The following is a 798,486-nucleotide window of genomic DNA, read 5'->3' as shown; positions in this document are numbered from 1 at the left end:
CCTTCGCTGCTTGCTGGGGCGCCAGACCCGGCAGGGTTGGAGCCTGAGCCGGATGCGTGAACAGGTGCTCAAGGTGGCGGCGACGCTCTCGCTGCACGCTCGGCGCATCACCGTTCACCTCGGCGATGCGGCTGATAAATGGTGGCCTGCCTTGCTGAAGGGGCTGCCGAAGCTGACCGCGCTCAGCTGACGTTCGGCGCAACCACCATAGCTTCAAGAATCGAGCGACCGCAGCGACGGTCGACAATGACGGCTGCTTTAACGGCGTGATTAATTCCTGAACGTTATATAGATACGACAGAAGAGCAGCATTTGGGCATGATTCAGCGGGCCGTTACGGCGTAGATAGCGCCCCTGGTGCGAGAACCCAACGGCCAGCCACTTCAAGCCGCCCGATCAGGGCACTCGTGAATAAGGCGGGTTAACGGGAAGGCCATCTCTGCAAGGAACGTAGAAACAGAACACCCCACTGATCGCGGATCAGTGGGGTGTCTTGGCGAGTGTCAGCAGATCAGAAACTCAGATGCCGCCGCTCATTCCCAGGCGGGGAACGGGTCTGGCAGATCACGCCAGGCTTCCTTCCCCGCCAACAGCGTAGCGTCATCGAGCAGACACTCGTCCAGCGCCTGGCGGATACGGGCTTCATCCAGGTTCTGACCGATGAATACCAGCTCCTGGCGCATGTCACCGAACGGCTCCTGCCACTTTTCCCGGATCGACGCCAGATACTCGGGGTCTTCTGGCCATTCGACCTCAGGTACTGCCTTCCAGAACATGCCGCCGAACCCGTAGTGCGCGATGCCACCGGCCTGGTTCCACTGCCCGGCAAACTGCGGCCGCGTGGCCAGCCAGAAGAAGCCCTTGGAGCGCAGCAGCTTGCCACCGAACCAGTCACCGTGGAGCAACTGGTGGAATTTCTCGGGATGGAACGGCACGCGCGCATGGTAGGAGAAGCTCGAGATGCCATATTCCTCGGTCTCCGGCATGTGCTCGCCGCGCATCTCCTTCAGCCAGCCCGATGCCTGTTGCGCGCGATCGAAGCTGAAGCGGCCAGTGTCCAGCACCTTGGAAAGCGGCACGGCGCCCTTCGTCATAGGCAGAATCTCGGCCTCCGGGTTGAGCGAGCGCAGCACCGCGCTCAGCTCGGCAAGCTGTGAGGCATCGAGCAGGTCCGTCTTGCTGATCAACAGCACATCACAGAATTCGATCTGATCGACCAGCAGATCCGCGACATTGCGCTCATCGTCTTCGCCGAGGCTTTCCCCCGCTTCGGCCAGTGACTGCGCCTTGCGATACTGGGTGAGGAAGTTGGCGCCATCCACGACAGTGACCATGGTGTCGAGACGCGCGACACTGGAGAGGCACTGGCCGTCTTCGTCCTCGAAGGTGAAGGTTTCCGCCACCGGCAGCGGCTCGGAAATGCCGGTGGATTCGATCACCAGGCAATCGAAGCGCCCTTCCTCGGCCAGTCGCCGCACCTCGATGAGCAGGTCTTCACGCAGCGTGCAGCAGATGCAGCCATTGCTCATCTCGACCAGCTGCTCCTCGGCACGATTGAGCGTCACCTCGTTGTCCGCACCGGGTGCGCCACGCACCATGGCGGCATCGATGTTGACCTCGCTCATGTCATTGACGATCACCGCCACTCGACGCCCTTCGCGGTTGGCAAGGATGTGATTGAGCAGCGTCGTCTTGCCGGCGCCCAGAAAGCCGGACAGCACAGTGACTGGCAGAGCCGGAGGCAGTGAATCGGGCCTGTCAGGAGAGGAAGTCGATTGCAGAGTTGTCATCAGTCATTGCCTTGGATTCATGAGGGGGCATCACGCCGAATCACGTGCTGCATGACGCCCATGAGGGCTTGTCTCACAGAGCCCTTGTCAGAGCCCTTGTCGGAGTCCTTGACTGAGGGATTGCATCAGCAAGCACGATTGCGCGGCAGGTCGAGGAATGTGCCATCATCCACTCGACCCCCAAAATGATACGTTATAACATTTCTGAAAAGCAATCCCTTACCCCCTTCCTCCAGAAGACAAAAACGCCCCGCTGGCTTGCCAGCGGGGCGTGAAGTGGTGCAATCAGCGGTGCGTTTTTGGCCGCGTGCAACTCTCAGATGACGATCAGACCGCCATCATGACGGCAGAGGCCATCACCGCCCCACCCACCAGACGGGAGGCGATGGCAGGCACCCCCATCAGGCGCTGGCCGATAGCACGGCCCAGCAACGCCAGAGCCAGCGTCGCGACCACGAAGCCCGCCATGTAGCCCGCGGCGCTGCCAGCCGCCGGCATTTCCAGCGCATGGGCGAAGCCGTGGCAGGCCATGAAGCCGGCGACCATCACGGCGCCAGCCAGGGTCGGCAGACGCAGCAGCAGCGCCACCAGCGCACCGGAGGCCAGCACCGAGAGCAGAATGCCCTGCTCGGCGATCAGCGCATGCAGCGCCTGCCCACCGCTGAGCAGCGCGATGCCCGCCCCCGCCAGCATGCCGACGACCATCAACAGCGGCGTGGCAAGCGTCAAGGCTCGCGACTGACGCGCACTCCAGATGCCGATGGCCAGCATGGCCAGCAGGTGATCCAGCCCGGTGAAGGGATGCGTCAGGCCGGCCATCAGTCCCTGGGCATCATGACCGGGGTGTGCAGAAGCCGAGGTCGCCACCAGCAACAGAGAGGTGGCCAGCAGTGCGGAGTGAGAACGCTTCATGTGTCATTCCTGAACAAGATGATGATGAATCCCCCCCGCCCCCCGTGGTGAGACGAATGCCGGGAGACAATGAATCCTAAGCCAGCGGCAGAAAACGCGGCGCCATCAGGCCTGTGCCGCCAGCTTTTGCGGGCGACGCTCCGGCAGCATGCCGCGATCCAGAATGAAGGCGATGATCTCCTCCAGCCCGACACCGTCATACAGATTGGCGAACACGAAGGGACGCTCGCCGCGCATCTTGCGCGAATCGCGATCCATCACCTCGAGCGAGGCATGCACCTGCTCGGCGATGTCGATCTTGTTGATGATCAGAAGATCCGACTTGGTGATGCCCGGCCCACCCTTGCGCGGAATCTTGTCGCCTGCAGAGACATCGATCACATAGAGGGTGAGATCGGAAAGCTCGGGGCTGAAGGTCGCGGACAGGTTGTCGCCGCCGGATTCCACCAGCACCAGCTCCATGTCCGGGTGTCGCGCCTGCAGATCATCGATGGCGGCCAGATTCATCGAGGCATCCTCGCGAATCGCGGTATGCGGACAGCCACCGGTCTCGACCCCGAGGATGCGGTCCGCGTCCAGCGCTTCATGGCGCAGCAGGAAATCGGCATCTTCGCGGGTGTAGATGTCATTGGTGACCACCCCGATGTCGTAATGATCCCGCAGGGCCAGACACAGCTGGCGCAGCAGCGCCGTCTTGCCGGAGCCCACCGGCCCACCCACTCCTACGCGTAGACAATGCTTCATGGCAGCTTCCTTTCTCGTGAGATATCAGACATTCATGTCGGTCGGTTCAGGCGCCGCCGCCTCAAGACAGGCGGCCTTGGCTCAACTCCTGAACAGACGGGAATATTGTGTTTCGTGCTGTGCGGAGGCGAGTGCCAGTCCCGGCAATATCGGGCCAAGCTCATCATCCAGACGCGCAAGCGCCTGTGAGACGACCTCCACCACGCGGGGGCGTAGCTGCTCGGTCAGACGTTGGGCAGCGGTATGTCCCAGCGGCATGGCCTTGCAGGCCACCGCCAGCTGATTCTCGAGCCAGGCCCAGGCAAAGCCGATCAAGGTCTGACGCGGTGGCACTCCACGCTGATGCGCCACCCAGGCGAACACCGTGACGTAGCCGGGCGCCTGGGGCATCAGCGCGACTGGCGGTTCGAGCTCGAGACTTCTGAGCAGGCGCAGCAGCGCCGCCCCGAGACGCGCGTCCTCATCGCTGAGTTCGGCGGTTTCACGCGTCGCCTTGAGCCAGCCATCCCACTCGTCGAGCGCCGCTGCATCCCCCTCGGCCCACGCCTGCTGCAGACGCACCAACAGTGGCAGCTCGCAACGGCCAAGCCCGTCTTCCAGCACGCCGTCGATCCACTCGCCAAGCTCCTGCTCCTGAGTGACCCAGCCAAGCTCGAAGGCACTCTCCAGCCCCTGAGACCAGGCAAAGGCGCCGATGGGCAAGGCCGGACTCACCAGCTGCAACAGCCCCAGCAGCGCCAGATCCTCCTGCGCCGGCAGGCCCGCCATAGCATCAGTGCTCATGCGTGTGCTCATGGGCGTGGCTGTGAGAATGGCCGTGGCTGTGCTCATGGGCATGCGCATGGTCGTGAGCATGTGAGTGGCCGTGGCCATGACCGTGTGAGTGAGCATGCCCCTGCCCCGCCTGGGCATAGGCCCCCGGCTCAGGGTCAAAGGGCGCCTCGTGATGGATGAGGGTCGCACCCAGACGCTCGGCCAGCTCTTCCAGCACGTGATCCGGCGGGAAGCGCACCCAGCCGGTTGCGCTCGCTGCTTCGCCCTTTCCTTCAGCATCAGCGTCAGGCGTCTGCATGCCGATGGCGAGCTGCACATGGCGATTGCCCAGGTGATAGCAGAGCGCGGCCATCGGGCGCCCGGCGGCGATGTGGGCAGTCACTACCGGCTCATCCGCGGCGCGGATGCGGATCACCTCACCCTCGCGCGAGGCCAGCCGATCGCCGTCACGCAGTACCGGGCCGCGATCCAGAAACAGGCCGACCTCGCGCCCGCCGTCGGTGGTGGCTCGCAGGCGCCCGCGGATGCGCAGTTCCAGCGGCAGGGTCAGGGTGTCGAGAAGCTCGGCATCGGTGTGAGCGCTCGCTGGGTCGCCTGAACCACTGGCGTCTGGCAGGCGATGTATCAGTTCCATCATGGCGTCAATCTCGAATAGGGAATCAGAACAGGCACTTGAAACAGGCCTTCAGAACAGGTGATAGCGCTGGGCCAGCGGCAGCTCGCTGGCAGGCTCACAGGTCAGCAGCTCACCGTCGGCGAAGACTTCGTAGGTCTCGGGGTCGACCTTGAGCTCCGGGCAGGCGTCATTGAGTTTCATGTCGCACTTGCGCACCTGACGCACGTCGCGGCAGGCGGACAGCGGGCTGTCGAGCCCGAGCGCCTCCCCGACACCAGCCTTGAGCGCCGCCTGGGAGACGAATGTCAGGCGCGTGGCGCTGGCTGCCTTGCCGAAGGCACCGAACATCGGGCGGTAATGCACCGGCTGCGGCGTGGGAATCGAGGCATTCGGGTCGCCCATGGGTGCGGCGGCGATCATGCCGCCCTTGAGGATGCACGCCGGTTTGACGCCGAAGAACGCCGGTGACCACAGCACCAGGTCCGCCAGCTTGCCGACTTCAATTGAGCCGACCTCGTGGGCGATGCCGTGGGTGATGGCCGAGTTGATGGTGTACTTGGCGATATAGCGGCGCGCACGGAAGTTGTCGGTGCCGCGCTCGCTGTCCTCTGCCAGCAGGCCGCGCTGTTCGCGCATCTTGTGCGCTGTCTGCCAGGTACGACAGATCACCTCGCCCACACGGCCCATCGCCTGGGAATCCGAAGACATCATCGAGATGACACCCAGATCGTGCAGGATGTCCTCGGCGGCGATGGTCTCGCGGCGAATGCGCGAATCGGCGAAGGCGACGTCCTCGGGAATGCTCGGGTCCAGGTGGTGGCAGACCATCAGCATGTCGAGGTGCTCGTCCACCGTGTTGATGGTGTAGGGGCGCGTCGGGTTGGTGGAGGACGGCAACACGTTGGGCCGCGAGCAGGCGGTGATGATGTCCGGGGCATGGCCGCCACCGGCACCTTCGGTGTGGAAGGTGTGGATGCAGCGGTCCTTGAAGGCCGCCAAGGTGTCCTCGACGAAGCCCGACTCGTTCAGGGTGTCGGTATGGATCGCCACCTGCACGTCATAGGCATCGGCGACGGTCAGACAGTTGTCGATGGAGGCCGGCGACGTGCCCCAGTCCTCATGAAGCTTGAGGCCGATCACGCCGGCCTCGATCTGCTGCTCCAGCCCCTGTGGCAGCGAGGCATTGCCCTTGCCGAGAAAGCCGATGTTCATCGGCAGGCTGTCCACCGCCTGCAGCATCTTGCCGATATGCCACGGCCCCGGCGTACAGGTAGTGGCATTGGTGCCGGTGGCAGGCCCGGTGCCGCCGCCGAGCATGGTGGTGATGCCGCTCATCAGCGCCTCTTCCACCTGCTGAGGGCAGATGAAGTGGATGTGCGGATCGACTCCACCAGCGGTGAGAATCTTGCCCTCACCGGCGATGATCTCGGTGCCCGGGCCGATCACGATATCCACATCGGGCTGGGTGTCGGGGTTGCCCGCCTTACCGATGGCCGCGATGCGCCCGGCCTTGAGGCCGACATCCGCCTTGACGATGCCCCACCAGTCCAGAATCAGCGCATTGGTGATCACGGTATCCATCACGCTCTCATCGGCGCGCTGGCTCTGACCCATGCCATCGCGGATCACCTTGCCACCGCCGAACTTCACTTCTTCCCCGTAGTGGGTGAAATCCTTCTCCACCTCGATCCACAGCGCCGTATCGCCCAGACGCACGCGGTCCCCGGTGGTCGGGCCGTACATGTCGGCATAGGCCTGTCGCGTTATCTTCATGGGTTGCCTCTTGATCCCTGAGCCACAGCTTCTAAGCCAACGCTTCTGAGCTGCAGTTGCTAAGCCGCAATTTCTGAACTGCAGTCGCCAAGTGAGCGCCGAACTGAATGCCTGTCAGCGCCATTGCCTGACGTCTGCCGGAAGGAGCGTCGCTCGCTCAGCGCTGGACACTGCCGTCATCCTTGAGTTGCCCCATCACCTCGCCACGGAAGCCATAGATATGACGGCTGCCGGCGAAGGGGATCAGCGTGACGTCACGCGTCTGCCCCGGCTCGAAGCGAATCGCCGTGCCGGCGGCGATGTCCAGGCGCTGCCCGAGGGCTGCCTCACGATCAAACACCAGCGCCGGATTGGCCTCGGCAAAGTGATAGTGCGAGCCGATCTGGATCGGTCGGTCGCCGGTATTGCCGACCGAGAGCGTGGTGCGCAGGCGGTCCTCGCAGAGAGAGATCTCGCCGTCCGCCACCAGATATTCACCGGGAATCATGATTGCTCGCCTCACACGATGGGGTTGTGAACGGTCACCAGCTTGGTGCCGTCCGGGAAGGTCGCCTCGACCTGCACTTCGGGAATCATCTCGGCGATGCCTTCCATCACGTCGTCACGGGTCAGCACCTCCGCGCCGCGCCCCATCAGCTCGGCCACGCTCAAGCCTTCGCGGGCGCCTTCCAGAATCTCGGCGCTGATCAAGGCGATGGATTCCGGGTAGTTGAGCTTGAGGCCCTTGGCCTTGCGGCGTTCCGCCAGCAGCGCTGCGGTGAACAGCAACAGCTTGTCCTTGTCTCTTGGCGTCAGTTCCATGTCGTGGCTCTTGTGGTTGTCATTCAGTGGGCTTTCGAGATCAGGTCAGCCAGATACGTGGCACCTGTGCCTCAAGCCCCGTCATCAGGGGGCGCAGTAGCTGCCATGCCTGCTGGCACAGCGCCCAGGCCTCGTTGCGTTCATGGCCCAGATAGCGCAGCAGCAACACGCCTTCGCGGCGGGTCACCGCCCAGCGCGGGGAGGCAGGCAATGCCTCACGCAGGGTCTCGATGGCCGCCGCTTCATCCTCGAGCCCGACCGCCCACAGCGTGGCCTGCACACTGCAACCGCCCTGCCCCCAGCGCCCGGTGAAGCGCGGATGCAGCGGGTCCAGCGACTGGCGCTCGATCCACACTGGCTTGCCGTCGCGGGTCAGGCGAAAGCGTTGTTCGAGATGGCCGCTGACGAAGGGCAGCTCACCGACCGGGCGCCCCAGTGCCAGCACTTCCCAGCCCAGACAGCGCGCAGAGCCGGCAAGCTCGAGGGTAGTGGTCTGCTCACCGCGCGAGCCATTGAAGGCCAGCGTCTCCTGAGGCAGCCATTCCAGGGTGGCCCCGTCGGCGACCTTGAGATGCGTATGCTGGCCCCAGGCCACGCCATTGCGATCCGCCTTGTAGAGCTTGGCCGCCGCCGGCGTGGTCAACAGCACATGCGCGCCCTCCTCCACCTCGGCCTCGATCTGCAGCGCATCGCCGCTGACCAGCCCACCGGGGGGATGCAGCAGATAGACGTGGCAGCAGCCGTGGCGGCCTTCGGGGTAGAACGGCCGCTGCACGCGCAGCGGGCCATGATGGCGTCTGCGCGTCAGGCGGGTGATGGCGCGCCCGCTATCACTGGTGTCTCGGGAGTCAGCCTCGAACCGCAGCGCCAGCGCGGCCTGCCACTGGCGCTGGTCATCGAAGCGGTGGCCGGAGGCATTGGCCTCACTGCGCACGGCATCCGTCGCGCCGTCAGCGGGAATCACGCATCGGATCGTCATACGGTCAGGTGCTGCTTGATCAGTTCATCGGACAGCGCCGCGATCTCGCCTTCGGCCACCCGGCGGCCGCGATCCATGATCACGAAGCGATCAGCGTACTTGCGCGCGAAGGGCAGCTTCTGCTCGACCAGCAGCACCGTCAGGCCGTCTTCATTGATCAGGCGACGGATGACCTCGCCGATCTGGGCGACGATATTGGGCTGGATGCCCTCACCGGGCTCATCGAGAATCAACAGGCGCGGTTCGATCACCAGCGCGCGGCCGATGGCGAGCTGTTGCTGCTGGCCGCCTGAGAGGTCGCCCCCGCGGCGATGACGCATCTCCTTGAGCACGGGAAACAGCTCATAGATGCGATCGGGAATCTTGCGCATGCCATCGCGGCGCACGGCAAGCCCGGTGCGCAGATTCTCTTCCACCGTCATCATCGGGAAGATCTGCCGCCCCTGGGGGACGTAGCCGACACCCAGCCGCGCGCGCTCCTCGAGCTTGCGCCGCGTCAGATCAAGCGGCTCATTGCTGCTGGCATCGCGACCGGAGTCGCTGCCACTGGCATCGCCATCGGCGCGGTACAGAAGCTTGCCGTCACGGACGCTCTCCTCGCCCATGATGCATTTCATCAGCGTGGTCTTGCCGACGCCGTTGCGGCCCATCACGCAGGTGCATTGTCCAATGGGAATCTCCAGCGTCAGGTCCCACAGCGTGTGGCTTTCCCCATAGAACTGGTTGAGCGTGTCGATGGTCAGCAGCGGCGACTCGCCGCTCGGCATCGGTGCCTTGGTGTTCAGCGCTTGCGTCATCCGTCACTCTCTCCCAGGTAGACCTCGACGACTTTCGGGTCGCTCGATACCGCATCCATGCTGCCTTCCGCCAACACCGCGCCCTGATGCAATACCGTGACCTTGCGCGCGATGGAGCGCACGAAGCCCATGTCGTGCTCGACCACCACCACCGACTGGCGTCCCGCCAGGCTGGTCAGCAGCTCCGCGGTGCGCTCCATCTCCTGCTCGGTCATGCCGGCCACCGGCTCGTCGACCAGCAGCAGCCGCGGCTTCTGCATCAGCAGCATGCCGATCTCCAGCCACTGCTTCTGGCCGTGGGACAGGATGCCCGCCTCGCGCGCATGCCACTCCTTGAGGTGAATCGTCTCGAGCACCTCCTCGATCCTGGCGCGGGTCTCACCGCTCATGCGCGCGGCCAGCGTCGGAAAGATGCGCTTGTCGGTGGCCATGGCCAGTTCGAGATTCTCGAACACGCTGAGCGCCTCGAAGACGGTGGGCTTCTGGAACTTGCGCCCGATGCCGAGGGTGGCGATCTCGGGCTCGCTCATGCGCAGAAGATCGTGACGGCTGCCGAACCACACCGAGCCACTGTCGGGGCGCGTCTTGCCGGTGATGATGTCCATCATCGTGGTCTTGCCCGCGCCGTTGGGGCCGATGATGCAGCGCAGCTCGCCATCGTCGATGGTCAGGTTGAGGTCATTGATCGCCTTGAAGCCATCGAAGCTGACACTGACATCCTCCAGATAGAGGATCGGCCCGTGGGTCACGTCCACCGGCGAGATGCGCGGGGTCAGGAAGTCGAACACGCGGTCACGCGTGGCCATCTCTTTCAACAGGCTCATGCGGTGGCCTCCTCGATGGGACGGGAACCGGATGCCGATTCGGACGGCGGTTCGGTCTTGGCCGCGGACGACTGCGAGCGGCTGCCCCAGCCACGCTGGGCGGAGAGGCCAGCGATGCCCTTGGGCAGCAGCACGGTGACCAGCACGAACAGGCCGCCGAGGGCGAACAGCCAAGCGTCCGGCATGATGCCGGTGAACACCGTCTTGGCGTAGTTGACGATCAGCGCGCCCAGCACGGCGCCGTAGAGCGTCGCGCGGCCACCCAGCGCCACCCACACCACCACCTCGATGGAGAACAGCGGCGAGAACTCGCCGGGATTGATGATGCCGACCTGCGGCACGTACAGCGCTCCCGCGACCCCGGCCAGCATCGCCGAGACCACGAAGATGAACAGCTGGACACGTTCGACGCGGTAGCCCAGGAAGCGCGTGCGCGCCTCGGCGTCGCGGCAGGCGATGCTCAGCCGCCCCAGCTTGGAGCCGACGATGCCACGACACAGCAGATAGCCGATCCCCAGCGCCACACCACTGGCGATGAACAGCGCGATGCGCACCGCATCCGTGCGCAGATCGAAGCCGAGAATGTCCTTGAAGTCGGTCAGGCCGTTGTTACCTCCGAAGCCCATCTCGTTGCGGAAGAACGCCAGCATCAAGGCGAAGGTCAGCGCCTGGGTGATGATCGAGAGATAGACGCCGGTGACGCGGGAGCGGAAGGCCAGGAAGCCGAACACCAGCGCCAGCAGCCCCGGCGCCAGCAGCACCATCAGGAAGGCGAAGCCGGGCATGTCGAAGCCCTGCCAGAACCACGGCAGCTCCTGCCAGTTGAGGAAGACCATGAAGTCCGGCAGCTCCGGATTGCCATAGACGCCGCGGTCACCGATCTCGCGCATCAGATACATGCCCATGGCGTAACCGCCCAGCGCGAAGAAGGCGCCGTGACCCAGGCTGAGAATGCCCAGGTAGCCCCAGACGAGATCCACCGCCACCGCCAGCAGCGCGTAGCACAGGTATTTGCCCAGCAGGGTGACGGTGAAGGTGCTGACATGCAGCGGATGCCCCTCGGGCAGCAGCACATGCAGCAGCGTGATGGCGAGCACCGACAGCGTCAGCACCGCGAGGAATATCTGGGTGGAGCGCTCCGTAAAGGGGCGAGCCAGCCAGGAACGTGAATCAGGCATGGATCAACCCTCCGCGGCGCGGCCCTTTTGCGGGAAGAGTCCCCGCGGGCGCTTTTGAATGAACAGGATGATGAAGACCAGCACCACGATCTTGGCGAGAACCGCTCCCGCCCAGGGCTCGAGAAACTGATTGAGCAGCCCCAGCGACATGCCGGCCACCAGCGTGCCCCACAGATTGCCGACCCCGCCGAACACCACGACCATGAAAGAATCGATGATGTAGTTCTGGCCCAGGTTCGGCCCGACGTTGGTGATCTGGGAGAGCGCGACACCGGCAAGGCCAGCCACGCCGGAGCCGAGCGCGAAGGTCATGATGTCGACGCGGGTCGCCTTGATGCCCATCGAGCGCGCCATGGCACGGTTCTGGGTCACCGCACGTACTTCAAGACCGAGCCGGGTGCGGCGCATGATCAGCATCAGACCAGCGAACACGAACAGCGCGAAGCCGATGATGTAGAGGCGATTGAGCGTCAGTGACAGCGCCTCATTGATCATCAGTGAGCCACTCATCCACTCCGGCGTGACCACGATGCGATTCAGGGGCGAGATGGTGGTACGCACCAGCTGCTGCAGGATCAGGCTGATGCCGAAGGTGGCCAGCAAGGTCTCAAGCGGACGCCCCTTGAGGTGCTGGATGACGCTGCGCTCGATGATCACCCCCACCGCCGCCGCGACCAGAAAGCCCGCCGGAATCGACAGCAGCAGCGCCAGCCCCGGCTGCCCCGGCAATAGCTGCTGCATGCCCCAGGTGGTGTAGGCACCCAGCATGATCAGTTCACCATGCGCCATGTTGATCACGCCCATGACACCGAAGGTAATGGCAAGGCCGATGGCGGCCAGTACCAGTACCGAACCCAGCGAGAGGCCGAAGTAGAGCGTCTCGAGCCCGCTATTGAGCTGAAGCTTCTGCTCGATACCGGCCAGCGCCACCTTGGCGGCCTGAGCCAGCTGCGGATCATCACTCACCGCGGCGCCATTGATGGCGGCGATCGCGGCGGCGTTCAGGCTGCCGGACAGAGTCTCCAGCGCCGCGGGGTCGCCAGTGGCTTCCAGCTGCTGGATGGCGAGGGCTTCCTTGAGCGTGGCGCGGATAGCGTCATCACCCTCCTGCTCGATCAGGCTCGGCAACCGCTCGGCCATGGCCTCATCGACACTGCCGCGCAAACCGCGCGCAGCCGCGAGTCTGATCTCGGCATCCGGGGAAGACAGGTCGATCATCGAGAGCACGCCATCGATATGCCCACGCAGCGAGTTGTTGCTGCGCAGGGTCTTGAGTTCGCGGCGCGAGACCTTGCCCGCCGATTCTCCCGACAGGGCGTCGGAAACGGCCCACTCACGGCCGCGATTGTTGTCGATGATCAAGAAGCGCTCGGCGTCCTTGAGGCGAGCCAGCTTGCTGGCGGAAAAGGCTTCCAGCCAGCCACGTGCACGCGCATCGCCGCTCATGGCGATCTCATCGATCACGGCCGGCTTGGCCGGGTTGCGTGCCTCGGCAAGCTGGGTCAACAGGGATTGGGCAGCGCCGTCAGACAGGCGCGCAGACTGCCCAGTCGCGGACTCGGGCTGGGCAGCGACAAACAGGGGGAATGAAAGAAGACAGACCAGCAGCATCCACTGCCAGTACCAGCGGAACATCGTTGCAACGGAGATAGACATCAAGAAGGCCATCCATGGTGAACGCACAAAGGCGTCATCAGTCTCCAAAGGCATCGTGGCTTTGGAGACTGACACTCAACGAGGCGGCAAGCAGGTGAGCCAGCACGCCGCCTCGCTCTCAGAACGTGCTACGCATCATTGCGCCGCAACGCTCTGTTGAGCCCCACAGGAATGGGTCACGACATTGTAGTTGCCGCATTCCATCGGCTTGCGCCAGTCACTGATCAGGTCCCTGGAACCTTCCAGATAGTCCGACCAGGCATCGCCTGCCACGGTGGACGGGGTCTGCCAGACGACGGAGAACTGGCCGTTGTCCTGGATCTCCCCGATCAGCACCGGCTTGGTGATGTGATGGTTGGGCATCATGGTGGCGTAGCCGCCGGTCAGGTTGGGAACGGATACGCCGATGATGGCGTCCTTGACCGCGTCGACCTCGACACTGCCCGCCTTGCGAGCGGCTTCCATCCACATGTTGAAGCCGATGTAGTGGGCTTCCATCGGGTCGTTGGTGACCGCATCTTCCTTGCCGGTGTAATCGATCCACTCATCGATGAAGTCGTAGTTGGTGTCGCTGTCCACGCTCATGAAGTAGTTCCAGGCGGCCAGGTGGCCGACCAGCGGCGCAGTATCGATGCCCGAGAGTTCCTGCTCGCCCACCGAGAAGGCCACCACCGGGATGTCCTCGGCATTGATGCCCTGGTTGGCCAGCTCACGATAGAACGGCACGTTGGCATCGCCATTGATGGTGGACACCACGGCCGTCTTCTTGCCGGCACTGCCGAAGGACTTGATGTCCGAGACGATGGACTGCCAGTTGGAATGGCCGAAGGGGGTGTAATTGACCATCACATCCGCGTCCGCCACGCCCTTCGACTTGAGGTAGGCCGCCAGGATCTTGTTGGTGGTTCGCGGATAGACATAATCCGTGCCCGCCAGCACCCAGCGCTCCACGCCCACGTCGTTCATCAGATAATCCACTGCCGGAATCGCCTGCTGATTGGGCGCCGCTCCTGTGTAGAAGACGTTCTCCGAGGACTCCTCGCCCTCATACTGCACCGGATAGAACAGCAGGCCGTTGAGCTCCTCGACCACCGGCAGCACCGACTTGCGCGAGACGGATGTCCAGTTGCCGAAGATCACGTCGACCTTGTCCTGCGCCAACAGCTCACGCGCCTTCTCGGCGAACAGCGGCCAGTTGGAAGCCGGATCGACCACGACAGGCTCCAGCTTGCGTCCCAGCAGCCCACCGTTCTCGTTCTGCTTCTCGATCAGCATCAACATGGTGTCTTTCAGTGTCGATTCACTGATCGCCATGGTGCCGGACAGTGAATGCAGGATGCCGACCTTGATCGGCCCTTCTTCTGCCTGGGCGACATTGGCCAGCGAGAAACCGACACAGGCGGATAGCATTGCGGCAGCGATTTTCTTGTTCACGACATTCCCTCGTGTCTTGTTGTACTTGTTGTCCCGATTGAAGTAGTGCAATCGATGTGCCAGCCCGTGATCAAGCGCACCCGTATAGGGGAATCACCCTCGTAACGCGTTGTCTGGAGAGATGCACACATACCTTAAGTGCACCGAAACAGAGCAACAAAATCTCCTTCATGTAGAAAGCGCACCAACATGGTGAGCTTTCTACAAACACCTCATATAAGCCTCTGTTTCACAGTGCTTCTTAGACTGGTTTTATATTGTTGCGTACTGGTGCATATCGCATTCGACAGACTTTCCGTCCACATGATGTCTCTGCGAAATCAACCCCTTTTTAACAGCCCTTCCCCTCTCTATGAGGACAGCGACTTCTGACATACAGACTGCAGGAGTGCGGCCGTCAGGCCGTTGCAGATCGCCTTCCCTGAAGCACGAAGCCCGATAGCGTAGGTGGGACTTGCGAACAACAGCGCAAGTCACAGGCGTCACAGCGTCGACGCCCCACACTACTGATCAACCGAGGTGCTTCATGACCATCCCATTGCCATACCGGTATTCATCCAGGCGTGAAAACGCCCCGTGCTGGATAACACCCTCTGACTTCGATGGATTGACACCATCAGGAGGTGAGCATGTCGCTTGAAAAGGAACCGGGACGCTTACCGAGCGAAGTCACGCCATGGCTCGGGAAAGAGCAGAGCCATGAGCTGACAGGCAACATGCAATTGTCACGCGCCGCGAGACGGCTACTGGCTGACAGCATGGCAAAGAACACCATCCTGGCATTTCGATCAGATATCCGGGGCTTCTTGAAAGCCGGCTACTCACTCCCCGCCACTTCCCATCAGGTCGCCAACTATCTGGCGGAGATGCATGCCAAAGGACGCAAGCCTGCCACGATTTCTCGTCACGCCAGCTCGCTGGGTACCTGGCATGTCTATATGCAGTTGCCCTCGCCCACGCTGAGCCTGGAAGTGAAAGGGGTATTGAAGGGGATTCATCGCAAGAGTGATGGACGACAGCGCCAGGCCCCCGCTTTGCGGCTCCATCATTTGCAACAGCTGTTGCAAGCTCTGGACCTAGATGCTCCCCGAGATCTACGTGATGCCAGCATGTTCTGCCTGTGCTTCTACGGGGCGTTTCGCGCAAGTGAGGTCGTCGCGCTCTACCGAGAGGATATCGAATGGCGTGATGCCGGTATCGTGATCACGTTGCGCCACAGCAAAACCAATCAAAGCGGACGGATCGAACAGAAGACGCTCCCCCGCAATCCAGCCGGCGGGCGTTGCTGCCCAGTGACGTTACTGGAGGCTTGGCTTGCCTGGAGTGGCATTCGTCGAGGTGCACTATATCGCTCCATCGATCAGGCAGATCGAGTGGGGGCCGGCAGAATGCACCCCGTCACGTTCGGCAATCTACTCAAGAAGGCGTTACAGCGCGCCAACCTCAGTGCAGAAAAGTTCACCACCCACAGCTTTCGTGCCGGCTTCATTACCGAAGCGCATCTTCGTGGGAAAAGCGATCAACAGATAAAGCGCATCAGCGGGCATCGTGATCAGAAGACTTTCGAACGCTACATTCGACTGGCGGATGACATGCATGACCCGGGCAATGACATCTTTTGATAGCTCGCACCCTGAAAGGCGCTGCCAAGGACGGCAGCACTTCCAGCGGGGTCGATGAGATGATATTTATCCTACTATAAGGATGAGATAATTAATAAGACGCAAGGGAGAGCTCATGACCGATACCTACACGCCCCTGCCTGAGGCTGAGTTTTCCATCTCAGGCAAGATACGGAATCTTTCACGACGCTCTCTTGGCGATCTCATCTCCCTTCCGCCTCCACGCAAAGGCAAGGCCCCTTCATACAAGGGCCTGCTGCTCAGCCACCTCCCCATCGTGCTTGTCGGTGCCCAGGGCCACACCGAGCTGCTCACCCATGGCATGCTCCTGCGACAACTCAGAGAGTCACCTCTCGAGAACTTCCGTTCCCTCAAGGTGTTTGAGGTGGACCGTGAAGGTCTCACCTACGAGGAGCTGGAGGTGTTGCGCTATCTGTCAGAGGTGCTACCTCAGGAGCTTTTCAACACCTCACACGTGATGGAAGCCCGTGCATTCATCAAGCAGCTCAATGAGAAGCCTGGGCTGGAAGAGAAGTTGGCCCGTATCGTGTTCGGGTTATCGAAACCCACCCTGGATATCAAGAGTCTCATGATCCTGACCCAGGGCCGCTGGGCGAAGAGCACACTGCAACGTGCCCACAGCCCCAAAGGCCAGCGGAGTCTCGACGATGATCGCGGAGCCTCAGAGCCACTCTCCCCCGAGACAAGCAAGGACAACGAGGCACAAAAAGCGGCGCCAACATCAGTGCCCCTCACTCCCCCAGCGCCCAAGCCGATTCCATCCGCTCGGTACCAATCAGCATCGGGCTCCGCCCCAGACACCACGAGGCCAGCCACCTCACCCACTCGCAGGTCCCATGTAGCACAAAGGGTTGACGACCTGTTTGGCGATCTATTGGACGAGGAAGGGAGTCCTCCTCATGATGGATGATACTCCCGAAAGCAAGACATGGCTCCCCGAAACCATCCTTCATCAGTGGGAAGAACAACTAGATGACGTGGTATTGTCGGCTTCGGAGGAAACGCGCTTATGGCCGTTTCTTCACTGTAATCTTCCCCCATGTAGTCAGGCGGATCTCTGGATATCCGCTCATATTCAGGCAGCGGATGACAATGATCCTGAGTTGCTCGACCTCATCAACAAACTCCTGAGGATACTCCCTCTTGCGCCGGGACCATTACAGGCGATTCGTCAGAGCCACCCACTGCATAGCCAGCTGACCTTTCCCGATAAATTCGCTCCCTCCATGGTGCGAGCCAATATCGCAAACCAGGCAATACAGCTCGCGCGCCATGGCACGACCTCAACACACGCTTTCGAACTCTTGCCAAGCAATGGCGAGCCATCCCCCATCGAGCACAATCGCCGATTGATTCGTCTTGCCTTGCGCGACATGGCCGGCTATCACTCGGGGCCTTCTGTCGATTGCAATCTCTATTACCAGCATTTATCGACCCTACATGTCGCATTGAAGTACATGCTGCCACTTTGGCAGCACCCGATCGCGTGGCATCGTTCTGCCAATCTCTCGTTACTCAGCGCCTGTAAACATATCCCGTGGCTGAAAAACGGCAACCCAAGACTGTATGACCAATTGCAGCAGGCCCAGGAATTGCTCTCCGGTTACCTGCCCATCGGAACTCGTCGCGCGCCCTACGCGAAGCGGCTCCCACAACGCTCCGTCTTTTTTCATGACTCATTCAAGCGCGACTTTTCATCGGTTGCCTCCAGTCCTGAACTATCTGAGACACTCGTTACCGCACGACTCTCGGACGACAACGAGGACGTTGACACCAGTCTCGAACCAGACAAGATCTCTCAGCCACAAGAAGAAGTGGAAGCGCCCTTTCATCACAAGGGAGATACCCTGTTGACACCGCAAGATTGCAGGGTGATCGCGCGCAAACGCCAGCAAACCTCTATCGCACAGAGCCTGGGAAGTCTGTCGAATTTCGCCACCACTCAAGGGCAGATCCGAAGAATACTGACATTACCTTTCCCGCCTGATGCCAGACTGCTGGTGCAGCTTGTGCTCGCAACAGGTATTGCCCCCGAACGTCTCAGTCAGCTCCGTGTGACGGGTGTCGAGCAGGAGGCACTGCTCTGCACTGCGACGGTGTCGCGGAATCAATCACTGCAGTGGGTCCCCGATAGCAACACACTCTACGTTCCTGTCATTCATGCACCGTCACAAAGCCCACCCCTGCCTCTTCGCCTACCGGACGCCCTCGCGATACCCCTCAATCAATTGAGCGAAGCGACAACTCAGCCTCTGACCAAGAGTCTGGCGGTGCTCAACCGCCAGCTGAGGCAACATATGGCAACGCACACAGGCACGACTCCCACGGCCCAGCGCGTGGCCAGAGCCGCACGGCTTCATCTTCTCGGCATGGCGAAGACCGATATCGAAGCGGAGTGGCTTCACGGGGAGCTCAGCCTGAAAACAGCAGCGCCTGCCGCTTACCGCAAGACGTCCCTACGTGAACTGCAGCGTCTCATGAACACGTCGCTGGGGTGGTGGGAGATCACGACACCGATTAACGCGACCCTGCCTCCCAGGAATGCACACGCCATCACGACCTTGGGCTCGAGCATGACACTTTCGCTCCACACTGCCAGGGTGGCACTGAAGGGCTTGCATGATCTGGCCCAAAAGGGTCTTTCCGACTTTCCCATTGCTGCCCGTGGCCGAACCCCTTCACCTGAGGACTGCTCGGCCTTGATCGAGCTCAACAGTGCGCTTTGCTGCTACGTACTCATGGGAGTCCAGCTGACGGTAGGACTTCGTCCACCAGGTGCCACTACGCAAATGTCTCGGCGTGGACGCCTGCTGTGGATCGCTGACAAGGATTCAGGCCTCTACAGAGAAAGCCGGGTCATCCCGTTGCCTCTCCCGGTTTGCCAGAATCTCGATACCCTGCAGGCATGGCAGGCCTCCTGGCGGCAGCACTGGCCACGAAATGGCGGGACCTGGCTGTCATGGCCTGAAGACGAGCAGGCACTGGCCATGTGGTGGTCAAGACGCCAGGCCAGCCTCAATCTGACTGCAAAGCCTTGCCAGCAGACCCACATCCGAGGCTGGATCAGCACACATCATCAAGCGCCGTCACTGACAGCCGCGTCACGCAGTGCACTCGCTACCCTGCTGGCACTTCCCGATAACGCGCCACGTCATTTCGTCGCCCAGACACTCGATGGGCGAATGCAAGCGAACACGCTGGATATGCTGCTGGGCCATGTCAAACGCGGCCAGCAGCGCCATGCCCCCTATGCCAGCAACATCTGCCTACCGCCGGAGATGCAACGCCTCTTGGGGGAGTTGTCCGATGAGTTGCGAATCAAGGTGATACCTCTCAAGGATTTGCCATGAGTAGAGATGGGAAGTTTTACCTTGCACCTACAAGGGAGACGTCAGGAATCCGATCACTGGCCAAGCTCGACCCTGACTTGCACCTAAAGCTCATGAGCACCCACCACATGCAAGAGCTATGGTCGCGCTGGGAGGAACGCCGACTTGATCGAGTCAAAGGCACGCAACGCCAGCAAAGCCTGCACCTGCTGTACTGGATCGAGCGTCACGCCAAGCGCCAACCGGCCAACGATATGCCGGCAGAGGCCGGAAGCATGATGCTGTACCTCAACCATACGCAAGCCAAGGCAATGGTCACGGAACTGATTCGATGGAGAAAGGTGCATCATCGCCGGCCGATAAGGCCCCGTGAAGCTTATCGCGTCATCGGCCGCTTTCTGGAGGAAGTCAACCAAAGCCCGGGAGTCGTGGCAATGCTGCCACAGTGGCCCACACAGGCCCGGCGCAAAAGCGTGCTACCAATGGAGGCCAAAGCTCTGGACCGCGCGACCAGGGTCTTGCCGATCATCCGAGCGCTACGTCAACCCGGGACTGGCTTTCCGCTGTTGCGCGCTGCCGTAGAGCTCGGTGTGCGTGCAGGGTTAGGCCAACAGGTGATTCTGGTCACATTGGCCTGCCTGACGCGTCGTCACTTCGAGAGCGATCGCAACGCCCCCAATGAGTGGGTCTGGATCCCCGCTCACGCGGCACCGTCGACGGTCATGTCGCCTCACATGACGGCCTACCGTCTGCCATTGGAGTCGACACTGACGACTGCGCTCAAGACATTGAGAGCCAGAAAACCCACCACAGCCAAGGACGAGTGGTTATTGGCCGAGAGGCCAGAAGACCAGTCCCTCTCGATTCCCGAACGGATTCGCATCGTCAAGGGTCGCATGAGACAGGAGCTGGCCTCCCTGATCACCACACTGCCCATGACAACCGAGGAACGCCGAAGGCTTAAGCTGACCACCTTGCTGAGCGCATTGCCTCATGCGGCAGTCCTGGGGGGATTGCCCGGCTACTGGGTCAGCCAGTTCAGTCGCTATCCGATTCCCTACAGCAGCGCGCATGGGCTTTATGAGCCCCACTCCTACTTCGCTCGGCTCGAGGCTCCACCGGTCAGCACGGTCATGGCTATTGATTCCGGCTACCATCAGCAGGAACCCATGGCGGATGACGACTCGGCGAGCGCCATGGATCTTTTCGCGACCAAGGCATCAGAAACGAACGCTTCCCCCCACTCAACCGTACTGACACAACCTCCGGGGCAGCGCTTGATGAACCAGGATTCCTGGCCAATCGACTGGCTTCCGTCGGCAAGGCGCATCCTCAAGCAATGGATCGGGGTCATTTCCTCTGATCATCTTCGCAAGACAAGTGACGAAAGGGTCAAGAAGCGTCTGGAGGCGCTGCTGCTCGAGACAAGCAGACGCCTCACAAGACTACTCATGGGCATCCGCCATAGCTACCCGGTCATGGTGCTCTATTGGCTGCATGATCTGCGCGTGACTCGCATGCTGCGCGTCAGTTCACTGCACACCTATCTTTCTCGCAGCTTGCCGATGGCGATGGCGGATTACACCTTGTCGATCGACATTCAGGAGTGGGACAACGACAGTGCCCAGGAAATGTGCTGGTGCGTGCCACGCGATATGGGGTGGTCTGCCAGCACGACACACAGCTTTCTTGGCAATATGGGGCAGCTCATCCGCTTCATGCACAGCATGGGAGTATTGCTGGACGTGGAGCCGCCGATATCAGGCAATCACAAGACCCCCAGCGCCAAACGAATTCATTTCGCCACCCTGAGACAGATGGAAAAGGTACGTACCCATCTTCTCGCAGTACCCGATGCAACACCTGATGCCACCATGCAGTGGCTCAGCATCGCGCTGGGCTTCCACGGGGGGATGCGCGCCAGCGAGGTCTGCGCCCTGACGCTACGGGACATTCGCATCGAATGTCCTCAGGGCACCTTTTCGCTCGAGCAGTGGTTGGAGGACCACTGCCCGGCCGAGCCCACAAAGGCGCTACCTGATACGGGATTCTCACCTCCCTCACCACATGAGAGAGATACCCTGCACGTGAAGTTGCGTGAACTTCTGAAGTCATTGCCGGAGATTGAGTGTCGCGTTTATATTCACGCCGGAAAGACGCCTTCAGCGCGGCGCGTACTTCCCCTGCACCTTCTGACATTCTTCGGCGATATTGAAATGTTGGCAGCATGGTGGGTATATCGACGGCGATGCTTCCCCTCGACAGCCCTCTCTGATATCGCGCTGTTCGGCCCGAGCGAGAGTTGTCAGGCATTCAATCATGCCGGCCTGATCGCTCCGGCAATCGACACTATGCGAAGTGTGCTGGGGAGTGCCATCGATTTTCACTCGTTGCGCCATGCAGCGGTCAGTTGGTGGCTGATTCGTCTTGAGGCGGCGCAGAACCGTGACATACTCGACGACTTGCAGGAGCACGGCTCCTGGGGACTGCAAAAAGTGCCCCTGAAACGCTTTCTGAAGGGGGTTCGAGGCTATGCCGGACAGGACAGTCAGGATCGCGGCATGTTGTTGTATCAACTTGCCGTCTGGATCGGCCACCGCACCCCGGAACAGACATTGACGCACTATGCCCATAGTCTGGAATACCTGCACCGGCAGGCCATGCGGCGCGCCAGTGAGTACACCCGGGCGATCACACCCTGGGTAGCCCCAGTAACATGAGGTGCCATGGCCTGACTCAACGCCTCTCCCCCCCAATAGGCAACCGCCTTGCCATGCCCCAACGGGGGGGGCCATATCGGGATCACACCGGAGCAAACAACAAGGCCAGATCCTCCTCATCAAACAGGGGCCCCTCCTCCTGACGCCCGCTTCCCCCTTCCAGTACTGATGCGGCAAGATCCGCCTTGCGAGACTGCAGCTCCAGGATGCGTTCCTCAACAGTTCCTGCACAAACCAGCTTGTAGACAAACACCGGATTCGTCTGGCCCATTCGATGAGCACGCCCGGTGGCTTGGGCCTCTACGGCAGGATTCCACCAGGGGTCGTAGTGGATGACCGTATCTGCCGTCGTGAGATTGAGCCCAGTCCCCCCTGCCTTGAGGCTGATCAGGAATACGGGTACCTCGCCACGCTGAAATTGCGCCACACGCTCGGTTCGCACTGCCCCGGGCGTCTGCCCTGTGAGAGTCAAGTGAGAAATCCCCTCCCGCTCCAGTGCTCCCCCGATCAATTCAAGCATTTCCGTAAATTGCGAGAAGATGAGGATACGCCGACCGTCCTCGACCAACGATGGCAACAGTTCACGTAGCGCCTCCAGTTTGGCTGAGCGCTGAACCGTCGCCGCACTTTGATGTTTGACAAGCCGTGGGTCACAGCACACCTGGCGTAATTTCAACAGCGCATCTAGCATCACGATGCCGGAGGCTGCCAGCCCGCGTGTCTCGATCGCCTCCTTGACCCGTTGATGCTGTGTCAGTCGAAGACTCTCATAAAGCTCTCGCTGTGCACCGGTCAGCGTGACGTCTCGCTGAGTCTCCGTCTTGTCCGGCAATTCATTGAGGACTTGCTGTTTGGTACGCCGGAGGATGAGTGGCGAGATACGACGAGAAAGTCGCTGACTCACAGCGTCGTCAGCATGTTTCTCGATAGGGGTACGAAAATGCCGACCAAACCACTGCTGGCTTCCCAAGGCGCCTGGTGCAGCAACATCCAATTGCGCCCATAACTCACCCAGGTGGTTTTCCAATGGCGTTCCGGTCATCGCGATCATGCGATCTGCATTGAGCCTGCGTACGGTACGCGCGGTCTGACTGGCAGCATTCTTGATGGCTTGGGCCTCATCCAGTACCACGATACCGAAGTGCTGCTCGCACAGATGCTCGATATCTCGCACCAGAAGGGGGTAAGTCGTGATGACAAGATCTACATTGGCGACAGCAGTATCGATCTGCTCACGACGGCTGGCCTTGGCTCCCTGAAGCGCCAGCACGCTCAGTGTCGGCGCAAATCGAGCCGCTTCGGCGCACCAGTTACCGACGAGACTCGTCGGGGCCACCACCATGACAGGCCCACGCAGTCCCCCTCGCGAACGCTCATCGAGCACGTGTGCAAGGATCTGAATGGTTTTTCCAAGCCCCATGTCATCGGCCAGAATACCGCCAGTACTCAACTCCGAGAGGAATCGCAACCAGGCTAGTCCTCGCGCCTGATAATCGCGCAATTCACCCTGGAAACCGTCAGGGGCTGGCAATTTATCAGGAAGCTCACGCAATCGTTGGGCAAGGGCCACGGCATCCTCTCGCCCCACCCAGCGCTCATGATCTGCCAAGGGGGCCAGCTGATCGATGGAGGTCAATGGCACACGAAGTGCGCTTGTGGGTGCCTCGCTATCGTGAAGCCAGTCCATCAAGGGAGCCAACCAGGCACGTAGCTTGGCAAGTGGAAGCACCAGCCGACGGTTATCCGGCAGGTGTACTACCCAGCTTGCCCCCGCTTCCTCATCCTCCTCCGGCGTCAACGGAAAGTCTTCGCGCTGAATGAGTTGACGCAGAATGGGGAGCAGATTGAAGGATTCATTCTCCACCTCAACGCCCAACGCAAGATCGAACCAGCCGTTCTCGGCGGACTCGAGCGCTCCATACCAGTTGTCTGGCGATAGATATTCGGGCTCTTGCGGGAAGTCGTCACTGAACTCGACCACACATCCCGCCTGACGTAATTGCAGGATCATGTCCCACCATTCCTCAGGAGCAGAAAGACAGGTCCTCCATTCCGCCGCATTTTCTGGCACCTGCCTATCTATCGGCAGCAGCAAGCTCCACGAGGGCAACTCCAACCCATCCGGTACATCGTGGTGCGCGGCGAGTTCTTCCAACGTGACCATGCCTGGCGGAATGGCGCGAATCAGCGCGATTTCCGCCTGTTGATCACGTGGTATCGTCAAACGCTGCCCATCGCGCAGCCCCTGGGCCACCTCTCCCTCCTCTGGGGGTATCTCGATACCGGCATAGCTCAGGCTCACGACACCAGCGCCCAACCGAATAGGAGTTTCGTTCCAGACGTGGCGGCGCGTTGGCAGACGTGCCTGTGCGACACACATGGTGATCTTCAGCTTGGGTTTCACATCCTCGAGCGTTGTTTCCACGAGGGTTCTCGGAGAGGGGACTTGGGCTGCCAGCCCCGAGACATTCTGGAGGCGAGAGGTCAACCACTCGCTCATTTCCGGCGGTAACGCGGGAACGTGCTGGAGTTGGCGCCAAAGCTCAACATCCCCCTCCAGAGGGCCAAACTGCTTATTCTGAGGGTCAAGATAACAAAGCGACTTGCCGACACTGGCTACGATAGCCGCGGGAGACAAGATATCTTCAGGTATCGTGGACATCTGCAGCCGCTGCACACCCTGCTCATCTATCTGCCAGGTCGGGGCGATACGGCAGGTCGGCCCAATACCAAGCTGTGGGCCCGTCTGCTTCTGATGGAAAAGCAAGGGGGAGGCATCGCTTGCCAGCAGGGACCAGAGCGCTTTCGCCTGGAATGCCTTGTTCAACGTCAAACCTTTGGATTGCCCAGGAAAGTACCATTGCGAATCTTTGCTGCCATGCAATAACTGCTCGATGGCCTCCTCCTGCGCCGGCTGCCATCCCATTGCAGGAACAGGTGACAACTCCCCCACGTGAGAGACTTCAACTTTCACTGGCGAGACCCATCGATCAAGCTGCGTCTTGCTCTTGGAGGGCCTCAACCACACCGGCTGCACCGTCAGCGCGGGAAGCCCCCTGTGGCCGGACTGCACATCAAGGAACAACCCGAGACGGTGGTTGGCACCTACTTGGACGGCTGACGGCACCGCCGGGGCTTGACTGTGATGTTGCAGCCAGATTGTCCACTCACGTTTCGCCGCCTGAAGTGACGGCGCTTGCTCCACTTCGTCGGGCTCAAGCGTGCCAGGAACCTCCAGGGCTTTCCCCAAAGGGCCGCTACTCAGGAAGGTATCGATCAATGCGACTGCGTGCTTGCAGGTACTGCCCACCGGACAACTACAAGCTGTTCGCATCTGGTGCCGAGTACCCACAGGAGCCAACATGATCATCGTGCGATAAGGGGTGCCCAGACTGCCCGCGACATCGCCAGAAAGCGTCAAACCACCCTTCTCATCCAACTCTACCTGCCACTGCTCATCCACTCGCTGCTGGCGCGCGTAACGCAGACCACGCTCCAAGGTGCCTGCATCAAACTCATCACGCCATCCATGCTGAAGGAGTGCGATATTCAAGGCGAACGATGCATTACTCAAACCAGTGGCTGCCACAGCGGCACTCTCCATAGAAATATGACGATATTGGAGCAAATTACGGGACTGCTAGTAAACCAGACGGATTCGCCGCCATAGGGCAGGCCTAACAAGCCTCATGGACCGAAGCAAACCTCTATGCAAAGGGGCTTGCTCCGATAGCCAGAGAAGTGAGCGAACACCATGAGAATTAAGGTATCAGTCGCGATGCCACCTGAGACTCTCTGGTATAGCGCCGTCCCCCACTTCGGTATCCTTGCCCTTCCACAGCCCACCAGGATAGCTCCCATGAAGCGTTATGAACGCTTTGCTGCCGAGATCTCAAACCTGATTCGTACCGGCATTCTCGCCCCAGGTGAGCGCGTGCCGTCAGTGCGTCAGGCCAGCAAGGCGCATGGCATCAGTCCCTCTACCGTCTTCCAAGCGTATTACCTGCTGGAGAATCAGGGATTGATCAGTGCGCGGCCGCGCTCGGGATATTTCGTGCGTGACAATGCCTCGCGGATACTCGATGAGCCGCATGTCGCCCTGCAGCAGCAAGCTCCTTCCGATGTCGCCGTCAGTGAACTGGTGTTCTCGGTGCTGGGCTCACTGCGCGACAACGATACCGTCCCCTTCGGCTCTGCCTTCCCGAGCCCGGAGCTCTTTCCCCTCGCGCGGCTTGCGACCAGCATGACGCGCGGGCTGCGCCAGCTGTCATCGCATGCCGTGATCTCCGACATGACCACAGGCCATCCTGACCTGTGCCGACAGATCGCTCAGCGCTACATGGTCAATGGCATGCAGCTGCCGACAGAGGAGTTGGTGATCACCAATGGTGCCATGGAGGCGCTCAATCTTGGCCTGCAATGTGTCACCCAGCCCGGGGACCTTGTCGCCATCGAGGCGCCGGCCTTCTATGCCACGCTTCAGGTGCTTGAGCGGCTCAAGCTGCGCGCGGTGGAAATTCCGGTACACCCGCGCGAAGGGATTGATCTCGAGGTACTCGAGAATCGTCTGGAGACGCTGCCCATCAAGGCCTGCTGGTTCATGAGTCATCTGCATAATCCGCTGGGGGCCAGCCTGAGCGATGCACGCAAGGCCGAACTGTATGCGCTGCTCTGCCGTCATCAGCTACCGATGCTGGAGGATGATGTCTACGCGGAACTGTATTTCGATCAACGTGCCGAGGTGTCGCCCCCGCAACCCGTCAAGGCGCTGGATGTCGAAGGTCTGGTGATGCATTGCGGGTCGTTCTCCAAGTGCCTGGCACCGGGCTATCGGGTGGGCTGGATATCCGCGGGGCGGCATACCCGGGAGATTTCGCGCCTCAAGCTGATGACGACCATCTCGCCATCGCTGCCCGCCCAAGTGGCCCTGGCCGACTACCTTCAGCATGGCGGCTACGACCGCCACCTGCGCAAGCTACGTCTGGCGCTCGAGACCCAGCAGACAGCCATGCTGGCAGCCATTGATCGCTACTTCCCCGAAGACACTCGCGTGACCCACCCCCACGGGGGTTATTTCCTGTGGTGCGAGCTTCCCGAGCACATCGACTCGCTGGCCCTGTTCCAGCAGGCGTTGGCCCACGGCATCAGCCTAGCGCCGGGGCCTATCTTCTCGGCCACCCAGGGCTTCAAGCATTGCATTCGCTTGAGCTACGGCCACCCATGGGATGCGGCGTCAGAGCGCGCCATGCAGACATTGGGTGAATTGCTCAAGGCAGCCTGAAACGCGGACCGCTCAGGCTGCATGCGAGGTGCGAGGAGTGCCTCGAGTATATCCGCGCATGAGTGCGCGCAAATGCCGCAGCCCTTGTGGCCGCCTTGCCACACAGTCTTCACTCGTCATCCGCGGGGGCGAAAACAGCCTTTTGCGGCACATGTCACTCGCGCGCCAGCCGCTTGCCACACCTGGATATCGCACCTTGTTGCGCACCCTGGCTGCATGCCTTGATGCCGCACGCGTGCCCTAGCAGGGTGCGCAAGAGCCCGCCATGGCGGGGCCTGCCGCCAAGGGCGATGTGGCACGCGCCTGACCCCGTCATAGTGCTGACGTGAATCAGAGTGCGCCCTCCTGCCCGACTCGCCTTGCTGGATTCTCGCCAGACCACCTGGCTGGCTCACGGGCATTTAACGACTGACCAAGATTCAGCTCGCAACTGATATGGTTTTTTCTCGCACAACTGAGCCTGTTATGGCTTCCGGTGGCTCCCTAGAGTAGCGGCGAAGATTCAGGCAGGGCCGTCCCCCTTGCCGCCTACTCAGGAGACATTGCCATGTTCGGCACCGAGGCCATCGACCTGGCCAGGATACAGTTCGCCTTCACCATCTCGTTTCACATCATCTTCCCGGCCATCACCATTGGCCTCGCCAGCTATCTGGCGGTGCTGGAAGGCATGTGGTTGAAGACGGGCACACAGGTCTACCGCAACCTCTATCATTTCTGGTCGAAGATTTTCGCGGTCAACTTCGCGATGGGTGTGGTGTCAGGACTGGTCATGGCCTACCAGTTCGGCACGCATTGGAGCGGCTTCTCGGCCTTTGCCGGCAGCGTGACCGGGCCACTGCTGACCTATGAAGTGCTGACCGCCTTCTTTCTCGAAGCCGGCTTCCTTGGCGTGATGCTGTTTGGCTGGAATCGCGTCGGCCGCGGCCTGCACTTCTTCTCGACCTGCATGGTGGCGCTCGGCACCCTGGTCTCGATGTTCTGGATCCTGTCGTCCAACAGCTGGATGCAGACCCCTCAGGGGCATGAGGTCATCGATGGCATCGTCGTGCCGGTCGACTGGCTCGCGATCGTCTTCAATCCCTCCTTCCCCTATCGCCTGGCCCACATGGCACTGGCCTCCTTCCTGAGCACCTCGCTGTTCGTCGCTGCCTCCGCCGCCTGGTTGCTGCTCAAGAAACGCGACACCCCGGAAGTGCGCAAGATGCTCGTCATGGCGGTGCTGATGTTGATGGTGACCGCCCCGCTCCAGGCCTTCGTCGGCGACATGCATGGCCTGAATACGCTCAAGCATCAACCGGCCAAGATCGCGGCCATCGAAGGCCATTGGGACAACAGCCATGGGGAACCGACGCCGTTGATCCTGTTCGGTGTGCCCGACATGCAGCGCGAAGAGACGCGCTTCGCACTCGAGATTCCGGCTCTCGGAAGCCTGCTGTTGATGCATGACATCGACAAGCAGGTACCGGCGCTCAAGGACTTCCCCGCTGCGGACCGCCCCAATTCGACCGTCGTGTTCTGGAGCTTCCGCCTGATGGTCGGCCTGGGCCTTGCGATGATTCTGCTCGGCCTCTCGGGTGTCTATCTGGCCCGCAAGGGCAGGCTCTTCACCTCGCGGCGCTGGCTGAGGCTGGCCGTCGCCATGGGGCCGGCCGGTCTGATCGCGATACTCGCGGGCTGGTTCACCACCGAAGTCGGCCGCCAGCCGTGGGTGATCTACGGCTTGATGAGAACGGAAGATGCCGTCTCTGCCCACAGCGCCATTCACCTCAGCATCAGCATGACGGCCTTTGTCACGGTCTACTTCATCGTCTTCGGCACGGGGATCAACTACATCTTCAAGCTGATCAAGAAAGGGCCTGCGGGTGATGACAGCCACGCCCCCAGCGGCGGCCCCGGCAAGCCACGCACACCTTCCCGCCCACTGTCGGCCATCGAGGAATCTCTCGACGGCACCACTCACTGACCGGAGCGATGAACGCTATGGGTATCGACCTTTCTGTCATCTGGGCGGGCATCATCCTGTTCGGCCTGATGATGTACGTGATCATGGACGGCTTTGATCTGGGCATCGGCATTCTCTTCCCGTGGGTGGAGGAAAAGGTGGACCGCGATGTGATGATGAATACCGTGGCCCCCGTGTGGGATGGCAACGAGACGTGGCTGGTGCTGGGCGGCGCGGGGCTGTTCGCGGCCTTTCCGCTGGCCTACGCCGTCTTGCTGGAAGCCCTGAGCATTCCTCTTGTCGCCATGTTGATCGGCCTCATCTTCCGCGGTGTCGCCTTCGAATTTCGCTTCAAGGCCTCGGACGCAAGCCGCCACTGGTGGGACAAGGCCTTCGTGGGCGGCTCGGTGCTGGCTACCTTCAGTCAAGGCGTCGCGCTGGGAGGCTACATCCAAGGCATCGCCTTCGATGGGGTTCACTTCAGCGGCGGTTCGTTGGACTGGCTTGCGCCCTTCCCGCTGTTCTGCGGTGTGGCGCTGCTGTTCACCTATGCATTGCTCGGTAGCACCTGGCTGATCATGAAGACCGAAGGCATTCTTCAGGAGCGGATGTATGCCTTGACGCGTCCGTTGACGCTGTGGGTATTGATCATGATCGCGGCCGTCAGCCTGTGGACTCCGCTGGCGCACCCGGCTATCGCCGAGCGCTGGTTCACGCTGCCACAGCTATTCTGGTTCCTTCCGGTACCGCTGCTGGTATTGCTGTCGGGGTATGCGCTGATCCGCGCCATTTCCTTCCAATATCACGCCCAGCCCTTCCTGCTGGTCTTGGCCTTGATCTTCTTGGGCTACAGCGGTTTCGGCATCAGCATGTGGCCTGACATCATTCCAGGTCATGTGACGATCTGGGAAGCGGCCTCTCCACCACAAAGCCAGGGTTTTGCCCTCGTCGGTACGCTCTTCATCCTGCCGATCATCCTGGTGTACACGGCGTGGAGCTACTTCGTGTTCAAGGGCAAGGTCCGTCACACCGATGGCTACCATTGAGAGGTGCTGACATGACATCCCCGACACGTGAGACTCACTCAGCGCCATTGAATGCTCCCTCAGCCAGACTCGGCGGCGAGCCATCCGGCACGCCCACGCGCCCGGCAAGCTGGCTCAGCAAGATCGGCTGGCTGGTGGTGATCTGGGGAAGCAGCGTCAGCGCGCTGGGCCTCGTCTCTCTGGCACTGCGTCGCTTCATGCAGGCCGCGGGCCTTACGCCCTGAAAGCACAGCGAAAGAAGACATCACGTAGAGACCAAAAGACGCCGGAGCAGAGAATGCTCCGGCGTCTTTCATGTTGGCCTGAGGGCTTGATATACCGATGGGCCTCAATGACCAGTCAATGCAGGGCGCAGATGTGACGGGGCACTCCCTCGCCCGCATCCCGGTGGTTTTAGACATCCACCTCCAGTGCGGCGTAGGCGACCATCTCCACCAGCATCTCTTCGCGTGCAAACCCGGAGACGATGATGGCAGCCCGGTTGGGATAGGGCTCACGCACATATTCTGCATAGAGGCTATTCACTGTCGCCAGATGCTCGCGGTCAGTCACATAGATCAGCACCTGAGTCAGCGAGGAGGCGTCACCACCGGCGCATTCCAGGGTATGAATCAGATTGTCCAGCGTCTGGCGGGTTTGGGCCGCAATCCCGCCCTCCACGACATTGCCGGCAGCATCGATCGGGATCTGGGCAGTGAACAGGATGCCATTGCCGACACTCGCCCATGACAGGGGCGCACGAGAGGCAAACAGATCAGTCTTGACGGGATGAACCATGGGTTATTCCTCGAATATCTTTCGATAGGTGCACTCCATGACTCGCCGGCGCAAGAGCGGCGAATCATGGAGTGTTGGGGCGTATTGAGAAGCGAGAGGTCAGTCGTTGTCGGTGATACCGGCGCCGGCACCACTGCGAGAATCTTCCGTTGCCTCGACCAGCAGGCGTGTCGAGAGCGCTTTCAGGCGTGACCAGAGTTCGTCATCCACATCGATCCCTTCCTGCATGGCTCGTTGGCGACAGGCAAGCAGCTTCGACTCTTCATGACAGGCCAGCAGGTCAACGTCATAGTCGGAGCGAAGGGATGGCAGCAGATCGACATGGTTGGCCATCACCAGGGTGATGCCGTCATTGGGCTCATTCTCTTCTGGCACTTCACGCACGGCATAGACCCGTATCTCGGGGACCGAGCTGTTGGCCCTGAAACCCACGACCTGCTCGATCATGGGGCAGCCGATCGCCTCATCCACATCCTGGGCGTTGCGCCAGAAGGCGGTAACATTCATGCCACGCCCCGCAAGACGCGCCAGATAGCCCATGATCAGCTGCCGATTGTGGCAATGCTGGATCTTGATGACAGCGAGGCCACGCGCACGGGCCTTGGCGAAACCGAGTTCCAACGCCAGCGATGAGCTCTTCAATACGCTGTGGCCGTGACTATCGATTACTGCGAGGTCTCCATCGGCATAGACAATTTCCGGCGGACGCTCCTCGGTATCCTCCAGCAAGAAACGCAGTCCGCGATTGAGCGCCGCCAGCCCTTCCAGCTCATAGAGCTGCATCCAGGCAACCATGTCGGCGGCATCACCGGCGTCACCGTCTTCGAACCCCATCGCCTGAAAGGCCTTGCGACACAGTCCGTGAAGCTCGTTGTAGGAGACCTTCATGACATTCCTCCCACTGTCGTGGTGTTGCCCTGCCGAGGATCGGCAGTCATCTCTGGCCGCGTCGTGCTTGCAAGCTGCGGTGCCAGCGGGAAGCTCCAATCATCAAACGCGACAGGATCCTCTGGCTCGGCGTTGAGTTCCTCCACCAACGGAGCCCCCTGGAAGAGCGTGATACGCACCCAACGATCAGACTTCGGGTCGAAACGGCTGGCACCGAAGAATGAGAGCTTGGTCCGCAACAGGTGCATGGGCTTCATGTCCCGCGCCCACAGGTTGGCGCGTATCTCGCCAAAGCTGGTGTTGGCCATGCTCTGGATGCGGCGCACGATATCCTTGTGACGTGGGCAATGGATGAGGAATTCCACCACCAAGGCACGAGGGTGGTCTTCCAGGTACTGACTGATCGCCGCATGGGTATCCGCGACGCGCGGGGCAATCGCCAGTTTCATTTCCTTGTCGGCGCCCGCCTCCCTGTCGCGGACTCCCAGACGAGGCTCCTCCTTCTCGACCGAGCGATACCAGAACCAGTGGCGATTCTCGGGAAGTGAAAAATCGAAGCGCAACGTCCAGTCGTAGTGCGTTTCGATCACCTGCTTGAGGTGAACCAGTGGCATGTCCGGGGTCAGCTCCAGACTTTCCTCCACCGCCATCAGGTCCTCATAGCGGTCGACGATGCTCGGGTACAGTTCCAGCAAGAGGGTATTCACCAGCTCCTGGGCTTCGAGCCCATGCTGCTGGTGGCTCCAGTCGATCAACTCCTGCCAGAGCTCCGGCGACAGCGGCACAAGCTCGAGCCAGGTCATCAGCTCAGGCAAGGACGCCACCGTGGCCTGGTTGCGCAAGGTCTGCTCGTGATCATCCGTGACCGTCTGGCGAAGATGGGTCTCGGCGCGCTTGAGGAGAGCCAGCAGACGTGAACGTTCCTGCTCTCCCGGCACCTGTGCCGTCACTTCGGCAAGCGCCAGTTCTCGGCTTTCCACCCAGCGCTGTACCAGCTGGGGATGATTGATCAGGAACGGCGCCATTCCGAGGCCAGTGGAGTTGCCAATGCCCAGATAACGCTTCAATGGGGTTGCCAGAGGTGCGGCGGTCTCGGGAGCCAGGGCACGGGCCATGTGCTCTATCTGCTGGATCGAGAAGTGACGCAGCAGATAGACGCCCAGCATCTGGGCAGAAAATGGCCGATGGAAATCCGCGTTGTCCTTGAGACGGTCATAATCCGCGATGCCGAACTTGCCATTGCCATAGACGGCCGTAGTCCGATACAGATAGCCGACCCGGGTCAGCCATTCAGGATCAGGTTGCTGGCCTGCACTCAGTGCCTCCAGGAAGCTTGCGAAGTTACGCAAGCTGCGATTGGCACGCGAAAGGACCAGCAGTCTGGGATGCTGGCGCCCGGCTTCCTGCAACGGCACATTGGCCGCCATCTGCTCGAGAAGCGCATCATCCACATCACCTTCCACGACGCCGAAGGTGACATCCCAGGCTTCGGCGATGACGCGGTCAGAGCGTGCGGAATCCTCAAGCGCCTGAGAAAATATGACGCCGTGATAGCGCTTGCTGGGCGTCTGCAGGCAGTAGATCGCCACACCGTGACCGAGGGCATCCAGTTCGAAGCGGGTCGTGGTGATATTCCATTTTTCATGTGCCATCTGGCGCACCAGACTTCTCACGAAACTCAGGCGGCTGGCATGCAGACTGCCGAGGCGCTCCAGCTGCATCACATCGTCCGGTGCCCGCAGCCGTAGCCGCTGCTCGGTGGATGAGAGGCGTGCACCCTGGTGATTGCGCGACATATCAACGCTCTCCTTCGTGTTCCGGGGCCGGCATGGCTGACCGCTGGCTGGTGATTCCCTGCGCACGTGCCATCGCGAAGGCTGATTGGGGTCCTGTCCACAATGAGGGCAGCAGTACCAGCGAGACAGGGATGGCCGTGATGACGATGAACTGCTGAAGTGCACTGATCTGGCCGGCGCCCATATAGAGGAGTATCGCAGCCATCAACGCCATGCTGATGCCCCAGAAGGCACGCACCAGCGGGCTTGGATCATCGTGTCCAGCACTGACGACGGCAATCGCGTAGCTCATCGAGTCACCAGTGGTGGCGACGAAGATGGTGGTCAGCGTCAGGATGGCAGCTGCCATTGCGGTTCCGCCCGGCAATGCCTGCGCCACGGTCAGGGTCGCGACATCGAACTGGAAGTTGTTGAGCGCTTCGGTGAGGTCGATCACGCCGGTGAACTGATAGAAGATGCCCGCCCCGCCCAGTAGCGTGAACCAGACAGCGGTCGCCAGGGGCGCCAGTACGGCAACGGTCAGGATCATCTGGCGGATGGTTCTGCCCTTGGAAATGCGCGCCACGAAGATCGCCATCAGCGGGCCATAGCCGAGGAACCAGGCAAAGAAGAACACGGTCCACCACTGCATCCACCAGTCTGGAGCGCTCTGTGCCGTCATGGTCGACATGGTGAAGAACGAGCTCAGATACTCGCCAAAGCCCTGAGTGAAGGCATTGACCATGAACAGGGTCGGCCCGAAGACGAAGATCACCGCCGCCACGCCCAGCGCCAGGAAGACGTTGAAGCGCGACATGATCTGGATGCCCTTGTCGATGCCAGTCACGGCCGAGGTGACATAGATCACCCCAAGCACTACCAGCACGCTCAGCTGCGTCGAATAGTCATTGGTCACGCCAAAAAGTTCATGCAGGCCGAAGCTGACCTGGGTGGCCAGAAAACCGATGGGGCCCACCGTTCCCGCCACCACGGCGATGACGCACATGGCATCCACCACGCCCCCCAGCTTGCCCTTCATGATCTTCTCGCCGAAGACGGGATACAGCAGCGTTCTCGGCTGCAGGGGCTGGCCCTTGTCGTAATGAGCATGCGCCAGCACGATGGCAGTCAGGCTGCCCAGGATGGCCCAGGCAAGAAAGCCCCAGTGCATGAAGGATTGCGCCAGTGCAGGCGCAATGGCGCTCGCAGTGCCCGGCTCGGTATCAAAGGCAGGCGGCGTCACCAGGAAGTGGTACACCGGTTCGCCGGCAGCGAAGAAGACTCCGCCTCCCGCCAGCAAGGTGCACATGATGATCGACACCCACTTGAAGGTGGATAGCTCAGGCGTTCGCGTGCCACCGATACGGGCACTGGCCGCGGGCGTCGCGGTCAGCCCCAAGGCAATGAAGAAGGTGAGCAGCAACAGAATCTGGAAGTAGCTGCCCAGTGTTCTGGCAGTCCAGGCAAAGCCGGCACTGATGGCTTGCGCGACCCCCTCAAGATCAAACAGGGACAGGCCGACGAACAGCAGAATGAAGCCGATGCTGCAGGTCAGTACGACAGGGTCGCCAAAGCGGTACTGACCTTCCGGTAACGCATCCGACGTGGCAGCTGTCGTGGTCTTGCGAGATGAAGTCATGTGGCATTCCTCTGACGAGCTCTCGTCATTGGCAGGCATTTATTATGGTTGTTGGTTGCCGAGCGATACCCTGAGGATTCCTGGCTCGGCACAGGTGCCATGGCATAGTGTTACGGCGATCAGGCAGGCGCGGCCTCCTGACGGGTCGCGGCGCGCTCGAGGAGCGCGACCCAGTTCTTGCCCATGATGCCGGCCACTTCGTCCTCGGACATGCCGACCTTGCGCAAACCGGCAATCAGGTTGGGGAAGTCACGACTGTCTCGCAGCCAAGACAATGGACGCGGCCAGTCAGCGTTGCTGGCACTGCCTTCGCCGTAGTCCATGTCCTTGGACCAGCGACCATTGCGCATCCACTCAAGAATGGACACCGGCTGGTTCTGACACAGGTCGGTGCCGATTCCCAGGTGCTCGATGCCCATCAGGTCTGCGGTTCTGGCGATCATTTCGCAGTACTCTGTCAGAGTACAGTCGGAGCCATTGCGCAGATGGAAGGGATACGCCGAGAACCCCAGCAGCCCATCACTCTCCGCGATGGCCTTGAGCACCTTATCGGACTTGTTACGCTTTGCCGGATGGAAGCTTTCCGGGTTGGCGTGGGAAATGATCACGGGGCGCTCGGATATCTCGATCGCCTCGAGCGTGGAGCGCTCTGCGCTGTGCGACATGTCGATGACCATGCCGACGCGATTCATCTCACGAATCACCTGACGTCCGAAGCGAGTGATCCCGCTGTCTTGTGCCTCATAACACCCGCAGGCCAGCAGACTCTGGTTGTTGTAGGTCAACTGCATGATCATCAACCCGAGGTCACGCATCACCTCGACCATGTCGATATCGTCCTCGATGGGCGAGCAGTTCTGCGCCCCCAGAATGATGCCGACACGCCCGCTGGCTTGCGCAACCGCGATGTCCTGCGGCACATGCACGGGCATGATCAGATCAGGCCAGGCCTCGAAACGTCGATTCCACTCGCCAAGACGCGACAAGGTCTCTCGCGTCGTCTCGTGGTACACGAGAGTGGCGTGTACGGCGTCCAGCCCCCCTTCTCGCATCTGCTCGAATATCTCGCGTGACCAGTTGGAATACTGCAGGCCGTCGATCGTCAGCATTGTCTTTGACATGGGGCCTCCTCACGCCTTGATGTAGCAGGTCTTCACGACGGTGTAGAACTCGCGCGCGTATCGCCCCTGCTCACGAGGCCCGAAGCTTGAAGCCTTGCGACCACCGAAGGGCACGTGGTAATCCGTCCCCGCTGTCGGCAGATTGACCATCACGCAGCCGGTCTCGGCACGTGCCTTGAAGCTGCTGGCCAGTTTCAGGGAATTGGTGATGATGCCCGCCGTGAGCCCGAAGTACGTGTCATTGAGCACATCGATGGCCTCTTCTGCGTCGCTCACCTTGATGACGCAGGCGATCGGACCGAAGATCTCCTCGCGATTGATGGCCATGTCGTTGGTGGTATTTACCAGCAGCGCCGGGCTCATGAAGTAGCCGTCGGTGGCGCACTCCACACGCTCGCCGCCGCAGACCAGCGTTGCCCCCTCTTGCTGGGCGCGCTGCACCCAGGACAGGTTGGACTCAAGCTGCTTGGCATCGACGGCCGGCCCCATGTGCACGCCCTCTTCCAACGCGTGACCGACGCGGACCTGAGACAGGCGCTGAGTCAGCTTTTCCACGAACTCGTCATGGACCGATTCCATCACGATCAGCCGCGAAGATGCCGTGCATTTCTGGCCGGTGCCTGAGTAGGCACCATTGAAAGCGGCCTCGACGGCCAGCTCCATGTCGGCATCATCGGCGATGATCAGGGCGTTCTTGGAGCCCATTTCCAACTGGCACTTGACCAGATTGGCGGCAGTGGCCGCCGCCACTCGGCGACCCACTTCCAGAGAGCCGGTGAAGGACAGGGCATGGATGTCAGGACTGGAGATCAGTTCATCCCCGATGCTGCTGCCCGGGCCCATCACCAGATTGAAAGTGCCTGCCGGGAGTGACTGACGATGGATGATGTCGGTCAGCGCCCATGCGCTCGCAGGGACCAGATTGGCCGGCTTGAAGACGACCGCGTTGCCGAAGGCCAGCGCAGGCGCAATCTTCCAGACCGCTGTCGCCATCGGGAAATTCCAGGGGCTGATCACACCGACGACACCGACGGGCTCCCGACGGACCTCGACCTCAACACCAGGACGCACCGAGTCGGCACGCTCATCAATCTGGCGTAGCACTTCAGCGCCGTAGTAATGGAAGAACTGTCCGGAGCGGTGAACCTCACCCACTCCCTCCGCCAGGGTCTTGCCCTCTTCACGCGCCAGCAACTCACCCAGCTCCGCCTTGCGGGCGATCAGCTCATCGCCGATGGCCATCAACACGGAATAACGTTGCTCGAGACCTGACTGGGCCCATTGCGCCTGGCCACGCTTGGCCGCCTGGATGGCATCGGCGACCTGATCGACACTGGCCTGCGCATAATGACCGATGACATCACGGGTATCGGACGGGTTGAGATTGGCGATGCTGCCCTGCCCTGCGACCCACTGGCCATCGATATAAAGATCGTGAACAGCAGCGCGAGTGGCGGTAGTGGTGTGGTGTGACATGTGAACCTCCTTGAACGCGGTGACAACAGACTAGGAGGACCAGAGGGATAAAGATAATCAATAATAAATACTCTATGATAAATTCCCCTTACCACTCTGAAGAGGATCGATGCGATGGTCGCAGAGCTGAAGATCACGCCGCTGCGCTATGTCCTGGCAGTGGTGGATCACGGCGGTTTTCACGCTGCCTCTCGTTATCTGCATCGCACACAGCCGGCCCTGTCGATGGCCATCCGCGAGCTGGAAAACCGCCTGGGAGAGGCGTTGTTCGAGAAGGGTGCCAAGGCGACTCTGACGCCCTATGGTAGCTACTGCGTGCCGCGCTTTCGGGAGCTGATCAACCAGCATGATCGTCTCAGCCGGGAGCTACAGGCGCGCGCCGCCAGGGAGGCAGGCCAACTGGACATGGCAGTGGTGCCGTCAGTGGCCAGCCGACTGATGCCGAAACTGCTCTCTGAGTTCGTCAGCCGCTATCCGGGAATCAAGGTCGGCCTCCACGATGGCAACGCCGATTTTGTCCGCGAGCAGGTCATTAGCGGCCAGGTCGACATCGGCATCACCAGCCTGTGGGGGTTGGAGGAAGAACTGCTCTTTCATCCGTTGTTTCATGACGAAGTCGGCGTGGTCTGCCGTGACGATCACCCCTTTGCCGAGCGCCAGACCCTGACATGGCAAGCACTGGAGACAGAGTCCCTGATCGGCAATGGCACCTCGCGGCTGTTGCAGGGCACGGCGGCTGAGTCACTGCTCGAAATGCATGCCTTGTATATTTCCAACATGATTTCGCTGACAGCCACGCTGGTCGCCGGGATGGGGATCACGACGCTGCCCCGCCTGGCGTTTCCGCAGGAATATGAGCGCCTGCGATTCATAGAACTCGCCGAACCGCGGGTCAGTCGCGAAGTGGGCCTGATTCGCCGCAAGGGCGCCAGCTTGTCGCCGGCGGCGCAGGCCATGGAGAGCTTCATCATTGAAAGCCTCGGCGCCAAACAATGAGTCATTCATGGCCCGTCGCCTGCGCCTTGGCCTGCGCCATTCGATGGTGACCCTGTCGCCCACGGGATGTCGGCCCGGGTGGCGGTCGTGCGAAGATAGCGCTTTGAAACGCCCAAGGCGCGTTACCCCCGCCAGGTTTTGACAGGAGGCATGCGTGTATTCGATTCGTCTGTGGGCCGCACGTCACGCGCGACTGCTGGAGCTCACCTATCAGGCCGTCGAGCCGGTGATCATCAAGCTGCAGCCGCTGTGGAAGTCCGTCGGTTACGCACGCGCCGAGAAGCCCGTCGCCAGGCTGGAGCAAGCCTGCAAGGGCTTGCTGTTTGATTGCCAGATGTGTGGCCAGTGCATCCTGAGTTCGACCGGCATGTCCTGCTCCATTAACTGCCCCAAGCACCTGCGCAACGGCCCCTGCGGCGGTGTCATGCAGAATGGCAACTGTGAAGTCGAACCGGACATGCGCTGCGTCTGGGTGGAAGCCTGGGAAGGCAGCCAGCGGATGAAGGACAGCGACGCGATCCAGATCGTGCAGTTGCCGGTGGACCACCGCCTGCAGGGCACCTCATCCTGGCTGCGCGTGGCTCGGCAAGCCGCTGAGCGTCGAGAGAGCCTGAAATGACTTCCAGACTCACTATCCCGAACAGTTCCCAGCTGCCGCCTGCCGAGGACGCTGGCAACGTCGGTCACCTGGAGCGAGTGCTCAGAAGCGGCCAGTTTGCCGTCACCGCCGAGCTGGCGCCGCCCGACTCGGCCGATCCACAGGAGGTGCATGCGCGCGCGCAACTGTTTGCCGGCCATGTGGATGCCATGAACGCCACCGATGGCTCGGGAGCCAACTGTCATATGTCGAGCGTAGCGATGTGTGCCCTGCTGGCCCGTGAAGGCCATGAGACGGTGATGCAGATCTCGTGTCGCGACAGAAACCGCATCGCCATCCAGGGCGATGTACTGGGGGCCGCGGCGCTGGGCATCCGCAACCTGCTGTGTCTGACCGGAGATGGTGTACAGGTCGGGGATCACCCCGAGGCCAAGCCGGTGTTCGATCTCGACTCCCTGTCGCTGCTCGAGATCGTCGCCGGATTGCGTGACAAGCACGCCTTTGCCAGCGGCCGGACACTGACCTCAGCGCCCCAGGTATTTCTGGGCGCCGCCGCCAACCCCTTCGTCCCGCCCTTCGCGTTTCGCCCCCACCGTCTGGCCAAGAAGATTGCTGCCGGCGCCCAGTTCATTCAGACACAGTACTGCTTCGATCTGCCGCGCTTTCAGGATTTTATGCATCGTGCCCGTGATCTAGGCCTGGTGGAGAAATGCTTCATCCTGCCCGGCGTCGGCCCGTTGGCCTCGGCACGCACCGCCGAGTGGATGCGTCGCCATGTTCCCGGCGTGCATATCCCGGATGACGTACTCAAGCGCTTGAAGGGAGCTAGGGATCAGAAAGCGGAGGGCCGGGATATCTGCATCGAATTGATCCAGCAATTACGTGAGATCGAAGGCGTGAGCGGCGTGCATATCATGGCGCATCGTCAGGAGGCCTTTGTGCCCGAGATCGTGAAGCGCGCGGGCATTCTAGGAGCGAGTAAATCATAAACACCCAACCTCGCCCAACCCCTTCTCCATAAACCCGCTAGCCTGTGATTGATAGCGTCAAACTTCAGGAAGCAACGACAGGGTGATGACCAACAACAAGATTGATATCCGCTCGGGCACCCTTGTCGATATCGCGTCGGCGAGGCTGGTGGCGGCGTTCGTGTTCTTCTGTCTGATGCCTGTTCAGGTTTTGGCCTATGGCCAGTACTACCTCAGAAAGCCGACAAACGATACGAGATGCTGTCAAATGAATCATCTGATACCCTGAAGAGGTATCAGATGAAGTCACGGGAGAGAGCTATGCAGGCCGCTATCAAAGAGTATCGCCCAAAACCAGCCGCTCGGAAGGACGACTTCTGGAGGGCTCTGGGTCTCCCCTCGCGTGGAGCCAAACTGCATGAAGCACTAAGTGCCGGCATCTCGTACAAAGTCTATACCAAGCTCACCGAGGCCTCCGGGCTTGAGAGCAAGGAGCTGGCACGGTATGTGGTCATTCCTCCGGCAACCCTGAAGCGTCGTGCCGATACTGGCTACTTCAAACCTGCCGAGGGCGATCGGCTTTACCGTTTCGCTGAGGTGTACAAGAGCGCGGTGGACCTGTTCGAAGGCGACAAGGCGAAGGCGAAGGAATGGTTGCTCAGCCCCGTGCGTGGGCTGGGGGGCCGTCGACCGGTCGAGATGGTGGCTACCACTGCTGGCGCCGAAGCCGTTCTAGATCTGATCGGCCGGCTTGAGCATGGCGTCTTTGCATGACTGTGGTGCGCGGTTATCGGCTCGTTAAGCGGAAGTGGCTAAAGACAGCCTTTGATGGGGAAGGGGCTCGGCTGTACGGCGGGCGCTGGAACAGCAAAGGTAAGGCCTGTGTGTACCTCGCGAGCACAGAGTCATTGGCCATGCTCGAGGTGATGGTTCACCTGGAAGACAATCAACTGCTGAAGGAGTATTCGCTCCTGGAGGTGGCATTCAGGGAGGAGGTACTAATGCAGCTCCCGGAGGACGTTCTGCCAGCAGATTGGCGAGCTGAGCCGGCGCCACCCTCCACAGCCGAGATCGGTGACGACTGGCTTGAGGGACAATCGAGCCTAGTTCTGGCGGTTCCGAGTGTGGTCGCGCCCCGAGAAACGAACTACCTCGTTAATCCAGAGCACCCCGCTTTTCTGGCGCTGGCCCAGAGTGCCGAAGAGGTAGATTTCACTCCAGATCGTCGACTGTAGCGCCCGCCCCTCAGTGTCAGTGTTCTGGTCAAGTGAGAGCGGACACATTTTTAAGCCGCAGCAGCCAGTTCAATATCCCTCGGCGTTCGGTAGCCTAAGGTCGAGTGGAGTCGGCAGCTGTTGTACTCCATCTCGATATATTCGATCACATCTCGCCGTGCTGCTTGGCGGGTTCCATATCGCTGGTCAGCCAGCCACTCGCTTTTCAGTGAGCCGAAGAACCGCTCCATAACAGCATTGTCCCAGCAGTTTCCCTTGCGGCTCATGGAGGTCTGGAACCCGTGCCGATCCAGCGTGGATCGGTAGTCATGTGACGCGTATTGGCTGCCGCGGTCGCTGTGGTGGATCAATCTGCTCTTGGGTTGCCGGCGCCCTACGGCCATCTCCAAGGCGTCCAGAACCAACTGTGTGCGCATGTGGTCTGCCATCGCCCAACCAACAAGTTGCCCGTCGTGGAGATCGAGCACTGCCGCCAAGTAGAGCCACCCTTCCAACGTCCAGATCGCCGTGATATCGGCCACCCAGGCCCGGTTCGGTGCCGACACCAAAAACTGACGGTTGAGCAGGTTGGGCGCCACCGGAAGGCTGTGCTCACTGTCGGTCGTATGACGCCAGCGGCGCCGCTGCTTTGCTTCTACGCCGGCTTCCCGCATCAGGCTCCGGGCCTGGTAACGGCCAACCTCGTAGCCACCGCGTTGCAGCTCTTTGGCGATGCGGCGGCTGCCGTAGCTGCCTCGCTTCCGGCGGTGGATCTCTCTGACCTCACGGTGAAGGACCTGACGATGATCATCTGGGCCACGCCGTCGCCAGTCATAGAAACCACTCCGGCTGACCTGCATGACCCGACACAGCAAGGCCACTGGATAGGCGGCCTTCTCCGATTCGATGAACTGATATCTCAGCTCGATTCTTTGGCGAAGAAGGCCGCCGCCTTTTTTAAAATATCCTTTTCAATCTGAAGCTTACGAACCTCTTCGCGGAGCATCTTGATCTCGTCGTCGCGATTATCCGCGTGTTGGCTCGAGGCGCCTGAAGTCTGTTGACGTTGCTTGCGGCACCAACGGTCCAACAGGCTACGGTCAACTCCCAGGCGCCGGGCTGCCTCGGATACGGTATATCCCTGATCGCTCACCAGGCTCACCGCATCTGCCTCGAATTCATCGGAATACCGACGTCGAATCTTCTTGGTCATGAACACCTCCATCGCCTCCATTATGAGGCTTATCGAGGTGTCAGCTCCAATTGGACCACTTCACGGTGCCTCTGGATCTACTCGTCCAGGGCGAACGCCAAACTCGCCATACCGTCTTCGATGCCAAACACCTGAGATTTAAGCTCAATCCCCTCTCCGCACTGCTGACAGACTCCATGCCTGTCACGCCTCATCCAAAAATTTAAGAGTGCTCGAGTTTGGATCGGTAAAGGCGGGCCTCGCAATGACCTAGACCATGTCCACCGCCTGATACGAAAAAATGCAAACCTTCTCAGGAAACAATTCTTTACAAATCGGACTTCGTCGCTGAACGCTTCTTTCTGATGCCCTGTATAGTGATGCTTGAGGGATCATATACCAAAGTATTAAAAATACTACAATATCATTTAAATATCATATAACAAAATAGCTTAAACATTTTGGTCTAAAGCGAGAAATATAAAATCATATGGCCCAAAAAAAACAGCATACAAAAGAAAAAGAAAAGATTAAATTAGAAGATACTAAAAACAGATCCAAATAATTACACTACGTGAAAAATAAAAAACCCATTAAATTCAGATATATAGAAACATTTGGCGAAAAAGGTCTTACTTTCTTAAACAAGAACAAGGCAAAAAATACAACTGTTTCCCCATAGTCCTAAAGAAAACTCAAGGCAATACAGAAGTAAAAACTACTATCAACGGAATTTATCTCATAACAACAAACATACTTAAAGAAAATAGAAAATCAACTATTTCTCAAAAATGCATTGATTTTGTGCACTTTTTTGAAGATTCAACTAACGTTACAAAACTCTCTAAACTCTATTTTTTTTCTGATCACACCTCTTAAAGCCATTTGTTTACTCAAAAAAGCTGTGCTAAAAGTTCTCTATCTGCAGAGGCAGGATGATCGGGTTTCGCAACAAGGTTATCCTTTTCTGGCCTTACGAGAGCTCATCAGGTAATTTATTCAGGAAAGGCTTTATGGATATCAAGCTGCATAAACAAGCGACGACGACACCAGAAATTCTTGCCGATACCCAAGTAGCTCCTGCCGGCATGTCCAGTAAATATCATGCTCGTCAGTTTGGGGTCAGCGTCTCATCTATCCAGCGCTGGCGTCAGCGTGATGATGTCCTTAATCCTCCCCACACACGTCATAACCTACTGCCGACTCTGACCTCAGAACAGGAAGAGATAGTCATCGCCGCTCGAGAACTACTACGGCTGGGACTCGATGATCTACTTGTCGTTTCTCGTGAATTCCTGAATCCCAATCTGTCACGTTCCGCGCTCCAGCATATGCTCAAACGACGTGATGTACCGACTCTTGCCCAGCTGACGCGTCAAGACGCGGAAGAGAACGAAAAGCCCAAGCACCGGCCTTAGCCCCGTGGGCATCACCTATTCGGTCAGGAATGTCAGAGCCATGGAATAGAATATCGATTGGCCAAGCCGGGCAAGGCCCAAACGAATTAAATGGTGAAGCGCTTCAACCACATTCACCAGAAATCACTACACCACAGGACACCTGTTGCAGTAGTGAAGGAGTGGCAGGTCGAACTACCGTAGCTGTTTTCGCAAGCTGTAGTCAATCAGACGAAACCCGACAACTAGGGAGTTAAAATGACACATATAATCGCGATAGCAAATGGAAAAGGTGGAGTAGGGAAAACACCGATTTGTTGGCTGATGGCTCAAAGGCTTTCAGAACTTCCATATGTTGATGGTAACGGGCGTGATCCTCAACGTGTATTGTGCGTTGATCTTGATGAGCTTTGCTGTTTGAGTTTTCTATTCTTAGAAAAATACGATAGCTTTGAAGAAATGTGGACTGATTTAGCGAAAGATAATGCCACAGAAACACTTTTAGAAAAAAATGATAGGCTACCGACAATAAAAACATACGACTCGAGCATTGACTTAATATCAGGATCACCGAATGCAAGTATTATTACTAACAATAATCAGCCTCATGACGTTACTTTAGGCTACAAAAGAATACGTGAGCTAGCAGAAAAAGGCGACTATAAATATATTCTAATCGACACTAAGGCCGGACCAAAGAACAAATATAAAGCAGCAATTATAATGGCAGACTATGTTCTGATTCCTGCCACTCAGGATATATTTTCTATACAGGGTGCAATTGACACTGAAGAGCTTATAAAAGACATAAATTCTCAATACGAAAAGTCTGCAACATCCCTTGGTACAGTTTTCGTAGGTTATCAGAAATCTCAAGGTGATGATATACAAACATTAGCACAATCATTGACAGAGCGCGGTTACTACTCATTCAAAAACAACATTAAATTTAGTAAATCAATAAAAAAATCATTACATACCAGACAGCCTCTTAACAAAATCACTAACAGCTACATTGCCAAAAAAAACATAGATAGTTTTGTCAAAGAAATAACTGTTAGAATCAAGACAATGGAATCCTACAAAAATAGGCATTAAATTAAACAGATGCAAAAGATCATGAGAAACGAATATGAAAAATATAGCGCCGCATTTAAAGCAGACATTGCTTTATTAGCGTTAGAAAAATATTCTATAGAAGAAATATCTTCTATGTATAACGTTAGTTATGAGTTCGTCTACAAATGCAAATCAGAATTGCTTAATAAAGCCTGTACTATTTTTGAAGGCAATAGTGAAAAGAACAAATACACTACGAAAGATGTTCGAGAACTCTATGACAATATTAAAAAATTCAATGATGATGTAGATAACCTTAATTATGAAATAAAGCAACTAAGGAAAGGCTCTTCGACACCAAGTGCAGAATCAGTGACCAGAAATAATCCAGGGTATGGGCCCTCAAACAAACTGAAGAAGACATGCCGACCAGGATCTAACCAACGCATGTCTGGCAAATATGAATGATCTCTTTCAAGCTGTTATATCTTGGGCTTGCGGCTACCGAAACGAAAGCAATTTCATTGCGATGATTTACCAGATCGGTAGCCCCATAGGAGACATGTTGGATGAAGTCCACTCCACATGAAACGTTGAGGAGTTCCAGATTCACTATGCCACTAGAAGTGGTGATTCCCGAACGCTTACTCTTGACAGCCTCAACGGTAGGTCACACCTTCTTGAGGCAGTCTCTGGTGGGCTGCCATTAGCGTCTTCATTTCTCGTACGACAAAGCGTGGCATCCAGTCGCACAGAGACTCAAAATCAAACCGCTCGTTGTTGGCGCTTCCTTCAGGTGTCACCAGGCGATTTAGGATCAGCTCCTCATAGAGCCACTCATCCAGTTTCAGACTAATACCGTAGTCATCGAGCAGCTTACAGCGCAGTTGATGGGCAATTTTTAAGCCCGCCACATCCAGGTCACCAAAATAAAGCAGTTGCTTTACCTGTTCGGCCTCAAGAAGTTGTGACACGCACTCTGCTTGACCTGACACCTTGTTACCCGCGCCATAAATCACCAGTGACCAATGTCTTTGTTCACGATTAATTTGGCATAGGCGGTAATACACATCGGAATTTTCAACGATGATGGCCGGAAGATCTCTGCGACTGGATGGTTCATACGGTAGCGGCGGTGCTCGCCGAATGGCACCTAGGTCGGCCAAGGTCAGCGCTACATGCTTCCAGCCACCGAGCGGCATGGAGTCTAGTGCTTTTTCATCACCAAAGATCAACAGCGCCCGCTCACGGCGCCCGAGCGTGCCCGGAAAAAGCGGCTTGCCGCACTCGGCTTGACGAAACAGGTAAGCATTGAGCTGCTGTAAACGCTCCTTGACCTGCGGCGAGAGCAGCCCTGTAACACGCTCCGCCAACCAAGGATGCCAGGCGATTTCTGGCACCGTCGTCTCGGAGGCTACTGCACCTTCGTAAATAAAAACGTTGGGAAGGCGCAGTCCTCGCCAGTACGGCTGCCAGCTTGCTTCGCGCTTGGGTTGGGCTCGCCAGTCTCCCTCGAGCATTTGCACGATCGCTTGAGCCAGCAGGTCGGGAGCGTCATGATTCAAGGCCTCCTGCCGATGCGTGCTCAACACCTCATCAAGTACCGCCTTGGCCTTCGCCGTGCGCGCTGCCTTGCCTGCTGCAAGACGGTGTTTGTTGGCGGTCGACTCCATTCGGGATAGCCACAGCGTCACACCGTTCATAACGCTCCTCCTTCTATGACGTGGCTATGGGTTGCGGCTTGGCTGCCAGGGAGGCGGCCCACAACGCGTGGCGGTCGTTATCAACGGTCACCAGATCACGCCGCTTCAGCTTCTGCACCTTGTTCAGGAAGAGGTGGTTATCAAACATCGACTGGGCATTCTCATCAGAAATGCCGGTCAAGTAGATGAGCTGGATGTTGTAGGCCTTGGCCATCTGTGTCTGAATCCGCATCAGATCATCGGCATTCGATTTGCCCAGCGGATTGTCGGCCAGCAAGAAGCCCGCGCTCGAAATCCCCGTATCGTACTCTCGTACCTTGCCGACCGTCACAAACAGCAGGAAGGCTGATGTGAGTCGCTGGCCTCCTGATCCCTCCAGCCGGGTGATATGGGTCCACTGTGGACGACTGGCGTTCGTCTTGAGCAGCCGCACCTCGAGCGAACCTTCGCCGAACACCGACTGAACCAGATCGGCCGTCAGGGCATCACGGTTTGGTGCGCGGGGCACCTGGCCCTTGGCGATCCAGTGTTGCAAGCGGGCGCTGGCAAAGCCCCTGAGGTCGGCGGTGATATCGTTCAATCGGTCCGTCAGCTTCAAAATAGGCCGACCGGGCAGTACGGGGCAGTCGTCCGGGATTCTGACCGACTTGGCACGTTTGAGCAGCTTAATCGCCCCTTCCAGATGAGCGGTCAGGTGGGTAACGGTCAGATCAATCGAACGCTGGAACTGCTCCAGGCTGTCCTGAACAGCCTCAAACACCTGCGTGATCCCCGTACCGACCCGGTCCAGATCGCCCAGCACCTCGTGGTAGGTTGCGATTGAATCCAGCTGTCGCAAGTATTCTTGGCTGGCACGACCGTCCGGGTCCTTGGTCGACTCTGCTTCGATCCGTTTGCGGAAGTGACTCCAGACCGTGGCTACACGCACATCTTGCTGCTGCAGCGTTTCTTTCAGCTGTGCGTACGTTCGGCATTGGATATGCAGTGAATTGGCATACTCAGCGATGTTCAGGATCTTGGCGGGCAAACCCGCCGCCGAGGTCGGCGTGATGGGCTGGATCATCGCCTGCGCTGTTTTGGCGCTCTGTAGCCGCTCCTTCACATCCTCGATCTTTTTCGCCTGGAGCGTCCGTTGCTCCTGCAGGCGTCTAAGCTGGTGCTTGGTTTCATGGAGATTATCGACGATTTCGACCAGAGACGCCCGAATAGCTTCGATCTCGGTGGGCTTCTCCTCCCACACAAAATCTTTGCCCAACGCCTCGCGCGCCTCCTCGCATTTCTCGGTCAGATTTTGCAGAGTGGCCTGCGCCGTAATCTGACGCTGCGCGCATTGCCGGTGCTGCGTCTCGAGCTGCGCGATGCGGTCGTTAATCAGCGCCAGATCACTGATGGCTGCTGTTTTGACCGCATCCGGATGCGTCTCGTAGACGGTATGTGTCGATAGCTGATCAAAGGCGTCGCGTTGCGCCTGCTCAGCCTCTTTCCGCTGTTGCTTGAGTTCCGTGACCTGATCACCCTGGGCAGCCTCAAGCAATTTCTTGTGCGCCTGAGAGGCCGCCTCATGGGCATCTTGCGGGCTCCGATCGTCGGCACCCTCGGTCGCCGTAATCCCCATATAGAACGGCTCGTTGCGCATGCTTATCCACTGGCTGATCTGTATATTGATGCCGGTTCGCTCGGCGCGCTTGGTCTCCGCTGTCTGGCTTTGCTGTGTCAGCTCCTCGGTCTGGCGCGCGAGAGTTTCCTCGCTCCGCCGAATCTGCCCTGTCAGCTGATCCAGCTTAAGGATCGCTGCTTCGCGCGCCGCCCATTCCGTGTCAACAAAATGAGTCAGCGTTTCATGCTTCTTTTCCGCTTGATTGCGCTGCTGTTGGGCGCTTTCGAGTCGCGCTTGAGCCTGTGCTTTTTCGCCACGTAGGTCCTGTTCGCGTTGGCGTGCCTGCTCGAGCGCGGCATTGGCTTTTGCCAGTGCTGAGCGTGCGTGATCACGCTGTTCGATCAGGCTCAACCAGTGTCTGCCGTGCTGGTTGTGGTGTAGGCACCATTCGCTCTTGAAGGACTCCAATGTCTTCAGGGCGCGTTCCGCAGTTTCTACGCAGGCTTTTTGTGACGCCACGTCGCTTTCCAGCTCCAGTAGCCGCGCTTCGTAGGCGGCCTGGCTGTAGCCGTGCTTGTCTGGGTTTGAGAGAACGACCTGTGCTGACTCGGGTGCCATACCCCTGAGATCTCGCGCTTCATCCAGGCGATGAACGGCGACGGGCCCCCCTTTCCAGGTCAGCGTCTCACTGACCGCGCAGACTTGAGAGAGTGTCGCCTCATCCAGTGCGACTAGACTCAGATAGCGGCCCGGGTTTTGATCGATCACCGCAGCGATACGCGGCGCATCATCGTTGAAGGCAGAGGCCAGGTAGTGAGGGAAGGCCCAGAGCTTATCCCGAGGAATGCCCGCCGCATAGAGCGCCTCAAGCGCCTGGTTGATCTGCTTGGTGACCAGCTCGTGGCCCGTGAGCTTTAACTCATTCAACTCGTGCTGGGCTTGCAACAATCGCTGTTTCATCCCATTGAGCGTTTGGGTGTTGGTCTCCAGCACCTCACCGATCTGCGATCCGCACTGCGCGCTGTGCCAGTTGGTATCCTCAAGACCAAGGACGTGCTGAGTCGGCGCAGGTTGCGCCTGATAGCCCTCGGCCAAAGCCCGTGCGCTGTCTACCGCAGCCTGGTGCTTTTGCTCTGCGTGAGTGAACGCCTGCTGTGCTTGGCTTTGTGCAACCGAGGCTTTTCCCACCACCTGCTGATGCACTTCCAGTGCCTGCTCTGCCTTACCACAAGAGATCTTGGCCTGAGCCTCGGCCTGCTCTGATTCACGCAAAACCGACCCCAGTCGATGCTGGGCGGCCGCAGGGGGTTCCCCTGTCTGGATCAGCCCCTCGTCGCACAGCGCATCCCTTCGTGATTCGCCCTTGTGCTTGTCCAGCCGGCACTGTTTGCTCTCCGACTCCAGGCTGCCCAGATTTTTCTGCAGCTTGCCACAGGACTGCCTGAGGGCTTCGCTTTCCTTGTTGAGCTGTGTCAACGCTTCCGTGATCTCGGCCTCCTGCTGGCGATGACCGCTAATCACCCACTCCAGCACACCCAGCGCTTCGCCAGCGGTGCGCTCGAAGATTACCTGCAGCGGCTTTTCTGTTTCGCTTTGGAAAACCTTCAGGTCGTCGTCCGCTTGGTGGTACGCATCTTGAGCCTTCGCATAGGCTTTGTAGTCAATGGCAGTGCGTGTGATCTGCAGCTGACGCTGACAGGTGTCGTCCTCGTCTTGAAGTGCGGCGACTTTGGCCTGCTGTTCGTTGAGTTGATGCAGAGCGAGATCGTGCTCAAGCAGGGCCTGGCGCCTGCCCTGCATGTCGCGGTGAGACGTTGTTTGGACAATCTCTTTCCGAAGGCTTTCCGCTTGGTCATCGAGCCGTGCTTGCTCTGTCTGAGTATCCTCAATAAAGGCCGTGAGATCACGCATTGCCTCGCGGAAGCCATCATCCATCTGCCGTTGCTGCGTCTGGGCGCTTTCCAGCAGCCGGGCCGGCTCAAGAAACGCCTTCCAGTTAGCGAGCACATCCCCCAGGAAGGACTCGTTACGGCGAATCGCTTCCAGCTCACCCTGGCGCTCGACCTCGTGGGCCACCAGATCACGCAACTGCTCCGTGGTGTCCTTGGACATGGTGCATGCGAAGAACGCGCCGAGAAAATCCTGCTCGGTTTTATAGTCAATGAACTTGGTCAGCCCACCCTCTTCTGAGTTGAAGGTGACCATTGTTTTGATGAGATCAATATTGATCCGCTGCTCCAGCAAAAACGCGCGCCATTCTTTGATCACTCGGGTTTTTCGCCAGTGTACACCGCCGCTGCCACCCGTCTTGAGATTGAGCCAGCCTTCAAAGCTGTTCAGGGTGTTGGCGTAGGGACGCAGCTCGGGATTGCGCTCGGCACGTGAGTAGGAGGGCACTTCTTCAAACGGAGCGTCCAGCAGGGTGTCGGGCGCATCGCAGATAAACAGAACGCGTTCTACATCATCTCCACGGCGCTGGTGGGCGTGTCCCAGCAGCAGGGTTTGGCCGGTTTCATTGACCATCTCCACCAGGATGACAGACAGTTCCTGATGGAAGTAATTGCGATAGTGGTATTCACTCTGGCGACGATTGGCCAGGTACTGGGTGAAGTCATTGACGGACGGCTCAAAGATGGACAACAGCAGTGCGATGTAAGTGGACTTGCCGCCCCCGTTCACCAGTTGCTGATAGGTGCTGTTCACGACCTTCGTGTTCTTGGCGGTGGCGCGGTGTCCCTCGACAACAGGCTGATCCGCCGCTTGAGCCAGACCAATGTAGTCCAGCGTGAGGTGTTTGTAGAAGGCCTCTTCGTGGCCCGCACCATCCATATAGACCCGTTTAATCAGCCACATGACTAGACCCCCAGCGAGTGTTGAGTTTCAGCGGTTTCGACGGGGGCGGGCTGCCCCCTGTTCACTGCAGGTTCCGGGTTGTCAACTGACGCCGTCGCATCGCTGTCGGCAAGGTCGGACGGCTGCTCCCCTGTTGCGGGATCGATATCCATCACAAGGCGCACCGTCTCTTCGATGCCTGTATGGCGGAGGTAGTGCTTAAGCTTCTCAGTCGGGTACCAGTCGGATTCACCCGACAGGCTGCTGTCCTCGGCCAAGAAGCCTTCCTCCTGCAGCAGCTGTATCCATCGCATGGCCATTTCCGTTTGCGAGCGAATGCTGGAGACACGCCCCACCTTCTCGTCGTGGATGCGGGGGATACGTTCTTCCTGCACAAACTGGGCAGCCAGGAGCATGCCGTCCACCACATCGTCCCCCTCAGCTTTGCGTTGCGCGATCACTTGGTCGGCAACGTAGTTGAGCTTGGTTACTACTGAGGTAGCATTGGTACCGCTGGTTTGACCGGACTCGACCCGAACCGCATCGGGGTTGGGAAACATATCGGCCAGCAACGCGATCAGTGTTAATCCCGCGAAGAGACGCTGCTCTTTGCGCTCTTTGCTCATTTGCTCTGCTGTGGTTTCAGGTAGCAGGCGTTTATTCAGCCAGCCCAGGGTGGGGGCAAAAGGGCCACGACCATCTGCAGTCAGCAATACTCCGTATGTCTCGTGGATGCCGAGGTAACGCAATTTCATACCGGCCGCGACGCCACGGATAATTTCAGCGAACAGAACGTCTCCCTGAAGCTCCAGTGCTCGCTGAATTGGCTCCTCCCCCATCTTGTACCCCAATGAACCCATGATCGCCTGTGTGGCGATCTCGGCATAGAGTTTGGCCTGTTGATCCATCTCGTACATGACTACTCCTCAAAGGGCAGTGCGGGGGCGACTGTCAGTAGGCTGATATTGTCAGCCCGCCAGAGCGCTGTTTCGATAGGGGCGTCGTCCACATCCACCTCGATGGTAGGATCGCTGTTGGCCGCTAAACTGCCGATGTGGAGCAAGCAGACCTGTTGCTCCAGCTCGGACAACTCGCCGTTCGCGTAGGCGTCAAACACATCAGCAAAACTGACGCGCCCCCGATCCTTCAAACGGGCGCTAACCCAGTCGCTGCAGTGCTTAACTACCGAGTCGGGAATACCGCGCAGTGTGGCTTCAATGGCAACGGGCTGCTCGGTGGGGTCGTGAATCTCGCGTGGAAGCTCTTGCTCGAACTGATCGAGATACAGGTTAAGCACTGCCTCGAGGTCGAGCAGGGTGTGCAGGCCGTCATCTTGGTTTCGGGGAGCCAACAGGTGCGTGACCAGCTCATCCATTCTCTGTTCGGCGGTCGCTGGGGCATGGGCTAGCAAGGGCTTGAGTGCACCTTGTTCCAGCGTCTCCCGAAACAGGGTGTTGTCTCTGGGAATGATTAGCTTCAGGCGAGCCCGCTCAAAATCCTTGTTCACATCGTGCAAGCAATCTTGATAGCTCAGTGTGAAGGTGCTGACCTCGGCAAAAATCTCTTGCGCCTTGCGTAGCTTGTGTAGCTTGTCGGGGTGCAATTCCGAGTGTCCATCAGCCAGCATTTCGGTAATGGTCGACAGGGTGTTCTGAATATGCCCCAGCACTTCCTGAGTCTTATCAAAGGAGTCGCTGAGTACGGGACGGATATCGTGCGCATAGGATGTGCTCAAATCACCCGACTGGGCGGCGCGTACTTTCATTCGCATCCCAATCAGGTATTGCTCCAACTGCCGCTGGGTTGACTGGATCTGCTGTACCGCTTTATCAATCTCGCCTCGACGGATGGTTTTGAGCGTTCGCCAAGCGAGAATCGCAGCTCGCTCTATCGGCGTTTCGTCCAGACGGAGGGTGTAAAACAGCATCCCCTCATCGGTCAGAGACCAGAGAATATCATCGGAGCCAAGCACTTGGTCGTGGCGGATCAGGCGAACGACCTGCTCATCGGAATGCGCTCGTTCGGTGAAATCGTAGTACCGGAGGCGGAAAGGGTCCTTGATCGCCGCGAAAACCTTGCCGGCTACCTGCGTGTAGCTCGAGGTTTCTTGTCCCGGGTACGCCTCCTGCAGGTGCTCCGCCAAGCACCACTCCGCTTCTTTGCGAGTCATGCCCGGTTGGTGCTCACGGTCGGCGTAGTAAAGCATGGCGTCGAAGAGGTGCATGATGGCCGCGAGGGCGTCAAAGTCGACTCCGTCAAACAACTTGCGCTGTAGGGCGCTATAGATCGAATCCAGCGTCCGCACGACCAGCAGCGCGTGAGACTGAACGGTCAGCTCACGACGTGCCATGGATTCATTGCGAGCCTGCTCCAGAAACTCTAGTAACATGACGCCCACCAGCTTAGAGAGGATCACCGTAGCAAATCATGCCGGATCATGGAAAACAATAAAAATGATGATTGTTTTATACATGTCACACACAATAAACCAAATATGACGCAACAATAAACAATGCAATCATGGCGATTTTATTTCCCCTGTCGTGCCTTGATGCATTACACTGCTTACCAAATCTCTCTACTCCAACCTCTTTCGCCAGCCCCCCGAACGCGGAAATTTCCGGCCAGCCCAATGGGCTTGGCCTCCCGGTCATACTGTCTTCATAACCTGTTGTTCGCTATTAGAAAATCGGCATATTTTGCTGAATGACAAGGAACGCCGAACCCTAGAATGGCTTACCATATGACAACAAAGTGCGATTTCGCACCTATTGCCCTATAGCAAGTGATTGATTTAATTAAGCACATAAAATAAGGGGGACTATTTGCATGACCCGAAATCAGTGCCAGTAATCTCGGAAACTACGCACCGAAACGAACAACTTTCGGGGTTCACCTCCACTCCAGCGCACTGCAGGAAACAGGCAAGTCAGTTGACTGTCCCCTACAACGGCTCGAAGTGAGCATCACTGAATCCTTGTATCAATTCACCAGGACGCATCACGAGCCAGGTTCTCTGACTCCACCCCCATAAGAAAAATGCATACCCTTCGATAACACTCACCCCCTACTTAGGTCCCATGCCTCGCTCCCATAATGGCCATGATATACAACCGTGCTAATGGAGAGATGCCTGCATGCCCCTGATTAATGCCCTGTCCGACGCGCTGCCGCTGACCCTGAGCGAGTCGCCGCTGTCACTGAACCTGATCACCGCCGAAGGCCTGGAGCCGGTCAGCCCGCTATGGCTGCGCGAGCGCACCCAGGACCCGGAGCAGCTCGATGAGGTGACCACCCAGCGCCTGTTCGATTCGCATGCCATCGACGTCAACCTCGAGCTGACCGCGGCGCGTCCGGTCAATGAGACGCACGTGGAATTCACCTTCAGTGACGGGCATTGCGAGGTGTATGACCTCACCATGCTGGCGCATGAACTGCAGGGCATCACGCCGTTCCCCAAGCCCGAGAGCTGGGATGCGAGCCTCGATCAGCAGGCGCAGCGCGTCGACTGGGAGAAGATGGGCAACAATGAGGACTTCCAGAAGGCATTGAAGGCCTATCTGCGCTTTGGTTACCTCATCGTGCAGAACGTGCCGACCGACCCGGAGCGCATTCTGGAAGTGGCCGGTCACTTCGGCTACGTCAAGGACACCAACTTCGGCAGCTACTTCGAGGTGTACTCGCGTCCGACGGGCAATGACCTGGCCTACCGTAGCGTGGCGCTCGGGCCGCACACCGACAACCCGTACCGTGATCCGGTGCCGGGCATCCAGATGCTGCACTGCCTGGTCAACGAGACCACCGGCGGCCTGTCCACGCTGGTCGACAGCCTCAATGCACTCAAGCAGCTCAAGGCCGAGATGCCGGAAGGTTATGAACTGCTGCGCACCACGCCGGTCGGCTTCCGCTTCCTGGATGCCGGCACCGAGCTGACCACGCGTCGCTGCGTGATTCGCGAGAACTCCGATGGTGAGCCCATCGGCGTCAACTACAGCCCGCGCCTCGATCATCTGCCGCACATGTCGCTGGAAGACACTCGCCGCTACCATCAGGCCCGCCAGCGTCTGGGGCAGCTGTTCCAGGACCCGGCCAACGAGATTCGCTTCCAACTCGAATCTGGAGAGCTGATGATGTTCGACAATACCCGCGTGCTGCATGGCCGTACGGCGTTCGACACCAATGAGGGGCACCGCCACCTGCAGGGCTGCTACATGGATAGCGATGGCCCGCGTGAGCGCTTCGCCACGACCCTGATGCGTCAGCGTCAGCAGCAGGCACAACAAGAAAACCGTGAGGAAATGGCGTAATGGATCAGGTTTCATTCACCCAGATGAAGGACGGCACCGCAGAAGATTATGCATTGCTCGAGCGTCTTGAAGATCAGTTCAATGAAGGGCTGGTGGAGCGCCTCAAGCTTGCCCTGCGCAAGCTCGATGATGGCCTGAGCGGCTACAAGGTCAGCCGTCTGGAGCATTCCCTGCAGTCGGCGGCGCGCGCCGAAGCCGATGGTGCCGATGACGACCTGGTCGTCGCCGCCCTGCTGCATGATCTCGGCGATGAGCTGGCGCCCTACAATCACTCGCAGCTGGCCGCCGCCATCATCCGCCCGTACGTGCGTGCCGAAGTGGCCTGGATCATCCATCACCACGGCCTGTTCCAGAAGTTCTACTACGGCCACTTCTACGGCGAGGACCGCAACGAGCGCGAGATCTACAAGGACCACCCCTGGTATCAGAAGTGCGTGGATTTCTGCGAGCGTTATGATCAGGCAGCCTTCGATCCCGACTACCCGACCCCGCCACTGGAGCACTTCGAGCCGGCACTGCGTCGCGTCTTCGCGCGCAAGCCCTTCGACCCGGACGTGATCGGCGAAGAGCCGGCCGGCGGTTTCGACAGCCGCGTCTGAGCATGTGAAGGCAGGTGCGTGAGACGCGTCTGACTCTCTCTGCTCCTGCGCTACCTCGCTTGACCATTGCCCTCACTGGCTCGCCCAGTGGGGGCAATCTGGTTTGTGGGCGTTGCGTTGAGTGCGCCACGTCAACAAGGGGTTGAACCTCGCCACTCAGCCTTCATCATCACTGACTAACGTCAGCGTCAATGAAGGCGGCGCCGATACGGCCGTCTTTCCCTCGCGGATCTTCCCCCTCCCCAACCCGACAGGCAGACGCATGGAACATCTCTTCATCTACGGTCCACTGGGCCCCGGCGGCCTCAATGAGCATGTCATCGCCAACATCGATGGCGAATGGCGCTCGGCCTACCTACGCGGCCGACTGGAAAACACCGATCACGGCGATGAGCACAACTTCCCGGGGCTGGTCGTCGACAACACGGGCCAGGTGATACGTGGCCACGTATTCTCCTCGGCGCAATTGCCCGAGCATTGGGATGCCCTCGATGACTTCGAAGGCCCCATCTATCAGCGCACCGTTACTACCGTCATTCTCGATGACAATCGTGAACTCGAGGCCCATGTCTACGCACTGCCCCAGTGAGACTCACGGCGCGACACGGAAAGCGATTGCTGATTGCTGATGGCTGATGGCTGTAGCATGTGCTGGATGGCGGCGCATGACTGCCCGCCGCCTTGCGCCCGGATGGCGTAACATTGCCCTTCGGCGATGCATGGCCAGTCAACGCCAGCGTCCTCATTCATGCATCACAAGGGAGATTCCTCATGCAGCTTGAAGGTTCCTGCCACTGCAAGGCCGTCACATTCCAGCTCGAATCGCCGCACCCCTATCCGTATCAGCGCTGCTATTGCTCGATCTGTCGCAAGACGGCGGGCAGCGGTGGCTACGCGATCAATCTGGCGGGCGATGCCAACACCCTGAAGGTAGAAGGCCGGGACAATCTCTCCATCTATCACGCGGTGACCGACGGGGTCGAAAGTCCGGCGGAACGACACTTCTGCAAGCGCTGCGGGAGCGCGCTGTGGCTTTACGATGCCCGCTGGCCGGAGCTGATTCATCCTCAGGCCGGGGCGATCGACACCCCGCTGCCCGTACCGCCGGAGCATGTCCACATCATGCTCGACAGCAAGGCCAACTGGGTGGAAGTCGCGCACGAAGCACGTGATGCTCATCATGCCGAGTATCCCGAAGAGAGCATTGCCGCCTGGCATGTGCGGATTGCCGAGCGCGACACCGACTGATATCGACGGCACGTCAACAGGGCCAGCCATATCATCGTTCAGGATCGGGCGCGACCTTGATCAGAGTCAGGTGCGACCTCACGGCTTGATCCACTGGGGTGAGCGTTGATGTCATTCGCTACGTCGCGTATAAGTGCCGCCTATACAGGGCGGCGCTCCTGTTCGTATCCGGTAGTTGCTGGCTGATGCCTTCTCATGCCTCATCCAGGCAATCGCCCGAGCCATCAGCCAGGCAGGACAGTACGGAAGGAGCGCCGCGACAGCGCATCACAGTGAGGACTCTCGTGCCGGCCCGAAAGACAAGCACCCCAGCGCCGCTGGAAAGCGCAAGCCCTCTGGATGACCTGCCCTCCCTGCGCGGGCTGGTCGCCTTTGACGTGACGGTCCGCCTGGGGTCGATGACGGCCGCCGCCAGTGAGCTCGATACCACCCAGCCCACCATCTCCCAGCGCATCCGCGCGCTGGAGGAGCACCTGGGCCATCCGCTGTTCGATCGCCAGGGCGGCCGACTGATCCTCAACCACTACGGCGAGACCTTCCACGCCGAACTGGCAGGCGGGCTTGGTAAGGTATGCAGCGCCGTCACGGAAGCACGTCGCAAGGTGCACAAGCCGACCCCGCGTATCACCATCGCCGCGGGCGCCGGTTTCGCGCATGTCTGGCTGCGCCCGCGTCTGGAGCGGCTGGAGCAGGACTTTCCCGACTGCCACTTCACGCTGCTGCCGATCGATCGCGATGAAGACCCGCAGATGCAGCAGGCCGACATCGCGATCCGCTTCGGCCCGCCGTTGACGGGCGATCATCGCGATACGCTGGTGGTCGCGGAACGCGCCTTCCCGGTCTGCTCCCCGGACTACGCCCGACGTCATGGGCTCGAGAAGGGGCTGGACGCCGAGGCGCTGGCGCGCATCACCCTGCTGCATCTGGACATGCGCGATACCCGCTGGCTGGACTGGGCTACCTGGTGCCGCCACGCGGGGCTGCCGGTGCCGCGCCTCGACAAGGCCTTCCCCTACAACAACTTCCCGCTGACGCTCAATGCTGCCGTCAATCATCAGGGCGTCGCGCTGGGCTGGAGCCACGTCATCCAGGATCTGCTCGACAACGGCTCGCTGATCGCCCTGACGCCGCATATCTCGCGGGACCGCCACGGCTATCGCATGAGTGTCCGCCATCCCAACAGTGCCGTGATCCAACCCATCACCCGCTGGCTGACACGCGAATTCTCCGGCCTCGAGATTCCGGGACCTACCACAAGGCAGCCGTGAGCGGCCGCAAGCCCTCGATACGTCCGACGCGCGCCGCCGAGACAGACTTCTCCCCCGACGAACGACAGAGACTCCCATGCAGCATCTTTTCATCTACGGCACCCTCGGGCCGGGCGGCCCCAACGAACATGTCATGCTCGACATTGGCGGCAGCTGGACACCCGGCACCCTCAAGGGCCGGCTGGAGGCAGCTGGCTGGGGGGCTGAGATGGGCTTTCCGGGGCTGAGACTGGATGAGGCGGGCGACACCATCCGCGGTCACGTCTTCTCCTCCGACAACCTGGCCGATCACTGGCAGGCGCTGGATGATTTCGAAGGCAGCGAATACCTCCGCCAGCCGGCCACGATCACGCTGGAAGATGGCAGCACCCTGACGGCACAGGTCTATGCGCTGAGCCAGCCGTGAGCTGCTCCATGAACTGTTTCATGAACTGCTCCACAAGCTGATCAGTGCGCCGATACCTGAGCGTAGCTGTCTTAGCGCCGATGCCTGAGCATCGAGGCCTGAGCACTGATGCCTCGGCGCGCTAAAGCGACGCCTTCAGATACTCCAATACCCGTCTGGCGCGCGCCGAGAGCGGCCATTCCGCTCGCGTAAGCAGCCACAGGGTATCGACCACCTCCGTGCTGCCCTCAGGCGGTGGCACCACCCGGATGGCCTGATGATCAGTAAAGGCCTCACGGGCATGGCGCGGTACGACGCTGAAGCCCAGCCCGCGGGCGACCGGCTCCAGAATCAGGCTGATCTGGTTGGTGGAACCACTGCGCGGCAATGAGCTGATGCCCGGATTGCCCGGGAAACGCCGACTCAACAGGCGCGAGGCCATGTCCTGACCATCCGGGTGATCGATGAAGCCCAGTGTCTCGAGATCCCCCCAGTCATGGATCTCGACTCCCGCCGGCACCACCAGCTCGAGGGGCTCACGCGCCCACTCCGTCACGCTCAGGCGCGGGTCATCGGGCTTGAGCGTGACGATCCCCAACTCGAAGCGATTCTCCAGTACGGCCTCCACCACCTCGCGCGTCGGCGCGAAGCGATGGTGGACATTGAGGCCCGGCGACTCCTGCTGAAGCGCCAGCAAGCGCGGATAGATCGCCAGGCCAATGCTGCCCGGCGTGATCAGCCGAATATCGCCATGACTGTCTTCATTGCCCGCCAGCCGCTGGGTCAGGCGCTGCTCGGCGGTTTCCATCTCACGCGCGAAATCCAGCAGAGCATGGCCGGCCGGCGTCAGTTCGATCTTGCGCGGATGACGGATCAACAGCGTGCCAAGCCGGGTTTCCAGCTGGCGCACATGCTGACTGACGGCGGCCTGGGTCAGATCGAGCCGCTCCGCAGTGCGCGTGAAGTTGCCGACACTCACCAGGGTACGAAAGGTGCGTAGCCATTGGGGTTGCAGCATTCAAGCTCCTGGGGGGTTGGAAGAATCAGGGGGGCAGCATCAGCAAGACTGCGACGGAGAGCCTCTACAGCCATAAGCAAGTCTTATCATTATCATAACAACTACGTGGTTTTCATTATTGCTCATGACGCTCAAGATGGCATCCAACGTCACGCAGGCAGTGACCGAGCCATTTCCTTCACGACTCACATATCGAGGTGACTCATGAGCAACGAAAAGAACACACCGTATCCGCGCACCTTCTCCCACATCGGCCTGTCCGTCGGTGATGTGGAAGCCGCGGTCAAGTTCTACACCGAAGTGCTGGGCTGGTACGTGGTGATGGAGCCGACCACCATCACCGAAGATGACTCCGCCATCGGCGTGATGTGCAGCGATGTCTTTGGCCCGGGCTGGGGCAGCTTCCGCATCGCCCACCTGTCCACCGGCGACCGTATCGGCGTCGAGATCTTCGAATTCCCGAACCACGAGACGCCGGAAAACAACTTCGAGTACTGGAAGACCGGCATCTTCCACTTCTGCGTCCAGGACCCGGACGTCGAAGGACTGGCCGAGCGCATCGTCGCCGCCGGCGGCAAGCAGCGCATGCCGGTACGCGAGTACTTCCCGGGTGAGAAGCCGTTCCGCATGGTCTACATGGAAGACCCGTTCGGCAACATCCTCGAGGTCTATAGCCACAGCTATGAGATGACCTACGCCGCCGGTGCCTACCAGAACTGAGCACGGCGCAGACGTCAGATACAGCAAGGCCCCGCCATGGCGGGGCCTTGCTGTATCTGACATACATGCTCGAGACATCTCGAAAGCAACCTCGAGAGCGACACACGATGATCTTTGTCGGGGCAGCTCAGCGAAAGCTGACCCATCTGAACCTCAGTGGATGACGGGCATGCTGCGCACACGACGGTAAAGACTCTGGCTGGCGAGTTCCGGACTGAGCAAGGCAATCCGTGCCTTCTGCACCGCGAGCTCACGTTGCAGCAATGACCAGGTGCCGATGAACTCGGCACACTCACCACAGTGCACCAGGTAATCATCAGAGTGCTCATGATATTGGTAATCCATGCTCAGGCAGTTACATACCGGGCAGGACAGAACGGCGTTGGCTTTCTCATCCATGATTCGATTCCTTGGAGCCACACTGATTGAATTCATGGCAATGATCACACGCATTCAGGTAATCATTACGGGTGTGAACATCCCTCATACTCTGCAAAACCCGCTGAACTCACACTATCCATGATGTGATATCTGTACAACTCACTCTTGTGGGCGGGAATTCTCGAAACGTTAACCAGTGGTAACGTGCTGGCGTGTTCAGCACGTTGATCTCATCGCGAATCGCGAAACACCATGACTGCGACAAACACCCCGATAGCAAATCACTTCTCCATGATTACACAGCGATACGCAAGACTACATTCGCTGACCGATGGCGAGCCGCCTTCAGACTCTCGAACCGTCAAGCGCGCTTGGTTTGCAGATTGTATCGCCAAACGGGCATGAAAAAACCCACCCTCGGGGGGGGGGGGTCTTGCGTGAATCCCTTCGGCTGTCACCGCCAGCAGATCATTTCATCTTGCGCGCCGAATCATCCTGCTCGATGCGGGTCAGTAACCTGTCAAAGACGCCAGTCGCCAACAGCACAAAGGTGACGGCCAAGCCAAGCCCCATCCAGATAGCGATATTGCTCATTGTCCCTTACCCCTGCTGTTTTCTTGGTTTTTTCAGCCCTTCTGCGACGCAATATGGCGTAAATTCAATGTTTGTACAACATTTGATCATGAAAATGTCGACCTCCGTCTGGCGCTGAAATTACCGGTGCCATTCCAGACCTCTGACCGGCGTCATCACACTGCCAGCGGCCATGATTTGAGCAATCGCTCAACAACGGGTAGTCTTGCGCCATGAAGCATGAAGAAAACGGCGTGGGCTTGCCTGCACTGATTCCTTGGCGCTGAACCGTTGGTGTTGCCCCTCCCATGGCGCCACCCGTGCCTGCTACCTCGCTTCGCGCCCACTGCATGTCTGAATTATCACCCCAGGAGCCACCATGTCTGACACGACCTTTCCCGATGTACTGGTGTTCGACGTCAACGAGACACTACTCGACATCACCACTCTCTCGCCGTTGTTCGCACGCGTGTTCGGTGATGAAAGCGTGTTGCGCGAATGGTTCGCACAGCTGGTGCTGTACTCGCAGACCATAACGCTCTCACAACGCTACACCCCCTTCGGTGAGCTCGGCGTGGGCGCCCTGAGGATGGTCGCCGACATCCATCAGGTCAGACTCGCGGATGACGATATCGATGAGCTCAAGTCGCGCATGGCCGAGATGCCGGCCCATCCCGATGTCGCCCCGGCGCTTAAGCGCCTCAAGCAGGCCGGTTTCCGCCTGGTGACGCTGACCAATTCCCCCGCAAGCGCCTCCCCGACGCCGCTTGAAAAGGCCGGTATCAGCGAGGCCTTCGAGCAGCATTTCAGCGTCGACAGCGTCAAGCAGTTCAAGCCGGCGCCGGCCACCTATCAGCATGTCGCCGAGCAGCTCGAGGTCGAGCTGGGCGACATGTGCATGATCGCCTGCCATGTGTGGGACACCATCGGTGCCCAGGCCGCCGGCATGCAGGGCGCCCTGCTGACGCGCCCGCACAATGCCGTGCTGCCCGCCGATAATGTGCCGACCCCGGAATTCATCGCCGCGGAGCTGATGACCCTGGCGGACCAGCTGATCGCGGCCAGAGAGGGCTGAGCGAGCCCTGGCCTCTGAGCTCTCTTGCTAGACTCTTTTTAAGACTCTCTTTCCAAATTCAGTTTCTCAGCTCTGTCTCTGAGTGCTGCCTCGTAACAACACGCCGCCCGCCCATTCGGTCGGGCGGCGTGACTGTGCCTGCCTTCCTGTTCGCCCTCTCCACCACCTCGTCGTTCGATCAGCCGCCGCACATGGCCGCCTTGGCGGAGCGCCCTCACTTGAGTGAACGAAAGGTCTTGAGCATCTCGTTACGGGTCGCCTGCAGCGCGGCCTGAATCTCCGCCCTGTGCTCGCTGATGCGCCATGAGGGGCCGACCACGGACACGGAGTAATGGCCCTGACTGGTCTCCAGGCCAATTGCGATCGCACCGACTCCCTGCATATGCTCATCCTCATCATGGCCGATGCCGGTGCGACGCACCTCGGCCAGTTGCGTCAGCAGTGCCGGCATCGCGAGGGTGTTATGCGTGTAGGCCATGAGATCCGTCCCCAGCAGGCGCTCCACCTGCTCATCCTCGAGATGCGAGAGCAACACCTTGCCGCTGGCTGTCGCATGCAATGACAGGAAGTTGCCGGCCATCGGCGATACCCGCAGCGGCAGCGGCGACAACACCGAGTGCAGTATCAGCAGCTCGTTGCCGCTCAGACTGCAGAGCACCACCGTTTCCTCGGTGGTGCCGCTCAACGCCTCCAGAAATGACTTGGCATGCGTGATGATATCGAGCTGGCTATGGCGCGCCAGCCGCATCAGCGCAGAGCCGAGCCGTATCCCGCCATGGCCGTGGATTTCCAGCAGGTCTTCCTGGGCCAGCGCATCGACCAGCCGCTTGACGGTCGAGCGCGGCAGATCGTTCATGGCGGCGATCTCCCCCAGGCTCATGCCCTGCTCACTGCCTTCCAGACTCTTGAGGATCGCCGCCACCCTGGCCACGACCTGCACGCCACTACCTTCTCTTGTGGACACAGACACAACTCCTTAACAAGCTAACTACTTGCCTAACAAAACCGCTGAGTGGTACAGTGTACCGCATTACGAGACACCCAAAGTGTCTAGCGCTTCACCTCAAAACGGGAACTCTACAGTGGCCGCTCCTCACCCCTTCAATCCACGACTCGCACTCGGTCTTGTGGGCATTCTGCTCGCATCGCTGATGTCCGGTGTGGGAGAGCGTGTCACGCAGACCGTCCTGACGGATGTGGTCGGACACTTCGGCTTCTCCCACGATGAGGGCAGCTGGCTGACCACGATCTACAGCGCGGCGGAAGTCTCGATGATGCTGCTTGCCGGCTGGCTGGCCGTCACCTTCAGCCTGCGCCGCTTCGCGATCGGTGCCTGCCTGGCACTGGCCCTGTTCTCGCTGCTGGTGCCTCTGGCCGACAGCTTCCCGCTGATGGCGGGGCTGCGCTTGGCCCAGGGCCTGGCCTCCGGCAGCATCCTGCCGCTGTTGATGATGTCAGCACTGCGCTTCCTGCCGTGGCATAGCAAGCTCTATGGCCTGTCGGCCTATGCGATGACGGCCACCTTCGGCCCTTATCTGTCGGCACCGCTGGCCGCTCTCTATGGCGACCTGGGCGACTGGAATCTGGTGTTCTGGGAAACCGCTCCGGTATGTATTCTCGCCGCCGCGCTGGTCTCCTGGGGCCTGCCGCAGGACCCGCTCAAGCTGGAACGCTGCAAGCAGTTCGACTGGCTCGGTGCCTTGCTGGGCGTCACCGCCCTGTGCGCGCTGGTCGCCGGCATGACCCAGGGTGAGCGACTCGACTGGGGCAACTCACCGTTGGTCGTCGCCCTGCTGACCACGGGCGGGCTGGTCTTCGTGACCTTCCTGATCCATGAGTGGTTCCACCCGATGCCGCTCTACAAGCTGCAGCTACTGGCACGCCGCAACTTTGCCTTCGGCATCATCACCCTATGTACCTTCATGTTCCTGACCCTGTCCGCTGGCACCATTCCCGCCGCCTTCCTGGGGGAAGTGCAAGGTTATCGCCCCATGCAGCTGTTTCCGGTCATGTTGACCATGGCCCTGCCACAGCTGCTGCTGGCACCGCTGGTGGCGACACTGATCAACCGCAAGAGCGTCGACAGCCGCTACGTGATGGCCACGGGCCTGGTGTTGATCCTGATCAGCTGCCTGCTGGGCTCGCAGCTCACCAGCGACTGGAATCGCGACAACTTCTATCTCATCGAGGTGCTCAACACCCTGGGTCAGCCGATGGTGGTGGTACCGCTGCTGATGAATGCCACCGGGGCGCTCAGCCCGCTGGAAGGGCCGTTCGCCACCGCGATGGTCAACTCGCTGCGCGCCCTGTTCACGGTGGTAGCCTCCACGGTCTACGGGAGCTTCCTCGTCACGCGTGAAGCCCTGCACACCACCCGCCTGGGCGAAGCACTCGGCCTGCAGGGCAATCAGCCCGCCGGACTCATCCAGGTCGACGCGGCAAGCGATATCACCACGCGCATCTCCGAGCAGGCCTCCGTGATGAGCTATGCGGATGCCTACCTCGCCATCATCCCCTTCGTGGTGGCGCTGCTGATACTGGTCATGGTGCTGCCGATCCGCGCCTATCCGCCCCAACCGGCACCGGCACCTCAACCAGAGCCAGCACAGCGCTCTCAGTCTCAGCCCTCTCAGTCTCAGCCCTCTCAAGCACAACCCTCCGGGGCATAAACACAGACACAGGCAACGGCAACCAGCTAGCCAGGATTCAGCCACTTCCCCCTTCTTCGACATAGACGACGAGATACGACACCGACATGAACAAGACACGTACCACCCTACTGTTGAGCGTTCTGGCGCTCCTGCTGGTCGCGACCTACGCGGGCCTCTACTGGAAGGGCCACGATGGCCGCGAAGCCACCAACAATGCCTATGTACGCGCCGATAGCGTGATGGTGACCACACGCGTCGCGGGCCAGATCGACAAGGTGCTGGTGGAAGACAATGAAGTGGTCAAGGAAGGCCAGATCCTGGCCACGCTGGATGACCGCGATTACCAGGCCTCCCTGCACTCCGCCCAGGCCGATCTCGCCGCCCAGCAGGCAGCGGTCGGTGACCTGGATGCCAACATCGAGCGTCAGCACGCCGTCGTGCAGCAGTCCATCGCGGAAGTGAAGTCCACCCAGGCCTCACTGCGTTATGCGCGCAATGATGCCAAGCGTTACCGCAGCCTGCGCATGACCAACGCCGCCTCCCAGCAGGACAAGGAAAAGGCCGATGAACAGCAAGGCATCTGGGAAGCCAATCTCGTGCAGGCCCAGGCGGCTCAGCGCTCGGCGGAAAAGCAGATCGGCGTCCTTGAAGCCCAGCGCGTGGAAGCCCTGGCCGAGGTCGAACGCTCACGTGCAGCACTCGAGCAGGCGGAACTGAACACTGGCTATACCGTCATTCGTGCGCCGAAGGACGGCATCATCACCCAGCGCTCACTGCGTGTCGGTGCCTACGTGCAACCGGGTGATTCGCTGCTGGCCATCGTGCCGCACAAGGAAGCCTATGTCGTCGCCAACTATCTCGAGACCCAGATGGCCGAGATGGAGCCGGGCCAACCGGTCGAGATGACGCTGGATAGCCTGCCGGGCACGACCTTCACTGGCCATGTCGACAGCATCGCACCGGCCTCCAGCAGCGCCTTCTCGGCCGTGGCCAGCGAGAACGCCACCGGCAACTTCACCAAGATCACCCAGCGCATGCCGGTCAAGATCGTGTTCAACCCGAATCAACCCGACTTCGACAAGGTACGCATCGGCATGTCCGTGATCGCCCATGTCACGACTCAGCAACAATCCTGATTCGACACGCGGCTCGGCAGGTGATTTCGCCGGCAACTCCAGGCCATGTCACTCTGCCACGTGCCATGGCCACCAGAGCTGCCATACGAATGTCGCCGCACGAGTCCGGTGTCATCACCTGTGCCATCGGGTCTGAACCGAAAAGCCCCCGCGCGTCACTGACGCACGGGGGCTTTGTTCGTTATTGGCCAACACGCCCTCAGTCGGCGCTTGCGCATTGCCTACGACTGGCACAGCTGCCATGCGTCGTGGTCGATATCGAGCATGGCGGCGACAGCGGCCGAGGCCACGACATGCGTCTGGCCACTGGCCTCGTCATGCACATTGAGCCCGCCCTGCACCACCGTCACCTCGGCGCGCCCACGGGGAAGCTCGCGCGCTACCGCGTCCACATCCACGGCGTCCGGTTCCTGGACCGCGATGGTGACCTCGACGCGCATCTGGTGGTGATCGATGCCGAGTGACTGGAACATCACGATTGAGGAATGATGCAGGGCGTCATGCACCGCACGGCAGGCAGCCTTGGTGTAGTCCATGCCGTAGAGGTCATTGCCGGTGCCCATCTCGAGAATGATGCGTTGCTCGCTCATGACTGACCTCCTGCCGACTGCCCGGCCGTGGAAGAGGTGGATGCCGCGCCGGCGGCCGCCGCGCTGGTGGCCGCCATGTCGAATGACACGATGATGGCGACATTGGCGACCACGCTGACCCCGCTGCCATCCGGCTTGGCCACGTCCAGCCCGCCCTTGACCACGCGCACACTGGGCTGACCGTAGGGAAAGATGCCCAGCAGGGCATCACTGTCGACCTTGTCGGGCTGCTGCACGCCGATCTCGACCTCGATCAGCATCGCCTCCTTGGGGAAGCCGAAGGCGTCCGCCACGTTGAGCGAGTTGTGCCACAGGGCATCGCGGATGCCACGTGCCGCCGCCTCGGTGTAGTTCTGGCTGCGAATGGAGGTGCCCATGCCGAACTGGGTCACCATGCGTGTCTTGGCCACATTACCCCCCTGATTTCCTGTCACGGAAAAGACGTACCACTCGCGCCGCCTATCAGCGCGGATGCTTGAAAAGCCCGATCACCCACCCTAGCCCGCCCAGCAGCAGGGCGCCCTGCCAATCTCCCCGGAACAGCTCGATCAGCGCCAGGACGATTGCCACCAACTGTGCGCTGCGCACCGGACTGACCGTCGCTATGGGCTGCGGTCACCCTGCTCTGACATGCGCCCTCCCGTCGCTGGCCCGATGACTTCATCTGGCGCTGACAACGCCGAGCGATGACAACGTCGCTCCATCGTTTCAGGAAAGCCTCAAGTAGAAAATACGACTTCCGTCCCCGAGCACCTGCCCCGATCAGCTCATCGGGGCGTGTCAGGCGCCTCAAGCGCCAGCTGCCCCCAGAAGTGGCCGCTGCTGCGCGACAGCGTCGGGTCGTTCATCAACCAGGCAAAGGTGGCCATGGGGTCGAGGTCGGCAAAGGTCTCGGGGTGCAGCCAGCGCGCGATGGCCTCCAGCGCGACGATGGCATAGGGCCCCTGGTGGAAGCCATGCCACAACGCCATCACCCGGCCCTGCTTGACGGCATCCAGTGACTGCCAGCCGGGCAATGTCTGCACCATGCGCGCCAGATCATGCTGGATATCCTCACCCGAGATGCCGATGCCGGCACGCAGGCCATCGCCCTTGGCCCACTGGCCACCGGTATTGAGAATCGCCTCGGGCGGGTGGGCCAGCACCCACTCCTTGCTGAGGGTGGCACCGCTGACCGGCGCCAGTTCAGCGGCCAGATTGCGCCCGCCGGCCCGCGTGACCAGGTCCGCCACGCCGTTATGCAGATTGGTACGACAGCAATCCACCTTCACGCCCGGTGCGATGTTGATCAGCACACGCGGCCGATCGGCTATCGTCGCCAGACGTTCGTCAATCAGCGCCAGATGCGCCGCCATGGTGTCCTCCACCTCGCGGGCACGCGCCTCGACGCCGAGCACCTCGCCCAGCAGGCGCACGCTGACCGGAGCATCCTGCAGCGGATGATGATTGAACTCGACATACAGCCAGGGAGTGCCAACCTCATCCAGCAGCGCCGCCAGCGGCGAGCCTTCGATACGCGAACGCTGGGAGAGATCGAACAGTACCAGGTCCGGCGTCAACGCCAGCAGGGCCTCGCCTCCGAGGCTCGGCGTCGAGGCGCGACTCAGTGCTGGCAGCGTGGCAAGTTGCGGCCAGCGCGTCTCGAGACGCTCGGTCATCGCCGGGTCAAACACCGTCAGGGGGTAGGCCCAGCCGACGATACGCTCAAGCGGAGCCTCCAGCAGCGTCAGCAGTGCATATAGCTGACGCGGCTGGGCGAGGAAGATGCGCTGCGGCGAGGACTCAAGCGTCACCTCGCGCCCGGCGAGATCCGTCACCTGACGCGGAAAGCTGGCCTGGGCCTGTTCAGTAGCGAAGGGCACCTTGGCGACCGGCTCGGCGGCATGGGCAAGGTTGCCCGGCGCGCTCGAGAAGGCCCCTGCGAAGACAGTGGCGAGTGCCAGCAGGCGGACACCTGCCAGTCTTGTGCGCCTCGCCATCATCGTCTGGCTCCGGCATCGCGCGTGATATGACCGATATCGGCCTGGGCCGAGTCGGCGACGCGATCGGTGAGCACCACCGGATGGCCCAGCGAGCAGCTCTCGATCCGTGCCTCGATCCCGTAGGCCTCACGCAGATGCTCGGCGGTGATCACCTCCCGCGGGGCCCCGGTGGCCAGCAGGCCGGAGGGTGCGAACAGGATGATCTGATCACAGAAACGCAGCGCCAGATTGATGTCGTGCAAGGCGATCAGGCAGATGGCCTGCTGCTCCTGAACCACGCCGCGCACGCCTTCGATCAAGGCCAGCTGCCAGCGCAGATCCAGCGCGCTGGTCGGCTCATCGAGCAGCAGCAGTTGCGGCTGGCGCACCAGCGCCTGGGCGAGACCGACCATCTGACGCTGGCCACCGGAGAGCGTGTCCATGCGCCGGAAGGCCAGAGAATGCAGCGACAGGCGTGCGAAGACCTGCTCGACCAGCGAATCCGTGGCCTCGCGGCTCAACTCGGCACGCGCCGCGCGGCAGGCGCTGGCCACGGCTTCATAGGCCACCAGACTGGTCGGCTGCGGCAGCGTCTGCGGCAGGTAGCCGACATGACGCATGCGGTTCGCCCCGTGCAGCGACGACAGCGCAAGCTCCCCGAGGTGGATGTCGCCCTTGGCCGGGCGCATGCCGGCAATCGCCTTGAGGAAGGTCGACTTGCCGACCGCATTCGGCCCGAGCACCCCGACCAGTGAGCCCGCCGGCAGCGGTGGCAGATCGAGTTGATCGAAGATCATGCGCCGCTGATAGCCGGTGGTCAGCTGCGAGATCTTCAAGGAGGCTTGCGAATCAAAGACGTGATGGCTCATCCCTGCCCCCTGCGCTGACCGAGCAGCAAGGCGAGGAAACAGGGAATGCCGATCAATGAGGTCACGATTCCTACCGGCAGCACCAGGCCAGGTACCAGTGACTCACTGGCCGTGGCGGCCAGGGACAGCACCAGCGCCCCCGCCAGCGCACTGCCGGGCAGGTAGAAGCGATGGTCTTCCCCCAGCGCCAGACGCGCCATGTGCGGCCCGACCAGACCGATAAAGCCGATGGTGCCGACAAAGGCCACCGCCACTGCCGCCAGCAGGCTGACACGCAACAGTGCCGTGCGGCGCAGGCGAGTGACCGGCACGCCAAAGCTGCGCGCATGGTCTTCCCCGGCACGCAGCGCTGTCAGCGCCCAGGCACGCCGCATGGCGAAGGGCAGGCAGACGACCAAGACGCTTGCGATGATCGCGACTCGCTCCCACGAGGCTTCCGACAGGCTGCCCATGGTCCAGAACACCAGCTGCTGCAGCGCATCGGGACTGGCCACGAACTGCACCAGCGCATTGACGGCGTTGAGCACGAAGACCAGCGCGATGCCGAACAGCACGATCACTTCGCGACTGGCGCCATACAGCGAGGCCACGGCATCGATGGCCAGAATCGACAGCGCCGCGAACACGAAGGCCATCAGCGCGATGGTGTAGCTGGGCGGCAGCCCCGGCAAGGCGACATCCAGGATGATGACCAGCGAGGCGCCAAGCGTCGCCGCGGCGCCCACACCCAACGTGAAGGGGCTGGCCAGGGCGTTGTTGAGCACGGTCTGCATCTCGGCGCCCGCAAGACCGAGGGCTGCACCGACCAGCGCCGCCATCACCGCCGTCGGCAGACGAATCTGCCAGACGATGGCTTCATTGATCGGCCCGTGCGAACCGGGATTGATGAGTTCGCCCAGCAGATCAGACAGCGCGAGATCGGCAGGGCCGGTCATGATGTCGCCAAGGATGGCCAACAGCAGTGCCAGGCACAGCGCGGAGAGAATCACCACACGCTTCCAGGCGAAGCGCCGGTATTGCTGGGCGAGCGTAGGCGACGACTCAGGCGCTGAGGCCTGAGCGTGCGCGGGGGGAGACATCGGACGTTTTTCAATCACCAGCAAGGTCTGCCACTAGGAGGAGGAAGTGAACTTCCATGCATCAGGGCCCACCGAAGCCGCCAGGCGGCTCGGTTATCAGCATGAATCATGCGCAGATGATAATGATTGACGCCTGCAGTCACAATGCGCACGGCCGCGACGGGTGACATGCGCGACCCGGCTCACGTCCATTCAACCCAGCCTGGCGCCGCCAGGCCTTCCCACACCCGCCCTGCTCACGTCCGCTTCGACAAGTACCTGGCTTAGCAAATGTCAGGCTCAGAAAATGTCAGGCTCGGAAAATGTCAGGCTCGATGAACAGGGCGGCAAAAACTTGGTAGCGTCCTGACGGGTTGCTATGTTCAAGATTCGCTCGCCCCTTCTCTTGCCCAGGAGTCTGACATGGCCCGCCTCACTGCAAAGGATTTTGCTCCCGAGTTGCTGGAGCTGTACGACGGATATGTGCATGGCAACATCACTCGCCGCCAGTTTCTGGATCGCGCGGCGGCCTTTGCCGTCGCGGGCATGACAGCCACCTCGATTCTGGCAAGCCTCAGCCCCGACTACGCGCTGGCTTCTCAGGTCGAGTTCACCGACCCCGACATCGTCGCCGAATACATCACCTATCCCTCCCCCGAGGGCCACGGCGAGGTGCGCGCCTATCTGGTGAAGCCCGCCAAGGCCAGCGGCCCGCTGCCGGGCGTGGTGGTGGTGCATGAGAACCGTGGCCTCAACCCCTATATCGAGGACGTGGCGCGCCGCGTGGCCAAGGCCGGCTATATCGCGCTGGCCCCGGATGGATTGAGCTCGGTGGGCGGCTATCCGGGCAACGACCCCAGGGGCAAGGAGCTGCAGGCACAGGTAGACCCTGAAAAGCTGATGAACGACTTCTTCGCCGCCATCGATTACCTGATGAGCGAGGACCGCACCACCGGCAAGGTCGGCATTACCGGCTTCTGCTACGGCGGGGGCGTCTCCAATGCCGCCGCCGTGGCCTATCCTGAACTAGCCTGTGCCGTGCCCTTCTATGGCCGCCAGCCGCGCGCCGAGGAAGTCGCCGCCATCAAGGCCCCGCTGTTGCTGCACTATGCGGAGCACGATGAGCGCGTCAATGCCGGCTGGCCCGCCTATGAAGCCGCGCTTGAGGAACACGACAAGGTCTATGAGGCCTACATCTACCCGGGCACCCACCACGGCTTCCACAACGATTCGACGCCACGCTATGACGAACAGGCCGCCAGGCTCGCCTGGGACAGAACGCTTGAGTGGTTTGCCAAGTATCTGACCTGATCCGCTCGACGCAATGTGGCTCCTCTCTGAACGACAAGGCCCGCACCCCATGCTTCATCCTTGGGGTGCGGGCCTTGTCATGAGCATGTCAGGACACCATCGGGCCGTCTTTCAGCTGCACAGCATGCCGCTGGCGACGATCTCGCTGAGCGTGCCCTTGCCGATGCCGCTGATGCGAGTCAGCTGACCGCTGGAACTCCACGGGCGCTGCCGGATGATATCGGCGGCGCGTGCCGGCCCGATGTTGGGCAGGCGATCCAGCTGATCGGCGTTGGCGGTGTTGAGGTCGATACAGGTCTGACCCGCCGAACTGGAGGCGTTGGATGCACGACTGGCCACCTCTGTGCCCGCCGCCTGCGGCTGGCCGCCGTCCAGCGGCAGCAACGCCAGTGTATCGCCGGTCACCGATAGATAGATCGGGGCGTGATCGGAGACATCGGCACGCGCCGCCTCATGACTGATACCCAGATAGTCCGGGAAGCGGAACACCTCGCCGCTGGCGCTGGGCCATTCGCTCGGCACATACCAGATGTTGTCGTAGAGTGAGGCATAGCGGCCATCGGTCTTGGAGAGCGTCGTCGCGCCCTCGGTGATCAACGGGCGCAGGCCGAGGGTGCGCAGGTCTCCCCAAGCAGGCTCGTCCGGCGCCATGTTGAAGTCACCCATGATGATCGCCGGGGTACCGGGCGAGATTTCCTTCATCAGGTCGTAGATATCCGCCAGCGCACGGATTTCCGGCGCGCGATCCGCCTTGCTGTCGCCATAGACGATATGCACGTTGGCGGCGCTGAAGGCCCGCCCGCTGTCCTTCTCGACGAAGGTGGCCAGCAGCGGCTCGCGCGAGAACACATCCTCGGGATCGAGATAGACGGTAGCCCCGCCCTGATAGGCGATCGTCTTGTCGCGATACAGATAGGCGTAACGCTCGGTATAGGTGCTGCGCCCGACCGCATGGCTGACCAGGCTGTCCCACTCATCGCCGGTCAGGGCTTCAAGCTGCTGCTCGAGCTCGCTGACGACCTCCTCCTTCATCACCTCCTGCAGGCCGATCAGGTCCATATGGCTTGCCACCGCCGCGACCTGTTCGAGATGCTTGCCGTTGTTCCAGCCGGCATGCTTCAGATTCCAGCTGGCGATCACCGCATCCGCCTGACTGCTGGCCGCAGCGCCCAGCAGTACGGGCACTGCCAGCGCCATCACCACCCTTCTGGCGATGCGCTCAAGTCGAGAACCGCCAGACGGCTGCCGGCCGCGCGAGGGCTTGCTGCTGATGCTAGTACTATTGCTGCCGTTGCTGGTGCTGCCAGCGATATTGAAGTGATTGTTGCTCGAATTGCTGACGCTACCGCGCTGACCTGTGCGTATCACTGCATGACCCTTGACTGATGACTCGTACAAAAAAGACCGTAAGAGACTGTATCTTATGGGCTTGCCGTCAAGGTTTATAGAACCACGATATTATTTATTATCCTTTGCGCGACTCTTGATAGATAACAGAGAGCTCCCGCGCCACGTCAGCGCCGGCCCTTGCCACTTGACCTTTCAGCGCCAGCTTCTACTCTCGAGCGCTGATGCCTCCTTTCTCCAGTCACGAGATCCCATGACCCCATCGTCATCCCTTTCCCCCGGCAGCCTGCTGAATCAGCTGCGCCAGACCACCCCGCTGGTGCACAACATCACCAATCATGTCGCGATGACGCCGACCGCCAACACCCTGCTGGCCATCGGTGCCTCGCCGCTGATGGCGCATGCACAGCAGGAAATCCAGGAGATCTCCGCCATCAGTGCAGCGCTGTCGATCAATATCGGTACCCTCTCACCCAGCTGGATCGAGGCCATGCAGCTGGCCGCGATGTGCGCCCACCGCGATGGCAAACCCTGGGTGCTGGACCCCGTCGGCATCGGCGCCTCCAGCCTGCGCCAGTATGCCTGCCGCTCGCTGCTGGAATATCGCCCCAGCGTGATTCGCGCCAATGCCTCCGAAGTGCTGGCGCTGGTCGGTGAGATGAATCAGGGCCGCGGCGTGGACAGTGGCGATGATGGTGAGGATGCGCAGGAGCGCGCCTATCGGGCAGCCGTCGCCCTGGCGCGCGCGCAGAATTGCGTGGTGGCAATGACTGGCCGTGTCGATATCGTCACCGATGGCAAGCGCCAAATCACGGTTCAAGGTGGCCATGCGCTGATGGGCCGCGTCACTGCCATGGGCTGCGCCCTGAGCAGCGTGGTCGCCGCCTTTCTCGCCGGACATGACGAGACCCTGCAGGCCAGCGCCGCCGCGCTGGCCTGTTACGCCGAGGCCGGTGAGACGGCGGGCCAGTCAGCGCAGGGCCCGGGCAGCTTCGTGCCACGTTTCATGGATGCCCTGTATACTCTCGACGCCGATTCCACCCTGCTAGCCTCTCGTCTGGAGCTGACCGATGTCACTTGATCTATCCCTTTACCTGGTCACCGACCCCTCGCTGTGCGCCGAGCGCGGCCTGGAAGCCACCGTGATGGCCGCCGTACGCGGTGGCGTCAGTGTCGTGCAGCTGCGCGACAAGCACGCCAGCGACGAGGAGATGATCGCCCAGGCCATCCGCCTCAAGGCGCTGCTGGACGAGTACGAGGTGCCGCTGATCATCAATGACCGCATCGAGGTCGCGCTGGCCAGTGGCGCCGATGGCCTGCACATCGGTCAGAGCGATGGCGATCCGGTCGAGGCGCGTCGCCGTCTCGGCGAGGACGCCTTGATCGGCCTGTCGGTCCAGACGCTTGAGCAGCTCAAGGCCCTCGATGTCGAACGCATCGACTACCTCGGCCTCGGCCCGGTCCATGCCACCCCGACCAAGCCGGATCATGCCGCGCCGCTGGGCATCGAGGGGCTCACGCAGCTCGTGCGCTCAAGCCCGCTGCCGACGGTCGCCATCGGCGGTATCTCGCTGGCCAATGCCGGCGAAGTCATGACCAGCGGCACCGACGGCCTCGCCGTCGTATCGGCGCTGTGCAGTGCCGAAGACCCCGCCGCGGCCGCCCAGCAATTCCTGGCGCAGTATCCTTTCTGATCTGATCCCACCCATCAGATAGAGACGCCAACGCCCGCCATGGTCAGTCATGGCGGGCGTTGGCGTCTTTGCTACCTGAGGGCTTGAGCTGATTGAACTGCTTGAGCGGATCAGCTGGCCGCCAGGTCACTCTCGGCATTCGCCACCAGCGCGAACTCCTCCTCGGCGGTCTTCGCCACCAGTCGATGACGGCTGAAGATGGTGTAGTAGGCGATGCCCACCACGAACAGCACCAGGGTGTAATTGAAGGCACGCGGGTCGAAGGCATAGACCCCGGTCAGCGCGATCAGCGAGAGCACCAGTGCGATGGCGGACGTCACGATGCCGCCCGGCGTGCGATAGGGACGCTCCAGCGCCGGCTGACGCAGCCGCAGCAGGATATGGCTGGCCGCCATCAGCGCGTAGGAGACTGTCGCCCCCACCACCGCCATACCCAGGATCAGATCGCCCTCGCCAGTCAGCGAGACCAGGAACCCGAAGATGCCCGGCACTACCAGCGCCCAGGTCGGCGCCTTGCGCTTGCTGGTCAGCGACAGCGTCTTGGGCAGGTAGCCGGCTCGTGACAGCGCGAACACCAGACGGCTGTAGCCGTAGATGATCGAGAAGAACGACGCCACCAGTCCGGCCAGGGCCAGCACGTTGACCAGCGTCGCCAGCCCTTCACTGCCGGTCGCGTTCAGCGCATCCACCAGCGGCACGGCACTGCTGCCGATCGCCTCGGCACCGGCGGCACCGGCCAGCAGGAAGACGACGAGCACGGCGGTGAACATCAGAAACAGCATGGCGCCGATGATGCCACGCGGAACATCACGAGCCGGATTGCGCGATTCCTCTGCCGCCAGCGGCACTCCTTCCACGGCCAGGAACAGCCACATGCCGAAGGGCAGCGCCGCCCAGATGCCATACCAGCCATTGGGCATGAAGTCGCTGGCCCCCCAGGCGTCGGTAGGTGCGATGTCGAACAGGCGACTGCTGTCGAAGTCACCGATCAGCGCGACGGCGGTGGCAATGATCGCGAACACCGCCAGGCCGCTGATCACCATCATCACCTTGAGCGCCTCGCCGACCCCCGCCAGGTGGATGCCGATGAACACCAGATAGAAGATGGCGTAGATGATCGGGCCATTGATCCCCAGCAGCGACTCCACCGCGCTGCCGATGAAGATGACGATGGCCGCGGGTGCCAGCGCATATTCGATCAATACCGCGAGGCCGGTGAGATAGCCGCCAGCCGGGCCCATGGCCTGACGCGCGAAGCTGTAACCGCCGCCGGCGGCCGGAATGGCCGCTGACATTTCCGCCAGCGACAGCACCAGCGCCAGATACATGATGCCCATCAGCAGCGCCGCGATCGCGAAGCCGCCCCAGCCCGCCTCGCCGATACCGAAATTCCAGCCGGCGAAATCGCCGGAGATCACATAGGAGACCCCGAGTCCCGCCAGCAGGACCCAACCTGCCGTGCCCTTCTTCAACTGGCGTCTGGCCAGATAGTCCTGCTCATTCGTGTCGTGATGCGTGTCGCGAGTCATGGTGCCGCCTTGTTGCCGTCAAGCATTGTCATTGTTGGATCGGGAGTTTCCCGCTGCTGCGCTGCCGTCCCGTCAGGACAGCAGGAAGTTCTGGATACCGCCCCCGCTCTCCAGCGAGTTGTCGCCACTTCTGTCCTTGAGCCCCACCCCGGTGAGACCGAGCTTGCGTGCCTCGCGCAATAGGTAGTGCAGACGCTGGGCGGCCATGGCGAAGTCGAGCCCTGCCGGGCGCACGTTGGAGATGCAGTTGCGGCTGGCATCGCTCAGGCCGACGCGCGGCTGCCAGGTCAGATAGAGGCCGAGGCTGTCCGGAGAGCTGAGGCCGGGGCGCTCGCCGACCATCACCAGCACCGCCCGCGCCTTGAGCAGCTCACCGACTTCATCGCCGATCGCGACCCGCCCCTGCTCCACCACGCTGATCGGTGTGAGCGTCCAGGCATCCGGGCCATCCTCGGCAAGCGTTTCCAGCAATGCCGCGATGAAGGGCGCGGCGTTGTTCTGTACCGCCAGAGACGAGAGCCCATCGACGACCACGATGGCCAGATCCGCAGGCTCCGCTGCGAGGCTGGACAGCTGCTCACACGAGGTCTCATCAAGACGCCGGCCGTAGTCGGGGCGTTGCAGATAGGTGGTGCGGTCTACGGCGCGGCTATGCAGATGCTGGATGTCCGGGGCGTTCTCGAGTGCAGGCAGTTGCTGGAGATCCTCGATCAGTCGAGGAATCTCCAGCGGCAGGTGGACGGCGTCCTGGGCGCGGGCGTGCGCCAGCTGGAATTCCAGCGAACGATTGGTCGGCAGGCTGATGCCGGCACGGCCCAGGCCGATGCGCGCATCCGTGAACTGGCCAAGCCGTTGCCAGGCATTGGGCGTGACGATGGCATCAGGTTCGAGGCTGCGCGAGAGTGCGTCAGCAGAGGGCTGGTCATGGCTCATGCGTCACCTCCGGATACCTGACGCAGGGAATCGGCAAAGCAGGACGGCATGTCAGTGGGCAGCTTCTGCTGGGCGACATCGGTGAAGATCTGCATCTCCTCGAGCCAGGCGGCGAATTCCGGCGCCGGGCCCAGGCCCAGTACCCGCCGGGCATAGAGGGCATCGTGGAAGGAGGTGGTCTGATAGTTGAGCATGATGTCATCCGAGCCGGGGATGCCCATGATGAAGTTGCAGCCCGCCACCCCGAGCAGCGTCAGCAAGGTATCCATGTCGTTCTGATCGGCATCGGCATGATTGGTGTAGCAGATGTCGCAGCCCATCGGCAGGCCCAGCAACTTGCCGCAGAAGTGGTCCTCAAGCCCCGCGCGGATGATCTCCTTGCCATTGAACAGATACTCGGGACCGATGAAGCCGACCACGGTGTTCACCAGCAACGGCGAGTACTTGCGGGCCACTGCATAGGCGCGCGCCTCGCAGGTCTGCTGGTCCAGGCCGTGATGGGCATCGGCGGACAGCGCACTGCCCTGACCGGTCTCGAAATACATCACGTTGTCGCCCACCGTGCCGCGCTTGAGCGACAGCGCGGCCTGCTGCGCCTCCGCCAGCACGCAAAGCTCGACACCGAAGCTCTCGTTGGTGGCCTGGGTGCCGCCGATGGACTGGAAGACGAGATCCACCGGGGCGCCCTGCTCGATGCATTCAATGGTATTGGTGACATGGGTCAGCACGCAGGACTGGGTAGGAATCGAATACTTCTGGATTACCTCATCCATCAGGCGCATCAGCTTGATGCTCTGGGCCACGTTGTCGGTGGCCGGATTGATGCCGATCACGGCGTCGCCGTTGCCGTAGAGCAGACCATCGAGAATGCTGGCGGCGATGCCGGTGACGTCATCGGTAGGATGATTGGGCTGCAGGCGGGTCGAGAGATGGCCGCTCTTGCCGATGGTATTGCGAAAGGCCGTGACCACCTCGCACTTCCTTGCGACCAGAATCAGATCCTGATTGCGCATCAGCTTGCTGACCGCGGCGGCCATTTCGGGGGTGATGCCGGCACGCACCTGCGCCAGCATCGCCGGCGTCGCGAGGTCACTCAGCAGCCAGTTGCGGAAGTCGCCGACGGTGAGATGCGCGATCGGCAGGAACGCCACCGGATCATGCTCATCAATGATCAGGCGGGTGATGTCGTCCTGTTCGTAGGGAATCAGCACGTCTTCGAGGAAGGTCTTGAGGGGCAGCTCCGCCAGACACAGCTGCGCGACGACTCGCTCCTCGGCGGTTTCCGCGATCACACCAGCAAGACGATCTCCGGAGCGGGCGGGCGTCGCCTTGGCCATCAACTCCGCCAGATTGGCGAAACGATGGACCTGACTGCCCAGGGTATAACGGTACTCGCGGCTCATGGAAAATTCCTTGCACTGACAGATGTCATTTCATCTCAGTCGGTTTGCAGGAATCACGCCAATATCTCTCCATGCCTCTTTGGTCCCGCATGCGCCTTGAAGCCGCATTGCATAGGGCTGCGCTAGCACCACTATGGTGCATGCCCGCGTTCACGCTCGGTGCAGTGAGTCGCGGGGGTCAGCCGCGTGCGCCCCCCAGCTTCGTGATGATCGCCTCGCGATGCTTGAGCGAGGCCACCCCGGCCTCACCCAGCTTGCTGGCCACCTCGCTGAGCAGACCTTCGGCGAGGAACATGAAGGCGCTCATGCTGTTGCTATAAAAAAGGCTGTGATTGGGCACATGGAAGCTGTAGCGCGCCAGCGGCTCCAGCGGAGAACTGGCCGAATCGGTCAGCGCAATCACCTCGACACCACGCTCCACCGCCACCTCGGCGCAGGCCACCACGCTTGGGGTATAGGGGAAGCAACTGGCCACCACCAGCACATCACCCGCCGTCAGCTGAGCCAGCGCATCCGCCACGCCCTGACGACTGGCGTCCAGCGGTGCCACGTCCGGGCGCAGCATGCCCAGCCCATAGGCCATGAACAGTGCCAGGGAATTGAACTGGCGCATGCCGTGCAGGCGCACGCGCGGTGCCTCGGCCAGCAAGGTGGTCGCGGCCTCGAAGGCCGCGGCGTCCACCTTCTCGAGCATGCCGAGAATGTTGGCGCTTTCCTGACGCCCCAGCCGCGCAAGCTGCGCCATGGCACCACTGTCGGCATCACGTGACGACAGTCGCGCCGCCTGCTGACTGTAGAAATGCTCGCCATCCGTCACCGCCTGACGGAAGACAGCCTGAAATCGGCTGAAGCCCTCGTAACCCAGCCGCTGGGCCAGACGCGAGAAGGTCGAGGCGTTCACGCCGGTCAGCTCCGCCAGCTGGCTGATGGAAGACACCGCCGTGCGTTGCGGGGACTCGATCAGCACCGCCAGCACACGCCGGGAACTCGCGCCGAGGCGGATATCCACCTCACGGCGATCAATCGCCACCAGCAGCTGCTTCAACCCCTCCAGGGTCTCCGGCGGCGAGTCAGGGGATACGGGCCCGGGGGCTTGTGAGGATGGGGGCATGGGACGCCTCCTTGGCAAGGGACAGGACAGATGGCGGCAACGGTAGCATCTCTGGCCGGTCGAGACCGAAGATTCAGGCGACTTCATGCAATTATTTATTGCATAAAACATAAATGCACTACATATTTGCATTACACCTTCGCACCCCTGCCCCCCGGAGCCCACATGAGTCACGTACTGCATCGCAACCTCAATCAGGACTATCCCATCGCTGCAAAGGGCGATGGCCCTTACATCGTTGATCGCGAGGGTCGCCGTTATCTGGATGCCAGCGGTGGTGCGGCCGTGTCATGCCTGGGGCACAGTGACGAGGCCGTGGCGCAGGCCATCAAGGATCAGGTCAGCCAACTGGCCTACGCGCATACCTCGTTTTTTACCAGTGACCCGATGGAGCAGCTGGCCGACTTTCTCATCGAACGCGCCCCTGCAGGACTCGACTCCGTCTACTTCGTCTCCGGCGGCTCGGAAGCGGTCGAGGCGGCTCTCAAGCTGGCCCGTCAGTATTTCGTCGAGATCGGCCAGCCCCAGCGCAAGCATCTGATCGCGCGGCGCCAGAGCTATCACGGCAATACGCTGGGTGCGCTGGCCACCGGCGGCAACGCCTGGCGCCGTCAGCAATTCGAGCCGCTGCTGATCAACGTCAGCCACGTCAGCCCCTGCTACGCCTATCGGGACCAGCAGCTCGCCGAGACGCCCGAGGCGATGGGCATTCGTCTCGCCGCGGAACTTGAGGAGGAAATCCTGCGCCTGGGCGCCGAGAATGTGATGGCCTTCGTGGCCGAGCCGGTGGTCGGTGCCACCCTGGGCGCCGTCACGGCGGTACCCGGCTACTTCAGACGCATCCGCGAGGTCTGTGATCGCTACGGCGTGCTGCTGATTCTCGACGAGGTGATGTGCGGCATGGGACGTACCGGCAGCCTGTTCGCCGCCGCGCAGGAAGGCATCACGGCGGACCTGATCACCATCGCCAAGGGCCTGGGCGCCGGCTACCAGCCGATCGGCGCGACCCTGGTCAGCCAGCGCATCCGTGATGCCATCGCCAATGGCTCCGGCTTCTTCCAGCACGGTCATACCTACATCGGCCATGCCACCGCCTGTGCCGCGGCGCTGGCAGTCCAGCAGACCATCGAAGCCCGCGACCTGCTCACTCGCGTCAACGTCCTCGGCGAGGGGCTCAAGGCGCGCCTGAACGAGCGCTTCGCGGATCACGCCCATGTCGGTGACATCCGTGGTCGCGGCCTCTTCCAGGGACTGGAGCTGGTGGCGGATCGCGACAGCAAGCGCCCCTTCGACCCGACCCTAAAGCTTCACGCACGGCTCAAGAAGGCTGCGATGGCTGAAGGCCTGATGTGCTACCCGATGGGCGGCACCCTGGATGGCCGCCAGGGCGATCACATCCTGCTGGCACCGCCGTTCATTCTTCAGGAGTCGCACCTGGACGAGCTCACCGCCAGGCTGGGGCGTGCCATCGATACCACCCTTGCCAGCCTGTGACGGCTCAGCTGCAGGCGCATTGCCTGCCCCACGATCTTTGAATGGTTTTGAAAGGAGTGACTTTCATGGCGATCACATCGCGTCTGACCGAACTGGATGACGCCAGCATGAGCACGGCTCAGCGCGAGGTACTGGCCGAGATTCTCAGCGGCCCGCGCGGCAATCTGGACGGCCCCTTCCTGGCCTGGATCCACAGCCCCGAGCTTGCCGATCATGCCCAGCGCCTCGGCGCATTCTGCCGTTACGCCACCGGCCTCGAGCTGCGCCTCAGCGAGCTGGCGATTCTCACCACGGCGGTGTGGTGGAAATCCCAGGCCGAATGGCAGATTCACGCGCCGATCGCCGAGCAGGCCGGCCTCGCGCCCGAGGTCATCACGGCGCTGCGCGAGGAGCGTGAACCCGAATTTACACGGGACGATGAGCGGCTGGTCTATCGCATCACCCGCGCGCTCTACGCCAAGCGGCGCATCGATGATGCCCTGTACGGCGAGGCCGTCGCGATGTTCGGCGAAACCGTGGTAGTGGAGCTGGTCGGAGTGCTGGGGTATTACGCCCTGGTGGCCATGACGCTGAATGTCTTCGCCGTCCGGCGCGGTGATGACATCCCGCTACCCTTCGAGGAGCCGAGCCGAACTTGAAGCGCGTGTCTTGAAGGGCCTGGATTTCGCCACGCCCGCAACGCTTGAGTACGACACGCACGGCCACAGCGCGCTTGCCCAGCTGTCGCACGCGAGGCATTCTCGAAGGTCTCCTGCTGCGCCCCGGCCACCCTCGGGGCGTGCGTCATTGCGGCGCGAATACCTCGATGACGGCGCTTCGATATCGACGCCAGGATGACAACACCTCGATAACAACAAGATGACCACAAGGTGAGCACTCGATGAGTGATGGCGAACACACGGAAGTGGCGGTGATCGGCGCAGGCGCCGTGGGTGTCGCCTGTGCCCTGTGGCTGCGGCGCAACGGCCACGAGGTGATGATGATCGAACGCGAAGGCATCGCCAGCGGCACCTCCTTCGGCAATGCCAGCACTCTGGCGGATTACGGCTGCCTGCCCATCGCTCGCCCGGAAATCTGGCGCAGCATTCCTTCGCTGTTGCTGTCGCCTGACTCGCCCTTCGTCATCGACTGGAAGTGCCTGCCCAGGCTCTCGCCGTGGCTGATGCGCTTCATGGGCCAGTGCAACGCCACTCGCTTTCGTGCCAACAGCGAGATGCTGGCCCGGCTGCTCAGCCATACCTACACGGACTACCAGCCGCTGCTCGACGATGCCCCCGCCGCTGCCGCGATGATTCAGCGCAAGGGCTGCCTGTATGCCTACGGCAAGGCCGAGAACCTGCAGGCCGCACAGGACGATATCCAACTACGCGATCAGCTCGGCATCCACCAGCAGGTGCTGACGGCGGACGAGCTGATCGCGCTGGAACCGGCCATGGAAGGCCACACCGCGGGCGGCGTGCTGTTCCCCTCCTCCTGTCACCTCGACGACCCGCAGGTGTTCATCGACGCCCTGGCCACCCCGCTGCGCGAAGAGAGCCGAATCGTCAGCGCTGAGGTCATCCGCCTGAGCCGACAGGCCTCCGGCATGCTGCTGGAGTACGCCGATGGCCGGCGACTCAGGGCGGATAGAGTGGTGCTGGCAGCCGGGGCCTGGTCGGCAAACCTGGCCCGCCAGCTCGGCGACAGGATTCCGCTGGATACCGAGCGTGGCTATCACATCGAATTCGATCTCGAGCACTCGCCGCTCAACCGCCCGACCTGCCCGGTGGAAAGCGCCTTCTACATGACGCCACTGCACAGCGACGAGGGTGCGCGTCTGCGAGTGGCCGGCACCGTGGAGCTGAGTTCGCTTGCGGGGCCGGCCAATCCGGCCCGTTTCGACTATCTGGAAAGCCGGGTGCGCAAGGTGCTGGGAATCAACGCCCCGGTCGCCCGGCGCTGGCTGGGCTTTCGTCCCACCCTACCCGACTGCGTACCGGTGATCGGCCCATCACCCAATGAGCCTCGCGTGATTCATGCCTTTGGCCATCAGCATATCGGGGTGACACTTGCAGGCGTGACGGGGCGCCTGGTCAGCGAATGTCTAGCCAAAGGCTCACCAGAGTGGATCACGCCCTGCTCCCCTGCTCGGTTTTGAAACCATGCTCCATCTCTGATGTCAGGGCGTTATTTTACGAGGCATCCGCGATGCGGGCTTGACCGGTGGTCAGGCGCTCCAGCAACTGCTGCCACTCGCCGCACAGGGTGTCGGCATCGAAGCGCGCGGCATTGTCGCGCGCCAGCAGGGACATCTCGCTGCGACGAGCCTCATCCGTGATCAGGTCACGGATCTCGCGCGCCAGAGCCTCATCGTCCTCGACATCCACCAGCACGCCACTGCCGCCGGCCAGGATTTCGGCAGGCCCGGTCTCACAATCTGTCGAGACCACCGGCAAGCCAAAGGATTGCGCTTCCAGCAGGGTCATCGGCAGCCCCTCCCAGCGTGAGCTCATCACGTACAGCGCCGCCCGCTGATACTCCTTTTCCACCTGTGAGGTGCGGCCCACGAAGACGACGCTGTCACTCAGGCCCAATGTCCAGGCCTGGGCCTTGAGGTCATTTTCATCCTCGCCCCAACCGACGATGCGCAGCCGCCAGTCAGGGTGGGCCGACACGACCTTGTGCCAGGCATTCAGCAGCACATCGAAGCCCTTCTGCTCCGTCAGTCGCCCGACAGCCAGCACGGTACGCGACGCTGTGCTCTCTTCGCTGGGCCTGGGGAAGTGCGGTACCGGATTCCAGATCACGCCGACCTTGTCGCGGATGCGGTAGCGCGCTCGCCAGGCCTCGGCGTCCCGCTCGGTGAGCACCACGATGGCGTCGGCCAGGCGCACGGCGGTCGAGCGCCCCACCGAACGCAGGCGTGAACCATGATCGGTGGCGAGGTTGAAATGCTCCCAGCAGATGATCCGGGCGCGCTGGAACGGAGCCCACGGCGCACAGAAGGCGAACAGGATCGAATCCACCAGCACCACGACATCAGCCTGTTGGTGACGGACCTTGGCCAGCAGCGCCGAACTGATGCCCAGCGAACGCCGGGCCCCGCCTCTGGCTTCCTTCAGATTCAGGTAACAGGTCGTGATGCTGGTCTCCAGGGCAAACGAGCTGGTCGCTGGCCCGAACAGACTCGCGATCATCACCTCATGACCCGAGCGCGCCAGTCCGCTGGCGATTTCGCATGTGACACGCTCCGTGCCTCCGTCACTGGAAAGATTACCGACGACAAACAGAATCTTCATTGGCTCATGCGCTCCACAGGGAAATGCTCGCCGCGAGGCACCCGACAGCAGACGAGATATCGCCTTGCTTGATCGAAATGCCCGACTGCGGCGCAGAAAAAACCCGCCACCGACGAGGGTCGATGGCGGGAGATAGGGGGAAAGACATGAAGCGGTGCGACCTGGCCCAGCACGCTAATGCAGAAGCCAGTGCAGGCATGGTCGCGCAAAACTACTGAAAGCAAGACGACCGGCGGGCCACACGACATGACAGCTTCATGGAGAAAGATGCCTCAGGCACCTTTTCGGAAAGCCAGTACGTCGGAAAGACAGCACGTCCAGAAAGACAACGCGTCAGCAGGAAACACGGCAATAGGAGCGTGCGTGGTAAGCCGACACGGGGAGCTAGCACGGAAAGCAAGCTCGAGAAGCGAGTTCGAAATCGAGAGTGGCAAGCGGTCTGAGCGCTGAACGAGCACTGCCAGGCAGCATGCGAGAGGCCAGCTCAACGCGCCCTGCTCACCCCCGCCTTCTGAGAAGCACGCTTGTCCTGAATCGGGGTGGGCGTACAACGCGCGCCGTGGCATGGGTGATGACGAGCCAGATCCACTGCCGGCGCGCCAGGTTCATCTCAATCGCTCAATGCTGGCACCTGGAGACAGGATCAGCGGTCAGCAATCGGGTGAGACGATTCAGCGTCCTGCTTGCTCGTCCGGCTGGCAGTGATGGCTTCAGTCGAGACGCGATGGATGATGCCGCAATCTTCACAGTGATAGAGCGGCGCCTTGCCGGCCAGTCGCTGCCACCAATGGCGTTTTACGCGATGTACGCTGGCGCCCCCGCATTGGGCGCAGAAACGATATCCACTCATGACGACATTCTGCTCTCTGTTGATGGTATTCACGGGCATCCTTCCCTTTGATAACGATCGATCGCGTTCCAGCGAGACGGCCTGTTCAGCGACACGCGATGTGTCATTGCAAGAAGAAGCACTGTCCCGACCGATTGAGCTCTCCAGGCAGGCGCCTGTCACTCTCACTCGCGGGGCCATTATGCGCGTTAAATCCAGCAGCAGTTCCTGATATTTGCCCAACCGTCGAGAACGATTTTCTTCATCTTCCTGACGAAAATCCAACGGTGTCAATATGTTAGCGTCCTACCTCACGCAGTAGCGAGTACTGACTTACGCAACTCGATATCCAGTGTGTGCTGCAGACAGCCCAGGTAGGCACGCACCACGATCTGCTGATCGAATTCACGCTCGATACGCACGCGTGCCGCCTGCCCCGCCTCCATCAACGCCGCATACGGCATGTCCAGACAGCCCTGCATCTGCTGCTCCAGGGACTCGGCATCGGCCGCTTCGCACAGCCATCCGGTAACGCCTGGTTTGACCGAGCTGCGACAGCCCGGCACATCACTGACGATCGCCGGACGTCCCATCGAGGCCGCCTCCAACACCGTGCGTGGCATGCCTTCCCGGTACGACGGCAGCACCAGCACATTGGCCTCGGCCAGGAAGGGGCGCACATCCCGCTGTTCGCCCAGGTAGTGCAATATGCCGCGCTCGCGCCAGGCCGCGATTTCCTCATCGCTGATCGCGGTGCGATTGCTGATTCCCGACGGGCCGATCAACCAGAAGCGTGCCTGCGGATAACGCTCATGCAGACGCTCGGCCGCCGTCACGTATTCCCGTACTCCCTTGTCGCCGATCAGGCGTGCGACCATCACGAAGGTCAGCGGTGGCGTCTGCGGCTGCGGGGCAAAGGCGAAGCGTTGTGGGTCGATACCGGCGCCGGGCAGCACGACAGACGGTGTGGACTTCTGCAGCCCGAGGCGCATGAACAGACGCTGATCATCGCGGTTCTCGAAGAACACGCAACGCGCGCCACGGTTGGCGAAGCCATACAGCGCCCGTACCCGACGAAACAGCCAGCTGTCATGTATGAAGGCGGTGCCCAGCCCCGAGACGTTGTTGGTGTAAGGAATCTTGAGCAGCCGACAGGCCAGCCCCGAATAGACATTGGCCTTGATGGTGAAGTTGAGAACATAGCGTGGCTTGAGTTTCAGCAATGTCCCCAACAATGCCAGCAGACTCTTGCCCTCGCCGATCAGCGAGGTGCCCTTGCCTTCCATGCCCAGCGCACGATGCTCGACCTTGAGCTCGTTCACCAGGTACACGCTATGCGCATCGGTGGGTGCAAGGCATACCACGCGATACCCCGAGTCACGCAGCCCTTCGATGACGCCGCGATGGAAGTTGTAGAGAAAGAACGACGAGTTGGAGACCAGCACCACCGTGGAGGGCTGTGCGTCACGTGTTGGCATGGGGCATTCCTTGCGTGTCATGCGAAGAAGAACATGCGCGAGCTTGAGCCCGCGCGACCGGCAGCATCCCGAAGAGAGGCCATCGACAAGCGAAACGATCGAGAAGCGACACCAGCGAGAAAGGAAGGGCGTCGAGTCCAGTCCAGCAGCTCGGTCCAGCAGGTCAGTCCAGCAACGCAGGCCGGCGTTGCTGCTGCCACAGCCGCACCAGTCCTGTGTCATGCGCCATGCACACCACATAGATGACCAGGAACGGGAAGCGATAGCGCACCGCGGTGCCGTAGTTGAAGACGACGAGCCCATAGATGGTGAAGGCACCGATCAGATACAGCAGCCAGAAGAGCGTCTTCTCACGCTGGATCTGCCAGCACTTGAGGGTCAGCCAGACAAGGAAGGCGACCACCAGCAGGTTCTCTCCCGACTGGATCAACTGCAGCACATTGGCGGCTTCCCAGGGCAATGGCTTGATCAGGAAATAGAGCGCGCCCTGGATTCCCGTCACCACGAAGTCCCCGAAGCCTTGAATGACTTCCACATCCTCGATCTTGCCGCCATCTTCCAGATACATGGCCGCGCGGAAGAAGTTGATCTGGTCGACCGCCAGCGGATAGATGACCAGCACACTGGCGGCCAGCCCGACCAGCAACCAGCAGAATCGCCTGGTCGACAGGCCCTGACGGCTGACGTCGTAGAGGAGATAGATGCCGAGGAAGATCAGCATGATCAGAGCGTTCTGGAACTTGATGATCCATAACGGCAACAGGAAGATCAGCGCCCACACCGGCCGACGTTCGATGGCCAGCAGGAAGCTGCCGAGCATGAAGCCGGTGACCAGGGTGTCGCGCAGGCTCAGTGAGCTGTAGAGCACCAGGCTCGGGTAGCACAGCACGAAGAGCAATACTGCGTGGGAGATGATGCCGCGGCGAATCAGCACCATCAGTGCGCCGATATAGAGGAACTTGTTGAAGAAGCCCAGGCTGGTGATGGTCTCCGCCAGCGGCAACGGCAACAGCGCCAGAAATCCCGACGAGACCGAGACGGTCAGGGAATGATCCATCGCTCCCCAGTCCATGCTGCGCATGGCCAATACCTGCTCCCAGTAGCGGAACTGGTCCGGCATGTACTCGGCATCGAACAGCACATCGTTCAACAGGTACGGCACCGCACTACTCAGACTCAGGATGATCGCGACATTGCGCGTTACCCAACCACGCAGAAAGCCCACCATCACCAGTACCAGACAGACAAGCAGGTTGGGCAGGTCGAGCAGAATGTGTTCCATGGAAAGACTTATTCTCGTGCGCCGCTGTTGGCCAGTTCGGCCTGCAGACTGGCGGATGTCATGAGGGGCGCGGACGCGCCGGTATCAGCGCTGGTGGCCTGGCGACTCACCACGCCAGAGGTGTCGAGCGTTGACGAGGACTGCGCGAGGCCAGCCGCAGCTCCCCCACTGCTGACCTGCCAGCCCCGGGTCGAGAAAGGAGATGCGCCCTCGACCTGGGCTGCCGACAGCATCAACGACAGGCACTGCATCAATTGATGCTCGCTCAGCGCTCCTGTCTCCTCATCAGGGGTCAACGGCAACGTCACGACGCGCGCGGCCTCGATTCCGCCCTCGTGGCGTACCTGGCAGCCGGCTTCATCGCTTTCGACCAGCACCAGTGCCGCATGCGGATACTTGAGCGCCATCCTGCGCCTCAGGCCCCGCGCCTTGCTGCCAGCCGCCACCAGTTCAGTGGCCGGTGACACGACATGATGTGCAATCACCGGCACGCGCCAACGGTCCAGACGGCGCGCCTTGAGCGCATTGAGGTTGGCTTCCAGGCCGCTGGACAACAGGACACACGGGCGATGACGCGCCAGATAGCGCGTCAGGGCCAGCACGCCCGTCAACTCAGTGTGCACGCCCAGCTCTACCAGCCGCACCCCATGGGCCAGACCTTCGATCAACTCCTCATGGGCCTGGGGCACGATGAGGTCCACCTCGTGCCCCAGGCGCGTCAGCCCCGCCGCCAACGCCAGCATCTGGCGAGTCTCGAGGGTCATCTGCCGTGCCACGACCAAAAGCGCCATCCGATGCGTCTTCATTGCCACTCCTTCGCCAGTGTTTGCCTTGAGCCAGGCTCGATCGAATCAATTCACGATGAGCGCCATGTCATCTGCGCATGGCGCTCATCGTCAGCCCCACTTCCTTCTCTGCGTTCAGGCCAGTCGCTGATAGACACTGCGCGCCTGGCGGGCCAGCGGCGCCGGCAACCAGGCCACGACCCGGCGCGCCATGCGCTTGAACATGCACATCAGCACCTGGCCCTTCTTCTGCGCTGACATCGAGGCCCACTCGGGGGTCATCATCTGGTGGGCATCCACGCAGTAGACAGGCCTGCCGGTCATGCGCGTGATGTTGGTGGCCTGCCCCACCTCGCTCTCGATGAACAGGCGACAGCCGGAGTCACGGTAGTAATCCGCCTTGTGGCTCGAATGGCGGTTCTGGCGCAGGCGCTCTTCCTTGCTGGGCAGGTCAAGCATGATCAGGTGGTCATACTCGACACCGTGACGGGCCAGCCAGGCGGTCGTCTCGGGGCGATATTTTTCCAGCCGATTGGTAACCAGCGAGTGCACACGGTAGGTCGGGATATGCAGAGGCGCCGCGTTGGTCAGGAAGTCGCGATAGCGCGGGCCGTCATCGTTCTGCTCAGATGTCGGGTCGAGGCACAGCACGCCATCGATATCCAGGCAGCTATCGGCCAGCGCCGGGTGATGGAACAGATTCCACTGGAAGGCACGCGGGTGCTCCAGCTCGACCAGATACATGTCCACCCCCACCACCGGTGCCGGGTTGGCATAGATGACGCAGGTGGTGATGTCACAGGGACATTCTTGCGGAATGCGCGCCAGGGAGGCCTTGAGCGAGGCCCCACTGTTGAAACTGTCATCGACCAACAGCACACGCTGACTTTCCCAGGCGCTCTGCGCCGTACCACGTAGCTTGCGCGTCATTCCCTTGCCGGGCGAGCCGTTGGCGATGAAGGTATCGAGGTCCGTGCAGGCTCGATTGAGCATGGCGCTGATCATGTAGGCCGGCACCATGCCACTGCGCGGGATCCCGACGATCAGATCGAAATTCCCGGCTTGCAGGCGCGGCAACTGCCTGGCGATATCCGAACTCAGATCGGCATAACTGCGATAATTCATGTTGCGGTCCCCTTGCGACTCACGACGGCCCGAGGCCGATATTCTTCGCGCTTTTGTGTGTTGCAGCGCTTTTTGATGTCATTGAGGACGTCCTGTCATCAAACGCTTCTCTCGCCCTCATCTCCCCGATAATCGGGGCATTCAGGCGCTTTTCCGCTTCTGTACTGCGCTGTCGGCTGTCACACGACGGCGACGAGTGCCTGTCAACCTGGTCATCACATCCTGGCGCACGAGGCGCAGCAGCCGACTGCGGTCCATGTGCGAAAGCAGCGCGACCCCCTGGCGGAAGTTGGCCAGGCGCTGCATGGGGCTCGCGGGCGCCATCACGTACTGCTTGAAGTAGTGATAGAGCGGGATATACAGGCTGTCGGAATGCGGCATGTGCCGGGTATTGGCATGAAAGACGTCGATGGCCGAGATCATGTCGCGCTGATAGCGCTGTTCGGCCTCGCTTTCCTGCTGCTGCGATGTCCAGGAGCCCTTGGCATTGCGGCGATAGACACAGGCAGCATCTTCGTAATAGAGAGTCTCGCCTTGCAGTGCCATGTAGGACTGCAGGAAGAAGTCCATGATCGGGGCACCGCGATAGGACGCCATCATCGCGTCGACGGTGGCGTCGACGCGTCGGAAGCTGAAGGCCGGTGACGGAATGGAGGCGCCGCGCAGCCCGATCACCGCCTCGGCAGAGATCTTCTTCACGCTATCGGCATAGCGGCAGATGAGCGAGTGCTCGCCGGTGGCTTCATTGAACTCCAGCGCCGGATGGAAACAGACCGTCGCCTCGGGATAGGCGTCGAACAAGGCGACCTGACGGGCCAGCTTGTCGGGCTTGATCCAGTAATCATCGCCTTCGCAGTAGGCGATGATGTCGCCACGCATCACCGGCATGCAGAAGGTGATCGGCCAGATATGCTGTGAATACTGGTTCACGTCCTGCAGGATCGGCCGCACGATGTTCGGGTAACGGGCCGCATATTCCTCGATGATTTCCCGCGTGCCATCGGTCGAGGCATCGTCATGCACGACGATCTCGAACGCAAAACGCGTACGCTGCATCAAAAAGCCATCCAGCGCCGTGCGAATATAATCGCCATGATTGAAGGCGAAACACATCACCGAGACGCGCGGGGCGCTGAGATCGCCCTCCCACTCCGCCATGATGGCGGCTTCCTCGGCAGGCACCGGCGGCACAGGCAAGGGGCCCGACTGCGATGTGCCATCCATGAGAGGCGTCGCGAGTGCCCGGGCATAGCTCAGTTCTAACATGCAGTATTCCCCACTTTCCGTTGTGAAAGACGCTCCTGGATCCATCCGGCGCCGTATTGCCAGGCCGCGAAGCGCAACCAGCAGGACAGCAACAGATAGGCCGCCCCTGCCAGCAGGCCTGATACCACCAGCACCACCGGCGCCGGCCAGATGGCCAACAGCGCAGGCACGGCCCACCAGGTGGCGCCCGCCACCGCAGCGGAAAGCCACAGAGCCGGCAGGAAGTCGGCCAGCTGCTCGCGGATGCTGTAGTTGATCAACGCCCGCGAGAACCAGGCATTGGGGATGTAGGACACCACCGCCACCACGATCTGGCCGATCAGGATCGCCATCACGCCATGGCGCCAGGTCACCGCCAGCACCGCACAGATCAACACCTTCTTGATGATCTCGAGCCCGAGGAACAGGTCCGAGCGGCCCTTGACCTTGAGCACATTGAGATTGAGCGTGCTCAGGGGATACATGACGGCCGCGATGCACATCAGCTGCAGATAAGGCACCGCCGCAAGCCACCGGCTGGGCAATAGCGTCAGGAACAGCGGCTCGGCCAGCGCCGCCAGCAACAGCATCGCCGGGAACAGCAGATAGACCATGACCTGCAGGATCTGACGATAGGCATTCTTGAGGCGTACCGGGTCCTCCTGGATGCTCGCCAGCGCCGGGAAGGTCACGTTCTGCACCGCCGTCACCAGCTGATTGATCACCAGCTCCTTGAGACGCTCGGCGAAGAAGAACAGTCCCGCCACCGAAGCGGAGAACAGCTTGGCGACCAGCAGTACGTAAAGATTGACGAACACCACATCCAGCATGCGCGACAGGAACATCTTGTAGCCGAAGCGGAACATCGCCTTGAAGGACACCACATCGAATTCCAGTCGTGGCCGCCAGCTCCCCCACCACCACATCAGGGCGGTAGTGACCAGCGCCGCCGTCAACATCTGCCCCACCAGCGCCCAGACCCCGAAGCCCAGCCAGCCCAGCAGCACAGCCACCCCGCCCGACACCACGCTGCCGGGAATGCCAGCCTTCATGCGCGTGCGAAAATCCAGAGCGCGGTTGAGCATCGCGCCCTGAATGACCTCGAAGGAATTGATCAGCACCACGATACCGCCGATACGCACCAGCACGATCAGGCGTGGCTCGGCATAGAAGTCGGCGATCAGGGGGGCGCTGGCATACAGCAGGCCGTAGGCCAGCATCCCGAAGGCGATATTGCTGAAGAAGGCGGTGCTGGCATCACGCGGCCCGAGGGTCGGCATGCGCAGAATGGCCTGTTGAAGACCGGAATCCATCATGGCCGAGGCGATGGTCAGAAAGACCAGCACCATCGCCAGCAACCCGAAATCTTCCGGTACCAGCAGCCGCGCCAGCAGCAGCGTGACCAGACTGGCCATGCCACGCCGCAATAGCTGATCGGAGAAATTCCACAGAATGCCGATGGCGGTCTTGTTGCTCAGTGACACGAGGCGAGGCCTCCCTGAACCGAGTGGGTGGAGACATCGCGCACCAGCGGCCCCGGCACAGAGGCCGTGTCTCCAGCAACATTGCCCGCGGCGCGCAGCAGCTCCGGGCCTTCCGGCAGCAGCTGGTACTCGGCGAGTCTGTCGCGCACCTCGCTCGGTGAACACCACATCAGCATATCGATGATCGACAAGCCGGCGACGAACTCCTCGTGACGCTCTGGGCGGCATATATCTGCCCCCGCCTCGCCACACGAATCACGCGGTGTCTGGCAATAGTCACTCGGCTGGCTTGCGAGGAATGACAGCGTGATGCCATGGGCCGCAAAGGGAGCCGCCTGGTAGAGCTTGCGACCGCCGATGCTGTTGATGTAACCCTTGGCCCCGCGCATCAGTGACATCCCGATCAGGCGGTCCTGGGCCTTGAGGCTGCGGTCGTGCTCAAGCTCGCTGGTGAGCAGAAAGCGACACTCCAGCCCCAGGTAGTCACACACCCGTTCGAAGCTGTACTTGCACAGCGCCCCGATGCGGCGGTCTTCATGCTGGAACACCGACTGCAGCAGCGGCATGACCTGTGCGTAATACGGTGCCCTGGCATAGGCGTGATGCAGCGTGGTCAGCAGGCTGTCAGGTGTCGGGCCGAAGACGAGCTCGCAGATCAGGCGGTTGGGCGATGCCTTGGGCACCGACAGCGTGAAGCGATGCGCCCTGCCGCCCAGCAGCACATTGTTGCGATTGATATAGCCACGCGGAATGAAGGCGACATCGTCATAGACGAGAAACTCGTCACAGGCATGCATCAGCTGGAAATAGCCGATATGCGGGAATAGATAGGGCTGCATGATCGCGATGTTCATGATCAGGCGGCCTTGACGTGGCGATTGACGATGATGCGCACCGCCCCGAGGATCTCGCTGACCTCAAGGCCCGAGTAGAGCGGCAGACACAGGATACGACTGGCGATATCGGTGGAATGCACGATCTGCGGGGTGATGACATCCTCGTCCTGCAATTCGGCGGCGGGCCGCCCGAGGAAGGACAGCGATTCCAGTGACGGGCAGAAGTAACGTCGAGCCAGATAGCCTTCCTGCTGCAGGCGCTGCATGACCTCGAGGAGCATGCTTTCGCTTTCGAGGATGATCGGGAAGTAGGCGTAATTCAGGCTGGCGCCGGTCTGGCGGGTCTGCAGCTGGACATTGCCGCGCAGCGCCTGGGCATAGGCATGCCAGACAAGCGCCCGGCTCTCCAGATTGCCTTCGATCTCATCCAGCACGCACAGCCCCATCGCCGCCTGGAACTCGTTCATCTTGGCGTTGATGCCCAGCTCCTCGATACACTCCGGGCCGGTGATGCCGAAGTTGATCAATTTGCGGGCACGCTCCAGATCTTCCTTGCGCTTGAAGATGATCGCGCCGCCTTCGATGCTGTGGAACAGCTTGGTGGCGTGGAAGCTCAGGGTGCTGGCATCGCCATGTGACAGCAGGCTGTTGCCGCGATAGGTCACGCCGAAGGCGTGAGCACCGTCATAGATGACCTTCAGATCATGCGCCGCGCCCAGCGCATCGATGGCCTCGACATCACAGGCATTGCCGAACACGTGCACCGGCACGATGGCACGGGTGCGTGGCGTGATGGCCGACTCGATGCGCGCCGGGTCCAGACACAGGGTGTCGGGGTCGATATCCGTGAACACCGGCTGCATGCCCTCCCACTTCAGGCTGCTGGCGGTGGCGATGAAGGTGAAGGGCGTGGTGATGACCTCCGCCGGTTCGTACTGGCCCGGCATCTGGGCGATGCCCAGCGCGCGATAGGCGATCTGCAGCGCCAGGGTGCCATTGCTGACCAGCAGCAGGTTCTCGACACCCAGATAGGTTTCCAGACGGCGAGTGAGCTCCTGCTCGAGCGGGCCGTGGTTGGTCAACCAGCGCCCCTCGAAGATGGAATCCACATAGCGGTCGAAATTCTCCCGCTCCGGGAAGTAGGGACGCGTCACCGTGATCATGATATCGACTCCTTTCGTACATCAGATGAAGGTTGGCTCTGACAGCAGACGAGTGCCCGGTGCAGCGAGTCGCTGCCGAGTCCCTCTGGCAGCGACTCGCTACACGTTTCAAAGCAAAACCGCGCACTCGCCTGCGCATACGCTCGTCTACAGACATCTACAGATAGTGAAGACCCGCTCAGCGCGAGCCGTTGCCGCTGATCACGATCTTGATGGTGCGGATCACCACCAGCAGATCGAGCCAGAAGGAAAAATGCTTGATGTAGAAGAAGTCGTATTCCAGCTTGCGGATCATGCCTTCCACTTCAGCGGCGTAACCCTGCTCGACCTGCGCCCAGCCGGTGATGCCCGGGCGCACGACATGGCGGTAGTGGAAGAACGGCACGTCCTTGCGATACCAGTCGGCCAGATTCATCGACTCGGGGCGCGGGCCGATCAGGCTCATGTCGCCCTTGAGCACATTGAACAGCTGGGGCAGCTCATCGAGACGACACTTGCGGATGAAGCGCCCGACTCGCGTGATGCGTGGGTCACTGCCTTCCTGGGTGAAGCCCGCGCCCTTCATGCCGTCGTACATGCTGCGGAACTTGTAGACGGTGAAGGGGCGGCAGTGAAAGCCCATGCGCGGCTGGCGGAAGATCACCGGCCCGGGGCTGTCGAGGCGGATCGCCAGCGCCGTCAGCAACATGACGGGCGCCAGCAGCGGCAGCATGAGGGCGGCGACGGTGAAGTCCATCCAGCGCTTGATGACCTCATAGTCTTCCCGCGGCGTCAGCGAGCCGAACTCGTTGGCGTAGAGGTGATCCAGCAGCACGCGACCGGTGATCATCTCGTGGGCATGGGTCGCGTGATAGACCGGGATACGGTGGATGGTGCAGTCGGCCAGGAAGCTCTCCCACTCGCTGGGCAGCTCACCGCGCAGGTCCGCCACCACGCCGTCGATACGCGGCAGACCGACCAGGTCCGGCCCGCGCAACGACAGCCACTCGACGCCCGGGCGAGTGCACAGACCCGGTGCCTTGCCGTAGGGCACCACCGCGAAGCGCATCCGGCGCAGTCGGGTGTCGATGTAGTAGTAGGCCGTGCACAGGCTCACCGCGAGCAGGAAGGACAGGCCGACCTGGTGACGCGAATACTCAAGTCCCAGCACGCCCAGCACCATCATCAAGGTCAGATAGGAGATGACGATCGCCGGCACGACATAGAGGTAGGAGCGCGTGCCCGGCAGGCGGGACAGGCAGTTGACAGCCGTCACCGACAGGGTGTACGCCACGCCGGTGCCCAGCAGGGCATGCCACTGATCATCGCTGGTCAGCCACCAGTGGGTGTCGCCCTGCACCAGCTGGTTCAACCCTGCCTGGTACAGTGCCGGCGCGATGACCACCACCAGCATCCCGAAGATCAGCTGCAATCGCTTGCTGGCCAGCAAGCGCTCGTAGTGATGCGAGTAACGCCGCTGGTGCTCCATCGACAAGGGTATACCGCTCATCGTGCTTACCTCCTCCGTGATTCAAGCGTCATGAGAGCTGCCAAGCGAGACGATGTCAGGCGTAGCTGTAGTTGTAATAGCCGTAGCCATGCTTGTCGCCAGCTTGCGGTTCGATGGCATTCAGGATGGCGCCCTTGACGTGAATGCCGTTGTTCTCGAGCTTCTTGCGCGCATGCTCGAGTTCGCGTACCTGGTTCATGCCAAAGCGCGCCACCATCAGACTGGCGCCGACGTGACGACCGATGATCAGCGCTTCGGTCACGGCCAGTACCGGCGGCGTGTCGATGATGATCAGGTCGTAACGCTCACCGAGTTGTTCCAGCAGCTCGGCGAAATTGGGCTGCATCAGCAGCTCCGACGGGTTGGGCGGCGCGACGCCACGGCCCAGGAAATCAAGATTGTCGATGCGCGAGTGATACAGCACGCTGTCCAGCGGACTGGCACCGCTGAGCACATCCGACAGACCGCCCTGCTCGGAGGTACGCTGGAAGGCGTGATGCAGGTGACCACGACGCATGTCGGCATCGATCAGCAGCACGCGCTGGCCGGCCTCGGCGCTCACCGCCGCCAGATTGAGACTGACGAAGCTCTTGCCGATGCCCGGGCTCGGCCCGGTGAACATCACCGACTTGCGGCGATTGTCGAGCAGCGCGAAGTGCAGGCTGGTGCGCAGGCTGCGCAGGGCCTCGATACTGATGTCCGACGGCTGGGAGGTGGCCAGCACCCCCTGATAGATCTCGCGACCGCCCTTCTCGCCCTTGAGACGCACGCGGCGCATCATGTTGTGCTGCTGCGGGGAGAGCGGCACCGTGGCATAGACGGGCAGGTCCAGCGCCTCGATCTGCTCGGCAGTGTCGATGCCCTTGCGCATCGCATGCCGCAGCAGCGCGGCCAGCGTGCCCAGCATCAGGCCGATCATGCAGAACACGGCCAGCATCAGGGACGTCTTCGGCGAGATGGGCACTGGCTGCAGCACCGCCGGGTCCAGGATGCGCACGTTGCCGACGGTGCCGGCCTTCTTGAGACGCACTTCCTCACGCTTGTTGAGCAGCGCGACATAGATTTCCTGGCTGACTGTGACGTTGCGATTCAGATTGAGTGCCTCGCGCTGGGCGGCCGGCAGCTGCTCGGCCTGCTTCTGCACGCGCGCCTTCTCCTGATTGAGCGAATCACGACGTGCCACCAGCGCCCGATAGGCCGGGTGCTCGCTGGTGTAGGCACGGGACAGCTCGGCCAGGCGCAGCTTGATCTCGGTCAGCTGATTGTCCAGTCCGACGAGATTCTCCATCACCTGCTGACTCTCGGCGGTCAGATCGACCGAGTCGCGACGGCGGCGATAGTCGTTGAGTGCCGATTCGGCCTCATCGAGCTGGCCACGCAGCGTCGGGATCTGGTCGCCCAGAAAGCCGAGCTGATTGTCCGCCTCGGCGGATTCCCGCTCGATGTTCTGCTGCAGGAAGACATTGGTGATGGTGTCCAGGGTGTTGACGATGGCGGTCTGGTCACTGCCGGACAGGCTCAGCGTGACCACCCCGGTGTCGGTGCCATTGCGCACGGCGGTGAAGCGCGACTTGAGCGAGTTGATGGCGCTCAGGTCCGAGATGCTGGTCAGCGTGAAGCGTGCCCCCGGCTCGGCTGACAACTCACGCACGAAGACCTTGATGCCCTCCGCCAGCGCGTTCTCGCCCACCTTGCCATCGACGATCGCCTGCCCCTCGGCATCCCGCAGGCGGTAGCGCTCATCGCCCAGGGCCTCGAGCGTCAGCGTCTGCTGTTGCCACGGGCCACTCAGCTCGAGCGTGGTGACCTTGAGGGTGTCATCGCCCCAGGCGTAATCCTGCCCGCCGAGGCTTGCCGGCAGGCGCAGGTGGCGATTGGAGAGCCAGTCGCCGATGACCGGGTAGCGCACCGGAGAGACCACGATATTGAGGCGCTCACGCTCCACGGCCTGCCCCAGCACCAGTCGTGAGGCGAGAATTTCCAGCTCATCGCTGGTGCTGCTCTCATCGCTGCCGGTCGCCTGACCGGCCAGCGGCCCCAGCAGGCTGGCGCTGCCGCCCTTGTCCTCGATCTGGATCAGGGAATCGGCCAGGTAGATGCGTTGCTGACTGCCGACGAGATAGATGCCCAGGAGAGTGAACAGCAGCGTGCTGCCGATCAGCCACCAGCGTCGATGCCAGAGCAAGGCGAGGATGGTGCTGAAATCGAGTCGGCGCGTGGTGTCCTTGCCAGGCTGTGCAGAAGAGGATGGCATGGGAGAGGTGTACTGATTCATGACGCCGCCTTGAGTAAGCGATTCAGGCCCGGCAGGCAGGTGATACGGCAGGTCGCGACGCGACCTGCCATGCGGGAGTGGGACATGACCTCAATCCTCGATGTCATCGATGACCGAGACGAAGGCCCCGGTGCTGGTCACGGATGGCAGCAGCTGGCTCAGCACACGGTTCCAGCGGCTGACCGGCGCGGCGGTCACGTAGACCACATCACGCGGTTGCAGCGGGAAGCGCGCTCCCAGCATCAGCGAGGTCGCATCCGAGATATCGAGAATGAAGACCGTGGCCAGCTTGTCGGACTCCGGCGAATTTTCACGCACCACGAAGATGCCTGACGGATTGGCGCGATCCTCATCGACCCCACCGGCTCGCGACAGCGCATCGGTGAGGCTCAGACGTTCATTGCCCACCGGCATGTTGCCGGGCTTGAGCACCTGACCGAGCACGAAGACATTCTGGTCTTCCGCCACCGGCACATTGATCACGTCACCGTCCTTGAGCAGACGGTTCTGACGCATGTCGCCCTGCTGCAGCAGCTGATAGAGACTCAGGTGCTCCTGCTGGCCGTCGCGCGTCAGCGTGATGTCGTGGGTGTTGGCCAGTGCGGTGACTCCGCCGCTGGCACTGATGGCATCGATCAGGGTCAGCGGAACATCCGTGACCGGCACGAAGCCGGGTTCGGTCACGGCGCCACTCAGATAGACGCGCTTGGAGCGGAATTGCGCCACCGAGACATTGACCTGCGGCTCGGTAATGTAACGGGACAGCCCCGCGACCAGCGCGGCGCGCACCTCATCCACCGTCATGTCGCGAATGTTGATACGCCCGACATAGGGGTAGAACAGCGTGCCATCCGGCTGGACGATGTAGGTCAGTGCCTCGACCGTCTGACGCTGCACACCGCTTTCCTGCGCCAGGTCCAGCGGCGTGCTCAAGTTGATGGCCAGAATGTCGCCGCCGCCCACGCGGTAGACGTACTGCTTGATGTCATCGACCAGCTCTGGCGGCGCGGGAGCGGTCTGGGCGGGGCGTGCGCGATAGTTGGAGATCAGCCCGGGGGTGATCGGCGTGACTTCCATCTGGTCGGTCAGCGGCGCGACCTCGGCTTCATAATCCATATGCCCACCGGGTGCGAAGGCACACCCGCTCATCGCCAATACCACGGCGGCAAATGAGAACGCCCGGAGCGTCGTTCTGACCGGTATATCCATATCCTGTCTCTTCCCCTGTGATCCTGACCGCTACCGCCAGGCGCTGTTTCGGCACGCTACCGCCCCGAGGAACTGGCGTTCTCCCCTGCTGCCGATAGCGGCGCCCTGTTGGCGTACATGTCATCTGTCATGGAGTGGTCACGCCTGCCCTTCGATACCCCTGCGATATCCGCGGACACACGTCAGGCATGTGTCCATGACACATGCCCATGACCGAACTCCGAAATGGAACGTTTATTAGTATTTTAGTAATTCACTACCAGTCATCTAACACACGAGACATATTGCATTGATCGACTTTCTCATCAATCAAGACAACATGACTCATTTGATTAACCGATACTTATAAGATTGATCGCACCAACATCACTGATTACTTCTTTCTTGCACTTTTATTGACATTTCTTCTCAAGCGACTCGTTGCTTGAACCTGTCAGGAGCGACTGTCGACGGAAGGTTCGTGCAGCCCCTTCACGCAGGCGAGATCTGTCGATCTCGTTGGCGAGTCAGCTGGCACGGCAGCGTCAGAACGGGATGAGAATTCATGCCCGCATGCATTCCATGGAGAGGTGCGATGATTGAAGTGCAACGCTCGATCGCCCGGATGCGCCTGCGCCATCTGCCCGACCTGGCAGGTAACGCGCGACCTCGAATGAGACGATCGCTCAATGCCCTTGAGGCAAGGGACACGCCGCTGGCGCGCATGGCACCTGCGGCTTCGCCAATCACGCCCAGCACATCAAATCCATTCAATACAATAAGTTACTGACATTCTCTGCCTGAGCTGACGCACTATCCTGTACGTCTTGTGGCAAGCTCGGGTCTGACTGACCACTCGGCGGCAATGACCCCGACTCCAGACTCACTCCCGGGTCTCGATGCCTTCTCATGAGGCATTTCGCCGTACCCGAAGTCGCACACTGGAGCGATGCCTCTACCCGCCTGACCGCCCATCTGCGAAGCCCGGCCTGCTCTTGTATCGTGCTTGTATCGCTCGACTCTTGCGCATGGGCGCATGCTGTCTGCCTCCCTTGGCCATGTCCGAAGACCTCGACAGATCTGCACATGACGCACGTCGCAACGAAGAGCACCTGGCGCTTTACCGACGACATTTGATTCGCCAATAAGCGACATTACTGTCCCCTCTTCAACAGGGCTGATAATAAATCAATTGACTTCAACAGCAAGGATTTGTCAGGTCGTCGAGACGATTGTACTGGCGGTGGTAACTTTAAGCTGCTTCTCCTAATCCTCATCATTGGCAGTCAGGTACCTGACAGACGACAGATTACCCTTAGCTCATCTAATGCATATTGCGAAATCAAACTACGTTAATTCAGCAACAACCCATCATCTGACTCATCTTTGCAGAATGAGAAATCCCAACCGCACTTTGCACAAGCCCCACATACGCTGCGCAGATTCCTGGATATGCCCCGCAAACGTTTAGCAGATACTGCGCAGATGCCTCGACCACGCCTGGACACGCCCCAAGGACAAAAAGGCCAGGGAGTGTCAGCGACACCCCCTGGCCTTTCCAACAGCGATCATGAGCGACGCAACGTGGTCGGCTTTCCTGAACATGCCTTTCCGTCACTTCGGTGTCCGCTGTGGACACTCAGGGCGTCATCTCCAGCCCCGAGGTGTCCTGCGCCGGTTGGTGACTGCCATACAGCGCCAGATGCCCACTCAGCGCGGTATCGATGTGATAACTGGCCCCGTAACGGCGCGCGTTGCGGGCGAAGGCACGCCGCAATTCAGCGTCCCCCACCAGTCGTCCCAACGCCTCGGCGTAGCGCTCAGGCGTGTGCTGGTCGACCACCAGGCCGTTGCCGACCCGATGCACCACCTCGGCACAGCCGCCGACATCGGTGACCAGTACCGGCAGGCCACTGAGCGTCGCCTCCAGCAGCGAGATCGGCAGGCCTTCCCAGGCAGATGACATGACGAAGGCATCGGCGCTGGCCAGGAGTCCCGCCACATCCGGGATATTGCCCAGCAAGCTGACCTCATAAGTGAGCCCGAGCGCCTCGATCTGCGCCATCAGCTGTGCCTTGTGCGGCCCCTCACCGGCAATCCTGAGCGTGAACGCCAGGCCCTGCGCCTTGAGTCTGGCGCAGCTTTCCAGCATCAGGGGGTATTGCTTGGCATCGGTCAGACGTCCAATCGCTACCAGCTGCACCGGGGCCTGCTGATTCGCCTCGCGCCAGCCACTGGCCTTGAGACGCGCCCCGGAGACGGCGTTGTCGATCTGCACCACCGGACGCGCCGCAATCGGCGCCAGCTTGTCGGTGCAGGCGCGACAGATACCGACGTAGGCCGTCACGCGACGATCAAACAGCCGGAACATCCAGGCCGGCGCGCCCAGCTCGATGCTGTGCACCGTCATCATCACCGGCAACTGACGCGGCAATCCAAAGGCGAACATCAGCGCGTAATACAGGTGGCAGTGCACCACGTCCGGCGCGAAGCGCGTCACTTCCCTGCGCAGCCTCGTCGCGCCTCGCCACGGGCGGCGGCGTGTCTCGATACCCAGAAACGAGTAGCTGACATTGCCAGCACTCAGCTGGCTCAGAAAGCGATGCTCGTATTCGAGGTCACGGCCACATTCCGCGGCGGTTTCAAGAAAGGTGATATGCACACTGTGGCCAGCGGCCACCATCGCCAGACTCAGGTCCTTGACGTAGACCTCGGCGCCGCCAGAGGCGGGAGTCGAGATGACATGCATGATTCTCACGGCGATAGCCTCCTGCTGTCGTTCATGAAAAAAGTGAGGGCGGCTGCCCTCACTTGTCTGTCCACTAGCTGTCTTGCCTACCACCGTCATCCAGGCGGTCGCCATGCTGATCAGATCACCTTCAACAGCGCCGGGGCTTCCAGTCCCTCAAGCATCGTGCGCCAGCTGGCCTCGACGGTATTGCGCGAGAAGCGCTCCAGGCCGTAATCCACATTGGCGCGCAACCTGTCGAGCACCGCCTCATCCCCCAGCACTTCGTCAAGCTGTCGGGTCATGGCCTCCACGTCGCCCTGCGCGACCAGATAGCCATTGACGCCATGCTTGATGATCTCGCCCGGCCCGGCCGGACACGCGAAGCTGACACAGGGCACACCACAGCTCAGCGCCTCGACCAGCACCAGACCAAAGCCCTCGAAGCGCGACGAGAGCACGAACAGGTCCGCCGCGGCGTATTCGCGCCGGATGTCCCGGCATTGGCCCGGCATCTGCAGCTGATGGGTGATCTTCAGGCGCTCGGCCTGCGCCGCCAAAGCGTCACGCTGTGCGCCCTCGCCGACGATGCGCAAGACCCAGCCATCGCGGGTCGCCTCCGGCAACGCCGCCCAGGCCTCAAGCAGCAGATCGAAGCCCTTCTGCGGCTCGAGGCGGCCGACGGCCACCGCCACCTTGGGCGACTTGCCACCGCGTGACTCCGCCACTTGCTCAGCACAGCCGCCACGATTCTGAAGCGCTTGACGCTCGACGACGACATGCTCAAGCGGGTTGAGATTGGGCACCACACTGAGGCGCTCGCGCGCGGCCGGATGCAGACGCTCCCAGTACTGGCGATCTTCATGCGACAGCACCACGATGCGATCGGCACGATGCGCCGCCAGCCGCCGCGCCGTATCACGGCGGGCAACGCCGAGATCCGAGGTGGCGTTGAAGTGTTCCCAGCACAGGTAGCGCGTGCGGCGACAGAGCAGCGTCGGCAGCAGGAAGGGCAAAAAGCCGATGCTTTCGACCACCACCACTACATCCGGGCGCTTGCGCAGCACCACCCACAAAAGACGCAGGAACAGCCACAGGCCGCGCACGGCCCCAAGGTGTGAGCGCTCGGGATAGAGTGATTCGTGCACGATGTCGTCATGCAGCGGATAGGGGCTCTCCGCCGGGCCATATTCGCTGAGAATCTCGACCTGATAATCGCCACTGGCGGCCAGCATGTTGGCGGTATCGGCACAGGCACGCTCGGTGCCACCGGTACGTGATTGAGCACCGGTATAGAACAGGACATGCTTGCGAGTACTCATGAGGCGTATTGACTCCGACGAACAAGTTGCCGGGACAATGCCGGGCTCACTGCATAGCTCATCAACAGCGCCTGCTCCTTCAGCGAGAGCTGGCGCAGAGATGACCAGGACGCTTGTCGCACCTGGTCGAGCACAACCTTGCGCACCCGCGAATCATCCGCCGTCTTGTTGATCGCCTGGCGCATGATGAAGCTGACGCCGACGAACCGCAGGCCGCGGATTTCCAGCAGGGCCATGCCGTGCTTCGCGGCGAAATGCTCACGATAATGCTCCGCGAAGACCCGCCAGCTGCGGTGGAACTTGTCCAGCTCCTGGTTGCTGAACGGCTTGCGCGTCAGAGAGCCGTCATTGCGCTTGTCGAAGTAATACAGCACCTCGGGCAGATACAGTACGCGCTCTGCGCGTCCGAACAGATCCAGGTTGTAGAGACCATCCTGCGACACGGGCAGATCAGGAAAGCTCAGCGAACAGGCCAGATCGGCGCGGATCGCCTTGCCCCAAGGGGATGAAACGATGGTGTCATGCATGAAGTCACGGAAGGCCCGGTCCAGCGGGCGCTCCTCGGCCTGCTGGCAGAATGCCAGGCTGTCGTGATCGCCCTTGGGGCCCTGCAGGCAGTAGCGGAAGACCACCGCCTCGGGCGAGTCGAACGCCTCGATGCGCGCCTGCAGAATATCCAGCGCGCCGGGCGCGAAATGATCATCGGCGTCACAGAACAGCACATAGCGGCCGCTGACCAGGCTCAGACCATGATTGCGCGTGCCACCCGGCCCCATGTTGCGGGAGTTGCGGCGCAGGACCAGCCGCCCGTGGATGTCAGGTGCCTCTCCGGTTGGCGTGGGTACTGAGGATTGCTGCTCGATTTGCTGCTGCGCCTGCCGCTCAGCCCACAGGAATCCATCATCCGTCGAGCAATCATCAATGATGATGTGTTCATAGGATGCCTGGTTGTCACGCAAGCTGTTGATACAGCGCGCAAGACCATCCCCTGAATCATGATTTGGCGTCACGATGGAAAAGTAAGGCGACTTCCCTGTATAGCGTTCCATGCCCTGCCTTCTTTATTGTTCACTGTCATTGACCAGCACAGCCGACCAGCGCCCCTAAGCAGGGCACACACTGCACTGAAGAGTGGGTCAGTTCTCGCGACTGACTTGTATTCGCAATTTCCTGGATTCCAGTGCTCGAGTCCCGATCATCCGACAGGAGTTGATCCTGCACTGAAGATGAACAGGTAAGCGACGTGACCGTGAGGGGTGATCTCTCAAGGGATGACCACTCTGAAGAAAGGAAGTGGCAGGAAGTGGCAGCAAATGGCGACACTTCCTGCCCCACCGTTGACCACAGACTAATAATCCCCCCCAGCCCAAACAAGCTGCGCTGTCGTCAAAAGCCGAAATCATGAGCGTTTATGCGTCAATCCTCCGGTAACTCATGCCAGATACTGAGAATCAGTGACTACTGAAATACGCCCCGCCAACTGAGCCAATTGAGCCAGCACGACCAAGACCGTCATGCCCGCGGCCTTATGTGACGCACATCAACGTGAGCGCTTTGCGCGAGTGTCATACTGCCAGAGCGCGATGCAGGCTATGATGGCAGGCATTGGTCGGCCTCCCCGCACGCGTACGGCGCCCCGCTCTCAAGCTCTCTTGCCTGCCAGCGCCAGGCGTCATGCATGACGGAGCCAGCGCCGTCCTGCCCTTTCTGTTCTATCCCCTTGCCCACGGAGACCTCATGGAGCCTTGGCAACTTGTCGCCATCATGATGAGCCTGGCACTCGCCAGCTATATCCAGACCCTGACCGGTTTCGCCTTCGGATTGATCGTGATGGGCCTGCTGGCGACCCTCGATGTGCTGCCCATCGAGAGCGCCGCGTTGCTGTGTACCCTGCTGGGCCTGTTCAACAACGGGATGGCAATGCGCGGGCACTGGCGAGAGATCAATCCACGTCTGGCACGCCGCCTGCTAGTCACCAGCCTGCCAATGTTGCCGGTGGGCTATTTCCTGGCAGTCTGGCTGGGCAGCGAAAGAGCCCCTCTGTTGGGCATGTTGCTGGGCATCGTCATCCTGATCGCCTGTCTCGCCCTGCTGGCTCAACCGGGCCCACGTGCCACGACATCGCCACGCTGGCACTTTCATACCGCGGGTGTGCTGTCAGGCCTGATGGGGGGATTGTTCGCGGCCAATGGCCCGCCTCTGGTGGTCGTGCTCTATCGTCAGCCGATGACCCTGATCGCCATACGCTGCACGCTGTTCGGTGTCTTCATCGTCACCGGCATCGTGCGCATGGGCCTCAGCATCGCGGCCCCGGGGCGTATCGGCGACACCCTGCCCCAACTGCTGCTCGTGGGTCTGTCGGGCGCCCTCGTCGTGATGCTCTTCACCGAGCTGGCGCGCCGCTTCCCGCCGCCCTTGAGTGACAATCGTCTGCGCCAGGTCGCCTATGCCATTCTGCTGGTCTCGGGCATCAATCTGATCATCAAGGGCGTGATCTGATGCATCGCAACCCGTCAGCACACGACACGCCAGATTCAGCGGGCGATGAAGGCTTCATCGAGCTGGCCCTCGGCACACTGGAAGAGCTGAGCGAAGCAGGTAGAAAGCGGCGTCTGGCAATCGAGGCCGGGGATGTCAACGCAGGAGGCTCGCACTGGGTCACACTCTCAAGCGGTGATCGCTTCTGCTTGGCAAGCCCTCGTCCGGCTCCTGACGCAGAGACGCCGTGCAGGAAAACACCGGCGCCATGGTGGCGGCGACTACTGACACGCTGGCTGCCGTAACAAGCAACCGACACAAAAAAGGGACCGCCAACAGGCGGTCCCTTTTCTTTACATGCCACGTCATCTCATGGAGTGATTCCCCAGACGATCATTCCACCGTGACACTCTTGGCGAGGTTGCGAGGCTGGTCGACGTCAGTGCCCTTGAGCACGGCCACGTGGTAAGAGAGCAGCTGCAGCGGCACCGCGTAGACGATCGGTGCGAGGAAGCGGCAGACGCCCGGCACGGTGACGACGTGAACGCCTTCACCGGCCTTTAGGCTGACTTCCGGATCAGCGAACACGAACAGCTGGCCGCCACGCGCACGAACTTCCTGCAGGTTGGACTTAAGCTTCTCCATCAGGTCATCCATCGGTGCCACTGCCACCACCGGCATATCTTCGTCGATCAATGCCAGCGGGCCGTGCTTGAGCTCACCTGCCGCGTAGGCTTCGGCATGAATGTAGGAGATTTCCTTGAGCTTGAGCGCCCCTTCCATGGCGATGGGATACTGGCTGCCACGCCCGAGGAACAGGGTGTGGTGACGATGCATGAACTTCTCGGCCAGCTGCGCGATCTCCCCATCCAGCGCCAGGGATTGCTCGATCACGTGCGGCAGGTCCTTGAGGCGCATCAGCAGCTGACGGCTCAGCAGATCATCCGTCTGACCATCGCCCTTGGCCTGACGCAGCGCCAGGGTGGTCAACATCAAGGCCACCAGCTGGGTGGTGAAGGCCTTGGTGGAGGCGACCCCGATTTCCGGCCCGGCGTGAGTCAGCAATGACAGGTCGGATTCACGCACCAGCGAGCTGCCCGCCACGTTGCAGATGGCAAGGCTTGCCAGATAGTGACCGGCCTGCAGGCCTCCACGGTTGAGCTTCTGGATGTCGCGCAGCGCCGCCAGCGTATCGGCAGTCTCGCCGGACTGGGACAGAGTCAGGAACAGCGTCCCCGGTGCCGCGACGCGCTCGCGATAACGGAATTCCGAGGCCACCTCGACTTGCGCCGGAATGCCCGCAACCTCCTCCAGCCAGTAACGCGCCACCATGCCGGCGTGATAGCTGGTGCCACAGGCGATGATCTGTACCTGGCGCACATCGGCGAACAGCTGTGTCAGGCGCGCCACATCCACGCCCTGCTTGCCGCCCTCGTTGCCAGCGCTGGCGGCGAGGAAGGAATGACGCGAGACATCGAAGGCCTCCAGACGCACGCCCTGCGGGTCCAGTCGCTCCGCCAGCGTGCGCGACAGTACACGCGGCTGCTCCATGATCTCCTTCATCATGAAGTGGCGATATTCACCTTTGCCGGCAGCTTCGACGCTGTGTTCGTAACGCACCACTTCACGCGTGACCGGAGTCAGCTCATCGCGGTCGCCGGTACGTTCCAGCACCTGGATACCCGCCGGCGTGATGGCGACCATGTCGCCTTCATCGAGATAGATGAAGCGATCGGTCACCGGCAGCAGCGCCAGCGGATCGGAGGCGATGAAGTGCTCATCGATCCCCACGCCGACCACCAGCGGGCTGCCCTGACGGGCGCCGACCAACAGTTCGGGGTTGCGCTGCTCCATCACCGCCAGCGCGAAGGCGCCATCGAGACGCGCGGTAACCGCATTGACGGCTTCCGGCAGTGCCAGACCGCTGCACAGTTCGCGATCGACCAGGTGCGCGACCACCTCGGTGTCGGTCTCGGAAGTGAAGACATAACCGGCGCCTTCCAGCTCGCCGCGCAGCGCTTCGTGGTTCTCGATGATGCCGTTGTGCACGACAGCGACCCGCTCACTGGAGAGATGCGGGTGCGCATTGTGCTGGGCAGGACGCCCGTGGGTCGCCCAGCGGGTGTGCGCCACGCCGATGGCGCCGGACAACGGCGCCTCACGCAGCTCGTCTTCCAGCGCACGCACCTTGCCCACGGCACGCGCACGACGCAGTTCACCGGCAGGGTCGATGACCGCCACGCCGGCGGAGTCATACCCGCGGTATTCGAGGCGATGCAGCCCCTCGATCAGAATCTTGCTGATATCACGCTGAGCCAGACCGGCAACGATGCCACACATGAGAAATTCCTCTACTGCGTGCCACCCTCATGAAGGAGGATGGCACGACTGAATGGATGTCTTTCAGGGAGTGCGTACGCAGATCAGGTACGCGTGCTGAATCTTTCAGCGACGTTCAATGCCTGCTTGAGCCTTGATGGCTGAGCATTGATGCTTGAGCACTGACGTTTGAGTAGTGTCGCCTGGGCGGTGATGCCAAGCGGCAAGCTCAAGCCTGATTCAGCAGCAGGGTGTCACCGCGACCGACCGCGTAGTACATCAGGCCAGCGGCCTTCATGGCGGCGGGCTCGAACAGGTTGCGGCCATCGACCACCACCGGGAAGCCGAGCTGGGACTTCAGCCACTCGCCGTCCAGGGTGCGGAATTCCTTCCACTCGGTGCACACCACCAGCGCATCGGCACCCTTGACCGCCTGCTGACGGTCCGCGACCAGCACCAGGTCGTCGCGCTCGCCGTAGATGCGGCGGCATTCCTTCATGGCTTCCGGGTCATAGGCCTGCACGGTCGCGCCAGCCGCCCACAGCGCTTCCATCAGCGTGCGGCTCGGCGCGTCGCGCATGTCATCGGTGTTGGGCTTGAAGGCCAGACCCCAGACAGCGATGGTCTTGCCCTTGAGGTCGCCATCGAAGGCCCGCGACAGCTTGTCGAACAGCGTGACCTTCTGGCGCTTGTTGACGGACTCCACGGCGGTCAGCAGCTCGGCGTCATAGCCGATCTGGCTGGCAGTACGTGCCAGCGCCTGGACATCCTTCGGGAAGCAGGAGCCACCATAGCCACAACCGGGATAAATGAAGTGGTAGCCGATACGCGGGTCACTGCCGATGCCGCGACGCACTTCCTCGATGTCCGCGCCCAGGCGCTCGGCCAGGTTGGAGATCTCGTTCATGAAGCTGATCTTGGTCGCCAGCATGGCGTTGGCGGCGTACTTGGTCAGCTCGGCGGCGCGCACATCCATGAACATCAGCTTTTCATGGTTGCGGTTGTAGGGGGCGTAGCATTCGCGCATGCGCTCACGCACCGCTTCGGAATCGGTGCCGACCACGATGCGCGCGCCACGCGTGAAGTCGTCCAGCGCCGCGCCTTCCTTGAGGAATTCCGGGTTGGAGCAGACATCGAAATCGACGCTTGCACCACGGTCCTTGAGCACGTCCTTGACCCGCGCCTTGACGCGGTCTGCCGTGCCCACCGGCACGGTGGACTTGTCGATGATGACCTTGTAGTCATTCATGTGCTCGCCGATGGTGGTGGCGACGGACAGCACGTACTTGAGGTCGGCGCTGCCGTCTTCATCCGGCGGCGTGCCCACGGCGATGAACTGGAGCACGCCATGCTCGACGGCTTCACGCGCATCGGTGGTGAAGTTCAGGCGACCGGCTTCCACGTTGCGCAGCAACATGCCTTCCAGGCCCGGCTCATAGATGGGAATCTCGCCCTGCTTGAGACCCTCGATCTTGGCGGCGTCCACATCCATGCACACTACGTCGTGGCCGACGTCGGCCAGGCAGGTACCCGTGACCAGGCCGACATAACCGCTTCCAAAAATCGTGATCTTCATTGATGTCATCCTTGCTGGCCTTGTCGCCAGATCGTGTCGTGATACTCAAAGTGAAACGAGGCAATGGCGGCTGAATCCTGTGCACATCTGACGGCCTTCCAGCGGCAATCGAGGCGGATTCCAGGGCATTACGCCGTAAAGTCCTTGTCCCTCTAGACTCCCTTGAGACTGCCTAGGATCTCTCTCAAGAGATATCTTCTAAGGCGGAATTTCCCGCCTTCATTGGCCGAAAAAGAAACGCCGACAATGTCCTGTGCATGAGGATTCATCCCCATTGAACCGCGATGTTTCGTGACAGCGGCGCGAGGTTACCCAACCCACGGGCCAGGAAGCTCGCAGGTGATTCCAGGTAGACTGCTGCAGGTAGCTCGCAGGGAAAAGACGCGCCGCTTGAGTCAGTGACGGGCAATCATCGCTGCCCGAAGTGTGGCTCTGTTATAAAGCAACTTCGTGAAAAGTCATCCTGTCTGGCGCAATATGATCCAAAACATGACCCTATATAACTTGTGACTTATCTTTCTGATTCTGCCTGTCGCAACTTCCCTGATATGCCGCTTGATCAATTGACTACCCGGGCGGCAATGGCCACCTCATGGGGGCCATTCCTTCGCGCTAGAGCCGTCATCAAATCAGAGCCATCAGCCAATGAGAGCCGTCAGCGGTGCAGCAGTCATCAGCGGCACGGCAGTCATCAGCGAAAGTAATGCTTCGCGAAGGTCGCCAGGTGACCATGCTTCATGGCGACCGGCGCCTTGCGCAGGAAAAAGGCCAATGACAAGGGCGAGAAACGACTGCCGGTGGCGCGGGCAAACATGCGCCCCTTGGTGCGCGCCTTGGCTGGCGTGCTGTAGAAGTCGCTGCCGGAGGTGACCCCCGCATGGGCGACGATGCCCAGATTGGCACGCATCAGACGCGCGCCCTGACGACGCGCATCGCTCAGTACGATGAACTCCTCGCCGGAGGGCTGATCGGTGCCCAGGCCGAACTGCTCATCGAAGCGTGCATGGAACTGGCAGAGGTCCAGCGCCATGTCGACCGAGCGCACGCGCGCCAGTGACATCAGGCTGTGGGTCTTGAAGGACACCGGCGGCGCGGGCCGATCCGGGTCCCGCTCATGCAGCGGGAAGGCCTTGACGTGGGGGAAGCTGATCGCGGCCGCTTCGGTGCAGGTGAAGGCTTCCATCACCAGCGCGACGGCCTGGGGATGCAGCTCGATGTCGTCATCCAGCACATAGGCGTAGCGCGTGGCACAGGCGGCCAGCGCCGTGTTGCGGCTCCTGGACAGTCCCCGCCCATCGATCGCCAGGTACTCGAAACGGCTATCGAAATTGGCCAGCGCGTACTCGCGGTATTGCTCGCGGCTCGCGGAGTCAGACAGCTGATGCACGATCAAAAAACGCGCCCCGGGCAGCGCATCATGACGCGGCACGCGATAGAGGCCGTCATCCAGCGTCGAGATCAGGAAGGTCAGCTCCGGCACCTGGCGACGCGTACTGCCATCTACCTGGCGTGCTCCGACCAGCACGCGCGGGCGCGAGTCGTGAGTAGGCTGCGCACCAGTATCGGCGTGGCGGGAAGCCGCCGTGGACTCGGTGGAAGATGTCGCGGACGCCGCGACATCCTGTTCAACGATGTTTTGCATAACCGTTCACCGCGTAATGGACAAAATTGCGACTGGCGCTGATCACATCCATCCCCAGCACCTCACGATACAGACGCCACTGATAGGCGGCGGCCTTGAACTTGTTGGACGACACGCTGCTCTCGCGACGCGTGTAGCGCGCCAGCGGTTCCGGCATGCCCTGCGCCGGGCCCAGCTGACCGATGATGATCAGCCACAGCGCCAGGTCCTGACGCTTGCGGATCGTCGGCATGTAGAAACGCCCATAACGACCGGCATCATAGATGGCAGTCAGGCAGCCGATGGAGTTGGAGCGCAGCATGTCATCGCGCGTCAGGCGCTCGGGCGGCGCGAAGTACGAGACATGCTCGCCCTGCTCATCGACCATCTCGTAGCCGGTGTAGGAAAGCCCGGCGCCGGTGTCCTGCATGAAAGCGATCTGACGTTCGATCTTCTCGGGCAGCCAGGCATCGTCGGCGTCCAGAAAGGCGATGTAGCGACCCTTGGCCTCGGCGATGGCACGGTTGCGTGCCCGGCCCGGGCCGCCGTTGGTGTCGGTTTCCAGCACGCGGATCTCGACGCCAGCGGTCTCCAGCGCCGCGAAGTCGTCACGCAGACGACTGGCGGCACCATCCGGCGAGGCATCGTCGCTGATCAGGATCTCGCGTACCGGCTCGCTCTGGGCCAATACCGAGTCGACGGCAGCGTGCAGGCGGCGGTCATAGCCGTAGTTGGGCATGATGACGGAGACATCAGCCATGGGCCTTCTCCTCAAGCGGCTGTCGCTGAACGCGACGCGAATGTGTGTCTGGGCGCGACTGCGCGGATGAGCCCTGGCGCGTCTGCTCGGTCGTCGCCGCATCGCCGGGCGTCGGCGGCGCGAGACGCGAGATCAGACGCTGATATTGCGGCAACACCGCGTGCGCGCTGTAGCGGTCAAAGCTCTGCCAGGCACCATTCGAGAGGCGCAGCAGAAGCTCATCATCGAACTCGAGACGCGCAAGCTCGTGGGCCAGCTCAGTGATGATGGCGGCGTCCTCGCTGCCATCCGATTCCGCGCTGAGCACCCCGTCGCGGCCATGTTCGATCAGCGCCAGCGGGCCGGAACGCACCGGACGCGACAGGCACGGCAGCCCCTCACGCTTGGCCTCGATCACGTTCATCGGCAGGCATTCGCGCTCCGAGGTCAGCAGCAGCAGGCGTGCACGCCGCAGCTCATGCGAGACATCCCTGAGCGCGCCGGTGAACAGCACCTGCGTGCCGGCAGGCACCGTGCTGTCGTTGGCACCCTGGAAGACGCGCAGGCCAAGCTCGTTGCACAGCGCCAGCAGACGTTCACGCTCAGGGCCGTCACCGACCACCACCAGGCGACCGCGACGGTACCCGGAATTCGCGAAGGCACGAATCGCCAGATCGAGGCGCTTGATCGGCGCCAGACGCCCGACCATCACCACATCGACCTGATGCTCGCAGCCGCTGCGTGCTTCGTCTGCCCGCTGGTCATCCAGATAATTGGGAATCACCGTCGGCGTGAGGCCACGGCGACGCCAGCATTCGGCATCGACCTCATTGAGCACCTGCAGTACGTCGAGATGGCGATAGGCCAGTTGCTTGACGATGCGCTTGGCACGGCGGTCGTGGTGATAGGCGCTGTGCTCCTGGGCGATGATGCGCGTGCGTGGACGCGGACGCCCCTCGCCATCGACACCACCGGTACCGCGTGCCGCCAGCTGCGCCGCCAGATGGAAGGCGAAATAGCCGCTGATCATCACCTCGATCCGCTCCTCCAGCATCAGGCGACGCAGGTGCGTCACCCAATGGCGGAAGTTCTGGCGCGTGCCGGTGGCCGGCAGTCCCAGGGTGCGATATTCGACACCCTCCATACGTCCCCAGTAGGGCTCGCCTTCGCGCACCGAGACCAGCGTGACCCGGTGGCTGGCGCTCAGGTCCCGCGCCAGACCATGCATCACCTTCTCGACGCCACCACAGGCGCTGATGTCCTGAATCAACAGAGCGACATGTGCCATATCAGGCTCCTCGCACGACAGGCTCGCTGTCGTGAGCGGCAGTCGCGCTGTTGTTGTCGGCAGTTGCGCTGTCGTCACCGGCAGGCGCATCCGCCGCCATGGCAGTGGCCGCCTCGGCAGTGGCTGGTTCGGGTGCCACCGGGGCCGGGAAGGCAGCGTCATTGAGCTTCAATTCACGCTGTCCCCAGACGCCGGCACGCCCCGGGGCACGACGCAGGAAGTCACGCGTGATGTCGGCGGTGATCGCCAGCTTCTCGGCGATGACACGCTCGGCCAGCGCCGGGAAGGCCGTGTCGGCGACCAGCTGTTCGATATCGGCCACGATGCGTGCCGGATCGAAGTTCTCGATGTCCTGCACGCTGTCGCCGAGCCCGAAGTCACGCATGATCCCCGGCGCCTTGGGTCCGCAGTAGGACAGCGCGTAGACCGGCGTGCCGGACATCAGCGCGAAGATGACCGAGTGGAAGCGGGTACCGACCAGGAACCGGGCATCGCGGTAGAGATCGACCAGCGCGTCAGGGCTCGGGTCGCCCTGCACCAGCTCGATGCGCTTGGCGAGGTCTTCACCGCCCGCCGTGGCCAGTGCCTTCTGCAGATGATCGAACACCAGCCGGGAGATGCGCTGGTCATTCTCGATATCGGTCGGGCCCAGCACGTGCGGGACCACCAGCAGGCGCTCGATGCCCAGACGCTCGCGGGATTCCAGCAGTGAGCGCGACAGCACCTCGACACGCTCGGCGAAGGCTTGCTGATCCAGGCCCCACCAGTCGCGCAGGGTGATCACGGCGTACGGCGAGGCCACGCCATTCGGCGCCTTCACCGCGGCATGCTCGTCGCTGGCACGCGGGGCCATGGCGAAGGCCATGTCGGTGCCCAGCAGCGCATGCGGCAGTTTCGGGTCGGCCTTCTGGGTCATGGCGTGGGTGATTTCCTCACGCGAGACCACCAGGCAATCGCTCAGGGTGCGCAGGAAGAAGCGTTCCTGGGCCGGGGTCTTGAATGGGCCGAAGGAATGCCCCAGCAGAAGGACGCGCTTGCCGGCCTTGCGGGCCAGCATCACCGGCGCCAGATAGCCGATCAGCGCCAGCCACGAGGACAGCGTCTTCTTGAAGCTGCCGTTGTGGAAGATATGACCGCCCTTCACCACCACCAGGTCTGCGGCGTCGATGATGTCGTTGCCGCTCTTGCCCTGCTTGCCGAACATCATCTTGGTGCCCAGGCCGAGCAGCGAGGTCACGAAGCGCAGCTTGTCACGCATCGGCGGCATCAGCGGCTGGCCTACGGTGACGCGTTCACGGTAGCGGCGACGGATATGGCGGAAGGGTCCGCGCTCGGTGGCGAACACCTGATCATCAATGGGCAGGATGTCGATGCGGTGGCCTTCGGCCTTGGCCACACCGGCGCCGGACACATCGCTGCGACCCTGTTCGGCATCGATCAGCTGATCGAGAAAATCGATGGTGCCCATCAGGATGGCGGAGTCGCCCTTGTTGTCGTCATGCCATCCGTGCGTCATGCATATCTTGGCCATGCTGTTCGTCCTTCTGTCCGTAATGTCGCGATTCTGAACGCGCGATGCCTGAGGTCTGTGTCTGAATCCCCGGCATCGCCGTCATGTCATCAACCGGAAGTCACAGATGCTGACCTTCCGATTCCTGCTGCGCGCGTGAAGCCCGGTCAGGCACTCGCCGCAGCGTTGTCTTCGTGTGCCTTGCCACCACGGGACAGTGATGGCTGGAAGAGGATCGCCATCGCCAGCATCACCACTTCGGCGGCGACCGGCACACACAGGAAAAGGCGGTAGAGATCGATGCCCAACAGGCTGCCGGTGTCGCCGGACGCGTTGCCCAGCGAGTGATTGAGCGCCGCGATCGCAAGCCCCCCGCCGACCACCAGCGTGGCGCCGGTGCTCTGGCACAGCAGGCGCTTGCCGTTGAGGCGCAGCGCGGCCAGACGCGTGAAGGCGCAGGTGACGAAGGCGTGCACCAGATAGACCAGCGCGAAGGCGCGCAGCGTCAGGGTCAGGCGCGGGTAGGCGCCGCTCAGGAAGTGTTCCGCCAGCCACGGCGCGACCAGCGCCAGCCCCCCCGCCACCGGCAGCGCGAAGCCACTGGCGATGACCAGGTACTCCTTGAGGCGCGCATCGCCATGGGTCAGCTTGGGCAGGTAGTAGCGATACAGGCTGGTGGGGAAGACATAGAGTGCGAACACGATGGAGGTCACCACCGAGACACTGGCCACCTGAGCGGGCGCAAAGGCAAGCCCTGCCAGAATCACCCAGGCCTGCAGGTAGGCGAACGACATCAGGTTGTTGTAGAGAAAGCCGCGACCGCGTGCGAAATCCGCCTTGGATGGCAGGCGGCGCTGGCTCGCGGCGTCGCTATCGACCGCCTTAGCATCTGCCGCTGCATCACGTGACAGCCACATGCCCAGCGCCATCACGATGACCAGCGCGATGGCGCTGACCATCACGAAGGTCGGCACCGGCGCCAGACCGAACATGCCGGCGGGGGTGGTCAGGTCAGCGCCGAACTCGGCGCCGGTCACTAGTGCGACGCCCTGATGGTAGAGCGCCGGGCCCGCGGCGCAGGCGACCGCGATCGCCACCGCCAGCGAGATCAGCACCGTCATCAGGTTGACGCGCCCCAGGCGCTCCTGACGCTGCAGGCGCGAGTTGATCATCTGCAGGCCGACCTGCTCCGCCGCGGCGCGCAGCGCACAGAAGGCGAAGATGAAGGCCGACAGGCCCAGCAGCGGCGCGATGCCGACGGCGAAGCCGATCGCCAGCAAGGCGTAGAGCGAGATGCCGACGCCCATCCAGCGACGCAGTGCCGCGCCGCTGGCACCATCGCGGGTGACCAGCAACACCTCGTTGCCGCCCATGCGCGCCAGTACGCCCAGCAGTACCGCGTAGTTGAGGGCCAGCGCATATTCACCGAAGGCCTCCGGCGCCACGGCACGCGCCAGCAGCAGGCCTGCGGCTGAGGACAGGCCGCGCGCCATCAGATTGAACAGCGAGAAGATCAGCGCTTCGCTCATGACTGGCCTCCGTTGCCGACGACCAGGGCTTCATCGCTGAGGAAATAGAACTCGTAGTTGTTCAAGAAATCGTGGTCCTGATTGCCGGCCGCCACCTTCAGCGACATGAAGAACAGCGCCATCATCAGCGCACCGCTGATCAGGCTGGGCAACAGCTTGTCGCGGAAATGCTCGATCACGTCACAGATGACGAAGATGGCGAATGGCAGAAAATAATAGCTGGCACGTGCCACATGCTCACCGTAGGTGATGAACAAGGTATAAAGCGCCACGCCGATGAACATCAGGTTGAAGGCCCAGGGGTCCAGTGACAGGCGGAAATGCTTCCACAGCACCAGAGTCCCCAGGCAGATCAACAGGTAGATGATGTAGAGCTTCTCGCCACCGCCGGAAAAATCCTCGAAATAATGCGCATAGAGGCCCAACGCACTGAGAATGCTCTTGGCCAGCGGCCCGGCCACGAAGCACAGTGGCAGCAGCCCCAGGTAGAGCCAGAACGGGTAGGCACGGCGCAACAGCGGATAGATCACCAGCAGGGGCAGATACAGTGCCAGGGTGTAGTGGAAGCTGGTGCCGACGAGCATCAGCACCAGCGCGGGCAGCCGCATGCCGCGCTCCAGGCACGCCATCGCCAGCATGAACAGCGCAATCGCCACGTGCTGCTTCACGAATCCGAAGGCCGACAGATAGATCAGCGGCAGGCAGACGAAGAACAGCAGGCACCAGGCCAGATTGCGACGGCTCATCACCAGTGCCGAGACGAAGCACGACACGTAGAGAATGGCGGTGATGATGAAGAACAGCTGCGGCTCGCCCCAGGCCCGCGCCATGCGTGCCAGGGCAGCAGGTGCGGGCTCGAGAAAGCTCAGGTCGACCTGCCAGGTGGCCATCTGGCGGTACGAGAAATAGTCGTACCCTGCGTCGTAACGCAATGCCATGAACGCCAGACACAGCCCACCGGCCAACCAGGCACCCACCATGCGGGTGCGCTCGTTGGCAGCCAGCGGCAGGATTGCCACCAGCAGGGCCATGAAGCCGACGTAATAGCCACTGACGGTCAGCATGCTCAGCGTGCCCCGAAGCCGGTCAGCATGGTCTTGATGGTACGGCCGACGATCAGCAGGTCGAGCCACACGGAGAAGCGCTTGATGTAGTAGAAGTCGTGCTCGAGCTTCTCGCGGGTCTCGTCGGCGTCAGAGGCATAGCCCTGGGTGACCTGCGCCCAGCCGGTGATGCCCGGACGCACCACGTGACGGTAGTTGTAGAACGGAATCTGTTCGGCGAATTCATTCACGAACTTGACCTGCTCCGGGCGCGGGCCGATCAGGCTCATCTCGCCCTTGAGCACGTTGATGAACTGCGGCAGCTCATCGATGCGGGTCTTGCGGATCACGCGACCGATGCGGGTCACGCGCATGTCATTGGCCTGGGCGAACTGGGCACCGGTCTTCTCGCTGTCGTGGCACATGCTGCGGAACTTGAACATGCGATACGGACGACCGCCCTGGCCGACACGCTCCTGGACGAAGAACACGCCGCCCGGCGAATCGAGGCGGATCAACACGGCGGTCACCAGGCAGATCGGCAGCACGAAGGGCGCCACGGCGAGCACGGCCAGCATGTCGAACAGACGCTTGAACAGCTCATATTCGCTGTTGGGAGCCAGCTGGCCGAAGCTGTTCTCACGCACCTGATCAAGCTCGACACGACCAGTCAGCGACTCGCGGACTTCGCTGGCGTCATAGACCGGGATGCGATGCAGCACGCAGTTGGCCAGGAAACGCTGCCATTCTGCCGGCATGTCGGCTTCCAGGTCGGCGACCACACCGTTGTAGCGCTCTTCGCCCAGGTCCGGCGCGCGCATCAGGTTCCAGCGTGCCCCACGGGTAGTGAACAGGCTGCGATAGTCACCGAAGGGCACCACGGCCAGCTTGCGGATGCGGGTGCGCTGCTCGGCCCAGAAGCCGATGGAGCAGATCAGCATCGCCGCCAGCCATGAGCTGCCGAGCACGATGCGGCTGAAGCGCAGATCCAGCGCGATCAACACGCTCATCGCCAGCAGATAGCTGATGGTGATGGCCGGCAGCACGTAGGCGAAGGCCTTGGCGCCGGGGTAGCGCGACATGTGACGAATCGCCTGCAATGCGAGCAGGAAGCCGCCGCTGGCGGCGATGACACTGTGCATGCGCATCTCGCTGACCCACGGGCGCAGGCCATTGATCAGCAGCAGCGGGACACCCACTGCCAGAATCAGACCGACGATGGCCTGACACAGCGAGTTGAACATCAGTCGCTCGTACATGCGGGAGTGGCGCTGACGCCCTTCCAGCCCGGAGCTTGCATGGTTCGTCGTGGTATTCATATGCCGTTACCCCCTTGGCTTGCGTTCGTGTTGTGGTTCCGTTCATCACGCTCGGAGCCGCTGGTGCCGTCGCTCGACGGCGTGCTACCCGATGCTTCACCCGTACCGCCTCGGCTCTCGCCTCGACTGCCGATCCCCACTGCCAACGAGGCACGCAGTCTCAGACATCGGGTTCGCGGGCTCTAATGCAAGTGGCCGCTAACCCTTGGCGCCACCCTGGTACTGATAATCGTGATAGCTGTAGCCGTAGCTGTAGGTCGTGGTGGCCTTGCGCTCGACGGCATTGAGAATCGCGCCATCGACATGCACGCCACTGGAGGCGAAGCGCTCCAGCGCCGCTTCGATTTCCTTGGGCGAGTTATGCATGAAGCGCGTCACCATCACGCTGACACCGCACTGCTTGCCGACGATGGCGGCATCGGTAACCGCCAGGATCGGCGGCGTATCGATGATGACCATGTCGAAGTTCACGCTGGCCCAGTCGAGGAAATCGCTGAAGCGTGACTGCAGCAGCAGCTCCGACGGGTTGGAGGGAGTGGTACCGCGCGCCACGTAGCACAGGTTGCTCGGCACACCGTTGGTGGCCGCCCCTTCGCCAAGCGCCACGGCAGCGGCCTCGGACATCGCCAGACTCGGATCAGTGATGCCACGCACGATGCTGTCGCGGTCGGCCTTGCCGAGCAGGAAGTCGCTCAGGCCCGGCGCGGCGTCGCTGGGCGAGACGCCCGCCATGCTCTGGTGGACATGGCCACGGCGCATGTCGGCATCGATGACCAGCACCCGGTTGCCGGCCTGGGCACAGACGGCGGCCAGGTTGGCGGACACGAAGCTCTTGCCGATGCCCGGGCTCGGGCCACAGATCATCAGGCGATTGTCGGGGGCCTCCATCATCGCGAAGTGCAGGCTGGTGCGCAGACCGCGCAGACCCTCGATGGAGAGATCCGCCGGGTTGCGGATCGCCAGCAGCCCCGGCGCGACGTTGTCATTGGCCGCTGCGGCGACACCACGACCGGTGAAGCGCTTGAAGCCACGCGCCAGACGACGGTTGAGGCGTGCCTGCTCCTCGGAGAGCGGCAGGGTCGCGTGGACATTGAGCCCCAGGTCGGAAAGCTCCGACGGCGTCTCGATACCGCGATGCAGCATGGAGCGCAGCAGCACGAAGACCACCCCGAGCATGCCGCCCAACAGGGTCGCGATCACCACGATCATCGCCTTGCGCGGGCTGATCGGATGCGGCTGCGCAACGGCCTCGTCCAGAATGCGGATATTGCCGATGGTGCTGGCCTGGGCGATGTTCATTTCCTGGGTCTTGTTGAGCAGCTGCACGTAGATCTGCTGATTGACCTCGACCTCACGCTCCAGACGCAGGATTTCCTGCTGGGTGTCCGGCAGATCACCGACCTGCTTCTCCAGCTCCTTGCGGGTCTGCTGCAGGTCCGCACGCTTCTTGCGCAGTGCCACGTAGTTGGGGTGACTGGGGTTGAACTTGCCGGACAGCTCCGCTTCTTCCAGCTGGGTCTCGTTGATCTGGTTGTCGATATTGACCAGTTGCTCGAGCACCGACTTGGTCTCGAGATCCAGATTCACGCTATCGCTCTTGCCGCGATAGGCATTCAGACGGTTCTCGGCCACTTCGAGACGCTCACGCACCGTCGGCACCTGCTTCTTGAGAAACTCGAGCGACTTCTCGGCTTCGGCGGACTGACGTTCGATGTTCTGCTGCTGGTAGGTATCGGTGATGCGCTGCAGGGTCTGCTGGGTGCGCAGCGGGTCTTCGCCGACCAGCGCCAGACCCAGCACCCCGGTTTCCTTGCCCATCTCGGCCACCGCGAAGCGCGAACGCAGCGCATTGGTCGCTTCCAGGGTCGACTGATGCATCAGCGTGAATTCAGCGCCCCTGGCCGCGTCCAGTGCGCTGACCTTGAGCGCCACCTCGCCCAGCGGGCCATCGAAACGTGAGGTGTCGCCGACCACACCGGTGCCCAGCGCATCGCCGTCGTACTGCAATTCGTACTCACCGCCCTCTCCCAGCGACACCAGTGTCAGCGGCACGTCGTCCCAGGCCGCCGGCACTTCGAGGCTTGCCACGTCGATCGACTCGCCGGCCCAGACCATGCTGGACCCGGCAAGCCAGCTCGGACGCGTGAATTCGTGGGTACGCAGGAAGGTGCCGATCAGCGGGTACTGATACGGCTTGACCACCAGATCCAGCTGTTCCTTCTTGACCGTCTCGCCCAGCACCAGGCGTGAGGTGATGATCTGGATCTCGGATTCGGACGGCGGCGCCTCGCCACGCAGCAGGCTGGAGACATCACGCAGCGGGTTCATGTTGCCGCCGCCCTCCTCGACCTGCACCAGCGCATCGGCCTTGTAGATCGGCGTGGCCAGCAGCGCGTAGAGCACCGCCAGCACGGTGAAGGTGCCGGTGATCAGCGCCAGCGTCAGACGGCTGTCATACAGCTGGCCCAGCATGCGGCCGAGATCGAGACTGGTGCGCGCGGGCACGCTTGACGACTCGCTGGCCGAGGCCTGACGCGTGGTGTGGGAATTGCGGTTCGACATCGTTGGGTCACTCTCCTGGTGTCCTGCTCGGCCACGGCGGTGCCGGGCAGGGACGCCTTGACGACCCCTCGCCTTACTGGCCGAGGGTATCGAGGTTGTCCTGGATTTCGGTGCTGTAGTAGATGGAGCTCACCGTCGGCAGCAGCTGGGTAATCACACGGTTCCAGCGCGAGACCGGTGCAGCGGTGACATAGACGACGTCCTGCGGCTTGAGGCCGAAGTCCGCCCCCAGAATCAGCGCCGTGGAATTGCGTGCATCCAGCTGATAGACGGTGGCCAGCTTCTCGGGGTCTTCACGATCACGACGGATGACGAAGATGCCCGATGCATCGGCGGAGTTTTCCTTGATGCCGCCGGCACGCGCGATGGCATCGGTCAGCGAGATAGGGCTTCTGCCCAGCGGCAGGCTGATGGACTTGTCCACCTCGCCCATCACGAACACCTTCTGGGTACCGACGTCCGGCACGTAGAGGGTGTCGCCATCCTTGAGCAGGCGATCATCGCCCGCCTCGTCATTGGCATTGCGCTCGGCCAGCAGCTCATAAAGGGAGATGGTGGTCTCTTCGCCATTGCGCTTGAGCACCACGTTGTGCCAATCGGCGTCTTCGGACAGACCGCCCGCCGCCGCGATGGCGTCCAGCAGGCTCAACGGCACATCGCTGATCGGTTGCACGCCGGGCGACTGGACCTCGCCAGTGACCCGCACCTTCTGACTGCGGAAGGCGGCGACCTTGACGTCGATCTGCGGCGCATTGAGGTAGGGCTGCAGCTTCTCGCCGAGATCTCGGCGAATCTGGTCCAGCGTCATGCCACTGACCTTGACGCGGCCGACATAGGGATAGAACAGCGTGCCATCGGCATGCACGACGTTGCCGGCTTCCTGCGCACTGCGCTCGGAACCCGTCGGCAAGGTCAGCTCGGGATGGTCATAGACGATGATGGTCAGGATGTCGCCGGGGCCGACACGGTACTGATAGTCCGGTGCCAGACTGGCGCGCGTGCTGCTGTTGAGCTCCTGGGTCAGCGCCTTTTCAAGCTCACGACGCTGCCTGTCATCGCCACTGGACTGGCGCGATTCGGCGTCTGCGCGCGCCTGGGCCTTGATCAGGCCAAAGGTGATCGGTTCCACATCGACGATGTCGTCCACCGGCGCAGCGCTGGTGTCGTAGTCGATGTTGCCACCGGGGGCGAAGACGCACCCGGCGAGCCCGGTGAGGGCGCCGATGCTCAAGCTGGCGCCCAGAAGTCGTGCTATCAGTGCATTTTTCATCTGAAGTCCGTTGAGTCGACAGGCCCGATGACCCGGCACCCCAGTGCCATGATCATCGCGCCTTCCCCCGCCGCACATGGCCGCCGGGATGGATTCGATAACGTCTTCAGTTCCTGCTGCGTCATGCGTGTCGCCGGCCTTGCCTGGCTGTCACGCGGCTGCCGAGGGTTGGCCCTCGTGCATTGGGTACCGGACCCTGGCGGTCTCGGCGTCTTGCGACTGGCGACTGGCTGCTGCGACCTCATTCACGCTGCGCCAGTGTGATCCGCAACGCTTACAGCGATATTTCCGCCATATGAATCATGCACATGGCTTGTCATGTCCCGCCGTCACCCCCAGTCAGAATGTAGGCACATGGTTCAAGATTTACGAAGCAAGACCCTGAACCGCAACCAACGATACTCAGCAAGCGTGTGCATTCAATGCACTTTCCACTTGCAACTCTGACACCATTCTCTGCATGGCGGCCTTCATGCCCCTCTTGCTGGCATTTGGGCAATATCTTCAGCGCCATTGCAGAGCAAACTTTCTGTAGTTTTTTTACCGAAATACGGTACACCTCTTTCGACTACAGCCCACGACCCATGGAGCTGCCAGAGGATCTGCCGATGAATCAGTAACACCAATACAGCGGCATCGCCCTGCATTGGATCACGCCATTCGTGGCGTTCTTGGCAAGGTGACCAAACCCTGTCTGCCGTGCATTTTACCTGATACACGCCTCCCGCCAATCAGCACCCTGTTACAAAAATCCAATAAAAACATTGGTTTGTAGCGCCACAAGTACGCTCGATGTCGCCACTTCCACGAAAGACGCGTTGCCGATGACAGACACCTCAAACTCCGTTTCGTCGGCAATGCGACACACTCAAGCACAGGATTCCAGTCGCCACGCGGACCCCGTCTGGCGCAGCGCTCGATGGATCATCGACAGCCACGTCGCCAATCATCCACACCCCAATTACTCTTTTTTACATAAATAATCCTCAAGCCATCAACGCGAATAATACGCAAGGCTTCGCGCTAGACAGTTCACATATTCTCGTTAACATGAGCCTCGCTTTGCCGTGACTCATTGGCCTTGTCTCTGTGCGGAGAAGGACTTCTTGCATCAACCGCTCTGCGGCTGACACCTGACAGGACTGTCAGGCGCAGACAACAAGGCGCAACGATGAATTTCGGCAAGCGCATGACCAGGGAATACGGTCATGACAGGAACACCTCAGGACGAGGTCGCGCCACGGAGGATGCCAGGGATGGTGTCAGGGACGGCGCTCTTCTCCTCTATCGATATCTTCAGCAGCAGGTTGGATGATCGCCAGCATCTGCTGGCAGCCTCGACGCCGATGTCTCAGTCCTTGAGTCATTACATCGTGGTCTGATATCCCTTCCTGGTCGGCTGACCGCCGGCAATGCTCATCAAGGAGAGTTATCCATGCGCAAGACACATCTCGGAGCCATCATCGGCCTGACAGGTGCCCTGCTTCTCGCTGGCAATGCCATCGCGGAAGAAGAAGCGCCTCAGGGTGCGACCGGTACGACTGGGACTACCGGCACCACCGGCACGACTGGCACCACCGGAACGACTGGTACGACTGGTACGACTGGTACGACCGGGACTACCGGCACGACCGGGACGACAGGCTCTGTACCGACAGGTAGCGCAGCTGGCACCGGCACTGCCAGCCAGAATGCCACCGGCAGCGTGACGCCGAGCGCCAGCAGCGGCAGCGTCGCTGCAGGTGCCGCCACCGGCACCGTCGGCGGCGGCACCGGCACGAGCGGTACCACCGGGACAACCGGCACCACTGGTTCAACCGGGACTCGCTGATGAAGACGGCACGTGCGACGCAACGCTTCACGTTCTCAAGCCCTGCGCAGGGCACGGCGGCTACCTCGGTGGTCTCCCGTGCTCTGCGCAACAGGTCGTTGGCGGCCTTCGGCACCCTCGCGTGTCTGGTGTCGCTTTCCGGGTGTGCCCAGATCGTCGCGAGTTCGCTCGGTGACGTGATGGGCAAGGACGAGTTTGACGCCACACGTGCCAGCGAGCTGCCCTATGCCTCTCTCAAGCTTGAGCATGCCAACAGCACCGCGCTGGTGGTTCTCGCGACGCTTGAAGGCAATGGGCGCATCGCGCGTTTCGAGAGCCGCGACCGCGGCATCGTCGAATTGCGCGATGGCGTCCTGTCCGCCACTTCAGGCTTTGCGCGTGATGTGGCGGACAGGCGTGAGCAAAGTACTACCGGGCACGCTCTGGCGCGTCCGGCCTGGTTGATGGCCAGTGGCACGACCTATCAGGTCAGTGTCAGTGCGCTGTCCCCCTACCCGCGTCGCCTGGTGCGTCAGGATGCCGCCTCCACCGGCAGCCAGCGCCAGGATGACGTCGCCGTGATGCAGGTACACGAGGCCACGGCGCGACTCGAATGCGAGGCCGCCGCCCCCTATTCGCTGCCGCTGGCAGAACTGCCGCTGCAGCACTGCCGCGAGATTCTGAGCTGGGACGATGGCAGCACCACGCGCAATGACCTGTGGCGTGACGAGAATCGCGTCTGGGCGGCCGACATGACGGCCTGGCCCGATGGCCCGCGGTTCGGTTGGGAGGTCGCCAAGGCATGGTGACCCCCGTCTTCTCATCGCTGGCCCGTCTGCCATCACTGGCCCGTCTGAACAGTGCCGCCCGCCTGCTGCCCCTCGGGCTGAGCGCACTGCTGGCCGCGCCCCTGTCGAGCGCTGCTGACACCCCGCTGCCGTTCAGTGCCGCGAGCACGCCGCTGGCCAGTCAGGTGCTGCAGGCGCAATGGAATAGCCTCGCGCCATCCAAAGCGCTGGATTGGCGCTATAGCTTCGTCAGCACGCCGCTGATTCGCCAGCAGATGGCCGCACGGGCCAACCGCGTCAGCGCCGAGCTCGAACTGATCGCGGCGCGCTACGCCGTCGGCGCGAAGGAAGACAGCCTTCAGGCGCGTTACGCCGAGGCATTGCAGGCCTGGCAGGCCTATGTCGAGCAGGGCCGCGCGTCAGGCACCCACTCGCCAGATACTGACGCCGTGGTGGCACGCCTGCCCGGTCAGCTCGACCCGCGCCGCGACATGCACGACGGCCCGCAGGCGATCCGCATCGCCCCGGGCATGGTGGTCGGTGCCTGTCAGGCGCCGCGCAGCGTGGTAATTCTGGACGCCACCGGCGTTCATGAGCGCAAGTGGACGCCGAATCTCAGTCTGGATGCGCTGATCGACGAGCGCGCCGCTGCCGGCGGCATCGGGCCAGCCGTCGAGGTCAGCCTGGTGACGCCGCAGGGCCAGGTGCTGACCCGCCCGGTGGCGAGCTGGAATCGTCTGACCAGCGGCGACGCCGACCTGCCCGTCGCCCCCGGCGCCAGCGTGGTGATCAGTACGCCGGGCATCGATACCGCGCAGCAGTGGGTGAACGAGGCGCTACCGGCCTGGCTTGCCAGCCGTCTCCCCGGCGATGCCTGCCAGAGCTGGCAGCTGGACGCCGCGAAGCTTTCGACGCCCCCGCGCTAGCCGGCGGGGCTGCCCCGGCGCAGCACACTGCACCTGACCGCGAACCCAATCCCTTATTCACGTACGTGAGCCCCTGGCTTGCGTGCATGCGAGACGCCCATGTCGAGTCCTTTTCGCCCTGCCAATCACGTTACGCACTCAAGCCCCGAGCAGCGCCCTGCCCTGGCACGCAATGGCTGGCTGGCACTCGGCATGGCGGGCGGATTGCTGGGTGCGCAGATCGCCCATGCAGCGACCGGCGAATCCCAGAGCGACTTCGGTGGCGTGGGCCTGATGCAGACGCCCACGGCGCGTTTTGCGCCCCAGGGCGAATTGAGCTTCACCTACAGCCGCACCCAGCCCTACAAGCGTTTCAGCGTCAACGCCGCGCCCTTCGACTGGATGGAGCTGGGCTTTCGCTATGTCTCGGTGGAAACCGTCAGCTACGGCGCGGCCGCCCCGGACCGCGACTACCTGGATAAATCCTTCGACACCAAGTTCCGTCTGATGGAAGAAGGCCGCTATCAGCCCGAAGTCGCGGTGGGCCTGCGAGATCTCGGCGGTACGGGCCTGTTCAGCTCCGAGTATCTGGTCGCCAGCAAGCGCTACGGCGACCTCGACTTCAGTCTGGGCCTCGGCTGGGGCTATCTGGGCACGCGCGGCGACTTCAGCAATCCACTGGCAATAGTGAGAAGCAGTCTCGAGACGCGCAGCGACTCGACCAGCGATGACGGCGGCGACTTCCAGCTCGGCAGCATGTTCAGTGGCAGCCCGGCCGTCTTCGGCGGCATCGAATATCAGACGCCCTGGGACCCGCTGACCCTGATGCTGGAATATGAAGGCAACGACTATTCCGACGAGCCACTGACGGTGGAGATCGAACAGGATTCGCCGGTCAATCTGGGGGCGACCGTCAAGGTCAATGACAACCTGTCGCTGCATGGCGGCTGGGAGCGAGGCAACACCGCCATGCTGGGGCTGTCGCTGTCGACCAATCTGGCCGGGCTCGCCCAGGCCAAGGACGATGGCACGCCGGAGGCGGTCGCCCCCAGCACCCATAGCCGTTATCGCAACGACCAGACACCGGAAGCCTTCCGCGTGCGCTCGCTCAACGCGAACGCTTCACCAAACACCGCACCCTCCGCCCCCACCGCCAGCGCTGCCCGACCGGCAGACGTGGCGGCTGAGCCGTCAGCCCATGAAGAGCCTTCAGCGAACAGAGAGCCGTCAGCGAACAAGGATCAACAAGGCCGCCTGCTGACCCTCGACTCGTTCGGCGGCGCGCCCGCGGACACCCCACTCGAGCCCGGCACGACTGATGGCCCGCAGGCAGAAGATCTCCCGCGCCTTGCCGACGTGGACTGGGACGCGCTGGCCGATACCCTGCGTGCCCAGAGCGGCCTTGAGGTGTCACAGCTGCGGGTCGATGGCGATACCCTGATCGTCGAGGCCGAGGCGACGCGCTTCCGTGATGACCTGCAGGCCGAAGGCCGCGCCAACCGCGTGCTGCACAACCGCCTGCCCGTCGAGATCACCACCTTCCGCTATCGCCTGAGCAGCAATGGTCTGGCGCTGCGCGAAGATGAGCATCCGCGCCAGCCCTTCGTGGCCGCCGCCAATGACCGTCGCTTCGGCGCTGAATACGAGCACTCCATCACCGCCCATGCTGCCTCGCCTCAGACCATCTCGTCCGATAGCGACGATGATGCGGCACGCCAGGCGACAGGGGATGGCGTCAAGCTGGCACGCGAGCCGTTCGGCTTCAGCTGGGGCTTCTCGCCGAGCCTCAAGCAGAACTTCGGCGGCCCCGATGGCTACCTCTATCAGCTCAACCTGCAGCTGGACGCCCTGTGGCGCACCGACCGCAATGGCTGGTTCACCGGCGTGGCGACCTATCAGCTTGCCGACAACTTCGACAACTACGAGTACATCGCCGATTCCGAGTTGCCGCGCGTGCGCACCTATGTCGGGGAATACATCAAGGAAACCGACCTGGGCATTACCAGCCTGCAGTACAACCGCACCCACCAGTTCGGGCGCGACTGGTACGCCCAGGCCTACGTCGGCATTCTCGAGATGATGTATGCCGGGGTCGGTGCCGAGCTGCTCTATCGTCCGATGAACAGCTCGCTGGCGCTGGGGCTGGACATCAACCGCGTCCGCCAGCGCGAGTTCGACCAGCAATTCGGCCTGCGTGACTACTCGGTCACCACCGGTCACGCCACCGCCTACTGGCAGTCCGGCTGGCACGATGTACTGGTCAAGGGCTCGGTGGGGCGTTATCTGGCCGGCGATATCGGTGCGACGCTGGACCTGTCGCGCAGCTTCTCCAACGGGGTCAGCGTCGGCGCCTGGGCGACCCTGACCGATGCCGGCGATGACTACGGCGAGGGTAGCTTCGACAAGGGCCTCTACGTCAGCATCCCGCTGGATGCCTTCTTCACCACCTCCAGCAAGGGCAGCACCGGCTTTGCCTGGGCACCGCTGACCCGTGATGGTGGCGCACGCCTCAACCGCCGCTATCAGCTGTATGACATGACACGCGATCGTGATCCCGAGACTTACTGGGAAGGCATCGACAAGGTCTACAAGTAATCCGTGCGTGAGTGTGTTTCACTGCCGGCTGAAGCGTGCCGATGTTGGCGCCTGACTCACTGTGGCTGACCCTGACCCGATGAATATTCCGATTACCGACGTCTCGCTGGCCACCGCCGGCGCTGCGACACCTGCCAATCACGAGATCGCCTGCAGCAATTGCCAGGCCTGTTGCTGCCGTCTTGAGGTCATTCTGCTCACTGATACCGGCGTGCCGGACTACCTGATCGACGAGGATGAATGGGGCGGCGAAGTCATGCGCCGTCTCGACGATGGCTGGTGTGCCGCCGTCGACCGCGAAACGCTGATGTGCACCATCTACGACCGGCGCCCGCAGCTGTGCCGCGATTACGAGATGGGTAGCCCCGAATGCGAAGACGAGCGCCTGGAAAACGGCCTCGATCAGTAGGCCGCCTGCCAGCGCTCGTCTTCATTGTCTGCCAGTCGTGCCCGGCCTGATGTGCTGTCTCAGGCAGTGGCGTCCGGCACCGATGGGGCCGCTCCTTCAAGGCTCGGGCTTGTCTCGGGTAGCGTGCGCATGGCGCGCATATGCCCTTTCACCTCTACCTCGCGATGCCAGCTCAGCGCCTGCTCCAGACAATGCGGCGTGTGGCCGCCCCGCTGGCACGCCTCCTCGAAGTAAGCGCGCAGCGCAGGACGATAGCTCGGGTCCGAGCAGTTCTCGATCACCTGCACCGCCCGCTCGCGTGGCGCCAGACCGCGCAGGTCCGCCAGCCCATGCTCGGTGACGAGGATATCGACATCGTGCTCGGTGTGGTCCACGTGGCTGGCGAACGGCACCACGCTCGAGATATCACCGCCCTTGGCCAGTGACTTGGTGATGAACACCGACAGCTGGGCATTGCGCGCAAAATCGCCGGAACCGCCGATACCATTCATCATCCGCGTGCCGCAGACGTGGGTGGAATTGACGTTGCCGTAGATATCGAATTCCAGCGCCGTATTGACCGCGATCACGCCGAGGCGCCGCACGATGCCCGGATGATTGGAGAGCTCCTGCGGGCGCAGGATAAGGCGATCACGATAGCGCTCGAGGTCCTTCCACAGCGTGCGGCCACGCTCCTCGGTGACGGTGATGGAGGAGCCGGAGGCGAAATCGAGCTTGCCGGCATCCAGCAGGTCAAAGGTGGAATCCTGAAGCACCTCCGAGTACATGGTCAGGTGCTCGAAGGGCCCTTTCTTCAAGCCACTCATTACCGCGTTGGCCATGCTGCCGATGCCGGCCTGCAGCGGCAGCAATGCCGGTGTCAGACGCCCCAGCGCGACCTCCTGCTTGAGCAGTTCGACCAGATGACCCGCCATGCGCTCGGTGCCGTCATCCGGCGGCGTGCAGGTCGAGGGGCTGTCACTGCCGCGGGTCAGCACGATGGCCGCGATCCTGGCGGGGTCGATGGGGATATATGGCGTGCCGATGCGCGAATCCGGCGCGACCACCGGAATCGGCTGCCGGCTGGGGCGCATCTGCGGAATGTAGATGTCGTGCAACCCTTCAAGCGCCGCCGGCGACTCGAGATTGAGCTCGATGATCACCTTGTCGGCGAGAATCGCATAGCTGGCCGAGTTGCCCACCGAGGTGGTCGGCACGATGCCGCCATCGGCGGTGATGGCACTGGCCTCGATCACCGCGATATCTATGTCGCTCAGCTGGTGGTTGCGCAGAAGCTCCACCGTCTCGGACAGGTGCTGATCCATGAACATGACTTCGCCGGCGTTGATCGCGCGGCGCAGCACCGGGTCGACCTGAAACGGCATGCGCCGCGCCAGCATGTGGGCATCCGCCATCTGGCCGTCGAGGTCATTGCCCAGCGAGGCGCCGGTCATCAGCGTGATGGAGAACGGCTCGCGACGTGCCTTCTCGACCAGCGCCAGCGGCAGGGCCTTGGCCTCTCCCGCCCGCGTGAAGCCGCTCATGCCAACCGTCATGCCATCGTGAATCAATTCGGCGGCCTGGCTGGCGCTCATCTGGCGCGACTGCCAGTCAGGCCAGCGACAGCGGCGCGCGATCTCGGCGTACTGCTCCGGGGTCAGCTCGCCGACCTCCATGCGCGCCAGCAGCGAGAAGACCTCGCTTGATGCAGCTGCTGCGACAGGCGCGGCTGATGCCTCGGAAGCAGTGGAGGCTGCGGAGGCTGCGGAGGCTGCGGAGGCTGACGGAGCATGAGGCGTGACACTGGAGCGAGAACCGGATGAAGACACGACGGCAGAACCTCCTGAGGGGCAAGACACTACGAAATGAGCAAACAAGGCGCTGGCAGACGCCGACCAGACCAGACCAGACCAGACCAGACCAGACCAAGCATAGCCAAGCCTGAAATAGCCAGGGCTGTAATAAACAGGTCTGCAATAACCAGGCACTGGCTTTCAGCATCCCACGCAGTACGCCGCCCCCGCATCAGGCCTTGGTCGCAAGGCGGTGGCAGGGGCTGGAACCCGGTGGTGCACAAAGGGCGACGCAGCATGCGGCGCAGATGGCGACGGCGAGACACGAAAAAGCCCGCTCATGAAGAGCGGGCTTTCGGGAGGCGCAGATGACGACGCGAGGAATTACACCATGCTGTCGAAGTCCATGTTGTCGAAGCTTTCCGGCGCATCGGCGTAGCCGTAGAGCGTGTTGCGACGCTGCAGGCGGAATTCACCCAGCAGCTGCTCGTAGCGGCGCGGCACCTCGGCATTGTCACGCGTGACGATGTAGAGATTCTCATAGACGGCTTCGGTCAGCGGCATCTCGCGCACCTGACGCTGCCACGGCGAGGTCTCCAGCACCGTGCGCGAGACGACGGTGAAGCCCAGACCACGCGCCACGGCGTCCAGCACCATGCCAATATCGTTGGTGAAGCCCTGCTGCGGGAAGTGGCTCATGGAGCGAAATTCACCGGCGAAGTTCTCACGCAACAAGGCACTGGCATTGTTGACGCCATCGGCGTAATTCATGAAGCCCAGCGCCATCAGCTCGTTGAGACTGTTGCCGGCGAAGTCGGCGGGCACCACCAGACACAGCGGCTCCTGATGCCACAGCTCGAAGTTCAGGTCCGGATGCTTGACCGGCTCGGTGACGATGCCCAGGTCGAAACGACCCGCCAGCACGTCCTGCACGATCTCGGAATTGAAGGCGAAGCTGTAGCTGACCGTCAGCCCCGGATGCTGCTGCTGATAGCCCAGCGTGAACGGATAGAACATCAGCCCGACGCTTGAGGGACTGGCCACGCGGCATTCGCCGCTGTCCGGGGAATCATCATCCAGCGAGTGCATGAACTGGGTGTGCTCGGCGAACAGCTTGATGGAGTAGTCATAGCAGCGACGCCCCGCTGCGGTCAGCGAGAACTTGCGTCCCTGGCGATTGAGCAGCGAGCGGCCCAGATACTGCTCCAGCTTGCGAATATGCTGGCTGACGCCGGGCTGGGTCATCTCCAGCTTGCGCGCGGTATGGGTAAAACTGCCGGTCTCCACCAGTGTGATGAAGGTACGAAAATACTGGGCGTTGAACATGAAGGCACTGACCACTCACGAACGGGGGACGCGACTCGGCGCATCGTGTTGCCGGCGACGACCTGCATGACGCAACTGCCATGTCAGCACAGGGGCCACCGACCCGCAAAGCACATGATTCTACCAGAGCTGGCCGCCATGCGCAGCGCTGCGCCCCGCCACTCTCGCGTGTTAGCATCATGGACAATGCCAGCTGCCACCCTGGCTGCGTCTGCCGTGTTCAACGTCACGATGACGCGCCAGGGCCCGGCGCTTTACCCCTGTCCTGGCCAATCTTCGGACTGGCCCGAAACACGAGATGCTTTAGATGTCTGATGCTCTGGCTGCACGCGGCGAAGCCATTCACAAGGCGCTGCTCGCCATGGAAAGCGAGTGTGCCGAAAATGACCTGTTCCCGCTGGGGTACATGATTCCCCAGGTGGAACTGGTGCTGGAAAACGCCGATTACGATCCCGAGGATGTGGTTGCGGAAGACTTTGACGCCACCTTTGAAGAGTGGATGCAGCACGCCTTTGCCCAGGACAGCATGAGCGTGGACGACCGCGAGCGCATTGCTGAACTCTGGACAGAAGCCCGGAAACGCGCCCAGACCACCGTGGGCGCCTGACACAAGGAAGACAGTCATGAATTCTGTCACCAGCGAAGCGACGACCTATTCACGTGATGCCAGCTCCATGCTGGTCTCGACCATCATCTCGCCGGAAGGCAGCCTGGAAGTGCTCTCCCAGGATGAGGTCAATCGCCTGCGCGACACCTCCTCCAACGGGTTGCACGACATCCTGCGCCGCTGTGCGCTGGCCGTGCTCAATTGCGGCAGCCAGACCGATGACAGCGTTGCGGTGCTCAACGCACACAAGAATTTCGAGATCGAGGTACTGCAGCAGGACCGCGGCATTCGCCTCAAGCTCGACAATGCGCCCGGCGATGCCTTCGTCGACGGCAAGATGATCCGCGGCATTCGCGAGCATCTCTCCAGCGTGTTGCGTGACATCGTCTATGTGGCCAACGAGATCCAGAACACCCCGCGTTTCGATCTCACGACCACCGAAGGCACCACCAATGCGGTATTCCATATCCTGCGCAACGCCGGGGCGCTGAAGTCCTCGCGTGAGCCGAGTCTGGTCACCTGCTGGGGCGGGCACTCCATCAACCGCGAGGAATACGAGTACACCAAGGACGTGGGTTACCACCTCGGCCTGCGTGATCTCGACATCTGCACCGGGTGTGGCCCGGGCGCCATGAAGGGCCCGATGAAGGGGGCCAACGTCGCGCACGCCAAGCAGCGTCGCACCGAAGGGCGCTATCTGGGCATCTCGGAGCCGGGCATCATCGCCGCCGAGTCGCCCAACCCGATCGTCAATGAACTGATCATCATGCCGGATATCGAGAAGCGCCTTGAAGCCTTCGTGCGTACCGCACATGGCATCATCGTCTTCCCGGGCGGCGTGGGCACAGCCGAGGAGATTCTCTATCTGCTCGGCATTCTGCTGCACCCGGAAAACAGCGAGCTGCCGTTCCCGGTCATTTTCACCGGCCCGGCGTCCAGCGCCGAGTACTTCAAGCAGATCGACGAGTTCATCGCCTACACCCTGGGCGAGGAAGCGCGCTCGCGCTACCGCATCATCATCGACAATCCGGTCGAGGTGGCACGCACCATGCGCGGTGGCATCGACAAGGTGGCGGAATTCCGTCGCCAGCATCAGGATGCCTTCTACTACAACTGGCGCCTGCACATCGCGCCGCACTTCCAGCAGCCCTTCGCGCCGACCCACGCCAACATGTCGGGCCTGGCGCTGCACCGCAACCAGCCGGTGCACGAACTGGCGGCCAACCTGCGTCGTGCCTTCTCGGGCATCGTCGCCGGCAACGTCAAGAAGGAAGGCATCGAGGAGATCGAGCGCGACGGCCCCTTCCGCCTGACCGCCGAGGCCGAGCTGATGGAGCGTCTCGACGCCCTGCTCACCTCCTTCGTCGCCCAGGGCCGCATGAAGCTGCCGGGCAGCGATTACGTGCCCTGCTACACCCTGTGCAAGTAAGTGGCCCGGTGTTGACACGCTGAGGCGTGTCGTCACCTCACAAGTCATCACAAGAACGCCCCGATCATTGCTGATCGGGGCGTTCTTGTTGCCAGGGATGATCTTGCTGACGGTAGGGATGATCTTGCTGACAGCACCGCAAGAATCGAGGCTCAGCCTTCCTCGCCACGACGGCGCTGCATCCACATGCTGATCACGTGCGCCAGCAGGCCCAGCGTCAGACCATCGACCAGCACCTCAAGCGCGCCCTCCTGGGGGCGGTTGAGCATCGGCGCGGCAAAGTTGAAGGCCGCCATCGCCGCCAGCCCCACCACCAGCCAGACCAGCAGACGACGCATCATGGTCGGTACCTTGGCCTTGGCGGTGTCTGACAGCTGGCGATAGATGTAGATCCCCAGTGCGCTGACGGCGACGGCAAAGCCGACGATCAGCATCAGACGCGTATTCTCGCCGCTGATCAGGAAACGCGGAATATTGGCGACCATTACCACCGCCAGACCCGCCAGCACGGAGACGCGCTGCGGCGTCAGGTTGCGGGCACGCGGATGATCAGGATTCAGTTTCGGCATGTGAAGCAGTCTCGATGAAAGAACGGACAACAGAAGAAGCAGGCGGCGGGCCAGCCCACCGCCGCAGGATCAGGCCGTGGCCGGCAGGGTCGGAATCCAGCTCTCGACCCACGGCAGCGCCGCGTCGTCGGCCATGAAGGTTTCCATGGCGTCGATCTCGAGGCGCTCGCCGTGGCGCGTGGCGCCCAGGTCGGCCAGACGCTCATCCAGATGACGCCCCGCGCCACAGTAGGTCTCGCCGTAGGAGCTGTCGCCTAGGGCGATCAGCCCATAACGCAGCCAATCCAGCGCCGGAGACTCGGCAGACAGCGCATTGAGGAAGCCGGTCAGATTGCCCGGCACATCGCCACTGCCGGTGGTGGAGGTGACGAACAGCGCCAGATCAGGACGCGCGTCAGTCAGGTCGGCCAGTGTCGGCTGGTCGAGCACCTCGACCGTGTAGCCGGCCTGCTCGAACAACGGCTGGACCTGCTCGGCCACATCCAGTGAACCGCCATACATCGTGCCGACAAAAATCTTCAGAAGCGCCATGCATCCTTCCTTATTCGAACGATCACCCGCCAGTGGCGGGAACGTGAGTGCAGTGCGAAGAGTCGCGCAGACGCTCTCCGACATTTGGTCGCGATGGTAGCACAGCGCGCCTGCGGGACGCAGGCGGCAGGAGCTGGCATCCCCCTTCTGAGCATCCCGCAAACGAAACAGCGCCACCGTGAAGAACACGATGGCGCTGCGGGGGCCTTGCCAGTGAAGCATCCTGCGTTGCGAGCCTGGATCACGACCGCTGGCGAGAAAACCCTGTCAGGTGCGAACTTGCTGGCGCGAAGCCCTTCTGATCAGAAGCGGTAAGCCACTGACAGACGCACGTCACGCCCCGGGCTGGTGATGGCGCCCGGCATGATGCCGCGTGCGCTGTTGGTTTCCAGATAATAGGTGTTCTGGTCGCTATATTCCTTGTCGAACAGGTTGTAGATACCGGCAGTCAGGGTCAGGTCCTGCATGTCACGCGGCACCCAGCTGGCGTAGACATCGTGCGTGGCGTAACCGGCGCGCTCGCTCTGATCATCCGGCAGGTCAGTGAGGCGCTCGTAGGCGGTCACGGCCCAGCCGATCGTCATCTGCGGGTCAGCGAAGGTGTAGCGGTTGTCCAGGCTCCAGCGATCACCGGTCTGGTTGCCCAGGCCCATGTCGTCGACCACGGTCTCGCCCTGGTTGTCTTCCAGGTCCATGGTCAGGTAGCCCAGCGTCATGTCCCAGCCGCCGATGCCGTAGGTAGCACGCGCCTCGACACCCTTGCTGGTGACGATACCTTCCATGTTGGTGATAGTGGTCACACCGCCCGAACTCTCTTCGGTGATGTAGTTGTCGAAGTGGGTATCGAAGTAGGTGACTTCCAGGCCAGCGCGGTCACGCTGGGTGAGGAGGCCATTGCCCTTCCAGCGCGCGCCGACTTCCGTGCTGCGCGAGGTCTCGGCCTCAAGCCCCGGCTCAACCACCAGGCTCTCGCCGGGACCGACACCACCATCGACCAGGATGGCTTCACGACCCTTGTTGCCGCGTACCGCAGTGGAGTAGCCGGTGAACAGCTCGACACCGCCGCCGACACGCCAGTTGAGGCTCGCGTTCGGGCTGACATCGGTGTCATCCAGCGTCTCGCCATTGGCGTATTCGGTCTTGTAGTCATCGACACGCGCGCCGAAGGACAGGTCCACCGCACCAAGTGTCATGCGGTGCTGGGCGTAGAGCGCGAGGTTGCGCGCCTTCTCGTCGAAGCCGCCGGTGCTGGATTCGTCGTAGACATAATCACTACCCAGCGTCAGACGGTTGTCCATGTCCTCGGGGCCGAAACGGAAGGTGTTGTTCAGATCGCCGCCGTAGCTCTCGACATCGGCGTTCAGCTCGGCGCCGGTGGAAACCGTGGTGCGCTCCAGCTCGGTCTTGGTATGGAAGACGTTGGTGTGCACGTCCACCAGACGCGAGTCCGGATCAAAGTCATAGTTGGCGGTATAGGTGTCACGGCTCAGGTCGGTATCGACCTTGGCATTGTTGAACTCCTGACATTCCATGTTGGGACGCACGCAGTAGATGCCGGTGTCCTCGTTGTGCTCGGCGCTGATGCGCAGGCTGTGCGCGCCCTGATCCAGCAGGCTGAACTTGCCGAAGTAGCTGCGCTGATGGCCGCCGGTGCCCTCTTCTTCATCACCGCCGCCAGTGCGGTAGTCATCGCTGTTGCGTGCGCTGGTCGAGAACAGCAGGCCCGCGTTCGGCGCGACTTCACCGTAGACGGACAGCGTGCCCTTGACGGCGTCGGCCGCGGACTCGGTGCTGCCCTTGACCACGCCACCGAAGGTCTGGCCCGGCTTGAGCAGGTCCTGGGCATCCTTGGTGACGAACTTGATGCTGCCGCCCAGGGCGTTGGGGCCATTGTCGGCGGCGCCCGGTCCGGCCTGAACTTCGGCGCGCTTGAGCAGCTCCGGCTCGATGTTGAAGCTGGAGCTGTGGTGGAACAGATAGCCGTTCTGGCTGGCACCATCGACGCTGATGTTGAGGTTGGTGTCTTCCAGACCGCGCACGTAGATCTTCTCGGACGAGGCGGTGGTGCCGCCGACGGTGACTGACGGCGTATCACGGAACACATCCTTGAGGTCATGCGCCTGATGCAGGGCGATCTCTTCGCTATCGATGACCGCCGTGGCGTTGATGCGATCGTCCTCGATCTGCAGCGTGTCCATCTGCAGCGTCTCTGCATGGGTAGTACTGGCGCACAGCAGCGCAATGGCTGCCACCAGCGGACGCGGAGTGAAAGCAGTGGCGCGGGAAGCGCTGGCTGCCACGCACGGAGTGAGGCGGTCGGTCATGAGCGGAAGGTTCCCAAGAGCAATAATAATAATGATTCTTTTTGCGAACGAGATGATGCACGCGTTTGCACATTTGCGTCATCAACACTCCCTGCAACGCCGCACTGCAATTTCTGCAATCAGGGCGAGTCACTTCTCGCCTCTTGCAGCGCCAGATCGTGCCTCTAACGCCAGAAACGCCCTGATTTGCACACTTTTTCACCCGTGCAGTCACCGGATTCACTTTTTTATCACCTGTCTGTCATCAGATACGGAACCATCGCCAGCCACTGACGTCTTAGCCGACATGGCTCGACAAGTGCCTGTCCCACGCAAATTTCTCGCTTCACGACAGGGTTTCGTCTTGCGGAGATCGGATTTGCGCAATGTGTGCGTCTTTGGATGCAACACTACGGGCAGAGTGATATAGTTAGCGTGCTCAGATTAAGGGCGCTTGCTGTCACGCCGGACAGTGCCCTGTCATGGCCTCGGCCCTGAAGATATCTGCAGCAGATGCAAGACCTGCCGCCGCGCGCTGAGGTGCTCGGCTGGCAGTGGCGGTTGTTGATCGATGAGCGCGTCTTTGCCCGGGGGGAGCCCCCTGCGGCCTTAGGGGCACGGTCATCGACAGGCAATCCGTTGTGCAGCGACTGGCGCTGCAACGGGCCCGTTTGGCCCGTACAAGGTGGGTGTTTCCCTGACGGCACACCCCGACCCTCTGAACAACCGGACCTATTCGATGAGCGATATCGACGCCTATAACACCTTCCTGATGGTCGCGGACCTCGGCAGCCTGTCGCGCGCAGCAGAACGCCTGCGCCTGCCCAAGTCCACCGTCAGCCGTCGCCTCGACGCCCTTGAGGGCCGTTTCGGCACTCGCCTGGTCGAGCGTGGTCATCGTGGCATTCGCCTGTCAGAAGCCGGCGAGACCCTTTACCGTTACGCACGCTCGATGGCCAATCTCGATGATGAAGCGCACCGCGCCATCGAAGACCGCCAGTCAGACCTCACCGGTACCATCCGTATCCACGCCACGCCGTCGCTGGGTCGTCACTTCCTGGGTCACGCGCTGACCAGCTTCCTGTCGGAACATGAAGGCGTCGATATCAAGCTGAAGCTGTGGCACAACGGCCGCGAGATTCTCGAGAATCAGCCGCACCTGGTGATCGGCTTCCCGCATCTGGCGGGCAGCACCCACGTCTTCCGCCCGCTGACCCACTGGCATCAGGCGGCCTACGCGGCCTCTCACGTCGAGAACCCGGAAGAACTGCCGTGGGGCGAGCTGGAACCGCTGGTGTCCGGCACCTCCCTCTCGCGTCACCCGGAAGACCCGCGCCCGAATCACATCCAGTCTGATGACCTCGAAGTCCTCACCGACTACGTGGCCGATGGCCTGATTCGCGCCGTGCTGCCGACCGACTGGGTCAACACCCTCAGCGAGCGCAACGGCCAGTCCTTCAAGCGTCTGGAATGCGACGAGATCCCGCCGGTCGAGATCGGCATGCTGCTGCCGCGTGGCCCGATCCCGACCCGCGTGCGCATGCTCGCCGACTGGCTCGCCCGCGAGATCGGCAAGTCAGAGCCGGAACGCGTCACCGCCAAGGCCGCCCGCCGCACCGTCAGCGAAGCCGCCACCACTGCCGGTTGATTCAAGCATTGCAACGCTGGCTCTCACCCTCGTGGTGACATGAATCAGCGCGGCGCGCAGAAAAAAGGCCAGCCCTCAGGGGCTGGCCTTTTGCGTTCTGGCTTATCATGTTTAGCATGTACTGAATCAATGACAGGCAGGGCTCCTAATGTGGCAACGCGACACCCTCACCCTCTCCGCCCGCAAGCGCGGTTTTCACCTCATCAGTGACGAGGTGGAGCAGGCGTTGGCCGAAATGCCGCCGGTCAGTGTCGGCCTGCTGCATGTGCAGCTGCTGCACACCTCCGCCTCGCTGACCCTCAACGAGAACGCCGACCCCGACGTGCGCCACGACATGGACGCCTTCCTGCGCCGCCTGGTACCCGGCAACCTGCCCTACTTCCGCCACACACTGGAAGGCGATGACGACATGCCTGCCCACGTGCTCGCCAGCCTGCTCGGCACTCAGCTCACGCTACCCGTCGAAGCCCGCCGCGGCGTCAACCGCCTCGCCCTCGGCACCTGGCAAGGCATCTGGCTTGGCGAACACCGCGACCACGGCGGTAGCCGCAGGCTCTGCCTGACGCTGAGTGGAGAATGAAAAAAGGCCGCGAATGATCGCGGCCTTTTTGGTCTTCCGGTGCTACTGAACACGAGTTTATCGCGTCGAGTCCTCGTCCCCTACCGTGCCGCCCATCGGGTCGATGGCTTTGCTAGAGGGGTATTTGTAGGAGGCGAAGCGCACGGCGAGTACCGAGAGGGCGAGGAAGAATATGCCGCCGCAGAGATAGAGCAGGCCGATATCGGGGGCCTTGTGGTGGGAGACATCGCCGATGAGGTAGCGCGTCAGCGCGGTGATGGCGATGTAGAGCAGAAAGCGGATCGGCAGGTGGTTGGTCTTGAAGTAGATACCGACCATCGCGCCGAGTTCGAGATAGATGAACAGCAGCAAGATGTCATCGACGCTGGCCGAGCCCTTGGCGAACATCTCGAAGAAGGCCGATACCGAGGCGATGGCAATCGCGCCGCCGATGGCGAACAGGCCGAGATAGTGAAAGCCTTCGACCAGCAAGTTGCCGATCGAGTTGGCTTGCTTGTGCATGCGCTCCCGATGCTTGTCTAGCCTGTTCATGCCGCGTGTCCTCAGACAGAGATGATGAGAAAGAGACTGCAATATCGGTGCCGCGGTCGTGATGAAGGCAAGATTGGGCCACCGGGCCCGCGCAGGCGCTGCCCTACCAGCCGAGCGTCTGCTTGACGAAGGGAATGGTCAGCTTGCGCTGGGCGGAGAGCGAGGCGTTGTCGAGTTCGCTCATCGCCGCGAACAGGCCCGGCAGGCTACGCGGCCCGCGATGCAGGATGTAGCGGGCGACTTCGTCGGGCAGTGCAAGGCCGTGATCACGGGCACGCAATTTGAGCGCTTCGAGGCGCTGGGCGTCATCCAGCCCCGAGAGATGGAAGGTGACGCCCCAGGAGAGGCGCGAGGCGAGATCCGGCAGGATGACAGGCAGCAGACGCGGCGCGCAGCTGGCACTGACCAGCAGATGCCGCCCGCCGTCACGCAGGCGGTTGTAGAGGTGGAACAGCGCCTCTTCCCAGCGCTGGCGACCGATCACCACATCCAGGTCATCGATGGCGACCAGGTCCATCTCATCCAGCCCTTCGAGCATGTGCGGCGGGAAGTGGCCCAGCTCATTGAGCGGCAGATAGAAGGCACGCTTGCCCTGCTCGCCCGCCAGATGACAGGCCGCCTGCAACAGGTGGCTACGCCCACTCTGCTCGCCGCCCCACAGGTAGACGAAGGGCTCCCCGCCGTCGGCAAGCTGCCCCTTGAGGGCCTCCGCCAGCGAGGTCGAGGTGAAGTGGTAGTTGTCGAAGGTCGCGGCGTCACGTACCCCGACGCCGAGTGCCATCTGTCCCTGAGTCATTGCCATCCGTCATGCTGATTGTTGTTGCCGTGATCTCGTCTCTCGATCACTGGGTATCCTCTGCCGCCGGCGGCGCTGGCTGATCGGCTGCCACCGCGGGGCGAGAATCACGCTGTTGGTCATATAAAGTACTGTTTTTATAGCGATCATGCAGATAACGCAAGAGCACCATGATCACGGCCGCCACCGGCAGGGCCAATAGAATGCCGGTAAAGCCGAACAGCTGGCCGCCCGCCATCACCGCGAAGATGACCGCGACCGGATGCAGGCCGATCTTGTCGCCCAGCAGCAGCGGCTGCAACACCACGCCTTCCAGCAGCTGGCCGAGTGCGAAGACTCCGCCGACCGCCAGCAACGCCCACCACTCGCCGAACTGGAAGAAGGCCACCGTGGCCGCGATCAGGATACCGACGATGACGCCCAGATACGGCACGATGCTGGCAAGCCCCGCCACCAGGCCGATCAACAGCGCGAACTTGAGCCCGATGATCGCCAGGCCGATGGCGTAGACGATGCCCAGACTCAGCATCACCAGCAGCTGCCCGCGCAGGAAGGCGCCCAGCACCTCATCACAGTCATGCGCCAGACGCGTGGCGGTGGGCTCCATATGGCGCGGCAGCAGGCCCTGCAGCTTCTCCTTCATGCGGTCCCAGTCGAGCAGCAGATAGAAGGTGACGACGGGAATCAGCGCCAGATTGCCCAGCCAGATGGCCATCGCCAGCCCGGACTTGGAGACGGTACCCAGCAGCGCGGCGGCGAAGGTGCCGGTCTCTTTCCAGTTGCCCAGCAGCAGCGAGCGGACCTGATCGAAATCGGCACTGAAATCCAGCCCGGTGAACGCCTGGATTTCCGGCAGCACCGTCTCGCGTATCCAGTTGAAGACCACCGGCATGAAGCTGATCAACTGTGCCAGCTGGCGCCCGAGCAGCGGCACCAGAATCAGCATGGCGATCAACAGCACCAGCGAGAGCACGCTGAACACCAGCGTGACCGCGAGATGGCGCGACAGGCCCTTGTCTTCCAGCCAGTCGGCCAGCGGGTCACCCAGATAGGCGAGAATCATGCCGATGAAGAACGGCATCAGAATCGGTTCGAGCATCACCAACAGGCCCAGGAAGGCCACGCCTGCGGCCAGCAACCACCATTTACGCTGCATCTTCACTCCTTGAGACAAGCCGTGGGGCACTCGTGACGGCTGACTGCCGACGGCGCACGCATCACCCATTGTTGCCTGTCGCCGAGTCACCCACAAGACACGCGCCGCTCACGCGTCTGACATTGCCTCTCCCGGCGCCATCCAAGCTGCGACAAGGCCTGCCATGACTGGCGTGGCGGCCTTTTCACATTTTGATGCGGTTTTGTGAATCGGCACAGTGTCAGCCGCGAAGCGCAATGCTACAATGGCCGCCTTTCTTTTCCCGCGATCGATCGTGTCTCACCGCCCAGGCCGCACCGACAGGAACCTCACATGACGCAACGCCCCCAGGACTCCTCGCCCAGCAAGACTTCCTTGAGCTACAAGGATGCAGGTGTCGATATCGATGCAGGCAACGCCCTCGTCGAACGCATCAAGGGTGTCGCCAAGCGCACTCACCGCCCGGAAGTGATAGGTGGTCTGGGTGGCTTCGGCGCCCTGTGCGAACTGCCGGCAGGCTACCGCCAGCCCGTGCTGGTCACCGGCACCGATGGCGTGGGCACCAAGCTGCGCCTGGCCATGGACCTCAACCGTCACGACACCATCGGCATCGATCTGGTCGCCATGTGCGTCAATGACCTGGTGGTCGCCGGTGCCGAGCCGCTGCAGTTCCTCGATTACTACGCCACCGGCAAGCTCGATGTCGACATTGCCGCTGACGTCGTCACCGGTATCGGCGAAGGCTGCCTGCAGTCCGGCTGCGCGCTGGTCGGCGGCGAAACCGCTGAAATGCCGGGCATGTACGAAGGCAGCGACTACGACCTGGCCGGCTTCTGCGTCGGCGTAGTCGAGAAGTCCGAGATCCTCGACGGCAAGAAGGTCGGCGCAGGCGACGTGATTCTGGGTCTGGCCTCCTCCGGCCCGCACTCCAACGGCTACTCGCTGATCCGCAAGATTCTCGAAGTCGCCGATGCCTCCCTGCTGGAGCAGGAAATCGACGGCCAGCCGCTGGCTGACGCCCTGATGGCGCCGACGCGCATCTACGTCAAGCCGCTGCTGTCGCTGCTCAAGGAAAGCGGCCTGTCCGTGCACGCCATGTCTCACATCACCGGTGGCGGCCTGCTCGAGAACATCCCGCGCGTGCTGCCGGAAGACTGCACCGCCGAGATCGACGTCGCCAGCTGGAAGCGCCCAGCCATCTTCGACTGGCTGCAGCAGCAGGGCAACGTCGAAGAACACGAGATGCACCGCGTGCTGAACTGTGGTGTCGGCATGGTCGTGGTCGTCGCTGAATCCGATGCCACCGCCGCACGTGCTCACCTGGAAGCCCAGGGCGAGACCGTCTTCACCCTCGGCACCATCCGTGCCCGCAAGGGGCTGGAAGAGCAGGTCCAGCTGGAGAATCTGTCCGCATGATCGAACCGAATACCAACGCCTCCAACGGTGACACTCTCGGCGGCTTCGGCAACGGTTTCGAGGCAGACGATGCGCCGGTTCGCCCACGCGTCGTGGTACTGATTTCCGGCAGCGGCAGCAATCTGCAGGCGCTGCTGGAAGCGCAGGAACACGACGAGCTGGGCGGCGACGTGGTCGCGGTCATCTCCAACAAGGCCGATGCCTACGGTTTGGTGCGTGCACGTGACGCCGGCGTCGATGCCGTGGTGCTGCCGCATGATGAGTACGAGAACCGCGAGCACTACGATGGCGCCCTGATCAAGGTGATCGAGCGTCATGAACCGGACCTCATCGTGCTGGCCGGCTTCATGCGTATCCTGTCGCCAATCTTCGTGCAGCGCTTCTTCGGCCGACTGATGAACATTCATCCGTCACTACTGCCGGCCTGGCCGGGGCTTGATACCCATCGCAAGGTACTGGAAGCCGGCGAGAAGGAACACGGCGCCAGCGTGCACTTCGTCACCGAGGAGCTCGACGGTGGCCCGGTCGCGATCCAGGCCGTCGCCAACGTGCTGGAAGGCGATGACGAAGCCAGCCTCAAGGAGCGCGTGCACACGCGTGAGCACCTGATCTACCCGATCGCGGTGCGCTGGTTCCTCGAAGGCCGCCTGAAGCTCGACGGAGAAGTGGCCAAGCTCGACGGCCACACCCTGCCGGTGGGCGGTCTGCGCCTTTCCCACGCCGATGTGGAAGAAGAGCTCAGCGATGAACTGCCGGAAGGCGAAGCAGACTGATCAGTGACGCTGCCTTGCTGGCAAGGCTGACTGAGCTGATAGCAAGTTGATAGCGCGCTGACAGCGAGCTGAAAACAGAAGACCCCGCGCCATCTACATGTCGCGGGGTCTTCTTGTTTCTGGGCTTTGCCCCAAGCTGGCGCCTTGTGTCTAGAAGGTGTAGCTGACCCCAACCTCCCCGCGCGCCGTCACCTCATCCCAGGTCTCGATGCCGGCGCCCAGATGCAGCATGGCATTGCGGCCCAGCTGCATGCGCCAGCCGCCGTCGACACGCAGGTAGTTGTCGCTGCCGCGATCGAGGTCCTCGCCGCGGTAGGCATTGGTCGGCAGGCTCGCCAGTCGCACCTCGGCGCTGTCGGCGTCATCATCCAGACGCTTGCCGTAGGCCAGCTCACCGTAGAGGCCGAAACCCTCCGCGATGGCGCGATCGACCATGAAGCCGGCCTCGACACGACGATCGCGCAGCGTCTGATCCGAGACGATCAAGGCGTTGGCGGCAGACCCGGATTCGGTATAGCCATCGATGTCGGACTCGGTGTGGCGGTAGGCCACGAAGGGCGCGTTGTACCACAGCGAATCGGCAGCGGTGAGGCGATAATCGAGACGCGCCTCGGCGCTGAAGCCATCGCCATCGGTCTCACCGGACAGGGTGCGCGATGACTGACCCAGCGCGACATGGCGGTCGAGGTCGTAATCGAAATCGCCGTAGCTGGCGACCGCCTGGGCGCCAAACCTGCCCAACTGCTGACGCGCGAACAGGCTGAACACCTGGCCTTCCAGCTCAAGCTCACTGCCATCATCGACATCGAAGTCCGCAGTGCGCTGACTGACGGCAATGCCGCCCCAGGCCTGTCCGAGCGCGTTGTCCAGCGGCAGCATCACGCCGACACCCGCACCGCGTTGCTCACTGTCAAAGCCCTGCTGGCCGGTGGAAGTCTCGCCATCGCCGGTGCCGCCACTGGCCGAGCCGATGGCGAACACGCGCACGCCCTTGCCCTCGCCATCACCGGAGCGCTGCTTCTGCGCGCCGGGGCGCAATTCATCGGCGAGGCTGCGCTGATTGGCATTGAGCGCCCCCGTGCCCAGCTGCGGTGCCAGCCCCAGTACCGAGGGCGCGGCGAGCATCGCATAGGCGTAGTCGGCCAGAATCTCCTGGCCGGCGGTGGTCGGGTGAACGCCATCATTGAACAGCAGCTTGTCGGGGTCTTCCGCGGCGCCGCCCAGCCCGTAGGGCGTGACGTTGCAGCTGTCCGAGAAGCACACCTGGGTCAGCGGCACGTCGCTGGCGAAGCCGAACTCGGCCGGCGAGGCCAGCACCTCTTCGAGAATGCCGACGGTATCCAGGCGGATGATGTTGACCTCGCCATCCAGCGCCGCCAGTCGCGCGCCCAGCGCATCATTGAAGACGCCTACCAGCGCGGAGGTCCCCGCTGCCTGCGCCGCGCCCGCCGACTGGCCGGCCGGGGTGCTGCCGACATCCGGCAGGTTGGAAACCATGATGGTGGTGGCGCCCGCCGCTGCCAGCGCCTCCACCGCCGCGGCCAGATTGCCGGCAGAGGCGACCGCCGTGGCCGGTGAGGTGATCACGCCCTGCAGGAAGTCATTGCCACCGCCGTTGACGTAATAGAGGGCGTCCGGGTCGGCACTGCCGCCGGTGCTGACCAGATAGCCATCCTCGACCCTGAGCACCGTACCGGCGCCCGGGCTGCCCGCGGGGATGACCACCTCGGAGCCATCCTCGTCGGTCACCGAGGCCAGAATCTGCGCCGTGGTGTAACCGCCCACCGCGTAGTTGGTGCCGTCACTGAAGCCGGCCAGCTGATAGATCACCGAGGTGGAAGGGTCTGCCGCCAGCCCCAGTTCCGTGGCCAGCAACTGGGTCGAGACGCTGCCGTAGGCTGAGTTCTCGTAATCCGGGCCGCTGCGGTTGGTGAAGCGCAGACTGTTGAGGCCACCCAGGGTGGTATCGGGGAACTGGCCGGAGTCGCTCAGGCTGTCGCCGAAGAGATAGAGGTTCGAATAGGCCTGTGCGGGAGTCGCCAGCAAGGTGGTGCTGATGGCGAGAGCGAGACTCGTGAGAGTGAAACGTCGGGCCAGACCGCTGGCCGGAGGGAATACAGCGCGATGTGAACGCGATGGCATGGCGTGCCCCTTGCTTGTGGGAGGAAACCGTCCTGCAGCCACTCTGGGGGTGGCCTGCAGACAAGCATAGGCAATAAAACGAGTGATTGAATCACATGTTTCGTTCAACTTCCGGCTAAGACTCAGCACCTTGCGAGCATGTCACGTTCTCGCTACTGCCATCGGCATATCCCATTCCGCCGTCGTCTCTTTCTTGTCATCGTCCCTTTCTTGCCACCGTCGCCACACGCCACAGGCAAGCACAAAAAAAGCGCCTCCCGCAGGAGGCGCTCTTGACTTGCCACACTCTTGTATTGCCGCACTCTTGGCCTGGGGCGTGCGGGTCACTTGCGTGAACGCAATACCCAGGAATGCAGCAAGGGCATCAGGTACGCGGCAGTGTCACGCCACGCTGGCCCTGATACTTGCCGCCGCGATCCTTGTAGCTGGTCTCGCAGACTTCATCGGACTCGAGGAACAGCATCTGTGCCACGCCTTCGTTGGCGTAGATACGCGCCGGCAGGTTGGTGGTATTGGAGAACTCGAGGGTAACGTGGCCTTCCCACTCCGGCTCCAGCGGCGTCACGTTGACGATGATGCCGCAACGCGCGTAGGTGGACTTGCCCAGGCAGATGGTCAGCACGTTACGCGGAATGCGGAAGTACTCGATGGTACGGGCCAGCGCGAAGGAGTTGGGCGGAATCACGCAGGAGTCGCCCTTCACGTCCACGAAGCTCTTCTCGTCGAAATGCTTGGGATCCACCGTCGCCGAATGGATGTTGGTGAAGACCTTGAACTCATCCGAGCAGCGCACATCGTAGCCGTAGCTGGAGGTGCCGTAGGAAATCACACGGCGCTCATCGTGAAAGCGCACCTGATCGGGCTCAAAGGGTTCGATCATGTCGTGGCTTTCGGCCATGCGACGGATCCACTTGTCGGATTTGATGCTCATCGAGCGTACCTGACTGACTGATGGGGAGAGACGCGTGAGCGCCATGAAACGCGGGCCAGCATGATACCGGCCCGCTGCGTCGCTGGAAACCTCGGCACGCGCGGCTTGCGCGTGCCGCGCCGGGTTCAGCTGAAGCTGATGCTCGGACCTTCGTCCGCGCCGGCGCTTTCCAGTGACTCGGCGACCTGACGCGCGACGGCGCGGAAGCTCGCGGCCACTTCGCCGTCCGGCTCCGCGATCACGCTGGGACGACCGCCATCGGCATTCTCGCGAATGCTCAGGGTCAGCGGCAGCTGGCCCAGCAGACGAGTCTGGTACTCATCGGCAATACGCTCACCGCCGCCCGCGCCGAAGACCGCCTCACTATGGCCACACTGGCTGCAGGTGTGAGTGCTCATGTTCTCGACCACACCCAGCACCGGCACCTTGACCTTGCGGAACATCTCGATGCCCTTCTGGGCGTCCAGCAGTGCGATATCCTGCGGCGTGGTGACGATGACGGCGCCGGAGACCGGCACCTTCTGTGACAGGGTCAGCTGGATGTCACCGGTGCCCGGCGGCATGTCGATCAGCAGCACGTCAAGCTCGCCCCAGGCGGTCTGGTTGAGCAGTTGCTGGAAGGCGCCGGCGACCATCGGGCCACGCCAGACCATCGGGTCCTTCACGTCGACCAGATAGGCCATCGACATGGTCTTGATGCCATGCGCCTCGATGGGGCTGAAGACCTGCTCACCGGCCATTTCCGGGCGCTGACCGGTCGGCACGCCGAACATCTGCGCCTGACTCGGGCCATAGATGTCGGCGTCCAGCAGGCCGACCTTGAGACCTTCCGCCGCCAATGCCAGCGCCAGATTGGCGGTGACGGTGGACTTGCCGACGCCACCCTTGCCGGAAGCGACCGCGACAATGTGCTTGATACCTTCCATACCTTGAAACTCCTGTGACGGCCTGCGCGGCGCGATGAATGTGGCGCGCAGGCGTCTGAACTGTCAGCGAAAAAGCCGTGGAACACGATGGGCACAGTATGCCTGCCACCGCGATACGGGCCAAGCCGATGAACCATGTCCAGATGGACAGTGCCCAGATAGACAATGCCCGGATGAATCAGTGCCGATCAGCCATGACCCGGTCGGTGGACGCCATGCCCTTGAGATCAGGAATCAGAAGCGCACATCGACCGGCAGGAAGCGCCACTCGCCCGGCGCCATGCGGCCGAGCAGAATCGCGCCCAGACGCAGACGACGCACCTCGATGACCTTGAGGCCCTGCCCTTCGACCGCGCCACGGATACCGCCCACCGGCACCCGCTTCATGGCGATGCGCAGGCGGGTGTCGCTCTGCCAGCTGATGCTGACCTTGGGCTTGCGGCCGCGGATGTCAGCGCACAGCGCGAAGCCGATACGCTTGAGGCCTTCGTCATCCAGCGTTCCCTCCACCTCGACGACGTACTCCTGCTCCAGCTGGTCCAGGTCATCGCCCAGCTTGCGGATCACGCCACGGTTCTGTGACCACACGGCGAGACCGGATTCATCCTCGCCGAGCTCGGCCAGCGGCTGCTGGGACAGGAAATGCACCTTGAGCCAATCGGCACCGCTGTTGTCGAGTGCACTGCGCGGCGCGCCGTCACGCAGGGTCAGAGGGTCCGGCAGCGGCGTGCCCGGCGGCTGATACCAGACCAGGGTCATCGGCTCGATGGGTGCCATGCTGGCACCTTCATCGACGGTGACTTCCTCATCGGTGACCTTGAAGAAAGGCGCTTCCACGATCTCGCCCGCGACACGTACCACCCCCTTGGCGATGAGATGCTCGGCCTCACGGCGCGAGATGCCCTGCTGATGGGCCAGAAACTTGGAAAGACGGACGGGTTCGGTCATGGGGACTCTCGAGGCGGCAACGCAGGCAACAGCAAAGCAGCAGCACGCAGAAGCGCAGATAGATAAAAAGAAGTGGAACGCCTGACAGGGTCATCAAGGTCAGCCCGTCATGATAACGGCATGCGCCGAGGATGGCACGGACGAGACGCGCGGAAGATGCTAGGCTGCGTGGCCAGAAATCGGCGCGATACGCTTCGGCAGATCATCTGACGTGCCTCACCAAGTCCCGGGCTGCTCTCCGCCAGTTCATCTGTTCCACTGCGCCTGGTCATGCGCTATCGCCACGCAACCGCGTGATGACGCTTGCGGAACCCTTTGCGCGGCAAAACGTCAGAGTTGCGTTGAAGCTCATCCTGAACCATACAAGGTCAGGGTCAGGCAAACTGATGCGCTTGCGCGTCAACTGTCGCTACCGAGGAAGCCGGTGGCCAACGCTTGAGCCTCCGTCAGTGACACGCAAGCCGAAGGTGTGCGATCACCCCGGATTGACCCTGCGCGCCATCCCGCCTTGCTGCGCTTCCCAGGCCACGTTCACAGGTATCTTGCATGCGTTTATCTCCCACATCGCGCCGCCCGCTGACTCACACTCGGCGCTACGCCATCAGCAGCGCTCGCACGCTTCGTCATCTGGTATTGATCTTCGGTCTGACACTGGCTGCGGGTTGCTCCGCACCACACGCCTCGGACGCGCCTGCCGCACCGACTACCGCGGCCAAGGCAGCCGTCAAGGCCGAACAGCTGGAACGCCTGCTGGTGCAGGGCGAGAGTGATGTGCCCGAGAGCCTGCTGCTCAGCAAGGCCGGCGCCAAGGCGATCGACCCCAACGGCCAGCGACCGGTGGATGACCCGCTGACCTGCCTGGCGCGCGCCGCCTATTGGGAAGCCAAGGGCGAAGGCAGAAGCGGCATGCAGGGTATCGTCAATGTGGTGATCAACCGCGCCGCCGACCCGCGTTTCCCCGATAGCCTGTGCGGCGTGGTCAAGCAGGGTGGCGAAAGCGGCAGCTGCCAGTTCTCCTGGTGGTGTGACGGGCGCTCCGACCGCATTCGCGAACCCGCCGCCTATGCCGAGGCCCGCGACGTGGCCCGCCAGGCACTCAATCATCAGCTGGAAGACGTCACCGACGGCGCCCTCTACTTCCATGCCCGCTACGCCACGCCCTACTGGGCCAAGCGCTTCGTGCGCACCGCGCGCATCGGTCAACACCTGTTCTATCGCAACTGAGCGCGAGCCACTGCTGCTGGATGACCGCTGCAGAGTGCCAGCCGACTCCGCGACCAGATGTCGAAAACACGACGCCCCCGCTGCCATCGGCAACGGGGGCGTCTGCATGAAAGCGGGTGTCGCTTACTTGTCCGGCTGAGCCGCCAGCTTGGTGCGGATGAACTCGCTGTGACTGACATGCAGCAGTCCGGCAAGACGACGGATGCGATGCTCTTCCTGCGGGTCCAGTTCACCATCGGCGTAGGCCAGCTCCCAGAGCATGCCGATCAGCTCGCTGCGCTCCTCAAGGCTCATGTGCTCGTTGAGCTGCTTTACGAAACGGTAGTGGTCCGTGGCCTGCTCGGCGTCCTGCTCGGCCTGGGTCAGCAGGCTGGCAAGTTCCTCATCCCCCAGCGAGAAGCGCTCGGCCAGCTGGCGCGCCAAGGCTTCCCGCTCGCGTACATCGAGATGATCATCGGCGCGCACCACCTCGAACATCAGGATGGCCATGGCGAGTTCCGGGCCGGGCTCCTCGTTGGGGCGGGCGTTGCTGCCGGGCATCATCACCTGGCGGATGAGACGATTGATCTGACCGGCGACGGATAGCTGAGCTGGCATGCTGACCTCCAGGAACGGAAAATGTAATGTCCTTGATTTCTTCATGAGGGCAGCGGCACGCGTTGCAACCTCACAGTTGCGCACGGCTGCGTTGCCGGTGACGCGACGCGCCCTTCGCGCCGCCCGCGCCTTCGCGATATAGTAGCGCCCATTCCGACGGGGCGATGCGTTCGCCCCTTATCACGAGTCATCCCGGCGAGCCGCTGCGCACTGCGCAGCAGGCGCCCTTTACCGTCAAGACGAGGCCTCATGTCAGCGCGCAAGATTCTGGTTACCAGTGCCCTGCCCTATGCCAATGGGTCGATCCACCTGGGTCACCTGCTTGAGTACATCCAGACCGACATCTGGGTACGCTTCCAGAAAAGCCGTGGCCACGAATGCCATTACGTGTGCGCCGATGACGCCCACGGCACTGCCATCATGCTGCGTGCCGAGCAGGAAGGGGTCACCGCCGAGCAGCTGATCCAGCGTGTGAGTGACGAGCATCAGGCCGACTTCGCCAAGTTCGGCATCGGCTTCGACAACTATCACTCCACCCATTCGCCGGAGAACCGCGCCCACAGCGAGCGCATCTACCTGGCGCTGCGCGATGCCGGTCATATCGCCACGCGCGATATCGAGCAGATGTTCGATCCGGTCAAGGGCCTGTTCCTCGCCGACCGCTTCATCAAGGGCACCTGCCCGAAGTGCAAGACCGAAGACCAGTACGGTGACAACTGTGAAGCCTGTGGCGCGGCCTACACCCCGGCCGAGCTGATCGATCCGGTCTCTGCCATCTCCGGCGCCACGCCGGAAATGCGCACCTCCACACACTACTTCTTCAAGCTGCCGAACTTCGCCGAGTTCCTCAAGGAGTGGACCAGGAGCGGCCGCGTGCAGAGCCAGATTTCCAACAAGCTGCAGGAATGGTTCGAGGCGGGTCTGGCCGAGTGGGACATCTCCCGCGATGCGCCCTACTTCGGCTTCGAGATTCCCGACGCGCCGGGCAAGTACTTCTACGTGTGGCTGGACGCGCCGATCGGCTATCTCGCCAGCTTCCAGAACCTGTGCGATAAGCAGGGCATCGACTTCGACAGCTACTGGAAGGCCGATTCCGACGCCGAGGTCTATCACTTCATCGGCAAGGACATCGTCTACTTCCACGCCCTGTTCTGGCCGGCGATGCTGGAAGGTGCCGGCATGCGCACCCCGACCGGCGTCAACTGCCACGGTTTCGTGACCGTCAACGGCGCCAAGATGTCCAAGTCACGCGGCACCTTCATCAAGGCCGACACCTACGCGCAGTACCTCAACCCGGAATACCTGCGCTACTACTTCGCCGCCAAACTGACTTCCGGCGTCGATGATCTCGACCTCAACCTCGAGGACTTCACCGCCCGCGTGAATTCCGACCTGGTCGGCAAGGTGGTCAACATCGCCAGCCGCTGCGCCGGTTTCGTCAAGAAGTTCGGCGGCGGCAAGCTGTCCGCGACCTGCGCCGAGCCGGAGCTGGTCGAACGCTTCATCGCCGCCGGCGAAGGCATCGCGGCGGACTTCGAAGCCCGTGAGTTCGCGCGCGCCATGCGCAAGGTGATGGAGCTGGCCGATGAAGCCAACACCTACATCGCCGACAAGGCACCGTGGGCGATGGCCAAGGAAGACGGCCGCGAGCAGGAAGTGCTCGACGTCTGCTCCGTGGGCATCAACCTGTTCCGCCAGCTGATGGTCTATCTGGCGCCGGTGATTCCGGAGCTGACCGACAAGGCACGCGACTTCCTGAACCTCGAGAGCCTCGACTGGGCCAGCCGTGAAAGCGTGCTGACCGATCATGCGATCAACAAGTTCAAGCCGCTGCTGACCCGCGTCGAGCCGGAGCGCATCGACAAGATGCTCGAAGCCTCGCGCGAAGTGCTGGTCGAGGAACAGAAGATCAAGGACGGCACCGCCAAGGCGGAAGCCGAAGCCGCTGCCGCACCGAGTCCGCTCGACGCCGACCCGATCGCCGAGGAGATCGACTTCGATACCTTCATGAAGACCGACCTGCGCGTGGCGAAGATCGTCAAGGCGGAGCACGTCGAGAAGGCGGCCAAGCTGCTCAAGCTTACGCTGGATATCGGCGGCGAGACGCGCACCGTATTCTCCGGCATCAAGTCCGCCTACGCGCCGGAAGCCCTGGAAGGTCGCCTGACCGTGATGGTTGCCAATCTGGCGCCACGCAAGATGCGTTTCGGCGTGTCCGAGGGCATGGTGCTGGCCGCCGGGGACGACGAAGGCATCTACCTGCTGGAGCCGCACACCGGTGCCAAGCCGGGGCAGCGCGTCACTTGATGCAGTGATGATGCACTGATTCAGCCTCGCTGAAGCCTCTTCCGCACAACGCCCCGCCAGAGACTCTCTGGCGGGGCGTTGTCGTACAAGCATCTGGCTCAGGACTTGGCAGTATCACGATCACTCGTAACGGCGACCCGCGTGCTCCAGCCAGCCATCCACATGGCGGCCACCGGGATCATGGTGCGTCCAGTGGATCACGCCGCCCTTGTCGGTCCACTCGTATTCCCCGTAGAAGCCGATGCGATCACCGACCTGAAGACTGTCGATGCGCGGCGCCAGATCGATGTTGTGCGCCACCAGAATGGTGGTGCCACCCGCGACCCGGATCAGGAACTTCTGGTGACGGCTGCCCTTGAGATCATCCCGGAGCAGACGTATCACCTCCCCCGTGCCACGTACCTGAACATCACTCTGCTGCGCACTGATGGCGCGCGTGAGTCGGCTTTCGTCCGCCGAGGAGGCGCCTTCCCCCTGCGTCGCCTCGGCCTGCGGCGATTGGAAGTCATTCCACAGCTGGGAAAGCGAGAAGTTGCCATTGCCCGTCAGCTGCGAGATGCCCGCCATCGCCACCACCAGGATGATGACCCATAACGGCCGACGGCCGCGTGTTCCTGTCCTGCGCATATCCCGCTCCTTGTGCCACCCCTGGATGACGTGAAAGTCTCTGATCACGTCACAATCAATAAAAGTAATAAAGGAATTCTTCTTTATTACTTCAAGAACCAAGCAAAACGCGAAACAATGGTCGTCTCATGCTGGCAACACTACGCCTTGCTTGCCACGCTACAGACTGTCGGCCAGCAGCATCTTGCGTATAATACCGCCGCGCTCGACGATCCCCTGCCCTGCAGCTTCCTGACAGCTTGCGGCAGCACCAGCCCCGATCGCCTGCGAGCGCCGGTTCACGCATGCCGCGAGCACGGAAGCGCCTTCGAAACACCCTGACCGAGCGACGCCCCTGATGAGTGAATACCTTCTTATCCTGATCAGCACCATCCTGGTCAACAATTTCGTACTGGTGCAGTTCCTCGGCCTGTGCCCCTTCATGGGTGTCTCCAACAAGCTGGAGTCCGCGATGGGCATGTCGCTGGCCACCACCTTCGTGCTCACGCTGTCGTCGATGTGCGCCTACCTGACCTATCACTTCATTCTCGCGCCGCTGGGGCTCGAGTACCTGCGCACCATCGCCTTCATCATGGTGATCGCCGTGGTGGTGCAGTTCACCGAGATGGTAGTCAAGAAGACCAGCCCGCTGCTCTATCAGGTGCTGGGCATCTTTCTGCCGCTGATCACTACCAACTGTGCGGTACTCGGCGTGGCGCTGCTGACCCTGAACCGCAATTCCAGCTTCATGGAAGCCACGCTCTACGGCTTCGGCGCGGCCGTCGGTTTCTCGCTGGTACTGGTATTGTTCGCCGCCATGCGCGAGCGCCTGGCCGTCGCCGATGTGCCGCGCCCCTTCCAGGGCCCGGCCATCGCGATGATCACCGCCAGCCTGATGTCGCTGGCCTTCCTCGGCTTCTCCGGACTGGTGCAGATCTGACATGCTCGAATTCTTCAACGACCATACGCTGATCTCCGCCATCATCGCACTGGTGGCCATGGCCGTCGTCTTCGGCGGCCTGCTCGGCTTTGCCGCCGTGGCCTTCAAGGTCGAGGGCGACCCCATCGTCGAGCAGATCGACCAGCTGCTGCCGCAGACCCAGTGCGGCCAGTGTGGCTATCCGGGCTGCAAGCCCTACGCCCAGGCCATCGCCGAAGGCGACGAGATCAACAAGTGCCCGCCGGGCGGCGAAAGCACCATCGCCTCGCTGGCCGACCTGCTGGGCCGCGAGGCCACGCCGCTGGATGGCGATGCCGACAACACCCCCAAGGTGGCAGTGATTCGCGAGGACGAGTGCATCGGTTGCACCAAATGCATCCAGGCCTGCCCTGTCGATGCCATTCTCGGTGCCGCCAAGCACATGCACACCGTGATCGCCGACGAATGCACCGGCTGCGACCTGTGTGTCGAACCCTGCCCGGTCGATTGCATCGACATGGTACCGGTCGCCACCGACGTGCGCAGCTGGCACTGGCCGCAACCGGCGGGCCCGACCCGCGACAACGCCCGCTTCAGCGGCAACCTGATCGTGACCGATGCCGCCGATTCTACTGAAACATCTGCAAGGAATGTCGCCTGATGGTTCTGTCGTTACTCAAATCCATGGTGACTTCCTCAGGTTCCGCTGCCACGGCGGAGGCTGGACACACACAGAAGGGTCAGGGCGCGCCGCGCGTGTTCGACTTCCACGGCGGTATCCATCCGCCGGAGCACAAGGCGCTCTCCAACCGCGCCCCGCTGGTGGCCGCCCCGCTGCCCCGTGAGGTGGTGCTGCCGCTCAGCCAGCATATCGGCGCGCCCGCCCAGCCGCTGGTGGAGATCGGCCAGCGCGTCAAGACGGGCGAGCTGATCGCCCGCGCCCAGGGCATGATCTCCGCCCCGGTGCATGCCAGCATCACCGGCGTGGTCACCGCCATCGAGCCACGCCAGATCCCCCACGTCTCGGGCCTGGAAGACCTGTGCATCGTGATCAAGCGCGAGGGTGAAATCGATGAATGGGCGCGCCTGGAAGCCTGGCGCGACTGGCGTCAGCAGGAAGCCCAGGACCTGATCCAGCGCCTGCAGGACGCCGGCGTGGTCGGTCAGGGCGGCGCCGGCTTCCCCTCCGCGGTGAAGGCGCGCGTGCGTGAGCGCCACGCCATCGACACCCTGATTCTGAACGCGGCGGAGTGTGAGCCTTACATCACCGCCGATGACCTGACCATGCGCACGCATCCGGAAGCGCTGATCGAAGGGCTCGAGATTCTCGCCAGCCTGATCGGCCCCGAGTGCATCCTGATCGGTATCGAGGACAACAAGCCCGAGGCCGTCATCGCGCTGGAACAGGCGATTCGCGCCCGCCGCGCCGACAAGCGCCTGCCGCCGCTGGATTCACGCCTCGAAGTCGTGGTGGTACCGACCAAGTATCCCTCCGGCGGCGAGAAGCAGCTGATCAAGCTGCTGACGGACCGCGAAGTGCCCAGCCGTGGCCTGCCCGCCGATGTCGGCGTGGTGGTGCACAACCCGGGTACCGTGCGCGCCGTGCAGCGCGCGGTGTGTTTCGGCGAGCCGATGATCTCGCGCGTCGTCACCCTGACCGGTGAGGCGCTGCAGCACCCGCACAATGTCGAGGCGCGCTTGGGCACCTCCATCGCAGACCTGCTGCGTCTGGCGGCGCCGGCGCCGACGGGCATCGCACGTCTGGTGATGGGCGGGCCGATGATGGGCTTCACGCTCGAGAGCGACGCCCTGCCGATCATCAAGACCACCAACTGCCTGCTGGCCTCCTCTCCCGAGTCACTGCCGGCACCGGCGGTTGAGCAACCGTGCATCCGTTGCGGCATGTGCGAACAGGCCTGCCCGGCCGAGCTGTTGCCGCAGCAGCTCTACTGGTTCTCCAAGGCACGCGAGTTCGACAAGGCCGAGCTCTACAATCTGGCGGACTGCATCGAATGCGGTGCCTGCTCCTATGTCTGCCCCAGCCAGATTCCGCTGGTGCAGTATTACCGCTTCGCCAAGGGCGAGATTCGCAGCGCCCAGCACGAGGCGCGCAAGTCCGAACGCGCTCGTCACCGCTTTGAATTCAAGCAGGCGCGCATGGCGCGCGAGGAAGCCGAGAAGGAAGCCAAGCGCCAGCAACGCGCTCAAGCGGCCCAGAAGTCCGCCGCCGCTCGCGCCGATGCCAGCACCGCCGCAGACACGGCCTCGGCCTCCACAGCGACCGCTGCTGCCCAGCCGGCACCGGCCGCCGACATCAAGGCCTTCAAGACGGCGCGCGCTGCGGCCAATATCGCCCTCAAGAAAGCCGAAAAAGCCCTCAAGGCAGCCCAGGATGGCGGTGAGAGCTCCGAGAGCGATATCGCCAAGCTCGAGGCCAACGTGACCGCGGCCAAAACCAAGCTTGCCAGCGCCGAGAGCGCTCTCAAGGCCGCCAGTGAGGCAAGCGAGTCAGCTGCCCCTGCGACCGCCGGCGCTTCGACAGGCGCTGCTGCTCCGGCAGGCGATCTCAAGGCACTCAAGACAGCACGCGCTGCGGCCAATATCGCCGTCAAGAAGGCCGAGAAGGCCCTCAAGACCGCCCGGGACAGCGGTGAAGGCGATATCCCGGCCCTGGAGACCAGCGTGGCAGAGGCCAAGACGAAACTGGCCAAGGCCGAAGCCGACCTCAAGGCTGCCAGCGAGTCAGCTGCCCCTGCACCGGCCAGCACTTCCTCGACAGGCGCGGCAGCCCCGGCAGCCGACCTCAAGGCGCTCAAGACGGCGCGTGCCGCCGCCAACATCGCGGTCAAGAAGGCCGAGAAGGCCCTCAAGATCGCTCAGGACAGCGGTGAGGGTGACATCACGGCGCTGGAGGCCAGCGTCACCGAGGCCAAGTCCCGTTTGGACAAGGCTGAAGGTGATCTCAAGGCGGCGACCGACGCCGCTGGCGCAGATAAAGGCCCTGTGGCTAGCGCTGCAACTGGCTCTGCTCAAACCACTGATACAGGTGCGGCTGGCTCTTCTGCCAACGCTGCTGCACCGGCAGCTACGGCACCCAGCGCCGACATCAAGGCACTCAAGACAGCGCGCGCTGCGGCCAATATCGCGGTCAAGAAGGCCGAAAAGGCCCTGGCCCGCGCCAGCGAAAGTGGCGAAGGCGATATCGAGGACCTCCAGACCCTGCTGGCCACGGCCCAGGAAAACCTGCGCGCCGCCGAAGTGCGCCTCAACAGCGCGCAAGCTGGCAGCACTGACGCGACGCCTGCCGCCAAGGGCGCGGGAGAATTGATTCCCGAGGCGCCAAAGCCTGCCGCGGGTTCTGTGGGACGCGGCAGCATGGCCAGCAACGTGACGCTCTCTCAGGCCGAGATCGAGGCATCACGCGCCGAGAACCTCGCCAAGCGTCACAAGCAGGTCAGCATCGCGGTCAAGGCGGCCGAGGCGGCCCACCGCAAGGCCCAAGCGGCATTGAGCGAGGCGGATGACGAAAACCGTCAGCGCCTGGCGACCAAGGTCGACCGCACACGCCGCAATCTGGAACACGCCCGCGAGTCATTGGCCGAGGTGCAGGCACTGGTGGACGCCCAATGAGTGTCCCGAGCCCAATTACCGAGCCAATGGCGACTCATCCTGAAGCACGCCTCGTGTCATTGCCCATTTACCGCAAGGATCTGACCGTCTCATGAGCCTGATGCATGCAAGCTCCCCCCATGCCCACGGGCCAACCGCCACCTCGCGCGTGATGGCCTGGGTGCTGGCCGCGACGCTGCCGGGTATCGCCGTGCTGTGCTGGCACTATGGCTGGGGTGTGCTGTTCAACCTCGTCTTCGCCTGTCTGGCGGGTGTCGCCCTCGAGGCGCTGCTGCTCAAGCTGCGTGGCCGTCCGGTCAGCTTCTTTCTCAAGGACAATTCCGCGCTGGTGACCTGCGTGCTGCTGGCGGTGTCGTTGCCGCCGCTGGCACCCTGGTGGCTGGTGCTGACCGGCGTGATCGCGGCCATCGTGGTCGCCAAGCAGCTCTACGGTGGCCTGGGCCAGAATCCGTTCAACCCGGCGATGGTCGCCTATGCGCTGCTGCTGATCTCCTTCCCGGTCGAGATGTCGCGCTGGTCGTCTCCCAATGGCTTCGCGCTTGGCTTCACTGACAGCCTGCGGCAGTTCTTCGGCGTGATCGCCACGCCAGATGCCCTGACCGGCGCCACGCCACTGGACGCCTTCCGCAACAAGGGTGAGCTTTCCAGCAGCGAATTCTGGGCAGACCCGAGCCTGCTGCCCGCCGCCAACCTGCTGGCCTGGCAGCAGACGGCCATCGCCTGGGGACTCGGCGGCCTGGTGCTGCTGGCGCGTCGCCTGATCACCTGGCATATCCCGGTGGCAATGCTGGGCAGCCTGGCGGTGATCTCCGCCATCTTCGCCTTCGTGGATGGTGAGCAGCACGCCAGCCCCCTGTTCCACCTGCTGTGCGGTGCGGCGATCTTCGGCGCCTTCTTCATCGCCACGGACCCGGTCACGGCGGCGACCTCCAACAAGGGCAAGCTCTATTACGGCGCCGGCATCGGCGTGCTGATCTACCTGATTCGCACCTTCGGCGCCTATCCAGACGCCATCGCCTTCGCGGTGCTGCTGATGAACTTCAGCGTGCCGTTCATCGATTACTACACCCAGCCACGCAGCTATGGTCACAAGAAGGCCCGTCGCGGCATCAAGCTGGAGGACAAGGCATGAGCCTGACGCCTGATCAGCCCGAACAGCAAGCCCAGGCCGCGCAGGGCCTGAAGCACACCATCGCGCGGGCCGCGCTGGGTCTGGCGGTCTTCGCTGTCGTCACCGCAGGTGTGGTCGCCGTCACCCAGATGACCACCGCCGAGACCATCGCCGACAACGAGCGTGCCGCCCAGAGCGCGGCGTTGGCCGAGATCATCCCGCCGTCGCTGCACGACAATGACCTGCTCGACGCGGCCTTCGCCTTGCCACCCTCCCAGGTGTTGGGTCTGGAGAGTGCCGATACCGGCTGGCGAGCCACCAGGAATGGCGAGACCGTCGCGGTGCTGCTGCCGGTGGTGACCGGCAAGGGTTACAGTGGCGATATCCGCCTGCTGGTCGGTATCCGTGCCGATGGCAGTGTGGCTGGTGTACGCGCCGTCAAGCACGCCGAGACCCCGGGGCTGGGCGACAAGATCGAAGCGCGCAAGTCCGACTGGATCCACGAATTCGATGACCAGACGCTCAGCTCGGTGGAGTGGAAGGTGCAGAAGGATGGCGGAGACTTCGACCAGTTCACCGGCGCGACCATCACCCCGCGTGCCGTAGTGGGTGCCGTTCGTCAGGCATTGATCTACTTCATGGCGCACCGCACGGCGCTGCTGGCAGGCGACAGCGAGACTCTGACCGCGACCCGCCGCGCCGCCAGGGCCCAGCAAGGCACGCAAGCACCCACCGCTGATGGCACACTCACGCCATCAGCGCCTTCTGAACACGGCGGAGACGACCCTCATGAGTGATATCTCGCTTGGCAAGATCAGCCGCGACGGGCTGTGGGACAACAATCCGGCGCTGGTGCAGCTGCTGGGCCTGTGCCCGCTGCTGGCCGTCACCGCCAGCGTCGTCAATGCCATCGGGCTGGGGCTTGCCACGCTGCTGGTGTTGATCGGCTCCAACGTGGCGGTATCACTGATCCGCAATCTGGTGCCTTCTGCAGTGCGCCTGCCGGCCTTCGTGATGATCATCGCCTCCTTCGTGACATGTGCCGAGCTGCTGATGAAGGCCTACACCTATGAGCTCTATCAGATTCTCGGCATCTTCATTCCGCTGATCGTCACCAACTGCGCGATTCTCGGGCGTGCCGATGCCTTCGCCGCCAAGCACCCCGTGCTGCCGGCCGCCACCGATGGCTTGATGATGGGACTGGGATTCATGGCCGTGCTGGTACTGCTGGGCGCCATGCGTGAGCTGTTCGGCCAGGGCACGCTGTTTGCCGGCATGGAACTGCTCGTCGGGCCGATGGCCGCCGACTGGCAGCTGACGATCTTCCCGGACTACTCCTTCCTGTTCCTGGTGCTGCCACCGGGCGCCTTCTTCTGCATGGGGCTGATCATCGCGGGCAAGAAGACCATCGATGAGCGACTCGAGCAGCGCCGCAAGGCAGCCAACGCCGATGCGCCCAAGGTGTCGCGTCGTGTGCGCGTGACCGGCACCATCTCCTGAGCCACGCTCACGCAGACTGTCAGCCCGATGGCTGACAGCCTGCGTCGACGACGCCCGCTCCCAAGCCCTTACCGCCGTACCCGAGATAACATGAACGCCCAGAAACGCCTCGAGATCTTCACCCGCCTGCGCAACGAGAACCCTGAGCCACGCACCGAGCTTGCCTGGTCAACGCCCTTCGAGCTTCTGATCGCGGTACTGCTGTCGGCGCAGGCAACGGATGTAGGCGTCAACAAGGCCACGGCGAAGCTGTATCCGGTCGCCAATACGCCGGAGAGCATTCTCGCGCTGGGCGTCGAGGGTCTGAAGGAGTACATCAAGACGATCGGCCTGTTCAATACCAAGGCCGAGAACGTCATCAAGACCTGCCGCATGCTGATCGAACGGCATGGTGGCGAGGTACCGCAGACCCGCGAGGCGCTGGAAGCGCTGCCCGGCGTGGGCCGCAAGACCGCCAACGTGGTGCTCAACACCGCCTTCGGCCAGCCGACCATGGCGGTGGACACGCACATCTTCCGCGTCTCCAACCGCACGCGCATCGCCCCGGGCAAGAACGTGCTGGAGGTCGAGCACAAGCTGATGCGCCATGTGCCCAAGGAGTTTCTGGTCGACGCCCACCACTGGCTGATCCTGCATGGCCGCTACACCTGCGTGGCACGCAAGCCGCGCTGCGGCAGCTGCATCATCGAGGACCTCTGCGAGTACAAGGACAAGGTCGACCTGTAACGCCACAAGACATGAGGATTTGATGTCTTCTTCATGACCAGGGACTTGATGACTGGAACTTGATCACCGGGCACCTGGCGAGAGGCCGTTCTCGGGTGGACTGCCTGCGTGGACTGCATGCGTGATCGTTGATTGAACATGGGCCCCGCCTCCTCGCCTATTCAACCGAGCGGCAACGTAGACTGGGAGCACAGACCGTCGCCTCAGGAACCTGCCATGACCGCACCTTCCGATGCCGGGGATCGCCGCCCTCCGCGCCCAGAAGGCTCAGACGAATCCCGCCAGCCTGATGACAGCAGCCTGCACTCGCGCCTGCAGGAGATGGCGTCACGTCTCGAGGCACTGGAAGCCGAGAACCACCTGCTGCGCACCCTGGTCGACACCCACCCCGACATCCTGTTCATCAAGGATGCCAAGGGTCTGTTCCGCTTCGCCAATCGCACCTTGACCGACTTCTACGGCACTACGCTAGATGACATCATCGGGCGCGACGACAGCCATTACACCGGCAACACCGAGCAGAGTCACTTCTTTCGGCGCAGCGTGGAGCAGGTGCTCAGCAGGTTCGAGCGCGAGACGGTCTTCGAGGATGCCACCGACGGCACCACCGGCGAGGTCAACCATTTCCGCTCCATCAAGCTGCCCTTCCATGACATTCACGGCCAGCCGCTCGTCGCCGTTCTGGCACACAACATCACGGCAGAAGTCCGTGAGCATGAGCGCAAGACCCGCCAGATCGATCACATCTATGACACCTCGCTGGAAGGCTTCTGGGACTGGAATATCCTGACCAGTTCCGTGACGCACAATCGCCGCTGGTCACAGATTCTGGGCATCCCGGAGAGCGAGCTCAGCAACAGCCTGGAAGAATTCGCAAGCCTGCTTCACCCCGAGGACAAGCCCGAGGCGATGATCGCCATCCAGGACTGCATGGCGGGCAAGACGGCCTATTATCACCGCCACCGCATGCTGACCCGCGGTGGCGACGTCGTCTGGGTGATCGACAAGGGCGATGTCACCGAACGGGACAGCGAAGGCAATCCGCTGCGCATGATCGGCTCGATCACCGATATCACGCGTATCGTCGAATCAGAGGCCCTGCTGCACCAGCACAGCCGCTTCGACTCGCTGACCAAGCTGGCCAACCGTGCCACGCTGATCGACAGCCTGCAGCAGGCCATCATCATCACCGATGCCCGTGACACCCACGGCGCACTCATCTTCATCGATCTGGACCACTTCAAGAAGATCAACGACCTGCTGGGACATACCACCGGCGACCATCTGTTGATCGAGGTGGCCCATCGCCTGAGCTCAACGGTGCGTGACAGCGATCTGGTGGCGCGCTTCGGCGGGGACGAATTCGTCATCCTGGTACAGCCCCTGAGCCACGATCCGCAGATTGCCTGTCGCGAACTGGATGAGCTGCTGGAGCGCCTGCAGCAGGTACTCAACCAACCCTATTCGCTCACAGGCCCACAGTCGCAGCCGCTGCAGCATCACAGCTCGGCAAGCCTGGGCAGCATCATGTTCCATGATCGCCACCTGAGTGCGGAGGAGCTCATCCGGCGTGCGGATATCGCGATGTATCGCGCCAAGGAGGGCGGGCGCAACCAGACCGTCCGCTTTGACCCCAGCATGCGCGTGGAGCTTGAGCGCGCCGTACAGCTGGAGAATGACCTGCGCAGCGCCATCGAGAACGAAGAGCTGTACCTGGAACTGCAGCCGCAGTTCGATCGAGGACTCAAGCTGGTCGGTGCCGAGTGCCTGTTGCGCTGGCGACACGCCAAGCTCGGCAATATCTCGCCCTATGAATTCATTCCGCTGGCCGAAAAGAGCCAGCTGATCGACAGCCTCGGCGATTGGGTGCTGGAGCAGGCCTGCAAGCTGCTGGAGGACTGGCAGAGAGGCACCGCCTTCGCCAGGCTCTATCTGTCGGTCAATGTCAGCGTCAAGCAGCTGGACTCCCCTCACTACGCCGGCAACGTCGCCAAGGCACTCAACCAACATACGCTTGACCCGCAATATCTGCAGCTGGAGCTGACCGAAAACGTCTTCGCCACCGACATGCCTGCCACGGTGGCACGCATGCACGAACTGCGCTCGCTGGGCCTGCGCCTGTCGCTGGATGATTTCGGCACCGGCTTCTCCTCCCTGACCTACATCAAACACCTGCCCTTCGATGAGCTCAAGGTCGACCGCAGCTTCGTCAATGATCTCGAGAACGACGAGATGAATCGCCGCATGGTGAACTTCATGGTGCAGCTGGGGCGTGAGCTGGGCATGTGCGTGGTGGCGGAAGGCGTCGAGCCCCCCGGGCAGCGCGAGCTGTTGCTGGAGATGGGCTGTGATGCCCTGCAGGGTTACCTGATGGACAAGCCGATGGCGATCGAGGCATTCACCGCCAGGTATCAACTCGGATGACAGCGCATCCGCGTCTTTCATGGCACACTGGGGCCTCTTTTCTGTCTGGACATCATGCGTTATGGAAGACTTCTTCAACTGGATCGGCACCCAGCTCGGTGCCGCCATTCGCTTCATCGTCGAAGGCCTGAGCGGTTTCTTCGCCAACTTCGATGATGCCCTATCGGGATTCTTCAATGGCCTGACCGGCGAGCTGGGACTTGGCACATCGCTGTTCAGCCTGCTGGGATTGGCGCTGGGGCTCTATCTGCTCTTCAAGGGCATCACGTCGCTGTTGAGAGGCTCCATCATCGGCGGACTATTGATGACCTTCATCGGCCTGACCTTCCTGGGCTGGATGATTGCCTGACGCGCGCAATGCCCCTGAAAGCGATACCCTGACGGGACTCGCGCCAGGCTCGTGACATGAAAAAGCCCCTGCCGATCGGCAGGGGCTTTTTCATGTCAGCGGCAGTCATCACCATGGCGCGACGACTGCCGCCTGTCTTCAAGGGTCAGTTCAGAGGATCAGGCCAGCGCCTTCTCCACGACTTCATACAGGTTGTTCGAGAGCTTCTCGCCACGGATACGCTCAAGCTCTGCCTTCATCAAGTCCTGACGCTTGGCATCGAAGCGCTTGTAACGCGTCAGCGGCGTGATGATGCGCGCCGCGATCTCCGGGTTCAGGCGATTGAGCTCGATGACCACATCCGCCAGCAGACGATAGCCTTCGCCATCGAGACGGTGGAAGTTGACGCGGTTCTGGCCGGCGAAGGCGCCAATCAAGGCACGCACCTTGTTGGGGTTGGTCAACGAGAAGGCCGGGTGCTCCATCAGGAAGCGCACGCGGTCCAGCACATCGGCCTGCGGACGCGTGACCTGGATCGAGAACCACTGGTCCATCACCAGCGGATCATGCGACCAGCGCTCGGCGAAGGACTTGAGCGCCGGGTCACCCAGATCAGTGCGTGAGGAGTGCACCAGCATCGTCAGCGCGGCACGCACGTCGGTCATGTTGTGGGCCGCCGCCAGCTGGGCCTGGGCCAGACGCACGCCCTCCTCATCCTCGATGCTCATCAGATAGCTGAGCGCGGCATTCTTGAGGCTGCGACGCGCCATCTGCTCGAAGGTCGGCGCGTAGTCGCCCTGCTGTGCATTGGCGTGATAGAGCGCCACGAAGTCGTCACGCAGCGCGCTGGCCAGCTGCGCCTTGGCGGTCTTGCGCGCCCAGTGTATGGCATCGACATCGACGACACTCTGCTGCTCGGCGATATAGGCCTCCGAGGGCAGCGTCAGCATCTCGGCCAGCACCGCACGATCGGAAGCCTCGCTCTGGAGCAGGAAGCGATAGGCGGCCAGCAGGCGCTCATCCAGCTGGGCCTCGTGCTCGCCACACTGCCAGGCCGCTATCAGGTCTTCAATCGCTGCCATGGCCAGACGCTGACCGGCATCCCAGCGGTTGAAGCCATCGCTGTCGTACTGCATCAGGAAGGCCAGCTGCTCACGGCTATAGTCAAAGGCCAGCTTGACCGGCGCCGAGAAGCCACGCAGCAGCGACGGCACCGGCTCGGCATCGCCCGCAAGACCGGTGAAGACGAAGGTCTGCTCGGCCTCGGTCAGCTCCAGTACGGTTTCCGTGCCCAGCGCTTCGCCGTCGAGGGTCAGCGTGAGATCGCAGCCATCGGCGCCGACCAGCCCCATGCGCACCGGAATCACCAGCGGCAGCTTCTCCGCCTGCCCCGGCGTGGGCGGCGTGGACTGACGCAACGTGAGGGAATAGGTGCCAGCCTGGGCATCGAAGGCGCCACTGGCGGCGATGTTCGGGGTACCGGCCTGGGAGTACCAGCGCATGAACTGGCTGAAGTCGCGACCGGAGGCTTCGCTCATCGCGCTGATGAAGTCCTCGATGGTGGCGGCGCTGCCATCGTTGCGCGCGAAGTAGAGATCACTGCCACGACGGAAGGCTTCTTCCCCGAGCAGATTGGCGACCATGCGCACCACTTCGGAACCCTTCTCGTAGATGGTCAGGGTGTAGAAGTTGGAAATCTCGATATAGGAGGCCGGGCGCACCGGGTGTGCGGTGGGGCCGGCATCTTCGGCGAACTGCGCGGTACGCAGCATGGCGACGTCTTCGATACGCTTGACCGGCGCCGAGTTCATGTCGGCGGAGAAGGTCTGGTCACGATAGACGGTGAAGCCTTCCTTCAGGGACAGCTGGAACCAGTCACGGCAGGTGACACGGTTGCCCGACCAGTTGTGGAAGTACTCATGCGCGACCACCCCTTCGACGCGCTGGAAGGCGGCGTCAGTGGTGGTATCGGGGTTGGCCAGTACGCAGGCGCTGTTGAAGATGTTGAGGCCCTTGTTCTCCATCGCGCCCATGTTGAAGTCGTTGACCGCGACGATCATGAAGATGTCGAGGTCATATTCACGACCGTAGACCTCCTCGTCCCACTTCATGGAGGCCTTGAGGGAGTTCATGGCGTGCTGGGTCTTGTCGAGATTTTCCGGCTCGACCCAGATTTCCAGAGCGACTTCACGGCCACTCATGGTGGTGAAGCTGTCGTCATGCTTGACCAGGTCACCCGCCACCAGCGCGAACAGATAGCACGGCTTGGGGTGCGGGTCCTGCCAGGTGACGAAGTGACGACCGCCCTCGCGCTCGCCACGCTCGACGGGATTGCCGTTGGAGAGCAGGATCGGGTAGCTGTCCTTGTCGGCGATGATGGTGGTGGTGAACACCGACATCACGTCCGGGCGGTCCGGGTAGTAGGTGATGCGACGGAAGCCTTCGGCCTCGCACTGGGTGCAGAACATGCCCGAGGACACGTAGAGGCCTTCCAGCGCGGTATTCGCGGCCGGATCGATCACCACCACCGTCTCGAGCTCACAGCGGGCCGGCAGGCCGGCCAGCGTCAGGTGAGTCTCGTCGAGCTTGTATTCATCACTGGCGAGCGCTCGCCCATCGACACGCACGGACTCCAGCGTCAGATGCTCGCCATTGAGCACCAGCGGCGGCGTGGCATCACTGCCCACGGCGGCATCGGGATTGGCCTCGAGGGTCAGCACGGTCGTCACACGGGTCGCGGACGGTGCCAGATCAAACGTCAGGCGGGTGTCCAGCACACGCCAGGCGGGTGCCTGATAATCGGCCAGATGAATCGCTGCAGGTTGTGACATCAAAGACTCCGCAATCAGCGCCGAGGGAGGAGACTCCTCACGGCAGGAAGACAGCGGACAGCGAGGGAGCAGACACCTCACCTGCCCGCGATGAAGCGCTCATTCGCGCGGAAGGGATTCGCCACCGACGGCAAGGTTCGCCCCCTCGCCCTTGGGCTCCGGACGCGTTGCCAACCAGAGTGCCAGCAGCGACAGGAAGACCAGCAGCGAGACCTTGACGGCCAGCACTGACACGGTGAACAGGATGATCAACATCGAGACGGCCAGCATGCTGACCGCCATGATGCGCGCGCGCAGCGGAATGGCGCGTTCGCGCTCCCAGGCCACCAGTGTCGGCCCGATCTGGGGATGTTCCCGGATATAGCGCGCAAAACGCGGTGAACCTCGGCTGGCACAGGCCAGCGCCAGCAGCATGAAGACGGTGGTGGGCAGCAGCGGCAGAAACATGCCAGCGAAGCCGATGCCGAAGAACAACCAGGCCAGGCCAAGCCAGCAGATACGCTTCATGCGCCGAAAGATCATCATGTCGGTTCCTCACCACCTGCGGTCACACACCGTGTGCTTCCTGCTATCAGTCAAACGCCAAGTCGTTCATGGGGAAAGTACTTTCTGACTATCCGCCTGATAGCAACTGCGTGCATGGTAACGGGCTTGCCGATATCGCGAAAGGCCACGCCCCCCGCCACGGGGGCCGTGGGCCGGTGTCTGCTGCCGGATTCGACGCCGCAGTCGGGCTGCGTTCAGTCGGGCTGCGTTCAGTCGGGCTGCGCTCAGTCGGGCTGCGCCAACTGCCAGAGACGCATGATGGCCTCGCAGCGGTCAGCCAGCAGCTCCGAGGTGCGCGCCAGCGCCTGCTCAAGCGGCATGGCACTGTCACACAGCGTGAAGACGGCACTGACCCCCTCATCATGGGCGGCTTGCCAGCCCTCGGCCAGTCGCCCCGCCAGCACGATGGCGGGCACCCCGGCGGCTCGCGCGGCTCGCGCCGCACCGATGGGGGTCTTGCCGCCCAGGCTCTGGCCATCCAGGCCGCCTTCCCCGGTGATCAGCAGATCACAGCCCGCCAGACGTTCGCTCACGTTGAGGCGCTCCATCACCAGCTCGATGCCCGGACGCAACTCGCCGTTCAGCCAGGCCGCCACCGCGTAGCCCATGCCGCCTGCGGCTCCTGCTCCGGCCAACTGCTGCTGGTCTGCGCCCAGCACTTCAGCGCTCAGGCGCGCGAAGTGGGCCAGAGCCGCATCCAGCTCCTCGACCACCGCGGCATCGGCGCCCTTCTGCGGGCCGAACACGGCGCTCGCGCCGCGCGGGCCACACAGAGGGTTGTCGACGTCGACCGCGGCAGACACCTTGAGGTTGGCCAGGCGTGGGTCCAGCGCACTGACGTCCAGACTCGCCAGACGCGCGAGGGCCGCGCCTCCCGCGGGCAGCTCTTCCCCCTCAGCGTCGAGCAGACGCAGCCCGAGCGCACGCAGCATGCCGCTGCCGCCATCGTTGGTAGCACTGCCGCCCAGCGTGACGATCAGCCGCTCGGCACCGGCGTCCAGCGCCGCCAGGATCAGCTCGCCTACGCCATGCGTATCGGCGACACGCGCGTCGCGCTCTTCAAGGCTGACCAGATGCAGACCACTGGCTTCGGCCAGCTCGACGATGGCCGTGCGGCTACCCGGCTGCCAGCCCCACTGGGCGGTGACGTCGCGCCCGAGCGGATCACGCACCTGAGCGCTGCGCGCCTCGATGGGGTCTGCTTCACTGGCCGCCGCCAACAATGCCGCCAACGTGCCCTCACCGCCATCCCCCAGCGGGCAGAGGTCGATCTGTGCCTCGGGCAGCACCCGGCGAACACCACGCGCCATGGCCTCGGCGGCATCACTGGCTGCCAGCGCTTCCTTGAAGCTGTCAGGGGCAATCAACAGGCGCGGCGAACCAGCAGAAGCGGAGGCAGCAGAAGCAGAGACAGTCATGCAGACATTCCTTGTCGAAGGTGAAGGAGCGAATGGGGTGACTCAGCACAAGATTCCCTCATGATACGCCGTCATTGGTGCCATGCAGCAGCCTGAAACGCAAACTGCCACCCGTCGGTCTCCCGAGGGTGGCAGCGGCAGCACTGGCTGACAGGAGTGCTTACTTGACCAGACGCGTCTCGGTGGGCGCCAGCGTGACCTTGCCTTCACGCTTCAGATGGCCGATGGCGCGCTTGAAGTTGGCCTTGCTGGCACCGAAGGCTTCGCTGATGGCTTCCGGTTCGCTCTTGTCGCCTAGCGGCAGTACGCCCTGGCTGGCTTCCAGCGCAGCCAGAATGCGGTCCGCCAGCTGCTGATGGCCAGCCGGGCCCGGCGCCTGCGGCGTGAGATCGACATTGCCGTTGCCGTCATTCTTCAACACCCACAGACGCAGACGGTTGCCGATGCGCAGACGCGTGAAGATCCGGTCGTGGTGCACCAGGCCCCAATGGGCGTTGTCGATGATGATCTTCATGCCCAGGTCGGTGCGGGCAGCGACCAGACCGGAGACTTCCTGGCCCACCGCGTAGGTGGCCGGCGTCTTGTCGAGCCAGCGATCCAGGCGCATCGAGGCCACCATGCGGTCACTGTGCTTGTCGAGACCGACGTGCACCATGGCGAACTGACCGGCCTTGAGCTCACGCTTGCGCTCGCCGTAGGGCAGCAGCAGATCCTTGCCCAGGCCATTGTCGAGGAAGGTGCCGATGTCATTGACCTCGACCACCTTGAGCGCGGCGAATTCGCCGACCATGGCACGCGGATAGCGCGTGGTGGCCAGCAGGCGGTCTTCATCATCCAGGCTGACGAAGACTTCGACTTCGTCACCGATGTCGGCCCCCGCCGGAATGAAAGGTGTCGGCAGCAGGATTTCCCCGCGATCCCCACCATCGAGGAAGACGCCGAAGCCGACCCGCTTGGTGATCGTCAGGGTGTTGCGCTGGCCGATAGCGAGCGGAGCAGACATATAACCTCTCTTTGCGCGTTGGCGGGTGCCGTAGCGGCCCGCATGGCGCAGATATCACGTACGAATAGGGTGAAACGCTTTGAAAGCGACGCGTCCGGTCGTCTCGAGTGATGCACCGGGCTGGACAAGCGTAGCCCCAGCAACGAGACATGACGCTTTCAAAGCGAATCCGTTGAGCCAGAAAACATGCGAGTCAGTGACTCTCACGAAACCGCAAATCAGCGAGTCAAACGAATACAGCACCGCACGCCGATAGCGAACGGTGCTGATAATGGCGACCGCCAGTCACTTGAGCGCTGGATCAGTCGCGGAAGTTGTTGAACTGCAGCGGCAGATCGATACTCTCATCGCCCTTGAGCAGTGCCATGGCGCCCTGCAGGTCGTCACGCTTCTTGCCGGTGACGCGTACCTTCTCGCCCTGGATCTGCGCCTGGACCTTGAGCTTGGCATCCTTGAGCGCCTTGACGATCTTCTTGGCGGTCGGCTGGTCCAGCCCCTGACGCAGCACCAGTTGCTGACGGGCACGCACACCAGCGGTGTCGGCATCCTTCTCTTCCAGACAGCGCACGTCGATGCCACGCGCGATCAGACGGCCCTTGAGCAGTTCGACCATCTGACGCAACTGGAAGTCGGCATCGGCTTCCAGATTGACGTTCTCTTCCTTCTCGAGTTCGAAGCTGGCAGTCACGCCCTTGAAATCAAAGCGCGTCGCGAGTTCGCGATTGGCCTGATCGACGGCATTCTGAACTTCGTGCTTGTCGAGTTCGGAGACAATATCGAATGACGGCATGGGAGCGATTCCTTTGAAGCCATGAAGAATAAACAGCGCATCCTAGCCCATGGGGGCCACGCGCGCCATGCCCCCGGCTCAGGCGGCGCCGGCATTCACCGTCGAGGGCGGCCCCCAGTGCGCTTCACCGGCCTCATCGGCCGCGAGTTTCTCAGCCACTGGCGCCGGCGAATCTACCGTCAGTGCCTTGCGCATCTTCCAGGCGGCGGCCCCATCGGCATAGTAATCGCGCAGGCGACCACACTTCTCGAAGCCGTGTCGCTCGTAGAGCGCGATCGCCGCGCCATTGCCGGTATGCACCTCAAGATCGAACTGCGTACAGCCCTGGGCGATGGCCAGCTGCTCAAGCGTTGTCAGCATGCGCTGGGCAAGGCCTCGGCCACGCGATTCCGGGTGCAGGCAGAAGGAGTAGAGTCGCGCCCGGCGTGAATTGCGCCGAAACAGTACGGTGCCGTAGCCAAGCACACTGCGCAGCGGCGTAGCGTCATCACGCTCGACGCTACCGTCTGGCCATAGCGCGGCCATGACATCGTCCACCGCCGCTGTGGATGGGATGACATCGTCATCGGGCTGGATGATCACCAGGGTACGGGCATGGGCACGCAGTATCAGGTGGGACAGCTGACGACGACTGAACCAGTCGCTGTCGAAACTGACTTCCTCGAGCTCTACCAGAGCGTCGAGATCGGCCCGGATGGCCGGGCGCAGAATGGGGGTCATGGTGCAGGCTCTCCCGCCTGTCAGCGCCCTGACGCTGCTTGATGTTCAGCGTGTCGCGGGGCGGTAGCAATGCGCTGCATTCTGGGCATGCAGAAGCGTCTTGTCTTGGTCTCTTTGCATGAAATTATTTCACTTTCCAGCCTATTGCGATGACGGGGATTGTTTCTCATGATGCGCGCACTCGGCACCGCTTCGGTGCCCGCCTTGCGAGGCTTCGCAATGTCCCGCCTGCGTATCGTGGTTGACCGTGTTTCTGACTGGCGCGCCTTCTATCCCAGTGATGATGTCATCAGCGCCCATGACTTTCTTTCCGAACTCTCAAGCGATGCGCCAGCCCAGCGCGCCGACGATGCACCGCAGCCCGCCACCCACGTCATCAATCTGTGTGGCGGGCTGGATTACCTGGGCATCGGCTATTACGTCTCGCTGCTGGCCCAGGCGCGCGGTCAGAAGGCGTTGCCGTCAGTGGAAACCCTCAATCAGCTGTCACGCAAGTCGCTGATCGACATGGAGCTGGGCGGCATCCGCGTACTGCTCGAGGAGCTGACCCGCAAGGGCGCACTGCCCGCCCCGCAAGGCGTGCTGCATGGAGCTGGCAAGCCGCCGCGACTCGACCTGCTGCTGACCTTCGGCGAGAGCGCAGACCCCGCGCTTGCGCGTCTCGCACGCAAGCTGTTCGAGCGTCTGCCCTGCCCGCTGCTGGAGGTGCGTCTTGAAGGCCGTGGCGATCATTGGGTGCTCAAGCGAGTGCGCCCGCAATCCCTGAGCCACCTGGCAACGGCGAATGAAGACCGCTTCGCCCAGGCGCTCAATCGCCATTCGCGCAAGGTGTGGCGCACGCCCAAGGCACGCCGCCATTACCGCTTCGATCTCGCCATGCTGATCGATCCCGACGAGGCGCTGCCACCGTCCAACCGGACCGCACTCAAGCACTTCATCCGCGAGGGGCGCCGACTGGGCATCGATGTCAGCCTGATCACCAGACGCGACGAGGGCCGCCTGGCCGAGTTCGATGGCCTGTTCATCCGCGAGACGACCAGTCTGGATCACCACACCTATCGCATGGCCAAGCGTGCCGAGCATGAAGGGCTAGTGGTGATCGATGACAGTCAGTCGATCCTGCGCTGCACCAACAAGGTCTTCCTGCATGAACTTCTCAAGGCACGCGGCCTGAGTGCACCGCAGGGTCGCCTGATCCATCGGGGCGAACTGCGCCAGCTGGCCGAGCGCGGTCAGCACATGCGCTACCCGCTGGTGATGAAGGTGCCGGATGGCGCCTTCTCCCGTGGCATCGTCAAGATCGATGGCCCGGAGACGCTGGTGCGCGAAGCCGAACGGCTGTTCCAGGATTCCGCCCTGCTGCTGTTGCAGGAGTGGCTGCCGACCGAGTTCGACTGGCGCATCGGCGTGCTCGACGGCAAGCTGCTGTTCGCCAGCCGCTACTACATGGCACGCGGCCATTGGCAGATCTACGACCACAGCGGCGCGCGCACCCGCTCCGGCGGCTTCGCGACAGTCGACCCGAGCGAGGTGCCAGCGGCCGTGATCAAGGCGGCCCTGAAGGCGACCCGCCTGATCGGCGATGGCCTCTATGGCGTCGACTTGAAGCAGCTGGAGGACCGCGTGGTGGTCATCGAGGTCAACGACAATCCGAATCTGGATGCCGGCGTCGAGGATGTGGTGCTGGGACGCGAGCTCTACCGGCGCGTGATGCAGGTATTTCTGGCCCGCATGCAGGCGCGCCGCCAGCCCGTGCTGGGCTGACACGCCCCGAGTCTGCAAGCCTGTAGCAAGCAACGAGAAACCAGAAACCAGAGGCACAGAAACGACAGCGCCCACCCTCCGTGACGGAGGGTGGGCGCTGTCGTGTGTGCGGTGCTGTGCTCTTGGCTATGGCTCAGCCGCGGCTCATTGCTCGCCGAGCTGGGCCTCGATCTCATAGCCGGTGAACTTGCGCAGGTTGATCACGCCGCTGTCGAGAATCAGATACTGACCCTTGAGCCCTTCGAGTACGCCTTCCACCACTGGCGTCTTGTCGAAGTTGAACGAGATGACCTTGCTCGGCGCGGTGCGCACCGGAAACTCGAAGGCCAGCGCCGTGGTGTCCAGCACCCGGATGGCGCCTTCGCCGCAATGCGCCTGCAGCGCTGCCAGGCCTTCTGACATCTGGGCCAGCAAGGCGTCCCGCTCGGCTTCCAGATCCAGCTCGGCCACATCGCCCTTGAGCATCGCCCGCCAGTTGGTGCGGTCGTTCAGCGCCTGCTTGAACAGCACCTCGACCAGCCCCGACTGCAGGCGATTGGACACCTCGACGATGGGCAGCGCCTGGATGGCGCCCTGATCGAACCAGCGCGTCGGCATCTGGGTCTTGCGCGTGATGCCGACCTTGAGGCCGGAGGAGTTGGCCAGATAGACGATATGCGGCTGGAAGCAGTGTTCCTCGCCCCACTGCGGATCACGGCAGGTACCTTCGGCGTAGTGACAGGTCTCCGGCTTCATGATGCAGCCATCGCACTGCGGCAGCTTGCGAAAGCACGGATAGCAATGCCCCTGGGCGAAGCTCTTCTTGGTCTTGCGACCACAATGGCTGCAGTGGATCTGACCAGTGAAACTCAGGCGCACCTTGTGGCCGATATAGGCATTCAGCGGCTGGGTGATCTCGCCCAGGCGCAGGCCATAGCTGGCCGCCAGCGGCTCCCGCGTGACCGACGGCGCCTCGAACGAGGTATCGATCGCAAGCGCTTCACCGACAGGCACGATGGACATCTTGCGGATGTTGCCACTCAGCGTGATAGGCGCCACAGCTTGGGCACTGACGTCCTGAGCCGTGCCAGAGGCCTCATCCGCGCTCAGGGCATCATCCAGCGTCAGTTGACCCACTTGATCTGCTCCGGCTCATCGCTTGCGGCGCTGTCATCATCACGCGGCCCACAGGTGCCGTTGTCGATGAAGCCGACACGCGACTCGACAGGCACGTTGTTGTGCGCTTCGTACTTGATGACGGCTTCCATGCACAGCTCGACCTGCTCCTGGGTCAGCACACGGCCATCCGGCCATTTGCGCAGCTGCATGGACTGCTTGAGGCTCTCGTAGATGGTCGGCGTCATCTGCTCGATCATGCCGTCAAAGGACATGTTGCTCATCACATACTCTCCTGATGCGGGTCCACGACTGCCGAAGGCGGGCCATCGGAGTCACAGGGGATGGCCGCCATTCTAGCATTGTCATTTAGCGCAGTGTCATTTCCAGAGGTGTCATCCCTAGGGCCGAATCGCCAACGCTCAGCCTGCGCTGCGTCTGGGGAGCAGCCAGCCCAGCAGCAGGCCGGTCAGCAGGCCGCCAAGATGGGCCTCGTTGGCAATGGCGCCAAGGCCGATGGCACTCGAGAGCGGCGTCATGCACAGCACCAGATAGATCAGCATGAAGATCATCAGCGAGCGCTGCATCTCATAGCCCAGCGCCGGGCGGCGGCGCGCAGCGATGAAGACATAGCCGATCACGGCGAAGTCGATCCCCGACAACCCGCCGAACAGTACGCTGCCGGTGGCATATTGCGCCAGATTGGCCGCCACGCCGCTCAGCACCACGACCAGCGCGAAGCGCCAACCACCATCGATGGCCTCGATCTGACGCCCGAACACCCACAGCCACAACAGGTTGAACACCAGGTGCAGTACCCCGAAGTGCATCAACGACGGCGACCAGAGCCGCCACCACTCCCCCGCCAGCGTCACGGACAGCGGCTCGGGTGCGATGTGCTGACTGCCGACAAGCTCGAAGGGCACGATGGCCAGCCATTCGAAGACCGCCGCCTGGCCCAGCGCATACTGGAACATCACTGTGATACAGCAGGCCAGACCGACCAGCCAGGTCAGCGGCGTCTGGCGCATCAGGGCGATGAGGGACTGAGAACTGGCGGTACCACGCGTCGCGGCGCCTGCGGAGGCATCCCGCAACGGCTCACCGCGTGACTGGCGCTCGAGCATCGCGATGACGCGCGGCAGTTGCTCGGGGTCAGCCAGCCACAGCTCCTGGCCGCCCTCGTGGCTCTCGGCATCCTCGTCAGACGCAGCCTCTGTCGGGCGAGCCTGGCTCAGGGTGATCTGGTGACCGATCTTCTCGGCCCACAGGGCTTCACGCAGGGGGCGGCTGTCGAAGGATTCGGGCAGCGTCAGAACCTTGAACATATATGCCTCTGAAGATGACACGCGACTGAACAGACTCAGTACACGTTGATAAACAAGGAGAAGTCAGACCAGCCTGCGAAAAGCTACCACAGCGCCGCAGTCGTCTGGGCTTTGTGACAGACATAAAAAAAGCCCGGTGGGGGGCACCGGACTGAGCAAGGATCATTCAAGGGAACACTTACTCAGAGTGCGCAATCGGGCTTTGGTTCACTGACATGTGATTGTAAAAAACAATCATCATCCATCGCCAGCATCACTGACGCTATTGGGACGTGCCAACGACCAAGCCAATGACCAGTGCTATTGACTGGCGCCATTGGCCAATGACGGGTTCGACAGGGTGTCGCGGGACAGCTCTTCCGGCACGGGGCGTCGGGAAGGCTCACGCGGTACCGGCACCCACACGAAGTTGGCGGCATCCAGCGTGGCTTCGCCACTGAAGCGATACGCCACCAGGCGCCCGAATTTGACCGCGCTGTAATCCAGGCAGGCGATGTTGGGGGCCGGCAGCGCCGGCAAGCCCTCGCACCAGTAGTGTCCGAGGAACAGCGGCGGCTGCTCCGGCCCGTAGTAAGGCAGATTGGCCAGCTCCTGCTCACTCAACCAGCGTGATTCCAGTTCGCCGGGCAGGTTGTCGGGCTGGAAGACGACATCGCCGTAGGTGCGGGGCTCACGTGCCCAGAAATGCGTGCGGAAGCTTCGGCGCGTGAAGCCATCGCCGGAGTGGATCTCGACTCCTTCCGGCAAGCGCAGATTCGCGCCGCGCGTCATGCGGTCCAGCACACGATAGGCGAAGCTGTCGTGCTCGATGGACTCGTGCAGGAAGTCTTCATCGATGCAGCCATCGGGGTAGCGCTCCAGGAAGGTACGCACCAGCGGCTCGTCCCAGCAGGCGTGCACCACGCGCAGCCCACTCTGGCCATGGGCCAGCGGCGGCAGCTCCAGACACAGCGGCATGCGCATGAACCAGCGCAGCGCCTCGTCCCACTCATCGGGATGATGCTGATATTGGTCAAGCGTCTCGCGGATGATGCGATTGTGACGTGAGGTATGCGAGCGCAGGAAATCACGATGCTCCCCGCCTGCACGCGGGCGTGCGCGCCGACAATACGCCAGGGCGTTGTATTCGTGATTGCCCATCACGATCAGCGCTTCGCCGGCATTGACCATGCTGCTGGCCAGCTGCACCGCCAGGCGGATGCGCGGACCACGATCGATGATATCACCGAGAAAGATGACCTTGCGGGTCGGGTGGCGATAGACGCCATCGACGATGTGATAGCCGAGCGTCTCCAGCAACGTCGCCAGAGTGGCGCCGCAGCCGTGTATATCGCCGATGAGATCATAGCCATCCTGTGGCGGCACGAATGCTTGCATGGTGTCAGCCTTGAGGTCATTCGCCGAGGCGATTGCTCCAACCGAGCTTGGTGCGACAGATCTCGAAATAGTTGTGCTCCAGCGGATGAATCAGCGTCAGACGCTCATTCTTGCGCCGAATCTTGAGCACATCCCCGGGCTTGGCCACCACCTGGGTCTGGCCATCGCAGCTGATATGCGGATAGGTCGAGTTGCTGGCACTGATATGCAGGATGATCTCGCTGGCCGCATCGATCACGATCGGACGACTGGAAAGGGTATGCGGGAACATCGGCACCAAGGTGATCGCCTCGAGGCGCGGGTGCACGATGGGGCCGCCGCCGGACAGCGCATAGGCGGTCGAGCCGGTCGGCGTGGCGACGATCAAGCCATCCGAGCGCTGGGAATAGACGAACTGGCCATCGATGAACAGCTCGAATTCGATCATGCGCGCCGCCTTGCCGGGGTGCAGCACCACGTCATTGAGGCCATCGGCCGCCCCGATGCGCTCGCCGTCACGATAGACCTCGGCCTCGAGCAGGAAGCGTTGCTCGCTGAGATAGTCGCCGCCCAGCACCTCGGCCACCTTCTCCTCGAGCTCATCGGGGCGAATGTCGGTCAGAAAGCCGAGTCGCCCACGATTGACCCCGAGCACTGGGGTACCGCTGCGGCACAGCGCACGTGCCGCCCCCAGCAGGCTGCCGTCACCGCCGACCACGATCACCAGATCACACTGCTCGCCCATCTGACGGCGGCTGGCCACCTGCAGACCGTGGTCCAGCAGCAGCGTGGCAGTGCGTTCCTCGATCACCATGGCCAGGCCACGGGAATCCAGAAAGCGAATCAAGCGCTTGAGCGTATCCACCACCTGGGCACTGCCCAGTCGGCCAATCACGCCGATCGTATTGAATTGCTGCTTCATCACGCCTCCCAGGCTGTCATGCCGGCCATTATGCGGACTCACCGCGCGAGCAGCAATGCAGCCGCGCCGCGCTTTTCCCATCAGATGTGAGGTGACCGGCTGACGCCACGCCCAGACACATTTGAAAACCGGCCGCGAACATCCAAGGTGGGAAGCGGGACGTTACCTGACTATCCCCCCGCAATTGACGCACCGCCATCCCGAGTGTCACGGGCATTGATTCTTTCCCGAACAAAGGCCTCTATCATGCAACTTGCCATTCCCCGGCGGTGCACATACCGTCAGCTGAACAATGGACCCCCTGCCAAAGGAGCCGGCCACCCCATGCCAGCACAGAAGCCGTCAGTCAGTCCGCCAGACGCGGAAAGCTTTGACCACGCCAGTGCGATAGAAGCCTGTGCACGCGGAGACGAGGCCGCGTTCCGCAGCCTCTATGATCTCGAATCGGGCCGCATGCTGGCGCTCGCCATGCGCCTGCTGAACAGCCGCGACCAGGCCGAAGATGCCGTCCATGACGCCTTCATCAAGCTGTGGTCCAACGCGGGCCAGTATCGCCGTGAACTCGGCAATGGTCGCGCCTGGCTGTTTACCATCCTGCGCTATCGCGCTCTGGACCAACTGCGTGCCCAGGGGCGGACGCCACGCGGCGACAGCGATGCGCTCGACACCCTGGCCGATCTGCTCGCCAACCCGGAAACCGCGGCCGATGACAGCCAGACGGCCCATCAGTTGAGCGACTGCCTGGGTGAGCTGGAAGTGCCACGACGCGAGCCCATTCTGCTGGCCTTCTTCAAGGGACTGACACACGAACAGATCGCCGAGAAGCTGAGCGCACCGCTTGGCACCATCAAGGGACGCATCCGCGCCGGTCTCAAGCTACTGCAGGAGTGCCTGTCACGATGAATAGCCCCCTGATTCCCGAATCCCCCGAAGAACAGAACCTGCTGCTGGGTGAGCATGCCCTCGGGCTGCTGGACCCTGAACGCGAGGCCGAAGTGCGCGCCTGGATCGAGCGCGATGACATTGCCGCACGCATGGCCCTGCGCTGGCAGCAACATTGGCTGAGCGTGAGTGACCGCCTGCCGCCGGAGCCCCCTTCGGACTCATTATGGAAGCGCATCGACGCCAGCCTGGTGCGCTTCAAGCAGTCCTCCGCCGCCCATGATACCGCCGCTCGACATGACGCAGAGCATACAAGCGCCTCGACCAAGGCGCCCTGGCTGCTGCGCTGGCTCGGCGGTGGCCTCGGGCTGGGTCTGGGGGCAGGCCTCGCCCTGGCGCTGGTCATGCAGATGGGGCCCTTCTCGCCCAGCGCGTCGCTGGAAGGCACCTCGCCGGAAGTGGCTACCCAGACACCTGACGGCGATGCACAACGCATGGTCGCTATTCTGCAGACACTGGAAGATCCGGGTACGCCGACCTGGGTCGCCAATGTCACGCCCAGCGGTGGCCTGCAGCTGACACCGAAGGTCTCCATCGAGCGTCCGACGGATCGCGCCATCGAACTCTGGACCCTGACCGACCCGCAAGAAGGGCCGCGCTCACTGGGGCTGGTCGACCCGATTGCCGGTATAGAACTCAGCGCCGAGCAGATCGGCAGCATGAGTCCGGGCCAGCTGCTTGAGATGACACTGGAGCCAGAAGGCGGTTCGCCGACCGGCAAACCGACAGGCAAGATTCTCGCCATCGGTCGCCTGGTGGACCTCAATCAGCGTGATAGCTGATAGTCCTCATGACAGCCCTCGGGCATGACGACTGCCGTTAGTGGCGCTTTCTGACGCTGTAATTTCACAGCGAGTCTCACGGGAAAGCGCCCTATCGCTTTGTTCAAGACCTGCTCAAGGCCTGCTCAAAAGAGGGAGCCCGCCCTCTAGCGTCAATCAAACGCCACACATGAAAAAGCCCCGCGATTGCGGGGCCTTTTCATGTGTGGCAGCGTCAGCTAGCTAGCTGGCAACAAAGCCAGTGCTCAGCTTTCAGTGCGCTCGAGCCAGGATTCGACGGTTTCCGCACCGTGCTCTTCCTTCCACTCTTTCAGCTGCTTGTGGTTACCACCACGCGTCTCGATGACTTCACCGGTGTGCGGGTTCTTGTAGACCTTCAGCTTGCGCTTGCGACGCACACCACCGGTCTTGCTTTCCGGTGCGGCAGCAGCCGGCGCCTGGGACGCTTTCGGGTCCAGCAGGGTGATGACGTCACGGGTGGACTTGCCGTACTCGCCCATCAGCGCGTCCAGCTTGTCCTTGAATTCGAGTTCGTTCTTCAGACGGTCATCATTGCGCAGGCTTTCCAGCTGCTCTTGAAGTTTCTTGAGCTCTTGCTCTTTCTGCATGAAATCAGTCAACAGGGACATGAGTATCTCCAGGATGTCGGGACAGACAGTTGAGTCACGAAAACACGATGTTGAAAGAGGTTCGGTGGATATTCATCTGCCGTACATGTTTAACAGCGCGTTTTCGTAAAGACTTGTGCAGGACACTCGGGACAGTTAAGCGCCCACACCGGATCAAGGGCGATTATAGACCGAGTCAACTGCAAGGTGAAGTCTTAAATAACATGTTCCCAAAGTATGCAATCTTTCCGATCAATGCAATAGCCAACAAAAAAACAGTACTCACCGCCCAAGCACTTCATTATCTCCTGTCACAACTGAAGACAGGTCTGCCAAAAGGGTCACTGCAACAACACGAAGAACTCTTTGCCACGACCTGATATCGGGCTTGAGGGCCCGCCATGACTAGGCCTCCAATATTCACGGGATATGCACAATTCATGACGACAACCCACAAGGAAGTATTATGCAACCACTTTTCCCTTCGGCGTGACAGCGTCACAGTACAGACTTTTGATGAAGGGCAATCATTGCCTGCGCACCTCGAAAAGCATGCACCTGAACGAACAACAGCAGTCCATACTAAAGCAGGTGACGAACTAATAGTGGTGCGAAATGCAACACTTTCTCCAGAAAGCGTCACTTCAAAAAAACCGTCAACCTGATAGAATGGTCAAAGTTGACAAAGATTGAGCCATCATCACACCACACCACTATCCCGCCACTCGCAGAGATACTCCATGCCATTCTCCCAGATGCCGACCCGCGATACGGACTCACTTTCTCTCTGGCACCCGTATACCCAGATGCAGGACATGCCAGCGCCACTGGAGGTGGCCGGCGGCACGGGAGCCCGCATGACACTGGCGGGAGGTGAGACACTGCTGGATGCGACATGTTCCTGGTGGTGCATGATCCATGGCTACGGACACCCGCGTCTCGTCGCGGCCATCCAGCAGCAAGCGGCAGAACTCTGCCATGTGATGCTGGGGGGCATTCGCCATCGACCGGCCAAGGAGCTTGCCGATGCGCTGGTGCGTGTCACCCCTGAGGGCCTGAATCATGTCTTCTTCTCCGATAGCGGCTCGGTGGGCATGGAAGTCGCCATGAAGATGGCAGTGCAATATCAGCAACAGCGCAAAGACCGCAATGACACGCGGGGGCGGACGCGCATGCTGTCATTGATGAAGGCCTATCACGGCGATACGGCGGGCTGCATGGCAGTGTGTGACCCCGAGGAAGGCATGCATTCCTTGTTCGCCGATTTCCTGCCCAGACATCATTTCGCACCGGCGCCGACTGCCGGTTTCAGTGCCAGTCGTGAAGAGGTAGCAGACGATATCAGCGCATTGCGCGCCTGCCTGGAAACACACCAGCATGAGATAGCGGCATTGTTGATGGAGCCACTGTTACAGGCGGCAGGTGGCCTCAACATGTACTCGCCCTACTATCTCGAGGCGGCACGCGAGTTATGTGATGAGTTCGGAATCGTATTGATCTTCGATGAAGTCGCGACCGGCTTCGGTCGGACCGGCAAGATGTTTGCCTGTGAACACGCCAATGTCTCTCCTGACATCATGGTGCTCTCCAAGGGACTGACGGGGGGATATCTGGGACATGCCGCCACCCTGGCCCAGAGTCATATCTTCCATGCATTTGATGGTGAGGATGCCAATAGCGCCTTCATGCACGGCCCGACCTTCATGGGCAATCCGCTGGCCTGTCGGGTAGCACTGGAAAGTCTCGCGGTATTCGAGGAAGAGAATTATCTGGGCAAGATTGACGAGCTCAATCAAGTGTTGCGCGACACCCTGCTGAATTTCTCCCATCCCGCCATTCGCGATATACGCGTATTGGGTGCCACGGCGGTGATAGAAGTGCACGATGCCAGCAGTCTGGCAGGCGCTCAGGCCCATGCCCGTGAACTGGGCGTCTGGTTACGTCCCTTCGGGCGCTGGCTCTATACCATGCCGGCCTATATCACCTCGCCGCAGGACTTGCGCCAGATCACCCATGCGATGACCAGCTACTTCGAGGCCCTGGAGCACTGATACACTGATACACAACATGACTGCTCCTGGCGATGTTCATCAAAGACGATGTTCATCAAAGGCCATTGCTATCAGCGACAAGCGCCATCAGGGGCAGTCACCCTCGAGACCCACCAGTCTCGAGAGCCATCACCATCAGAGGCATTCACCCCCACAGACGGGCTTCGAGTGCCTGATAATCCTCTGGCGAGAGCTGCCCCCCCTTGACCAGTTTCCTGAGGAAGTGACGATAGCGACGCGCGACCTTGCGCCGTGCCAGCCAGGCGACGCTGGTCGCCAGCGGAATGAAGTCAGGATTCGAGACACCGTCGATCAGCCACAACCTGGGCGGCTGGTCGTCGCTGAACTGGACCACGATATTGCGATCATTGAGATCAGACGGAATCAACCAGCGTTTCTCGAGATAACGATAGAGATTGGCCAGCTCGCTCACCAGCACCTCGGCGCTCAGGCGCTCGGGGGTCTCGAGATGCACCTCGCGCAGTCGGCGTGACGTGGAGCCGTCACTGTCGAGAATCAGATCGAAGACCAGCCCGAGTCCCTCGGCGGTGGCGATACTGCCGTGGTAGGCAGGCACATAGGACCAGTCGCGCATGCCACGTCTGACCAGGCCCTCGAAATAGCGTTGCTCGCGTTCATTCTGGCGGCTGCCCTTGTCAGGGTAACGCGGGACCTTGATGCAGCGATGGGGGTCGTTCGGGTCCTGATAGACACGCCGATCATTTCCCATGCCGATGACGCGGGCATTTTCCAGCTCCAGCATGCGCACTCCTGTTGAATAACGCCTGCGACTGCAGCCGCCGGGCAGCGTGGCATTCTACAAAAAGCCGTCATGGCACGCCAACTTGTGCCATTTGGCAGCGCCCACGTTCATCGGCCATTCAGCTTGCGTTGCCCTTCTGGTAAGATTATGCGCCGTTTTTGACGGCATTCAGGAGGAAGCCGCAGGAACACTGCGACAGCAAGGCATTCGTCACGAATGTACACGTCATGCGAGGCATTGCCCCGGGATCGGGTGGCCACGCACCCACAGTTCGCCCGCTCTGTCCGCAACACTCCCAAAGCTGGCACAACCCCACATAGAGGTACTCGCATGAATGCGGTAATTCTGGCCGTCCTGGTCATGGTCGGCCTGTCGTTGGCTCGCGTCTCGGTCGTCTTCGCGCTGGTCGCCGGCGCCCTGGTCGGCGGTCTGTTCAGCGGGCTGTCCCTGACCGACACGCTCGGCGCCTTCAATGACGGTGTCGGCGGCGGCGCCAAGGTCGCGCTGGCCTACGCCACTCTCGGTGCCTTCGCCGTCGCCCTGTCTCGCTCCGGCCTGCCGGACCTGCTCGCCGCACGCCTGATCGGCCTGCTCAATGGCGAAAGCACGCCGCGCCGCCAGACGGCCATCAAGTACGGCCTGCTGGGCAGCGTGACTCTGGTCGCGATTTCCTCCCAGAACCTGATTCCGGTTCACATCGCCTTCATCCCGATCCTGATTCCGCCGCTGCTGGTCGCCATGAACCGCCTGCGTCTGGATCGTCGTGCCGTGGCCTGTGCACTGACCTTCGGCCTGACCGCGCCCTACATGCTGCTGCCGGTCGGTTTCGGCTCCATCTTCCTCAACGACATCCTGCTGGCCAACATCAATGATGCCGGCCAGTCGCTCGGTCTCGACGTGACCCGTGGCATGGTGCCGATGGCGATGGCGATTCCCGTCGGCGGCATGTTCCTTGGCCTGCTGACGGCGCTGTTCGTCTCCTACCGCAAGCCGCGTGACTACGCGACCCGCGAGATCAAGTCCAGCAACGTACCGCACCACACGCCCATGCACACGCCATCCAAGAGCGGTCTGGTCATGGCAGGCATCGCCATCATCGCCGCCCTCGGCATTCAGTTGTATTCCGGCTCGATGATTCTCGGCGGCCTGGTCGGCTTCGCCATCCTCTCGCTGGGTGGCCTGTTCAAGTGGAACGAAGCGGATGACCTCTTCACCTCCGGCATGCGCATGATGGCGCTGATCGGCTTCATCATGATCTCGGCGGCAGGTTTCGCTTCCGTGATGAAGGCCACCGGCGACATCCAGACCCTGGTCGACGCCTCCTTCCACATCATCGGTGACAACAAGCCGCTGGCCGCGCTGGTCATGCTGATGGTCGGTCTGTTCATCACTCTCGGCATCGGCTCCAGTTTCTCGACCATTCCGATCATTGCCGCCATCTACGTGCCGCTGGCGCTGCAATTCGGCTTCTCGCCGCTGGCCACCGTCGCGCTGATCGGCACCGCCGCCGCGCTGGGAGATGCCGGCTCACCGGCTTCTGACTCGACCCTCGGCCCGACGGCCGGCCTGAATGTCGATCAGCAGCACGACCACATCTGGGACAGCGTGGTGCCGACCTTCCTCCACTACAACATCCCGCTGATCGTGTTCGGCTGGGTGGCCGCGATGACGCTGTAATCCGCTGAGCGCCAGTCTCGCGCCCAAGCAAGATGCCAGCCATGCCAACGCCCGACAGTGGGGACTCTCCTCACTGTCGGGCGTTATCGTTGGTGAGCCTGCTCAAGCGCAATGAGTGAGCACAAGCACTGGACAGCCATCCAGTCTTTTAGCATGATGCGCGCATGCGCAAGATCCTCCACGCCGACTGTGATTGCTTCTATGCCGCCGTCGAGATGCTCCGCCATCCCGAGTGGCGCGAGGTGCCCATCGCCATCGGTGGCCGCACCGAGCAACGCGGCGTCATCGCCACCTGCAACTATCCCGCGCGCGCCTTCGGCGTACGCTCGGCGATGTCGACCGCCCGAGCGCTGCGCCTTTGCCCACAGCTGATTCTGGTACCCCCGGATTTCGAGCGCTACCGCGCCGTTTCCGCCGAGATCCAGGCACTCTTCCATGAACTGACGCCCCTGGTGGAGCCCCTCTCGCTGGATGAGGCCTATCTGGATGTCAGCGCCGTGACTGACTTTCAGGGCAGCGCCACCTGGATGGCGCGCTGGCTGAAGGAAGAGGCGCTCAGGCGCACCGGCATCACCCTCTCCCTTGGCGTGGCCGCCAACAAGTTTCTGGCCAAGATCGCCAGTGACTGGGAAAAGCCCGACGGCCTGACGGTGATCACGCCCGAGACCAGCGACGCCTTCATCCGCCAGCTGCCCGTCGGCAAGCTGCACGGGGTCGGCCCGGCGACGCTGGCGCGTCTGACACGCCTGGGCATCACCACCTGCGAAGACATGCGCGGCACACCGTTGACAACACTGGCCGAGCACTTCGGCAAGTTCGGCACACGCCTGCACGAACTGGCGCACGGCATCGATGAGCGACCGGTGCGTGTCGAACGCGAACGCAAGTCGATCAGTGTCGAGCACACCTTCGATCACGACCTGCCTGACCTGCCAGCCTGCCTGGAGCGCCTGCCCGCCCTGCTCGAACGCCTGACCAGCCGTCACGCCCGTCATGACCAGCCGGTGCTGGCCAAGCAGTTCGTCAAGATCCGCTTCAGCAACTTCGAGAGCACCACGCTGGAAAGCCTGCTCCCCGCCTCGACCACCACGCTGCCGAGCGCCAACAGCTTCGCCCTGCTGATGGAGCAAGCCTGGCAACGCGGCCACCGCCCTGTCCGCCTGCTGGGCGTCGGCGTACGCCTCAAGGCCCGCGAGGACGCCCAGCAGCTGGGGTTGTTCTAGCTCGACGCCAACCTGATCCCGCAACCAAAAAAGCCGGCACCTGAGACAGGTACCGGCTTCATCGTCACGACCTCAGGTCGATGACAGACTCATGCGTTGAGCAAGCGAGGCTCAGGCGAAGACGATGGTCTTGTTGCCGTGGATCAGCACACGATCCTGCAGGTGCCAGCGCAGGCCGCGGGCCAGCACCTTCTGCTCGACATCACGGCCGATGCGCACCAGTTCCTCGGCGGTATGGCAGTGTGTGACGCGATGGATGTCCTGCTCGATGATCGGGCCGGCATCCAGCTCTTCGGTCACGTAATGACAGGTCGCCCCGATCAGCTTGACCCCGCGCCCGAAGGCCTGGTGATACGGCTTGGCACCCACGAAGGAAGGCAGGAAGCTGTGGTGGATGTTGATCAGGCGACCGGCATAGCGTTCACACAGGCTCGGCGGAATGATCTGCATGTAGCGCGCCAGCACGATGCAATCGGCCCCGGATTCTTCCACCAGACGCTCGACTTCGGCAAAGGCCGGAGCCTTGTCATTCTTGTCGACCGGCACGTGATGGAACGGAATGCCGTGCCATTCCACCAGCGAGCGCATGTCATCGTGATTGGAAATGACGCAGGGAATCTCGCAATCCAGATCACCGGACTGCCAGCGATGCAGCAGGTCCACCAGACAATGGGAGTCCTTGGAAACCATCAGCACGACACGCTTCTTGGCAGCGGTGTCATGCACGCGCCACTGCATGCCGAACTCTTCACCGATCGGTGCGAAGCGCTTGCCGAGCTCATCGGCGCTCAGGCCGATGGTTTCGGGGTTGATCTCATAGCGCATGAAGAAACGGCCGGCGCCAAGATCAGAATGCTGATTGGCTTCGGTGATCCACCCGCCCTGCTCGGCGATGAAAGTGGAAACTCGGGCAACAATTCCGACCTGATCAGGGCAGGACACCACCAGGCGATAGGCGTGAGACATCGTAAGTTCAACCATTGTGATAGCGGGAATGATGTTCAGCCGGCGAAACGCCGGCCTGCGCGAGGAATCATGACACCGCCCGTAAGCAGCCCCTCGGCAAAGGTGGGCTATTGTAGCTGATCACGCGGCCTGAAACAGTGCTGCGCCCCGATTCTGTCCATATGGTCAATACGACATTGCGATCAGCGACATCACGCCGGCCCACCTCAAGGCGTCACGTTGACGGCCGAGGCGCTATCGAATCGAATCGATCGGACAACAGCGCCATTTGTGGCGCTTCGCGGGATTCCCGTATAGTTGAGCCACATTTTATAGATGGCATGACATCCATGTTGAAACCCCGCGTTCAAGTCCGTCAGAGACAACGTCCGCCGCTGCACCTGCTACCACTGGGTGGCTGCGGCGAGATCGGCATGAATCTGACGCTGTATGGTTATCAGGATCACTGGATCGCCGTGGATTGCGGCATGATGATTCGTCAGGATCTGCCGGAAGGTCCGTTGCAGGTACCGGATATCGAGTCCCTGGCAAGCCTGGGCATCAGCCCGCAGATGCTGGTGATCACCCATGGCCACGAAGACCACATCGGCGCAGTCGCCTGGCTGTGGCCGAAGTGGCGCTGCCCGATCATCGCCACGCCCTTGGCGGCTGGCCTGCTGCGCGCCAAGTTTGCCGAGCGCGAGCTGGAAACCTCCAGCCTGCAGATCATCGAGGTGGATGAAGGCTTCGAATCCGGCCCCTTCGCGCTGCGACTGTTGCCGCTGACCCACTCGATTCCGGAAAGCTGCTCATTGCTGATCGTCACGCCGGAATATCGCGTGATGCACACCGGCGACTGGAAGCTGGACCCGGAGCCCTTGATCGGCAAGCCTACCGATCCGGCGCGTTATCAGGCACTGGCGCCGGTCGATCTGGTCGTCGGCGACTCCACCAATGCGCCGCTGGCAGGCCATTCGCGTAGTGAAGGCGAGGTTGCGCGCGCACTGGAGAAGACGCTGGCCGGCTGTCGCGGTCGCGTCGTCGTGACCTGCTTTGCCAGCAATCTGGCCCGCATACTGGCACTGGGGCGCGCCGCCGCACGCAATGGCCGCCGCATCACGCTGCTGGGTCGCTCGATGGAGCGCATGGTGCGCGTCGCCCGCGGTCTCGGCTATCTGGAGGACTTCCCGCCACTGGTACCGGTGAAGGACCTGGGCTATCTGCCCCCGGAAGAGGTCATGGTGATCGCCACCGGCAGTCAGGGCGAGCCGCGCGCCGCACTGTCACGCCTGGCCAATTCCCGGCATCCGGACTTCGAGCTGGCTGCCGGCGACACCGTGATCTTCTCTTCCAAGGCGATTCCCGGCAATGAGCTGGCCATCGGCAAGCTGCACAATGCCCTGACACGACTCGGCGTCAGCATCATGGAAGAGAAGCAGTTCCCGGAGCTGCACGCCTCCGGCCACCCGGCACAGGAAGAATTGCGCACCTTCTATGGTTGGCTCAAGCCGGTACGTCTGCTGCCGGTGCATGGCGAATATCGCCACCAGCTCGCTCACACCCAGGTGGCACAGTCCCTGGGCATCGAGGCACCGCTGATTCCCGTCAATGGTGACGTGATTCGCCTCGATGCTCAGGGGCTGTCGGTGGAGAAACGACTGACACTGCACGAACGCATCATCGAGCATGACAAGGTGCGTCCGCTGGACTCCATGGACCGCCGTGCCCGCGCGCGTCTCGGCCGGCATGGCAGCGTCTCGCTCGCGTTGCCCGTCACGCTGCAGGAAGCCGGCTGGGTTCGCATCGGCCGCTTGATGCTGGATATCAGCGGCACCTCAAGCCTGGATGAAGACAGCTTCGCCGAGTGGCTGGATGACACCCTGGCAGGCCTGGATGCCAGCAATGAACGTGAACTCAAGCAGCAACTCGATGGACGCATCAATCGCTGGCTGCGCAACCACCTGCGCCATGAGCCGGTGCTCTTCCTGCATATCATGGCCATGAATCAGCAGTGAGTATCGCGCCATCATTGAAGTGATGGCCGCTTCGAGCTCACTGCCCTGCGCAAAGCGAGACATGAAAAAGCCCGCCCGGGAAATACCGGGCGGGCTTTTCTGCTGCTGGGAGGCGCTCAGGGGCTGGTGATGGAGAGATTGCCGACTGGCAATCTCGTTCTCAAGCGCTTCAGCCACCTCCATGACGTCAGACCGAAGGGCTCAAACGGACTTGTTCTTCGGCGGACGGCCACGACGCTTGGGCTGATCACTGACCAGGTCATCCACGGAAAGGCCAGCTTCGATCATCGCATCACGAATCTCGGCAAGCTTGCGCTCCTTGGCGATTTCTTCCTCGCGGCGCTGCTCGTCTTCTTCGGCTTTCTGCTCGATCACCTCATTGATGACCTCGGAGAGCTTGTGCAGTTGTTCCATGGACAGCTGACGCGCTGCTGCACGAGCAACATTCTTGTTGCGGGCGATCTTTTCGAGAGAATCGGCTGTCATTTCGCTACCTCCACCATATGCACTGAGCTGGAATCCCTGCGAGTCATCGCATTGGATGTGATAATGCAGCAAAGTATAAGCGCTAAATATGAACTAACAAGCCTTGTCAAAAGCAAGGCAGTGTTTCCATAGGATAGACCAACAAAAACCCCGCTTGATAGCGGGTTTTTTGTGAGCGCCTGTGAGTTATCCGGGAAGGCTCGATCAACATGAGCGCCACGACTGATGACGAAAAAGGGACTCAGCCTCCCGTCATGTTCATGAAGCGAACGATCTGGACATCACCGTCCGTCGTGAAGTGATGACGCTCGGGCTTGAGATGCATGGCATCGATGATCGCGGCCTTGAGCGGCTCGATATCCCCCGGGTGGCGACGCATGATGTCCCGCAGGTCAAGCGAGTGCTCATTGCCAAGACACAGCAACAGACGCCCCTCTACCGTGACGCGAACGCGGTTGCAGGTCGAGCAGAAGTTATGACTGTGTGGTGAGATGAATCCCACCCGTGATTCGCTGTCCGCCATGCGGAAATAGCGTGCCGGCCCCAGGCTGTCTTCAAGTGTGGGAATCAGCGGATAACGCGTCTCGATGCGCGCCTGGACATCATCACTGGAGCAGAAGGTCTCGTCACGACCGTGATCCGAGACCTGGCCCAGCGGCATCTCCTCGATGAAGCTGATGTCCAACCCTTCCTGACGCGCGAATTCGACCAGCGATACCACTTCGTGATCATTGCGACCTTTCAGCACCACCGCATTGAGCTTGATGCGGAAACCTTCCTCGCGCGCAGCACGGATTCCGGCGATCACCTTGTTCAGGTCGCCGGTACGCGTCAGCGCCTTGAAGCGCTCCGGGTCCAGAGAATCAAGGCTGATATTCAGCCGTGACATGCCGGCGGCCTTCAACTGCGCGGCGTGCCTGGCAAGGCCCGCGCCGTTGGTGGTCATCGAGAAGTCCTTGAGGCCCTCGAGCGCGCCGATTTCATCGACCAGCTTGCCGATATCACGCCGCACCAGCGGCTCCCCTCCGGTCAGGCGAATCTTCTCGACCCCCAATTCCACGAAGGCGCGCGCCAGCAACGCGATCTCTTCGAGGCTCAACACCTCATCGCGCGGCAGAAAGGTCATCTCTTCGCTCATGCAATAGACGCAGCGAAAGTCACAGCGGTCCGTCACTGACAGGCGAACATAGCGGATGCGACGACCGAAGTCATCGACCAGGGTTTCCATCATGACTCTCCCGAAAACTTGGATGTTGCCAGCGCTGATTGTCGCTCTTCGCGGCTGGCCTCGGCCAATGAGTCATCAGCCTTGTGTTGCTCGGCAAAGGGGGTTGCCGCTCCACCCTCTGCCGTCACCGCGGACTCGGGATGCCAGCGCTCGAGTGCCTCGCGATCACTCGAGCGTTCTCGCACCCAATAATCTCCTGTGGCGGTGTGCTCCTTTTTCCAGAAAGGCGCTCGCGACTTGAGGTGGTCCATCAGGAAGTCACAGCCCGCAAAGGCAGCCTGACGATGTGCACTGGCGACCAGCACCAGCACGATATTGTCGCCGGGCTCGAGCCGTCCGACACGATGAATGATACGCACCCCGGTGAGCGGGAAGCGCTCACGCGCCTCTGTGATCAAGCGCTCGAGGCTGCGCTCCGTCATACCGGGATAGTGTTCCAGCGTCAGCGCGACGACATCCGGACGCTGATTGAAATCACGCACCAGCCCCGTGAAGGACACCACGGCACCGATGTTGCCGCGCCCACGCGTCAGGGCATCCTGCTCGACACGCAGATCAAAATCGCAGGCCTGAATACTGACCGAAAAGGCCTGCGTGGCTTCGTTTGCGACCTGGGTCATGTCACCCCCCCGTCACCGGTGGGAAGAAGGCGACTTCATCACCGGCATTCAGTGCATGGTCATCGCGCACCATGTCCTGATTGACGGCGCATAGCACGCGGGTGTCATTGAGCGCTTCAAGCTGCGGGTCACGCAGCGCCAGGGTGCGCTTGAGGCCCCCGACCGTCGCCTCCGACAGGGTCGTCAGGTTCAGCGCCAGGCTATCGAGATCCAGCCGCTCCCGCAGTTCCGCCAGGAAGAGAACCCGCACGGTGGCATCATCGCGTGACGCCGAAGCGGCCTGTCCCGCTGTCACTCTCACTTCGTTGGGCTCAGCTGCCGCAGCACGGCTTGGCTCGTCCCGGCTTGATTCAGCACGGCTTGGCTCAGCGGGCGTCTGCTCGAAAGCGGCAGCCTCCTCCGGACGCTGCCAGTCTCCACTCTTGCCGCCGGTCTTGGTCTCGAGCTGGATATCGCCGATCACGATACCCTTGTCGACCGCCTTGCACATGTCATAGAGCGTCAAGGCCGCCACCGAGGCCGCCGTCAGCGCCTCCATCTCGACACCGGTACGTCCATTGAGGCGGCACAGCACCTGAATTTCCACGCAGCTGTTGGTGCTGTCCAGTGTGAAGTCGACCGTCACCTTGGAGAGCATCAGGGTATGGCAGAGCGGAATCAGCTCATGAGTGCGCTTGGCCGCCTGGATACCGGCAATACGCGCCGTCGCCAGCACATCGCCTTTGGGCAAGCCACCTTCGGCGAGCAGGGCAAGCGTGGCAGGCAGCATGCTGACGCGTGCGCTGGCTCGCGCCTCGCGGCGGGTTTCCTGCTTGTCCGCAACATCCACCATATGGGCTTCGCCGCGTGCGTTGAGATGAGTAAGGCTCATGAGCTGTCTCGTATCCGTATCGGGTGCGCCTGACTGGCGGCAATCTCAGAAATACCAAAGCCTGAAGAAGCAGGCAGGCAAGCCCTGATGAGCAGGACCGACCAAAAAATTAGCAGACTATCTTTTCATGAATCAGCTGGCATGACCACTGCATGGGCATCGTCTAGACGATGCCGCGACTGCCCAGCCACTGCACCATGACCGGCTCGCCGGCGTGGAGCGTGGCGCAGCCGGCGGGGATCTCGATCAGGCATTCGGCCAGCAACATCGAGGTCAGAATACCCGAGCCCTGCCGACCTGTGGTCATCACCACCTGACGCCCCTGGTCATCCAGCACGATCTGGCCGCGATGATAGTCGACACGCTCGGCACGTGAGCGCAGCGTCTCGCCGGCGATCAGCTGCAGGCGCGGGGCTTGCCACTGCGCCAGTGTCGTCGCCGAGGCATTCGCCTCACCCTTCGCCAACCGTTGCTGGCCCGACAACAGGCGTAGCGCGGGCAGCACGAACTGCAGGAAGGTGACCATGGTCGCCACCGGATTGCCCGGCAAGCCGAAGAACGGCACCTGGCCAGATGACGACTCGGCGCCGGCGGGAGTGGCACGCAACATGCCGAACGCCAGCGGACGCCCGGGTCGCATGGCGATGCGCCACAACGCGAGCTCACCACAGGCAGCGAGAGCACTGCGCACATGATCGGCCTCGCCCACCGACACGCCGCCGGAGGTGATGACCATGTCGGCACGCTTCGCGGCATCACGCAGGGCAGCACTCACGCTCGCCTCGTCATCGCCCAGAATGCCGAGATCCAGCACTTCGATGCCCTGGTCATGTAGCAGCGCCACGAGGCTGAAGCGATTGGCGTCATAGATGCCGCCTGCCGGCAGCGTCTCGCCGGGAGCCGTGACCTCGTCACCGGTGGAGAAGATCGCCACCGTCAGCGGCCGATAGACGGAGACCTCGGCGAGCCCGAGCGACGCCAGCACGCCCACGGCGGCAGGCGTCAGCCACTGGCCCGGCGTCATCACCCGGTCGCCGCGCGCGATGTCCTCACCGGCCTGACGTACATTCTGGCCACGGCGAATGCTGGCCACGCCTTCGATCACCACCTGCTCGCCGGCTTCGCCCTGTGTGGAGCGATACTCGAGCTGCTCCTGCATGACGACGGTGTCGGCGCCTGCAGGCAAGGCCGCGCCGGTCGTGATGCGCATGGCCTCCCCCGCGGCGAGCGCTCGACCCGTCCAGGGATGGCCCGCCAGCGAGCTGCCGATCACGCTCAGCTCGCAGTGATCGCTCAATTCGCCGCGATCGCTCAGTGGCTCGCCGCTCTCCGCGTCTGGCAATGAAGCCCGTGCCAGCGCGATGCCGTCCATCGCTGCGTTGGTCTGCGCCGGAACATCCAGCGGCGAGATGACCGTCTCGGCGAGCACACGTCCGGGTGCCTGCGCCAGAGCGACACGCTCGCTGCGCGGCGTGCGCCTCACGCCCGCCAGGCTCTCCCCCAGCACGCTCAAGGCTTCATCGACACTCAGCATGCGCTCACCGAAACGCGGATCGAAACACGACAGGCTCATGCGCCCACCTCGCCACGCGGCTTGCCGCCTTCCAGACGCCAGTGCACCGGCCAGGCAGCGATCCAGGCAGCCAGCGCCTGAGGATCGTCAAGGTCCAGCCGCTTGAGGTCCTGCGGCACATCATCACGAGGCGGCAGCTGCGCCGCCGGTGTCGCCAGCGCATGGATCCAGGGGTCCTCCGGGGCTCGCAGCGGCTTGCCCACGGCCTCGCGGTACAGCTCAAGCTTGGGCAGCGGCCACTGCTTGAAGCCCTCGACCAGAATCAGGTCCACCTCCAGCCCCTCGAGCTGCGCCACCAGCTGCTCCAGATCGGCCTCTGCCTGGTCCGGCGTTTCCATCATCAGCGCATAACGCCTAGAAGATGCCACAAGCATCGGTACGGCTCCCGCCGTTCGCAGACGATGACTGTCCTTGCCCGGCGTATCGACATCAAAGGCATGATGCGCATGCTTGATGACAGCGACGCGGAGGCCGCGCGCTCTCAATTCGGGCAGCAGCTGTTCGAGCAGCGTGGTCTTGCCGGTGCCGCTCCAGGCCGCGATGCCCAACAGTGGACACGCTGACGCCGCCAGACGTGCCTGCCAGGCGGGCGACATCCCGACTTCATGACAAATACCACCACGCGGGGCGGTTGCATCACTACGGCGGGAAGGATGTTCAGCACTGACAGCGGTATCAGCACGCTGGTCAGTCATGGAGAAGGACTCAGGCATGAAGGTTCTCTTGATGATTCCGGCGTATGGCGGCCTGTCGACGGGCTCACCGCAGCGCTCTCGCGCCCGCAAGGGAAAAGATGACGATGCAATGCGGGCTGAGCGGATGCCATGAAGGTGAACACGCACGGCGCTCATTTCAATGGGGCAACGACTCGATATGAGCAAGGGTTCAATGGGGGCAACGACGCAGAGTGGCAAGACACCCGCCAGAACCGCCAGACACGACACGTGAAAGGTGCAACGCCAAGGCCATCAATACCGGGCAGGCAAAGACAATAACCCGCCAGACTCCTGAAGAGACGCCCCCAGCGATAACCACCTGCATCACAATGACACACCTTGGGCGTACAAGCGGGAACGGATGACACGCAGAGGACGTCAGGAAAGAAGCACGCTCAGCGCGAGCCGGCTTCCATCTCACGGCATTCTTCAAGGGTGTTGAGATTGGCGAAGTCCTGCTCGCTGCCTGCCTGCACCTTGAGCCAGACATGCTGATCGAACCAACGGTCGATCTTGCGCTCGCCAGCGACCAGCGCCGCCTGCAGCGAAGGCAGCAGGCCACGGTGCATGAGACAGATCACCGGATGGTAACGGAACTCGTCTGCCGCCACGGCCAAGAGCGCAGGCCCGGCATCGACTGCGTGACCGCCCTCGACAGTGAAGCCTTCGAGCTGATCGCCGTTGGCATGATCGATCAGCGCCACGCTCAGCGTCTCGACCAGTTCATTGGGCAGGTGCGGCACATCGCAGGCCACCATCATCACCCAGGGCGTCCGCGCTGCCGCCAGCGCACTGGCCATGCCCATCAGGGGGCCGTGGTAACCCTGCTCGCTGTCTTCGACGAGCGGATGCCCATAGGCGGCATATTCGGCGTGCGAGCGGTTGGCATTGATCAGAAGCTCACCCACCTGAGGAGTCAGGCGCGCCAGCACATGCGCCATCAGCGGCACCTCATTGAGCGTGACCAGTCCCTTGTCGACGCCACCCATGCGCCGCGCCTGGCCACCGGCCAGCACCACCCCGGTGATATTGGCGGGCGTGAGCGAGGCCTTGAGCTGCTCGGCATCGCTCGGCAGTGGTGTAGCGTCAGAGGTGTGATTGGAGCTCGGCATGAAAGCGTATCCCGGTCGAGTGCGCCAAGGCGCAGGTCATGTCCTGCAGCAGGGCTGCTGGCAGGCCATCCAGTGCAAGCGACTGATGAACAGGGCTTTCTCAGCCCCTCAAGGCAACTCAGCCCCTCAAGGCAACTCAGCCCCTCAAGGCAACTCAGCCCGCTGTGGGCTCAGTGTGCAGGCTGGCAGCGCTCAGCGTCCAGCGCGCACTCGAGCCCTGACTCAAGGCATTGTCCTGATGCGAGGAAAGGATCACCGCACACCCCTGCTGGCACATCTGCTCCAGTCGCAACGCCAACTGCTCGACGGCGGCCTGGTCCAGATTGGCGGCAGGCTCATCCAGCAACAGCACCGGCGGACGCGACAACCAGGCGCGCGCCAATGCCAGGCGCGCTCGCTCGCCTCCCGACAATGAGCGGGCGGGCTGTCGGGCCTGATCACTCAGCCCACTCCAGCGCAGCATCTCCTCGACCTGATCGCGCTGCTGGCCGGCAGAGCCACTGTCGGGCTGCCAGCGAGCCGCCAGCACCAGATTGCCGGCCACGCTGGTGTCGAACAGATACGGCTGCTGGTGCAGGTAGCGCACCGGATGAGCGTCACGGGTCTGCCATTCAAGCTTGCCGCCTGTCGCTGGCTGCATGCCGGCCAGCACGCGCAGCAGCGTGGTCTTGCCGCTGCCGTTGTCGCCCTTGAGGTGCACCCAGCCGGACGCCGGGGACGGTGCCCAATCCAGCGCCGCGACATGCCACAACAGGCGCCCTTGCGCCTCGGCGCCCTCGCCGGATGCCTGCGCCGCAGGCGGCAAGCGATATTCGAGGTCGCGCACACGCAACAGAGGGGCAACGCTTGCGTCAGCATCGAGTACCTGGGCAGAAGACGACGAGGCTTGCGCGAAGCCAGTCCCCGCCACCGGGCAGGAGGAGTCGCCCGGGGGAACAGACGAGGACGAAGAACTAGGGGGGAACATCATGACTCCATACGACGATTCAGCCTGACGCGATCAGTGCTGGTGTGCTTGTCTCAACTGGCAGGCAGGCGGCTTGCAGGCTGCGGGAGCAGAATGTGACTGGCGGCGAGGCCGCGGGTCACGCCTGTACTATCAGCTGACCGCGACCGCGCAACAGCCCCAGCATCAGATTGAGCGCCAGCGCCAACACCAGCAATACCATGCCCAGGGCGACCCCCTGGGCGTACTCGCCCTTGAGGGTTTCCAGCGCGATGGCCGTGGTGATATTGCGCGTGAAACCGGCAATGTTACCACCCACCATCATGGCGCAACCCACTTCAGCGATGATTCTACCAAACGCGGCCACCAACGCCGCCATCACGCCGAAACGGGCCTCCATCACCAGCCGCCACAACGCCGCCCGGCGCGACGCCCCAAGCTGCAAGGCCGTCTCCCAGGCACGCTTGTCGACGCCCGCCAGCGCGGCATGCAGCATCACCACCAGAATCGGCAGGGCGAGCAGAATCTGCCCGATCACCATCGCCGGCTGGGTGAACAGCAGATGCCAGTCGCCCAGCGGACCAGCGCGCGACAACAGGATGAACAGCAGCAGCCCCACCACCACGGTGGGGACGGCCATCAGGGTATTGATCAGCGAGATCAACAGCCATCGCCCCGGGAAGGCACAGCGAACCAGCACGAAGGCGATCAACAGTGCCGGTGGCACCGCGATCAACATCGCCATCAGCGAGACACGAAACGACACGCCGATGATCTCCCACAGCGCGCCATCCATGCTCAGCAGGAGGCTCATGGCCTCCTGCGTGGTTTGCCACAAGCTCACGAACGCGGCTCAGCCTGTGCGTCCTGCGCCTTCACCGGCGTGCGCTCAGAGGCACGATCCGCTGTCTGGCGAGCATCGAAGCCGGTCTCGCCATGGCTGGCATGGAACAGCGCCTTGCCCTTGAGACGATAATCATCGATCGCCTGCTGCCCTTCGCTGGAAATCAACCATTCGGCCAGCTCACGCGCACCACGGGTGTTGAGCCCATCATGATTGGCCGGATTGACCAGAATCACCTGATAGGGATTGAAGAGACGCGCATCGCCCTCGACCAGAATCTCGAGCTCGAGCTTGTCTTCCATCGCAAGCCAGGTGCCCCGATCGCTCAAGGTGTAGTCCTGCAGCTCACTGGCCATGCTCAGCACCTTGCCCATGCCCTGGCCGACGGCCTTGTAGCCGGAGAAGTCAGGGGTGACATCGGCACTCTGCCACAGGGCCAATTCCTTCTTGTGGGTGCCGGAGTCATCGCCACGCGAGATGAAGCCGGCATTGGCGCTGGCGATCTTGCCCAGTGCGGCGTCCACATCCTGCATGCCGTCAATGGCCGCCGGGTCCGATTCAGGGCCGAGCAGCACGAAGTCGTTGTACATCACGCCATGCGGCTCGACACCGTAACCGGCATCGACGAACTTGCGCTCGGCGCCCGGGGCGTGGGTCATTACCAGGTCCACATCGCCATCCTGTCCCATGCGCAACGCCTTGCCGGTACCGACCGCGATGACCTGGATGGTGACATCGTGGGCTTCTTCATACTCCGGCAGCAGGTGATCGAGCAGACCTGAGTTGTAGGTGCTGGTCGTGGTGGCCAGACGGATGATGTCGTCGGCCGCATGGGCCGGCAGAATGCTCAGCGCACCGAATGACAGGCCTGCGAGGGTGGCCAGCAGGCGACGAGAAGACAAGGTATGGCGTTGCGACATGGATGATGCTCCCTGAATATTTCTTCTGGCGTGACGGACTTGATGACATCAACGTGAATGCTGACTCTGCAAACGACATGCCGAAAGCGCTCTGGTGCCGAAAGGGACTATCCAATAAAGGCTTTCAAGGCTTTGGCATCGAGGCTGATACAGGGGGTGGCTCACAAGACAGCCGGCGATGATACCGGCATCTTCACCAGCAGGCAGATTTGCCGGCACCCGCCTCCTGCCCCCTCTCGCCCCTCTCGCCCCTCTCGCCCCTCTCCCCCCTCTTTCCCCTCTTGCCCCTCTCGCCCCTCTCGCCCCTCTCGCCCCTTTCGCCCTTCTCGCGCCCTGATGACGTCGCTATATCGACTGGAGCGAATGGCGTTGGTGAAATGGCACAGCCGGGATGGCCGGAAAAATACTGACAATAAGCCCAGGCGTGCCCCTACTGACCCATGACGACCCAATTGACGCGTCATCACCGGGCCTAGCGTGGCGTAACGGGACAGCCTACCAACCCTGCCTGCGGCAAGCGTATGCAGAAAGAGGCAGCAATGTGGTATCCAGCGCTAGATTACCAGTGAGCGGCACGCCACAATGCCCGCATGATAGAGATGATTCCCCCTGCGACCATTACTGCCCTGTTGACCCGAGGAACGCCATGACTGCCCACGCCCCCTCCACACCCCGTGAGACCCGGCGTAGCGGCAGCGACCCCCTCCCCACCGCCTCGGTACTGATCGTCGACGACGAGCCCGGCATGCGCCGCTATCTGGAGAAGGCGCTGTCTTCGCGCTTTGCGCTGATCGAATGCGCCGATAGTATCGAGCAGGCCGAAGCCCTGCGCTCGCGTCTGCATTTCGACCTCATCCTGCTCGACATTCGCCTGCCGGGGCGCGATGGCCTGGACTGGGATGAGGCGCTTGCGCCCTCTTCGGTCAGCGATGTCATCTTCATGACCGCCTACGCCGATCTCGAGACCGCTGTGCGCGCGCTGCGGGCCGGGGCCTGTGATTTCATCATCAAGCCGTTTCGTCTCGAACAGTTGCAGGCTGCGCTGGACCGCTGCCTTGAGCGCCGCCAGCTGACGCGGGAAAACTTCCTACTCCGTCGCGACAATGCCCGCCATCAACAGGAAGAGGCCAGCCTCAAGGGCGAGAGCCCTGCCATGCAGGAGCTGGCGCATATCATCGCGCGCGTTGCTCCCGCGCCCTCGCCGGTGCTGATCCTGGGAGAGTCCGGCACCGGCAAGGAGCTGGCGGCGCGTGACCTGCATCGCCTGTCCGGTCGGCGCGGGGCCTTCGTGCCGGTCAATTGCGGCGCGATCAGCCCGGAGCTGTTGGAGAGTGAGCTGTTCGGCCATCTCAAGGGGGCCTTCACCGGCGCCCACCGTGGCCGTGATGGCCTGTTCAGCTTCGCCGATGGCGGCACGCTGTTTCTGGATGAAATCGGCGAGATGCCCCTGGCGATGCAGGCCAAGCTGTTGCGAGTGCTGGAAACGCGCCGCGTGCGCCCCGTCGGTGGCGAGCAGGAACAGGCGGTGGACGTGCGTATCGTGGCCGCCACCCATCGTACACTGGAGACGGAGGTGGCCGCGGGCCGCTTCCGCGAAGACCTCTACTATCGCCTCAACGTGCTGAGCCTGACACTGCCGGCCCTGCGCGAGCGCCCGGAGGATATCCCGGCATTGGCCCAGCACTTCTCGCGCCAGCTGTCGCGTGAGCTCAACCTCCCCGCCGTTCCCTGGCAGCACTCAGACCTCACTCGCCTGTGCCACTATTCCTGGCCCGGCAATGTGCGGGAACTCAAGAACGTCATCGAGCGCGCCTTGCTGCTCGGTCGCCTACCCGGCGATACCCTGCCGGCCGAGAGTCAGACTGAACAGGCATCAGGCCACCCGACATGGAACGACAGCGGAGACGCGACCACCACCGTGGAAGAGGCCGCCAGCAGCGGCTATCCGCTCGAGTGGTCATTGGATGCGGTGGAAAAGGCCCATCTGTGCGCGGTACTGGAGCGGCATGCCAACAACAAGTCAGCCGCCGCCCGCCAGCTGGGCATCTCGCGCAAGACGCTGGATCGCAAACTGTCCACCTGGCGCGCCGAGCAGCAAAGCGGCGGGGACAGCGGCGCTGAGAATGGTGCTGAGAGCAGCATCGAGAGCGATCAACCAGCCCCCGCCACTGCATCTACCGCTCCCTACGGAGCCGACGGCAGCGCATGATCAAGCGCCTGCGCCATTACTTCGCCGGTTCGCTGCGGCGCAGGCTGCTGCTGCTGACACTGGCGCCGCTACTGGCGCTGATGCTGGCGCTGGTCGGCCTGACCGCTTACTGGACCACGGCCTATACCGACCGCCAGCTATACATGAACGTGCGCAGCGATCTCGATGTCGCCAGCCGCACGCTGCAAAGCCAACATCAGCGCCTGCGGGATGGCCTGGAGGCGATGCGCCGCAACCTGCGCCAGCTGGTGGCACCCGATGAGCAATCCGCACAGCTGTTGCCACGTCTGACACCGCGCCTGGATACGATGCGGGACACCCTCAATGCCGACTGGCTGCGCTGGTTGCCCACAGAACAGTTGCGTCAGACGCCCGGTGTCGCCGCGCTGATTCCGCAACTTGCGCGCGGCGAAAGCCTGGATGGCCTCGACATGCTGTCCAGTGACTCACTGGCGACGCTGGATCCAGCGCTTGCCGAACGCGCGCGTCTTGCGCTGCGCCAGACGCCCTACGCACAACCCAGTGCCCGCCGCGAGGAGAACCGCGGCATGCTGTTGCGGGCGCTGGTACCCATACTTGATGGCGAGGGCAAGCTGCTGGGCGTGCTGGATGCGGGCCGCCTGCTCAATCGCGACCCGCGTCTGGTCGATGAAATCCGCGATCTGCTCTATGGCCCCGGTACTCTGCCGGAAGATGGCACCGGCACCATCACCCTGTTTCTCGATGATGTCCGCATCGCCACCAATGTCACCGACGCCAGCGGCGAGCGTGCACTGGGCACCCGCGCCTCGCTGGAGGTGAAGCGTCAGGTGATCGGCAATGGCGAGCGCTATATCAATCGTGCCTTCGTGGTGCGTGACTGGTTCGTGGCCGCCTATGCCCCGCTGGATTCTCTGGATGGCCAGCGGATCGGCATGATCTACGCAGGCTACCCACAGGCGCCCTACGCGCGTCTCTATCGCGAGACGCTGACACATATCAGCCTGGTGCTGATCGCGGTCAGCCTGTTGGGCGTGCTGCTGGTGTGGAGCAGCATCGAGCGTCTGATGCAGCCGATCCGACAGATCCGCCGTGTGGTGCATGCGGTGCGTGATACACCATCACAGGAGGGCTTGCGCATAGGCCCACTGTCCTCTCTGGGGCCGGCGCAGCGACACGGTGATGAGCTGGATGAACTGGCCGAGGAATTCGACGCCATGCTGGCGCGACTGGAAGCGCACCGCCATGAGATACAGCTCGCAGCCCAGACGCTGGAAGCCCAGGTCGAGGACCGCACCCGCGATCTTAGCGCCCAGACCGCCACGCTGCGCGAACGCAGTCAGGCACTGGAGGAGCACGTCCGCCTGCTGCGTGAAGCGCGCGCACGCCTGCTGACCCGCGAGAAACTGGCGGCACTGGGCGAACTGACGGCGGGTATCGGCCACGAGATCAACAACCCCGCCGCAGTGATTCTGGGCCATGTCGAGTTGATCGAGGTGATTCTCGGCGAACAGGCCGAGCCGGTACGCGAGGAAATCGCCACCATCATCCATCAGGTCGAACGCATTCGCGCGCTGGTCGACAACCTGCGTCAGTACGCGCGCGATCCGCTCGCCTCCAATGACATTGGCGATGGCAACTCACTGACGCCATCGCTCGGTGCGCCTCACCTCAGCCAGATTCATCCCGATGAGGCGATCCACAGTGTCGAGGTGCTGGTCAGGCATGCGCTGGATCATCATGGCCATCGATTGCAGCATGAGCTGGCGGCGACCCGCTTGATCGAGGCCGATCGCGCGCAACTGACCCAGGTGCTGGTCAACCTGCTGATCAACGCCATCGAGATGGCGCCTGCGCCGGATACGCTGTGCATCACCAGCCGTGATCGTGATGCAGCGCTGGCCGTGATGAACGGCGAGCCAAACAGCCGTCCGGATACATCACCCTCAGTGCCAGCGTCAGCCTCAGTACCAGCAGCAGTGCCAACGCCAACAGAGGAGCTCGCCCCCGTGGCGGGTGTCGAGATACGCGTCATCGATCACGGGGCTGGCGTGCCCGAGCACCTGAAGTCGCGCATCTTCACGCCCTTCTTCACCACGCGCGCCAATGGCTCGGGCATCGGTCTGTCGGTCTCATCGGGCTTGATCACCCAGCTGGGAGGCAGGCTATGGCTGGAAGATACGCCCGGTGGCGGCGCCACCTTCTGCCTGTGGCTGCCGTGCATCGCACGCCGGCATCACGAGGATGATCAAGGGCGCCATCTGCTCGAGACGCTCAGCGCCGGGGGCAGCAGTCGCTCGCCTTGAGCTACACGCGCCTGATGAACACACTGGCCGTGGCGAGGGGCACTGCCACGGACTCCCGCCCGCGTGCTAGCCTGCGCGCATGCTCACTCAATCAGGCACCACTGATGTCGCACGATACCTCCCGCACTGCCCCCGAACCTTTCACTGCCGGCAAGGCAGTTCAGCTCACTGACGACGAGAAAATGGCAGACGAGGAAATGGCAACGTCTCCCACGCTGGGCAAGCGGCTGCGCGAACTGCGGATGCGTCATGGCCTCTCTCAGCGCGAACTGGCCAAGCGCGCCCAGGTGACCAATTCGACCATCTCGCAGGTCGAGCAGGACGCGGTCAGCCCTTCCGTCAGCTCACTGAGCAAGATTCTCGAGGTATTTCCGATCTCGCTGAGCGACTTCTTCAGCGATGAGGTGCCCGTCGATCCACCACGTATCCTGCGTGACAGCGAGCATGAGCCGATTGCGGGCTGTGGGCCGGGTCTCACGCTGCGGTGCATCGATCAATCCCGGCAGACATCGCCACTGCCCCAGATCGAACTGGGCAGCCTCGCACCGGAGTGCAGCGCCTATCTGCAGGCCACGCATGACAGCCTGGTGCTGGTCACGCACGGCGCACTGTGTATCGAGCTCCCCGCGACGGCGGCCTGCCAGGAGGCACTTCTCGAATGTGGTGATGCTGCGCGACTGCATGCCGGGGAGCGCTATCAACTGCACTGGCGCAAGCCTGAAGCATCGCAAGCCGCCAGCGGTGAGCTCGACATCCCTGAAGCCGCAAGCCGTGAAGTTACTCACCACGGGACCTCCGACGCTGCCGAGGCCCCGGATTGCCAGTGGCTATGCATCGCACAGAGTCGTTAGGCCAGGCTTCGCTCGAGAACTGATCGGCCCTGCCAGCTCAACCCTGGCCAGCATGGCCTTGACAGGCAAGACCCAAGCCAGCGCGGCCGAGTTGGCATAAAGCGCGTCGCTAGCCTCTTGCAGCTCGGGAGTGAGGCTGGCCCGCAGCATCAGGCGACTGCTCGCGCGCCTCGCCCCAGGGCTCATTAATGGCCGGCTCGGCCAGGAAACGCTCCACCATGGTGTGCGGGCAGAAATCAGCCAGCCATTCCTCGCGAACCGGATAACCCTCGTCTGCCAGCAACTCGTTCATGCGTCGCGCGAGGCCTTCGGCGGAATGCGGTGCGATGGCGTGTTCCAGTTCACCCTTCAGGATCTCGCGTATTCCGCCACGGCAATCCACCGATACGACCGGTGTGCCGCAGGCCAATGCTTCCATCAGCACGATCCCCATGCCTTCGACACGCGAGCTGAGCACGAACAGCTTGGCGGCCCGCATCCAGGCATAGGGATTGTCACGATGACCGGCGAAGATCACCCGCTCTGAGATGCCAAGCCTTTCAGCCTGGGCTTCCAGGGCTTCACGGCAATTGCCCGCCCCCACGATCACCAGCGGCTCCTTCGGATTGGCCAGGGCATAAGCCTCGAGCAAGAGAGCATGATCTTTCTGCGGCACCAGACGCGCCACATTGAGAATGAAGGGCTCAGCGGGGATATCCGGCTCATCCATGGCGGCCTGCTCGCGAATCCGGGAGATAGGGCAGGCATTGACGATCGTCTCGATATGCGCCGGTGTCACCCCATGCTGGCGAGCAATGTCTCGTGCCCCTTGCGCCACATCCTCGGACACCGCCACCAGATGCTTGTCCTCCAGCAGGCAGCGGGCAAACATGCGCTGCTTCCACTGCGGGCCGCTGAAGTTGACGCGATTTTCCAGCACGTAACGTGCACGAGGATCCTTGAACCCCCACACCTGCTCGAAGGTTCCCAGGCCACGGAAGATGATGCGGTCAACCTTGCCGTGTTCCTGCTCGAATTCCTCGAGCCAAGCGGCGAATTCCTCGCCACCGGCCTTGCCGACCCACACGAAATTGGAACGGCGGATCACGGGATTGAGCACCAGGCGTGACGCCAGTGTCGTCAGGGCGCCGCCGACGGAACGCTGAACGCGTTGCTGAATCGGCACGATGTGCTGCTGGACGCTGGCATCCTGTGGCTCAAGCACCTGATCACGACCGCGCCAGATGACCATATGCGTCTCGTGGTCATTCGCGGCCAGACTGTCGGCAAGATTGACCGCTACTCGCTCCATGCCGCCCATTTTCAGGCTTCTCACTACGACCAGGGTACGCAAGCATCACTCCTTCGAATGTCCACCAGTACCGCTTTGTGTCGCGTGCAAGACATGCGAAAACGATAGCTGGCGTCGGGTGGGAAAACGAAAAATGCAACTCGCATGTGCCAGTCGCTCAGCACACGGGAGTTGCATTTATCTGAACCGTCATTCGCGGAAATGTTCCCTGCGACCACTCATCAGATGGTAATCATTCTCCCTCTTTCGCCGGCGGCAGAATCAGGTTGAGCACGATGCCCAGAATGGCGGCCAGGCTCACGCCCTGCAGCGTGAACTGGCCACCACCGACCTGCATGCCACCGATCCCGAACACCAGGATCAAGGAGGCGATCACCAGATTGCGCGGTGCGGTCAGCGAATCTCCCGCGCGCACCAGCGTGTTCATGCCGACCACCGCGATCGAGCCGAACAGCAGGCACATGATGCCGCCCATCACCGGCGTGGGAATCGTCTGCAGCACGGCGCCGACCTTGCCGATGAAGGCCAGCGAGATCGCGACACAGGCCGCGACCGTCATCACACGTGGGTTGAAGTTGCGAGTCAGCATCACCGCGCCGGTCACTTCGGAATAGGTGGTATTTGGCGGACCGCCGAACAATGACGCCGCCGACGTCGCCAGACCGTCACCGAGCAGCGTGCGATGCAGCCCCGGCTTCTTCAGGTAGTCACGCCGTGTCACCGAGCCGATCGCCACCATGTCGCCGATGTGCTCGACGGCAGGCGCGATGGCGACGGGAATCATGAACAGGATGGCGGAGAATTCGAAGGTCGGCGCAGTGAAGCTTGGCAGTGCCAGCCACGCAGCCGCATGCACCGGCGAGAGATCGATCACTCCCATCAGCAGCCCCAGCACATATCCCGTCAGGATACCGCCGAGGATCGGCACCAGACGCAACATGCCACGTCCGAAGATCGACAGCACCAGCGTCACGCCAAGACTGGCCAATGACAATGTCAGCGCCTGGGCATGCGAGATGTTGTCGCTGAACTCGCCGGTGGCCATCTGCACCGCCGTCGGTGCCAGCGCCAGACCGATGACCATGATCACCGGCCCGACCACGACAGCCGGCAGCAGGCGATGCACGATGCCGACACCCTTGAGACGAATGCATTGCGCCAGCAGCACATAGACCAGCCCCGCGACGAACAAACCGCCCATGGTGGCAGGAATGCCGAAGTTGGCGACCGAGCTCTGGATGGGCGCAATGAAGGCAAACGATGAGGCGAGGAAGACCGGCACGCTGGCCTTGGTCACGCACTGGAAGACCAGGGTGCCGACACCGGCCGTGAACAGGGCGACGTTGGGATCAAGCCCGGTCAGCAGCGGGACCAGCACCAGCGCACCAAAGGCGACGAACAGCATCTGCGCGCCGGTGACGAGAGTCGTCAGCGAGAACCCTTCCTGTTCCGGCAAGGGCACATGGGCAGACGACGCATGGGGAGAGGAGGTATCAGAGGACGGTGATGAAGACGACATGGCAGCACTTCTTTTCACGGGCGGAGGAGTCAACCGCCTGATCCTGACTGCTCAGACAGGTCAGACAGATACAAAAACGCCCCACGCAGATGCGCAGGGCGTTGTCATCTCTGGCGGGCGCTCAGCGCGTGCCGAAGATCTTGTCGCCGGCATCGCCGAGACCCGGCACGATGTAACCGTTCTCGTCGAGACGGTCATCGACGGAGGCGGTGTAGATCTCGATATCCGGGTAGGACTCCTGCACCTTGGCGATCCCCTCAGGTGCCGCGACCAGGACGATGACCTTGATCTGCTGGCAGCCCTTGGCCTTGAGCATGTCCAGCGTGGCGATCATGGAGCCGCCGGTTGCCAGCATCGGGTCGATCACGATGGCCAGACGCTCGTCGAGATCTGACACGAACTTCTCGAAATACGGCACCGGCTCCAGCGTCTCTTCATCACGGTACAGACCCACGACGCTGATGCGTGCCGGGGGAATCAGGTCCGTCACGCCATCCAGCATGCCCAGGCCGGCGCGCAGGATCGGGACGATGGTCACTTTCTTGCCCTTGATGGTCTGGACATCCAGCTCGTTGCCGCTCCAGGCATCAATGGTGGTAGTTTCCAGCTCCAGGTCCTGGGTTGCCTCATAGGTCAACAGCTTGGCGACCTCACTGGCCAGCTCACGGAAGCTCTTGGTGCTGATGCCTGCTGCACGCATCAGGCCGAGCTTGTGCTGGACCAGTGGATGATTGATGGCATGGACGCTCATGGAAATACCTCTTGGGACAGAAGATGGTGCAAACGATACGCAGCACTACCCCCGCCGGCTCGGACGATAGCAGCGGGAAGGCTGGTAAATTGAGCGCATTCTAGCGGAAGCAGGCTTACAAGTTAAGGCTCTCGCCTTCAGGTGACAGTGGAGGAAGCGCCGCAAATGGACTGGCGCCCTCCCGCCTGCCACTCATTCAAGGTGTGTAACCGAAGTTGACGAAATCCTGTGCATAGAGAATGGCCAGCTTCTCGCGGGTTGCCGCAGTCATGCCGCCCCCCGCCTCGACACTCCCCTTGTTGCGATGCGCAATCTCACCACTGATGCCCAGCTTGTTGGCAACCTGCTGGAAGTCCTTGTCCAGGGTTTCGAAATGCCCCAGAAAATCCACCATCAAGGTCTCGTTTCCATCCATGACAAAAGAGGACTGCGAGAGAAACAGGAGATGACTACGAAAAGCGCCTTGCCACAAGCCACGTGCGACAAAATCATCAAAATCTGAATACTCTGCCATCTCCTTAGCAATGGCGAGATCCTGCTTGCCTTGATTGCCGCCACTCAATATATAGCGATACGCTGACAGGGCACGATCGTAGGGATTTCTGACAAAGGTGAATTTGTAATAACGGGCGAATTTTCTGGAACTGGCCTTCTTGTAAACCTGCCAGGAGACATGATCACGCCCTTTTTCCTTCGTCTTCCCCAGGGCGGCCAGGACTGATGTGCCGGCAGCCTTGGGAATATGAATGAAGATGCACTTGTTACGCGTAAAGTGTTTGCGATAAGGAAAGTCATTGCTTCGCCACATCATATCAACCCTGTTCTTGTGGATCGTCACCAGCCACTGATGACCGCCCCCCAATGTACGAAAAATCCATTGTGGCTTCAGCTTACCGGAATAAAGTGCAAGGAAACTTCAGTACACTCGTCAAAGGGCAATGAAGAGGCAAGACAGGCCGGCCATGAAGGTGGCTGACCTGTGACCAATATCGGCAGCAATGGTTACCCAGCCACCACTTCAGCAATGAAGTCGCCGATACCCTGACAGTATTTCTGCTGACAGAAATCTTGCGCAATGATCACGCGCGCAGCCGCGCCCATCTCTCTACGCTGATGCGGACTTGTTGCCCATTGCTTCAGCACCTGAGCGATTTCGCTCGGCTCGAGCACCTTTGCGACCACGATGGCGTCTTGCTCCGGACTATAGACTCTGTCCGGTCCGACAATGAATTCCTCGCCATAGATAGCCAGCGATTCGCGGGGCCTGCTTGGCGACAGAATTTCGCCATTGCCCCCTGGGGAGATCTGCTCCGGCAAGCCATCCACATTGCCGACGATGGCGGGCACACCATGCGCCAGCGCTTCCTGCACCACATTACCGAAGGGTTCACGCCAGGAAGGACATACGAAGGCATCGAGAGAGGAATAGAAGTCACTCATGTCATTCAACAGACCACAGAAGCGGACACTCTCCTCCAGCCCCCATTTCACCACCAGTGACTTCAAGGCGTCTTCCAGTATCCCCTCGCCAGCGATCCAAAGCTCTGCATGGGGGACACTCGCCTTGAGCTCTCGCAATGCCTCGATGGCGATCACCGGTGCCTTGAGCCCGGTCAAACGACCTGCAAACCCGAACCTGAACCGCTCGTCCGGATGGTCGGAGGTCACCTGCGGCAGTACGATGGAATTGCGCACCACCCGACACGGCAAGGACTCACTGATGCCAAGCGACAACTGCAACATGCGACTGGCCGCAAAGGAGTTGCAGATGATCCCATCGAGGCGTGAGAGATAGTCCGTGATATCAGAGGCGGGCTCCACGAACCAGGCAGAGCCATGCTCATAATGGATGAGGCTGATGTGATCGGGGAAATGCAGCGGATGGTTACGCAGCTTGTTCCACACCACGATTGCCTGCACCTCTTCGTCATCAAGCATGCGAGCCTGGCAGGTATCGCGGAGCCAAGGCAGCTGCCGAGGAAGCTTGATGCCGCAATAACGCTTTATATCATGCACCCGACCTGCAAAGTCCGCATATTCGGGCTTCAGCATCGGATGAATTTCAGGCGTCTGCAGCAGCACATGATGATCTCGCTCGCGTGCGGCCATGCGAAAGAAGTTGGTGAAGGTCCGCTCAGCTCCACCCAGATTCTTGAGGCTGATGAGATGCCCCGCACGAGGCCCTTGCAATACCATGGACACAGGTACTTTACTCATATTAAGATCAAAATATATTATCCTGCAATGAATAGCATCGGCAGATCCATCATCGACGGTGTTGGTTCTGGCTACTCGTAATTGAAATTATCAAAGTCTCTTGAATAATAATTACGAATTACATTGACAGTACCCTCATCACACTTTATTGAACGGCTTGTCAGCCATCGCTTGTTGTGCGCTCGACCTTGTTTAATGCCGAGATGAATGAGAACATGACTTAAATTTTCCTCAAAATTCTCAAATCTACCCACATAGTCCATTATCACTCTGTCATTATCATCAACAATGAAATGTGACTGAGGAATAAAAAGCGGATGAGATTTGAATTTTTCTTCAGTTAAGCCATTCAAGACGAACGCATCGAAAGTTGGATATTGTCGCAGCTCTTCAGATAGCGCTTTGTGACTCTGACTATGGTCACCAGAATGCCTTAAATACTGATAAGCCGAAAATAATCTATCCAGTGGGTGACGAACGAAAGCAAACTTGAAATATTGATTAAAACGAGAGGGATCTATTTTCTGATAAAACCGGTAATCGTGATAATCCCTCTTCTTAACGTACTCATCCCCCAGAGCTAAAAAGATAGATTCACTCCCTACCCTTGGCACTCCGACAAAGATACACTTATTCTTATTGAAACACCTTCGAAATTCACCATCTGCTTTATTGCGCATTCCCCCTCCTGATATCCGAGAAGATCATTCTCGCCTACGAAAAAGGAGGAATATTGCATAGAGCATGCAAGTACATACACATTACATTTCTAGCCAGAACAGTAAAATATGATTGATCAATGCAAGTTTATATTTGTTGCAAGGCTTCCTCAAACCTCTTGACTATATCCGACTGCAAGCTGTAGATGACATTAGGATCGATTTTATCCGCGCACCTGTTGATATCGGCACTATTTATCTCATTGAAAGAACAAAAACTCAGGTCAAAGCTACGGCCAACAGAGGAGAAATAATCATAAAATTTGAACTTACCTCCAGAATGGAGAGGACCATCATAAAACCAGCAATTCGGGACTCCATAGGCATCCGCTATGATCAAGCCATGTAGACTCTGACTTACAATGATTTCGCAGGATTTTATCTGAGTAATAATAGATTCCAGATCATCCGTGCGGAAATCTATTATTATACTATTACCTACACGAGCACACACTTTTCCCCACTCTGGACTACCGATAGTGGAGATATGAGGAATAAATCCCACTTTATAAGTCTTGTCTGGATCTGTGTCATAAATTAAAGGGAGCATGAGCCCTGGATCACCGACAGGGTATTCTTTTTCTCCCAATGAAGTGAGCACCTGCTGAGTCATATACCCACGTACAGAATGAATAACAACAGATTTGCCAAATGTCCTGCCCATTGGTTTCAATCGCTTGAATAAAGAGGCATGTTTGACATATGGAGAAATAAGCCCAGACCCTACAACATGAATCTTCCTATTTCGTGAAGAAATCGCTTTATTGTTGACGAGCTTATTTAAAATACTGCCAACAGAGATCAAATCTGCCTCATCGACATTCGAGATGGAATGAGCGACATGAAACTTTCTATCCAAAATGATAGATGTGATTTCATCACCAAAATTACATCCGCCATTCGCCGATCGCCACCAGTATGCTTTCAATTGACCATCTCCTGAAACATTAAAGCCATCGTCCACATAAGGTTCTCCACATATCCCTACGCAGCGCTACTTCCTGCTTTCTTGAATTGAGATTCCAATACTCATCATCTTTGTAGCTGCCCCCCCCTTTCGTTTCAATTCGATAATCAGCGATATCACTTTTGACATCCGATTCTGGAAGCTGATCGCAAAAAAGAGGGTAAACAGCATAAGCCTTATATTCAGTCGCGTAGAAACTATCTACCGCTTTTTTTGAATAAGGCTTATCAACTATCTTCTTCATACCTTTACGAGACAGCATATAGGCATGCCCTCCCGTCAGCTTGGCTCTAACCACGCCCGCAAAAGGAATCAACCACATCCTTCCCAGCATGCCACCAAGGTAAAAAATTTCCGGGTTACGTATTTTCAAGAAACAATTGATACGTGCTATTACACTTTCAGCCGGCAAGGCAAGAGTAGCATCATCTTCAAGGATCAAGACTCGTTGATAACCTCTTTCCATGGCAATTGCTGCGCAGGCACGATGTGACTCGTAACATCCACGCTCAGGATTATCCACATCACGCTCGGCAAGATAAAACTCAATATCCAAGCCTAGCGGTAAAAACTCTTTCTGTAGATGTTCCCGGCGGTCTTCCCGCTCTTTGAGGCTGATACAAAATACCCCATCCACCTCGAGTGTTTGTTGACTCTTGTTCATCCTTGGCGGCATTCCCTAGAAGCTTGTCACAATCAGATATTATAACTGCCAGTCGATCGGCTTTTCCCCACGCGCTTCCAGCCAGGCGTTGGCTTGAGAGAAGTGGCGAGAGCCGAAGAAACCTCGGTGCGCTGCGAGGGGGGATGGGTGTGGCGCGTGGAGCACCAGGTGCTTCTGGGTGTCCACAGCGCGGGCCTTCTTCTGGGCATGACTGCCCCAGAGCAGGAAGACGACACCCTGGCAGTGCTGGTTGATCACGTCGATGGCGCGGTCGGTGAATTGCTCCCACCCCTGCTTCTGATGCGAGGCGGCCTTGCCCTGCTCGACGGTCAGCACGCTGTTGAGCAGCAAGACGCCCTGCTTCGCCCAGCTTTCCAGGAAGCCGTGATCGACGGGTTCGACGCCGATATCGGTGGCCAGTTCCTTGTAGATGTTCTTCAGCGAAGGCGGCGGGCGCACACCGGGGCGCACCGAGAAGCACAGTCCGTGCGCCTGGCCCGGGCCGTGGTACGGGTCCTGCCCGAGGATCACGACCTTGACGTTGGAGAGCGGCGTCAGCCAGAAGGCACGGAACCAGTCATCGGAGTGCGGATAGATGACCTTGCCGGCATCTTTCTCGGCGCGAAGAAAGCTGCGCAGACGCTGCATGTAGTCGGCCTGAAACTCAGGGCCAAGATGCGCCTGCCAATCGGCAGGCAGCACCTCGGAGCGGCCACTTGCGGCAGTCTCCAACGGCATGTCAGCTATCGCTCTCTTGCTTCTTGAGCTGCTCGGCGATCGGCTCGACGTAGGCGATACCCATGTCCCACGGGAACTGGATCCAGCAGTTCTGCGGCACTTCGGTGATGAAGCCATCGACCAGCGGACGCCCTTCCGGCTTGGCATAGACGGTCACGAAGTGCGCCTTGGGCAGCATGTCACGCACCGCACGTGCGGTATTGCCGGTGTCGACCAGGTCATCGACCAGCAGCCAGCCGTCACCATCGTGATCAACGCCCTTGACCACTTCCAGGCCACCCTGCTCCATGTGGTCGTGATAGCTCTTGATGCACACGGTATCGATGTGGCGGATACCCAGCTCGCGGGCGATCAGGCCGGCCGGAATCAGACCACCGCGGGTGATGGCGATGATGCCCTTGTAATCGCGGCCGCTGAGGTCGTGACATAGCGCGCGCACATCACGGTGCAGCAGATCCCAGGAGACGATGAAGTGGTCGTGGTAGCGTTCGGAAGACATGTGGGTCACTCGCAATGACGAAACAGAAGGAAAGCATGGTGGCTGGCGCGCCACCGCACAAGGGGAAGATCCACTCAGCCACACCGCAGCGCGGACAAGGGCCTCGGATTCGCTGCCCGCAGCAACGACGATGGCCCTGCCAGAAGACAGGGCCATCGCGTCAAGCCGGCATTACTCGGATTCGGTGAAGCTGCACGCCGCGAAGACGCTGTGGCCTTCTTCACGAATGCGCGCGGAGCCGCCGATTTCCGGCAGGTCGATGATGGCTGCGGTCTCGACGACCACACCACCGGTGCGCTCGATCAGCTTGCAGGCCGCCAGCATGGTGCCGCCGGTGGCGATCAGGTCATCCATCACCAGGATGCGATCGCCTTCACGGAAGGCATCGGAGTGCAGCTCGACGGTGGACTCACCGTATTCCAGCGTGTAGGTCTCGCTGATGGTCTTGAACGGCAGCTTGCCCTTCTTGCGCACCGGCACGAAGCTGCAGCCCAGCTCATAGGCCAACGGTGCGCCGATGATGAAGCCACGTGCATCGATGGCGGCGATGGCGTCGATTTCCATCTCCTGATAGCGGTGCACGAAGGAGTCGATCAGCTTGCGGAATGCGGCGGAATTCTGCAGCACCGGCGTGATGTCACGGAAGTTGACGCCTTCCTGCGGCCAGTCCGGCACGGTGCGGATGACAGACTTGATGTAGTCGCTGTAGATGCTCATTAGAGGGCTCCGTCGAGGAACAGGTATTTGCAGGCGAACAGGATGGCGAGAATCACCAGCCCCGGGCTCAGATCACGATAACGGCCGGAGAACAGCTTGATCACGGCGTAGCTGATGAAGCCCAGCGCGATCCCGTTGGCAATCGAGTAGGTCAGCGGCATCACCAGGGTGGCAATCACCACCGGTGCCGCTTCAGTAATGTCGTTCCAGTCGATGCGTGCCAGGCCACCCGTCATCAGGCAGGCGACATACAGCAGCGCACCGGCAGTGGCGAAGGCCGGAATCGAGGTCGCCAGCGGCGACAGGAACAGGCTGACGAGGAACAGGCCAGCCACGACCACGGCCGTCAGGCCGGTACGTCCGCCGGCGGCCACGCCGGTGGCGGATTCGATGTAGCTGGTCACGTTCGAGGTGCCCATGACGGAGCCGACCATGGTGGCACTGGAGTCTGCCATCAAGGCCCGTCCCAGTCGCGGCAGGTGGCCACGCTCATTGGTCAGGCCAGCCTGCTGGGAGACGGCGATCAGCGTGCCCGAGGTATCGAACAGATCGACGAACAGGAAGGCGAAGATGATCGACACCATGCCCAGATTGAAGGCGCCGGCGATATCGAGCTCCGCCAGCGTCGGCAGCATGCTCGGCGGCATCGAGGCGAGGCCGTGGAAGTCATTGTTGCCGGTCAGGGTCGCCAGCAGCGTGACGAGCAGTATGCCGATCATCACCGCACCGATCACCTTGCGGTAGGACAGCGCGACGATCAGGAAGAACGAGAGCAATGCATACATGGCCGCCGGCGAGGACAGATCGCCCAGCGTGACCAGCGTGCCGGGGGCGTCGACGACGATGCCGCTGCCCTGCAGGGCGATGATCGCCATGAACAGGCCGATGCCCGCGGCGATGCCGGTCTTCAGCGAGGCGGGAATGGCATTGATGATCCACTCGCGAATCTTGAAGGCGGAGAGCAGGAAGAAGCTCACACCGGACAGGAAGACCGCGCCCAGCGCGACCTGCCAGGGCACGCCCATCTGACCGGCGACCGTATAGGTGAAGAAGGCCGTCAGCCCCATGCCCGGTGCCAGCGCAATCGGGTAATTGGCATAGAGGCCCATGACCAGACAACCGATGGCTGCCGCCAAGCAGGTCGCGACGAACACGGCGCCGTGATCCATGCCGGTGGAGGCCAGCATCGAGGGGGCCACGAAGATGATATAGGCCATCGCGAGGAAGGAGGTAAATCCTGCGATGACTTCGGTACGCACATTGGTACCGTGCTCGGAGAGCTTGAAAAGACGTTCCAGCATTGAGGTAGCCCCTATCCTTGAGCAGTGCCTGTCCGGCAAGGCGCAGTGGTCGATGATTGTCAGAATCAGCAGATCAAGACGAACTCGCTCGGACAGGTATGCCGCACAGGGCGTTGGATGACGCTTTCCCCCTGTTCAGCCTGCCTGAACCACGATGCCCCGCCGGCGGCAGGGCATCGAAAGGCGCAACATGGTACCCAAAGGTCTGCAGCGAATCGAGCATTCCCGGCATATTTCCTGACCAGTCAGACGAGTACTGGCGTCCTGCCAGTGAGGTGATCCGCTGCAGACCAGCAAGCCTCATGCCAGACGGGAGGCCATGACCCGCTCGACGGTCTCGACAATGGCCTGCGTCTGCGGGTCGACTTCAAGGTTGACCTGATCCCCGACGGCACGGACTCCCATCAGGGTGCGCTCGAGCGTCTCGGGAATCAGATTGACGCAGAAGCGCGTACCCTGCACCTCGCCGATCGTCAGGCTGACACCGTCAAGTCCCACATAGCCCTTGTCGAACAGAAAACGCATCAGCTCGGCCGGCGCCTGGAACCAGATGCGACGATTGTCGGCAGTGGCTTCGATGGCATCGATGGTCACCATCGCCATCACGTGCCCGGACATCGAGTGCCCACCGATCTCGTCGCCGAAGCGTGCCGCTCGCTCCACGTTCACGACGCTGCCCACCTCGAGCTCGCCCAGATTGGTCAGACGCAGCGTCTCGCGCATCAGGTCAAAGCTGGCCAGTTGGCCCTCAAGCGCCGTCACGGTCAGACAGCAACCGTTATGGGCCACCGAGGCCCCCAGCTCCAGCCCCGCCTCCAGCCCCGCCGGCAACCGGACCTGATGCGTGCGAAAGTCAGTGCGCTCTTCAATGGCCACCACTTCCGCCATGCCTTGTACGATACCCGTGAACATGCGTGATCTTTCCTTGCACTGCTGCTTCTTGCTGTCGAGAAGCCGTGAATAAGGGACGGCATGCAGCAGCGAGATGACCGGCATGCCCAGCCGAAATCCTAGCATGGTGGACTTGCCGTCGACATGCTGGCGTTGTCGACCGTTGGGCTGCGCGGCGTTGCCGCCCTCGCCACCCGCCGCGGGCACGTGCAGCTGCCACCGCGAACGCAGAGCAGCGATAGCAGGCCGAAACTCATACCCGACTGACCGTCAAGACAGGAAAGCCATTGATAGCAGTTGAAACCCTCGCCACGACCAGATGCTTGTAAGAAATGGCTTACAGAGCGTATCGCCAAATTACCATATCGAACGCCAGTTCGAATAAACGCCCGGCGCAAGACCAAAGTCGTTGACACCCCCAAGGTGACTGATAGAATGCGCCTCAAATCTGTTTGGCGCCGATTTGTACCCGGATTGCGGGCGCCCACCACGAGAGCTGGTCTCACGGGGTGCAAGTTCTGCTAAAAGGGTGTGTCCAGCGTTGATGGCCACCCGTCTTGGGTGGTCTTTTTTCTCCCCACTGGATCACTCCCCTCTATCGCTGTCTGCCATGTGCGCAGACGCCGGCAGGACGCTCTGTCTTCTACAGACCTTCGCCCGCAATCCGGATGGTGCCTTAACCACTCGGACTCCCATGATCACACTCAAGAACGTCTCCAAGACTTACGGCAGTGGTGACAAGGCCGTGGTCGCGCTCAAGGATGCCAGCCTCACGGTTCCTCAGGGCGCCATTACCGGTGTCATCGGCCTGTCCGGTGCCGGCAAGTCGACCCTCATTCGCTGCGTCAACCTGCTCGAACGGCCCACCGCCGGTAGCGTCGTCGTCGATGGCCAGGAGCTGACCGAGCTCGACGAGTCCACCCTGCGCAGCGCTCGCCACCAGATCGGCATGATCTTCCAGCACTTCAATCTGCTCTCCTCACGCACGGTCTTCGCCAATGTGGCATTGCCGCTGGAGCTGGCTGGCATCTCGAAAGACGAGATCAGCAAGCGCGTCGAGCCATTGCTGGAGCTGACCGGTCTGAGCGACAAGGCCGGCCAGTACCCTGCCCAGCTGTCCGGCGGTCAGAAACAGCGCGTGGCCATCGCCCGTGCGCTGGCCAGCCGCCCCAAGGTACTGCTGTGCGACGAGGCCACCTCGGCCCTCGACCCGCAGACCACCGCCTCCATCCTTGAGCTGCTCAAGGACATCAACACCAAGCTGGGCCTGACGATTCTGCTGATCACCCACGAGATGGAAGTGGTCAAGAGCATCTGTGATCAGGTCGCCCTGATCAGCGGCGGCGAACTGGTGGAAGTGGCCTCGGTGGGTGATTTCTTCACCGCGCCGCAGACCCGCCTGGGCCGCGAGTTCCTCAATGACTTCCTGGAACTTGAGCCGCCGCGTGCGCTGGTCGATCGCCTCGAAGCCAGCGCAGGGCCTCACACCCATCCCGTGGTCCGTCTGGCCTTCAGTGGCGATGCCGTCTCCACGCCGCTGATCTCCCGCCTGGCGCGTGAATGCCAGGTGGATGTCAGCATCCTGCAGGCCAAGGTGGAATCCATTCAGGACCGCACCCTGGGCCTGATGATCGCCGAACTGATGGGCGACAGCCGCCAGACCCGGCAAGCCCTCGATTACCTCGAATCCCACGACCTGAAAGTGGAGGTGCTCGGTCATGTCACCCGCACTGCTTGAACTCGTTCTGTCCTCCACCCTCGAGACGCTTTACATGGTCGCGGTGGCAGGTCTGATCTCCGCAGCACTCGGCATTCCGCTGGGCGTGGCACTCTACACCTCACGCCCCGGCCAGATTCTCGCGCGCCCGGCCCTCAACAACGTGCTGAGCATCATCACCAACATCGGCCGCTCGGTGCCGTTCATCATCTTGATGGTGGCGATCATCCCGCTGACGCGCCTGATCGCGGGCAGCTCGATCGGCACCAACGCCGCCATCGTGCCGCTGACCATCGCCTCGATTCCCTTCGTCGCCCGCCTGATCGAAGGCGCGCTGAATGAAGTCGGCCCGGGGCTGGTCGAGGCCGCACAGGCCATGGGCGCCACGCCGATGCAGATCATTACCAAGGTGCTGTTGCCGGAAGCACGCGGCGGCATCATCAATGGCCTGACCATCACCGTGGTGACACTGATCAGCTATTCCGCCATGGCCGGCACCGTCGGTGGCGGCGGCCTGGGGGATCTTGGCATCCGCTACGGCTACAACCGTTTCGACCCGATGGTGATGCTGGTGACCGTGGTCATCCTCGTCGTCATGGTGCAGGGCTTCCAGAGCCTGGGCGATCATCTGGTGCGCAAGTCGAACCACAAGTAAGCATCGTTCCATGAGCGGTGACGAATCCACCAGTGACGTTCGATCTACAAATCACATGGCTTTCGGTATCGTGACGACTCATCACAAGGAGCCGTCACTCATAACATCCCGCGGACCCCACCGGTCACGTCGGATCACAAGGAGAACATCGATGCGCAACATGCTGAACACGCTTTCTTCCCCACTGCGCCTTGCCGGTGCTGCCACTCTGCTCGGCGCCACTCTGCTGGCAGGCTGCGGCAACGACGCGTCCGACGAGAACACCCTCAAGATGGGTACCGTCGCAGGCCCGGAAACCGAGGTGATGAAGGTCGCGGCCGAGATCGCCAAGGAAAAGTACGACCTGAACGTCGAGATCACCGAGTTCACTGACTACGTGTCTCCGAACGCCGCGCTGGCCGATGGCTCTCTGGACGCCAACGCCTACCAGCACCAGCCGTACATGGAATCCATGGTGCGTGAGCGTGGCTACGAATTCGCCAGCGCCGGCAAGACCTTCGTGTACCCGATCGGTGCCTACTCCGAGAAGTACGCAGACATCAGCGAACTGCCGGACGGCGCGACCATCGCCCTGCCGAACGATCCGTCCAACGAAGGCCGCTCCCTGATCCTGATGCACGACCTGGGCATGATCGAGCTGACCGACAAGGACAACCTCGAAGCGACCCCGATCGACGTCGCCAAGAACCCGCATGACTATCAGTTCAAGGAAATCGAGGCTGCCCAGCTGCCGCGCATCCTGCCGGACGTCGACCTGGCCTTCATCAACAACACCTTCGCTCAGCCGGCTGGCCTCGCGCCGGAAGACGCGCTGATCCGTGAAGGCGCCGAGTCCCCGTACGTCAACCTGATCGTCGTGCGTCAGGGCGATGAAGACAGCGAGAAGGTGCAGAAGCTGGTCAAGGCGTACCAGACGCCGGAAGTCGAAGCCAAGGCGGAAGAGCTGTTCAAGGGCGCGGCGGTGCCGGGCTGGAAGTGAGCCTCACCCCATGTCACTGACAGACACCTGAACGCGAAGCGCCGACCACTGGTCGGCGCTTTTGCATCTGATTGATGAACCACCCATCACGTTCAGATACCGATGCGGTGCAAGGGCGCGCGCAGGACGTGCTTGAAACAGCCGACCCGCGACCGCATTCCTGCGCCATATCGCAATCTTACCTACCCCACAGGAGCCCCAATGGCCACTCGCCCTGACTACTCACTGCTGGCCCGCCAGCTGGACGCCATCCTCGACACTCGCGACTGGCTGACCAACGCCTCCCAGACGGCCGCCTTCGTCAACATGACGGTGGAAGATCTCAACTGGGCAGGTTTCTATGTGCAACGTCAGCCGCAGGTCCTGCACCTGGGGCCGTTCCAGGGGCAGCCGGCCTGCCACCCGATTCCCTTCACCAAGGGCGTGTGTGGCGCCGCCGCCACCCAACGCACCACCCAGCGTGTCGCGGACGTACACGCCTTCCCGGGACATATTGCCTGTGACGCCGCTTCGCGTAGCGAGCTGGTGATGCCGGTGCTCATCGAGCAGAACGGCCAGCAAGTGCTGTGGGGTGTGCTGGATCTGGACAGCCCGAGCCCCGAGCGCTTCGACGAAGAGGATCAGGCCGGCATCGAGCGCCTGGTCGAGATCTTCATCGCCTCCAGCGACTTCGACAGCGTTCCTGCCTGACAAACTGAGCGCCCGCCTGACGGACAGCTTGAACGTCAGCATCACGCCCTGCCGCCCGCCACGCCACTCGCACGGCGGGCGGTTGCGTTGTGACCCGCCAGGCCTTGCACAGCCCTGCGCGAGGTGACAGGTTAAGAGCTCTTGCCCCTGACAGGAGCCAAACATGTCATCCCGGTCGCCATTTCATCCCTCATCGCTCTCTACTTCGCCCTCTACCTCGCCCTCCTCTCCGGATTCACCACCCCCGCACGCGGAGGCCTCGCTGCAGAATCACGACGATGCGCATGCCGGGCTTGAGCGGGTCATCAAGCATCTTGAGCGCATCAAGGCTTTCACGGCACGCACCGGCAACGACCTCGGCGCCAAGCGCACCCTGCTTGAAGCTTACTTTGCCGCCGATGCCAGCATTCTCGACACCGGCGTGACACCGCGTCTCGTGATGGTGCCGGGTGGCGAGGGAGAGCGTGTCTGTGAGGTATTGCCGGCACCCGATGACGCACCAGCCCGCCCGCGTCGCCTGCTGTATGTGCATGGTGGCAGCTGGATCGCAGGCTCACCTGCTGGTCATCGCCCTCTGGCCAGCCGTCTGGGGCGAACGGCACGCGCCGAGACCTACACGCTGGATTATCGCCTCGCGCCAGAGGCCGCCTTCCCGGCCGGCCTGCAGGACGTATTGGCCGCGTGGCGCTGGCTATGTGACGAATACCCGCAGGACCACCTGGTGCTGGCCGGTGACAGCGCGGGCGGCAACCTCACGCTGGCGGCCGTGAATGCACTCAAGAACGCAGGTGAGCGACTGCCGGATGCAGTGATCGCCTTCTCACCCGCCACGGACCTCAGCTGGGGCAGCGCCTCGCTGTCGCGCAAGGCCGAGGTGGACCCGATTCTCGACCCCAACCTGCTGCCCTTCGTGAGCATGGCCTATGTGCAGGATGGCACCGACATGAGCGACCCACGCATCTCGCCACTGGAAGGACATCTGTTCGAGCTGCCTCCGACGCTGATCCAGTGCGGCGAGGCGGAGATCCTGCTCGATGACAGCCGCCGCTACGCCGCTCAGGCCCAGGACTGCGATTCGCCCGTCACACTGAGTCTGTGGCCGGATATGCCACATGTGTTCGTCGGCTTCGCCCCGCTGCTGGGCGCTGCCAATGCCGCCCTCAAGGAAGCACGCGAATTCCTCGACGCCACGCTTGCCTGAGCGACCCGCGCCTGGCCCGCGTCAGAATTTCATGACACGCACACGAAAACGCCCGACTCGATGAGCCGGGCGTTTTCTGGAATCTGGTAGGACCAGGCGGATTTGAACCGCCGACCTCCACGATGTCAACGTGGCGCTCTAACCAACTGAGCTATGGTCCTGAAGTGTGGCAGATGACACAGGAGCACTTGAAACTTGCCGTGAAACGGCTTGGTAGGACCAGGCGGATTTGAACCGCCGACCTCCACGATGTCAACGTGGCGCTCTAACCAACTGAGCTATGGTCCTGAATCAAGTGGCGTGATGTTGCCATCAGTGCCGATGCTGGTAGGACCAGGCGGATTTGAACCGCCGACCTCCACGATGTCAACGTGGCGCTCTAACCAACTGAGCTATGGTCCTATGTCAGCATGCTGAAATGCGAAGCAGTGTGGTGCGAAGTGCTTTGCCCTGTCAGCGAGGACGTATTCTACGCAACTCCCGTTTTGATGCAACCCCCTGATGATAAAAAATTTTCTCGCCATTCCGCCTTGCCATGCCCGGGTAAAGAACGGACACGGACCAACCGCACGAGCGAGGCACGTGAACGAGACACGTCATCATGGCCAAGCCCTCAAACTGACAGACCTGATCTGTCCTGTCCGGCACTGCCAGCCACTCTCGCCGAATGGCACAAGGCTGGCTGGCAGCGCACGGACACGACAATGCCTGGCCGCAGCGCCTCGAATGCTAGAAGAAGACTCGACGCAGCGCAGCTGCCAACACGGCCCCCAGCAAGGGGCCGGCAATCGGCACCCAGGCATACTGCCAGCCCGAACTACCCTTGCCGGCAATCGGCAACACCCAATGCGCGATGCGCGGCGCCAGATCACGCGCCGGATTCATGGCGTTGCCGGTCGGCCCACCCAGTGACAGGCCGATCGCCCATACCAGCACACCGATCAGGTACGGCAGCGCCTGATCGGTGATCAGCGCGCTGTTGACCATGCTGCCGATGGCGAAGATGAGCACCACCGTCGCGATCGCTTCACTGATGACATTGGCCGTCTTGTGGGACACTGCCGGTTCAGTACAGAAGACCGCGCGCTTGCGCAGCGGGTCCCGAGTCACCTCCCAATGCGGATAATAGGCCGCCCATACCAGTACCGCCCCCATGAAGCAGCCGAGAAGCTCCGCCAGCATCATCCTGGCGACCTTGAGCTCATTGGTATGCACGCCCAGCAGGTATTTCGCGATCGTCACCGCCGGATTGAGATCGCCGCAGGGCGACCCTGTCGAGGTCGAGACCAGCACCCCGACCATCACGGCAAATCCCCAGCCGGCATTGATCATCAACCAGCTGGAACCCGCTCCCTTGGTGCCCCTGAGCATCGCATTGGCGACCACCCCACCTCCTAGCAGAATCATGAAGGTGGTGCCCAGAAACTCGCCCGTCATGACGTCAGTCCACATCTTGATGACCTCCGCCACTTGCCCCCGTCACTCGTCTACCGCCACCTCTCGCCCACACGATCGCGCCCCATGACGATGGAATGGTGCCATCGCCGGGGGATGGCAAGAAAAGGCGGAGACCCGAAATGACTTCGCCCCGTCGAGGGACGGGGCGAAGTCAGGCTACAGTGCCACAGGTGCAGGGAGCTGCTCCAGCAGATTGCGGCAAGGATTTGTTACAGCAGCAGATGCCACATGGAGGCGGCGATCAAGGCCCCCGCCAGGGGGCCGGCGATCGGCACCCAGGCGTAACCCCAGCCGGAGGCGCCCTTGCCGTGGATCGGCAACAAGGAGTGCGCGATACGTGGGCCCAGATCACGAGCCGGGTTGATGGCATAACCGGTCGCGCCACCCAGCGAGAGGCCGATGGCCCACACCAGCATGCCGACCAGATACGGCAGCAGACCAGCACTGATGGTGCCGGAGCCGACGATGGCGCCGATACCGAATATCAGCACCACGGTACCGATCACCTCGCTGAGCATGTTGCCCAGACGACACTCGACTGCCGGGTCCGTGCAGAACACCGCCCGCTTGAGGTCAGCATCACTGGTGCGTTTCCAGTGCGGCAGATAGGCCAGCCATACCATCACGGCACCGGCGAAACACCCGAGCATCTGCGCGATGATATGCCGCGCCACATCCATGAGGGTGGCATGCACCCCTAGCAGATACTTGGCAAGGGTCACCGCCGGATTGAGGTCTGCCTGGGGCGAGCCGGTCGAGACGGCCACGAACACGCCAATCATCACGGCGAAGCCCCAGCCGGTGGTGATCACGATCCAACCGGAGCCATTGCCCTTGGTGTCAGACAGCACCACATTGGCGACCACGCCACCGCCAAACAGGATAAGGAATAGACAGCCGAGAAACTCGCCTGTCATGACATCGGTCCACATGCTCAGTGGCCTCCGTCGCTTTTCACTCTTTCCACCGCTTCCAGCCAGCCGGCGTAGAGGCGTTCGCGCTGCTCTTCCGCCATTTCCGGCGCAAAGGTACGCTCGCAGTGCCACAGCTCGCTGATCTCATCCAGGCTGTCATACCAGCCGATATGCAGGCCCGCCAGATACGCGACGCCCAGCGCCGTGGTCTCCAGCACGCGCGGACGATCCACCTTCACGCCCAGCATGTCAGACAGGAACTGCATCACCCAGTTGTTGCTGACCATGCCGCCATCCACGCGCAGATTCGCACAGCTGATGGCCACGTCATCCAGCATGCACTCCTGCAGGTCACGCGTCTGATAGCACACTGACTGCAGGCCGGCCGCCACGATGTCGGTGATGCCGGTGCCACGGGTCAGCCCCAGGATCGCGCCACGCGCCTGCGGGTCCCAGTGCGGTGCCCCCAGGCCAGTGAAGGCCGGCACCATGTAGACGCCGTGGTCGGCCTTGGCCGCACGCGCCAGCGGTTCGGTCTCGGAGGCATCGGAAAACAGCTTCAAGCCATCACGCAGCCACTGCACGGTCGCGCCCGCCACGAAGATGCTGCCTTCCATGGCATAGGTCGGCTTGCCATTGAGGCGATAGCCCACCGTGGTCAGCAGACGATTGCGGGACAGCTCCATCTTCTCGCCGGTGTTCATGATCATGAAGCAGCCGGTGCCGTAGGTGCTCTTGCTCATGCCGGGCGTGAAGCAGGCCTGGCCGACCAGCGCCGCCTGTTGATCGCCGGCAACGCCGCGAATCGGCATCGCCGCACCGAACAGCTGCGGATCGGTAGTGCCGAAATCATCACTGGAGTCCAGCACTTCCGGCAGCAAGGATTGTGGGATACCGAACAGTTCCAGCAGCTCACTGTCCCAGCACTGATCGACGATGTTGAACAGGCAGGTACGCGAGGCGTTGGTGGCATCGGTGACGTGGCGCTTGCCAGCGGTCAGCTTCCAGATCAAGTAGCTGTCGACGGTGCCGAAGGCCAGCTCGCTTTTCTCGGCACGTGCGCGAACGCCTTCGACATTCTCGAGAATCCAGCGCAGCTTGGTCGCGGAGAAATACGGGTCGATCAGCAGGCCGGTCTTCTGCTGGATCATGTCTCCATGACCGGCATCGGAAAGCTCACGACAGTACTCGTGGGTGCGGCGGTCCTGCCAGACGATGGCATTGTAGACCGGCACACCGGTCTCGCGATCCCAGACGATCGTGGTCTCACGCTGGTTGGTGATCCCGATGGCCGCGACCTGCTCGGCGCCGATATTGGTATTGATCAGCGCCTGATGCACGGTGCGCTTCACCGATCCCCAGATATCATCGACGTGATGCTCGACCCAGCCGCTGTTCGGAAAGTGTTGAGCAAATTCTTCTTGTGCCAGTCCGGTCACCGCGCCTTCACGATCGAAGAGGATGGCGCGCGAGCTGGTGGTTCCCTGGTCAATGGACAGAATGTGGTTGGTCATCGTCAATATCTCCCGGTAGTCCGTTACAAGATGGCCCGCCCATGCAACGTGCGGCGGGCCATTTGAATGATGATGTTTCCGCTGGGAATCAGCTGGCGGTGCGTACCGACAAGCGAGCACTCTCGAATATCGTCAACGACAGCAGGACGACCGCCATCACGCACGAGCCAATCAACAACATGAAACCACCATCCCATCCATAGGCATCTACCGTATAGCCTACCAAGGCACTGGCAGCGACAGAGCCGCCCAGATAACCGAACAGGCCAGTGAAACCAGCCGCGGTCCCTGCCGCCTTCTTGGGCACCAGCTCAAGCGCCTGCAGACCGATCAGCATGACCGGGCCATAGATCAGGAAGCCGATGGCGACCAGACACATCATGTCGATTCCCGGATTACCGGCAGGATTCAACCAATAGACGGTGGTGAAGACGGCGACCAGCGCCATGAAACATACCCCTGTCGCGCCGCGGTTGCCCCGGAACAGCTTGTCGGATAACCAACCACACAACAACGTGCCGGGGATACCGGCCCACTCATACAGGAAATATGCCCAGGAGGACTTGTCGACGCTGAAGCTCTTGGCTTCCTGCAGGTAGGTCGGCGCCCAGTCGAGAACCCCGTAACGCAGCAGATATACGAAGACATTCGCCAGCGCGATGTACCAGAGCATGCGATTCTTGAGCACGTACTTGACCAGGATCTCCCGCGTGGAGAATTCCTGTTCGTGGCTTTCATCGTATCCCGCCGGGTAGTCATTCTTGTGCTTCTCGATAGGAGGCAAGCCACAGCTCTGCGGCGTGTCCCGCATGGTCAGCAGGGCGAAGATCGCCACGAAGACGGCCAGCGCGGCCGGCACATAGAACGCGGAATGCCAGTCGTTGAACCATGCCATGCCAAGAATGAACAACGGACCGACAAGACCACCGCCGACGTTATGGGCCACGTTCCACACCGAGACGATCTGGCCACGCTCACTCTGTGACCACCAGTGCACCATGGTGCGACCGCAGGGCGGCCATCCCATCCCCTGCACCCACCCATTGAGGAACAGCAGCACGAACATGATGCCGATACTGGAGGTTGCCCAGTCAGTGAAACCGAACAGGAACATGATGCCGGCGGACATCAGAAGACCAGCAGGAAGGAAGTAACGCGGGTTGGAGCGGTCAGAGACAGCCCCCATCACGAACTTGGAGATACCATAGGCGATCGACACGCCGGCAAAGGCCAGACCAAGATCACCACGGGAATAGCCCTGCTCCACCAGGGAAGGCATGGCCAGAGAGAAGTTCTTGCGTACCAGATAGTAGCCGGCATAGCCTAGAAAGATACCGAGAAATATCTGCCATCTCAGTCGCTTATAGGTGTCGTCTACCTTGGCGTCATGAAGCGGTGTGGCGTGCACCGCGGATTTGAATAAACCGTACATTCTGCTGCTCGCTCCTGATTTTACGACACCGACCTCTACACGGGCATAGCCACGCCTTGACAGACGCGCTTGGTGTTCGAATGCGAAAGTACAGGCTTCACATCAGTGTCACAATGCGAAAAGCACCGATATTCGCTAGACCTTTGTCTACATGATCTTGACAACCCTTTCTATTCAGTAAGTTATACATGATTTCACATGCCTTCAACGGCTTGCACTTACCGGGTCAGTCAGTGTGAAGACTGGCGTTACCGTAGGCATGTATCAAAAAGAACATCAAACGAACATTCTGGATGGCGCGCCGCCCCGCACAGCCATCACCGGGCACCTGGTCGAGCAGCAAACGCACACAGACTCGCGTTGCCTCCGCGACGGTTCAGAGCAGGCGTCCTTACACCGGACATGAGCAAGAGGACAGGATGATGCAGCCAAAGCGCCATCGCGCCATTGTCGAACTGATCACGCGTCAGGGATATGCCTCCATCGAGCAGCTGGCCAGTCACTTCGATGTCACGCCACAGACCATTCGTCGCGACCTCAATCAGCTGTCCGAGGCCGGTGCGCTCAAGCGCGTGCACGGGGGCGCGGGGCTTGAGTCCAGCACCGTCAGCACCGCTTACAGCACCCGCAAGACATTGAACCTGGGCGCCAAGCGGCGCATGGCGGCGGCCCTGGCCAGGCAGATCCCCGACCACGCCTCGCTGTTCATCAACATCGGCACCAGCAACGAGATGGTGGCCGAGGCGCTGTGTGATCACCGCGGGCTTGAGGTCATCACCAACAACCTGAACGTGGCGGCCATCCTCCAGCACAAGGAGGATTTCAACGTCATCGTGGCCGGCGGCATGGTGCGCTCCCGCGATGGCGGCATCATTGGCGAGGCCACCATCGACTTCATCAACCAGTTCAAGGTCGACTTCGGCATCATCGGTATCAGTGGCATCGATGAAGATGGCTCGCTGCTGGAATTCGACTATCAGGAAGTGCGTGTCGCCCAGGCGATCATCCACAACTCACGCCAGGTCTTCCTGATCGCGGATCACTCCAAGTTCCAGCGCAATGCGGTCGTGCGCCAGGGCAACCTGAGCCAGCTCGATGCGCTCTTCACCGACATCCAGCCCCCGGAAAGCATTCTGACCCTGATGCGTCAGCACGAGGTCGCGCTGCACGTCGCCGACGACGAGTCGACGGGCGAGACCGGCGACGCTTGAGCACCGGGACGCGCCATCCAATCGACCAGTCACCTCACCAACGCGCCATGTCACCAACGAGCCAACACGACCAACTCGTCTCGCGATCACGGGGCCAGGCAACACGCCGACGAGCAGCCTGGCCCGGCTCTCACCCTTTTCTGCCTCGCCCCTTCCCCTCCATTCTCGTCGCCCCCTCTTGCACCAATGAGCCCTCGCAGATGACGACAGCCACACTTCTGCTGTCTTATCGCTGCCCAGTGACACCGCTTCGTCTACGCATGCCATGTCATGACGCTTGATCAGCCACTGCGCGCCCCGCCTGCGCCGCACGCGCGGCAACATGACAGCCAGCGCTTCATGAAAATGTCACGCCATGATCAGAGACTGAGAAAAAACACCGGCAAGACAACAGGTTGAATATCAGGCAATCCTCGGTTGCCAGACACTCGCCCAAATGATCACTTTCGAAAGCCATCGGCGCACAAGAATCCCCTTGATGTTCGACTTTTGCTAAGCTATGTTCACTTTCGAAAACCCATTATCGCGCACCTTGCCGGTGCAGACTCATTCGCCCCACCCGGTAGCGCCGGGCACGAGCAGGAGCAGCCCATGTCCCGCGACAACGATGCACTTCTTGACCTCTTCATCATCGGCGGCGGCATCAATGGCGCCGGTATCGCCAACGATGCCAGCGGCCGCGGCCTGAGCGTGGCCCTGTGCGAGCAGAACGACCTCGCCAGTGCGACCTCCTCCGCCAGCAGCAAGCTGATCCACGGCGGCCTGCGCTATCTGGAGCACTACGAATTCCGTCTGGTGCGCGAGGCTCTGCAGGAGCGCGAGGTGCTGCTCAAGAAGGCGCCGCATATCATCTGGCCACTGCGCTTCATCCTGCCGCACCAGCCGCATCTGCGTCCGGCGTGGATGATTCGCGCGGGCCTGTTCCTGTATGACCACATTGGCAAGCGCGAGACACTGCCAGCCTCCAAGGGTCTCAAGTTCGGCGAGCAGAGCCCGCTGGTCAGCGAGATCAATCAGGGCTTCGAATACTCGGATTGCTGGGTCGATGATGCGCGTCTGGTCATCACCAATGCGCTGCAGGCGCGCGAGCAAGGCGCCGAGATCATGACAGGCACCCGCTGTGTCGGCGCCCGTGATGTCGAAGGCCACTGGGAGCTGACACTTGAAGATGTCAGCAGCGGCGAGACCTTCATCCGCCGCGCACGCACCCTGGTGAATGCGGCAGGCCCGTGGGTGGAGTCCTTCATCAAGGGCGCCACCGAACGCACGCCGCGCTATGGCATCCGCATGATCCAGGGCAGCCACCTGATCGTGCCGCGCATCAATACCGATGACCGCGCCTTCATCCTGCAGAACAAGGACAAGCGCATCGTCTTCGTGCTGCCCTATCAGGAAGACTTCAGCCTGATCGGCACCACCGACGTGCGCTACAAGGGTGACCCCTCCGAGGTGGCCTGCTCCAGCGATGAGACCGACTACATGCTCGAGGTGGTCAACCATCACTTCAAGCGCAAGCTCGGCCGCGATGACGTGGTCTCGACCTTCTCCGGCGTACGCCCGCTGTGTGACGACGAGTCGGCAGACCCGTCCGCGATGACGCGTGATTACACCCTCCACCTGGATGACAGCGGCGCACCGATGCTGTCCATCTTCGGCGGCAAGATCACCACCTATCGCAAGCTGGCCGAATCGGCACTTGAAGACCTCAAGCCGCTGCTGCCGAGCATGGGCGAGCCGTGGACCCACGAGAAGGCCCTGCCCGGGGGTGATATCGAGAGCCGCGCAGCCTTCACTCGCCAGCTGCAGCGCGACTACCCGTTCCTCGGCGAAGCACGCGCCAGACGCTTCGCCTCAAGCTACGGCAGCCTGTGCCTGCATTTCCTCGACGGCAAGCAGAGCGAGGCGGACCTGGGCGAGGACTTCGGCGCAGGCCTGAGCGCTGCCGAGATCGACTACCTGGTCGAGCACGAATGGGCGCGTGAGGTGCAGGATGTCGTCTGGCGCCGCACCAAGCTGACGCTGCGCCTGAGCGATGAGCAGAAGACGCGCATCGGCGACTACCTCAAGGAACGCCTGCTGGCACGCGCCGCCTGATGAAAACCGGCTGAGCAAGCAGCGAAAAAAAGCCCGCCCCTCCGACAAGGAGGGGCGGGCTTTTCGTTCAGGGACAGGCGGAATTTTTGGTCATGTATTGACGACTTACTGGATACCGCCCGCCGTCAGCTTGGCCGGGTCGAGCAGACGCTCCAGCTCCTCGCGTGACAGCTCAGTCTCTTCCTCGGCCACATCCAGAATCGGACGCCCGGCCTGATAGGCCACCTTGGCCACTCGCGCCGCCTCGTTGTAACCGATCACCGGATTGAGCGCCGTGACCAGAATCGGGTTCTTGGCCAGCGGGGCCTCGATGTTGTCCTGGCGCACGTTGAAGGTGGCAATGGCCTTGTCCGCCAGCAGGCGGCTGACATTGGCACTCAGCGTGATCGAGGACAGCAGATTGTTGGCGATCAGCGGCAGCATGACATTGAGCTGGAAGTTGCCGCTCTGCCCGGCGATGCCGATGGTGGCGTCATTGCCCATCACCTGCGCCGCCACCTGAGCGGCCGCCTCGGGGATCACCGGATTGACCTTGCCCGGCATGATGGAGCTGCCCGGCTGCAGAGCCTCAAGCTCGATCTCGCCCAGCCCTGCCAGCGGGCCGGAATTCATCCAGCGCAAGTCGTTGCTGATCTTCATCATCGCCACGGCGTAGGTACGCAGATGGCCGGAGAGCTCGACTGCCGTGTCCTGGGAGGACAGCGCCGCGAAGAAGCTCTCGGCGGGGCGGAAGGCATGCCCGGTCTGGTGTGAAAGGCGGTCAGCGATGCGCTCGGCGAATTCCGGATGCGCGTTGATGCCACTGCCGACGGCGGTGCCGCCCTGGGCGAGGCGCTCGAGGCGCGGCAGCACCTGCTCGATACGCTCGATGGCCTGTCCGACCTGCGCCTGCCAAGCACCCAGCTCCTGACTCATGCGGATCGGCATCGCATCCATCAGGTGAGTGCGACCGGTCTTGACGACGTCGTCCACCTCAGAGGCCTTACGGGAGATCACCTCATGCAGATGGCGCAGCGCCGGCAACAGGGTGTCCGAGACAGCGATGACGGCGGACAGATGAATGGCTGTCGGGATGACATCATTGCTCGACTGCCCCATGTTGACGTGGTCGTTGGCACCGACGCTCACATCCTTGTCGCCCAGATGCTGATTGGCAAGCTGCGTCAGTACCTCGTTGACGTTCATGTTGGTCGAGGTGCCGGAACCGGTCTGGAAGACATCGACCGGGAATTGATCGGCATGCTCGCCGTCGATGACCTGGCGCGCCGCCTTGATGATCGCCTCGGCACGCACGTCATCCAGCAGCTCCAGGTCACGGTTGACCTCGGCCGCGGCCAGCTTGATGCGCGCCACGGCGCGAATGAAGGCAGCAGGCAACGGCTGGCCACTGACGGGGAAGTTATCGACCGCTCGCTGAGTCTGGGCGCCATAGAGTGCGCTTGCCGGCACTTCGAGTTCACCCATGCTGTCGCGTTCACGGCGGGTCTGGCTGCTCATGCTTGTCTCCCTGTGCTGTTGCATATGACGTCGCACCTGGCTGGCGTCACTTATGGGCGGCTGGCAATGACGTGATCGATGACCTGATCGCCAGCTTCAATCCCCTGATGATCAGTTGGGGACGTACAGGATACCAATCAAGCCGCTTGATGGTAGTGATTATCAATAACAATCACATATTCATTGCCGGGCTCCGTCATCACACGGCCTGCAATCTTTCGGATCCACCCTTGCAAGATGGCTCCTCACCAATCCTCTGTTACGCAAGACGAGGCCTCGGTTACACTGTGCAGCGCTTCAACCATGGCCATGGCCCCTTGGCCACGCCTCATGAATCCTGTCGACGGAATGACCGCGAACCTGATGTCCACCTCTTCGCTGCTGAAACCCGCCGTGTGTGCGGTGTGCACCATCCCTCACTTCCTCGTGCCTGTCGGAGGGGAAATCGCGTCATGAAATGGTTATCGCACAACCCTTACTTCACCTACCTGCACCGCCAGCGCCTGCATATCCTGCGTGTGACCGTCGCTCTGACGCTGTGCTTTTCGATCATCGAGCTGTTCAGTCTGCCGCACAGTTCCTGGGCATTGGTCAGCACCGTGATGGTCATGGGCAATCTGCCCCACGTCGGCGGTGTCATCGACAAGGGCTGGCAACGTCTGGTCGGCACTCTGCTTGGTGGCCTGTGGGGCCTGATATTGATTCTGGTCGCCGAGCCACTGCCGGGCGTGGTGCCATTCTGGAGCATCGTCGGCATCGCCCTGGCGCTGAATGCCACCTTCAGCAACCGCTATGGCTACAGCTCGCTGCTGTTCTGCGTCACGCTGCTGATGGTGATCGGTGATGGCAATCATGATCTCGGCATCGGGCTGTGGCGTGTCTTCAATGTGGTGCTGGGCACCCTGATCAGCATCGTGGTCAGCATGGTGCTGCTGCCACAGAAGGCGACGGATGTCTTCCGCTTTCTGCTGGCCGACAACCTCGACAAGCTGGCACGCCTCTACCACGGCCATACCAAGGCCGAGCGTGAGGGCGTCAATGAGGGGCTCGCGCTGGTGCGTGCCACCTCGGCACAGCTGGTCAAGCAGCGCGGGCTGGTCGATGCCGTCGCTCAGGAAGGCCGCATCAATCGTGCCGACATCGAGGAAATCCTGTCCTTCGAGCGCCGCATGATCTCGACCATCGAACTGCTGCAGGAAACCCACTGGAACACCCGCGAAGGGCATGAATTCATCGAGGGGTTGGATGGCCTGCGTGATGCCCAGCATCGCCTGGCCCGTGCCCTGGGGACCCTGGCCTTCCAGGTACGCACCGGCCAGAGCATCGAGCTGACGGTGACGCCCTTTGACCTGCAACGCTATGCCGATGTTCGCAATGTCGAGAGCCGCAACGGCCGTGCGCTGTTCAGCCCGGCAGGCTACCTGTGGCTCAATCGCGAGCTGGCACGCCTGACCGAAGCCCTGGGCGAGCGGCTGGCCTTGCTGGAGCGTCTGCCGAGCCAGCGCCTGCAACGCCGACTGCCGGGCCATGGCCTGATCAGTGATGCGCGCCGTCTGTTCCTGCCGGAAGACCCGACGCCGGGCGATACGGCAGCCCCCACCAGGCGCGATAACAGCGCTGGCAGGCAACACTCTCCGGCCAGCAAGGCGCCGGCCAGCAAAGCGACGGCGAGTGATGACAGCAGCAGTGATGACACCTTCAGCGATGAGCCAGACCGCCGCGACAGGCGCCAGCCAGACTCGGGCGGCAATGAGACTGCCAGGAAAGATACATGAACTCAGTATCCGGAGTGACTCCCGCAAGCCAGCATGATGTGCTGATCGTCGGTGGCGGCGCGGCAGGTTTGACCCTGGCACTCAGCCTCGCCAATCGCCTGCTGCCCGGCCCGCGCACCCGCCGCGTCACGCTGTTGCGTCCAGCGCGTGAGGCACAGGGTGCCAGCCGCTGGGCACAGGGCGGTATCGCGGCGGTGCTGGCGCCAGAGGACGATGTGGAGTCCCATGTCGCCGACACCCTGATTGCCGGCGATGGCCTGTGCAACGAGCGCGCGGTGCGCTTCACCGTCGGTCACTCGCGGGAGGCGATCGAATGGTTGATCGCGCTCGGCGTGCCCTTCACCCCGGCCGATGCCGACGCCAGCTACCCCTTCCACCTTACCCGCGAAGGGGGGCATGGTCGCCGTCGCATCATCCACGCCGCCGACGCCACCGGGCGGGCGCTGCTCGACACGCTCAGCGCCCACGTCGAAGCTCACCCGAACATCGAGATTCTCGAAGACCTGCTGGCCGTCGACATCGCGATCAACGCTGGCCGCGCCAGTGGTCTGTGGGTGATGGACAGCACGGGCCAGCGCCAATGGCTGGCAGCCAATGACCTGGTACTGGCCACCGGCGGCGCCAGCGGGCTGTTCGCCCACGCCACCAGCCCGAGCGCCAGCGTCGGTGACGGCATGGCGATGGCGACCCGCGCCGGCGCCAGCCTGATGAACCTGGAGTTCCAGCAGTTTCATCCCACCTGCCTGTATGATCCCGATGGCACGCCCTTTTTGATCTCCGAGGCGGTGCGGGGCGAAGGGGGGCTGCTGCTGCGCCCGGATGGGCATCGCTTCATGGCCGATCATGATCCTCGTCTGGAGCTGGCGCCGCGTGATGTCGTGGCACGCGCCATCCTCACCGAGATGCGCACGCACGGTCTCGAGCATGTCTGTCTGGATATCAGCGCGCTGGGCGCCGAGGCGATCGAGCACCACTTCCCGACCATCGCCGAGCACTGTCTGACGCGCGGGATCGATATTCGTCATGCACCGATACCCGTCGTCCCTGCCGCCCACTACAGCTGCGGCGGCATCGCCACCGGGCTGGATGGCGAAAGCGACCTGCCGGGGCTCTGGGCCATCGGCGAAGTCGCCTGCACGGGCCTGCACGGCGCCAATCGCATGGCCAGCAACTCGCTGCTCGAATGCCTGGTGCAGGCGCGCGCCTGTGGTGAAGCACTTGGGCAACTCCACCGCGCCGACGAGCCACGCCTGACGAGCACGCTCGACTCGCTGATGCCGCAACACGCCACCCTGCTCACACAGCTTGCCGACAATGGTCAGGTCTGGCGCTGCGTGATGCGTTTGAGCGCGGACGAGGCACGCACGCGCCTGCACAGCTTGCGCCAGCTGATGAGTCTGCAAGCGGGAATCGAGCGCAGCCAGCACGGCCTGAGGGAGGCGTTGAAGCAGATAGCACAGTGGGTATCGCTTGAGGCGGGACAGGCGGCAGAGAGCGAGCAGCACAGGCAAGCTTCAGTGCCGCGGGCAGGGCTCGATCATCTTGCGCTCTATCAGGCCTTGACGCTGGCACCGCTGCTGCTGCTCTGCGCCCATCAGCGTCACGAGTCACGCGGCCTGCACTTCATCCGCGACTTCCCGATGCCGGCGCCGCGCGCTCGCGATAGCATCATTCGGCTCTCGGCCTTCGCTGCCGCGACCTGAGCGGTTTATGCGAAGCGCCATGAGAAGGACCATGAAAAGGCTCATAAGCAGGCTCAGCGTGCATGGCCCCCCTGGGCAGCGACGCGCCGCAGGGTATCCAATGGCGGTGGCTGACGCGGCAATCCATGCGGCAAGGGCGGCCACAGCAACCACAGGCGCAGCTGGTGAAGGTCTTCGCTGGAGGCGCTATCCGGCCACAGCCATACCCGCTGGGTTTTCAGGTGCTGCTGGTCCGCGCCCTGCGCTCTCAAGCCCTGTAGCCCCATCCCCTGTGGCCCGAAGCCCTGCGTCGAGATCTCGAGCCCGATCAGCCGCGGCGAGCACCACAGGCAGCGCACGGCGACGGGCTGCCAGCTGCGTGAGGCACCATCGGCCCACCACCAACAGAGCTGCATCTCCGGGTGACGATGGCGCGCATCTGAGGCAGGCGGAGTGTCACTGGCTTCGGTCTCGGCTTCGCTTTCTGCTTCGGTCTTGGCTTCAGCCTCATGCTCCGGCACTGGCGCCTGGCCACCGCTGGCAAGCGCCGCATCAGCGCAGAGGCTGCCCCCCAGGGCCAGCCAGACTCGCGCCTCGGGGTCCTTGAGACGCCGCCGAGCCTGGCGCCACCAAGATACCAGCTCTCCGGCCTGCAGCAGCCAGCCCAGCCCCACCACGCTCAAAAGCGCCATGACACCATCCGGCAGCTGAGCGAGCCCCTCAAACGCACAATGCCCCGCCTCGAAAGGCAGGGCATTGCGCAGGAATTGCCACTGACAGGTCCACCACGTACTGACAACGAACTGGCCAGTCGCCAGCTCGGCAAGCCAGACCCACAAGGCGAGACTCGCCGCCAACAGCCCGACGCGCAGGCTGGCGTGGGTCGCGAACGCCTGCCTAGAGGCCCTTGAACTGATCGCGCTCGCCATTCTCGGCATTGGCGATCACCATGTTGATCAGGCGCTGGTACTCGGCATTGCCGCACGGGTCGCGCTTCATCAGCCACACGAAGAGATCCTGATCCTCTTCGGCCAGCAGCTGCACATAGAGCGCCTTGTCGTCTTCGCTCAAGGCGTCGAAACGCTGCTCCAGAAACGGCAGCAGCAGCAGGTCGAGCTCCCACATGCCGCGACGCGAATGCCAATGCAGCCGCTTGCGAATCACATCTTCCATTGCCTGAACCTCAGTCGTCATATCAATGCGCGCAGTATACCCGAGGGGGGCGTCAGCGGCATCCGTTGACCCGTTGCTCGGGCAGGAATTGGCAATCCGTGCCGTGATCGGCAATGATGTCCCTAGTGCGTTGTTTTCTCAGGATTTGCCCATTATGCTGAGGAGATAACAATCACAAGGATGCGTGTGCCTGTCCGGTGACAAGAGGTCGCCCGGCTGACGCATCACGAACGCCTTTCGCGAGAAAGGTGCAGGCATGGAGAGATCCGATGACCAAGTCCGAGCTGATCGAACAGATAGCCATGCGACAGCCTGAGTTGTCGCTCAAGGATGTAGAGGCCGCGGTTCGCATCATCCTCGATGATGTGACAGATGCCCTGGCCCACGGCGGTCGCGTCGAGATTCGCGGTTTCGGCAGCTTCTCGCTGCACTACCGTGAGCCACGACTGGGGCGCAATCCCAAGACCGGCGAGCCTGTGGATCTGGATGGCAAGTTCGTCCCCCACTTCAAGCCCGGCAAGGAGCTGCGCGAGCAGGTCGATGCCAGTCGCGCCCTGGGGTATTGACCACAGTGATGATGACGATGCGACTGACTGACAGCGCTGACCGTAGATGAACACCCGGCGTGACGGGGCTGGCGGGTTCAGTGCCGGCAGACACCCGCTCAAGTCCTGATACCAGAGACGACAGCCACCCACCTCACGGCGTCGCCGCCAAGACTCGCGCGATGGGCAGTGATACACTCGCTCCCAGATGATTCACGACTGCATTTCATGACAAGGAAACCGTTATGCGTTGGCTAAAAGGTCTCGTTCTGGCCGTGATCCTGCTGATCGTCCTGCTGGTCGGTATTCTCTTTGCCGTTCACAACCAGCAAGCCGTGCCCCTCGACCTCATCTGGGTAGAGCTGCCTGCTGCGTCCCTTTCCATGTGGCTGCTGTTCTCGCTGGCCGTCGGCGTCGTGCTTGGCATGGTCGCGATGACCGGCATGTATCTGCGCCTGCGCACGCTGTTGACCCGTGCCCAGCGTCGCAACCAGCAGCAACGCAAGGAACTGGACCAACTGCGCATCCAGGAGATCAAGGAAGTGGCATAAATGCCTGATCTGATATTGCTGGGATTGCTGATGGCGGCCATCGCCATCGGATTCTGGCTGGGGCGGCGTGATCGTCGCCCCGATGAACAAGCACCGGCTCCTGCCACCCTGTCCCGCGACTACTTCGTCGGCCTCAATCATCTGCTCAACGAGCAGCCTGATCGTGCCATCGAAACCTTCGTTCAGGCCCTGGAAGTCAACAGCGACACCGTCGATACCCACATAGCGCTGGGCAATCTCTATCGCAGTCGCGGCGAAGTCGATCGTGCCGTCAAGATTCACCAGAACCTGCTGGCCCGCCCTGCCCTGGATAGCGAACAGAGCGAGCGTGTCCAGCTGGAACTTGCCCGCGACTTCATGCGCAGCGGTGTCTATGACCGCGCCGAGAAGCTGCTGGAAACTCTCCTCAAGCAAGCACAGCACGACAGTCATCGGCGTGCCGGCCGCCGCCTGTTGATCGACCTCCTCGAGCGGGAGCGCGAGTGGGAGGCCGCACTCGAAGTCGCTCATGCCATTCTGCGTCAGGAAGGCGGCATCCGCCGCGCGGCGGCCCATTGGCACTGCGAACTGGCCGCGCTGGATATCGCCGAAGGCAGCCAGGCGATGGCCCGCAAGCGCTTGAAGCAGGCGCTTTCCACCGACGAGAAATGCGTACGCGCCAACTGGATGCTGGCCGAGATCGAATTCGATCATGCCAACTACAAGCAGTGCATCCGCCTGCTGCAGCGCATCCCACGTCAGGACACCGGCTTCACCCCCATCATTCTCGAGCCACTGGGCAACGCCTTTCGCATGCTGGATGACGAGAGTGGCCTGGTGCGCCTGCTGCATCAGGAAGTCGAACGCGCGCCCTACACCACGACCGTCATCAGCCTTGCACAGTTGATCGAGCGTCGCGAGGGTGTCGAGGCCGCCGCCAGCTTCGCCAGCGAGCAGCTGCATCGTCACCCCAGCCTGCGTGGCGTCGACTACCTGCTCGATCTCTACCTGCTGGATGCCGACGAGCGCGAGACCGAGCGTTTCAATCTGCTCAAGCGCCATACCCAGCAGCTGATCCAGGCGCGCCCTCGCCATCGCTGTCATCGTTGCGGCTTCGAAGCCTCGATGCTGCTCTGGCAATGTCCGAAGTGCCGCCACTGGGGCACGGTCAAGCCGATCACCGGCCTGGAAGGTGAGTAATGGCGCCAACTGGTGCACAGCTACCCGCTGACAGGCAGACCACAGATACCAGAACGAAAAGCCCCCTGCAGCTACGCTGCAGGGGGCTTTTTCATGCCGCCTTGATGACTACCGGACTGACGCTATCGAACTGACGCCACCGATCACATCAGCCCTGCCCGATGGCACGCTCGCGCAGGCGCGGCGAGAGCAGCTCGCCCACGAGACAGGCTGCCAGGATGACGGCCACGAAATACGGCCAGTCGCCGAATGACAGCTCTGCGACACCCAGGGCATCGACGAAGATCGCCAGGATGCAGACCGGGCTGACATAGCGAATCATGAACAGCCACAGACGATAGCCGGCGTCGCTCAGATTCAACTCATCGCGCAGCATGCTGCTCTTGAAGACGAACCCGGCCAGCAGCGCCATGGCGATGCCACCGATCGGCATCATCCAGCGCGAGGTCAGGTAATCGAGCCAGTCGAAGAAGTGCTTGCCGGCCAGCGTCCAGTCCGCGCCGAGATTGAACGACAGCATCGCGAACATCGCCACCAGCCACAGCACACTGCCGGCCAGCCACGAAGCCTTGGCGCGGCTCATGTTGCGGTTCTCGCTCAGCCAGGCGACGGTCGCCTCGATCATCGAGATGGCGGAGGTCAGGGCGGCGATCGAGAGCATGGCGAAGAACAGCACCCCGAACAGCTGCCCGAAGGGCATCTGGTTGAAGGCCACCGGCAGGCTCATGAAGATCAGCCCCGGCCCGGAGGATGGGTCCATGCCATTGGCGAAGATGATAGGGAAGATCGCCAGACCCGCCATCAACGCCACCAGAGTATCGGCGATCGCCACCGTGAAGGTGGTACGGGCGATGGAGGTGCCCGACGGCAGGTAGGAGCCGTAGGTGAGGATGGCGCCGGAGGCCAGTGACAGGGTAAAGAAGGCATGTCCCAGCGCGGCCAGCACCCCTTCTCTGCTCAAGCGCGTGACATCGAAATCGAACAGGAAGTGGAAGCCTGCCGAGAAGTTGCCCGAGGTCAGGGCGTAGCCGATCATGATCAGCAGCATGATCACCATGCCCGGCATCATCCAGCGCACACTCTTCTCGACACCTTCCTGCACCCCGCGCCCGACGATCAGCATCGTCACCACTGTCACCAGCGTGGCCCAGCCGCCCAATGCCCAGGGATTGGCGTTGCCGGCCTCGAAGATGGCGCCCAGCTCCGCGACGCTGTGTCCGGACAGCGCACCACTGGCCATCTTCCACAGGTAACTGAACGACCACCCCGCGACCACGACATAGAACGACAGGATCATGAAGCCGGCCAGCATCGCGATCCAACCGAAGACCTTCCACAACGGACTGGCCCCCGCTTCACGTGCCAGATTGGCAATCGCCTCGATGGGGCTGCCGCGCCCCCGCCGCCCGAAGGAAATCTCCGCCATCATCACGGGCACGCCCACGGCGAGAATGCAGGCCAGATACACCAGCACGAAGGCACCCCCGCCATACTCACCGGTGATATAGGGAAACTTCCAGATATTGCCCAGCCCTACTGCGGAACCGGTAGCTGCAAGGATGAAGCCCCAGCGACTGATCCAGAGATTCTTGGGTTGCTGTCTTGCCGTCATGGAATACCTTACAAGTTATTGTTGTGAGCCAGTGGTGATCGACGCAACGCCTGGCCGTCTTGGGTGCTCACACAGACCATTTTACTGATATGAAGCATGTTCGTCCGCGATTCCCATCGAAAATCACCACGATTCCCTCAGAATTCCTCTGCGAAAACGCCATCACCACACGACGGCAATCACTCTACATTAGATACTCCAACTTGGTAACATTTGAAACGATAATGACCACCCAGGGCTGGCAAGCAACCTACCCTGAGAGGAACGACGCCGCAAAAGGACCCGACATCACCGCATCACTGGAGTAGGCTCATTCAAGAGACGCAGACCAGAACGCTCTGGCTAGAGAGGTCTGGGCCTGAGAGTGCTGGGACCTGAGAGTGCCTGGCCAGAAAGCGTCTGGACAAAGAGCAGCTGGCCTCATCTGGCAGCGCAGACAAGGAGGCGTCATGCATCGTCAATTCGCGGTTATCGGACTGGGCTATTTCGGCAGCACCGTCGCGCGGGAACTCAGGCGCCATGACCATGAAGTGCTCGGCGTCGACGCCGATGAGAAGCGTCTCAATGCCGTGGCAGACCTGCTCAACCAGGCCGTGATCGCGGACCCCACCGATGAACATGCCCTGCAGGAGTTGGGGCTTGAACAGTACGATGCCGTCCTGATCGATCTGGCCAACTCGATGGAACAAAGCCTGATCTGCACGCTGCTGGCCAAGGAGCTTGGCGCCAGAGAGCTGTGGGTCAAGGCCACCTCGGATGCACACCACAAGCTGCTCAGCCGCCTGGGGGTCGATCACATCGTGCATCCCGAGTACGACCTGGGCGTGCGCGTGGCGGAAAGCCTCGCCTACCATGCCATGGTCGACTTCATCCATCTCGGCGATCACCAGTTCGTGGTCGAGCTGGAGGTCAGTGCCCGGCTGGGCGATGACTGCCAGCAGCTCGATCAGCTGCCCATCGATGACGACATCAGCGTGATCGCGCTGCGCAAGGGCAAGACCCTCGATCGCCAACCCTCCGGCAGCACGCGACTGTCCACCGGCGACCATCTGGTTCTGATCGGCGAATTGAGCGCGCTGCGCAAACTGGGGGCTCATCTATGAGGCAGCGCTACCGGCGCTATCTCCGCCCCCTGACCCGCACCCCACGCGGGCCCATCATCCATCTGTCGCCGCCGGAGATTCTGCTGAGCGGCTTTCTGGGCCTCGGCATGCTGGGCGCCTGCCTGCTGAAACTGCCCGGCATGCATCAGGAAGGCTTGAGCTGGCTGTCGGCGCTGTTCACCGCCACCTCGGCCGTCACGGTCACCGGCCTCTCCGTCACTCCGCTCAGCGACTTCACCCTCGCGGGCCAGACCATCGTACTGATACTGATCCAGCTCGGAGGCCTAGGCTTCATGACCATTGCCGCCCTGTCGCTGGTGATGCTGGGCCAGCGCCTGCCGATGCATCAGACCAGCCTGCTGCGCGAGGCGCTCAATCGCAGCAGTTCACGCGAGATAGGCTGCCTGCTCAAGATCATCACCGCCTTTGCACTGACGCTCGAGCTGGCAGGCGCTTCCTTGCTGGCGATGGACTGGGTGCCCGAGTACGGCTGGCAGGAGGGGCTCTGGCTGAGCCTCTTCCACTCGGTCTCGGCCTTCAACAATGCCGGCTTCACCCTGTGGCCGGACAGCCTGATGCGCGAGGCGGCCAATCCCCTGACCAGCGGCGTGATCGGAGTCCTGTTCATGACCGGCGGCATCGGTTTCGCCGTCATCGGCGAGCTGCGTGAGCGGCGACGCGAACATGGCTGGCGCGTGCTGCTGCAACCCTCGCGCTTTTCGGTGCAGACACGCCTGGTGATCGAAGCCACCGTGGCACTCAACCTGCTGAGCCTGGTGATGATACTGGCGCTCGAGTGGCGCAACCCCGGCACGCTGGGCGCCATGGCCAGTCATGGCGAACGCCTGCTCGCCGCCGCCTTCATGGCCATCACACCGCGCACCGCCGGTTTCAGCGTCATCGATACCGCCGAGATGACGCAAGCCTCGACCCTGTGGACCATGGCGCTGATGTTCATCGGCGGTGGCAGCGGCTCGACGGCCAGCGGAATCAAGCTGACCACCTTCGTGGCGCTGTTGCTGACCACCCGCGCCTTCCTGCGCCGCGAACCCTCTCCCACCCTGCATGGCCGCCGCATCGGCGATGACACCGTCTTCAAATCGATCGCCGTGGCACTGGCGGCGATGCTGCTGATCTTCAGCATGCTGTTCGGTCTGACCATCACCGACCCGGACCACGCCTTTCTGTCACTGGCCTTCGAGACCGTCTCGGCCTTCGGCACCGTCGGCCTGAGCCACGGCCTGACGCCCGAGCTCTCGCCCGGCGGGCAATTGCTGATCATCACGACCATGCTGCTGGGTCGCACCGGACCACTCGCCCTCGGCTACCTGCTGGCGACCCGCAGCCGCCCCGGCATCAGCTATGCACGTACCGAGCTCTCGATCGGCTGATGTGCATGTGCACGGGCGATGGCGCGCGGCTGATGGCACACCACAGACGACACCTCAGAACGACGAAAGCCCCGACGCTGGGCATCGGGGCTTTCGTGAGCATAGTCACCCGCTCAGGGAGCGGCGGGTGAGGTCAGGCAATGACCTCAGTGATCATCATCATGATCATCGTGGTCATCATGCTCTTCAAGACGCTGATGTGCGTGCGTCTCGCCATCGTACTCATCCACTCGGGCCTTGAGCTTCTGACCTGGGCGGAATGTCACCACGCGACGCGCGGAGATCGGAATCTCCTCGCCTGTCTTGGGATTGCGCCCCGGACGTTCGCGCTTGTCACGTAGATCGAAGTTGCCGAAACCGGACAGCTTCACCTGTTCATTTTCCCGCAGGCAACCGCGAATCTCGTCGAAGAACACCTCTACCATCGACTTGGCTTCGCGCTTGGACATGCCGAGTTCTGCGTGCAGATGCTCGGCAAGTTCCGCCTTGGTCAACGCTCCCATGTCCGCTCCCTCGTTCAAGTGGCGACTCATGCTCTCAGCGCCGCCCCGAAACGTGTGTGGCCATCGGTGACGATCGCATCGACTAACTGATTGATTTCCTCATCATTCAGCGTGCGCGAAGGATGCTGCCAGGTCAAGCCCAGGGCGAGCGACTTGTGACCATCGGCTACCCCCTGGCCCTGATAGACGTCAAACAGGCGCAGGTCCGTCAGCCATTCACCGGCTTGCGAGCGGATGGCGTCGAGCAGCGACTGCACGTGAATGCCCTCTTCGACCACGAAGGCCAGGTCACGACGCACTTCCGGATACCTGGAGAGCGGCGCGAAGCGCGGCAGACGGCCTGCGCAGGCAGAGGCCAGCGTGATCTCGAACACGAACACCTCGACCTTCAGGCCAAGCTCGGCGCGCGCCGCCGGGTGCAGGGCACCCATCCAGCCCGCCGGCTCGCCATTGAAGAACAGCTGAGCGCACTGGCCCGGGTGCAGTGCCGGATGCTCGGCAGCTTCGAAGCGCCAGGCATCCAGATTGCCGCCCAGTGCCAGCAGTGCCTCGACATCGCCCTTGAGATCGAAGAAATCGACCTTGTCACGACCGCCATTCCAGCCTTCCGGCAGACGGGCACCGGTGATCAGGCCGCCGATCATCGGCGTCTGCTCGAGGGAGTCCAGCTCGCCGCGGAACACAAGCCCGGTCTCGAACAGGCGCACGCGCGACTGCTGACGATTGAGGTTGTGGCTCAGCGCCTTGACCAGCCCCGGCAGCAGCGAGCTGCGCATCACCGCCATGTCGCTGGAAATCGGGTTGGCCAGTGCCGGCGCCACCCCTTGCGGATCCAGCGTCTTCTGCAGCTCAGGGGCGACGAAGCTGTAGCTGATCGCTTCCTGATAGCCCCGCGCCACCAGCTGACGACGCAGGCTGGTCAGCGGCTGAGTGGTCTCATTGGCCACGGCCGGCGCCAGACGCGCGTTCGGGCGGCTGACAGGCAGATTGTTGTAGCCGTGGATGCGCGCCAGCTCCTCGATCAGGTCAGCCTCGATGCTGACATCGAAACGCCAGCTCGGCACCGTCACCTGCCATTGGCTATTGCCATTCGCGGCGACCTGCATGCCCAGACGCTCAAGAATCTCGACGATCTCGTCATCCGGCAGCGCCATGCCCAGCGTGCGCTCGACACTGGTGCCGCTCAGGCTGACGACAGCGGCCTTGGGCAGCGCTGCGTCGCTGGCAACCTCGATGATCGGGCCCGGCTTGCCGCCGGTGATCTCGAGCAGCAGAGCCGTCGCGCGCTCGATGGCATCACGCTGCAGCTGCGCGTCCACACCACGTTCGAAACGATGCGAGCTGTCAGTGTGCAGGCCGTAGCTACGCGCCTTGCCAGCCACGCTCAACGGCGCGAAGAAGGCCGACTCGAAGAAGATGTCGCGCGTCTCGGCGTTCACACCACTGCCTTCACCACCCATCACACCGGCGATGGCCAGCGGGCCCTTCTCGTCGGCGATGACCAGGGTGTCGTCCCGCAGCGCGACTTCCTGACCGTCGAGCAGCGTCAGCGGCTCTTCAGCGGCTGCCATGCGCACCTCGATGCCACCGTTCAGGCGTGCCAGATCAAAGGCGTGCATCGGCTGGCCGAGTTCGAGCAGCACGTAGTTGGTGACGTCGACGACGGGGTCGATGCTGCGGATGCCACTGCGACGCAGACGCTCCTCGAGCCACAGCGGCGAGGTCGCGGCGACATTGACGTCACGCACGACACGTCCCAGATAGCGCGGGCATGCCTCTGGCGCGCTGACGGTGACCGGGAAGGTATCGTCGATCTGGGCGGCAACCGGCTCGATGCTCGGCGCCGTGACGGCGAGACGATTGAGCACGCCGACTTCGCGCGCCAGCCCCTTGACGCTCAGGCAGTCGCCGCGGTTCGGGGTCAGATCGACCTCGATGGCGTTGTCGTCAAGATTCAGGAAGTCACGTGCATCACGGCCCACCGGCGCGTCCGCGGCCAGCACCATGATGCCGTCGGAGGCCTCGGCTTCCAGACCCAGCTCGGAGGCGCCACAGATCATGCCGCGGGATTCGACACCGCGCAGCTTGGCCTTGCGAATCTTGAAGTCGCCCGGAAGCTTCGCGCCGACCTGAGCGAAGAGCACCTTCTGGCCAGCGGCGACATTCGGGGCGCCACATACGACCTGCACCAGTGCACCACTGCCATCATCTACCTGGCAGACATTGAGGCGATCGGCCTCCGGGTGCGGTTGCTTGTCCTTGACCTCGGCCACGACCACGCCGGTGAACTCACCGGCGACCGGTTCGATACCATCGACTTCCAGACCGGCCATGGTGACCTGATCGGCCAGCTGCTGGGTGTTCAGTTCCGGCGACACCCACTCACGCAGCCACTGTTCGGAAAATTTCATCTTGCTGTCCTGTTCCGTAAGTTCACGCCCTCAAGGCGCGATACGTGAATGAGTGCCTAGCTGAACTGGCGAAGGAAACGCAGGTCGTTCTCGAAGAACAACCGCAGGTCGTTGACGCCGTAACGCAGCATCGCCAGACGCTCTACGCCCATGCCGAAGGCGAAGCCGCGGAAGCGCTCGCTATCGATACCGGAGTGACGGAAGACTTCCGGATGCACCATGCCGCACCCCATCACCTCGAGCCAGCCGGTATGGGAGCAGACACGACAGCCGTCACCTGCACACATCACGCACTGGATATCGACTTCAGCGGACGGTTCGGTGAACGGGAAGTAGGACGGACGGAAGCGGACTTCCAGGTCATCACGCTCGAAGAAGGCATGCAGGAACTCTTCGACGGTGCCCTTGAGGTCGGCGAAGCTGACATTCTCGTCGACTAGCAGACCCTCGACCTGATGGAACATCGGAGTGTGGGTCAGATCGGAGTCGCAGCGATAGACGCGACCCGGGCAGACAATGCGCAGCGGCGGCTCACTGGCCTTCATGCTGCGCACCTGCACCGGAGAGGTGTGGGTGCGCAGAAGACGCGTGGCGTCAAAATAGAAGGTGTCATGCATCGCGCGCGCCGGGTGATGCGACGGGATGTTCAGCGCTTCGAAGTTGTGATGGTCATCTTCGATTTCCGGCCCTTCAGCGACACCGTAACCGATGTGCGAGAAGAAGCTTTCGATACGCTCAAGCGTGCGGGTGACCGGGTGCAGGCCGCCTACCGGCTCACCACGGCCCGGCAGGGTCACATCGACGCGCTCGGCGGCAAGACGCGCATTGAGCGCCGCCGTTTCCAGCGTATTGCGACGTGCATCCAACTCGCCACTCAACAGCTGCTTGGCTTCGTTGATGGTCTCACCGGCCTTGGGGCGCTCTTCGGGGGACAACTTGCCGAGGCCCTTGAGCAGTGCGGTGATCTCGCCCTTCTTGCCGAGAAAACGTACCCGTACCTCATCGAGGGTCTGGACGTCTTCGGCCGCCTGGATCGCGGTGCGTGCTTCGTCCACCAGGGTGGAAAGATGTTCCATCCGTTCAGCTCCGATCGCTTGAGTCACTGGCGCGGCAATGTCCGCCACCAATGGAAGTCGCGCCGACCTGAAGGTCGGCAGGGAGAGCGCCCCGCCTGCGGTGAATCACACAGACGATCGCGCCCTTGCCAGAGACCGGCCCGCAACGCGGCCAATCCCGTTCATGTCGCTGCTGCCCCACCGCCGGCTCTCTGACGGCGGGCCAAACAAAAACAGGGGAAGAGCGGCTGCTCTTCCCCTGTGACGTAACACGTCATCTCGATACCGCCTGAGTTGTCCAATGCAAGCATTCGACAGTCACGGCCCGGTTCGCCACCTCAGCGGCTCGCCGGGCCTGGGCGATATCTGATCCGGCCACTTACTGAGCAGCCTTGGCCTTCTCGACGATGGCAGCAAAGGCAGCTTTTTCGTGAACCGCGATATCGGCGAGGACCTTGCGGTCGATCTCGATATTGGCCTTCTTCAGGCCAGCGATGAAGCGGCTGTAGGACATGCCATTGATGCGGGCCGCAGCGTTGATACGCGCGATCCACAGGGCACGGAACTGACGCTTGCGGACACGACGGTCACGGTAAGCGTACTGGCCGGCCTTGATGACAGCCTGCTTGGCTACGCGGAAGACGCGTGAACGCGCTCCGTAGTAACCCTTGGCCTGCTTCATGATCTTCTTGTGACGGCGACGTGCGACGACGCCACGCTTGACGCGGGACATAGCGTACTCCTGATATTAAGAAAGTTGGACCGAGGTAAGGACGGCTTACAGGTTCGGCAGCATGCGCTGGATCAGCGCCTTGTCTGCAGCGTGAACCTGCTTCATGCCACGCAGCTGACGCTTACGCTTGGTCGACTTCTTGGTCAGGATGTGGCTACGGAAGGACTGCTTGTGCTTGAAGCCGTTGGCAGTCTTCTTGAAGCGCTTGGCAGCGCCGCGGTTAGTCTTGATCTTCGGCATGAGTATTAACTCCGCTCGGTTTCTTGAGAAAATCCAGGGCCGACAAAAAGAGCCACGCCCGCAGGCGTGACCCTGATATGTCCGTTCTACTGCCTATGGATCACTTCTTTTTCGGCGCGAGAATCATAATCATCTGACGACCTTCCATTTTCGGGAAGGACTCGACGGTCACGAGCTCCGAGAGGTCGCCGGCGATCCGTTCCATCAGCTTGCGGCCGATGTCCTGGTGCGCCATTTCGCGACCACGGAAGCGCAAGGTTACCTTACCCTTGTCTCCGCCTTCGATGAAGCGAGTCAGGTTGCGTAGCTTGACCTGATAATCGCCTTCATCGGTACCAGGACGGAATTTGACTTCCTTGACCTGGATCTGTTTCTGCTTCTTCTTCTGCAGATTCTTCTGTTTCTTTTCGTCGAAAAGAAACTTGCCGTAATCCATGATCTTGCAGACGATGGGATCGGCATTGGAAATCTGGACGAGGTCGAGCCCTGCCTCTTCGGCCTTGACAAGCGCATCCTTGGTTGACACTACGCCAACCTGCTCGCCATCTGCGTCGATGAGGCGGACTTCGTCCGCACGAATACGGTCATTGATGGGAGCCCGCTTTTCCTGGGGGCGTCCGCGCTGATTATTCCGCTTGATCGTTGCGTCTCCGTTTGGCTGAAATTCGTTACTGTCAGACCTGTTCTTCCTTCAGGCGTTCCATGAATTCTGAAACTTTCATGGTGCCGAGGTCTTCACCGGAACGGGTTCTGACAGCTACTGCATCAGCTTCCACTTCCTTGTCGCCAACGACGATGAGGTAAGGAACCTTCTGCAGAGTATGCTCACGGATTTTAAAGCCGATCTTCTCGTTCCTCAAGTCTGCTTTGACACGGATGTCATGTTTCTCGAGGCGGGAGACCAGATCCTTGGCATATTCTGCCTGGGAATCCGTGATATTCATCACGACAACCTGCTCAGGGGCGAGCCAGAATGGCATCGCGCCTGCGTGGTGCTCGATCAGGATGCCGAGGAAGCGCTCGAAGGAGCCGAGAATCGCGCGGTGCAACATGACCGGCATGCGACGCTCTCCACTTTCATCGACAAACTGGGCACTGAGACGCTCAGGCAGATTGAAGTCGAGCTGTAGAGTACCACACTGCCAGACACGATTCAGACAATCTCGCAGAGAGAATTCAATCTTTGGTCCATAGAAGGCGCCCTCACCCGGCTGCAGCTCCCACGGCAGGCCAGTCGCATCCAATGCTGCCTGCAGGCCAGCTTCGGCCTTGTCCCACGCTTCCGGCTCACCGATGAAGGATTCCGGCCGAGTGGAGAGCTTCAGCTCGACGTCTTCGAAGCCGAACTGACGGTAGACTTCCAGCGTCAGACGGATGAAGTCCTCGGCCTCGGACTCGACCTGATCCTCGGTACAGAAGATGTGGGCGTCGTCCTGGGTGAAGCCACGCACGCGCATCAGCCCATGCAGAGAGCCGGACGGTTCGTTGCGGTGGCAGGAGCCGAACTCGGCCAGACGCAGCGGCAGGTCACGGTAGCTCTTCAGACCCTGATTGAAGACCTGGACGTGGCACGGGCAGTTCATCGGCTTGACCGCGTACTCACGCTTCTCGGACTCGGTGGTGAACATCAGCTCGTTGTAATGCCCCCAGTGCCCGGATTTCTTCCAAAGCGAAAGATCGACCACCTGCGGTGTCTTGATCTCCTGGTAGCCATTGGCACGCTGGATACGGCGCATGTACTGCTCGAGCACCTGGTACATGGTCCAGCCATTGGGATGCCAGAACACCATGCCCGGCGCCTCTTCCTGCATATGGAAGAGGTCCAGCTTCTTGGCCAGCTTGCGGTGATCGCGCTTCTCGGCTTCCTCGAGACGCTTGAGGTAGGCCTTGAGCTGCTTCTTGTCCGGCCAGGCGGTGCCATAGATGCGAGTCAGCATCGGCTTGGTGGAATCACCACGCCAGTAGGCACCGGCCAGCTTGAGCAGCTGGAAGTGCTTGAGGTGGCGGGTATTCGGCACGTGCGGGCCGCGACACATGTCGGTGTATTCTTCGTGGTGGTAAAGACGGATGGTGTCGCCTTCGCCGATGCCCTCGATGATCTCCTGCTTGTACGGCTCATCGCGCTTCTCGAAAGCGGCCATGGCCTGGTCACGCGAGACATACTCACGCACCACATCGTACTCGCTGTCGATCAGCTGCTTCATGCGCTTCTCGATGGTCTCGAGATCTTCCGGGGTGACCGAACGGCCAAAGTCGATGTCGTAATAGAAACCGTCATCGATGACCGGGCCGATGGCCATCTTGGCCTCCGGGTAGAGCTGCTTGACGGCATGACCGATCAGGTGCGCGCAGGAGTGACGAATCACGTCTAGGCCTTCCGCATCACGCGCCGTGAGAATGGCGACGTTGGCGTCTTCGGTGATCATGTCAGCGGCATCGACCTCGACGCCATTGATCTTGCCGGCCACGCAGGCCTTGGCAAGACCGGGGCCGATGGACTCGGCCAGCTGCATCACGGAAATCGGGGTATCGAAGGTACGCTGGCTGCCGTCAGGCAGAGTAACGATAGGCATGAAGAATTCCTTGCGTTCAGTGGTGGCCCTTACCAAGGGTCACGTGAAGCGAATTTGGCCGAACGCGGGGCGCCGGCTCGAAATAGGGCAATGACGATCACACCCCTCACGCTACTGACCCCGGCCTACAATGCCTGGGGCGCCGCCCACCACCCCATGATGATCGAGTGACCAGTCAGGGTGTGGACACATAACGCGGGAACATGAGCGAGGCAAAACCTTAGCAGCCCGTTCAAAAGTCGTAAAGATACGCTTGAGCCACTGAAGACCATGCACGACACAGACGCAGACGGGGCGCCCTGAGGCGCCCCGTCTGATTCAGCTTACCGCGTTCGGCTTACTTGACTTCAGCAAGCTCGACACGACGGTTTTCGGCACGGCCTTCAGCGGTATCGTTGCTGGCGACCGGCTGCTCTTCACCGTAACCCACAGTCTGGATACGGTTGGTGTCAACACCTTCGGAAGCCAGGTAGGACTTCACGGAGTCAGCACGCTTCTGAGACAGCTGCTTGTTGTAGGAGTCAGAACCCACGGAGTCAGTGTGACCTTCGACGCGAACGCGGACGTTCTCGTTGGAGACCAGCTTGGCCGCCACACCGTTCAGCACTTTCTCGGCGTTGGCAGTCAGCTTGGCGGAGTCGAACTCGAAGTTCACGTCACGCAGGACGAGGTCAGCGACACAGCCCAGGGCATTGACCTTGGCGCCGGCCGGGGTATTCGGGCACTGGTCCTGGTAGTCCGGCACGCCGTCACCGTCGGAATCGAGCGGGCAGCCTTTCGCGTCAACAGTGACGCCGGCCGGAGTACCCGGGCACTGGTCCTTGTAGTCAGCAACGCCGTCACCGTCGGTGTCCAGCGGGCAGCCTTTCGCATCAACAGCGACGCCTGCCGGAGTCCCCGGGCATTCGTCACGGTCGTTCGGCACGCCGTCACCATCGTCATCCATGGACTTCGGAGCATCGTCAGCACACAGCAGTGCGCCAGCGGTCGCGCCGCCGACAGCACCCAGAGAAGCGCCGGTGTCTTCGTCGCTGTCACCAGAGACGCCGTAACCAATCCCGCCACCGATCAGGCCACCGGCCAGACCGCAGACGAACGGCTGGCTGTACCAGGGCTTCTCAGCAGATGAAGACTGGGAAGCAGAGCTTGCGCAGCCAGACAGGCCAACAACCAATGCAGAACCCAGAACCAGGCCAGTCGTAGATCTTTTCATGTAAGACTCCTTCTTAACACAGCGCAATATGTAACGAGGGTGTTACGTATCGACTCAGTATAAGAGCCGAACTCGTTACGATGAAAGGAATTTTATTCAAATCTTCCTTTAAGAAGAAAGCACATGCAGGTGCGTCCTTCCAGCTCTGATCGGGTCTGTTTCCCTTGAAAACGGTACCGATCCTCAGGCATACGTTGAAGGAAAACAGTGTTTTTTGCAACGTCGAAAAACTTTGACACTAACTGTATCAGATTGGCGACGCTGTAAAACCCCTGTTTTACTCTCTTCCAAGGTGCTGGCGTACCAGCCCCTCGAAAATCTCGACGCCGGGCGCCAACAGCGTATCAGGAAAATCGTAATCGGGGTGGTGAAGCCCCGGCATTTCCTCACCTGCGCCAAATGTGAACATGGCGGCATGGCAGTCTCGTGCCAGCACGCCAAAGTCCTCGGACCAACGATGCGCCTGGGGAAGTTCCACGCAATCAAGCCCTTGCTGCCGCGCCACACGGCGAATCATGTCATTCGCCTCAGGCGAATTCCAGGTCGCATCAAAGGTGTCACACCAGTCAACGTCGATACCCAGACGGTCTTCTTCCGCCTCGCTGCGCGCCAGTGACACGGCCGCTTCCGCCAGCGCCTTCATCATGTCATCGCTCTCGGTGCGCAGGGTGACCATCACCTCGGCATCGCCTGGCGAGGTACCGAACGCGACCTCGCCCAGGCGCGCATGGATCAGGGTCACCATCGCAAGCCCGGTTTCATCGGCAAATTGCAACGGCAGACGCGACAGGCCTTGCATGATGCGACACATGGCCATCGCCGGACTGCGACCGTTTTCCGGGTGGGCCGCATGCGCACAGAGCCCGGAAAGCCGCACGATCATGCCGCGCGAGGCACAGGTGAAGGCATGGTCGCGCACGCTGACTTCCCCGAGGGGACGCCCCGGCAAGTTATGGCACGAGTAGAGATAATCCGGCTTGAGTGCGGCAAAGGCCTTGCTGCGCACGACGGCACGCGCCCCTTCGCCGGTTTCCTCGGCGGGCTGGAACAGCAACACCACCTCGCCCCTGGCGACCGGAGACGCCGTCAGGCGCTGCGCCACGCCCAGCATCCAGCTCATGTGGCCGTCATGGCCGCACAGGTGCCCGACATGCGGATGACAGGAGGACCAGTCGCCACGCGGCGCCTCATCGATGGGCAGAGCATCCAGCTCACAGCGCAGCATGACGCGCGGGCCTGGCTCGGCACCGCGGAAGATGGCGGCCAGACCATGCCCGCCCAGACCGCTGACCACCTCGGCGCCGGCCTCCTGCATCCAGCCGGCGATGCAGGCCGCCGTGGCGGCTTCCTGTCCGGAGAGTTCCGGTGAGCGGTGCAGTGCGTGACGCAGCTCGGCCAGCGGCGTACCCAGCAAGGAAAGTGTCGTGTTCATGCCTGCCTCTTGAAGACTCATCAGACGGCCTGCCCCAGATCTGCTGGCGAAGCGGGACGCTTGCGCCCCAGGTAATGCTGATGCCAGAACTCCATGTTGCTCAACACGCGACTCGCCGCCAGCTGCAGCGACTCCGCCAGCGCTTCCTCGACGGCGATGCGCTCCTTGTCTTCGGCCAGGCGCTCACGCGGCGACAGCTCCTTGCGCGCCGAGTGTGTGTGCAGGTGTGAGACCCGCCCATGCAGGACACCGAAGACCGAGAGCACGTCATCTTCGGCCAGTGAGGTATCGAGAATCTCGATCAGTACCTTGCAGCGCAGACCGCCTTCCACCATGTCGACCTGCCCGGCTTGCATGGCGCGTGCGATGGCTTCGAGGCTTTCCAGACAGTTGGCGCGTGCCTGGATGAGCTCTTGCTCGCGGCGCGCTTCACGCACCTTGACCTCGCGACGCAGCTTGAGGGCATAGAACGCCAATCCCGCGATGATGATGATCGCGATGACGGCCAGAATGATGCTGATAGTCAGGGACATGCCTTTCTCCTGCGGTAAACAAGCCATGAGTATAGGGACTGCACACGCGACACCCAAGGCGGGGCACTGCGACCGATGACCACGCACTCCGCCCCAGCCCGAACCTTTCGTCAACAAAAGACCCCGCATCAGGGATACGGGGCCAGTCGTGTCATTCACTCATGCGCGCTTTTCTCTGTCGCACTCATGCTTCGCTCGGCACGCGAGCGGCCAGTCTGGCAGCGCAGACTTCACCGCCCCGTCATCAAGGCCTCGAAGCTGGCCTTGAGCTTGAGATTCTGCGCCTGATGCGAGTAATTGCGTGCCAGGCTGGCCAGCGCAGTGCTCAGCGCCTGCGTGTCGCTCTCGAGCAGATGGGTGCAGCGCTCGGCCCACTGCTGTGGCGTGGACCCTGCGGCCATGACCAGCTCAGGATAGTCATCGAGCAGCTCGGCCGAGCCGACCCGCGCATTGAGCAGCACAGGCGCGCCACAGGCCATCGCCTCCAGCGCGACACGTCCGAATTCCTCGATATGGGCCGGCATCACGAACAGGTCCAGCGCGCCGTAGAGCGTCTCGACCTCCGGGATGGTCGAGCGCCAGAGCATGCGCTCGGCGATGCCCGCCTCTCTGGCCTGCTGCTGGTAAGGCGCGGCATCATCCTTGCCTACCACCAGGAAACGATAGCGGCCCGGTGAGGCCTGCTCCATCAGCGCCGCCATCGCCACGAACCCTGCCACATTGCGCTTGGTGAAGTTGCCGGATGACACCAGACCGACCAGCAGCTCATCTTCGGCCACGCCCAACGCCTCACGCTGGGCGGTGCGCCCTGCGCGCGCACGCTCGACCGTGAATTGCACCGGGTCATAGCCCGGGTAGCTGATCTCGATCCTCTCAGGCGCGATACCGTAGCGCGCCATCAGATCCTCGCCCATCATGCGCGAATTGACCGCGACCTGACGGAACTTGCCACCCTTGAGCACGTGATCATGAATCGCCGCCACTTCGTGGTCGCGAGGCAGCTCACGGCCATGGATGCACTGCGAGGCAAGGTGCACGCAATTGTGCAGATAGACGGTATCCGGGCTTTCGCAGTCACCATGACTGATCAGCAGGTCGGGCGCATGACGGCTGGCCCAGGCCTGGACACGGCGATTGAACCAGAAACGACGATATGCCCCCTTGAAGGGCCACCGCCACAGGCGCACCAGCTCCGCGCCGTGGGAGCGAGCCAGTTCAGGCTTGCCGCGCTCGGCGAGTATCACCACGCGATAGCCCAGCGCGCGCAACGCATCCGCCTGTTCGAAGGCATTGCGGCTGGCACCGGTGTTCTTCTCGACCTGACGAATGGCGATCGCGGCCAGCTTGCCTGCATCAGTGCTCACGACGCCTCCTGCACACGACGCATGGAGTCACCGCGACCGACCGCGTAGTACATCAGGCCAGCGGCCTTCATGGCGGCGGGCTCGAACAGGTTGCGGCCATCGACCACCACCGGGAAGCCGAGCTGGGACTTCAGCCACTCGCCGTCCAGGGTGCGGAATTCCTTCCACTCGGTGCACACCACCAGCGCATCGGCACCCTTGACTGCCTGCTGACGGTCGGCGACCAGCACCAGATCGTCGCGCTCGCCGTAGATGCGGCGGCATTCCTTCATGGCTTCCGGGTCATAGGCCTGCACGGTCGCGCCAGCCGCCCACAGCGCTTCCATCAGCGTGCGGCTCGGCGCGTCGCGCATGTCATCGGTGTTGGGCTTGAAGGCCAGACCCCAGACGGCGATGGTCTTGCCCCTGAGGTCGCCATCGAAGGCTCGCGACAGCTTGTCGAACAGCGTGACCTTCTGGCGCTTGTTGACGGATTCCACGGCGGTGAGCAGCTCGGCGTCATAGCCGACCTGACTGGCGGTACGCGCCAGTGCCTGGACATCCTTCGGGAAGCAGGAGCCACCATAGCCACAACCGGGATAGATGAAGTGGTAGCCGATACGCGGGTCACTGCCGATGCCGCGGCGCACTTCCTCGATGTCCGCACCCAAGCGCTCGGCCAGGTTGGAGATCTCGTTCATGAAGCTGATCTTGGTCGCCAGCATGGCGTTGGCGGCGTACTTGGTCAGCTCGGCGGCGCGCACATCCATGAACATCAGCTTTTCATGGTTGCGGTTGTAGGGCGCGTAGCATTCGCGCATGCGCTCACGCACCGCTTCGGAATCGGTGCCGACCACGATGCGCGCGCCACGCGTGAAGTCCTCCAGCGCGGCGCCTTCCTTGAGGAATTCCGGGTTGGAGCAGACATCGAAGTCGACACTTTCGCCGCGCTCGGCAAGCACTTCAGTGACTCGCGCCGTGACACGGTCCGCCGTGCCCACCGGCACGGTGGACTTGTCGATGATGACCTTGTAGTCATTCATGTGCTCGCCGATGGTCTCGGCCACCGCAAGCACGTACTTGAGGTCGGCGCTGCCGTCTTCGTCCGGCGGTGTGCCCACGGCGATGAACTGCAGCACGCCGTGCTCGACGGCCTGACGGGCATCAGTGGTGAAGTTGAGACGGCCGGCCTCGACATTGCGCAGCACCATGCTCTCCAGCCCCGGCTCGAAGATGGGGATCTCGCCCTGCTTGAGGCCATCGATCTTGGCCGCGTCAACGTCCATGCAGATCACGTCATGGCCGACATCGGCCAGACAGGTGCCAGTCACCAGGCCTACGTAGCCTGTTCCGAAGACAGTGATTTTCATGTCAGTCCTTGAGAGTTTCTGAAGGTAATGAAGCAGGTGACAAGGTGAACGCCGACGAATCCTCTGGCGGCGTCACGCGGGAATCCGATTCTGGTGCTTGCCCATCGCGCGTCGCGCCCTGTCCGGACATGAACTCCGGACGCTCCAGCAGCTCGGTGGTCGCCTCGACCGCTTCCTCGAGCTCTTCGGCACCCGGCGCGAGAGGTCGGGAAAGAAAGTCCGACGGCAGGGCTTCATAGAAGTTCAATCGTCCCAGCTGGTCCAGCACCGGATGACGCTCACGCGGCTGATAGCAGACCGCCCAGGGCGACAGGCACGGCTTGTCACCGGAGAAGCGGATACCCATCCAGTCGCTGGCCAGATAGGGCAGATCAAAACTGGCGAAGGGCTCATCGGCGTTCGAGCGCAGGCGAGTCAGCTCACGCGCGGGATTGGGCGCCTGCCCCGTCTGCCACAGCCATAGCGGAATGCGGTACGGTGCCTGGCTGGGGCGATCACCACCATGCACATAGGCGTCACTGAGCGGGTCATGCTCGAGGCCGTGGTCCGACAGATAGAGCACGCCAGCAGGCTGCCCTTCGAGGCGCTGGAAGACGCCCTCGATTATCTGATCCGTGAAGCGGATGCTGTCATCGTAGGCATCGGTCAGCGGCGAGCGGCTGTCCGGAGTCAGGAAATAGCGCAGTGAGTCCGGGTACTGCAGGCTGGCCGGCGGATGGCTGCCGTAGAGATGCAGCACGATCAGCCGCGGCCCCTCGACCTCGCGCGCCAGTGCCTCATCAAGTGCATCCAGCAAGCCGTCGTCATAGTCGGTCATGATGGTGCGAGCGATATCGGCACGCTGGGCGATGGCGGTGATCCAGGTGCGCTCGGAGGTGATATCGAGCCCCTGGCGGGACAGCCACTCGGTATGATAGCCGGCCTGATTGGCCAGCGAGATCAGGTTGGCGTCCAGATAGCGTGGCGAGAAGGTCCGCGGGTCAGTCAGGCTGGCCAGCATCGGTACCGCCAGCACGGTCTGCGGCGCCGGCGCGATGGCCTGATCGAAGACCACCAGCTCATCGCGGCGTGCATCGAGATTCGGCGTCGTGGCGCGGGAATAGCCATACAGCGACAGCTGATCGCGGCGCTGGGATTCGCCGATGATCAGGACGAAGACAGCATCCTCCGACACTTCGGGGCTGCGCGAGACGCCGCCGAAATCATAGTCATCCGCCATCAGCGCCTTGTAGCGTTCCTTCTCCCACCAGGCATGCGAGGTGGTGGCCAGATTCCACCCCGGCGAGACCGACAGCGTCGTGATGACCAACGGCACGCTGGCCCGCCCCCACTGCCAGCTACCGGCCAGCAGCATCAGCATCCAGAGTACGAAGGCGATTCCGCTGCGCCCACCCAGCCGGGCACGCGCCAACCCCGACCCGAAGCGATTGCCCAGTGACAGCGCCAGCAGGAAGAATCCCAGCGGAACGATCAGGGCCAGCGGGAATTTGAACAGCATCGCCATCGATTCGCTGCGACTGGTATCCAGCGAGCTGAGCGCAAAGGCCAGGCCGTAGCGGGAATCGTAATAGACGGCGCTGACCACACTTGCGGAGAGATTGACACCCAGCGCCGCCAACAGCCCCAGCGCCGGCCAACGCCAGCGCGGGCGATGGAGCGCTGCCAACAGACACGGCCACAGCAACAGGTTGCCGAACAGGATCAGGCCGCCCTCGAGCAGGCCGTGATAGATCAACGGCACCAGACTCGCCAGTAGGGACAGCATGATGGCGGAGATCACCCCAGCCCGCTTGCTCGCCTGATCACTGCGCGCAAACAGGCGACGGATGAAGCGCTGCAGCAGGCCCTTCATGTGCGCCCTCGCCATGACATGAGTGCTTCAACCCTTGCGCGGGCCGATGGATGCACGAGCCGTCGAGCCCCGGCCACCCTCAGACGTCCAGCGCCTGGCGCCAGCGACCATCCGCTTGGCCACAGGCGATGAAGAAGGGATTCACCAGCGTATCGCGGGCGTTGTAGTCCAGACGACGCGGCTGTGCGGGCAATGACTCGGCATCGAAGACCTGGCCGCCGGCCGCTTCCAGCACGGCCTGTGCCGCCGCGGTGTCCCACTCGCTGGTCGGCGCGTAGCGCGGATAGAGATCCGCCTTGCCTTCCGCGATGCGACAGAACTTGAGCGAGCTGCCACAGCTGACATTCTCCACCGGTGCCAGGCGCTCGATCAGCGCCGCCGTGCGCGCATCGAGATGCGACTTGCTAGCCACGACTCTCAATACCTCCGGCTCCGGGCTGACCGCGATCTCGACACGCCCGGCGGCGTCTTCCCGGAAGGCCCCCACGCCGGCAAGCCCGCTCCAGGTCGTCTCCAGTACCGGCGCATCCACTACGCCCAGCACACTTCGCGACCCCTGGATCAGGGCCACGTTGACGGTGTATTCACCGCTGCCGGTGACGAATTCGCGCGTGCCATCCAGCGGATCGACCAGCCAGAAGGTCTGCCAGTCACGCCGCGCCACGATATCGGCCTTGTCGCTCTCTTCCGAGAGCACCGGAATCTGCGGTGCCAGACGGGCCAGCCCCTCGACCAGCACATGATGCGCCGCCATATCCGCCGCCGTGACGGGACTGTCATCCGCCTTGGCGCGCGTGCCGAGCTCTCCCCCACGGGCGACGGCGAGTATCGCCTGCCCCGCTTCACGGCAAAGCTGTTCAATGGCCGTCAGCAGTTCAAGATCGGGGGTGACATCAGACTGGATCATGGGGGGCTCGCAGAGAATTCGAAGGAGTCGGCATGGGCCCTTGGGCCCGCCGTCATCATACGCAAAAGCGGCCGCGGATGCTGCCCGCGACCGCTTCGAGAGGTCTTCACACAAGCGCCGTCAACTCAAGCTCGGTCAATTCAAGCTTGGTCAAGTCAAGCTCGGTCAATTTCGGCGCACTGACCATGCAGTATCAGTTGTCAGGCACTGCGATAGCCGTTGGGGTTGCGTGACTGCCAACGCCAGCTGTCGGCCATCATGCGGTCGAGACCCAGCTCTGCCTTCCACTTGAGCTCGCTGAAGGCCTTGTCCGGCTCCGCCCAGCACTCGGCGATATCCCCGGCACGACGCGGTGCGATGCGATACGGCACCGGACGACCGCTGGCCTTCTCGAATGCCTTGACCATGTCCAGCACGCTATAGCCGGTTCCCGTCCCCAGGTTGTAGGTGTGAACGCCATCGCGCGCATCACCGGCCAGGTAGTCCAGCGCCTTGAGATGGCCATCGGCCAGATCGACGACGTGGATGTAATCGCGCACCCCTGTACCATCCGGCGTCGGGTAGTCATCACCGAACACGGCCAGTTCCTTGAGACGACCCACGGCGACCTGGCTGATATACGGCACCAGGTTGTTGGGGATGCCGTTGGGGTCTTCACCGATGGTGCCGGACTCATGGGCGCCCACTGGATTGAAGTAGCGCAGCAGCGCGATACGCCAGCTGTCATCCGCGACAGCCAGGTCGCGCAGCACTTCCTCGACCATCAGCTTGGAGCGGCCATAGGGATTGGTTGCGGAGGTCGGGAAGTCTTCACGGATCGGCGTGGAAGCCGGATCGCCATACACGGTGGCGGAAGACGAGAACACGATACGCTTGACCCCGGCACGCGCCATGGCGGCACACAGCACCAGGGTGCCATTGACGTTGTTGTCGTAGTAGGCCAGCGGCTTGGCGACGCTCTCGCCGACCGCCTTGAGCCCGGCGAAATGGACCACGGCCTCGATATCGTGACGCTCGAACAGGCTGTCGAGCAGCGCGCCGTTGCGGATATCCCCTTCGACGAACGGCACTTCACGCCCGGCAAGCGTCGCCACACGCGCAAGAGAGGCTTCGCTGGCATTGGACAGGTTGTCCAGCACCAGCACCTGATGGCCGGCCTCCATGAGCGCCAATACCGTATGAGACCCGATGTAGCCTGCACCACCCGTGACCAGAATCATCAATCATCTTCCTTGTGAAGTAACGCGACAGCGGGCCACGCAGTTGCCCTGCGCTGGCCCTGTTCATGGCTGCTAACCCTACCTTCCAGCCCTTGCGCTCACAAGTCCACAGCCAACGACAGCGTCTGTCGCCAGACAGCAACCTGACCCGTGCAAGATGGCGTCACACAGGGGCCTGGCCGGAGGTTGGAGCGCCTCGGATCACGCGTCGCGCTTGCGCGGCGTCAAGGTTTCACTAACCGGCGTTTCAAAACAGGCAATGAAGGCTATTGAGCCGCGCCGCAATACTGAGACAATGGCCGCGCCTTGTCGCCTGAGCGCCCGGCTGATCGACTCGCGAGCGACTTTCTGACAAGGCAGGCAACATGACACGCCGTGCACGTCACCCCGACCGGGGATATATGCGCGGCATGTAATGAATAACACCAACACGACAACTCGCCATCACCTACCATGACCCATACCAACAACACGATGACCACCATGATGAGGAAGCCAGTCGCCGACCGGCTTCTCTGGAGTCGACATGCCTGAGCAATCTCCCGATCACATCGCTGATCAGTCCACTACGCCGCCACAAGCGCCACTCGCGGCGCGCATCGGCCTGATACTCGGACCGCTCCTGTTGCTGATGACCTGGCTTACACCGGCGCCGGGTGACATGCCGGACAGCGCCTGGCTCTGCGTCGGCCTGGCCCTGCTGATGGCCACCTGGTGGGCTACCGAGGCCCTGCCGATCCCGGTGACCTCACTGCTGCCCATCGTACTGGTGCCGGCACTTGGCATTGACGACATCAAGAGCACCACAGCCGCCTATGCCAACCCGACCATCTACCTGTTCCTCGGTGGTTTCCTGCTCGGGATCGCCATGCAGCGCTGGGACCTGCATCGCCGCGTGGCCTTGCATACGCTGAAGCTTGCTGGTCATTCCCCGCGCAGCCAGATCGCCGGCTTCATGATCGCCACCGGCTTCATCAGCATGTGGGTATCCAACACCGCCACCAGCATCATGATGCTGCCCATCGGCATGTCAGTGGTCAGCCTGATGTCGAGTGGTCAGGATGAGCGCGACAGCAATGACCCGGAACTGAAGCGCTACGCCGCCGCCTTGCTGCTGGGCATCGCCTACTCCGCCAGCCTCGGCGGTATCGCGACCCTGATCGGCACGCCGCCCAATGCCCTGCTGGCAGGTTACCTGTCCAGTGATCAAGGCATCGAGATCGGCTTCGCCCAGTGGATGCTCGTCGGCCTGCCGGTCGCCATCGCCATGTGTGCCATCACCTGGTGGTGGCTGACGCGCACGCCCTTCTCCTTCAAGTCCGAGACGGCAGACAGCGGCGAGATGATCAGCCGCGAGCTCAAGGCACTGGGTGCCATGAGCAGCGCCGAGAAGCGTGTCGGCGTTGCCTTCCTGGTGGCTGCCCTGCTGTGGATGTTCCGCCCGCTGATCAACCAGATGGGCCTTGCCTGGCTGTCGGACACCGGCATCGCCATGGCCATCGGCGTGGGCCTGTTCGCCATTCCCTCCGGCACCTCACGCGGTCGTCGACTGCTGGTGTGGGAAGACGCGCGTGACCTGCCCTGGGGCGTGTTGCTGCTGTTCGGGGGTGGCCTGGCACTGGCGGGCGTGATCAAGAGCTCGGGCCTCGCCGAGTGGATCGCCGGCCAGCTGTCGATGTTCAGCGTGCTGCCGCTTATCGGCCTGGTCGCCATCGTTGTCGTGGTGATCATCTTCCTGACCGAAGTCACCTCCAATACCGCGACGGCAGCCGCCTTCCTGCCGCTTTTGGGAGCACTGGCGCTGTCACTGGACATCGATCCGCTGCTGATCACCGTACCGGCGGCCATCGCGGCCAGCTGCGCCTTCATGATGCCGGTGGCGACCCCACCCAACGCCATCGTGTTCGCCACCGGCCACCTCAAGATCCAGACCATGATGCGCGCCGGCTTCTTCCTGAACCTGGCCGGTACCGTGGTCGTCACCCTGCTGGCCTATGGCCTGATCGTGGCACTGTGGGTGTAGAAGCAAGTGCTGACGCGGAGCCTGGAAGGCCACGAGGAAGAGTACGAGGAGAAGAGTGAAGGTGAGAACGAGGGGGAAAACACAAGCGCCTGACAAGTTTTTCACTGCCCTTGAAGCCTGAGCCCTCGAAACCTGTAAGCCTCAGCCCCGAAACGACAACGCCGGACTCCAATGGAGTCCGGCGTTGTCGTTCATGCCAGGCAGATTCTGCGACTTCTCATCATGACACCTGCGGTCATGTTCAGAAGAAGCCGAGGAAGCCCTTGATGATCAGCGAGTTGGCGATATCGATCAGGAAGCCGCCCACCACCGGCACGATGATGAAGGCCAGACGCGACGGCCCATGATGCTGCGTGACCGCTTGCATGTTGGCGATCGCCGTCGGCGTGGCGCCCATGCCGAAACCACAGTTACCCGCGACCAGTACCGCTGCGTCGTAGTTCTTGCCCATCAGGCGGAAGGTGATCTGGGTGGTGTAGAGGAACACCAGCGCAACCTGTGCCAGCAGGATGGCCAGAATCGGCAGTGCCAGATTGGCCAGATCCCAGAGCTTGAGTGTCATCAGCGCCAGCGCCAGGAAGATGGACAGGCTGATATTGCCCAGCACATCCACGGCGTGGGTATTGAGGTGCTTGTCGCCGAAGGCGCGCACCACATTGCCGATGACGATACAGCTGAACAGCACCCACACGAAGGTCGGCAGCGAGAAGGCGGTGCCCGACGTGAGCGACTGCAGCTGCTGGCCACAGACGACTCCGAGCAGCAGCATGAAGAGTGTCTTCAGGGCATTGGCCGTATTCAGCGGATGCTGGACTTCCGTCTCGTCATATTCGGAATCGCTGACCTGGGCGTTGATGTCCTGCCCTTCGCGCTTCATGCGATTGATCAGGAAGCGTGCCGTCGGCCCGCCGATCAGGGAACCGAACACCAGCCCGAAGGTGGCACAGGCCATCGCGACTTCCATCGCGCCATTGATGCCATATTCATCGGCGAAGACGTTGGCCCATGCTGCGCCGGTGCCGTGACCACCGGACATGGTGATGGAGCCACCGAGCAGACCCAGCACCGGATCAAGACCGAACAGGCTGGCGACACCGACACCCAGCAGGTTCTGCAGGATGAGCAGACCGATGACCAGCGCGAGGAACAGCACCAGCTTGCTGCCGCCGGCACGAATCATGCGAACGTCTGCCGACAGGCCAACGGAGCCGAAGAACAGCAACATGAAGGGAGTCTGGAGGCCGCCGAAGAACTGGAACTCGTAACCCAGGCCGCGCAGGCCGGTGACGATGATGGTAGCGATGAGGCCGCCGACCACAGGCTCGGGGATATTGAATTCGCGCAGCACGCGCACGCGCTCGACGATCAGATGGCCAACGACGAGGACAAGCGCCGCCAGCAACAGGGTGGTGATAGCATCAAGTTGAATCATGCGATACCGATGAGTAGTTGTGGGTTGTTCTAGCGGACCTCCTGAACGAGAGGTGCACTGGCGATTCCCGACCAGAGCATGGATGGGGACGCATCCATTATCTCTTCCATCAGGGGGGTTGCCTTTGCACCGCTTGGAATTGTTGTGTTCTCGAATCCGGTCTGCCACCAGATCGTTATCATTATGCGGGTGCAGCGATGATACGCAGGGTGGGCACCGGTGCAAGCCCGGATGTTGACTGAGCCGTCAACATCAGACAAAAGTCTATAGGGGCCTGGCGAGCATGACACGTATTTTCCACGCAAGCCTGCCCGCGTCAGCCCAGCAACGGCGGGCGTGAGCGCCAGCCGGGCAACTTCTGCCCTGCCGCGAAACGCAAAGACCCTCGCTCTGATGAGCGAGGGTCTCGAGAGAGGCAAAAAAGCCTCTGATCAGTCACGCATGAGGCGTGATGTCATCAGACAGCGACCGGGCCGGCTTCCTCGGCACGTTCCGCTTCGCTGCGTGCACTGCTTTCCAGACCGCGATTGACCGCCGACAGCACGGCCTTGAGCGACGCGCTTACGGTATCGCCATCCTCGGCCATGCCGCAGACACGCTTGCCATCCAGGTTGAGCATCACGAAGGCCACCGCGACGGCATCGCTGCCTTCGCCGAGGGCGTGCTCACCGTAGTCCACCACGCTGACGGTGGAACCGGTGTGGCGCTGCCAGGCATCCATGAAGGCGGAGATGGCACCATTGCCTTCACCGGCCAGCGCGATCTGCTCGCCCTTGTCATCGACCAGTGTCGCGGTGAGCTGCTCAGCCCCTTCGCGATCCAGACGATAGCCCTTGAGACTCAGCGGCGCTTCGCGCTTGAAGCTGGCATCGAGAATCGCGCGAATCTGGTCGCTGGACAGCTCACCACTGACCTGCTCGCTGGCCTTCTGCACGTGCGGCGCAAGCTCGAGGCTCATCCAGCGCGGCAGGCTGATGCCGTGATCCCGCTCGAGCAGGAAGGCCATGCCGCCCTTGCCGGACTGACTGTTGACGCGGATCACCGCCTGGAAGTCGCGACCGAGATCCTGCGGGTCGATGGGCAGATAGGCGACCTGCCACGGCTCGTCAGGCTGCTGCTTCTTGAGGCACTTGCGGATGGCATCCTGATGGCTGCCGGAGAAGGCGGTGTAGACCAGCTCGCCGACCCACGGGTGACGCGGGTGAACCGGCAGGTTGGTGCACTCGGTGTAGACCTGGATGATCTCGTCCGGGTTGGAGAGATCCAGCTCCGGATCGATGCCCTGGCTGTAGAGGTTCATCGCCAGGGTGATCAGGTCCATGTTGCCGGTGCGCTCACCGTTGCCCAGCAGGGTACCTTCGATACGGTCAGCCCCGGCCAGCAGGCCAAGTTCGGCGGCGGCGGCGGCGCCACCGCGGTCGTTGTGGGTGTGCAGCGAGATGATCGCACAGTCACGACGGCTCAGGTGCTTGATGAAGTACTCGACCTGGTCGGCGAAGTGATTGGGCGGGCCCACTTCCACCGTGGCCGGCAGATTGAGGATGCAGCGTTTTTCCGGCGTCGGCTGCCAGACATCCATCACCGCCTCACAGACCTCGACGGCGTAATCCATCTCGGTGGAGGTGAAACTCTCCGGCGAGTACTGGAACACCCAGTTGGTGTCCGGGTAGCGCTCGGCGTAGTCCTTGACCAGCTGAGCACCCTCGACGGCGATGGCCTTGATGCCGTCACGGACCATCTCGAACACCCGCTCACGCTGCACGGTGGAGGTGGAGTTGTAGACGTGAACGACGGCATCACGCGCACCGACCAGCGATTCGAAGGTGCGCGCGATCAGATGCTCACGCGCCTGCACCAGCACCTGGATGCTGACGCCTTCCGGGACCTGATCTTCCTCGATCAACCAGCGCACGAAGTCGAAATCGAGCTGACTGGCGGAGGGGAAACCGACTTCGATCTCCTTGAGGCCGATCTTGACCAGCAGCTTCCACATCAGCTTCTTCTGCTCGACCGTCATCGGCTCGAGCAGCGCCTGATTGCCATCACGCAGGTCGACACTCGCCCATAGCGGCGCCTGTGTCACGGTACGCGACGGCCACTGGCGGTCGGTCAGTGCAACAGGGGGCACGGGGCGATATTTGGTGTGGTCGAAGGCAGCACTTGGCGTGGATGCAGCAGTCATGGTCGGTTCCTTGGCGGTCTGGGTACGAAAAACCGGCAATCGAGGCCCGATACGGGAGATCGATGGCACCTTTCGCACTCAACAGTGTCCCAATCGGGGCGCCTGAGTAAATGTGAGATGACGAAGGCGTGAAGGCCTTGCATCCGAAAGCTTGCCGTCAGCAGGGCAAGCAAGCAAGTCGGGGACAGAGTAACGTCACTGCCCGTCGCAAGCCCTGGGACCGGATCACGGTCTCCAGCGCGGAAAGAAGGACGGTGGGATCACCACCAGAGCCCTTTCGGCAGCCTCGCTTCGATCAGAAGCCGACTGCGTACCGCGTTCACCGGTTGCAAGAGGCATGTCGCCAGCGCCGGTGGCTCATCCTGCTCAGGTCTGTCGTTCGCGTCGTGCGTCGTGTCATGCGACAGCCACGACCCGAGCGGACGTCTTCATCGCTGAGCAGTGATTACAGTATATGCCACATTTCAGGGCGGACGATTGCGAAAATCACATGACATCGCCATCTTAAAAGCAGATTATTTCACCATTCATATCTTCATCGCCAATGGATTGCGAAAATGAGCCAGAATATTTCTCTTCCGACACTGGACCGCTTCGACCGTCGCATTCTTGACGAGCTTCAGCACTCGGGTCGCATCAGCAATCAGGAACTCGCGGAGCGCATCGGCCTGTCCCCGTCGCCTTGCCTGCGCCGTGTTCGTGCGCTGGAAGAAAGCGGCATGATCACCGGCTACCGCGCCCAGATAGATGCCCGCAAGCTGGGACTCAGTCTGATGGCGCTGCTGCATATCTCGATGGACCGTCACACCCCGGAGCGCTTCACCAACTTCGAGGACACCATCGCCTCGCTGCCCCAGGTGATGGAATGCCTGCTGATCACCGGCCAGGAAGCCGACTACCAGCTCAAGGTGGTGGTCAAGGACATGGATGACTATCACGACCTGCTGCTCAAGCAGATCACGCGGATCGAGGGTGTGACCGGCGTGCATTCAAGTTTCGTGCTGCGCCAGGTGATCGATCACCAGCGCGTCCCGACGACCTCCTGAGCCTGACTGTCTGAATCAGGCCCTCATCAACATGAAAGCCCCGTCGGCTATCACCGGCGGGGCTTTCATGTTGATGAAGACACCAGCGTGATCACGCGGTGTTCAGGGCGTGCCGATCGGGAAAGTCACTCGCCACCGATGATGCCGCGGCGAATCTGGTCTTCCTCGATGGATTCGAACAGCGCCTTGAAGTTGCCCTCGCCGAAACCATCGTTGCCCTTGCGCTGGATGATCTCGAAGAAGATCGGTCCAATCACCGTCTCGGTGAAGATCTGCAACAGAATCCCCTCCCCCGGCGCGCCATCGACCAGCAGATTCAATGCCTTGAGGTCCTCGACATTCTCCTCGTGGTTGGGCACCCGCGCATCGACCTTCTCATAATAGGTGGCCGGCGTGGTCAGGAAGGTGACGCCATTGGCCTTGAGCGCCTTGACGGTGGCATGGATATCATCCGTCGCCATCGCCAGGTGCTGAATGCCCTCCCCATTGTAGTCGCGGATGAATTCCGCGATCTGGGAGTCATCATCCGCTGACTCGTTGATGGGGATGTGCATCTTGCCGCAGGGTGCCGTCATCGCGCGCGAGAAGAGCCCGGTCATCTTGCCTTCGATATCGAAATATCGGATCTCGCGGAAGTTGGCGATACGCGAATAGAAGTCTGCCCATACATCCATCTGACCGCGCCCGACATTGTGGGTCAGGTGATCCAGCGTATGCAGGCCGACACTGTTGGCATTCTCGATTGCGCCATCAATGGCGACGAAGTCGGTATCGTAGATCGAGCGCTCGCGGTGATGGTCCACGAAGTACAACACCGAACCGCCGATGCCTTGCACCGCGGGGATGCCCACCTCGCCCGGCCCGACCGGATGCTCGACGCTGCGCGCACCGTGCGCCAGTGCGTAACGATGCGCCTGCTCGGCATCCGCCACACGCCAGGCCATCGCACAGGCACTTGGGCCGTGGATCGCCGCGAATTCCGCCGCCGGGCTATTCGGCTCGGCGTTGAGCACCACATTGATACCGTGCTGCTGGAACAGGAACACCTGCTTGGATCGATGGCGGCGGGTCTCGGTAAACCCGAGCTGGTTGAACAACTTGCGCAGGGCATCAATGCCGGCCGCATCCGGGGCCGTGAATTCGACGAACTCGAAACCGTCCGTGCCAATGGGATTGTGCTGTTCGATACGCGCCGGTGCGTTCATGAGAGGCTCCTGAGTCAGGCTGCCGACAGGGCAGGCAAGGTAGAGAAAAGGCGGGCAACATCCTTCACGACAGGTGAATGCGTCACACTGACCACCTGACGTATCCCGATTCCGTTATCGGAAATCTATGCCTTGCCTGCCGCCCTGCCCATGCGCCTTGCGCCTGCATTGGTGCCGTGCCCTGCCTCCCCTCACGCCAGACATGTAACGAATCTCTGCCATAGCGCAGACGGCCATCTCGACACTGCCCTCTCGGGGCGCTCCCGCTGCGGCGAGCGCCTGACACTGCGTCATGCTTTCTTTACACCCATCGGCGCATCACGCTTGCTGCTGCCTCTTGCCCGTCTTGCGTTGGCTGCTAGAGCCAGGCGCCGCTGCCCAATTGCCAGGCCACCCATAGCAGAATCGTGGCGATGAAGGCCTCGATGACCTGCCAGGCGCGCGGGCTGGTCAGGCGTGGCGCCAGCCAACCGGCACATGCCACCAGACCGAAGAACCAACCGAAGGAGGCCAGACTCGCCCCGACGATGAAGCTCTCCGGGGACGGCTGTTGCGCGCCGATCGCGCCCAGCATCACCAGCGTATCCAGATAGACCTGAGGGTTGAGCAGCGTGACGGCCAGCGTCGCCGCCAGCACCTTGCCAAGATTGGCCTTGAGGGCGTTACTGGCCGTCAGCTGGCCGCCAGTGCGCATGCGCCCCAACGCCTTGAGTGCCTGCCAGAGCAGAAATGCCACGCCGCCCCAGCGGGCAATGCTCATCAACAGCGGTGATTGCTGCATCAGCGCGCCAAGCCCGAGCACGCCGGCGATGATCAGCACGCCATCGCAGAGTGCGCAGAGCCCCGCCACCCACCATTGATGCTCGCGCTTGAGCCCCTGCCCCAGGACGAAGGCGTTCTGCGCCCCGATGGCGATGATCAAGCCTGCGCCTACCCCGGCCCCATTGAAGAATGACCACCACATATCGCCTGTCCTTTCATCGTGTCGTTGCCGTGACTGACAACGCATGCCACGGCTGTCAGTGTTGAGGCAGGCAGAGTACGCTAGGATGAATACATCAAGGAAATTGATTCAGGGAATGGATCATAAGGAATATTGATGCTGGACTATAAATTGCTGGAGGCGCTGGCGGCCGTCATCGATCAGGCGGGCTTTGAACGCGGGGCGAGAGCATTGGGGCTGACGCAGTCAGCGGTCTCGCAGCGCATCAAGTTGCTGGAAGCACGGCTGGGGCAGCCGGTACTGGTACGTACACCGCGACTGGGGCCGACACCGCTCGGGCGGCGCCTGCTCAATCATGTCCAGCAGGTACGCCTGCTGGAGCATGACCTGCTCGACCAGATTCCCGCCCTCGGCGAGAGCGAGCAGCGACTGCGCATCGCCATCAATGCCGATTCGCTGGCCACCTGGTGGCCGACCGTCACCGGCAGTTTCTGTCGCGAGCGTGACCTGTTGCTGGACATGCTGGTGGAGGATCAGGAAGTGGCGCTCAGGCGCATGCGCGACGGTGAAGTCGCGGGCTGCATCTGTGCCACGCCACGCCCGGTGCAGGGTGCGCGCTCCCATCCGCTGGGCAGCATGCGTTATCGGGCGCTGGCCAGCCCGGACTTCGTGCAGCGCCATATCGCGAAGAAAGGCCACGCCATCCCGCCCATTCTGCCGGCCGAGACCCTGCGCAACATGCCCGCCATCGTCTATGGCCGTGATGACCGCCTGCAACACCGGCTGTTGTCGACCATGGGCTTCGATGAGCCCTTCCCACACCATCTCTGCCCGTCATCGGAAGGTTTCGTGCGTCTGGCCCTGAGCGGCATGGGCTACGGCATGATTCCCGAGCAGCAGGCGGCACATCTGCTGGCCAGTGATGCGCTGGTGGATATCGCGCCAAACCATGCCCTCGATGTACCGCTTTACTGGCATCACTGGCGCCACGGAGGCAGCACGCTGGACAAGCTCACCGACCACCTGTTGCGGGAATGTGCCACGGCATTGCGCCCGATGCCGGAGCAGGAGACACCCCGCCCCGGCACGCTGTGAGAGCACGCTTCAGTCGTGCATCAGGCCCATCAGAAGGGACTCAACACAAGAGCCTCAGCCACCCTGTTGCTCACGCACCAGCTGGGACAGGAAGCGATCACAGGCCGTCAGCTGGCTGAGTTCGATGTACTCATTGGCCTGATGCGCGACCCCGATGGAGCCTGGCCCGCAGACCACCGTCGGCCAGCCTTCACTCTGGAACTGGCCCGCCTCCGTGGTGTACGCCACGGCCTCGCTGGCCCGCTCGTCGCCCAGCAGGCGCTGGCAGAGACGAATGGCCGGGTCTCGATCGCCATGCCCCAGTGAAGGCACCGTTTCCACCGTGCGTTCGCTACGAATCGCCACTTCCGGCGCCCGCTCACGATAGGGAGCGACCAGACGCTCGGCGTGGGCATCGATCTCCGCCAGCATCGCCTCGACATCCTCGCCCGGCAGGTGGCGCAGCTCCCAGTCGAAGATGCACTCCCCGGCGGTGATGTTGACCGCCGTGCCGCCCTCGATGCGCCCGACGTGCAGACTGGCGTGGGGCACATCGAAGCGCTCGTCCAGATGGCCGCAGTCGATGCGCGCCTGCATGCGGTCTTCGATGAAGGTCACCATGCGCGCCGCCAGATGGATGGCACTCACCCCCTGATAGACCAGGCTGGAATGCGACGGCTTGCCGGTCACCGTGGTGCGCAGATCGGTAATGCCCTTGTGGGCATCGACGATCGCCATCATGGTCGGCTCGCCCACCAGCACCGCGGCCGGACGCGGCAGGCGGTCACGCAGGCGCGCGATCATGCGCGGCGCGCCCAGACAGCCGATCTCCTCGTCATAGGAGAAGGCAAGGATCACCGGCTTCTTGAGCGTGCCCGCACGCTGGGCATTCACCAGTGCCGGCACCGCCGCCATGCAACAGGCGATGAAGCCCTTCATGTCGGAGGAACCACGCCCATAAAGGCGACCCTCGGCCTCACGCAGCGTGAAGGGGTCACTGTCCCAGGCCTGGCCCTCCACCGGCACCACATCGGTGTGCCCGGAGAGCACCACACCGCCCTCGACCTGTGGCCCGATCACCGCCAGCAGATTGGCCTTGTCGCCGCCATCGTTGTGGATGACCTCGGCACTGACACCAGCCACTTCCAGGGCGTCGCGCAGGCAATGGATCAACGCCAGATTCGACTCGCGCGACACGGTATTGAAGCTGACCAGGTGCGCCAGCCAGTCGCGGCTGTCGGGCCAGTCGGAGAAATCGGCGCGCTGTGGCATCAGGCTGGCGGTATTGGCGATGGGGGACGCTGAAGCGGACATGGGCATTCCTGTGCAGATACATCAGAACGGAGAGCACCACGCGCAGCGCGCTGGCCTCATATGCTCACCGGTATAGCGCAGCGCCTCTTCGACAACAAGGGCCTGACTGCCACAAGCGCCTGGCTACGACAAGCGTCCGGGGCCCGGGGCTGCGTTCAGCCACAGGTGGCCGGCGCCTTGCGACGCACGGGATACAGTACCAGCGCAATTCCCAGCAGGAAGATGCTGCACGAGACCCACTGCGCCAGCGACAACTGCTCATCGAAGATGACGTAACCACTGAGCAGCGCGAAGACCGAGACCAGCAGCGTCAGCGGCGCCAACTGACTCATCGGATACTTGAGCAGCATCCGGTTCCAGACCCAATAACCGAACAGCGTCGTCGGATAGGCCTGAAACAATACCGAGATCCAAGCATCTTCACCCCACTGCTGATAGGTGGTGCTCAGCACGCCCCAGCCGTTCATCGCGACGCTCAATGCGATCAAGGGCAGTGGCGCGAACAACATGCCCCAGATGTTGAAGGCGAAAGGCATGCGCGTGCCGGAGCTGCGCAGTATCACGCCCGCCAATGGCCAGCAGGTCGCCGCCAGCAGGATGAAGGCCACGCCAGCCAGTGTCACGTTGCCGTTGGTGGTGAAGATCGCAACCACCAGACCGATGAGCGAGACCAGAATGCCCGCGGCCATGCGTGGCGAGATGATCTCCCTATAGAGCAGCACACCGACCAGCACCGTCGTCAGCACATCGACCTGCAGCAACACTGCCGCCATGCCTGACGACAGCCCGAAGGTGATCGAGCACGACGCCATGCCCCAGATCCCGGTACCGAATACCAGTCCGTAGGCCATCAGATGGCGCCATGGCACTTCCGGCTTGCGAATGAAGAGGATGATCGGGAAGATCGCGCACACGAAGCGCGCTGCAGCGATCAGCAAGGGGTCCATGTCACTGACGCCAAGTTTGATCATCGAGAAGTTGAAGCCCCAGATTGCCATCACGCTGATGATGAGCAGTAGATCCCGTCCCTGCATGGCCGTCCTCCTTATCCCTTGCGATGAACGTGCGCCAAGCGTGCGATCAGGCTTGATCGACGCCGAGAAAGGCTCAGTCTCACTTGTCACATCAGAAGCGTACAGATACAGTTTTCTGATATTCCACCAGTACAATTTCCCATGGCGCTCTATCGACAGCTGGCAGAGAAGTGCATTGAGGATATCCAGAGCGGTAGGCTCAGCACTGGTGATCGCATGCTGTCGCTGCGCCAGTTTTCCCGCCAGCACGGCATCAGCGTGTCGACAGCGGTCAGCTGCTACGCGGAGCTGGAATCACAGGGTTGGCTGGTGGCTCGTCCACAGGCCGGCTTCTTCATTGCTGACCAATCCCATGTCGTGCCCACTCCCCGCTGGCAAGCCTTCCAGAGCCGAGTCGCCACTCCGCAACGCAGGTGCATGAGCGGGCACGGCATGGAGGGACACCGCCCGACTGCACACCACACAGACAAGTGTCGTCAGGACAGACGGTGGGGGCCGCTGGGCACGGCGCATCTGGCGCTGGACAAGGTGACTCGGCAGGCACTGGAGCGCAGCCTGCGCCGTGCCATGAAGCGTGCCTCGCATAACCTCACCCGCTATCCGGCTGCCCAGGGAGACCCTGCACTGTTGAGTGCACTGGCGACTCACTTCACCCGGACAGGCTTTGCCCTGAAGGATGAAGAACTGGTGATCACCCACGGCTGCATGGACGCCGTGAAGATCGCGCTCGAGGTCTGCACGCGCCCCGGCGACACCGTGGCGGTCAGCTCGCCGTGCTACAACGGCCTGCTGGATCTGCTCTCGCAGCTATCACTCAACGTCATCGAGATTCCCTCCTGCACTGAGGGCATCGATCTCGATCAGTTCGAGCAGCACCTCGACAACGGCCAGCTGCAGGCCGGTCTGTTCTGCACTACGCACATGAACCCGCAGGGCATCACCCTGACCCCCGCGCAGAAACAGCGCCTGGCATACCTGGCCAATCACTATCGCGTGCCGGTGATCGAGGATGATGTCTATCTCGAACTGACCCATCGCGTAGCGCCGCCACTGCCGGCGGCCTATCACGATACAGAGGGCTTCATTCTGTGGTGTGGCTCGGTTTCCAAGACCCTGTCACCGAGCTACCGCCTGGGCTGGTGCCGCCCGGGCCGCTTCCTGGCGGCATATCTCGAGCGCGCACTTGGCGTGCCGACACTGATACAGTGCGCCATCGCGGACTTCATCGATTCCGGTGCCTATGCCAGTCACCTCAAACGCGTTCGTCACCAGCTCACCCAGCTCAGGGCCTTCTATCTCAATTACCTGAGCAAGCACCTCCCCGCTGGCAGCTGCGTGACTCAACCACAGGGCGGCCTGGTACTGTGGGTCGAAGTGCCGGGGCTTGATGCCAGGGCCCTTGGCAAGGCTGCCGTGCAGCAACAGCTCGATATCCGCATCGGCCCCTGGTTCACGGAATCCCCGCGCTACCGCGACTGTCTGAGGCTCAATATCGGGCTTGTCCCGGATGAGGTGATCGAGAAGGAACTCGCCCGCCTGATGAAGCTGATCGAATTGCACTGTTCAGTCTGAGGGTGGCTTCCAACAACCAGAAACGACGATGCCACGCCCCATTCACAGGGCGTGGCATCGTCATCTGTGGTGAAAGACTTCTGCGACAGGAGCGCCTGGCAGAAATCAGCCCTGCTCAGCATCCATCCGGTCTGGAATCAGGCGGCACGGCCGTTGCGCACCATGGCGTGGGGGTCGATGACGAATTTCTTGGCAGCGCCGCCATCGAAGTCCGCATAGCCCTGCGGCGCTTCTTCCAGACTGATGACCTGCACATTGACCGCATCGGCGATATTGACGCGCCCGAACAGGATCGCCTGCATCAGCGGGCGGTGATACTTCATCACCGGGCACTGTCCCGTGTGCAGCGAGTGGGACTTGGCCCAGCCCAGCCCGAAGCGCATCGACAGCGCCCCGACCTTGGCGGCTTCGTCCTCGGCGCCCGGGTCTTCGGTGACATAGAGACCGGGAATGCCGATCTGGCCGCCGGCACGCGTCAGCGCCATTGCCGAGTTGAGCACCGTGGCCGGCTGCTCACGGCCGTGGTCACACCCGCAGCCATGCGCCTCGAAGCCGACGCAATCGACGAAGCAATCCACTTCGCGCTCGCCAAGAATCAGCTCGACCTTGTCTTCCATCGAGCCTTCCTGACGCAGATCGATGGTCTCGCAGCCGAAGCTCTCGGCCTGCTGCAAGCGCTCGGGGATCATGTCACCGACGATGACACAGGCCGCCCCCAGCAGCTGGGCGGAGACGGCCGCCGCCAGCCCTACCGGCCCGGCGCCCGCGATATACACCGTGGAGCCCGGCCCGACCCCCGCGGTCACACAGCCGTGGAAGCCGGTGGGGAAGATATCGGACAACAGCGTCAGATCACGGATCTTCTCCATCGCCTGGTCGGCATCCGGGAACTTGAGCAGGTTGAAGTCGGCATAGGGCACCATGACGTAATCTGTCTGACCGCCAGTCCAGCCGCCCATGTCGACATAGCCGTAGGCCGCACCGGGACGCGCCGGATTGACGTTCAGACAGATCCCCGTCTTGCCTTCCTTGCAGTTGCGGCAGCGGCCGCAGGCAATGTTGAAGGGTACCGAGACGATGTCACCGACCTTGATGAATTCCACATCGCGCCCGGCCTCGACGACCAGACCGGTGATCTCGTGGCCAAGTACCAGGCCCTGCGGGGCCGTGGTGCGACCACGCACCATGTGCTGATCACTGCCGCAGATATTGGTCGAGACGACCTTGAGAATGACCCCGTGTTCACACTTGCGATTTCCCAGCGCCAGGGTCGGATAGTCCAGTGATTCGACACTCACCTTCCCCGCTCCCTGGTATACGACTCCACGATTGGCATTGGCTGACATGACGTGCTCCTGGCTGGCATGGGATTTGGCACGTGGCCGGCCACAGGCAAACAAGCAGGCTTGCGCCACCCGTCACTTTTCCTGCACCGGCCACCGGCCCCCGGTCGGTGGCGTCCAACCGGTAGGGCTCATGCAGACTAGGTCAGTTGCCACAGGCTGGCTGTCCAGATGAGGCATCGACATGCCTAAATGAGACAGCTCACGACCAAAGTGTCACTTTGGTTACCCGCAGCCCGTTTGCCAGTGCCCCGCGCCTCTGTCGTTGGCGGCAGGCGACAGCCAGCGTCGATGCTTCTCGACACTTGAAGCACGCGCTCATACCCCCCAGTACTGATGTCAGCGTCATCTTGACGACAGGTATCGCGACCCGAGCCCGTTTTGCGGCGGCTCTGAAAGACAGCTCTGAAAGACACTTCAAGGAGAGATCATGACCCTGACATCCAACGCCCTGCGCAATTCCTGCATGACCCTGGCCATCGTCGGTTCCGCCTTCATCGCCGGTTGCGGCAACACCAGCGTGATCGAGAAGCAGGACACGCGCTACGAAGTCAGCGCCGTCGATGAAGACCGCGATGATGCCATCGCACAGGTCAAGGAACGCGCACTCGAGGTGTGTGAAGAGCAGGACCGCGACAAGTACGATGTGCTCGACTCGCGCGTCTTCGGCCCGCACGACGCCACCGCCAAGGCCGCCGACGGCAATGACCAGCTGGAAGGCGGCACCGTCAATGAAGACACCGAAATGGCTGCCGCCACCCATGAGGGCGAAGGCTACAAGGTCGTCTGGACAGTGCGCTGCCGCTGAAGCGCTCCCCCGTCAGGTAGCGTGACCTGACAGCGCGATCGAAAGCGCAGCATCCATCGGAAAGCCGCCCTCAGGGGCGGCTTTCTTGTGTTCCGACATCCGAAGCCCCCCCGGAAAGCCGACACTGCCAAGCCTGTGTTCCAAGTCCGCAACCATAGGTTGCCCCGGAAATCAGCCTATTGCGTCACCGCATTAGACGACTCTTGACTATGCTGAGACGACAGCTGCCCCAACGCCGCTTCTGATCGCCGCGTATACCTGGTGAAGAACGTTGTTACCAGACACCCGGCTGGCATACCTGCGGCGACTCGGATGCTGAACATGCATGAACCTTGTTGCATGAAGCGTGTGCACTGCCGTGCGAGACATTCGGCAACCCTATCGCCCGGGGACTGTCGATCACTGCCATACACCATGACGAACCCATCAGGACTCTCTGCGCCCGCGCGCCGTCAAGGAGGCTTTTCCATGAGTATCGAACAACGTCTGGCCCCCGTTGCACTCCCCGACACCCGTCATCGACGCACCGTCGAACACCTGCTGGCAGGTTCCGGCGTCAGGCTCAATGGGCCTGATCCCTGGGACATTCGCGTGCGCCATCCGGACCTCTTCCGGCGGGTGCTGCAACAAGGCAGCTTGGGACTGGGCGAGGCTTACATGGAAGGCTGGTGGGACTGTGAGCAGATCGACGAGATGATCTGTCGCCTGTTGCGACATGGCCTGGGCAGCCGCGCCCACACCACCAGCGAGCGAATCGCCTATCGACTGCAGGCCGGAGTGATCAACCTGCAGAGCCGCCGCCGCGCCGGCGTGGTCGGCAAGGTACATTATGACTTCGGCAATGACCTCTTCACGCGCATGCTGGATGACACCCTGTGCTACAGCTGCGGCTACTGGAAAGATCTGGCGGTGAGCGCGGAGAACCTGGGCAAGGCGCAACAGGCCAAGCTGGATCTGGTGTGTCGCAAGCTGGGGCTCACGCCCGGCATGCGCCTGCTGGATATCGGCTGTGGCTGGGGGAGTCTTGCCGCCTACGCCGCGCGCCATTACGGCGTGGAGGTCGTCGGTATCACCATCTCCGCCGAGCAGGCCGCGCTGGCGCGCGAGCATTGCGCAGGGCTACCGGTGGAAATCCTGCTCAAGGACTATCGCGACCCTGACTTCCAGCGCACGGTCGGAAGCTTTGATGCCATCGCCTCGATTGGCATGTTCGAACACGTCGGCCACAAGAACTACGCCACCTACTTTGCGCATGCCGCGCATCTGCTGCGCCCCGGCGGACGCTTCGTGCTGCATACCATCGGCTCCAACCAGAGTGATATCTCGGCCGACCCCTGGGTCAATCGCTATATCTTCCCCAATGGCGTGCTGCCCAGCGCCAGTCAGCTGGTACGCGCCAGCGAAGCGCATCTGGTGATGGAGGACTGGCACAACTTCGGCGCCGACTATGACCCGACATTGATGGCGTGGCGTGCCAATCTCGACCAGCACTGGCATGAGCTGGCCGATACCTACTCACCGCGCGACAAGCGCATGTTCGAGTACTATCTCGGCGCCTGCGCAGGTGCCTTCCGCGCCCGCCAGCTCCAGCTGTGGCAGGTGGTGTTCACCCATGGCACCGCAGGGCGCTACGACGCGCCACGCTGATCGGATGCTACCCTTGGCGACTGCGCTGATATTCAGCCTGGGAGCGCGCGATGCTGGCACTGGCATTGTCTTCGAACTGGAGAAGAGCTCGGGCGAAGGCATTGAGCTCTTCGTCATCGAAGCCGACGTACAGCTCGGCACGCACTCGCTCGATGCGCTCCGTCAACTGGGCCAGGCACTGGCGGCCTTGCTCGGTGAACCACAGACAACGCGCCCGCTTGTCGGTCTCATGCGCCACGCGCGCGATCAGCTGCCGAGCCTCGAGCTGGTTGAGGGTGCGCGTCAGAGACGGCATCTCGATGCCCAGCTCACTGGCCAGCATCTGTTGGGTACACCCCTCGCCGAGCTTTTCCAGATGGACCATGACCGTCCAGCGCGACTCCGTCATGTCCAGGCTACGCACCGCGCTGGTGATGGCGGTGCGCCACAGACGATGGACCCGGCCGACTTGGCCACCCAGCGAGGGCTTGATCTGCTCGTGAAGCGGGATTTCCTGTGTCGAATCCGACCCCGGAGAAGGTGCGCTCATGTTTCATCTCTCGACATGAAGGCTCCCATGACACTTCCCCTCATCGGTACTGAGCGGAAGCCCCACGAGAGCCTGGATTGGTGAGGCGTCAGGGTAACTGTTGCCGCCGACACCAGACGCCACCTACATTAGCTTGCTAACAATATGAGAATCATACCCTTTATTAGCGAGCAAAACAATTCGCCAATCCCGATATCCAGACACGCACTCAAGCCCCTCTCCGCTCCTGCCTTCTTGCCTGCCTTCTCCCCCTTCTTCTCCTTCTCCTTCTCCTTTTCCTGCTCGTCCGCTTTTCTCGCGCCCTGTTGTGCTGACTCTCCCGCCATCAACTGCACCGTGGGTCACTCCTGTGCGATGCCGTGACGCTTGAGCTTGTTGGCGATGGTGGTATGCGAGACCCCCAGACGCTTGGCCAGCAATCGGCTGGACGGATACTCGGGATAGAGATGCGCCAGGATGCGCCGTTCGACTTCGTCATGGATATCGCCCAGGCTGCCGGTCAGGTCGATATTGTCCAGCCCCTCATCACGCGCCTCCCCGGTCAGGCGCAGATGCTGCGCCTCGATCACCTCGCCATCGCACAGCGACACGGCCTGAAACAGCACATTCTCCAGCTGACGCACGTTGCCCGGCCAGTGATAGCCCTGCAGGCGCGCCATGGCCTCGGGCGAGATATCTCGCACACGAGCGCCGATCTGGCGCACTGCCCGCTCGAGAAAATGCCTCGCCAGCTCCTCGAGCCCATCCAGACATTCCCTGAGCGGCGGGATCTGCACACACAGCACATTGAGGCGATGGAAGAGATCGTGACGGAAGCGCCCTTCACTGCACAATGCCGGCAGGTCCTGTTGGGTGGCGCAGATCACGCGCACATCGAGGAAGGTTTCCTCATCGCTGCCGACACGCCGGAAACCGCCGTCCTGCAAAAATCGCAGCAGCTTGACCTGCATGCGCGGGCTCATCTCGCCGACCTCATCCAGGAAGATGGTGCCGCCACTGGTCAGCTCCAGCAGGCCCAGCTTGCCCTCCGGGCGCGCGCCCTCGAAGGCGCCCGGGGCGTAACCGAAAAGCTCCGTTTCAGCCATCGACTCCGGCAGCCCCGCGCAATTGAGCGCCATGAAGGGCGCCTGGCCGCGGGGGCTGGCCAGGTGGCAGGCCCGCGCCAGCAGCTCCTTGCCGGTGCCGGTTTCGCCCTCGATCAAGAGCGGCGCATCCAGCGGAGCCATGCGGCGAGCTTCCTTGACCACCGCCGACAGCTGACGGCTCGCCTGGAATATCGCTTCGAAGCCGCGCACCTCGGTGCGCTGGATCTGATAGATACGCGAGCCCAGGCGGTCTGCACGGTGCAGGGTGACCACGGCACCCGCCAGCGAGGCAACATCCTCGTTCTCGGTGTGCAATGGCGCGATATCGGCGAGAAAGGTCTCCTCCCCCACCCGCAGGCGCAGGCCATTGACGCGGGCATTGTTGCGTCGGATCAGCTCCGGCAGATCGACATCCTGGACATGACGCGTCAGCGCCAACCCCGGCACCTCATCGATGCGTACCCCGAGCAACTTGCCCGCCGCGCGATTGGCCGCCACCACGCGCCCATCCATGTCGATGGACATCACCGGGTCTGACAGCGATGACAGCAGCGCATTGAGCTCCAGATGGCGTCGCTCGGTGGGCATCAGGCTGACACGACTGACCTTGAAGACCCCGGGAATCTCCTCGAGAGTCGGCTTCAGGGTGGAGAGCTGCATACGCAGCATGTTGGGCACATGCAGATAGATGGAGTTGTTGGCCTCTCCGCCCACCTCACCGCGCAGCACATTGAGGCCGTAATCGGCAAAGGGAGCCAGGATGTCGCGCAGGATCCCGATTCGATTCTGACAGGTCAGTTTGAGGCGCATGGCGTTCTCGGCATTGTTGTTGGAATTCTTGTCGAAATGATGTCACCGGCTTGACGTCGCCGACCGAGTGACGGCTGAGTGACGTTAACGTAAGCGTTATCAAAAACCTCGTAAAGCATTCCTTACAAAAGACGGCGACACAGAAGTGCATGAGCGCCCGAATGGCACAGGATACGCCCAGTCACCGCTCCAGTGTCAGAATTATGTGACAAGACACGTGCCAACGCGGACTCATCTGCCGCGCAAAGCCACGCCTGACCACTGGTCAACGCCACCCGACAAGGCCTAGCGTTGTCATCGACATGCAAGGATTGGCATGTACGCCATAATGACAACACGGCAGCCTGCTTGGCAGCGCCGCCAACTCGTTGGGGAGGTTGCATGAACGCACCGCAGGGTCGTCATTGGCCACAGACATCCCAGGAAGCTCAGCACGGCTCGCAAACCAGGGCCAAGGGCACCCGCTACATGGCCCATGAGCCTGATGCCCGGGGCCATATCCAATACAGCGATCAGGAAAACGCCACCTGGCAGGCACTGATGACGCGCCAGATGGCACTGGTCGAGGGGCGTGTCTGTCGCGAGTATCTGCAAGGGCTCGAGCGCCTTGCCCTGCCAGTGGACCGCATCCCCCAACTTGGCGAGATCGATCGTGTCCTCGAGGCCGCCACCGGCTGGCGAACCGCTCGCGTGCCGGCCTTGATCCCCTTCACGCGCTTCTTCGAGCTGCTCGCCGAGCGGCGCTTCCCGGTAGCCACCTTCATCCGCTCCCCGGAAGAACTCGACTACCTGCAGGAGCCGGACATCTTCCACGAGATTTTCGGCCACTGCCCGATGCTCACGCATCCCGCCTTTGCCGAATTCACCGCCACCTACGGACGACTCGGTCTTGCCGCCAGCAAGGAAGAACGCGTCTATCTGGCCCGCCTCTACTGGATGACGGTGGAATTCGGCATGCTGCGCGAGACTCAACCCGATGGCAGTCGTGCGCTGCGCCTCTACGGCGGCGGCATCATCTCCTCGCCACGCGAGACCCGCTATGCCCTGGGCGAGCTTGCGGACAACCTCGAGCGGCCCGAGCATCTGCCCTTCGATGCCATCGAGGCACTGCGCACTCCGTATCGCATCGACATCCTGCAGCCGCTCTACTATGTCCTTGAGTCACTGGAGGACCTGCATGAACTCGCCAGCCGCGACATCATGGCGCTGGTGCACGAGGCCATGGCACTCGGTCTCAAGACACCGCGCTTCGCACCACGTTGATCGCACCATGCTGATCGCACCAGCACCCTTGCCCCATGGGGTACGCCTTTCCATCAACCCCACCCTTTCCTCAAGCCGGAGATAGCGCCATGACCGAACTCGCCAGACAGTCCTGTGAAGCCTGCAGCTTCGATGCCCCCAAGGTCAGCGATAGCGACATCGAGACGCTCAAGACCGCCATTCCCGAGTGGCAGTTGCTCAATCGCGATGGCATCATGCAACTGGAACGGTGCTTTAGGTTCCGCAACTTCAAGCAGGCACTGGCATTCACCAATCGCGTAGGCGAGATTGCCGAGGAAGTCGGGCACCACCCGGCACTTCTCACCGAGTGGGGCAAGGTCACCGTGACCTGGTGGTCCCACGAGATGAAGGGTCTGCACAAGAACGATTTCATCATGGCCGCCAGAACCGACGAGGTAGCGAAATAAGATGTTCGAGCAGATTGCGCGTGTACCCGGGGATGCCATCCTCGGCCTGATCGAAGCCTTCAACAAGGACACCAACCCGCAGAAGGTCGACCTCGGCGTGGGCGTCTATCGCGATGCCAACGGCAATACGCCGGTCATGCGTGCGGTCAAGCAGGCCGAGAGCCGCCTGGTCGAGAATGAAGTCACCAAGACCTACATCGGCTCTCACGGTGACCCGCGCTTCGGCAAGGTCGTGCTGCCGATGGTGCTGGGCGCCGAGTCGCCGGTGCTGGCCGCCAATCGCGCCAGCGCCACCCAGGCGCCCGGTGGTACCGGTGCCCTGCGTCTGGCCGCGGACTTCATCGCCAGCAACCTCAAGGGCCGTGATATCTGGCTGTCGACCCCGACCTGGCCGAACCACCTGGGCATCTTCGACGCCGCTGGCGTCACGCGCCACAACTACCCCTACGTCGACGAGAACAACCGCCTCGACTTCGATGGCATGCTGGCGACGCTCAAGACCATCCCGGAAGGTGACGTGGTGCTGCTGCACGCCTGCTGCCACAACCCGACCGGTTTCGACCTGAGCCACGAGCAGTGGGACCAGGTGCTGGAAGTCGTCCAGGCACGCAAGCTGCTGCCGCTGATCGACTTCGCCTACCAGGGCTTCGGTGACGGCCTGGAAGAAGACGCCTACGGCGTGCGCCTGCTGGCCGAGAATGTCGATGAAGCCATCATCACCAGCTCATGCTCCAAGAACTTCGGCATCTATTGCGAGCGCACCGGCTGCCTGATCCTGATCGCCAAGGACGAGGAGAGCATGCTCGACGTGCGCTCCCAGGCTGCGATCACCGCGCGCGAGAACTACTCCAATCCGCCGGCCCATGGCGGCGCGGTGGTCATCGACATCCTCGAGGACGACACCCTGCGCGGCGAGTGGCAAAGCGAGCTGACCGAAATGCGTGAGCGCATCAACGGCCTGCGTCGTGACTTCGTCGAGGCGCTCAAGCCGTATGGTCTGGATGAGCAGTTCGCCTTCATAGCCGAGCAGCGTGGCATGTTCTCCTACACCGGCCTTTCGCCGGAACAGGTCGATCGCCTGCGTGACGAGTTCGGCATCTACATGGTGCGCTCCGGGCGTGCCAACGTGGCCGGTTTCTCCACCGAGAACCTGCCCTATGTGGCCAAGGCCATCGCGACCGTCGTCAAGAGCTGAGCCCAGGCCAACGCTTCGTGAAAGATATGAAAAAACCCGCCGATTGGCGGGTTTTTTCATTGCCTGTACAAGGCATCGTCAGGCGTTATCGGCCGCCAGCATTCTGATCATCACTCCTCGCCCTCCTGCGCAAACCCGGCCAGGCTCGCCGCCACCTCCTCTTCGAGCAGACTGATCAACAGGGTCTGCACCGCGTTCAGTGCCTCTCCTTTCCCGGCCGTCGGGCACTGCCATGTGAGCTCCAGATAGCGCTCGCTGCGCATCGAGAGCGGCACACCGATCAGGTCTCCACCGGCATCTTCAAGAACTTGATGCGCCGACAGCGCATCAATGATGGTGGCGGCACTGCCCGCGCGCGCCAGGCGCCCAGCGCTTGCCGGCGTGGCGACTTCCAGCAGATTCGCCGGGGTCACACGCTCACGCTTGAGCAGCCCACGAATCAAGCGCCCCTGACTGCTGGTTTCCGGCAGATCGACAAACGGGCGTTCATTGAGGCGAGCAAGGGTCAGCGGCTTGCCCAGCAGCGGCCAGCGCGAGGGCCACAACAGTATCAAGGGCAGCCTCAGCGCGGGCGGTGCCTCGGCTTGCGCTTCGTCACTGGCCTCTTCGCTTGCCACGCTCCGGGGAGCGGCCCCCTCGGCATTGTGCGCATCATCCTCGACGTCAAACGGCAGCTCCGGTGTATCCCCCAGTTCTGGCATGGCCGCCTTGGCGGTAGGCTCTGCCTCGTCATCATTGCCCTCGATGAGGGTCGTCTCCTCGCGCGCTCGCTGACGCAGGCTGGCCTTCAGCTCGCGGGCGCGTGCCGCTGCGGTCTTGGCACGCTTGCCACCCTGGGGCTCCGGCGGTGCTTCCAGGCTCACCGCCATCGCGACCCGGCCCTCGCGGATGGCGAGGTCATGCTGTGATACCTCCAGCACTTCCAGGCTTGGCAGCCACTCACTCAAGGCTTCACTGGCCGCGATACGCGTCAACCAACCGGCACTGAATGCCTCCAGACCGGGCGTCACCGCCAGCACGAGACACGGACGCTTGCCGCTGCCCGGCCCGAAGGCCAGTCGCCTGAGCTCGGATTGAGCGCTGAACATCCGGGCGAGTGATGGCGTCAGGCGCTCGGCTTCCGGGGTCGGCACCAGCTTGCCGCCCTCACGCAGAAACAACGAATAGCCCAGCGTCTGCTCGAGCTGCGCCAAGCCCCGCGAGACCACCGGCACACTGATCCCCAGTTGAGCGGCACCGCCTTTCATCGAGCCACACTCGATCACCGCCCACAGCATTTCCAGCTGACGCAGCCGTATGCCGGGTTCACGGGTGCCTGTGTCTGACTGCGCCATGGTGTTGCTCCTTGAAGGGTTCGTCCGCGATGCTCCGAGAGTCAGCAAAGGGCGCTGGCTCATTTAGCCTTACGCTAATCATGCAGGCGCCAAATGTCACGCTTCACTTGCCTACATGGCGTCACGACCCCTGAAACGACACTCCCCCCGCTGAGAAATCAGCGGGGGGAGTGAGAGACAAGGCATCGATTCGCGCCAGACGTTCGTTGAGACCGGCCGCTGGTTCAGAGCGGCCGCTCGTTCAGACCGACAATCGACGAGCGATCAGGAGAGTGCCAGTACACCTTCTGCTTCAAACAGCACGCCCTTGGGCAGCTCCTTGACGCCGACGGCCGCACGCGCCGGATACGGCTGGCTGAAGTACCGCTCCATCAGCGTATTGACCACGGCGAAGTTGCTGAGATCGGTCAGGAACAGATTGACCTTGACCAGTTGATCCAGGCTGCCACCGGAAGCTTCACACACCGCCTTGAGATTGCGGAAGACCTGGTCTGCCTGGGCTTCAAAACCGCCTTCCACCACTTCCATGGTCGCCGGGTCCAACGGGATCTGGCCGGACAGGAACACCAGATTACCCGTGCGCACCGCCTGGGAATACGGGCCGATGGCAGCCGGTGCGGACTCGGTAGAGATAATCTGCTTGGTCATGCGCAATTCCTTGTTCAATCAGTTGACGGAAAGACACTCAAAAAAGACGACGACACGGTAGTACGCACGGCCTGGCAGACCCTGGCGCAGCCACTGACACTGTCACAGATACAGACACTGTCACAGATACAGACACTGCGCCGAGCATCAGGCAGCGTAACGACCAAGACTGAGACCGTTGGGATCGATGGTGGGCTTGCGACCATCCACCAGGTCCGCCAACAGACTCGCACTGCCGCAGCTCATGGTCCAGCCCAGGGTGCCGTGGCCAGTGTTCAACCACAGATTGTCGTACTTGGTGCCACCGATGATCGGCGTGGAATCCGGCGTCATCGGACGCAGGCCGGCCCAGAATTCCGCCCGCGCATAGTCACCGGCTTCCGGGAACACGTCACGCACCACCATGTTGATGGTCGCACGGCGCTTCTCGAGCAGCGACAGATCGAACGAAGCCAGCTCGGCGGTGCCACCCACGCGAATACGGTCATCGAAGCGTGTCAGCGCGACCTTGAAGGTCTCGTCCATCACGGTGGACTGCGGCGCAGCATCGGCATTGATGATCGGCACGGTCAGGCTGTAGCCTTTGACCGGATAGATCGGCAGATCCAGATCCAGATCACGCGCCAGGAACGGCGAGTAGCTGCCCAGACACATCACGTAGCTATCTGCGGTCATCTCGCCACGGTCGGTGGTGACCTTCTCGATGCGGCTGCCGCTGCGCTGGATGCGCTGAATGGTGGTATTGAAGACGAAATTGACGCCCAGGGTGTCGCGGCAGTAATCCGCCAGCCGGTTGGTGAACAGGTGACAATCGCCGGTCTGGTCATCCGGCAGGTGCAGGCCGGCGATGAACTTGCCCGGCACGCGAGTCAGTGCAGGCTCCACCGTGGCACAGGCGTCGGCGTCCAGCAGCTGATGGCGCACGCCACAGCCCGCCAGCACCTTCATGTCGCTCTGCACGGCATCGACCTGGGCCTGGGTACGAAACAGCTGCAACAGCCCCTTCTGGCGGTCTTCGTAGCGCAGCCCGGTCTCTTCGCGCAGGGCATTGATGCAGGCGCGGCTGTACTCGGAGACACGCACCATGCGCTCCTTGTTGACGGCATAACGGTCGGCGTTGCAGTTGGCGAACATCTTGACCATGAACTTGGCCATCTGCGGGTCCATGCGCGGCTGGATCTTGAGCGGCGCATGCTCCTGGAACATCCACTTGACGGCTTTCTGCGGAATGCCCGGCGCTGCCCACGGCGAGGAGAAGCCGAAGGAGACCTGACCGGCGTTGCCGTAGCTGGTTTCCATCGCCGGACTGGCCTGACGGTCGACGACCGTGACCTCATGCCCCTGACGCGCCAGATAATAGGCACTGGTGACACCGACGACGCCGCTACCGAGTACAAGAATCTTCATGTTGGCCTACCCCATGACTGCAAGCCGCGCCCCACGGCAAATGACAGGCGTATCCGCGCACTCGGCAGCGAATAAAGACGATGAAGGCCAACACCGGTCGACTGGGCGACGCATAGTGGCTTGGCCTGAATGCATCCAGTATAGAGGCGCAAACCACGGTTAATATTCTGTTATGAGCCTCTAAATCAGAAAATAAGCAGGTAAATTTTGTGCCATGGCAGTGATAAAAAACAAAAAAAGCGGCCATTTTTGGAATGGCCGCTTTCGGTCTGCTCAACGGGACTGCTGACGGGGCTTCTGACAAGGTCTACTGGCAGGGTCTCCAGCAGGACCTTCTGGCGAGAATCTCATGAAAAACGCCTGACATCTTGAAGGGGCGCTCGGGCAGGACGTCACGAGGGCCCGGGCGATCAGGTCGTCGCGACATAGGCATGGCGACGCACTGACTTGCCGCGGTCGCCCAGTGCCTGACGATAGACACGCCATGCCACCACACCCGCCAGCAGGTTGCCGATCGCCGAGCCGATGGCGACCCCGCGCAGACCATCCAGATGTGCCCCCAACCATACCGCCGGCAAGAAGCAGACGAAGAGACGTACGAAGGACAGCGCCGTGGCACGCAGCGGCCACCCCAGCGCGTTGGCAGCCGACACGACCAGCATGCAGATGCCGAGGAAGGAGTAGCTGGGCAACATCCACGGCAGCAGGACCGCCAGCGCCGCCGAGACCTCATCACTGCCCACCAGCACATAGGCCAGCGGAGTCGCCATCACTGCCGCGATGATGCCCAGCACCAGCTGCCAGAGCATCACCACGCGAGCGGCCAGGTTCATCAGGCGGCGAATTTCCTGCCAACGGCCGGCACCATAACAGCGTCCCAGCCACGGCGGCAGCGACATGGTCAGGGCCAGCACCACGATCAGCGAGAAGGTTTCCAGGCGTGAGGCGATCCCCCAGGCGGCCACCTCCGTCTGGCCAAGCCCCGCGACGATGGCGGTGACCAGCATCGCGGAGAGCGCCGGCATCATCTGGCACAGAATCGCGGGTATCGCGATTCCCGCCAGCTGACGGCGCGAGGCCTGCCATTCGGCCCACAGGCCGCGATATTCCATCCAGTCGCGGCGCGAGAGCTTGAACGCCGTGATGGCAAGCCCGGCCCCGAAGGAGAGTACGGTCGCCCAGGCAGCCCCCGCCAGACCGAAGCCGGGCAGCGGCCCCGCGCCGAAGATCAGCAGCGGGTCCAGCACCAGATTGAAGACACTGGTCAGCAGCATCATCTCACCCGGCAGACGCGTATCGCCGTGGGCGCGGAACAAACTGTAGAGCACATAGGCCATGGCCCCCAGCCAGCTGGCGATCAGTGATGGGCCCCAGTAGACCTCGATCAGCTTCATCTCGGCGGCATTGGCACCCAGCAACTCGAAGGCCGGCCCCCTGATGACCCACAAGAGCAGCATCAGCAGTGCCATCAACACACCGGACCCCAGCAGCACCACACCGCCCAGGCGCCGTGCACGCGCCTCATCCTCGGCACCCAGGGTTCGCGAGACGATCGCGGCGATCGCGATGCCCATGCCGACCTGCACCCCGATGATCAGAAAGGTCAGCGGGAAGGTGAAGGATTGCGCGGCCAGTGGTGCGGTGCCCAGATGCGAGACGAAGGCGGCATCGACCAGGTTGAAGCCCAGCAGTCCCATGATACCGAGTGTCATCGGCAAGGTGCTGCGCCACAGGCGTGACATCAGCTCACGCGTCGTCGGAGTTCCCGACGTTGGCGGGGTCGGTGCAGAGGCGTCGTTGGACATAGAAGAAGACATGAACTCACTCCCAGCATGTCGAGCATGACTGGTTGGATGAAAGTAAAGGCGTCGGAACACTTGCGTGACGCTGGAAGGATGATTCTAGGGATTTCACCGGACCCCAGATAGGCTCAGTGGGACATGTCTTTGATGCATTGTCGGCAACAGGAAGAGCGAGAAACGCGTTGATGCGTGGTATTAGAGGAAACAGTGACCGTGATAAACTCGTCCTGTCAGAGATTTCCGTCACCTGGATTCGTGAAGATGATCCATGCAATGTCACCGGTTATCGACTGCTACCGAAGATGGACCGTCGCTTTATATGCACTGACTGCCTCATGGATGGCTGGCAGAGTGTTCCCCTCCCCATGGCATCACGAGAGGTCAGACCGTGGATAAAGCATCCCGTTTGTTGCTGTTTCTCGATGTGGTAGAAGCACAGAGTTTTTCCAAGGCGGCTGACCATCGTCAGGTCAACCGCTCGGTGGTCTCCAAGCAGATCAGCCGTCTGGAAGAAGAACTGCAGATTCGCCTGTTCAATCGCTCGACTCGCTCGCTGGCCCTGACGGATGCGGGGCGCGAGATCCATCAGCACGCACTGCGTCTGCGTGAAGTGCTGGAAGATACCGACGATGTGGCCGGCGCCTATCAGGATGGCCCGCGCGGTATCCTGAAGATCACCAGCCCGAGCCACTTCGGCCGCACCTACGTCGCCCAGGCCGTGCGTCTGTACATGGAGCGCTACCCGGATACCCAGGTGGAAGTGCGCCTGGAAGATCACCTCACCGACCTGATCGGCGGCGGTTATGACCTGGCCATTCGCATGTCGGAGCTGGAAGACTCCAACCTGATCGCGCGTCCGCTGGCGGCACACCGTCACCTGATCTGTGCCTCGCCAGCCTTCATCGAGCGTCATGGCATGCCCCAGACCCCCGCCGACCTGTCTGGCCTCCCGGCAGCGGTGTATTCCCGCGATGGCTTCATTCTCGATCGCCTGCGCGTCTGCACCGAGAGCGGTGTCGAGGAAAAGGTGGCGCTCGATTCGCGCCTCAAGGTCAATGATGCCGACGTGCTGATCGGTGCCATCAAGTCGGGTGCCTGCTATGGCATGGTGTCCGCGATCAACATCAAGGACGAGATCCTGGATGGAGAACTGGTGCCGCTGTTGACCAACGTGCCGATGAAGCCCTTGCCTTCGATCCACCTGGTCTACCCGCACCGCCAGTACCTGCCGCAGAAGACACGTCGCTTCAGCGATTGCCTGCAGGAGGTCGTCGGCACCCCCCCCGTCTGGGAGCAGCGCATTCCGGGCTTCGAGAACATGTACGGCTACGGTAGCGGTTGCAGCGAATGAGACATCGCCACGACTCCCGAGTCTGAATGCAAGCCGTCCCCTCCCACGGCCACTGCCAGCCCCGAACGTCCAGCATGAAAACGCCCGCCATGCAGAATCACTGCGTGGCGGGCGTTTTCATTCAAGGCTCCCTTCTCTTACCCCTCAGGACAAGGCACTCAGGGGCAGGGATGGATTGACGGCTTGCGCTTGAGCCACTCGACCAGCTCCGGCAGGCGCTTGGGCCGTGCATAACGGAATCCCTGTACCAGATGACAGCCCATCTCGACCAGCAGGCGCTCCTGCTCTGCGGTCTCGACGCCTTCCGCCAATACTTCCATGCCCAGGCTGTCGGCCAGCGAGATCGCATGAGAGACGATGGCGCGGTCGCGGGCATCATGATCAAGACTACCGACGAAGCGCTGATCGACCTTGAGGCGGCAAGCACGCAGGTCGCGCACGTAGAGCAGTGACGCGAAGCCGGTGCCGAAGTCATCGATCGCCAGGCGCACACCGCGTTCGATCAGGCCGGTGAGACGCTCCACGACGCGATCGAGATCCGGTACGCGTGAAGATTCGGTGATTTCAAGCTCCAGGCGTTCCGGCGCGAAGTCATGACGTGCCAGGGCCTCCGAGACGCGCTCGGGGAAGCCGGGGTCACGAAACTCCTGAGCCGAGACATTGATCGCCACCGACAGCGGCTTGCCGTTCGGCGTCACCAGGTCACGCGTCGCCGAGAGGGCCGTGTCCATCACCCGCGCGCCGACGGTGCCGATCAAGCCGTACTGCTCCGCCAGCGGGATGAAGCGCCCCGGGCCGATGGTGCCAAGCTCGGGATGGTCCCAGCGCACCAGTACCTCGACACCGACGGCCTCGCCACTGGCGAGGTCGAACTGGGGCTGGAAGGCGAGATCCAGCTCTTCGAGATGCTCGCGCAGGTCACTGGTCAGGCGATAGTCGTTGAGGTGCTGCATGTGCGCGCCGGGCGAGAATACATGCAGGGGGCCGCAGACATCGATGTCATCGTATTCCCCATGCAACATGGCGAGTTCGGCCAGATGCATGAGGCGATGGGCACGCCGCGCGTGCTGCGGTGCCAGACTGATGCCGACCCGCGCCGTGACCGGCAGGGCCTTGCCATCCAGTCGCATCAGCATCACCAGCCGTTCGCACAGCTCGTTGGCACGCGCGATCAGGCTGGCCTCATCCCCGATGAAGAACAGCGCGAAGGCGTTGCCCAGGGGGCGGCAGACCAGAGCGTCGCGATACTGCAGGGACATGGCTTCTGCCACCCGCTCCAGCAACGGATCGATGCGTTCGGCTCCGTGCGCCGAGTTGATGATTTCCAGGTGGGTCAGCGACAGGTAGATGATGCCGCCATCGATGCTACCGTCGACGCTTTCTTCCAGCAGCAGTTCATCGATCTGGGCATTGAAACGATCGCGCGACAGCAGGTTGATGGGCTGCAGCCGGCGCAGGGCGATCAAGACCTTGTCATCCACCCCGGCCGCCCGAGCCTCCGCCAGCCCCGAGAACGGCGCCTTGAGGCGGACTCGCCGCTCGCTGACCGGTTCGAGACGCGGCCGCTCTGTACCGAACAGCTCCTTCCAGCCACAGGTGTTGGCCACCAGACACTCGGCATCGAAGATCGCCATGCGCCACGGCAGATTGGCCTTCTGCACCAGCAGCCATTCTCCCAGCTCTCCGGTAATGCCCATCAACCAGAAGCCGGGCTGGCCGCTGATGCCACAAGGCTCCGGCTGCTTGGGCAGCGGAGATGGCAGCTCCGGCACCCTGTCTTCCTGGCGAGCGCGCGGCGACGTCCAGGCGAGTTGGCCGAAGCGGTCATGAATCCACAACGGCTCTTCGATGGACGACAGCAATTTGATCAAGATATCGAGAGGCACGCTCACTCCACCTGCAGTCATAAGGAAAATGGCTTGATGCCCCGCAATGGCCGCCTGTCGCCAGTGGTGCTGGCCGTAGGCTGCGCAACGTGGGCAACACCACCGGGACATGACACGTCATTCACGCTACCGGCTGTTCTCGCGCTTATCTGCTTACACCTGCTTTCTTTGTCGCCGATGGCTGCAGCAAGGCCCGGCCCGCATGGCTAGTGCGGCAATGTCCGAGCGTCCATGCGACTCTTCCCATGGCCATGGACAGACGCCAGAGTGCTGCACCTTGTCTTTTCTGATCGCCCTTTTTAACGCACCATCGAACGCCAGACGCCTCCCCGCTACGCATGTCACTTAGAAGCTGCTCCAGGCGGCATTCGATAGCCATTCGACCGGCTCCTCGATCAGTCATCCCGAAGTCCGTGCCGTCAGGGAAGGCACTACATGTACCAGCATGCAGCACGCAGTCGACACTCTCTACGCTTCGCTAATACTCCGAGTCTATGCCAGCCTGTGGTGCGGGTACCAAGGCTATTTTCTCGCCGACTCAACGCTTGGTTGCCATGGCCGCTGCAAAACCTGACGACAGGCGACGTATCCGCGGCCCGCGCCAGTGCGCGAGTGGCATCAAGGCGTGTGGAAGAGTAGGATAGGCGCCCGTTTCGCCCGGACCGGATCCCGGGCGCCGAATCCATCGGTCAAAGAAATTCTCCGTCATGACTCTCAACGCCCAGAATTCCGCTGTACCCGCTTCTGCCTCCTCTGCAGAGCGCCCCCGCGCCGTCGTCATCTATTCCGGTGGCATGGACTCCTTCACTGTCCTGCACCAGGCACTGCAGGAGGGCTTCGAGGTACACGCTCTCTCCTTCCATTATGGCCAACGTCACTCGCGTGAGCTCGACGTCGCGCGCCAGGTCTGCGAGTCGTTGGGCGTCGCCCACGAAGTCGTCGACATTCGCGCCATCCATGGCCTGATCGACAACTCCGCACTGACCAACAGTGACCAGGCGATGCCCAGGGCCGACTACGACGAGGCCTCCATGACCTCGACCGTGGTGCCCAACCGCAACATGATCCTGCTGTCCCTGGCCATCGCCAAGGCCGTCAACATCGAGGCCGAGGTCTGCTTCTATGGCGCCCACGGTGGCGATCATGTGCTCTACCCGGATTGCCGTCCGGAGTTCGTCGACAAGATGAACGCCGTCGCCGCGATCGCCAACTTCTCGCCGGTGGAGATTCGCGCACCCTTCCTGCACGCGAGCAAGGACGAGATTCTGGCCGCGGGCATCGACATGCAGCTCGATTACGCCCAGACCTGGACCTGCTACGAAGGCCGTGAACTGGCCTGCGGGGAATGCGGCAGCTGCCGTGAACGTCTCGAGGCCTTCGCCGCCCATGGACTGAGCGATCCGCTCGGTTATGAAACGACCGACTCCGTCAAGGACGCAGGCACTCGCTGATGTATACGGTAAAGGAAGCGTTCTACACCCTGCAGGGCGAAGGTGCTCGCGCAGGGCGCGCCAGCGTGTTCTGCCGCTTCGCCGGCTGCAATCTGTGGAGTGGCCGCGAGCAGGACCGCGACACCTCGGTCTGCCGCTTCTGCGACACCGACTTCGTCGGCACCAATGGTCAGAACGGCGGCAAGTTCCGCACCGCAAACGCGCTGGCGGACTTCCTGGCCAGTCTGTGGCCGGAGCACACCGGCATCGCCACGCCCTATGTGGTCTTCACCGGCGGAGAGCCGCTGTTGCAGCTCGACAGCGAGCTGGTGGACGCGATGCACGCCCGCGGCTTCGAGATCGCGGTGGAGACCAACGGTACCGTCGAGCCGCCTGCCGGCATCGACTGGCTATGTGTCAGTCCCAAGGGCGCCAGCGAGCTGGTCCTCACCGGCGGCGATGAGCTCAAGCTCGTCTACCCGCAACCCGAGGCCCTGCCGGAGCGCTTCGTCAGCCTGGACTTCGCGCACTTCTATCTGCAGCCACTGGATACCGCCGCCCTCGACGCCCTGCCCGCGCCTGCCGCGGCCCGCGAGCATTACCGCGAGGTGCTGGCGTGTGACACGCCGATGAGCCAGTGCGTCAGCTACTGCATGCGCAATCCCCAGTGGCAGCTCTCGCTGCAGACCCACAAGATCAGTGGTATCGATTGATGACCGCAATGACTCCCAAGACCCTGTTCGTCAGGGCCCTCACCGCGGTGGATGCCTCGGTGTGGAGCAATACCCGCGGCCTGTACGGCATCAGCCAGCATCTGGATCTGGAGCTGGACGGTGCCGTCGGCCATGACGGCATGCTGTTCGACTTCGGCGACGTCAAGCCGTGGGCCAAGCGCATGATCGACCAGGATGCCGACCACACCCTGATCGTGCCCAGCCAGGCCGAAGGCGTGAGCGTCACGGACTGTCCAGAGGGACTGTGCCTGCGCTTCACCCAGCCCTATGCCATGGAAGTGCGCGGCCCGCGTCAGGCCTTCTGCCTGCTGCCGGTAGCCGAAGTCACCACCGAGGTGCTGGCCAGCCACTTCGAGAAGCTGCTGACTCACCGCCTGCCGCCGCGCGTCGAGGCGCTGCGCGTACGTCTGCGCGACGAGACCATCGAGGGTGCCGCCTACACCTACAGTCATGGCCTGCGCCATCACAGCGGCAACTGCCAGCGTATCGCGCATGGGCATCGCTCTCCGCTGATCATCGAACGCAATGGCGTGCGGGACACGGCACTGGAAGCCGAGTGGGCCGAGAAGCTCAACGACCGCTATCTGGCCGAGGAAGGCGATCTGATCGATCGCCCGGGACGTGAGCTGGTATTCAGCTATGAGGCGCCGCAGGGCAGGTTCCGCATCCGCCTGCCGCGCAAGCAGGTCTGGCTGTTGCCGACACCGACCACCATCGAGTGGATCGCCGACTGGCTGGCGCGTCAGATCGCCCTCGACAGCGGTGACAGCATTCGCGTCGAGGCCTACGAGGGCATCAACAAGGGCGCCATCGCGCGGCATACCCCGCAGACGGCGCGCGAGCCTCTCGTCCTCCCCGAGCACGAAGACGCGTCCGCTACCTCATGACGCAGACCCTCTCCCCTTCTGCGGATGCTGCCGCTCCCGGCTGTCGTGCCGGTTGTGGCGGCTGCTGCATCGCCCCTTCGATCTCGAGCCCGATTCCCGGCATGCCCGATGGCAAGCCGGCGGGGGTGCGTTGCGTGCAGCTGGATGACGACAACCTGTGCAAGCTGTTCGGCACGCCGCAGCGCCCGGCGGTGTGCGGTGACTTCGATTTCGATCACGAGCTGTGTGGCGATTCCCGCGAAGAAGCTCTGCACCTGATCGGCGAATGGGAGCGCCTGACGTGAAAGGCGCGCCCTGAGGGGCCCGCCTCAGCTCACTCGCCGAAGAAGTTGAAGGGCCTGGCGGCACCGTCGCTGCGACAGGCCAGCAAGGCTGCATTCAACTGACGGGAATCCTCAAGCGGCAACGCAGCCACCATCCCCTCCTGCTCCTCTCCGGCCAGCGGTGCAATCAGCTCAAGCCGCGAATCCTCGCGCCAGCAGGACGGAGCAAGCTCGGCACGTCCATTGGCGCGGTTATAGCTGCGCCAACCATCCTGGGTGTGAAAGACGCCCTTGATGCGCCACTCACGCGGCAGGGCATCGAGCCACTGGGTCAGCTGATCGAGATCGAACACCTCGCTGGCGGCGATTCGCCAGCCCAGACTGGCATGCTCAAGCCCCTCGGCCTGTTCGATCACCGGTGCCCCGGGCAGCGGCATCACGTCTGAGGCGGGCGATTCATCACCTGCGGACGCCTCAAGAGCCTGGCCCGCATTGGTGTATGCGGCACGATGCGCGGCCGGCATCGTCACATTCACCTGTTCTGCCAACGGCTCATCGACACTTCCGCTCGCGCCCTGTCCTGCCATCAACCAGTCAATGATCCGGGCTTCCTGACCGTTCATGAGTGCCTTGAGTACATGGGTCTCGCCGTCGGCTCTGCCCAGCTCACCGACCCAGCGCTTGCGCGGCCACATCCCCGCCAGAAACTCATGCGCGGCCGCCAGCTGCTGCTCGGTCGCCAGATCTCGCTTGCTGAGCACCACGCCTCCTGCCAGCGTCAGCTGGTCCCGGAAAGTACCGTGTTCGCGCGTGCGGGTATCGTCCAGTGCGCGCGGGTCCAACAGGGTGATGACTTCCTCAAGCGCAAGTGCCGAGGCCAGCCCTTCGCTGCGCAGCACATCGATCAGCCCCGCCGGATGGCCCAGCCCTGAGGGCTCGATGATCAGACGATCAGGCCGGGTCTGATGGATCAGGCTGACCAGCCCCGCCTGCAGTACGAAGGCCAGCTGACAGCACAGACACCCGCCAGGCAGCCCCTTGACGCTGACATCCTCGCGCCCGGCAAACAGCGCCTGATCGATCCCCACCTGTCCGAACTCATTGACCAGGATTGCCCAGTGCTCATCCGCTGGCTTGGCCGCGACCAATGCCTGGATGAAACTGCTCTTGCCTGTTCCCAGGAAGCCGGTGATCAGATGCACTGGTATCCGCGTTTGGCGTGCAAAATCCGTCGGGGCGTCGCCGGTATCGGCGCCGCGTGAATCCAGAGACATGCTGAAATCTCCGCAAGATGAAGGGCGTGCAAAAGGTTATAGAGTAACAAAAACCGGCCGACGACGAAGTCTCGTCAAGCGAATCCGGCCTTCTGGCATGACGCGATCTGGCGGACGGCAAGCTGCGGCAAGGGGGAGATATGCAAAACCCCTCGCCACCAGAGGTGACGAGGGGTTTGAAGCTGACAATCGGGCCAGACTGACGTGCGGTGATCAGGCAGCGCGGGTCAGGATACGACGCGCCACGTCCGGCGTGATATCGCCGTGCTCACCGATGGCGGTGAAGCCGTGACGGGTCAGGTTGTCGACCAGCTGATCGATGCTGTCGGCACTGATACCGGCTTCGCTCAACGACACCGGCGCGCCCAGACGAGTGAAGAAGTCACGGGTCCTGTCGATGGCGGCGCGCGCGACGCTCTCTTCATCGCCCTCCAGCGCCCAGACGCGGCGACCGTATTGCGCCAGCTTGGCACGCTTGGCCTCGAACAATTCTTCCCACAGCGCCGGCATCACGATGGTCAGGGTGCGACCATGATCGACACCGTGCAGTGCGGTGATCTCGTGACCGATCATGTGGGTGGCCCAGTCCTGCGGCACGCCACGCCCGATCAGGCCGTTGAGGCCCAGGTTGGCGGCCCACATGATGTTGGCGCGCACGGCCAGATCATCCGGCTGGCTCAGCACCTTGGGGCCTTCCTCGATCAGCGTCATCAGCAGCCCTTCGGAGAAGCGGTCCTGCACCGGCGCATTGACCGGATAGGTCAGGTACTGCTCGCTGACGTGGATGAAGGCATCGACGACGCCATTCACGCTCTGACGCTCCGGCAGGGTCAGGGTGGTGGCCGGGTCCAGCACCGCGAAGCGCGGGTAGGCCAGCTCACTGAACATCGGCAGCTTGTCGTGGGTCTCGTAGTTGGTGACCACGGCGTTGCCATTGGACTCGGAGCCCGTGGCCGGCAGTGTCAGCACCACGCCCAGCGGCAGCGCCGTCTCGGGGTGCTTGCCCTCGGCGAGAATCTCCCACGGATCACCGGCGTGACAGGCGGCGAGCGCGAGGAACTTGCTGCCATCGGCGACGCTGCCACCTCCTACCGCCAGCAGATAATCGATCTTCTCGCGCTTGATGACTTCCAGGGCTTCGAGCAGGGTGTGATAGCTCGGGTTAGGCTCGATGCCGCCGAAGCTCCACCACTGACGGCCTTCCAGCGCGGCTTCGATCTGATCCATCACGCCGTTGCGCTTGATCGACCCGCCACCGTAGGTGACCAGCACGCGGGCATCCGCCGGAATCTCGTCACGCACCTTGGCGATCTGGCCGGCACCGAAGTGCACGCGGGTCGGGTTCTGATAGGTAAAGTCCTGCATGATGCTCTCCTCGCGGAGTCAGGGGCGACACGGCAACATGAGATGACAGAGCCGTGGTCAGGCGCCACCTGACACAGAGTGACATGTGGGCAAATGACAGATAAACGCGACGATGACGCCACCTGCCCACGAACGATGGCCTGCATTCTAGAGCAGTGACCAAGACCAAAGTAGAGCGCAGGCCGCACGTCTTTAGTTCGTGAGAGTCACCAATCCTCCCGACCGGTGATATTTGAGGACCAGTAATGCCTGGTGACCAGTAACGTGTGATGAACAGGAATGCGTGATGACCAACGCCGGGCCACCCACGCAAAAGGCCCGCCGCAGCGAGCCTTTCGTAAGTGCCTGAGCAGCGCGCATACGCGCGACGTCAGGTATTCGGGTCTTCAGTAATGCTGTGTCAGTTCTCAGATCAAAGACGCACCAGCATCTTGCCCTTGTTGCCACCCGAGAACAGCTGGAGGAAGGCGTCCGGCGTCTGCTCGAGCCCTTCTTCCACCGTCTCTTCATAGTCGATATCGCCCTTGGCGACCTGCGGCCCTACCTCTTCGAGGAAGCGGCTGTAGTTCTGCCAGTGATCAAAGACGATGAAGCCTTGCATGCGCGCACGACGGATCAGGATCATCGAGATGTTCGAGGGGCCAGGCGCCGCCTCGGTATCGTTGTAGCTGGAGATCATGCCGCAGACGGCGATGCGTGCGCCGACATTCAGGTTGTTCAGCGCCGCCACCAGGCAATCACCGCCGACATTCTCGTAGTAGACATCGAAGCCGTCCGGGCAGGCTTCCTTGAGCGCCTTCGTCAGCTGCTCGGCATCCTTGCCCTTGTAGCTGACCGCCTTGACGCCCCGCGCTTCCAGCCAATCGAGCTTTTCCTGGCTGCCGGCGATGCCGACGACAGTGCCGCCCTTGGCCTTGGCCAGCTGGACGGCGAGCGAGCCGACCGCACCGGAGGCCGCGCTGACCAGCACGTTATCGCCCTCTTTCATCTCGGCGATGATGTTGAGGCCGGTCCAGGCGGTCATGCCCGGCATGCCCAGTACGCCCAGGTAGGCCTGCTCCGGCACCTCGATGCTCGGCAGCGCCTCGACCTGGTCACCCGACAGCTGTGCGATGTCGCGCCAGCCGCCCATGTGACGTACCTTGTCGCCGCGCTTGAAGCGAGAGTCACGTGACTCGATCACTTCACCGACGGCTGCGCCCTGCAGCGGCTCATTGAGCTCGAAGGGGTCGATATAGGTCTTCACGCCGCTCATGCGGCCACGCATGTAGGGATCGACGGACAGCCAGCTGTTGCGAATGCGCACCTCGCCTTCGCCGAGCTCGCTCAGCTCTTCCTCACGCAACTGGAACAGGTCGCGTTCCGGGGTGCCTTTCGGATAGTCGGTGATCGTGTAATAGCGTGTCTGCATGCGATGCTCCTTGCGAATGATCTGGTCAAACGACTTGTGATCAGAATCGTCATCAGGCCGCTGGCCCGAGGCCTCAACCCTGTGACGACTGGCCGCCGCAAGCGTTGCTCGGCGACGAAGTGCCCCCAGATTACGCGCGCTCCCGATATCACACCAATGACAGAAACTGAATCCCGGTATGCATGAGGCTGATATCATGTGCGGTTGAAACTGCACACTTTCATCCCAGTGACTGGGTCGCCTCGCTACCGGGAACCGCTTGCCATGCACCTGGCTGAACTTGCCCGCCATGATCTCAATACGCTGGTTGCGCTGCATGCGCTGCTGGAAACCCGCAGCGTGTCGCGGGCCGCTGAGCGCCTCAACCTGAGCCAGCCTGCGGTGTCTCGCACCCTGGGCCGTCTACGCGAGGCCTTCGATGACCCCCTGTTCGTGCGGGCGCAACGCGGTCTGCGTCCCACCGCACGCGCAGAGGCCCTCAGGCAGCCCCTCGCCCGTCTGCTGCAGGAGCTGGGTGCCCTGCTGGCGCCACCCGAGTTCTCGCCTGGAGATAGCCAACGGCGCTTTCAGCTGGCCACCACCGATTACGGCATGCACGCCTTCGTGGCACCCCAGATCGCCCCGCTGCACGAGCAGGCACCCGGCATCCGTCTGGATATCCAGGCCTATGGCAGCAATGTCGAACAGCAGCTGGAAGAAGGCGGGCCGGAGCTTGCAATGTGCGTGCCCACCGCCAGGGTGCCGGCTGGCGTGCATGGTCGCGAAATCGGGGATGACCAGTTCGTCTGCGTGATGCGCCAGGACCATCCGCTGGCAGCGAAGGAGACCTTGAGCCTGGAGGGCTTCCTCGCCGCCAGTCACCAACTGATCAGCATGGGCGGTGATGAGCGAGGCGCGGTGGACCTCAAGCTGGCGGAACTGGGGCTGAGTCGTCAGGTCGTCATGCGCCAGCCCCATTTTCTGGCCGCCTTCAGTGTCAGCTGCCACAGCGATCTGTTGCTGTGCGTGCCGGGCTGTCTGGCCATCAGCATGCTCGATCAGCTGCCGCTAGCCCTGCGTCCGTTGCCCATCCCTCTCAACCGCTTCTCCTACTGGCTGGTGTGGCATGAACGCCTGCACCATGACGCTGGCCACCGCTGGCTACGCCAAACGCTCTCCACGGGCATTCAGGCCCGTCACCGCGAACTCTCCCGGCAGCTGCGTCAGCGGCTGGGCTCGTGACTTGATACATGACTCGTGATCTGACACCAAGCTCGTGACCTGACGCCACCCCCGCACGTAGCCTCGCGGCCTGAGCTTCGATACTTGAGTCTGCGAGGCTTGAACCCAATGGCTTGAACCAAAAAAGACCGCCCCCCCCCAAGGGGTGACGGTCTCATTGGCAGGCAACGCTGCCCACGCCAGTTGCCTGGCTCATTTGCGCTCGATCAGTTGCGCTCGATCTCGGCACGCTCGCGCAGAGATTCCTGCAGGCCCGTGACAGCGGCCTGAGCACGCAGACGCGTCGCCAGACGCGAGAGGAACCGATCCATCTCGCCCGGCTCAGCCTCGCCGATCTCGGTCAGAGCGATCAGCGCGATGCCACCACTCAGCGACGCCTTGCCGTAGACCGGCTGGCCATCCTGCGGGTGCGCCAGCGTGAAGGCCTGCTTGACCAGACTCTGCGGCAGCTGGGTGCTGGCCTGACGGCTGACGTCATCAGCCTGCTGCCAGTCGATCCCCTCGAGTGATCCACCCTGGCGCAGCGTCTCCAGACGCTTCTCGGCCAGTGCCTCCAGTGCCTTGGCAGTCTTGTCGGCCTTGGCTTCGCGCTGAACCTGCTGCTTGACCTCATCCAATGCCAGCGTTGTGGCCTCACGCTGCTCGAGAACGCGCAGCACCAGACGACGGCTGTCATCCAGTTCGATGACATCACTGTTGTAGCCCTCTTTCAGCACTTCGTCACCGAAGGCTGCCGCCATCACACCCGGCTCGGACAGCAGTTCATCATCGTTTTCCTGCGCGACCCAGTCGGTCTTCTCAAGCGGCAGGTCCAGATCCTCGGCGACGCTGGCCAGATCATCCGCCGCGAAACTCTCATCCTTCAGCTGCTGCGCCTTCTCGTTGAAGGTATCACGGGAAGCGGCCCGACGGGCTTGCGTCAGCAGCTCGTCGCGCATGTCCTCGAAGGGCGCGATGTCCAGACCGGTCACCTTGATCAGGTGCAGGGTGTCGCCGGTATCGACGATATCCGACACCTGGCCTTCATCCAGCGCGAAGGCCGCATCATCGAAGTCTTCGCCGAAGATACCGCGGGTGATCACGCCAAGCTCACCGCCGTCCTCGGCCGTGGAGCTGTCTTCGGAGACCTCGGCCGCCACCTTGGCGAAGTCTTCGCCGTTGGCGAGTGCGTCACGTGCGCCCTCGAGCTTGGCACGTGCCGCCGCATCATCGTCACCCTTCTCGACCATGATGTGCGCGATCTCCCGCGGCGCGTCGGCACGCTTGGCCTCATATTCAGCCTTCAGCGTGTCTTCGCTGATATCGCCACCGCTGGCCAGCTCGTTCTGGTCCAGCAACACGTAGGCCAACTTGACCTGTGCCGGACGACGGTAGTTGTCCTGGTGGCTGTCATACCAGGCCTTGAGCTCGTCTTCGCTGACCGTCACCGGCGCATCGAGGTCCGCGCTGCTCAGCGTGGCATAGCGGAAGGTGCGCGTCTGGCGCTGCAGCTGGCTGAGCTTCTCTTCTTCGCCCGGCAGCACGAAGGCACTGGCGGCAAAGCCGTCGGTCAACTGCTGGCGCAGGGTGTCGCTGCTCAGCTGCTGGCGGAAGGAGGTGGGAGAGTAGCCGGCGCTGGCCAGACGATTGCGGAACAGGTCGGCGTCGAAGCGCCCCTTGTCATCCTGGAAGTCCGGAATGCTCACGATCAGTTGATCGAGCTGCGCATCGGACATGTGCAGGCCGCCTTCCTCGGCGTATTGATCCAGCAGGCGGGAATCGATCATCTGGTTGATGATCTGATTGCGCGCTTCGCGCTCCTGTTCCGGCGCTACCTGGCCAGAACGGATGGCACGCTGGACTTCGGTTTCCACCGCCTGACGGCTGATGGTGTCGCCATTGACCGTGGCCACGTCGTCACTGCTGGCAGTGAAGGCGCCAATGATCGACTCAACACCAAAGAAGGCAAAGGTGACGACAATGAAACCAACGATCGTCTTGGCCACCCAGCCATGCGACCGGTCTCGAATTCGTTGCAGCATGCAGGCCTCGAACTACAGGGATTGGAATGGCCACAAGGGCCGCGACTCAGTGACTGATGATTATACGCATGCCGCAGACAGATGCAGGTGACTTTGCACGACTGACTGACTCGCCAGGGTCATCAAACGCTTGCGCCCTGCCGACATGGCCGGTTTCAGCCACAAAAAAAGCGCATCGCCAGGCGATGCGCTTCGATGTTCTGGTGCCGGTTCGGCAGTCATCAGACCACTCCCGAACCGGTACCGCGCCACCGGGTGCCTGCGAAGCAGGCAGACCTCAGTTGACGGCGTCTTTCAGTGCCTTGCCAGCCTTGAAGCTCGGCACCTTGGCAGCACTGATCTCGATCGGAGCGCCAGTCTGCGGGTTACGGCCAGTACGTGCAGCACGCTCCTTGACAATAAAGGTGCCGAACCCGACCAATGCCACGGTCTCACCCTTCTTCAGGCTATCAGTGACGGTGTCGACCATCGCATCGAGTGCACGGCTAGCTGCTGCTTTCGGAATATCGGCAGATGCAGCAATGGCTTCGATCAGCTCGGATTTATTCACTCTTCACCCCTTGAATTTGCAAAAATTACCAGAAATCAGCGCGAAAATTACGGGTGCTAAACGCGATCGCGACGAAGCGGAGTTTATAGCAACGCCCTCAAACGACTGTCAAGCAACCTCACGCGCAAAACCGCACCACGCCGCCGTTTCGACAGCGGCATGGCCAAAAAAATCCCGTCAATGTGTACTGATCATTGTCTGACGACCACCGGCATCGTCTGAACGAGAATCGTCCTTCTCAGCAGTAGACTTTTCTGCTAGAGCCACCTCAAGCACTTCGTCGATCCAGCGCACCGGCCGAATATCGAGTGCATCCTTGATGGTGTCCGGAACCTCCTTGAGGTCACGGCGATTTTCCTCGGGAATCAGCACAAGCTTTATACCACCGCGTCGCGCCGCCAGCAATTTCTCCTTGAGGCCACCGATCGGCATGACTTCGCCACGCAGGTTGACCTCACCGGTCATTGCCACGTCACAGCGCACGGGGCGTCCACAGTAAGCGGATACCATCGCGGTGACCATGGCAGCGCCCGCACTGGGGCCGTCCTTGGGCGTGGCGCCTTCCGGCACGTGGATGTGCAGGTCTTCCTTCTCGAAGCGCTCAGCCTCGATACCGAAGGCCTCGGCACGCGCACGCACCACGGTGTGGGCCGCACTCACCGACTCCTTCATGACGTCGCCCAGTGACCCGGTCTTGCTGACACGCCCCTTGCCCGGCGTGACGACAGACTCGATGGTGAGCAGCTCACCGCCGACGGAGGTCCAGGCCAGGCCAGTGACACGGCCGATCTGGTCCTCGGCATCGGCGAGGCCGAAGCTGTACTTGCGGACACCAGCGTAGTGCTCGACCTGCTCGGCCTCAAGGTGCATGGAAGACAGTGCGCCCTCCTTTGCCTCGGCGACCACACGCTCGCGCACGATCTTGCGGCAGACCTTGGCGAGCTGGCGCTCAAGCTCACGCACACCGGCTTCACGCGTGTAGTAACGGATCAGCTCGAGCACGGAGGCTTCGCTGAAGGTCAGCTCGCCCGGCTTCAGGCCATTGGCCTTAAGCTGCTTGGGCGCCAGGTAGCGCATCGCGATGGCCAGCTTCTCGTCTTCGGTGTAACCCGGCAGACGGATGATTTCCATGCGATCGCGCAGCGGGCCGGGAATGTTCATCGAGTTGGACGTACAGATGAACAGGGTCTCGGACAGATCGTAATCAAGCTCGAGATAGTGATCGGCGAACTTGTCATTCTGCTCCGGATCCAGCACCTCAAGCAACGCCGAGGCAGGATCACCGCGGTGGTCCATGCCCAGCTTGTCGATCTCGTCGAGCAGCACCAGCGGATTCTTCACGCCCGTCTTGGCCATGCGCTGGATGATCTTGCCCGGCAGTGCCCCGATATAGGTGCGGCGGTGACCGCGGATCTCGGACTCATCGCGCACGCCGCCCAGCGCCATACGCGTATAGTGGCGGTTGGTGGCACGTGCGATGGACTTGCCCAGCGAAGTCTTGCCGACACCCGGCGGGCCGACCAGACACAGCACCGGCCCCTTGAGCTTCTTGACGCGCTTCTGCACGGCGAGATACTCGAGGATGCGTTCCTTGACCTCATCCAGACCGTAGTGGTCCTCGTCCAGCACCTTGGCGGCGTGGTCGATGTCATGACGCACACGCGTGCGCTTCTTCCACGGCACGTCGCACAGCCAGTCCAGGTAGGTGCGCACCACGGTCGCCTCGGCGGAAGTCGGCCCCATCATCTTTAGCTTGTTGAGCTCTTGGGTCGCCTTCTCCTCTGCCTCCTTCGGCATGCCGGCGTCCTTGATGCGACGCTCGTACTGCTCGACCTCGTTGGGCACGTCATCCAGCTCACCCATTTCCTTCTGGATGGCCTTCATCTGCTCGTTGAGGTAGTACTCGCGCTGCGACTTCTCCATCTGCTCCTTGACGCGGGTACGAATGCGCTTCTCGACCTGCAACAGGTCGATCTCCGCTTCGATCAGCGTCATCAGGTGCTCGATGCGGTCACGCACCTTGTCCATCTCGAGCAGCGCCTGCTTGTCATTGATGCCCAGCGACAGATGCGCGCTGATGGTATCCACCAGACGGCTCGGGTCTTCAATGCCCTGCAGGCTGCCCAGCACTTCGTTGGGCACCTTCTTGGAAAGCTTCACATACTGCTCGAACTGGTTGAGCAGCACGCGCACCAGGGTTTCCTGCTCTCGCTCGGACAGCGGCTGGCTGTCACGCAGCGCGACGTCGGCGATGCTGTGGCCGTCGTCGTGCAGGCGAATCGCCTGGATATCGGCGCGCGAGCTGCCCTCGATCAGCACCTTGACAGTGCCATCGGGGAGTTTGAGCAGCTGCATGATGTCGGCAACGGTGCCGATGGCGAACAGGTCTTCCGCCGTCGGGTCGTCCTGGCTGGCTTCACGCTGCGCCGCAAGCAGGATCTTCTTGTCGCCTTCCATGGCCACTTCGAGGGCCTGGATCGACTTTTCCCGGCCGACGAACAGCGGAATCACCATCTGGGGATAGACCACCACATCCCGCAGCGGCAGCAGCGGAAGTGTCAGGGTCTGATCTTCGTTCTGCTCCATGGCAGACGTTCCTCGGTATTCTGTGGGTGGGCCGCCTCACACGGCACTTTGATACTGAGACCATGGGGGCAAGGCCATGATTTTGCAATGATCCCGACACGCCTGGCGGTAACTCAACGCTGAATGAAGCCGTGCGTGACCCGCGAATGCATCACAGTAAGAATGGCTTGCGAGCGCAAACGCAACGGGGGGCCTTGCGGCCCCCCGTTGGTGCGACTCAGGCCCGGACGTTTCAGCCGTCCTTGCCGGCCACCTTGCCCTGACTCTCTTCGTTCTTGGAGTAGATCAGCAGCGGCTTGCTGTCGCCGGCAATCACCGACTCATCCACCACCACCTTGCTGACACTCTCCTCGGACGGGATGTCATACATGGTGTCGAGCAGCACGGACTCGAGGATCGAGCGCAGACCACGTGCGCCGGTACGACGCTCGATGGCCTTGCGAGCCACGGCACGCAGCGCATCCTCACGCAGGTCCAGCTCGACATCTTCCATCTCGAACAGGCGCGAGTACTGCTTGACCAGCGAGTTCTTCGGCTCGGTCAGAATCTGCACCAGGGCATCTTCGTCCAGCTCGGTCAGTGTCGCGATGACCGGCAGGCGGCCAACGAACTCGGGGATGAGACCGAACTTGACCAGATCACCCGGCTCGACGTCTGCCAGCACGCGGCCCACGGTCTTCTCGTCCTGCTTGCTCTTGACCTCGGCATTGAAGCCGATGCCACCCTTCTCGGCGCGTTCGCGGATCACCTTGTCCAGGCCAGCGAAAGCACCGCCGACGATGAACAGGATGTTGCCGGTATTCACCTGCAGGAATTCCTGCTGAGGGTGCTTGCGACCCCCCTGCGGCGGCACCGAGGCAGTGGTGCCCTCGATCAGCTTGAGCAGCGCCTGCTGCACGCCTTCACCCGAGACATCACGCGTGATGGAGGGGTTGTCGGACTTGCGCGAGATCTTGTCGATCTCATCGATGTAGACAATGCCGCGCTCGGCCTTCTCGACATCGTAATCGCATTTCTGCAGCAGCTTCTGGATGATGTTCTCTACGTCCTCACCGACATAACCCGCTTCGGTCAAGGTGGTCGCATCCGCGATGGTGAACGGGACGTTCAACAGGCGCGCCAGCGTCTCGGCCAGCAACGTCTTGCCGCTACCGGTCGGGCCGATGAGCAGAATGTTGGACTTGCCCAGCTCCACTTCATCCGCGGCCTTCTGACCGGCGCGCAGACGCTTGTAGTGGTTGTACACCGCCACGGACAGCACACGCTTGGCGCGGTCCTGGCCGATCACGTAATCGTCGAGAGTGGAACGAATCTCACGCGGCGCCGGCAGGCGATCATCATCACCTTCGGCGTCGGCTTCGAGGACCTCTTCGCGAATGATGTCATTGCACAGATCGACACATTCGTCGCAGATGTAGACGGAAGGTCCCGCGATCAGCTTGCGCACTTCATTCTGGTTCTTGCCACAGAAGGAGCAGTACAGCAGTTTGCCGTTCTCGTCCTTGCCTTTGCCGTCAGCCATTCGCGTACCTCTCAATGGCGGCGACTCCCCGGGGAGCCGCCGGAAATGCATGTTTGCCGACGTCAGGTCAGCCGTTTACGCGGGATCATTCCACGTCGGGACGGCGTTCCAGCACGGCATCGATCAGGCCGTACTCCACTGCCTGATTGGCCGCCATGAAGTTATCACGGTCGGTATCATTGGCAATGGTGTCGAAGTCCTGGCCAGTGTGATGCGCGAGAATGCGATTGAGCTTCTCACGGATGGTCAGGATTTCCTTGGTGTGAATCTCGATATCCGTGGCCTGACCCTGATAGCCGCCCAGCGGCTGGTGGATCATGACGCGGGAGTTCGGCAGCGCGTAGCGCTTGCCGGCGGCACCGCCTGCCAGCAGCAAGGCACCCATGCTGGCTGCCTGGCCGATGCACACGGTGGACACGTCGGGCTTGATGAACTGCATGGTGTCGTAGATCGCCATCCCTGCAGTCACGGAGCCACCCGGCGAGTTGATGTACAGATGGATGTCCTTGTCCGGGTTTTCAGACTCGAGGAACAACAGCTGAGCCACGACCAGATTGGCCATGTAATCCTCAACCGGACCCACAAGGAAGATCACCCGTTCCTTCAGCAGGCGGGAATAGATGTCATAGGCCCGTTCGCCGCGAGCATTCTGCTCGACAACCATCGGAACCAGACCGCCAGCATTCTTGATGTCGAAGTCGTTCATGGGGGCTTCCTTCATCCGATGACATTGATATCCATTGAGCATGCCACTTTACCCCGCCCACTGACCAGAGACCCGGCCGTAGCCGGGTCCTGGTCTAGCAAGCACTAGGGGTCAACCAAGCTTCAGGCTTGCTCGCCTTCGGCTTCAGTAGCCTCTTCTTCTGCTTCTTCCTGCTGCTGTGCAGCCTGCAGGGCTTCCTGGTAGGACATGGCAACGTCCTTAACCTGAGCCTGTGCCAGCAGCTTGTCAACGGCCTTCTCTTCAAGCAGCACGGACTTGAGCTGGTTGCGAGCCTGTTCGTTGGAACCATAGTACTCGGTGACCTGAGCCGGGTCCTGGTACTGCTGAGCCATTTCTTCAACGCGAGCATTCAGCTCTTCGTCGCTGACGTCCATCTCGTTGCTGCTGACGACTTCGCTGAGCAGCAGGCCAGTCTTGACGCGCTGTACCGCCTGGTCCTGGAACAACTCGCCCGGCAGCTGGGAGACGTCGAAGTCTTCGCCCAGACCGAACTGCTGTGCAGCCTGACGCTTCAGACCGTCGATTTCCTGGTCGGCCAGGGCCTGCGGCACGAGGATGTCGTTGGCCTTGGTCAGTTCGGCCAGCACCTGCTGCTTGACGCGATTCTCGATCGCGTTCTTCAGCTCACGCTGCATGTTCTTCTTCACTTCCACCTTGAAGCTTTCGACATCGGCAGCTTCGAGGCCAAACTGGGCGATGAACTCTTCGTTCACTTCCGGCAGTTCCTGAGCCTTGACGGCGTGGACCTTGACCTTGAAGGTCGCTTCCTGACCGGCGAGGTGCTCGGCCTGGTAGTCAGCCGGGAAGGAAACCTTGATTTCCTTGTCGTCGCCGGCAGCAGCGCCGACCAGCTGCTCTTCAAAGCCCGGGATGAAGCTGTTGGAGCCCAGCACCAGCTCGTGACCTTCTGCCTTGCCGCCTTCGAAGGCCTCTTCACCGAGGAAGCCTTCAAAATCGATCTTGACCTGGTCGCCGTCAGCGGCAGCGCGCTCGACGTCGGTCCAGGAAGCGTTCTGCTTGCGCAGGGTCTCGATCATCTCTTCGACGTCGGCGTCGGTCACTTCGGCCTGCGGACGCTCGATTTCAGCGCCTTCGATCGGCTTCAGTTCGATTTCCGGGTAGATTTCCAGAGTCGCGACGAACTCCAGATCCTTGCCGGCTTCATCGACGGTCGCGTCGATCTTCGGCCAGCCAGCCGGGTTCAGTTCGTTTTCGGTGACGGCAGTCACGTAATGCTGGCGCATGATCTCGCCAACGATCTCGTTGCGCACGTCCTTGCCGTAACGCTGTTTCACCACTGCCATCGGCACGTGGCCCTTGCGGAAGCCGTTCAGACGAACGGTCTTGGCGGTTTCCAGAAGACGGGCGTTGACGGCCTGGTCGACTTCAGAAGCCGGCACCGTGATGGTGACCGTGCGCTCGATCGGAGAAGTCGTTGCGACAGAAGCTTGCATGAAAGTTCCTCTACCCACTGGTGGCGTTCGAATCATAAAGGCGAAGATTGTAGAAACCCCGCCACGCGCTGGCAAGCGCGGATATGACCCCTTCATATGGTGCCTTGGTCCAAGTTATTCAAGGACCCCGGCCATTTTCTGCTCCACCTACCCGCCAGACAGGCGCCTGGAGCGCCCGGCGACTCGGAATCGTCATGCATGGAGCAGTGCGAAAAAACCAAAAAAAAGGAGGAGAAAGCCATTGGCCTTCTCCCCCTTTTGCGGCATGCCGCCCGCCCAAGTGGGCCAGGCAGCATCCTGATATTCATCGAGACGTGGGGTGGATGATGGGGTTCGAACCCACGACCACCGGAGTCACAATCCGGGGCTCTACCACTGAGCTACACCCACCACTTCTGGAGGTTGGACAGAAAGCCTGCCGTCTCCATCTCGTTGATACTGCTCAAGCTGACATGCAATGGGGTGGATGATGGGGTTCGAACCCACGACCACCGGAGTCACAATCCGGGGCTCTACCACTGAGCTACACCCACCACTGCATGAACATCTTCACATCGTCTGGTCGCAGTCATCAGGCTCAATGAAGAGCATTCCGACATCCACTTCGATGACAAACGTCATCTCGATGGCACGCCCAGCAGGACTCGAACCTGCAACCTACGGCTTAGAAGGCCGTTGCTCTATCCGGTTGAGCTATAGGCGCAGAAACTAATGCTGCGAGTCAACCTCCGGACAAAGCCCTGAATACTGTTTCAAAAGGCCGAAGCCTTGCGATACATTGCATTCAAGTGGTCGGGATAGAGGGATTCGAACCCCCGACATCCTGCTCCCAAAGCAGGCGCGCTACCAGACTGCGCTATATCCCGAAACCGTCTTCAACCGACCGTCGAACCCCGTCGATGCGAGGCGTATTCTACCGAACTTTCGTCTGCGGTCAAGCCCTTACGTGAATTCTTTCCAAAAGAATCGTTTGCCCCTCGCGCTGTCATGCCAATGTCATGTCGCGAGCTTTCATCCATGAAACTCCCCCAACTTCTCTGCTTGCTGATACAGGACGCCTTACCTGTCATCGCTTCTGCCACTGACGCAGTGATGACTTGCGACGGCTGAGTGCCGCCGGTGGACTGACTATCGTCCTCACGCCTTCTACTTCTCCGCCCTACAACCTCCCCTTCCACCCCACCCTTCTCCTTTCCTTGCTTCTACCTATGCCTCTACCTTTATCTTGGCCTTTTCTTGCACCCCTGAAGATGGAGCGTCAAGGCGACAATCGCATGGCATACCCCCACTCTCGCCTGCCTCCTGACGCCGTCACCTGGCCTGTGGGCGACTGCGGAAGACCTGACGCCCATGACAGCTTTCGACCAAGGTCGTCATTCGGCGTTGACTGGAGGGCGAGGCATGCGAAAATTGGCCATCGTTGTCCCTCCTGCATTTATCGCCCACGAGAAGGAATGATCGCTGATGTCAGCACAACTGATAGATGGCAAGGCCATTGCCGAACGCGTACGCCAACAGGTAGGCCGTCAGGTCGATGCGCGTCGTGATGCCGGTGAACGTATTCCGGGGCTTGCCGTCGTGCTGGTCGGCGAAGACGCGGCGTCCGAGGTCTATGTCCGCAACAAGCACCGCGCCTGCGAGAAGGCTGGCATCCTCTCCACCCAGCACCGGCTGTCCGCTGACACCACTCAGCAGGAGCTGGAAGCCCTGGTAGACCAGCTGAATGACGACACCAGCATCGACGGCATCCTGGTACAGCTGCCGCTGCCGGCGCATCTCGATTCACGCCCGATTCTCGAGCGCATCCGCACCGACAAGGACGTGGACGGCTTCCACCCCTACAACCTCGGCCGTCTGGCGCAGCGCCTGCCGGTGATGCGCCCCTGCACGCCCAAGGGCATCATGACGCTGCTGTCCGAGAGCGGTCTGCAGGTGCGCGGCATGGACGCCACCATCGTGGGAGCTTCCAACATCGTCGGTCGCCCGATGTCACTGGAGCTGATGCTGGCCGGCTGCACCACCACCGTCTGTCACCGCTTCACCAAGGACCTGGAAAGCAAGGTCCGCCAGGCCGACCTCGTCGTGGTCGGCGTCGGCAAGCCGGGCCTGGTCAAGGGTGAATGGATCAAGGAAGGCGCCATCGTCATCGATGTGGGTATCAACCGCCTCGACAACGGCTCACTGGTCGGTGACGTGGAGTTCGCCCCGGCAGCGGAACGTGCAGGCTGGATCACGCCAGTACCGGGCGGCGTCGGCCCGATGACCGTTGCCTCTCTGCTGGAGAACACCCTGTTCGCCGCCGAGCTGCACGATGCCCAGCTGGCCGGCAAGTAAGTACAAGCCCTCTCGCTGACACCTCCCCTGGCCACGGGGCATCGCGTGACAGGATGCCCCGCAGGCCCTGCTTCAGGATTTCACCATGTCCCTCAAGACACTTGGCATCATCGGCGCCATGGCCGAGGAAGTCGCCATCCTCGCCGAACTGCTGGAAGACAGCACCACGACTCGTCATGCCGGCTCCACCTTCCACGTCGGTCAGCTGCATGGCCTCAAGGTCGTGCTGCTGCAGTCCGGGATCGGCAAGGTCAATGCCGCCGTGGGCGCCTGCCAGTTGATCGAGCGCTACCAGCCGGACGCCATCATCAACACCGGTTCCGCCGGGGGCTTCGCCTCTGATCTGGAGATCGGCGATGTGGTCATCTCCAGCGAAGTGCGTCACCACGACGTCGATGCCGTGGTGTTCGGCTACGAATACGGCCAGGTGCCGCAGATGCCGGCCGCCTACCCGTCAGACCCGGCACTGGTGAAGATCGCGCGCGAGTGCGTCGAAGCCCAGGGCGAGATCAAGGCACGTGAAGGCCTGATCTGCACCGGAGACATCTTCATGGCAGACCCGGAACTGGTCGCGCTGACTCGCTCACGCTTCCCGGACATGCTGGCCGCCGAGATGGAAGCCGCCGCCATCGCCCAGACCTGCTTCGTCTATGAGATGCCGTTCGTGGTCATCCGCGCGCTGTCTGACATCGCCGGCAAGGACAACAACAGCCAGTCCTTCGAGGAATTCCTGCACGTCGCCTCACGTCAGTCCTCGCGCATGGTCGAGGCCATGGTCAAGCGCCTCGCCAGCTGATCAGCCGCTGCCTGAGAGCGACCCCGCCCGACCGGCCATGAAAAAACCGCCGCCCCTCTCGGGACGGCGGTTTTTTTCGCGGTGACAATGTGTCATGCCAACCGTGTCAGCCTTCCAGCACCCAGGTCGTCCCCTCGCGGGAATCCTTGAGGATGATGCCCTGAGCGGCCAGCTCGTCACGAATACGGTCAGCACCCGCGAAGTCCTTGGCCTTCTTGGCAGCAGCACGCGCCTCGATCTGCGCCTGGATCTCGTCTTCTGACAACGTCAATGCGGCTGTGTCACCCTTGAGGAAGACCGCCGGGTCCTGCCCGAACAATCCCAGCAGGCCGCCCAGCGACGTCAGCTCGAAGGCCAGCGCCGGCGCCTGATGCGGCGCCTCCTTCTTGGCACGGTTGAGCTCGCGGGCCAGCTCGAACAGCACCGACAGCGCACCGGCCGTATTGAAGTCGTCATCCATGGCAGCCACGAAGCGTGCCCGCCAGTCACCTGACACCTCACCCTGTTCGGGCGTGACTTTCTCCAGCGCATTGTAGAAACGCTCCAGCGAACGACGCGCCTCATCCAGCGAGTTGGCCTCGTAGCTGATCGCGCTGCGGTAATGGCTGGCCACCAGCAGGTAACGCACCACTTCCGGGTTGTGCTGCTCCAGCACATCACGAATCGTGAAGAAATTGCCCAGCGACTTGGACATCTTGTCCTGCCCGACACGCACTGCACCGGCGTGCATCCACACGTTGGCATACTGCTGACCAGTGGCGGCTTCGGACTGGGCGATCTCGTTCTCGTGATGCGGGAAGGTCAGGTCCGGACCGCCGCCGTGGATATCGAAGGTGTTGCCCAGGCAGCAGGTCGACATCGCGGAGCACTCGATATGCCAGCCCGGACGGCCCGCGCCCCAGGGGGATGGCCAGCTGGCCTCGCCCGGCTTGGCGGCCTTCCACAGCACGAAGTCAAGCGGGTCTTCCTTGGCCTCTTCCACTTCCACGCGCGCGCCGGACTGCATATCATCGAGCTGACGGTTGTTGAGCTTGCCATAGCCCTCGAAACGACGCACACGATAGTAGACGTCCCCGTTGCTGGCCGCGTAGGCAAAGCCCTTGTCGATCAGCGTCTCGGTCATCGCGATGATATCGCCGATGTGCGCGGTCGCCCGTGGCTCGCGATCAGGCCGCAGGATACCCAGACGCCCCTCGTCTTCGTGCATCGCCTGGATCATGCGCTCGGTCAGCACCTCGAAGGCTTCGCCATTCTCATCGGCTCGCTTGAGGATCTTGTCGTCGATATCGGTAATGTTGCGCACATAGGTGACGTCATAGCCACGCGCACGCAGGTAACGCGTGATGATGTCGAAGGCCACCATCACACGCGCATGGCCGATGTGACAGAGGTCATAGACCGTCACGCCACAGACGTACATGCGCACCTTGTTGCCTTCCAATGGCACGAAGGGTGCCTTGGTCCGGCTCAGGGTACTGTAGATGGACAGTGTGCTCGCGGCATCTTCGAGTGAAATCATTCAGTCATCGCCCTTGGCTACTTTGCTGACAGCGCTCTGTCAGCCTTGCGAAATGGAGCGACCCGCAGGCCGATCATGCAACTTCGTCATCGAAGGTACAGGATCCGCCTGCGGGCCGTGAAGCGGGTCAAAAGTCATGCCAGCAGACCTCCCGCAGGAGGCCTGGCTGCCATCAACCCTTCTTCTGGGCCTTGGCCCAACCGTCCTTCAGGCTGACGGTACGGTTGAAGACCAGCGCGCCATCGACGCAGTCATGGCGGTCGGCGACGAAGTAGCCGATACGCTCGAACTGGTAACGCGTTTCCGGCGCGGCATTGCGCAGGCTCGGCTCACCGAAGCCCTTGACGATGCTCAGCGAGTTCGGATTGAGATGCTCAAGGAAGTCGACATCCTTGTCACGGTCCGGCTCGGCTTCCAGGAACAGGCTCTCGTACTGACGCACCTCGACCGGTACCGCGTGCTCGGCGCTGACCCAGTGGATGACACCCTTGACCTTGCGGCCTTCCGGGTTCTTGCCGAGGGTATCGAGGTCGACACTGCAACGCAGCTCGACGATCTCGCCGGCTTCATCCTTGATCACTTCATCACAGCGGATGACGTAACCGTTGCGCAGACGCACCTCCTTCTCGGGCGCGAGACGGAAGAACTTCTTCGGCGCATCTTCCATGAAGTCATCGGCGTCGATCCACAGCTCACGGGTCAGCGGAATCTGGCGCGTGCCCATGTCGTCACGTGCTGGATGGCCGGGCACCTCGAAGACTTCCTCATGGCCTTTCGGCAGGTTGGTCAGCACCACCTTGAGCGGATTGAGCACGCACATGGCACGCAGCGCGTTGTCTTCCAGGTCCGAGCGAATGGCGTGGTGCAGCATGCCGATCTCGACCATGCCACCATCCGCACGGCTCACGCCGATCATGTCGCAGAACTTGCGGATGGAAGCGGCCGTGTAGCCACGACGACGCATGCCCGAGATGGTCGGCATGCGCGGATCATCCCAGCCATCGACGACGCCTTCGTCCACCAGCAACTTCAGCTTGCGCTTGGAAGTGACGGTGTAATCCAGATTCAGACGCGCGAACTCGATCTGACGCGGCGTGCTCGGCACCGGCAGGTTAGCCAGGAACCACTCATACAGCGGACGATGGTCCTCGAATTCCAGCGTACAGATGGAATGCGTCACGCCTTCCAGTGCATCGGACTGACCGTGGGTGAAATCATAGGACGGATAGATCTTCCACTTGTCGCCGGTCTGGTGATGGCTGGCATGACGGATGCGGTAGAGGATCGGGTCGCGCAGATTGATGTTGGGCGCCGCCATGTCGATACGGGCACGCAGCACCTTCTCGCTCTCGCCGAATTCCCCCTTCTTCATGCGCTCGAGCAGGTCGAGGTTTTCCTCGGGGCTACGCTCACGGTAAGGGCTCGGGCGACCCGGCTCCTTCAGCGTGCCACGATACTCACGAATCTCGTCCGGCGACAGGTCATCGACATAGGCCTTGCCTTCACGCACCAGGTGCTGGGCCCAGGCATAGAGCTGGTCGAAGTAATCGGAAGCGAAGCGCACCTTGCCGGCCCACTCGAAGCCCAACCATTCGACGTCTTCCTTGATGGCGTCGATATAGGCCTGCTCTTCCTTGGCCGGGTTGGTGTCATCGAAGCGCAGGTGACAATCGCCACCGAGCTGCTGCGCCAGACCGAAGTTCAGACAGATCGACTTGGCGTGCCCGATATGCAGGAAGCCGTTGGGCTCCGGCGGGAAACGCGTGACAACCTTATCGGCACGGCCGGCCTCGAGTTCTTCGCGGATCTGGTTAAGCACGAAGTTCGGGGCGCTCTGGGTCTCGGTACTCATGAAGTTTCGCTGCACCTCTGTGTGGTTCCTGGGCGTCGTATTGCGGCTCGTCATGTGGTTGAACGAACGTGCGCAAGGACAACAAGACGGATGATCGGGGCTGCATCCACGCGCCTGCCGCCCGCTCAGGCTTTCGTGTCTGGATGCAAAGCCGCTATTATAGCGCGACGCCCGCAGGCGATGCCATGAAGCCGCGCCTGCCTGACACTTGAGCAAGACAGATGACCGGGAAGCCCGAATGATCGTTCTTCACACCAACTACGGCGATATCACCCTCGAACTCAACCACGAGAAGGCCCCGAAGACCGCGGCCAACTTCGAGCAGTACGTGCGTGAAGGCCACTACACCAATGTCCTTTTCCACCGCGTCATTCCGGGTTTCATGGTTCAGGGCGGTGGCTTTGACACCGACTTCAACCAGAAGCCGACCAATGGCGTGATCGAGAACGAAGCCGACAACGGCCTCAAGAACGACCGCGGCACCGTGGCCATGGCTCGCACCATGGACCCGCACTCAGCCAGCGCCCAGTTCTTCATCAACGTCAATGACAACGACTTCCTGAACTTCACCAGCAAGACCAGCCAGGGCTGGGGTTACTGCGTGTTCGGCAAGGTCGTCGAAGGCATGGACGTGGTCGAGAAGATCGAAGCGGTCAAGACTACCCGTCGCGACGGCCACGCCGACGTGCCAGCAGAAGACGTGATCATCACCAGCGCCGAAATCACCGAATAAGCGATTTCGCCTGATCACGCCGCAAGGCGTGCCTGCCGCCCGGCCTTGCCTCGTGATCGCGAGTGTCAGGCTGGGCGGTTTGCGTTATGAACCCCAACGGCAGTGCGCCCTTGCGATGCCCTGCTGACCGCCCACCTTCGCGGACCCCGACCATGAACACGACTGCCACCACCCTCTTCATCTCCGACCTGCACCTGCAACCCGACACACCCGAGATCGCCCAGGGCTTTCTCGACTATCTGGCACGCCTGGCATCCTGCCAGCCTGCCGTCGAGCGTCTGTTCCTGCTGGGTGACATCTTCGAGGTCTGGGTCGGCGATGACTATCGCAACGACTTCACCGACAGCATGAGCGCTGCGCTCAAGCGCATCGCCGAGCGCGGCACCGCGATCTTCTTCATGCACGGCAATCGCGACTTCCTGGTCGGCGAGACCTTCGCGGCCGAGGCCGGCGTGACACTGCTGCCCGACCCGAGCGTGATCGAGCTGGACGGCGAGCGTGTGCTGCTGATGCATGGCGACAGCATGTGCACCCGCGACGAAGCCTACATGAAGTTCCGCGCCATGACCCGCGACCCTCAGTGGCAGGCACAGATTCTGGCCATGCCGCTTGAGCAGCGCCTGGCGCTGGCCCAGTCACTGCGCATGCAGTCCGGCGAGACCAACAGCGAGAAGGACGAGGCGATCATGGACGTCACGCCCGAGGAAGTGGTGCGCGAGATGCGTGAGCACGACGTGCGCACGCTGATCCATGGCCATACGCATCGTCCGGCGGTGCATGAACTCGAGATCGATGGCGAGCCGGCGCGCCGGATCGTGCTCGGCGACTGGCGTCCGACCCAGGCCTTCGACATCATCGCTCGTGGCCAGGGGCCGGAGCTGCGCGAATTTGCGCTGCCGCTGGTCGATGCGATCACTCACGACTGATCGCCGCTGAGCACCCAACGCATGTGACAACACCACTGAGCGCTCCGCACACACCAAAAAGCCCCGCTGCCGATCACGGCAACGGGGCTTTTTCTCACGCTCTCACGGCGCCAGACGCTTCGCTCAGGCCGGCGACGACGCCTTGCGGCGCGCACGTCCCTCGGCAACCTCCACCAGCTGATGCCACCCCAGCACCGCAGGGGCATCGGCGCTCGGCAGCTCTTCCAGCAACACCTTCAGACGCTGACACCGCTCGGCATCATGGGCATCGACCAGACGCAGCCAGGTGGCAAGCCCCATGGCTTCATGGTGGGTGTTTTCCTGCTCGATGGAGTAGGACAGCCCCTGCTCGATCAGGGAGCGCACCTTCTCCAACGGCAGTCCCTGAGCACTGCGCAGGCTCGCGACCAGATAGCTGACTTCTGACAGGTAGAAGGAATTGCGCTCCTGGGCAACCAGCAGCACCTTCTCCATGTATTCCTCAGCGGCAGCGTACTCGCCCAGCGCCATCACGGCGTCCATGTACCACAGATTGGGACGCTGATGACGCTCGCGCCCGGTCAGCTCGGCGAACTCGTTCATGCTCGACTGCAGCATGGACAGGCCATCGCGGTCACCATTCATCGCCCGCGCCCAGCCCAGCACACCATGCGCGGCCATGTGCCAAAGGTGAAGGTCCGCTGAACGCGTCACTTCCAGGGCCCGCTCGGCACGCTGGGTCGCCAGATGGGTGTGGCCCAGCTGACGATACAGGGAGGTGGAGAACATCAGCGCCATCGCCAGCGAACCGGGCTGACCGATCTGCTCGGCCATGCGAATCGCCGCTTCGGCCTGCTGCTCGGCCTTCACATAGTCGCAGCGCAGGCACGATGTCCAGCTCTGCAGACAGGACGCCGCCACCTGCGGGTGATCGCTGAACGGCAGCCATTCGAGGACCATCGGATGGTTGACCGGATCGATCTCATCCAGGTGCTCGCCCGCCACACGCACGCGACCGGCCCAGAACTCGCAGTGGGCACGTGCATAATCGGCCAGACGGCGATAGCGATCATCGGAAAGCTCTTCCGCCAGCTCGCTGAGGCCTGAGGCCAGCGCGAAGGCATCGGCGTGGGCATGACGCTCGCTGCAGCCGACCCACAGGCCCCACTTGACGATGAAGGCCTGTTCGAGGTCCGGCTCGTCGTCCTCTACCAGCGCAGGACTGCTGAGCAGGTTGCGCGCCTGCACGAAGCTCTCGTGGGCGATGCGTGAGCCATGGCCTTCCAGCGCGAAGCCGGATTGGCCACGTACCGTCAGCAGGCTGACCTCGCGTTCTTCCTGACCATCGACATGCTTGAGGCAGGCCAGGCCGTTGTCCGCCATCTTGAGCGCGGTGCGGTTGGCACTGATCTTGAGCGCCTCACGCGCCGAGAGCTCAAAGTAACGCGCGGCACGGCTGAAGTTCTGCGACTTGCGCAGGTGAACAGCGAAGTAGCCGGGGTGACGACTGATCCAGGCGGGATACTTGTCCTCGATCAGCGCGACCACCTGATGGTGAATCCGGCGCCGCACGTCCCGCGGGCAGGACAGATAGGCCGCTTCCTGGATCAGCTGATGGGTAAACTGGTAGTCGAATTCACTGTCGCTACTGCAGGCTTCGATGATCTCCAGACGCTGCATGTTCTCGATGGCACGCTTGAGGCGGCCCTCCTCGAACTCACAGCTCTGGCGCACGAAGCTCAGCTTGAAGACACGCCCCAATACCGCGGCGGCGTGGGCGACATCACGCCCTTCTTCCAGTTGATCGATACGGCTGGAGAGCAGGCCGATCAGGCCCTTGGGCAACTCGTCGAGCTGCACCGGACGCCCTTCGCGGCGGTCCATGTCGAGACGACGGCAGATTTCCTGCAGATAGAGCGGCACGCCATCGCAGCGCTCGATGAGCTGGCTGCGCATGCGCGGACTCAGGTGCAGGCGATAACGACGTGACAGGTGCGACAGCAGGCGCGAGACCTGCATCGGGTCGAGACGACCCAGTGCGATATGCTGATCCCAGTTGAGCTTGACTGCCAAGCTGTCGCGACCGTTGTGGCTCGCGGCCAGCATGAAGCCGATATTGATCGGCAGACGTGCCTGCAGGCCAGCCAGCACCTTGAGCGACGGCTCGTCGAGCCACTGCAGGTCATCGATCATCATCACCAGCGGGCGCAGGCTGGCTGACTTCTCGATCACCAGATGCAGCACGCGCACGACGCGCTCGACCGTCTCGCTGGACTGGATCAGCACTTCGTCTTCCGCAGTATCTTCCGCCGTGCCGAGCACCGCATGGAAGGAGCGACGCACTTCCTCGCTGATGCCCTGCAGCGCCTCGGAGGACTCGAACAGCTGCTCGACGCTTTCGCGATCGATATTGCCGTCCAGACGCCAGCGAATCAGCGCCGATACGACACTGTAGGGTTCCAGCTGCGAGAGGCGCGTGGTCGGCATCCAGCACAGCCCGACATCCTGGCTCTGCTCCAGCTGACGGAAATTGACCATCAGGGCCGACTTGCCCATGCCGGTGTTGCCACTGACCAGCACGCTCTGACGCAGGCCGATGCTGGCGCGGGCCAGCGCATCGCGCAGACGACGCAGCTCGCCCTCACGCCCGATCAAGGTCGGCAGCGAGGATTCGCGGGTGGCGACGCTGCTGCCCAGCACCAGCGCACGCAGACGCACGCGACCGTCAGCGGCCAACAGGCGCGAGGTCAAGCGGGGCTGCAGGTCCAGTGCCGGCGGCATGTGCTGACTGGCTTCCTGGGAAATCACCAGCTCGCTGCCTTCGGCGGCGGTCATCAACTCGAGGGAATATTGCGTGACCTGACCCAGCGGATCGGCCAGCTGACGCTCCGGCAGGTAGATCACCTGGCCGGAGTGCAGGCCCGCCGACAGCGAGAAGACCGGCGGCTTGCCTTCGCCGTCCCATAGCTTGGCGATCTCATCGGGGATCGCCTTGCTGCAGTGCTCATAGAGCGCGACCAGCTCGGCGAGCTGATGCGCCGGGCCGTGGGTACCGAAACATGCCAGACCCACGCCCCCCGTGGCACCCGGCAGCCAGAAGCCGCCCAGGTGGTGGCACTGCTGCTCCAGCCAGCGCAACAGCTCGATCTGCAGCGTCAGGCAGGCACGCGCCCAAACGCGGTCACGATGGCTGTCCTTGACGCTCAGGCGAATGGCCATGACCGACAGCTGACGGTGATCGATTTCCTCTTCACGCAGCGGCGCACTGTCCAGCGACAAGGTCCGTGAGATGGCGCCCTGCGGCGTCATGGCGCTCATGGTCTCGCTCTTGCCATCGGACCAGTAGCGCGCCAGCTGCAGGAAGCCGGGGTCCGGCTGCTGACCGGAGAGCGCCAGCTGCTGCAGGAAGGCATTGAACTGCTCATGGGCCGCGGCCGACTGGCCGCCTTCGGCCAGCTGACGCACGAGACGCTCATGGAAGGGGCCATAACCGGAGAAACGGCTGACCAGCGTGCGCAGTACGTCATCGGGCAGCGGCTCGTCCGTGGCCAGCACCCGCTCGGCGAACTGGATGACGCGCTGACGCCACTCGCCACGCACCTTGATCATCCAACGCTGGAAGTCAGGGCACTGGGTCAAGGAAAGCTCCTCGACCAGGTCGCCACGATACAGGGTGAGAATCTCCCCCAGGGTTGCGACGGAGGGCGGCGCCAGCAGCAGGCCGTTGAGCTCGTCGAGATCAAGCTCCCAGTGCTCCGGCAGCGAGAGCGCGATGGTCTGGCGCGACACCGTCAACAGGTTGTCGGCCTCCTCGCCAAGACTCTGACGCAGACAGTGCAAGGCGTGGCGAAGGTTGGTCCGTCCGGAGGACAGCCCCTGATCCGGCCAGAGCAACTCCGCCAACCCGGCACGGGAGACGGCCTGATCATGCAGCAGCAGATGCAGAAGTAGCGCCTTGACCTTGTCGTAGCTGAACTGAGTCAGCGTGTCATCACCCAACGTCAGCTGGAAATGTCCCAGCAGTGCCAGTTGAGCTTGACCAGATGTTTCCTGCGTCATGTGTCATCCATTTCAAAGTCGCGAACGAAACGCCAGCCCTGCCACGGCGCCGGTGATCCCCTGTCCTTTATCCTTGCCTTGGTCTCTCGTGCCTTGCCCCATCGCGTCCCGCCCCATCCTGGCCGAGGCGCGCGCTGCCCGTCATGCGCTCGGCTGACCACTGTGGAAGCGGAAGACAGCGTCGGGGGTTTCGATCAGCTCTCGTTCCACTTCACGCAGCACCGCGAGACGGGGCCCCAGTGGTTCATTGGTATATTGCTCTGCCAACATGAGGTAATCCTCATAGTGACGTCCTTCTGACTTAACCAAAGTGCGATAGAACTTTGCAAGCTCTGGTTCCAGATACGGGATCAGGCGCGCGAAGCGCTCACACGACCTTGCCTCTATCAGGGCGCCGATCAGCAGGATGTCCACCAAGCGTTGCGGGTCTTCGTCCCTGACCTGCTGACGCAGGCCTTCGGCATAGCGCGAGGCCTTGATATGCCGATAGACGATGCCCCGCTTCTCCATCAGCCCGACCACCTGCTCGAAGTGCAGCAGCTCCTCGCGCGCCAGCTGTGACATCTTGGTCAACAGCAGTGGCCGGTTCACGTAACGGTACATCAGGCTCATGGCGGTAGAGGCGGCTTTCTTCTCGCACTGCGCATGGTCGATCAGCAACAGCTCCGGGTTCTCAAGCGCCGCCTCAACCCAGCTCAGGGGCGTCCTGCAGGGCAGAAAGGCCAGCAGCGACGCCGGCAGCAAGGCATCGGTATCTTCATCGCTTGGCCCATGCGACGCTGCGATCACGCGCGCCCCAGCCTCACTCTCGCCATGCTGCCCAGCATGAACATCATCATGCTGCTTGCTCTGCTCAGGCGCAATAACATTGCGCTCGGTCACGTCGGTCATTGAATTCATCATCACGTCAGTCTTTTGCCTCGTTCGCTTGCGTCTGCTGCTGACTGACAGGAGACACCTCAACGACGGAGTTCATATCATTATCGGCACGCTTTGCCGCTTCCACCATGATTTCATCGTTTATTCGGGCAAAAAGCTGTTCGGGCTCAAGTTCTCGCACATGGGCCAGTGGCGCGATGCCATACGCCGACAGGTCCTTGATGCGGGTGCGCCCGACGCGCAGCAGCTCAACGGCGCGTGACAGCGCCGATTGATCGGCACGAAAACGGATACGATGGCGTGTCAGCTGCTCGGCCAGTCTGGTGTCATCGGCGACACGCAGCCAACGGGCAGCGACCTGGCTGCGCAGCTCGTCCAGTTCCAGCATGCGTTGGGCACGCTGGTCACTGTCATAACCGAACCAGGCAAGGATCTCATGATCATGACGCTGGCAGCCGCGGCAGACGCTATCGCCGACCGTAGTGGAGCAGACACCTACGCAAGGAGAAAGAATACGGCTCATGTTGCCCTCGGGGGAGGCGGAAAGTGTGATTCGGGGTAGCCCCATCATACCGTGCGTACCCGAGAGCCGACAGCATCGCGCCATCGGTGCCAAAAGGGCATCTCGTCAGCGCCGCGCTGCGCCACTCCTCACGTCATTCATCGCGCCCTGCCATTGCCCCGGCGCTCCCTCTGAAGCCTCTTCCCTGACTCTCTCCCTCTTATTGCCTCGCTTCCTGCATCATGTCGGCTGCCCTTTACCGGCCGGCTGACTCTCCATGTCCTGCGCGGGTGACTCTTTATCTCGAATGGTGAGCACTCGCTGGGGGTCATCAGGGTAGCCTTATCGTGTTTACTCAACGTGATTTCCTGACAATCAGAAGCAATATCAGAATGTTACGTCGTAATGGGCGACCAAAGTCTCAGCCCCCGTCACTGAGCGCTCCTTAACATTGTCGACAAAGTTGAGTAGACTCGCATTCGCCCCGTAGCGCCTGATTCGCTCGCAATAAGACGCTTGAATTACCCGCAAGAAGCCTCGAGGTGCCCCGCCCTGCGTCTTCAAGACGACTGGCCCGCGCATTTCGACACGATTACAGATGAGGGTCTCCCACGTGCTTGAAGCCTACCGTCAACAGGTTGAAGAACGCGCCCAGCAGGGCATCCCGGCAAAGCCGCTGACTGCCGAGCAGACCGCAGAACTGGTCGAACTGCTCAAGAATCCGCAGGCCGGTGAAGAAGAGTTCATCCTCGATCTGTTCACCAATCGCATTCCCCCGGGCGTTGATGAAGCCGCTTACGTCAAGGCTGGCTTCCTGACCGCCATCGTACGTGGCGAAGCCGCTTCTCCGCTGATCGACAAGACACATGCCGTCAAACTGCTCGGCACCATGCAGGGCGGCTACAACATCGCCACGCTGGTCGAGCTGCTGGACGACGAAAGCCTGGCCAAGGAAGCCGGCGAACAGCTCAAGCACACCCTGCTGATGTTCGACGCCTTCCACGACGTCGCTGACCGCGCCAAGGCCGGCAACGCCGTCGCCCAAGCCGTGCTGCAGTCCTGGGCCGACGCCGAATGGTTCCTGTCCAAGCCGGCGCTGGCCGAGAAGATCTCGCTGGCCGTCTTCAAGGTGCCGGGCGAGACCAACACCGATGACCTGTCTCCGGCGCCTGACGCCTGGTCACGCCCGGACATCCCGCTGCACGCCAACGCGATGCTCAAGAACCCGCGTGAAGGCATCAACCCGCAGGAAGATGGCGTTGTCGGCCCGCTGGCCCAGATCGAGGAAGTGAAGGCCAAGGGCTTCCCGGTCGCCTACGTCGGTGACGTGGTCGGCACCGGTTCCTCACGCAAGTCCGCCACCAACTCCGTGCTGTGGTTCTTCGGCGACGACATCCCGTTCGTGCCCAACAAGCGCGCCGGCGGTTTCTGCATCGGCAGCAAGATTGCCCCGATCTTCTTCAACACCATGGAAGATGCAGGCGCCCTGCCCATCGAGATGGACGTCGAGAAGATGGCCATGGGCGATGTCATCGACATCTACCCGTACGAAGGCAAGGTCTGCCGTCACGACACCGATGAAGTCATCTCCACCTTCTCCCTCAAGACTCAGGTCCTGCTGGATGAAGTGCGTGCTGGCGGCCGTATCCCGCTGATCATCGGTCGCGGTCTGACCGACAAGGCGCGTACCGAGCTGGGCCTGGAGCCGTCTGACGTCTTCCGCCTGCCTGAGCAGCCGAAGGACACCGGCAAGGGCTTCACCCTCGCACAGAAGATGGTCGGCAAGGCCTGCAACCTGGAAGGCGTGCGTCCGGGCATGTACTGCGAGCCGAAGATGACCACCGTCGGCTCCCAGGACACCACTGGCCCGATGACCCGCGACGAGCTGAAGGATCTGGCATGTCTCGGTTTCCAGGCCGACCTGGTGATGCAGTCCTTCTGCCACACCGCTGCCTACCCGAAGCCGGTCGACGTCGAGACTCACCACACACTGCCCGACTTCATCATGAACCGCGGCGGCGTCTCCCTGCGTCCGGGCGACGGCATCATCCACTCGTGGCTGAACCGCATGCTGCTGCCGGACACCGTCGGCACCGGTGGTGATTCCCACACCCGCTTCCCGATGGGTATCTCCTTCCCGGCGGGTTCTGGCCTGGTGGCCTTCGCCGCCGCCACTGGCGTGATGCCGCTGGACATGCCGGAATCCATCCTGGTGCGCTTCAAGGGCGAACGTCGTCCCGGCATCACCCTGCGTGACCTGGTCCACGCCATCCCGCTGTACGCCATCAAGCAGGGCCTGCTGACCGTCGACAAGGCCAACAAGAAGAACGCCTTCTCTGGCCGCATTCTGGAAATCGAAGGTCTGGAAGATCTGACGGCCGAACAGGCCTTCGAGCTGTCCGACGCCTCTGCCGAGCGTTCCGCCGCCGGTTGTACCATCACGCTGTCCGACGAGAGCGTGACCGAGTACCTGAAGTCCAACATCACCCTGCTCAAGTGGATGATCGCCAACGGTTACGGCGATGCCCGTACCATCGAGCGTCGTATCGCGGGCATGGAAGAGTGGCTGGCCAATCCGAGCCAGATGCGTGCCGACAAGGACGCGGAATACGCCGAGATCATCGAGATCGACCTCTCCGAGATCGATCAGCCGGTGCTGTGTGCGCCGAACGATCCCGACGATGCCCGCCTGCTGTCCGACGTCGCCGGTCAGAAGATCGACGAAGTCTTCATCGGCTCGTGCATGACCAACATCGGTCACTTCCGTGCCGCAGGCAAGCTGCTCGAGAAGCAGCCGGCCGATAGCCTGAAGACCAAGCTGTGGCTGGCTCCGCCGACCAAGATGGACCAGCACCAGCTGACCGAAGAAGGTTACTACGGCATCTACGGCCGTGCCGGCGCGCGCATGGAAATGCCGGGCTGCTCACTGTGCATGGGTAACCAGGCACGTGTGGCCGCCAAGTCCACCGTGGTGTCCACCTCCACGCGTAACTTCCCGAACCGTCTGGGCGACGGCGCCAACGTCTTCCTGGCCTCTGCCGAGCTTGCGGCCATCGCGGCCGTGGTCGGTCGTCTGCCGACTGTCGAGGAATATCAGGGCTACATGGGCGAATTCGATGCCATGGCGGGCGAGATCTATCGCTACCTGAACTTCCATGAGATCGAAGAGTTCCAGAACGCCGCTTCCAACGTGATTCCGGTCACCCAGGAAGCCTGATCAGGCGGGGAGTCATGCTGCCCCCCCTGCATGGCTCCCCTCTGACAGCAGCATTGGCATCATGCAACTGGCGTCATGCCAGACAACGAAACGGGCCGCCCCTCAAGGGACGGCCCGTTTTTTTCATGCCTGCGACAAGCTTAGCGGATGCAAGGGCCCTACCTCAGAACTTGTAGCCGACCGAGGCGGTGAAGGCATCCACCTGATAATCACTGTCGAAGTCATAGCGCTCGTACTCGGCACGGATCAGGAACGGGTCCAGATTGACCTGTGCGCCGGCGCCATAGACCGGATCAAAGCCGTCGTTGTCCTTCAGGTCGACGCTGGAATTGCCCAGATTGCCATCGACATCGGTTTTCCACTTGGCCATCCCCGCCTTGGCGAACAGCGAGAAGTACTGACCGATGGGCAGGATACCCACCACGTTCACACCGTAGGCCTTGGACTCGAGCTCGGTATTGCTGAAGTCATTGCCCTTGAGCTGGACGGTGCCCAGGTCGGTATAGAAGGCCTCAGTGGCGAAGTACGGATTGTACTGATATCCCACGAAGGCCTTGTAGACGTTGTCGTCATCATCCACATCGAAGTCATCGCTGCCGGACTCGATGAAGTCACCGGCTTCATCGGAATCATCGTTCTCAAGGCTGGAGAAGCCGGTACCGGCACCGATGTAGAGCCCTTCGCTGGCATTGCCAGCCGCCTGAGCATGACCACTGAGCGCCAGAGCGAGAGCGGCGAAGGAAACGGTAGCCAACGGGGCGGCCAGAAGACGTGACTTGCTCATGTATTGCTCCTTGATCCAATGGGCGGCACAGGCAGCTGCCTGCCAGACACTGATGGCGAGACCGCGCCTGTCATGGGTTGAAGAGGCATCGTGGTAGATATAGAACAGTGTTTCAAGAGTGGCGTTTTGACTACTTGTGACGTCGCAAGCCGGCAACATCCGCCTGCCGCTGCCCTTTTGCGACCAGTTCGGCTGATCACCAGCTCAGTTGATTACCATTTCATCCAGCCGCCAGGCCGCTTGCCTACCAGCTAGCCTGTCGAGGCGCTGGTGTCACTTTGCCGCCAGGCCTTGGTAGAGATGCAAAGCCCTGGCGTATCGGGCATTCTCGGGGTTGTGGCATTGCAGCAATCATAGCGCTCCGTCCCTCAAGCGGCCCGCCTCGGCCGCCCAGCACAAGGAATCTGACATGACGCATCCCATCTCCACCCCCGACCTCTGCGATGAGTTCCCCGACGTGCAGGTGCTCGAGCCACTGTTCATCAATTACGGCGGCGTCGAGTCCTTCGGCGGCGAAGTCGTGACCATCAAGTGCTTCGAGGACAACTCGCTGGTCAAGGAAGCCGTCGCGGAGCCCGGCGCAGGCCGCGTCCTGGTCGTCGATGCCGGCGGCTCGATGCGCTGTGCGATGTTGGGCGACATGCTCGCCGAACAGGCTGCCAAGAGTGGCTGGGCCGGCGTGATCATGTATGGCTGCATCCGCGATGTGGATGAGATCCACGCCACCAACCTCGGCGTGCAGGCCCTGGGCTGCTACCCGCGCCCCAGCATCAAGCGCGGCGAAGGCCAGCGCGATATCCCGGTCACCTTCGCCGGCGTCACCATCGTGCCGGGCGACTACCTCTACGCCGACAACAACGGTGTCATCACCGCCAAGGAAGCGCTGATCCGTACCCAGCCGACTCCCTGAGTCGCCGTCTCGCGCCGCTGTGCGCGCCGCAATGAAAACGCCCCCGCAACCAGGCTGGTTGCGGGGGCGTTTCGCGTCCAGAGTCGCGGACTCAGCGAGTGCTGGCGGGCTCAGCGGCCTGTGAACCAGCTTGAGCACTGGCCTGAGAGGCCTCAGCCGCATCATCGGCACGCGCGAAGCGGTCCACCACGGCGGCGCAGGCAGCGTCACCAGTGATGTTGAGCGCGGTACGCGTCATGTCGAAGATACGATCCAGCGCGAACAGCAGCGGCAGGCCTTCGATGGGGATACCGGCAGCCAGCAGCACGGCGACCACCAGGAACGACGGCCCCGGTACACCGGCCTGGCCGATGGCACCCAGAGTCGCGGTGAACACGATGGCGGCGTAGGCGGAGAAGCCGAGATCGACATTGAAGACCTGGGCGAAGAACATCGCCACCAGCCCGTAATAGATGGCATTGCCGCTCATGTTGATGGTCGCGCCCAGCGGCAGCACGAAGGCAGAGGTGGCATTCTTGAGGCCCAGCTCCTTCTCGCAGACTTCCATGGTGACCGGCAGGGTCGCCATGGAGGACGCCGTGGACAGCGCGACGGCCTGCGGCTTCTTCATCGCGGACATGAAGCGACCCAGCGGCACGTCAGAGCCGAACTTGACCACCAGCGGGTAGAACACGAAGCCGTAGATGAGGATGGCGCCCATATAGACGAGGAACAGCTTCATCACCAGCGTCAGTACATCGAAGCCGAAGGTGCCGACGGCGTCCGCCATCAGGCCGAAGACGCCGATCGGCGCGATCAGCATCACCACGTTGATCATCCACACGAAGGCTTCGATGACGGTGTTCAGGCCTTCGATCAGCGGCTTGCCACGCTCACCGGTCTTGGACAGGCCAATGCCGAGGAACAGGCAGAACACCAGAATCTGCAGGATATTGGCATCGGTGAGTGCACCGAAGATATTGGTCGGCACCATGCCAAGAATGGTGTCCATCACGCCCGGCACGCTGCCCTTGTCAGCGTAGGCATTGGAGAACATGCCCTTGGCGCTTTCCAGGTCCACTCCGCTGCCCGGCTGGAAGACATGCCCCATCACCAGCGCCAGCATCACGGCCACGGCAGAGGTCAGCATGAAGAAGGCGAAGGTGGAGATACCGATCTTGCCGGCGGAAGGGCTGTCACCCAGATTGGCGGCTCCCGACACGATGGAGACCGCGATCAGCGGCACGACCAGCATCTTGATCAGGTGAATGAACAGCTCGCCCAGTGGCGCGAACATCGAGGCGTCTTCGCCCATGTACGCCCCGACACCGGCACCCAGGATCATGGCGATGACGACCTGGACGCCGATGTTTTTCCATAAAGACTGTTTCACGTTACGACTACCTTGGATTGTGTCTGAAAGGTCGGTTGTTGCGTGCCACCGCGTTGCTGGCTACCGGTGAGGCCTGCCGTCATGGTCACCTTGGATTCATGGTCGCCTTGGACTCATGGTCGCCTTGGACTCAGGGTTACCTTGAATTCATAGGCACCATGAATATTGTGGTCAGCAGGGTGGATGGGATTATAAATGACTGCCTTTTTTACATAAGGCAGAAGGATAATCCTTTAGTCGCGCAATCGAGATCGTTTTGTTGCTATTTGTTACTAACTGACGTCTTTGGGCCGCATTCTCCCCCATTGGTCTAATGTTTGAGCTGACCAATCTTTCAGGTTTCAGGCACGAAACGAAAAGCGCCCACCGCACGTCGAGTGCGATGGGCGCCCTGGGTGACAACGACCGTCTTCGCCTCAGCGCGTCAGATCACCGTCGTGGGGAGTCTGGGTCATACCAGCTCCTTGTCCGCCAGCATGAACCAGGTTTCCAGCACGGAATCCGGGTTGAGAGAGACGCTGTCGATACCCTCTTCCATCAGCCATTTGGCCAGCTCCGGATGATCCGACGGCCCCTGACCACAGATGCCGACATACTTGCCCTGCGCCTTGCAGGCACGGATCGCCATCGACATCAGCTGCTTGACCGCCGGGTTACGCTCATCGAAGAGGTGAGCGACGATGCCGGAGTCGCGATCCAGCCCCAGGGTCAGCTGGGTCAGGTCGTTGGAACCGATGGAGAAGCCATCGAAGTGCTCGAGGAACTGATCCGCCAGCAGCGCGTTGGTCGGCAGCTCGCACATCATGATGACTCGCAGGCCGTTCTCGCCGCGTACCAGACCATTCTCGCCCAGCAGCTTGATGACCTGCCCCGCCTCGCCGGTGGTGCGCACGAAGGGCACCATGATCTCGACGTTGGTCAGCCCCATCTCGTCACGCACGCGCTTGAGAGCACGGCATTCCAGATCGAAGCAGTCACGGAAGGTGTCGGACACGTAGCGCGAGGCGCCACGGAAGCCCAGCATCGGGTTCTCTTCGCCCGGCTCGTACATCTTGCCGCCGATCAGATTCTCGTACTCGTTGGACTTGAAGTCCGACATGCGCACGATGACCTTCTGGGGGTGGAAGGCGGCCGCCAGGGTGGAGATGCCCTCGACCAGCTTGTCGACGTAGAAGTCGACCGGGCTTGCGTAGCCTGCAGTGCGCGCATCGATGGTCTGCTGCAGATCGATGGGCAGGGTAGCGTAGTCGAGCAGCGCCTTGGGGTGCACGCCGATCATGCGGTTGATGATGAACTCGAGACGCGCCAGCCCCACACCGGCATTCGGCAGACGCGAGAAGCTGAAGGCGCGGTCCGGGTTGCCGACGTTCATCATGATCTTGAACGGAATCTCCGGCATCTCGTTGACGCTGGTGACGGTGCGATCGAAGTTGAGGATACCGTCATAGACGTGGCCGGTATCGCCTTCGGCGCAGGAGACCGTCACTTCGCGGCCTTCGGCGAGCACCGAGGTCGCGTCGCCACAGCCGACCACGGCCGGGATACCCAGCTCACGCGCGATGATCGCCGCGTGGCAGGTACGTCCACCACGGTTGGTGACGATGGCGGAGGCGCGCTTCATGACCGGCTCCCAGTCCGGATCGGTCATGTCGGTGACCAGCACGTCGCCGACCTGCACCTTGTCCATCTGCTCCGGGTTGTCGATCACGCGCACCGCACCCTGGCCGATACGCTGGCCGATGGCACGTCCGGTGACCAGAGTGCGGCCCTTCTCGCGCAGCTGGAAGCGCTCGAGGTTGCCGCCCTCTTCCTGGCTGACGACCGTTTCCGGGCGCGCCTGAACGATGTAGAGCTTGCCGTCGTCACCATCACGCGCCCATTCGATGTCCATCGGACGCTGGTAGTGCTTCTCGATGATCATGGCCTGGCGCGCCAGTGCCTCGACATCGGCATCGCTGATGCAGAAACGGTGGCGGTCCGGCACCGGCACGTCGACGGTCTCGACGGAACGGCCCGCACTGGTGTCGTCGGTGTAGACCATCTTGATCAGCTTGGAGCCCAGGTTGCGGCGCAGTACCGCCGGGCGGCCGGCGGCCAACGTGCTCTTGTGGACGTAGAACTCGTCAGGATTGACCGCGCCCTGCACCACGGTCTCGCCCAGGCCCCAGGAGCCGGTGACGAAGACGGCGTCGCGGTAGCCGGATTCGGTGTCCAGGGTGAACATCACGCCGGAAGCGGCCGTCTCGGAGCGCACCATCTTCTGTACGCCGGCAGACAGCGCGACCAGTGAGTGATCGAAACCCTTGTGCACGCGGTAGGAGATGGCGCGGTCGTTGAACAGTGACGCGAACACCTCGTGAACTGCACGCTTGATGTTGTCGAAGCCTTCGATGTTGAGGAAGGTTTCCTGCTGACCGGCGAAGGAGGCGTCGGGCAGATCTTCCGCAGTGGCGGAAGAACGCACGGCGACCTTCAGGTTCGGGTGCCTGGCCTGAAGCTCGGCATAGGCACGCTCCATCTCGGTCTCGAAGGCCGGCGGCAGCGGCGTATCGATGATCCACTGACGAATCTCGGCACCGACGCGCGCCAGCTCGACCACGTCATCGACATCGAGGGCATCGAGGGCGGCATTGATACGCTTGTCGAGGCCTTCGTGAGCCAGAAACTCGCGATAGGCATAGGAGGTGGTCGCAAAGCCGCCGGGCACGGTGACACCGGCATCGGCCAGATTGGAGATCATCTCACCGAGCGAGGCGTTCTTGCCGCCAACGCGATCAACATCGTTCATGCCGAGCTGATCGAAATCGACGACGTATTCGGATGTGGCTTGCTGTGACAAGGGAACCCCCTGGTACCAATGGATGGAAACGAGTGACCGATGGAGGACGATGAACCGCCTTCCGTTCAGCAATGACGCCACCCTAACAAGCTCTCTCTAGCATTAGCCATTGGTCTAACCGGCTAGTCAGTGGAGGAGGACTACAACCCTGAGCCTGTTCCAGACGTTCTGCCCCCATCGTCGGCGAACATGTCGACAAGCCAGAGATGGCCGCTACAGGAATGTAGTCATGAGGCGCTTTGGTGGAGAACGGGAACACGGGATTTCTCATATCGCGCCACTGGCCCTGTGCCGGATATTGCAAGCGCGACAGTGAACACCGACACTTGGGATCTTCACGGGGCAACAGCCTGAGCGGGCTGGTGTCTTCGATTCGTTCTTCACGAGTGCCCGTCATGACCCGAACCGCCTTCTTCATTTCCGATGGCACCGGCATCACCGCCGAGACACTGGGACGCAGTCTGCTCGCCCAGTTCGAGAATACCGACATCCGCATGGTGACCAAGCCCTACATCGATTCGGCCGAAAAGGCGACGGCACTGGTCAAGGCCATCGAGAGCGCACATGCCAACGACGGCGAGCGCCCGATCATCATCGACACCATCGTCGACCAGAACATCCGCGACATCATCTCCGAGTCCTCCGGTTTCAAGGTCGACATCTTCTCGACCTTCCTCAAGCCGCTGGAAGAGGAACTGGACACCCACTCGTCCTACAGCGTCGGCAAGACCCACTCCATCGGGCAGGACGATGTCTACATGAATCGCATCGATTCGGTGCATTTCGCCCTCGACAACGATGATGGCGCGCGCACGCATCAATACGACAAGGCCGACGTCATCCTCATCGGCGTCTCACGCTGCGGCAAGACGCCGACCTCGCTGTATCTGGCGCTGCAGTTCGGTATCCGCGCGGCCAACTATCCACTGACCGAGGATGACCTGGACGAGTCCGGCACCCTCAAGATGCCCGCCTCACTGGCGCAATATCGTCACAAGCTGTTCGGGCTGACCATCGACCCGCGCCGTCTGGCCGCCATCCGTACCGAGCGTCGCCCCAACAGCCGCTACTGCTCGATCGACCAGTGTCTGCAGGAAGTCGAGCAGACCGAGGCACTCTTCCGCCGCTCCAAGGTGCCCTACATCGATACCACGCGCTTCTCGATCGAAGAGATCTCCACGCGCATGATCGCCGAGACCGGCCTGGCGCGCCGCTTCTCACCGCGCTGACCTCGACGCCAGGTCATCACTAATCGAACAACACGACACACGTCGGCCACGACGACAGACATCGACCACAACAACAGCGCTACTCACCCAGGAAGTCCTCCCATGTTCAACACCAACCACTACTTCGACGGCCAGGTGGCCTCCATCGCCTTCCAGAGCGCAGACCTTCCTGCCACGGTCGGCGTGATGGCCATCGGCGAATTCGTGTTTTCCACCAGTCAACGCGAATACATGACCCTGATCAGCGGCGACATGCAGGTACTGCTGCCGGGCGCGGAAGAGTGGTATCAGCTCGCCGCCGGCGAAAGCTTCATCGTCGAAGCCAACCAGAGCTTCGAGGTGCGCACCACGGTCGAGTCCGCCTATCTGTGCAAGTATGAAGACGCTTAAGGCACTGGAAAACAACCGCCTGAGGCACTGGAAAACAGCCGCCTGAGGCGCTGAAAGCCAGGCATGAAAAAGCCGCCGTGACCCGAGAGGGTACGGCGGCTTTTTCGTCACGACAGCGGCTTCTCGATACCAGGCTCAGGCCCGCTGCCTGAGGACCGAACGCAGCGCCAGATAACTGATGCCACCCATCAACAGGTAACTTGTCGCTACCCCGGCAAAGATGCCGATCACGCCATACAGAGCGCCGCCCAGCCAGGCCAGCGGCACCAGCAAGGCGAACAGACGCACCAGCGAGAGCATCATCGCGCGGCGTGGCTTGTGCAGCGCATTGAGGCTGGAATTGGCGAGAATGATCACACCCTGGGCCCCGAGTGCGGCGGGAATCAGCCACAGATAGGTACTGACCAGCCCCGCGACCTCCTGACTCTCGGCGAAACGCGCCGCGATCCACTCGCCGCCCAGCCCGAGTCCCAACCAGACGACCAGCTGCCAGACGAGAATGAAGGCCAGCACGCCATGGATGGCGCGCCACACGCGCTTCTGCTGCCCGGCACCATCGTTCTGGCTGATGAAGGGCGACAGCGTCATGGACAGCGCCAGCACCAGAATCAGGGCCAGCGACTCGATGCGTGAGCCGATACCGTAAGCCGCCACCGCTGCGTGGCCATGCTGACTGACGATACGTGTGACCAACGCGGTGGCAATCGGCGTCATCACGCTGGTCAACGCGGCAGGCAGACCGATCGCCCCGATCTCGCGCCATGACGTCACCAGCCGCATCACGCTCAGGTGACGAAAATCGAGCCGCGCGCGCAGTAGTGGCAATGCCAGCAAGCCCAGCGTCATCGCAAGCCACGACAGCACCGTGGCCAGCGCCGCACCCGCCACGCCCATGCCCTGCCAGCCACTGATACCGAAGATCAGCAGCGGGTCGAGCAGCGCATTGAGTACACCCGCCGCCGCCATCACCAGCGAAGGCACCAGCGTATTGCCCTCGGCGCGCAGCACGCTGCCCAGCACACGCGGCAGCAACACGAAGGGCGCGCCGAAATACCACACCTGCATGTAGTCGCGGATATGCGGCATCAGGGTGTCATCGGCTCCCAGCAGCCCGAACAGCGGCTCGATGCTGGCAAGCCCCGACACCAGCATCACCAGCCCCAGCAGCAGCCCCAGCAGACTGGAATCCGTGGTGCGCGCCTTGACGGTCTCGAGCTCGCCTCGTCCCAACCGACGCCCCACCACTGCGGTGGTGCCGATGGACAGCCCGATGGCGATGCTGATCACGCCGAAGGTGACCGGGAAGGTCATGGTCACCGCCGCCAGCTCCGCGGTGCCCAGCTGGGCGATGAACCAGGCGTCCACCAGGTTGAACAGCATCATGGTGACGATGCCGCCGATCACCGGCCCCGTCATGCGGGCCAGCGTCGAGGCAATCGGGTCACGCAGCAGATCACGCGTACCACGCCGAGACGAGGCATGTTTGGGGGTGACAGGGGTAGCAGGGTCAGGCATACAGGCTCCGGACAGAAAACGACCCCGACCGGCGAGGCGCCAGCGGGGTCGAACAGTGTAAAGCATCAGCGTGTCAGGTGAGGGGCAACGCTGGATCGCGCCGAGCCTCCCCGCGCGGCATCAGTTGCCCTGCATGAAGGGCGAGACGACCTCTCCCCCCGCCTCACGCCAGGCCGCGAAGCCGCCACCCAGATGGGCCACCGGCCCGAAGCCCATGTCCTTGAGCGACTTGGTGGCCAGTGCCGAGCGTAGCCCGCCGGCACAGAACAGCACATAGCGCCCTTCGCGCGCGAAGTCGGCACGGTGATAGGGCGAGGCCGGGTCGACCCAGAATTCCAGCATGCCGCGCGGCGCGTGGATGGCGCCGGGGATGCGCCCTTCCCGCTCCAGCTCACGCACATCGCGGATGTCCACCAGCGTCAGAGGCGTGCCGCCAGCGCGGGCCTCTTCCAGCGCCTCACGCAGCTCACGGGGCGACAGGGTCTCGATCTCCGTCTCGGCGGCTGCCACCAGCTCACTGACCGGTCGAATCATGGGGTGCTCCTTGCAGATGATGTTGTCCTGGGATGCCTGTCAGCGACTGGCGACGTGACAGTTCACGCCTCCGCCTCGCCGCAGCGATAGAAGCGCTGGATGCTCGAGAAATCGAGGCGCCCTGCGCCCTGGGCGGCATGCTGGGCGAACAGATTACGCGCCTGGGAGCCCATTGGCACCGCCGATTTCGAGCCCAGCGCCATCTCCCAGGCAAGGCCGAGATCCTTGGCCATCAGGTCGACCAGGAAACCACCCTGATAGTCATTGGAGGCCGGCGCCGCCTCCATCACCCCAGGCCAGGGGTTGTAGACGTTGAGCGCCCAGTTGCCGCCGGATGACTGCTTCATCACCTCCGAGAGCACGGCCGGGTCCAGCCCGTTCTTGACCCCCAGCGCCAGCGCCTCGGCGGTTCCGCTCATCAGGATACCCAGCAGCATGTTGTTGCAGATCTTGGCGACCTGACCGCTGCCGGCCGGGCCTGCATGGAACAGATTCTTGCCCATCACTTCCAGCAGCGGCATGGCACGCGCATAGCCGTCGGCCTCGCCGCCGACGATGAAGCTCAGCGTGCCGGCACGCGCACCACCGACCCCGCCGGACACCGGGGCATCCATGAAGGTGATGCCACGCTCGGCGGCGTGGCGCGCGACCAGACGGGCATCATCCGGCGCGATGGTCGAGGCGTCGATCACCAGTACCGAGGCGTCGAGCGTGGCCAGAAGCCCCCCCGCCCCGTCTTCCTTGTCACCCAGATAGAGCTTTCGCACGTGCTGGCCGGCCGGCAGCATGCTGATCAATACCTCGGCCCCCTCAGCGACCTCGCCGGGAGATGCCGCGCGGGTGGCGCCCGCCTCGACCAGTTCGCTCATGGCCGACTCGACCAGATCGAAGACCCTTACCGCATGGCCAGCCTTGACCAGATTGAGCGCCATGGGCCCGCCCATGTTGCCGAGTCCGATGAAACCGATGGATGTCATGGCAATGCTTCCTTGTGAACAGATTCTTGTTGTCATTGGCGTACAGCAGCAAGTCTGCGCCTGCCGCCTTTGCTGAAAAGCGCGCTCAGAGGTCCATCAGCGGATGCTCATCCTCTTCCCATAGCGGTGCGAAGAAGCCATCGATGTATTCCTCGGAGACCTGGGCGATCGAGGCATAGGCCCACTGCGGCTGCTTGTCCTTGTCGATCAGCAGGGCGCGCACCCCTTCGGCAAGCTCGGTACCCATGCAGCAGCGCACCGACAGGGTCAGCTCGTCGCGGAAGGCTTCCGCCAGCGAGGAGTGGCGATGGCGCCCCAGCATGCGAAATACCAGATGCGGTGAGCTGGGGCAGCCGGCCAGCAGACGCTCGCGGTTGGCGTTCAGCCACGCGTTGCAGTCACTGCGCGCCTGGGGGTCATCGAGGATCCGCTGGCAGGCCTGCAGCACTTCGCGCCCGGCGACCAGCTGCTGAATGTGATCGAAGAGCGGCAGCACCTGCCCCGGCGGTGCCAGTTCGCGGCGCTCGAACTCGCTCAGCACCTGGCTCAGATGACGCGACGGGTGACGACCGAATTCCCCCTCGCACAGCGCCTGCTTGAGCGCCTCGCGTTGCTCATCGGGAATCAGGCGTGTCGCAAGCCCCAGATCCAGCGCATCGCGGGCATTCAGCTGTGCGCCGGTCACGCCGAGATATTCTCCGATGCCACGCGGCAGGCGGTTGAGCAGCCAGCTGGCACCGACATCCGGGTACAGGCCGATGCTGACTTCCGGCATCGCCAGTCGCGAACTCTCGGTGACCACGCGCTCACAGCCGCCGGCGAACAGCCCCATGCCGCCACCCATCACGATGCCACCCCCCCACACCAGCAGCGGCTTGGGGAAGGTATGCAGCCGGTGATCGAGCCGATATTCGGCAGTGAAATACCGGGTGGCGAAGAAATCATCCAGCGCCTCGAGGGGGTCTTCGCCTTCACTGGCAGGCGCCGTGGTCATCGCCTGATAGAGCGCCACGATATCGCCACCGGCACACAGCGCACGCTCGCCGGCACCTTCCAGCCACACCATGGCGATGCTGCTGTCCAGCTCCCAGACATCCAGCTGCGCCTCGATGCGCTCGATCATGGCCAGCGACAGCGCATTCAGCGAGCGCGGCGCGTTCAGACGCACGATGCCCAGCTGCTTGCCGTCGCGGGCGCGACGCGTCTCGAACACCACAGGCGCCTCGACCTCGGTCGCGGCCCTGGCGGTGACACCTTCTATCTGGCTCATGAGCGCCCTCCTTCCTTCGCCTCTTCCTGACGCGAGACCCATTGCGGGGCGCGCTTCTCGAGGAAGGCACTCACGCCTTCCTTCTGGTTGGGGTCATCGAACAGCTCGACGAACAGCTCGCGCTCCATGCGCAGGCCATCGCTCATGCCGCGATGGCGCGACGACATGATCAACGCCTTGCAACGTGCCACTGCGCTCGGACTCTGGTTGGCGACGCTCTCGGCGATCGCCAGTGCGCGCTCGAGGCTCTGGCCGGTCTCGACCACCTCTTCGGCCAGCCCGATGCGACCGGCGGTCCCGGCGTCCACCTGTTCACCACACAGAATCATGCGCTTGGCCCAGCCTTCGCCGACCAGCCACGGCAGGTGCTGGGTGCCGCCCGCGCACGGCAACAGCCCCACCTTGGCCTCCGGCAGCGCCAACCTGGCCTGACGCTCGACGATACGCATGTCACAGGCCAGCGCGCACTCGAGCCCGCCGCCCATCGCGTAGCCATTGACGGCGGCGATCGTCACGCCCGGGAAGTTGGCGAGCCGCTCGAAGGCCAGCCCGAAGCGGCGTGCCATGGTGGCGGCGACGCCCTTGTCACCATCGGCGAAGGTCTTGAGATCGGCACCGGCAGAGAAGAACTTGTCGCCCTCACCGGTGATCACCACGGCACTTATGCTGCCATCGCCCTCCAGCTCGTCGAGCAGCTGCTCCAGCTCGATCAAGGACGCTTCCGTCCAGGTGTTGGCCGGCGGGTTGTTGATGGTGACCCGGGCGATATGACGATCCTTCTCGAGAACGAGGCATGGCCCTTGACTGGATGACATCATGTAACTCCCTGAAAGATGGTAACCAATGACAAATGAAGTAGAGGTGGCGTTACGCCAGCGACTCGATCATGCCCGGGGTCAGAAGACGGCGCGCGATGATCAGACGCATGATCTCGTTGGTGCCTTCCAGAATCTGGTGCACACGGGTGTCACGCACCAGCCGCTCCAACGGATACTCGCGGATATAACCGTAGCCGCCATGCAGCTGGAGTGCCTGATTGCAGACCTCGAAACCCATGTCGGTGGCGAAGCGTTTGGCCATCGCACAGTGAGCGCTGGCCTCGGCGTCGCCCTCATCGAGCTTGAAGGCCGCCAGCCGCACCAGGGTGCGCGCCGCGGTCAGTTCGGTGACCATGTCGGCCAGCTTGAACTGCAGAGCCTGGAACTGGGCCAGCTCGCGCCCGAACTGCTTGCGCTCGCCGAGATAATCCCGCGACAGCTCCAGCGCCTTCTGGGCCGCCCCCAGTGAGCAGGTGGCGATGTTGATGCGACCACCATCCAGCGCCTTCATCGCGAAGCGGAAGCCCTCGCCCTCCTCGCCCAGACGATTGGCCGCCGGGACCCGCACACGATCGAAGCTCACCAGCCGGGTCGGCTGGCTGTTCCAGCCCATTTTGTCTTCTTTCTTGCCGTAGCTGATGCCTTCGGCGTCAGCCGGCACCACGAAGGCCGAGATACCCGCCGCGCCGCTGTCCGGCTCGCCGGTGCGCGCCATCACCACCAGCACGTCCGTGGCGCCGGCACCGGAGATGAACATCTTGGAGCCACTCAGATAGTAGTCATCGCCCTCACGCTCGGCGCAGGTACGCAGGCTGGCGGCATCACTGCCGCTGCCCGGCTCGGTCAGGCAGTAGGAGCCGAGCTTGTCGCCCGCCACCATCGCCGGCACCCACTGCTCGCGGCAGCTCTGTGTGGCGAAACTGGCGATCATCCATCCCACCATGTTGTGGATGGTGATGTAGGCGGTGGTCGAGATGCAGCCAGTCGCCAGCTGCTCGAGAATGATGGAGCTGTCGAGGCGCGGCAGGCCCAGGCCGCCGTGCTCCTCGGGGACGTAAAGCCCCATGAAGCCGGCCTCGCCCGCCTTGCGAAGTGTCTCGATGGGGAAGTGGGCCGTGGCGTCCCACTCGGCGGCATGCGGGGCAAGCTCGGCATCCGCGAAGGCACGCGCCCCCTCCTGGAGGGCACGCTGGTCATCGGTCAGCGAAAAGTTCATGCAGCTGCCTCCTGTTGTCCTTGTTCTGTCGGCCCGGGTCTACCGCCCGGGCCTGTCAAAGCGGCTCAGCGCATTTGAATAGAGAAGTTGGGCTGATTGCCCTCCGCCGGCGCGTCATCGAACCAGCGCGCCGTCACCGTCTTGGTCTCGGTATAGAAGCGCACCGCCTGCTTGCCATAGGCATGCAGGTCGCCGAAGAAGCTGCCGCGCCAGCCGGTGAAGGAGAAGAACGGCAGCGGCACTGGAATCGGCACGTTGATGCCGACCTGACCGACCGCGATCTCGTTCTGGAAGCGCCGCGCCGCGCCGCCGGAGCGCGTGAAGATGGAGGTGCCGTTGCCGTAGGGGTTGTTGTTGATCAGCTCGATGGCCTCGGACAGGTCCGCCGCCTCCATGCAACACAGCACCGGTCCGAAGATTTCCTCGCGATAGAGCACCATCTCCGGCGTCACCCTGGAGAACAGACACGGCCCCAGCCAGTTGCCGTCGGGGTAGCCCGCCACCGAGACACCGCGGCCATCCAGCAGCAGCTCGGCACCTTCCTGCTCGCCCTGCTGGATCCAGCCGGTCACGCGCTCCAGCGCCTGCGGCGAGATCAGCGGCCCGTAGCTGGCGCCCTTGTCATCCCAGGCGCCCGGGCGCACCTCGGCCAGCGCATCGCGCACCCGCTCGATCAAGGCCTTCGAATCACCGACGAAGACCGCCACCGAAATCGCCATGCAGCGCTGACCCGCCGCGCCGACACTGGCACCGACCAGCGCATTCACTACCTGGTCCGCCGGAGCGTCCGGCATGATCACCATGTGATTCTTGGCTCCGGCGAAGCACTGGGCGCGCTTGAGGTTGTCGGTAGCGGTGCGATAGATGTGCTGCCCCACAGGCACCGAGCCGACGAAGCTGACGGTGCGCGGAATCTCGTGGGCGAGCAGATGATTGACCTGATCGCGCCCGCCCTGCACCACGGTCAATATGCCCTCGGGAGCCCCCGCCTCCATGAACAGCTCCGCCAGCCGTAGCGTGGTCAGCGGCACCTGCTCGGAGGGCTTGAGCACGAAGGCATTGCCACAGGCGATGGACAGCGGGAACATCCACAGCGGTATCATGGCGGGGAAGTTGAACGGCGTGATCCCCAGGCAAACCCCAAGCGATTGGGTCACGGAATAGCTGTCGATGCCGGTGGCGACATTCTCCACCGTCTCGCCCATCAGCAGGCTGGGGATGTTGGCGGCATGCTCGACCACCTCGATGCCGCGCCACACATCACCCTTGGCGTCCTCGAAGGTCTTGCCTAGCTCGTGGGAAATGATCTCGGCCAGCTCGTCATGATGCTGCTTGAGCAGATGCTGATAGCTGAGCATCAGACGGGCGCGGGTCGGCACCGGCGTGTTGCGCCAGCGCTGGAAGGCCTGTTCGGCGTGCTCCAGCGCCTCATCCAGCTCACTCAGCGGTGACAGGGGCACGCGGGCGATCTCGCCGTTGGTGGCCGGGTTGGTGACGCTCAGGTGCTGATCGGCGCGACTTTCGACAAACTGACCATTGATCAGCTGTGGCAGCACCAGCGGCGCGCCGTCACCGGCGACGACGGCGCGCAGGCGTGACAGCAGATCCAGTGAACCGGTAGAGGGCGTGAGAGATGTCGATGACATGGCGTGGCATTCCTGTGGCTGTTGTTATTGGGAGGAAGACAGTGTGTCAACAGAGTCGAAGTCATCAGGCAGACCCGTTTCGCAGAACCGGGCCGTCCTGCAGAACCCGGCAAGCCGAGACTGTGATCTGACTCAACCTAGCATCTGCTTGGTTGGCTGCAAATACTATTCCCCTTTACGTTAACGTAAACAATGCTAGTCTGTAGAAAATTCACGGCCAGACGCCGCTGGCACCCACTGCGCCAGGGAGCACTCCCCTCTCCCTGGCGTGCACAGCATCCGGAGCGGCAGCGCCCATGACAGATACGATGATGACCCCGAGTCCTGACCCCAGATCCCGAGCAACGCCTGATGGCACGAGGCACGACGCCGGTACGGAGTCCCTGCTGAGCACCACCAGCACCAGCGATGCCATCCGTCCGACCCAGCGCACCTGGAGCATCGGCGAGCTGGCACGGCATTTCGACGTGACCACGCGCACCATCCGCTTCTACGAGCAGGAAGGACTGCTGCACCCGGAGCGACGCGGTCAGACACGCGTCTATCGCGACAAGGACCGCGTGCGTCTCAAGCTGACCTTGCGCGGCAAGCGACTGGGCTTCTCGCTGGCCGAGATTCGTGAAGTGGTCGACCTCTACGACGCCGCCGACGGCGGTGGCGAGAAACAGCTCACGCGCCTGCTTGGCATTCTGAGCGAAAAGCGCGAGGGCCTTGAGCGTCAGCTGCGCGATCTCACCGCCATGCAACGTGAGCTGGATGACGTCGAGACACGTGCCCGCGAAGCCCTCGCCCGCCTGGCTGGCGACAGCGAGAGCTGATTGGAGTCCATAACGGCAGAACCCACTCGCGCCAGCAACAGCTATATAACTGACAGTTATATAAATAACAGCCATACAAGTGACAGCGACTAGACTGTCCATGGAAAACTGCCCATCAGGAGAACATTCACCCCGGGAGTGACCAGCGCCTCGCGAGTGCGGGCGACAGCAGGCTGCCGGAGAGCAGCGCGTCGCCCGCTGACCAAGCGACTCACGACACGACAGCACGACCAGACGACAAAAACGAAAAGAACGACAACACAGCGTCACCGCCTCCCTGAGGCGGCTCCCCCTGACAAGCCTTGCCTCACCAATAACAATCAAGGACACAGGAAAGCATCATGTCACAGGACGCCATCGCCACACGCCAGCCTGCCAGCGAAATGACACGCGCAAGCCGGTCAGTCAGCTATCTCAGCACCACCTCCGACACGCCACTGATGGGAGAAACCATCGGTGATTGCCTTGATCGCATCTGCGCGCGCTGGCCCGAGCGCGATGCCCTGATCAGTCGCCATCAGGGACTGCGCTACACCTGGGCCGAACTGCACGCAGAGGTCGAGCGCGTGGCGCGCGGCCTGCTGGCGATGGGCATCGAGCGCGGCGACCGCGTCGGCATCTGGGCGCCCAATCGCGCCGAATGGACGCTGATCCAGTACGCCACCGCCAAGATCGGCGTGGTGCTGGTCAATCTCAATCCGAGCTATCGTGGCCATGAACTGGCCTACGCCCTCAAGCAATCCGGCGCGGCGACGCTGATCTTCCAGTCTCGCTTCAAGGCGTCCGACTATGTGACGATCCTCGAGGAGCTGTTCCCTGAGGCCAAAGAGGCCCGCGGTCGTGATGGCATCCACAATGGCGCGCTGCCGGACCTCAGGCGCCTGATCTGCTTCGAGGCCGAGGATGCCCTGCCCGGCATGCTCAACTGGCAGGATGTGCTCAGCGGAGCCGATAGCGTCTGCGTCGAGACACTCAAGGAGCTGCAGGCCAGCCTGACCTTCGATGACCCGATCAACATCCAGTACACCTCCGGCACCACCGGCGCCCCCAAGGGCGCGACCCTCTCGCATCACAACATCCTCAACAACGGCTTCTTCGTCGCCGAGCGCATGAATCTCAGCGAGCACGACACGCTGGTGATGCCGGTGCCGCTCTATCATTGCTTCGGCATGGTGATGGGCAATCTGGGCTGTCTGACCCACGGCGCCGCCATCGTCTATCCGGAAGCGGGCTTCGATCCGCTGGCCACCCTGCAGGCAGTCAGCGAGGAAGGCGCCACCGCGATGTTCGGCGTGCCGACGATGTTCATCGCCGAACTCGAACACCCGCGCTTCGCCGAATTCGACCTCACCAGCCTGCGCACCGGCACCATGGCCGGCTCCATCTGCCCCATCGAGGTGATGCGACAGGTCATCGAGCGCATGCACATGCGCGAGGTCACCATCGCCTACGGCATGACCGAGACCAGCCCGGTCAGCTTGCAGACCACGCGTGAGGCGCCACTGGACAAGCGCGTCTCCACCGTCGGCACCCTGCATCCGCATCTGGAGATCAAGATCATCGACCCTGACAGCGGGCGCGTGGTGCCAGTCGGCGAGAAGGGCGAGCTGTGCACGCGAGGTTACAGCGTGATGCTGGGCTACTGGAACAACCCGGAGGCCACCGCCAAGGCCATCGATGCCGGCCGCTGGATGCATACCGGCGACCTCGCGACGCTGGATGAAGACGGCTACGTGACGATCGTGGGACGTATCAAGGACATGATCATCCGCGGGGGCGAGAACATCTATCCGCGCGAGATCGAGGACTTCCTCTACACCCACCCTGCGGTGTCGGATGTGCAGGTGATCGGCGTGCCCGATGAGCGGTATGGCGAGGAAGTGATGGCATGGGTCAAGCTCAAGGACGGCGAGCAACTCGATGAACCGACGCTCAAGGCGTTCTGCCAGGGACGTATCGCTCACTTCAAGGTGCCGCGCTACATCAAGTTCGTGGAGGAATTCCCGATGACCGTGACCGGCAAGATCCAGAAGTTCAAGATGCGCGAGGCCGCGACACAAGAGCTGGGGCTGGCCAGGTGAGTACGTCACGTGAGGGGGAGGATGACACTCCCGCCACACGCCACCTGAGCAGCGCTCGTCAGCAGGTCGCCCACTATGCGGCGAGTCATCATCATGCGGCCCTCGACGAGGCGCTCGAGACGCTGATCGATGCCCACCCGAGCGGCGAACTACCGGTCATGGCACTGGCCGGGCTGGACCAACTGCACCTGGGTGGCGTGACGGGCACCCGCGAGCTGCTGGCCCTCGCCCGGCTGGAACCCCAGTCGCGGGGGCTTTCGATGCTCGAACTCGGCGCAGGCCTCGGCGGGCTGGCGCGACATGTTGCCAGCCAGTCGCGTGACACCGGCGCTGACCATCACATCACCACGCTGGATCTCTCGAGCAGCCTCTGCGAGCTGGCAATCGCCCTCAACCGGGCCACCGGACTGCGCGAGTCGATTCGCGTGCTGGAGGGCGACGCCTGCTACCCCGAGTTGCATCCGGCACTGTCGGGTCGCCGCTTTGATCGCCTCTTCAGCCAGCACCTGCTGGTGCATCTGAGCGACAAGGCCAGCACGCTCACGCAGTGGCATGACTGTCTCGAGCAGGATGGCTACCTCCTGCTGCACGAGCCGGTGCTCAGCGTGCAGGCGCAGGCGTTTGGCGAGCGTCCTGCCCTGCCACTGCCGTGGGCACTGTCACCGCGCGGCGACCAACTGGCCAGTTGCGAGGAGCTGCATGAGGCAATGGCCAGCAGCGGCTTCGAGGTCGATGCCCATGTCGAGCTGACCGATCAGGTGCTGAGCTGGCAGGCGCGCCGCATGCGCGAGAGTACCGGCGAGCAGCCCATCGCCTACCGCGAGGACGCGCCTGCGCCCTCGCCGGCCATGCTGGCCGCCCGCGGCCTGACGCCGGAACTGGTCTTCGGCCCGGCCTTTTCCCTGATGCAACGCAACCTGATGCTGGCCCTGGAAGCCGGCTGGCTGGAGGTTCACCTGTGGCGCCTGCGCAAGCGTTCTGCCAGGCAGTGAAGGGCGCGATGAATCAGCAGAACTCACCGCAGGGATGTGACGAGAAAAAATTAGGAAACAGCGCTCGCAAATGACTGGCATCCGCCTGCCTCAACCGTTATTCTTGCCAGTACAGTCCCGTTCGGGGGATAAGCCGTTCGTTACCCGTCAGCATGTGAGGGTAATGTGCCCGACATGATGACCGCATTGCTTCGTGTTTCATCGATACCCACGAGTCAGTGCAACGTTTCCCGATGCTCGCGCAACGTTTCTCCGGGAATCTGTTCATCAAGGGCGTGATCTGATCAATCACTCCCAACAGCATCAAAGATTCCCTCACGGGAAAACCGAAAGGGCCTCCACTTGGAGGCCCTTTTTTTGTCTGCGCGCTTAGATCCAGTGGCTCAGGTCTGTACGTTTTGGCCTGCAGGCGTCGAGCTGAAAGATACGCTGAGGCGCATCAAGACTGCCAGCCGGCCAGCACCTCGAGGTGATCACGACGCGCCTGACCCGGCGTCGCGGCCGCCAGTCGCACCCGGGTACCCGGCACACATTGCCCGAGCCGTGCGCAGGCCAGTGGCGTCAGCGCGCCAAGGCGCGGGTAGCCGCCGATGGTCTGGCGATCATTGAGCAATATGATGGGCTGGCCATCGGCCGGCACCTGCACGGCGCCCAGCGGGATACCCTCGGACACCATGCCCGCTCCTTCACGCTCGAGACGCGGGCCGGTCAGGCGCACGCCCATGCGATCGGCTCGCCCATCCACTGCCCATTCGCTGTTGAAGGCGCGATAGAGGCTGTCGCCACTGAACTCGGCGATCTGCGCCCCCACGACCAGCGGCAATTCGAGCGCCTCGCCTTCCTCGGGGGGCAGCGACTGCTGCCATGCCTGTGCCGACGCCGGCAGCTCGCGCAGCGACAGCTCATTGCTGGCAGCCGTCAGCACATCACCGCTGGCCAGGGCTCGCCCTTCGCCATCCAGCCCGCCGAGGCCGTCGCGCACCGTGCTGGCGGCGCTGCCCAGCACCGGGGCGACATCCAGGCCACCGGGGAAGGCCAGATAGGCGCGCAGCCCGGCGACGGGACGCTCGAACTTTAGCTGCTGTCCGCAGGCTACCTCGAAGGCCTGACCCGGCGCGAGCACCTCGCCGTCGAGGGTCGCGGCCAGGCCCGCGCCGCACAGCGCCAGGGTGCCGGCCTGTTCGACCTTGAGCAGCAAGCCGCCGCCCATGGTGATCTCGAGTCCCGGCGCATCATGGGCGTTGCCCAGCAGCCAGTTGGCCCAGCCCAGCGACACCCAGTCCGCCGCGCCACCCTGGGTCACACCCAGATGACGCACGCCCAGACGGCCAGCGTCCTGCACCAGTGCCAGGGCACCGCTGCGCTCGACGCGCAGCGTCGTCTTCGTCTTCACGTCGCTCATGCGCGTTCCTCCAGCGGGGTGACATCGCCGCCCAGGCGAACGAATTCCTCTCGGCTCACGGAGACAAAGCGCACGCGATCACCGGGCATGAAGCGACTGGACGGTTCACCGGCTTCATTGCGCCCGAACAGGGTGATGGGCGTACGGCCCAGGATGTTCCAGCCACCGGGAGAGCGAGACGGGTAGATCGCGGCCTGACGGTCGGCGATGCCGACGCTGCCGGGGGCGATCTTCTGGCGCGGCGTCTTGAGACGCGGCGTGGTCAGCGCCTCTTCCAGCACGCCCATGAAGGCGAAACCGGGCGCGAAACCGAGGGCGAACACGCAGTAGTCATGCGCCCCGTGGCGCTCGATCAGCGCCTCGACACTGATGCCCAGCCGCGCGGCGATCGGCGCCAGCTCCGGCCCGACACTGTCGTCATACCAGACGGGCACTTCATGCAGCTGTCCCTGCTGGCCACTGCCCGGCGCGAGATCCGCCAGCGCGGCCTGGATGCGGGCACGCGCCTCGCCTTCTTCCAGCGCGGCCACATCGTAGTGCAGCAGCAGCGTGGTGTAGGACGGCACCAGATCGACCAGCGCCGCGCCGAAGGCCTCACGCAGCGCACTGTCGGCGGCCAGCACCCAGGTCATGTTGGATTCCTCGATGCGATCGAACAGCCGGATGATCAGCGAGTCCATGCCGACGGTCTCGAGGCGCAGTTGCGGTGACGTGCCACGGCCGTGGCTATCAGCCCCCGCCATCAGGCACCCGCCAACGTATCGAAGGCTTCACGGATGGCGCGCACCGCGGCCACGGACTCGGCGTTGTCACCGTGCACGCACAGCGTATCGGCGGACAGCACCAGGTCACCGCCGCTGCTGTCGGTCAGCGCTTCACCACGTGCCAGCGTCACGGACTGGGCGATGATCACCTCGCTGTCATGATGCACGGCGCCCGGCTCACGGCGCGATACCAGGTGGCCGCGTGAATCGTAGGCGCGGTCGGCGAAAGCCTCGAACCACAGCGTGATGCCCATCTCGTCGGCCAGTGCCTGCATCGGCGCGGGGTTGGCGGTCGCCATCACCATCAGCGGCAGGCTGGCGTCATAGCGCACCACGGCCTGCATGACGGCGCGCAGCAGCGTCGGGTCGGCGGCCATGTCGTTGTAGAGCGCACCATGCGGCTTCACGTACTGGACACGAGTGCCCTCGGCGCGACAGATGCCATCCAGCGCGCCGATCTGATAGAGCAGCATGTCCTCGACTTCGGCAGGCGAACACGCCATCGAGCGACGACCGAAGCCTTGCAGGTCCGGGTAGGCCGGGTGCGCGCCGATGCGCACGTCATGCTTGACCGCCAGACGCACGGTGCGGCGCATGATGGTGGGGTCGGAAGCGTGGAAACCACAGGCGATGTTGGCGCAGTCGACGAAGGGCATGACCTCTTCATCCAGACCGATCTTCCAGTTGCCGAAGCTTTCGCCCATATCGCAGTTGAGCAGGGGGAGGGAGGGGGCAGAGCGGGACATAGCAAAACCTCACAGGTCAGATCTTGTGTGTTGTTATGCCTCCACTCTATGTAAGGGGCCGCCTTGGTATCCAATCGTATTTTATGATTCGTCATATCGGTGAAATCTTTCATCATCTTGCGCCATGAAAGCACCGGCCGTGTATCGCTTGCCCGACAGAGCGCGTCATGCTTCTGTCTTGGGCGAGCCGAGCAGTGGCGGCAGGGCCTGTCTCCCCGCCCACCGCCTGTCTGAAGTCACGCTTTGCTCAGCCGAATCCCCCTACAACAACAGGAGTTTCACCATGGCCGTCAGCGATCCGTTCCACCTCGCCATCCAGGTCCGCGATATCGCCGAGGCACGCCGCTTCTATGGCGAGTTTCTGGGCTGCCCCGAGGGCCGCTCGTCCGACAGCTGGGTCGATTTCGACCTCTATGGCCATCAGTTCGTCTGTCACCTGAATCCGGCGCTGGCCGACCCGGCAAGCGCCGTCGCTCAGCACCGCAATCCGGTCGATGGCCATGGTGTGCCGGTGCCACACTTCGGTGTGGTGCTGGAGATGGACGCCTGGCAGGCACTGGCGGACCGCCTCATCGCCGAGGGCGTCACCTTCGAGATCGAGCCCCATATCCGCTTCAAGGGCGAACCCGGCGAACAGGCGACGATGTTCTTCCTCGACCCCACCGGCAATGCGCTGGAATTCAAGGCCTTCAAGGACCGCGAGAGCCAGCTGTTTCGCAAATGACCTGAGCGACCCGCGCAGGCGCCCGAGCCCACGCCCGGTCTGACGCGGGCCGGGCCCCGTGATGAAAGCTGACGCCTCGCGCTGCATGCGGCAAGATGGGCGGTCACAACGATTCATCACGGGGCATCTGCCATGTTCGACTTCAAGGAACTCGAGGCCTTCGTCTGGGTGGTCCGGCTTGGCTCGTTCCGCAAGGGCGCGACCAAGCTTCACTTGACCCAGCCCTCCATCTCGGACCGCATCAACCGCCTGGAAGCCACCGTCGGCGAATCCCTGCTGGAACGCGCCACCCGCCCCATCCAACCCACCCTGCGCGGGCGTGAGTTCTTCGCCCACGCCGAGCGCCTGCTCAGTGGCCGCGACGAGGCCATGCGCCTGTTTCAGGAAGAAGGCGCCTTCTCGGGCACGCTGCGTCTGGGCGTGATCGAGACCATCGCCAACAGCTGGTTTCCCGCCTTCATGCGCCAGCTGGCCGAACGCTATCCCAAGCTGACGCTGGAAATGACCGTCGATATCTCGCCCTCTCTGCATCAGCGTCTGGCCGACAATGATCTCGACATGCTGTTCGCGATGGACAGCGCCGCCATGGGGCCCTACGCCACCCAGACCCCGCTGTGCACCTTCGAGATGGGCATGTTCGCCTCACCGGCCCTCGCCGAGCAGCTGGCCGAGGATGACGAGCGCTTCGCTTCCACGCCATTCATCTCCTTCAGCAAGCAGGCGCGCCCCTATACCGAGCTGGTCAGCTATCTGTCGGACCAGGGCATCACCCAGCCCAAGGTGCACTGCACCAGCACCCTGATGACCATCCTGCGCATGAGCAGCGAAGGGCTTGGCATCGGCGTACTGCCGGTCGCTACGGTGGAGGATGTCATCAGCCACGGCGAACTGGTGCGCCTGCCACTGAAGACTCCATTGCCGCCAATGGTCTATGAAGCCATCTGGCGCAATGCCAACTATCCCGATTTCTGTGCCAGCGTGGCACGCCTCGGCTGCCAATGTGCCGAGACCTACTCGCAGCAACACGCGCATTCCACTCCCTGATCAGACCGCCTGTCATGCGCTGAGTCAGGGTTGATCGCGCCCCGCTCCGCATCAGACCAAGGTCTAACAATATCGCCAAAGGCTTTCATGCGACGACACTATGAAAGATTTCATCGATACTGCGAATCAGAATTAACGATTGGACGGGATGGCCCGTCGCTTGAAGAATGAAATTGTCTGCCGACAACATTCAATAATAATGAGGAACAAGACATGCGTAAGCCCAACGATTCCCTCACTCGCAAGACCCCGACAGTCAAGTCCTTCGCCTGGCTGGCGACAGTGGGTGCCCTGGCCTTCAGTGGCTCGGCACTCGCGGCACAGTGGAACCTCGCCACTCCGTATGGCGATGCCAGCTTCCACACCAAGAACACCAAGCAGTTCGCCGAGGAGGTCACCGAGGCCACCGATGGCGAGCTGACCGTGACCGTGCACAGCGGCGGTTCCCTGATCTCCCACGGCGAGATCAAGCCTTCCGTGCGTCGTGGCACCGTCCAGGCCGGTGAAATCTTCCTGTCGATACTCTCCAACGAATCGCCGGTCTACGAGCTGGACACCCTGCCGGGCGTCGCCTCCAGCTACGAAGAAGCCTTCGCCCTCTGGCAGGCCTCCAAGCCGGACATCACCGAGCTGTTCGCCAAGGAAGGCCTGATGCCGCTGTACGCGGTCGCCTGGCCGGCCCAGGGTATCTACACCGACTTCGACCTGTCCGACGTCTCCCAGCTCAAGGGCCTGCGTATCCGCGCGCCCAACATCAACACCCAGCGCTTCGTCGAGAACGTCGGCGGCAAGCCCACCGAGACCGAAGAAGCCGACATCCCCACCGCCTTCAGCACCGGTCGTGTCGACGCGATGATCACCTCCAGCTCCACCGGCAAGTCCATGTCGGCCTGGGATTACGTCAAGCACTACAACGACGCCAAGCTGTGGCTGCCGAAGAACATCGTCTTCGTCAACAAGCGTGCCTTCGATCGCCTCGACGAGAGCACTCAGCAAGCCGTGCTTGATGCCGCCAAGGCCGCCGAGACCCGCGGCTGGGAAGCCAGCAAGGCTGATGCTGCCGAGAGCGCCAAGGTGCTGACCGAGAATGGCTTCACCATCACGGAGCCCGACGCCAAGCTGGCGGAAGACTTGAAGGCCGCCGGTGACAAGCTGTTCCAGGACTGGAAGTCGCGTGCCGGTGAAGAAGGCCAGCAGCTGCTCGAGCGCTACCGCGCAGATCTGGATGCCTGAGATCCGCTCGCAAGCCCGACTGCCCGGCGCTGAATGCTGGACATGTGGCCAAGCGCATCGACCGTGCACTGCCTGAGCAACGTCTGAGCATTGCCTTGCCTGAGCGCTGCGGATGTCCTGACTGACCCCAGCTGCAGCGTTGCTATCCCGCCACGCGGTACGCCACTCGAGACTCCGACACCTGCCGCCCGCCGGCAGGTGATCCACGGACAAGCCTGTGCGCAGCATCGCGTGGCCACCCTCACCTTCCCTGTGAGCGCCCGTCATGACCTATTTCTTCGACAGACTCTATCGCCTCGGCGCGTGGGGTGCGGCGGCCTGCATGCTGCTGATCTGCACCCTCGTCAGCCTGCAAGTCTTCCTGCGCCTGATCGACGCCATCATGGTGATGTTCGGCGCCGAGCGTCTCGGCTTCGAGATCTCCGGCGTGTCGGAAATGGCTGCCTTCCTGCTGGTCGGCGCCACCTTCCTGAGCCTCGCCTACACCTTCACGCATCACGCCCATATCCGCGTGACGCTGGTCATCAACCGCCTGCCGGCCGCCGTGCGCGTGTGGATCGAAAGCCTCGCACTGCTGATCGCACTCGGCCTGAGCGTCTTGATCACCCATGAACTGGTACTGCTGGCCGGCGAGAGCCTCGAGTACCACGACATCTCCTCCGGCCTGCTGGCGCTGCCGCTGTGGATTCCGCAGAGCGTGCTGGTCGCCGGTACCGGCCTGCTGTGCCTGGCGATTCTCGAGACCCTGATCGCCACGCTGCGCACCGCCTTCACCGCGCCCTCAAGCTACGTGGCGCCCGAGCCCGAAGACGGAGCCGAATGACATGCTGACACTCATCCTCGTCACTCTGCTGGCCCTCGCCTTGCTGCTCGGCAGCGGCGTGTGGGTCGCCTTCTCGCTGATCGGCACCGGCTGGATCGTGCTGACCTTCTTCTCCACCTTCGAGACCGGCCCGATCCTGGCCTCCGATTTCTGGGGTGCCAGCTACGGCTGGGACCTGACCGCCCTGCCGATGTTCGTGTGGATGGGCGAGATCCTGTTCCGCTCGGGACTGGCCGACAACATGTTCCGCGCCCTGGCGCCGTGGCTCAATCGCCTGCCCGGCCGTCTGCTGCACTCCAACATCATCGGCAGCGGTCTGTTCGCCGCCGTGTGCGGCTCCTCCGCCGCTACCTGCGCCACCGTCGGCAAGATGACGCTGCCGGAACTTGAGCGCCGCGGCTACGACAGCAACCTGGCCATCGGTACCCTCGCCAGCGCCTCGACCCTCGGTCTGCTGATTCCGCCGTCGATCATGATGATCGTCTATGGCGTGGTCACCGAGCAGTCCATCTCGCGTCTGTTCATCGCCGGTGTCCTGCCGGGCATGCTGCTGCTGGCCCTGTTCATGGGCTACCTGGCGATCTGGTCAAAGGTCGTCGGTGAGCCGCAGGGCCGTGCCGGCCATGACGAGCCGCACATGGGCTTCATGGCCAAGCTGCGCAACAGCGCCCAGCTGATTCCGCTGCTGGCCCTGATCGGCGGCATTCTCGGCAGCATCTACGGTGGTCTGGCGTCACCCACCGAAGCGGCCGCGGTCGGCGTGGTACTGTCGCTGATCATCGCTCGCCTCAACGGCCACATGACGGCCGCCACCTTCAAGGCATCGCTGTTCGCGGCGCTGCGCACCTCGTGCATGATCGCCTTCATCATCGCCGGTGCCTCCTTCCTGTCCTCCGCGATGAGCTTCACCCAGATTCCGATGCAGCTGGCCGAAGGCATCGCCACCCTGGGGCTGTCCCCGACCATGCTTCTGGTGGTGCTGACACTGTTCCTGCTGGTTCTGGGCTGCTTCCTCGACGGCATCTCGCTGATCCTGCTGGTGACCTCCATCATCATGCCGGTCATCGAAGCCGCCGGTTTCGACCTGATCTGGTTCGGTATCTACCTGATCATCGTGGTCGAGATGTCGCAGATCACCCCGCCGGTAGGCTTCAACCTGTTCGTGATCCAGAGCCTGACCGGCAAGGACATCATCACCATCACCAAGGCGACGCTGCCGTTCTTCCTGCTGATGATCTTCTCCATCGTGCTGATGCACGTCTTCCCGGAGATCGTGCTCTATCTCCCCCAGGCCATGAACGGCTGATCAGGTGACACAATGCCATGGATGGCAGCTGGTAGCGCTTCCGGACCCGGGAACCGCAGCTGTCGGCACCTCTATCGGTCGTCCCTTGCCCAAGGGCACCGAGCGTCACGGCAGACATACGGTGACGTGCTTGCAGGCCTCCCATAGGGAGGCCTTTTTTATGCCGCCTGCCTGGCGCCTGCCACTCGCCGCACGCCGCTCACAGAGCACCGCTACTCAAAGCATCGCGACGGAAACATCGCGACGGAAAGCACCGTCCTCACACACAGCCCAGCCCCACACAGCTCAGCTCAGATAGGCACATGGACACGAACACGAACACGAAACAAGAAAGCCGCCCCTTCCTTGCCATGAGGCAGAAAGGGGCGGCTTTTTCGTCAACCGACAGGCGAGGCTAGATCAGGACAGATGATCCGCCGGTGCGCTGGCCGGGGTGTCGATCATCGCGTGACCTTTGCCACCACCGCCGTGTCCACCATGGCCGTGGCCATGATCGAACAGACCACAACCACTCAGGGCCAGAGTCGCCGCGACCAGTGCAATCGGAAACAGATTTTTGATACGCATGAATCTCTCCTTCAAAGGGGGGTAGAGGCTGCTGCACGTTCGAGCCGTCCAGGACTGCCCGGCGCTGTCTGCAAGCTCTGTTTGCAAACCCTGTCAGCAAGTCCTGTCTGCAAGCCCTGTCTGCAAGCCCATACTTTCCCCTCCACATTACGCTGATCGACGACCAACGTTAAACCTTCACAGCAGCCTTCCTTTTTTTCTGCACGCCTTGTACAAGAGTTGCGACATGATTGTCGTGTAATGTACCGCGCCGCTTTTTCCCGGCTCAGCGAGCCTTCAGCCCGCGCATGTGGGCAGGTATCACCAGACGCTCGAACAGCTCGAACAGCAGCTCGGCACAGATGGCCAGCAATGCCGCAGGAATCGCCCCGTAGAGCACCAGATCATAGTCATTGAGCGAGAGCCCGGTGACGATCGGTTCGCCCAGACCACCGGCACCAATGAAGGCTGCCAGCGTCGCGGTACCGATGTTGATGATGGCGGCTGTCTTGATGCCGGTGAGCAGGTTGGGCGTCGCCAACGGCAGGATGACATGACGCAGTTGCTCACGACGCGTCAGTCCCATGCCACGTGCCACCTTGACCAGCAGCGGGTCCACCGTCAGCAGCGCGGTGATCGCCGCGCGGATGATCGGCAGCAATGAGTAGACGAACAGCGCGATCACCGCCGGCACCACGCCGATGCCGAACAGCGGAATCATCAGTGCCAGCAGCGCGATGGAGGGGATGGTCTGCAGCAGGCCGGTGACATAGAGCACCACCCGCGAGACCTTCGGATTGCGATAGACAAGCAAGGACAACGGCAGGCCGACCAGACACGCCAGCAGCAGCGCGGACAGCGTCAACTGCAGGTGCTCGATCAGATTGGTGCCCAGCTTGTCCCACTTGGCGCCGCTGACTTCCCGCTGCTCGGTGGTGATGCCCTGCTCCTGAATGAAGCGACTGGCGACCTGGGCGAAGCTCTGCTCATCGGTGGAGACGCGGGCATTGAGCGCCTGCATGCTGTCTTCATCGAGGCTTCCCGCCAGCTGGTTGAGCGCCGCGACGGCATCTTCCGGCAAGGCGGCATTCACGAAGGGCACCGCCAGATACTCAGGGAAGTACCCCTTGTCGTCCTCGAGCAGCACGAAGTCGAAGCGCTTGATGTCGCCCTCGGTGGAATAGGCATCGGTGGCATCGATCTTGCTCTCGCGCAGCGCCTGATAGGCGATGCCGTGCTCGATGCCACGCGGCACCTGGGAAAGCCCGTATTCCGCCGCCAGTCCCGGCCAGCCATCCGGCCGCTTGATGAACTCATGCGACATCGCGACGGACAGATCCGGGTGATCGGCCATATCGCCGATGGTACTGATGCCCAACGACTCGGCCTGATCGCGGCGCATGCTGACGGCGTAGGTATTGTTGAAGCCCAGCGGCTCGAGCACGCGCAGGCCCCGCTCGCGACTCAGCTCATCGAGCGTCTCGAGCGGAGGCACATCATCCAGATTGAGAATGGCGTGGGCCAGGGTGCCGGTGTACTCGGGATAGACATCCAGCTCGCCTTCCGCCAGCCCCTGATAGGTGATGATGGTCTGCCCCAGCCCCAGACGGCGCTCGACCGTGAAGCCGGCGTCCTCCAGCACCTGTGCGAAGATCTCGCCCAGCAGATGGCCTTCACGGTCAGCCTTGGAGCCGACCACGATCGGCTTGTCCTCGGGCCATGCCGCGGCTTCCTCTTCTGCGCTCACAACCGGACTGCTTGCCAGAGCGGCCAGACTCGCAAGCGCCAGACCGGCGACCATCAGCGCGCCGGATAGCCCGCGGCGCGGGCGTTGCAGGGCGGAAGTCGTCATCAGCGTCTTCATGCGCGTGCCTCCAGCAGTCGGGCCACGCGCTCATCCGCTGGCGCCGTGGTGATGGTGTCGGGGCTGGCGGCCTGCAGCACCACGCCGGGTGCCATCACCACCATGTGATCAGCCAGGCTCAGCGCCTCGTTCATGTCGTGGGTGACCATCACCACGCTGCGCGGCTCCTCCTGCTGCATGCGTTGGAACTGGGCATGCACCTCGATGCGCGTGATCGGATCGACGGCCGAGAAGGCCTCATCGAGCAGCAGCAACGGTGGCTCCAGCATCATGGCGCGACACAGCCCGACGCGCTGGGCCTGACCGCCGGAAATCTCGTGGGGATAGCGTGCCAGCAGCGCCATGTCGAGGTCCATCATCTGGAACAGGCGCGCGATGCGTGCCTTGACGCGTTCGGCGCTCCAACCTTCGCGGTCAGCGAGAATGGCAACGTTGTCGCGCACGCTGAGATGGGGAAAGAGGCCGATCTGCTGAACGGCATAGCCGATGCGGCGACGCATGGCTGGCAGGTTGGCGTAATCGACGGCGGCGCCGAATACCTTCACCTCGCCTTCATCCGGGCGGATCAGGCCGTTGATCAGCTGCAGCAGGGTCGATTTGCCACAGCCGCTGGCACCGACCAGGGCGGTGATGCGATCACGCGGCAGTTCAAGATCAATGCCTTCAAACAGGCGCTGACCGGCAAAGCCCTTGTGCAGGCCGCTGAAGCGGACTGCCGGGGCGGTGTCATCACTCATCGAGTAGGTCCTTCTAGGCAGGTGAGCATGAGTCTGAAATGGCGGAAAGCGCTGGCGAGTCGGCGCACTTGCACACCAAAGAGTGCCGGTGACACCAGGCAGGTGACGGTAATGCTCCCCACTGACGCCCTCACGACTTCCTCAATCAACAGTGACTACAGCGTCTCAGCTTATCAAGTCACCCCGGCGATGCCGGAGCAATTTCGTTTCCTGAACTGACTTTCTCTCCCCTGACGTCATTCAACTGAGCTACTCGACCTGGCGCTCCCCCTCGAGCCCCCTCCAGGCCTTCTGTCACAGGTCCTGCGACCTTGGTCAAAGCGCTGCATAATGACCTTTACGTTAACGTCAACTTTGACCTAGAGTAATCCCATCACACGCCAAGGCGGCCCGTGGCGGGCCTTGCTCATCGCGCCTCACCGATCTACAGGATGCCAGATCATGCACAGCCTCTATTCACCGCTGGATTTCGGACTCGACGAGACACACACCCTGCTGCGTGAGCAGGTCAACGCCTTTGCCCGCGACGAGATCGCCCCGCGCGCCGCCGAGATCGATGCCAGCAATGCCTTCCCCGATGACCTGTGGCAGAAGTTCGGCGAAATGGGCCTGCTCGGCATTACCGTGCCCGACGAGGACGGCGGCAGCGGCATGGGCTACCTGGCGCACTGCATCGCGATGGAGGAGATCTCGCGTGCCAGCGCCTCGGTGGCACTCTCCTACGGCGCGCATTCCAACCTGTGCGTGAATCAGATCAAGCTCAACGGCACCGCCGAGCAGAAGGCACGCTACCTGCCGAAGCTGATGAGCGGCGAGCATGTCGGCGCGCTGGCGATGTCAGAACCCGGCGCCGGCTCTGACGTGGTCTCGATGCAGCTCAAGGCCGAGCTGCGAGGCGATCACTACGTGCTCAACGGCAACAAGATGTGGATCACCAACGGCCCGGATGCCCACACCCTGGTGGTCTACGCGAAGACCGACCCGGACGCCGGTTCCAAGGGCATCACCGCTTTCATCATCGAGCGTGACTTCCCCGGTTTCTCCACCGCCCAGAAGCTCGACAAGCTCGGCATGCGCGGCTCCAACACCTGCGAACTGGTCTTCCAGGATTGTCAGGTGCCGGTCGAGAACGTGCTGGGTGAGGTCAATAGCGGCGTCAAGGTGCTGATGCGCGGGCTCGATTTCGAGCGCACCGTACTGGCCGCCGGCCCCATCGGCATCATGCAGGCCTGCATGGACATCGTGGTGCCCTACCTGCATGAGCGTCGTCAGTTCGGCCAGGCCATCGGTGAATTCCAGCTGGTGCAAGGCAAGGTCGCCGACATGTACACCACCCTCAATGCCTGTCGCGCCTATCTGTATGCGGTCGCCAACGCCTGTGATCGTGGCCAGACCTCACGCAAGGACGCCGCGGGCGTGATTCTCTACTGCGCCGAGAAGGCCACCCAGATGGCGTTGGATGCCATCCAGCTGCTCGGCGGCAATGGCTACATCAACGAGTACGCCACCGGACGCCTGCTGCGCGACGCCAAGCTTTACGAGATCGGCGCCGGCACCAGCGAGATTCGCCGTATGCTGATCGGGCGTGAGCTGTTCAACGAGAGCGCCTGATACCTCTCGTCATCCCCTACTCTTTTCGTATTCCTACGCCACTGGAGCTTGCTCGATGGCCATACTGACCTCCCTGATCAATCCGCGCAGTGACCAGTTCCGCGCCAATGAAGCGGCGATGCAGGCCGAGGTCGATCGCCTGCACCAGCTGCTGGAGACCGTCGCGGCCGGTGGCGGTGACAAGGCGCGCGAGCGTCACGAGTCGCGCGGCAAGCTGTTCGTGCGCGAACGCATCGACCACCTGATCGATGAAGGCTCGCCCTTCCTCGAACTCTCTGCGCTGGCGGCCCACGACGTCTACGACAGTCCCGTCCCCGGTGCGGGCCTGGTTACCGGCATCGGCCGCGTCAGCGGTGTGGAGTGCGTCATCGTCGCCAACGACGCCACCGTCAAGGGCGGCACCTACTTCCCGATGACGGCCAAGAAGCATCTGCGCGCCCAGGAAATCGCCCGCAAGCATCGCCTGCCCTGTCTCTACCTGGTCGATTCCGGCGGCGCGCATCTTCCCCACCAGGACGAGGTCTTCCCGGACCGCGATCACTTCGGCCGCATCTTCTACAACCAGGCCACGCTGTCCGCCGAGGGCATCCCGCAGATCGCCGTGGTGATGGGCTCGTGTACCGCAGGCGGTGCCTACGTGCCGGCGATGGCGGACGAATCCATCATCGTGCGCGAGCAAGGCACCATCTTCCTGGCGGGGCCACCGCTGGTGAAGGCCGCCACCGGTGAGGACATCAGCGCCGAGGCGCTGGGCGGGGCCGAGGTGCACTGCAAGATCAGCGGCGTGGCCGACCACCTGGCCGACAATGACGCCCATGCCCTGCAGCTGGCTCGCCGCGCCGTGTCGCGCCTCAACTGGCAACGCAAGGGCCAGCTCGCGCTGCGTGAATCGCGTCCGCCACGCCTGGACCCGCAGGAGCTCTACGGCATCGTCGGCACCGATCTCAAGAAACCCTACGACGTGCGCGAAGTGATCGGCCGCCTGGTGGATGACTCGGACTTCGACGAATTCAAGCGCGAGTACGGCGAGACGCTGGTCACCGGCTTCGCGCATCTGCATGGCCATCCGGTCGGCATTCTCGCCAACAATGGCGTGCTGTTCTCGGAAAGCGCCCTCAAGGGCGCGCACTTCATCGAGTTGTGCATCCAGCGCCGGATTCCGCTGATCTTTCTGCAGAACATCACCGGCTTCATGGTCGGCTCGCGCTACGAGCACGAAGGCATCGCCAAGCACGGCGCCAAGCTGGTGGCGGCGGTAGCCTGCGCCAGGGTGCCCAAGTTCACGGTACTGATCGGCGGCAGTTTCGGCGCGGGCAACTACGGCATGTGCGGGCGCGCCTATGACCCCAATCTGCTGTTCATGTGGCCCAACTCACGCATCTCGGTGATGGGCGGCGAACAGGCTGCCAACGTGCTGGCACAGGTCAAGCGCGACCAGCATGCCCGCGAGGGGCGCGAGTGGCCCGCCGAGGAAGAGGAGGCCTTCAAGGCGCCGGTACGCGAGCAGTATGAGCGTCAGGGCCATCCGACCTACGCCAGTGCGCGCCTGTGGGATGACGGCGTGATCGACCCGCTGCAGACCCGCGACATCCTGGGGCTGTCACTGGCCGCGGCCATGAATGCCGAGATCGAGGACAGTCGCTTCGGTGTGCTTCGCATGTAACCAGGCAAACACCGTGGCAATCCTTGTAGCCCTCACTGAATGCCATTAGTCATCTTGAAGCTAACAGAATGGAAGAAAGCACGATGACAGAGCCTCGCCAATCGAGTCGACTCGAGATAGATCAACACGGCGTCGCCCGCCTCACTCTGCTGCGCCCCGAGGTGCACAACGCCTTCGATGATCTGCTGATCGCAGAGCTGAATCAGCACCTGGAGAGCCTGCACGCCAGGGCGAGCCGCGACGAGGTGCGTGTGGTGGTACTGGCCTCCGAGGGCAAGAGCTTCTCGGCTGGCGCCGACCTCAAGTGGATGCAGCGCATGGTCGAGTATTCGCTGGAAGATAACCTCGCCGACTCACGCGAGCTTGCGCGACTGATGCAGCTGCTCGATGAGCTGCCCTGCCCCAGCGTATGTCGTGTCCAGGGCGCCACCTTCGGCGGAGCCGTCGGTCTGGCTGCCTGCTGCGACATCGTGATTGCTGCAGAGCGTGCGCGCTTCTGTCTTTCCGAAGTGCGCATCGGGCTGGCGCCGGCGGCCATCAGCCCGTACGTGCAGCGCGCCATCGGCTCACGCCAGATGCGCCGTTATGCCCTCAGCGCCGAGGTGATCGACAGTGCCACCGCGCAGCGTATCGGCCTGGTCCACGAGGTCTGCCCCGATGAGCTGCTGGAGGCGCGTGTCGCGGAGATGGTGCAGACCCTGCTGGCCACCTCACCTGCCGCCAGTCGCGCCACCAAGGCGCTGCTCAGCGAGGTGGCTCAGGCACCTGACAGTGCCGCGACCCGTGAACGCTGCTGCGAGGTGATCAGCCAGCTGCGCGTCAGCGAACAGGGCCAGGCCGGTCTGGCCGCCTTCTTCGCCGGCACGCCGGCGCCCTGGGTGCCGACCGAGACTCAGACACCCCAGACGTCGAAATCCTCATGAGCACCAGAGGCCTGAAGCCGCTGACGGCGTGTCGATTCTCTCGGCGCTGGTCATCACTCTCGGCCATCCACCTCGGCCATGCCTGCCGGATTTTTTCATAAGAGCTTTTCTCTTCCTGAATTCCCCTTGCCACCTTCGCCACAGGACGCTTGCCATGAACGCCAACCGCGAGACAGACCAGACCCTCCCCGCCGGTTGCGGCGAGATCCGCAAGCTGCTGGTCGCCAACCGGGGTGAGATCGCCGTGCGCGTGATGCGCACCGCTCGCGCGATGGGTATCCAGACAGTGGCGGTCTACTCCGATGCCGACGCCGACGCCCTGCATGTGCGCGAGGCCGACGAGGCAGTGCGTCTCGGGCCCGCCAGCGCCCGCGAAAGCTATCTGGACATCGACAAGGTGATCGCTGCCGCGCGTAAAAGCGGCGCCGATGCCGTGCACCCCGGCTATGGCTTCCTGTCCGAGAACGCCGCCTTCGTCAGCGCGCTGGCCGAAGCCGGCATCATCTTCGTCGGCCCGCCCCAGAGCGCGATCGCCGACATGGGCGACAAGTCAGCCGCCAAGATGCGCATGCAGGCGGCCAATGTGCCGCTGGTGCCCGGCTACCACGGTGAGGACCAGCAGGATGAGCTGCTGCAGGCCGAAGCGGACCGCATGGGCTATCCGGTACTGATCAAGGCCTGCGCCGGCGGTGGCGGCAAGGGCATGCGCGTGGTCGAGAGTGCGCAGGAATTCGCGGCGGCGCTGGCCAGCTGTCGTCGTGAATCCCGCGCCGCCTTCGGCGATGAGCGCATGCTGATCGAGAAATACCTGACCCAGCCGCGCCATGTCGAAGTCCAGGTGTTCTGCGACAGCTACGGCAGCGGTGTCTATCTGTTCGAGCGCGATTGCAGTGTCCAGCGTCGCCACCAGAAGGTGCTGGAAGAGGCCCCCGCGCCGGGCCTGACGCCCTCGCTGCGCCGTGAGATGGGCGAGGCCGCCGTGCGGGCAGCGCGCGAGATCGGCTATGTCGGCGCCGGCACCATCGAGTTTCTGCTCGATGCCCCGCAACCGGGCAGCGAAAGCCACGGTGCCTTCTACTTCATGGAAATGAACACGCGCCTGCAGGTCGAGCACCCGGTGACCGAGATGATCACCGGCGAAGACCTCGTCGAATGGCAACTGCGCATCGCGCGGGGTGAACGCCTGCCGCGTCAGCAGGATGAGCTGACGTTGACCGGTCACAGTTTCGAGGCGCGGCTCTACGCCGAAGACCCGGACAACGACTTCCTGCCCGCCACCGGTGTGCTGGAACGCTTCCGGCTGGATCTGGCAGGGGGCGGACTGACCGCCCGGCAGGTACGTCTGGACAGCGGCGTCGCCGAGGGCGATGAAATCTCGATGCATTACGACCCGATGCTGGCCAAGCTGATCAGCTACGGACCGACTCGCGAACAGGCGCTCGAGATACTGCTGCGCGCGCTGGCAGCGCTGGAGGTGCGTGGCGTCACCACCAACCGCGCCTTCCTGTCCCGCCTGGCGGGGCATCCTGACTTCCGCGCCGCCGAGCTGGATACCCGCTTCATCGAGCGCCATCACGACAGCCTGTTCCCCAGCGCGACGCTGGACCACACAAGCCTGGCGGCCAGCGCCTTGCTGGCGCTCTCACGCCTGGATGAGCAAGCCAATCACGCATCACATTCGATCCGCACATCACATTCACGCCAGCCCTGCGCCAGCCCGTGGGAGCGCCGTGATGGCTGGCGCAATGGCCTGCCACACCAGGTGCGCCTGGCGCTGTGTCTACCCGCTGACGCCGATGCCGATGAGCGCAGCGACAAGGTGGCGCATATCCTCGCACGCCGCCCCGTAACGCATGCCTCCATGGCGAACACGCACACCTCAAATACGTCATCGGTGAGCGATTCGCGCGGCGACTGGCAACTGGAAGTGACCACTCACTACGGAGATGAAAGACTGACCACACGCCATATCGGTCGGCTCACTCGCCTTGAAGGCAATGCCATCGCCGTGACGCTGGATGGCCATCGCCGTCGCTTCCAGGCAAGCCACGCGCCGACCTGCGGCGGTGAAGTGCTGATGTTGTCGTCTGCGCAGCAAAGCCAGTCCGGCAGCGCTCCACAGGGGGAATCACGCCTGCTGTGGCGGCGCGCCGACGCCGTGGACCACGCGCGCCACGAGACCCAGGCGACCCTGAATGCGCCGATGAATGGCACCGTGGTCACGCAGCTGGTCGCACCGGGCAGCCATGTCCCGCAGGGCACGCCCTTGATGGTGATGGAGGCGATGAAGATGGAGCACACCCTCAATGCCCCCGCTGATGGCGAGGTTGCCCAGTTCCACTTCTCGGCCGGTGACAGCGTGGTCCAGGGCGATGTGCTGCTCGAGTTCACGGCCGAACAAGCCGCGACGGACAAGGAGTAAGTCAGCATGCACTCTCCCCGCAAGGTACGCATCGTCGAAGTCGGCGCGCGCGACGGGCTGCAGAACGAGTCCGTGCCCGTCTCGACTGCCACCAAGCTTGAGTTGATCCGGCGTCTGAGCGACAGCGGCCTTGCGCATGTCGAGGCCGCCAGCTTCGTCTCGCCCAGGTGGGTGCCGCAGATGGCTGATCACCGCGAGATCATGCTGGCGCTGCGCGACGGCCACGCCAAGTCAACAACTGCCAAGTCAGCGACCACTTACTCCGTTCTCACGCCCAACATGAAGGGGCTTGAGGCGGCGCTTGAGTGTGGTGTGCGCGAGGTGGCCGTGTTCGGCTCGGCCAGCGAGTCCTTCTCGCAGCGCAACATCAACTGCTCGATCGCCGAGTCGCTTGAACGCTTTTCGCCGGTGATGGAACACGCCCTCAAGGCCGGTGTGCGTGTGCGCGGCTATGTCTCCTGCGTGCTCGGCTGCCCCTATGAAGGTGAGATACCCCCCGCCGAAGTGGCCGCCGTCGCTCGCGAGCTCAAGGCCATGGGCTGCTACGAGGTGTCGCTGGGTGACACCATCGGCGTCGGCACGCCGCTCAAGGCCAAGCACATGCTGGAGCAGGTCAGTCGCGAGGTGCCGATCTCACAGCTCGCCGCGCACTTCCATGACACCTACGGCCAGGCGCTCGCCAATCTCTACGCCGTGCTGGAGGAAGGCATCGCGGTGATCGACAGTTCGGTGGCGGGCCTGGGCGGCTGCCCCTACGCCAAGGGCGCCTCGGGCAATGTCGCCAGTGAAGATGTGCTCTATCTGCTTGAGGGCATGGGCATCGAGACGGGGGTGGACCTGGCAGCACTGGCCCGCACCGGCGACTGGATCAGCCGCACGCTTGGGCGGCCGAATGGCTCACGCGTCGGCCAGGCGCTGATGGCCAGTGACTGATGACCAGTGGCTGAGGGCGAATGGATTGAGGCGCTGCCAAGCGAGGCCACAATGGCGCGCACCGATTGCGACCAAGAGCCGCACTGGATGGTCGCTGTCATGGAATCGGTGTAGGCTTGCCGCCGTTCGCGCACCGCTTGAGCCCGATGCGCGCCTTCCAACACCATGTCTCTGCCTGAATCTTCGCCCGCCTTCTGATCGGGTGAAGCACGAGACAGCTTTCAGGACACCGTGATGAGCGCCCTCCCGAACTGCCCGGCCTGCAATTCCGAATACACCTACGACGACGGCATGCAGTACGTCTGCCCTGAATGTGCCCATGAGTGGTCCAAGGAAGCCGCCGTCGAGGAAGCCGGCCCGGTATTCCGCGATGCCAACGGCAACGAGCTGGTCGATGGCGATACCGTCACCGTCATCAAGGACCTGAAGATCAAGGGCACTTCCTCCGTCGTCAAGGTCGGCACCAAGGTCAAGAACATCCGCCTGGTGGATGGCGATCACGATATCGACTGCAAGATCGATGGCGTCGGCCCGATGAAGCTCAAGTCGATCTTCGTCAAGAAAGCCTGATCGGACTGCTTGCCTGACACGACGATGCCCCGCCTGCGCCATGTGCGCGACGGGGCATCGTCGTTTGCAGACTGCCGTTTTCGGACTATCGTTTCCAGTCCGTCATTTCCGGCTTGCCGAGGCACCTTGTTCAGCCCGGGCTGGCCCGCTCCAGTCCGCTTCAGTCCGCTCTAGCCCACCACCCCAGCAAGTGCTCACTCACTCCTCAGGCGACGACTTGTCGAGCGGCGTGACCTTGGACAGGCGTATGCGGCGCTGGCCGCCGACCTCGAATTCAAAGCGGCCACTCACCTGGACCTCGCGCCCGATATAGGCGCCGATGCGCTCCGGTGGCAGCAGTTCCAGGCGCTGCTGACCTTCGCCTTCCAGCCAGTAGCGGTTGGGCACGTCTTCGCTGCGCACCCTGCCCTGCACGGCTACCTGCTCGCCCTGCCAGGCCTCGGAGTGTTCCAGCAGCGTCGCCACGCTGGTAGGGCGTGGGCCATTGACGCCATCGCACCCCGCCCCGGCCATCAGCATCACCGCCACGGCCACCATCGCCAGCCAGTGTTGCATCCCCTTGTTCATCTTCATTCCTCGCGCGACTGATACTTCATCGGGGGCTACCCGCTCGCTCATTCACTCGCTTGCGGTTTGAGGGGACTCGGGCACGGCCCGGCAGTCGAGTTCCTCGCCCCTCACGTCGAATGGCGATCTCTCGTGGTCACCCAGACGCACCTGACGCCTGACGTGGACTCATGCACAGTCTGACAGCTGCCACGCGAGGCGATAACTCCCTGACCAATAGAATCAGCCATCAGGATCAGTCTTCAACGCAGGCCGTGAGGCGCCGCGCCACCCGTCAGTCCCATCACGACTCTGAGGCCTGTCATGCTGAGGCATGGTCGCCGCGTGCGGTGTCTGCGGGCACCGCCCTTGTCTCGCGCGCCAGCCGCACCTATATCATTGCCCGCAGGGACACACCGCGCCATCGACGAGACGTGAATGGAGCGCTTCGTCACATCGCCCTGCCGGCACCTCATCAGGAGAATGACATGAAGACAGCCAAGGTGGCCTATATCACCGGCGGTGCTCAAGGCATCGGCCGCGGCATCAGCGACTACCTGCTCGCCCACGGCTGGCGCGTGGCCGTGGCGGATATCGATGCCGAGGCAGGCCAGCAATATCGGGAGATGAAGAAACGACAGGCGAGCGGGCTCGCAGAAGAGCCCGCAGCGCCGTCGGAGGATCTTGCAGAACGCACGGGAGCGCCGTCTGGTGAGCAGCCCACAGAGGACATCGGCGAGCGCCTGCGCGTCTTCACGCTGGATGTACGTGACGAGAAATCCGTGGCCGCCAGCCTCGCGGCTACCTGCGAGGCCTTCGGGCGGCTGGACGCGGTGATCAACAATGCCGCGATCGCCGACCCCTTCCAGGGCAAGCTTGAGGAGCTGTCACTCGAGCGCTGGCATCAGGTACTCGATACCAGTTTGACCAGCAGCTTCCTGACCGCCAAGCATGCGGCGCGTCATCTGCGCGAGACTGGCGGCAGCATCGTCAATCTGGCCTCCAGCCGCGCCCTGCAGTCCGAACCGCACAGCGAAGCCTACGCCGCCAGCAAGGGCGGTATCGTCGCCCTCACCCATGCCATGGCGATGAGCCTGGGGCCGGAGATTCGCGTCAATGCCATCAGCCCGGGCTGGATAGACGTCAGCGCCCTGCAGAAAAGCGGCGAAGCCGAGTCGCTGAGTGACCAAGACCATGCCCAGCACCCCGTCGGGCGCGTCGGCCATGTCGATGACATCGCCGCGTTGGTGGCCTTTTTGATCTCGGAAAAGGCTGGCTTCATCACCGGCCAGAATCATGTCGTCGATGGCGGCATGACACGCAAGATGGTCTATTCCGACTGAGACCAAAAGGCCGACTGATACGACAACGCCGACTGATATGACAACGCCTGACGCAAAGTCGCGTCAGGCGTTGTCAGTTCACAGACGGCAATCGGGTTTCCCTGAACGCTCAACTGCGGACTTCTCTCGCGCGGGCCGGGGTCACACTGCGTGCGGGGCCAGCCACTGCTTGAGCTGACCGGCCTGCATCACGCCGGATTCGCGCGCCAGCTCCTTGCCCTGCTTCATCACCAGCAGCGTTGGAATGCTGCGGATGCCGAAACGACCGGCCAGCGCCTGCTGGGCTTCGGTGTCGATCTTGGCAAAGCGCACACGTGTACCCATCTGCGCCGCGACTTCATTGAAGATCGGCCCCATCATCTTGCACGGGCCACACCAGCTGGCCCAGAAGTCGATGACCACCGGCATTTCACTGCGCACCACCAGGGCCTCGAAGTTGTCGCTGGTCAGTTCCAGCGGCTCCTTGGGCAGTACGGCGGCGCTGCACTTGCCGCAGCTGGGGTTGTCATCCAGACGCGCGGTGGCCACACGATTGAGAGCGAGACATTGCGGACAGGCCAGCACGAGGGATTCAGACATGATCGGACTCCAGAGAAATGGGGATGCGGCGCGCCACGTGACGGTCAACCGTCAGACGCGTACCGGTAAGCGCAGATCATACGACTCGTGAGCCAGGAAGCAATTGAGCGATCTTATCGCCGTGATTGGCTGACTGCATGAGCCCGCCTGACCTGAATGTCCGCCGGAACCTGAACCTGTCTGCCCTCAACCGAAAAGCCCCGCCAGTCACGGCGGGGCTCTTCGCGCTTGAGCACACCCGGGAGTCGGTCAGATGCTGGCCAGCCCGAACTTGATGCACAGTGTCACCAGCACCAGCAGGAAAAGCGTTTCCACCACCATCAGGATCACCGGCTTCCAACCGACCACCGCCAGCTTCTGGAACGACGTCTTGACGCCCAGCGCGGCAATCGCCGCCACCAGACACCAGCGCGACAGGTCGGTGAAGCCTTCCACGGCAACGCTCGGCACCCAGCCGAGGCTGTTGATCAGCACCAGTGCCACGAAGGCGATCAGGAAGGTGGGGAACATCGGCACCTTGCCGCCTTCATCGCCATTGGCCTGGCGCGCACTGCGGAACAGCAGCATGAAGACCATCACCGCCGGCACCAGCATCGCCACCCGCAGCAGCTTGACGAAGGTCGAGACATCCCCGGTGTGCTCGGAGATGATGTAGCCCGCCCCCACCACCTGCGCCACATCGTGGATGGTACCACCGAGGAAGATGCCGGCCTCGGCATCATCCAGCCCCAGCAGTCTGACGATCAGCGGATAGGTGATCATCGCCACGGTCGAGAGTGTGGTCACCCCGACCACGGTCATGATGGTGTGCCGCTCACTGGTGGCGTTGCGCGGCATCACCGCCGACAGTGCCAGTGCCGCCGAGGCGCCACAGATCGCTACCGAGCCACCGGTCAGCAGCCCCATGTCGCGGTCCAGCCCCATCACGCGGGCCAGCAGCGCGCCGAACAGGATGGTCGCCACCACCCCGAGCACCACCGTGATCACCGGGCCGAGGCCGAGACTCGCGACCTGCTCCAGCGTGATGCGCACCCCCAGCAGGGCTACGCCGAGGCGCAGTACCGTCTTGGAGGCGAACTCGATGCCCGCCTTGCACGGGCCCTCCTCGGAAAGAAAGTGCAGTGACATGCCGAACAGCAGCGCATAGAGCAGCGTCGGGCCACCGTAGTGATCGGCGATGAAGGTGGTCGCCAGCGCGATGATGATGCAGATCAGAAGGCCCGGCATGATGGTGCGCACGCGCCCTTCCAGGGACCGCCACAGGCTGGTGGGCGGAGTGGGTGTGTCGTGCAGTGATGAACTGTTGTCAGTGGCCACGCGAATTCCTCAATCAAACCAGCAAGCGGTGACGGGCAAGCTGCCCCGCCGCGATGTGTCGTTCAGGCACATAGGCCTGCTAGCTGACCTGGGCCATGTTCACCTGGGCGGCCTTGATCATTTCGGCGGCCTTCTCGGCGATCATGATGGTCGGCGCATTGGTATTGCCGGACACGATCACCGGCATGATCGAGGCATCCACCACACGCAAGCCGTGCAGGCCATGGACACGCAGCTCGTCATCCACCACCGCCAGCGCATCGTGGCCCATCTTGCAGGTGCCCGCCGGGTGGTAGATGGTCTGGCTGAACTGACGCGCGGCCTCCAGCAGCTCCTCATCACTCTGATATTGCACGCCCGGCACATACTCTTCGCTGATCACCGAGGACAGCGGCTCCGCCTGGGCGATGCGGCGCGCCACCTTGATGGCGTCGACCACCACGCGGCGGTCTTCCTCGGCGCTGAGGTAGTTGGGCTGGATGGAGGGATAGACGCTGGCATCGGCGCTGGTGATGCGCACCTGGCCGCGGCTATGCGGGCGCAGCTGACACACCGAGGACGTGAAGGCCGAGAACGGGTGCACGCCGTCGGCGGGCTTGTCAGCGCTCAGCGGCTGCATGTGGAACTGGATATCCGGACGCGTCAGACCCTCGCGTGACTGGGTGAAGGCACACACCTGACTGGCCGCCAGCGTCAGCGGGCCGGTGCGCGTGAAGAGGTACTGGGTACCGACCGCCAGCTTCTTGAGCGGATGACGCACCTCGTCATTGAGGGTGCGGCACTGGGTCTTGAACACCAGTCGTACCTGCAGGTGGTCCTGGAGGTTTTCCCCGACGCCCGGCAAGGCGTGCAGACATTCCACCCCGACACTGGCCAGGTGCTCAGGGTCGCCGATACCGGAGCACTGCAGAATCTGCGGACTGCCGATGGCACCGCTGGACAGCAGCACCTCGCGCTCGGCGCGCGCCGTATGGGTCGTGCCCTTCACCTCGTATTCCACTCCCACAGCGCACTTGCCTTCCAGCAACACACGGCGACAGTGCGCATGCTTGACCAGCGTCAAGTTGCTGCGCGTGAGTGCCGGGCGCAGAAAAGCCTTGGCCGTGCTGCAGCGCAGGCCCTTGTAGGTGGTCTGCTGAAAATAGCCGACCCCTTCCTGGCGCTCGCCGTTGACGTCCTTGTTGAGCGGAATTCCCACCTCGACTGCCGCCTTGATGAAGCGCTCGGCGATCTCGCGCTTGAGGCGCAGGTCAGAGACATGCAGCGGCCCATCGGTACCGTGCCACTGATTGGCACCACGCGACTGACATTCCGACTTGCGGAAATACGGCAGCACTGAGTGGAAGTCCCAGCCCTTGTTGCCTGCCGCCGCCCAGTCATCGTAGTCCTCATGCTGCCCGCGGATATACAACAGGCCGTTGAGTGAGCTGGACCCGCCCAGCACCTTGCCGCGCGGCCACTGAAGGCGACGGCCGTTGATGCCCTTGTCAGGGTCGGTGAGATAGCACCAGTCGGTGGCCGGGTTGTGCATCGTCTTGAAATAGCCCACCGGCACATGGATCCACGGGTTCCAGTCCGAGCCACCGGCTTCCAGCAACAGCACCTTGATGGAAGGGTCTTCGGTTAGACGATTGGCTAGCACGCAACCGGCTGAACCCGCTCCGATCACGATGTAGTCATAGGCGGCTGATGCGTCGGCATTGGCGTAACGTGTTGTTTTCATTATTTTATATACCATATCGAGACATATTGTCTCATAATCATGGTATCAAAATTGGAATTCGTCAAATACGAAACGTATTGTCTCAATATCTTTGCCAAAGCTGAAAAAGTGCCCTACATTGAGATTTGAAACGCCGGTAACGGTACTTTTCGTCTCGTTATACGACCAACTATGTAAGACGAACTAGCGAGAACGACACAGACCGCCATCAATGGCAGTCACCAGAGAGGCCAGAAGCAGGGCTCATGGGCTCTGCAGACGTGCTTGAGGAGAGCCAGAAAAGGGCTTGAGGAGACTTTGAAGAGAAATTGAAGAGACTTTGGATTGGCTTTGAAGAAATAGCGGTTTGTCTGACAAGCGCTCCAGCACTCTCTGAAGAGACACGCTCTGAACAGGCACTGCGAAAACGCCTGACAAATAAAGACGGGCATATAAGGACAGAAAATAAGAATGGATAAACAAGCACTTGGCTAAAGAAGTGAGCAACGGACGGCTTGCCAGACAAGCAGCGGAAGCAAGCCCCGCACCGCAAGATCCATAACAACGCCAACACAGGGCCAGTGATACGACATCACTTCCCGGCCGCCAGGCCTGCATCCCACCACAAAAGCAAACACAATACCGGGAGCACTACCATGCCATCGCCACTCAGCAAGCTGTCACGCCGTGACTTCCTCGACATCTCGGGTCGCTTCGGTCTGACCTCGACCCTGCTGGCCGCCACCGGCCTCGGCGCAGGTCTCACCGCGTCCTCGCTGGCGCGCGCCGCCGACCAAGAGCAGCAGCGACGCTACAAGACAGCGCCCAAGTTCCAGCTGCGCTTCGGTGCCTCGGGCTTCAACGAGCGCAATCTCGACATCCAGAAATCCGGTCAGCTGTTCTTCGCGCGCGATCTCGAGGAGCGCACCAACGGCGCGATTCGCGTCGAATTCATGGGCAGCAACGAGGTCTGCAACCAGCTGGACTGCGTCGGCAAGACCCAGCAGGGCATCGTCGACATCTACTCGGCCTCCACCCAGAACTCCTCGGGCAGCGCGCCGTATCTGAACGTACTCGATTTCGCCTATCTGTTCCCCACCGTCGCCTCGATGTTCCACTTCTTCTATCACAAGAAGAGTGAGCAGCTGCTGCGTGAACCTCTGCGCCAACGCCACAACCTCCAGTTCCTGTTCACCCACTGTGACCTGCGCGGCATCATGCTCGGCCTCAAGTGGCAGGACAAACCGCTGGTCACCAGCATCGATGACCTCAAGGGCACCAAGAACCGTGTCACCGGCACCCAGATGGGCCGTATCGCGATGGAGCAGCTGGGCCTCAACCCGGTGCCGGTCGCCTGGGAAGAAACCCTCGATGGCCTGCGCCAGGGTCTGCTGGATGGCGCCGAGACCTGGATGAGCGCCGTAGCCTACGCCGGCATGGCACCGGTGGTATCCCAGGCCGTCGACCTGCGTTTCTTCGCCGGCACCGAGCACACCGGCATGAGCCTGCCCAAGTTCGACAGCCTCGGCTCCGAACTGCAGGACCAGGTGATGGAGTCCGCCTACTGCGCGCAGATCTTCACCCAGGGCATGAACGAGGCTGGCCGCTTCGAGATCGTCGGTGCCACCGAGCACCCTGCCGCCGGCACCGTCTTCGCCGAGAACAATGTACGCGTGGCACCGCTGTCTGACGCCGAACGCTCACGCGCCGAACAGATGTGCTCGCCGGAATTCAATCCCGAGCCGTGGGAACAGTGGCGCGAACGCCTCAACAAGTGGTCCGGCGGTCTCGACATCTATCAGGAAATCCACACCATCGCGCGCGAGATTCCACGTGATGTCGCCGCCGTCAACGTCAAGCCGCAGCGCTGGTGGAGGGGGTAATGGGCGATACCACCATCTTCAGCCAATCGACGAAGCAACCTGCCATCAAGAAGGCCGCGCCCTGGGCGCGTCCCTTCCTGTGGCTGGACGCCCATCTGGAACAGGTCGTGATCCTGATCGCCTATTCCGGCATGGCCGGCATCATCTTCGTCGAAGTCATCCGCCGCTTCTTCTTCGGCCTGCAGGCGCCCTGGAGTACCAGCATTCCGGTGCTGCTGTTCCTGTGGCTGACCTGGTTCGGCGCCTCGCTCAACGTCAAGAAGCGTACTCACCTGAGTCTCAACGAGATCCGCATGAAGCTGCCGCGCGGTGGCCAGTTTGCCTGCCTGATCCTCGATGCCGTGCTGTGGATCGGCTTCGGCATGATGGTGATCTACTTCACCACCACCCAGGTCACGCTGGCCTACGACAACTACGCCATCGTGCCGGGCACCGACAATGTCATGCAGTGGTGGTTCTACCTCGCCACACCGCTGGCATGGGTAATGATCATCTATCGCGTACTGCAGAACCTCTACTCCGACTGGGCGCGCTATCGCCGCGGCGATTCCTTCAACCTGCAACCGTCCATCATGGACTGAGGAGGTCAGCATGACAGACGGTATCTGGATCTCCCTGATCACGGCGGGCGTGACCGCCTTCTTCCTTCTCGGCGTGCCCATCTTCCTCGTCATCGGCCTGTGGGTAGTCGGCACCAGTCTGGTGATCGACTTCACGCTGGCCAACGTCGGTGTCACCCTCTTCCAGGGGCTGAGCTTCTTCGGCCTGCTCGCGTTGCCGCTGTTCATCCTCACGGGGGACCTGATCAACGCGGCGGGCATCGCCAAGCGACTCTCCGACTTCGCCTACTCGACGCTGAGCTGGATGCGCGGCGGGATGGGCATGTCGACCCTCGGCGCCTGCGGGTTGTTCGCGGCGATTTCCGGCTCCAACGCCGGTACCACCGCCACCATCGGTTCGATCATGCAGCCCGAGATGGTCAAGAACGGTTACGACGAGCGCTTCGCCGCTGCCACGGCGGCTTCCGGCGGCACCGTGGGCATCATCATTCCGCCCAGCATCATCTTCATCGTCTACGGCTTCATGATGAACCTGTCGATCAGTGACCTGTTCATTGCCGGCATGGTGCCGGGCGCCCTGATGGTGGTCGCGATGATGGTGGCCTGCTATCTGGTGGCACGCAGGAATGGCTGGGGCCAGCTGCAGCCCTTCAAGGCCGGGGTCAGTGCCAGGCTGGCGCGCAAGGCCTATCTGGGCTTCGCGACCATCGGCGTGGTGGTCTACGGCATCTACTCGGGCAAGTTCTCGCCGACCGAAGCCGCCGCCATCACCGTAGGCTTCACCATGATCGCGGGGCTGTTGATCACCCGCGAGATCAGCCTCAGGAAGCTGCCGACCATCATGCTGCGCTCTGGTCAGATCGCCGGCATGCTGGCACCGCTGATCGCCATCTCGGTGGTCATGCAGCAGCTGCTGTCGGTGCTGGGTGCCGGTCAGGCACTGAGCGAGATGCTCAGCGGCATCGACAACTACTACCTGACGCTGGGCACCTGCATGCTGATCATCCTGCTGGCGGGCATGATCCTGGAGAGTCTGCCGGTGACGATCATCCTGGCGCCGATTCTCGCGCCCATCGCCCAGCAGGCCGGGGTCGACCCGATCCACTTCTCGGTCATCTTCCTGGTCGGTGCCGCCATCGGCTTCGTCACGCCACCCTTCGGGCTCAACCTGTACGTGGCCAGCAGCATCACCGGCATCTCCTACGTCAGACTGGTGAAATACGTGATTCCCTATTTCATCGCGTTGATCGCCTGCTGGCTGGCCATCTGCCTGGTGCCTTCCCTTTCCCTGTTCCTGGTAAACCTGTAACACTAGCCTCATCGACAGCCCCGCGAGGGGCTGTCTTCGTCTCATCACGCAAGCCATCAGCGGATGTCGGCCTGCGTGATGAATCGATGCACTGACGCCTTGCCACCCTGCCCCCTGTCGGCCGCGCTGATCGCCCACGACATGCCCCCGACAGTCAGGATGAGGACACTAGATGAGCAAAGACATCACGACGAATTCGACCCTCTTTCGGGCCCTGAGCCTGCTGGAAGACATCGTCACCACCCAGCATGCCGTCAGCGCCGCCGATCTCGAGAAACGCTTCGATATTCCCAAGCCGACCATCCACCGCCTGCTCAAGCAGCTGGAAGAACAGCAGCTGATCAGTCGTGATCTGGATGGCCGTCACCTGCTGCCCGGCCCGCGCTTTCGGCGCATGTCGCTGGGGGCACTGGCCAATGAAGGCCTCAAGGTGCCGCGCCGCGTCCTGCTGGAACGGCTGGCCAGGGAAGTCGGTGAGACCTGCAACCTGACGCTGCTCGATGGCCACGAGGTGATGTACTACGACCGCGTGGAAACCAACTGGCCGGTGCGCATCCAGCTGGCGCCCGGCTCACGCCTGCCGCTGCACTGCACCGCGAGTGGCAAGCTGTTTCTGGCACTGATGCCGCTGCATCGTCGCCGTGCCCTGCTGGCCCATCTGGCGCTGGAGGCACACACGCCCTGCACCCTGACCTCGCGGGCCACGCTGGAAGAAGCGCTCGATATCGTGGCGCGCAATCAACTGAGCACCGATGATGAGGAATTCATCCAGGGCATGGTCGCCATCGCGGTGCCAGTCTTCGATGAGGTTGGCCAGATCCAGGCGACATTGGCGATCCACGCACCGCGCCTGCGCCACTCCATCGACTCCCTGCTGGAGTGGGCGCCGCTGATGCGCCAGATCGCCACTGAGCTGGAAGGCACGCTGTGAGGCGTGCACCTTGGGCGCACATGACCCATGAGACGGTCCAGCCAAGTCCCGGGTGACACCTGAGCCACGCTGAAGATGGGCCATGACCCAGAAAGCTCGCCCCCGCAGACAGTCACTGTCTGCGGGGGCGAGCTTTATTCTGCGTGCTTGTTTCATCTGCAGTCTTGCTGCGTCCGTCTAGCCTTGAGGCGTTTCTTTCCTGCGACTCAAGGCGTCGGTACCACCACCACCGGAATGCTGGCGCGCTTGATCACCCCCTTGGTGACCTTGCCTGCATAGGAGGCCACGAAGCCGCGCTTGTTGGTGGCCATGATGATCATGTCGCAGTCATGGCGTGTGGCGTAGCGGATGATCTCCGAGGCCGGATAGCCCTCCACCACATTCAGCCCGGCGATCACCGGGCGCGGATCGCCATCGTCATGGGTACTCCAGAAGTCCTCCAGCATCTTTTCCAGGCTCTCCCTGGCCTGATCGAGCCGCTGCTGCATCAGACCCTCCAGCGTCGGCTTGTGTCGGATATTGACCTTGAGGGTATTCATCACATCATCCGACAAGGCCTTCACCGCATGCAGCACATGCAGCTCGGCGCCCGTCGCCCCCGCCAACCACACCGAGCGCGCCAGTACCCGCTCACAGTCTCCGCGCAGACCTACACAACACAGAATTCGTTTGACTGCCGGCATCGTCCTTCTCCTCGTTCATTGCAGGGCTAGCGTACGGATGGCACTTCAGTACCCCATCACCCTGGGTAGCCACAGCGAGATTTCAGGCACATAGGCGATCAGGAAGATGGCCGCCACCGAGCCCGCCGCGAACGGCAATGCCTTCAGGGAAATCTCCTCGATCGAGGCGCCGCCTATCCCCGAGGCCACGAAGAGGTTCTCCCCCAATGGCGGCGTCTGGAATCCGATGGCCAGCGCGCAGACCACCACGATACCGACGTGCACCGGGTCCATCCCCAGCATGTACATGATCGGCAGCAGCACCGGGGTGAGAATCATGATCGCGGCCAGCGTCTCCATGAACATGCCGACGAACAGCAGGAAGAAGATGATCATCGCCCAGATGAGGTAGAGGTTGTCGGTCATCGCCAGCATGCCCTCGGCGATATGGGCCGGCACGCGTTGCTCGACCAGCAGCCGCCCGAAGACCGTCGCCGTGAAGAGGATCAGCAGCACGCGACCGGTGATCCAGGTGGTGGTTTCCAGGGTGCGCAGCGTCGGCTTCCACTTGAGCTCCTTGTGCAGGAAGATGCCGACGATCAGGGTATAGACGATGGCAACGATGGCGGACTCGGTCGGCGTGAACAGACCGCTGTAGATCCCGCCAAGGATGATGAAGGGTGCCAGCATCGACCAGATACCCTTCCTCAAGGTGGCGCGAATATGTGTCCATGACCAGCTGTTGGTCAGCCCGCGATAGCCGCGTTTCTTCGAGATCACGTAGTTGATCAACAGCAGGAACCCGGCGATCACCACGCCTGGCATGACCCCGGCGATGAACAGTTTCGGGATGGACAGTGTCTGGAAATCCCCGTGCATGGCCACCGCTTCAGGTGGCGGTTGCAGGCCCATGCCGGAAATCCCGAAGATCACCATCGGAATCGATGGCGGAATCACCACCCCCAACCCACCGGAAGAGGCCGTGATCGCCGAGGCATAGCCACGGTCGTAGCCGCGCTTGGCCATCGCCGGAATCATCAGCATGCCAACCGCTGCCGTGGTGGCAGGCCCTGAGCCGGAAATCGCGCCGAAGAACATGCAGGCAAATACCGTAGCGGCGGCCAGTCCGCCCGTCACCGGTCCGGCGAAGGCCTCGGCGATATCGACAAGACGCCGCGAGATGCCGGCGGCCTCCATCAACGCCCCGGCCAGTATGAAGGCCGGCAAGGCCATCAGCGGGAAGGAGCCCACTGAGGTAAAGGCGATCTGCACGAACGCCATCGGGTTTTCATCGATGCTCAGATAGGTTGCAAGCGCCGCGACACCCAGCGAGACGGTGATCGGTGCGCCCAGCACCAGCAGCAGGAAGAAGACGCCAAACAGGATGTAGATGATGGTGGAATCGATCATGACTTGCCGCCCTCCTGTCTTTCACTGGCCTGTCCATCACCACCCTGCTTCAATTCCTCCATTGCCTGGGAATCCGGGTCCACGATGTCTTCCTTGCGCACGAACTTGAGATAATTGGTCTGGATGATGCGCACCGTCATGGCAGTAAAGGCCAGCGGCAGAATCAGATAGAAGTACTTCATCGGCACACCCAATGTCTGTGACTTCCAGAACAGATTCATCTTGTTGAACACGAAGTCGTAGCTGTAATAGATGAACACCGCATTGAAGGCGATCCAGATGATATCGGTCAGCACGCCGCAGACGGTTTCCACCCATCGCGGCAGGAATCGAAACTGGAAGGTCACACGGTTATGCGCCGACATGCGTGTGGCGTAGACGGCGCCTAGATAGGCAAACCACACGAAGGCATAGGTCGCCAACTCGTCTCCCCAGGGGATCGAGTAGCTGAAAAGGTTACGCAGCATGATCTGCGTGAAGAGAATGATGACGAACACCACCAGCAGAAACTGGCAGAGATAGTTCTCGAGATTATCCAGAAACTTCAACAATACCCGCATGGAAATACATCCCCCGACATCGCCAGCGATGACCACTCGACGCCACGCATCCCCTGCCAGGGGACATATCGATGACATGCTTCTGTCATGCGACTTGCAGGTGCAGGCAGGGGAATACGGGCGGGCCTGGAGCCTCAGCAGTTCAGCGAATCATCAGGGCGCGGTGGACGGATCGCGTCCGAGGGTCTCGAGCACTTCGACCAGCTTGTCGCGGCCGCCGATGCTGTCGTAGAAATCCGGCCAGATGCTGGAGGCCTTGGCGATCCATTCCTTCTCATCATTGGCGGGCTGGGTGATGGTCATGCCGTGCTCTTCCACCAGTGATTTCTTGATGGAATCCTCGGTGGCCAGCAGGTAGTCGTAGCTATGGGCCGTCGCCTCTTCACCAGCGGCCAGCACCAGCTTCTGCTGCTCTTCGCTGAGACTCTGAAAGGTGCCTTCGCCCATGATCAAGGGTTCCATCGAGAACACGTAACAGCTGTCGGTCACGTATTTCTGCACTTCATAGAACTTCATCGCATCGATGGTGATGTAGGGGTTGTCCTGACCATCGACGACTCCCTGTTGCAGGGCGGTGAAGGTCTCGGACCACGCCAGCGGGTTGGGATTGACGCCCCAGGACTGATACGAGGAGATCATGATCTCGTTCTTGGGCACGCGGATGACCATGCCTTGCAGGTCTTCCGGGGAGGCGACCTCCTGCTTGGAGTTGGTCAGACGGCGGCAGCCGGAATAGGCCCAGCCCAGAATGCGGATACCGGAATCACGTAGCGTATTGTCGCGCAGCTCATCGCCGATCTTGCCGTGGGTCAGCGCCTTGGCATCCTCGGGGCCGTGAATCACATACGGCAGGGTCAGCACGCCGACGGTCGGTGAGAAGGGCGTCAGGTTGTTGATCGCCACCACGGACAGGTCAACCAGGCCCATGCTGGCATTGTTGACGGTGTCCTGCTCACTGCCCAGCTGGCCGTTGGGGAACAGATCCACCTTGATGTCGCCGCCGGATTTCTCTTCCACCAGGCTTGCGAAGGTCTTGCCCAGTTCATACTGGGTGCCGCCGGCGGCATCGCCGAGGGCCATCTTCCAGGTCGCGGCATTTGCGCCGGTGGCCATGGCCAGACTCGCGGCAGTCACCGCGATGGCCAGCGTGGACTTGAAGCCGCCGGTGCGAGACACGCCAGTGCGACCGTGGGAGCGGAGGTTTGAAAGGGTCTGTGTCGAGTCGATCATCTTGTCTGTCCCGTCGTTATTGTTGTTGCGGGCTCCTGACGGCTGCGCGTGATAGCGAGCGGGGTACTGCACTTCATATCGTCAATGACCTGGCGTCTGCACCGTTGTCTTGCAGCGCGTCATGTCATCCACGATTGCCATCACCTGCTCATCTACAGCCCCAGGAAAGGGAGTGTGAAATCGCGTCGTGCTAGAACTGTGCTTTCGTTGTACCTGCCAGATCACTTTCCCCCCGTGCGCCATTCCTCGATAGAACCAGTCCGTCGGCATCGATGGGGCCAGTCCCGGCTGACTATTGCTCTCCCGACGGGGGTCTGCCTCAATGATGTCAGGCTGGGCCCGGCGGTCGGGTCGCCCGCGCCGACCTGTGCCTCTCCTCCAGGCGCTTTATGCCAACAAGAAAGCCATGAAAAATGCATATAAAACGAGAACTTGTGATATGAAGTCCTCGTGACGACACTCTCGCGACAACAATAGAGAACATGCATGAGTCATCCGCTGTTTCACCTCGATTCCTCACGCAAGGAAAGTCTGCAATTCCAGATTCGTGAGCAGATCTCCCAGGCGATTCTCGAGGGCCACCTGCCGCCCGATGTGGCGCTGCCTTCCAGTCGCAAGCTGGCCCGTGAGCTGAATGTCGCGCGCAATACCGTGATGCTGGCCTATGAGCAGCTGCTGGAAGATGGCTTTCTGATCGCGCGCGAGCGTAGCGGTTATTTCATCAATCCCGAGATTCTCAAGGGCCGCGCCGACACGCCGGTGCGCCTCAATGACATCGATGCCGACAGTCTCGACTGGGATGAACGGCTGACCTTCAAGCCGTCTGGGCAGCGCGCCATCGAGAAACCCGGTGACTGGCACCAGTACGACTACCCCTTCCTCTATGGTCAGCTGGACCCGGAATTCTTCCCCACCCAGCACTGGCGCGAATGCAGCCGTGATTCGATGAGCGTGCCGTCGATCCGCAGCTGGTCGGTGGACCACCTCAACAACGACGACCCGCTGCTGATCGAGCAGATCCATCAGCGGTTGCTGCCGCGCCGCGGAGTCTGGGCAAGCCCGGAGGAAATCCTGATCACGGTGGGCACCCAGCAGGCGCTGTGGATCAGCTGCATGCTGCTGCTCAAGCAGGGTCAGCGCTTCGCGATGGAGAACCCCGGCTACGTCGACATGTACAACATCGCCAGCACTTTCACGGACGATATCCAGCTGCTGCCCATCGACGACAAGGGCATGCAGCCGCTGGAATCGCTCAAGGACTGCCGCCTGGTATATGTCACGCCCAGCCACCAGTCGCCGACCACCGTCACCCTGCCGCTGGAGCGCCGCCGCCAGCTGCTGGACCTGGCCGAGACCGGCAACTTCCTGATCATCGAGGACGACTACGAGAGCGAGAGCAACTATGCCGACAACCCGACACCGGCGCTCAAGAGCCTCGATCGCCACAAGCGCGTCATCTATGTCGGCAGTCTGTCCAAGACCCTGGCCCCCGGCCTGCGCCTGGGCTACATGGTGGCGCACCCGACCCTGATCCGAGAGGCCCGCGCCCTGCGCCGTCTGATGCTGCGCCATCCGCCGACCAACAATCAGCGTGCGGTGGGGCTGTTCATCGCGCGCGGCTATCACGACAGCCTGATCAATCAGATGCATCAGGTGATGCAGCGGCGCTTCCTGCTGATGCGTGACGCCATCCAGCGCCATCTGCCGATGATGAGCACGCCCGCGATCTACGGCGGCTCGTGCTTCTGGATGCAAGGCCCGAAAGCTCTGGATGCCCACCGCCTGGCCGTCCTCGCCCGTGATCGCAGCATCCTGATCGAGGTCGGTGACCTGCACTTCTTCCACGATCGCGACAACCATCGCCACTTCTTCCGGCTTGGCTTCTCGGCGATTCCGGAAGCGCGCATCGAGACCGGCATTCTCAAGCTGGCCGAGCTGGTACCACTGGCGATGCAGGAGACGATGGAAGACTCACCGCCCGAGGCAGAGACAGCCGCGTTGTCCGTCCTGCCCACGGCACATGGCAAGTCAGCCCATCAGCGCGCCAGCTAGCTCCTGGATATGCCCTGACGTACGCCCTGACGTCCCCCCCCCCCCTGACATAGGCCCTGACACTCCCGCCTGTAGCCGCCAGTGATGACAGACGGATGCATCTCCGCTTGGTTATCTTTTCGATAACAAAAATACTCCCGCATTGATCGAATCATCGATCAGTACGGGAGCATCGTGTTCATCGTGATATCAGTGCCGAGTCGCGCCCTGCTTCGCATCGCACCCTGTATTTAATCGCCCCCTACCTGGCCTCATCCTTGAAGGCGTACCAGCGATACAGACAGCGCTGGCCGGTGCGGCGGAACGGCGCGAACAGCGGCGACTCGACCTTGTTGAGCACATTGGGGTACGGCAGACGCGACTGGAAGATCGGCAGCACCAGGTCCGCCGCGTCCTTGGCGATCCACTGGGCGAGGCGCTTGCCCGCCTGGGCGGAATACATCACGCCATTGCCGCCATAACCCATGGCGTAATAGACGCTCTGCTTCGGGTCCGGCTGATGGATGCGCGGCATCATGTCGTGGCTGACATCCACCCAGCCCCACCAGGAGTAATCAACCTCGATGCCGCTCAGCGCGGGGAACTTGCGGTGCATGTCGGCGATCAGCAGCTGCTCGTATTGCGCCTTGGGCGCGTCACGCCCCGAGACGGCACTGCGACTGCCGATCTGCAGGCGATTGTCCGGCAGCAAGCGATAGTAGTGACGCAGCACCCGGGTGTCGGTAAGCACCTGATGGGTATGGAAGCGGGTCGCCTCGATCTCCTGCGCCGTCAGCGGGCGCGTCACCAGCGAGTTGGAGAGCACCGGCATCAGCCGCTTGTCGAGCTCCCGATGCAGCTTGCCGGAGGTGTAGCCGCCAGTCGCCATGCCCACCGAGCGCGCCTTGACCACGCCGCCCGGCGTCGTCAGATAGTGCACGCCATCGCGGGTCTCCCAGCTCTCCACCGGACTTGCCGGGTGCACCTTGACGCCCAGGCGGCGCGCCTTGCGCAGATAGCCGAAGGCCAACTTGCCCGGGTGCACGCCGATACCTTCCGGCTCGTGCATCGCACCGCAGGCCTCTTCATCCCCGACCCACTCGTTGCGCACCGTGGCGCCATCGATGATGCGGGCATCGTAATTGAAGGTCTCGCGCAACAGGCGCGCTTCCTTCTCCAGCCCCGGCATCATGCGATCGCGGTGGGCGATGTACAGGTGGCCGCCCGGCTGCGGATCACAGTCGATGTCCTTGATCAGCTCCTTGAAATTCTCCATGCCCTCGACGCACTCGCGGTGCAGGCCGTGGGCGGCCTCGAGACCGTAACGCTCGATCCACTGCGAGCGCTTGAGGCGACCGGTGGCACACTGCGCCTGACCGCCATTGCGGGTCGAACAGCCCCAGCTGACCCGATTGGCCTCCAGCACGGTGGCCTTGATGCCGTACTTCTCGGCCAGCACGATGGCGGCGGTCAGCCCCGTGAAGCCGGAACCGACGATCACCACGTCGGCGTCGATATCACCCATCACCGGGCCGTCGTCTGCCGGCGGCTCGCCGGCGGTGGCGACCCAGTAGGTCGGCGCGTAGTCACACCCTTCGCCGGGGGTGGCGCTCACCAGCGGGTCATAGGCCGGGTCATACGGCCGGGAGGCCTGAGTGGCCGGGCGCTGTGGTGACTCGCTGCCCACCTCATCTGGCCGGGCGCCGTGCTGCACGATAGTTTCCATCTCGAACACCTCCTCTCACCCACGGGGCGCACGCCACGACCTGACGCCGTGACGCGCTGCCCCCTGGGCAAAGACAGCTTCAGAAACCTCATCCCTGATCGATACGCCGCTGGCGCTCAGACGTTGACGGGCGGACGGTTCTTGCGGAAGGCGTTCTTGATCGCGATCTTGCCGTCACGCAGCGTGAAGGCGTCGATCATGCGCGCTTCGCTGCGCGCGCCATCGGCGGTGGTGCCGGTGTAGGTGCTGATGACGAAGCCACGGTCGCCATCGGCGAAGATTTCCGCGTCGATCCACTGGGCATCCGGCGCGTTCTGCCAGGCAGCGGAGAGACCCGCACGCACGGCGTCCTGACCGGCGAAGGTCTTGCCTTCAAGTTCCGGCCCGGCGATGGCGAGGAATTCACAGTCATCGGTCATCATCGACAGGCAGTCGTCGATGTCGTGACGGTTGAGGGCATCGCAGAAGGCAGTCAGCAGTTCGATGGTGGCTTGGTGAGTCATGGTTCGGGCTCCGCAGTCTTGTTGTTGGGTATGTTGTCGAGCTTGTGGTTTGAGCAAGTGACAAGGGCGGCAGCAAGCGCTGCGCCATGACCCGAGACTACGCCGACACCTGCACTGCCCTTTAGCACCAGTTGACCACCAGCGATTGGGCCAGTTGGTACCAGCGCTGCTGCCCTGGTGCCAACTGGTGCCATCACGCCGTTCTAGCCCCCGTCTGTGGCGGCCATGATCAGCCATAGAGAGCATCAGCCAGCCAGAGCAACAGCCATAGAGAGCATCAGCCAGCCAGAGCATCAGCCATCGAAAGCATCAGCCAGCCAGAGCATCAGCCAGCCAGAGCATCAGCCATCGAAAGCATCAGCCAGCCAGAGCATCAGCCATCGAAAGCATCAGCCAGCCAGAGCGGTGGGCGCCATCACGCCCGGGGGCGTGAAGGCCTCCGCTGACATGAAGCTCTCGCGGCCGAGCAGCATGTCACTGAGCAGGCGCGTGGCGGCGGGTGCCAGCACCAGGCCATTGCGGTAGTGACCGGCATTCACGTAAAGGCCATCAAGCCCTGGTACCGCGCCGATGAAGGGCGTGCCATCCGGCGTGCCCGGACGCAGACCGGCCCAGTGATGCTCCGGCGCCAGCTCACCCAGCGCCGGCAGAATGCTCGCGGCGCTGGCATGCAGCGACTCACGCGCCTGCGCGGTGGTGGACTTGTCGAAGTCCTGATGTTCCAGCGTCGAGCCGATCAGAATCCGTCCATCGGCGCGCGGAATCACGTAGCGGCCATCGCACAGCACCACCCGCGACAGCAGCGGCTCATCCACACTGCAAAGCCCCGCCGCCACCGGATTGAACACCATCATCTGCCCCTTCACCGGGCGTACCGGCAGCAGTACACCGGCCGCGGCCAGCAGCCTGCCGCTCCAGGCGCCGCCACATACCACGACGTTGTCTGCGCTGACGGTCTCATCAACAAGCTGCACGCCCGTGACACGCGACGGCGTGGCAAGCACCAGCTGCGTGACCTCGCACTCTTCACGCACCCGGATACGCGGATGCGCCAGCAGGCGCGCACGCAGCGCCTGACCGAGTCGCGGATTGCGGATGCTGCCGAGCGTCGGCATCCACAGCGCCTGCTGGTGGCCACTGACCAGATGCGGCTCGCGCGCGTAGAGCGCCTCACGCTCGATCACCTCCAGCGGCTTGTGTTGAGTGCGTGCCCAGTCCAGCGCCAGCGCCTCATCCTCGACCCGCAGATAGATCAGGCCCTTCTGGCGGTATTCCGGGTCGACCCCTGTGGCCTCCTTGAGCGCCTCGGCAAGCCTCGGGTATTCGCCTTCCGACCAGCGTGATAACGACGAGATGGCACTCGAGTAACGCCACGGATACAGCGGCGAGACGATACCGCCGCCGGCCCACGACGCCTCGCGTCCGCACTGGCCGCGCTCCAGCAGCGTGACCGTCTGACCGGCCTCGGCCAGCTGCCACGCCATCATCATGCCGATCACGCCGCCACCAATGATCAGGGTATCGCTCATCTGCCTTGCTCCTGCGGGGAATGAATAATCACAAATCTCATATTTCGATACGATTTGCATTATTTTTAGAAACAAAGCTATATTCAAGCCATTGCCGCCGCCCGGCAGACCTGTCTCCCCGTGACAGGTCTGCCTACACGCCCGATACAGGTCTGCCGGGCAGCCACCGACAAGAATGACGAGGGAGACACCCGTGAGCGACGCCACCTTGACGCCTTCCAGCAGTGATGAAAGCTCTGCCAATGATGCAAGCCCTGCCAGCGATGCAGGCCCCGCCTCCCCGGCCGAGCAGCCGCTGCCCGCCGGCCAGTTGCAGCCCACTGAGCTTCGTGGCGTGCGCGAGCTGTTCGGCATCGACAGCGACCTCAAGGTGCCGGTATTTCTGGAGCGCGACGCCCACGTGCCGGAAATCGACACGGCCTATCGCTTCAATCCCGATGTCACCCTCGCCATTCTCGCCGGCTTCACCAACAACCGCCGCGTGATGGTTCAGGGCCTGCACGGCACCGGCAAATCGACCCATATCGAGCAGATCGCCGCGCGCCTCAACTGGCCGTGCCTGCGCGTCAATCTCGATGGCCATGTCAGCCGGCTGGATCTGGTCGGCAAGGACGCCATCGTGATTCGCGATGGCGTACAGGTCACCGAATTCCAGGAAGGCATCGTGCCCTGGTCGCTGACCCGCCCCATCGCGCTGATCTTCGATGAGTACGATGCCGGCCGTCCGGACGTGATGTTCGTCATCCAGCGCATTCTGGAGCGCGACGGCCACTTCACGCTGCTCGACCAGAACCGCGTGATTCGCCCGCATCCGCAGTTCCGGCTGTTCGCCACCGCCAATACCGTCGGGCTTGGCAATCAGGATGGGCTCTATCACGGCACCCAGCTTCTCAACCATGCGCAGATCGACCGCTGGAACATCGTTGCCAAGCTGGATTACCTGCCGCGTGAGGAAGAGGTGAAGATCGTGCTGGCGCGGGTACCCGCCAAGGACAACGAGCGTGGCCGCGCCCTGATTCGCGCGATGGTCGCGGTGGCCGACCTCACCCGCAAGGGCTTCGCCAATGGCGACCTGTCGAGCCTGATGTCGCCGCGTACCGTGATCACCTGGGCGGAGAACTGCGAGATCTTCCGCAACCCGGCGCTGGCCTTCCGCCTCTCCTATCTCAACAAGTGCGATGAGCATGAGCGCCCGCTGGTCGCCGAGTTCTATCAGCGTTGTTTCGCCAAGGAGCTGGAGGAATCCGCGGCGCTGATGGAGAGCGATCTGATGGATGAACAGGACAGCGACAAGGGAGCCCGGGCATGAGTGCGGCCCAGCAGGTACGCCGTCGTCAGCAGTATCTCGAGGAGCTTTCGGCTGCGAGTCTCGGGGCACTCAGCGGTCAGGCCGGCTGGGCCTATCGGGGGCGGCGCCTGAGTCGGCATGCTCAGGCGCTGCCATTGCGCACGCCACATCTGCGCCTTGAGGAAGATGACTGTACGCTCGACAACTATCGCGCGGTCAGCGATGCCATCGCGCTGCGCCTGATCCACACCGACGAGGCGCTGCATCTGGCAGCGCGGCCGGCGCTGCCGGAAACCCGACTGATCTATGACCTGCTGGAGCAGCTGCGTGTCGAGGCGCTGGTCGACCCTGACATGCCCGGCGTGAAGGAGAATCTGGCGCGGCGCTTCACTGACTGGTGCCTGGCCTTCTATCACGCGGGCCTGACCGAGACGAGCAGCGGCATCCTCATCTACAGCGTCATCCAGTCGTGCTGGTCGCGCCTGATGGCCTGTGCGGTGATCCACGAGACGGAGGATTACATCGAGACGACGCGCGCCTCCTTCTATCAGGCGCTGGGCGCTGACATGGCGGGGCTGAGACGCACGCGTTTCGATCAGGCGGCCTATCAGCAACATGCGCTGAACATCAGCCTGTGGCTGGAGCAGGAGCTGGCCGAGTCGCTGGAGGAGCAGGACGGCGAGGAGGATGACGAGGCAGACGCCAGACAGCGCTTCGCGCTGTTTCTGGAAAACGAGGATGAGGAAGCGAGTCTGCTCGAGGAGCAGGCGGCATCACAGCTGCCGAGTCATCGGCGTGGCGCGCCGGAGGAATTGCTGCCCTATCAGGTGTTCACCACGGCCTATGACCGCGAGCTGGAGCCGGCCAGACGCATGCGCGCGGCCCTGCTCGACGAGTATCGTCAGGCGCTGGATACGCGTCTGGCGGAGCAGAAGATCAACGTGCGCCGCCTGGCACGTCAGCTGGCGCGCCATTTCAGCTCACCGCAGCGTGAAGGCTGGCACTTCGGGGAAGAGGAAGGAATCATCGATGGCCGGCGGCTGAGTCAGGTGATTTCCTCGCCGGCCGAGCGGCGGGTCTTCCAGCGCGAGCGCTGGGTGCCCGAGGCCAGTGCCCAGGTCAGTTTCCTGATTGACTGCTCCGGTTCGATGAAGGTGCATGGCGAGGCGGTGGCGATGCTGATCGAGATTCTCACCCGCGCGCTGGACATGGCCGGTGTGCCCACCGAGGTGCTCGGCTTCACCACGGGTGCCTGGAATGGCGGCCGCGCCCTGAAGGACTGGCGACGCGCCGGCAAGCCCGCGCGTCCGGGTCGCCTGAATGAAGTGCAGTATCTGGTCTTCAAGCCCGCGTCACTGGCGTGGCGCCGTGCACGCCGCAACTTCGGCGCCCTGCTCAAGGCCGATCTCTACCGCGAAGGCATGGATGGCGAAGCCGTGCAATGGGCCTGCTCACGTCTCGCCGACAACGCCCCTGCCGACGAAGGCGCACGCCGTCTGCTGGTCGTCATCTCCGATGGCAGCCCCTGTGACAGCGCCACCAACATGGCCAATGACGAACAGTACCTCGACAGCCACCTCAAGCAGGTTGTCGCGCAACAGACCCGCTCCGGCCGCCAGGCCATCCTCGGCCTCGGCGTCGGGCTGGACCTCAGCGCCTACTACCCCAACCAGCTGATCATCGACCTCGAACGCACCCTCGACAACGCCCTTGCCGATGAAATCGTTCATCACATGGCGCTGGCGTGTCGGCATCAGGGGATGTGAAACCTATAGAAAAACCTTAACTAAGTGTAAACCTAAAGCCTGTTTCCTTGATCACATAGACCGGAGAAAAATCAGCTTTACATTCCAGCACACCTATTGTTATCGAACTCAAATGTTTAGCAGAATCACAAGCTGATACCAACTGATCTATATTATTTTTGATGTTCAAAAAATCCACATCCAACCTATTAACTAAAACATCTCTCGTAATTGAGGCCTTAATGGACACACCATTGGTTGTGACACCCATACCTGGAGACAAATATGTGGTTCCATCATCAACAACCACTGTGGAATTCATATTTTTAGATCTAAGAGTTTTGCAGTTTTCTTGAGTCAATGGCTTATCTTGACCACATATTCTAAACTCAGTCAATCTGTCCGGCCAGTTGTCATGAATGACTTGTATTAGATCTACATCACACCATGAGGTATGGTCATAAATCCCCAACACTAACGCATCTTGATCAGAGAAAAATATAAAAGCCAGCTTACCTGTTCGTTTTACAAAGCCATCACGCTCTATTTTACTTCCCAAATGAAAATGATGTATTCCCCAATGCGAGAGCATATCGTCATCATAAGATAAAACCTTAATCAATCGACTTCGAAAACGTCTTAAATCTTCACCTTCAGCTATACATCTCAGCAGCTCAGTGTATACTATCTGAAAATCTGAATCACATACGAATCCTTTTGCCTCTTTAACAACTCTAGGCTTAACATCAATCATTCTATTCTGCAGTCTAAAATATTCGTATATTGGATCTTCAAAATTCTCATTTCGAGGCCCAAACACATCATTAAGCGTGTTAATACATAACTTTTGATAATCTGAAATAACTTCATTAAAAACTTCCATGACTATTCACCTCTAAATCAGGAATCATCTTTATTGGCGACCCCAAAAGGAACATGTACGGATGGAAGCACTGAAGCCGAAGGCTCCAAGTGATTCAATTGATCATCAAAAAAGATATGCGGCTTGAGTATATTTAGCACTTTATGTTTTTCTACCCCACCCATAAAGAAAGCCTCATTTACTAATATCCCCCACTCCCTCATAGTGTTTATAACTCGCTTATGAGACGGAGCATTCCTAGCTGTAACGATTGAGACTTTTAGAACCGGAGTATACGTAGGATCACACTCCAACTTATCAAGCTCCAACTTCTGAATAATTGATATACGTTGGAGAAAATCCTTCAATGGCCCGGCATTGTGGGCAACATTCACTTTCTTCGATTCATGATCATGAAACTCTTCTATGGAGCCATGCTTATAAACTTCTTCAGCTTCATCATCTGCCAATATTCCATCAAAATCGAATGCTATCCTCAACTCTTTATCAAAAATATCGTCCTTAATATCACCTTCTAGAATTTTACCAGCTGGATAACCTGCTAACACTGCCTGCTTAACATCTTGCTCATTGGCTGATAAGAAGAGTTCAATATCGAAAGCAGGTATATATTTATAAGGTGATTTTCCTTGTAGAAATGCAGCTCTAGTTATTCCCAATTCATGATGTTCTATAGAATTCAAGACCCTCAAGCCAGTATCTGGATCATTACGGGAAAGCAGTATAACCTCAACCAAAGGGTCTGAGGGTCTAAGCTCATTTAACTTAAGCAAACGACGTACAAATGGGAAAGCAACACCAGGGAGCAATGTTTTATCTTGGTTATCTCTTTGGTACTCGCGGTATTCTTGCTCACCTTTTTCTCTAAATATCTTATCTGCCTCTTGCAAATTGAACAAGGCACTAGAAGATAATCCTACCACCAATCTTTTCTCTAATTCATACGGCATAAACACCTCAGAACATCATCTCAAGCGACTAATCAATTCACTCCATGATCATAAGCCAAGACTAAATTAAAAAACAAAATAAAGGCAGGCTTTCGCCTGCCTGACCTGCTGTATACGGCTTTTTAATAAAGAACAGAGAGTAAGATTCAGTCTTGCGGGGAGCGCTGCTGTGCCTGAACGACAGTGACCGCAATGACATTGAGGATGTCAGCGGTGGAGCAGCCGCGCGAGAGGTCGTTGGCGGGTTTGGCGAGGCCCTGGAGCAGCGGGCCGATGGCTTCGGCACCGCCGATGCGTTCGGCGAGCTTGTAGCCGATGTTGCCGGCTTCCAGATTGGGGAACACCAGCACGTTGGAGGTGCCTTTGACGCGCGAGGTGGGCAGCTTGCGCTCGGCGATTTCCGCCACGATGGCGGCGTCGAGCTGCACGTCTTCATCGATGGCGATATCCGGGCGTTGCTCGCGTACCCGATGCGCGGCCTGCACCACCTTGTCCACCGCGGCGTGATGCGCGCTGCCATTGGTGGAGAACGACAGCATCGCCACCCGCGGGTCTTCCCCGAGCAGTGCCTGGGCGCTGTCGGCGGCGGCCAGCGCGATCTGCGATAGCTCCTCGGCGTCGGGGTCGATCACCAGCCCGCAGTCCGAGAAGATCATCCCGCCCTTCAGGTTGTGGAACGGCTTGCACAGCATCATCAGAAAGAAGCTGGAGACCAGCTTGCTGCCCGGCGCCAACCCCAGCAGTTGAATGGCGGTGCGCACCACATCGGCAGTGGTGAGCACGGCGCCAGCCACCGAGCCATCCGCCAGCCCTTCGCGCACCAGCATGTTGGCAAATGTCAGTGGATCACGAATCTTCTCGGCAGCCTGCTCCGCCGTCATGCCCTTGGCCGCGCGATGCGCGTGCAGCGCCTCGGCAAGCCTGGCGGTGTGCTCGGAGGTGGCGGGGTCGATCAGCTCGAGCCGTGCCAGTGCCTGATCCCCAAGCCCGGCTTCTCTGGCGGTGGCGGCGATGACGGTCGGGTCGCCCACCAGCATCACCTGCGCCAGTCCCTGCTCCGCCGCGTTCACCGCCGCCTGCACCACCCGCATGTCCTGCCCTTCGCAGAGCACGATACGGCGCGGGTCTGCCTTGGCCCGCGCCAGAATGTTGTTGAGTGCCTTCATGTCTGTCTCCTCGCTGCCCTTGCAGGCAGCCGACACATCCAAAAAGCCCCGGACATCAGAAATGGCCGGGGCAAGGGAGAGTTCCAGTCCTGCTTGCGCGTCGCGCTACACCCGCTTCATCACGCTGCCATCCATGACCTGCACAGCGCGATCAGCGACGGGCGTTACACGTAATCCTGATACTTCTCGAGCAGACGCACCGGCTTCTTGAGGGCGTCGCGGCGGAACGGGTCGCCCAGTTCGCGAGTACACATCACTTCGATGACGCAGGTCTTGCCTTCGTTCATCTGCATGTCGACGGCCTTCTTGAGGGCCGGGCCCACGTCTTCCAGACGGTCGACGGTGATACCTTCGGCACCCATGGAGCGGGCGATCTCGGCGAAGCTCTGGTTGTCCAGCTCACCGGCGACGAAGCGACGGTTGTAGAACTCGACCTGGTTCTTCTTCTCGGCGCCCCACTGACGGTTGTGGAAGACGACAGCCGTGACCGGAATGTCGTGACGCACGGCGGTCATGATTTCCATCAGGCTCATGCCCCAGGCGCCGTCACCGGCGTAGGCGATGGCAGGACGTTCCGGCGCGGCAGTCTTGGCACCCATGATGGTCGGCAGCGCGTAGCCGCAGTTGCCGAAGCTCATCGGGGCGAAGAAGCTGCGCGGCTTGTCGAAGCGCAGGTAGCTGTGGGCCACGGAGTTGATGTTGCCGATGTCGGTGGACACCATGACATCTTCCGGCATCGCCTTTTCCAGCTCGCGCAGTACCTGACGCGGGTGCAGGTATTCGCCGCCGGAGAACGGCTTCTCGTCCTTGGCTTCGTCGATGGCGTCGAGACTGAAGGCGTCCTTCTCGTGGGTCCACTCGTCAAGCTCGGCTTCCCAGGCGGCCTTCTCTTCGCGGATGGTGCTGAGGCGCGAATCCTTGGTGGCATCGCACTCGAGATTGCGACCGGACAGGCGCTCGGTCAGGGCGATGGCCGCTTCACGCGCATCGCCGCAGATGCCGACGGAGATCTTCTTCACCAGGCCCAGCATCTTGTGGTCGGCGTCGATCTGGATGATCTTCGCGTCCTTCGGCCAGTAGTCCATGCCGTGCTGCGGCAGGGTACCGAACGGCCCGAGGCGCGTGCCCAGCGCGATGACGACATCGGCCTGGGAGATCAGCTTCATGCCCGCCTTGGAGCCCTGATACCCGAGCGGACCACACCATAGCGGGTGGCTGGCCGGGAAGGAATCGTTGTGCTGGTAGCTGTTGACCACCGGCGCGCCGAGACGCTCTGCCAGCGCCTTGCACTCCTCGACGCCATCGGCCATCACCACACCGCCACCGGAAACGATGACCGGGAACTTGGCGCTGGCCAGCAGCTCGGCTGCCTCATCCAGACTCTTGCTGCCACCCGGGCCGCGGTCGACACGTGCCGGCTTGGGAATCTCGCATTCGATCTCGCCATAGAAGTAGTCACGCGGAATGTTGAGCTGGGTCGGGCCCATCTCGGACATGGCGCGATCGAAGCAGCGACCGGTGTATTCCGCCATGCGCGACGGGTGCGTCACGTGGCCCTGGTACTTGGTGAATTCCTGGAACATCGGCAGCTGCTTGCATTCCTGGAAGCCGCCCAGGCCGATGCCGGTGGTGCCGGCTTCCGGCGTGACGATGACCACCGGGCTGTGCGCCCAGTAAGCGGCCGCGATACCGGTGACGCAGTTGGAGATGCCCGGGCCATTCTGGCCGATGACCATGCCGTGACGACCGGAGACGCGAGCATAGCCATCGGCCATGTGGGCAGCGCCCTGCTCATGCACCACCGGAATGAGGCGAATGCCGGCCGGCGCGAAGATGTCCATCGCATCCATGAAGGCGGAGCCCATGATACCGAACATGTCGGTGACGCCATTGGCGACCATGGTTTCCACGAAGGCCTCGGAAGGGGTCATCTTCTGCTTGCCCTGCACGACCTTGCGATTGTCTGCGCTGTCTTGAGTGCTCATGGCGTCTCCAACTCTAGATTTTATGTTTATTGATACATTTAGTTCCGATTACCGAAACATGTGACCAAAATTAGCCCTCACCGAGCGGTCCGTCAAGCCCGATTTCAGAAAATGATCAAAAACACTCCTTTTTTAGAAACTTCTTCCGATGAATGGAGTACTGTTAAAGTAGGCACAGCAACGCAAGGCACTGACGGGCCGAGCGTTTCGGCGCCACACTGCCCCGCGCACGGATTGAAGGAGGGAATAGCCCATGAACAGTGCCACCCAGCCCCAGGCAAGCCTGCCGCGTGACCGCAAGGACGCTGACAGGGAGGCCAGCAAGGAAGGCAGCAAGATAGAAGGCGATACGCCCGCCCAGCGCCTGCTGGCGTTGCTGGAAGTGATCGCCGCCAAGGACCAGTTCTTCACCCTGCAGGGACTGGTGGAAGAGACCGGCCTGCCCAAGCCGACGCTGCACCGCATGCTGCAGCAGCTGGAAGGCAGCGGCATGCTGCAGCGCGAGGCGGACAACCGTCATTACAGCAAGGGCAGCCGTCTGCGCCGACTGGCGGAGAACCTGCTGCTCAACGACACCGTGCAGGGCGCACGCCACGGCGTGCTCAACCGGCTGATGGAAGAGGTTGGCGAGAGCTGCAACATCACGGCGCTGTCCGGCAGCGAAGTGCTGTATCTGGACCGCGTCGAGACCCAGGCCCCGCTGCGCTTCTATCTGCACCCCGGTTCACGGGTGCCGGTGCATTGCTCCGCCAGCGGCAAGCTGTTTCTGGCCCAGATGCCACCCGCCCAGCGCCGTCGCCTGCTGACCGGCACGCCGCTGAACGCGATGACGCGCAACACCCTGACTGACATCGAGTCCGTCGAGGCCGAGATCGAGCAGGTCCGCCAGCAAGGCTTCGCGCTGGATGACGAGGAATTCCTGCCCGGACTGGTGTGCATCGCGGTGCTGGCACCCAATCCCGATGGCCCCTCCAACATCGGCGTGGCGATCCAGGCGCCGGTGATGCGCCAGTCGCGCGAGGACATGCTCAAGCACCTGCCGGCTTTGGAGCGCGCCGCCCGCGATATCGCCGCCATCCAGCGCGGTGCGATACCGTCCGCCTGAGGCCAGCGGGCTTAGGCCAGTAGACTGGGGCCAGGGTTGGAGCTGAGCAGAAACCGAGCAGTGACGAATACAAGGTCGTGCTTCCCGTGACGCGCATGAGAGGCTAGCCTGTCGGACTGCCTTTCACACGCCAAGTCGAGAACACCATGTCCGCCAGCGATGCCTTGCGTCTTGTCCTGCTATCCACCCTGTGGGGCATGTCTTTCATCTTCATGCGTGTGGCTGCGCCGGAATTCGGCCCGACCACGCTGATACTGCTGCGCATGGGCATCGGCGCGCTGGTACTCGCCCCGCTGCTGCTGGGCGCGGGCCGGTTGAAGATGCTGTGGGAACACAAGGGCCCGCTTGCGGTGCTGGGGCTGACCAGCCAGGCGCTGCCCTTCTGCCTGCTGGCGCTGGCTACCACCCAACTGGAGGCCGGTTTCACCTCGCTGATCAATGCCACCACGCCGCTGTTCACTGCCTTGCTGGGCATGGCGCTTTTCGCCACACCGATCCAGAAGCAGCAGTATCTCGGTCTGGCCGTGGCCTTCAGCGGCGTCTATGTGCTGTCGAGCGATCGTCTCGATTTCCAGCTCGGCGGCGATGGCTGGTTCATCCTCGCCGCCCTCGGCGCGACCTTCTGCTACGGCTTCGCCTCCAACTTCTCGCGCCAGCGCCTGAATCACCTGCCCTCACCGGTGCTGGCCGCGGGCAGCTCGCTGATGTCGTCCCTGCTGCTGCTGGTTCCGGGCCTGTGGATGTGGCCACAGGCCAGCGTCAGCCTGGAAGCCTAGGGCAGCGCGATCGCGCTGGCGGTACTCAGCACCAGCCTCGCCTTCCTGATCTTCTTCCGCCTGCTGGCCAGCGCCGGCGCCACCGCGACCACTTCCGTCACCTTCCTGGTACCGGTCAGCGCGCTGCTGTGGGGCAACCTGCTGCTCGATGAGGTGATCGATGCGCGCATCCTCACCGGCATGGGCATCACTCTGCTGGGCACCGCCATCGCCACCCGCCTGATCCGGCTGCCGACACGTCAGAAAGTTGCCTGACCGCTTGCCGCATGACGCTTGCCCCATGAACCCAAAGGCCCGCCCCTGAACACGAGGTTCATGGGCGGGCCTTTTTGCGTCATGCGGCTTTGGCTCTAGAGCTTTATGGGGCTGGAGAGCTCAGACACTCGTCATTCGGGTCAACCAGCTCAGCGGGTCAATGGAAGCTTCAATCAACCTGCGGCTTCCTCGGCGGCATCGGCCAGCGCTTCGAAGACGCGCGCCACGGCTTCCGCGCCCGGGTCGCTGTTGCCGACCAGATGGGCGGAAGGCACGTAGGCGGAGCGCCCGGCCCGCGCCTTGGCCATCTCGGCGGTGGCATCCGCGCCCTGACGGGCGGCGCGCGCCATCGCGGCCCAGTCGACACGTGCGCTCGGGGTCGTCTGCAGCGAAGACTGCAGTGCTTCCAGCGCCGGCAACAGCGCATCCAGCAGGCTGCGGTCGCCGCGTGAGGCACCGCCGTAATGCTGCATGCGGGCGACGCCGTGACTCAGGGCATCGTGCCAGCGCTGGCTCATTGGCGCCTGGCCATTCGTGTTCGACTGCTCCTTCCAGCGGGTGGCCGCTGCGGTGAACAGCGTCGAGAGCAGCACACCACTGGAGCCGCCCATGCCGTGGGCCAGCTGCTTGCCGATGGTGGCCATCAGCTCGCCGGAATCACCACATGCCAGCTCGCAGTCTTCCAGCGCCTCGATCACCGCACGCGCACCGCTGGCGAAGGTACTGCCGGTATCACCGTCACCGCTGATGGCATCGAGTCGGTCGAGATCCGCCTCGCTGGCAAGCAGGACTTCCAATGCCGCGCGCAGGCGTTGCTCGACCTGCGGATCGCCCGGCAGGCCGGCACGCGATTTCACGCCACGGGCGGCACGCTCCCGGCAGTCGGCCCTGGCCTGGGCACGTCTGGCATCCGAGGCTTCGTCTCTGGCCGTTCTGACGGCGTCCTGACTCGGGGTGAAGTGCGCCAGTGGCGTCACCGGCTGCACACCCGGCCAGGCGACCGGCGCGCAGCTGGCGCTGAGCGCCTCTTCCAGCAGGCTATCCAGCGGCAGCAGCGTCAGCGAGAAGCCGTGCATGTCCAGCGAGGTCATCAGCGGTTGCGGGCCGACCACGGCATGGATGCCCAGCGCCTGCAGCGACGGATGCGTCAGCGCTTCTTCCAGCAGCAGACTGCGCTCCAGCGCCGAGCAACCGCCCAGATCATTGATCAGCAGCAGATGGCCGCTGGCCGGCAGGTCGCCGCCGACATCCTTGCGCGAATGGCCCTGCACCAGCGCCGTGACCACGGTGTCCATGACGGCATGCACGCCGTGGGTGCCCGAGTCGCTGCCAAGCTCCAGCGCCATGGCGCCCGGCTCGCCGTGAATGCCCAGCCCCAGTTCCGGTGCGCGCTGCTCTCGCGGCTTGCCGGGATGGCGGCCGACATTGAAGGCAACGCCCAAGGTTGAACAGCTGTCGGCGACGCGACGCGCGACGGCGGTGATTTCCTTGAGGCCCGCCCCGCGTGCCGCCAGCGCACCGGTGACCTTGTGCACCAGCAGCGTCCCGGCCAGCCCGCGTGGCTGCGGGTTATCGGGCAGCGCCACATCGTCGGCGACGATGACCATCTCGACCTTGAAGCCTTCCTGGCGCGCCCGCTCGGCCGCCAGTCCGAAGTTGAGGCGATCCCCGGTGTAGTTCTTGACGATCAGCAAGGCCCCGGCCTCACCGGTCACTTCGCGGATCGCCGCCAGCACGGCGTCCACCGTCGGCGAGGCGAACAGCTCACCACACACGGCGGCTGTCAGCATGCCCGCGCCGACGAAGCCTGCGTGCGCGGGTTCATGCCCCGAGCCGCCACCGGATATCAGCGCGACCTGATCGCGCGCCCAGTCATCACGCACTACCAGGCGCATGCCACTGGCGGGGTCTGACAGCCGCACGCCACTGCCATCCGGGTGGCGCAGTCGTGCGCAGCCTTCCAGCGCCTCGCCGACGACCAGGCGTGGCTGATTGATGAACTGTCGGCCAGACTCGCTGCTACTCATCCTTCTCTCCTTGAGGACACTCGCCCTGCTGATAAAGGCGGCACTTGAGGCCGCCGTTCATGCCTGTCTTGCGTCACGACGCTTCCATGACGCCGGGGGGCCTCGACTCATCCTGCCTTGCCGTCCCCCCAGCGTCGTTCGCGACTTTGCCGGATGCAATAGTCATATCAGAAAATGATGGCATTCGCGCTGCCGCGTTGCGCCACGCCCGTCAATCGAGTGGCCTGAAAGACAAAAGCCCCCGACGCTTGCGCGTGCAGGGGGCTTGGGATGTCGGGAGCCAGCGGGAAGCAGGCAGGCTTGTCATGGCGTTCACCTGGCCTCCTTGGCCCTGGCATCGGCAGACTCAGAATCAGCCGATACGCTATCGCCACGCTCGGTATCGGCAGGAGCGGGCTGCTGCCTTGGCGGCGACTGGGGGGCTGGCCGGGGGGCCGGCGCCTGCTGCGTTAGCGGTGCATGCTGTGGGTGCAGCCAGGAAGGCAGCCGACTCGCGGGGGCCTGCAGATTCGAGGCCTGGTATTCGCTGGCAGAGCATTCCACCGGCGCGTGCACCCTGTAGCCGTGCTTGCCATGGTGCTTGACCCGATACATCGCCTGATCGGCCTGTTCCAGCGCCAGCCCGAAGCGATTGTCGGCATCGCGCCCGAAACAGATGCCGATGCTCAGGCCGACGCAGCCGAGACCACCGCTGATCTCGAGGGGATGCGCGAAGCGCTCCAGCCAGCGACGGGCGATATGTTCAACACGCGGCAGTGTCATGCGGGGCAGCTGAAAGAGGAATTCATCGCCGCCGAAACGCGCCGAGAGATGCTGGTGGATGCCCAGCCGGTGCAGCTCATCGTTCAGGCCATGCGCGACCAGCACCAGCACTTCGTCACCGGCACGATGACCGAACTGATCATTGACCTGCTTGAAGCCGTCGAGGTCGATGAAGATCAAGGCACTGTCATCGGCCAGCGGTCGCTGATGCCAGCTGTTGATGGCCTGGCGATTGGCAAGCCCCGTCAGGGCATCGGTACTGGCCAGTGCATTGAGGCGCGATTCGTAGTCCTTCTCATGACTGATGTCGGTATGCGTGCCCAGCAGCCGCAGGGCATTGCCGTGCTCATCGCGCTCGACCACCCGTCCGCGATCGGCGACCCAGGTGATGCTGCCATCGCGGGCCAGCATGCGATGCACGACCTGATAGACCTCGGTGCGCCCCTCGAGGTGATCATTGAGGTTGGCGAGCACTTCATCGCGGTCTTCCGGGTGCAGGTGCTCACGCCAGACATCGAAATGAGCGTTCAGCTCGCCGGGCTGATAGCCCAGCATACGTCCCCAACGATAGTTGAAGATGGTGAGCTTGCCGCTGGGCACTTCGAGCTGCCAGAGGCGCAGGCCGGTACCGTCGAGCGTCGTCGACAGTTTCTCTTCCAGCCCCGCTAGTCGGCGTTCAAGGCGAGCCTTGTCGCGTTCCATCTGCTGGAGTGCTTGTTCCAGTGATTGTTCACGCAGACTCTTGCGTGCCATGCCAGGCCCCCGGTCGACTCCTTGTCCTGCATCCTGTTCATCCATCGGCACACGGCGGACTCCCCCACTCGCTTGCCGATGCATCGCTCACGGTCTAGTGCTATGTCTTGTTGTCCAGACATGTTGTTATGCCATGTCGTTCTGTCTTGCGATGCTTCTCCGCCTGTTGTGCCTGGCATCCTTGGCGCTTCGCCGCCCAGCCTGGTGGCTGGGCGGCTGTCGCCCGCTCGAGATCAATAAGCATTAACTGTAGCTTAAATATCTAAAACAGAACCTATCGATATAACGTCCAGATGTGACAGCCCGAATGCCGAAAGAATCCCGATGAAAGTCTCAATCACATCAATAGCGCAAAAATGCGCAAGCCATATGATGTTTGCGACTCGCACCCGAGCATCAGCACCTCAGCACCTCAGAGCAAAAAAGCATCAGCACCTCAGAGCAAAAAAGCATCAGCACCTCAGAGCGCAAAAGCATCAGCTCATCAGAGCGCCAGCTCGCCACCCTTGGCCACGGCACGCTGAAAGGCCTCGCGCTGACGGATGCGGGCCAGCCATTCCTGGATATTCGGGTGATTCTTGAGCCCCTGGCGCGCATCAAGCGCCTGGATCGGGAAGCTCATCTGGATATCGGCACCGGTCAGCGAGTCACCGGCAAGCCACTGGCGATGCTCGAGACAGGTATCCATGTAGGCGAGATGCGCCTTGATCTCCGGGCTGATGAAGCTGTCATTCACACCCTTGGCCAGCTTGCGCGCGATCGGACGCACCAGCCACGGCACCGGCGGCTTGTCGAGGCGCGAGAACACAAGTCTGAGCATCAGCGGCAGCATCGCCGAGCCCTCGGCGAAGTGCAGCCAGAAGCGATAGTCACGCTCGGCCTGGCTGCCGGCGGGTGGGCGCAGATGGACAGTGCTGCCGCTGCCCTGGCCGGCGTACAGATCGATCAGGTATTCGATGATCGCACCGGACTCGGCGACCACCACCGGCTCGGCATTCTCTCCCGTCAGGGTGGTGTCGGTGATGATCGGCGCCTTGCCCAGCGGGTGAATCTCCTTCAGCGCCCTGGGCGCACGCATGCTGTTGCTGTCGCGGGCATAGGTCTGCAGACGGTATTCAAGATTCAACTCTTCCAGCAGCCACAGGATGCGCTGCGAGCGCGAGTTTTCCAGATGGTGAACCGTGATCATGGGCGTGCTCCTGAAGGTAGGGTCAAGTGCGCAGCGGTCAGCTCCGGGGGCGATCAGCGCTCGAAGATGCTGTCACCCAGGTCATCGATGGTGCGCTTCGCCTTGAGCAGGGTCAGCTCCACGGCGCCCTCTTCGCCCGGCACGGTGTCGGAGCGCTCGAAACGGTGCTCCAGCATCTCGCCGCCTTCCACCGGCTTGCGGATCACGCCCGACACCCGGTATTGACCGTCGTGCTTCTGCGGCATCGCCACGATCAGATAGCCCTTGTATTCAGTGGCTTCCGGTTCCTTGACCGGCGCAGGCTCGCCTGCGGCAAACAGTTTCTTCAGCATACCCAGCATGAGACATCTTCCTTGGCCGGCCGCCATGACGGTCGCCGGCACTCTACGTGCAGAAATGACAATGAAAAGGGGCTTTGGCCAGCATCGCATGCACCCACGAGGGAGAAAAGCGCCCAGCAACGCCGCTGAGCGCCATGCGTGCCCTGGATGATCAGCACCTCATCAGACGAAAGCGCGCCCGGCTCCGGCCGCCGGCAGCGTGACATCCACAGCCGGTTGACGCGGCACGGACAGCCGGATAGCACGACGCCGACCCCTATGGCAGCGAATGGCTGCAGCAGGGGCCGGCGTCATGGTGTTCCGAGATCAGGCTATCGGATCAGAGATTACTCGATGCCACGTCCCTTGCTGGCCGCGATACGCAGGCGCAGGGAGTTCAGCTTGATGAAGCCGGCAGCATCTTTCTGATCGTAGGCGCCCGCGTCGTCTTCGAAGGTCGCGATGGACTCATCGAACAGCGAATCTTCGGACTGACGGCCGACGACGATCACGTTGCCCTTGTAGAGCTTGAGACGCACGACGCCGTTGACGACCTTCTGGGACTCATCGATGGCCGCCTGCAGCATGCGACGCTCCGGGCTCCACCAGTAGCCGTTGTACACCAGCTCAGCGTACTTGGGCATCATCTCGTCCTTCAGGTGGGCCGCTTCGCGGTCCAGAGTGATGGATTCGATGGCACGGTGAGCACGCATCATGATGGTGCCGCCCGGTGTTTCATAGCAGCCACGCGACTTCATGCCGACGTAACGGTTCTCGACGATGTCGAGACGGCCGATGCCGTTGGCGCCGCCGACCTTGTTCAGGTACTCGAGCACTTCGTGAGCGGCCATTTCCTTGCCGTCGATGGCAGTGATATCGCCCTTGGTGTAGGTCAGATCGATATAGGTCGCGTCATTCGGCGCCTGCTCCGGGCTGACGCTCCAGCGCCACATCTCTTCTTCGCACTCGGTCCACGGGTCCTCCAGCACGCCACCTTCATAGGAGATGTGCAGAAGGTTCGCATCCATGGAGTACGGAGACTTCTTCTTGTTCTTGGCGTAGTCGACTTCGATACCGTGCTGCTCGCAGTATTCCATCAACTTCTCGCGGGAGTTCAGGTCCCACTCACGCCACGGCGCGATGACCTGGATGCCCGGCTTCAGCGCGTAGGCGCCCAGCTCGAAACGCACCTGGTCGTTGCCCTTGCCGGTCGCGCCGTGAGAGATGGCGTCGGCGCCGGTCTCGTTGGCGATCTCGACCAGACGACGCGCGATCAGCGGACGTGCGATGGAGGTGCCCAGCAGGTACTCGCCTTCATAGATGGCGTTGGCACGGAACATCGGGAAGACGTAATCGCGGACGAAGGTCTCGCGCAGGTCTTCGATGTAGATCTCCTTCACGCCGAGGGCTTCTGCCTTGGCACGCGCCGGCTCGACTTCCTCGCCCTGACCGAGGTCAGCTGTGAAGGTCACGACTTCACAGTTGTAGGTTTCCTGCAGCCACTTGACGATGACTGAAGTGTCCAGGCCGCCGGAGTAGGCGAGAACGACCTTTTGCACGTCGGACATGCTTGACTCCTGAGTTGATGCTTGTAGTTCCCGCGTACCACTGATGAACGCCGTGGCCGCAGGTGGGGTTGGATCGCCCGGTCCAGACGAGCGAAGGCCGCGCAAGCGCAGCCGCTCATCTACCCGAATCACGATGTGACGCCGATTATAGCGAGGCTGGCACCTCACCGATACTGCCAGGAGGGCCAGAGACACCCCGGCACGCGGCCAGCGCCGCGACGCGCCCTTTTCGCCCTGCTACAATTGGCCACCTTGAGCGTCGGCAATACGCACGACGCAGCACGAGATGCTATGACGGGATTGGAGATCTTGATGACCCAGGCGAGCGAGCGCACGCAGATGGCACAGCGCTTCCGTGGCTTTCTGCCAGTGGTGGTCGACCTCGAGACGGGTGGTTTCAATGCCGCCGGTGATGCACTGCTCGAGATCGCTGCCGTCACGCTGACCATGGACGACGATGGCAACATGGTGCCGGATGCGACCTATGCCTTCCACGTGGCCCCCTTCGAGGGCGCCAACATCGAACAGTCGGCACTGGATTTCACCGGTATCGATCTCGACAACCCGGTGCGCAAGCAGGTCGCGGTGGCCGAGAATCAGGCGCTGGGCGAGATCTTCAGCCCGGTGCGCAAGGCCATCAAGGCACACGGCTGCACGCGTGCGGTGCTGGTCGGCCACAATGCGGCCTTCGATCAGGGCTTCCTGAACGCGGCAGTCGAGCGTTGCGGCATCAAGCGCAATCCGTTCCACCCGTTCTCGTGCTTCGATACCGCCTCGCTTGCGGGTCTGGTCTATGGCCAGACAGTGCTGGCGCGGGCCTGCCGCGCCGCCGGCATCGAGTTCGACAACGCCTCCGCCCACTCGGCGCGTTATGACACCGAACGCACCGCGGAGCTGTTCTGCGCGATGGTCAACCGCTTCAAGGACCTGGGCGGCTGGGACCTGGCGATGAAAGAACAGGGCATGAATGACGAGGTGCCGGTCTCGCTCGACGCGCCCGCGCCCTGACTGGCAGAGCTTTTGACAAGCCCTCCAAGCATCAGACATGAAAACGCCCCCGCAGCCTGGCTGCGGGGGCGTTTTTTCTGCTCGGCACTGATCTACCAAGAGCGAGCATGATCAGAGCGGCTCCTATCAGAAGATGCGGATCAGGGGTGCCGATCAGAAGATGCCGATCACTCGGCAGACGCTTCCTGAGCGGCCTGCTTGATCAACGGCTCCAGCTCGCCGTTCTGGTACATCTCGACCACGATGTCGCAACCGCCGACCAGCTCGCCGTTGACCCACAGCTGCGGGAAGGTCGGCCAGTTGGCGTATTTCGGCAGCTCGGCGCGGATGTCCGGGTTGTCGAGAATGTTGACGAAGGCGAAACGCTCGCCGCAGGACATGACGGCCTGCACGGTCTGCGCAGAGAAACCACACTGCGGCAGCTGCGGGGTGCCCTTCATGTACAGGAGGATCGGGTTCTCGCCAATCTGCTTTTCGATCGATTCGATGGTAGTGCTCATGTGAAATCCTCGGACGGTGGGCGCAAGGCCCGTGAGTGTCATTCCCTCATTCTACTGGGGGTAAGCCATGAATTCAGCCCCCGATAGTGCCCGAGTTGTGGGTTGCTGTCTGCAGCAGCGCGCATCGGCCCTGCAGCACGCGCCATGGCTGCCCTGATAACGGCGTGAGCGTTGCACGCTCGAGCCGAGCTGGCTAGGATGGCTCTTTTGACAGGCAGCGCCATCCGGGCGCCGTGATCGTCGGCGACTTCCTTCCCTCCGACGCATGGCGCCCTTTTCGATGGTGCTGCCCGAGACCCTGACAGGAGCCCGCTCGATGGCCACCCGGCACTTTCTGACCCTGCTTGACCTTTCTCCGGAAGAACTCGACTACCTCATCCAGCGCGCCATCACCATCAAGGATGGGCTGAAGAAGGAAGGTCCGGTCTATACGCCGTTCGCCAACCGCACCCTGGCGATGATCTTCGAGAAGTCCTCTACGCGCACCCGCGTGTCCTTCGAGACGGCCATGGCGCAATTCGGTGGCCATGCGCTGTTCCTGTCACCGCGCGACACCCAGCTGGGCCGTGGCGAGCCGATCGGCGACACCGCCCGCGTGCTGTCCGAGATGGTCGATGGCGTGATGATCCGCACCTTCGCCCATTCCGACATCGAAGCCTTCGCCGACGCCTCCAGCGTGCCGGTCATCAATGCGCTGACCGATGACTATCATCCGTGCCAGCTGCTGGCGGACGTGATGACCTGGACCGAATGCCGTGGCTCCGTGAAGGGCAAGACAGCGGTCTGGATCGGCGATGGCAACAACATGTGCCACTCCTGGATCAACGCCGCGCGTCAGTTCGATTTCAACCTGCGCATCTGCTGCCCGGAAGGCTACGAGCCGGACAGCGAGATCGTCGCGGCGGCTGGCCAGCGCGTCAGCATCCATCGTGACCCGCAGCAAGCCGTGCAGGGCGCGGACCTGGTGACCACCGATGTCTGGGCCTCCATGGGCCAGGAAGAAGAGCAGCTCAAGCGTGAGGCCGACTTCGCCGGTTTCCAGGTCGATGAAGCCATGCTCGACAAGGCCGCCGACGATGTCATCTTCCTGCACTGCCTGCCGGCACACCGCGGCGAAGAGATCAGCATGGGTCTGCTGGATGACCCGCGCGCCATCGTCTGGCAGGAAGCAGGCAATCGCCTGCATGCCCAGAAGGCACTGCTCGAGTTCCTGATGCTGGGTCGCCAGGACTGAGCCATCAGCACTGAAGCTCAGGACTGAGCCGCCGCCTGCATCCACGCAGGCGGCGCTCGCGTATGCTCAAGCGAGACGGACACTCCCCTGCCCCGCTGCCTTCATCGCCATCCGGACTGACCTGCCATCATGCAACCGCTCCTTCAGATCGATTCGCTGGAATGTCGCTACGACACCACCGTCGTGACCCGCGACATCAATTTCTCCCTCAACAAGGGTGACATTGCCTGCCTGCTCGGCCCCTCCGGCTGCGGCAAGACCACGCTGCTGCGCGCGATTGCCGGCTTCGAACCGGTGGCAGTGGGCGAGATTCGTCTCGAAGGCGAGGTGCTGTCCAGCGCGACTCATCTGACCGCGCCGGAGCAGCGCCATGTCGGCATGGTCTTTCAGGATTACGCGCTGTTCCCCCATCTGAGCGTGGCGGACAACGTGGCCTTCGGCGTGCGCCGCATGACCCGAGAAACGCGCAATGACAAGGTGACGGAGCTGCTGACCCTGGTCGGCCTCGCCCACCTCGGCGAGCGCTTCCCGCATGAACTGTCCGGTGGCCAGCAGCAGCGCGTGGCCCTGGCCCGCGCGCTGGCACCGGAGCCGCGCATTCTGCTGCTCGATGAGCCGTTCTCGAATCTGGACGTGGAGCTGCGCCGTCAGCTGAGCCAGGAGGTGCGGCGGATTCTCAAGCACCTCGGCATCAGCGCGGTGCTGGTCACGCATGACCAGAATGAGGCCTTCGCGATGGCCGACCAGATCGGCGTGATCCACGGCGGTCATCTGCAGCAGTGGGACACGCCGTTCAACCTGTATCACGAACCCGCCACGCGCTTCGTCGCCAACTTCATCGGCCAGGGCTATTTCATCCCCGGCACGCTGAAGGACAACGAATGCGTGAGCACGGAGCTGGGCGTGATTCGCGGCAACCGTGCCTATCCGTATGCACCCGGCACGCCGGTGGATGTGCTGCTGCGCCCGGATGATCTGGTGTTGGCCGAAGGAGATTCGGAAGCGACCGACCTCAAGGCACGCGTGCTCAGCGCGACCTTCGCCGGTACCAGCACCCTCTACCGGCTGGCGCTGCCTTCCGGGCGGGCAGTCGAGGCGGCCTTCAACAGCCATCACGACTATCAGCCCGGAGAGCAGGTCATGCTGCGCATCCAGGCCGATCATCTGATCCTCTTCGAGCGTGTCGAGGAGAGTGAAGCGGTGCTCTAGCGCGCCACGCACAGGATGATCGCCAGCCATGAAAAAACGGCCTCCTTTCGGATGGCCGTTTTTTCATGGCTCGCTCATGGAGGGCCGCTATTTGAACTGACTCCATTGCTTGGGCGACTGCCCGTACAGGCGCTTGAATTCACGACTGAATTGCGAGGAGCTGACATAGCCCACGGCCATGGCCGCCTCGCTGACGGTCTTGCCATTGGCGATCTGCATGGCGGCGGTATTGAGACGCATGGACTTCACGAACTGGATCGGCGACATCGTGGTCGCCTGCTTGAACTTGCGGTGGAAGACGGCGCGGCTCATGCCGACCCGCCCGGCCATGTCTTCAATGCTGACCGGCTCACCCAGACGGCTGGAGAGGTAATCGATCGCCCGCGCGATCTCATTGCCCACACCGAAGGCGCGTCGCGCCGACTCCCCCGCCTCGCCCTTCAGGACGGCGTAGTAAAGCTCCCGCAGCCGCCCTTCTCCCAGTATCGCCGCATCGGTGGGGCTCTGTGCCACCTGCAGCAGTCGCAACAAGGCATCGCTGAAGGCGGCGTCCCAATGCGCCAGGGCAAGCCCCGGCGGCAGTGGGCCGCTGCCCGGCTTGCGCACAAGCCCCGCAGCGCTTTCCATCTCGATGGCAAGCTCCGTCATCACCCGCGTGTCCAGCGAGACGTACACGCCCAACAATGGCGTCTCTGGCGAGGCCGTGGGGGCGCCCGCCTCGACCGGCATCGAGATGGGACAACATAGATACTGACGGCTGTCATAGACATGTCGCTCGCCGTCCAGTATCGCCTCCTTGGCACCGCTGACGATCACCACCACGGCGGGCTCATAGATGGCCGGCGCGCAACGCACGGGCTCCGTCATGCGAAAGAGCTGCACGCCCTTCACTGCGGTCTCTCGAATGCCTTCTTCGTGGGCGAGGCTCGCCACGAGTCGTGTGATCTCTTGTCTGCTCATGTCGCCAATCTAGCGCCATGCCTGCCTCTCATCAACAACTTGAGACGATCAGGCAATGATTGGCGGCAATTTCAGCCGATCACGAGACTGGATGAGATTTCTCGCCTATCTTCCTCAGCGTTGGCAGACCCGGGAAATGGCGGCTATATATGTGAAGCAGACAGGGGCGAGCTGCAGACAGGGGCAAGCTGACAGGGCCGAGCTGAAAGCCGGGCACAAAAAAGCGGCCACCCCGAAGGATGACCGCTTTTTCAACAATTCTGGTGGAGCCTAGCGGGATCGAACCGCTGACCTCAACACTGCCAGTGTTGCGCTCTCCCAGCTGAGCTAAGGCCCCTCATCAGACTGTCATGTCATGTGTCACCTGCAGGCAAGTGGGCACGTGAAACCTGGACAGACTTGTCGTGAATCATGGTGGAGCCTAGCGGGATCGAACCGCTGACCTCAACACTGCCAGTGTTGCGCTCTCCCAGCTGAGCTAAGGCCCCGTCTTCACGATGGAGCGCATATTACAGAGCGACGAATACGTCGTCAACCTCTTATTTTTGCTGCGCTTTGTGGAGTGCGTGAAGTCTGGGCATCGCATCGCGGAGCACGATTTACCGCAGCGGCTCGCTCACTGCCTCACGGCCGACGACAAGGAGCAGGAATCACGCTAGCACTATATCAGTAGTGGTTATCCTGAACGCGACGCACTGGATAACAGGGGCATCGACAAGCCCTTGTCCAATGGGTACATTGGATCCCGCATTCACTTCATTGCTTATTGACATCTTTACTGGAGCCGCCTTGATCAAGGTTCTTGTCGCTGACGACCACCACCTGGTGCGTACCAGCATCGTCCGTACCATTGAGCTAGAGGATGGGCTCAAGGTGATTGCAGAAGCCTCGGATGGCGAAACCGCGATCAAACTCTGCCGTGAGCACAGCCCGGATATCGTGCTCATGGACATACGCATGCCCGGCGTCGATGGCCTGGAAGCCACACAGAAGATCGTGCGCAGCCTGCCCGACGTCAGAGTCATCGTGCTGACCGCCTATCTGGAAGAGTCCTTCGCCAAACGCCTGCTGGAAGCGGGAGCCTTCGGTTTCATCTCCAAGGGCACGCCCTTTGACGAGATGATCCGCGCCATCCATCAGGTGGCCGCAGGCGAACGCTATCTGTCCCCGGAAATCGCCCAGCGCCTGGTGTTCTCGGGCATGGACACCCAGCGCAGCAATCCCTTCGATCAGCTATCGAGCCGAGAACTTCAGGTGGCGACGATGATCGTCAATTGCCATCGCGTCAGCGAGATCTCGGACCGCCTGCACCTGAGCCCGAAGACGGTCAACACCTACCGCTACCGCATCTTCGACAAGCTTGGTGTGACCAGCGACGTGGAGATGACGCACCTGGCCATGCGTCACCAATTGCTGGATGACTACGTGCTGGACCGTCCTGACGAGGCCTGAGCAAGCACACCTTGCGGGCCTGTCACACGCTGCAGGCCCGCGCTGCTCGTGACACTCCCGAGCAGCGCCGATAACGCCTCATGCAAGAACGCCACCTTCCCCGGGTGGCGTTCTTGCATGAGGTGTTTCTGTCTGAGACCTTCATGCATAGCACGTCCCGACAGGCGCCTTTCCTGCCAGCAGGCATTGCAGCATGGCTCTGCTGCCCCCATGCCTGCGAGCAATCGCCCTTGTTTGATAGACTCGAGGCATCTCTGGACGAGGAACCTCATGGCCAAGCAGCACATTGATCCCACGATGACGGACACCACTTCCCGGTCGTCCGAGAATGAGGACCCGGCAGGCACCGCCAGCCAGCCTGATGCCCAGCCGGCCTCATCAGCGAGTGCGCACGCTGACAGCCGCGCGCGCAGAGACGCCGCGCGTGTCTCCAGCCGCCTGATCACCAGCGACGCGAGCAGTGACCTGCTGCAGGGCAGCGAGGCAACCGGCTTCGACGCCCGCCATTTCCTCAAGCATGTCAGCGACGCGCCCGGCATCTATCGCATGCTGGATAGCGCCGGTGACGTGCTGTACGTGGGCAAGGCCAAGCGTCTCAAGGCGCGCCTCTCCAGCTATTTCCGCAATACCGGCCTGAATGCCAAGACCCAGGCGCTGGTCGGACGCATTGCCGATGTACAGGTCACCATCACGCGCAGCGAGACCGAGGCCCTGCTGCTGGAGCAGACCCTGATCAAAGAGCTGCGCCCGCCCTACAACATCCTGCTGCGTGACGACAAATCCTACCCTTACGTCTTCATCAGCCAGCATCACGACTATCCGGCGCTGGAGTTCAAGCGCGTGCGCCACAAGCGCAATGACGGACGCTACTTCGGCCCCTACCCGAGCAGCGTCGCGGTGCGCGAGTCCCTGACGCTGATGCAGAAGATCTTCCGCCTGCGCAATTGCGAGGATTCGGTGTTCGCCCACCGCGAGCGCCCGTGCCTGCAATATCAGATCAACCGCTGCACCGCGCCGTGTGTCGACTACATCAGCAAGCAGGATTATCGCCGCGACATGGAACATGCGGTGATGTGCCTGAACGGCCAGAGCGACAAGGTCACCGACGAGCTCAGCCAGGCGATGGAAGACGCGGCCATGCGGCTGGAATTCGAGGAAGCGGCTCGCCTGCGTGATCAGGTCGCCCAGCTGCGCCGCATGCAGGAGAAGCAATACGTCGACACCGGCACCGGCAACGCCGACATCCTGGCGCTGGCCGAGCGCCCCGGCGGACTCTGCATCAGTGTGGTCTCGGTCCGCCAGGGTCGCATGCTCGGCGCGCGCCACTTCTCGCCGGGCAATGGCCTGGACCTGACCAGCAGCGAGCTGCTGACCAGCTTCGTCAGTCAGTACTATCTCGGCCAGGACAGGGAGATGCCCGATGAGGTGCTGACCTCGCTGGCCCTCGAGGACGCCAACCTGCTGGAAGGCGCCTTGAGCGAGAAGGCCGAACGCCGGGTACGGGTCGCGCATCAGGTGCGTGGCCATCGCGCCCAGTGGCTGACACTGGCGCAGACCAACGCCGAGCAACATCTGGCCACCCAGCTGGCCAGCCGCCAGCAGCTGTCCAACCGCTTCCTGTCGCTGCGCGATGCGCTGGGACTCGATGAAGTGCCCAAGCGACTGGAATGTTTCGACATCTCCCACAGTCATGGCGAGGCGACCGTGGCCAGCTGCGTGGTCTTCGATCATGACGGCCCGATCAAGTCGGATTACCGGCGCTTCAATATCGAAGGCGTGACGGCCGGCGATGACTACGCCGCCATGCAGCAGGCGCTGACGCGGCGCTTCAAGCGCCTGCAGGAAGGCGAAGGCAAGCGCCCGGACATCCTGCTGGTCGATGGCGGCAAGGGGCAGCTCAACATGGCGCGCGGGGTGTTCGAGTCACTCGGCGTGACCGACATCATCCTGCTCGGGGTGGCCAAGGGCACCACACGCAAGGCAGGGCTCGAGACGCTGTTCATCGAGACGGTGCACGACACCCTCGACCTCGACAGCCACTCACCGGCGCTGCACTTGATCCAGCATGTGCGCGATGAATCGCACCGCTTCGCCATCGCCGGTCACCGCGCCAAACGCGACAAGGCGCGGCGTACCTCAAGTCTGGAGGGAATCGCGGGAGTCGGCCCCAAGCGGCGCCGCGAGCTGCTCAAGTTCTTCGGCGGTCTGCAGGGGGTGAAACAGGCCTCCAAACCGGAACTGGCCCGCGTGCCCGGCATCAGCGAATCGCTCGCCGAGCTGATCCACCAGGCGCTGCATGGCTGATGAATCAGACGCTGCATGGCTGCCTCCCGTGCACGACATGGTGGCCTCTGGCACCATCGACTCAACGCTCAAGGAAGAGTGACAGAGCGTTGGCTTGAATAACCTGCCGTTTGGCATGGCTGAATGCGCCGCCGGCAGGCTAGAATAGACGACTTGTGCGGCGTCAATCGAACGGCTTTCTTCAGGGGCTCGACTCGCCCTCGATTGCGCCCAGCCACCTACGCTTCATGCAAGGACTCGTGCCGTCACGATGAGCATCCCCAATATCCTGACTCTGATCCGCATCCTGTTCATTCCGCTGCTGGTGGTATGTTTCTATCTGCCTTATGCATGGAGCCTGCCGCTGACGGCGCTGCTCTTCGCACTGGCCGCCATCACCGACTGGTTCGATGGCTATCTGGCCCGCCTGTGGAATCAGACCACGCCTTTCGGCGCCTTCCTGGACCCCGTCGCCGACAAGCTGATGGTCGCGGTGGCACTGGGCCTGCTGATAGAACGCTACGACAGCCTGTGGATGACCATCCCGAGCCTGGTCATCATCGGTCGCGAGATCGTCATCTCGGCACTGCGTGAGTGGATGGCCGAGATCGGCAAGCGCGGCAGTGTCGCGGTGTCCTGGGTCGGCAAACTAAAGACGGCTGCCCAGATGCTCGCCCTGTTCATGCTGCTGTTCTTCGCCCCGGGCAGTGTCGGAGGGGACGCCGGCCTCGCCCTGCTGTATATCTCGGCTGCGCTGACGCTGTGGTCGATGATCAGCTACCTGCGCGCCGCCTGGCCGGAACTGGTACGCTCGGTCTGACACCCCGTTCAGCCACGAGATGCTGCGAATGCCTCAGCGCCCACCGCCCCTATGGCCGGTGGGCGTTTTCGTTTCCAGCGACCTGACTCGCGAGACAATTTTTCATTAACTGTTTGACAGCATGGGAATTATCCGTATAATTCGACCTCGAGTTCAGCGGGAATAGCTCAGTGGTAGAGCACAACCTTGCCAAGGTTGGGGTCGCGAGTTCGAATCTCGTTTCCCGCTCCAGTAACACAGGTAGCGCAACATCCACCTGATTTACTGACTCATGTATCTGCAGCAGCATCAGTGGATACTCCTCGGATCAGGCATCAGTTTCGACTGATATCTCGATCATTGAGGCTGGATGGCAGAGTGGTCATGCAGCGGACTGCAACTCCGTGTACGCCGGTTCGATTCCGACTCCAGCCTCCATTTCAGATACCGAAACATCCCCTGTTTCTCTCTGGAATGGCTATGACACCCACCCCCTTCGGGTCGTCACACTTCCCTTGCTTGTTTCGATTTGCATTGCTGCAACCCTGGCGCTTTTTTCGCCTGACTATCACCTGGTCTACGTCTTGCCAAGTCGTTGCCTTGCCACGTGATATCTCTGTTTTCATCCGTCCAGTGATTCTGACAGCCGCCCTGATCCCATGAATGATTCCCCCTGTGCGCCTTCGCGCTCGGTGCTGACCCTCTGTTTTCCTGCCCTTCTCCACCGCGCACCTTTTCGCGTCGCTTGCCGTGATCATGCCGGGTAAAAATCGCTCTGCTCTCCTGTTTCAATGTCACCGCTCACGATGACCATTCAGCGTCGCAATTTCATTGCATAACAGTCAGTTAAATCACGTATTAAGCAAGGTGTCATTACCATTAAAGTTGACCTTGATCTGAAATATGATAAGTTATGCGCCAGTCTGCGCGGCCATGGTGGAATCGGTAGACACCGGAGACTTAAAATCTCCTGCCTTCGGGCGTGCCGGTTCGAGTCCGGCTGGCCGTACCAGATCAAGCAAGAGTCATACTGAATTCAAGAGCGCCGCTCCTCTCACGAGGGGCGGCGCTTTTTCATGCCTGATACTTTTCGAGTCTGATGCTTTTGGTGCCTGAGCACTGCTCCGCTCGTCATGCCTCGCGGCCAGATGCCGAAGGAGATAGCCGTTGCTGGCAGCTCCTCGACACGAACAGTGCCGACAATCGCTCGGCCAGACGCCAGCAAGCGGCTTACATGCGACTACACTGAAGAGGTAGCGACGCCAGCGCTGGTTTCCAGCACGGCTCGCCCAGCCAACATGCATCAGTGCAGGAGCCAAACATGCTGACACTGCTCAAGAGTCCCGCCGATCACGTTGTCGCCCTGCATCTCGCGGGGCATATCGATCAGGCTTCGCTCGCCCCCATCATCAAGGAATGCGACGAACGCCTGGCGCGCCATGAGCGAATCTCGCTGCTGGTGGAAATCGAACGCTTTGGCCTGATCACGCCCGCCGCCCTGCTCAATGATATCGGCTATGCCCTGCGCCACTTGGGAGACTTCGAGCGCGAAGCCATCATCAGCAAGGCCGACTGGTTGCGCCATGTCACTGAGTTCAGCAAGCATCTGGTGCGCTCCATCGAGGTGCGCCACTTCTCGCCCGACGAGCGCGAGGCTGCCTATGCCTGGGTCGCCGAGCCACCGCGTGGTGGCTCTGGCATCGGTGCTGGTGCCAATAAAACCCCTACCGGTCATGATGCCCAGACCCCGGCGGCGAAACGCCATCAGGCCTGAAGCCCCCGCCATCGAGTGAGCCTCCAAAACACCCTGCCACCGCCTCATGGCAGGGTGCGCGTCAGCACCAATCCCGCCATCAGCAGCGCTCCCATCGAAACTGCCCAGAGCGTCATCGCGCGCTCCACTTCCGCTCGCTCTGCACAGCGCAGCAGCTGGAAGATCGTGACCAGGGGCAGCATGTAGCGCGTCTCGATCAGCTCACGCGTGCAGACCATCAAGGCAAGCATCACCAACAGCAGGCCACCATGCCCCAGCCGTAGCGGCGCCCTCAGCCACCAGAGTGCCATGCTGGTGGTCAGCAACATGGTGACCCACAGCCCCACCGGGTGGTCATTGAGCCATAACAGCCAGGTATTGCGGATCGTCCAGCGCTGGAAATTGTAGTCATGCGTCACCTCAAAGCTCATCACCAGCATGACCCACACGCCCGCCAGCGCCATCAGCAGCAGAATGCCCCGCCATGGCCAGGCACCCTGGGTGCACAGACGCCACAGCAGATGCCACTGCCTCGGCAAGTCGGCCAGCCACAACGGCAGAAACACCACGCCGATCACGCCCAGGTAATAGCCGAGATTGCCGGTGTGCCAACCGGCCTGATGACGGCCGGTATCGCCCATGGCAATGCCGTCGTTCCAGAGAACAAACCCGATGAAGGCGGCCACCGGAATCACGGCCACCCACCACCAGCGCACGATCAGGCCCCACCAGACAGAAAGCTGACGCAACGGCGAGCGCAGCGGTGGCGCCATGCCGACAGCCTGAGAGTGAGCCCCAGACTGCGCATGCGCCATGAACAGCAATAGACCGCCCCACAGCCCGAGCAGCACGATGCTGTCCTGCCGCAAGCCGAGCCCGACCAGGATCAAGGCCAGCAACGCCAGGCGCCGCTCATGCACCAGCGCGACGAGCTGCAGCGCGACCAGGGCGATGATCCACGGGTCGGTATACACCAGCGCCAGATAGGGAAAGATGATCGGCAGCCATAGCCACTGCCAGCTCTGACGATTCGCTTGTTGCCGGGCGCCGCTCTCATCGAGCATGGGGTCCAGGCGCCGATAGACGCTCGGCAGCGCCCGCCAGACCATGCATGCCATGGCACTGAAGCCCAGCAACGACAGACCTCGCACCCAGTCAACCGAGGGCATCTCAGGCCAGCGTCCGGCCATGGCGTCGGCTGCGAGAGGAAGATTGAGCCACTCCCCCAACGTCTGGAGCGTCATCAACGTCACCGCCATGGTGGCGTGATATAGCGTCAGGGTGGTCAGCTTGGGATGCTGACCCCAGTCGCCGGCGAGAAACTGGCGAACCTGCGCGAAATGCACTCCCTCATCGACGAAAGGGATCGGCAGGAAAAGACTCACCAGCCACAGGGAGGCGCTCAGGCACGCTCCCAGTACGAGCAACACAAGCCCCACCTTCAAGGGCCAGCGATGTCTGGCGCGCACGCATCCCAAGCGCTGATCGAGCGACGACATATCCTTGTCTCCTTGTCAGACCTCCCCGAGAAACCCGTTCACGGCTCTCTCCAAAGGGAAATCCCGTGTCACCAGTATCGGCAGGCCGGCGCGGATTTTTCCAGTCAGGCCATGCACTTTGCCCCTCCAAGGCTCGCGGCAGTACAATGCGCTCAGTCTGCTTCGCTGATACGCCTGTAAAAGGCGTGCCGAAGACCTGCCTGTTCATGCTTCGCGACTGCGAAGCGTACCGATCAAAGCGACAAGTCGAGGGATCGCTGAGCCCATGCGTGCCAGTCAACTGCTGATTTCCACTCTCAAGGAAACCCCGTCCGACGCCGAAGTCGTCAGCCACCAGCTGATGCTGCGGGCCGGTTTCATCCGTCGCCTGACCTCCGGCCTCTACACCTGGATGCCACTGGGCCTGCGCACACTGCGCAAGGTCGAGCGCATCGTGCGTGAAGAGATGGACCGCTCCGGTGCCCAGGAACTGCTGATGCCAGCCGTGCAGCCAGCCGAGCTGTGGCAGGAGTCCGGTCGCTGGGAGCAGTACGGCCCCGAGCTGCTGCGCGTGGTTGACCGTCACCAGCGCGACTACTGTGTCGGCCCGACCCACGAGGAAGTCATCACCGACCTCGCGCGTCGTGAGCTGAACAGCTACAAGCAGCTGCCGGCCAACTTCTACCAGGTCCAGACCAAATTCCGCGACGAGATTCGTCCGCGCTTCGGTGTGATGCGCTCACGCGAGTTCGTGATGAAGGATGGTTACTCCTTCCACCTGGGCGAAGAATCCCTGAAAGAGACCTATCAGGTGATGTATGACACCTACGTGCGCATCTTCACGCGCCTGGGTCTCGACTTCCGTCCCGTCATCGCCGACAACGGCTCCATCGGTGGGACCGGCTCCCACGAATTCCACGTGCTGGCCGCCTCCGGTGAAGACGCCATCGCCTTCTCCACCGGCTCCGATTTCGCCGCCAACATCGAGAAGTGTGAAGCGCTGCCGGCTCCGCTGGGCGAGACGCCTGAGCGCGCGGCACCGACCCAGGAGATGCAGCTGGTCGACACGCCGAACGCCAGGACCATCGCCGCGCTGGTCGAGCAGCATGGCCTGGACATCAAGAAGACCGTCAAGACGCTGATCGTCAAGGCGGCCGAAGGCGTCGAAGGTGGTCTGATCGCGCTGATGGTACGTGGCGACCACGAGCTGAACGAGATCAAGGCCGAGCACCTGCCACAGGTCGCCGAGCCGCTGACCATGGCCAGCGATGAGGAAGTGCGCGCCGCCGTCGGTGCCGGTTTCGGTTCCCTCGGCCCGGTCGGCCTCGAGATGCCGATCATCATCGATCGCAGCGTCGCGCTGATGAGCGATTTCGGTGCCGGTGCCAATATCGAAGGCAAGCACCACTTCGGCCTCAACTGGGAGCGTGATCTGCCGCTGCCGGAAATCGCCGATATCCGCAACGTCGTCGCCGGTGATCCGTCACCGGACGGCCAGGGCGTGATCGATATCGCACGCGGTATCGAGGTGGGTCACATCTTCCAGCTCGGCACCAAGTACTCAGAGGCCATGAACGCCACCGTGCTCGACGAGAACGGCAAGGCACAGCCGCTGTCCATGGGCTGCTACGGCATCGGCGTGACCCGCGTGGTCGCCGCTGCCATCGAGCAGGGCAACGACAAGGGCGGCATCGTGCTGCCGGAAGCCATCGCGCCCTTCCAGGTCGCCATCGTGCCGATGAACGCCCACAAGTCCGTGCGTGTCAGCGAGACTGCCGAGCGCGTCTATCAGGAGCTGACGGCTGCCGGTTACGACGTGCTGCTGGATGATCGTGATCTGCGCCCGGGCAACAAGTTCGCCGACGGCGAGCTGCTGGGCATTCCGCATCGTCTGGTGATCGGTGATCGCGGTCTCGACAATGGCGAGTACGAGTACAAGGGTCGCACCGATGACGAAGCGACCATGATCGCCGTCGACAGCCTGCTGGACTTCCTGGCCGAGCGCAGCGCGAGCTGAACTCGAGCCGCCTGAGCCACTCGCTCGCGGCTGACGCTAGCGCAGTACCCGGGACAGCCCGCTCCTCTTCTCGAGGGGCGGGCTGTCTCGTTATGTGCCTTCCTTGAACATCCCATTACCGTCAACGCCGCGGTAACGGCATAATGGCGCCATGATTGATACGCAGGGACTGCGCATGACCATCTCATCGATTTCCCCTTCAGCGCCGCCCGTGACAGGCGCTGCAGGCGACACCTTACATCGCCGCCTGCGCCCATGGCTGGCCGCTGTCCTGCTGACGCTGAGCGCCGCGTCTACCGGCCTGACAAGCCCCCCTGTGCAGGCCGCCGCTGCGATCCCCGAGCATGGGTTGTCGCCGGGGCTGCGTGACAGCCTGCGCGAGGCCTTGGCCGAGCCCGAGGCCTTCGAGGACCCCATCGATGCTCTGCACTGGGTATTGAGCATGCAGCAGCGGCTGGAGCGCTACATGCCCGACCGCGCCGCGCGCATCGACCTGTTGCGCAAGGTGCGCCGCGAAGCGACGCGCACAGGCCTGGCACCGGAGCTGATCCTGTCCGTCATCCAGGTCGAGAGCGCCTTCAAACCCACCGCGGTCTCCCACGCCGGGGCGCGCGGCCTGATGCAGGTCATGCCCTTCTGGAAGCGTGAGATCGGCGAGCCCGGCGACAATCTGCTCGATCAGGACACCAGCCTGCGTTACGGCGCGACCATTCTTGCCCACTACCTCAAGCGCGAGAAAGGTGACATCACCGATGCGCTGGCGCGCTACAACGGCAGCCTCGGCAAGACCTGGTACCCGGAGCGAGTGATGCGAGCCTGGACAACCCGCTGGTGGTATCAGCCGCCGGCGCCCTTCGTTGCCGAGCACTCGCCCGAAGGCCTGGTCGACACCGCTGACGAAGATACGTCACGACGCGCCGAGTCCAGCAGCACTGAGCCGAGCCAGGCCGGATCACGCCACGGTCTCGAGCAAGATGGTGGTGCTGAGCAAGGTGGTGGTGCTGAGCAAGGTGAGGGTATCGAGCAACATACCGGCGCTGCCCAAGGCCAGGACCCGCTCGCCGCCGAGAGCACCTTCGACGGCCCTGCCAACCGCTCGCTGGCCGCCGGCGGCAGTCCATGACAGGCTCTGACACGCCCGACAGCGCCTGACATGACCTACTGGCATGACAGCAGCTGTTGACGAGAAAGGCAGCAGACACGAAAAAGCCTCGCCCGGAATACCGGACGAGGCTTCTTGCTTACCGCTTGCGATCAATCCCGTTGATCGTCAGACCAGGGTCGGGCCTGCCGCGATGATCGCCTCATCCACGCCGGCGAACTTCTTGAAGTTCTCGACGAACTTGGCTGACAGGTCACGTGCCTTGCTATCGTAGGCGGCGCGGTCTTCCCAGGTCTCACGCGGGTCGAGCAGGCTGGAGTCGACGCCCGGCACGCGCACCGGCACATCCAGGTTGAGCACGTCGATGTGACGCGTCTCGATGTCCGCCAGAGCACCGTTCTGGATCGCGCTGATGATGCCGCGCGTGGTCGGGATGGAGAAGCGTGAGCCGCCCTCACCGTAGGAGCCACCGGTCCAGCCGGTATTGACCAGGTAGACGCGTGAACCGAAGGCCTCGATGCGCTTGATCAACAGGTCAGCGTATTCACGTGCCGGGCGCGGGAAGAACGGCGCGCCGAAGCAGGTGGAAAAGGTCGCTTCCAGACCAGCGGTGGAGCCCATCTCGGTGGAGCCGACCTTGGCGGTGTAGCCGGACAGGAAGTGGTAGGCAGCGGCCTGCTTGCTGAGCACGGACACCGGCGGCAGCACGCCGGACATGTCGCAGGTCAGGAAGACGATGGCATTCGGCTCGCCGGCACGGTTTTCCGGCACACGCTTCTCGATGTGCTCCAGCGGGTAGGCGGCACGCGAGTTCTGGCTCAGACGGTCATCACCGTAATCCGCGCCACGACGGTCATCCAGCACCACGTTTTCCAGCACGGCACCGAACTTGATCGCGCTCCAGATCACCGGCTCGTTCTTCTCGGAGAGGTCGATGCACTTGGCGTAGCAGCCGCCTTCGATGTTGAAGACGGTGCCTTCGCCCCAGCCATGCTCGTCATCACCGATCAGATGACGCGCCGGGTCGGCGGACAGGGTGGTCTTGCCGGTGCCGGACAGGCCGAAGAACAGCGTGGTCTCGCCGTCGTCACCGACGTTGGCGGAGCAGTGCATCGGCAGCACGTCCTTTTCCGGCAGCAGGAAGTTCTGCACCGAGAACATGGCCTTCTTCATCTCACCGGCGTAACGCATGCCGGCCAGCAGGACGCGGCGACGCGCGAAGTTGATCAGCACGACGCCGTCGGAGTTGGTGCCATCACGCTCAGGCTCGCAGGTGAAGTGCGGCGCGTTGAGGATGGTCCATTCACTCTTGTCCTTGGCATTGAAGCTGTCCGGACGCACGAACATGGTACGCGCGAACAGGTTGTGCCAGGCCGTCTCGGTGGTCACGCGGATCGGCAGGTAGTGCTCGAGGTCAGCCCCGACATGCAGCTCGGAGACGAAGCTGTCGCGCTCGCCGAGGTAGTCCTCGACGCGCTCCCACAGGGCGTCGAAACGCTCCGGGCTGAACGGGCGATTGACGCTGCCCCAGTCGATGGCGTCCGAAGTGGACGGCTCGTCGACGATGAAGCGGTCGTTCGGGGAGCGTCCGCTACGGGCTCCCGTCTCCACGACCAGCGCGCCGTTGTCGGCCAGACGTCCTTCGCCGCGAGCCACTGCCAGCTCGATCAGCTCTGCGCTGCTGAGATTGGTGTGAGTGGTCACCGCACTGTCTTGATGCTTGCTCATTCGCGTCTCCGCGGCTCAGGGCCGCCCTCTCTCTTGATGGCTGAAGCCAGATGCCCGAGGTACATGCCACAGGCTTATTTTGTGATCGATCGTTGCTGCCCGATCGCGCATGACGGCATGCCATGACACCGTCGATACCACCAGCACAGGGCATCCGGCCCTGTGCTGGCAAGGCATTATGGCAAAAAGGGTGTCGGGCGGAAACGCCCATTGTTGCAACACCTTGGCGCAGGCGCCGCCGCCTGACGGACGACGATATGTCAGACAATCATCGTACCTGGGGCCAGTCGCCGGCGCGTTGGGAAAAGCTCAATGCACGACGGGACTTTCGGCGTCAGGATCTTCGATGATCGCTTCCACTTCCGCGGCACTGAAGGAATAGCGGGTATGACAGAAGTGACACTGGGTGGCCAGTTCGCCCTGCTCGGCGACGATCTGACGCAGCTCGTCGGCGGCGATACTGTGCAGGGCAGCGCCCAGACGCTCGCGCGAACAGGTGCAGCCGAAACGCAGCGCCTTGGGCTCATAGATGCGCACGGTTTCTTCGTGATAGAGACGATGCAGCACTTCCTGCTGGTCCAGCGCCAGCAGCTCCTCGGCCTTGAGGGTCTCGGCCAGGTGCACGACGCGCTCCCAGGCATCCGGGTCCTTGTTGGCCTCATCGTTGGGCAGCTGCTGCAGCATCACGCCGCCAGTGCGCTTGCCATCGGCCATCAGCCACAGGCGGGTCGGCAGCTGCTCTGACTGGCTGAAGTAACTCTCCAGACAGCCGGCGAGGCTGTCCTGATCGATGGCCACGATGCCCTGATAGCGCTTGCCTTCACGTGGGTCGAGGGTGATCACGATCTGCCCCTGGCCGACCAGCTCCTGCAGACTGGACTCTTCCGTCGGCAACACCGCTTCATCGCCGAGACGAGCGATGGCGCGCAGCTCACCGCCGGGGTTCGACTCGGCCATCAGCTGGCGCACGATACCGGTGCCGCGCACTTCCAGCGTCATGGTGCCATCGAGCTTGATGGTCTCGGTCAGCAGAGCCACGGCCGCCAGCATCTCGCCCAGCTGGCGCGAGATGGCCTGTGGGTAGGAGTGACGATCGAGCACCTCGGCGTAGGCCTTGTCGAGTGTGACGATCTCGCCACGCACGTTGGTGGCATCGAACAGGAAGCGCTGGATCTGATCGAAGCTCGGCGCGGCCGCATCGTCAGTGGAATGGGAATCTTGCATGTCGTGTTCGCTCATTGAGGGACCTCAAGGCAGGCGTGAAGGGAGAGCGCACAAGCGCCCCCATGTCAGGCCGCCAACAACGATGTGCTGACACACATCGGTATGGAAATTCTGCCGGTCGGTGCCAAGGCACCCGGCGGTGACTCGCGCTGGCTCAGCTATCGGCATCCTGACGCTGGAAGCGATGGATGTTGCGGCGCTGTTTCTTGTCAGGACGGCCGGGAGGCGGCGTCATGCCCTGATTGCCGAGGCGACGCGTCTCGGCCTCACGCTCACGGCGCTCGCGGGACTCCTGCGTCTCCTGATAGAGCTTCTGGGCCTCGGGCGCGCCACGGCGCTGGTCGCTGAGGGCCAGCACCTCGACGACAAGGCGATCCCAGCCCTGCGGCACCTCGATCACGGCGCCGATCTCGACGGTCTTGGAGGTTTTCACCTTGCCGCCGTTGTACTGGATCTTGCCGCCCTCGATGGCCTTCTTGGCCATGCCACGCGTCTTGAAGAAGCGCGCTGCCCACAACCACTTGTCGATACGTACCTGATCGCTCATGACGCCCCCTTGCCCTCCCCGTCGCTCGAGACTCCGGCATTGTCCACCTCGGGCCCCGCGCCTTGTGTCAGCACTGCAAAGCCGTCCAGGCCGTGCACACGTTCGAAATCACGCGCAGGGCGCTTCGAATCCGGCTGACGCACGCCCAGCAGATGGGCAATGCCATAGGTGTGGGCACTTTCCAGCACCTGCGGATTGTCATCGATGAACAGGGTACGCGCCGGATCGAAGGGCTCGATCTCGTTGAGCTTGTGCCAGAAGGCCTGCTCTTCCTTGGCGTGGCCCAGATCCGCGGACGACACCACGGCGTCGAAGTAGTCGCCCATGCCGGTCAGCGCGAACTTGAGATCGATGCCATGACGGTCGGCGTTGGTCGCCAGCACCACGCGTTGCGGCTGATCGCGCAGCCAGGCGAGGAAGTCCTCGGCCTCATGGCGATAGCCGATCAGGTGCTGCACTTCACGCTTCAGGGCGACGACGTCGAGCTCGAGCTCACGGCTCCAGTAATCGAGGCTGTACCAGTTGAGCGTGCCGGACTCGCTGATGATGCGCGCCTTGAGATCGGCCTGCAGCGCCTCATCGAGTCGGTGCAGCTCGCAATAGCGCCTGGGCAGATGTTCGAGCCAGAAGTGGCTGTCGAAGTGAAGGTCAAGCAGAGTGCCGTCCATGTCCAACAGCACGGTGTCGATAGTGTTCCAGTCAAGCATCGGGTTCTGTCAGCCAGAGGGAAATTTGGCCACATAGTGTAAAGCATGGCCCACGGGCGCGCATGTGCAACAAGGGGGGATGGCGGCTTGTGATTGCCCCGCTCGCGGCGGCCTGCCACGATGAGCGACAGTATTCTCTCTTCTCATACTGCCTCGCGAGGACTTGCGATGGATGATGCGCCAGATACCGTTCACCCGACCATGAATCAATCAGACACCAGCCACACGCTGACGCCGCCGCGGATCGACTCACGCCGCGAGGTCGCTCGCTCGCGCCTGTTCGCCGTCGAGGCGCTGGAGTTGACCTTCTCCAATGGCGCCACCCGTAGCTTCGAGCGCCTCAAGAGCGGCGGTCACGGCGCGGTGATGATCGTCGCCATGCCCGACCCCGACCACGTGCTGATGATCCGCGAATATGCCGCTGGCCCTGAGCAATATGTGCTGACCCTGCCCAAGGGACTGATCGACCCGGGCGAGGACCCGGTGACCGCCGCCAATCGCGAATTGATGGAAGAATGCGGTTATGGCGCACACAACATCGAACCACTGGCCGAACTGAGCCTGGCGCCCAACTACATGGATCACCGCATGAACGTGATGCTGGCGCGCGATCTGTTCGAAAAGCGCCTGCCGGGCGATGAACCGGAACCGCTGGTCGTCGAGCGCCACCGCCTCGATGAGCTGCCGGCGCTGCTGGCACGTGAGGACTTCCACGAGGCGCGTGCGGTCGCGGCGCTGTTCATGGCCCGCGAACGCCTGCTGGCCGGGGAAGATACCTACAGCCCTCGCTGGTGGTAGGGACTTGCTGGCAAGCGCTGTTGGCAGGCATTGATGGCAAGCACTGGCAACAAGGCACTGGCCACAAGCGCCCAGCCCCCCTTCTTTCCTGCCCCCCCACACCCTGCCTTGCATGCCCCCATACGACGACAAGCCCCCGCCAATGGCGGGGGCTTGTCGTTTCACTCGCGATGCGCTCAAGCGGGTCGTGCTGGCGACTCGTTCAGGCACCGCAAGATCCATTGCGGGTCTGACCTGGGACCAGACCGTCAAGACACGTTTATTCGGTCTTCATGCTGCCATCGGCGGTGTTGGACGAGCCGGATTCCGGGCTGACGCCCATGTGGTCTTCGCCCTTGTCCATGACCTTGCCGTGCTTGGCGGACTCGGACTGGGCCGTGCCACCTTCCACCATCATGGAATCCTTCTTGGTGTTGGCAGAACCACTCTCGGTGTTGCGTTCGGTATCATTATACACCTTGCCATCTTCATGACCCGCAGCGGTACCGCCCTCTACCTTGGTGGAGTGGGCGCCAGTGTTGGCGGAACCGGTGTTGCTGGACTCGTGGTGCTCGGCAAAGGCAGCAGTGGTCGGCAGTGCCAGGGCAGTCGCGAAAAGTGCAGCAGTCAGCTTCTTCATGATCCATCCTCCAGTAGCGGTCTGTTGCAAGAGACGAGCAGATGATTCGCTCGGCCGTTGCCGGTAAGCCTTCAAGAATCCCGAGACTGGGTGTCTCGAGTTCCAGGCTCCACAAGACGCTTCTACCAATCTCAACGACGTCTTGTGGTACTGCGTCAAATCTTTGCGGCGCATGTCTCAAACATCCTCTAGCGCGTCGGCTGCTTGTCGGAGCATTCTTGAAAAACGTCACCAGAGTTGTACTCGAGCCTGCTGGTGTCATTCTTGACGAAAGCGTCAATCTGCCGAGGCGTGTTGCATCACATGCGCCCTGATGCCTAAAGATATGGAACTACAGGGCCTGACTTTCAAGCAGAGAAGGGAAAGAAAAATATCTTTTCTCCAGATTTCCTATACAAGAGTGAGATATCGACTCGCGTTTAATTAGCGCCCATATGGGCTTCTGGCCGCTCATCAGGCGGCTTTCCGCATGTCGATTTCCTGACGCCATGCGTCAAGTGGCGCAAGATGGCTTGCAGTATTTTACTCAACGAAACATTTTGTAACCCTACAGCTCCATGACATCGCCCATCTCTGCGGTCATCGCCAGTGGTCGCCACACCTCCCTCTGCAAGCACCGCTACCACCTGAATGACAGGAGACTCACATGCCAGACGTGCTGATCGGGGGACTCGCCGGACAGGGACCCAAGGGCCACATCACGCTAGCCGGGGCACTGGCCAATCGACACGGCCTGGTCGCCGGTGCGACAGGTACCGGCAAGACCGTCACGTTACAGGTGCTGGCAGAAGAGTTTTCGCGCATGGGAGTGCCGGTGTTCACCGCCGACGTCAAGGGTGACCTCTCCGGCATCGCCGCGGCGGGTAACCCGCATCCGCGCGTCGATGAACGCCTCGCCAGCCTCGGCATCAATGACTGGCAGCCTCAGGCCGCTCCCGTCAGGCTGTGGGATCTGTTCGGCAAGAGTGGGCATGCGGTGCGTGCCAGCGTGGCTTCCATGGGGCCTGAGCTGATGTCGACCCTGCTGGAATTGAACGACACCCAGAGTGGCCTGATGCACCTGGCCTTCGATCATGCCGAGCGTGAAGGGCTGGAGCTGATCGACCTCAAGGACCTGATCAGCCTGCTGAAGCATATCGAGCGTGAGCGCGAAAACTTCGAGGAGCGCTATGGCAGTGTCAGCCCCCAGAGCCTCGGTGCCATGCTGCGCCGGGTGCATGTGCTGGCCACCCAGGGCGGCGAGCGCTTCTTCTCCGAACCGGCGCTCGACATCAATGACATGCTGGCAACCACGGGCGAGGGAGAGCAGACACGCGGCTTCATCAATCTGCTCGATGGGCGTGAGCTGATGCAGAGCCCACGCCTCTATACCACCTTCCTGCTGTGGTTCCTGTCGACGCTCTTTCGCACCCTCCCTGAGCACGGCGATGCCGATCGCCCGGTGCTGGTGTTCTTCTTCGACGAGGCCCACCTGCTGTTCGATGCCGCTCCCAAGGCATTGCTTGAGCGCCTCGAGCAGACGGTGCGCCTGATTCGCTCCAAGGGGGTCGGCGTCTACTTCGTGACCCAATCCCCCGCCGACATCCCCGATGACGTGCTCGGCCAGCTGGGCAATCGGATCCAACATGCCCTGCGCGCCTTCACTCCGCGCGACCAGAAGGCCGTCAAGACCGCTGCCGAGACTTTCCGCCCCAACCCTACCCTCGATACGGCTCAGGTGATCACGGAGCTGGGCGTGGGCGAGGCACTGGTCTCGGTGCTCGACAGCAAGGGCACGCCCACCCAGGTGGAGCGCACCTTGATCGCCCCACCGCGTGGACGGATCGGCCCGTTGAGTGACGGCGAGCGCGCAGCGCTGCTGGCAAGCTCATCATTGGCCGGTCGCTACGATGAGGTGATAGACCGTGAATCGGCTCACGAGCGTCTCGAGGCGCAACTGACGAGCTCGGCGATGGCCCAGGCTCGGCCGGAGGAGACGCCAGCGACAACGCCTGACACCACGCCGCCTGCTACAGAACGTGATGGAAGCGCTCAAGCCGCTGCCAGCGCTACCCGCCGCGACACCGAGCACACAAGTCCGGTGGCCGAAAGCGCCCCACACTCAGGCGGCAGACAGCGTCAGGGCGTCATGGAGACCCTGCTCAAGTCCGTGATGCGCGCCCTGGGGTCGCAGCTGGGTCGGTCACTGATTCGCAGTCTGCTGCGCTCCTTCACTCGCCGCTGAGGATCGCTCCTTTCAGTCTGAGACCACGCCTACAGCGTGACGCCACGCCAGCAGCCTGAAGCGCTCCTTGGCAAATAGAAGCTTTCCTTGGCAAGCAGCATCTCTCGAGACTGAGAGACTCACCCTTCACGAAAAAGCAGGAAATCACCCATGGGAATTTGACCATGGGTGATGTCCTGCTTTCGCTATCCAAGACTGCTGACATCATATCGTCGCGCAAACTTCATTCGCTCTCGGCAAGGAGACGCCATACTGATGATTGCTGCTTACCGGCAGCACACCATGACACACACGCGCTTGCCACTACTCTCGGGGAGACTTGACGATGTGCATGAGCAATGAAGCATTGGAATTGTGGCTGAACGACAACTGGTTCTCGATCGAACTGGCGTTGGAAGCCATCGATATGGAAGCGACAGCGGAACCTCAGCTGGCAGAAGCCGCCTGAGCCAGGAGCGTTACGCATGACACCAGCGGGATCCTGCCTGCCCCCACCGGTGATACAAGGTGTGAAACGGCACAGGACACGGATGACAGGACAAGCGGCACACAGACTCTGCCACGCATGACGACGCATCATGGTGGGCAGAGAAAGAACTTGTCGGGGAGGCCGTCGATCAGCCATCGACCGGTCTCCCCGTTTCTTTTGTACCACCACCAGAGTCACGTCCCGGCGCGCCTCTGATCCAGTCGCACCTCAAAAGGCCCCGCCAGTCTTACGTGTATGAACAGTTGATTTCCTGCCCCGGCAAAACGCCCGTTCATCGCTCCCAACCGCCATACTCTTTCTTTGGTCATTCCCTCTCCCCGCAACATGCAAGATAAGGATGTCACATGCTGCCTACTCCGCCCGCGCGACCCCCCTTCTCGGGGCACTCGAGTCCAGTTGATACCTCAGATCTCTCGCCACAGGCCGCCGCCGCGACTGTCTTCCTCAATGAGAATCTCGTTCCCGCCCAGCTGCAAGCGTTGTTTGCCCTGACACTCGCCCCTGCGGGAACCTTCAACGAACAGCTCAGAGAGTACCTGGTGACCGCTTGCCGCCTGCTGGGGATGACCACCGGCATCCTGGGTCACGCAGAGGCCAATCGCTATGAAATCATGGCGGCGGTCAATCCGCCGCCCGGCAAGGTCGAGGGCGCGATAGCACCGCTGAACGAGACCTACTGCAATGAAGTCGTTGAGCAGGCTGGCTGCATCGCCTACGCCAATATCGCGACCACGTCAGCACTCGAGGCGCATCCGGCCCTCAAATCGATGCCTTTCCAGAGCTATATCGCCGCCCCGGTATGGACCGAAGGCCGTCTGACCGGCACCGTCTGCTTCGGCGACAGCTCACCGCGCGCGGCAGATTTCAGCGCCAGCGATCGTGCACTGGTCGAGACACTGGCCAGCCTTCTGGGAGGCTTGATCGATCGCGAGAATGAGCGCAAGCGGCTTGCCAGTGAACTGAGCAACCTGCGCCTCGCCTACCAGGAGATGGAGCTGCTGTTCTCGCGCTGCCAGCTTCCGATGGCGATCATGGACTTCCATGGTCATTGGACACGTCTCAACCCGGCGCTGGCGCAGCTGCTGGGGACGGAGAGGAGTGAACTGCAGCGTGGCGCGCTGGAGGATGTCTCTCACCCTGCTGACATGCAGGCCTGTCAGGAGGCGCTTCTGGCCATGCAAGCCGGCGAGATCACCCACTTCGAGCAGCCGCATCGCTATCTGGGCAGACAGGGGCAGATCATCGAAGTCATGCTGCATCTGGATATCATCGACGGCCACTCCGGCGTCATTCTCAGCCAGCACCAGGACCTCAGCGAGCGACGCTCCCACGAGGAAAGCCTGGCCCGCATGCGGCACAAGCTGGCCAGCATGGCACCCTCGGGCCCGGCCGCGCCGTCGGTGCTGGACAAGCTGTTGCCCGCCGAGATCTTCGAGCAGCAGCTGGATGGCGAGATCGCGCGCAGTGCACGTCATGGGCAGCCACTGTCGATCCTGCTGCTCAACGTGGATGCCTTCACCGACTTCAATCGCCAGTACGGCCGCACCGCAGGAGACCGCGCACTGCAACAGGTCTCCACCATCCTGCGCAACGCGACACGCAAGAGCGACCTGCTCAACCAGCGTGATGATGGCTCGCTGATTGCGGTGCTGGGCCAGACCGATTCCAGCGGCGCCATCATACTCGCCGAGCGCGTCCGCCATGCCACGGCAGAACTGCATGGTCTCGATGGGCCGGTCACCTGCAGCATCGGGCTGACCTGCTATCACCCGGCGCCCGATACGCTCACGCTGGCCAATCGACTCGAGCTCTGTGAGCGCGCCCAGCACGCACTCAAGAAAGCCAAACGCCAGGGACGCAATCGCGTGCGTTTCCTGGAGCTTGAGCCGGTCATCCCGACCGACACCTTCGCAAGCCCCCAGTCACCGTCCGGCTTCCCCTCGCCCGATCTGCCCTGAGTGGCGCCTTTCGTGTGTGCGGCCTGCCACGGATGCCCTTCAGACACATTCCCATCAACGACAACGGCCACCCCGAAGGGTGGCCGTTGTCGTTTGACTCACTCAGTACTCACAAAGAAGACATACAGGAGTCACACAGGCTTGCGCGGTGTTTCAGTGCAGAGGCCTGCTCAGAGACCGAGTCAGATATCCGAGACCGACACTCAGTCCAGCTTGCTCAGGTCACGCACGGCGCCCTTGTCAGCGGAAGTCGCCAGCAAGGCATAGGCCTTGAGCGCGGCGGAGACGCGACGGTTGCGCTGGATGCTCGGCTTCCAGGCATCCTTGCCGCGGGCATCCATCGCTTCACGGCGCTCATGCAGCTCGCTGTCGCTCAGCTTGACGTTGATGGTGCGGTTCGGGATGTCGATCAGGATGGTGTCGCCATGCTCGACCAGACCGATGGCGCCGCCCGCCGCCGCTTCCGGAGACGCGTGGCCGATGGACAGGCCTGAGGTACCGCCGGAGAAACGACCGTCGGTGAGCAGCGCACACGCCTTGCCCAGCCCCTTGGACTTGAGATAGGAAGTCGGGTAGAGCATTTCCTGCATGCCCGGACCGCCCTTCGGCCCTTCGTAGCGGATGATCACGACGTCGCCTTCCTTGACCTTGTCGGCCAGGATGTCTTCCACCGCCTGATCCTGTGACTCACAGACGTAGGCACGGCCTTCGAAGACCAGGATGGAGTCATCGACGCCAGCGGTCTTCACCACGCAACCATCGAGTGCGATGTTGCCGTACAGCACGGCCAGGCCGCCCTGGGTGGAGAAGCAATGGTCGTAGTCGCGGATACAGCCCTGGGCGCGATCACCATCCAGGCTCGGCCAGCGCGCGCTCTGCGAGAAGGCGGTCTGGGTCGGGATACCACCCGGGCCGGCGCGATAGAACTCGATGACTTCATCAGTGGGCGAACGCATGATGTCCCACTCTTCCAGCGCCGCAGACAGCGAGTCGCCATAGACGGTCGGCACTGAGGTATCCAGCACGCCGGCACGGTCCAGCTCGCCCAGAATCCCCATGATGCCGCCGGCACGATGGACATCCTCGATGTGATATTTCTGGGTGTTCGGCGCCACCTTGCACATCTGCGGCACGCTGCGGGACAGCTTGTCGATGTCGGACATGGTGAAGTCGACACCGGCTTCCTGAGCGGCAGCCAGCAGGTGCAGGATGGTGTTGGTCGAGCCACCCATGGCGATATCCAGCGTCATCGCGTTGGCGAAGGCGGCGCGGGAGCCGATGGCACGCGGCAACAGATGCTCTTCGTTGCCTTCGTAGTAACGGCGCGCCAGCTCGACGATGCGATGCCCGGCGTTCTCGAACAGGCGACGACGATCGGAGTGCGTGGCCAGCACGGTGCCGTTGCCCGGCAACGCCAGACCCAGTGCTTCCATCAGGCAATTCATGGAGTTGGCCGTGAACATGCCCGAGCAGCTGCCGCAGGTCGGGCAGGCGCTGCGCTCGATCTCGGCGACCGTCTCGTCGTCAACGCTGTCATCGGCGGCGATGACCATGGCATCGACCAGATCGAGGCCGTGATCCAGCAGCTTGGTCTTGCCGGCTTCCATCGGGCCGCCGGAGACGAAGATGACCGGGATGTTGAGGCGCATTGCAGCCATCAGCATCCCCGGGGTGATCTTGTCACAGTTGGAGATGCACACCAGCGCATCCGCACAGTGGGCATTCACCATGTATTCGACGCTGTCGGCGATCAGGTCACGCGACGGCAGGGAATACAACATGCCGTCATGGCCCATGGCGATGCCATCATCGACCGCGATGGTGTTGAATTCCTTGGCGACGCCGCCGGCCTTCTCGATCTCGCGCGCGACCAGCTGCCCCATGTCCTTGAGGTGGACGTGGCCCGGCACGAACTGGGTGAAGGAGTTGGCAACGGCGATGATCGGCTTCTGGAAGTCGCCATCTTTCATGCCGGTGGCGCGCCACAGGGCGCGAGCGCCGGCCATGTTACGACCTGCAGTGGTCGTACGGGAGCGATACTCTGGCATGGTGTCCTCGTCAAGATGCTTGGCCGCTCTCCTGCGCGAAGAGGGACTGATTCATGGAATTGCGCCTGACAGGGTCAGATAATTGACACAGCTCTTTCTGCGCAATCCTCTGCAGAATCACTCCGCACGGGAGCGGCTTCTGTTTTGGTCAGGCGGCGCCCCGCTCGGGGTACGCACACCTGGTGTCCAGAGGAGACGCGTGCCTCTTGGGTCAACGCTGTCTACCTGGGGTCAATTCTGTCATGTCCCGGCCCTGCTTGCCTACCAGATAGCACCGCCCACGCCATCAGCAGCCCAGAAAGATGCCGACAAGCGCCAAAAGCGTTGAATGAAGCGGCCTCTAGCGTGGGCCTGCGGCGGGAGGCGCTGATTACACTGAAGGACGACACATCAGGCAATGCCAGACACTCACAAGGAACAGGAGTCACCCATGGCCGGAAAATTCGTCATCACACGGGGCAAGGACAGCAAGTTCTACTTTGCGCTGAAGGCAGGCAACGGCGAGAAGATCCTGCAAAGTCAGGGCTATGCCGACAAGCGCGGCTGCCTGAACGGCGTGGAGTCCGTGCGCAAGAATGCCGTCGAGGAAAAACGCTTCACCCGTGAAGTCGCCAAGGACGGACGTTTCTATTTCACGCTGCTGGCCGCCAACAGCCAGCAGATCGGTCGCAGTCAGATGTACAAGTCGGAATCCGGCCGCGACAACGGCATCGCCAGCGTCGGGCGCAATGCCGCCGAGGCGGCCGTCCTCGAGCAACTCGACACCGCCTGAGCACGAGCCAGGCTGACCAGCCCCTTTCACGATCGCCCTCCCGATCACCCTTCCAATCGCTCTCTCGGAATCGACAGCCAATCGACAGACCCAAGCAGAGGAAGAGGAAAGTACTGCAGGAAAAAAGCACGCCAAGAAGAAAGTACAGGCAGCAGAAAGCACAGTAACGACAGAAGCCCCGCCGATTGGCGGGGCTTCTGTCGTCCTGCGGCTGACTTAGGCGCTGGTCGAGCTCAGCATCTGGCGCTCAGGGCCTGGCGATCAGCGCCTGTCACTCACGCCTCGCCGCTGATCACACACCACTCAATGACGCTGGGCGCTGTCACTGTCGAAGACCACACGCGAGACATCCGCGTAGCGCGCCGCGAAGTGCACGATCATGCCTTCCTTCAGGTATTCCGGCAGCTCATCATAATCGCGCTGGTTGGCCTGCGGCAGAATCAGCTCGTAGATATCACTGCGCCGCGCGGCAATCACCTTCTCGCGGATACCGCCCACTGGCAGCACCTGGCCGGTCAAGGTCAGCTCACCGGTCATCGCCAGCCCCTTGCGCGGGGCCTGACGCTTGGCCAACGACATCAATGCCGTAGTCATGGTCACCCCGGCGCTGGGGCCATCCTTGGGCGTCGCGCCCTCAGGCACGTGCAGGTGAATGAAAGACTCGTTGAAGAAGTCGGCCTCGGCATCGTAGGCTTCGAGGTTGGCCAGGGTGTAGGAGTAGGCGATGTTGGCCGACTCCTGCATCACGTCGCCCAGCTTGCCGGTCAGCTTCAGGCCACGTGTCAGGCCATGCACCCGGGTGGCTTCGATGGGCAGAGTCGCACCGCCCATGCTGGTCCAGGCAAGCCCGGTCACCACGCCTTCGCCGGCCAGGACCTTCTCACGACGGAAGATCGGCGCACCGAGGAATTCCTCGAGATTCTTGACCGAGACCTTCACGGTCGGCAGCTCCTCTTCCAGCAACTTCACCGCCGCCTTGCGCACGATGCGGTGCAGCTGTTTCTCCAGCTGGCGCACGCCGGCCTCACGCGCATAGCCCTCGATGACCTGACGCAGCGCGGCATCACTCAGATTGATGCGCTTCCTGGGGATGTTGTCGCGGGTCAGCAGTTTCGGCCACAGGTGGTGCTTGGCGATCGCCATCTTCTCCTCGGCGATGTAGCCGGAGAGGCGTATCTGCTCCATGCGGTCCAGCAGCGGGCCGGGGATGCTGTCCAGCGTGTTGGCGGTGCATACGAACAGCACCTTGGAGAGATCGAGGCGCACATCGAGATAGTGATCGAGGAAGTCGACGTTCTGCTCCGGGTCCAGCACCTCGAGCAGCGCCGAGGCCGGATCGCCCTGGAAGGACTGCCCCAGCTTGTCGATCTCATCGAGCATGATCACCGGGTTCTCGACCTTGACCTCCTTGAGCGCCTGCACCAGCTTGCCGGGCATGGCGCCCACGTAGGTGCGGCGATGCCCCTTGATCTCGGACTCGTCTCGCATCCCGCCGATCGAGAAGCGATAGAACTCGCGCCCCAGCGCCTGGGCGATGGAGCGACCGATGGAGGTCTTGCCGACACCGGGCGGGCCGACCAGCAGCAGAATCGAGCCGCCGACATCGCCCTTGAAGGTGCCCTCGGCCAGAAACTCGACGATACGTGACTTCACATCATCGAGCCCATCGTGATCACGATTGAGCACGGTGCGCGCGTGGGCCAGGTTGAGCTGATCGGTGGAGGTGATGCCCCATGGCAGCGAGGTCAGCCAGTCAAGATAGTTGCGTGTGGTGCCGTATTCCGGCGAGCCGGTCTCCAGCACTGACAGCTTGTCGAGTTCGTCATCGATGCGCGACTGGACACGCTCCGGCACCTTGAGCTCGTCGAGACGGCCACGGAAGGTATCGACGTCGTTCTCGCGATCATCCTTGGAGATGCCCAGTTCACGCTGGATGACCTTGAGCTGTTCACGCAGGAAGAATTCGCGCTGATGCTTCTCCATCTGCGCGTTGACCTGCTGGGAGATCTCGGTCTGCAGCTGTGCGACCTCGATTTCCTTGCGCAGCAGGGGCAGCACCTTCTGCATGCGCTCCATCACCGGCAGCGACTCCAGCACTTCCTGCAGCTCAGCGCCCTTGGCCGAGGTGATGGCGGCGGCGAAGTCGGTCAGCGGGCCCGGTTCATGCGGGCTGAAGCGATTGAGGTACTGCTTGAGCTCCTCACCGTACAGCGGGTTGATCGGCAGCAGCTCCTTGATGCCGTTGATCATCGCCATCGCATAGGCGCGGGCCTCGTCGCTCTCGGCATCGACCGGTTCGCGCGGATAGGTGACCTCGACCAGATAGGGAGGCTTGCGCGACAGCCAGCGCGTGATGCGGAAGCGACGCAGCCCCTGGGCGATGAACTGCACCTGATCAGCGCCGTCTTCGGGCTTGTGGACGCGCACGGCGGAACCGATCTCGGGGAAATGCTCGACCCCCAGCTCATCCACCTCGACATCGCCGACGAAGGCCAGACCGACAGCATGATGCGGCGTGTTGCCGACCAGCTGCATGGTCTCGGCCCAACGCTGCTTGTTGATCACCAGCGGCTGGACCTGGGCCGGGAAGAACGGGCGATTGTGGATCGGCAGCAGGTAGATACGCTCCGGCAGCTGGTCGCCACTCGGCACCAACCCACCCGAGGAGGAGGAAGGCTCTTGTGACTGGCTGTCATCCTCGAAGCCGGCAAGAATATCGTCGTTATCGGAAATCTCTTCGTGACGTGGCATGCAACCCTCATGAAACCAGGCCTCGGTTGAGGCGATCATCTCCACCAATGCGGCCAGTGAGCCATTTTATCAAGGCAGGCTGGCTGCGCCGCAGGCGCAACACTGCGTGATCAGGGTGGCACCTGATGCGCCCCCGGAAACGACAATGCCCACCATGAGGCGGGCATTGTCGTTTCCAGCATACTGCGCGGCGCTGACGTCACTGAGCGCTCGTGACACCGCGCCTCGCCTCTCCCCTCAGTAGATCGGGGTGCCGTTGATCCTCACGCTGTCACCATCGATCTCGACCACGAGGTTGCGGTCGGCGGCCTGCGGCGAGACCCCTGCCATCATGGCCATCATCGGCGGCACGTTGCGGAACTCGAAGCGCCCGCTCAGACGATTCAGGAAGGCCCGCTGACCCGGGACGGTCTGCAGCTCCTGGATGGTCAGGTCAGTGATGTCGGCACCATCGAGAATCATCTGGCCATCACCCTGCATGTCGACACCGAACGCATCGCTCTTGGCATTCAGCGATTCCAGCGTCAGGCGTGGAGAGGTGCTCAGCATGGTGAACAGCGGCGCTTCGACCTTCTCGAGCATGGCGACCTGCTGCGCTTCGCTCAGCTCCTCGAACGGCTTGCCCGCTTCTTCCAGCAAGCCCTGAAGCTGGGTGATGAAGTCATAGACGGCCGCGCCCTGCAGACGATCGATCGAGATGGACACATCACCGCTGGCCATCTGCTGATCACCCGCGCTGACATCCTCTACCGACAGCTTCATCAGATAGCGCAGCTCGGTCGGGTCCAGACGCGTTTCACCGCTGTAACGGATATCGCTGGCGACCACTGGCGGCTGACCGGTGCCGTTGTCGATGGTGAGGGTGTCCAGCACGATCTTGTCGTCCTGGCGGAAGTCATTGTCCGCCCCGCGATAGATGCCATTGAGGCTCAGGGTACCGATGCTGACCTTCTCGGCACCATTGGTGATATCGAACGGCGTGATCTCGCCATCCACGGTGATTTCCGGGGTATCACCGCCATCGTGGGAAGCCAGCAGCTCGCCGCCCTGGAAGTCGATGCGCGTGCCGCTCTCAGGGTCCTGCCAGTCGAAGGCCGGCAAGGTCAGGGTGGTGTCGCTGGCGCCACTGAAGTTGTCGACGCTGCCATCGAAGGCGATCGCCTTGCCATCGCCGAGCACTTCGGCGAAGACATCGCGTGACGGCGTACCGTACAGCACCTTGACGTTGCCCTGCATGCTGGTCGACAGCAGGCCGTGGCCAGCTTCATAGGGCAATACGATGCGCATGGGGCCTTCACCGTCGCCGGTGGCGAGCTCCATCTCTACCCGACCCGTGGAGCCGAACCAGCCGCTATCGACCTCTTCACGGGTCGCCTTGATGTCGGAGCTCCTGTCGAGCTCTGCCACCATGCGGGCCATTTCATCTTCAAAACGCTGGCTTGAGTAAGCCACGCCGCCGACATAGCCGGCTGCCCCGATGACGACCACTGCCGTCGCGGTTACCAGTCCCTTGCCCATCGCATTGACCCTTGTCCGTTATTGAAGCATCACACCGTCTGCGCGGTGCCTCTTGTCACATCTGCTTCCATCAGTGAAACACGTGCGTGAGCCTCGCTGCCAAGACAGCGAGACGTCAGTGCAACCACAGCCACAGATGCATCGTCGACCAGGCATAGATACCGGCGAAGACATCATCCAGCATGATGCCGAAGCCGCCGGCAACCCGGCGGTCGGCCCAGCGAATCGGCCATGGCTTGAGAATATCGAAGACCCGGAAGACCACGAAGCCCCATAGCGCTGCCTGCCAAGAGAATGGCACGGCGGCCATTGTGATCCAATAGCCGACGAATTCGTCCCAGACGATCCCGGAGTGATCATGCACGCCGAGATCGCGCGAAGTGCGATCACAGATCCAGATCCCGACCAGCGACGCGACCAGCACGATGGCCAGATACGGCCAAAGCGTGAGGTTGGTCATCAGCCAGTAGAACGGGATTGCCGCCAGAGTACCGAAGGTGCCCGGAGCAAAGGGCGCGGTACCACTGCCCAGCCCGAAGGCCAGGAAGTGCACGGGGCGCCGCCAGACACTGGCGGGTGCCCGATTCATGGTGCCACCCCGTTCGCGTTGTGTGGTGACGCATCATCGCAGGAGCCGTCTGCCCCAGAGACCTGTGTGGCAGAGGACTGAGTGACGGAGGTTTGCGAGGCAGAGGCTTGCGAGGCAGAGAAATGCTGCCAGCTCTGGCCCGTCGCTGCCTGCTCAATGCCCTTTTCCATCAGCAGCACACGCGGCGCATCGCTGCCCGGCGCCTGCATGCGCCCGATGACATTCAAGGGCAGGTTGAGCGAGCGCAGGGCGAGCCTGGCCGTCTCGAGGTTCTCTTCAGGCAGCGTGAGCAACAGCTCGTAATCGTCGCCGCCATTGAGGACCGCCTCGCGAGCCCCCTGCTCGCCCAGCGCAGTGATCAGCTCCGGCGCCAGTGGCAGTTCGCCAAGCTCCAGCGCCGCCGACAGCTGACTGGCGCGACAGATGTGTGCCAGGTCACCCATCACGCCATCGGAGACATCCAGGCCCGCACTGGCCAGCTCACGTAGTGCCAGCCCCGCATCGACCCGCGGTTCTGGTCGCAGGTAGGCCGCCAGGCAAGGATTCAGCACATCGCGGACGCCCTCCTGCCAGGCCTTGAGACCGGCATGCGCCAACCCCGGCAGGCCGGTGACCGCGATGAGATCGCCCTCACGGGCGCCGTCACGCCGCAGGATCGGGCGGGCCACGCTGTCGGCCTGCTGGGCAGGCTCGAGCACGCACGGCAGCTCGCCATGCACGGTGATCGTGATGGAGAGCGGGCCGCGCGTGACGTCGCCGCCGACCAGCGCGATGCCGTAGCGATCCGCCAGCGCGTGGAAACCGGCCGCAAAACCATGCAGCCAGTCTTCATCCACGTCCGGCAACGTCAGCGCCAGCAACGCCCAGCGCGGGGTCGCACCCATCGCCGCCAGATCGGACAGATTGACGGCCAGGGCACGATGGCCAATGGACGCCGCAGGCGCATCCGGCGGGAAGTGCACCCCCGCCACCGAGGTATCGACACTGACCGCCATCTGCATGCCATCACTGGCGGCAAGAAGTGCACAGTCGTCACCCGGCCCCAGCAACACGCCCGGTGCCCCGGACAGATCGCGCTGGAAGTAGCGGGCAATCAGCTCGAATTCACCTGGCATGTCAGCGCAGGCGGGCCTGGGTCACCTCGGCGCTGCGCAGCTTGACTGCCAGCTTGTCGAGGATCCCGTTGACGTACTTGTGCCCGTCGGTGGCTCCGAAGGTCTTGGCCAGCTCGACCCCTTCGTTGATCGCCACGCGATACGGCACTTCCATGCGCTTGGACAGCTCGTAGGCGCCCAGACGCAGGATGGCCAGCTCGATCTCGTCGAGATCCTGCAGGCGACGGTCGAGCAGCGGGCTGATGCTGGCATCCAGTTCTTTCTGGAAGCGCGGCACGTTGTGCAGCAGCTCGTGGAACAGGGCCTGGTCGGCGATACGCATCACCTCGACCCAGTTCTCATGCAGCTCGACATCATCGTCGATCTTTTGACCACGGAACTCGGCTTCGATGGTGGTCATGTTCTTGCCGGTCATCTGCCACTGGTAGATGCCCTGCACGGCCAGCTCGCGAGCGGCGCGACGCGCCTGCTGCTGCTTGGACGGCTCGCGCTCGGTACGTTCATTGCGTTCGCTCACGCGTCACCTCCCATGGCCTTGAGCAGGGAGACCATTTCCATCGCCGCCATGGCCGCTTCGGTACCCTTGTTGCCGGCCTTGGTGCCGGCACGCTCGATGGCCTGCTCGATGGAATTCACCGTCAGCACGCCATTGGCGACCGGGGTGTCGAATTCGAGCTGCAGACGCGACAGCGCGGAGTTGCACTCACCGGCGACGTATTCGAAGTGCGGCGTACCACCGCGGATCACCGCACCCAGCGTGATGACGGCGTGCGGCTTGACCTTGGCCAGCACGGCCTTGACGGCCAGCGGAATTTCCCAGGCACCCGGCACGTGGATCAGGTCGATGTTTTCCTCATCGACGCCGTGGCGTACGAGAGAATCGACCGCGCCTTCCACCAGGCTGTCGACGACATGGTGGTTGAAACGCCCGACGACGATGACGTAACGGCCATCGACATTGGTGAAAGTGCCTTCGAGTTGAGCAATCGGTTGCATGGTCAGTCCACAATGCTAGCGCCCCGGAGAACCGGGGCGGGGATATCAATCATACCGGGGCAGGTCGCCAGAAGTGCGCGACCTCCCCCGCCATTTGGAGTGCCGAAGCGCTTATGCGTCGGCGGCGTCTGCCCCTGTCTCGCCGGTCGTGTCATCACTGCCGACCAGTTCGACCACTTCGAGGCCAAACCCGGACAAGGCAGAGAACTTCCACGGCGAGCTGAGCAGACGCATCCGGCCGACACCGAGATCCCGAAGGATCTGGGCACCGGTACCGGTGGTCAGATAGTTGCCCGCACCATCGGATTCGTTGGTGCGCGGCGTACGACGTCGTCCGAGGAAGACATCGAGACGATCCTTGTAATCCATCGTGTCGCTGCCGGTGTCCAGCAGTACCAGCACACCGGCATCGGCGGCGGCGACTTCAGCGAGCGCATCATTGAGCGCCCAGCTGCTGCTGCCCGGCTGACGCAGGGTCAGCAGGTCGCGCATCGGGTCCTGCACGTGCACGCGCACGGTGGTCAGAGACTCGGCATTCGGCGTGCCCTTGACCAGCGCCAGGTGGTGACGGCCCTGGATTCGATCGCTGAAGCAATGCAACGTCAGCTCGCCGAAGGCGGTCTCGACCTGCTCGCTGTCCAGCACTTCCACGGTCTGCTCATTGTGGATGCGATACTCGATCAGATCCGCAATGGTGCCGACCTTGAGGTCGTGCTCGGCGGCAAAGCGCTCGAGCTCTTCACGACGCGCCATGCTGCCGTCATCGTTCATGATTTCACAGATCACGCCGGTCGCGCCAAAGCCCGCCATGGATGCCAGGTCACAGGCCGCCTCGGTATGGCCGGCACGACGCAGCACGCCACCCGGCTCCGCCATCAGCGGGAAGATGTGCCCCGGCTGGACGATGTCCTGCGGGCGCGCATTGCGCGCGGCGGCAGCCTGCACGGTGCGGGCGCGGTCAGCCGCCGAGATACCGGTGGTGACACCTTCGGTGGCTTCGATGGAGAGCGTGAACTTGGTGCCGAAGCCGGAACCGTTGGCCTGAACCATCAGTGGCAGCTGGAGCTGTTCGCAATGCTCACGCGACATCGGCATGCAGATCAAGCCACGCGCGTGGCGTGCCATGAAGTTGATGTGCTCGGCTGTCACGGCTTCCGCGGCGATGATGATGTCGCCTTCATTCTCACGATCCTCGTCATCCATGAGGATGACCATCTTGCCTTGCCGGATATCCTCGACGAGTGCTGCGATGCCTGATAGCGCCATGCTTGCTCCACTTTACGGGCTGCGCCGGCCCATGCCGGACCCACGCGTATTATCAAAAAGTCGGGCGTCAGGGTACCCCGCCACCCCGTTTTGCGCCAGCACCCAGCGACGCCGCTGTCGCCAGACGGCGGCAAGTGCTTGCGTGACAAGAAGAAATCAGTCGCCGCTCTCCTGCGGGTCTGGCGATGCCAATGGCACTGCGGTGATGCGCCAATCACGCCCCACCGCCCGGATGTCACGAATCTCGACCCGGCGCTGCTGCGCCATGCGATCCAGCCCCGGCAGCGCCAGCAGCGGGCGAGCCTCGCCGCCCAGCAGCGTCGGTGCCATGAAGATCTGCATCTCATCGACCAGCCCCGCCTGGATCATGGCCCCGGCCAGCACCGCACCGGTTTCCAGCAGCACCTCGTTGGCCTGCTCGTGCTCGGCCAGATAGCGCAGCAGAGCCTCGAGGTCCACGCGTCCATCCGCGCCGGCCGGTAGCGCCACCACTTCGGCACCGGCCGCCTCCAACAAGGTACGTCGCTCAGCCAGCGCCGCTGTCTCGTCCGCGACACACACCAGCAGCGTACGACCGGATTGCGCCAGAATGCGCGCCGCCAGCGGCAGACGCAGGTGGCTATCCACCACCACGCGCAACGGCTGACGCGCCACCAGCGCCTCGAGTCCCAGCGGGTGGTCGTCGAGGCCGAGCTGGTCGGCGCGTACATTGAGGCGCGAATCATCGAAGATGACCGACTCGATGCCGCTCATCACCACGCTGGAGCGCGCGCGCAGACGCTGCACGGCGCTGCGCGCTTCAGGGCCGGTGATCCATTGGGATTCGCCGGAGGCCATCGCCGTGCGACCGTCCAGACTCATGGCCTGCTTGAGGCGCACGAAGGGCCGACCGCGCTCCATGCGTGACAGGAAGCCGGGATTGAGCGCTCGCGCCTCCTGCTCCAACACCCCGACCGTCACCGCGATGCCCGCGCCCTGCAGCAGCGCGATGCCGCGTCCGGCGACCTGCGGATTCGGATCACGCATCGCAATCACCACCCGAGAGACGCCCGCCGCGATCAGCGCCAGCGAGCAAGGACCGGTACGCCCGGTGTGGGAGCAAGGCTCCAGCGTCACATAGGCCACGCAGCCCAGCGCGCGCTCGCCCGCCTCTGCCAGCGCATTGACCTCGGCATGCCCTTCCCCGGCACGCACATGAAAGCCGCTCGCGATCACCTCGTCAGTCTCGGCCTCTACCAGGACACAGCCGACACGCGGATTGGGCTGCGTCGTGTAGCTGCCCAGCCGCGCCAGGCGCAGGGCGTGGGCCATGTGGCGCGCATCACGCGCCGAGGGAGCACTGCGTTCTCGAGAGTGACTGTCGCGAGAGTGGCTGTCACGGGGAGCATGAGAAGCATGAGGAGAAAGAGACATGCGATACCTTGGCGTGAAACGAGAGAAGGTCAGGCGGTGGCCATGCGGTGGCCACCCCTCCGAGGCCTGAAACCTGAGGCCCAGGACCCAGGGCCGAAGCCACGCGGCGTGCCGCGACAGAGCCAGCAGACACAGGCCTCAAGGGCATCGACAAGGATGACCGTGTCGAGACATCAGGGGCGCGCGTCTTCCTCGCCCGGCAGGAAGCTGGGCTCCTGGGCGAGACGATCGATCTCGGCGCGGAATTCATCAAGATCCTGGAAGCGACGATAGACCGAAGCGAAGCGGATATAGGCGACCTGATCCAGCCGCTTGAGCTGTTGCATGACCTCATCACCGATGCGCCGCGCCTCGATCTCACGCTCGCCGGTGGCACGCAGACGCTGACGAATGCGCTCCACCGCGGCCTCGATCAGCTCGGAGGAAACCGGGCGCTTTTCCAGCGCACGCAGCATGCCGGCACGCAGCTTGTGCTCATCGAAGCTCTCGCGCGAGCCGTCGCCCTTGACCACGCGCGGCATGACCAGCTCCGCCGTTTCGTAGGTCGTGAAACGCTCACCGCAGGCCGCGCACTGGCGACGCCGCCGCACCTGGTCACCCTCGACCACCAGTCGGGAATCCGTGACCTTGGTTTCATGAGTTCCACAGAAGGGACAGTGCATGTTGGAGAGCCTGCTTGGGTGCGAGGTGGCTGCGGCCCCGCGCGAAGCACAGCGAGGAAGTGGCGCAGCGCAGCCGAATGACAGCGAATGGCGGGTATTGTAACCGTTAAGGCCCCGCCACGGGAGCCTATGTCAGCCCCGACCTATCTGAACTGGCCTTGGGGAGCGGCCAAAGGGTGGCAGGAGTTTCCTGCATTGTCGCCCCGGGTGACGAGCCCCGCGGCGAAAGCATCCATCATCCTGCCCGGCAGGCTTGAAATCCCCGCGCGATAACCGAAAGATGACGTCAGGGTAAGCGCCTCACAAGGACGCTTGCCCGAGCCGTGGAATCCTTTCACGACTGGCGGCGGATGATCTCTGCCGCGAGACTGATCACGATGACGCAAGGAGCTGCGACATGGGAATCATTGCATGGATCATATTCGGTCTTGTTGCCGGCATCATCGCCAAGGTGATCGTGCCCGGCAAGGACCCGGGTGGCATCATCGTCACCAGCATCATCGGCATCCTGGGGGCCGTGGTCGGTGGCTGGGTCGGCACCCTGATGGGCTTCGGGGAAGTGACGGGATTCAATCTGGCCAGCTTTGTCATCGCCGTGCTCGGCGCCGTCATCCTGCTGATTCTGTATCGCGTGCTGCGCAAGTAAAGCGTGTCATGAAGCGCAGTGGCGTCAGCCGGCCTCAGGCCACATGACGCCAGACAGGACGGCCAGCCGGCACATGCAGGCTGGCCGTCCTGCCTTGCAGGCTTGACGAATCTGGCCCGAGGCGTGCATGACTCAGGGGTAAAGGCGCCAGGCCGTCACCCACGGGCGCCGCTGAGCGATGCGCCATTCATTGATTTCACCAGGCGACGACCAGTCGACTTCATCTGATGCGCGCCCGCCTGTCTCGCCATCGGCCCCGCAGGATGGCGCTGGCGCGCTTCACGAAGATCACCCGCGACACGCTCTGCCCATTGCGACTCACGCGGCAGAGCCAGACCGCTTTTGCTGCCACGAGGATTGCCCATGTCCGATACGTCATCTTCCGATCACTCGACTTCCACTGCAGCCGATCCCGCGCCGAGCGAGGGCAACGCCAGGCCACACGCCAGAGTCTCTCTCGCCAAACGTCTCTCGCAAGCTGATTTCCAGGCGCACGCCACACGTCTGCTCGCAGAGATCTATCCACAGCGTCATGAAGAAGTCCTCAGACGCCTGGAGACGGTACTGGACTTCCATCGCACGCGCCTCACCCCCCGCGTGCCGGAAGGCGAGCCGCTCTGGAGCGAGCGCGATCAGTGGCTGATCACCTACGGCGACAGCCTGCAGCAGGAAGGCGAGGCGCCACTGGCGACCCTGCACGACTTCCTCGCCAGCCGACTGGACGACAGCCTGTCCGGTGTCCACGTGCTGCCTTTCTTTCCGTGGAGCAGCGATGACGGCTTCAGCGTCATCCACTATCGCGAGGTCAATCCGGCCCTCGGCGATTGGCAGGACATCCGGCGCCTGAGCAAGCACCGCGACCTGATGGCAGACCTGGTCATCAATCACTGCTCGCGCGAGTCACTGTGGTTCGCCGACTATCTGGCCGGCGTGCAGCCCGGTCGCGACTACTTCATCGAGATGGACCCCGACACCGATGTCTCCGAGGTGGTGCGCCCGCGCCCGTCTGCCCTGCTCACGCCGGTGCATACCCGTCGTGGCCTGCGCCATCTTTGGGCAACCTTCTCGGATGACCAGATCGACCTGAACTTCGCCAATCCCGATGTGCTGCTCGAATTCATCGGCATCCTGCTTTATTACCTCGAGCAGGGCGCGGGCATCATCCGCCTCGATGCGGTGGCCTTCCTGTGGAAGCGCCAGGGTACCCCCTGCATCCACCTGCCGGAGACACACGCCGTGGTACGCCTGCTGCGCGCCATCGTCGACCATCTGGCGCCGGGGAGCCTGTTGATCACCGAGACCAACGTGCCCCATGCCGAGAACATGTCCTACTTCGGGCTCGATCGCCTGTCACAGCACGACCTCACCGCCATCGAGGACAGCGCCCAGGCCGATGAAGCGCACCTGATCTATCAGTTCACGTTGCCGCCACTGACGCTGCACACTCTGACCTCCGGCGATGCCAGCGCCCTGACCCAGTGGGCCGCCAGCCTGCCGTCGTTGCCCTCCGGCTGCAGCTACTTCAACTTCACCGCCAGTCACGACGGCATCGGCGTTCGCGCCCTTGAGGGCCTGCTGCCCGACCACGAGCGCGACACCCTGGTGCGACTGGTGCATGACTTCGGTGGCTACGTCAGCATGCGCGCCAACCCGGGCCGCGCCGACACCCCCTATGAGCTCAATATCAGCTACTTCGATGCGCTCAAGGGCACGCGGCGCGGCCAGGACCCATGGCAGATAGAGCGTTTCATCGCCAGTCAGACCCTGATGCTGAGCCTGCAGGGCATCCCGGGGCTGTATATCCACTCGCTGACCGCGACCCCCAATCACCAGGAAGGCGTCGAACGCGATGGCCATCTGCGCGCCATCAACCGCCGCAAGTGGCAGCGTGATGAACTGGAAGCGCTGTTGGCCAGCCCCAACACCGCAACCCATGAGGTCTTCCACGCCCTCAAGCGCCGGATGGCACTGCGCCGCAACGAACCCTGCTTCCACCCGGATGCCGACCAGAATGTCTTCGATGTCGGCCCGGACTTCTTCGTCTTCGAGCGTGTCACCCATGAAGGGCGTCGCTTGCTGTTCGCTCTCAATGTCACCGATCAGCCGCGCGTGCTGCCGCTGCCGGAAAGCTGGCAAGGCGTCGCGCTGACCGACCATCTGTGCCACGACAAGGCCTACGATCCCACCATGGCCCGCCGCCCCTATCAGGCGGCCTGGCTGATGGAGCAAACCGTGCGCCCGCCGGCCATCGAGGTCGTCTGACGCCCGCGCTTCTTCCCTCTGCCCACGACAACGGGGCTGCCACTGGCAGCCCCGTTGTCGTGGGTCTCGCTGTTTCCCGCCGCGAGCGTTACTGGTTGTCCAGCTCCACCGCTTCGTGCATGCGCTCGAGCAGGTCCGGTACGGCTGACTGCACCCGGTTCCAGCTGGGGATGAAGGGCTTGTCGCGCGGATTGTCGAGGAAGGCGCTGCCGGCATCCATGATGTTGGAGGCGAACAGCTCCACCGCCGCTTCCTCGCTGTGGCGGTCCACCGTCAGACCATTCATGACGGCATCGTTGTAGTAGGTCTCGATCAGGTCCAGCGCGATACGGTAGTAGGTCGCCTTGATGGTGCGGAAGGTCTCGCCGTGCATCTCGACGCCCAGCGTGGCCAGCTTGCGATACATCGCCTTGGCGATATCCAGACTCATGCGATTCAAGCCGCCCAACGCATCTTCCGCGGACAGCGGCTGGTGCTTGTGATCATAGGCATCGGCGATGTCCACCTGACACAGGCGCTTGGTGGAATAGTTGCGGTGGACCTCGGACAGCACGCCGATCTCCAGCCCCCAGTCACTGGGAATGCGGATGTCCGCCAGCACATCGGTGCGCATCGAGAACTCGCCGGACAGCGGATAACGATAGCTGTCGAGATAATCCAGGTACGGCAGCGGGCCATAGACCTTCTTGAGCGCCCGGATCAACGGCGTGACCATCAGGCGTGCCACGCGGCCATTGAGCTTGCCCTGGGCGATGCGCGAGTAGTAGCCCTTGCAGAACTCGTAGTTGAACTGCGGATGGGCCACCGGGTAGATCAGCCGTGCCAGCAGGCCGCGGTCATAGGTGACGATATCGCAGTCATGCAGTGCCACTGCCTCGGCTATGCCCGAGGCCTGCACGTAGCCTGAGCAGTACCAGACATTGCGCCCCTTGCCGGCCTCCATCGGCGCCAGGCCATGCTCGGTCAGCTCCTCATCCAGTGCCCGCAGGCGCGGCCCGTCGTTCCAGAGGATGCGGTGATGCTGCGGCAGGTGTGAGAAGAACTCCTTGGCATGCTCGAACTGGTCACGGTCGGCGCGGTCCAGCCCGATCACGATCTCGCTGAGGTAGGGCACCTGGGCCAGCTCCTCGACGATATGCTTGAGGGCGGGACCTTCCAGCTCGGAATACAGCGACGGCAGAATCAGGCTCATCGGTCGCTTGCGGGAGAAGCGCATCAGGTCCGCTTCGAGATCTTCCACCGGACGATCGGTCAGGTTATGGAAGTTGGTGATGATGCCATTCTGGTAAAAATCGCTCATGTCAGCTCCTTGTCATGCCGAAGACACGCATCAGGCAGGCGTCAGGCGCCCAGACCTCTGGATGTCCATTCTTCCGGCTGGCCATTGGCCAGCCAGTGACGCAATCCCTCGACCCATCCCTGCGGTCCGGGGAGATTGGCGCGAAAACAGCGGCGTTCATCCGCCAGTTGCGGATGATCGGCAAGCTCCAGATCACGCTGTGAGGTATCACCGACGCCGGGAATCAGCACAGCGTTGTCGACGGCGGCCAGCAGCGGCAGGTCATTGGCGCCATCACCGAAGCCCAGCGTCCAGGGGCGCACCCGCTCGCAGAGCCGGTAGCGGGCAATCAGATAGCGCGCTGCCACGCCCTTGTCGCTGTCCCCGGTCACATGGTGGAAGCGCCCTCCACGTGTCAGCTTGAGGCCATGGCTGGCCAGACGCGCACGAAAGTCCTCGAGACGCTCCGGCGCGTCACGCCACACCAGCGGCTCACTGGCATCACGCAGTCCCGCCAGGGCCGCATCCTCCTCCCCCAGCCCCGTCAGCTCGCTGACTCTCGCCACCGACATCGAGGCGAAGCCCTCGAAGGCGAATTCCCCGCTCAGCTGATCCAGTACCGCGAGAATCCTGTCGCGGGACATCGCCACCGCGATACGACACAGGCCGTGTGCATCCGGGGCGCTGGCCGCTTCCAGCGGGTAGGCGCTCAGCCAATCGGCAGGCAGTGCCACTACGCCGCCGTTCTCGGCGATCCATGGCTGGCCCGCCAGGCCCAGAGAGTCCATCAGCGGCGCCAGTTCCGCCGCCGTCTTGGAGGTATTGGGGACGACCCAGACACCGCGCGCGCGCAGGCGGGTCAGCCAGCTGCGCGCCGGGCCCGGCGAGTAATCGTGGTGATCCAGCAGCGAGCCATCCAGATCGGTCAGCAACAACAGCGGTGCTTGAGTCTCTGACATGTGAACTCTCCTCGTGAAGTGCTGCAGCGTGTCGGGGGTCACCTCGACAGGATCTCGTGGCACCGGACAGGCATTGCAAGAGCATTGCAGGGAATGTGCCAAGATGGTGCATCTGCCATGACAGCCTGCCCACTCTCATCGTGGCTGTGTTTGTGTGTCCGCTCATTTGCACCATAAAAGAGCACAAAGCCTGCCTTGCATGATGTCACGCCTCATGGCGGCGCAAATCCAACGTCACCAACGACGACGCCCTCGCATCTGCGAGGGCGTCGAGTCTACGGCTAAGTCTATTGAGCCTAGACCAGCCACAGCGACAGTTGCGGCCACAGCAGCAACATCGCCAGCACGCACAGCTGGATGGCGATGAATGGCAGCAGCGAGACGAAGATATCCTTGAGACTGATGCCTTCCGGTGCCACGCCTTTCAGATAGAAGGCGGCAGGCCCGAAGGGGGGCGACAGGAAGGACACCTGCATGTTGACCGCGAACAGCACGCCGAACCATACCGGGTCGTAGCCGAGCTGCACGATGATCGGCACGAAGATCGGCAGTGTCAGCATTGCGATGCCGATCCAGTCGAGGAACAGCCCCAACAGCAGCAGGATCGCCATCATCACCATGATGATCGCCAGCGGCGGGATATCCAGGCCGAGGATCATGCTCGACACGAAGCGGTTGCCGCCCATCAGGTTGTAGACCCCGACCAGCGCCGCCGCGCCGATACCGATCCAGATGATCATGCCGCAGGTGTTCATGGTCTGGGACAGCGCGCGCTGCATCAGGGTGATGGAGAACTCACCGCGCAGCATCACCGCCACCAGCACGCCGAAGCTGCCCATCGCCGCGGCTTCGGTCACCGAGGCCACGCCACCGTAGATGGAGCCCAGCACCAGCCCCGCGATGACCGCCGGCACACCGATGGCCTTGAGCAGCTCACGCTTGCTCTGGAAGCTGGCGCGGCGCTCTTCCTCCGGCATTACCGGCCCCAGTGAAGGGTTGCGCAGACAGCGGATCAGCACGTAGATGATGTAGCTTGCCATCAGCACGATGGCCGGGGTGATCGCCGCGGTGAACAGGTCCGCGATCGACTGGTTGGCGATCAGGCCATAGATGATCAGCACGATGGAGGGTGGCATCATGGTGCCCAGCGAGCCGCCGGCACACACCACGCCGATGGCGATGTGCTTGTCATAGCCGAGCCTGAGCATCTGCGGCAGCGCCAGAATCCCCAGCAGCACGATCTCTCCGCCGATGATGCCGGACATCGCGGCGAGGAAGAACGCCACCACGATGGTCTGGATCGCCACGCCACCGGGCAGGCGCCCTGCCATCACGCGCATGGCATTGAACAGGTCCCTGGCGATCCCCGAGCGGTCCAGCAGCGAGGCCATCAGCACGAACATCGGCACCGCCACCAGCGAATACTCGGTGACGAAGCCATAGACACGACTGGTGACCAGCGGCAGCGCCATCGGACCGAACCAGCCGAAGGTGTAGGCCAGCGCGACCAGGCCGGTGACGAAGGCCAGCGGCAGGCCGGTGACCAGCAGCGCGAAGATGCCGCCGACCAGCAGCATCGTAGCCGTTGCGATATCCATCAGCGCAGCTCCTTGTGGTCAGCTGCGGCGCCGGGAGTGGCGTCGGAGGCGTCATGAGACTCACTGCCGCCCTCGGGCGGACGGGGCGAGAAGAAGGTCTGATAGAGATGCCACAGCGCCTGCAGGGTCATCACCGCCAGCGCGAACAGGATCACGCCCTTGGTCAGCGCCGGAAACGGCGGATTCCATGAGGTCCCGGAACGCTCCAGCTGCCACTCGCCCAGCGGACTGTGCGAGGCACGCCAGAACATCACCCAGCCCGCATAGCTCATCGCCAGACAGAAGACGAACGTCATCACGTCATTGAAGCAGTCCAGCACGTAGCGAAAGCGCGTGCCGACCAGGTCGTAGAGCACGCGCACGCGAATGTGGCGATTGTTGGCCAGTGCCGCCGGGCCGCCCAGCGCGAAGCTGGTCGCGACCAGGAAGATCACCGTCTCATGCACCCAGGAGGTCGGCGAATCGAGGCCATAGCGCATCACTACCTCGAACACGCTGATCGCCATCGCCAACAATACCAACCACGCCGCGGCGCGCGTGCCCTTGCCGACCAGACGGTCCAGCGGCGTGCGCGTGCCCAGATTCGGGTCGTGGTCATCCGACGCCTCGGGTAGCCCCGGCGACGCCACATCATGTTCTGCCATATCGAATTCCTTGCTGACTCGCTGCCTCAAGGAGAATCGGCGCGCCCAGTGAGCACGCCGACCTTGATCTCCCGCGTCTTTATCGTTCTGCCACCTCGTGGCTGACAGAGTGGCTATCCGCGTGGCTAGCTGACTGGCGCCACACGGCAGCTGGCGCCCATCCCGCGCGCCAGCGGGCTCACATCAGGTTGCGGTCGGTCAGGAAGCTGACCACGGACTCGTAGACCTTGCCGGTCAGCTCATTCTTCTCGGCCCACACCTTCCACTCCTGCTGAGCGATGCGACGGAACTTGGCGCGCTCCTCCGGCGCCATGTCGATCACCTCGATATCCGGATTGGCACGCGCCGCGCTCACCGCCTTGATGTCACGCGCCTTGAGGGTGAAGACCATGTCGTAGGCCATCGCGTCGGTGGCGGTCTCCATGATCGCCTTGAGATCCGCCGGCAGGCCGTCCCAGATGCCCTTGTTCATCGACACCGCCACCATCGGCAACGAGTGGAAGCCCGGATAGGACGGGTACTTGGCGAAGCTGTGCAGGCCCTGGTCATCATTGGTGGCGAAGACGGTGTAATCCGCCGCGTCGATCACGCCCTTCTCCAGGCCGGTGTAGACCTCGGAGCCCGGCAGGTTGACGGGTGCCGCGCCGGCCTTCTGGAAGATGTTGTAGACCATGCCTTCCGGCGCACGCACCTTGAGGCCCTTGAGGTCATCGACGGTGCGTACCGGCTTCTTGGAGACGAAGGACTCAAGCCCGGTGGCGCCCGCGCCGATCAGGTGCACGCCGTAGGGCTCGACCAGCTCGTTGTAGAGCTCCTCACCGCCGCCGTGCTGCATGTACTCGAGATATTCCAGCGGGTCACCCCAGGCACCCACCAGGTTGCCCAGCATGCCGAAGGCCGGATTCTGGCCCGAGAAGTAGGACGGATCGGTCAGGTGGCCCTGCAGGATGCCGGCGCTGACGGCGTCCAGCGTCTGGTTGGCCTGCACCACGGCATTGACCGGCAGGATCTCGATGGCGATGCGGCCATCCGACATGGTCTTGATGCTGTCAGCCCAGGCCTTCTTGACCTCGAACTGCGGCTCCCCCGCCGTCTCGGAGGTCTGGAAGGTCCATTCGTATTCGGCCGCCCAGCTCGGTGTGGCGATCAGCGTGGCGGCCACGGCGGTGGACAGGGCCAGCGCCTTGAGCGTGACACGGGCGGGAGCGGCAGTGGTGAGCGGTGAGGTAGTGGAACGCGGCATGGTGAAACTCCTGGCTTGTTGTTATGACGTGTTATGACGTTCTGTGGTCAATGGAAGACGTGCAGACACTTTCCGGCGTGGCGAAACGCCGCGAGGTGCCGTTCACTCGCTTGACAGCGGTGCAGACAGGCTGGGCAGCTGGCCGAAGCGGCGCAGCAGCTCCAGCGGTTCCTGGGCGCGCCCGGCAGGATGGCTGCCTTCAGGGCCTGCAGGCATGGCCAGTCCGAGGTCCTGGCCGGTGCGGTCCAGCACATGCAGGGTCGCGGCGTGGGCGGCATCGGGCTGGCGCAGACGAATCGCTTCCATCACCGCGCGATGGCGGCCGAGGCTGTCACCCAGCTCCGAGGCATTGTGATTGGAGGTCGCCACCAGCAGGCTGGTCGACGGCTTGAGCACATGGCCAAGCTGCGCCCAGATGACGTTGTGGGTCGCGGCGAAGATGGCGTCGTGGAAGGCGATATCGGCGCGGTCGAACTCCTCCATGGCGCTGCCACCATGCACCGCTGCGGCCATGCCGTCATAGGCCTGCTCGATGGCGGACAGGTCCTGGGCGGTGGCCTCGGTGGCCGCCAGGGCGGCGACGAAGGGTTCGATGGAGATGCGGAAGGCGTAGATGTCCCGCGCCAGCTGCGGATGCGGCATCGCGTAGCGTGTCATCCAGCCGGTCACGCGCGGATCGAGCAGATGCCACTCGCTGAGCGGATTGACGCGGGTGCCCTGGCCGGTGGTGCGGGTGAGAATCCCGGCATTGACCAGGCTCTGGATCGCGGTGCGCACGGTGGCGCGGCTCTGGGCGTGCTGATCGCACAGGTCCAGCTCACGAGGAATCAGGCTGCCCGGCGGGTAGCGATTCTCGAAGATGGCCTGCGCCAGCCATTCGGCGACATCGACACGCGCGGTCGAGGTGTCGCCGGGTGAGGCAGACGTTCCAGAAGAGGCATTGGCGCGCGGGCTGCCGCCAGCGGCACTCGTGGGGGGCGTGGTCATGATCGAACGTTCCTTGATGGCGTGGCGCGTCATTTGTAGCTCGCGTACATCCTTCACGGGATGCATCGCGGCGCGCTCTTGTCCGTCAAGGAATAGCCCATGTCAGACATGCCAACAAGACACCCTAGACCAAGGGTGAGACCCGACTTTGGTCACACCTTTACGCAACTCCCTGTTGCAAAAGGGCTATTCAGGTACTGGCAATTTCCCCGTGTGCTGGCGTCAGGCCGTGAATCGCACGCGACCGATCGACACCGTACGCTCGGCACCGCTGTCCGCGACCACCGTTCTCAGCGCTTCCTCGCCTGCCGCGCCGAAGCTTGCCGACAGCTCGATCTGGCTGACGCCCTGGGCGACCAGCTCACTGACCAGCCGCTCGGCGGCTCTCAGCGTCCCCAGCGTGGCGACGGAAATGCGGACCTCGCCGCTGCCCTGGCTGCTCAGTGAGGTATTGCCGCTGTTCTCGACCAGAATCAGAAAGGCATGGTGCTGCATGACGGCCATGGAAGCCTCCTTGCACGAAGATGAACAGAGTATGTCCGGCATCGAGAATAGCGTAGCGCGTCCGCTCCCGGGCACAGGCTGATCTTTCTGAGCGCTGGTTGACCACTCTCCCACCCGGCTGTGCACCACGCCACTCGGCCTCGGCTGGCCGTGGTGCGGGCACAAAAAAACGCCTGCCGCTTGCGCGACAGGCGTTTCTCGTCTGGTGCATGACAGCGCAACGCCACTGTCAGCACTGCTGCGGTGAGGGCCAGCCGGGCTGGCACCTCATCACGCCTCAGGCGTAGACGGGCAGGCGTGCACAGACGGCGGAGACCTTGGCCTGCACCTCGGCTTCGGCAGCGGCGGAATCGCCGGCGACCATCGCATCGAGGATGTCGCAGATCCAGCCGGCCAGTTCCAGACACTCCTGCTCCTGGAAGCCACGCGTGGTGACGGCCGGGGTACCGATACGCAGACCGGAAGTGACGAACGGCGACTGCGGGTCACCCGGTACGGCGTTCTTGTTGACGGTGATGTGGGCACGGCCCAGCGCAGCGTCAGCGTCCTTGCCGGTCAGGCCCTGCTTGACCAGAGACAGCAGGAACAGGTGGTCTTCAGTGCCGCCGGAGACGACTTCGAAGCCGCGCTCCAGGAACACGGACGCCATCGCCTTGGCGTTCTTGACCACTTGCTTCTGGTAAGCGGTGAAGGCCGGGTCCATCGCTTCCTTGAAGCAGACTGCCTTGGCCGCGATGACGTGCATCAGCGGGCCGCCCTGGCCACCCGGGAAGACAGCGGAGTTCAGCTTCTTCTCGATGTCGGCATCGCCTTCGGCGGACAGGATCAGGCCGCCACGCGGACCGCGCAGGGTCTTGTGCGTGGTGGTGGTGACGACGTGGGCGTGGGGCAGCGGGCTCGGGTAGACGCCAGCGGCGACCAGACCGGCCACGTGGGCCATGTCGACCAGCAGGTAGGCACCCACTTCGTCGGCGATCTTGCGGAACTCGGCCCAGTCGATGATCTGGGAGTAGGCGGAGAAGCCGGCGATGATCATCTTCGGCTTGTGCTCACGCGCCAGACGCGCGACTTCGGCATAGTCGATCAGGCCGTTCTCGCCCAGACCGTACTGCACGGCGTTGTAGTGCTTGCCGGAGAAGTTCGGACGTGCACCGTGAGTCAGGTGACCCCCCGCGTCCAGGCTCATGCCCAGAATGGTGTCGCCCGGCGAGACCAGCGCCTGGAAGACGGCACTGTTGGCCTGGGAACCGGCGTGCGGCTGAACGTTGGCGTAGGTAGCACCGAACAGTTCGCAGGCACGATCGATGGCCAGCTGCTCGACCTTGTCGACGAACTCGCAACCACCGTAGTAACGCTTGCCCGGGTAGCCTTCCGCGTACTTGTTGGTCAGTTGGGAGCCTTGCGCCTGGATGACGCGGGGGCTGGCGTAGTTCTCGGAGGCGATCAGCTCGATGTGAGCTTCCTGGCGAACGACTTCGTCGTCCATGGCGCTCAGGAGCGCATCATCAAAACCGGCAATCTGCATGTCACGGGTGAACATCGGGTGTCCTCGCCTGAAGGGTGATGACGACAGCGAATTCCGGCGCGGCCGGCTCGCCATCTGGGGGTAAGATCAGGACCAGCATGATACCTCAGCCAGCGGTCCGATTCACATGAATCAGCATCATTGTTAACGCAAGACGGCCCCATGACCGAGACAACGATCATGAGGCCGCAGGTTGACGTCGTCAGGCGTCATCATCCGGCGCTGCGATGACGAGGCCTGATGGCGCTCACTGCAGGGCGCGCAGCCCCGCCATCGGCGGCTGGCGCCTAACTTCTCTCGACAGCCAGAAGCCCAGCCCGCCGATGAGCACGCCACCCGCCAGCGGCAGCAGCACCCACAGCCACGGATGCAGCACCACCGGCAGCCCCAGCCAGCCGGAATAGAGACCGACCGCCGCCCCTTCGGCGAGCATCGCCGCCAGCAGACCACTGAGCAGACCGAGCAGCACGAATTCCGCGGCCTGCAAGCGTGCCAGCAGTCCCTGGCCGGCGCCGAACACCTTGTACAGCGCGCCTTCGTGCTCACGTGCCGGACGACTGGCCACCAGCGCCGCGTAGAGCACGCTGGCTCCCGCCAGCAGCACCAGCCCCAGAATCAGCTCCACCGCACGCGACACCTGGGCGATCAGCTCCTGCACGCGGGTCAGGATGGCGTCGATATTGATCAATGACACGCTGGGATAGTCACGCACCAGCGGCGCCAGCTTGCGCTCATCCTCGAGATGAAACGCCGTCATGTAGCTGTGGGCGAAGCTCTCGAGCGCGCCGGGCGGGAAGATGACGTAGAAGTTGGGCAGGAAGCTGTCCCAGTCGACATGGCGCAGATTGACCACCTGCGCCTTGACGGTCTCGCTGCCGATGGTGAACGACAGGCTGTCACCGATGACCAGCCCCATGCGCTCGGCAAGCTCCTCCTCCATCGAGATCGGCACGCCCTGCGTGGCGGCGAGGCGGCGGCGCGTCTCGCTGTCTGCCTCGGCGAAGTCTCTGATCGGCGCCCACTCGCCCGCCGACAGGCGGTTGTGGTCCGGCAGATCACGATGCCAGGTCAGGTTCAGCTCACGCTGCGGGACGCCCTGCTGCTCGCCGTCCCCCTCATCACTGCGTCCTTCCTGCATGCCGCCTGCCGCCGGCTGATCCGACTGGGCCGACGTATTGCTGCCAGCAGCCTGGAGTCGCTGCTGGGTGCGTCCCAGCAGCGACTCGCCCTTGAGCGCCGTGATGCGTCCACGCACCATCGGATAGAGCTCGCTCTGGCTGTCGCCGGCCTGCTCATCCACCATCGCGGTCAGTTGCTCGCCGAAGGCCTGCTGCTCTCCGGGCTGGATATTGATCGCGAAGTGATTGGGCGCATCGGTCGGGATCTGCGCCTGCCAGCGGGTAATCAGGTCACCGCGCACCAGCGCGATCAACGCCATCGCCGCGAAGGTCACGGCAAAGGCGACCAGCTGACCGAGACTGGCACCGCGCCGCCTGGCCAGCATGCCGCCGGCGAGGCGAATCGGGCGACTCCAGCCACCTTGACCGCGCATGCGCGCCACCACCTTGAGCATCAGCGACAGCAGCAGCTGTCCCACCACCATCAAGAGCCCCAGCGCGATGATGCCACCGACCAGCAGACCGGCCGCCAGGGTGAGGTCACCCGAGTAGAGCCACATCAGGGCACCGAAAACCAGACTGGCGATCGCCACCACCACCCACGCCGAGGCAGGCAGCGGGGCCAGTTCGCGCCGCAACACCTTGAGCGCGCTGACCTGACGCAGGCGCAGCAGCATCGGTCCGGCGAAGCCGACCAGTACCGCCAGCGCCGTCAGAATTCCCAACGCCAGCGGCAGCAGCCCCGGTGCGGGCAGCTCCAGCGGCAGGAAGCGCTCCAGCAACGCCACCAGTCCCATCTGGCCCAACAGGCCCAGCACCGCTCCCCCGGTACTCGCCAGCAGGGCCAACCAGCCGAGCTGGGCCGCGAACAGCCGTGACAGTTGACGCTGAGAGGCACCGAAGCAGCGCCACAGCGCGGCGCTATCCAGGTGGCGCTCCACATAGCGGCGCGTCGACATCGCCACCGCGACCCCGGCCAGCAGCACCGCCACCAGCCCGGCCAGGCTCAGGTACTTGTCGGCACGCTCCAGTGAGCGCCCCAGACGCGGGCGGTCTTCGCGCACATCCTTGAGACGTACCTCGGCGTTGTCGGCACTCGCCAGCAGCGGCGCGATGGCATCACGTGCCTGCTGCACCGACGCCGGATCGCCCGCCGCCAGCAGGCGATATTCCATCCGCGAGCCGGGCTGGATCAGACCGGTGGCGTCGAGATCTTCCATGTTGAACATCAAGCGCGGACTGAACTCGGAAAAGCCGCCCTGCTGATCGGGCTCACGCGTGATCAGGCCACTGATGGTGAGCTGCTTGCGCCCGACCGTCAGGGTATCGCCGACCTCGGCCGACAGCGCCATGGCCAGACGCGGCACGATCCACGCCTCGCCCGGCGGCGGGATCTCCGCGCGCGAGCTGGTACCTGGCGCCTGAGCCTCCTCGTCCGTGGCGTCCGACTCCAGTTCCACCCGGCCGGCGAGCGGATAGCCCGGCGACACCGCCTTGAGACTCGACAGCACGAAGCTGTCGTCGTGGGAGGCCATCGAGACCATGCCCAGCTGCGGCGACATCTCAAGCCCCGCCGCGCGGAAGGCCTCGGCGAAGCGCGGATCGAGCGGGTTGCTGGACTCCAGCACCAGGTCCCCGCCGAGCAGCTGGCTCGCCTGACGATTGAGGCCGCGGTCGAGACGGTCAAGGAAGAAGCCGATCATGGTGGTCGCGGCGACCGCCAGCATCAGCGCCAGAAAGAGCGCGCGCACATCACTGGCACGCAGATCACGCAGCAGGCCACGCAGTGCCAGCGGCAGACGCGCCCCACGCGTGCGCTGGGCATTGGCGGAAGATGTCGCCGCGCGGTCAGACACCCGGGACTCAGACATCGTCGCCTCCTTGTGGCGTCGCCACGGCCGGTGCGCTCGCGTCATCCTTCCACTCCACCAGCTTGCCGGCCTCGAGATTCAGGCAGCGATCACAGCGCCTGGCCAGCGTCAGATCATGGGTGACCAGAATCAGCGTGGTGCCCCGCTCACGGTTGAGGGTGAACAGCAGCTCCGCGATGCGCTCGCCGGTGGCGGTATCCAGGTTGCCGGTCGGCTCATCGGCGAACACCAGCCCCGGCCCCGCGACGAAGGCACGCGCGATGGCCACGCGCTGCTGCTCGCCACCGGACAGATGACGCGGCAGGTGGTCGAGTCGCTCTCCCAGCCCGACCCGCGCCAGCCAGTCACGTGCCTGCGCCTCGATATCGCCCTGCGGGGCCAGTTCCAGCGGCATCAGCACGTTCTCCAGCGCCGTCAGCGTCGGCAGCAGCTGGAAGTTCTGGAACACGAAGCCGACCTGTCCCGCACGCAGCGCCGCACGGCCATCCTCGTCAAGCCCTGCAAGCGAGCTTCCGAACAGGCGGATATCGCCCTCGCTCGGGCTGTCCAGACCCGCCAGCAGGCCCAGCAGCGTCGACTTGCCGGAACCGCTGGCCCCGATGATGGCGACGCTTTCACCGGCCTGCACGGCAAGCTCCAGGTCCTCGAGGATGGTCAGGCGCCCTTCGCCACTGGTCACCCGCTGCGCCAGCCCGCTCACTTCCAGCACCGGTGCAGGCGTTGCGCTGGCCTGCGCGTCTGACGAGGTTTGATCCGACGCAGGGGTCACGTCGTTAATGGAGGCGTTATGTGACATCGTGTCTGCTCGCTTATGGTAGAGAACGGGGTGGGCACGAACTCCAGACCCCGAATCGGGTATGAATAGTGTGCAGATGATGGAGATGATGAATGCAGAAATGGCTAGTGAATCGCCGTGACACCCAGTGCCTGGCGAGCGGTGGCAGAGCCTCCGGCACGCCGGGGCTCAAGCGGCTGCGCAATGCCCTCGCCAGTACGGCACTGAGCCTCGTGGCCGTGCTGACACCTGAGATGGCGCTGGCCGATGCGCCGGCCCCGTGGCTGGTGGTCGGTGACTCCATCTCGGCCGGCTACGGCATCGACAGCAGCGAGGGCTGGGTCGCACTGCTCGACGAGCGCCTCGAGGACCGCCTGGGCAACGATGCGCCTGAGGTCATCAATGCCAGCATCAGCGGCGACACGACCGAAGGCGGCCTCAATCGTCTGCCGGCCCTGCTCGAGCGACACGACCCTTCACTGGTGATGATCGAACTGGGCGGCAACGACGGTCTGCGTGGCCTGCCACCCGCCCGCATGCAGGCCAATCTGGCCAGCATGATCGAGGCCGTGGAAGACGCCGATGCCCAGCCCGTGCTGCTCGGCATCGAGATTCCGCCCAATTACGGCCCGGCCTACACCGATGCCTTCCGTCAGGTTTACCGGGATCTGGCCGACGAATATTCCGTGCCGCTGGTGCCCTTCATCCTCGAAGGCATCGCCACGGCCCCGGCCAGCGAGAAGCTGATGCAGCAGGACCGCATCCACCCCACCGCCAAGGCACAACCGCTGCTGCTCGACACCATCTGGCCGACACTCGCGCCACTGGCGCAACACGCGACGTCAGCGGAGTAATCAATATCAGGCGCGGCGCATGTCTCGCCAGCTTGCATGCGCCTACCTTGCCGCGAGATGACAATCCGCACCTGGCTGATCAATGCCTGTCAGGCAGGCCACCGGGGCCATGAGGCCTTGCATCGCTGACTCCAACAGCCCTGCCACCGAGTCGCCGCTGAGCGCCGATCGCCAGTCCCCGGGGCCAGGCCCCATCCTCACAGGGAGTACTGCCATGAGTAAATCCAACAACAGGAAGGCGGATGTCGGCAAGGCGCATTCGAAGGCCAAGGATGCCAAGAGCAAGGACACCATGGGCAAGGCCGGCAAGAAGCACGCCACTGGCGATGCCCCGCGCATGACGCTGGGGCCGGTCTCCAGTGACGCCTACCCCTACGACGAGCGCCTCAAGCGCAAGGTCTATGAAGCCGAGAAGCGCGTGCTGCAGATTGAGCTGCTCAAGGTGCAGCATTGGCTGCGTGACAGTGGCGGACGCCTGGCCATCGTCTTCGAGGGGCGTGACGCCGCCGGCAAGGGCGGCACCATCAAGCGCTTCATGGAGTATCTCAATCCGCGTTTCGCGCGCATCGTCGCCCTCGACAAGCCCAACGAGACGGAAAAGGGCCAGTGGTATTTCCAGCGCTATGTCTCGCGCTTTCCCGCCAGTGGGGAAATCGTGCTGTTCGATCGCAGCTGGTACAACCGCGCGGGGGTCGAGGCGGTGATGGGGTTCGCCACGCCGGAAGAAGTCGAACGCTTCCTGGTTCAGGTGCCCCAGCAGGAGCGTCTGTGGGTCGAGGATGGCCTGCACCTGGTCAAGCTGTACTTCTCGGTGTCCCGCGAGGAGCAATCGATCCGCTTCGCCAAGCGCGCCGCCGACCCGTTGACCCACTGGAAGCTGTCACCGATGGACGCCGTGGCGCAGGAGAAATGGGATGAGTACACCGATGCCGCCGAGGCGATGTTCGCGCGCACGCACAGCGATCATGCCCCCTGGACGCTGATCCGCTCCGACGACAAGCGCCGGGCCCGTATCGGCGCGCTGCGCCATGTGCTCAGTCAGCTCGACTACCCCGGCAAGGACAAGAAGATGATCGGCACCCCGGACCCGTTGATCGTGGTGGATGCCGATCGCCTCATCCTGCCCGACGACTGACGATCGAGTGGCGGGCTGTGCACTGACGGCGCAGCTCGCTCAGGTCGACCGTGACAGCTCCGCCGGCGCCTTCTGCAGCTGCTGCAGACCGAGTCCGGCCAGAATCAGCACCAGCCCTGCCAGCGTCGAGGTCAGAATCGGCTCGCCGACGATGAAGTGCAGAAGCGTCAATGAGATGGGGGGCGACAGGAAGATCAGATTGGAGACCTTGGCGGTGCGCGATACCTTGTGCACCGCCAGCTGCCAGAGCACGAAGGCAATGCCCATCTCGCACAGGCCGACATAGATACCCGCCGTCAGCGCCTGGGGGTTGGCGCCTGCGCCGATGAAGTTGCCAAAGCCCGGCCCGAAGGCCACCAGCAGCGTCAGCACCGGCAAGGCGATGCTGAAGTTCTGCCACTGGGCGACCAGCGGCGCGCGCGGATCACGCGCATTGAGCAACCAGTAGAGCGCCCATAGCAGGGTCGAGCCCAGCGCCAGCCCGACGCCCAGCGGGTCGGCGAAGGCGACATCGAATATCTCGCCTCGCGTGGCGATGGTCCAGACACCAGCGTAGGCAATCAGCCCCGCCGCGACGTCGATGCGCGTCAGGCGCTGCGCGAGAATCGGCACGGCGAGAAAGGCCATCGCCAGCGCCCAGGTGTAATTGAGCGCCATCGCCTCCTGGCCCGGCAGCCGCGCGTAGGCGCCGAACAGCACCAGATAGTAGCCGACCGGATTCATCAGGCCAGCCCAGAGTGCCGTGCGCCAACCGCCCCGCCAGCCGGTGGTGAGCGCTTCGCGCAGCTTGCCCTGACGCCACATCAGCACGCCGATCAACAGCCACGACACCAGTGCCGCCAGCCATACCAGCTCCAGCGGCGACATCTGCGCAAGTGCCAGCTTGAAGGCGGTCGCCACCGTCGACCACAGGGCCACGGCACCCAGACCGTAGAGCATGGCTTCCCTATCCTGACTCATGGCATCCTTCCTCGCATTTCGGGTATCGCCTTCCTGGCGATGAGTGGCATGGCGATGGCAGCGACACTGCCCACGGCCTGACATTCGAGCATCGCGTGCCCTGCCCGCTGCTGCAAGCCGCGCCACCAAAAAGGAATTTCGTGAATGACTGATGCCACCGATCCGCAAGCCGCGCCGACACCTGTGCTCCCCGCGGGAGATGCCCCGACCACGGCACTGGTCAGCGCCTATCGCCTGGATGGCAAGGGCGGCGCCAGCCTGCTCGATGACGACAGCCTGCGCGAGCAATGGCAGGACCCCGACGCGCTGATCTGGATGCACCTCGATTACACTCGCGGTGACGTCAATGACTATCTGGACGACCTTGCCCAGCTGGATGAGCCGAGCATCGAGGCCCTGACCGAGCTGGACACCCGCCCGCGCGTGGCGCGCTTCGGCGGCGGTATGGTCACCACGCTGCGCGGCATCAACCTCAATCCCGGCGCCGCGCCGGAAGACCTGCTGTCACTGCGCCTGTGGATGAGCCCGACCCGTCTGATCACCCTGCGCCGCCGGCCGTTCCAGTCGATCACTCAGGTGCGTGAGCAACTGGAAGCCGGCCAGGGCGCGGAAAGCATCTCCTGGCTGCTGGCGATGCTCAGCGATGCGCTGGTCGATCGCGTGGCGGAGCTCAGCCATCGCCTCGATGAGCAGCTCGCCATCCTCGAGGAAGACCAGCTCAATGATGTCGAGATCGACCCCGATGACATTACGCGCCTGCGGCGTCCCCTGATCACCCTGCGACGCTTCATGGGGCCGCAGCGCGACTGTCTGGCACAACTCTCCCAGGGGCCATTGTGGATCGATGAACAGGCGCGTCTGGACCTGCGCGAGATCGCCAACCAGCTGTCGCGCTACGTGGAGGATTTTCAGGCCATGCAGGAACGCGCGCTGATCATCCATGAACAGCGCATGAGCGAGCACAACGAACAGCTCAACCAGCGCATGTATCTGCTGTCGGTCATCACCGCCGTCTTCCTGCCGCTGGGCTTTCTCACCGGCCTGCTGGGGGTCAACGTCGGCGGCATACCGGGCAGCGACAGCCAGTGGGGCTTCGCTGCCTTCGTCGGCATCACGCTGGGCGTGGTGGCGATGCAGCTGTGGCTGCTCAAGCGCAAGAAGTGGTGGTGAGCGCGCCCAAGGCGGAGCAAGCGCTGCTTACGCGCCCTGCTCACGACTGGCGCGGTCGATATGACCCAGATCGCGCTCAGGATCGAGCACATCACGCACGCGTTGCTTGAGGTCACGACTGTCAGGGAAGCCGCCGTCGCGCTTGCGCTCCCACAACACCAGCCACTCCGAATCTGGAGTGGCCTGGCACAGCACCTCGAAATGGCCGCCGTGACTCGGCGCCAAGGCCACCTCACCGAGGTCTTCCCCGAAGGTGGACAGCAGTTCCTGTGCATACCAGGCCGCTCGCAACAGCCAGTTGCAGCCGGTGCAGTAGTGAATCCGGACTTTCAGCGTGGATGCCTGATCCATGGTGGTGCCTGCTCCAATCAATGATGTAATGATCACTTCACTGCACTGTCGCGCAATGGTCAAGACCATAAAGCTACACACAAACTGTACATAAACTATACTCGGCGCAGTCATTCATTCAGTTGAGGTCGCACTGCGATCGATCCTTCTTCAACCGGCAGTACGGACGTGATCTGCATCACGACTTCCCGTAAACGACGCCGATAGCGGAGCCCTGGCCACATGTCACCCCTGCCTTCCTCAACCGAGGCCTCCTCACCGACAGACGCTAAAGACCGCGAGACTGAGCGGGAGTCTGCAGACAAAGCCCACGAGAGGCCGTCGGGCAGCGGACAGAGTCGCTTCTTCGAGCGCATGACCGGCGATGAAGATTCGCGCATGTGCAAGGACATCTCCGAGGATGCCTGTCACCAGCAGCCCGGCAACTTCTGGCGTCACCTGCTGGCCTCGCTGGGCACCAAGCTTGCCGACGAGATGGCCAGTGCACGACTGGTATTGCCGTGGCTATTGGGGTTGATCGGGGCGCCGGTGTGGATGGTGGGACTGCTGGTGCCGATTCGCGAGGCCGGCGCCCTGCTGCCTCAACTGCTGGTGGCAGGCTTCATTCGCCCGCTGCCGCAACGCAAGTGGGTGTGGGTCGCCGGGGCCTCCACCCAGGCCTTGATGGCGCTGGGGCTGGTGATGATCACCCTGCTTGCCGAGGGCAACTTCGCCGCGCGTCACGGACTCGATGGCACCCTCGCGGGCAGCCTGGTACTGGTCCTGTTGATCCTGCTGTCGCTCGGGCGCGGGGTGGCCTCCATCGCCACCAAGGACGTGCTGGGCAAGACCATCGCCAAGCAGCGCCGTGGGCGCCTGATGGGCTGGAGTGGCAGTGTGGCGGGGGCGATGACCCTGCTGGCCGGCGTCGCCTTGATGCTGCTGGGCGAGCAGCCCGGGCAGCAGGTGCTGGCGATACTGATGGCCATCGCGGCGCTGGGCTGGACACTCAATGCCTTGTGCGCCGCCATGATCCGCGAGGACAGCGGTGCCACCAGCGGCGGCGCCAATGCCTGGGAGACGGTGCGCGACGGGGTCATCCAGCTCAAGCATGACGCCGCCTTTCGCAACTTCAATCTGGCACGCGCCCTGCTGCTCTCAAGCGCCCTGGCACTGCCCTATATCGCCTTGCTCGGCCAGCAGCAGAGCGGTGATAGTCTGGGTGGTCTGGGCGTGCTGGTGGTGGTATCAGGACTGGCCGGGATGCTGGCCAGTCCCATCTGGGGCAGGCTGGCCGACACCTCCAGCCGCCGCGTGATGCGCAACGCAGGGGCCGGCGCTGCCGTCTGCTGCGCCCTGGCCGGCAGCATGGCCTGGTGGCCACAGGCGCTGGCCGACAGCATCTGGAGCTATGCACTGGTCTACGGTCTGCTGGTGATCGCCCATGCCGGTATCCGCCTGGGGCGCAAGACCTACGTGGTCGATCTCGCCACCTCTGACAATCGCGCCCTCTATGTCGCGCTCTCCAACACCCTGACCGGCGTGCTGATGCTGGTACTGGGGCTGTTGATCGGCGGGCTCGCCCAGTGGCTGGGCAGTGAATGGTTGCTGATGATTCTGGCGGTCGTCGCGGCCTGCGCCGCACTCTGCGCGCGGCGCTTGCCGGAGGTGGAGGACGACTGAGCATCCGGGGCGGGCGTGACGGCTCCCCTGCTACCCCTGCTACCCCTGCTACCCCTGCTACCCCTGCTACCCCTCTCTCCCCTTCTTCATCTGATCGACTCCAACGCTGACAGGGCCTGACAACCATGTCGGGCCTTGTCACATTAGCGGCTGCGATTGCATAAGCCGCGTCTCCCCGCCATAGTGAAACCGATCATGGTGCTGGAATGTCCGGGCACACGGACAGGCACCCTATACCCGTACTCTCGGGCTCGGTCTTCAGGGCCGGGTTCTTAAGCCGCAAGGATCAGAGTCAGATGAAAAGACCCCACATGATCAGCCCCGAGCTGCTCGAGAGAGTCGTGAATGCCTCGGACGATGGCATCGTGGTGGCGGAACAGGAAGGCGACGAGAACATCCTGATCTACGTGAATCAGGGCTTCGAGCGCCTCACCGGTTACAGCGCCGACGAGATTCTCTACCGCGATTGCCGCTTCCTGCAGAATGATGACCGCGATCAGCCGCAGCTGGACAACATCCGCGCTGCGCTGCGCGACAAGCGCCCGTGCCGCGAGATACTGCGCAACTATCGCAAGGATGGCAGCCTGTTCTGGAATGAACTTTCCATGACACCTGTCTTCGATGAGCATGACAATCTGCAGTATTTCGTCGGTGTCCAGAAGGATGTCACCGGCCTGATGACCGCCAAGGAAGAGCTGGAACGCCTGCGCGCGGAGCACCCCAGCGAGTCCAACTGACCGCCGGACGCTGAAGGCCGCATACTGAAGAACGGTCACTGCAGAGCAGTCACTGAAGATCAGGTGCCGCCTGGCACCATCAACGCCCACCCCACCGGTGGGCGTTGTCGTTATGGGGCCTCTCGCCATTGGCCGTTGGCGAAAGCCCTGACAGGCCGAGCGAAAGGCTTGTCATCCTCGCCGACGGGCGGTATATAGCCAGAGAGCCTTCGGCGCATCGCCGCTGGCGGTGCCCGGTGTCACAGGCCAGTCCAGGCGCTGGATATCGGGCAGGTCGTTCCAAGATCGTGAGGTCCGCCCATGGCCCGTGAACAATTCCTCGATGATATCGATGCCACGGCACTCGCCGAAGACAGCCCCACCGAAGTGGATTTCGAGCTGTCTTCCTCCAGCGCACCTGCCAAGCCACAACGCAATGACTCTCGCCAACGTCTTGAAGCCCTGCTCGAGGAGCGCGCCCTGGCTCGCTCCATCCGCGAAGGCTGGGACGATGAAGCCGACGACGATGACCTGATCGACGCCAGCGACTGGGGCGAAGAGGAGTAAGCTCGCCACCAGCGGCGTGCAGGGGAAGGGATGCCGGGGAGCGGTCAGGCCATGGAAGGGATCGACGTCAGGACAGGGAATGTCATGCAGTGAGTCGCCGCGCTCGCCTGGCACAGGCTGCCCGGCTGGCCAAGCGTGACGCCGGGCACTATCATCTGCGCGTCATTCCATTCTCCAACCAAATTGGGATTCCATGGCGCAATACGTCTATACCATGAACCGGGTGGGCAAGGTCGTTCCCCCGAAGCGCGAGATTCTCAAGGACATCTCGCTGTCCTTCTTCCCGGGTGCCAAGATCGGTGTGCTCGGTCTCAACGGCTCGGGCAAGTCCTCGCTGCTGCGCATCATGGCCGGCGTCGATCAGGACTACAACGGCGAAGCACGTCCCATGCCGGGTCTGAATGTCGGCTACCTCCCCCAGGAGCCGGAACTGGATGATTCCAAGAACGTGCGCGAGTGCGTGGAAGAATCCCTGGCCCACATCAAGAACGCCCAGGCCGAACTTGATGAAGTCTATGCCGCCTATGCCGAGCCGGACGCCGATTTCGACGCCCTCGCCGCGCGTCAGGCCAAGCTGGAAGACCTGATCCAGGCCTCCGACGCCCACAACCTCGAGCGCAAGCTGGAAGTGGCTGCCGAAGCGCTGCGTCTGCCGCCGTGGGATGCCAATGTCGGCGTGCTGTCCGGTGGTGAGCGCCGCCGAGTCGCACTGTGCCGTCTGCTGCTCTCGAGCCCGGACATGTTGCTGCTGGACGAGCCGACCAACCACCTGGACGCCGAATCCGTCGCCTGGCTGGAACGCTTCCTGCACGACTACTCCGGCACCGTGGTCGCCATCACCCACGACCGCTACTTCCTCGACAACGTCGCCGGCTGGATTCTCGAGCTGGACCGTGGCCAGGGCATTCCCTTCGAAGGCAACTATTCCTCGTGGCTCGAGCAGAAGGACGCTCGCCTGCAACAGGAAGCCAAGCAGGAAGCCTCACGCAACAAGGCCATCCAGCAGGAGCTCGAATGGGTTCGTCAGAACCCCAAGGGCCGTCAGGCCAAGAGCAAGGCGCGTCTCAACCGCTTCGAGGAAATGCAGTCCGGTGATTTCCAGAAGCGCAACGAGACCAACGAGATCTACATTCCGCCGGGACCGCGTCTGGGCGACAAGGTCATCGAGCTGCACAACGTCACCAAGCGTTTCGGCGACAAGCTGCTGTTCGATGATCTGTCCTTCACCATCCCCCCGGGTGCCATCGTCGGTATCGTCGGCGGCAACGGTGCAGGTAAATCCACGCTGTTCAAGCTGGTGACCGGCAAGGACACCCCGGACAGCGGTGAAGTCGTGCTGGGCGAGACCGTCAAGGTCGCCTACGTCGAACAGCTGCGTGATGGCCTGGAAGACAATCAGACCGTCTGGGAAGCCGTCTCCGGCGGTCAGGACATGCTCAACATCAATGGCCATGAAGTCTCGTCGCGCGCCTATGTCGGCCGCTTCAACTTCAAGGGCACCGACCAGCAGAAGCGTCTGTCTGATCTGTCCGGTGGTGAGCGTGGCCGTCTGCAGCTGGCCCAGACCCTGAAGCAGGCTGCCAACGTGCTGCTGCTGGATGAGCCGTCCAACGACCTGGACATCGAGACCCTGCGCGCGCTGGAAGAGGCTTTGCTGGCCTTCCCGGGCTGTGCGATGGTCATCTCGCACGACCGCTGGTTCCTGGATCGCATCGCGACCCACATCCTCGCCTACGAGGGTGACTCCAACGTGGTGTTCTTCGAAGGCAGCTATACCGAGTACGAAGCGGACTATCACGCGCGCGTCGGCAACGATGCTCCCAAGCGCATGAAGTACAAGCGTATCGACGCCTGATGAGCCGGCGGGGTCAGCCACGCTGATCGACGCAAGCCGCTAGACGCCCTCACCGCTCACCCGGTGGGGGCGTCTTGCCATCGGGCCCTGCTGTCCGTTCCAGTCTGTCCGTTCCATTTCGTCCGCTCTGTCTGCGCTGTTCTGCTTCTTCCCCCCCCCTCCTCAGCTCCAGACCCCTTCTGCCAGCACGTCATGCTGACTTGCAGTGATCGGCGCGAGCCGTCATAACAGGAGCTTGCCAATTCATCCGCTCGGGAATCGTCTATGAATCGCTGGCTACAGCACCCCCTCATGTGGCTGCGAACCTGGACCACCAGCATCGCCTATCTCCCCAGCATGCTGGCCATGGTCTATACCCTGCTGGGATTGATCTCGGTGATGCCTTCCGGGCTGCCGGATCCTTCCTCGTTGCCGAACAGCGACTTTTTCGAAGCACTGACCTTCAAGGAACATGACACCCCGCGCACCTTGCTGGCGGCGCTGGTCGGCGGCCTGATCTCGCTGATGGTCTTCAGTTTCACCATGGTGATGAGCGTGCTAACCCAGGCAGGCGCGCAGTTCTCCCACAAGCTGCTGCTGGGCCTGGTGACCGAGCGCCACCACCAGCTGGTGCTCGGCCACTACCTGGGCAGTCTGCTGTTCCTGCTGGTCAACCTGATGGTGCCCAATACGGGAGACTCCCCGACCCTGTGGCGCTCGCTGGCCGTCTATCTGGGCGTGCTGATGATGGTCAATTGCCTGGGGATGTTCGTCTACTTCATCCATCAGGTCTCGCAGTCGGTGCAGATCAACGCCGTTGCTCGGCGCCTGTCCGGTCGTACTCGCCTCTCCCTGGAGCGCCTGCGTGAGCGCAATCGTGACGATGGCTTCTGCGAGCGCGAGGTCAGCCGTGACGACGACCAATGCCAGCTGCTGCGGGCACGCCGGCGTGGCTACATCCAGCAGGTCGACTTCTCGGCGCTGCGCCAGCTGGCCATCAAGCATGACATGGTGGTGCATCTGGATTTCGCGCTGGGCGCCTTCATCGTCAGCGGCATGCCCTTGATGCGCATCGAGTGGCCCAACGGCCTGCCAGAGGGCGCGACGGCAGGGGAAGAGCTCGATGAAGAGCAACAGGCCGTGTTGATCAAGAACCTGCGTGCCGCGCTTGGCTATCTGGATGGGGAGTCCGTCGAGGACCTGCACGAGCACGGCCTGACCCAGCTGATGGAAGTCGCCATCAAGGCGCTGTCGCCCGGCATCAATGACCCCGGCACGGCACGGCTGTGCATGCACCAGCTGACGGAGCTGCTCAGCGAGCGCATGTCGGTACCGCTGTGCAACTGTTGCGTGGATGATCACAAGGCCGTTCGCGTCAGCTGGCAGATGGAGTCCTTCGCAAGCCTCCTCTACCGCTCCATCACGCCGATTCTGCATTATGGCCGTGACGACCTCTCGATCTGCCTGGCCCTGCTGGAGCTGCTGAAGACCCTGTCGCTGATGGGTGCGCAATACGGCCATCTGGTGCTGCTGCAACAGCATGCCGACAAGGTGGTGGAGGCGATTCTCGTCCAGGCCGAATTCGAGGTGGATCGCCGCTTCATCGAGCATGGCCTGCAGGCCGGCCACCATCGCCTGAATCTGCCCAGCCCTCAGTGGTGAAAAGGCCAGCGCCTGAACGAGCAACGCCCGCGACGGTCGATCACCATCGCGGGCGTTGTTGTCTGTGAGTCATGCTGTCCGTGAGCCGTACTGTCTCAAAGTCGTCCATCCGATCACATGGCGGGCTTGCGGCCGGTTGCCGTCAATCTGACCCGTGGCAGGGAATCAGAGCCTCACGGCTTGCGGCGGCTCTTGAAGAAGGACACCAGGAACAGCACCAGGAAGATCACGAACAGGACCTTGGCGATGGTCGCTGCGGTGCCGGCGATGCCGCCGAAACCCAGCACTGCGGCAATGACAGCGACGATCAGAAAGATGATGGCGTAGTTGAGCATGTCAGTTCCTTATGTCATGTGAGAATTGTCGCGGCGGAGTCAGACCCTGACGGATGACACCTCAGGCGCACTCCAGAGTGCTGAAAACGGCGATCAGGAGGCGTGTCAGCCCCTGACTCGTTATTGCCAAGATGGTAATAAACTAAAGCTTTGTCAACATGATGTCGCAGTTCGGTAAAAGAATTTTCCCCAGCCCTTCTGATGGGTTGAAAGCCTGTCCCGTCATCCGCACGTCTTGTAATAGGTACACGACAGGCGGCACTCGGTTGACCGCACGCATGCAGCTCGGGCAGGTGATGTTGCTTGTCGGGTGCCGCTTTACACAGCAAAGACCCCCGCTCGGCATCTCGCCGAACGGGGGTCTTTGCTGTGCATCACTCGCGTCATCCCTGACAGTAGAGGGAGATCGATGCCAGGGGTGTCGGTCTACAGTGCGGCGATCAAGGCCTCGGCGTAGGCGACGAGATCAGGCTCGCTCATCACCTCGACGCGGTTCAATCCACTGTCGAGGCTCGCCGGCTGGCCATGGCGAACCAGCAAGGTGCGCGGATAGCCCGCGCCGCCGATGCGCTCACTCAGCTGAGCATGTGCATCGCTGAGATAGACCCCACGGGTCTGCTGCACGCATAAGGTCACCAGTGGCAGACCGCCACGGGCAAGCGCCGCCTCGAAGGCGGGCAGCGCCGGACGCTGACGCTCGGTGCAATCCGGGCACCATTCCGCGACCTGATTGAGCACGAAGGTATCGCCAGCGGCCAGCCGCGCTTCCACCTCGGCCAGGGTGACGTGATAAGAGATGTCTTTGCTCATGATTCACCTCAGTACAGGGACGGATCGGTTTTCTCGGGACGTGTCTTGAAGCGACGGTGCAGCCACAGATACTGCTCGGGATGCTTGCGGATCGCCCCTTCGATGAAGGCGTTGATGCGCGTGGCATCGGCGACGTCATCGCCACTCGGGAAGTCGTCCAGCGCCGGCAGATACTCCAGCGTATAGGTACGATTGTCCGGATTGCGGTGGAACATCAAGGGCATCACCGGCGCGCCCGTCATGCGGGCGATCTTGGCCGTCAGCTTGATGGAGGCGGCATCGATGCCGAAGAACGGCGCGAAGACGCTGACCTCGCGACCGAAGTCCTGATCCGGTGAATACCACACGCCATGCCCACTCTTGATGCGACGTACCACACCCCGCAGGTCGTGACGATCGATGGCGGTGCCGAAGATGCCATTGCGCGCACGGGTCATGAAGCGCTCGAACAGCGGGTTGTCGTGGGGGCGATAGACGACATCGGCCGGGAAGAACAGCGAGTGCAGTGCGCCGCCCAGATCCAGGGTCGAGAAGTGGATGCCCACGATGAGCGCCCCCTTGCCCCGGGCCATGGCGCGCTCCATGTGCTCCTGCCCCTTGAAGGTCACGCGATCACGCATGTGCTCAGGATCACGACACCAGCCGGTGGCCGTCTCGAAGATACCGATGCCGTTGGCGTGGAAGGTCTTGCGTACCTGACGCGCGCGCTCCGCCTCGCTCCACTCGGGAAAGCACAGCTTGAGGTTGGTGTCGGTGATATGACGACGACGCTTGCCGAAGCGCCATGCCAGCTCACCCAGGCCACGCCCCAGCCACAACTTGGCGCACCAGGGCAGATAGGCCGAAGCCTTCATGGCACCGATGCCCAGCCAGGTCAGCCAGTAGCGGGGGTGTGCAAAACTCTCGGGATAGCTCTTCTTGGCCATGACTCTCTCGTTCGACGGGCAACGGCGGCCATTGTAGACCGCGCGAGCCTTGCCGTCAGGTCAGGCGTGCGTATCCAGCGGCTGAGCGCTGGCCAATTGCGCGACATCCTGGTCGTCCGCCACACTGCCAACACCGCCATGGTAGTGTCTGGGCACGCGCGGCAGCAGCCCCGTGAGCAGTGTATAGCTGATGGTATCGCAGCTGGCGGCGACGCGATTGACCTCAAGCCCCTCGCCCCACAGCACCACCCGTGAACCGACTCCCGCCTCGGGCAGGTCGGTGATATCCACCGTCAGCATGTCCATCGACACCTTGCCGGCCAGCACCGTTTCCTGACCATCCACCAGTACTGGCGTGCCATCCACGGCGTGGCGGTCATAGCCATCACCATAGCCGCAGGCGACGACACCGATACGCGTCGGACGCGTCGCCACGAAGCGGCCCGAGTACCCTACCGGCTCGCCGATGGCGATCTCACGCACGGCAATGATGGCCGAAGACAGCGTCATCACCGGCTTCAGACGCCGGCTGGCGTCATTGGCGCCTTCCAGCGGATCTGCCCCGTAGAGCATGATCCCCGGACGGTTCCAGGCCGCATGCGTCTCTGGCCAGGCAAGCGTCGCCGGTGAATTGGCCAGACACAGCGGTAGCCCCGCATCGGCCGCCAAAGCCGTCACCGCCGCCATCTGCTGCTGGAAGTAGTCCGGTGTCAGGCTATCAGCGCTGGCGAAGTGCGTCATCAGGTGCAGGTCACGCGCCTTGCCACACGCCTCGAGGCGCGCCTTGGCGTCCAGCACCTGCTCCGCCGTGAAACCGAGACGATGCATCCCCGAGTCGAACTTGATCCAGCAGGACAGCGGCTGCGCAAGCTCACTCTGTTCGAGGGCCGCCAACTGCCATTCGCTGTGGATGGCGCACCAGAAGTCATGCTCGGCCGCCAAGGCGTACTCCGCGGCCTCGAACACCCCCTCAAGCAGCACGACCGGATGAGAGATGCCGCCAGCCCGCAGCGCCAGCGCCTCCTCTATCGTGGCCACCGCAAAGGCGGGGGCGAGATCCGCCAGTGCCTGCGCGCACGCCACCGCACCATGCCCGTAGGCGTCCGCCTTGATGACGGCCAGGGCGCGCGAATGCGGCGCCAGCTCGCAGGCCAGCTGATAATTGTGACGCAATGCATCGAGATCAATATCAGCGCGCAGTGGGCGGGACATGAGGGGACTCCAGAGTGATAGGGGAAGATGACAGACAGCAGAGCAAGCCCCTCAATTATTTTCCATCATCGCCGTCAGGTCACGCTACAAACCACCAAACTTTCCCCAGATCACCGATAGAAACCACCGCCTGTCAAAATAAATACAGGATTTTAGACCAACACCGCCACGAAGCCACCTGCTTCCAGGCCGCGCTGCCCTTGCACGCTGATTTTCGGCGCCTTTCTGGCTAGTCATCACTTGCCTGATGAACACATGCCTGGCGATCAGTGGCCTGACCAATTGATGCCCTCAAACGCATGCTCCCAAAATGCATGCACCCCCGCAGGCAGGGCCTGTGGAGGTGCATGCAGTACGTGGCGACAGCCAGCGCGGAACGATCAGGGCGTCGCGTTTTCCAGCTCGTCGGAGCTCTCATCATTCAGCACCAGTGATACCTGACGATCTGCCTTGAGGCTCTCGTTGAGGTCACGCACGCTGTTGATATCGATGATACCTGCCGCCTGACGCAGGTTGAGCAGATCAAGCACATAGGTGTAACGTGAAGAGGCGTAGTCCGCCAGCGCCTGATACAGGGTCTGCTCGGCGTCCAGCACGTCGACGATGTTGCGCGTGCCGACTTCATAACCGGAGCGAGTCGCTTCCAGTGCAGTGCGGCTGGAGACGATCGCCTGCTTTCGCGCCTTGACGGTCAGGACGTCGCTGCGCACCTGACTGTAGAGCGAGCGCACACTCTGGGTGGTGGAGCGCTGCTGGTCGAGCAGGTCGTACTGGCTCTGCTCGAGCAGATGAGTGCTCTGACGTACCTGGGCGGAGGTGCGGCCACCGGTATAGATCGGCAGGGAGGCCTGGATACCGATCTGGTTGTATTCCTGATACCCCCCGGCAGTATCGATGTCGGTTTCATCGTAGGAGTAGGTCGCGAAGGCGCCGACTTCCGGCAGGTGGCCTGCGCGGGAGGTCTTCACATCGCCTCTGGCGACATCGACACCCTTCTTGGCAGCACCGATCAGCGGATTGTTGGACAATGCCATCTCGACCCACTTGCTGCGGCTGGCCGGCACCGGCGCTTCGATCGCCAGATCTTCTTCCAGGCCATCGATGGAATCGTACTGCTGGCCCGTCAACTGCTGCAGGGCCTCGAAGCTGACCTGGAGATCGGCTTCGGCCGCGATGCGCTGGGCGCGCGCATCATCGAAGGATGCCCTGGCTTCCTGCACATCCGTGATCGCGATCAAACCGACCTCGAACTGCTGATTGGCCTGGTCCAGCTGGCGGGAAAAGGCCTTTTCCTGAGCAATACGCGCATCGAGCACATCACGATTGTTCAGAATGGTGAAATAGGCAGACGCCACGTCATAGAGCAGCTGCTGCTGATCGGAATCCAGCAGCAATTTCTGCTGACGGGTGGTGTCCTTGCTGGTCGCGAGCTCATACCAGTCGGCGGCATCGAACAGCTGCTGGTTCACGTTGACCACGATGTTGCTGTCGGTGTAATCGCCCTCGGTGCCGCTCTGGGAATTGCCGGTGACATCGGTACGCGACACGGTCCCCGTGGCAGTGATCTGGGGCAACAGGTCAGCAAGCTCGATACGCTCATTGTCCTCGACGCTCTGATAGAGCGAGCGAGAGGAGGACAGGCTGGCATTGTGGGTCAATGCATCACGGGTGATGTCGAGCAGATTGGCAGCCTGAGCCTGGGTCGCAAAACCCATCGCCAGCACCAGTGGCAGTATGCGAATGTTGGCCATGTATGCGTTGTTCCTGATCAGTGACAGTCGTGACCTGCATGGCGCCTCGAAAGCACCAGGACAAGGTAAAAGGTAGCTCACACATCGGCTGGACTACTGCCTCAGCCCTGCTCAAGCGAGTCGTGAAAAAGTGGCCTTAGTCTAATCGCCACCCATTTGGGCGTCCAGTTAGTTGGCTAACTTTATTGCACGATACAGCGTTTCCAAATTGACAACAATGTCAGGGAGCACCCTGCGCTCGAACGTCAGAACACCCCACTCTGCCAGTATAATGATGACACAATATGAAAACGGCCCACTCAAATCACGAGCGGGCCGTTTTCACTGGCAACCTGCATCAAGGCACCGACAGCCATGACGAGGGTGCCCGCGCATCATTCGAAGATGGATTCGAGCGTCAACCCCTGCTTCTCGAGCATGCGTCGCAGCTTCTTGAGCGCCTCGACCTGAATCTGACGGACCCGCTCCCGCGTCAGACCGATTTCCTCGCCCACTTCCTCCAGCGTCGCGGCTTCGTGACCACGCAGCCCGAAGCGACGCACCACCACTTCCATCTGCTTCTCGGTCAACTCCGCCAACCACTCATCGACATGCGCCTTGACGTCGACATCCACCAGACTGGACTCCGGGCTGGTGTCATTCTCGTCGGCGATCGTCTCGATCAGCGGCTTGTCGCTCTCGCCGCCCATCGGAAAGTCGACGGATGACACGCGTTCATTGAGCCCCAGCATCTTCTTGACGGTATCGACCGGCTTGTCCAGGAAGTCGGCGATCTCCTCCGCGGTGGCCTCGTGATCCAGTTTCTGGGTCAGCTGGCGCGCGGCACGCAGATAGATGTTGAGTTCCTTGACGACATGAATCGGCAGACGAATGGTGCGCGTCTGATTCATCAGCGCCCGCTCGATGGTCTGACGAATCCACCAGGTGGCGTAGGTCGAGAAACGGAAGCCGCGCTCAGGGTCGAACTTCTCCACCGCGCGGATCAGCCCCAGATTGCCCTCCTCGATCAGGTCGAGCAGCGACAGACCACGGTTCAGATAGCGCCGCGCGATCTTGACCACCAGACGCAGGTTGGACTCGATCATGCGCTGGCGGCCGGCGGGGTCGCCCGCCTGTGCCAGGCGCCCGAAGTAGACCTCCTCCTCGGGCTTGAGCAACGGGGAAAAACCGATCTCGTTGAGGTAGATCTGGGTCGCATCCAGGCTTTGGTAGTGCTTGCGCTCTTCACGATTCAAGGCGCGTTCGAATGCCGCCTCTTCCGCTTCTGCCTCAAGCGTATCGTCGTCCTCCTCGACATCCTCAAGGGACAACTCAACCTCAGCCTGATCGATATCCTTTTCCAGCATGCTCATGTCGATACCCCGTTGTCTCTGGTCTGGTGCCAGGAACTTGTTGTTGTGGCAGCGGTGGGAATCAGCGTTTAGGCAGGAATTTCAATGGGTCCTTGGGCTGCCCATCCTCGCGAATCTCGAAGTGCAGCTGCGCACGTTCAGCGTCAGTGGCTCCCAGAGTGGCGATGACCTGTCCGGCGTCGATCACATCGTTCTCTGATACACGCAAAGTGTCGTTGTGGGCGTAGGCGCTCAAATAGCGGTCGTTGTGCTTGAGAATGATGAGGTTACCGTAACCACGTACTCCGCTTCCGGCGTAGACCACGATTCCCGGCCCTGCTGCCTTGACAGGTTGCCCCTTTTGACCAGCGATATCAATGCCGCCGGTGACACTCTCGGACTCACCGAACTTGCCGATGATCTCGCCTTGCGTAGGCCACTGCCAGTCAACGTTTTTTACCGGAACATAGGTCTTCTTGGCCGGTGCAGCCTTGGCGGTTTCGCCAGCGACGTTGGTGCCCTTTTCAACCTTGGCAGCCTCATTTTTCACGCTAGCGGCCGCTTTCTCGCGCTCTGCCGCGGCGGCAGCGGCGGCTTGCTCGGCCTTTTCCTTGGCGGCCTTGCGCGCCTCGGCCTGGGCGGCGGCCGCACTGGCAGCTGCCTCGCTGGCCGTCTGGCTGGCTGTCTGACTAGCCGAGCTACTGGCCTGCGCAGCACCGCTGCTGACCTGCTCTGCGCTGTCATTGGCGGCGTTGCGCGCCGTCTCGGCGAGCGCTTCTTCACTGCCTTCCTGGTAGACAGGCCCCAGCCCGGCCGCCGCCGCGGCCCCGGTGGCGGCCGATGACACGCCACTCGAGCCGGTCGTCAGCGACTGGGCCTGGCTGGTGCGCTGTTGCTGCTGAGCCATGGCGGACTCATCCGGCGCCAGCCAGTCCGGCAGTTCGCTGCCGCCGGCGATCGAACCATCGCTGCCCCCGCCCATCGGCGTGGCAACGACGCCACCGCTCGAGGCGACGCTCGTACCGGAAGCGCCCGCCCCACTCGCCGGCAGCTGGGTATTGGGGTCCAGACGCAGCGTCTGCCCCGGCTGCAGGGTGTAGGGCGGATTCAAGCCGTTCATGCGCGCCACATCCCGGAAATCCTGGCCACTCTGCCAGGAGATGCCATACAGGGTGTCACCGCGCTGAACGGTATAGGTGTCGGAGGTGATACGCGCATTGCCGGCGTTGAGGTCCTGAACCTGCGGGCGAGTGGTCGCCGTGCTGCAGGCTGTCAGCGCACCCAGCGCCAGACCTGCCAACGTCAGTTTGATTCCCTTGTCCATCCTGTCACGCATGTTCCTGCTCCTTGCGGGAATTGCTGGAGTCGTCATCCGGGCCGGAGCGTTCTCCGGCAAACCAGACAAGCAATACGCCGGCCAGCATCAGGGCGAGTGCCGCCCACAGCTGGGCAGGCTCACCGGTCACACTGGTGTAGGTATCCGGCATCATGAAGTGGTAATCCAGCGGAACCTGTTCACCCTTGGGCCCCAGACGATAATCGGTGATGGTGCGCCACGGCCACAATACCGGCAGCGAGCCGAGAATGAAGCCCGTCAGCAGCATCAGTGTCGCGGTGTGATGATGACGAAACAACCACGACAACAAACGCGAGAAGGTGAACAGCCCGATGGCGCAGCCGCTGCCAAACAGCACGATCAGCTGCAGATCGAAGCTCTTGATGCCAGTCATCACCGTGCCGTAGAGGCCCATGGTCAGCAACAGGAAGCTGCCGGAAACGCCCGGCAGCAGCATGGCACTGATGGCGATGGCACCGCCGACCACCAGCACCCAGGAGGCATCGGTGGCGGCAGGCAACAGGCTGGGCAGCTTGCTGGCCAGCACCAGACCCAGCGCCAACCACACAAGATACCCGATCCGGAAGGTGGTGATACGCCGCGCGACCACCACCCCGGAGCACACTACCAGCCCGAAGAAGAAGGCGTTGAGCAGCAGCGGCTGCGCCTCCATCAACCAGGTCACCAGATGCGCCACGCTGATCAGACTGGCGAAGATGCCAGCAACCAACGGCAGCAGAAAGGCCAGATTCAAATGCTGCCACAGCGCCTTGAAGCCCTGCTCACGCCATACGCCGATGGCAGAGGGGCCGAAGCGCTTGATGGACTCGATCAATTCTTCATAGATGCCGGTCACGAAGGCAATCGTGCCGCCTGATACCCCGGGCACGGCATCCGCCGCCCCCATGCCAGCGCCCTTGAAGAACACGCTCAAAGCTCGTTTCACCTGATCACTCCCTCGAGCAACGGCACGAAGCGCACGGCCTCGAACCGCTGAATATCCTGAGTGTCGCCGACGCGGCGCACTCGTGTCAGCCACTGACGGTCACTGTCGTCCTCGGCCAATGGCACGATCATCACCCCCTGCGGGGCCAACTGCTTCAACAACGCCTGCGGCAGATGCGGTGCGCAGGCGGTCACCACGATCAGATCAAATGCCGAGTCATCGTCCTGCCAACCATGGCCACCATCGGCATGGCGCAACTCGACATTGTCGAGCCCGAACCAGCCAAGGCGTTGAACGGCCCTGGCATGCAGCACGGCGATGCGCTCGAGCGAAGACACCCGAGCGAACAGACGCGCCAGCAGCAATGTCTGATAGCCCGAACCGGTGCCGACCTCCAGCACCCGACACTCTTCGCGCGGGCGCGGTGCTTGCGCCAGGGCAAGCTCCGTCATGCGGGCGTGCATGTAAGGCTGGGACAGGGTCTGCCCCTGCCCCAGCGGCAGGGCGGTATCTTCATAGGCACGGTGCGCCAGCGCCTCATCGAGAAACAGGTGACGCGGCTCACTGGCCATCAGCTCCAGCACCCGCTCATCACGAATGCCGGCATCCTCCAGGCGCGCCACCATGCGGTCTCGCGTGCGTTGGGACGTCATGCCGATACCGCTCAGCTGCGCCGTGTCCGGTCGCCTGAGATGCAAGGGCCCGGCGATTCCCGCTGCGCTGTCTGACTGCGCAAGCGGGAAAGCGTTCTGATACGCGTCCTTCATGGTCTTGATTCATATCCTGTCGAGCGAGGACTTCACAGCGAAATCTTGAGCCTTGCCTGGCGCTGCATCGCTCAGGTCAACGCCTCGAGCCACTGCGCTACATCATGGCGCGCCCCATGGGAGGTGAGGTCCGTCATCAACGGCGTGATGGACACATAGCCCGCCGCGATGGCGGCGAAGTCGGTGTCGTCACCATCATCGATGCCATCGCCGGCCAGCGCGATCCAGTAGCGGGTGCGGCCACGCGGGTCCTTGACCTCGATCGGGGCGCCCGCTGGGCCACGATGGCCCTGACGCGTGACGCGAAAGCCGCGAATCTCGCTCCACGGCACATCTGGCACATTGACGTTGAGCAACGAGCGCGGCGGCAATGCCAGAGTCTCGGCCGCGCCGACGAGGCTCGCCGCCACGCGTCCGGCGGTCTCGAAGTGGGTCTTGCCGCACAGTGACATCGCGATTGCCGACATGCCCAGCGAGCGCCCTTCCATCGCCGCCGCCACTGTGCCGGAATACAGCACGTCATCGCCCAGGTTGGCACCATGGTTGATGCCGGAAATCACGATGTCAGGCTTCTCGTCCCAGACGCCATTGACGCCCAGATAGACACAATCCGCGGGTGTGCCGTCGACGCTGTAGAAGCCGTTCTCCATCGCGGACAGCAACAACGGCCGACTCAGCGTCAGCGAGTTGCTGGCTCCTGAGCGGTCACGGTCCGGCGCGACCACACGAATGCGTGCCTGCCCGGCCAGCGCGTCATGCAGCGCCTTGAGCCCCGGAGCGTGCACGCCATCATCATTGGAAAGCAGAATCCTGCGCATCATCTCACTCCTTTGCGAATCATCGGATAGTCGTCATGTCACCTGACGGCACTACAGCAGCGGGTGGGCGATCAGTTCACGCAACAGGCCCGTCGCGAAGCTGCCGCGCGGCAGATCGAAATGCAGCCAGACGCTGGCCTCACTGCCTTCGGCGTGCGCCTGCTCTGGCGTGATATCCCACTCCAGACGCGGCTTGCCGGGCATCAGGCGCAGCGGACGACGCTCCGTCTTGACGCCGGCCTTCTCGAGCCCCTCGCACAACTGTGGCCAACGCGTGGCCAGGACCTGCTCGAGCTGGGCGACCTGCGCATGAGCCTCCGCACGCCCGGTGCCCCACAGCGGGCCAGTGGGATGAATATCGCCACTCGCCAGACGCTGCGCCAGCGTCTCGGCCGACTCGCTGCCGTCGGTGATGAAGCGTGAGCCCGTCCCGTTGAGCGCAAATACCTCTCCGCTCAACGCCGTCGCCCAGCAATTCGCCTTGAGGCGCGCAGCCAGCACCTCATTGAACAGGAAGCTGCGCGCGGTCGACAGCAGCATGCCGCTGCGGTCATCGCGCTTGCGCCAGCCACGCACCAGCACGGCACGTGCCCGACCGAGATTATGTCCCTGATGACCGAAGCGCTGCGGCCCGAAATAGTTGGGCACACCATCGCGTATCAGCGTCTGCCAGCGCGCCTCGAACTCGGGATGCGCGACGGCCTCACCGCTGACACGCAGCGCGAATCGGTTGCCGCGATGCACGCCCCGCTTGAGCTTGCGCGGATGACGCACGCTGGCCAGCACGCGGACGCCCTTCTCGGCCAACGCATCGCTGAGATCCTGCGGCGCTTCACGCCCCGGCAACCACACGGAGACCCACTGCCGGGTGATCGCCTGCTTGTCCTTGAGACCGGCCACGCCGATATCACGCGGCGCGACCTCGCACAGGCTGGCCAGTTCACGGCACAGCTCATCGGTGGTCAGGCCGCGTTTCTCGACCCACAGCCACTGATGCTCACCGTGGCCTTCGGGCACGAAGTCCATCAGCTCGGTGACCCGGAAGTCCTCGGGCGTGTGGCGGAAGTCGCCTGCTCCCAGCGGGCCGCCATGCGCATGCGGCCAGCGCTGCATCAACTCGGCTTCCTTGACCCACGCCTCGCTGCCCGCAGCGTCCAGTGCCGCCAGCGCCTCGGCAAACAGCGCATTCGCCTCGGGCGACTCAGACATGTCATTCACTTCAGACATGCTCGGCTCCGCCCGCGGCTGGCAGCGCGCCCAGCAGCACCACGGCCTCGGCGGCGATGCCTTCCTTGCGACCGGTGAAGCCGAGCCGCTCGGTGGTGGTGGCCTTGACGTTGACAACCGCCAGCGGCACGCGCAGGTCTTCGGCGATCACTTCCCGCATCGCCTGGATGTGCGGCGCCATCTTCGGCGCCTGCGCCAGCACGGTGAGATCGACATTGCCGACCCCGAAACCGGCGGCATTGACCAGCCCGATCACATGGCGCAGCAGGTCACGGCTATCAGCGCCGGACCACTCGCTGTCGGTGTCCGGAAAATGCTTGCCGATATCGCCCATGGCACAGGCGCCGAGCAGCGCATCGCACAGCGCATGCAGCAGCACGTCACCGTCGGAATGCGCCACGAAGCCATGCTCGTAGGCGATCTTCACGCCCCCGATCATCAGGTGATCGCCATCGCCGAAGCGATGCACATCGAAGCCGTGGCCGATGCGCAGTGCCATCGGCACATGGCCAGCCTGTTGGGGAGAGGTCGCAGATTGCGCGGAGGAAGTGGCAGCAGCGGGTGTTGCAGATTGCTCAGTCATGTCAGGCAGACGTCCGGGGGCTATCGGGAAGCGCCTCGCGCGCGGCCAGCAGCAGGCGCGCCATGGCGAGGTCTTCCGGATGGGTGATCTTGAGATTGTCGCGGGCGGCGGCGACCAGCACGGGGGCACGGCCACAGGCCTCCAGTGCCGAGGCCTCATCCGTGATGAGCGCGGGGTTCTCCCCAAGCGCTTCACGCAGCGCCCGTCGCAACAGGCCCAACGGGAAGGCCTGCGGCGTGAAGGCATGCCACAGGCCGACGCGGGATTCGGTGTGCGCGATGCTCGGCGCACGCTCTTCATCGCCACCGCCATCGCCATGCGGACGCGAGTCGACGGCCGGCGCGGCGCGTTTCATGGTGTCGCTGGCGGGGGCCGCGAGGATGGCGCCATCGGCACTGCGGCGAGCGGTCGCGACCAGCGCATGGATATCGGCTTCGCGAACGCAGGGACGCGCGACATCGTGCACCAGCACGAGGTCATCGTCATGGGCGTGGCGGCTCAGGCAATCCAGGCCCGCCAGCACGCTGTCGGCACGTTCGCTGCCGCCATCGGCGCGCAGCCAGTCCTGCCACGGCACCATCGACGGCGTGAAATAGCTATCGTCGGCGCCCAGCACCAGACAGAGCCCTGCCTCGGGCAGCGCGCGCTTGAGCGTCGCCAGCGTCGCCTCCAGCACGCAGCCGCCGGGCGACAGCTCCAGATACTGCTTGGGCCGGTCGGCCTGCATGCGGCTGCCCACGCCGGCGGCCGGCACCAGATACCACAGACGGGGCTCGCGCGAGGCGTCTGTCGGCATCATGGCGTGATCACCTTGGGCAGCCCGCCTTCCAGGCCCTTGCCCTCCAGCGCACCGTCCGCCACTTCATCGGGTGATGGCGCCTTGCGTTCCGGCACCGCGACATTGGGCACCCACAGGAACTGCTCGTCCTTGCGCACCATGCCGAGGTCATTGCGTGCACGCTCCTCGATGGCCGCCAGACCATTCTTGAGGTCGACCACTTCCGCACCGAGTCGCTGATTGCGGTTGTCCAGCACCGCATCTTCCTTGGACAGCTGCTGCACGCGTGCGCGAATATCGAATAATTCGGTGATGCCATTTTCGCCCCACCACAGCCGATACTGGAGCAGTGCCAGCAGCAGCAGCAGTGAGATATTGATCCATTTGAGCATGGCGATGTCCTTGGCCGTTGCAGCGCGCATTATGCCATCATCCGGGAGCGCGACGCAGGCACTGCCAGCATCCGTTGCCACGCTTGACGCCCCCCTGTCGATCAGGGCCACCTGATGACAGCGCCCTCTCACCCTTCTGCCAGGAGTCATCCGATGTACAAGCTTGCGTTCTTCGTCCCGGAGAATGACGCCGAACACGTCAAGGAAGCCGTCTTTGCCACCGGTGCAGGGCGCATCGGCGACTACGAGGCCTGCTGCTTCGAGACACGCGGCACCGGCCAGTTTCGGCCACTGGCCAGCGCCAATCCGCATATCGGGACCTGCGGCACGCTGGAGCGCGTCGCCGAACTGAAGATAGAGCTGGTATGTGACGATTCGCTCATCGCCGCTGCCGTGGCGGCGCTGCGCGACGCCCATCCCTATGAAGAAGTCGCCTTCGATTGCTGGCGACTGGAAACGTTCTGACCCCGCGTCCCCCGAAGAACGAGGCACGCGAGGTCAGCAATGGCCAGACGATCTAGCTCGCGGGCAGGAAGGTGGTGTTGAAGAAGTGCTCGCGGGCTTCCAGGTCGATCTGCTCGAGATGCAGCGGGAAATGCTCGTCACCCTCGCCGTGGCGGCGATCCTCGAAGTAGCGGCGCAGCGTGACTTCCATAGTCGGGAAGGCCAGCGACTGCCAGGGAACCTCCTCCTCGCTGAACAGCGCCACCTCGAGACTCTCGACGCCCGCCGAGTAGTCGCTGATCAGCTCGGCCCGAAACAGCATGTAGACCTGATTGATATGCGGCAGGTCGATCAACGTATAGAGCCCCTGCAGCTTGACCTCGGCGCCGGCTTCCTCCCGTGTCTCGCGAGCAGCGGCGTCGCTGGTGGTCTCGGCGTTCTCCATGAAGCCGGCCGGCAAGGTCCAATACCCCAGCCGCGGCTCGATGGCACGCCGACAGAGCAACACCCTGCCGTCCTGTACCGGCAAGGTGCCCGCGATGATGCGCGGATTCTGATAATGGATGGTGCCGCAGCTGTCACACAGGTAGCGCAGACGATCATCGCCCTGCGGCACTGCCAGACGCACCGTTTCACCACAGTGACTGCAATAATTCATTCGCTCTCCCATGAAATCTCAAGGCGCCCTTCAGTGACATCCCGTCTCCGCTTCCTCGCTGCGCGGTGGGCCCGGCGGCATGGCAGTCGCCTTGACCGGCAGGACCCTCGCGCCACATGATGGATGACTACGAGGAAACGACATGCTAGAAGCCCTGCGCCAACGCCTGCAAGCACATCACCCCCTCGCGACTGACCACCAGCTGCCACGCGCCGCCGTCCTGATCGCGCTGATCGATCGTCCCGAACCGACGTTGCTGCTGACGCGGCGTGCCAGCCATCTCACCGAGCATCCCGGCCAGGTGGCCTTCCCCGGCGGCAAGGCCGAACCCGATGATAGCAACCTGTTGGCCACCGCGCTGCGCGAAGCCGAGGAAGAAGTCGCGTTGCCGCCCAGCGCCGTGGAGGTCTTCGGCCAGCTGAGCGACGTGATTTCCCTGCACGGCATGCGTGTCACGCCCTTTGTCGGACGCATTCCCGCCGACCTGCCGCTGCGCGCGGACCCCAGCGAGATCGAGCAGATCTTCGAGATGCCGCTGAGCATGTTGCTGAGAGACGAGCGCGAGCATACCGACGTGATCACCGTCGGTGACGAGACCTGGTACGTGCCCAGCTATCGTGTGGCCGACCAGGTACTGTGGGGACTGTCTTCGATGATGCTGGTCGAACTGATGGCCATCGGCTTCGGCCATGCCGTGAGCCTCAAGGCAGCGCCACCGCCCGGTGCCCCGCTGCGCCATCTGCCGCCGCGCCCCGTGCCGCCTCGGCCCTGAAGCTCAAGATCCTGAACTCCTGAGCTACTGAGCTCCTGAGCAGCTGAACCAGACAAGGTGTGTTCCCGCCGAGCGGCTCGCCATTGCCCTGATGGCTTTGCAGCACTGCCATTGCCCCGACGATATTGCACCGACAATGGCACTGGACTATAACTCCTCGCCCACGATGCCACGCCACTTCCCGTTCGGAGCGCCTGATGCCCGCTGCACCTGCACCCGCCCCACTGCTGGACCCTGTCGCACTCAACCTGCTGATCGATGAACTGGTCGAGCATGGCTACAGCGTGCGCCCCGACTTCCTGCCGCGGCAGGTCATCGCTCAGCTCAATGATGAACTGACGGCGCTGGAGACGCGGCAGCAATTGACAGCGGCGGGTATCGGTCGCGGGCGCGAGAATGATCTGCGCCCGGACATCCGTGGCGACGCGATTCGCTGGCTGGACCGCAACTCACGCGCCCAGCGCGCCTACCTGGAAGCGATGAACGTGCTCAAGGATGAGCTCAACCGCGCCCTCTATCTGGGGCTGTTCGAGTATGAGGCCCACTTCGCCCACTATCCGGTCGGCAGCTTCTACAAGAAGCATCTCGACAGCTTTCGCGGCCGCGGCAACCGCCTGATCTCCAGCGTGCTCTATCTCAATGAGGACTGGCCGCGCGATGGCGGCGGCGAGATCGTGCTCTACGACCCCGAGGATGACAGCAGCGAAATGGCACGCGTCACCCCCGAGGCCGGCACCTTCGTGTGCTTCCTCTCCGAGCAGATCCCCCATGAGGTGCTGCCGACGCATCAGGCGCGCGCCAGTGTCACCGGCTGGTTCCGGCGCAACAGCTCACAGGGCAACCTGGTCGATCCCGCACGCTGATTCCCGGGCGGGAAGTCCCGGCCAGACAGGTCTGGACAGCACCGCGCCAGTGGCCCTCAGCCGCGCGCCAGCGGCGCGTCATCGCGTGGCGGCCCCTGCCGCTGCGCGTCCTGCGAGGCCTGCACAACCTGCAATGTTTGCTCATCATTCAAGGCCTGCTCGTCGTGCAGCGCCTGCTCCTCCTTGACCTCGATCTCCTCGAGACTGTCCAGTGAGGCCTCCGTGATCAGCTCCGGCATATCAGCGACCAGCTCACGCGTGACCTCGACCAGCGGGTCATCGGCTTCGGCGTCACGCAGGTGCTCCTCGGCGGCCTCGACCAGTTCAGGCCCGACCACAAGCTCGGTGCCCAGCGGTGTCTGCGGAGCATGGGTCTCGAAGGGCGCCAACGGCTGCGGCGCCGGACGCATCACACGCCGCCAGACAAAGAAGAGCAGCATGCCGCCCCCCATCACCGCCAGACTCAGCGCCATGCCGGGCATCGCGCCCATCTCGGCCATCGGCAGCGATACCGCCGGCGGTGACAGGGTCGACCCCACCGCATTGATCAACAGCAGGCCCTGACTCATCCGCACCAGGGCACCGGCGGGCGCACGGTCGGCGGCATGGCTGACCGCCACCGGATAGAGCGTGAAGGCGGCACCGCCGAGCAGGAACAGCACCGTCAGCTGGGCGATGCCCTCGCGCGCCGGCCCCATCAGCAAGGCGGCGAAGCCGACGATGGCGATCGACAGGATGATCAGCACCTGCTGGCGATCGTGGCTGTCAGACCAGCGGCCGATGGGGTATTGCAGCAGCATGCCGCCGAGAATCACCAGCGCCATGCGCTGACCGATCTCCGCGGTGCTCAGGATACCGCCATCGCCCAACGCCAGAGGCAGCAGGCTATAGATGACCGCCACCACCAGCCCCGAGGCCAGGCAGCCGAACACGCCTGTCGGCGTGATGCGAATCAGGCGCCACGGGCTCAGGGGCTCGGACTGTTCGATCAGCGGCGAGACACGCGGCAGCAGCACCAGCGGCAATACCGAGGCCGCCGCCAGCATCGCCACCAGCATGAAGGCCGCCTCGAGGCTCAGCATGGCAGTCACGCCCAGCAGCAGCTGACCGAGCACCCCCGCGCCATAGAGCACGATCATGTAGAGCGCCAGCAGACGCCCGCGCACAGCGGGATCGGCAGCGCTCAGCAGCCAGCTCTCGATGACCAGATACACCCCGACCAGCGACCAGCCGATCATCATGCGCAGCAGGAACCACACCACCGGGTGATCGCCCAACCCCATGGCCAGAGCCGCGACCGCCACCAGCGAGCCGAAGCCGGCATAGGCGCGGATATGGCCGATGCGCAGCAGCAGGCGGTCGTTGACCAGCGCGCCGAGCCCGAGGCCCAGATAGTAGGCCGAGCTGATCAGGCCGATCGCCTCGCTCGAGACACCGGCGGCAGACAGCCGCAACGGGACCAACGAGGTCAGCATGGCGTTACCGATCCCCAGCAAGGCAAGGCCGAGCAGGGGCGCAAGGGACATCAACAGCAGATGACGGGGCATGACCAGATCCTCGGCCGGCCGCCAGTCAGCGATCAGCCAATGCCGCAAGGTGCGGATATCGTCGGGAGGGGAAGTTTTCCCTGCGTGAATACGTCAAGGCGCGGGCAATATAGTGACAGTCCGCGCCAAATCCAAGCATTTTTGCGTCATTTGGCGACCATGTCTTCTTGCGTGTCGCTGCGCGCTGCCCTGCGCCCTATTCATGCGCTGTCCTGCGCTCTATCCATGCCCTGTTCCACGCCTTGTCCCGCGCCTTGTCCCGCGCCTTGTCAGGCGGATCGGGGCACGCGGAAGATGACACTGTCGTTGGCGACCTGCTCAAGCTCGAGTCCGTGCGTGCGCGCCAGCCAGGCAAAGGTCGCCGGGCTGAACAGGCACACATGCGTCGGATCACGCAGGTAGTGCCAGCGCCTGAGCGCTTCCGGGTCATCCGAGGCGGGCTGCGTCATCACCCCCAGCAGGCCGCCGGGCTTGAGGCAGCGCAACCACTGGCGGAAGACTTCCCCCGGCGCGTAGAGATGCTCGATCACCTCGGTGCTGACGATGAAGTCATGCTGGCGGGTGAGCGCTGCCGGGTTCGGATGATAATAGAGATCGTGCAACGCCATCGGATGGCCCGCCTCCTCGAACATCTGCGCCAGGGCAGGCCCCGGTCCACAGCCGAAATCGAGCCCGCTGGCACCGGCCGCGAGCCGCTCGCACATCGGCGTGAAGAGCTTGGCCAGGAAGCTTCGATAACGCGGGTCTGCCGGGTCATTCTCGTGCTGGTCGTAGATATCCTGCTCTGCCCTGGCATCCAGGCGCTGGGACGGCGCCAGATACAGCAGATGACACTCCGGGCAGCGCAGGTAATCGCGCTCATCGGCGGGTGGGCGCTGACCGGTCTCGGGGCATGGCCTGCGCCGCTGCACCAGGTGCAGTACATGCTGGCTCCGGGGCGCCTCACACAGCGGGCAGACAGTATCTGAAGGCGGATAGGGAACGAGGGAATCAGGGGCTGACATCAGGGCTCCGTGGCTGGGGACACTGCCGGTGGGTGGATGTCACCACACGGCTGGCGGTGACAACTCGGCGCCACGCACGCTACCGCGGCGACACGGGCAATTCAGCAGCAGGTGAACGTATCGCAGGTGGCGACTGTCTGAGTGCTGAATGATACCCCGCGCCAGTGTCTTGCGCCTGCCACGATGGAGCCTGCAGGCACCGCCCCCCTCTGGCACAATGAGCATCATTCGAGTGCGGCACCGCGACACCTGACGATGTCACGGCGCCTGCCTTCGCGTCAGACAGGCGCGATCTTTCACGCCAGACCACCGGAACTTCACGTGTGACGATGGACAAGACTCTCAAGCGGTTCGAACAGGCCATGGAACAGCGCCTGACTCCTCTCAAGGCCAATTCCGTGGCCTGTCTGTGGCAACGACTGTCCGGGATCAGCACCCGCCAGCTCTGGTGGCTGGCGCGCCCGTTGGCGCGTGTGGTGCAGCTGTGCAATCCCCGCGAGCGCCGGGTCACGCGCCAGAATCTGGGCCAGGCCTTCCCGCAGCTCGACAAGCAGGCGCGCGCGCGTCTGGCGAGCGACAGCCTCGCACATTCCACCGCCACCATGCTGGAACTGGGCAAGGTGTGGCTGGGTGATGAAGACGCCGTGCGCGATTCGATTCTCGAGGTCCACGGTCGCAACCTGCTCGACGAGGCGCGTGCCGAGGGGCGCGGCGTCATCGTGCTGGCGCCGCACTTCGGCAACTGGGAAGTGCTCAATTTCTGGCTCTCCAGCCACTTCCCGTTCACCGCCATGTATGAGCCGCCCAAGTTCGAGCGTCTCGACCCGATCATCCGCAACGGCCGTGAACGCATGGGCGCGAGCCTGGTGCCCACCAACTCGCGCGGCGTGGCCGCCTTGCTCAAGGCACTCAAGCGCGCCGAAGCGATCGGCATACTGCCGGATCAGGAGCCGGGTCGTGGCAGCGGCGTCTTCGCCGACTTCTATGGCCGCCCCGCCTATACCGCCACCCTGCTGCCCAAGCTGGTGGCGAGAACCGATGCACGCGTCGTCACCGGTGTCGCCCAGCGTCTGGAAGATGGCCATGGCTTCGCCATCCACTTCCTCGCCGCGGATGAAGGTGTCTATTGCGAAGAGGAAGTCGCCTCGGCACGCGGGGTGAATGCCTCGGTGGAAGCGGCGATCGCCTTGGCGCCGGCCCAGTATCAGTGGGAATACAAGCGCTGGCGCAAGAGCCCGCAGGAAATGGAGCAACAACCGGGCTGGCAGGAATCCCGCTTCTATGCGCGCACCTATTCCTTCTTCTCGCTCAAGGGCTGGCGCCGCTACTTCAAGCATCGCCGCAAGGCCAGCAAGCACGGCTGAGGGCAGCACTGGCGCAACAGGCCATCAGCTCCCAGACTGAATGCGCATGGCTCAATGACAGGAGGCAAGGATGCCGATCGAGACTCACGCCGCTCACCTCACAAGCGCATCGTCCCGTCGCCCCTCACTGTCCCGAGCGGTGTCGACATGCCTGCCGGCAAGCCTGGTGACAGGCTTGCCGACAAGATTGGTCACAGGTGCCGCGGCGGCCTGTCTCGCCTTGTCTCTGCCAGCCCAGGCAGAGACAGGAACTTCCTCCTCACTGTCGCTGATGAGCGCTCAGCAAGTGCCCAGCGATGCCCCAGCGCTCAAGCTGCCTGAGGGCACCACGCTCGAGCGGCTGGCCTCGCTCGACAGTCCACGTATGCTGCATCTCACTGACGCTGGCGAGCTGCTGATCGGCTCGCGGGCCGAGCGTGTCTATCGCGCTCAACTGAGGCCGGACGGCAACCTCTCTGCCGTGAAGACGCTGGTCGAACTGTCGGGCTACCCTCACTCGCTGGTGGTACGCGGCGACAAGCTCTATGTCGCGACCACTGCAGCCTTGCTGGTCGCCGACTATTCACACGGCGAATCTCTCACCCGCGATGACTTTCGTGAGCTGATCGCCCTGCCCGGCGGCGGTGGCCACAACTCGCGCACCCTGAGTCTCGGGCCTGATGGCGGCCTCTATCTGGCGCTGGGCATCCAGGGCAATTGCTCGAATCAATATCTCGCAGGCAGCGAGCAGGGCTACTCCTTCAGTGAACGCCGCGGTGGCGTGCTGCGCCTTGAGGAATCCGGCGATGCCCCGCACTGGCAGCCCTGGGCCAGCGGGCTGCGCAACCCGGTAGGCCTCGCCTGGCAGCCAGGTAGGGAAGATGAGCCACGTCTGCTGGCCACCAACAACGGCCCCGACCACTGGGGCTACGAGCAACCTCGCGAGTTGGTGGTCGCAGCCCGCGAAGGCAGCTTCCATGGCATGCCCTGGTATCAGTGGGTCGATGGCCGCTGGCAGACGGATGACTGCATCACGAGCGATTCACCGCGCGAGCGTGACGAGATTGCGCCGCCACTGGCCGAGGTTCCCGCTCGCAGTGCGCCGATGGGAATCGCGGTGGTACCGCCAGAACATCCATTGGCCGCAGACATGGATGTCGTGGTGGCCGTCCACGGCAGCTGGGGCACGGCTCCCTCCGGCAACGCCGCAGGTGATCCGGCCAGCCGTCGTGAGCCTCGCCTGCTGGGCCTCAAGCTGGCGACGCCAGACACTGAAGCACGCCTGGTGCCAGTGCTGACCGGTCTGCAGGACAGCAGCAGCGGCCAGCGCTGGATTCGCCCGCTCGATGTCCTGTTCGGCCCTGATGGCAGCCTGTACTTCACCTCGGATAGCGGCGCGGCTGGCCTCTATCGCCTCACCTTCGATTGATGGACTGACCTCCAACAGAACGCTCCCTTGAGAAGCGAGGTCTTGGCCCTCTTTCCGGGCCTTCTCTCCAAGCCCTTTGTCCAAGCCTTCTCTCCAAGCCCTTTGTCCAAGCCCCCTCTCCGGGCGCTCTCTCCAGGAGCTGCTTGGCAGAGAGCCCATGAATAGGGCCTATGGCTGCAGTGGTTGCCTGCTGCAGATTCTGAAAACCTGCCGTTCATGCCCCGCCTTCGAATTACAGAAATGTAGTCCTGTATCCTCGCATGCACCCAATGGCCAGCTAGGCATTGTGAGGTCATGGAGCGACACTGGGTCGACGCCAAGCGTTTAATGAACGATGACGCGTTGAGAGAGCGTCTCTCGCTCGTGCATCCAGCCTAAGAACTCCTGCGTATGATCCAACGGATACGCCATCGTCGGAGCCTGCCGCCATGAACCAGCAGCCACCCCCAGCAGCACGGACGCCCGCCAGCCAGGACTCCTTGCCAAGCACATGCACGCACCTGACGCGCGCTCCCTGGCTGAGCATCGTGATGCCGGTGCATGACGAGGCAGCCGGCATCGTGCAAACCCTGATCGCCCTGAATCGCCTGCGCGCGGGAGGGGACTGTGAAGTGATCGTGGTGGATGGCGGTTCGACGGATGGCACCCCCTCACTGGCCCATCCGCTGTGTGATGCCGTGCTGGGCAGTGAGCCGGGCCGGGCACGCCAGATGAATGCCGGAGCCGCGCATGCACGCGGAGAATGGCTGCTGTTTCTGCATGCCGATACCGACTTGCCCGACAATGCGCTGGCATTGCTCAAGGAGGCCGTCACGACGCATCGCCGCAGCGACTGGGGCCGCTTCGATGTCAGCATCAAGGGCGAGTCGCCGTGGTTACCGATGATCGCCGCCATGATGAATCTGCGCTCGCGGCTGACCAGCATCAGCACGGGCGACCAGACCCAGTTCGTGCAGCGCTCGACCTTCGAGGCCATCGGTGGCTTTGCCGACATGCCACTGATGGAAGATATCTGGCTGAGTGCCCAGCTCAAACATCTGACCCCGCCAATGAACCTGACGGCGCGCGTTACCACCAGCGGTCGGCGCTGGGAGACCCACGGCGTCTGGCGCACCATCGTCAAGATGTGGGGACTGCGGCTGGCGGCCTGGTGCGGCGTCTCCCCTGCACGCCTGGCACGCCTTTACGGCTATCGCGCCGCGGCGCAGGCCTGTGAGCAGCGCGGCATGCCCCATGCGTGATGCGGCGTTGCCTACCTTGCCCACAACTGATGCCGCGTCAGAGGTGCGCCCGACCCTCATCATCTTCGGTCGCCTGCCCATCGCCGGCCACTGCAAGACACGCCTGATCCCCGCACTCGGCCCCGAGGGTGCAGCTCGACTCTATGAGCGGATGCTGTGCCATATCGCTGACCAGGCCTGCGCCGCGCGCCTTGGCAAGGTCGTGGTGATGCTGACGCCCGCTGCCGAGCCGTCGAGACAGACACCTGAACAGGCGGCTCTGCAGGTGGCGCTGGAAGCCCGGCTGCGAAGCGTTGTCGACACCTCAGCCGACCTCACCTTCGAGGTACAGCCACAGGGGGACCTCGGTGAACGGATGTCCCGGGCCATGGCCCGACATCTACCCGAGGGGCCGGTATTGCTGATGGGCTCCGACCTGCCGGCGCTGGACAGCCAGCGCCTGCGCGAGGCAGCCCACAGACTGCGCACTCACGACGCGGTCCTGCAGCCCACCGAGGATGGGGGCTATGGCTTGATCGGCCTCAAGGCGCCCTGCCCGCAAGCCTTCCTGCTGCCCCGCTGGAGCCACGCCCATGTCTGCCGGGACACCCTGGCGCGGCTGGCACGGGCAGGCAGAACGTACTCTTGCCTGCCGATCAGCTGGGATGTCGATGAGCCGCGTGACCTTGCGCGACTGTCGCGCCACCTGCCGGCGCTCATGGCGGACATTGTCGCTTGAGACTGTCCATGAACCCGCTCGAGGCTCATCACAAGCCCGCTTGAGGCTCTTCACACCTTCGGCAGGCCTCCCAAAGTCGTATGCATTTTTGCTCACACTGCCCTTCTTCTGCGCCGCAGGGCTGTTACACTCGCTGCATCGTGACTCATATGTCACAGCTTGACGGGGTGCCGGTAAGACCGGCTGAGATGTCATGCGCAGGCAATGTCCTTGCGTGAATGACGATCCCGCCGAACCTGATCCGGCTAGTACCGGCGTAGGGATCAAGCGTGAAGCGATGCCACTCGATAACGTCACCACTTTCTCACGGTGACTGTCGGCACCTCCCCCGCTTTTCCCCTGCTCCTGTTCCGGTACTGGCCACGCTTGCGCCAGAGAACTGCCGCCCCATCACGGGTCGTCAGCACGCTCACCGAGGGATGCGTCATGCCTAGTTTCAACGACCTGACCAGTGCCTGCGCCGAGGAATGGCGTGACTATCTCGAGCACGACTTCGTTCGCCAGCTGGGCGAAGGTCGTCTGCCGGAGGAGTCCTTCCGCCATTACCTGCAGCAGGACTACCTGTTCCTGATCCACTTCGCGCGTGCCTGGGCGCTGGCCGCCTACAAGAGCCGCACCCTCGCGGAGCTGCGTCAGGCCACGGCCAGTCTCGACACCATCCTCAATACCGAGCTCGATCTGCATATCGGCTACTGCAGCGAGTGGGGCATCAGCGAGGATGATCTGAGCGAGCTGCCGGAATCGCGCGCCACCCTGGCCTATACCCGTTACGTGCTCGATTGCGGCCAGCGCGGCGACCTGCTCGATCTGCACGTGGCGCTCGCGCCCTGCCTGATCGGCTACGGCGAGATCGCCGAGTGGCTGCTCGATCAAGACACCACCGAGATCGAGAACAACCCGTACGCGGACTGGATCGCGATGTACTCAAGCGATGACTTCAAGGAAGCCGTCGAAGCCGAGCGTGAATGGCTGGATGCGCGACTCTCGGAGGTCTCGGAGCGTCGACTGGGTGAACTGGTCGATGTCTTCCGTGACGCCACGCGACTCGAGATCGACTTCTGGCAGATGGGTCTCGATCGCGCTTGAGTCATCACAGACTGACGTCCCGGTGCTCGCCATGAGCCGCTCGGGATGACGCCATCCTCCATGGATGGCACGACTGACAGGCCAACAGAGCCTGGATGAGAGAACGCTCCCCGGGGCAAGCCTGACGCTTCGGGCAACACACTCTCGCATTGAAATCTGCACACGCTTGACGGGGTGCCGGTGGAACCGGCTGAGATCCTGCATGCATGCTTCGCCGCCCTGACGCGCGAGCTTGCCAGCAAGGGGTCCCGTGGAACCTGAACCGGTTAGGACCGGCGTAGGAATCAAGCTGATGGCCAGCCGCTGCGCGCGGCCGCCTCGCTCCCGGGCCACCTGTTGGCAAGGAGTCGGCGACGACCATCCTCTCCCTGCGCACGGTCTTCCCATGATGACGTCAGCCGTGACGTCGCCCTTTGAGGAGACCTGCATGAGCACTGCCCCGACAACACAAGACCCGCAAGCCACCAACGCCGCCGAGTCACCGCTCGCCTCGCAGCCTGAGTCTGCCCCCAAGGCACGCGCGCGCGCCGTTCGCAAGGATGGCAGCCGCCACCTCGCCAGCGAAGCACAAGTCGACGCCGCCGCCATCGCGCCGCTGAGCGGCTCGCGCAAGATCTATATCGAAGGCTCCCGTCCGGACATCCGCGTGCCGATGCGCGAGATCGTCTGCTCTCCGACCCAGACCTCCAGCGGTCTGGAAGAGAACCCGCCGATCGTCGTCTACGATACCTCCGGCCCCTACACCGACCCGGCGGTCGAGATCGATATTCGCCGGGGTCTGGCACCGCTGCGCGAAAAGTGGATCGAGGAACGCGGTGATACCGAACAGCTCAATCAGCTGAGCAGTGAATATGGCCGCGTGCGCCAGGCCGACCTGCGCCTGTCGTCACTGCGCTTCGAGCTGGACCATCGCCCGCGTCGTGCCCTGCCGGGCAAGAATGTCACCCAGCTGCACTATGCGCGCCAGGGCATCATCACGCCGGAGATGGAATACATCGCGATTCGCGAGAATCAGCGTCGTATCGCGCTGCGTGAGGAATATCAGGGCAGCGAAGCCGTCGAGAGCATTCTGGGCCACCAGCACCCGGGCCACAGCTTCGGCGCCAACCTGCCCGACGAGATCACCGCCGAATTCGTGCGTGAGGAAGTCGCACGCGGCCGCGCCATCATTCCCGCCAACATCAATCACCCGGAAAGCGAGCCGATGATCATCGGCCGCAACTTCCTGGTGAAGGTCAACGGCAACCTGGGCAACTCGGCGGTCACCTCCTCCATCGAGGAAGAGGTCGACAAGATGACCTGGGCGATCCGCTGGGGTTCCGACACCGTGATGGACCTCTCGACCGGCGCCAACATCCACGAGACCCGTGAATGGATTCTGCGCAACTCTCCCGTGCCCATCGGCACGGTGCCGATCTATCAGGCGCTGGAGAAGGTCGATGGCGTGGCCGAGAACCTCGATTGGGAGATCTTCCGCGACACGCTGATCGAGCAGGCCGAACAAGGCGTCGACTACTTCACCATCCACGCCGGCGTCCTGCTGCGCTATGTGCCGCTGACTGCCAGTCGCGTGACCGGCATCGTCTCGCGCGGCGGCTCGATCATGGCCAAGTGGTGTCTGGCGCATCACGAGGAAAGCTTCCTCTATCGCCACTTCGAGGACATCTGCGAAATCTGCAAGGCCTACGACATCAGCCTGTCGCTGGGCGATGGCCTGCGCCCGGGCTCGGTGGCCGATGCCAACGACGCCGCCCAGTTCGGTGAGCTCGAGACGCTCGGCGAGCTGACGAAGATCGCCTGGCAGCACGATGTCCAGGTCATGATCGAAGGTCCGGGTCACGTGCCGATGCACCTGATCAAGGAGAACATGGACAAGCAGCTCAGCGAGTGTGACGAGGCGCCCTTCTATACCCTCGGTCCGCTGACCACCGACATCGCCCCGGGTTACGACCACATCACCTCCGGCATCGGTGCCGCGATGATCGGCTGGTTCGGCTGCGCCATGCTCTGCTACGTGACCCCCAAGGAGCACCTGGGCCTGCCCAACAAGGACGACGTCAAGACCGGCATCATCACCTACAAGATCGCCGCGCATGCCGCCGATCTGGCCAAGGGCCATCCAGGCGCGCAACGTCGTGACAATGCGCTCTCCAAGGCACGCTTCGAATTCCGCTGGGAAGACCAGTTCAATCTGGGCCTGGACCCGGACACCGCGCGCAGCTTCCACGACGAGACGCTGCCCAAGGACTCGGCCAAGGTCGCCCACTTCTGCTCCATGTGCGGGCCGAAGTTCTGCTCGATGAAGATCACCCAGGAAGTGCGTGATTACGCCAATGAGCATGGCCTGACCGGCGATGCCGACAGCGTGATGGCCGGCATGCAGGAGCAGGCAGACAAGTTCAAGCGTGAAGGCAGCCAGCTCTATCAGGAGGTCTAGTCAAGCGCCTGACGGCGCACAGGGAAGCTGACTTGCCAAGCGACACAAAAAACGCCCCGACCAGTGATGGTCGGGGCGTTTTCGTCACATCCTGCCAAACGCTCATGACATCTCATGAGCGTGACAGAAGGCTCACGTACGGCTGGTGACTTCCAGCAGGTGATAACCGAACTGGGTCTTCACCGGGCCCTGCACGGTGTTGATCGGGGCGCTGAACACGACTTCGTCGAATTCCTTGACCATCATGCCCGGGCCGAAGGCACCCAGGTCGCCGCCACTGCGGCCGGACGGGCAGGAGGAGTGCTCGCGAGCGGCATCAGCGAAATCGCGGCCGTTCTCGATTTCGGTCTTGAGAGCTGCACACTGTTCTTCGCTGGAAACGAGAATATGACGCGCTGTGGCCTGTGCCATGTCTATCACCTGTCACTGATCGAATAAATGCCGTCGGCAATCACCGGCGGCGTGGCAGGTCATTGTGGCCCAAGGCAGCGCTCGCCGCTAGCGTCCTGCACAGACCCGGCGCTGATACTGGATGGCATCGAGATCATTGCTGCCGAGCAGTGCCGCCGTGGCAGCGTTGCATTCCGCCTCAGCCAAGTCATCGGCAGCGGAGGTTTCCGCCCACTGGATGTTGCCGACACTGGGCCGGTAACTGACCGCAGCGTTGCATGCCATGCGCCGCGTACTGTTGTAACGCTGCGAAGGCAGAGTCGGAGGGTTGCTGGTCATTTCCCGGCACGTCGAGGCAAACATCTCGCTGGCTGCCTGACTGCAACGGGTATGGGCCATGGCATTCTGGCGCTTGTTGGCACACACCGAGTCATTGAGAACACGCCAATGCAGGGTATCGAAATCGATCACCTGCCCTTGATAGCGGGTCTCGACATGCTCGCGCTGAAGCCCTGCTGTCGTCGTCAGATGCGAGGCGACACCCTCACCGAATTGCCCACTCAAGCCCGAGACCGCATCCATTAACGCTGCCAATGCCGCACTGACAGAATTCATCACACACTCCTTGTGTTGATGCCTCCCGGCATACGCCGCCGGGGAGCCTTGCTCGATCATCAATGACCGTCACTTATGGTGACATGACCTGATAGCGCTGACTCATGACGAGACTGATAACGCCGACTGACAGCACCGGCGCACTCCCAGCGACATTACCCGTACACCGTCATCATTGCCTTAACGCTCAAGGGGAGGGTGCCAACGCTCCCCTTTCCAGCAACGAGTAATCAGATTCAGTACCCCAGACACGCGAACGCCCACCCGGAAGACCGGGTGGGCGTTGGGGACGCTCGCCTGAGAGCGTCGGCAGCAGTCGCTTACTTGGCGACTTTCTGCATAGCCTCGGAGGCGGACTTGGCGTTGCTTTCTGCCAGTTCCTGACCTTTCTTGGCGTATTCCTGGTTCAGCTCGACCACTTTCTGGGTGTCGTTCTGCAGCTTCTCGCCCAGAGACTTCACGGTTTCCTGCTGCTCCTTGACGAAGTTCTTCAGACCTTCACTGTCCTTGATCTCGAGCATGGAACGCGCCTGGGTCAGGGAAGCATCAGCATAGGACTTGGTCAGTTCCATCTGTGCGCCGATCAGCTTCTCGCTGTAATCGATGCTCAGGGCGCTGAACGCACGCAGCGGAGACAGGAACATATCGTCGAACTGCTGAGCGGACTTCTCGAAGTTGGCATTGAACATGTAGGCACCCTCCAGGGTATTGGCATCACGCTGAAATGAACCGGAGCCTTGCTCCGTTCGATTATCAGGATTGAACCGGGCTGGTGCACCGTAGTGACCGAGCCATCATTGTCAAGCCGTCACTATCAAGCCGTCACGGTCAGATAGTGCTATCGACCAGGTTCCATCCTCGCTGCAACGCAGCATAAGACAGTCTTTGTTGCACCGCAACATCAAAAACACTGCAACGACTGGCCTGTACGCCCTGGTTGATGCAGTCGCTTGATTGCACTGGAGAAAAACAATCAGAAACCAGAAAGAAAATTGACGCCCTGAGCTCCCGTCACGCCATGCACCGCGCCCTTGAGCGCCAGACTGGCGCCATAGGCCTGGGGCACAGGACCGGAGTCAAATACAACGCCGTGCTACTGCCTTACTGGGCTGAGGCGTCGCGACAGCGTTTGCAGAGCAGGCGCCCGCCCAGCGCACGTGCCTGTTCTGACTGGCGACAGAAGTCGACACTCTGGGAGGAAAGCCACCGCCGACAGCCCTGGCAGCGCGGCAAGCCTTCCTCATCCTGCGACCGGGCAGAAGACACGCCCTGCTGATTGCCGGGCGCAGTACCCTGTTGCTCGCCTGCCCCTTGCCGGCTCGCGGAGCCTTCCTGGCTGCCCTGCCCCGGATCCTGGTGCCCGGGCTGCCAATGTGCAGCCTGCAGCCCTCGGCCCCCGAAACCACACTGTCGCTTCAGAGCAGCCGTGGATGTCACGCCACGCTGGACCGCCAGCGTCGTGTCGTCCGACGCCCCCTCCATGTCATCGGACTCTGCCGCCATGACAGCGCTTTCGCCTGAGGTCCGCGACTGCCCTTCAGGCGATAGAGGCGGTTGCCATAGATAGGCCAGCGTGGACACCGGAGTGGCACCACCGCCCTCCGGCGAGCGTGTGTCAGCGGCCAGGCCCAGCTCCGCCACCCAATCGGTATTGGGGGCCACATGCCGGGTCGCGATGGCGCGCCCCAGCTGGCGCAGGCGGCGTTGATCGAGGCGATGGGTAAAACTGCGCAGCCGAGTCACGTAAGCGGTCTTGCTGCTTACCTGCAGGCACTGACGCTTGAGGCGCGCGAAGGACAGCAGCGCACGACTGTCGACGATGTCTTCCGGCGGGCGACTGACCTGAGCCGCATCAGCCACCACGATGCGATAGCGCAATTGCGGCTGCAGCGTCATCCCAAGACGCACAGGCAACAACGAGGAGGCCTCCAGCCATTGCACGATGGCGCGACTGCGCTCAGGAATCGTCTGCAAGGGACAAGGCGTCACGGCGTGCGCCATGACGCCATCTTCGTCCGCGGGAACCTCGCCCTCCTGCGCGACTCGCCCATCATGAGCCAACAGCTCACCGAAGGGGGTGATCGAGAGCGTCAGATCAAAACAGGAGGCGTCCAGCACCCAGACCTGCATGAGGCTGTTGATCAGCAGGTGATCGATCTCGATCACGCCCTCTGCCTGGGCCAGCCTCACATCATGCAGCACGACCCAATCATCCCGCGTCCCCAACAAGGTATCCAGCTGGCTTGCCAGCGCACGGCGACGAGCCTGACGGGCACGTATCGCGCGCAGCGCCTCCAGCACCTTGTGGCGCTCGGGCGCGGCAAGCGCAGCATCCTGCGCCAGCACCTCGAGCACCAGCAGGTCATATTCCCGTGAATCACAGTCCTTGATCAGCATGGGCGCCTCTGAATTAGAGCATTCATATATAACTCAGTGTAGTGCTCTATTCGCAATCTTTCTTGCCTCGGACTTCGCGGAAAAATCCGCCAGCGGATAGCAGTGACGGAGACTGAGGATCATCACTCCTGCCCTGGTCGGGGAGCGGGCTCCCGGTAGGGCAACATTGCCGTCACCTGCTGACGCGCCTTGCTGAGCCAGCGCGCCTCCTCCTCGACCGCCTCTGCCACCGCCTCCTGAAGCCCGGGATGCATCAGCCAATGCAGCGACCCGGTGGCATACGCCGCGAAACCGCGGCTGATCTTGTGCTCCCCCTGAGTGCCGGGGTCGAAGCGCTTGAGCCCTCGCTGTAGACAGAATTCGAGCCCCTGGTAATAGCAGACCTCGAAGTGCAGGCAGTCGGCATGCACTTCGCTGCCCCACCAACGACCATACAGGCAATCATTGCCGATCAGACACAAGGCTGCCGCTACCGGCGTGCCCTGCTCATCACGCGCCTGCACCAGCAGCAACCGCTCGGGCATGCTGCGCCTGAGCTGCTGGAAGAAATCGAGCGGCAGATAAGGCCGCTGCCCGCGCTCGAGATAGGTCATGCAGTAGCAGCGGTAGAAGGCCTCGATATCATCAGAGCCAATCTGCGCCCCCTCGAGCCTTGCCAGCGTGAAGCCTTGCTCGGCGACCTTGCGCCGCTCGCGACGGATCTCCTTGCGCCGTTTGGAGCGCAGACTCTCAAGCCAGGTGGCAAAGTCCGGCTCGCCGCGTGACTGCCAGTGATATTGCATCCCGGGACGCGAAATCAGCTCCGGAATCGCCGCCTGCCAGTCTTGCCGCTCCTCTGCCGAGACAAACAGCAGATGAAACCCGCTGTGCTCATAGCGACGCAGCGCGCTACCCGGCTCAGCCGCGGGCGCGATGCCGGCCTTGAGATGCGGCCACAACCACTCAAGCAAGGCACGCCGGGCGGCGGGCGACGTCAACTGCGGCGAGGTGACAAGGCGTGGGCCGTCGCTGGGAGTGAACGGTACGGCAGTCAACTGCTTGGGGTAATAGCGCCCACCGGCCTGCTCCAGGGCCTCCGCCCATTGCTGGTCGAACACATATTCGCCACGCGAGTGCAGCTTGAGATAGCGCAGCAGCCCCGCCAGCAAGCGACCTTCAGCATCTCGCACCACCAGATGGGCAGGGTGCCAACCACTGGCGGCGCTGGCCGCACCGCAGCTTTCCAGCGCGCTCAGATAGGCATGCTGCAGAAAGGGATATCCATCGCCTGCCAGCGCATTCCATTCACTGGCGGTGACGGCATCGAGGGAACCCAGCACCTCCAGACGCCAGCCCTGTTTCTCTGCGGCATCTGCGGTGCTCGCAGCCTGCTGCTGGTCTGGCGCCGCCCCTGTCACCGCCTGAGCTGCCTCATCCTCTGCCTGCCATCGCCCTGTCACCGTACTCTCCTCATGGTCTTGCCATGCCCACCGCTGGTGCAGACATGCCGCATATCCCAGGACATGCTAGTGTGTCGTCATGATGCAGGACAACGAGACCCACATGACAGAGACTCCCACGCCGCCCGACGACACGTCCACGAGCGGCACACAGACCCGGGGGAGCGCTCAAGAGTCCTCCCAAGGGCCCTATGCGCCAACCCCGCCCGCGCAGGACACTCATGCCAGCACGAATCTCATGGCAGTAGCCGCCTTCGCCCTGAGCGTGCTCGGCTGCCTGCTCGCACCTGCGGCTCTTGGTGGCGTCGTGTGTGGCCACATCGCGCGCAGCCAGATCCGCTGCAGTGGCGAAGCCGGTGACAGCTGGGCCCTGGCCGGTCTGATTCTCGGCTACTTGCTGATCGCCCTGTCGCTGGCCGGCCTGCTGATGTTCGGCGGCATGATGCTGACCATGTTCGGCATCATGGCCTTCAGCACCTGACCTGCGCCTGGGCACTCCGGCTTGAACGTGCAGCGCGCCTGCACGGATAATGCGCCGACATTGCTTCCCCGTGCCAGCGGGACATGCCTGCCTCTCGCAGCGCCTGCCCTGCCAGCGATTCCGGTTCCCCCGAGCCGCCTTGATACTGAGCGAGCCTCGATGTTGTACTCGATTCTCGATAATGATTTCTACAAGTTCACCATGCAGAACGCCGTGGTGAAGCTGTTTCCGTATGCGCGCGCTCGCTACGCCTTCATCAACCGTGGCGAGCATTCGTTCCCGCCGGGGTTCGGCGAGGCCTTGCGCATGGCGGTGGACAGCATGGCCGAACTGGCATTGAGCGTGGAAGAGAAATCCTTCCTCGAGCTTCACTGCCCCTTCCTGGACCCGACCTATCGCGACTTCCTGGCGGGCTTCCGCTTCGATCCCTCCGAAATCACCATCACCCAGACCGGTGATGAGCTGGAGGTGCATATCGAAGGCTACTGGTATCGCACCATCCTGTGGGAAGTCCCGCTGATGGCGATGATCAGCGAGCTCTGGTATCAGCTGGGCGGAGATCAACGCGACAGCGATCAGGCCCTGCGCGACAGCACCCTGGCCAAGATCGAGCACTACAAGCGACTCGGCATCCGCGTGGCGGAATTCGGTACTCGTCGTCGGCACTCCTACGATGTGCACGACAAGGTGGTCGCGGGCCTCAAGGACCACGGCCGTGGCTGCTTCATCGGCACCAGCAACGTGCACATGGCGCAGCGCCACGGCATCAAGCCGATCGGCACGCACGCCCATGAGTGGTTCATGTTTCATGCCGCGCGCTTCGGCTTCAAGATGGCCAACATCCTGGCGCTGGAGAACTGGGTCAAGGTCTATCGCGGTGACCTGGGGATCGCCCTGTCTGACACCTTCACCAGCCAGGCCTTCTTCAAGAGCTTCGACAAGAAGTTCGCCAAGCTGTTTGACGGCGTGCGCCACGACAGTGGTGATCCCATCGAGTTCGCCGAGACCACCATCCGTCACTATGAGTCGCTGGGGATCGACCCCAAGACCAAGACCATCGTGTTCTCCGATGGTCTGGACACCGACAAGGTCGATCGCATCGTGCGCTACTGCGCCGGGCGTATCGGCATGTCATTCGGCATCGGTACCAACTTCACCAATGATGTCGGCCCGCAGCCGATGAAAATGGTGATCAAGATGACCGAAGCCCGCCCCGAGGGTCAGGAGTGGGTGCCGGTGATAAAGCTGTCGGATGTCTCGAGCAAACACACCGGCGACCCCGACATGATTCGTCTGGCGCACCAGGTGCTGTCGCTCAAGGAGCTGGATTGAGGCGCGCGCTCAGCGATCGCTGAACGCCCTGCCATGGCCTCCTGCCAGAGATCTTGAAACAGGCTGATGAAACAGCCTCTGGAAAAGCCCCATGAAAAAGCCCGCCCGGAAACTTCCCGGGCGGGCTTTTTCATGTCGATCACCTTCAGCACCGGTGACGGCGGCTCAGGTCTCGACGTCTCAGGTCTTGCAGCTCAGGTCTTGCAGCTCAGGTCTTGCAGCTCAGGCCTTGCAGCTCAGGTCTTGCAGCTCAGGCCTTGCAGCTCAGGTCTTGCAGCTCAGGCCTTGCAGCTCAGGTCTTGCAGCTCAGGCCTTGCAGCTCAGGCCTTGACGCATCAGGTCTTGACGGATTTCTTCGGTGTCTTGAAGACCTCATTGAAGAGGTTGAGCATGACCTGCCACGAAGCCGAATCCGCGGCCGCGTCATAGCCCAGCGGCAGATCGTACCTGGCCGCCTTGGCATCCGACTCCGGATTGGTGAAGGCGTGCCTGGCGCCCGGATACTGGATCAACGTGGTGCGCGTCTCGAGTGACTGGAAGGTCGCGACCAGCTTGTCGAGATCCTCCTGCGGCACCAGCGTATCTGCCGCGCCATTCTGGATCACGACCCGGCCGGCAAACGGCTCGGGCTCCGTCACGGCAATCGACGGGCTGCCATGGAAGCTGACGACCGCCTTGAGCGGCGCTCCGGTCAGCGCCATGTTGAGCACCACGGCACCGCCGAAACAGTAGCCGATCGCCGCCATGCGCTCGCCATCGACCTCCGGACGTGAGCGCAGCACCGCCAGCGCCGAATTGAAGCTGGATTCGGCCTTCGGCCAGTCACTCATCACCGCAGAGGAGAAGGCACCGGCTTCCTTGGGGTGCTCGGCCGTGCGCCCACCGCCATACATGTCGACGGCCATGACCACGTAGCCCAGTCCTGCCAACTGTTCGGCGCGCTTGCGGGCGTAGCTGTTCAAGCCCCACCACTCATGCACCAGCAGGATGCCGGGTCGGCGCCCCTGCGCCTTGGCATCGCGTGCTATCAGGCCTACGTGCTCCTCACCATTGGCTCGATAGGTCACCGTCTCCGTCACCACCTGCGGCCCCTCGAGACGATTGACCAGCGGTGCATCCTCGGCGGCCATGGCCTGTCCGGCGGAAAATACCGACTGCGCAAACAACAAGGTGCCAGCGCACCAGCCACGTAACATTCGCATCGCCCACTCCTTGTATGACGTGATCCACTTGCATGACGCGATCCACAACCCGAGACATCGGCTGCAGGTGTGTCCGGTTGATCACCGGCGTTGACTCAATTGTCCTCGTTCAAGGACTGCGATGCCAGCACCACCCGATCGCGACCACTGCGCTTGGCACTGTAGAGCGCCATATCGGCACGGTGCAGGTAGCCATCCCGGGTCTCCCCCGGCTGGGGTGTCGCTACTCCCATGCTGATGGTGCAGCGCAGTGTCAACGACTTGAAGCGCACCTCCAGCGCCGCGATCTGCTGTCGCAGGCGCTCGGCCATTCCGACACCGGTGGCGGTACCGGCATCGGTGAGCAGGACGGCAAACTCCTCGCCGCCAAGGCGCGCAAAGCAGTCATCGCGCCGCAGTTGGGCACGACATGTCTCGCCAAGACTGATCAGCACCTGATCACCCGCCGCATGGCCGTGAGTGTCATTGACACGCTTGAAGTGGTCGATATCAAACAGGATCAACGCCATCTGCTCCCGCGATGACGAGCTCAGCAGGGTATCGAGCGTGTCGAGGAAGCTGGCTCGCGTCATGGCGCCCGTCATGGCGTCCGTCATCGCCTCATGCTCACGGCGCTGTTCGACCAGCTTGCGCTCATGAATGTTGCGTGACACCGACAGCACGCGCTGATAACGCCCGGTGACGGGGTCCATCGAGGGCGTCGAGATCGACTCGAACCACAGCGTATGCCCGGCCTTGTGCTGGATCCTGAAGTCGATTCGGAATACCTCGCCGAGACAGGCGGCACGATGGACCTCCTGCGCGATGCGCATCATGTCATCGGGGTGGATCAGCTGCTTGATCTCCTGGCCGATGATCTCCTGAGGGCGATAGCCGCAGAGCTTTTCCACCGAGGGGCTGATGTACTGGCAGATGCCGTGGGAGTCCTCGATGCTGACCAGATCGCTGACGGAGTTGAGGATGAAGCGATAGCGCTCCTCGCTCTGGCGCAGCTCATCCTCGATACGGTAACGGGCGGTGGCATCGTCGCAATAACCATTCCAGATCACGCCGCCCTCGGGGGAGTCGATCATCTGCGGCAGCCCGACACAAGCCAGCCTGCGTTCCTGACCATCCGGATGCTGATAGCGTATCTCCGCCTCCCAGGGCGATTGCTGCCGGGCACTGGTCTGCAGTGACACGAGCAGCTGCTCTCTCTCGTGACCCGCGATGCGCGTCAACAGCAGCATGGGGTCGTCGATGACGGCCTGCGGGTCGAGCCCCAGCACTTGCGAGGCGACAGGTGATAGGTAGGTATAACGCAGCTCGCCCTCCTGGCTCAGGCGGCACTGGAAGAGGACGCCGCGCATCTGCTGGACAAGGTTGTCCAATTGGCGCCGATGCGCTTCGCGCTGGGTGACGTCACTGAGCTTGCCGAGCACGGCGGTGACCTCTCCCGCCGGAGAGTAGCTCAGCTGCATGTCATCCTGGAGATAGCGCTTGCGCCCATCCACATGCACGAAGGCGTAACACAGACTCAGACGACCATGGCGCTCCCGCACGGCCTCACCGAAGCGCTGCTGGCAGGTGGTTAGCTCATCCGGCACCAGCCGGGCCTGCCAGAGGCCCGGGCTTGCCATCAGCAGATCATGTGAAAGCCCGGTGAGCGCCTCGCTGCCTGCCGACAGATACTCCAATTCCTCTGGCGGCCATTCACCACCGGTCGCGTAGTGCGCGCCGGGCGTCTCATCCACCCGCCGCGCCAGACGCTGCTGTTGATCGACCACATGTTCGAGACGTTGATGTACCTGCGTGATGTCGCGCGCCATCACGGCCACCTGACGCCCCTCGTCGGCGAGTGAGCGCCCCAGACTGACCATCTGCACGGACAACCTGGATTCCCCCCGCGGCAGCGACAGGCTGATATCGCATTGCCAGGGGTCGGCTCTCTCCAGGCTACGCAGGACATGTGGAAGGTAGAGATACTCAAGCGAGAGGCGGGAATGTGCACAGGCCGCGTCGTGATAGAGGTGCCAGGCCGGGTTGGCATGACTGATCACCAGTCTTTCATCCTTGAGCAACAGGATCGCCATCGGGTCACGACTGCGCACCATCATCAGACGATAGGCACGTTCCAGCTGCTGCTCCTGCTCATTGGCCTTGTCACGCTGCGTGATATCCGTCACTCGACCACACAGCGGATGCCCAACGCCGGAACTCCACAGACATTCCTCGAGCAACAACAGCTGCCCACTGCGGTCGCGCATGCGATACGTCGTGCGCTCGACCTGCCCCATCGAGGCGCGAAAGTCACTCAACCGCTGCCGGTCGGCGGTGATCACCAGCGAAAGCCAGAGCTCCGGCTGCTTGAGAAAATCCCGCACCGTATATCCCAGCAGGCGTTCCGCCGCTGCATTCATGGCAATCAGGCGCTGACCATCAGCACTGAGCGTGAACAACACATCTGCCACGACAGCATAATGATGCTGCAGCAAACGACTATCCGCGAATGATTCAGCCAACGTGAAACCCCTTTTCTGTCATGCAGCTTGCCCAAGAATGCCCTATCCATGACGCTGGCAGCCAGCAGCACCCCCAACGCTTGGTTGCGCGAAGATCCGGGCAGATGACGGCTTATGAACGACTGCGACCTTTCCTTCTTGCGTCTGACTATCACTCTTATCGGCAGCGGACGCGCAATGTTGTGGGCGAATATCACGCAAGCGGCGCCCAAGGGGAAAACTCATGCATGCAAAAAGCCCGAAGCATAAGCTTCGGGCTTTTTGGGGACTCACCTTGATCAGACCTGCCCTTGAGCGGAGCTGGCATGGGAAAGATCTAGCCTTGCGCGGAACGCGGCATGGCATCGTCGATGAGCGCAGAAGAAGACGGGCGGGAAGACGCAGCACGAGAGGTCACCGGTTCGGAGCCTGACGGCGAGGCATCAGGTGTTCCGCTGCGGCCTTCGTTGCTTTCGCCAGCCGGCTGGGCAGTCGCGCGCGAGGCCTTGCGCTTGTGACGCCGCGATTGCCTGCTGTCCTTGTCCTGCCGGGCCGAAGGCGCCTTGACCGGCAGCCGCGCTCGCAGGTGCTCGAGAAGCGCGCGAAAATCATCCGGCTCCATGCCGATGCGCTCCGCTGCGGCACTTTCCTGCCATAGCACATAGATCGCCGGCTGCTCACGCCCCAGGTCCATACCCACGACCTTGCCCTCGCGCTGGGTACGCGGGTCACGCAAGGTAGCACCGATCAATTCATGAGCTTCGCGGATGGCATCGTGCATCTGAGACAGCCTGCTGTGGAAGTCGAGATAACTGCCGGAGAGTGTGCGGCAGTGTGGCAATACCTTCCCTGAATTGCGCACAACAATGGATCACTCACAGGCCATATGACCGCCTGCATGATTTGACGTTGTCATGACCTGGCTCACCGATGGACGCAAGGCCAACAGATGCGAAGTGTAACACACCGCCACAGTTTCGCTAATTTCACTCGACCGTGCATTACGATGACGACATGTTGCCCACCTTTCTCGACGTATCAGCGCACGTTTCACACCACCTGAACCAATCCTGTCGCGATCGTGCTCAGAAAAGTTGCCATAAGACCACGCCACTGACGCAAGGCAACGACACCTTGCGCCCTGGAGCAGCTCTAGCACTTTCATGGTGCGCAAAAAAAACCTCTCCCATTGGGAGAGGTTCAAGAATGGATGACGCGATGTCATTCCGAGCAGCATCGAAGCCGGTCTTGGCGCCAACCCTGACCGACCACCGATTCAAAGGGGACGAATGGCATTGCCTTGTCCGTGGAGCCTTAGCGCGACGCGAGAACCCTCGGGCCACTCGTCCTCACCTGTTGGGAGCCTGCCCTGCTGTCTTGCCGACAGACTGACAGCCCCCCCGAATTCTTGCTGCCCCGTGTGGCCTTGTCGTTTGATCGTTCATGGATCAAGGGCCGCGCGGGGCTCATCAAGCGGTTACTTGGCGGCTTGCATCGCCAGCGCAGTGTCAAGCATACGGTTGGAGAAGCCCCACTCGTTGTCGTACCACGCCATGACCTTGACCAGGCGATCTTCGCTGACGCGAGTGTGATTGCTGTCGAAGGTGGAAGAGTGTGCATCGTGGTTGAAGTCGATGGACACCAGCGGCAGCTCGTTGACGGCCAGCACGCTGGAACCTTCGGCGGCCTTGGCCACGATGGCGTTGATCTCTTCGATGGAGGTATCACGCGACGCGGTGAAGGTCAGATCGACCAGTGACACGTTGATCACCGGCACGCGGATCGCCAGACCATCAAGCTTGCCGTTCAGTTCCGGCAGCACCAGACCCACTGCCGCAGCGGCACCGGTCTTGGTCGGGATCATGGAATGGGTCGCGCTGCGGGCACGGTACGGGTCGGAGTGGTAGACATCCGACAGGTTCTGATCGTTGGTGTAGGCGTGAATGGTGGTCATCAGGCCATTCTCGATGCCGACTTCATCATTCAGCGCCTTGGCGACCGGCGCCAGGCAGTTGGTGGTGCAGGACGCGTTGGAGACGACCTGATGCTCAGCCTTCAGCACATCTTCGTTGACGCCGAACACGACGGTCGCATCGGCATCGCCGCTCGGCGCGGAAATCAGCACACGCTTGGCGCCGGCTTCGATGTGCTTGGCAGCGGCAGCACGCTTGGTGAACAGACCGGTGCATTCCATCACCAGGTCGATGCCCAGGCTGGACCACGGCAGCTGGGCCGGGTCACGCTCAGCCAGGATGCGGATCTTGTCGTCACCGACGAACAGATTCTCCTCGTCGTGCGAGACGGTTTCGGCGAAACGGCCGTGGACGGTATCGCGGCTCAGCAGGTGAGCGTTGAGCTTCGGATCACCCAGATCGTTGATGGCGACGACCTGGATACGATCGTTGTACTGACCTTCATACAGCGCACGCAGCACGTTGCGACCGATGCGACCAAAACCATTGATGGCGACGCGTAATGTCATGACTCAACTCCTGTGGCGTATGGCGGGTGCAGGACCAGACCTGATCGAAGAACGCTAGCTTGCAATACGTTCCATGAAATTATCCTACACGCTTTTCCCATAATTTGGCCGAAAGTCGTCCAGTCTTCAAGCAGTTTTTTTGTTAAATTTACCGAATATTCCGAACAAAACCGTTTCTCGAGCGCCATGACACGCTACTGTAGGCTACCCCGGCAACCCAACGACACGACACGGGTGATGCGAGAGGCTTTACACCGCCATCACCACTGGATAGCGTCGCCGGGTAGCAGCACGCCCACACAGCGGGAAACGCTTTCTTTCGCCAGCCTCGGCGCCCTGCGCCGCCTGATACATGAGGTAAGAGCATGTCAGTCAACCAGACCGTAGAGCACGTGACCCAGCGCATCATCGACCGCTCCCGCGAACGCCGCGCCGCCTATGAGCAGTTGATGGAAAGCCAGCAGCGCCGCGGCGTGCACCGCTCCGAGCTCTCCTGTGGCAACCTGGCGCACGGCTTTGCCGCCTGTGGCGAGACCGACAAGAATCGTCTCAAGCTGATGAACTCGGCCAACCTGGGCATTATTTCGTCATATAACGACATGTTGTCCGCCCACCAGCCCTTCGAGGACTATCCGCGCATCATCAAGGAAGCCGTCCAGGCGATGGGCTCCACCGCCCAGTTCGCCGGCGGCGTGCCCGCGATGTGCGATGGCGTGACCCAGGGCCAGCCGGGCATGGAGCTGTCGCTGTTCTCGCGTGACCTGATCGCCATGGCCGCTGCTGTCGGCCTGTCGCACAACATGTTCGATGGCGCGCTGTTCCTCGGCGTGTGCGACAAGATCGTCCCGGGCCTGTTCATCGCCGCCGCGCGCTTCGGCCACCTGCCGACGCTGTTCGTGCCGGCCGGCCCGATGCCCTCCGGCCTGCCCAACAACGAGAAGGCGCGTGTCCGCCAGCTGTTCGCCGAAGGCAAGGTCGGTCGCGATGCGCTGCTGGAAGCCGAGTCCGCGTCCTACCACAGCCCGGGCACCTGCACCTTCTATGGCACCGCCAACTCCAACCAGCTGATGGTCGAGCTGATGGGCCTGCACCTGCCGGGCGCGTCCTTCGTCAATCCGGGCACCCCGCTGCGCGACGCCCTGACGCGTCACGCTGCCGAGCAGACCATCCGCAACAGTGAAGTCGGCGGCGATTACCGTCCCTTCTATCGCCAGATCGATGCCCGCGCCATCGTCAATGCCATGGTCGGCCTGCTGGCCTCCGGCGGCTCCACCAACCACACCCTGCACCTGGTCGCGATGGCCGGCGCTGCGGGCGTGACCATCACCTGGGATGACTTCACCGAGCTATCCGCGGTGGTGCCGAGCCTGACGCGCATCTACCCGAACGGCCAGGCCGACATCAATCACTTCCAGGCGGCCGGCGGCATGAGCTTCCTGATCCGTGAACTGCTCAAGGCGGGTCTACTCCACGACATCCCCACCCAGGACGGCGGCACCCTGGCCGGCTATGTCCGCGAGCCCTTCCTCGAGAACGGCAAGCTGGTCTGGAAGGACGGCCCCACCGACAGCCTCGACGAAGATGTGCTGCGTCCGGTGGCCAACCCCTTCGCCCCGACAGGCGGCCTGACCGTGCTGGACGGCAACCTTGGCCGCGGCGTGATCAAGGTCTCTGCCGTCAAGGAAGCGCATCGTCTCGTCGAGGCACCGGTGAAGCTGTTCAGCGATCAGGATGAGCTCAAGGCCGCCTTCGAAGCCGGCGAGCTGGAGCAGGACATGGTCGCCGTGGTGCGCTACCAGGGCCCGCGCGCCAACGGCATGCCGGAACTGCACAAGCTGACGCCCTACCTCGGCATCCTGCAGGACCGCGGCTTCAAGGTCGCACTGGTGACGGATGGCCGCATGTCCGGCGCCTCGGGCAAGGTCCCGGCCGCCATCCACATGACGCCGGAAGCGCTCGATGGCGGCCCGCTGGCACGCCTGCGCGAAGGTGACGTGGTCCGTCTGGACGCCAATGCCGGCACCCTCACGGCGCTGGTAGATGAAGCCGAATGGGCCGAGCGCGAGGCCGCGACCATCACTCGCGACAGCTACCATCACGGCCTGGGCCGCGAGCTGTTCTCCGGCATGCGTTCACTGGTCGGCGGCGCCGAGGAAGGCGCTTCCAGCTTTGCTGGCTACGGCGACCTGCCGGGCAGCGGCCACGACCTGATGTGATGGGCACACCCTGTCACTCTCCTGAGGCACTGACGCAAAGGAAGGATGCCGGACGATGACCCGCAACACCTCCCATCGCCTTGCTCTGGTAGGCGATATCGGTGGCACCAATGCCCGGCTGGCACTTGTCCAGTCGGGCAGCCACACCCTGCAGCACATCCAGACGCTCGCCTGCGCCGAGCATGCCGGACTCGAGGAGGCCATCCAGGCCTACTATCGGATGCTGGGCCTGTCAGAGGCCGAGCAACCCGTCGAGGCCTGCCTGGCCTTCGCCTGCCCCGTGCATGATGAACGCGTCAGCATGACCAACAATCACTGGACGTTTCTCAAGCGCGAGGTGCGCGAATCATTGAGGCTCGAGCGCTTCAAGTGCCTCAATGATTTCACCGCCATGGCGCTGGGCGTGCCACACATCGCGGCCAGCGAACGCCTGGCCATCGGTGAGGAGCTCACCGAAGGTAGTGGCGATGCGGCCTCGCCACGCCTGGTGATCGGCCCCGGCACCGGGCTGGGTGTCGCGGGGCTGGTACGCGGCACGCACAACTGGATTCCGCTCGCGACCGAAGGGGGGCATGCAAGCTTCGCCCCCACCGACGAGATCGAGGATGGCCTGCTCGGCATCTTCCGACGTCGCCATGGTCGCGTCTCGGTGGAGCGCCTGCTGTGTGGCCAGGGCATGCTCGAGATCTATCAGGCCCTGGGCGAGCTTCGCGGCATGGCGACGCCTCTCGACAGTGCCGCCAGCGTCAGCCAGGCCGCCCATGCGGCGGCAGTGCAAGATGAAGCCTCCATCAGGAGCGAGGCACTGGCACTCGAGGCGGTGATGCGCTTCATGAAGATTCTTGGTGCGGTGGCCGGCGATGCAGCCCTGACACTGGGGGCACGCGGCGGTGTCTATCTGTGCGGTGGCGTGCTGCCGCGCAATTTGGATCTGCTGATGCGCAGCGATTTCCGCCACGCCTTCACCGACAAGAATCGTCTGAGCCGTTACAATGCCGCGATACCCACCTGGGTGGTGACCGCGCCGTGGACCGGCCTGCTGGGCGCCGCCGAGGCTCTGCACAATGAAGAGGTGACATGATGCATTGTCACCTCCTGAACCATCGAGGTAGCTCGAGATGATCCCCGAAAGTCTGCGCGAACTGATCGCCGACACCGCTGGCCAACGCACTGTCGAATGGCAGGGCCGCTCGCTGTTGATCCTCAACCAGGCGTGGGGCGAGCTGGTGGTCTGCCACCAGGGGGCTCAGGTGCTGCACTATCAGCCGACGGGCGATTCTCCCTGGCTGTGGGTGACGGAAACGCCCGCCTCCCTGCCGGGCAGCATTCGCGGCGGCATTCCGCTGTGCTGGCCCTGGTTCGCGGATGAGTTCCCCGAAGGCGAAAGCGAACTGCACGGCCCCGCTCGCAAGGCCGACTGGCGCATCGATGCGGTGGACGAGGAAGAGGAAGGCGTCGAGATCCATGCCTCACCGGTCTCAGCGCTGCATGCCGCCCTCTCTCCGCGTGTGGTGATCTTTGCCAGCCGCCGCTTCCTCAAGGTCGAGCTGATCACGGAAAACCGTGGCGACGCCCCCGTCAAGATGACCGGCGCGCTGCATACCTACTTCGCAGTGCCGAATGCCTTCGCGTGTCGTGTCACCGGTCTGGCCGGCGCCAGCTACCTGGACAAGCGCCAGGACTTCTCGCGCTTCGACCAGCAGGGCGAACTGGGCGTGCGCGGCCCGCTGGACCGCATCTACCAGACCAGCCAGGTTCAGGTGCTCGAGGACGGCAAGCGTCAGCTGCGCATCGCCAAGCAGGGCTCTGACTCCACGGTGGTCTGGCATCCCGGTGACGCGCCGCCGGCCGACACCAGCGTCGAGAATGCGCGCAGCTTCCTGTGTGTCGAGACCGCCTGCACGCGTCTCGATCCGGTCTGGCTGCCGCCGGGCGCTCAGCATCTGCTGGCTCAGCACATCTCACCGCTGAGCGGTGATGAGGCAAGCGGCGTGTGAATGACAGCCGGCCACGTGGCTCACGGCGTGGCCGGCACCTTGCGCACCTTGTCGACCAACCGAGAGCGCTTTGCGCCTGAATCGTGTCATCGACATGACTCGCGGCTGACAGTGACTCTCGCCTAGCCTACAAGCGTGCGTCGGGCCGCCACAGAATGCGACCCGCCCCGATGAACTTCCACAACCCATACGATGGACACTTCCATGCTGCAATTGACCCGTAGTGTTTCCTGGCAGGCGCTGACCCGGCTGGGCGAGGTGACCCGCAACGACCGCATCCGCGATTACTTCGCGGCGGATCCCAAGCGCTTCGAGAAGATGAGCCTGCGCGTGGGCGGCCTGTTTCTCGACTACTCCAAGCACCACATCTCCGATGAGGTGATGGAGGCGCTGGTCGAACTGGCTGAGCACTCTGCACTCGTTCAACGTCGCGCGCAGATGTTCTCCGGCGACATCATCAACGTCACCGAGAACCGCCCGGTACTGCACACTGCGCTACGCAGCCAGACCAACACGCCGGTCATCGTCGATGGCAAGGACGTGATGCCGGAAATCCACAAGACGCGCGAGCAGATCCGCGCCTTCTCGGAAGCCGTGCGCAGCGGTGAGTGGAAAGGCTTCGACGGCCAGCGGATTCGCGACGTGGTCAACATCGGCATCGGTGGCTCTGATCTGGGCCCCAACATGGCCTGCCGAGCGCTGCTCAAGCATCGCCACCCGGAAATCAATTTCCACTTCGTCTCCAACGTGGATGGCAACCACATCCAGAAGGTGCTCAAGCGCCTGGATCCGGCCACCACGCTGTTCATCGTCTCCACCAAGACCTTCTCCACCCAGGAAACCCTGCTCAACGCCAAGACGGCGCGCCGCTGGTTCCTGGAGCACGCCGGCGAAGATGCCGACGTCGGTGCCCACTTCGTCGCGGCTTCCACCAACCGCAAGGCGGCCAAGGAATTCGGCATTCGCGAAGAGAACGTCTTCGAATTCTGGGCCTGGGTTGGCGGTCGCTACTCCATGTGGTCTTCCATCGGCCTGCCCATTGCCCTGTCCATCGGCTACGAAGGCTTCATGGAGCTGCTGGAAGGCGCCCACGAGATGGACCAGCACTTCATCAATGCACCGATGGCCGAGAACATGCCGGTCCTGATGGCGCTGATCGGCATCTGGTACATCAACTTCATGGGCGCCGAGACCCAGGCCATCGTGCCTTACGACCAGGCCCTGCATCAGCTGCCCGCCTTCCTGCAGCAGCTGGATATGGAATCCAACGGCAAGTCGGTCGACATCTTCGGCCGTCCGGTGGACTACAAGACCGGCCCGATCGTCTGGGGCGAGACCGGCTCCAACGGTCAGCATGCCTTCTTCCAGCTGCTGCACCAGGGCACCCGCTACGTGCCCATCGACTTCATCGCCTCGCTGAAGCCGGAGCCGGGTACCGAAGAGCACCACTTCGCGCTGATCACCAACATGCTGGCCCAGGCCAATGCCTTCATGGAAGGCAGCCAGGATGGCAGCAACCTCGATCCGCACTACAATTGCCCGGGCAACCGCCCGTCGAGCACCCTGCTGCTGGATGAGATGACCCCGCGCAATCTCGGCGCACTGATCGCCCTCTACGAGCACAAGGTCTTCGTGCAGGGCGTGATCTGGAACATCAACTCCTTCGACCAGTGGGGCGTGCAGCTCGGCAAGCGCATCGCCGGGGAGATCAGTGCGCGCATCGATACCGACGTGAAGGCCTTCGATCCGTCCACCCAGGGCCTGCTGGCACTGGTCCGCGAGCACTTCCCTGCCGGTGGCGCCACCCAGGCGGATGACAGCAACGACAAGCCGGGCAAGAAAGCCAAAGGCTCCACGACGACCACTCGCAAGGAAACCTCCTCCTGATGACTCCGGTAATCGCGTTCGGCGAAGCGCTCGTCGACATGCTCTCCAACAAGCTCGGCGGCCAGGCCGTCGAACAGGAAACCTTCACGCCCTACGCGGGCGGCGCACCGGCCAACGTCGCGGTTGCCTGTGCCCGCCTCGGCCTGCCGAGCCACTTCGTCGGCATGCTGGGTCAGGACAGCTTCGGTGACTTCCTGCACGACGAACTGAGCGCTCATGGCGTGCAGATGGAACACGTCAAGCGCACCAGCCATGCGCGTACCGCGCTCGCCTTCGTGTCTCGCGATGAAGAGGGTGAACGCCGCTTCGACTTCTATCGTCCGCCGGCCGCCGACCTGCTGTTCCGTCCGGAGCACGCCGGGCCTGAGCTGTTCGCGACTCCCGCCATCTTCCACCTGTGCAGCAACAGCCTGACCGATGCCGGCATCGCGGACACCAGCTTCGTGCTGGCATCACGCGCACGTGCGGCAGGCTCTCTGGTCAGCGTGGATGCCAATCTGCGTCACAACCTGTGGCCGAACCAGCAGGTCGATGTGACCCTGGTCACGCGCCTGCTGGACAACGCCGACATCCTCAAGCTGTCCCAGGAAGAGGTCGAGGCCCTGACCGGCAGTCAGCCGCAGACCGACTGGCTCGAAGCGCGTCTGAAAGCCGGTGTGCGCCTGATCGTGCTCACCGATGGCCCGGGCGTGATCCGTGCCCTGGTGCGCAAGCAGAGCGGTGATATCGAGACCGTCAGCATCACGCCGCCCACCGTCAAGGCGGTCGATACCACCGCCGGTGGCGACGCCTTCATCGGGGGCTTCCTGTCAGCGCTCAGCGAAGCCGGCATCCATGCCGACAACCTGAGCGACTGGTGCGAAGACGAGAGTCATCTCAACGCCGCACTGGAGCGTGCTGCGGCCTGCGGCGCCTTCGCCGTGACTCGCCCGGGTGCCTATGCTGCACTGCCCAAGCGTGAAGACCTCGACGCCATGAAATGATGGCCGGACAATAACGCTGACGAATAACAGACAAGCGTTATCATTTTCCCAGAAAGCACATGATAAAAGCCCCCTTGATCAGCAGATCAAAGGGGCTTTTTCGTGGTCATGACGCTCATGTTTGTGCACTGACTACCCTCCCTTCATCGAACGAGGAGTCAGTCATCACGGAAGTGACAGACGTAAAAAAGCCGGCCCCGAGGGACCGGCTTTCGTTAGCTTGCTAGACGATTGAAGACGTCTTAGAAGCCGTAGTAGATGCCGACTGCAGCGCCGTCACTGGCATCGCCAGAACGATCGTACTGGGCGTACTCGATGAAGGTATACATCGCGGAAGAGATGTTGTAGGTGGCACCGACGGTGAATTCGTTGAAGCTGTCATCGCCGCCATTTTCGACAGCCAGATCAGACCCATCTTCTGCATCGACATACTGGTAGGCACCGTAGACGTCGCCCATGCCGTAGCCGTAACGCGCGCCGATACCGTAGTAGTCGACATCGGCGTTGTCAGCATCGGCAGCGAAGCGCTCGGCTTTCACCGCAACACGCAGCGCATCGACGGTGTACTGAGCGGTCAGACCATACTGCTCACCGATATCACCCTGGCTTGCACCAGTACCGTCATCTACGCCGTCGAACTGGCCCAGATCGTCATACACGGCAGCGATGGAGAAACCACCGACAGTGTACTTACCACCGGCATAGAAGGATGCCTGGTTGGAATCGGTGACGTTCTCGTCTTCACCGTCACCTTCGAAGTTGGAACCGACGGCGAACTGCAGGCCACCCATGACCGGAGACATGTACTGCAGCTTGTTACCTTCACGAACCGTGCTGCCACCGGTGATGTTGCTGCTGGAGTCGGTAACGTCGAAATATTCGTTGTTGGTTACCGGATCCTGGATCCAGTCATCCATCAGCTGATCCCAGGAACCAATACGCGCATCACCGAAAGAGCCCTTGGCGCCGACATAAGCCTGGTCACCGGTGTCGAGACCTTCGCTGCTCTTGGCTTCGTCAGCGTCGTATTCCCACTCGGCCTTGAAGTAACCGACGATGTCGTCGTTGATCTTGTGCTCGCCCTTGGCACCGAAGGTGGAACCGTTGTCGGCCAGTTCGCTTTCCGGATCACCGCCGAGCTGGTCAATATAGGTGTATGCCAGCTGAACGTTACCGTAGATGTCCAGCTTGGTGCCGTCCTGGTTGTAGACGGTTGCAGCGGAAGCGGAAGTAGCAGCCAGGGCAGCAGCGCCGGCGATGGCAGTAGCCAGAAGTGTCTTTTTCATCGCGATAGTTCCTTAACTAGCGTTAACTGTTCGATCGTGTCTGCCGATGGCAGTGGCCGAGGTTCCGGGCGCTTGATGACGCCTCTAAAACTCTGTGGCCTAGTTATTATCCAATGCTCGCAGGGAAACCATATACCGGGCTTTCAGGATGTGCAACAGAAAAAAACACTGTTTTCGATCACCACTCCTGAACCTATCCATCGGTCGGTTGTCTGGCGTGAGCATACTCTAGGGCCCACGAATGAAGGATTCATGACAACCATGCGTCTTGACGCCGATTTCTGCATCATCGAGCGCATCGCTGAGCGTTAATCCCGGATTCATTGTGGAAAAACCTCGTTTGCGACAAAAGTCGCAGATCAAATACCCGTCAACTGCTGTGCTTGTCTGATGCCAAGCTGTGGTTTCCTCTCAGCTTTATCTTCATCAAAGGCACCGTCCCTGTGCCAGTGATTGATTGATGAGTCTGCTATCAAGATCTGCAGATAGTTATCGTCAACTGCTCAACCAGTTGGGCAGGAACAGCGAGATCGCCGGCACATAGGTGATCAACACCAGGAACAGCAGCAACAGCGACAGCCACGGCAATGCTGCCCGAATGACCCAGGTCATCGGCTTGCCGGTGATTCCCGCCGTCACGAACAGATTCAGCCCCACGGGAGGCGTCAGCATGCCGATCTCCATGTTGACCACCATGATGATGCCGAGATGGATCGGGTCGATCCCCAGCTGCGTCGCGATGGGAAACAGGATCGGCGCCATGATCAGCAGGATGGCCGAGGGCTCCATGAAGTTGCCCGCCGCCAGCAACAGCAGATTCATCACGATCAGGAAGCCCCATGCCGGCAGTCCCCAGCCGATGATGGTTTCGGCGATGGTGTGCGGAATGCGCTCCGTGGTCAGGACATGCGCGAACAGCATCGCGTTGGCGATGATGAACAGCAGCATCATCGAGACGCGCGCGCCATCCAGCACCACCTTCTTGACCTCCTGATCGGTGAAGGACCCCAGAAGCCCGGCAGGCACCTGCCACAGCGCGCGCAACCCCGCACTCCCCCAGGCTTCGTTGCCCTTGCGCCACGGCACGTTCTTCAAGGGCCCCATGTCGCGATAGCCCACCACGGCGATCAACCAGGCATACACCGTGGCCACGGCCGCGGCTTCGGTGGGACTGGCCACGCCGCCATAGATCGAACCCAGCACGATGAAGATCAACATCAGACCGCCCATGGCGATCAGGCCGGAGCGCGCAAGCACCCGTACGCCAGGGAAAGGCTGAGCCGGCAACTTCTTGATCCGCGCCGCGATATAGATCGCGACCATCAGGATACCGCCCATCAGGAGGCCCGGAATCAGGCCGGCCATGAACATCTTGGCCGCCGAGACTTCCGTGGCGGCGGAATACACCAACATCACGATGGACGGTGGAATCAGAATACCCAGCGTACCCGCATTGGTGATCACACCCGCCGCGAAGGACTCGGTATAGCCCTGGCGCACCATGCCCGCGATCACGATGGAGCCGATGGCCGCCACCGTGGCCGGAGAAGAGCCGGACACGGCGGCAAACAGCATGCACGCCAATACGGAGGCCATCGCCAGCCCACCGCGCACGTGGCCAATGGCGTCGGTGGCGAAGGTGATCAGGCGACGTGCCACGCCGCCGGTCGAGAGAAAGGTGCTGGAGAGAATGAAGAACGGGATCGCCAGCAGGGTGTAGTGATGCGACAGGGCTTCGAACAGCTTGATCGCCACCGACCCCAGTGAGTCACTGGAAAACAGCAGGATCGTGGTAACGCTCGAGAAGCCCAGCGCAAAGGCGATCGGCATGCCGAGAAAGATGCCGCCGAACAGCAGCGCAAACAGAGTGGCTATGGTCATCGTGGTGTTCCCTGATCACTGTCACGGCCAGCATCGCCGTTGTCCTGGCCATCCGGCTCATCCGACTGCACCAGGTGCATGCTGTCCTCGCCTTCGTCATGAAAGCCGAAGCCACTGGCATCGCCACGAATCACCTTCCAGCCCAGTACCGCAAAGCGCAGCATCAGCAACAACATGGCAATGGGCAGAATGGTGAGGGCATACCACTTGGGAATCGCGATGTCCTCAAGCTCGATGCCGATCATCTTCATCAGCGAGAGATATTCATAACTGCCGACCAGCAGCAACACGCAGTACGCCATGCAGATCGCCAGCGCCAGCAAGGTCGCCACGCGCTGCCAGAGCACCGGCAGCATCTTGACCACGACATCCACACCGATATGCGCGCCCTGCTTGACGCCCCAGGACACGCCGATCAACACGAACCAGCCCGCCAGATACAGCGTGGCTTCCTGTGACCAGCTGATGCCGGTATTGAAGACAAAGCGCAACACCACCTCAACGAAGACCAGCAGCACCATCGCTACCAGCAGCAGCGAGAACAGCGTCTCTTCCGCCTTGTGAAGCCATCTTAGTGCCATGGCAAGAATCCTCATGTCGCTCAAGGACACTTGCCCCACGCGTGATCGCCGATTTTCTGGCGCTCAAGATGGGGCAAGTGATGGATGGCCTGACGGCTTACTGGTTGGCCGCTTGCGCGGCGTCGATGATGTCCTGACCGATGTCGTCGGCAAACTCGCCCCATACCGGCTTCATGGCGTCGACCCACTGCTGACGCTGGGCATCGTCGAGCGTGATGATCTCGCTCTGGCCGGAATCGAGGATGGCCTGCTTGGCCTCCATGTTCTTGGCTTCGGAGAGCTGGTTGCCGTAGACGATGGCCTCATCGAGCGCCGACTTGACCTCGCCACGCACATCATCCGGCAGGCCATTCCAGAAGCGTGCCGAGGACACCACCATGTAATCCAGCACACCGTGGTTGGATTCGGTGATGTACGGCTGCACCTCGAAGAACTTCTGGGAGTAGATATTGGAGTAGGTATTCTCCTGACCGTCGATGGCCTTGGTCTGCAGCAGAATGAAGACCTCGGAGAACGGCTTCTTCAGCGAGACGGCATCCACCGCGTCAAACTGGGCCTCGAGCACATCGGAGGTCATGATGCGGAATTTCTTGCCGTCGGCATCCTCCGGTGTCTTGAGCGGCGATGACGCGGACAGCTGCTTCATGCCGTTATGCAGATAACCGAGCCCCACCAGCCCCTTGGATTCCAGCGACGTCAGCAATGACTGGCCCGTCTCGCTGCTCTGGAAGCGCTCGACAGCGCCCATGTCCTTGAACAAGAAAGGCAGATCGAAGACCTGCAGCTGATCGGTATATTTCTGGAACTTGGACAGTGACGGCGCGGCCAGCTGCACATCGCCCAGCAGCATGGCTTCCAGCACCTTGTCGTCCCCGTACAGCTGCGAACTGGGGTAGAGCTCGACTTCCACCTTGTCGCCCAGACGCTCTTCTACCAGCTGCTGGAATTTCTTGCCCATCTGGCCCTTGGGGGTATTTTCCGCCACCACATGGGAGAACTTGATGGTGATCGGGTCGGCCATGGCCGTCGCTGAGGCAAACAGGATGGCGGCACTCAGGGCGGTCAGGGCTGGCTTGATAAGGCGCATGGCGAATCCTCTTGAATTGCGGATATTGTTGGTCTTGTAGGGCATTCGATATCCCGTCTGCGCGGCTCCGACACGAAGCCGCGCAGAGGTGCGGCGCGAGCAGGGATAGCCGAGACACTGCGAGCATTGCGCCACAGCCGCCAGATAGACGAGACAATCCAGACAATTCAATAAGTTGCAAACGCACAGTTCACCCACAACTCGCGCACAAGTGAGCCGAATTCCGCGGGCCGCCGGCGATTTGTGAGGAGTTGTGCGGATTTCCGCCCACCAACGACAAGGCCCCTGTGCGGGAATCCGCACAGGGGCCTTGTCTGTTAGTACCGATCATTGTCGATCGAGCGTCTTCCTCAGCTGTCACACCACCTGCCAACACATTCTCAGAGACGGGGCTCAGGGACGGTACTCAGGGACTTTGTTCAAGGACGGTGTTCAGGGACGATGCTTGGTCATCAGCTCGCTGAGCTTGTGGCTGATACGCTGATCGGTCGCCTGCTCTTCACGCGCCTTCTGTTGACGCGTCAACTCATCGAGCTGCTGACGGGCATGGCGTGCTTCATCTTCCGTCACGGCACCCACCGACTGGCCCGACAGATCCACGCGCTGCGTGCCCGCCCGTACCGCCTTCAGATACCGCGGCAGATGGACATAACCCGCCAGCGCGCGCCGCACCAGCTTGTCATCCCAGGGCTCGTTTTCCAGCAGCTCGATATGGATGCCGATCTTCAGCGGCCGGGTATGGCCCTTGAAGAAGGTATCCGGATAGCGCTTGTACCACTGCTTGAGCAGCGCATGGGGAGAAGGCGCTGCCTCAGGCCGAGACGCCTGCTGCGCCTCGCCCTGCGTGACTTCGTTCTGCTGATGCGCTTCCTGCTCCTGCGGTACCTGAGCTTGCGGTGCCTGAGCCTCGGACGAGTCGGCAGCCGCCGCTGTCTGCGCGGCAGCTACCGGCTGACTCACGTTCAGGCGCTCTGAGGCCAGACGCTCTGCCTGAGCCTCCTGTTGCGCTGCCAGACCCGCCTCCACATTCGGGGAGGGTTGCGGCGCAGAAGCCTGCTCAGCCAGTTCGCGCAATTGCGCATCTCGCGCCAGCAACGCCTCATTCACCGCGTTCAACTGCGCCTGCTGCTCCTGCAGTGTCTGGCGCGCCGCCGCGAGTTGCTCAGCGAGCTGCTCTCGCTCACGACGCTCTGCGGCCAGTGCACGCTCGGCGTCTGCCAGGGCACGCTGATGCGCATCGGCATCTGCCGTGGCTGCAGACGCTGCCTGCTGCTCCAGCTGGGCCAGCGCATCACGCAGGCGGGCATTTTCCGACTCCAGGGCCGTACGGGCCCGGCGCTCTGTGTCACGCTGCTGTCGCTGTGTGTCGGCTTCATGTTCAAGCGCAGAATACAGCGCTTCGAGGCGATCCATCGTCAAGGCCTGAGCCTCCCTTGCACGCTATGGGCAGTTCCGTTTGGCACCAGTCTGTGTCAGTACCTGCTGACTGTAAAGGTCACGCCGACCAGCCAGTGGCTCAGACGTCGCGGCGCTCGAAGCGCACGAAGTCATAGGCCGGCAGGCCCTCACCGCTCTCCCCCGGGACGCGCTGCGCTTCCTGCCAGCTCGCATCCAGCGCCGGGAAATGGGCATCGCCCTCGATCTCGACCGCAACCTCGGTGAGATAGAGGCGCGTCGCCACCGGCAGCGCCTGGGCGTAGATCTGACCGCCACCGATCACCATGATCTCATCCACGCCTTCGATCATCGCGTGGTGGTCCGCCATGCTCAGCGCGGCGGCCAGGTCACTGCAGACCCGTACGCCATCGTGACTGAACTCGCTGTCACGCGTGACCACGATGTTGAGGCGATTGGGCAACGGCCTGCCGATGGAGGCGAAGGTCTTGCGACCCATGATCACCGGCTTGCCCTGGGTGACATGCTTGAAGAACTTCAGGTCTTCCGGCAGGTACCACGGCAACTGGTTGTCGACGCCGATCACGCGGTTGACCGACATGGCGGCAATCATCGCGACGGGCACGACGGTGTCAGTCGCCGCAGTCAGCGGAGAGAATTCATTATCGCTCATACAGCCACCTGCGCCTTGATATGCGGATGGGATTCATAGCCTTCGATGGCAATGTCATCGAAGGTGAAATCGAACAGGTCCGTGACTTCCGGGTTCAACACCAGCTGCGGCAGCGCCAGCGGCTCACGCGTCAACTGCTCACGCGCCTGCTCGAGATGATTGCTGTACAGGTGGGCATCGCCGAGGGTGTGGATGAACTCGCCCGGCTTGAGACCACACACCTGTGCGACCATCTGGGTCAGCAGCGCATAGCTTGCGATGTTGAACGGCACGCCCAGGAAGATGTCCGCGCTGCGCTGATAGAGCTGGCAGGACAGGCGGCCATCGGCGACGTAGAACTGGAACAGCGCATGACAGGGCGGCAGCGCCATCTCGTCCACCAGCGCCGGATTCCAGGCCGAGACCATCAGGCGGCGCGAATCCGGGTTGGTCTTGATCTGCTCGATCAGCTGGCTGATCTGGTCGACGGAACCACCTTGCGGATTCGGCCAGCTGCGCCACTGGTAACCGTATACCGGCCCGAGGTCGCCATTTTCATCGGCCCACTCGTCCCAGATACGCACGCCGTTTTCCTTCAGGTACGCGATGTTGGTATCGCCTTTCAGGAACCACAGCAGCTCGTGGATGATCGAGCGCAGGTGCAGCTTCTTGGTCGTGACCAGCGGGAAGCCTTCGGCCAGATCAAAGCGCATCTGGTGGCCGAAGACACTCAGGGTGCCGGTGCCGGTGCGATCGCCCTTTTGTGTGCCGTTTTCCAGCACATGGCGCATCAGATCTAGATAGGGTTGCATGGTGGCGAGTCCGTACGGCGTGTCAGAGGCTGGCGCGGCGAGCGGAGCCGTAGGTAGCCCTGCGCCAGCCTCTTCATGAATTCGAATCGTTCACTTGACGATATGTGACGCTGCCAGATACGCAAGAACGCGGCCCGATGGCCGCGTTCTTGCGTATCTGGCAGGGGGCCAGTTTACACCGAATGCCCCCTGTATTCACGCCTGCATTGCCACCTCAGGAAGCCCGAGGCACCGGCGGCTGCGCCACTTCCTGACCGCGCGACCAGGCCATCAACAGCAGCCCGAACAGCACCATCGGCAGCGACAGCAGCTGGCCCATGGTCAGCCAGTCGAAGGCGATGAAGCCAAGCTGGGAGTCCGGCTGACGGAAGAATTCGGTGATGAACCGGAAGCAACCGTAGCAGAGCAGAAACAGACCGGAGATCAAGCCCTTCTGGCGCGGTTCACGCGAGACGAACCACAGGATGGCGAACAGCACGACGCCTTCCAGTGCAAACTGATAGAGCTGCGAGGGATGACGCGGCTCCGGCCCGTAGAGCGGGTAGACCATACCCCAGGAGACATCGGTGATGCGCCCCGGCAGCTCCTGATTGATGAAGTTGCCCAGCCGTCCTGCGCCGAGGCCGATCGGCACCATCGGCGCGATGAAATCGGTCAGCTGGAAGAAGGTCAGCTGATGGCGACGCGCGAACAACAGCATCGCGATCAACACGCCCAGCAGGCCGCCATGGAAGCTCATGCCGCCATCCCAGACCTTGAAGATCCACACCGGGTCCGCCAGCAGCTTGTCGAAACCATAGAAGAGCGCGTACCCCAGGCGGCCCCCCAGCACCACACCCAGGGCGCCGAAGAAGATCAGGTCGCCCACCGCGTCCTGACTGAGGCCGACGCGTGCGCGACGTGCTCGTGCCAGCCCCCAGGCCGCCGCGAAACCGATCACGTACATCAACCCGTACCAGTGAATCTTGAAGGGCCCCAGCGCCAGCGCCACGGGGTCGATCTCAGGATATTGCAACATGTGAAAACCTTGAATGAGGAAGTCGGGCTCTATCAACGTACTGAGCGATGCAGGCATCGCCTCTCAGGCGGGCAAAGCATAACAGTCAAAGCATGAACACGACCTGCCTGAGGCAGCGTATTCCCGCTCACGCCAGCAGAAACCGCAGTCCGACGACTACCAGAATCAGCGCGAACAGGCGCTTGAGCAGCAGGGCCGGCAAGGCATGCGCCAGCCGCGCCCCGAGGCGCGCAAACGGCACGGACACCAGCACGATGCCCAGCCACGCCACCCAATGGACATAGCCGATGGCGTGTTCCGGCAGGTTGGGGGCATGCCAACCGACCACGATGTTGGTCAGTGCGGCGGTCAGCGCGATGGGAAAGCCTGCAGCGGCGGCGGTCCCCACCGCCTCGGTCATGCGCGCCTGCCAGCTGGAAAGCATCGGCACCATCACCGTGCCGCCACCGATGCCGAACAGCGAGGAAATCACGCCGACGGTACTGCCACCCACGAACTGGCCGACCCGCCCGGGGGCCTGTGCCATCTGGCCCACCTTGAGATCCAGCCCGAGCTTGGCCGCCACCAGCAGCACGAAGACGCCGAAGGCCAGCTTGAGGGTCTCGCCGCTCAGTTCACTGGCCAGCACCACGCCCAGCCCGGTGCCGACCACCAGCCCCGGCAACAGCCGCTTGAGCCAATCGATGCGCACCGCACCGCGCTCATGATGTGCCCGCGCCGACGACAGCGAGGTCACCACGATGGTGGCCAGCGAGGTGCCGATCGCCAGGTGCATCAATACCTCCGGCGCGACGCCTTGCAGCACGAAGGCCGCGGCCAGCACCGGCACGATGACAAGCCCTCCACCTATCCCGAACAGACCCGCAATCATGCCGGCGACTGCGCCCAACAAGGGATACCACCACCACATACCTGACTCCTTTCATGCTGCATTGCGGTGACTGTCTGCCGAGAGTGGCCAGGGCCTCTCAACGCCATGACCGTCAGCCCTCTGTTGATACTGGACCTTCGCCGCTGCCGGACGCGCGTGGCGTGAGCGTCACGTCAGGCAGCCACATGCTGACCTTGTCGATCAGCGCCTGGGGCCGGTAGGGCTTGCCCAGATAATCATCCAGCCCGGCGGCGAAGAAGCGCTCGCGATCAGCTTCACTGGCATTGGCGGTCAGCGCGATGATGACACTGCGCCGCTCACTGCCGGCGGCGGCTTCCTGCTCGCGCCAGCGCTGGCTGACACTGACGCCGTCCATGCCGGGCATGAAGATATCCATGAACACCAGGGCGTAGAAATGCTGTCCACGTGCGGCCAGCGCCTCTTCGCCGCTGCTGGCGGTATCGACCAACAACCCTTGCCGCCCGAGCACCGTGCGCGCCAGCATCGCATTCACTGGCCCGTCATCGACCACCAGGATACGGGTTTCGGTGGGCTTGCCCGGCCATGTCATCGGCAGCAGGATTTCCAGCGCCTGCTCGTCGTCCAGGTTGATCTGGCGATAGCTGCCGCCCAGCTCGTCGATCAAGCGCCGCGCCATGACAAGACTCGAGGGCGATTGATGACCGATATCGAGCCCGACATGCCCACGCAGCTCAAATCGCAGGCAACAGCAGCCAGCGCCCTCGTCATCTGAACCCTCGGCAGAGAACGCTGCATCGCGACAGGCCGGCAGCTCACAGCCTTGCTGCAGCTCAAGCAGCAAGGATTGATGACTGGCGCTTTCGTGGCGCATGCAGCCTTCCGCCAGATGCTCGAACAGCTGTGCAAGCCGACGCACATCACCGCGCAATGCCTCCGGCATCGGTCCCAGCTGCCACTCGAAGGGGCAGCCGACATCATGATGACGCTGCTGCATGTCCTCGAGCAGCGCCCCCAGCGTCTCGGTCGGCGAGAAGTCATTCTCTTCCAGCGGCGTTCGTACCACTTCCTCACGCTCGGTCAGGGCATCCAGCAGTTGCGCCACGCTGTCGAGGCGGCCCTGCAGCAGGCTGAGCTCGGCATCCTCGATATGGCGCTCACGCCGGAGCTGACCAAGCTTGCGCACCAGGCCTTGCAGCGGCGGCGTCAACTCAGCGTGCAGCATGTCCAGATAATCACTCTTCAGACGCGCCTCTTCGCGAGCACGGTCACGCGCGACCAGCAATTGCTGGCTGGCCTGATCGTGCTCTGACTCATCGATCATCACGCCAAGCACCTGCGCCGGGTTATTGTTGAAGCGACACAGCTCCAGACGCATGCGCCGCATGCGCCCCTCGGCGTCATGTACCCGGAGTTCACGACTGCTGGGCACGCTGGGGTTGGGCTCCAGCATCAGCAAGCTGCCCACCGACCGGCCCAGCGCCTCATGCAATACCAGCCCGAACAGCTTCTCGAAGGCCGGGTTGGCCATCGCCAACAGCCCATGACGCATCACGAAGGCCGGCAGCGGCAAGGCATCCAGCTCATGGCCGCGACCACGACGCAGCAAGGCCACCGCCCCACGGTGGCGACGCAGGATGTCATCCGCCGGATAGGCCTGCCGCCCCACCGGCGGGTACTCCTCCATCACTTCACCGTTCTCGATACGCTCGCTCTGGCGCGCCAACCATTCCAGGGGCTGCCCCAGGCGCTGATCCATGCGCCTGAGCCGCCACTGCAAGATGAGCATAATGACGGCAAACACCAGCAGCAGCGCGCCACCACTGCCCAGCAACAGGGTCAGCAACGGCACCTGACCGGGCACCTCGAGTCGCGTACTGGACACCAGGCGCCAACCCGTGACTGGCAAGCTGTCCCACACCACCACCTGAGTCCCGCGCGGGTCGACCAGCGTGACGCCACGCAGACTGGTATCCATCGCGCGGGCGATATCCGCGGGCAGCTCCCGGGAATGGCCGTCGCCGACATTGCTGCTGGCCGCCCAGACGTTCAGGTGGTCATCGACCAGCCAGAAGGCATCCGAGGGGGCATGCCCCGGCAGCAGCAGGCGCGCCTCCATCTGCGGCAGCGCGAGATCCAGCCCGACACGCGCCTTCTGACCATTGCCGAGCGAGACCTCAGCCAGCGCCGTGATCTGCGGCAGACCGGCAGGCCCGGGGTGCGGCGGCAGCCAGACCACGCGTGCCGCACCATTGTCGGTATTCTCGGCAAGCTGACGCACGGTGTCCGGCAGCACTCCGGTGTAGGGCATGAAATCGCTGCCCGGCGCGAAGGCGTCCAGCACGTTGAACCAGGGATAGAGCATGACCATGCTGTTATCGAGACTCACGAACAGGCGTGAGATCAGGGGGTCCGACGAGTAGAGGTCCGACAGCAGCCACTGCATATGCATCAGTCGCCGCCCGGCGTCACGATCCTCATCGCTCAACGGTCCTTCGAATTCACCATAGAGTGCGGCTCCCCCGCGCGATACCGGCCTGAACAACTGGCCCTGCTCGGTGAGCGAGAACTGGTCCAGGCCATCGTCATAGGCGCTGCTCCCGGTGGCGCCGAAATCGAGATGGCGCCGTGCGTAGCGTGCCAGGATCTGCAGGCGACGCTGCTGGGTTTCCAGGCGCTCACTGACCAGCGCCGTGGCCAGCGCATGCTCCTTCCTGAGTTCCCCCAGCGCGGTATCGACGGCCGCATGCTGCGTGCTGTCCCAGACCACGGCAGCCCCGACCAGAAAGCACAACGCCACCGCCAGCTCCGCAAGCAGCAGCGGGCCAGCCGTCAGCCGAATCATGCGCGCCCAGACCTTCTCCAGGCCACTGGCGGGATTCTGGGGATTCGAAGCCACCGCCGCCGCAGGCGGTGACTCGACAGAGGAAGCACGGCGCGAGAACATGATCTGAAAGCATCCTGTAGGTGAGGCGTCGGCAAGCCCGACCGCTGACCAGCGCAAGCTGTCGAGACAAAGCAGCAGCATACGCAAGCCGCCGTCAGGCGTCATGCAGTGCCAGCGTGACAGAGGCGCTATTTTCTCCCGACCCCCTGATGGAGTGGCGACATGTGCCTGATGGCATTTGACTGGCAACCGGACTCGGCGCAAGGCGAATGCCTGCTACTGATCGGCAACCGGGATGAGTTTCACGCGCGCGCCACCGCCGGACTCTGCGTATGGCCGGATGGTGTCCTGTGCGGCGGACGCGACCTGATGGCCGGCGGCGGTTGGCTGGTCATGCACCCCGCCGGCAGCCTCGCCACGCTGACCAATGTGCGCCAGCTGGACCACCCTGCCCCGACGGCCAGCATCAGCCGTGGCCAGCTGGTCGCGGCAGCGGCGCGTCAGGCGCTGGGCCGATGCTCACGCTGGGGCCTTGAGGACTGGTTGCGCGCACTGGTCGCGGGAGAGAGCGTGCCCGCGGCACTGGAGGGAGCGGACGCACGGAAGCTGTCTGCACTGACGCTTGAGGCCGTGGACTGGTGCAACCTGCTGGTCTGCGATGGCAAGACGTTATGGCGCCTGCATCATGGCCCGCAAGGGGCCGAGGTGAGCCGCCTTGGCGCGGGCGTCCACAGCCTGAGCAACGGCCATCCCGAGGCCGACTGGCCCAAGCAACGACGCCTGAGTGGCCGCCTGACAGCCCTCCTCGACCGGTCAGCCCGTGCTGGTCAGACAACCGCACGAGCATTGAGCGACGATGCGTTGCTCGACCTGCTCAAGGATGACTGGCGGCCCGCGCCGGCTCAGCTGCCGGTCACCGGGCTAACGCCCGAACGCGAAGCCCTGCTGTCCAGCCCATTCATCGTCAGCGCCGAATATGGCACCAGGGCCTCGACTCTGGTGCGCTGGCAACGCCACCCGGCAAGGGACACGGCTGATGCATCCGATGTGGTGCAGACCCTGACCCTGCTGGAGCGCCGCTTCAGCCCTGAGGGCCACACCATCGCCAGCCGCAGGGCCATGACATGCTCGATCGCCACAGGGAGCGGCGAGGAAGGAGACATCGGCAGCTGGCGGCTCAGCTAGTCGTCTCGCCGGCCTTCTGCGCCACGGGCGCGTTGTCGCGCGGCGGCAACAGATGGGCCAGATCCCAGGCCTGCAGACGGTGGAGCAACAGGTCATGAACCTCATCGGCGGTGGGCTGACACAGCACCTCGTCCACCAGTCCCTGCGCCGCACTCAGTGACACCCGCCGAATGGCCGCACGCACGCGCGGCAGGCTCGGGGCATTCATCGACAGGCTGTCAAAGCCCATGCCCAGCAGCAGCAAGGCCCCGGCGGGGTCGCCCGCCAGCTCACCGCAGACGCTCACCGGCATCTCAAGCGCACGCGACTCTTCCGCCAGGCGCGCCAGGGCACGCAACACCGCCGGATGGCAGGCATCGTAGAGACTCGCCACGCGCGGGTTGTTGCGGTCCACCGCCAGCAGATACTGGGTGAGATCATTGGAGCCCACGGAGAAGAAGTCGACCCGGGTGGCGAGCGCTTCCAGCTGGTAGAGTGCCGCGGGCACCTCGATCATCACGCCGACACTCGGTCGCGAGACGTTGATGCCCTCTTCGGCCAGCTCGACCAGCGCTCGATTGACCAGCGCCAGCGCTGTATCGACTTCTTCGATCCCCGAGATCATCGGCAGCATGATGCGCAGATTGTCCAGCCCTTCCGCGGCACGCAGCATGGCTCGCAGCTGCACCATCAGGACCTCGGGGTGATCAAGCGTCACCCGGATGCCCCGCCAGCCCAGGAAGGGATTGGCCTCGTTGATCGGAAAATAGGGCAGATCCTTGTCACCGCCGATATCCAGCGTGCGCATGGTGACCGGCAGCGGCGCGAAGCCCAGCAGCTGCTCACGATACAGACGCGCCTGCTCCTGCTCGCTGGGGAAGCGGTCACTCATCATGAACGGTACTTCGGTGCGGTAGAGCCCGACCCCGCCGACCCGCGACTTGAGCGATGCGACAGAATCCAGCGCCAGACCGGTATTCACCATCAGCGGCAGACCATGGCCATCCGGGGTCACGCTTGGCAGATCCTGCTCCTGTTCCAGCAGCGCGCTCAACGCCTGCTCCTCCTCGATCAGCCGTGAATAGTAGGCGCCGAGATCAAGCTCGGGACGCACTACCAGTCGACCACGGTGTCCATCGAGAATGACCGGTGCTCCGCCCAGTCGCGACAACGGAAGATCTACCATGCCAAGCACGGTGGGAATCCCCATCGCACGCGCCAGAATGGCGACGTGCGAAGTACTCGAGCCACTGACCGCGACCAGTCCCTTGAGGCGTTCACGCGGGACCTCTCCCAGCGTGGCGGGACTGATCTCATGACCGATGAGGATGGTGTTTTCCGGGTATTCGATCGGGCCGCTGTCACCCTCTTCCTGCAGGTGTGACAACACGCGACGCCCAAGATCCCGTATATCGGCGGCTCTTTCGCGCAGATAGTCATCATCGACACGCTCGAGATACTGCACATGGCGGCGCACGATATCGGCCAGCGCCGCCGGCGCCCACTGTCCTTCACGGATGCGCTTCTCGACCTCCTGCCCCAGCGCCGCGTCGCCCAGCATCTGCTGATAGACCTCGAACAGCGCATGTTCCTGGGTGGAGATACGACTGGCGAGACGCTCCGCCGCGACGCGAATCTCTTCGCGCACGGCGTTGATCGCCTCCTTGAGGCGTGCGATCTCAAATTCGATATCGGTGGGAATCAGATCGGGGACGGCGTCCAGGTCGGCGGGCGGAGACAGCACGAAGGCCTTGCCGATGGCGATGCCGGGGGAGCCGGCCACGCCGGAGAAGGTCGCCTGGCCGCTGGTACCGGCCAGCTTGCCCAGCGCCCCGGTGGCCAGCGCGTGGGCCAGCACTCCCGCCAGCTGCGCGCCGAGGGTGACAAGGAAGGCTTCTTCACCTTCATCGAAACGACGCTTCTCGTGTTGCTGGATGACCAGCACCCCGAGTACACGACGCTGATGAATGATGGGGACTCCAAGGAAACTGGAGAAGCGCTCCTCTCCGGTCTCCTCGAAATACCGGAATTGGGGGTGTGCGGGCGCATCCTCGAGGTTGAGCGGCTCTTCCCTGAGCGCCACCATCCCGACCAGGCCCTCGCCACGCGCCAGACTGACCTGCCCCACCGACGACGAGCGCAGACCGATGGTATCCTTTAGAACGAAGCGATCGCTTTCCGGTGCCAGCAGATAGACGGAGCAGACGTCCGTCTTCATGGCCTTGCGTATGCGCAACACCATGGTCGCCAGTGCCGCGTCCAGAGAACGTGCGCCATTGACCTCCTGAACGATACGACGTAGCACCTCAAGCATGGAGTACCTCAAGCATGGTGTATCTCGCGCATCGAAGACGTCGAGAAGGTGATTGCTCAGCCAAGGCGGCGTGACCCACGCTTAGCCACCCGCGCCCATCAACGCCATCAGCCGGACGAATGACGCCCGTGACCCTTGGAGCTGGCGCCACCGGCCCCGGAGCCAGCGGCACCTGTGCCATCGAGCCCCTTGGCCGCCGCGTTGGCAGTGCCGACCGGCGAGCCACTGGCCCCAGGCGTCCCGCAGGCACCTCGCGCCTCATGCAGCGATGCCCCCTCGGCGAGTGCCTTGAGCCGTTCGGTGTCCACCAGACGCTGCAGGCGCGGCGCCAACTCACGCAGGGCGCGCCGATAGACCTCGCGCTTGAAGGCCACGACCTGCCCCAGCGGATACCAGTAGCTTACCCAACGCCAGCCATCGAATTCAGGATTGGGCGTGGTATCCACACTGACGCGGTTGTCCTGGCAGCGAATCTGCAACAGGAACCACTTCTGCTTCTGACCGATGCAGATCGGTCGGGAGTGCGTTCTTACCATGCGTCTGGGTAACCGGTAGCGCAGCCATCCACGGGTGCAGGCCAGTATCTCGACGTCCTCAGCTTTCAGGCCGATCTCTTCTTCGAGTTCACGAAACAGCGCCTGTTGCGGTGTCTCGTTTGGCTTGATGCCCCCTTGCGGAAACTGCCACGCATTCTGTCCTACCCGGCGCGCCCAGAGCAGCTGGCCCTCACAGTTGGCAATGATGATGCCAACGTTGGGGCGAAAGCCGTCAGCGTCGATCACGGATGTCACCTTTGATTCGTTAATTGAAACCATTCTTCCACAAAGGCTGAAAGCGCTTCAATACGCGGTTTGGCGGTGTGAAAGCCCGAGCACCTCTGCAATAATCGCTGCCTTCACGCTATTGCAGTGCAACACGGCCGGGCGAGACTGCTCGTCGGCCACCGTACACCCGCGCAAACACTGGGCCGGCACCCTATCGTGCTCTGTTGTCCGTGTCTGTCGCCCAGCCGAGTGTGGCTGGGCAGAGCAAGGAGTTTTCCGTGAGTCTGGCCATCTTTGATCTCGACAATACCCTGATCGCCGGGGACAGTGATCACGCCTGGGGCGAATTTCTGGTCGAACAGGGCGCTGTCGACGCCAACGTCTATCGTGAAGCCAATGAGCGCTACTACCAGCTCTACCAGAGTGGCGAGCTGGACATTCACGAATACCTGGCCTTCTCACTCAAGCCGTTGTCCGAGAACAGTCCGGAGCAGCTGGCGGCCTGGCACCAGCAGTTCATGGCCGCCAAGATCGAGCCCATCATCCTGCCGCGGGCGGAAGAGCTGCTGGCACGTCACCGGGCACGCGGCGACACCCTGCTGATCATCACCGCCACCAATCGCTTCATCACCGCTCCCATCGCGGACCGCCTGGGCGTCGATGAGCTGATCGCCATCGAACCCGAGGTCGTCAACGGCCGCTACACCGGGCGCGTCAGCGGCGTCCCCAGCTTCCAGGCCGGCAAGGTGACCCGCCTCGAAGCCTGGCTCGCCGAACGTGACCACACCCTGGATGGCAGCACCTTCTACAGCGACTCCATCAATGACCTGCCACTGCTGGAGCGTGTCGATACTGCCATCGCAGTGGACCCGGATGAGCAACTGCGCGCCGCCGCTGACGCGCGCGATTGGCGAATCATTTCACTGCGCGACTGATAAAAGACTGATTTACATGGATTTAATCGACCCATAAGGTCGAGCAACCTCAGCTATAAGGTTTTCATGTGGCTACAAGCATTCACCATAAAGTCGACCTTATTTGCTGAATCATTTCGCACAAGATGTGTCTATAATGTGTGTCCATCGAACCGTCGAGCCTGGTGCGGCAACTTTTGCCCCGTCACGGCAGGACGGCCTCCGGAATCCCGGTCGGGTCCGGGGGATGTCCCTCACCAACCTTGAGCGTGAGCAGCCATGTCCTCAACGACATACGATGTCCTGATTGTGGGTGGCGGCGTGTCCGGCACCGCCCTTCTCTATGAACTCGCCCGCTACACCGACCTCAAGTCGGTCGGCCTGGTGGAAAAGTACGACCACGTCGCGATCGTCAACTCGCACGGTCGCAACAACTCCCAGACCATTCACTGCGGCGACATCGAGACCAACTACACGGTCGAGAAGGCGCGTGTGACCAAGCGCACCGCGGGCATGGTGGTCAACTTCGCCACCAAGCTCAGCGAGAGTGAGCGCGATCACATCGTCTACAAGTATCCGAAGATGGTGCTGGCGGTCGGTGCCAAGGAATGCCAGTTCCTGCGCAAGCGCTTCGACACCTTCAAGCAGCTGTTCCCCAACCTGAAGCTGCTCGAGCGTGACGACATCGCCGAGCTGGAGCCGAAGGTGGTGGAAGGTCGTCGTCCTGACGAGGAGATCGTCGCGCTGGGTTCCACCGACGAATATACCGCCGTCAACTACACCACCCTGTCGGAAGCCTTCGTCAGCGAAGGCGAGAAGGCAGCGGCCGAGAAAGGCATGAACTTCGACGTTCGCCTCTCGACCGCCGTGGAAGACATCCGCAAGGAAGGTGACGTCTACAAGGTCAAGACCGACAAGGGCGAGCTCAGCGCACGTTATGTCGTGGTCAGCGCCGGCGGTCACTCGCTACTGTTCGCCCACAAGATGGGTTACGGCCTGGACAAGTCCTGCCTGCCGATGGCCGGCTCCTTCTACTTCACCCCGAAGGTGCTCAACGGCAAGGTCTACACCATCCAGAACGAGAACCTGCCGTTCGCCGCCGTGCACGGCGACCCGGACGTGCTGGTGGAAGGCAAGACCCGCTTCGGCCCGACCGCCCTGATGCTGCCGCTGCTGGAACGCTACAACGGCAAGACCTTCTGGGAATTCCTCAAGGTGCTGCGCATGGACCGCAACGTCGTCAAGGCCCTATGGGACCTGATGAAGGTGCGCGACATCCGCAACTACATCTTCAAGAACTTCATGTTCGAGGTGCCGGTGCTGCGTGAGCGTCTGTTCCACGGCGACATCAAGAAGATCGTGCCGAGCCTGGACGTCAAGGACGTCAGCTTCGCCAAGGGCTTCGGTGGCGTTCGTCCGCAGTTGATCGACAAGAGCAAGCAGAAGCTCGTGATGGGCGAAGCCAAGATCAATCCGGGCACCGGCATCGTCTTCAACATGACGCCGTCACCGGGTGGCACCAGCTGCCTGGGCAACGCCGAGAAGGACATGTATCTCGCCCAGGAATTCCTTGGCTTCAACATCGACAAGGAAGCCTTCGAGCGTGATCTGCTGACCGGCGAGATCGAACTGACCGAGATCGAGCGTCCGGAAGCCTCCTCACTGATGTAAGCCTCTTTCGAGACACGCCTCGGGATGAGCATCAAAAAGCCCCGCCAGCATTCGCTGGCGGGGCTTTTTGATGGCTGCCTGACGGGAGGCGCCTCAGGACACCGACTGGCCCGACGGGGCAGATTGGGCAACAGGCTCGTGTACCGCATGCAGACGCTGGATCAGCTGATCCTCCAGGGCGAAGCGCTCGGTCAGCCCCTGCTGCAGGCGGGCCAGCCATTCCGGCAGTCGGGCGCGATAGTGCTGGCAGCGGGTAGGGCTGGAGAAATCCTCGTCGAAGGACAGCACCAGCTCGGTGGAGGGCTCCAGACGCTGCATCAGCTGCTCGCAGACTGCCAGTGCCGCGGTATCCTCGAAGACACGGCCTTCTTCCTTGAGCTGAGGATAGACCTCGAAATGCCCTGCCGAGATGTAGTCCATCAAAAGCTCGATGAAACGATTGACGCGTGTCATCTCGAGCTGATCGAGGTCATTGACGCAGGCCTCGTGCAGATCCATGAAGCAGACCAGCATCTCGCGTCGCTGGTCCAGCCAGCGATCAACCAACTGATGAACGCCACGAAAGCGTTCCGCCGCAGTGGTGCATTCCTCCAGCATGGGCGCCTCCTCTGGCATGACCCGAACGATAGGGGCTGACATCCGGTGCTCGCCCCGCTGCCAACCCACTATCCTCCATGCCGTGCACGCTGCCAACCCCCCACCATGGTGGCAGGGCTAATTGCCTCAACGGCGGAAGCTGCTCCACAGCATCGCCAGCGGTACCAGCGCCAGCCCACAGAAGCCGATCAACGACCACTGCGGGATCGAAAGCCCCAGCCATTGCGCGCTGATCTGGGCGCACTCACCGGAGGCGTTGAGCACCTGGGTGATCACGTCCCATACCGGCAGCACTTCCAGCATGTAGTTGAGGCCCGGGCCACAGGCCGGCACCTGGTCCGGCGGCAGAGACTGCAGCCAGACATGGCGACCCGCCAGCACGACCGCACCGATGCTGCCGGCCAGTGCGCCCAGCGCGTAGATACGCGTGCCGACACGCCCGGGGCCATGCAAGGCCCCCAGCAAGAAAAATACGCCTGCCACGGCCACCGCCACGCGCTGGAAGATGCACAGTGAACACGGTGCCAGGTCGAAGGCGAACTGCAGCACGAAGGCCACGCCCAGCAAAAAGGCGCATCCCAGCGCTCCCAACAGACACCATTGACGCCCGCTCCAGCTCGCCAGGCTGGCAAGCCCACCCTTGCGCGCTACCGGCCGCTGCCCAGATTGTTTGTCCGCTTGTGTCATTTGCCGTCCTTGCCGGTAAAACTCCAGTGGAGTCATGGGTGAGAAATGACGCAGCCGCAAGGCCATCAAGGCCCTGCGACTGCATGGAGGCATGCATCGCGTCGTGCCCAGCAACCGCGCTCAGTCGTCAGGGTGCGCAGGCCACATACATCATCGGCGCCTCAAGCCTGAGGCGCCGATGATGCAGCGATAGCCGAATCCGTCACTATCAGCGACTGATACCTATCATGCCGTGTCGCGATGACCTGAACATGAATTGGCGTTGCGTCTCGAGATCACGCCGGTTGCGTAGCATGGGCGGACGCGAAGTACTCGGCCATGAAGGTGTCGAAATCCTGATGATCCCCCTTCTCGATATCGCCCTGCTGCTGCAGCGAGGTCTCGACCAGCTGATCGAGCAGATAGCCGCGCGCACGCTCCGTCGGTTCTGACTTGAACTGCTCGGCCTGGCCCCTGGCCAGCGCCAGCACTTCGTCGACGAAGTTGCTGCCGTTGTCGAGCATGCTGGCCAGCAGACGGCCAGACGGTGTGGTCTGGGCATCATCGAAGCGCGGTGCGAGTGCCGCCAGCGCATCACGGTGCGCGCTGCCAGCCTTGTCGCCACTGTCGAGCAGGCCCGCGACTTCCCCCAGCTCATCCATGATATTGGCTGCCAGATCGCGCAGGCGTCGCTCTTCACCATTGACGCTCAGGGTCAGCGCCGGGTCACGCCCTGCCTCGACCACGCGACGCTTGCTGTCGTCGAGCGTGGCGCATTCCTCGTCGTCGATCCACGGACTCTCTGTCAGCAGACACCAGATCAGGAAGGTATCGAGGAAGCGGATCTGCGTCTCGTCGATCCCGACCGGCAGGAAGGGATTGAGATCCAGACAGCGCACTTCGATGTATTCGACACCGCGCCCTTCCAGTGCCTGACTGGGCGTCTCGTTCTGCCGGGTGACACGCTTGGGACGGATGTCGGAGTAGTACTCGTTCTCGATCTGCAGGATGTTGCTGGAGAGCTGCGACCAGCTGCCGTCGGCCTGCTTGACGCCCAGCTTCTCGTAGTCCTTCCACGGCGTGACAATGGCGTGACGCAGAGTGCCGACGAAGTTGTCCAGCGAGTTGAAACAGATCTTGAGCTGCGCCTGCACCTTGTTCTGATAGCCCAGGTCCGACATGCGCAGACTGGTGGCGTAGGCCGAGACCAGACTGCGGTCCGCCTGACGCTTGAGGCGATCATCATTGCCGCCATCGAGGAAGCTCTCGTCGATCCCCGGCGAGGCGCCGAACAGATAGAGCAGGATCCAGCTATGGCGGCGGAAGTTGCGGATCAACTCGAAATAGCGACGCGAGCGGAAATCACGCGCATCTTCCGCCTCTGCCCCTTCCAGCCCCTGCAGCAGGCTCCAGAAATCATCCGGCAGCGAGAAGTTGTAATGGATACCGGCAATCGACTGCATGATGCGCCCGTAACGGACATCCAGCCCCTTGCGGTAGATATGCTTCATGGTGCCGCTGTTGGAGGTGCCGTAATCGGCGATCGGCACGCTGTCATTGCCGTGCAGACGTGGCGGCATGCTGGCCGGCCAGATCAGCTCATCGCCCAGGTTGCGATAGCTGAAACGATGCAGGTCAGCCAGAAACTCCAGCGACTCCTTGGGACGAGTGAACACCGGGGTGATGTACTCGAGCAGAGACTCGGAATAGTCCGTGGTGATGTACGGGTGGGTCAGCTTCGACCCCAGAGAACGCGGATGCGGCGTCTGGCTGATGTCACCGCCAGCGGTAACCCGCAGGCCTTCCTTCTCGATACCACGGCGCAGGCGCCCGAAGAGACCCTGACGGGCCTGGGGCGTGAGTCGCGCGATGGCGGACGCGAGTTGCTCGGACAAGGTATGAACCCTTTCGCATGGGGAGAAGCCCAGCCTCTCCGGTCGAATTGGATGACCATGGCCCGCGTGCTGCACCGGATGCCATGCAAGACGCGAACGGCAGGTACCGTTCGCGTCAGGTCAGTATGCCCACATTATGGGCGCGTAAAAAATGCTTTCAAGGCTTATGATTTTGACTTGCGCGCATTGAGCAGTGCTGCCGCCATCGCATTGTTGGCCGGTGCCGCGCCGCCGCTAGCGCCAGAATTGCTGCCGCGACCGCCGCGCTCCTGACGGCCACCACCGCCTTGCGCGCGCCCACCACGACCGCCCTCTGCGCTGCGTCGCGCCTCGCCAGCCGCGCCTTTGTCGGCGGGAGTATCGCTCATGCGCATGCTCAACGCGATGCGCGCACGCGGGATGTCGACTTCCATCACCTTGACGCTGACGATGTCGCCCGCCTTGACCACTTCCCGCGGGTCGGCAACATACTTTTGCGACAGGGCAGAGATGTGTACCAGGCCGTCCTGATGCACGCCGATGTCCACGAAGGCTCCGAAGTGAGTCACGTTGGTGACAACGCCCTCAAGTTTCATGCCCGGCTCGAGATCCTTGAGGGTCTCGACGCCTTCCTTGAACTCGGCGAAGCGGAATTCGGGACGCGGGTCACGTCCCGGCTTGTCCAGTTCGCGCAGAATATCGGTCACCGTCGGCAGGCCGAAGTGCTCATCAGTGAATTCCGTCGGCTTCACGGTGCGCAGGAAGGCGCTGTCACCCAGCAGACTCGGCAGATCACGCCCGTGTGCCTTGGCGATGCGCTCGACCAGCGGATAGGCCTCCGGGTGGACGGCGCTGGCATCCAGTGGGTTCTTGCCGGAGGCGATGCGCAGGAAGCCGGCACACTGCTCGAAGGTGCGCGGACCCAGCCGGCTGACCTTGAGCAATTCCTGGCGCGAGGCGAAACGGCCATTGGCGTCCCGGTGCGCGACGATATTCTCGGCAAGCGTGGTGTTGAGACCCGCGACACGCGACAGCAGCGCGCTTGAGGCCATGTTGAGATCGACGCCGACACCGTTGACGCAGTCCTCGACGACGGCTTCCAGACTGCGCCCCAGTTGCACCTGACTGACGTCGTGCTGGTACTGGCCGACGCCGATGGACTTGGGCTCGATCTTGACCAGCTCGCCCAGCGGGTCCTGCAGACGACGCGCGATGGAGACCGCGCCGCGGATGGTCACGTCCAGATCCGGAAATTCGCGCGCCGCATATTCCGAGGCCGAGTAGATGGACGCGCCGGCCTCATTGACCATCACCTTCTGCAGACGACGGCCGGACAGGCGCGTCAGCACATCGGCGGCCAGCTTGTCGGTCTCGCGTGAGGCGGTGCCGTTGCCGATGGCGATCAGCTCGACATCATGCCGTTCGATCAGCTTGACCAGCTCGGCCACCGAGGCGTCCCAGCGATTGTACGGCGCATGCGGATAGATGGTGGCCTGATCGACATACTTGCCGGTGGCATCCACCACCGCGACCTTGACGCCGGTGCGTAGCCCCGGGTCCAGCCCCAGTGTGGCCTTGGGGCCCGCCGGCGCTGCCAGCAACAGGTCCTTCAGATTGTCGGCGAAGACCTGGATGGCCTCCTGCTCGGCGCGCTCGCGCAGGCGGCCGATCAATTCGCTTTCCAGATGGGTATAGAGCTTGACGCGCCAGGTCCAGCGCACCACTTCCTTCAACCAGCGGTCCGCGGCGCGCCCCTGATCATCTAGGGAGAAATGCGTCGCGATGGCACCTTCCATCGGGTGACGCGGCAGGTCGTCCTCGCCTTCCAGCTTGAGCGCGAGGCTCAGCACGCCCTCGTTGCGACCCCGCAGCATGGCCAGCGCACGGTGCGAGGGCGCCTTGTGCAGCGGCTCGTCATGCTCGAAGTAATCGGAGAACTTGGCGCCCTCCTGCTCCTTGCCCTTCATGACGCGCGCGCTGAGGATGCCATCGTCCCACAGGCGTTGACGCAGGCGACCGACCAGGGCGGCATCCTCCGCGAAGCGCTCCATCAGAATCTGCTTGGCACCATCCAGCGCCGCCTTGGTATCCGCCACGTCCTTGTCGGCAGCGACGAAGCCGGCCGCCTGAGCTTCCGGCTCCAGCGTCGGGTCCGCGAGCAGCGCATCGGCCAGAGGCTCCAGCCCCGCTTCACGCGCGATCTGGGCCTTGGTACGACGCTTCTTGCGATACGGCAGATAGAGATCTTCCAGGCGCTGCTTGCTGTCGGCGGCCAGTACATCCCGCTCAAGCGTGGCGCTCAGCTTGTTCTGCTCGGCGATCGACTCGAGCACGACCTGACGCCGCTCCTCCAGCTCACGCAGATAGCGCAGGCGCTCTTCGAGCTGACGCATCTGGGTGTCATCGAGCCCGCCGGTGGCTTCCTTGCGGTAGCGCGAGATGAACGGCACGGTCGCGCCGCCATCCAGCAGCTCGACGGTGGCGGTGATCTGTTCTGCGCGCACCCCAAGCTCACCGGCCAGCGCCTGTTGAATGCGGCGAGTGGTGTCAGCGGGCGACAGCATCGGTGCAGGACGGGGGGTGGTAGCGTCAGTTGCAGTAGCGTCCATGAAACGTCAGTCCCTTACAGCAGAATTCATGCGGCAATATACAGACGGCCCGGTCGTGGAGTTGACCGGGCCGTCTGTATCACGATGTCGTCACGTTACCACAAAGCGGCAAGATTGCTTTAGCCGCTCAATGCGCCAATCGGGTTGCCTCCCAAGCGCCTCACGCGGGCACGAAGCGCAGCGCGACACCGTTGTTGCACCAGCGCAGGCCGGTGGGTTCGGGGCCATCCTCGAAGACATGCCCCTGGTGCCCGCCACAGCGCGCACAGTGATATTCGGTGCGCGGCCAGATGAGTCCGTAGTCGATCTTGGTCAGCAGGCGTCCTTCGATATGATCGAAGAAGCTGGGCCAGCCAGTGCCGGACTCGAACTTGGTGGCAGAAGAGAACAGCGCCAGATCACAGCCGGCACAGCGATACTCCCCCTTGCGATGCTCCTTGTTGAGCTCGCTGGAGCCCGCACGCTCGGTGCCCTCCTCGCGCAGTACGCGATACTGCTCCGGGCTCAGGCGTGCACGCCATTCATCTTCCTCCAGGGTCAGCGGCGTGATGTCCGCGCCACGCTCGAGTTCCAGCTGCGGACGTGCGGCAGACAGCCTGGGCAGGGCCAGCATCGCTCCCGTCCCCAGCACCAGCCCCATGAATTGGCGTCGTTGCATGACGTGTCTCCTTATGACAATGAACGGCAATACTGACCTCTACGCGCAGCAACCTGCGTTGGATGCATTCGCCGCAAGAGAAAGCCCCCACGATGCTGTCATCGCGGGGGCTTCAGTCTCATCGGCTGACACAAGCCATGGGGTCAGATGCGCAGACCACCATCACATTCGATCACTCGCCCGGTGAAGTAGTCATTGTCGAAGATGAAGGCCACACTGCTGGCGATATCTTCCGGGCGACCCAGATCGCGCATCGGGATGCCACTCTTTATCTTGTCGAGCATCTCCGGCTTCATGCCGGCGGTCATCTCGGTGGCGATGAAGCCCGGTGCCACGGCACCGACGCGAATCCTGTAGCGTGCCAGCTCCTTGGCCCAGGTCACGCTCAGCGCCGCGACACCGGACTTGGCGGCGGTGTAGTTGCTCTGCCCCATGTTGCCGGCGCGCGAGATGCTGGAGATATTGACGATCACGCCCGGCTGGCCGGCTTCGATCATCTGACTGGCCGCTTCACGGGTGCACAGGAAGACACCGGTCAGATTGACATCGATGACCTGCTGCCAGCTGGACAGCGACATGGTCTTTTCCACCACGCCATCGCGTGCCTTGATCAGCAGGCCGTCACGGGTGATGCCGGCATTGTTGACCAGACCGCTCACCGGCCCCAATGCGCCCTTGATGGCCGAGAAGGCCGCGGTGACGGAGTCTTCTTCCGCGACATTGGTCACGAAGCCCTGCGCCTTGATGCCTGCAGCTTCCAGACTCGCGACGGCGTCATCCAGGCCGTCCTGTTCGATGTCCAGCAGCGCCAGCACCGCTCCCTTCTCGCCCAGATAGCGCGCCATGGCCAACCCCAGCCCTCGAGCGCCGCCCGTAATCGCGATGACCTTGTCGTCAAGCTTCATGTCCCGTCTCCCAGGTTGTCTGCCGGCAGTCAGTAACTGCTACCGGATGCGAGGCCCGCATGCCGTACGAGCGTCACGATCTATGTGTCGAGTGTCCCGCACCGCGCCCTTCAGTGTTCAGCGTCATCGTGACAGAGAATGCCTCGGGATGACGCCCGCTGCCAGTTCGCGGTAAATTTTCATGATGCAGTGCAACAGATCGCGGCGTGTCCTGCCTCAACGCAGGCGAGATCCGCCAACGCTACGCAATGACAGCGTCAACGCACACTATCAACAGCGTGCGCGTAATCAGGGGATACTGATGAGTGAGCCTGGGCCCGCCCCTTCTATTGTGCACTGCAACATGCAGCATCGTTCAGCATGGCACCGCTACCCCTGCAGCGCCAGCCATCCACGCCACCGACCATCAACCGCTCACCAGCGGATCATGGGCCGTTCAAAGGGCCCGATTCGACTGTTCCCCGTCCGGCGGCTGGTTTACCCTTGACGCATTGGCGCAACCTGCCATTTACCTGCTTCGGGAGAGACGATGCCCATACTGTTAGTGATTACCCTGTTCGGGTTATTGGATTTCGTGGTGTTGTTCAGCCTCGGCAGCCAGATCGGCCTGCTGCCGACCCTGGCGCTGGTGCTGATCACCGGCGCCGTCGGCCTGCATCTGATTCGCCGCGAAGGTCGCGCGACGCTGATGCGCGCCCAGGAACGCCTGCAACGTGGCGAGATGCCTTCCGGCGAACTGATGGAAGGCGCGGCGCTCATCTTCGGCGGTGCCCTGTTGATGGCGCCGGGCTTTCTGTCTGACGCCTTCGGCCTGCTGTGCCTGCTCCCCGCCTCACGGGGACTGTTGACGCGTGGACTGAGCGGCAATGGCACGATCGCGCGCTTCTTCAAGGGACGCTTCTCGGCTGCGGGGGCTTCCCGCAGCACCCGCGCAGGTGACTGGGAAGCCGACACCCGTGCTGACGATGCCTCACGCAGCGGTGGCGATCAGCAGCACACAAGCGGCAATCGCGCTGGACAGCAAGGCAGCAGCCAGCAGACCGGCGAGCCGCTGGAAGGCGATTACATCAGCCGTGACGAGCCGCGCCTCTAGCGCCTTTTCACGCGCCATCACCACGCGCAATCGCCTGCTTGGGAGTCATGTTTGAAAGTCTTGCATGACAGCGATGGGCCCGGTACTGGAAGCCAGTGCCGGGCCCTTTTGATTTGTGATACCTCGCCTCACAGGCCCCATCATGCTCTCCTGTCCTCTTCTGTTCTGTAATGACCTGCCCTGTCCTGCCCCTGTGCCAATGCCAGTCACTGGTCGGATTCGCGCTCCGTGAGCTACCCGTCCGAACCTTGCATCTTGCAATGACGTTCCCCCTGACCGATGACCACCTTCTGGCGTCTTGTACCAATGGACACCGTCTGGGGGCTGCCAGCTATATGCCAGCAGTGAACGGCTCGGATACACTCAAGCCGTTGATTCATCTAGCGGAACCTTGCGGAAGACAGGCTGCAGCCCGGGTGCGTAGCTTTCATGCGACGCACAAGATGCGCCGATTTGAATTTTTTTTATGATCGCCTACTTGAAAGCTGTCCCCCCGCCACCATAAAAGCGGTGCAATGGATAACGGCCACGCCCCCAGCGGCGGGGCCCAACACTCGCTAGGCAACCCCATTGAACGCCAGACTCACCGACAAAGAACGGGAGCTGGCGGGATTTACCATCAGGAGAACGTGAGCAATGAACATTCGTCCCTTGCACGATCGCGTCGTGGTTCGTCGCGTGGAAGAAGAACAGAAAACTGCAGGTGGCATCGTTCTGCCCGGCAGCGCCCAGGAAAAGCCGACCCGTGGCGAGATTCTCGCTGCCGGTAACGGTCGCATCCTCGAAAACGGTGAAGTTCGCCCGCTGGACGTGAAAGTCGGCGATACCGTGATCTTCAAGGATGGCTACGGCGTCGAGAAGCAGAAAATCGACGGCGAAGAGGTGCTGATCATGAGCGAGAGCGACATTCTCGCCGTGGTGGAAGGCTGAGTTTCAGCTTTTTCGGGTTCCAACGCTTCGACTTACTGATTAAAGGTAGAGATAAACATGGCTGCAAAAGACGTTCGTTTCTCCGATGATGCACGCAAGCGCATGGCGCGCGGTGTCAATGTCCTGGCCGACGCGGTCAAGACTACCCTCGGTCCGAAAGGCCGTAACGTGGTACTGGAAAAATCCTTCGGCGCTCCGACCGTCACCAAGGACGGCGTTTCCGTCGCCAAGGAAATCGAACTGAAGGACCGCTTCGAGAACATGGGCGCCCAGATGGTCAAGGAAGTCGCTTCCAAGACGTCTGACGTGGCTGGCGACGGCACCACCACCGCCACCGTGCTGGCTCAGTCCATCGTCAACGAAGGCCTGAAAGGCGTGACCGCGGGCATGAACCCGATGGACCTGAAGCGTGGCATCGACAAGGCCGTCATCGAAGCCGTCAAGGCCGTGCGTGAGCTGTCCGTGCCGTGCACTGACACCAAGGCCATCGCCCAGGTCGGCACCATCTCCGCCAATGGCGACTCTCGCATCGGCGAGATCATCGCGGAAGCGATGGAGAAGGTCGGCAAGGAAGGCGTCATCACCGTCGATGAAGGTCGTGGCTTCGAAGACGAGCTGGAAGTGGTCGAAGGCATGCAATTCGATCGCGGTTACCTGTCTCCGTACTTCGTCACCAACCAGGACACCATGGCGGTCGAACTCGAAGACCCGTACATCCTGCTGGTCGACAAGAAGATCTCCAACATCCGCGAACTGCTGCCGGTGCTGGAAGGCGTTGCCAAGTCCGGCAAGCCGCTGGCGATCATCGCCGAAGACATCGAAGGCGAAGCGCTGGCGACTCTGGTCGTCAACACCATGCGCGGTATCGTCAAGGTCGCTGCCGTCAAGGCACCGGGCTTCGGTGACCGTCGCAAGGCCATGCTGCAGGATATCGCTGTCCTGACCGGTGGCACCGTGATTTCCGAAGAAGTCGGCCTCAACCTCGAGCAGACCAACCTGGACCACCTGGGCACCGCCAAGCGCGTGACCATGTCCAAGGAAAACACCACCATCATCGATGGCGCCGGCAACGAAGGCGATATCGAAGCACGCGTTGCCCAGATCCGCGCTCAGATCGAGGAAACCTCTTCTGATTACGACCGCGAGAAGCTGCAGGAACGTGTCGCCAAGCTGGCCGGCGGCGTTGCCGTCATCCGCGTCGGTGCTGCCACCGAAGTCGAGATGAAAGAGAAGAAGGCTCGCGTCGAAGACGCCCTGCACTCCACTCGTGCCGCCGTCGAGGAAGGCGTCGTGCCTGGTGGTGGTACTGCCCTGGTTCGCGTGCTGGGCCAGCTGGCCGACCTGAAAGGCGACAACGAAGATCAGACTCACGGTATCGCCATCGCACTGCGTGCCATGGAAGCGCCGCTGCGTCAGATCGTCACCAACGCCGGTGAAGAAGCCTCTGTCGTGCTCAACAACGTCAAGGCTGGCGAAGGCAACTATGGCTACAACGCCTCTACCGGCGTCTACGGCGACATGTTCGAGATGGGCGTGCTGGACCCGGCCAAGGTGACCCGTTCTGCACTGCAGTCCGCGGCCTCCATCGGCGGTCTGATGATTACCACCGAGTGCATGATCGCTGAAGATCCGGAAGACAAGGCCGCTGCCGGCGGCGGCGACATGGGTGGTATGGGCGGCATGGGTGGCATGGGCGGCATGATGTAAGCCAGCCTCTCCCCACGGCTCACCCGTCGTGATCCGAACCGCTCCTGCGCAAGCAGGGGCGGTTTTTTCATGCCTGTCATTCGGCGAGCGCTGCGAGCTCCACACGGTGTGCACCGCGAGCCCCATACAGTGAACGCCGTGACTCTCATGTGGCAAGCGCCACGCCTCTCGGTACCTGACGCCTCCCGCTCACCACGCTACACTAGGCGCCACTTTTTGCCGCGACCCGAGACATTGCGCCTGGTGATGACAGTGCATCGAGGCTGACGTTGTATTGCAGCTGAAATGCCTACGGTCACGACAGGTGACGCTACCACTCAGGCCGCGCGCCTCGCTTGCCCAGGATCTTCACATGACTGACACCCCCGCCGCTTCTCCTACCACTAGTGCCCTCGACAATGTGCGTGTCGTGCTGGTGCAGACCTTCCACCCCGGCAATATCGGCGCCACCGCTCGCGCCATCCTGACCATGGGCATCAAGGACCTGGTGCTGGTCAATCCGCGCTGCTTCCCCGATGAGGAAGCGACGCGCATGGCCAGCGGTGCCGCGGAGCTGCTGGAAAATGCACGCGTAGTCGAGCGCCTGGAAGACGCCGTCAATGACTGCCAGCTGGTCATCGGGGCCAGCGCTCGCCTGCGCAGCGTCCCGCTGCCCCACTTCGATGAGCCACGCGAGATGGCGGCCCACGCCATGGATATCGCGCGCGATGGCAAGGTGGCGCTGGTATTCGGCCGCGAACGCTTCGGGTTGACCAACGAGGAGATCGCCTGCTGCACGCATCAGGTGTCGATCCCCACCAACCCGGACTACGGCATCCTCAACGTCTCACAGGCCGTCCAGGTGCTGGCGCACGAGTGCCGCAGTGCATGGCGCCTGACACTCGACAAGCCTCAGGAGGCGCCTGTCGCGCGCCGTGAGGACGACCAGTTGCCGACCCGCGAACAGCTCGGCTACTTCCATGAGCATCTTGGTCGCGCCCTGCAGGGCTCCGGCTTCCTCAACCAGCCCCACTCCCAGACCGAAGAGCGGCTGCGCGCCCTGTTCGCGCGTGCCGAGCCGACACGCCGCGAGCTCTCCATCCTGCGCGGCATGCTGTCCAATCTTGAGCGCCAGACGGCAGCGGCGAACGCTGGCGCAGACAGCGAGCAGAGCGATCACGAGGCGACCTGAGTCGTGCACGGCCCTCCGTCATGCACTGAGACTCGGACTGTTGCCACTTGGCTCTCGCCACTTCGCAACAGCCTGTCAGCGCAACGTCATCCTTCTGACATGGATCAAGGTGCACTGTAGACCTTCCGCTATGCTTGATAGGCAGGACGTCAGGCACCGCAGAACTCGTCACACAGCCTAGGTATAGAAATACCGGTACAGAAATACCGGCATAGAGATACGGCATAGCCCCATGCAGTAGCTGCAGCCCAGCAGTGCTCACGCGCGAAGGCTGCAGTGTCAGGCAAAGGCTCCTTCGCGAACTGTCGCAGAGCAGGCAGAGACGCCGCCACGCCAACACGCGAAGGGCCATGGCAGGCCAGCGTGGCGACGCACCTCGAGAAATCCAGAGAAGAGCCGACCCTGATCCCATCCACGACCATGGACTCACGGAGCGCCTTTACATGACTCAGACAGCCGCACGACAGACTCAGACCCCGGACGCGGAACAGCTGGCCAGCGACCTCCACCAGCTGGAAGCTCGCCTGCGCAAGACCAACCCGACGCAGGAACCGACGCTCTACCGCAGCCTGTACTGCATGATCTCGCTACGCCAGATGCAGCTGCTGGCCAAGGTCAGTCAGCCCGCAGCCTCGCAGGCACATTGAGCGACGCCAGATGAGGTGGTTGGCAGGTGGCGACTGGTAATGACCAGCAACAACGCTCAACGATGACCAGCAGCCACGCGTAACGACCAGGCATGAAAAAACCGCCACCCCGAAGGGTGGCGGTTTTTTTCGTTCCCGCATGAGGGCGAACCTCACACAGGATACCGATTCGGAGACGCTGATGTGACAACCAGAGGCATGTCGCTTCAGCGTGGATCCGGACACCCCGCCTCACGAGGAGGCGGAGTGTCTCGGAATCACTCCTGACCCAGCTGCTGCTTGATCAGATCACCGATGGTAGTCGGGCCGTTGCTCTCGACTTCCTGGGTACGCGGCTTGGCAGCATCGCGACGCGGTGCTTCAACCTGGTCCTTGGACTTGACGGACAGGTTGATCAGGCGGCTCTTGCGATCCACACCGACGATCTTGGCTTCGACAGCATCGCCGACGCTCAGGACGTTGCGTGCGTCTTCGACACGGTCAGCGCTGATTTCAGAAGCCTTCAGGATAGCGATGACGTCAGTCGCCAGCTCTACCTGAACTTCCTTGGCATCGATGTCGACAACACGACCGGACACGATGGCGCCCTTGTCGTTGACGGCCAGGTACTCGGAGACCGGATCGCTCTCGAGCTGCTTGACGCCCAGAGAGATGCGCTCACGCTCCGGATCGATGGACAGGATGACCGCTTCAGCTTCTTCGCCCTTCTTGTAACGACGCACGGCTTCTTCGCCAGCTTCGTTCCAGGAAATGTCGGAGAGGTGAACCAGGCCGTCGATGCCGCCTTCCAGACCGATGAAGATACCGAAGTCAGTGATTGACTTGATGGTACCGGAGACACGGTCGCCCTTGTTGTGCTTGCCGCTGAAGTCTTCCCACGGGTTGGTGGTGCACTGCTTGATACCCAGGGAGATACGACGACGCTCTTCGTCGATGTCCAGAATCATCACTTCCACGTCATCGCCGACATTGACGACCTTGGACGGGTGGATGTTCTTGTTGGTCCAATCCATTTCGGACACGTGGACCAGACCTTCGACGCCCTCTTCCAGCTCGGCGAAGCAGCCGTAGTCGGTGAGGTTGGTGACGCGTGCGTTGATCTTGGCGCCTTCCGGGTAGCGAGCCTTGATGTTGACCCACGGATCTTCGCCCAGCTGCTTGAGACCCAGAGACACACGGTTGCGCTCGCGGTCGAACTTCAGCACCTTGACATTGATCTCGTCGCCGACAGCAACGATCTCGGACGGATGCTTGATGCGCTTCCATGCCATGTCGGTGATGTGCAGCAGGCCGTCAACGCCGCCGAGGTCGACGAAGGCGCCGTAGTCGGTCAGGTTCTTGACGATACCCTGAATCTGCTGACCTTCCTGCAGAGTGGCCAGGAGGGCTTCACGCTCAGCGCTGTTCTCGGCTTCGAGGACGGCACGACGAGACACGACAACGTTGTTGCGCTTGGCGTCGAGCTTGATGACCTTGAAGTCCAGTTCCTTGTTCTCGAGGTGGGCGGTGTCGCGCACAGGGCGGACATCGACCAGAGAACCCGGCAGGAAGGCACGGATGGTGTTGATGTCGACGGTAAAGCCACCTTTGACCTTGCCGTTGATCACGCCCTTGACGATCTCGTCTTTCTCGAAGGCGGCTTCCAGCTCTTTCCACGCTTCGGCACGCTTGGCCTTCTCGCGGGACAGGCGGGTCTCACCGAAGCCATCTTCCACGGCTTCCAGTGCGACCATGACTTCGTCGCCGATGCTGATGGACAGCTGGCCACTTTCGTCACGGAACTGTTCAGACGGAATCTGACCTTCAGACTTCAGACCGGCATTGACAGTGATCCAGTCGCCATCGATATCCACGATGGTAGCGGACACGATTGCGCCCGGCTCCATGTTGATGTCCTGGAGTGACTGTTCAAATAAATCAGCAAAGCTCTCGCTCATGGTATTCCTACATGATCAACGTTTGGGGCGGCTTGCACCGCAGTCTCCGTACCACCAGCAAGCACGGGCCATATCTACATATCCCCGGGGGCGTTGACGCTGGTTCGAGATACACCGGCTTTCCGCTTGCCGCCGATGCACCCCATGACACCTTGCCGGGGGGTTGATGACACCTCGGTGTCATCTGGGTTCTGCATCATCACTCGCAAAGCGAGCGAAACCCGCTGCTGCCCGACCCGGAGGCCGTATTGCAACAGCAGGCGATCAATCCGTTGTTCTGACGACTTACAGGCTGAGACTCGAGTCTCAGCGCGCCGCTACCAGGCCGTATTCGACCAGCAGCTGCTGGATGCGTTCGATCACTTGCTCGATGTCGAGATCCGTCGTATCGAGGATCACGCCGTCGTCTGCAGGTTTGAGCGGGGCGACTGCCCGGCCCATATCACGCGCATCGCGCGCCTGTATTTCTGTCAAAAGGCTCGAAATATTAGCATCGACACCCGCTTCCTGCAACTGGGCATGACGACGACGCGCACGTTCCTCGGCGCTTGCCGTCAGGAAGATCTTGAGCGGCGCACCGGTGAAGACCACCGTGCCCATGTCGCGACCATCGGCCACCAGGCCCGGCGCACGCGCAAAGGCACGCTGGCGCGCCAGCAGTGCAGTCCGCACGCGCGGCTGGGCCGCGATGATGGAGGCATTGTTGCCGACCGACTCGAGACGGATGTCACGGGTGACGTCCTCGCCTTCCAGAATCACGCTGGTGGCATCGCCTTCGGCATCGAACTGCACATCGAGGTGCTCGGCGATGGTCGCCACGGCATCCTCGTCTTCCAGCGCTACGCCATGGCGCTCGGCGGCCAGCGCCGTCAGGCGATACAGCGCACCGGAGTCCAGCAGATGCCAGCCCAGGCTCGCCGCGACCAGACGGCTGATGGTACCCTTGCCTGCCCCGCCGGGGCCATCAAGGGTCAACACCGGCGCGTCGCAGATCTGGCTGTGATGAGGTGTCGCTTCCCCGCTCATGAAGCCTCCTGGCCGGGTGCCACGGCACCGAGATTCTCGACCTGCATGCCGACTTCAGCGGCCAGCGCCACGAAGTTCGGGAAGGAGGTCGCGACATTGGCGCAGTCATCGATCAGGATCTCGCCCTGGGCGCGCAGCGCCGCGACACTGAAGGCCATCGCGATGCGGTGATCGCCGTGGCTGTCGACCAGGCCGCCGCCGTAGGCGCCGCCGCGGATGTCGATACCGTCCGCGACCACTTCGTGCTCGACGCCGATCTGCGCCAGACCGTCCGCCATCACCTGGATGCGATCGGATTCCTTGACGCGCAGTTCCTCGGCGCCACGCAGACGGGTCATGCCCTCGGCGTTGGCGGCGGCGATGAACAGTGCCGGGAATTCGTCGATGGCCAGCGGTACCTGGTCTTCCGGAATGTCGATGCCCTTGAGCGGCGCATAACGGATGTGCAGGTCTGCCACCGGCTCGCCGCCGACTTCGCGCTCATTGGTGACGCTCAGGTCGGCACCCATCGCCTTGAGGATGTTGATCACGCCGATGCGCGTCGGGTTGATGCCGACGTGCTCCAGCACCAGATCGGAGCCCGGCGTGATGGCCGCGGCGACCAGGAAGAAGGTCGCGGAGGAGATGTCGGCCGGTACATCGATCGGGCAGGCTTCGAGGCTGCCACCACCGTTCAGCCACGCCTCGGCGCCCTGACGCTCGACCTTGTAGCCGAAGCCATTGAGCATGCGCTCGGTGTGGTCACGCGTCGGCGCCGGCTCGATGGCACGCGTCTCGCCTTCGGCGTAGAGACCGGCCAGCAGCAGGCACGACTTGACCTGTGCGGACGCCATCGGCATCTCGTAACGGATGCCCTTGAGCGGCTGACCACCGTGGATACGCAGCGGCGGACGGCCGTTGTCGGCGGTATCGATCACCGCGCCCATCTCGCGCAGCGGATTGGCGACGCGGTCCATCGGACGCTTGGTCAGCGAGGCATCACCGGTCAGCTCGGTGTCGAAGGCCTGACCGGCCAGCAGACCGGCGAACAGGCGCATCGCGGTGCCGGAGTTGCCGACATACAGCGGGCCCGGCGGCTGCTTCAGGCCATTGAGACCCACACCGTGAATGGTGACACGCCCCTGATGCGGGCCTTCGATGACCACCCCCATGTCGCGGAAGGCCTGCAGCGTGGCCAGGCTGTCTTCCCCTTCCAGGAAGCCTTCGACTTCGGTCACGCCGGTCGCCAAGGCGCCCAGCATGATGGAGCGATGCGACATGGACTTGTCGCCCGGCACACGAATGCGCCCCTGAACCTGCCCACCCGGCAGTGCACGGTACCGCACGTTCTGCTGTTCCATGGTCTGATAACTCGTCTGTTTCAAGAGGGTATTGAAGTAGTGTCGGGCGTGGCTTGCGCGGGTGAATATCCCCAGCATCGCCTCACCATCGCCCGCGGTCACGGCAGCGCGCACCCGCGCTACCCCGGCCTCGAATTCATCCAACGCCTCCAGCACCGCATCACGGTTGGCCAGATAGACGTCGCGCCACATCACCGGGTCACTGCCCGCGATGCGCGTAAAATCACGGAAACCGCCCGCCGCGTAGCGGAAGATCTCCAACCGCTCATCCTGGCGCGCCAGGCTGTCGACCAGCGAGAACGCCAGCAGGTGCGGCAGGTGGCTGGTGCGCGCCAGCACTTCGTCGTGGCGCGCCACGCTCATGCTCAGAAGCTGGGCACCACATACCGACCACATGGCCGCCACGCGTGCCACGGCCTCGGCGTCGCTGTCCGGCTCCGGCGTCAGAATCACCTTGTGATCGCGATAGAGCTCGGGATTGGACGCCGCGACACCGCTCTTCTCGGACCCGGCGATCGGGTGACCGAGCACCAGATTCGGCGGCATGCGACCGAAGACGCCGAGCGCTGCATCGCGGATCGCGCCCTTGGTGCTGCCGACATCGGTGATGACGGCATCATCCTCCAGCAACGGCGCCAGCTCGACCATCACGCTCTGCATCGCCATCACCGGCACGCACAGCACGATCAGTGAGGCGCCCGGCACCAGCGCCGCCAGTTGCGTGCTGCCACCGTCGATCAGCCCCATGCGCTGACCGAGGCAGATCTCGTTGGAGTCACGATCACAGGCGAGAATCTCGCCGCGATGGCCCGCCGCGCGCAATGCCGCGGCCAGCGAGCCACCGATCAAGCCCAGCCCGACCAGCAGGATACGCCGCTCGCCGGCCAGACGCTCGGCTGACGGCAGCGAGGACAGCAGGTCTGACGGCGCCACATGGCGCGTGTGGTCAACCTTGCTCACAGCACACCGACCGGGTAGGACCCGAGCACCTTGACGTCCGCCGCGCACTGGCGCAGCTCTTCCAGCGTCGCCGTGATGAGCGGGTCATCGCGGTGGCCACGGAAGTCGATGAAGAAGACATAGTTCCAGGCACCGGAACGTGACGGACGCGTCTCGACGCGGGTCAGGTCGATCTGGTGACGGTGGAACGGCGCCAGCAGGTCGTGCAGTGCCCCCGGCTGGTTGCGCATCGCCACCACGATGGAGGTCTTGTCATCGCCGGACGCCGGCACCGAGCTGTCACCGATGATCAGGAAGCGCGTGGAGTTGTCGGGGCTGTCCTCGATCTTCTCCTCGACCTTCTCCAGCTCATAGAGCTTGGCCGCCATGTCACCGGCAATCGCCGCACTGTGCCACTCGGTGCGCACCTGACGCGCAGCCTCGGCATTCGAGGACACCGCGATGCGCTCGGCGTGCGGGAAGTGGGCATCCAGCCACTTGCGGCACTGGGCCAGCGACTGGGCGTGGGAATAGATGCGCGAGATCTTCTCGCGACGCGTGTTCGGGCCCACCAGCAGGTGATGGTGAATGCGCAGCACCACTTCGCCGGAGATCTTGAGCTGCGAGCCCATGAACGAATCCAGCGTGTGGTTGATGACGCCCTCGGTGGAGTTCTCCACAGGCACCACACCATACTGCACCGCGCCGGCCTCGACTTCGCGGAACACCTCGTCGATGGCCGCCATCGGCTTGGTCACCGCGCTGTCACCGAAGTGCTTGAGCGCGGCCTGCTGGGTGAAGGTACCTTCCGGACCGAGATAGGCCAGGCGGATCGGCTGTTCCAGCGCCAGACAGGCGGACATGATCTCGCGGAACAGACGCGCCATCTCCTCGCCTTTCAGCGGGCCGGGGTTGTTGGCCATGATGCGGCGCAATACCTGGGCTTCGCGCTCCGGGCGGTAGAACTGCACCTGGCCGTCCTCGCCCACGTCACCGGCCGCCAGCTTGACCTCGGCAACCTGCTGCGCGCAGCCCGCGCGCTCGCTGATCAGGTTCAGCAGCTCGTTGTCGATGGCATCGATGCGGTGACGCAGGTCGTCCAGCGTCACCGCCTTGCCCGCCGCCTGCGGCGCAGGGCTTTCCTTGGAATCCGACATCTCACCTCCTCCCTTAGCCGTGACGGCGCGCGAAGTCGCCCATGAAGTCCACCAGCGCAGTGACGGCAGCTTCCGGCACGGCGTTGTAGAGGCTGGCACGCATGCCACCGACGCTGCGGTGACCGGCCAGATTCAGGAGACCCGCCGCTTCGGACTCGGCAAGGAAGGTCTTGTCGAGACGATCATCGGCCAGCACGAACGGCACGTTCATGCGTGAGCGGTTCTCGGCGACGATCGGGTTGGAATAGAAGTCGCTGCCATCGATGGCCGCGTAGAGCGCCTGCGCCTTGCGATCATTGATCGCGTTCATGGCGGCGAGGCCACCGACTTCATCCTTGAGCCACTCGAACACCAGTCCGGAGAGATACCAGGCGTAGGTCGGCGGCGTATTGAACATGGAATTGGCCTCGGCGGCCGTCTTCCAGTTCAACATGGTCGGGCAGTCCTTGCGGGCACGATCGAGCAGATCTTCGCGCACGATGACCAGCGTCAGACCCGCCGGACCGATGTTCTTCTGGGCGCCGGCATAGATGACGCCGAAACGGCTGACATCCAGCGGGCCAGACAGGATGGAAGACGACATGTCACACACCAGCGGCACGCCATCCGCTGCCACCTCGGGGATATAGTCGAACTCGAGGCCACCGATGGTCTCGTTGGCGGTGTAGTGCAGATAGCCCACATCACCCGAGAGCTGGATCGCGTTCTGGCGCGGCACGGCAATCAGGCCATTGCTCTCGCTGGAGGCTGCCACGTGGCTGCCCACCGCCAGATGCTCGGCTTCCTTGATCGCCTTCTTGCCCCAGATACCGGTATACAGATAGTTGGCGCTGCCACCCTCGCCCAGCAGGTTCAGCGGCACACCCGCAAACTGGGTCGAGGCGCCACCCTGCATGAACAACACGCGATAGTTGGACGGAATCTCGAGCAGTTCGCGCAGGTCCGCCTCGGCCTTCTCGGCGATGGCCACGAATTCGTCGGAGCGATGACTCATCTCCATGACGGACAGTCCGCGGCCCTGATAATCCAGCATCTCGGCGCGAGCGCGCTCCAGGACAGCGGTCGGCAGTGCAGCAGGACCGGCGCAGAAGTTGAACTTGCGTGTCATGTCGTCTTATTTCCCGAAAGTGAAGCGACCGCCCCGAAGGCGGTCGCAATCCAGCGTCTTATTCCGCGTCTGTCGGCGGGGTATCCGTCGACTCGGCGTCATCTCCCGCCTGCACCTGTTCATCGGTGCTCAGCGCCTCTTCATCCAGCTCATCCTTTACCACGACGACCTCTTCCGGCTCGTCGACACGCACCGTCGTCACCAGACGCTCCTCTTCCGCGGTGCGGATCAAGGTCACGCCCTGGGTGTTGCGCGAGGTGGTGGACACCTCGGCGACGCGGGTACGTACAAGGGTGCCGCGGTCGGTGATCAGCATCAGTTCGTCGTTGTCGCTGACCTGTACCGCGCTGACCAGGTCGCCGTTGCGCTCGCTGGTCTGCATCGCGATCACGCCCTGGCCACCACGGCCACGCAGCGGGAACTCTTCCAGACGCGTGCGCTTGCCGAAGCCATTGGCGGACGCGGTCAGGATGTAGCACTGCGGCACCTCACCGCTGGCGACGCTGTCTTCCGTCGCGCCTTCGGTGGCTGCCACATCAGCGCTCTCGACGCCTTGCGCCGTCGCGTCCGCAGCGTCATCAACCTCGATCTCGTTGTCATCGATCGCGGTGGTGCGCGGAATGATCAGGCTGATGACCTGTGCATCGTCGAGCAGACGCATGCCGCGTACACCACGGGCGGTACGGCCCATCACGCGCACGTTCTGCTCTTCGAAGCGGATCGCCTTGCCGTTGGAGGACACCAGCATGACGTGGTCGGAACCGGACGTGATGTCGGCGCCGATCAGGCGGTCGCCTTCCTCGATGTCCAGCGCGATCAGGCCGACACTGCGCGGACGCGAGAACTGGCTCAGCGCGGTGCGCTTGACCGTGCCGTTGGCGGTGGCGAAGAAGATGTAGCTGTCGGCGGCATAATCGCGCACCGGCAGGATGGTGGTGACCCATTCGCCGTCGTCCAGCGGTATCAGGTTGACCAGCGGCTTGCCACGCGAGCCACGTGACGCCTGCGGCATCTCGTAGACCTTGAGCCAGTACACCTTGCCCTTGTTGGAGAACAGCAGCACGGTGTCATGGGTCGAGGCGACCAGCAGGTGCTCGATGACATCCTCGTCCTTCATCGAGGTGGCGGACTTGCCGCGACCTCCACGCTTCTGGGCCTGGTAGTCAGACAGCGGCTGGGTCTTGGCATAGCCGCTGCGCGAGACCGTCACCACCATGTCTTCCTCGTTGATGAGGTCTTCGATGGTCAGGTCACGACGGCTGGTCATGATCTCGGTGCGGCGCTCATCGGCGTATTGGGCACGCACTTCGCGCAGCTCTTCGCGGATGACTTCCATCAGGCGGTCGGCAGAGGACAGGATCTCCATCAGCTCGGCGATGCGCTCGAGGATGGAGGAGTACTCGGCCAGCAGTTTCTCGGTCTCGAGACCGGTCAGGCGATGCAGACGCAGCTCGAGGATGGCCTGAGCCTGGGCCGGCGACAGACGGTAGTGCCTGGCGTCTTCAGACAGCCCCAGACCTTCCGGCAGGTCTTCCGGACGGCAGGACGTGGCACCGGCGCGCTCGAGCATCTCGACCACCTGACCCGGCTGCCATTCACGACCGATCAGCTTTTCCTTGGCTTCCGCCGCGCTCGGCGAGCCCTTGATCAGCTCGATCACCTCATCGATGTTCGAGATCGCCACCGCCAGACCTTCAAGAATATGGCCACGCTCACGCGCCTTCTTGAGTTCGAACAGGGTACGACGAGTGACGACTTCGCGACGGTGGCGCACGAAGGACTCCAGAATCTGCTTGAGATTCAGGATCTTCGGCTGACCTTCGTGCAGCGCGACCATATTGATGCCGAACACGGTCTCGAGCTGGGTCTGGGAGAAGAGGTTGTTGACGACCACTTCACCGGACTCGCCACGCTTGGTCTCGATGACCACGCGCAGACCGTCCTTGTCGGACTCGTCACGCAGTTCGGCGATGCCCTCGATCTTCTTGTCCTTGACCAGCTCGGCGATCTTCTCGATCAGGCGCGCCTTGTTCACCTGGTAGGGAAGCTCGGTGATGATGATGTGATCACGGCCGTTCTTGTCGTTGTGCTCGATGGTATGCACGGCACGCACGTAGATACGACCACGACCGGTGCGGTAGGCATCGAGGATGCCGGCACGGCCGTTGATGATACCGGCAGTCGGGAAGTCCGGCCCCGGAATGAATTCCATCAGCTCATCGACGGTCAGATCGCCGTTGTCGATCAGCGCCAGACAGCCATCGATGACCTCGCCCATGTTGTGGGGCGGGATGTTGGTGGCCATGCCCACGGCGATACCGGAGGAGCCATTGACCAGCAGGTTCGGGGTCTTGGTCGGCAGCACGCCAGGGATGCGCTCGGTGCCGTCATAGTTGTCGACCCAATCGACGGTGTCCTTCTCGAGGTCGGCCAGCAGCTCGTGCGCCAGGCGCGCCATGCGCACCTCGGTGTAACGCATCGCCGCGGCGCTGTCGCCATCGATGGAACCGAAGTTGCCCTGACCATCCACCAGCACATAACGCATGGAGAAGTGCTGGGCCATGCGGACGATGGTGTCGTAGACCGCACTGTCACCGTGCGGGTGGTATTTACCGATCACATCGCCGACGACACGGGCAGATTTCTTGTAGGCCTTGTTCCAGTCATTGTTCAGCTCGTGCATCGCGAACAATACGCGACGGTGAACCGGTTTGAGGCCATCGCGAACATCCGGCAAGGCACGCCCGATGATGACGCTCATCGCGTAATCGAGATACGACTGCTTGAGCTCGTCCTCGATGTTGACTGGCAGTATCTCTCTGGCGATCTCACCCATGATTCGTCAAATCCTTGAACTCAACTGTTGGCGCCACTGCAGCAACGACGCATGCTCCGTCGGTACTGCAGCGCGGCAGTGACGTGAAGCGGACACGGGGTGCCAGCTCCGCGGCACCGAAGTGGCGGCATTATATCACTTGCGAGCGCGCCTAGCAGCTCACACGACGCCGCAAGGACACCTCAGTACGGTAGTACGGCCGTCAATGTGCACGGCCTGCTGGCTCATGCCTCGCCGCTGAGAGCGATCAGGCCGTTTCTTCACTCACCAACGCGCCCAGCAGCGAGCCGATCTCGCCATCCAGCGGCATGGCGCGACCGGTGTCGGTATTCATCAGCACGAAGGTGAAATCCGCTCTGGAGACCAGCGCTCCGGAACGCGGATGCACCTCGCCCATGCGCCGCTCACCCAGATGGATCTCCTGGCGCATGATCATCTTGCGACGCCCGAGTTCGGCCAGCCGCGTGGTGATGATCAGCTCATCGTGCACGGTGGCGGGATAGTGCCAGTCCAGGTTGAGGTTGACCGCCACCATCGCGATGCCTTCTCGCTTGAGCGCGGCCAGATCGAGGTGCGCGAGCATGAACTCCCAGCGCCCTTCCTCATAGAACTCCAGATAGCGGGCATTGTTGACGTGCCCATAGCCATCAAGATGGTAGCCACGCACTGTCAGGGCCGTGCGACTGACGACGCCTGCGTGACTGCCGTTCGCTGTCTGCGGTGAATTGCTGTCGTGTTGCATCCCTGCCTCCCGTCCATGAAACGATCGCGCCGTATGGCCGTCGTCAGCTGATCTTATGCCGGTGACGGACAGAAAAACAAACGCTTGGCTGAAAATCGCGACTGCCGCCACCCGAGCGTCGGACAGAGGTCGGAGAGAAATGGAACAGAGGAAAATGCCTGCCAGAGCCTTCTCCTCACCTCCACGCACAGGCGCCATACCGTCGACCACTCCAGCCTCCCTATTCCCCTTCCCCGAACCACCGGATCACCACCGCGAGACCCACGGCGGATGACCCGCCGCATGAGTTTCGCCATAATATGCGCCATTCAGACGGGCTGCCCCCGTTCACCGGACTCAAGGACTGGTCGCATGTGGTTCAAGAACCTGCAATTGTATCGCCTGCACGATAGCGCACCGCTGGAAGAGGGTCGTCTCGCCGACGCCCTGCCGGAGCACGTCTTCCGCCCGGTCACCGGCGTCGAAGCCAAGCGTATCGGCTGGGTGGCACCAGCAGGTCGCAACAGCGACCTGCTGGTGCACGAGATTCAGGGCCATTTCCTGATCAGCGCGCTGCGCCAGGAGCGCGTACTGCCCTCCGCCGTGGTCAAGGAAGAACTCGAGGAGCGCGTGGCCGAGCGCGAGACCGCCGAAGGCCGTCCGCTGCGTCGCCGCGAGAAGCTGACCCTCAAGGAGCAGATCTACGAGGAGCTGCTGCCGCGCGCCTTCACCCGCTCCTCGCGCACCGACCTGTGGTGGGACAGCCGTCGCGGCCTGATCGCCGTCAACGCCTCGAATGCCAAGCGCGCCGAGGAAGTGCTGGACCTGCTGCGCCAGACGCTCGGCACGCTCAAGGTCACGCCGCTGGCCGTCGCGCAGCTGCCTTCCCAGGTGATGACCACCTGGCTGAAGGATGTCAGCTCGCGCCCGGAAGACCTGATCGTCGGTGATCAGGTCGAACTCAAGGCGCCGGGCGGCGAGGATGGCGTGCTGCGTGCGCGTCAGTTCGATCTCGACGGCGAGGAAATCCAGACGGCGCTGAATCTGGGCCGCGTGGTCAGCAAGCTGGCGCTGGAAGTCGATGGTCGCGTCGCGCTGGTGCTCGGTGAGGACATGGCGCTCAAGAGCCTCAAGTTCGCCGATGCCGTGGTCGATGAAGCCAATGCCCAGGATGATGGCGAAGACCCCATCCTGCGCCTGGAGACCGACTTCGCGCTGATGGCCCAGGTGCTGTCCGGCGTGATCGAGCAGATGACCGCCTGGTTGGGTGGTGAAGCCCAGCCCGCCAGTTGAGCCTTCGGCCCGCAGCCGACTTTCTCTTTTCTCAGAATGACAAACCCGGATGACGTGCGTCGATGACTGACACTGCAACACCCAAGCCTGCCACGACCAGCGAACAGGACCCGTTCGTCGATATTCGCCCTTACCACGACGACGAGGTAGCGGAGGTGCTGGTACGCCTGGAGCAGGACCGCGAGCTGCTCGACACCCTGACTCGCTTCCGCCTGCCGGGCCTGACCCAGCGTTTCCCGTGGCTGGCACGCCAGATCGCGCGCCTGGCCATCAAGCGCGAGATGATTGGCGTCAAGGATGTTGCCAGTTTCCAGAGCCGCATCGCCGTCTACATGGCGCGCATGATCCACACCACCACTACCAGCTTCGAGACGGTGGGGCTGGAGCGCCTGTCGCCGGATACGCCGTATCTGTTCCTGTCCAACCATCGCGACATCTCGCTGGACCCGGCCTTCGTCAACTACGCCCTCTATCGTCACGGGCGTGACACGGTACGCATCGCCATCGGTGACAACCTGCTGCAGAAGCCCTTCGTCACCGACCTGATGCGCCTCAACAAGAGCTTCATCGTGCCGCGCTCCGCCAAGGGCAAGCGTGCGATGCTGGCCGCCTACCAGTCGCTGTCGGGCTATATCCGTCACTCACTGATCCACGACCAGCACTCCATCTGGCTGGCCCAGCGTGAAGGGCGCGCCAAGGATGGACGAGACGGCACCGAAAGCGCCATCATCAAGATGTTGACCATGGCCGCGCGCACCGCCGACAAGACACGTCCATTCAGCGAGGCGGTCAGCGAGCTCAACATCGTGCCGGTATCGATCAGCTACGAGTTCGACCCCTGTGATCTGCAGAAGGCGCGTGAGCTGGCAGCCGTCGCCAATGAAGGGCGTTACGAGAAGGTGCAGTACGAGGACATCAAGTCCATCGCTGCCGGTATCAGCGGCCACAAGGGGCGCGTCAAGCTGGTATTCGGCGAGCCGCTCAAGGGCGACTTCGAGACCCCGGAAGACGTGGTGAAGGAAGTCGACCGTCAGGTGCTGGCCTACTACACCCTCTACCCGAGCCATCAGCTGGCGCTCGAGAAGCTGGCCGCCAGCCGCCAGCAGCTGCGTGAGGAGCCGCGCCTGGCCTCGGCACTGGATGTCTCCGCCATCAGCGGTGCCGAGCGCGCCACCTTCGAGAACCGCCTCGCAGAGGTACCCGCAGAGCTCAAGGACTGGTGGCTGGTGCAATACGCCAACCCGATCCTCAATCGCGAAGGGCTTTCGATCGACCTCGATGAGAAGCTCGATGCCGCCGAGGCGACGGACGGCGAGAAGGTCGCGCAGTAAGCCAGCACTGCGGAGCAAGACACTTGAGTCTTGTACCTGTCACGAAAAAGCCACCGTCAATCGACGGTGGCTTTTTCGTGGGCCGCTACTTGCGCCAGAAGCTGGGCGAGAACAGCACCAGCACGGTCAATATCTCGAGACGCCCCATCAGCATGCCGAGGCACAGCAACCACTTGGCGCTGTCCGGCAGGCTCGAGAAGTTGCCCGCCGGGCCGATGATCTCGCCCAGCCCCGGGCCGACGTTGGTGACGGCCGTGGCGGCGCCGGTCACCGCAGTGATCAGGTCCAGCCCGATGAACGACAGCGCCAGCGCCAGGCCACCGATGGTGATGAAGAAGAAGAACGAGAAGGCGATCACGGCGCGCACCACCTCATCGGGCAGCGCGCGACCGTTGTAGCGCTGCGAGAAGACGCCATTGGCATGGATCAGCGAGCGCAGATGGTTTCCGAGCATGATCAGCCCGATCTGCAGGCGGAAGATCTTCATGCCGCCGCTGGTCGAGCCGCTGCAACCACCGACGAAGGTCAGATAGAAGAAGGCCACCACCGCAAAGGGCCCCCAGGCACTGTAGTCGTCGCTGGCGTAGCCGGTGGTGGTCACCACCGAGATGACATTGAAGGTCACCTGGGTCAGCGCCGTGAAGATGGCCTCGCCATTGACGACGCGATATAGCGTCAGCAAGGCGATCACCCACCCCAGCAGACGCAGGAAGCCGCGCACCTGGGCATCACGCCACAGGACGCCGGCCTGGTCCTGCCAGGCGCGGATGAACAGCACGAAGGGCAGCGCCCCCAGCAACATGAACGCCGACGCCATCCACAGCAGATAGGGCCGATCGGAATAGATACCCATCGAGCTGTCGTAATTGGAGAAGCCGCCGGTGGCCAGCGACGTCATGCCATGCACCAGCGCATCCAGCCAGTGCATGCCACCGAGCCAGTAACAGACGATGGCCAGCAACGTCAGCCCGACATAGACCAGCCCGATGGCCTTGGCCACGCCACCGGCACGCGGCAGCACCTTGTCGGACCAGTCCGAGGATTCGGTCTGGAACAGGCGCATGCCGCCGACCTTCAGAAACGGCAGGATCGCGATCGCCATCACGATGATGCCGATGCCGCCGACCCACTGCATCAGGCCGCGCCACAGCTTGAGACCATCCGAGAGCCCTTCGATGTCAGACAGCACGGTGGAGCCGGTGGTGGTGATCGCCGACACCGACTCGAACACGGCATCGGTCACGCCCAGGTGGGTGGCACCGAAGATCAAGGGCAGGCTCGAGTAGGCCGACACCAGCACCCAGCTCAGCGTCGTCAGCACGAACATTGCACGCGGCTTGAGCTGCAGCTCCACCTTGCGCGATACCGTCAGCATGATGGCCGCCGAGCCGAGCGTGATGCCCAGCGAGATCAGAAAGGCACTGGCATCCGCATCCGCTTCACCAAGCAGCACCAGCAAGGGCGCCAGCATCATCAAGGCCACCACGCACAGCAGCAGGCCGAGCACCCGGACGACCGGCAACCACTCCGAGAGCGAAAGAAGGCGAACCAGCGCCTGCGAGTGCGCTCGGGTCGCCTGCCCTGCGCGCGCCCGTCTGCGCCGCCGTTTCGGCAAGCCAGCCTTCATGCCACCGACCTGTTGATGACAGTCATCATTGTGCGTCCTCAGCGTTCTTGCCCATGACGCCTCGGGCGCCAGTTTCAGTGCGGCGATACCCTACACCCTCTTCCGCCGCTGTCCAGCGCCGCCACAGCGGTGACCAACTGCACGGCCCCCACCCCCGTTACCTCACGCCAGGCGCCTTGTGCCGCCCTGCAAGCTGCTATCCTGCCAACGACACGCGTAGCCACGCCGCCTGCTCAGTGCCAACACACCTGAGTCCGGTTGGGCTGCCCAACCCCTGTGCGGTACACTGAGGCCCCAATATGGCAACGATGCGTTCACGGACAAGAACCTCATGCGTCTGACTGATTGGCGAGCCTGGCAGGCGAGTGCGACCCGCACCGCCCACGACAGCCGCGTAGATATCACCCCTTCCCCGCGTGCCGAGCAAGTCCCGGCCATGCAGCGTCGTCGACTCAGCCCGGTCGGCCAGGCCTGCTGCAAGCTGCTGTTCGCGCTCGACCCTGACGCCGACCTGCCCATCATCCATGCCTCGCGCCATGGCGATACCGGCAAGATTCTCGCCCTGCTGGATGCCGCCACCCAGTCCGACGAAGCCCTGTCACCGGCGCGCTTCTCGCTCTCGGTGCACAACGCCGTACTGGGCATGTACTCGATCACCGGCAAGTCCCATCAGCCGCTGGAAGCCCTCGCCGCCTGCGGCAACGAATTCGAGGCGCTGATGAGCGAGGCGCTCGGCTATCTGAGCGAGCGCGAGGATGTCATCGTGCTGTTCTCCGATATTGCCGCGCCAGAGGCCTTTCTGCACCACGGTGACTACCCGGCGTGCGCCAGCGCCGTCGCCCTGCGTCTGAGCCGCCGCAGTGACGATGACAGCGCATGGACGTTGAGCGCCACGCCTGGCGAATCGTTGACGGACAGCGCCCCGACGCCGCTCGAGGTCATTGCCTGGCTCGAGCAGGCCGGGGCCGAGACGCTCGCCTGTCGCCGCCATCACTGGCAGCTGAGCCGCGCTCACGCCGCCTCACCGACGCCGCCAGCAGACTGATGCCTCGCATGCTGTCGTCCCCCCTCGGACGCCTGTGGCGTGGCATCGCCACGGCCTTCAGCTTCCTGACCTTCGGGCTGGGCGGCTTGCTGGTGGGGGGAATGTGGCCACTGCTGACACTGGTGGTACGTCGCCCCGAGAAACGACAGAAGCTCGCGCGCAGCATCATCCATCACTGCATGCGCGGCTTCGTGGGTCTGATGCGCGGCCTGGGCGTGCTCGACTATCGCCTGCACGACTGCGAGCGCCTGCAGCGTCCGGGCCTGCTGGTGCTGGCCAATCACCCGACACTGATCGACGTGGTCTTCCTGCTCGCGCTGATTCCCCACGCCGACTGCGTGGTCAAGGGGCGGCTGGCGCGCAACCCCTTCACCCGTGGCCCCATCCGCGCCGCGGGCTACATCACCAATGAAGAGCCGCAGGGCGTGCTCGAGGCCGCCGGCGCGAGCCTGGCGCGCGGCAATGCCTTGATCCTGTTTCCGGAGGGCACACGCAGCGTGCCCGGGCGGGCGCTGAAATTCCGCCGCGGCGCCGCCAACATCGCGCTGCGCACGCCAAGCGAGATCACCCCCGTGCTGATCGACTGCCAGCCCAGCACCCTGACCAAGGGCGAGCCCTGGTATCACATCCCGGCCCGACGGGTGATGCTCAACATCAAGGTGCTGCCTGACATGACGGCGCATGTCGCACCGCCATCGGCAGCCGAGGATGAGATACCGCTATCACGCGATGCCCGCCAGCTGACGCGCCGCCTGGCCAGCGACTTTGCCGCTGAACTGGCCGCCTTCCAGCAACGGATTCGCGAGTCATGACAGCGCTCTGCTCCGTACTGCCCTGATCTTGATGTTGATCAGATAGCGAGAAAAAAGTGATTAAGATATTCGGCCTTCCCGCCGTTAATAAAGCCTGCTGCCATTCATACCGGCCATTATCGGTACGCCGACACGAGGAATACTCATGAGCGATAGCGCCAAGCTGGAACTGGAACTCAAGCAACTGATCATCGACACCCTGGAGCTTGAGGACATCACGCCGGACGACATCGTCGCCGATGAGCCGCTGTTCGTGGACGGCCTGGGTCTGGATTCGATTGACGCCCTGGAGCTCGGTCTCGCGCTGCAGAAGCAGTACGGCATCACGCTGGACGCCGAAGCCGAGGACACCCGCGCGCATTTCGCCAGCCTCAATGCCCTGCGTGAACTCGTGGAGGCCCGTCGTGAGCGCTGAGCAACAGACCGCGTCCCGCGAAGAGATCTACGCCCATGTGCGCAGCACCCTGATCGAGCTGTTCGAGATCGATGCCGCTGACATCCACCCCGAGGCACTGCTCTACGAAGACCTCGACATCGACAGCATCGATGCGGTGGACCTGGTGGTCGAACTCAAGAAGTTCACCGGCCGCCGCATCGAAGCCAATGACTTCAAGAGCGTTCGCAGCCTCGATGATGTCGTGACCGCCGTCGAGCAGCTGATGCAGCGCCAGGCATGACATCACTGTCCTCTGGTCGAAGGCGGCGCCCATCACTGCCAAGGCTTCTGCTTGGTGGGCTGGGCGTGGTGGCCGCCGTATGCTGGCCGCTGCTGGTCTATGCCCTGCTCTCGCGGCTGACGGCAGACCCGACGGGCGACGCGACCAGCGGACATGTCTCGCCCTGGGTGTGGGCGCTGATCGCGCTGGGCGCCCTGCTGATCCAGCGTCTGCCCCTGCCGTGGTTCCCGTGCCTGACGCTGGCCGCGCTGCTGGTCGCCATCAGCCTGCTCAGCGAGGCGGAACTGGGGCTGCGCGCCTATCCGGTGCTGGTCAATCTGGCCATGCTCAGCGTGTTCGCCACCAGTCTGTGGCGTGGCATGCCGATCATCGAGCGCCTGGCACGTCTCAAGGAGCCTGATCTGCCCGCCGCAGGCGTGCGTTATACCCGCAAGGTCACCCGAGTGTGGTGCGGCTTCCTCGTCTTCAATGCCAGTGTTGCCGCGGCCACGGCGCTGTATGCCGACCTCGCGACCTGGACGCTCTACAACGGCCTGTTGAGCTACGTGCTGATGGGGCTGCTGTTCTGTGGCGAATGGCTGGTACGCCGTCGCCTGCGCCACGCCGATGGCTGAACCTGGTCCTCGATGAGCTTGGCTATCGATAGCTGAGTCCATGCGTGGATACGCCCGGCGTGGATTCGCCCGGCGTGATACGCCCCCAGATGAATTCGACTTTCTGAAGAGTTGCCTGCCTCACATGTCTGATGCCCGCCAGCCTGCCAGTCGTGCCACTGAGCAAGACACCGCCCAGCGCGCCACCTCCCTCATCCATCAGGGCTGGCGCCAGCTCGCCCGACTCGCGCCTGCGGCGCCGGCCTGCTGGCTGGCCAGTCCCGGTCAGCCGCTGCGCCCGCTGAGTCGTGCCGAGCTGATGGCACGCGTTGATGCCTGGCATCAGTGGCTGGACAACCTGCCCGCTGCGCATGCTGTCCGCCGGCCCGGTGCGCGCTGGGTGCTGTTCCAGCCCACGGCGCTTGGTGCCTGCGTGCAGCTGCTGGCGCTGTGGGAGCGCGGCATGCTCGCCGTGCTGCCAGGAGATGACCGCCCGGACACCCTGGCCCGCCTGGCCGAGAGCAGTGATGGCAAGCTGCCCGAGGCCAGCGGCGATGGCTGGCCGTCGGAGCGACCCGGCACTGTCAGCTCTCCCGCTGCACCGAATGCACCGTTCGAGATCACGCCGGACGGCGCGCGTCTCGCGCTGGAGCTCTGCACCTCCGGCTCCACCGGCGAGCCGCTGCGCATCGCCAAGCGCTTCGATCAGCTCGAGGCCGAACTGGCCGTGCATCGCACGCTATGGCCGCTGGCGTCAGACACTCCAGACGCTGACCCAGCGTCTGAGCCAACCACAGACACCGTCAGTCTCAGTCAGGTCAGCCATCAGCACATCTACGGTCTGCTGGTGTCGCTGCTGCGCCCGCTGAGCGAAGGGGTGCCGTTTCTCAGCGAAGCCTGTCATTACCCGGAGCAGCTGGCCGCCGCCATCGCGCAGCTGTCCGGCCTCGGGTATCGCTGCCAGCTGGTCAGCTCACCGGCCCAGCTGGCGCGCCTGCCCCAGGCCAGTGACGAGCCCCGCGTGGCGGACAACTCCAAGGACAACGCCCAGGTGTTGCGGGTCTTCTCTTCAGGTGCTCCGCTGCCGGCCGAGGCTGTCCGCCACGCCGAGAACTGCCTGCAGGCGCCGGTGATCGAGATCTACGGCAGCACCGAGACGGGCGGCATCGCACACCGCCGCCAGCACGAGACGCCCGACTGGACACCGCTGCCGCGGGTCGAACTCCGCTTCTCGCCCGCCTTCGCCGTGCGCTCGCCGTTTCTGGAACAGCCGGACCAGTGGTGGCAGCAGGCCGACAACGCCGCGCCAGTGGCGGCTGAGCCTCCGTCGCAGGGCGAGCAGAATGAAGCGCCACGCTTCCAGCTGCTGGGGCGCAGTGATCGTCTGGTCAAGCTGGCCGGCAAGCGGGTCTCGTTGAGCGCGGTGGAGCGCTGCCTGAGCGAGCAAGCGGAGGTGCTGGAGGTACGTTGCCTGCCGATGCCCACTCGCGAGCATCGCCTGGGCGCGGTGGTGGTGATGGAGGAGAGCGCGCTGCCGCAGGACCACGCCAGTCGCCACGACCTGATCGCGCGTCTGCGGCGTGCACTGATGCCGGGCTTCGAGCGCATCGCCCTGCCGCGCTACTGGCGCTTCGTCACGCGCCTGCCACTGAATGCCCAGGGCAAGTTCACGGCGGACTCCGTCGCACGGCTGTTTGCCGATCTCGACGATCATCGTCTGCCACGCTGGCTGGGCGAAACCTCCAGCGGCGCGCAGCAGCTGACGCTGGAAGCCGAGGTACCCGACAGCCTGTGCTACCTCGAAGGGCATTTCGCCACCCAGCCACTGGTGCCCGGCGTGGTGATGCTCAAGTGGGCACGCGATCTCGGCCGCCGCCTGCGCCTGGCAGGTGTCGGCGTGGAGGAAAGCCGTTTTCAGCGTCTGGAGCGCATCAAGTTCTCCAACCTGTTGCTGCCGGGCATGCGCTTCACGCTGGCCGCGACACTGGTCGCCGACAGCCACGGCCTGCGCGTCGACTTCCGCCTGGAATCCCGCGCAGGCCTGCATGCCAGCGGCCGCTTGCGCTACGGTGCTGAAACCGATGACACACCTCTCAGTTCGCCACTCAGTTCACCCCAGACGACATCCACACCGGAGGCGTCATGAGCCAACCCCAGGCGCCGATGACCGGCCACACATCCTCTCCCCCCGTCAGCGAGTCGCCACTGCGCGCCTGCGTGGTGATTCCGGTCTACGACCACCCCGCCACCATCGCCGGCGTGTGTGCGGGTCTGGCACCGCTCGGGCTGCCCATCGTGCTGGTGGATGATGGCTGCAGCGCGCCCTGCGCCGAGGTGCTGGATCAGCTGGCAGCCGAGGGTCATCACCTGGTGCGTCGCGAGCAGAACGGCGGCAAGGGGGCTGCGGTGCGCAGCGGCCTGCAGGCTGCCGAGCGGCTCGGCTTCACCCATGCCCTGCAGGTGGACGCCGATGGGCAGCACGACGTCAGCGATCTGCCCGCCTTCCTCAACGGCATGCAGGAGAACCCCGACTGCCTGCAGATCGGCTATCCGCAATACGATGCCAGCGTGCCGCGCATCCGCTTCTATGGCCGCTACGCCTCGCACATCTGGGTGTGGATCAACACCCTGTCGCTGGCCATCCGCGACACCATGTGCGGCGTGCGCCTCTACCCGCTGGCCGCCACCAACCGGCTGCTGGCGCGTCATGACTGTGGCGATCGCATGTCCTTCGACACCGAGGTGCTGGTCCGCTGGTACTGGGCCGATGGCGAGGTCGCCAACCTGCCGGTGCATGTCAGCTATCCCACCGGAGGCGTCAGCCACTTCCGCCCCGGTCACGACAATCTGTTGATCAGCGCCATGCACACGCGACTGTTCCTCGGCATGCTGCTGCGCTCGCCGAAACTTGCCTGGCGCACGCTGTCGGGACGCAATCTCAAGACAACATCCACTCATGTCAGCCGCCCCTCGCAGCCTGACGACGCGAAGGGGAAACACGAATGACCCATTGGGCACGCCTGTCGGAAACCGGCTCCACCACCGGCATGCGCCTGATGGTGACGATTCGTCGTCGCCTCGGTGCCTGGCCGTTTCGTATCGCGCTGTTCCCGGTGCTGGTGTGGTACTTCCTGCTGCGCGGGGTGGCGCGCCGGGCCTCCTTCGACTTCCTCAAGCGTCTTGAGCCAGAGCTTGGCGGCGTGCGCCTGTGGACAAGAAGCTTTGCCCACTTCATGCAGTTCGGTGAGGCGATCATGGACAAGGTCTCGGCCTGGAGCGGCGAGATCCCGCTGTCCTCGCTGACCGGCACCGGCCCGGAAGACCTGCGCGACGCTGCGCTGCGGGGCGAGGGCGGCATCATCCTCGTCGCCCACCACGGCAATCTGGATGTGATCAATGCCATCGGTGAGCGCCACGACATCGACCTGTGCGCGCTGGTACACACGCGCCATGCCGAGAAGTTCAATCAACTGCTGGAGCAGGCCACCGGCCGCAAGCCGCCGCAGATGATCGAGGTCAGCGAGATCACGCCTGTCACCGCCATGGCGCTGGGTGATCGCGTCAATCGCGGCGGCTTCGTGGTCATCGCCGCCGACCGCGTGCCGATTCCGCCCACGCTCGACGATACCAAGGCAGATTCCCCTTCGGTAGAAGCCAACACGGCAGAAGGCAGCCGACCCGCGTCACCGGCCAGTGCCGCGGCCTCACCGCGCGTGCTGCACTGTGACTTCATCAATCAGCCCGCACCCTTCCCCCAGGGGCCCTTCATGCTGGCCGCGCTGCTGCGCTGTCACGTCTATACCCTGAGCTGCATTCGCGAACAGGGCGGCGCCCATCCGCGTTTCCGGGTCGACTTCGCGCCCTTCGATGACAGCCGCGCCGTCAAGCGCAGCGGTCGCGAGGCGTGGATCCAGCAGGCCATGCAGCGCCACGCCCGTCATCTGGAAGCGCGCGTGAAGCACCATCCACTGCAGTGGTTCAACTTCTTCGATTTCTGGCATCAGGCGCCAGACAGCACGTCGGCTCCGAAACAGGACGCCTGATCCGCGCCGGGCCTGCGACAACGCTGCTTCGCGCCCGGCTACGCAGCCTTCACCTTGTTCGGCCTTCACGTTCAGCGCATTGTCACGCTTCTCTCTTCGCCAGGTACCTCGTCATGTCACAGCCCGCCACCTCTGCCTCCGCCCTGATTCTCGACGGCAGTGATATCACCCTCGAGCAGTTGATCGATGTCGCCGAAGGCCGCCGTGAGGTGCGCCTGACCTCGGATGCCGCCTTCCGCGCCCGTATCGAGGCCGGCCCGGCCCTGCTGGAACGCCTGCTGGAAGAGGAAGGCGTGGTCTACGGCGTCACCACCGGTTACGGCGATTCCGTGACGCGAGCCGTGCAGGGGGCAGAGGACCTCGAAGCCCTGCCGCGCCACCTCTACACCTTCCACGGCTGTGGCATGGGCGCGGACCTGGATGTGGTCAGCAGTCGCGCGGTGGTGATGGTGCGCCTCGTCTCGCTGTGCCGTGGTGTCTCCGGGGTCAGCATGGCGCTGCTGGAGCGCCTCGTGTGGCTGCTCAATCACGACATCCTGCCGCGCATTCCCGAGGAAGGCTCGGTGGGCGCCAGCGGCGATCTCACCCCACTGTCCTATGTCGCCGCCGTGCTGTGTGGCGAGCGTGAGGTCTGGGTGCGCCCCGGCGCAGGCCAGCCCCACGCGCTGCGCCCGACGGCGGAGGTCTTCGCGGCACACGGCCTGACGCCCTATGTGCTGCGCCCCAAGGAGGGACTGGCGCTGATGAACGGCACCGCCGTGATGACGGCCCTCGCCGCGCTGGCCTACGGCCGCACCACCTACCTCAGCCGCCTGAGCGCACGCATCACCGCGCTCAGCGTGCAGGCGCTGGAAGGCAACCCCTATCACTTCGATGCCGACCTGTTCGCCGCCAAGCCGCATCCCGGCCAGGCCCGCGTGGCCCAGTGGCTGCGCGATGATCTGGCCCACCCGGCGGCGCCGGAAGTGGATGCCACGCCGATCAACTCACCGCGCCTGCAGGACCGCTACTCGACGCGCTGCGCTCCCCACGTCATCGGCGTGGTCGAGGACAGCCTGCACTGGTGGCGCAGTTTCCTGGAGACCGAGCTCAACAGCGCCAACGACAATCCACTGATCGATGTCGAGGCCGGCAAGATTCTCCACGGCGGCCACTTCTACGGCGGCCATGTGGCAATGGTGATGGACAGCCTCAAGACGGCGGTCGCCAACCTGGCCGACCTGCTCGACCGCCAGCTGGCACTGCTGGTCGACAGCCGCTACAACCGTGGCCTGCCCAGCAACCTCAGCGGTGCCACGCCTGAGCGCGCGCCGCTCAATCATGGCTACAAGGCAGTGCAGATCGGCGCCTCGGCCTGGACGGCGGAAGCCCTCAAGCTGACCATGCCCGCCAGCGTCTTCTCGCGTTCCACCGAGTGCCACAATCAGGACAAGGTCAGCATGGGCACCATCGCCGCGCGGGATGCGTTGCGCGTGCTGACATTGGTGGAACAGGTCGCCGCCGCCACCCTGCACGCCGCCGTGCAGGGCAGCGAACAGCGCGCCGACATCACGGGCCAGGCCGCCACGCCGCCCAGGCTGGCCGCCTTCACCCGCGAGCTGCGTGAAGACATCGCGCCCCTCGAGGAAGATCGCGCTCTGGAAGCCGACCTGCGCCTGCTGTGCGCGCGCATCCGTGAGCGCCATTGGGTCCTGAGCGCAGACGAGGCCAACGCATGAGCGAGCGGACAGCCTTGAGCGAGGAAAAAGCCATGAACGAGGCAGCCTTGAGCGAGAGACAAGCCATGAATCAGCCCACAGACACCCCGATGCCGACCGCCACGGTAGAGATGGAAGTGCCCTTCCACGACGTCGACATGATGGAAGTCGCCTGGCACGGCCATTACGTGCGCTATCTCGAGATCGCCCGCTGCAAGCTGCTCGACATGCTCGACTACAACTACCCGCAGATGCGCGATTCCGGCTACGCCTGGCCGGTGATCGACCTGCGCCTGCGCTATGCCGGCCCCGCGCGCTTCGGCCAGCGTATCGCCGTTACCGCTCGGCTGCGCGAGTGGGAGAACCGCCTCAAGCTCGACTACGTGATCCGCGATGTCGAGAGCGGCAAGCGCCTGACCCGTGGCTACAGCGTGCAGGTCGCGGTCGGGCTGGAGGATGGCGAAATGCTGCTGGCCACGCCCGCCGCGCTCAGCGAGCGGCTGGCCGCCTGGCAGGCCGAACAAGCGCTGACACACAACAGTGATGCGCCTGCGACCCCGAACCCGACACAAGGAACGCCGTGATGACGTCACGCCTTGCTATTGCCGCCACTGCCCTGCTGCTGACTGCCGGTGCCCCCTGGGTCAGCGCATCCGAGACCAGCGACTCAGACGCCAGATTCGACGCCCGCGCCCTGACGCAACAGCTGGCACGCACCGCCCCTGTCTGCGGTGATTTCCAGCAGACACGCTGGCTCGAGGATGTCGGTGCAGAGCTCGAGAGCCGGGGTCATTTCCGTCTGATCGGCGACCCGAACGCGCCCGCAGGGCTGGTGTGGGAAACCACTTCGCCGATTGAAGACCGTCTCGAGATGCGCCCCGATGCCAGCCAAGGCCCGAATGGCGAACCGCTGCCGGCCGACCAGCAGGCGATGGCGGAACTGCTGATCAGCTTCTTCCACGGCGACTGGCAGGCGCTGGAGGAGCACTTCTCCCTCACGTTGACGGGCACGCCGGATGACTGGCAGGCCAGCCTGACGCCCAACGATGCTCGCCTGGCCGAGGCCATCGAGCGCCTCGAGATCGACGGTGGCAGCTGGCTGGAACACGTGAACCTCGACAGCGGCGACGGTGACCGCCTGGAGCTGGCCCTCACCGCCGGCGGTCACTGCGAGCGATGACATCACCCAGTCATGAGCCACGCAAGGGGCTGGATCGCGCCGTCTGGCGCTGGCTGTGGGCCGCCGCCCTGCTGCTGTGCGCCCTGCTGCTGGCCGCGAAGATCGTCCCGCAGAGCCCATGGCGCGGGGCGGTCGACACCCGCATCACCGCCATGCTGCCGGAGCAGGAGCGCAGCCCGTTGGCGGCGCGCGCCGAATCGCTGGATGACACCGCCAACCGGCTGGTGATTCTGGTCGGCAGTCGCGATGCCAGCGCCGCCGCACGAAAGCAGCGTGACGCTGCCGCCCGGGCGCTGCGGCAGGCGCTCGCGCCCATCGCGAGGCTGGATGACGGCAAGAGCTTCGAAAGCCTGCGCCTGCCGGCAGAGGTCCAGCCGGCCCTGATCGCCCCGTCGCTTGCCGGCCTGAGTGATGATGACTGGCAGGCGCGCGCGCTCAGGCAGCTGTTCCAGCCCGGCGGCCAGCGCGACCTGATCCGCGATCCCTTCGGGCTTGCCGGCGCCTGGCAGAGCTGGCTGACGCCCGCCAACCTGTCGCTGTCCGGCGGCCAGCTGTTGCTGCGCGCGCCGACATCAAGCGGTGAGCAGCCCGGTAACGGCTATCGCCTGATCAGCGCCACCCTGACGGGCAGCGCCTACGCGATGAGTGACCAGCAGGCGCTGGAACAGGCCGTGAATGGCGTGAAGGCCGACTATCCCGACATCCGGCTGCTGCGCTCCGGGCTGGTCTTCCATGCCAGCAACGGCGCGCGGCAGGCCAAGCAGGAGATGTCGACCATCGGGCTCGGCTCGCTGATCGGCGTGCTGCTGTTGCTGTGGGCGGTGTTCCGCACCCCACGGCGGCTGCCGTTGCTGCTGGTGCCGGTGGCAACGGGCGTGCTGTTCGCGCTGCCGCTGACCTGGTGGGCCTTCGGCAGCCTGCATGTGCTGACGCTGGCCTTCGGCGCCAGCCTGATCGGCATCTCCATCGATTACGTGTTGCATCTGGAATGCATGCGCCGTCTGGCGACGAATGGCCGTGGCGGGCTCACCGCGCTGTGGCCGGGCCTGACGCTGGGGCTGTGCTCCAGCCTCGCCGCCTATCTGGCCATCACCCTGACGCCGATGCCCGGGCTGCGCCAGATGGGCATGTTCGCGGCGCTCGGCTTGATCGGTGCCTGGCTGAGCGTGCGCCTGTGGCTGCCGCAACTGCCACTGCCGGCGCAGGCCACCCGCGTGGATTCCCCCGCCGCCCGCGCCACAGGAGGTCTGGCGCGCGCCATTCCCGGCAAGCGCAGCTGGCAGGCGCTGGCGCTGCTGCTGGTGGCCGCGCTGGCCAGCCTCTACGGACTGCGCAGCGATGACCGTCTCACGCAGCTCAACCCCTCGCCTGCGTCTCTGATCAATGAGCAACGCGAGGTCCAGCGCCTGCTCGCCGAACCGGACGGCCTACGCTACCTGATCGTGCAGGCCGAGACCGACGCCGCCCTGCTCACGCGCCTACATGCGCTGGAAGGCACCTTCCAGCGACTGAATGCGCAACAGCAGTTGGGCCACTGGGCGAGCCTCGCTCAGCAACTGCCGACGCTTGCGCAGCAGCAGGCCAATCTCGGCGCCATGCGTGAGCGCACCCGCACCCTGCTGCCCCAGGTGCTGAGCACCTCAGGCCTGCCGCCCGAGCTGGTCAAGCGTGCCGAGCAGGCCATCGCAGACGCCCACCCGCTGCGCCCGGCGGACTGGGTCGCACTGCCCGCCGGCGAGATGGGCCAGCGACTGTGGCTCGACTCGCGCAGCGCCGCCATCGGTATCGTGCGCTTCGGCGATGTCACGGCTGCGGGCAGTGAAGCGCTTGCGCGCCTCGCCGTGGATGACGACAGCCTCGAGTATGTCGATCAGGTCGCCAGGCTCTCGACGACGCTGGGCAGGATTCGCAGCGAGATGGCTTGGCTGGTCGGCGGCGCGGTGGTCTTGATCAGCCTGCTGCTGGCGCTGCGCTATCGCCGCAGCACCTGGCGCGCCCTGCTGCCGCCGCTGGGCGGGGTGGTGCTGACACTGGCGGCCCTGACGCTGGCAGACGTCGGCCTCAACCTCTTCCACCTGCTGGGCCTGTTGCTGGTACTGGGGATTGGCCTGGATGCGGGCATCTTCTGTGCCGAGCATCCGGCGCGCCGCTCTTTATCAACTACAGCGTCAGGTGCAGCACAGACCAGCAACAGCCGTGCATCGCAGGCCAGCCTGCTGGCGATTTCGCTGTCGTGCGCCTCCAGCCTGCTAGCCTTCGGGTTATTGAGCTTCAGTCAGACACCGGCGCTGGCGGCACTGGGGCTGGCCTGCCTGCTGGGGCTGAGCGCCACCTGGTGCCTGGTGCCCTTCGCGCGCAGTTGAGGCGAGCCATGAGCGAGGGGCAAGCAAGCCGCAGGGAACGCAGCGCAACATGAACACATAACGATAACGATATCGACGACGACAGGGGACGATGCCATGGAATCGGCAGATCGCAGCAACAACCCACCACGCAAGGAAGTCATCATCATCGGCGCCGGACCCGCCGGTGCGGTGGCGGCGGCGTGGCTGGCACGCGCGGGCCATGCGGTGCGCGTACTGGAGCGCAGCCACTTCCCGCGCTTCTCCATCGGCGAGAGCCTGCTGCCACGCTGCATGCAGCATCTGGAGGCCTGCGGCTTGATGGAGGCCGCGGCCGCCGGTGGCTATCAGCGCAAGACCGGTGCGGCCTTTACCCGCCGCGGCGAGCATCGCGTGATCGACTTCCGCGACAAGTTCAGCGACGGCCCCGGCACCACCTGGCAGGTGGAGCGCGCCGACTTTGATCAGCGCTTGATCGAGGGCGCGCGGGCGGCGGGTGCCGAGGTCGAATTCGGCGTGACGGTCACGGACTTCACGCCTGCCGATCATGCTGCGTCTCACACTCGCGGGCCACGCCTCACGCTGGACGATGGCCGGGAGCTTGAGGCCGCCTTCGTGCTGGATGCCAGCGGCTATGGCCGCGTGCTGGCGCGCCTCGAATCCCTTGAGCGTGACCCGCGCCTGGAGCCGCGCATGGCGCTGTTCGGCCATGTCCACGATGGCATCGCCGACCTCGCGCCGCCCGCCGAGGGCTATCGTCGCGACAATATCCTGATCGCCTCGCATCCGACGCATCCCGATGTGTGGTACTGGCTGATTCCCTTCGCCAATGGCCGCGCCTCGCTGGGCGTGGTCGGCCCGCGCGAGCTGATCGAGCCTGCCGCCGAGGACGATGCGCAGACACGCCTGTGGCAGTGGGTGATGGAAGAACCGCGCCTGGCGGAGTTGCTGCGTGAGGCTCGACCGGCCAACGCCGTGCAGTCACTGGGCGGTTACAGCGCCGATGTCAGTCGCCTGCATGGCCCGGGCTATGCGCTGCTCGGCAATGCCGGAGAATTTCTGGACCCGGTATTCTCCTCCGGCGTGACCATCGCGCTGGAATCGGCGCTGCGTGCCGCGCCGCTGGTCGCGCGTGAGCTTACCGCGACCCGCGATGAGCAGCGCCCCGACTGGGCCAGCGAATACGAGCAGCCGCTGCGCCGTGGCATCGAGGTCTTCCGCGAATTCGTCACCGCCTGGTACGACAGCCGTCTGACCGACATCATCTATCATCCCGAGCCGCATGCACGGATTCGCCAGATGATCAGCTCGGTGCTCGCCGGTTACGCCTGGGACACGGCCAACCCCTTCGTCAGCGCCAGTCGCCGCCGCCTGACGGCCCTTGCCAGGCTGACCGCGCCCGAGCAGACACTCGCGCCTGACGCGGAGCCGGAAAGCGACTCACTCGCTGGCCTCAGCGCCTTCGGCCGCGCAGCAAGCATCGGCGAGAACAGGTAAAGTAGCGTCATGAAAAACATCTCTTTCGCCTCTCACGTTGTTTTCACCGGGCTGCGTTCAGCAAGGCTGCGCTCAGTCGGGCTGCGTTCATCAGGGCAGAGCAGCCGCCTCGGGCTGGCCAGCCTTGCCGTGGCCGCCACTCTGCTGTTGAGCGGCTGCAGCCTGCTCGCCCCAAAGCCGCTGGAGGCTGCCAGCCCGATGCCGGCGCTGGCGAATCTCGAGCAGACCAGCACCCAACGTCTGATTCTGCGTGTGGCGCGTATAGAGAGTGATGACAGCGCACAGCGTGCAGTCGATGGCGAGGGTGCGCAGGAGCACAATCTGCCGCCTCTCATCGGCGTACTGCGCCAATCGCCCGAGGCCATGCGGCTGGTCATGCTCAGCGTGCAGGGCCAACGCCTGCTGACGCTGGTGCATGACGCCGATGGCAGTCGTTTCGAGAAGGCACGCCCCGAGGTGCTCAAGAAGCTGCCCTTCAGCGCCGACTGGCTGGCACGGCGTATCGCCTGGGTGCACTGGCCAAAGGACGCGATCGATGACGCCTTTGCGAACACAGGCTGGCAACTGGTACAACGCGGCGACTGGCAGCAACGCCGCCAGCCCGCGCAGCGCATCATCACACATGATGGTGTGACCATCGCCGAGCTGAGCCGCGATGCCAGCGGCCGCGTGACGCTGCGCGACCCGGCAGCCGACATGCAGCTGACGCTGGAACCGCTGGCAGCGCCCAGTACACAGAACGATTCTGACGACTCACCGGAAGCTCCCGCGCATGACTGAATCTGTTGCAACCGTGGCCACCGCAACCCCCAAGGGCCGCGACACTGGCAACGCCTGCCGCCTGTCACGCCCCGGCATCGTCTGCCCGCTGGGCGCGGACCACGGCCTGATCAGCAGTGCGCTGTTCAGCGCCAGCCGTGGCCTGCGTGTCAGCGATGACTTCAGCCCCGGCACGCCGCTGTCACTGGGACGCGTCACCGCGCGGCTGGTGGATGACAGCGACTGGCCGGCCCCGCTACGCTCACGCAACAACCGCCTGCTGGCCACCGCGCTTGAGCAGCTGGCACCGGAGCTTGAGGCTCTCAAGCGTCAGGGCATCGCCCCAGAGCGCATCGGCGTGGTGCTGGGTACCAGTACCTCCGGCATCGGCGAGACGGAAGCCGCGATGGACGCCCAGCGCGCCGCCGTCGCCCAGGGCACGCCGAGCGCCGACAGCTGGCCGCAGAGCTTTGAATATCGTCGCCAGGAACTGGGCGCACCCGCCGAGTGTGTCGCCTGGATGAGCGGCGCGCGTGGGCCGATCTACACCCTGTCCACCGCCTGCACCTCCAGCGCCAAGGCCCTGGCCAGCGCACGCCGCCTGCTGGCCTCCGGCCAGTGCGATGCGGTGATCGCCGGTGGCGCCGACAGCCTGTGTCACATGACGGTGAAAGGCTTCATGAGTCTGGAGGCCGTCAGTCGCAAGGAGAGTCTGCCGCTGGGGGCCGAGCGCGATGGCATCAATCTGGGCGAGGCCGCGGTGCTGTTCGTGGTCACGCCGGAGCGCGGCGGCGTACAGCTGACCGGCGTCGGTGAATCCAGCGATGCCCACCATATTTCCGCGCCCTGCCCCGATGGCAGCGGCGCCGAGGCCGCCATGCGCGGCGCACTCGCCAGTGCCGGACGCACCCCCGGCGAGATCGACTACATCAACCTGCACGGCACCGCCACGCCGCTGAATGATGCGATGGAAAGCCTCGCCATCAGCCGCCTGTTCGGCAGGGATGCCGGTTCTGATGCCGGTTCTGACAGCGTTTCTGATGCCGGTTCTGATACCGACGAGCCCCGTCTGCCCGCCGTCAGCTCGACCAAGGCCCTCACCGGCCATACGCTGGGGGCCTGCGGTGCGCTGGAAGCCGCATTCTGCTGGCTGGCGCTGGAACATGGTCGCCTGCCGCCGCATGCCACGCCGCGTGAGGCACTGGACCCGACGCTGCCTGCGCTCAACATCGTCTATCGTGACCGTCCCGAGACCCCGCCACTGCGGGTGATGAGCAATGCCTTCGCCTTCGGCGGCAACAACATCTCGCTGGTGCTGGAGCGTCACACCACCGACCCGGAGTCCTCTGCATGCTGACCCCGAGCACCGACTCAGTTTCCATTGCTGACTCTGATGTGCAGCCCCGTGAGGCGGGCTATCCCGCCATGCCCTGCGCCATTGGCCCCTATGTGCCCCATGATGCCGGCATGTGTCTGCTGGATAACGTGCTGCGCTGTGACGAGCATTCGCTGAGCGCCGACATCACCCCGACGCCAGACAACCTGTTCGCCGAGCACAACGCCGACGGGCAGACCGTGATCCCCGCCTGGGTCGGGCTTGAGTGGATGGCGCAGGCCATCGCTGCCTGGTCGGGCCTGCAGGCCGCACGCAGCGGCCAGCCACCACGAGTCGGCTTTCTGCTTGGGAGTCGCCGTTATGAGAGCGAAGTCGCCGCCTTTTCCTGCGATTGTCGCTGGCAGATTCATGTTCAGCTCGACTATCGCGCTGACAACGGTCTGGGCGCCTTCGAGGCCACCATCAGCGACGAGCACGGCGCCACCGTCGCGCGTGCCGGCGTCAATGTCTTCGAGCCGGCGCCCGAGGCGCTGCCCTCTGCGGCGTCTACGCAAGAGACCGCACAAGAATCCTCACCCGGACAGCAGGATGCTGCCGGTGCCTCATCGCAAGGTAACGTCTGATGTCTGTCACCCCCCCCGCTACTGAAACTGCCACCGCCGCCCCTGAAGCGCGCGAGTGGATTCTGGTCACCGGCTCCAGCCGGGGTATCGGCCGCGCCATCGCGCTGCGTCTGGCCCGCGAAGGCTACAACCTGGTGCTGCATTGCCGCTCGCGCCGCGACGCTGCCGAGGAGGTCGCGCGTGAGATCAGCGCCCTGGGCGGTGACTCGCGCATCCTGAGCTTCGATGTCGCCGACCGAGAAGCCGCGCGCAATGCGCTCGAAGCGGATATCGAGGCGCACGGCTGCTACTACGGCGTGATCTGCAATGCCGGTATCCATGCCGACAACGCCTTTCCGGCGCTTACCGATGAAGACTGGGACAGCGTGATCCGCACCAACCTCGATGGCTTCTACAACGTCATCAAGCCGCTCTCGATGCCGCTGGTACGCCGTCGCAAGCCGGGGCGCATCATCGTGATGTCCTCGGTGTCGGGCATGATGGGCAATCGCGGTCAGGTCAACTATTCCGCCGCCAAGGCGGGACTGATCGGCGCGGTCAAGGCGCTGGCGGTGGAGCTGGCCAAGCGCCGCATCACCGTCAACGCCGTCGCACCCGGCGTCATTGCCACCGAGATGACCGAAGGCGTCGAGATGGAAGAGGCGCTGAAGATGATTCCCATGCGCCGCGCAGGGGAAGCCGAGGAAGTTGCCGCCACCGTGGCCTTCCTGTGCTCGAAGGACGCCGGCTACATCACCCGCCAAACCATCGCCGTGAATGGAGGGATGTTCTGATGGCGACCGCTCCTGCAATTCGTGGCAATCGCGTCGTGGTTACCGGCATGCATGGCTTCTCACCCATCGGCAATGACTGGCCGACGTTGCGCGCCAACCTGGCCGCCGGGCGCACCGGCATCCGCTATATCGAGGACTGGGACAAGTACGACGGCCTCAACACCCGCCTCGGCGCGCCGGTCAACGATTTCGAACTACCCAAGCACTACAACCGCCGTGCGCTGCGCAGCATGGGCCGTGTGGCGCAGCTGGCGACCCGCTCCAGCGAACTGGCGCTGGAAGCGGCCGGCCTGAGTGACAGCCCGCTCAAGGAAAGCGGCCAGATGGGCATCGCCTACGGCGCCTCGGCCGGTGAGCCGGACGCGGTGGCCGACTTCGGCAACATGCTGATCAACCACTCCACCGATGGCCTCAGCGCCAATTCCTATATCCGCATGATGGCGCATACCGCGCCGGTCAACATCGGCGTCTTCCTCGGCATCAAGGGGCGGATTCACACCACCTCCAGCGCCTGCACCTCGGGCAGTCAGGGCATCGGTTACGCCTATGAGGCGATCCGCTTCGGCCGCCAGACCGCGATGGTCGCCGGTGGCTGCGAGGAGCTGTCCGCCGCAGACGCCGCGGTGTTCGACACCCTGTTCGCCACCAGCACCTGCAATGAGCGCCCGGACCTGTCACCGCGGCCCTTCGATGCCGAACGTGATGGCCTGGTGATCGGCGAGGGTGCCGGTACGCTGATTCTGGAAGAGCTGGAGCACGCCCTGGCGCGCGGCGCGACCATCCACGCCGAGATTCTCGGCTTCGGCACCAATTCCGATGGCCGTCACGTCACCCAGCCGGACGCCAACATGATGGAAGCCGCGATGCGCATGGCGCTGGAAGATGCCGGTGTCGATGCCTCGGAGATCGGCTATGTCAGCGCGCATGGCACCGCCACCGAGCGCGGCGACATCGCCGAGAGCCACGCCACCCATGCCGTGTTTGGCGATTCCACGCCGATCAGCGCCTTCAAGAGTTTCACCGGCCATACCCTGGGCGCCTGTGGCGCGCTGGAAGCCTGGATCGCCATCGAGATGATGCGTGAGGGCTGGTTCCACGGCACCGCCAATCTCACCAGTCTCGACCCGCGCTGTGCGCAGCTCGACTACCTCACCGGCGCAGGCCGCGAGATCGAGACGGACACCGTGATGAGCAACAACTTCGCCTTCGGCGGCATCAATACCTCGCTGATTCTGCGTCGCTGGCAGGAGTGACTGCACTGCGAGCGAGCTGGCGCACGACTGTCGCTACCAGACGACTTTGCAGCGGGTCAGTTCTGGCGCAAGATACGCGCCCGCTGCATGGTCTATGGTGTGATTGGCTCACGCCTATGGCTGTCTGACGGCGATATTCGCTGGCCTCGAGCCAGTCAATCACACGGTAAGGAGGGGTTTCACATGGCGTCATCCGTTGCTCAGTCATTCCCTTGGGTGTTGCGTGCCACTCGCTCTGCACGAGGCATGGCAATGGGCGCCGCCCTGGTGATCGGCTCTGCCAGTCTGCTGGCCTCCGCACCGGCAGAGGCGCGCGATACCCAACACTTCCTGCCGATCATGCCGGTAATGGCCAGCACCGCGGCCAGTCAGCGACTGGGCAAGGACGTGGCCTTCTTCTTCGGTGACAAGCAGCCCTACGAGCGCATCGAGAAGCGCGGCTGGGCACGGGTGAACCCGAAGACCAACGCCACCAACAAGAGCGATGCGGAAGCCTGTCGCTGGGTGTTCCTGTCGGCGCTGCGTGCGCTGCAGGAAAAGGCGCGCGAATACGGGGCCAATGCGGTCATCAACATCCGCAGCGACTATGACAAGGTGCCCTACTCCAGCAGCGAGAAGTACGAGTGCCACGCAGGCAATATCATCGCGGGCGTCGCGTTGCGTGGGGATCTGGTGATCCTGCATCCGAAGAACTGATTCGCCATCATGACGGCCAGGCAAGGCAAGGATGTGAGCGAGGCAGACGAGCCGGTTGAGGATAACTCGGCAGACGAGCCTGCGACGCGCCTGACCGATCACCCCGCCTATCGCTGCGTGGTGCTGGGGCATGCTGCAGCGGATGGCTCCGCTTCACTGAGCGCTGGTTTACTGAGCGCTGATTCGCTGAGCGCCGACTTGTCCAACGGCGAGCCGCTGATTTCGCATGATCCCCATGCCTTCGCCGCCGCCCTGGCATCTTCGGCAGCCTGCGCCTTGCCCAATCCCTGCTCTGAATCTTCCCCTCGGCCAGCCCGCCTGTGGCTGGCCGAGGCGTGTGTGCTGCCAGCCTCCTGTGCTGATTCGGCTGCTCCCTCTATCAACTCCTCGACTGAGGCTTCCTGCTATCGCTCGCTGCGCGCTCGCCAGCCGGATGTGGATAACGCGGACACCCTCGTGTCATCTGCCAAGGCCCGCCGTCGCCAGCAACGTGAAGCCGAGTCACACCTCGCTCGCCTGCTGCTCGGTGAACTCGCCGCTGCCCAGGGTATCCAGCTTGCGCTGGCCGACTGGTCGCCGCGCGGCCAGGCACCCCACCATCCTGGGCTACCGGCAGGCTGCCATGTCTCCATCGCCCACCGCCACGGCCATGTGCTCGTCGGCCTCGCTACCGCCCCACTCGGGCTGGATCTCGAATACCGCAACCCGCGCCACGCCCAGGACCTCGACGCCCGCATCGCCATGCTGCCTGCAGACGCACGCGAACGCCTCGCCGAGGCATCACACCTCAGCGAGACAGAACGACTGGACGGGTTTTATCGGGAATGGGTGAGGTATGAGGCTAGAATTAAATTAACAAGGCTTAACTTTTGTGACAGTATATCCACCTAGCGATATATCAAATTTTTTGTAACATCACCCTTAATAGATCGAGCTTTGCATTAACTTCTCTAGACAAATATCTATACTCTTCTGAGATTTGCTCCTGGCTTTTATTAGCCAAAAAAAATAGACTTTTCGAGATATCTTTTATCAGCTTGACAAAACAATCCTCCGCATTTACACCATTACTATTAACCCACCGATTAATTGCCTTATCAGACAGACCAAATATAGGCTCTTTAAAAGCACCTGAGCTGTTTATAATTTTAATAGCTTGACGCTGCGCGTCTATTCTATTAGAAAACTCAGAGTCTCTCATTTCAGCTAACTCCCGCAAGTGTATATTTCATCCATTCATCTATATAATCCATACAAGATTTGGCCTCGGATATTTCTATGTCTGTTAATTGCACGCCGATACCTCTTGTACATAGCATGCGAGCTCTCCTATAAATATCATAGATATCTTCTTGTATATCCAAACTATTCAATCCGATCTGTATAGAAGAATCTCTAGAAAAAACAGGTTCGCGACAATATTGCAGAGAATAACAAGTTGCAAAGTTCCTCATAGATAAAAAAATATTAGATAATTCAAAAACCTCTGAGAAACTGGAGCTCAAGATTTCTTCTTTAGCCTTCAAAAAGATAGCATAAAATTTCTCACAATCTGCTACTGCGTTTGTATATTTAGCCGGCGAGCCTAGCTTAGCTACTGGATCACTTCCATCCAAGGTATAAATTAACTTAGATTCCAAATGAAGGTGCCATGCAAACGGATTACCTTGTACCCATAGCTCTTGCAATCGGCAATATGAATATATTGAATATATCAAAGGATCAAAACCATGTTCCGCGTTATCTAGAATGGCCAATAAATCTACGTCAGAAGAAGTATCTATTTCCCCACGACACACAGAACCAAAAGCATAAATATACATATCAGCGCCTATTGAACCTTTTAACAACTATAGATACAAAAAAACCAAACATCACGAGTTTTATTGAATATATAAATGCCAAATATGTATTTGAGTATTCTAACGGCTTAATAACTCCAAGAAAAACTTGTACAGAGATTACAGCTGATTGAAGATAATCACTTATGGAATTAGTATCTCCAAAAAAGAAAACATGAGCCATAGCCATAACTATTAACAAAAAAACCATACATCTAACTAGTTTAGTCGCAGACTCACCATTACCCCAGACTAAATCCAAAAATTTAAAGTTAACCCATTCAAGAAGAGCTTGAAAACGTCTAATCCCCTTGTATTTATCTCTATAATACTTTTCGTCAGAATGCCATGACTTTTTTAGATGTGTTTCTGTTGCTTGTAGCTCTACACCCATTGCTTTATTAACAGCTTTAGAATCACCAAGCTGCTGATAGTTCAATCGCAATGACCGCGCAAACTTTAGCTTTAGATTCTCCCTACCATTAAACTCAGACTTCAAAATATCAGTGTCTACTTGAGTCTTATCAAAAGTAGAATAAATAAAATCGCACCCATGAAAACTAGAGCCCGACAGATTACTATTTAAAAACTTACATCCTATAAAGTTACAGCTATCAAAAGTGCAATTTTTAAAATAAACAGAATCAAATATAGTGTAACTAAAATCAACTCTTTTAAACTGTGCTTTTTTAGCAACCAAGCGCAAAAATAACTTATTCCTAAACTGCTCACCTGCGGAGTCTGCTTTAACTACCTCTTTCTCTCCTGTATTAATTTCTTTGTCTTCAATAACTTCTCTTCCATTAGGCTTTAACATAAAAACCCTATATCACAAATAAATATAAATTATCTTTAGATTATATGATTATCTTAGCTTAAATGTCAAAAAAACAATTACTTTAAAAACCCGCCAGAGAAATCTCAGACGGGCTTAGAAAAATCATACTGCGAGTTACTTAACGGCAGCGACCACGGTAATTTCACACAGCAGTTCCGGGCTGGCCATGGCGGCTTGTACGCAGGCGCGGGCGGGGGCGTGACCTTGTGGTACCCAGGTATCCCAGATGTCGTTGAAGGTCTTGAAGTCATCCATTGTCTTGAGATAGACGGTGGCGGAGAGCAGGTGCTCGCGGTCGGTGCCGACTTCTTCCAGCAGCGCATCGACACGCGCGAGCATGCTGTTGGCCTGGTCCGTGATATTCCCGAAGCGGTGGTCCGGTCCGGCAACCTGACCACACAGGTAGATGGTGTTGTTGTGGATCACGGCGCGGCTCATGCGCGGCTTGGTGTCGTGACGTTGGATATCGCTCATGGAGAGTGTCCTTGTGCCGTTCTTCTTGGAGTGGTGAAAGACGCGCCTGCGTAAGGGAAAGCCCCGCAGCGGCATGACGCGCAATGAGGATAAGCGGCCATCAGCGTTCCAGATTCCGGCGAGCGGCGCAACGCGACCTGCGGGGTATTTTCCAGTCGTCGAGAGGGTTTCTGCCTTGCGTACCTGTAGCCACTCCCCAAGGGGTAGAAATGACGACGCCGCGCCGTCCCGACATGACAGGGAAAGGCGCGGCGTTCTCATTGCCCGGCAGGGCGTGGGCTGAACAGTGCTAGCGCAGGATCAGCAGCGGCACCGTGGCGTTGCGAATCATCTCGGTAGTGGTGCTGCCGACCAGCAACTGACGGATGCGCGAGTGACCGTAGGCGCCCATCACCAGCATGTCGATGGCGTGTTCCTTGGCATATTCACGCAGACAGGCTTCCACCTCCCCCGCTCTGAAGCTTGCCTGCACGCTGAAACCTGCCGCGGTGAGAGTGTCGCGCGCGGCGTCCAGCGGTGCTTGATGCTCCACCGTTTCCGCGCCGACCATCACCAGATGCAGCTCCGCGCCTTGCAGCAGGGGACTGGCCGCCAACACCTCGACGGCGCGCTTGATGGTGCTGCTGCAATCGAAGGCGATCAGCACCCGCGTCGGCAGATTGAACTCGCCCGGCACCACCAGCACGGGGCGATGCAGGCTGCGGATCACGCGCTCCAGATTGCTGCCCAGGTGCTCGCTGGCCTGCTCCGCCCCTTCACCACGCTTGCCGATCACCAGCAGGCGAATCTCGTCCTCAAGCTCCTCCAGGGTCTCGACCAGCTCGCCATTGCGCTGGCGTGGGCGCGGCTCGGCGATACCCGCCTGCACGGCGCGCTCGTAGGCGGCCTCCAGCATCAGGCGGCCCTGCTCCTGGGCGATACGCCCGCGTTGCTCATCCAGGGTGGCGAGCTCTTCCAGCAGGTGCTCGCGCGCGCCGAGCCCGATGCTGCCGGAGAGATCACTGCTGGCCTCGCCCGCCCCTTCCTGGCGGTCGATCACATGCAGGAAGCTCAGCGGCGCCGAGAGACGTTGGCTTGCCCATACGGCGGCATCACACACGGAGACGGCAAAGGCGGAGCCGTCAATGCAGGCGGTGACCTTGTCATGGCCTGTCAGGGCACTGGCAGAGGATTGGCTCATGGCGTGCTTCCTTATGCTGACGATCAAGGTTGGCGCTTCAGGCGCCTGTTTCGAGATTACCACTTTCCGACCCCATCAACGCAAACGGCGGGTAGCCCGTGAAGGACTGCCCGCCGTCTTTACGCATCAATCACGCTGCTGGCGCCCCGCCCTCGATCAGGCGGGAGGCGCCAACGGGATCAATGACCCATCAGTTTCTCGACCGCATCCGGCTTGTCATGCACCGCGAAGCGATCCACCAGCGTGGCGCTGGCTTCGTTGAGGCCACGCACCTCGACCTCGGTCCCCTCGCGGCGGAACTTGACCACCACGGTGTCCAGCGCGCCGATGGCGGTGATGTCCCAGAAGTGCGCACGGCTGACGTCGATGACGACACGCTCGACGGTCTCCTTGAGGTCAAAACCGGCCTGGAACTGCTCGCTGGAGGCGAAGAACACCTGACCGACCACGCGGTATTCGCGGGTACGGCCATCGGCATTCATGTCGCTGCCGATATGCAGCACCTGACCGATCTTGTTGGCGAAGAACAGCGCCGAGAGCAGCACGCCGACCAGCACACCGATCGCCAGGTTGTGAGTCGCGACCACGACGGCCACGGTGCCCAGCATGACGATGTTGGTGGACATCGGGTGGGTCTTGAGATCACGGATCGACTGCCAGGAGAAGGTGCCGATGGAGACCATGATCATCACCGCGACCAGTGCGGCCATCGGAATCTGCGAGACCCACGGGCCGAGGAACACGACCAGAATCAGCAGCACGACACCCGCCACCATGGTGGAGAGGCGCGTACGACCGCCGGACTTCACGTTGATCATCGTCTGACCGATCATCGCGCAACCCGCCATGCCGCCGAGGAAGCCGGTGACGACGTTGGCCGCGCCCTGGCCCTTGCACTCACGGTTCTTGTCGGACGGCGTATCGGTCAGGTCATCGACCAGCGTGGCCGTCATCAGGGATTCCAGCAGACCCACGACCGCCAGCGGCAGCGAGTACGGCAGGATGATCCACAGGGTTTCCAGATTGAAGGGGATGTCCGGAATCAGGAACACCGGCAGGCTGTCCGGCAGCTCGCCCATGTCGCCGACGGTGCGGATATCCAGACCGACGATCATGGAGAAGATGGTCAGCACGATGATGCAGACCAGCGGCGACGGCAGCAGCTTGCCGACCTTCGGCACCAGCGGCAGCAGATAGATGATGCCGAGACCGGCCGCCGTCATGGCGTAGACGTGCCAGGTGACGTTGGTCAGCTCCGGCAGCTGGGCCATGAAGATCAGGATCGCCAGCGCATTCACGAAGCCGGTGACCACCGAGCGCGACACGAAGCGCATCAGCGAGCCGAGCTTGAAGTAGCCGAAGATGATCTGGATCACGCCGGTCAGCACGGTGGCGGCCAGCAGGTATTCCAGGCCGTGGTCCTTGACCAGGTCGACCATCAGCAGTGCCATGGCACCGGTGGCGGCGGAGATCATGCCCGGACGGCCACCGGCGATGGCAGTCACCACGGCGATGGAGAAGGAGGCATACAGGCCGACCTTGGGGTCGACACCGGCAATGATGGAGAAGGCGATGGCTTCGGGGATCAGGGCCAACGCCACCACCAGGCCGGACAGGATGTCGGGCCGGAGGTTGGAGAGCCACTGCTGTTTGAGGCTGCTTGTCATCGAGTCGTCCGCAACAGGTTGGGGAGGGTGGTGTGCGTGCTGAATCCTGGCGCTGTCGAGTCAGTCTGACGGCCGGTTGTGGCAATCTTCATCACTGCGTCAGGGCAGTGCCGCTCGCGCCTGGCTCGCGTCGTGAAGTGCTATCGTTTCCGGTCGCCCTGTGGCTTTCTTCGCGCCATGAGCTATTCGCTCCGGTCGCCGTGAGGCGTCCAGAGGGCTGTCATTTGACAGTGAATAAACTCGGGGATGGGCGGGATTGTATCAGTTGCCGCCCGCAGACGCATCCGCAGAAGGGGCGCGCATGGCCTGCAGGTGACGCAGGCGGCGGTCGATCAGGCTCTTGATCAGCATCGCGCCCAGCACCATGGCGCCGCCTACCCAGCCGCGCAGTGTCAGCGACTCGTCCAGCACCCACCACACCCACAGGATGCCGAACACGCTTTCCAGCAGCATCAGCAACGCCACCTCGGCGGACGGCAGATACAGCGGGCCGCGCTGGATCAGCGTGAAGCCCAGCGGCGAGAGCACCAGACACAGCAGCACCAGCCAGCCGGCGCGCTGAGCGAAATCATCGCTGTGCGAGGGCCATAGCTGGGTGAGCACGCTCTCGAGGACCTCTGCTGCACCCTCCCCTGCACCCTCTCCTGCCCCAGAGACTGCCAACCACGTGCAGGCCAGCAGGCCACACAGCGCGGTCAGCAGTCCCGACAGCGTCAGCATCGGGCTCATGTCGAGCCCCGGGCGCGTGCGACACAGCGTGAAGTTGCCCGCCAGCGACAGGCTGCAGCCCAATGCGAGCAGATTGCCGGTCAACGAGCCGCTGCCCGCCTCGTCCATCACCAACAGCGTGATGCCCGCCAGCGAGACCAGAATCGCGCCCCATACATGGCGCGGCTGGCGCTCGCCCAGCCATAGCCGCGACATCAGCGCTGCGAACAGTGGACTGGCGGCGAGGATGATCAGCACATTGCCGGCGCGGGTGTATTGATTGGCGAGCACGAAGCCCAGCGTGGAGCCGGTGAACAGCAGCGCGACCCACAGTCCCGTGCGCCCGCAGCCACGCATGCGCGCCAGCGCACTGACCAAGCGCTGGCCAGGCCCGCCGCGCTGGGTGAGCAGCAGAATCAGCGCGAAGCCGATGGCCGTCAGCAGGCCGCGCCAGAACACCAGCGGGCCATCGGCGACATCGGCGAGGCGCAGCAACAGCGCATCCGGCGAGATCAGCAGCACGCCCAGCGCCGTCAGCGCGACGCCACGCGCCTGCAGGGCTCTGGCATCCGGGTTGTGATCGGGCACGAGGTGGGGGTCAGTCGACGGCTGCATGCACGCTCAGTCCGATTCGATGGACAGGTGCGACTGGCGCCAGTCGACCACCGGCCAGCCACGCGCTTCGGCGAACTGGCGCAGCGGCGCATCCGGCTGGGTGGCGTGGGGATGATCGACCCGCTCCAGCAGCGGCAGGTCGTTGTGGGAATCGGAGTAGCCCCACAGTGCCTGCGGCGCACGCTTGAGCTGGCTTGCGTCTTCCAGCCAGGCGTCCAGCGCCGCCAGCTTGCCTTCGCGGAAGGTGACGATGCCGGTGGTCTCGCCGGTGAAGCGGCCCTCTTCATCGAAGGCAGGATGGGTGGCCAGCGCGCCATCGGCGGTCAGGCGACTGGCGATGGGGCCGACCAGATGGTGCATGGAGGCGGAGATGATCAGGGTGCGATGGCCCGCCTCGCCGTGTTCAGCCAGACGCGCGATGCCGCCTTCCAGCAGACGCGGCATCACCATTTCTTCCACGAAATCATCGACTTCGCGCCGCACCTCATCGCGATGTCGCCCGATGAGCGGACTGAGCAGATGACCGGTGTGCTCGTGGATATCCAGAGTGCCGGCGTGATACTCGCTCTGATGGCGCTCGCCGATGGCCATGAAGGCCTCGACATCCTCGATCCAGCCACAGGCGGCCATCCAGCGCATCCACATGCCGGTGCAGTCGCCATCGAGCAGGGTATCGTCGAGATCGAACACCGCCAGCGGGGAATCCAGCTGGCAGAAATGGCGCAGATACCCCTCACCCGGCGGGGATAGCGGTGGCAGCAGCGTCACGGCATCGCAGTCGGCGCAGAGGTCCGCCAGCGGCGAGCGGCGGACCTCTACCCCGGGAGCAGCATTGAGGGCGCGCGGCGCAGCAGAGGGTGAGGGCATGGTTCGAGTCACGACAGGCTCCGAGTGGACGAGGGAGTCAACGGCTTCCTGCCGTTACTGCGTGACCCTCGCATGCGGCGCCGCGCTGGGCAAGTCCGTCGCGCCTTCACGACCCGCTGTCGCTGCGTGCGGCGCTAGCGCTGGGCGAGTCGAGCCAGCGCCAGGCTGGCAATCGCGGTGTCCTGCACGCCGGTGCCGGTCAGGTCTGCCACCGTGATGCGGGTATCAGTGGCGGTTTCGGTCTCTTCACCTCTGTTCTGGTCACCCTCACGCAGGCGACGCCCATCGGCCAGCAGCTTGCCCAGCTCGTACACCTCGCACGCCTTGGCCTGGTCTTCATCCAGCCCCTTCAGCTCGCCATTGATTTCCGACTGGGCACGGCTGTCACACACGAAGTAGTCGCAATCGGTCAGCACATCGGCTTCCAGCTCGCGCTTCTCGGGGCTGTCGGAACCCATCGCGGTGACATGCACGCCTTCCGGCAGCATCGAGTATTCCAGCAGCGGCGTGTGAGATGGCGTGGCAGTGACGATGATGTCGGCGTTCTGACACACCGCGTGCAGGCTGTCATGACTGCGTACGGTGAGGCCCAGTCGCTCCTCCGTCTCACGCGCGAAACGCTCGGCCCGCTCCTTGTCGCGTGCCCAGACATCGACACTCTCGATGTCGCGCACCAGCCGCAGCGCCTCCAGCTGCAGGCTCGCCTGCTCACCGGCGCCGATCAGCGCGACGCGCTTGCTGTCGGGGCGTGACAGGGCCTCTGCCGCCACGGCACCGGCCAGCGCGGTACGAATGGCGGTGAGATAGCCGCCGTCATCCAGCAGGGCCCTGGCCAGTCCCGTCTCGGCGGAGAACACCACCATCAGGCCATTGAGGCTTGGCAGGCCGCGGGCGGGATTGTTGAAGAAGCCGGGACTGATCTTGATCGCGAAGTGCTTGAGCCCCTGGATATGGGCGGTCTTGACGTCCACCTCGCCGTTGGCCTCCTCGATGGCCATCGACAGGATCGGCGGCTGCACCACCTTGCCTTGGCCCAGCGCGATGAAGGCATCGCGAATGGTGCCCAGTGCCGTGGCGTCCAGCCCCACGACCTGCTCGATCTGTTCACGGGAATACGTCTGCATGCTTTCTTGAGCCGGTTGTGTCATGCGCCCTCCTCCTGGTGTGCCGTCAGCTGTCTCACGCTGTGAGCCATGGGCGAATAAATCACTGCTGAGCGTCCGCCAGCAGCGCTCGGGCCTGATCGAAGGTCTCCAGACTGACGCCGTTGCCGCTGATGATCAGCGCGACACGCTGGCCGCGGATCGACTCGGCCAGCACCGGGTCGGTCTCGCCCAGCCGCGAGGCCTCGAGTGCGGCAAGCCCGACCACGGCGGCGCCCTCGACCAGCAGCTTCTCCTCTTCCAGCAGCATCAGCATGGCGCGGGCGATGGCGCGCTCGCTGACCTGATGGTGGTGATCCATCACGCGGCGCACCAGCGGCAGCGTGGTGTGATTGCCAAGCCCGATGCCGCCGCCCAGTGAGTCGCCGAGACTGGCGACCTCTTCCACCTCCACCGGTTCGCCTGCCTGCAGGCTGTGCCACATGGCTGCGCCTTCGGTGAGGCTGATGCCATGCACCTGCATCTCGGGGCGAATCGCCTTGAGCGCCGCCCCGATGCCGCCGAGCAGGCCGCCGCCGGACAGTCCGATCAGTACCTGATCGAGCTGCGGGCAATCCTCCATCAACTCAAGCCCGATGGTGCCCTGACCGGCCACGATCAGCGGGTCATCGAAGGGCGGCACCGACAGCATGCCCTCCTCCTCGACCAGCCGATTGACCTCGTGGAAGGCCTCGTCCTGGCTGCGCCCGACCCGGCGCACCTCGACACTGCCACCAGTGGCACCGCCCAGCTCACCCAGCGCCTCGATGGCACGCACCTTGTTGGCGGGCACCTGCTCGGAGAGACAGATGACCGCCCTGAGGCCACGGCGCATCGCGGCGTAGGCCAGCGCGCGACCGTGATTGCCGGTGGAGGCGGTGGTCACGCCGCGCTGAAGGCGCTCGAAGGCCTCTCCGGTGTCCTGTTCCGCCACGGCGGCCAGCAGATTGCTGGCCCCGCGCAGCTTGAAGGCGCCGGTGGGCTGGCGGGTCTCCAGCTTGAGCAGAATCTCGGCATCGAAGCGGCGCGACAGCGCCGGTGACGGCACCAGCGCCGTGCGTTCGACACCCGTGGCCGTCGATGAATGAAACAGCCGCTGGCGCGCGGCATAGATATCGGCCAGCGCCAGCGGCGTTTCCCGTGTACTCTTGAGCGGGGGTAAGGTCAATGCCATGACTTACTTGTCACCAGAAGCGGGATCACCGGAAGAGAGATCGCCATTGTCGACGAGCTCCTGATGCACCTTGTCCACGGCGCGACGCGCGCGGGCGACGATGTCATCGATTTCCTCGGGGGTAACCACCAGCGGCGGCGCGAAGCCGAGGATGTCGCCCTGCGGCATGGCGCGTGCCACCAGGCCTTCCTCAAGGGCCGCCGCGGAGATGCGCGGGCCGACCTTGAGCGCTGAGTCGAACGCCTTGCGCTGTGACGGCTGCGGCGAGAACTCCAGTGCCGCCAGCAGGCCGATGCCACGCACATTGCCGACGATGGGGTGATCGGCGAAGGCGGCCTGCATGGCGTTCTGCAGATAGGCGCCGGTATCGCGGGCATTGTCGACCAGGCCCTCGCGGCGAATGATCTCCAGATTGGCGACGCCGGCGGCGGCGCCCAGCGCATGCCCGGAGTAGGTCCAGCCGTGGCCGATGGGGCCGAATTCGCCGGTGCCCTGCTCCAGTACCTTCCATACACGGTCGCCGACGATGACCCCGGACAGCGGCTGATAGGCGCTGGTCAGGCCCTTGGCGATGGTTACCAGGTCCGGCTTGATGCCGAAGTGCTGGAAGCCGAACTGGCTGCCGATGCGCCCGAAGCCGCACACCACTTCATCGCAGATCAACAGGATGTCGTGACGCTTGAGCACGGCCTGGATGGCCTCCCAGTAGCCTTCCGGCGGCGGCACGATGCCACCGGTACCCAGTACCGGCTCGCCGATGAAGGCGCCGACGGTCTCCGGCCCCTCGGCCTGGATCATCGCCTCGAGCTTCTCGGCGCACCAGGTGGAGAATTCGCGCTCGCTCATCTCGGCGCACTCGGCAGGACGGCGGTAGTAGTCCGGCGCCTCGGTGTGCAGGATGCCCGGAATCGGCAGATCGAAGTGATCATGGAAGGCCGCCAGCCCGGTCAGCGAGCCAGAGGCGATGCCGGAGCCGTGATAGCCGCGCCAGCGCGAGATGACCTTCTTCTTCTCCGGCTTGCCGATCACGTTGTGGTAATAGCGCACCAGCTTGAGCTGGGTCTCGTTGGCATCACTGCCGGACATGCCGTAATAGACCCTGGCCATGCCGGGGCCGGCCAGCTCGAGAATCTTCTCGGACAGCGCGATCTGCGGCTCGTTCGAGTGGCCGACATAGGTGTGGTAGTAACTGAGCTTGAGGGCCTGCTCATGGATGGCATCGGCGACTTCCGTGCGCCCGTAACCGATATTGACGCAGTAGAGGCCGGCGAAGCCGTCGATCAGCTCACGTCCGTCACGCTCACGGATGCGGATGCCTTCGCCGCCGGTGATCACGCGGCCCGGTGCATCGCCCTGGGCGTAATCGCGCAGGTGGGTCGAGGCATGGAAGGTGACCTTGCGGTCACGGCGAATCAGTTCATCGGTCGAGGTCGCATCATCGAAGCTGGCGGCCTGGCTCAGGGTGTTATCGGTGCTCATGTGACTCTCCGAATGCTTAACTAGGGGCGATCGACCGGCGGTGCTCAATGGCCACCGGTCGCCATGAACGACATGTGACAGTGAAGGATGTCCGTCTCAACTTCCGGAGGCGCTTTCCAGTCCACCCAGACAGTAGTACTTGATATCGAGATATTCCTCGAGCCCCTGACGGCCACCTTCGCGACCCAGGCCGGATTGCTTGACGCCGCCGAAGGGAATCGGCGCGCCGGTCATCTTGACGGAATTGACCGAGACCATGCCGAAGCGCAGGCCACGCATCAGTCGCCAGATGCGGCGCACATCGTGGGTATAGACGTAGGCGGCGAGGCCGTATTCGGTGTCGTTGGCCATCGCGATCACCTCTTCCTCATCGTGCCAGGCGGTGATGCCGGCCACCGGCGAGAAGGTTTCCTCTCGCCAGACACGCATGTCCGGCGTGATGTCGGCCAGCAACACCGGCATGAAGAAGTTGGGGCCCGGCGCCATGCTCTGGTCACCGTGGATCAGCCGCGCGCCGCGCTCGACGGCGTCATCGACGATGGTCTGCGCCTTGGCGACGGCGTCGCGGTGGATCAGCGGGCCAAGGTCGATCCCCTTCACTTGGCCATTGCCGACCTTGAGCTGCTTCATGATGCGCGCGAAGTGGCTCAGGAAGTCCTCGTAGAGGCTGTCGTGGACCAGGATACGGTCGGCCGCGAGGCAGTCCTGACCGGAGGTCTGGAACTTGGCATCGACGGCGGCGCGCGCAGCCTCCTCGGGGTCCATGTCCGGCCCGACGATGAAGGGTGCATTGCCGCCCAGCTCCAGCGAGACACGCTTGACGCTGTCGGCGCACTGTTTCAGCAGCAGACGCCCGACCCGGGTGGAACCGGTGAATGACAGCCCGGCGACGCGCGGGTCGTCACACAGCTGCTTGGAGACCTCGGAGGCCTCGCCGGTGATGACGCTGAAGACACCGGCGGGAATGCCGGCGCGCTCGGCCAGCTCCGCCAGCGCCAGCGCCGAGAACGGCGTCTCGCCGGCCGGCTTGACCAGCACCGTACAGCCCGCCGCCAGTGCGGCCGCGGCCTTGCGGGTGATCATCGCCAGCGGGAAGTTCCACGGCGTGATCAGCGCCGCGACACCGATAGGCTCACGCACGGTGCCCAGCGCGGCATTCGGGATATGGCTGGGGATGGTCTCGCCGAAGGCACGATTGCCCTCCTCGGCGAACCAGTGAACGAAGCTGGCGCCGTATTCCACCTCGCCACGCCCATCGTCCAGCGACTTGCCCTGCTCACGCGTCATCAGCATGGCCAGGTCTTCCTTGTGGGCACGGATGAGGTCGTACCAGGCATCCAGCAGCTCGCCGCGCTGGTCGACGCGCAGCTTGCGCCATTCACGCTGGGCCTCATCGGCGGCGGCGATGGCGGCGTCAATCTGCGCCTCCTCGAGCCACGGCACCTGGCCGAGACGCTCGCCGGTGGCAGGGTCGAAGACCGCCTCCTCGCGCCCGCCTTCGCCATGCACCCAGCAGCCATTCACGTAGGCGAGCTGGCGAAACAGGCGCTGGTCTTCCAGAGCAATGCCTTCGCTGGCGAACTGGGCAGGCTCGGATGTCGCTCCGTCCTGGGAAGTTGCCCACTGTCGTGCAAGAGATTGAGCACTCATCGCTTGTCTCCCGGGCCGCTCGGCCGTCATCTGAGAAGGCGGAACACCGCCAAGGACAACGCCCACCGAAACGCGGCGGGCGTCATGTGATGAGCTCAGTGTGGGGGAGATGAGACGTGGAGACTTTCGGAATACCCGCCAACGACTTGGCGTTCTTTCTGTTGTGGCGGGCAAGGTGCGGATTCTTTCTGTGTGGCGAGTTCCTGACTAGACCGCTATGGATCAGAGCGTCACTGATCGAACCGACGTGGTTCAGGCGGTCACGACATCACTCTCGGTCAGCTCGGCGTAGAGTTCCGGGTAGGCTTCCTGAAGGCGCTCAAGCTCGGTGCGCGCATGCGGGATGGCATCGGTCAGCTGCTGCCATTCCTCGTCACTGAGGTTGTCGCGCATCAGCGGGAACAGCTCCTGGCGCTCGGCACGCAGGTAGTCACGGTGTGCCTCCACATACTCGCGCAGGTCGGCATTGAACTGGTCCATCGGGATGATCTGGTCCATCAGGATGCTGTCGAGGTTGTCGGACAGCTTGTCCAGACGCTCGTGCAGGGTGCGATATTGCTGGATGAGGCGCTGACAGAGTGGCGCGGCGTCTTCGGAGCGTTCGCACAGCATCTGGGTGCATTGACGCTCCAGCGGAATGATGAAGCCCTGCATGTAATCGAGAATGTAATCCACCACCTCACGCATCATGCGAAAGTCGGGACGCTCACCACTGACGAGCGTCTTGTGGCGATGCGAAAGCACGTGCAGCAGACGAGCCATGTTGGCGTGGTCCTGGCGCAGCTGAGTCACATTGGGCATGACTTCCTCCTCCTTACGGAACAGGTGGCCGATGCTGGCAGACAGCGCTGCCGCCTCGGGCATTGCTACCGAATGTAGCAATGTCGTCACCTAGAAGTGTAGGACACATCCCCCAAGCGCCAGTTAGACGTTGGGTGGGATTGCCTGAATGAGCGTCTCATGCTGTCAGGAAAACATGACAGTCTGGTGCGATGCCACGCGCGGCCTGAGGCCGCTGACTGAGCGCACCGCCACTGCTGATTTGTACAGGTCTGCAGGATCGGCCATGATGAGCGCAATACTGCCCACGCCTGCCGGAGCCAGACTCGCCGATGGATCTTTTTGCCGATACCGCCTCGAATTCCCATGCGCCACTGGCCTTCCGCATGCGTCCACGCACCCTGGATGACTACATCGGACAGACAGCGTTGGTCGGGCCTGACATGCCGCTGCGCCAGATGGTGGCCTCCGGTGTGGTGCGCTCGATGATCCTGTGGGGGCCGCCGGGGGTCGGCAAGACGACGCTGGCCGAGATTCTGGCCAAGGGCTGTGATGCGCACCTGGAGCAGCTCTCGGCGGTGATGGCCGGCGTCAAGGACATCCGCGAGGTGGTAGAGCGCGCCAGACACTTCCAGGCCAGCGATCGCCAGACGGTGATGTTTCTCGATGAGATCCACCGCCTCAACAAGAGCCAGCAGGATGCCCTGTTGCCGCATGTGGAATCCGGCCTGCTGACGCTGATCGGCGCGACCACCGAGAACCCGTCCTTCGAGGTCAACTCGGCCTTGCTGTCACGGGCGCGGGTCTATGTGCTCAAGGCCCTGGAGACGGACGACCTGATCGAGGTGCTGACGCGCGCCCTGCAGGATGAGGTCAACGGCCTCGGCAAGCGTAATATCGAAGCCAGCCGCGAGACGCTGACCCGCATCGCGCGCTCGGCCTCCGGCGATGCACGCCGTGCCCTGGGCCTGCTGGAGACCGCCTGTGACTTCGTGCGTCGTGAGCCAGACGCCCAGGGAGGAACGCGCGAGATACTCGAGGACAGTTCGCTTGAGGCCGTGCTGGGTCATCAGGCCTCCAGCTTCGACAAGCAGGGCGATGACTATTACGACCTGCTGTCGGCGATCCACAAGTCGATACGCTCCTCGCGGCCCGACGCGGCACTGTTGTACATGGCACGCTTCATGGATGGTGGCGGCGACCCGCTGGATGTCGTGCGGCGCCTGACGGCGATTGCCTCCGAGGATGTCGGTAATGCCGACCCGCGCGCCCTGCCACTGACCATCGCCGCCTGGGACGCCTATCTGCGCCTCGGTGACTACGAGGGCCAGCGCGCCATCGCGCATGCGGCGATTCATCTGGCCATCGCGCCCAAGAGCAATGCCATCGAGGTGGCCTGGAAGGAAGCCAAGGCCTTCGTGCGCCAGCAGCCCCACTTCGGAGTGCCGGTCTACCTGCGCAATGCCCCGACCACGCTGATGAAGGAGCTGGGCATGGGCGAAGGCTATCGCTATGCCCACAACGAGCCCAATGGCTATCCGGCCGGCAGCTCCCACGATGCCTGGCCAGAAGAACTGCCGACCCAGCAGTTCTATCGCCCGACCCAACATGGTGGCGAGAAGCGCTTCGCCGAGATTGAGCGCTGGCGCCGCGAGCAGGACGCCGCCGCAGACCGTGGCGAGACGCCCGGACAGAGCTGATCAGCGGCGAATCTCACACGCACATGACTGCCGAGTCGCAACTGGCACAAACAGGAACGCCCGAACCGTCTGGTCCGGGCGTTCCTGTTTGGTCAAGCGTATTCAGGATTTGCGCTGCACCTTGGGCGCGATCACTGCTCGCGAATGACGTCGGCGCCTTGCGGGATCTGGAACACGAAACGGCTATCCTGAAGCGACGGGTTGTACTGCACGTTGCTGAAGTCGATCGCCGTGCGCTGACCGGTGGAATCCGCCATCTGCAGCATGTCGAGCTGCTCGCTGTCGAAGGTCAGCTTGAGGCTTTCAAACAGCGTATCGGCCTGCTTGGGCGTCAACGTGAAGGTCTCACGTGCACCCTGCTGCTGTCGCTTGACCGCATAGTTGGCGGTCAACTCACTGGAACGACCTGACAGCAACAGTGCCGGCGTATGGGTGACGCGCTCATCCAGCGGCTGCACGGTGACCTGCTCGAGGTCCGGATCATGCAGATAGACTTCCTTGCCATCCGACACCACTTCCTGACGGTACGGCGCATCGACGCTCCAGCGGAACTTGCCCGGGCGCGACAGCCACATCTTGCCCTTGGCTTCCTGCAGACGCTGACCGGAGGCATCGAGGATCTGCTGATCGAAGTCGGCAGCATAGGTCTTGAGCGGCTCCAGCAGGCGCGACAGGCGATCGCCTGCCGATTCCTCGGCGTGAGCTGGCAGAGCGGCCATGCCCAGCATCAGAGCGGCGCCCAGCCCCTTGGCCAGACGAGCGGTCAACGAAGATGCGAAAGAACGCGACAATGTCTTCATGAAACTCCTTGCGATGAGGAAGACCAGTGGCGAGCCTCGGCATCGAGGCCCTGCACCTGACCATCATCATTTCAGCGATTCGGGATGATTGCTGCCAACATCCTGCTGGCAGTGATCTGTTATCTGACGTCTTTGACACGAAGGGGAGCAAAAAGCTCCCCTTCGTGTGTTCCGGCGTGCAGCGACAAGGCCTGCGGCGACTAGCCGCTGTGGTTGGGCGCGATCACTTCCCGCGAACCATTGGTGCCCATCGCGGAGACGACACCCGCCATCTCCATCGCCTCGACCAGACGCGCGGCGCGGTTGTACCCGATCTTGAAGCGGCGCTGCACGGCAGAGATGGAAGCACGACGCGACTCGACGACATAGGCCACGGCCTCATCGTAGAGCGCATCCTGCTCGGCATCGCTGTCCTCGCCTTCAGCCTCGAGACCGGCCAGCGCATCGGCCTGCACACCACCGGTGAGGATTTCCTCGATGTACTCTGGCGAGCCGCGACGCTTCCAATCGTCGACCACACGGTGGACCTCGTCATCATCGACGAAGGCACCATGAACACGCGTCGGCATGCCAGCACCGGCCGGCAGGTAGAGCATGTCACCGTGGCCCAGCAGGTCCTCGGCGCCGCCCTGATCGAGAATGGTGCGCGAGTCGATCTTGGAGGAGACCTGGAAGGCCATGCGCGTCGGGATGTTGGCCTTGATCAGGCCGGTCACCACGTCCACTGACGGACGCTGGGTGGCCAGAATCAAGTGAATCCCCGCGGCACGGGCCTTCTGGGCCAGACGTGCGATCAGCTCCTCGACCTTCTTGCCGACGATCATGAACATGTCGGCAAACTCGTCGATCACCACCACGATGTAGGGCAGCTTGGCGAGCACCGGCGGATGCTGGTGCATCTCCCAGGGCTGCGGCTCCCACAGCGGGTCAGCGATCTGAGCGCCGTGCGCCTCGGCTTCATCGATCTTGGCATTGAAGCCGGCCAGGTTGCGCACGCCCATGGCGGCCATCAGCTTGTAGCGACGCTCCATCTCGGCGACACACCAGCGCAGGGCGTTGGCAGCCTCCTTCATGTCAGTCACCACCGGCGCCAGCAGGTGCGGAATGCCGTCATAGACCGACAGCTCCAGCATCTTGGGGTCGACCATGATCATGCGCACTTCGTCCGGCGTGGCCTTGAGCAGCATCGAGATCAGCATCGAGTTGATGCCCACCGACTTGCCCGAGCCGGTGGTACCGGCGACCAGCAGGTGCGGCATCTTGCCAAGGTTGGCCACGACAGGTGCGCCACCGATGTCCTGGCCCAGCGCCAGCGTGACCGGTGATTCCGCCAGCTGATAGGCATCGGAATCGAACACTTCGCGCAGACGGATCATGGCACGGTTGGGATTGGGAATCTCGATGCCGACCGTCGGACGGCCCGGAATCACCTCGACCACGCGCACGCTCTTGACCAGCAGTGAGCGCGCCAGGTCCGTCGACAGATTGGATATCTTGGACGCCTTGACACCCGGTGCCGGCTGAATCTCGAAGCGCGTGATGACCGGTCCCGGCCAGACATCCGCCACCTCGGCCTTGACGCCATACTCGCGCAGACGCACCACCAGCAGCTCGGCCATCTGGTCGAGCTCTTCTTCGCTGTAGTTGGGCTTCTGGGCATCCGGCGGCGTCAGCAGGCTCAGCTGCGGCAAGTCCCCTTCCGGCTCCTCCTCGTGATCGGCGCCTTCATGGCGCTGACTCTGCATGTGCTCCACGGTCCACAGGGTCGGACCGGAGGGGTCGCTGGCAGCCGCCTGCGCATCCTCCGCCGTCGCCAGGCGACCACCGCCGGGCACCATGCCGGACTCATCGCCGTCATAGGCCCAGGAGGGACGCTCGGCCGGCGCGGGGGCCGCTTCCGGCGTGGCTGTCGGTGCCTCGAAAGGCGGCACATGCTCGGCCTGAGGCGTGACGGAATCGGGCTCCGCTGGCGCGACCGGCTCGGCTGGTTGATGAGGCGCCGCAGGCGCATCTGCCTGTGTCGGCGTGTTGCCCGTCGGCTGCTCGAAGGCATCATCCCAGGAGACAACCGCCTTGCGAGCAGGAGTTTCGGAAGCGGCCGCCGTGACACCGGCCGCCATCACACCCGCACCGGCTGCCAGCCCTGCGGCCGTGGCGAATCGACCACCACTGCCGGGCAGGGGCGCATCATCGTCGTCCCTGGGCTCTGGCGGCTGATTGCGGCTATCCGGCGCGGCACCGCTGCGCTCGCGCGCAAGTTGCGCGTCGCGCTCACGCTGTGCCTCTTTCTCACGCTGCGCCTCTTTCTCAAGCTGCGCCTGTCGCTCTGCCGCTTGCTGCTCGGCTGCGCGCTGTGCTTTCTGTGCTGCTTCGCGCTGCGCCTCCTGCTCTGCCAGACGTTGCGCTTCCTGATCAGCCAAGCGCTGCGCTTCCTGCTCGCGAGCCAGCTCTTGAGCCTGAGACGGAGCCTTGTGAGCCTCGGCCTCGCTCTGCGCCTGAGCTTCCTGTGCCATGTCGTGACGGGCGGTTTCATGACGAGCCGTGTCATGACGAGCGGTCGGCGCAAAGGCTGAGGCAGCGTCCCAGGCAGCAGGGACAGCCGTACTGTCGGAGACTGATGCTGTATCTTCGGCGGCAGGGATTGGCGTTGCCGCCTTGGGGGCCTGAGCCGTAACCGAGGCATCAGCATGACGCTGGCGCTCAGCCTCTATGGCAGCGGCTTGCGGCAGACGAGAGCGCGTGACATCGGCATGCGCGACACGCGGCGCGGAGGCAGCCTCTGCCGTCACGGCGGTCTTCAGGGCCGCGGCCAGGTCAACCCCTTCGATGCTGACATTGGCGCTCTGAACCGTCATGCGCTCGGTGTAGGCAGCGCCCGGCACCTTGGCGGAAGGCGTGGTTTCAGCAGTCTGCCACGGGATATCGGTGCTGCGGTCGTCCGTGAAGTCATCGCGAGCGCTGATGGCCTCGTCGGTGCCGCCGTCCAGTGACGGCTCGACACGGCGCTGGCCGCGCGGCTTGGCGGCGATGCCTTCTGCCTCCTGCCGGCGACCAAGCAGAATCTCGTCACTGTCCTCGTCCCACTCATCCTCACGGGCACGCCGGCCCGGCAGCAGACGCTGCCACCAGCTCAGTCTGGGTGCTGGTTCATGATCCGCGTCATCCTCTTCACCATCCTCGTGAGTCAGCGGCTCTTCGGCGTAGGCTGCCTCGTCATCGTAGGCGTCCTGATCGTCGCGGCGGCTGTTGAAGCGCTCGGCGAACCAGCCGGACACCCGCATGCAGCCATTGCCCAGCTCATCCATGACCGTCAGCCACGACATGCCGGTAAACAGCGTGAAGCCGCACAGGAAACTGGCCAGCGCGACCAGTACCGTGCCGCCCATGCCGATCAGTGGCGTCAGCGCACCGGCAATGCCTTTGCCGAGAATGCCACCCGCGCCGTTGGTCAGCTGGCTGTCGGGGCTGTAGAACTGGATATCGCCGATGACGCAGGTCGCCATGATCAGCAGGAACAGGCCGCCAGCACGCACCGCGATGGTCGTCGGGTCCCACACCAGCTCTGTACTGGGCTGACGCATCAGACGCCAGGCACCGAAGCCCAGCATCGCCGGCCACCACAGGGCACTGCCGCCGAACAGCGAATACAGCACATCTGACAGCCAGGCACCGATGCTGCCCATCCAGTTGCTGGGCGTGAGCTCAGGGCCGCTGTAGGACCAGCCGGGGTCCGTCGGCGCATAGCTGAACAGCGCCAGCAGCATGAAGACGCATAGGCTGAGCATGAGAATGACCACGCCTTCACGACTGACGCCCTGCAGGGTGGTGGTCAGGCGTGACGGTGGTCGCGCTGCCTTCTCCGCACGCTGCTCGGCGCGGATGGCCTGACGTTCGGCGCGTTCGGCCTGACGCTCGGCGCGGCGCTGGGCTGCAGGGCTTTCTTCCTGCACGCGCGGCTTGTTTCTGGTCTTGGCAGCAGGCTGGCCGCTGGCATCCTTCCTCGCGGGCTTGCCCGAGACGCGCGGCGTCTTGCGTGTCGGGCTGGACTCGTTGGCCGAAGCACCGCGCAGACGCGCGAAGAAGCCCGGCGAGTCCGCTTTCTGACGGGCACGCTTCCTGGGTGTTGCTGCCGCACGGCGGCTACGGGTTTCAGGCTTGGCCTGTTCCCGACTTGTCTTTCTGGCACTCTTGGCAGTCAAGTCGCCATCCCCCTTGCACCTTGTGGGCGATTTTCCATGTACCTTCAGCCGGTTATCATAACCATTCGATGGCAGTGACGTCATAATTGCCGATTCACGTCCGCTCATGACGCCAAGGCGCCAGGAGCCCATTGCTCCGTGCATGTTCCCGAACCGACAAGAGGCTGCCCATGCTTCCCTGGCTCCCCCCTGCCCCTGTCCGCTTTCCGCATGCTTCCACCGCCCTGAGCGAGCCCGACGGCCTGCTGTGTGCAGGGGGCGAACTCAGTCCCGAGTGGCTGCTGGCGGCCTACCCCCGCGGCATATTTCCCTGGTTCAGTCCGGGTGACCCCATCCTGTGGTGGTCACCGGACCCACGCATGGTGCTCAAGCCAGAGGGAGTCCGTGTACGCCGCAGTCTCGCCAAGCGCCTGCGCAATGCAGGCCTGAGCTACAGTATCGACCGCGACTTTACCGGTGTGATCAATGCCTGTGCCAGCATTCCTCGCGATGGCCAGGCTGGCACGTGGATATTGCCAGAAATGCAGCAGGCCTACATCGCTCTGCATGCCATGGGACACGCCCACAGCGTTGAAGTCTGGCAGGGCGATTCTCTGGTGGGCGGCCTGTATGGCGTCGCCTGTGGACGCATCTTCTTCGGCGAGTCGATGTTCTCGCGCGTACCCGATGCCTCGAAACTGGCGCTGGTGATCCTGTGCCAGGAATTGAGGGCACGGGATTTTCCATTGATCGACTGCCAGATGCATACTCCGCACCTGGCAAGTCTTGGCGCCCGCAGCATCGCCCGCAGCGATTTCATCAGCTATCTTGACCAGTATGCCACTGGCCAAGGGCATGAGGGCAAGTGGTCACTGACATCCTGGCCCACGCAGCACGCCCGGGAATGATGACCACGGCAATTCCAAGAGGGAGATGATGCAACGGTGAGCAGCAATACCCCCAAGCAACCGCAACGCGATCTGCGCTTCTTTCTGACGGTACCGCACGCCTGCAGCTATCTGGAAGGCCGCCAGGCGACCACGCTGTTTCTCGATCCGCAGGAAGCGCCCAATTCCGGTGTCTATGACGCCCTTGCCCTGCTCGGCTTTCGCCGTAGCGGCTCTCATCTCTATCGTCCACATTGCGGTGATTGCCGTGCCTGCATTTCCGTACGCGTGCCGATCGCCGACTTCGCGCCCAACCGCACCCAGAAGCGTCTCGTGCGCCGCAATGCCGACCTGGTCATCGAAGAAGGGCCGGCACTCTTCGACCCCGAGCACTATCGCCTGTACGCCCACTACATCCGCAGTCGTCATGCGGATGGCGACATGTTCCCGCCCAGTCATGAGCAGTATCGAACCTTCCTCACGTCCCGCGATGACTATGCCCGTCTGGTGAGCTTTCGCCTCGATGGTCGTCTGGTGGCCGTCGCCGCCATGGACCGCATGAGCCATGGCCTCTCCGCCATCTATACCTTCTACGACCCGGATGAGTCACTGAATCAGCGCTCGCTGGGGACCTACGCGGTGCTGTGGCAGATCGAGCAGGCACGCCGCGAAGGCCTGACCCACCTCTATCTGGGCTACTGGATCCGTGACTGCCGCAAGATGAACTACAAACAGCATTTTCAGCCGCTCGAGTATCTGGATGGCAGCCACTGGCGGCGACGCATACCGGCCAACCATACCGACAGTCATCTGCCACTGAGCCTGGTCAAGCAAGGCGCGTCAGTGGCACCCGGCGAGTGACGCGCTCTGCGGGCGCCCTCTCGACGCAAGCGCGTCTGACAACGTCAAGATGAGCATCGTTCAGCTAGCAGGAGCTCACCAGACAGCGCCGACTGCCGACCAACCGCCTCCCGGAAGTTGCCCCGGCGCAAGAAGCCGATTTTTATCTTCCTCCTGAACTGCCCACAGGCGCTCAAGGAGCGTACAATCGCGCTTCGACTTTGCCTTGCCGCCGCCCTTACGGCACAATATCGCGTATCGAAGTCCCGAATCGGGCACTTTTTGTGCTGAGGCGGCTCGGAACTACCAGCAGTATTCCCTGTAATAAGTGAGGATCAGCCTATATGGCGCGTGAAGATCATATTGAAATGGAAGGCGTCATCGTCGACACCCTTCCGAACACCACTTTCCGTGTTGAACTGGAAAACGGCCACATCGTGACCGCCCACATCTCCGGCAAGATGCGCAAGAACTACATCCGCATCCTGACTGGCGACAAGGTCAAGGTTGAGCTGACTCCGTACGACCTGTCCAAGGGCCGTATCGTCTACCGTTCGCGCTAAGCACGGTCAGACTGCCCTGCCGGTTGCCATGCCATCGATCACTCTGCACGTCCTGGACCTGCATGCGATCATCATGACACCGGCTGGCTGAACCGGTCGTTCCCGGCACCTCAGGCACCAGCGTCACCTCCGCCTGAACCCTCCGCCCGGACCCGGAACGCATCGAGGTTGCAAGACTTGCCCTCCACGGCGAGACACCCGCCACCTCGATGGCGTATGCCTGAGTATTCCGATGATGCCGCCTTGTCCCATGAATGTGTCTTGAGCCCGAACGCCAATCAGGTCTTCGCTCCCATTCAATGATGACAGGCGGCTCATCCCCGCTGAGCACCGTCCCCCTATACGCATTCGCTTCCCCCGCCCTCCCCTTGAGGATCGCGAGCCCCTTGACGTGCGCGCGTGTCCGGCTTGAGCAATCGACTCCATGCTCGCTACGTGCGGACAGCTTGCTGACTGGCGACCATAAAAAACGGCCAGTGCTTGAAGCACTGACCGTTCATGTCGCCCCTTCAGGGCAGGAAGCTGAGCGTCAGATCACGCCATTTCCGCTTCCGTTTCCAGGTGAAGTTCGCCGTTGTCGACCGTGACATGCACGATGCCGCCCGACTCGGACAGGTCGCCGAACAGTATCATCTCTGCCAGCGGCTTCTTGAGCTTCTCCTGAATCACGCGTGCCATCGGGCGAGCACCCATTGCCGGGTCGTACCCGAGGGTCGCCAGCAGGTCGCGCGCCTCGTCAGCGACATCCAGCTGCACGCGCTTCTCATCCAGTTGCGCCTGCAGTTCGACCAGGAACTTGTCGACCACATTGCGCACCACGGCGAGATCCAGCGCGCCGAACTGGATGATGCCATCCAGACGGTTGCGGAATTCCGGCGAGAACGTCTTGCGGATGACTTCCATGGCGTCGGTGGAGTGATCCTGATGCTTGAAACCGATGGAGCGACGCGCCACCTGCTCGGCACCCGCGTTGGAGGTCATCACCAGGATGACGTTGCGGAAGTCCGCTTCGCGACCGTTGTTGTCGGTCAGGCGGCCGTGGTCCATCACCTGCAGCAGCAGATTGAAGACTTCCGGGTGCGCCTTCTCGATCTCATCCAGCAACAACACGCAGTGCGGCTGCTTGGTGATGGCTTCGGTCAATAGACCGCCCTGGTCATAACCGACGTACCCCGGCGGTGCCCCGATGAGACGCGAGACGGTGTGACGCTCCATGTACTCGGACATGTCGAAGCGCACCAGCTCGATACCCATCAACGCCGCCAGCTGGCGGGCGACCTCGGTCTTGCCGACGCCTGTCGGGCCAGCGAACAGGAAGCTGCCCACCGGCTTGTCCGGCGCCTTGAGGCCTGCACGCGACAGCTTGATCGCCGCGGACAGTCCGGTGATGGCGTCGTCCTGCCCGAACACCAGCATCTTGAGATCGCGCTCGAGATTGGACAGCAGCTTCTTGTCGGAGCTGGAGACCGTCTTCGGCGGAATGCGAGCGATGGAGGCGACGATCGCCTCGACCTGCTCGGTATCGATGGTGTCGACGCGGATGCTCTCCGGCAGCAGGCGCTGGTGGGCACCGGCCTCGTCGATCACGTCGATGGCCTTGTCCGGCAGCTGACGGTCGTTGATGTAGCGGTCCGCCAGACGCACTGCCGTTTCCAGCGAGGCATCGGTGTACTTGATGGCATGGTGCTCCTCGAAGCGACCACGCAGCCCCTTGAGGATACGGATGGTGTCATCCACCGACGGCTCCATGACATCGACCTTCTGGAAGCGACGCGCCAGGGCGCGGTCCTTCTCGAAGATGCCGCGGAATTCCTGGAAGGTGGTGGAACCGATGCAACGCAGCTCGCCGGAAGACAGCAGCGGCTTGAGCAGGTTGGAGGCATCCATCACGCCACCGGAGGCGGCACCCGCACCGATGACGGTGTGGATCTCGTCGATGAACAGGATCGAGCTCGGTTCCTTGCGCAACTCCGCCAGCAATGACTTGAGACGCTTCTCGAAGTCACCGCGGTACTTGGTGCCGGCCAGCAGCGCCCCGAGATCCAGCGAGTAGACCACAGCCTCCTTGATGACGTCCGGCACATCCTCCTCGACGATGCGCTTGGCCAGACCTTCCGCAATGGCGGTCTTGCCGACACCGGCCTCACCGACCAGCAGCGGATTGTTCTTGCGGCGACGCACCAGAATCTGCACCACGCGCTCGAGCTCGCCATCGCGGCCGATCAGCGGGTCGATCTTGCCCAGACGCGCCTGCTCGTTGAGGTTGGTGGCGTAGTTGGTCAGCGGATTGTTGCCGCCTTCGCTGCTCGCCTCTTCGCTCTCTTCATTCTCGACCGACGCCTGGGGCGTCTGGGTGTGACCCGCGACCTTGGAGATGCCATGCGCGATGTAATTGACCGCATCCACACGCGCGACATTCTGCTGCTTGAGGAAGTAGACGGCCTGGCTCTCCTGCTCGGAGAAGATGGCCACCAGCACGTTGGCGCCGGTCACTTCACTCTTGCCGGAGGATTGCACGTGGAAGACGGCACGCTGCAGTACGCGCTGGAAGCCCAGCGTCGGCTGAGTCTCGCGGTCTTCCTGCTCTTCCGGAATCAGCGGGGTGGTGGAATTGATGAAGTCCTGAAGATCGACTCGCAGCTTGTCCAGATTGGCACCACAGGCGCGCAGGACATCGGCAGCGGAGGCATTGTCCAGCAGTGCCAGCAGGAGGTGTTCCACGGTCATGAATTCGTGGCGTTTGGAACGTGCCACGGTGAAGGCCGTGTTCAGGGTCAGTTCAAGTTCTTTGCTCAACATGGCAAGTCCCCTCTAGGCCGCGTCTTGGACGGATCACTCCGCCCGGTCGATGTCGCACAGCAGCGGATGCTGGCACTCTCGAGCATATTGATTGACTTGGTGGCATTTCGTTTCCGCGATGTCGCGACTGAAGATGCCACAGGTTCCTTTTCCCTGATGATGGACAGCGAGCATGATCTGTACTGCCTGCTCCTGATCCTTGTTGAAAAAGGTGGTCAGCACCTCCACGACGAAGTCCATCGGCGTGAAGTCATCATTGTGCAGAACGACCTTGTACATGGGCGGTGGAGCCAGTTCAGGCTCAGCGGTCTCGAATGCCAGATCTCCTTCGTGGTCTTCCTGGTATCCGGGTTCCTGAGCCGACGGGGCCTGATTGCTGATCGACAGTGTCTCCAGTAAGGGAGGACTGCCGCGCGATGTCTCTGTCTTGAACATAAGGGGCTGATCCGGTGAACACAAGCCGTGACGAAGCAGATTGCCTCAACGCGACGCGAAGAAGGACAAGCGCTGCCACGTCGTCTCAATGTGGGTGTGATAAGGAAAAGATGGGGGCTTGTCGATCTGGTTGCAAGCTTTGGTCGCGCACGCCCGGGCGTACACGTTCATGCCTGCATCGCGACGCTCTGACATGAATGCGGGCATTTGCATGCATTTTCGCTCACATACGCGACAGACACTTCTCGTCAGGCGTCGCCAACTGACGACCCATTCAAGCGTCTCGCCGCTCAATGAAACCCGGAATGCTACCGCGCAGAACGCTCCACTCAGAATGCCCAGGAGTGGCAATCGTTGGCGGCAGCCTGAGCGCGCAGCCGAGAAGCTTCCATCTCAAACGCAAGAAGGCCCCCGGACATGTCCGGGGGCCTTCTGCTGAAACCTGTCACGCAACCTGATACCTGGACATCAGATCAACGCAGGGTCTCAGGCATCCATGTTGTCAGCGACAGCCTGACCGAACTCGGAGCACTTCAGCAGCTTGGCATCGTCCATCAGGCGATGGAAGTCATAGGTGACTTCACCCTTGGCGATGGCCTTCTCGACGCCTTTCAGCACGAGATCAGCCGCTTCGACCCAACCCATGTGACGCAGCATCATCTCGGCAGAGAGGATGACGGAGCCCGGGTTGACCTTGTCCTGGCCAGCGTACTTCGGTGCAGTACCGTGAGTCGCTTCGAACATGGCGACGGTGTCGGACAGGTTGGCACCCGGCGCGATACCGATACCACCCACTTCCGCCGCCAGGGCGTCGGACAGGTAGTCACCGTTCAGGTTCAGGGTGGCGATGACGTCATATTCCGCCGGACGCAGCAGGATCTGCTGGAGCATGGCGTCAGCGATGACGTCCTTGACCACGATGTCCTTGCCGTTGTTCGGGTTCTTGAAGGTCATCCACGGACCGCCATCCAGCAGCTCGCCGCCGAACTCGTCCTTGACGATTTCGTAGCCCCAATCCTTGAAGGCACCTTCGGTGAACTTCATGATGTTGCCCTTGTGCACCAGGGTCAGCGACTCACGGTCGTTGTCGATGGTGTACTGGACAGCCTGACGGACCAGACGCTTGGTACCTTCTTCGGAGACCGGCTTGACGCCGATACCGCAGTTCTCCGGGAAGCGGATGTTGGTGACACCCATCTCTTCGCGCAGGAACTTGATGACCTTGTCGGCTTCCGGGGTCCCCGCTTTCCATTCGACACCGGCATAGATGTCTTCGGAGTTTTCACGGAAAATGACCATGTCGACGTCAGCCGGCTTCTTGACCGGGCTCGGCACACCAGTGAACCAGCGCACCGGGCGCAGGCAGGTGTACAGATCCAGCTTCTGACGCAGAGCGACGTTCAGGGAGCGAATACCACCGCCCACCGGAGTGGTCAGCGGGCCCTTGATGGAAACGATGTAATCCTTGACAGCCTCGAGAGTCTCTTCCGGCAGCCAGGTGTCAGCATCATAAACGTGAGTGGCTTTTTCACCGGCGTAGACTTCCATCCAGTGAATCTTGCGCTCGCCGCCATAGGCCTTGTCGACAGCAGCGTCGATGGCAATCTTCATGGCCGGAGTCACGTCCACACCGATACCATCGCCTTCGATGAACGGGATGATCGGATTATTCGGAACGTTGAGGGTATTGTCGGAATTTGCGGTGATCTTGGCACCGCCTTCCGGGACGACAATCTTCTGGAACCCCATTGATAACTCCCCTGTCATGGATTCAGTGGAGGCGCGAGTATAGCACCCGTGCCGCTTCTCACAGTAGGCTTATACGGCAGCCGCGACAAAAGTCTAAACCATGTCTCTCATATATCTGCTTCACAAGCCCTACCGCGTTCTGACGCAGTTCACCGACCGCGATCAGGGCCGCCAGACGCTCGCTGACTTCATCGACGTGCCGGATGTCTATGCCGCCGGGCGCCTCGACTATGACTCCGAGGGACTGCTGCTGCTCACCAGTGATGGCGCGCTCTCCCACCAGATCGCGCACCCGAGGAAGAAACAACCCAAGACCTACTGGGTACAGGTGGAAGGTACCCCCGATGAGCAGGCCATCGCCGCGTTGAGAGCCGGTGTCGAGCTCAAGGATGGCATGACCCGACCGGCGAAGGTCAGGCTGATTGACCCGCCAGCGTTGCCAGACAGGCAACCCCCTGTGCGCTTTCGTGCCAGCATTCCGACCCACTGGCTGGAGATCATCATCAGTGAAGGTCGCAATCGCCAGGTGCGTCGCATGACCGCCCACGTCGGCCTGCCGACCCTGCGCTTGATCCGCGCGGCCATCGGGCCATGGAAGCTCGATGGCCTTGCACCCGGTGAATGGCGCAGCGAGGAAGTCGAGATGCCAGCGCCACCTCGTCGCGAGTCCCGCTCGCCACGCCATAAGGGCGCGACGGGCAAGCCGGGCGAGCGCCGCACCGGCAACGCTGGCCCCCGGGGCAGTGGCAGTAGAAGCAGTAAAGCCAGCAATGGCAAGGGTTTCAGCAAGGGCTCAGGTCAAGGTTCAGGCAAGACACCCGGCGGCGGCGCCCGTCGCCCCTCATCCCCCAAGAAAGGAAGGAAATCCTGATGGCTGCTCGCTGGCCCCCGAATGTCACCGTCGCCTGTGTCGTCGAACGCGCCGGGCGCTACCTGATCGTCGAGGAAGACAAGGGCGGGCCCTGCACGGTGTTCAACCAGCCGGCCGGCCATCTCGAACCCCATGAGCGCATCATCGACGGCGTAAAACGCGAAGTTCGCGAGGAAACCGCCTGGCGCATCCTGCTCACCGGCTATCTCGGCCTCTATGTGCACGTGGCCGAGGACGGCACCCACTTCCACTCCCACAGTTTCGAGGCCGCCGCCCTTGAGCACCTGTGCACGCCGCTGGACCCTGACATCGTCAGAACGCACTGGCTGTCGCTTGAGGAGATCGAGCAGCTCGAGGACATGGGCCGCCTGCGCAGCCCGCTGGTGACCCGTCGTATCCGCGATAGCCAACGTGGCAAGCGTTTCCCGCTGGATGTGCTGCACGATTGAGCGATCGCCCGCGCCGGAAGTCAGCCGCCAGGCGTGCTTTCAAGCGGCGCTTGCGGCCCAGCGCGGCAGACGGTGCAGGCGGGGTGAATCCCTGCCCCGCATTCAGGTATAATCTCGGCCATTCGAGCGGCGCCAGAATGACGGGTCTGCCGCCTCCCCTGTTTGTGACAACCCGCGGCCATGCGGGTGACGAGAGAACTGATGACCGCTGAAACCGGTACCGGAACCAAGGTCATCGTCGGCATGTCCGGCGGTGTCGACTCCTCCGTCTCTGCCTTGTTGTTGATGGAGCAGGGCTACCACGTCGAAGGCCTGTTCATGAAGAACTGGGACGAAGACGACGGTAGCGAATACTGTACCGCCCTCGAAGACCTGGCCGATGCCCAGGCCGTGTGCGACAAGCTCGGCATCAAGCTGCACACCGCCAACTTCGCCGCGGAGTACTGGGACAACGTCTTCGAGCACTTCCTGGCCGAGTACAAGGCCGGTCGCACGCCGAATCCCGACATCCTGTGCAACCGCGAGATCAAGTTCAAGGTCTTCCTCGAGTATGCCGAGATGCTGGGCGCCGAGCTGATCGCCACTGGTCACTACGTGCGTGGCGGCGTGCGTGAGGGCCTCCCGCGCCTTCTCAAGGGCCTGGACACCAACAAGGACCAGAGCTACTTCCTGTACGCCGTGCCGCAGGCGGCCATCGCGCGCACCCTGTTCCCCGTCGGCGAGCTCGAGAAGCACGAAGTACGCGCCATCGCCGAGAAGCATGAGCTGATCACCGCGCGCAAGAAGGATTCCACCGGTATCTGCTTCATCGGCGAGCGGCGTTTCGCCGACTTCCTCAAGCAGTACCTGCCCGCTCAGCCCGGCAAGATCGAGACTCCCGATGGCGATGTCATCGGCGAGCACATGGGCCTGATGTACTACACCCTCGGCCAGCGCCAGGGGCTGGGGATCGGTGGCCTCAAGCGCTATCCGGACGCGCCCTGGTTCGTGTGCGCCAAGGACCTGGAGCGCAACGTGCTGATCGCCGTGCAGGGCAAGCACCACGACCTGCTCTACACTCAGGCGTTGAGCACCGAATCCGTCGACTGGGTCGCAGGCGAGCCGCCGCAGACCGACGCCAATGGCGAGCTGCGCATTCGCTGCAAGAACCGCTATCGCCAGGAAGACCAGGCCGCGACCTTGATCGTCAATGACGGCCAGCGTGTCGAGGTGCGTTTCGATGAACCGCAACGTGCCGTCACGCCCGGCCAGTCTGCCGTCTTCTATCTCGGCGACATCTGTCTGGGCGGCGGCGTGATCGATGCCGCCTGGAAACTTCCAGCGGCGGATGCCAGCGCTTCCACCGCCCCGCTCTCTGGCCCCGAGGAGTCCGCCGCGCAATGACCAGCGTGCCGATCCGTCCCGTCACTGATACCACTACCCGCCAGGCACTTTCGCTGGCGGGTGTCTTCCAGGCAGCCGCACTGGTCGATGAGCTGGCCCGCCACGGCCAGTGCGATGAGCGCGCCTGGGAAACCCTGGTCAATGCCACGCTGGATACCAATCCGGAAAGCTTCGAAGCCATCTACGGCGGGCACCATAACCGCCTGCGGCTCGGCATCGACACCGTCAGTGCGGTGATGGAACGTCGCCAGGTCTCACCCGTGGTGATGCGTTACGGCTTCTCGCTGGTGATGCTGATGAGCAAGCTCAAGAAGGACCCGGACATGCTGGAAAAGCTGGGCGCGGGCCTGACGCGCATCCAGGGCCAGGCCGAGCACTTCGGGCCGACCCACGAGAACGTGATCGCAAGCCTGGGCGAGCTTTACCAGCAGACCCTCTCCACCTTCCGCTACCGGATCGTGGTGCAGGGCGATCCCGGCCTGCTGCAGCAGCGCATGATGCCGGAACGCATCCGCTGCGCCCTGCTGGCAGGCGTGCGCTTCGCACTGCTGTGGGACCAGCAGGGCGGCCGTCGCTGGAAGCTGGTCTTCCAGCGCAGCGCGCTCAAGAAGTCATTGCAGCAGCTGGGCTGAGCCGAGCTCGCGCCAGCGCGTCACCTGACGCAACCTGATTCACACCCGAATTCGCTTCAACAACGCTGGAGCCCGTGAACCGGGCTCCGAGACACTTGAACCGGCAGCGCGTCATGTCCTGCCACCATCGGAAGATTCTCATCATGCAGCTGTCCGCCCTCACCGCCCTGTCTCCTGTCGATGGCCGCTATGGCGCCAAGACCGAGGCCCTGCGCGAGCACTTCAGTGAATTCGGCCTGATCCGTGCCCGTGTCATCGTCGAGGTGCGCTGGTTGCAACGCCTGGCCGCCCACGCCGAGATCGCTGAAGTGCCGGCCTTCTCCGCGGATGCCAACGCCGTGCTGGATAGCATCGTCAGTGAATTCAGTGTCGAGGATGCCCAGCGCATCAAGGACATCGAACGCACCACCAACCACGACGTGAAGGCGGTCGAGTACTTCCTGAAGGAAAAGGTCGAGAGCAACGCCGAACTCAACGCCGTCACCGAGTTCATCCACTTCGCCTGCACCAGTGAAGACATCAACAATCTGTCTCACGCCCTGATGCTGCGTGGCGGCCTGGACAAGGTGCTGCTGCCGCAGATGCGTGAAGTGACCGAAGCGATCGTCGCGCTGGCCCACCAGCACGCCGAACAGCCGATGCTGTCGCGCACCCACGGTCAGACTGCCAGCCCGACCACCCTCGGCAAGGAAATGGCCAACGTCGCCGCGCGTCTGCGTCGTCAGCTGGCGCAGATCGAACGCATCGAGATGCTCGGCAAGATCAACGGTGCCGTGGGCAACTACAACGCCCACCTGACCACCTATCCGGCCATCGACTGGGCGGCCAACGCCGAAACCTTCGTCGAGAGCCTCGGGTTGACCTTCAACCCGTACACCACCCAGATCGAGCCGCACGACTACATCGCCGAGCTGTTCGATGCCATCTGCCGCTTCAACACCATCCTGATCGACTTCGATCGTGACGTCTGGGGCTACATCTCGCTGGGTTACTTCAAGCAGCGCACCGTGGCCGGCGAGATCGGCTCCTCCACCATGCCGCACAAGGTCAACCCGATCGACTTCGAGAACTCCGAAGGCAATCTGGGCATCGCCAACGCCGTGCTGGGCCATCTGGCACAGAAGCTGCCGATCTCCCGCTGGCAGCGTGATCTGACCGACTCCACCGTGCTGCGCAACCTGGGCACCGGCCTGGCGCAGGGTCTGATCGCCTACCAGGCGACCCTGAAAGGCATCAGCAAGCTGGAAGCCAACCCGGAGCGTCTGAACGCCGACCTGGACAACAGCTGGGAAGTGCTGGCCGAGCCGATCCAGACCGTCATGCGTCGTTACGGCATCGAGAAGCCCTACGAGAAGCTCAAGGAGCTGACCCGTGGCAAGCGTATCGACCAGGCCGGTTTCGCCGCCTTCATCGAGACGCTGGAACTGCCGGAAGACGTCAAGACCGAGCTGAAGGCACTAAGCCCGGCCAGCTACATCGGCAACGCCATTGCACAGGCCAAGGCGCTCTAAGCGGCGCAGGTCACTGCAAATCTTTGGACGCCGGGGCCTTTGCTCCGGCGTCATGCATTGCGCATTGGACGCATGCAACACGCAGCACGCTGAATGACACCCTGGATTCACGACCACTGACGTTCTTCGTCAGTGGGCACGACATGCCACGCTCTCAAGGCTCGGCATGGAACGCATCGCCTTCTGCCATCCGGCAAAACGGCTTCAACGACGTCATCGCGAGACCGCCGCCCCCTGACAGGCTGCCGTTCGCGTTCGAGAGGTTCTGCATGAGCACATCCCCCGCCCCCCGCGACACCGACACGCCTCTGGCGCTGTTGGGCGGCCTGAGCATCCGCGAATTCCTGCGCGATTACTGGCAGCAGAAGCCGCTGCTGATCCGCGGGGCCTTCGCAGACTTCGAGACGCCGCTGGAAGCCGATGAACTGGCCGGTCTGGCCTGTGAGGATGGCATCGAAGCGCGTCTGGTCGAGGAAAACGGCCCGGACAAGCCCTGGCAGGTCAGCCACGGCCCCTTCGATGAGGCGACCTTCGCGCGTCTCGACGCCAAGGACGACAGCCAGTGGAGCCTGCTGGTGCAGGCGGTGGATCACTACGTCCCCGACGTCGCCGCGCTGTTCGAGCCCTTCACCTTCCTGCCGCGCTGGCGCCTCGATGACATCATGATCAGCTACGCGCCGACCGGCGGCAGCGTCGGCCCGCACCTGGACAACTACGATGTCTTCCTGCTGCAGGCCCAAGGCCAGCGTCATTGGCAGCTGGGCGGCATGCACACAGACGACGCCGAGATCATCGATGGCATCGACCTGCGCATCCTCAAGCACTTCGAGGTCACGCCGGGCGAGGACTGGGTGCTGGAACCCGGCGACATGCTCTACGTACCGCCGCGCCTGGCGCACCACGGTGTCAGCCAGTCCGATGACTGCATGACCATCTCCGTCGGCTTCCGCGCGCCTTCCGCCGATGAAGTCGTCACCTCCTACGCCGACTATCTGGGTGCCAGCCTGCCGGAATCGCTGCGCTACCGTGACCAGGGCATGGCACCGGTCGCCAATGCCGGCGAGCTGGACGACGCCTCGCTCGAGCGTGTGCGCGAATTGCTGCTCAGTACGCTGGATAACCCGACCCAGCTGGCGCAGTGGTTCGGCCGCTACATGACCCAGCCCAAGTACCTGGAGCAGCTCGCCGCTCGCGAACCGGCCCTCAAGACGCATGAGCTGGTCGAGTATCTGGAAGATGAAGGCGTACTGGTGCGCTCTCTTGGATCACGCTTCGCCTTCCGTCACGGCGAAGATGGCAACAGCACGCTGTTCGTCGATGGCGATGGTATCCTGGCCCCCCAGCCGCTGGCGGAAGCGTTGGCCTCCGATCAGCGCCTTACCGCGGTGTTGCTTGACTACACCACGGCAGACCTTGATCGCAGTGCCGTGGCCAGCCTGCTGACGGCGCTGATCAACCGCGGCAGCCTGATACTGGAATGTGACCTTCAGGACGAAGAGGACGATGAAGAATGAGTGACGCCATGATCAGCCTGGAACGGGGCGACTGGCAGACGTTGGGCAACGAGGCCAGCGAGATCCGCCGCGTCGTGTTCATCGAGGAACAGCAGGTACCGCGGGAGGAGGAGTGGGACGGGCGCGACGACGCCTGCGAACACTTCCTCGTGCATCTGGATGGCCGCACCGTCGGCACGGCCCGTCTATTGCCGGGCGGCCATGTCGGCCGTGTCGCCATTCTCTCCGAAGCACGCGGGCTGGGGCTTGGCCAACGCCTGATGGAAGCGGTCATCCATGCTGCGCGTCAGGCTGGCCACGCTGAAGTGCTACTGGATGCTCAGACCCATGCGCTGGAATTCTATCAACGTCTCGGCTTCACGGCTTACGGCGACGAGTTTCTCGATGCCGGCATACCGCATCGCAGCATGCGCTTGATTCTGAACTGAATTTTAGCTTAATCCTTAAGAAACCGGCCCTATCCAGGGCCGGTTTTTTTTGTACCCTGAAGTTTCTTGTAGTCTGGCTACAACCCGCTCCTTGACCAAGTCATAATTCCCCAAACCGCATGGATACTGACATCATGACGTCATTGAGAATGAATTAAAACGACTGTTTGTCAGCAGGAATTACGCAACGTTGAATCTGTTGTAAAACGATCGTTTTAATACGACCAAGGAATGAAAGACAGCACTCAATTTCGGAGCGATGCTAGAGATCAAGCCATTTACGCTGCACTGCAACATGACGCACTGCCCGACTCGGCACCGCCTTCAGGAGATTCGCCCATGTTCACCTCAGACTCACGAACGCAGGTCGCCTTGATAGGTGGTAGGGGTGACCAGGTACTCGGGGAACCTGATGATGCCGCTCTGGCCGAGCAATGGCACAACGCCGAGATCCGCACACGGATTCTCAAGCTGGCGCGTCCCCTCAAGGACCTGCTGCCACCGCAGACAGCGGAGTCGGTGGCGGCACAGGCGCAGACGATCTGCCATCTGAGTCGCGACCAGCGCTGGCAGCTTCCCGGCGAGCAATGGCAACTGCGCTCACAGGGCAGTGGCTGGCAGCTTGAGCGCAACGGGCAGCCGGCAACCGCTGGCGAGACGCAGGAGGCGCCTGACCAGCTGTCACTCGCCGGACTCACCGATGACGTGACGGGAATGCAGCTGGGCAACCGCCCGCTTCCCCGGGCCCTCTGGACACTGGCCGCCGCGCGGCATCGCGGCGAACGTCATTCGGTGCTGGCCATTGCCCAGATCAGCAGCGTGCGCGAGGCGCTGTGCTGGGGAGAATTGGTCTCACGACTGCGCGCGCCAAACGGCAGGCCGCCGCGCATCGTCCTCACCCTCAGCCACTGCACGCTACCCACGCTGGAAGCCAGCCTGTACTTCCTGATGCCCTGGTTGGACGGCATCACGCTGACAGCGGCACCCGGCCTGGAAACAGCCTGCCTTGGCGTGATCAAGGCTCGCTTCAGACTTGCTGAGCCAGCGGAGCTCGACAACGCCACCGACGACGTCTTCTGTCGCACGGCGTGACTCCTCTGGTGATGCCTGAAAGATCAATAACAACAAACTGTCATGCAGCAACCTCAAGACGCAGAGCACCGCCACTCCCATTTCACGCGTCGCTCTCGCGTCGACCGTCAGACGATAGACAAGCGAACAGATACAAGACACAGACAATACGCCAGGGGCTGAGCCCCGACGACGAAGCCATCAGGAGATGCCACCATGAGTCACACACGTGCCGATCAGATTGCCGCGCTCGAGAAGGACTGGGCCGAGAATCCGCGCTGGAAAGGGATCACTCGCCCCTATTCCGCCGAGGATGTGGTGCGCCTGCGCGGTTCCGTCCAGGAAGCCAACACCTTGGCGACCCGCGGTGCCGAGAAGCTCTGGAAACTGGTCAATGGTGATGCCAAGAAGGGCTACGTCAACTGTCTGGGCGCCCTGACCGGTGGCCAGGCCATGCAACAGGTGAAGGCCGGCATTGAGGCCATCTACCTGTCCGGCTGGCAGGTCGCCGCCGACAACAACACCAGTGAGGCCATGTACCCGGATCAGTCGCTCTATCCGGTGGATTCCGTGCCGACCGTGGTCAAGCGCATCAACAACACCTTCCGCCGCGCCGACCAGATTCAGTGGCAGAAAGGGGCCAACCCCGGCGATGTCGGCTTCGTCGATTACTTCGCGCCTATCGTGGCGGATGCCGAGGCCGGTTTCGGTGGCGTGCTCAACGGCTACGAGCTGATGACTGCCATGATCCGTGCGGGCGCCTCCGGCGTGCACTTCGAGGATCAGCTGGCCTCTGTCAAGAAGTGTGGTCACATGGGTGGCAAGGTACTGGTGCCGACCCAGGAAGCGGTGCAGAAGCTGGTGGCTGCTCGCCTGGCCGCTGACGTGGCGGGTGTCCCGACCCTGGTCATCGCGCGTACCGATGCCAATGCCGCCGACCTGATCACCTCGGATGTCGACGACTACGACAAGCCGTTCCTGACCGGTGAGCGCTCCGACGAAGGCTTCTATCGCGTCAAGGCAGGTCTGGATCAAGCCATTGCCCGTGGTCTGGCCTACGCGCCCTACTCCGACCTGATCTGGTGCGAAACCGCCAAGCCGGACCTCGAGGAGGCGCGCCGCTTCGCCGAAGCGATCAAGAAGGAATACCCGGACCAGCTGCTGGCCTACAACTGCTCGCCTTCCTTCAACTGGAAGAAGAACCTCGACGACGCCACCATCGCCAAGTTCCAGCAGGAACTGTCGGACATGGGCTACAAGTACCAGTTCATCACCCTGGCCGGTATCCACAACATGTGGTTCAACATGTTCGATCTTGCCTACGACTATGCGCAGGGCGAAGGCATGAAGCACTATGTCGAGAAGGTGCAGGAAGCCGAATTCGCCGCAGCCGAGAAGGGCTACACCTTCGTGGCGCACCAGCAGGAAGTCGGCACCGGTTACTTCGATGACATGACCAACGTCATTCAAGGCGGCAACTCCTCCGTCACAGCGCTGACGGGCTCCACGGAAGAAGACCAGTTCTAGGCCGCTGACATCGCGGTATGGCACCTCGCAATGACAGGATTGCGCGAGGTGCCACCCGCAGACTGACCGAAGCCCGCTCACGCGGGCTTTTTCGTGCCTTGGCGCCTTGAATGCCCGCCGTGGATGCCCGCCGCGAATGTTCATCAACGTCGACGGATATCCCAGCGCTGACATTCATGCGGCATGGCTCATGCAGAAGTGCTCACACGGAAGTCCTTACGTGGCAGCACTCATGCGTCGGTACTCACGTGGTCGGTACTCACGTGGTCGGTACCCACGTGGTAGCACTCACGCGACCGGGAAGTGCAGAAGTTGCGTCACCTCAGCGTTTCAGGTCGGGAACCCGTCAAGGCCGACGTGGTCTATAATGTTAAGAAACAGTGTTCTCGCACGCCCGTCGTGACAGGAACCTGCTGGCGGCCCAAGGAAGTGATCGCCTACCTGAGTCTTGCTCTCTCAGCACTCAGCATTCTCCATCACAACCTCAAGCTGCACCGCATCATGCGAGGAGATACACCATGACACTCTCACTGACTCACAAACGATCGACTGGCGCACGCCGCTGGCTGCCCGTGATCGCACTCGGCGTGCTGACACTTGGCGGCTGCGCGAACAGCGACATCTACTCCGGCAACGTCTACACCGGCGATCAGGCCAAGCGCGCACAGTCCGTCAGCTACGGCACCATCACCTCACTGCGCCCGGTGCAGATCCAGGCACAGGATGAAGGTAGTGGCGTGCTCGGTGGCCTGGGTGGCGCGGTTGTCGGCGGCCTGCTCGGCAGCCAGATCGGCGGCGGCTCCGGCCGTGCGATCGCCACTGCCGCGGGCGCCATCGGCGGCAGCGTGGCTGGCAAGTCGATCGCTGACAAGGTCGACCAGATCGATGCCTACGAGATTGAAGTCCGCCGCGATGCCGGCGACAGCCTCATCGTCGTCCAGAAAGCCGATACCGCCTTCTCGGTTGGCCAACGTGTCCGCCTGGTCGGCTACGGCGCCAACCTGAGCGTCGCGCCTTACTGAGTTCTCGATGGTTGGCGCTCCCTTGCAGGGGGCGCCGACCGCTTGGTTTCTGTGCCCTTCTGCGGTGCCTGTCGCAGGCCCCGCCCAGGAAGCGTCGCCTCGCTTTCTCCTGCCTCCCCCCTTCGCTTCGTCCCCCCCTCCTTCCAACTCACACAGCCATGGATCGCCTCAATGGGTAGTCTGCAGATTGCCTATTGGTTAACAAGCTATGAAATCGGGATTTTTTGTGCAAAGTTATACGTCTGCAGCCAAAATTGACTCTGTGTACAACTTTCCGTCCCAGGAGTTGCGATGCGTCCCGTCACTGCCCGTCCAGCAGGTTCTCGCCCAAGCACCCGCAAGCTGTCTTGTGGCATGTCATCTTCAAGAAGCTCCCCCCGCGCTTGTCCCAGCGCAGTCACTGACAGTCCCGGCGGTACCGCCGCCCTCAGCCATGCCCCGCAGATGGCACCGGCCTTCTCGACCCGGCGCCTGGGCATGGCATTGATCATGCTGGGTGCGGTGGCATTGGCCCCCATGGTGGAGGCAGCCGAGGACGAGGGTGGCGTGCTGTCATTGAAGGTCGAGAACGACATTCTCACCTCCGGCGATGATGGCCATTACACCAACGGCTTTGCGTTGAGCTACACCTTCGAGACACCACAGCAGCACTGGTCACGCTCATTCGCGGACTGGGTGCCCGGCTTCAGCGCTGCGCGACTGGACGCCACGGCCTACCGCTTCGGACAGCAGATCTATACCCCCAATGACATCACGCGAGATCAACCTGATCAGGATGACCGCCCCTACGCAGGCTACCTGTTCGGTGGCGTCTCGCTGTTCGCCGGTGAAGAAGGAGATGACTGGCGACGGGTGGATACCTTCAATCTGGATCTCGGCATCGTCGGCCCGGCCTCGGGCGCCAAGGATGCCCAGAAGGCGGTACACAAGCTGACCAGCAGCGATGAGCCGGAAGGCTGGGATCACCAGCTGCACAACGAGCCGGTGATCAATACCGGCTGGCAGACGCAGCTATGGCTGCCCGCCAGGGCCGCGGGGCTTGAGGTGGAGTACGGGCCATCGGCTTCCGTGGCGCTGGGCAATCTCTACACCTATGCGGGCGTCGGAGGCGGAGTGCGCATCGGCCAGGGGCTGACCCGCAGCTACGGGATACCGACAGTCGCGCCAGCCCAGGGCGGCCGTCAGTACTTCCATTCCGACGGCGACTTCGCCTGGTACCTGTTCGCCAATATCGAAGGCCGCGCGATGGCCTACAACATGCTGCTGGATGGCAATGGCTTCGAGGACAGCGCCTCGGTGGACCGTCGCCCACTGGTCGGCGACCTGCAGCTGGGCTTCGCGCTCAGCTGGCAACGCTGGCAGCTGGCGTTCGTCAACGTGTGGCGCACTCACGAATTCGAGACGCAGCAGGAGAGCGATCAATTCGGCTCGCTGACGCTCTCGACCTGGCTGTGAGTCAGCGCTGAGCTGCAAGCGGCACTGACAGGCAGCGATGGCTGAGCAGAGTCCGATGAGAAGAGCCTGATGGGCAGAAACAGATGAGCAGAAACAGATGAGCAGAAACAGAAAGGCCGGGCAGATAGCCCGGCCTTTCTGTCTGCGGGAAACGTCAGGCTTCCCGGAAGGTTGCTGCTGGTGAGATCAGTGCATCTTGACCTTGCTCATGCCCCAGCAGATCAGCTTGCCGCCGATCAGAACGATCAGCGCCAGCACGATCAATGCCATCAGCATGGAGATGGGATTGACGATGAAGGTCGCCCCCAGGATACCCAGGGCCACGCCCCAGACGTAGCGGTCACCGCTATCGATGCTCAGAGCCTCCGGCAGGACACGCTTGACGGTGGCACCCAGCGAGCCTTCCCAGCGGTTCAAGCACAGCATGAAGATCGCAGCGAAGCTCACCAGCCAGATCAATGTCACGGTCATCGAAATTCTCTCCTGAAAAATAGGGTCGCATGGCGCCTGAGTTGTCATTTCCCGTCAGGCGACGGGACAGAGTGTGCAGAGCGAGGCCACCTCGGGCCGCGCGTCAGAATCCGCAATATCCGAGTAGGCAGAGTAACCAGACCCCGTGGCCCTCGCAAGCCATCGCCCCAACCTTGCATGGCCGCCAGCAGGAAGGCCACTATACGCTGACAGGGCAACTCCGCCAGACACCTGATGATCCGACAGTTTTGCGCCTTTCTTCACCAATGACTTCGGGGTGAGAAAAAACCCTGCCTCGGGGTTGAAATGCACGCCTGCGAGCGTCACCTATACTTTCAAGACAAGGCAACGTGCGCTGGATTGCCTCTCCGGCAATGTCATCAGCGGGCCAGGAGCCACGTGATACGCGGCTTTTTTCCAGTTTCCCCCCTGACAGTCACCTCAGGGGCACGTTACCATTGACGTTCATATACCTATCGAAAGGCTCTCATCATGCAAATCGCCCAGAATGCCGTCGTATCCTTCCACTACACCCTGACCAACAACGAAGGGGAAGTGCTGGATAGCTCCGAAGGTCGCGAGCCGCTGGCCTACATCCACGGCGCTGGCAACATCGTCCCGGGCCTCGAGAAGGAACTCGACGGCAAGACTTCCGGCGACGAGCTGAAAGTTGCCGTCTCTCCGGAAGAAGGTTACGGCGAAGTCCAGGAAGCCCTGGTCCAGGAAGTACCGCGTGAAGCCTTCCAGGGTGTCGAAGACATCGAAGCTGGCATGCAGTTCCAGGCGCAGACCCAGGGCGGCCCGCTGATGGTCACCGTCACCAAGGTCGAAGGCGACACTGTCACTGTCGATGGCAACCACCCGCTGGCCGGCGAAACCCTGAACTTCGACGTGCAGATCACCAACGTGCGTGAAGCTTCTGCCGAAGAGCTGGAACACGGCCACGTTCACGGCGAAGGCGGCGTGGAGCACTAAGCTCCGCCTCTTCCCTCATCTGAGGCCTCGCCCCGGATGAGCACCTCCCATACTGTGGGAGGTCGGAACCGAAAGCCCCGCGACTGAGTCATCAGTCGCGGGGCTTTTTCGTGACTGCCTTCGTGTAGGCCCGGCTGGCTTGGCGCGCTGGTCAGACTGGCTCAGCCCTCTCTCCACAGGCCTGATCACTCATGCTCCCGGATCAAACGCCGCAGTCGGGCGGCGTGGCATCGCTGGAAAGGCTCAGGCCACGAAACAGCGCCGTGGCATCACCGCCGGCATTGTCGCCGTCAGCCATCAGCGCAAGACCGGCAATCTCGCTCGGCTTGCTGTCAAACAGTGACGCGTAATCAGCACGCAGGTCGCGCACCACCGCCACCCACTGCCCCACCTTCACGTCGCCGGATTCGACCGCCAGCAGCACGGCACGATCCGTGAAGGCATTGTCCCAGTGACTGCCTTGCGCTTCGTTGCTGGACCAGACGTAATTGATGGCTTCCACCTGCCACGGCAGGATGCCGGTCTTGTTGACCACATAGAGGCGTGCCGGATAGTCATCGCCGCCCTTGGTCTTCTCGTTCAGGCCCGGATAGATGCCATCCACCTGCCAGCACCATTTCAGGTAGGGCGTCTCTTCAAGCGAGATATCCTGCTCCAGATAGCGTGCGGACGCCTGACCCTGGGCGCGCGCCTCGAGCGCAGGGCTGCCGTCGCGCTCCACCACGCGATAGGCCGTCTGGCCTTCGAAGGTCTTCTCACCCCAGGCAAGAATCTGCGCAGGCGAGAAACTCCTGTCAGCCGCGTGGGCCACGGAGGGCAGTAGCGCCGTCAGCAGGCCGCTGGAGGCGACTGCCGCAAACAGGGGCAGGAATGACGGCAACTGACGGGAAGCAATCTTCATTGGCAGAACTCCGATGTGCCTGAGCAAGGCAAGTGAGGAAGGTGAAAAGCCATGTCACCGGAACGGCCAGGTTCGCAACGCATCAATCTGGGACGATGCCGTGATGCTCGTTCTGGTCCTGCGCTCGCAAGGTGACATACCCTCCCCATACGCGCGTCAGCGTGGTCAGGATGCATGCCGCGGCGAAGATCCACGCCAACCATGCGAAATGCTGTGGCATCAGGCAAGCCAACACGAAGAAGGCAATGGTCTCGGTGCCTTCGGTCAGGCCATCCAGATAATAGAAGGCCTTGCGCGTGAAATTGGGTCGCTCCAGCTGATGCTTGGCCGCCATGATGGCGAAGGCCAGAAAGCTCGAGCCCGTGCCGACGAAGGCGAACAGCAATGCCACCGCCGCCATCGCATTGGCGGCAGGATCCGAGAGTGCGAAACCCACCACCACAGCGGCATAGAACAGGAAATCGAGACAGATATCCAGAAAGCCACCGGCATCGGAGCTCAGGCCGGCGTGCCGCGCCAGCGCGCCATCCAGCCCATCCACCACCCGATTGATCAGGATCGCGGCCAGCGCGAGCCCGAAGTGCCCACAAGCCAGCAACGGCAACGCCAACATGCCGATGACGAAGCCCGCGAGGGTCAGCTGATCCGGATGCAGACCGCGCGCCGCCGCACTTTTCGCAAGACGTTTCAGAGGCGGCTGTACCCAGCGTGAGGTCCACTTGTCCAGCATGTTGCATCTACTCCCATGAGATCGTTGAGGTCATCGTCATTCCAGCGCCCGACAGGTGCTCAGCCGCGCGTCGGCGAGACCGAGCGCCCGGCTGGTACCGCACGCGCCAGCAAGTAGACCACCAGCGGCAGACAAGCCTGCAGGCAGGCGGCCACCGCGGTCAGACGTGGGTCGGCCCCCGTCGCCAGCGCCAGGGTTTCGGTGGTCAGGGTCGGGACACGCCCGCCGCCCAGCACCACCGTCGGCACGTATTGCGCGATGCTGACCGCGAAGGCCACTGCCCAGCTGATGGCCAGCGGCCTGAGCATCAGGCGCAGGCGGATACCGATCAGCACCTCGAGCCGTGAACGCCCCAGCAGACGTGCCGCTTGCTCGAGTCGGGTATCGAAGCGTGCCCAGGGGCCGGCCAGCGTCAGCCAGGCATAAGGCAAGGCGAACAGCAGATGGCCGATGACCACTCCCGTCCAACCGGGGCTGGCCCCCAGGCTCAACCAGCCGACCTGAAAGCCGAACAGGAAGCTGGCCTGCGGCAGCAGCAATGGCAGATAGAGGCAGACCACGAAGCCGCGCAGGCGGCCACTTTCCCGCTCACGCTCGAACACCGCCACGCTGAGGATGACGGCCAGCGTCGCCACCAGCAGCGCCAGCCACAGGCTGTTGCTGAAGGCATCACCCAGGCCTGCGAGGGCCTGGTGCCAGCTCTCCCAGCCCCAACGAGACGGCAACAGCGCAGGGAAGAACCAGCTCCTGGCCACCGATTGCACGCCGATCACCACGAAGGCGAGCAGTGAGATCAGCGTGACCCCGCCCAGCACTCCGCGCGCGACACACCCGAACATGACTTCACTCGCCAGCGCCAGGCGGCTTGCGCGCGCCGGGTGATGGCTCAATACCCAGTCGCGGTGCCAGGTGAGCAGAGCGCGCCCCAGCGCCGCGCCCAGCGCCATCATCCCGATCACCAGCAGGGCCAGCATCAGGGCGCCGACACTCGCCGGCAGGCGCGCCGTCGGGTCACTGTCACGCCACAGTTCGACCAGGCGCACCGCCAGCGTCGGCGTGCGCGTCGGCCCCAACACCTGTGCCACATCCACCACCGCCAGCGAGTAGGCCAGTACCGCACCGATGGGCAAGGCGATCGCGCGCATCACCTGGGGCATCAGAATGCGCCAGCGCAGCTGAGGGATGCTGTAGCCGAGCGCCTGGCCTGCCTGCAGTTGCGCCGTGACCGGCAGGCGTGACAGCGCCGTCTGCGCCATCAGCATCAGAAATGGCGCCTCCTTGAGCGCCAGCCCGATCGCCAGCGAGAAGCCATGGGCATCCGGCAGCGGATACTGCGGCGGTACCAGTACCTCGAAAGGTGCCAGCAGCAGGCGCATCAGCACGCCGCTGGGCGCCGCCAGCCACAGCAGCCCCAGTGCCAGCGCCAGATGCGGCATCGCCAGTATCGGGGCCAGCAGACGCTCCATGCGCTCACCGAAGCGAGTCCCGGCGGCGGCCGAGACCCACCCCAGGGTCAAAAGCACCGCCAGCAGCGTACCGCCGAGGCCACTGACCAGCGTCAGACGAAAGCCCTCCGTCAGTCCGGGCAAGGCCCACCAGCGTTGCCAGGCGACCGCCGAGACCTCCTCGAAGCCCAGTGTCGGCCACAGCCCGAAGGCCGGCGCGACCAGTCCGGCCAGCCCCAGCGCCGTCGGGCCGAGCAGCAACAGCAGGACGCCCCAGCGCAGCACGCGGGCGGGCGTCAGCGGCGCATGACCAGTGGCGGGCGCGACACGCCAGCGATCAGCGACCCATTGCGTCAGTTGCGATAGCGTCGCGCCCACTCGGCCTCCAGCGCATCGGTCCAGCTCGGATGTGGCTCGCTGAGCGGTGTGCCCAACGCCTCGGGCGACATGCTGCCCGGCAGGCTCGGCAAGGCCTCGAAGGCGGCGCGTTCTTGTGGCGGCAGGCGGGCGACATTCAGCACCGTGTCATCGCCCCAGCGCGAGGGGTCGGCCTTGGCGGCCTGGGCCTCGGCGGACATCAACTGATTGATCCACACCAGAGCAGCGGCCTTGTGCGGTGCACTGGCCGGAATCGCTAGATAGTGCACATTGCCGAGGGTGCCACCGTCATGGATATACGGCTCGATGGTCGGTGGCAACCGCCCTTCCTGACGGGCATTGGCCACTTCCTGAGGCACGAAGGTCAGCGCTATCCACACGCTGCGCTGAGCGAGCAGTTTCATCTGCTCTTCGGCACCGGCCGGCTGACGCTCGCCCTGCGCCCACATCAGCGGATGCAGCGCATCGAGGTAGTCCCACAGCGGTGCGGTCAGCCGCGCGAACTGGGCCTCATCGACCATGGCAGCGGCCAGCTCCTCGCGCTGCTCGGCGGGCATCAGTTCCAGCAACGCCTGCTTGAGGAAGGTGGTGCCGTGGAAGCTGGGCGGCTGCGGATAGGTCACGCGTCCGGGATGCTTTCTGGCCAGATCCAACAGGGCCTGCATCGAGCGCGGCGGCGACTCCAGCAGCGCGGTGTCGTACATGAAGATCAGCTGCGCACGCCCCCAGGGCGCCTCCAGACCGTCAGTGGCGAGTCCGAAATCGCGCGCGCCGATCTCCTCGAGCAGATAGTCGCTGTTGGGCAGGCGCTCCACGAAGGGCCCCCACACCAGCTCGGCCTGCTTGAGCGCACGGAAGTTCTCGCCGTTGATCCAGATCACATCGATGCTGCCATCACGGCGCCCGGCCGCCTTCTCGGCCAGCAGGGTCGAGACGCTCTCGGCGGTATCGGCGATCTTGACGTGGCGCACCTCGATACCATGCCGCGCTGCTGCCGTTTCGGCCTGGGCACGCAGATAGGCGTTGGTCGCCTCACTACCTCCCCAGGCATGAAAGTCGATACGTTGACCGCGTGCGCGTTCGGCGATCACCTGCCACTCGAGCGAAGCGAGCTCAGGGATCGGGCGCCCGGCCTGCGCATCTGCGGCATACGCCAGAGAAGCGGCCCAGGGGCTGGCAATGGCGCCGGCCAGCAAGACCAGCGAACCGCCCATCAGCGCCAGGGCACGACGGCGACCCGCCAGATGATTCGTCTTCATGAAGGGCTTCTCCTGATGGAAAAATGCCGCGTCCCGGACATGCGGGTGCGCGGCATCAGTCATCGATTAGTGTTTTTCAGCAGCCGGAGCACTCGCGGTGTCCGTCGCCTTGAGCGTCTTGGTCGGTTCGAAGCGGCCGTTGCGGCGCCAGGTGAAGTAACGATCGAGCACCTTGAGCACGCCTTCCGGCTTGTGGGCATTCTTCCACATGCCCGCCGCGGCCTTGTTGGCTTCCGACAGTGTCGGGTACGGATGGATGGTGGAGAGTATCTTGTTGAGACCGATGCCATGTTTCATGGCCATGGTGAATTCTGCCAACCACTCCCCTGCATAGGCACCGACCAGCGTCACACCCAGGATGCGATCACGCCCCTTCTCGGTGAGCACCTTGACGAAGCCTTCGGTGGCCCGCTCGGCCAGCGCACGATCGCTCTCGCCCATCTCGTAATGGGTGACCTCGTACTCATAGCCCTGGGCCTTGGCTTCGGTCTCATTGAGGCCAACACGTGCCACTTCCGGCTCCGTGTAGGTGACCATCGGCATGATACGGTAGTCGACCTTGAAGGTCTTCAGACCACCGAACAAGGCGTTGACTGCCGCGTGCCACGCCTGATGACCCGCCGCATGGGTGAACTGGTAGGGGCCGGCCACATCGCCGCATGCCCAGATGTTCGGCTGCAGAGTCTGCAGCGACTCGGAGACATCGATGGTACCGCGCTCGGAAACCGCGATGCCCAGCTCTTCCAGACCGAAGCCTTCGACGTTGGCTTCGCGCCCGATGGCCACCAGCAGCTCGTCGAACTCGATCCAGCTCTCCTCGCCGTCGGGAGAGCTCACGACCAGATGGCGCATTGGCTGACTGTCCTTGTCCTTGAGCACCTCGATGCGCGTGGCGGTGGAATTGATGCGCAGATCGACGCCCTCACCAGCCAGCTGCTCGTGCATCAGCGTACTGACCTCCTCATCTTCACGCGGCATCACGCGTGGCGCACCCTCGATGATGGTGACGTGACTGCCCAGGCGCGCGAAGCTCTGACCCAGCTCCATGCCGATCGGACCGGAACCCAGCACGACCAGGCGCTTGGGCTGCACCCTGAGATCCCAAAGGTTGTCAGAGGTCAGCGGCGTGATCAGCTCGATCCCGGGGATCGCAGGCACACGCGGACGAGCACCGGTGGCGATCACCACATTGCGGGTGGTCAGCACACGCCCATCGACTTCCACTTCCCAGGGCGTCTTGAGTCTGGCATTGCCGGTATGGACTTCCACGCCCAGGCTCTCGTAGCGCTCGATGCTGTCATGCGGTTCGACACTCTCGACCACGTCCTGCACATGGCCCATCACCTTGGCGAAGTCGATCTCCGGCTCATTGGCGGTGATCCCGAAGCGCTGGGACTGACGAATCTCATGAGCCGCACGCCCGGCACGAATCAGCGCCTTGGAGGGCACACAGCCGGTATTGAGGCAGTCACCGCCCATCTTGTGACGCTCGATCAGCGCGACACGCGCATTGACGGCGGAGGCGATATAGCTGGTCACCAGACCCGCCGAACCGGCACCGATCACGACCATGTCGTAGTCGAAGGTCTTCGGCTTGTCGAAGGCCGCCTGCTGCTTGCGCTTGCGCAGAACACCGACGATCTTCTTGGCGATCAGCGGGAAGACGCCCAGTGCGATGAAGGAGACGATCAGCCCCGGCGAGAGGATACCGGACAGCGACTCCAGCTGGCCCAGCTCACGCCCGGCATTTACGTAGATGGCGGTGCCCGCCAGCATGCCCAGCTGGCTTGCCACGTAGAAGGTGACCACGCGCATGCGCGTCAGGCCCATCACCAGGTTGACGATGAAGAACGGGAAGACCGGCACCAGGCGCAGGGTGAACAGGTAGAAGCCGCCCTCACGCTCGACCCCCCGGTTGAGTGACTCGAGCTGACGGCGGAAGCGCTTCTCGATGCTCTCGCGCAGCAGAGTGCGGGAAATCAGGAAGGCAAGCGTCGCACCGATGGTGCTGGCGAAGGAGATCAGCAACAGCCCCCAGCCGAAGCCGAACAGCGCGCCACCCAGCAGCGTCAGCAGTGCTGCACCGGGCAGCGAGAGTGCGGCCATCGCCACGTAGACGACGAAGAAGGTGCCCGCGACCTTGTACGGCGATTCCGCGAACAACGCCTGGAATTCCGCCTGGCTGGCCTTGAGGCTCTGCAGGGTGAAGTAGTCCTGTGCCCCGCTGGCAAAGAACACCACGATGGCAGCGACGATGGCGCCTAGAAGCAGTAACTTGCGTTTATTCACTGGCGATTTCCTTTTCGATTCCTGCCGTCATGGGCATGTCATTGGGAGGTACCGTGTCCTTACGAGGCATGTCGCTGACTGGATGCACTGATTCGCGTAGCGGAGTGAATGGCAGTGGCTTGATCACGACAACGGTAACGTTTCATTCTGCATGTTCGCATCCATCCCACGTTGATTCGCGTAGAACCCTGATACAGGCAGTGAGTGAATGGCAAGGCCAGCCACCTCGCGGCCCACCGGGACATGGAGATTTCCATGTTCTCACTTCGAAGGAACGACGCCTTTCCCGGAGACATCATGACCCGATACACGCGAATCCCTTCCTCTGCGCTCAAACGCCTCACGCCACTGGCAAGCCTGCTCGGCGGTCTGCTGATTGTCGGCCACGCCAATGCCTTCGACCCGGAAACGGCGCCCAAGGGCGTCGCCGAGGGTGTCGCTCAAGGCCAGGAAGTCGCCATCTTCGCCGGTGGCTGCTTCTGGTGCATGGAGGGCCCCTTCGACAAGCTTGATGGCGTGATCTCGACCACCTCCGGCTATACCGCCGGCGAACAGGACAACCCGACCTACAAGCAGGTCTCCTCGGGGCGCACCGGGCACACCGAAGCGGTCAAGGTGGTCTACGAGCCGGAAAAGGTCAGCTACGACACCCTGCTGGATGTCTTCTGGCACAACATCGACCCGGTCGCGGTGGACCGCCAGTTCTGTGATGCCGGCACCCAGTACCGCAGCGGCATCTACCCCCTCGATGAGGCCCAGCGTGACGCCGCAGAAGCCAGTCGCGAGGCGCTGAAGGACAGATTCCCCGAAGGCATCGCCACCGAGATCGAGGCAGCAGGCCCCTGGTATGCGGCCGAGGACTACCATCAGGACTTCTACAAGAAGAACCCGGTGCGCTATCGCTTCTACCGCGCCGGCTGTGGCCGCGATGATCAACTGGAGGAGATCTGGGGCGACGACGCGCCCACGCACTGATCTCGCCCTCCAAGCCCTCTGAACGACAACGGCTCGCCAGATGGCGAGCCGTTGTCGTTTGCGTGCTCTGCTGTCTGGGCTGATCTCAGTCTCGATACTGCGTGGCGGCCCGGCGCCAGCACAGGGTCGCCAGCGAGAAGGTCACCGCCAGCACCAGTACGCTGGCGGCCACCACCCCGGGCCATCCGGCAGCCTGCCAGAAGGGCTCCAGCCAGAAGCCACCGAGACTCGCGCCCAGATAGTAGGCAGTCAGATACAGCGCACTGGCACTGGCCCGCGCGCCTTCGGCATTGCGTCCGACCCAGGCCGAAGCGGTGGCATGCGCGAGGAAGAAGCCGAAGGCATTCAGGCTCAGGCCGATCAGCATGCCGATCAGCGAATGGCTCAGCGTCAGCAGCGTGCCGAGCACCACGATGCCGGTGCCCAGCATCATGGTCAGTGCCTGACCGCGTCGCTGAGCGATCGCCAGCGCGGCCTCGCCGTCCTCAGGCGCGCCCCCCGACACCAGCCGCCGTGCCAGCCGGCCAGACTGGGAGGCGCCGAAGGTGCCTGCCAGATAGGTCAGGAACAACAGCCCCAGCCATTGACTGCTGAGCGACCAGGGCGCCTCACTCAGTCGGAATGTCATGTAGCTGTAGAGATTGACGAAGATGAAGAAATTCAGCCCGCCGAGCAAAAACACCGGCCACAGACGGGGGTTGCGAAGATGACGCCCCAGACCTGCCAGCATGCTGCTCAGCTTGAGCGGCTGGGCGACGAAGCGTCTCTGGCGCGGCAGCAGCTGCCATAACACCCCCAGCACCAGCAGGCTGACACCGCCGATAGCGGCAAAGCTGACCTGCCAGCCCCAATGCTCCGCAATCACGCCCCCCGCGACCCGCCCGGAGATGCCGCCCAGTGAATTGGCGCTGATATAGAGCCCCACCGCCACCATCAAGGCGGGTTGCTCCATCTCGTCACTCATGTACGCCACTGCCACCGCCGGCAGGCCGCCGAGCAGAAAGCCCTGCAGCGCGCGCACCGCCAGCAGCGACCAGAAGCCCTCGGCGAACAGGGCCAGTCCTGAACAGGCCACCCCGCCGGCCAGGGTCCACAGCAGGATACGCCGCCGTCCCAGCGCATCGGACAGCGGACCGAACACCAGCAATGCGAGAGCCAGCGTCAGGGTGCTTACCGACAGGGACAGACTCGCCTGCAGCGAGCTCAGGCCCAGATCCGTCGCCAGCAGCGGCAGCAGCGGTTGCACCAGATAGAGGTTGATGAAGACCACGAAGGAACCCAGACACAGCGCCTGGGTCATGCGCCGCCAGTCACGCCCGCGCGCCTTGAGCGGTTCGGGCAGCTCTGCCTGTGCGGCGGAGTACGAGGAGGCGGAATCGGGGGAAGAAGACGCGGAAAGCGATGAAGCCATCAGGTACCTGCACTCAATCAAGCATGGGGATGGCGCCAGTCTGCGCCGCGCGCCCGCATCAGTAAAATATCTCGACATGATGCTGCCCATCAGCAAAGCTGATGGCAATGGCGGCACTGGGATGACGCAAACTGCGCCGAGAAGGGAGCCGCGCTGAAAGGAACTTCGCGATCAAAAGGACCCCGTGATGAAACTGCCCTTCGATCTGCGTGCACTCGAGATTTTCGTCAGTGTCGTCGAGCACCAGAGCTTCACCACTGCCGCTCAGGCACTCAGCCTGGCCCAGTCAGCGGTCAGCCAGTCGATCGCCGGGCTCGAAAGCCGACTGGGCACGCAGCTGCTGGTCAGAGGCTCACGCGGTCTGCGCCTGACACCGGCCGGCGACACGCTGCTCGAGCATGCCCGCCCCTTGCTGCAACAGGCACAGCGCGCGGCACTGGCGATGGCCGAGCTCGAGGGGCTGGTCAAGGGCGAGGTGCGCATCGGCGTCTCCTCGATGCTCGGCTCCTACTACTTCCCGCCCCTGTTGATGGCGTTCAAGGCACGCTACCCCGACATCAAGCTCAGCGTGATCGAGGGCGGTACCCTGAGCCTGCGTCGGATGATCGACAATGCCGAGCTGGATCTGGGCGTCATCGTCGAGGATCAACTCGGCACCGATACCCATGGCCTGATCCGGCGCCACTTCCTGAGTGAGGAAATGGTGGTCTGTCTGGCGAATGATCATCCGCTGGCCGCACGCACGCAGATCAGCGTCGAGGAGTTCTTCGCCGAGGAGCTGGTGGTCTTCAAGCGCGGCTACTTCCATCGCGACTTCATCGAGCGCCTGGCCAGTCAGCATGGACTCGCGCCGAGCATCGCCTTCGAATCGAACCTGATCGCCCTCAACAAGGCGATCGTCGCGCGTGGCTTCGGGATCACCACCTTCCTCAAGCGTGTGGTCGAGGATGACCGTGAAGAGAACAACCTGACCGCTGTCTCCTTCGATGAGCCCGCCTGGCTTGAGCTGTCACTCGCCTGGCGTCGCGAGCGCGGCCTGTCGCGTGCCGAGCAGGCGCTGGTCGATTTCGTCATTGAGCACTCGGCGGCCGGGAGGCCCGCCCTGAACGCTGATGGTCAGGCTGACAGCGCTGCGCTGGACTCTCCTTCCTGAACAGTGGCTGACAAGTTCCAGGGCTCAGAAACGACATCACCCGGCCAGGGCCGGGTGATGTCGAAGAGGTGCTTGTCTCTTCAAGGGCTTGTCTGTTTCAGCGCTGGTTTTTTCAGTGCCAGGCATGATCGGCTCACTGGCTGCGCATGGCCAGCTTCATCTGCATGGCCTCGTAGGGCATCGGGCGACGCGACTGCCAGTAGTGCCTGGACCAGTAGACGTTGTCCAGCCGCGACAGCTTCACGCCACGCGAGGTGGAGGCATGCAGGAAGTAGCCATTGCCGACATAGACCCCCACATGGTTGTAACGACGAGAGGGACGAAAGAAGACCAGATCGCCCGGCTTGAGCTGCGACTTGTCGATACGCTTGCCACGCTTCACCTGGTCGTTGGTGGTACGCGGCAGATCAATGCCGAAGCCATCACTGAAGACATGCTGCATCAGGGCGGAGCAATCGATGCCGCGGGAGTTGGTTCCCCCCAGACGGTAGGGCGTCCCGGCCCAGCGATCATGCTCTTCCAGCAGGACATCGCGGATGCTCGGCCCAGTCATGGCATAGTCCTGCGACTCGGCGACCGGCTGGGGCGCGGACTGGCGATAGCGCTTGAGCTTCGGCAGTTCCGGCAGGTCCACATCGTAGTAGGCCACTTCATTGGACGGTGTTGAGTGACTGGCACAGCCCGCCACACCCAGTGGCAGGATCAGAAAACAGCATAATAACGCGTGGCGCATCCAGCATTCCTCGTCGTGGGCCCGGCGCTGGAAGGGTGAAGGTGAGCAGCGCTTGCGGACGGCGATAACCATTGATGCATGACGATGATCGTTGATCGATCAGAGATAACACGGTGACCATCTGACAAGGTGGGCCGGATCAGGCAGCAGCACACCTTGCAACACGATGACGACAGTCAGATGACAAACCCAAGTCGTTCGCAGGATAGTAGTTCATGTCTCCGCAAACCGTATGCCATTACCGCAGATTTTAGACCAAAGCATCAGAGAAGGTGCCCCTGCCGCTCACCCGACCTGGGTTGAATCCCGCTCAGTGCAACGTGCGAGCGTCTCCGCTCAGCACATCCAGATGCAACGCCGGCCAATGCCCCGGGCGCGCGCCCGGGAAATCGAGACTCGACCAGGCACCGGCCAGAGGTGGCGCCACCGTCAACCACTGGATGAGCGCATCGCGGAAGCCGCGCAGGAAGTTGTCACGCTGGTCGGTATTGCCCATGAAGAAGGCATAGCCGGCGAACAGCCCACGGGCATATTCCTTCCAGCTGCCGTAGTGGTCACGCGCCATCGCATAGGCGCTGTCCAGATAGGCAGTGAAGGTCGCATCATCCAGCCAGCCCAGCTGTCGCCCGGCAATCGCGAGGTCCACCATCTGGGCGATGTCCCACGCCGCCATATCCAGCTCGTTGCAGCGCGCCTCGTTGTCCCTGACGCGTCGCAGACGGTCCAGATGCACCTGCTCATCATCGCCGCGCTCGGCGCTTTCCAGCACGTCGATCTCATTATCGAGACGAGCGCGATTGAGGGTGTAGGGGCCGTAATTGATCTGGTATTCGTCCCGATCACCGGCATCGCGCAGGAAGTCGAGGAAGCCCTTGAGCGCCTCGGCGTTGGCGAGGCCGTAATGACCTTCGAGCCAGCCGCTGAGTTCCTCGACGCCCCGCCCGTACTCCACCATCGGCTCGCCCCAGCACGGCGTATTGAGCGGGCCGCTCAGCGCCAGCGCCGTGAAGCGATCCAGACTCGGGCGCAGCCCCGGCTCCTGCCAGTCGCTGGCGCGCCAGTCGAGCCAATGAAACAGGCTGCCGGGGTCATCGAGATGCCAGCGGATCTCGTTGACCAGCGGATGGTCCTCGAGTTCCGGCACCGCGGATTCCCATACCGCCCAGGCTTCCAGCAGGCGCGTGGCGTCCGGATAGTAGCGGCACAGGGCACTGCGCAGACGCTCGGCACACTGGGCCAGCTCATCGGCGGGGAAATCACCGCTGTCCTGCACCATCAGCAGATAGAAGGCGTACTTCTCGGCCATCACCACACTGGCAGGATAGCGATGACAGACGGCCAGCCGCTGACGGCGTTCCAGCTCGACGGCATCGGCACGTCCGAAGGGCGTCTGGGCATCGGGCAAGGCACCACGCGCGGCATCGGCGGCCAACTGATTGAGATGATGCGCCTGCGCCGGCAGCCAGAAGCGCGCCATGCCCTGCACACCATCGCGGGTGTCCAGCGCCAGCGTCTCGTTGAGATATTGACGTGCCTCTTCGCGGCGCGCCGTATCGACCTCGGCGACAAGACCCTGACGATAGAGCAGGTCCGGCTCGCGGATACTGGCGATGGCCAGCACCCAGTGGCGACTGTCATTGCGCCACGCACGAATCGCCGCTCGGCAGCGCTCACGCTGGGAGGCAGGCAGCAGCGCATGCAGCTCGCAACGCAGCGGCGTCAGCGGCGACGCCATCAGCGGACGCCAGTCACTCTCGGTGTCGCGGGTCAGATCGACACCCTCGAACAGGCTGCGACCGCGCTGATAGGCGCGAGCCACGCCCTGCCAATCGGCATAGCGGCGCGCCAGCAGGTCGATGCCGTGGGCGGCGAAGTCCTCGCCCTCCTCACGACTCAGCCAGCCGGCACATAGCCCGGCGAAGGCGAGATCGACCAGACGCAGCCAGTCCCAGGCGGCGAATTCCAGCGGCTCACCACGATCGAGATACTGCAGCAACAGCTCGCCATAGGCCGCGGGTGACGGGGGCTTTTCCAGCCCGCCATCGGCGACGTCGATGCTGGAGGAGGCATGCGCGGGGACGCCCTTGCGCCCTTCCGACTTGCGTTCGGCCTCTTCCTGAGCCGCGTCCGCTTCCAGCTCATCCAGCCACTTGGCACGCTCGCTGTCGCTGGCCGTCATCAGGCGTGCGCTGTCGATGTCCCAGCCATAGCGATGCCCCTGTGAGGCCAGCCACAGCAACAGTCGAATCAGCTCATCACGCCCGGTGATCGCCCAGGTCTCGGCCAGCCAGCGCGTGACGTCCGGCCAGTGCGCCGCGGCGTCAAAACCGCTGGCACCGTCTTCGTGCGGGCCGCTGTCATCGGTGGTCAATGTCTGGCCACCGAGCCACGGCGAGAAGATGGCGCGCGCCATCCAGACCCGGTCGCGCTCACCCTGAGGCCAGAGCTCAGTAACCGCCACCGGAGGCTGTGACTCCAGCGCCTCCAGCAGACGCGGCCAGGTGACGCCGGCGTCTTCGTGCTCCAACTGGGACAGCGCGAGACTGGCCTCGAAGAAGCCATCATCGCCTCGCGTCCAGCCCGCATCGCTGCGCGAATGGGCCAGGGCCTTGAGCCAGTCATCCAGCGAGGTGAAGCGCCCGCCGATCGCCGTGAGCAGACGTATCAGCCAGGCACGCGTGCGCGCCTCTGACAGCCAACCGGCGGTAAGTGCCAGCGCCAGCAATTCCAACGCCTCCAGCTGGTGCAGCGGGTCCGGGGTGTCATGGGGGAAGGCCTCCAGCAGACGCCATCCCAGCTCCCCCGCATCCGGGACTTCCTGGGCCTTCAGACGCGCGCACGCCTGGGCCGGTGTCCACACCGTTTCCGGCGCGGCACTGAAACCCCAACCGCACAACACCAGCTGTTGCCCCCACCAGGCACTCAGGGGTTCGACCAAGGCACACCTCACGACTCGATAGGATTCGACTGACGCAACACTTGCGACCGGGCAACTCGCAACCGGCGGCGCATAGTGTAACGGAAAGGGGCTTGCGGCGATGCCCCTCACGCAGGATAGCGAGCACGAACCACACCATGACGCCCGATGACAAAGGCACTGTCATCGGGCGTCATGGTGTGGGTGGCCGCAGACAGCGAAGACCAAGATTACCGCATTCTCATCACATCAGGATGTCTTCATAAACTTGTTGCTGGTCGGGATACGGAAGAAGGCGCAGTACGCCACCGGCAGCACCACCAGCGTCAGCAGGGTCGCCACGCCCAACCCGAACACGATCACCACCGCCATGCTCGAGAAGAAGGCATCCGGGAACAGCGGAATCATGCCCAGCATGGTGGTGATGGCCGCCATCGACACCGGCCGCACACGGCTGACGGCCGCCTGCACCACCGCCTGGAAGCGATCCTCCTGCTCATCGAGCTGCACGTTGATCTCCTCCACCAGCACGATGGCGTTCTTGAGCACCATGCCGATCAGGCTCAAGGTGCCGAGCAGCGCCATGAAGGTGAACGGCGCACCGAACACGATCAGACCACTGACGATACCGATCAGCGTCAGCGGCACGATGGACCAGATGGCCAGCGCCTGACGCAGGTTGGAGAACAGCAGCACCGTGATCACGAACATGCCCAGCAGCCCCATCGGCAGCGAGGAGAACAACGCCTGCTGAGCTTCGGATGAGGTTTCATACTCGCCGCCCCACTCCAGGTGGTAGCCCTCGGGCAGCTCGATGGCCTCGATCTTGGGACGGATACGCCCCAGCACGCTGGCGGCCGTTTCCCCGGACAGCGGCATTGGCTCGGCGTAGACCGCCAGCATGCGCTGACGATCACGACGCTTGATCAAAGGGTCACGCAGCTCTGTCTTGAGCGGCCCCATCACCGAGCCCGCCGGCACGTAGGTCTCCTGCTCATCGCTCCAGACGTTGAGACTCGCCAGGGTGTCGAGATCGAAGCGCTGACGCTCCTCACCGCGCAGCAGAATGGGGATCAGCTCGGAGCCTTCGCGATAGACACCGACGCTCTCGCCGTCGCTGTTGATCAGCAGCGCCTGATGCAGCGAGTCACGTGTCACGCCGACACGCCGCGCCTGATCATCCAGGAATTCGGGCTCGATTCGATTGACGCGATTGCGCCATGACAGACGAATGCTGTCGGCCAGCGGCTCCTCCTCGAAGACGCGACGTACCTTGCCCGCCAGCTGACGCAGCACTGCGGGGTCTTCGCCGTACAGGCGCGCCTCGAGACTCGCCTTGGCCGATGGCCCGACCTGCAACGCCTGCACCTTGTATTCCACTTCAGGGTACTCGGCGCGCACCAGGCGTATCACCTCCTCCATGCGCGCTTCGCGGCTGGCCCGGTCTCGGGTTTCGACGATCAGCTGCCCGAAGCTGGCATAGCTGTCTTCCGGCGAGTAGGTCAGCGTGAAGCGCTGGGCGCCCCCACCGGTGACGCTGGTGACATGCTTGACCTTGTCCATCTTGAGCACCTGCTGCTCAAGGTCCGCGATGCGCGCTTCCGTCGCCAACACGTCGGTGCCCTCCGGCATCCAGACATCGACGAAGAACAGCGGGGTCGAGGCATCCGGGAAGAAGGCATTCTTGACCTGCCCGAAGCTCATCACGGCCGCCACCAGCAACGCCACCGCGCCCCCCAGGGTCAGCCAGCGCAGGCGGATCGCCCAGCTCAGCAAGCTGCGGAAGCCACGGAAGATGACGCCTCGATAGGGGTCTTCCTCCTGATTCTCGTCCGTGCCACTGCCCGCCGTCTCCCGCGCTTCGCGAAAGAACATGTCGAAGAAGAACGGTGTCAGCGTCAGGGCGGTGATCCAGCTCAACAGCAACGAGTAGCACAGCACCCAGAACAATGACCCGACGAACTCGCCGGTGGCATCCGGCGACAGACCGATGGGCGCGAAGGCGGTGATCGCGATCACCGTGGCCCCCAGCAGCGGCATGCGGTTCTGGTTGACGACCTCGAAGGCGGCCTGACGCTTGGTCTTGCCACGCTTGAGGCCGATCAACATGCCCTCGGTGACCACGATGGCGTTATCCACCAGCATGCCCAGCGCGATGATCAAGGCCCCCAGCGAGATCTTCTGCAGCTCGATGCCATGGATCGACATCATGACGAAGGTGCCGAGAATGGTGATCAACAGCACCAGCCCCATCAGCACGCCACTCTTGACGCCCATGAACACCAGCAGCACCAGAATCACGATGCCGACGGCCTCGGCCAGGTTGATCAAGAAGCCGGACACCGCCTCATCCACCACCTGGGGCTGGTGATAGACCGTGGTCAGCTCCATGCCCAGCGGCATGCGCGACTCAAGCTCGCCAAGACGCTTGTCGACCAGCGCACCGACCTCGACCACATTGACGCCAGAGGCAAACGAGATACCCAGCGACAGCGCCGTTTCGCCATCGGTGTGATAGAGGCGTGACGGCGATTCGGTGTACTCGCGGCTGACCGAGGCGATATCGCCGAGACGAATCAGGCCACCATTGCCGGGGCGCCCGACCACCAGACGCTCCAGGTCCTGCACGCTCTGGAACTCGCCACTTGGCTGCAGTTCCAGCGACAGGCCGTTCTGACGGATACGCCCGGCGTCGCCGACCACGTTCTGGGCATTGAGCAGGTTGGCGAGCTGATCCGGCGAGATGTTCAGCGCCTGCATGCGATCACGATCCAGCGCGACGATGACCTGCTCGCTGCGCGCGCCGACGATGGAGACCTTCTTGACCCCCTCCACCAGCGTCAGCTCGCGCTGCAGGAAGTCGGCCTGGTCCTCGAGGTCATGCGCCGAATAGCCCTCGCCGCTCAGGTTGTAGAGCAGGCCGAACACATCGCCGAAGTCGTCATTGACGATCGAGGAGCCACTGCCGGGCGGCAGGCTCGACTGGGCGTCATTGACCTTGCGGCGCAGCAGATCCCAGTACTGCTGCATCTCGCCTTCGCGCACGCTGCTCTCGAGCTCCAGCGTGATCTGGGAAAGACCGGAGCTGTTGACCGAGCTGACGCGCTTGAGATTGGGAATCTGTTGGATCGCCTTCTCCAGCGGCAGCGTGACTTCCTCTTCCACCTGCTTGGGCGTCGCACCCGGATACTGGGTAATCACCACCGCGTTGCGGATGGTGAACTCGGGAAATTCCAGCTGGCCGAGGCCGAAGAAGGAGGTCACGCCACCCACCGACAGCAGCAGCACGACCATCCAGCTGATGACCTTGTGTCTCAGGAAGTAATCGACCATGGATCAGAGCCCCGCTTCCTTGACCCAGGGACGCACAGGCTCCCCGGCTTCCATGCGACTGGCGCCCGCCGTGACCAGTCGGTCACCGGCACTCAGTTCTCCCGTGATCACCAGTCCTTCGCCGGTGGCCTGCAGTACCGTGACCGGCACGGCCTCGACGGTGCCCTGGGCGCTGACTTCCTGCTGCTTGCCCTCGCTCTTGCCCTCATTCCTGCCGTCGTCTGAGCCGGTGTCCGTGGTGGCGTCCGTGTTGATGGATGCGCTCGCCTGGGCGTCACCGCCCTTGGGCACGTAGCGCCACACCACGGGCTGGTCCGGGCTTTCCTCCTGAGCGACCACCGCCTCGATCGGCACGCGCCACTGGCCCTGGGTCGCCGCCGTCAGCTGCTGCATGTCCAGCTCCACGGTGGCGCTCATGCCTGACAGCACGGTGATGTCCTGCGGCTCCGGCAGCGTCAGGGTGACTTCATAGCTAAGCGAGCCCTCGCTGGCACTGGTGTCGTGCTCCTTGTAACGGGCCGGGTAGCGCGTCTCACCACTGCCGAAGCGCACCCAGGCCAGGGCGGCATCCTCAAGGCGCCCGGCCGCGGCACGCTCACGATCGATGGCGCGCACCTGGCGCTCCGGCATGTTGAAGATCACATCGATCTGCCCCGGCTGCTGCAGCACGGCGATGGTTTCCTGGGCGGCGACCACCTGATAGTTGTCCACCGGCACGCGCGCGATCACCCCGTCATAGGGCGCCTTGAGATAGGTGTAGCTGAGCTGGTCCTGCGCCCGGGAATACTGGGCCTGCGCAGACTGGAATTCGGCCTGCGCCTCATCGAAGCGTGCCCGGCTGATGGCGCCCTTCTCCACCGAGTACTTCATGCGCTTGTAGGTCGCCTGCGCCAGATTGAAGCTGGAACGGGCATTGTTGAGCTCGCTTCTGGCATCGCGATCATCCAGACGGGCGATCAACTCGCCCTTCTCGACCTCCTGTCCGGCCTGGACCTTGAGTTCGCGCAGCTCACCGCCGATGCGGAACGACAGGTTGGAGCGCTCCGAGGCCTCGACCACACCGGGATAGCGCTGGATGACACCGCCGCCTTCATCCGACAACGACAGCAACTTGACCGGATGCACCTTCTGCTTCTCCAGCGGTGCCTCGGCCTCGCTGCAGGCCGCAAGCCCGAGGGCCAGCAGGAGTCCGCCTAACAGCTGAAGGACGCGGCCTCCCCGCCAGGCGAAAGGAGTACGCAGGTGTGGCATGGCACCAGGTCGAAGTTTCATCAGCGGGCCCTTGAATCGTTGGAATGAAATGGCACAAGCGAAAATCTGTCATCTGTCCGGCGTGCGCTGCGGGGTTGGCTGCCCTCACTGGCGAAGCGCGATCGCGTCCCAGGCCATCTCGAAGGCCTGGTCGAAGCTGTCATCACTGATGGCTGGCACCTGGCAACCGGAGCCCTGCAGCAGGCTGTAGATCGACCGAAACATGAACACCTCGATGAGGGCGAGATCGATCTGCTTGAGAATGCCGGTCTGCTGGCCCAGCGCGAAGGCGTCCAGCAAGGGCGCGGCGCGCTCCTGATTGGCCACCTTCAGGGCATCCTGCATATGGGAAGAGTGCAGAAACTGATCGTGAAAGCGGAACAATGCGGGCTGATGGCGCCCCAATGCCACCAGGGCATTCCATACCCGACACAGTGCCGATTTCAGCTGCTGGGCGGCCGGCGGCAGCGTTGACGGCTCGTCCTCGAGCGCCTCTACAGGCTCGGCCTCGAAGGCCTCGATGGCGACCGCGATGATCCGACGGCTGACCTCACGAAAGGTCGCCTCCAGCAGGTCATCCTTGTCACGGTAGTAGAGATAGAGCGTGCCGGGCGACATGCCGGCGGCACGCGCGATGCGCGCCACGGAGGTCACGGCAAAACCATGCTCGGCCACCTCATGCAGCGTGGCTTCCAGCAACGCCTGCTGCTTGTGTTCATCACGATGGCGCATGGCCCGTCTGCCTCTGGTCTGATCTGTTCTGGTCTTGAGCGAATCCCCACAAAATAAATGAACGTTCATTTATTTTCAACCAGGCATTGTGTACCTGAGTGCACGCCCGCGCCTTGGGTCGTGCAAATCAACTCATGCAAATTATCTCATGTGGAAGATCAAGCCGTGACTGAGGGTCAGAGGCGTCAAATACAAGGCCAGTGAATGCCTGACTCGAAATGCCAGATACGAATTGCCAGATACGAAAAAGCGCAGCTCATCGAGCTGCGCTTTCTGAAGGCATCCACCTGAAATCTGACACGCGCCCGCGGCGCGCTTCAGCTCTCGGGGTCGATGATCGCGATGATGTGGTCTTCCAGGTCCTGCTGGCGCACAGACACCTCGGAGACGGCAAAACGTGACACCGAGACCCCGGCACGCTTGACGCTCTTGGCATCGCCGGTCAACAGCGGGTGCCATTCGGGCAGCTCACGGCCTTCATTCAGGCGGCGATAGCCGCAGGTTTCCGGCAGCCAGCGCAGCTTGCCCACCGTCTCGACATCCAGCGGAATGCAGCCCGGCACGCGCGTAGCGCGATTGGGATAATCGCGGCAACTGACCTTGCGCACATCCAGCAGGCGACAGGCGACATCGAGTACCGCGATATCGCCACTGTCTTCATCCTCGAACTTGAGCAGGCAGCATTGGCCACAACCGTCGCACAGCGCCTCCCACTCGGCGGTATTCAGCTCCGAGAGTGCGTGGCGCTCCCAGAAACGCTCACGCTTTCCGCCGTCAGGCTGCGGAACATCGCTCATCTTGCTCTCCTCGCCCTGCCGGGCAGCAGGGTCGTTTCATCAGTACGGTCTTGTCTGCCGGACAGGGCGTCAGTAATGCGTTTCCGGCGGCGTCACGCCAATCTCCTTGAGGAGGTTTTCCTTGGCCGGCGGCATCTGCAGATAGAAGCCCTGCTCGCGAATCTTCTCGAGCACCGTGGTGCTGGCAACGCGCGCCAGCGGCTTGTCGGCACGAATCAGCAGTGTCATCAAAGGGGTCGGCGTGCCGAAGATGCCCAGCAGGGATTCCGGCACATCCTCGAGTCCGCGCGCCTTCTCGACGTAGAGGTACATCTCGTCCTTCTTGGCGCTCTTGTAGATCTCGCAGATCATCTTGTCGTCTGTCATCGGGCTACCCATCATCTTGCAGCGCTTGCGCGCATCAGCGAGCTCTGGCGTCACGGGCATGACCCGAGAGCTCACTATCGGTTTCTGGCCTGTTCATGACCTGTGTTGCTGGCAAGCCAGGCTGCGCGAGCCTCGCGCATGCCCCTTGCAGTCTGGCCCACGGAATCGGCGTACGTCAGCTCTCGAGCGCCTTGGCCAGGCGCGCGGCCAGCAGCTCACCGCGCCAGCCCTGCGGCAAGGGCAGCGGCTCGCCCTCGTGATCGGCAATCACCAGCGCTTCCATGTCACGGCGCTTGCCGAGAATCTCCGGCTTGAGCTGCTGTGCCTCGGCCACCGCATTGACCTCCCGCTTGAGGCGTTTCATGCAGTTCTTCCACTCCGGCGCCAACGGCGACGGCGGCACGCGCGGCAGCTGACTGTCATCGATCATCGCCACGTCCTTGAGCAGCGTCAGCACGGTGTCCCCGTGGCGCTTGATCTGCGGCGGATGCATGCCATCGACCTTGGCCAGTTCGAAGCGATTGGTCGGCAGTCGCTCACAGATACCGAACAACTGCGCATCGGCCAGCAGGCGCGAACGCGGCACGTCGCGCAGACGAATCTGCTCCTCGCGCCAGTCGCACAGCACCTGCCAGGCGGCCAGGCCACGCGGCGAGAGCTTCCACAGGCTGCGATGACGCTTCCAGTACTCCGGGTCCGGTGTGGCACCGCCGCTGCTGCCCGGGTCCCGGCAGTCCTCTTCAAGCCAGGCCATGCGGCCCAGCTCGAGCAACGCATCGCGCTGCTCGGACCACACCTGCGGCAGGAACAGCACGTCCAGCGCGGCGTAGTCGCACTGCGCCTGACTCAAGGGGCGCTTGAGCCAGTTGGAACGCGTCTCTTCCTTGGGCACGGTGACGCCCACCACACGCTCGACCAGACGCTGATAGCCCATCGAGGCTTCGCCGCCGGTCAGGCCTTCGGCGATCTGGGTATCGATCAGCGGCGTCGGCGCCACGCCCGCCCAGCGCAGGAAGACTTCCATGTCCTCGCCACAGGCGTGCAGCAGCTTGAGCGGACCCTCTGCCCCCAGCAGACGCTTGAGCGCCTCGCTGGCCGGCACCACGGTGGGGTCGATCAGGAAGATGCGCGGCGTCTTGCCGTCCGCACCGGGCAGCTCGCCGTCACGGGCGGCCATCAACTGCACCAGTGCCGGAATCGGGAAGAAGGTCGACTCGCGGATGAATTCGGTGTCCAACGCCAGCCAATCGGCGCCTTCCAGTTCTGCACAGGCAGCAGCCAGCGCCTCGGGGGTCTCGATCCAGACGGCCTCGAAATCGAGTTCTGACAGCAGTGCGGTGGCGGGTTGATCACTCATCAGCAAGGAAATCTCGTGGTGACAGGCTTGCCCGGGCAAGCGGTAATTGAAGGTGACGGGCACTCGCCAGACACCGGGCGGTAAACGACCGCGGGCGTGGTGGTTCCTGACCACCACGCCCGCAGACGTGCTGCTGTAGTTGCTTTGATACCGAAGCTGCCTTTTGCAGAAGCTGCCTCGACATCGATGCCGGTGCCGAGCATCGGCACCGGCATCGCATCAGATCTCGCCGAGGGTGAACGGCAGACGGCCGCTGAAGGCACGACTGAGCGTGCCGCCATCGACGTATTCAAGCTCGCCGCCCATCGGCACGCCATAGGCCAGACGCGTCAGCTTGAGCGGCTGCCCACCGTGTTGCACATCGCGAAGCTGCTCGGCGATGTAGTGTGCGGTGGCCTCGCCCTCGACCGTCGGGTTGGTGGCCAGCACCAGCTCCTCGATCTGGCTTTCGCGGACGCGGGTCTCCAGCGCATCCAGCCCGATATCCTCGGGCCCGATGCCATCCAGCGGCGACAGATGACCGTGCAGCACGAAGTAACGCCCCACATAGCCTCCCGCACCCTCGATGGCGAGCTGGTCGGCGGGCGATTCCACCACGCACAGCACGCGCTCATCACGCCGCGGACTCAGGCACAGCTGACAGACCTCTTCCTCTGTCAGCGTGCGGCAGCGCGCGCAATAGCCGACGCGCTCCAGCGCCTCACCCAGCACGCCGACCAGACGATCGGCGCCCATGCGATCACGCTCCAGCAGATGCAGCGCCATGCGCTGTGCCGTTCGCGGGCCAACGCCCGGCAGCACGCGCAAGGCATCCAGCAACTGATCTACCAGCGGCGAAAACCCCATCAGAACGGCATCTTGAAGCCGGCCGGAAGGTTCAAGCCAGCAGTCGCCTCTTCCATCTGCTTCTTGGAATTGACTTCGACCTTGCGCACCGCGTCATTGACGGCGGCCGCCAGCAGATCTTCCAGCAGTTCCTTGTCTTCTTCCATCAGGCTCGGATCGATCTCGACGCGCGCGACGTCATGACGACCGTTCATGGTGACCTTGACCATGCCCGCGCCGGATTCGCCCTGGACTTCCGCCTTGGCGGCTTCTTCCTGGACCTTCTGCATGCGCTCCTGCATTTCCTGCGCCTGCTTCATGATGTTACCCATACCGCCTTTTCCACCGAACATGGCTCACCTCATCAATAACGTGTTGAACATGACCTAACGATAAATGCCGTCTGCCCGACGTGCCATGTCGTGGCACCTCCGGCCTATGGTATGCGTGCCTTGTCGGCACACGCACCGCGAAGTCGGGGAAGCGTCAGCGATGCCCGGCACCGCCGACGCTCGATCAGAAGTTGTCCGGCTCGAAGGAGTTGACGCTTTCCTCGATCAGACGAGCACCCAGCTGTTGCTCCATGGACTGGATATGCGGGTCAGCACGCAAGGCTTCAACCGCGCGCGCGTGACGTTCGCCCAGCAGACGAATGCGACGACTGTGCGGCGTTTCCAGACCCTCCGGCAGCGGCGCGACGCTGATCTCCAGCGCACGCTCCACACCCTGGCCCGCCAGCGCCTTGCGAATGCGCTCCTGGTGGACTTCGGCCATCATCGCCGACTGGGCGGGGTCCAGCCTCAACTTGAGGTGGGTGCCGTCGTCGTGCTCGACCAGGCAATGAGCGCCGATATTGCGCGTGATGCCGCCCAGCCCCAGCGAGGGGAACAGCTCCAGCCATGCGGCGTGATTCAAGCGACCATCGGCACTAGGGGCGCTCGGGGCTGACGTGGGCGCAGCCACAGGTGCGGGTGCCGGCTCCGGCATCGGTTGCGCTGCCACGGCTGGCTCGTTTGCGACCGGCTCAGGCGCCGGCGATGCAGCGGGCTCGGGTTGTGCTGGCGCTGAGTACTCAGCGGGCTCTAGCGCTGCTGGTACAGGTTCAGCGGGCTCTAGTGCTGCTGGTACGGCTTCAGCGGGCTGCGGAGCCGATGACTCAGCAGCTTCTGGCTGTGCTGGCGCGCAACCGAAGGCGGCACTCAGGCGTGACATCGCCGAACTGGGCGCAGCGGGCGCCTGTGCGCGAGCTGCCGTCTGTTCTGGCGCTGGCGCCGACACCGGCGCGGCCGCTGGCTGAGGCGCGTCTTGCGCTACGTCGCGAAAGCCGGCATCCCGGGCGTCCTGCGGAACGTCCTCCGTCGCCCACGGGGGCGGCTCGTCGGCCATCGGCGGCTGTGCGTCGGTCGCTGGCGCGGCCACTGATGCGGCATGCTGGGGCGCGGGCGCCACCGGGGCCGCCGGCGCTTGCTGAGGCTGAGCCGGGGCTTCTTGAACAGGAGCCTGCTGAACCGGGGCTTCTTGAACAGGGGCCTGCTGAGCCGGAGCTTGCTGAACAGGAGCCTGTTGAACAGGCGCCGGGGCTTGAGCGCCAGGCGCGTTCGCCCCCTCCGCCTGGCCGGTCATCGGCAGCGGCGTCTGCGCCGGGCGCGGCACGCCCTGCGGGCGGAAGGCCAGCATGCGCAGCAGCGTCATTTCCAGCGCGGTGCGCGCATCCGGGGCGTTGGCCATGTCGCCACGCCCCTGCAGGGCGATCTGGTAATAGAGCTGCACGTCTTCACCGGTGAAACGGCTGGCCAGCGCCAGCAGCGCATCACGGTCGCCATGCCCGTTGTCCAGGGCGCTCGGCACCATCTGGGCGATCGCCAGGCGATGGAAGACAGAGGCCATGTCGTCCAGCACCCCGCCGTAGTCCGGCCCCTGCTCGGCCAGTGTCGCGACCTCCGCCAGCAGACTCGCGGCGTCCAGCGAGGCCAGACACTCCAGCAGCGCCAGCACATGGCGGTGATCCAGCGTGCCGAGCATGGCGGCGACATCTTCGCGCCGTACCTGACCATGGCCGAAGGCGATCGCCTGATCGGTCAGACTCATGGCGTCACGCATCGAGCCATCGGCGGCCTTGCCGAGCAGCCAAAGTGCGTCTTCCTCGAAGCTGACTTCCTCGCGAGCGAGAATGTCAGACAGGTGCTCGACCACGCGCACCGGTGGCATGTTCTTGAGCGTGAACTGCAGGCAGCGCGACAGGATGGTGACCGGCAATTTCTGCGGATCCGTGGTCGCGAGCAGGAACTTCACATGGGGCGGCGGCTCTTCCAGCGTCTTGAGCAGCGCATTGAAACTGTGGGTCGACAGCATGTGCACCTCATCGATGAGATACACCTTGTAGCGGCCCTGGGTCGGCGCGTACTGGACGTTGTCCAGAAGCTCACGCGTGTCCTCGACCTTGGTCCGCGAGGCGGCGTCGACTTCGATCAGGTCGACGAAGCGGCCATCATCGATCTCGCGACAGGTGCCACACACGCCACACGGCCTGGAGCTGACGCCCTCTTCGCAGTTCAGGCACTTGGCCAGAATGCGTGCCAGCGTCGTCTTGCCGACACCGCGGGTCCCGGTGAACAGATAGGCATGGTGCAGGCGCCCCTGATCGAGGGCATTGACCAGCGCACGGCTGACATGCTCCTGACCGATCAGTTCGTGAAAATTGCGCGGGCGCCACTTGCGCGCCAATACCTGATAGCTCATTGAGCGGGGCATTCCTTGGGCGATCTGAAACATGAGCTGAAATCTGCACGACCCGGCTGGGCGTTACCCCCGACGATCGACAGACGGAGACCGATGACGTGGCCTCGCTGAGAATGCGCTCATTCTAGCGACTTGCCGTGTGGCTTCAAAGCGCGATGCCACTTGCGCATCAGGATTGAGGGCACGACGCCGGATGACAGGCGTGGTGCGCCCCCGAATTACGGGTACGACGAAACGCCAAGCGGGGCTCGGGTCAGGCAGGAGATGACAGGTTCAGACAGCGAGGGTGTGGCGAAAGGCTTCAGGCAGCGTGAAGCGAAGGTCTTGCAAGGGGTTGCGATGGAGCGTTGCACAGCAGGCGGGATGATGCGGACATTTCACGAGCAGCCATTTTCAGGGCCCTGAAATGGAGGCGGCCCCATCAGCCACATCCCGGCACACGCGTCAGCCACTACCGTTGCTCCCTTCCGGGCCTGGCGGGGTTTGCAGCCTAGCATTGCGGGAGGACCGACAGGGCCACCACAAACATGATCATTTGGTAAACTACCGAGCCAATCGCTTGAACTTCAAGCACTTGGCGTGATCAAGGCGCACACTATAACAGCGCATCGCCGCCCTCACAAGGGGAGATCGCGCCGCGGGCTATAGCGTTGCCTCACGCGCATGGCGGTGACGGAAATGACGCGCCATCACGGGTAGCAACAGCATCAGGACGATCAGGCGCAGAAGGTGATGGAAGGCGACGAATATCGGGTCGAGATCGAGCGCCACCGCCAATAGCGCCATCTCGCCGATACCGCCAGGGGCCAGGGCGAGGAAGGCCACGTCACGTGGCACCCCCATCAGCTGATGGATCAATTCGGCAAAGCAGCCCAGCACCGACAGCGAAATCAGGGTCGCCACGCCCGACTGGCCCATCACCCCGACCAGCACCCGCGGCGCAAGACCCTTGAAGCGCGCCCCGATGGCGCAGCCCAGTACCAGCTGCATGACATCGGTGCCCCACACCGGTGGCGAGAAACGCACCACGTCGCCAAGCGACAGCACCAGCGCCAACAACAGCGGCGCCAGCAGCGAGGCATTCGGTATGCGCAGTCGCCTGGCCAGGGGTAGCAGAATCGGCAGCACCGCGATCAACCACAGGCCGCTTACCGCCACATCCCTGCCAATGCCGGGCGTGCCCGACGCACCTTCCAGCACCCAATAGAGCGGCGGCAGAATCATGATCACCAGCAGCACTCGCAAGGATTGCGCCACCGCGATGCGCTGCGGGTCGCCACCGATGCGCTCGCCGATCACCACCATCGCCGTCAGCGCACCGGGCACCGAGGAGAACCACGCGCTGGTGGCGTCAAAACCACAGCGGCGATACCAGGCGGCGCAGGCCAGCGTCGAGGCCCATACCCCCGCCAGCAGCAGCAACGCCGACAACCACCAGCTGGAGAGGTGCGAGACCAGCTCCGGTGAGACGCGCGCGCCCAGCGTCAGACCCAGTACGCCCAGAAACAGGTTGCGCAGGCGGTCCGGCACACCGAGCCTCAACCCGGCCATCGCGCCCAGCAGGTTGGCGACCAGCGGCCCCAGCATCCACGCCAGCGGCATGCCGGTGAGCTGGAACAGCCAACCACCCACCACGCCCAGCGACAGTGAGGTCAGCAGCGGCCTGAGCGGCGCGTCAGCCTTGAGCGAGACGGCAGCCCTGAGCGACGTGACAGCCGTGAGCGAGATAGCAGCCCTGAGCGACATGACAGCCGTGAGCCAATGGGCTGGCGAGAGACGAGAGGCGCGCACCTTGAGGCGCTGCAGCGGAATGAATGGCATGCTGGCTTCCTTGTCAGCGACACGAAACAGGCCACCAATGATACGCTGGCGCAAGCGCCATTGGCTGCCTGTTTGAGGCATTATTACGCCTTCAAGCGGCCACTGCAGGTCGCAGACCGGTCCTGAGCCTGACTCTCATCACTCTTGTCGCGTACCTCACGCGCATTTGCGGAGCCCGGATGACTTCTCCCGACTCACTCCCCTCAGCGGCTGACGGCTCAACGGCTGACGATTCAGCGGCTGACGCCTCAGCGCGTGGCCCAGCCACCGCACCGCCCCCGGCCCTGCTGCTGGTCGAGGACGACGCCCTGTTGTCCAGCACGCTATGCAGCGTCTTTTCCGCCGAGGGCCTTGCGGTCACCCACCTGGCCGATGGCGCTGCGGCACTTGCATGCCTGTCGACCCACCGCGATCACGGCTTCGCGCTGATCGTGCTCGACCTCAACCTGCCCGGCGCTTCCGGGCTCGAGATTCTCGCCGCGCTGCGCCAGCACGACCGCCAGACACCGATGCTGATTCTCACCGCGCGCGGCGCCATCGAAGATCGCGTGCGCGGGCTGGACCTGGGCGCCGATGACTATCTTGCCAAACCCTTCGTGCTCGATGAGCTGGAAGCCCGCGTGCGCGCCCTGCTGCGCCGCCATGTCACTCTTCAGGCCAGCCAGCAGGCCAGTCAGCAGCCAGCGCCCTCGCCGGGCATCGCCCCACGCCTGACCCTCGGCAGCCTGGCCTTCGAGCCACTCAATGCACGCTTTCTGATCGCCGATTCCCCACTGGCGCTGCCGCCCCGCGAACAGCGCCTGCTGGGTTGTCTGATCCAGCATGCCGGCGAGCCGGTGGACAAGGCGCGCCTGACCCGTGAGGCCTTCGGCGAGGAGGAAGCCGTGGGCGACAACGCCATCGAGGTATATGTGCATCGCCTGCGCAAGCGCCTGGAAGGCAGCGACGTCAATCTGCGCACCATCCGGGGCCTTGGCTATCTACTGGAACAGACCACGGACGGCAGCGCTTGAATTCCGCCCCCTCACCACGCCCGCAGACGGCGGCAAAACGCAGCATCAGCCTCTATCGGCGCCTGCTGAGCTGGCTGCTGCTGCCCCTGCTGGCGCTGGGCACGCTATTGCTGGTGCAGGCATTCCTGTCGGCGCGCGAGGCAGCGGACCGCGCCTATGACCGGCTGCTGGAGGCCGCGCTGGTCACCATTGCGGAGCAGGTCAAATGGCAGGACGGCCAGCTGTGGCTCGATCTGCCGCCCGCCGCCCTCGAGATGCTGGCAACCGACGCCCAGGAGCGCGTCTTCTACAGCCTGGTGGACGCCGATGGCGAGCAGGTCACCGGCAATACCCACCTGCCGGACGCCAATCGCGCCGCCGATGGTCGCCTGACCCCACAGGAATCGCTCGGACGCAGCGGAGAGCTGTCGTTTCGCGATATCGCCTGGCAGGGGCAGGCACTGCGGCTGGGCAGCCTCGACACCCGGCTGGGCGGCTGGGGCGATGACCCACGCCACGGCCAGCGCTACAGCATTCGCGTCGCCCATACCCGCGAGGGGCGAGACACCCTGACGCGTGAGCTGTTCAGTGGCTCGCTGGTGCGTCTGGCGGGCATGGCCACGCTGGCGCTGCTGGTGGTGCTGACCGGCGTACGGCTGGCGCTATCACCGCTGACCCGGCTGCGTCGCGCCATTCGCGAACGTGACTCTCGCAGCCTAGCGCCGCTCAACCTGCCCCTGCCGCGCGAGCTCGAAGAACTCAAGCACACCATCAATGACCTGCTGGCGCGCATGCGCCGCGTGCGCGCCAATCAGGAGCGCTTCATCGGTGATGCCTCCCACCAGCTGCGCACCCCGCTGGCGGGACTCTCCGCTCACGCCGAGCTGGCACTGCGTCAGCAGGACCCCAGCGCCTGGCATGCCGCGCTGGGCCAGATGCAGGCCACCGCCAGCCATACCGCACATCTGGCCAATCAACTGCTGTCGCTGACACGACTCAACAACCCGGAAGTGCAGCCGCCGCGCGTGCCGCTGGAGCTGTCAGCGCTGGCGCGCGCCACCGTCAGCCGCCTGTTCCTGCGCTGTGATCGCGCCGGGGTGGACCTCGGCCTCGAGATCGCCCCGGATATCGATGGCGCCGCCTGGACGCTGGGCGTCGAGTGGCAGCTCGAGGAAGCACTGGCCAACCTGATCGACAATGCCTGCAAGCACGGCGCGCGCACCGTCACACTCACCCTGAGCCGGATGGCGGCGCCGAGCGATGCTCTACCAGCGCAAGCGGACAGTGCCACACTGGCGGGCCGCTGGCGGCTGAGTGTCGAGGATGACGGCCCGGGCATCGATGCCGAACGGCGCCTGCTGGTGCTGCGCCCCTTCCACCGCAACACCCAGCCCGACAGTCATGTCCAGACGCCGGCGCAGCAGCACGATGAGCTCAAGCATCACGAGGGAGCCGGACTGGGGCTGGCGATCGTCGATGGCATCGCGCGACACCACGATGCGCGCCTGACGCTCAGCGACTCGACAGCACGCAGCGTGACGCAGGCTGCTGACTCTGCATCCCGCGCAAACGATGCAAACGAGCCAGGCGCGTCCTGCGGGCTATGCGTCAGTCTGCATCTGGCACCCTGTGCAGCGCCTGAGGTGAGAATGGATGGGGATGATGAATCAGCACAGGCCGGCAAGCCTGCCAGGACAGGAGGCACAGCATGCTAGTGAGACGACCGCCAACCGGACGACAGCTTTCTGACAATCACCGCTCGGGCAGACGGCGCGCTGGACGACTGACGGCCTGCCTCGCGCTGGCCATGCTTGTGAGCCCCGTCAGTCAGGCGGCGACCCGGGCGGCTTTCGATCCGCTGCTCGAAGAGCATCAATCGCTGTGGTTGCAGGGCGGCCAGCCACTCACGGCGCCCGCGCCTGACAGTGGCGCCAGCCTCGCGGCCGACCTGACGATCCACGCCGCGCTGGATCTGCCCGAGATTCGTCCGCTGCTGCTGCGTTACAGCCGCCAGCACCCTGAGCGAGTGCTGCACTACGTCAATCGCTCCGCCCTGGGGCTTGAAGCACAGTATCTGCAGGCACCGCTGACGCCGCAGGCCGACCTGATGATTTCCTCGGCGATGGGCTTGCAGTACCGACTCGCCAACCAGGGGCACGCCCTGGCACTCGACGCACCAAATCTGGCCGCCTGGCCGGCCAACTCACGCTGGCGCAATGAGCTGTATGCGATGAGCTTCGAGCCGATCGTGATGGTGGCGCGACGTGATGCGCTCAAGCGACTGGCGGACCTCGACGGCCTGCGCAACCCCCTCGATGTGCTGCGCAGCCATCGCGATTTCTGGCATCTCCTCGAGACACGCCGCGAGCAGCTACGCGGTCGCATCATCAGCTATGACCCGCGCCGCAGCGGCTCCGGTTTTACCTATGCCGTGTCCGATGCCCGTCAATCGCCGCGCTACTGGACGCTGGTACGCGCCATGGGTCAGGCCGATGCCAGACTGGTCAGCACCAGCGGCGCCATGCTCGAAGCACTGGCCAGCGGCGAGGTGGACATCGCCTACAACCTGGTCGGCCCCTATGCGGTGACCTTCGCCCGCGCCCACCCGGAGCTGGTGGTGATCGTGCCGGAAGACTACGTGCTGATTCAGCGCCGGCTGGCCTTCGTCCCCCAGCAGGCTCCTCACCCCGAGGCCGGTGAGGCCTTTCTCGACTGGTGGCTGAGTCTGGAGGGTCAGCAGGCGGTGGCCAGCGACAGCCAGCTGGGCGCACTGCACCCCGAGGTGAGTGGCGAGGGCAGCGCACAGCATATGCGCGAGCAACTGGGCGATGCGCTACGCCCGATCGAGATCGGCCCGGGCCTGTTGGCGACACTCGATCGCCTCAAGCAGGCCAGTTTCCTGAGCCGCTGGGTACTGGAATTCGAGGCCCCTGCTCCCTTTGCCAGTGAAGCGAGCCAGGGCAAGGGCCAGAATCAGAGTCACCCCCCGTCAGCCACGCCGCCAGAATTGAACCAATGATGCGTGTCGTCAGGGCTGGCTAGCCCCTCCCGTTCTGTAAACGGACTGGACACAGGACCGAGCCCATCACGCTCAAGGCGCCCCACGGGGCGCCTTGAGCGTGATGCCATGCGGCATTCAATGAGACAAGCGGGAAGGTTCAGCGTCAGCGATCGCCGGCATCTCCGCCGCCATCACTACCATCGGGGTCCGGTGCGGCCTCGCGCAGCCCGACATCCTCACGGCCAGCCAGGCCCTCAGTGGGCTTGCGACGCGCGATCAGTGCCCCCCCTTCCCGGTGCTCGCTGCTCTGATACTCGGTGCTTTCCGTCTCGCTGCTTTCCGGTGAGCCGCTGGCGGGGCGCAACGGCTCCGCCGAGGCGCTGCGCTGCTCGACGAGACGCTCGGTGCCATCGTCACGATGCAGCCAGACATCCATCTGCTGGAAGGCGACCTTGAGGCCATGCTCACGGAAGCGTGCATCCACCCAGCGGTTGATCTCATCGGTGGCGTAGAGGCGATCGGTCAGGTCATTGACATAGATGCGCAACTCGAAGCCGAAGTTGTCCTGGTTGTAGGACAGGCAGAATACCAGCGGCTCCGGATCCTTGAGCACTCGCCTGTTTTCCTGGGCGGCCTGCATCAGCAGCCGATGCGCCAGATCCAGATCACTGCCATGGGCGACACCGAAATTGAGCACCACCCGCGTGACGTTGTCCGACAGCGACCAGTTGATCAGCTGATCGGTGACGAACACCTTGTTGGGAATGATGATCTCCTTGCGATCGAAGTCCGTCACCGTGGTGGCACGGATCCGGATGCGATTGACCGTGCCATGCAGGTTGCCGATGGTGATGGTGTCGCCGATGCGCACCGGGCGCTCGAACAGGATGATCAGGCCCGAGATGAAGTTGGCGAAGATCTCCTGCAGACCGAAGCCCAGCCCGACACTCAATGCCGCCACCAGCCACTGCAGCTTGTCCCAGCTGACACCCATGCTGCCCAATGTCATCACGAAGCCGGTCGCCATGATCACGTAGGACAGCAGCGAAGTGATCGCGTAGCTCGAGCCCTGCTTGAGCTCGAGCCGCGACAGGATCGAGACCTCCAGCAAGCCCGGCAGGTTGCGCGCCATCATCACCGCCACGGCGAGGGTGATCATGCCCGCGATCAGATCCGCCAGCGAGATGGGCGTCGCCGAATCACCCTCGACGGAGGCGGCGATTTCCCACACCACCACGCTGTCGAGATAGCTGAGCACATTGAGCAGGTCGGCCCACACCACATAGAAGATCGCCAGGAAGCTGATGACCAGGATCAGCTTCGAGAGACGCAGTGACTGGGAGTTGACCTGCTCCATGTCCAGCGGCGGCTCTTCCACCACCTCGACACCGCCTTCGGCGCCCTCCTGAACCTGGGCGCGGCGACGCGCCACGGCGCGACGATAGGCCAGTCGCCGCGCGGCGACTGCCAGACCGCGCACCACGGTGGCTTCCACCAGAATCCAGGCCCCGAACAGGAAGATGGTGGTGATGAAGCGGCCACACAGGCGCAGCGCGGTGTACTCGTAACCGAGGCAGATCAGCACGCCCAGCGCCACCGGCACCAGCGCCATCGCAAGGCCCAGAATCAGCCGGAACAGCTTGAGCCCGAAGAAAGGCACATGCGCCAGAATAAGCCGCGAGAGACAGAAGCTCATCGCCATCAGGCCCACGAACAGAATGGCCAGCCCCAGCGGACGCTCGAGCAGATTGAGGTCAGCCTCGCTGATGATGTTGGTGGTCAGCACCACCGGCAGCAGCGCGAAACCCAGCCACCAGATATGGCGACGCAGCTCCGCCACGTAGGTGGCCGGCCACTGGAAGTGACGCTCGGCGACGCCGTCCTTGACCAGCAACCGGCGGAAGATGGCGAAGATGCCCCACGCCAGCGACAGCTTCAACAGTGCCTGCCCCAGCGCCCACAGCATGAGACCTTCACCCAGCGATAGCACACCGCCGATCAGCGCCAGCGCCAGCGCGCCAGGAATGGCCAGCAGGACGTTGAGCAGAATGGCGCGCGGCGTATGCAGCTGGGTGTCCTGCTTCAGACGCCCTATCTGGGCATGCAGATCCGCCAGGCGCGCGCGGATGCGTGAACGCTTCCAGGTGATGAAGATCAGCAGCAGCAAGCCCGGCAGCGCCACCCACAGGTCACTGAGCTGAAAGCCCTTGGACAGCCCCGCCACCACGCCGCGCCAGACGGTGGGCTTGAGCTCCTCGGCAAGCATTTCCGGGGTGCGTGACAGCCATTCCAGATCCAGCGGCTTGCCATTGGCGACCCAGAACAGCTGCTCCTCGATGGTCTGGCGCAGGCGTCCGGAGACTTCGAGCAACTGCTGCTGGTTGAGCTGCAGATCAATGGCGCGTGCCAGCAGGCTGTCGTATTCCTTGTCGAGCTTGTCGACCAGCTCCTTGCGCGCCTCCAGCTGACCGATCAACGCCTGACGCAGCTCGGCGCTGACCTGACTGACATCGGCATTGCCGCCGGGGCGCTCCAGCGCCGCGGCCTCGCCCAGCACGTGCGAATCGAGATAGCCCGGAATATCGGCGAGCTGTTCGCGCACCTTGTTGAGCTCGAACTGCTTGAGGCGCAGGTCGGCGATCTCTTCCTTCAAGTCCTTGCGCACATCGACCTGCGGCAGGCGGCTCTGCTGCTCGCGAAGGATACGTGCCAGCAGGACGCTGCCCTTGATGGCCTCGATCTGCTCGCTCATGGTGCGCTCGACCTGGGTGACGCGATCAAGCTGGGTGCGCACCTCCAGCCCATCGCGAATCACGGCGTTGACGCGATCGGTGATCGCCAGCAACTGGCTGCTGAGCTCGCGATTGCGGTTGAGCACCTGCTGGAAGATGGGATTGTCGGCCAGCGCGGCATTCGCGCCACTGGTGGCATCGGCGATGGTCTGCTCGGACTGGTTGCGGCGCTTGTCGTTGACCAGCGTCTGGATCTGTTCCAGGCCCTGCTCCAGATTGGCGATCTGGCGGCTGTAGAGGGTCTTGCGCACCTGGGCCAGCTCACGCAGCAGAGAGCTTGAATTGAGCTCTGAATGACTCAGCTCGCCACGCGTCTCGGCCAATGCCAGGCGGGCCTCGATCAGGTCACGCCCGGTACCGGACAGGTCGGCATCGGTGTTGCCACCCAGCTGGGTCTGCAGGCGCTGCACCTGCTGCTGCGCATCGGCCAGGGTCGAGCGCGAACGCTCCGGCAGGCTCTGGGCATTGATCAGGCGCCGGTTGGTATCGGCCAGCTTGTCCTGCAGTTTCTGCAGCGAGTCGAGGATCGAGGTCATGCGCTTGTCCAGCGCCTCGACCGACTCATCTTCCAGTGACGCGATGCTGGGCGGGGTGTAGTCCTGAGGCAGACGCGCCAGCTCGGCCTGCGCCTTCGCCAACTCCGCCGGCGCCTCCTTGACCTCACTCTTGAGGGAATTCAGGCTGCTGGTGGCCTCGGCGAGGTCGTCAAGCACCGTCAGGGTATCCTTGAGGTCCGCGATACGCTGACGAGTGTCGGCATCCGGTTTCTCGACGCTCTGCAGGTCTTCAAGCTGAGTCTGGACATCAGCACGCTTCGGGGCATCCGCACTGGCCGTGGCCGGCACCCAGGCCAGCAGCACCATCAGCAGCAAGGCGCCTGCCAACATCATCAGTCTCAAGGGCTTGTCACCTGTCACAGCTGTCTCCTCAATGATCACCACCGCGCTTTTTCATCGGCTCTGCTGCCCCGCCAGGCCGCCGTCAGCCATGCAGAATGACATCGTGTCAGGCCGCAGACGCGGGCAAGGGCCGCATTGTCGACTGGCGTTGCATCCCACGCAATCCTTGTCGGCAAACGTCCGCCGGCGTCGCCCAGCAAAGGATAAGGGGGAGAATGAACGAGAGAATGAACTAGACAGCGAAGTGAAGCATGAAGCAAAGAGTGACAGGACGAAAAAGCACTGCTTGCAGGCCAGCGTGAGCGACATGCATCGTCGCATCGAGACGACGCACCTGTCGGAATCTTCGTGCTGGAACCGGACACTGCGCCGCCAGTAGAATGGCAGACATGTCATGAGCATTGCTCCATAATGCCCTGCTCCCCCGCCGCGGTGTAACCGACAGGATACTTCCATGCCCCTCCGCCTTGCCTCCATCGGATTCCGGTCCGTTCCTGCACGCCTCTCGGGAGTGCTGGCCACAGTACTGCTGGGTGCTGCCGCACCAGCAGCGGCCGACGTGCCCTACACCATGGATGCCGAAGGACGCGTGGTACTGGCCAACGGCGAGCGTTTCGCTCCCGAAGCACTGGGCATGACTGCCGCCCAGGCCCGTGCGGGTGCCATGAGTCAGGCTGACTGGCGCGAACTGGCAGCTTCTGCGCCAGGCACGGCGGAGGACGTCGAGAGTGACCCGCGTACCGAGCAGGTATTTCTCTCCAACCGGGAGGATGCGGACTACGCTCGCGACTCGGCGGAGGCGGCTGAAACCGAGGGGGCGCAAGGCCATAGCCCTGGCGCGCCCCTCGATGAAAGCCTGGCCCAGCAGCGTGCCAAGGAGCGTGTCGTTCTCGAGGACGATGCCGAGAAGAATCCGCTTGCCATCACCGCCTACAAGCGCAACTACCTGCTGCCCTGGGCCTACAACACCAACCCGGATGCCAACGGCTTTGCCGAAGTCACCCGGGAAGGCGAGGTGGACAAGACCGAGGTGAAATACCAGCTCAGCCTCAAGGTCGAGCTGATGGATGACATCTTCGGTGACAATGGCGACCTGTTCTTCGCCTATACCCAGCGCAGCTGGTGGCAGGCCTACAACTCCGATGCCTCGGCGCCGTTCCGCGAGACCAATTACGAACCGGAAGCCTTCCTGCAGTTCGACAATCGTTATGAGTTGTTCGGCTGGACCAATACCCGCAACCGCATCGGTTTCGCGCATCAGTCCAACGGACGTTCCGACCCGCTGTCGCGCAGCTGGAACCGTGTCTACGCCGACATGATGTTCCAGAACGGTGACTGGGCCATCGCGGTCACGCCGCACTGGCGCGTACCGGAGGAGTCCGGCGAGGACGACAATCCGGACCTCTACAACTACATCGGCTATGGCGACATCACGGTCGGCTATACCTCCGATCAGCACGAAGTCACCTGGATGGTGCGTGGCAACCCCTCCAAGGGCAACTACGGCAACCAGCTCGACTACTCCTTCCCGCTGTTCGGCAAGGTGCGTGGCTACGTGCAGTACTACCACGGCTACGGTGAGAGCCTGATCGACTACGACCACAGCGTGAATCGCTTTGGCCTGGGCTTCTCGATCAATACCTTCTTCGCCGGCTCGCCAGAGACCTGATGCAAGAGTTCTGATGCAGGAGACCTGATCAAGGAACTCGCATACCCCTCCCGCAACGGGCAGCCCAGGCTGCCCGTCTTGCCATCTGCTCACCGTATGCACCGCCCATGTGGACTGCCCATGAGCGCCAGGTGGCACATCCATGATCCAGATCATGCCTCCCGCACGCGACATGGCGATATCGTGCTCTGTGCGTGTCTTGCCCTTGTGTTTGTCGCATTCGACCCCCACGACTTGTGCATGACCACGCAAGACACGTCATGACGACGTGCTGACGATACTTGCAGGAAGTCTCGTGCAAGTGGATTCAGGTCATGCCCTGCCGCCTGCGGCGCCCCAGGGAAGAGAGAGTTCGAGAGTCAAGCGCAGACAACACCGCGCTCACCATTCGCGAAATCTGATTCGACATACGGGAAGGAGTTACACCATGGCTATGCAAAAGATCGGCGATCACACCACTTCCGCGACCGGTGCCAACACCGACCAGCTGAAGGAAGATCTGCGCCATCTGTCCCAGACCGTCGAGGAACTGCTGCACGCCTCGGCCGAAGATTCCCGCGAGAGCATGAAGGAAGCCCGCGCCCGCGCCCAGACTCGCCTGGAAGCCACCCGCGCCCGCCTCAGCGCCCAGGGCGATCGTCTCGCCGCCGGCGCACGCGAATCCGTTGACTGCGCTGACCGCTACGTGCACGACAATCCGTGGACCAGTGTCGGTATCGGCGCGGCCGCCGGTGTCGTCGTCGGCATGCTGCTTGGCCGTCGCTGATGCAGGAGCAAGGGCCGGTTGAACGCGTACTTGGCGCCATCCGACGTCTGACTGCGAGCCTGGTCGAGAGTGGCGAGACGCGCTTGCGTCTCGCCGTGCTGGAGCTCGAGGAAGAACGCGAACGGCTGTTCGTGATGCTGCTGCTGTCGGGTATCGCCCTGATGCTGATCTGCTTCGGCATCGGCCTGGCGATCCTGCTGGTGGTCGTGGCCTTCTGGGATACCCATCGCCTGCTGGCCATTGCCCTGAGCGGCGGTATCCTGCTGGCCTTGGGGGGATTGATCGCCTGGCGCGTCAAGGTGATCGCTTCCCAGCGCAGCCTGCTGCGTTCCACGCTCAGCAACCTGAGCCGTGACAGCGACAGCCTCAAGGATGTGCGTGCCGACGCACTGGAACGCCAGCGCCAACGCGAAAACCTTTGATGCCCCGCCTGCCAGTGCCTGCCAAGGAGACGAGATGAGTTCTTCCAGACAGTCCCTCGCGCGACGCGAGCCGGCGCTGCCCCCCGTACAGGGGAGCGGACGCCGGTCAGCACATCCGCGTGACGCCCGGCGTGCGGAACTCGAAGCACGCATCAGTCAGCAGCGCCTCGATGTCAGCCATGCGATGCGCGAACTCAAGGAGGCCACCGCCCCCATCGACCGCGGCTGGGCCAAGGTCCAGCAATACCGCGGTCCGTTGGTGCTGGTGGGCGGCCTGATCGCGGCGCGGGGCGGGTTCCGGCCAAAGAAGGGCCTGAGCCTGCTCAAGCGCGGGTTGATGGGCTGGGTGATGATTCGCCGTCTGAGAGTACTGTTCGACAAATGATCACGGCATTACAGCGAAAGCCCCGCCACCTGAGATTCAGGTGGCGGGGCTTTTTTCGTCTCTGCGACGTGCAGCTCCGTGACCCCTGCCGCGATCAGGCGCTGCGGCTGTCACGCTTGAGCAGATACACGCCCAGATAGAGCACCGCGAAGATCAGCCCCAGCACGGCGGCGGCGCCGAAGACATTGCTACCGTCACCGGGCAGGAATTCCAGGAAGGACGTCAGGAACTGTCCCAGGAAGATCGCCATCGTCAGGTAGGAGAGATTGCGACCGCGCACCGAGGCGTGGCTGCGCTCCACCGTCATGTGGTTGAGCAACGGGATCGAGAAGCCGAAGCCCATGCCGGACAAGACGGCCCCGACACTCATCAGGGTCATGTTCTCGGCCTGCTGGAAGACGAACAGGCTGCCGGCATAGAGCAGGAAGGCAAGTACCAGCGTCGGCATCTCGCGCAAGGCACGTGAGACCTTTGGCATCAGCATCGCTGCCACCACCGCGACCAGCGAGATCGCCGCCAGGAAGATGCCGGTGGAGGCCTCGTTCAGCCCCAGCAGGCTCAGGCGCTTGGGCAGCATGACGATGGCGGTGAAGAACAGGGTCATGGCCATGGCCGCCGCCAGATAGACACTGGTGAGCGAAGCTGACAGCGCCTGCTGACCCGACTGGCCAGCCGTTTCATCAGGGGCTGCAGGTGACTGCCTCGGCACCATCATCCACAGCATGGCCAGCAGCAGCCACGCCAGCAGATAGAGCAGGAAAGGCAGCTGCCAGGCAAACCCCGCCAGCACACCACTGACGAACAGGAAGATCACCCCGCCAAGCTCGATGGACATGCCCTGCTGGGCGATCATCGCCAGACGCGCATGGCCGTGGTACCACTCGGAGATCAGCGTGGTGCCCCCCGCCATCACCAGCGCGGTCACGCCCCCCAAGAGGATGCGATCGGCAAATACCGACACCATGCCTTCCAGCAGGGCACCGCCTGCCCCCAGCAGACCATACAGAAACAGCCCGCCTGTCAGCGCGCGATAGGCACCGATACGATCGATCATGCGCCCCGCGATGGGGGCAAACAGCACGGCACCCAGCGACGGCAGGGTGATCAGCCAGCTGGCATGGCTCTCCACCTCAAGCGCCGAAGCGATGCTCAGAAGCCCCGGCGCGACCACGGTGCCCACCATGATGGTCAGACAGGCAATGGCCAGCAGCGTGAAACGGCCGCCGGCAGAAAGCGATTGTGAGGCCCCGCGCGTATCCTGCGCGGCCACTCCACTCGTTGATGTCGTCATATTGGCTCCACTCGAATTCAGAACCCTCCTGTCAGCCGCTACGCGTCCCGCCTTCTCGCTGGCTTGCGTGCTCGCGAGGCAAGGCCAGCGGCAATCAGCCAGAAACAGGAGACAAGGCGAGACGGCAGAGACTGAAGAAGGGAGGCTTGGCAGGCCTTCAGACTAGCGAGTGCAGGCTTATAATAGAAATGACAATACTTGATATGACTTATACTGACTGGACATCAATCAGCCACGAGGGCCGGCATGGAACTCCGCACACTGAAAACCTTCGTCGCGGTGGCGACGCACAGAAGTTTCTCGGCCGCCGCCCGTGAGCTGCATACCGTGCAACCCGCCATCAGCCGCCAGATCGCCGACCTCGAAGCCGAGCTGGGCGTCAGCCTGCTGTGGCGCAATACGCGGGAAGTGAAGGTGACGGCACCGGGGGAGGCCCTGCTTGAAGAAGCGCAGCGCATGCTGGCGCTTGAGGCACAGGCACGCAAGCGCGTGGCGATGGCTGCCAGCGGCCAGACCGGCACACTGCGCATCGGCTACATGAGCTCGGCCTGCGCAAGCTTCGTGCCCGGACTGATGCGCGACTTCGTCAGCGACCATCCCGAGGTCAGCCTGTCATTGCATGAGATGAGTGCCCAGCAGCAGCTGGATGCCTTCGCGCGTGACGAGATCGACATCGGGCTGTCGCGCCCGCTCCCCAGCGAGCAGCGTGACAGCCTGACCGCCGTGGCAGTCTACGAGGATAGGCTGATGGCGGTGGTACCCGAGGGGCATCGTCTGGCGCACCGCAAGCGACTGGCTCTCAGCGAGCTTGCGCAGGAGGATTTCGTGCTGTTTCAGCGCGGGCAGGCGACGGGGCTGTTCGATCAGATCATCAGTGCCTGCGGCGATGCCGGCTTCTCACCACGCATCCAGCGACAACCGGCCTTGATGCAGACACTGCTCAGTGAGGTCGCGGCGGGACTGGGAGTCGCCATCGCGCCCGGCTGCATTCGCCGCCTGCAACGTGATGGCTGCCAGTTCATTCCCCTGCGCCCGGCACTCGGCGCGGTACCGCTGGAGCTGCACTACCCCACCACACCGGCCCGTCCGGTGATCGAGGCCTTCGTCGCGCTGGTCGAGCAGCGCCTGCCCACCATCCGCCAGCAGATGGCGTGAGGCGCAGCCAGTGGCGAGAAGGTGCCGGTCAGCAGTTCAGGCCGCAGGCCACCGCCGAGGACCACGCCCACTGGAAGTTGTAGCCGCCCAGTTCGCCGGTGACATCCAGCACCTCGCCGATGAAGGCCAGCTGCGGCAGATCGCGCACGCTGAAGTCCTTCTGTGAGATGGCATCGGTGACCACGCCGCCCATCGTCACCTCGGCGGTGCGCCAGCCTTCGGTGCCCGCCGGCTTGAGCTGCCAGTGATTGAGCGCCTTGGCCAGCTGTTCAAGACGCGCGTTGGAGAGCTCGGCGAGACTGCGCTCGCTGATGCGGCCGGCATCAGCGTCCTGCCACTCGACCAGCGACTGGGCGAGGCGCTTGGGCAGGCGCTCGCCAAGCCAGGGGCCGATCTGGCGTCTGGGATGCTGCTCACGCAGGGCGAGCAGCTCGGCGTAGGCATCCACGCCCGGCAGCAGGTCGATGTCCAGCGGCTGACCGGGTGTCCACCAGCTGGAAGCCTGCAGCATCGCCGGTCCGGAAAGCCCGCGATGGGTGATCAGCATCGGTTCGCGATAATGGCCCTTGCCGGCGGTGACACTGACGTCACAGGCAAGCCCTGACAGCGGCGACAGACGCTCCTTCCACTGCGAGGTCAGCGTGAACGGCACCAGCGCCGCGTAGGTCTCGGTGACCTCGAGCCCGAACTGGCGCGCGATGTCGTAGCCGAAGCCGGTCGCGCCCAGCGTCGGGATCGACATGCCGCCGGTGGCCACCACCACGCGTCCCGCCGTGTGCGTGCCATTGCTGGTCTCGACCCGCATGCCCTCGCCCGCGCGCTCCAGCGAGGTGATGCGCGTACTCAGGCGAATCTCCGCCCCGGCCCATTCACACTCCGTCAGCAGGATCGCCAGCAGATCCTTGGCGGAATCGGCGCAGAACAGCTGTCCCGGCTTCTTCTCGACGTGCTCCAGCCCATGACGCTCCACCAGTTCCAGGAAATGGTGCGGCGTGTAGCGCTTGAGCGCCGAGATGCAGAAGTGCGGATTGCGCGAGAAGAAGTTGGCGGGGCCGGCATCCAGATTGGTGAAGTTGCAGCGCCCACCGCCGGACATCAGGATCTTCTTGCCGGCCTTGTTGGCGTGGTCCAGCACCAGCACGCGCTTGCCCTGATAGCCTGCCGTGGCGGCACACATCAGGCCTGCCGCGCCTGCGCCGATGATGATGACGTCGTATGTGGCCATGCGGGACACTCCGTGAAGCGAAGAAAGGAAAGGGAATCGGCCGTGCAGACACACGCGGGCCGGCATTCTACCAGAAGCCTGTCGCAGCCAGCGGCCGGACATGGAAAACAAGACACCCCCACCGTCAGAGACGATGAGGGTGTCTTGTCAGACCGGACAGACTAGCCAGTCACGGCGCGCCTCAGACGATGACGCCCTGACTGCGCAGGTAGTCGTCGTAGGTGCCGGAGAAGTCGACCACGCCATCGGCCTTCAGCTCGATGATGCGGGTGGCCAGCGAACCGACGAATTCGCGGTCGTGGCTGACGAAGATCAGGGTGCCCGGGTAGTTTTCCAGCGCGAGGTTGAGTGCCTCGATGGATTCCATGTCCAGGTGGTTGGTCGGCTCATCCATCACCAGCACATTGGGCTGCTTGAGGATCAGCTTGCCGAACAGCATGCGGCCCTGCTCGCCACCGGAGATGACCTTGACCGACTTCTGGATGTCGTCATTGGAGAACAGCATGCGACCCAGGGTGCCACGCACGACCTGCTCGCCGCCGCCGGTCCACTGCGCCATCCAGTCGTAAAGGCTCATGTCGTTGGCGAAGTCATGGGCGTGGTCCTGCGCGTAGTAGCCGACGTCCGCGGCGTCGGTCCACTTCACTTCACCGGCGTCCGGGTGCATCTCGCCGACCAGGGTGCGCAGCAGCGTAGTCTTGCCGATGCCGTTCGGGCCGATGATGGCGACACGCTCACCGGCGGCGACCGTGAAGCTGAAGTTCTCGAACAGGGTGTTGCCGTCGAAGCCCTTGGAGAGCTTGTCGATCATCACCGCGTTGTTGTGGACCTTCCTGGTCTGCTCGAAGCGGATGAACGGGCTGACGCGTGAGGACGGCTTGATCTCGTTGAGCTGGATCTTGTCGATCTGCTTGGCACGCGAGGTCGCCTGCTTGGCCTTGGAGGCATTGGCGGAGAAGCGACTGACGAAGGACTGCAGCTCGGCGATCTGTGCCTTCTTCTTGGCGTTGTCGGCCTGCAGCTGTTCACGCGCTTGGGTAGCGGCGGTCATGTACTCGTCGTAGTTGCCCGGGAACAGACGCAACTCTCCGTAATCCAGGTCCGCCATGTGGGTGCAGACGCTGTTCAGGAAGTGACGGTCGTGCGAGATGATGATCATGGTGCTGGAACGCGCGGTCAGCACGCCTTCCAGCCAGCGGATGGTGTTGATGTCCAGGTGGTTGGTCGGCTCATCGAGCAGCAGGACGTCAGGATCGGAGAACAGCGCCTGCGCCAGCAGCACGCGCAGCTTCCAGCCCGGCGCGACTTCACTCATCGGCCCCAGGTGCTGTTCGATGGGGATATCGAGGCCCATCAGCAGCTCACCGGCACGCGCTTCGGCGGTGTAGCCATCCAGCTCGGCGAATTCGACCTCGAGGTCGGCGACCTTCATGCCGTCTTCCTCGCTCATCTCCGGCAGCGAGTAGATGCGGTCACGCTCGGCCTTGACCACGGCCAGACGCTCGTGACCCATGATGACGGTGTCGAGCACCGTGTATTCCTCATAGGCGAACTGGTCCTGGCGCAGCTTGCCCAGACGGGTATTGGGCTCGAGCATGACGTGACCACCGGACGGCTCCAGATCGCCACCGAGAATCTTCATCATGGTCGACTTGCCGCAGCCGTTGGCGCCGATCAGACCGTAGCGATTGCCACGCCCGAACTTGGCGGAGACGTCTTCAAACAGCGGCTTGGCACCGAACTGCATGGTGAGATTGGCGGTAGAGATCACGAGGGAATATCCGTTTGAAATGAAAAAGGTGGGCGGTGACGAAGTGTCACGCTGGCGCCGGGAGATACGGGGAGCCGCAAAGGCCTGGCAGATATCAGCCGCGGAAGAAGACTTCCAGCAGGTGATAGCCGAACTTGCTCTTCAGCGGCCCCTGCAGGGTATTGAGCGGCCCCTTGAAGATGGCGCGATCAATGCCGCCGACCATCTGGCCGGGACGCACTTCGCCCAGGTCACCGCCCTGCTTGCCGGAGGGACAGGTGGAGTGCTTCCTGGCCAGTTTCTCGAATGGCTGGCCGCGCTCCAGTGACTGCTTGAGACGCTGCGCCTCGGCCTCGGTCTTCACCAGAATGTGGCGTGCCATGGCAATACGAGCCATCTCATGTCCTCTTGCAGGCGGAATCGGTCTTGCCTCACGCCATCTCGTGCCCCGGGCATTCCGGAGGCGGACCCGACGTCACCCGAGCACGCCACTGACGGCATGACAGCGTCATGAGTGTCGATCAGGCGTTCGGGAAAGGTTCGACAGGCGATGGGGTGAGTCTGAAGGCGGGCATGATAACAGCTCAGGATGACAGACGCTGTAGTGCAAGCTCGATAGCTCGCTCAGAAACGCGAAAAGCCCGCATCGTGAGATGCGGGCTTTTCTGAATCTGGTGGAGGGGGAGGGATTCGAACCCTCGAAGCCTTTCGACTTACACACTTTCCAGGCGTGCTCCTTCGACCACTCGGACACCCCTCCAGATCAGTGCTCTCATTGGTCACCCGACTGCGTCGTGTTTCCCTTGAGAACGCGGCGTATATTATCGATAACCTTCGAGTGGCGCAAGCCTTTTTTCCAAAAACTTTCAGATAGATAGCGTCAGTGCACTCGCTCTGCCTCCGCCCTGCGCTTTCAATCTGTGCTCTCGACCCATCCATTGGCCCGAGGCCGTGCTCGTCATCACGGCCCCAGCACCACGTAATCGCCACGGGCCTCGAAACACAGTCGCGGAGCGGACTGCCCTTCGAGCTGACACCACAGCTGCTGGGTCAGCGACAGTCGTGCTCGCCGTCCTGCCGCCAGGCGCTCGCCTACCTCGTGCAGCGCCGCCATGTCATCCGGCGCGCAGATGATGTGATAGTCGCCACTGACCGGAGCCAGAAACTGCTGGCTGGCCTGCGACACCACGATATCGCGCTGGATACCGCGGGCACGTAGCCAGAGCGTCAGCCAGCTCCAGCCACACAGGGTCGCCTCGAGACTCATGGCGCCGCCGAAGGCAGTGCCCTTGTCATTGAGATTGGGCGGCAGATGCAGATGCCAGCTCAGCTGACCCGTCGCACGCTCGGGCTCTGACCACTGCATCTCGACAAGCCCCAGATGAGCAGCCAGCGGGATCGCCTGCGTCAGCCAGCCACGAAACCGTGACAGGTCGTCGCTGACCGGTGCCACGAGACTGCCCGACCGCCCCTGCCCGTCACGCGGCAAAGGCAACGGTGGCCAGGCCTCACCACTCAAGCGCGACGGCTCGTTCATTCAGCGCCTCACTGCCAGCGTTCGACGAAGTCGGCACTGTTGCGGTTCGGCAATGGCTTGAGGCGTCCGCCCGGGGTGCCAAGATAGAGGAAGCCGACCAGCTCATCCTGCTCGCCCATGCCCAGCCCTGCGTGCACGATGGGGTCAAAGGCGTAGCCACCGGTGCGCCACATGCCACCGAGCCCCTGGGCCTGAGCGGCATACAGCATGGCGTGGGCGGCACAGCCGGCACTGACCACCTGCTCGACACGCGGCACCTTGGGGTGGTCCGGCGTGACCCTGGCGATCACCGCGATCACCATCGGCGCACGCAGCGGCTTCTTGCTGGCAGCGGCCTGGGCGGCATCGTCACCGGCCGGCGACTTGTTGCGCTCCGCCTCGGCGAACAGCTCGCCGAGGCGCTCAAGCCCGCCACCCGTGAATTCAATGAAGCGCCAGGGCGTCAGCTCGGCGTGGTCCGGCGCGCGCAGGGCGGCCTGGTAGATGGCCTCCATCTGCTCAGCGCTCGGGGCCGGCGCCATCAGCTTGCCCATGGAATTACGTTCATGCAGTAACGTAAGCGCGTCCATCGTCTCTCCTGTCACAGACTTAAGATAAGAATGATTCTCAGACTAGCATGTCGCCGGTACGTCGTCTCATCACTCGCTGCTATCTATCTGATTGGCAAGGCGCTATCTGACCGGCGAGGAGACATAGACGACTACTGCCGGGAGAGACGCAGCGGCAGACTGGCGCGGGCCTCGACCTCGAGATCCGCCGTGGCGCGCCACGGGCTGATATCCAGGCCGCCACGCCGCACGTAGCGCGCCATCACCAGCAGAGACTCGGGCTTCACGCGCGCCATCAGGTCGACGAACAGGTGCTCGACGCAGTGCTCATGGAAATCCTGGTGCTGGCGATAGCTGATCAGATAGGCCAGCAGGCGCTCGCGATCAATACGCGGGCCGCGATAACGAATCCAGACGCTGCCCCAGTCGGGCTGACCAGTGACCGGGCAGTTGGACTTGAGCAGATGGCTGTGCAGGTCTTCGCTGACGATGTCGGCGGCATCGGCGCTGAGCAGCTCCGGCGACGGCGTGTAGTGCTCGACGCTGATCGGCAAGTCATCGAGGCACTCTCCCGGCAGGCACCCGACGTCCAGCTCGGCATCGTCCAGCTCCATCAGGCGCACCTCGACCGGCGCACCGGCCGCGGCGGCGAGGTCACGCTCCAGCGTTGCCTGCACCGCTGCCTGATCGGGGAAACGACTCTGATTGAGACTGTTGAGATAGAGCTTCCAGGACTTCGATTCGATCAGGTTCGGCGAGGCTGCCGGCAGGCGAAAACGGGCCACGCGCACCCACGGCTTGCCGGCCTCATCCAGCCAGGAGACTTCAAAGGCGTGCCACTCATCCTCACCGACGAACGGCAACGCCGCGTCATCGATGCCGATGGGGCCACGGTTGGCTGCCCGCGTGATGGGGAACAGCAGGCTGGCATCGTAGTGCTCGGGATAGGCGGATTCTCGCCCGAGCGGGGCATCCTTGAGGGTCTCGGGGCGCGCCTCATCGGGCACGTTGACGGCAGTGGGGTGAGCCATGACAGCACTCCAGTGAAATAGGCCAATAACGCATCGGTATCAGGGGCGCAGACAGCAGAACGCCGGCAGAAGCCGGCGTTGCATGCACTGGCGCGATAGCGCGCATCTTACCATCATCGTCTGGGCGACATCTTCAGCTGCGGATGCCCTTGCCACGCTCCAGCAGCCACAGCGCGAAGGCGAACAGGCCGATGATGAAGGCCACGATAGCCGCCATCGCCGGGCCGACGCTGATGTCCGAGACGCCCAGAATGCCGTAGCGGAAGGTGTTGACCATGTAGAGGATCGGGTTGGCCAGCGACACCGTCTGCCAGAATTCCGGCAGCATGTGGATGGAATAGAAGACGCCCCCCAGGTAGGTCAGCGGCGTGAGCACGAAGGTCGGAATGATCGAGATGTCATCGAACTTGCGGGCGAACAGCGCATTGATGAAGCCACCGATGGAAAACAGCAGCGCCGTCAGCACCACGACCATGATGGTCAGGAAGGGATGATGGATATCGAGGTCCGTGAACAGGAAGGCCACGGCGGTCACGATGATGCCGACCCCCAGCCCGCGCACGGCGCCACCGATGATGTAGCCGAGCAGGATGATCCACGATGGCAGTGGCGAGACCATCAGCTCCTCGATGCTGCGCTGGAACTTGTTGGAGAAGAATGACGAGGCCACGTTGGAATACGAGTTGGTGATCACCGACATCATGATCAGCCCCGGCACGATGTAATCCATGTAGCTGATGCCGTCCATGGTGCCGATGCGCGAGCCGATGAGATTGCCGAAGATGACGAAATAGAGCGTCATGGTGATGGAAGGCGGCAACAGTGTCTGCGGCCAGATGCGCGTGAAACGACGGACTTCCTTGACGACGATGGTGACCAGAGCCACCCATAGCTGACGGGGGTTCACTGCGTGATCTCCTTGGCAACATTGGAGGCGATACCGCTTTCGGCGTTGGAACGCTCGACCAGGTCGACGAACAGCTCCTCGAGACGGTTGGCACGATTGCGCATCGACACCACGGTGACACCGGCGCGATCCAGCGCCGCGAAGGCGGTATTGATCGACTGGCCCTTGCGCACGGCGAGCGCCAGCTGCTGAGGATCACTCAAGGAAACCTCGAACCCGGCAATCACCGGCGCCTTGGTCAGCGACTCACGAATGTCGAGCAGGAAGGTTTCCGCATCCAGTTCCTTGAGCAGCTCACGCATGCTGGTGTTATGCACGATCTCGCCATGGTTGATGATGGCGATGTTGCGGCACAGGCTCTCGGCCTCTTCCAGGTAATGCGTGGTGAGGATGATGGTGGTGCCCTCCTCACGATTGATGCGGCGCATGAATTCCCACATCGAGCGGCGCAATTCGATATCCACACCGGCCGTCGGTTCATCGAGAATCAACAGACGCGGCTTGTGGATCAGCGCACGGGCAATCATCAGGCGGCGCTTCATGCCACCGGACAGCATGCGTGACGGGGTATCGCGCTTGTCCCACAGCCCGAGGTCCCTGAGCAGGCGCTCGGAACGCGGGCGGGCTTCCTTCATCGGCATGCCGTAATAACCCGCCTGGGTCATCACGATGTCCTGCACTTTCTCGAACTGATTGAAGTTGAACTCCTGCGGCACGACACCGAGGTGATACTTGGCCTTCGAGAAGTCCTTGTCGATATCGATTCCTGAGATCTCGACCTTGCCTGCGGTCTTCTGCACCAGCGAACTCACCACGCCGAGGGTCGTGGACTTGCCGGCCCCATTGGGGCCCAGCAGCGCGAAGAAATCGCCCTCGGGGACATCAAGATCAATCCCCTTGAGCGCCTCAAAACCGTTGCCGTAGACCTTGGTCAGGCCACGGATAGACAAGGCAGGTCGTGACATCGGACACCTGTAATCGATTGACGCTGTCAGTCAGCACAGCAGAAAAGACGCATCTGAGAACAATTGCGCACCAGTGATGGCATTGTTGCGCAGTCCGCGAACATGAAAATCAGACGCAAGATATTGGATGCGCATGGTAACGCATTCGGCGCTGCCACATCAGACACACGGCAGAAAGGCATCAGTGCGCCACGGGAAACAAGCAGAGAGAGAAAATCACGCGGGGGACAGCACCAGCGAGCGGCGCAGAACAGGGTGGAGAGGAATTCCAGGCACAAAAAAATCGCCAGTGACGTAACACGATGATCGTGTCTGTCAGGCGATGGCGTACTGCTATGTCATGCTTTTGCTTGCAACGTCACATTCGACTGGAGCGGGAAACGAGATTCGAACTCGCGACCCCAACCTTGGCAAGGTTGTGCTCTACCACTGAGCTATTCCCGCCTGTCGAAACACAAAAACTGCGGCGTAAAACAGAATGGCGTCCCATAGGGGGTTCGAACCCCTGTTACCGCCGTGAAAGGGCGGTGTCCTGGACCACTAGACGAATGGGACGTACTGGAGCGGGAAACGAGATTCGATCGGACTGGCGAACCAGCTCGCGACCTTGTCGCATTGCCTTTTCCTACTGGAGCGGGAAACGAGATTCGAACTCGCGACCCCAACCTTGGCAAGGTTGTGCTCTACCACTGAGCTATTCCCGCACCGGGTGCCATGAACCTGTGCTCACGACATCTGTCTTACTGCTGGCTTGCCACACCATCATGCTCTGCATGGCGTCCCATAGGGGGTTCGAACCCCTGTTACCGCCGTGAAAGGGCGGTGTCCTGGACCACTAGACGAATGGGACGTACTGGAGCGAGAGATGAGATTCGACCGGACTGACGTTCAGCTCGCGACCTTGTCACACCACTTGTTCCTAATGGAGCGGGAAACGAGATTCGAACTCGCGACCCCAACCTTGGCAAGGTTGTGCTCTACCACTGAGCTATTCCCGCAACACAAGCAGATCATGCGACCACACAAGACCGAAGATGGCGTCCCATAGGGGGTTCGAACCCCTGTTACCGCCGTGAAAGGGCGGTGTCCTGGACCACTAGACGAATGGGACACACTGGAGCGGGAAACGAGATTCGATCGGACTGGCGAACCAGCTCGCGACCTTGTCGCATTGCCTTTTCCTTTGGAGCGGGAAACGAGATTCGAACTCGCGACCCCAACCTTGGCAAGGTTGTGCTCTACCACTGAGCTATTCCCGCACTCCGGTCTCTACGCTGCAAGAAAGTGGCGTCCCATAGGGGGTTCGAACCCCTGTTACCGCCGTGAAAGGGCGGTGTCCTGGACCACTAGACGAATGGGACATAACGTTCTTGCCTCGTCGAGGTGGCGCGTATATTACAAAGCCCCTCCCCCTTCGTCAACCCCCTGCTTCAACAGGATTTTTCCGGCGTTGGCCAAGTGCATCCACCACATGCTTGTGGTCACGCCCTGACGCCCGCATTCTTGGGGTATGTACCGGGTTTCGCGTGAAGACCGGCAGTCACTCTTTTCGGATCGCCGCGCAGGAGAACTTGCTTGCAGGTTCACACGAGCACGCATTCGAGAAACGCATAGATAGAGAGTAGAGATCATGAGCGAACAAGACCCGCAGACTCAGGACAAGTTGATTCGCAGTGAAGAGGAATGGCGCAAGCGACTGACGCCGGAACAATATCGGGTGACGCGCGAGGCAGGGACCGAGCGCCCCTTCACCGGCGATCACGAAGTCAGCCCGACGCCGGGTACCTATCACTGCATCGCCTGTGACGCCAAGCTGTTCGACAACGACACCAAGTTCGACTCCGGCTGTGGTTGGCCGAGCTTCGACCGCCCCCATGCCGATGCCGCCGTCGAGGAGCACTTCGATACCAGCCATGGCATGCGTCGCGTGGAAGTGCGCTGTCGCCGCTGCGAATCCCATCTGGGGCACGTCTTTCCGGATGGCCCGACTGACACCGGCCAGCGCTACTGCATCAACTCCGTCGCGCTGCGCTTCAAGCCGACCCGCGCCTGACGCCCGGGGCATGGAGAGTCGATAGAGGCGCCGGGCAGTGATGACCGGATAGCGCGCCTCCATGGCCAGGCCTCCTCTGATAGAATGCGTCGCCATACGCGTCCCCTCCTCTTCCGCATACCATGTAGCGCCATCCCTGATGGATGAGCGCCCTGCCTGGCATGCGGGAAGAAGGAGGCAGGACAGAGGTGACAGATCAACCGTCATACCCCTGACGGCAGGAGAGAAGCGACATGCTGGGCTGGTATCCGGGACATATGCACAAGGCACGCCGTCAGATAAAGGACGCGCTGCCCGAGATCGACGTGGTCATCGAAGTCCTCGATGCCCGCCTCCCCTACTCCAGCACCAATCCGGTGCTGTCCGAACTGACCCGCCACAAGCCGGTACTCAAGCTGCTGTCTCGCACCGATCTGGCGGACCCGGCACGCACTCGCGAATGGGTCGAGTATTTCGATGGCCTGCCCAACACTCGTGCATTGGCGATCACCACGCTTGAGGCGCGTGATCTCAAGCAGATCCCGCGGCTGTGCCGCGAGATGGCCGGCCATATCCGCGTCGATCGTGATGCGCGAGTGATGGTGATGGGCATCCCCAACGTCGGCAAGTCGACGCTGATCAATGGTCTGGCGGGACGCAAGATCGCCAAGACCGGCAACGAGCCCGCCGTCACCAAGCGCCAGCAGAAGATTCGCATCGACGGTGGCATCGCCCTGATCGATACCCCCGGAGTGATGTGGCCGAAGATCGAAGACCAGGCCAGCGCCTATCGCCTGGCCGGCAGCGGCGCGATCCGTGACACCGCCATCGATTACACCGATGTGGCGGTGATCGTCGCGGCCGAGCTGGCCAAGCGCTACCCCACGGAGCTGACCGCACGCTACAAGCTGAAGTCACTGCCGGCCTACAGCGCCAACCCTGACGCCGAGCGAGTCGAGAGTGATGGCCCGCGCAAGGTCGATCTGATGGCGCTGTCCGGCTTCAATGGGGTCGCGATTCTGGAAGAGATCGCCAGCAAGCGCGGCGGCCTGCGTGCCGGTGGCATCATCGACTTGCACCGCGGTGCCGAGGTGCTGCTGCATGAACTGCGCGATGGCAAACTCGGGCGCCTGACATTGGAAACACCCGCCGACATTCCTGCCGAGCCGGTGCCGGAAGCCAGTGGCGAGACGGAAGATGGGGCCGAAACGCATGAGCAAGAGAGCGAATAACGCTACCAGAACAAGGCGCTAACGCGACTCTCGCCTGGCTCCCGCCCGCGGGAGACGCTTGAATGCCAGTTGAAAATCCCGTCAGAAAACCTCTGGCGGGATTTTTTTCTGCCTGAACATCTCAAACCACAAATTTAACCACGCTATTGGCCCTTGGCCGTGGCGCGGCAGGCCAGCGGCGCGATATGCTGGACGCTCGCCCCTACACCTTACGTGACGGAGATCTACGGAAAGCATCATGGATACCGAGCAAAGAAAGCCCCGCGAAATTCGCAAGTCACACAAGCTGGACAACGTTTGCTATGACATTCGCGGGCCGGTTCTCGAGCACGCCAAGCGTCTCGAGGACGAGGGCCATCGCATTCTCAAGCTCAATATCGGCAACCCGGCGCCCTTCGGCTTCGAGGCACCGGAAGAGATTCTGCAGGACGTGATGCGCAACCTGCCGACAGCGCAGGGCTATTGTGATTCCAAGGGGCTTTACTCTGCGCGCAAGGCGATCATGCAGGAGTGCCAGCGCAAGGATATCCAGGGTGTCGGGATCGAGGACATCTACGTCGGCAACGGCGTCTCGGAGCTGATCGTGCTGGCCATGCAGGCATTGCTCGACGATGGTGACGAGCTGCTGGTACCGGCGCCGGATTACCCGCTATGGACTGCTGCCGCCAACCTGGCCGGTGGTCGCGCCGTGCACTATCTGTGTGACGAAGCACAGGACTGGGCGCCCTCCATCGAGGACATCCGCGCCAAGGTGACCAGCCACACCAAGGGCATCGTGCTGATCAATCCGAACAACCCGACCGGCGCGGTCTATCCGCCCGCGGTGGTGAAGGACATCCTGCAGGTCGCGCGCGAATTCGGTCTGGTGGTGTTCTCTGACGAGATCTACGACAAGATCCTCTACGACGGCACCGAGCACGTCTCCACCGGCGCGCTGGCCGATGATCTGCTGATCGTGACCATGAACGGGCTGTCCAAGAGCTACCGCTGCGCGGGCTTCCGCTCCGGCTGGATGATTCTCTCAGGCGACAAGCGCCCGGCGGCCGACTTCATCTCCGGCCTCGACATGCTGGCCAGCATGCGCCTGTGCGCCAATGTGCCGGCGCAGCACGCCATCCAGACGGCGCTCGGCGGCTATCAGTCGATCAATGACCTGGTACTGCCGGGCGGACGTCTGCTGGCCCAGCGTGACGCAGCCTGGAAGAAGCTCAACGAGATACCCGGCGTCAGCTGCGTGAAACCCAAGGGCGCGCTCTACATGTTCCCGCGTCTCGACCCCGAGATGTATCCCTTCGAGGACGATCAGCAGATGGTGCTGGAGCTGTTGCTGGAAGAGAAGATGCTGCTGGTGCAGGGCACCGCCTTCAACTGGCCGAATCCGGACCACCTGCGCATCGTGACCCTGCCCTACGCCGACCAGCTGGAAGAAGCCATCGAACGCCTCGGCCGCTTCCTGGCGCGACGTCGCAAGGCCTGACGTCGGCTCAGCCCCCGCGATCAAGGGGCTACGCAGGTCGCCTCCAGTGGTGATACCTTGCTGTCCTTGCAAACCGTTCTTGCAGACTATCGACGCAGATTCTGCCCGCGCCACCGCCAGTGATTCATCTCACTGTCAGTATCGCGGGCAGATAATTGCGCCCTACCGATATATTGGCATTGGAGACCTGACCCCATGATGCGGATAGCCCTTTTCCTGATCACCAACCTGGCGGTGGTGCTGCTGGCCAGTGTCACGCTGCGCCTGCTGGGCTTCGATGGCTACATGGAAGCCAACGGCATCAACTACACGGCACTGCTGATCTTCTGCTTCATCATCGGCATGGCCGGTTCCGTGATCTCGCTGTTCCTGTCCAAGACGATGGCCAAGTCCTCGACCGGCACCGTGATCATCGAACAGCCGCAGAATGACACCGAGCGCTGGCTGCTGGACACCGTCGGAGAACTGGCGCGCGACGCAGGCATCAAGATGCCGGAAGTCGGCATCTTCCCGGCGCAGCAATCCAATGCCTTCGCCACCGGCTGGAACCGCAATGATGCGCTGGTCGCCGTCTCGGCCGGCCTGCTCAATCGCATGCGTCCCGAGGAAGTGCGCGCCGTGCTGGCGCACGAGATCGGTCACGTCGCCAACGGCGACATGGTGACGCTGACGCTGATCCAGGGCGTGGTGAACACCTTCGTGATGTTCTTCGCGCGTATCGCCGCACACGCCATCGACGCCTTCCTCAAGCGCGATGACGAGAATGGCGGCCTTGGCTTCTTCGGCTACATGGCGGTCGTGTTCGTACTGGAAATGGTGCTGGGCCTGGTGGCCTCGATGATCGTCGCCTGGTTCTCGCGCTGGCGCGAATACCGTGCCGATGCCGCAGGCGCAGGTCTGGCGGGCAGCGGCTCGATGATCAATGCCCTGGCTCGCCTCAAGCAGGAACATGAGCTGCCGGACCAGATGCCCGACACCATGACCGCCTTCGCCATCACCACCGGCAAGAGCCGCAAGCTGATGGAGCAACTGTTCGCCAGCCACCCGCCGCTGGATGAGCGTATCGCCGCGCTCAAGGCCGCTGCCTACAAGTAAGCTCCGCCAATCCCGCACGGCCTGATTGGCCCCTGCAGACAGCAAAAAGCCCGCCACGTGATCCACATGGCGGGCTTTTCTGTCAGTGGGCGCCGCTCGGCAGGCCGCCTCTCATGCCACCGCTTCCCACCCCGACAGCCCCAGCAGATTCACGGCAGCGTCGAGGCCTATCTGTTGCATCTCGCCCACGTTCAGCGAATCACCCCGCAGGGCGCCCTCGATCCACAGGCCATCGACCAGCCCGTTGAGCGCGATGGTCAGATGTTGCAGCCGGGTCTCGTCTTCCTGACGCCCTTCCGCCACCAGAACGTCCTCCACCAGATGACGGAACAGCTCGGTCGTTTCGCGATAGGCCTCGCGGCGAATCTCCGCCATGCGAGGGTCGCCATAGGTGAGCGGCAGAAAGTTGGCCCACAGCAACAACGTCTGCGGTGTCACGATCGGCGGTGACAGATTGGCCTCAAGAAAGGCCTTCAACCTTGCATGAGGTGCCAGCTCTCGTCCTTCTATCGTGTCGGAGGCATCGGACAGCAAGCGCTCAAGAAAGCGACGATAGGCCGCGTAGAGCATGTTGTCCTTGCCTTCGAAATAGAAGCGGATCAACCCATTCGAGACACCGGCATATTCGGCGACACGCCGCACTGTCGTGCGCGAGATCCCCTCGCTGGCAATGCAGGTCAGGGTCGCTTCGATCAGGTCATCCTCTCGGGCATTGTTGTCTCGACGACTGGCCATGGAACGTGAATTACCCCTCGCGCAGAATCGGATTGGTCAGGCAAGTGGGGCCACCTTCGCATGCCATGCACAGGGCGTCACCTTCAAAAGTGCGCACACGCACGCCGGCGGCTTCCATCACGGCACGCGTGCCGGGGAAGCCATCGATCATCACGCAATCGTTCGGCGCCAACGGCATGACATTGAGGCTCAGGCCCAGCGACTGATGGAACTCTTCTTCCGGGGCAATCACGAAGCGGATACCGCGCGCTTTCATCAAGGTCCAGAGTGCAGCGGGGATCAACTTGGGATGTACCAGATAGGCGTCATCCGCCAGCGGCGAGATAACCGACATCAGATGCAGGCAGGCCGCCTCGCCCTCCCAGACGGGCAGGTCGAAGCCCAGCACCTCGATCCCATGCGGATTGAGCAGCGCGTTGAGCTGACGCACGCCCTCCCGGTTGGAGCGGAAGCCCATGCCGACGACAAGGGTGTTCTCATCCAGCCACAGGGTGTCGCCCCCCTCGATGGCAGCCTCACCTTCCAGCCGACCGATGACCGGAATGCCGGCCTGCTCGTAGACCTGACCATGCCGGTTCGGTTCGTCCTGGCGCAGCGGCTTGCCCATCTGGAGCAGCACGGCGCCGGCACGCGTCACCACCGAGGCATCGCGGGTGAACATGGCATCTGACAGCCCATCATTGGTGTCCTCCATCCAGACGATCTCGGCACCGCTCTCCTCCACCATCTCGACCAGAGCCTGGTACTGACTGATGGCTTTCTCGGCATTGAAGTAGTGGTTGTAATGCCAGACCGCCGGATCGGCATTGCGCAGGCTGTCGCCAGGACGACGCATCAGGACACGCGTCATTCGAGCGGCCATCGAGTGGCAACCGAATCGGGTGGAGGCAGGGGTATTCGACATGGAGGAAACCTCATTTTGATGGTCTGTCAGTCACAATTGACCCGAATGTTATACAGATGCATAATTTTTACACAGATGCATAGTTTTATACAGACACATGACTTTATGCAACTGCATAATCAGTATCCGAGTGCATAACAACAAGATCAATCAGAGGACTCGCGCGTGCCTCACTCTCCTGTCACTCCGATGACCGACACGAATGACGATGCCGTCATCGACATTCGCGGCCTCTGGAAGTCCTTTGCTGGACGCGAAGTCCTCAAGGGCATCGACCTCACCGCCCAGCGTGGTGACGTGATCTCACTGATCGGCAGCAGCGGCTCGGGAAAGTCCACCCTGCTGCGTTGCATCAACCTGCTCGAGACACCCAGCGACGGGGCCTTGCGCCTGCTGGGCGAGGACGTGGCGCTGCGGCGGCGCGGTCAGCGACTCGAACCCGTCAATCGCCGACAGCTGCGTCTGCTGCGAGCTCGCCTGGCGATGGTCTTCCAGAACTTCAATCTCTGGCCTCACATGACCCTCGAAGCGAACCTCATGGAAGCGCCGATTCAGGTGCTCGGTCAGTCCCGCGCAGAAGCTCGGGAGCATGCTCACCAGCTGCTGGAGCGCGTCGGACTGTACTCCCACCGCCAGGCCAACCCGAGGACGCTTTCCGGTGGCCAGCAGCAACGTGGCGCCATCGCCAGAGCCCTGGCCATGTCCCCGGAGGTGCTCCTATTCGATGAACCGACCTCGGCACTGGATCCCGAACTTGTCGGCGAGGTGCTCGAGGTGATGCGCGATCTGGCTGCCGAAGGACGCACCATGGTCATCGTCACCCATGAGATGAAGTTCGCCGCTGATGTCGCGAACAAGGTCATCTTCCTCGACCAGGGCAACATCGAGGCCCAGGGCACCCCCGACCAGATATTTCGCACCCCCTCTTCCGAGCGCCTCAAGCAGTTCATCGGCTCGATTACCTGAACCAGGAGAAAATCAACAATGAAATCCCTGTCCGCTATCGCTTCTCTGGGCGCCGTCGCCCTGACCCTTTGCACTACCGCCCAGGCCGACGTCGTACGTGTCGGCTTCGCCAGCGAACCCTACCCGCCCTTTGCCACTCCGCAGTCCGATGGCAGCGTGACCGGCTGGGAAGTTGATATCACCAATGCCGTCTGTGCCGCGGCAGAGCTTGAGTGCGAGATTGTCACCTCCTCCTGGGATGGCCTGATTCCGGCGCTGACCACCCGCAAGATCGATGCGATCGCCGCTTCACTCTCCATCACCGAGCAACGCCGAAAGGTCATCGACTTCTCGGACAAGTACTACCAGACCAGCGCTGCCGTCATGGGTGCCAAGGGCGACGAGATCACGCCGACGCCAGAAGGACTGGCCGGCAAGACACTGGGCGTGCAGTCGGCCTCGATTCATCAGACCTATGCCAAGCGCCACTTCCCCGACACTCGAGTGCGTGAATACCAGACCCAGGACGAGGCCAATCAGGACCTGTTCGCCGGACGCATCGATGCCACCCTGGCCGATATCCTGGTGCTGGATGGCTATCTCGCGACTGACGATGGCGAGCTGTGCTGTGACATGAAGGGCAATGTCGCGCACGACGAGAGCATCCTGGGGTCCGGCGTTGGATTCGGCGTACGCAAGGATGATGGCGAGCTGCTGGAGCGCCTGAATGCCGGTATCGCCGAGATTCGTGCCAGCGGGCGTTATGACGAGATCAGCAAGCAGTACTTCGACTTCGATATCTACGGAGATTGATACCGTCTCGTCTCGACTTCGCCATACCGCATGAGGAAATTGCATGGCTGACTATCGCAACATGAGCATCGGCGAGCTGCTGTCGCTGACGCCGCCGGGCTGGGGAGGCGCTCTGCTGGATGGTCTGGTGCTATCGCTGCAGGTGGCGGCGAGCGGCTATCTGATTGGCCTGGTGATCGGCATGGCGGGCGCTGCGGGCAAGATCTCGGGTGGCCCCGTCACCCGCGATCTGCTCACCGGCTATACGACGGTGATACGCGCGGTTCCCGAGCTAGTACTGATCCTGCTGGTGTATTTCGCGGCGCCCGATGCCCTGAACCATCTGGCGAACGCCGTCGGCCTCGGCCCCCTCGAGGTCAGCCCCTTCGTCGCCGGCGTGGCCGTCATCGCTCTGGTTCAGGGCGCTTATGCCACCGAGGTCATCCGCGGCGCCATCAATGCCATCCCCAAGGGGATGCATGAGGCCGCACTGGCGCATGGCATGCCCCCCTTCACCATCCTGCGCCGCATCACGCTGCCATTGTTGCTGCCAGGCGCCCTGCCGGGCCTCTCCAATCTATGGCTGATCGCGACCAAGGACACCGCACTGCTGGCGGTCGTGGGCTTCACGGAGCTGACACTGGCCTCGCGTCAGGCGGCCGGCTCCACCCGCCATTACCTGCTGTTTCTCGGCGCCGCGGGGGCGCTCTATCTGATCGTATCGCTTGCCTCCAACCTGCTGTTCAAGACACTGGAGCGTCGCATGGACAAGGGGGCCCACCATGGCTGAGCCCAGACTTCCGCCCCATCGCCTCATCCTGATCGCGATTGTCGTCGCCACCCTGGTGGTGATCGGTACCCAGATGCACTGGGAGTGGGTCGCCCAGTACCGAGGCGAGATCGGCAAAGGCATACTGCTGACGCTCTTGCTGCTGGTCTCCACCAGTGTGGCGGGCTTCCTGCTGGCCGTTCCGCTGGGATTGGCGCAGGCACGAGGGCCGCGCCCGTTGGCGTGGCTGGCGCGGGGATTCTGCAATCTGATTCGCGGCACCCCGTTGCTGCTGCAGCTGTGGATCCTCTACTACGGACTGGGGTCTCTGTTTCCGTATATCCCCGGCTTGCGTGGCAGCTGGTTGTGGCCGGTGCTGGCAGATCCGTGGATCTACGCCTTCTGTGCATTGACCCTGTCGTTCGCGGGCTATGAAGGCGAGGTCATGCGCGGCGCCTTTGCCGGCGTACCGCGCGGCGAGCTTGAGGCGGCTCGTTCGCTGGGCATGTCTCCCTTCAGCATTCTCCGACGCATCTGGCTGCCCAGAGCCGTACAACGGGTATTGCCCACGCTGAATGGCGAGCTGATCATCCAGCTCAAGGCGACGCCACTGGTCGCGACCATTTCCGCCATCGACACCTATGCCGTCTTCGGGCGTATCCGCCAGGAAACCTATATCGTCTACGAGCCGCTACTGCTGATGGCCTTGATCTATCTCGTCATCGCGGGACTGATCACCCTCGGCTTTCGCACCCTCGAGAAACGCCACGCTTCATGAGGCCTGACATGCAACGCACCCTCGATATCCTCACTCGCCTCATCGCCTTCGATACCACGTCGGACCGCTCCAATCTGGCATTGATCCACTTCGTGCGTGACCTGCTGGCCGAGCACGGCATCCAGGCGACCGTGCTGCCGAATGCCGAGGGCGACAAGGCTTCATTGCTGGCGACGATAGGGCCGCCCGTCGCCGGGGGCGTAGTGCTTTCCGGTCACACCGACACCGTGCCCGTCACGGGGCAGACCTGGTCGCAGGAACCGTACCAGGCCACGCTCAAGGAGGGGCGCCTCTACGGTCGCGGCTCGGTGGACATGAAGGGCTTCATCGCGCTGTGCCTGGCGATGGTGCCGCAGTTTCTCGCATCACCTCTCAAGCGGCCGATCCATCTTGCCTTCTCCTATGACGAAGAAAGCACCTGCATGGGCTGCCTGCCGCTGATCGACCACATGCGCGAGACACTTCCCGAGGTCGCCGCTGTCATCATCGGCGAGCCGACGCAAGGCCGCGTGGTGTCAGCGCACAAGGGCGTGCACTCCTGGCGCACTGAGGTGACAGGCGTCCCGGCCCATTCAAGCCGGCCAGACCTTGGCGTCTCGGCCACCTTCTACGCCGCGCGCATCATCTCGGCACTCGAGCGCACGGCAAACGAGCTGCGCATCAATGCCACCCGGGGAGAGCTGTTCGAGCCGCCCTATTCCACCCTGCACGTCAGTGCCATGCAGGGCGGCAATGCCCCCAATATCATTGCCAAGGACGCTCGCCTTCATTGGGAGCTGCGCAATCTGCCCAGTGATCCGCCTGACGCGGTGCGTGCACGCTTCGATGACTTCACCGCGCAACTGGCGCGCGAGATGCAGCAGCATTCAGCCGACTGCCGCATCCAGACACTGGAGGACTATGCCTCGGTGCCGGCACTCACCCCGGAACCCGACGGCAAGGCAGAAGCGCTGGCCTTCGCCCTGACGGGACAGAGTGAGCGCTGTGGCGTCGGCTTCTGCTCGGAAGCGGGCTGGTTCCAGGACCGCGGCTTCTCCACCGTCGTGTGTGGGCCCGGCTCCATCGCGCAGGCCCACAAGGCAGACGAATACATCGAGATGGCGGAACTTGAGCGATACCGTGACTTTCTCGCGCGTCTTCTGCAGCACCAGTGCGCGGATTGAGCGCTGAGCAAAACAGCTGCACCCTGACCTTGAGCCGTAAAAAAGCCCGCCACGTGATCCACGTGGCGGGCTTTTTCTCTCCATACATCGGAACTGGTCAGCGTGACTCCGAGGTCTCGTGGGGCGTATCCAGCACCAGCGACTCGGCCAGCGGTGTCGGCTCAACGCCTTCAGTCCCCTCGCCCTCTTCAAGGCGCTCCAGCTTGAAGCCGACCATGGCATAGGCCACCGCCAGCGCCAGATTGATCAGGTTGAACAGCGCAAAGGGCAGGTAGCTCAAGGTCGCGACGCCGAGGGTGGCCGCCATGTAGGCGCCGCAGCTGTTCCAGGGAATCAGCGGCGAGGTGATGGTGCCGGAATCTTCCAGCGCGCGTGACAGGTTGACCGGCGCCAGGCGACGACGACGGAACTCGGCGCGATACATGCGCCCCGGCAGGATGACCGAGATGTATTGATCCCCGGTTACCACGTTGGAGGCCAGGCAGGTGCCTAGTGTGGTGATGACCAGCGAACCGGCGTTGCGTGTCGCGCCCAGAAGGCTCTGCACCAGGCGCTCCAGCAGGCCAAGGCGCTCGATCACACCACCGAAGGTCATCGCCGACAGGATCAGCCACACGGTGTTGAGCATGCTGCTCATGCCGCCCTTGGAGAGCAGCGAGTCGATCACCTCATCACCGCTGTGGGAGACATAGCCATCGAACATCGACATCCACACGCCCTTGAGCAGCGCCATGGCGGTGGACATGTCAGTGACGCTTGCCAGCCCCACCACCGCCTGCGGCTGGAAGATGACCGCGAAGACGGCGCCCAGCGCCGCGCCGATGAAGATGGCCGGGAAGGCGGGCATCTGACGCACGGCCATCACCAGCAGCACCAGAAGCGGAATCAGCAGGTGCAGGCCGATGTTGAACTGCTCGCCCAGCTGGGCACGCAGGTTGGCGACCTGCTCCGGCGTCTGCAGACTGGAGACGGAGTCGTGGCCGAGCCACAGAAAGCCTGCCAGCGCGAGCAGGATGCTGGGCACGGTCGTCCACAGCATGTGACGAATGTGCGCGAACAGCGTGGTGCCGGCCGCTGCCGGCGCCAGATTGGTGGTATCGGACAGCGGCGAGAGCTTGTCGCCGAAGTAGGCCCCGGAGATCACCGCGCCGGCGGTAATCGCTTCGGATAGCCCCAGGCCATCGGCAATACCTATCAGTCCGATGCCGATGGTACCGGCGACCGTCCACGAGCTACCCACCGACAGCGCTACCAGCGCGCACAGCAGACAGGCGGAGGCATAGAAGTACTGCGGCGCGATCACGTCCAGGCCGTAGTAGATCATCGCCGGCACGGTGCCGCCGAGAATCCAGGTGCCGATCATCGCGCCGACCGCCAGCAGGATCAGGATCGCCCCCAGCGATATCTGGATGCCCTTGTTGATTCCCTCCTCGATATCGCTCCAGCGATAGCCATTCTTGAGGCCGATGATCCCTGCGATCATCGCGCCGGACAGCAGCGCGACCTGATTCGGTCCCCAGGAGGCATCGGCACCGAACAGCACCACCGCCAGCACCAGCATGGCGATGACCAGCACGATGGGAATCAGGGCATCCAGCAGAGAAGGCGGACGATAGCCGCCGTCCTCAGCAGAGTTATCAGGGTGTTGTTGCATACAAGACACCATCTTCAAGGAATGAGGACGCCGACACGCCGCGTGGTGACGGGCATGGCAGAAGACACGGAGAATGGGGAGCAACGCCGCAGCGTCAGGCGAGGCATGCCGTCAAGGCCAACCCCTGCGCGTGTCGCCAGGCGATCTGGGGCGCATTATATCGACCAAGGTCGAAGACCGAAACGGTCATGGATGCAGGCATGTAGCAAGGCCCTCGTCCATAAAGCGACCTCCACAATGCGAACGCCCCCGCCAGCAGGGCTGACGGGGGCGTGGCAGGGCGCCTTGCGAATCACGCCGTGATCATTTGCTGACCAGCTTGACGCGGGAGAAACCGAAGCCCTCGAGCACCTCTCGCAGTTCGCGGGCATTCTTCTTGAGCTCGACACGCAATGTGGAGAACTCGCGACGCAGCGGATATTCGCGTCGATAACGCACGAACCCCTCGGCATTGCCGAAACGGCGCTGATAGCGACGCAGACCCAGCGCATCGCGGCGCACGTCATAGCAGGCGCGTACGCAGAGTCCCAGCGCCTCTTCCGGCGGTGCCCAGCCCGTCAGCACCAGCTTGCGCAGCCACGGGTCCGGCTTGAGCTGACCCAGCTTGCGGCGCGCCGGCAGCCCGAAGTGACGACAGGCCTGCTGATAGATGATCTCGGTGCCCTGCATCTTGCCATCCAGGCTATGCCCGGCGATGTGCGGCGTGGCAATGTCCACCAGTGCGGCCAGCTCGGCATCGATATCCGGCTCGTTTTCCCACACATCCAGCACGGTCAGCAGATCAGCCTGCTCCTTGAGGCGCTGCTTGAGCGCCGCGGTATCGACACAGCCACCGCGGCCGGCACTCAGCAGCACGCTGCCGGGCTTCATGGCGCGGATACGCTCGGCATTGATCAGATGATGGGTCGGATGCTCGCCACCGGTGACCATCGGGGTGTGCACGCAGATGACATCACACTCGGCGACCAGCTCATCGAGGTCCACGAAGCGGGACTTCTCGGGACGCGCATCGCTCTGGCCCTCAAGCGCGGCGCGCGGCGGGTCACAGACCAGCACCTCGGCACCCAGCGACTCGAGACGCTTGACCAGCCGTGACCCGACCTGCCCGGCTCCGACCACGCCGAAGCGGCGGTCCAGCTGCAGATCCAGCCCTTCCTGCTCGGCCAGATGCCATAGCGACGACAGCACGTAATCCACCACCGAGTCGGCATTGCAGCCCGGCGCGTTGGTGAAGTGGATATCGTTGGCTGCGAGCCATTCGAGATCGGCATGGTCGGTGCCGATGATCGGCGAGCCGACGAAGCGCACCCGCGTTCCTTCCAACAGCGCCTGATCCACGCGCAAGGTAGAGCGACAGATCAGCATGTCGACGTCCTTGAGGACGGCATTGGTGATCTCGCGAGTCGGCATGCAGGTCACCTCTCCCAGTTCGGAGAAGAATTCCTCTGCCAGAGGGACGTTATCGTCCACGATGATGTGCATCTGTTGCCTTTCCTTGCTGTGGCAATGAGTGTCGCTGCGGGTTCACGGGCCAACATGTGCGCCTGAGTGACTTCACACCTTGCCGCAAGGCACGTGAAGATTACAATGGTATGCTTGCTTGCCCGCCGCCGTGCCATCTTAGGCGCACGCAACGGGCGTCACAAGCTCATGATTGAGTCCAGCCACCATCGTTTCGCCTCGGGAGTCACGCGTGATCATCCGCTGGGAAAGCCACCACGATTACGTTCTGGTCCATGTGCATCAGGACATGTTCGGCGACTGGATCGTCAGCCGCTCATGGGGCCAGATCGGCACCCAGTTCGGCGGATTGAAGCACGATCTCGCCGAAAGCCACGAGCAGGCCATGACCTGGGTCAGCGACCTCGCCCACATCCAGGCCTCACGCGGCTACACCAAGGTGCTGGAGGCCACGGCCGACAGCCCGGAAGCCGAAGACGCCATGCGCCAGATGTCACTGCTGGAGAGCTAGTGCGCAGCACGGTGCCGGACACGAAAAGACCGCCGCTACCCTGAGGTAGCGGCGGTCTTTTTTCACCAGCATCACGCGACACGCCTGCGCCTCTCAGCGCAGAAAGCGACGCCCATTGCGCAGGGTGGGGCCCTGCGGCTCAATGGCTGAGTCGTGCTCGGCCGGGGGCGTCATTTCGACACCCTGCTCGATGCCCTTTTCGACACCCTGCGCGCGCAACCACTCCGGCAACACCTCTTCGCCATCGGCCAGCGAATACTCCGCACCCGAGGCGCTCGCCAGTACAGGGATGCGCGTCGCGTAACGCTCGCTCAGCTGCGCATCGAAGGCAATCTCGACCCGCGTGAGCGTGATATCCGCCCCCAGCGCCTGCAGCGTGGCTTCCAGCCGAGCGCACAGATGACAGCCCGCCGTGGTGTAGAGCCACAGCGGGACGCTGGCCATCGCTCAGCCCTTCACATCGCTGGCGCGACGGATGCGGAAGACGTGGTGGATATCCGGACGACGCTTGAAGTCCGGGTCCAGCAGCTTGCGCGACAGGTCTTCCACCACATGGTGCTGGCTGACGCTGTCATCCATCACGAAGCGACGATGGTTGTTGGAGAAGATCAGCGTGCCGCCCGGCGCCAGACTGGCCATCGCCAGGTCGATCAGGCGCGCGTGATCACGCTGGATATCCAGGGTGCCTTCCATCTTCTTGGAATTGGAGAAGGTCGGCGGGTCGAGGAAGATCAGGTCGAACTCCTCGCGGGAGCGCTCCAGCCACTTCAGGCAGTCGGCACGCACCAGCTGATGGCGTTTCTCGCTGATGCCGTTGAGCTTGAAGTTCTCGCGCCCCCAGTCCAGATAGGTATTGGACATGTCGACGCTGACGCTCTCGCTGGCACCGCCCAGCACCGCATGCACGGTGGCCGTCGCGGTATAGCAGAACAGGTTGAGCACCCGCTTGCCATCCGCTTCCTTGCCCAGCAGCTTGCGCACCGGACGGTGATCCAGGAACAGGCCGGTATCCAGGTAATCCTTGAGATTCACCCACAGCCTGGCATCGCCTTCCTGCACCTCGATACGCTGACCGGAGCTGTCCTGACGCGTGTACTGCGCCTTGCCTGCCTGACGCGTGCGTTGCTTGATGTGGATATCGTTGGGCGAGCAGCCCAGCACCTGCGGAATCGCCGCCAGTGCATCCATCAGACGGCGCTGCGCCTGACTGGCATCCACGGACTTGGGCGGCGTGTATTCCTGAACGTGCACATGACGGCCATAGATATCAATGGCCAGCGCGTACTCCGGCATGTCGGCATCGTAGAGGCGATAACAGGTGGTACCGCTCTGCTTGAGCCAGCGTGCCAGTGACTTCTGGTTCTTCTTGAGGCGATTGGCGAACATCTGGCCGCCCTCGCTCAGCGCGGGCTGACTGCGGGCATCTTCGGCCACGCTGTCTTCATCGGCCGTACGCTCACGCGCCGCCACATCGATCATCAACAGCTTGCAGTCGAGCTGACCGTTGCGGAAGGCATACTGGCGATGCGCACGCAGGCCGAGGCGGTGGCCGAGATCCGGGTTGCCGGTGAACATGGCCAGCGTCCAGCCGCCGAAGTGACGTTTCATGCGCTCACCGAGGCTTGCGTAGAGCGGCACCAGTGCCGGCAGCTCGCCCAGACGCTCACCGTAGGGCGGGTTGGTCATCACCAGGCCAGTGGTGGCGCCCTCGGGACAGGTCAGCTCGGCGACGGAGGCGCCTTCCAGCTCGATCAGCGCCGGAATGCCGGCACGCATGGCGTTGGAGCGCGCGGCAGAAATCGCCTGCGGGCTGTGATCGCGACCGAACAGACGTGCGGTGACCTTGCGGCGCCCGGCAATGGCACGCTGCTCCATCTCTTCCCACAGGCCCTTCCAGATGCGCTCGTCATGGCGCCCCCAGTGGCGGCAGGCGAACTCCTGGTTCAGCGACTGCGGCGCGATATCCGCCGCCATCAAGGCTGCTTCGATCAACAGCGTGCCGGAGCCGCACATCGGGTCGACCAGGCTCTCGCCACGCGCCGCACGCGCCGGCCAGTCGGCCCGCATCAACAGGGCCGCCGCCAGGTTCTCCTTGAGCGGCGCATGGGCGAGATCAGGACGGTAGCCACGCTGATGCAGGCTGCGCCCCACGAGGTCGATGCCCAGGGTGATGTAGCCATTGTGCAGGTGCGCGTAGATGCGCAGATCTGCATTCTTGCCATCGACGGTCGGCTTGTTGCGGCCTTCCTCGAACATCGCCTCGACGATGCCGTCCTTGACGGTCTGGGCACCGAAGAAGGTGTGGCGAATATCTTTCCATTTTCCGTGGAAATCGACGGCGATGGATGCACGATCCGGTAACTCCATCGCCCAATCGACACCCGCACTCGCCTTGCGCAGTTGCTCGCCAGTATCGACGCCACCCACGCGAGTGAGCAGACGAATGATGCGGTTGGCCAGTCGCGACCACAGGATGGTGCGGTAGGCGGTTTCCTGGCTACCGTTGAAGTGTACGCCAGCGACGGTCGTGCCAGTCACCTCGGCACCCAGAGCCGTCAGCTCATCGGCCAGCAGCGTTTCGATGCCACGCGGGCAGGTCGCAAACCAGGTAGAGAGCGAGTTGCTGGGCGCGCGGGGTGTAGTCGCAGAGGTCGTATCAGTCATGAATCTCTCACCGGCAGGCGCCGGACTTATTCCTGTGAGTTGGCTTCTGGCACTAGCGATATTCCTATACGGCTGTCGACAAGCCAGAGGCAGTGTTCTAAAAACTATAGGTGTAGCTGCAATTCGGAAAGGTGACACGCCATGCGAAATCGAGGATCAAGGGACACGAGCCTCATTCGGGCAGCCTGTCTGTGCCGCTCAGGAGATCGGACTTCCGGCACGGCAAGGCAGTCGCTCTTTCACCATCACGCTCGAGCATATACAGGCAAGACCTTCCATCATCTCACACTCGTGACCTTTTCCGACAAGAATGGCCAACGACGCGAGGTGATGATGCACGAGGCCGGCAGTGCCCGACAGGGCATCGGCCAACTCTCTCACTCGGCATGTCCAATGGCAGGACAACCGCGGCCAGACAAGGTCTCGCCGGGTATGTCTCGCCATCACTGACACGCAGTGCCGATGGGTTCTCACTTAGAGGTCATCCATGAAGAGACAGAAACGTGATCGCTTTCAGCGTGCCTATGTTCACGGCTACAAGGCTGGTGTCACCGGCCGTTCCCGTGATGATTGTCCCAGTATCGATGTCAATCTACGTGAATTCTGGATGAGCGGCTGGCGTGAAGGCCGCGGAGACCAATGGTCGGGAATGACCGGCGTCTCCGGCATCCACAAGAACCCCATGGTGCTCAGCTGAGCACCGCATGACGCCAAGGTTCATCATACGCGACTAGGAGGTCATCCCATTTCAGGAAAGCGGCTCGTCACGGAATGACACTGGCAATACGGCGCCTGGCGCCCTTCACCCCGCCGACGCAGCCTGAAGCGCTGCCCAAGCGGATTCTCCGGCATCACGCCACCGCCTCCTGACAAGTTACAGGGCCGGCTGGCACGTACAGAGAGGACTCGAGGTGTTCACGGTGAGTCGGTTTAGCGACATCACCCGGAAAATCCCACGGAAGTCGCCCAGCGACACGTCAAATCACCAGGGAGGTAACGCCTTATTTCTATCTTGATGACGCGCGGCACTGACAGGCAAGAGACGCAGTAGGCAATGGGGCCAACTCGCTTCACTTCCTGAAAGGCCGAGATGTTGGCGCTCGTGTCGTTTCAATCGTGGTATGGCTCCAGAAGAGAAGGCGCAGCAGGCGACGGCCTGCGAGGACGACGGTCCAGCGCGGAGCACGACACGGGCAAACGTTCACCTTGACTGCATCAGCAGGTTCTTTCCAGGCCTGCTTCAACCATCCACGCACCCGATGAGCTCAAGGGGCCAACCCCCAACCGCCGTTTCTGACGGCAAAAGCGCTTCGCATCGTGCACGCTGGCTGGACATGGCAGCCAACACGACAACGGCAGATCACGCATCACTTCCCTGCCGTTGTCATATCATCATTCACGCCGGTACCGAGGCCGCCTTCTGATGTCAGGAGGCGGCTTTTCCGTGTCAGCCCTTCCCCCACTCGCAGTCTCTTAAAGCGCCGTGAGTGGGAGATACCAGCATCACGCTGCGACGGAACCCAGGCTGGATCACACCTTGATCAGGGTATCGGCCTTCTCCAGTGCGCGCGCGCACTCACCGACCAATACCGGGCCGCGGTAGATCAGCCCGGAGTAAAGCTGCACCAGATCCGCCCCCGCGGCGATCTTCTCGCGCGCACTCTCGCCATCGGTGATCCCTCCCACACCGATGATCGGCATGTTCGGCAGCGCTTCACGCAGGCCACGAATCACCCGCGTCGACGATTCACGCACCGGGGCGCCGGAAAGTCCGCCCGCCTCCTGCGCATGCGGACTTCCCGCGACTGCCGTGCGCTCGATGGTGGTGTTGGTGGCGATGACACCATCGATGCCGTTGTCCGCCAACGCCCGCGCCACGAACAGGATTTCCTCGCTGTCCATGTCGGGCGCGATCTTGATCACCAGCGGCACCTTCCTGCCGCGCTCGGCATCGAGCTGATCGCAACGCTGGCGAAGCCCGGCCAGCAGCTGGCTGAGATGATCACCGAACTGAAGATTGCGCAGCCCCGGGGTATTGGGCGACGAGATATTGGCGGTGATGTAGTCGGCGTGAGCATGCACGGCATCGAGGCAGACCAGATAGTCGCTCAATGCATCATCCACCGCCGTGGTCAGGTTCTTGCCGATGTTGATCCCCAGCACGATACCAGAGGCAGCACGCGCCTGACTGGCCTTGACCTTCGCGACCAGATGCTCGACCCCGGCATTGTTGAAGCCCATGCGGTTGATGATCGCCTGATGCTCCGGCAACCGGAACAGACGTGGCTTGGGATTGCCGTCCTGCCCTTTCGGCGTCACCGTGCCGACCTCCACGAAGCCGAAGCCCAGAGCGGCGAGCGCATCGAGGTGATCGGCATTCTTGTCGAGACCTGCCGCCAGGCCAACGCGATTGGGGAACTCGAGCCCCATCAGCGAGACCGGATCACGTGGCGCTTCACCGCCCAGACCGCGCGCCATGCCGAGGCGATGTGCCATGTCCAGCGCACTCAGCGTCACACCATGAGCTGTTTCCGGGTCGAGCTTGAAGAGAAGCGAGCGAGCAAACGAGTACATGATGATCTCCAGACAGCGGGCGGCAGGGTCGTGACGACAGCATAGCTGGGCGCGAAGTATACCCGAAGCCCGTGGGGACAGACACTGTGCGCCGGCATGCTCGCGCTGCTGTCGATAAAATCGCTCACGCCAAGGCCGACACCATTGCTCATGCTCAGGGCAACAAGAAAGGGCGGCCCGCTGGGCCGCCCTGGTGTCACACCCGACTATGCCGGAGTCATGCCATGCAGATCATTTCACGTCGAGCTGCTGCACGCGCACGGTGTAGTTGTTGACACCCTGCATGGAGGAGCCGAACTTCTGACCGCTGACCCAGACGGTGTAACGCCCCGGCTCCAGCACGGTCTTGAGGTGGAAGTCGCCCTGGAAGCCTTCGCCCTTGTCGCTGGCGACGGTGTTGCCACTCTCGTCCAACAGGCGCATCTGCAGCTTGTAGGTGCCTTCGCTGCCCGGGAAGGTCTCGCTGTCGATGGTCACGGTGCCACGGTCCGCGACATCGAATGTCATGACCTCGCCCTTCTCGAGAATGCGCACGTCAGTGACGATCTCGTCGAAACGACGATCCGGCTCCGCTTCGGCTTCCGTCACGGCAGCACTGCCCGTGGCAGCAGCGGCAGACGTCTCGGCTGCAGCAGTCGCGGCTGCCGAAGTAGTAGTGGCGGCGGCGCCCGTGGCAGAAGCGCCTTCAGCTGCCGCATTGCCTGTCTCGGCCGCCTTCTTCTCGCGGGCGGCCTGTTCGGCAGCGGCAACGGTGGCCGGCTTGATGGTCGCGACTTCATCGTTGGCATCGACGAAGGCGGTACGACGGCCATCGCCATCGGTGTCGAGGAAGACCAGGCCGTTGCCGGTCTCGATGCCGCTTTCCTCGGCAGACAGCTTCTCGCCACTCTCGCTCAGGCCTGCGACGTTGATTTCATAGGTGTTGCCGCCGGACTTGCCAGCCCCCAGCTTGTCGGCGCGCACACGCAGCTTGTAGACGCCCGGCTCCAGCTCGGCATTCATGTTCAAGCCATCGGAGGCCCTGTCACCTTCTGCAGTGGCCACGACCTCGCCCTGCTCACTCTCGAGCGTGGCCTTCATGGTATAGGGGTCGGTCACATCGAAACTGGCGACGCCATCGATTTCGTAACGCCCGGCTTCCTTGATGGTGAACTGGTGCACGCTGGTGCCGCCGAACAGGAAGTTCTGGCTGTGGGCATCACTGCGCGGCTTGAGGAACTTTGAGATGTCCAGCTTGCCTGCCGCTTCTTCTGCACGCTGCTGAGCGGGGCTGCCATCGGCCAGCACGGCCTGGGATGCCAGCGTGGACAGACCGAGCGCGAAGGCGCAGGCGAGGGGTAATGCACGATATGACATGGTGTCTCTGCCTTGTTGTACTGATGCTTAGAAAACAGAAGCCTCCAGCGAGCGCCGCAGCGACTCCGAGACTTGAAATGAGGGTCTGAAAATCAAGGACTGAAAACAGGGTCTGCAGAAAAGGATGCCACCATCAGGGCCTGTATCAGTCTCTGCACTGGTCGCCATTCAGCATACCAGACAGCTGGCGACAGTTACCTTACCGCAGGCTTCAGCTATCAATTTTTTATTTATCCCCCATGAAAAAGCCCTCACCGGGGGTGAGGGCTTCTATCAGCGAGTCATCAACTACTCGCCACTTGCGTCAGCTCTTGCTGCATTCGAGGCCGAATGCATCAGGCTTCGCGCTTGGACTCGGCCAGATCGACCAGCTCGCGCAGGGCGACCGCGAACAGCGGGAAGCTCAGCTGAGCACCGCCCTTCATCTCGCCGAGCAGTGAGCACCAGCGGCTGACCAGACTCTCGTGGCTGGCCATCCAGCTGTCGACACGCTCATCGATCTCGCGCGGTGCATTGTCCTGCTTGAGCACGCTGACGGTCAGGGCCAGCTGCTGACGATCGAGATCATCGCGGAAGCTCTCACGTGCCTGCGCCTGCCAGCTGTCCTGCACCTCAAGGCCGTTGATCTTGTCACCGACCCACGGCAGCTCCAGACGATGGCCGATGCCGTAGAAGGCTTCTGCCACGCGATTGATCTTCTCGCCGGTCGCCTTGGCCGCCTCGATGATGCCAAGCCCTGCATAGAGACTTGAGGTCGCGGCGATGGTGCTGGCCAGGGCCTCCGGCACGCCTGCCTCGACATAGCTGTCGCGACGCGCTTCCCAGTTCTCGCGGGCTTCGCCCTTGAGACGCTCTCCGATGCTCTCGGAGAGCTGAGCCAGACGCGGGGCGAAGTGGCCGATGCATTCCTTGACGCCCATGGCGCTGCGCTGACGCAGGAACCAGCGAGTGGCACGACGCATCAGGCGCATCAGATCGCCCATCATGCGGTACTGCAGTTCTGCCGGCACCTGGTGATCGAGGGCCTCGATCTGGGTCCACAGCGCTTCCAGATTGAAGCTGTCACGCGCCACGATGTAGGCACGCGCGATTTCCGCCTTGTCGGCACCGGTGGTGTCTTCCAGGCGACGCACGAAGGCGATGCCCATGTGGTCGACCAGGTCATTGGCGATCTGGGTCGCGGCGATTTCACGCTTCAGACGGTGCTGATACATCTCTTCCGGGAAGCGCTCCATCAGCACGCGCGGGAAGGCGCGCTCGAGGTGCTGCTGCACGTAGCTGTCGTCCGGCACGTCAGAGGCGATCAAGCTGGTCTTGAGATCGCTCTTGGCGTAAGAGACCAGCACGGACAGTTCCGGCAGGGTCAGGGCTTCACCGGCGTTGGAACGCTCGATCAGCGCCTCATCGGACGGCAGGAACTCGAGTTCACGGTCCAGGGTGCCGGCCGCTTCCAGCTCATTGATGAAGCGACGGAAGACGCCCATGCCTTCCTTGGACTGCTGCTCGGAGAGCGACAGCGCCTGGGTCTGGCGATAGTTGTCCTTGATCACCAGCTCGCCGACTTCGTCGGTCATCTCGGCCAGCTGCTGGTTGCGCTGCTTGTCGGTCAGGTCACCGCGGGCGACGATGTCATCCAGCAGGATCTTGATGTTGACCTCGTGATCCGAGCAGTTCACGCCACCGGCATTGTCGATGAAGTCGGTGTTGACGCGCACGCCACGCTTGGCCGCGGCTTCCATGCGCCCACGCTGGGTCAGCCCCAGGTTGCCGCCTTCGCCCACTACCTTGCAGCGCAGCTCACGGCCGTCGATGCGCAGGCCATCGTTGGCCTTGTCGCCAACCTCGGCGTGGGTCTCGGTGGAGGCCTTGACGTAGGTACCGATACCGCCGTTCCAGATCAGGTCGACCTGCGCCTTGAGCATCGCATTGATCAGCTCGTTGGGCGCCAGATGGTCGGCACTGATGTCGAAGACTTCCTTCATCTGCGGGCTGATGGCGATGGTCTTGGCATCACGCGAGAACAGACCGCCACCTTCGCTGATCAGGCTCTTGTCGTAGTCGTCCCAGCTGGAACGCGGCAGACGGAACAGACGCTCGCGCTCGGCGAAGCTCTTCGCGGTGTCCGGATTCGGATCGACGAAGATGTTGCGGTGGTTGAAGGCACCGACCAGGCGGATCTTCTCGGACAGCAGCATGCCGTTGCCGAAGACGTCACCGGCCATGTCACCGATACCGACAACACTGAACTCATCTTCCTGGATGTTGATGCCCATCTCGCGGAAGTGACGCTGCACGCTGACCCAGGCGCCCTTGGCGGTGATGCCCATGCCCTTGTGGTCGTAACCGTTGGCGCCACCGGAGGCGAAGGCATCGCCCAGCCAGAAGCCGTACTCGTTGGAGATGGCGTTGGCGATGTCGGAGAAGGTCGCGGTGCCCTTGTCGGCCGCGACGACCATGTAGGGATCGTCTTCGTCATAGCGCACGACGGCCGTCGGGGCCACCACGTCACCACCGGACAGGTTGTCGGTGATGTCGAGCAGTGCGCGGATGAAGATCTGGTAGCAGGCGATACCTTCCTTCTGGATCACGTCGCGGTCGGTGGTTTCCGGCATGCGCTTGCAGACGAAACCGCCCTTGGCGCCGACCGGCACGATGACCGCGTTCTTGACCTGCTGTGCCTTGACCAGACCCAGCACCTCGGTGCGGAAATCCTCATGACGGTCAGACCAGCGCAGGCCACCACGTGCGACCTTGCCGCCACGCAGGTGAACACCTTCGACACGCGGCGAGTAGACGAAGATCTCGAACATCGGGCGCGGCTTCGGCACGTCAGGAATGCTGCGCGTGTCGAGCTTGAAGCTGATGTAGTCCTTGGCCTGGCCATCTTCTGCCGGCTGGAAGAAGTTGGTACGCAGCGTGGCCATCATCAGGTCGACGTAGCGACGCAGCAGGCGGTCGTCGTTCAGGCTGGAGACCTGGTCGAGCAGACCATTGATGCGCTCGCGACAGGCGTTGACGTCATCCTCGCCACCCTGACCCTGCGGGTCGAAGCGCAGGTTGAACAACTGCACCAGCTCGCGAGTGATGTCCGGATGACTGCCCAGCGCATTGGCGATGTAGGCCTGGGAGAGACCGAAGCGGATCTGCTTCAGGTAACGCGCGTAGGCACGCAGCATCGCCACTTCACGCCAGTCCAGGCCAGAGCCGATGATCAGGCGGTTGAAGGCATCGGATTCGGCTTCGCCGGACCAGATCTTCTTGAAGGCTTCGATGAAGCTCTCGCGCACTTCGGAGAGCTCGACCGCGCCCTTGCCGTGATGCTCGAGATCGAAATCGTGCACCCAGCAGGAGGAATCGGTGCGGGTGATCTCGTAGGGACGCTCACCGATGACACGCAGACCGAGGTTCTCGAGCACCGGCAGTACGTCGGAGAGCGGAATCGGCTGATGCTTGTGGAACAGCTTCAGGTTGACACCGGAGTTGTCGTCCTCGACCAGACGATAGGTGCTCAGGCCGACGGCCTGACCTTCGTCCAGCGCGCGCAGGTGGCCCACGTCATAGACGGCGGTGCGCGGCGAGAAGTCGTCACGGTAGCTGCCCGGGAAGGCATCACGGTAGCGAGTCATCAGCTCGTTGGCCTGCTCTTCACCGAAGCCTTCGACCATGGCGGCGTGCAATTCGTCACGCCAGCTGCGGGCCAGCTGAGCGATCTTGTTCTCCAGCGCGCGCATGTCGTACTGGCCCGGTTCATCGCCCTTGAAGCGCAGAATGAACTGGATACGCGTCAGCACGGACTCGGAAAGATACGGCGTGAAGTCACCGAAGGTGGCGTTCAGCTCTTCGCAGAGCAGATTCTGGATGCGCACGCGCAGGTCGGTGGAATAGACGTCGCGAGGCACGAACACCAGTACCGAGAAGAACTTGCCGAAGCGGTCTTCACGCACGATCAGACGCACGCGACGACGCTCGCGGATGTTGAGGATGCTGGTGGCGGTACGGGTCAGCTCGTCCGTGGAGATCTGGAAGAGATCATCACGCGGATAGACTTCCAGAATCTGCAGCAGGTGCTTGCCATTGTGGCCCTTCGGGTTGACGCCGGCGGCTTCCATGACGTCCTGCACCTTGCGACGCAGAATCGGCACGTTGCGCGGGCTCTGGTTGTACACCGTGGAGGTGTAGAGCCCCAGGAAGCGGCGCTCGCCGATCACGCGGCCTTCTTCATCGAAGCGCTCGACGGTGATGTAGTCCGGGTAGGCCGGACGGTGCACGCGGGCGTGGAAGGCGCTCTTGGCGAAGGACAGCAGTTCCGGAATCAGCACGTACTGATCGCTGTTGACGCTCTGCTGGTGACGGGACTGCTCGTGATAGCGCTCGAGGTCCAGCTTGAGCACGCCCAGTTCGGAGCCTTCAACCTTGTTCAGCACACGGGTGCCGTCTTCCTGCTCGTCGACGGTGTACTCGTCATAGCCCAGGAAGGTGAAGTGGTCGTTGCCCATCCACTGCATGAAGTCGCAGGCTTCCTGGTGGTCAGCCTCGGAGACGGTCGGCGGACGGTTGTCACGCAGCTCCTGCAGCGCCTGGGCGCCCTGGCTGCGCATGGCGTCGAAGTCAGCGACGGCAACGCGCACTTCGGCCAGCACTTCACGCAGGCTGGTCTCGAGGTCTTCCAGTGTCTCGGCGTCGTTGTGACGATCGACCTCGATGTAGATCAGCGACTCGCGGTGCTGCGGGGCGTTCTCGGCACGCGGTGCCGTCACGCGCTCCAGCTGGCCAGCGTCATCACGTGCGACTGCCAGCACGGCGTTGTGGATGGCGTGGACGGTGATGCCACGACGATTGAGCTCGATACGCACGGAATCGACCAGGAACGGCATGTCCGGGTGCAGCACTTCGATGATGGTGTGCGTCGACTGCCATCCATGCTTCTCGAAGTCCGGGTTGTAGGCACGCACCTTGGGAGCCTCAAAGCTCTGCAGGAAGTGCCATACGGCCAGGGTGGAACCGTAGAGGTCATCCAGCTTGCGCTCGGCCATGTCCTCGAAGGAGGCCGTTGCGTGATAGTCGCGCGCAAACGCCGCGATCACGTCCACCTTGTCCTTGGGAAGTCGCTTGTCCAGCTGCTCTTCGAGCTGCGCAAGAAATTCCTGCTTGCCGTCCGTCGCCACGTGTAGCATCAATCACCTCGACTGACCTGATGGATGTATCAGGGAAAGTAGTCATAGAGAGTCTGCGCCGGCCAAAAGGCGTTGCAGCACAGACTCATGCAGTGCATCACAGACTAGCGCAGTCTGCGCCTCTGCCCCATGCCTGTTCCATATTGGTCATGCAGCATTACATCTGTGCATCGGGTATTGACTTGGCGGTCCGCGCATGAAACGAAAGTCTAATTCGGGTGACTGTCATGTGCGCAAAAAAAGCCCCGTCGTCCCCTACCTGACAGGTAGATGACGACGGAGCTCTGGTTTTTCAAACGATTGGCGCGATGCCTGACCCATGCGGGCGTGACGACAGTTGCCGATTTGATGACGCGCTTATCTGCGCACCAGATAGACACCGCACTCGAGGTGGTCGGTATACGGGAACTGATCGAACAGCGCGAAGCGTTCGATACGGTGCGTGCGACACAGCACCTCAAGGTTGTCGATCAGCGTCTGCGGGTTGCAGGAGATGTAGACGATACGCTCGTAGCGCGCGGTCTGCTCGCAGCTGTCGGCATCGAGGCCGGCACGCGGCGGATCGACCAGCACGGTGCGGAAGTCGTGGTTGTCGAGGTCCATCTCCGCGACACGACGGCCCGCCTTCTCGCCTGCCAGCGCCAGCGAGAAGTCCTCGGCCGACATGCGCGCCACCTGGGCATTGTCGATGCTATTGGCCGCCAGGTTGACCTGCGCCGAGGCCACGGAAGTGCGCGAGATCTCGGTGGCCAGCACGCGGCGGAAGTTCTCGGCCAGCGCGATGGTGAAGTTGCCGTTGCCGCAGTAGAGCTCGACCAGATCGCCCTGCTCACGGCCTTCCGCCTGCGCCTTGTCAGGATGGGTCACGTCTCGTGCCCAGCTGAGCATCGAGCGGCAGATCTCGGCATTGGGCTGGGTGAAGCTGTTCTCGACCTGCTGATAGATGTACTCGCGGCCATCGACCTCGAGACGCTCGAAGACGTGATCGCGGGTCAGCACGATATGCTGCTTGCGCGAACGCCCGATGATCATGATATCGAGCTCTTCTTCCAGCGCGCGCGCCTCGGCTTCCCAGTCTTCGCCGAGCTTGCGATGGTAGATCAGCGTGACCAGTGCCTCGCCGCTCAGAGTGGTGAGGAACTCGCACTGAAACAGACGCTCGCGCAATACCGGGCTTGCCTTGAGGCGCTCACGCAGCAGCGGCATCAACTCATTGATGCGCTGGCTGGCGACCGGAAAGTCGTCCATGCGCACGACCGTCTTCTTCTTGTTGCCTTCGTCGTCAAACTCGACCTCGAACATCGCGTAGTAGAGGTCATCATCCTCGTGCCAGATACGGAACTCGCAACGCATGCGGTAATGGCTGGGCGGCGAGGGAAATACCTCGAGTTCCGGCGCATCGAAGGCAGCGAAACGTGCGCGGGTCTGCTCGGCCTTCTCGGCGAGCTGCTGTTCATACTGACTGGGATCGACGACGGCGATGGCCACACTGACTCCTGCCTGCGGGCATACCGCAGCACTGAAACGATGAGCAAAGGGACGCGGGCACGTCATGGTGAACCATGCCGATCACGTCCATTCAAAGGTTGGGCGCGCTAGCCTACCATCGGCAGCGCGAAGCTCAAGCGCCGAATGGCGGGCCAAGGCGGGCGCAGGCAGGTGCAAGGGGACCGTGAGAGCCAACGCCCCTGCCCCTCAGCCGTCGCACGACAGCGCCTGCGGCGCGGCGAAGCCCTGGCTGGCCAACGCCGTGGCCAACCCCGGCTGCCGGGCATCCGTCGCCAGCGCCATGTGCTCATGCGGTGCTGGTTGAACCGCTTGAGCGACTTGCCGAGCAGCCTGAGCGAATTGCTGATCAGCCGCTGCCGCAGGGTCAAGCGCCAGCACCTCTGCCACGCGGCGGGCGATTGCCGCGCCGGAATCCACCAGCGCCACCCGAGACTCGCCCAGTACCTGCGAGATGTCGGCACCGAGCAGCGGGAAATGCGTGCAGCCGAGAATCACCACCTCCAGCGCCTCGACCGCCGCCAGATCTGCCAGACTGGCCGCCACCACCTCGGGGCGCGCCGGCTTGCCGCGCAGACGCCGCTCGGCCTCCGCGACCAGCGGATCGGCGGCGACACGAATCACCTGACAATCCGCCGCGAAATCGTGGATCAACTGCTCCGTATAGGCACGTCTTACCGTGGCGGAAGTCGCCAGCAACGCGAACACCGGCGGCTCGCACTTCTCACGACGTGCTGCACTCTGACGCGCACGTGCCAACGCCGCCGCCGGCTTGATGGCGGGCACGGTGCCGATCACCGGAATCGACAGCGCTTCGCGCAATACCGCCAGCGCCAGGGTGCTGGCGGTATTGCAGGCCACTACCAGCGCACGCGCCCCACTTGCCTCCACCGCCGCCACGCACACCTGCGCGATACGAGCCACCAGCCAGTCATCGGGTTTGGTGCCATAGGGCAAGGCGGCATTGTCACAGACATAGGCCAATGGCAATGAGGGCCATTGGCGGCGGATCTCTGAGGCCACCGAGAGCCCTCCGACCCCCGAATCGAAGATCAGCACCGGGGCACCGGGGGATTCGGCCTGGACGTGGGACGGACAATCGACGGAGCCGGAAGGGGCGGCGAAAGGCACCATGGTGAGAGTATCTCGTGCTGCATGAAGGAAGGGCGACGGAGCTGGCGCGCTATTTTACCTGCTTGGTGACGATGTAGGTGAAATAGCGATCGATACCCAGTTCCGAGACCAGCCAGCGGTCGATCAACCGCTGGTAGGCATCGATGCTGGCCGTCTCCAGCCGCAGCAGATAATCCACGCCTCCACCGACCGCCACGCACTCGATCACCTCATCCGCTTCACGCATCGCCCGCTCGAAGCGCTGGAAGCTGCCAGCATCATGATGCTTGAGGTGGATCTCGACCCACACCGGCGTGCGCGGGGCGGCCGCCTGGGAAGCGCCGCCCTGCTGATCACTCAGGCGCTGCTGATTGATGATGGCAGCGTACCCCTCGATGATGCCGGCCTGCTCGAGGCGCTTGACGCGCTCCCAGCACGGACTGACCGACAGGTTGATCTCCTCGGCCAGCCGCGACTTGGTGATGCGGCCATCGCGTTCGAGTATCGCCAGAATCTTGAGATCGAAGGCATCCAGTTTCGGCGCTGGCAGCGAGCGTGAAAGGGGCGCGCTCATGAGTCCTCTCGCGCCAGATCGTCCACGACTTCCGCGATCACCGCCAGGGTATCGCCCAGACTCACCTGCGCCGGGAAACGCCGCGCCACCAGCACGCCATCACGCTCCGCGCGATATTCCACCGCCGCCTGACCGGCGCGCCCCAGCGGATAGACCCGCGCCACACATTGCCCCGCCGTGACCTGCTCACCGAGTGCCACGCAAAGCTCCAGCAGCCCTTCATGCTCGCTCTGTACGTAACAGCTGGCATCCGGCATGTCGATCAGCAGCGGCGCGTTCGCCTGGCTGGCACGCTGGCGCTCGATGACCTGCTCCAGATCCGCGCGACTGCGCTCGCGCAGCACACCACTGAAGGCGAGGAAGTTGTCGACGCCACGGTCGGCGATCGCCTGACGCTCCGGCGTGGTGGAGCCACCGCCGCCCAGCTCCGTGGTGACGAAGACCTTGCCCTGGCGCTCCACCGCGGTGTCGTAGAGCGCCTCGGCGTCCAGTTCGAACATCATCATCGCCGAGGGCGCCCCGAAGGCCAGCGCCCCGGCCAGGCTCTCGGCTTCCTGCAGACGACACTGCTCGACGCCCAGCGACTCCTCGAGATAGTCGAGACGGTGCGCAGCCGCGAACGGCAGGATATCCAGGGTGCGACCGCCGGAATGCAGGTCCAGCGCATAGTCGCACTGCGGCACCAGCACCCGGGTGAAGTAGTCGGCGATCTGCTCGGTCGGACCGCCGGTGGGGCTGCCGGGGAAGCTGCGATTGAGATTGCCGCCATCGAGAGGCGAACAACGCCGCCCGGCCCTGGCAGCCAGCGCATTCATGGTCGGCACGATGATGACGCGCCCCTGCACGTCCTCAGGCGTGAGACGCGCCGCCAGCTTGTAGAGTGCGGTGATGCCCTCGTACTCGTCGCCATGATTGCCGCCGGTCAGCAATACCGTTGGCCCCTCACCATTGGCGATCACGCTGATCGGGGTCATCACCGCGCCCCACGCCGACTCGTCAGTCGAGATCGGCAGCTTGAAGAAACCGTGCTGAACGCCATCGGCGAACAGATCGATGGTCAGACTGACGGGGGACTCTCGCATGACACCACTCCTTGTTATGGCGGGCTGCTGACACTTGTCGGCAGGCTATTTGACGAACAGCTGGCGCGGCACATCACACAGCGGCTCGGCACCGTTTTCCGTGATCAGGATCGACTCGGTGATCTCGAGCCCCCAGTCGTCCATCCACATGCCGGGCATGAAGTGGAAGGTCATGCCCGGTTCCAGCACGGTCTCGTCACTGGGGCGCAGACTCATGGTGCGCTCGCCCCAGTCCGGTGGATAGCTGATGCCGATGGGATAGCCGCAGCGTGCGCCGCCACGGTCGAAGCCGTACTTGTCCATCGCCGCGCCCAGCGCCAGCGCAATGTCACAGCAGCGATTGCCGGGCTTGGCGATGGCCAGTCCACTCTCGATGCCTTCCAGCAGGGCAGACTCACCGCGCACGAAATCGCGCGGCGGGCGGCCGAGAAATACGGTACGCGACAGCGGCGCGTGATAGCGCTTGTAGCAGCCGGCCAGCTCGAAGAAGGTGCCCTCTCCCTGGCGAAATGGCGTGTCATCCCAGGTCAGGTGCGGCGCAGCGGCATCACTGCCGGTGGGCAGCAGCGGCACGATGGCCGGATAGTCGCCACCGAGAATCTCACCCTCGGGGCCGATCACGCCCTCGACGCCGACCCGGTAGATCTCCGCGACCAGCGCACTCTTTGGCAGGCCCGGCTCGATCATCTCCAGAATGCGTGAATGCATGCGCTCGACGATGCGCCCGGCCACGCGCATGTAGGCGATTTCCTGCTCAGACTTGATCGCGCGACACCAGTTGACCAGCGAATTGGCATCCACCAGCCGCGCGTGGGGCAGCTCCTTGACCAGCGCCAGGTGCGCCCGCGCCGAATAGTAATAGTTGTCGAGCTCGACCCCGACGACCCCATCGTGCCAGCCACGCTGCGGCAGGATGGACTGGGCGAGAAACTCCATCGGGTGCATGTCCGGATTCTGCACGTAGTAATCCGGATACCACAGGATGTTGTCCTCGCCCATCCAGCAGGTACGCAGCGCGCCGTTGCCGTCCTGACGACGCCCATACCAGACCGGCTCGCCGGAAAGCCCCAGCAGCACGCATTGGTGCACATAGAAGGACCAGCCGTCGTAGCCGGTCAGCCACGCCATGTTGGAGGGGTCGGAAATCACCATCACATCGATGCCGGCGCGCGCCATGGCCTCTCGTACCCGCTGGATACGCGCGCGATACTCGCCGATGGTGAAGGCCTGACGGCCAGCGGACAGCGCGCGTGGCGTCCAGTCACTCTCGGTGGCCGGTGCCTCGCTGCTGGGCAAGGTGGCCAGGCCAGCGAAGGCTGGCTGGGGCGCACCAGTATGGGGCGGGAATTGACTCATGCAGCGCTCCTTTTCGATCAGGCCTTGAGGCAAGCAGCACGTTGGGGCGGAGCCAGTGGCCATACGCAGGGCCAGGCAGCGGGTGACCGACCTGCCAGCCGCACCGGGCTGACAATGGCTGCCTGCACCGCGAGCGGACGATGCGCCCCGCGGGTCGGCAGGGTCGGCGTACATGCATACATCCGAATTCCCCTCTGGATTCGAGTCTGTCACTCTGCCAACAACGGGTCAAAGGACGACTCTGGCACTGTCGCCCTTCGCTTGAGCCCTTGCAAGGCCTGCGCCATCGCCGCCCGCGAGCAGGCCATGCCCGCAAGACAATGGCGCAAGACAATGGCGCATGATGAGGCGACAACTCCAGTCCCTTTGCACAGAGCCACGAACAGAGCCTACGAACAGGCCGGGACGGCTCAAAAATCCCGACCCGCCACCCAGCGTTACTGAAGAGGAGAACAGCATGCGGATACTGGTACATCATGAACGCGCCGAACGCTGGTGCGATGCTCTGCGTCAGCGCCTGTGCGATACCGCCGGCGCCAAGGGGTCGCGGCAAGGCGAGTCGTCGGAACCGTCATCGAAGCAGTCATCGAAACAAGCGCCGCTGGAAATCGTTGCCGATGACGGCGAGATGCTGGGCGATGTGCTGGTGGTATGGGCACCGCCCGCAGCGCTGTTCGAGCGCCACCGCGGTCACGACGTCAAGGCGATCCTCAATCTGGGGGCGGGCGTCGACAGCCTGCTCGACAATCCGGCACTGCCTGACGATGTGCCGGTGCTCAAGCTGAGCGATGCCGGCATGGCCAGCCACATGCTGGATTACGTGCGCTATGGCCTGCTGCATTTCCGGCGTGATTTCGACCGCTATGCCAGACAGCAGACGGACTCACACTGGGCCCCGCACCGCGTGGTGCGCGCCCATCAGTACCCGGTGGCAGTGCTCGGGCTCGGCGCCATCGGCAGCCAGATCGCCGAATCACTGGCGGCAGACGGCTATCCGGTACATGGCTTCAGCCGTAGCGCCCACACGTTGCAGGGCGTGACCTGCCACCATGAGACCGGCGAAGGGGGCCGCACCCTCCAGCAAGTGCTGGGCGACGAGTCGCTCGGCCTCAAGGCGGTGATCAACCTGTTGCCCAATACGCCGGCCACGAGAGACGTGTTGAACGCCGATGTCTTCCAGTCCCTGCCCGACGACGCCGTGCTGATCAATCCGGGGCGTGGCAGCAGCGTGGTCGAGGAGGATCTGGTCGCGGCGCTCGAGGAAGGCAAGCTCAGGGGCGCCCTGCTCGACGTCTTCCAGCACGAGCCACTGGCCGAGGACAGTCCGCTGTGGCACCAGCCGCGCGTGGTCATCACACCGCATGCCGCCGCGCCGACCCCGGTGGCCGAGGCCGCCGACCAGTTGGCGGACAACATTCGCCGCATTCAGCAGGGTGAAGTGCTGACCGGCATCAGCCGCGAGCACGGTTATTGAGCGCGCTGGTGCGAGGAACTTGCCCAGCGATCAGGCTTCACTGCCTGAAAGTGGTCACAGCGGCAGCGCGGTGGTCGTCTTGATGCGCTCCATCGCGAAGCGGGCCGACACGTCGCTCAGCTCGTCGATGGTGTTGACCAGCCGCTTGTAGACGCGGTCGTAGGCGTTCATGTCCTCGACCTGCACCTTGAGGAGATAGTCGTAGTCACCGGCCATGCGATAGAACTCGGTGACTTCCTCGATCTCCTCGACGATGGCCACGAAACGCTCGAACCAGGCCCGCGAGTGATCGCGGGTCTTGAGCTGCACGAAGGCCGTCAGCCCCATGCCGATCAGCTCGGCGTTCAGCAACGCCACCCGTGCGGTAATCACACCACACTCTTCCAGGCGCTTGAGGCGCTTCCAGCAAGGAGACGTGGTCAGATGCACGGCTTCCGCCAGCGCCGCCAACGACAGGCTGGCATCGCGCTGCAGCAGCCGCAGCAGGGCGCGGTCCGTGGCATCGAGCACTATTTTCTCCATTACCTTCACCTCGCAATGAATTCTTGCCATGAAACATGGCTCACGCCATGACAACTGGCAAGTTTTGCTTGGCGGCTGGTCGTAGCATGAAAGCTCCTTCCTGCGACCGGAAATGGCGCCATGCCGACCACCGACTTCCCCTCGACAGCGCCTTTCATTGCGGACGCCGACGCCTGCACGCACGCGGCTCAGCGCGAGTCATGGCGCCAACGCAGCCTCATGAAGCTTGCGGCCTTGAAGGCCGCCACCCCGGCGACCCCGCTGCTGGAACTCAGCCTGCGCGGGCTGGGCGAAGCGCGCATCCTGATCAAGGACGAGCGGGCGCATGCCAGCGGCTCGCTCAAGCATCGCCTGGCGATGTCGCTGTTCGAGCAGGCCTTACAGCAGGATTGGCTGACGCCCGATTGTCCAGTGATCGAAGCTTCCTCGGGTTCCACCGCGGTCTCTGAGGCGTGGCTGGCACGCAGGCTGGGGCTTCAATTCATTGCCGTGGTGCCCAGGGGCACCGCCTTTTACAAGCAGGAGGCGATTCGTGGCGAGGGCGGGCGCGTGGTGGAAATCGAGGACTCCGCTCGGCTCTGTCAGCATGCGCAGGCGCTTGCCGATGACAGCGGCGGCCACTTCCTCAATCAATTCCGACATGCCGCTACTGCCGGCGACTGGGCAAGCGACACCAGCCTGCCCGGGGAGTGCCTGACACAGATCACCGCGCGTGAGCTGCCCGAGCTGCAGGCGGTATTTCTCGGCGCCGGCACCGGCGGCAGCGCTGCCAGCTTTGCGCGCCATCTGCGCCACAAGCGTCATCTGCATCAGGAGGGGCATCGAGCCCGCGTGATCGGCGTGGATCCCGAGCACTCGGTCTATCACGCCTGCTGGCAGCACCATCGTACCCACGGCACTCGTACGACCCGCCTGCCCGCCCCGCAGGCGGTCAACCCCATCGAAGGCATCGGGCGGCCCTGCGTGCTGGAGGCATTCGACCCCGCCCATTTCGATGACTACCGGCGTATTGCGGATGCGCGCAGTCAGGAGGCGGCGCTGTGGCTGGCCGAGCATGCCGGGCTTGAGGTAGGCCCCTCCACCGGCACCGCCTTCGCGGGGCTGCTCGAGAGTCTGGCGCTCAGGCGCGCTCGCGGTGAGTCGCTGGCCGGCAGCTGGTTGCTGCTGGCCTGTGATCACGCCGAGCGTTATGCCACCACGCTGGGCGACCCTGCGTGGCGAGCCGCACAGCAATCACGACTCGCCCCGCAGCGGGCCTGGCTCGAGGCGTTTGCCGACTGAAACGACGGCACCCTTACGACACCCCGTCTGAAACGACGACACCCCGCCGAGTGGCAGGGTGTCGTCAGGCACATCCGATGCGATGACGGGCGCTAGCGGGGGCGCATCACACCAGCAGCGCCTGGAACTGACGCAGCCATTCCGGATGCGCCGGCCAGGCCGGTGCGGTCACCAGCTTGCCGGAGGTCACGGCGTCGGTCACTTCCAGCGACACGAACTCACCGCCCGCCAGCGTCACCTCCGGCGCACAGGCCGGATAGGCGCTGACGCGATGGCCTTCCAGCGACATGGCGGCGACCAAGAGCTGCGGACCATGACATACGGCGGCGATGGGCTTGTCGGCCTCGACGAAGTGACGCACCATCGCCAGCACACGCTCATCCAGACGCAGATACTCGGGGGCGCGGCCACCGGGGATCAGCAGCGCGTCGTAACTCTCGACGGCGATCTCGGCGAAGCTGGCGTTGAGCGCGAAGTTGTGGCCCGGCTTCTCGGTGTAGGTCTGATCACCCTCGAAGTCATGGATGGCGGTCTTGACGATATCGCCTTCCGTCTTGTCCGGGCAGACGACATCCACGCGATGCCCCATCGCCTGCAGCGCCTGGAACGGCACCATCAGCTCGTAATCTTCTACAAAATCCCCGGCAATGATGACAATGCTGGCCATGATGATCTCCTGATTGGACCCAACGTCTAGGTACGCGCCGCGCGCGGCGGAAGGACAAGGCAGTTACAGAGTACCTATCCATTGCACATGAGCAAGCGCTGAAATATCGTCGTGGCCGCCTGACGGGCGTTGGCTTGATTGTGGATCGCCTCAACATCATTACATCATCATGTGCAGTCGCCCTGCCCCGTCGCTGCCTGACCGCTCGACACCCCCATTCACAGGCCACGGCTCCAGTGCCGGTCTCGGGAGTCACCATGACCCTGCCATCTTTCGCCTTGTCTCACGTTTCTCAAGCCCCCGCGCGGCGCGGCGCTTGCACCGCCACCCGCGCTGATCGACCCTCGACATGGCAGCGCCTGTGCCGTGCAGGCCTGGTAGCGCTGCTGCTGTCGGCAGGCAGTGCCCAGGCGGCCAACGATGAGGCCGCCGTCAGCCCTGACACGCCCCTGGCGCCTGTCGCCAGCATCGCGCCGGTGCCCTTCACCGCCTACTACACCCTGGTGCTGGATGGCTGGCCGGATGTGCCCATCACCCAGCGCGTCAGCCAGAGCGGCGAGCTGTACATTGCCAGCATGGAGGCCTCCATCAAGGTTGCCAGTGGCTATGAGCAGGGCCGTTTCACGCTCGCGGAGGGTCGCCTGCTGCCCGAGGGCTATCGCTCCGGCTATCGCCTGGCCGGCATCGGCAAGGACTACAACCGGGAAGCGCCGCAGGCAGGCGATGCCCGCCTTCCTGACCGTCAGAGCCTGCTGGTGCTGCTGAGCCAGCAGGTCGACAGCCAATGGAGCGAGCAGGCCTGTCTGCCCGCGACGCCCTGCTCTCTGGATTATCTCGACCACAAGGGCCGCCAGCGCACCTTGATGTACGAGATCCAGGGTCAGGAAACGCGCCAGGCGGCGCAGCGTACCTTCCGCACCCTGCGCATCGAGGCATGGCGCCAGCATCGTGAGCACAAGCACTACCGTATCTGGCTGGCGCCGCGCTGGCCGGGCCTGATGGTCGGCCTCGATTACCTCGACTACGAAGGCGTCATGGACAAGGACGGCGACCACAACGGCGAGGTGCCGCCGCGCTCGGCCCATCTGACCCTGAACCAGCTGAGCAGCGCCCGCCAGTGATGAAAGCTCCCGCTTCTCGAGTGGCTGATCATAAGCCCCGCTGATACGCCATCAGCAAGTCTCTCGCGCAATGCTGATGGCGGGGTTATCCAGACCCCACGCCAACCGATATAGTAAGGTCCTTCGGCGGTATTCACCGCCAATCAATCACTTGCGCCACCCTGCTATCCGGGTGGCAATGCCAGGGAAGGGTCATGCTGTCGGGTCTCATCTTCATTCTGCTGCCGCTGATACTCGGCTATCTGGTACGTCTCACCGATCCTGGCCGCCTGGCGGTGGTCAACCGGCTGGTCAATGCCTCCATCTATCTCATCCTGTTCCTGATGGGCATGGGGCTGGCGGCACTGGAGCAGTTGAGTGTCGGCATGGCCGCCATGAGCGGTCAGGCGCTGACGCTGTTCGCCATCATCACGCCGCTGAACCTGCTGGCGCTGTGGTGGCTGTCGCGCCGCAGCCCGCTGCGCGCCAATCCCGCCCAGGCGGTGGATGGCGCGCCGATGACCCGCTGGCAGGCGCTGTCCGGCTCGCTGACCCTTGCCGCCGTGGTCGCGCTCGGCGTCGGCGCCGGCGTGCTGCTCAAGACCTTCGGCACCCAGCTGGATACCGACACCCTCGCCGAATGGGCCCTCTATGTGCTGCTGGCGCTGATCGGCTGCCAGCTCAGAAGCTCCGGCATGAGCCTGCGCCAGATCCTGCTCAATCGGCATGGCCTGATCATCGCGCTGACGGTAATGGCCAGCTCGCTGCTCGGTGGCCTGCTGGCGGCGCCTCTGCTGGCGCTGGAGTGGAATCAGGGCATGGCGATCTCGGCCGGCTTCGGCTGGTACTCGCTGTCGGGAATCCTGGTCGGCGATCAGCTTGGGCCGATTCTCGGCGGCGCCGCCTTCTTCAATGATCTGGCGCGCGAGCTGCTGGCCTTCGTGCTGATCCCCCTGACCATCCAGCGCTACACGCCGCTTGCCATCGGCATCGGTGGAGCCACCTCGATGGACTTCACGCTACCGGTGATCCAGCAGACCGGCGGCGTGGCCTGCGTCCCGGTCGCCGTCGTCTCGGGCTTCCTGCTGTCGCTGGCGGCGCCGCCGATGATCCTGTTCCTGCTCTCGCTGAGTCACGTCTGATCCGTCGGGCAAGGCTTGCTCCCGGGCCGCCTTAACAGGGACACTCTTGACCTCCTTCGCAGCCGCCTGAATGTCCATGCCCTCTCAGCCACACAAAGCTTCCCGCCTCAAGCGCGTTACCCTGGCCGATATCGCCGCCCGACTGGGCGTCACCAAGGTCACGGTGTCGCGCGCGCTCAATCAGCCCGAGAAGGTGTCCGCCGCGATGCGCGAGCGGGTAACCGAATGTGCCCGCGAGCTGGGTTACATGCCCAATCGTCAGGCCGGCAGCCTCGCCAGCGGTCACTCGCGGCTGATCGCACTGCTGATTCCTTCGCTCTCCAACGCCGTATTCTCTGAACTGCATCGCGGTCTGGAAGCCCCGCTCGCGGCTGCAGGCTATCAGCTGCTGATCGGCCACACCGGTTATTCGATGCAGGAAGAGGAGCGCCTGATCGAGACCTGGCTCTCCTTCGGCATCGACGGGTTGGTGCTGTGCGGCAGTCGCCATAGCCCTCGTACCCGCGAGATGATCGCGCGCTCGGGCTGTGCGGTAGTGGAGTGCATGGAGAAGCGCGAGGCGCCGCTCGACATGGCGGTGGGGCTGGACCAGCATGCCGCTGGGCGCGCGATGACCGAGGCCATGATCGCCCTGGGCCATCGCCATATCGGCTTTCTCGGTGCGCGCATGGATCGCCGCGTCGAACAGCGCCTGGGTGGCTGGCGCGCGGCACTGGAGGCCGCCGGCCTGTCACAGCAGGCGCTTCTGACCACCGATGCCCCTTCCAGCGTGCGCATGGGCGGCGAGCTGCTCGACGAGATGCTGACCCGCTGGCCCGAGACCCAGGCCGTGTTCTGCTGCAATGACGACCTGGCAGCCGGCGGGCTGTTCGAGTGTCAGCGCCGCGGCCTGTCGGTGCCCGACCAGCTGGCGCTGGCCGGCTTCAACGGCCTGGAGATGACCCGCGGCACCTGGCCGCCGCTGGCCAGCGTGGTCACGCCACGCCGCGAGATCGGCGAGCGCGCCGCCGCCCTGTTGCTGGCGCGCTTGAGCGGTGATCTCGACGCCACGCCCCACGGCCTGTGGGAAGACCTGGGCTTCAGTCTTCAGAAAGGTGGCAGCCTGGCACCGTAAGACGTCCGGCGACCGACTAGCGCTCTGGCGCGTCGAGGATCTGCTGACAGACACTCTCGACCAGCGCCTGGGGCGTGGCACTGATGTCGAGGGTATGGATGCGCCCTTCATCGTCGCCGGGCACCTCGAGCGTCGCCAGCTGGTTGTCGAGCATGTCAGCGCCCTTGAAGAAATGATCGGTTCGCGCCTCGAGGCGCTCCAGCAGCAGCTCGCGCGTGCCTTCGAGGAACACGAAGCCCAGCGCGGAGTCCCCGCCACGCAGTTGATCCCGATAGCGTCGCTTCAAGGACGAGCAGGCCAGTACCAGACTGCGCCCGTCGTGGCGCGCCGCCTCGATCAGCTCCGTCAGACGGGCCAGCCAGCCATGGCGATCATCGTCATCCAGCGGAATGCCGCGCGCCATCTTGGCCACGTTGGCCTCACCGTGATAATCGTCGCCATCGATGAACTGCGCGCCCAGGCACGCGGCCAGCTGCTGCCCGACATGTGACTTGCCACAGCCCGACACCCCCATGACCACAAGCCGCACGCCCCCCTGGGCGGCCAGAGCCTCTGACCTGGTCGGCATCGACGCGACCGCTGATGCTCCTTCTGCCTGCTGCTGCATGAAAACCCTCTCCCCCTGAATGAAAACGATGGCCCACCAGCGTAGCCGATGTTGCCGATCAACCCCTTGTCCGGCGCCTCGGGACGGCTGTCGCGCACTGAGCGACTGCCCGTTGGCGGGCAGTCAGCTGCCAGACGCGACAGGCATTTGCCCCTCATGCACCTTTCGGATCATTGCGTAAGTGTGAATGTTACCGGTAACTTTCATCCTGCACGACCCACGATGCCTCACACAATACGCCTTTGGGCAATGGCCGATGATCACGCCGTTGCCAGCCGCAAGAGTTCGCCATCATGTCCCCAGATAGCACCCTCGTCCTTGCCGCCCTCGGCGGCATTCTGCTGCTGCTTTACCTCGTCATGCGCCTGCGCCTGCATGCCTTCGTTGCCCTGCTGGTGGTAAGCCTGGGGGTCGGGCTGGCCACCGGCATGCAGCCCGACGCCATCATCGACTCCGTCACCAACGGCATGGGCAACACCCTGGGCTTCGTTGCCACCGTGGTCGGTCTCGGCGCGATGTTCGGCAAGATGCTGGAAGTGTCCGGCGGTGTCGATCGCATGGCCAACACCCTGCTGGGGCGTTTCGGCACCTCACGCTCACAATGGGCGTTGGCGCTGACCGGCTTTCTGGTCGCGATTCCAGTGTTCCTGGATGTCGCCTTCATCATCCTGGTGCCGCTGGTCTACGCGCTGGCACGCCGCAGCGGCCGCTCGTTGCTCTATTACGGCATTCCGCTGCTCGCCGGTCTGGCCGTGACGCACTCCTTCATTCCGCCGACCCCGGGGCCGATCGCGGTCGCCAAGCTGATCGGTGCCGATCTCGGCTACGTCATCCTGTTCGGGGCGCTGTGCGGCCTGCCGGCGATGATCGTCGCGGGGCCGATCTTCGGTCGCTTCATCGCGGCGCGCATCGACGCCAGGATTCCGGATTACATGGAAAATACCGGCAGCGTGATGAGCGATGAAGAGGTCAATCAGCGCGCCCCGGGCTTCGGTCTGATCCTGTCCATCGTGCTGCTGCCGCTGGCGCTGATCGTGCTCAACACCGTCTCGGGCTTCCTGTTCGGTGACGACAGCCCGCTGGTCGGCTGGCTGGGCTTTCTCGGCCATCCGTTCGTGGCACTGAGTCTGGCCACCCTGATGGCCTTCACCCTGCTGGGCACACGCCGTGGCATGACGCGCGAACAGGTGATGGAAGTCGCCACCAAGGCGCTCGAACCCGCCGGCATCATCATCCTGGTCACCGGCGCGGGCGGCGTCTTCAAGCAGATGCTGATCGATTCCGGGGTCGGTGACGTGCTCGGCAACCTGATGGCCGACAGCAACCTGCCGCCGATCCTCCTTGCCTTCCTGATCGCCACCGCCGTGCGTGTCATCCAGGGCTCGGCCACTGTCGCGATGATCACCGCCGCCGGCCTGATGGCCCCGGTGATCGATACGCTGGCACTGTCCGGCCCGGTGCTGGGGCTGGTGGTGATCGCCATCGCCAGTGGCGCCACCGTGCTCAGTCACGTCAATGACTCCGGCTTCTGGCTGGTCAGCCGCTACTTCGGCCTCACCGAGAAGGAAACGCTGAAGAGCTGGACGGTGATGGAGACCCTGATCGGCGTGATCGGCGTCTGCATGGCGCTGCTGATCGGCCTGTTCATCTAGTTTATCCCGTTCATCCAGTTCAACTATTTCAACTACTGAATCTGGCCTGCCCACGCGGTTCTGCCCGACTGATAGAGCGATTCATCCGTCAGCAGGCGCCGCCCGCCAAGCGCACTCGTGAAAAGCTGCCACTTCGTGTGGCAGCTTTTTTTTTGTGGGGCGCCAATCACGCAATTGCAGATTGCGCCTGTTGCACGCTATTTCCCATTTTGGCATTGCGCCTGAATGGCATCATGCGATCATCCACACATTCGTCTGCATTTCATGGCCATGATCCACCGCCCGCTCTGACCGACGCCAAAGCGACTGGCCAGAAGACGGCTGCGCATCAGGCCAGTCACTTTTCGTTCGGAGTCCGCATGGACCATAGCCCAGAGACGCCAGCGTCGTCTTCCGCGTCGCCCGCCCCTGCCGTCCACCCCGCACCCTCCACGCGGCGCCTGATCTGGATGCGCCTGCTGGCGCTGATCATTCTCGCGCTGGCGATCGCGCTGGCCGCCTGGTGGATGAATCATCGCCCCGGTGCGCCGAAGCGTGCCCCGAGCGAGGCACCTGCGCCCACGGTCGAGGTGGTCACGGTCAGCCATGCCGCCAACGCCCCGACGCTTGAGGGCTTCGGCCGCGTGATCGCCGATCGCCAGACCACGGTCTCCACGCGCGTCAGCGGTCAGCTGGCGCCCTTCCCCGAAGGCATCGAAGCCGGCCGCGAAGTCCGTAAGAACCAGCTGCTGGCCAGTCTCGATCAACTGGATTATCAGCTGGCACTGCGTCAGGCCGAGGCGGATCTCGCCACGGCAGAAGCCAGCCTCGCCTCTGAAAAGGGCGAGCAGATCCGCGCCGCCTCGGAATACAAGACCTTCGGTCGCAATCTGCCGGCGGCCCAGAAAGCGCTGGTGCTGCGCGAGCCTCAGCTCAAGTCGGCCCAGGCCGCCGTGGAAAGCGCCCGCGCCAGCCGCGATCAGGCCAAGCTCAATCTGGCCCGTACCGAGATTCGCGCCCCCTATGACGGCCTGATCAGCGAGCGTCTGGTCGGCGAAGGCAGTGATCTCAATGCCTTCACCGACCTGTTGACGCTGGTGGCCACCGACCGCTTCTGGGTGCGCCTCAATCTGCCGCAGGCCGACATGGAGTGGCTCTCGACCCACGCCCGTGATGGCCAGGGCACGCCGGTACTGATCTCGAGCAAGGCATGGCCGGATGGCCAGCACCGCCATGGCGAAGTGTGGAGCGTGCTGCCGTCGCTGGAAGAAAACGGCCTGCTGACCCAGGTGATGGTGGCGGTGGAAGACCCGCTGGCGCTCAATGTCTCCGAAGAAGCGCGCGCCAGCACCCCGGCGCTGCGCATCGGTGATGTGGTCGAGGCGACCCTGACGCCCCGACGCACTGCCTCGTTGATCGAACTGCCGATCAGTGCGCTGCGCAGCGGCCAACAGGTCTGGGTACTGACGGCGGACGATCATCTCGAGAAGCGCCCGGTAGTCGTGCGCCATCTGGGCAATGACACCCTGCTGGTCGCCGACGGTCTGGTGGACGGCGAGCGCGTCATCACAAGCTCCCTGAGCAGCGTCGAAGCCGGCATGGCACTGCGCGCGCGCGGCGATACGCCGACACCGACCGCCCGGGCGACGGATGCCAAGGCGGCTGACGACAAGACGACGGCTGGCGACAAGAGCACCGCAGCTGGCGACAAGAACGCCACGGTTGCCGACCAGAACGCCACGACCACCGGAAGTGACTCATGACGGCACAGTCGCGCCTCAAGGGCCCCATCCGCTGGATGCACGATCACGGCGTCGCCGCCAACCTGCTGATGCTGTGCCTGATTCTTGGCGGCCTGCTGATGTCCAGTCAGATCAAGAAGGAGGTCTTCCCCTCCTTCGAGCTCGAGATCATCAACGTCAGCGTCAGCTATTCCGGCGCCACGCCGGATGAGGTCTCCGAAAGCCTGTTGCAGGCGATGGAGTCCGCGGTGCAGGACGTGGAGGGCATCGAGGAGATCACCGCCACCGCCGAGGAAGGCCTCGGCTCGCTGTCCATCGAGCTGCAGGACGGCGTCGAGACCATGCGCGCCTATCAGGACATCCAGCAGGCCATCGACAGCATCACTACCCTGCCCGATGAATCCGACCCGCCCGTCTACTCGCTGGCAGGCCGCTCGCGCAGCGTGATGGAGCTCAAGCTGCATGGCCAGACCGATGACCAGACCCTGCGCAATGTCGCCGAGCGTCTGCGCCTGAGCCTGCTCGACAGCGACGACATCACCAAGGTGGAGCTGACCGGCATCCGTGACCGCGAGGTGCATGTCGCGCTGGAGGAAGGCGCGCTGCGTCGCTATGGCCTGTCGCATCAGGATATCGCCGGCCTGATCGGCAATCAGGCGCTCAACCTGGCCGGGGGCAGCCTCGACACGCAGCAGGGCGAATACCTGGTGCGCTATGAGGCGCGTCGCGACGGCGCCGCCGAGTTCTCGCAACTGCCGGTGATCTCCAGCCAGGAAGGCAATGTCGTGCGTCTGGGCGATATCGCCACCGTCACCGACGGCTTCGCCGACAGCGACAAGGAAGTGCTCTACGACGGCGAACCGGCGATTGGTCTCGACATCTATCAGGTCGGCTCCCAGACGCCCAACGAGCTGTCCACCGCGACCATGGCGATGCTGCCGCAATTGACCGCCAGCCTGCCGCGCGGACTGACGCTGAGCGTCGAGGACGATGACTCGCTGGTTTATCAGGACCGCCTGGAGCTGCTGCTCAAGAATGCCTGGATGGGGCTGGTACTGGTGCTGGTGCTGCTGGGGCTGTTCCTCGAGGCGCGTCTCGCCTTCTGGGTCACGCTGGGCATCCCCACCGCCTTCCTCGGCGCGATGCTGTTCCTGCCGCTGGTCGGCGTATCCATCAACATGATCTCGATGTTCGCCTTCATCATCGCACTGGGCATCGTGGTCGATGACGCCATCATCGTCGGCGAGAACATCCACTCGCACCGCGAGCGCGGCGCCAGCATGCGCGAAGCCGCCATTCTCGGCGCGCGCGAGATCGCGGTGCCGCTGGCGTTCTCGATCCTGTCCAACATCGTGGCCTTCATTCCGCTGCTGTTCCTGCCCGGCTTCCTCGGGCTGGTATTCGGCATCATCCCGCTGGTGGTGATCAGCATCTTCGCGCTGAGCTGGATCGAAGCGATCTTCATCCTGCCCGCGCACCTGGGCCACACCAGCGAGAAACCGATACGCTGGCTGGCACCGCTGGACCGCGTGCGCCATGGCGTCCAGCACGGGCTGGAGCGTTTCACGCGTCGCCGCTTCCAGCCCTTCCTCGAAGGGTGCCTGAACTATCGTGGTCTGACCGCCGTCTGCGGTCTGGCGCTGCTGGTGCTGGCGATGGCCTGGATGGCCAGTGGCCGCCTCGGCTTCTCGCTGATGCCGCGTGTCGAGTCCAACCGTGCCGGCGTCACCGCCAACCTGCCGGTGGGCAGCCCGATCAGCCAGGACCGCGAGGTACGCACCCTGCTGCTGGACGCGCTGGAGCGGGTTCGTGAGCGCGACGACGCCCCCGCGATCTACTCCACCAGCGCCGAGATCGAAGGCAACTCGCTGAGCATCATCGCCAACCTCGACACCACGGTAGAGGATAACTGGTCGCCCTCGCAGCTGATCACGGCCTGGCGTGAGGAAGCCGGTACCATCGCCAATACCGAGTCGCTGCTGTTCGAATCCGATATCGGCGGGCCGGGGCGCGGCGCGGGCCTCACCATCCGCCTTTCCTCCTCTGACAGCGGCGCGCTGATGGCCGCCGCCGAGTCACTGGCGACGTCGCTTGAGGATTACAGCTCGCTGTCGGACATCGACAGCGGTCTGGATGACGGCAAGCGCGAGCTCTATCTGCAGCTCAATGCCTACGGCCGCTCGCTGGGACTGGATGGCGCCACCCTGGCCAACCAGCTGCGCGGCCCGCTGTCCGGCGCGACCGCCCTCAAGCAGCAGCAGGGCCGCAATGAGGTCGAGGTCAAGGTGCTGCTGCCCGAAGAGCAGCGCGCAAGCCTTGCCCAGCTGGAGAACTTCGGCGTGCAGACCGGCAACGGCGTCAGCGTGCCCCTGGGGCTGGTGGCCGACATCGAGCAGGGACGCGCCGCGTCCAGCATCCTGCGCATCGATGGCCGCCGCGTGATCGAGGTCACCGCCAACGTGACCCCGTCCGACGCGGTCAGTCAGGTGATCACCAGCCTGGAAAGCGACGTCTATCCCCAGCTGAAGAGCCAGTATCCGAGCCTGAGCATCGGTTATGGCGGGCGTCAGGAAGAGACTGCCGACAACCTGGGGTCACTGCAGGTGTCGTTGCTGCTGACGCTGGCAGCCCTCTATCTGCTGCTGGCGCTACCGTTCAGAAGCTATCTGCAACCGCTGCTGGTGATGACGGCGATTCCCTTCGGCCTGATCGGCGCGGTCATCGGCCATCAGCTGATGGGCTATGGCCTGTCGGTGATCAGCCTGATGGGCATGCTGGCGCTGTCGGGCATCGTCATCAACGACGCCCTGGTGCTGATCGACTACGCCAACCGCCAGCGTCTGGCCGGTGCCACCGCGCGTGAGGCGATCATCATGGCGGCCACACGGCGTCTGCGTCCCATCCTGTTGACGACGCTGACCACCTTCTTCGGCCTGGCGCCGATGATCTTCGAGACCTCACGCCAGGCGCGCTTCATGATCCCGATGGCGGTCTCCATCGGCTTCGGCATCCTGTTCGCGACCGTGATCCTGCTGATCCTGGTGCCCTCGCTCTATCTGCTGCTGGAAGACCTGCAGCACAATCTGCGCCGCCTGCTGGGGCTGCCGCCCCGCACCCCGCGTCAGGAGGAACAACCATCATGATGCCCACCGTCACCGCCTGGCACTCACGGCTGTCAGTGCGGCTGTTCGTGATCCTGCTGCTGACCAATGTCGTGATCGGCGGCAGCATCTACATGTTCATCTCCCACAGCATGGACAGAGGGTTCGCGGAGTATCTGGAGCAGACCCAGCAGGAGCGCATCGAGCTGATCTCGTCCGACCTGGTCAGCGGCTACGCCGCGGAAGGCAACTGGGAGTGGATGAAAAGCCGGCGCAACTGGGGGCGCATCGTGCATTCCCAGGCGCCGGCGGACAGATTCGAGACACCGCCGGGCGCCAACCTCGATCGCCCCCAGGACTACATGCTGCGCGATACCCGCGGCCAGCGCCTCAATGGGCCGCCACGCCCTGCCCCCGGCATGCAGTTCAAGGATCTGATGCTGGACGGCAAGAAGATCGGCGAGCTGGGCTACCTGCCGGTGAGTGAATTCCTGCGCCGCGGCAAGGACCAGTATCTGGAGCGCCAATCGCGCAACCTGGCGACCATCATCCTGTCCTCCACCTTCGCCTCACTGCTGGCGGCGGCCGGCATCGCCTGGTGGCTCGGCCATCGGGTGCGGGACCTCGCCAGTGGCGCCAGCCGTCTGTCGAGCGGCGACTATGCCACCCGTCTGCCGGTGCGCGGCCGGGATGAGCTGTCGCGGCTGGCCGGTGACTTCAATGCGCTGGCGCAGACGCTTGAGACCAACCGCGATTCCCGCCAGCGCTGGGTGAGTGACATCTCCCATGAGCTGCGCACGCCATTGGCGGTGCTCAAGGGCGAGATAGAGGCCATGCAGGACGGCTTCCGTCCGATGAGCCAATCAAGTCTCGGCTCGCTGGAACAGGAAGTGGACGCTCTCAACCGCCTGGTGTCGGATCTGCGCCTGCTGGCCCAGAGCGACGCCGGCACGCTGGAAGCCTGGCGCGAGCCGCTGGAGCTGAATGCCCAGCTCAACGATAGCCTGGACGACCTGCGCGGCTGGCTGGAAGACAGCGGCATCCAGCTTGAGACCGACATCCAGCTGCCGCTGCGCGTGCAGGGCGACATGCAGCGCCTGCATCAGCTGTGGAGCAACCTGGCCAGCAACACTCGCGCCTATACCGACTCGCCCGGCAAGTTGAAGGTCAGCCTGCTGCGCGAGGCTGCCTCACCCGGGGACGGCGCCGGTCACCCCGGCTGGGCGGTCGTGCGCTGGGAAGACTCGAGCCCCGGCGTGCCAGAGGCCGAGCTTGCCCACCTCACCGAGCGCCTGTATCGGGTCGAGAACTCGCGCAATCGCTCCAGCGGGGGTTCAGGCCTGGGCCTGTCGATCGCCAGCGCGCTGGTCAGTGCGCATGATGGCCAGCTGGTACCGGGGCAGTCATCACTGGGCGGACTGCGATGGGACATTCGCCTGCCGCTGTTGTCTACTTGAAACAGTCATTTTCATCTGCAAGGACTCTTGACCATGAGCGACGTTCACGCCGACACCCCTGACGCCCGGGCCGAGACCCAGAAACCGCTGATTCTGGTGGTGGAAGACGAGCCCAAGATCGCCAGCCTGCTGTGCGATTATCTGGACGGCAGCGGGTATCGCACCCGGCATGTCGACGACGGCAACGCCGTCATCGCGGCGGTCAATGACGAGACACCCGCCTTGGTATTGCTGGACCTCATGCTGCCGGGCACCGACGGCCTGACCCTGTGCCGCCAGCTGCGGGCCGAGGACAACCTGCTGCCCATCGTGATGCTGACCGCGCGGGTCGAGGAAGTGGACCGCCTGCTGGGGCTGGAGCTGGGCGCCGATGACTACATCTGCAAACCCTTCAGTCCGCGTGAGGTGGTGGCGCGCATCAAGGCCGTGCTGCGTCGCAGCCAGGCGCTTGATCAGACCCTCTCGCAGACCTCCGACAAGGGCCAGCTGGTGCTCAATGAGGAAGGTTGGCAGGCACTGGCCGATGGCAGTGACCTGGGCCTGACCGCAGTCGAGTTCCAGCTGCTCAAGGTGATGATGCAGTCGCCGGGGCGCATCTTCTCCCGCGACCAGCTGATGGACCACATGTACCGCGACCACCGCATCGTCTCCGAGCGCACGGTGGATTCCCACGTCAAGAAGCTGCGCCGCAAGATCGCCAATGTCTGGCCGGAGCGCGACGTGATTCGCTCCATCTATGGGGTCGGCTACAAGTTCGAGCCTGACGTGCTGGACTGATATCTCGCCTCGCGCAGGCCCTGAAACCTTTCAGAAACATGACAACCGCCGTCTGTGACCACAGACGGCGGTTGCGTTTTTGTTGCACCCACGGTGCGAACTTGCTGTCCAACTGCGACGGATACTGTCATCACTGCCTAAGCGAGAGCCATTTACTGCTGCTCAAGCGCGGGTCTACGCCACAAGTGAGGTATTCGTCATGTCCCACAGTCCTGCCAATCGTGCTCTCTCCCGCACTCGCCTGATCGGTGCCGGCGTACTGAGCGTCATGCTGATGGCATCACCGCTGAGCGTGACCAGTGCCAGCGCCGCCGATGTCTCGCTGAACGTGCTGCTGGATGGCATCAGCCTGAACGTCAGCCAGCGTGCCACCCTCGACAAGCAATATCGCCACTATCGCCAGCAACGTCAGGCCGCTAAAAGCCACCACGACGCCAAGGCGCTTACCAAGGCGCGCAAGGCCTACCTGGCCGATGTCGATCGCGTCCTGAACCGCCATCAGACCCAGCGCTTCCACCAGCAGTTCGACCGCCACTATCCGGCGAATGCCCAGGCGAACGCTAAGGCGGCGAAGAAGCGCCACCACGGTGGCTGATGGCAACCGCGTCTGAGTGCCCCGGGTTGAAACCTGGCGTCATCACCTTGATCAAGGACTCAGTCCCTACAGGATTCAGTCTCTACAGGATTCAGGCCACAAGATCACGCTGCAGAAAAGACACAGCAAGCCGTTGCATGTTCCGCCCAGGCGCGTTGCACGCAACCCCATGAAACGTTGCACAATGCCGGCACATTCACTGCTGATAATGCTCTTATCGCTTGATTCCGGCCCTTTATCTAGACACTCGGAGTACGCCATGAACCGCATTTCTCGCAAGCTCATCGTTTCCGGTCTGCTGACCGCCCTGGCACTGCCGATGACCGCCGTGGCCTCAAGCAACGACAAGCACCATGACGGCGCCGACCGCAAGGAAGGCCTCGACAAGATTCTCGCCAGCTGGCATCTCAGCGATGAACAGCAGCAACAGCTCGACGCACTCAAGCAACAGCAGATGGAAAGCCGCAAGCAGCTCAAGGAGCAGAAGTTCGACTCCCGCGAAGCGCGCCGCGACGCCATCCAGGCACAGCGTGAAGAACACAAGGCCGCCCTGGCAGAGATTCTCGACGAGAATCAGGTCAAGGTGCTCGAAGCCTACTGGGCTGCCGGCAAGCCGATGCACGGCAAGCACATGGGCAAGCATGACGGCAAACGTCACGGCGAAGGCAAGCATGCCGACGAGCGTGGCGGCGAACGCGGCGGCAAGCACATGGCCGGCGAGCGTGGCGGCAAGCATATGGCCGACGACGGCAAGCAGCGCATGCAGCTGATGGGCGCCCTGTTCGACAGCTGGGACCTGGATGACGACCAACGCAGCGCGCTCAAGGACTCCTTCAAGTCCATGCGTGACGACATGGAGTCACTCAAGAAGACCGACTTCGACTCGCGTGAAGCGCGCAAGGCCGCCTTCGAGGAACTGCGCAAGACCCAGCACGATCGTCTGGCCAAGGTGCTGGATGCAGACCAGATCAAGGTGCTGGACCTGATGCACCAGCGTGACAAGCGCGGTCCGAAGATGGCCGACCGTCAGCAGCAGGAAGGCATGAAGGCGCTGCTGGCCAGCTGGAACCTGAGCGATGACCAGATGCAGGCGCTCAAGGAAGTCCGCAAGGAAATGCGTGACGAGATGCATGACAGCATGAAAGAGATGCACGACGACATGCGTGATGCCATGCAGGACGCCGACACCAAAGAGGAGCGTGTCGCCGCCCGCCAGGAAATGCGCAAGGAAATGAAGGAGCAGCGCCTGGAACTGCGTGAGGAAGGCCGCGAGAAACTCGCCGATGTGCTGTCCGCCGAGCAGCTCGATGCGCTGGAAGCCTTCATGGCCAATGGCATGCGCCATCACGCTGGCAAGCATCATGGTGGCATGAAGGGTGACATGAAGGGCGGCGACATGAAGCGCGGCCCGATGCATGACGCCGACCAGTCTGAAGATGCCTGAGTCAGGCCATCACCCGGGCAGCTGAAAGCCGGCTGATCGTGGGCCCGGCGAGGTAAGAACCGGACAATCCACGCCCCCGGACACAGCCATTCAGCTGCCCTGCTGACGTCACTTTCGCCGCCCCGGCCACGATTCTGTGGTCGGGGCGGCGTCGTTGTGTCCTTTTACCGACAGCGATTTTTCCGAGCACGACACCGCGCCTGCGAGGCTCTGCCATCGGGCCTCGCGGCGACGTGATCGCGACACGAGGATAAGTGGAAGCGACAGTTGCACTGCCTTTTTCCCCAAAGGGGGGTTATATTTTTATTGAACAATCAATTAAAATAATTCTGCAAGGCTTTGAGCATTACACGGCGTGATGATGTGAGTCGCGTTTTCCTGACTGCTGAGCTCCCCTCCGCTGCCGATCTCGACCGGCGGCAGCAAGACGGGATGCCTGCAACCGTCACAGGAAAGCGGACCCGGCAGATGCCGACGAGACTGACGCCTGCCATCCCGGCAACTTCAAGGGAGCAAGCGACGGCGACCGCCACGGACTCGCGAGCAGACACCGGAGTGACCCGCCCCTTCGCGAGAAGGCGGGTGACGTCCAGGGACGCCGAGTAGACGTTCGAAGTGATGAGAGCAGCACGATGAAGGCCAGGCGTTCCCCAGCGCTCGACCCGCCATCGTTCTTCTGCGGCCAATCTGGCCTGCAGAAAAGGGGCCGCACCACGGTGCGCGCCCGGCGTCTCTCATGAATTGCCCACCGGCATTTCTTGCTTGCTGCCCAGCGATGCCCCTGCAATCGCGTCGCCACGGCAGTCGACACTGCCGCTGCTGCAAGTTCCGCCCCGCGCGTGAGCTGAGCACGGCCCGTGCCGTTCGTGTCCGTCTTTTCCTGCACGCCACCCGCAATTTCTGCGGCTGACGGGCAGCTAAGCACCACGCACGAGTGAAACTTCCCCTGATAAGGAGTTGCTCATGCAGAAACCTGCTTCCGCCGAGAACGCCACGCCGTCCTCGAGTCGTATCAACCCGACGGTCTTCTACGGATCGATCATCGGTATCCTCGCCTTCCTGGCCTTCGCGATGCTGTTCACCGAACAGGCCGACGCCTGGATCGGCAGCGCCCTGGGCTGGACCATCGACACCTTCGGCTGGTTCTACATGCTGGCCATCGTCGCCTATCTGGTCTTCGGGGTGCTGATCGCCTGCTCGCGCTTCGGGCGCATTCGCCTCGGGCCGGATGATTCACGCCCGGAATTCTCGCTGCTGTCCTGGTCGGCGATGCTGTTCGCGGCCGGCATCGGCATCGACATCCTGTTCTACTGCATCGCCGAACCGCTGTCCCACTACGTGGCGCCGGTGACCGGTGACCCGCAGACCCAGGCGGCGATCCGCAATGCCATGGTGGAAACCTTCTTCCACTGGGGCCTCTCCGGCTGGGGCATCTATGTGCTCGCCGGCATGTCGCTGGCCTACTTCAGCTACCGCCACCGCCTGCCGCTGGCGATCCGCTCGGCCTTCTACCCGCTGCTCGGCAACCGCATCAATGGCCCGATCGGCAACGCCGTGGACATCTTCGCGATCATCTCCACCGTGTTCGGTATCGCCACCTCGCTGGGCATCGGCGTCATCCAGCTGAATTACGGCCTCAAGTTCATGCTCGGCGTGCCCGAGAACCTCGCCGTCCAGGCCGCGCTGATCATCGGCGTGATGGTACTGGCGACCATTTCCGTGATCACCGGTGTCGAGAAAGGCATCCGCATGCTGTCCGAGTTCAACATGCTGCTGGCCACCGCGCTGCTGATCTTCGTGCTCGCCGTCAGCGACACCTCGCAGCTGCTCAACGCCCTGGTACTCAACGTCGGTGACTACATCACCCAGTTCACCGCCAAGAGCTTCGATACCTACGCCTACACCCCGGGTACCGATGAGTGGATGAGCGGCTGGACGCTGTTCTTCTGGGGCTGGTGGATCGCCTGGACCCCGTTCGTCGGCCTGTTCCTGGCGCGTATCTCGCGTGGCCGTACCATCCGTCAGTTCGTGTTCGGCGCGCTGCTGATTCCGCTGAGCTTCATGATGGTGTGGATGAGCGTGTTCGGTAATTCCGCCATCGACATGGTCGCCAATCAGGACGTCGCGGCACTGGCCACCGAAGCCCTGAACGCACCGCAGAACACCATCTACACCTTCCTGGAGCAGCTGCCCTACTCCACCATCACCACCGCCGTGGTGGCGATTCTGGGTATCGTGTTCTTCGTGACCTCCGCCGACTCCGGCGCTCTGGTACTGGCCAACTTCACCTCCATCCTCAAGGACGTGAACCACGATGCGCCGATCTGGCTGCGCATCTTCTGGTCCGCCATCATCGGCCTGCTGACGCTGGCACTGTTGATGGTCGGGGGCCTGAGCGCGCTGCAGAGCGCCGTGGTGATCACCGCCGTGCCCTTCTCCATCGTGCTGATCTTCATGATGATCGGCATGTACAAGGCGCTGATGATCGAGGACCGCAAGGAGAACGTGCGTCAGGACAACAGCTGCGTCTACGAAGGCGTCGACTGGCATGAGCGTCTGGACCACGTGCTCGACTTCGCCCAGAGCGGCAGTTCCGAGGCGACTCTCAAGCGCTCCATCCGCCCGGCCCTCAACCAGCTGGCCGAGGAGCTCAATCGTCGCGGTCAGGTCTCGAGCGTCACCGAAGAGACGCTGGAAGATGAGCCGCTGCCCCGCGTGACGCTGGAAGTCGAGTTCGAGGACGCCTCCAACTTCGTCTACCAGGTGCGTGCGGTGCGCCAGCAGACGCCGAGCTTCATCGACGCCAATGATGACTTCTACCTGCGTCTGGAAGTGCACCTCTCCGAGGGCGGCAGCGGTCAGGAGCTCAACGGCCTGTCGCGTGCCCAGGTGCTCGACGAAGTCGTTACCGCCTATCAGCAGCATCTGGCCTTCGTGCGCCACGATACGGTCAACGAAGCGCCGGCGATGCCGGGCGTGATCGGCAAGTCAGAACTGGACTGATCGGTATTGGACTGATCAAAGTTGGACGGATCGGAGCTGGACTGAGCCGTCGCTGAGCGCCTGCGCTCGGCCTGCAATGCAAAAGCCCCCGCCGGGAGACCGGCGGGGGCTTTTTGCGTCTTGCCTTGTGCGTTTGCGGCTTGCGTCCTTGCCTGCTTGCCAGCGGCTCAGGTCGCGGCAGCGGTCTCGACCTGCTGGGCGCCCTTCTTGATCAGCGCATAGCCGATACCCGTCACCAGGGTGCCGGCGACGATGGCGCCCAGGTACATCAGCGGGACGTTGATGGCGTTGGGAATCAGCAGCACGAACAGCCCGCCGTGCGGCGCCAGCAGCTTGGCACCTATCAGCATCGACAGTGCGCCGGTGACGGCACCGCCGACCATGCAGGCCGGAATCACGCGCAGCGGGTCCTTGGCGGCGAACGGAATCGCACCCTCGGAGATGAAGCACAGGCCGAGAATGAAGCTGGCCTTGCCCGCCTCACGCTCAGGCTCGGCGAACTTGCTACGCGCGATGAAACTGGCCAGCCCCATGCCCAGCGCCGGCACCATGCCGGCCGCCATGATGGCCGCCATCGGCGCATAGGTCTCGCTGGCCAGCAGGCCGACACCGAAGGCGTAGGCGGCCTTGTTGACCGGGCCACCGAGGTCGAAGCACATCATCGCGCCGAGCAGAATGCCCAGCAGCACGGCATTGGCCGAGCCCATCGATTCGAGGAATTCAGTCAGCGTCGCCATCAGCCCCGCCACCGGCGTGCCGACGACGTAGATCATCACCAGACCGGTGACCATACTCGCCACCAGCGGGATGATCAGGATCGGCTTGAGCGATTCGATCGACTGCGGCAGCTTGACGAAACGGCTCAGCCCCAGCGCACTGTAGCCCGCCAGGAAGCCGGCGATGATGCCGCCGAGGAAGCCGGCGTCCAGGGTGGCGGCCAGCCAGCCACCGATCATGCCCGGCGTGATGCCCGGGCGGTCGGCGATGGAGTAGGCGATGTAGCCCGCCAGCACCGGAATCATCAGCTTGAAGGCAGAGCCGCCGCCGATCTGCATCAGCGCCGCCGCCAGAGTGCCTTCTTCCTCGAAGGCCTTGATGCCGAACACGAAGGACAGCGCGATCATCAGGCCACCCGCCACCACCATCGGCAGCATGAAGGACACACCGGTCAGCAGGTGCTTGTAGGGGCCGCGCTTCTCGCCCTTCTGCTGGCTGCCCTGACCGCCCGCGGCGGTGGCGGATTCCACCTCGGCGCCTTCCAGTGCCTGCTCGATGGTATCGCGCGGCTTCTTGAGCGCGGTGCCGGTGGAAGTCCGCCAGACCCGCTTGCCAGCGAAGCGCGTCGGGTCGACCTCGATATCACAGGCCAGGATCACCACCTCTGCCGCGGCGATCTCCTGCTCGGTCAGCGCATCCTGCGCGCCCACCGAGCCCTGGGTCTCGACTCGCGTCGGGTAGCCCAGCGCGCGCCCTGCCTCGCTCAGGGCCTCGGCGGCCATGAAGGTATGCGCCACGCCGGTCGGGCAGGCGGTGACCGCAACGATGGACGGCTTGTGCGCCACCTCTCCATCAGCTGCGCCGGTGGTCGTCGTGCTGGACGTCGTGCTGACAGTCGCAGCCACATCGGCGATGTCCTTGGCTTCCAGCACGCGGGCGCGGGCCTCGGCATTGGCCAGGAAGGCGGCGGGGTCCGGCAGCGCCTCTTCGATGGGCGCGACATGCACGCGCTTGCCGACGAAACGCTCGAGGCCGGCGCTGGTCATCGGCGACGCCGCGACGATCACCAGTTCGGCAGCGGCGAGCTGGGCATCGCTCAACACGAGTTCACGCTCGAATTGCGAGCGCATGTCGATGAGGGGCTCCCAGTCGCGACGACGGGCGGCCTGCTCCAGGCGGCGCGCCGCCAGGAAGCTGGTCGCCATGCCGCTCGGGCAGGCGGTAACGATGATGACATTCATGGGCGTGGCTCTCCGGCTGTCGCGACCTCGGCACTGGCCAATGTCTCGATGCTGGTGTGTTGTTGGAGGGTTTCAAGCTCCGGGGCGGCGGGATTGCCCGGCCCCGGGTGGGTCACGGCCTCGGCGGAAAGCGCCGTGGCATGACGCAGAATCCGTTCACGCATGGCCGCCGTGGGTGTCGGATGGCAGAGCACCCCATGCAGCATGGCGGCCAGCAGGGTATCACCGGCACATACGGTACTGACCACTCGCATGCGCGGCGGGCGTGCCCGCAGTGTCTCGGCGCCGGGGCTTGCCCACAGCACGCCTTCCGGACCGGCAGAGATCAGCGCCTGCTCGATGCCGTGTTCGACCAGACTCGCCAGCGCGCGCTGACGGGCGGAGTCGCTCTCCAGCGGCTCGCCCGCCCACAGCGCCAGTTCCTGCTCGTTGGGCTTCACGCCGCTGGGCGGCACCACCAGACCGGCTTCGAGTGCCGTGCCGCTGGTGTCCAGCCAGCAGGCAATGCGGCGGGCACGCACCCGCTGCACCAGGCTCGCCAGCTGCTCGCTGCTGACACCCGGCGGCAGGCTGCCGGCGATGACGACGGCACAGCGCTCCGGGCTGCCCTCGGCCTGCTGGCGATCGATCCACTCATCGATGCGCCCCTCAAGCCGCGTGAAGGCGGCCTCATCGACCTGCATGCCCGCGCCGTTGATATCGGTGACACGGCCACTGGCCTCCCCCAGCTTGACGTTGATGCGGGTCGCGCCCGCGACGCGTTCGAAGGCATCACTCAGCCCCCACTCGGCAAAGGCGGCCTCGAAATCGGCCTGGTTGTCGGCGCCCAGAAAGCCGCTCAGCGTCACCGGATGGCCCAGTGTCGCCAGCACACGGGCGACGTTGATGCCCTTGCCCGCCGCCTCGAGATGGTGGCTGCGCGCCCGGTTGACCTTGCCCGGCACCAGGCTGTCGAGGCCGATGGTCATGTCCAGCGCCGGGTTGAGCGTCACGCACAATACCGGGCAGTCGGCGGCCTGACGCGTCGTGTTGTCACTCATCACACTGACTCCCGCGGGCTGTTTCCATTACTGGCCGCACTACTGTCCGCATTACTGGCCGCACTACTGTCCGTATTACTGGCCGCATCACTGGCCGCAGCGCCTGAGGTGACCTCGGCAACCGAAGGCTCGCCCTGCTCGAGCAGCGCTTCCAGAGCACTGCGCACGTCTTCCGAGGTCGGCTGGGCCAACGCGACCCGCGCCTGCTCACGCGCCGTGGCCAGGTCCAGCTCGCGCACCCGCGCCTTGACCAGCGGAATCTGGCGGCTGGACACCGACAGCTCATCCACGCCCAGCCCGACCAGCACGCCGACGGCCTGGTCATCACTGGCCAGCTCACCGCAGACGCCGACCCAGGCACCGTGGGCGTGGGCGGCACTGACGGTCATCTCGATCAGGCGCAACACCGCCGGATGCAGGCCATCGGCCTGCGCCGAGAGCGTCGCATGGCCACGATCGATCGCCAGGGTGTACTGGGTCAGGTCATTGGTGCCCACCGAGAAGAAGTCGACTTCCGGCGCGATGCTGGCCGCCGTCAGCGCCGCCGAGGGAATCTCGATCATCACGCCGACCTGCACGTCGCGCACTGGTGGCTGACCATGTTCGGCCTCATAGGCGGCGTCCAGCTCGGCGCGGACACGATCGACGATGGCACGCGCGCCACGCAGTTCGGCCAGGTCCTTGACCATCGGGAACATCAGGCGAATCGGCCGCGCCCCGGCGGCCGTCAGCAGCGCCCGCACCTGGGTCTCGAGCACTTCCGGGCGCGTCAGGGCGAGGCGAATGCCGCGCAGGCCGAGGAAGGGGTTGTCCTCACGCGGCAGCGGCCAGTACGGCAGCGGCTTGTCGCCGCCGACATCCAGCGTGCGTGCCACCAGCGGCCGCCCCTCGAGCGCATCCAGCGCCTCACCGTACTGGGCGGTCTGGGTGGCGAGGTCCGGCGCCTGGGGGTGCGCCATGAACACGAATTCGGTACGCAGCAGGCCGACACCCTCGGCACCGCGCTCGACGGCGTCGCCGGCATGGGCGGTGTTGCCCAGATTGGCGACCACCTCGACATGAAGGCCATCCAGGGTCGTGGCGGGTGCCATGCGCGACTCCCAGGCGGCGGCCTGACGCTGCTCATGCCCGGCGATCGCCTCTTCGGCACGCGCGCGGCGACTGGCCGAGGGCATCACGCTGACGCGGCCTCGTTCACCATCGACGATCAGCTCGCTGCCATCGGCGATCGCCAGCACGCTCGGGCCAGCCCCGACCACCGCCGGAATGCCCAGCGAGCGCGCCAGAATCGCGCTGTGCGAGGTCGCCCCGCCCAGCGCCGTGACCAGGCCCCGCACGCGAGTGGTATCCAGGCGCGCCACATCCGACGGGCCGATGTCCTCGGTCACCAGCACATGCGGTGTCTCGGGGGCGCTGGGCAGCGGCGTATCGGTCAGCACGCCGAGCACCCGCCGCCCGACATCGCGCAGATCGGCGGCGCGTTCAGCCAGCAGGCGATCGGCGAGGTTCTCCTGGGCGCTGGCGGCGCTGTCGATGGCCGACCACCACGCCGCTTCGGCGCTGTGGCCTTCATCGAGGCTTTCGCGCGCCGCGGCAAACAGCTCCGGATCGCCGAGCATCTCCTCGTGCATCGAGAGAATCTCGGCCATCTCGGCGCCTTCGGCGCGATTGACCAGCGCCAGCAACTGCTCGCGGGCGGTCTGGATACTGGCCACCAGGCGCTCGGCCTCACGATCGGCGCCGGCATCGCTGCGCGTCTCGTAGACGAAGCGCGGCAGGCGCATCACCCAGCACGGCGCGATGGCCATGCCCGGCGAGGCGGCCACCGCGGGCACCACGCTGTCGGCGGCGGGAGCGGCCTGCTGGGTGTCGCCGGTGGCTTGCTGTTCGCTGGCCTCCAGCGGCGTGGCGGCGTCGGCGCGCCAATCGGCCAGCGGCTCCACCGCCTCGCCGAGACCGGCCTGCACCGCGCTCACCATCATGCTCAGCGCCGCCTGATTGGCCGCCGAGTCATCGCCGGAGGCGCTGAAGATCAGCGTCTGGCCGCGGCGTGCGCCCAGCCCCAGCACCTTGGTCAGACTGGCGGCACTGACCACACCGCTGTCATCGCCTTCCAGTCGCAGCGCCGGAATGACGCCATGCTGCTCTCCCGCCTCGCGCGCCGCCTGCACCAGCTGCTTGGCCGGACGCGCATGCAGGCCGTGGGCGTTGAGCAACACGACCTGAGCCAGCTGCGCCGTGGCGGACTCCCCCGACAGCCGCGCCAGCAGGGCGCTGGCCGACAGGCCCGGCAGGCTTTCGCCCGCACCCTCTTCCAACAGCGTCAGCAGGCGCTCAAGCAACGGCTGATGCTGGCCCTGCTGGGCATCGACTGCCAGACAGGCCAGCGCAGTGATGCGTCCGTGGCGCGTCTCCAGTGCCTTCTCCGGCGTGACGATGGCCAGCGCCGAGCGGGTGACATCCTGCTGCGACTGCGTCAGCCACACGCCCTGCCCCAGCGCCACCGGTTGGGCGGCGAGCATGGCCGAGATGAAACCATCACTGACACAGCCGGCCTGGCGCAGGCGCGCGGCCCCCGCCAGCACCAGCTCGTCACGATCACGCGCGGGGAAGCCGCACAGCAGCGTCTCGGCATCCAGACGCGGCGGCACCACCTCGCGGCCCAGCTCGCTCAGCACTTCCTCGGCGGTCGTCGCCGAGGCCAGGCGCTCACTGACGCCGTCGCGATCGAGCACACGCGTCAGCGCGCGCAGGATATCGAGATGCTCATCGGACTGTGCCGCGATGGTCACCAGCAGGAAGACGCGATTGCCATCGTGCCACTCCACGCCCTGCGGAAACTGCAGGACACGCACCCCGGTGGCCAGCACGGCCTCGCGGCTGTCCGGCGTACCGTGGGGGATCGCGATCCCCTGCCCCAGGTAGGTGGAAGACTGGGCTTCACGCGCCAGCAGGCCCTCACGGTAGTCGGGCGTGGCGCGCCCACCGGCGACCAGGGCGTCGGCGGCCTGTTGCAAGGCATCGCGCCAGTCGCTGGCATGGGCGGCGAGAAGAATGTCCTCGCGATCAAGACTGAGCATGGCTGGCTCCTTGAGGCTCCCTTCTGATGAGGAGCCTGGATGTTGGCGGTGCGCTGCAAGCGTATATCTCAGCTGCCGCGACACGTCACTTGGCGAGTTCCGACAGGGTAGCGGCGTCATGGCGTGATGACGAGCATGCTGAATCGTGTCACCTCAATAGGGCTCATGCTGGCCGTTTTCTTGCGCCCGATCAAGCGAACACAAACCGAAAACGCGCTTCTGGTGACTAGACATTGGGCGTAGAGCCGCCTGTGGCGCGGGCTCGAGAGGCGTTGAGCGAGGCGTGCCCGGCGCAGAGAGGATTTGCACCCGAGCCCACAAGTGCGCATCATTCCTCGCACATGGAGCACGCAGATCCCGTTCCCCCTTTCCAGCAAGGACAGTGGCATGACCCTGGCAGAAATCGCGCGTCTTGCAGGCGTTTCACGCACCACCGCCAGTTATGTGGTCAATGGGCAGGCACAGGCACGACGTATCAGCCCCCAGACGGTCGAGCGCGTCATGGCGGTGGTACAACGTCATCACTATCGGATCGATGCCCAGGCAGCTGCGCTGCGGCGTGGTGAAAGCCGCACGCTGGGCTTCATGCTGCCGGATCTGGAGAACGCCAGTTATGCCCGCCTGGCCAAGTTGCTGGAGCGCGGGGCGCGTGAGCGCGACTATCAGCTGTTCATCGTCTGCTCCGACGATGAGCCGGAAACCGAGCGCGAGCTGGCGCGCATGCTCAAGGCGCGGCGGGTCGATGCGCTGATCACCGCCAGCTGCCTGTCCCCCGATGACCCCTTCTACCGCGAACTGGCGCTGGATGGCTTCCCGGTCATCGGTGTCGATCGCGCGCTGGATACGCGCCACTTCGCCAGCGTGGTCAGCAACAATGAAGATGCCGCTCGCCAGCTGACCGAAGCTGTGCTGGAACACGCACCGCAGCGACTGCTGTGGCTGGATGCCTTGCCGGAGATCGATATCACGCGGGCGCGCGCCAGCGGCATGCAGGCGGCGCTGGCGCACTATCAGCAGCGCACCGGCAGCAGCGAGCTTGAGGCCACCACCCTGCATGCCGCGCGTTACGAGCGCGAGGCGGGCGCGGCGGCGCTGACCGAGCATCTCCGCCATTCACCGCTGCCGGACGCCATCGTCACCGCCTCCTACACCCTGATGGATGGCGTGCTCGATGTGCTGTTCGCCGAGGGGCCGCCTGCCAATCCGCCCAAGGCGATGGCCAGCTTCGGCGACGACCGCCTGCTCGACTTCCTGCCGCTGCCGATCCATTCACTGCCCCAGCGTCACCAGCAGATCGCCGATGCGACGCTGACGCTGGCACTGCAGGGCATTCAGGGCCAGACCACGCCCGGTGTGACGCTGGTGGAACGCGAACTGCGCCGCCGCCAGCACTGAGCTGATGTCTGAGGTGATGCCTGAGGTGATGTATCTGGCCGAGGGCGGCTTTGCTGGCGCCAGGCTGTGCTAGCGCCAGGCCTGACCGGCATCGTGGGCGATGCGGTGATCACGAATCTCGGCCAGCAGCGCCGCCACCGCGGCCTCGATGCGGGTGCGCGGCGTGTCGGATGCCAGCAGCAGCTCCAGCTGCAGGGCGGCATCGCGCAGCAGGTCATGATCCAGGGTGGCGGCGCTGCCCTTGAGCAGATGGGCTTCATGCTGCAACTGCTTCAGGTCCATATGATCCACCGCCCGTGACAGGCGCTGGGACTGCTGCTCTAGCTGCTCCTCGAAGGCCGCCTCGAGGGCCGCGATGCTGTCGGCATCCAGTTCATCCCGCAGCGCAGGCGTCGCGGCCTGTGCAAGCTCCGCCGCTGAGCCGCCAGATGTCCACGACTCCCCTGTGTTCATGCTCGTGTGCCCCCCTTCTGCCCCTTCCCGTTCGCTCTCGTCCTCGCCCGCATGCTCACGCCGCTCGATGGGGCCAGCCGCCGACGGCTCACTGACCTTGTCTGCTTCAGCTTCAGCTTCAGTCTCAGTTTCAGCTTCAGCCTCGGCCTCGGTGGCACGCGCCTGGGCCTCATGGATCATGCGACGCCGCGCAGCGGGGGAATCGAGTGATGCCACCAGTGACGCCGCACGCGCGAGTGCCTCACCGGTTTCCGGCGGTGCCTCGAAGTGAGGCGGTCGCTCAGTGGTAGGGGAATAGTTGATCGGATCGAAGGGCTGGGTGCTGGCGAGGGCATTGACGCGCCATTCGCCGAGGTCCTGGCTGCCCGACTGCCAGCGCGCCAGCATGCTGGCGAGCTGCTGACGCCGGATCGGCTTGGACAGGAAGTCGTTCATGCCCGCCGAGAGACAACGCGCACGCTCCCCCGCCGCCACATTGGCCGTCATCGCGACGATAAGGCTCGGCGCACGCCTGTCACTGTGCTCCATGGCGCGCCAACGCCGCGCCACCGCAAAGCCGTCCAGTCCCGGCATGCGCAGGTCGAGCAGCACCAGCACCGTATCGCGCTGGCGCGCATACCACGCCAGCGCCGCCTCGCCACTGTCGACCGTCGTCACCGTGTAGCCCAGGCCACTGAGCATGGAGTGGGCCACTTCGCGATTGATGTGATTGTCGTCGACCACCAGAACATGCTCGCCACGGCTGAGCGGCAGGGGCGCGGAGGTGAAGGCCGGTCGCTTGAGCGCCGCGGCGCGTGGCAGCGGCAGCTCGAACCAGAAGCAGGCACCCTTGCCCGGGCGTTGCTTGAGGCCCAGTCGCCCACCCATCAGCTCGACCAGCCGCCGTGAGATCGAAAGCCCGAGTCCGGTACCGCCGAAGCGGCGCGCAGTGGAGGCATCCCCCTGAGTAAAGGGCTCGAACAGCTGGGCGGCCTGTTCTTCACTGACTCCGATGCCGGTGTCATCGACCTCGAAGCGCACGCGCCCCGCCGGCAATGCCTCGACCAGCAGACAGACACGCCCCTGCTCGGTGAACTTGAAGGCATTGGAGAGCAGATTGAGCAGCACCTGACGCAGGCGCACCGAATCGCCCATGACCTGCTCGGGCAGCTGGGCGGAGCGGCGGTCATCGAAGACGATGCGCGTGCTGTCCATCTGCGGCAGCAGCAGGTCGATCACGCCATCGATGGCCGTGTGCAGTTCGAAGGGGCGTCGTTCGACGCTGAGCTTGCCGGCCTCGATCTTGGAAAAGTCGAGGACATCATCCACCAGCCCCATCAGCACTTCGCCGCTGTCGCGCAGACTGCTGGCATAGCGATGCGCACTGCTCTGCAGCGGTTCGGCCAGCAACAGCTCACTCATGCCGATCACACCATTGAGCGGGGTGCGAATCTCGTGGCTCATGGTGGCAAGAAACTCGGACTTGGCGCGACTGGCCTGTTCGGCCCGCGCCGCCTCGTGCTTGAGGGCCGACGACATCGCCAGCATCTGCAGGCGGGCCTGTTCACGCCCGCGGGCCTGCAGCCAGACCTGACGGCAGACCATCAAGGTGGCCAGCAGCATCAGCGCCAGCAGCAGCAACATCAACTGCACCAGGCTGTCGCGGCTCTGACGCTCGCGGGCCAGCTCCTCGGCCAGGCGTGCGCGTACCCGCAGCAACAGCGTCTGGGTGGTATCGCCCAGCGCATCGCTCAGCTGCTGGAACTCCGCCGCCTCGCGACCCTCGGGCCCCAGCACCTGGGAACGCTGTGCCGCGTCAATGTCTGCGGAAGCGTCGTCAGCCTGGGCGCCCTGCACCGGGCCCGTGCCCTCGAACACCGGGCCATGCCGCCACTTTTCCAGCCGCAGATCGAGATACTCGATCTGGCTCATCAACTCATCGGCCAGCAGCGGCACGGCCGGCAGGGTCATCAGGTGGCGCTGGAAATCCCCCCGCCGGAAGATATAGGTGCGGCTGTAGAGCAGCTCGTAATTCTGCAGCACCTCATTCCAGATGCTGGCACGATCGGCTGGCCCGGCGACGCGATAGCGCGCTATCGAGGAGGAAAGGCTGACCGCCTCGCGATCCAGCTTGTAGATCGACCAGACGGCGTCGTCGCGGGTGCGGTCTTCCAGGCTGACCTGGTTGTGCAGGATGGTGCCACCGATGCCGATGGAGGCCAGCAGACACAGGATGCTGATCGCCATGCCCAGCCACAGCGGCCAGCGCGCGGGGGAATTGCCGCTTCCGCCTACACCCGACGCGGCAATGCCCTGATCAGCAAGGGACTGATCAGCAGCGGTGCCTGAAAGCGGGGATCTTTCATCCGGCGACTGATTCACTGCATGACTCCATGTCATCTTGCGCCTGAGGGGTCAGGCGCCAGCCCTCGCTCACTCCAGCGTCAGCCCGGTGACCTGCCAGACACTGCGAAAGCGTACCTGCTCATTGAGCAATTCCGGATGAGCATCGAAGGGATACAGCACGAACAAGGGCCCGAGGTCACGCACCGGCATGCGCTCGCCGTCGCGGCGCGTGGCCAGCAGGACATCGAAGTCCTCGATGTCGCTGAGGGGAATCTCGGCCACGAAGTCATTCAGTGCCCGCACCTTGAGCCCCCTGGCATCTTCAGACACCCGCGCCACCAGCTCGCGCAGCAGCGGGCCGGAGAAACTGACACGTCCCTGGGTCCAGGGGGTGTGGGTGGCCACCACGCGCGACGGCATGGCCTCGAGCATCGCCAGATCGAAACGCGCCCGCGGTGCCTGCAGGGAACCGGCATTGCCACAGCTGACAGCGCCCTCGACCGTCAACACCACCGGCCCGCTGGGCGCAGGCAGGCAGTCATTGGCCGCCAGCACGTGGCGCTCGCCTGTCGCCAGCGGCGCCTCGGCGGCCAGGGCCGCAGGGCTGAAGAGACTCGCTGACAGGGTTGCGATCAGGCTCGTTGCCAGGGCGACCTTGCGCCAGATGGAGCTGCGCGAGCCGTGCCCGCGATTGACTGGCCTGGACAGCGGACTCACGAGGCGCTTCGCCGATGGATCATTCATGCCGGTTTCCCATGCTATTGTGCGAACGCCATGTGCATTCAAGGGCCCAACTTTACGCTAGCTCGCGCATGCTTTGCGAGCCTGCGAACCTCGCGCCATGACGAGTTGTCACACTCAACGCACGGAGCCACTCATACGCCCAGGCCCAGGCCCAGGCCCACGCCTGCGCCCATGGCTGGCGTTCGTCGCCTGTTACGCTATCGCTTGTTAAGCGTCAGCTGATGATAGTCAGCTGACCGCTATCCGTCTCCACCTGCCATCGAGCCTGCTTCATGTCTGCCATTTCGTCCGCTTCGCTGCCTGCCAACGGCTCTCCCACACCGACTGCTGCCCTGCCCCGCGTGCTGGCAGGCCCGATATTGCGCCGTGTCACCGCCGAGGGCGTGATGCTGTGGCTGGTGACCTCTCGCCCACAGCAGGCGCGGGTGTGGCTGCTGCCGGAGCAGGACGCGACACCTCCCACGCGAGGGGAGGATGGCCTGCCGACGACATCAAGCTGTCGGCTGACGGAGCATCTGGCGATGCCGCTGGGGGAGCACGCCTGGCTGCTGTTGATCGAAGCGCATCCCGACACGCCCTTGCCCGCCGACTGCGCCATCGCCTACGAGCTGGGCCTGGCGGAGCCGTCAGCGACAACGACAGCGTCATCGACAACGGAAGCGTCAGCATCATCGACAGACACGCTCGAATGGCAGGGCATCGCCGACTGGGCGCCACAGATCTGCTACCCCGGTGAAAGCCTGCCGCGCTTTCGACTGCCGTCACGCCTGACGCGTGTCGCGCATGGCAGTTGCCGCAAGCCGCACCACGGCTTGAGTGACGACGAGCAGCAGGCGCAGCAGAGTGCGGAAGATGCTGCGTCGACCGATCGCCTTGAGACGCCGCCGCCCAAGGGCCCGGGTGGCGATGGACTGGTGGCGCTGGATCGCTGGCTGAGCGAGCGACGTGAGAGCGTCGCCGAGTGGCCGGAGGTGATGCTGTTCACCGGCGATCAGATCTACGCCGACGATGTCGCGGGGCCGATGCTGGGCGCGATCGATCAGCTGATCGCGGGGCTGGGGTTGCCGGAGGAGACGCTGATGGAGGCCGAGGTCTCCGACACTCGCGAGCTGCGCCAGCACCCCTCGCACCTCTACCACCGCCCGCAGCTGCTGCCGGACATGCCGGCCAACGAAGGTGTGGCCGCCAGCTTCTTCGGTGCCAAGCGCAAGCCCATCTTCACCTCCACCGGTGCCGACAACCACCTGATCGGCCTGTCGGAAGTCATCGCCATGTACCTGCTGGTGTGGTCTGACGTGCCGTGGGAGGCGCTGGGCATCACGCTGGAAGATCCCTTGTCGCTCGAGGGCCATGACGACGCCACCCGCGAGCGCCATGCCACCGAGGCCCGCCATCTGCGGCGCTTCTGTGGCGGACTCGGTCAGGTACGTCGCCTGCTGGCCAATGTCCCCAGCCTGATGATCTTCGATGACCACGATGTCACCGATGACTGGAACCTCAGCGCTGCCTGGGAGGAAGCCGCCTATGGCCACCCCTTCTCGCGCCGCATCATCGGCAATGCGCTGACTGGCTATCTGCTGTGTCAGGCCGCCGGCAACGGGCCGGAGCCACTGGCGGAGCTGCTGGAGGAGGCTCGGGCGCTGTTCACTCATGCCCTGACTGGCACTGACAAGGCGCTTACCGACAAGATCTCCGCCGACACGGCGCAATCTGATCACACTGCCAAGGCCGCAGACGGCCATTTCGATGTCGAGCGTCAGGAGGCGCTGATCGCCCACCTGCATCGCTGTGAAAGCTGGGATTATCAGCTCGACACCACGCCGCCGCTGATCGTGGCCGATACGCGCACCCGCCGCTGGCGCAGCGAGCGCAAGCTCTCGCATCCCTCGGGGCTGATGGACTGGGAGGCACTGAGTGAACTCCAGCAACGCCTGGTCGGCCATCCGGCCGTGGTGCTGGTGTCCCCGGCGCCGATGTTCGGCGTCAAGCTGATCGAGAGCATCCAGAAGCTGTTCACGCTGGCCGGCAAGCCGTTGATGGTCGATGCCGAGAACTGGATGGCGCATCGCGGCGCGGCCAGCGTGATGCTCAACATCTTCCGCCACTCGCGCACGCCGCAGAACTTCGTGATCCTGTCCGGCGATGTGCACTACTCCTTCGCCTACGACGTGCGCCTCAAGCATCGGCGTTCGAGCCCGAGCATCTGGCAGATCACCAGCAGCGGCATCCGCAATCGCTTCCCGGTCGGCCTGCTGGATGTGCTCGACCGTCTCAATCGCTGGCTGTACGCCCCGCGCTCGCCGCTCAACCTGCTGACACGCCGGCGCAACATGCGTGTCACGCCGCGCCGTCACGATGCGGCCAGTCAGGGCGAACGCCTGCTGAATGCCTGCGGCATCGGGCTGGTCGATCTGGACAGCGAAGGCCGCCCCGCTGCCATTCGCCAGCTGACCACCGACGGCCAGGAGGTGCACTTTGTGCCCCGTCGCTGATGCCCACTGCCCGCCGCTGGCGCTGATTCACCATCCCGGCTACCGGATCGCGCTGCCCGAGAAGCATCCCTTCCCGATGGACAAGTTCAGCGTGCTCAAGCGTCTGCTCGACCGCCAGCTGGCCGACTGCGCCTCGGCCGTCGACTGGGTGACGCCTCAACCCGCCGAGGAAGACGACCTGCTCAGCGTGCATACCCGCCGCTATGTGCATGAATTTCTCACTGGCACCCTGAGCGTGCAGGCTCAGCGGCGCAGCGGTTTCGTGTGGAGCGAGGCACTGCGCGAGCGCAGCGTGCTGGCCGTGGGCGGCACCATGACCACCGTACGCGAAGCGCTCAAGCGCGGGCTGGCCTGCAATACCGCGGGCGGCACCCATCACGCCCACCCGGAGGCCGCCAGCGGCTATTGCCTGCTCAATGACATCGGCGTGGCGGCGCATCAGGCGCTGGCGGACGGCGTGAAGCGCGTGCTGATCGTCGATCTCGATGTGCATCAGGGCGACGGTACGGCGTTGATCTTCGCCGACGAGCCGCGGGTCTTCACGCTGTCACTGCATGCCGAGAGCAACTTCCCGGCACGCAAGCAGCAAAGCGATCTGGACGTGCCCTTGCCCAGGGGCATGGGCGATACGGACTACCTGGCGGTGCTGAAGCGTACACTTGAGGAGGTGCTGACGCGGGTACGCCCGGAGCTGGTGATCTTCGATGCCGGTGTCGACCCGCATGTCGCGGACAGGCTCGGCCATCTCGAATTGAGCGACAGCGGCCTCTACCGGCGCGAGCGGCATGTCATCCAGCGCTGTCGCGCGGCGGGCGCCGCCGTGGCCTGCGTGATCGGCGGCGGCTATGACCGCGATATCGAGGCGCTGGCATGGCGTCACAGCCAACTGCATCGCGCCGCGCTGGATATCTGGCGCGAAGCCCATGGACAACCTGTCCTGTTCGGGCCTCCCGCCTGAGCAACGGAGCCCACGCTCCGGAGTGACAACGAAAACGCCCGCCATCGTTGATGGCGGGCGTTTTCATGCTGCTGTCCAGCGCCAGCGACATGCGATAGCGACATGCGATGTCGGCGGACCAGCAGCCGCTACATGACAGGACTCACTTGAAGCGCGTCACTTCCACCTCATCGCCGACCTTCACGCTCGCGCTGCGTGAAGGGTCAACCGCGACCAGGTTGTAGCCGAAGTGCACCTGGCCATCCGCGAAGCGGCGCACCCGTGCCAGCGTCTTGAGCGGCTCACCGTCGTCACGCTTGTCGCCCGTCGCCGGGTCGACGTTGACCATCGCACAGCGGGTGCAGGAGGACACCAGCGTGAAGCGTGTCTCGCCGATGCGCACTTCCTGCCAGCCATCCTCGGCCCATGCCTCGGCGCCGCTGATCACCAGGTTGGGCCGGAACTGATCCATGCCATGGTCCGCACTCGGGGTCTGGGCGTTGAGCGCCGCCAACGAAGCCTGATTGGCCAGCAGCAGCGGAAAGCCATCGGCGGCGCTCACGCGCTGCGCGATGATCTCGCGATAGCGCTCCGAGCGCTCGCCCAGCCAGCAGAGCCTGACCGGCATGCCGATCTGCTCGCTCAGCCAGGCATCAGCCTCAAAGCTCACGCTCAAGGCAGTGAACCGATCGGCCCATACCTGGATGTCGAGACGCTCGGCCTGGTCATCGGTAGCAAAGCTGACGCTGCCGCATTCGGGGCGGTCCAGATGCCACAGTCGCCACTGGCCGCTGGCGTCTTCGCGCAAGGCCAGGCGCTGCATCTCGGGATGCGTGCGCGCGGTGACGAACTTGCCACGCGCCGCGACCACCACGAAGCGGCGGTCCTGCGCGAGCCCTTCCTCGCCGAGCGTCACTGTCTCCAGCGCTTCAGCGGCGCCGGACTTGAGGGGATAGCGCCACAGGTGGGTCAACTGCATGGGAGGTTTCCTTGCCAGAGTCCATCAATTCGAGAAATCAGTGAACGGCGCGAGCGGTGTCAGCTCGCGGACGAAGCAGAGCCATTCGGCTGGGCCGCATTCGGCTGGGCCGCAATCGGCTGGGCCGCATTCACCACGGGGATGTCGTCATCCATGGCGTCAAGACTGATCACGTCGGGGCCCGAGAGCGCCACGCTGGAGATCAGCGCCTTGACGCCCAGCCCGACCTTGAGGCCCAGCTCCTGACAGACCAGACGATCGACTCGCGCCCTCACCCGCTGGCCGGCAATGCCCAGCACCAGCTCGGCGCTGGCGTGGCCACGCTCGCTCTCGATCTCGTGGATCACGGCCGGCAAGGCATTGCGCAGGCTGGTGTGGGACGGCGTCTCCAGCGCGATGCTGATGTCACGCGCCCGCAGACGCAGTCGCACACGACGCCCCACCGGCATCGCCAGCCGCGCCAGCTTGAGGCTCAACCCGGCGCCCAGCCCCAGACGCGTCAGCTGCCAGTCATCATCGTGCGACAGCACCTCGGCGGTCAGCAGCGAGCCCGCTTCGAAGCGGCCGGTCTGCGGTGCCAGGTCCAGCCGTGACAGCATGTCACCGATCTCGCCGCTGGCCGTGATGCGGCCGTTGTCCACCAGCGCCAGACGGTCGGCGACTGCGAACAGCTCGCGGGTGTCATGACTGACGAACAGGATCGGGATCTCGATCTCGCGCGCCAGCCGCGTTATGTAGTGCAGCAGCTCCTGCTTGCGGGCGCCGTCGAGTCCGGTCAGCGGCTCATCCAGCAACAGCATGCGCGGGTGTGACAACAGGGCGCGGCCGATCGCGACACGCCGCGCCTCGCCACCGGACAGCTGGCCGGGCATGCGCGACAGCAGGTCCTCGATGCCCAGCAGCGTCACCATCTCATGCAGACGTGACTGGTTCCGTTGGCGCTGGGCGGGTGTCAGGGCGCGCGGCATGCCGTAGCGGAGGTTGCCGCGCACGCTGTAATGCGGAAACAGGCGCGGTTCCTGGAAGACTACCCCGAGCCTGCGGCGATGCGCCGGCACGAAGATATCGTTCTCGCCGCCCGTCAGGCACTCGCCGTCCAGGCGCAGATGGCCATGGTCGGGACGTTCGAGGCCTGCGATCAGGCGCAGGATGGTGGTCTTGCCGCTGCCGGAACGCCCGAAGAGCGCCGTGACGCCGCGCGCCGGCACCTTGAGCGTGGCATCCAGCGTGAAGGCGCCCTGCTGACGATGGAGGTGGAAATCAAGCATCACGCCCCTCCATGCGCAGTCGCGCGCGACGTGCCAGCCATTCGGAGGCCAGCAGCGACAGCATCGCGATGACGACGGCGATGGCGCACAGCCTGGCCGCGGCGCCTTCCTGGCCCGGGGTCTGGATCAGGGTATAGAGCGCCAGCGGCAGTGTGCGGGTCTCGCCGGGGATATTGGCGGCGAAGGTGATGGTGGCACCGAATTCCGACAGCGCACGCGCGAAGGCCAGCATGCCACCGGTGAGAATGCCCGGCAGCGCCAGCGGCATGGTCACCGTGAACAGCACACGCAGCGGGTTGGCACCCAGGGTGCGGGCCGCGGCCTCCAGCCCCGGGTCGATGGCCTCCAGCGACAGGCGCATCGCGCGCACCATCAGCGGAAAGGCCATCACCGCTGCCGCCAGCGCCGCGCCCTGCCAGGTGAAGGGCAGCACGATATCGACCTTGGCCAGCCACTGGCCGATGGCACCATTGCGCCCGAAGGTGACCAGCAGCAGATAACCGACCACCACGGGCGGCAGTACCAGCGGTAGATGCAGCAGACCATCGACCAGTGCCTTGCCACGAAACTCACGTCGCGCCAGCCACCAGGCCGCCGCAAAGCCGGGAATCAGGCTCAGACCGACCGCGACGCAAGCCACCTTGAGGCTCAGGCTCAGGGCTTCCCATTCCAGCGCACTCAGCATGGATCTTCCTCAGACGAAGACAGGTTCTCGCACATGACGTGACGCCAAGAGCCGGCAGACAGCCCTGCCCTCCTTGCTCACGCCGATGTGACAGCAGGCTTCCAGTGTAGCGGCCTCATCTTGCCGATGACATGCCAGCGTATGACGCAAGGCACCTCGACACTGATCCAGCGGCTAGTCGGTCTCAGGCTGCGCAGCAGGCTCCTGCTGGGCGAGCGTGCTGAAGCCGAAGCGATGGAAGATGGCGCCGGCCTCGTTGCTGGAGAGCCAGGCCGAGAAGGCCTCGGCCTGTGACGACGGCGCATCACCGCCACGACTGATCAAGGCGGCGGGATAGCGGATGGGGTCATGGCTGCTGTCGGGCAGCAGGCCGATCTGATGCACCCGATGACTGATGGCGGCGTCGGTGGCATAGACGATCCCCAGCGGGGCCTCGCCATGCTCGACCAGCGCCAGCGCGGCGCGCACGTCCTCGGCGCTGGCCAGGCGCGAGCGCAGCGTCTGCCATTGTCCCAGCGCTTGAAGCGACTGACGCGCATAGATGCCCGCGGGCACGTGGTCGGGGTCGCCGACGGCCAGGCGAGTGTTGCTGCCGGTGGCGGCGAGGCGCTCGGTTACATCAGTGACATCCTCGGCATTGCTGACACTGGCATCCAGCTGGCTGGGGCCAGGCGCGACCAGCGCGAGACGGTTGCCCAGCAGGTCGTGACGGCCGGTGACGACGATACCGGCCTGCTGCTCCAGCCAGTCCATCCAGCGCTCATTGGCCGACAGGTACAGCTGCGCTGGAGCCCCATTGGCCAGCTGACGCGCCAGGGTCGAGGACGAGGCGTAGACCGGCTGGATATCCACGTCGGCGAGACGCTCGTAGCGCGCCTCGATGGCATCCAGCGCATCATGCAGCGAGGCGGCGGCCATGACACGGATCTGGGGGCGTTCGGCTGCCTGAGCGGGCGCGGCCAACAATGCCAGCATCAACGGGGCCGCCAGCCTGGCGCCCCTCCACAGCGCTGATGAAGGAGATAGCGCTGACGAAGGAGTGGGCACTGATGACGCAAGCCGTAGCGGAGAGGCAAGCAAGGCGGCCCGGGCGCGCAAGCGGGTAGCGAATGACATCTACAGGGTCCTTGAACAGTGACACGCAGCGACGAGGCCTGCTGCGCATTGATCTCGCCATGATGCCGCGCTCGCTCGCCATGTGCATCTCATGTGGGCGCAATTGCCGCGCAGGGCGCGGAAACCGTCAACCCTGTTTGTCGAACGCCAGCGACAGCCGCCAGATGGCGGGTATTTCGCAGCATCCGGCTACAGGCAAACGCGAATCACTCACATGTATGCCATTCTCTCGGCCAGATCGGCTACAATGCTGGCCAAAATGGCAGGGAGACGCTGGCCCCACACCCCAGCAACGACGCGATTCCTGCTTTCATGCTTTCTTTCACGCCATTTGCCGCTTCAACGGCAGACAACAGCGGCGGGTGCCACCAAGTCATGCCTCCAGTACTTGACGAATTTCAGGGCCTCAGTGCCTTCGATGCCATCATGCGCTACGGCAATCTGGGCGCAGGAGCCGAGCATCTCGGTATCTCCAAGTCCACGCTCAGCCGCCGGATCAGTCATCTCGAACATCAACTCGGCCAGCCACTGCTGCATCGTCAGGCCAACCGCCTGATTCCCACCGAGGCCGGCACGCTGTTCTATCAGTACTGCCAGCAGATGCTGTCGCTGGGCGAGCGCTCGCAGATCGCGCTGGATGAACTGCGCGAGGAGATCAGCGGTGATATCACCGTCAGCGCGCATCCGCACTTCCTGCGTGGCTGGTTCAATCATGTGCTGACCGACTTCATCGAAGAGTATCCGGGCATCCGCCTGACCCTGACCGCCAACCACCTGCCGCCGTCGCGTGATGACGACCAGGTGATGCTGTGGCTGTGGGAAGGGCCGGCCAAGGACACCGGGCTGCGCGAGGAGATCCTGGGTCAGCAGCAGCAACATCTCTATGCCCACCCCAGCTATCTGCGCCAGCATGGCCATCCGCAGCATCCCGGCGAGCTGACCTCCCATGACTGGGTCAACCTGATCGACCGCCATCACCCCAATCTGGTGCTCAACCACCCCGAGGAAGGCGAGTATCGCCTGAGCCTGCCGCCGTCACGCTTCACGGTCGACAACGTGGTGGTGCACGCCGACCACATCGCGCACGGTGCCGGTATCGGCCTGCTGCCGGACTACCACGTGCGCACCCGGGCGACGGCGCACCCGGGACAGTTCGAGGCCTGCCTGCCCGAGTGGAAGGGGCCGTCGATTCCGGTCAGCCTGCACTATCCCTTCGGCCATCCGCCGCGCAAGCTCGGCGCCCTGCTCGACCATATCCGCCGTCGTGTGCCGACGGACTGGACCCGCTGACCGGTCGGCCTGACAGCGCTGCAGGCCGACAGATCAGCGGTTGCTTCACGACTTCACAGCAGCACTGACCGTTCGTCAGGATTGCTGCCCGAACAGATGACGGCGCGCTTCCTCATCCATCGACACATTGGCGGCCGGATTGATGTCATCGATACGCGCCATTGCCCGCTTGACGCCATCACGCTCGGCAATGCGGGCACGATAGGCGGCGACCGCCGGGAAGCGCGTCAGATCGATCTCCTGCTTCTCGGCCTTCAGCCACGGCCAGATGGCCATGTCGGCGATGCTCAACTCGTCCCCCGCCACGAAGTCACGCCCCGCAAGCTGGCGCTCCAGCACGCCGTAGAGGCGCTCGCCTTCCTTGTGATAGCGCTCGATGGCGTATTCCACCGGTTCTGGCGCGTAGTGCTTGAAGTGGTGCACCTGACCGAGCATCGGCCCCAGGCCGCCCATCTGCCAGTGCAACCACTGCAGCACATCATTACGCGCGCGCGTCTCGCGCGGCAGGAACTTGCCGCATTTGTCGGCCAGGTACTCCAGAATCGCGCCGGACTCGAACACCGAGATCGGCTCACCGCCATCAGCAGGCGCATGGTCGACGATCGCCGGCATGCGATTGTTGGGCGAGATGGCCAGAAACTCCGGCGCGAACTGCTCGCCCTTGCTGATGTTCACCGGAATGAGACGGTACTCGAGTCCGGCTTCCTCCAGAAAGATCGTGATCTTGTGGCCGTTGGGCGTGGTCCAGTAATACAGATCGATCATCATGGGCTCCTTGTCTGGAACAGCACGACATGGCCCGAACGCCCTTCAGCGTTCGGGCCATGAGAAAGGTCATCTCCGATGCCAGATTACTGCGCAATCTCGCTGGCACGTGGCGCCTTGCGCGCCATGCCGTCGTAGAGATCCATCATGCGCTCGCGCCACTGCACCAGCGGATCACTGGGGTCTTCCGTCTCGCCGAAGGGCGAGGTGTCAGAGACGATATGGGCCCAGATGAAGAAACCGAAGATCAGGTAATCTGCCGCCGCCGGGGCATCACCATCCATGAAAGGCTGATTGGCGAGCAGGCCACGCAGCGGCTTGAAGGCGCTGTCGAGAATGCCGCGCGCGATCTCGACGTTATGGAACTCCTCGAAGGACATGCCGAAGCGGGCTTCACGGGCGCTCTGGAAGTACTCGCGGTCATCCGGGTGAATGGCCTGCACCAGATCCAGCGCCACCAGGCGGAAGAAGCCGACGGCCATGACCTGCTCGGCATAGACCTTGACGAAATTCAGACGCGCCTGCGCCTGGGCATCACCGATCAGCGGGCCATTGCCGGCGTTCGGATAATGCGCGTCCAGATGCTTGAAGATGTCATAGCTGTCCATCGCCACGCCGTGCGCATCCTTGAGCACCGGCACCGTGGTGGAATCGCAGAAGTCGATCGGGCTCTTGTCGGTGAACAGCATCGGCACGAGTTCTGCCTCGATGCCCTTGTGCGCCAGGGCCAGACGTGCGCGCCAGCAGAACGGCGAGAAACGCAGGCGGTCATCACGGCCACGCAATTCATAGAGGACTGGGGTCATGCGGGACTCCTTGGTTGTCATTGAGGTCTGGTGTCACTAAGGCCTGAGGTCATTGGGGCCTGGTGTCTTTCAAGCTTGATGTGAACGGCGTGACTTCGCTGCGCGCGTCCTGCCCCTGGCAATGTTTTGGACGTTGTGCCGCGCAAATGCAAGCAAAATGAGCATTCGTTCAATATCGCACCGAGCGCCATTCAGGGCGCCAGGGCTCGCCGGCCCTTGCAGTGACGCGAGGTTGGACCCATTGATGAGGGTTGCGTGACCAGGGCCGGACATTGACCAAAGGATATTGATGACACCCGGCCTCGACAGCGCGAATAATGGGGCCTATCACTTTCGCGCCAGCCACTTCCTGCCCTGATCCCCTCTTTCATTATTTCCAAGGAGTCTCGATGTCCGTCGAAGACCTGCACCTGAACCTGCGCAACCTGCAGGAATCGGACTACCCCCAGCTCAAGCGCCTGATGGACGGCATCTACGACGACATCGGTGGCGCCTGGCCTGAGCACACCATCAACCGTCTGATCGCCGAATTCCCCGATGGCCAGATCGTGATCGAGGATGGTGACAGGCTGGTCGGTGTCGCCCTGACGGCGCTGGTGGATTACGACGCCTTCTCCAACCCGCACAAGTACGACGACCTGATCGGCCAGCGCGAGATCATCCTCAACAAGGAGGATGGCGATGCGCTTTACGGTCTGGATGTGCTGATCGACGTCGACTACCGCGGCTATCGCCTCGGTCGCCGCCTGTACGAGGCGCGCAAGGACCTGTGCCGCTCGATGAATCTGCGCTCGATTCTGGCCGGTGGACGCATCCCCCAGTACCACGAATATGCCGCCGAGCTCTCGCCCTCCGAGTACATCGACAAGGTGGAGCGTCGCGAGATCCACGACCCCATCCTGTCGTTCCAGCTGGCCAACGGCTTCCTGGTCAAGCGCCTGTTGCGCCAGTACCTGCCGGAAGACGAGGATTCCCAGGGCTACGCCACGCTGCTGGAGTGGAGCAACATCCTGTTCGAGCCCGCCGAGCGCGTGCTGGAAAGCCGCAAGACGATGATTCGCGTCGGCGCCGTGCAGTGGCAGATGCGCAAGTTCGACAGTGTCGAATCCGTGCTGCAACAGGTCGAGTACTACGTCGACGCCCTGTCGGATTACCAGAGTGACTTCGCCGTCTTCCCGGAGCTGTTCAACACGCCGTTGATCGGCCTTTTGGAAGACCAGAGCGATCCGGTACGCTGCATCCGCTACCTCGCTGGCTTCACCGAGCGCTTCAAGCAGGAAATCTCGCGCATGGCGGTGGCCTACAACATCAACATCGTGGCCGGCTCCATGGTCGAGATCGGTGACGACAACGAGCTCTACAACGTCACCTATCTATGTCACCGCGATGGCGAGATCGACCGTCAGGCCAAGCTGCACATCACGCCTCAGGAGCGCCGCGACTGGATCATCAAGGGTGGTGACGAGCTGGCCGTGTTCGAGACCGACGCCGGACGCATCGGCATGCTGATCTGCTACGACGTTGAGTTCCCGGAACTGTCGCGCCTGCTGGCCGATCAGGACATGGACATCCTGATGGTGCCGTTCTGGACCGACACCAAGAACAGCTACCTGCGCGTGCGCAACTGCGCCCAGGCGCGTGCCATCGAGAACGAATGCTACGTGGTGGTCTGCGGCAGCGTCGGCAACCTGCCGTCCATCGAGAGCCTCGACATCCAGTACGCCCAGTCAGCGGTGTTCTCGCCGTCGGACTTCTCCTTCCCGCATGACGCGGTGATGGCCGAGACCACGCCGAACACCGAGATGATCATGTTCTCGGATCTCGACCTGGAGCGTCTCAAGGTGGTGCGCAGCGAAGGCTCGGTGACCAACCTGAAGGATCGCCGCAAGGACCTCTTCGAGCTGCGTCTGCGTGACTGGTCGTGGAAGTCCGGCAGCCGTCAGGACTGAGGCGATGACGCACTGGTGGCAATGGCTGTGGCAGCGCTCCGCTCGCCACGGCCGTGAAGGCTCAGCCCCCGACGCCGGCGCTGTCTCGACCTCATCCCCCGCCGGCGAGACAGCGCAGGATGACGCGTGGCAGGCAGTTTGCGAGCGCCTGCCGATCCTCGAGGGACTCGACGCCGAGGCACTGGCGCGTCTTGAGCGGCGCGCCCGCCATCAGCTGAGCGACTGGAAGCTGACCAGCGCCGAGCCGCTCGCACAGGTCGAGGCGCTGGCGCTGGCTGCCCAGGCGATGCTGCTGCTCAACGGCTGGGCGCATGCCGAGCGCTGGCAGGACGCCGGCGCTCGCGTGCACGAGATCATGCTGCCGCTGCAGGCCATCCGCCGTGAGGTGGAAGAGATGGATGACGCCGGTGTGGTGCATGTCTTCGAGGACACCCGCGCCGGCGAAACCTGGTATCAGGGGCCGGTGGTGGTCACCCAACAGGACCTGGCCGCCAGCGGTGACTGGAGCGGCTTCAACGTGGTGATCCATGAATTCGCCCACAAGCTCGACATGGCCAACGCCACCGATGCCGATGGCTTTCCGCCCCTGCCGCGCCATATCAGCGCGGCGGAGTGGCACGCCACCTTCACTGCCGTGTGGGATGACCTGAACGCGCGCCTGTCACGTGGTGAGCCGACGCCCATCGATGACTACGCCGCCAGCCACCCCGCCGAATGCTTCGCCGTCTGCTGCGAGTATTTCTTCAGCGCGCCGGATGAGCTCAATGCGGCCTATCCGGCGCTGTATGCCCTGCTGGAACGCTTCTTCCAGCAGTCGCCATTGGCGCGCTGCCCGCCGCCTTCCGACTGACCACGCCTGACAGACCTGACCACACGCTTGGCAGACAAGCCGCCAGCAAGGCGAGGAAATCGCGATAGAGAAGAGATAGCGGTCGCTTACCGCGCCGGGCATCGCCTCAAGCTAACGGTATATCGTTCGAAGGCGCATCAGTAGACACGCCGACTCGCTCAGCAGAGGTCGCAAAAGCCACCTCTGCATCGCTCACTGTGGCTCCGCCAACAGATAATCCCAGACACGCTGTGCGGTGGGCCGCATCGGGCGCTGATTGGAGCGCACCAGCCAGAAGTTCTGCTCGGCGGGAATCGTCAGCGCGAAGACCTGCTCCAGCCCGCCATTGCCGGACGCCAGCCATTGCCGGAAATGGCCTTCATGCACCAGCGCCACCCCCATGCCGAGCCGCGCCATTTCCAGCGTCATCACCTGGGTATCACAGCTGATGGTGGAGGTCGTCTTCTCCAGCCCCAGTTGATCTGCCGCCACCAGCCAGCGCCGCCAGCCCACCGCAAAGCCTGCGGCATGCAGCAGCGTCATGCCGGCCAGGTCCGCCGCCGTGGTCAGCTGCGCGCTCAGCGCCGGACTCGCCACGACGGCCATTCTCTCCTGCCCTGCCCCCACCTGGATCGCCTCTACCTGCGGCCAGTCGCCCTGGCCGTAGCGCAGCTCGATATCCACCTGCTCGCCATCGAAGTCGCTCTGCCAGAAGGCACTGACCAGACGCAGCGCGATCTCGGGCTGATCACGATGGAAGTTCGCCAGCCGCGGCAACAGCCAGGCCTGCTGGCTCATCGGGGTCGCCCGCAGGCTGACCGGCGCGGCGCGCGAGGGGCCGAAGACTTCCAGCGTGCCTTCCTGAAGGCGCTGGAAGCCATCCTGCAGCGCTGGCAACCAGGCCTGACCGGCCGGCGTCAGATTGAGGCTGCGGGCGTGACGCACGAACAATGGCTGGCCAAGGCGGTCCTCCAGCTGGCGAATCCGCTGGCTAATGGCCGACTGGGTGACACTGAGCTCCTCGGCGGCACGCGTGAAGCTCATCAGGCGCGCAGCGGCTTCGAAGGCCTGCAACCAGGCCAGCGGCGGCAGGGGGCGCGGCAAGGCATCCGGCGTCGTGGGGGAAGGTTCGTGCATGGCTATCTCGCATCAGAGCATGAAGGTCAATCGGCACACATTAGCTCAGCTAAGTCATGGCCGTCATATTTCGCGTTGGCCAGCCGTGATGACGAGGGGGACAATGGCCTCATTCTCGGGTCACGGCTCAGCCATACGACCCAGCCACGCGACACGCGTCGGCTCACCTGCTACTGCACACACGACATAGGACGGCGCCCATGGAGACTCTCATCGCATCTGCCCCTGACACCCAAGGCACTGAAGCGTCACAGGCACGCCATCAGTGGGACATGAAGGAATACCTGCCCCATCACGAGGGCGCGCCGCTGGTGAAGGCAGACCACGACGAGACCCTGGCGTCACTGGCATGGGCCAGCGGTGAGCAGACCCGACTGCCGCTGATCTGGCTGCGCGACCACTGCGCCTGCGATCTCTGCCGTCATCCACAGACCTTCGAGCGCACCTTCATGCTGATGGACGACGCGGCCCTGACGGTGCACCAGATGCGTGTCGAGCAGGGCAATCTCGTCGTCGTCTGGCAGGACGGCCACACCAGCCGCTTCGATGCCGGCTGGTTGCTGCAACGTCGTCCGAGTGATGCGCCGCCGGCCACGCCGGTCCCTGCAAGCCAGGCCTGGCAGCAGGGCCATGAGCCTCACGTCACCGCCTTTGCCGACTACATGGCCGGTGGACAGGCGCGCCTGGGCTGGCTGGAAGCGCTGTGCCGCGACGGCTTCGCGATTCTGGATGCCGGCCCGACGGCAGGCGGCGAGATCGACCAGGTGGCCGCGACCATCGGCCCGATCCGCGCGACCAACTTCGGTGGCCGTTTCGAGGTCTTCTCCAAGCAGGCGCCCAACAACGCCGCCTACACGCCGATCGCACTGGAACTGCACACCGACCTGCCCAACTGGCGTCAGCCGCCAGACATCCAGATGCTCTACTGCCTGGCCAATGAGGCCGAAGGCGGAGACTCCATCTTCGGAGACGGCATGGCGGTCGCCGAAGCCCTGCGCGAGCGGGACCCGCAGGCCTTCAGGCTGCTGGCCGAGACTCCGGTGGACTTCCGCTTTGCCGACGAGACCACCGACCTGGTGGTGCGCGAGCCGGTGATCCATCTGGATGCCAACGACAAGGTCATCGAGGTGCGCTTCAACAACTGGATCCGCGACAGCCTGCGCCTGCCGCTGGAACAGATGCAGGCCTGGTACAGCGCCTATCGCCAGTACTGGAGCATCCTGCGGGAACCGGCCTTCCGCCTGCATCTCAAGCTGGAAGCCGGCCAGATGGTGGCCTTCGACAACCGCCGCGTGATGCACGGACGCAAGTCCTTCGACCCGACGACCGGCCGCCGCCACCTGCAGGGCTGCTATGTGGATTACGACATGGTGGAATCCGCGCTGCGCGTCACGGCGCGCCAGCTGGCCGGTGCCAACCTCACTCAGTCGTGAGCACGAAAGCTCTCATGCCGCGGAGTACTTGAAATAGCGTTGAACCGCACGCAAAGGTTGCGGCGGTTCCTCCAGGGCATACCACGCAAGGCAGTGGCATCCTGAGAGTCTGGCAACTCAGGTATCGCCCCATGAATCCCATGACACTCTGCTTTGCGGATGACACCCTGGAACGACGTTATCGGCGTCGACAGATCGAGACCTCACACAAGCTCAGCCGGATCACCATCCCGCTGAGCTGTCTGCTGTTCGCGTCCTATGGGCTGATCGAGCTCAGTCTGCTGGAGCACTACGAGCCCTACCTGCTGCTGCGCACCAGCGTTCTGATCGGCGTGTTGGGCCTGTTCCTGCTGTCACGCCTCCCGCGTTTCCGACACCACGTCAACGGCATCCTGTGCCTGGCCTCGCTGGTGGCAGCGCTGGGGACGCTGGCGATGTTCCATGTGGGGGACGGTCACGCCGGAGAGCACCTGGTGGAGAGCCACGCCGCCGGACAGCATGAGGACGAGCATGGTGACTTCCCGGTCTACTTCGTCGCCCTGTTGCTGGTGGTCTTCTGGACCTACACCCTGCTGGGACTGCAGTTCATCTATGCCATGGCCTGCGGACTGCTGATATGGATGGGCTGCACCGTCAGCTGCGCGCTGATGCATCTTGGCTCCGATACACTAGTGGAGGTCAACGAAGTCTTCTTCATGATGGCCGTCAATATGCTGGCAGGCCTTAGCGCCTACTCGCGCGAGCGCCAGAGCCGGCAACTCTTCCTGCATGAATGCCATATCACCGGCGAGCGGGACGATCTGCGCGACCACGCGATGTGCGACTCGCTCACCGGGCTGCTCAACCGGCGCGCCCTGCTGACACGCCTCGACCAGATACTCGACATTCAGACCCCCGGCACGGTGCAGGCCGCACTGTTCATCGACCTCGATGGCTTCAAGCCCGTCAATGACCGCCACGGCCATGCCATCGGCGATGAGGTGCTGCGCATCACCGGCGAGCGCCTGGGCAACACCCTGCGCGGCAACGATATCGTCGGTCGCCTGGGCGGCGATGAATTTCTGGTGCTGATCAGCCGTGAGGGCAACGGCCGCAAGGGCCCGGAGCAGCTGGCGGAACGTCTGATCGACGCCATCAGCCGTCCCATCACGCTGGAAGTGGATGGCGAGCCGCTGATCATCGCCGTCAGCGCCAGCATCGGCATCAGCCTGTTCCCCTTCTCGGGCGCCACGCCGGAAACGGTCATCGCACGCGCCGACAGCGCCATGTACGAGGCCAAGCAACGCGGACGTGGCGTCGTCGTCACCGGCAATCCGCTGCGTCTGGTACTGTGAGGCTCGACGCCTCAAGCATCTCACCGCGCCACCCTCCCTCTTGAGACAGCGGCAGACGCCCCAATGAGACAAGGATGACGTTTCATCCTTCTTCTCATGACCCGCATCACGCAAGGACACCCCACGACTCATCAATGGGGCGTACTGGCGCATGGAGCCTGCCAATGACACGCTTGCCGCATCTAGCCTTCTCTCTCGGCTGCCTCGGCCTTCTCGGCGGCTGCGCCGGAGTTCCCTCCGGCACCCAGCCCGTCGAGGGCTTCGAGCTCGAACGTTACTACGGTGAATGGCACGAGATCGCCCGCCTCCCCAACAGCTTCGAGGAGGGCCTCAGCTGTGTCAGCGCCGATTACTCGCCCCGCGAGGACGGCGGCGTGCGCGTCATCAATCGCGGCTACAACGCCGAGCAAGGGGAATGGAGTCAGGCCGAAGGTCGCGCCTACTTCACCCGGGGCAGCGAGACGGCGGCCCTCAAGGTCAGCTTCTTCGGCCCCTTCTATGGCGGCTACAACGTGCTGGCGCTGGATGAGGACTATCAGTGGTCGCTGGTGGCCGGTGCCGATCGCGACTACCTGTGGATACTGGCGCGTGAGCCACAGCTGGATGACGTCACCTATCAGGCGCTGGTCGATCAGGCCGCCGAGCTGGGCTTCGCCACCGACGCGCTGATCAAGGTCGAGCAAGGCGATGCCTGCCCTTCTCCTGACAACACCGATAGCTGACACCGAACGCTGACATCAAAAGCCTTCGCGCGAGTCGTGGTTGCTTGAGGTCACAGGCCGCCCCCGATTCCGAGCCCCGTAGCCAAGAGCCAAAGCCCAAGGCCTGGAACCAAGGTCTAAACCGGCGCGTGGCGTTTATATGGTGCGGACAGCCGCTTTCATCCAACCGACCTCGCATCTTGTCACGCGCGCGCGGCTCGCCAATGGTGAGCTGACAATCTTCCGGGGTAGCGCCTCGCCGAGTTCGCCACCCTGATGCCAATCGTTTGATGCTGTCGCCCAGTGCCAGTGCCGCCTCGCTGCACTGGGCTACTCAGTTCAGAGGGAGCCCGTGCCATGGATATCCAGCAGTTCTTCAGCGCCCTGTGGGATGACTACGTCGCCATGACGCCCCAGGCCCAAAAGATCCAGGATGCCTTCATCGCTGACGGCGAGACCATCGTCAACGACCACGTCGCCTTTCGCACCTTCGATCGCGGGCCCATCACCCTGAGCGCGCTGGAGCCTCACCTGCTGGCGCTGGGCTATACCCGCTTCGCACCCTATGATTTCTGCGAGAAGAAACTGCGCGCCTTCGGCTATCTACCGCCATCTTCCGACATGCCGCGCGTCTTCCTCTCCGAGCTGAAATGCCACGAGCTGTCCGAGCGCGCCCAGGCGATCATCGATGGCCTGGTCAGCCAGATCTCGCCGGATGCCGTCACCCAGCCCTCCGTGCTGTGGTCGGGCCGCCTGTGGAAAGCGCCCAGCTTCGAGCAGTATCAGCGTCTGATGGAAGAGAGCGAATATGCCGCCTGGCTGTCGATCATCGGCCTGCGCGCCAACCACTTCACCATCAGCGTCAACGCGCTCAGCCATCACGACACGCTCGACAAGGTGCTGGCGCGTGTCGAGGCGCTTGGCCTTGGCATCAATCCGGCCGGAGGACGCATCAAGGGCTCGCCCGAGGTGCTGCTGGAGCAGGCCTCCACCCTTGCCGACCGCCAGACCTTCACCTTCGCCGGTGGCGAGGAGCATGAAATCTCCACCTGCTACTACGAATTCGCGCGCCGCTATCCCGACGCCAATGGCGAGCTGTATCAGGGCTTCGTGGCGGCCAGCGCCGACAAGATCTTCGAATCCACCAATGTTCGCCAGGAGCCGACTGCCTCGTGATTGCCGACTGGCTAGACCTGACACTCGAAGGCCACGCCAGCGCACGTGGCATGGGCCGTATTCCCGGCGGCCGCTATGAGATCGTCGCGCCCGGCGTGCTGGAGATCACCCCCGACGTCATGGGGCCCAAGGCGCGCCCGTGCGTGATCTCCGCTGGCATCCACGGCAACGAGACCGCCCCCATCGAACTGCTCGGTGAACTGATCGCAGGCCTGGAGAGCGGTCATCTGATCATCGGGGCTCCACTGCTGCTGATTCTGGGCAACCTGCCCGCCATCCGCAGTGGCGAGCGCTTCATCACCACCAATCTCAATCGGCTGTTCAAGCGCGCCGAGGCAAGCGTCACAGGCAACGACTGCCCGTCGGATGATGAGCCGGCGCGCGCGCGTCAGCTGATGGCGGCCGTGGACACCTTCTATGCTCGCTTCCCGCTGACCGAGGGCACGCGCCGTCTGCACTACGACATGCACACCGCCATCCGCGACAGCCTCTATCCGCGCTTCGCGGTGGTGCCCTTCAGTGATGGCGATGCCATCAGCGCAGCGCAGTGGCCGATATTGAGCGCCGCCGGCATCCAGGCCGTGCTGCACCAGCATCAGCACAGCTGGACCTTCTCGCACTATTCGCGCCACTACCATGATGCCGACGCCTTCACGCTGGAGCTGGGCCAGGTACGCCCGTTCGGCGCCAACGACATGGCGGCGCTCGCACCGATGAAAGCCCTGCTCGCGGCACTGGCGACCGGCACGGCGCCCGCCGAAGCGGACCCGGAGGCCATCGACTACTTCACGGTGGAAGTGGAATTGATGCGTCAGTCAGCCGACTTCACGCTGTGCTTCAGCGAGGATGTCGCCAACTTCACCGCCTTCGCCCCCGGCAGCGTGGTGGCCGAAGACGCCGCTGCTGGCCCCTGCATCATCGGCGATACGCCACTGCGGGTGGTCTTCCCCAACGCGAAGGTGGAGATAGGCGCCCGCGCCGCCCTGCTGCTGGCCGAGAGTTCGACACCGACAGACTGAGTCCCCAGACACTGAACAACAAGCGCCGGCGTTCTGCCCGCCCACTCCCCGCAGGGCGCAGCACGACGGCGCGATTGCACTGATGAAAGCCTTGACTACAACGACAACAGGCGACCTTGATCATGAAGACTCCTCCCCCACTGCCGGACGGCATCCACGTGCGTCCTTGCACGCTCCACCAAAGTCGTAACATTCCTCCACGCCAGATAGCGGTGAACCCTGCGTTGAGCTGGTAGAATCGGCCCCCTTTCCCGTCCACGACATGCAAGCACAGGCATTCTTGGCCTGTTGTAGACGGTCACTGGCAGCGAGAACGACGATCAATCGGACTGATCGTGAGGAACTGGCCATGCCCCTGACGGCATTCTCCGCCACTCCTCCCGTGCCACGCCTTGCCGCCTCACCACGTCTGCGTCGCGCAAGTCAGCGAGTGGCAGCGAAGGCAGTGCCAGGCAGCCGTGCCATGTCGGCAACGAACCTGTATCCCGAGCCCGACCGCCCCGCGGCGGACTCGTGGCGTGTCATTGCCCCCAGGGCTGGCAACGTCCGGATTGGAGTAACTGCATGACCATGAGATCTTCCGTGGCCGAGAGCCCGAGCAGCGACGCGCTGCCTCTCGAGGTCCGCAACATCACCAAGTCCTTCGGCACCAATCAGGTGCTCAAGGGCTTGTCGCTGCAAGCACACAAGGGAGATGTCATCACCCTGATCGGTGCGTCCGGTTCCGGCAAGAGCACCTTTCTGCGCTGCATGAACCTGCTGGAGCAGCCGGACGGTGGCGACATCTTCGTGCATGGCGAGCAGATCGGCTTCAAGGAAAGCCGCCGTGGCCGTGAACCGATGAACTGGCGTCAGGTCGAGCGCATGCGCGCGCGCCTGTCGATGGTCTTCCAGGGCTTCAATCTGTGGTCGCACATGACGCTGCTGGAAAATGTCATCGAGGCGCCGATCCACGTGCTCGGTAAGCCGAAGAAGGAAGCCATCGCCCACGCACGCAGCCTGCTGGACCGCGTCGGCCTTCTCGAGCGCGCCGACTACTATCCGGCGCAGATGTCCGGTGGCCAGCAGCAGCGCGGCGCCATCGCACGCGCGCTGGCGATGGAGCCGGAGGTGATGCTGTTCGACGAGCCGACCTCGGCCCTCGACCCGGAACTGGTCGGTGACGTGCTCAAGGTCATGCGTGACCTGGCCGAGGAAGGCCGCACCATGGTGGTGGTGACCCACGAGATGAGCTTCGCGCGGGATGTCTCGAGCCAGGTGGTCTACCTGCACCAGGGACTGGTCGAGGAGGCTGGCAAGCCGGAAGACGTGCTGGGCAATCCCCAGTCGGAGCGCCTCAAGCAGTTCCTGGCGCCCAAGTACTGAGAAAGCGCCCTGATCAGCAGCCCTGATCACCAGTACTGTTGAATATCTCTTGGCCCATCGCTGAGCCAACCGCTCGGCCTGTGGCAGATCCGGCACGGTGATCCCGTGACCGGCACATGATTCAGCACCGCGAGCGCCACGCCAATGGCAAGCCTCGAGGTGTCCAAGACTTCAGGAATGACAAGCAATGAAACAGTTCGCGACACGTGCCCTGCTGGGTCTCACCCTCGGTCTCTCCAGCTTCGCCATTGCCACCAGCGCCGCCCAGGCGGCCGATGTGCCGGACCCGCTGCGCCTGGGCATCGACGTGCCCTACGCGCCCTTCGGCTACAAGCTGCCCAGCGGTGAGCTGACCGGCTTCGAGATCGAACTGGGCAACGCCATCTGCGCCCAGCTCGCCACTCACTGCGAATGGACCGAGCAGGACTTCGACGGCATCATCCCGGGCCTGATGGCGCGCAAGTACGACGTCATCATGTCGGCGCTGACCATCAATCCGGAGCGTGAGCGTCAGGTGCTGTTCTCCGAGCCCTACTTCACGCCGCCGTCCGGCTGGTTCGTCAAGGCGGATAGCCCGCTGGCCGGCGCGAACAACCTCGATGCAGAGGCCCTCAAGGGCAAGGTGATCGGTGTCCAGCGCGGCAACCTGCAGGATCACTACGTCACCGACCTCTACGGCCGCAAGGCAGAAGTGCGCCGCTACACCAAGCTCGATGACCTGGTGCTGGACATGGACAGCGGCCGCGTCGATGTCGCCTTCCTGGACCTGCCGGTCGGTCAGGACACCCTGGTCAACGCCAATGACGGCAACTTCGTCAACACCGGCAGCGCCATCAGCGAGCCGAAGAAATACTTCGGCGACGGCTTCGGCATCGCCATGAAGAAGCGCGACCGCGAGCTCAAGAAGGCCATCGATGGTGCCCTGGAAGCGCTCAAGGCCGATGGCACGCTCAAGCGTCTCAACGACAAGTACTTCGCCAGCGCCGCCATCGCGTCCGACAACCACCAGTAAGCCGCTGAACGGGTTATTCGGCGCTTCACGGGAGATTTCCCATGATTGACCTACAAGGCTACGGGCCCAGCCTGCTGGAAGGTGCCTGGGTCACGGTGCAACTGGCCGTGCTGGCCCAGCTGCTGGCCATCGCGCTGGGGTTATTGACGGCGACGGCCAAGATGTCGCGCTCCACACCTCTGCGCTGGCTCGCGACGCTCTACACCACCATCATCCGCGGCGTTCCGGACATCGTGCTGATGCTGCTGCTGTTCTTCGGTGGCCAGATCGGCATCAACATGGTCACCGACTGGCTGTACGACAGCTACGACATCGACGTCTTCGTCAATGTCGATGAGTTCACTGCCGGCGTCGTCACCATCGGCTTCATCTTCGGTGCCTACATGGGCGAAACCTTCCGCGGCGCCTTCATGGCGGTGGATGCCGGTCAGATCGAAGCCGGGCGTGCCTATGGCATGAACGACTGGAAGGTCTTCAAGCGCATTCGCTTCCCGCTGATGATGCGCCACGCCCTGCCGGGGCTGGGCAACAACTGGATGGTACTGCTCAAGACCACCGCCCTGGTGTCGGTGATCGGGCTGGTCGACATGGTGCGTGTCGCCAGTGAGGCCGCCAAGGCGACCCACGAGCCCTTCACCTTTCTGTTGCCGGTCGCGGCGGGCTATCTGCTGATCGCCACCGTGTCCGAGTGGGGACTGGCACGTCTCAAGAAGCGCTATAACGCCGGATTCGGGGAGGCTAGCGCATGGAACAACTGAATGAGGCAGGCTCCTCAGGCATCATCGCCCAGCTGGGCCGGATGCTTGAGGATGCGCTGAGCGACAACTACATCTTCACCGCGACCACTCTCTGGCACTACTGGGAAGGGCTGGTCACCACCGTACAGCTGGTGTGTCTGGCGCTGCTCATCGGCCTGATAATGGCCGTACCGCTGGCGATCATGCGCGGTTCGCGCCGTCGCTGGGTGAAGATGCCGGTCTATCTCTACACCTATGTCTTCCGTGGCACGCCGCTGCTGATCCAGCTCTATCTGATCTACTACGGCGTAGTGTTCTTCGACGGCTTCGACATCTCGCTGGGCGTGACCAGCGTGCATGTGCCCAGTATCCAGGAGACCTGGCTATGGGATTACTTCCGTGATCCCTTCGTGCCGGCGCTGCTGGCCTTCGTGCTCAATACCGCAGCCTACACCACCGAGATCTTCCACGGTGCCATCCAGTCGACCCCCAAGGGCGAGATGGAAGCCGCCCGCGCCTACGGCATGTCACGCGGCAAGATGATGCGTCGCATCATTCTGCCCAGTGCCTTCCGTCGGGCACTGCCGGCCTACGGCAATGAAGTCATCTTCATGCTGCATGCCAGTGCCATCTGCAGTGTGGTGACGCTGCTGGACCTCACCGGCGCCGCACGCGACATCTACGCGCGCTTCTATGCGCCCTTCGAGGCCTTCCTGTTCGTCGCCGCCATCTACCTGTGTCTGACCTTCACCATCATTGCCATATTCCGGCAATTGGAGAAACGCCTGCTGGCACACTTGAAACCATTAAGCTGAACGTCAAAAGCGCCCTTTGGAGGGCGCTTTTTTCATATCAGGAGATAACGGCAGGAATTCATCTCGTTTAACGACCGTTTGAATTTGTCCATTGACCCTCTTCACCACAGCCTCGGTCTGGGCTAGTGTGGAGCCACTGGCATGACACACCCCCTTATGTTCCCGACTCAGACGACTGGTGTTCAGGAGGGAGTGTCTGATGCCACTGATCAGCCAGTATGACCAACAACAATGATGGATGGGACTGACATGAAGAAGCTTCTGGGAATCTCCCTGCTGGGTGCAGCATTGATGGCCGGTGGCGCTCAGGCGGCCGAATCGCTGCGCATCGGCGTCGACGTGCCCTACGAGCCGATGGAGTACAAGACACCCGACGGTGAGCTGACCGGTTTCGATATCGAACTGGGCAATGCCATCTGTGCGAAGATCAACCGCGACTGCGAGTGGGTCATCCAGGCGTGGGACGGCATCATTCCCGGCCTGATGGCGCGCAAGTACGACGCCATCATGTCCTCGATGACCATCAATGAGGAACGCCGCGAGAAGGTGCTGTTCTCCGACACCTACATCACTCCGCCCTCCGCCTGGTTCGCCCCGTCCGACAGCGAGCTGAGCGCCACCTCCACCGAGGCCCTGGCCGGCAAGGCCATCGGCGTGCAGCGCGGTACCCTGCAGGACAACTACGTCACTGATCTCTATGGCAAGAATGCCGAGGTCAAACGCTACACCACCGCCGATGACCTGGTGCTGGACATGGACGCGGGTCGCCTCGATATCGCCTTCCTCGATTTCCCGGTAGGCAAGTCCACCCTGATCGACGGCGGCAACGGCAACTACAAGGCCGTGGGTGAAGTGGTCACCGAGCCCAAGAAGTACTTCGGCGACGGCTTCGGTATCGCCATGCGCAAGCGTGACAAGGACCTGGCCGAGCAGATCAACGGTGCCCTGGCCGAACTGAAGGCCGATGGCACCTACGACACCATCCATACCAAGTACTTCGGCGAGAAGCAGTAAGTTCGACTCAAGCGGCATGCCAGCCATGCCGTGATGTCTGCGCCATGAGATGAGCGGCAATAGACACAAGTGACATGTTCGACAACAAACCCCGTTGGCATCTACCGCGGGGTTTTTGCGTTGAGGCAGTGTTCAGTGACATTCAGCCACCTGTCTTGTGACAACCCTGTCACGACCTGAACAGGGCCAATCGCTCAAGCGCATCACGTGGAAAGCATGCCATCTACACAATTGGTGCAATTTCAGCATCAAAGCAGTGTGTCTGATGGGACTTATCGATAATGCGCAGTCTCTCTAGGATGCCGTGCAACTCCTTCTGCAACGGTAGATTCCCATGTCGAGACTGAACTCACGTCCGGCGCGCCTTTCTCGTATCGCCTCTTCCCTGCTGCTGACCCTCGGCGGCCTGCTGACGCTCAGCGCCTGCAGTGAAGGCAGTGGTGAAGCGAACGACAGCGCGCAACAGACGCCCCCCACGATGGAAGTCGTCGCTGCCATCTCGCAGCCGGTGGCGGCCTGGCACACCTATACCACGCGCCTGGAATCTCCCCAGCGCGTACAACTGCGCCCACGCGTGAGCGGCGAAGTCGAAGAAGTGCTGTTCACGGAAGGCAGTCAGGTAAGCGCCGGCACGCCACTGGTACGCCTTGATCAGCGCCCCTTCAAGGCTGAGGTCGAGCGACTGGAAGCCGATGTCGCTCGCTTCAAGGCCGAACTGGCCAACGCGCGCAGCGAGTCCGGTCGTGCCGCCAGCCTGGTCAAGCGCCACCTGATCTCCCGCGAGGAAGCCGATTCACGCAGCACCAATGCCACCGGTCTGAGCGCTCAGCTCAAGGGTGCCATCGCTCAGCTGGAGCGTGCACGCCTGGATCTGGACTACGCCACCATCCGTGCCCCGATCGACGGCCGCCTGTCCAATGCGCGTATCACGCGTGGCAACACGGTACAGGCGGGGGAAAGCGTGTTGACCACTCTGGTCGAGACCCGTCAGCTGGACGCCTATATCGACATCAGCGAGCTGACCTGGAACAAGGACTTCGCGCATGTCAGCGCCGAGGACCATCTGCCGGTGGAACTGCAGCTGGCCGGACAGGAAGACTTCCCCTTCCAGGGTGAGCTCGACTTCATCGACAACAGTGTCGACATCGATACCGGCACCCTGCGCATCGGCACCACCTTCAATGCCGATGATCCCGCTCTGCGTCCGGGTGCCTTCGCGCGCCTGCGTATCGCCTCACCCGAGATCCGTGATGCCGTACTGATTCCGGAACGCGCCATCGGCACCGATCTGGATCGTCAGTTCGTGCTGGTGGTCGGTGAGGACAACACCCTCGCCTACCGTGGCATCAGCACCGGTCCGCGCTTCGGCACGCTGCGCGCCGTGACCGATGGCCTGGCCGCCGGTGACCGCGTGCTGGCGGCTGGCCCCGCCAAGGCAGGCCCAGGCATGCCGATCAGCCCCAAGCTGGTCGACATCGAGGATGACGGTGCCCTCAAGTCACTGGCGGCGCGTGTCTCCCGCCTGCAGGGGCAGCAAGCTGCCCGCCAGTTGAACCAGGACAACGACCAGAAGGCCGCGACTCTCGCCGAGGCTGACCGTCAGGCAGCCGGAGGCCGTTCGTGAACATCTCCGGTTTCTTCATCAAGCGCCCGGTCTTCGCCGCGGTGCTGTCGATCCTGATCGTCATCGGCGGCTTGCTGTCGCTGTTCAAGCTGCCCATCTCCGAGTATCCCGAAGTCGTGCCACCCACCGTGGTAGTGCGCGCCAACTATCCGGGCGCCAACCCGGAGGTCATCGGCTCCACCGTGGCCACGCCGCTGGAACAGGAAATCACCGGCGTCGAAGGCATGCTGTACATGGATTCCCAGGCGACCTCCGATGGCAATCTGACCCTGACCGCGACCTTCGCGCTGGGCACCGATCTGGACAAGGCCCAGGTCCAGGTGCAGAACCGCGTGGCTCGCGCCACGCCGCGTCTGCCGCAGGAAGTGCAGCAACTCGGCATCACCACCGAGAAGGCCTCGCCCAATCTGACGATGGTGGTCCACCTGACATCCCCGGACGGCCGCTATGACCAGCTATGGCTGTCCAACTATGCGCGCCTGAACCTCAAGGACAATATTGCCCGTCTCGAGGGGGTCGGCGACGTGCAGCTGTTCGGTGCCGGCGAGTACTCGATGCGCGTGTGGCTCGACCCGGACGCCGTGGCGGCGCGAGGCCTGTCTGCCGGTGACGTGATCAGTGCGCTGCGTGCGCAGAACCAGCAGGTCGCCGCCGGCTCCATCGGTGCTCAGCCCTCGCCTGACGACAACCAGTTCCAGCGTCTTCTCAATGTTCGTGGCCGTCTGGAAAGCACCGAGGAATTCGAGAACATCGTCATCCGTATCGATGAAGACGGCCGTCTGACACGCTTGAAGGATGTCGCGCGTGTCGAACTGGGCGCCGACAGCTATTCGCTGCGCGCGCAGCTGGATGGCAAGGATGCCGTGGCGATGCCGATCTTCCAGCGTCCCGGTTCGAATGCCATCGCACTGTCGGATTCCGTACGTGAGCGCATGAGCGAGATGTCCGACGCCTTCCCGGATGGCGTCAGCTACGACATCGTCTATGACCCGACGGTCTTCGTGCGTGGCTCCATCGAGGCGGTCATCGACACCCTGTTCGAGGCCATCCTGCTGGTGGTGATCGTGGTGATCCTGTTCCTGCAGACCTGGCGTGCCTCGATCATTCCATTGATCGCGGTGCCGGTCTCGCTGATCGGAACGTTTGCGGTCATGCAGATGATGGGCGTGTCGATCAATACGCTGTCACTGTTCGGACTGGTGCTCGCCATCGGTATCGTCGTCGATGACGCCATCGTGGTGGTGGAGAATGTCGAGCGCAACATCGAGCTGGGCCACTCGCCCATCGAGGCCACCCAGATCGCCATGCGCGAGGTGACCGGCCCGATCATCGCCATCGCGCTGGTGCTGACGGCGGTATTCGTGCCGACGGCCTTCATCAGCGGCCTGAGCGGCCAGTTCTACAAGCAGTTCGCGCTGACCATCACCATCTCGACGCTCATCTCGGCCTTCAACTCGCTGACGCTGTCACCGGCGCTCTCCGCCCTGCTGCTCAAGCCGCATGGCAGCAAGCCGGACTGGCTGACCCGCGTCATCGACGGCCTGTTCGGTCGCTGGCTGTTCGCGCCGTTCAACCGTGCCTTCAATGCGATGGCCAACGGCTATACCGGCCTGATCAAGAAACTGCTGCGCTTCGGTGTCATCGTCGGCGTTATCTATCTGGCCCTGCTCGGCGCCACCGGCAAGCTGTTCGACAGCGTGCCCGGCGGCTTCATCCCGGGGCAGGACAAGCAGTATCTGGTCGCGATGGTTCAGCTGCCGGACGCCGCCAGTCTCGACCGTACCTCCGAGGTCATCGACGAGATGCAGGCACTGGCGCTGGACACACCGGGCGTGGCGCACACCGTGGCCTTCCCGGGGCTTTCCGTGAACGGCTTCGTCAATGCCTCCAACTCCGGCATCCTGTTCACACCGCTGGATGACTTCAAGGATCGTCAGTCGCCCGAGCTTTCCGGTCAGGCGATCGCCGCCGAGCTCAATCGCAAGTTCGCCGGCATCGACGAGGCCTTCGTCGCCGTCTTCCCGCCACCGCCGATTCTGGGCCTGGGCACCACGGGTGGCTTCAAGTTGCAGCTGCAGGACCGCGGCAACAAGGGCTTCGATGAGCTGTTCGCCGCCGTACAGACCATCACCGCCAAGGGCAACGCCGATCCGCGCCTGAGCAGTGTCTACTCCAGCTTCCGCATCCAGGTGCCGCAGTACGACATCGATCTGGATCGCGAGCAGGCGATGATCATGGGCGTGCCGGTGGAACGTGCCTTCGAAACCCTGCAGGTCTATATGGGCTCGCTGTACGTCAATGACTTCAACCGCTTCGGGCGTACCTATCAGGTACGCGCCCAGGCCGAGCAGTCGGCGCGTCTCGACCCGGATGACATCCGCAACCTCAAGGTGCGCAGCGACAACGGCCGCATGATTCCGCTGGGCAGCTTCGTCAAGGTGACACCGACCACCGGCCCGGACCGCGTGATGCACTACAACACCTTCGTCAGTGCCGACATCAACGGCTCACCGGCGCCGGGTATCTCCAGTGATCAGGCCAAGGCCGCCATCGAGGAAGTGCTGGCCGACAACCTGCCACAGGGCATCGGCTACGAGTGGACGGAGGTGACCTACCAGCAGGTGCTGGCCGGCAACACCATGATCTACATCTTCCCGCTGGTGGTGCTGTTGGTATTCCTGGTGCTGGCCGCCCAGTACGAGAGCTGGTCGCTGCCGCTGGCGATCATCCTGATCGTGCCGATGACGCTGCTGTCGGCGCTGGCCGGCGTGTGGCTGACGGGGGGCGACAACAACATCTTCACGCGGATCGGCTTGATCGTGCTCGTGGCGCTGGCGTGCAAGAACGCTATCCTGCTGGTCGAGTTCGCTCGTGAGCAGCAGCATGAAGGTCAGAGCCGCCTGGATGCCGTGCTGACAGCCTGTCGCCTGCGTCTGCGTCCCATCCTGATGACATCGGTGGCCTTCACCGCCGGCGTGGTGCCACTGGTACTTGCCACCGGTGCCGGCAGCGAGATGCGTCAGGCGATGGGCGTGGCGGTGTTCTCCGGGATGATCGGCGTCACCGTGTTCGGCCTGCTGCTGACACCGCTGTTCTATGTCGGTATCCGCCGCCTGGTCGAGAAACGTGAATCGCATCAGGACACTGGGACGTCGGACAGCGATGGCGAGTCAGGCCAGCATACCCACTGAGCCATTCACTGATACGACCACTCTGTCGAGAGATCGAGGACAGGCGAACGCCACGGGGCGTCGCGGATTCAGTAACCACTGAAGCATTGACTCCCCGTTGGCAACACTGCCATTCCGTTCGTGGCATGTTTACTGCTCACGACTCTCGGCATAATGCCCATCAATATCTACCCACTCGGGAGCAGGTGCCATGTACGCCGATACCTTCAATGATCTGGCCCTCGAGGCCGAACTCGAAAACTTCGCGCACCGCTGGTTCTCCATGCTCAACCGCATGGCGCCTGCCATCGAACTGGCGGAGCTGCTGGGCGAGGAAGCTTCCATCCAGCTGCTGGATGAAACCCTGACCGGCAGCGGGTACCTGGCCAACTGGGAGCAGCGACGCAGCGAGCTGCTGGTCAATGGCCATGCACTCGGTTGGGTGCGTGCGCAGCGCAACAGCCTCGACAGCGCCACCCTGCGCATGGGCGGAGAGCACCGTGCCGCCATGCGCGATGGCAGCGTGTTGCACACGCACTTCGACGCCGAGTGGGTGCTCGACCTGAGCTGGGGCGAGCCGCGTATCCAGAGCATCAAGCTGCTGGATATGCGCACGCTGTAACGCGATAGGCAGACAGCAAAAGGCCCCGTCACTTGATGGTGACGGGGCCTTTTGCTGTCTGGAGGGGCCTGTATCCAGCGCACATGACTTCTTTCAGTTTCAGCCTCTGAGTCTCATTCCCTCTGTCTCAGACCCTCTGTCTCAGTCTCTGAGCTTCAGCATCGCTGGCGTGTCGATGTCGTGATGGATACCGGCATCACCGACTGCCACCTCACGCAGCGCCTCGCGATGTCGCGCGATCACCTCACGCGCGCCCTCGCCGCCCTCAAGTGTCGCAAGCTCTGCCCACAGCGTCCGCCCGAACAGCACCGGATGCCCGGGCCTGCTGTCCTCGCCTTCAAGCCTCGGTCGCACGATATGCACGCCATCTGCCTGGGCCTCGGCCTGAAGGACATGAAAGGTCCGCGCCGTGATCTGCGCCATGTCCGCCAGCCACACTGCTGCCACCTGCACATGCGCCAATGCCGCTTCACCACGGAGCTGACGGAAGGCATCGCCAAGACTCCCACCGAGGCCGTTGCCCGCCTGCGGCGCACGCCAGATTCGCCCGGCATGCTCACGCGCGAACACCTCTCCCAGCAATGCGGCGGGATCATCGTCTTCACGCAGCAGCAGACGCCAGTCCACCTCACAGCACATGACCCGCGACAGCGTCGCCATCAGCAGTGTCTGGCCATTTCCCAGACGCGCCTGACGCTTGTCACTGCCGAAGCGGCGACTCTGCCCTGCGGCCATGACCAGGATGATCGACTCATTCATGGGCGGCCTCCCTGACTGTCTCCTGAGCGGCTTCACAGGCTCTCGCGAGCGCGGCCACGGCGGATACGCACGATATCGGCCATCACCGCCAGCGCGATCTCGGCCGGCGTCTTGCTGCCCAGATTCAGCCCGATCGGCATCACGATGCGCGCAATCTCCTCGTCACTGAGACCACCGCTGCGTGCCAGCCGCTCGGCGCGCGCCGTTGAGGTACGCAGCGAACCCATCACCCCGATATAGAACGCGGGCTGGCGTACCGCCTCGATCATCGCCAGATCATCGATACGCGGGTCGTGGGTCAGCGCGACCACGGCGGTGGCGGCATGACAGCCGCCGGCGGCGATGAAGCGTGACGGCAACTCACGGCGCAGGCTGACGCCCTCGAGCGGCGCCTTGCGAGCATCCCAGTCGGCCAGCACTTCCTCGCGTGGCTCACAGATGATCACCTCGAAGCCGAGGCTGACGGCGAAAGCTGCGCAGGCTTCCGCTACCGGCGATAGGCCCGCCAGCAGCAGACGCGCCACCGGCCCGACCCGCAGCTGATAGCCGTAGGCCTCACCCATGTGGCCCTTGAGAGGCTCGACCCGCTCCCCCAGCCCGCTGTCGCACTCAAGCCTACGCGCGCCATCCCCCTCCAGCATCACCTGTCGCAGACGCGGCGTCTGGCCCTCGAGTGCCGCGCGCAGGGCCTCGAGGTGCGCGATGTCCGCGTCACAGGCGGTGAAGCGCTCGACCAGTACGTCCAGGATACCGCCGCAGGGCAAGGCGATCCCTGCGCCCTGATGGCCGCCCTCGCCATAGCGGATCACCTGGGCGGGCGCGGTGAATTCCCCGTCAGCCAGGCGCGCCAGAAAGTCCTCCTCGACACAGCCGCCGGACAGGGAACCACGATGTTGCCCATCAGCGCGCGCCACCAGCCAGGTGCCCGGCTCACGCGGCGAGGAGCCGAAGGTGGCCAGCACCGTGCACAGCCAGATCGGACGCGCAGATGGCTCGCCATCTGCGGGTGCCAGCCAGTCGATCGCCTGATGGATCACTTCAAGATCAAGGTGTTGCATCAACAATCTCTCATATCAGAAGCCTGCGCACGCTCTGAAGACACGAAACCCGCCACCCGGGCATGCCGGAATGGCGGGTATCAGAGGCATTAACTGGAGAAGGTCAGGCCTCGCTGAGCGCGGCCTTGAGCGCCGCCGGACGCATCGGCAGGTCACGCAGACGCACGCCGACCGCATGCTGAATGGCGTTGGCGATCGCCGGTGCGACCACCGTGGTGCCCGGCTCGCCGAGGCCGACCGGCATCTCGGTGCTGTCGACGAATTCGAGATCCATCTGCGGCACCTGATGCATGCGCAACGGCTGGTAGGCACCCAGATTCTGCGCCACCGGACCGCCCTCGCGGTATTCGGTGCCTTCGTGCAGCGCCATCGAGACGCCCCACAGGAGCGAGCCTTCCAGCTGCGCCATGGCGCCATCCGGATGCGCCAGCGTACCGGCATCCACCACGCTGGTCAGCTTCTCGAGCTTGACCTCGCCGGTGGCGCGATCGACCTTGACCTGCGCCACACAGGCCACCCAGGTCGGCATGCTACGTTCCTGACCGAAGCTCAATGCCACGCCCATGCCGGTGTCTGCCGGCAGGCTGTCGCGCTCGCTCCAGCCGGACTTCTCCATCACTCGCTTGAGCACGCTGCGCAGACGCTCGGCACCACCGGTGCTGACCGGCGCCTTGCCGGCATTGCGGCCTTCGGCGTCCAGCAGCGCGAGACGGAATTCGGCCGGGTCCTGGCTGGCGGCCAGTGCCAGCTCATCGATATGCTGTTCGACCGCCCACAGCGTCCAGCCAGGTGCGACGGAGCGCAGGTAACCGGGCACGAAGGCCTCGTGGGCGACCTTGTTCTGCTGCGCCCAGACACGCTGGGTGCCGACGTTGTACCAGTGATCCGCGCCGCTGATGGAGAAGGAATCCAGCTTGCCGCCACCTTCGATGGCTTCTGCCATGAAGGCCGGCATCAGGGCTGCCGTCGGCCAACCGGCGGCGGCGGCGTGCTCGGAGGCCACCACGCGCCCCTCGGCATCGAGGCCGGAGCGCAGACGCTGCACCGAGGGCGAACGCACGCAATCGAAGCGGCTGTCATCGGGGCGCGTGAAGATCATCTTCACTGGACGCCCCACGGCCTTGGCCGCCAGCGCCGCCGGCACGGCGTAGTCACCATGCAGACGACGCCCGAAACCACCGCCCAGATACAGCTGGTGATGGGTGACCTTGCCTTCCTCGAGCTCCAGCGCCTTGGTGACCAGCGAGGTCAGCAGGGACTGCTGCTGATTGCCGCAGTGGATGTGCCAGTGGCCATCCTCTTCGTAGGCCAGCGCATTGGCCGGCTCCAGCGTGAAGTGCAGCACGCTTGAGGTGGTGAAGGTGGATTCCACCGTGGTGGCGGCATTCTCGAGCAGCGGCGCAGGGTCGCCCTGATCCACCAGCAACGAGCCATTGTCACGGCTCGGCGAGCTGACCAGACGCTGGCCCTCGGCCTGGATCGCCATCTCGTCGACCTGATAGCTGTCGCCCTTGCTCCACTCGACCTTGAGCAGATCAGTGGCACGCATCGCCGCCGAGAAATTGTCGGCGATGACCGCAAGCCAGCCCTGGCAGATGCCGGACGGGTCCTTGAGCTCGATGGTCTGGCGATAGCCGATGACCTTGCGGGCCTCGCTGTCATCGACGGCGGTGACCTTGCAGCCGAAGCGGCTCGGCGGCATCACCGGACGCGCATGCAATGTCTTGCCGACACGCGCCTCGATCTCTGCCGGCAGGGTGTAATCGATGCCGTAGACGGCCTGACCGTTGGTCTTGGGCGGCACGTCCAGCGCGTTGCCTCTGGTGCCCAGCACGCGACGCTCGGAGGCCGGCTTGAGCTCGATGGCCGCAAGCTCCTCCTCGGAGAAGCTGCGCTCCAGCCCCGCCGCGACGATCTCGCCATAGCCCAGCGACTGATCGCCACTGATGACGCGCCCCTTGCGCGCCTTGCAGCTCTCGACCGCCACGCCCATCTGCTGAGCACCCGCCTCGATCAGCGCGATACGTCCCGCCGCACCGGCCTGTGACAGCGGCTGGTAACTCTGGTGAACCGACCAGCTGCCGCCGGTGATCATGTAGCCCCACTTGGGAGCGCTGTCGACGTAATCGACCTTGACGCTGTCCCAGTCGGCCTCAAGCTCCTCGACCACCAGACGCGCGAGGCTGGTGGCGACGTGCTGGCCCATCTCGGACTTGGTGATATGCACGGTGACGGTGCCATCAGTGGCGATGGCGTACCACATGGTCGGCTCGAAGGCGCCGGCGGACAGCGTCTCGCTGGCCGAACCCTTGCCGTCTGACCCGGCGGCCAGCGCCGCGCCGGACACGCCGAAGGCCAGCATGGTGGAACCCGCCACACTGCCGATCAGGAAGCCACGCCGCGTGATGCCGCCGCGGCTCGAGGAAGTCTTGTGCGCGGCAGCAAGCTCGCGCTGATGCGCGGCCAGCTTGTCATCAAACCTTGCCATGAGACGTCTCCTCGACAGCAGAATGGGACGCGGGGCCAGCCATGGCACGCGGGTCGAAGGTGCCGACGCCGGCAGTCGCGGCCGTGGCGTCGGTCTGCTGACCGCTCACCTGACTGGTGGCACGCTCATTGGCGATGGTGGCGGCACGCTTCACCGCACGATGGATACGCACGTAGGCCATGCAGCGACACAGGTTGCCGGCCATGGCGGCGGTGACCTGCTCATCGGTGGGGTCGGGCGTGTTCTTGAGGAAGTCGGCGGCCTGCATGATCTGGCCGGACTGGCAGTAACCGCACTGCGGTACCTGCTCCTCGACCCAGGCCTGCTGCAGCGGGTGATCATCGTTCTCGGCTAGCCCCTCGATGGTGACGATGTCACCACCTTCGGCGGCCAGCACCGGCAGGACACAGGTACGCGCCGCTGTGCCGTTCAGGTGCACGGTACAGGCGCCGCACTGGGCGATGCCGCAACCGAACTTGGTGCCTGTCAGACCCAGGTGCTCTCGCAGCACCCATAACAGCGGGGTTTGCGGATCGACCTCGAGACTGACGGCCTTGCCGTTCAGAGTGAAGTTGGCCAAGGGGCTTCTCCTCAGGAGCATGAAGCAGGGGGCAGGGTTCGGACAACGCGTGCAGGGAGTCGTGGCCAGCCAAGGCGTCAGCTGACTGACGTGGCGTTGGTTCGGCGTCAGGGACCGACCCCGGGCCTTGAGGCCTGGCACGATTCGAATCGGTGAATTCTACAGGTCACGATCAGGCATTATGGTGCCAAGAAGGAAACAGTGTGATGTCACTGAGCTCATCCTGACCATGCAGATACTGTCTTGCATGCCACACAGTATAGCGTTTCACGCCTTGTCATCGGCAGATGTTTGCATGACATCGGTCCGCCCAGGGACAGGGACGGTAGCGGTCGAGGACGATGGCAACGCCCCAGCACGAGGGCTCCCGCGAAAGCATATGACTGGCTGGTATGGATGAGAGTGTCGCAGACGCGTCTGACAGCGGCGTTTCCGGCATCTGTACTTTTATGAGAATAAAGTGAAATGTAGCGAGAGTCCTAATGTAGCGAGAGTCCTCATGCAGGACGTTCCGCCCATGGCCAGCACCGGGGGCAGGAACAGCAAGAACAACGACAATAACGATTGCCAGCATGAGGATCTGACATGCAACTGAACTGGAAGGCAACGATCGCGTTGGCAGCGCTGATACTCGCCATCAACACCGGGGCGCGCCAGGCGATGGGCTTCATGCTGCCACCGATGGCCAGCGAACTCACCTGGGGCATGGGAAGTCTGTCATTCGCGCTTGCCATCCAGAATCTGGTCTTCGGCCTGGCCGCGCCCATCGCCAGCAAGCTGTCGGATCGCTTCGGCACCCTCAGCGTCTTTCTGGTCGGCAGTCTGTGTTACGCGGTCGGCATGGGCGTCACCGCCCTCTGGCCGACCCCGACGGTGTGGATGCTGGGCGCGGGCGTACTGGCCGGCATCGGCATCGGGGCGACCACCTTCCCGCTGGTGCTGGCTGCCGTCACTCGCGTGGTCCCCCTCCAGCATCGTGGCATCGGGCTGGGCATCGCCTCGGCCGGCGGCTCCTTCGGGCAGCTGATCTACTCGGTCGCGACTCCGATGCTGGTGCTGATCGACTGGAAGATCGCCATGCTGGCGCTTGGCGCCAGCTGTCTGCTGCTGATTCCCATGGCCCTGCCGTTGCTGCGTCGCCCGTCGGCCGGCAGTGAGACACAGGCGGAGGATGTCCCGAGCCAGGGCCCGCTTCTGCAGGACCGGCGCTTTCTGGCGCTGGCCGGCGGCTTCTTCGTCTGCGGCGTGCATGTCGCCTTCATCGCCACCCATCTGCCCAATTTCGTGGTCGCCTGCGGGCTGCCCTTGAACGTGGCCGGCAATACGCTGGCGATCATCGGCGCGCTCAATATCGCCGGCACCATCCTGTTCGGGGCCTGGGGCGGCCGCCGCCACCCGCCGCAGCTTCTGATACTGATCTACGTGTGTCGCGCTGCGCTGGTGATGGCGATGGTGGTCATTCCCCCCAGCAGCGCCCTACTGTATGTCTTCGGTGCGATCATGGGTGTGCTGTGGCTATCGACGGTGCCGCTGACCAGCCAGGCCGTCGCGCTCTACTTCGGCCAGAAACGTCAGGCCTTCGTGTTCGGCATGGTGCTGGCCGCCCACCAGGTCGGTGCCTTCCTGGGAGCCTGGGGCGGTGGTGTGGTCTATCAGCTGACCGGCAGCTACGACCTGTTGTGGATCGCCAGCGCTATCTTCGGCCTGCTGGCCGCGCTCGTGCACTGGCCGGTGCGCCGCGAGCCCAAGCGCAGGGTGCAGCCACAGCTGGCTTGAGTGGCGCCACGGCTTCCACTTATCAAGCCTCAGACCTCTGATCACACCTTCACAACGACACAGCCCCACCGGCGAGACCGATGGGGCTGTGTCGTTCATGGCGTCAGCGGGGGCGATCAGCGCTGGAAGGCGTAGACATTGCCGACCTTCAACAGCCGCGTCAGCTCATCCAGTGCCACCAAGGTTTCCTCGGCCAGCTGCGGATCGGCAAGGTCTGCCGGCGTCAGGCTGTCACGGTAGTGACGCTTGACCCAGGCACCCAGCTCGGCATGCAGCGTATCGCTCATCATCACGCGCCCGGACAGCGCGGCGCGCTCGGCGTCGCTGAGTACCACGCGCAGACGCAGACAGGCTGGGCCACCGCCATTGCGCATGCTCTGCTTCACGTCCTTGACCAGCACTTCGCCGATCGGGTTCGGGCCGGCCAGAATCGCATTCTGCAGCGCGTTCCACACCGCCTCGTTCTCCTGACACTCGCCCGGCACCACCAGCGTCATGCTGCCATCGTCGTTGGAGAGCAGCTGCGAATTGAACAGATAGGACGACACGGCATCCTCGAGACTGACGGCTTCCAACGGCACGCGGATCGGGATCAGCGGCGTGGACAGCTTGGCGCGAAGCTCGTCGAGCACCGCCTCCTCATTGCGGAAGGCCAGCTCGTGATAGAACAGCACCGGGCCATTGCCCACCGCGATGACGTCGTTGTGGAAGACACCGGCATCGATGGCCTCCGGATGCTGCTGGGCGAACACCACCTGGTCTTCGCTCAGACCATGATGACGCGCGACGGCCTGACTGGCTTCCAGCGTCTGACGCGCCGGATAGCGACGCGGTTCGACGCCATCACCGCCGAAAGCCTGGCGGCCGTAGACGTAGAGATGCACGCCAGGTCCGCCGTGGCCATCGCACAGCCGCGTATGGTTGGCGGCGCCCTCATCGGAGAAGGCCGGCGTCGCGGGCAGCGCGGGGTGATGCGCGAAGTGGCCATCGTCGGCGAAGATGGCACCCAGGATGCGCCCGGTGGTCGCGGGTTCCAGGTAGCGGTGGAAGCTGGACTGCAGGTTGGCCGGCGTGAAGTGCACACGGCCATCACCACTGTCGCGTGACGGCGTGACGGTGGCGGCGTTGGCGGTCCACATGCTGGAGGCAGAACACACCGCGCGCAGAAGCTGCGGGGCCTGCTCGCTGGCCGCCTTCAACACCTGGGCGTTGCTGCCGGTGAAGCCGAGGTCACGCAGTGCCCCAAGGTCCGGGCGCTGCTGCGGCAGCAGAATCCCCTGTGCATACCCCAGGTCCGCCAGCGACTTCATCTTGTCGAGGCCCTGCAGCGCGGCTTCGCGCGGGTTGGAGGCCAGCCCGCCGTGGCGCATCGAGGCCACGTTGCCATGCGCCAGACCGGCGTAGTTGTGGGTCGGGCCGACCAGGCCATCGAAATTGATCTCTTGATACGAAGTATCGGACATGAAGGTCTCCTGCCACGACGCCTTGCCAGCTCAGCAAACAGGCACGGCGGGCGTCGTGGTCAACAATGGGTAAGCGGCAGCGGTGCCCGAATGGACGGCCTTACAGACGGATACCGGCCGGCAGGTTCGCGGGCAGCGCCAGCTCCTCGGCTTCCATCGAGGCGACCGGATAGCTGACATAGTCGGCGGCGTAATAGGCACTGGGGCGATGGTTGCCGCTGTCGCCGATGCCACCGAAGGGCGCATCGCCGGAGGCGCCGGTGGTCTGGCGGTTCCAGTTGACGATGCCGGCGCGAATGCGCAGCAGGAAGTCGTCCCAGTCAGCGCGATCGCCACCGATCAGCCCGGCCGAGAGGCCGTAGCGGGTGTCATTGGCCAGCGCGATGGCGTCGTCCCAATCGGCGTAGCGGTGGATCTTGAGCAGCGGACCGAAGAACTCCTCGTCCTCGAGCGCAAGGCCAGTGACATCGATCAGCGCCGGGCTGAGCAGACTGGTGCCCTCTTCCACCTGCTGCATGCGCACGATGACGTTGCCGCCCAGCACTTCGAGATCGTCCTGCGCCTTGAGCAGACCCTCGGCCGCGGCGACGCTTGCCAGGCCGCCATAGAAGGGGGCGTCCTGCGCGAACTGCCCCGCCACCCGCAGCTCACGCAGCGCCGTGGCCAGTGTCTCGATCAGACGATCACCGACCTCGCCCTGCGGCACGATCAGGCGCCGCGCACAGGTACAGCGCTGACCGCCCGAGGCGAAGGCCGACTGGATGATCGCCAGTACCGCAGCGGCTTCATCCTGCACATCGCGCACCACCAGCGGGTTGTTGCCGCCAAGCTCCAGCGCCAGCAGCTTGCCGACCTGACCGGCGAACTGGCGGTGCAGCAGCTTGCCGACCTTGGCACTGCCGGTGAACAGCAGTCCATCGATGCCCTCGGACTGGGACAGGGCCTGGCCGACTTCCGCTGCGCCCTGCACCAGATTGATCACGCCGGCGGGCAGGCCCGCGGCCTCCCAGCACTGCAGGGTGAGATCGGCGGTAGCCGGGGTCAGCTCGGAGGGCTTGAACACGCAGGCATTGCCCGCCAGCAGCGCCGGTACCATGTGGCCGTTGGGCAGATGCCCCGGGAAGTTGTAGGGGCCGAAGACGGCCATCACGCCGTGCGGACGGTGGCGCAGGACTGCCTGGGTGCCCGCGACATCCTTGGCACGCTCGCCGGTACGCTCATGATAGGCCTTCACCGAGATCGCGATCTTGCCGATCATCGCGCCGACCTCGGTGCGTGCTTCCCACAGCGGCTTGCCGGTTTCGCTGGCGATGCTGACCGCCAGCGCTTCGCGGTGCAGCTCCAGCTGATCGCGGAAGCGCTCCACCACCGCCAGACGCGCCTCGAAGCCCAGACGTGCCCAGGCCGGGAAGGCCTGACGCGCTGCCGCGACGGCCTGCTCGACCTGCGCGGCAGTGGCAGCGGCGCCCTGCCACAGACGTGCGTGGGAGACGGGGTCGGTCTTGGTGAAGAATGCGGCCTCGCCCGCTTGCCACGCGCCGTCGATGAAGAGCTGTTGACGCACGTTGAGTGTGGCGGGAGTCGAATTCGTAGTGGTCATGGCATGCCTCATCGAAAGGGCGCGCCGCGCGAGCGACGCTGAACAAGGAGTAACGGGACAGTTGGCGATCTGCCCCGCTGATGGCAAAAGGACGCAAGGCGGTATACGCCTGCGAGTTGGCGCGAAGAAGCGGATGCCCGTGGCGGACGCTTCAGCCGGCCAGCACGCGCAGCGTGTCGCCGCCGGTGACGCCGAGGCGTTCGGCCTCATCACGGTACAGACGCACATGGCAAGCGCCGGAGTCGTCCCGGGTGACGTCATGGCTGATCCAGCTGGCACGGAAGTCGGCCATGCCGGTGGTGGCGGCCATCACAGAGGGACGCTCGCAGGCCGGGGCATCAGATGCGATCACCTCGACACTTGCCAGCTGGCTGTCACGCACGGCGCGCACATCATCGATATAGGCCTCGACCGTCGGGCCGCCATCGAAGATGTCGACGTAGCCTTCCCAGCGCAGCCCTTCCTTCTTGAGCATCGCCACCGCCGGCCGGGTGTGCTCATGCACCTGCCCGATGGCAGCCCGCGCGGGCTCGGAGAGAAACGGCGTATAGATCGGGAACTTGGGCATCAGCTCGCCGATGAAGCTCTTCTGGCCCATGCCGGTGAGGCGGTCGGCCTCATTGAAGTCCATCGGGAAGAAGTGGCTGCCCAGACATTCCCAGAACGGGCTACGCCCTTCAGGTGTGAAGACACCGCGCATCTCGGCCAGTACCTTGTCGGGGAAGGCCGCGCGGAACTGTGCCATGAACAGCCAGCGCACCTTGGAGAGCAGCGCGCCGTTGCGGTCCTTGCGCCAGCCCTCACGCAGGAACAGCGAGCAGACCTCGGCATCACCGGTGTGGTCGGAACACAGCGTCAGCGTATCCAGGGTGCGATGCAGATCGAGCTGCACCGAGGAATGCGCCAGCGAACCGAGGCGATAGTGATAGAACGGCGCATCGGTGCCCACGCAGGCCTCGATGGCACAGCAGCCCGCGATGCTGCCGTCGCGATCATCCTCGAGCACGAAGAAGTAAAGGCGATCATCGCCGGGTTCGCGGCCCTCGAAGGCAGCCAGGGTGCGCTCTATCTTGGCGCTGAGAAACTCATGATTGTCCGGCAGCGAGGTGAAGCCGACACCGGTTTCCCGCGCCAGTACCTTGAGGCCTTCGATATCGTGTCGAGCGATAGGACGAATGCGCATTACAACTCTCCCTCATCCATCGTCGGCAATGGCATCGGCACGGCGAGCACCGCACGCCCCTCTTCCACGCCCAGTACCTCGGCCTGCTGCGGCGTCAGCATCAGCTGGCCGGTCGGCGTCAGGGCATAACGCGCCAGCACGCAGCGGAAATCGCCGAGTCGCTGGTTGGCTACCATCGCCGGCACTGCATCCGGCAGGCTTTCCTGCGGACGGATACGCACCGGATGCCAACCGCACTGCTTGAAGGTGTGCAGACGCTCGCACTCCGCCAGCAGCAAGGGGCCGGCATCGAAGATGTCGACATGACGCGAGCGCGAGAAACCCTCGGCGAGCATCTCCTGCATGGCGTACTCATGGCGCGGATTCTCACGCCCGATGGCGGCGCGCGCCTGGGGCGTGAGCAGCGGCAGATAGAGCGGGAACGGCGGCATGACCTCGGCGATGAAGCTCTTGGAGCGCACCCCGGCCATCTGATTGATTTCATTGAAATCACGATCAAAGAAGTGCTGGCCGACGCTGTCCCAGAACGGGCTGACCTGGCGCTCGTCGCGCGTTTCCAGATAGCCCGGGAAGGCCACCGCCAGTTCGGTGGCGAAGCGTTCCGGGTACTGGGCGATGAACATCAGGCGTGCGCGGCGCAACAGGCTGTCCGCATCCGTCTCGCGGTAGCGGGCATCCAGCGACAGCGCGCACAGCAGCGTGGCGTCCGACACCTCATGCGACAGCGACAGCGTCTGCACTTCGTGGCGCACGTTGAGCTGCTGCGAGGCGTGGATCAGCGTTTCCTGACGATAGGTGTAGTAGGCCTCCCGCGCGCCAGCCTCGGCGCGCAGTGAGGCGGTACCGACCACTTCACCGGTATCGAGATCTTCCAGCACGAAGCAGTAGATCTCGTCGCCCGGGAAGTCGATCTCGGCACGAAGGCTCCGCTGGGAGCGCAGAATGCGCTCCTCGAGGCGATCACGATGTGCCGGTAGATTGGTCAGGCGAGGCGTGGCCGTGGCCGCGAGCCGCTCGAGAGCGAGCAGATCGCGGCTTTCGGCAGGCCGCACCACCAGCATCGGGGCACTGCTCATGGCGCTGCTCATGCAGATGCAGAGGCGGCGACGAAGTTCGCCACGGCGCGGTCGAGCTTGTCGAGACCGCTCTGGATCTCCTCTTCGCTGATCACCAGCGACGGTGCCAGACGCAGCACGTCAGGACCGGCGATCAGCACCATCAGACCTTCTTCCATCGCCAGGTTGAGAATGTCCTTGGCACGCCCTGCGTAGTCCGGCGCCATCTGGGCACCGATCAACAGACCCATGCCACGTACTTCCTTGAAGACACCGTGACGCTTGGCGATGCCTTCCAGACCGTTGCGCAGCAACTCGTGGCGGTGGGCGACGCCCTCGAGCACTTCCGGCGTGTCGATGGTCTCGAGCGCCGCCAGACCCACGGCACATGCCAGCGGGTTGCCGCCGTAGGTGGAGCCGTGAGTGCCGATGGCCATGGCCGGTGCGATGCGATCGGTGGTCAGCATGGCGCCCAGCGGGAAGCCGCCGCCGATGCCCTTGGCGGTGGTCAGGATGTCCGGCACCACACCGAAGTGCTGGTAGGCGTACAGGTGGCCGGTACGGCCGGCACCGCTCTGGACTTCATCGAAGATCAGCAGCGCATCGTGCTGGTCGCATAGTTCACGCAGTCCTTCCAGAAAGGCCTGCTCGCCCGGGATGATGCCGCCCTCGCCCTGCAGCGGCTCGACGATGATCGCGCAGGTGTCATCGCCCATCAGCTCGCGCACGGAGTCGAGATTGTTGAATTCGGCGTGCTGGATACCGCCCGGAATCGGTCCGAAGCCCTGGGAATACTTGGGCTGACCACCGACGCTGACGGTGAAGAAGGTGCGGCCATGGAAGGACTGACGGAAGGAGATGATCTTGTCCTTCTTCTCGCCATGGGTGTCGTGGGCGAAACGACGCGCCAGCTTGAGGGCGGCCTCGTTGGCCTCACCACCGGAGGAGCAGAAGTAGACCTTGTCGGCGAAGGTGCGCTCGGTCAGCGCCTTGGCCAGCGCCAGTGCCGGCTCGTTGGTGTAGACATTGGACAGGTGCCAGACCTTGTCGGCCTGGTCCTTGAGCGCCTTGACCAGCGCCGGGTGGCAGTGACCCAGCGAGGTGACGGCGATGCCACCGGCGAAGTCGATGTACTCGCGACCTTCCTGATCCCACAGACGGCTACCCTCGCCGCGTACCGGAATGGCAGCCTGGGGTGCGTAGTTGGGCACCATGGCATGGTCGAAATCGGCACGGGTCAGCTGGGTCATCGTCTCTTCCTCATCGCGGGGTCTTGGCGTGGCCGACCGATGATCGGCAAGCCACGGGTCATGACACTCGAGTATAGGGAGGCGAGATGACAAAGACTTTCAGCGAAAGGACGACGACTTATGTCAGGAGGCGACTTTTGTCATCCAGGTAAGGTGTCAGGCCTGCAGCATGAGACGTTCGTCGCGGGGGCTGCGCCCGAAATGGTTGCGAAACGCCGTGGAGAAGTGAGCGGCGCTGGAAAAGCCGGTGGCCAGCGCGATCTCGCCGATCGGCTGATCGCTCTCGCGCAACAGCTGGCGCGAACGCGCCAGGCGCAGATCCAGATAGTAACGGCTGGGCACCGCCTGCAGATGCTTCTTGAACAGCCGCTCGAGCTGACGCCGCGAGATACCGAGGTGCTCGCCGATCTCGTGGGTAGAGAGCGGCTCCTCGATATTGGCCTCCATCAGCGTCACGGCCTCCACCAGTGGCTGCGGCGCATGGGCGAAACGGTTCTTGAGCGGCACGTGCTGTGGCTCGTCCGCCAGCCGGATGCGCTCGCAGACGAAGTGCTCGGAAACCTTCTCGGCCAGCGCGCGACCATGCTGCTGGGCGATCAGCGTCATCATCATGTCCATCGCCGCGGTACCACCGCCGCAGGTGACACGATCGCGGTCCAGCTCATAAAGCTGATGGGAGACGTTGACCTGCGGGAAGTCGCGACGGAAGGATTCGGCGCGCTGCCAATGAATCGTCGCACGATAGCCATCGAGCAGCCCGGCACGAGCCAGCTCGCGGGTGCCGGTGGAGATGCCGCCCAGCATCACGCCACGTTCGGCCAGACGCTTGAGCCAGGCCAGCAGCGCGGGATTCGAGGCCACCTCCTGCGGGCCCGCCTCCCCCGCCGGCTGAGCGCCGCACACGAACAGGGCGTCCAGATGGCGCGAATCACTGGCGACCAGACTGTCCGGCGAGAGGCTCAAGCCCGCCGCGGACGCCACGCCACGCCCGTCAAGCGCGAAGGTGACGGCCCGATAGAGTGTCTGCCCCGCGAGCTGATTGGCCACTTGCAGGGGCTCCAGCGCACAGGCCTGGGACAACAACGAGAAGCCGGGCAGCAGCACGAAGCCTATCTGGCGTTGCTGGGCCTGGGGAGAAACCAGTGAATCCACGGGCATGAGTATGGCGCTGAATCCGTCGGGTAGAAGGTGAGTCAAACGAGCGGTGGATGTCGGTGGATATCAAAGTCATGCCACCAGACTGCCATCAGAGTGCCGCCATATTGTGCCATGCCTGCTACGCCAATGCCTGACCAGCGCCCCAGAGACAGCACCACAAAGGCTGTGCAAACGACAACGCCACCCCGAAGGATGGCGTTGTCGTGCATCAGAGCTTTTATCCGTGCTTACATCTGCACGACATCGAACTCGACATCGGTGGCAACATCGGCATCGTAGTCGACGTCGTCACGGGTGAAGCCGAACAGCTTCAGGAATTCCTGCTTGTAGCTGGCGTAGTCGGTGATGTCGAACAGGTTGTCGCTGGTGACCTGCGGCCACAGTTCCTGACAGGCCTGCTGGACGTCGTCTTTCAGCTCCCAGTCATCAAGACGAAGACGGCCGGACTCGTCGGTGGCGATCTCGTCTTCGCCATAGAAGCGCTCGGCGTAGAAGCGGTTGAGCTGCTCGATGGTGCCTTCGTGCAGGCCCTTCTCCTTCATGATCTTGTAGACCATGGAGATGTAGAGCGGCATGACCGGGATCGCGGCGCTGGCCTGGGTGACCACGGACTTGAGCACGGCCACGTGGGCACGACCGCCCTTGGCGGACAGCTTCTCGTGGATGCTGCCGGCGGCGCGATCCAGATCTTCCTTGGCGCGCCCCAGCGCACCGTGCCAGTAGATCGGCCAGGTGATCTCGGTGCCGATGTAGCTGAAGGCGACGGAGCGGGCGCCCTCCGCCAGCACGCCAGCCTCATCCAGCGCCTGCATCCACAGCTCCCAATCCTGACCACCCATCACGGTGACGGTATCTTCGATTTCCTGCTCGGTGGCCGGCTCGACCTCCGCTTCGATGATGGTGTCCTTGTTGGTGTCGATGGCGGTCGCGCGGTAGGTCTCGCCGATCGGCTTGAGCACGGAGCGCTTCACTTCACCGCTGTCCGGCAGCTTGCGCACCGGAGAGGCCAGCGAGTAGACGACGAGGTCGACTTCGCCCATGTTGGCCTTGATCAGCTCGATGGCCTTGGCGCGTGTCTCATGCGAGAAGGCATCGCCATTGATGGCCTGGCTGTAGAGGCCTTCCTGCTTGGCGAACTTGTCGAAGGCGGCAGAGTTGTACCAGCCTGCGGTGCCGGCCTTCTTCTCGGTGCCCGGCTTCTCGAAGAACACGCCCAGAGTATCGGCGCCATAACCGAAGGCTGCCGTGATGCGTGCCGCGAGGCCATAGCCGCTGGAAGAACCGATCACCAGCACCTTCTTCGGACCACCGTCACGCTTGTCACCGACTGTCTTGCGGGTGATGGCGATCTGCTCGGCGACATTCTGCTCGCAGCCCTTGGGATGTGTGGTGGTGCAGATGAAGCCACGAACCTTGGGTTTGATGATCACGTAAAGAACCTCGTTTGCTGTTGGCCCGGCGTGTACCCGCCGATGCGATACTCGCTTCACGCTGACAGCAGGCAATGGCCGTCCCTGGATGGTGAAGCGTATCGTGAAATAGGGCGTTCGAATCCCGTAAAGCAGGCTCAGTGCCAGCTCATGGGCGCTATTCTAGCGGCTGTCGGCGACGCTGTCCGCCCTGCCGTCATGATCCGCCATCTGCCTGCATATCACTGGAGCCGGCCGCGGCGGCTGCCGTATCATGTAGGCCTTTTCACGTACTGCCATTCCACTGCCGTCCTGCATTCGCCGCTGGTTGCCAGCCGCACTGTCCGACAGGCTCTGCCCAGGATGTTTTCATGAACGATCAGAACGCTCACCTCGCCCCCGATGTGGCCGCCCTGCTCGAGCGCCGACAGGACATCTGGCTGGCGCTGTCTCCACTGTGGCTGGAACGCGAACCGCGTGAAGCCGAGTATCAGCACATGGCAGAAGTCGTCGAAGCCCAGGGGCTGAGCTTCCAGGAACTGGAAAAGCTCTATCGGCTTGAGATGGCCCCGGTACTGGTGCGAGAACAGGTCAGCATGACACCCAATTTCAAGGGCTTCGATGACAGCCAGCTGTTGTCGCGCCTGCTGCAGCATACGCATCGTCTGACGCGTGGCCGGCGCATGTTCTGGCTGCTGTTTTCGGGGCTGGCCACGATGCCGAGTCGCCATCGCTACGGGAATCTGCTCGAGATCCTGCACCTGCGCGGCAACACGCCCCGCTAGCGCGCCCCGCAATCTGCACGGGGAAGCCTGACGAGGGCTCTGGCCTGCAACGCCTGAATGGCAAGACACCCCGCGACCGGAAGGTCACGGGGTGTCCTGTAGTGCTCAACTAGTGCCTGGTGGAGCTCAACCGCCATTCCTCGAGGGGCTGACGACGCCAGGCTCATGGCCGTTTGTGGCGCGGCACTCTCAGCACCCCTTGTGCGCGGCGCTTCTGCCAATCAGACAGACTTGAAAGGCCGCGGCTGTCGCTGATGCGCTTGCCCCCTTCCAGACGTTTGCTCATCCACAGCGCACTGCCATTGAAACTGTAGATAGGCAGCAGGTCCGTACGCTCACTGGCCGGCAGGATGGAACTGTTCAGGTTGTCCAGTACATCAGGATTGCGCGTATTGACGCCCTGATAGGTCACGACCATGTGGAACTGGTTGAGGCTGAGCGCCTTGACGTAGTGCAGACGCAGGCGGTCTTCCGGTACGCCAAGCTCGCGTAGAGTCAGGTACTTGGCCATGGCGAAGTCGTCGCAATCACCGGCCCCTGCCCCCAGAAACTCCTGCGGCGTCGCCCAGTAATCGGTCGCTCCCCAGACGCTGAGATCATCGGTGAAGTCGAGACGATTGAAGAAATCGTTCACTTCGCTCAACTGACGCCTGACCGGCGCGCCCTCCAGACGCTGCAACAGTTGCTGCCATTGCTGCACACGATTCCAGCCACCTGTCCCGTAGATCTGGATGAACTGGCGGGAGTCCACCGCCTGTGCCAGACCCGCACCGAGCGACAACGCCAACAGCACCCCGACCGCAAGACCCTCCCACCAGCGGCGATGATTCATGTCGAGGCACCCTGAATGTCACTTAGCGAGGCATATCTTCTGCTGGATTGGCGAGCCTTGCCATGACATCGACTGCCGGTGACACGAAGCCCTGATAGCCATCTGCGCCCAGCGACATCGCCCGCACCTGATCCGCCTCGGATTCGACGCGGGTCACGATGACCTGCGACTCGACCTGATGCGCCGTCATGCACAGACTCTGCAGCAGCTCGGTGTCGACGTCTTCGCGCTTGAAGAACGCCTGGTCGATCTTGACGTAATCAGGCCGCAGCGCCGACAGATAGCTGAGCTCCTTCAGCTCTCGGGCGAAGCGGTCGATGCCGCCCCGCGCACCCAGTTGACGAGCATGTCGGAACAGCATCTTGATACGCTCCTGATGTCTGAGGGCGATGCTTTCGGATACCTCGATATCCAGACGCTTGCACAGACGCGGATGCGCCGCCAACCAGTTGAGCAGGCCAATATAACTGGCTTCATCGTCGAAGGTTTCTTCGGTCAGGTTGAGCGCCAGTCTTGGCACATCAATCCTGTCGATATAGGACGCCAGCCACTCCAGAGCGCGCAGATCGAACTGCGCCCCCATGCGGAAATGGCGAATCACGGGCAGGAAGTCACCCGCACGATGCAGTTCATCGCCATCGCGCAGACGGGCAAACAGCTCGCGGTGCAGCTCGCCGCCATCATTGAGCAACACTGGCTGAGCGACGAAATCGAGCCCCTTGGGGGCGTCCAGAGCCTTTTCGATGATCTCGCGCCATTCGCCTCGCGGACGTGCACGGCCGCCCGCAGGGGCCAGCTCCACGCCAGACCCTTGCTCGATAGCCTGGCGAAGCGTGGCATCTGCAACGGCAAACATCTGGGTACGCTGCATGCCCGGCTCACGCCGAACGGCGCCAATGGCACAGTTCTCCGGCGGAATATCCACCAGCGGATTGGCATCCAGCAGGTGGTCGATATCCTCCGCCAATAGCGTGAGAAATTCCTGAAGCCGAGTCTCATCGGTTTCCGGCAGCAACAGACCGAAATCACTATTGGCCAGGCGCGCGGCGATGATCGCCTCACCCGCCAGTTCACGATCTTCCAGTTTGCGCGCAATGGCTTTCACCAGAGCATCACGCCCCTTGTAGCCCTGCTCGCGATACACCACCTCGATATGCGACACACGCAGCAGCGCGAAGCTGCCACCCATCGGCTCGCTCAGCCACTCATCGACCGCTCGGTTCAAATAGCCCCGGTTGCCAAGCCCCGATACCGAGTCTTCTTCCGCCTGGCGCTGCAGACGCGCCAGCTGCGCGGCCTGAGCCTCGAACTGGGTCTGAAGGCGCTGTCCCAGACGATTGACCGCCGAGGTAATGCCCTTGAGCTCCGCCACGCTGGTCTCCTCCAGCGGCGCGTCGAAGCGCTGCGTCTCCATCTCATTGAGGCGAGACGAAAGGCGCTCCAGCGGGCGCAGCAGACGGCGCATGACCAACGAGGCAACCAGCAGCGTGATCAGGCCGCCCAGCAGCAGCCAGAGCGCCAGACGCTTGGCCAGCTGCCAGAGCTGATCGTAGCCCTGGGCAGATTCACCGGTCAGGCTGATCGTGCCCAACGACGCCCAACCACCGGGCAGCTCTCGGCTCGCCGATTCCACCGGCATGGGAATCAGGTCACGAAACCACTCCGGTGCCAGACTCTCGCGCACGACATTGAAAGCGATGGGCGTCGCGATGGCCACGCTCTCCAGCCTTGCATCGCGCACATGACCACCATCCACCGTGGCACGGATCAGGGCTTCGGCACTGGCGGCATCGCCAAGCTCTACATGTGGCACCAGCGCGAGACTCAAGCTCTGGGCGAGATTCGAGAGTTCGACGCGTTGTCGTTCGGCCAGTGCATCACGGGTGTTGTTGACCTGGATGAAGAAGATACCGAGGGAGAACCCCAACAATACCAGCAACATCAAGGTAAACAGGCGGCGCGAAAGACTCATCTGATTTCCTCATCAACCATCAGCATGGCAGCAGCGCTTCCAGAGTTCGGGAGCGCCGTGGGTGGCTTAACCCTGTTGTTGGACGGGGACGGCAACACTCATGGAATCCAGCAGAGCGCCGGTCGCCGACAGCAGGCGATAGTTGGCGGTTTCCAGATCAAAACGGGCGCGAATCAGGTTCTGTTGAGAGGTGAACAGCTCACTCTCGCTATCCAGAAGGTCCAGCAATGTGCGACGCCCGATATCGAATTGCTTGCGATAACTCTCGCGAGTATCAGTCGCGGCACGCACATAACTTTCCAGGTAATCGATCTGGCGCTTGAGGTTCTCGCGGGCATTCCATGCCAGACGAATCTCGTCACGTACATCGCGCATCACGCGATCATTGTCGTGCTCGACCGCTTCCAGCGCTGCCTGACGACCGCGGATCTCGGATTGATCGCGGCCACCACGATACAGGTTGTAGCGCATGACCAGTTCGACGCTCCAGTCGTCTGACTTGCTCTTGTCCTGGTCATAATCATTGTCCAGCGTGCGATTGCCCTCGAGACTGAACTCGGGGTAGTTATCCCCCTTCTCGGCATTCACTTCATGGCGCGCAGCATCAATGGAGACCCGTGCCGCCGCCAACAGCGGGTTGCGCTGATTGGCCTGCACGTAGGCGCTCTCGACATCCTCGCTGAGCAGGCTGGTGTCGATACCCGGCATGCTGAGGTCCGACGGCATCTCACCCACCAGACGCAGATAGGCAGAGCGGGAATCCTCGAGATTGTTGATCGATGACAGCACGCTGGCTTCGGCATTGGCCAGACGACCATCCACCTGACGCACGTCACTGCGCGCACCAAGGCCGGACTCCGCACGCCGCCCGATATCATTCGAGATGCGGCGGTGAGCCTCGAGATTGGCTTGTGCGTACTTGAGAATCAGCTCATCACGCATGACCTGCAGATAAGCGCCGGCCGTATCCAGCGCGATGTCATTGGCCTCGGCCGCGACCTGCAGGCGCTGGTAATCCGCCTCTGTCTCGGCCTGGCGAATGCGCTCGATTGTCGTGTTGCCGTCCCAGAGCAGCTGACGGATGGTCAGATCAAGACGTGTGTAATCGTGCCAGTCGTCATCATCATTGACACCGTCATCTTCCGAGTCGAACTTGCCATAACCCAGACGACCGGTCAGATCCACCGTCGGGCGATACGCCCCACGCTGGGTTTCCGCTTCTTCGAGTCGCTGTATGTGGCGTGATACCTGAATGCGCGTGCGCGGGTTTTCCATTACCGCTCGGGATACGGCCTCTTCAAGAGTCGCAGCCGAAGCCTGAACGCCAAACCCCATCCCTGCGGCGATGCTCAGCGCCAAGAGTGTCTTTTTCATTATGAGTTACCCTCGAATCCATCAAATCCTTGATCAACGTTCACGCAAGGCACCTTGCCTGGCGCGCAGAATCGGCTTCATCAAATATTGCAGTACGGTCTGATTGCCAGTGATCACATCGACACTGGCCTGCATGCCCGGAATGATCGTGAGCGGATCCGAGTCACTTCCAAGGTGGTTCTGCTCCGTCAGCACCTTGATCTCGTAGAAACTGTTGCCTTCCTCATCCTGCACAGTATCCGCACTGATCTGATCGACCTTGCCTTCCAATCCACCGTAGATGGTGAAATCGTAGGCAGATAACTTGACGACCGCCGGCTGTCCGATTCTCAGGAAGCCGATGTCCTTGGGAGCGACTCGCGCCTGAACCAGTAGCTGATCCTCGATGGGCACGATCTCCATCAGGTCTTCCCCGGGCTCGATGACGCCGCCTATGGTATTGATATTCAGCGTCTTGATGGCGCCCTGAACCGGAGAGGTCACCAAAGTACGATCGAGTCGGTCCTGAAGACTGGTGCGCCCCTCACGCAAGCGACCTAGATCCGCCTGGGTCTTGGCGAGTTCTTCCGCGGCACGTGAGCGGAATTCCTGCGCGACGCCGACCCGATTCGAGATGGCTTCATCCAGCTCCGATTGCTTGCCCGGCACGGCCAGGCGCGCCGATTCAAGATCGCCCCGCAGGTCGTTGACCTCACGCTGGATCTTGAGAAGGTCTACCTGAGAGACCACGCCTTCACGCACCAGCGGGGCCGTCATGCCCAGCTCGCGACGCGACAGTTGATAGCTGCGCTCAAGACTGTTGATGCGCGACCTCAACTCACGCAACTCCTGCTCTTTCTGCAGAATCTGCTCACGCGCGCCATTGAGGCCACTGTTGAGCTGATTCAGATGCGTGCGATATGCCGTCATCGCACGCGACACCAGAGCGGGACTACGCGCCTTGAATTCTTCATCGAAGGGCAACTCGATATTCTTCACGATCACCTGATCCTTCCAGGCGTCCGCGGAGGCGTTGACCTCGATGGACTCAAGCTCGGTATCGTACTGAATGATGGTGGCCTGCAGGCCATCGAGGGTCGAGACACGCTCACGCAGATCGGAACCTGCACTGGTGTCGTCGATACGCAGCAGTGGCTCCCCCGCCGAGACGACTTGACCTTCCTTGATATAGATCTCGCGCACGATACCGCCTTCCAGGTTCTGGACAACCTGCAGGTGCGTCGAGGGTACGACCTTGCCGGAGCCGCGAGTGACGACCTCCAGACTCGCCTGGCTGGCCCAGATGATGAAGACGACCACGAATGCGAGCACCATCCAGATCAGGATGCGCGACTTCCAGGGGGTCGCCAGCAAGACAGCTGAACTGACATCGTCGAGATGGTGAAGGTCACGCTGCTCAATCGGTGCCTTAGCCACGATTCACCTCCTGCTTGCGCCCGGCGACTCGGCCTTCATTCAAGGCGCTCAGCACCTGCTGCTTGGGCCCATCGGCGACGATGCGCCCTCCTTCCATGACGATGACGCGGTCTACCACGTCGAGCATGCTGCTCTTGTGGGTGACCAGCACCAGCGTCTGGCTGCGTGGCAGGGACTTGAGCATTCTGCGCAGACGCAGCTCGGCGCGGTTATCCATGTGCGAACCGGGCTCATCGAGCAGCAAGAGCGGGGGACGCATCAAGAGTGCACGTGCCAGCAAGACCGTCTGACGCTGACCGCTGGAGAGCATGCGCCCACCCTCGCCCACCTGACGGTCCAGTCCTTCAGGGTGATGACGAGTGAATTCGGTCACGCCGGAGGCGTCAGCCGCGAGTTCGATCTGTACATCACTGGCGTGTGGTTGGCCGAGGGTGATGTTGTCGCGAATGGAGCCGAAGAACAGTGCACTGTCCTGGCCCGCATGGCCGATATGCCGACGTACGTCGGCGGGATGCAGCTGATTGAGATCCAGCCCATCAATACGAACGCTGCCAGCCGTAGCACGATACAGACCAGAGATAAGGCGCTGCAAAGTACTCTTGCCAGCACCGATACGCCCGATGATCGCGATCCTCTCACCTGGTTCGATGGTCAATGAGATATCCGACACGGCAGGCGGCGTATTCGGCGCATAGGCAAAGCCGACGCGATCGAATTCGATGCGCATCTGCAAGTGCTCGCGGTGAACGTAACGACGATCTTCCGACTCCTCCGGCAATGCCATGATCTGCTCAAGCGCACTCATCGCACTGCGAGTCTGACCGATGCGCGTGATCAACAATGCCAACTGCCCCAGCGGCTGCAACGCACGACCGGACAGCATGACCGCGGCGATCAAACCACCAACAGACAGGCGTGCATCCGCGATCAGATAGACCCCGAACACGACCAGCGCCACCGTGGTGGCCTGTGTCAGCGACATGCTAAGCGAGCTGACAGAAGTCGTCAGGTTACGGCTTTTCACCCCCCAATGCGCGATCTGCCCGACAGCCCGTTCATACCGACGCTGGGTTTCCCCCTGAGCATTGGCCAGCTTGAGGCTCTCAAGGCCGGAGACGGCTTCGACGAGGCGCGCATTGCGCTCCGTCGCCAGGCGAGACCCCTGCTCGATGCTGCTGCGCAGCGGTTTCTGGATCGCCAGACTGTAGACGAGCAGAATCACGAGCGCGGCGAATGGCACCAGAACCAATGGCCCCGCCACGATCCAGATCACCAGCAGGAACAGCAGGGCAAACGGCAGATCGACCAGGGTGGTCAGGGTTGCGGAAGTAAAGAACTCGCGGATCGAATCAAACTCCTGCAAGTGCTTCACATAGCCACCGACGGAGCCGGGTCGCGCTTCCATCCGCAGGTTCATGGTCTTGGAGAAGAGCTTCGAGGTCAGCAACACCTCGGACTTCTTGCCCGCCGTATCCATGAAGTAGGCACGTGTCTGGCGCATCACGAAGTCGAACACCATGATGATCGCCATCCCTGTCGCCAAGACCCACAGCGTGTTGAAGGCCAGATTGGGCACGACCTTGTCATAGGCGTTCATCACGAACAGTGGTGATGCCACGGCAAACAGGTTGATCAATATCGACGCCAGAATCACGTCACGATAGATCGGCCGCGACAGCTTCAGCGTTGACCAGAACCAATGGCCATCACTCTGCTTGAGCGTTTCCGGTGCGCGTTCATCAAAGCGGTGCTCCTGCTTGAGATAGACGACACGCCCATCATGACGCTCAGCCAGTGACTCTATATCGACCAGCTCATCACCCTCGGCCTCAGGCTGATGGATCCTGGCCTTGCCTGCGTCGTTGTCGACCTCCAGCAAGACGACAGCACGCTCTTCCTTGAGTATGAGAATGCACGGCATCAGCATGTCGCTGATGGCCGTGATCTGCTGATTGACCAGTTTGGCACTCAGATTGGCACGTGCCGCGGCACGACTGACAAGTGCCAGGGGAAGACGGCCTTCCTCCATGGGAAGACCATCGACCAGCACTGCTGCAGATCTGGGATTGCCGTGGTAACGCGCCATGAAGACCAGCGCATTGAGAAGGGGATCGCCCTCCCTCTCGCCAACAGGCTCCGGTCTTAATGGCGTGGGTTGATCGCTCAACCTGTCCTCCTTAGTAGGGCACTTCGCAGATGTCTCTACGGCAAAGTCTAATACAGCAAGGGGAGACAGCCTAAGCCATCTCCCCTATCACATCGATTCAGCCGTCAACATTCGTCTTGAGACTGTTGCTGTCGAGCAGAGATTGAATGATCTGCGTATCCGTGTCGCCACCTGATGTCAGGTCGACATCCTGCAGATTGATCTCTTGCGTGATATTGCTGCCATCGGACCCATCGACACTGATCTCGATATTGGTACCACCCTCTCCATCTGACTCGAAGTGCAGGAAGCTCGAGAGCGTATCGGCATCCTCATCAGCCTCCAGCAGATCAGACAGATCGATGACATCGCCATCCGCGACACTGAAGTCGGTGATGGTATCCGTCGCCATGCCGCCTTCGCTATTGATGTCATCACCACCCAGCCACTGGAAGGTGTCAGCACCATCGCCGCCGGTCAGGATGTCATTGCCGGTACCTCCGACCAGAAGATCATCACCCTCACCACCAGAGAGGATATCGTTGCCGGTGCCGCCCCGCAGCGTATCGCTGCCGCTGCCGCCTTCCAGACGATCACTGCCTACACCTCCACTCAAGGTGTCATCGCCAGCCTGCCCGATCAGATAATCGGCATAGAAAGGCCCGTCACCATCGCCGGTCAAAGTATCGTCACCGGAAGTCCCGATCACGACAGCCAACTTGTCGACATCAATGCTGACGCTGGAAGTGTTGGTATCCCCGTCATTGTCGACCGTCACGTAATCGAAGCTGTCCGTGGAGCGCTCGCTGACATTCTCCGGCGGTGTGTAGGAGAAATCACCGCTCCCCAGATTGAACAGCATGCTGCCGCCCAGTTCCGTCGAAATGGTCAGCTCCAGGCTGTCTGCATCGTAGCTGCTGTTGTCGGTGCCAGTGGCAGAAACAGCATTGGTATCCGGATCATAACTGTAGGTCGTGCCATCCACGGTGACCGACTGCAGATAACCGCCATCCGCTCCCAACAGACTGCCATCCACGGAGCTGCCCGAGACAAGCTGACCACTGACCGGTGATTGGACAGTAGCGGCGAGGGTATCGTCGAGATCCTCAAAGCTGGTAACGACAGTGCTATCAAGGTCTTCAACCGCTGAGCCGTCATAGGCAATCGGATCAAGATTGGACTCTGTGACATTGCTACCCAAGCCGATAGCGTAGGACTTGATGCCATTATCGACCAGGAAGTCAGTCCAGATATCCTCTTCATCGTTCGAGATACCGGCATCAGCGCTATACACGAACCCACCGGTAAGGACATTCAATTCCCTAGAATCCCCATCACCATAGTTTGGCTCACCATCGGAGAAGAAATAGGAAATGCTTTGCGCATCTTCCAACGCCCCATCTTGGGAGTAATTCTCGATGGCAGCAGCTAGCGCAGAGTCGTAGTTAGTGACTCCATTGGCAACAAGACTATCCAATATGATTTCAACTTCACCGACGGTCATCCATGCATCTTGCGCTGTGCCAATGGTTGAGAACGTGACCAGATTGATACGTACGTCACCAAAGTCATCGTAGGCCTCAATCAGAGACTTGATGGAATCAATGGCGCTCTGCAGGCGAGTTTCACCATCGATTCCATCAGTTGTATTCATGGAACCTGACACATCAAGAATGATAGTGAGATTTGTGTCCACCAGCGTCGAGGAGAAGCTCTGCGCTTCCTGCTGCTCGGGTGCATCATCCTCGATGCCGATGGTCAGCGTGCCGGTAGAGCTTGCGCCTTCGCTATCCGTTGCGAGCACACCGAAGTCCAGAGACAGGACATCTTCACCATCACCCGAATGATCGACCGCCTGACTCAGAGTGAAGGTATAGGCACCGCTGTCATCGATGGTCACCGTCGCGACTTCATTGCCATCAGCATCGGTTGCCACCATTGACTGGGTACCGCTGCCGGACCAGGCCACCGCACTGCCACCGGAGGTGATGGCCGTGGCAGGAGCCGTCAATACCAGCGACACGCTGTCACTATCGACGTCCGTGACGGAAACCGTACCGGTGACGGTGGTGGCATCGGTGGTATCCGTGAAGCCATCAGCCGCATCACTGTCGGCGATACCGCCTTCGAGCCCTTCTTCACTGACACGGCCTTCAGTCGCAGTCACCACCGGGGCATCGTTCGTCCCCTGGATGGTAATGGTGACATCCTGGGTAGCTGTCGCTCCTGCCGTATCCGTGACAGTGACGGTGTAGGTCAGGACCAGTGACTCGCCTGCAGACAGGTAGTCGAAGCTTTCCCCGGCAGCACTGCTGTCGAAGGACCAGTTGAGCGTACCTCCAGTGCTCTCATCATCGATGATGGCCCCGGTATCCACGCCCAGCAGCGCAAGCAGGTCATCGTTGTCCAGCGTACCGGTGTCTCCAGCACTGGAGACGCCGGTGACGCTCGGCGTCACGATGTTGCTGAGATCCACGTCATCCACCGACAGAGTCCCGCTGGCACTCAGCGGTGAATCCGTCTCCGTCAGGCTGGCGGCGGTACTGTCGCCACTGCTGACACTGATCGCCGGGCCGTCGTTGCGACCATTGATGGTAATCGTCAGAGTGGTGCTGGAGGTATCACCGTCAGCATCCGTGATCACGTAGGTATAGACGTCCGTGACCGACTCACCGACCGCCAGGTACTGCAGGTCGTCGCGTGCTGACTGGTAGCTGTAGGAGCCATCCGCCGCCAGGGTCAGCTCGCCGTGCTCACCCGTGATCACGGCCGCCGCGCCATCGCTCACCGTGACGGTTTCTGATCCAGAAGTGACGGCGGTGACGGTGACCGCATCGGCCCCCAGGGTGTCCGCCGTCGCAGATGAGCCGTTCACCACGTTGCCGGTAACGGCAGCACTACGATTCTCGTTCATGCTGCGGGTATCAGCGTTGGCGATCGGCGCGGTGTCCAGAACGGTGACATCCAGACTGGATGTGGTGCTCTGACCGGCAAGATCCGTCACCACGACAGCGAAGTCGTCAACGACACTGTCATCGCCACCGGCATGATCAGCCGCAGTGCCATCTTCCACATAGCTGTAGGAGACCACTCCGGTGTCGGCATCATAGCCAGTAACGGTCAGTGTCCCTTCGCCATCTGGATTGGAAATCACTACCGGTGTGGTGTTGGCGTCCGTGATATCCACACCAGCGATTGTCACTGCCGCAATACCTGCCGCAGCTTTCACGGTAAAGGTATCGGTGACAGTACCTCCTGTCGCTTCGGTGACCGACTGACCTTCCAGTGAACTGATGACCGGCATTGCATCATCAGTACCGGTGATCACGATATCCACTGTCGTGGTGGAACCATCGCTGAGCTGCACGATGTACTGCTCATTGATCGTGTCGGCAGATGTCAGCCCCTGCACAGCGGCAGTGTCGTTATCCAGCGTATAGGTCCAGCTACCGTCGGCATCGACAGCGAAGGTACCGTAGAGACTGCTGTCGTCAGTGGCCGGCGTAAACGTCGGGGCGTCACTATCGACATCGGTTGCGGTCAGCGTACCTGAAGCTTGTGTCACACCATCTTCGGCCACTGCCCCATCATCTGCACTGATGACAACCGGATCATCGACCGCCGTGACACCCTGGAAGCTGAGAATGGCTTCATCAACTTCGGTGCCATCCGTGATCACATAGGTGGTGTCAGGTACCGGACCGTTGTAATTCTCGCCGGGCGTGAAGGTGAAGGTACCATCGGCATTGATAAGCAGTGTGCCGACTTCGCCAAGATCCGCTGTCTCGCCCGGGTCGTATGTATCGCCGTCAACAGTGAAGCTGACGACGCTCAACTCATCACCATCGGCGTCGACGTCATTGCTCAGGACGTTGCCGCTGACCGGAGTATCTTCCTCGACCAGAATCGGGCCATCGTCATAGGCCACTGGCTTGTCGTTCAAGCCCTGGACATTGATGGTGATGACAGCGGTATCCGAATCCCCATCCGCATCAAGGATGGTGTACTCGAACTCCTCCTTGACCAGATCACCCGCTCCCAACGCCTGGGCACGTACATCATCCAGGTCATAGCTGAAGGTGCCATCGGTATTGAGGGTCAAGCTACCGTAGCTGCCATCGACGGTAACGCTGCCCTCATTGTCTACCAGTGAAGTGCCATCGAGATGCGTGATGGTCACGCCATCAGCGCCCAGCTCATCCTGTCCGCCGCCGACAACACTCGAAATGACATTGGTGTTGATCACCGGCTCACCATCCGGAGACGTATCATCTTCCCGAATGGTGTAGGTATCGTCATTGGCGACAGGCGCGGTATCCAGAATCTTGACATCAAGACTGTCACTGGTGCTCTGCCCAGCCAGGTCAGTGACGACCACGGCGTAGTTGTCGAACACGCTATCGTCACCAGCCGAGTGATCCGCAGCCGTACCATCCTCCACATAGGTGTAGGACACGGTGCCGGAATCGTAGCCCGTGATGGTCAGCGTGCCTTCGTCATCAGTCGCACCCGGGATCACGATGGGGTTATCCACTGACGCCGTAGTGATATCCGTGCCATTGATGGTGACGCTGGCGATGCCGGCATCCGCTTCCACCTGGAAGGTGTCAGTGACAGTGGCACCCGTGGCCTCGGTCACTTCCTTGTCAACCAGCGTGATGACCGGCACTGCATCGGCCGAGCCCGTGATGTTGATGGTCAGCGTGGTGCTGGAATAGTCACCATCGCTGTCTTCCAGCACATAGGTGAAGACGTCTTCCGCCGGCTCACCCTCTGCCAGTGACTGCGTCTTGGTGGTATCCAGAACGTAGGTATAGCTACCGTCACTGTTGAGCGTCAGCGTACCGTAATCGCCCGTGACCGTAGCACTGCCGCCGTCGGCAATTCCGGTATCGTCCAGTTTGCAGACCATGAACGGCGCATCTGCACCCAAGACGTCCTCATTGTCATTGGCACCGTCGATCACGTTGCCCGTGAGCTCATCCGTCGCATCTTCATCAATATCGCGCTCATCCGGCTTGGCCGTCGGCGCGGTATCCAGAATCTTGACGTCAAGACTGTCGCTGGTGCTCTGCCCAGCCAGATCAGTGACGACCACGGCGTAGTTGTCGAACACGCTATCGTCACCAGCCGAGTGATCCGCAGCCGTACCATCCTCCACATAGGTGTAGGACACGGTGCCGGAATCGTAGCCCGTGATGGTCAGCGTGCCTTCGTCATCAGTCGCGCCCGGAATCACGATGGGATTATCCACTGACGCCGTAGTGATATCCGTGCCATTGATGGTGACGCTGGCGATGCCGGCATCCGCGTCCACCTGGAAGGTGTCAGTGACCGTCTCCCCCGTGGCCTCGGTCACTTCCTTGTCAGCCAGCGTGATGATGGGGGCTGCATCGTCCACGCCGGTGATCAGGATGTCGACCGTGGTGGTCGAGCCATCGCTGAGTTCGACGGTGTAGGTCTCGGTAACGGTCTCGCCGGCGGCCAGCGCCTGGGTCTCGGCGGCGTCGTTGTCGAGGGTGTAGCTCCACTCGCCATCGCTGCCGACCGTGAAGCTGCCGTAGACACTGCTGTCATCGGTGGCGGCGACGAAGGTCGGCGCGGTGCCGTCCACGTCGGTGGCGGTCAGCGTGCCGCTGGTGACCAGGGTGCCATCCTCGGTGACTTCGCCGCTGTCATCGGAGATCACGGCGCCGTCGTCCACGCCGGTGATCAGGATGTCGACCGTGGTGGTCGAGCCATCGCTGAGTTCGACGGTGTAGGTCTCGGTGACGGTCTCGCCGGCGGCCAGCGCCTGGGTCTCGGCGGCGTCGTTGTCGAGGGTGTAGCTCCACTCGCCATCGCTGCCGACCGTGAAGCTGCCGTAGACACTGCTGTCATCGGTGGCGGCGACGAAGGTCGGCGCGGTGCCGTCCACGTCGGTGGCGGTCAGCGTGCCGCTGGTGACCAGGGTGCCGTCCTCGGTGACTTCGCCGCTGTCATCGGAGATCACGGCGCCGTCGTCCACGCCGGTGATCAGGATGTCGACCGTGGTGGTCGAGCCATCGCTGAGTTCGACGGTGTAGGTCTCGGTGACGGTCTCGCCGGCGGCCAGCGCCTGGGTCTCGGCGGCGTCGTTGTCGAGGGTGTAGGTCCACTCCCCTGCCTCGTTGACGCTAAAAGTGCCGTAATCATCGCTTTGAGTGCCAGCGACAACATCAGTACTTTCGACATCGACAAGCGCGCCGGAAGCTTCGGTAACGCCATCCTCCGCTACCTCTCCAGAATCGCCGCCAATCAACGCGCCCACGTCATTGCTGGTCGCAGTGTTGCCAGCCGGATCGGTGACCGAGGCCTCAACGCTATACTCGCCTTCGCTCAGCGGTGTCTCAGCGTCGACACTGTAGGTGCCATTCTCGACGGTGGCGGTGA

The 798,486-nt window shown here is 62.9% G+C and carries 644 protein-coding genes, 21 tRNA genes, 1 other RNA gene, 7 pseudogenes and 2 riboswitches; of the genes and pseudogenes, 273 read left to right on the top strand and 400 right to left on the bottom strand.

The annotated features are described in order from the left end of the window. Positions 1-190, top strand: a pseudogene (locus MKZ40_RS04190) (IS1380 family transposase); the annotation flags it as partial. 343 nt (positions 191-533) lie between these two features. Here the strand turns inward: MKZ40_RS04190 and zigA are convergent. The 14 genes from zigA to urtA all read right to left on the bottom strand — a co-directional run bounded on the left by zigA (position 534) and on the right by urtA (position 14,254). Next, on the bottom strand, positions 534-1,790 hold the full coding sequence (zigA, locus tag MKZ40_RS04185; protein ID WP_175089559.1) for a zinc metallochaperone GTPase ZigA: 1,257 nt from the start codon (positions 1,788-1,790) through the stop codon (positions 534-536). A 327-nt stretch (positions 1,791-2,117) separates the two neighbouring features. Further along, on the bottom strand, positions 2,118-2,702 hold the full coding sequence (locus MKZ40_RS04180) for a HupE/UreJ family protein (protein WP_175089558.1): 585 nt from the start codon (positions 2,700-2,702) through the stop codon (positions 2,118-2,120). A 105-nt stretch (positions 2,703-2,807) separates the two neighbouring features. Continuing rightward, entirely contained in the window at positions 2,808-3,446 is a 639-nt protein-coding gene (ureG, locus tag MKZ40_RS04175; protein WP_175089557.1) for an urease accessory protein UreG, read from the bottom strand. Between the two features lie 81 nt (positions 3,447-3,527). Continuing rightward, positions 3,528-4,229 carry an urease accessory UreF family protein gene (locus MKZ40_RS04170; protein ID WP_175089556.1) on the bottom strand — a complete coding sequence of 234 codons (702 nt, stop codon included), beginning with the start codon at positions 4,227-4,229 and terminating at the stop codon, positions 3,528-3,530. Then, positions 4,219-4,857: an urease accessory protein UreE gene (locus MKZ40_RS04165; protein WP_175089555.1), complete on the bottom strand. Its 639-nt coding sequence runs from the start codon at positions 4,855-4,857 to the stop codon at positions 4,219-4,221. Before MKZ40_RS04165 ends, MKZ40_RS04170 begins: the two co-directional genes overlap by 11 nt. 48 nt (positions 4,858-4,905) lie before the next feature. Further along, positions 4,906-6,609, bottom strand: a complete 1,704-nt coding sequence (gene ureC, locus MKZ40_RS04160) for an urease subunit alpha (RefSeq protein ID WP_175089554.1) — start codon at positions 6,607-6,609, stop codon at positions 4,906-4,908. Positions 6,610-6,766: 157 nt separating this feature from the next. Beyond that, complete coding sequence (locus tag MKZ40_RS04155) at positions 6,767-7,096, bottom strand: urease subunit beta (protein WP_175089553.1); 330 nt, start codon at positions 7,094-7,096, stop codon at positions 6,767-6,769. Between the two features lie 11 nt (positions 7,097-7,107). Next, positions 7,108-7,410, bottom strand: coding sequence for an urease subunit gamma (ureA, locus tag MKZ40_RS04150; protein WP_024952521.1), 303 nt, complete (start codon positions 7,408-7,410; stop codon positions 7,108-7,110). 40 nt (positions 7,411-7,450) lie between these two features. Continuing rightward, positions 7,451-8,389, bottom strand: coding sequence for an urease accessory protein UreD (locus MKZ40_RS04145; RefSeq protein ID WP_175089552.1), 939 nt, complete (start codon positions 8,387-8,389; stop codon positions 7,451-7,453). Continuing rightward, positions 8,386-9,135 carry an urea ABC transporter ATP-binding subunit UrtE gene (gene urtE, locus MKZ40_RS04140; RefSeq protein ID WP_175089581.1) on the bottom strand — a complete coding sequence of 250 codons (750 nt, stop codon included), beginning with the start codon at positions 9,133-9,135 and terminating at the stop codon, positions 8,386-8,388. The genes MKZ40_RS04145 and urtE overlap by 4 nt, the downstream gene beginning before the upstream one ends. A gap of 47 nt (positions 9,136-9,182) precedes the next feature. Beyond that, the gene (gene urtD / locus MKZ40_RS04135) at positions 9,183-10,010 is read right to left on the bottom strand and encodes an urea ABC transporter ATP-binding protein UrtD (RefSeq protein WP_175089551.1); all 828 of its coding nucleotides are present in this window, start codon (positions 10,008-10,010) and stop codon (positions 9,183-9,185) included. Further along, the gene (urtC, locus tag MKZ40_RS04130; protein ID WP_175089550.1) at positions 10,007-11,188 is read right to left on the bottom strand and encodes an urea ABC transporter permease subunit UrtC; all 1,182 of its coding nucleotides are present in this window, start codon (positions 11,186-11,188) and stop codon (positions 10,007-10,009) included. The genes urtD and urtC overlap by 4 nt, the downstream gene beginning before the upstream one ends. Positions 11,189-11,191: 3 nt before the next feature. Then, positions 11,192-12,844, bottom strand: a complete 1,653-nt coding sequence (gene urtB / locus MKZ40_RS04125) for an urea ABC transporter permease subunit UrtB (RefSeq protein WP_254627070.1) — start codon at positions 12,842-12,844, stop codon at positions 11,192-11,194. A gap of 135 nt (positions 12,845-12,979) precedes the next feature. Continuing rightward, on the bottom strand, positions 12,980-14,254 hold the full coding sequence (urtA, locus tag MKZ40_RS04120; RefSeq protein ID WP_175089579.1) for an urea ABC transporter substrate-binding protein: 1,275 nt from the start codon (positions 14,252-14,254) through the stop codon (positions 12,980-12,982). Positions 14,255-14,907: 653 nt separating this feature from the next. Here urtA and MKZ40_RS04115 point away from each other — a divergent pair. The 4 genes from MKZ40_RS04115 (at position 14,908) to MKZ40_RS04100 (ending at position 21,970) form a co-directional block, all read left to right on the top strand. Beyond that, complete coding sequence (locus tag MKZ40_RS04115; RefSeq protein WP_024952515.1) at positions 14,908-15,900, top strand: site-specific integrase; 993 nt, start codon at positions 14,908-14,910, stop codon at positions 15,898-15,900. 115 nt (positions 15,901-16,015) lie between these two features. Beyond that, positions 16,016-16,831, top strand: coding sequence for a hypothetical protein (locus MKZ40_RS04110; protein WP_175089549.1), 816 nt, complete (start codon positions 16,016-16,018; stop codon positions 16,829-16,831). Beyond that, on the top strand, positions 16,821-19,271 hold the full coding sequence (locus MKZ40_RS04105; protein ID WP_175089548.1) for a hypothetical protein: 2,451 nt from the start codon (positions 16,821-16,823) through the stop codon (positions 19,269-19,271). Before MKZ40_RS04110 ends, MKZ40_RS04105 begins: the two co-directional genes overlap by 11 nt. Before the next feature lie 107 nt (positions 19,272-19,378). After that, positions 19,379-21,970, top strand: coding sequence for a hypothetical protein (locus MKZ40_RS04100; RefSeq protein ID WP_175089547.1), 2,592 nt, complete (start codon positions 19,379-19,381; stop codon positions 21,968-21,970). An 82-nt stretch (positions 21,971-22,052) separates the two neighbouring features. Here MKZ40_RS04100 and MKZ40_RS04095 read toward each other — a convergent pair whose 3' ends face one another. Further along, complete coding sequence (locus tag MKZ40_RS04095; RefSeq protein ID WP_175089546.1) at positions 22,053-25,559, bottom strand: DEAD/DEAH box helicase; 3,507 nt, start codon at positions 25,557-25,559, stop codon at positions 22,053-22,055. A gap of 270 nt (positions 25,560-25,829) precedes the next feature. Here MKZ40_RS04095 and MKZ40_RS04090 point away from each other — a divergent pair, with 270 nt between their 5' ends. The 4 genes from MKZ40_RS04090 (at position 25,830) to MKZ40_RS04075 (ending at position 30,463) form a co-directional block, all read left to right on the top strand. Next, positions 25,830-27,251 (top strand): PLP-dependent aminotransferase family protein, encoded by a 1,422-nt coding sequence (locus tag MKZ40_RS04090; RefSeq protein ID WP_024952511.1) that lies wholly within the window; start codon positions 25,830-25,832, stop codon positions 27,249-27,251. Between the two features lie 547 nt (positions 27,252-27,798). Further along, positions 27,799-29,214 carry a cytochrome ubiquinol oxidase subunit I gene (locus tag MKZ40_RS04085; protein WP_175089545.1) on the top strand — a complete coding sequence of 472 codons (1,416 nt, stop codon included), beginning with the start codon at positions 27,799-27,801 and terminating at the stop codon, positions 29,212-29,214. Between the two features lie 17 nt (positions 29,215-29,231). Further along, entirely contained in the window at positions 29,232-30,239 is a 1,008-nt protein-coding gene (gene cydB / locus MKZ40_RS04080; RefSeq protein ID WP_175089544.1) for a cytochrome d ubiquinol oxidase subunit II, read from the top strand. 11 nt (positions 30,240-30,250) lie between these two features. Then, positions 30,251-30,463: a DUF2474 domain-containing protein gene (locus MKZ40_RS04075; protein ID WP_175089543.1), complete on the top strand. Its 213-nt coding sequence runs from the start codon at positions 30,251-30,253 to the stop codon at positions 30,461-30,463. A gap of 169 nt (positions 30,464-30,632) precedes the next feature. Here the strand turns inward: MKZ40_RS04075 and MKZ40_RS04070 are convergent, their stop codons facing one another. The 6 genes from MKZ40_RS04070 to MKZ40_RS04045 all read right to left on the bottom strand — a co-directional run bounded on the left by MKZ40_RS04070 (position 30,633) and on the right by MKZ40_RS04045 (position 37,915). Beyond that, a complete protein-coding gene (locus MKZ40_RS04070; protein WP_054556192.1) occupies positions 30,633-31,016 on the bottom strand; it encodes a RidA family protein in 384 nt (127 codons plus the stop codon). 99 nt (positions 31,017-31,115) lie between these two features. Then, a complete protein-coding gene (locus MKZ40_RS04065) occupies positions 31,116-31,904 on the bottom strand; it encodes a DUF3726 domain-containing protein (RefSeq protein WP_175089542.1) in 789 nt (262 codons plus the stop codon). Beyond that, positions 31,901-33,700 carry a hypothetical protein gene (locus MKZ40_RS04060; protein WP_217485855.1) on the bottom strand — a complete coding sequence of 600 codons (1,800 nt, stop codon included), beginning with the start codon at positions 33,698-33,700 and terminating at the stop codon, positions 31,901-31,903. Before MKZ40_RS04060 ends, MKZ40_RS04065 begins: the two co-directional genes overlap by 4 nt. A gap of 1 nt (position 33,701) precedes the next feature. Next, positions 33,702-35,318: a BCCT family transporter gene (locus MKZ40_RS04055; RefSeq protein WP_175089541.1), complete on the bottom strand. Its 1,617-nt coding sequence runs from the start codon at positions 35,316-35,318 to the stop codon at positions 33,702-33,704. A 119-nt stretch (positions 35,319-35,437) separates the two neighbouring features. Continuing rightward, positions 35,438-36,439, bottom strand: a complete 1,002-nt coding sequence (locus MKZ40_RS04050) for a dipeptidase (protein WP_175089540.1) — start codon at positions 36,437-36,439, stop codon at positions 35,438-35,440. A 9-nt stretch (positions 36,440-36,448) separates the two neighbouring features. Then, the gene (locus tag MKZ40_RS04045; protein WP_175089539.1) at positions 36,449-37,915 is read right to left on the bottom strand and encodes an aldehyde dehydrogenase family protein; all 1,467 of its coding nucleotides are present in this window, start codon (positions 37,913-37,915) and stop codon (positions 36,449-36,451) included. Between the two features lie 114 nt (positions 37,916-38,029). Between MKZ40_RS04045 and MKZ40_RS04040 the strand changes: the two genes are divergently transcribed. The 6 genes from MKZ40_RS04040 (at position 38,030) to MKZ40_RS04015 (ending at position 41,712) form a co-directional block, all read left to right on the top strand. Then, positions 38,030-38,911 (top strand): LysR family transcriptional regulator, encoded by an 882-nt coding sequence (locus tag MKZ40_RS04040; protein WP_175089538.1) that lies wholly within the window; start codon positions 38,030-38,032, stop codon positions 38,909-38,911. Between the two features lie 154 nt (positions 38,912-39,065). Beyond that, positions 39,066-39,530, top strand: a complete 465-nt coding sequence (locus tag MKZ40_RS04035) for a methylenetetrahydrofolate reductase C-terminal domain-containing protein (RefSeq protein WP_175089537.1) — start codon at positions 39,066-39,068, stop codon at positions 39,528-39,530. After that, the gene (locus MKZ40_RS04030) at positions 39,527-40,498 is read left to right on the top strand and encodes a methylenetetrahydrofolate reductase (RefSeq protein ID WP_175089536.1); all 972 of its coding nucleotides are present in this window, start codon (positions 39,527-39,529) and stop codon (positions 40,496-40,498) included. The genes MKZ40_RS04035 and MKZ40_RS04030 overlap by 4 nt, the downstream gene beginning before the upstream one ends. Before the next feature lie 85 nt (positions 40,499-40,583). After that, positions 40,584-40,766 carry a hypothetical protein gene (locus MKZ40_RS04025; RefSeq protein ID WP_175089535.1) on the top strand — a complete coding sequence of 61 codons (183 nt, stop codon included), beginning with the start codon at positions 40,584-40,586 and terminating at the stop codon, positions 40,764-40,766. A 32-nt stretch (positions 40,767-40,798) separates the two neighbouring features. Continuing rightward, positions 40,799-41,251, top strand: a complete 453-nt coding sequence (locus tag MKZ40_RS04020; protein WP_024952500.1) for an antitoxin Xre/MbcA/ParS toxin-binding domain-containing protein — start codon at positions 40,799-40,801, stop codon at positions 41,249-41,251. After that, positions 41,248-41,712 (top strand): RES family NAD+ phosphorylase, encoded by a 465-nt coding sequence (locus MKZ40_RS04015; RefSeq protein WP_217485854.1) that lies wholly within the window; start codon positions 41,248-41,250, stop codon positions 41,710-41,712. The genes MKZ40_RS04020 and MKZ40_RS04015 overlap by 4 nt, the downstream gene beginning before the upstream one ends. A gap of 50 nt (positions 41,713-41,762) precedes the next feature. Here MKZ40_RS04015 and MKZ40_RS04010 read toward each other — a convergent pair. Beyond that, positions 41,763-42,904 (bottom strand): annotated as a pseudogene (locus MKZ40_RS04010) (IS3 family transposase). A 992-nt stretch (positions 42,905-43,896) separates the two neighbouring features. Between MKZ40_RS04010 and MKZ40_RS04005 the strand changes: the two are divergent. From MKZ40_RS04005 to MKZ40_RS03995, 3 genes and pseudogenes are all read left to right on the top strand, one after another. Continuing rightward, positions 43,897-44,484: pseudogene (locus tag MKZ40_RS04005) on the top strand (hypothetical protein). A gap of 54 nt (positions 44,485-44,538) precedes the next feature. Then, positions 44,539-45,378 (top strand): ParA family protein, encoded by an 840-nt coding sequence (locus MKZ40_RS04000; protein WP_175089534.1) that lies wholly within the window; start codon positions 44,539-44,541, stop codon positions 45,376-45,378. A 21-nt stretch (positions 45,379-45,399) separates the two neighbouring features. Further along, a complete protein-coding gene (locus MKZ40_RS03995) occupies positions 45,400-45,807 on the top strand; it encodes a helix-turn-helix domain-containing protein (RefSeq protein ID WP_175089533.1) in 408 nt (135 codons plus the stop codon). 191 nt (positions 45,808-45,998) lie between these two features. Here the strand turns inward: MKZ40_RS03995 and MKZ40_RS03990 are convergent, their stop codons facing one another. The 4 genes from MKZ40_RS03990 to MKZ40_RS03975 are packed head-to-tail and all read right to left on the bottom strand — an operon-like array spanning position 45,999 to position 53,887. Continuing rightward, complete coding sequence (locus MKZ40_RS03990; RefSeq protein ID WP_175089532.1) at positions 45,999-47,042, bottom strand: Wadjet anti-phage system protein JetD domain-containing protein; 1,044 nt, start codon at positions 47,040-47,042, stop codon at positions 45,999-46,001. Between the two features lie 13 nt (positions 47,043-47,055). Continuing rightward, the gene (locus tag MKZ40_RS03985; RefSeq protein ID WP_175089531.1) at positions 47,056-51,492 is read right to left on the bottom strand and encodes a hypothetical protein; all 4,437 of its coding nucleotides are present in this window, start codon (positions 51,490-51,492) and stop codon (positions 47,056-47,058) included. 2 nt (positions 51,493-51,494) lie between these two features. Further along, positions 51,495-52,388 (bottom strand): hypothetical protein, encoded by an 894-nt coding sequence (locus MKZ40_RS03980; RefSeq protein ID WP_175089530.1) that lies wholly within the window; start codon positions 52,386-52,388, stop codon positions 51,495-51,497. Between the two features lie 2 nt (positions 52,389-52,390). Beyond that, complete coding sequence (locus MKZ40_RS03975) at positions 52,391-53,887, bottom strand: hypothetical protein (RefSeq protein ID WP_282627787.1); 1,497 nt, start codon at positions 53,885-53,887, stop codon at positions 52,391-52,393. A gap of 721 nt (positions 53,888-54,608) precedes the next feature. Between MKZ40_RS03975 and MKZ40_RS03970 the strand changes: the two genes are divergently transcribed. From MKZ40_RS03970 to MKZ40_RS03945, 6 genes are all read left to right on the top strand, one after another. Continuing rightward, entirely contained in the window at positions 54,609-55,778 is a 1,170-nt protein-coding gene (locus MKZ40_RS03970) for a TauD/TfdA family dioxygenase (RefSeq protein ID WP_175089528.1), read from the top strand. Then, a complete protein-coding gene (locus MKZ40_RS03965) occupies positions 55,778-56,377 on the top strand; it encodes an HD domain-containing protein (protein ID WP_175089527.1) in 600 nt (199 codons plus the stop codon). Before MKZ40_RS03970 ends, MKZ40_RS03965 begins: the two co-directional genes overlap by 1 nt. A 262-nt stretch (positions 56,378-56,639) precedes the next feature. Beyond that, positions 56,640-56,966, top strand: a complete 327-nt coding sequence (locus MKZ40_RS03960) for a gamma-glutamylcyclotransferase family protein (RefSeq protein ID WP_175089526.1) — start codon at positions 56,640-56,642, stop codon at positions 56,964-56,966. 182 nt (positions 56,967-57,148) lie between these two features. After that, positions 57,149-57,625, top strand: a complete 477-nt coding sequence (locus tag MKZ40_RS03955; RefSeq protein WP_175089525.1) for a GFA family protein — start codon at positions 57,149-57,151, stop codon at positions 57,623-57,625. A gap of 284 nt (positions 57,626-57,909) precedes the next feature. Further along, positions 57,910-58,893 carry a LysR substrate-binding domain-containing protein gene (locus tag MKZ40_RS03950; RefSeq protein WP_175089524.1) on the top strand — a complete coding sequence of 328 codons (984 nt, stop codon included), beginning with the start codon at positions 57,910-57,912 and terminating at the stop codon, positions 58,891-58,893. A gap of 76 nt (positions 58,894-58,969) precedes the next feature. Continuing rightward, positions 58,970-59,299, top strand: coding sequence for a gamma-glutamylcyclotransferase family protein (locus MKZ40_RS03945; RefSeq protein ID WP_153636169.1), 330 nt, complete (start codon positions 58,970-58,972; stop codon positions 59,297-59,299). Between the two features lie 121 nt (positions 59,300-59,420). Here the strand turns inward: MKZ40_RS03945 and MKZ40_RS03940 are convergent, their stop codons facing one another. Beyond that, a complete protein-coding gene (locus MKZ40_RS03940; protein ID WP_175089523.1) occupies positions 59,421-60,296 on the bottom strand; it encodes a LysR family transcriptional regulator in 876 nt (291 codons plus the stop codon). Between the two features lie 204 nt (positions 60,297-60,500). Between MKZ40_RS03940 and MKZ40_RS03935 the strand changes: the two genes are divergently transcribed. Next, complete coding sequence (locus MKZ40_RS03935) at positions 60,501-61,016, top strand: lactoylglutathione lyase family protein (protein ID WP_043333918.1); 516 nt, start codon at positions 60,501-60,503, stop codon at positions 61,014-61,016. A gap of 153 nt (positions 61,017-61,169) precedes the next feature. Here the strand turns inward: MKZ40_RS03935 and MKZ40_RS03930 are convergent, their stop codons facing one another. After that, positions 61,170-61,415 (bottom strand): hypothetical protein, encoded by a 246-nt coding sequence (locus MKZ40_RS03930; protein WP_175089522.1) that lies wholly within the window; start codon positions 61,413-61,415, stop codon positions 61,170-61,172. A 450-nt stretch (positions 61,416-61,865) separates the two neighbouring features. Beyond that, positions 61,866-61,991 carry a hypothetical protein gene (locus tag MKZ40_RS03925; protein ID WP_267895301.1) on the bottom strand — a complete coding sequence of 42 codons (126 nt, stop codon included), beginning with the start codon at positions 61,989-61,991 and terminating at the stop codon, positions 61,866-61,868. Between the two features lie 358 nt (positions 61,992-62,349). Between MKZ40_RS03925 and MKZ40_RS03920 the strand changes: the two genes are divergently transcribed. After that, complete coding sequence (locus MKZ40_RS03920) at positions 62,350-63,045, top strand: haloacid dehalogenase type II (protein ID WP_175089521.1); 696 nt, start codon at positions 62,350-62,352, stop codon at positions 63,043-63,045. Between the two features lie 214 nt (positions 63,046-63,259). Here the strand turns inward: MKZ40_RS03920 and MKZ40_RS03915 are convergent, their stop codons facing one another. After that, on the bottom strand, positions 63,260-64,009 hold the full coding sequence (locus tag MKZ40_RS03915; protein WP_217485853.1) for an IclR family transcriptional regulator: 750 nt from the start codon (positions 64,007-64,009) through the stop codon (positions 63,260-63,262). A 118-nt stretch (positions 64,010-64,127) separates the two neighbouring features. On the opposite strand from MKZ40_RS03915, the gene MKZ40_RS03910 reads away from it, so the two are divergent. Both MKZ40_RS03910 and MKZ40_RS03905 read left to right on the top strand, forming a co-directional pair. Beyond that, on the top strand, positions 64,128-65,714 hold the full coding sequence (locus MKZ40_RS03910) for an MFS transporter (RefSeq protein WP_217485852.1): 1,587 nt from the start codon (positions 64,128-64,130) through the stop codon (positions 65,712-65,714). 86 nt (positions 65,715-65,800) lie between these two features. After that, positions 65,801-66,832, top strand: coding sequence for an HlyD family secretion protein (locus tag MKZ40_RS03905; RefSeq protein WP_175089519.1), 1,032 nt, complete (start codon positions 65,801-65,803; stop codon positions 66,830-66,832). 221 nt (positions 66,833-67,053) lie between these two features. Here MKZ40_RS03905 and MKZ40_RS03900 read toward each other — a convergent pair whose 3' ends face one another. The 5 genes from MKZ40_RS03900 to MKZ40_RS03880 all read right to left on the bottom strand — a co-directional run bounded on the left by MKZ40_RS03900 (position 67,054) and on the right by MKZ40_RS03880 (position 71,331). Further along, the gene (locus MKZ40_RS03900; RefSeq protein WP_175089518.1) at positions 67,054-67,422 is read right to left on the bottom strand and encodes a Lin0512 family protein; all 369 of its coding nucleotides are present in this window, start codon (positions 67,420-67,422) and stop codon (positions 67,054-67,056) included. Next, on the bottom strand, positions 67,419-67,832 hold the full coding sequence (locus MKZ40_RS03895) for a Lin0512 family protein (protein ID WP_175089517.1): 414 nt from the start codon (positions 67,830-67,832) through the stop codon (positions 67,419-67,421). The genes MKZ40_RS03900 and MKZ40_RS03895 overlap by 4 nt, the downstream gene beginning before the upstream one ends. A gap of 357 nt (positions 67,833-68,189) precedes the next feature. Beyond that, entirely contained in the window at positions 68,190-69,404 is a 1,215-nt protein-coding gene (locus tag MKZ40_RS03890; RefSeq protein WP_254627069.1) for an ABC transporter substrate-binding protein, read from the bottom strand. Beyond that, a complete protein-coding gene (locus tag MKZ40_RS03885; RefSeq protein WP_175089516.1) occupies positions 69,401-70,252 on the bottom strand; it encodes an ABC transporter ATP-binding protein in 852 nt (283 codons plus the stop codon). The genes MKZ40_RS03890 and MKZ40_RS03885 overlap by 4 nt, the downstream gene beginning before the upstream one ends. After that, complete coding sequence (locus MKZ40_RS03880) at positions 70,249-71,331, bottom strand: iron ABC transporter permease (protein ID WP_175089515.1); 1,083 nt, start codon at positions 71,329-71,331, stop codon at positions 70,249-70,251. Before MKZ40_RS03880 ends, MKZ40_RS03885 begins: the two co-directional genes overlap by 4 nt. Before the next feature lie 402 nt (positions 71,332-71,733). Between MKZ40_RS03880 and yghX the strand changes: the two genes are divergently transcribed. Beyond that, the gene (gene yghX / locus MKZ40_RS03875) at positions 71,734-72,621 is read left to right on the top strand and encodes a YghX family hydrolase (protein ID WP_175089514.1); all 888 of its coding nucleotides are present in this window, start codon (positions 71,734-71,736) and stop codon (positions 72,619-72,621) included. 111 nt (positions 72,622-72,732) lie between these two features. On the opposite strand, the gene MKZ40_RS03870 is transcribed toward yghX, so the two are convergent. Then, positions 72,733-73,989, bottom strand: coding sequence for an endonuclease/exonuclease/phosphatase family protein (locus MKZ40_RS03870; RefSeq protein WP_282627786.1), 1,257 nt, complete (start codon positions 73,987-73,989; stop codon positions 72,733-72,735). 232 nt (positions 73,990-74,221) lie between these two features. Between MKZ40_RS03870 and thiM the strand changes: the two genes are divergently transcribed. Further along, on the top strand, positions 74,222-75,049 hold the full coding sequence (gene thiM / locus MKZ40_RS03865; protein WP_175089513.1) for a hydroxyethylthiazole kinase: 828 nt from the start codon (positions 74,222-74,224) through the stop codon (positions 75,047-75,049). Next, positions 75,039-75,662 (top strand): thiamine phosphate synthase, encoded by a 624-nt coding sequence (gene thiE / locus MKZ40_RS03860; RefSeq protein WP_175089512.1) that lies wholly within the window; start codon positions 75,039-75,041, stop codon positions 75,660-75,662. Before thiM ends, thiE begins: the two co-directional genes overlap by 11 nt. Before the next feature lie 110 nt (positions 75,663-75,772). On the opposite strand, the gene eat is transcribed toward thiE, so the two are convergent. The 4 genes from eat to MKZ40_RS03840 form a co-directional block, all read right to left on the bottom strand. Further along, complete coding sequence (gene eat, locus MKZ40_RS03855; protein WP_175089511.1) at positions 75,773-77,191, bottom strand: ethanolamine permease; 1,419 nt, start codon at positions 77,189-77,191, stop codon at positions 75,773-75,775. Positions 77,192-77,263: 72 nt separating this feature from the next. Next, positions 77,264-78,124 (bottom strand): ethanolamine ammonia-lyase subunit EutC, encoded by an 861-nt coding sequence (eutC, locus tag MKZ40_RS03850; RefSeq protein ID WP_175089510.1) that lies wholly within the window; start codon positions 78,122-78,124, stop codon positions 77,264-77,266. Then, positions 78,121-79,527: an ethanolamine ammonia-lyase subunit EutB gene (locus MKZ40_RS03845; RefSeq protein WP_175089509.1), complete on the bottom strand. Its 1,407-nt coding sequence runs from the start codon at positions 79,525-79,527 to the stop codon at positions 78,121-78,123. The genes eutC and MKZ40_RS03845 overlap by 4 nt, the downstream gene beginning before the upstream one ends. A 178-nt stretch (positions 79,528-79,705) precedes the next feature. Next, the gene (locus tag MKZ40_RS03840; RefSeq protein WP_175089508.1) at positions 79,706-80,638 is read right to left on the bottom strand and encodes a MurR/RpiR family transcriptional regulator; all 933 of its coding nucleotides are present in this window, start codon (positions 80,636-80,638) and stop codon (positions 79,706-79,708) included. Between the two features lie 165 nt (positions 80,639-80,803). Between MKZ40_RS03840 and MKZ40_RS03835 the strand changes: the two genes are divergently transcribed. From MKZ40_RS03835 to MKZ40_RS03825, 3 genes are all read left to right on the top strand, one after another. Then, positions 80,804-82,132: an aspartate aminotransferase family protein gene (locus tag MKZ40_RS03835; RefSeq protein WP_175089507.1), complete on the top strand. Its 1,329-nt coding sequence runs from the start codon at positions 80,804-80,806 to the stop codon at positions 82,130-82,132. 65 nt (positions 82,133-82,197) lie between these two features. Further along, a complete protein-coding gene (locus tag MKZ40_RS03830; RefSeq protein WP_175089506.1) occupies positions 82,198-82,770 on the top strand; it encodes a carboxymuconolactone decarboxylase family protein in 573 nt (190 codons plus the stop codon). A gap of 242 nt (positions 82,771-83,012) precedes the next feature. Then, on the top strand, positions 83,013-84,269 hold the full coding sequence (locus MKZ40_RS03825) for an FAD-dependent oxidoreductase (RefSeq protein ID WP_175089505.1): 1,257 nt from the start codon (positions 83,013-83,015) through the stop codon (positions 84,267-84,269). A 34-nt stretch (positions 84,270-84,303) separates the two neighbouring features. Here MKZ40_RS03825 and MKZ40_RS03820 read toward each other — a convergent pair whose 3' ends face one another. From MKZ40_RS03820 to MKZ40_RS03745, 16 genes are all read right to left on the bottom strand, one after another. Then, positions 84,304-85,410 carry a glycosyltransferase family 4 protein gene (locus tag MKZ40_RS03820; protein WP_175089504.1) on the bottom strand — a complete coding sequence of 369 codons (1,107 nt, stop codon included), beginning with the start codon at positions 85,408-85,410 and terminating at the stop codon, positions 84,304-84,306. Positions 85,411-86,053: 643 nt separating this feature from the next. Further along, complete coding sequence (locus MKZ40_RS03815) at positions 86,054-86,533, bottom strand: hypothetical protein (protein WP_175089503.1); 480 nt, start codon at positions 86,531-86,533, stop codon at positions 86,054-86,056. A gap of 17 nt (positions 86,534-86,550) precedes the next feature. Next, on the bottom strand, positions 86,551-87,717 hold the full coding sequence (locus MKZ40_RS03810; RefSeq protein WP_175089502.1) for a glycosyltransferase family 4 protein: 1,167 nt from the start codon (positions 87,715-87,717) through the stop codon (positions 86,551-86,553). A 163-nt stretch (positions 87,718-87,880) separates the two neighbouring features. Further along, positions 87,881-88,999, bottom strand: coding sequence for a hypothetical protein (locus MKZ40_RS03805; protein ID WP_175089501.1), 1,119 nt, complete (start codon positions 88,997-88,999; stop codon positions 87,881-87,883). Positions 89,000-89,007: 8 nt separating this feature from the next. Continuing rightward, positions 89,008-89,805, bottom strand: a complete 798-nt coding sequence (locus tag MKZ40_RS03800) for a glycosyltransferase family 4 protein (protein ID WP_175089500.1) — start codon at positions 89,803-89,805, stop codon at positions 89,008-89,010. A 114-nt stretch (positions 89,806-89,919) separates the two neighbouring features. Continuing rightward, positions 89,920-90,909 carry a phosphoribosyltransferase family protein gene (locus MKZ40_RS03795; RefSeq protein ID WP_175089499.1) on the bottom strand — a complete coding sequence of 330 codons (990 nt, stop codon included), beginning with the start codon at positions 90,907-90,909 and terminating at the stop codon, positions 89,920-89,922. Positions 90,910-91,050: 141 nt separating this feature from the next. Further along, positions 91,051-92,175: a glycosyltransferase gene (locus tag MKZ40_RS03790; RefSeq protein ID WP_217485851.1), complete on the bottom strand. Its 1,125-nt coding sequence runs from the start codon at positions 92,173-92,175 to the stop codon at positions 91,051-91,053. Then, positions 92,169-93,638 (bottom strand): lipopolysaccharide biosynthesis protein, encoded by a 1,470-nt coding sequence (locus MKZ40_RS03785; RefSeq protein ID WP_175089498.1) that lies wholly within the window; start codon positions 93,636-93,638, stop codon positions 92,169-92,171. Before MKZ40_RS03785 ends, MKZ40_RS03790 begins: the two co-directional genes overlap by 7 nt. Further along, entirely contained in the window at positions 93,629-94,492 is an 864-nt protein-coding gene (locus MKZ40_RS03780; RefSeq protein ID WP_175089497.1) for a WbqC family protein, read from the bottom strand. The genes MKZ40_RS03785 and MKZ40_RS03780 overlap by 10 nt, the downstream gene beginning before the upstream one ends. 2 nt (positions 94,493-94,494) lie before the next feature. Further along, positions 94,495-95,637: a DegT/DnrJ/EryC1/StrS family aminotransferase gene (locus tag MKZ40_RS03775; protein ID WP_175089496.1), complete on the bottom strand. Its 1,143-nt coding sequence runs from the start codon at positions 95,635-95,637 to the stop codon at positions 94,495-94,497. Between the two features lie 178 nt (positions 95,638-95,815). Next, entirely contained in the window at positions 95,816-97,126 is a 1,311-nt protein-coding gene (locus MKZ40_RS03770; protein ID WP_254627068.1) for an exopolysaccharide biosynthesis polyprenyl glycosylphosphotransferase, read from the bottom strand. 55 nt (positions 97,127-97,181) lie between these two features. Next, positions 97,182-99,401 (bottom strand): polysaccharide biosynthesis tyrosine autokinase, encoded by a 2,220-nt coding sequence (locus MKZ40_RS03765; RefSeq protein ID WP_175089494.1) that lies wholly within the window; start codon positions 99,399-99,401, stop codon positions 97,182-97,184. Positions 99,402-99,491: 90 nt separating this feature from the next. Further along, positions 99,492-100,610 carry a polysaccharide export protein gene (locus MKZ40_RS03760; protein WP_175089492.1) on the bottom strand — a complete coding sequence of 373 codons (1,119 nt, stop codon included), beginning with the start codon at positions 100,608-100,610 and terminating at the stop codon, positions 99,492-99,494. Positions 100,611-102,228: 1,618 nt separating this feature from the next. Next, the gene (locus tag MKZ40_RS03755) at positions 102,229-103,338 is read right to left on the bottom strand and encodes a glycosyltransferase family 4 protein (protein WP_254627076.1); all 1,110 of its coding nucleotides are present in this window, start codon (positions 103,336-103,338) and stop codon (positions 102,229-102,231) included. A gap of 119 nt (positions 103,339-103,457) precedes the next feature. Beyond that, on the bottom strand, positions 103,458-104,639 hold the full coding sequence (locus tag MKZ40_RS03750; RefSeq protein WP_175089488.1) for a glycosyltransferase family 4 protein: 1,182 nt from the start codon (positions 104,637-104,639) through the stop codon (positions 103,458-103,460). After that, positions 104,636-105,688: a glycosyltransferase family 2 protein gene (locus MKZ40_RS03745; protein WP_175089486.1), complete on the bottom strand. Its 1,053-nt coding sequence runs from the start codon at positions 105,686-105,688 to the stop codon at positions 104,636-104,638. Before MKZ40_RS03745 ends, MKZ40_RS03750 begins: the two co-directional genes overlap by 4 nt. A gap of 688 nt (positions 105,689-106,376) precedes the next feature. Between MKZ40_RS03745 and MKZ40_RS03740 the strand changes: the two genes are divergently transcribed. After that, positions 106,377-107,138, top strand: coding sequence for a sulfite exporter TauE/SafE family protein (locus MKZ40_RS03740; protein WP_175089484.1), 762 nt, complete (start codon positions 106,377-106,379; stop codon positions 107,136-107,138). A 372-nt stretch (positions 107,139-107,510) separates the two neighbouring features. On the opposite strand, the gene glmS is transcribed toward MKZ40_RS03740, so the two are convergent. The 11 genes from glmS to MKZ40_RS03685 all read right to left on the bottom strand — a co-directional run bounded on the left by glmS (position 107,511) and on the right by MKZ40_RS03685 (position 123,893). Then, on the bottom strand, positions 107,511-109,457 hold the full coding sequence (glmS, locus tag MKZ40_RS03735; RefSeq protein ID WP_175089482.1) for a glutamine--fructose-6-phosphate transaminase (isomerizing): 1,947 nt from the start codon (positions 109,455-109,457) through the stop codon (positions 107,511-107,513). A 208-nt stretch (positions 109,458-109,665) separates the two neighbouring features. After that, the gene (locus MKZ40_RS03730) at positions 109,666-111,012 is read right to left on the bottom strand and encodes a UDP-glucose/GDP-mannose dehydrogenase family protein (protein ID WP_175089480.1); all 1,347 of its coding nucleotides are present in this window, start codon (positions 111,010-111,012) and stop codon (positions 109,666-109,668) included. Between the two features lie 691 nt (positions 111,013-111,703). Then, entirely contained in the window at positions 111,704-112,654 is a 951-nt protein-coding gene (locus MKZ40_RS03725; RefSeq protein WP_175089478.1) for a glycosyltransferase family A protein, read from the bottom strand. Beyond that, on the bottom strand, positions 112,638-113,393 hold the full coding sequence (locus MKZ40_RS03720; protein WP_175089476.1) for a glycosyltransferase family 2 protein: 756 nt from the start codon (positions 113,391-113,393) through the stop codon (positions 112,638-112,640). The genes MKZ40_RS03725 and MKZ40_RS03720 overlap by 17 nt, the downstream gene beginning before the upstream one ends. Next, positions 113,386-114,660 carry a glycosyltransferase gene (locus tag MKZ40_RS03715; protein WP_175089474.1) on the bottom strand — a complete coding sequence of 425 codons (1,275 nt, stop codon included), beginning with the start codon at positions 114,658-114,660 and terminating at the stop codon, positions 113,386-113,388. Before MKZ40_RS03715 ends, MKZ40_RS03720 begins: the two co-directional genes overlap by 8 nt. Position 114,661: 1 nt before the next feature. Then, entirely contained in the window at positions 114,662-116,191 is a 1,530-nt protein-coding gene (locus tag MKZ40_RS03710; RefSeq protein ID WP_175089473.1) for a polysaccharide pyruvyl transferase family protein, read from the bottom strand. A 146-nt stretch (positions 116,192-116,337) separates the two neighbouring features. After that, on the bottom strand, positions 116,338-117,699 hold the full coding sequence (locus MKZ40_RS03705) for a hypothetical protein (RefSeq protein ID WP_175089471.1): 1,362 nt from the start codon (positions 117,697-117,699) through the stop codon (positions 116,338-116,340). Further along, complete coding sequence (locus MKZ40_RS03700) at positions 117,696-118,763, bottom strand: EpsG family protein (protein ID WP_175089469.1); 1,068 nt, start codon at positions 118,761-118,763, stop codon at positions 117,696-117,698. The genes MKZ40_RS03705 and MKZ40_RS03700 overlap by 4 nt, the downstream gene beginning before the upstream one ends. A gap of 2 nt (positions 118,764-118,765) precedes the next feature. Beyond that, entirely contained in the window at positions 118,766-120,061 is a 1,296-nt protein-coding gene (locus tag MKZ40_RS03695) for a sugar transferase (protein ID WP_052384635.1), read from the bottom strand. 198 nt (positions 120,062-120,259) lie between these two features. Then, complete coding sequence (locus MKZ40_RS03690) at positions 120,260-122,623, bottom strand: GNVR domain-containing protein (RefSeq protein ID WP_175089468.1); 2,364 nt, start codon at positions 122,621-122,623, stop codon at positions 120,260-120,262. 73 nt (positions 122,624-122,696) lie between these two features. Next, entirely contained in the window at positions 122,697-123,893 is a 1,197-nt protein-coding gene (locus MKZ40_RS03685) for a polysaccharide export protein (RefSeq protein ID WP_175089466.1), read from the bottom strand. Between the two features lie 1,435 nt (positions 123,894-125,328). On the opposite strand from MKZ40_RS03685, the gene MKZ40_RS03680 reads away from it, so the two are divergent. From MKZ40_RS03680 to MKZ40_RS03660, 5 genes are all read left to right on the top strand, one after another. Then, a complete protein-coding gene (locus tag MKZ40_RS03680; RefSeq protein WP_175089465.1) occupies positions 125,329-125,724 on the top strand; it encodes a hypothetical protein in 396 nt (131 codons plus the stop codon). Further along, the gene (locus MKZ40_RS03675) at positions 125,724-126,512 is read left to right on the top strand and encodes a YjbF family lipoprotein (protein WP_175089463.1); all 789 of its coding nucleotides are present in this window, start codon (positions 125,724-125,726) and stop codon (positions 126,510-126,512) included. The genes MKZ40_RS03680 and MKZ40_RS03675 overlap by 1 nt, the downstream gene beginning before the upstream one ends. Then, a complete protein-coding gene (locus MKZ40_RS03670) occupies positions 126,506-127,417 on the top strand; it encodes a hypothetical protein (protein ID WP_175089462.1) in 912 nt (303 codons plus the stop codon). The genes MKZ40_RS03675 and MKZ40_RS03670 overlap by 7 nt, the downstream gene beginning before the upstream one ends. A 99-nt stretch (positions 127,418-127,516) precedes the next feature. Then, the gene (locus MKZ40_RS03665) at positions 127,517-129,991 is read left to right on the top strand and encodes a YjbH domain-containing protein (protein ID WP_175089460.1); all 2,475 of its coding nucleotides are present in this window, start codon (positions 127,517-127,519) and stop codon (positions 129,989-129,991) included. A 79-nt stretch (positions 129,992-130,070) separates the two neighbouring features. Continuing rightward, entirely contained in the window at positions 130,071-130,400 is a 330-nt protein-coding gene (locus MKZ40_RS03660; protein WP_175089458.1) for a YkgJ family cysteine cluster protein, read from the top strand. 59 nt (positions 130,401-130,459) lie between these two features. Here the strand turns inward: MKZ40_RS03660 and MKZ40_RS03655 are convergent, their stop codons facing one another. Continuing rightward, entirely contained in the window at positions 130,460-132,055 is a 1,596-nt protein-coding gene (locus MKZ40_RS03655; protein ID WP_175089572.1) for an acetyl-CoA hydrolase/transferase family protein, read from the bottom strand. Between the two features lie 501 nt (positions 132,056-132,556). Continuing rightward, entirely contained in the window at positions 132,557-133,498 is a 942-nt protein-coding gene (locus MKZ40_RS03650; protein WP_043334148.1) for a LysR family transcriptional regulator, read from the bottom strand. Between the two features lie 307 nt (positions 133,499-133,805). Here MKZ40_RS03650 and MKZ40_RS03645 point away from each other — a divergent pair, with 307 nt between their 5' ends. Next, the gene (locus tag MKZ40_RS03645; protein ID WP_175089456.1) at positions 133,806-134,105 is read left to right on the top strand and encodes a hypothetical protein; all 300 of its coding nucleotides are present in this window, start codon (positions 133,806-133,808) and stop codon (positions 134,103-134,105) included. A gap of 16 nt (positions 134,106-134,121) precedes the next feature. Then, positions 134,122-135,534 carry a nucleotide 5'-monophosphate nucleosidase PpnN gene (gene ppnN, locus MKZ40_RS03640; protein ID WP_282627783.1) on the top strand — a complete coding sequence of 471 codons (1,413 nt, stop codon included), beginning with the start codon at positions 134,122-134,124 and terminating at the stop codon, positions 135,532-135,534. A 152-nt stretch (positions 135,535-135,686) separates the two neighbouring features. Here the strand turns inward: ppnN and MKZ40_RS03635 are convergent, their stop codons facing one another. From MKZ40_RS03635 to MKZ40_RS03625, 3 genes are all read right to left on the bottom strand, one after another. After that, the gene (locus tag MKZ40_RS03635; RefSeq protein ID WP_107336349.1) at positions 135,687-136,103 is read right to left on the bottom strand and encodes a hypothetical protein; all 417 of its coding nucleotides are present in this window, start codon (positions 136,101-136,103) and stop codon (positions 135,687-135,689) included. 69 nt (positions 136,104-136,172) lie between these two features. After that, positions 136,173-136,634: a flavodoxin domain-containing protein gene (locus MKZ40_RS03630; protein WP_043334117.1), complete on the bottom strand. Its 462-nt coding sequence runs from the start codon at positions 136,632-136,634 to the stop codon at positions 136,173-136,175. Between the two features lie 302 nt (positions 136,635-136,936). Continuing rightward, positions 136,937-138,958 carry a TonB-dependent receptor gene (locus tag MKZ40_RS03625; protein ID WP_175089455.1) on the bottom strand — a complete coding sequence of 674 codons (2,022 nt, stop codon included), beginning with the start codon at positions 138,956-138,958 and terminating at the stop codon, positions 136,937-136,939. Positions 138,959-139,676: 718 nt separating this feature from the next. Here MKZ40_RS03625 and MKZ40_RS03620 point away from each other — a divergent pair. Together MKZ40_RS03620 and MKZ40_RS03615 are read left to right on the top strand one after the other, a co-directional pair. Further along, entirely contained in the window at positions 139,677-140,585 is a 909-nt protein-coding gene (locus tag MKZ40_RS03620) for a LysR family transcriptional regulator (protein WP_175089453.1), read from the top strand. A 148-nt stretch (positions 140,586-140,733) separates the two neighbouring features. Next, the gene (locus tag MKZ40_RS03615; protein WP_136938633.1) at positions 140,734-141,165 is read left to right on the top strand and encodes a secondary thiamine-phosphate synthase enzyme YjbQ; all 432 of its coding nucleotides are present in this window, start codon (positions 140,734-140,736) and stop codon (positions 141,163-141,165) included. Between the two features lie 57 nt (positions 141,166-141,222). On the opposite strand, the gene MKZ40_RS03610 is transcribed toward MKZ40_RS03615, so the two are convergent. The 3 genes from MKZ40_RS03610 to MKZ40_RS03600 all read right to left on the bottom strand — a co-directional run bounded on the left by MKZ40_RS03610 (position 141,223) and on the right by MKZ40_RS03600 (position 143,648). Continuing rightward, a complete protein-coding gene (locus MKZ40_RS03610) occupies positions 141,223-141,696 on the bottom strand; it encodes a phosphate-starvation-inducible PsiE family protein (RefSeq protein WP_175089451.1) in 474 nt (157 codons plus the stop codon). A 103-nt stretch (positions 141,697-141,799) separates the two neighbouring features. Then, positions 141,800-142,498 (bottom strand): DnaA regulatory inactivator Hda, encoded by a 699-nt coding sequence (hda, locus tag MKZ40_RS03605; RefSeq protein ID WP_043334111.1) that lies wholly within the window; start codon positions 142,496-142,498, stop codon positions 141,800-141,802. Between the two features lie 40 nt (positions 142,499-142,538). After that, complete coding sequence (locus MKZ40_RS03600; RefSeq protein WP_175089449.1) at positions 142,539-143,648, bottom strand: AI-2E family transporter; 1,110 nt, start codon at positions 143,646-143,648, stop codon at positions 142,539-142,541. Positions 143,649-143,960: 312 nt separating this feature from the next. Here MKZ40_RS03600 and purM point away from each other — a divergent pair, with 312 nt between their 5' ends. Then, positions 143,961-145,043 carry a phosphoribosylformylglycinamidine cyclo-ligase gene (gene purM / locus MKZ40_RS03595; protein WP_175089447.1) on the top strand — a complete coding sequence of 361 codons (1,083 nt, stop codon included), beginning with the start codon at positions 143,961-143,963 and terminating at the stop codon, positions 145,041-145,043. Beyond that, on the top strand, positions 145,040-145,816 hold the full coding sequence (purN, locus tag MKZ40_RS03590; RefSeq protein WP_175089446.1) for a phosphoribosylglycinamide formyltransferase: 777 nt from the start codon (positions 145,040-145,042) through the stop codon (positions 145,814-145,816). Before purM ends, purN begins: the two co-directional genes overlap by 4 nt. A 150-nt stretch (positions 145,817-145,966) precedes the next feature. On the opposite strand, the gene MKZ40_RS03585 is transcribed toward purN, so the two are convergent. The 4 genes from MKZ40_RS03585 to MKZ40_RS03570 all read right to left on the bottom strand — a co-directional run bounded on the left by MKZ40_RS03585 (position 145,967) and on the right by MKZ40_RS03570 (position 150,763). Then, positions 145,967-147,958, bottom strand: a complete 1,992-nt coding sequence (locus tag MKZ40_RS03585) for an autotransporter domain-containing protein (RefSeq protein ID WP_175089444.1) — start codon at positions 147,956-147,958, stop codon at positions 145,967-145,969. Between the two features lie 364 nt (positions 147,959-148,322). After that, the gene (gene dcd / locus MKZ40_RS03580) at positions 148,323-148,889 is read right to left on the bottom strand and encodes a dCTP deaminase (protein ID WP_043334107.1); all 567 of its coding nucleotides are present in this window, start codon (positions 148,887-148,889) and stop codon (positions 148,323-148,325) included. A 125-nt stretch (positions 148,890-149,014) separates the two neighbouring features. Next, positions 149,015-149,851, bottom strand: coding sequence for an iron-sulfur cluster carrier protein ApbC (gene apbC, locus MKZ40_RS03575; protein WP_282627793.1), 837 nt, complete (start codon positions 149,849-149,851; stop codon positions 149,015-149,017). Between the two features lie 198 nt (positions 149,852-150,049). After that, complete coding sequence (locus MKZ40_RS03570) at positions 150,050-150,763, bottom strand: RNA pseudouridine synthase (protein WP_175089441.1); 714 nt, start codon at positions 150,761-150,763, stop codon at positions 150,050-150,052. A gap of 546 nt (positions 150,764-151,309) precedes the next feature. Between MKZ40_RS03570 and MKZ40_RS03565 the strand changes: the two genes are divergently transcribed. Continuing rightward, on the top strand, positions 151,310-151,987 hold the full coding sequence (locus MKZ40_RS03565) for a cell wall hydrolase (protein WP_175089439.1): 678 nt from the start codon (positions 151,310-151,312) through the stop codon (positions 151,985-151,987). A 123-nt stretch (positions 151,988-152,110) separates the two neighbouring features. Here MKZ40_RS03565 and MKZ40_RS03560 read toward each other — a convergent pair whose 3' ends face one another. Continuing rightward, a complete protein-coding gene (locus MKZ40_RS03560) occupies positions 152,111-152,584 on the bottom strand; it encodes a TerB family tellurite resistance protein (RefSeq protein ID WP_175089438.1) in 474 nt (157 codons plus the stop codon). Between the two features lie 249 nt (positions 152,585-152,833). On the opposite strand from MKZ40_RS03560, the gene metG reads away from it, so the two are divergent. Continuing rightward, positions 152,834-154,891: a methionine--tRNA ligase gene (gene metG, locus MKZ40_RS03555; protein ID WP_175089436.1), complete on the top strand. Its 2,058-nt coding sequence runs from the start codon at positions 152,834-152,836 to the stop codon at positions 154,889-154,891. Between the two features lie 120 nt (positions 154,892-155,011). Here metG and MKZ40_RS03550 read toward each other — a convergent pair whose 3' ends face one another. Further along, positions 155,012-155,518, bottom strand: coding sequence for a DUF3465 domain-containing protein (locus MKZ40_RS03550; RefSeq protein WP_254627067.1), 507 nt, complete (start codon positions 155,516-155,518; stop codon positions 155,012-155,014). Between the two features lie 30 nt (positions 155,519-155,548). Here MKZ40_RS03550 and MKZ40_RS03545 point away from each other — a divergent pair, with 30 nt between their 5' ends. The 10 genes from MKZ40_RS03545 (at position 155,549) to MKZ40_RS03500 (ending at position 166,156) form a co-directional block, all read left to right on the top strand. Next, positions 155,549-155,839: a hypothetical protein gene (locus tag MKZ40_RS03545; RefSeq protein WP_175089434.1), complete on the top strand. Its 291-nt coding sequence runs from the start codon at positions 155,549-155,551 to the stop codon at positions 155,837-155,839. A gap of 16 nt (positions 155,840-155,855) precedes the next feature. Further along, positions 155,856-156,437 (top strand): electron transport complex subunit RsxA, encoded by a 582-nt coding sequence (gene rsxA / locus MKZ40_RS03540; RefSeq protein ID WP_043334102.1) that lies wholly within the window; start codon positions 155,856-155,858, stop codon positions 156,435-156,437. 1 nt (position 156,438) lies between these two features. Continuing rightward, positions 156,439-157,077, top strand: coding sequence for an electron transport complex subunit RsxB (gene rsxB / locus MKZ40_RS03535; RefSeq protein WP_175089432.1), 639 nt, complete (start codon positions 156,439-156,441; stop codon positions 157,075-157,077). After that, a complete protein-coding gene (gene rsxC / locus MKZ40_RS03530) occupies positions 157,077-160,046 on the top strand; it encodes an electron transport complex subunit RsxC (protein WP_254627066.1) in 2,970 nt (989 codons plus the stop codon). Before rsxB ends, rsxC begins: the two co-directional genes overlap by 1 nt. Positions 160,047-160,137: 91 nt before the next feature. Continuing rightward, positions 160,138-161,178: an electron transport complex subunit RsxD gene (gene rsxD, locus MKZ40_RS03525; protein WP_175089431.1), complete on the top strand. Its 1,041-nt coding sequence runs from the start codon at positions 160,138-160,140 to the stop codon at positions 161,176-161,178. Then, positions 161,175-161,954 (top strand): electron transport complex subunit RsxG, encoded by a 780-nt coding sequence (gene rsxG / locus MKZ40_RS03520; RefSeq protein WP_175089429.1) that lies wholly within the window; start codon positions 161,175-161,177, stop codon positions 161,952-161,954. Before rsxD ends, rsxG begins: the two co-directional genes overlap by 4 nt. After that, a complete protein-coding gene (locus MKZ40_RS03515; RefSeq protein ID WP_175089428.1) occupies positions 161,947-162,657 on the top strand; it encodes an electron transport complex subunit E in 711 nt (236 codons plus the stop codon). Before rsxG ends, MKZ40_RS03515 begins: the two co-directional genes overlap by 8 nt. 90 nt (positions 162,658-162,747) lie before the next feature. After that, entirely contained in the window at positions 162,748-163,383 is a 636-nt protein-coding gene (gene nth / locus MKZ40_RS03510; RefSeq protein WP_043334098.1) for an endonuclease III, read from the top strand. Positions 163,384-163,599: 216 nt separating this feature from the next. Beyond that, a complete protein-coding gene (locus MKZ40_RS03505) occupies positions 163,600-165,807 on the top strand; it encodes an EAL domain-containing protein (protein WP_175089426.1) in 2,208 nt (735 codons plus the stop codon). Positions 165,808-165,868: 61 nt separating this feature from the next. Continuing rightward, a complete protein-coding gene (locus MKZ40_RS03500) occupies positions 165,869-166,156 on the top strand; it encodes a hypothetical protein (protein ID WP_175089424.1) in 288 nt (95 codons plus the stop codon). 158 nt (positions 166,157-166,314) lie between these two features. Here the strand turns inward: MKZ40_RS03500 and pepN are convergent, their stop codons facing one another. The 6 genes from pepN to MKZ40_RS03470 form a co-directional block, all read right to left on the bottom strand. Continuing rightward, on the bottom strand, positions 166,315-168,966 hold the full coding sequence (pepN, locus tag MKZ40_RS03495) for an aminopeptidase N (RefSeq protein ID WP_175089423.1): 2,652 nt from the start codon (positions 168,964-168,966) through the stop codon (positions 166,315-166,317). A 99-nt stretch (positions 168,967-169,065) separates the two neighbouring features. After that, positions 169,066-169,491, bottom strand: coding sequence for a YbaN family protein (locus tag MKZ40_RS03490; RefSeq protein ID WP_254627065.1), 426 nt, complete (start codon positions 169,489-169,491; stop codon positions 169,066-169,068). Between the two features lie 245 nt (positions 169,492-169,736). Continuing rightward, positions 169,737-170,930, bottom strand: coding sequence for a glycerate kinase (locus tag MKZ40_RS03485; protein WP_175089421.1), 1,194 nt, complete (start codon positions 170,928-170,930; stop codon positions 169,737-169,739). 160 nt (positions 170,931-171,090) lie between these two features. Continuing rightward, positions 171,091-171,933, bottom strand: a complete 843-nt coding sequence (locus tag MKZ40_RS03480) for a S1-like domain-containing RNA-binding protein (protein ID WP_175089419.1) — start codon at positions 171,931-171,933, stop codon at positions 171,091-171,093. A 301-nt stretch (positions 171,934-172,234) separates the two neighbouring features. Further along, on the bottom strand, positions 172,235-172,723 hold the full coding sequence (locus tag MKZ40_RS03475) for a YajQ family cyclic di-GMP-binding protein (RefSeq protein WP_175089418.1): 489 nt from the start codon (positions 172,721-172,723) through the stop codon (positions 172,235-172,237). 78 nt (positions 172,724-172,801) lie between these two features. Continuing rightward, positions 172,802-173,443, bottom strand: coding sequence for an N-acetyltransferase (locus tag MKZ40_RS03470; protein ID WP_175089416.1), 642 nt, complete (start codon positions 173,441-173,443; stop codon positions 172,802-172,804). 168 nt (positions 173,444-173,611) lie between these two features. Between MKZ40_RS03470 and MKZ40_RS03465 the strand changes: the two genes are divergently transcribed. Next, on the top strand, positions 173,612-175,207 hold the full coding sequence (locus MKZ40_RS03465) for a RimK family protein (RefSeq protein ID WP_348994680.1): 1,596 nt from the start codon (positions 173,612-173,614) through the stop codon (positions 175,205-175,207). Positions 175,208-175,351: 144 nt separating this feature from the next. On the opposite strand, the gene MKZ40_RS03460 is transcribed toward MKZ40_RS03465, so the two are convergent. The 5 genes from MKZ40_RS03460 to MKZ40_RS03440 form a co-directional block, all read right to left on the bottom strand. Continuing rightward, complete coding sequence (locus MKZ40_RS03460) at positions 175,352-176,323, bottom strand: DUF2797 domain-containing protein (protein WP_282627782.1); 972 nt, start codon at positions 176,321-176,323, stop codon at positions 175,352-175,354. Beyond that, positions 176,311-176,586: a DUF1315 family protein gene (locus tag MKZ40_RS03455; RefSeq protein ID WP_175089415.1), complete on the bottom strand. Its 276-nt coding sequence runs from the start codon at positions 176,584-176,586 to the stop codon at positions 176,311-176,313. The genes MKZ40_RS03460 and MKZ40_RS03455 overlap by 13 nt, the downstream gene beginning before the upstream one ends. A 138-nt stretch (positions 176,587-176,724) precedes the next feature. Next, complete coding sequence (locus tag MKZ40_RS03450) at positions 176,725-177,630, bottom strand: rhomboid family intramembrane serine protease (protein ID WP_175089413.1); 906 nt, start codon at positions 177,628-177,630, stop codon at positions 176,725-176,727. Positions 177,631-177,930: 300 nt separating this feature from the next. Then, positions 177,931-179,007 (bottom strand): metallophosphoesterase, encoded by a 1,077-nt coding sequence (locus MKZ40_RS03445; protein WP_175089411.1) that lies wholly within the window; start codon positions 179,005-179,007, stop codon positions 177,931-177,933. A 16-nt stretch (positions 179,008-179,023) separates the two neighbouring features. Further along, positions 179,024-179,908 (bottom strand): NAD(+) kinase, encoded by an 885-nt coding sequence (locus MKZ40_RS03440; protein ID WP_175089409.1) that lies wholly within the window; start codon positions 179,906-179,908, stop codon positions 179,024-179,026. Between the two features lie 324 nt (positions 179,909-180,232). Between MKZ40_RS03440 and MKZ40_RS03435 the strand changes: the two genes are divergently transcribed. Together MKZ40_RS03435 and MKZ40_RS03430 are read left to right on the top strand one after the other, a co-directional pair. Continuing rightward, the gene (locus MKZ40_RS03435; protein ID WP_043334088.1) at positions 180,233-180,811 is read left to right on the top strand and encodes a sigma-70 family RNA polymerase sigma factor; all 579 of its coding nucleotides are present in this window, start codon (positions 180,233-180,235) and stop codon (positions 180,809-180,811) included. Further along, entirely contained in the window at positions 180,808-181,632 is an 825-nt protein-coding gene (locus MKZ40_RS03430; RefSeq protein ID WP_175089407.1) for an anti-sigma factor, read from the top strand. Before MKZ40_RS03435 ends, MKZ40_RS03430 begins: the two co-directional genes overlap by 4 nt. 245 nt (positions 181,633-181,877) lie before the next feature. Here the strand turns inward: MKZ40_RS03430 and MKZ40_RS03425 are convergent, their stop codons facing one another. Then, entirely contained in the window at positions 181,878-182,261 is a 384-nt protein-coding gene (locus MKZ40_RS03425) for a histone-like nucleoid-structuring protein, MvaT/MvaU family (protein WP_043336770.1), read from the bottom strand. Between the two features lie 719 nt (positions 182,262-182,980). Here MKZ40_RS03425 and bioA point away from each other — a divergent pair. Continuing rightward, entirely contained in the window at positions 182,981-184,291 is a 1,311-nt protein-coding gene (gene bioA / locus MKZ40_RS03420; RefSeq protein ID WP_254627064.1) for an adenosylmethionine--8-amino-7-oxononanoate transaminase, read from the top strand. Positions 184,292-184,436: 145 nt separating this feature from the next. Here the strand turns inward: bioA and MKZ40_RS03415 are convergent, their stop codons facing one another. Next, positions 184,437-185,054, bottom strand: a complete 618-nt coding sequence (locus MKZ40_RS03415) for a YrbL family protein (RefSeq protein ID WP_175089406.1) — start codon at positions 185,052-185,054, stop codon at positions 184,437-184,439. 330 nt (positions 185,055-185,384) lie between these two features. On the opposite strand from MKZ40_RS03415, the gene MKZ40_RS03410 reads away from it, so the two are divergent. Together MKZ40_RS03410 and dinB are read left to right on the top strand one after the other, a co-directional pair. Further along, positions 185,385-186,731, top strand: coding sequence for a Na+/H+ antiporter family protein (locus tag MKZ40_RS03410; RefSeq protein WP_175089404.1), 1,347 nt, complete (start codon positions 185,385-185,387; stop codon positions 186,729-186,731). A 164-nt stretch (positions 186,732-186,895) separates the two neighbouring features. Further along, positions 186,896-187,954, top strand: coding sequence for a DNA polymerase IV (dinB, locus tag MKZ40_RS03405; protein ID WP_175089403.1), 1,059 nt, complete (start codon positions 186,896-186,898; stop codon positions 187,952-187,954). 111 nt (positions 187,955-188,065) lie between these two features. Here the strand turns inward: dinB and purU are convergent, their stop codons facing one another. Beyond that, a complete protein-coding gene (gene purU / locus MKZ40_RS03400) occupies positions 188,066-188,920 on the bottom strand; it encodes a formyltetrahydrofolate deformylase (protein ID WP_175089401.1) in 855 nt (284 codons plus the stop codon). 413 nt (positions 188,921-189,333) lie between these two features. Here purU and MKZ40_RS03395 point away from each other — a divergent pair, with 413 nt between their 5' ends. Beyond that, positions 189,334-190,914 (top strand): ribonuclease J, encoded by a 1,581-nt coding sequence (locus MKZ40_RS03395; protein WP_175089564.1) that lies wholly within the window; start codon positions 189,334-189,336, stop codon positions 190,912-190,914. 201 nt (positions 190,915-191,115) lie between these two features. Here the strand turns inward: MKZ40_RS03395 and MKZ40_RS03390 are convergent, their stop codons facing one another. The 10 genes and pseudogenes from MKZ40_RS03390 to MKZ40_RS03345 form a co-directional block, all read right to left on the bottom strand. Next, positions 191,116-191,400: a hypothetical protein gene (locus tag MKZ40_RS03390; RefSeq protein WP_043336782.1), complete on the bottom strand. Its 285-nt coding sequence runs from the start codon at positions 191,398-191,400 to the stop codon at positions 191,116-191,118. Between the two features lie 241 nt (positions 191,401-191,641). Continuing rightward, positions 191,642-192,631 (bottom strand): GTP 3',8-cyclase MoaA, encoded by a 990-nt coding sequence (moaA, locus tag MKZ40_RS03385; RefSeq protein WP_175089399.1) that lies wholly within the window; start codon positions 192,629-192,631, stop codon positions 191,642-191,644. Positions 192,632-192,786: 155 nt separating this feature from the next. Further along, positions 192,787-193,248 (bottom strand): annotated as a pseudogene (locus tag MKZ40_RS03380) (molybdenum cofactor biosynthesis protein MoaE); the annotation flags it as partial. A gap of 1 nt (position 193,249) precedes the next feature. Then, positions 193,250-194,119 (bottom strand): cyclic pyranopterin monophosphate synthase MoaC, encoded by an 870-nt coding sequence (gene moaC / locus MKZ40_RS03375; protein ID WP_175089396.1) that lies wholly within the window; start codon positions 194,117-194,119, stop codon positions 193,250-193,252. A 163-nt stretch (positions 194,120-194,282) separates the two neighbouring features. Next, on the bottom strand, positions 194,283-195,692 hold the full coding sequence (gene glp, locus MKZ40_RS03370; RefSeq protein ID WP_175089394.1) for a gephyrin-like molybdotransferase Glp: 1,410 nt from the start codon (positions 195,690-195,692) through the stop codon (positions 194,283-194,285). Beyond that, positions 195,689-196,288, bottom strand: coding sequence for a molybdopterin-guanine dinucleotide biosynthesis protein B (gene mobB / locus MKZ40_RS03365; RefSeq protein ID WP_175089393.1), 600 nt, complete (start codon positions 196,286-196,288; stop codon positions 195,689-195,691). Before mobB ends, glp begins: the two co-directional genes overlap by 4 nt. A 515-nt stretch (positions 196,289-196,803) precedes the next feature. Beyond that, positions 196,804-197,520, bottom strand: coding sequence for a molybdenum cofactor guanylyltransferase (gene mobA, locus MKZ40_RS03360; protein WP_175089391.1), 717 nt, complete (start codon positions 197,518-197,520; stop codon positions 196,804-196,806). 154 nt (positions 197,521-197,674) lie between these two features. Beyond that, positions 197,675-198,487: an ATP-binding cassette domain-containing protein gene (locus MKZ40_RS03355; RefSeq protein WP_175089389.1), complete on the bottom strand. Its 813-nt coding sequence runs from the start codon at positions 198,485-198,487 to the stop codon at positions 197,675-197,677. A gap of 118 nt (positions 198,488-198,605) precedes the next feature. Continuing rightward, positions 198,606-199,280: an ABC transporter permease gene (locus MKZ40_RS03350; protein WP_217485850.1), complete on the bottom strand. Its 675-nt coding sequence runs from the start codon at positions 199,278-199,280 to the stop codon at positions 198,606-198,608. 26 nt (positions 199,281-199,306) lie between these two features. Then, positions 199,307-200,230, bottom strand: a complete 924-nt coding sequence (locus MKZ40_RS03345; protein ID WP_175089386.1) for a substrate-binding domain-containing protein — start codon at positions 200,228-200,230, stop codon at positions 199,307-199,309. A 646-nt stretch (positions 200,231-200,876) separates the two neighbouring features. Here MKZ40_RS03345 and MKZ40_RS03340 point away from each other — a divergent pair. The 3 genes from MKZ40_RS03340 to MKZ40_RS03330 all read left to right on the top strand — a co-directional run bounded on the left by MKZ40_RS03340 (position 200,877) and on the right by MKZ40_RS03330 (position 205,575). After that, a complete protein-coding gene (locus MKZ40_RS03340) occupies positions 200,877-202,439 on the top strand; it encodes a sigma-54 dependent transcriptional regulator (RefSeq protein ID WP_175089384.1) in 1,563 nt (520 codons plus the stop codon). Then, positions 202,436-204,724, top strand: a complete 2,289-nt coding sequence (locus MKZ40_RS03335; protein WP_175089383.1) for a cache domain-containing protein — start codon at positions 202,436-202,438, stop codon at positions 204,722-204,724. Before MKZ40_RS03340 ends, MKZ40_RS03335 begins: the two co-directional genes overlap by 4 nt. A 104-nt stretch (positions 204,725-204,828) precedes the next feature. After that, positions 204,829-205,575, top strand: a complete 747-nt coding sequence (locus MKZ40_RS03330; protein ID WP_348994679.1) for a helix-turn-helix domain-containing protein — start codon at positions 204,829-204,831, stop codon at positions 205,573-205,575. A 109-nt stretch (positions 205,576-205,684) separates the two neighbouring features. Here the strand turns inward: MKZ40_RS03330 and MKZ40_RS03325 are convergent, their stop codons facing one another. The 13 genes from MKZ40_RS03325 to MKZ40_RS03265 form a co-directional block, all read right to left on the bottom strand. Beyond that, positions 205,685-206,908, bottom strand: coding sequence for a glycosyltransferase (locus MKZ40_RS03325; protein WP_254627063.1), 1,224 nt, complete (start codon positions 206,906-206,908; stop codon positions 205,685-205,687). 190 nt (positions 206,909-207,098) lie between these two features. After that, positions 207,099-208,385 (bottom strand): uracil-xanthine permease family protein, encoded by a 1,287-nt coding sequence (locus tag MKZ40_RS03320; protein ID WP_175089381.1) that lies wholly within the window; start codon positions 208,383-208,385, stop codon positions 207,099-207,101. Between the two features lie 121 nt (positions 208,386-208,506). Continuing rightward, the gene (upp, locus tag MKZ40_RS03315; RefSeq protein ID WP_043335602.1) at positions 208,507-209,136 is read right to left on the bottom strand and encodes a uracil phosphoribosyltransferase; all 630 of its coding nucleotides are present in this window, start codon (positions 209,134-209,136) and stop codon (positions 208,507-208,509) included. A gap of 196 nt (positions 209,137-209,332) precedes the next feature. Beyond that, positions 209,333-209,974 carry a sulfotransferase family 2 domain-containing protein gene (locus MKZ40_RS03310; RefSeq protein WP_175089379.1) on the bottom strand — a complete coding sequence of 214 codons (642 nt, stop codon included), beginning with the start codon at positions 209,972-209,974 and terminating at the stop codon, positions 209,333-209,335. 164 nt (positions 209,975-210,138) lie between these two features. Next, positions 210,139-211,332, bottom strand: coding sequence for a glycosyltransferase family 4 protein (locus MKZ40_RS03305; protein WP_175089377.1), 1,194 nt, complete (start codon positions 211,330-211,332; stop codon positions 210,139-210,141). 92 nt (positions 211,333-211,424) lie between these two features. Then, positions 211,425-212,033: a sulfotransferase family 2 domain-containing protein gene (locus MKZ40_RS03300; RefSeq protein ID WP_175089375.1), complete on the bottom strand. Its 609-nt coding sequence runs from the start codon at positions 212,031-212,033 to the stop codon at positions 211,425-211,427. A 127-nt stretch (positions 212,034-212,160) separates the two neighbouring features. Further along, positions 212,161-213,036 carry a polysaccharide pyruvyl transferase family protein gene (locus MKZ40_RS03295; protein WP_175089373.1) on the bottom strand — a complete coding sequence of 292 codons (876 nt, stop codon included), beginning with the start codon at positions 213,034-213,036 and terminating at the stop codon, positions 212,161-212,163. Then, positions 213,020-213,703 (bottom strand): glycosyltransferase family 25 protein, encoded by a 684-nt coding sequence (locus tag MKZ40_RS03290; protein ID WP_175089371.1) that lies wholly within the window; start codon positions 213,701-213,703, stop codon positions 213,020-213,022. The genes MKZ40_RS03295 and MKZ40_RS03290 overlap by 17 nt, the downstream gene beginning before the upstream one ends. A gap of 39 nt (positions 213,704-213,742) precedes the next feature. Then, the gene (gene ung / locus MKZ40_RS03285; protein ID WP_217485849.1) at positions 213,743-214,441 is read right to left on the bottom strand and encodes a uracil-DNA glycosylase; all 699 of its coding nucleotides are present in this window, start codon (positions 214,439-214,441) and stop codon (positions 213,743-213,745) included. A gap of 1 nt (position 214,442) precedes the next feature. Continuing rightward, a complete protein-coding gene (gpt, locus tag MKZ40_RS03280; RefSeq protein ID WP_175089368.1) occupies positions 214,443-214,940 on the bottom strand; it encodes a xanthine phosphoribosyltransferase in 498 nt (165 codons plus the stop codon). A 171-nt stretch (positions 214,941-215,111) separates the two neighbouring features. Next, positions 215,112-215,657 carry an adenine phosphoribosyltransferase gene (locus MKZ40_RS03275; RefSeq protein WP_175089366.1) on the bottom strand — a complete coding sequence of 182 codons (546 nt, stop codon included), beginning with the start codon at positions 215,655-215,657 and terminating at the stop codon, positions 215,112-215,114. Beyond that, complete coding sequence (locus tag MKZ40_RS03270) at positions 215,657-216,958, bottom strand: NCS2 family permease (protein ID WP_175089365.1); 1,302 nt, start codon at positions 216,956-216,958, stop codon at positions 215,657-215,659. The genes MKZ40_RS03275 and MKZ40_RS03270 overlap by 1 nt, the downstream gene beginning before the upstream one ends. Before the next feature lie 300 nt (positions 216,959-217,258). After that, a complete protein-coding gene (locus MKZ40_RS03265; protein ID WP_054557313.1) occupies positions 217,259-217,870 on the bottom strand; it encodes a riboflavin synthase in 612 nt (203 codons plus the stop codon). A gap of 673 nt (positions 217,871-218,543) precedes the next feature. Here MKZ40_RS03265 and MKZ40_RS03260 point away from each other — a divergent pair. The 5 genes from MKZ40_RS03260 (at position 218,544) to MKZ40_RS03240 (ending at position 223,091) form a co-directional block, all read left to right on the top strand. Beyond that, complete coding sequence (locus MKZ40_RS03260; RefSeq protein ID WP_175089364.1) at positions 218,544-219,587, top strand: methionine ABC transporter ATP-binding protein; 1,044 nt, start codon at positions 218,544-218,546, stop codon at positions 219,585-219,587. Beyond that, a complete protein-coding gene (locus MKZ40_RS03255; RefSeq protein WP_175089362.1) occupies positions 219,568-220,221 on the top strand; it encodes a methionine ABC transporter permease in 654 nt (217 codons plus the stop codon). The genes MKZ40_RS03260 and MKZ40_RS03255 overlap by 20 nt, the downstream gene beginning before the upstream one ends. Positions 220,222-220,381: 160 nt before the next feature. Continuing rightward, positions 220,382-221,200, top strand: a complete 819-nt coding sequence (locus MKZ40_RS03250) for a MetQ/NlpA family ABC transporter substrate-binding protein (protein ID WP_175089560.1) — start codon at positions 220,382-220,384, stop codon at positions 221,198-221,200. Between the two features lie 201 nt (positions 221,201-221,401). After that, positions 221,402-221,890, top strand: a complete 489-nt coding sequence (locus MKZ40_RS03245; RefSeq protein ID WP_175089360.1) for a GAF domain-containing protein — start codon at positions 221,402-221,404, stop codon at positions 221,888-221,890. A gap of 163 nt (positions 221,891-222,053) precedes the next feature. Beyond that, positions 222,054-223,091 (top strand): alpha/beta hydrolase, encoded by a 1,038-nt coding sequence (locus tag MKZ40_RS03240; RefSeq protein WP_175089358.1) that lies wholly within the window; start codon positions 222,054-222,056, stop codon positions 223,089-223,091. A gap of 84 nt (positions 223,092-223,175) precedes the next feature. Here the strand turns inward: MKZ40_RS03240 and MKZ40_RS03235 are convergent. The 7 genes from MKZ40_RS03235 to glpT all read right to left on the bottom strand — a co-directional run bounded on the left by MKZ40_RS03235 (position 223,176) and on the right by glpT (position 228,409). After that, positions 223,176-223,252, bottom strand: a tRNA-Val gene (locus MKZ40_RS03235). Positions 223,253-223,302: 50 nt separating this feature from the next. Beyond that, a tRNA-Val gene (locus MKZ40_RS03230) sits at positions 223,303-223,379 on the bottom strand. 37 nt (positions 223,380-223,416) lie between these two features. Continuing rightward, positions 223,417-223,493 (bottom strand) — tRNA-Val (locus tag MKZ40_RS03225). A gap of 327 nt (positions 223,494-223,820) precedes the next feature. Continuing rightward, a complete protein-coding gene (locus tag MKZ40_RS03220) occupies positions 223,821-224,543 on the bottom strand; it encodes an MIP/aquaporin family protein (protein ID WP_175089357.1) in 723 nt (240 codons plus the stop codon). Positions 224,544-224,758: 215 nt separating this feature from the next. Continuing rightward, a complete protein-coding gene (locus MKZ40_RS03215) occupies positions 224,759-225,481 on the bottom strand; it encodes an MIP/aquaporin family protein (RefSeq protein WP_175089355.1) in 723 nt (240 codons plus the stop codon). 2 nt (positions 225,482-225,483) lie between these two features. After that, the gene (gene glpK, locus MKZ40_RS03210) at positions 225,484-226,977 is read right to left on the bottom strand and encodes a glycerol kinase GlpK (protein WP_175089354.1); all 1,494 of its coding nucleotides are present in this window, start codon (positions 226,975-226,977) and stop codon (positions 225,484-225,486) included. 88 nt (positions 226,978-227,065) lie between these two features. Then, positions 227,066-228,409, bottom strand: coding sequence for a glycerol-3-phosphate transporter (gene glpT / locus MKZ40_RS03205; RefSeq protein WP_175089352.1), 1,344 nt, complete (start codon positions 228,407-228,409; stop codon positions 227,066-227,068). Between the two features lie 419 nt (positions 228,410-228,828). Here glpT and MKZ40_RS03200 point away from each other — a divergent pair, with 419 nt between their 5' ends. Both MKZ40_RS03200 and glpD read left to right on the top strand, forming a co-directional pair. After that, complete coding sequence (locus MKZ40_RS03200) at positions 228,829-229,620, top strand: DeoR/GlpR family transcriptional regulator (RefSeq protein ID WP_175089351.1); 792 nt, start codon at positions 228,829-228,831, stop codon at positions 229,618-229,620. 591 nt (positions 229,621-230,211) lie between these two features. Further along, positions 230,212-231,714, top strand: a complete 1,503-nt coding sequence (glpD, locus tag MKZ40_RS03195; RefSeq protein ID WP_175089350.1) for a glycerol-3-phosphate dehydrogenase — start codon at positions 230,212-230,214, stop codon at positions 231,712-231,714. Positions 231,715-231,819: 105 nt separating this feature from the next. On the opposite strand, the gene MKZ40_RS03190 is transcribed toward glpD, so the two are convergent. Next, entirely contained in the window at positions 231,820-233,211 is a 1,392-nt protein-coding gene (locus tag MKZ40_RS03190; protein WP_175089348.1) for a class II fumarate hydratase, read from the bottom strand. A 452-nt stretch (positions 233,212-233,663) separates the two neighbouring features. Here MKZ40_RS03190 and MKZ40_RS03185 point away from each other — a divergent pair, with 452 nt between their 5' ends. Together MKZ40_RS03185 and nadB are read left to right on the top strand one after the other, a co-directional pair. Continuing rightward, positions 233,664-234,986 carry an FUSC family protein gene (locus MKZ40_RS03185; protein WP_175089346.1) on the top strand — a complete coding sequence of 441 codons (1,323 nt, stop codon included), beginning with the start codon at positions 233,664-233,666 and terminating at the stop codon, positions 234,984-234,986. Beyond that, a complete protein-coding gene (gene nadB / locus MKZ40_RS03180) occupies positions 234,983-236,689 on the top strand; it encodes an L-aspartate oxidase (protein ID WP_175089344.1) in 1,707 nt (568 codons plus the stop codon). Before MKZ40_RS03185 ends, nadB begins: the two co-directional genes overlap by 4 nt. 53 nt (positions 236,690-236,742) lie before the next feature. On the opposite strand, the gene MKZ40_RS03175 is transcribed toward nadB, so the two are convergent. Together MKZ40_RS03175 and MKZ40_RS03170 are read right to left on the bottom strand one after the other, a co-directional pair. Beyond that, entirely contained in the window at positions 236,743-237,606 is an 864-nt protein-coding gene (locus MKZ40_RS03175; RefSeq protein WP_175089343.1) for a hypothetical protein, read from the bottom strand. Beyond that, on the bottom strand, positions 237,566-237,841 hold the full coding sequence (locus tag MKZ40_RS03170) for a succinate dehydrogenase assembly factor 2 (RefSeq protein ID WP_043335628.1): 276 nt from the start codon (positions 237,839-237,841) through the stop codon (positions 237,566-237,568). The genes MKZ40_RS03175 and MKZ40_RS03170 overlap by 41 nt, the downstream gene beginning before the upstream one ends. 269 nt (positions 237,842-238,110) lie before the next feature. Between MKZ40_RS03170 and MKZ40_RS03165 the strand changes: the two genes are divergently transcribed. From MKZ40_RS03165 to lapB, 3 genes are all read left to right on the top strand, one after another. Next, the gene (locus tag MKZ40_RS03165; RefSeq protein WP_043335630.1) at positions 238,111-238,407 is read left to right on the top strand and encodes an integration host factor subunit beta; all 297 of its coding nucleotides are present in this window, start codon (positions 238,111-238,113) and stop codon (positions 238,405-238,407) included. A gap of 224 nt (positions 238,408-238,631) precedes the next feature. Then, positions 238,632-238,937 (top strand): LapA family protein, encoded by a 306-nt coding sequence (locus MKZ40_RS03160; protein WP_054555462.1) that lies wholly within the window; start codon positions 238,632-238,634, stop codon positions 238,935-238,937. Beyond that, a complete protein-coding gene (lapB, locus tag MKZ40_RS03155; RefSeq protein WP_175089339.1) occupies positions 238,938-240,116 on the top strand; it encodes a lipopolysaccharide assembly protein LapB in 1,179 nt (392 codons plus the stop codon). Between the two features lie 148 nt (positions 240,117-240,264). On the opposite strand, the gene MKZ40_RS03150 is transcribed toward lapB, so the two are convergent. Continuing rightward, positions 240,265-241,728, bottom strand: coding sequence for a sodium-dependent transporter (locus tag MKZ40_RS03150; protein ID WP_175089338.1), 1,464 nt, complete (start codon positions 241,726-241,728; stop codon positions 240,265-240,267). Positions 241,729-242,177: 449 nt separating this feature from the next. Between MKZ40_RS03150 and MKZ40_RS03145 the strand changes: the two genes are divergently transcribed. Both MKZ40_RS03145 and MKZ40_RS03140 read left to right on the top strand, forming a co-directional pair. Continuing rightward, positions 242,178-242,831 carry a TrkA family potassium uptake protein gene (locus tag MKZ40_RS03145; RefSeq protein WP_175089336.1) on the top strand — a complete coding sequence of 218 codons (654 nt, stop codon included), beginning with the start codon at positions 242,178-242,180 and terminating at the stop codon, positions 242,829-242,831. Then, a complete protein-coding gene (locus MKZ40_RS03140) occupies positions 242,828-244,222 on the top strand; it encodes a potassium transporter TrkG (RefSeq protein WP_175089335.1) in 1,395 nt (464 codons plus the stop codon). The genes MKZ40_RS03145 and MKZ40_RS03140 overlap by 4 nt, the downstream gene beginning before the upstream one ends. Before the next feature lie 146 nt (positions 244,223-244,368). Here the strand turns inward: MKZ40_RS03140 and ihfA are convergent, their stop codons facing one another. The 15 genes from ihfA to galE form a co-directional block, all read right to left on the bottom strand. Next, a complete protein-coding gene (gene ihfA, locus MKZ40_RS03135; protein WP_107336300.1) occupies positions 244,369-244,725 on the bottom strand; it encodes an integration host factor subunit alpha in 357 nt (118 codons plus the stop codon). A 26-nt stretch (positions 244,726-244,751) separates the two neighbouring features. Then, positions 244,752-247,136 carry a phenylalanine--tRNA ligase subunit beta gene (pheT, locus tag MKZ40_RS03130; RefSeq protein WP_175089333.1) on the bottom strand — a complete coding sequence of 795 codons (2,385 nt, stop codon included), beginning with the start codon at positions 247,134-247,136 and terminating at the stop codon, positions 244,752-244,754. Between the two features lie 56 nt (positions 247,137-247,192). Continuing rightward, complete coding sequence (pheS, locus tag MKZ40_RS03125; RefSeq protein ID WP_043335643.1) at positions 247,193-248,212, bottom strand: phenylalanine--tRNA ligase subunit alpha; 1,020 nt, start codon at positions 248,210-248,212, stop codon at positions 247,193-247,195. Between the two features lie 358 nt (positions 248,213-248,570). After that, on the bottom strand, positions 248,571-248,924 hold the full coding sequence (gene rplT / locus MKZ40_RS03120) for a 50S ribosomal protein L20 (protein WP_043335644.1): 354 nt from the start codon (positions 248,922-248,924) through the stop codon (positions 248,571-248,573). A gap of 45 nt (positions 248,925-248,969) precedes the next feature. Next, the gene (rpmI, locus tag MKZ40_RS03115) at positions 248,970-249,164 is read right to left on the bottom strand and encodes a 50S ribosomal protein L35 (protein WP_043335648.1); all 195 of its coding nucleotides are present in this window, start codon (positions 249,162-249,164) and stop codon (positions 248,970-248,972) included. A 100-nt stretch (positions 249,165-249,264) separates the two neighbouring features. Next, positions 249,265-249,804, bottom strand: a complete 540-nt coding sequence (gene infC / locus MKZ40_RS03110) for a translation initiation factor IF-3 (RefSeq protein ID WP_082388253.1) — start codon at positions 249,802-249,804, stop codon at positions 249,265-249,267. 34 nt (positions 249,805-249,838) lie between these two features. Further along, positions 249,839-251,737, bottom strand: coding sequence for a threonine--tRNA ligase (gene thrS, locus MKZ40_RS03105; protein ID WP_175089331.1), 1,899 nt, complete (start codon positions 251,735-251,737; stop codon positions 249,839-249,841). Between the two features lie 337 nt (positions 251,738-252,074). Continuing rightward, positions 252,075-252,950 (bottom strand): OmpA family protein, encoded by an 876-nt coding sequence (locus MKZ40_RS03100; protein ID WP_175089329.1) that lies wholly within the window; start codon positions 252,948-252,950, stop codon positions 252,075-252,077. Between the two features lie 277 nt (positions 252,951-253,227). Further along, the gene (locus MKZ40_RS03095; protein ID WP_175089328.1) at positions 253,228-254,382 is read right to left on the bottom strand and encodes an amidohydrolase; all 1,155 of its coding nucleotides are present in this window, start codon (positions 254,380-254,382) and stop codon (positions 253,228-253,230) included. Positions 254,383-254,402: 20 nt separating this feature from the next. Next, positions 254,403-254,915, bottom strand: a complete 513-nt coding sequence (locus tag MKZ40_RS03090) for a DUF2489 domain-containing protein (RefSeq protein WP_175089326.1) — start codon at positions 254,913-254,915, stop codon at positions 254,403-254,405. Between the two features lie 230 nt (positions 254,916-255,145). Beyond that, positions 255,146-256,279 (bottom strand): glycosyltransferase family 4 protein, encoded by a 1,134-nt coding sequence (locus MKZ40_RS03085; protein WP_175089324.1) that lies wholly within the window; start codon positions 256,277-256,279, stop codon positions 255,146-255,148. Next, positions 256,276-257,628 carry a UDP-glucose/GDP-mannose dehydrogenase family protein gene (locus MKZ40_RS03080; RefSeq protein ID WP_282627780.1) on the bottom strand — a complete coding sequence of 451 codons (1,353 nt, stop codon included), beginning with the start codon at positions 257,626-257,628 and terminating at the stop codon, positions 256,276-256,278. Before MKZ40_RS03080 ends, MKZ40_RS03085 begins: the two co-directional genes overlap by 4 nt. A 1-nt stretch (position 257,629) precedes the next feature. Beyond that, complete coding sequence (locus MKZ40_RS03075; RefSeq protein WP_175088650.1) at positions 257,630-259,480, bottom strand: phosphoethanolamine transferase; 1,851 nt, start codon at positions 259,478-259,480, stop codon at positions 257,630-257,632. Between the two features lie 79 nt (positions 259,481-259,559). Continuing rightward, positions 259,560-260,387, bottom strand: a complete 828-nt coding sequence (gene cysQ, locus MKZ40_RS03070) for a 3'(2'),5'-bisphosphate nucleotidase CysQ (RefSeq protein ID WP_175088649.1) — start codon at positions 260,385-260,387, stop codon at positions 259,560-259,562. A gap of 200 nt (positions 260,388-260,587) precedes the next feature. Beyond that, entirely contained in the window at positions 260,588-261,610 is a 1,023-nt protein-coding gene (gene galE, locus MKZ40_RS03065; RefSeq protein ID WP_175088648.1) for a UDP-glucose 4-epimerase GalE, read from the bottom strand. A 523-nt stretch (positions 261,611-262,133) separates the two neighbouring features. Between galE and MKZ40_RS03060 the strand changes: the two genes are divergently transcribed. Continuing rightward, the gene (locus tag MKZ40_RS03060; RefSeq protein ID WP_175088647.1) at positions 262,134-263,630 is read left to right on the top strand and encodes a DASS family sodium-coupled anion symporter; all 1,497 of its coding nucleotides are present in this window, start codon (positions 262,134-262,136) and stop codon (positions 263,628-263,630) included. Positions 263,631-263,871: 241 nt separating this feature from the next. Here the strand turns inward: MKZ40_RS03060 and gltS are convergent, their stop codons facing one another. Beyond that, positions 263,872-265,062: a sodium/glutamate symporter gene (gene gltS / locus MKZ40_RS03055; RefSeq protein ID WP_175088646.1), complete on the bottom strand. Its 1,191-nt coding sequence runs from the start codon at positions 265,060-265,062 to the stop codon at positions 263,872-263,874. 457 nt (positions 265,063-265,519) lie between these two features. Then, positions 265,520-267,244, bottom strand: a complete 1,725-nt coding sequence (locus MKZ40_RS03050; RefSeq protein WP_175088645.1) for a 2-isopropylmalate synthase — start codon at positions 267,242-267,244, stop codon at positions 265,520-265,522. Positions 267,245-267,801: 557 nt separating this feature from the next. Here MKZ40_RS03050 and MKZ40_RS03045 point away from each other — a divergent pair. Then, positions 267,802-268,290: an Lrp/AsnC family transcriptional regulator gene (locus MKZ40_RS03045; protein WP_175088644.1), complete on the top strand. Its 489-nt coding sequence runs from the start codon at positions 267,802-267,804 to the stop codon at positions 268,288-268,290. Between the two features lie 125 nt (positions 268,291-268,415). Here the strand turns inward: MKZ40_RS03045 and hppD are convergent, their stop codons facing one another. Next, entirely contained in the window at positions 268,416-269,495 is a 1,080-nt protein-coding gene (hppD, locus tag MKZ40_RS03040) for a 4-hydroxyphenylpyruvate dioxygenase (RefSeq protein ID WP_175088643.1), read from the bottom strand. 358 nt (positions 269,496-269,853) lie between these two features. Then, positions 269,854-270,459, bottom strand: coding sequence for a LysE/ArgO family amino acid transporter (locus tag MKZ40_RS03035; RefSeq protein WP_175088642.1), 606 nt, complete (start codon positions 270,457-270,459; stop codon positions 269,854-269,856). A 135-nt stretch (positions 270,460-270,594) separates the two neighbouring features. On the opposite strand from MKZ40_RS03035, the gene MKZ40_RS03030 reads away from it, so the two are divergent. Beyond that, the gene (locus MKZ40_RS03030) at positions 270,595-271,533 is read left to right on the top strand and encodes a LysR family transcriptional regulator ArgP (RefSeq protein WP_175088641.1); all 939 of its coding nucleotides are present in this window, start codon (positions 270,595-270,597) and stop codon (positions 271,531-271,533) included. A 54-nt stretch (positions 271,534-271,587) separates the two neighbouring features. On the opposite strand, the gene argE (MKZ40_RS03025) is transcribed toward MKZ40_RS03030, so the two are convergent. Both argE (MKZ40_RS03025) and MKZ40_RS03020 read right to left on the bottom strand, forming a co-directional pair. Continuing rightward, the gene (gene argE / locus MKZ40_RS03025; RefSeq protein ID WP_348994678.1) at positions 271,588-272,826 is read right to left on the bottom strand and encodes an acetylornithine deacetylase; all 1,239 of its coding nucleotides are present in this window, start codon (positions 272,824-272,826) and stop codon (positions 271,588-271,590) included. Between the two features lie 155 nt (positions 272,827-272,981). After that, a complete protein-coding gene (locus MKZ40_RS03020) occupies positions 272,982-273,860 on the bottom strand; it encodes an EamA family transporter (protein WP_175088640.1) in 879 nt (292 codons plus the stop codon). Positions 273,861-274,001: 141 nt separating this feature from the next. Here MKZ40_RS03020 and MKZ40_RS03015 point away from each other — a divergent pair, with 141 nt between their 5' ends. Beyond that, positions 274,002-275,432 (top strand): PLP-dependent aminotransferase family protein, encoded by a 1,431-nt coding sequence (locus tag MKZ40_RS03015; RefSeq protein ID WP_175088639.1) that lies wholly within the window; start codon positions 274,002-274,004, stop codon positions 275,430-275,432. Positions 275,433-275,569: 137 nt separating this feature from the next. Here MKZ40_RS03015 and fdhA read toward each other — a convergent pair whose 3' ends face one another. After that, positions 275,570-276,778 (bottom strand): formaldehyde dehydrogenase, glutathione-independent, encoded by a 1,209-nt coding sequence (fdhA, locus tag MKZ40_RS03010; RefSeq protein ID WP_175088638.1) that lies wholly within the window; start codon positions 276,776-276,778, stop codon positions 275,570-275,572. Positions 276,779-277,205: 427 nt separating this feature from the next. On the opposite strand from fdhA, the gene MKZ40_RS03005 reads away from it, so the two are divergent. Together MKZ40_RS03005 and cfa are read left to right on the top strand one after the other, a co-directional pair. After that, on the top strand, positions 277,206-277,583 hold the full coding sequence (locus MKZ40_RS03005; protein WP_175088637.1) for a hypothetical protein: 378 nt from the start codon (positions 277,206-277,208) through the stop codon (positions 277,581-277,583). A 468-nt stretch (positions 277,584-278,051) separates the two neighbouring features. Further along, entirely contained in the window at positions 278,052-279,230 is a 1,179-nt protein-coding gene (cfa, locus tag MKZ40_RS03000; RefSeq protein ID WP_175088636.1) for a cyclopropane fatty acyl phospholipid synthase, read from the top strand. Positions 279,231-279,237: 7 nt separating this feature from the next. On the opposite strand, the gene MKZ40_RS02995 is transcribed toward cfa, so the two are convergent. The 3 genes from MKZ40_RS02995 to MKZ40_RS02985 form a co-directional block, all read right to left on the bottom strand. Continuing rightward, positions 279,238-279,759 carry a MarR family transcriptional regulator gene (locus tag MKZ40_RS02995; protein ID WP_175088635.1) on the bottom strand — a complete coding sequence of 174 codons (522 nt, stop codon included), beginning with the start codon at positions 279,757-279,759 and terminating at the stop codon, positions 279,238-279,240. A gap of 128 nt (positions 279,760-279,887) precedes the next feature. Beyond that, entirely contained in the window at positions 279,888-280,094 is a 207-nt protein-coding gene (locus MKZ40_RS02990; protein ID WP_175088634.1) for a hypothetical protein, read from the bottom strand. Positions 280,095-280,100: 6 nt separating this feature from the next. Further along, a complete protein-coding gene (locus MKZ40_RS02985; RefSeq protein ID WP_043331281.1) occupies positions 280,101-281,654 on the bottom strand; it encodes a sigma-54-dependent transcriptional regulator in 1,554 nt (517 codons plus the stop codon). A gap of 468 nt (positions 281,655-282,122) precedes the next feature. Between MKZ40_RS02985 and phhA the strand changes: the two genes are divergently transcribed. From phhA to MKZ40_RS02970, 3 genes are all read left to right on the top strand, one after another. After that, entirely contained in the window at positions 282,123-282,917 is a 795-nt protein-coding gene (phhA, locus tag MKZ40_RS02980) for a phenylalanine 4-monooxygenase (RefSeq protein ID WP_254627001.1), read from the top strand. An 89-nt stretch (positions 282,918-283,006) separates the two neighbouring features. Continuing rightward, the gene (locus tag MKZ40_RS02975) at positions 283,007-283,345 is read left to right on the top strand and encodes a 4a-hydroxytetrahydrobiopterin dehydratase (RefSeq protein ID WP_175088632.1); all 339 of its coding nucleotides are present in this window, start codon (positions 283,007-283,009) and stop codon (positions 283,343-283,345) included. Between the two features lies 1 nt (position 283,346). Beyond that, positions 283,347-284,540 carry an amino acid aminotransferase gene (locus MKZ40_RS02970; RefSeq protein WP_175088631.1) on the top strand — a complete coding sequence of 398 codons (1,194 nt, stop codon included), beginning with the start codon at positions 283,347-283,349 and terminating at the stop codon, positions 284,538-284,540. 110 nt (positions 284,541-284,650) lie between these two features. Here the strand turns inward: MKZ40_RS02970 and MKZ40_RS02965 are convergent, their stop codons facing one another. The 4 genes from MKZ40_RS02965 to MKZ40_RS02950 form a co-directional block, all read right to left on the bottom strand. Beyond that, positions 284,651-285,874: a LysR family transcriptional regulator gene (locus tag MKZ40_RS02965; protein WP_175088630.1), complete on the bottom strand. Its 1,224-nt coding sequence runs from the start codon at positions 285,872-285,874 to the stop codon at positions 284,651-284,653. A 264-nt stretch (positions 285,875-286,138) separates the two neighbouring features. Next, positions 286,139-286,522, bottom strand: a complete 384-nt coding sequence (locus MKZ40_RS02960; RefSeq protein WP_175088629.1) for a RidA family protein — start codon at positions 286,520-286,522, stop codon at positions 286,139-286,141. A gap of 147 nt (positions 286,523-286,669) precedes the next feature. Beyond that, entirely contained in the window at positions 286,670-287,929 is a 1,260-nt protein-coding gene (locus MKZ40_RS02955; protein ID WP_175088628.1) for a D-amino acid dehydrogenase, read from the bottom strand. Positions 287,930-288,339: 410 nt separating this feature from the next. Beyond that, positions 288,340-289,671, bottom strand: coding sequence for an MATE family efflux transporter (locus MKZ40_RS02950; protein ID WP_175088688.1), 1,332 nt, complete (start codon positions 289,669-289,671; stop codon positions 288,340-288,342). Between the two features lie 448 nt (positions 289,672-290,119). Here MKZ40_RS02950 and MKZ40_RS02945 point away from each other — a divergent pair, with 448 nt between their 5' ends. Continuing rightward, a complete protein-coding gene (locus MKZ40_RS02945) occupies positions 290,120-291,082 on the top strand; it encodes a LysR family transcriptional regulator (RefSeq protein WP_175088627.1) in 963 nt (320 codons plus the stop codon). A 158-nt stretch (positions 291,083-291,240) separates the two neighbouring features. Here MKZ40_RS02945 and MKZ40_RS02940 read toward each other — a convergent pair whose 3' ends face one another. Next, positions 291,241-292,968: a GGDEF domain-containing phosphodiesterase gene (locus MKZ40_RS02940; protein WP_175088626.1), complete on the bottom strand. Its 1,728-nt coding sequence runs from the start codon at positions 292,966-292,968 to the stop codon at positions 291,241-291,243. Between the two features lie 707 nt (positions 292,969-293,675). Here MKZ40_RS02940 and queC point away from each other — a divergent pair. From queC to MKZ40_RS02920, 4 genes are read left to right on the top strand one after another with little or no spacing between them, the layout of a single operon-like run. Next, a complete protein-coding gene (gene queC, locus MKZ40_RS02935) occupies positions 293,676-294,419 on the top strand; it encodes a 7-cyano-7-deazaguanine synthase QueC (protein ID WP_175088625.1) in 744 nt (247 codons plus the stop codon). Continuing rightward, complete coding sequence (gene queE / locus MKZ40_RS02930) at positions 294,419-295,111, top strand: 7-carboxy-7-deazaguanine synthase (protein WP_175088624.1); 693 nt, start codon at positions 294,419-294,421, stop codon at positions 295,109-295,111. The genes queC and queE overlap by 1 nt, the downstream gene beginning before the upstream one ends. Positions 295,112-295,119: 8 nt before the next feature. Beyond that, positions 295,120-296,019, top strand: coding sequence for a 6-carboxytetrahydropterin synthase (locus tag MKZ40_RS02925; protein WP_175088623.1), 900 nt, complete (start codon positions 295,120-295,122; stop codon positions 296,017-296,019). Then, positions 296,016-296,303, top strand: a complete 288-nt coding sequence (locus MKZ40_RS02920) for a YkgJ family cysteine cluster protein (RefSeq protein ID WP_175088622.1) — start codon at positions 296,016-296,018, stop codon at positions 296,301-296,303. Before MKZ40_RS02925 ends, MKZ40_RS02920 begins: the two co-directional genes overlap by 4 nt. Before the next feature lie 29 nt (positions 296,304-296,332). Here the strand turns inward: MKZ40_RS02920 and MKZ40_RS02915 are convergent, their stop codons facing one another. The 3 genes from MKZ40_RS02915 to MKZ40_RS02905 all read right to left on the bottom strand — a co-directional run bounded on the left by MKZ40_RS02915 (position 296,333) and on the right by MKZ40_RS02905 (position 300,332). Further along, positions 296,333-297,556, bottom strand: a complete 1,224-nt coding sequence (locus MKZ40_RS02915) for a CobW family GTP-binding protein (protein WP_175088621.1) — start codon at positions 297,554-297,556, stop codon at positions 296,333-296,335. Between the two features lie 213 nt (positions 297,557-297,769). Further along, the gene (locus MKZ40_RS02910; RefSeq protein WP_175088620.1) at positions 297,770-298,921 is read right to left on the bottom strand and encodes an iron-containing alcohol dehydrogenase; all 1,152 of its coding nucleotides are present in this window, start codon (positions 298,919-298,921) and stop codon (positions 297,770-297,772) included. Positions 298,922-299,333: 412 nt separating this feature from the next. Further along, positions 299,334-300,332: an NADP-dependent oxidoreductase gene (locus MKZ40_RS02905; protein ID WP_175088619.1), complete on the bottom strand. Its 999-nt coding sequence runs from the start codon at positions 300,330-300,332 to the stop codon at positions 299,334-299,336. Positions 300,333-300,596: 264 nt separating this feature from the next. On the opposite strand from MKZ40_RS02905, the gene MKZ40_RS02900 reads away from it, so the two are divergent. Beyond that, positions 300,597-301,553 carry a LysR family transcriptional regulator gene (locus MKZ40_RS02900; RefSeq protein ID WP_175088618.1) on the top strand — a complete coding sequence of 319 codons (957 nt, stop codon included), beginning with the start codon at positions 300,597-300,599 and terminating at the stop codon, positions 301,551-301,553. Between the two features lie 206 nt (positions 301,554-301,759). Here the strand turns inward: MKZ40_RS02900 and MKZ40_RS02895 are convergent, their stop codons facing one another. From MKZ40_RS02895 to MKZ40_RS02850, 10 genes are all read right to left on the bottom strand, one after another. Further along, the gene (locus tag MKZ40_RS02895; protein ID WP_175088617.1) at positions 301,760-303,574 is read right to left on the bottom strand and encodes a SurA N-terminal domain-containing protein; all 1,815 of its coding nucleotides are present in this window, start codon (positions 303,572-303,574) and stop codon (positions 301,760-301,762) included. Between the two features lie 277 nt (positions 303,575-303,851). Beyond that, entirely contained in the window at positions 303,852-304,124 is a 273-nt protein-coding gene (locus MKZ40_RS02890) for an HU family DNA-binding protein (protein WP_043331296.1), read from the bottom strand. Between the two features lie 177 nt (positions 304,125-304,301). Further along, the gene (lon, locus tag MKZ40_RS02885; protein WP_175088616.1) at positions 304,302-306,710 is read right to left on the bottom strand and encodes an endopeptidase La; all 2,409 of its coding nucleotides are present in this window, start codon (positions 306,708-306,710) and stop codon (positions 304,302-304,304) included. Between the two features lie 232 nt (positions 306,711-306,942). Beyond that, positions 306,943-308,232 carry an ATP-dependent Clp protease ATP-binding subunit ClpX gene (gene clpX, locus MKZ40_RS02880; RefSeq protein ID WP_043331299.1) on the bottom strand — a complete coding sequence of 430 codons (1,290 nt, stop codon included), beginning with the start codon at positions 308,230-308,232 and terminating at the stop codon, positions 306,943-306,945. 85 nt (positions 308,233-308,317) lie between these two features. Beyond that, positions 308,318-308,938, bottom strand: a complete 621-nt coding sequence (clpP, locus tag MKZ40_RS02875; RefSeq protein ID WP_043331300.1) for an ATP-dependent Clp endopeptidase proteolytic subunit ClpP — start codon at positions 308,936-308,938, stop codon at positions 308,318-308,320. Between the two features lie 122 nt (positions 308,939-309,060). Further along, the gene (tig, locus tag MKZ40_RS02870; protein ID WP_175088615.1) at positions 309,061-310,413 is read right to left on the bottom strand and encodes a trigger factor; all 1,353 of its coding nucleotides are present in this window, start codon (positions 310,411-310,413) and stop codon (positions 309,061-309,063) included. Between the two features lie 315 nt (positions 310,414-310,728). Continuing rightward, positions 310,729-310,803, bottom strand: a tRNA-His gene (locus MKZ40_RS02865). A 68-nt stretch (positions 310,804-310,871) separates the two neighbouring features. Further along, positions 310,872-310,946: transfer RNA gene (locus MKZ40_RS02860), tRNA-His, on the bottom strand. Between the two features lie 93 nt (positions 310,947-311,039). After that, positions 311,040-311,116, bottom strand: a tRNA-Arg gene (locus MKZ40_RS02855). Between the two features lie 86 nt (positions 311,117-311,202). After that, positions 311,203-311,279 (bottom strand) — tRNA-Pro (locus MKZ40_RS02850). A gap of 598 nt (positions 311,280-311,877) precedes the next feature. On the opposite strand from MKZ40_RS02850, the gene folD reads away from it, so the two are divergent. Together folD and mtnN are read left to right on the top strand one after the other, a co-directional pair. Then, positions 311,878-312,747 (top strand): bifunctional methylenetetrahydrofolate dehydrogenase/methenyltetrahydrofolate cyclohydrolase FolD, encoded by an 870-nt coding sequence (gene folD / locus MKZ40_RS02845; RefSeq protein WP_175088614.1) that lies wholly within the window; start codon positions 311,878-311,880, stop codon positions 312,745-312,747. An 85-nt stretch (positions 312,748-312,832) separates the two neighbouring features. Next, entirely contained in the window at positions 312,833-313,543 is a 711-nt protein-coding gene (mtnN, locus tag MKZ40_RS02840) for a 5'-methylthioadenosine/S-adenosylhomocysteine nucleosidase (RefSeq protein WP_175088613.1), read from the top strand. Between the two features lie 106 nt (positions 313,544-313,649). Here the strand turns inward: mtnN and cysS are convergent, their stop codons facing one another. Both cysS and MKZ40_RS02830 read right to left on the bottom strand, forming a co-directional pair. Further along, positions 313,650-315,032, bottom strand: a complete 1,383-nt coding sequence (cysS, locus tag MKZ40_RS02835; RefSeq protein WP_175088687.1) for a cysteine--tRNA ligase — start codon at positions 315,030-315,032, stop codon at positions 313,650-313,652. A gap of 202 nt (positions 315,033-315,234) precedes the next feature. Continuing rightward, on the bottom strand, positions 315,235-316,914 hold the full coding sequence (locus tag MKZ40_RS02830) for a glutamine--tRNA ligase/YqeY domain fusion protein (RefSeq protein WP_175088612.1): 1,680 nt from the start codon (positions 316,912-316,914) through the stop codon (positions 315,235-315,237). A gap of 238 nt (positions 316,915-317,152) precedes the next feature. Between MKZ40_RS02830 and MKZ40_RS02825 the strand changes: the two genes are divergently transcribed. Beyond that, entirely contained in the window at positions 317,153-317,647 is a 495-nt protein-coding gene (locus tag MKZ40_RS02825; RefSeq protein ID WP_175088611.1) for a peptidylprolyl isomerase, read from the top strand. Between the two features lie 152 nt (positions 317,648-317,799). After that, positions 317,800-318,573: a UDP-2,3-diacylglucosamine diphosphatase gene (locus MKZ40_RS02820; protein WP_175088610.1), complete on the top strand. Its 774-nt coding sequence runs from the start codon at positions 317,800-317,802 to the stop codon at positions 318,571-318,573. Positions 318,574-318,696: 123 nt separating this feature from the next. Here MKZ40_RS02820 and MKZ40_RS02815 read toward each other — a convergent pair whose 3' ends face one another. The 3 genes from MKZ40_RS02815 to MKZ40_RS02805 form a co-directional block, all read right to left on the bottom strand. Next, positions 318,697-322,611, bottom strand: coding sequence for an AAA family ATPase (locus tag MKZ40_RS02815; protein WP_175088609.1), 3,915 nt, complete (start codon positions 322,609-322,611; stop codon positions 318,697-318,699). A gap of 141 nt (positions 322,612-322,752) precedes the next feature. After that, positions 322,753-323,502 (bottom strand): tRNA-(ms[2]io[6]A)-hydroxylase, encoded by a 750-nt coding sequence (locus tag MKZ40_RS02810; protein ID WP_175088608.1) that lies wholly within the window; start codon positions 323,500-323,502, stop codon positions 322,753-322,755. 16 nt (positions 323,503-323,518) lie between these two features. Then, positions 323,519-324,013, bottom strand: a complete 495-nt coding sequence (locus MKZ40_RS02805; protein WP_175088607.1) for a DUF1289 domain-containing protein — start codon at positions 324,011-324,013, stop codon at positions 323,519-323,521. A 592-nt stretch (positions 324,014-324,605) separates the two neighbouring features. Between MKZ40_RS02805 and acnB the strand changes: the two genes are divergently transcribed. After that, a complete protein-coding gene (gene acnB / locus MKZ40_RS02800; RefSeq protein ID WP_175088686.1) occupies positions 324,606-327,209 on the top strand; it encodes a bifunctional aconitate hydratase 2/2-methylisocitrate dehydratase in 2,604 nt (867 codons plus the stop codon). 163 nt (positions 327,210-327,372) lie between these two features. Here acnB and MKZ40_RS02795 read toward each other — a convergent pair whose 3' ends face one another. Further along, the gene (locus MKZ40_RS02795) at positions 327,373-327,993 is read right to left on the bottom strand and encodes a porin family protein (protein ID WP_175088606.1); all 621 of its coding nucleotides are present in this window, start codon (positions 327,991-327,993) and stop codon (positions 327,373-327,375) included. A 409-nt stretch (positions 327,994-328,402) separates the two neighbouring features. Between MKZ40_RS02795 and rraA the strand changes: the two genes are divergently transcribed. Then, complete coding sequence (rraA, locus tag MKZ40_RS02790; protein ID WP_043331314.1) at positions 328,403-328,903, top strand: ribonuclease E activity regulator RraA; 501 nt, start codon at positions 328,403-328,405, stop codon at positions 328,901-328,903. Between the two features lie 91 nt (positions 328,904-328,994). On the opposite strand, the gene MKZ40_RS02785 is transcribed toward rraA, so the two are convergent. Together MKZ40_RS02785 and ppsA are read right to left on the bottom strand one after the other, a co-directional pair. Next, positions 328,995-330,275 (bottom strand): dicarboxylate/amino acid:cation symporter, encoded by a 1,281-nt coding sequence (locus MKZ40_RS02785; RefSeq protein ID WP_217485792.1) that lies wholly within the window; start codon positions 330,273-330,275, stop codon positions 328,995-328,997. A 451-nt stretch (positions 330,276-330,726) separates the two neighbouring features. Then, positions 330,727-333,114 (bottom strand): phosphoenolpyruvate synthase, encoded by a 2,388-nt coding sequence (gene ppsA, locus MKZ40_RS02780; RefSeq protein WP_282627779.1) that lies wholly within the window; start codon positions 333,112-333,114, stop codon positions 330,727-330,729. 395 nt (positions 333,115-333,509) lie between these two features. Here ppsA and MKZ40_RS02775 point away from each other — a divergent pair, with 395 nt between their 5' ends. Further along, positions 333,510-334,343 (top strand): pyruvate, water dikinase regulatory protein, encoded by an 834-nt coding sequence (locus tag MKZ40_RS02775; RefSeq protein ID WP_043331317.1) that lies wholly within the window; start codon positions 333,510-333,512, stop codon positions 334,341-334,343. 102 nt (positions 334,344-334,445) lie between these two features. After that, positions 334,446-334,733, top strand: coding sequence for a pyrimidine/purine nucleoside phosphorylase (locus tag MKZ40_RS02770; RefSeq protein ID WP_166018755.1), 288 nt, complete (start codon positions 334,446-334,448; stop codon positions 334,731-334,733). 135 nt (positions 334,734-334,868) lie between these two features. Here the strand turns inward: MKZ40_RS02770 and MKZ40_RS02765 are convergent, their stop codons facing one another. From MKZ40_RS02765 to MKZ40_RS02735, 7 genes are all read right to left on the bottom strand, one after another. Beyond that, the gene (locus MKZ40_RS02765) at positions 334,869-336,248 is read right to left on the bottom strand and encodes an MATE family efflux transporter (RefSeq protein WP_175088605.1); all 1,380 of its coding nucleotides are present in this window, start codon (positions 336,246-336,248) and stop codon (positions 334,869-334,871) included. Between the two features lie 120 nt (positions 336,249-336,368). Then, positions 336,369-336,782 (bottom strand): rhodanese-like domain-containing protein, encoded by a 414-nt coding sequence (locus MKZ40_RS02760; protein ID WP_107336265.1) that lies wholly within the window; start codon positions 336,780-336,782, stop codon positions 336,369-336,371. A gap of 62 nt (positions 336,783-336,844) precedes the next feature. Next, positions 336,845-337,759, bottom strand: coding sequence for a 3-hydroxyisobutyrate dehydrogenase (gene mmsB / locus MKZ40_RS02755; protein ID WP_175088604.1), 915 nt, complete (start codon positions 337,757-337,759; stop codon positions 336,845-336,847). Positions 337,760-337,844: 85 nt separating this feature from the next. Next, complete coding sequence (locus tag MKZ40_RS02750; protein ID WP_175088603.1) at positions 337,845-339,029, bottom strand: enoyl-CoA hydratase/isomerase family protein; 1,185 nt, start codon at positions 339,027-339,029, stop codon at positions 337,845-337,847. After that, a complete protein-coding gene (locus MKZ40_RS02745; protein ID WP_175088602.1) occupies positions 339,026-339,844 on the bottom strand; it encodes an enoyl-CoA hydratase in 819 nt (272 codons plus the stop codon). The genes MKZ40_RS02750 and MKZ40_RS02745 overlap by 4 nt, the downstream gene beginning before the upstream one ends. Before the next feature lie 52 nt (positions 339,845-339,896). Next, complete coding sequence (locus tag MKZ40_RS02740; RefSeq protein ID WP_175088601.1) at positions 339,897-341,063, bottom strand: acyl-CoA dehydrogenase family protein; 1,167 nt, start codon at positions 341,061-341,063, stop codon at positions 339,897-339,899. A 65-nt stretch (positions 341,064-341,128) separates the two neighbouring features. Next, positions 341,129-342,709, bottom strand: a complete 1,581-nt coding sequence (locus MKZ40_RS02735; RefSeq protein ID WP_175088600.1) for a CoA-acylating methylmalonate-semialdehyde dehydrogenase — start codon at positions 342,707-342,709, stop codon at positions 341,129-341,131. A gap of 296 nt (positions 342,710-343,005) precedes the next feature. Between MKZ40_RS02735 and MKZ40_RS02730 the strand changes: the two genes are divergently transcribed. The 3 genes from MKZ40_RS02730 (at position 343,006) to MKZ40_RS02720 (ending at position 346,600) form a co-directional block, all read left to right on the top strand. Next, complete coding sequence (locus MKZ40_RS02730; protein WP_348994677.1) at positions 343,006-343,527, top strand: MerR family DNA-binding transcriptional regulator; 522 nt, start codon at positions 343,006-343,008, stop codon at positions 343,525-343,527. Positions 343,528-343,910: 383 nt separating this feature from the next. After that, on the top strand, positions 343,911-345,608 hold the full coding sequence (locus tag MKZ40_RS02725; protein WP_175088682.1) for an AMP-binding protein: 1,698 nt from the start codon (positions 343,911-343,913) through the stop codon (positions 345,606-345,608). Beyond that, positions 345,605-346,600 (top strand): class I SAM-dependent methyltransferase, encoded by a 996-nt coding sequence (locus tag MKZ40_RS02720; protein WP_175088599.1) that lies wholly within the window; start codon positions 345,605-345,607, stop codon positions 346,598-346,600. Before MKZ40_RS02725 ends, MKZ40_RS02720 begins: the two co-directional genes overlap by 4 nt. A gap of 439 nt (positions 346,601-347,039) precedes the next feature. Here MKZ40_RS02720 and MKZ40_RS02715 read toward each other — a convergent pair whose 3' ends face one another. From MKZ40_RS02715 to MKZ40_RS02705, 3 genes are read right to left on the bottom strand one after another with little or no spacing between them, the layout of a single operon-like run. Beyond that, positions 347,040-348,002 carry a biotin-dependent carboxyltransferase family protein gene (locus tag MKZ40_RS02715; protein ID WP_175088598.1) on the bottom strand — a complete coding sequence of 321 codons (963 nt, stop codon included), beginning with the start codon at positions 348,000-348,002 and terminating at the stop codon, positions 347,040-347,042. Then, positions 347,999-348,745 carry an allophanate hydrolase subunit 1 gene (locus tag MKZ40_RS02710; RefSeq protein ID WP_175088597.1) on the bottom strand — a complete coding sequence of 249 codons (747 nt, stop codon included), beginning with the start codon at positions 348,743-348,745 and terminating at the stop codon, positions 347,999-348,001. Before MKZ40_RS02710 ends, MKZ40_RS02715 begins: the two co-directional genes overlap by 4 nt. Beyond that, positions 348,745-349,512 (bottom strand): 5-oxoprolinase subunit PxpA, encoded by a 768-nt coding sequence (locus tag MKZ40_RS02705; protein ID WP_054555509.1) that lies wholly within the window; start codon positions 349,510-349,512, stop codon positions 348,745-348,747. The genes MKZ40_RS02710 and MKZ40_RS02705 overlap by 1 nt, the downstream gene beginning before the upstream one ends. Positions 349,513-349,795: 283 nt before the next feature. Between MKZ40_RS02705 and MKZ40_RS02700 the strand changes: the two genes are divergently transcribed. From MKZ40_RS02700 to MKZ40_RS02680, 5 genes are all read left to right on the top strand, one after another. Beyond that, complete coding sequence (locus tag MKZ40_RS02700; protein WP_054555510.1) at positions 349,796-350,236, top strand: VOC family protein; 441 nt, start codon at positions 349,796-349,798, stop codon at positions 350,234-350,236. Between the two features lie 132 nt (positions 350,237-350,368). Next, on the top strand, positions 350,369-351,280 hold the full coding sequence (locus tag MKZ40_RS02695; protein ID WP_175088596.1) for a LysR family transcriptional regulator: 912 nt from the start codon (positions 350,369-350,371) through the stop codon (positions 351,278-351,280). A 213-nt stretch (positions 351,281-351,493) separates the two neighbouring features. Then, a complete protein-coding gene (locus MKZ40_RS02690) occupies positions 351,494-352,513 on the top strand; it encodes a TRAP transporter substrate-binding protein (RefSeq protein ID WP_175088595.1) in 1,020 nt (339 codons plus the stop codon). 265 nt (positions 352,514-352,778) lie between these two features. Next, positions 352,779-353,336 (top strand): TRAP transporter small permease, encoded by a 558-nt coding sequence (locus MKZ40_RS02685; RefSeq protein ID WP_175088594.1) that lies wholly within the window; start codon positions 352,779-352,781, stop codon positions 353,334-353,336. 1 nt (position 353,337) lies between these two features. Next, entirely contained in the window at positions 353,338-354,642 is a 1,305-nt protein-coding gene (locus MKZ40_RS02680; protein WP_175088593.1) for a TRAP transporter large permease subunit, read from the top strand. Between the two features lie 399 nt (positions 354,643-355,041). Here the strand turns inward: MKZ40_RS02680 and MKZ40_RS02675 are convergent, their stop codons facing one another. From MKZ40_RS02675 to MKZ40_RS02665, 3 genes are all read right to left on the bottom strand, one after another. Beyond that, on the bottom strand, positions 355,042-355,209 hold the full coding sequence (locus tag MKZ40_RS02675) for a hypothetical protein (RefSeq protein ID WP_175088592.1): 168 nt from the start codon (positions 355,207-355,209) through the stop codon (positions 355,042-355,044). 265 nt (positions 355,210-355,474) lie between these two features. Next, positions 355,475-357,052 (bottom strand): glycine betaine ABC transporter substrate-binding protein, encoded by a 1,578-nt coding sequence (locus MKZ40_RS02670; RefSeq protein WP_217485791.1) that lies wholly within the window; start codon positions 357,050-357,052, stop codon positions 355,475-355,477. Continuing rightward, positions 357,049-357,789, bottom strand: coding sequence for an ATP-binding cassette domain-containing protein (locus tag MKZ40_RS02665; protein ID WP_175088591.1), 741 nt, complete (start codon positions 357,787-357,789; stop codon positions 357,049-357,051). The genes MKZ40_RS02670 and MKZ40_RS02665 overlap by 4 nt, the downstream gene beginning before the upstream one ends. 441 nt (positions 357,790-358,230) lie before the next feature. On the opposite strand from MKZ40_RS02665, the gene MKZ40_RS02660 reads away from it, so the two are divergent. The 6 genes from MKZ40_RS02660 to MKZ40_RS02635 all read left to right on the top strand — a co-directional run bounded on the left by MKZ40_RS02660 (position 358,231) and on the right by MKZ40_RS02635 (position 365,911). Next, positions 358,231-359,400, top strand: coding sequence for an isovaleryl-CoA dehydrogenase (locus MKZ40_RS02660; RefSeq protein ID WP_175088590.1), 1,170 nt, complete (start codon positions 358,231-358,233; stop codon positions 359,398-359,400). Positions 359,401-359,455: 55 nt separating this feature from the next. Further along, complete coding sequence (locus MKZ40_RS02655; RefSeq protein WP_175088589.1) at positions 359,456-361,063, top strand: carboxyl transferase domain-containing protein; 1,608 nt, start codon at positions 359,456-359,458, stop codon at positions 361,061-361,063. An 83-nt stretch (positions 361,064-361,146) separates the two neighbouring features. After that, positions 361,147-361,986, top strand: a complete 840-nt coding sequence (locus MKZ40_RS02650) for an enoyl-CoA hydratase-related protein (protein ID WP_175088588.1) — start codon at positions 361,147-361,149, stop codon at positions 361,984-361,986. A 154-nt stretch (positions 361,987-362,140) separates the two neighbouring features. Beyond that, positions 362,141-364,408 carry an acetyl/propionyl/methylcrotonyl-CoA carboxylase subunit alpha gene (locus tag MKZ40_RS02645; RefSeq protein WP_175088587.1) on the top strand — a complete coding sequence of 756 codons (2,268 nt, stop codon included), beginning with the start codon at positions 362,141-362,143 and terminating at the stop codon, positions 364,406-364,408. A gap of 6 nt (positions 364,409-364,414) precedes the next feature. Then, the gene (locus MKZ40_RS02640; RefSeq protein WP_175088586.1) at positions 364,415-365,341 is read left to right on the top strand and encodes a hydroxymethylglutaryl-CoA lyase; all 927 of its coding nucleotides are present in this window, start codon (positions 364,415-364,417) and stop codon (positions 365,339-365,341) included. A gap of 234 nt (positions 365,342-365,575) precedes the next feature. Beyond that, complete coding sequence (locus MKZ40_RS02635; protein WP_175088585.1) at positions 365,576-365,911, top strand: zinc ribbon domain-containing protein YjdM; 336 nt, start codon at positions 365,576-365,578, stop codon at positions 365,909-365,911. Between the two features lie 198 nt (positions 365,912-366,109). On the opposite strand, the gene MKZ40_RS02630 is transcribed toward MKZ40_RS02635, so the two are convergent. After that, complete coding sequence (locus MKZ40_RS02630) at positions 366,110-366,478, bottom strand: hypothetical protein (protein WP_175088584.1); 369 nt, start codon at positions 366,476-366,478, stop codon at positions 366,110-366,112. Between the two features lie 467 nt (positions 366,479-366,945). Between MKZ40_RS02630 and MKZ40_RS02625 the strand changes: the two genes are divergently transcribed. Continuing rightward, positions 366,946-367,800 carry an SDR family oxidoreductase gene (locus MKZ40_RS02625; protein WP_175088583.1) on the top strand — a complete coding sequence of 285 codons (855 nt, stop codon included), beginning with the start codon at positions 366,946-366,948 and terminating at the stop codon, positions 367,798-367,800. 141 nt (positions 367,801-367,941) lie between these two features. On the opposite strand, the gene trxC is transcribed toward MKZ40_RS02625, so the two are convergent. The 3 genes from trxC to MKZ40_RS02610 form a co-directional block, all read right to left on the bottom strand. Beyond that, positions 367,942-368,379, bottom strand: a complete 438-nt coding sequence (gene trxC / locus MKZ40_RS02620; protein WP_043331344.1) for a thioredoxin TrxC — start codon at positions 368,377-368,379, stop codon at positions 367,942-367,944. Between the two features lie 249 nt (positions 368,380-368,628). Next, positions 368,629-369,696, bottom strand: coding sequence for a YeiH family protein (locus MKZ40_RS02615; protein ID WP_282627777.1), 1,068 nt, complete (start codon positions 369,694-369,696; stop codon positions 368,629-368,631). Between the two features lie 79 nt (positions 369,697-369,775). Continuing rightward, positions 369,776-371,419 (bottom strand): choline dehydrogenase, encoded by a 1,644-nt coding sequence (locus tag MKZ40_RS02610; protein ID WP_175088582.1) that lies wholly within the window; start codon positions 371,417-371,419, stop codon positions 369,776-369,778. Between the two features lie 635 nt (positions 371,420-372,054). Here MKZ40_RS02610 and MKZ40_RS02605 point away from each other — a divergent pair. The 4 genes from MKZ40_RS02605 (at position 372,055) to MKZ40_RS02590 (ending at position 376,081) form a co-directional block, all read left to right on the top strand. Beyond that, entirely contained in the window at positions 372,055-373,281 is a 1,227-nt protein-coding gene (locus MKZ40_RS02605; protein ID WP_175088581.1) for a TRAP transporter substrate-binding protein, read from the top strand. Further along, the gene (locus MKZ40_RS02600; protein WP_175088580.1) at positions 373,281-373,862 is read left to right on the top strand and encodes a TRAP transporter small permease; all 582 of its coding nucleotides are present in this window, start codon (positions 373,281-373,283) and stop codon (positions 373,860-373,862) included. The genes MKZ40_RS02605 and MKZ40_RS02600 overlap by 1 nt, the downstream gene beginning before the upstream one ends. A 10-nt stretch (positions 373,863-373,872) precedes the next feature. Further along, the gene (locus MKZ40_RS02595; RefSeq protein ID WP_175088579.1) at positions 373,873-375,150 is read left to right on the top strand and encodes a TRAP transporter large permease; all 1,278 of its coding nucleotides are present in this window, start codon (positions 373,873-373,875) and stop codon (positions 375,148-375,150) included. Between the two features lie 172 nt (positions 375,151-375,322). Next, complete coding sequence (locus MKZ40_RS02590; protein WP_175088578.1) at positions 375,323-376,081, top strand: IclR family transcriptional regulator; 759 nt, start codon at positions 375,323-375,325, stop codon at positions 376,079-376,081. 206 nt (positions 376,082-376,287) lie between these two features. Here MKZ40_RS02590 and MKZ40_RS02585 read toward each other — a convergent pair whose 3' ends face one another. From MKZ40_RS02585 to MKZ40_RS02570, 4 genes are all read right to left on the bottom strand, one after another. Continuing rightward, the gene (locus MKZ40_RS02585; protein ID WP_175088577.1) at positions 376,288-376,764 is read right to left on the bottom strand and encodes a universal stress protein; all 477 of its coding nucleotides are present in this window, start codon (positions 376,762-376,764) and stop codon (positions 376,288-376,290) included. 45 nt (positions 376,765-376,809) lie between these two features. After that, the gene (locus MKZ40_RS02580; protein ID WP_217485790.1) at positions 376,810-378,153 is read right to left on the bottom strand and encodes a TRAP transporter large permease; all 1,344 of its coding nucleotides are present in this window, start codon (positions 378,151-378,153) and stop codon (positions 376,810-376,812) included. Continuing rightward, a complete protein-coding gene (locus tag MKZ40_RS02575) occupies positions 378,150-378,713 on the bottom strand; it encodes a TRAP transporter small permease (RefSeq protein WP_217485789.1) in 564 nt (187 codons plus the stop codon). Before MKZ40_RS02575 ends, MKZ40_RS02580 begins: the two co-directional genes overlap by 4 nt. Positions 378,714-378,866: 153 nt before the next feature. After that, positions 378,867-379,943: a TRAP transporter substrate-binding protein gene (locus MKZ40_RS02570; RefSeq protein WP_254626987.1), complete on the bottom strand. Its 1,077-nt coding sequence runs from the start codon at positions 379,941-379,943 to the stop codon at positions 378,867-378,869. Between the two features lie 486 nt (positions 379,944-380,429). Between MKZ40_RS02570 and MKZ40_RS02565 the strand changes: the two genes are divergently transcribed. Then, positions 380,430-381,995 (top strand): PLP-dependent aminotransferase family protein, encoded by a 1,566-nt coding sequence (locus MKZ40_RS02565; protein ID WP_175088576.1) that lies wholly within the window; start codon positions 380,430-380,432, stop codon positions 381,993-381,995. Between the two features lie 241 nt (positions 381,996-382,236). Here the strand turns inward: MKZ40_RS02565 and MKZ40_RS02560 are convergent, their stop codons facing one another. From MKZ40_RS02560 to thiO, 3 genes are all read right to left on the bottom strand, one after another. Further along, a complete protein-coding gene (locus MKZ40_RS02560) occupies positions 382,237-383,700 on the bottom strand; it encodes an FAD-binding oxidoreductase (RefSeq protein WP_175088575.1) in 1,464 nt (487 codons plus the stop codon). Positions 383,701-383,816: 116 nt separating this feature from the next. Then, a complete protein-coding gene (locus MKZ40_RS02555; RefSeq protein ID WP_175088574.1) occupies positions 383,817-384,203 on the bottom strand; it encodes a nuclear transport factor 2 family protein in 387 nt (128 codons plus the stop codon). A gap of 389 nt (positions 384,204-384,592) precedes the next feature. Continuing rightward, positions 384,593-385,732 (bottom strand): glycine oxidase ThiO, encoded by a 1,140-nt coding sequence (gene thiO, locus MKZ40_RS02550; RefSeq protein WP_175088573.1) that lies wholly within the window; start codon positions 385,730-385,732, stop codon positions 384,593-384,595. Between the two features lie 193 nt (positions 385,733-385,925). On the opposite strand from thiO, the gene MKZ40_RS02545 reads away from it, so the two are divergent. Next, positions 385,926-387,041, top strand: coding sequence for an AAA family ATPase (locus MKZ40_RS02545; protein WP_282627774.1), 1,116 nt, complete (start codon positions 385,926-385,928; stop codon positions 387,039-387,041). After that, complete coding sequence (locus tag MKZ40_RS02540) at positions 387,038-388,786, top strand: cobalt chelatase (RefSeq protein ID WP_175088571.1); 1,749 nt, start codon at positions 387,038-387,040, stop codon at positions 388,784-388,786. Before MKZ40_RS02545 ends, MKZ40_RS02540 begins: the two co-directional genes overlap by 4 nt. Before the next feature lie 16 nt (positions 388,787-388,802). On the opposite strand, the gene MKZ40_RS02535 is transcribed toward MKZ40_RS02540, so the two are convergent. From MKZ40_RS02535 to xsc, 4 genes are all read right to left on the bottom strand, one after another. Next, a complete protein-coding gene (locus MKZ40_RS02535; protein WP_175088570.1) occupies positions 388,803-389,648 on the bottom strand; it encodes a hypothetical protein in 846 nt (281 codons plus the stop codon). Positions 389,649-389,665: 17 nt separating this feature from the next. Then, positions 389,666-390,598, bottom strand: a complete 933-nt coding sequence (locus tag MKZ40_RS02530) for a 5'-nucleotidase (RefSeq protein ID WP_175088569.1) — start codon at positions 390,596-390,598, stop codon at positions 389,666-389,668. 146 nt (positions 390,599-390,744) lie between these two features. Continuing rightward, positions 390,745-391,764 carry a phosphate acetyltransferase gene (gene pta / locus MKZ40_RS02525; RefSeq protein WP_175088568.1) on the bottom strand — a complete coding sequence of 340 codons (1,020 nt, stop codon included), beginning with the start codon at positions 391,762-391,764 and terminating at the stop codon, positions 390,745-390,747. A gap of 164 nt (positions 391,765-391,928) precedes the next feature. Beyond that, positions 391,929-393,749, bottom strand: a complete 1,821-nt coding sequence (gene xsc / locus MKZ40_RS02520; protein WP_254626986.1) for a sulfoacetaldehyde acetyltransferase — start codon at positions 393,747-393,749, stop codon at positions 391,929-391,931. Between the two features lie 253 nt (positions 393,750-394,002). Here xsc and MKZ40_RS02515 point away from each other — a divergent pair, with 253 nt between their 5' ends. The 3 genes from MKZ40_RS02515 to MKZ40_RS17200 all read left to right on the top strand — a co-directional run bounded on the left by MKZ40_RS02515 (position 394,003) and on the right by MKZ40_RS17200 (position 395,885). Next, positions 394,003-394,854, top strand: a complete 852-nt coding sequence (locus tag MKZ40_RS02515) for an IclR family transcriptional regulator (RefSeq protein ID WP_175088567.1) — start codon at positions 394,003-394,005, stop codon at positions 394,852-394,854. Positions 394,855-395,000: 146 nt separating this feature from the next. After that, a complete protein-coding gene (locus tag MKZ40_RS02510) occupies positions 395,001-395,630 on the top strand; it encodes a DMT family transporter (protein ID WP_348994676.1) in 630 nt (209 codons plus the stop codon). 9 nt (positions 395,631-395,639) lie between these two features. Then, on the top strand, positions 395,640-395,885 hold the full coding sequence (locus MKZ40_RS17200; RefSeq protein WP_348994682.1) for a DMT family transporter: 246 nt from the start codon (positions 395,640-395,642) through the stop codon (positions 395,883-395,885). Positions 395,886-396,058: 173 nt separating this feature from the next. Here MKZ40_RS17200 and MKZ40_RS02505 read toward each other — a convergent pair whose 3' ends face one another. The 5 genes from MKZ40_RS02505 to MKZ40_RS02485 form a co-directional block, all read right to left on the bottom strand. Continuing rightward, positions 396,059-397,912 (bottom strand): dihydroxyacetone kinase subunit DhaK, encoded by a 1,854-nt coding sequence (locus tag MKZ40_RS02505; protein WP_175088566.1) that lies wholly within the window; start codon positions 397,910-397,912, stop codon positions 396,059-396,061. Between the two features lie 312 nt (positions 397,913-398,224). After that, positions 398,225-399,427: a sensor domain-containing diguanylate cyclase gene (locus tag MKZ40_RS02500; RefSeq protein ID WP_217485788.1), complete on the bottom strand. Its 1,203-nt coding sequence runs from the start codon at positions 399,425-399,427 to the stop codon at positions 398,225-398,227. A 484-nt stretch (positions 399,428-399,911) separates the two neighbouring features. Beyond that, a complete protein-coding gene (locus tag MKZ40_RS02495; RefSeq protein WP_175088565.1) occupies positions 399,912-400,616 on the bottom strand; it encodes a glutathione S-transferase in 705 nt (234 codons plus the stop codon). Between the two features lie 53 nt (positions 400,617-400,669). Further along, the gene (locus MKZ40_RS02490; RefSeq protein WP_306424366.1) at positions 400,670-400,957 is read right to left on the bottom strand and encodes an HlyU family transcriptional regulator; all 288 of its coding nucleotides are present in this window, start codon (positions 400,955-400,957) and stop codon (positions 400,670-400,672) included. 326 nt (positions 400,958-401,283) lie between these two features. Next, the gene (locus tag MKZ40_RS02485; protein WP_282627791.1) at positions 401,284-402,549 is read right to left on the bottom strand and encodes an argininosuccinate synthase; all 1,266 of its coding nucleotides are present in this window, start codon (positions 402,547-402,549) and stop codon (positions 401,284-401,286) included. A 267-nt stretch (positions 402,550-402,816) separates the two neighbouring features. Between MKZ40_RS02485 and rnt the strand changes: the two genes are divergently transcribed. Beyond that, positions 402,817-403,512, top strand: a complete 696-nt coding sequence (gene rnt / locus MKZ40_RS02480; RefSeq protein ID WP_175088563.1) for a ribonuclease T — start codon at positions 402,817-402,819, stop codon at positions 403,510-403,512. A gap of 167 nt (positions 403,513-403,679) precedes the next feature. On the opposite strand, the gene grxD is transcribed toward rnt, so the two are convergent. Next, on the bottom strand, positions 403,680-404,012 hold the full coding sequence (gene grxD / locus MKZ40_RS02475) for a Grx4 family monothiol glutaredoxin (RefSeq protein ID WP_166018798.1): 333 nt from the start codon (positions 404,010-404,012) through the stop codon (positions 403,680-403,682). A gap of 316 nt (positions 404,013-404,328) precedes the next feature. Here grxD and argF point away from each other — a divergent pair, with 316 nt between their 5' ends. Next, positions 404,329-405,246 (top strand): ornithine carbamoyltransferase, encoded by a 918-nt coding sequence (gene argF, locus MKZ40_RS02470; RefSeq protein WP_175088562.1) that lies wholly within the window; start codon positions 404,329-404,331, stop codon positions 405,244-405,246. 129 nt (positions 405,247-405,375) lie between these two features. After that, positions 405,376-406,455 (top strand): ABC transporter ATP-binding protein, encoded by a 1,080-nt coding sequence (locus MKZ40_RS02465; protein WP_217485787.1) that lies wholly within the window; start codon positions 405,376-405,378, stop codon positions 406,453-406,455. An 87-nt stretch (positions 406,456-406,542) separates the two neighbouring features. Here the strand turns inward: MKZ40_RS02465 and MKZ40_RS02460 are convergent, their stop codons facing one another. From MKZ40_RS02460 to MKZ40_RS02450, 3 genes are all read right to left on the bottom strand, one after another. Continuing rightward, positions 406,543-407,415: an AraC family transcriptional regulator gene (locus tag MKZ40_RS02460; protein WP_175088561.1), complete on the bottom strand. Its 873-nt coding sequence runs from the start codon at positions 407,413-407,415 to the stop codon at positions 406,543-406,545. A 261-nt stretch (positions 407,416-407,676) separates the two neighbouring features. Further along, positions 407,677-407,752, bottom strand: a tRNA-Ala gene (locus MKZ40_RS02455). A gap of 75 nt (positions 407,753-407,827) precedes the next feature. After that, a tRNA-Ala gene (locus MKZ40_RS02450) sits at positions 407,828-407,903 on the bottom strand. A gap of 301 nt (positions 407,904-408,204) precedes the next feature. Between MKZ40_RS02450 and uvrY the strand changes: the two genes are divergently transcribed. The 7 genes from uvrY (at position 408,205) to MKZ40_RS02415 (ending at position 413,723) form a co-directional block, all read left to right on the top strand. Then, positions 408,205-408,867: a UvrY/SirA/GacA family response regulator transcription factor gene (gene uvrY / locus MKZ40_RS02445; RefSeq protein ID WP_043331360.1), complete on the top strand. Its 663-nt coding sequence runs from the start codon at positions 408,205-408,207 to the stop codon at positions 408,865-408,867. A gap of 270 nt (positions 408,868-409,137) precedes the next feature. Then, complete coding sequence (gene uvrC, locus MKZ40_RS02440; protein WP_282627769.1) at positions 409,138-411,171, top strand: excinuclease ABC subunit UvrC; 2,034 nt, start codon at positions 409,138-409,140, stop codon at positions 411,169-411,171. A 250-nt stretch (positions 411,172-411,421) separates the two neighbouring features. Continuing rightward, entirely contained in the window at positions 411,422-411,970 is a 549-nt protein-coding gene (pgsA, locus tag MKZ40_RS02435) for a CDP-diacylglycerol--glycerol-3-phosphate 3-phosphatidyltransferase (protein WP_043331361.1), read from the top strand. A gap of 156 nt (positions 411,971-412,126) precedes the next feature. Beyond that, positions 412,127-412,201: transfer RNA gene (locus MKZ40_RS02430), tRNA-Gly, on the top strand. Positions 412,202-412,313: 112 nt separating this feature from the next. Continuing rightward, positions 412,314-412,387: transfer RNA gene (locus tag MKZ40_RS02425), tRNA-Cys, on the top strand. Positions 412,388-412,876: 489 nt separating this feature from the next. Continuing rightward, positions 412,877-412,961: transfer RNA gene (locus MKZ40_RS02420), tRNA-Leu, on the top strand. A 309-nt stretch (positions 412,962-413,270) separates the two neighbouring features. Further along, positions 413,271-413,723 carry an STAS/SEC14 domain-containing protein gene (locus MKZ40_RS02415; RefSeq protein ID WP_175088560.1) on the top strand — a complete coding sequence of 151 codons (453 nt, stop codon included), beginning with the start codon at positions 413,271-413,273 and terminating at the stop codon, positions 413,721-413,723. Between the two features lie 44 nt (positions 413,724-413,767). Here MKZ40_RS02415 and MKZ40_RS02410 read toward each other — a convergent pair whose 3' ends face one another. After that, the gene (locus MKZ40_RS02410; protein WP_175088559.1) at positions 413,768-415,201 is read right to left on the bottom strand and encodes a hypothetical protein; all 1,434 of its coding nucleotides are present in this window, start codon (positions 415,199-415,201) and stop codon (positions 413,768-413,770) included. Between the two features lie 265 nt (positions 415,202-415,466). On the opposite strand from MKZ40_RS02410, the gene MKZ40_RS02405 reads away from it, so the two are divergent. Together MKZ40_RS02405 and MKZ40_RS17195 are read left to right on the top strand one after the other, a co-directional pair. After that, positions 415,467-417,197 (top strand): proline--tRNA ligase, encoded by a 1,731-nt coding sequence (locus MKZ40_RS02405; protein ID WP_175088558.1) that lies wholly within the window; start codon positions 415,467-415,469, stop codon positions 417,195-417,197. Between the two features lie 175 nt (positions 417,198-417,372). Then, positions 417,373-418,320 (top strand): lytic transglycosylase domain-containing protein, encoded by a 948-nt coding sequence (locus MKZ40_RS17195; protein ID WP_175088557.1) that lies wholly within the window; start codon positions 417,373-417,375, stop codon positions 418,318-418,320. A gap of 147 nt (positions 418,321-418,467) precedes the next feature. Here the strand turns inward: MKZ40_RS17195 and MKZ40_RS02395 are convergent, their stop codons facing one another. The 4 genes from MKZ40_RS02395 to yrfG all read right to left on the bottom strand — a co-directional run bounded on the left by MKZ40_RS02395 (position 418,468) and on the right by yrfG (position 422,505). Beyond that, on the bottom strand, positions 418,468-420,027 hold the full coding sequence (locus MKZ40_RS02395) for a phosphoenolpyruvate carboxykinase (RefSeq protein ID WP_175088556.1): 1,560 nt from the start codon (positions 420,025-420,027) through the stop codon (positions 418,468-418,470). A gap of 309 nt (positions 420,028-420,336) precedes the next feature. Further along, complete coding sequence (gene hslO, locus MKZ40_RS02390; protein ID WP_175088555.1) at positions 420,337-421,251, bottom strand: Hsp33 family molecular chaperone HslO; 915 nt, start codon at positions 421,249-421,251, stop codon at positions 420,337-420,339. Positions 421,252-421,405: 154 nt separating this feature from the next. Continuing rightward, on the bottom strand, positions 421,406-421,798 hold the full coding sequence (locus tag MKZ40_RS02385; protein WP_175088554.1) for a S4 domain-containing protein: 393 nt from the start codon (positions 421,796-421,798) through the stop codon (positions 421,406-421,408). Next, on the bottom strand, positions 421,795-422,505 hold the full coding sequence (yrfG, locus tag MKZ40_RS02380) for a GMP/IMP nucleotidase (protein WP_175088553.1): 711 nt from the start codon (positions 422,503-422,505) through the stop codon (positions 421,795-421,797). The genes MKZ40_RS02385 and yrfG overlap by 4 nt, the downstream gene beginning before the upstream one ends. Positions 422,506-422,706: 201 nt before the next feature. On the opposite strand from yrfG, the gene nudE reads away from it, so the two are divergent. Continuing rightward, positions 422,707-423,303 (top strand): ADP compounds hydrolase NudE, encoded by a 597-nt coding sequence (gene nudE, locus MKZ40_RS02375; protein ID WP_175088672.1) that lies wholly within the window; start codon positions 422,707-422,709, stop codon positions 423,301-423,303. A gap of 259 nt (positions 423,304-423,562) precedes the next feature. Here the strand turns inward: nudE and MKZ40_RS02370 are convergent, their stop codons facing one another. Then, the gene (locus tag MKZ40_RS02370; protein ID WP_175088552.1) at positions 423,563-423,922 is read right to left on the bottom strand and encodes a hypothetical protein; all 360 of its coding nucleotides are present in this window, start codon (positions 423,920-423,922) and stop codon (positions 423,563-423,565) included. Between the two features lie 646 nt (positions 423,923-424,568). On the opposite strand from MKZ40_RS02370, the gene MKZ40_RS02365 reads away from it, so the two are divergent. Then, complete coding sequence (locus tag MKZ40_RS02365; RefSeq protein WP_175088551.1) at positions 424,569-426,146, top strand: helicase HerA-like domain-containing protein; 1,578 nt, start codon at positions 424,569-424,571, stop codon at positions 426,144-426,146. An 834-nt stretch (positions 426,147-426,980) separates the two neighbouring features. After that, positions 426,981-428,594 (top strand): sensor domain-containing diguanylate cyclase, encoded by a 1,614-nt coding sequence (locus tag MKZ40_RS02360; protein WP_175088550.1) that lies wholly within the window; start codon positions 426,981-426,983, stop codon positions 428,592-428,594. A gap of 203 nt (positions 428,595-428,797) precedes the next feature. Here the strand turns inward: MKZ40_RS02360 and ilvD are convergent, their stop codons facing one another. Then, complete coding sequence (gene ilvD / locus MKZ40_RS02355) at positions 428,798-430,642, bottom strand: dihydroxy-acid dehydratase (RefSeq protein WP_175088549.1); 1,845 nt, start codon at positions 430,640-430,642, stop codon at positions 428,798-428,800. Between the two features lie 430 nt (positions 430,643-431,072). Here ilvD and MKZ40_RS02350 point away from each other — a divergent pair, with 430 nt between their 5' ends. Further along, complete coding sequence (locus MKZ40_RS02350) at positions 431,073-431,414, top strand: YegP family protein (protein WP_043331370.1); 342 nt, start codon at positions 431,073-431,075, stop codon at positions 431,412-431,414. Between the two features lie 303 nt (positions 431,415-431,717). On the opposite strand, the gene lon (MKZ40_RS02345) is transcribed toward MKZ40_RS02350, so the two are convergent. From lon (MKZ40_RS02345) to nrdR, 9 genes are all read right to left on the bottom strand, one after another. Continuing rightward, positions 431,718-434,165: an endopeptidase La gene (gene lon / locus MKZ40_RS02345; protein ID WP_175088548.1), complete on the bottom strand. Its 2,448-nt coding sequence runs from the start codon at positions 434,163-434,165 to the stop codon at positions 431,718-431,720. Between the two features lie 237 nt (positions 434,166-434,402). Then, entirely contained in the window at positions 434,403-435,683 is a 1,281-nt protein-coding gene (locus MKZ40_RS02340) for a DUF945 family protein (RefSeq protein ID WP_175088547.1), read from the bottom strand. A 115-nt stretch (positions 435,684-435,798) separates the two neighbouring features. After that, a complete protein-coding gene (locus tag MKZ40_RS02335; protein ID WP_043331372.1) occupies positions 435,799-436,272 on the bottom strand; it encodes a phosphatidylglycerophosphatase A in 474 nt (157 codons plus the stop codon). Continuing rightward, entirely contained in the window at positions 436,269-437,387 is a 1,119-nt protein-coding gene (gene thiL, locus MKZ40_RS02330) for a thiamine-phosphate kinase (RefSeq protein WP_175088546.1), read from the bottom strand. Before thiL ends, MKZ40_RS02335 begins: the two co-directional genes overlap by 4 nt. A 1-nt stretch (position 437,388) precedes the next feature. Continuing rightward, positions 437,389-437,904, bottom strand: a complete 516-nt coding sequence (gene nusB, locus MKZ40_RS02325) for a transcription antitermination factor NusB (RefSeq protein WP_175088545.1) — start codon at positions 437,902-437,904, stop codon at positions 437,389-437,391. Further along, complete coding sequence (gene ribE / locus MKZ40_RS02320) at positions 437,901-438,383, bottom strand: 6,7-dimethyl-8-ribityllumazine synthase (RefSeq protein ID WP_043331374.1); 483 nt, start codon at positions 438,381-438,383, stop codon at positions 437,901-437,903. Before ribE ends, nusB begins: the two co-directional genes overlap by 4 nt. A gap of 111 nt (positions 438,384-438,494) precedes the next feature. Then, positions 438,495-439,649 carry a bifunctional 3,4-dihydroxy-2-butanone-4-phosphate synthase/GTP cyclohydrolase II gene (ribBA, locus tag MKZ40_RS02315; protein WP_175088544.1) on the bottom strand — a complete coding sequence of 385 codons (1,155 nt, stop codon included), beginning with the start codon at positions 439,647-439,649 and terminating at the stop codon, positions 438,495-438,497. A 156-nt stretch (positions 439,650-439,805) separates the two neighbouring features. Beyond that, positions 439,806-440,960 carry a bifunctional diaminohydroxyphosphoribosylaminopyrimidine deaminase/5-amino-6-(5-phosphoribosylamino)uracil reductase RibD gene (gene ribD / locus MKZ40_RS02310; protein ID WP_254626985.1) on the bottom strand — a complete coding sequence of 385 codons (1,155 nt, stop codon included), beginning with the start codon at positions 440,958-440,960 and terminating at the stop codon, positions 439,806-439,808. Positions 440,961-441,235: 275 nt separating this feature from the next. After that, on the bottom strand, positions 441,236-441,724 hold the full coding sequence (gene nrdR, locus MKZ40_RS02305) for a transcriptional regulator NrdR (RefSeq protein WP_043331377.1): 489 nt from the start codon (positions 441,722-441,724) through the stop codon (positions 441,236-441,238). Positions 441,725-442,121: 397 nt separating this feature from the next. On the opposite strand from nrdR, the gene MKZ40_RS02300 reads away from it, so the two are divergent. Then, positions 442,122-442,370 carry a GlsB/YeaQ/YmgE family stress response membrane protein gene (locus MKZ40_RS02300; RefSeq protein WP_166018817.1) on the top strand — a complete coding sequence of 83 codons (249 nt, stop codon included), beginning with the start codon at positions 442,122-442,124 and terminating at the stop codon, positions 442,368-442,370. 363 nt (positions 442,371-442,733) lie between these two features. Beyond that, positions 442,734-444,632, top strand: coding sequence for a sugar phosphorylase (locus tag MKZ40_RS02295; RefSeq protein ID WP_175088542.1), 1,899 nt, complete (start codon positions 442,734-442,736; stop codon positions 444,630-444,632). A gap of 88 nt (positions 444,633-444,720) precedes the next feature. Here MKZ40_RS02295 and MKZ40_RS02290 read toward each other — a convergent pair whose 3' ends face one another. The 10 genes from MKZ40_RS02290 to MKZ40_RS02245 all read right to left on the bottom strand — a co-directional run bounded on the left by MKZ40_RS02290 (position 444,721) and on the right by MKZ40_RS02245 (position 457,156). Then, on the bottom strand, positions 444,721-445,932 hold the full coding sequence (locus MKZ40_RS02290; protein ID WP_175088541.1) for a glycosyl transferase: 1,212 nt from the start codon (positions 445,930-445,932) through the stop codon (positions 444,721-444,723). 41 nt (positions 445,933-445,973) lie between these two features. Then, positions 445,974-446,870: an HAD-IIB family hydrolase gene (locus MKZ40_RS02285; protein WP_175088540.1), complete on the bottom strand. Its 897-nt coding sequence runs from the start codon at positions 446,868-446,870 to the stop codon at positions 445,974-445,976. A 296-nt stretch (positions 446,871-447,166) separates the two neighbouring features. Next, positions 447,167-448,468, bottom strand: a complete 1,302-nt coding sequence (locus tag MKZ40_RS02280; protein ID WP_175088539.1) for a TRAP transporter large permease subunit — start codon at positions 448,466-448,468, stop codon at positions 447,167-447,169. Further along, positions 448,468-449,112, bottom strand: coding sequence for a TRAP transporter small permease (locus MKZ40_RS02275; RefSeq protein WP_175088538.1), 645 nt, complete (start codon positions 449,110-449,112; stop codon positions 448,468-448,470). The genes MKZ40_RS02280 and MKZ40_RS02275 overlap by 1 nt, the downstream gene beginning before the upstream one ends. 178 nt (positions 449,113-449,290) lie before the next feature. Further along, entirely contained in the window at positions 449,291-450,355 is a 1,065-nt protein-coding gene (locus tag MKZ40_RS02270) for a TRAP transporter substrate-binding protein (protein ID WP_175088537.1), read from the bottom strand. 102 nt (positions 450,356-450,457) lie between these two features. Further along, positions 450,458-451,342, bottom strand: a complete 885-nt coding sequence (locus MKZ40_RS02265; protein WP_175088536.1) for an FCD domain-containing protein — start codon at positions 451,340-451,342, stop codon at positions 450,458-450,460. Between the two features lie 222 nt (positions 451,343-451,564). After that, positions 451,565-451,846, bottom strand: coding sequence for a hypothetical protein (locus MKZ40_RS02260; RefSeq protein WP_107336213.1), 282 nt, complete (start codon positions 451,844-451,846; stop codon positions 451,565-451,567). Positions 451,847-452,123: 277 nt separating this feature from the next. Next, on the bottom strand, positions 452,124-453,386 hold the full coding sequence (glyA, locus tag MKZ40_RS02255) for a serine hydroxymethyltransferase (protein ID WP_175088535.1): 1,263 nt from the start codon (positions 453,384-453,386) through the stop codon (positions 452,124-452,126). Positions 453,387-453,618: 232 nt separating this feature from the next. Further along, the gene (locus MKZ40_RS02250) at positions 453,619-456,360 is read right to left on the bottom strand and encodes an FtsX-like permease family protein (protein ID WP_175088534.1); all 2,742 of its coding nucleotides are present in this window, start codon (positions 456,358-456,360) and stop codon (positions 453,619-453,621) included. Further along, complete coding sequence (locus MKZ40_RS02245) at positions 456,353-457,156, bottom strand: ABC transporter ATP-binding protein (protein ID WP_175088533.1); 804 nt, start codon at positions 457,154-457,156, stop codon at positions 456,353-456,355. Before MKZ40_RS02245 ends, MKZ40_RS02250 begins: the two co-directional genes overlap by 8 nt. A gap of 92 nt (positions 457,157-457,248) precedes the next feature. On the opposite strand from MKZ40_RS02245, the gene MKZ40_RS02240 reads away from it, so the two are divergent. Both MKZ40_RS02240 and ppk2 read left to right on the top strand, forming a co-directional pair. Beyond that, complete coding sequence (locus MKZ40_RS02240; protein WP_348994675.1) at positions 457,249-457,989, top strand: arylesterase; 741 nt, start codon at positions 457,249-457,251, stop codon at positions 457,987-457,989. Positions 457,990-458,203: 214 nt separating this feature from the next. After that, complete coding sequence (gene ppk2, locus MKZ40_RS02235; protein ID WP_175088532.1) at positions 458,204-459,124, top strand: polyphosphate kinase 2; 921 nt, start codon at positions 458,204-458,206, stop codon at positions 459,122-459,124. Between the two features lie 39 nt (positions 459,125-459,163). Here ppk2 and MKZ40_RS02230 read toward each other — a convergent pair whose 3' ends face one another. Further along, entirely contained in the window at positions 459,164-460,084 is a 921-nt protein-coding gene (locus MKZ40_RS02230; protein ID WP_175088531.1) for a DMT family transporter, read from the bottom strand. Positions 460,085-460,228: 144 nt separating this feature from the next. Between MKZ40_RS02230 and MKZ40_RS02225 the strand changes: the two genes are divergently transcribed. Further along, the gene (locus MKZ40_RS02225; RefSeq protein ID WP_175088530.1) at positions 460,229-461,254 is read left to right on the top strand and encodes a zinc transporter ZntB; all 1,026 of its coding nucleotides are present in this window, start codon (positions 460,229-460,231) and stop codon (positions 461,252-461,254) included. Positions 461,255-461,281: 27 nt separating this feature from the next. Here MKZ40_RS02225 and MKZ40_RS02220 read toward each other — a convergent pair whose 3' ends face one another. After that, entirely contained in the window at positions 461,282-461,605 is a 324-nt protein-coding gene (locus MKZ40_RS02220) for a SelT/SelW/SelH family protein (RefSeq protein WP_175088529.1), read from the bottom strand. A 378-nt stretch (positions 461,606-461,983) separates the two neighbouring features. On the opposite strand from MKZ40_RS02220, the gene MKZ40_RS02215 reads away from it, so the two are divergent. The 5 genes from MKZ40_RS02215 to MKZ40_RS02195 all read left to right on the top strand — a co-directional run bounded on the left by MKZ40_RS02215 (position 461,984) and on the right by MKZ40_RS02195 (position 468,046). Then, entirely contained in the window at positions 461,984-463,267 is a 1,284-nt protein-coding gene (locus tag MKZ40_RS02215) for an MFS transporter (RefSeq protein ID WP_254626984.1), read from the top strand. 296 nt (positions 463,268-463,563) lie between these two features. Continuing rightward, a complete protein-coding gene (locus MKZ40_RS02210) occupies positions 463,564-464,004 on the top strand; it encodes a PAS sensor domain-containing protein (protein ID WP_043331389.1) in 441 nt (146 codons plus the stop codon). A 300-nt stretch (positions 464,005-464,304) separates the two neighbouring features. After that, positions 464,305-464,550, top strand: a complete 246-nt coding sequence (locus MKZ40_RS02205) for a hypothetical protein (protein ID WP_175088527.1) — start codon at positions 464,305-464,307, stop codon at positions 464,548-464,550. A gap of 193 nt (positions 464,551-464,743) precedes the next feature. Then, positions 464,744-466,405, top strand: a complete 1,662-nt coding sequence (gene ettA / locus MKZ40_RS02200; RefSeq protein WP_175088526.1) for an energy-dependent translational throttle protein EttA — start codon at positions 464,744-464,746, stop codon at positions 466,403-466,405. A gap of 291 nt (positions 466,406-466,696) precedes the next feature. Further along, positions 466,697-468,046, top strand: coding sequence for a DUF2254 domain-containing protein (locus MKZ40_RS02195; RefSeq protein ID WP_175088525.1), 1,350 nt, complete (start codon positions 466,697-466,699; stop codon positions 468,044-468,046). Positions 468,047-468,219: 173 nt separating this feature from the next. Here MKZ40_RS02195 and MKZ40_RS02190 read toward each other — a convergent pair whose 3' ends face one another. From MKZ40_RS02190 to ftsB, 14 genes are all read right to left on the bottom strand, one after another. Next, positions 468,220-468,381 carry a DUF1328 domain-containing protein gene (locus tag MKZ40_RS02190; protein ID WP_043331394.1) on the bottom strand — a complete coding sequence of 54 codons (162 nt, stop codon included), beginning with the start codon at positions 468,379-468,381 and terminating at the stop codon, positions 468,220-468,222. Between the two features lie 426 nt (positions 468,382-468,807). Next, a complete protein-coding gene (locus MKZ40_RS02185; protein WP_175088524.1) occupies positions 468,808-469,191 on the bottom strand; it encodes a hypothetical protein in 384 nt (127 codons plus the stop codon). A gap of 8 nt (positions 469,192-469,199) precedes the next feature. After that, entirely contained in the window at positions 469,200-470,117 is a 918-nt protein-coding gene (gene lpxL, locus MKZ40_RS02180; RefSeq protein ID WP_175088523.1) for an LpxL/LpxP family Kdo(2)-lipid IV(A) lauroyl/palmitoleoyl acyltransferase, read from the bottom strand. A gap of 60 nt (positions 470,118-470,177) precedes the next feature. Continuing rightward, positions 470,178-471,329 carry an alanine racemase gene (gene alr, locus MKZ40_RS02175; protein WP_175088522.1) on the bottom strand — a complete coding sequence of 384 codons (1,152 nt, stop codon included), beginning with the start codon at positions 471,327-471,329 and terminating at the stop codon, positions 470,178-470,180. A gap of 380 nt (positions 471,330-471,709) precedes the next feature. Next, positions 471,710-473,080: a TolC family outer membrane protein gene (locus tag MKZ40_RS02170; protein WP_175088521.1), complete on the bottom strand. Its 1,371-nt coding sequence runs from the start codon at positions 473,078-473,080 to the stop codon at positions 471,710-471,712. A 374-nt stretch (positions 473,081-473,454) separates the two neighbouring features. Then, positions 473,455-474,432: an RNA polymerase sigma factor RpoS gene (rpoS, locus tag MKZ40_RS02165; RefSeq protein ID WP_175088520.1), complete on the bottom strand. Its 978-nt coding sequence runs from the start codon at positions 474,430-474,432 to the stop codon at positions 473,455-473,457. A 61-nt stretch (positions 474,433-474,493) separates the two neighbouring features. Continuing rightward, positions 474,494-475,747: a peptidoglycan DD-metalloendopeptidase family protein gene (locus MKZ40_RS02160; protein ID WP_254626983.1), complete on the bottom strand. Its 1,254-nt coding sequence runs from the start codon at positions 475,745-475,747 to the stop codon at positions 474,494-474,496. Further along, positions 475,740-476,693, bottom strand: a complete 954-nt coding sequence (locus MKZ40_RS02155) for a DUF368 domain-containing protein (protein WP_282627764.1) — start codon at positions 476,691-476,693, stop codon at positions 475,740-475,742. Before MKZ40_RS02155 ends, MKZ40_RS02160 begins: the two co-directional genes overlap by 8 nt. Beyond that, positions 476,690-477,346, bottom strand: a complete 657-nt coding sequence (locus MKZ40_RS02150) for a protein-L-isoaspartate(D-aspartate) O-methyltransferase (RefSeq protein ID WP_254626994.1) — start codon at positions 477,344-477,346, stop codon at positions 476,690-476,692. Before MKZ40_RS02150 ends, MKZ40_RS02155 begins: the two co-directional genes overlap by 4 nt. Before the next feature lie 185 nt (positions 477,347-477,531). Beyond that, on the bottom strand, positions 477,532-478,278 hold the full coding sequence (gene surE / locus MKZ40_RS02145) for a 5'/3'-nucleotidase SurE (RefSeq protein ID WP_043331401.1): 747 nt from the start codon (positions 478,276-478,278) through the stop codon (positions 477,532-477,534). 51 nt (positions 478,279-478,329) lie between these two features. Then, positions 478,330-479,505 carry a tRNA pseudouridine(13) synthase TruD gene (locus tag MKZ40_RS02140; RefSeq protein ID WP_348994674.1) on the bottom strand — a complete coding sequence of 392 codons (1,176 nt, stop codon included), beginning with the start codon at positions 479,503-479,505 and terminating at the stop codon, positions 478,330-478,332. Next, the gene (gene ispF / locus MKZ40_RS02135) at positions 479,498-480,004 is read right to left on the bottom strand and encodes a 2-C-methyl-D-erythritol 2,4-cyclodiphosphate synthase (protein WP_175088667.1); all 507 of its coding nucleotides are present in this window, start codon (positions 480,002-480,004) and stop codon (positions 479,498-479,500) included. Before ispF ends, MKZ40_RS02140 begins: the two co-directional genes overlap by 8 nt. An 85-nt stretch (positions 480,005-480,089) precedes the next feature. After that, a complete protein-coding gene (locus MKZ40_RS02130; RefSeq protein ID WP_254626982.1) occupies positions 480,090-480,887 on the bottom strand; it encodes a 2-C-methyl-D-erythritol 4-phosphate cytidylyltransferase in 798 nt (265 codons plus the stop codon). Beyond that, on the bottom strand, positions 480,884-481,288 hold the full coding sequence (gene ftsB, locus MKZ40_RS02125) for a cell division protein FtsB (protein ID WP_225347115.1): 405 nt from the start codon (positions 481,286-481,288) through the stop codon (positions 480,884-480,886). Before ftsB ends, MKZ40_RS02130 begins: the two co-directional genes overlap by 4 nt. A 123-nt stretch (positions 481,289-481,411) precedes the next feature. Between ftsB and MKZ40_RS02120 the strand changes: the two genes are divergently transcribed. Continuing rightward, positions 481,412-481,723, top strand: a complete 312-nt coding sequence (locus MKZ40_RS02120) for an NGG1p interacting factor NIF3 (protein WP_166018843.1) — start codon at positions 481,412-481,414, stop codon at positions 481,721-481,723. A 52-nt stretch (positions 481,724-481,775) separates the two neighbouring features. Here the strand turns inward: MKZ40_RS02120 and MKZ40_RS02115 are convergent, their stop codons facing one another. Then, a complete protein-coding gene (locus MKZ40_RS02115) occupies positions 481,776-482,360 on the bottom strand; it encodes an NUDIX hydrolase (RefSeq protein ID WP_175088518.1) in 585 nt (194 codons plus the stop codon). Positions 482,361-482,502: 142 nt separating this feature from the next. On the opposite strand from MKZ40_RS02115, the gene MKZ40_RS02110 reads away from it, so the two are divergent. Beyond that, positions 482,503-483,132, top strand: a complete 630-nt coding sequence (locus MKZ40_RS02110; protein ID WP_175088517.1) for a CoA pyrophosphatase — start codon at positions 482,503-482,505, stop codon at positions 483,130-483,132. Between the two features lie 197 nt (positions 483,133-483,329). Next, positions 483,330-483,995 carry a 2OG-Fe(II) oxygenase gene (locus tag MKZ40_RS02105; protein WP_175088516.1) on the top strand — a complete coding sequence of 222 codons (666 nt, stop codon included), beginning with the start codon at positions 483,330-483,332 and terminating at the stop codon, positions 483,993-483,995. A 56-nt stretch (positions 483,996-484,051) separates the two neighbouring features. On the opposite strand, the gene MKZ40_RS02100 is transcribed toward MKZ40_RS02105, so the two are convergent. Together MKZ40_RS02100 and MKZ40_RS02095 are read right to left on the bottom strand one after the other, a co-directional pair. Continuing rightward, the gene (locus MKZ40_RS02100; protein ID WP_217485786.1) at positions 484,052-485,542 is read right to left on the bottom strand and encodes an MFS transporter; all 1,491 of its coding nucleotides are present in this window, start codon (positions 485,540-485,542) and stop codon (positions 484,052-484,054) included. 269 nt (positions 485,543-485,811) lie between these two features. Beyond that, positions 485,812-486,546 carry a class I SAM-dependent methyltransferase gene (locus tag MKZ40_RS02095; protein WP_175088515.1) on the bottom strand — a complete coding sequence of 245 codons (735 nt, stop codon included), beginning with the start codon at positions 486,544-486,546 and terminating at the stop codon, positions 485,812-485,814. Between the two features lie 329 nt (positions 486,547-486,875). Between MKZ40_RS02095 and MKZ40_RS02090 the strand changes: the two genes are divergently transcribed. The 6 genes from MKZ40_RS02090 to thiC all read left to right on the top strand — a co-directional run bounded on the left by MKZ40_RS02090 (position 486,876) and on the right by thiC (position 494,800). Beyond that, on the top strand, positions 486,876-487,910 hold the full coding sequence (locus MKZ40_RS02090) for a lysophospholipid acyltransferase family protein (RefSeq protein ID WP_254626981.1): 1,035 nt from the start codon (positions 486,876-486,878) through the stop codon (positions 487,908-487,910). A gap of 286 nt (positions 487,911-488,196) precedes the next feature. Beyond that, a complete protein-coding gene (locus MKZ40_RS02085) occupies positions 488,197-489,318 on the top strand; it encodes a PQQ-dependent sugar dehydrogenase (RefSeq protein ID WP_282627759.1) in 1,122 nt (373 codons plus the stop codon). A gap of 479 nt (positions 489,319-489,797) precedes the next feature. After that, a complete protein-coding gene (locus MKZ40_RS02080) occupies positions 489,798-490,559 on the top strand; it encodes a TIGR04283 family arsenosugar biosynthesis glycosyltransferase (protein WP_254626979.1) in 762 nt (253 codons plus the stop codon). 16 nt (positions 490,560-490,575) lie between these two features. Beyond that, positions 490,576-491,277, top strand: a complete 702-nt coding sequence (locus MKZ40_RS02075) for a TIGR04282 family arsenosugar biosynthesis glycosyltransferase (RefSeq protein ID WP_175088512.1) — start codon at positions 490,576-490,578, stop codon at positions 491,275-491,277. Positions 491,278-491,430: 153 nt separating this feature from the next. Next, a riboswitch (TPP riboswitch) is annotated at positions 491,431-491,557 on the top strand. 146 nt (positions 491,558-491,703) lie between these two features. Beyond that, the gene (gene tenA / locus MKZ40_RS02070) at positions 491,704-492,363 is read left to right on the top strand and encodes a thiaminase II (RefSeq protein WP_043331406.1); all 660 of its coding nucleotides are present in this window, start codon (positions 491,704-491,706) and stop codon (positions 492,361-492,363) included. A gap of 160 nt (positions 492,364-492,523) precedes the next feature. Beyond that, positions 492,524-492,664, top strand: a riboswitch (TPP riboswitch). Between the two features lie 126 nt (positions 492,665-492,790). Beyond that, positions 492,791-494,800: a phosphomethylpyrimidine synthase ThiC gene (gene thiC, locus MKZ40_RS02065; RefSeq protein ID WP_175088511.1), complete on the top strand. Its 2,010-nt coding sequence runs from the start codon at positions 492,791-492,793 to the stop codon at positions 494,798-494,800. A gap of 132 nt (positions 494,801-494,932) precedes the next feature. Here thiC and MKZ40_RS02060 read toward each other — a convergent pair whose 3' ends face one another. From MKZ40_RS02060 to MKZ40_RS02040, 5 genes are all read right to left on the bottom strand, one after another. Beyond that, entirely contained in the window at positions 494,933-495,211 is a 279-nt protein-coding gene (locus MKZ40_RS02060; protein WP_043331408.1) for a peptidylprolyl isomerase, read from the bottom strand. A gap of 87 nt (positions 495,212-495,298) precedes the next feature. Beyond that, complete coding sequence (locus MKZ40_RS02055; protein WP_153636380.1) at positions 495,299-495,805, bottom strand: hypothetical protein; 507 nt, start codon at positions 495,803-495,805, stop codon at positions 495,299-495,301. 320 nt (positions 495,806-496,125) lie between these two features. Continuing rightward, the gene (locus MKZ40_RS02050) at positions 496,126-496,494 is read right to left on the bottom strand and encodes a phasin family protein (protein ID WP_175088510.1); all 369 of its coding nucleotides are present in this window, start codon (positions 496,492-496,494) and stop codon (positions 496,126-496,128) included. Positions 496,495-496,906: 412 nt separating this feature from the next. After that, a complete protein-coding gene (locus MKZ40_RS02045; RefSeq protein WP_175088509.1) occupies positions 496,907-498,202 on the bottom strand; it encodes a nuclease-related domain-containing protein in 1,296 nt (431 codons plus the stop codon). Positions 498,203-498,324: 122 nt separating this feature from the next. Beyond that, positions 498,325-499,641 carry a GNAT family N-acetyltransferase gene (locus MKZ40_RS02040; RefSeq protein WP_282627758.1) on the bottom strand — a complete coding sequence of 439 codons (1,317 nt, stop codon included), beginning with the start codon at positions 499,639-499,641 and terminating at the stop codon, positions 498,325-498,327. A 238-nt stretch (positions 499,642-499,879) separates the two neighbouring features. Between MKZ40_RS02040 and MKZ40_RS02035 the strand changes: the two genes are divergently transcribed. Both MKZ40_RS02035 and pncB read left to right on the top strand, forming a co-directional pair. Further along, positions 499,880-500,122 carry a DUF4190 domain-containing protein gene (locus MKZ40_RS02035; RefSeq protein ID WP_175088508.1) on the top strand — a complete coding sequence of 81 codons (243 nt, stop codon included), beginning with the start codon at positions 499,880-499,882 and terminating at the stop codon, positions 500,120-500,122. A gap of 159 nt (positions 500,123-500,281) precedes the next feature. After that, the gene (gene pncB, locus MKZ40_RS02030) at positions 500,282-501,454 is read left to right on the top strand and encodes a nicotinate phosphoribosyltransferase (protein ID WP_175088507.1); all 1,173 of its coding nucleotides are present in this window, start codon (positions 500,282-500,284) and stop codon (positions 501,452-501,454) included. A 335-nt stretch (positions 501,455-501,789) separates the two neighbouring features. Here the strand turns inward: pncB and MKZ40_RS02025 are convergent, their stop codons facing one another. The 4 genes from MKZ40_RS02025 to gap all read right to left on the bottom strand — a co-directional run bounded on the left by MKZ40_RS02025 (position 501,790) and on the right by gap (position 507,618). After that, positions 501,790-502,656, bottom strand: a complete 867-nt coding sequence (locus MKZ40_RS02025; protein WP_254626978.1) for a dienelactone hydrolase family protein — start codon at positions 502,654-502,656, stop codon at positions 501,790-501,792. 95 nt (positions 502,657-502,751) lie between these two features. Beyond that, the gene (locus MKZ40_RS02020) at positions 502,752-505,157 is read right to left on the bottom strand and encodes a PAS domain-containing protein (protein WP_175088506.1); all 2,406 of its coding nucleotides are present in this window, start codon (positions 505,155-505,157) and stop codon (positions 502,752-502,754) included. Between the two features lie 316 nt (positions 505,158-505,473). Then, a complete protein-coding gene (locus MKZ40_RS02015) occupies positions 505,474-505,917 on the bottom strand; it encodes a hypothetical protein (protein WP_175088505.1) in 444 nt (147 codons plus the stop codon). A gap of 696 nt (positions 505,918-506,613) precedes the next feature. Next, positions 506,614-507,618, bottom strand: a complete 1,005-nt coding sequence (gap, locus tag MKZ40_RS02010) for a type I glyceraldehyde-3-phosphate dehydrogenase (RefSeq protein WP_175088504.1) — start codon at positions 507,616-507,618, stop codon at positions 506,614-506,616. Between the two features lie 365 nt (positions 507,619-507,983). Here gap and edd point away from each other — a divergent pair, with 365 nt between their 5' ends. The 5 genes from edd (at position 507,984) to MKZ40_RS01985 (ending at position 514,701) form a co-directional block, all read left to right on the top strand. Further along, the gene (edd, locus tag MKZ40_RS02005) at positions 507,984-509,834 is read left to right on the top strand and encodes a phosphogluconate dehydratase (RefSeq protein ID WP_175088503.1); all 1,851 of its coding nucleotides are present in this window, start codon (positions 507,984-507,986) and stop codon (positions 509,832-509,834) included. Positions 509,835-509,889: 55 nt separating this feature from the next. Beyond that, positions 509,890-510,915, top strand: a complete 1,026-nt coding sequence (glk, locus tag MKZ40_RS02000) for a glucokinase (RefSeq protein WP_175088502.1) — start codon at positions 509,890-509,892, stop codon at positions 510,913-510,915. A gap of 37 nt (positions 510,916-510,952) precedes the next feature. Next, on the top strand, positions 510,953-511,831 hold the full coding sequence (locus MKZ40_RS01995; RefSeq protein WP_175088501.1) for a D-hexose-6-phosphate mutarotase: 879 nt from the start codon (positions 510,953-510,955) through the stop codon (positions 511,829-511,831). Between the two features lie 204 nt (positions 511,832-512,035). Then, positions 512,036-513,718: a glucose-6-phosphate isomerase gene (gene pgi / locus MKZ40_RS01990; RefSeq protein ID WP_175088500.1), complete on the top strand. Its 1,683-nt coding sequence runs from the start codon at positions 512,036-512,038 to the stop codon at positions 513,716-513,718. Then, positions 513,718-514,701, top strand: a complete 984-nt coding sequence (locus tag MKZ40_RS01985; protein WP_175088499.1) for a carbohydrate kinase — start codon at positions 513,718-513,720, stop codon at positions 514,699-514,701. Before pgi ends, MKZ40_RS01985 begins: the two co-directional genes overlap by 1 nt. 242 nt (positions 514,702-514,943) lie before the next feature. On the opposite strand, the gene MKZ40_RS01980 is transcribed toward MKZ40_RS01985, so the two are convergent. From MKZ40_RS01980 to MKZ40_RS01935, 10 genes are all read right to left on the bottom strand, one after another. After that, positions 514,944-515,987: a porin gene (locus MKZ40_RS01980; RefSeq protein ID WP_175088498.1), complete on the bottom strand. Its 1,044-nt coding sequence runs from the start codon at positions 515,985-515,987 to the stop codon at positions 514,944-514,946. 495 nt (positions 515,988-516,482) lie between these two features. Next, complete coding sequence (locus MKZ40_RS01975; protein ID WP_175088497.1) at positions 516,483-517,868, bottom strand: TRAP transporter large permease subunit; 1,386 nt, start codon at positions 517,866-517,868, stop codon at positions 516,483-516,485. After that, positions 517,865-518,449: a TRAP transporter small permease gene (locus MKZ40_RS01970; protein ID WP_175088496.1), complete on the bottom strand. Its 585-nt coding sequence runs from the start codon at positions 518,447-518,449 to the stop codon at positions 517,865-517,867. The genes MKZ40_RS01975 and MKZ40_RS01970 overlap by 4 nt, the downstream gene beginning before the upstream one ends. A gap of 97 nt (positions 518,450-518,546) precedes the next feature. Further along, entirely contained in the window at positions 518,547-519,536 is a 990-nt protein-coding gene (locus MKZ40_RS01965) for a TRAP transporter substrate-binding protein (protein WP_175088495.1), read from the bottom strand. Between the two features lie 432 nt (positions 519,537-519,968). Further along, positions 519,969-520,949 (bottom strand): ProQ/FINO family protein, encoded by a 981-nt coding sequence (locus tag MKZ40_RS01960; RefSeq protein WP_254626992.1) that lies wholly within the window; start codon positions 520,947-520,949, stop codon positions 519,969-519,971. A gap of 103 nt (positions 520,950-521,052) precedes the next feature. Beyond that, positions 521,053-521,604, bottom strand: a complete 552-nt coding sequence (locus MKZ40_RS01955; RefSeq protein WP_175088493.1) for a dihydrofolate reductase — start codon at positions 521,602-521,604, stop codon at positions 521,053-521,055. Next, positions 521,601-522,395, bottom strand: a complete 795-nt coding sequence (locus tag MKZ40_RS01950) for a thymidylate synthase (protein WP_043331428.1) — start codon at positions 522,393-522,395, stop codon at positions 521,601-521,603. Before MKZ40_RS01950 ends, MKZ40_RS01955 begins: the two co-directional genes overlap by 4 nt. A 214-nt stretch (positions 522,396-522,609) precedes the next feature. Then, positions 522,610-523,413, bottom strand: coding sequence for a prolipoprotein diacylglyceryl transferase (gene lgt / locus MKZ40_RS01945; protein ID WP_175088492.1), 804 nt, complete (start codon positions 523,411-523,413; stop codon positions 522,610-522,612). Positions 523,414-523,540: 127 nt separating this feature from the next. Next, on the bottom strand, positions 523,541-524,323 hold the full coding sequence (locus tag MKZ40_RS01940) for a sulfite exporter TauE/SafE family protein (RefSeq protein ID WP_175088491.1): 783 nt from the start codon (positions 524,321-524,323) through the stop codon (positions 523,541-523,543). Positions 524,324-524,396: 73 nt separating this feature from the next. After that, complete coding sequence (locus MKZ40_RS01935; RefSeq protein ID WP_175088490.1) at positions 524,397-527,210, bottom strand: response regulator; 2,814 nt, start codon at positions 527,208-527,210, stop codon at positions 524,397-524,399. 162 nt (positions 527,211-527,372) lie between these two features. Here MKZ40_RS01935 and MKZ40_RS01930 point away from each other — a divergent pair, with 162 nt between their 5' ends. Beyond that, positions 527,373-528,335: an NRDE family protein gene (locus tag MKZ40_RS01930; RefSeq protein ID WP_175088489.1), complete on the top strand. Its 963-nt coding sequence runs from the start codon at positions 527,373-527,375 to the stop codon at positions 528,333-528,335. On the opposite strand, the gene ptsP (MKZ40_RS01925) is transcribed toward MKZ40_RS01930, so the two are convergent. Both ptsP (MKZ40_RS01925) and MKZ40_RS01920 read right to left on the bottom strand, forming a co-directional pair. Further along, positions 528,328-530,628, bottom strand: coding sequence for a phosphoenolpyruvate--protein phosphotransferase (gene ptsP, locus MKZ40_RS01925; protein WP_175088488.1), 2,301 nt, complete (start codon positions 530,626-530,628; stop codon positions 528,328-528,330). The two genes, MKZ40_RS01930 and ptsP (MKZ40_RS01925), sit on opposite strands and share 8 nt — an antisense overlap. 308 nt (positions 530,629-530,936) lie before the next feature. Next, a pseudogene (locus MKZ40_RS01920) lies at positions 530,937-531,410 on the bottom strand (RNA pyrophosphohydrolase); the annotation flags it as partial. Positions 531,411-531,670: 260 nt separating this feature from the next. Here MKZ40_RS01920 and MKZ40_RS01915 point away from each other — a divergent pair. Then, complete coding sequence (locus MKZ40_RS01915) at positions 531,671-532,327, top strand: HAD family hydrolase (RefSeq protein ID WP_175088487.1); 657 nt, start codon at positions 531,671-531,673, stop codon at positions 532,325-532,327. A gap of 258 nt (positions 532,328-532,585) precedes the next feature. Beyond that, the gene (locus MKZ40_RS01910) at positions 532,586-533,977 is read left to right on the top strand and encodes an FAD-dependent oxidoreductase (protein ID WP_175088486.1); all 1,392 of its coding nucleotides are present in this window, start codon (positions 532,586-532,588) and stop codon (positions 533,975-533,977) included. Positions 533,978-534,070: 93 nt separating this feature from the next. Here MKZ40_RS01910 and rsd read toward each other — a convergent pair whose 3' ends face one another. The 6 genes from rsd to MKZ40_RS01880 form a co-directional block, all read right to left on the bottom strand. Then, positions 534,071-534,574 (bottom strand): sigma D regulator, encoded by a 504-nt coding sequence (rsd, locus tag MKZ40_RS01905; protein ID WP_175088485.1) that lies wholly within the window; start codon positions 534,572-534,574, stop codon positions 534,071-534,073. A 126-nt stretch (positions 534,575-534,700) separates the two neighbouring features. Continuing rightward, on the bottom strand, positions 534,701-535,261 hold the full coding sequence (locus MKZ40_RS01900; RefSeq protein WP_175088484.1) for a disulfide bond formation protein B: 561 nt from the start codon (positions 535,259-535,261) through the stop codon (positions 534,701-534,703). Positions 535,262-535,536: 275 nt separating this feature from the next. Beyond that, the gene (gene gshA, locus MKZ40_RS01895) at positions 535,537-537,135 is read right to left on the bottom strand and encodes a glutamate--cysteine ligase (protein WP_175088483.1); all 1,599 of its coding nucleotides are present in this window, start codon (positions 537,133-537,135) and stop codon (positions 535,537-535,539) included. 164 nt (positions 537,136-537,299) lie between these two features. Then, complete coding sequence (locus MKZ40_RS01890) at positions 537,300-539,678, bottom strand: Tex family protein (RefSeq protein WP_175088662.1); 2,379 nt, start codon at positions 539,676-539,678, stop codon at positions 537,300-537,302. Positions 539,679-539,883: 205 nt separating this feature from the next. Then, positions 539,884-540,381: a peptide-methionine (R)-S-oxide reductase MsrB gene (gene msrB, locus MKZ40_RS01885; RefSeq protein ID WP_175088482.1), complete on the bottom strand. Its 498-nt coding sequence runs from the start codon at positions 540,379-540,381 to the stop codon at positions 539,884-539,886. A gap of 143 nt (positions 540,382-540,524) precedes the next feature. Continuing rightward, positions 540,525-541,286 carry an SDR family oxidoreductase gene (locus MKZ40_RS01880; RefSeq protein ID WP_054555586.1) on the bottom strand — a complete coding sequence of 254 codons (762 nt, stop codon included), beginning with the start codon at positions 541,284-541,286 and terminating at the stop codon, positions 540,525-540,527. 529 nt (positions 541,287-541,815) lie between these two features. Between MKZ40_RS01880 and MKZ40_RS01875 the strand changes: the two genes are divergently transcribed. From MKZ40_RS01875 to MKZ40_RS01855, 5 genes are all read left to right on the top strand, one after another. Continuing rightward, a complete protein-coding gene (locus MKZ40_RS01875) occupies positions 541,816-542,379 on the top strand; it encodes an FxsA family protein (protein WP_175088481.1) in 564 nt (187 codons plus the stop codon). Positions 542,380-543,015: 636 nt separating this feature from the next. Then, positions 543,016-543,309, top strand: a complete 294-nt coding sequence (locus tag MKZ40_RS01870) for a co-chaperone GroES (RefSeq protein ID WP_043331438.1) — start codon at positions 543,016-543,018, stop codon at positions 543,307-543,309. A 57-nt stretch (positions 543,310-543,366) separates the two neighbouring features. Beyond that, a complete protein-coding gene (groL, locus tag MKZ40_RS01865) occupies positions 543,367-545,016 on the top strand; it encodes a chaperonin GroEL (RefSeq protein ID WP_175088480.1) in 1,650 nt (549 codons plus the stop codon). A 352-nt stretch (positions 545,017-545,368) separates the two neighbouring features. Further along, a complete protein-coding gene (locus tag MKZ40_RS01860; RefSeq protein WP_175088479.1) occupies positions 545,369-546,187 on the top strand; it encodes an RNA methyltransferase in 819 nt (272 codons plus the stop codon). Positions 546,188-546,630: 443 nt separating this feature from the next. Next, positions 546,631-546,834: a hypothetical protein gene (locus MKZ40_RS01855; protein WP_175088478.1), complete on the top strand. Its 204-nt coding sequence runs from the start codon at positions 546,631-546,633 to the stop codon at positions 546,832-546,834. A gap of 257 nt (positions 546,835-547,091) precedes the next feature. Here the strand turns inward: MKZ40_RS01855 and rpsA are convergent, their stop codons facing one another. From rpsA to MKZ40_RS01820, 7 genes are all read right to left on the bottom strand, one after another. After that, a complete protein-coding gene (gene rpsA, locus MKZ40_RS01850) occupies positions 547,092-548,771 on the bottom strand; it encodes a 30S ribosomal protein S1 (RefSeq protein WP_043331442.1) in 1,680 nt (559 codons plus the stop codon). Positions 548,772-549,077: 306 nt separating this feature from the next. Next, positions 549,078-549,797, bottom strand: coding sequence for a (d)CMP kinase (gene cmk / locus MKZ40_RS01845; protein WP_175088477.1), 720 nt, complete (start codon positions 549,795-549,797; stop codon positions 549,078-549,080). Beyond that, complete coding sequence (locus tag MKZ40_RS01840; protein ID WP_175088661.1) at positions 549,794-552,025, bottom strand: bifunctional prephenate dehydrogenase/3-phosphoshikimate 1-carboxyvinyltransferase; 2,232 nt, start codon at positions 552,023-552,025, stop codon at positions 549,794-549,796. The genes cmk and MKZ40_RS01840 overlap by 4 nt, the downstream gene beginning before the upstream one ends. 68 nt (positions 552,026-552,093) lie before the next feature. After that, on the bottom strand, positions 552,094-553,233 hold the full coding sequence (gene pheA / locus MKZ40_RS01835; RefSeq protein ID WP_175088476.1) for a prephenate dehydratase: 1,140 nt from the start codon (positions 553,231-553,233) through the stop codon (positions 552,094-552,096). A 13-nt stretch (positions 553,234-553,246) separates the two neighbouring features. Continuing rightward, positions 553,247-554,341 (bottom strand): 3-phosphoserine/phosphohydroxythreonine transaminase, encoded by a 1,095-nt coding sequence (serC, locus tag MKZ40_RS01830; protein WP_175088475.1) that lies wholly within the window; start codon positions 554,339-554,341, stop codon positions 553,247-553,249. A 58-nt stretch (positions 554,342-554,399) separates the two neighbouring features. Then, a complete protein-coding gene (gene gyrA, locus MKZ40_RS01825) occupies positions 554,400-557,177 on the bottom strand; it encodes a DNA gyrase subunit A (RefSeq protein WP_175088474.1) in 2,778 nt (925 codons plus the stop codon). Positions 557,178-557,424: 247 nt separating this feature from the next. Next, complete coding sequence (locus tag MKZ40_RS01820) at positions 557,425-557,919, bottom strand: thioesterase family protein (RefSeq protein WP_175088473.1); 495 nt, start codon at positions 557,917-557,919, stop codon at positions 557,425-557,427. A 351-nt stretch (positions 557,920-558,270) separates the two neighbouring features. On the opposite strand from MKZ40_RS01820, the gene MKZ40_RS01815 reads away from it, so the two are divergent. Both MKZ40_RS01815 and MKZ40_RS01810 read left to right on the top strand, forming a co-directional pair. Then, positions 558,271-559,191 (top strand): recombination-associated protein RdgC, encoded by a 921-nt coding sequence (locus MKZ40_RS01815; protein ID WP_175088472.1) that lies wholly within the window; start codon positions 558,271-558,273, stop codon positions 559,189-559,191. Positions 559,192-559,253: 62 nt separating this feature from the next. Beyond that, positions 559,254-560,522, top strand: coding sequence for a 1-acyl-sn-glycerol-3-phosphate acyltransferase (locus tag MKZ40_RS01810; protein ID WP_175088471.1), 1,269 nt, complete (start codon positions 559,254-559,256; stop codon positions 560,520-560,522). Between the two features lie 85 nt (positions 560,523-560,607). Here MKZ40_RS01810 and MKZ40_RS01805 read toward each other — a convergent pair whose 3' ends face one another. Then, on the bottom strand, positions 560,608-562,149 hold the full coding sequence (locus MKZ40_RS01805; RefSeq protein ID WP_175088470.1) for a TrkH family potassium uptake protein: 1,542 nt from the start codon (positions 562,147-562,149) through the stop codon (positions 560,608-560,610). A 331-nt stretch (positions 562,150-562,480) separates the two neighbouring features. On the opposite strand from MKZ40_RS01805, the gene MKZ40_RS01800 reads away from it, so the two are divergent. The 20 genes from MKZ40_RS01800 to MKZ40_RS01705 all read left to right on the top strand — a co-directional run bounded on the left by MKZ40_RS01800 (position 562,481) and on the right by MKZ40_RS01705 (position 582,366). Beyond that, a complete protein-coding gene (locus tag MKZ40_RS01800; RefSeq protein WP_052384260.1) occupies positions 562,481-563,194 on the top strand; it encodes a beta-ketoacyl synthase chain length factor in 714 nt (237 codons plus the stop codon). Positions 563,195-563,202: 8 nt separating this feature from the next. Next, a complete protein-coding gene (locus MKZ40_RS01795; RefSeq protein ID WP_175088469.1) occupies positions 563,203-564,006 on the top strand; it encodes a lysophospholipid acyltransferase family protein in 804 nt (267 codons plus the stop codon). Positions 564,007-564,151: 145 nt separating this feature from the next. Continuing rightward, a complete protein-coding gene (locus MKZ40_RS01790; RefSeq protein WP_043331448.1) occupies positions 564,152-564,421 on the top strand; it encodes a phosphopantetheine-binding protein in 270 nt (89 codons plus the stop codon). Further along, positions 564,411-564,683: an acyl carrier protein gene (locus tag MKZ40_RS01785; protein ID WP_043331449.1), complete on the top strand. Its 273-nt coding sequence runs from the start codon at positions 564,411-564,413 to the stop codon at positions 564,681-564,683. The genes MKZ40_RS01790 and MKZ40_RS01785 overlap by 11 nt, the downstream gene beginning before the upstream one ends. A 65-nt stretch (positions 564,684-564,748) precedes the next feature. Further along, positions 564,749-565,297, top strand: a complete 549-nt coding sequence (locus MKZ40_RS01780) for a hypothetical protein (RefSeq protein WP_282627753.1) — start codon at positions 564,749-564,751, stop codon at positions 565,295-565,297. 124 nt (positions 565,298-565,421) lie between these two features. Beyond that, positions 565,422-567,422, top strand: a complete 2,001-nt coding sequence (locus MKZ40_RS01775; protein ID WP_175088467.1) for an AMP-binding protein — start codon at positions 565,422-565,424, stop codon at positions 567,420-567,422. Next, on the top strand, positions 567,419-568,282 hold the full coding sequence (locus MKZ40_RS01770) for a glycosyltransferase family 2 protein (RefSeq protein WP_254626977.1): 864 nt from the start codon (positions 567,419-567,421) through the stop codon (positions 568,280-568,282). The genes MKZ40_RS01775 and MKZ40_RS01770 overlap by 4 nt, the downstream gene beginning before the upstream one ends. Then, a complete protein-coding gene (locus MKZ40_RS01765) occupies positions 568,279-569,319 on the top strand; it encodes a glycosyl transferase (protein ID WP_175088466.1) in 1,041 nt (346 codons plus the stop codon). Before MKZ40_RS01770 ends, MKZ40_RS01765 begins: the two co-directional genes overlap by 4 nt. A 113-nt stretch (positions 569,320-569,432) precedes the next feature. After that, entirely contained in the window at positions 569,433-571,037 is a 1,605-nt protein-coding gene (locus MKZ40_RS01760) for an aromatic amino acid ammonia-lyase (protein ID WP_175088465.1), read from the top strand. Between the two features lie 65 nt (positions 571,038-571,102). After that, positions 571,103-571,600: an acyl-CoA thioesterase gene (locus MKZ40_RS01755; RefSeq protein ID WP_175088464.1), complete on the top strand. Its 498-nt coding sequence runs from the start codon at positions 571,103-571,105 to the stop codon at positions 571,598-571,600. After that, a complete protein-coding gene (locus MKZ40_RS01750; protein WP_175088463.1) occupies positions 571,600-572,196 on the top strand; it encodes a LolA-related protein in 597 nt (198 codons plus the stop codon). Before MKZ40_RS01755 ends, MKZ40_RS01750 begins: the two co-directional genes overlap by 1 nt. Further along, entirely contained in the window at positions 572,193-574,559 is a 2,367-nt protein-coding gene (locus MKZ40_RS01745; RefSeq protein ID WP_175088462.1) for a hypothetical protein, read from the top strand. The genes MKZ40_RS01750 and MKZ40_RS01745 overlap by 4 nt, the downstream gene beginning before the upstream one ends. Positions 574,560-574,655: 96 nt before the next feature. After that, on the top strand, positions 574,656-576,035 hold the full coding sequence (locus MKZ40_RS01740; protein WP_175088461.1) for a tryptophan 7-halogenase: 1,380 nt from the start codon (positions 574,656-574,658) through the stop codon (positions 576,033-576,035). A 9-nt stretch (positions 576,036-576,044) separates the two neighbouring features. Beyond that, a complete protein-coding gene (locus MKZ40_RS01735; RefSeq protein ID WP_175088460.1) occupies positions 576,045-576,815 on the top strand; it encodes a DUF3261 domain-containing protein in 771 nt (256 codons plus the stop codon). Next, positions 576,808-578,151 (top strand): beta-ketoacyl synthase N-terminal-like domain-containing protein, encoded by a 1,344-nt coding sequence (locus MKZ40_RS01730; RefSeq protein WP_175088459.1) that lies wholly within the window; start codon positions 576,808-576,810, stop codon positions 578,149-578,151. Before MKZ40_RS01735 ends, MKZ40_RS01730 begins: the two co-directional genes overlap by 8 nt. Next, a complete protein-coding gene (locus MKZ40_RS01725; protein ID WP_175088458.1) occupies positions 578,145-578,753 on the top strand; it encodes a hotdog family protein in 609 nt (202 codons plus the stop codon). The genes MKZ40_RS01730 and MKZ40_RS01725 overlap by 7 nt, the downstream gene beginning before the upstream one ends. Next, positions 578,753-579,526 carry a 3-oxoacyl-ACP reductase FabG gene (gene fabG / locus MKZ40_RS01720; RefSeq protein WP_175088457.1) on the top strand — a complete coding sequence of 258 codons (774 nt, stop codon included), beginning with the start codon at positions 578,753-578,755 and terminating at the stop codon, positions 579,524-579,526. Before MKZ40_RS01725 ends, fabG begins: the two co-directional genes overlap by 1 nt. After that, the gene (locus MKZ40_RS01715) at positions 579,526-580,779 is read left to right on the top strand and encodes a beta-ketoacyl-ACP synthase (protein ID WP_175088456.1); all 1,254 of its coding nucleotides are present in this window, start codon (positions 579,526-579,528) and stop codon (positions 580,777-580,779) included. The genes fabG and MKZ40_RS01715 overlap by 1 nt, the downstream gene beginning before the upstream one ends. A 252-nt stretch (positions 580,780-581,031) precedes the next feature. Continuing rightward, positions 581,032-581,475 carry an excinuclease ATPase subunit gene (locus MKZ40_RS01710; RefSeq protein ID WP_175088455.1) on the top strand — a complete coding sequence of 148 codons (444 nt, stop codon included), beginning with the start codon at positions 581,032-581,034 and terminating at the stop codon, positions 581,473-581,475. Between the two features lie 9 nt (positions 581,476-581,484). Next, entirely contained in the window at positions 581,485-582,366 is an 882-nt protein-coding gene (locus tag MKZ40_RS01705; RefSeq protein ID WP_175088454.1) for a hypothetical protein, read from the top strand. A gap of 7 nt (positions 582,367-582,373) precedes the next feature. Here the strand turns inward: MKZ40_RS01705 and MKZ40_RS01700 are convergent, their stop codons facing one another. From MKZ40_RS01700 to MKZ40_RS01640, 13 genes are all read right to left on the bottom strand, one after another. After that, complete coding sequence (locus tag MKZ40_RS01700) at positions 582,374-582,676, bottom strand: hypothetical protein (RefSeq protein WP_175088453.1); 303 nt, start codon at positions 582,674-582,676, stop codon at positions 582,374-582,376. 1 nt (position 582,677) lies between these two features. Continuing rightward, a complete protein-coding gene (locus MKZ40_RS01695) occupies positions 582,678-583,298 on the bottom strand; it encodes a nucleotidyltransferase (protein WP_175088452.1) in 621 nt (206 codons plus the stop codon). Between the two features lies 1 nt (position 583,299). Further along, the gene (locus MKZ40_RS01690) at positions 583,300-584,133 is read right to left on the bottom strand and encodes a pentapeptide repeat-containing protein (protein ID WP_175088451.1); all 834 of its coding nucleotides are present in this window, start codon (positions 584,131-584,133) and stop codon (positions 583,300-583,302) included. A gap of 135 nt (positions 584,134-584,268) precedes the next feature. After that, positions 584,269-584,628: a RidA family protein gene (locus MKZ40_RS01685; protein ID WP_175088450.1), complete on the bottom strand. Its 360-nt coding sequence runs from the start codon at positions 584,626-584,628 to the stop codon at positions 584,269-584,271. Between the two features lie 289 nt (positions 584,629-584,917). Continuing rightward, on the bottom strand, positions 584,918-585,808 hold the full coding sequence (locus tag MKZ40_RS01680; protein ID WP_175088449.1) for a universal stress protein: 891 nt from the start codon (positions 585,806-585,808) through the stop codon (positions 584,918-584,920). Positions 585,809-585,987: 179 nt separating this feature from the next. Next, the gene (locus MKZ40_RS01675; protein ID WP_175088448.1) at positions 585,988-587,475 is read right to left on the bottom strand and encodes a SulP family inorganic anion transporter; all 1,488 of its coding nucleotides are present in this window, start codon (positions 587,473-587,475) and stop codon (positions 585,988-585,990) included. 261 nt (positions 587,476-587,736) lie between these two features. Then, a complete protein-coding gene (locus MKZ40_RS01670) occupies positions 587,737-588,798 on the bottom strand; it encodes a DMT family transporter (RefSeq protein WP_175088447.1) in 1,062 nt (353 codons plus the stop codon). A 6-nt stretch (positions 588,799-588,804) separates the two neighbouring features. Beyond that, a complete protein-coding gene (locus tag MKZ40_RS01665; protein ID WP_175088446.1) occupies positions 588,805-589,665 on the bottom strand; it encodes an HAD-IB family hydrolase in 861 nt (286 codons plus the stop codon). A gap of 134 nt (positions 589,666-589,799) precedes the next feature. Beyond that, positions 589,800-590,813: a cyclodeaminase gene (locus MKZ40_RS01660; RefSeq protein WP_254626976.1), complete on the bottom strand. Its 1,014-nt coding sequence runs from the start codon at positions 590,811-590,813 to the stop codon at positions 589,800-589,802. 58 nt (positions 590,814-590,871) lie between these two features. Beyond that, positions 590,872-591,981 (bottom strand): pyridoxal-phosphate dependent enzyme, encoded by a 1,110-nt coding sequence (locus MKZ40_RS01655; protein ID WP_175088445.1) that lies wholly within the window; start codon positions 591,979-591,981, stop codon positions 590,872-590,874. A 3-nt stretch (positions 591,982-591,984) separates the two neighbouring features. Next, a complete protein-coding gene (locus MKZ40_RS01650) occupies positions 591,985-593,460 on the bottom strand; it encodes an aminotransferase (protein ID WP_175088444.1) in 1,476 nt (491 codons plus the stop codon). A gap of 96 nt (positions 593,461-593,556) precedes the next feature. Beyond that, on the bottom strand, positions 593,557-595,110 hold the full coding sequence (locus MKZ40_RS01645) for an NAD-dependent succinate-semialdehyde dehydrogenase (RefSeq protein WP_175088443.1): 1,554 nt from the start codon (positions 595,108-595,110) through the stop codon (positions 593,557-593,559). A 252-nt stretch (positions 595,111-595,362) separates the two neighbouring features. Beyond that, positions 595,363-595,911 carry a hemerythrin domain-containing protein gene (locus MKZ40_RS01640; RefSeq protein ID WP_043331576.1) on the bottom strand — a complete coding sequence of 183 codons (549 nt, stop codon included), beginning with the start codon at positions 595,909-595,911 and terminating at the stop codon, positions 595,363-595,365. A 311-nt stretch (positions 595,912-596,222) separates the two neighbouring features. Here MKZ40_RS01640 and MKZ40_RS01635 point away from each other — a divergent pair, with 311 nt between their 5' ends. Further along, a complete protein-coding gene (locus MKZ40_RS01635; RefSeq protein WP_175088442.1) occupies positions 596,223-597,590 on the top strand; it encodes a replication-associated recombination protein A in 1,368 nt (455 codons plus the stop codon). Positions 597,591-597,721: 131 nt separating this feature from the next. Here MKZ40_RS01635 and lolA read toward each other — a convergent pair whose 3' ends face one another. Then, positions 597,722-598,390, bottom strand: a complete 669-nt coding sequence (gene lolA, locus MKZ40_RS01630; RefSeq protein WP_175088441.1) for an outer membrane lipoprotein chaperone LolA — start codon at positions 598,388-598,390, stop codon at positions 597,722-597,724. Between the two features lie 200 nt (positions 598,391-598,590). Beyond that, positions 598,591-602,589, bottom strand: coding sequence for a DNA translocase FtsK 4TM domain-containing protein (locus MKZ40_RS01625; RefSeq protein ID WP_175088440.1), 3,999 nt, complete (start codon positions 602,587-602,589; stop codon positions 598,591-598,593). A gap of 170 nt (positions 602,590-602,759) precedes the next feature. Here MKZ40_RS01625 and aat point away from each other — a divergent pair, with 170 nt between their 5' ends. The 3 genes from aat (at position 602,760) to infA (ending at position 604,858) form a co-directional block, all read left to right on the top strand. Beyond that, complete coding sequence (gene aat / locus MKZ40_RS01620) at positions 602,760-603,476, top strand: leucyl/phenylalanyl-tRNA--protein transferase (protein WP_175088439.1); 717 nt, start codon at positions 602,760-602,762, stop codon at positions 603,474-603,476. Positions 603,477-603,512: 36 nt separating this feature from the next. Continuing rightward, positions 603,513-604,316 (top strand): arginyltransferase, encoded by an 804-nt coding sequence (locus MKZ40_RS01615; protein ID WP_175088438.1) that lies wholly within the window; start codon positions 603,513-603,515, stop codon positions 604,314-604,316. A 323-nt stretch (positions 604,317-604,639) separates the two neighbouring features. Continuing rightward, positions 604,640-604,858, top strand: coding sequence for a translation initiation factor IF-1 (gene infA / locus MKZ40_RS01610; RefSeq protein WP_024953359.1), 219 nt, complete (start codon positions 604,640-604,642; stop codon positions 604,856-604,858). Positions 604,859-605,392: 534 nt separating this feature from the next. Here the strand turns inward: infA and clpA are convergent. The 3 genes from clpA to icd form a co-directional block, all read right to left on the bottom strand. Next, positions 605,393-607,657 carry an ATP-dependent Clp protease ATP-binding subunit ClpA gene (gene clpA, locus MKZ40_RS01605; RefSeq protein WP_175088437.1) on the bottom strand — a complete coding sequence of 755 codons (2,265 nt, stop codon included), beginning with the start codon at positions 607,655-607,657 and terminating at the stop codon, positions 605,393-605,395. Between the two features lie 33 nt (positions 607,658-607,690). After that, positions 607,691-608,092, bottom strand: coding sequence for an ATP-dependent Clp protease adapter ClpS (gene clpS, locus MKZ40_RS01600; RefSeq protein WP_175088436.1), 402 nt, complete (start codon positions 608,090-608,092; stop codon positions 607,691-607,693). Between the two features lie 486 nt (positions 608,093-608,578). Continuing rightward, positions 608,579-609,841, bottom strand: a complete 1,263-nt coding sequence (icd, locus tag MKZ40_RS01595; RefSeq protein WP_043333852.1) for an NADP-dependent isocitrate dehydrogenase — start codon at positions 609,839-609,841, stop codon at positions 608,579-608,581. A gap of 100 nt (positions 609,842-609,941) precedes the next feature. On the opposite strand from icd, the pseudogene MKZ40_RS01590 reads away from it, so the two are divergent. The 11 genes and pseudogenes from MKZ40_RS01590 to MKZ40_RS01540 all read left to right on the top strand — a co-directional run. Beyond that, positions 609,942-610,481, top strand: a pseudogene (locus tag MKZ40_RS01590) (pseudouridine synthase); the annotation flags it as partial. 230 nt (positions 610,482-610,711) lie between these two features. After that, positions 610,712-611,161 (top strand): NUDIX hydrolase, encoded by a 450-nt coding sequence (locus MKZ40_RS01585; RefSeq protein WP_175088434.1) that lies wholly within the window; start codon positions 610,712-610,714, stop codon positions 611,159-611,161. Between the two features lie 201 nt (positions 611,162-611,362). After that, on the top strand, positions 611,363-612,544 hold the full coding sequence (gene mnmA / locus MKZ40_RS01580) for a tRNA 2-thiouridine(34) synthase MnmA (protein ID WP_175088433.1): 1,182 nt from the start codon (positions 611,363-611,365) through the stop codon (positions 612,542-612,544). Next, positions 612,541-613,176 (top strand): high frequency lysogenization protein HflD, encoded by a 636-nt coding sequence (hflD, locus tag MKZ40_RS01575; RefSeq protein ID WP_175088432.1) that lies wholly within the window; start codon positions 612,541-612,543, stop codon positions 613,174-613,176. The genes mnmA and hflD overlap by 4 nt, the downstream gene beginning before the upstream one ends. Positions 613,177-613,319: 143 nt before the next feature. Next, a complete protein-coding gene (gene purB / locus MKZ40_RS01570; RefSeq protein ID WP_166018922.1) occupies positions 613,320-614,687 on the top strand; it encodes an adenylosuccinate lyase in 1,368 nt (455 codons plus the stop codon). A 269-nt stretch (positions 614,688-614,956) separates the two neighbouring features. After that, entirely contained in the window at positions 614,957-616,201 is a 1,245-nt protein-coding gene (locus tag MKZ40_RS01565) for a cupin domain-containing protein (RefSeq protein WP_175088431.1), read from the top strand. Then, on the top strand, positions 616,198-616,629 hold the full coding sequence (locus MKZ40_RS01560) for a GNAT family N-acetyltransferase (RefSeq protein WP_175088430.1): 432 nt from the start codon (positions 616,198-616,200) through the stop codon (positions 616,627-616,629). The genes MKZ40_RS01565 and MKZ40_RS01560 overlap by 4 nt, the downstream gene beginning before the upstream one ends. A gap of 339 nt (positions 616,630-616,968) precedes the next feature. Then, positions 616,969-617,721, top strand: coding sequence for a hypothetical protein (locus tag MKZ40_RS01555; RefSeq protein WP_175088429.1), 753 nt, complete (start codon positions 616,969-616,971; stop codon positions 617,719-617,721). A gap of 195 nt (positions 617,722-617,916) precedes the next feature. Then, positions 617,917-619,227 (top strand): isocitrate lyase, encoded by a 1,311-nt coding sequence (gene aceA, locus MKZ40_RS01550; RefSeq protein ID WP_175088428.1) that lies wholly within the window; start codon positions 617,917-617,919, stop codon positions 619,225-619,227. A 518-nt stretch (positions 619,228-619,745) separates the two neighbouring features. Beyond that, entirely contained in the window at positions 619,746-620,249 is a 504-nt protein-coding gene (locus tag MKZ40_RS01545) for a glycine zipper 2TM domain-containing protein (protein WP_175088427.1), read from the top strand. A 354-nt stretch (positions 620,250-620,603) separates the two neighbouring features. Next, positions 620,604-621,704, top strand: a complete 1,101-nt coding sequence (locus tag MKZ40_RS01540; RefSeq protein ID WP_217485784.1) for a lipid A deacylase LpxR family protein — start codon at positions 620,604-620,606, stop codon at positions 621,702-621,704. 186 nt (positions 621,705-621,890) lie between these two features. On the opposite strand, the gene MKZ40_RS01535 is transcribed toward MKZ40_RS01540, so the two are convergent. After that, entirely contained in the window at positions 621,891-622,175 is a 285-nt protein-coding gene (locus tag MKZ40_RS01535) for a hypothetical protein (protein ID WP_166018928.1), read from the bottom strand. Positions 622,176-622,667: 492 nt separating this feature from the next. Between MKZ40_RS01535 and MKZ40_RS01530 the strand changes: the two genes are divergently transcribed. After that, entirely contained in the window at positions 622,668-623,150 is a 483-nt protein-coding gene (locus MKZ40_RS01530) for a peptidylprolyl isomerase (RefSeq protein WP_043333860.1), read from the top strand. Positions 623,151-623,352: 202 nt separating this feature from the next. Here MKZ40_RS01530 and MKZ40_RS01525 read toward each other — a convergent pair whose 3' ends face one another. From MKZ40_RS01525 to MKZ40_RS01505, 5 genes are all read right to left on the bottom strand, one after another. Then, positions 623,353-624,051 (bottom strand): DUF3047 domain-containing protein, encoded by a 699-nt coding sequence (locus tag MKZ40_RS01525; protein WP_175088426.1) that lies wholly within the window; start codon positions 624,049-624,051, stop codon positions 623,353-623,355. A gap of 82 nt (positions 624,052-624,133) precedes the next feature. Continuing rightward, entirely contained in the window at positions 624,134-624,781 is a 648-nt protein-coding gene (locus MKZ40_RS01520; RefSeq protein WP_175088425.1) for a CDP-alcohol phosphatidyltransferase family protein, read from the bottom strand. 59 nt (positions 624,782-624,840) lie between these two features. Next, entirely contained in the window at positions 624,841-626,604 is a 1,764-nt protein-coding gene (locus MKZ40_RS01515; protein ID WP_175088424.1) for an ABC transporter permease, read from the bottom strand. Beyond that, the gene (locus tag MKZ40_RS01510) at positions 626,580-627,863 is read right to left on the bottom strand and encodes an ABC transporter substrate-binding protein (protein WP_175088423.1); all 1,284 of its coding nucleotides are present in this window, start codon (positions 627,861-627,863) and stop codon (positions 626,580-626,582) included. The genes MKZ40_RS01515 and MKZ40_RS01510 overlap by 25 nt, the downstream gene beginning before the upstream one ends. A 66-nt stretch (positions 627,864-627,929) precedes the next feature. After that, complete coding sequence (locus tag MKZ40_RS01505) at positions 627,930-630,152, bottom strand: FAD-dependent oxidoreductase (protein ID WP_175088422.1); 2,223 nt, start codon at positions 630,150-630,152, stop codon at positions 627,930-627,932. 297 nt (positions 630,153-630,449) lie between these two features. Between MKZ40_RS01505 and msrA the strand changes: the two genes are divergently transcribed. Beyond that, positions 630,450-631,127 (top strand): peptide-methionine (S)-S-oxide reductase MsrA, encoded by a 678-nt coding sequence (gene msrA, locus MKZ40_RS01500; RefSeq protein WP_175088421.1) that lies wholly within the window; start codon positions 630,450-630,452, stop codon positions 631,125-631,127. Between the two features lie 85 nt (positions 631,128-631,212). Here msrA and MKZ40_RS01495 read toward each other — a convergent pair whose 3' ends face one another. Then, positions 631,213-632,538 (bottom strand): MFS transporter, encoded by a 1,326-nt coding sequence (locus MKZ40_RS01495; RefSeq protein ID WP_175088420.1) that lies wholly within the window; start codon positions 632,536-632,538, stop codon positions 631,213-631,215. 187 nt (positions 632,539-632,725) lie between these two features. Here MKZ40_RS01495 and MKZ40_RS01490 point away from each other — a divergent pair, with 187 nt between their 5' ends. Next, positions 632,726-633,691, top strand: coding sequence for a LysR family transcriptional regulator (locus MKZ40_RS01490; protein ID WP_175088419.1), 966 nt, complete (start codon positions 632,726-632,728; stop codon positions 633,689-633,691). A 133-nt stretch (positions 633,692-633,824) separates the two neighbouring features. Here the strand turns inward: MKZ40_RS01490 and MKZ40_RS01485 are convergent, their stop codons facing one another. The 13 genes from MKZ40_RS01485 to MKZ40_RS01425 all read right to left on the bottom strand — a co-directional run bounded on the left by MKZ40_RS01485 (position 633,825) and on the right by MKZ40_RS01425 (position 650,562). Next, the gene (locus MKZ40_RS01485; RefSeq protein WP_175088418.1) at positions 633,825-634,424 is read right to left on the bottom strand and encodes an NlpC/P60 family protein; all 600 of its coding nucleotides are present in this window, start codon (positions 634,422-634,424) and stop codon (positions 633,825-633,827) included. A 310-nt stretch (positions 634,425-634,734) separates the two neighbouring features. Continuing rightward, a complete protein-coding gene (locus tag MKZ40_RS01480; protein ID WP_175088417.1) occupies positions 634,735-637,362 on the bottom strand; it encodes a YbeU/YbeR family protein in 2,628 nt (875 codons plus the stop codon). A gap of 228 nt (positions 637,363-637,590) precedes the next feature. Next, the gene (locus MKZ40_RS01475; RefSeq protein ID WP_175088416.1) at positions 637,591-640,674 is read right to left on the bottom strand and encodes an efflux RND transporter permease subunit; all 3,084 of its coding nucleotides are present in this window, start codon (positions 640,672-640,674) and stop codon (positions 637,591-637,593) included. 3 nt (positions 640,675-640,677) lie between these two features. Beyond that, positions 640,678-641,946, bottom strand: a complete 1,269-nt coding sequence (locus MKZ40_RS01470) for an efflux RND transporter periplasmic adaptor subunit (RefSeq protein WP_254626975.1) — start codon at positions 641,944-641,946, stop codon at positions 640,678-640,680. An 84-nt stretch (positions 641,947-642,030) separates the two neighbouring features. After that, positions 642,031-642,657: a TetR family transcriptional regulator gene (locus MKZ40_RS01465; protein WP_175088415.1), complete on the bottom strand. Its 627-nt coding sequence runs from the start codon at positions 642,655-642,657 to the stop codon at positions 642,031-642,033. Positions 642,658-642,974: 317 nt separating this feature from the next. After that, positions 642,975-643,454: a YcgN family cysteine cluster protein gene (locus tag MKZ40_RS01460; RefSeq protein WP_054555633.1), complete on the bottom strand. Its 480-nt coding sequence runs from the start codon at positions 643,452-643,454 to the stop codon at positions 642,975-642,977. A 69-nt stretch (positions 643,455-643,523) separates the two neighbouring features. Further along, the gene (locus MKZ40_RS01455; RefSeq protein WP_306424362.1) at positions 643,524-643,880 is read right to left on the bottom strand and encodes a YcgL domain-containing protein; all 357 of its coding nucleotides are present in this window, start codon (positions 643,878-643,880) and stop codon (positions 643,524-643,526) included. A 115-nt stretch (positions 643,881-643,995) separates the two neighbouring features. After that, positions 643,996-645,177, bottom strand: coding sequence for a ribonuclease D (rnd, locus tag MKZ40_RS01450; protein WP_175088414.1), 1,182 nt, complete (start codon positions 645,175-645,177; stop codon positions 643,996-643,998). 219 nt (positions 645,178-645,396) lie between these two features. Next, positions 645,397-646,023 (bottom strand): recombination mediator RecR, encoded by a 627-nt coding sequence (gene recR, locus MKZ40_RS01445; protein WP_043333870.1) that lies wholly within the window; start codon positions 646,021-646,023, stop codon positions 645,397-645,399. Next, the gene (locus MKZ40_RS01440; protein WP_175088413.1) at positions 646,023-646,355 is read right to left on the bottom strand and encodes a YbaB/EbfC family nucleoid-associated protein; all 333 of its coding nucleotides are present in this window, start codon (positions 646,353-646,355) and stop codon (positions 646,023-646,025) included. Before MKZ40_RS01440 ends, recR begins: the two co-directional genes overlap by 1 nt. Before the next feature lie 163 nt (positions 646,356-646,518). After that, positions 646,519-648,741, bottom strand: a complete 2,223-nt coding sequence (gene dnaX, locus MKZ40_RS01435) for a DNA polymerase III subunit gamma/tau (protein ID WP_175088412.1) — start codon at positions 648,739-648,741, stop codon at positions 646,519-646,521. Between the two features lie 416 nt (positions 648,742-649,157). Continuing rightward, an RNA gene (ffs, locus tag MKZ40_RS01430) (signal recognition particle sRNA small type) lies at positions 649,158-649,254 on the bottom strand. A gap of 129 nt (positions 649,255-649,383) precedes the next feature. Further along, on the bottom strand, positions 649,384-650,562 hold the full coding sequence (locus tag MKZ40_RS01425) for an AbrB family transcriptional regulator (RefSeq protein WP_254626974.1): 1,179 nt from the start codon (positions 650,560-650,562) through the stop codon (positions 649,384-649,386). Positions 650,563-650,741: 179 nt separating this feature from the next. Between MKZ40_RS01425 and MKZ40_RS01420 the strand changes: the two genes are divergently transcribed. The 3 genes from MKZ40_RS01420 (at position 650,742) to MKZ40_RS01410 (ending at position 654,573) form a co-directional block, all read left to right on the top strand. Next, positions 650,742-651,575, top strand: a complete 834-nt coding sequence (locus MKZ40_RS01420; RefSeq protein WP_175088411.1) for a response regulator transcription factor — start codon at positions 650,742-650,744, stop codon at positions 651,573-651,575. Continuing rightward, on the top strand, positions 651,572-653,269 hold the full coding sequence (locus MKZ40_RS01415) for a sensor histidine kinase (RefSeq protein ID WP_217485783.1): 1,698 nt from the start codon (positions 651,572-651,574) through the stop codon (positions 653,267-653,269). Before MKZ40_RS01420 ends, MKZ40_RS01415 begins: the two co-directional genes overlap by 4 nt. Positions 653,270-653,361: 92 nt before the next feature. Continuing rightward, positions 653,362-654,573 carry an ABC transporter substrate-binding protein gene (locus tag MKZ40_RS01410; protein WP_175088410.1) on the top strand — a complete coding sequence of 404 codons (1,212 nt, stop codon included), beginning with the start codon at positions 653,362-653,364 and terminating at the stop codon, positions 654,571-654,573. Positions 654,574-654,718: 145 nt separating this feature from the next. Here MKZ40_RS01410 and mscK read toward each other — a convergent pair whose 3' ends face one another. Continuing rightward, positions 654,719-658,264, bottom strand: coding sequence for a mechanosensitive channel MscK (gene mscK / locus MKZ40_RS01405; protein ID WP_282627747.1), 3,546 nt, complete (start codon positions 658,262-658,264; stop codon positions 654,719-654,721). Between the two features lie 436 nt (positions 658,265-658,700). On the opposite strand from mscK, the gene MKZ40_RS01400 reads away from it, so the two are divergent. The 4 genes from MKZ40_RS01400 (at position 658,701) to MKZ40_RS01385 (ending at position 661,488) form a co-directional block, all read left to right on the top strand. After that, positions 658,701-659,915 (top strand): phospholipase A, encoded by a 1,215-nt coding sequence (locus MKZ40_RS01400; protein WP_254626973.1) that lies wholly within the window; start codon positions 658,701-658,703, stop codon positions 659,913-659,915. A gap of 427 nt (positions 659,916-660,342) precedes the next feature. Beyond that, positions 660,343-660,681: a DUF883 family protein gene (locus tag MKZ40_RS01395; RefSeq protein ID WP_082388358.1), complete on the top strand. Its 339-nt coding sequence runs from the start codon at positions 660,343-660,345 to the stop codon at positions 660,679-660,681. Continuing rightward, on the top strand, positions 660,681-661,103 hold the full coding sequence (locus MKZ40_RS01390; RefSeq protein ID WP_043333873.1) for a phage holin family protein: 423 nt from the start codon (positions 660,681-660,683) through the stop codon (positions 661,101-661,103). The genes MKZ40_RS01395 and MKZ40_RS01390 overlap by 1 nt, the downstream gene beginning before the upstream one ends. 34 nt (positions 661,104-661,137) lie before the next feature. Continuing rightward, on the top strand, positions 661,138-661,488 hold the full coding sequence (locus MKZ40_RS01385; RefSeq protein ID WP_175088409.1) for a YqjK-like family protein: 351 nt from the start codon (positions 661,138-661,140) through the stop codon (positions 661,486-661,488). 94 nt (positions 661,489-661,582) lie between these two features. Here the strand turns inward: MKZ40_RS01385 and MKZ40_RS01380 are convergent, their stop codons facing one another. Then, the gene (locus tag MKZ40_RS01380) at positions 661,583-662,779 is read right to left on the bottom strand and encodes an MFS transporter (protein WP_175088408.1); all 1,197 of its coding nucleotides are present in this window, start codon (positions 662,777-662,779) and stop codon (positions 661,583-661,585) included. Positions 662,780-663,025: 246 nt separating this feature from the next. On the opposite strand from MKZ40_RS01380, the gene MKZ40_RS01375 reads away from it, so the two are divergent. Further along, positions 663,026-663,934, top strand: coding sequence for a LysR family transcriptional regulator (locus MKZ40_RS01375; protein ID WP_175088407.1), 909 nt, complete (start codon positions 663,026-663,028; stop codon positions 663,932-663,934). Between the two features lie 28 nt (positions 663,935-663,962). On the opposite strand, the gene MKZ40_RS01370 is transcribed toward MKZ40_RS01375, so the two are convergent. From MKZ40_RS01370 to MKZ40_RS01290, 17 genes are all read right to left on the bottom strand, one after another. Continuing rightward, the gene (locus MKZ40_RS01370; RefSeq protein WP_175088406.1) at positions 663,963-665,159 is read right to left on the bottom strand and encodes an NAD(P)/FAD-dependent oxidoreductase; all 1,197 of its coding nucleotides are present in this window, start codon (positions 665,157-665,159) and stop codon (positions 663,963-663,965) included. Positions 665,160-665,340: 181 nt separating this feature from the next. Further along, complete coding sequence (locus tag MKZ40_RS01365) at positions 665,341-666,930, bottom strand: ABC-F family ATPase (protein ID WP_175088405.1); 1,590 nt, start codon at positions 666,928-666,930, stop codon at positions 665,341-665,343. A 94-nt stretch (positions 666,931-667,024) separates the two neighbouring features. Continuing rightward, the gene (locus MKZ40_RS01360) at positions 667,025-667,306 is read right to left on the bottom strand and encodes a peptidylprolyl isomerase (protein WP_175088404.1); all 282 of its coding nucleotides are present in this window, start codon (positions 667,304-667,306) and stop codon (positions 667,025-667,027) included. 275 nt (positions 667,307-667,581) lie between these two features. Beyond that, a tRNA-Ser gene (locus MKZ40_RS01355) sits at positions 667,582-667,669 on the bottom strand. Positions 667,670-667,870: 201 nt separating this feature from the next. Then, positions 667,871-668,446, bottom strand: coding sequence for a YiiD C-terminal domain-containing protein (locus tag MKZ40_RS01350; RefSeq protein WP_175088403.1), 576 nt, complete (start codon positions 668,444-668,446; stop codon positions 667,871-667,873). Positions 668,447-668,454: 8 nt separating this feature from the next. Continuing rightward, on the bottom strand, positions 668,455-669,015 hold the full coding sequence (locus MKZ40_RS01345) for an NAD(P)H nitroreductase (protein ID WP_175088402.1): 561 nt from the start codon (positions 669,013-669,015) through the stop codon (positions 668,455-668,457). Between the two features lie 131 nt (positions 669,016-669,146). Beyond that, the gene (gene queF / locus MKZ40_RS01340; protein WP_175088401.1) at positions 669,147-670,025 is read right to left on the bottom strand and encodes an NADPH-dependent 7-cyano-7-deazaguanine reductase QueF; all 879 of its coding nucleotides are present in this window, start codon (positions 670,023-670,025) and stop codon (positions 669,147-669,149) included. 133 nt (positions 670,026-670,158) lie between these two features. Beyond that, positions 670,159-670,932, bottom strand: a complete 774-nt coding sequence (locus tag MKZ40_RS01335) for an ABC transporter permease (RefSeq protein WP_043333883.1) — start codon at positions 670,930-670,932, stop codon at positions 670,159-670,161. Further along, positions 670,929-671,897 (bottom strand): ABC transporter ATP-binding protein, encoded by a 969-nt coding sequence (locus MKZ40_RS01330; RefSeq protein ID WP_175088400.1) that lies wholly within the window; start codon positions 671,895-671,897, stop codon positions 670,929-670,931. The genes MKZ40_RS01335 and MKZ40_RS01330 overlap by 4 nt, the downstream gene beginning before the upstream one ends. A gap of 369 nt (positions 671,898-672,266) precedes the next feature. Beyond that, positions 672,267-672,341 (bottom strand) — tRNA-Gly (locus MKZ40_RS01325). Between the two features lie 35 nt (positions 672,342-672,376). Next, positions 672,377-672,452: transfer RNA gene (locus MKZ40_RS01320), tRNA-Glu, on the bottom strand. Positions 672,453-672,526: 74 nt separating this feature from the next. After that, positions 672,527-672,601, bottom strand: a tRNA-Gly gene (locus MKZ40_RS01315). A gap of 70 nt (positions 672,602-672,671) precedes the next feature. Then, positions 672,672-672,747 (bottom strand) — tRNA-Glu (locus MKZ40_RS01310). Positions 672,748-672,820: 73 nt separating this feature from the next. Next, positions 672,821-672,895, bottom strand: a tRNA-Gly gene (locus tag MKZ40_RS01305). Positions 672,896-672,932: 37 nt separating this feature from the next. Beyond that, a tRNA-Glu gene (locus MKZ40_RS01300) sits at positions 672,933-673,008 on the bottom strand. Between the two features lie 73 nt (positions 673,009-673,081). Continuing rightward, positions 673,082-673,156 (bottom strand) — tRNA-Gly (locus tag MKZ40_RS01295). 26 nt (positions 673,157-673,182) lie between these two features. Continuing rightward, positions 673,183-673,258: transfer RNA gene (locus MKZ40_RS01290), tRNA-Glu, on the bottom strand. A 269-nt stretch (positions 673,259-673,527) separates the two neighbouring features. Here MKZ40_RS01290 and msrB (MKZ40_RS01285) point away from each other — a divergent pair. From msrB (MKZ40_RS01285) to htpX, 4 genes are all read left to right on the top strand, one after another. Continuing rightward, positions 673,528-673,950, top strand: a complete 423-nt coding sequence (gene msrB / locus MKZ40_RS01285; RefSeq protein ID WP_175089283.1) for a peptide-methionine (R)-S-oxide reductase MsrB — start codon at positions 673,528-673,530, stop codon at positions 673,948-673,950. A 233-nt stretch (positions 673,951-674,183) separates the two neighbouring features. Further along, positions 674,184-675,161 (top strand): ribosome biogenesis GTPase YlqF, encoded by a 978-nt coding sequence (gene ylqF / locus MKZ40_RS01280; RefSeq protein ID WP_175089281.1) that lies wholly within the window; start codon positions 674,184-674,186, stop codon positions 675,159-675,161. Positions 675,162-675,399: 238 nt separating this feature from the next. Beyond that, entirely contained in the window at positions 675,400-676,638 is a 1,239-nt protein-coding gene (locus MKZ40_RS01275) for a pyridoxal phosphate-dependent aminotransferase (RefSeq protein ID WP_166019970.1), read from the top strand. Between the two features lie 195 nt (positions 676,639-676,833). Continuing rightward, positions 676,834-677,733: a protease HtpX gene (gene htpX / locus MKZ40_RS01270; RefSeq protein ID WP_175089279.1), complete on the top strand. Its 900-nt coding sequence runs from the start codon at positions 676,834-676,836 to the stop codon at positions 677,731-677,733. 111 nt (positions 677,734-677,844) lie between these two features. Here the strand turns inward: htpX and MKZ40_RS01265 are convergent, their stop codons facing one another. Together MKZ40_RS01265 and MKZ40_RS01260 are read right to left on the bottom strand one after the other, a co-directional pair. Further along, a complete protein-coding gene (locus MKZ40_RS01265) occupies positions 677,845-678,468 on the bottom strand; it encodes a TetR family transcriptional regulator C-terminal domain-containing protein (protein ID WP_175089278.1) in 624 nt (207 codons plus the stop codon). Between the two features lie 10 nt (positions 678,469-678,478). Beyond that, on the bottom strand, positions 678,479-679,372 hold the full coding sequence (locus MKZ40_RS01260; RefSeq protein ID WP_217485844.1) for an arginine deiminase family protein: 894 nt from the start codon (positions 679,370-679,372) through the stop codon (positions 678,479-678,481). 189 nt (positions 679,373-679,561) lie between these two features. Here MKZ40_RS01260 and MKZ40_RS01255 point away from each other — a divergent pair, with 189 nt between their 5' ends. From MKZ40_RS01255 to argE (MKZ40_RS01235), 5 genes are read left to right on the top strand one after another with little or no spacing between them, the layout of a single operon-like run. Continuing rightward, positions 679,562-680,338, top strand: coding sequence for an amino acid ABC transporter ATP-binding protein (locus MKZ40_RS01255; RefSeq protein WP_175089320.1), 777 nt, complete (start codon positions 679,562-679,564; stop codon positions 680,336-680,338). An 18-nt stretch (positions 680,339-680,356) separates the two neighbouring features. Further along, the gene (locus MKZ40_RS01250) at positions 680,357-681,130 is read left to right on the top strand and encodes a transporter substrate-binding domain-containing protein (RefSeq protein WP_175089277.1); all 774 of its coding nucleotides are present in this window, start codon (positions 680,357-680,359) and stop codon (positions 681,128-681,130) included. A gap of 43 nt (positions 681,131-681,173) precedes the next feature. Further along, the gene (locus tag MKZ40_RS01245; RefSeq protein ID WP_175089275.1) at positions 681,174-681,899 is read left to right on the top strand and encodes an ABC transporter permease subunit; all 726 of its coding nucleotides are present in this window, start codon (positions 681,174-681,176) and stop codon (positions 681,897-681,899) included. Further along, the gene (locus tag MKZ40_RS01240) at positions 681,892-682,656 is read left to right on the top strand and encodes an ABC transporter permease subunit (RefSeq protein WP_175089273.1); all 765 of its coding nucleotides are present in this window, start codon (positions 681,892-681,894) and stop codon (positions 682,654-682,656) included. The genes MKZ40_RS01245 and MKZ40_RS01240 overlap by 8 nt, the downstream gene beginning before the upstream one ends. A gap of 8 nt (positions 682,657-682,664) precedes the next feature. Beyond that, on the top strand, positions 682,665-683,819 hold the full coding sequence (gene argE, locus MKZ40_RS01235) for an acetylornithine deacetylase (RefSeq protein WP_217485843.1): 1,155 nt from the start codon (positions 682,665-682,667) through the stop codon (positions 683,817-683,819). A gap of 97 nt (positions 683,820-683,916) precedes the next feature. Here the strand turns inward: argE (MKZ40_RS01235) and nhaC are convergent, their stop codons facing one another. Both nhaC and pdxB read right to left on the bottom strand, forming a co-directional pair. Then, a complete protein-coding gene (gene nhaC / locus MKZ40_RS01230; protein WP_175089269.1) occupies positions 683,917-685,473 on the bottom strand; it encodes a Na+/H+ antiporter NhaC in 1,557 nt (518 codons plus the stop codon). Between the two features lie 303 nt (positions 685,474-685,776). Continuing rightward, entirely contained in the window at positions 685,777-686,955 is a 1,179-nt protein-coding gene (gene pdxB, locus MKZ40_RS01225; protein ID WP_175089268.1) for a 4-phosphoerythronate dehydrogenase PdxB, read from the bottom strand. 211 nt (positions 686,956-687,166) lie between these two features. Between pdxB and MKZ40_RS01220 the strand changes: the two genes are divergently transcribed. Further along, positions 687,167-687,445: a WGR domain-containing protein gene (locus tag MKZ40_RS01220; RefSeq protein ID WP_043334304.1), complete on the top strand. Its 279-nt coding sequence runs from the start codon at positions 687,167-687,169 to the stop codon at positions 687,443-687,445. Between the two features lie 93 nt (positions 687,446-687,538). Here MKZ40_RS01220 and MKZ40_RS01215 read toward each other — a convergent pair whose 3' ends face one another. Both MKZ40_RS01215 and rlmKL read right to left on the bottom strand, forming a co-directional pair. Next, positions 687,539-687,889 (bottom strand): glutaredoxin family protein, encoded by a 351-nt coding sequence (locus tag MKZ40_RS01215; protein WP_175089266.1) that lies wholly within the window; start codon positions 687,887-687,889, stop codon positions 687,539-687,541. A gap of 3 nt (positions 687,890-687,892) precedes the next feature. Then, complete coding sequence (gene rlmKL / locus MKZ40_RS01210) at positions 687,893-690,109, bottom strand: bifunctional 23S rRNA (guanine(2069)-N(7))-methyltransferase RlmK/23S rRNA (guanine(2445)-N(2))-methyltransferase RlmL (RefSeq protein WP_175089264.1); 2,217 nt, start codon at positions 690,107-690,109, stop codon at positions 687,893-687,895. A 487-nt stretch (positions 690,110-690,596) separates the two neighbouring features. On the opposite strand from rlmKL, the gene rmf reads away from it, so the two are divergent. After that, positions 690,597-690,806, top strand: coding sequence for a ribosome modulation factor (gene rmf / locus MKZ40_RS01205; RefSeq protein ID WP_043334308.1), 210 nt, complete (start codon positions 690,597-690,599; stop codon positions 690,804-690,806). 833 nt (positions 690,807-691,639) lie between these two features. On the opposite strand, the gene MKZ40_RS01200 is transcribed toward rmf, so the two are convergent. From MKZ40_RS01200 to doeA, 8 genes are all read right to left on the bottom strand, one after another. After that, a complete protein-coding gene (locus tag MKZ40_RS01200) occupies positions 691,640-692,683 on the bottom strand; it encodes a quinone-dependent dihydroorotate dehydrogenase (protein ID WP_175089263.1) in 1,044 nt (347 codons plus the stop codon). A 231-nt stretch (positions 692,684-692,914) separates the two neighbouring features. Then, positions 692,915-694,039 (bottom strand): hypothetical protein, encoded by a 1,125-nt coding sequence (locus MKZ40_RS01195; protein WP_175089262.1) that lies wholly within the window; start codon positions 694,037-694,039, stop codon positions 692,915-692,917. Between the two features lie 335 nt (positions 694,040-694,374). Beyond that, positions 694,375-699,213 (bottom strand): NAD-glutamate dehydrogenase, encoded by a 4,839-nt coding sequence (locus MKZ40_RS01190; RefSeq protein WP_175089261.1) that lies wholly within the window; start codon positions 699,211-699,213, stop codon positions 694,375-694,377. Positions 699,214-699,570: 357 nt separating this feature from the next. Beyond that, positions 699,571-700,701 carry a tRNA (uridine(54)-C5)-methyltransferase TrmA gene (trmA, locus tag MKZ40_RS01185; protein ID WP_175089260.1) on the bottom strand — a complete coding sequence of 377 codons (1,131 nt, stop codon included), beginning with the start codon at positions 700,699-700,701 and terminating at the stop codon, positions 699,571-699,573. A gap of 207 nt (positions 700,702-700,908) precedes the next feature. Beyond that, a complete protein-coding gene (gene murI / locus MKZ40_RS01180) occupies positions 700,909-701,853 on the bottom strand; it encodes a glutamate racemase (protein WP_175089259.1) in 945 nt (314 codons plus the stop codon). Between the two features lie 49 nt (positions 701,854-701,902). Continuing rightward, positions 701,903-702,406, bottom strand: a complete 504-nt coding sequence (locus MKZ40_RS01175; RefSeq protein WP_175089258.1) for an Lrp/AsnC family transcriptional regulator — start codon at positions 702,404-702,406, stop codon at positions 701,903-701,905. Next, on the bottom strand, positions 702,403-703,488 hold the full coding sequence (gene doeB, locus MKZ40_RS01170) for a N(2)-acetyl-L-2,4-diaminobutanoate deacetylase DoeB (RefSeq protein ID WP_175089257.1): 1,086 nt from the start codon (positions 703,486-703,488) through the stop codon (positions 702,403-702,405). Before doeB ends, MKZ40_RS01175 begins: the two co-directional genes overlap by 4 nt. A gap of 45 nt (positions 703,489-703,533) precedes the next feature. Then, entirely contained in the window at positions 703,534-704,844 is a 1,311-nt protein-coding gene (doeA, locus tag MKZ40_RS01165; RefSeq protein WP_175089256.1) for an ectoine hydrolase DoeA, read from the bottom strand. A 457-nt stretch (positions 704,845-705,301) separates the two neighbouring features. On the opposite strand from doeA, the gene MKZ40_RS01160 reads away from it, so the two are divergent. Beyond that, entirely contained in the window at positions 705,302-706,318 is a 1,017-nt protein-coding gene (locus tag MKZ40_RS01160; protein ID WP_175089255.1) for a glyoxylate/hydroxypyruvate reductase A, read from the top strand. Between the two features lie 54 nt (positions 706,319-706,372). On the opposite strand, the gene MKZ40_RS01155 is transcribed toward MKZ40_RS01160, so the two are convergent. Next, positions 706,373-706,828, bottom strand: a complete 456-nt coding sequence (locus MKZ40_RS01155; RefSeq protein ID WP_043334316.1) for an Lrp/AsnC family transcriptional regulator — start codon at positions 706,826-706,828, stop codon at positions 706,373-706,375. A gap of 132 nt (positions 706,829-706,960) precedes the next feature. Here MKZ40_RS01155 and MKZ40_RS01150 point away from each other — a divergent pair, with 132 nt between their 5' ends. Next, positions 706,961-708,121 carry a pyridoxal-phosphate dependent enzyme gene (locus MKZ40_RS01150; protein ID WP_175089254.1) on the top strand — a complete coding sequence of 387 codons (1,161 nt, stop codon included), beginning with the start codon at positions 706,961-706,963 and terminating at the stop codon, positions 708,119-708,121. A 106-nt stretch (positions 708,122-708,227) separates the two neighbouring features. Here the strand turns inward: MKZ40_RS01150 and MKZ40_RS01145 are convergent, their stop codons facing one another. Further along, positions 708,228-708,788, bottom strand: coding sequence for a DJ-1/PfpI family protein (locus MKZ40_RS01145; RefSeq protein ID WP_175089253.1), 561 nt, complete (start codon positions 708,786-708,788; stop codon positions 708,228-708,230). Between the two features lie 257 nt (positions 708,789-709,045). Here MKZ40_RS01145 and MKZ40_RS01140 point away from each other — a divergent pair, with 257 nt between their 5' ends. From MKZ40_RS01140 to MKZ40_RS01130, 3 genes are all read left to right on the top strand, one after another. Next, a complete protein-coding gene (locus tag MKZ40_RS01140) occupies positions 709,046-709,909 on the top strand; it encodes a hypothetical protein (RefSeq protein ID WP_175089252.1) in 864 nt (287 codons plus the stop codon). Between the two features lie 194 nt (positions 709,910-710,103). After that, positions 710,104-711,030 (top strand): lysine exporter LysO family protein, encoded by a 927-nt coding sequence (locus MKZ40_RS01135; RefSeq protein ID WP_054555660.1) that lies wholly within the window; start codon positions 710,104-710,106, stop codon positions 711,028-711,030. 76 nt (positions 711,031-711,106) lie between these two features. Next, complete coding sequence (locus MKZ40_RS01130; protein ID WP_175089251.1) at positions 711,107-712,144, top strand: LacI family DNA-binding transcriptional regulator; 1,038 nt, start codon at positions 711,107-711,109, stop codon at positions 712,142-712,144. 16 nt (positions 712,145-712,160) lie between these two features. Here the strand turns inward: MKZ40_RS01130 and MKZ40_RS01125 are convergent, their stop codons facing one another. Further along, on the bottom strand, positions 712,161-712,712 hold the full coding sequence (locus tag MKZ40_RS01125; RefSeq protein WP_175089250.1) for a gluconokinase: 552 nt from the start codon (positions 712,710-712,712) through the stop codon (positions 712,161-712,163). 332 nt (positions 712,713-713,044) lie between these two features. On the opposite strand from MKZ40_RS01125, the gene MKZ40_RS01120 reads away from it, so the two are divergent. The 8 genes from MKZ40_RS01120 to betT all read left to right on the top strand — a co-directional run bounded on the left by MKZ40_RS01120 (position 713,045) and on the right by betT (position 726,501). Beyond that, a complete protein-coding gene (locus tag MKZ40_RS01120; RefSeq protein ID WP_043334321.1) occupies positions 713,045-714,403 on the top strand; it encodes a gluconate:H+ symporter in 1,359 nt (452 codons plus the stop codon). A gap of 359 nt (positions 714,404-714,762) precedes the next feature. Continuing rightward, positions 714,763-716,145 carry an efflux RND transporter periplasmic adaptor subunit gene (locus MKZ40_RS01115; RefSeq protein ID WP_175089249.1) on the top strand — a complete coding sequence of 461 codons (1,383 nt, stop codon included), beginning with the start codon at positions 714,763-714,765 and terminating at the stop codon, positions 716,143-716,145. Then, positions 716,142-719,267 carry an efflux RND transporter permease subunit gene (locus tag MKZ40_RS01110; RefSeq protein ID WP_254627050.1) on the top strand — a complete coding sequence of 1,042 codons (3,126 nt, stop codon included), beginning with the start codon at positions 716,142-716,144 and terminating at the stop codon, positions 719,265-719,267. Before MKZ40_RS01115 ends, MKZ40_RS01110 begins: the two co-directional genes overlap by 4 nt. Next, the gene (locus MKZ40_RS01105) at positions 719,264-720,682 is read left to right on the top strand and encodes an ATP-binding protein (RefSeq protein ID WP_175089248.1); all 1,419 of its coding nucleotides are present in this window, start codon (positions 719,264-719,266) and stop codon (positions 720,680-720,682) included. Before MKZ40_RS01110 ends, MKZ40_RS01105 begins: the two co-directional genes overlap by 4 nt. Positions 720,683-720,715: 33 nt before the next feature. Beyond that, the gene (locus tag MKZ40_RS01100) at positions 720,716-721,459 is read left to right on the top strand and encodes a response regulator (protein WP_175089247.1); all 744 of its coding nucleotides are present in this window, start codon (positions 720,716-720,718) and stop codon (positions 721,457-721,459) included. 199 nt (positions 721,460-721,658) lie between these two features. Continuing rightward, positions 721,659-722,054 (top strand): hypothetical protein, encoded by a 396-nt coding sequence (locus MKZ40_RS01095; RefSeq protein ID WP_175089246.1) that lies wholly within the window; start codon positions 721,659-721,661, stop codon positions 722,052-722,054. Between the two features lie 259 nt (positions 722,055-722,313). Continuing rightward, entirely contained in the window at positions 722,314-723,498 is a 1,185-nt protein-coding gene (locus MKZ40_RS01090; RefSeq protein WP_175089245.1) for a Spy/CpxP family protein refolding chaperone, read from the top strand. A 963-nt stretch (positions 723,499-724,461) separates the two neighbouring features. After that, positions 724,462-726,501 carry a choline BCCT transporter BetT gene (gene betT, locus MKZ40_RS01085; RefSeq protein WP_043334330.1) on the top strand — a complete coding sequence of 680 codons (2,040 nt, stop codon included), beginning with the start codon at positions 724,462-724,464 and terminating at the stop codon, positions 726,499-726,501. 167 nt (positions 726,502-726,668) lie between these two features. Here betT and MKZ40_RS01080 read toward each other — a convergent pair whose 3' ends face one another. Genes MKZ40_RS01080 through ptsP (MKZ40_RS01070) form a run of 3 tightly spaced genes read right to left on the bottom strand, consistent with a single transcriptional unit; the run spans position 726,669 to position 732,579 of the window. After that, complete coding sequence (locus MKZ40_RS01080) at positions 726,669-728,459, bottom strand: PTS fructose-like transporter subunit IIB (RefSeq protein ID WP_175089244.1); 1,791 nt, start codon at positions 728,457-728,459, stop codon at positions 726,669-726,671. Continuing rightward, a complete protein-coding gene (locus tag MKZ40_RS01075) occupies positions 728,456-729,499 on the bottom strand; it encodes a 1-phosphofructokinase family hexose kinase (RefSeq protein WP_175089243.1) in 1,044 nt (347 codons plus the stop codon). Before MKZ40_RS01075 ends, MKZ40_RS01080 begins: the two co-directional genes overlap by 4 nt. Next, positions 729,499-732,579, bottom strand: coding sequence for a phosphoenolpyruvate--protein phosphotransferase (gene ptsP, locus MKZ40_RS01070; protein ID WP_175089242.1), 3,081 nt, complete (start codon positions 732,577-732,579; stop codon positions 729,499-729,501). Before ptsP (MKZ40_RS01070) ends, MKZ40_RS01075 begins: the two co-directional genes overlap by 1 nt. Before the next feature lie 387 nt (positions 732,580-732,966). Between ptsP (MKZ40_RS01070) and cra the strand changes: the two genes are divergently transcribed. Then, complete coding sequence (cra, locus tag MKZ40_RS01065; protein WP_054555669.1) at positions 732,967-733,974, top strand: catabolite repressor/activator; 1,008 nt, start codon at positions 732,967-732,969, stop codon at positions 733,972-733,974. A gap of 69 nt (positions 733,975-734,043) precedes the next feature. On the opposite strand, the gene MKZ40_RS01060 is transcribed toward cra, so the two are convergent. Continuing rightward, a complete protein-coding gene (locus tag MKZ40_RS01060) occupies positions 734,044-736,788 on the bottom strand; it encodes a sensor histidine kinase (RefSeq protein WP_175089241.1) in 2,745 nt (914 codons plus the stop codon). 51 nt (positions 736,789-736,839) lie between these two features. Next, positions 736,840-737,496, bottom strand: coding sequence for an oxidoreductase (locus tag MKZ40_RS01055; RefSeq protein ID WP_242007689.1), 657 nt, complete (start codon positions 737,494-737,496; stop codon positions 736,840-736,842). A gap of 272 nt (positions 737,497-737,768) precedes the next feature. Here MKZ40_RS01055 and MKZ40_RS01050 point away from each other — a divergent pair, with 272 nt between their 5' ends. Both MKZ40_RS01050 and MKZ40_RS01045 read left to right on the top strand, forming a co-directional pair. Beyond that, entirely contained in the window at positions 737,769-739,988 is a 2,220-nt protein-coding gene (locus MKZ40_RS01050) for an alkaline phosphatase family protein (protein ID WP_175089240.1), read from the top strand. Next, positions 739,972-740,946: a histone deacetylase gene (locus MKZ40_RS01045; RefSeq protein ID WP_254627049.1), complete on the top strand. Its 975-nt coding sequence runs from the start codon at positions 739,972-739,974 to the stop codon at positions 740,944-740,946. Before MKZ40_RS01050 ends, MKZ40_RS01045 begins: the two co-directional genes overlap by 17 nt. Positions 740,947-741,088: 142 nt before the next feature. Here MKZ40_RS01045 and MKZ40_RS01040 read toward each other — a convergent pair whose 3' ends face one another. The 4 genes from MKZ40_RS01040 to modA all read right to left on the bottom strand — a co-directional run bounded on the left by MKZ40_RS01040 (position 741,089) and on the right by modA (position 744,832). Continuing rightward, positions 741,089-741,904 (bottom strand): MOSC N-terminal beta barrel domain-containing protein, encoded by an 816-nt coding sequence (locus tag MKZ40_RS01040; RefSeq protein WP_175089239.1) that lies wholly within the window; start codon positions 741,902-741,904, stop codon positions 741,089-741,091. A gap of 59 nt (positions 741,905-741,963) precedes the next feature. After that, complete coding sequence (gene modC / locus MKZ40_RS01035) at positions 741,964-743,172, bottom strand: molybdenum ABC transporter ATP-binding protein (protein ID WP_175089238.1); 1,209 nt, start codon at positions 743,170-743,172, stop codon at positions 741,964-741,966. After that, complete coding sequence (modB, locus tag MKZ40_RS01030; RefSeq protein ID WP_043334370.1) at positions 743,165-743,857, bottom strand: molybdate ABC transporter permease subunit; 693 nt, start codon at positions 743,855-743,857, stop codon at positions 743,165-743,167. Before modB ends, modC begins: the two co-directional genes overlap by 8 nt. 174 nt (positions 743,858-744,031) lie before the next feature. Then, the gene (gene modA, locus MKZ40_RS01025; RefSeq protein WP_175089237.1) at positions 744,032-744,832 is read right to left on the bottom strand and encodes a molybdate ABC transporter substrate-binding protein; all 801 of its coding nucleotides are present in this window, start codon (positions 744,830-744,832) and stop codon (positions 744,032-744,034) included. Positions 744,833-745,348: 516 nt separating this feature from the next. Between modA and MKZ40_RS01020 the strand changes: the two genes are divergently transcribed. After that, entirely contained in the window at positions 745,349-746,263 is a 915-nt protein-coding gene (locus tag MKZ40_RS01020) for a LysR family transcriptional regulator (protein WP_175089236.1), read from the top strand. Positions 746,264-746,338: 75 nt separating this feature from the next. On the opposite strand, the gene MKZ40_RS01015 is transcribed toward MKZ40_RS01020, so the two are convergent. Together MKZ40_RS01015 and MKZ40_RS01010 are read right to left on the bottom strand one after the other, a co-directional pair. Continuing rightward, complete coding sequence (locus MKZ40_RS01015) at positions 746,339-747,028, bottom strand: glutathione S-transferase C-terminal domain-containing protein (RefSeq protein WP_175089235.1); 690 nt, start codon at positions 747,026-747,028, stop codon at positions 746,339-746,341. 86 nt (positions 747,029-747,114) lie between these two features. Then, on the bottom strand, positions 747,115-747,834 hold the full coding sequence (locus tag MKZ40_RS01010; protein ID WP_166020010.1) for a glutathione S-transferase N-terminal domain-containing protein: 720 nt from the start codon (positions 747,832-747,834) through the stop codon (positions 747,115-747,117). Positions 747,835-748,223: 389 nt separating this feature from the next. Here MKZ40_RS01010 and MKZ40_RS01005 point away from each other — a divergent pair, with 389 nt between their 5' ends. Both MKZ40_RS01005 and MKZ40_RS01000 read left to right on the top strand, forming a co-directional pair. After that, the gene (locus MKZ40_RS01005; RefSeq protein ID WP_054555679.1) at positions 748,224-749,783 is read left to right on the top strand and encodes a carbon-nitrogen hydrolase family protein; all 1,560 of its coding nucleotides are present in this window, start codon (positions 748,224-748,226) and stop codon (positions 749,781-749,783) included. Positions 749,784-749,787: 4 nt separating this feature from the next. Further along, positions 749,788-750,633 carry a M90 family metallopeptidase gene (locus MKZ40_RS01000; RefSeq protein ID WP_175089234.1) on the top strand — a complete coding sequence of 282 codons (846 nt, stop codon included), beginning with the start codon at positions 749,788-749,790 and terminating at the stop codon, positions 750,631-750,633. A gap of 192 nt (positions 750,634-750,825) precedes the next feature. Here MKZ40_RS01000 and MKZ40_RS00995 read toward each other — a convergent pair whose 3' ends face one another. Then, a complete protein-coding gene (locus tag MKZ40_RS00995; RefSeq protein ID WP_153636487.1) occupies positions 750,826-751,749 on the bottom strand; it encodes a LysR family transcriptional regulator in 924 nt (307 codons plus the stop codon). Between the two features lie 200 nt (positions 751,750-751,949). Between MKZ40_RS00995 and MKZ40_RS00990 the strand changes: the two genes are divergently transcribed. From MKZ40_RS00990 to MKZ40_RS00930, 13 genes are all read left to right on the top strand, one after another. Beyond that, positions 751,950-753,182, top strand: coding sequence for a TauD/TfdA family dioxygenase (locus tag MKZ40_RS00990; protein ID WP_242007692.1), 1,233 nt, complete (start codon positions 751,950-751,952; stop codon positions 753,180-753,182). A gap of 131 nt (positions 753,183-753,313) precedes the next feature. Then, on the top strand, positions 753,314-754,516 hold the full coding sequence (locus MKZ40_RS00985) for a GGDEF domain-containing protein (RefSeq protein WP_175089233.1): 1,203 nt from the start codon (positions 753,314-753,316) through the stop codon (positions 754,514-754,516). 164 nt (positions 754,517-754,680) lie between these two features. Next, positions 754,681-755,238 (top strand): lipocalin family protein, encoded by a 558-nt coding sequence (locus tag MKZ40_RS00980; RefSeq protein WP_175089232.1) that lies wholly within the window; start codon positions 754,681-754,683, stop codon positions 755,236-755,238. Between the two features lie 336 nt (positions 755,239-755,574). Further along, the gene (locus MKZ40_RS00975) at positions 755,575-756,393 is read left to right on the top strand and encodes a DUF1338 domain-containing protein (RefSeq protein WP_175089231.1); all 819 of its coding nucleotides are present in this window, start codon (positions 755,575-755,577) and stop codon (positions 756,391-756,393) included. Then, positions 756,390-757,412 carry a succinylglutamate desuccinylase gene (locus MKZ40_RS00970; protein WP_175089230.1) on the top strand — a complete coding sequence of 341 codons (1,023 nt, stop codon included), beginning with the start codon at positions 756,390-756,392 and terminating at the stop codon, positions 757,410-757,412. The genes MKZ40_RS00975 and MKZ40_RS00970 overlap by 4 nt, the downstream gene beginning before the upstream one ends. A gap of 582 nt (positions 757,413-757,994) precedes the next feature. Beyond that, positions 757,995-758,777 (top strand): ATP-binding cassette domain-containing protein, encoded by a 783-nt coding sequence (locus MKZ40_RS00965; RefSeq protein ID WP_282627790.1) that lies wholly within the window; start codon positions 757,995-757,997, stop codon positions 758,775-758,777. Between the two features lie 187 nt (positions 758,778-758,964). Further along, entirely contained in the window at positions 758,965-759,789 is an 825-nt protein-coding gene (locus tag MKZ40_RS00960) for a transporter substrate-binding domain-containing protein (protein ID WP_175089229.1), read from the top strand. A 41-nt stretch (positions 759,790-759,830) separates the two neighbouring features. After that, positions 759,831-760,547, top strand: a complete 717-nt coding sequence (locus tag MKZ40_RS00955) for an ABC transporter permease (protein WP_043334396.1) — start codon at positions 759,831-759,833, stop codon at positions 760,545-760,547. 41 nt (positions 760,548-760,588) lie between these two features. Continuing rightward, positions 760,589-761,341 (top strand): ABC transporter permease, encoded by a 753-nt coding sequence (locus MKZ40_RS00950; RefSeq protein WP_175089313.1) that lies wholly within the window; start codon positions 760,589-760,591, stop codon positions 761,339-761,341. 249 nt (positions 761,342-761,590) lie between these two features. Further along, positions 761,591-762,355, top strand: a complete 765-nt coding sequence (locus MKZ40_RS00945; RefSeq protein ID WP_175089228.1) for a transporter substrate-binding domain-containing protein — start codon at positions 761,591-761,593, stop codon at positions 762,353-762,355. A 334-nt stretch (positions 762,356-762,689) separates the two neighbouring features. After that, positions 762,690-763,979 carry an efflux RND transporter periplasmic adaptor subunit gene (locus tag MKZ40_RS00940; RefSeq protein WP_175089227.1) on the top strand — a complete coding sequence of 430 codons (1,290 nt, stop codon included), beginning with the start codon at positions 762,690-762,692 and terminating at the stop codon, positions 763,977-763,979. Next, entirely contained in the window at positions 763,976-767,170 is a 3,195-nt protein-coding gene (locus MKZ40_RS00935) for a multidrug efflux RND transporter permease subunit (RefSeq protein ID WP_175089226.1), read from the top strand. The genes MKZ40_RS00940 and MKZ40_RS00935 overlap by 4 nt, the downstream gene beginning before the upstream one ends. A 190-nt stretch (positions 767,171-767,360) precedes the next feature. Continuing rightward, the gene (locus MKZ40_RS00930; RefSeq protein WP_175089225.1) at positions 767,361-767,771 is read left to right on the top strand and encodes a hypothetical protein; all 411 of its coding nucleotides are present in this window, start codon (positions 767,361-767,363) and stop codon (positions 767,769-767,771) included. A 141-nt stretch (positions 767,772-767,912) separates the two neighbouring features. On the opposite strand, the gene MKZ40_RS00925 is transcribed toward MKZ40_RS00930, so the two are convergent. The 4 genes and pseudogenes from MKZ40_RS00925 to MKZ40_RS00910 form a co-directional block, all read right to left on the bottom strand. Beyond that, positions 767,913-768,530 (bottom strand): nucleotidyltransferase family protein, encoded by a 618-nt coding sequence (locus tag MKZ40_RS00925; protein WP_175089224.1) that lies wholly within the window; start codon positions 768,528-768,530, stop codon positions 767,913-767,915. 32 nt (positions 768,531-768,562) lie between these two features. After that, positions 768,563-769,588, bottom strand: a complete 1,026-nt coding sequence (locus MKZ40_RS00920) for an XdhC family protein (protein WP_175089223.1) — start codon at positions 769,586-769,588, stop codon at positions 768,563-768,565. A 103-nt stretch (positions 769,589-769,691) separates the two neighbouring features. Next, positions 769,692-772,076 (bottom strand): molybdopterin cofactor-binding domain-containing protein, encoded by a 2,385-nt coding sequence (locus MKZ40_RS00915; RefSeq protein WP_175089222.1) that lies wholly within the window; start codon positions 772,074-772,076, stop codon positions 769,692-769,694. A gap of 133 nt (positions 772,077-772,209) precedes the next feature. Beyond that, positions 772,210-772,677 (bottom strand): annotated as a pseudogene (locus MKZ40_RS00910) ((2Fe-2S)-binding protein); the annotation flags it as partial. A 564-nt stretch (positions 772,678-773,241) separates the two neighbouring features. Here MKZ40_RS00910 and MKZ40_RS00905 point away from each other — a divergent pair. Then, the gene (locus MKZ40_RS00905; protein WP_175089220.1) at positions 773,242-774,432 is read left to right on the top strand and encodes an MFS transporter; all 1,191 of its coding nucleotides are present in this window, start codon (positions 773,242-773,244) and stop codon (positions 774,430-774,432) included. Positions 774,433-774,548: 116 nt separating this feature from the next. Here MKZ40_RS00905 and astB read toward each other — a convergent pair whose 3' ends face one another. From astB to fabV, 7 genes are all read right to left on the bottom strand, one after another. Continuing rightward, a complete protein-coding gene (astB, locus tag MKZ40_RS00900; protein WP_175089219.1) occupies positions 774,549-775,895 on the bottom strand; it encodes an N-succinylarginine dihydrolase in 1,347 nt (448 codons plus the stop codon). Between the two features lie 100 nt (positions 775,896-775,995). Continuing rightward, positions 775,996-777,495, bottom strand: coding sequence for a succinylglutamate-semialdehyde dehydrogenase (astD, locus tag MKZ40_RS00895; protein WP_175089218.1), 1,500 nt, complete (start codon positions 777,493-777,495; stop codon positions 775,996-775,998). A gap of 151 nt (positions 777,496-777,646) precedes the next feature. Further along, positions 777,647-778,678: an arginine N-succinyltransferase gene (gene astA, locus MKZ40_RS00890; protein WP_175089217.1), complete on the bottom strand. Its 1,032-nt coding sequence runs from the start codon at positions 778,676-778,678 to the stop codon at positions 777,647-777,649. Continuing rightward, positions 778,678-779,739: an arginine N-succinyltransferase gene (locus tag MKZ40_RS00885; protein ID WP_043334469.1), complete on the bottom strand. Its 1,062-nt coding sequence runs from the start codon at positions 779,737-779,739 to the stop codon at positions 778,678-778,680. The genes astA and MKZ40_RS00885 overlap by 1 nt, the downstream gene beginning before the upstream one ends. A gap of 23 nt (positions 779,740-779,762) precedes the next feature. Beyond that, on the bottom strand, positions 779,763-780,983 hold the full coding sequence (locus tag MKZ40_RS00880; RefSeq protein WP_175089216.1) for an aspartate aminotransferase family protein: 1,221 nt from the start codon (positions 780,981-780,983) through the stop codon (positions 779,763-779,765). 156 nt (positions 780,984-781,139) lie between these two features. Further along, the gene (locus MKZ40_RS00875; protein ID WP_175089215.1) at positions 781,140-782,141 is read right to left on the bottom strand and encodes a GlxA family transcriptional regulator; all 1,002 of its coding nucleotides are present in this window, start codon (positions 782,139-782,141) and stop codon (positions 781,140-781,142) included. 227 nt (positions 782,142-782,368) lie between these two features. Then, complete coding sequence (fabV, locus tag MKZ40_RS00870; protein WP_175089214.1) at positions 782,369-783,571, bottom strand: enoyl-ACP reductase FabV; 1,203 nt, start codon at positions 783,569-783,571, stop codon at positions 782,369-782,371. A 350-nt stretch (positions 783,572-783,921) separates the two neighbouring features. Between fabV and MKZ40_RS00865 the strand changes: the two genes are divergently transcribed. Then, positions 783,922-784,335, top strand: a complete 414-nt coding sequence (locus tag MKZ40_RS00865; protein WP_107336043.1) for a hypothetical protein — start codon at positions 783,922-783,924, stop codon at positions 784,333-784,335. A 163-nt stretch (positions 784,336-784,498) separates the two neighbouring features. On the opposite strand, the gene MKZ40_RS00860 is transcribed toward MKZ40_RS00865, so the two are convergent. The 6 genes from MKZ40_RS00860 to MKZ40_RS00835 form a co-directional block, all read right to left on the bottom strand. After that, positions 784,499-785,167, bottom strand: coding sequence for a transglutaminase-like cysteine peptidase (locus MKZ40_RS00860; RefSeq protein WP_175089213.1), 669 nt, complete (start codon positions 785,165-785,167; stop codon positions 784,499-784,501). 22 nt (positions 785,168-785,189) lie between these two features. Further along, positions 785,190-787,139, bottom strand: coding sequence for an EAL domain-containing protein (locus MKZ40_RS00855; protein WP_175089212.1), 1,950 nt, complete (start codon positions 787,137-787,139; stop codon positions 785,190-785,192). A 66-nt stretch (positions 787,140-787,205) separates the two neighbouring features. Continuing rightward, a complete protein-coding gene (locus MKZ40_RS00850) occupies positions 787,206-788,513 on the bottom strand; it encodes a TolC family outer membrane protein (protein ID WP_175089211.1) in 1,308 nt (435 codons plus the stop codon). 33 nt (positions 788,514-788,546) lie between these two features. Beyond that, on the bottom strand, positions 788,547-789,929 hold the full coding sequence (locus MKZ40_RS00845) for an HlyD family type I secretion periplasmic adaptor subunit (RefSeq protein WP_175089210.1): 1,383 nt from the start codon (positions 789,927-789,929) through the stop codon (positions 788,547-788,549). Beyond that, a complete protein-coding gene (locus MKZ40_RS00840; RefSeq protein WP_254627048.1) occupies positions 789,922-792,096 on the bottom strand; it encodes a type I secretion system permease/ATPase in 2,175 nt (724 codons plus the stop codon). The genes MKZ40_RS00845 and MKZ40_RS00840 overlap by 8 nt, the downstream gene beginning before the upstream one ends. A 97-nt stretch (positions 792,097-792,193) precedes the next feature. Continuing rightward, positions 792,194-798,486 (bottom strand): VCBS domain-containing protein (locus MKZ40_RS00835; RefSeq protein ID WP_282627741.1); only part of this gene is annotated, 6,293 nt, incomplete at its 5' end.

It is taken from the genome of Cobetia sp. BMC6 (assembly GCF_029991385.1).
In the GTDB taxonomy this organism is placed as follows: domain Bacteria; phylum Pseudomonadota; class Gammaproteobacteria; order Pseudomonadales; family Halomonadaceae; genus Cobetia.
Note: the sequence above shows the minus strand (reverse complement) of the source record. Positions and strands in the feature narration are given on the sequence as shown.

What these genes read in the sequence shown, in the direction of transcription:
- zigA (WP_175089559.1), bottom strand. Translation starts at nt 1,790, where the DNA reads ATGACAACTCTGCAATCGACTTCCTCTCCTGACAGGCCCGATTCACTG.
- MKZ40_RS04180 (WP_175089558.1), bottom strand. Translation starts at nt 2,702, where the DNA reads ATGAAGCGTTCTCACTCCGCACTGCTGGCCACCTCTCTGTTGCTGGTG.
- ureG (WP_175089557.1), bottom strand. Translation starts at nt 3,446, where the DNA reads ATGAAGCATTGTCTACGCGTAGGAGTGGGTGGGCCGGTGGGCTCCGGC.
- MKZ40_RS04170 (WP_175089556.1), bottom strand. Translation starts at nt 4,229, where the DNA reads ATGAGCACTGATGCTATGGCGGGCCTGCCGGCGCAGGAGGATCTGGCG.
- MKZ40_RS04165 (WP_175089555.1), bottom strand. Translation starts at nt 4,857, where the DNA reads ATGATGGAACTGATACATCGCCTGCCAGACGCCAGTGGTTCAGGCGAC.
- ureC (WP_175089554.1), bottom strand. Translation starts at nt 6,609, where the DNA reads ATGAAGATAACGCGACAGGCCTATGCCGACATGTACGGCCCGACCACC.
- MKZ40_RS04155 (WP_175089553.1), bottom strand. Translation starts at nt 7,096, where the DNA reads ATGATTCCCGGTGAATATCTGGTGGCGGACGGCGAGATCTCTCTCTGC.
- ureA (WP_024952521.1), bottom strand. Translation starts at nt 7,410, where the DNA reads ATGGAACTGACGCCAAGAGACAAGGACAAGCTGTTGCTGTTCACCGCA.
- MKZ40_RS04145 (WP_175089552.1), bottom strand. Translation starts at nt 8,389, where the DNA reads ATGACGATCCGATGCGTGATTCCCGCTGACGGCGCGACGGATGCCGTG.
- urtD (WP_175089551.1), bottom strand. Translation starts at nt 10,010, where the DNA reads ATGAGCCTGTTGAAAGAGATGGCCACGCGTGACCGCGTGTTCGACTTC.
- urtC (WP_175089550.1), bottom strand. Translation starts at nt 11,188, where the DNA reads ATGCCTGATTCACGTTCCTGGCTGGCTCGCCCCTTTACGGAGCGCTCC.
- urtB (WP_254627070.1), bottom strand. Translation starts at nt 12,844, where the DNA reads ATGTCTATCTCCGTTGCAACGATGTTCCGCTGGTACTGGCAGTGGATG.
- urtA (WP_175089579.1), bottom strand. Translation starts at nt 14,254, where the DNA reads ATGCTATCCGCCTGTGTCGGTTTCTCGCTGGCCAATGTCGCCCAGGCA.
- MKZ40_RS04115 (WP_024952515.1), top strand. Translation starts at nt 14,908, where the DNA reads ATGTCGCTTGAAAAGGAACCGGGACGCTTACCGAGCGAAGTCACGCCA.
- MKZ40_RS04110 (WP_175089549.1), top strand. Translation starts at nt 16,016, where the DNA reads ATGACCGATACCTACACGCCCCTGCCTGAGGCTGAGTTTTCCATCTCA.
- MKZ40_RS04105 (WP_175089548.1), top strand. Translation starts at nt 16,821, where the DNA reads ATGATGGATGATACTCCCGAAAGCAAGACATGGCTCCCCGAAACCATC.
- MKZ40_RS04100 (WP_175089547.1), top strand. Translation starts at nt 19,379, where the DNA reads ATGCAAGAGCTATGGTCGCGCTGGGAGGAACGCCGACTTGATCGAGTC.
- MKZ40_RS04090 (WP_024952511.1), top strand. Translation starts at nt 25,830, where the DNA reads ATGAAGCGTTATGAACGCTTTGCTGCCGAGATCTCAAACCTGATTCGT.
- MKZ40_RS04085 (WP_175089545.1), top strand. Translation starts at nt 27,799, where the DNA reads ATGTTCGGCACCGAGGCCATCGACCTGGCCAGGATACAGTTCGCCTTC.
- cydB (WP_175089544.1), top strand. Translation starts at nt 29,232, where the DNA reads ATGGGTATCGACCTTTCTGTCATCTGGGCGGGCATCATCCTGTTCGGC.
- MKZ40_RS04075 (WP_175089543.1), top strand. Translation starts at nt 30,251, where the DNA reads ATGACATCCCCGACACGTGAGACTCACTCAGCGCCATTGAATGCTCCC.
- MKZ40_RS04070 (WP_054556192.1), bottom strand. Translation starts at nt 31,016, where the DNA reads ATGGTTCATCCCGTCAAGACTGATCTGTTTGCCTCTCGTGCGCCCCTG.
- MKZ40_RS04065 (WP_175089542.1), bottom strand. Translation starts at nt 31,904, where the DNA reads ATGAAGGTCTCCTACAACGAGCTTCACGGACTGTGTCGCAAGGCCTTT.
- MKZ40_RS04060 (WP_217485855.1), bottom strand. Translation starts at nt 33,700, where the DNA reads ATGTCGCGCAATCACCAGGGTGCACGCCTCTCATCCACCGAGCAGCGG.
- MKZ40_RS04055 (WP_175089541.1), bottom strand. Translation starts at nt 35,318, where the DNA reads ATGACTTCATCTCGCAAGACCACGACAGCTGCCACGTCGGATGCGTTA.
- MKZ40_RS04050 (WP_175089540.1), bottom strand. Translation starts at nt 36,439, where the DNA reads ATGTCAAAGACAATGCTGACGATCGACGGCCTGCAGTATTCCAACTGG.
- MKZ40_RS04045 (WP_175089539.1), bottom strand. Translation starts at nt 37,915, where the DNA reads ATGTCACACCACACCACTACCGCCACTCGCGCTGCTGTTCACGATCTT.
- MKZ40_RS04040 (WP_175089538.1), top strand. Translation starts at nt 38,030, where the DNA reads ATGGTCGCAGAGCTGAAGATCACGCCGCTGCGCTATGTCCTGGCAGTG.
- MKZ40_RS04030 (WP_175089536.1), top strand. Translation starts at nt 39,527, where the DNA reads ATGACTTCCAGACTCACTATCCCGAACAGTTCCCAGCTGCCGCCTGCC.
- MKZ40_RS04025 (WP_175089535.1), top strand. Translation starts at nt 40,584, where the DNA reads ATGACCAACAACAAGATTGATATCCGCTCGGGCACCCTTGTCGATATC.
- MKZ40_RS04020 (WP_024952500.1), top strand. Translation starts at nt 40,799, where the DNA reads ATGCAGGCCGCTATCAAAGAGTATCGCCCAAAACCAGCCGCTCGGAAG.
- MKZ40_RS04015 (WP_217485854.1), top strand. Translation starts at nt 41,248, where the DNA reads ATGACTGTGGTGCGCGGTTATCGGCTCGTTAAGCGGAAGTGGCTAAAG.
- MKZ40_RS04000 (WP_175089534.1), top strand. Translation starts at nt 44,539, where the DNA reads ATGACACATATAATCGCGATAGCAAATGGAAAAGGTGGAGTAGGGAAA.
- MKZ40_RS03995 (WP_175089533.1), top strand. Translation starts at nt 45,400, where the DNA reads ATGAGAAACGAATATGAAAAATATAGCGCCGCATTTAAAGCAGACATT.
- MKZ40_RS03990 (WP_175089532.1), bottom strand. Translation starts at nt 47,042, where the DNA reads ATGAACGGTGTGACGCTGTGGCTATCCCGAATGGAGTCGACCGCCAAC.
- MKZ40_RS03985 (WP_175089531.1), bottom strand. Translation starts at nt 51,492, where the DNA reads ATGTGGCTGATTAAACGGGTCTATATGGATGGTGCGGGCCACGAAGAG.
- MKZ40_RS03980 (WP_175089530.1), bottom strand. Translation starts at nt 52,388, where the DNA reads ATGTACGAGATGGATCAACAGGCCAAACTCTATGCCGAGATCGCCACA.
- MKZ40_RS03970 (WP_175089528.1), top strand. Translation starts at nt 54,609, where the DNA reads ATGCCCCTGATTAATGCCCTGTCCGACGCGCTGCCGCTGACCCTGAGC.
- MKZ40_RS03965 (WP_175089527.1), top strand. Translation starts at nt 55,778, where the DNA reads ATGGATCAGGTTTCATTCACCCAGATGAAGGACGGCACCGCAGAAGAT.
- MKZ40_RS03960 (WP_175089526.1), top strand. Translation starts at nt 56,640, where the DNA reads ATGGAACATCTCTTCATCTACGGTCCACTGGGCCCCGGCGGCCTCAAT.
- MKZ40_RS03955 (WP_175089525.1), top strand. Translation starts at nt 57,149, where the DNA reads ATGCAGCTTGAAGGTTCCTGCCACTGCAAGGCCGTCACATTCCAGCTC.
- MKZ40_RS03945 (WP_153636169.1), top strand. Translation starts at nt 58,970, where the DNA reads ATGCAGCATCTTTTCATCTACGGCACCCTCGGGCCGGGCGGCCCCAAC.
- MKZ40_RS03940 (WP_175089523.1), bottom strand. Translation starts at nt 60,296, where the DNA reads ATGCTGCAACCCCAATGGCTACGCACCTTTCGTACCCTGGTGAGTGTC.
- MKZ40_RS03935 (WP_043333918.1), top strand. Translation starts at nt 60,501, where the DNA reads ATGAGCAACGAAAAGAACACACCGTATCCGCGCACCTTCTCCCACATC.
- MKZ40_RS03930 (WP_175089522.1), bottom strand. Translation starts at nt 61,415, where the DNA reads ATGGATGAGAAAGCCAACGCCGTTCTGTCCTGCCCGGTATGTAACTGC.
- MKZ40_RS03925 (WP_267895301.1), bottom strand. Translation starts at nt 61,991, where the DNA reads ATGAGCAATATCGCTATCTGGATGGGGCTTGGCTTGGCCGTCACCTTT.
- MKZ40_RS03920 (WP_175089521.1), top strand. Translation starts at nt 62,350, where the DNA reads ATGTCTGACACGACCTTTCCCGATGTACTGGTGTTCGACGTCAACGAG.
- MKZ40_RS03905 (WP_175089519.1), top strand. Translation starts at nt 65,801, where the DNA reads ATGAACAAGACACGTACCACCCTACTGTTGAGCGTTCTGGCGCTCCTG.
- MKZ40_RS03900 (WP_175089518.1), bottom strand. Translation starts at nt 67,422, where the DNA reads ATGAGCGAGCAACGCATCATTCTCGAGATGGGCACCGGCAATGACCTC.
- MKZ40_RS03890 (WP_254627069.1), bottom strand. Translation starts at nt 69,404, where the DNA reads ATGATGGCGAGGCGCACAAGACTGGCAGGTGTCCGCCTGCTGGCACTC.
- MKZ40_RS03885 (WP_175089516.1), bottom strand. Translation starts at nt 70,252, where the DNA reads ATGAGCCATCACGTCTTTGATTCGCAAGCCTCCTTGAAGATCTCGCAG.
- MKZ40_RS03880 (WP_175089515.1), bottom strand. Translation starts at nt 71,331, where the DNA reads ATGTCTCCCCCCGCGCACGCTCAGGCCTCAGCGCCTGAGTCGTCGCCT.
- yghX (WP_175089514.1), top strand. Translation starts at nt 71,734, where the DNA reads ATGGCCCGCCTCACTGCAAAGGATTTTGCTCCCGAGTTGCTGGAGCTG.
- thiM (WP_175089513.1), top strand. Translation starts at nt 74,222, where the DNA reads ATGACCCCATCGTCATCCCTTTCCCCCGGCAGCCTGCTGAATCAGCTG.
- thiE (WP_175089512.1), top strand. Translation starts at nt 75,039, where the DNA reads ATGTCACTTGATCTATCCCTTTACCTGGTCACCGACCCCTCGCTGTGC.
- eat (WP_175089511.1), bottom strand. Translation starts at nt 77,191, where the DNA reads ATGACTCGCGACACGCATCACGACACGAATGAGCAGGACTATCTGGCC.
- eutC (WP_175089510.1), bottom strand. Translation starts at nt 78,124, where the DNA reads ATGAGCCATGACCAGCCCTCTGCTGACGCACTCTCGCGCAGCCTCGAA.
- MKZ40_RS03845 (WP_175089509.1), bottom strand. Translation starts at nt 79,527, where the DNA reads ATGAGCCGCGAGTACCGTTATACCCTGGGCAGTCAGGTCCATCGTTTC.
- MKZ40_RS03840 (WP_175089508.1), bottom strand. Translation starts at nt 80,638, where the DNA reads ATGCCCCCATCCTCACAAGCCCCCGGGCCCGTATCCCCTGACTCGCCG.
- MKZ40_RS03835 (WP_175089507.1), top strand. Translation starts at nt 80,804, where the DNA reads ATGAGTCACGTACTGCATCGCAACCTCAATCAGGACTATCCCATCGCT.
- MKZ40_RS03830 (WP_175089506.1), top strand. Translation starts at nt 82,198, where the DNA reads ATGGCGATCACATCGCGTCTGACCGAACTGGATGACGCCAGCATGAGC.
- MKZ40_RS03825 (WP_175089505.1), top strand. Translation starts at nt 83,013, where the DNA reads ATGAGTGATGGCGAACACACGGAAGTGGCGGTGATCGGCGCAGGCGCC.
- MKZ40_RS03820 (WP_175089504.1), bottom strand. Translation starts at nt 85,410, where the DNA reads ATGAAGATTCTGTTTGTCGTCGGTAATCTTTCCAGTGACGGAGGCACG.
- MKZ40_RS03810 (WP_175089502.1), bottom strand. Translation starts at nt 87,717, where the DNA reads ATGCCAACACGTGACGCACAGCCCTCCACGGTGGTGCTGGTCTCCAAC.
- MKZ40_RS03805 (WP_175089501.1), bottom strand. Translation starts at nt 88,999, where the DNA reads ATGGAACACATTCTGCTCGACCTGCCCAACCTGCTTGTCTGTCTGGTA.
- MKZ40_RS03800 (WP_175089500.1), bottom strand. Translation starts at nt 89,805, where the DNA reads ATGAAGACGCATCGGATGGCGCTTTTGGTCGTGGCACGGCAGATGACC.
- MKZ40_RS03795 (WP_175089499.1), bottom strand. Translation starts at nt 90,909, where the DNA reads ATGAATTATCGCAGTTATGCCGATCTGAGTTCGGATATCGCCAGGCAG.
- MKZ40_RS03790 (WP_217485851.1), bottom strand. Translation starts at nt 92,175, where the DNA reads ATGTTAGAACTGAGCTATGCCCGGGCACTCGCGACGCCTCTCATGGAT.
- MKZ40_RS03780 (WP_175089497.1), bottom strand. Translation starts at nt 94,492, where the DNA reads ATGAACATCGCGATCATGCAGCCCTATCTATTCCCGCATATCGGCTAT.
- MKZ40_RS03775 (WP_175089496.1), bottom strand. Translation starts at nt 95,637, where the DNA reads ATGATCACGGTGACGCGTCCCTACTTCCCGGAGCGGGAGAATTTCGAC.
- MKZ40_RS03770 (WP_254627068.1), bottom strand. Translation starts at nt 97,126, where the DNA reads ATGAGCGGTATACCCTTGTCGATGGAGCACCAGCGGCGTTACTCGCAT.
- MKZ40_RS03765 (WP_175089494.1), bottom strand. Translation starts at nt 99,401, where the DNA reads ATGAATCAGTACACCTCTCCCATGCCATCCTCTTCTGCACAGCCTGGC.
- MKZ40_RS03760 (WP_175089492.1), bottom strand. Translation starts at nt 100,610, where the DNA reads ATGGATATACCGGTCAGAACGACGCTCCGGGCGTTCTCATTTGCCGCC.
- MKZ40_RS03755 (WP_254627076.1), bottom strand. Translation starts at nt 103,338, where the DNA reads ATGCATGTCATCTCGACTCCCGCCTCTGGCGGCGCCGAGGTCTACGTC.
- MKZ40_RS03750 (WP_175089488.1), bottom strand. Translation starts at nt 104,639, where the DNA reads ATGAGTACTCGCAAGCATGTCCTGTTCTATACCGGTGCTCAATCACGT.
- MKZ40_RS03745 (WP_175089486.1), bottom strand. Translation starts at nt 105,688, where the DNA reads ATGGAACGCTATACAGGGAAGTCGCCTTACTTTTCCATCGTGACGCCA.
- MKZ40_RS03740 (WP_175089484.1), top strand. Translation starts at nt 106,377, where the DNA reads ATGGAGCCTTGGCAACTTGTCGCCATCATGATGAGCCTGGCACTCGCC.
- glmS (WP_175089482.1), bottom strand. Translation starts at nt 109,457, where the DNA reads ATGTGTGGCATCGTTGCCGGTCTGGCTCAGCGTGATATCAGCAAGATT.
- MKZ40_RS03730 (WP_175089480.1), bottom strand. Translation starts at nt 111,012, where the DNA reads ATGAAGATCACGATTTTTGGAAGCGGTTATGTCGGCCTGGTCACGGGT.
- MKZ40_RS03725 (WP_175089478.1), bottom strand. Translation starts at nt 112,654, where the DNA reads ATGCAAAACATCGTTGAACAGGATGTCGCGGCGTCCGCGACATCTTCC.
- MKZ40_RS03720 (WP_175089476.1), bottom strand. Translation starts at nt 113,393, where the DNA reads ATGGCTGATGTCTCCGTCATCATGCCCAACTACGGCTATGACCGCCGC.
- MKZ40_RS03715 (WP_175089474.1), bottom strand. Translation starts at nt 114,660, where the DNA reads ATGGCACATGTCGCTCTGTTGATTCAGGACATCAGCGCCTGTGGTGGC.
- MKZ40_RS03710 (WP_175089473.1), bottom strand. Translation starts at nt 116,191, where the DNA reads ATGGCCAAGATATGCATGACGCACGGATGGCATGACGACAACAAGGGC.
- MKZ40_RS03705 (WP_175089471.1), bottom strand. Translation starts at nt 117,699, where the DNA reads ATGAGCGAAGCGCTGATCTTCTCGCTGTTCAATCTGATGGCGCGCGGC.
- MKZ40_RS03700 (WP_175089469.1), bottom strand. Translation starts at nt 118,763, where the DNA reads ATGCTGACCGTCAGTGGCTATTACGTCGGCTTCATGGCCCTGCTGGTG.
- MKZ40_RS03695 (WP_052384635.1), bottom strand. Translation starts at nt 120,061, where the DNA reads ATGAATACCACGACGAACCATGCAAGCTCCGGGCTGGAAGGGCGTCAG.
- MKZ40_RS03690 (WP_175089468.1), bottom strand. Translation starts at nt 122,623, where the DNA reads ATGTCGAACCGCAATTCCCACACCACGCGTCAGGCCTCGGCCAGCGAG.
- MKZ40_RS03685 (WP_175089466.1), bottom strand. Translation starts at nt 123,893, where the DNA reads ATGAAAAATGCACTGATAGCACGACTTCTGGGCGCCAGCTTGAGCATC.
- MKZ40_RS03680 (WP_175089465.1), top strand. Translation starts at nt 125,329, where the DNA reads ATGCGCAAGACACATCTCGGAGCCATCATCGGCCTGACAGGTGCCCTG.
- MKZ40_RS03675 (WP_175089463.1), top strand. Translation starts at nt 125,724, where the DNA reads ATGAAGACGGCACGTGCGACGCAACGCTTCACGTTCTCAAGCCCTGCG.
- MKZ40_RS03670 (WP_175089462.1), top strand. Translation starts at nt 126,506, where the DNA reads ATGGTGACCCCCGTCTTCTCATCGCTGGCCCGTCTGCCATCACTGGCC.
- MKZ40_RS03665 (WP_175089460.1), top strand. Translation starts at nt 127,517, where the DNA reads ATGTCGAGTCCTTTTCGCCCTGCCAATCACGTTACGCACTCAAGCCCC.
- MKZ40_RS03660 (WP_175089458.1), top strand. Translation starts at nt 130,071, where the DNA reads ATGAATATTCCGATTACCGACGTCTCGCTGGCCACCGCCGGCGCTGCG.
- MKZ40_RS03655 (WP_175089572.1), bottom strand. Translation starts at nt 132,055, where the DNA reads ATGGAGGTCGGCGAGCTGACCCCGGAGCAGTACGCCGAGATCGCGCGC.
- MKZ40_RS03650 (WP_043334148.1), bottom strand. Translation starts at nt 133,498, where the DNA reads ATGTTCAACGCCCAGTATTTTCGTACCTTCATCACACTGGTGGAGACC.
- MKZ40_RS03645 (WP_175089456.1), top strand. Translation starts at nt 133,806, where the DNA reads ATGTCTGATGCTCTGGCTGCACGCGGCGAAGCCATTCACAAGGCGCTG.
- ppnN (WP_282627783.1), top strand. Translation starts at nt 134,122, where the DNA reads ATGAATTCTGTCACCAGCGAAGCGACGACCTATTCACGTGATGCCAGC.
- MKZ40_RS03635 (WP_107336349.1), bottom strand. Translation starts at nt 136,103, where the DNA reads ATGCCGAAACTGAATCCTGATCATCCGCGTGCCCGCAACCTGACGCCG.
- MKZ40_RS03630 (WP_043334117.1), bottom strand. Translation starts at nt 136,634, where the DNA reads ATGGCGCTTCTGAAGATTTTTGTCGGCACGATGTATGGCGGTTCACTG.
- MKZ40_RS03625 (WP_175089455.1), bottom strand. Translation starts at nt 138,958, where the DNA reads ATGACCGACCGCCTCACTCCGTGCGTGGCAGCCAGCGCTTCCCGCGCC.
- MKZ40_RS03620 (WP_175089453.1), top strand. Translation starts at nt 139,677, where the DNA reads ATGAGCGATATCGACGCCTATAACACCTTCCTGATGGTCGCGGACCTC.
- MKZ40_RS03615 (WP_136938633.1), top strand. Translation starts at nt 140,734, where the DNA reads ATGTGGCAACGCGACACCCTCACCCTCTCCGCCCGCAAGCGCGGTTTT.
- MKZ40_RS03610 (WP_175089451.1), bottom strand. Translation starts at nt 141,696, where the DNA reads ATGAACAGGCTAGACAAGCATCGGGAGCGCATGCACAAGCAAGCCAAC.
- hda (WP_043334111.1), bottom strand. Translation starts at nt 142,498, where the DNA reads ATGGCAATGACTCAGGGACAGATGGCACTCGGCGTCGGGGTACGTGAC.
- MKZ40_RS03600 (WP_175089449.1), bottom strand. Translation starts at nt 143,648, where the DNA reads ATGCAGCGTAAATGGTGGTTGCTGGCCGCAGGCGTGGCCTTCCTGGGC.
- purM (WP_175089447.1), top strand. Translation starts at nt 143,961, where the DNA reads ATGACGCAACGCCCCCAGGACTCCTCGCCCAGCAAGACTTCCTTGAGC.
- purN (WP_175089446.1), top strand. Translation starts at nt 145,040, where the DNA reads ATGATCGAACCGAATACCAACGCCTCCAACGGTGACACTCTCGGCGGC.
- MKZ40_RS03585 (WP_175089444.1), bottom strand. Translation starts at nt 147,958, where the DNA reads ATGCCATCGCGTTCACATCGCGCTGTATTCCCTCCGGCCAGCGGTCTG.
- dcd (WP_043334107.1), bottom strand. Translation starts at nt 148,889, where the DNA reads ATGAGCATCAAATCCGACAAGTGGATCCGTCGCATGGCCGAAAGCCAC.
- MKZ40_RS03570 (WP_175089441.1), bottom strand. Translation starts at nt 150,763, where the DNA reads ATGACCGAACCCGTCCGTCTTTCCAAGTTTCTGGCCCATCAGCAGGGC.
- MKZ40_RS03565 (WP_175089439.1), top strand. Translation starts at nt 151,310, where the DNA reads ATGCGTTTATCTCCCACATCGCGCCGCCCGCTGACTCACACTCGGCGC.
- MKZ40_RS03560 (WP_175089438.1), bottom strand. Translation starts at nt 152,584, where the DNA reads ATGCCAGCTCAGCTATCCGTCGCCGGTCAGATCAATCGTCTCATCCGC.
- metG (WP_175089436.1), top strand. Translation starts at nt 152,834, where the DNA reads ATGTCAGCGCGCAAGATTCTGGTTACCAGTGCCCTGCCCTATGCCAAT.
- MKZ40_RS03550 (WP_254627067.1), bottom strand. Translation starts at nt 155,518, where the DNA reads ATGCGCAGGACAGGAACACGCGGCCGTCGGCCGTTATGGGTCATCATC.
- rsxA (WP_043334102.1), top strand. Translation starts at nt 155,856, where the DNA reads ATGAGTGAATACCTTCTTATCCTGATCAGCACCATCCTGGTCAACAAT.
- rsxB (WP_175089432.1), top strand. Translation starts at nt 156,439, where the DNA reads ATGCTCGAATTCTTCAACGACCATACGCTGATCTCCGCCATCATCGCA.
- rsxC (WP_254627066.1), top strand. Translation starts at nt 157,077, where the DNA reads ATGGTTCTGTCGTTACTCAAATCCATGGTGACTTCCTCAGGTTCCGCT.
- rsxD (WP_175089431.1), top strand. Translation starts at nt 160,138, where the DNA reads ATGAGCCTGATGCATGCAAGCTCCCCCCATGCCCACGGGCCAACCGCC.
- rsxG (WP_175089429.1), top strand. Translation starts at nt 161,175, where the DNA reads ATGAGCCTGACGCCTGATCAGCCCGAACAGCAAGCCCAGGCCGCGCAG.
- MKZ40_RS03515 (WP_175089428.1), top strand. Translation starts at nt 161,947, where the DNA reads ATGAGTGATATCTCGCTTGGCAAGATCAGCCGCGACGGGCTGTGGGAC.
- nth (WP_043334098.1), top strand. Translation starts at nt 162,748, where the DNA reads ATGAACGCCCAGAAACGCCTCGAGATCTTCACCCGCCTGCGCAACGAG.
- MKZ40_RS03505 (WP_175089426.1), top strand. Translation starts at nt 163,600, where the DNA reads ATGACCGCACCTTCCGATGCCGGGGATCGCCGCCCTCCGCGCCCAGAA.
- MKZ40_RS03500 (WP_175089424.1), top strand. Translation starts at nt 165,869, where the DNA reads ATGGAAGACTTCTTCAACTGGATCGGCACCCAGCTCGGTGCCGCCATT.
- pepN (WP_175089423.1), bottom strand. Translation starts at nt 168,966, where the DNA reads ATGTCACAACCTGCAGCGATTCATCTGGCCGATTATCAGGCACCCGCC.
- MKZ40_RS03490 (WP_254627065.1), bottom strand. Translation starts at nt 169,491, where the DNA reads ATGATGATCTTTCGGCGCATGAAGCGTATCTGCTGGCTTGGCCTGGCC.
- MKZ40_RS03485 (WP_175089421.1), bottom strand. Translation starts at nt 170,930, where the DNA reads ATGACTGTCTCTGCTTCTGCTGCCTCCGCTTCTGCTGGTTCGCCGCGC.
- MKZ40_RS03480 (WP_175089419.1), bottom strand. Translation starts at nt 171,933, where the DNA reads ATGTCTGCTCCGCTCGCTATCGGCCAGCGCAACACCCTGACGATCACC.
- MKZ40_RS03475 (WP_175089418.1), bottom strand. Translation starts at nt 172,723, where the DNA reads ATGCCGTCATTCGATATTGTCTCCGAACTCGACAAGCACGAAGTTCAG.
- MKZ40_RS03470 (WP_175089416.1), bottom strand. Translation starts at nt 173,443, where the DNA reads ATGACCCCCATTCTGCGCCCGGCCATCCGGGCCGATCTCGACGCTCTG.
- MKZ40_RS03465 (WP_348994680.1), top strand. Translation starts at nt 173,612, where the DNA reads ATGATGCGCGCACTCGGCACCGCTTCGGTGCCCGCCTTGCGAGGCTTC.
- MKZ40_RS03455 (WP_175089415.1), bottom strand. Translation starts at nt 176,586, where the DNA reads ATGAGCAACATGTCCTTTGACGGCATGATCGAGCAGATGACGCCGACC.
- MKZ40_RS03450 (WP_175089413.1), bottom strand. Translation starts at nt 177,630, where the DNA reads ATGTTCAAGGTTCTGACGCTGCCCGAATCCTTCGACAGCCGCCCCCTG.
- MKZ40_RS03445 (WP_175089411.1), bottom strand. Translation starts at nt 179,007, where the DNA reads ATGCAAGCATTCGTGCCGCCACAGGATGGCTATGATCTCATCGGCGAT.
- MKZ40_RS03440 (WP_175089409.1), bottom strand. Translation starts at nt 179,908, where the DNA reads ATGAAGCAGCAATTCAATACGATCGGCGTGATTGGCCGACTGGGCAGT.
- MKZ40_RS03435 (WP_043334088.1), top strand. Translation starts at nt 180,233, where the DNA reads ATGCCAGCACAGAAGCCGTCAGTCAGTCCGCCAGACGCGGAAAGCTTT.
- MKZ40_RS03430 (WP_175089407.1), top strand. Translation starts at nt 180,808, where the DNA reads ATGAATAGCCCCCTGATTCCCGAATCCCCCGAAGAACAGAACCTGCTG.
- MKZ40_RS03425 (WP_043336770.1), bottom strand. Translation starts at nt 182,261, where the DNA reads ATGTCCCTGTTGACTGATTTCATGCAGAAAGAGCAAGAGCTCAAGAAA.
- bioA (WP_254627064.1), top strand. Translation starts at nt 182,981, where the DNA reads ATGCCATTCTCCCAGATGCCGACCCGCGATACGGACTCACTTTCTCTC.
- MKZ40_RS03415 (WP_175089406.1), bottom strand. Translation starts at nt 185,054, where the DNA reads ATGCTGGAGCTGGAAAATGCCCGCGTCATCGGCATGGGAAATGATCGG.
- MKZ40_RS03410 (WP_175089404.1), top strand. Translation starts at nt 185,385, where the DNA reads ATGAATGCGGTAATTCTGGCCGTCCTGGTCATGGTCGGCCTGTCGTTG.
- dinB (WP_175089403.1), top strand. Translation starts at nt 186,896, where the DNA reads ATGCGCAAGATCCTCCACGCCGACTGTGATTGCTTCTATGCCGCCGTC.
- purU (WP_175089401.1), bottom strand. Translation starts at nt 188,920, where the DNA reads ATGTCTCACGCCTATCGCCTGGTGGTGTCCTGCCCTGATCAGGTCGGA.
- MKZ40_RS03395 (WP_175089564.1), top strand. Translation starts at nt 189,334, where the DNA reads ATGAATCTGACGCTGTATGGTTATCAGGATCACTGGATCGCCGTGGAT.
- MKZ40_RS03390 (WP_043336782.1), bottom strand. Translation starts at nt 191,400, where the DNA reads ATGACAGCCGATTCTCTCGAAAAGATCGCCCGCAACAAGAATGTTGCT.
- moaA (WP_175089399.1), bottom strand. Translation starts at nt 192,631, where the DNA reads ATGATGGAAACCCTGGTCGATGACTTCGGTCGTCGCATCCGCTATGTT.
- moaC (WP_175089396.1), bottom strand. Translation starts at nt 194,119, where the DNA reads ATGAGCCTTACTCATCTCAACGCACGCGGCGAAGCCCATATGGTGGAT.
- glp (WP_175089394.1), bottom strand. Translation starts at nt 195,692, where the DNA reads ATGAGCCTGTCGTGTTTCGATCCGCGTTTCGGTGAGCGCATGCTGAGT.
- mobB (WP_175089393.1), bottom strand. Translation starts at nt 196,288, where the DNA reads ATGTCGCCCGCCTGGCAGGCACGTCTGGCGGCGTCAGCGTGTCCACTG.
- mobA (WP_175089391.1), bottom strand. Translation starts at nt 197,520, where the DNA reads ATGCCGAGCTCCAATCACACCTCTGACGCTACACCACTGCCGAGCGAT.
- MKZ40_RS03355 (WP_175089389.1), bottom strand. Translation starts at nt 198,487, where the DNA reads ATGTTCCCCCCTAGTTCTTCGTCCTCGTCTGTTCCCCCGGGCGACTCC.
- MKZ40_RS03350 (WP_217485850.1), bottom strand. Translation starts at nt 199,280, where the DNA reads ATGAGCCTCCTGCTGAGCATGGATGGCGCGCTGTGGGAGATCATCGGC.
- MKZ40_RS03345 (WP_175089386.1), bottom strand. Translation starts at nt 200,230, where the DNA reads ATGTCGCAACGCCATACCTTGTCTTCTCGTCGCCTGCTGGCCACCCTC.
- MKZ40_RS03340 (WP_175089384.1), top strand. Translation starts at nt 200,877, where the DNA reads ATGACTGCCCACGCCCCCTCCACACCCCGTGAGACCCGGCGTAGCGGC.
- MKZ40_RS03335 (WP_175089383.1), top strand. Translation starts at nt 202,436, where the DNA reads ATGATCAAGCGCCTGCGCCATTACTTCGCCGGTTCGCTGCGGCGCAGG.
- MKZ40_RS03330 (WP_348994679.1), top strand. Translation starts at nt 204,829, where the DNA reads ATGTCGCACGATACCTCCCGCACTGCCCCCGAACCTTTCACTGCCGGC.
- MKZ40_RS03320 (WP_175089381.1), bottom strand. Translation starts at nt 208,385, where the DNA reads ATGTCGTCTTCATCACCGTCCTCTGATACCTCCTCTCCCCATGCGTCG.
- upp (WP_043335602.1), bottom strand. Translation starts at nt 209,136, where the DNA reads ATGAGCGTCCATGCCATCAATCATCCACTGGTCCAGCACAAGCTCGGC.
- MKZ40_RS03305 (WP_175089377.1), bottom strand. Translation starts at nt 211,332, where the DNA reads ATGGTATTGCAAGGGCCTCGTGCGGGGCATCTCATCAGCCTCAAGAAT.
- MKZ40_RS03300 (WP_175089375.1), bottom strand. Translation starts at nt 212,033, where the DNA reads ATGCGCAATAAAGCAGATGGTGAATTTCGAAGGTGTTTCAATAAGAAT.
- MKZ40_RS03290 (WP_175089371.1), bottom strand. Translation starts at nt 213,703, where the DNA reads ATGAACAAGAGTCAACAAACACTCGAGGTGGATGGGGTATTTTGTATC.
- ung (WP_217485849.1), bottom strand. Translation starts at nt 214,441, where the DNA reads ATGCCGTTGGAGACTGCCGCAAGTGGCCGCTCCGAGGTGCTGCCTGCC.
- gpt (WP_175089368.1), bottom strand. Translation starts at nt 214,940, where the DNA reads ATGTCTTCCGAACGCTACCACGACCACTTCATCGTCTCCTGGGATCTG.
- MKZ40_RS03275 (WP_175089366.1), bottom strand. Translation starts at nt 215,657, where the DNA reads ATGAGCATCTACAGCGACTACATCAAGTCTGTCATCCGCACCGTGCCG.
- MKZ40_RS03270 (WP_175089365.1), bottom strand. Translation starts at nt 216,958, where the DNA reads ATGCTGGAACGTCTTTTCAAGCTCTCCGAGCACGGTACCAATGTGCGT.
- MKZ40_RS03265 (WP_054557313.1), bottom strand. Translation starts at nt 217,870, where the DNA reads ATGTTCACGGGTATCGTACAAGGCATGGCGGAAGTGGTGGCCATTGAA.
- MKZ40_RS03260 (WP_175089364.1), top strand. Translation starts at nt 218,544, where the DNA reads ATGATCACACTCAAGAACGTCTCCAAGACTTACGGCAGTGGTGACAAG.
- MKZ40_RS03255 (WP_175089362.1), top strand. Translation starts at nt 219,568, where the DNA reads ATGTCACCCGCACTGCTTGAACTCGTTCTGTCCTCCACCCTCGAGACG.
- MKZ40_RS03250 (WP_175089560.1), top strand. Translation starts at nt 220,382, where the DNA reads ATGCTGAACACGCTTTCTTCCCCACTGCGCCTTGCCGGTGCTGCCACT.
- MKZ40_RS03245 (WP_175089360.1), top strand. Translation starts at nt 221,402, where the DNA reads ATGGCCACTCGCCCTGACTACTCACTGCTGGCCCGCCAGCTGGACGCC.
- MKZ40_RS03240 (WP_175089358.1), top strand. Translation starts at nt 222,054, where the DNA reads ATGTCATCCCGGTCGCCATTTCATCCCTCATCGCTCTCTACTTCGCCC.
- MKZ40_RS03220 (WP_175089357.1), bottom strand. Translation starts at nt 224,543, where the DNA reads ATGTGGACTGACGTCATGACGGGCGAGTTTCTGGGCACCACCTTCATG.
- MKZ40_RS03215 (WP_175089355.1), bottom strand. Translation starts at nt 225,481, where the DNA reads ATGTGGACCGATGTCATGACAGGCGAGTTTCTCGGCTGTCTATTCCTT.
- glpK (WP_175089354.1), bottom strand. Translation starts at nt 226,977, where the DNA reads ATGACCAACCACATTCTGTCCATTGACCAGGGAACCACCAGCTCGCGC.
- glpT (WP_175089352.1), bottom strand. Translation starts at nt 228,409, where the DNA reads ATGTACGGTTTATTCAAATCCGCGGTGCACGCCACACCGCTTCATGAC.
- MKZ40_RS03200 (WP_175089351.1), top strand. Translation starts at nt 228,829, where the DNA reads ATGATGCAGCCAAAGCGCCATCGCGCCATTGTCGAACTGATCACGCGT.
- glpD (WP_175089350.1), top strand. Translation starts at nt 230,212, where the DNA reads ATGTCCCGCGACAACGATGCACTTCTTGACCTCTTCATCATCGGCGGC.
- MKZ40_RS03190 (WP_175089348.1), bottom strand. Translation starts at nt 233,211, where the DNA reads ATGAGCAGCCAGACCCGCCGTGAACGCGACAGCATGGGTGAACTCGAA.
- MKZ40_RS03185 (WP_175089346.1), top strand. Translation starts at nt 233,664, where the DNA reads ATGAAATGGTTATCGCACAACCCTTACTTCACCTACCTGCACCGCCAG.
- nadB (WP_175089344.1), top strand. Translation starts at nt 234,983, where the DNA reads ATGAACTCAGTATCCGGAGTGACTCCCGCAAGCCAGCATGATGTGCTG.
- MKZ40_RS03175 (WP_175089343.1), bottom strand. Translation starts at nt 237,606, where the DNA reads ATGCCGAGAATGGCGAGCGCGATCAGTTCAAGGGCCTCTAGGCAGGCG.
- MKZ40_RS03170 (WP_043335628.1), bottom strand. Translation starts at nt 237,841, where the DNA reads ATGGAAGATGTGATTCGCAAGCGGCTGCATTGGCATTCGCGTCGCGGC.
- MKZ40_RS03165 (WP_043335630.1), top strand. Translation starts at nt 238,111, where the DNA reads ATGACCAAGTCCGAGCTGATCGAACAGATAGCCATGCGACAGCCTGAG.
- MKZ40_RS03160 (WP_054555462.1), top strand. Translation starts at nt 238,632, where the DNA reads ATGCGTTGGCTAAAAGGTCTCGTTCTGGCCGTGATCCTGCTGATCGTC.
- lapB (WP_175089339.1), top strand. Translation starts at nt 238,938, where the DNA reads ATGCCTGATCTGATATTGCTGGGATTGCTGATGGCGGCCATCGCCATC.
- MKZ40_RS03150 (WP_175089338.1), bottom strand. Translation starts at nt 241,728, where the DNA reads ATGACGGCAAGACAGCAACCCAAGAATCTCTGGATCAGTCGCTGGGGC.
- MKZ40_RS03145 (WP_175089336.1), top strand. Translation starts at nt 242,178, where the DNA reads ATGCATCGTCAATTCGCGGTTATCGGACTGGGCTATTTCGGCAGCACC.
- MKZ40_RS03140 (WP_175089335.1), top strand. Translation starts at nt 242,828, where the DNA reads ATGAGGCAGCGCTACCGGCGCTATCTCCGCCCCCTGACCCGCACCCCA.
- ihfA (WP_107336300.1), bottom strand. Translation starts at nt 244,725, where the DNA reads ATGGGAGCGTTGACCAAGGCGGAACTTGCCGAGCATCTGCACGCAGAA.
- pheT (WP_175089333.1), bottom strand. Translation starts at nt 247,136, where the DNA reads ATGAAATTTTCCGAACAGTGGCTGCGTGAGTGGGTGTCGCCGGAACTG.
- pheS (WP_043335643.1), bottom strand. Translation starts at nt 248,212, where the DNA reads ATGGAACATCTTTCCACCCTGGTGGACGAAGCACGCACCGCGATCCAG.
- rplT (WP_043335644.1), bottom strand. Translation starts at nt 248,924, where the DNA reads ATGTCCCGCGTCAAGCGTGGCGTCGTCGCACGTCGCCGTCACAAGAAG.
- rpmI (WP_043335648.1), bottom strand. Translation starts at nt 249,164, where the DNA reads ATGCCGAAGATCAAGACTAACCGCGGCGCTGCCAAGCGCTTCAAGAAG.
- thrS (WP_175089331.1), bottom strand. Translation starts at nt 251,737, where the DNA reads ATGCCTATCGTTACTCTGCCTGACGGCAGCCAGCGTACCTTCGATACC.
- MKZ40_RS03100 (WP_175089329.1), bottom strand. Translation starts at nt 252,950, where the DNA reads ATGAAAAGATCTACGACTGGCCTGGTTCTGGGTTCTGCATTGGTTGTT.
- MKZ40_RS03095 (WP_175089328.1), bottom strand. Translation starts at nt 254,382, where the DNA reads ATGAACACGACACTTTCCTTGCTGGGTACGCCGCTGGCCGAGCTGCGT.
- MKZ40_RS03090 (WP_175089326.1), bottom strand. Translation starts at nt 254,915, where the DNA reads ATGTCCCTGACTATCAGCATCATTCTGGCCGTCATCGCGATCATCATC.
- MKZ40_RS03080 (WP_282627780.1), bottom strand. Translation starts at nt 257,628, where the DNA reads ATGAAAATCACTGTCTTCGGAACAGGCTACGTAGGCCTGGTGACTGGC.
- MKZ40_RS03075 (WP_175088650.1), bottom strand. Translation starts at nt 259,480, where the DNA reads ATGAAGGGCCTGCTGCAGCGCTTCATCCGTCGCCTGTTTGCGCGCAGT.
- cysQ (WP_175088649.1), bottom strand. Translation starts at nt 260,387, where the DNA reads ATGATCCAGTCTGATGTCACCCCCGATCTTGAACTGCTGACGGCCATT.
- MKZ40_RS03060 (WP_175088647.1), top strand. Translation starts at nt 262,134, where the DNA reads ATGCCTGAGCAATCTCCCGATCACATCGCTGATCAGTCCACTACGCCG.
- gltS (WP_175088646.1), bottom strand. Translation starts at nt 265,062, where the DNA reads ATGATTCAACTTGATGCTATCACCACCCTGTTGCTGGCGGCGCTTGTC.
- MKZ40_RS03050 (WP_175088645.1), bottom strand. Translation starts at nt 267,244, where the DNA reads ATGACTGCTGCATCCACGCCAAGTGCTGCCTTCGACCACACCAAATAT.
- MKZ40_RS03045 (WP_175088644.1), top strand. Translation starts at nt 267,802, where the DNA reads ATGAGCCAGAATATTTCTCTTCCGACACTGGACCGCTTCGACCGTCGC.
- hppD (WP_175088643.1), bottom strand. Translation starts at nt 269,495, where the DNA reads ATGAACGCACCGGCGCGTATCGAACAGCACAATCCCATTGGCACGGAC.
- MKZ40_RS03035 (WP_175088642.1), bottom strand. Translation starts at nt 270,459, where the DNA reads ATGTGGTGGTCATTCTTCAATGGGGCCGGGGTAGGCGCAGGCTTGATC.
- MKZ40_RS03030 (WP_175088641.1), top strand. Translation starts at nt 270,595, where the DNA reads ATGCTGGACTATAAATTGCTGGAGGCGCTGGCGGCCGTCATCGATCAG.
- argE (WP_348994678.1), bottom strand. Translation starts at nt 272,826, where the DNA reads ATGTCCGCTTCAGCGTCCCCCATCGCCAATACCGCCAGCCTGATGCCA.
- MKZ40_RS03020 (WP_175088640.1), bottom strand. Translation starts at nt 273,860, where the DNA reads ATGCAGGGACGGGATCTACTGCTCATCATCAGCGTGATGGCAATCTGG.
- MKZ40_RS03015 (WP_175088639.1), top strand. Translation starts at nt 274,002, where the DNA reads ATGGCGCTCTATCGACAGCTGGCAGAGAAGTGCATTGAGGATATCCAG.
- fdhA (WP_175088638.1), bottom strand. Translation starts at nt 276,778, where the DNA reads ATGTCAGCCAATGCCAATCGTGGAGTCGTATACCAGGGAGCGGGGAAG.
- MKZ40_RS03005 (WP_175088637.1), top strand. Translation starts at nt 277,206, where the DNA reads ATGACCCTGACATCCAACGCCCTGCGCAATTCCTGCATGACCCTGGCC.
- cfa (WP_175088636.1), top strand. Translation starts at nt 278,052, where the DNA reads ATGAGTATCGAACAACGTCTGGCCCCCGTTGCACTCCCCGACACCCGT.
- MKZ40_RS02995 (WP_175088635.1), bottom strand. Translation starts at nt 279,759, where the DNA reads ATGAGCGCACCTTCTCCGGGGTCGGATTCGACACAGGAAATCCCGCTT.
- MKZ40_RS02985 (WP_043331281.1), bottom strand. Translation starts at nt 281,654, where the DNA reads ATGCGCCTCAAACTGACCTGTCAGAATCGAATCGGGATCCTGCGCGAC.
- phhA (WP_254627001.1), top strand. Translation starts at nt 282,123, where the DNA reads ATGGCCCATGAGCCTGATGCCCGGGGCCATATCCAATACAGCGATCAG.
- MKZ40_RS02975 (WP_175088632.1), top strand. Translation starts at nt 283,007, where the DNA reads ATGACCGAACTCGCCAGACAGTCCTGTGAAGCCTGCAGCTTCGATGCC.
- MKZ40_RS02970 (WP_175088631.1), top strand. Translation starts at nt 283,347, where the DNA reads ATGTTCGAGCAGATTGCGCGTGTACCCGGGGATGCCATCCTCGGCCTG.
- MKZ40_RS02965 (WP_175088630.1), bottom strand. Translation starts at nt 285,874, where the DNA reads ATGGCGCAGTCAGACACAGGCACCCGTGAACCCGGCATACGGCTGCGT.
- MKZ40_RS02960 (WP_175088629.1), bottom strand. Translation starts at nt 286,522, where the DNA reads ATGACCAAGCAGATTATCTCTACCGAGTCCGCACCGGCTGCCATCGGC.
- MKZ40_RS02955 (WP_175088628.1), bottom strand. Translation starts at nt 287,929, where the DNA reads ATGAAGATTCTTGTACTCGGTAGCGGCGTCGTCGGTGTCACCAGTGCC.
- MKZ40_RS02950 (WP_175088688.1), bottom strand. Translation starts at nt 289,671, where the DNA reads ATGTCACGCCTGTGGCGCAGCACCTTGCCGATGACACTCGGTATCATG.
- queC (WP_175088625.1), top strand. Translation starts at nt 293,676, where the DNA reads ATGACTCTCAACGCCCAGAATTCCGCTGTACCCGCTTCTGCCTCCTCT.
- queE (WP_175088624.1), top strand. Translation starts at nt 294,419, where the DNA reads ATGTATACGGTAAAGGAAGCGTTCTACACCCTGCAGGGCGAAGGTGCT.
- MKZ40_RS02925 (WP_175088623.1), top strand. Translation starts at nt 295,120, where the DNA reads ATGACTCCCAAGACCCTGTTCGTCAGGGCCCTCACCGCGGTGGATGCC.
- MKZ40_RS02920 (WP_175088622.1), top strand. Translation starts at nt 296,016, where the DNA reads ATGACGCAGACCCTCTCCCCTTCTGCGGATGCTGCCGCTCCCGGCTGT.
- MKZ40_RS02915 (WP_175088621.1), bottom strand. Translation starts at nt 297,556, where the DNA reads ATGTCTCTGGATTCACGCGGCGCCGATACCGGCGACGCCCCGACGGAT.
- MKZ40_RS02910 (WP_175088620.1), bottom strand. Translation starts at nt 298,921, where the DNA reads ATGCAGGACTTTACCTATCAGAACCCGACCCGCGTGCACTTCGGTGCC.
- MKZ40_RS02905 (WP_175088619.1), bottom strand. Translation starts at nt 300,332, where the DNA reads ATGCAGACACGCTATTACACGATCACCGACTATCCGAAAGGCACCCCG.
- MKZ40_RS02900 (WP_175088618.1), top strand. Translation starts at nt 300,597, where the DNA reads ATGCACCTGGCTGAACTTGCCCGCCATGATCTCAATACGCTGGTTGCG.
- MKZ40_RS02895 (WP_175088617.1), bottom strand. Translation starts at nt 303,574, where the DNA reads ATGCTGCAACGAATTCGAGACCGGTCGCATGGCTGGGTGGCCAAGACG.
- lon (WP_175088616.1), bottom strand. Translation starts at nt 306,710, where the DNA reads ATGGAGCAGAACGAAGATCAGACCCTGACACTTCCGCTGCTGCCGCTG.
- clpX (WP_043331299.1), bottom strand. Translation starts at nt 308,232, where the DNA reads ATGGCTGACGGCAAAGGCAAGGACGAGAACGGCAAACTGCTGTACTGC.
- clpP (WP_043331300.1), bottom strand. Translation starts at nt 308,938, where the DNA reads ATGAACGACTTCGACATCAAGAATGCTGGCGGTCTGGTTCCGATGGTT.
- tig (WP_175088615.1), bottom strand. Translation starts at nt 310,413, where the DNA reads ATGCAAGCTTCTGTCGCAACGACTTCTCCGATCGAGCGCACGGTCACC.
- folD (WP_175088614.1), top strand. Translation starts at nt 311,878, where the DNA reads ATGTCAGCACAACTGATAGATGGCAAGGCCATTGCCGAACGCGTACGC.
- mtnN (WP_175088613.1), top strand. Translation starts at nt 312,833, where the DNA reads ATGTCCCTCAAGACACTTGGCATCATCGGCGCCATGGCCGAGGAAGTC.
- MKZ40_RS02830 (WP_175088612.1), bottom strand. Translation starts at nt 316,914, where the DNA reads ATGAGTACCGAGACCCAGAGCGCCCCGAACTTCGTGCTTAACCAGATC.
- MKZ40_RS02825 (WP_175088611.1), top strand. Translation starts at nt 317,153, where the DNA reads ATGATCGTTCTTCACACCAACTACGGCGATATCACCCTCGAACTCAAC.
- MKZ40_RS02820 (WP_175088610.1), top strand. Translation starts at nt 317,800, where the DNA reads ATGAACACGACTGCCACCACCCTCTTCATCTCCGACCTGCACCTGCAA.
- MKZ40_RS02815 (WP_175088609.1), bottom strand. Translation starts at nt 322,611, where the DNA reads ATGACGCAGGAAACATCTGGTCAAGCTCAACTGGCACTGCTGGGACAT.
- MKZ40_RS02810 (WP_175088608.1), bottom strand. Translation starts at nt 323,502, where the DNA reads ATGACCGACGTGACCGAGCGCAATGTTATTGCGCCTGAGCAGAGCAAG.
- MKZ40_RS02805 (WP_175088607.1), bottom strand. Translation starts at nt 324,013, where the DNA reads ATGAGCCGTATTCTTTCTCCTTGCGTAGGTGTCTGCTCCACTACGGTC.
- MKZ40_RS02795 (WP_175088606.1), bottom strand. Translation starts at nt 327,993, where the DNA reads ATGAGCAAGTCACGTCTTCTGGCCGCCCCGTTGGCTACCGTTTCCTTC.
- rraA (WP_043331314.1), top strand. Translation starts at nt 328,403, where the DNA reads ATGACGCATCCCATCTCCACCCCCGACCTCTGCGATGAGTTCCCCGAC.
- MKZ40_RS02775 (WP_043331317.1), top strand. Translation starts at nt 333,510, where the DNA reads ATGACCCGAACCGCCTTCTTCATTTCCGATGGCACCGGCATCACCGCC.
- MKZ40_RS02770 (WP_166018755.1), top strand. Translation starts at nt 334,446, where the DNA reads ATGTTCAACACCAACCACTACTTCGACGGCCAGGTGGCCTCCATCGCC.
- MKZ40_RS02765 (WP_175088605.1), bottom strand. Translation starts at nt 336,248, where the DNA reads ATGCCTGACCCTGCTACCCCTGTCACCCCCAAACATGCCTCGTCTCGG.
- MKZ40_RS02760 (WP_107336265.1), bottom strand. Translation starts at nt 336,782, where the DNA reads ATGATTCGACCGGTCAGTGAGCTGGTGGCAGCCGCCGAGACGGAGATC.
- mmsB (WP_175088604.1), bottom strand. Translation starts at nt 337,759, where the DNA reads ATGACATCCATCGGTTTCATCGGACTCGGCAACATGGGCGGGCCCATG.
- MKZ40_RS02750 (WP_175088603.1), bottom strand. Translation starts at nt 339,029, where the DNA reads ATGAGCCAGATAGAAGGTGTCACCGCCAGGGCCGCGACCGAGGTCGAG.
- MKZ40_RS02745 (WP_175088602.1), bottom strand. Translation starts at nt 339,844, where the DNA reads ATGTCATCCAGTCAAGGGCCATGCCTCGTTCTCGAGAAGGATCGTCAT.
- MKZ40_RS02740 (WP_175088601.1), bottom strand. Translation starts at nt 341,063, where the DNA reads ATGAACTTTTCGCTGACCGATGACCAGCGTGCCCTCCAGGAGGGGGCG.
- MKZ40_RS02735 (WP_175088600.1), bottom strand. Translation starts at nt 342,709, where the DNA reads ATGTCATCGACATCTCTCACGCCCTCTACCGGTTCACTGGATCTGCTG.
- MKZ40_RS02730 (WP_348994677.1), top strand. Translation starts at nt 343,006, where the DNA reads ATGACAGATACGATGATGACCCCGAGTCCTGACCCCAGATCCCGAGCA.
- MKZ40_RS02725 (WP_175088682.1), top strand. Translation starts at nt 343,911, where the DNA reads ATGACACGCGCAAGCCGGTCAGTCAGCTATCTCAGCACCACCTCCGAC.
- MKZ40_RS02715 (WP_175088598.1), bottom strand. Translation starts at nt 348,002, where the DNA reads ATGAGCGACGTGAAGACGAAGACGACGCTGCGCGTCGAGCGCAGCGGT.
- MKZ40_RS02710 (WP_175088597.1), bottom strand. Translation starts at nt 348,745, where the DNA reads ATGGCGGGGGCTGATAGCCACGGCCGTGGCACGTCACCGCAACTGCGC.
- MKZ40_RS02705 (WP_054555509.1), bottom strand. Translation starts at nt 349,512, where the DNA reads ATGTCCCGCTCTGCCCCCTCCCTCCCCCTGCTCAACTGCGATATGGGC.
- MKZ40_RS02700 (WP_054555510.1), top strand. Translation starts at nt 349,796, where the DNA reads ATGGCCGTCAGCGATCCGTTCCACCTCGCCATCCAGGTCCGCGATATC.
- MKZ40_RS02695 (WP_175088596.1), top strand. Translation starts at nt 350,369, where the DNA reads ATGTTCGACTTCAAGGAACTCGAGGCCTTCGTCTGGGTGGTCCGGCTT.
- MKZ40_RS02690 (WP_175088595.1), top strand. Translation starts at nt 351,494, where the DNA reads ATGCGTAAGCCCAACGATTCCCTCACTCGCAAGACCCCGACAGTCAAG.
- MKZ40_RS02685 (WP_175088594.1), top strand. Translation starts at nt 352,779, where the DNA reads ATGACCTATTTCTTCGACAGACTCTATCGCCTCGGCGCGTGGGGTGCG.
- MKZ40_RS02680 (WP_175088593.1), top strand. Translation starts at nt 353,338, where the DNA reads ATGCTGACACTCATCCTCGTCACTCTGCTGGCCCTCGCCTTGCTGCTC.
- MKZ40_RS02675 (WP_175088592.1), bottom strand. Translation starts at nt 355,209, where the DNA reads ATGCGTATCAAAAATCTGTTTCCGATTGCACTGGTCGCGGCGACTCTG.
- MKZ40_RS02670 (WP_217485791.1), bottom strand. Translation starts at nt 357,052, where the DNA reads ATGAAGACGCTGATGACGACTTCCGCCCTGCAACGCCCGCGCCGCGGG.
- MKZ40_RS02665 (WP_175088591.1), bottom strand. Translation starts at nt 357,789, where the DNA reads ATGAGTGATGACACCGCCCCGGCAGTCCGCTTCAGCGGCCTGCACAAG.
- MKZ40_RS02660 (WP_175088590.1), top strand. Translation starts at nt 358,231, where the DNA reads ATGCACAGCCTCTATTCACCGCTGGATTTCGGACTCGACGAGACACAC.
- MKZ40_RS02655 (WP_175088589.1), top strand. Translation starts at nt 359,456, where the DNA reads ATGGCCATACTGACCTCCCTGATCAATCCGCGCAGTGACCAGTTCCGC.
- MKZ40_RS02650 (WP_175088588.1), top strand. Translation starts at nt 361,147, where the DNA reads ATGACAGAGCCTCGCCAATCGAGTCGACTCGAGATAGATCAACACGGC.
- MKZ40_RS02645 (WP_175088587.1), top strand. Translation starts at nt 362,141, where the DNA reads ATGAACGCCAACCGCGAGACAGACCAGACCCTCCCCGCCGGTTGCGGC.
- MKZ40_RS02640 (WP_175088586.1), top strand. Translation starts at nt 364,415, where the DNA reads ATGCACTCTCCCCGCAAGGTACGCATCGTCGAAGTCGGCGCGCGCGAC.
- MKZ40_RS02635 (WP_175088585.1), top strand. Translation starts at nt 365,576, where the DNA reads ATGAGCGCCCTCCCGAACTGCCCGGCCTGCAATTCCGAATACACCTAC.
- MKZ40_RS02630 (WP_175088584.1), bottom strand. Translation starts at nt 366,478, where the DNA reads ATGAACAAGGGGATGCAACACTGGCTGGCGATGGTGGCCGTGGCGGTG.
- MKZ40_RS02625 (WP_175088583.1), top strand. Translation starts at nt 366,946, where the DNA reads ATGAAGACAGCCAAGGTGGCCTATATCACCGGCGGTGCTCAAGGCATC.
- trxC (WP_043331344.1), bottom strand. Translation starts at nt 368,379, where the DNA reads ATGTCTGAATCCCTCGTGCTGGCCTGTCCGCAATGTCTCGCTCTCAAT.
- MKZ40_RS02610 (WP_175088582.1), bottom strand. Translation starts at nt 371,419, where the DNA reads ATGAAAACAACACGTTACGCCAATGCCGACGCATCAGCCGCCTATGAC.
- MKZ40_RS02605 (WP_175088581.1), top strand. Translation starts at nt 372,055, where the DNA reads ATGCCATCGCCACTCAGCAAGCTGTCACGCCGTGACTTCCTCGACATC.
- MKZ40_RS02600 (WP_175088580.1), top strand. Translation starts at nt 373,281, where the DNA reads ATGGGCGATACCACCATCTTCAGCCAATCGACGAAGCAACCTGCCATC.
- MKZ40_RS02595 (WP_175088579.1), top strand. Translation starts at nt 373,873, where the DNA reads ATGACAGACGGTATCTGGATCTCCCTGATCACGGCGGGCGTGACCGCC.
- MKZ40_RS02590 (WP_175088578.1), top strand. Translation starts at nt 375,323, where the DNA reads ATGAGCAAAGACATCACGACGAATTCGACCCTCTTTCGGGCCCTGAGC.
- MKZ40_RS02585 (WP_175088577.1), bottom strand. Translation starts at nt 376,764, where the DNA reads ATGCCGGCAGTCAAACGAATTCTGTGTTGTGTAGGTCTGCGCGGAGAC.
- MKZ40_RS02580 (WP_217485790.1), bottom strand. Translation starts at nt 378,153, where the DNA reads ATGATCGATTCCACCATCATCTACATCCTGTTTGGCGTCTTCTTCCTG.
- MKZ40_RS02575 (WP_217485789.1), bottom strand. Translation starts at nt 378,713, where the DNA reads ATGCGGGTATTGTTGAAGTTTCTGGATAATCTCGAGAACTATCTCTGC.
- MKZ40_RS02570 (WP_254626987.1), bottom strand. Translation starts at nt 379,943, where the DNA reads ATGATCGACTCGACACAGACCCTTTCAAACCTCCGCTCCCACGGTCGC.
- MKZ40_RS02565 (WP_175088576.1), top strand. Translation starts at nt 380,430, where the DNA reads ATGAGTCATCCGCTGTTTCACCTCGATTCCTCACGCAAGGAAAGTCTG.
- MKZ40_RS02560 (WP_175088575.1), bottom strand. Translation starts at nt 383,700, where the DNA reads ATGGAAACTATCGTGCAGCACGGCGCCCGGCCAGATGAGGTGGGCAGC.
- MKZ40_RS02555 (WP_175088574.1), bottom strand. Translation starts at nt 384,203, where the DNA reads ATGACTCACCAAGCCACCATCGAACTGCTGACTGCCTTCTGCGATGCC.
- thiO (WP_175088573.1), bottom strand. Translation starts at nt 385,732, where the DNA reads ATGAGCGATACCCTGATCATTGGTGGCGGCGTGATCGGCATGATGATG.
- MKZ40_RS02540 (WP_175088571.1), top strand. Translation starts at nt 387,038, where the DNA reads ATGAGTGCGGCCCAGCAGGTACGCCGTCGTCAGCAGTATCTCGAGGAG.
- MKZ40_RS02535 (WP_175088570.1), bottom strand. Translation starts at nt 389,648, where the DNA reads ATGGAAGTTTTTAATGAAGTTATTTCAGATTATCAAAAGTTATGTATT.
- MKZ40_RS02530 (WP_175088569.1), bottom strand. Translation starts at nt 390,598, where the DNA reads ATGCCGTATGAATTAGAGAAAAGATTGGTGGTAGGATTATCTTCTAGT.
- pta (WP_175088568.1), bottom strand. Translation starts at nt 391,764, where the DNA reads ATGAAGGCACTCAACAACATTCTGGCGCGGGCCAAGGCAGACCCGCGC.
- xsc (WP_254626986.1), bottom strand. Translation starts at nt 393,749, where the DNA reads ATGAGCACTCAAGACAGCGCAGACAATCGCAAGGTCGTGCAGGGCAAG.
- MKZ40_RS02515 (WP_175088567.1), top strand. Translation starts at nt 394,003, where the DNA reads ATGAACAGTGCCACCCAGCCCCAGGCAAGCCTGCCGCGTGACCGCAAG.
- MKZ40_RS02510 (WP_348994676.1), top strand. Translation starts at nt 395,001, where the DNA reads ATGTCCGCCAGCGATGCCTTGCGTCTTGTCCTGCTATCCACCCTGTGG.
- MKZ40_RS02505 (WP_175088566.1), bottom strand. Translation starts at nt 397,912, where the DNA reads ATGAGTAGCAGCGAGTCTGGCCGACAGTTCATCAATCAGCCACGCCTG.
- MKZ40_RS02500 (WP_217485788.1), bottom strand. Translation starts at nt 399,427, where the DNA reads ATGGCACGCAAGAGTCTGCGTGAACAATCACTGGAACAAGCACTCCAG.
- MKZ40_RS02495 (WP_175088565.1), bottom strand. Translation starts at nt 400,616, where the DNA reads ATGATCACGGTTCACCATCTGGAAAACTCGCGCTCGCAGCGCATCCTG.
- MKZ40_RS02490 (WP_306424366.1), bottom strand. Translation starts at nt 400,957, where the DNA reads ATGCTGGGTATGCTGAAGAAACTGTTTGCCGCAGGCGAGCCTGCGCCG.
- rnt (WP_175088563.1), top strand. Translation starts at nt 402,817, where the DNA reads ATGACCCAGGCGAGCGAGCGCACGCAGATGGCACAGCGCTTCCGTGGC.
- grxD (WP_166018798.1), bottom strand. Translation starts at nt 404,012, where the DNA reads ATGAGCACTACCATCGAATCGATCGAAAAGCAGATTGGCGAGAACCCG.
- argF (WP_175088562.1), top strand. Translation starts at nt 404,329, where the DNA reads ATGGCCACCCGGCACTTTCTGACCCTGCTTGACCTTTCTCCGGAAGAA.
- MKZ40_RS02465 (WP_217485787.1), top strand. Translation starts at nt 405,376, where the DNA reads ATGCAACCGCTCCTTCAGATCGATTCGCTGGAATGTCGCTACGACACC.
- MKZ40_RS02460 (WP_175088561.1), bottom strand. Translation starts at nt 407,415, where the DNA reads ATGAGCAGACAAGAGATCACACGACTCGTGGCGAGCCTCGCCCACGAA.
- uvrC (WP_282627769.1), top strand. Translation starts at nt 409,138, where the DNA reads ATGGCCAAGCAGCACATTGATCCCACGATGACGGACACCACTTCCCGG.
- pgsA (WP_043331361.1), top strand. Translation starts at nt 411,422, where the DNA reads ATGAGCATCCCCAATATCCTGACTCTGATCCGCATCCTGTTCATTCCG.
- MKZ40_RS02415 (WP_175088560.1), top strand. Translation starts at nt 413,271, where the DNA reads ATGCTGACACTGCTCAAGAGTCCCGCCGATCACGTTGTCGCCCTGCAT.
- MKZ40_RS02410 (WP_175088559.1), bottom strand. Translation starts at nt 415,201, where the DNA reads ATGTCGTCGCTCGATCAGCGCTTGGGATGCGTGCGCGCCAGACATCGC.
- MKZ40_RS02405 (WP_175088558.1), top strand. Translation starts at nt 415,467, where the DNA reads ATGCGTGCCAGTCAACTGCTGATTTCCACTCTCAAGGAAACCCCGTCC.
- MKZ40_RS17195 (WP_175088557.1), top strand. Translation starts at nt 417,373, where the DNA reads ATGACCATCTCATCGATTTCCCCTTCAGCGCCGCCCGTGACAGGCGCT.
- MKZ40_RS02395 (WP_175088556.1), bottom strand. Translation starts at nt 420,027, where the DNA reads ATGAGCAAGCATCAAGACAGTGCGGTGACCACTCACACCAATCTCAGC.
- hslO (WP_175088555.1), bottom strand. Translation starts at nt 421,251, where the DNA reads ATGCAAGATTCCCATTCCACTGACGATGCGGCCGCGCCGAGCTTCGAT.
- MKZ40_RS02385 (WP_175088554.1), bottom strand. Translation starts at nt 421,798, where the DNA reads ATGAGCGATCAGGTACGTATCGACAAGTGGTTGTGGGCAGCGCGCTTC.
- yrfG (WP_175088553.1), bottom strand. Translation starts at nt 422,505, where the DNA reads ATGCTTGACTGGAACACTATCGACACCGTGCTGTTGGACATGGACGGC.
- nudE (WP_175088672.1), top strand. Translation starts at nt 422,707, where the DNA reads ATGAATCAATCAGACACCAGCCACACGCTGACGCCGCCGCGGATCGAC.
- MKZ40_RS02370 (WP_175088552.1), bottom strand. Translation starts at nt 423,922, where the DNA reads ATGAAGAAGCTGACTGCTGCACTTTTCGCGACTGCCCTGGCACTGCCG.
- MKZ40_RS02365 (WP_175088551.1), top strand. Translation starts at nt 424,569, where the DNA reads ATGCCAGACGTGCTGATCGGGGGACTCGCCGGACAGGGACCCAAGGGC.
- MKZ40_RS02360 (WP_175088550.1), top strand. Translation starts at nt 426,981, where the DNA reads ATGCTGCCTACTCCGCCCGCGCGACCCCCCTTCTCGGGGCACTCGAGT.
- ilvD (WP_175088549.1), bottom strand. Translation starts at nt 430,642, where the DNA reads ATGCCAGAGTATCGCTCCCGTACGACCACTGCAGGTCGTAACATGGCC.
- MKZ40_RS02350 (WP_043331370.1), top strand. Translation starts at nt 431,073, where the DNA reads ATGGCCGGAAAATTCGTCATCACACGGGGCAAGGACAGCAAGTTCTAC.
- lon (WP_175088548.1), bottom strand. Translation starts at nt 434,165, where the DNA reads ATGCCACGTCACGAAGAGATTTCCGATAACGACGATATTCTTGCCGGC.
- MKZ40_RS02340 (WP_175088547.1), bottom strand. Translation starts at nt 435,683, where the DNA reads ATGGGCAAGGGACTGGTAACCGCGACGGCAGTGGTCGTCATCGGGGCA.
- MKZ40_RS02335 (WP_043331372.1), bottom strand. Translation starts at nt 436,272, where the DNA reads ATGAATCGGGCACCCGCCAGTGTCTGGCGGCGCCCCGTGCACTTCCTG.
- thiL (WP_175088546.1), bottom strand. Translation starts at nt 437,387, where the DNA reads ATGCCAGGTGAATTCGAGCTGATTGCCCGCTACTTCCAGCGCGATCTG.
- ribE (WP_043331374.1), bottom strand. Translation starts at nt 438,383, where the DNA reads ATGCAACCGATTGCTCAACTCGAAGGCACTTTCACCAATGTCGATGGC.
- ribBA (WP_175088544.1), bottom strand. Translation starts at nt 439,649, where the DNA reads ATGGCGCTATCAGGCATCGCAGCACTCGTCGAGGATATCCGGCAAGGC.
- ribD (WP_254626985.1), bottom strand. Translation starts at nt 440,960, where the DNA reads ATGGCCCACGCCCTGCGCCTGGCGCGGCTGGGCAGCTACACGACGCAG.
- nrdR (WP_043331377.1), bottom strand. Translation starts at nt 441,724, where the DNA reads ATGCACTGTCCCTTCTGTGGAACTCATGAAACCAAGGTCACGGATTCC.
- MKZ40_RS02300 (WP_166018817.1), top strand. Translation starts at nt 442,122, where the DNA reads ATGGGAATCATTGCATGGATCATATTCGGTCTTGTTGCCGGCATCATC.
- MKZ40_RS02295 (WP_175088542.1), top strand. Translation starts at nt 442,734, where the DNA reads ATGTCCGATACGTCATCTTCCGATCACTCGACTTCCACTGCAGCCGAT.
- MKZ40_RS02290 (WP_175088541.1), bottom strand. Translation starts at nt 445,932, where the DNA reads ATGAGCGATTTTTACCAGAATGGCATCATCACCAACTTCCATAACCTG.
- MKZ40_RS02285 (WP_175088540.1), bottom strand. Translation starts at nt 446,870, where the DNA reads ATGTCAGAGACTCAAGCACCGCTGTTGTTGCTGACCGATCTGGATGGC.
- MKZ40_RS02280 (WP_175088539.1), bottom strand. Translation starts at nt 448,468, where the DNA reads ATGGATATCGCAACGGCTACGATGCTGCTGGTCGGCGGCATCTTCGCG.
- MKZ40_RS02275 (WP_175088538.1), bottom strand. Translation starts at nt 449,112, where the DNA reads ATGGCAGAACATGATGTGGCGTCGCCGGGGCTACCCGAGGCGTCGGAT.
- MKZ40_RS02270 (WP_175088537.1), bottom strand. Translation starts at nt 450,355, where the DNA reads ATGCCGCGTTCCACTACCTCACCGCTCACCACTGCCGCTCCCGCCCGT.
- MKZ40_RS02265 (WP_175088536.1), bottom strand. Translation starts at nt 451,342, where the DNA reads ATGACCACGCCCCCCACGAGTGCCGCTGGCGGCAGCCCGCGCGCCAAT.
- MKZ40_RS02260 (WP_107336213.1), bottom strand. Translation starts at nt 451,846, where the DNA reads ATGGCCGTCATGCAGCACCATGCCTTTCTGATTCTGGTCGAGAACAGC.
- glyA (WP_175088535.1), bottom strand. Translation starts at nt 453,386, where the DNA reads ATGTTCACCCGTGACATGCAGATTGCCGGTTTTGATGATGCGCTCCTG.
- MKZ40_RS02250 (WP_175088534.1), bottom strand. Translation starts at nt 456,360, where the DNA reads ATGTCTGAGTCCCGGGTGTCTGACCGCGCGGCGACATCTTCCGCCAAT.
- MKZ40_RS02245 (WP_175088533.1), bottom strand. Translation starts at nt 457,156, where the DNA reads ATGTCACATAACGCCTCCATTAACGACGTGACCCCTGCGTCGGATCAA.
- MKZ40_RS02240 (WP_348994675.1), top strand. Translation starts at nt 457,249, where the DNA reads ATGCAGAAATGGCTAGTGAATCGCCGTGACACCCAGTGCCTGGCGAGC.
- ppk2 (WP_175088532.1), top strand. Translation starts at nt 458,204, where the DNA reads ATGAGTAAATCCAACAACAGGAAGGCGGATGTCGGCAAGGCGCATTCG.
- MKZ40_RS02230 (WP_175088531.1), bottom strand. Translation starts at nt 460,084, where the DNA reads ATGAGTCAGGATAGGGAAGCCATGCTCTACGGTCTGGGTGCCGTGGCC.
- MKZ40_RS02225 (WP_175088530.1), top strand. Translation starts at nt 460,229, where the DNA reads ATGACTGATGCCACCGATCCGCAAGCCGCGCCGACACCTGTGCTCCCC.
- MKZ40_RS02220 (WP_175088529.1), bottom strand. Translation starts at nt 461,605, where the DNA reads ATGGATCAGGCATCCACGCTGAAAGTCCGGATTCACTACTGCACCGGC.
- MKZ40_RS02215 (WP_254626984.1), top strand. Translation starts at nt 461,984, where the DNA reads ATGTGCAAGGACATCTCCGAGGATGCCTGTCACCAGCAGCCCGGCAAC.
- MKZ40_RS02210 (WP_043331389.1), top strand. Translation starts at nt 463,564, where the DNA reads ATGAAAAGACCCCACATGATCAGCCCCGAGCTGCTCGAGAGAGTCGTG.
- MKZ40_RS02205 (WP_175088527.1), top strand. Translation starts at nt 464,305, where the DNA reads ATGGCCCGTGAACAATTCCTCGATGATATCGATGCCACGGCACTCGCC.
- ettA (WP_175088526.1), top strand. Translation starts at nt 464,744, where the DNA reads ATGGCGCAATACGTCTATACCATGAACCGGGTGGGCAAGGTCGTTCCC.
- MKZ40_RS02195 (WP_175088525.1), top strand. Translation starts at nt 466,697, where the DNA reads ATGTGGCTGCGAACCTGGACCACCAGCATCGCCTATCTCCCCAGCATG.
- MKZ40_RS02190 (WP_043331394.1), bottom strand. Translation starts at nt 468,381, where the DNA reads ATGCTCAACTACGCCATCATCTTTCTGATCGTCGCTGTCATTGCCGCA.
- MKZ40_RS02185 (WP_175088524.1), bottom strand. Translation starts at nt 469,191, where the DNA reads ATGAGCAAAGACATCTCTTATCACGTCACCCTGGCCGAGGTGGAAGCG.
- lpxL (WP_175088523.1), bottom strand. Translation starts at nt 470,117, where the DNA reads ATGGCCAAGAAGAGCTATCCCGAGAGTTTTGCACACCCCCGCTACTGG.
- alr (WP_175088522.1), bottom strand. Translation starts at nt 471,329, where the DNA reads ATGTCCCGCCCACTGCGCGCTGATATTGATCTCGATGCATTGCGTCAC.
- MKZ40_RS02170 (WP_175088521.1), bottom strand. Translation starts at nt 473,080, where the DNA reads ATGGCCAACATTCGCATACTGCCACTGGTGCTGGCGATGGGTTTTGCG.
- rpoS (WP_175088520.1), bottom strand. Translation starts at nt 474,432, where the DNA reads ATGAGCATGCTGGAAAAGGATATCGATCAGGCTGAGGTTGAGTTGTCC.
- MKZ40_RS02160 (WP_254626983.1), bottom strand. Translation starts at nt 475,747, where the DNA reads ATGCGTGACAGGATGGACAAGGGAATCAAACTGACGTTGGCAGGTCTG.
- MKZ40_RS02150 (WP_254626994.1), bottom strand. Translation starts at nt 477,346, where the DNA reads ATGACGTCCCAACGCACGCGAGACCGCATGGTGGCGCGCCTGGAGGAT.
- surE (WP_043331401.1), bottom strand. Translation starts at nt 478,278, where the DNA reads ATGCGCAGGATTCTGCTTTCCAATGATGATGGCGTGCACGCTCCGGGG.
- MKZ40_RS02140 (WP_348994674.1), bottom strand. Translation starts at nt 479,505, where the DNA reads ATGTCTGAAGTGAATGACATGTCTGAGTCGCCCGAGGCGAATGCGCTG.
- ispF (WP_175088667.1), bottom strand. Translation starts at nt 480,004, where the DNA reads ATGGCACTGCGCATCGGCCACGGCTTCGATGTGCATCGCTTCGGCGAT.
- MKZ40_RS02130 (WP_254626982.1), bottom strand. Translation starts at nt 480,887, where the DNA reads ATGATGCCGACAGACGCCTCGCGCGAGCCCCGTCTGTGGTATCTGGTG.
- ftsB (WP_225347115.1), bottom strand. Translation starts at nt 481,288, where the DNA reads ATGCGCGCTGCAACGGCCAAGGACATCGCCATGCTCAAATGGATCAAT.
- MKZ40_RS02120 (WP_166018843.1), top strand. Translation starts at nt 481,412, where the DNA reads ATGTACAAGCTTGCGTTCTTCGTCCCGGAGAATGACGCCGAACACGTC.
- MKZ40_RS02115 (WP_175088518.1), bottom strand. Translation starts at nt 482,360, where the DNA reads ATGAATTATTGCAGTCACTGTGGTGAAACGGTGCGTCTGGCAGTGCCG.
- MKZ40_RS02110 (WP_175088517.1), top strand. Translation starts at nt 482,503, where the DNA reads ATGCTAGAAGCCCTGCGCCAACGCCTGCAAGCACATCACCCCCTCGCG.
- MKZ40_RS02105 (WP_175088516.1), top strand. Translation starts at nt 483,330, where the DNA reads ATGCCCGCTGCACCTGCACCCGCCCCACTGCTGGACCCTGTCGCACTC.
- MKZ40_RS02100 (WP_217485786.1), bottom strand. Translation starts at nt 485,542, where the DNA reads ATGCCCCGTCATCTGCTGTTGATGTCCCTTGCGCCCCTGCTCGGCCTT.
- MKZ40_RS02095 (WP_175088515.1), bottom strand. Translation starts at nt 486,546, where the DNA reads ATGTCAGCCCCTGATTCCCTCGTTCCCTATCCGCCTTCAGATACTGTC.
- MKZ40_RS02090 (WP_254626981.1), top strand. Translation starts at nt 486,876, where the DNA reads ATGGACAAGACTCTCAAGCGGTTCGAACAGGCCATGGAACAGCGCCTG.
- tenA (WP_043331406.1), top strand. Translation starts at nt 491,704, where the DNA reads ATGCCTAGTTTCAACGACCTGACCAGTGCCTGCGCCGAGGAATGGCGT.
- thiC (WP_175088511.1), top strand. Translation starts at nt 492,791, where the DNA reads ATGAGCACTGCCCCGACAACACAAGACCCGCAAGCCACCAACGCCGCC.
- MKZ40_RS02060 (WP_043331408.1), bottom strand. Translation starts at nt 495,211, where the DNA reads ATGGCACAGGCCACAGCGCGTCATATTCTCGTTTCCAGCGAAGAACAG.
- MKZ40_RS02055 (WP_153636380.1), bottom strand. Translation starts at nt 495,805, where the DNA reads ATGAATTCTGTCAGTGCGGCATTGGCAGCGTTAATGGATGCGGTCTCG.
- MKZ40_RS02050 (WP_175088510.1), bottom strand. Translation starts at nt 496,494, where the DNA reads ATGTTCAATGCCAACTTCGAGAAGTCCGCTCAGCAGTTCGACGATATG.
- MKZ40_RS02045 (WP_175088509.1), bottom strand. Translation starts at nt 498,202, where the DNA reads ATGCTGATCAAGGACTGTGATTCACGGGAATATGACCTGCTGGTGCTC.
- MKZ40_RS02035 (WP_175088508.1), top strand. Translation starts at nt 499,880, where the DNA reads ATGGCAGTAGCCGCCTTCGCCCTGAGCGTGCTCGGCTGCCTGCTCGCA.
- pncB (WP_175088507.1), top strand. Translation starts at nt 500,282, where the DNA reads ATGTTGTACTCGATTCTCGATAATGATTTCTACAAGTTCACCATGCAG.
- MKZ40_RS02025 (WP_254626978.1), bottom strand. Translation starts at nt 502,656, where the DNA reads ATGCGAATGTTACGTGGCTGGTGCGCTGGCACCTTGTTGTTTGCGCAG.
- MKZ40_RS02015 (WP_175088505.1), bottom strand. Translation starts at nt 505,917, where the DNA reads ATGCACGATGCCATCCGCGAAGCTCATGAATTGATCGGTGCTACCTTG.
- gap (WP_175088504.1), bottom strand. Translation starts at nt 507,618, where the DNA reads ATGACATTACGCGTCGCCATCAATGGTTTTGGTCGCATCGGTCGCAAC.
- edd (WP_175088503.1), top strand. Translation starts at nt 507,984, where the DNA reads ATGTCAGTCAACCAGACCGTAGAGCACGTGACCCAGCGCATCATCGAC.
- glk (WP_175088502.1), top strand. Translation starts at nt 509,890, where the DNA reads ATGACCCGCAACACCTCCCATCGCCTTGCTCTGGTAGGCGATATCGGT.
- MKZ40_RS01995 (WP_175088501.1), top strand. Translation starts at nt 510,953, where the DNA reads ATGATCCCCGAAAGTCTGCGCGAACTGATCGCCGACACCGCTGGCCAA.
- pgi (WP_175088500.1), top strand. Translation starts at nt 512,036, where the DNA reads ATGCTGCAATTGACCCGTAGTGTTTCCTGGCAGGCGCTGACCCGGCTG.
- MKZ40_RS01985 (WP_175088499.1), top strand. Translation starts at nt 513,718, where the DNA reads ATGACTCCGGTAATCGCGTTCGGCGAAGCGCTCGTCGACATGCTCTCC.
- MKZ40_RS01980 (WP_175088498.1), bottom strand. Translation starts at nt 515,987, where the DNA reads ATGAAAAAGACACTTCTGGCTACTGCCATCGCCGGCGCTGCTGCCCTG.
- MKZ40_RS01975 (WP_175088497.1), bottom strand. Translation starts at nt 517,868, where the DNA reads ATGACCATAGCCACTCTGTTTGCGCTGCTGTTCGGCGGCATCTTTCTC.
- MKZ40_RS01970 (WP_175088496.1), bottom strand. Translation starts at nt 518,449, where the DNA reads ATGGCACTAAGATGGCTTCACAAGGCGGAAGAGACGCTGTTCTCGCTG.
- MKZ40_RS01965 (WP_175088495.1), bottom strand. Translation starts at nt 519,536, where the DNA reads ATGCGCCTTATCAAGCCAGCCCTGACCGCCCTGAGTGCCGCCATCCTG.
- MKZ40_RS01960 (WP_254626992.1), bottom strand. Translation starts at nt 520,949, where the DNA reads ATGGATCGCCTCGAAGCGCTGTATTCTGCGCTTGAACATGAAGCCGAC.
- MKZ40_RS01955 (WP_175088493.1), bottom strand. Translation starts at nt 521,604, where the DNA reads ATGAGCGATAATGAATTCTCTCCGCTGACTGCGGCGACTGACACCGTC.
- MKZ40_RS01950 (WP_043331428.1), bottom strand. Translation starts at nt 522,395, where the DNA reads ATGCAACCCTATCTAGATCTGATGCGCCATGTGCTGGAAAACGGCACA.
- lgt (WP_175088492.1), bottom strand. Translation starts at nt 523,413, where the DNA reads ATGTTGCAATATCCTGAGATCGACCCCGTGGCGCTGGCGCTGGGGCCC.
- MKZ40_RS01940 (WP_175088491.1), bottom strand. Translation starts at nt 524,323, where the DNA reads ATGTGGTGGTGGTATCCCTTGTTGGGCGCAGTCGCCGGCATGATTGCG.
- MKZ40_RS01935 (WP_175088490.1), bottom strand. Translation starts at nt 527,210, where the DNA reads ATGTTCTCGCGCCGTGCTTCCTCTGTCGAGTCACCGCCTGCGGCGGCG.
- MKZ40_RS01930 (WP_175088489.1), top strand. Translation starts at nt 527,373, where the DNA reads ATGTGCCTGATGGCATTTGACTGGCAACCGGACTCGGCGCAAGGCGAA.
- ptsP (WP_175088488.1), bottom strand. Translation starts at nt 530,628, where the DNA reads ATGCTTGAGGTGCTACGTCGTATCGTTCAGGAGGTCAATGGCGCACGT.
- MKZ40_RS01910 (WP_175088486.1), top strand. Translation starts at nt 532,586, where the DNA reads ATGTCCTCAACGACATACGATGTCCTGATTGTGGGTGGCGGCGTGTCC.
- rsd (WP_175088485.1), bottom strand. Translation starts at nt 534,574, where the DNA reads ATGCTGGAGGAATGCACCACTGCGGCGGAACGCTTTCGTGGCGTTCAT.
- MKZ40_RS01900 (WP_175088484.1), bottom strand. Translation starts at nt 535,261, where the DNA reads ATGACACAAGCGGACAAACAATCTGGGCAGCGGCCGGTAGCGCGCAAG.
- MKZ40_RS01890 (WP_175088662.1), bottom strand. Translation starts at nt 539,678, where the DNA reads ATGCTGTCGCCCGCTGACACCACTCGCCGCATTCAACAGGCGCTGGCC.
- msrB (WP_175088482.1), bottom strand. Translation starts at nt 540,381, where the DNA reads ATGCAACGACGCCAATTCATGGGGCTGGTGCTGGGGACGGGAGCGATG.
- MKZ40_RS01880 (WP_054555586.1), bottom strand. Translation starts at nt 541,286, where the DNA reads ATGAAGCTTGACGACAAGGTCATCGCGATTACGGGCGGCGCTCGAGGG.
- MKZ40_RS01875 (WP_175088481.1), top strand. Translation starts at nt 541,816, where the DNA reads ATGCCCATACTGTTAGTGATTACCCTGTTCGGGTTATTGGATTTCGTG.
- MKZ40_RS01870 (WP_043331438.1), top strand. Translation starts at nt 543,016, where the DNA reads ATGAACATTCGTCCCTTGCACGATCGCGTCGTGGTTCGTCGCGTGGAA.
- groL (WP_175088480.1), top strand. Translation starts at nt 543,367, where the DNA reads ATGGCTGCAAAAGACGTTCGTTTCTCCGATGATGCACGCAAGCGCATG.
- MKZ40_RS01860 (WP_175088479.1), top strand. Translation starts at nt 545,369, where the DNA reads ATGACTGACACCCCCGCCGCTTCTCCTACCACTAGTGCCCTCGACAAT.
- MKZ40_RS01855 (WP_175088478.1), top strand. Translation starts at nt 546,631, where the DNA reads ATGACTCAGACAGCCGCACGACAGACTCAGACCCCGGACGCGGAACAG.
- rpsA (WP_043331442.1), bottom strand. Translation starts at nt 548,771, where the DNA reads ATGAGCGAGAGCTTTGCTGATTTATTTGAACAGTCACTCCAGGACATC.
- cmk (WP_175088477.1), bottom strand. Translation starts at nt 549,797, where the DNA reads ATGAGCGGGGAAGCGACACCTCATCACAGCCAGATCTGCGACGCGCCG.
- pheA (WP_175088476.1), bottom strand. Translation starts at nt 553,233, where the DNA reads ATGTCGGATTCCAAGGAAAGCCCTGCGCCGCAGGCGGCGGGCAAGGCG.
- serC (WP_175088475.1), bottom strand. Translation starts at nt 554,341, where the DNA reads ATGACACGCAAGTTCAACTTCTGCGCCGGTCCTGCTGCACTGCCGACC.
- gyrA (WP_175088474.1), bottom strand. Translation starts at nt 557,177, where the DNA reads ATGGGTGAGATCGCCAGAGAGATACTGCCAGTCAACATCGAGGACGAG.
- MKZ40_RS01820 (WP_175088473.1), bottom strand. Translation starts at nt 557,919, where the DNA reads ATGCAACACGACAGCAATTCACCGCAGACAGCGAACGGCAGTCACGCA.
- MKZ40_RS01815 (WP_175088472.1), top strand. Translation starts at nt 558,271, where the DNA reads ATGTGGTTCAAGAACCTGCAATTGTATCGCCTGCACGATAGCGCACCG.
- MKZ40_RS01810 (WP_175088471.1), top strand. Translation starts at nt 559,254, where the DNA reads ATGACTGACACTGCAACACCCAAGCCTGCCACGACCAGCGAACAGGAC.
- MKZ40_RS01805 (WP_175088470.1), bottom strand. Translation starts at nt 562,149, where the DNA reads ATGAAGGCTGGCTTGCCGAAACGGCGGCGCAGACGGGCGCGCGCAGGG.
- MKZ40_RS01800 (WP_052384260.1), top strand. Translation starts at nt 562,481, where the DNA reads ATGCGTCTGACTGATTGGCGAGCCTGGCAGGCGAGTGCGACCCGCACC.
- MKZ40_RS01795 (WP_175088469.1), top strand. Translation starts at nt 563,203, where the DNA reads ATGCTGTCGTCCCCCCTCGGACGCCTGTGGCGTGGCATCGCCACGGCC.
- MKZ40_RS01790 (WP_043331448.1), top strand. Translation starts at nt 564,152, where the DNA reads ATGAGCGATAGCGCCAAGCTGGAACTGGAACTCAAGCAACTGATCATC.
- MKZ40_RS01775 (WP_175088467.1), top strand. Translation starts at nt 565,422, where the DNA reads ATGTCTGATGCCCGCCAGCCTGCCAGTCGTGCCACTGAGCAAGACACC.
- MKZ40_RS01770 (WP_254626977.1), top strand. Translation starts at nt 567,419, where the DNA reads ATGAGCCAACCCCAGGCGCCGATGACCGGCCACACATCCTCTCCCCCC.
- MKZ40_RS01765 (WP_175088466.1), top strand. Translation starts at nt 568,279, where the DNA reads ATGACCCATTGGGCACGCCTGTCGGAAACCGGCTCCACCACCGGCATG.
- MKZ40_RS01760 (WP_175088465.1), top strand. Translation starts at nt 569,433, where the DNA reads ATGTCACAGCCCGCCACCTCTGCCTCCGCCCTGATTCTCGACGGCAGT.
- MKZ40_RS01755 (WP_175088464.1), top strand. Translation starts at nt 571,103, where the DNA reads ATGAATCAGCCCACAGACACCCCGATGCCGACCGCCACGGTAGAGATG.
- MKZ40_RS01750 (WP_175088463.1), top strand. Translation starts at nt 571,600, where the DNA reads ATGACGTCACGCCTTGCTATTGCCGCCACTGCCCTGCTGCTGACTGCC.
- MKZ40_RS01745 (WP_175088462.1), top strand. Translation starts at nt 572,193, where the DNA reads ATGACATCACCCAGTCATGAGCCACGCAAGGGGCTGGATCGCGCCGTC.
- MKZ40_RS01740 (WP_175088461.1), top strand. Translation starts at nt 574,656, where the DNA reads ATGGAATCGGCAGATCGCAGCAACAACCCACCACGCAAGGAAGTCATC.
- MKZ40_RS01735 (WP_175088460.1), top strand. Translation starts at nt 576,045, where the DNA reads ATGAAAAACATCTCTTTCGCCTCTCACGTTGTTTTCACCGGGCTGCGT.
- MKZ40_RS01730 (WP_175088459.1), top strand. Translation starts at nt 576,808, where the DNA reads ATGACTGAATCTGTTGCAACCGTGGCCACCGCAACCCCCAAGGGCCGC.
- MKZ40_RS01725 (WP_175088458.1), top strand. Translation starts at nt 578,145, where the DNA reads ATGCTGACCCCGAGCACCGACTCAGTTTCCATTGCTGACTCTGATGTG.
- fabG (WP_175088457.1), top strand. Translation starts at nt 578,753, where the DNA reads ATGTCTGTCACCCCCCCCGCTACTGAAACTGCCACCGCCGCCCCTGAA.
- MKZ40_RS01715 (WP_175088456.1), top strand. Translation starts at nt 579,526, where the DNA reads ATGGCGACCGCTCCTGCAATTCGTGGCAATCGCGTCGTGGTTACCGGC.
- MKZ40_RS01710 (WP_175088455.1), top strand. Translation starts at nt 581,032, where the DNA reads ATGGGCGCCGCCCTGGTGATCGGCTCTGCCAGTCTGCTGGCCTCCGCA.
- MKZ40_RS01705 (WP_175088454.1), top strand. Translation starts at nt 581,485, where the DNA reads ATGACGGCCAGGCAAGGCAAGGATGTGAGCGAGGCAGACGAGCCGGTT.
- MKZ40_RS01700 (WP_175088453.1), bottom strand. Translation starts at nt 582,676, where the DNA reads ATGAGAGACTCTGAGTTTTCTAATAGAATAGACGCGCAGCGTCAAGCT.
- MKZ40_RS01695 (WP_175088452.1), bottom strand. Translation starts at nt 583,298, where the DNA reads ATGTATATTTATGCTTTTGGTTCTGTGTGTCGTGGGGAAATAGATACT.
- MKZ40_RS01690 (WP_175088451.1), bottom strand. Translation starts at nt 584,133, where the DNA reads ATGTTAAAGCCTAATGGAAGAGAAGTTATTGAAGACAAAGAAATTAAT.
- MKZ40_RS01685 (WP_175088450.1), bottom strand. Translation starts at nt 584,628, where the DNA reads ATGAGCGATATCCAACGTCACGACACCAAGCCGCGCATGAGCCGCGCC.
- MKZ40_RS01680 (WP_175088449.1), bottom strand. Translation starts at nt 585,808, where the DNA reads ATGAGCCAATCCTCTGCCAGTGCCCTGACAGGCCATGACAAGGTCACC.
- MKZ40_RS01675 (WP_175088448.1), bottom strand. Translation starts at nt 587,475, where the DNA reads ATGACAAGCAGCCTCAAACAGCAGTGGCTCTCCAACCTCCGGCCCGAC.
- MKZ40_RS01670 (WP_175088447.1), bottom strand. Translation starts at nt 588,798, where the DNA reads ATGCAGCCGTCGACTGACCCCCACCTCGTGCCCGATCACAACCCGGAT.
- MKZ40_RS01665 (WP_175088446.1), bottom strand. Translation starts at nt 589,665, where the DNA reads ATGCCCTCACCCTCTGCTGCGCCGCGCGCCCTCAATGCTGCTCCCGGG.
- MKZ40_RS01660 (WP_254626976.1), bottom strand. Translation starts at nt 590,813, where the DNA reads ATGACACAACCGGCTCAAGAAAGCATGCAGACGTATTCCCGTGAACAG.
- MKZ40_RS01655 (WP_175088445.1), bottom strand. Translation starts at nt 591,981, where the DNA reads ATGGCATTGACCTTACCCCCGCTCAAGAGTACACGGGAAACGCCGCTG.
- MKZ40_RS01650 (WP_175088444.1), bottom strand. Translation starts at nt 593,460, where the DNA reads ATGAGCACCGATAACACCCTGAGCCAGGCCGCCAGCTTCGATGATGCG.
- MKZ40_RS01645 (WP_175088443.1), bottom strand. Translation starts at nt 595,110, where the DNA reads ATGAGTGCTCAATCTCTTGCACGACAGTGGGCAACTTCCCAGGACGGA.
- MKZ40_RS01640 (WP_043331576.1), bottom strand. Translation starts at nt 595,911, where the DNA reads ATGCCCAATGTGACTCAGCTGCGCCAGGACCACGCCAACATGGCTCGT.
- MKZ40_RS01635 (WP_175088442.1), top strand. Translation starts at nt 596,223, where the DNA reads ATGGATCTTTTTGCCGATACCGCCTCGAATTCCCATGCGCCACTGGCC.
- lolA (WP_175088441.1), bottom strand. Translation starts at nt 598,390, where the DNA reads ATGAAGACATTGTCGCGTTCTTTCGCATCTTCGTTGACCGCTCGTCTG.
- aat (WP_175088439.1), top strand. Translation starts at nt 602,760, where the DNA reads ATGCTTCCCTGGCTCCCCCCTGCCCCTGTCCGCTTTCCGCATGCTTCC.
- infA (WP_024953359.1), top strand. Translation starts at nt 604,640, where the DNA reads ATGGCGCGTGAAGATCATATTGAAATGGAAGGCGTCATCGTCGACACC.
- clpA (WP_175088437.1), bottom strand. Translation starts at nt 607,657, where the DNA reads ATGTTGAGCAAAGAACTTGAACTGACCCTGAACACGGCCTTCACCGTG.
- clpS (WP_175088436.1), bottom strand. Translation starts at nt 608,092, where the DNA reads ATGTTCAAGACAGAGACATCGCGCGGCAGTCCTCCCTTACTGGAGACA.
- icd (WP_043333852.1), bottom strand. Translation starts at nt 609,841, where the DNA reads ATGGGGTTCCAGAAGATTGTCGTCCCGGAAGGCGGTGCCAAGATCACC.
- MKZ40_RS01585 (WP_175088434.1), top strand. Translation starts at nt 610,712, where the DNA reads ATGGCTGCTCGCTGGCCCCCGAATGTCACCGTCGCCTGTGTCGTCGAA.
- mnmA (WP_175088433.1), top strand. Translation starts at nt 611,363, where the DNA reads ATGACCGCTGAAACCGGTACCGGAACCAAGGTCATCGTCGGCATGTCC.
- hflD (WP_175088432.1), top strand. Translation starts at nt 612,541, where the DNA reads ATGACCAGCGTGCCGATCCGTCCCGTCACTGATACCACTACCCGCCAG.
- purB (WP_166018922.1), top strand. Translation starts at nt 613,320, where the DNA reads ATGCAGCTGTCCGCCCTCACCGCCCTGTCTCCTGTCGATGGCCGCTAT.
- MKZ40_RS01565 (WP_175088431.1), top strand. Translation starts at nt 614,957, where the DNA reads ATGAGCACATCCCCCGCCCCCCGCGACACCGACACGCCTCTGGCGCTG.
- MKZ40_RS01560 (WP_175088430.1), top strand. Translation starts at nt 616,198, where the DNA reads ATGAGTGACGCCATGATCAGCCTGGAACGGGGCGACTGGCAGACGTTG.
- MKZ40_RS01555 (WP_175088429.1), top strand. Translation starts at nt 616,969, where the DNA reads ATGTTCACCTCAGACTCACGAACGCAGGTCGCCTTGATAGGTGGTAGG.
- aceA (WP_175088428.1), top strand. Translation starts at nt 617,917, where the DNA reads ATGAGTCACACACGTGCCGATCAGATTGCCGCGCTCGAGAAGGACTGG.
- MKZ40_RS01545 (WP_175088427.1), top strand. Translation starts at nt 619,746, where the DNA reads ATGACACTCTCACTGACTCACAAACGATCGACTGGCGCACGCCGCTGG.
- MKZ40_RS01540 (WP_217485784.1), top strand. Translation starts at nt 620,604, where the DNA reads ATGTCATCTTCAAGAAGCTCCCCCCGCGCTTGTCCCAGCGCAGTCACT.
- MKZ40_RS01535 (WP_166018928.1), bottom strand. Translation starts at nt 622,175, where the DNA reads ATGACCGTGACATTGATCTGGCTGGTGAGCTTCGCTGCGATCTTCATG.
- MKZ40_RS01530 (WP_043333860.1), top strand. Translation starts at nt 622,668, where the DNA reads ATGCAAATCGCCCAGAATGCCGTCGTATCCTTCCACTACACCCTGACC.
- MKZ40_RS01525 (WP_175088426.1), bottom strand. Translation starts at nt 624,051, where the DNA reads ATGAAGATTGCTTCCCGTCAGTTGCCGTCATTCCTGCCCCTGTTTGCG.
- MKZ40_RS01520 (WP_175088425.1), bottom strand. Translation starts at nt 624,781, where the DNA reads ATGCTGGACAAGTGGACCTCACGCTGGGTACAGCCGCCTCTGAAACGT.
- MKZ40_RS01510 (WP_175088423.1), bottom strand. Translation starts at nt 627,863, where the DNA reads ATGAAGACGAATCATCTGGCGGGTCGCCGTCGTGCCCTGGCGCTGATG.
- msrA (WP_175088421.1), top strand. Translation starts at nt 630,450, where the DNA reads ATGACCCGATACACGCGAATCCCTTCCTCTGCGCTCAAACGCCTCACG.
- MKZ40_RS01495 (WP_175088420.1), bottom strand. Translation starts at nt 632,538, where the DNA reads ATGGCTTCATCGCTTTCCGCGTCTTCTTCCCCCGATTCCGCCTCCTCG.
- MKZ40_RS01490 (WP_175088419.1), top strand. Translation starts at nt 632,726, where the DNA reads ATGAAACTGCCCTTCGATCTGCGTGCACTCGAGATTTTCGTCAGTGTC.
- MKZ40_RS01485 (WP_175088418.1), bottom strand. Translation starts at nt 634,424, where the DNA reads ATGCGCCACGCGTTATTATGCTGTTTTCTGATCCTGCCACTGGGTGTG.
- MKZ40_RS01475 (WP_175088416.1), bottom strand. Translation starts at nt 640,674, where the DNA reads ATGGTCGATTACTTCCTGAGACACAAGGTCATCAGCTGGATGGTCGTG.
- MKZ40_RS01470 (WP_254626975.1), bottom strand. Translation starts at nt 641,946, where the DNA reads ATGAAACTTCGACCTGGTGCCATGCCACACCTGCGTACTCCTTTCGCC.
- MKZ40_RS01465 (WP_175088415.1), bottom strand. Translation starts at nt 642,657, where the DNA reads ATGCGCCATCGTGATGAACACAAGCAGCAGGCGTTGCTGGAAGCCACG.
- MKZ40_RS01460 (WP_054555633.1), bottom strand. Translation starts at nt 643,454, where the DNA reads ATGAGCGATGTTCCGCAGCCTGACGGCGGAAAGCGTGAGCGTTTCTGG.
- MKZ40_RS01455 (WP_306424362.1), bottom strand. Translation starts at nt 643,880, where the DNA reads ATGCCCGTGACGCCAGAGCTCGCTGATGCGCGCAAGCGCTGCAAGATG.
- rnd (WP_175088414.1), bottom strand. Translation starts at nt 645,177, where the DNA reads ATGAGTGATCAACCCGCCACCGCACTGCTGTCAGAACTCGATTTCGAG.
- recR (WP_043333870.1), bottom strand. Translation starts at nt 646,023, where the DNA reads ATGGGGTTTTCGCCGCTGGTAGATCAGTTGCTGGATGCCTTGCGCGTG.
- MKZ40_RS01440 (WP_175088413.1), bottom strand. Translation starts at nt 646,355, where the DNA reads ATGTTCGGTGGAAAAGGCGGTATGGGTAACATCATGAAGCAGGCGCAG.
- dnaX (WP_175088412.1), bottom strand. Translation starts at nt 648,741, where the DNA reads ATGAGCTATCAGGTATTGGCGCGCAAGTGGCGCCCGCGCAATTTTCAC.
- MKZ40_RS01425 (WP_254626974.1), bottom strand. Translation starts at nt 650,562, where the DNA reads ATGCCATTCATTCCGCTGCAGCGCCTCAAGGTGCGCGCCTCTCGTCTC.
- MKZ40_RS01420 (WP_175088411.1), top strand. Translation starts at nt 650,742, where the DNA reads ATGACTTCTCCCGACTCACTCCCCTCAGCGGCTGACGGCTCAACGGCT.
- MKZ40_RS01410 (WP_175088410.1), top strand. Translation starts at nt 653,362, where the DNA reads ATGCTTGTGAGCCCCGTCAGTCAGGCGGCGACCCGGGCGGCTTTCGAT.
- MKZ40_RS01400 (WP_254626973.1), top strand. Translation starts at nt 658,701, where the DNA reads ATGCCCCTCCGCCTTGCCTCCATCGGATTCCGGTCCGTTCCTGCACGC.
- MKZ40_RS01395 (WP_082388358.1), top strand. Translation starts at nt 660,343, where the DNA reads ATGGCTATGCAAAAGATCGGCGATCACACCACTTCCGCGACCGGTGCC.
- MKZ40_RS01390 (WP_043333873.1), top strand. Translation starts at nt 660,681, where the DNA reads ATGCAGGAGCAAGGGCCGGTTGAACGCGTACTTGGCGCCATCCGACGT.
- MKZ40_RS01385 (WP_175088409.1), top strand. Translation starts at nt 661,138, where the DNA reads ATGAGTTCTTCCAGACAGTCCCTCGCGCGACGCGAGCCGGCGCTGCCC.
- MKZ40_RS01380 (WP_175088408.1), bottom strand. Translation starts at nt 662,779, where the DNA reads ATGACGACATCAACGAGTGGAGTGGCCGCGCAGGATACGCGCGGGGCC.
- MKZ40_RS01375 (WP_175088407.1), top strand. Translation starts at nt 663,026, where the DNA reads ATGGAACTCCGCACACTGAAAACCTTCGTCGCGGTGGCGACGCACAGA.
- MKZ40_RS01370 (WP_175088406.1), bottom strand. Translation starts at nt 665,159, where the DNA reads ATGGCCACATACGACGTCATCATCATCGGCGCAGGCGCGGCAGGCCTG.
- MKZ40_RS01360 (WP_175088404.1), bottom strand. Translation starts at nt 667,306, where the DNA reads ATGGCTCGTATTGCCATGGCACGCCACATTCTGGTGAAGACCGAGGCC.
- MKZ40_RS01350 (WP_175088403.1), bottom strand. Translation starts at nt 668,446, where the DNA reads ATGAACGAGCCGTCGCGCTTGAGTGGTGAGGCCTGGCCACCGTTGCCT.
- MKZ40_RS01345 (WP_175088402.1), bottom strand. Translation starts at nt 669,015, where the DNA reads ATGGACGCGCTTACGTTACTGCATGAACGTAATTCCATGGGCAAGCTG.
- queF (WP_175088401.1), bottom strand. Translation starts at nt 670,025, where the DNA reads ATGGCTCACCCCACTGCCGTCAACGTGCCCGATGAGGCGCGCCCCGAG.
- MKZ40_RS01330 (WP_175088400.1), bottom strand. Translation starts at nt 671,897, where the DNA reads ATGTCACGACCTGCCTTGTCTATCCGTGGCCTGACCAAGGTCTACGGC.
- msrB (WP_175089283.1), top strand. Translation starts at nt 673,528, where the DNA reads ATGAGCGAACAAGACCCGCAGACTCAGGACAAGTTGATTCGCAGTGAA.
- ylqF (WP_175089281.1), top strand. Translation starts at nt 674,184, where the DNA reads ATGCTGGGCTGGTATCCGGGACATATGCACAAGGCACGCCGTCAGATA.
- MKZ40_RS01275 (WP_166019970.1), top strand. Translation starts at nt 675,400, where the DNA reads ATGGATACCGAGCAAAGAAAGCCCCGCGAAATTCGCAAGTCACACAAG.
- htpX (WP_175089279.1), top strand. Translation starts at nt 676,834, where the DNA reads ATGATGCGGATAGCCCTTTTCCTGATCACCAACCTGGCGGTGGTGCTG.
- MKZ40_RS01265 (WP_175089278.1), bottom strand. Translation starts at nt 678,468, where the DNA reads ATGGCCAGTCGTCGAGACAACAATGCCCGAGAGGATGACCTGATCGAA.
- MKZ40_RS01260 (WP_217485844.1), bottom strand. Translation starts at nt 679,372, where the DNA reads ATGTCGAATACCCCTGCCTCCACCCGATTCGGTTGCCACTCGATGGCC.
- MKZ40_RS01255 (WP_175089320.1), top strand. Translation starts at nt 679,562, where the DNA reads ATGACCGACACGAATGACGATGCCGTCATCGACATTCGCGGCCTCTGG.
- MKZ40_RS01250 (WP_175089277.1), top strand. Translation starts at nt 680,357, where the DNA reads ATGAAATCCCTGTCCGCTATCGCTTCTCTGGGCGCCGTCGCCCTGACC.
- MKZ40_RS01245 (WP_175089275.1), top strand. Translation starts at nt 681,174, where the DNA reads ATGGCTGACTATCGCAACATGAGCATCGGCGAGCTGCTGTCGCTGACG.
- MKZ40_RS01240 (WP_175089273.1), top strand. Translation starts at nt 681,892, where the DNA reads ATGGCTGAGCCCAGACTTCCGCCCCATCGCCTCATCCTGATCGCGATT.
- argE (WP_217485843.1), top strand. Translation starts at nt 682,665, where the DNA reads ATGCAACGCACCCTCGATATCCTCACTCGCCTCATCGCCTTCGATACC.
- nhaC (WP_175089269.1), bottom strand. Translation starts at nt 685,473, where the DNA reads ATGCAACAACACCCTGATAACTCTGCTGAGGACGGCGGCTATCGTCCG.
- pdxB (WP_175089268.1), bottom strand. Translation starts at nt 686,955, where the DNA reads ATGCACATCATCGTGGACGATAACGTCCCTCTGGCAGAGGAATTCTTC.
- MKZ40_RS01215 (WP_175089266.1), bottom strand. Translation starts at nt 687,889, where the DNA reads ATGGCCAGCGTCCCGCTGTGGCTCTACACCACGGCGGGCTGTCATCTG.
- rlmKL (WP_175089264.1), bottom strand. Translation starts at nt 690,109, where the DNA reads ATGACTGATACGACCTCTGCGACTACACCCCGCGCGCCCAGCAACTCG.
- rmf (WP_043334308.1), top strand. Translation starts at nt 690,597, where the DNA reads ATGAAGAGACAGAAACGTGATCGCTTTCAGCGTGCCTATGTTCACGGC.
- MKZ40_RS01200 (WP_175089263.1), bottom strand. Translation starts at nt 692,683, where the DNA reads ATGTACTCGTTTGCTCGCTCGCTTCTCTTCAAGCTCGACCCGGAAACA.
- MKZ40_RS01195 (WP_175089262.1), bottom strand. Translation starts at nt 694,039, where the DNA reads ATGTCATATCGTGCATTACCCCTCGCCTGCGCCTTCGCGCTCGGTCTG.
- MKZ40_RS01190 (WP_175089261.1), bottom strand. Translation starts at nt 699,213, where the DNA reads ATGCTACACGTGGCGACGGACGGCAAGCAGGAATTTCTTGCGCAGCTC.
- murI (WP_175089259.1), bottom strand. Translation starts at nt 701,853, where the DNA reads ATGGTGCCTTTCGCCGCCCCTTCCGGCTCCGTCGATTGTCCGTCCCAC.
- MKZ40_RS01175 (WP_175089258.1), bottom strand. Translation starts at nt 702,406, where the DNA reads ATGAGCGCGCCCCTTTCACGCTCGCTGCCAGCGCCGAAACTGGATGCC.
- doeB (WP_175089257.1), bottom strand. Translation starts at nt 703,488, where the DNA reads ATGCGAGAGTCCCCCGTCAGTCTGACCATCGATCTGTTCGCCGATGGC.
- doeA (WP_175089256.1), bottom strand. Translation starts at nt 704,844, where the DNA reads ATGAGTCAATTCCCGCCCCATACTGGTGCGCCCCAGCCAGCCTTCGCT.
- MKZ40_RS01160 (WP_175089255.1), top strand. Translation starts at nt 705,302, where the DNA reads ATGCGGATACTGGTACATCATGAACGCGCCGAACGCTGGTGCGATGCT.
- MKZ40_RS01150 (WP_175089254.1), top strand. Translation starts at nt 706,961, where the DNA reads ATGCCGACCACCGACTTCCCCTCGACAGCGCCTTTCATTGCGGACGCC.
- MKZ40_RS01145 (WP_175089253.1), bottom strand. Translation starts at nt 708,788, where the DNA reads ATGGCCAGCATTGTCATCATTGCCGGGGATTTTGTAGAAGATTACGAG.
- MKZ40_RS01140 (WP_175089252.1), top strand. Translation starts at nt 709,046, where the DNA reads ATGACCCTGCCATCTTTCGCCTTGTCTCACGTTTCTCAAGCCCCCGCG.
- MKZ40_RS01135 (WP_054555660.1), top strand. Translation starts at nt 710,104, where the DNA reads ATGCTGTCGGGTCTCATCTTCATTCTGCTGCCGCTGATACTCGGCTAT.
- MKZ40_RS01130 (WP_175089251.1), top strand. Translation starts at nt 711,107, where the DNA reads ATGCCCTCTCAGCCACACAAAGCTTCCCGCCTCAAGCGCGTTACCCTG.
- MKZ40_RS01125 (WP_175089250.1), bottom strand. Translation starts at nt 712,712, where the DNA reads ATGCCGACCAGGTCAGAGGCTCTGGCCGCCCAGGGGGGCGTGCGGCTT.
- MKZ40_RS01120 (WP_043334321.1), top strand. Translation starts at nt 713,045, where the DNA reads ATGTCCCCAGATAGCACCCTCGTCCTTGCCGCCCTCGGCGGCATTCTG.
- MKZ40_RS01115 (WP_175089249.1), top strand. Translation starts at nt 714,763, where the DNA reads ATGGACCATAGCCCAGAGACGCCAGCGTCGTCTTCCGCGTCGCCCGCC.
- MKZ40_RS01110 (WP_254627050.1), top strand. Translation starts at nt 716,142, where the DNA reads ATGACGGCACAGTCGCGCCTCAAGGGCCCCATCCGCTGGATGCACGAT.
- MKZ40_RS01105 (WP_175089248.1), top strand. Translation starts at nt 719,264, where the DNA reads ATGATGCCCACCGTCACCGCCTGGCACTCACGGCTGTCAGTGCGGCTG.
- MKZ40_RS01100 (WP_175089247.1), top strand. Translation starts at nt 720,716, where the DNA reads ATGAGCGACGTTCACGCCGACACCCCTGACGCCCGGGCCGAGACCCAG.
- MKZ40_RS01095 (WP_175089246.1), top strand. Translation starts at nt 721,659, where the DNA reads ATGTCCCACAGTCCTGCCAATCGTGCTCTCTCCCGCACTCGCCTGATC.
- MKZ40_RS01090 (WP_175089245.1), top strand. Translation starts at nt 722,314, where the DNA reads ATGAACCGCATTTCTCGCAAGCTCATCGTTTCCGGTCTGCTGACCGCC.
- betT (WP_043334330.1), top strand. Translation starts at nt 724,462, where the DNA reads ATGCAGAAACCTGCTTCCGCCGAGAACGCCACGCCGTCCTCGAGTCGT.
- MKZ40_RS01080 (WP_175089244.1), bottom strand. Translation starts at nt 728,459, where the DNA reads ATGAATGTCATCATCGTTACCGCCTGCCCGAGCGGCATGGCGACCAGC.
- MKZ40_RS01075 (WP_175089243.1), bottom strand. Translation starts at nt 729,499, where the DNA reads ATGAGTGACAACACGACGCGTCAGGCCGCCGACTGCCCGGTATTGTGC.
- ptsP (WP_175089242.1), bottom strand. Translation starts at nt 732,579, where the DNA reads ATGCTCAGTCTTGATCGCGAGGACATTCTTCTCGCCGCCCATGCCAGC.
- cra (WP_054555669.1), top strand. Translation starts at nt 732,967, where the DNA reads ATGACCCTGGCAGAAATCGCGCGTCTTGCAGGCGTTTCACGCACCACC.
- MKZ40_RS01055 (WP_242007689.1), bottom strand. Translation starts at nt 737,496, where the DNA reads ATGAATGATCCATCGGCGAAGCGCCTCGTGAGTCCGCTGTCCAGGCCA.
- MKZ40_RS01050 (WP_175089240.1), top strand. Translation starts at nt 737,769, where the DNA reads ATGTCTGCCATTTCGTCCGCTTCGCTGCCTGCCAACGGCTCTCCCACA.
- MKZ40_RS01040 (WP_175089239.1), bottom strand. Translation starts at nt 741,904, where the DNA reads ATGCAGTTGACCCACCTGTGGCGCTATCCCCTCAAGTCCGGCGCCGCT.
- modC (WP_175089238.1), bottom strand. Translation starts at nt 743,172, where the DNA reads ATGCTTGATTTCCACCTCCATCGTCAGCAGGGCGCCTTCACGCTGGAT.
- modB (WP_043334370.1), bottom strand. Translation starts at nt 743,857, where the DNA reads ATGCTGAGTGCGCTGGAATGGGAAGCCCTGAGCCTGAGCCTCAAGGTG.
- modA (WP_175089237.1), bottom strand. Translation starts at nt 744,832, where the DNA reads ATGCTGGCATTGTTGGCCGCGCCCGCTCAGGCAGCCGAACGCCCCCAG.
- MKZ40_RS01020 (WP_175089236.1), top strand. Translation starts at nt 745,349, where the DNA reads ATGCCTCCAGTACTTGACGAATTTCAGGGCCTCAGTGCCTTCGATGCC.
- MKZ40_RS01015 (WP_175089235.1), bottom strand. Translation starts at nt 747,028, where the DNA reads ATGATCGATCTGTATTACTGGACCACGCCCAACGGCCACAAGATCACG.
- MKZ40_RS01010 (WP_166020010.1), bottom strand. Translation starts at nt 747,834, where the DNA reads ATGACCCCAGTCCTCTATGAATTGCGTGGCCGTGATGACCGCCTGCGT.
- MKZ40_RS01005 (WP_054555679.1), top strand. Translation starts at nt 748,224, where the DNA reads ATGTCCGTCGAAGACCTGCACCTGAACCTGCGCAACCTGCAGGAATCG.
- MKZ40_RS01000 (WP_175089234.1), top strand. Translation starts at nt 749,788, where the DNA reads ATGACGCACTGGTGGCAATGGCTGTGGCAGCGCTCCGCTCGCCACGGC.
- MKZ40_RS00995 (WP_153636487.1), bottom strand. Translation starts at nt 751,749, where the DNA reads ATGCACGAACCTTCCCCCACGACGCCGGATGCCTTGCCGCGCCCCCTG.
- MKZ40_RS00990 (WP_242007692.1), top strand. Translation starts at nt 751,950, where the DNA reads ATGGAGACTCTCATCGCATCTGCCCCTGACACCCAAGGCACTGAAGCG.
- MKZ40_RS00985 (WP_175089233.1), top strand. Translation starts at nt 753,314, where the DNA reads ATGAATCCCATGACACTCTGCTTTGCGGATGACACCCTGGAACGACGT.
- MKZ40_RS00980 (WP_175089232.1), top strand. Translation starts at nt 754,681, where the DNA reads ATGACACGCTTGCCGCATCTAGCCTTCTCTCTCGGCTGCCTCGGCCTT.
- MKZ40_RS00975 (WP_175089231.1), top strand. Translation starts at nt 755,575, where the DNA reads ATGGATATCCAGCAGTTCTTCAGCGCCCTGTGGGATGACTACGTCGCC.
- MKZ40_RS00960 (WP_175089229.1), top strand. Translation starts at nt 758,965, where the DNA reads ATGAAACAGTTCGCGACACGTGCCCTGCTGGGTCTCACCCTCGGTCTC.
- MKZ40_RS00955 (WP_043334396.1), top strand. Translation starts at nt 759,831, where the DNA reads ATGATTGACCTACAAGGCTACGGGCCCAGCCTGCTGGAAGGTGCCTGG.
- MKZ40_RS00950 (WP_175089313.1), top strand. Translation starts at nt 760,589, where the DNA reads ATGCTTGAGGATGCGCTGAGCGACAACTACATCTTCACCGCGACCACT.
- MKZ40_RS00945 (WP_175089228.1), top strand. Translation starts at nt 761,591, where the DNA reads ATGAAGAAGCTTCTGGGAATCTCCCTGCTGGGTGCAGCATTGATGGCC.
- MKZ40_RS00940 (WP_175089227.1), top strand. Translation starts at nt 762,690, where the DNA reads ATGTCGAGACTGAACTCACGTCCGGCGCGCCTTTCTCGTATCGCCTCT.
- MKZ40_RS00930 (WP_175089225.1), top strand. Translation starts at nt 767,361, where the DNA reads ATGTACGCCGATACCTTCAATGATCTGGCCCTCGAGGCCGAACTCGAA.
- MKZ40_RS00925 (WP_175089224.1), bottom strand. Translation starts at nt 768,530, where the DNA reads ATGAATGAGTCGATCATCCTGGTCATGGCCGCAGGGCAGAGTCGCCGC.
- MKZ40_RS00920 (WP_175089223.1), bottom strand. Translation starts at nt 769,588, where the DNA reads ATGCAACACCTTGATCTTGAAGTGATCCATCAGGCGATCGACTGGCTG.
- MKZ40_RS00915 (WP_175089222.1), bottom strand. Translation starts at nt 772,076, where the DNA reads ATGGCAAGGTTTGATGACAAGCTGGCCGCGCATCAGCGCGAGCTTGCT.
- MKZ40_RS00905 (WP_175089220.1), top strand. Translation starts at nt 773,242, where the DNA reads ATGCAACTGAACTGGAAGGCAACGATCGCGTTGGCAGCGCTGATACTC.
- astB (WP_175089219.1), bottom strand. Translation starts at nt 775,895, where the DNA reads ATGTCCGATACTTCGTATCAAGAGATCAATTTCGATGGCCTGGTCGGC.
- astD (WP_175089218.1), bottom strand. Translation starts at nt 777,495, where the DNA reads ATGACCACTACGAATTCGACTCCCGCCACACTCAACGTGCGTCAACAG.
- astA (WP_175089217.1), bottom strand. Translation starts at nt 778,678, where the DNA reads ATGCGCATTCGTCCTATCGCTCGACACGATATCGAAGGCCTCAAGGTA.
- MKZ40_RS00885 (WP_043334469.1), bottom strand. Translation starts at nt 779,739, where the DNA reads ATGCTGGTGGTGCGGCCTGCCGAAAGCCGCGATCTGCTCGCTCTCGAG.
- MKZ40_RS00880 (WP_175089216.1), bottom strand. Translation starts at nt 780,983, where the DNA reads ATGACCCAGCTGACCCGTGCCGATTTCGACCATGCCATGGTGCCCAAC.
- MKZ40_RS00875 (WP_175089215.1), bottom strand. Translation starts at nt 782,141, where the DNA reads ATGCCCGTGGATTCACTGGTTTCTCCCCAGGCCCAGCAACGCCAGATA.
- MKZ40_RS00865 (WP_107336043.1), top strand. Translation starts at nt 783,922, where the DNA reads ATGAACGATCAGAACGCTCACCTCGCCCCCGATGTGGCCGCCCTGCTC.
- MKZ40_RS00860 (WP_175089213.1), bottom strand. Translation starts at nt 785,167, where the DNA reads ATGAATCATCGCCGCTGGTGGGAGGGTCTTGCGGTCGGGGTGCTGTTG.
- MKZ40_RS00855 (WP_175089212.1), bottom strand. Translation starts at nt 787,139, where the DNA reads ATGAGTCTTTCGCGCCGCCTGTTTACCTTGATGTTGCTGGTATTGTTG.
- MKZ40_RS00850 (WP_175089211.1), bottom strand. Translation starts at nt 788,513, where the DNA reads ATGAAAAAGACACTCTTGGCGCTGAGCATCGCCGCAGGGATGGGGTTT.